Here is a 922,746-nt window from a genome sequence, read left to right on the forward strand (position 1 = left end):
AATACAACTTTGAATACAATCAGGCAAATAATACTCGCTTTTGACATCGCTGTCATAATTTTCTAGAAACGAGGAAAATCCGATCTCTAGCTGTGTTAAGAGCGTTTGTGTTATGCCCCAACACGTCATCGACGCCAGCACGGTTTGTGCTAAAGCCGCCCGCTTGCCATCCGGTGCGACCCCGGATAACACGTCATTATTTTGTTGAATATCCAGATATTCAACAACTTCAAGCAACTGGCCTTTATGAGTTTGGCATATTCCACGATTTACGCCACCTTGTTGTGATAAAGTATGCCCCAGTTGATAGCCAACAATCGCCATATCTTGATGTGTCGACGCAGCGAAATGGCCGACGAGTTGCGTATAGGCGCCAGGCCCATAATAATCATCCGCCGTGATCACAATGGCGTCTCCCGGTATCACGGGCTTAGCACATAATAATGCATGCCCCGTTCCCCACGGCTTCTCTCGTAATAACGCTTTGCTGGCAAAACGCGATGGTACATTATCGACGGCTTGCTCAACTAAGTCGACCTGCAATCCGTTAGGCAGCCGCGGCAGAATCTGTTGCTCAATCAAAGGACGAACCTGGCGGTTAATCACCAGTACAACGTGGCGCACTCCCGCAGCAAACGCATCCTGAATGCTCAACTCCATAATGGTACAGTTAAAGTCCGGCAGTATCGCTATCTGCTTATTTCCACCAAACCGAGTACCCAAGCCTGCTGCCAGGATCACCAGCGTTGGGCTTTTTCCTTGATACATAGATAATGTCCAGCCACTCAAAAATTAAACGGCTAGTGTACATAGCTTCAGCAGAAATTAAAAGCCGTTGTAAAAAGTGAGATAACAGGTACATGATAACAATGCTGATTCAAGTCAAGCGGGGTAATTATAGCTAATTGATATAATTGAATAAATTTAGTTTATTTTGCGAATAAAGCTGTAGCTCTATTCGCATCATACTCACGTCTGCGCGGTTAAAGTTCCACATAACGGAACAATTAATCCTAGAATTTCTGACACAGGTATTTGCTTTCCAGGAATTCCTGTAAGCCCTCTTTAGCCCCTTCTCTTCCCAGCCCGGATTGTTTCACGCCTCCGAATGGCGCAACCGGGTTTGAAATCGCCCCTTCGTTGACCCCTACCATGCCATATTCAAGTGCCATAGATACCCGATGGATCTGCGCTACATCCTGAGAATAGAAGTAAGCAGCCAGCCCTTCATTGACGCTGTTTGCCTGACGCACCACTGAGCGCTCATCCGAGAACGCTATGATGCTGACAACCGGTGCAAAAATTTCCTGATGGTAAATATCCATCGCTTCAGTGATCCCCAGTAGCACAGTTGGCGCCATAAAATGGCCAACACAAGGTGTCCCCCGATAGACCTGCTTAGCACCTCGAGCAAGCGCATCTTCAACCAATTGCTGTGCTTTGTCTTTGGCCTTGCGGTTGATCAACGGGCCAATATCAGTGCCCGATGCTAAACCGTCACCAACAACCAACTGAGCGACTTCATCAATCAATGCCGCTATAAACGCATCGTGGACATCACGATGGACAAACACTCGGTTGGCCGCCACGCAGGTCTGCCCGCCATTTCTGAATTTAGCCACCATCAAACCAGCCACAGCTTCTCGCACGTCGGCACTGGAAAAGACAATGAAGGGGGCATTCCCACCCAGCTCCATTGAAGTGCGCTTAACCGTATCCGCACTGAGTGCAAGAAGCTTTTTACCTACCGCAGTCGACCCTGTGAAAGTCAGTTTTCGCACCACCGGGCTTGCCAGCAAAGGGGCAACCAGCGCCTTGGCATCATCGGTCACGAGCACCTGAAACGCCGCGCTTTCAAATCCGGCCTCTAGCGCCAGTTTTGCCAGTGCAATCGCACTCAACGGAGTTTCTTCAGAAGGTTTTAGAATAAACGGACAACCCGCAGCATAAGCCGGAGCCACCTTGCGCGTGATCATGGCCAGAGGGAAGTTCCAGGGTGTGATCCCCAGTACCACACCAACTGGCTGTTTTATGGTCATGAGCTGGTGAACAGGGCTATTTGATGGGATCACTTCACCATAGGCGCGCCGAGCTTCCTCAGCAAACCACTGAACAAACCCTGCGGCATATCTGACTTCTGCGACAGCCTCTTTGAGCGGCTTGCCCTGCTCTTTGCACATCAGCTCTGCAAGCGCAGCTTCATTGCCCAGAATAAGCTGATACCAGCGTTCCAGTACCGCAGCACGCCGCTGTGACGTGCGCCGCTTGAGGATGTCAAAACAGGCCTGCGCCGCCTTCAAAGCTTGTTCGGTCGCGGTATGATCTGCCATTGAGACCGTGGCGATGGGCAACTCATTGGCAGGATTAATCACCGTTAACTGTTGCTTCGACTGCCAGGGGTTACCATTAACCCAACTATGCGCTTGTTCAGTGTGATGCGTCATACCTGCGCTCCTTACATAACTGAACAGGGCCGCATTATGCGGCCCTGTGATAACAACGATTAGTGTTCTTCGTTGACGATATTGAGGTTGTATTTGGGTATTTCCACAACCAGATCTTCGTCGGCAATCACGGCCTGACAGCCCAGTCGGGATTCCGCTTCCAGGCCCCAGGCCTTATCCAGCATGTCATCTTCCAGTTCATCGCTTTCTTCAAGCGAATCAAACCCTTCACGAATTACCACGTGGCAAGTTGTACAAGCACATGATTTTTCACAGGCATGAGGAATACTGATGCCATTTTTAAGTGCCACATCCAGTACCGTTTTGCCAGATTCAGCCTCGATGGCTGCGCCTTCCGGACAAAGTTCTTCGTGGGGTAAAAAGATAATCTGTGGCATATTACACCTCGTCTACCGACTGACCTTGCAGTGCGTGTTTAATTGATACATCCATACGGCGTGATGCAAACTCACTGCTTGCCTCATCCACCTGTTCGATTGCCGCTTTGATCGCTTGAGGATCGGTGGCAGTTAGTCGTGCGTTATCGAGCTCAGCCATCGCATCGCGTAATGCGCTCAGCTCTTGCTCATTGAGTAGGCCACTGTCGGTCGCCAGCGACGCTTCCAGGGCTTCTAGTACGCGCAATGCTTCAACCTGCTGCTCTTTAAGCATACGCGCCTGCATGTCTTCTTTGGCATTACTCATCGAGTCTTTCAGCATTTGGGCAACCTGGTCATCACTCAGGCCAAACGATGGCTTGACCTGGATCTCAGCCTGTACTTCTGTTGATTTTTCCATGGCTGAAACGCTTAGCAGGCCATCCGCATCCACTTTAAATGTGACACGAATATGAGCCGCACCCGCAGCCATAGGGGGAATACCTTTAAGGCTGAACTTAGCCAAAGAGCGACAGTCATCAACCAGCTCACGCTCACCCTGCAACACATGCAAAGACATGGCTGTCTGACCATCCTTAAATGTCGTAAACTCCTGTGCGCGAGCAACCGGGATAGTAGTATTGCGCGGAATGATCTTCTCAACCAGGCCACCCATGGTCTCAAGGCCTAATGACAATGGTAAAACGTCCAGCAATAGCATATCTGAATCAGGTTTATTCCCCACCAGAATATCCGCCTGGATTGCCGCACCTAAGGCCACCACTCGATCCGGGTCAATGGACGTCAATGGCGGCTTAGTAAAGAAGGCTTCAACGGCATCGCGGATCACCGGCATACGGGTTGAACCGCCGACCATCACCACTTCCAGTACTTCCTCTTTTTCAACGCCGGCGTCTTTCAATGCTCGACGACATGAACGCAACGTCTTCTTAACCAGAGCATCAGCCAATTCGGCAAACTGATCACGAGTAATGGTTACGGTAAATTCCTGATCACGAACAGGGAGCTTCACATTCACCGTTTCATAGCTGGTCAGTGCTTCTTTGCAGGCCTTCGCTTTGTTCATAAACAAACGCAGTTCTTTAGCAGACAGGTTTGTTAGCCCGGTTTGCTGTTGAAAAACAGTGACCAAAAGCGCATCAAAATCATCGCCGCCGAGGCTTGAATCACCGCCCGTTGCCAGCACTTCAAAGACCCCTTTGTTCAGGCGCAGAATGGAAATATCAAAGGTACCACCACCTAAATCATAAACCGCAATGATCCCTTCCTGGCCTGAGTCCAGACCATACGCCACTGCCGCAGCCGTAGGCTCATTAAGCAAACGCAGTACTTTCAGACCTGCAATTTCTGCAGCATCTTTGGTACTTTGACGCTGCGCATCATCGAAGTAGGCAGGCACAGTGATCACGGCACCCATCACATCTTCCCCAGCGAAACTCTCAACGGCGCGCTGATGAAGGGATTTTAGTATCTCGGCCGATGCCTGCACCGGACTGATTGGCCCTGCACTGGTCTGAACCGCCAGGCTGCCCTGATGCTCAACAAAGGTGTAAGGCAGCTGACCATAACTGCTGGTAATGTCTTGCACCGTTTTACCTAGAAAACGTTTCACTGAGATCAGGGTGTTTTCCGGGTCCAGAGCAGCTTCCTGCTGTGCCGTCTGGCCGACGCTGATCTGCTCACCATGGTAACGAACGACCGATGGCAACATCGCATCGCCATTGAGGTCACTAAGGGTTCTGGCCTCGCCACTTTGAACCGTAGCAACCAAAGAATTCGTGGTGCCCAGGTCGATCCCGATGGCCAATTTATGTTCATGAGGTGCCGCGCTCTGCCCCGGCTCAGCAATTTGCAATAATGCCATAATGCTCTTTCACTTTGGTGAAGCTGGTTGTCGCTGTACTACGCAGCAACAACGCATGAATCAGTCGAATAGGCTGTCTTCTATCCGAGATAGCTCGTCTTTCAACTTATAAACAAACTTGAGTTTGCGAATATGATCCGCCGCGCGCTGCAAGGCCGCTTCGTCTTGACTAACCAACAGCTCACCCAGACCAGCACTGTATTGCTGCTCCAATTGTCGGGCTTGCGCTTCAAAGGACTCGATTTCTGCTTCTGGGTCGGTACTGTGTGCAATATCTTCCAGCGCCTCGCGCAGCTCCATCTGCTGCATCAAAAACGCCGGATCTTGCAAGGTTTGTTGCTCAGCACGGATATCGACACCACGCTCGCTCAACATGTATTCAGCGCGCTTTACTGGGTGTTTCAGTACCGCCAGAGCATCATTGATCTCAGCCGTTTTTTGCACCGCCAACAGTTTTTCTCGTTCACCTTGGTGGGCAAACTTATCGGGGTGAACGGCACGTTGCAGATCTAAATAACGCTGGTTTAAAGCTGCCAGGTCAACCTGATAGCTGACCGGTAAATCGAATAAGTCAAAATATCGCATACGCATCCAATACAGCAAAGCCCTACCAAGGCAGGGCTTTAGAGTTGTTAGTCACAAAAGAGATTATACGGTGAAACTTTCGCCGCAGCCACACTCGTCCTTTTGATTCGGGTTAATGAACTTAAACCCTTCGTTCAAACCTTCTTTCGTGTAGTCCAGCTCAGTGCCGTCGATATAAACCAGACTCTTAGCATCGACGATGATTTTGACGCCCCTTTCTTCAAAAACTTCATCGCCTTCGTCCAGTTCATCCACAAACTCAAGTACATAGGCAAGACCTGAACAGCCGGTCGTTTTAATGCCTACTCTCAGCCCAATGCCTTTACCACGGTTGGCTAAAAAAGTCTGTACTCGGCCTGCTGCCGACTCTGTCAGTGTCACTGCCATAGTTATCTCTTACTTCGCCTGTTTACTCTTGTAGTCTGCAATTGCAGCCTGAATTGCGTCTTCTGCCAGAATTGAGCAGTGGATTTTCACTGGCGGTAATTCTAGTTCAGCACTGATGTCGGTGTTCTTGATTTCACCTGCTTCATCAAGTGTTTTACCTTTTACCCACTCAGTAACCAGCGACGATGATGCGATAGCACTACCACAGCCGTACGTTTTGAACTTTGCATCTTCGATGATGCCTTCACCTGATACTTTGATCTGTAGCTTCATCACGTCGCCACATGCCGGCGCGCCAACCATACCCGTTGCGACACTCGGGTCATTCTTGTCTAATGAACCAACGTTACGTGGGTTTTCCACGTGATCAATCACTTTGTTACTGTACGCCATAATTCTTTCCTCACTACCTGCCTATAGTATTAACTTGCTATACACGGATTTGCTTAATGGTGTGCCCATTCAACTGCATCTAAGTCAACGCCATCTTTGAACATTTCCCACAGCGGTGACATCTCACGCAAACGACCAATCGAGTCTTTGATGAGCTTAACGGTATAATCGATTTCTTCTTCAGTGGTAAAACGACCGATGCTGAAGCGGATTGAACTGTGTGCCAGTTCATCGTTGCGGCCCAGTGCGCGCAATACGTAAGATGGCTCCAGGCTCGCTGATGTACACGCTGAGCCCGATGACACGGCAATGTCTTTAACTGCCATCAACAGTGACTCACCTTCAACAAAGTTAAAGCTCAGGTTAACAATACCTGGCACTGACTGGTCAATGGCACCATTGAAATACACTTCTTCCATATCCATCACGCCGTCCAGCAAACGCTTACGTAACGTGCTGATGTGAGCATGATCTTTTTCGAAATCTTCTTTGGCCACACGGAATGCAGAGCCCATGCCCACGATTTGGTGGGTTGCCAGTGTACCTGAACGCATACCACGCTCATGACCACCACCGTGCATTTGCGCTTCAAGGCGTGCACGCGGCTTACGACGGACATACAGTGCGCCAATCCCTTTAGGACCATATACTTTGTGGCCAGAGAAAGACATAAAGTCGACTTTCAGCTGTTGCAGGTCGATCTTTACTTTACCGGCACTTTGCGCAGCATCAACATGGAACATAATTTTGCGCTCGCGACACATCTCACCGATGGTGGCGATATCCTGAATCACACCCAGCTCATTGTTAACGTGCATAACGCTGATCAGAATGGTGTCTTCGCGAATTGCGGCTTCCAGCTTTTTCAGATCCAGCAAACCGTTTTCTTCGACTTCCATATACGTGACTTCGAAGCCCTGACGCTCCAGTTCTCGACAGGTATCCAGCACAGCTTTGTGCTCGGTTTTCACGGTAATTACGTGCTTACCTTTCTTTTGGTAAAAATTAGCCGCACCTTTGATTGCCAGGTTGTTTGATTCGGTTGCCCCTGAAGTGAAAACAATTTCACGCGGATCAGCGTTGATCAAATCAGCGATATCATTACGCGCCTGGTCAATCAGCTCTTCTGCCTGCCACCCAAAACGGTGCGAACGTGAGGCTGGATTACCAAAATTACCATCCATAGTCAGGCACTGCATCATCTCGTCTGCAACACGCTGATCAACCGGAGTGGTCGCTGCATAATCTAAATATATCGGTAATTTCATTTCTTTCTCCGCTAGACGCCAGTTTACAGCTGGCAACTCACTTGAATATTCTCTAATTGCTTCATTGCACTGTTAACCCCATTATCCTGACGCGTTGCAACAGACTGCACGTCGGAATTAGCGACTAACTCGGCGAGGGAAATACTGTTTAAAAACTCTTCAATACGCATACTTAAGTCTGACCACAATGTATGAGTAAGACAGCGCATACCACTTTGGCAACCGCCACCTTCACCATGACATCGAGTCGCATCTACGGATTCATCGACCGCGGCGATCACATCGCCAACGGAAATAGTATGCGCGTCGCGGCCCAGCAAATAGCCGCCACCCGGTCCACGAACAGAGCTTACTAAGCCATGTTTACGCAAACGGGCAAATAATTGTTCCAGGTATGACAGAGATATTTCCTGACGTTCGGAAATATCCGCCAGAGGCACGGGCCCAATATTTGCGTGTAGTGCGACGTCCAGCATCGCTGTCACTGCATATCTGCCTTTTGAAGTCAGTTTCATGCGTGCCCCCAGAAAAGTTATCAAGGCGCAAATTGTAATTACCTGACTAAGATAGTCAAGTATTAACCAACAACCAATCGCCCTGTGCTATGCGGATAACACGTAGGTAGGTACTTACCCAGCGTGTTCAATCTGCGCTTATCAAAATACCCGACTAATTTCCTCAGGTATTAGGGACATTGTAATTACCTGAGTATTTTAGTCAAGTATTTACGCATGAGATTATTGCAGCGCTTTGGCATATCTCATGCCAAAACGCTAACCCCATCATTTTATTGATTTATTTATTGAGCTTAAAATACCGCGCAGGATATTGAGCTCCTGATCTTCCGGACGAGCACGGTTAAACAGGCGCTTTAGCTTGGTCATGACCATGCCCGGGTGCTGCTTAATGATAAAACCAGTGTCATTCAGAGTAGACTCAAGGTGCTCATAGAACAGTTCCATTTGCTGAGAAGTAGGGTACTGCACGTCGTCCAGCTCAACAGGTTGTTCCTGACGATCCAGATAAGTCATACGGGTTTCATAGGCCAGCGTTTGCACCGCCATAGCCAGGTTCAGTGAGCTGTACTCCGGGTTTGCCGGAATACACACGTGGTAATTACACAATTGCAGCTCTTCGTTGGTAAGACCGCTATTTTCACGACCAAACACCAATGCAACCGGGGTTTGCTCAGCACCATCTACCAGCTTTTGAGCACACTCACGCGGGCCAACCATAGGCCAGGATAAAGTACGAGAACGCGCACTGGTGCCTATGGTCAAGGCACAATCTGCAATGGCGTCTTCGAGTTTCTCTACCTGAACCGCATTGCCAAGCACGTCAGTTGCACCGGCCGCCAGAGCGCTGGCATGGCTGTCTACCTCACACGCTGGATCCACCAAGTAGAGTTTCGATAACCCCATGGTTTTCATTGCGCGTGCAACCGAGCCGATATTGCCTGAATGGGAGGTATTTACCAGTACAATGCGAATGTCTTCTAATGCCATGTCTTATGCCTCAGGAAAAAATAATGGCGGAGTTTAGCACAAACGCGAATTCGCCAGATAGTAAAATCCGGACCAGACGCACCTGAATAGCAAAGGGCCTTTATAAGTGTAAGCCCCACCACACTAATCGCCTCGTCTAAACTGGCTGAATTTAAATCACTTTCTCAATCTGGTTAAAAAAAGCACATTATTTTTGGCTAAGGGTTATTTACTTTGCAGCAAAAATCGCTAGAATACGCCGGCTCGAAATTTTTAGTTCTTTTACAATTCAAAGGTAATGCTATGCATCCAATGTTAAACATTGCGGTACGCGCTGCGCGTAACGCGGGTAAGGTGATTCTACGTGCTTGTGAAAACATGTCTCAGGTTGAGACTTCACAAAAAGGTTCAAACGACTTCGTGACAAACGTAGATAAAGAAGCGGAACTGGTTATCCGCGACACAATTTTAAAAGCCTACCCGGAGCATGCAATTGTCGGTGAAGAGCTTGGCCATACAGATGGCAAGCAAGCCGATTACCTTTGGGTTATTGACCCGCTTGATGGCACCACTAACTTCATCAAGGGCATTCCACACTTTGCTATTTCTATCGCGCTGAAAGTAAAAGGCCGCGTCGAACAAGCTGTTGTATACGATCCAATCCGTGATGAGCTGTTTACAGCGTCTCGCGGTCAGGGTGCACAATTGAACAGCAAACGTATTCGCGTTACTAAGAGTACTGAACTAGCAGGCTCTGTACTGGCAACAGGCTTTCCGTTCAAACAAAAGCATCACCTGGACGCTTACACTGAAACCTTTAAAGCGCTGTTTATTCAAACCACTGATATCCGTCGCGCCGGTTCTGCAGCGTTGGACATGGCTTATGTTGCAGCGGGTCGTATCGACGGTTTCTACGAGATCGGTCTTAAGCCTTGGGACACAGCAGCGGGTGAACTACTGGTTAAAGAAGCCGGTGGCATGCTGATGGACTTCGCTGGCGGTGCCAACTATAACAACAGTGGAAACATTGTATGTGGAGCCCCAAAGCTGTGCCAGGCTATTGTAAAAGAAATTCGCCCAGTACTGACTGAGTCACTACTCAAGTAAGCTGGACGCAAGAGTTATACCAATTTCACTTAATACCTGTTCAATTTGACGGAGCAAATATGACGCTAACTGTGTTAAAAATTTCTCATTTAGAGCAACTAAATAGCAAAATTTTTGCCTAGCTATCGAACATATTTTCTCGCCTCAAAATAGAACACTTAATTAAGCAAATTGGTATTAAAAAACCCAAACATGTGTTTGGGTTTTTTTATATCTGAATTCTCTGTTACTTAATTTCAACGCGGGCTGAGCGCATCACCACTTCATCATTCAGTTCAATGCCGATCCCCGGCGCTTCAGACACCTTAAACACGCCTTTTTCTGGCTGAGGATCCTGAAGACATAACTCACGGTTCCACTTTTTAATCGCATAAGTATGATGCTCATGGATCAGGAAGTTAGGAATAGCCGTTTCCAGATGCAATGAAGCAGCCGTTGCAACGGGTCCACCACAGACGTGCGCCTGAATGCGAATATCAAAAATATCGGCGTAATCACAGACCTTTTTGGTCTCGGTAAAACCACCACATAAACCAATATCCGGCTGCAATACATCAATACTCTGATCTTCAAAGTAAGGACGAACATCCCAGCGATTATACAAGCGCTCACCACCGGCAATCGGCACCGCCGTTTTGTTGGCGACTTTGGCATGCAGTGAGTGGTTCAGGTAATTGACTGGCTCTTCGTAATACATACAATCAAATTCTTCTGCAATTTCTGCAATTTGAATTGCAGACGTAGCACCTGGCAGACTGTGGCATTCGAAAATAATATCCACTTCATCGCCCACAGCCTCGCGGATCGCCTGCATACGTGCCCGATATAGCTTCATTTCGCTGCGCGAGATCAATTTAGTACGGTCGTAGTATGTATTCCCGTCTTTGTCGTACATGATGGGGTCGACTTTAACTGCATCATACCCTTCTGCCAGCGCTTTGTGTGCTGCCTCAGCATATTCGTGAGGCTGTACCAGTGCTTTAAATTCACTGTCCCAGTCAAACTGCAATTGCGACGCGTAAGTACGCAACTCATCATTCACTTTACCGCCCAGCAACTGATATACCGGCAGGTTCAATGCTTTACCTTTGATGTCCCACAAGGCTGTATCAATGGCACTCATGGCAGCATACACCACAGGTCCACCACCTAAGCCCCAGAAGCTCTCACGCAACATCCGAGCCCATAACATTTCGGTCTGGAATGGGTCATGACCAATTAAAAATGCTTCTGCCATTTCTTTGATCATGGCTGCTGCGGCACTGTGTCCTAGGTCGTAGGCCAGGCCCGCTTCACCAACACCAGAAATACCTTCATCGGTGTGGATGCGAACAAAAACCGGGGTCCAGGCAGGTCTGTCCGGACAGTGAATATCAAACACTTCGACGCGATTAACTTTCATTTTGACTCCTATTCGGCAAAGCCAGGATCCAGGCGGTATGCCTTTCTCAACATGGCAGGCCAGGCTAATTGGCCACCGGTGCTACCACTGTGCACCACTTTTGCCTGATTATAAATATTGTCCTGAATGGGCTGCGGTACTTCAATCGCCGAGCGACCTGTTGCCTGGATCGCAACCTGGATCTCACAGGCACGTTGCAGATCATAAAAACGCATGAAGGCATCGCCGACCGTTGGCCCCACCGTTAAACCGCCATGGTTAACCAAGAGCATGTGGTTTGTGGTGCCCAGATCATTCTGCAGCCGCGCTTTTTCGGCCTCATTCACGGCCAACCCTTCATATTTGTGATAAGACAAAGAAGGCAGCGAGAACATACTGTGCTGACTGAGCGGCAACAGGCCCCCTTCCAGACTTGCAACGGCAATGGTTTCTTTGGTATGCAGATGGATCACACAATGGGCATCTTCTCGTACTTCATGAATAGCACTGTGAATAGTAAAGCCGGCCGGGTTTATTTCAAAAGGCGTGTCGTCCAGAATGGTGCCTTGCAGGTCCACTTTCACCAGATTAGAAGCGGTAACCTCATCAAAACTCAGCCCAAATGCATTCACCAGATAATGATCTGTGCCAGGTAAACGGGCTGACATGTGTGTGTAGATCAAGTCGCCCCAGCGAAAATGCTCAACAAGACGATAGCACGCTGCCAGATCAACACGCAGTCGCCACTCTTGCTCACTGACTTTGTCTTTAAGATTGAGTTTCGGCAATTCAAACATGGCTGTTCCTTTTGTTATAAAGCCCAATATAATTTGGATGTATAGAAGTCTAAAACACTCATCTCCGGGATGCAATGATTCAATCCGGGAGAAAGCATAATCGTCGACGTGGATCAAAAAACCACCGGCAAGCGGTGGTTTTTTTTAATGTTGCCAGCCTACTATAGTTTAGACAGGTAATCGGCAATGGCTTCCAGCTCTGCGTCAGACACATTCGCAGTCATGGCTTTCATGGCTGCTGACATGCCATTGCTACGCGCGCCAGATTTGATGTCTTTCATCTGAGCCAGCAAATATTCTTTATTCTGACCGGCCAGTTTAGGATATAAAGGCATAATAGGTGCTTTACCTTCTGCGCCATGACACGTCTGACACATCTTCGCCGTGTACAAAGCCTTACCATCGGCAGCACTGGCTGTACCGGCAGAAAGGGCAGCAACGGCCAGGCCACTGGCTAACATTAATTGTTTCATCTTGCTCATATCTTTTCTCTTCTAATATAACGGATCAATTCAAGTGTAGTCTATGCCGCACTGTTATCCATACGCCAATGACGGTGAGCATATGGGTGCAGCCAGGGTACCTACCAAATCAGATCATCAGGCACTTCGAAGTCTGCATAAGGATCGTCTTCGTCCTTATCACTTTGGCCATCTTCCACATGGAAGACGATGTACTTTTCATCGACTTCGGCAATCTTACGAGCCGGTTCATCCTGTAACACGTAGAACTGGCCTTCAAGTACGCAAATCGCCAGTCGGCCTTTCGCCAAGGCTTGCTGCGTCTGGGCATTCACGTCCAACTCTTTAACTTTGCCTTCAAAGGTAAAGTTAAAGGTCACGTTGCCACGAATTTCTTCCTGATTATGGTGTTCCAGAATTTGCTTAACCCGGGCTACCTGTTCACGCTCTTTTAGCTCAGCCTGCTTAGCCTTATTCAGCTCTTCGGCTTTTTGCTGTTGTGCCTGTTTGGTTTGCTCAATGTGTTTTTGCAGATCACTGACGTCGCTGGTTGCACCTTTCTTCTTCTTTTTCTTCTGAGATTTGCGCTTTTCACTCTTCGCAATTTTCGCTTTGTGCTCGGTGGTCAGGCCCGCTTTCAAAAGTTGATCTTGTAGAGATCCCATAATGCCACTCCATAAATCTAGACTGACGCTATTTTAACGCAGTAGACGAATTTGACCACTGCTGCTGGCCGATACGGAAGAAAAATTTTATTAGCCAAAAATCTAACAGAGTCTGAACTAAAAAATATGATTTACCGCAAGTTTTCTCTAATTGGCTTCGCAATTCCGTTATCTGACAGGCATAATTTGAGCGCTATTTGGTCATTGTGGATGCGTTATGTCTCTGCCGCACTTGTTGTTGTGCTCCGTCGCCATTTTTTGCGTTTTGTACGCACCCCAGCCGTTATTGTCGGTGTTTGCACACCAGTATCAGATAACACCAGCAAAATCTGGCATGCTTATGTCAGTGACTATGCTGCCGCTGGCGATTGCCCCCATTTGCTACGGGTTATTATTTACGAAACGTAATCCACTGAAGATCATCAAAGTCGTGATGTTGCTGCTGGCACTGTGTTGCGTTGGGTTTGCGCTAAACGGACACTTTCAGTGGATGCTTGCAATACGCTTTGCTGAAGGGTTGCTACTCCCGGCTGCGCTGACCGCCATGACGGGATACCTGGGACGCACCTATCAACACAGCCAGCTCAAACGTACGATGAGCTGGTACATTGGTAGCACCATAGTTGGTGGCTATCTGGGTCGTACACTGGCTGCCAACTTTGCCGTGTGGTTCAACTGGCAAAGTTTTTATCTGCTCAATGCTGTGATGCTTATTTTGCTGGCATGGTGGATCAAGCCAGCGCGTGCTCAGGCGGTGAGTAGTCAGGCGAATCATCCATTGGCTTATCTCAAGCCCTTGAAGCAGGTAAACCTGTTGAGCCTCTATGGCGCGGTATTTTGCATGTTTTTTTGCTTTGCGGCGCTGCTTAACTACCTGCCTTTCATTCTCAGCAATGACTATCAGGTAAGCGACCCTAGCCTGATTGGGTGGGTTTATACCGGGTATCTGATCGGCGCGTGTTTGTCTTTGTCGACCCCACTGCTTAGTAAGTTATCGACCTGTATGTGGCAAATCCTCAGTGGCCTGTTTGCTTTGTACTGCCTGGCCATTTTGGGCATGCTGTGGCATCACTTTTGGCTGTTTCTAGTGCTGTTTACTGTGTTTTGCGCCTGCATGTTTATGATCCATGCCAGTGCAGCCCCCCTGGCCAATCAACTCAGTAAAGCCGAAGCCACAGTAACCAATGGCGCCTACGTGTCTTTTTACTATTGTGGCGGCGCGCTGGGCTCTTATCTGCCAGGCATCATTTACCAGCGCTGGGGATTGGTTTATTTTCTGCTTACGTTGCTGTTTGTGTGTAGCGGCGGTTTACTGCTGGTGTGGCGAAATTACTGCCAAACAGAGCCAGATAAAGCGAGCCTGACACACAAATCGACGTAGCCAGAGTCATACTGTCATAACCCGCTCTGGCACAGTCAGCCACACAGGTTGATGACCAGTATGCTGCCAGAAACGCGTTAAATCAGCTAAAGACAGCACCCAGGTCTTGTCATTTTCGAAAGGATGACATTGCCACAGCACTGCATCACTCAGCGCCTCATCCAACCATAACTGGACGTGCTGCTCTGGGTCATTGGCAACCGCCAGCGCAGAAACGCAGCCTGGTTTTATCCCTAAATACTGCTGCAGCCGACTATCAGAAGCAAACCCGAGCCGGGACAAACCTTGTTGTTTGGACAATGCTTTGAGGTCAATTTGTTTATTTGCAATGGTGACCAACAAAATATGTTGTCGGCCATAATTGTCGCGTAAAAATAGGTTTTTCAGTCGTGTGCCGGTGCGTTCAAGTGTCAACTTGTCAGCATCCTGACAGGTTGCCAGAGGGGGGTGCTGATAAGCCTGGTAAATGATGTCCAGCTTATTAAGCAACGCCGCCAATTGCGAGACTGTCAGCGTACTCATTGACAAATACCACGTAACTGCACACTGCGGTCGCGCCAAAACACCTGCTCTATCTTGTAGCCGGACTCACAGTAACGGGCATCACTGAGTGCTTTTTTAAGCCTGACAACCGCTTCGTCTTCCAGTTTGAGTTTCATCTCAGACGAGTCCTCGACTCTTTGCTGATCCGCGAAGCGCTTTAAATCACGTCGGGATACCGGCTTACTGGTATCCAAATTCATTTGCGGGGTGGCTTTAACAGTGACGACAAACGCAAACTCGTCCTGACCTTTCGCATTAACGCGTTGATGTAGTTGTTGACTTTCGACTTCCAGAAGTGGCCCCTCTGGTTTACTGCTACAAGCACTGAGCAGCAGTACGGTGCCAAGCAGTAGACTCGCACGTATCATAAATTTCTCTGTATTTTTTGCCCAGTGTATCAAAGCAACGCGGTTATTTGGCAAGTTTTTTATGACCAAGACTTGACGCTGAGTAGCGAAATGTTTTAAATTCTCACCGTCAAATCGACACCGGAAGTGGGGCTATAGCTCAGCTGGGAGAGCGCCTGCCTTGCACGCAGGAGGTCAGCAGTTCGATCCTGCTTAGCTCCACCACTTTCCGCCTTTCTTTTATGTCTTTCTTTATCTTTAATCTGTTTGTTATCAGCGCATTAAACTATGTACTGGGTCATCCTTGTACCCATAGAAATCAACTTCTGATCTGGCCGTCACCATTCACCAGGTATTTTTCAGTCGTCAGCGATTCCAGCCCCATCGGACCGTAAGCATGCAATTTGGTTGTTGCGATACCAATTTCTGCGCCCAGTCCAAGCTGACCACCATCACTGAACCGTGATGAAGCATTCACCATGACCACCGAAGCATCAACGCTGCGCTGAAACAAGTCCGCAGTTTGCATATCCTGCGTACAGATCACTTCGGTGTGATGACTACCAAAGCGATCAATGTGTGACACAGCCGCCCTGAAATCAGCCACTTGCTTAATGGCAATCTCCAGGCTCAGATACTCTTCACCAAACTCATCATCCGCTAGCACTGTGGCATTGTCGAAGTAGCCGGCACTCGCCTGATCGGCATTGATCTTAACACCGCGCTGCTGCAAAGCCTCTGCGGCTTGTGGTAAAAACTGCTCAGCAATGTCCTGATGAACAATCAGCCCTTCAAGTGCGTTACACACGCCTGTGCGCTGGGTTTTACCATTTAGTAGCAACTGTAGTGCCTTATCAAGATCTGCATCCTTATCAACATACAGGTGGCATACCCCTTTAAAGTGCTGGATCACCGGCACGGTACTGTTTTGGGTCACAAACTGGATCAGACCTTCACCACCGCGTGGGATTATCAGGTCAATATAGTCCTTTTGCTGCATCAGCTCCATCATCAGGCTGCGGTCCGGATCAGGTATCACGCTAATCAACGCCTTAGGCAGATCATGGGCTTCCAGTACTGTATGTAGTACAGAAGCAATGGCAAGCGAGCTTTGCAGTGCCTCTTTGCCGCCGCGCAGGATCACCCCATTGCCCGATTTAAAGCACAAAGCGCCGGCATCTGCTGTCACATTTGGGCGAGCTTCATAAATCATACAGACGACACCCAAAGGCACCCGCATTTTCCGGATCTCAATGCCATTGGGTCGTGAGCCTAAATCACGCACTGTACCAACCGGATCAGGTAACTCAATAATGGTTTCAATTCCCTGTGCCATATCTTCAATGCGCTCTGGCGTGAGTGTCAGGCGATCAACCATGGCAGCTGGCAACTGATTATCACGTGCCGCCGCCAGATCCTGTTGGTTAGCATCAATGATTGCATCCATATTGGCTCTGAGCGCGCCCGCCATACCATGCAATACCGAGTCTTTTTGGGTGCTGGATAATAGCGCCAGAGTTTTCGCTGCCTGTGCGGCATTATGTGCAATGTCTGTAATTAAGCTCATGAATTTCTTTCCTCAAATACGGCAATATCATTTTGTGAGATAACAGGTCCGATACTATTCTGAACCTGTTCGGTCACTATGTCTTTATCCTGCTGGGCAATAAAATTAAGCAAACAACTGCTGTAATTACAGTTTGCTTTTGCCAGCTTCTGACCATCTTCGCTCCTGACCAGTACGGTCTCGCCCGCTGAAAAGTCACCATTGACGGCAACGATGTCATCACAGCTCAGTGCATCAAACTGGCCAGCTTCAACAATCAACTCTGACGCGGTGTGTGTCATCCAGTGCAGCGCTTCATGCATGGGTGTGTCATAAGGCAGAGAACGCGTTCCCGGGTTAGCACCGTTAAGCAATTCGGTAAAGGTATCTTCGTTAAACCCGTTTACGATATAAGTCACAATACCATGAGAGGTGGCTTTTTCCGCCGCCTGTAACTTAGTTTTCATGCCTCCGGTGCCAACACTGCTGGTCGGGCCGCCCGACATTGCATAGATCTCCGGGGTGAGTTCACCCACCGTATCTAACAACCTGGCATCCGCGTTTTTATTCGGATCTTTGTCATACAAGCCATTCACATCTGAACAAATGATCAGGCAATCTGCATCTGCTGCCGCTGCAACCATGGCTGACAAATTGTCGTTATCACCAACCTTTAAATCATCCGTTGTCACCGCATCATTCTCGTTCATAATAGGCAGGATCCCTTGCTCCAGTAAAGTGAACAATGTTTCACGAATACTGTTATATCGGTCACGGTCTCGTAAATCCCCATGGGTTAGCAATAACTGGGCTGAAGGAAAGTCAAAAAAACGCTCCCAGGTCGAGAGCATTTCGGTCTGCCCCGCCGCTGCCATGACCTTTTTTACCGCCACCGACCTTTTATCTTTGTTCTTAAACAAATGCGATCCTGCGGCCACTGCGCCGGATGACACCAGCAGCACTTCTTTGCCTTTGGCACGGCACTGAACGATGAACTAAGCAATGTTCAGCAGGTAACGAGAGCGACAGCCATCCTGCTCTGGCGCAATTAACGCACTGCCGATTTTTATCACGATGCGTTGAGATGTTTCGATTGACATGTTTTTTCCGTTTTACCTTATATCCTCATGCACGCAGCACCTTGGTTGATGCTACAACACCTCTTCGTCAGCTTACGCGACCACAAAAGATAAGATAACAACGGCTTCGAAATACCCGCTCACACGAATACAGCACGCATTTCGAAACGACATACAAACAGACCCCTGACAAGCATGCACTGACTAATTCAGTACGGGCAAGCACCTGTGGCTGCGAAAACAAAGAAAGATTGATTGTGACCAAAGAGCCTTGCTCTGCTGGTCGAGCCGTTTTTTGCAGGCTCACCATGGTTTGGCGTGGCAAAAAAGGCCTGATCGCAATGAATAATTGCGCACATGAGTAGATTGATGATGGGCGCATAGCCCGCTCGAATAAACGCTTATTACCTTAACGCAGATGACTGAGGCATTGCAACCCTTGCAGATATAGGTGCTTTATGGTCGCCATAAGTGTAATTGATAGTCTATAGATATCACCATATTATGACCAAAAATCAGCGTCGTTTACTGGACGGAGACACTGTAAAAAAAGTCATGTTTGTTGCTATTTCGTGCAGAACTAACACTTTATTTGTTGTTTGACTGTGCTATAACCAAGCAAACACTATAATTACATTACCCCAACTTGTGGGAGCAGCTATGTCAGCTATTTATATTGCCGGGATTGCATTATTTTCTGTTTTAGCCCAATGGCTTGCCTGGGTTTGCCGGGTACCGGCTATTTTGTTTTTACTGCTTACGGGTCTGTTGCTTGGCCCTATATCTGGTCAGCTTCAACCGGATCAACTGTTGGGCGATTTGCTATTTCCTGTCGTCTCCCTGTCTGTTGCCATTATCTTATTTGAGGGGGCATTGACGTTACACTTTCACGAGCTCAAAGGAATAGGCAAAGTCGTCAGAAATTTATGCTCCATAGGTATGCTCACCACGTTTACCATTCTCACCGCCAGCGCTATCTGGCTGTTAGAATTGGACTGGCGAGTGGCAGCAGTACTAGGCGCTGTATTGGTCGTTACAGGCCCCACAGTGATAGCCCCCATGCTCAATGCCATGCGGCCACAAAAAAACATTGATCGGATCCTACGCTGGGAAGGGATTGTCATTGACCCCATAGGTGCACTCTTTGCTGTCTTAGTGTTTGAAGCCGTCAATCAGGTCGGTGAGGCCGCCGTATTCAGTCATACCATGTTGGCCTTATTTTCAACGCTGGGCGTAGGCACTTCTGTGGGCATTGTTGCAGGCTGGCTCACCACGACTATTATTCGTCGCGAATGGCTCCCCTATGAGCTCCATAAGTTTGGTATTCTGGCATTGGTGCTATTCAGCTTTACCCTCGCGAACCACCTGAGCCACGAATCCGGCCTACTGGCCGTGACCATTTTTGGCATCTGGCTTGCCAATCAGGACGATCTAGAAATCGATTCGGTGCTTGAGTTCAAAGAAGATTTATCCATGATCCTGATCTCCAGTCTGTTTATTCTGCTCGCTGCACGGCTGCAACTGGAAGATCTCATGCTGCTTGATAGCGACGTGTTCATCTTTCTAGCCATTGTGCTGTTTGTTGCCCGCCCCCTGAGCATCGCAGTATCCACTTTTGGTAGTGATCTGCCACTACGTTCCCGGCTGATACTTGCCTGGATCGCGCCACGCGGCATTGTTGCTGCGGCGGTCGGCTCCGTATTCGCATTGAGTATGATGCAATCAGGTTATCCCGACGCCAACAAAATGGTACCGCTGATCTTTATGGTGATCATCGTCACAGTCATCTTACAAAGCCTGACAGCGACCCCCCTGGCACGCCTGCTCAAAGTTCGACAGCCTGCGCCCAATACCTTATTACTCATAGGTGCGAATCACGTATCACGCGCCATCGCCAAAGGACTCACAGAGCAAAATGTCGATGTTTACCTGTCAGATCCTGCGTGGGAAAACTGTAAAATGGCGCGGATGGACGGACTGCCCTGTTACTATGGTAACCCGCAATCCGAGCATGCGGAGCGTTACCTGCCCCTGACCAGCCTGAAATCAGTCATGGCGCTGTCTCCCAACCGCCATCATAATGCGCTTGGTGTGCAATATTTTTCGCACCTGCTGGGCGAACAGAATGTATTTTCTCTCAAGTCCTCAACCAACCATGCTAAAGCAAACAAAGACAGTGCCACTTTCTTATCTCGTCAGTTGTTGTTCGGCGATGAAGGTAACTACGCCAAGTTAAGCAGCATGATGGCCAAGGGTGGCAAAGTCAGCGCAACCAGATTGTCAGAAGAGTTCACCTGGTCGCAATATCAGGAAGTCAACAAAGAAGCCATTCCCCTGTTTATCATTGGAGAAGCCGGCAAAAACGATGATGGTTTGCCCGTGCGCCCATTTACACCGGATATGAAAAATGCGCCAGGCAGCGGGGAGCGCGTACTGGCACTGCAACCGCCTAAGCTGTCGGTACTCAAAGATCCGGCGCAAAAAGAAGCGCCTATTGGGGAAAAACTCGGCGACTAACCCAGTTTACATAGGTAGCCGGGCACGCTTTACGACACTGTCCGGCATTTTCTGCGCCAGCAATGCCAGGGCGGTTTCGATGCGCTTGTGCAACTTTTTATCGGCAACGACCGCATGGAATAGCCAGCGATACGCATCCTCATAATCCCTTGGGCTGCCATAGCCTTTATTAAACAGATCGACCAGGCGTAACTGGGCTTTCAAATTGCCCAGCACGGAAGCCTCACGCAAATAAGTGATCGCCATACGCTTATCCATCTGCACCAGTTTACCCAGATCATAATAGCGACCAAGTTGTTCCAGCGCCGGTGCTAAACCCTGCTCAGCGGCTTTGCGCATATAATATAAGCCAAGTTCCACATTGCGCTCTACACAGACCGCGTAGGCCAGCATATCGCCATACAGAAACTGGTAAGAGGGCAGCGCCATTATTTCGGCGCGGGCTTCAATATCCTGAACCAGTTGGCATTCATCGTCTTTAACGCGCTTCAAATGCGCATTACGGCCGATCAATTCCAATAATTCAGCCTGGCTGTATAAGGGGACAGCCTCTATCTCCTCTTCACTTTGAGAGCAAGGACTAACAAGTAAGCAAGTGCTTACAATTAGCGCAGGTATCATGCTTAGATGCTTGTTCATATTCGATTCGTACCAGTGACACACTAAGATTGATTATACAATAAATGTGCCACAGCGCAGGCTTGGAAGATATGATGTGGTATTGTAGATATAAAAAAAGCTGCCGTAGCAGCTTTTTTTATTTTTAATGCTTATTCGCCGAATGGGTTGCGAACAATCATAGTTTCAACGCGGTCCGGACCGGTTGAAATGATGTCGATTGGTACACCAGTCAGTTCTTCAAGGCGCTTGATGTAGTTGACAGCGGCTTCTGGCAGCGCTTCAACCGTCGTTGCACCAAAGGTGTTTTCTGACCAGCCTGGCATCTCTTCGTAAACTGGCGTGACTTTCTCGTAGCCTTCAGCAGCCAATGGCGTCACGTTCGTAACCGTGCCATCTTCCAGCTGGTAACCAGTACAGATCTTGATAGTTTCAAGACCATCCAGTACATCCAGCTTAGTCAGACAGAAGCCTGAAATGCTGTTGATCTGGATTGCACGACGCATTGCAACGGCATCAAACCAACCAGTGCGACGCAGACGACCTGTGGTAGCACCAAACTCGTGCCCTTTCTCACCTAGGTGTTTACCAACTGGATCTTGCTTGTCCTGACCGTCATAAAGCTCTGTCGGGAACGGGCCTGAACCAACACGCGTGGTGTAGGCTTTTACGATACCCAGTACATAGTCCAGGTGTAGAGGACCAAAGCCAGCACCAGTCGCAACACCACCGGCTGTGGTATTAGACGAAGTTACATAAGGGTATGTACCATGGTCGATATCAAGCAGGGTGCCCTGAGCGCCTTCAAACAGGATGTTATCGCCCTTCAGACGCGTTTGGTCCAACAGCTCAGTTACGTCAACAACCATCGACTTCAGGATCTGAGCAATTTCCATTGCTTCATCGTAAGTCTTCTGGAAGTCAACAGGATCGACTTTGTAGTAGTTAACCAGGCTGAAGTTATGGTACTCAAGCACTTCTTTGAGCTTAGCCGCAAACTGTTCAGGGTTGAACAAATCGCCAACACGCAGGCCACGACGCGCTACTTTATCTTCATAAGCAGGGCCGATACCACGTCCAGTTGTACCGATTGCTTTGTTACCACGTGCCAATTCACGCGCCTGATCCAAAGCAACATGGTAAGGCAAGATCAACGGACAAGCTTCACTGATCAACAAGCGTTCACGAACTGGTACGCCACGCTCTTCCAGCATACGTACTTCTTTCATTAGCGCGTCTGGTGCCAATACCACACCGTTACCGATAATACATTTTACGTTATCACGCAGAATGCCAGACGGGATAAGGTGCAGAACGGTTTTTTCACCGTTGATCACCAGTGTGTGGCCTGCATTATGTCCGCCCTGATAGCGAACAACCAAAGAAGCCTTATCTGTCAGCAGGTCTACGACCTTACCTTTACCTTCGTCACCCCACTGGGTGCCCAATACAACGACGTTTTTACCCATTGCAAAATCACTTAGAAAAAATTAGGCGCAGATTTTATCAGAAAAGCCCGTTCAAAACACCCCATTACGGCTATTTTTTCCGCACTCGCCGGGATCCTGATGAATTTAGGCGGTTTTCTTTATCTTATCTGATCAAGGGGTGTCGCCAGCGACGGAAAATAGCCATCACTAAAATGTAAAAAACCCCGCTACTGCGAGGTTTTTTACACCAATTGACACCATGTTATTGATGTCAATCGAAGGTGGGGTTATTCACCTTTTTTGTTCTTCATATAATCAAAGAACTCGCTGTCTGGTGACAACACCATCACATCACCTTTGTTGGTGAAGGTGTTTTTATATGCTTCCAGTGAGCGAACAAAACCGAAGAACTCCGGATCTTTGTTGTAAGCGTTAGCATAAATTTTCGCAGCCTGCGCATCACCCTGACCACGTACGGCACGCGCATTACGTTCCGCATCTGCCAGCATAACCGTTACCCGGCGGTCGACTTCAGCACGAATAATTTCAGCCTTTTCCTGACCTTCTGAGCGGTGCTCTTTGGCCACAGCAGTACGCTCAGCACGCATCCGCTGGAAGATAGAATTACTAACTTCGTTCGGCAGGTTAATTTGCTTCACGCGCACATCCAGTACTTCAATACCCAGTTCCTGAGCACTTTCAGATGCCTGTACCAGCGCTTCTTCCATCAGCTCACTACGCTCACCCGAAACGATTTCCTTAATGGTACGTGAACCGAAGTTGGTTCTCAGACCATTGTTCACTTTCTGCTTCAACAGAGTTTCAGCGTACTGTTTATCACCTCTGGCACGCAGATAGTAAGCGGAGAAATCATTCACACGCCACTTCACGAATGAATCAACGATCAGGTCTTTTTTCTCACTAGTCACGAAACGGTCTGGCGCACCATCAAGCGTCTGAATACGTGCATCAATACGACGTACCTGACTGAAGAATGGCACCTTAAGGTGCAGACCCGGCTCATAAACCACAGCGTTGTCCTGGCTGTCTTTTTGTACTTTACTGAACAGTAAAACAATGGCGCGCTGCCCTTCTGTGACAACAAACACCGATGAGAAAGCCAAAAATGCGGCAATGATCAATCCTACGACAGTCATGTTTTTCATATCAGTTACCTCCCACCATTGTTAAAACGGTCACGTGAAAAACGATCATCACTGCTGTTAACTGTGCTGTTGCGTGACTGACCTAGTGACTGACGTAGCTGATTGATGTCATTCTGGTTCGGTAAGGTGACCTGAGAGCCTGGCTTACCTTGCTGCATAATTTTATCTAGTGGCAGATACATCATGTTGTTACCGCCTTTTACATCAACCAGTACTTTAGAGCTGTTACCCAGCACTTGTTCCATAGTTTCGATGTACAGACGCTCACGGGTAACCTGCTTGGCAGCCTGATACTCCGGCAGCAGTTTTTCAAAGCGCTCAACCTCACCCTGTGCTTCCAGTGTGATACGCTCTTTGTAACCTTCTGCCTCCTGAGTCATACGCGTTACCTGGCCACGAGCGCGTGGCTCGATTTCTCTTGCATATGCTTCTGCTTCACGAATGAAACGTTCTTCATCTTCCTGTGCCGCAATGGCGTCATCGAACGCATCTTTAACCTCAGCAGGCGGACGCGAATCTTTAAAGTTCACATCGGTGACTATGATACCCAGGTTATAAGGTTCGATGATTTTGGTCAGCTCATCCCAAGTGCGCTGACGCACTAACTCACGACCTGTGGTTAAGACCTGATCCATGCGAGAATGACCCACAACATAACGCAATGCACTATCAAGTGCTTGCTGCAAGCTGTGATCGGCATCAGTTACGCTGAAGCGATACAAAGTCGGATCAACCACTCGATACTGTACTTCAAACTCAACACTTACCACGTTTTCGTCTTCGGTCAGCATAAAGCCGGATGCCGACAGTGAGCGAACCGCTTCAATATCAATGGGGATAACACGCTCAACGAAAGTCATTTTCCAGCGCAGGCCCGGCTCGGCAATACGGTTAAATTCACCGAATTGCAGCACGATGCCACGCTCGGCTTCTTTCACTGTGTAAATACCGCTCAGTGCCCAAACAACAAACGCAATCAGCAGCACAAACACCGTACCGGCTCCGCCGATACCACCGCCTTTGCCTGGCTTACCGCCAAACATACCGCCAAACTTGTTGTTGAATTTGCGGAATACCTCGTCTAAGTCAGGTGGCCCCTGATCACGACCGCCGCGATTCTTCCACGGGTCGTTATCATTGCCATTATTACCCGGTTCGTTCCAGGCCATAGCTATACTCCATTGTTATAAAATGAATTAATCTAAATCTAACAAAAAACACAGAGATCTAATAGAGAAATGCGTGCGATATGCGGCTTTTTCAATCCCCAACCACAAATTGCTCTATTTCTTGCCCCTGCTCTTTCTTTAATCTTTCCCAGTCAGCCTGCGGCAGTCTGATATCCAATAGCCAATTTCCGGACTCATCATAAGACTCGCCATTGACCGCATTGAGGTTGAACAAAGCACCACGTAACTTGCCAAATGCCGGCGGTACAATGAGCTGATGAGCAAAAATCTTCTTCGCCAGCAGCTCTGAAATTGCCTGTTCAAGCAACTCACTGCCTTCACCAGTGTGGGCCGATAACCAAACGCGCACCGGAACGCCTTGCTCGTCTCTGTCTATTTTAGGGTTGATCTCGTCAACCAGATCAATTTTGTTGTAAACCAGTAATTGAGGGATCTCGTCTGCCTCAATTTCTTTGAGGACCGATTGTACCTCTTCTATATTCTCTTTTCTTCTCTGATCTGCCACATCCACAACATGTAGCTGCAAATCTGCTTCTCGCGTTTCTGTCAGGGTAGCTTTAAATGCCGCAACCAAATCGTGAGGCAAATGACGTATAAACCCAACGGTATCAGCAAAGATAACCGGTCCAACATCCACTATCTCCAGCTTGCGCAGGGTCGGATCCAAAGTCGCAAAAAGTTGATCTGCTGCATACACATCTGCGTGTGTCACATGGTTAAATAAGGTCGACTTTCCTGCATTGGTATAGCCAACCAGCGACACCGTCGGAATTTCATTACGACTACGGGCACGACGCCCTTGCTCGCGCACCGTAGCTACCTTTTCAAGCCTTTTACGGATACTTTTAATCCGCTCTCTGAGCAGCCGTCGGTCGGTTTCCAGCTGGGTTTCACCCGGCCCACGCAAGCCTATCCCGCCTTTTTGTCTTTCAAGGTGAGTCCAGCCGCGGATCAGGCGAGTTGAAATATGCCGTAGCTGCGCCAGTTCAACCTGCAATTTACCTTCGTGGGTACGTGCACGTTGAGCAAAAATATCTAAAATTAAGGTCGTTCTATCTAATACACGACAACGGCAGACACGCTCTAAGTTGCGCTCTTGAGAGGGACTGAGTTGATGATTAAAGATGATGACATCTGCATTGTGAGTTCTGACAATCTCAGCGATTTCTTCTGCTTTCCCCGTCCCGACAAATAATTTCGGGTGAGGCGCCTGACGGCTGCCTTGCACAACCGTCAAACAACTAACACCAGCAGAAGACACTAGCATTTCCAGCTCGCGAAGATCTTCTCGATCTCCTTCATTCGGAAACTCTATATGTACTAAGACTGCCTGTTCGCCGGCTTCATAACGGTCAAACAAGCATTACGCTCCTACTATCGACTAAAAACGATTAAAAGTTACCATCTTCGCCATGATCTGCACTGTCACTACCTTGAGTGTTCTGGAAATTTACAGCACGAGCAGGCACCACAGTGGAAATGGCATGTTTGTAAACCATTTGATTTACAGTGTTTTCAAGCAAGATGACGAACTGATCAAAGGACTGGATCTTGCCTTGTAATTTGATACCGTTAACTAAAAAGATGGAAACGGGAATGCGCTCACGACGTAAGACATTCAAAAATGGGTCTTGTAACGATTGGCCTTTTGCCATGTTCTTATCCTTCGTTCTAGGTGTTATTATGTTGAGATAGTTGAAGTAATCTGAATAAAAAGATTCCCTCAACCTCTATTAGCTTAGCGAACTTAATACACGTTGCAAGTTTTCTTGCCCGTCGGTTTCAAGCCAGGTGACATCTGGCCAACTACGTAACCAGGTTAATTGGCGCTTCGCTAACTGCCTGGTTGCAGCGATCCCTTTGAAGAGCATTTCTTCATAATCGCACTCACCAGCCAAATGCTCCCACATTTGCCGATACCCCACACAACGAATGGAAGGCAAATCTGGATGCAAATCATCTCGCTGATATAAGGCCAAAACTTCGTTTTTAAAGCCCTGATCCAGCATTATTTTAAATCTTTTTTCTATCCTTTCGTGCAGTATCTTACGATCCTTCGGGGCAATTGCAAACTGATGAAACTGATATGGCAAAGGCGCTTGTTTGGCTTTTTGCAATTCCGTCATCGTTTTGCCCGTTAGGCGATACACTTCCAGCGCTCTATTAATCCGCTGTGAATCATTTTCGCTGATTTTACTCGCCGCTTGCGGATCGATCGCTGTCAGCTGCGCATGTAAAGCGGGCCAGCCCTGTGCATTTGCTTCTTGCTCCAGTGTTTCGCGCACTTTAGGACATGCTTCCGGTAAGGGGGATAGCCCTTCAATCAACCCTTTAAAGTACATCATGGTACCGCCAGCCAACACAGGCACTTTACCTTGCTGGTGAAGACGATCGATACAGGCAATGGCATCACGTCGAAAATCCGCCACAGAATAACTCTCAGCCGGATCCAGCATATCGATCAGGTGATGCGGTGCCATTGCCTGTTCAGCAGCATCAGGCTTGGCGGTGCCTATATCCATACCTTTATAAACCAGTGCAGAGTCCACACTGATAATCTCACTGTTTAAATGCTGACAGAGCTCAATGGCCAACGCGGTTTTACCGGCGGCGGTTGGCCCCATCAAGGTAATAACGGGTTTTGCTTGCACGCTGTTTCTCTACTGCTGTTGGTGCTGCAACCAATCATGGGTTGCAGCCAGGACAAGAACTCATTGTTCTTGTTGGGACAAGCTTGATAACTTGCTTTGATCTATTGTAACCGCTTTTGCCTCAATTTGAGCACAGCTTCTGGCATTTTTTATGATTTTTTCTGCCACTGCCGCAAAGTGTTGCGAATAAAAATATCCTGCGGGGGTGGTTACTTGTAACCAGTTTAACCAGGCATTCAGCGTTTGCTCCTGCATTGCGCAAGCACTCAGCACCTGATCAAGGCATTGCGGTACGTCCAGGCTGTATAGGCTCAGCGGGAGCTTTTTAATCATCACATAACGCTCATGCGCCTGAATGGCAAACCCCAATAATGTCAGCCAGGATTCCTGCGCCATGACGCGCGCAATTTCCTCCGCACTGAGATTCACGCGCACTGGCAACAACAAGGCTTTGCCCTGCAAAGTACCATCTTGCTCAATTTGCGCTTGCCAGATCTCAACCAGACCATCTCGGCAATGCCCTAGCCGGAGCTCCCCCTCCTGGGTGAAAAGCACCGCCCCTTCAGCTAATACTAGAAAGCGGGTTACTTCCGTGCGCTGTGGTTTTATCTGCTCGTCTGTTGCCGGTGCCAGCTGCGGCATATCAGTAACCGTGGCCATCCCCTGGTAAAGCTCGTTCACATTAACTTGCCGGGACTTAGCAGCGCCTGAACTGTTGCTGCTTTTCGCACCACTTCGATAACCCAGGTTGGGCGTAAACGCAGCGGAACCAGATCCAGGAACCGAAGTCCCAGCACCGTCTTGCACCGACCCATAGTCACTCTGTAATGGTGAACGATATGCCTGGTGTTGACGCGCATCCTGTGAAGTCAACTGTTCAGATACTGGCGAGCTATGGGGTTGTTGTACATCACTCATAACGCTGCTCGCCAGCGGTGGTTCAGCCACCGGTAAAGGTAACTCCGGGGAGTCGCTGAGCACCACCTGTTTGACAGCCTGAACGATGAAGTCATGGATAAGCCGGGCCTGATGAAAGCGCACTTCGTGCTTAGCCGGATGTACATTGACATCCACCTGAGTAGGATCCAATTCAAGATAAATCACAAACCCGGGTGTATCAACGGCCCCTGCAGTCTCTTCAAACGCTTGTCGAATAGCATGTAAAATGAGCTTATCGCGCATCATGCGGCCATTCACATAGGTGTACTGAGTCTGATTGCTGCTACCCACTGGCAGTACCCAACCATACAACTTCAAACCATCATGGCCAGACTCAACAAAACTCGCTTGTTGCGCAAAGATTTTACCTGCAACCTGCGCAACGCGTTCAACGCTGTATGTATCAGGTCGGGCACGAAACTGTCTGATCACTTTCTGGTTGTGAGTGAGGGTCAGAGCCAGGTCAAAGCGACTCAGTGCAATGCGTTTGATCAGCTCGTCAATGTGACTGAATTCGGTTTTTTCCGTGCGTAAAAATTTACGTCTTGCCGGCGTATTGAAGAACAGGTCCTTCACTTCAATGGTGGTGCCATTGGGGTGGGCTGTTGGCTGGATCTGAACCGTCATGTCACGGCCCTCGGCAAATGCCTGCCAGGCCGTTTCCTGCTCTGCAGGTTTGGAGCTCAGTGTCAGCCGCGATACCGAGCTGATTGACGCCAGTGCTTCACCACGAAATCCCAGTGAAGCAATACACTCCAGATCGTCCAAGGTTTTCAGCTTACTGGTTGCATGACGGGACAATGCCAAAGTCAGTTCATCTTTGACTATCCCAGCGCCGTTGTCCCGGATCCGGATCAGTTTATGACCGCCACGCTCTATGTCGATCTGAATGCGTGTCGCACCGGCATCAATGCTGTTTTCAACCAGCTCTTTGACCACTGACGCGGGACGCTCAACCACCTCCCCCGCGGCTATCTGGTTGGCCAGCCTGGCTGGTAAAATTTCAATGCTCACGGTTTACGCCTTCGGAATGGTCAATACCTGACCAATATACAAAGTGTTCTTGGTCAAGCGATTTGCCTTTTTAAGCGCCGACACCGTTGTGCCATAACGCGCAGCCAGCACACTCAGTGATTCTCCTCGCTGCACCTTATGACGCAGTGGTTTGTTATTTTTCAGGCTCGCGAACAAGGTGTTGTCCGGCGGATTTTGCTGATAATAACGCTTAATCGATTTAAATATCGCATTTGCGAGGCGTTGCTGGTGATAGCTGGTTTTGAGCTGCTTCTCTTCCTGAGGATTAGAAATAAACCCTGTTTCGACCAAAATCGATGGTATATCTGGCGACTTCAGCACCCCAAAGTTTGCCGCCTGAGGGCGTTTTTTATGTAACTTAGTGACTTTTTTTAGCTCGCCAACGACCTCTTCAGCCACTTTAAAACCGGTTTTCATCGAGTGATCCATCGACATATCAAGCAGTGCTTTCGCCAGGTATTTTTCGTTGGCAGTGTCTTTAATCACATCTGCTGCACCGCCTAGCAACTGAGAGTGCTTTTCTTTGTCTTCCAGCCATTTACCCACTTCTGAATTGGCCCGACGTAACGACAGGATCCATACCGACGCACCTCGCGGCTCTGGACGCGAAAACGCATCTGCATGAATAGACACAAAAAAGTCAGCCTGGCGCTCTCTAGCCCGTGCAGTACGTGTGTTCAGTTTAATGTAGTAATCGCCCGTGCGGGTCAAGCGTGCTTGCATGCCCGGTTCTTTATCGATCAGGCGGGCAAGCCGTTTGGCGATTGGTAATGTGACGTTCTTTTCATAGGTGCCGGCAGGTCCAATGGAACCCGGATCTTCTCCTCCATGCCCTGCATCAATGGCTATAATGATATCTCTGTCTTTGGCCAGCTCACGCTTTTTACTTTGCGTCGATTTACTCGCGTAGAGGCTCTTTTGCTGGCCATACAGGTCCACAACCAGACGGTCTTTATATGGTCCGGTCGGCGCCAGCGCAAAAATAACGGGCTTGGCTGTGCGGCTTAACTCCATCACCACCCGGGTGCTGTTGCGGCTCTTTGCCTGACTGTAGCGAAGTTTATGTACAATTTTGTGTTCTTTAGGCAAGGTCGGTAGCTGCTTGAGTTTGCTGGTATTTTCCAGGTCGATCACCAGCCGCAGCGGGTTTTTCAGCATAAAGTAGCTGTATTCAGGCTTTTTGGACAAATCAAACACCACGCGCGTGCTTTCGGGTGAAGGCCAGACACGCACACCGTTGATTTTGTTTTTTGCCTGTGCAGCGCTGGCGAGCAATAACACGCTCAGCGCAAACAGGGTAAAGCTAATTCTTATTATCGCACTACGCATATCGACTTATAGCTTCAGTAAGCTGCTTTCCTCGTTCTGTGTGTGGCCTTATTACTGCACGGCGCCCCGCACCGTAATAGGCCAAATCAATGTCCATATCCGCCGTTGGGATCACGCCTGCACCTTTTTCTGGCCACTCGACGATGCACACAGCGTGTGGTGCAAAGTAATCCCGGATCCCCATAAACTCGAGCTCTTCAGGGTCACCCAGACGATACAAGTCAAAGTGATAGATGCTGACCTCACCCAACTCATACGGTTCAACTAAGGTATAGGTCGGGCTTTTCACATTCCCCTGATGACCCAGCCCCTGAACAATACCGCGCGTTAGCGTCGTTTTGCCGGCGCCCAAATCACCATGCAAATAGAATACCGCACCTGAGTGAATCAACTTGGCCAGCTGGCTTCCCAGGGCAATGGTTGCAGCTTCATCAGCCAGATCAATTTCTAATGTCATATCGACACTCATCCGATAATACCTCTAATATGGACAAATAAATCACTTGCCAGCAACCCATGCGCGCCGTCATGAGCCGCTTTTTCAGCCGCAAGACCATGAATATACACCGCTAACATAGCCGCATCAAATTTACTCAGGCCCTGCGCTAACAAAGCCGCAATTATACCAGATAATACATCGCCCATCCCAGCACTGGCCATGGCTGCACACCCCGAGCGATTGATATTTATCCGCTTTGCCTGCTGAACCAAAGTCCCCGGCCCTTTGAGTACCACGCAGGCCTGATAATGCTGAGCAAGCATATTGCTCATGCCGAAGCGACTTGATGTTTCAGCGTCTGCCTTAATAGCGGTGCTCAGGCGCCTCGCCTCTCCCCAATGTGGGGTCAAAACCGCATTTTGCCACTGCATTGGCTGGCTCGCCAGTAAATTCAACCCATCGGCGTCGACAACAACATGTTGCTCACTTGAGCGCACAGCGTCGAATAATGCGTGCGCCCATTCTGACTGACCTAACCCTGGGCCAATCACCAACGTATCGGCCTTGTCCAGTAAAGGCGTCAGCGCCTGGGCGTTTGCAACACCATGCACCATAAGTTCATAACGGCCTTGCAGGACCATAGCCTGATTGTCCGGGTGCGTCGCTACACTCACCAGCCCTGCCCCGGCGCGTAAACAGGCTTCCGCTGCCAAACGTATCGCACCAGCCATCCCCGGACCGCCACCAATTAACAGAACATGGCCACAGCGGTTTTTATAACTATCCATGGGCCGCACTGGGCGCTTTGCCAGTAACGCTTCTTTGCTAAAATAATGACTTGAGGGAGACACCAGCTGAGCAAATTCTTGGCCGACCCCTAACTGTGCCAGATACACGCTGCCGCTATGACCTTTGGCTGAGCCACTTAGCAACCCTTGTTTCAGCGCAATGAAGGTCATAGTGACATCCGCAACAAAGGCATCGCAAGCCACTTCGCTGCTTGAGCCATTAACACCGCTGGGTATATCAACGGCAAGCCGGTGTGCCGGGCACGATGCAAAGTGCCGAAATACCGCAGCAACGTTTTCGGGCAACTGACCACGAAAGCCACTGCCAAAGACCGCATCGACTATCAAGCCCGGCGCATTGTCTGGCTGCACACTATCCAGTACGACACCGCCACCGCTCAGGTAAGCCTGGTACGCCTCGTATGCATCACCCTGAAGTTGCTGCGGATCGAACAAGGCCAGCACGGTAACCTCCATGCCTGCCTGATGACACAAACGCGCCAGAACATAACCATCGCCCCCGTTATTGCCCTTGCCCGTGAGAATTAATATTGGACCACACGGTGCCAGGCTACTGACGTAATCAAATAAGGCAGCCCCGGCGCGCTGCATCAAGGCGCTTAAGGTGGTTCCCGCAAGACGCGCCGCTTCGGCTTCATTCGTTTGTACCGCTTGGGCCGTATAGGCAACTTGTGGTAAATTAGTCAGGTATTTTGCTTGTGATATAGACATTCCGTGACAACCACTACTCATTCTTCTGTTGATATTAACTATACTGAACTTGCGCAAAAAATTAAGCTTTGGGGCAAAGAACTTGGCTTTGCAGAAGTCGGCATTACCGACATAGACCTCAGCGAGCATGAAGCGCAGCTACAGCGTTGGCTTGATAATGGCTATCATGGCGAGATGGAATACATGGCAGCACACGGTATGAAACGTGCCCGCCCTGCTGAACTAGTGCCCGGCACACAAAGGGTGATCTCGGTAAAAATGAACTACCTGCCACCCGATGCCAGTTTCGCCCGCGCACTCAACAATAAGCAAACCGCCTATATCAGCCGTTATGCACTGGGCCGGGACTATCACAAAGTGATCCGCAACCGATTAAAGAAACTCGGCCAGCGCATTGAACAGGACGTCGGCCAGTTTGGCTTCCGTCCCTTTGTTGATTCAGCGCCGGTGCTGGAACGGCAACTGGCCGAAAAAGCCGGACTCGGTTGGCGTGGCAAAAACAGCTTATTGATCCACAAACAAGCCGGTTCGTGGTTTTTTCTCGGTGAACTGTTTGTTGACTTGCCCCTGCCGGTTGATAACAACCCTCAGGAGGAAGGCTGTGGCAAGTGCAACGCCTGCATTACACTTTGCCCGACCGGAGCCATTGTGGAACCCTATGTAGTGGATGCCCGCAAATGCATTTCTTACCTGACAATAGAGTTACAGGGTCCGATCCCTAAGCAATACCGCCCGCTGTTAGGCAACCGGGTATACGGCTGTGACGACTGTCAGCTGGTGTGTCCATGGAACCGCTACGGCCAGCTCACCGATGAGCAGGATTTCCATCCCCGTCAGCAACTCAAAGATCAGGAGCTGCTGACACTGTTCCAGTGGGACGAAGCAACCTTTCTGAAAAACACCGAAGGTAGCCCCATTCGCCGCATTGGCCATGAACGCTGGCTGCGAAACTTAGCCGTAGGATTAGGCAATGCAGAGCCTGACGGACAAATAATCCAGGTGCTTGAAGCACGCCTGGAGTCCGCCTCCCAACTGGTCAAAGAACATATTATCTGGGCCCTGGCGCAACAGCGTACCAAACACACCGAACAACAGCGCAAAAACGCCCGACTGATTAGGATCATAGAAAAAGGCCTGCCTCGGGACGCTTAACCATGTGAGCCAGCATTGGCTCACTGCTACGGTTTAGATTGCTGTAACAACACGTATTCAGCTATTCTGGGTGCTTTGCTGGAGAGCTGAGTAATGACAAATCGCTTTCAATTTCAGCAAATGCATCGCGCACCTGCATGATGGCCTCTTCCCGGGCAATTGAGCCCTGAATGGCTTCGTCGACATGCTGATAAATAAATACTTCCTGATCCTCATCCAACCCCATTGATGGGATCCGCTGCTCAAACACCTCCTGAAGGCGGCGAAAGATGGATTCATTCTGAGAGCGATTGTTGTTAAGCAGAGCCAGCAATCCGGTGAACTTACTGTGGATCATAGAAATGGCATCATTGAGCTCCGCTTGCTGAGACAGCAGCTGCTTGCGCGTCAAAATCGCCAGCAATTGCTGCTCAGTGACACTGGTGATAAAGCAAATATGATCTCTGAGCCGGCCATGTTTATCCGCATCTTCTGAGGGCATATTCAGGATCAACACACTCACCAAATTGTAGTTCACCAGGATCCGGCTGGTAAACTCATGCAAGCGGCCCTTCGAACGTAATATTTCAAACAACTCCACTACAATTGGGGAACACAATCCCGCAGTGGCAAAATGATGGCGCTGCTCATCGACCCGAAACTCAATATTGCAGCTTAATCCGAAATTGCTGAGGCACTGTATCAACGCCTTTGCTAACGCCTGAATATCATCAATGGCACCGATCTGTTCAATGTAACTGACGATAAATCCCATTTCACTGCTGGTCGCCATGGCATTGAACGCCGTAGAAGTTGCGTCTTCTACCTGCTGCTCCAGGATATCGCGTTCCAGCAACATCTGTCCTAAATTAAGCAATTTAGCTTTCAGCTCATTATGGCCAAAAGGCTTAACGATGTAATCCTCCGCGCCAACCGCGTAGCCTTCCATGCGCTCTTCAACCGATCCTCGTGCCGACACAAACATCACGATGATATTCTGCGTCTCCAGATTGGCTTTAATCTGTTTACACACTTCATATCCATTCATCTGCGGCATGCTGACATCCAGTAATACGACCTGAGGCGCAAAATCCTCAATAACATCCAGGCACTGCTGCCCGCTGGTTACAGTCAGTAATTCAAAACCGAGGTCTTCGAGTATTTCTTCAATGATTTCAAGGTTGAAAGGTTCATCATCCACCGCCAGGATTCGTTGCAATGCCATTTTTCAGTTCCTTTTCCGTTTCCAAAGCACCGTCATCTGCAAACACACCTTCAAACGTGAGAAATGCACCGACAATGACAGCTTTTATTTAGTTATAGACAGTGATCACCCAAGGCGCTAGTGCTCCACCTGAATTGGCAGCTCAATATGAATACAGGCACCCTGCTCCGGGTTATTTTCAGCGTAAATACAGCCTTTGTGCAGCAATATAAATTCTTTACAAATAGCCAACCCCAGTCCGGTTCCGCCAGCCCCACTGTTGGTTTTACTGCTTTGAGCGAACTTATCGAATATATGCTCCAATTCATCTTCTGGTATGCCAACGCCCTTGTCCCGCACCAAAACATGGACATATCCCGCTTTAAGCGTCACTATGACGCTCACTTCGCTGTGCTCGGGACTGAATTTCAGCGCATTACCAAGCAAATTTCTCATCACCTGAGTCAGCTGCTCAGCATCACAACGCAGCACAATATTGTCCTCTTGTGCTTGCAGCTCGATCTGAATATGCCGGGCCATTGCCAGACCCGATACATCTTCTTTTGCGGTGTGTATTAAAGTGAGTAAATTGTGTGATGCTGGATTAAAGGGAAAGCGGCCAGCATCCAATTTAGACAAGTCGAGCAGATTGTTAAGCAGTAGCAGCAAGCGTTCACCACTAGTCTCAATGCGTGATAAGTATTTCTCCAGTTTATTCACCGGTATCTCACCACACGCCAACTTATCAATCCCAAAGCGAGCAAAACTCAAAATGGAGTGCATGGGGGTTCTCAGTTCATGGGACATATTGGCAAGAAACTCAGATTTACTGATATTCGCGGCTTCTGCGGCCTCTTTAGCCGCCTGAAGTTGTGCCGTGCGTGCCTGTACCTCCACTTCCAGCACTTCTTTATCCTCTTCGAGTAATTGCTGTTTTCGCTTCAATTGGGCAACGTTCTTAAAAATCGCGGCCAGGGCAATTTCACCGTGATGGTCAATCTCAATAAACGTTCCCATCAATGGAATACTCGGCCCGTCTTTTTGCGGCAACACCAGCTCACAATTGAAATGCCGCAACATACTGCCATTGTTGATGGCTTCCTTTAGTGCGGTGACAGAGGCTGGTTCAAACAGGTCAAAAATAGAGTGTTGCTGTAGCTGATCTCCCGGCAGTTTTAGTAAAGAGGTACAACCATCATTGGCCTCAATCACAAAGCCATCAAGATTAAACAACATGATGGGGTCCGGAGTGTGCTTATAAATCACCCGCAGCAAGCTGTCCCGCTCAATGAGCGCGTCGACCGTATCCTGCAAACGTCCAACCAATTCTTGATTATGGCGACGCAGTAACTCGCTTTGCCATAGTTTATGCAGCGACTGCAACAACGTCCCTTCATCTACGGGCTTAGTTAATACATCTTCCACACCCTGACGAATGGCTTCCATCATATCGACCTGATTTTGCCGAGAAGTCATCAGCAGACAACGCGCATCACGGTGGACCTGTCGCAACTTCTTGAACACATCCAGGCCACTCCCCTGCGCCAAATTAAAATCACAAATCAACAGGTCAATATCATGGCTACTTGCCTGTTGCATTGCCTCAGTAATACAGTGTGCAGTCACAACCGTAAGTTGTGCGCCACGCAGGCTGGCCGTCAAACGCCTCAGACGACCTTCACGATGGTCAACCAGTAATATTTTCGGCAGCTCAAGTCGGTCATGATCACCGGTTTCAAGCACCCGTTCGAGCAGCCCCGTAATTTCTTTATTACCAAAAAAGGGGTAGATCACGATGGCATTGCACAGCATTCGATTTAAGCGGCTGAATGCATCAACGTGCTCCGAGTTTTCAGGCTTCGGAGCGAGCAAAATTAGACGGTCGTGATCTTTAAGCTCAGACAGGGCAGCAAAGGTGTGATCAGGCAACCCATGGGCGATGGCGATAACATGAAACGCAAAGAAGTCCTGAACCTTGTGCAACATCTGAAAGTGTAAATGTACCACTTCACAGCCCAATAATTCGAATAAAACCTTCAGTCTCATAGCCAGCACACTGCTGCTATCGATAATTAATACCTTGTTGTTTTCCATAACTAAACCCTGCTGTGGTAAACCAATTTACTGCGTTACTTGATGCAACCGCTAGCATTCAGTTTAGTCAAAAATCGCCAATCCGAAACACACGCTGGTTGAATCACAACGTGTAACCGTTACACTGTGAACTGACCACGTTCGTGCCACGTATACTCAGGCTATGAGTTTAAAACCGTTTCAGGGAGCCCTCTATGATCAAACCACTATTGATATCCATGGCACTACTTGCCAGCAATGCCGCGTATGCCAGCGAGACACCAGATTTCACCAAAAGTAAGGTCTGTGATGATTTTACCGGCTATGAATTCAGAAAACTCAGGTCAAAAGATACCGTCGACTTATGCGCTTTTGAGGGGAAACCATTATTGATCGTCAACACCGCCAGTAACTGTGGATTTACAGGTCAGTTCGATGGCCTGGAAAAATTACATAAAGCTTATGCCGATAAAGGCCTGGTGGTACTAGGGTTTCCGTCAGACGACTTCTTCCAGGAAGAAAACGACGAAAAAGATACGGCTGAGGTCTGCTTTATCAACTACGGTGTCACCTTTACTATGATGGCGACAGGTGCCGTGCGTGGCGACGATGCCAACCCGGTATTTCAGCACCTGGGTGAACAAAGCGGCGCGCCCATGTGGAATTTCTACAAGTATTTAATCTCGGCTGATCGCAAAACAATCCAGCAGTTCAACAGCCGCACCAAACCGATGTCGGAGCCTATGATTGCAGCCATCGAAAAAGAACTTGATCTTAAATAATGCGCTTTAAATCTAAGTATATTAGAATAATGTATGAGCAATAATTAACCCATCCATGGAGAGATAATGACACTAGCCAGCGCAAGACACATATTAGTCAATAACGAAGCCCAATGCCTTGAACTTAAGCAGCGTATTGCAGCAGGTGAAGACTTTGCCGAGATCGCAAAACAATATTCCAGTTGCCCGTCTGGTCAGGATGGGGGGGAGCTGGGTGAGTTCGGGCCCGGCATGATGGTACCTGAGTTCGACAAAGTGGTATTTTCTGCACCACTCAATGAGGTGCAAGGGCCAGTTCAGACGCAGTTTGGTTATCACCTGCTTGAAGTCACCAACCGGGTCGATTAAACCATGTTTGCTACTGGCAGTGTTTCTCTGTCAGTAGCTTTGCTTGTGACCTAACGAAACTACCCTGCCCTGTTCCTACCCGTCTATAAGTAATGCTATAGTCATTGCGCATCTAACCACAACATAAGGATTGAGTGATGATCTTATATGGCTCGGATACATCTCCGTATGTCAGGCGCATCCGCATTTATTGTCTTCGCCATGATATTACCCTGGACTATCGCAAACTGGACATCTTTAGTGAGGAAGGCAGAGCTATCCTTCACCAGCACAATCCGGCACGTAAACTGCCGTTTCTGCTTGCTGATGATCAGGCGGTCCTGGATTCCAACGTCATTGCCCGTTACCTGCAACAAAAGTTTTCTTTGCCTCACCTCAATTGGGCACAGGAAAATCTGCTCACTATCATCAATGCCTGCAACGATTCATTGGTAGAGCTACTGCTTTGCCAGCGTTCAGAATTTGATACTCAGGATGACAAGCTGTTTTTTAACCTGCAACGCGGGCGAATAGCAGAAACCTTGCGCGTACTGGATCAAAGCTGTCATGAAACGGTATTTTTAAACTGCGAGTATCTTCAGATCAGTTTATACTGCCTGCTGGATTGGATCCGCTTCAGAAACTTGTTCGACTTAACACCGTACACCGCTCTGGAGCAGTTTTATGACCAATGGCAGCCTCAAGAAGAGGCACGTCTTACAGATCCCAGAGCATAATACCAATTTGCTTAATTAAGTGTTCTATTTTGAGGCGAGAAAATAGGGTCGATAACAAGGCGAAAATTTTGCTGTTTAGTCGTTCTAAATGAGGAATTTTTTAACGCCGTTAGCGTCGTATTTGCTCTTTCAAATTAAACAGGTATTAAGTGAAATTGGTATAAGCTCGATAACTATGGAAATACACCATGAGTGACATCGAATTAGAATCGGAAGTAGTCAATTTTGTCGTGACAGCAAAAGAGCAAGAGCAAGTTTGGGCACTAGGCTCAGATGACGGCGGCCTGGTTGTGGTTGACTCAAACCAGTTTGAAGAGTCGGACGTATTGCTGCTATGGGATAATGAAGAGAGCGCTCAGGCACAGTGCCGTGACGAGTGGGCAGACTTCAAACCAATTGCCATCGCGCTGGATGAGTTGCTTGACGAATGGATTGAAGACTTACGCGACGACAACGCCCTGCTGGGCCTTAACTGGAATGATGACAACGTGTGTACAGAGATCGAGCCGGTTGGTCTGGCCCGTGCTCTGTCAGAATAAGCGCCGTTATTCCACGCTGATCAGCGCCACTAAGGTGCCTTCAATTGAGCGCACATATGCCTGTGTGTGCTCCCCCTTCAAAGTCGGCGGCGACAACGGCTCTGCGCCCGCTGCCACGGCTTTATCATAACTCTTCGCGACATTCTCACACCCCAAAGTTAACTCAAAACCCAGCGCTGGCTGCTTAGGTTGGCTACGAATGTAGCTTTGTTTAAACTGCGCCTGTGCAACCGGGTGGGTAGCAAAAGCAAGTAAAACCTGTCCGGTGTCCAGCTCTCCATAGTCTCCGTCCTCACTGAGGCCACAGGCACTGAGCCCGAAGGCCTGAAAGTAAAAGTCCAGTACCTCTTCGACACTGTCGACGTAGATCACGGTTTTCAGAAACTGCATGGCTAAATTTCAAGCTAAATAAATATAAATAAAGCATATTTTTCGTTCAGCGTAAACCGATTTAAGATCCGGACAGAGTAGAGACAGGCAATAGAAAGGGCGCCATTGGCGCCCCTTATCAAGCAATTACTGCTTATTCTTTTGTTCTTTCGTAAATGCCCTGAGTTTACGTTTCTGCGACAGGGTCATTTTGTTGGTGCGACCAGAATACGGGTTATCCCCTTCACGGAACTCAATCTTAATCGGCGTCCCCATGATATTCAGCGCCTTACGATAGTAATTCATCAGATAGCGCTTATAACTATCAGGCAAGTCATGCACCTGGTTACCATGGATCACGATACGCGGCGGGTTATAACCACCGGCATGGGCATATTTCAGCTTAACCCTGCGACCACGTACCAGAGGAGGCTGGTGATCGGCCTGGGCCATATCCATGATACGTCTCAGCATAGCTGTACTGACACGTTTAGTCGCCGACTCATACGCTTCTTCAACAGATTCAAACAAGTGGCCAACCCCGGTACCATGCAGCGCCGAAATGAAGTGCAGTCGGGCAAAATCAATAAAGCCAAGACGACGATCCAGTTCAGATTTAATACGCTCTTTCACATAGTCGTCCAGACCATCCCACTTGTTCACTGCGATCACCAAAGAACGACCCGCGTTCAGAGCAAAGCCCAGCAGACTGAGATCCTGATCTGAGATACCATCTCGTGCGTCGATCACTAACAGAATGACGTTAGCATCTTCAATGGCTTTCAGCGTTTTAATTACCGAGAACTTTTCGACCACATCACTGACTTTCTTACGCTTACGAACACCTGCGGTATCTATCAACACGTAGTCGCGTTCATTACGCGTCATCGGGATATAAATTGAGTCGCGTGTCGTGCCTGGCATATCGTACACAATTACTCGCTCTTCACCCAGGATGCGGTTAGTAAGCGTTGACTTACCTACATTAGGACGACCGATGATAGCCAGTTTAATGGGTTTGTCTTCAAAGCCAGTTTTGCCCTCTTCCGGAGCTTCTTCCCCTTCCAGGTAAAGCTCAGTCAGCAGCTCATCGTCCTGCTCAATTTCATCTTCTTCTGAGGCCAGCTCCGCAATTACCGGACCCAGAGTCGCTTCGAGTAGCTGTGTAACACCCCGACCGTGTGCAGCGGCAATGTGATACACCTCACCCAGCGCTAACTGGTAAAACTCAGCACAGTTGGAATCTGCATCGATGCCGTCTGTTTTATTGGCCACCACAAAGCTTTTCTTCTGTTGCTTACGCAAATGTTGCGCGATGGCCTGATCCGCTGCGGTCATGCCTGCACGGGCGTCGACCAGAAACAGCACCACATCGGCTTCTTCAATGGCCAGCAAAGACTGCTCTGCCATCTCCGTTTCGATGCCTTCTTCACTGCCATCAATACCGCCGGTATCGACCACGATAAACTCATAGCCATCATAATTTGCCTGGCCATATTTACGGTCACGTGTAAGGCCCGGAAAGTCCGCCACTAACGCATCACGCGTGCGGGTCAGACGGTTAAATAAAGTGGATTTCCCCACATTGGGTCGCCCGACGAGAGCGATCACAGGAAGCATAGACTACCTCTTTTAAAAACAACAAAAGGCTTCGCACCGCGAAGCCTTACTTCTATTCATTCAGCATATGGTGGTTACGGAATTTTTACCGCACTGACTTCACCATCGCGGGTGTACAAGATCAAGGTGTCATCGACCACAATAGGCTCGACAAAAAAGCCTGAGCTATCAAACTCTTCACGAGAAACCAATTGACCTGTTTGTTTATCCAGCCAATGCAGGTTACCTTCCTGATCACCCACTACCAGATAATTACCAGCCACTGCCGGCGTCGTCAGGTACCAACCACGTAACGCAGATTGGCTCCAACGCTCAATGCCCGACTCTCTATCTAGAGCATAGAGTACGCCTTCGCTATCTACCAAATAAATGGTATTCAGCTCAACACTGAGGTCACGGTAACTGCTGTACTCACGATCCCAAAGTACATTGCCGTTACGCACATCCAATGCGGCCAGTTTACCATTGTAGGCGATGGTATACACGGTACTACCAACAACCACAGGCTTAGTATCTACATCAACCAGGCGCTCAAACTCAGAAGCGCCTTTCGCCAGAGCGATGTCCGTACTCCAGGCCATGAAGCCATTCTCAGCAATCAGCACCGATAATTTACCGCTTTCTTCACCAACCAGTACGCCACCATTTGCTGACGTAGGTGAACTCAGGCCACGTAATGTCAGTGCAGGCACTTCCTGCTCAAACTGCCAGCGCTCCTCGCCGGTATCCGGGTGTAATGCCAGAAGCTTTCCTGAACCCAAGTTAACGTAGACCAAACCATCTCCAGCCGCCGGGGTCGAAAGCGCTTCTCCCGGCACCGCCTTACGCCAAACGACCTCACCGGTTTCACGGTCTAAAGCAATCACTTCGCCGTGCTCAGAGCCGATATACAACTTGCCGTAGGCCTGCAAAATACCGCCCGACAGCTTAGCCGTGTCATCGTCTTCCCATGGCCAGAAAGCCGGGGTTTCACGCGTATCAACTTCCCATAGCGTATCGCCGCTGCTGCTATCAAGTGCAGCGACCAAACCATTTCGTTCTGCTACGTAAACCGTACTTTGATAAAAGGTGGGTGTCAGACGTGAGAAGTAATGCTCAACGCCATCACCAATAGATTCCTGCCAGACAACGTCGGTTTCAAACTGGTTTACGATTTCAGGTAACACCAATTCCTCTTCATCGTCACTTGAGGAGCATCCCAGCAATGACGCCATACATAGCGCCAATGAGGCCATAGTCAACTTCTTCATGGCGACTCCTTACAGTGCTGCTGTGCTAGCCAGATCGTCCAGTTTAATTTGTAGCAGTGGGTTATTATCACTGCCACCGGCAGTCACTGCTTTTTGATACTCATCGCGCGCAGCCTCTTTCTTACCTTGCGCTAATAGTACATCGCCTTTCACCTCAGCTACCTGAGCAGCGAAGCTCTCTGGCATCGGGTTGCCCAGCGTCGCCAGTGCCGCACTATAATCTTCACGCGCAGCCTGTACACGAGCCAAACGCAGATAAGCCGTCGCTTTTAGCTCTGGTGATTTAACTGTGTTTGCAGCGAAGCTCAGCTTCTCTTGTGCAACGTCCAGTTTGCCTTGTTCAACGGCTTCTTTTGCTGCCACAAATGCAGCCAGTACCGCATAGCTCGACTCACCATTCGTTGCTAAAAAGTCATCGCTTTTGGTCAGAACGTCACCACTATCAACCAATTGGTTATAGGCTTCAGAACCTGCTTCTGCGGTGTCAATTTGATGCTGGTTATAAGCTTTCCAACCATACAGGCCACCCAGGCCCAGCACCGCGCCGATGATCAAAGATGTTCCATTTTCACGGAAAAATCGTTTTATTGCTTCGGCTTGTTGTTCTTCTGTTGAATAAATTTCCATTCTGACCTCTTTATTAATAGCGTAAAGCCAGTCCCTTTTCAGATAACTGGCCTGACTTTACTGCGCCTGGGCGCTTAATCCACTAACGCCGACAGCAGGCCTTTTGCCTCTGCCAGTGTCAGGGTAACTTGTTCTTTGTGTTCGCGGAGATACTTAACCGTCACCTTACCTTCGGCCAATTCATCTTCGCCAAAAATCAGGGCAACTTGTGCATCGCTCTTATCCGCACGTTTCAGTTGTTTTTTGAAGTTGCCGCCACCGGCATTGACCAGTACGCGCAGGCCTGGGATTTCACTGCGTAGTTGTTGCGCAATAACCGGCGCCTGAATGCCAGCCTGTTCGCCCATCGCTGCAACGAACACATCGGCATTACGGCGTACTGTGCCGATACGCTCAAGCTCTTGTAACATCAGTACAAGACGCTCCATACCCATTGCAAAACCCACAGCCGGCGTCGCTTTACCACCAACCTGCTCTACCAGGCCATCATAACGCCCACCGGCACACACAGTACCCTGAGCGCCTAAGCTATCCGTTACCCATTCGAATACGGTGCGGTTATAATAATCCAGGCCGCGTACCAGTTTTTCATTAACCTGGTATTCGACGCCAGCAGCGTCTAAACGTTCACATAAATTTGCAAAATGTTCACGCGACTCTTCATCCAGATATTCAGACAGTTTTGGTGCGTTCACCAAAATGGCCTGCACGTCGGGATTTTTGCTGTCCAGCACACGTAACGGATTGCTGTGCATGCGGCGCTTTGAATCTTCATCCAGATCCGCTTCGTGCAGTTCAAGAAACGCAATCAAGGCATCTCGATAGGTTGCGCGCGCTTCATTTGAGCCCAGAGAGTTGAGTTCAAGACGAACAAATTCGCTGATCCCAAACTGCTGCCACAGGCGCGCCGTCATCAGGATCACTTCAGCGTCCATGTCGGCACTTGCCACACCAAAGGTTTCTACCCCAAATTGATGGAACTGGCGGTAACGGCCCTTTTGCGGACGCTCGTGACGAAACATAGGTCCCATGTACCACAAACGCTGCTCCTGGTTATACAGTAAGCCATTCTGGTTACCGGCCCGCACACAAACTGCGGTGCCTTCAGGACGCAAGGTCAGGAGATCGCCATTGCGATCTTCGAAGGTATACATTTCTTTTTCAACGATGTCGGTGACTTCACCAATTGAGCGCTTGAATAACTCGGTGGATTCCACGATAGGAAAACGGATCTCCTGATATCCAAAAGATGCCACTGTGTCACGTAAGATAGATTCTACCTTCTGCCAGACTTGCGTATCACCCGGCAGACAATCGTTCATACCTCGAATTGCCTGAATTTGTTTTGCCACTGAAAATCCTAGTAATCTAATTTTTTACACGAAACGGCTGGCTAAGTCCGATGACTTAGCCAGATCTGATAAACCCGCTATTATACCCAGCTCGGCTAAAACGTAAACGCTTAGTTTGCCCGGTCTGCCGCGCTTACTCGACTATCTTGACGTCGATTTTGGGTTCATTTTGTTGTTTTTCAACATAGCTGCGTACCTGCTCTTCCAGCTGTTCAACAATGTGATCGTTGTCGATACGCAATTTTTGACGCTCACCATTGATATAGAGGCCCGAACGGCGGTTTGCCCCTGCCAGACCCAGATCGCTCACCAAAGCCTCACCCGGACCATTTACCACACAACCAATCACTGAAACCGAAATCGGGGTAGTGATGTCTTCAAGACGTTCTTCAAGTTGATTCATGGTGTTAACCACATCAAATTCCTGACGAGAGCAACTTGGGCAGGCGATAAAGTTAATTCCCCGCGAACGAATACGCAGCGACTTAAGAATATCAAAGCCTACTTTAATTTCCTGAACTGGATCGGCAGCCAGGGAAACCCGCAACGTATCACCAATGCCCTCAGCCAGCAGCATACCTAAGCCCACTGCCGACTTGACCGAGCCGGCACGCATCCCACCGGCTTCGGTGATCCCCAAATGCAGTGGTTGGTCAATTTCTTTGGCTAACAGGCGATATGCTCCAACCGCTAAGAAAACGTCCGACGCTTTAACCGAGACTTTAAATTGGTCAAAGTCGAGCCGCTGTAAGATCTCAACATGACGCATCGCTGACTCAAGCAAAGCTTCTGGCGTAGGTTCGCCATATTTTTCCTGCAGATCCCGCTCCAGCGAGCCGCCATTCACTCCGATACGGATCGGAATGTTCTTATCACGTGCAGCATCGACGACGGCACGAATACGCTCTTCATTGCCGATGTTGCCGGGGTTGATGCGCAAACAATCCACACCATATTCAGCCACTTTCAGGGCGATACGATAATCAAAGTGAATGTCGGCGACCAGCGGTATCTCGGACTGTTCTTTGATGCTCTTAAACGCTTCTGCGGCTTCCATAGTCGGAACAGAGACCCGCACAATGTCCGCGCCGGCATCGGCAATCGCCCGGATCTGAGCCACAGTGGCGTCCACGTCCAGGGTATTGGTGTTGGTCATCGACTGCACGGCGATCGGTGCTCCGTCCCCGATGGGCACATTCCCCACATTGATACGCGTGGATTTTCTACGTTTGATCGGTGATTCTGAAAACATGACGATTACTCTGCTAACGGTAAATTAAATTTGGCTAAACGATTGCGCGGCAAGCCGGAAATATCCACAGCTGCGCCATCGAGTGTGATGCTCACGGCAAGATGTTTGCCCAGTACGACGGAAAACGGGGCCTGCCCACTGACGGTCATGGTATAGCCGGCTTTCTTCACCCCAAAGGCAACGCGCTCCTGACCGGCATCAAAAATCTCTACCCAGCTGTCTTCTTTAAACACCATCACAATGGTGTTCTGATCAAGCTCTGGCTGAGGATTGCGCTCGGCCGCGGGCGCAGCTTGCACCTCTGCAACGGCATTGTTTTGTGTGATTGCGCTCGCTTCTGGCGCTGGTTGCGCAGCCTCTTCAGATGGCTCTGACGCAGGCTCTGGGGTCATATCTAAGGCCGGGTTCTCGGGCTCAATGGTACTCTCAGGCTGATACTCAGGGGTGACTGTCTCAGGCTCATCTGCGACGGCTTGCAACGTATTTTGCTCGTCATTTTGCCCATCGCCAGAAACAACATTAGCCTGAGGTATATCCCGGGCATCACCCGGAGTGATCTCGCTCTGCGAGCTGCTGTTTTGCCAAAACCAAATCGCGGAGCTGCCCACGACCAGGATCAAGACAGCATAGCTGAACCACATCAGACGATTGTCGTGCGCTTCTTTCTCGGTACGGCGTGAGAAGCTTTTCATCTTGCCTTTTTGTTCAGGCACAACGGGAGACTGATATAATTTCAGTGTTTCCTGCGCATCCAGGCCCAGTAAATGACAGTAACTTTTGATGTAGCCCCGAACAAAAGTTTCGGGACCCAGGTTCTGATAGTCGTCCTGCTCTAATTTATTGATCTGGGTTTCACTGAGCTTCAACCGTGTGGTGATCTCTTCATAGCTAACACCCCTGTCATGCCTGGCTTTAGCCAGTGTTTGTCCAAGCGACAATAAATCGCTGCTATTTTCTGTATCTAATTCTGCTTCGTTCATAAGGTATAGTTATCTGGATCCACGATTAAGAGATGTCGCCCCGGTTGTAAGGCGATATCCGGGGTCAATTTGTTCCACCGCATCAGGTCGTCAATCTGGAGATTATATTCCATTGCAATATCGAACAGCGACTGACCCTGGCCTATGGTGTGCACAATCTTAGGATTGTTCAAATACACCACCTGACCAATCGACAGCCGGTCCGACTCACGTAAATTATTCCATGCCATCAGTTTTTCTAACTTCAGGTTGTACTTCACTGAAACACTAAACAGGTTTTCCCCCAACCTGATGATATGCTGAGGAATACTAGGTAACATCAGGTCGCTATTCAGCAGGCCACCAACCGCACGACCTTGCACATTCTCTGCCGCAGGCTCTGATGGAAGTTGCGCAAGCCAGCTATTTGCAGGCTTATCGGTTATTGCGGCCGTGTCCCCGGTGCGTACAGAAGGCGCTGAAAAGGCAATATCAGCCGGATCAGGCTCATAAAATACCACCTGTCCTCTTGTATCTGATGCAACGAGTTTAACTGTGTCAGCAGCTTTATCAGGAACACTCTGAGCCGTTACTGTATCCTGCTCGGGTGAATTCTGAGTGAACTGCTGTGCACGCAACGAACGTGCTGGTGTCTGAGCCAGTTGCAGTGCTGGTTCAGATGCAACTGGCACAAGCTCAAGCTCCTGAGGCTGAGGGCTGGCCGATTCGACTTTACGACGTACCTTGATTTTGGGTTCAGCCACCAAATGCGTTGGCGACTTATGGGTGATTTTTGTCAACTGGGCCTGACGATATTGCTCTTTCAAACGTTCAAATTCACTGTCTTTCAGACGTTGCTGAAGCACCAATGCCGCCTGGGGTGACTCAGGATAGGTCTGTAGCAACAAAGTTGCTGTCTCTTCTGCTTTTTGCAAATGGCCTTTTCGCACTTCCAGTAAATGAGATAGTAATAACCCACGCGCAGAGACAAACCCACGGTCGCCATATACCTTCAGTACTTCCTCTGCGCGATGCAACTCACTTTTCGCATAGTGCAGGCCGGCCATCAGTAGCAAAGTCGACTGACGCTGCCCATTGTGTTTTTCAGCACTGCCCAGATACTCCTGTGCCAACTCGAAGTTATCCTGGCGCAATGCACACATCGCGAGGTTTTCGTAGCTTTGTGCAACACGGATATAACTCGGTATGTTAATGGCTTTAAGCAACTGTTCAGTGGCGGCGTCATATTTGCCGATACGACACAGGAAAGTGCCATAATTATTGAGCGTGTTTGGGTCTTTCGGGGCAAGTGTCAGGGCTTTTTGATAGGCCTGCTCGGCACGCGCATTCTCCCCCACTTGCTCGTAATAATAAGCCAGTGAGTAATGTGCTTCGGGCAATTTCGGAGCCAATGTCAGTGCCCGTTCGAGATTAAACTTTGCCTGGGTATTATTGCCATTCACTAGGTATTGTAGGGCCAGTGAAATACGCGTTTTAGCAGCGTCTTCGCGGCTCGCTTTACTCTGCACAACCGGCTTATCGCTGTTGGCATAACGCGTTTCGGTCACACAACCACTGAGTGTCACGCCCAATATCAACAGCAACCCGGTACGGGCAACCTGAACACGCTTTGAGACCTCAAAGGAGAAGCTTTTTACCAATGAAAACATAGCTGAACTAAACACTTTAATTAAAAGCGCGCATTGACAAGTCACAATTGGCGCAAGGCCGCAGGCATAGCTCACCAGAGCGCTGTTGATCTATGCCCATATATTACCCGAATGCGTTCGAGTTTCACCCTTTTTTTAGCCAACCTTCACGGCTATAGCGTTGTCTTCCAGCTGCTTTTTCTTCGCAAGACGTTTGGTTCTGTCGACCACATCACCAACCAGCTGACCACAAGCGGCGTCGATATCATCACCACGGGTACGGCGGACAATACAGGTTAACCCGGCTGCCTGAAGTACTTTAGAGAAACGGTCAATACGGCTGTTACTCGAACGCCCATACTCATTGCCCGGGAATGGATTGAATGGGATCAGGTTAATTTTCGACGGTGTGCCTTTTAATACCTGAACCAATTCATGCGCATGATCTGTGCTGTCGTTCACGCCCTGTAGCATGACGTATTCAATTGTGACGTCTTTATTGGCTTTCGAACCATCAATATAACGACGACAGGCCGCCAGGAACTCTTCAATTGGATACTTTTTATTGATAGGCACCAGCTCATCACGCAGCGGGTTGTTTGGCGCATGCAGAGAAATTGCCAACGCCACATCAATTTTTTCTTTCAGGATATCCAGCGCCGGTACCACACCTGAGGTACTCAGGGTCACACGACGTTTGGACAAACCAAATGCCCAGTCATCCATCATCAGTTCCATTGCTGGCACTACGTTGTTGATGTTGAGCAGCGGTTCACCCATGCCCATCATCACCACATTGGTGATCGGGCGCTTAGTGCTGTCGCCATCGTGCAAGCCGATGTCTTTGGCCACGCGCCACACCTGGCCAATGATCTCACTGACCTTCAGGTTACGGTTAAAGCCCTGTTGCGCTGTTGAGCAGAAGGTACACTCCAGCGCACAGCCGACCTGAGACGAAACACACAAAGTGGCACGATCTTTTTCCGGGATCCACACAGTTTCAACTTCCTGTCCACCATCCAGTACAAGCGCGTATTTAATGGTGCCATCGCTGGCTTGCTGGCGCACTGAGATCTCAGGTGCGCAGATCTCACACTCTGCCTGCAACTTAGCACGCAGTTTTTTGTTAATGTTGCTCATGTCATCGAAGTTATCGATGCCGAAGTGGTAAATCCATTTCATGACCTGATCGGCGCGAAACGGTTTTTCACCGTATGATGCAAACAACTCGCGCATCCCCTCGCGATTTAAATCAAGTAAGTTAATTTTTTTCTCAGTCGTAGTCATGAAACAACCCCAGATCAGATGACGGCCAGTGCAAATTTAATAAAGCGCCAAATTGTACAAAATTCAACCAACGCTTTCAAATCTGAATACTTTGCTAAACCCGCTGCATGTTGCATTCAGGCTTAGTAAAATACATCAGGGACGAAAAAAGGGCGCTAAGGCCCTTCTTTCATGTCACAGTGCTCGAATTAACGAGTACGTGCACACAGCTCTTCTTCAGTGAAGAAGTAAGCGATTTCACGTGCAGCAGACTCTGGAGCATCTGAACCGTGTACCGCATTTTCGTCGATGCTGTCAGCGAAATCAGCACGTAGCGTACCCGCTAGCGCTTCAGCTGGGTTAGTTGCACCCATGATTTCGCGGTTTTTACGGATTGCATCTTCACCTTCAAGTACCTGAACCATTACTGGACCAGATGTCATGAACTCAACCAAAGCACCAAAGAAAGGACGCTCTTTGTGCTCAGCGTAGAAACCTTCCGCTTTCTCTTGAGAAAGGTGGATCATTTTAGCTGCAACGATCTTCAGACCAGCAGACTCGAAACGGTTGTAGATTGCACCGATGTGGTTTTTAGCTACCGCATCAGGCTTAACGATTGAAAAAGTACGCTCTAAAGCCATCTTTTTTGCTCCAAAATGAAATTAATGAATTTATACGGGCGCGAATTATACGCGTTTTAGATGTAAAAACCTACTATTTCCGTCCCGCTATGATTTTGTGTGAAACGCAACCTGCCTTTGCAGCATCTGAGCCGGCTATTCCGCAGATCCGGAAAAACCTGATCCAGGTCAAATCATCCCGTTAAACCTTGCCCTATACTGCGCCGCTTTTTGATTTAACCCAATTGCCCAAGCCCTTGTACTGCTTGAAGTACGGGCCAAACTGGCGATTGATTTACCCCAACAGCTGACCCGTAATCAGTTCAATGTATGAGGTTTGAGATGTTTGTACCTGAGCTCCTTTCACCCGCAGGTAGTTTAAAGAATATGCGTTACGCTTTTGCGTATGGTGCTGATGCCGTTTATGCCGGCCAGCCACGCTACAGCCTGCGTGTGCGTAACAATGAATTCGACCTGGCCAATCTCGAAATTGGCATCAACGAAGCCCACCAGCAAAATAAAAAGCTGTATGTGGTGTCTAACATTGCCCCGCATAACGGCAAAGTGAAAACCTACCTGCGTGATATCGAGCCAGTCATTGCCATGCAACCGGATGCACTGATCATGTCAGATCCAGGCCTCATCATGCTGGTACGTGAAAAATGGCCTGACATGCCCATCCATTTGTCCGTTCAGGCCAACGCCGTCAACTATGCCGCCGTACAATTCTGGGCAAAACAAGGGATCGAACGCGTGATCCTGTCACGGGAACTGTCACTGGAGGAAATTGCCGAAATCCGCACTTTATGCCCGAATACCGAACTGGAAGTATTCGTTCATGGTGCCCTGTGTATGGCGTATTCCGGGCGCTGCCTGTTGTCAGGCTACATCAATAAACGCGACCCAAACCAGGGCACCTGTACCAATGCGTGTCGCTGGAGTTACGATGTTAAGCCAGGACAGGAAACGGCAACGGGCGATGTGGTGCACAAAATCGACCCTCAACAGGTGATCCCAACCCTGGGAGACGGACAACCAACCGATCAGGTGTTTATGCTTGAAGAACAAGGGCGTCCGGGTGAATATATGCCCGCATTTGAGGATGAGCATGGCACTTACATTATGAACTCCAAAGATCTGCGTGCCGTGCAATATGTTGACCAGCTGACCAAAATGGGTGTACACAGCCTGAAAATAGAAGGCCGTACTAAATCTTTCTACTATGTCGCCAGAACCGCACAGGTGTATCGTCGTGCCATTGACGATGCCGTCGCTGGTAAACCTTTCGATCCGTCATTGATGCGTACGCTGGAAAACCTGGCACACCGGGGTTATACCGAAGGCTTCCTGAAACGCCACGCCCACCAGGAATACCAAAACTACGACTATGGCCACTCCGTATCGGATCAACAACAGTTTGTTGGTGAGATTTTGGGCCGTCACGACAATGGCCTGGTGGAAATTGACGTCAAAAACAAGTTCTGTACCGGTCACAGCCTGGAGCTGATGACACCTCAGGGCAATATCAGCTTTACTCTGCAGCACATGGAAAACAAAAAAGGCGAGCTGATCAGCGATGCCAAGGGTTCTGGCCACATAGTTAAAATTCCGCTGCCAGAAGACATTGACCTCAATCATGCCATTTTGATGCGTAACCTGGGTGCTCAGGAAGACACCCGTAACCCGTTTAAAAAAGCCTGAACTGGTCAAACGGAGTGTGAACAATGGCGTTACTGATCAACAGTAAATGTATTAACTGCGATATGTGTGACCCGGAATGTCCTAACCAGGCCATTTATATGGGTGAAAAAATCTACCAGATAGACCCGGAAAAATGTACGGAATGTGTCGGGCACTACGACCAGCCAACCTGTGTGAGTGTCTGCCCGATAGATTGTATTAAGCCCGACCCTGCACATCGCGAAAGCCTCGACACCCTGGCCGAAAAGTACCTCAAACTGACCGGCCAGAGTTGATCCCAGAAAAGCGCCCGACGGCGCTTTTTCTTTTACCAATCCCCAGTTATTAATCGCAGATAGTAAACTCATACAGCAATGTCCACTGCACTACAGTGTGATTAATCGAGTACAGTTCGATTGCAAAACCTGAGGGCTGTGCCAGCCTTGCTTAGATATCGGACTCTTAAATAGGGAGCTTTTATGCCTGGCTGCAAAACATGACGTTGCCATACCGATTATCACATGGGCATTACCATGGCCATGCAGTCAATCGTGGGCCTGTGCAGCCGATAAGTTTATGCCTATGAAACTCTGGTCAGAGGGGCCCAGGGCCAATCAGCCGGACAGGTGATCTCCCAGGCAACAGAAGATAGCCAATATTATTTCGATCAATTGTGTCGCACAACCGCCATTGAAATAATGGCCAAACTCAGCGACACCGCGAAACTGTCTATCAACTTGTTACCCAACGCCATCTAGGCTCCCCAAACCTGCTTGCGTAAAACGCTCGAAGCCGCCGACCAATTCAATCTGGTAAAAAAGCGCATTATTTTCGAAGTCTCGGAGCAGGAGCACCTTACCGATCCTGACAAACTCATCGACATTGCCAACACCTAAAATGAAAACGGCTTTAAAGTTACGCTGGACGATTTTGGTACCGGTAAAGCAGGCCATTGTAGACAGAGTGTGCCTTAGACAGAGTGTGCCTGATAGTACGCAGGTTGAATATCGACTTAGTGGTAGAAGGCGTTGAAACCAAAGACGATTACAGGTGTCTGTGCGATTTAGGCGTTTACCTGATGCAAGGTTATTTATTTGCCAAGCCCGTGGTTGCCACTTTGCCCCAGCCGGGTTTCCTCCCTAAACATTTACTTTCCCATCATACGCTTGACCTGGAAGCTATTTGTGCTGCCTTTTCAATGTACCAGAATGTAATGAAATAAAATTGTAAACAAAAGGAAACAAAAGCGAAGTACAGAGCAAAAACTCAAATTGTACATTTATTAAACAAAAGGATATACCTGACTATGCACTCACCTTAATGAGGATACAACATGAAAACACTACAATACGCTTTACTGGCGGCCGGACTGGCACACTTATCCGTGCATGCCCAGGGTCAGCACCATGATCAAACAGCCTTTCAGATCAAAGAAGATACGCTGACAAAACACGCGCTCACGCCCCTGCTCAATATAGACACGCAGCAATTCCTGTTTAGTAATACCCTCCAGCAAACAGACTGGGAAAGCACGCTGGCAACCCTTGCGCCCCATTTGCAGGACCAACTGGAAACTCTGTTGCACTGGGCCGGTCACGCCAGCATCAACCCCAAGTTATTGCTCGCACTGATGGAACAACACAGTCAGCTGCTCTCCGCGCCGACACCAGCAGCATTTGAAAGGCCGTTTGGTCTGTTAGTGACACCATCCGGATTTTCAGCACAGCTGGAAGCACTGACCCATGCACTGTCACAGCACTTTTATGCGTATGAACAATGGCAAAGTCAGCAACGCAATCAGGTGCAGCATACAGTATCTGACCACCTCCATCATCAGGCGCTCACTGTCACGCCAGCTACCTTTGCACTAAGCGCTGTACTGGATGATGCTAGAGCCTTTGCTCAGGTGGCCGGACAATACCAGTCCTACTTTGGCGATGCATTACTCAACCCCGCTGCGCGCTCAGCAACGCCGGATGTTGAGTCTATCGCCATCAGTAATAATTTTTATCTTAATTTCCCCTGGCCATCAGGCTATGCCTGGTACAGTGGCGGCGCTCATTCCAATACCGGCTCGGGCTACCCCTACTCCTCGCTGGATTTCAACAATAACTCTGGTGGCTGGGGATCCAATACTCCCTGGGTTCAGGCAGCGCATGGTGGCACCGTGACACGTTATTCACGCTGTAACATCCGTATTACGCACCCCAGTGGCTATGCAACTCAGTATTACCACATGGATGCACTTCAGTATCAAACCGGTGACGTGATTGATGCCGGGGCCTGGCTGGGCCGATATGCCAATGACTACAATACGGCACTGTGCCAGGGCGGTCAGTCCAGCGGACCTCATTTACACTTCTCCCTGCTGTATAATGGGCGCTTTGTTTCTTTGCATAACACCTACATCAGCGGTTACCGGGTCGATGTGGGCAACTACAATTACGACGACAACTGCAACCGTTTTTACTTTGAGCGCAATGGCTACCGTACCTGTGCCTGGCGTGCGCTCTACCGATAAACCTCTGCGCCTCGAAAGGTGGTCAGGATAGTCGTCTGATCACCTATGTATCATGCCACTCTAACCATGTGAATCATCAATATTCCTTTCTTCAGGGGCAGAAAAGCGTCACTCACCCCTTGGCTACTTTGTCTATGACAAAATGGAATGTTCCAATACGACATACAGATCCGGTCAGTTCCAAAAATTGAAAATAAGTACTAAACATCTTGTAAAAAATATGTATATTTAGGTTAACGGAACAACAAAAGGACAGTCGAGATAATGATGTATTCAGACAATCAAACGCGTGGTGCTCTGTTCGTCCTGACAGACCAAAAGACCAACACGCTGAGTCAGGATTTCCTCATGTTTGTCAAAATGCTTGAGGCTTGCGGTAACAATATCAAGGTCGATACCCGCCTGCCAATCACTGAGCACAGAGCGCACTACCAGCTGTTTCTGGTCGATGTCAGCCACCGCGAATGTCGCGATTTACTCAGCGCACAACTCAGAGCGTTAGCACAACATCACAGCGTCTTACTATTTAATGCCTGCCCGGATACCCTGAACGAGCAAACTGCACTGCTTGCCAACGTCAAAGGTGTGCTCTACCAGGGCGCCTCGCCGGAAAGTCAATTCAAAGGCATTCAGCGCGTGCTGGGCGGCGAATTATGGTTTGGCAGAGGCGCTATTTCACTGGCGTTCAGCGCCCTGATGCAGCGCCTGCCACAAGCGCTGCCAGCACTGTCAGACGAACAAAGAGACATTACGCTGGCCTCACTCACTAAACGCGAAAAGTCGGTGATCAGACTGCTCGCTGATGGGGCCAAAAACGACGATATTGCCGATTCTCTGAATATCAGTAGTCATACCGTCAAAACCCATATTTACAGCGCGTTTAAAAAGACAAACTCGCGCAATCGGATTGAGCTGGCAAACTGGGCACAGCAGCACATCCCCTTCGGTGGACTGGCCAATTAACCCGCTTGCTGCTCAGGTTTAGCAGCCCATACACCTTTTTCGAGGCCCTGATGCACTAACAACGTCAGGGCTTTTTCAATCGCCTGAGTCACACAAATATGCATGGGCTCATTTTCACTGTATCCGGCTTCCGCTTCGGCCAGGCGTTTATAGCTAACGTAACGAAAAAATCCTGCACGCATTTCCTTTGACAGCACTTTTTTGCTGGTCGCAACCGACAGCAAAACCTGGCCCGTACGGACATCCACCGCGCGCAGGTAAATACTAATGGTATCTTCGCGATATAGCTCAGATGCGCCAATCCCAAAGTACTCCATCCCCATGCCGCCGGTTTTGATATTGGCATCATAACTGATGATGCCCCCCTCGAAGATCAGCTTAGCATGCGTCAATGGTGGCAGGCTGTTTGCATTTTCCTGGTCCTGCATTGCCGCCCGGGTGATCTTACGCTCGGTCAGCAGGTTTTGCAGCCCTTCACGTTCAATGGGAATGAACCAGTCCGTTTCATGCAGCGCCTGCATCAAAATTGAGTTGGCCCCCTGCGTCACTGCCGTCGAAAATGAACTGACGTTTTCCTGGGGTTTATATTGTCCGGTCTGGTCCCGAAATGAATATACAGAAACCGGGATAGGTCCGCGTGGCGTTGGCAATGCTTTTAATTCGCTGAAGACTTCAGTGGCTGCCAGCGGTTGTGCCTTCGCCATCGGCGGTGGCAAAACAGGGATGCTGCTACAGGCACTCAGCAATAACATAAAACAGGTAATACTCAGGTACTTCATTAACCAAACCTCGGCACTTCCAGTGTTGTAATATCACCCGTCAGCGTGTTGGTGATCTGCACCGTGATGGAATCCGGTGTACTGGTGATCACCTGGATTTCATAATCCCCACTCATAAACGTCGAGTCTTTATCAAAAATACTGTCTTCGACTTCATCACCAAACGCCGTGGACGTAATTTCCCTGACCATGCGATTCAGATAAGTCCGCTCCAGCGACTCCTGGAATCGGTCACCATAGGATTTTTCAATCACTGGCGCACGATGTTTATTTTGAGCCTGTGCCTTGTTTAATAACATGTTGGCATTGAGAGGGTTGCCGCCGAACGACGGATTAATGGGCTTATAAACCAATTCAGTCGCATGCAGCGACAAACTGCATAGTGCCCCCAAGCAACCTAGTATTGTTGTTTTCATTGTTACCACCCGCTTGTTGCTAAATCTGGAGAGTGTTGCTGATGCTGTGCGCTGGCCATGGCATCCATAATGGCAAATAACGCCGTCTCGACGCGCGCTTTTAACGGTCCGCCGCGACGTCCCATGGCTGTGGCATAAACCAGCTGGTTGTTCATAAATACCTGTAACCGCGTACCCGCGCGCGGCAACACGGTTTCTTTAATGGTGATATTCACACCTGCGGTGCCCGGTACATCGCGCCACAACTGCGAAAAATCAAAATAAAACTGATAGCCAAAGCGGCTGATACTCTGGTCAATAACCAGTCCTCCCAGCTCGACTTCCTCATCGGCGCCCTGACTGTGTGGTATGACGCTCAAAAGCAAAATACCGAGAATAAATAGCGTATACTTCATAACAACTACGTTGGCCACAAAACCACCCGGTTTTGTGGCCACCTGGCTTACTGCTGCGTCACAGTCGCAACGTTATAGTCACCAACCTGAGTAATATTCACAACCTGGCCATTGCCACTCACCCCACCTTCAACCAGGTTGCCAAAGCCGTCCTGATTAATCTGGATGTTGTTATCGCTACCATTGACCACAAACGCACCTGAACCAACACCGGCAACAAAGTTCGCGCCGCCCGTTTGTTCAATGGCGATGTCATTGCCACTGCCCTCAAGCATCAAATCGATGGCGTTCAGTTCACCGCTTTGTACCAAATCAAGCTGATTCAGCCCACTTTCCGCCACAGAAGCAAGTGTCACTGACACACCGTTACTGTCGCCTGTTTGCGCGACATTCAGCATGTTGTTGTTACTGCTCAGTGCGTTGTCCGGATACGATGACTGCAATACAACTTCGTTGTTATCACCATTTTGGATTACGCCGACTTCACTGCCTGTGCTGTTAAATTTCGCAATGTGCAGCTCATTATTGTCGCCCAGCTGCAAAGTGCTGTACTCATTGTCATCACCCACGGCACCAAGGTAAGCCTGGTTGTCGTTACCACGCTGCTGTGCATCGAAGTCATTGTCATTGCCCACTACATCGAACGTAGTCTGGTTGTTGTCTCCCAGCTGTGCCACAGTGACATAGTTGCTGTCACCGCTGAACATGGTAGAAGTCATGCGGTTGTCATTGCCTTCCTGTTCCAGATCGACCCGGTTGCTTTCACCCTGAAGTTCAGCCATGTCAACCCGGTTACCATTGCCTGCGCTTTGCTCAACCCGTAACTCGTTGTCGCTGCCCGTCAGCACATCAATACTGAATTTGTTGTAGTTCCCTTCCTGAGAGAGCGTCAGGTCATTATCGTTGCCCTGTAAAACAGTCAGATTCAGCTCGTTGTATACGCCATCTTGATCAACTTCAATGCTGTTCTGATCGCCCTGCACTCGGTCAATGTTCACTTCACCCCAGGAACCCAGCTGGCTGGCAACAACCTGGTTATTGTTACCTTGCATGTCAGTATTGTAGAACCAGTGGCCACCGCTGCTTTGCTCAACATGAACCTGGTTACCATCACCATTAATGGTGTTTGTCACTTCATTATTGATTCCAAGGTAAGCAACACCACGCTGGGTGATGTTTAAGTTATTGTCATTACCATTAAGCTCTGTCAGTGTGCCATTGCCCTCGCCATCCTGACTGTATTCTTGCGTATTGCCATCGCCTACGACGGTTGCTTTGGTCAAGTTGCCAATGCCAGCCTGCGCAGCTGTGGTGATATTGTTATCTCCAGCAACCGACAAGTCACTCACATTGGACTCGCCCTGTTGTGAACTAGTCAGCACATTTCCCGCGCCATTATTTGATTGCTGGGTTACCGTCAGCGTATTACCCGTGTTGTCAATTTGCATCAGCTGTGCCAACTCTGACGTTGAAGCTGCTTTTGCTTCTGCGTCAGCTGCCTGTGCCACGCTGACACCAGATAAAGCCAGTGCAATTGCACAGCAGGTCAGTGATTTTGAAAATTTCACCTGGTTCTCCTTAGAGTTATTAATCGTTTTCGCAATGATTTCCTTCAACTCGCACTGCGTGATTGTCTTTATATATTTGCGTATCGCCTTAGTGGAGGTTGCCAACTCCTGACCTATACGCCAACGCAGTACTGTGTTTCAACCGGGTTATCTTTCGCTCCCCTTGTTATAACCAAAGCCCGGTGGGCTGCTGTTATCAATCAGGGGGGCGTTCATACTCGCTTAGCCATCTAAGCCTGAGTCCGCTGCCCAGCTTGTGGCTGCGCAGTGTTTGCACGTTATTTTTTCGGACTCGTGTAGTCACTCTAGAGCGTCGCATTGGCCAGGGGAATGAGAAATAATTTTGAATCTTGTAACTTGATTAAATTCATACAGTTAAAGCCACAACCATTGAATTACCGATATTAATACCAAGTATTCTCACAAAATAGTATGAGTTACAAAATAGTTAACCAAATGATAAAAACCAGCAAAAAAGCATGAATAATGCTGAACAAAAATCATCCAAACTACAAAAAAGTTGGATTTTAACGACGTAAACTCATTTTAAAATTGCATCCCTAATTCAGGCTGTTTTAGCGTGACCTGAGTTGCCAAACCGAGTTATCAACCGCCAGCCCGAAGGCCTGGCGGATCACACATCATGCCACTTAGTCGAGCACACACCATGGCCTCATGGTCAATAACTCAACTAAATATATCTAGGACAAATGATGAAATTAAAACTTTCTGCCTTAACATTGGCATTACTGCCAGTTTTCAGTGGCGCAGCACAAGCTGCAGTACAAATCACAGCGACAGAAAAAACCAATGACAACAGCGTGATGGTGGTTTTCAAACAGGATGCGTCCAGTGCACTGAGAGCACAAGCCCGTAACCTGGTGAAAGCCCGTATCTCAGACAACAATGCCGATGAAATCGATGATCGTTACAAGCACGTTCTGGCAGGCCGCCTGGCGAACTTCAAGCTGGATGGGATCAGCAGCAAAGAAGCCATTGCTAAGCTGGCGAAGCACCCTGCGGTAGAGTACGTTGAGCCTGATTATCAAGTGAAAGCGCTGGGCATTCCGGATGATGCACGCTTCGACGAGCTTTGGGGCCTGCACAACACAGGTCAAACTGGCGGCGTAGAAGATGCCGACATCGATGCGCCTGAAGCCTGGGATATCAGCATTGGTTCACGTGACGTGATCGTTGGGGTTATCGACACAGGGGTTGACTATACGCACCCGGATTTGGCGGCGAACATGTGGCAAAACCCAGGTGAAATCCCTGGAGACGGTATTGATAACGACAACAACGGCTACATTGATGACATTTACGGTGTTAACGCCATCACAGGCTCTGGTGACCCAATGGATGATCAGGGCCATGGTACACACGTATCAGGTACCATAGGCGCAACGGGTAACGATGCCACCGGCGTCGTCGGCGTAAACCAGGAAGTCTCAATCGTCGGCTGTAAGTTCCTCAACTCTTCGGGCAGTGGGTCAACCTCAGATGCCATCGAATGTATCGATTACATGGTATCGCTGAAGCAAGCGGGCCATAACGTCCGCGTACTGAACAACAGCTGGGGGGGTGGCGGTTTCAGCCAGACACTGGCCGATGCCATTACCGCCAGTGAAAATGCGGATATCCTGTTTGTCGCGGCAGCCGGTAACGGTGCTGTTGATAATGACAGCAATCCACATTACCCATCAAGCTATGAGCATGACAGCGTTTTCTCAATTGCTTCAACCACAGACAACGACACTATGTCATCGTTCTCACAGTGGGGCCTGGCTTCTGTAGACATGGGTGCTCCTGGTAGCGCCATTCTGTCGACTGTACCGGGCGGCGGTTACAGCAGCTTCTCAGGTACCTCAATGGCGACACCCCATGTTGCTGGTGTTGCAGCATTGGTATTGTCTATTGACCCAACACTGGACGCGATTTCTCTGAAAAACCTGCTAATGCAAAGCGGTGATGCAAATGCAGCACTGGATGGCAAAACGGTCGCTGGTACACGCCTGAACGCACACCAGGCACTGATCGATGCGGATCCGGCACCAGGCTTCAGAATGGGTGTCACGCCAGGTGGCCAGGAGATCACCGCAGGTGAAACTGCCAGCTATGAATTCAGCTTCACTTCGGTAGCTGACTGGCAGGGCGACATTGCTCTAACGCTGGACAGCCCACTGCCTGGTGCCGTGTTATCACAAAGCACCGTCACTCCGGGTAACACAGTGACACTGACAGTGCCTACCACTGCAGATACTCAGTGGGGCAACTACAGCTTCACCGTTAACGCTACCTCTGGCGATTTGGCAGACAGCAAGTCCGTTAACTTATCTGTGTTACCGCAAGGTCTGAGCGATTTCAGCTATGACAATACAACTGCGGTAGACATTCCTGACAACGACGCCACAGGCATCAGTTCAGTCATCACGGTTGCTGACGACATCACCATTTTCGACAGCAACACGCTGGTGGATATCACTCACACTTATATTGGCGATCTGTTGGTAACCCTGACTTCTCCAGCAGGTACTTCAGTGACACTACACAACCGTGCAGGTGGTAGCGCCGATAACCTGGTTGAGACCTTCAATTCTGGCGCCTTCAATGGTGAAGCAGCACGCGGTGACTGGACGTTGAATGTATCGGATAACGCTGGTGTGGATACCGGTACACTGAACAGCTGGACGCTGACATTGACCGGCCTGGGTGAAGTGTCTGCACAGCCACCTGTGGCAGGTTTCAGTTTTGAGAAAAGTGGCCTGAGCGTTGCCTTTACTGACAGCAGTACCGATGCCAACAATGACATCGTCAGCTGGCAGTGGGATTTCGGTGATGGTAACAGCAGCGCTGATGCGAACCCAACTCATATCTACACTGCGTCAGGCACTTACTCTGCCACCCTCACCGTCACTGACAGTGAAGGCAACAGCAACAGCACCACACAGGAAGTCACTGTCAGCTCAGATGATATTGCGCTGGAAGTCGTGCGTACTAATAAGTCACGCCTGGGCTTCTATCGGGTATCACTCTCCTGGTCTGGCAGCAGCGCTGAGCAGGTAGATGTTTACCGCGATGGTACGCTACTACGCACAGTCAATAACTCAGGTCAGTTCCGAGATTTCGGTCGTGACCCGGCAATCAGCGGCTTCACTTACAAGATCTGTCAGTCAAGTGATATCTGCTCAAACGAAGTAAGTGTACGTTTCGAGTAACCTCGTTCGAGTAATCTTGTTTGATTAATCAAATCCAGATTTAGTAACGATCAAGGCCGCATTAAACTGCGGCCTTTTTTATGCTCATAAGATGCGCTATCAGATCCAGCAACATCAAAGCGATTAAACGTAATCAAACGAAGTAATATAAGAAAACACTAACACTGACGATATCCTCATTCGAGGGCGTTAACCTCTCCTGGCACCTCATAAAGCTCGAGCGGTAGCCCATCCGGGTCAGCAAAAAAGCAAAATCGTTTTTGAGTATATGGGTCAAGGCGAATGGGCTCACAACTCACCCCTTGCTCTACGAGTACATGGCGCGCCGCCTCAATGTCAGTGACGGACAAAGCAAGATGACGCAGCCCCAGTGCTTCAGGGTAACTCGGCCGTGCTGGAGCCGAGGCAAAGTGAAATAGTTCAATCTGGGTGCCGTCAGGCAATGACAAATCCAGTTTAAAGCTCTCACGCCCGGGTTGATAGTTCTCAGCAATGACCCGACACCCTATCACATCAGTATAAAATGCTTTTGATACGGCATAGTCTGAACAAATAATCGCAACATGGTGAACACGCTGAATGTAACTGGCAAGCATAAGTTTTTATTACGAAAAGAGTAAAACCGTACTGTGCCGTATCCAGTCAGACATGTCCACCTGCCGCGGCCCACTAACTCTGCCTGAGTGCCTCAGCGGGGGGCACCTGAAGCTGCCGGGAAACCGGCAGCAAGGTCGCCAGCAGCACCAACATCACGATAAACCCAGGTATCCCGAGCAACGCCCAGACATAGCTATTCGGGTCAATATTCATGGCCCCGGCAAGCTGCGCGCTTAGCCACAATGCCGCGCCTATTCCCAGCGTTAAGCCCACTGCCAGCTGCCACAGTGCCTGCCTGACAAACAAAAGTACGACTTGCCCTTCCGGTACGCCGAGCGCACGGCGCGTGGCAATTTCCTGGCTACGCAAAGCAATACTGTTGGCTGCCATCGCATAAATGCCACTGGCCGCTAAAAACAACGCCACCAGCCCGCCAACCAAAAATATCTGATTGAGTGATGCCATCAGCAACAGTGGCTGTTTAATAAGGCTTTGATAACTCTGAATGTCGTGTACCGTGGCATCGGCATCCAGATCAACAATGGCCTGGCGCAGTGCGGCAATGGCCTGTGATTGCTCACCACGGTAATGCATCACAAGGTTCATTCTCCAGGGCCGTAAATCCATCAGCCCATAGCCAGTATGCCGGGCACTGGTTGCATCCATTGTCGGACCATGAACACTGTCAGACACCACGCCCACAATGGTGCGCCATTCGGTATGCCAGCCTTCACCATTGAGTGTTCGCACGCGCTGACCCAGTGCATTCCCCTCAGGAAACAACTCTCGTGCCATGGCGGCGTTAATAATCACCACAGACCCCTGCTCACGCAGCTCGCGGCTATCAACAGCCAGGTCGCTCAGATTAAAATCACGACCTTCAAGCAACTGCATACCCACAGTACGCCAGGCATCCCGGCTGACCAGCTCAAAATTCCACATTGGGTTGTCACTGAATACCGCTTCCGCCCGCCCCTGAATTTCAAAGTGAGAGGTCCCGCCTCCGGTGCCCGGCAGACTGCTAAAATACGCCACACTGTTAATCTGAGGAAGTTGCTCTAACTTTGCTTTGAGTCCATAGTAAAAATCATTGCGCTTTTTTCTTGCCTCAGGTGCGCCGCCATTCCAGCGATAGCTGCCCCAGGCCAGACGTACCGATGCCGTTAAGCGATGTTCAGTTTGCACACCATAATCGGCCTGTTGCGCCGCCAGGCTGCTACCCAATAACATGGCAGCAATGGCCAACACCACACAAGATAAGGCAATCTCAGCAACTACCAGCGCCTGATTAACCCGTCCCGCTCGTTTGCTCACCGCACCGCGCGTACCATCACGCAATATGCCATTAATATCCCCCTGCAAAGCACGCCACGCAGGGATCAGCCCGGTGATCACTATCATCACCACCACAGCGAGTATCAGCATCCAGACTCCGTCCGATGAAATACTGAGGGTCCACCAGAAAGGCCGTGCGCCACTCATGGCAAAAATCTCATCAAAGGCCAGATTGGTCAGGACAATCCCCCAGTGCGCCAACCCCAATGCCAGCAGACCACCCAGGCAGCAGATCAGAGTGCTTTCCCACAACATCTGTAACACCAGGCGATGCTGTGGCACGCCAAGTGCCACCCGAATTGCCACATCCCGGATCTGTTCATTGACCCGGGCCAGCAACAGGTTGCCCACATTGATACAGGTCAGCATTAAAATCAGCACTACCACCAGGATCATCGCCACTAAAATCGTGTAATGTTGATACAATACATCAACGCTGAGCTTGAACGGGATCGCCTGGAGATATCCCCCAGCCACATCTGAACGCCAAGCAAATTCCTGCGGTAAGGCCTGAAGTTGACGCTGTAACAGCGTGGCCAATTCGTGCTGGAACTGCGCCAAAGTCACTTCGGGCTTCAGTCGGGCAATCGCCTGCAAAGCGCCCCGGTTTGATGGATTAGCCGGCTCAAGGCGAGTCTGCGTCATGATTTGCCATACCTGTGCCCGAGTTGGAAAAGCAAACCCGGGTGGCATCACACCGATCACCTGCTTGGGGATCGCTTCTACCTGGATCATCCGGCCTATGATAGTTTCATCGCCGTCAAACACCCGCTGCCAGATATCATGACTCAACACCACCACAGATTGCGCGCCATCTTGCTGATCTGACGGACTAAAGCTACGGCCGAGCAGAGGCTGCACACCGGCGACTTCAAACAGATTCCATTGCGCATAGGTGAGGTGTACTTTATGGGAGATGGCTTCGTTGCCCTGCCTGCCTACAGTGCGCACAGCCGACTCATACAGACTCATATTCTGTAATAATATGCTGTCGGCCTGGACTTGATTGAGATGATAGGGATCAACCCGCTGACGCGCCCCATGGGCGGCTTTAAACTCACCGGCAATCGCAACCAGGGGCGTATCCTGGCCTAGCGTCAGTGGCTTAAAGACCAGTTGCTGCATCAGAGTAAAGGTATATAAAGTCAGGGCCAGGCCCACGGTCACAATCGCCGTGGTGGTCAGAGTGAATAACGGCTTTTTAAGCAGCAGCCGGGCTGCATATCGAATATCTATCCAGGCAGACATAAAGCATTCCTCTCAGCAAGGGCAATTCAAACCGCAATGGCAGTACGCGCTTTGGCCGGGCTGTCAGACACGATGGCACCATCCTTCATTTCAATGATCCGCCCGGTACGCAACGCCGACGACATATCATGCGTCACCATACAAATGGTTGCGCCATTGTGATTAAGCGTGTCGAGCAGCGTCATCACGATCCGGGCATTGTTAGAGTCCAGGTTACCTGTGGGTTCATCGGCCAAAATAATGGCTGGCTGGCCTGCAATAGCACGGGCAATGGCAACACGCTGCTGTTGTCCTCCGGACAGCTGAGCTGGATAATGGCTGGCTCGATGGCTCATTTCGACCTGCTCCAGCGCCGCCGCAACCCGCTCATGCTGCTCTGCGCGACTGAGATCCGCACGATAACTCAGCGGCAGGGCAACATTGTCAGCCACACTTAACTCACTGATTAAATTGAACGCCTGAAAAATAAAGCCGATTTCCTTATTACGGATGCGGGCTCGCTCATGCTTATCGATCTGGGCGGTATTGTGTCCGGCCAGCCAGTATGTGCCATTGCTCGCTGTATCCAACAGACCCAGTTGGGCCAGCAAAGTCGATTTACCACACCCGGACGGACCGGTAATGGCTAGGTATTCGCCTTTTGAAATGGTGAGATTGATGTTGTTCAGTGCCCAGGTTTCGACATCATCACTGACAAATATCTTATTTAACTGACTTAACTCCACCAGGCGGTCGCTGCTGTGTTGTTGATGTGACATTGTGTGTACTCCGTTAAAAATGTGACTACTGCAAGGAAGAAAATGACTGCTTGAAACGTACTTCGGCATGTTGCCAGTGTGAGGTATCAGAGAGGATCACCCGCTCGCCCTCAGCGGCGCCATGCTCAATCTCAATGTACTGACTGGACATGTGGCCAAATGTCAGCGGTCGGCGAAGAGCCTGCTCTCCAGAGTTCGCCAATAAGTAGAAGCTGGCCTGACTAAAGCCACTGGCCATAACCGGCCGCTTCACAAACAGGGTGTCCTCAATCGTTGCGATTTCAATCACCCCGTCGACACTCAGTGCCGGGCGCACTTCTTTTGGCAACTCCCCGCTGAGCGACACTTCCACCAACACCGCACTGTCGCTAACCACAGGATCAATACGCTGCACCATCCCTGTGATCTGACTGGCACGGGTATCCAGAGTCACCGCCTGGCCGAGCTGCACATCCTTTATCTGGCTTTCAGGAATGCGTAACTCGGCAAAGAACTGATCATTTCTGGCCAACATCGCCAGGTTACTGCCCGCCGCGATCTGCTGTCCCGGCTCCAGCGGCATGGCCTGCACTATGCTGTCCATTGTCGCAACCACAGTCAGACCAGTGACCTGCTGCTCAATCCGCGCGACCCGTTTGCGCAGGCTGTTAAGCCTCGCATCACCGGCACGCTGTTGTGCTGCCAGATTTTCACGTCGCTTTTGCAGCCTTTGCTGTTCCAGCGCAAAACGCTGGCGGTACTGAGCAACATTGATCTTGACCTCTTCAAAATCAATCTTAGACACCGCCACTATCCCCTGCGCCAGCAGCTGCTCCTGCGCAGCCAGCGTCAGCTGAGCGCGCTCCAGACTGAGTTTTTCGTCTACGACGGCAATTTCCTGGTCCAGTACAGTCGACTCCAGCGCAACCTGTTCGGCGTGAATTTGTGCTTCTAATGCCTGTAGCTCCCACCGTGCCTGTGCCAGCGCTTCTTCCAATTCGGGATTGCTCAGTTGCAGTAATACATCGCCCTGTTTCACCTCAGCGCCGGCTTTTTTAAACACTTGTTCGACTCGACCATCGACCGGCGTTGTGATCCAACGGATCTGCGCCGGCACCAGGACGCCACTGCCACGCACCGTTACTTTTAACTCACCCCGACGCACCGTATCGATCAACAAGGGGGCTTTATCTACCAGATTGGACGCGCTAGTATGGTGGTTAAAAAACAGGGTCAGACTGCTCACAACAATCAATCCCATCACGCTCATAACTTTGGCTTTGCGACTTAATAACGGGCTTTTATTGGTTCTCACTATGTCCATGATGCTTCCTCCAGCAGGCTATGAGACCTACTTTAGAGTGCGGGAGAGGGAGCAAACAGGCTGACTATGTAAAAGAAAACAGCACAGGTTTTACAAAAGTTTACGTGCACTTTCGCGGCGGGCCCGCTAGCTTTACGCTAAACTGGCCAGCGCAAAACAGGGAAATAATAACAACATGAAACCTACCCTACTGATCGTAGAAGATGAGCCAGCCATCTTACGTGGCCTGACCGACCTGTTTGTTTTTCATGGCTATGAAGTCGACAGTGAAATGGACGGTGAGCAAGGCCTTAAGCGTGCCCAACAGGGCGATTACGCCTGCATTTTATTAGACGTCATGCTGCCATCGATGAACGGCTTTGCGGTCTGTGAAGCACTCAGACAAAGCGCACCGACTCAGCCCATTATGATGCTCACCGCCAAAAGCACCGAGCAGGACATAATCAATGGTCTGAGCCTGGGTGCCGATGATTATGTGGCCAAACCCTTTTCAACCTCGGAACTGGTATTGCGCGTCAACGCGCTGGTACGTCGCTCGGGCTGGCACCAGCATGACGAAGAGCTGATTTTGAGCCAAGACGTCTGTGTCAACCCACAAACACTGACCGGCACATCTTACCAACAGAGCGTTAAATACACGCGCCGTGAGGTCAGCTTATTGAGTTACCTGCTGCGTCAGAATAAGCCCGTCAGCCGTGATGAACTATTACACCAGGTTTGGGGCTACAAAACAGTGGGAGACATAGATACGCGTACCGTGGATATTCATATCGCCAAACTGCGAAAAAAAATAGAGCAGGACCCAAAATCTCCGCGCCACCTGGTCACCCATCGCGGTGAAGGTTATCAACTCTATACCCAGTAACGGCATCACCATGTGGTTCAAAAACAAACACCTTATGACCTATGCACAACGCAAACAGCAGCTGCGTTTGCAGGCCGGTGCCTTCTTATTATGCCTGTTAATTCCGCTTAGTATTTTGCTCTACTTTGGCTTTGCACAACTTAAAAAAAACCAGCTGAACGAGTATCAGGAGCAGGCCCGTAGCCTGATATCACAAATTGACCGCCAGATGTTTAAGCGCCGCCTGCTGTCCAGTTCACTGCCTGTCGAGGCATTTGATTATTATCAGTCTGTGTATAACCCACTCACTGAAGAAACCCTGCAGATCCCTTCTGTCTTGTCACATCTGGATCCGGCCAGGCCAACGGCCACCCGGCCAATTCAGGGACTGGTCGGTTATTTTCAGTTTGATGCGCAAGGCCGGTTCAACAGCCCCATCTGGCCAGAGCCACTGTCTGCCGAAGACCTCACGAAGCCCACATCAGAACAACAAAAAACCTCTGTCGAGCTGCAGCAACGCTACGACCGGGCGAAGTTCATTTACCAGACGCTGGCCAAATCCACCGCGCTCCAAACTAAGCTGGCGACCGGGCTGAGCAAGGAAAATGGCTTGTATCAGATCTGGTTTGATGTGCCCGGCTACTTTATCTTCTATCGACTGCCTAAAGTCGGAGCAGAACGTAAGTTACAAGGTTATCTGGTCAAGCGTGACCCCTATTTACTCAGTCTTGTTGGCGAATATCTGAGCCAAAGTCAGTTTGATACCCCGGTTTTGCTCACGCTAGATGCGGATAGATCAAACAGCTCCAACAAATTGTATAACGCAATGACCGCACAGCCAGAGCAACTGTATTTCTTACGGCCTCATGCCCAGCCAAATGTACACAGGCTGGCAGAGGCCGACATTCCCGCAGAGCTGAGAGCACAGCCCGTGTATAGCAGTGCCCTGCGCTGGCCATTTAACAATTACACACTGCACCTTACCACACATACCTTGCCCATGAGTTCGACCCTATTTTACAGCGCGCTGTTTGCCTTGTTGCTCGTTCTCACGATTTTGGGTGCCTGTTACGGATTTTACCGGCTGAGTGTCAGGCAGCTTGCGCTGGCTGAGCAAAGAATGAACTTTGTGTCTTCGGTCAGCCATGAGCTCAAAACACCACTTACCGCCATCCGCATGTATGCCGAAATGCTGCGTGCTGGTACTGTGGTTTCCGCCGATGCACAGCAGGATTATTATGGCTTTATTCACAGTGAAAGCGAGCGTCTGAGCCGCCTGATTGACAATATTCTGTTGCTGACCCGGCTGAATCAGGAAGATCACACTGGCCTGCCTCAGGTTAAACCAGACTATGCTCCAGTGGCCATGCTGGCCGATATCATTCGCTCCAAGACCTCTACCCTTCTGGAAAAACAAGACTTCCATCTGAATATGGTGATTGAAGCGCCGCTATCAGAGGAGCTTGAGGTTTTAGTGGATCAGGATGCCTTTGCCCAGGTGGTGATAAACATTGTTGAAAACACCGTCAAATTCTTTCGTGCCGAGGGCATCAGTGATCCCGCGCGCAGACAACTCGATATTACCTTTCGACGTGCAGCGCAAAGAGACGACAAACTAATCCTGGAGATCCGTGATTACGGTCCAGGCGTGTCGCAACAGCAATGCGATAAGCTATTTGAGTTGTTTTATCGCGGTGGGGATGAGCTAACCCGCACAACCCAGGGCACGGGAATAGGGTTGGCCCTGGTCGCTCAGTTGGTCAAAGCACAGCAAGGTCAGATAACGGCTCACCAGATGACGCCGGGGCTCGCTTTAAGATTGACCTTACATACCCGACATATTGACCATACGATGTCCGAGCCGGTGAACCGGAAATAAATATGCAGTGTGTATAGTGGCCCGAAATGGCGATTGGTCAGGGTGGACATATATCCCTAAATTCTATACAACCTGCGCTACACTTTGATACATTTTGGTGGTGATTGTTACGGTTTTGCCCTCCGTCACTCGTTAAACTGTTGGTACCCAATGTGGCCACAAGAATAATAACAATGAATAAGGTTATGATACGCCCCCAGGTAAGTTGCCCGCTACTTGCAAAGATGAGTCAGGCACTCATGCCTGCAAAGACCAGGCACGGACCTGCTCAGCTGTTTCCGGGATCTGCAACAAAAATAAAAACATACGCGTAGGATGGCGAATGCTCTGATGACGACTACACCGAATACACACCTGCTACTGGTTGAAGATGACCAGGAGCTGGCCCACTGGATCTGTGACTATCTGGCGGAAAAATCTTTTAAAGTCAGTTTGTGCCACCGTGGCGATGACGCCCCACAGCAGATCCTGAGCCTGAACCCGGACCTGGTGATCCTCGATGGCATGCTACCCGGTCTGGATGGGCTGGACGTCTGTAAGCAAGTCAGGCCCCTGTACCCTGGGCCTATCCTGATGCTGACGGCACGAGATGAAGATATGGACGAAGTGCTGGGACTGGAAATGGGCGCCGATGACTATCTCACCAAGCCGGTGCGAGCACGGGTATTGCTCGCGCGGATCCGTGCGCTCCTGCGCCGCCATAACCCAACCAGTGTTGAACCGGATCCCCCTGGCAATACAGAGAGTATCGAGATACAAGGCCTGTTAGTGGACAAAAGCGCCCGCACCGTGACCTTACAGGGCAGGTCCATTGACGTCTCGTCCAAAGAATTTGATTTACTCTGGCTGCTGGCAAAATCAGCCGGTGAGCTGGTTACCCGGGATTTCCTTACCCAGACTCTGCGTGGTTTTGAATACGATGGATTTGATCGCTCCATCGATCTGCGCATCTCACGGTTGCGCAAAAAACTCGGTGACAACCCGGTTGCGCCCTTTCGCATCAAAACGGTCTGGGGACAGGGCTATCAGTTGGTTCGGGAAGCCTGGTGATGCGTCATTTTGCCCTCTCACTCCTGCTGGCCATCGTGGTTATTTCCATCGCCACCAGCTGGCTGTTTGACCATCTCTATCAGACGTTCACACCTACTCAGCAGCAACACACGCCTCAGACGCAACTGGCGCAGCTGGCCCGGGACATACATGCGTTGGTTGCTGCCACAAATTCACCCCATACCTTGCTGTCAAACTGGCCTGCTCAGTCGCTCCTGCACCCTCAAATTGTCCCGGCATCAGCATTCCCGCTTCCGGCTGCGCTACAAACCAAATTACAAGCCAATGAACAGATCCAGCTGGAAACCGATCAACAAAGACTGTTTCTGCAACGTCTGCCAAACTCGACAGACTTGTTGGTCATCCGCAGCGATCAAGTCACGTCTCGCAGTGATCTGGCCTGGTGGCTGACGGGGCTGTTTTACACCGCAATGATGACGCTGATCCTGATCTGGCTGCAGCCCTTTCTACTGCGACTGCTCAAACTGCGTCGGGCAGCCCAGCATTTTGGTGAAGGCGACCTGTCACAACGCTTGCAGGTTGGATCCGTGATGTATTTGCGCGATCTGGAACGGGACTTTAACCACATGGCTGAACGCATTGAATATCTGGTGCAGGACGTCAAACTACTCAGTGGCGCCATGTCACATGAGCTGCGTACACCGCTGGCACGGATCCGCCTCGGAATGGATACCCTGGAAGAAACCACTGACCCCGACAAACGACGTCACTATGAAGCCAAGATCAACCGCGATCTGGATACCATGTCCGCGCTGATAGACCAGCTCTTAAGCTACGCAAGGATGGATCAAAGTATTGCAGAGCTGCAGCGTCGCCCGCTGGATCTTTGCCAACTGATCAAACAGGTATCAAGCACCTGGCACGACATGGATATAACGCTCAAGCTGGCTTTACCTGAACACGCCGTGCAGGTTACCGGAGATCCGTTTTACCTGACCACCTTGCTGAGTAACCTGCTGGAAAACGCCAGCAAATACGGAAACGGCCAGATTGTGGTCATGCTTAAGCACAGCCCTGGCTCCTGCACATTGGCAGTGCATGATGATGGTTCAGGCGTACCCACTACACAGCAAGCACATATTTTTAAGCCTTTTGTACGGGCGCATACAGACGACCATACGCGCCGTGGATTTGGCCTGGGCCTGGCACTTGCTCAACGGATTGCCGATTGGCATCAGGGCCAACTCGAGGTCAGTGATTCAACACGCCTGGGCGGCGCCTGTTTTACTTTGCAACTTCCGGTATAGCAACACATGCAACAACTGTCGTTCAGCGTTGCTCACGCGCCTTATATTGAGCTTCCAGTCTGAGACTTAAGGTACCTTAAGTCTCAGACTGGAAGAAGCTCAACCCAAACGCATGCACTCAATTGAAAAACAAGCCCCCACATTTATATACACTCTATTAATCATTTTTTGATACACTTCACAAATGAGTTTAATCGCTTGTTTGGGCACCACGTGCGGCATCAAAAGATCCAAATTAAAAACAAACGTCCTCATGAACAATACGCTTATACCGCTCAAACTCTCGATATGGATATATCACTAAATAGATAACTAGCATGCCCTCTACATAACTAAGGATAAAAATAAAATGACAAAAATAATCCATTTGGCACTGGGACTCATAACCCTGAGCTTTATCAACGTTGCACATGCCAAGCTCAGTGTAGGTGCAGGATACCCTTATGGTGGCTTGACTGGCATTCAGTACACCAGTGCAATCAATGACGATCATCTCGTGTCGATTTCCGCTGGCTTAATTGGCGCAGCCATGAGCTATGAGTACATCCTGGACAAGGATAATAAACATACGCTGGGCGTCATTGCCGGCAGTGAGGCTTTAACAAGTGAAAAAGGGTTTGTGGCACTTAATTACCACTACTATTCGCAAGGTGCGCTTCAGGAGGGCTGGACATTTGGAGCCAGTGTTGGGATCCGCCGCACCGATGAGCGGGAGTACCGTACGGACATACTCGATATCTTTGGCACCGAAAAAGTAGAGTCCAAAGCATTAATTGGCCTGCACTTAGGTTACCGCTTTTAATTTTTCGGACTTGTGGACCCCGGCTCCCCAGGGTTCACTCACCATTTCAACTCACTAAAAAGAACTTGTCTCTTTTTTTCAATGACTTTTTTGCATTATTTATTTTTATTTAAAATAAATAGTTACAAAAAATTAAATGAAAACATAGCTGCTTTTCGTAAACACGCCTGTCTGGCTCACCATTTTTTATTTCCCCATCACCGATTGAAGTAAAAATATTCACTAATTTATCAGTAAATAGCTGACTTTCTTCTACATAGATTGAGCAAGTGACGGCACGTTTGCACTCATCAGATGCAACCATATTTTATTTATAAAACCATGCGTACGCACAAACACATCATTTAACAAAAAGAAACAATGAAGAAACCACGAAAACCAAAGCATTGATCTTACGGTAACAAATAATTACATTACCTATTCCTAATACAGGACTATTAGAAAAAACAGGAAATACACATGAAAATAAAAACAATCACGATGGCACTCCTAGCCATCTCTGCAAGCTCTGCACTCGCTCAAAGCCAGGAAGTGGATGAATATGGTCTGACAATTGATTCATCACATACCATTTCCATGTTCAGCAAAGAAACTCAAAACGCCTCGACAGAACGTCTGACTACGCCGTTTAAATCTCTTTCTGCCCAGCGTATGTCGACTACCAGCAGCACAAACAGCACTTGGTATATCAACTCAACTGAGATGAACCGAGTTTGTGAATGGTGGGATGGAGAGCTTCCCCTTGGTATCGAACCAGAGCCCAATGAAGGTGCTTTGCTTGAGTCAGACACTCAGGAATTTGCGATTACACCACAGCGTACTTGCCGTCTTTGGACTGAATATCCAAGATACTCCTATGGCTATGCCGATGTATATATGGGTAATGACAACCGGCTCAATAAACCTGTTGTTGTTGTTCAGCCATATCACGTAGATATTTCGGGCTCTAGCTACACTAAGCAGGCTTTTTACAATGATGTAAACAGCGGTGGTCTGATGAGCAGCCTGAGAAGCGCAGGCTACGATGTCATTCTTTACCGTTACAGATATCAGGACAAAGGTATCGAATATAACGCCGATGGTGTTAAACGTTTGCTAGAAGTCATCAATAGTAAATCAGGTGTGTCTTCGACTTCTTTTGTTGGCTTGTCTATGGGCGGCGTTGTAACGCGCTTTGCATTACGTGAAATTGAAAAAACCGGTTCGCTCAATAATGTTGCGTCATTTATTTCCTTCGATGCACCACACCTGGGCGCTAACTTCCCACGCTCAATCCTGGACAATACCAATCGTCTACTTGATAAAGTCGATTCAAGTCTTTGTGGTTTAAGCGGTGACTGTCGTGAGGCACGTCGTCAGTTGGAAGCTATTACCGCTAAACTGAACACAAAAACCTTTAAAGAACTGATCATGGACACCCCTTCAGGTTCATCAGATCGCAGTGCTTTACTGTCAAAACTAGCCAGTTTAGGTCACGTACAAACAGTACCAACTCTGGCTATCACCAACGGAGCACAGAGCCGTACTCAGGGTGCACCTACTGCTATCATGACGTCACACTTTAAATTGCACCGTAAATGGTACAATGGCGGAAGCAAGTACTTTAAAGTCTACACCAAACCAAGTGTTGATAACGTTGCAGGTGGCTACGCCGACTTCTATCAGGTATTTTCTGACCTGATCGCTAACCAGTCACATCCAATCACACCTTATGTAACGATAGGCCAGAAGCATTCATTTGTATCAACTCGCTCAGCGTTGGCAGGCAGTGCAAATTACTGGGATGACGTCGCTGCTTATCCAAGTAACAACGAAGCACACATGACATTGACCTATACAAAAGCCAGAAAGATCCGTGAATGGCTAGATAGATATCAAAACTAATTAGCACTCAGTGCTAATAATAAGTTGCAAGTCAGGTATTCTGGCTTGCAACTCTTATAGTTTACCTGCAACGACTGACATTCAATATTGAACGTATCGCATATTTAACTTTGGTGTTCATTCCCAATCAAATTATCTCTTCTGCTAATGCTTCACGGGCGAGCCAGAAACGCCACCGACTTTAGCCGAGAGAGGCTTCCCCGACAAAGACAGTGTGTTGTAACTCGCGCCAATTAATTACTAAATAGCAACAGATAACAACCCACCTATTTATCGTCCACCCCGGTCGGGGAGGCGTCTACACTCCGCGCTACTGCTAAGATAACACCGTTGCTGCCGAACTAAACCAAAATCAAAATCGGCTGCGAATATTACTTAAAGAGCAATAAGCGGGAGGAATACAACATGAAATCACTCAAAGCGATCAGCATTGCACTTGCTAGTATATTGGCCTACTCAGCACCCGCCAGCGCCTACTGGACACAAATTTTGGTCTGCCCCAAAAAGAAGGTCACCGTAAACCATGTCGCCTACCACTGTACCTACAACGGCACATTGTTCAGCGCTGCTAATAATGGGGACAACACGCACGTTACCATCGGACGATACGTCTATGGCAAAAGCTGTGACGGCCAAATATTCGAGGGCAACTATTATCATAACGGGACGATATACACCGGATACTTATCGCTTGTCGGCATCACCGACGCCAGCTATACCGAAGTAAAATGGGTCGACGACCCGGCTAGCTGTTATCTCAAAGATGTCTGGGTCGATGACATGGATAAAGAGTGTATCCGCAATAACAATTGCCCGGGTGACTGATGATTGAAACGGTCAGCGTTTGCACGCATCGTCAAGCGGCATAATCCTGTGACTTTCACCCTATACGCCTACTCTGGGTGTGAATACTTGGCCTGACTTGAGCTCAGCCATCATGCTGCGACACGATGAATCAGAGGGTACTTTGCCCAGCACGGTGTCTTCTTATACCAATTTGCTTAATTAAGTGTTCTATTTTGAGGCGAGAAAAGAGGGTCGATAACAAAGCGAAAAATTTGCTATTTAGTTGCTCTAAATAGGAAATTTTTAACGCCGTTCGCGTCATATTTACTCCTTCAAATTGAACAAGTATTAAGTGAAATTGGTATTAACACCATGCAGTACCTGAGATTATGACCCCATGCCATGGTTGCCTGCCATGGCCTTCAAGCCAAAGCCAGCTGGCCTGGCTTTTTTCCTTTAGCCAAACACACAGCGAAAACAGGCCCCTTGTGGTTTTTGCAAATAGATAAGGTCGCCGCCATGACTAACCATGATCTGTCGCGACAGACTCAGGCCAATGCCCGATCCCTGCTGTTTAGTGGTGAAGAAAGGTACAAACATCATATCAACGACATGTGCTTCAACGCCCGGCCCATTATCACAGATCTCCACATACACCTGTTGTGCCTCATTTTGTGCCAGCGTCAAATGAATTACCGGATTGTCGATTTGCTGCGTGCCCTCTTGCTGCGCCTGCTCAATGGCCTGAACCGCATTGGTGAACAGGTTTATCAACACCTGTTCGATCTGTCCGGGATCCAGCATCACCAGCAGCTTGGTTGACACGCTCAGCTCACACTGTATCCCTGCCGCACTGAGCTGGTTTTTGTGTAAGGCCACTAACCGCTCCAACAAAGGCGCCAAAGAGGTGGGAGTCAGACTCGGGCGCGGCAAACTGCTGATCGTCCTGAAGCGGGCAATAAACGCCCCCAGATGCTCAGTGCGCGCAGCAAGTGTATTCAATGCCAGGATTAAATCGTCTTTATCGTCTTCATCATCAAAACACAGTGCATCGGGCAACAGCCCCCGACAAGACTGGGCGATCGACGACAAAGGTGTGATGGAGTTCGCCACTTCATGGGTCAACACCTGGGTCAGACGCTTATAGGCCTGTTGTTCTTTGCTATTCAGGGCAGTATGAATAGAGGTCAGGGTGATCACCTTGCGGATCTGGCCCTGAATTTGTGCAACGCTGACCTGAACCGACAAAGTATCCTGCTGCTCACCACGTAGCCAGGGGGCACTGGTTTTTAACTGCGTATCACAACTTTGAATTAACTCACCAATGTCAGCCAGCTCAGCCACACTGTTGACCGACCTCCCCAGCAGACGTGCCACCGCCGGATTGGACTCAATCACCTGGCCTTCGCTGTCACACACCAGCACTGCCAGCTCAATGTGCAGTAACAAAGCCTGAAAAAACTGTGCCTGTTGCTCAGCTTTGAACCGCGCAGCCTGCAAAGTATGACGGATCTCGTCATACTCGTGGTGCAGCGGATGACTGGGACTGAGTCGCAAAGAACTATCGCCATTCACCAGCGCCCGGATCACCGCCGTGCTTTGTCTTTGCTGCCGGGCAAACAAGGTGAATATCGCGCCACAGCATACGACGATAAGTAGCAAGACGAGTAACCAAGTAGCACTGAGCCCACTGTGAAGATACTGTCCGGTTGCAGCGCTGACCAGCACACACAAAAGGCCCAGTTGCAATCCAAGTAACCAGCGGGGGTGACGTTTCAGATAGGACATAGTTACTCCCTAAAGCCCATATTTTTCCAGTCGCCGGTACATGGCACCGCGCGTCAACCCCAGCGCTTTGGCAGCATGACTCACATTTCCCTGATAATGCTTAAGTGCTGCACGGATGGCCCGCTGCTCCAGTACTTCCAGATCGAACGTATCATAGCTACCACTACTGCCTTGTGTTGCCTCCACCAAGGGCGCTGTCACGCCAATCACAGACGTCACATCCAGCGTATCGCCATCCGATAAAATCACGGCCCGCTCAATCGCATGGGCCAGCTCGCGAACGTTACCGGGCCAGCCATATCCGCATAGCGAAGTCATATCTTGCTCGCTGATCTGCAATGCGCGTTTGTACCTGTGTGCAAAGTGCGCCAGATAATAATTCACCAGCAAAGGAATATCCTCGCTGCGCTCCCTCAGCGGAGGCAGACGGATTTCGACCGTATTGATACGGTACAACAGATCCTGCCTGAAGCGTCCTTCATTGACCGCTTGTTGCAGATTGTCATTAGTCGCGCAGATCAGGCGGATATCCACATCAAGCGGTTTGGTGCCCCCCACTGGGGTGATGCAACGATTCTGTAGCGCCGCCAGCAAGGTGGCCTGATGGTTTAAGGGCAAATTTCCCAGCTCATCAAGGAACAACGACCCGCCACTGGCCAGCTCAAACCGGCCTATTTTATCGGTTTTGGCATCGGTAAAAGCACCTTTTTTGTGGCCAAACAATTCGCTTTCAAACAGCCCATCAGAAATGGCGCCCATATCCAGGCTGATCATGGGTTGTGCAGCACGCAGACTGGCGCGGTGAATGGCGTGAGCGGCCAGCTCTTTGCCTGTACCGCTTTCACCGGTGATCAAAATATTGGCATCAGACTGAGCCGCTTTGTCTATGGTCGCAAACACCTGTTGCATGGCTGCACTTTGGCCCAAAAAGTCAAAGGCCGGACCCGTTGATGACTCACTGAGCGCCTGATTCAGTCCTTGTGTCTGGCGGGTCAGCTTACCCAACTGCTGCTTGTCTTTGGCGTGAGCAAACGCCGCCGCAACCGCCCCCAGTAACTGCTCGTTTTGCCAGGGCTTCGCAATAAAATCTGCCGCGCCGGCCTTGATGGCATCCACCGCCAGCTGAATGTCACCATAGGCGGTCATCAGCAATACCACGATGCTGGGGTCCTGCGTAATGATTTTCTTCAGCCAGTAAAAGCCTTCCTGACCACTGATAGCATCACGATTAAAGTTCATATCCAGCAGGATCACTTCAATGTTGTGAGCTTTAACCAGCTGTTCTATATCAAACGGATTGTCGGTGGTTTTGACCACCTGGTAGTGTTGTTTGAGCAGCAACCTCGCCGCGATCAGAATATCCGGATTATCGTCCACCACCAAAATGGCCCCGGGTTGTTTTGCGCTCACGATCTGTCCCTAATTTATTTTATTTGGCTTATTAGCTTAGCGTATTGCACGAGGATGTGTCCATTTATGGGCACTTGCGTGATGCCGACTGTTCTATTAGCGGACACCTGTGCCAGAATAACAAGCCAAATAAATTGGTAGTCCTTTGTATTTATTATACTTTCAAGGTTGGCACGCGGTTTGATTACTTTAGTTCATACACCCGAACCGCATCAGACAGCAGGAGTTGCACTATGGATAAGAAGATAGAACGCTCAGCACTTAACAAGCACCTTAAGACGGGCGTCGCGGTTAGCTTAATATTAGCAACCGCCCTTGCCTATGCCTTTACACAATCGAGCAGCACCGGACGCAGCCAAAATGTATCACTAAACAGCCTGACCATCAGTACCGTAACACAAGGCCAGTTTGTTGATGCCCTGAGTCTGCGTGGTCAGGTGGTGCCAAAAACCACCATTTACCTCGACACCGTCGCAGGCGGGCGGGTTGAAGAACGCCTGGTTGAACAAGGTGAGTATGTTGAACAAGGTCAGCCACTGGTGCGTCTGAGTAATACCAACCTGCAACTGGATGTCATGAGCCGTGAAGCGCAAGTCACCGAGCAGCTTAACTTTTTGCGTAACACCCAAATGAACATGGAAACCAGCCGCCTGAACCTGCGCCGCGATCTGCTGGAGATTGAACTGCAGATCAACCACCTGCAAAGGCGCTACACACAGTCGGCGCGACTGGCTAAAAAAGGCTTGCTGGCCCAGGACAAGCTGGATGAAATCAAAGATGATTTGGCCTACTACCAAGCCCGCAAGGAGCTGACTCTGGATCGCCAAAAACAGGAAAACACCATCCGTGAAGTCCAGGTTGCACAGCTCGAAGACAGCGCCGAGATGCTGCAAAAAAACCTGCAATTTGCCCGTCATAACCTCGATAACCTGCTGATCAAAGCACCAGTGTCTGGCTATCTGAGCGAGCTGGGCATTGAAATTGGCGAGTCCAAAGAGCGTGGCGCACGCCTGGGTCAAATAGACATACCGAATGAATACAAACTCACGGTCCGGCTGGATGAATTTTATCTGAACCAGGTGCACAGCGGCATGGCGGTACAAGTGTCACTGGGCAGCGAGCAAGTGACAGCACAGGTAAGTAAAATTGACAGCCGGGTCACCAATGCGCAATTTCAGGTAGAAGTGGCGCTGCCAGCCGGGCTGGATGGCATAAAACGCGGCCAGAACCTGGATGTGGCTCTGATGCTGGGCGACAGCAAAAATAATGCCCTGCTGGTCAAGCGAGGGGCTTTTTATACCAGCAGCGGAGGCAACTGGGTTTTCGTCGTAGCGGGCGATACCGCGATCCGTAAAAATATCGTGCTGGGCAAGAAAAATCGTGACTACTTTGAAGTAATAGACGGACTGGCACCGGGCGAACAGGTGATCACCTCCAGCTACAGCCAGTTTGATAAAGCACAGACATTGCAACTGAACTAAAACCAGAATAACAACAGCCTGAAGGAATTGAAGATGATTAAACTGACCAACCTAAGCCGGGTATTTCGTACCGAAGACGTAGAAACCATCGCGCTGAACGAGATTGACCTACAGGTTAATGAAGGCGAGTTTCTGGCCATTATGGGCCCCTCGGGCTGCGGTAAATCAACCTTGCTGTCTATTCTGGGCATGCTCGACTCGCCCACCTCAGGCGCGTTTGAATTCGCCGGGACCGACATTGCCGGATACAGTGAAAAACGCCTGGCTGAACTGCGTAAAGCGTCCATCGGTTTCGTCTTTCAGAGCTTTAACCTGATTGATGAACTAACCGTATTCGAAAACGTTGAGCTGCCACTGCAATACCAAAACATCTCCAAAGCCGAACGTAAACAGCGGGTTGAAGCCATTTTAAAACGTGTGGCCATTGACCACCGTGCCGATCACCTGCCCCAGCAATTGTCAGGTGGTCAGCAGCAACGGGTGGCCGTTGCCCGAGCGCTCGTGATCAACCCTAAGCTGATCCTGGCGGATGAGCCAACCGGTAACCTGGATTCCAGAAATGGCGAAGAAGTCATGGCTATGCTGCGCGAACTCAACCGCGAAGGTACCACAGTGATTGTGGTTACCCACTCAGAAAAAGAAGGGGCCTATGCCGATCGCCTGGTGCGGCTGCTCGACGGCCAGGTCATGCTGGACAAAGCCAACAGCGTTTGGCCAGCCGCTTAACGCACCGGAATTAAAAAGGACGTATCTGTTATGATTGTGAATTATTTTAAAACCACACTCAGGGCGATTAAAAAAGACACCCGACACTTTGCTCTTAATCTGGCCGGTTTTAGTATTGGTCTGGCGGCCGCCATTATGGTGGCGCTGTTTGCCGCCTATGAGCTGTCTTTTGACAAGCAACACCCCCATGCCGAGCGTGTTTACCGGGTGCATACCGATTACCGTGCCTGGGGTCTGCAACTGATCGCAACCTCAGACTCGCAACAGGCCCTGAATATGCGAAACCATGCGCAGGTTGAAGACATCATGATGCTGGTGTCCACCGACAACCTGGCCTACTCCGCTGACCCGATGGCGCTGGACGTCAGTGTGGCGGGTGAGCAGGTACGCCTGAGCAAGGTCTATCTGGCCTCGTCAAACTTGCCGGAGTTTATCAATATGACGGTGCTGCATGGCGACCTGAACAGTGCCCTGAGCCGCCCGGGTTTGCTGGCCATCAGCCGGGCACAAGCGCTGCGTTTGTTTGGCAGCGTGAATGCCGTGGGTAAAACCCTGTCATATACACAGGGTCAGTATGAAGTGGCCGCAGTCTTTGACGATTTGCCTGACAACACCCACTTTGTGTTCGAAACCTTAACGGCACTGCCCAAGGTCACCCAAATGCCCTTCATCGGCTATGTCTATATGCGCCTGGCTGAAGGCACAGATGCTGCGCTTATCGCCAGACAAATGACTGAGGCCATGCGCGAGCAGTCAACTGGCCGCAACAAGCTCAAAGCCATAGAATTAAGCCGCCTGTCAGAGCTGCACTTTCATAGCAGTGGCCCGTTTGAGATGAAACAAGGCGGCTCTCGTCTGGTCATGCAGGTCTGCATTGCGTTAACCGTTTTGTTGCTGGTGATTGCCAGTGTGAACTTTATCAACCTGAACATTGCCGGTGCCGCAAAACGTGCCAAAGAAGTGGGTGTGCGCAAAGCACTGGGGGCCAGCAAGCCACAACTGATCACCCAGTTTTTGACGGAATCTTTGTTTATTGTGATGGTGGCTGCGCTGGTCGCCCTGGCGTTAGTAGAAATGATGATCCCCTATGCCAATCAGTTGCTTGAACGCAGCCTGTCATTGAGCTTCTCGCCCTTATTTTTGGTCGCGGTGATGGGTGTCGTGGTGCTGATTGGGGTGATCTCTGGCCTCTATCCGGCGCTGTTTATCGCCTCATTCAGTGCCAAGCGGGTACTCAGTGGCGACCTGCAACGTGGCAAAACGGCCATCTGGGTACGCAAGCTGACCCTGGGACTGCAAGGGGCACTGTCGGTGGCGCTGATTGTTGCCGCAGCCGTGGTCTACAAACAAATGACGTTGATCAACGATCTGCCGGTTGGCTATGCGAAGCAAGATCGCCTGATCATCAAAAACCTGCCCGCAGAAGCACTGTATCAGGAAGCTGAACCTCGGGTGCTGAGAACCCTCAAAGCTCTGCAAGGTGTCGCCCAGGTCACTCAGTCGGATACCCTGCTGACCAACGATATGAGCTCAGAACTGTTTTTGGTGTTTCCAAACGGTGAGCGCCTGGAAGGTACACAGCCGAGCGTCGCCACCGGCTTCCACGCGGTTGAAACACTGGGCCTGGAGCTGGTAGCAGGTCGGGATTTCTTGCCTCAGTTTGCCAGCGACTGGATCCAAACCAGCGATGACAATATCCGATCGTTCTCTGTGCTGCTCTCACAGAGTCTGGCAAAACAAGCCGGCTACGATGACCCCAGCGTGCTGCTGGGCCTGACTCTCAGTTCACACACAGGCTCTGCGCGCGCCACCGTGGTTGGTATTATCAAAGACATTAAAATTGGCTCAGCACGTCAGCAGCAACTCCCGGTGTTACTGACTGCGGGGGACATTAACGTCGCAATTGCTACTCTGGTGCTCAAGCTACAACCAGGTGCAAACAAAGCGCACGTGATGCGCCAGGCCGAGCAGCTCATTCGCGACCAGCTGGCGATACCTGAGGTCGAGATCAGCCTGATCGAAGACGACTATCAGCGTGCCCACATCAACGAGTTCAGAATGCAGCAACTGGTGCTGCTGTTTAGTACGCTGTCGATTGTGCTGACCTGCATGGGGATTTTGGGGCTGGCGTCGTTTGCGACCATTCGCCGCCAAAAAGAAGTGGCTGTGCGCAAAGTGCTGGGGGCATCACGGCTCAGTATAGTGACCATTTTATCTAAGGAGTTCATCACCATAGTCGGCATAGGGGGGTTACTGGCCATACCGCTGAGCTACTGGGTGATGAATGCCTGGCTGAATAACTTTAACGAGCGCATTGAGCAGGCAGCCTGGGTGTATGCCGCCGCCACATTGGGTGTGTTGGCCATCACCTGGCTGACCGTCGCCTGTCTGGCCTTTAAAGCGGCTAGCACCCGTCCTTCGCTGATACTGCGTTATGAGTAACAGCCACAGTTAGCCACGACCAGGCGGCACACAGACCTACTGCTGTGTGCCGCTTTTTACTTATTTGGGGGTAAATAAGCGCTGTAACAGCAACCCACGCTCAGTGCGTGGTATCGCCATGGCCCGGTCGATATCTGCCTGAGTCAGCACCCTGCCATGATGTGAAGAGACATACTGCGAAACATCAATCCCCTGCTTGTTGAGCGTGTCCATCAGCGTATCCAATCTATAGTAAGTATCTAAGTCTGGCCAGCGAGCTGGTGAGTGCAGCGCCTGTTCGAAACTACTGCCAAACATGTCCTCTGTCAGTAAAATGTGTGAGTCAGGCAGGTATACAACCAGGTTATGTGCAGCATGGCTGTTGGGCACATCCAACAGACGGATTTTTCCAGCAGCCAGCGTGTAGGAGGCAGGGATAGGTTTGATGTTAACACGTGGGCCCAGCTCAGCCTCTACCGCCGCTTGGTCGGCTGGATGAACGAGCAAGGTGGTGTTCTCAGCCTGAGTATCTGCTAAGCCTCTCAGATGATCGGTATGATGGTGTGTCACAATGTGATACTTCACGGGCTTATTAAGTGAGGTACTGTCTCTTAATTTGCTCAGTGCTTTCGCCCATGCGCCGGCCTGCTCGTTCATCTGCCAGGTACCTGCCGAGATCAGATAATCACCAGCATCAACAAATAAAGTATAACCCCAATCCTGACCAACAAAATATACGCCTGCTGCCAGCTCACGTATTGTCAGCCCTGCAACATCAAACGGCTTTACCTTTGGCGCGCGCTGATAAGCCGCAGGAATTTGAAACACCACCTCGCCGGGCTGCCCAACGTTAAGCGTGCGCCCTCGACTGTGATAAAGCGGACCTGCTGCGGTGCTGACCAGCACGTGAGACGCCCACAGAATCCCCTGTGTTTTACGGTGCGCCATAAAGTCATAAAACCGTTTTTTACCTTGCTGCTCAGTCACCACCCGGCTCAGTGCGCCACTGTCCTGGTCCAGATAAAGTGTGTGCGTGGTCTGCGGATCATCATCCAGTGGTGCAGTCATCACATCATGGGGGATACCAGCGATATATACCTTATCCAGCCACTGACTGGTTTGTTTAAGGCTTGCCAGTTTAAGCACGATCAGGGTATCCAGCATGGCGTCAAAGCCCAGCGTAGCGTTCTCAAAGAAAATACGCTGGCTCGGCTGATACCGCTGCAAAGCATGATCAATGCTGGTGCCCTTACCCGCACTAAACAAGCGATGAGTCACTTCAGGTGTATCACTGCCATGACTGCCCACCCGGCGAGTGTTAGCCTGCTTAAACACCTTACGTTGCGCGGCAAAATCAATGTGATATTCGCTTTGCAACTCGCTCATATAAGTCACCATAGGGCTCTGCAAGGCATGGCCGCTCAGCCCCTGTGAATAATGGTAGAAGGATTCATTGACCGACAAGCCCGGCATAGTCAGTAAGTGTTCACCTCCGTAAGCTTCAACCGTGCGTTCAATGATCTGTGCCTCGCGCATTTTAGCATGAGAAAGCGGACAAACGCCCAGTGTGACCAGCGCGCAACACAACACCAACATAGATGGGCGCTTTAGTATCAGCAACATCCCGGAGATCAGAGTACTCAGCCACTGAGAGATGTGTTTAAAATCGTTTCCGGAAGAACAGATAAAGCGTTTTTTATTATCAAAATACATAGGATTAGCGCTCTTTTATTATTGTCTGAGCGCCATTGGATGCCATCGCGCAGCGCAACACCACAAAGCTACCCTAATGAAAAGCTGATGAATTGCTGAGGGATAAAAGGTGAGCGGTTCAACATGAAACAAAAAGGTGTAAAACACTGAATTAGTTAGATAAATTTTTCGTTCCACTCCTTCTCAGTCATCCAATTCCCGACACGGGAGCGACTCATTTATCTGGATACTATGCACCAAACAAGCGCACGGCAAAATCATGTCACATTTCTCAGGCCTGTTCCGTGCCCCTGCACCTCGACAGACATAACATTGCGCCGTACACTCAATGCCGGATTCAGGCAGTAGCGGATTACAATGGCACAGACAAGATTCTTTATTGACGCATATGAAATCGACCTCTCCCGCAGTGTCGTGATCTTCAATGACCAGCACACCCATGTAGAGCCAAAGGTATTACAAGTTCTGCTATTACTGGCACAACGCCAGCGCGAACACGGCGAGCAAGTTGTCACCCATCAGGAGATTATGATGCACGTCTGGCAGGGCGTTGAAGTCGTGCCCAATGCCCTGCAACGCTGCATTGCCATTTTGCGTAAAGTACTGGGAGACAATGCCAAAAACCCCACCGTTATCGCCACCCACCCAAAGATAGGGTACCGCCTGCTGGTCCCGGTACGCTGGCCAGAAGCGGAGTCAAAGCCCGCTGAAACTGAAAGCCGAAAATCTTACTTGAAGCTTGCTATAACGTTAGTAAGCACACTCTTACTGGGCACCTTGGTATACCTCAACTGGCCCACTAAGCCACTGCCCGAATACACTCGCCTCATTGGGGTGACTCACACTGATGCTCATGAATCTCATGCGCTGTTCAGCCCGGATGGCCAGTATGTGATCTTTAACCGCTATGCGGGCAGCTGTAGCAGTCATTTGTGGGCAAGACACCTCGATAGTGGCAAAGAGTTTCAGCTCAGTAACATACCCGGCCAATTTGGCGCGCCTAGTTTTACCCCGGATGGTCGGGAGCTAGTGTTTGCAGCCAAAGCCGACTGCGATCAAGACATTGTCACCGACAAAACGCACACATGTTGGGCGCTGGCCACGCTGGATTTTGCCCAGGCCATCGCGGCGCCTCAGCCCGTCGAATCACGTTATGTGTGCAGTGATGGACAATCCTATATGTTCAAAGCACTGCCCAATCATGCCTATGCTTTTTTACAGCGAACGCCTGGGCGAAACCTGCTGATGCATTACGACGATTTAAGTAAAACCGTGCGCCCCCTATATCACGCCGGGGACGAATACCTGTACCACTTCGACTATCACAGGGCCACTCAACGCTTTGCCGTGTTGAGCCAGGATAACCAGCTTAATCACTGGCTGACAATACTGAATAATGAAGCACAGCGCGTTCAGCGCACCCTGATTCCCCTGCAGCCCAACATGGATCCGAACGAGCCTTTACCTGGACGCTTTACACCCGATGGCAACGCCCTGTTGGCAGTCAGTCACGGTCAATTGTACCACCTGGATCTGAATGGCGACCTGAGCCGGGTAGCCACACCGACCAGTCACCTGATATCCGCAGATCGGCATCCAACTAGCGATACCTTGATAGCAGTGAACGGCGGTAAAGACATTGATATTGCTCGCCTGCAGCTCAGTCAAAATAGTCCGACAGCAGCAACACCAATGCCAGAACCCGATCTGAACACCCGCTCTGTGCCCTACCCTAGCTTGTCACGTACCCAGGCCCAGGAACGGCAGCCGCAGTATTCACCCGATGGTCGGCATATTGCGTTCATATCCAATCGCAACGGAGTGGATCAGCTCTGGTTGCTGCAGGGTGAGCAGACAATGGCACTCAGCGATGCAATCTCCCCCACTCCAATCCACCAGTTTGTCTGGTCAGCAGACGGCCAAGAACTACTGTGGGCGCAGGGCGGCAAACTACACATAGTGAATTTGTCAGGCCAGCAACGTATCATCGACACCAACCTGCCGGTGCATTCAGTGCTGGCCTGGGGAGATAAAGATCAGCTATTAGTCTTGCTCAACGACCCCGTGCCGGGTGGGCTATATCACTACAACTTAGCAACGGGCGAGCAGACCCCACTTGGGGTTAACCAGATACATCGTGCCTGGCTGGTGAGAGACAGCATTTATTACAGTGATGAAAACGGTAAAGTCGCGTATTTTCAAGTCGACCAGAGTCCCTCACAGGCCAGAGAACTCAGCGCGCTCAACGGACATGCCATGGTGATAACAGACAATGCCATTTTCAGTGTAGATAAAACCAGCTTACAACTCAGCCAATACAGCTTAAACGGTACTTTAATTAAACCACTTGGCGCTCTCAAGCCCACCGCTTGGAAAATCAACGATGTCTACCGGGGCCAGCTGCTACTTGAGCAATTTATTGGCATTGAGCAGGAAGTGGTTTTACTGAAATAACCGATAACGGGGTCAAAAAAGCATGCCAGATGGCATGCCCTAGGGGTAATAACGCATCATGACTGCGCCAGTATGCGCAAGACCCTGCGTTCTTGGTTACTTATAAACGACGTGTGTGAACGCGCCTACCGGGGCTGAATATTGGCGACTACCCATCGGGTAATAGCACTTACCATGATCTTTCACATAGTAGCCCATGATCACTGCTGAGCCATTAAGCTTAGGTGAAATAGGAGAACATGCAGTGTGCCCAGCACTATACAGCTGGGTGCCCTTAGTGAGATCGAGCGTTCTTATGTAGTTCCTACCGTCATCAATCAACACTTGGTAATCTGGCGCGACATAACTCTTACTATGCCAGCCAACATGGCAGATTTCGGCATTGCGATAAAAGGTCCCAAACAGACCGTTCTGATCTATACATAAGCCAACTTCTGAACTCGCATATCCAAACATAACCACTTGGTTATAGTATTGATATTTATAGTAATCAGCTTTACTCACAAATCCGGCGCTTGCAGCACCGCTCACAGACAATAATACCGCAGACAGTAGAAGTGATTTCAGTTTCATGTGGTTCCCCTATTCATTATTTTGCAGTTAATAATGGCTTCAGACCGATATAAATCAGCAATCTTACCGCACCTAAAATCGGCCCGAACACCTGTGCTTAATGTAGTCATGAGCGGTCAGCAATGTTACTCCCCAAGCAGGGGAGAACGACCAGTGCACGTCAGAAGGAGGGACTCAGCCGCTATGTACGCTTGTATTTCAGCGGCTGAATAGAAGTGAAATTAATGACCAAACTTAATGCGCACACCAGCATTCACAATAAAGCCATCGTTGCGCGACCAGATATCCGTTGTCCACTGGCCACTGACCGCCTGCTGTGGTAACAACAATGGATGTTCGTCGGTTTGCTTCACATCCAGCAGGTTCTCGAAGTTGATAAACCAGCTGTAACGCCCGGTGGTGATCTCACCCATCAGGCCCAGATGCCAGTACGGATCAGACTCAGTGACAAACGGATTGGCATTCAGGCGCTGCGGCCCGGTGTAATAGGCTTCAAACCCAGCGCGGAAGTTACCGTGCTGCTCCCACATGGCGACAAATCCAGCCGAGTGTTTAGGCGTCAGGGCAATCTCTGTGCGCGTCTGGCCATCCACGCTTTGGGTTGCATCCAGATATAAATAACTGGCGGTCAGTTTTACGTCGCGCCAGTAATAACGCAGCAGCACTTCTGAGCCACGGATCTGGCTCTCGCCCAGTGCATTGGTCAGGCGTACCTGATTCGGCTGGGTGCCATCTGTTGTCGGCACGACCTCCAGCTCGGTCACGTTATCCACATTTGAGCCAAACAGGGTCAGACTGGTTTCAACCGAATCAAAGGCATAAGTAAAATCCAGTGAGGCCGTTTCGGCTTCCTCTGCCTGTAACTCACCGACGGGTGCTAAGCGCGATAAACCCGCCGCTTCGATGTCTTCCACAAACGGCGTTGGCGCAAAATAGCCCTGCGCATAGGAGCCGCGTACCGTCAGCTCACCCGGACGATACAACAAGGTCACTCGGGGGCTGAACTGAGTACCATATTCATTGTGATCATCCACCCGCGCACTCACTGAGGCGGTCAGCGTATCGCTCAGAGTGTGATCCAGCTGCGCGAACAGGCCCGGCACCTCATAGCTGTAATCAAAAGTCGGAAACGTCTCAGACTCAAACACATCCGACTGATAGGCCATGCCCAGTAGCCAGTCGGTGGTGTCGTTGTAGCCACTGACACTGGTTTCAAACAAATAACTTTCGTGCTTGTCCTCTTCCAGCACCAGACCAAAGCCGTGCTCATGGTTTTGCACCATGGCCGATGAGCGTGCATGCAGCGTGAGCGTGTCGGACATCGGCTGGCTATACACAAATCCACCGTCCAAACGTTCTGAATCCTGCGTTTGAACGTACGGATTGCCATCTGCCATGGTAAACCCAGCTTTAGTCCCCCCGTTGCGCTGCTCGGTCATGGCTCCGGCCGTGACATACAGAGTTTCGCCCTGCTCTCCTTCCCAAAACAAACGCGGCCGTGCTGTGTAGCGCTCATACCCGGCCAAATCGAACCAGCCGTCGTTGTCTATGTCTTCCGACTTTTGATGGTGTGCGCCCAGCGTCAGCGAGCCTTTCAGGTCATCGTTCAGCGGGCTTTCGATGTAAGACGTCAGATCCTGGCCATCGCGTGTAGTCAGATTCAGCAGCACCTCGCCCTTGAACTCGTCGCCTGGCTTGCGGGAGATCAGGTTGATCACCCCGCCCAGCGCCGAGCCACCATATAAGGACGACGCCGAGCCTTTGATGATCTCCACCCGGCCTAAATCCGTAGGTGGAATTTGTAACAGGCCAATCGACGCAGCCTGATTACCATACAGCGGCAGACCATCGGCCAGCAGCTGAGTGTAACGACCATACAAACCCTGCAATCGGATATTGGCACTGCCCAGCGCTGGCGACGTGGTTTGCATACGCACACCACCCGTTTCGGCCACTAGCATAGAGATGTTACCCGGGCGCATTGCCGCTTTTTCTTCGATTTCTTCGCGGTTGATCAGCTCCACCCGCACCGGCTGCTCATCGGCAATCCGGCCAGAGCGCGTCGCCTGGATAACGATTTTTTCCATCTCATGACCGTGGCCGTGCTCATCATGGTGCTCACCGTCAGCGTGCGCATCCTGGCCCCCGTCTTCATGCTTTTCTTCAGCATGGGACTCATGTTCATGATGCTCAGGCCCCGGCGCAACCAATGCAGCACTCACAGCAGTGGCCAGCGGACTCAGCGGCGCCGCCACACTCACCGACATCCCCAGTGATAAACAACTTAATGACAAAACCAAACCGGCAGAACGAAACGTATCAGACATAACTATTTACTTGACCCTCAGGACAGGAATAAATGATACTGCGGATGCTAAAGGTTACAGCAACTGGAAGGTCAATATGAAAATCAGCGAACTTGCGACGAAATCCCAGATAAATGCGAAAACCATCCGCTATTATGAACAAGTTGGTTTACTCAGCGCACCACAACGCGCCAGCAACGGCTACCGCCACTACCAACCGGGCGACGTAGACACCCTGATCTTTATCCGCCGCTGCCGCGAGCTCAACATCCCGCTGGACGACATCAAACGCCTGGTCGAAGTACAGGCCGACCCCAACGCCTCCTGCGCCGTGGTCGATAAAATCATCGCCGAGCAACTCGCCCAGGTACAACGCGCCCAGAGCGAACTCGCATTGCTGGAACAATCCCTGCAAACCCTCGCCTCATGCAGCGGTGAGCAGGTTGATCAGTGCACGATTTTGCATAAGTTGAAGGCGCCATAAGGCGCTAAAATAAAAGCACTTTCTCACTCTTTGCAGCCCTTTTATAAATATCTTCATTATTTTCAGGTCGTTAACACATAACAATGTAAAAATATTTATCAAAATGTTAACTTCACAAAATGGATGACTAATTAAACTAGCTTCTGAACAATGTGAGTTGCGAATGAATAATAACAAAAGGAAACGCAAAATAGATGATTTCAGGAAAGATGTGCAGCGCTCGATTCGTCAGTTGAGACGAGACCGGGGCTGGTCTCAGGCTGAATTAGGTAGAAGAATCGGCGTTGATCAAGCCACTATCAGCAACTGGGAAAGCGACAAGACTGATATCCCCCTAACCAAAATGTTCGAAATCGTACTGGTTGCAGGCCTGGATTGCGCAAAACAATATTTTAGCTTTATGAGTGACAATAGCGACACCCAACCTGCTGAAAAAGAACCAACAAAGAAGGACTAACGTGATGGCGTTTATTTACGACATATTCCACTATTTGCCTATTTTTATCGTGCTATTTGGCCTGTGTTATACCTGGCGCTTTGAAAATGCCCGCTGGTTTTTTATCACTCTGGGAGTCGTAGAGCTGATCGATGAACTGCTGATCCCGGTTGCATTGAACTGGGAGACTCATTACTATATTTACTGTGCGTTAATGAACTTTGCATTTTTGCTACCTATCGTCTACCGAAAACGCTTAGCGCTATGGTTATTCGAGAGAACAGACTATGAATATTTTTATAGATGCTATGCAAAGCACACTGTCTCCGCGCAAGAAATGTTGGTGATTTGTCTTGTCGGGTTGTCTTGCATCATCAATACTCTGACCTTTGTGGAAGTGCTGCTGTTTAAAAGTTTTTTGATAGATAACGCATTCATTAAATTTTATGTGCGAGATAACGCAGCAATATTTCTTCACTTCCTGATGATACTTGCGTTACTCCAATTCGCATTACGATCAGAATTTAGAGAAGGAATAACAGCTCATGATAAAAGTAATTAGCTCATCTTCACTGAAGAAAGTAGTTGGTGGTATTGGTGGTGGCACCAGCTCTCCAGGCCTTACCCGAAAACAACAACTGGAATACCCTGAACAACCTGCTAACACGCAAAAGCCATAGCAGCGGTTAGTTATGAAAGTTCTTTCTTCTAGTCAACTAAAGTACATAGTGGGCGGCATTGGTGGCGGAAACGAGTCTCCCGGCCTCACCCGCCAACCTCAGCTCGATGTAAAACCCTGAGCAACAAACCACAAAGCCCGATGAAGTCATTATTCGGGCTTAGTTATTATTGCTATCAAGTTCAATCAACCATCATCAGGGTTCGGCTCACTCATACTTTTAGTACAAACGTGGTAAACTCAGCACCACTTATTGATGTAAATTAATGCCAGAAAAAATACTTTACCCAGCTTTTCTCAATAATGTTGTCAAATAAAATCGCAATACTATTTGTAGTAACAAAATAAGTTCAATAGGCGATAATTGACAACGAACACACGAACGAAATTGCCCTCAAACATTGAAAAACTGGGGTTGGACAACAATAAAGAAAACACCGTGAATCTATTAACTTTAGTAGAAAAATCAAGCGTTCCTTGGTAACATTTATCGCAAATTTCCAACAGAAATAACTCTGTTCATATACCTGTGGATGTGCATAAGTGGCTAAGAAACCTGCATCAAATAAAAAAGAAAAATCATTTGAAGAAACACTCTGGGATGCAGCAAACAAGCTGCGAGGTAGTGTTGAATCGTCAGAATACAAACACATCGTATTGAGCCTGATTTTCCTAAAATTCATCAGTGATACATTTGAGAAGCATCGCCAAAAACTGATTGATGACGGGCATGAAGCGCGTATTGATATGGTTCCTGCGTACACCAAAGACAACGTATTTTATCTACCAGAAGAGAGCCGTTGGAGCTTTGTTCAGCAAAACGCTAAACAAGAAGATATTGCTCTAAAGATCGATACAGCTTTAAGCACCATCGAGAAAACCAACAAAGCACTGCAAGGTGCATTGCCTGATAACTATTTCTCTCGCCTTGGTTTGGACGTGAGCAAGCTATCTGCACTGATCGATGTGATTAACAACATCGACACCTTAGCCAATCCGCACGAAGATGTAGTAGGTCGAGTTTACGAATATTTCTTGTCTAAATTTGCGATTGCAGAGGGTAAGGGTAAAGGCGAGTTCTACACACCAAAGAGCATCGTTAACTTAATCGCAGAACTGATTGAGCCATACAAAGGTAAAATCTATGACCCTTGTTGTGGTTCGGGCGGTATGTTTGTTCAATCAATGAAGTTCATTGAGAACCACAAAGGCAACAAGAAAGACGTTTCTGTATATGGTCAAGAGTACACAGGCGCAACTTACAAACTAGCGAAAATGAACCTCGCTATTCGTGGTATTTCTGCCAACCTTGGCGCAGCCGCAAAAGATACCTTTGCCAATGATCAGCACGAGACTCTTAAAGCTGATTTTATTATGGCAAACCCACCATTTAACCAAAAAGACTGGCGAGCTTCCGATGAACTGGTTGATGATCATCGTTGGGACGGCTACGAAACACCACAGACAGGCAATGCCAACTATGGTTGGATTTTGCATATGGTTTCTAAGCTTTCTGAAAACGGAGTGGCTGGATTTATTCTAGCTAACGGTGCGTTATCTGGTGATGGTACAGAAAAGGCTATTCGTAAGAAACTTGTCAAAAATGGCTTAGTTGAAGCGATTATCATTCTGCCGATGAAGATGTTCTATACCACCGATATCAGTGTGACACTTTGGGTTATAAATAAGAACAAGAAAGAGCGAACTGTTCCACACGAAGATCTGACTCGTCATTACCGTAACCGTGAAGACAAAGTTCTGTTTATAGATTTACGTAAACACGGTGAACCATTCGAGAAAAAATACGTTCAATTCTCTCCAGAGAAAATCTCTGAAATTGCTGAAACGCTTCACACTTGGCAAGAAGTACGTGCCGAGACGGAATACAAAGATATTGCTGAGTATTGTTACTCTGCGACTAAAGAAGAGATCGCAGCAAAAGACTACTCATTAGTACCAAGTAAATACATTGAATTTAAGAATCACGATGAAGATGTCGATTTTGACCAGAAAATGAGTCAAATGCGAGCTGACTTTACAGCACTATTAAAGCAAGAAGAAAAGTCGAAATCGGAACTTTTATCTGTATTTGAAGAGTTGGGCTATGAGATCACACTATAAGCGTATTGGTGATTACGTCACCCAAATCAAACTAAAAAATACGGATGACTCTATCTCTTCGCTTAAAGGGATAAATATCAATAAACACTTTATGCCTTCGGTTGCAAACATCAATGGTACAGATCTAAGCAAGTACCGAGTTGTTAAGAAAAATCAATTTGCATTTAACCCAATGCACGTTGGTCGAGATGAAGTGTTACCCATTTCGATGCTTGAAGATGATGAACCAATCATTGTATCACCAGCATATGTAGTTTTTGAGGTAAAGGATGAAGAGGAGCTTTTTCCTGCATATCTGATGATGTGGTGCAGACGTTCGGAGTTCGATCGAAACGCTTGGTTTATGACTGACAATAGTGTCCGTGGCGGTTTTAGTTGGGCTGATTTTTGCGATATGGAGCTACCAGTTCCATCTATCGAAAAGCAGCGTGAGATTGTGCGTGAATACAATGTGGTGAATGATCGTATTGCACTTAACGAACAGTTAACTCAAAAACTAGAAGATACCGCTCAAGCTATTTACAAACAGTGGTTTGTTGATTTTGAGTTTCCAATATCTAAAGAATACGCAGAATCCATCGGTAAGCCTGAGCTAGAAGGGAAACCTTACAAGTCTTCTGGTGGTGAGATGGAATTTTGTGAAGAGCTTGAACAAGATATTCCTCTTAGTTGGAAGCTTGTTAGTTTTGGAGAACTGCTAAAGGAAAAAGGGTATATAAGAGGACCTTTCGGTTCCGCTCTAAAAAAAGATGATATGGTTGAAGAGGGCGTGCCTGTTTACGAACAACAACACGCTATCGGTGATCATCGTAATTTTAGATACTTTGTTTCAGATAGTAAGTTTAACTTACTTAAGCGCTTTCAAGTAAAATTGAACGATTTTGTAATTAGTTGCTCTGGAACTATTGGCTCAGTAACACTGATAAGAGACGATGATCCGTTAGGTATCATTAATCAAGCATTATTAATTTTAAGATTAGACGAGAAAAAATGTAATAAATACTTGTTTAAAGCCTTTTTAGAGTCGAAGGACGGAAAAAATAAGCTAGTCGAAAACTCTGTGGGCAGTGCTCAAGTTAATATTGCTAAAAGAGAAGTAATTCAGGCTATTGCACTGCCGCTTCCAGAAATCAATGTTCAAGATGCTTTCGCCAAATCATTCAAGGCTATAGAAAGTCATCATCGGAATTTACAAATAGAAAATGATAAGTTGTCGCTACTGGTGGCAGTTATTTTGTCTAAGATGTCAAAGGCTTAGTTGATGAAATTCACAGAAGAACGGCTAGAACAAGCCATTATTGAACTGCTAGGGAAAGAAGGCTATTCACATACTCGTGGTGAGGCGATTGAGCGAGTACCTGAAGATGTGCTGATTAAGTCCGATCTTCGTGAATTTCTAGCCAAACGTTATCAAGCGGAAGGTATTACAGCTTATGAGATAGAGCAAATTATCCATAAGCTTGAGTATCTCCCAGCTTCAGATCTTTACGATACCAATAAAGCCATAATGAAGTTTGTCTCTGATGGTTTTTTGCTCAAGCGTGAAGATGCAAGTCAGAAAGATTTATACATTCAGCTCATCGACTTTGAAAGTGCTGTTGCAGCTCTTGAATCAGAGGCTAGAGGCCAGCCAAAAGTCGCTGAAACGAGTCTGAGTTACTTGCCAAAGCAAGACGGTAATATCTACCGCATTGTTAATCAAATGGAGATACAAGGCTATGAGCTGCGTATCCCAGACGGGATTCTTTACATCAATGGCTTACCTCTTGTGGTATTTGAATTTAAGAGTGCGATTCGTGAAGAAGCGACTATCTATGATGCGTATAAGCAGCTTACCACTCGTTATGATCGAGATATCCCTGAACTATTCAAATACAACGCTCTGTGTGTGATTAGTGATGGTGTGAACAGCAAAATGGGGTCGTACTTTGCCCCATACGAGTTCTTTTACTCTTGGCGTAAAATTACGGGTGAAGAGAAGCTAGACAAAGACGGCATTGATTCACTGTTTACGATGATCAGCGGCTTGTTCAATAAGAAACGCCTTACCGATGTGATTCGTCACTTTATCTACCTACCAGATACCTCAAGCAAACAAGAGAAGATTGTTTGTCGTTATCCTCAGTATTATGCAGCAACAAAGCTTTTTGCCAATATAAAACAACATATGAAGTACTTTGATGAGTACGGAAAGTTGGTGAGTGGTGATGGTAAAGGTGGTACGTATTTTGGTGCGACTGGTTGTGGTAAGAGCTACACAATGTTGTTCCTATCTCGTCTACTGATGAAAGATGTCGAACTGGGTAGTCCCACTATCATTCTCATCACTGACCGTACTGATCTAGATGATCAGCTTTCAGGTCAATTCACTAATGCAAAAGGTTACGTGGGTGATCAAAATATCATTAGCGTAGAGAGCCGTGCTGAACTTCGAGAACACCTGAAAGGGCGTAAAAGTGGCGGTGTATTCTTAACTACCATCCATAAATTTACGGAAGAGTTGGAGCTGCTGACTGAGCGAACCAATGTCATTTGTATCTCGGATGAAGCACACCGTAGCCAAACCAATTTAGAACAGAAAATTACCGTTACTGAAGACGGCGTGAAAAAGACTTACGGCTTTGCTAAGTATCTTCACGACTCTTTACCAAACGCTACCTATGTCGGTTTTACTGGTACACCGATTGACGCAACGTTGGATGTATTTGGTGCGGTTGTCGATAGCTACACAATGACAGAATCGGTTTACGATGAAATTACTGTTCGTATTGTGTATGAAGGTCGAGCAGCAAAAGTGCTACTTGATGGTCGCCAGCTTGATGAAGTCGAAAAATACTATAAAGAGTGTGAAGACGCTGGAACAAATGAATATCAAATAGATAAAAGCAAAACGGCTATGGCAAGTATGTCTACCATACTGGGCGACCCAGATCGCATCAAAGCCATAGCGAAAGACTTTGTTGAGCATTATGAGAATCGTGTTGAAGAAGGCACGACTCAAAAAGGCAAAGCAATGTTCGTTTGTAGTAGTCGTGAAATCGCTTACCAGTTCTATAAAGAACTGCTTAAGCTTCGCCCTGAGTGGGATGAAGTAAAAGTCTGTGAAGACGGCGCAACTCTATCAGAAAGTGATAAGAAGAAAGTGAAGCCGATGGAACGAGTCAAGATGATTATGACTCGTAGCAAAGACGATGATAAAGCTCTCTGGAACAAACTCGGCAATAAAGAGTACCGTAAAGAGCTGGATCGTCAGTTTAAAAATGGTAAATCGAACTTCAAAATCGCTATTGTGGTTGATATGTGGTTAACGGGCTTTGATGTGCCGTTCCTTGATACCATCTACATTGATAAGCCTTTGCAAAAGCATAATCTTATCCAAACCATTTCGAGAGTAAACCGTAAATTTGAAGGTAAAGAGAATGGTCTGGTAGTCGATTACATCGGCATAAAAAAACAGATGAACCTTGCACTTTCCCAATACACAGCAGGGCAAGATCAGAACCTAGAAGACATTAAACAGTCGGTCATTATCGTTAAGGATCACCTGAGCCTGTTGGATGGGCTGTTCTATAAGTTCGACTCTAAGCCTTACTTCAATGGTACTCCACTAGAGCAGTTACATTGCTTAAATGCTTCGGCTGATTTTGCACTAAGAACCAAGAAGTTTGAAAAGACGTTTATGGATCTGACCAAACGTCTTAAATCAGCTTATGACATTTGTGTGGGTAGTAGTGAGCTGACCAAAGAGCATAAGGACAAGATTCACTATTATCTAGCGGTTCGAACCATCGTCTTTAAGATCACTACGGGTGGTGCGCCAGATGTTGACCAGATGAACAGCAGAGTTAGGGACTTGGTTAAAGGTGCGCTGATAAGTGATGGTGTTGAGGAGATCTTTAAACTGGGTGAGAAAGACGGCGGTGAGATTAATATTTTCGATGACGATTATCTTGCCAAATTGGAGATGGTGAAACAGCCAAACACTAAACTTCAACTTCTTCAGCAAATGCTTGCTAAAGCGATTGGCGAGTTCAAAAAGACCAATAAAGTGAAAGGTGTCGATTTCACTAAGAAAATGAATATGTTGGTTGAAAAGTACAATGAGCGTGATGAAAAGGATGTACTTCGCTCGGAAGTAATCAATGATTTTTCTGATGAAATTATCAACCTTTACAATGAACTACGGACTGAAATGGCTTCATTTGGTGAAATGGGGATAGATTTTGAAGAAAAAGCCTTTTACGACATTCTCATTTCATTGGCTCATAAGTACGACTTTACCTACCCAGAAGAGAAGCTGCTTGACCTATCTAAAGAGGTGAAGAAAGTCATTGATGATAAAGCGAAATACACCGATTGGAACAAGCGAGACGATATCAAAGCTGAATTACACTTTGATCTGATCATTTTGCTCGATGAGTGGGGTTACCCACCAATTGATCGTGATGAAGTGTATAAAGAGATTTTTGAGCAGGCTGAGAACTTTAAGCGCAATGCGGCTTAGAGAAATATAAATTGTACTAGCTCAAACTTGACCTGACAGCTTCTATTGGTAATCACACTGATTCAGCTCAAATTTTATCGATGCCCAATCTAGTTGGTTTGACTAGTCACCTGACAACCGACTCGGCCCCATTTATAGAGTTTATGTAGCAAGTGATCCTGGAAACACTCAGCACAGATGATACCCCTCATGATACCCCTCATGATACCCGGGAGATTAGCTTACAGGTAACGCCTTAGTTCAAGCGGCATTTGTTGCTGGCAAAGCGATGGTCAATACCTGACAAGCGCTTGAGCAACATGGTACTTAGTAAATTTTTCAAAGACTTACCACCCTGCTTTTGACGCTAGCTGTGTGTGCATATTGGTATCGAGTAGCAGGTCTCGTCTTCGCCTTGCGCCGAGCTGGTCGTTCAGTACACAAATTTGCATCAGCTTAAGGCGCGGGAAGAAACTAAAGCGAGGAAGCCTTCCAGCACCAAGACAGCGGCTTCCAATTTGAATTACAGTATAAAAGTACGACGTTTTCTGGTCTCAGACACCTCTTTTCGAGTGGAAGTAATACCACCTAAACCAGTGTCCGGTTTTATTGAATTACAATAAAATCAGCCTTTTGAGCAATTTAAACGGCATACCGTTTTGCCCTCATATGGGCTTAAAGCAGCGTTTTCACTGGCCAAGTTTCCACAACCCCGTCATTTGTTTCACTGATGACCACTTGCCTGGACTCATCCATCGCGATGCTTAATACTGACGCTCGATCCCGGCCATCGACTTTATTCGCCATAAACTTAGCAATTAAATCTCCATCTGCAACGCGCCAGATCTGCACTTTTTGATTTGGCGAGGCAGTGAGTAACCACTGATCATTGTTAATAAATGCCGACTGATTAAACTCTATGAAGTTGCTATATGTAGACAAGGACGCGCTTAACGCTTGTGCTTTTAAATCTATAAATTGACGAGAATTCACAGAGTCCAGTACGAACGCCATGGTCGCATCTTCGTTAAGAGAAACATGATTGATTCTGGTTGAAAATTTATAAGATTGTAATTCTTTGCCTGTTTGTACATCCCACAACTTAACGAATTTGTCGCTGGAACCTGTCATTGCAGTGCGCCCGTCAGCAGACAGCGCCACGGTGTTTACATCTAACTCGTGTAATGTGTGCTGTGCTCTACGATTGCTTCTGACATTTATCACTTCCGTTATGCCGCTTCTGTAGCCTAACAGTAGCGTTTGACCGTCGCGGGATATCGCTATATCTCTAATAATATTTTCACCGCTGGTCCACGCGCCTAACAGCTTGCCCGACTTCGCAGAAAACAGGCTAACAGACAGCCTGTTGGATGTATAAAATACACTGGCGTTGTCAGCGATACCTGTCAGCTCAATATTTCCCTCCGCGATACAGGGGAATACTTTTTTATCTGAGATGTTACTCCACAGGCACACTTCATCTTGCCTTGCAATAACAGACAAAGCACCGTCATGAGATAGGTCTGACGATTGTACTAACCCTGAGCCATGTTTCTTTTGAGCACTTGCGGGTGATTCAAAATGAGAGTCAAACAAGCAGCCCGTCAATAGTAATGACAAGGCCGTTGCGGATATTTTTTTCATCTTAATAATCCTTTCAGTATTAGGCACTAAGGCTAATCATCTTTGTCCGTAAAAACGTTCACAGCGAAAGCTCTTACCCTCAGCATATTCCAACAACTTACCTGATTGTAGTGGCATAGTAAAATTGGTCATCTAATAAGAAGGTTAGATGACCTACCCTTAGCAATGTAGAACTTTATTACTACATCCCACCTAACACGCCTGTCCGCATGCCCATCCGCAACTCCAGGCATACTGGAAATTGTAACCGCCGAGCCAGCCGGTGACGTCGGTGACTTCGCCGATAAAGTACAGGCCTGGGGCTTTTTTGGCTTCAAAAGTTTTGGAGCTAAGTTCGTCGGTGTCGACGCCGCCTAAGGTGACTTCGGCGGTGCGGTAGCCCTCTGTACCATTGGGTTTGATGTGCCAGTGGTGCAGTGCATAGGCCAGGGTGTCGATTTCACTGTGGCTGAGCTGGTTGGCATTTTTGTCCGGGACAGTTTGTTCGCTGATCAAGACCTCGACAAAACGCTTTGGCAGTACAGTACTCAGTAAGTTTTTCAGAGACTTACTACCCTGTTCCTGACGCCAGTCGTGCAATTGTGCCTGCATATCCGCCTCTGGCAGCAGGTTCACAATCACGCCCTGTCCGGCACGCCAGAACGAGGAGATCTGCAAAATCGCAGGGCCCGACAGGCCTCGATGGGTAAACAGCAGGTTTTCTTTGAAACTGGTGCCATCTTCACTTTGCGCAGTGCAAGGGAGGCTAACGCCTGCCAGCCCGTCAAAACGGGCTTTGTCATGGTCATGCAGAGTAAACGGCACCAGTGCCGCCATGGTCGGCAGAACCTTAAGGCCAAACTGCTCAGCAATTTTGTAACCAATCGGCGTGGCACCCAGTTTAGGCATGGTCAGACCGCCAGCAGCGACTACCAGAGACTGACAGCTAAATACCTGCTCAGAGGTCGTTACAATATAGCCACCCGTGTCAGTGCGTTCGACCTTAATCACCTCATTGCGCAGGAATACTTCAACCCCAGCCCAGTCGCACTCTGTTAACAAAATATCGACTATGTCCTGAGCACTGTTATCACAAAACAGCTGGCCGAGCGTTTTATGGTGGTAGGCCAGGCCGTGTCTGTCCACCAGCTCGATGAAATCATGCTGGGTGTAGCGGCTCAGGCAGGATTTCACAAAATGCGGATTGGCGCATAAATAGTTCTGTGGTGTGGCACCCTCATTGGTAAAATTGCAACGACCACCGCCGCTAATGAGTATTTTTCGACCGGCTTTTTTGCCCATATCAACCACCGCCACACTGCGGCCCCGATACCCTGCTTGTGCCGCGCACATCAGGCCAGCCGCGCCCGCGCCGATGATCACCACATCAAAATTCAACATTGTATATTGTGTCCTGAAAAAGTTATGCAGGTATTGTATCAACTTATACCCAAGAGGTGGAGCAATGCGGTTATTTAGCAAACAAAGGCACATAATTTTATCACAACTAGTAATAAAATATTAACCATTTACAATCATTTACAATACTAACTAAATCATACCTCATCCTGTAACAAAGAATAATTATGCAATAAAAACAATGGACTATTGCAATAAACGAACTATCTAGCCATCCACTTATAACAAAAACAAAAGTGTAAATAACAAAACAGCACTTTAAATACTTTAACCACTTCTTTACCTTCGATAACCATCTGCTTGCACACGCAAACAGAACAACAACAACAAGTAAGAAACTAGGGAATTCTAAGAATGACAACACGTAACCTAAAAATCGGCGCAGTTGCGCTGGCAATGACAGGCATGTTTGCCGCGACTAATGCAATGGCAAACAACTTTGAAGCACTCAACAACAGCGTTAGCATGGCGCAGTTGAGCCAGAAGATGGAAAGCCAGAACACAGCCGGTACTCAGTTCATCATCAAATATAAAGATAACAGCAGCCAGCTTATGTCTGTTGCCGGTGCAGACATGTCACCAGCAATGATGAACTCGCGTGCTCAAAGTTTCGTGAAGAACTTCAAAAGTAAGAAAAAATCTTCACTACAAACCAAGTACGTTCGTAAAATGGCATTGAGCAACCACCACGTAATGCGTGTTGACAAGAAACTAAGCGCTGCTGAAGCACAAAGCCTGATGCAGGAAATGGCAGCAACTGGCAACATCGAATACATCGAAATCGATCAGATGCTACAGCCTTTCGCAACACCTAACGACCCACGTTACTCTGATCAGTGGCACTACTTTGAAGCAAACGGTGGTATCAACGCACCAGCGGCGTGGGACAAAGCAACCGGTAGCGGCGTAGTTGTTGCTGTACTGGATACTGGTTACCGTCCGCACGCGGATCTGAGCGCTAACCTGCTACAAGGTTATGACATGATCTCAGATGTGTCTGTTGCTAACGATGGTGGCGGTCGTGATAGCGATGCACGTGACCCGGGTGACGCGGTTACACGTAACGAATGTGGTTATACGCACAGTGCACGTGATTCAAGCTGGCACGGTACACACGTAGCAGGTACTGTGGCTGCGGTATCTAACAATGGTGAAGGTATTGCCGGTGTTGCTTACGACGCGAAAGTCGTACCAGTTCGTGTACTTGGTAAATGTGGTGGTCTGACTTCAGATATCGCTGACGCTATCATCTGGGCATCAGGTGGTTCAGTTTCTGGCGTACCTGCAAACGCTAACCCAGCTGACGTAATTAACATGAGTTTAGGTGGCAGTGGTTCATGTAGCTCTACCACTCAAAATGCAATCAACACAGCGCGCGCAAACGGCACCACAATTGTTATTGCAGCAGGTAACGACAACGACAACTCTGCAAACTACAACCCAGGTAACTGTTCTGGTGTTATCAATGTTGCGTCTGTAGGTCGTAACGGTGGTCGCGCTTACTACTCAAACTACGGTTCAAACATTGATGTTGCAGCACCAGGTGGCGCACAAAGCTTTGCTAATGATCCAGAAGGTGTTCTGTCTACCTACAACTCAGGCAGCAACACGCCTTCAAGCGACAGCTATGCGTATTCACAAGGTACATCAATGGCGGCACCTCACGTAGCGGGTGTAGCGGCGCTTATCAAGCAAGCTAAACCATCTGCAACGCCGGATGAAGTAGAAAGCATCCTGAAAAGCACAACTCGCAGCTTCCCTGCAACCTGTACTAGCTGTGGTACTGGTATCATCGATGCGTCAGCGGCGGTAGATGCAGCACTTGGCAACGACAATGGTACTGGTGGCAACGAGTTGGAAGACGGCGTAGCGAAAACAGGCCTGTCTGGCGGCGCAAGCAGCGAAACATTCTACACTTTTGACGTCACCAGTGGTGTAAGCAAAGTTACCTTCACTATGAGTGGCGGTACCGGTGATGCTGACTTGTACGTACGTGCAAACGCTAAGCCGACTCAAACAACTTACGACTGTCGTCCATACGAAGGTGGTAACAACGAAGTATGTACAATTGATAACCCATCGACTGGTACTTACCACGTAATGATGCGCGGTTACTCTGCATACAGCGGTGTTAGCCTGAAAGCTGAAACAGCCGGTGGTTCAACGGGTCCTGTTGAATTAAACGAGTCTAACCTGTCTGCAAGCACAGGCGGCTGGGTTCAGAAGTCTCTAGAAGTACCTGCGGGTATGAGCAATCTGACTGTTACCATCTCTGGTGGTACTGGTGATGCTGACCTGTTTGTGAAGCAAGGCAGTGTGCCTAGCAGCTCAAATTGGGACTGTCGTCCTTATAAAGGCGGTAACTCTGAAACCTGTACTTTCACTAACCCGCAAGCGGGTACCTGGTACTTCGGTCTTAACGCTTATCGCTCGTTCTCAGGCGTAACGTTGAACGCTAAAGCTCAATAAGCACTTTCCCCAGGCTTTTAAAAAAGGGCTAAACCTTAGGGTTTGGCCCTTTTTTATGCCTTGTGGTTGGAAGTATTGAGCTGTTTACTCTGGTATGTTGATGATTGCCCTACCGGATGACGGGTGACAGTGTGATATGTCAGATTGATGAACAAGATAAACAACAGTGTTGGCTGTTGGTGGGTCCTGTATCAAGTACGGGATGACGTTCGTATCAAGGACGGAGTTATGTTCGTATCAATTACGCGGTGGCGTTCCTATCAAGTACGGGGTGATGTTCGTATTTAGTAAGGGATGACGTTCATATCAAGTATGGGATGATGTTTGTACCGAGTACGGGATGAAGATCCTATCTAGTAAGGGGTGACCGTCCAGGTCATGAAGTCGATGTTCAGACAGGCTTGTCGTGTTACCGGTTCATAAGCCCTGTAGCGATCGGCTGGGAGGTGTATTCAGCGCGAATTAGGGAAGCCAGTTGAAACTTGTGAGTATGGACTGGACGCTTAGACAGCAGATACCAAGAATCATTAATACCAGGCTCTGTTTAAGCATGGTAATCATTGGGTTATTAAAATAAAAGTAGAAAAAAGCAAAGGCATTTGGAGATGCGTGAGTCATTCGAACAACAGAATGACTCTACGATGTGTGCTCAGCAGCGCCACAGGAATAAGGCAATAAAAAAATGCGCTGCGAGTGTACTTACATTTGTTCAAACAAGCTGTCGGTGCTTAGCCCCTCGTGTTGTAAAATGTCTTTTAAGCGACGCAGTGCTTCTACCTGAATTTGACGTACACGCTCACGTGTTAAACCAATCTCACGCCCTACATCTTCCAGTGTCGATGGCTCGTAACCCAGTAACCCAAAGCGACGTGCTAACACTTCTCTTTGTTTCGGATTCAATTCACCTAACCAGTCGACAATATGGCGGTTGATGTCTTTGTTCTGCACTTCGCTTTCAGGCTCGTAACCACGCTCATCTGCAATAATATCCAGCAATGCCTTATCATTATCACCACCAATGGGTGTATCCACAGAAGTGATTTTCTCGTTCAGACGTAACATCTTACTGACATCTTCAACCGGTCTGTCGAGTGACTCTGCGATTTCCTCAGCGGTCGGCTCGTGATCCAGTTTTTGCGTCAGCTCACGTGCAGTACGAAGATACACATTGAGCTCTTTGACTACGTGGATAGGTAAACGTATGGTACGAGTCTGGTTCATAATGGCCCGTTCAATGGTCTGACGGATCCACCAGGTCGCGTAGGTAGAAAAGCGGAAACCACGCTCCGGATCGAACTTCTCAACAGCCCGGATAAGGCCTAAGTTTCCTTCTTCAATCAGGTCAAGCAGTGCCAGGCCCCGATTGTTGTAACGGCGCGCAATTTTAACCACCAGGCGCAGGTTACTTTCGATCATGCGTTTGCGCGACGCCTCGCAGCCTTTCAAGGCCTTACGTGCGAAGTAAACTTCCTCTTCTGCACTGAGCAGTGGCGAAAAGCCAATCTCTCCCAGATACAACTGAGTTGCATCTAAATTCTTAACGCTGTCGTCCTTGGCGAAAAGGTCTTCATCATTCTCAATATCTTCCAGCAGCTCCGATTTGGGCTCCTCTACTGAGACATCTTCAAACTTCTCGTCCAACTCTGGATTTACTTTACTATTCAATTTTGCTGTTTGAGCCATAAGCATCCCCCCAAGCGAATAAGTGACAGTCTTCCATCATTACGTCGATAGGCTATTATTTAGGCAAGTACCTACTAGGATTTACGGCTTGTCCCCGGTAACGGATCTCAAACCGCAACGCAACAGATGATGCGTCTGTATCTCCCATTTCGGCAATTTTTTGCCCGGCTTTAACTTGCTGCTGCTCTCTTACTAGCAATTTGGAATTGTGGGCGTACGCGCTAAGGTAATCATCTGTGTGTTTCAGAATGATCAGATTGCCGTATCCCCGTAATGCACTCCCTGCGTATACAACAACGCCATTTGCCGCAGCCTTAACAGATGTTCCCTTTTTATTTGTAATCTGAATTCCCTTATAGCCGTTTTCTTTGACAGAAAAACGTCGGGTCACCTTACCAACTGCGGGCCAGCGCCATCGTACCTTATTATTTGACAACTGCTTGGTATGACTGGATTTTTCGCTGGCTTGCTTTTGAACATACTCTCGTTGCTTAGGTCGATCAAGCTCTTTTTTCGGTGAAATGTTATTTTTTTGTTTTTTATCGGTTAACTTTACGGTTTTTACTGGCTGCTTTTTAGGCGTTTTATGCTTCTTTTTCGGATATTCTAATAAGATGAGTTGACCGGGGAAAATGGTGTAAGGAGGCTTAATTTTATTGATTTTGGCAACAGTTCTAACATCCTTATTTGCACTAAAAGCAATAGCAAATAAGGTATCACCTTTTTTAACCTTATATTGATTATTTTTTATTTGAATTTTTTGTTTATAACTGGTCTTACCTTTAGAGAGGTTCACAACCGGAGCGGGAGAATGTGGCGTCGTACATGCGGCCAGAAAATAGCACAATAGCAATAAAATATTGATGCGCGCCCGATTCATGCCTTGATTACTTTCCGCTTGTTAATTCGACCATCCACTTTAGCATACTCGTATGGATTTTCTCGCCTTTTTTGTAACTTCTAGCTCAGTGCACCTGGGATCAGTGGCACAAAACGCACCTCGGCCAGTTTGTTTTCGATAAACTGCTGACCTTTTCTTTGGTACACAGTGAGCACCTGATATTGCTCCCCCACGGGAATAACCATCACACCGCCTTCCGAAAGCTGTTCTAACAACGCCTGCGGAACTTGGGCTGCCGCTGCGGTGACGATGATACCATCATAGGGGCCTTTCGACGCCCAGCCCTGCCAGCCATCCCCATGCTTCATGGCGACATTGTATAAATCCAGCATATGCAAGCGACGTTTTGCCTGCCATTGCAGTGCCTTGATCCGCTCTATGCTGTACACCTCATCGAACAGCTGGGCCAGCACCGCGGTTTGATAGCCGGATCCTGTGCCAACCTCTAGTACTTTTTTGCGTACCCCAGCCTGGCGTAGCAACTCCGTCATTCTGGCAACCACCAGCGGCTGAGAAATAGTCTGGCCCTGACCGATAGGCAACGCCGTATTTTCATAGGATTTATGCTGCAATACGTCATCGACAAACAAGTGGCGAGGCGTGATCTCCAGACAATTCAAGACCTCTGGGTCACAGATCCCATTACGACTCAGAGTAGCAACCAGCGCTTCGGCACTGCGTTTGTAGTTTTTGAGCAATGTGCTTACTCCTGCTCAGCGATCCAGCTTGATAAAGGATCCAGACTCTCATGCGCTGTCATGTCTACTTTCAGAGGGGTAATGGCGGCATACCCCTGCTTAACCGCATAAAAATCGGTGCCTTCGCCCGCATCCAGTTCCTCGCCCAGTGAGCCATACCAGTACACGTCACGGTTCCAGGGGTCCAACTGCCGGGTCATGGTTTCGGCTTTGTGTCGTGCGCCCAGGCGAGTCACTTGCATGCCTTTGAGCTCAGATAGGGGAATATCCGGCACATTGATATTGATGATCTGATCTTTCGGTAGCGGATGACTTTTTAACGCCTTAATGAGTTTAACCGTGACAGCCGCAGCGGTTTCATAATGTGCTTCACGTTTTGAACACAAAGACACCGCAATGGCAGGTAAACCCAGATGGCGACCTTCTGTCGCGGCAGCAACCGTACCTGAGTAAAGCGTATCGTCGCCCAAATTCGCCCCATTGTTGATACCGGCCACCACCAGATCGGGGGCTTCGTCAAGCAACTGATTAACCCCAAGGTGAACACAGTCTGTGGGTGTTCCATTGACACTCACAAAGCCATTTTCAAGCGTGGTTGCCCGCAGTGGATTAATCAGTGTTAACGAGTTACTCGCACCGCTGCAATTGCGATCTGGCGCAATGACCACCACCTCGGCAATTTCGCATAGCGCTTTGTACAGTACTTCTATTCCTTTAGCATGTACTCCATCATCATTACTGAGCAGGATCTTCATCTTGGTTGCTTCCTTTTTTATCATAATTGCGATGACTGACATCCTCATGATGCACCAGCTCTCGCAGTATCGCGGTGGCATAACACCCTTTCGGTAAATCAAAACTAAGCTGAATGGTCGTCGCGTCGAGTGTTTTCACCACGAGGTTTTCGGGGATCACCCTTAGGGCACGGCGCTCATTTTTAAGCCCCAAAGCGCCCAGCCCCTGCCACCAGTCGGCAAAGGGTTTAAGCCATTCTATTTCAAGTGCAGTCAGGCCTTTTTCGCCTTTACCCAGCAAAGGAGCTGACAACACAATATCGGCTTCAAGTAGCCGGACAATCAGCGCATCACTGATGTCTTCTTCAAAAAATGCATTACTGCCACTGAGCATGAAAACTTCACGGTGCCAGGTTTTTGCCAGGCCATGCTCAGCAACCCTCCTTGAAACCAGCTGATTAAAAATGTGTGAGCGCGCCGCAGAGATCACCAAACCGCGTAATTTTTTATCACGGATCCGCTCTCCTTCAAACAACCTTTGTGCCATTTCCAGGTTGTAACCATCATGGCCAAAACGCTGCTCACCAAAATAGTTCGGCACCCCTTGGCGTACGGCGTTTATCCGCGACAACAAATCTAACGGCTCACTGACATTACGTAATGTGATGGTAAAACGATTACCCTTGTGACACCCGGTGCGCAATTTTCGATTGTGGCGCACTTGTTTCACCACAAACAGGCTGTCGCTGTTCAGCTCACTGAAATCCAAAGAGTGTTTTATTGGCACCGGGACACTGAACCACTGAGTACATACACCGTGACGGTCTTTGAGTCCGCCATAGCTAACATCTCTTGGCGCAACGCCTGCAAATTCGGCCAGCTTGCGGGCAATAAAGGCTGTGTTCTCGCCTTTTTTTACCACCTGCAGACAGACATGCTCCCCTTCCCCGGTAAATTCAATATCGAGGATTTCATCCACCATAAAGTCTTCAGGCTGAGACTTAAATTCAGCACGCGCTAACGGCTCACCGTACAAATAGTTAAGCGCAGATACACAGGTTTTCACGCTAAGCCACCTTAGTCAGTAATACCACGGCATGGCTGGAGATCCCTTCTTTACGCCCTTCAAAGCCCAGTTTTTCCGTGGTGGTCGCTTTCACATTGATCTGGCCAATATCGGCCAGGCAATCTGCCGCCAGATTAGCGCGCATCGCATCAATGTGCGGGCGCATTTTTGGTGCCTGTGCAACAATAGTGACATCCAGATTACCAAGCTGATAGCCCAGTTCGCTGACCTGTTCCATCACTCTGCGCAGCAAAATACGGCTGTCGATGTTTTCAAACTCAGCAGCCGTATCGGGAAAGTGTTTACCAATGTCGCCCAGCGCCAGCGCGCCAAGTAAAGCATCACACACAGCATGAATGGCCACATCACCGTCGGAGTGTGCGATAAACCCTTGCGTGTAGGGGATCTTCTCACCACAAATGGTTAGCGGGCCTTCACCACCGAACTTATGAACATCAAACCCGTGACCTATGCGTATCATAATGACCTCGCTTTGCTTTGTTGTGACATCAGAAAACTGGCCAATGCATAGTCTTCTGGTGTGGTAATTTTAATGTTATCTGAGCGACCACTGACTAACCGAACAGGTTGCCCGGTCAGCTCAACGGCTGAGGCCTCATCGGTGATCTGCGCATTATTTTGCTGTGCCTGTTGCAACGCATTGAGCAATTGATGATAAGGGAAAAACTGCGGTGTCAGCGCCTGCCATAATGTTGCTCGTGGCACAGTCTCTTCACTGTGGCTGGTGCCACGTTTAATGGTGTCTTTGACTTTACTCGCCAAAATGCCACCTTCCTGATTTTTCAGGCACTGCTCAATCAAGTTGATAATGTCACTGATTTCCACCAGTGGTCGAGCTGCATCATGCACCAGTACCCAGTCTGGCGGGGTACTTTGCATCGCCAGCAAGGCATTGAGCACAGAGTCAGATCGCTCCTGCCCACCAGTTACCCGGCTGACTGCAAGACCACTCAAGTCCAATTCATCAAAGTAGCCATCCGTTTCACTCACGGCCACATACAGTTTATTCAGCTGTGGTATTTGAGCCAATTTACCAAGAGTGTGCTCAAGCACCGTTTTGTCGCCAATTTTCAGATATTGTTTGGGGTGATTCAGTCCCATTCTGGCACCCACGCCAGCAGCAGGAACAACCGCTGAAATTGTAGTTGGTTTATTCATCGTGCTTCTTTGACAGTACGCGGATAAAGGTTTCGTTAGGTTTGATCATGCCCAGCTCATGGCGTGCCCGCTCTTCAACCCCTTCGAGTCCAAGTTTAAGATCTTCGATATCCGCTCTGAGTAATTTATTACGTTTGGCCAGATCGGCATTGGCAGCCTGATGTTTGTCTACCGCCGTTTTGATACGCCTGAAGTCTTCAAGACCATTGTGTCCAAACCACAAGTTATATTGGGTATAGGCACACAGGCATAGCAATGCAAGTTGGAAATATCGCATTCGGGCTACCTTAATTGCTTTACAGGATCATGCATTGCACCTGGCAATGTGCACTACTTGCGTTGTTGTTTTTTTCTCACGTTTGCCCAGTTTACACTGCTGGCCAGTAACATTTCGCGTAAGCCCAGCGTTCTGGGTGGCAGTATTTTATGATATTGCCAGCGGTGACCACAACAGGCGGCGGTCATTAACGCTTTATTGGGTTTGAGTAAATAACGGGTTGTTGGCAAATCGGCTTGCTCATTGTTGCTGAGTGCTTTGCCCGCACAGTCAAACCAGCCAAGCTGGTTACAATGCCATCGTCCGTCGCGCCTCTGATCCAGCGTATCTAAATACAAACAGCTTATGCCAAGGTCCACAACCAGCACCGGCACAACCAGCCCCACGGCAGCCTGAGCAGTGAAAAAAGCCTGCGCTTCTTCTGCTTGCCACTCGGGGCATTTGCGTTGTTTAGCCAACCAGCAGCCATTGTGACTATCAAGCTCCAGAGGCACCTCTCCGAGCACAATGTGCGTCGCTGCGCGCTCTACGTAGTAAGGCAGGCTGTTTAAACGCCTTTGCAGCCGGTCAATGTCAGGCTCTGCCGACAAGCTGGGGATTTCACGCGCATAAAAGACGTTAGCCAGCTCAGCATACGCCAACCGGGTTGCCTCATCCTGCCATATCGTGCTTTGCTGCTTGGTGTGATCTTGACTGTTCAAAATGCCTCCTTTACACAGAGGTTATATCACGACCACACGGTTAAATATAGCGCACTCGCATGAAAGCAACCGACAACAGGCAACTCTGCGCGATTAGGGGTTTTTAGGACGCTTACCGAGCCTGGCTTCCCCTGATTCACTGAACATCACCGCGGTATCACGTTTTTTGCCTAGCAACAGGCTGCCATCAGCCAAAAACATAAAGTTCTGCCAGGTGCGCTTAAACACATCAAACTGGGTTTCAATGATCAGTTCCCGTGACATACAAAAATACACTGTGGTGTTATCTTCCCAGTTGAGAAAATCACAAATGGTGTCGGGCAAAGTGGTTTCACCGGCTTCCCAGGGGCCTTCCCAGTCCAGGCTTTCGTGCCAATTTTCTTCTTTGCCGGGCCAGTCATGAGGCGTAAAGAAGTCAGGGTGATCCTGCTCTCGACTCACCATAGTGGTCCATAGCACCGCCGCGCGTTGCTCAGTCATCGGCTTGATCCGTGCCAGATCGGCCTCATCAATGGGCAAGTCCTGATGACGGAACACCCAGGCTTTCTTGAACGCATCGAGCGCAATATAATTCATGTCTGATACCTATTTATTAAAACCTAAGCATTATACCTAATTGGAGCAACAACCGTGAACAAAGAACTCAAACCCGGCATTTACCAGCATTACAAAGGCCCAAAATATCAGGTGCTATTTGTTGCCACACATAGCGAAACTGAAGAGGCTATGGTGGTCTACCAGACACTGTACGGCAACTATGATCATTGGGTGCGGCCACTCAGCATGTTCTGTGAGACCGTCGAGATCGACGGTAAGCAAGTGCCACGTTTTAATTACCTGGGGCCGGCACAGTGAGGTGTATTTGCGCTGCCCGTCTTCGCTGTGGCACACTGAGCTTCTATTACTCATCAGACCAGAGTTAACACGTTTATGTTTAAAGGTACCGAATCTTATATTGCCAGCACGGCGCTACAACAAGCGGTAAACGCGGCAGTGATCCTGGAAAAGCCATTGCTGATCAAAGGGGAACCGGGCACAGGGAAAACCTTGCTGGCAGAGGAGCTGGCCAAAAGTCTGGATACAGAGCTCATTCAGTGGCACATCAAGTCGACGACTAAGGCACAACAAGGCCTGTATGAATACGATGCGGTATCGCGTCTGCGTGACAGTCAGCTGGGCGACGCACGCGTACATGACATTGGTAATTACATCATTCAGGGTAAGCTATGGCAGGCATTTACTCAGGCTAAACGTCCGGTGCTTCTGATCGATGAGATCGATAAAGCAGACATTGAGTTCCCAAATGATCTGCTGCTTGAACTGGATCGCATGGAGTTTCACGTGTATGAAACCGGTGAGCAGGTTAAGGCACAGATACGCCCTATTGTGATCATCACATCCAACAACGAAAAAGAACTACCCGATGCGTTTTTACGTCGTTGTTTCTTCCACTATATCGATTTTCCCGATAAAGACGAGATGCTAGCTATCATTGATGTCCACTTCCCGGCGATTAAGCCCCGCTTGGTAAAGCATGCACTGGAAGTGTTTTTTGAATTACGCAGTGTCGCAGGATTGAAAAAGAAGCCCAGTACCAGTGAACTGCTCGACTGGCTCAAGCTGCTATTAGCAGAAGATATAGACCCCCAGACACTTCAGGATCACAGCCATAAAGGCGGATTGATGCCCATGTTCGGCGCGCTGCTAAAGAATGAGCAGGACGTCACATTGCTTGAGAAGCTGGCTTTTTTAGGTAAGCGCTGATCATGTTGATCGACTTCTTATTCACGCTCAGGCGCTATGGCGTGAAAGCCAGCCTTCGCGAGCTACTGGACTGTATCAATGCGCTGGATAAAGGTGTGTGCTTCGCCGATATCGACGGTTTTTATCATCTGGCCAAAACCATATTTGTAAAAGATGAGACCCAGTTCGATAAGTTTGATCGCGCCTTTGCCGATTATTTTGAGGGTGTCGACTCCCTGGATCTGTTCAGCCAGTTGCAGCAAAGCGCCCTGCCACAAGACTGGCTGCGCAAAGAGTTTGAAAAGCACCTGAGTGAAGAAGAGAAAGCCAAGCTTAAAGCGCTCGGAGGACTCGACAAGCTGCTGGATACCCTGAAGCAACGGCTCGCCGAGCAGCAAAAGCGTCACGCCGGTGGCAACAAATGGGTAGGTACTGGCGGCACTTCTCCTTTTGGGGCATACGGTTATAACCCGGAGGGTGTCCGAATTGGTCAGGATGGCAGCCGTCACCGCCGTGCCGTCAAGGTGTGGGATAAACGTCAATATCGCAACCTGGATGCCGACAGCGACATCAGTAACCGCACTATCAAGCTGGCACTCAAACAATTGCGCAAATTTGCCCGCAGTGGCGCCAGCGATCAACTCGATCTGAATGAAACCATCCGCGCTACGGCTAAGCAAGGTGGTATGCTGGATGTGAAGATGGCACCTGAACGACACAACGCCGTCAATGTCATCATGTTGTTCGATATCGGTGGATCCATGGATGATCATATTCAGATCTGTGAGCAGCTGTTCAGCGCCGCGCACAGCGAGTTTAAACACCTTGAGTTTTTCTACTTCCATAACTGTGTATACGAACATGTCTGGCAGGACAATGACAGGCTGGATAATACCTTGCTCGATACCCATCAGCTGATCAACCGCTTTGGCCGGGATTATCGGCTGATCTTCGTCGGGGATGCCACTATGGGCCCCTATGAGATCACCTACCCCGGCGGCAGTGTCGAGCACTGGAATCAGGAAGCCGGTTCGGTGTGGCTGCAAAGGCTCACTCAGCATTTTGATAAAGTCGCCTGGCTCAATCCTCAACCAAAAGCACACTGGCCCTACTACCACTCAATTGGCCTTATCGATGAGCTGATGGCTGGCCGCATGTTTCCATTGACCTTAGATGGACTTAGTGAAGCAATCAAAGAGTTGAGCTAATGACAGAGTATAGCCGTGCTTAGTGCGGCCTTAAGCAAGATGAAACACGCAGCTTTTTTAGTGGATGCTGACCAATTCACCATCCTGCCCAGCTTCACGGGCGAATAGACAGGGCTGCTCTTTACAGCTTTTTTAATTTACACATAGCAAAAAACCCGCTGCATTTCTGCAACGGGTTTGACGTACATGGAAGTACGAATGTCGATGAAATTCATGGGTGAATTGCGACCGAAGCACCGCTTCGCAGCGCAATGAACGCGAGGTATGGACGCCGATAACACGCGTTACGCGCCGGGAGCCCTCCACAAGGAAGTGTGTCCAAAGGTTGCTAGATACCCACTTTCATGGATGAATAGACAACGCTATTCTATCTACAGCTTCATCGACGCTTTTTAAAATTTCATACGTAAAAAAGCCCGACTCTTTCGAATCGGGCTTTCTTTTATTAGGAGCTTGGCAATGTCCTACTTTCACATGGGAAACCCCACACTATCATCGGCGCTATTTCGTTTCACTACTGAGTTCGGCATGGGGTCAGGTGGTTCCAAAATGCTATGGTTACCAAGCAAATTCTGTAAAATCTGGAAAAGCGTATTAAATTCTTATCGTCTACTTTAATTCTTAACTTCTAACAAACAAACCACTTTGGCGTTGTATGGTTAAGCCTCACGGGTAATTAGTACGAGTTAGCTCAATGGCTCACACCACTTCCACATCTCGCCTATCAACGTTGTAGTCTTCAACGGCCCTTCAGTTAACTTATAGTTAAAGTGAGAACTCATCTCGAGGCTCGCTTCCCGCTTAGATGCTTTCAGCGGTTATCGATTCCGAACGTAGCTACCGGGCAATGCCATTGGCATGACAACCCGAACACCAGCGGTTCGTCCACTCCGGTCCTCTCGTACTAGGAGCAGCCCCTCTCAATTCTCAAACGCCCACGGCAGATAGGGACCGAACTGTCTCACGACGTTCTAAACCCAGCTCGCGTACCACTTTAAATGGCGAACAGCCATACCCTTGGGACCGACTTCAGCCCCAGGATGTGATGAGCCGACATCGAGGTGCCAAACACCGCCGTCGATATGAACTCTTGGGCGGTATCAGCCTGTTATCCCCGGAGTACCTTTTATCCGTTGAGCGATGGCCCTTCCATTCAGAACCACCGGATCACTATGACCTACTTTCGTACCTGCTCGACGTGTCTGTCTCGCAGTTAAGCTGGCTTCTACCATTACACTAACCGTACGATGTCCGACCGTACTTAGCCAACCTTCGTGCTCCTCCGTTACTCTTTGGGAGGAGACCGCCCCAGTCAAACTACCCACCAGGCACTGTCCTCAATCCCGATTAGGGACCTAAGTTAGAACATCAACACTACAAGGGTGGTATTTCAAGGACGGCTCCACGCAATCTAGCGACTGCGCTTCAAAGCCTCCCACCTATCCTACACATGTAGGGTCAATGTTCAGTGCCAAGCTGTAGTAAAGGTTCACGGGGTCTTTCCGTCTAGCCGCGGGTACACAGCATCTTCACTGCGATTTCAATTTCACTGAGTCTCGGGTGGAGACAGCGTGGCCATGGTTACACCATTCGTGCAGGTCGGAACTTACCCGACAAGGAATTTCGCTACCTTAGGACCGTTATAGTTACGGCCGCCGTTTACCGGGGCTTCGATCAAGAGCTTCGCCTAAGCTAACCCCATCAATTAACCTTCCGGCACCGGGCAGGTGTCACACCGTATACGTCATCTTACGATTTTGCACAGTGCTGTGTTTTTAATAAACAGTCCCAGCCACCTGGTCACTGCGGCTCTCGCCTGCTTACGACGCGAAGTCTTCACAAGTAAGAGCGTACCTTCTCCCGAAGTTACGGTACAATTTTGCCTAGTTCCTTCACCCGAGTTCTCTCAAGCGCCTTAGTATTCTCTACCTGACCACCTGTGTCGGTTTAGGGTACGATTCGATATAAACTGAAGCTTAGAGGCTTTTCCTGGAAGTAGGGCATCAACAACTTCACCACCGTAGTGGCTCGTCTCGACTCTCAGCCTTAGCGACCCGGATTTTCCTAAGTCACCAGCCTACAGCCTTTCACATGGACAACCAACGCCATGCTTGCCTAGCCTGCTCCGTCCCCCCATCGCATTTATACCAAGTACGGGAATATTAACCCGTTTCCCATCGACTACGCTCTTCAGCCTCGCCTTAGGGGTCGACTCACCCTACCCTGATTAACATGGGATAGGAACCCTTGGTCTTCCGGCGTGCGGGTTTTTCACCCGCATTATCGTTACTCATGTCAGCATTCGCACTTCTGATACGTCCAGCAAACCTTACAGTTCACCTTCAGCCGCTTACAGAACGCTCCCCTACCCCGCATACTAAGTATGCAGCCGTAGCTTCGGTGGTATGTTTAGCCCCGTTACATCTTCCGCGCAGGCCGACTCGACTAGTGAGCTATTACGCTTTCTTTAAAGGATGGCTGCTTCTAAGCCAACCTCCTAGCTGTTTTAGCCTTCCCACATCGTTTCCCACTTAACATACACTTTGGGACCTTAGCTGACGGTCTGGGTTGTTTCCCTCTCCACGATGGACGTTAGCACCCACCGTGTGTCTCCCGGATAGTACTTTACGGTATTCGGAGTTTGCAAAGGGTTGGTAAGTCGGGATGACCCCCTAGCCTTAACAGTGCTCTACCCCCGTAAGTATTCGTCCGAGGCTCTACCTAAATAGATTTCGGGGAGAACCAGCTATCTCCCGGTTTGATTAGCCTTTCACTCCTAGCCACAGGTCATCCCCTAACTTTTCAACGTTAGTGGGTTCGGTCCTCCAGTCAGTGTTACCTGACCTTCAACCTGCCCATGGCTAGATCACCGGGTTTCGGGTCTATACCCTGCAACTTAAGCGCCCAGTTAAGACTCGCTTTCGCTACGGCTCCCCTAAATGGTTAACCTTGCTACAGAATATAAGTCGCTGACCCATTATACAAAAGGTACGCAGTCACCCTCGAGGGGCTCCTACTGCTTGTACGTACACGGTTTCAGGTTCTATTTCACTCCCCTCACAGGGGTTCTTTTCGCCTTTCCCTCACGGTACTGGTTCACTATCGGTCAGTTGGGAGTATTTAGCCTTGGAGGATGGTCCCCCCATATTCAGTCAAAGTTTCACGTGCTCCGACCTACTCGATTTCACTTTAAATAAGTTGTCGTGTACGGGACTGTCACCCTGTATCGTCATACTTTCCAGAATGTTCCACTAACTACATTAAAGCTTAAGGGCTAATCCGATTTCGCTCGCCGCTACTTTCGGAATCTCGGTTGATTTCTTTTCCTACGGGTACTTAGATGTTTCAGTTCTCCGCGTTCGCTTCATACAGCTATGTATTCACTGCATGATGACCCAAAGGGCCGGGTTTCCCCATTCGGAAATCCTAGTCTCAAGCGCCTCTTACTGGCTCAACTAGGCTTATCGCAAGTTAGTACGTCCTTCATCGCCTCCAACTGCCAAGGCATCCACCGTGTACGCTTAGTCACTTAACCATACAACCCAAAATAGTTTTGAATTGTAGTGTCAAAGACAGTTTTAACTTCGCCAGAAGTTAAGTAATACTAAAGTAGACGCTAATAAATTCTTTCGAATTTATCGGCATTTTTCTTTCGAAAACTCTATAGAACAACAATTTTCATTGTCATTCCGAGAATTTAATATCAGCTTTCCAAATTTTTAAAGAGCAATATCACTCAGTAAGTTATCTTACTAAGTAACAATCATCTGTGTGGACACTTCGAACAAATCAGTTCTAAGTCGATAAGGAGGTGATCCAGCCCCAGGTTCCCCTAGGGCTACCTTGTTACGACTTCACCCCAGTCATGAATCACTCCGTGGTGAACGCCCTCCCGAAGGTTAAGCTATCCACTTCTGGAGCAACCCACTCCCATGGTGTGACGGGCGGTGTGTACAAGGCCCGGGAACGTATTCACCGCGGCATTCTGATCCGCGATTACTAGCGATTCCGACTTCATGGAGTCGAGTTTCAGACTCCAATCCGGACTACGACATACTTTAAGTGATTCGCTTACTATCGCTAGTTCGCAGCACTCTGTATATGCCATTGTAGCACGTGTGTAGCCCTACACGTAAGGGCCATGATGACTTGACGTCGTCCCCACCTTCCTCCGGTTTATCACCGGCAGTCTCCTTAGAGTTCCCGACCGAATCGCTGGCAACTAAGGATAAGGGTTGCGCTCGTTGCGGGACTTAACCCAACATCTCACAACACGAGCTGACGACAGCCATGCAGCACCTGTATCAGAGTTCCCGAAGGCACCAAACCATCTCTGGTAAGTTCTCTGTATGTCAAGTGTAGGTAAGGTTCTTCGCGTTGCATCGAATTAAACCACATGCTCCACCGCTTGTGCGGGCCCCCGTCAATTCATTTGAGTTTTAACCTTGCGGCCGTACTCCCCAGGCGGTCTACTTAATGCGTTAGCTTTGGAAAAGTTGTCCGAAGACCCCAGCTCCTAGTAGACATCGTTTACGGCGTGGACTACCAGGGTATCTAATCCTGTTTGCTCCCCACGCTTTCGTACATGAGCGTCAGTGTTGACCCAGGTGGCTGCCTTCGCCATCGGTATTCCTTCAGATCTCTACGCATTTCACCGCTACACCTGAAATTCTACCACCCTCTATCACACTCTAGTTTGCCAGTTCGAAATGCAGTTCCCAGGTTAAGCCCGGGGCTTTCACATCTCGCTTAACAAACCGCCTGCGTACGCTTTACGCCCAGTAATTCCGATTAACGCTCGCACCCTCCGTATTACCGCGGCTGCTGGCACGGAGTTAGCCGGTGCTTCTTCTGTCAGTAACGTCACAGCTAGCAGGTATTAACTACTAACCTTTCCTCCTGACTGAAAGTGCTTTACAACCCGAAGGCCTTCTTCACACACGCGGCATGGCTGCATCAGGCTTGCGCCCATTGTGCAATATTCCCCACTGCTGCCTCCCGTAGGAGTCTGGACCGTGTCTCAGTTCCAGTGTGGCTGATCATCCTCTCAAACCAGCTAGGGATCGTCGCCTTGGTAAGCCGTTACCTTACCAACTAGCTAATCCCACTTGGGCCAATCTAAAGGCGAGAGCCGAAGCCCCCTTTGGTCCGTAGACATTATGCGGTATTAGCCATCGTTTCCAATGGTTGTCCCCCACCTAAAGGCATGTTCCCAAGCATTACTCACCCGTCCGCCGCTCGTCATCTTCTAGCAAGCTAGAAATGTTACCGCTCGACTTGCATGTGTTAGGCCTGCCGCCAGCGTTCAATCTGAGCCATGATCAAACTCTTCAATTAAAAGTTTTTTGAATCCGAAGATTCGTGCTCAATGAATTCTGATTTTGTCTGTTTCTACTTTTAAAAAAGTAAAATCAAAACGAATTGACTATGTTAGTCACTCAGTTCAGTTGAGACTCTAAATTTTTGTGCGTCATTCAGTAAACTGAAATTCGCTGTTAGAACTCAATCTGCACGAGTGCCCACACAGATGATTGCTTCATATTTTTAAAGAACAGTGCGATAACTTGTTATCGCTGCGCCGTTAGCGCTGAGGGTTGTGCATTCTAATCACTTCCCATTTTATGTCAACACTTAATTTTGAAAATTTTCAGAATCAAGTTTTATTTGACTCCCAACTCGCTGGCTCGTTGCTTTTCAGCGTTGTGCCCCGTGTCGGTGGATGCGCATTATAGGGAAATCGAAACCCAGCGCAACCCCTTTTTTGAAGAAAAGTGAGAAAAACAGCGTGTTCGAACAAAAATAAGGCAAAGCGCTCATTTTTTGACGTTAAACACCTCAAACTGAATAACTTTTAGGTACATATTACGCAAAAAGGCCAGTCAGAGTGTTCTGACTGGCCTTTTTAATCTGTTCTATTAAATTGCGATATGCTTAGAACTTATATTCGATACCGGCACCCAGGTAATCTTCTTCTACACCATTGTCTTCATCAACACTTGAGTAGAATGCGTAAAGCTTTGCCGCTTTGCTCAGCTTGTGATCGATACCAACAGAGATACCATCTACTTTATCGCCTTTATCAAAGTCGATAACCTGATACTGTAGTTTCAGGGTATTCGCGCCGAAACCGTAGGCCGCGTTTAACATGTAACCGTCAGCTTCATCAGACCCATCTACTTTCTCTTGCATCTGGTACATTGCACCCAGTTTGAAATCTGCTACTTTACCTTGTACTGAAAAACGTACTGCATCGTAGCCTTTTACTTCACTGTCTGTTGCAACTGCTGCGTAGAAGTTAGTGTTCTTCAGTTTAGCATCACCATAAGTCAGGGCTGCCGAGAAACCGTTTTCACCCTCTGTGCTGTCTTCTGCGATAAAAGTACCGAGTACTTTGAAGCCATTGAAGCTGGCTGACTTATAAGAAATTGAGTCGCCCAAGCGGTTTTCAGCTTTAAACAGATTCTTAATATCCGCTTCAAGGTCATTGAACAGATCCAGTTTGCCTTGCGACTGTTTGAATGCCGTGTCATTGCGACCAATCACAACTTCACCGAAACCGCCTTTCAGACCCACATATTGGTTACGCGCTGTGATGTTGTCATCATCGTCTTTAGAGTCTGCATCAGATACGTCAACCTGAAACTCCAATTTGTAGATAACTTCCAGACCAGAGTCTAGCTTTTCCGACCCCTTGAAACCAAAGCGTGATGCATTGCTCTTCACTTCTGTGAATGAACCTTCACCTTCATCTGAACTTTGTACAGACAAATTCGCTTTACCATATACATCAACATCAGCGTAAGCGCTCGCAGACAAAGCACCGAAAATAGAAACAAACAATGCTGATTTGGATAATTTCATGTGTATTTCCTCAAGTATCGCAACACGTAATTTTTTAGACAGGCGCAGTCTGCCAGCGATACGTGACAAAAATATTACACTCAAAATAAAACTGACATTTAAATGTCAGCCAACCATCATAAATAATTCAATAATCTGTAACCTAATCAGGTAAAGACGCCAAAAGACTGGCAATTGTCTCAATTTGTTCTATCTGTTCATTACCCTTGTGATAAGCAACATAGATCTCTCGCGCATTTTGCTTCACTGATTCAATATGAAATAGCTGCTTCTTCTCAATCGGTTCAACGGCCAGTGCACGAGGTATAAATGCTGAGCCGCCACATTGCATGATCAAATCCAGTGCGATACGACCCGTACTGGTTCTGAAATAAGGCGGTGTGCTGCCGTTAAACTGTTTCGCATGCCACAATGAAAATGCCGTTCCCCAGTCTACGTAAACATATTGCTTATCGAAAAAGTCTTCACAGGTGGTTTGCGCCATTGTACTGACCGGGATGATAGCCAGATGCTTAATTTGCTTAACGACCAGTTCATCCACTTTAGGTGGGTCAAATAGCACCGCAATATCGAGCGTGCGCTCCAATAACAAGCGGGTACTCTCCTGTTGCGCTTTGACCTCAGCCACCAGCGATACTCCAGGCATAGCCGCCACAATGTGGTTGATCCCAAATTGTAAAAAAGCGTCCCAAATATTCGGCGTGCCAGCCAGTGACACTTGCTTATGCATATTATTGGCAAGTGCGACGTCAACCTTGGCACGCTGCATCCCGGTGAGGATCATATTGGCATGGGGTAACAAACGTTCGCCCGGTGCAGTCAGTTGAATATTATTACGCTGGCGTATGAACAAATTAACGCCAAGGCTTTGTTCTAACTGGCGGATCCGAAAGCTGACAGCAGATTGAGTTATATATAAATTTTCCGCAGCACGACCAAAATGTCGCGTCTTAACAACTTCGACAAATGTTTTTAATAGATCTAGGTCCACATACCCCCCTTAGATAAAAAAAACTCGTTTAATTATTTGTTCTCTATGGTCCATACTCCTGCCAAACAATGCTGAGGATTTCACCATGAATCAAAATTTAGCGACCTTGAAAGAAGCTTTTGTTACATCTAAACATTTCTATGATGATCTTAACTTTCCTCGAGGGTTTTCTCGCAGCGGACACTTCACTTTGCAGGAGTCTGATGTACTGGAAAACCATGGTGCACTACTAAAGAGCTTATACACCAAAGCTAGCCAGCCACAAAATGAATTTCAACGACAATTTGTCGACGTCATGGAGGGACGACAAACACCAGGTAATGTGATGGAAAAAACCTGGACTAAGTACCTTAAACTCACGACCTGCAAAACCAAGTTCCATACTTTGTTTGGCCGCTCTAAGGTAGAGACAAATAAAGAAGAAGTCGAAGCCGTTGCCGTGGAGGCAGACGACGAAATGTAATGTATTAAAGGGGGCCTGACAGGTTCAGTGCCCCCAACATAATTACGCAGCCGCGAGACGGCGCTGCGCTTTACCCGAACGGTAGGAATCAAAACTAAACAATGCCAGGGCTGACCAGATAAAGGCGAACGTTAACACCCGCTCAGCACTAAATACCTCACCATAGAACACCACAGCCAGAATAAACATCAAACTTGGTCCAATATATTGAAAGAAACCCAAAGTCGAATAGGGAATACGTTTTGCGGCAGCGGTGAAACACAATAAAGGTAAGGTCGTTACAACCCCTGCGCTAATCAATAACACATTAGTGACCCAGTCATTCACCATCATATTGCTGGTTTCACTGGGTGTTAACCACCACCAGTAAGCCAGCGCGATGGGCAGCAGAATAACGGCTTCAATCAACAAGCCAGGCAAAGACTCTACCGCCATGGTCTTACGCAATAACCCATAAATCGCAAATGAACCGGCTAAAGAAAAGGCGATCACCGGAAACGAGCCAAAGCTAACCAATTGCAGCACCACCCCAACAACAGCCAGCGCAACCGCAAACTGCTGACGAGGCCGCAGACGTTCTTGCAAAAACAGCATACCCAACAACACATTGAGCAAAGGGTTAATATAGTAGCCCAAACTTGCATCCAGCATATGGCCATTATTCACCGACCAGATGAACAGGCCCCAATTAAACCCCAGCAATAAGGCCGTAACCGTCAGCATCAGCATGAGTTTTGGCTGACGCAGCACGGCAACCACTTTGTCCCAGTTGAGTTTTACGGCGATGATCAAGGCAATAAAGAGTACCGACCAGACCACTCGATGGATAAGAATTTCAAGTGCGTCCACTTGATCCAGCGATTTAAAATAGATGGGTGCTAATCCCCACATTAAAAATGCTAAAACGGCAAAGGTATACCCCTGCTTCGTTTCATTACTCGTTCCCATTCATTTCTCCCAAGCACAACATAATTGGTATTCTGATTGTTCCCACAGATGCCAAGCGCGCAGTATACCGCAATCTGTACCTGGCCGTATGATTTTCCTGTGATCAAAAACAAAAGACTTCTGCTACAAAACCCACTAAAATGCGCTCGATGGAAAATCTTGCAACTCACTCAATCGACACACCGCACGGCGTACTAAAAGAAGTCTTTGGCTACAGTGACTTTCGTGACGGGCAACTCGACGTCATTCAGGCCTGCCTGGACGGGCGCGACAGCTTGGTACTGCTACCAACCGGCGGCGGCAAATCTTTATGCTATCAGGTACCCGCGTTACTTTTGCAAGGCACCTGCGTGGTGGTCTCACCCCTTATTTCTTTGATGCAAGATCAGGTTGCACAGCTACAAGCTCTGGGTATCTCGGCTGAATTTATCAATAACAGCCTCGACCGGGCTCAGCAACAAGCCATCTACCAGCGCCTGCACCAGGGTGAAATCAAACTCCTGTATGTGGCGCCGGAAAAAGTACTGCAAAACGAATTTATTGAGCGCCTGAGTCACCTCCAACTGGGGCTGTTCGCCATCGATGAAGCCCACTGCGTATCGCATTGGGGGCATGATTTCAGACCGCATTACTGTCGTCTGCATGAATTAAAGCATCGCTTTGCCTCAGTCCCTATGATGGCGCTGACCGCCACAGCCGATCTGGCCACCCGCAGTGACATTGTCACTCAGCTCGGTTTGCAGACGCCTTTTATTCATACGGGCAGCTTCGACAGGCCGAATATTCGTTACACCATCGAAGAAAAGTTCAAACCATTATCTCAGCTGATGCGTTATCTGCGCACGCAAAAAGGGCAAAGCGGCATTGTTTACTGCTCCAGCCGTAAACGTGTTGATGACATCGCCGAAAAACTAGTTGAAGCCGGATTTAATGCTGCTGCTTACCATGCAGGGATGAGCAATGAGCAACGCCAGTTCGTACAAAATGCCTTTGCGCGTGATGACATTCAAATTGTGGTTGCAACGGTGGCTTTCGGCATGGGGATCAATAAATCGAATGTGCGCTATGTACTGCACTATGACATTCCCAAGAGTATCGAAGCGTATTACCAAGAAACAGGCCGTGCTGGCCGTGATGGACTGGCAGCTGAAGCCATCATGTACTTTGACCCCGCAGACATTGGCCGGGTAAAACGGTTTTTTGAAGACATTGAAGATGAGCACAGGCGCAGAGTCGAAGAGCAACGTTTTAGCTCAATGGCCAGCTTTGCCTCAGCACAAACCTGCCGACGCCAGATCCTGCTCAACTATTTCAGCGAATATCAACGCGAACCGTGCGGCAACTGCGATATCTGCCTGAACCCACCAAAACGATTTGACGGCACTTTGGTTGCTCAGCAAGCCTTATCCTGTATTTACCGGGCAGAGCAGCGCTTTGGACTCGGCTATATTGTGGACGTGTTACGCGGCGCAAATACTGCACGGATCCGGGACAACCAACACCACACCCTGAGCACCTATGGGATTGGCAAAGAGCACAGCAACGAGTACTGGCTGAGTATTCTACGACAGCTCATACACCATGGCCTGGTTGCACAAGACATAACTCAGGGCGCCGCACTGCGCCTGACCGAAGGTGCCCGCTCAGTATTACGAGGGGAATATGCCCTGCAACTGGCGCAACCACGACTTGAAGCTAAGCACGTTTATCAGGATAAACTGGCGCAGTTCAATTATGATAAAAAGCTGTTTGCTAAATTACGCAGCCTGCGTAAGGAGCTGGCCGATCAGGATGACGTACCACCTTATGTGGTATTCAGTGATAAAACCCTGGCGGAAATGGCACAACTGACACCGACCAATGATAGCGAATTTTTGAAAGTGTCGGGGGTTGGCTTTACCAAACTCAGCAAATACGGCGCACCTTTTATGCAGCTGATCCGTAATTACCTGGACACAGATTAACCCAACTGTTTAAGTGGAGTCACCGTGACAACGTACATCGATCATTTAACAGATCAGAACCACATTCTTGTAACTCCTTGCTCGCTCCCTGAGGCAGATGAGTTTGAGCTCTGGGGGCAAATTTTCTTGCACCTCGAAGGCCTTACCTTACTGGAATTTCATCAGGGTGCTGACCGCCATCAATGGCGTTTCAATTATGCCGGACATCCCTACAATCTCAACTTTGAGCACTATAGTGAGAGTATCTGGATCGCGCCGGAAGGCCTTGGTGCCACTGAACATTTGCCGAACCTGGTAACATTATTACGGTTAAATTTACAACAATAATATAGACTTAGTTGAGCAGCTATGGCTAACATAGGCCATAATTAAAAGCACGTTAATTAACGACAGGCTGTTCTATGGGTTGGATTGTTCGCACTTCAATACTCGCAGTACTCACATCGATGGTAACCACGTCAGCGCAAGTTGCTGCCAGTACGCCATCAAGCGTTTCCGAACATTGCAGTAACAACCGTCCCACTGTGCCTGAGGACGATAACCTCCACCGCCAGTTAGATAGCACCGACACCTTACCCGATTTGCTCAATGCCTCTGTGGTCAGCATTGAGCTCAGGCAACTGAATGTCTTTGATACCTCTTTGCCGGAGGAAGACAACGCCGTATTTCGCTTTGCAAATCGGGCGCACATCAAAACGAAACCTGAGGTGATCCGCAATTTATTACTATTTACCCAAGGAGGCGAATATGACCCCAAATTGCTGCGAGAGTCAGAGCGACTATTGCGTCAACAGCCCTATATCTATGATGCCAGGATCTTTGCCGAACAAACCTGTGACGGAGAAGTAGCAGTCACCGTCATTACGCGCGACCTCTGGACCTTGCTACCCGATATCAGTTTCAGCCGCAGCGGCGGCGATAATTCAACTCGTCTTGGCTTTCGTGAGTCGAACTTGCTGGGCTATGGTAAACGCCTGTCACTGACGCATATTTCCGACCCGGATCGCAGTGGCTATTTATTTGTTTATGATGACCCCCAAATCCTTTCGAGCCGTTACCGGGGGCGCCTTGAGTACGCGGACAACGATGATGGAAAAGTGCATTACGTTGGCGTTGAATACCCGTTTTTTTCAATCTCCACGCCTTATAGTTACGGTATCAGTAACTTAAGTAACCGTCGGGTTGAGTCACTGTACAATTTGGGTGAAGAGATCTCGGAGTATCAGCAGCTCAGCGAAATATCCAACCTCTACATTGGCCGCTCCTTTGCACTCGACAATGACTGGACACGTCGACTCTTACTCGGATATCAGGATGAAAAGCAAGAATTTACCCGCCTTCGCGGTACCACTTTACCCATTGCTGAAAACCGGACGCTACGCTACCCCTATATTCAGGCACAGTGGTTTGAAGATGCCTATATTAAGGTCCGCAATTTTGATTCCATCTATCGCACAGAAGATTTAAATTTAGGCTGGAATATCAATGCCCAGCTTGGCTATTCAGACAGTGAGCTCAGTGATGATGACAGCCGCTGGGTGCTGGCATTCAATGCCAACAAAGCCCACTTCACCTCTGCAGACAGTTTGCTCCGCTTTGCCTTCAACTTACATGGTTACTGGAACAAACGTCAGGATCAGGCTGAAAATCTGCTATTCAGTTCACGACTGCAATATTATCTCAATACCAGCCTACACCAATCCTGGTATGCCCAGCTTGAAATTCAATATGGTAAACACCTCAGTGCCGATAAACAGATCACCCTGGGCGGAGAAACCGGTTTACGGGGCTATCCCAGCAATTACCTGCAAGGCAATCGTCGGATCCTGCTGAACCTTGAGAAGCGCTATTACTGGGAATATGATTTACTACACCTGTTTAAAGTGGGTGGTGCCGCCTACTTTGATATTGGCCGGGTTGATGGCCGCCCCATACCGCCACCATTGCCAGACAGTCTCGACGAGCCACACACTTTAACGGATCTACAGCAACATGCGTTAACACATCAAATTCAGGGTCAGTTTCTTAAAAACATCGGTATCGGACTGCGGCTTGCTCCCAGTCGGGCTAACTCAGGACTGGTGCTGCATCTGGACGTCGCTGCGCCCCTTGATGGCCCGGACAACATTGACTCAGTACAGTGGTTATTTACCGTTAAAAACCGCTTTTAAACGGCTGAAATTCCCTGATATCATCGCGTTTTATTGACATATAAATAGGTCTGCCACGTACCTGAAGCAATTACGACTTTCCTGCTCACTGAGTACAACCTGTTCGTCACACGTCCGGTCTGGGTGTTAACCGAAGCGCCGGCCAAACCGAAAAACATCACTGAGCGACGGGTGCCAGTTCCTAAAAAACATCCAAGACTATCGATTGTCACACAATAGTGACATAACGCATGATATACGAAGATATCTCAATATGAACAAGGAAAGGACAATGAAGACAACCAAGCTGTGTGCCATTATGATTGCGGGCGTGCTGTTATTGTCAGGCTGTAAAAGCCTGGTTGAAAAAGGAGACAAGTTGTATGAGGCCGGCATGTATGATCAGTCCGCCGAGTTCTACGAACAAGCCCTCGCCGAAGACCCTCAGGATGTAGAAGCACGTCAGCGGCTCACCCTGGCGCGCAATAAAATCATCGACCGTGGACTCATTGACGTGCGCATGTTGCGCCTGTCTGGCAACCATACCGGCGCGGCACTCAAACTAGAGGCCTTATTGCGTAATCAGGTGAACTGGCACATAGAGCCCGTCGGGCCCATGGCAGAAACCCAAAATGAAGAGCTGCGATATGCAACCATCTGGCTCAGACAAGAAGCTTTGTCACTGTCGCGCTCAGCCTTTCCGGATCCGTTTCGATACTTCGAATTGCGTTATGCATTTTTAATTGCCAATGCCAGACTGGGTAACACTTTTGCTCAGTATCAGGCGCAGTTGCAAGTCAATGCCGAACGACAGTGTGAAAAACTCAGTACATCGCAGAGCAAAGATCGCCTGTTCCTACAGCGCTTTTATCGCAAATATTGTCAAGCCTGGAACATTGCCAGCCAACCCGCACAACAAGTGACTGCCCAGGCCTTGTATTCCGAGATCCGCATAGCACCAAAGCTCACCGTGCAACTGCACGACACAAGCACACAAAAACAACGCCTTCAGACTGTCTTATCTCAGCTAAATGACGCTTTTCGGGACAGCTTATGGTATCACCCTCAAGGTGAGGGGACCTTCACGCTCAACGTCCATGCCACTTTCAAACACAGCCGCAATACTAAACTGGTGAACAGGCAAAAGCACTACACGCTGGAACAACCGCAGCCTGATCCGAGCGAGCCGGGCTCTTTTATAGACGTTGAGGTAGCGCAAACCTATCAGTATCCGGTAACTGAATTCACGGAACATTACAGTCTGGATATGATGTATCTGGGGCGCCTGGGTGGGCAACGGATAGAGCATAAAGTGGACGATAGTCAGGTGCATCACACGCAAAGCCATTATGCAGACTTCCCCGATTTAGATCTGGAACCACAACAAGCCCAATTTCTGGATGTCAGCACGCATTTAAACAAACAGCTCACAGAGTTACATACTCAGTTTGTCGCAGATCTGGATCGCGTGTGGCTGCAAACCTACTGCGAAGATCAACTCGGTGCAGCCGATGGCGAATATGTACTGCGCTGCGCCAAGCTTGCACCGCAACATGATTACGTCAATAACTGGTTTAATCAGCACTTTGGATTAAGTTACCAGGCGATGTCGAGTCTCTACTCGCTTTAGCCTTTATCTGCAGGACATGAATAAAGCTGCTGTGGCGCTGCCAGCGGTTCGCCGTTTACAAAAAATACCGAGGGTGAGTTTTTGCCACACAGCTTCCAGGCCAGCAACTTAGTGATCAACCGCAGCACCATCACCTTTTGTGAGCGTGTGCCTTTGAGTTCATCTGGCAATCGACCCAGCGCGCCGCGGCAATAGACACTCCCCGAAGTGGGGCCCACCAAAGTATCGAGCGGTTCGCGCACAAAGCTATGTATGATCCCCACCATGGGCCAGAAAGGGCTAAAACAATTACCAACCGGGGTATGACAACATTTAGTGTACCAGCGGTAAACGCCTCCCTTGGTCAGCTGCAAGCAGGCTAGCTGATCATGTCCCGTTAAGATACTGACGTGCGCCGGTGGCACCTGATAAATATCCGTTCCGCCAAAGTCGTTGAGGGAGTCCGCCTGCTCCAGGTGATGCAGATACGCACGACAATCCTGACAATAGCAGGTCAGACGATTCCCTTGCCAGTGCGGGTGCGCAGCAATGCGCCCGGTAACCTGACCACACTGGCAACCCAGTTTAACCCCTTCAATCATCATGCCTGATCTCACCTTTCTCTCCTCACCTGATTTCCCTGTTCAAGACAGCTTCACTTACCGGGCCTATATTGTAGAACAAACCGATTGGGAACACAGTACTTGGCGAGATACCGACTTCATGCTAACTTCTCGCTCAGTTTAGACTAACAGGAAGCCTTTTATGCCTAAAGCCAGTGAAATAAAAAAACACGCCGCGATTGATTATAATGGTCGCGTGATGATCGTCCGAGATATTGAGCGCTCTGTACCGCAAGGTCGTGCTGGCGGCAGTTTATACCGTATGCGTATGTACGATGTCGTCAATGGCGGTAAAGTCGATGAAACCTTTAAAGCCGAAGAAATGCTGCAACTGGCCGATTTAACACGTCGCCCGGCAATGCTTTCTTACATTGATGGTGACGAATATGTGTTCATGGATGAAGAGGACTATACTCCTTATCACATCCATAAAGACTCGATTGCTGAACAGGTGCTATTCATCAATGAAGAAACCAAAGGCCTGCTGATCGTCGTTGTAGAAGGCACACCAGTATCATTAGATTTGCCTTCAAGCGTTGAGCTGGTAATCGAAGAAACTGCGCCCTCTATCAAAGGTGCATCGGCCAGCGCCCGTACTAAGCCTGCCACGTTGACAACGGGCCTAGTCGTACAGGTACCTGAGCACATTTCCAGCGGTGATAAAATTAAAATCAACACTGCGGAATCTAAGTTCATGAGCCGCGCAGACAGTTAGGTCTGTGGTGCTCGCGGGACACACGCGGGCACCCTATTAATGCGTTTAAAGTTCAACCAATTTATGAGATACCATAGCCGTTTTGTGCAAAAATCGGTAACATAACCCACAATAACACACTAATCGGACACGTTTGTGGTCATACTGAAGTGCTTCAGCACCAAGTTGATAGATGGAATTAATCACGGATGAAGACAAGTAAGCTGAGTATCAGGCTATTATGGTATATCACCCCTTTGGTGATATTGCCGCTGTTACTGCTCGGCGGCTTTACGCTGACCAATGTCACCAGCTCTACCCAAAAGCAGGCAAAGCTCATTGTCAGTCGATTCGTTGAACAACAGCAGCAAAAAATGTTCAACTATATGGAAATCTATCAATCCACGACCAAATTGTTGTCAACCTCTCCGGTACTCAGTGATTTTTTAAGCCTGCCAGAAAACGAAGTTCAGGAAAAAACACAACGTCTGGGTGCGCTCATGGATGTGTTCGCCAGTTACAGTGAGGCCTATCCGGATATCATTAGCATCAACCTGGTTAATGAACATGGCCAGAGTCATGCCTTTTATGCCAGTAATCTTAACCGGGCGCCTCAATCCTATCCCTTTTTTGTCCAGGTCCGACAAAGTAACTTACGTCAGCAGCAGTTTATGCAAGCGTCGCATAATGGCGGCACACAGCTGTATTTTGTGCAGCAGATTTATGGGGTGGATTTCAACCTAAACCGGCCTCAGCGTGAGGGCTACATTATTGTTCAGGTCGCCCCGTCAATCATCAGTAGTAGTATTCTGGAAGCCCCCTATGACAACACGCTGAACCTGCTGGTATCAGCGTCGGGCGAAGTCTTATTCAGCTCCGACAGTCATTTTAATCAGAGCTTTTTGAGCGCTGAGGAAATGGCACAGATCAATGGCCTGGCAGATAAAGGAAAACTGGACTCTCTGGTGTTACCGTCCATTGATAACCTGCGGCGCATGACCTACAGCGCACAGCTCAGTGGCGGTTATTATTATATCTCAACCATACCTAAAACAATTTTATATCAGTCAGGTAAAGCGATCAGCCTGACCACCGCCCTGATTGTTATCCTGTCCGTCATTACACTTCCCATTCTGATCTTCATTGTGGTGAGAAACTTACTGCTGACTCCCATAGAACTACTCGGGGAAGCCAGCCACCGTGTCGGGGATGGCGACTTATCGGTCGCACTGCCCGCCCATGACGATGACGAAGTTGGCATTTTGTTTGATGACTTTAACCATATGATCAAACAGATCCGGGATTTCCAGGGGGAGCTGGAAGACTACAAACTGCATCTGGAAGAAAAAGTCGAAAACCGTACCCGGGCGCTGGAAGAAATGAATAGACAGCTAGAGGTGGCGATTGCCGAAGCCGAACAAGCCAGCCAACTGAAAAGCCGTTTCCTGGCCAATATGAGCCACGAGATCCGCACACCGCTGACTGCCATTATGGGCTTTACCGAGCAGATACTTCATTACCCTAATGCCACTAACTCAGCCCTGCACCTGGATACCATTTTGCGCAATTCCAGACACTTACTGGAATTAATCAATAACATTCTGGACTTGTCCAAGATTGAGGCCGAGAAACTGGCTGTTGAACAAGACCCCATAGAATTGCTTCATTTACTGAAGGATGTGGAGTCAATTATTGCTCCCATGGCAGAGCAAAAGCAGCTGGATTTCACCGTACACTATGCCTTGCCGTTGCCTCAGCAACTCTTCAGTGATGAAACCCGCCTCAAACAGATCCTGCTTAACATCGCGACGAATGCAGTTAAGTTTACTGAGACAGGCAGTATTCAGATCAATGCCCGGTACCGCTCAGACACAGCCCGATTTGAATTTGAAATCAAAGACAGTGGCATTGGTATGTCGCAAGGCGAGATGTCTCGTGTATTTAAGCCCTTTGAGCAGGCTGATTCCACCACCACCAGACGGTTCGGTGGTACTGGCCTGGGACTATGTATCTCGAAAAATCTGGCTCAGCTATTAGGTGGAGACGTCAGCGTAGAAAGTGCTCAAGGGGTCGGCAGTTGCTTTATCATTAGCGTTGCAGCCAATCATCCGACGCAAGATTTTGCCTGGATTGACGATGAAGGCCAGCTGTCACACGATCACGTAATATCTGCCCAGCAACTGGAGCAAACCCAGCTGGAGGCAGAAATTCTGCTCGCCGAGGATAACCCGGATAACCAGGAGCTGCTGACCTTACTTCTCGGAGCTTGGGGACTCAAACCAGATATTGCCAGCAATGGCGCACAAGCCGTGGAGATGGCACTGGTCAACGATTACGATTTGATCCTAATGGACATGCAAATGCCGGTCATGGGTGGCCTTGAAGCCACTGAAATGCTGCGTCATGCCGCTTATGATGGCCCTATCATTGCGCTGACAGCCAATGTTATGAAACATGACATTGATACCTACCTGGCAGCCGGGTGTGATGCTACACTCGCCAAACCCATTGACCGTGAAAAGCTCGGCGCAGTCCTGCTTAATTACTTACAACTGGAAGACGACAAAAACTCTCAGTGGAACTCACTTTTACAAAGCGAAAAGTACTTACAAATCAGTCGCAACTACGTCGAAAAATTGCCCGATCAACTCATTCAGCTGGAACAGCTGTTTGGGGATCAGGAATGGGAATCACTCAGGGCGTTGGCGCACAGTCTCAAAGGCAGCGCCGGGTGCTTTGGCTTTAGCAACATCCACAGTGCCGCCGGCGATTTGGAAACCTGCTTGCGCGAAGACAATCCAACAAAGTGGGAATATGCCATGCTGACGCTCACACAGGCTATCAGATATACGCTAGAGCAGGAACACGCCTAATTCTGACGAGCCCGTTTCGCAAGCATAGGTAGAGTTAATATGCTCAGTGATCCATGAGTTCAGGGTTAAACAGCACTTTCCCCATCAGCAACGCATCTTCTTTACCATCCGTGCTAGGATAGTAGTTTTTACGCACACCCATCTCCGTAAATCCAGCCTTGTGATATAAACCAATGGCTGCTTCATTACCGACTCGCACTTCCAAAAAGATATTTTCGGCGCGGTCTTGCTCACAACGTGCCACGAAGTGCGCCAACAACTGACTGGCCAGGCCCTGCCCCTGACAAGTAGGCGTGATACAGATGTCCATCAGCGTAAAGTCCGGGCCAGCCCGCTCACCTACATAAAAGCCAACCAGTTGCTCATCCAAATACAAAGCAGCATTGAAATAACGGCCACTCAGACACGACTGCATGGTCTTGCTGGTCCAGGGGTGTGTATGGCAGGCCTGTTCAATATCCATGACCTGTTGCAATGGCAAGGCAGCAAGGTGATCAGGCCTGATAGAAATGGTCATGATTGCTCACTCCAGATCTGCTGCCACAATGCCCGCTTTTGCTCTGCACTCAGCTGCGTATCCGGTATAACCAAGTGAGCCTGCTGTGCGTGACACGTCCAGCTGATGGTATCGCCTGCAAAGACAGTGAGTTCGCTGGTATTGGCTGCTGTACAGATATCCTGTTGTAGCCGCGCGCTTAGCGTCAGGGCAACATCAGCTTGCTCCACTTGCTGAGACACAAGCGCACTAGGCTGAGGGTTGGGATCAAAAGCAGATTTGAGTTTAAGTGGCATTACACCAAGTAACTGAGCCTGAGTTGCATGCATGTAAAAACACCGGAAAAATTAAATGCTGAGGATTCTAGAATATGCGTGTAACGACTGCAATCTGAATTGTGTTAAATAAGGGAATTACTAAGAGATAAAGAAGGAAGTGGCAGGGGCGGCAGGACTCGAACCCGCAACCATCGGTTTTGGAGACCGCTGTTCTACCAATTGGAACTACGCCCCTGCAATGTCGACGCATTATAATGAGCTAATTGAAAAGGTAAAGAAAAAAAAGCAACTTTCTGATTGTTTGCTGCTTTTATCAGCAAAAATGGCGAGTAGTGACCCTATTCACCCAGTTTTAGCTTAAAAACGACACACTTAGTGTGGCACCCAGCTTACATGCCGCGACCATCATAGAGAATGGCATCAGAGAAAACCCCATCTGAATGTCGTCTTTCCTCGTAATCTCGCAAGAGATCGCAATAGGTATCATCCAGGTTGCAGTTTGCTCTTAAAAGTCTCAGCTCTAAATTCGGATGCGTATCTCCCATGTCATGAAAGGCACAAGGGGCGTTCAATGCACTGCATGCAAAATTATCAACGATCCGTTTGCCCTGCAAATCAAACGAGAGAAATCCCAATGCTAACTGGATATCCATAGCGATCTGCCTGCGCTGCCAACTGCTTGCTTCACCCAAATGCAATTTGAGTAACTCTGAAGCAAAATTATCTGCATCTTGCTCTCGATGTTTCTGCACATTCTCGTCACAATTATAATAGTCAGTGTCAACAGACGCTGCGCGACCAGCATGCCCCCGGTCAATATGGCCAAGTTCATGCAGGATAAAATAGCTCAATATTTCGCTACCTCTTCTTTGTGCTGTGCCAGCTGCCTGAGTATTCAGCCATTGCAAAAAAACCTGTGGCTGGATTACAACACAGGCACACCCACTCAGAACAAACATCATATCAGTAGGGCTATGAGCCAAGTTAGTATCATTAACCCAGAGTATCGCAACACCATCCGCTTGCAACTGCGCGTCAAACAGATACAAATTAAGCTGCTTTTCCGGGGGAATTAGCTGATTCAATTTATCAATAGACAGCTCGATCAGGCTTCTTTCTTCCTGGGTTAACTCAAGTCCATAATACTCAACAGGATCAAACGGCTTAGAGCAAGCAAACGCCAACATCATAGCTAAACACAGTACAATCGTTTTCCCCATCACCGCTGCGCCTCAAGACGAAGTTTATCCAATAAGTTACTCTGCTCAATGGGATCATTCGATTCCAATATTGCTTTACGTGTGGATATTAAGAGCGTTAAAAGCCTGTCCGCCTTTTGATATGAAGCGGTTTTTTGTTCCTGTATAGGACTATTAAGTACGACACAGACCGCATTGATTGCCGCGACCCAGCCTATCAGTTTAACGTACCGTTGAGGTCTGTTACCGGTTCCTACACCCAACGGAGCATCTGATACATGAGGACTTTGATCATCCGACACATTAAGCGCCTGACTGTCTGATGCATTGGGATTCTGATTGTCCGATAAACTCTGAGCCTGACCCGAAAGACCTGCCAGAAAAGCGATAATAGCCGAACATAAGATAGTAACCCAGGCCAGCAATTTGTCTGCTGTACTATAGCGATTCCCCCAGGCGTTGCTTTGCAGCATATGCTCACGGATCTGGTCAAACACCTGATCCAACTCCGCTTTTGACACAGCAACCGTACTCATAGCAGCTGAATCTATACCCAGCACACCTGGCATACTGCGCACCAGTTCACCATAGTAGAGAGTTAAAGCGATTGATATCACCAACCAGACACCTAATAGTCCGGCTACTACTTTTAGATACTGCATTTCATAGACCTCCCAGTACATTGAACAATCAGCTCACTCTGTATCTTTGCACATATTAGAGCACAACAACGTCTTACCAGTTTCGTTGTTCCGACGTTAGCCTGTCAGGTTAGTGAATCATTCACGTCATCTAGATGGGTAACAACACATTCATCGACCTGGCTGATTGCTATAGGGAGGTTTTTAGATGTAAAAAAACCCACTTTTTACAGTGGGTTCTTTTTATTCATAAATGATATGTCTACCGATCTGGCGGGAATTATTCCCACTCAATCGTCGCAGGTGGTTTACCTGAGATGTCATATACTACGCGAGAAATGCCGTCGATTTCGTTGATGATACGGTTTGACACCTGACCCAGGAACTCATATGGCAGGTGTGACCAACGCGCCGTCATAAAGTCGATGGTTTCTACACAACGCAGTGAGACAACCCAGTCGTACTTACGCGCATCACCCATAACGCCCACTGAACGCACCGGCAGGAACACAGTGAAAGCCTGAGACACTTTGTGATACAGGTCAGCTTTATGCAGCTCTTCGATGAAGATAGCATCGGCACGACGTAGCAGATCGCAGTATTCTTTCTTGATCTCGCCCAGTACACGAACGCCCAGACCAGGACCCGGGAACGGGTGGCGGTATAGCATATCGTACGGCAAGCCCAGCTCCAGGCCAATCTTACGTACTTCGTCTTTGAACAGCTCACGCAGCGGCTCCACCAGACCCAGCTCCATGTCTTCCGGAAGACCACCCACATTGTGGTGTGACTTAATCACATGTGCTTTACCCGTGGCTGATGCCGCAGATTCGATCACGTCCGGGTAGATGGTGCCCTGTGCCAGCCATTTTGCGTTAACACGCTTGCCGGCTTCTTCGTCGAATACTTCAATGAAAGTATGGCCAATCGCCTTACGCTTGTCTTCCGGGTCATCAATGCCTTTCAGTGCATTCAGGAAGCGATCTTCAGCATCCACCTTAACGATGTTTAGGCCAAATTTATCACCGAACATGTCCATTACCTGCTGGCCTTCATTCAAACGAAGCAGACCATTGTCAACGAATACACACGTCAGCTTATCGCCAATCGCGCGGTTGATCAGCATCGCCACCACAGATGAATCAACACCACCTGACAGACCCAGGATCACTTCATCGTCACCCACTTGCTCTTTAATACGGGCAACCGCATCTTCAATAATCTGGCTCGGCGTCCAAAGCTTTTCACAGCCACAGATATCTGTCGCAAAACGCTCAAGCAGGCGCAGGCCTTGTTGTGTGTGTGTCACTTCCGGGTGGAACTGCACACCGTAGAAACGCTTTTCTTCCCAAGACATAGCAGCATGCGGGCAGGTGTCTGTTTTTGCAGACGTGATAAATTGTTCAGGGATCTCGATGACTTTGTCACCATGGCTCATCCATACATCCAATTTGCCAATACCGTCTTCAATGTGATCTTCAATCGCTTCGAACAAGGCACAGTTACCGACTTTTTCAACTTTCGCGTAACCAAACTCTTTCTTATCTGAGCTGTGTACCTTACCACCCAGCTGTGACGCCATGGTTTGCATGCCGTAACAGATCCCAAGCACAGGCACACCTGCGTTGAACACATATTCTGGAGCGCGGGGGCTGCCTTCTAAAGTCGTTGACTCAGGACCACCTGACAGAATGATACCCTGCGGATTAAATTCGCGGATCTGCTCCTCGGTTACATCCCAGGCCCATAGCTCACAGTAAACGCCGATCTCACGGATGCGGCGGGCGATCAATTGAGTGTATTGAGAACCAAAATCTAAGATCAAAATACGGGAATCATGGATGTCTTTGCTCATTGATAATCTCGTTTGTTAGGAAGCGATAAAACTAGTAAAGCATAAGAAAAATACTTTACCTAAATGGCCGGGCAAGTTTGCCTGCCCAACGCATTGTATTTGATTATTTGTATCCGCCAGATAAAGGCAGACACTAAAATTAAGAAGGGCCGGCAACCGCCAGCCCACTTTTAATCCGCCGGGGTTAGCCCATGCGGTAGTTTGGAGCCTCTTTGGTGATCTGCACGTCGTGGACATGCGATTCACCCATACCCGCCGAAGTCACGCGGACAAACTGCGGCTTAGTGTTCAGTTCCAAAATAGTGGCACACCCAGTCAGGCCCATGGCACTGCGGATCCCGCCCACTTGCTGATGAATAATGGTGGCGATTGGGCCTTTATAAGCCACACGGCCTTCAATACCCTCTGGTACCAGTTTTTCAGCTGAGTTGCTCTTCTGGAAGTAACGGTCTGATGAACCTTCTTTTTGGTTCATCGCGCCCAATGACCCCATACCACGGTATGACTTGTAGTAACGGCCCTGATACAGTTCAACTTCACCCGGTGCTTCTTCAGTACCGGCCAGCATTGACCCCACCATGACACACGATGCGCCAGCAACCAGAGCTTTAACAATGTCACCTGAGAAGCGAATACCACCGTCAGCGATAACCGGAATGTCACGCCCTTTCAGACCATCAACGGCATCTGAAATTGCTGTAATTTGAGGAACACCACATCCAGTTACAATACGTGTAGTACAGATTGAACCTGGGCCAATGCCCACTTTAACTGCATCTACACCGGCGTCAGCCAGTGCAATTGCACCGTCTGCTGTTGCCACGTTACCCGCCACGATTTGCAGATCCGGATACGCTTCACGGGTTGCCTTAACACGATCGATAACGCCCTGAGAATGGCCATGTGAAGTATCGATAAGCAGTACATCTACACCCGCAGCAACCAAAGCTTCGATGCGCTCATCAGTACCTGCGCCTACGCCCACAGCAGCACCAACACGAAGGCGACCTTGCTCGTCTTTACAGGCATTTGGCTTTTCTTGCGCTTTTTGGTAATCCTTAACCGTGATCATACCTTTCAGTTTAAAAGCATCATCAACGACTAAGATTTTTTCGATGCGGTGCTCGTGCATCAGTCCCAGGATTTCCTCACGTGAGGCGCCTTCTTTTACCGTAACCAGATCGGCTTTTTGCGTCATCACAGATGAAACAGGCTGGTCTAGTTTGGTCTCAAAACGCATGTCACGGCTGGTGATAATGCCTTCCAGCAGGTTGTTTTCACCCACAACAGGGAAACCTGAAAAACCGTTCTCTTCGGCCAGTGCCAGTGTATCGGCAATGGTTTTATCCGCGGTCACAGTCACAGGGAAAGACACAATCCCCGCTTCATACGCTTTTACTTTGCGTACATTGCGCGCTTGTTCTTCAATGGTCATGTTCTTATGGATGAATCCGATGCCACCTTCCTGTGCAAGAGCAATTGCAAGGCGTGCTTCAGTTACTGTGTCCATAGAGGCAGAAACTAATGGCAAATTAAGTTCAATACCACGAGTCAGGCGTGTTTTTAAGTTCGCAGTGTGTGGTAGAACAGTCGAATGAGCAGGTACTAAAAGTACGTCGTCAAAGGTAAGGGCTTCTTTTGCAATTCTTAGCATGTGTGCGGCATCTCTCAAGTGAAACTGAGTATAAGGAATTGCGTGCGCATTTTATCAGCGTTCCTTATGCGAGTAAATAAAATTTAGCAAAAATATGTTAGAGTGTTCGTGAATTTTTTATGGAGCTGAGTATGTCGTTGCCACAACAAGAAAAAGTTTATTCGGTCTCACGTCTGAATCGTGAGATCCGCAGTTTGCTGGAACAGGGGTTCGCTTCTTTACAGCTGACCGGCGAGATCTCTAACTTTGTTGCTCCGGCATCCGGGCACTGGTATTTCTCTCTCAAAGATGACAAAGCACAAGTAAAAGCCGCCATGTGGCGCGGTAATAATCGCTATTGCCGCTACCGACCACAAAACGGTGAGCAGGTATTAGTCCAAGCTCGCGTATCCGTGTATGAACCCCGCGGTGACTACCAGATCATCGTTGAACACATGGCACCGGCAGGCGAAGGCTTATTAAAGCAACAGTTCGATGCCCTCAAACTACGCCTGGCGGGTGAAGGCTTATTCAGCAGCCAGCATAAGCAACCATTGCCTGCACGCATAAACCGGGTGGGTGTCGTGACCTCTCCGACCGGGGCCGCAGTCAGAGACATTTTGTCGGTTCTGAAACGTCGTGCACCTCAGCTGGAAGTGGTGATCTATCCGACTCAAGTGCAAGGTCAGGAAGCCCACCTGCAAATTGCCGCGCAAATCGCCCTCGCCAATCGCCGTAATGAAGTGGATGTGTTGATCGTCGGCCGTGGTGGTGGATCGCTCGAAGATCTCTGGTGCTTTAATGAAGAAACGGTGGCCAGAGCAGTGTTTATAAGCGAGCTGCCTGTGATCAGTGCCGTCGGTCATGAAATCGACACCACCATCAGTGATTATGTGGCCGATCTGCGTGCCCCCACCCCTTCCGCTGCCGCAGAACTCGTCAGCCCTGATGGGGCAGAAATTCTGGCTCAAGTCCGTCAACAAAAACAGCGACTAGAAGGTGCCATGCAGCGTTATCTGGCTCAGCAAGCGCAGCAGTTACACAATACCCATCAACGCCTGCTGCTACAACACCCGCAAACTCAGCTGATGCAACAGGCACAAAAAGTAGATGAATTGAGTGGCCGGCTGCACCGGGCGATCAGCCACCAGCAACACCGGGCACAAAGCCGGGTTTCACTGGCACAACACCGCTTACAACAATTTCACCCTCAGCAGAAGCTACGTTATGCCAGCCAACACCTTGATGGACTGAAAGACAAGCTCACGCGTGCGATGCAAACATCGCAACAGCAACACCAGCAGCAACTTGCTTTGCTGGCAGCCAGGCTAGATAGCGTTAGCCCATTGGCGGTATTGTCACGTGGCTACAGCATTACCAAGTCAGGTGAGCAAGTTGTCAAGTCAATCCAGGATGTGGCTGTTGGTGACTTACTGATGACAGAATTGCATGATGGTCGCGTGCAGACACAAGTGCTGGAACTGCACCCCCACACTGACAACAAAGAAAATGGTTAATATTCTGTGCTCAATTGACGGATGCTTTTGGTGCTCAGGTGCACTTGCATCCCTTGCGCCGTTTGCTGAGCCGAACTGACCTTAAAGTGTGTTATCCAGGGGCTGTTAAAGAGGCTATCATTGAGGCGCTGCCATTGCATGGCATCTACGCCCTGGCTGCGTGGTACAAAACTTAACTGACACACATGGCGTTTACAGCCATAGCTGGCGTATGCAAAGTAAGTGCTTAAGTCACTGGTATAAAGAAAATCACCGAGCTGTAACTCGAGTTCATCGGCCCACACCGGGTCACGCTCTTCCGTACGAAAAATATCTGCCAGCTGACGATGAATGTTGCCAGATGAAGTCACTTGCTGATGCTGTGCCGATGACTCAGACGCCGAGTCGGCCTGTGCCTCCAGCTGAGCTAGTTCCCCCTGTAACTGTTGAACCTGTTGCTGCAATGCGGTGAGTTCTGACCTGTCTTGTGAATTGTCGGAGATTTCTCCATCAGAGAGCGTATTTGACAATGAGACAGTTGGCTGTTGAGCCCGAGGTGAAACGAGCTCCGCGTATTCTAACAGTGGAGTAGATGTAGGGGTTACAGCCCACCAGGTCAATGGTGCTGAAATCGCCGCTCCCAGTAGCATCCAGCATATTTTTTGGCCCAGGTTATCCATCAGCCCGCCTTGAGGTCAATTAAATGCTAGAGCATCGCGCTGGTGTGAGATTCGTTACGGGCAATCAAATCTTCCTCAAGAAAGTTCTGATCCATAGATTCGGCCGGACACGCACAAGGAGGATTACCAACAACTTTCGCAGGCACCCCCACCACAGTTGTATGTGGAGCGACTGCTTTAAGGACCACTGAGCCTGCACCTATGCGTGCACCTTCGCCCACTTCAATGTTACCCAATACTTTTGCCCCTGCGCCAATCAATACACCTGCGCGTATTTTGGGATGACGGTCGCCTTGCTCATTACCGGTTCCCCCTAAGGTTACCGACTGCAAGATTGAGACATTGTTTTCTATTACGGCTGTTTCACCAATGACTATACCAGTCGCATGGTCAAACATAATGCCATGGCCGACTTTACAAGCAGGATGGATATCAACACCAAATACTTCGGATGAGCGACTTTGGACAAAACGAGCAAGCTCTTTTCTGTCTTGTCGCCATAGGCAATGTGCGAGTCGGTGTGCTTGTATTGCATGGAAGCCCTTAAGGTTTGAAATAACGTTAAGATAACTATCGGCCGCCGGGTCACGATCTTTAACTGCTTTTATGTCATGCGCTACATGAGTCAGCATACGGTCACAATCCACAAAGGCCTGATCAAACAATTCACGAATAGTAAATGCCGATACCACGGCGTCTGCCAGCTTGTTGGCAACAATAAAGCTCAATGCTGCGCCCAGACAATCATGATTTAAAATACTTGAGTAAACATGGCTGGCGAGCAGCGGCTCGCGGTCTACTAATTCGGTAGCTTCCTGACGAAGCTTTTGCCAGATCTCGTGTCTCATAAACTGCACTATTTCAATTATTCCAAGGCCTTGTTCTATCTTACCCTGCAAATGCGTAAATTAGCAGTGATAGTCAAATGCTTCTTGCATCAATTTGTTATTAATTATAACCCGAAACAACGGATTGGGGATGGATGAAAAGCAGGCGGATTGCAGATCCGCCTGAACAAGCAAGGAGTCCGCGATGGGACTCCTGCCTGAGGTTACTTAAATACCGCTTCTGCGTTCATCACGTCGATGTTCGCAGCTGGGATAGCGAGCTTGTAATTGGCGATGTGCTTATCTTCATCGATAAGTGCTTGTGGTTTCTCAGCATTATAGTGCATTGGCGATTCTGTCTGATTAGCCAAACGCGCTTTCATATCAGCCGCATCGCCCGTAACAAACACGTAGTGAATATTGTCACTTTGCAGGTTTTCACGGATCACCCGATTCACATCTTCGACTGTCAAAGATGCCAGCTGGTCGCGAACATAACTAACAAACTCATCGGTATTATAGAACTGGCTATCCAGTGCATAACCCAGCTGACGGTCCTGGCTGGCAACCATCTGAGGCACAAAGTTGCTCAGGAAGTTACGCGTTGCCTGGAAGTCACCCTCAGTCATACCGTCATTAATCAGTTTATCCAGCTCATATTGCGCAACGCGCGTGGCGAAGTGTGCATCGTTATTCGAACGCAACGGACGCAGCCACACCTGGAAAATCTGCTCAGAGCGACCCAGGTTTGCATCCGGCTTAGTCTGGAACATGCCACGCGGGAAATACTCAATGTAAGCATAATCGCCATAGTTCATGCCGCGTACCTGACGAATACGCTGGAACAGATAGGCATTCGAGTTACGGTGCTCACCAAAGTAAGAGCGTACTAACCACAGTGCAGTCCAGTCTTTGCTGCTGCGGATGGTATCAATGGGGAAGCCAAAGGAGACCGCTGTTGATTTAGCACTCTTTTCTATGATGGTCGCATAACGGCCTGTCAGTGCCGGTGCATCCGGGATAGTCAGACGAGATGCCTCACCTTTAGGCAGTTGCGCCAGGTCACTCAGCATACGCGCTTTAAGCTTGCCATCGAGTGCACCTGTGATGCCGACATTCAGTTTGGCCTGTGTAAACTCACTGCGATAGAAAGCTTTTACATCATCCAGTGTCAGTGCTTCCAGATCCGATAAATCGCCCAGATTGTAGCTCTCATAGGGGTGACCCTGATATAGCTTGTGGTAAAGCACTTCTTTACCCAGTTCTTCATCGTTAGATGCCTTAAGGCCCGCCTTGATATTGTCAATCATCTCTTTTTTCAGACGTTTAAAATCATCTTCACGGAAACCCGGGTTGAGTAACTGCTCACTGACTAACGCATACCACTGTGACGCATTGTCTTTGTGCACCCGACCACGTAACGACAGCATTTCTTTATCGATCTGGTAATCGAAGCTTCCCGCAATCGGATAAAGTGCCTTTTGGATTTCTTTATACGACTTGCTCTGTGAGCCGCCATTAGCAATCATGGCTGCGGTCAATGCTGCGACACCTTTTTTCCCTTTCGGATCGGCCGCCGCACCGGTATAGAACAACAAGTTTACATCCACCAGAGGTGAAGCATTGGTGTTATCCAGTACAGAGAAATACTGCTGTTTTGGCTGGCTAAGTTGTGCAACCAAGTTATCCAGTTCAACTTCTTTATCAAACCCCGCCACTTCCGTCAGATCAGACATAGTCACTATGGTACGACCGCTGTCAACAAAATAGCGGTTGGCTACATCGCGAATATCTTCGGCGCTCACTGAATCACTGGTCGCATACAACGTGTTGATCACTTCCGGATCGCGCTCAAAATGCATGTACTCCGCCAGCATGCTGGCAATCGCCTGCGATGAGTCCAGCCCGTTCGCAAAGTTGTATTTAAGGTTAGATTTAAGTGCTGCCAGTTTGTCGCTGTCGACCAGCTCAGTGCGCGCAGTCGCATAAGTGCGGTTGATGGCATCACGCACTACGGCCAGGTCACTTTCTTCATTTACCTTCACAAAAACATGCAGCAGGCCCGGATCTTTGGTCTCAGCATTGTAGGTAAACATCTGACTGGCAATTTGCTTATCGACTACCAGCTCTTGATACAGCTCTGAGTTTTCAGAGAAATACAGTTGTGAGATCAGATCCAGTGCCGCACGATCTTTTTTCTGTGGCTCCCACGCTGTGCCTTTATAAGAAACCAATAGCCAATGACCAGGCAGGCCGTCATAATGCTCATGCACGTATCTGGCTTGCTGCTGCTTTGGCTCAACCGGAATCTCAGCAATGTAATTACCGCGCTGCCAGCCACCCCAGTGTTTTTTAACCATCTTCATAGTTTCCTGCGGATCCACGTCGCCGACAATCACAATCGAGACATATTCCGGCTTATAAAAGCGCTCAAAGAAAACCTGGCCATACGCCATCTGATCTGGCATGGCTTCGATATCTTCGAAGAAGCCCATCGTGGTGTGCTTATAGGTATGTTTATCAAAGGCTTCTTTACGCACAGCACTTAACAGCTTACGAATAGGACTGGCGTTGTTCTTCAGGTATTCACCCTTTACCGTTAAGGCTTCTGTGCGGAACTGAGACTCGCTGTAGCTCAGGTTCTGAAAGATATCCGCTTTGATCTCTAAGACCTTATCCAGGTGCTCTTTAGAGAAGTTCAGATGGTAGTTAGTATAATCATTGGTGGTATAAGCGCGGTTATCAACTCCTGAGTTTTTCAGGATATCGGCATACACATCTTGGGGGAATCTCTCTGAGCCCTTAAACATCATGTGCTCAAAAAAGTGCGCAAATCCGGTGCGACCCGGTTCAACTTCATTACGCGAACCAACAGACACGGGGATCTGTAACGAGACAACATCGGGATAATCGGTTTTCACCACCATGACGCGCAGGCCATTATCTAACTCTTCCAGGACATAGTCCTGCGCAAACACCTTTTTACTTGCCTGGGCCTGAACTTGGCCTGGCGTCTGCTCAGTCGATTGCTGAGAGGTTACGCACCCAGTCAGTGCCAGTGACACCGCCAGGCTGGTCGCCAGTAGTTTAAATTTCATATGCTTCCCTTAAATCTGTAGTGATTATTATTTTTGGCCTCGCGCAAGTGAGGCACATCGTTCCCAATTATGCCGCAATCCCGTTTGAATTCATCTTTACGCGCTCATTTTATGTAAAAAAATATGAACTGCATTGGCCCGAACAAAGCTACCGGCAAAACAACGGCTTGCTCCAAAGCCGCAAAATCATATGAAAGAATTTCATGGGTATTGAATTTGTTTCAAGAAAAAAATCTATCTAGACGTCTAAATGGCTGCTATATTAGATCCCAGAAACTGAATTTTTGCCGGAGCCAAGATCATGGCGTTATCACTACAAGAGAAAATCTTAGACCCGAACCAAGGGGTATATTTGATTGGTACGACTCCGCCCAAATCCGGTACGGAGCGAGACAAAGTTGAGCGTATTGCCACTAAGCTGCTCGACCGTCTGCACGAAATTGAATACGACGGCGTTATCGTTTACGACATTCAGGACGAAAGTAGTCGCACCAATGTGCCCCGCCCTTTTCCGTTTAAAGAAACGGTTGATCCCTGTGAGTACAGCCGCCTGGTCAAGTCTTTGTCTAAGCTGGACGTGATCACCTATAAAAGTGTAGCTCAACGCAACAGCGCTGAATTTAAGCAGTGGCTCAGCACCACCAAACAAGAGTTTGGTCTGAATAATTTAGTGCTGGTTGGCTCGCCGTCTTCGCAAGGTAAAATCAATTTACCACTGCCAGAGGCGTATCAGGCGCTGGCCCAGCACGAAGAAAACTTTTTCCTCGGTGGCGTAACTATTGCTGAACGTCATGCATCCAAACGTAATGAACACGAGCGACTGATTGAAAAAACCACCCAGGGCTGCGAGTTCTTTATTTCTCAGGCCGTCTATGATGCACAAGCCACCATAGACTTGATCACCAGCTATGCGCGCACCTGCAAACAACAAGGCATTGCACCTAAGCGGCTGATCCTGACTTTCACCCCGTGCGGCGGTGAGAAAACCTTGCAATTTATGGAATGGCTGGGCATTTCTGTGCCTGAAGCAACCAAATGGCGCATGCTGGATGCAGACAACACCCTGAGTGAATCGATCCGCATTTGTCGTGAGAATTTGGATTCAATTCTGCGTAGTTGTGCTCATCTGGATGTTCCGCTGGGACTGAATATAGAAAGCCTGACTAACCGCAAAGAAGAGATCGATGCGTCTATCAACCTCTATCGCCTGCTCAAAGCGACCATGGAGTTGACGCTGGCGGAAAAGCAGATCGCTTAGTAATTCGGAACCAATAAAAAACCGAGCACACTGGCTCGGTTTTTTATTTTCAGACATCAGGTTATTCGGACTTTTGCTCTCTGCCAAGCAGTGCCATAGCCGCTTCTTTGACGTCTTTTTGTTGATACAGCACCTGATAGATCTGCTCCGTGATAGGCATTTCAATGCCAGTACGTTTTGCCAGCAAGTACACTTCTTTGGTGTTGCGATATCCTTCAACCACCTGGCCAATGCTCTGCATGGCCTCTTCAACGTTTTTACCCTGACCCAGAGCCAGACCAAAACGTCGGTTACGAGATTGGTTGTCAGTACAAGTCAGGATCAGATCGCCCAGTCCCGCCATCCCCATAAAGGTTTCAGAGCGAGCACCCAGCGAGAGCCCCAACCGGCAAAGTTCTGCCAGACCACGGGTGATAAAGGCTGTTCTGGCATTGGCACCAAAGCCAAAACCATCTGACATACCCGCACCAATGGCGATGACGTTTTTCACTGCGCCGCCTAACTGGATACCGATAAAGTCGTCATTGCTATACACCCGGAACGAGCGACCACAATGCAGCAACTTAGCCAGCTCACCTCTGAATGCTTCGCAACGAGATGACACTGAAATCGCGGTAGGTAACCCGGCGGCCATTTCTTTTGCAAAGGTCGGCCCGGACAAAACTGCCAATGGAACCTGCTCACCGAGTACGTCCAGCGCCACATCCTGCAGCAACCGACCAGTATCTGGCTCTAGCCCTTTTGTTGCCCAGGCAACCTTAGTACCAGGTAACAAGTGTGGCTTGATTGCCTCCAGAGTTTGCGCGAACGCATGACTAGGCACCACCACCAGGACCAACTGACTGGCCTGGACAGCCTTAGTCAGTGAAGCTTCCAGCTGCAATGAGGCAGGGAAATCAATGTCTGGCAGATAACGGGCATTCTGACGCGAACTGGCTAACTGCGCGATGGCAGTGCTGTCACGTCCCCAAAGAGTAACCTGGTGACCGTTGCGGGCAAAACAAATAGCAAGGGCGGTGCCATACGACCCCGCCCCTAATACGGTCACAGCTGAATGTGCTGTATTCATCACTTATGCGTCAGCAGCTTGCTCTTGCGCTGCACGTTGCTGCATGTACTGAGCAAATAGCGCGTCAAAGTTAACTGGTGCCAGGTTCAATTGTGGGAAAGTACCACGGTTAACCAGGCCAGATACCGCTTCACGTGCATACGGGAACAGGATGTTCGGGCAGAATGCGCCAAGCATGTGTGCCATTTGTAGCTCTTCCAGTTCACCGATAGAGAAGATACCTGCTTGCTGGATTTCACATAGGAATGCGGTTTCTTCGCCCAATGATGCAGTCACAGTCAGTGCCAGAACAACTTCATATACACCTTCGTCCAGCTTGGCAGAACGCGTGTCCATGTCCAGTTTTACCTCAGGTGTCCACTCTTTCTGGAAAATAGCCGGAGAGTTAGGCGTTTCGAAAGACACGTCTTTGGTATAAATGCGCTGAATGTTAAATTGTGGACCTTGTTGTTCTTCTGCAGCAGCTGCGTTGTTTTGCTCTGTCATTGTTCTTCCTAATTATTCGTCTTTATTTAATGTGGGGCAGCACCACGAGTCGTACCCGGGATGCCAAAAATTATTTCAGTAATGCGTCCAGCTTACCTTGTGCTTCGAGTGCCATCATGTCGTCACAACCACCAATGTGCTGCTCTTTGATGAAAATCTGTGGCACAGTATGACCGCCATTTGCTTTACTGATCATCTCTTCACGCAGCTCGGGTTGCGCGCCGATATCATACTCGGTATATGTGACACCTTTACTATCCAGCAACGCCTTTGCACGATGACAGTAAGGACAGTAATCCTTTGTATAAATAACAACTTGGCTCATATTTACTCCTATTTACCCGAGGCGGTTGGCAGGCCGGCTGTTTGCCAGGCACCAAAACCACCCGACAAAACGTATACTTGCTCAAAGCCCGCTTTGTACATATTGCTGGCAATGCCAGAGGCGGTCATGCCGGTGTTACACACCAGTATAATGGGCTTAGTTTTAAACTTTTCAAGTCCTGCGAAATCATTTTGTTTGGCTTTTTCCACATTCATGTGTTCGCTGCCTGCGATGCGCGAACCGTTAAATTCCTTCACTGCACGCATGTCAAACACCTGACCTTCCTGACGGTTCACCAGGATAGTGAGCTGCTGCGGATTGATCTGACGGATTTTAGAAAACATGCCTTTCAACCAGCTAGAGACCAACATAGCTGCTAAAACCAGCCAGATGATGCTGAGAATGGGGTTTCTGCCTAAAAACTCGATGTATTGTTCCATATTGTTCTTACCAACCGGGAAATGAAATTGCTCGCGAGTATACTTTCTTACGGGCGTTGGTACAAACATCTGTGACGTAATCGCTCAGTCCACTGACACAACCCAACCCCCTGCACAGCACTCGGTAAAGCTAAGTGCCCTCATAGTTAATGGCTAATGTGAATTTTAAAGTGGTTGAGGATAAATCACGCTTAGAGGGCTGAATAATCATATAAAACAGGGTATCCTATGGCCAGATTTCGTGCACGTTTCAGGAGCCCAAATGACTGTGAAGAAAAAACCTCTGGTATTAATGATCCTAGATGGCTGGGGATACCGCGAAGATGCTGAGAGCAATGCTATTTTAGCAGCCAACACGCCGGTATTGGATGAACTATGGCAAACACGTCCGCGTACGCTGATCTCTGGTTCAGGCCTGGATGTGGGATTACCAGACGGTCAGATGGGTAACTCAGAAGTCGGCCACGTCAACCTCGGTGCCGGCCGTATCGTCTATCAGGACTTTACCCGCATTACTAAAGCCATTAACGATGGTGAGTTTGAGCATAACCCCGCACTGGTCGACAACATCGACAAGGCCGTTGCAGCCGGTAAAGCAGTTCACCTGATGGGACTACTGAGCCCGGGCGGCGTACACAGTCACGAAGATCACATTGTTGCCGCCATCGAGCTGGCAGCCAAGCGCGGTGCCAAAGCGGTTTACTTTCACGCCTTTTTGGACGGTCGTGATACCCCTCCTCGCAGTGCACAGGCTTCGATTGAACGTATTGAAGCACTCTTCACCAAGCTGGGCTGTGGTCGTCTGGCCTCAATTGTAGGTCGTTACTATGCCATGGACCGCGATAACCGCTGGGAGCGTGTTGAAGCTGCTTATAACCTGATGGTCTGTGGCCAGGCCGAGCACCGTTTTGCCGATGGCGTCAGTGCCCTGAACGCCGCCTATGACCGCGATGAAAACGACGAATTTGTTAACGCCACGGTGATTGCCGCAGAAGACCAGGAAGCGGCGACCATCAACGATGGCGATACGCTGATCTTCCTCAACTTCCGGGCTGACCGCGCCCGTCAAATGAGCCGTGCGTTTGTGGATACCGACTTTGATGGCTTCAACAAACAAAAAGCGCCGGTGCTGAGTGGTTTTGTGATGATGACAGAGTATGCTGCCGACATTCATGCCCCGATCGCCTTTGCACCGGAGAAGCTCACCAATGTATTGGGCGAATGGTTAGCCAAACACAATAAAACGCAGCTACGCATTTCTGAAACAGAAAAATATGCCCACGTGACTTTCTTCTTCAGTGGTGGTCGTGAAGACCTCTTTGAAGGCGAAAAGCGCGAGCTGATCCCATCACCGCAAGTTGCTACTTATGATTTGCAGCCTGAGATGAACTCAGCCTTGCTGACCGACACACTCATTGACGCCATTCACAGTGGCGAACACGACGTCATCATCTGTAACTACCCGAATGGCGACATGGTCGGTCACTCCGGCGTATTTGATGCGGCTGTAAAAGCCTGTGAAGCCGTCGATGCCTGTATTGGCCGCGTTATTGCTGCATTGGAAGAAGCCGGCGGTGAAGCACTGATCACAGCCGATCACGGTAATGCCGAGCAAATGGTGAACAGCAAAACGGGCCAAGCCCACACGGCACACACCAGCGAGCCTGTACCTTTCATTTATATCGGCCGCGATGCACAACCACAAACCGGTAAAACCCTCAGCGATGTCGCACCGACTATGTTGCACCTGCTGGGTATGGCACAACCTGAGGAAATGACTGGTTCTCCCGTCATGCTGCTGAAGTAATTTATGCGCCATACGCTTGCTGTACTCTCGGTCTGTTTGCTGCCTTTACTGGGACAGGCAAATGAAACCCGCACCAAAGCCGATCTGGCTGCGGTGCAGGCTGAGCTCAAAAAGAGTCAGGCCGCCTATCAACAGCAACAAGCCAGCTTTAGTGCACTCAAAAGCACCCTGCAATCTTTTGAGCTGGAGATCGCAAAAAGTGCCAAGGCACTGGCATTCACCGAGCAAGGGATCAGCGAAAACAAACAACAGCAATATACACTGCAACGCGAAGCCGAGCAGCTTGAACTGCAAAAAAAGCGCTTACAGCGGCTGTTGGCAGCACAGCTCAAAAGTGCCTATGTCACAGGCAGCCACGATTACTCAAAAATGCTGTTGAACCAGCAACATGCCGCGGCGTTAGAGCGCACCATCAGTTACTACGATTACTTTAACCAGGCACGTATCGCGCAGCTCGAAGCCCTCAAATCAGTATTTGCCAAATTGGCTGAAAACCGTACCCAGTTAGAGCGTAAAAAGAAACAGCTGCTTGCGTTGCAAGCGCAGCAGACCGTCCGTCGGGACGAATTAATGCTGGCGCAAAACGCCCGCAAAACCCATCTGGCCAAACTCAACGATAAGCTCAGTCAGGCAAAAGCGGCTATCGCCTACCTCGAAGAAAACGAGCAAACCTTAATTTCCACCCTCGAAACCTTAGCCTCAGAGCAGGCCAGCAGCCCCGAACAATATGTGGCGCAACTGCAAGGGTTACAAAGGTTAAAGGGCAAGCTTGCCTGGCCTCTCGATGGCCGTCTGAAACACAGGTTTGGTCAGCGAAAACATGTTGGCATGAACTGGAAAGGCGTCGTGATCCGAGGCAGCAATGGCACACCGGTTAATAGTGTCGCACCGGGTCAGGTGGTCTATGCCGATTGGTTGAACGGTTTTGGCTGGGTCATCGTATTAGATCATGGGGAAGGCTTTATGAGCCTGTACGGTCACGCCCAGACCCTGCTTAAGGACGTTGGCGATCAGGTTATGCCAGGCGAGTCCATCGCCCTGGTTGGGCAAAGCGGCGGACAAACCGATCCTGGTCTATACTTCGAAATACGGCATAAGGGAAGCGCTGTTGATCCAGTAAAATGGTGCAGATCCAGTTAACTGACTAACCGATGCTGCCCCCCAGTGAGGAGCAGCATATGATGACTCCATGTGTTCAACCTGATAAAAACCACCTCTGGCATTGGCTGTTTGTACTCGGCCTGATGCTCAGTTTGCTGTGTTTACCGCTTAGTGCCAAACAGCTATCCGGCGAGCAAATCGACGAAATTCTCTATCATATACACACCTATTATGTGGAAGATCTGCCGCTTAGCCATGTAAAAAAAGACAACTTTAGTGAATTACTTACCCAGCTTGATGACTATTCTAAGTTCCTTGACGAGCACGAACTCGAAGCCTTATTCAGCGCAGCCAACGGCCGCTACACCGGACTGGGTATTGAGGTAGAAGAAGTCGAGGATGGCGTAGTTATTGTCGGTACGCTGCCAGGCTCTCCGGCAGAAGCCGCGGGCATTGAGGGCGGTGACATGTTGTTGGCCATCAACACCCATGATGTGAAACGCAAATCTATTGCTGAAGTCTCTAAGCTACTGCGAGAAGCCCAATTTTCAACCATACAACTCACCGTGGAGCGCGCCAATACTGAAGTCACATTGGCACTCAGACGTCAGGAGATCACTCTGCGTAGTGTCTCCAGCCAGCTGTTACCCGGCGGCATTGGTTATGTGCTACTAAGCAGTTTTAATAATCACAGTTACCACGACATTGCCCGTCATATCAGCATGCTCAATAGCCATTTGGGGGAACCACTCAAGGGCCTGATCATCGACTTGAGAGACAATCCCGGCGGCACACTCAACAGTGCTGTGGCCATCTCAGATTTGTTTTTACAAAGCGGCACCATCGTCAGTACCCGGGGACGCTTTTATGATGCCAATCAACGCTTTTTTGCAGCCCAAGGCGATATACTCAATGGTGCCCCAATGTTAGTGCTGATCAATGAGCAGTCCGCTTCAGCAGCCGAAATACTGGCCGGCGCACTGCAAGACAATAGCCGGGCATTGATCCTGGGTAATCGCTCTTATGGCAAAGGGTCAGTTCAGTCTTTGATCCCCATAGGCAATGGTACCACCGCACTTAAGCTGACCACGGCCCGCTATTTCACTCCCTCAGGCCAGTCCATAGAAGGAACCGGGATCCAGCCTGATGTGATTTTTAGTAAACAAGTACTTTTAGAACTGGACAAAGACGCTATAATGGCTGGTGAAAAAAAGGTCAGACTGACCTTTGTTGCCAACCTAGATAAACATTGGCGAGAAGCGGAACAGCTATTACAAAACCATAATTTACAACAATAATTCAGGATAGTGCGCTTACTTATAACAAGCTTTTTGGTGCTTTTTCTCTGCGCGGCACCAAGCTATGGCAACCAGGTTGCCATCGTCATCGACGACATTGGATATCACGAACGTGACTTAGAACTGCTGGATCTGCCCGGCCATTTGAGTTACGCCATTTTACCACACACCCCGTTTTCACAGCGCTTTGCTTACCAGGCCAGTCACAAGCGCCGCGAATTGCTGTTGCACATACCGATGCAGGCGCTTGAAGACAAAGCGCTGGGACCCGGTGGCCTGACACTGGACATGCGCAAATGGCAGCTGCAAACCACGCTGGGCCATGCGCTGGCAACCTTGCCCCAGGTCAAAGGCGTCAATAATCACATGGGCTCAGCACTGACCCAGTCTGTCGAGCCAATGAAGTGGACCATGGAACTCCTCAAAAAGCGCGGGCTGTACTTTCTTGACAGCCGCACCACAGAACTCAGTCAGGCCCAGAATGTGGCCAATTTGTATGGTGTCGCCAATGTCGCCCGCCATGTCTTTTTAGATAACCAGACACAGTCCGATGCGCTGCGTCGCCAGTTTGAAGAACTAAAATCACTTGCCCGTCAGCAAGGCTACGCCATCGGGATTGCGCACCCCTATCCGCAAACCCGGCTTTTTCTTGCCGAGGCACTGGGCGAATTGGCAAACGAGGGCATCGAGCTGGTTCCTTTGTCACACCTGGTTGAACAAAAGTACATCCAGCTGGCTGAGATAAAACGTAGCCCGCTCACCTCAGAATAAGGTCAATCGACATAAACTCGTCACCAAATTTGGTGATTAAACTGTCCATTCACCGCGCTCCAAACGCCCTATTTTGGAAGTCGGCCAGAAGACAAACTGGCAAACTCTTGTCACGTCTTTACAAAGGTAAGCGCCTCAACAATAACCGGACACGGGCTTCCCTCAGCTTGATAGATACGCCTTAATTAAGCGCATTGGCAGAAAAATTTGATCTGGGACCATTCACTGATACCCAGTGTCGGCTAGACTTAACTCAGACAGCATGCTCGCTTAAGGAAGTACTATGTTAACCACAGTTGCCGATTTAATGACGCCAGACCCACTGGCGGTTAGTGAAACCAATACCCTCAACGATGCCCATAACCTGATGCGTGAAAAGAACATTCGTCATATCCCGGTCATAGACGACAATGGCATGCTGGTTGGTATGCTGACACAAAAGATCATGATTGCCAAAGTGATGAGGATCATTGCCACCTACGGCACCAATGCACTGGAGCGTAAAGAAAAACAACAGCAAGTTGCTGAATTGATGGCCACCGACTTCGCCAGTATTCAGCCACAGCAAAGCTTACAGGAAGTGGTGCGGTTTTTTGTTGATAACCGTCATGGCTGCATGCCGGTCACAGATGACAAGGGCAAATTGTTAGGTATTTTGACTTCATCGGACTTTGTCCGTCTGGCCGCTGCCTTACTGTCATAAAAAAAGCCCCGATTGGGGCTTTTTCTTTGCATTTCAGACCTATCAGGCTTTAGCTTGCAGGGTGCGTGCTACCGTGCGCATGCCTAACGTTGTTGCACCCGATGCCCATTGCGAGCCAGCTGTGTTCTGGAACGATGCCGCCAGGTCGATATGCACCCAGCCCAGGCCTTCATTGGGCACAAAGCGAGACAAGAAGCCCGCTGCATTAGATGCACCACCGAAGCCACCGCCTTTTTGTGCACGGCTGTTCGCTGTGTCAGCGTACGCAGACGGACAGTTGTTCTGGTGCCATTTTTCCAGTGGCAACGGCCAGGCCGCCTCAAACTCTTCATGAGCAAACTGTTGTACTTCGTTCACTAATTCTTTGTCCAGGCCAAACAGAGCATTGTATTCCTGACCAACCGCAACCAGAGCTGCGCCCGTCAGGGTCGCTGCGTCAATAATCAATGGCGCACCTGTTTCACCAGCAGCCATCAGACCATCAGCCAGTACCAGACGACCTTCCGCATCCGTGTTCACAATTTCAACTGTGGTACCATTTTTATAAGTCAGGATATCTCCTAGCTTATAAGCATGACCTGAAATTAAGTTTTCCGCACAGCATAAGAACAGCTTGATGCGTTTGTCTATGCCACGCTGGATAGCAAGGGCCAGACCCGCTGTCACCGTCGCTGCGCCGCCCATGTCACATTTCATGGTGAGCATGCCTTCGCTTGGCTTAATTGAATAACCGCCTGAATCAAAGGTGATACCTTTACCCACCAATGCTGCCGCAACCGGAGCATCTTCATCGCCTGTTGGGTTAAAGTCCAGCTCCAGTAATACCGGTGGACGCTCACTGCCCCGGCCCACTTCATGGATCCCGATCCATTGATGTTCAAGCAGAGCGTTCCCTTTAATGATTTGGTAGCTGACATGCTCGGGGGCCAGTGACTGAATAAACTCAGCCGCTTTACCTGCCAGGCTTTCCGGATAGATGTCTTCAGCCGTGCCATTGATCATCTGACGGGTCCAGGTTGCAGCCGTTTTCAGTGCCTGTAGTTCACTGAGGTCAGACTGTGCGTTATCACAGAAGGTAACACCATCCAGTTGCTTCGGGCTTACGAACCCTTGATAAAATGCCCACTGAGATTCAGTGCACCAGGCGTCACCCTGTAACTCAACTGCAAGGATCCCTTGCTGTGCCACGCTGCGGCCCGCTTTTTGAATGGTCTTCAGTGTCTCGTGTTCGCTCAGGTGCACCAGCGCACCTTCCTGATCGTACGATAAAGTCGCATTGCCACCCCAATGTGCAGCCGGGGCCTGATCCGTCAGTCGAACAATAAATTTGTCAGCCATATATGATTTCACTCTTGCGCTTATTAGTTAATTGCAGTGTACACTAGCGGGCAAAATGCCCCAAATGAATGCGATTAATCTATGAAGTTTCACGCCCCACTGGCAAAAGCCACCTTGCTAAAACGCTATAAACGCTTTTTGGTTGACTTGCGCAGCGATACACAACAAGAATTCACCGTCCATTGCGCCAACACCGGCAAAATGACGGGGTGTGCAGACCCTGGCTTTGGTGCCTACTACTCAACCAGTGGCAATCCAAAACGCAAATATCCACACTCGCTGGAACTGACAGAAAATCAAGATGGCGACCTGATCTGCGTGAATACCGTGGTGGCCAATAAGGTTGCCATAGAAGCGCTTGAACAGGACCGCATTCCCGAGCTGAGTGGCTACCAGACACAGCGCAGTGAAGTGAAATACGGCACAGAGAATAGCCGCATCGACATCTTACTTCAGGACCAGGACAAACCAGACTGCTACATAGAAGTGAAATCTGTGACCCTGCTCGAACAGGGACAAGGCTACTTTCCGGATGCCCAGACCACTCGAGGTCAAAAGCATCTGCGCGAACTGATCCAGACTCGCCAACAAGGGATGCGCGCTGTGTTGCTGTTTGTCGTCATGCACAACGGTATCGCGCAGGTTAAACCAGCCGCTCATATCGACAGCAAGTACGCCGCACTGATTGAGGAAGCGCTGGCACACGGGGTCGAGATCTATGCCTACCGGGCCAAAGTATCAACCCAGGAAATCATACTCACCGAAGCACTTCCCTTTGCTGAGCACTAAACTAGCGTGTTATACAACAGTGATCTTACGGCATTAAAAGTGCTGTATAATGAGTATTAAGCTTGAAAGTAGAAAATTTGCCTCCATATAGCTGCAAATGTCAGTGTGACCCCCGTTCGTCGCGACTTTGTGATTCCGATCATACCTTCAAACCGGGAGTGGTCTAACAAGCAAAAAGTGTTTGCCAAGGGGTAAAGATTTTGCTATCTATAGCCGCCGGCGTTAGCTGGGGTTGTTTATTAAGGATTTAGGAGAATGCTATGCCAGACCAGAAAAAACTAGGGTTGTTGGCTCAAGCCGGTTTAGAACCTTATCAGGAAAAACCGGGTGAAGAATATATGAATGACGCACAACGTGCGCATTTCAAAAAATTACTGGAAGCGTGGCGTAGCGATCTTCGTAACGAAGTTGACCGCACTAAGAGCCACATGCAAGATGAAGCGGCAAATTTCCCGGATCCAGTCGATCGTGCAGCACAGGAAGAAGAGTTTTCTTTAGAACTGCGTACCCGCGACCGTGAGCGTAAGCTGATCAAGAAAATTGAAAAAACACTACAACTGATCGAAGACGACGATTTCGGTTATTGTGACTCATGTGGCATTGAAATTGGTATTCGCCGCCTTGAGGCCCGCCCAACAGCGGACCTATGTGTAGACTGTAAATCAATCGCTGAAATAAAAGAAAAACAACAAGGCCGGGGCTAACACACGTTCGTCTCAGCTATGCTACCCCAGTTTAATAGCGATTATCTATCCGGGAGCTATCGAGGTCGATTTGCTCCCTCTCCCTCCGGTGCGCTCCATTTCGGTTCATTGATCGCCGCACTCGCCAGTTATCTCGATGCCAAAATCAATCAAGGTCAGTGGCTGATTCGCATGGAAGACATAGACACACCCAGAGTGGTTGCTGGTGCCGCCGATGACATCCTCAGAACTTTGGACGCCTATGGTCTGCATTGGGATGGTGAAGTGGTTTATCAAAGCCAGCGTCACGACTTATATCAGGATGTACTTGCGCAGCTAGATGCCGCAAATCTGATCTACCCTTGCAGCTGTACCCGTAAAGCACTCAAGCAACGCGGTGGCATTTATGATAACCATTGTCGGGAGCGACAGCTCACACCCGAAGGCAATGCACTGAGACTTACTCAAACCCAACCCGTTTATTCATTCACCGATCTGCTTCAGGGTGAGGTTCTATTGAGCAACGCTTTAGCTGAAGAAGACTATATCGTAAAGCGCCGTGACGATCTGTTTGCTTACCAGTTAGTTGTGGTCGTCGATGACATTGACCAGCAAATTACTCGCATTGTGCGCGGTGCAGACCTGTTAGAGCCCACCGCACGCCAGATCAGCTTGTTCAGACAACTTATTGGCGACGCGCCAGACTATGCCCATGTCTCGCTCGCAGTGGCACAGCCCGGCTTTAAACTATCCAAGCAAAACCATGCCCCCGCGATCGACAATACCAGGCCACAGCCTGCGTTGTGTGCCGCGTTACGCTTTCTGGGTTTGCCTGTTCCGGACGAATTACAAAACTACCCCGTACCCACCATTCTGCGCTGGGCAGAACAGCAATTTACTTTACAAGCTTTACCGCGTCATCGCGAGATCCAGGTTTCCCTGTTGAGCGACGGACACTATGATTTTACCCGGTTAACCGCCTGAGGCCACAGCCATCTTTTCCCCAGGTCCTGGTACTCAATCTCATGTTGGATTTTTAATCATGAATCCACGCCCGCTCCTTCAATTTGACCCCATTTGAGTATATGATAGCGGGCCTCGTTAATTCGCCTACACTATACAAACTAAAACAGGTTCTATGGCCGTATGGCGAGTGTGTATGCATTATTGCACGCAATATTGATTGTTCAGGGTCGTTAGGAGAGTCGTTATTATTTCCAAAATTATTAAGCTTTGCCGCCAGATAGTTAAAGGCAAAGATCCGCTAGGAACCGTGACATGCAGCGCTACACCTGTGTTGATACCACGCAGTGAGCATGCAATCTCGCGCAAACAATTTAGCCCCAATGCAATCAAAGTACTATACCGACTTAAAGATGGAGGCTATGACGCCTACCTAGTTGGTGGTTGTATTCGTGATATTTTGTTAGGGATTGAACCGAAAGATTTTGACGTGGTGACCAACGCCACACCTGAACAAGTCAAAAAGCTATTTCGTAACTGTCGTTTAATTGGCCGCCGTTTTCGCCTTGCGCACATCGTTTTCGGCCGGGAAATCATCGAAGTGGCCACCATGCGCGGACACCATCAGGCACAGGACAATCCGGATCCGACCAGTCAGTCAAGCGACCAGGGCCAGCTGCTGCGCGATAATGTGTATGGCACCATTGAAGAGGATGCGCAGCGCCGCGACTTCTCAATTAATGCACTTTATTATTCGATTAACGACTTCAGCATCCGAGACTTTGCCGGCGGTATTGCGGCCATTGAGCACCGTAAAATAGAACTCATCGGCGACCCTGAAACCCGTTACCGCGAAGATCCGGTTCGTATGCTTCGCGCGGTACGTTTCGCCACTAAGCTGGATATGACCATTGCCGGCCCAACTGAAGCGCCGATTGCTGAACTGGCCCCGTTGCTTGGTAACATTCCACCAGCACGCTTGTTTGAAGAAACCCTGAAACTCTTTTTGGGTGGCAAGGCCGAAGCTAATTTCCTGATGCTCAGAAAATATGGCCTGTTTAAACAGCTATTTCCGGCCGTAGATGCCATTTTAGATAGCGCTGACAGTGAGTTTGAAATTACCTTTATCCAAAAAATGTTTGCCAATACGGACGATCGCATCAACGCAGATAAAAAGGTCACTCCGGCCTTTATTTATGCAGCCCTGTTGTGGTTCCCACTGCGCGATCGTTGTAACACGCTGATAGCGGAAGGTATGAACGAGTATGATGCCTTTATGCAGGCAATCAGTCAGGTTCTGGCCGAGAACGCGCGTCATATTGCCGTGCCCAAGCGCTTTACGCTGGGTGCACGAGATATCTGGCACATCCAACAGCGCCTGGATAAACGCGGTGGTCAACGCGCCTATCGTCTCAGCCTGCAACCCAGATTCAAAGCCGGATATGATTTCCTGCTGTTACGGGTTGAAAGTGGCGAAACTGAGCAACAAGAGTTGGCAAACTGGTGGACCGATTATTTACAACAGGACGTGTCCGGACAAAAAGAGATGGTGAAAGCACTGGGTCAACGCTCAGGAGGCTCAGAAAGGCGCAGACGCCGTCCCAGAAACAAACCACGTAGAAAACCTAATCCCGAATCATGAACACCGTTTATATTGGACTGGGGGCGAATCTTAACGCCCCTGAGGCACAGCTACGTAATGCGCTGGATGCACTGAATACATCAACTGTACTTACGCTCGCGCAGGTCTCCAGCTTTTATGCCTCAAAACCTATGGGTCCGCAGGACCAACCCGACTATGTGAACGCCGTTGCCAAACTTATCACGGATCTACCCGCCATTGAGGTACTTGATTTGCTCCAGCAAATTGAACTGCAACATGGCCGGGTACGCAAAGCCGAACGTTGGGGTCCACGTACCTTAGACTTAGATATTCTGTTATACAACGATGCGCAGATAGCAACGCAACGACTGATCGTGCCGCATTATGGCTTATGTGAACGTGAATTTGTGGTCTTTCCATTACTGGAGATTGCACCTGGACTCACTTTACCCACAGGCCAGGCACTGGCGGACATCGCCACGACATTACCACGTAACGGGCTGACTGCCATTAGTCAGTATCCTGTTGCAGCGTCGCTTGCATAGCATGACCTGAGCACCGCAGTGCGCTCAGCATCGAATTGAACACAAAGGGGGAAATATGGCTAAAGTAACCGTTTCAACATTGGCCAAGAAAAAGCGTGAAGGAACAAAAATCACGGCACTAACCGCATACGATGCCAGCTTTGCCAAGCTGTTCTATGACAATGGCGTTGACATTATCCTGGTCGGAGATTCATTAGGTATGGTACTGCAAGGCGGCGAAGATACACTGGCTGTCACTACCACTGATATCGCCTACCATACTCGCTGTGTTCGCGCTGGCAGCAAAGAGCTATTTGTGATCGCAGATATGCCCTTCATGAGCTACGCTAACCCGGCACAAGCATGCGAAAACGCGGCGACGTTAATGCGTTCAGGCGCAAATATGGTCAAACTGGAAGGCGGTGAGTGGCTGCTTGATTCTATTCGTTTGCTCACTCAACAAGGCATCCCAGTGTGTGGTCATTTAGGCCTGACACCACAGTCCGTGAATGTCTTTGGTGGCTTTAAAATTCAGGGCCGCGAAGACGCACAGGCGGAGAAAATGGTTGCCGATGCGATTGCCTTGGAACAGGCTGGTGCACAGCTGCTGGTTGTGGAGTGTATTCCTTCTGCACTGGCAAAACGTATCAGTGAAGCGCTGAGCATTCCGGTCATTGGTATTGGAGCGGGTAAAGACACCGATGGCCAGATCCTGGTTATGCACGACCTGGTCGGTATCTCTGCAGGCTATATTCCTAAGTTTTCGAAAAACTTCCTCGCCGAGACGGGCAACATGCCTGAAGCGGTCGAAAAGTTTTGCGCCGATGTGAAAAGTGGAGCATTCCCCTCTCAAGAACACGAGTTTAACTAATGCAATCAATTACAGAAATCAAATCTCTGCGTAGCCAAATCAAGGCCTGGCGACAACAAGGGCAAAGCATCGCCTTTGTTCCCACTATGGGAAATTTGCATCAGGGGCATTTTTCTCTGGTTGAAAAGGCCAAAACTCTGGCGGACAAAGTGGTGGTCAGTATTTTTGTCAATCCAATGCAATTTGGTGCCAACGAAGACCTGGACAAGTACCCACGGACACTGACCCAGGATAAACAAGGCTTAGCCGAACTGGACACAGACATTGTCTTCACGCCCAGTGTTGATGCTATCTATCCAAACGGGCTCGACACACAAAGTTATGTCGATGTCCCTGGTGTATCCGAAGGCTATTGCGGTGGCAGCCGCAGCGGTCACTTCAGAGGCGTTGCTACGGTCGTCACTAAGTTATTCAACCTAGTACAACCTGACTTTGCCTGCTTTGGGGAAAAAGATTATCAGCAACTTCAGGTTATCAAAACCATGGTCCGCGACTTATCGATGCCTATCGAAATTATTGGCGTACCGACTCAGCGGGAAATTTCCGGGCTGGCAATGAGTTCACGCAATGGCTATTTATCTGAACAAGAAAAAGAAACCGCTAAAGTGCTATATCAGGTATTAAATGATACCGCACAGCAACTGCAAGACGGCGTACGCGATTATGCAACGCTGCAGCAGGCAGCCAAATCTGTACTTGAAGATGCGGGACTTCAACCTGATTACTTCTCTATCGCACAAAGACAGAGCCTAAAACCTGCTACACTGGAAGACGGTGAGTTTGTCATTTTGGCTGCTGCTTACCTCGGCCAAGTGAGACTAATCGATAATATCCAGGTCCTCACCGACGCATAACAATGTATAGGATCCCTGAGTTCTCGGCGCACAGCGCTGTGGGATCCTAATTTCAATTACTCTCTTGCAGGACTGTCTCATGAAACCACAGATATCGATTATCGCCTTGCTACTGGCAGGCTGTAGTAATACCAATTCCCCTGAACTGAACCAGTGCGCACAACAAAACTATCAATGCGAACAAAGTTGCGAGCAACGTGCGAACCCTCAGTCAATGGCCATGCAGGTGTGTAGCAATGGGTGTATTGAGTCGTTTAACCAATGCAAGGCGCAGGCTGAGCAGCTCACTCAGCAGCAGCGTAATAACACCTTGTATTAAAAACTATTGCTGGCAAAAATTGGACATAAAAAAACCGCTCCAGGAGCGGTTTTTTCTTTCTGTGCAATGCTTATAGCAGGCCTAGCTTCTTAAGCTCTTTGCTTGCAAGCTGGCTTGAAAGTGGTACATAGCCATCTTTCTCTACGATCTTCTGACCTTCTTTTGACAGCACCATCTTCAGGAACTCAGCTTCAATTGGAGAAAGCGGCTTGTTCGGGTGCTTATTCACGTAAAGGTATAGGAAACGAGACAGTGGGTACTTACCCTTTGCAACATTGTCCAGTGTGGCATCAACAAAGTTGTCGCCTTTTTTCGACAGCGGTACTGTGCGCACACCTGATGTCTTATAACCAATGCCTGAGTAGCCAATTGCATTCACTGATGAAGAGATTGACTGAACCACTGAAGCTGAACCTGGCTGTTCGTTTACGTTGTTACGGAAGTCACCTTTACACAGGGCTTTTTTCTTAAAGTAACCATAAGTACCTGATACTGAGTTTCGACCATACAACTGAATGTCTTTGCTACCCCAGTCGCCAGACAGACCTAAGTCGCTCCAGCGCTCAACTTGCTCAGAAGCACCACATTTACGCGTTGATGAGAAAATAGCATCAACCTGGTCGATACGCAGACCCTGAATTGGGTTATCTTTGTGTACAAATACTGCCAATGCATCGATAGCAACACGTACTTCAGTCGGCTTATAACCATAACGCTTTTCAAACGCTTCGATTTCTTTCGACTTCATCTTACGGCTCATTGGGCCAAAGTTGGCTGTCGCTTCAGTCAAAGCCGGTGGTGCAGTAGAAGAACCCGCAGCCTGAATTTGAATGTTCACGTTAGGGTAAATACGTTTGTACTCTTCCGCCCAGAACGTCATCATGTTAGCCAGTGTGTCAGAACCCACAGATGAAAAGTTACCTGAGATACCGCTGGTTTTGTTGTACTCAGGTAGATTCTTATCAAGTGCAGAGGCTTGAGCAGATACCAGTGTTGTTACAGCCACACCCATTGCGGCAACTAAGCTTTTAAATTTCATTGGGGTCACTCCAAATGTTCTTCCCATTTAATTTCTGAGCACATTGTGCAGAAAACAAATGACAATAAAATTACTCTCAAATGACACTTTTATGACTTTCATTACTTGTCATAAAAATGCGTTTTTCTTTTTCGAAGGCAAATGAGAAACACGATCCTTTGCCCAGTGTACTGTCAATTTCCAAATGTGAGTCATGACGTGACAAGACATGTTTGGTGATGGCCAAACCCAGCCCGGAGCCACCGGTTTTGCGGCTACGTGCCTTATCTACACGATAGAAACGCTCTGTGAGCCGGTTTATGTGCTCAGGCGCAATCCCATCACCATTATCAATAACAGAAAAGCGGGCACGCTCTGATTCCAGTAACCAGTTCACGGTGATTTTGCCACCAGGCTTAGTGTAATGAATGGCATTGAACACCAGATTGGAAAAGGCGCTACGTAGCTCATCAACACACCCTTTAATATCCAGTGCCTGATCAACGTTAAACTCAATCTCATGATGTTTATCCTGATTCAGTGAATTGGCTTCAGTCTGGATCAGAGTCAGCATGGCTGGCACGTTCACCGCTTTGTCATTGTCTTGGTTACGTTGCCCTTCAATGCGAGATAAGGAGAGCAACTGATTGACCAAGCTATCCATCCGTTTGCACTGCTCTATCATGGTATGATGCGCTTTGTTCCACATTGCCGGCGATGGCATATTATCGCCTTCCATCATCTCCAGATAGCCCGTCACCACTGTCAGTGGTGTACGCAGTTCGTGAGATACATTGGCAACAAAGTCTTTGCGCATCTGCTCGAGCTGTTTCAGTCTGGAGATATCACGCACCACCATCATTAACTGCTCTGCGTAGGGCATAACCCGAAACTCTAATACACGCTCTCCGCCATGCCCAGACTCCATCTCCAGAGGATCATCAAAATCATGAGCCTGCATATATTTGACGAACTTAGGATCGCGGATCAGGTTATCCAGGCGTTGCCCATGATCTGTCGGCCATTGCAGACCCAGCACCTTGAGGGCAAGTTGGTTACACCAGACAATACTGAGATCCTGTTGCATCACAATCACAGCATCCGGTACCGCCTCGGCACCTTCGCGAAAACGTCGGATCAATTCAGCCAGCTCATTACGCTTTTTACGGTTGCGATGTTGTAGCTGGTAGATCCCTTCAAAGATCTGCTCCCAGGCTCCTGAGCCTTCAGGTGGGTTAAAACTGCGCTGGTTGATTAACCAGTCACTCAGTCGATACAGTTGTTGATAATGCCAGATCAATAGCACCATGGCACCGATAAAGAGTAATACAAACGGTGCGCCTAATAAGATCCCAATCAGGGTTAATGGCAGGAAATACAAAAACAGGCGTTTCAATAACGCCTGTTTATCAATCACCCTATACATACAAAATGATCCTAAAGAAAATGCGCCACGGTTAGCCTACCATAGCGCCAGGTGCTTTACAGCTTACTCGAGAAGCGATAACCAGCACCGCGTACGGTTTGTACTAGGCGATCATGGCCCAAAGGTGCAATCGCTTTGCGTAAGCGACGGATATGAACATCCACTGTACGATCTTCAACATACACATTAGTGCCCCAAACGTGATCCAACAACTGCTCTCGGCTATAAACACGCTCCGGGTGTGTCATAAAGAAATGCAGCAATCTGAATTCAGTAGGCCCCATTTCCAGCTCATTGCCAGCAGAGGTTACGCGGTGTGAGATCGGATCAAGACGTAACCCGTGCACTTCAATAGCCTCTTCCAGTGACGTTGGAGAAACCCTTCGCATCACTGCCTTGATACGTGCCATTAATTCTTTTGGAGAGAAAGGTTTAGTAACGTAGTCGTCTGCACCCACTTCCAATCCTTTGACCTTATCTTCTTCTTCCCCACGTGCTGTCAGCATGATAATCGGGATTTGTCTGGTGTATTCGCTTTGTTTAAACTTTTTGGCAATCTGAATACCGCTGCCACCTGGCAACATCCAGTCCAATAACACCATATCAGGATAAGGCTCAACCATAGCTGCAATTGCAGAATCATAGTCTTCAGCTTCAATGGCTTGAAAACCATTTTGTTCCAACACAAACACCAACATTTCTCTGATCGGTGCTTCGTCATCAACTACCAGTACTTTACGTGACATTCCCATTTATCTCTTACGTTACCGAAGTGGGTTTCATTATTATGACTAAGTATGACAGTTTTATGAAATACCAAGTGATAAAAGATGACAATTGGGAAAAAAATAGGGCCAAACAAATACAAAGCTATAATACTGAAAAAACGTAAGTTTCATTAAAATGCTGGCTTACCTTGACCAGAAAATGGGTTAAATCCTTGTTTAGTCAAGTTTGTTTTGTCGGTTTGTGTACACAAGTCACAAAACCTACGCTGTAAAAGCCACGTAACGCCAGACATACGGGCCATTCAAGTTCATTTATAAACCAGAGCAATATGACTCAGCAACAGAGCACTCAGACCGAGTTATGACGATAAACTTGATCCCAGCGATATGGGGGTTACTAAGTCCAATTAATCCAGTGGGATTCTTTCATGTTGCACAGCCCCTACAGCATAACGCTATTAAATGCATGCTTGATCAAGCGGCCCTATTGAGTATGAGCTCACCCTGTACGCTAAAAGTCATACCTTAATGTCAGTGCCATATGATCCTGATCCGCTTCGTTATCGAGATCGATTTTCGTGTACCATAAGTACATTCTCGTTTGCTTTGATAGGCTTTTCTCAACCCCGATGGAAGTTGCATCACCAGAGTCCTTCAGCTTGCCGGAGGCACCATCGGAGTTTTGATATTGCGCCAGCAACTTGTAACCATTGTCCAACTTCAATGATGCGCTGGCCATGTAACTGTCTACCGTGTCATTACTGTCAATGGCTTCACTTTGCTGATAACTGGCACCTAAGGTCACTTTAGCCACTTTGCCTTGTACAGTAATACGAGTAATGTCCTGGCCTGCGACTTCTTCATCGCGTGCCACACTGGCATAAATCGCGGTTTTTTTCAGTTTACTGTCACCATAAGAGGCAGCCATCGACAACCCGCTCTCGCCATTTTGCTTGCTGTTGTCTTCGCTGATATAACTGACTGTAAATTTAAGATGATTCAATGAAGGGGTTGTATATTGTAACGTGTCGCCAAGGCGGTTTTCACCAACAAAAAAGCTCTTGATGTCGGCATTGAAGTCGTTCATGAGATCCACTTTCCCCTGAGACTTCTTCATAGGCGTGTCAGCCCGACCCACTAAAACCTGACCAAACCGACCTTTGACACCCACATACTGTGAGCGGGCGGTAATGTTCTCTTCAGACTTACCGTCGTTGTCGTTTTCTGACATTTCAACCTGAAATTCCAACTTATAAAACGCAGAGATCCCGGTGTCTATGTCTGCTCCGCCTTTGATCCCCATCCTGGAAGCATAGCTCTCAACAGATGTGTCTGAGCCACTTCCCGTATCACTGTTTGCCACACCCAAATGGGCGCGACCGTAAACCTTGAGCTCTTCAGCTTTTACTTCCATGCAAGCCAGCGCAGAACACCCTATAAGGGCAGCCATAAAGCATTTTTTCATACTTTGACCCCAATAAAAATCAATGTGAGCAGAATAGAGTATTATTTAAAGCTAGACGCTCTGTATCAGAGATCAAGTGATGTACCGCTGGATCAAAGTTTTTCTAAGTCAAAATGTCAGAGATCACATTTATACCAACAAGATCCGATCGGGATCATGTTTTTACTAAGAAAAATGATCAGTTCTGGCACACTCAACACAACCAACGGGCTAACTTATTGATTTTAGATCGGTTCCAAGGGGGTAATGCACTCAGATCCTCCCCTGACTTAGTAAGATCACGATCCAGAAACCTCTTCACTCTTGTCACTTAGTCAAGATCTGATCCCAGATTACATAGGTAGGTAAAACTCTGATCCCAACAGGATCAACGTATGTGCCAGAAGCAATCAACACAAACAAAAATGCCGCAGTGCACACACTGCGGCATTTAACACTAACCCAATTGTGTCGTGTTAGTATTTATTTGATCTGAGGATCCAGCTCGCCAGACAGATATTTCAGGTGCATATCGTCCAACGAGATTGGCTTAATGCGGCTTGCATGACCCGCAGTACCAAACGCTTCGTAACGCGCAACACAGATCTCTGTCATCGCTTTCGTTGCTTCAGCAAGGTACTTACGAGGGTCAAAGTTAGCCGGGTTATGTGCCAGGTGACGACGGATAGCACCTGTTGCAGCCAAACGTAAATCAGTGTCAATGTTCACCTTACGCACACCATGCTTGATGCCTTCAACGATCTGCTCAACGGGTACACCATACGTCTCTGGGATCTCTCCACCAAATTCATTGATCACGGCCAACCACTCCTGAGGCACCGATGAAGAACCGTGCATGACCAAATGGGTATTCGGGATACGTGCATGGATCTCTTTGATACGGTTGATTGCCAGAATGTCACCCGTTGGTGGACGCGTAAACTTGTATGCACCATGAGAAGTACCACAAGCAATGGCCAGTGCATCAACCCCTGTTTTCTTAACGAAGTCAGCCGCTTCTTCAGGATCGGTCAGCAGTTGATCATGAGAGAGTTTACCTACCGCACCAATGCCATCTTCTTCACCCGCTTCACCCGTTTCTAGTGAACCCAGTACTCCCAGTTCACCCTCAACCGAAACACCACCAGCGTGTGCCATTTCTACAGTACGTCGTGTTACATCGACATTGTACTCATAGCTAGACGGGGTTTTGCCATCTTCCATCAAAGAACCATCCATCATAACTGATGAAAATCCGAGCTGAATTGAACGCTGACAGACGCCCGGAGATGTACCGTGATCCTGGTGCATAACAACCGGAATATGTGGCCATTCTTCCACTGCGGCCAAAATCATATGGCGAATAAACGGTGCCCCTGCGTACTTACGTGCGCCTGCCGAGCCCTGAACAATCACCGGACTGTTGGTTTTGTCTGCCGCTTCCATAATAGCGCGCATTTGCTCTTGATTATTTACATTAAAGGCAGGAACGCCGTAACCATGCTCTGCGGCATGATCCAGCAATTGACGCATACTGATTAAAGCCATTGTGCTTTCTCCAATTGTTGATGAGTGAAGCTGATATTTCCAGATCAGCACTCGTGCTCATCGATTTGAACGGGATAAAATTTTAAGTGCTACACACTCAATTTGTTTTGAGAATAAATGTGAGAGAGTCTCAAAACCGGACCAAACTATCGGCCCAAAAATGTGATGCTGCGACGTATTGCGCAGCATCGTGCTTGAATTACGCTTTCGCTCTTTGTTCAAGCATAGCGACTGCTGGCAGTTTTTTCCCCTCAAGGAACTCTAAAAACGCACCACCGCCAGTCGAGATGTATGAGATTTCATCTGCTACGCCGTATTTATCAATCGCAGCAAGGGTATCACCACCACCAGCAATTGAGAAAGCGCTGGACTTAGCAATCGCATTAGCAATCGCTTCAGTACCATTACCGAATTGATCGAATTCGAATACGCCCACCGGACCATTCCAAACCACTGTACCTGCGTTGGCAATAATCTTAGCCAGCGTATTAGCAGTTTCAGGACCAATATCGAAGATCATGTCAGTGTCACGGACTTCCGCTACATCTTTGATCTCTGCAACCGCAGACTCTGAGAACTCGTCACCAACTACCACGTCTGTAGGCACAGGAATATCTCCGTCATTAGCCAGCGCAGCAGCACTCAGTTTGTTCGCTTCATCAATCAGGTCTGCTTCATATAGTGACTTACCTACCGGATTACCTGCTGCAGCGATAAAGGTATTCGCAATCCCGCCACCAGTAACCAACTGATCAACCACTTTAGATAGTGAGTCAAGTACTGTCAGTTTAGTAGACACTTTAGAGCCACCCACGATAGCAACCAGAGGGCGTGCCGGGTTATCTAGCGCTTTACCTAATGCATCCAACTCTGCCGCCAGTAACGGACCTGCACAGGCAACGTCAGCAAACAAACCAACGCCATGCGTTGATGCCTGAGCACGGTGCGCTGTACCAAATGCATCCATTACATACACGTCACAGAGTGCTGCCAGCTGCTTCGACAGGGCTTCATCGTTCTTCTTTTCACCAACATTGAAGCGGACGTTTTCGAATACCACAACTTCATTATCTGCGATATCAACGCCATCCAGATAGTTGTCAACGAGACGCACATTTTGATCTAGCGCGTCGTTAAGATAATCAACAACTGGTTGTAGTGAATACTGCGCATCGTATTCCCCTTCCGTTGGGCGACCCAGGTGAGACATCACCATAACCTTGGCACCTTTTTCCAGGGCAAGCTTAATGGTAGGTAAAGAGGCTCTGATACGGGCATCTGATGTAACCTTACCTTCTTTCACCGGTACGTTAAGATCTTCACGGATCAGAACGCGTTTGCCGTTTAAATCTAAATCCGCCATCTTAATGACTGACATTGACATCTCCTTCAAGAACGATACTGAGTTTTTAATTAACTTGTGTCATTGCTGTGGCTGTATCGAGCATGCGATTTGCAAATCCCCACTCGTTGTCGCACCACACCAGCAACTTCGCCAACCGTTTCTGGCTGACACGTGTTTGGGTACCATCTATGATACTGGAATGTGGATCATGATTAAAATCCACCGAGACCAAAGGCTCTTCAGTGTAGTCCAGTATCCCTTGCAACGGACCACCAGCGGCCTGTTGTAATGCATTATTCACTTGTTCAAGCGTCACATCACTGTTCAGGGTCACGCTCAGATCCATTGCCGTCACATTAATGGTGGGTACCCGCACTGCAATGGCTTCAAAACAGCCATGAAATTTAGGCAAGATCCGCTCGATCCCGCGGGCCAGCTTAGTATCCACCGGGATAATTGACTGACTTGCTGCGCGGGTGCGCCGCAGATCAGGATGATAAGCATCAATCACCTGTTGATCATGCATAGACGCATGGATCGTTGTGATGGTGCCCGAGCCAATCCCAAAAGCATCATCCAATACATTTATGACAGGGACAATACAGTTAGTGGTACATGACCCATTTGATACGATGGTATGCTCAGGACGCAGTTCTTTGTCATTGATACCATACACTATGGTGGCATCGACGTCCGCGTCAGCCGGGTGAGAGAACAACACTTTCTTGGCACCCGCGCGCAAATGTGCCTGAGCATGAAAACGGGAATGAAATACACCTGTACACTCTAAAACAACATCAACATCGAGGGCATGCCAGGGTAAATGGCTGGGATCGGCTTCGCTAAACAGTTGGATTTTATCGTCTCCAACCGTCAGATAAGGCGCATCAAGGTGAACAGGAAAAGCAAAACGCCCATGTGAGGTATCGTATTTCAGCAGATGTGCAATGCCCTGCGGATCGGCAAGTTCATTTATGGCGACGATTTGAATGTCATGCTGGCGACCAGATTCATACAAAGCTCGCACTATATTGCGACCAATACGACCAAAACCATTTATAGCCAGTTTGATAGTCATTAAATTGAAGATCCACCACGTTGTGAAAAATTGGGCTCAATCCTGCTGCATATGCGGTGTATAGACCGCACGCGAATAAATTTCCCAAGCTTTCCGTATTAAGATGGCGCTATTGTAATCGACCAGGCACAAATGTGTAAGAGATATGCAAAAATAATTATGTCAGTTGCCTGAGTAACGCCCCATGTGCCCCACCAAACTGGCTGTTTTGTGCAAGTAAAAGCTCCGCGGTACTCAGCGCATCACTCAGTGCATGATGCTCACAAGCTGATGGTAACCCATAGCGCTGACGACAAGCAGACAATGTCAGGCAATCTGACGCAAGCGTTTTCCCCTGTCTGAGCAAACGATTTCTCTCAATCTGCATGGTATCCAGGATCAACTCAGGACGCGCAGAAATATCATGAGACACGAACGCCCGCTTGAGAAAACCCCAGTCTAGTATGGCGTTGTGGCATACCAATACACCCTGTTCGAACAACTCAGCCAGTTGTTGTAGCAATGCACGCAAACTGCTTCCCTGTGCCAATGCCCGCTCATCCACGCCATGGATCACCGGACTTTGCCCCAGCTGGCGTACTTCCTTATTCAGCATGTGTCGGGCTGTGCTAAGCGTGATACGGCCCTGTCGGATCTCAACCCAGGCGGCGGAGACAATTTCGTCTCGTTTCGGGTCTAATCCAGTCAACTCCAGATCCAAGACGATCAGGTTGGCATCTTCCAGTCTAAGATGACGGTAAGCATGCCAATTACGTAGTCGGGTTAACCAGCTCACAGGCTACCTCTGGCAAATTTGAAGGCACATGCTTGCTGTGCTTGCTTGATCAAATGAAAGGCTTCTTTGAGCTGATGACGCTCCAGTGAGCTTAAATGCTCCGGATTGATGCAATTTTCTGGCAAGCCTTCTTTGTCAATCTGTGTACGCAAACGCAACTGAGTTAAATAGCGCCAGCAATCTTGCAAGTTAGCAATGTCTTCAGCACTGAGCACTTTATGTTCTTTCAGCGCGTGTAAACGTTGCTGTGTATTGGCTTTACGGATCCCAGCTTGCAGCGCGTAAAGACGAACTACATCGTTGATGATCACCACACCGCGCTTTTTTAGGTCCAGATATTTGTGCTTGTGCTTATCCTGCTGAAGCTTAAATTGCTGAAACAATCCAATCGGCACCGTATTGGTATTAATATCGGCCGCCATCGCAGCGTAAAACAACGCATTTTTCGGGATCTCATTTAAATGATGCAGAAATTGGCCGAACAAGACATCCGATCCCGTAATAAAGCGCAGATCAAAATAGATCTTACAGTTCAGCATTGCATGGGGTGTTGGTGTATGGATCCAACTCGTAAATCTGTCGCACCACTCACTGAGTGTGCCCCGACATTGCGGGTTGCTTGCCATAATATTGCCCGGGCAAGTGCGGATCCCGCATTCATCCAGTTGCTGGCAGACAAATGCGCCAAACTGAGCAAAATACTGTCTTTGTTCATCTGTGACACCTTCGGGCAACAACAGACCATTGTCCTGATCGGAATGCAGGGTTTGCTCTTCACGCGCCTGGGAACCAAAACAGATCCAGGCAAACGGGGTGGGTGCGTTACCATGCTGCTGCTGATAAAGGTCTATCAAGCGTCCTGTCAGTGCATCACTAAGGCCACTGAGCAACTGACCGATCAGTGAAATATCCTCGATCTTATTGGCAAAATCACTCAACAGATCCGGGATCTCTTTCGCCAACTGCCTCACCTGAGCATAACTACATGCTTTATAGATCCGGCCGATCAACTGCACCGGATCGCTTTTTTGCTGACGTAAAAGATCTGTGCTGGTGATCATGCCTATCGGCGTGCGATCTTCACTGAGCACAGGTAGATGATGAATATTGTGCTTAAGCATCAAATGCAATGCCGAAAAGATCCGGTTGTTTTCGAAAATGTGTTTCGGTTTGGCTGTCATGATCTCACCAATAGCCCGGGCAGGATCAAGACCTTCTGCCAGCACCCGGTTGCGCAAATCGCGATCCGTCACAACACCTGATAATTGGTCGTGCTCAGTCACCATGATCGAAGAAACCCGATGCTTCTTCATAACTTTGGCCGCTTCCTGAATACTGGCATCGGGTGCCAGGGTCACTGCTGCCCGACTCATTAACTCACTGACCGGACGTTCAGACCAGCTGTTTCCCGATTCTTTATAGTGACTGTATAGCAAACGTTTGGCATGGGCACGCACAAAATACTGCTCAAAAGGTTTGTATTCACGACGAAGAAAGTCAAATGCCGATTGTGGCAATACATAGACCAACCCTGGCTGCACCACTTCCAGCTGATTACTGATTGGCTCACCCGTTAGCAACGAGGGGTAACCAAAGTAATCCCCTTCAGCGAGCCGGGTAACCAACTCTCCCCGCTCCGACCGCAAATCAAAGTGACCAGAACGGACCAGATAAAGCTGGGGCTGATCGCTTCTGAACCACTGGGCCTGATTCTGTGCACTGACATAAATGATATCCAGGTGTTCAACAAAGTAATCTGCCGCGCTGTCGGCCAACTGACCAAATGGCGCCTGTTGCTGCACAAAGGTCAGCACATCCTGTACGTGAGCCGTCATAATCCCTCCCAAAAAATGACAACTACTCCACAGCTTTCGCCATGAAGTAGTTGGTTTCTTTGCTATCAGAAAGTACCCCTACCTGATAGGCTGCGCTTTAATGCGCATGTGCAGCAGATGAGCCTTTCGGGTTACGGATCCCATCTACCATTTGCTTCACTTCAATTGGCGTCTCAGCCGTCAGCTTCATCACAATAGCAGCAATACCAAAGTTCACTAACATGCCAATAATGCCAATTCCCTCAGGTGAAATACCAAATAACCAATTCGCTGGCGTATTCAGTTCCGGGCTGACAAACTTAAAGTAGATGATGTAAGCGGCGGTAAAACCAATACCAAACACCATACCGCTGATGGCACCTTCTTTGTTCATGCGTTTAGAGAAGATCCCCATAATGATCGCCGGGAAGAAGCTTGCTGCCGCCAGGCCAAAGGCAAAGGCCACCACCGACGCCACGAATCCGGGCGGATTAATGCCAAAGTAAGCAGAGATTGCAATGGCCACCATTGCCGACAAACGTGCGGCCAGGAGCTCTTGTTTATCACTGATATCCGGCTTAAGTGTGCGTTTGAGAAGATCATGGGAGACCGAGGTGGAGATCACCAGTAACAGGCCTGCTGTTGTCGACAGTGCTGCGGCTATGCCACCAGCGGCGACCAGCGCAATCACCCAGGCTGGTAAATCTGCAATTTCCGGATTCGCCAGTACCATGATGTCTCGGTCGATTTTCACTTCATTGCGGCTCGCCGGGTCGTCAATCTTACCAGCAGAATAGAACATCTTGCCGTCGCCATTTTTGTCATTGAACGTGATAAGGCCCGTTCTTTCCCAGTTTTTCACCCACTCAGGTGCCTCGGCATACGCCGTACCACTGCCATCTTTACCGTTAATCGTGTCAATCATATTCACTCGGGCAAATGATGCAACCGCGGGTGCTGTGGTGTAAACAATGGCGATGAACACTAAGGTCCAGGCCGCTGAGATACGAGTATCTTTTACTTTTGGTACAGTAAAGAAACGCACAATAACGTGTGGCAGACCAGCCGTACCGACCATCAGGGCAGCCGTAATGGCAAAGACGTCAATCATGCTCTTGGACCCTTCTGTATATTGCGCAAAGCCGAGTTCGGTACTGAGCCCGTCGAGTTTATCCAGCAAATAGGTCCCAGAGCCATCCGCCAACGTACCGCCGAAGCCGGTTTGCGGTAGTAAGTGGCCAGTCATCATCAAAGAGATAAAGATAGCGGGTACCAAATAAGCAAACACCAGTACGCAGTATTGCGCAACCTGAGTATAAGTAATGCCTTTCATGCCACCCAGTACGGCATAGAAGAATACGATCACCATCCCGATATACACACCGGTTTCGATGTCAACTTCTAGAAAGCGAGAGAACACTACGCCTACACCACGCATTTGCCCTGCGATGTAGGTAAAACAAATAAAGATTGCACACAAAATAGCGACAACGCGAGCTACCTGAGAGTAATAACGGTCGCCGATAAAGTCCGGCACGGTGAATTTACCAAATTTACGCAGGTAAGGTGCCAGGCACAGTGCCAGCAGTACATAACCACCGGTCCAGCCCATCAGATACACACCCCCGTCGTAACCGGCAAATGAAATAATCCCCGCCATAGAAATAAACGACGCTGCGCTCATCCAGTCGGCGGCCGTTGCCATGCCGTTTGCCAGCGGCGGCACGCCGCCACCAGCAACATAGAATTCATTGGTTGAACCGGCACGCGCCCAGATTGCAATGCCGATATACAGGGCAAAGCTGAGCCCAACAATTAAAAAGGTGAGAGTTTGAACATCCATCATAGCGCTCCTTATTCATCCACGCCGTATTTTTTGTCCAGCGCATCCATTTTGAATACATAGACAAAAATCAAAGCAACGAAGGTATAAATTGCGCCCTGCTGCGAAAACCAAAAACCCAATTTAAATCCGAAGAAGCGGACCTCATTGAGTACATCAACCAGCAGAATGCCGCATCCAAAAGACACCACAAACCACACTACTAATAGCTTAAACATTAAGGCTAGATTCTCTGACCAATATGCTTTTGCTTGTTCTTCACTTTTAAAAGCCATGATAAGTCCCCTTTCACACACCTGTTGCCGATGTGCTGGTGTTAATGACCTTTTGACTGTAGCAATGGGTCGTCAAGAAGAAATTGAGACCTTAGTCGTAACAACAAGGTTACGTTTACGTAAACTGCAAAGCAAACACACATCAATGGCTATTAAATAATATAAAATCAATCACTTAATTTATTCATCGATGATATGGAACGATTAACGGAACGTATATCTCAGGGATAAGACATTAGTCTAATTAATTCAATAAAAATCGAATAATTTTGTAAAATCAGGTGATTATCTCACTTTGGATTATTTGCAAGTGATGCTACTTTAAAGGCACAGAGACAATAACAAGAATTAACACAAGGGCTCATCATGACGGCTGCACTGATCCTCGTTGCCATCGCCTATATCGGCTTACTCTTCTGGCTCGCCAACTGGGGGGACAAAACAACGCCGGCTGCAACCCGGATCAGCCATCACCCTTTTGTTTATGCCCTCGCACTGGGCATTTATTGTACTTCATGGACCTATTACGGATCAGTAGGCACCGCAGCAACCAGTAGCTGGCACTATTTGCCCATTTTACTGGGCCCAGCCTTGCTGTTTATGTTTGGTCAGGGCTTTTTGCGCAAACTGATCCTGGTCAGTAAAAAACAAAACATCACCACCATCGCCGACTTTATTTCAGCACGTTATGGTAAGCGCCAAACCACCGCGGTGATGGTCACTATGATAGCCTTGTTGGCCACCATTCCCTATATTGCATTGCAGCTCAAGGCACTGAGCAGCAGCTTTTTGCTGTTACAACAGGGCACCCCAATTTCCGGGGGCATGCTGGCCATGACCGGCACTTTATTAATGGCCCTGTTTGCTATCTTTTTTGGTACCCGCAAAGTTGATGTCACCGAATATCGCTCCGGACTGATGCTGGCTGTCGCATTTGAGTCGCTCATCAAGTTACTGGCACTGGTCGCAGTGGCTGTTATCGCCATAAAAGCGCTGCTAACTCAGAGTGACTCAACCACCTTATTACTTGTCCACTGGCAAGGATTTGATTTTACCAATTTCAACTTTGTCGGCCAGACACTGATGGCCGCAGCAGCCATCATTTGTTTACCTCGTCAGTTTCATGTCACAGTGGTCGACAACCAGGATAGCCGCCACCTTCGCACTGCCCGCTGGGCATTTCCGTTATACCTTATCCTGATCGCTGCAATGATCTTGCCGATTGCCACGGCAGCCATTCATCCCAGTATCGGCCAAACCGTCGCTGCAGACAGCTTTGTACTGGCTCTGCCTATGATGCAGGGTCACCCGTTGATCACCACCTTTGTATTCATCGGCGGGTTGTCGGCAGCCACCGCCATGATAGTGGTCGCCACACTGACGCTCAGTACCATGCTTTCCAATGATGTGGTGCTCCCTTTGCTGATAAAGCGCAAGTTTAAGAAAAATCGCCTCACCAGCAATTATAAAACCCGAATTTTACTTATCCGCCGCTTTATCATTGCGGCTATCCTAGTGCTGGCTTTTCTTTATCAGCAATGGTTTGGCCATGGCGAAGCGCTCGCCAACATGGGCCTGGTTGCGTTTTCTTTGGTCACTCAGTTATTGCCAGCCATTGTCGGTGGACTGTACTGGCGAAAAGGCCATGCTTACGGAGTCTATGCCGGGTTACTGGCTGGCTTTCTGTGCTGGATGTTATTTCTGATGTTTCCCGTCATTGAAGCCGGTAGTGCATTGGATTTTGAAACCCGTCAGACCATCATCACCCGAGGCACCCTACTGGCGCTACTGGCTAATATCAGTTGTTATATCAGCTTTTCACTGGGTGCATATGAGCGCCTCATTGATAAGATCCAGGCAGCCGCCTTTGTTAGCCCATGGGAGCAAGCCAGTGCAGCTAAACGGCTTAACAAAGACGTTAAAGCCACTGTGTACGACTTTACGGTGTTACTACAGACCTTTTTGGGGATCCAGCGGAGCCAGCAGTTACTCAGCCATTACGCGATTAATCATGATATTGAAGACAGTAACGCCTATCCGAGTGCTGATTTTATTGCCTTTTGTGAGCGGGCTCTGACCGGTGTACTGGGCGCCTCATCGGCCCGTGCCCTGATCCATGCCGTCTCATCAGGTAAGCAGCTTGCCTTTGAGGAAGTGGTTAACTTTTTTGATGAAACCACGCAGGCATTACAGTTCAACCAAAATCTGTTGTTTACATCTTTGGAAAACCTCAGTCATGGCATCTCTGTCGTCGACAAAGATCTCAATCTGGTTGCCTGGAACCGCCGTTATCATGAAATGTTCGAATACCCGGATGGTTTTTTACAAGTAGGTCAGAACATTGAGGAAGTGATCCGCTTCAACGCCGAACGCGGTGAATGTGGCCCCGGAGAGTTAGAAAAACTAGTCGAAAAACGTGTACAGCACTTGAAAAATGGCACGCCCCACCATTTTATTCGTCATCGCAGTAATGGCCAAGTGTTCGAGATGACAGGTAACCCGCTACCAGAAGGCGGCTTTGTTACCAGCTTCTCTGACATCACCAGCCATATCGACACCCAAAACGCGCTTGAAGAGGTCAACATGGATCTGGAAAATCGCATTGAAGCGCGTACCCAGGAGATCCGTCTGATCAACCAGGATCTGAAGGCTCAGATAGCCAGCCGGGAAGAAACCGAACAGGCACTGGTCGGCGCTAAAAAGGAAGCAGAACGCGCCAATGACAGTAAAACCCGCTTTCTGGCTCTGGCCAGCCATGATATTTTGCAGCCCCTCAATGCTGCCCGCCTCTACCTGGCGGCCATTGATGAAGATAAGCTGCAAGGCAATGATCGCAGCAATCTGGAAAAGCTGGGGGCCAGCCTGGATTCAACGGTTCACCTGATGTCGGCATTGCTGGATATTGCCAAACTGGAACAAGGCGCTATGAAGCCAACCCCCCGCCATTTTGATATCAACGACATTATGTCGCCACTGGCCAATGAATACGCCATTTTGTGTCAGGAAAAAGGCTTATCATTGCAAGTGCGCACCAGTCACCAAATCATTCACAGCGACATTACCTATCTGCGTCGTATCATACAGAACCTGGTCTCCAATGCAGTCAAATACACGGAGCAAGGCCGGGTTTTACTGGCCTGTCGTCGTCGCAGCCACAGTGTCCGCATTGAAGTGTGGGACACAGGCCCGGGTATCTCGGAGCATGAACAGCAGAAAATATTTAACGACTTTTACCGCGTTCAAAGTGGCGACAACAAAGGGGTCGGACTGGGCCTGGGCGTTGTAAAACGACTTTGTGAGTTGCTGAGTATGCCACTGGAAATGCAGTCGATCCCCGGTAAGGGTAGCCGTTTTTGTGTCGAAGTGCCTCTGGGCGATCAGCAACAGGTACAGCAAAAAAACACACAGTCAGAGCAAAAACTAAGCGCAAAAACCCGCCTAAATCTGGTGGTGGTTGACGACGATCCGAAGAATCTGGCTGCGATGGCAAGCCTGCTCGATAAATGGCAGTTTAGTTATCAGATGTTTGAAAGGGCAGACAAAGCCAGGCAGCATGCCGCCCAAAACCAGGCACCAGATTTTATCCTGATGGATTATCAGCTCGATAACAATGAAGACGGGATTAATTTGATCACGGAATTAAGACAATGCTGGAACGCCCAGATCCCGGCGGTATTAATCACGGCAGTACGTGACGAACCTTTAAAGCTACAGGCTAAACAGGCCGAGATCCACTATCTGAGCAAACCTCTTAAACCGGCTAAGCTTAAAGCACTGCTCAACCACAGTGCCTGAGACGCACACCTCAGAGCAGGTGAAGAGTCACTAATAGGCAAGCTGGATCTGGTCACGACCATTGGCCTTGGCGCGGTAAACAGCCTGATCGGCCATTTTCAGGGCATGACCGAATGGCATACTGGGATTGACTTCGGCCACCCCAAAACTGGCCGTGACATGGATAAGCGTGTTCTCCTGACGCACTTCCATCTCACGGATCGCAATGCATAACCGGTTTGCTACCATATGTGCATCACTGACCGAGGTTTCTGGCAGTAACACCACAAACTCCTCACCGCCCAGACGACAAAAACAATCTTCAATGCGCACTACGTCCAGACAACACTGCGCAAACTTTTGCAGCACTTTATCGCCGGCATCATGACCAAAATCGTCATTTATCCGTTTAAACCTGTCCAGGTCCATCATGATCAGACTCATAGGATGCTCTGTGCGCTGATGACGGCTCATTTCACGCTTGGCATGTTCCATTAAAAAGCGGCGATTGTTGAGGCCCGTAAGCATGTCCTGAAAGGCCATTTTGGTAAGCTTTTCATGCATTTGATACAACTCGTGTACCAACAAACGCCGACTGCAGCAATCTGCAACCATTTCAGTGATTGTTACTTCCCACTCCTGCCATTGGCGCACATTAACCAGCCCCTCACAACACACCACACCCAATGCAATGCCATTTTTAAAGATGGCAGTATCCAGCATCGTGGCAATGTTATTAGGCTTGAGATAGATATCGGTGAATTCGCAGGTGCGAGGATCTGTACAGGCATTGTCTGCTGCAATCGACTGACCGCTAATAATGGTGGCAAAGTAAACGGGGAAATCATCAATACTCAGCACCGGCAGCTGGCTGGGCACGGTTTGCCAGTCTGTATTGGCGTAATTGAGCAGCTTGCCTGGCTTGTGCATGTCGTCAAACAGCCACACCGACACACGATCGACCTGAAGCAAAGATTTTGCCTCAAAAATAATATCATGCAGAAAGCGCTGATGTTCACCTGAAACATCGACTTCTTGCGAGCTGATCCGCCGCAATTTTTGCGTGCTCTGGGTTAATCGATTCAAAGGTACTACCAAGTCGCAAAGCTGTTGAGATCAGGCATCATCTCAATGTGATGCCATGCCGTTGTCATACTCTAATAGTATAGCGCCTGTTACAAAATGTACTGTTTTCTTTAATCCGGGCACGCCCAACGCCGAAAACCGATACACTAAGCCATGTATTTTGCCAGGTACTTTTTAAAGACCGGATCGCTCTGCGCCAGCCCTTTTTGTTCTGCCAGAATCTCTTTTAGCATCTGCTTTGAGGTCAGAGGATTGGCTAACACCACTCTGAATACCACGGTAGGCTGATACTGATATTGCGAAGGGGTTAAGCGCGTCCGTGATACAAAAGAGCGGCCTGATTCACGCTGGCGTTTCTGCATACTGGCAGTAAATCGGTTCAGCGCCGCATAGATATCAATGCGTTCCTGCTCATCGGCTTGTTCAATCGCCTGGCGGATCTGTTTTGGCACATAGCGATAGGTCAGCAGGCATAGCTCCGGTTCAGAGACCAACTCAAAGTCGTCTTCCTCGCGGATCAGCTCTGCAAAATAGTGGGCTTTTTCAATGCCTTTGTCGATCAGCATTTCATACCCTTTACGCCCTATCACCCGTAAACATGCATGAACCAGCATGGCCATACCAGGGCGGCTGCCCTCAAGTGTATGACTACCCAGGTCTTTTGACCCTTTACGCAGAATGTACTCCGCGTGGTGTTCTATCGCATCTGTTGCGGTGGGATCTTTAAACAATACAATACCTGCGCCCATTGGCACATACATTTGCTTGTGCGCATCAATGGTGATTGAATCAGCCAACTCAATGCCCTTAAGTAAATGCCGGTAATTCGCTGACAACAAAGTTGCACCGCCCCAGGCTGCATCAACGTGAAAATGACATCCCAGGTCCTGAGCCAGCGCCGCCATTTCGGGTAAGGGATCTATGTTGCCCGTTTCAGTAGTACCGGCCACGCCAACAATCGCCATGACCTTAATGCCCTGCTCACGCAGCGTCTGTGCCTTAGCGCGCATTGCCTCAACGTCAACCTTATTGTTCTCATCAGTTTTAACGGCAATAAAGTTACTGCGCCCAATGCCCAATACATCGGCCGCTTTACCCAATGAATAGTGACCACGCTCAGACACCAACACGGCCAGGCCTTTGTATCCATAATGCAGCATGGCAGCCATGATCCCTTCACTGGCAAGCCCTTTGAAGTCACCATCCGGACCAAGCAATCGGTTGCGGGCAATCCACAACGCCGAAATATTGGCAATGGTACCCCCAGAGCAAAATGCGCCGAGTGCGGTTTTGGCACTGTGCATCCATTTTTCATAGAAGGCGTCATCTTCACCATAAGCAAGGTGATGCATCATGCCCAGCACCTGTCTCTCCAATGGCGTAAAGGCCTTTGAAGTTTCTATTTTTACCAGGTTCTGATTCAAACCGACCATCAGCTTTGACAACGGCAGAACAAAATGCGGCAGCGCTGAGGTCATATGCCCGATAAAGCTTGGCGACGCGGTATGCACGGAATGTGCAACCAACTGCTCCATAATATCCTGGGCATAGTCAGAGACAAACATCGGTTCTTCCGGGATCATTGCCGACTGAAAGTCTTTTTCTATCTCATGCAATGGTTTTTCAATTGCTGCGATATTTTCATTCAGAAAGCCCGCCAGATTACTGGAAATTTCCTGCTCTATTACACTTAACGTGGAGCTGGGTGCTTCTGGAACGGTAAAGATACGCATTAAGCTTTCTTCAGAAGCGACTGCACAACGCTTTGGACCCATTTTAATACCTAATCATGCGTGGGTAACTGATGTGGGGAGTTACCTTGCCAAGTTGATACGAAATGACTAACTTTACTGTAAAGAGATGGGAAAGTCTGCAATGCAGTCAAAAAAAATGAACTCTGCTTGATAATTTGATGAACCTCTGATGACACAGCATCACAAAGTAATCCCTGTATTTATTACGGTGCATGTAAGGAGTAGGGTTCAAAAATAAGGCGGATTAGTTAAATATTTTGTCAGCGTTGTCAGAAATGGATAGTATTAGGAACAATTCACCCCATCAGACTTGCAGACTCAAACGGAAACTGACAATGAATAAACGGAATTTTGCGCTTAGGGCCTTATCTCTGACCTGGATAGTCATCGGCTTTGTAGTTTTTGTTGCCTCTTTGTCGGCCTATGTACTTTACACTTATCATCAGACCCGTACCACCATAGTACAAGGTATAGATCAAAAGCTCCTTATGGCTGCCCGAAGTACCCAACTCATATTGGGAGAAGGCTATCATGACAGACTCAACGAAATTAGCAGCGATGAATATCGCCACAAGAGTATGCTATTATCTCAACTGGCACAGCACCTGGGTGTCGAGTATGTGTATGCCATGGTCTATGATGCGCCCTATGTCCGTTTCAGTGCCTCTAGCTACACCCAAACTGACGTATTACAGGACAAAGTCACCCGCATGCTCGACCTCTACTCTGAGGCAACCTCGGTTAACAAAAGCGCATTTCGCTCAACACAGCCGTTATACGAAGTGTCCGAAGACAAATGGGGCCATTTTAAAACCATTTTTATTCCCCACGTAACACGTGACGGCAAGGTCTTCCTGACTGGAGCCGATATTAAAACATCACACATCCAAACCGAATTGGCAAAAAGCGTTAAAGAGGCCCTGTTCACCGCGTGCTTCTTCTTTGCCATTGCTTTACTGGTGGCAGGGATGTATTTACTGATACTGAGAAAAACCCTGACAACCGATCCGCGTACCGGGTTTCCCAATCGTCTGGCATTAGAACAGGATCTGGCCAAAAACCCCACTCAGCACCTTAGCCTGGCAATTATCGCAATCAACGAGCTGGAAGAGATAGTGAGCTTTTATGGCACCGATGTCGGTGATGAGATCATACGCAGAGTGATGAGCCATTTCGGTGAATTTACCGCCCCATTTAAAGTGTACCGTCTTGCCACTGCCAAGCTGGTGCTATTGAGCGATGCCAACAAAGGGGAGCATTATCTGAGTAGCCTGATCAATGAATTTCCTGCCACGACGCCGATTTTACAGGACCCACATTTATACATTCAGGTAACCGCCGGCATAGCCAGTGGCAATAAACGCCTGTTACTGGAGAATGCGTTTATTGCATGTCGTCAGGCACAACAAAAACAGCAACGAGTGTGCATCTATGGACAGGATCCAACGCAGATCAAGACCATTCAGGAATCCCATATTGCCATTGCAAAAACAGTTCAAAGTGCGTTTGAACAACATCGTATTCTGCCCTACTTTACACCACGTATGGGCACTGAGAGCAAAGCCGTTGAACAATATCATTGCACCCCGAGAGTACTCACTGAGCAGGGCCTGATCTTACGTCCTGAATCTTTCTCAGAGGTGATCCGCCACTCCAGGCTGAGCTCTCAACTGACCAAAGTCATGCTTGAGCTGTGCACCGCACATTTTCGAAAATCACATCATGCCTGGAGCATGCAACTGAGCTGGCAGGATCTGGCCGACCCGCAAATCATGGAATTTATTTTTGCGCAGATCAGGCGCTACCCGCAGCCTGCCAAAATTACCTTTGAGCTGGAAGAGCAAGAAGTGATTGAGCATTTTGCCGATATGCGGGTTTATATCAATGTGCTAAAAAGCAAAGGGGTGAATATCATGGTGGCGTCAAGCAACAGTGGTTTGCTGACCATCAGCAGGGTACTAAAACTCACTATAGACAGCGTTAAGCTGACCTCCAGCGTCATTGAGCAACTAAGTGAAGAGACTGAATTGCATGAGTACATTGAACACATTGCCAGACTCTGCCATGAGCGCCAAATCACCTTGTTGGTTGACGGTGTACAAAGTAAATATCAGCTGGATCAATTGCTAAGCTGCAACGTTAAGTTGGTTGAAGGAAGCCTGATTGGCGCTCCTGGCCCACACATCAATGTCAGCCAGAGCAATATGGGCAAGGATTTTCAGGCCAGTGCCTGACCAGCACAGGTGACCTGGAACTCTTATAACTGAGCAATCAGGCGAGTACTTGATTGCCCGCTGGCCCAGTACTTGCGTTCAAACGGTGTCATAGCGGTATCACTTTCATAATCACTTACCGTTGCTTGAGCTCCTGCAAGCGCCAGGCTGCGGGCAAACTCCTCAACATAAATAGACCAATTGCTGCGCAGTTCAAGCCGCCCCCCAGCTTTACGATATAAGGGAACACTGCCGCACCATGCCAGCGCCTTTGCAGGTGTTTCGCTTTAGGCCAGGGATTGGGGTAAAGCAAATAATGGTGACTTGGCTGCCAATTGGCTTCGCAGGCTAGACGCCAGAAATCATTCAGATCTGCCTGAACCAGAATGTATTGACCAGACTCTGTTTGCTTATATTCAATGTCATGCTTTTCAAGACGATGCTCTGACTTATCAATACCGATGACTAACGCATCCGGGTGTAGTTTGGCTAAATTCGCCGTGCTTTCTCCCACCCCGCAGCAAGAATCCAGAATGATCGGACCATCGAATGCCTGTACTTTCTCATTCACCTGTTCGAAGGCTTGTTGTGTATGGGCAGCAATGGGTTTTTTGAATGGCGTATTGAGGTGCTTTTGTACTACCTCGTCTAACTTTTCATGCAGTCCGGTCTGATTACTGGTGATGCTTCTGGAATTGGCGTCTGACATAACAGCGTGTTGTGGCTCGTAGTGTGAACAATAATGCGGGTATTTTATCTCAGTCTGAGAGATTAAGTAAGCGGTTGTGTGGCAGAGTCACCCCCTGCCACCTCGATAGCCTAATGATCAGTGACGCAAGCCGACGCCGCGCTTGATCAGGTTCAGTGCAACCGCAAATAACACGGTGATGAAGCCCAGCAATACCCCAAACGCCAGGGTAATATTGACATCAGACACCCCCAAGAAGCCATAACGGAACGCATTCACCATATAGATGATGGGGTTAATCTGAGACACCCCCTGCCAGAACTCCGGCAACAAGGTGATGGAGTAAAACACCCCGCCCAGATACGTCAGTGGTGTCAGCACAAAGGTTGGAATGATACTGATGTCATCAAAGCTATTGGCAAAAACGGCATTGATCAGACCACCCAACGCAAAGACTGCCGAAGTCAGTAATACCGTCAATACAATCACTGCCAGATTGTGAATTTGTATATCCACAAACAGCAGACTGACCAGAGTCACTATCAGACCCACCAGCATACCCCGCGCCATACCGCCGCCCATATAACCCAGTACTATGATGTAGTTGGGCACCGGTGCCACGAGCAACTCTTCAATGCTTTTCTGGAACTTAGTCGAATAGAAGCTGGATGCCACGTTTGAGTAGGAGTTGGTGATCACCGACATCATGATAAGACCCGGCACAATGAACTCCATGTAGCTAAACCCCCCCATTTCACCAATGCGTGAGCCGATCAGAGAGCCAAAAATCACAAAATACAAGGTCATGGTAATGGCCGGTGGCACCAGGGTTTGTATCCAAATTCGCAGGAAGCGAATACATTCTTTGATCCAGATACTTTTCAGTGCCACGCCGTAGTTTAAGATTTTCATTCGCTGCGCCCCTGTTCCAACAACCCGACAAACAACTCTTCCAGGCGGTTTGCCTTATTTCGCATACTCAGAACGGTATTACCCTGTTCATTCAGCTGGGTGAATACCCCATTGAGCCCCTGAGATTTTGCGACTTCAACTTCCAGCGTATGATCGTCTGTCAGAACAAACTCATAGCCTTCCAGGTTAACCGGATTTATGGGCGCCTTAAGGTCCAGTACAAAGGTTTCTTTGTCCAGCTTAGCCAACAACGCCTTTATGGTCGTGTGTTCGACAATCTTGCCCTGATCGATAATCGCAATGTTGCGACACAGCAACTCGGCTTCTTCCAGATAATGGGTGGTCAGGATAATGGTGATACCCTGAGCATTGATTTCACGTAAGAAATCCCACATGGAACGACGCAGTTCAATATCAACCCCAGCCGTTGGTTCGTCCAGGATCAACAGCTTAGGCTCATGCATCAATGCCCGGGCAATCATCAAACGGCGTTTCATACCGCCTGATAAAGTCCGTGCCTGTTTGTCTTTTTTATCCAGTAACCCCAACTGCTTTAAGTATTTTTCGGCGCGCTCATGGGCCTGAGCACGCGGCACACCATAATAGCCCGCCTGATTGACCAAAATTTGATTGAGGGTTTCAAACTGATTAAAATTAAATTCCTGTGGCACCAGGCCCAGATGAGATTTGGCCGCTTCCAAATCGGTGTCTATGCTCTGACCAAATACTTCCACCTGACCCGCCGTTTTGTTCACCAAAGATGAAATCACACCTATGGTGGTCGACTTACCGGCACCATTTGGGCCCAGCAGCGCAAAGAAGTCGCCCTGCTCAACCTGTAAATCAATCCCTTTGACGGCCTCAACGCCGTTACTGTAGACCTTACGCAGGCCTGATATATTTAATGCCTTTGTCATCTTATTGTTTTTCCTCACATCCCCATGTTGTTGTTTTCACTTGTTTGTATCAATACGCTTTGTTATCAGCCTGGTAAAAAACGCAACACCTCAGCGCCAGAGAAGTCTCGATCTGATTATTCAGTGGTTCTGAATACGCCATTTTCAACCCAGATCATGATAAGTTTTAATCCCTCTGCGCCTATGATGTATTAACGCTGCAGAGGTTTAGTCGCCGTAGCCCCAGCGCTTTGCTAACCGGTGCTCTATACCCAGGTGATCTAAAATGCGCGCCACCATGAAATCGACTAAGTCCTCAATGCTTTGTGGCTGGTGATAAAAACCAGGAGCCGCAGGCATAATAGTGACACCCAACCGGCTCAGCTTGAGCATATTTTCCAGGTGAATGGCACTGAACGGGGTTTCTCTGGGCACCAGGATTAGCTCACCACGTTCCTTGATCACCACATCGGCCGCACGCTCCAGCAAGTTGTCTGACGCCCCCATGGCAATGGCGGAGACGCTTCCCGCGCTACACGGACACACCACCATTTTCTTAGGGGCCGCAGAGCCCGATGCCACCGGGCTGAACCAGTTGTCTTTACCAAACACCTGGATCTGTCCGGCTTTGGCCTGATAGAGCTCGCTGAGTTGCGCCGTGGCCTTGTCTTCATTGCCAGACAGTTTGATATTCGATTCAGTGTCCAGCACCACACGGGCAGCACTGGAGATCAACACATAAACCTGATAATCCAGCGCCACCAGTACTTCGAGTAAACGCAACCCGTAGGGCGCACCCGACGCCCCGCTGAACGCCAGTGTGATAGCTGGCTTAAATTGTGACATAACTTTATGACCTCTTTTCGCGCAGTGCACTTAACACTGCCTCATGGATCCCATTAAACCCGCCGTTGCTCATGATCAAGACATGCTCGCCCGGCTTTGCCTGAGCCGCTACCGCCGCCACAATGTCATCGGTGTTGTGGTAACACCCATATCCAGCTTGTTGAGCTGCTTCTTGTAATGACCAGCTCAGCTTAGGCGGCTCAAACAACAACACCTCATCGGCTGCCGCCAGCGAGTCCATCAACGTTTGCTGGTGAACACCCATTTTCATGGTGTTAGAACGCGGCTCCAGAATCGCTGTAATACGGGCATCACCCACCTTGGCACGCAATCCGGCCAAAGTGGTTTCAATTGCTGTGGGGTGATGAGCAAAGTCGTCATACACACAGACTCCATTAACCTCGCCCAGCAATTCCATCCGCCGCTTAGGTGATTTAAATTCACCGAGCGCCTCTATGCTGACTGACACAGGAATACCCACATGACGCGCAGCGGCGATCGCCATCAGCGCATTTTTAACATTGTGCTCGCCAATGGCCTGCCAATTCACCATGCCCTGACTTTCGTTGTTCAGTAGCACCTCAAACTGGCTGCCATCCGCTTTACACAGGCGATAATCCCAGTCACCACCGAGCGTTTCTTGCTGGCTCCAGAAGCCTTTATCTATCACTTCGCATAGGGGTTTATCCGCTGCCGGGTAAATTGCTTTACCCTGCGCAGGTAAAGTACGAAGCAAATGGTGAAACTGGGTCTGAATTGCAGCCAAATCGGCAAAAATATCGGCGTGATCAAATTCAAGGTTATTCATGATCAAGGTCCGCGGCAGGTAATGGACAAACTTGCTGCGCTTATCAAAGAACGCCGTGTCATATTCATCGGCTTCAATGACAAAAAACGGGGTATCACTGGTACGCGCCGATACACCAAAGTTCTGTACTATGCCCCCGATCAGAAAACCGGGACGCAATCCTGCGTATTCCAGCAACCAGGCCAGCATACTGGCAGTCGTCGTTTTACCGTGAGTACCGGCCACTGCCAGTACCCAACTGTTTTGCAAGACGTGATGTTTTAACCATTCGGGACCTGAGGTGTAAGGTAAGCCGCGTTCCAACACATATTCCACACAGGCGTTACCGCGGCTCATGGCATTGCCAATCACCACCATATCGGGTGCCGGATCCAGCTGAGCCGGATCGTAGCCCTGAGTTAATTCAATACCAAGCGACTCCAGCTGAGTGCTCATAGGGGGATAAACGTTTTGATCGGATCCCGTCACCTTATGGCCCAGCGATTTTGCAATGGCCGCAATGCCACCCATAAAGGTGCCGCAGATCCCAAGAATGTGAATATGCATGATTTTATTTATTAATTAGCTGACTAACCCGCTTAGGTTAACATACTCGCCTGAACCTTGGCTGGTTTTGTGAGCAGAACCACACAAAACACTTTTGCAGCTGGTGCAAAGTCACGGCAACAGGCATGAAAAAACCGGCTTAAGTGCATCACCTAAGCCGGTTTTTAAATACGATTTTAACGGGTTACTTAATTAAGCAACACCGTACTGGTCACGATATGCTTTAACCGCTTCCAGGTGCTCGGCCATATCACCTTGTTGCTCAAGGTAAGTAATAAGATCAGCCAGCTTCACGATAGACACAACTTCGGTGTTAAAGTCGCGCTCAACTTCCTGAATAGCAGACAGCTCACCTTTGCCTTTTTCCTGACGATCAAGAGCAATCAACACACCCGCCAGATCTGCGCCATTGGCAGCGATGATTTCCATCGATTCACGAATAGCCGTGCCCGCCGTGATCACATCATCCACCAGCATGATACGACCAGCCAGCTCAGAGCCTACCAGGTTGCCACCTTCACCGTGCTGCTTTTTCTCTTTACGGTTAAAGCAGTAAGGGACGTCTTTATCATAATGATCTGCCAGTGCAACAGCCGTGGTCGTCGCAATTGGGATACCTTTATACGCAGGGCCGAACAGAACATCGTACGCAATGCCAGCATCTTCCAATGCGGCTGCGTAAAAACGACCTAAGCGCGCCAAATCACGGCCAGTGTTGAACAAACCTGCATTAAAGAAATAAGGGCTGGTACGGCCAGATTTAAGCGTAAATTCACCAAACTTCAGCACCTGCTTTTGTAGGGCAAATTCAATAAAGTCTTTTTGATACTGTTTCATGCGATACCTTCTTATTTACTTATGCTTATGCCAGAGCCTGTTTTTGCAGGTCAATGATCTCACGGATTGAATGCTTAGCCAGTGCCAGCAGCTCATCCAGTTCTTCGAATGAGAAAGGTTCGCCCTCGGCCGTGCCTTGCACTTCAATCAGTTTGCCGGTTTCCGTCATGATCACGTTCATGTCGGTCTCAGCTTCTGAATCTTCCAGATATTCCAGATCGGTAATGGCTTCGCCGTTGTAAACACCCACAGAGATAGCTGCGATCATAAACTTCAGCGGGTTAGCATTGATCATGCCCTTGGCACGCATGTGTGTCAGTGCGTCAACCAGTGCCACACAAGCACCGCTGATCGATGCGGTACGTGTACCCCCGTCTGCCTGTAACACATCACAATCGATGGTAATGGTGTTTTCACCCAATGCGCTCAGGTCAACCGCAGCACGCAATGCACGGGCGATCAGACGTTGGATCTCCATGGTACGTCCGCCCTGCTTACCTTTTGCCGCTTCACGGCCATTACGCGTGTGAGTAGAACGCGGAAGCATCCCGTATTCTGCAGTGATCCAGCCTTTGCCCTGGCCTTTCATAAAACGCGGTACACCCGCTTCTACCGTGGCAGTACACAACACCTTAGTGTTGCCGAACTCTACCAGCACCGAGCCCTCGGCATGCATAGTATAGTTACGTGTAAAAGTTACCGGTCTGATTTGATTTGCAGTTCTTTCGCTTGGACGCATCCACCTTCCCCTATCATCAAAGTTTCGCGATATTATAAAGGGTTCCCAGGCGCTATGCCATGCGGATCGCGAATAATTCACATCCAGCCACTAGAGCTGGGCGATGTTTCAGCTATAATGGCGATGTTTCGTTCATGGCGATGTGTGTGTTCACCAACGACAGCGCTGTACCTTAGGTAGCCACATGCAGACACGCCGCAACCTTAGATTAAATTAGGAACTTATATGATCCATAGTATGACCGCTTATGCCCGTAAAGAGATCAAGGGCGACTGGGGCACCGGTGTGTGGGAGATCCGCTCCGTCAACCAACGCTATCTTGAAACCTTTATCCGCGCACCGGAACAGTTCCGCGGCCTGGAACCGGTCATTCGCGAGCGCCTGCGCAAACACTTACAGCGCGGTAAAGTGGAAGTATTTTTGAAGTTCACCGCCAACCCGGCGCACGTAGGTCAGCTGTCGATCAACGAAACCCTGAGTAAGCAGCTGATCGAAAATGCCAAGTGGGTGCAGTCGCACAGCGGTGGCGAGATAAACCCAACAGACATCCTGCGCTGGCCAGGCGTCATGGAAGCCGAAGAAGTGGATCTGGACACAGTGAACAGCGAGCTGTTAAAAGGCTTTGATGCCCTGGTTGAAGAATTTAAAGCAGCGCGCGCAAGCGAAGGTAACAACCTGGAAACCATGATCACCACCCGCCTGGATAGTATTCTGGAGCAGGTTGCCGTTGTTGAAGGCCATATGCCAGAAGTGGCTAAATGGCAGCGTGAAAAACTCACCGCTAAGCTGGAAGACCTGAAAGCCGAAATCGACGAGAACCGCCTGGAGCAGGAGCTAATTTACCTGGCGCAAAAACAGGACGTGGCAGAAGAACTCGACCGCCTCAAGTCACACGTTAAAGAAACCCATAAGATCCTGAAAAAAGGCGGCGCCTGTGGCCGACGTCTGGACTTTATGATGCAAGAGTTCAACCGCGAGTCCAACACCCTGGCGTCTAAATCAATCAATACCGAGATCACCAACGCCGCCGTTGAACTCAAGGTACTGATTGAGCAAATGCGCGAACAGATCCAGAATATTGAGTGATTTAAACTAAACTCGTTGAAAAGCCCCAGCTGTTGGGGCTTTTTTGTTCAACACTCCCGCGCTTAATTTCCACTGCCGCCCTTCGTGGAGATATAACATAATGATTCTTAACTCTTTAATGAATGCCCAATGTTTTAAGGGCGTGTGCAAAGCTGCTGAAACGTTCACTAAACCTGGTTGCGGGTACTCCCGCCATCAATACCCTGATCTCATCGATTTGCGCTTGCGTAGGCTGGCTAAATGAACGGTTATAGTCATCCCCCCAATTCGCCAGCTCTGATTTAATCTGACCTTCATCAAACATAGAAACGACCTGTTCGTTTGACATTAGCATCAGTAAAAATACCACTCTTTCCCACTTATTGATTTGATGAGACAGCGCGACACATGCTCGTGCGGTATGCGGATGTTCTGAGCCACAAATGATATCCATCAACGCTTTCGCATTCAGGTAGACCCGTGTTTTTACCATCAGCCTTGCCGACTCCTTACATACTGAAGGAGAGGGATCTCTTAGCCCGTTCAACAGATATACCAAACGATTATGAGAGTCTAACTTCAACAGACTGTTTAGCGCCTGTTTTCTGAGAGAGGGTGTACCATGCTGATGAAAGTATTTTATTTTATCCAAATCACCAACACACTTAAGATAGCCAAGCCCCCAGATAGCCGCCTTAGTACTTATGTCTTTAGTAAGATGCTCCCTGTAAAATGCCACAACATCATTACCATTTGCCTGACAGTGCTTTACAGCCAGCTCACGTACCGAGGAATGGCGATCAACTAACCCTTTTTCAGCCACCTGAGCATTGTTGGTGTCCATTAATAGGTGCTTTAATACGGCTTTTCGGATTGGCATAAACTTATCATTTAATAAGCTTAGGTAGTGCTTCTCCAGCACTTGTGGATAGTGAATACCAGACCAGCGAAAAGCATGGGCTCTGACTAAAACATCTTTACTCGAAAAAGCCATAGGCAACAATGTTTGGGCATCAACAACCTGATGTTCAATGACTAAATTCAAGCAGAGCCTGGCCACATAACTGTTTGCGCTTTGCACAGCTGCCAACAAATGGCCTCGGTTTGTTTCTGTTAACAGCAAAGCCTCCACTTGCCGAATAACATCTTGATGATTGGCTCTGTGGCAATCCTGTAGATGATATACTTGAGGAAGACACTGAATAATGGCCTCAACATTTTCATCTACCATCAAGTAGCTCAACGCTTTTACTGCCGCATATCGAACTTGAGGCACCCAATCATTCACGCGAATAATTAGACAGGGAAAAGCCACCGGGTCGCCCATCATACCTAACCTTAAAACGGCATTTTCTCGTTTGTGACCGTCATGATCCTGACTCAACTTAATAAGCTCTTCAATAGTCGCTACCTGTTCAGGCTGAGTATTTCTATTTAAGGTTATTTTTTTCAACTGACTGAATAATTGCTGCAAGTCATACACAATAGTGCCTTTTTAAATATGCCCGGTTAATCTGTCGGCTAGCCTAACGCAACAAGGCATAACAATAAACTCCGCTAAGTCTACTGTGGTTTTCCTCTGGATTTTTAGCTGACACCCACTGGTAAATTCACAGACCAATTGTGAGCAGTTTCAAAGTCGAACGTGCCTCAAAGCTTTTACGCTAGTTTGGGGGGCTGTCCATGTTACTCATGTTGCTCTTCACGGCTTTACAGAAAAAGAAACCAGCCTGAGCGCGCAATGGCTGCCGAAATGTTTAATTAGGTTGGTTATAGTTAGCATATTTCATGCGTCCCAGCTGGTTGCTTCAAAACCAGCCTAACCAGTCTTGATAACTCGCAGCAACAATTCCATGTGTAAAGCATAAAAACTGCTAGCACAGGTTATTAGCTGATTGTCCAGCGCTATTCACGGACTAAAGCAAGATTATGTATATCTTCATAAAAAAAGCGCTGAACGCGCTTTTTGTTTTAGCAATTAAGCTGGCTTTAGCCGCCACTGTTTTTTGGCGGAACAGGATGCACAGCCTGGGCACGATCAGGGACATCAGGGCTACTAATACCACCTCCTCCAACCGTTTTTCTTAAGTCATCTTTCGACAATCGTTTCATGGTTTAAAACCCTCCTTAATTGATTCAAAAAGTTAACTAAGCTGACTTCTTGACACCTAAAAATTTACTCCTTACAAAAAACACGACTCAAAAAAGCATGCTTGACCTCAATCTTCATGTTGCTCACATAAGAGCATTAGCAGCTTAATGTCTCAGTACTGACTGTGTATAAAATGAAAACTCAGCTAGCGCCTTCATGATTAAACTCGCTATCCCTTACCGGCGCATTAATAGCAAATACCAGCAAAGCAAGGCTCAAAATCACATGGATTGCTAACATAATATTGTCTCGTAGATAGAGTTTGAACGGTACAGAGTCAATCAGATAACTCTTGTAAGCCAGTATTTCTATCCATGTAATAAAATTAACTACACACATCAAAGCGAGTAATAGAAGTATACAGCACTCTTGTATGGATAAAGTTTGGCGTTTGTAGACAGTAAGAAAGTACTCAGAGCCCAACCATGTATACAGTTTATATGCAAAACTTCTTCTGTAGACTACGGGGATAAGAAACATCAAACTCACGAAGATATCCGCAATATAATAGTGTGTAGTCCATTGCAACGTAATTGGTAAAGTCGCCAATTCAAACGTTTCAAAAAGGCCATAAGTCAATAGAAACCATCTCGCTGTGGCAATGTTCCAACAAAGAATCAAACCCAACAAAATCATTGCAATAGGGGCATATTCCATAACCGCATATATTTCATTCATGGATCACTCCTTTTCTGGCTTTTCATCGGGTGAAGGACTTTGCTCTTCAAGATCGGTGAGTTTAAGTACACCAGTTAAATCTTTACCAAAAACCAGAAACAGCTCGAACATCTGGGCGTAACTCATATCGGTTTTGCCGGATTCATAGTTACTGATGGTGGCCTGGTCAACACCAAGCCGCCTGGCCAGCTCTTGCTGGGACCAGCCTCTGTGATGTCTCAACTGGCGGATTGAGCGCTGCACATAGCGCCTGAAGTTCTCCACTTTGTGATTGCGCTTATCAGGACTGTTCTTCACGCGCATGCATCTCCCTATTTATTCTTGAGGCTAACCTAGCAAGCCACACTACAAAATAAAACATTTTAGAAACAAAATTAACACACCCAACTACCTTTTATGAATACTTTTATAACCTGTTCCACTTTGCATCCGTGTTTATCTTCACCCCGGTAACAACACCCAAACCTGAACCCTGAGCGGCAAACCTTACCTTTATTTGCCCTCACTCATTGACCTGTCTATAACTTCATAGTTTATCGTTTCGTTTGTTACCGCCTGACCGCGCTTATTGTTGGCCAGTCTGGCATATGTAAAAGAGGAGCCGGGTTTGGTGTATCGGATTTCTGAATTGGCGGCACAGCTGGGTTTGTCGCGCTCTACTTTGTTGTATTACGAAAAGCGGGGGCTGATCTGTGGCAACCGGGCCAACAATGGTTATCGGGTTTATGGCGAGCGAGACTTACAAAAGCTCAGACTGCTGCAACAGCTACAGGCTGGCGGACTAACGCTGAGTGAATGCAAACAGGCGCTGGAGGCCAAGCTAGATCGCACCGTGCTCAGCAACAGGCTCGCTGAGCTGGAAAGCGAAATTGCACATAAGCAGCAGGCGCATACTTTGCTGTCTGCCCTGCTTGGGCGCGGTTCACTGCGCGACTGGCATGCACAGGCCAATAAACTGGCACCCGATGCACACAGAAACTGGCTTGAACAACAAGGGTTTGATGAACAACAAACCCTGTATTTAAAATGGTTATCAAAAGACATGAACGAACACGACACTTATATGGCCGACTTTATGGCGGTCTTTCATCAGTTAGAACGCTGGGGGCCCGGCAGTAATACCGATACACGTAAGGCGTTAACGCACATTCCTTTTACACCGCACACCGTGCTGGACATCGGCTGTGGTAAGGGCTTTGCTACTGAGTTACTCGCACAGGAGACACAAGCGCAGATCACGGCGGTGGATAATGAAGCGCAGGCAATCGATAGCCTGGCGGCGCGACTAAAACACGCGGAACTGGACGAACGTGTCACCCCTCTGTGTGCCAGTATGACTGCTTTGCCCTTTCAGAGCGGCAGCTTTGATCTGCTCTGGGCCGAAAGCTCCGCTTACATAATGGGCTTTGAAGCGGCACTAAATGCCTGGCGTCCCTTACTGCGCTCAGCAGGCTGCCTGATGGTCAGCGATTTGGTGTGGTTAAACGAGACGCCCTCTCAGGAGGCAATCACCTTCTGGCAACAGGAATACCCGGATATGCAAACAGTTGCTGTACGACTGGCACAGATTGAGCAGGCCGGTTTTCGGGTCTTAAGCCACTTTACGCTGAGTGAGCAGGCCTGGGCAGACTATTATGTGCCGCTCAAAGCTGAGGTTACACAACGACTGAGCCACCAGCCAGATTCCGCTGCGCTTCAGGACATGGCCCGGGAAATTGCCATCTACGAGCGTTATCTGGGCGAGTTTGGCTACCAGGTGTTTGTGCTGCAACGCAGCGATTGAACATGATGAGGCTGGTAAGTTAGGTGATATGGCTTTAAAATAACTCTTTTGGACAACCAGCGGTGTTGCAACGTTCACATCGCTGTACTGCAACCCTATAGGTCTGACGTATGCCACATCAAAATCGCGGTAATTTGTTTATTCTTTCAGCGCCCTCTGGTGCCGGAAAGTCAAGTTTGATTAAAGCCCTGCTGGAAAGACAAGATAAAGTCAGGGTCTCGGTGTCACATACAACTCGCGCGCCTCGCCCGGGAGAGCATAATGGCGAGCACTACCATTTTGTCTCGGTGGATGAGTTTAAAGCGCTTATCAACCAGAATGACTTTTTCGAATGGGCGCAGGTTTTTGATAACTACTACGGCACCTCTAAACAGGCCATCGAAAACCAGCTTGCACAGGGTATTGACGTGTTCCTGGACATTGACTGGCAAGGTGCCCGTCAGGTTCGCGAGCTGCTGCCTGAAGTAAAAACCATCTTCATTCTGCCGCCGTCAAAGCAGGCACTGGAAGAGCGTTTGAATAACCGAGGGCAGGACTCTCAGGAAATCATTGCCTCGCGTATGGAGCAAGCCAAATCTGAATGCTCTCACTACAATGAATTCGACTATCTACTGGTCAATGATGACTTTGAGACTGCGCTGAATGAACTGGAGCACATCGTCGTGGCTGCGCGTCTGGAGCTGAAAAAGCAACAGTTGAGCCAGCAGGCATTGATAGCCGAACTGCTAAAGTAAGTCACATCGGCGGCCGACTGTTCGGGGTTTCGCACTGGCAGCAAAGATTGCTGCCATATAAAGCCATAACGACCCGATATTTTTTAACCATATACTTGGCGAATCCGGCGCTTTTTAGTAGACTAGCCCTTTGCTAAATGTATTGAATTTTTTGGAGTGCTTCGATGGCTCGCGTAACAGTAGAAGACGCAGTAGATAAAATTGGTAACCGTTTCGACCTAATTCTTGTTGCAGCGCGTCGCGCTCGTCAGATTGCAGTCGGTGGTAAAGACCCTCTGGTTGAAGCTGAAAATGACAAGCCAACCGTAATCGCATTACGCGAAATCGAAAAAGGCATGGTCACCAGCGATTCACTGGACATGATCGATCGCGAAGAGCAACAAACTCAGGAAGCTGCAGAGCTTGCTGCTGTTGCTGCAATTGTGGGTGGCAATCGCTAATCCACTGCGACCAGTACGACAATAACGCCAGCTTTTTAGCTGGCGTTATTGTTTCTACAGTACAGGTCACTGAACACCTCTATCTAGACTAATAAATGTGTTAGTCGATTGGCTTCGACGTCAATTCATCGTATATTCAGTACTTAACTTATTATTAATACCAATCAAATGTCATACCGACCAGGGTAAAGGTGTTATAGCCTGACTGCAGGTAGGTTAATACGCGTTTGATATAACTTCGCTGGAACATTGGAGTGTGAATGTATCTGTTTGAAGGCTTAAAGAAAAAAATATCAGAGTATCTGTCACCCGAAGATGTGGAACTGGTGCAAAAAGCCTACGTGGTTGCCCGCGAAGCGCATGAAGGGCAAACCCGCTCCAGCGGCGAGCCTTATATTACTCACCCTGTTGAAGTCACCCAGATCCTGGCCAGTATGAAGCTGGACCACGAAACACTGATGGCAGCATTGATGCATGATGTGATCGAAGACACCGACTTCAGCCAGACCGATCTCGCCGAAATCTTCGGTGATACAGTTGCCGAACTGGTGGCGGGTGTTAGTAAGCTGGACAAACTCGACTTTAAAGATAAAAAAGAGTTTCAGGCCGAAAACTACCGTAAAATGATCATGGCCATGACCCAGGATATCCGGGTGATCCTCATCAAACTGGCTGACCGCACCCACAACATGCGCACGCTAGGCTTTTTACGTCCGGAAAAACGCCGCCGGATAGCCCGTGAAACCCTGGAAATCTTTGCCCCTATCGCCAATCGTCTTGGTATCCATGACATTAAGAACGAACTTGAAGACCTGGGCTTTTCGGCCTTATACCCCATGCGTCACAGAGCACTCAAATCAGAAGTGGCCAAAGCGCGGGGTAACCGTAAAGAAGTGATTAGCAATATCCAGTCAGAGATAGAGTCTCGCCTGGAAGAAGCAGGCATTGATGCGTCGGTCAGTGGCCGTGAAAAGCACCTGTACAGCATTTATAAAAAGATGCTCAACAAAGAGCTGCTGTTCAACGAAGTGATGGACATTTACGCTTTTCGCATCAACGTCAACAGCATAGATACCTGCTACCGGGTGCTGGGTGTGGCACACAACCTTTACAAGCCCATAGAAACCCGTTTTAAAGACTACATTGCTGTACCTAAGACCAATGGCTATCAGTCACTGCATACCTCTTTGGTCGGGCCGCATGGTATTCCGGTAGAGATCCAAATTCGCACCCATGATATGGATCATATGGCTGATAAAGGGGTTGCAGCGCACTGGATGTATAAAAAGTCCGGCGACACGGCGGGCCATACCGCACAGCAACGCGCCAGACAATGGATGCAAAGCCTGCTTGAGTTACAACAAAGTGCTGGCTCATCGTTTGAGTTTGTCGAAAACGTGAAGACCGAGCTGTTCCCGGAAGAAATTTATGTCTTTACGCCGGATGGGCGCATCATTGAATTACCTATGGGCGCAACAGCCGTCGACTTTGCCTATGCCGTTCATACCGACGTCGGTAACACCTGTGTTGGCGCGCGCGTTAACCGTAAGCCTTATCCACTCAGCAAAGCGCTGGACACCGGGCAAACTGTTGAGGTGATCACCAGTTCTGGTGCACACCCCAATGCCACCTGGTTAAACTTTATTGTCACAGGTAAAGCGCGCTTGGGAGTACGTAACTACCTTAAGAGCCAGCACCAGGAAGAGTCTATCCTGCTGGGTCGACGCTTACTTGACTCCGCACTGGGTGAACATAAGCTGGACGATATTCCAACCGAGCAAATAGACCGAGTACTGGAAGAGAATGACCTGAACACCGTGCTTGAGCTGCTAGTGGAAATTGGCAACGGCAACATCATGAGTATGCTAGTTGCAAAGCGCCTGCTACAAGCCGATGATGAAATCGAGAGCCTGGCACAAAAAGCCAAAGCGCCGATCATTGGTACAGAAGGTATGCTGGTCACTTATGCCAAGTGTTGCCGACCTGTCCCGGGTGATGACATTACCGCCTATGTTAGCCAGGGCAAGGGCTTAATGGTCCACCGCCAGGAATGTAAAAACATTAAAGGCTGGCAAAATGAACGTGCCAAGTACTTTGTGGTAAAGTGGGAAGATAACCCCGAAAAAGAATACATCGCAGCACTGCGGGTTGAGATCATCAACCACCAGGGTGCGTTGGCCAAATTAACCAATGTGGTTGCAAGTACACAAGCCAATATTGTGGAGATTGCAACCGAAGAAAAAGAGAGCAACCTGTACGTGATTGACCTGGGTGTTACCGTCAAAGACAGGATCCACGTTGCAAATATTATGCGCCGGATCCGGGTAATGCCAGATGTACAACGTGTAACCAGGAAGCGATAAAGGAAAGACAATGAATAAAGCCATTATTTCAACCGATCAGGCGCCGGCAGCAATCGGCACCTACAGTCAGGCAGTTAAAGTCGGTACGGCGGTTTACCTTTCGGGGCAGATCCCTTTGGTGCCTGGAACAATGGAAGTGATCTCAGAAGATTTTGCAGAGCAAACACAACAGGTTTTTAAAAACCTGACTGCCGTGTGTGAAGAAGCGGGCGGCCAGTTGCAAGACATGGTCAAGGTTAACATCTTCCTGACTGACTTGAGCAACTTTGCTACCGTCAATGAGATCATGAGTCAGCACTTTAAAACGCCCTACCCGGCACGGGCTGCTATCGGCGTAAAAGAGCTGCCTAAGGGCGTACAAATTGAGATTGATGGCATCATGGAGCTGCCTTCAACCAACTAAGGCGCCGTGTCTATTAGTTATATAACTCAAGCCCGCTTAATGCGGGCTTTTACTTATCTGTACAATGATTTTTCATGCTCTTAACTTTGATCTTAAACACTTGACCGCATACTATTAATTTAGCAATCTGGTGTTATACGAAGCACTTTGTGCAACTTTGGTAACGCCGCATTTTTAGGCAATTTGAGGTATTCATTATCGTAGTTGGTTTAAAGCAATAAGGATAAGCCTGTGTTTAAACTCGCAAAAAATGGCAATATATTGATGGACGTCGCTGCTGCGTCGCCCCCCAGTGCAGCGTTTGTGGTTGAAGCACTCGAGCGCACTCCCTATGCTGACTGTGCAATAGATCATGAATCTATTGCCGCTTACTTCAAACAAGATACGCCTGTCACTCAGCTGATTGTGGCGCAACAAAAAGATGCCCATATCGAAGTCGCACTGATCAACGACAAAATGCAGGCCATCGCCAAACTCACTACCGCACAGGGTGGTAAAATGATCAGCCTGGAAGATGCCAAGCGCGCCATAGTCAAAGTCGGTGTCACCCGGGGCTACAAACAGGTTTATCTCGAGAATTTACTCAAGCAACAGCTTGAGTCCATACCAGGTACTGAGGTAACCGGTGTAATCGCACAAGGGCGGCCACCTGAAAATGGCCTGCCTGCAAAGTTAATTCCCCATGTTCAAACATTGAAAGAGCGCCTGAACCAACCCAAGTTACGTGAAGACGGCACCGTCGATATGCGCGACTTTGGCGCATTGGCCAGTGTTGCCCCCGGTACTTTACTGGTCACGCAAAGACCGGCAACCCCTGGGAAAGAAGGTTTTACGGTTACCGGAGACAGCATTACACCTAAGCCTGGAGATAGCTTTCAGCTGGTGGCCGGTGAAGGCACCAAGATTTCCCCAACTAACCCATTACAACTGATCTCAACTATTGCCGGTTGTCCGTCGGATATTCAGAATGGTATGCGGGTAGACGATATCTATACCATCAGTGACGTCAATGTGCGAAGCGGCCATATTGAATTTAGCGGCAGTGTGCTGGTTACCCATAATGTCGACCCAGGCATGAAGATCAAAGCGCACGGTGATATCACGGTCATGGGGACCGTAGAGTCGGGGGAATTGACTTCCGATGGTAACATCGAAGTACGTGGTGGTGTTATTGGTCACCTGGATCATCGCAATGACGATCAAGGGCTCACCTGCCGTTTGATAGCCAAAGGCGACGTCCAGATCAGCCACGGTCAGTACACCTACCTGGAAGGCAACAATGTCTTTATCCAGAAACAAAGTAATCACTGTGATATCAAAGCTGCAAACCTGCTACAGGTTGGCCTGGATGAGTCGCCCAAGGGCAAGCTGATCGGCGGCACCATATTTGATGCAAAAATGCTGGTTGCTGGCGAAATCGGCAGCAGCTCAGGGGCAACCATGGCAATCTATCTGGCACGCAGTGGTATAGAAATCACTGAACGAACTGATCTGTGCCTGAAGGAACTAAGCCTAACCGATGAACAGATCGACAATTTGCAAAAAGCCGTCGAAAAAGCCGAACACGTGAAAGACGCCGATAAGAAAAAAGCCTTGCTGGCCAAGATAGGTGCCACACAGAAGCACTATTGTAAGCAGGCCGAGGCGCTGGAGCATCAGCTGTCAGAGTTAGACCATACTTTGCATGACTTACTCGATAACACTCAGCTAGTGGTCAATACCTCGCTGCACTCAGGCGTCGAGATACATATTTTCGACAAGGTCTATAAAACCAATCGCAGCTATCCGCCATGCAGCGCCAGATTACTTGAAGGCAAAATAGAAATTGAATTTAAGATGTGAGGGAGCCCAACCGGGCTCCCTCATTGAGTGTCGCCATCGCCTCTAAAGTAACCCAGAAACTTCAGTTTTAATATGCTCAGGCCACACACCAACCTGGACCTGACCGATATGTTGCTTTTGTAATAACAACATCACCAAACGAGACTGGCCAATACCACCACCTATGGTTTGTGGTAATGCCCCCGCCAGCAAACTCTGGTGCCAGTCCTGCTCTAACCTTTGCTCATCCTGCGTCAGACTCAATTGGCGTTGCAAGCTGTCCGGACATACCCGGATCCCCATAGAGGAAATTTCAAAGGCATCTTCGAGCACGGGGTTCCAGACCAGAATATCACCGTTCAACCCTTGATACTGCTCACACGTTGGCGTTGACCAGTCGTCGTAATCCGGTGCTCTGACATCATGGATTTTGCCATCTCCCAGTTCACCGCCGATACCAATCAGAAACACAGCACCGTACTCCTGAGCAATCGCTTTTTCTCTTTGCTTAGCACTAAAGTCAGGATACATAAGGCGCAGCGCCTCACTGTGTACAAACGTGATTTGCTCCGGTAAAAACGGCGTCAGCCCATATTCAGAAGCCAGTTGCTGTTCAGTTTCACGGATCGCGCCATATAATGTACGAACTGTGTCTTTGAGCTTATCTAAAGAGCGTTCAGACTGTGCACAGATCACCTGCTCCCAATCCCACTGATCAACATACACAGAGTGTATTGGGGATAGTTTGTCTTCATCCGGGCGCAACGCCTTCATATGTGTATACAACCCCTGCCCTGCTCCAAAGCCATAGTCACCAAGCGTTTTACGCTTCCACTTCGCCAGTGAATGAACCACTTCATAGTCGCTGTCGCTGAGCGTTTTAACTTTAACCTTCACCGCTTTTTCGGTGCCACTGAGGTTGTCCTGAATACCATCTCCTACCTTTGCCAGGATAGGTGCCTGTACTTCGATCAGGCCTAACTTATCAGTCAGTTGTTGTGAAAAAAGTGCTTTCGCACGGGCTATTTGTTGTTGTGTTTGCAGATACTGTTGCAACATATCGGTTTCCTCATTCCCAATGGTGTTGAATAACGATGCAGGCTTGCTGCGTTAAACCTATCCTCAACAAAAACGCACAAAGATTCAATAGTCCACAACAAAAACACCTTTACACTATTTTTTTCATCAAAAATTAGCTTTAATAATTATTGAATCAATAATTAGCGTGCGAAATACCCATGGAAAGTTATCAAATCGATAATCTCGACCGTTCTATCCTTCATGCCTTAATGGACAACGCCAGAACCCCCTACGCCGAATTAGCCAAGCGCTTTACCGTCAGTGCGGGGACCATTCATGTACGGGTCGAGAAAATGAAACAGGCCGGTATTATAGTCGGCACGCGGGTCAGTATAGATGCCAAACAGCTGGGTTATGATGTCTGTTGTTTTATCGGCGTAAACCTCAAGCATGCACGGGATTATCCGGCAACCATTGAGCAGCTGGAAGGCTTTGAAGAAGTTGTTGAAGCCTATTACACCACAGGCAACTACAGCATTTTTATCAAAGTCATGGCACGTTCTATTGACCATCTGCAGGACGTGCTGATCAATAAGATCCAGACAATCGAGGCCATTCAGTCAACCGAGACCCTGATCTCCCTGCAGGCACCAATAATGCGCGAAGTAATGCCTTAGCGGGGTGCTTTTTGTTATAATCGCGGCAATTTTGTAGTTAAGAGCTGTAATGATGGAAGAAAACCGTTTTCAGCGCGTGAAGCGCATTTTGGATCAACGCCAGACTGATTTAACTGTGTGCCTAGATGAAGTACACAAGCACCACAATCTGTCGGCCATAGTGCGTACAGCCGATGCGGTCGGCTGCCATCATGTTCATGCGGTATGGCCGCAAGAGCAAAGACGCCTGACCAATAACACCTCAGGTGGCAGTAAAAACTGGGTAGAAACCCATATGCACGATGACATCGATCAGGCCGTTGCCACTATCCGTGCACAAAATCCTGGGATCCAGCTGCTGGCCACCAATCTGAGTGATACAGCCGTGGATTTTCGTGAGATTGATTATACTAAGCCAACGGCCGTTATTGTGGGACAGGAGCGTCTTGGGATCTCAGACAGAGCGCTCGAACACGCCGATCAGCATATCGTGATCCCAATGGCTGGTATGGTACAGTCATTAAATGTCTCGGTGGCCGCCGCATTGATCTTATACGAAGCACAGCGTCAACGCGAAGCAGCAGGGCTATATCAGCGTAACGATATGCTCGATCCGGCGATTAAACACAAACTCTTGTTCGAAGGCTGTCACCCTATCATTGCTAATCGCTGTGTAGAAAAAGGCCTGCCCTACCCGGCTCTGGATGAGCTGGGTGAAATCGTGGCCGACGATGCTTTCTGGAACACACTGAAATTCAGTCAAAAAGGATAATTATGTCTCTTCCCAATTTAGCCCAGTACGCCATGACCGATCTTAAGGGAGTCGGCCCGAAGGCCGCAGAGCGGCTGGCCAAATTGGGGATCCGCAGTGTTCAGGATATGCTCTTTCATCTGCCACTGCGTTATGAAGACAGAGCCAGAACCTACCGCATCGCCGAATTGATGCCACATACCCATGTCAGTGTTGAAGGCGAAATCGAGCAAGCCAACATCACCTTCGGTAAACGCCGTATGCTGGTGTGCCAGATCAACGATGGGACGGGCCGCATTACCCTGCGCTTTTTCAACTTCAGCGCAGCGCAAAAAAACGCCATGCAAAGCGGCAAAATCATGCGCTGCTTTGGCGAAGTGCGCCGTGGCCGGGTCGGTCTGGAAATGGCTCACCCCGAATACGGTATTCGCGACGAGCTCAGTGAAACACCGCAAGGCGCGGATACACTCACGCCGGTCTATCCAACCACTGAAGGGCTGAAGCAACTAAGCATTCGTGCCATTGCCGAGCAAGCTATCGCTTTGCTGCAAAAGTACGACATTGAAGATCACCTCCCCGCTCAGTTCAGGCCTAACCAGCTGAGCTTAAAAGAAGCCTTACTCACACTCCATCAGCCGCCTCAGGATGTGGCACTGGATCAACTGGAATTGGGTCAGCACCCGGCGCAACAGCGGCTGGCGTTTGAAGAATTGCTGGCGCAAAACCTTAGCCTGCTGCAACTCAGACAGCAAGGTCAGGCCGTTAAGGCGGTATCGCTACCGCCGAATAATATGCTAGAGACGGAGTTTCTGGCCCAGCTGCCTTTTAAACCTACGTCAGCACAAAGCCGGGTCGTAGCCGAAATTAAAGGGGATCTGCAACACCCTTTTCCGATGATGCGACTGGTGCAGGGTGACGTAGGCTCAGGTAAAACCCTGGTTGCAGCACTGAGCGCACTCACGGCCATTGCCAAAGGCTATCAGGTCGCTCTGATGGCCCCCACCGAGATTTTATCAGAGCAGCATAATATCAACTTTCAGAACTGGTTTGCCGCATTGGGCATAGAAGTGGTGTGGCTGGCAGGTAAGACCAAAGGCAAAGAGCGCGAGCGCGTGCTGGAACGCATCAGCTCAGGGCAGGCACAAATGGTCGTTGGCACGCATGCACTGTTTCAGGAGCAAGTGCAGTTTAGTAATCTGGCCCTAATCATCATTGATGAACAACACCGTTTTGGTGTTCACCAGCGCCTGTCGTTACGCGAAAAGGGCAAGTTTAACGACTGCTACCCGCACCAGCTGGTCATGACGGCAACACCCATCCCACGCACGCTGGCAATGACCGCCTATGCCGATCTGGAAACCTCAGTGATTGATGAGCTACCACCCGGGCGCACACCAATCACAACCGTCGCCGTCCCGGATACTCGCCGCGATGAGGTGATTGAGCGTGTTCGGCGTGCCTGTATCGAACAGCAGCGCCAGGTCTACTGGGTGTGTACTTTGATTGATGAATCCGAAGCCTTGCAATGCCAGGCGGCTGAAGACACAGCAGAACAACTCACTAAAGCGCTGCCAGAGCTGAATATTGCGCTGGTTCATGGCCGTATGAAGGCACAAGAAAAACAGCAGATCATGCAAGACTTTAAGCAGGCAAAAAGCCATGTGCTGGTTGCAACCACTGTGATAGAAGTCGGAGTAGATGTCCCCAATGCAAGCCTGATCATTATAGAAAACCCAGAACGTCTGGGTTTGGCGCAGCTGCATCAGTTACGAGGCCGGGTTGGCCGGGGAGACATCGCTTCGCATTGTTTGTTACTTTATCATGCACCTTTGTCAGCAACAGCGCAAAAGCGACTGGGCGTGCTGCGTGACAGTAATGATGGCTTTGTGATTGCCGAGCGAGATTTAGAGATCCGCGGGCCCGGAGAGGTTCTTGGCACTCGCCAAACGGGGCTAGCTGAGCTGAAAATTGCCGACTTAAGCCGGGACAAAGTGTTGCTACCACAAGTTCGCAGTCTGGCCTTTACTTTACTCCAACAGCACTCACAGGCCGTTGAACCGCTAGTTCAGCGCTGGTTGCCCAACCGCAGTGAATTTGCCATGGCTTAGTCAGAGCTAAGCCAGGTTTATTTAAACATCTCAGAACGCTCGATCACTTCAACCTGATAGCCATCAGGGTCAGCAACAAAGAAAAAACGTGCTACCAGAGTATCGCCATTATAAAACGACTTCATCTCCTTAGGCTGGTAACCGAGTGCCTCTGCCTTTGCATGCACAGGTGATAAGTCATCCACGACAACGGCAATATGACCATAGCCATTACCCAACTCATATGGCTGCTGCGTATCATGATTCCAGGTCAACTCAAGTTCAAACTCAGCCTCTTCATTGCCCAGATAAATCAGACTAAAGTGCTCAAACTCAATGCGCCTGCGCTCGCCGAGTGCCAGTACATCATGATAAAATGCCAAAGATTTTTGCAGATCCATTACCCGAACCATGCTGTGAATGAGTTTTGCCATCAAGGAGTCCTCTATGTGTGAATTGTATGCCGCGGCCGATCCCGCCAGCTATGAAGTAATCCGCCGCTCACTGCGGATTCAGGGGGCCGTAACCAGCCTGGCACTAGAGCGTCAGATCTGGGATCTGTTACAGGAGATAGCCACCAAAGAGCAACTCAGTGTGGCTGAATTCGTTTCCACCCTCTATCAGGAAGTACTGGCGCGTCAGGGGGAAGTCAAAAACCTTGCCTCTCTGTTGCGTATCACCTGTTTGACCTATTTATCCGATCTTACGTCTGATCGCCGTTAAAGGGGTAGTATCTGGTTACTACATTAACATTAGACTTTTGCTTATTAGCAAAAGCCGATACACTGATCTCGATTCATTCTTAGTAATCCTTTGAATTGTGTGAACTATTTAGGCACAAGGTATAGCGCAATCATATGAAATCTCATTTAGGCCGACGCGCATTTTCCAACATGGAGCTGTATACCCTGTTTAACGGCTACATTTATGGTGACGAAAAACAAAAGCGTGAGCAGCCAAAGCATTGGCACTTCTGGTTACCTGTGCTGGCATATTATACCGGGGCCTACAGTGACGAAATTGGCAACCTGACGCTCTCTGATATCACTAAACAAGAGCAGGTTCGTGGCTTTACATTTCATACGCACGGTAAATTGCAGGCCCGGTTCGTGCCGATCCACCCAGCCCTGTGGCATGCCGGATTACAAGATTACCTGCACTTTGTAGAGCAACAAGGCCAGACCCGGCTGATGTTTGATTTGCCAGCCAAGTCGGGGCGCTTCAGTGAGAAAGTCAGGATCTGGTTTTCCGGAGAGGGCGAGCGTCTTGGCTATTTGCAAAAGTGCGGATTACCTAATGTGGATCAGCAAGGCATGAAAACCGCCATCAGCAGCCTGAGACTGAACTTTGAGCAGCAGATACACATTTCCGCCATTCAGCAGGGCAACAAAGCCGCTATGCTCTATCTGCTGGGACTGAAACAGGATGGTCAGATCCTCACCCAGCCCAAAGCACATCAGCTCAAACAAGTGCTAACACAAGTTAGGGTCATAAACCCCAACATTCACTGGCAACGCTTTACAGAGCGTCATGGGCATTAATTTGACAAGCGCTGTGCGCTAAACCTATACGAGGTGCCAAACGAACACAAAAAACCCGACATTGAGTCGGGTTTTCGTATCATGGCGGATAAGGTTACAGTGCTTTTACGAACTCACTGAAGTCTTCGCCCAGTTTTTCATCACGCATTGCGTACTGAACGATAGCTTTCAGATAACCCAACTTATCGCCGCAGTCATGAGCCCGGCCACTCATGTGGAATGCTTCAACGGTTTCACTTTCCATCAGCATATCAATTGCATCCGTTAGCTGGATCTCGCCTCCGGCTCCCAATGGCGTACGCTCAAGCAAAGGCCAGATATTCCGTGATAATACATAGCGACCCACAACGGCAAGATTAGAAGGTGCTTTATCAACAGGCGGCTTCTCGACCATATGACTGATTGGTGCACTTTCGCCTGGCTTAAGCTCAACGCCCTGGATGTCTGCAATACCATACTTATTGACGTCTTGCTGAGGAACCGGCTCAAGCATAATCTGACTTAGCTTAGTGTCTAAGAAACGCTTGACCATAGCCGCCAGATTCTCATTGCTTTGATCTGCCGTATACTCATCCAGGATCACATCAGGCAAGACAACCACGAAATCGTCATCACCAACAATAGGCTTTGCACACAGGACCGCATGACCAAGCCCTTTTGCTTCGCCTTGCCTAACATGCATGATAGTAACGCCTTCAGGGCAAATTGAACGAACCTCTTCCAGCAGGGTACGCTTAACCCGCATTTCCAGTGTTGCTTCCAGTTCAAAACTGGTATCAAAGTGGTTCTCAATCGCATTCTTTGACGAATGGGTCACCAAGACAATTTCGGAAATGCCCGCAGCTGCGCACTCTTTCACTATATATTGAATAAGAGGTTTATCGACTAAAGGCAACATTTCCTTGGGGATAGCCTTCGTCATAGGTAACATCCGCGTACCAAGTCCAGCTACAGGAATTACAGCTTTCATAGTTCATCCATTATTACATAAAATGGCGGAAGAATTTCTCACCATAAGAATAGTTGTGTGACAGAGTATTCTAATCGAATCCGCTGGCAGTGCAAGTTTAATAATATCCCTTTTACTGCTGTGAGAATAAAAAATGCCCGCTCACTAAAAGTGAGCGGGCATTTCCAAATACTTCAAGATAATCAGACGCTAAGTCCGATAGAATTCTTACAGACCAGCACGCTTTTTAATGGCTGCGATCAAAGCTGAGCCACCATGGCCGTTGCTCTCAGCCCAAGCGATGTCAGCGCCATCAGATAATGCACTTTTAGGTAAGCTCTTAACGATAAACTCGCCTGCATCTACCGCGTTGTTAGCGATTGCATGGCGTAGCATGTTGTTACCATTACACTGAACTGAATCATATACGTTACGGATTTTAACCCGTGAGCTCTTTAGCGTACTGCGGATACGTCTTTTGTCGTCAGCCGCAATATATTCACACAAAGACACTGCCAACTGATCGTTTGCTTTGCTCGCAAAACTTACGGTTAATGCCGAAACGCCAAGACTCACACCAATAACTAAAGGAATTACTTTCATCACCAATCACCTAGTACTTTTTTCGTAAGAACAAACGCTCAATATTGTATCAACCAATACAATTGTTAGCAACAAAGTTATATTCCTTTATTTAGAGTTACGAACTTATAACTATACAAATTTTTCTCATCTGCTTCATATGCTTCGCTTGCAACTTCTTCCCACTCACCGGCCTGAGTGTGGTCAGGAAAGCGCGTGTCGCCAGAAACATCTAAGTCAATGTATGTTAAATAAAGCCGATTACTTAAGGGTAGAAACTGTTCATAAATATTTCCACCTCCAATGATCATAACTTCTTCACATCCGTCAACTAAGGCCAAAGCGTCTTGTGGTGATGAAACCACCTCAATTCCCTCAGCGTTATAATTTGAATTTCGGCTGATCACAATATTTCGCCTGCCAGGAAGAGGGCGACCAATAGACTCGAATGTTTTGCGTCCCATAACTACAGGTTTATTCAAGGTGACGGCTTTAAAATGCTTCAAGTCAGCCGGTAAATGCCAGGGCATGGCGTTATCATCGCCAATGATACGTCCGTTTGCCATCGCTGCAATCATTGATATTATCACAATGCACTCCACTCATACTTTTATACTAAAAAAGGGCCAGAGGCCCTTTTTTTACCAACCCGTTTAGTAAGACGCTAATACGGGTTGCGCTTATCTTTCGTAGACGACTTCTACGTCGTAGTCATCTTCGTCCCAGTCATCCCAGTCATCATCGTTATCCTGAGTTGCCTGGCGGTGGTAAGTATCCCACTTGAACTCGACTTCTTCCTGCTCCTGCTCTTCGAACTTATCACGTGGCATGCTATCCAGCAGACCCTGAATGTCGTAGCACAACTGCTGTGTATTAAACTTATTGGCAGCAGAGATACGGTACACCTGTTCAGCATCCAGCTCTTCGGCAATACGCTGACAAACCTCTTCTAACTCATCCTCTGCAAGCAGATCGATTTTATTCAGCACCAACCAACGCGGCTTGTTAGCCAGTTTTGGGCTGTACTGATGCAGCTCATTGATGATTGCAAACGCATTATCAACTGGGTCTGTACCATCGACGGGCATGACATCGACAACGTGCAGTAACACACGACAACGCTCCAGATGCTTCAGGAAGCGGATCCCCAAACCGGCACCATCTGATGCACCTTCAATCAAACCCGGAATGTCGGCGATCACAAACGATTTGTTTGCTTCAGGACGTACTACACCCAGGTTAGGCACTAAAGTCGTGAATGGGTAATCTGCCACTTTAGGCTTTGCCGCCGACACACTGCGAATAAAGGTTGATTTACCTGCATTCGGCAAACCCAGCAACCCGACATCAGCCAGCAACATCAGCTCCAGCTTCAGGTTGCGTACTTCGCCAGGCGTTCCCAGTGTTTTCTGTCTTGGCGCACGGTTTGTGCTCGATTTAAAGCGTGTATTACCTAAACCATGATAACCGCCTTTGGCGACCAGTAGTTTTTGTCCATGTTTAGTCAAGTCACCCAGGCACTCCTGCGTATCAACATCAGTTACACGCGTCCCTTCTGGCACTTTCAGAATTAAGTCGGTGCCCTTTTTACCCGTCATATTACGGCCATGACCATTGGTGCCACGCTCGGCACGATGGAAACGCTCAAACTGATAATCAATCAGGGTATTGAGGTTTTCGTCTGCTTCAAGATAAACGCTACCTCCGTCTCCGCCATCGCCCCCATCAGGGCCACCGTCGGGTACAAATTTTTCGCGGCGAAATGAAACGACACCGCTTCCACCGTCTCCGGCTTCCGCGCGGATCTCTACTTCATCGACAAACTTCATGGTTACTCTCTTACTGGTTGTTCAGCACCTGCTATTATAGCAAGTTCATAGCGGCTTGATCAGCATGGGCAAATGCCTAACTACCGGTCTGTGGCGCGTATTTGACAGGAATAAGGTTAAAGCAAAATTCAGGCTCTGCTCTATAAAAACAAAAAACCCCGCCTAAGCGGGGTTTTTCAGTATTCTTTTTACCGATTACTCAGCAATGATGCTAACGTATTTACGGTTTAAAGGACCTTTCTGCTCAAAAACAACTTTACCGTCTGCTTTTGCGAAGATTGTGTGGTCTTTACCGATACCTGCGTTAGTACCAGCGTGGAACTTAGTACCACGTTGACGAACAATGATGTTACCCGCTAGTACAGATTCACCACCGAAACGCTTAACACCTAAGCGTTTACTTTCTGAATCGCGACCGTTACGAGTACTACCAGCTGCCTTCTTATGTGCCATCTTTCTGTACCTCTAAATTAAGCGCTAATGCCAGTGATTTTAACTTCAGTGAACCACTGACGGTGGCCCATCTGCTTACGAGAATGCTTACGACGTCTAAATTTAACGATCTTAATTTTCTCGCCACGACCGTGAGATACAACTTCAGCTGTAATCTTACCACCGTTTACGAACGGCGCACCGATCTCGATTTTTTCACCATCAGCTACAAGAAGTACTGAATCAAATTCAATTGATGCACCAGTCTCAACGTCTAGTTTCTCTAGACGAATTGTTTGACCTTCAGTCACACGGTGCTGTTTACCACCACTTTGGAAAACCGCGTACATAATTAACTCCGTCTGTGCGCCCTCAAATCGACGCAACTTAATATTCTTCAATAGGGCGCGAAGTTTACGCTAATGTGCCACTTCACGCAAGCCCTAGATCGCAAATAAATGAATAAAAAATAGCTAACTTGAGGGCGTAATAATATTTTCATTTATTCTAACGAATAGGTGTGATAAGCCAAGCTCTTTTTTTGCTTTTCAACACTAGAATTCTGATCAGAAACAGCCTTCAAGCGCAAAAAACATACAAAAGCACTGATTTTTTAACCTCTATTACGGCAAGTTATCGAGTCACGGTGAATTTTAATGTACACTTGCGGCTCGAACATCCCTGAATGAGGCTTTAGCTCGGAGCGTTATGGATATCAAAGCGATCCAGAGATTGATTGAGCAAGACATGCTTGCCGTTAATCGACTTATCAGCGACCAAATGCAATCTGACGTCGCACTGGTTAATCAACTTGGCTTATATATAGTCAATAGTGGCGGCAAACGTATCCGCCCCATGCTGGCACTTTTAGTAGCTAAAGCATTAGGGTATCAGGGCGACAAGCACATTACACTGGCGACCATCATTGAATTTATCCACACTGCAACCTTGTTGCATGATGATGTGGTTGACGAGTCAGCTCTTCGCCGTGGTGAACCAACTGCCAATGCTGAATTTGGCAATGCTGCAAGCGTGCTGGTTGGTGACTTTATATACACCCGCTCTTTCCAGTTGATGGTCGGACTGGAAAATATGGAAGTGATGCAGATCCTCGCTGATGCAACCAATGTGATTGCTGAAGGTGAAGTGTTGCAGCTGATGAACTGTAATGATCCGGATACAACTGAACAAAGTTACATGCAGGTGATTTACAGTAAAACAGCCAAATTATTCGAAGCGGCAACTATGCTACCAGCTGTTGTATTGGATCAATCTGCAGCCACCAAAGAAGCTCTTAAACTGTATGGTATGCATTTAGGCACTGCTTTTCAGCTCGTAGACGATGTCCTCGACTACAGCGCCAATGCTGAGCAGCTTGGCAAAAATATCGGTGATGACTTAGCCGAAGGTAAGCCAACTCTGCCGTTAATTTATGCAATGCGCCACGGCAGTGAAGCACAAGTTGCACAGATCCGTGACGCCATTGCCAATGGCAATGGGCTAGATAACCTCACTGAAATTCTGGCCACACTAGAGCAGACAGAAGCGCTGGAGCATACCATGGAACGTGCACGAAAAGAGTCGCAAAAGGCCATTGAACAGCTCAATGTACTGGCGGAGTCAGAGCATAAAACGGCTCTGATTTCATTGGCAAAGCTAGCTGTTGAGCGCAGTTACTAAGAAAACAAAAAGACATTAAAAAGGCTGCCTGGGCAGCCTTTTTTAATCAAGTAGATTACGCGTCTTTTGGACGGTAACCTTCGATTTCAACATCTTTACCTTCAAACAAAAAACCGACCATTTGCTCTTCCAGTTGTTGACGATGTTCAGGATCCATCATATTCAAGTGCTTTTCGTTGATCAGCATAGTCTGTTTATGCTGCCACTGCTGCCACGCTTCTTTACTGATGTTGTTAAAGATGCGTTCGCCAACTTCTCCCGGATAAAGTTGAAAATCTAACCCTGGAGCTTCTTTTTGTAACTTTTGACAAAATACGGTACGTGCCATCTCTTTACCCTTTATACATTTGTTGTCGCTAAGTTTACCCCATTGCCTTTAAGACTTTAACCAACTTTTTAGTCGGTGCTGCTAAACCCACTTCAGCAGGCTGTGCCAGCTCGTACCACAAGAGTGGATTATCGTGAACACAATCAGGCGTCGCATCTAATTTGACAACCACAGGCGTAATAGTCAGTTCAAAATGCGTAAATATATGCACGAACGGCGACAACGTTTGCTGGCTACCCGATAGCCCTTGTTGCGCCAAAAAAGTATCCAGCTCTGTCAATTCACTGAACTCAAAAAAACCGAACAAGCCACCCCAAATACCGCTACTTGGACGCTTTTCCATGAGTACTTTGTCATCAGCTCGCACTATCAGGTGATAAGCCGCTTTCTTCGGCTTAGCTTTTTTCGGCTTTGAATTAGGAAACTCTTTCACTCTGCCCTGTTGATGCGCCTGACAACGACTGACTAAAGGACAAGCCTCACAGTCAAAGTTACTACGACTACACAGACTTGCCCCTAAATCCATCATCGCCTGATTGTATTCTGAAACACGATCTTTTGGTGTCAGCGCATCGGTCAGCGCCCATAAATGGTTTTCGACCTTTTTGACGCCATACCAACCTTCCACCATAAAAAAACGTGCCAGTACACGTTTCACGTTACCATCCAGAATCGGGTGTGCCTGACCCAAAGACAAAGAGAGTACAGCCCCGGCCGTTGAACGGCCAATTCCCGGTAAGGCCATTACGGCTTCTAATGTTTGCGGAAATTTGCCCTGATATTCATCACGAACTATTTTGGCCGTTTTATGTAAGTTGCGCGCTCGTGCGTAATACCCAAGTCCCGTCCAGTGATGTAGCACCTCATCTTCCGGCGCATCGGCCAGATCTATAATGGTTGGGAAACGCGCCATAAAACGCTCGAAATATGGGATCACGGTAACCACCTGAGTTTGCTGTAACATCACCTCAGATACCCAGACCTTATACGGGGACTTCTCAAGCTGCCAGGGCAAGGTTTTACGCCCATATAACTGGTACCAATCGACAACCTGTTTGGCAAACCATTGGGCCTGCTCATTATTTACTGTCATTGCTAGACTCTGCTTTTACTTGCTAATACACGCGCCAGTGTATGAAGCTTTTTTCAAAGGTCAAGCTCTTGTACTTGGCGCTGTGAATAGCGATAATGTGCGCCCATTTTTTACACCGAAGATGAAGACCATGAACGAATCGAGTAAAACCGCTCTGGAACAAGCCGAACAGGAAGGCAAATACATTCGCAAAGTACGCAGCTTTGTAAAACGCGAAGGCCGCCTGACCAAAGGGCAAGCTGCCGCCATTGAAAAATGTTGGGCAACGATGGGCCTGGAGCACGCTCAGGGTCGCCTGGACTTTACCGAGGTGTTTGGTAACGACAATGATGTCGTCGTTGAGATTGGCTTTGGTATGGGTAAATCGCTGGTCGAAATGGCTAAAAATGCGCCTGAACAAAACTTTATTGGTATTGAAGTACATCGCCCGGGTGTTGGTGCCTGCCTAATGGAAGCAGATGAACAAGGTGTCACTAACTTGCGCGTATTCGAGCACGATGCCGTTGAAGTACTGGCAGATTGCATCCCGGACGCCAGCCTGGCCAAGCTGCAACTATTCTTCCCGGACCCATGGCATAAAAAGCGTCACCATAAACGTCGCATCGTGCAGGCCGAGTTTGTCGAGAAGTTGCGCACTAAACTACGTATTGGTGGTGTATTCCACATGGCAACCGACTGGGAAAACTATGCAGAGCACATGCTCGAAGTCATGCAGGCCGCACCTGGATTTGCAAACCAGTCTGACAACAATGATTATGTACCACGTCCAGACTTCCGCCCACTGACTAAGTTTGAACAGCGCGGTCACCGCCTCGGTCATGGCGTTTGGGATCTGATGTTCGAACGTACAGCCTGATCTGTCACTGCTTTTCGGGGCAACCAGCCCCGCCTTTTCTGGATCTCAGATGCAAAAATTAACCAACCCCAGTTTATTACTGCTGCGCAATGAAGAAGAACTGACAGGCCAGCAAATTTTGGTCATCAATCACCAACGTGATGGCTTTTTGTCAGAACTAAAGCAATTGAATCCGCAGGCAAGTATTAGCGCATTCAGTTATGACTTTGCCGCTCATCAGGTTGCCGAAAAGGTAACTAATATCACCAGTTATGTGTCACATAGCCTGCCCGCACTCGACAATATTGACCTGGTCATTTATTACTATCCGAAATCTAAACCAGAAGCACAGATGATGTTCGACAATATTCGTGCATTGTGCTCTGAGCAAACTCGCTTACTGGTAGTTGGAGAAAACAAAGGCGGCGTTAAATCTGCAGAAAAACAACTGCAAGATAACTGTGAGGCGCATTACAAACTGGACAGCGCTAAACATTGTATTTTATATGAGTTTGCCCAACTGCAGCCTTTGGCACACTTTGACATTGCCAGCTATCAGCAAACATTTAGCATTAACGTCGCCGGGCAGCAGTTTGATGCTGTCAGTGTTCCTGGCGTGTTCAATCATGGCAAGCTGGATGTCGGTACTAAGTTACTGCTGGAGCATCTTGAGCTACCCGCCAAGGGATGCATGCTCGACTTTGGATGTGGTGCCGGGGTCATCGCGACGTTTGTGCTTAACCAGTCACCCAAAGTGCGCTTCAGCTGCCTGGATGTAAATGCGCTCGCCTTGTATGCCTGTGAACAAACCTTACATTTAAATGGTCATAAAGCTGAACTGGTGCTCAGCGATGGCCTAAGGCAATTGAAAGGTCGTTTTGATGCCATTATCAGTAACCCCCCTTTTCATACTGGTCTTAAAACTGACTATGACATTGCCGAAGCGTTTATCAAAGGTGTGGCCGAACACATGGGTAAAGGGTCACAACTACACATTGTTGCAAATAGCTTTCTAAAGTACCCCCCACTCATTGAAGCACGCTTTGGACAATGCGATACACTGGCCAAAAATACCAAATTTGCCGTCTATCGGGCCTGTAAAAATTGAGTGTCAGCCAGTCCAACATTCCGTTGAACTGGCTATATTTACATTGTTGCACCAGCCTGCATCGACTGTTAAATCTTTGCCAGCCAGCAAAGTGCTGAATCGTTTCGTAAAATGTGAGCTTTTTTGTGTTCTATACTGCTAAACTAAAGTGAGTGAATAGCTGGCAAGCGGGATTTGTGGTCTCCCAATGGGTAAATACGCAACCAAAACAAGTATAAGAAAAGTGCTGATCAGTGCCGTCATGCTAGTAACGGCGCTGTCTTTGTCCCTGTCTATCTCAATTTCAACCTATCTCGACGTTAAAAAGCAAAAGCAGTTGATCATTAATAAGTTGGAAATGATAGCCGAGATCATTGCATTTAACGCTCAGGTAACGCTGATTTTTGACGACAGAAAAACGGAAGAAAAGCGACTCAAATCATTTGATAAAGTCGACCTGGTGAAAAACATTCACATCTATGCCATTGATGATGTCACTAATCGGCCCGTCTTTTTCACCAGCTACAATGCCAGTAAAACACCGCCCGTGCCGCTCAAGGTCAATCAGATCGAGGAACTCCGAACACCAAAAATTTCCGAAGACTATATCGAGCTGATCTTGCCTGTTGAGTATGAAGGTAACATAGAAGGATACGTATACCTGCGTGGCGGGCTTGAACATCTGGCCGAATATATCAACCGCAAAATACTGGTAGATATCGCTCTGACCCTGTTTGTACTAGTGCTGGTGATGTTTGTCGCCCGCGGGATCCAAAAACGAATAGCCAGCCCAATAGAGTCGCTGTCAGTGCTACTACAGGATGTTTCGAAGAATCACAACTATGCCACCCGGGCGGAAAAAAGCGACATAGAAGAAATTAATATCCTCGCTAACAACCTCAATATCATGCTGACCCGGACGCAAAATCAACTTGAGCGCCATCAGGCAGATAAGCTAGAAATAAAACAGCTCAACCAGAGCCTGGAAGAAAAAGTCAATCAGCGTACCATCGCACTCAGAGAAGCGAATCAGGAACTACTCAATACGCTCGAACGTATGCATCAGTATCAGAACCAGATAGTTGAAAATGAAAAGATGGCATCACTGGGTCAAATGGTTGCAGGCGTAGCGCACGAAGTTAATACGCCTATTGGCCTAGGTGTCACCGGATCGACATTATTACGCGATAAACTCAGCGATATTGAAGTCGCATTCCAGCAAAAAACGCTCACTTCAAAGCAACTGGAACGATTTATCAAAGAAGGGATTGAAAATCTGGATCTCATTTATCGTAACCTCAATCGGGCTGCAGATTTGATCTCCAGTTTTAAGAAGGTCGCCGTCAGTCAGGACATAGAGATAAATTCAGACGTCAATATTACTAAACTACTCAATGCTGTAATGGGCGCAATGCGCACCGAATTGGAGATCAAAGCGCCTCAAATTCATCTGGACTGTCCTGAAGAACTCACCATCAGAAGTAAGTCAGGCTTGCTGCAACAAGTGTTTGAGCAATTGTTCTCAAACTCCCTGTTGCACGGATTTACAAGCGATGAAAATAACGAAATTGCTATAAAAGTGAACAGAGAAGACCAGCAATTAACGATTGTATACAGTGACAATGGTATCGGCGTGCCAAATGCCATCAAAAAGCGCATATTTGATCCATTTGTTACCACTCGCCGCGGAGAAGGTGGAAGTGGCCTGGGTATGCATTTGGTGTATAACCTGGTCACTCAGGCGCTGGGTGGGAGCATCACACTACAAGAAGACTATAAATCAGGTACTCAATTTGTGATCAGCTTGCCTCTGAAAGGAGGTACACAGTGAGATTTATGTACCTATTTATTTTTTGTTGTTTTTCTCTTTTTTCTACGTTTAGTTATGCGAAATCGCCAGAAGAAATCCGTTCAGCCTTTTTGTACCAAATGGCAAAGTTCATTGATTTTCCAGAGCAAAAGAATAAGAAAATTACTCGATTTTGTTTTTATGACATAAAAAATGGACCAGGAGCTGTTTTATATAGTAATCGTACCTTAAAAATACGTACAAAGCCGATTGAAATAATAGAAGTAAAAAAGTCTGACTCTCTGCGGGAACTTTCCCAAAGATGTGATATCACATACATTGATGAAACATTGGAAGATGATATACTCTCCGCTTGGACCGATACAATGGCCCTAAGTATGGTAACTGTGGGCGAAAGTATCGAATTTTTGGAAGGGGGTGGGATTGCTTCCTTGGTCCAGGAAGGGAGTAAGATAAGGTTGTATATAAACAAGCAAGAAGTCACTCAGCACAACTTTAAGGTGCTTTCCCGGTTGCTTGCCGTCTCCAAGTTTTATCCTAACTGATTTTACTTGTTAACAATTGAATATACTCCTATAATCGTTAACATTCGGTTTTATTATATAACGCCGATGATTTTGTAAATACAATATTCCGAAAAGGTTAATTAATAATGCAAACGCCAGTCATTCTAATTGTTGAGGATGAAGACGTAACTCGACTGAACCTCGTTAGTTTATTTGAAGCCGAAGGTTATAAGGTAATTGAAGCCATTGATGGCGATGATATGCATGAAAAATTGACGTCAAACGACGATGTCAACTGTGTGATCATGGATATTAACCTGCCTGGTAAAAATGGCCTTATCCTGGCTCGTGAGTTACGCCAGAAGAAAAACATCGGTCTTATTTTCTTGACCGGTCGTGACAACGATGTCGACCGTATTCTTGGTCTGGAGATCGGAGCCGACGACTATGTCACTAAGCCTTTCAACCCACGTGAGCTTACAATCCGCGTGCGCAACCTGATCACTCGTACTGGTTCAAGCCCGGAAGAGTCTAGTATTGACAGCAATGGCGTCATTACATTTAACGGTTGGGAATTGGATGAGAATAGTCGCTGCCTGACTTCACCAGCAGGTGAAGCAAAACGTTTGCCGAAGGGCGAATATCGTGCGCTGCGTCTTATGTTGGACTCACCGGGTCGCATCTTCAGTCGTGAGCAGCTGATCAAGCACATGACAGGCCGTGAGCTACGCGCCAACGACAGAACGGTAGACGTTACTATCCGTCGCATCCGTAAGCACTTTGAAACCGACAACAACACGCCTGAACTGATCAGCACCATTCATGGTGAAGGCTACCGCTTCATCGGTAAGATCGATAGCCAATAAGTTTGCGTTACGAGTTTTCAGCGAGCTTTGCAATTAATGAGTGAAGGGCAGATTGCCCTTCTCTTATTTTCACTTCCAGATCATCCAACCAATCTGCACGCTGCACTGTGTCTACCTGAGCACCTTCCAGTTCCATCGTTTTAGCATGTAATTGCACATTCTGCAGACCAACAGAGCCTGCGGCGCCCTTTAGCTTGTGTGCCACAGACACATAAGTCTCAGTATCCTCATTCTGATTAGCCTCATCCAGCTCTTTGTAGTAAGTCGGATTAAGGCGAGTAAATAAGTCACAGCTGCGCTTAAAGGGCTCTATACCCATAGATGATACAAAATCAGTGATTGTTTCCACATCCAGTAAAGCTTTCTCTTGCTCGCTCAATTGTAACGGCTCGGACTGAGGCGAAGCTTGTTTATCTTTACTTGCTTCTATCCCAAACAGCTCCGCAAGCATCTTGTCCAGCTTTGTGGTGTTGATCGGTTTCGCCAATGCGCCCTGAATATCAATTCCCTGCAGCTCTTGCTCTGCGCTACGCACATTGGCCGTCAGCGCCACAATAGGTAGCTCGTCAAAGTGACTATCGGCACGGATCTGCCGCGCAATTTCATCACCATTAATATCTGGCAGTTGCATATCAAGCAGGATCAGATCCAACTCATCCTCAGTTTCAACCATTGATAAGGCATCTTCCCCGGTTTCTGCCCAGACTACTTCGTGTCCACGCTGCTCCAGCAAATTGGTGGCAATTTCAGCATTCAATGGTACATCTTCTACCAATAAAATGTAGAGGCTACGACCCGCATAGCTTTGCTCGTTAGGCGCTGAGCAGAGCTCCAAAGGTAGCTCCACATCAAAGCGACTGCCCTCTCCCTGCATGCTGCTGACGTGGATCGTGCCTTTCATAGCATGTACCAGCGCTTTTGTCACAGCCAGGCCAATCCCCGAACCAATGGCATTATTACCACTGGCATCGGGCGCTTTGTAATACATGTCAAAAATACGGTCTTGTTGATCAGAAGGGATCCCCACGCCAGTGTCGATCACACTGATAGACAACCAGGGGCCATCTGCACGGTTTTCGCGACGACACTCAAGGGTAACGCCACCTCGGTGGGTAAATTTCACGGCATTGTTGATCAGGTTCCACAACACTTGGCGCAAACGAGTTGGATCTAATAAGGCATAGATGTCCAGCATACCCGAGCGCTTGATGTTGAACTCAAGCGCTTTCTGTTCCGCTATCAGGCCTGCAAAGTTGACAACATCATTGATAAAATCCGACACATTGATGCTGTCTGTAGCAATATCCAGCTGTTCTCTGTCTATCTTGTCCAGATCGATAATGTCATTAAAGATATTACCTAGGGTTTCGGCACTGGAGAAAACCGTGTTACACCAGCTTTTTTGTTGCTTTGTCAGTTCAGTGTCCAGCAACATACGTGTCAGACCAACAATACCATTGAGCGGCGTGCGCAGTTCGTGACTCAAAGTGGCAATAAATTTCCCTTTATCTTTGTAAGCCGTTTCCAGTGCCTGCTCCGCTTCTTTCCGGCTGGTAATATCACGACCGAACGCCAGCAACCCGATATATTCCCCATCATCATTGATAAAGGGCAGTTTACGCATCTCAAACCAGCAGTTCTCGTTGGCAACCGGGTATTCTACGTCAACATTGATCGATTGCTGGGTTTCAATCACTTGTTCATCGGTTTGCAGTACCCTTGGAATATCCTGCTCACCAAAGACTTCCTGGACCGTATGGCCAATCAGTTGTTCACTGGTTTTGCCAATGACTTGCTCAAACTTCTTGTTGCAACCCGCAAATACGCCCCGTTCATCACGGTAATAGAATAAGTCAGGGGATGAATCTACGATACTACGCAGTAACATACTCTGTTGTGCCAGCTCTTGTTCAGCTTTACGCCGCTCTGAGATCTCTTTACGCAACTCTGCTATTGCCCGGTGCTTTGCATGCAGCGCCATTTTCCGCTCGTCAATTTCGTTATTGAGCCGGTTAATGTTGTCTTTGAGTGTCTGATTGAGCAGTTTTTCTTGTTGTGTCGCAGATTCAAGATACTCTTTCGACGCATCGAGCTGACGCATTGCATAGATAGCAACAGAAAGCAGCAATGGGGAGGTTAATGCCGCAAATAACACCACAGACAGCACATTGACCAGTGTGACTTCACCGAGCGCCACGTAGTAAAACATACACGCCAAAACCAGAGACACGATAAGCACAAAAGCGTAGGCCACAACCCCCGCCCAGCGGTCTCCGTAGTTTTTAATCAAATTCGATAAAATTCGGGCCCAAGTCCCAAATGAAGAGTCAAGCATAATAAAATCACCTAGTTAACCCCTACATTATACCTGACCAAAACACAGAAGCGAGTGACCAAAGGTCGCAGGCGACATTGCACAAACTAAAATAACCTCTGTAGCGCCCGTATTCCCTGTCTTTTGTTGATGTTTAGAAAGTCGACATCAGCGTATGAATTTTTGCACACTTGGGCGATTTTTTTACCAGAAATTTTCCAGCGGGCTCGGCAAGTTGTGACATTTTGGTGTAACATGCCCAGCCCTGATAGTCGTGATTAAGAGAGTTCAAATGCCAACTTCAATGCCTGACATTGCACATTCTGCGGACGCCTTACAAGAAGGTAAGCTGGACTGGGTCGGAATGGGAAATATCGAGCTACCTTTACTGTTATCCAGCAAAGGCTTAAATGATACGCCCGTAACAACCAAAGCGGATGCGTTTGTCAGCCTGGATCAGGTTGATGCGAAAGGTATCCATATGTCACGACTATTTTTGGCACTCGACTCGCTGTCCTGTGAGCAGACGCTAACACCCGCGACAATTCGCTCAGTTCTGGATAGCTTTATCACCAGCCATGAAGGACTAAGCCACAGCGCTAAAGTGACATTTCATTTCGAATTACCACTGCGCCGTGCCTCATTATTAAGTGGCAAGCAAGGCTGGAAAAACTACCCGGTTATGATCACAGCTAATCTGGCAAATGGCCGGTTTAATCTGGAACTAGCCGTTGATGTCACTTACTCATCAACCTGCCCTTGTTCTGCCGCACTTGCCCGTCAGCTGATCCAAAATGCCTTTGAAGAAAAGTTTGCCGATCAATCACTCGATCATGCCAGTGTTCACGCCTGGTTAGGCACCACTGAAGGCATCCTGGCAACACCACACTCACAGCGTTCAGTGACGAATATCAAAGTCAAACTAGATGAGCACTGTCAGGAGTTTGACATCCTGGGCCTGGTCAACATGGTAGAAGATGAACTGAAAACGCCTGTACAGGCTGCGGTTAAACGTGAAGATGAGCAAGAGTTTGCCCGCCTTAACGGTCAAAACCTGATGTTCTGTGAAGATGCCGCCAGAAAGCTCAAAGCCTTATTTGAAGCAGAAAATTATCCAGACTACTATATAAAGATAAACCACTACGAATCTTTGCATGCACACGATGCCGTTGCGTATGCTGTAAAAGGCCTGAAAGACGGCTACCGCGTCTGATCCAGTCAAGCAATTTGCTTTTCTTAAACGCTCGGCCGTCCCAAAGCGCCGAGCGTATTTAATCTTTATCCCTCCTTAAAAGTCACTTTAGGCACGCTCTTTGCTTAATAATCTCCAAGTCAAATTGTTGTCGTGGAGTGATTTATGGAACTAACATTATTATCTATTCTGGCGCTGGTCGTTATTGCTTCCATTGTTATTTCAAAATATACGGATAACGGCGGGAACCCCTACCCGTTTAACCGAAAAGAGTCTGTATTCACAACTGTCGAAGCCTCCTTCTTACAACTGCTAGAGCGCTCAGTCGGTGACAAGTTCAAGGTTGTTAGTCGGGTTAAGCTGATTGAAATCATCGAGTGTAAACCAGGCCTCTCTAAAAAGGCACGCCGGGCTGCCATCACCAAAGCACAAAATAAGCAGCTCGATTATGTACTGGTTGACAAAGAAACGCTCAATATTGTCGCTGCCGTTGACCTGGTTAACAACGCCAATAAAAACGGCCACAAAGCGCAAAAAGACTGGTTCGTCAGTGGTGCGCTGGAATCAGCCGGGATCCCACATATTCGAATGAAGGTAAAAAGTGGTTATAAAAGCGCTGAAGTGCGGGCTGCCATTCTGTTTAAACTAGGCAAGAAGCCAGAGCCACAGGGCAAGCCACGCAATCGCAATTACAAACCTGCGGTACTTTCGCCGTCTCAGGCCAAGGCCGCGGCAACCCAACTGGCAGAAATTTAGCCCCTCCAGCTCACTGTCGGCCCGCCTCAGGGCTGACAGCAAAACCTCTTAACCTGCCTAACACCATATTTTCTAACGCCAGTTTTGATATATAATGAGCAACACGGTTAAAAAATAAGAGAAGATTATGAAAGTAGGTATTATTGGCGCGATGGAACAGGAAGTCACGATCCTGCGTGACGCAATGAACAATACACAAACCGCAACCAAAGGCGGTTTCACCTTTTATCATGGTGAACTGGGTGGTCACGAAGTCACTCTGGTTCAGTCTGGTATTGGCAAAGTGGCTGCAACAGTGGCAACAACGCTGCTTATCGACAACTACAGCCCTGACTGTGTTATAAATACCGGTTCAGCAGGCGGCTTTGATCCTGAATTGAACGTCGGCGACGTCGTGATCTCGTCTGAAGTAAGACATCATGATGTTGACGTCACTGCATTCGGCTATGAACTGGGTCAGGTACCGCAAATGCCAGCTGGATTTAGCGCGCACTCTGCGCTGGTTGAAGCCGCTCAGCAAAGTGTCGGTGAACTGACTGACATTCAGACAAAAGTGGGTCAGATCTGTACCGGTGATTCATTCATGTGCGATCCAGTGCGCATCGACAAGACGCGTCAGGACTTCCCACACATGCTGGCGGTTGAAATGGAAGGTGCCGCGATTGCTCAGGCCTGTCATGTTTTACACACTCCATTCGTTGTGATCCGCTCACTGTCGGACATCGCCGGCAAAGAATCGCCGCAATCATTCGACGCCTACCTGGAAGTTGCCTCAGTAAACTCTTCTAAGCTGGTTACTGCCCTGTTGGCAAAGCTGGATCAGGTTTCGCTGTAAGGTGTTAACTGAACATTTGCAAGCCCACATGGGCTTGCTGATTTTTCTGCTGGCAACACTCAGCGCGATAGGATTCAGAACCTCCAGCCTGTATCACCCCAATGTCGTCATGACGCTGTTGTTTACTAACCTGGCCCAAAAAGTTTATCGCCCTAAGGCGCCCAATCGCTATCAATGGCTATCCGGTAGCCTGGCATTTATCCTGCCAATGCTGACTATCCTGCTTATTCTGGCCGCTCTGGGCTATTTGTCTTTCTATCCCCAGTGGCTGGGTGGCCTGGTGTTATTTTTCTGTCTCGATATTCAACATGAACGGCGTGCCAAACGGATTGCGATTCTGCTTAAACAACAACAAAAAGCAGCCGCACGCCAGTTACTTGGCGCTATGGTAAACCGGGATGTCGAAAAACTGTCATTGATGGGCATCTGTAAGGCATGCCTGGACAGCCTGGCATTACGGGGCATGCGGCATTTCTATCTGGTGATGGTGTTCTATCTGATCGGCGGCCCTCTGCTGGCATTGAGCTATAAATTGATGTTGCTCTGCGATCACGCCTGGCGCAGTAAAATGCGACCAGACACAGCGTTTATTAAACCGCTACAACTGAGCCTGGCAATTTTAGAATGGTTACCCGTCAGGCTGTTCGTTTTAATGATGGCGCTGACACAAAACCTCGGGAAAACACTCCACTACCTAAAACACTATGGCCAATTCTACCGTCCAGCCAGCTCAGGTTGGATCCTGGCCTTGTTCGCAGCCAGTCTCAATACCCAGCTAGCCGGGCCACGTTTTTATCAGCAGCAGCGATTTGACAATATGCGCATTGGCAGCGACAGACCACCCGAACCGGAAAGCATAAGCCTGATGCTCAAGTTATTGGCAACCATGCGCTGGTTCTTCCTCTGTGCACTGTGTCTGTGCTGGCTAACTATCAATATTCTCACGCATTAAAAAGGGCAGCCAAATAGCCGCCCTTTTTCTTTATACTTGCTGATCAAGTCGTCGATTATTCAACAGTGATTTTGGCGAACTTGCGTTTACCTACCTGGTAAATCGCTGTAGAGCCTTTTTCAACGCTCAGCTTAGAGTCGGTGACTTTCTCTTCACCATTGAGCTTAACCGCGCCTTGCTTAATCATACGCATCGCTTCTGAAGTGCTGGCAACCAAGCCCGCTTCTTTTAGTACATTAGTAATGAAAGTCGCAGGCTCAGCAATGGTGATGGTTACCTCTGGAATATCATCAGGCAGGGCATTTTTCTGGAAACGCTTAATGAAATCCTGATGCGCTGCTTCGGCATCCGCTTCGCTGTGGAAACGTGCGATCATTTCTTTTGCAAACTCAATTTTAATGTCTCGTGGATTACGGCCACCAGCCACTTCTTCTTTAAGGCCTGCAATCTCTGCCAGTGACTTAGCGCTCAGCAATTCGTAGTAACGCCACATCAATTCGTCAGAAATCGACATCACTTTACCAAACATGTCATTTGGCGCATCTGTGATACCAATATAGTTACCCAGTGACTTAGACATCTTCTGCACGCCATCGGTGCCTTCCAGCAACGGCATCATCAGCACGGTTTGCGGCTTCTGACCTTCTTCTTTTTGTAATTCCCTGCCCATTAACAGGTTAAAGCGCTGATCGGTACCACCGAGTTCGACATCCGCTTCCAGTGCCACAGAATCCCAGCCCTGTACCAACGGGTAGAGGAATTCATGAATAGCAATTGACTGACCACCCGCATAACGTTTTTTGAAATCATCACGTTCAAGCATACGCGCAACCGTTTGACGCGCTGCAAGCTTAATCATGCCCGCACTGCCTAATTTTTCCATCCATTCAGAATTGAACGCCACAGTGGTTTTTGCCGGATCCAGGATTTTAAACACTTGCTCTTTATAGGTTTCAGCATTAGCCAGTACATCTTCACGAGTCAGCGGTTTACGAGTGACATTTTTACCCGTAGGGTCACCAATCATGCCGGTGAAATCACCGATCAGGAAAATAACCTCATGTCCTAAGTCTTGGAAAGTTTTTAGCTTGTTGATAAGGACCGTATGGCCCAAGTGCAAATCCGGGGCTGTTGGATCGAAACCCGCTTTGATCCGCAATTTTTTACCAGACTTCAGCCTTTCTTTTAAATCTTCTTCAATCAGAATTTCTTCAGCACCGCGCTTAATCTCTGCCAATGCCGTATCTATGTCCACAGTTGTCACGCCAACCTCACTCCAACAATATAATCAGTTAATCGCTCGATTTTAGCGTATATTTGGGGTAGTTTAAATGTATAAAAGACTGGTATTTGCGCATTATTACGTATATGCTGCACTATTATTTGCAATAATTCTTGACAGCGGAAAAGGCACGTTATGGTACATGCAGTGCACAAACTCCCAAAAAAACACAAGTTGCTGATCCTGGGCTTGCTGTCAGCAATGGTCGCTATTGCACTCATTCCGTCTGAGAAGGCAACAGCCTCCCGAGATCACGACAAAGACGCGCTCGAAGTCGGCAAGCGCTATGAGCTTCCATTGAATGTTGATGAGCAACAACCTCAACTGACAGAGCTCAGTGAAGCGCCCGAAATCATTGAACAGCCGCAGGCTCTTGACGCCCCCCAGTATGACTTCGTCGATCACCAAGTTCGCAATGGTGACAGCCTGGCGGTGATATTTAAACGCGCCGGCTTTTCAGCACAAACGCTGCATAAACTCGTCAATACCAACGCTGAAACACGTAAACTCACTAAGATCCATCCAGGTGAAGTGCTGAGCTTTGCCAGTAATGAACAGGGTGAACTGTTGCAGCTAAAATATGTACTTTCGAAAACAGATACGTTACTTGTCAGCCGCAATGAGGAAGGCAACTACGCCACGCGGATTGAAAGTAAAGAAATAGAAACAGTCGAAAAGTCAGCCGGCGGCGAGATCAAGTCCAGCTTTTGGACAGCAGGTATTACCGCAGGCTTGTCTGAGCGTCAGATCATGAACTTTGCCCACATCTTTGGCTGGGATGTCGACTTTGCCAACGATATTCGCAAAGGCGATCAGTTCTCTTTGATCTATGAATCACATTTTGTAGACGGTGAAGAAATAGGTACTGGCAAAATCATCGCTGCTGAGTTTATCAATCAGGGAGAACGTTATACTGCGGTACGTCACTCCGATGGTGACTTCTACACCCCTGAAGGCCGCAGCATGAAAAAGGCCTTCCTGCGTGCACCGGTTGATTTCAAGTATATTAGCTCCAACTTTAATCCACGCCGTCTGCACCCTGTCACGGGCCGTGTGTCGGCACACCGCGGCATAGATTACGCGGCCAGAGTCGGCACCCCTGTGGTATCCGCCGGTAATGGTAAAGTCATTAAATCGGGCTTTAACCGCCTTAATGGTAATTATGTATTTATACAGCACGGCAGTCAGTATGTGACTAAGTACCTGCATCTGCATAAGCGCCATGTCAAAAAAGGTCAGAAGGTCAAACAGGGCCAGAAAATTGGTACAGTTGGTGCAACGGGCCGCGTAACCGGTGCTCATCTGCATTATGAGTTTCTGGTAGATGGTGTGCACCGTAACCCGCGTACGGTCAAGCTGCCTAAGTCACAACCATTACCAGCAGCTGAACTCGCCACCTTTAAACCGCTTGCACAGCAAATGCTCGCCAAGCTGGAACGTAATCGCGAGCTGATGCTGGCATTGAATAATTAATCAAACGCCTTCATACGAAAAAAGCCACCGATAGGTGGCTTTTTGCTGTTTAACAACCTGGCTTAAGAGCCCGTTATTTTCAGGTTTAAGAACTTTTCAAGTGCCTCAGGATCAGCAGCCAAAGACTGAACTTGCTGAGAAAATGCGTTGAAGTCCATCGCCTCATCTACTGACACATTGACCTCCAGCGCATTAAGACCAGCCGCAAAACCACTAAGCCCCTGCTTGGCTTCTTCAGAAACCGGTACCTGCGCCAGTTGCATGGCCAGCATCTGTTGGAATTGCTCTTTACTCAGTCCCTGGTTGGTCAGTAACTCTGTCACCAAAGCGTCTAACTTCGGCTGTCCGGCAATAGCAAATGTCAGGGTCTGTGGCTGCAATGACTGTACCGCTGAGATCAACTTGCTCTGCATTTGCAGTTCCTGCTCCAGCGTCATCTCTGTGCTCTGTTGCATCTCCAGAGAGGTAGCCATCAGCTCAGCACTGTTGCCCAGATCGAAGTTGAACTCAACACCCACTACCCCATCCGCCTCAACGGAAGATTTGAACTGGCTGTTGCCGTTGTCCGGGTTATAACGTAAAGAGGACGTAAGCGCATAACTGGTACCTACCAGCGTGGCAGCTTGCGGTTCCAGTTCTGCTGCCAGCACGGGGCTCAGTGTCACATTGGCCAGCTTAACTTCAGTAAACTCACTGATCTTATCAGCTTCATAGCCCTGTAAGCTGAATTCACCAATGTTCAGCAAAACCTGTTGCTCCGCGGCGTCTTTGATCTCTAAAGACTGTACTTTTATCGTGTTGGTGAACAAGTTATAGGACGACCCCTGATGCTCAATAAGCAGCTCAGATTGTTCAGCAAATTGCGTAATTTGCTCCTGTACCACCAACTCTGCCTGTTGATTAGCATAAAAGTGTGCGCCAACAACAGCAGCTGACAGCACACCCGCCATCGCCAACATAATCGTAGATTTTTTCATTTTTGTGGATTCCCTTAAAACAAGGCTTCGAGCGCATCACTGAGGCTGGCAACGGCAACCACTTCCATTCCCTCAATGGCGTCCTTCGGTTTATTCGCGATAGGTACAATAGCACGTTTGAAGCCATGTTTCGCCGCTTCGCGCAGTCTTTCCTGGCCGCTGGGTACCGGACGGATCTCTCCTCCCAACCCGACTTCTCCAAACACCACCATCTGGCGTTCCAAAGCATGATTTTTGAAACTAGAGACCAAAGCAGCAATTAACGCTAAATCGGCGCTGGTTTCGGATACCTTGACGCCGCCGACAACATTAACAAAAACATCCTGATCGGCTACCTGCAATCCACCATGACGGTGTAACACCGCAAGCAGCATGGCCAGACGATTTTGCTCCAGACCGACAGTGACACGACGTGGGTTGGCCAGTTGAGAGTAGTCCACCAGCGCCTGAACCTCGACCAGCAGCGGCCGGGTGCCTTCCCAGATGACCATCACCAAAGAGCCGGGCGTTTGCTCCTCACCACGATTGAGGAAAATAGCAGATGGGTTACTCACCTCTTTCAGGCCCTGGCCTGTCATAGCGAATACACCAAGCTCGTTGACTGCACCAAAGCGGTTTTTGTTGCCACGCAGCGTTCTGAAACGGCTGTCACTGCTGCCTTCCAGTAGAATAGAACAATCAATACAATGTTCCAGTACCTTAGGACCCGCCAGGGAACCATCTTTAGTCACGTGGCCTACCATAATAATGGCAACCTGATTTTGCTTAGCGAATCGGGTCAGGTAAGCGGCGCTCTCACGCACCTGAGACACACTCCCGGGCGCCGACTGAACATCACTCATGTGCATCACCTGTATCGAGTCGATGACCATAATGGCGGGCTTTTCACGTAAGGCCAGCTGGCAGATGCTTTCCACATTCGTTTCGGCCAATGTACGCAATTTGTTAGTCGGCAGACCCAGTCGTTTTGCACGCATCGCCACTTGCTGCAAAGATTCCTCACCCGTTACATATAAAGTCGGCATGGACTCGGCCAGCAAACACATGGTCTGCAACAGCAAAGTACTCTTACCAGCCCCCGGTTCACCACCTATCAAGATGGCACTGCCCGGCACGACACCACCACCTAAAACGCGGTCGAACTCTTTGAATCCAGTAGAAAATCTTGGCAAAGACTCGAGGTTAACTTCATCCAATGTCTGGACCTTAGCTTCGACAACACCGGCGTATCCAGCCATCGTTCCAGCACGTGGTGCCGCTTTGACAGATGGCACCCTGAACTCAGTAATTGTATTCCAGGCTTTACATTCAGAACATTGCCCTTGCCATCGAGCAAATTCCGCTCCACAATCACTACAGACAAATGCGGTTTTCTTTTTTCCCATAAAAATCAAGGCATAGTTATTGCTTAAATTAAAACTCAATTAAGCTTAGTTCAACAGTAAGCGTTAATACTGACATAAATTTGGCAAAGGCTGAAACAATAACCGGGTAAGATCTGCTGATTTAAAATGTGTACCTATGGCTGAAGATAAATTACAACAATACCAAGACTTAATAGATGAATTAAAGATTGATCTCGGCGATCCAAATTTTGACTTTATCTTCAAGCAAAAAACGGCGCAACTCAGTAAGCCTGACCAGTTCCTGCTGAAGATGGAAATGACCCGGCTATCTCAGCCCGTAGCACGCTTTATCGACCTGCGTGGCCAGGTGTCCGGGCAGGTAAAACCCTATGAGCATGACGGGAAGCAGCATTTTATGGACGATGTTGCAATCCGGGTATTTGAGCAAGAAGTCGCACGTTATGGCGGGTATACCTTAGCCGTTTACGAAGCGGTTATGAACACCGACAATAACTTTAAGGTCATGCAAAAGCAGGCGGCCCAGCAGCAAGAAGAAGATACGCCCGGGCTGGACCTCTCTCAGTTAACTCAGTACATCCGCTTTGCTTCATACGAGAGTCGTATAGAAGAGCGGATGAATTACTCAATCAAGATCACGGTAGAATTTGGCAATCAGCGCATCGCCAATGCCAGTACGTCAGATATATCCCTCAGTGGCGCGAAAATAAAGCTGGCCCCAAACTACCACTTACACAAAGGTGATTTAGTTTCGCTGCGGCTGGTCGGTCTTGAGCAGGATTTTGAACTGGGCCTGAAAAGTGGGATCCAGTATGAAGTGGTCGCCGTTGATCCAGTCTCCAGTGAGTATAACCACGTTCGCCTCAAGCGTACTTTTGTAGAAAACAACAGTGGGTTTGATGACTTTTTACAGAGTTTTATCCATGGTAATAAACGTCGCTACAAGATCAACCTGGATAACACCATGGATGCCGTCGTGTGTAAGGGATATGAGCAATATTACCTGCCCCGTGTTAATTCACTGTTCGTGTTTTTTAGCCAGGCTAAAACTATGCTCTACCCGAGCCTGGTACTCACGAATGAAAACAACGCACACATTAACTATTACTTTGAAGATGAGAGAAAAACTTCTTCGCTCTACAGTGTGTTCAATCAGCAACGCCTTGATATGTTATTGCTTCGCCCAGAGCCGGTGAAAGAAGCCTACTGTTACACATTCACCCATGGCAAGAATGGCAAAATTTATTTTTATTCAGCATTCGACTGGGAACTTAAAAAGTCCGCCGAATTACGTGATCTTTTTATGGGCTTTGGCAGTCAAAAAGACAGCTGGCGGATCTTTAAAGTTCAGCTGATGCCCAGCCACCATGAAGACGCCTTTATACCGCTTTCTTTGCCCTCCAGCGCTGGCAAGAATGTTGAGAAGCTCAACAAACGCCCAACCCCACGGGTGCAGGGACTGATTGAAAACGTGAAATATCTGATGACGCTCAGCGATATTACCACCGAGCAGCAAACAGCATATTATCAGGCGCTGAACTATCCAAAAGAGCAAGTTAATCTCATCAAGCAATTCGGTCATGGCAAAGCCAAAGTACCTCCCCCACTAGAAGTCGTCGCACTTGAGTATATCAACCTGCGCTCACACAAACGCTATCTGTATAAGACCGCAGCGACGGTCAACCAAGAGGATGGCCTGGCGCTGCATGGTCATACCCGGGATTTCTCAGTCATGGGCCTGCAAGTCGCACTTGAAGAACCAGCGACACTGCAAAAAGGTGATATTGTGCATCTCGACCTGCCCGAGCTGCAAAAAATCACCAAGCAACACAATCTGACCAAGCTCAGGTATGAGGTCATGGCTGTCAACAAAGCAAAAACCGTCATTAATCTGAAGGTCAATATTCTCAGCAACGTGCAGCATACTGCCATCACTTTTTTTAAGGTCCTGATCGAGAGCAATAAAAACAAGCTTCAGCCATGTGAAGAAGCCCCGAGGATCCCCGGTTTATCGCACGCACTGCGCAACATGGTCACTAAGAGCATTTGTCAGTTTCCTTTATATCTGCACAAATCTTCGGCCCATTTTAAAATTGGCGCTGTTGCTCAGGGGCTCTACCCGACAGCGCTACACAAAGTGTTACTCAGTCAGGTATATCACCATAATCATCAGGAGTATGTCCAGAGCGAAGGGTTACTGCCGGGCGAGTTTATTGGTGACTATCTGGGTGAGCGTTTACGCAAGCAATCACGTCAGGATAAACCCCTACAATATACGGTGTTCCTGCGTTTTGATCCTCAGGCTACGGAACTAAAAGAAGCACTGAAAAGCCAATGTGTCGCGGCTGGTGAGTCTCTGGATCCGCTGTTTTTATTCATCAAACGGGCGCTTAAAAAAGAGTTACTGTTTGTATTTCATCTGTATATCTCCAAAACAGGCCGCCCTGATATGGATTACCTGGCCAACGAGCTGAGATATGTCAGCCACTATGCCATTCACAAAGCCAAAGGCCTGGAAGAAGCACTGTGGAATGTGGCTGGGGTATGCGATCTGATAGATGTGACAGAACAGCTCCTGTCCACACTGGATGTTCAGCCAAATCAGCTGGCGGCAATGACTGAGCGTAAACTCACCTGGTTAGCTGCTCAGCCCGGCTAAGCGTGTCCCCGACAGCGTTAACTGTCGGGTCGATTCGCTGTTAGCTCAGACCACCAAACAAAGTCAGTAGTGCTGTCAGGACCAAAAAGAATAAGATATTACGTTTAACCAAGCGCATCATGCAGGTTGCTTCATAAGTACAACCAAAAAATTGCTGCTCTATTTGCTCAGCAGCCAGTGCAATATCACTCACCACACGCCTGTTGGGGGTGTCAAAGTCCAGTAAGTATTTGAGCCAACAGCCAGTGCCTTTGGTGAAATTACCGATGATCAAATAACCAAAGCTGGCAACTCTGGCCGGCAACCAATCTATCCAGAACAGTAGCCTGGAAAACCGCTGTGTTTGCTCTCCCAATGTTCCGCGCAACAACGCAACCTGCTCAGGCAAGTCGTCTTCCTGACGTTCTGTGAGCGTTATAACCAGATATCTCACCGTTGCATACAGCACCGCACCCGGTGCGCCCAGTACGACAAACCAGAACATCACCGCACAATAGTGCTGAAAATTAATCCATACCAGCGTCTGCCCGAAAGTTTCACCATTTCGCTCTGATTCAGTCCGCTCCTGTCCCATTTGCAGCGCATACAGTGTCACCGCTTCGGAATCCCCCCGCGTCAATGCGTTAAGGTAGCCTTTATATAAGCGACGGTAACGCCCACAGCCAAAACACACCAGTAAGATCAGCACATTGAGTACCAACTGAAAGATAATAAAGTCAGAAAGGTGGTACACCATGGCAACCAGCACAGTGGGCAGTATCAGCCAAATCATCACGCCAGGATCAGAACCGAAACCCCCCTTGTTACGAAGCTGATGTTTGCTCCATGTCAGATACTTGCCCATATAGAAGTCAATCTGCCAATGTTCTGAGCGGGCACCAAGGCGCTCAATAACTAAAGCAATTATGATAGAAATTAACATCATGTTCGTTACTCTTATCTTAACAATGCGAAATACTTGTCCCAGTCGAACGCTACGCCTGGATCGTGTTTACGACCAGGTGCAATATCACTGTGTCCGACAATGCGTTCCCCGGTCAGCTGAGGGAATTGTTGCTGTAACCATAGCGTGAGCTCAGCCAAGGCCTGATATTGTGCTTCAGTGTACGACGTCGTATCAGTCCCTTCCAGCTCCACTCCGATACTGAAGTCATTGCAGTTGTCGCGTCCTGCGAACTCAGATACACCGGCATGCCAGGCACGTTTATCAAATGGCACATATTGAATGACCACTCCGTCCCGACGGATCAGGCAATGGGCCGATACCCGCACCCCTTGCAGGGAGTCAAAACTGGGATGAGCCTGACAATCCAGCGAGCCCATAAACAGATCATCTATATAGGTGCCACCGTATTGCCCCGCTGGCAAGGATATACAATGCACCACCAGTAGTGAGGGAACACACCCTATCGGGCGTTCGTTATAATGGGGCGAGTGCCGTTGATGTGCACCGGGTAGCCAATTTACCTTCATAAATAGAATCACTTAGCCACTTTGTCATGTTATTACCTTAGCAAGTTTGCCATACTTTCACTATGTTATTTTGACACCGGGGACAGACCATCGCAAAGTATGCCCTTGAGACCAACTATAAACGACATTGTCATTAACTGGCTTAACGCAGTAGAATTAGGTTATTGAATAGCAAAGCCAAGATAGTCCATGTTAAACGAACAGATCCCCCAGCTGGTTAAGCTGGCTCTTGATGAAGACTTGAATAACCAAAACGCCGCAGATGGTGATATTACCGCAGCCCTGATCCCCGCCTCTCAACAAGCTAAAGCCTATGTCATCACACGCGAAGCATGCGTGTTTTGCGGCAAAGACTTGATCCTTGAGGTATTCAGACAAGTGGACCCTACTGTTAAGGTCAATGTGCTGGTCAATGATGGCGAGACCTTGCAGCCAAATCAGCGCATTTTTGAAGCAACAGGCAGTGCACGTGCGATCCTCACCGCTGAGCGCACCGCACTCAACTTCGTACAAACCTTGTCGGGGACGGCCACAGCCACATCACATTCTGTTGCGGCACTCGCAGATACCAACACACAATTGCTGGATACACGAAAAACCATCCCGGGTCTGCGCGCATTGCAAAAATATGCTGTGACTTGTGGTGGGGGCAAAAACCACCGCATCGGCTTGTTTGATGCTTTCCTGATCAAAGAGAATCATATTGCCGCCTGTGGTGGGATTGCCAAAGCGGTTGCACAGGCCAGACAAAACCACTCGGATAAGCCCGTTGAGGTTGAGGTAGAAAGCTTAGATGAGCTGCAACAGGCACTCGATGCAGGCGCTGATATCATTATGCTCGACAACTTTACCGTTGAGGACATTCAAATTGCCGTTAAACAAACTGCCGGTAGAGCTAAGCTGGAGGTCTCGGGTAATATGACCTTAGATAAACTGGCGACGTATGCGCAGGCTGGTGTGGATTACATTTCAAGTGGTGCATTGACGAAACACCTGCAGAGTATAGACTTATCTATGCGTTTCGAGTAACAGGTGTAACGGCTTTGTAATAAAATGCAAAACCCGTTCGTTGACAAGAATGAGAAAACTCTTTTTAATACGAACAAAGAATTAGCAACTCAATACTTCTTGTGCGTTATCCCAGCCCGGCTGTGTGTGTTAACAGAGTGAGTAAGATATATGGCAACAGTGCTCGACAGTTGCCAGACAGTTGTAAATCAAAACTGTCATAGTAATGTTGTATACTGATGAGTGATTCTAGTCATGATGACTTAGGATAAAACTACGAACATCAGCTTTGATTTACAACAAACTTATTATAGGAATAAAGACCTATACTTGGTCCGATTCTGAGAGCAAAAATTTAATAAACCCCTGGTGTGAGTGGTTGCTGGCATCGGGTCTAATATCCTTTAGGAGACACATCATGACGCAAAGACAACAGGGTGGTTTTACCCTTATTGAATTAATGATTGTAATTGCAATCATTGGTATTCTTGCTGCCGTTGCCCTGCCGGCGTACCAAGACTATATTAACCGTGCCAAAGCTTCTGAGCTGATGGCTGCTTCAACCATGCCAAAAGCGTGTGTGACAGAAATTTCACAGGTTGGTGGCGCACCAGCAAATTGTGCTTCTGCCACCACTGGCGAGCAAACTGAAATGGTTGCCTCAGTTGTAGTGGGTGCTGCGGGTACCATCACCATCACAGGTCAATCAGACATGGCGGGCGTTACCGTTGTTGTAACTCCGTACAATGGCGACACTGCAGCGACTGCGGCAAATTTCACAGCTGGCTTCACTATCGCAGAGTGGAGATGTACAGCAACGGTAGACGAAGCGACTAAGACAGCCTGGTTGCCAGCAACCTGCACAGTTACTACTACAACTTAATTTAATAACAATGAATAAGAGGGAGCTCAGCTCCCTCTTTGCTTTTGGACTCTATGAACCAACCCGACAAAAACTCCGCCAAAGTCGATACCTTTATCTGGGTCGGCGTCAGCGCTCGTGGTAAACGTTTGCAAGGCGAACTCACTGGCACCAGTGTGGCCCTGGTGAAAGCGCAACTGCGCAAGCAGGGGATCACGCCATCCAAAGTTAAGCGTAAACCTAAACCTTTGTTCGGGTTCAGTAGCACACAAACAATCACCCCCAAAGACATTGCCGTTGTGACCCGGCAAATAGCCACTATGCTGACCGCTGGTGTGGCCTTGGTGCAGGCATTGGACATGATTGCTTCAGGTGCCAAAAACAAAAGTGTCAGCAAACTCATCACCCACATTGCCGATGAAGTAAAAGCAGGCCAGCCGCTGGCCAAATCCCTGCGTAGTCATCCCAGATATTTTGATGAATTATATTGCGACTTAGTTGAATCCGGTGAGCAATCGGGTGCACTAGACCGTATCTTTGACCGGGTAGCCTTGTATAAAGAAAAAGCAGAGGCACTGAAGTCGAAAATCAAGAAGGCGATGTTTTACCCGATAGCCGTACTGTCGGTTGCTCTAATCGTGACCTCCATCTTATTGATTTTTGTGGTCCCACAATTTGAAGAGATTTTCACCGGATTTGGCGCTGAATTACCGGGTTTTACACTGATGGTGCTGGGTATTTCTGAGTTTATGCAGGAGTACTGGTGGCTATTCCTTATTGGCCTGGGCGGTGCGGGCTATGCCTACAAAGAGGCCCTGCAACGCAGCCCCGCTGTTCGCCATTTTAACGACCGTATGGTACTGCGGATCCCGGCAATTGGCGAAATCCTGAAAAAGGCAGCCGTTGCCCGTTATGCCAGAACCCTGTCCACCACCTTTGCAGCAGGCGTACCTTTAGTCAATGCGCTAGATTCCGCCGCTGGCGCTTCCGGCAATATCATCTACAAAAATGCGATTTTGGATATTAAGGGCGAGGTCAGTTCAGGTAACCAAATGAACTGGGCGATGCGCAATGCCAGGATTTTTCCCGACATGGTAGTGCAAATGGTCTCCATTGGTGAAGAATCCGGAGCACTAGACAGTATGCTGGCCAAGGTTGCCAGTATTTATGAGCAGGAAGTGGATGATGCAGTCGATGGACTGTCCTCATTACTTGAACCTATGATCATGGTGATCCTGGGCGTGCTGGTTGGCGGCTTGATTATCGCCATGTATTTACCTATATTCCAGCTCGGCACCGTCATTTAACACAATAACAAAGACATTATTTATGCAAGAAGTTTGGCACCTTATGGAGCAGCAAACCTGGTTTTGGTTGCTGACAGTCGCACTGACCAGTTTGTGTATCGGCAGCTTTTTAAACGTTGTCATTTATCGCTTACCCGTTATGATGCAGCGCAACTGGCAGGCCGAATGCCGGATCATTCTGGAGCAGGCACCACAGCAAGCAGAACCTGCCACTTTTAATCTGATGACTCCCGGCTCTACCTGCCCTAAATGTAATACTAAGATTAAACTCCATCACAATATTCCCGTGCTCAGCTGGTTATTACTCGGTGGCAAATGCGCATACTGTGATGCACCAATTCCCAAACGTTACCCGTTGGTTGAGCTACTCACTGGGGCGGCATCGCTCTGGCTGGCCTGGCATTTCTCAGCCACGCCTCAGGCACTGGTGTACATTCTGGTCACCTGGGTATTAATCGCCCTGATCTTCATTGATATCGATCATATGCTGCTCCCCGATCAGCTAACCCTCCCCTTACTCTGGTTTGCCCTGTTGGCGGCCGTGGCAGGCTTAACCATTCCTCCATCCGCAGCCATCATAGGTGCGGCCGTTGGTTATCTCAGTCTGTGGAGCATTTACTGGGTATTCAAGCTACTGACCGGCAAAGAAGGCATGGGGTTTGGTGATTTTAAGCTCTTAGCCGTATTTGGTGCTCTGATGGGCTGGCAGTCACTGTTGCTCATTGTGTTGCTATCAAGTGTTGTTGGCGCGGTGATCGGCGCAACACAGCTCGCTGTGCAAGGTAAAGATAAGGCCAGCCCTATCCCCTTTGGCCCTTACCTCGCGATTGCCGGCTGGCTAACGCTATTATATGGCGAGCAACTCAGCCGCTGGTATCTGTCGTTATTAGGAGTATAAGTTATGGCCAACTGGATCTTAGGCTTAACTGGCGGTATCGGGGCGGGCAAAACAACGGTATCCAACTACCTGAACAAGTCAGGGATATGTGTTGTGGATGCCGATGTTGTGGCACGAGAGGTCGTAGAGCCCGGCAGTGAGGGATTAAATGCCATTGTCGCCCATTTTGGAGCGCAGATACTGACAAACGAGGGCACTTTGGACCGCACTATGCTGCGCGGTATCATTTTCTCAGATGAAAACGCAAAAATCTGGCTGAACGCCTTACTGCACCCGCTGATCCGTGCTCAACTGCTCGCCCAGTTAGCCCAAGCTGACAGCGATTATGTGATTCTGTCCGCCCCTTTGCTGTTTGAAAATGAGCTGGAGCAATACTGTGATAAAACCCTACTTGTTGATGTGCCTGTTGAAGTGCAACTTACACGAACCTGCGTACGAGACAACGCCCACCAGCAGCAGGTTGAACGCATTATAGAAGCACAAATGAGCAGAGCCGATAAACGCGCAAAAGCCGACTTTATTCTCAATAATAATCAGCCCCTTGAAGCGATGCAAACTGAACTTGCCGCCTTACATCAAGCGTTTTTGCAGCTGGCAGAAAAAAACCGTGCCTGATCTGTACGATGCAGGCCCACACAAAGCTGGGTTTGCGATCAATTCGCTACCCGTATCCAAGTATTTTTTGCTACATTTAGTGTAACTCGTTGAAGTCTTAAGAGCATTATGGAACATCACTCGCCGTTACTGAGAAAGTTTATTACCCTTGGCAAACTGACTGCCGAACAGGTTAAATCCAAACAAGCCGATGCACAGTCAACCGCTGAGCTCATTTGCCTATGTAGTGGTATGAGCAGCCAGGAGATGGCCGAGCAATGCCTTGACTTGTTCAGGGTACCCTATTTTGATCTGAGCGGCTTTGACATTAATCAGGTCCCTAAGGAACTGGTCAAAGAAAAGCTCATTCGCCAGCACCATTTGCTGCCGCTGGTGAAAAAGGATCGCAAACTCTTTATTGCGACCTCAGATCCTACCGATTACGGGGCTTTCGAGAATTTTGAATTCAGTACCGGTTTGCAATGTGAAGTCGTCGTTGTTGACTATAAACTGCTCGACCAGAAAATTGACCAACTGTTTGACGATAACAGCAGCCTAACCCTGAGTGAGGATGAATTTAAAGAGTTCGCCAGCATGGATGTTGAGGACGAACCCAAAGCACAAAACAACGATGAAGAAAAAGACGATGCCCCTATCATCGTTTATATCAATAAGATCCTCATGGATGCGATCAAAAAAGGCGCTTCGGATCTGCACTTTGAGCCCTATGAAAAGAAATACCGGGTGCGCTTTCGTATCGACGGTTTGCTGCATGAAATGGCCAGTCCGCCTCACGCCCTCTCGAGCCGCTTGTCGGCCCGTATCAAGGTGATGTCTCACCTTGATATAGCGGAAAAGCGAAAGCCACAGGATGGCCGCATTAAGCTGAAAATATCCGAACGCAAGAGCATAGACTTTCGTGTCAGTACCCTGCCTACCATGTGGGGTGAGAAAATCGTGATGCGTATCCTCGATTCATCCGCCGCCAAACTGGGCATTGAGGCTCTGGGCTATGAAGCAGATCAAAAGAGCATGTATCTAAATGCACTCGATCAGCCGCAGGGGATGATCCTGGTCACCGGACCGACAGGTTCAGGTAAAACAGTCTCGCTTTACACCGGCCTGAATATACTCAATAAACCAGAACGCAACATCAGTACCGCCGAAGATCCGGTCGAAATTAACCTGGAAGGCATCAACCAGGTTCAAATCAATACGAAAGCGGACATGACCTTTGCCAACGCGCTGCGGGCATTCCTGCGCCAGGATCCCGATGTGGTCATGGTCGGTGAGATCCGTGATCTGGAAACTGCGGAAATCGCCATCAAGGCTGCACAAACTGGTCACCTTGTGATGAGCACACTGCATACCAATTCAGCTGCAGAGACCTTAACTCGCTTACTCAATATGGGCGTGCCGGCCTATAATGTGGCCAGCTCTGTCAGCCTGATCATTGCCCAGCGTCTTGCGCGTCGACTGTGTCCCAAATGCAAAGAGCCTGAACAATTGCCTGAAGAGGAATTGCAGCGTCAGGGTTTTAGCGCAGAACAAATTGCAAATATGACACTCTATGCGCCCAAAGGGTGCGATCACTGCACCGATGGCTATAAAGGCCGGGTAGGTATTTATGAAGTGATGAAGATCACACCCGAGATCTCGCATGCAATCATGGAAGGTGGTAACTCACTGGAGATTGCTGAACTTGCCGCGAGCAAGGGCTTTGCAAACCTGCGCCAATCCGGGTTAAAAAAAGCTGCAGATGGGATCACCTCACTGGCTGAAGTCAACCGGGTCACGAACTATTAATTCTCCTGGTGCCAGTGACTGGCAGCACGCAGCACAGTACAATAGAGAAAATTAGTAATGCAGAGGTATGTATGTCTGTATCTGTAAAATGCCCTACCTGTCAGGCTGCGGTGGTCTGGTCAGCGCAAAGCCCGCATCGTCCATTTTGCTCAAAGCGCTGTCAGCTGATTGATTTAGGTGAGTGGTCTGAAGAGAATAACAAAATCTCGACCCCACTTAACAGTGCAGATCTGTCACCTGAAGCGGCCCGGGATATGGTGGAAGATTTAGAAGCCATGCTGGCCAAGAACGACGACAGTTTCTTTAAAGAATAAGCAACGAGCTCAGCCCGGCAATTATCCGGGCTATATACTACCAATTTCACTTAATACCTGGTCTATTTGAAGGAGCAAATAGGACGCTAACAGCGTTAAAAATTTCTCATTTAGAGCAACTAAATAGCAAAATTTTTGCCTCGCCTACATGGATGTAGGTGCCTCAGCGATAGCAGGACGCGAGAGCGGTGTTATCGACCCTATTTTCTCGCCTCAAAATAGCCCACTTAATTAAGCAAATTGGTATAACCTGGCCATAGTCGTTAAGAAGACTGATGTTGGTGGTGCTTTTTAGCCTTTCGCTTATGACGCAGCTGCTTAAGTTTGGCGCGCTGCTCTTCGGTCAGAATATGATACACCTTGTGTTGTGTTTCTAACCTTATCAACATCATGTCACGCTTTTGAGGTTGAAATTGCTCCAGTAGTACTTCCGCCTGTGCTTTATCAAACTGCTCCGCCTCTATCAGAGATTTAAATGCGTCACGATGTTCACCTTTGACTTTATCACCGCGAAGGGTCTTAACCTGCTCCTGCTGCGCGTCAAACAGGCTTTTCAATTCATCTTGCTGACTTTGAGTCAGCGCCAGATGCTTCACAGCGCGCTTTGAGAGCAACATATGACCCATGCTGTTCATCGGTTTCATACTTGTAACCCGGGGCTGTGTCTCATTCGAATCAGTATCGGCGAATGCAGCACTGCTGCCAGCCATTACAGAGGCCAGTAACACGGCTTTCAATGTGTGGCGAACTTTACTCATAGTGTGTGTCTTCATAATAGCGTCTCCTGTTAAGCTGAGTTCAACTTTAGCAACGCCAGAGCAAAGCAACGTCAAGGCTGTGTAAAGTTTTGTCAAGAGCTGTTTCAGCACCACACACTCACCGTTTTTAGCTGACTTTCTGAGCGTAAAGAAGTGTAAAGTCAGCCTCCTTACTTCTATAGTAAGGTAAGATAAACACAGGAACAGTAAAAGAGTAACAGTATGAGTGCTAATGTACTGATAATCGACGACGATCGAGGCCTGTGTGAGCTTCTTGAAGACTATCTGCACAGTGAAGGGTGTGATGTTATTACCGCCCATACAGGGCCAGGTGGGCTGGACATGGCCTTAACCAGAGAGTTTGATGTCATCCTGCTCGATGTGATGTTACCCGAACTCGACGGCTTTGAAGTGCTCAAAGCACTGCGTGCCAAGAAAATGACCCCAGTGATCATGCTAACGGCCAAAGGCGATGATTTCGACCGAATTTTTGGGCTTGAACTGGGTGCCGACGATTATATCCCTAAGCCCTTTAATCACAGGGAGTTACTGGCACGCATCAAAGCCATTACCCGTCGTGTCGCTCACCTGCTTCACAATGCAACTGAGCCCTGTTTCGAATACCATGACCTGACGCTGGATCTGTCTTCGCGTACCGCCAGTATCAAAGGCACGCAACTTCCCCTGACGGGCACGGAATACGAAATGCTGCACCAGTTGGTCAAATCGGCAGGCCACACGGTCACCAAGCAAACACTGTCACAAACGGTGCTTGGACGTCCTTTGGCCCCCTATGACAGATCGGTAGATATGCATGTCAGCAATGTCAGAAAGAAAATCGCATTATACAGCTCGCATACTTATATCAAAACATTACGTGGCTCTGGCTATATATTCCTTAAGGCATAAGATGAGGAAGTACTTACTAATACAAGTTTTCCTGTGGTTTTGGGGCACAATTGCCGCCACTTTATTACTACTGATGAGTGTCAGCCTGTTACAACCTGACATCCTGGAAACACGCCAAATCAGCCCCGCAATGTTGAAAAACCTGCAGCACCTGCAGCGTAATATTGAGCGTCGTGCCGAAAGCCGCCCAGGGCAACCCTTGTACACCCTATTACCCACTCGGCACCGCAGCCACCGACCAAAAATCTACCTACGCCACAACGACGAACAACGCAGCGTTCTGAGCCACTCAGAGCTCAAGGAGTGGGATTTGACACTACTGAACTTTACTGCCAGTGCACCAGCGCAAATTGTCGACACCGAACAGTACCGTGCTTTTGGCCCCATAGATATTGAGCTACAAGGCGAAAAGTATCAGCTTTTTCAATTGATGGACCACCGTAACCCACGTATTCTGACAAAAATCCGCTTAATGCCGACCTGGGCAAAACTACTGACTCTGATCCTGGCCAGCTTTGGCTTTAGCCTGTGGTTTACACGCGGTCTGCTAAAGCCTATACGACAACTCCAACAGGCCGCAGCGGCACTGGCACAAGGCAAGCTGGATACACGGGCCAACATCAATGCATCACGCCAGGACGAACTGGGGCAGCTGGGTAAAGATTTTGACCTCATGGCCAGTCGTCTGGAAGCGCATGTCACGCAACAAAAGCGTCTGCTGGCCGATATCTCACATGAATTAAGATCGCCCTTAACCCGTCTGCAAATGGCAAACGGCATTGCCAGTGACAAAGCGCCTGAGGCTCTGTCGCCCTACCTGCAAAGGGTCGAAAAAGAAGCCCATCTACTTGAGCAGATGCTGAGTGATATTCTGCAGCTATCCCGGCTGGAATCTCAGCAGCTAACACTGACCCCATGCCCCATTGCACTCATTGAGTTACTCACCCCTATTCTTGACGATGGTCAATTTGAAAGCCAGCAACTTGGTAAACAGCTCAACTGGAAACCCTTGCCTGAACTGACCTTAACTGTCGACGCTATGCTGCTTGGCCGCGCGTTTGAGAACATACTGCGCAATGCTATTAAATACGCGAACAAGCAGGTTAGCCTGACTGCACAGTGCCAGGACGACACCTTGATCGTCACCATCTGTGATGATGGCCCCGGTGTAAGTGAGGCGATGTTAGAGAAACTCTGCATTCCCTTTTTCAGAGCTTCACAAGCCAGGACACCACAAGGCACGACAGAGCCCGGCGGGTTTGGACTGGGGCTGGCAATTGCGCAACATGCCATAAAAGTGCATCATGGCCGTATTCAGTTTAGCAATCACAATGGCCTGCGTGTCACCGTAGGGTTACCAATAGACCAGCATGTTTTATAGCAATAGTAATCACTTACTTGATAATCTGCCTTATATAGAGGCACACTGGAAACGCTGCGACCAGGGCACTTTTGAGAGCCCGCTCGGACCACTCTTTTATGCCTGTCATATACCCGAGCAAGCACAGTTTGCGGTCATACTGGTCAACGGCCGGATTGAATCAGCGCACAAATATCAGGAGTTGTTGTGGGAGCTTGCCAATAACCAGATTGCCGTGTTTACCTTTGACCACCCGGGACAGGGTCTGTCGGGGCGGTTTCTGGACAATGAGCACATTGGCTATATACCGCGGTTTACCCAATATGGCGATTGTCTGGATGCGTTTTTCACCCAGATAGTCTTACCTAAGTGGCAGGGAAAGAGCGTCATCCTGGCCCACTCTATGGGTGGAGCTATTGCATGTGATTACTTGTCCCGGTTTAGCAGTCCGGTTGCGGGCGCATTTCTCAGCGCTCCTATGTTTGCAATCAACACGGCACCTTACCCTGACTGGCTTGCCCGTGGGATTGCTTCACTGGCTTGCAACCTGGGGCTCGGTAAACACTATGCCATTGGCCAGACAGATTACCAGCCAAAAGCCTTTACTGACAACGAACTCACACAATGCGAACAACGCTACACCTTGTTCAGACAGCTATATCAAGCGCACTCAGCATTACAGTTGGGGGGGGTCAGCTTTCGCTGGTTGCAACAGGCGCTGACATTTACCACAGACCTCACCAAGCTGCGCATTGATCTGCCATTGAGCATTGCCAGCGCACGACAAGATAGTATTGTTTGCCCTGCTGCACACACCATGTTTGCCGCTAATAATGATGCATGCCAGCTGTCTCATTACCCCGGCAAGCATGAGCTACTTTGCGAAGTCGACACCATAAGGCGAGCTGTACTAGAGCAATTCTATACCTTTGCCGCTCAGCTCGTTGCGTGTGATAAGCCTAAAGCGCGGTCACTCAGTGCAACTAATTAGTTGGTGATACCGCTAAGGACACAGGATCCTGATGGATCAGTATATCCATTTCGGCCTCAAAAGCGGCTTTAATATGTGCCACCACTTCATCACTGATCTGATGCGCCCGCGCCAATGGAATATGATCGTCCAGCTCCAGGTGCAACTGTACAAATTTCACTTTACCACTTTGGCGAGTCCTTAGATCATGAACGCCATAAACGTCTTCATGACTGGAAGCCAACAAAATAATCTCGGTTTTCTCTTCATCGGGGAGTTCTTTGTCCATCAGATGGTCCGCGCTCTCCCGGGCTATTTCCCAGCAGTTGTAAAGCAGATAAGCCGCCACCCCTATCGCAAACAATGCATCGGCATGTTGGACCTGCCAATGGCTCAGTAACAATGCAGTCAGCACGGCGAGATTGAGTAAAATATCACCTTTATAGTGCAAAGAATCAGCTTTGATAGCGATGGACTGAGTGCGCTTAACCACCTGATGCTGCACGACAACCACAGCGAATGTGCAGGCGACAGCAAACAGACTTACCCAGACGCCCAGCAGACTATGCTGAATGGTTACCGGGTTAAACAAGCGCTCAATACCATGAAACGTCAATAAGCAGGCAGAACCCGCAATAAATGCAGACTGACCAAGACCCGCCAGCGCTTCAGCTTTACCATGACCAAAGCGATGATCATCATCAGCAGGGCGCAATGCATAGCTCAGCACCAAAAAACTCATCATAGATGCACTAACATCCAGTAATGAGTCCGTCAGCGACCCCAGCATAGCTGCACTACCTGATGCCAACCAGGCCCAGGTCTTGGCCGCAATCATCAGCGCGGCCATCAACAGCGTGAAGATACTGGAAAATCGGACTAAAAAGTTATAATTATGGGCCACCTATTACCTCTACAACCTGATTAAACTTCCGAGTTAGGCTTATCTTATAGTGTAAGTCATGAAAATGAAAAATTAGTGACGCTGGCATAATAATATGAACGCACTGCCCGCCTCCTTGCAGTTCAGAAGAGCTCAACCACCACTTTTAGCCTTTATGCTGGATGCGCTATACTGCAAGCAATATTATTCTGAGGTTATCCATGTTAGACATCGTATTGTATCAGCCTGAAATTCCCCCCAATACAGGTAACATCATTCGCCTGTGTGCAAACACCGGATTTTCTTTGCATTTGATTGAGCCTCTGGGCTTCGACTGGGACGACAAACGCGTCAGGCGCGCCGGCCTGGATTATCACGAATTCAGTGAAGTGAAACGCTACCCATCACTGGAGGCCTATCTGGAGGCACGCAAACCAAATCGCGTGTTTGCCTGCACAACTAAGGGCACACGTTATCACCATGAGCCAGACTACCAGAGCGGCGATTGTCTGCTGTTTGGTCCGGAAACAAGAGGCTTACCGGAAGACCTTATCTTCTCTTTACCACCAGAGCAACGCCTGCGGATCCCGATGCGACCAGACAGCAGAAGCATGAATTTGTCCAATGCGGTTTCTGTGTTTGTGTATGAATCGTGGCGTCAGATGGGCTTTGACGGGGCTGTTTGAGCACCATTACGAATGAAGCCACTCTTAAGTGGCTTCTTTTTTATCTCTAATTCAGGTTCATTTCCTGAATAATTTCATGTGCGATTGGCGGGGTCGTACTCACAGGTTTTTCATGTTTGTTGGCCTTGAGCTGACCTTTTCTGTGTTTTAGTGCAGCATCCAGCTTTTTGGCTGCCTGTGCGATAGCCGGATACATGACGTCATCCTCTCCTTTTACGGATATCCTGGCTCCTGAATAATTGGTGTTGATCTCAGTGTAAAATTTCTTGTGTTCCTTACTGACTATGACGTCTATCGACAACAGCGACGGGAAGTGATTAGCTACTTTGGCAAACTTTTCATCAACGTGTTGCTTAACGGCTTCTGTCATATCTACATGGTGGCCTGAAAGATTAATTTTCATAAGCGCTCCCTTTTGTTGTTTACCTATATCTAAGTATTGGAGCGAAAGACACAATTCTCAAGCAGAAATTTAAGATTTTTGTCATCAAACTGAATTTATTTGTGATAGATCACGGTTAGTGGTGTGGTGACGGAAAAGTACGCAAAGAGGCTCGCTTGCTTGATACTCGATCAGGCTGTCATTAGACAGCCTGACTCCATTTGGGCTGGTTTATTTATAAGTAAGGTATGCCTCACGCAATCTGCCAAGATTTGCGTACACATAACTACCAGACAAGCGTCCCTGGTTAAAGTAGGTACGGTCCAGCGTGATAGACGTTTCTGGGACATATCCCTTTTTGTACACCAGCGCATTGGTATCCTCACCAATACGTGTACCGACACTATGACGCCATGCCTGATTACCTTTGATCTGACCGTATTCCGACACTGCCATGTCTTTTCTCGGTGTCAGTGGAATACTGAAAGAGATACCCGCTACTTGAACATCTGTATCATAGGCAAAAATTGACACATAGCTGTCACCAAACCAGAACTTAGTCTCTGCCTTGAACCCTTTGTCCTCTTGCCAGAACTCTCCTCCAGACAAGTGGAAGGTCATATCCTGCTCTACCCAGTGATATTGATAGCCCATAACATGATAATCACGATCGCCATCAAAATCCTCATAATCAAAGAAGCCGTAATTATTGTAAAGCTTATGGCGTCCAGACGGGCTTACCCAAGCTGTTTCGTTAATAATCCCCGTGTAATCATAGTATTCACGGAAAAAGCCAACCTGGGTTTGATTGTAAAAACCGAAGGGTAAGTCAAATGTTTGATAGAAAACAGCACGCTCTAAACCGTTTTGCTCACGACGAGATTCAAACGTATCGCCTGGTTCAAAGTCTTCAGTATCGGCAACCACCGTTTGTGCTGTTATATTGATGCCTGCACCACGCCACACAGGTATCTCAAGATCGGCTCTAAGTGCCAGAGAAAAATCATACACACCCAGCTCTGTAGCATACGTTGAACTCAGGGCTGGACTTAAAGTCAGGCGTGGCTTGAAATATGGGCTATTCGCAGCACCGTCGCCAATCCATGCAACACCACCAGGTACATCCATCATCCCCTGACGAATAACCAGCCCTGGTGCAGTTCCATTTGTTATAAACTGACGGTAATTGCTCACTCGTCCAGATAGCGTCAACAAAGGAATATCATGTTTGCCAAGCTGAACTGTAAACTTTGCATTGTCATCACTGATGTATTGTGCAACTCGGCCTAGTACAACGCCAATTGCATCGATGTCATTACGATTAAATACCGGATTCTCAAACTTCACGACAATAACAGGTTCACGATTGGTACCCACTTGTACATTTTCGAACCCATCCGCCACAAGCGCTTGCTTGAGTGCACGGATCTGCGTGTTCAATTCGCCAATATTCACATTTGGTGTGGCACCCTGCTCACGACTTTGGACTTGAGTATCGAGATCAGCAGCCTCAACAACCATTGGTTTGCCTGCACCAGTTGATTGCGCACCTTGTTCAGATAAGTGCGCAATCGCAGTAGCATTGTCGGGTGCTGGTTGAATTTCCTGATAATTCTGACGTGACTGTTCGGATAGAGGCATCGAAAAGTTGACACCATAATAGGTATCTTTTTCACTGTGTTCCGTATTGCTATAGAAGCCGCTGGTTAGCGTCAATGTGCCCAAATCAAATAACCAGGCACGGGGGACGGTCAAACGCGCCGCCGCGTTTACTGCTTCCGCATCATGCTCAACTTGCAACGCAAACCATTCCAAAGGTTGCCATTCAACACCTGCAAACACGCCATCCATCATACCGATGCCGCTTTTACTGGTGCTTACACCGGTAGAAAAACGAAAGTCTAACCAGTCCTTTGAGGCGACTACAAAATAGGACTCATACTTATTGGCAGCCCCACCTATGTCTTTCCCGCCAATAGCTAAGTCAAACCAGTCTTCAGGCACAAAAGGGATTTGATACTTCGCGTTGAAGGATAAATCGCGGAGCTGGTCCTCACCCAGAGCTTTGGTTTTAAACATATTATCATGCATGGTACTACTAGCAATCTGACCACTGACCTCTAGCCCAGACCAAATTCCAGCCGAGAATATATAGTTGTAACCATCTAAATATTCTGCACCTCTTAAGTTGAGTTGGTTGTTATATCCAATATCAATGACACCCGGCGCCAATACTTTTGCAGAGGGGGTATTAACTATACCTGTAGAGCCAGTAAAGTTTTGGTGATTTTTTAATATTTCACCTGCACCACTAGGAAGTGATAGAGATAACAGGCTGCTTGCAAGAATAGGGGTTAGTTTAGACATAGTCCTCTGTCCGGTTAAGATATTCAGTCTTAGAGAAAATTTAGCATTACTATAACACTAAGAGCTTTATAATTGGGAGACAAAAAGAAATAGTTAACAGGCACCTTAAAAATAAAAACGAGGTAGTGTTCAAAATTCTGTGTCATTTCACTATTAGGATTAAAACAGGAGTGACACATGACTCAAAACTTCGATATCGACAAAGCCGTTAAGGCACTACAGGCTGGCCAGGATTTGACTGGCAAAGATGGCATTTTAACGCCATTGATTAAGCAGTTCACAGAAGCGGCTTTAAACGCTGAACTCGAGCAGCACCTCGCTGAAACTGAACAGCCCAATCGTAAAAATGGCACTACCAGCAAGCGTATCAAATCCTCCTCAGGCAGTTTTGAGCTGGACACTCCGCGCGACAGAGCTAGCACGTTTGAGCCTCAAATTGTTAAGAAAAATCAGACCAAATTAACTGATGAGATAGACCGAAAAGTTTTATCTGAATTAGTTCCGACCAGACCTGACATTTCGATTTGAAAAATTGAGAGTTACCCGTTTTGATAAAGGTGTCGAATCTTTGTTCAAAACAACTAAGGAGTAACTCTCATGTTACATACTAACAATCCAATCATTAAACACAAAGCTGGTTTGCTCAATCTGGCTGAAGAGCTTGGAAACGTATCTAAAGCCTGCAAAATGATGGGGGTTTCGCGAGATACGTTTTATCGCTATCAAGAGCTCGTTGATGAAGGCGGTATTGATGCACTCATCGATAAATCGCGCAGAAAACCAAACCTGAAGAACCGTTTAGATGAAGAGACTGAAAAAGCAGTTTGCACCTATGCGCTTGAATTTCCGGCTCACGGGCAAGTCAGAGCCAGCAATGAGTTAAGAAAACAAGGCGTTTTTGTTTCTGCCAGTGGCGTGCGGTCAGTTTGGTTGCGCCATGACTTGGAAAACTTTAAAAAGCGTTTGAAAGCGCTAGAAGCTAAGGTCGCGCAAGAAGGTATTATTCTCTCGGAGTCCCAAGTGACAGCTCTTGAGAGGAAAAAGCAGGATGATGAAGCCTGTGGAGAAATTGAAACGGAGCACCACGGATACCTTGGGTCACAGGATACTTTTTATGTCGGAAACCTAAAGGAGGTTGGCCGTATTTATCAACAAACTTTTGTTGATACATACTGTAAAGTCGCGTTTGCAAAGCTCTACACCACTAAAACGCCGATTACAGCAGCGGATCTATTGAACGACAGAGTTCTGCCTTACTTCGAGCAACATGAGCTGCCTTTGCTAAGGATCCTCACTGACCGCGGAACTGAGTACTGTGGCAAGGTCGAGCACCATGACTATCAGCTTTATCTGGCTATCAACGGCATAGATCATACCAAAACTAAGGCGATGTCACCGCAGACTAATGGTATCTGCGAACGCTTCCACAAAACGATACTACAAGAGTTCTATCAGGTGACATTTCGCAAAAAATTATATAGCTCTCTGGAAGAGCTTCAAAAGGACCTAGACGAGTGGATAAATTACTACAATAATGACCGAACTCATCAAGGAAAAAAATGCTGTGGCAGAACGCCACTTGAAACATTATTAGATGGGAAATCGCTCTGGGCTGAAAAGAATTTAGCCCAAATCTAGACTGACAATCACCGATTGAAAAACGGGTAACTGTCAGGTCAAGTCTGAGCTAGTACACTATAGTTTAAGGTTAACCACCTTGCTTTCACACAGAAGTTCGGCATCCTGTCTCGCATTCCAAACTAGATCACAAATCCCATCTGTCGGGTTGAACCCAGTTGGAGCTTCCAGAAGAAGATGTCTTATCTTCTCATGATCAAAGTCATGGCAAGCTTTATCTAATGGCTCCAAGATGTTCTCTAATTCTTTTAAAGGTAACATCACTTCGTTCGCAGTCATAATCCGCTCATGAGAAGTCTGCTTAACATTTTCACCAATCAAAAGCTCTTCGTACAATTTCTCCCCAGGTCTTAAGCCAGTGCATTTAATTTCAATATCACCATGCGGATTAGACTCACTCTTCACCTCAAGACCCGACAAATGAACCATTTTTATGGCCAAATCTTTAATTTTAACTGATTCACCCATGTCTAAAACGAAAACGTCACCACCCTTACCCATAGCGCCTGCTTGAATAACCAACTGGGCCGCCTCAGGAATAGTCATAAAGAAGCGTGTAATGTCAGGGTGAGTAAGCGTAATTGGTCCACCTTCTTTAATTTGCCTACGGAATAAGGGCACTACCGAGCCAGATGACCCGAGCACATTACCAAAACGCACCATACAGAAGCGGGTTTTATGCATGCATTTTTCTTTATTTTGTGCCAAACCTTGTAAACAAAGTTCTGCCATGCGCTTAGTTGTACCCATTACATTAGTTGGCCGAACCGCTTTGTCAGTGCTGACCAATACAAATGTTTCCACCTTTGCGTTTATTGCAGCTATAGCTGCATAGTAAGTACCAAACACATTGTTACGCACACCTTCAACCACATTGTGCTCAACTAGTGGCACATGCTTGTAAGCAGCAGCGTGATAAACCGTTTGCACCCCAAAGGCAATCATACACGTTTCTAAGCGGTTGATATGCTGAACCGAGCCCATTATGGGTATGAGCTCAATATCTAACCCTCTAGATTTAATAAATTCATTAAGCTCTTTTTCAATGGAATAAAGCGCAAACTCTGTTAGCTCAAATAACACAAGCTTGGCAGGTGACTGCTTTACAATCTGGCGGCAAAGCTCCGAGCCAATCGAACCACCAGCACCAGTTACCATTACCGCTTTACCTCTAATATTGGCATCTAGTAAATCTTGCTTAGGTGTTACAGGGTCACGACCTAATAAATCTTCTATTTCTACATCTTTAATTTCATCAAGAGTCGCGCGGCCTTCTAGTACATCGGCCATTCCAGGTATTGTCATTACCTCTAGTGGTAAGTTTTCAAGCTGAGCAAGGATCTCTTTACGACGTGCTCGACTTTCGCTTGGCATAGCCAGTAATATTTTTTTTACTCTCTTGCGCTCGATTAAACTAAAAATACCATCAAACGTAATGACCGGAATACCTTGCAGTATCGCACCTTGTTTAGACTTATCATCGTCTATAAATGCACTGACATAGTATTCATCACCCGCACCAATCGCAGGCGCGAGTTGCCGACCTGCAGACCCAGCACCATAAATAACGACTGGCGTTTTATTAATAGTAGCTATACGACCTAACATAGCTCTTACGAAAATGCGCGAACCACCAACTGACAAAATAAGTAACCACGAATAAATAACTGGCATAGTTCTGGGTATTGACACGTGAGCAAAAAATGAACTAAGTACAAGTATGACTGCACTAACAATAGCACCTAGGACAATTGCGCCAATGACTTGCATACCTACGTAACGAAGAACAGCTCGATATAAACCTAAATTAACAAAGGTAAATAAGCTAATTGGCAAGATAAGAGATAAAAGTAGCCAGTTTTTAACCTCAAAGAATGGTGTTAAGCTATCTAGTAGTACAATAAGAGCTAACCAAAATGCGCTAAAGATAAAGATAGAATCTATAAGAAGCGTATAAAGGCGCTTTTTAGAGCGAGAAGCATTACATAAAGTTCGGAACCAACTATCCACTGTATACCCTTGATCAACAATACTTTGTCTTATGAACCAGTCTTAACTAGCAAACATACGCAAAAACTCAACATCAGTCACGTAAGAAGAAGATATTTTGCTAGAGAAAGGCAAAAATAAAAGAATAAAGCTACTATCAATGTTTTTCAAGTTAGTTGCTATAATTTAGGCAGAAATGGCCCCAAAATTTAGCACTCGCACTTAGATCAACAGTTGAAAAGAATTTAGCCCAAATCTAGTCTGACAGTCACCGATTGAAAAACGGGTAACTGTCAGGTCAAGCCTGGGCTAGTACAGGTTAACCTTGTAGTTTAACTTGGCCAGTTCGTCGACAATCCGTCGGCTACCCATAAATGGATACATCAGGTGCATTGCGAGATATAGTCATTTCTGGTGTATGAGAAGACATTGCGATGTACTCTGTTAATTGATCTTGGCGGATCAACAACTAACAGAGGAAGCATCGCAATGAACAAAGATAATAACGTAGTTCCACTCACCGCACCAGAGAACCCGCTAGAGCAAGTATTGAAGCAAGGTGCCCAACAGTTACTTGCTTCAGCCATTGAGGCTGAGCTAGCCGAACTTCTAGAGCAATTCTCCCATGAGCGCCTTGATGATGGCCGATTAAGAGTTGTGCGTAACGGCTTCCAGCCTGAGAGGATGATCCAAACTGGTCTTGGTGATATCCCAGTCAGAGTGCCAAAAGTGAGGGATAGAAAAGATAAAGAAGTTAAGTTTAACAGTAAGTTAGTCCCGCCTTACCTGAAGCGGACTAAAAATATCGAAGAATTGGTACCCTGGCTCTATCTACGTGGGATCTCCACGGGAGAGATGCAGCCTGCTCTTGCATCACTGCTTGGCGAGAATGCTAAAGGGCTGTCGGCAAACACAGTCTCACGACTAAAAGCGAGCTGGGAGCAAGAATACCTGGCTTGGGCTCGGCGAGACTTGAGCCGCCGCCGTTTCGTTTATGTCTGGGCTGATGGGATCTACAGCAAAGTCAGAATGGACGACAAGCTATGCTTACTTGTTGTAATAGGCGTTGATGAAACGGGCCGAAAGGAGTTGCTTGCAATATCTGACGGCGTTAGAGAATCAGAGCAAAGTTGGACAGAGGTATTGAACCAACTCAATGCTCAAGGGTTAGCAGCTGCGCCGAAGCTGGCGATTGGTGACGGCGCGTTAGGGTTTTGGAATGCCGTGACTAAGGTATGGCCAACGACTCGGCACCAACGATGCTGGGTCCATAAGACGGCAAACATTTTAAATAAAGTGCCAAAATCCATGCAGCCAAAAATCAAGTCTGGCTTGCAAGATATCTGGATGGCAGAAAGCAAGGAGTCCGCGCTCAAAGCTTATGATTTATTTGATAAAAACTATGGGGTCAAGTATCCGAAAGCAACTGATTGTTTGCGTAAGGATAAAGAAGAAATGCTGGCGTTCTATGATTTTCCAGCGGAGCACTGGCTCTCGATTAGAACAACGAATCCAATAGAGTCGACTTTCGCAACAATTAGGCTGAGAACTAACAAAACCAAGAGTTGCGGTAGCAGAAACACCACGCTGAGCATGGCATTCAAACTTGCTCAGCTAGCAGAAAAGAAATGGTACCGGTTACGTGGCTTTAAGCTGCTGGCCGATGTCATTGAAGGCATTACCTTCAAAAACGGTGAACGAATAGAACAAGATCAGACAGAGCATCAAGCGGCTTTCATACACCAGATTTGACAATAGCTCGTGCATTGCATCTATCGCCTTCATAATGTCGAGCGTTTCCTGCGATTCACCTGTAACTCCACCCAACCTAGTACAGCTCATTAGTAGAATTATGCAGCCTCAAGGTAGCCAACTGGAGTCATGTCTTCCAGCGCATCGTGAGGCCTTTCATAATTGTAAATTTCTAACCATTCATCTGTGATTTCGCGTACTTGTTGTAGTGAATCGAACAGGTATAAATCTAATACTTCTTCTCGATAACTGCGATTAAAACGCTCCACAAATCCATTCTGATAAGGACTACCTGGCTGATTAAACTCAAGCTTTATATTTTTGTTCTGAGCCCAACTTTCCAACAAGCTGGATGTAAATTCAGGTCCATTATCAACCCTTATTTGCGACGGCTTTCCTCGCCAGGCAATCACTCGTTCAAGCGTTCTGATAACCCGCTCTGTGGTCAAACTGGTATCTACTTCGATGGCCAGTGCTTGCCGATTGTAATCATCAATAATATTTAATGTTCTGAAGCGATGTCCAAAGCTTAAAGCATCGCTCATGAAATCCATAGACCAAGAATCATTGTGCTTTTCCGGCGTACTCAATGGCTCTGGGCTGCGTGTCGGAACACGGCGCTTTCCTTTTCGCCTCAAGTTGAGCTTTAGCATATTGTAAACTCGTTCAACACGCTTCTTGTTCCATGTTTTGCCCTGATGCCGCAGCCGTTTAAACAACTTAGGCAAACCCCAGCGAGGGTGACGCTCTACAAGCAATAGCAACGCATCGATTACCTCATCATCTGGTGGCCGCTTGTGCGTGTAGTAATAGACACTTCGATTTAGTCCTGCAACCTCACAAGCAAGTGCCACACTTACCCCAAACTGCTTAAGGAAATGCTCAACCCACGCTCTGCGCCTGCTTGTGCTCACAGCTTTTTTGCAACGATTTCCTCAAGCATAGTGTGTTTCAGACTCAGTGTTGCAAACATGTCCTTGAGCTTGCGATTCTCTTCTTCAAGTTCTTTCAGTCGCTTTACATCCGACGCTTCCATGCCGCCATATTTGGAGCGCCATTTATAAAATGTGCTCTGTCCTATTCCATGTTTTCGGCAAAGATCTGGAACCGATACACCCGATTCAGCTTCTTTGATCATGGCAACAATTTGTGACTCGGTGAACTTGCTTTTTCTCATCGTAAAACTTCCTTCTTTTGTTAATGGAAATTCTACTCAAGAACTGTTGCAGTTTATGGGGGAGTTACACACCCTTGGCTTGTAATAGGCAGAAACACAAGCTAATTACAAGCAAGTCACACCGGCCTTTCAACACTAGTGAATGTGCTTTGTCTAGTTTATTTTTCTTATGTGCTCTTGCTAACGAACGAGCACTTTCACCAAAAAATCACTCTCCATTGTCAGCTGGCCGATTTTGGCGTGTAACTCACCCTGGAGGGAAAATTCATATCCAAGAAAAAACCGCCTCCTATTAAACGTGAGGTGTTTTAACTTTGATTCACCAATGTAAAAGCTCTATTCATTAAGCATAGGGCTTCTTGCTCCGAATTTGACTCAGCGTAACACCTCAGCTCCGGCGCGTTGCCAGATGGCCTTAAATGAACCACATCACCATTTTCCGCAGTAATCCTTAAACCGTCTCTTTTACAAACGACCTTCGCTTCTCCTAAGCCCAAGCTATTGAGAAATTCATTAGGATTTTCACTTAGCTCCGCTATGAGCGCTTTACTTTTCTCTGTAGCAAAGTCTTTAAGCCTATCACTTACAGTAAAACGTTGTGGCAATGTCTTGTGCAAGCTTGCTATGCTATTACCCATTGTTATTACAACAAGCGCAGGTAACACAGCATCTCTTGTTGGTAGTGCCTTAAGTGCTTTACCGTTAAACTCGAGGTCACTCGCTAATAAGTAACCACCATTTGCTTCAAAACCCGCTACTCGCCTGTAAGTTTTGTTTAAGTCTGAAAAGGCTTCTATTACATAAGGCGAGCCAATTTTTGTTCTGGTCACTGTTTTAAAGCTACCTGATAACTCTATTGCTGTACTACAGCTAACCGGTGTTGCAAGCGCTTCTATTGATAGTGCTTGGCTACAAAGCAGACCTAAAATATCACCTCTCAACCACTCGCCATCTTCACCTGCAACTAGTGGTCTATCACCGTCGCCATCCGTTGAAAACAACATGTCTAAGTGATAATCACTTACCCACACTTTTGACCTGTGTTTATCTTCATCAGACACAGCCTCGGTATCTATTGGGATGAACTCATCACTACGGCCTAAGCAAATAACTTCTGCACCCAATTGTTCAAATAATGATTTATAGATATCCCTACCTGCACTGGAGTGCTCGTATATACCTACTCTTTTACCTGCTAGCGTCTCACCATTAAACAGATTTGTATACCTAGCAATATAAGCATTTTTTGCTTTGTCACTTATTGGTAAATCGATACCAGATAGGTCTAACTCAGAAAAAACAAAATCAGCAGCTAAAATAGCTAATTCATCTTGCTTAGTGATTTCACCATCAGGACGATAAAACTTTAAACCATTTCTATCAAATGGAATATGACTGCCTGTAACCATAATACAAGGCATGTTATCTTGTATCGATGTATAAGCAAGTGCAGGTGTTGGCACTACACCATAATAAACAACCTCTATATTAAATTGCTTTAGACCTGCTGCGCAGGCTTTGGCGATATCCAAGCTGCTTGGGCGATTATCAATCGCAATGGCGATTGTATTAAAAGCGAACTCGCCTGTAATACTCTGAGCGAACGCAATTGAAAATGCTGCGCACACTTCAGGTGTAAAGTCAGCTACAAGACCTCTAGCACCACTAGTACCGAATGCAATACCACTTGATTGAATCACTGATTTTGTATTCATGACTTAGCCTTTTACTCTGCCGTAACGGTCTTCAAAACGCACAATATCATCTTCACCTAAGTATGAACCTGATTGAACTTCAATAAGTTCTAAATCGACTTTACCTGGGTTTTCTAATGCATGAACAGCTGTAATTGGAATGTATACTGACTCATTCTCGGTAACAAACTGCTCTGTATTATCGATTTGCACTTTTGCAGTACCTGATACCACAATCCAATGCTCAGCTCTGTGATGGTGCATTTGCACTGATAATTTGGCACCCGGTTTTACCGTAATACGCTTAACCTGAAAACGTTCACCATTGTCTACTGAATCGTATTTACCCCAAGGACGATATACTTCGCGGTGGAATGTGACTTCTGAACGCTCATCTGCTTTTAGTTGACTAACAATTTGCTTTACTTTTTGAGACTCGTCTTTGTGTGCAACAAGCACGGCATCTTTTGTATTGACGATCACCAAGTCTTCAACACCAACGGTTGTAACTAACTTATCTTCACCGAACACAAGCGTGTTTTTTGTATCAACTGATTTAACATCACCTATGAAGGCATTGCCGTCTTCATCTTGTTCAGACACTTGCCATAATGCAGCAAACCCCCCTACATCATTCCAACTTGCATCCATTGGTACCACAACTGCATCCTTGGTGTGCTCCATGACAGCATAATCTATTGACTCTTCTGGACATGCTTCAAATGCGCCTTTGTCTACACGCACAAAGTCCATGTCACTATTTTGTACTTTAACGGCTTTTTCACACGCTTCATAAATATCTGGGCGAAATATTTTTAGCTCTTCAAGATAACGACTTGCTTTAAATAAGAACATACCGCTATTCCAGTAGTAATCACCACTTGCAATATATTCTTGTGCCGTTTTTAAGCTTGGCTTTTCAACAAAACTATCAACGACAAAACCGTGCTCAACTTCTATTCCGCGTTTAATATAGCCATAACCTGTTTCAGGCGTGTTACCAACAATACCAAAAGTCACTAGCTTACCTCGCTCTGCTAACGACTTTGCTTTGTTCACGCTTTCTTGGAATGCAGCTTGGTTTTCAATAACGTGATCTGCAGCCAAAATAAGAAGTAATGCATCTTGATTGCTTTCAACTGATTTAAAGGCTGCTAATGCAATAGCTGGCGCGGTGTTACGACCTACTGGCTCTAAAAAGATACCGCTGTGTGCAGCACCAATTTGACGAACTTGCTCAGCAGCAATAAAGCGATGTTCTTCATTGCAAATTAACATAGCTGGTGCGTGTTCAAGCCCGTTTAGTCTTAGAATAGTCTCTTGTAGCATGGTGTTCTCACCATGCAATTTTAAAAATTGCTTTGGGTAGTTGCCGCGTGACAATGGCCACAATCGAGTACCTGAGCCGCCCGCCAAAATAATTGGTGAAATCATAATCAAACCTAAAAATTAATTTTTATATATAAAAACGCTGATTTTTAATCGTCAAAACAGGAAACGAGAAAAACTACCGGGCCACTTCCCAAATAGTTTTAATAATTATTTTAACATCACCCAAAAGTGATCTATCTCTCACATAATCCAAATAATATCTCTGTTTGACAGGCAAGATATCTTCTATGTAAGTTTTTCTCGGGTCAGGAGAGCGAGACAGAATATTACTCTCTTCTCTAAACTCAATCGAAGCATTATCGGTTATACCGGGTTTAACAGATAAAACTTCCTTTCTCACAGCTTCAGGGTACTCATCTATATACTCTTTTACTTCTGGCCTTGGACCAACGAAGCTCATGCTTCCGAAAAGAACATTGAAGATTTGCGGCAGTTCATCAAGCTTATATTTCCTTAAGAAGTGCCCTAAATTAGTAATTCTTGGATCACGCCCTACTGTAATCTTCATTCCCTTACTTTCAGCATCTACAACCATAGTTCTGAATTTGTAAACGTGAAACTCGTGCCCATTTTTACCAACTCTCTTTTGCTTAAAGATTACATTGCCAGGAGAGTCTCTCTTTATCAAAATGGCGATAATCAAGTAAAAAGGTAATAGAATCAAAATCCCTAATAATGAAAAAAATATATCAAAAAGACGCTTAGCCACCTTTCATATTCTCCACCAAAATTGACCTAACTGTTTTAATTACTCTTTCAACCTGCTCATCACTCATTTTAGGGTAGTTCGGTAAGCTCACTATACGATTATAAGCATATTCTGATTTGGGAAAACACCTAGCGTCCAGTTTATAATTTTCTTTCCAATACGGATGTCTATGTAATGGTATATAGTGAACTGAAGTACCAATACCCGATTCTGCCATTAGCTCAATAAAGCGATCTCTAGAAATCGTCAGGGAATCCAAATCCAATTGCACAACATATAAGTGCCAGGAATGTACGTCCTCAGGGTTGACTAAATATGGAGTTTTTAGTGGAAGGCCTGCAAAACCTTCATTATATGCTTGCGCGATAGCTTCCCTTCGATCTTTTAATATATCTGCTTTTTTAAGCTGGTGCATCCCTATAGAAGAAGCAATATCCGTCAAATTATATTTATAACCAGGAGCAACTACATTGTAATGCCATGAAGGTTTTTTCGATGTAAAGCGATCAAAAACATCACGACTAATACCGTGCAAGCGCATACAAGACATCCTATCTCTATATTCAGCGTTATTGGTCACTATCATACCGCCTTCACCAGTCGTAATTGTTTTATTTGCATAAAAACTAAAAACGGTAATGTCCCCCATAGTACCAACCTTCTTACTATTATGCGTCGCTGGTAAAGCATGGGCAGCATCTTCAAGTATCTTAATACCATGTTTTTTAGCTATGAGCATAAGTCTATCAATATTGGCAGCTTGCCCTGCATAGTGAACTGGTATTATAACTTTTACATTCTCATGCGCTTCTATTGCGCTTTCCACCTCATCTACATCAATATTAAAGCTATCCCCTTCGATATCAACGAATATAGGATCTGCACCCAAATATCTAATAACTTCAGCAGTTGCAGTAAAAGTGTGAACGGTTGTAATTACCTTGTCACCAGGGCCGACACCGAGCGCTTCCAACGCTAAATGTAATCCTGCCGTTGCAGAGTTAACTGCAAGAGCAAATTCAGCTCCAATATAATCTGCGAATTGTGTTTCAAAATCTTTTGTTTTTTTCCCAGTCGTTAACCAACCCGACTCTAAAGTATCTACCACTTCTGCAATCTCTTCCTTTCCTATCATTGGAAGAGCATAAGGAATGAATTCCATAATATAACCTCTTACTTACTTGCCCTTTTCTTTACACTATTGAAAGAGTAAAACATAAAATTATATAACCTAAGAAGTGGGTTAAGCGTCTTTACAGACCAAAAAACTTTTAAAGTCCTAAAAGCAATAACTATTTTATTCCCACTTATTTGCCCCTTTCTAATTCGGTATTTTACGAGGGGTATATCTAACCCATGAGCTGTAAATCCGCGACTTAACAGAGTTAGCCAAAGTTTAGTATCCTGTCTAGTTCGAATATTTTCTAAACGAAAATCTCCAACAACCGCTTTATCAACAATCGCTGTAGACATTCCAATTTCCGTATTCCTCATATAGCTAATAAGATCTACTGTATTACTGACATTGACTTTACCGCTAATAACATGGTCATTCTCATCAATAAAAGTATAGCTTGCATGTACTATCGGAAACCCCCCTTCTCTCATGAACTTGACTTGTCTTTCGAGTTTTTCAGGTTCCCATAAGTCATCCGCATCAAGGAAGGCAATAATTTGACCTTGTGATTCTGCCAGGCCAGCGTTTCTAGCTACGCCAGCTCCAGCATTTTTCTCAAGCTGTATTACCCTTATCCGTTTATCATCTTTATATTGCTCTTTGATGAACTCATAGCTTCTATCAGTTGAGCAATCATCAACTAATACATACTCCCAGTCGGTGAATGTCTGATTGATAACAGTATCAATTGTTTTTGCTATAAAGCTTTCAGCGTTATAGACCGGAGTAATAATGGATACTAAAGGCATATAACCTCCTGTTAGTTATTCTCTTTTCCCTTGCTAAGCGATTCATGGAAAACATATGTAAAGTAAATTAGTGTTAATTGGACGAATGGTGTTTCACCTCGGAAGTAAATCATGGAAATAACTGCAAGATAAAATGCGATAAACGCCCCTACTCCATCTCGACTAGATAAGAAAGAATAATACAACTTTGTAAAGATGAATAAATATAAAAAAACCTCAATAACCACTCCGAAATAGTGCAATTGACTATACCCTGTGCCTATTATCGTGTATGTTCTCACAGGGTTCCTTAATGAGATATCACTCTGTGTAATCGCAACTGTTAATCTGTTGGAGAAAGAGGTAACAGGCTTATCTGCCCAAACAAACCGCGGTATGAAATTTCCAAATGAAGCCCAAAACCAACCAGTACCATATTCTAAGCTATCTACTTCTCTCGACATATAAGCATCAAGTTCATTAACATACTTATTGTAGTTGAGTTGATCTTTAACTATCTTCTCATAACTCTTTGACCCCGAACTAATGCCTGCCGTATCGATCCCATGTCGCAGGTTGTTTGCGATAACCAAATAAGCTGGAAGTATTATGGCTAATGTCATTACAAATAATGTAATGCTCTTCACACCTTTCCTATTCTTATAAAAGTAGTAAGCCGCAAAAGCTATAACAGGAATAACCAGAGATAACCGAGTATTCGCATATATTGCGATCATAAATATATAGGTAAGAAAAATTACAAAGGCTATCTTTCTTGTTCTAACATTATCAAATAAGCAACCTAGAACATAATAAAAAACAAACTGAGTTAATAGACTTATAGTCGATAGACCTCCGCCAGATAAAGTGTTACCAACCAAATAATCATCTAACCTGTTCCTAAAGAATGCTCCCACAACACCAAATTCAATTAAAATACTAACCCCTGAACTAAGAGCAATTATAAAGTGCGTAAAAAACATTAAAAAGAAGAAGTATTTAACAAACCTATTATTACTATTTTTGACTACTCTAAATGGTTTTTTAAACGAGTCAGGTACGTAAATACAGACAAACATGATTACGGATAAGCCAATATATACCTGGTTAGATACATAAATCTGAGGATCCAACAATGGAGGTAACAACAGAATCAAAAAAGCTACAAAAGCGGTAGCTGAAACTGGTGATATAAGGACAGAGTTCCCCCAATCGAGCCGTACTCTCAGGAGCAATACCGTGAAGAATATAGCCGCAAAAAATTCATGCATTGGTCTTTACCATGAATAGCTTACCTTTACTATAGCCTTCCACAATATATCCATTCTTGATGTAAAAATTGACAGCTTTAAAGTTTGAAGCTTTTACGGATAAGCCTATATTAAGTTGATACTCAGACTGAAGATCCGCTAATTTATTTACTATTGAAGTACCAATCCGCAGCTTGCTAAACTCTTTATCTGTTGTGATTGATATAAGGCGAATATTAGAATCAGAATCTAGATTATAAGTTTTTGAAAAAACCTTACTAAAAATAAAACCTGATGTTAACAAAGGCTTTTGCAAGAAAAAGCTTAGCGACATATACTTATTATTTAATATCAAACGTGATAAAACACTAGCAAAAGAGCGACCGAGAAAAGCAAATCCGACAATCTTATTTTCAAAATAGGCAACTACAATATAGTCACTTAACTCTGCAATATTCCGGTAATACTCAGCTAATAGAGGTAATGTAAAATTACTAGTTAGATGGTCATGTGGATAATTTAGCTTATGTATCTCAGCTACTCTCCATAGCGACTCTTCATCCAGCTGCTGAACCAATTTAATTTCCATAAATAACTCCCTCAAGCTGATTAGATATTTCCTCAGCTTCATATTGATTCCCAAATGAAGAAGGTTCAAGCATTGTGCTTTCAGATTTTAGTATAGTTTCGATAGTTTCTTTGATGCTGCATTTGTTGTTCTTCGCAATAAATAACGAAGGGTAGCCATTCAAGATATTCAATGCCTCATCATACTCTTTATCACATTGAGAAATATACAAAATTGGTTTTCTACAGCCTATTGCGATAAATACCTTTCCTGGAACTTGACGCCCATCTTTATTCCCGACAATAACATTAATATCACTTTCACATTGTAAATATAAAGAAGAGCTATAGTCAACTTTATCAAGATCAATAAAGTTCTTCATCTTAATACTCTGAGCATGACTAGAAAAAGCTCTAGAACGTCTGCCAGCAAGGATCAGCCCTACCTCACTACCAATACTATTTACTGCGTCTATTAGTGGTAGCAGGTTTCTATCATTAACAAAAGCAGTGCCAATGTGGGCTATATATTTTACCTTTTTTTCTTGTGGAAATTTAGAAGCGATTGTCTTGTCACTTGATGCTACCTTAATTTCCTTAGCGTTGAAACCATAACGTATCACATAACTTTTTGACTCTATTCCAAATAGCTTAGCATATTGAGACGCAGTGGAGTCTGTTGTAAATAATATAGAAGATGCACTTTCTAAAATTTTTCTTTCTATTTTTTCAAACGATTTCCGCTTTTTTGAATTGAAAATCAAAGGTGTAATGGGGTCACCATAATCACAAATCAAAGGAACGTTATGTTTTTCTGACAAAAGGTAGCCTGCTTTATGCGACTCAATACTGCCTGATGCAGATAGAATGACATCAAAATCAAAAGATGTACTACCTGAAAATCTTTTCTCCACTAATTTGTCGAACCCTTTATACATATCAAGTTTAGAAAAGCGCTTCAAAGCATTCAAATAAACAAGATATAAGTTCTGACTAATCTCTCGAAAAGATTCCAGTAGCTTCAACCTAAAGGTTAAACCGACAGGTACAGGCTTTAATCCCGGTATTGTTGAAGATAAATCATTACCTGGATAGAAAATTGAAATATCATGTGTATTACCAAGTTTCGCCAGCATATTAGATAACCTGATTGTATGAGAATCAGAATAGGCACCATAAGAAGTAGTTATTATAAGTATCTTCATTTTATCTGGTTACTCCTCTAAATAAATCATCTTCAGTTTTAAATTCAATTAGATAGTCTGAGTATTTTGTAGAAAAAAACTTAAAACCAACATTATTGTTAGTAATAACCTGCAGTCCACTCTCTAAACATGGGTAACACAGCCCGCTTTGAATCCCTTTATAAAAAGATTCGTCATAATATCCCCAAATCACATCACATTCTGTTAGATCAGAGTCAAAAGGGACCACACGAACTCCATCTATATTTAAATCGTCATCACTATAAACAACAATTTCAATATTTTTTATGTCTGCAATTTTCTTGAGCAAACTAAAGTTCTTACCAGCAACAGGTTTACCAATAAATGCAACTTTTGAAACTGTCGAAACCTTTTTGACGTTTGCTACATTTACATTCTTCCACATGTCAATGGAAATAACTTCATTATTTCTGAAAAAATGATAAGGTTCTTCTAGTGTGACTGACTTCACACCCAAAAAGCCTAGGAGATGGTATAAAAGGTTTACAACGCCTCTTTTTTTTCTAGTCGATAGATTATATTTATGCACAACATAAGAAACTCTTTTTCCCATTAATCTAGATAATAAAACAAGAGGAATATATTTATTGAGCATTACTAAGAAGACAACCTCTTTTGCAGAAAGTATCTTCATGAACAATTGAATATAATGCTTGCTACTTTCAAACTCGAACACATTTCTAGATGAAGCAATCTCTTGAATGTGATCACTTCCTTTAAGGCCAACAATCAAATCTGAACTAGAGCTTTGATTCAAGATGTACTCAATATTAAAATCTTTATGAACCCAACCTTTTGAGAATAAATCAATGACCAATTTCATTTTTTAACCTGCAAATTAAATAACCACCCAAAATAAAATGCAAAAAATAACATAAAGTTAGACCTAGCATTAAAAATTCAACATGTAGCCCTAGAACCATTATAAAATAAGATATAATTATATAATTAACACACCAAATAAGGTTATATTTAAATGTCAAAGCATACTTGTTAAAGGATGTCATGAACTGGCCTAAAGGGGAACTCATAGCCGCCAGCAACCCCGCCAATGCAGTATAAATAAATAGATTTCCTACTTCATCCAAAGTAAAAGAATAGGCTTGAGCAATTAAATCAGTGAAGAACAGTGTTAAAAATACTAAGGGAATACAAATAGCGCCATTTATAAAAATGCACCTTTTCATTAAAGATTCGCGATCATTTAATTTTTTCTCACCTAAATAAGGTAAAAGAATACGTTGGATTGCAGACGGAACAAATAACGCCCCCTAAAAATATACATTCCAATTAGATAGATAGCGACTACTTGACCACCGTAATAAACCAAAAGTGCGGAGCTAATGAGAATTTGTGGTAATGAACCAAGTACTTGAGATGCCAAGCTTAAACCAACTTTTTGCTTTAATAATGTCCAAAAAAAATGAAAATTAAAGATAAATTTAAGCTTAATATTAAGACTAACCAGATAAAGCGAAAATAAAAAGTTTGCCACAGCTGAAAAGAGCATACCAATCAAGAAACCACTTGGCACATTCAAATATGAACAAATAAAGCTAACAGACCACCCTAGGATTGATGAGATTATAAGGAATATACTTACTGGGACAATGATTTTATTGCCAATTAAGAAGCTTCTATTTATGTTATCAAAGCAATAAAAAAAAACAATTAACAAACCATAAAATACACTTATAAAGTTCAACCCGCCGAGCGGGAAATCTAGGACTAAAAACCACACCAAGAACAAGGTTAGCAATATTAAAAATAGCAACCCAAGATAAGAGTTCAAACAATTAAAAACATAGTTTCTGTTTTTTTCTTTTATCGACTGAGATTGATTTATCACAGTCCCAACCCCAATTCCAAAAACAGAACCAATTAATATTGCGTTTGAATAAATATATAAATTTTCACCAAAGATATCGGATACGAAAAAATCACTCAAAAATTTCAAGAAAATAATATTGCTTAAGCTGAGCCAAACATTAGATGCTAAAGTCCAACTGGTACTTTTAAGAATTCCAGACATATTAAATGCAGCTTCTTCAACTCAAGATTTATTAACCAGCCAGTTTAAAAAATAACTTTCTTGGCATATTATTTGATTTTTCAGCTTGTCGTAGTTAAATTGGTACTGCCTTTCAATACCGTCAAGCATATCCTTTTCGAATTGCTCATAAGAATGTGAATCCACACCAAACCCATTAGCCTCTTCCAACACCCTTTCATGTAAAAAAGTATCAGTAGAAACAATCAATGGGACCTTATAAATTATTGATTCATATAACTTATTAGGCAATGCCAATTTCACATTCTCTTGTTTAGAATCATATACTGAGTAGACGAAGTCAGTTTCACTATATATTCTTGGTAATGTACTTGTGTCAAACTTACCAAAGAACTCAACATCACCTTTTGAACAATACTTCTCATGAAGCGCTTTGAGCTTATTCACATTTTCGTCTGGCCCACCATGAAATTCAACTCTTACATGCCTATGTAAACTAGCGAACTTAATTAGCAACTCCATTTGAGATAAATAACGAATAACTCCAACAAAAGATATAGTTAATTTTTCTTTCTTTTCCAAATTTACCGGTGAAGCTGTTCCTAGTAACTTTGGTGAAGGTAAATTTTCACATTCGAAGTAATCTAATTTTTTCGGTAACTTACGCAAAAAAGCTCTTGATGTTATAACAACTCTTTTAAAGAGTATCTTCACAAAAAGATAAAATAGAACTGAATTAATTCTGTTCTTGAGCTTAGAATGAGATCTTAGAGGTAAATCTGGTATTTCATATACTAATTCTACTTTATAAAAATACCTTAATAACAGAAACTTAAAAAAGAAGCTAAGAATAATCTTAGCGCCACTAATATAAATCATTTCATACTGTTTAAGTTGGCTTAGTCGAGCTTGAGACAACGTTAAATGTTCAGTTTCTTCATTATCAGCCTGAAAATGTTGCCCCCGACAAGGATCTACATACACATCACATATGCCAAAAGCATTTTTGAGCCATGAAGCCCTTTTCCTTAACCTAGGATCCAAGTGATGGTCACAGATTAATGCTGATGCACCTGAACGAGCCATATTAGCTATTACTCTCAATTAAGAAATCACATATACGTTTACAAGCTTTACCGTCGCCATAAGGGTTATGAGCTATACTCATACTTCTATAACTTGCTTCGTCTGTCAGTAATTCATCTAGCGCATTACAAATAACTTTAACATCTGTCCCCACCAGCTTAACAGTACCCGCGCTAACCGCTTCTGGACGCTCTGTTGTATCTCGCATTACTAATACCGGCTTACCCAGACTAGGTGCTTCTTCTTGAATGCCTCCTGAGTCAGTTAAGATAATATGCGCACGGTTCATTAAGTAGACAAATGGTAAATATTGCTGAGGTTCTATTAAATAGACGTTGTTTACATCTTTTAAGATGCGATTAACTGGCTCTTGCACATTCGGGTTTAAATGTACTGGATATAATATTTGCGTTTCAGGGTGTTTTTTAGCTGTTTGCGCTAATGCTTCACAAATACGCTCAAAACCACCTCCAAAGCTTTCACGTCGATGCCCTGTAACTAGAATCAGTTTTTTTGACCCGTCTAAAAATGGAAATTGCGCAGCAAGCGTTGAAGACAAGTCTGTGTCTTGCTCTATTTGCGATTTAACCATTAGTAACGCATCAATCACTGTATTGCCTGTTACATAGACATTTTCTTCACTGTAGTTTTCAGACAATAGATTTTGTTTAGATGTTTCAGTAGGTGCAAAATGATATTTAGTTAATGCCCCTGTTAGCTTCCTGTTTGCTTCTTCAGGCCAAGGAGAGTAGATATTACCTGTACGCAAACCGGCTTCAACATGCCCTACTGCAATTTGTTCATAATACGCAGCAAGACTTGCAGCGAAAGTAGTGGCGGTGTCGCCGTGGACTAAAACCACATCCGGCTTAAACTCTTTTAAGACAGGTGTTAACTCTAACAAAATTCGACTAGTTACTTCAGGTAAAGTTTGACCTGCTTTCATTAAGTTTAGATCGTAATCAGGCTTAATTTTAAAAAGCTCTAATACTTGATCAAGCATTTCTCTATGTTGAGCAGTTACGCAAACTTTGGCGTCAAAGCGCTCATCATTAGTAAGGGCATGAACTAGTGGAGCCATTTTTATCGCTTCTGGCCTTGTGCCGAATACTGTAAGAACTTTCACAGGTGTTCCTTTATTTGTTGGATATGTTAATTTCCCTTGAAACTAGTCAAGGAAGCAATTAGTTTTTACTTTCGCGACATAAAGTCACTACTACATTTTAAAAGTAGGTTTAGTCTAAATTAATGAAGTGACTATTTAATCCTGAATCAAAGTCAGGGTCACTATTATTTATCAGATTTATATTCGTAATTGTAATAGCCATAATAGCCATAAGCGTTACTTGCCTTTTTGACTACGCCGTTAAACACGACACCTTTTACGTCTATGCCATTTTGCTCAAAGCGATTCCGAGTAACTTCCAGTTCTTTTACATGATTTTGGCCAAAACGTGTTACCAATAAGGTACTACCAGCATGTGCACTAACAATTGCAGGATCAGTTACGGCCAAAATTGGTGGCGTATCTATAACTACTAAATCATACTTAGCACTTACTTCTGCGACTAACTTTGAGAAGTTTTCATGCATTAATAGCTCTGACGGGTTAGGTGGTATTTGACCACGAGTCATGACATCTAGCCCTTCAACTTGGCTATGCTTAACAGCTTGTTCTAAATTAATTCGACCAGAAAGGTAATCACTTAAGCCATCGTCCCACTGCATACCAAATTGCGTTTGTAGGTAGCCCTTACGCATATCTGCATCAATGATGAGCACTTTTTTGTCACTTTGAGCAAGAACCGTAGCCAAGTTAACAGAGATAAACGATTTACCTACACCTGGACTCGGGCCTGAGATTGCAATTACATTATTTTTAGCTTCCATCATAGCAAAATGCAGGCTGGTGCGTAGACTTCTTAGCGCTTCAATTGAAAGATCTGCCGGATTATCTACCGCCAATATAGATTTTGCTTTTGCGGTTTTACCTTTACGAGCTTTAGCAAAGCCAGTTAACTTAACCTGGTATTCAGAATAGGGGACACTCGCATACACAGGTAGCCCAAGTGCTTCTATCTCACTAGGATCTTCGATTCCCTTGTGGATGGCTTTTTGAATTAATACAATCGCGATAGCTAGCATTCCACCAAACATAGTTGCCATAATTGCTATCAGAGCTTTTTTAGGTTTGACCGGCTTTGATCTATTTACTTCAGCAACATCAATGACTCGAACGTTACCTACTGTACCTGCACGCACGATATCTAGCTCTTGGGTTTTAGCCAGCAAAAGTGTGTAGATTTCGTTGTTTACTTCCACGTCTCTCGTTAAGCGTAATAACTCTTGTTGCGTTTCTGGTAGCACTTGAACTTCTGCCGCTAAACGTCGTTTTTGACTTTCTACAGCTTCTATTTGTTCCAGTGCAGCTTGATAGCTTGGGTGACTTTGCTTGAATTTACGCCCTAGCTCTAGCTTTTTTAGTTCAAGTTCTTGCAATTGAGTTTCTAGCTTAACTAATTGCTTTAACACCCCTTCGGTTTCCAACGTGATATCCACCGATTGCTGTTTTACTTGGTAGTCATTAAAACGCTGTTCAGCCTCCTCTAATTGTTTCTTAACTTGCGGTAACTGATACTCTAAAAAGTCTAAAGACTTTTGAGCTTCCGCACTGCTGCGCTCGACATTTCTGCGCACATAAATATTAGCCACTGTGTTAAGCACTGATTCAGCGTAATTCGGGCTTGCGTCTTGTAATGTTAAATTGATTATACCTGAGTCTTTACCTTTTTCACTTGCACCGATAGCTGCTTGCAAGTCCAGTATAGTGTTTAATCGGTCACGTTTTATCAAAATAAACTCAGTACCAGGTCGAGCAGTTAAGGTTTTAAGAGTCAAGCTGAACGTACCGTTTGATACCTCTTCTCCGACCTTACCTTGCAAGATACGCTCACCGCCATTGTGCAACAATTCAAATTTGTTGTTTGCGAGCTTTACCAGAGTAAACTCTTGACCTATTGCACTATCCGGAACCTCAAACTTAAATACATCAACTGCCTCTCCCCCCCAAGCATAGCTAGAAGCAGCGAAACTTGGCTCTGCCAAATCACCCGCTTGCATAGGTGTAAAATTACGAAACGCACGACCACCTATAATTGGATATAACTTTGGCTTGGCTACAATGTCCAATTTAAGGCTATCCACAGCCTCACCAATAATGCTGCGTGATTTAAGTAACTCAATTTCCGTGACTGCGGCAGAAGTACTTTCAAACATCCCCCCTAGCTCATCAAAACCTGGAACTGAGCCGCCTTTTTCCTCAACTTGGATCATCGCAGTCGCTTGGTAAACAGGTGTGCTAAAAATCGCAACAGCTACACCTATTATCATGAACAATGCGGTTACACCAATGATGAATAATTTACGGTCTAGTAGAGCACCTAATAGCGCCATTAGGTCGATTTCTTGCGCTTGCTGCGTGGCTTGCTTTGATTGCACCCCACTCAATAGGTTTGATTGAGCGTTCATTGACTCTTTCATCCTTATAAATACTTCTGCCAAGCGCCACACGCGCTATCGATTAAATCGTATACATGTTCGAAAGCTTCTCGGCTTTGACGGTATGGATCAGGTATCTCTCTATCTCCTAACCACTTTCCTAGTAAGAATGTTTTACCTCTCGCTTGAGGATAACGGGAACAGAGGTCTTCAAGATGACGTTGCTCCATCACTAATATGACACTATTCTGAGTGACTAGCGATGTGCTAACTTGCTGCCCTTTGTGCGCAGACATATCTATACCATTTTTCGAAGCAAGCTCTTGAGCCATAGAATCTGCCTGTTTATCAACCAAAGCGGTTAGGCCCGCGGAAGTAACTCTTATATCACGCCCTTCAAGCTTACTTCGCAGCACATATTCCGCTGTGGGGCTGCGGCAAATATTTCCCGCACATACCATTAAAACACTGTCAAACATGAATTTTCACACTATTGATTGTCGATATCTTGCAGCGCATCCACTGTGGCAAGTGAAGGCAACAAAAGGCTGATAACTTTGTTCCATCTAGCGAGAGGAGCGCTAGTAACATATACAATGTCTTGTGGCTCCAATTCAAATTGCTCCGCCAGAACCAAGGACGCTATATTTCGAGCGTGCAATTGATATACATCGGCAACAACGCCATCGTTTTCCAAATCGCGTTTACGTAAAACAAAGACACCGTTAGCATCAGCAGTCCGCTCGTTAATACCACCAACTTCACTTAGTGCCTCAGCAAGGCTAAGCCCATAACGATTAATGCTAACCTTACCTGCTTTAGTTACATCTCCAAGCACATAAACATTGCGCTTGTCATTTCGGGTAACATGGATTAGGTCGCCATGCTTTAGCAAACGATTCTGAGAAATATCCCCGTTAGCATAAAACTCGTTCAGCCTAATTTGCTCCGTTTTATCACCCCTAGTAAAATTCACTACTTGCCAGTCTGCATTCTCAGTCAAGCCACCGGCTTGATTTACAGCGTCAATCAAAGTGAGTGGAGTTTCAGTAATAGGCAAAACCTTGGGGCTGGTTACTTCCCCAGTGACATAAACTTTCTGACTTTTAAAGCCCACAACTTTTACATCAATTTGCGGATCTTCTATCACGCGACTTAGTCGCTTGACCAGGTCTTCACGTACTTCAGTCACAGTTCTACCTGCTGCAGGAACTTTTGGAGCATAGGCAAATGTAATCGAGCCATCTGACTGTACACGAAACCCATCAAATTCAGCAGTTCTTTGTACCGCAGCAGGTATAGTCAACTCAGGATGATCCCACACACCAATTGTGAGCACGTCACCGATGCCAAGTCGATATTCAAAATCAGATATATCAACCCCCTGCGAGCTCTGCATGGAGCCTGACATGGGGTTGGACGAAGTCATCTTAGATTCTTTTATGAGTTGAGCATCGATTAGATGAATATTGATATTCTCAAGGTCTTTCTGCAAGCTCGCAGCTTGTTCACTTGAACTTATTCCTTCAAAATGGCCGCCGGGAATAATCGAACAGCCAGTCATTGCAAGAAATAGAGAAGAAGCAATGATAGTTTTACAGCTAAGCGCCATTATTTTTTCCCAAAAATAGATAATTGTTTCTTTCAATTCTTATGGTGTGATATTTCGCAGCCCCAATTAAAGCATGCGTCATTGTTAATCGCAAGTGACAAATCTTCCAATGCCCACACGGCTTAACCTCCGTGCTTTTCAGTACTCACTTTTGATTCAGCCGAACTCACAATTGAGGACCTACTCACTTAGGTAGTGGCTCACTAATTTTGTATGGAAAAGGCGCTCTTTCATACTATAAGACCCCAAATATTAACACATAGAGACTATTCGAGTTGCTCCGACCTAGCTAAGCTTTTTGCTTCTATATTTAAAAAAAAGGACCTTAACCACGCACTCGTCGGAGTAATGCCACAACACACAGGCTCGAATCAATTCTGAAACCATCGATACCTATTCAACTAATCCTAAAGGACTAACATCTATACAAACATAACGTCTTATTAATTTATAAAGCGCAATAAAACATACATATTTGCCCTAATAGCAGTTATGAAAGCAACCACCTCAGACAGTACACTTTAATTGCATCTTTAGAAAGCCACTAGCTGAGTGCCTACAACTTACAAGTTGAATAGCATGTAAGCCATATAAAGCTTTATAAAATGCAACCGAGGGCAAAAGTCCTTGAGCTTGCACTATACGTAATGGATACTGTCTTTAACAGTACAGGGAATTAGATAGGATAACGAAATTTCGTACCCTTGGTTTCTGCAGAAGTCTAATCAGACTTGATACCGAATGACTATTTGCGTTCCATGCACTGATTTTCAAATTGATAACCTAACAATAATACGCCGTATTATACTAACTTTATTTTCTGAGTCTAGCTCTCAGAGTATCAAGTTTGCCCATTTGCCAAGCGACAACTGACTTTGGGAGATGGGGGTTTCCATAGTCTCTTGATACTCTCATCATCAAATTTCACACAAGCCCTACCTGAACATGCAATATAAGCTAGCACCTCGTTCGTAACTAGCTTACCTCCTACAGCAAGCTAGCGATAAACGTCTCGATACCACTCTACAACTTTTCACTTTCCCTGATTTCAGATAATAAGTGCGACATTCATGGGAACGCGTAGAAGAGGAAGCCAACTACTGAAAGTGGTACGCTCTTCTCGCCAAAGAAACAAGCAGTACCACCATGAAATATCAGCAGTTGACCGAGGGCAGAAGATACCAGATTTCCACGTTATTGGAAGTGGGTTGTTCTGCCTCTGAAATCTCCAAAAAAGTAAAATGTCATCGCTCCACCGTTTATCAGCAGTATTAACGAGCGTCAAACAGCCTGTCAGTCACGAGTGGATCTATCGCTATGTTGCTGTTGATAAACGCAATGGTGGAAAACTCTATCGTCACCTACGTCAAGGGCATAAGCGATATAGACGAGGTAGAAATGACAAAGGCCCTACGATTTTAAATGCTATGTCAATTGATGAACGACCCGAAGTCGTGAAAGAGCGAACACGGCTCGGGGATTGGGAGATTGACACCGTACTAGGGAGCAAGGAACTGATGCTCTGGTCACTGTTTTGGAGCGAAAAACACGCTTCTATCTTGTCAAAAAAGCCGCATCAAAATCAGCGGAAGATGTTGCACAGGCAACGATAGAACTGCTTTCGCCTTATAAAAAGTACGTGCACACAATCACGGCAGGCAATGGTGGTGAATTTGCCGCTCATGAACTCATTTCGACCTCTTTAGAGGCGGATTTCTACTTCGCGCATCCTTGCTCTTCCTGGGAGCGTGGGGCAAACGAAAATGCGAATGGCTTGCTGCGTCAATATATAAAGAAAGGCACTGATTTGAGAGAAGTAAGTGATGTAGACGTCGAGTTCGCGATGTCGCGGATAAATTATCGACCGAAAAAGTGTTTGGGTTTTAAGCAGCCAGCTGTAGTATTCAAAGAAATGATGCAGGCCGCTTAATTTAGGTAAGAGTGTCGCACTTCAGAGTTGAGTTCGGGCCCTCTCTCACACCAGCCTGCGATACACAATCAATTGCTCGAACAAATCATTTTTATCAGATAAGGTTTTATAAGCCCACCGGGTTACATATCCTGAGATTTTTCTTTTTAGTAATATCCAGTTCACTTGCAATCGCGTCGATGAAAACCATCAGATTGATTGGACCACCGTGTCCAATGTTACAAACACGATATGGTGCAGAGTTGCTTACCAGGGCCCTGGTTTCGATTTACCACTCTGAACGTTTGCCAGGAATTATATCAGCGATCCGAACAACTCCTTCAACAATACCGTCTGCATAAGTGGAATCTCGCCACATATCAGCGTTATTGTTGGCATTAATAGGCACCCCTTTAAATTGTCTTATTTGTAAATTTAAACTGGGCCAGGCCTGGTCTTAGCCAAGAGCACTAGACTGTGAAAAAAGCGCGACCCAGTCGTCGGTATGTCATAGAGGTGCGAATAGCTATGCGACATTAATTCATTAGATTGTTGTCGCGGCATACAAAGAAATGGAATGCTCCAAAGGTTCAGCTTTACCAAATGATATTTTGCGTTTAGCCCATATAGGGCGCCCTAAGGAGATATAGTCATTTCTGGTGTATGAGAAGACATTGCGATGTACTCTGTTAATTGATCTTGGCGGATCAACAACTAACAGAGGAAGCATCGCAATGAACGAAGATAATAACGTAGTTCCACTCATCGCACCAGAGAACCCGCTAGAGCAAGTATTGAAGCAAGGTGAGAGCTGGACCCCGTTGGTTAGACACATTCAGCCATTTTTTAGATGAACAACCTTACTTTATGCTGCGAACTTCTGCGTTGCATGGTATACCTCATCAGGCGTTTGCTTTTCCAAACTCTGATGTATTCGTTCCTCATTATAAAACACGAAGTAGTTGCCTATCTCTCGCTCCGCTTCCCTGATTGAGTCGTATGCTTTCAGGTATACTTCTTCATATTTCAGGCTTCGCCACAGTCGCTCTATCATGACGTTATCGACCCAGCGACCCTTGCCATCCATGCTTATCTTGATGTCGTTCTCTTTCAGTTTGCCCGTAAATACATCGCTAGTAAACTGGCACCCCTGATCTGAGTTAAATATCTGGGGCTTACCGTAACGTTGCAGCGCTTCGTCCAATGCTTCTAGGCAAAAATGCGTATCAAGCGTGTTCGATAGTTTCCACGACAATACCTTACGACTAAACCAGTCTATGATCGCAACAACATACACAAACCCTTTGGCCATCGGGATATAGCTGATGTCTGTTGCCCACACCTGGTTTGCATACGTTACCTCTGTATCTCTGAGCAGGTAAGGATAAATGCGATGTGCTTTGTCAGGCACAGTGGTTTTCGGTTTTGGATACAAAACCAAGATCCCCATTAAACGCATCAGTCTCGTCACCTTCTTGCGGTTGACCTGGTAGTTTAACTTGGCCAATTCGTCGACGATCCGCCGGCTACCCATGAATGGATAATTTAGGTTTATTTCATCTATCGCCTTCATAATGTCGAGCGTTTCCTGCGATTCACCTTTGGGCTTGTAATAGGCAGAAGCACGGCTAATTTCCAGCAATTCACACTGGCGTTTTAATGCCAGCGAATGTGTTTTGTCGAGTTTATTTTTCTTATGTGCTCTTGCTAACGACCGAGCACTTTCGCCAAAAAATCATTCTCCATTGTCAGCTGGCCGATTTTGGCGTGTAACTTCTCGACATCCTCATCTGATTGCTGACCAGAGTTAGATTTTCCGGTAAATAAGCTAGCGGCATTTTGTATCAGCTCGTTTTTCCAGGTAGTGATCTGGGTCTGATGAATATTGTAGTGGGCTGCCAATTCAGCGGTTGTTTTATCGCCTCTGGCAGCTGCAAGGGCTACTTTTGCTTTGAATTCTGGTGAGTGGTTTCTGCGTTTCTTGCTCATAATCTGCTCCAATTTGTATTGGTCTATTAATAACAGATTATTCATCTAAGTGCGTGTGCTAAATTTTGGGACCATTTCTTATCATCAGATATCGACTTCAACCTTGCATGGTTAAGCTCATCACTGGCGCCATTATTGATATTATCAATGCCAACAACATCAAGCTTTAACGCGAGTAATTTCTTGCTGACTGCCGCGTTTACAAACCCAGCAGCTATTACCAAATATTTGACATTACGCCGTCTTACTAATCGATTCCGAACAGGTCTCTGGTGTACACTTTATCAGCAACATCAATTAGTTCATCAGACAGTCGATTCGAAATAATGACATCTGAAACAGACTTTAGCTCTTCCACTGTTTTAACCACTTTAGAGTGGAAAAACTCACTCTTAGTGTAGGTTGGTTCATAAATAACTACCTCAATGCCCTTTGCTTTAATTCTCTTAATTACACCCTGAATAGCAGAAGCTCGGAAATTATCCGACTCGCTTTTCATTACCAGTCTGTATACACCTACAACCTTAGGGTCTTTCTTGATAATCGAATCTGCAATGAAGTCCTTTCTGGTTGTATTAGCATCTACGATGGCCTGAATTATGTTATTCGGTACGTCCTTATAATTCGCTAACAGTTGCTTAGTATCTTTCGGTAAACAATAGCCACCATAGCCAAAGGATGGATTGTTATAATGGTTGCCGATACGAGGGTCCAACCCAACACCTTCAATGATCTGCTTTGAGTTCAGGCCATGAGATTCTGCGTAGCTATCGAGCTCATTAAAGTAAGCAACGCGCATAGCTAAATACGTATTTGAAAACAGCTTAATGGCTTCTGCTTCACTCGGATCAGTGAACAAAATGTCAATATTTTCTTTTTCCGCGCCATCAGCGAGCAGCCTGGCGAATGTTTCTGCTCTTTCTGAGCGCTCACCCACAATAATTCTCGAAGGATAAAGATTATCATATAGCGCTTTACCTTCTCTCAAGAATTCAGGCGAAAAAAGAATCTGGTCACAATTAAACTTCTCTTTAATTGACTCTGTATAACCCACTGGAACGGTTGACTTGATTACCATTACGGCTTTAGGGTTAAGCTCAAGTACATCCTTGATTACACTCTCAACTGAAGCAGTATTGAAGTAATTAGTTTCTGGGTCGTAGTCTGTAGGTGTTGCGATGATTACAAACTCTGCATCTTTCAGTGCTGAGTACTTATCTGTTGTCGCAACAAAATTTAGAGGCTTATTTTTTAAATACTCAGCTATGTGCGTGTCTTTAATCGGAGACAACCGGTCCGACAACAGGTTTACCTTTTCGACATCTATATCAAGAGCTGTTACTGAATTATTTTGAGCTAATAAAAGCGCATTAGACAACCCAACATATCCAGTACCCACTACAGTAATTTTCATTCTTAAAAACCTACTTTACAGTTAAATCAATCAATTCTATTACCGGTTTCAAAATCTCATTGTAACAAACAAAGTTAAGACTGTAATCTTCTACTTCAGCTAACCCATAACGAGATTTCAGTAGTCGCTATTGAATACTCAGTCCTCGAATGATGAGCTGCAACCAAAGTTACTATCGCCCTAGACTAGTTGCCCACATTCAAAATGGCATTGAGTGTGAATCTTCCAAAATCAACTTGACTCCGTGTTTACGTATTATAGTTATAACACAGAAGAACGACACAAAGAGTGAACAAAACTTGAAATATTTGAGCCGTCGACAAGAGTGACGATGTTGGTTAACCTGTTCCTTGTACTATACATGGACGCTTCACAAGACTCACACAAATGCTAACAGACTGAGAAAAGCATGGCCCCATTGATTAAACACATTCAGCCATTTTTTAGGTGAACAACCTCCCTAGTAGTTGTTTATCTCTCGCTCCGCTTCCCTGATATGAGTCGTATGCTTTCAGTTACACTTCTTCAGGCTTCGCCACAGTCGTTTTATCATGACGTTATCGATCCTGCGACCCTTGCCATTCATGCTTATCTTGATACCGCTCTCTTTCAGTCTGCCTGTAAATACATCGCTAGTAAACTGTCATTCCAGATCTGAGTTAAATATCTGTGGTTTAAAGTAAAGTTACAGCGCTTCATGCAATGCTTCGAGGCAAAAATGCGTATCAAACGTGTTCGATAGCTTCCACGAAACCTGTCTATGACAGTAACAACATACACGACCCTTTTTACCATCGGGATATAGCTAATGTCTGGTGTCCACATCTGGTTTGCATACGTTACCTCTGCTTCTCTGAGCAGGTAAGGAGAAACACGGTGTGCTTTGTCAGGCACCTTGGTTTTCGGTTTTGGATACAAAATCAAGATCGCCAATAAACGCATCCGTCTCATCACGTTCTTACGGCTGAGCTGGTAGTGTAACTTGGTAAGCTCGTCGACGATTCGCGAATACCCATGAGTGGATACTTCAGGTTTATTTCATTTATCGCCTTCATAATGCCGAGCGTTTCCTGCAATTCCCCTGGCCTTGTGATAGGCAGAAACGAGATATAGTCATTTCTGGTGTATGAGAAGACATTGCGATGTACTCTGTTAATTGATCTTGGCGGATCAACAACTAACAGAGGAAGCATCGCAATGAACAAAGATAATAACGTAGTTCCACTCACCGCACCAGAGAACCCGCTAGAGCAAGTATTGAAGCAAGGTGCCCAACAGTTACTTGCTTCAGCCATTGAGGCTGAGCTAGCCGAACTTCTAGAGCAATTCTCCCATGAGCGCCTTGATGATGGCCGATTAAGAGTTGTGCGTAACGGCTTCCAGCCTGAGAGGATGATCCAAACTGGTCTTGGTGATATCCCAGTCAGAGTGCCAAAAGTGAGGGATAGAAAAGATAAAGAAGTTAAGTTTAACAGTAAGTTAGTCCCGCCTTACCTGAAGCGGACTAAAAATATCGAAGAATTGGTACCCTGGCTCTATCTACGTGGGATCTCCACGGGAGAGATGCAGCCTGCTCTTGCATCACTGCTTGGCGAGAATGCTAAAGGGCTGTCGGCAAACACAGTCTCACGACTAAAAGCGAGCTGGGAGCAAGAATACCTGGCTTGGGCTCGGCGAGACTTGAGCCGCCGCCGTTTCGTTTATGTCTGGGCTGATGGGATCTACAGCAAAGTCAGAATGGACGACAAGCTATGCTTACTTGTTGTAATAGGCGTTGATGAAACGGGCCGAAAGGAGTTGCTTGCAATATCTGACGGCGTTAGAGAATCAGAGCAAAGTTGGACAGAGGTATTGAACCAACTCAATGCTCAAGGGTTAGCAGCTGCGCCGAAGCTGGCGATTGGTGACGGCGCGTTAGGGTTTTGGAATGCCGTGACTAAGGTATGGCCAACGACTCGGCACCAACGATGCTGGGTCCATAAGACGGCAAACATTTTAAATAAAGTGCCAAAATCCATGCAGCCAAAAATCAAGTCTGGCTTGCAAGATATCTGGATGGCAGAAAGCAAGGAGTCCGCGCTCAAAGCTTATGATTTATTTGATAAAAACTATGGGGTCAAGTATCCGAAAGCAACTGATTGTTTGCGTAAGGATAAAGAAGAAATGCTGGCGTTCTATGATTTTCCAGCGGAGCACTGGCTCTCGATTAGAACAACGAATCCAATAGAGTCGACTTTCGCAACAATTAGGCTGAGAACTAACAAAACCAAGAGTTGCGGTAGCAGAAACACCACGCTGAGCATGGCATTCAAACTTGCTCAGCTAGCAGAAAAGAAATGGTACCGGTTACGTGGCTTTAAGCTGCTGGCCGATGTCATTGAAGGCATTACCTTCAAAAACGGTGAACGAATAGAACAAGATCAGACAGAGCATCAAGCGGCTTTCATACACCAGATTTGACAATAGCTCGGCAGAAACACGACTGATTTCCAGTACGTTTTAACGTCAGCGAATGTGTTTTGTCGAGTTTATTTTTCTTATGTGCCCTTGCTAACGACCGAGCACTTTCGCCAAAAAATCATTCTCCATTGTCAACTGACCGATTTTAGCGTGCAATTTCTCGACATCTTCATCTGATTGCTGACCAGAGTTAGATTTTCCGGTAAACAAGCTAGCGGCATTTTGTATCAGCTCGTTTTTCCAGGTAATGATCTGGGTCTGATGAATATTGTTGTGAGCTGCCGAGTCAGCTATTGTATTATCACCTCTGGCAGCTGCAAGGGCCACTTTTGCTTCAAATTCTGGCGAGTCGCTTATGTGCTCCCTGCTCATAATCTACTGAGTTTGTATTTGAATCAATAACAGATTATGTATCTAAATGCGTGTGCTAAATTTTGGGACCATTTCTACATAAGTTATCAAACAGAACCTTTACCAACTAAGATGACATTTTGGATCAGGTCAGCGAAGCATGGAATGCGTTTATCTCATGTGCTCACAGGGTGAAATCATTATGCTTTCGGGACTGGATAAATCTGACCAGTTAATTATTCAAAATGGTATAACTCTCAATTTTTCGAATCAAAATATCTGGGCTGGTCGAAACTAATTCAAATTATGGGCGGATCTCCGGGCGCCACCGGTTAGTTTCTTAGGTGTATTTTAACACATCTATTGCGGCGGCACATGTACTGTGCCACAACAGTTATTCAAAGGCTGCGACAAAGAAGATTGCGCTGACTCAGGAGGTTTTGGTCCTATGCTGAAGCACAGCCGCTGCAATTAGGAAATCAACCTCTGTGTCAATGTCAATCGAGTTTTCGTTAGACATGATATAAGGGTAATAATCTTGCTCTAAGAAGAGCTTCCCTGACTTTTTGAATTCAGCCTTATCTACCAAGTATATGGCACCATTCAATTGATAGTATGGGTCCAAATCCTGAGATCTGGTGTTAGTCAGACCTGAGATAAATTGCTTAAAATCATGCTCCTCTTTCAGGCGCGTGCTCCACAATGGAGAATGTGCGCATTCCGTCATAGAGACGATCCCTTTTGCGTTTTTCTCGACATATAGCTCGATCGCTGCATCAATATCCTTTGATGTCCGCAGCGGCGTTGTTGGCTGGAGCAAACAGATTACGTCAAACGCTATCCCGCTGTTATTAGCATACTCGACTGCATGATGAACGACATCCAATGAAGAGGCTGTATCACTCGCTAACTCCGCAGGTCTCAATACCGCAGTAGTGCGCTCATAGGTAGCAGCGATCTCCAGTACTGTTGGGCAATCTGAAGTCGCCAATGTATGGGTAATATACTGAGAGCCCTTAATCGCTTCAAATGTATGTGCGACAAGAGGCAGCTCACCGAGGACTTTGATATTCTTCTGAGGTAATCTTTTACTGCCAGCTCTAGCAGGAACAATCGCCAGTACTTTTATCATAATCAAAACAACCCTAGATCATGAATATCATTTTGTGCTCGTTTAAAATCGTCATGTCTACCTATATCTAACCAGTATTCATGGATTGGAAACTTCAGCACTCGATAACTGTCTTCTGTTTTTTTCTGAAACAAAGACGGCATGTCTAGATACTGATTTTTGGGTACAGAGCGAACGATATCAGGTGATATAACATAGATACCTGCATTAACAAAGTACCTATAAGTAGGCTTTTCAACGATATCAGTAATGACATGCCCGTCACCTTCAATTACTCCAAAAGGCACTTTAATTTCATAATCTCTGACGCACATTGTCGCATCAGATTTTTGCGATTCATGAAAGTCCAATACTTTTGTGAAATTCATGTTTGTCAGAATATCGCCATTAATCATTATTAACGGCTTATTCGGCAAATTATCTGGTAACAAAGATAGTGCTCCGGCCGTTCCAAGTGGCTCCTCTTCATTTACGTAAGTAATGTTGACGCCAAACTCTTCACCACTTTTAAAGTACTCTGTAATTACTTCTGGTAGATAATGGGTAGAAATATAAAAGTTATAAAAACCGAAAGACTTAAAATGTCGGATCAAGGTTTCCAGCATCGGCTTATCACCAACTTTAAGCATTGGCTTAGGGCAGTTATCAGTTAAAGGCCTTAGTCTTGTTCCAAAGCCGCCGGCCATAATAAAGATCGGATTGTCTTTTTTCTCAACTTCTAGCGCTTCATGCAAGGTTTTCAACCCAACAAGACTACCTCTTTCATCTACAATAGGCAGAGATAAGCTACTACTGTTGCGCATGATCTCTTTTAACTCTGAAGATGTATTGTGCTCGGAAGCCACTATCGGTGATGAATTCATCACTTTCTCGACTTGGTCCGCTAAGTCAACTCCAGACAATAACCCTCTGCGGATATCGCCATCCGTCACTATGCCTGCAAGTTTATCCCCATCAGCAATAACTAACGCGACCCGAAGCGCTTCCCGGTCAATAACTTCCATAGCATCTCTAATGCTGGTTTGTGGCGAGATTATTAAGTTTTTCCACTTGCTCGTCATTTGGCACCCTGTACTTTAACTGTTGTCTTTGGTCCGTAAGCAATACAATTTTTAGCTAGGCTTTTTGTCAACGATGCTCCAACACCAACAATAGCGTTCTCACCAATTGTAATGTTATTGATTATACTTGCTCCGGTAGCCACGTGCACACCGTCTTCAATTCGAACCTGTCCACTCATTGTAACACCTGGCGCTATATGGCAGTGCATACCAATTGAGCAGTCGTGATCAATTGTAGAGGATGTGTTTACGATTGAGTTTTCTCCAACCGAACTGCCAATACAAACCACAGCATTTTGCATGATCTGCACGCCCTCTGCTAATCGAACATTAGCAGAGATATTGGCACTGTTTGCAATCACTTGTGCAAATTTATAACCATCCTTTTTAAAACGCTTATATATTTTTTGCCTCAATGATTTATATGGCATCGCACCAATCCCATTGACTAGCTCTACCTGGTGCTTGTCGTAATTCAGAACATCCTCATCATTTGAGTGGTGCGTGAACTCTGCTAACTGTCTCAAGCTTGGGGAAAGTTCGGGTGCTACTACAGCCAAAATCTGTCGGTTTTGTTGGGTTAAGATCTCAGCTAAACCGGCAGCATGTCCTCCGCCACCGATCAATACCACTGGCACTTTATTCATCTAGCAATTGACCAACTTGATAATCTTGAGAAGCCTTGGTATTGAGCACTTTCCAGTATAATGAAGGCGGCATACCATCACCCGGACGCTTAACAGTAATGTGCTCTTGAGTGATCACTTCTCCAGCTTTTAGTGGTTGCACTACAACCAAGCTTTTTCTAGCTACTTCTTTATTCTTAATTTCCAGAGGACGAGGTCCCTTAATACCATCACCCAGCACTCTTTGCGCGATGCGGATCCCATCAACCATAGCCTTCAGCTCAACAGGATCCAGCGACGCTTTATGATCGGGTCCTGGCAAAGACTTATCTGTCGTAAAGTGCTTTTCAATCAAAACAGCGCCTTTAGCTACAGCGGAAATTGGCACAACAATTCCTTCACTGTGATCTGAGTAGCCAACGGATAGTTTAAACGCGTCTTTCATCGTATCCATAGCGTTCAGATTGATGTCATCATATGGTGCTGGGTATTCCGTGGTGCAATGCAATAGGGTCACTTTCTCTTTCAGTAGTGCTTTGCCTTGCTCTGAAAAATACGCTTCTATTAACAGCTCATCCGTTGGGTCACCATTAGGATGTAGATATCCATACGCAATTACAGATAACACATATTCTATGTCACTCAGTGTTGCCATACCTGTTGAGACAATTAGATCACACCCTGTTCTGGCATGCTCTAAAACAAGCGGTGCGTTTGTTATCTCTCCTGAAGGTAACTTGAGCCTAGTAATACCCAAATCGTTAACTAAAAAGTCAAGGCTTTCAGAGTCGAACGCTGTCGATAAAAATTCAATGCCCAGCTCCTGACAATATTTTACTAGCTTATGATGTGTTTCATAGCTCAACTCTAAACGTTTGAGCATACTAAACTGGGACTCTTGCTTTCCTGTATTGGCAACCTGGTAATCAGCTTGCTTAGCCGATTCCGTTACCAGGTTTTTAGCTTTAAAGGTTTGAAATTTTACAATATCCGCACCGGCTTCGTGTGCAGCATCGACCAGTTTAAAAGCCAATTCATCGCTACCGTTGTGGTTAACGCCGGCTTCTGCAATTATTAATGTCATAATACTCTCATTTTAAATCGTAAAACGGCTTACTTGGTTGAAAGTCAAGCTCTTTTAGCATTTTAATTGCTTGCTTGCTTGCATTGCCTGCACCATATGGGTTTGAAATTATCTCGTCTTCAGTTTGATACTCACGAGATAGTGCCGCTTTTATCGCTCGTTCAATACTCGGGGCTTGCGCACTACAATGCAGTACACTTTTCGCAGCTAAACGTCCCTTCTGCCGCACACCAATATTTATGGTTGGGACATCAAAAGAGGGCACTTCAATAATACCACTCGAAGAATTACCAATCACCGCCGAAGCGTGCTTAACCGTACTCAAATAGCGCTGTTGCCCTAAAGAGGGTATAGCAAAAACCCTCTCACTGTTCGCCTGTGCGTATTGCTCGAGAATAGGGATTATCTTTCTCCCACCATCATCAGCATTAGGATAGGTTAGAATTACCTGGTGGTCAGGATAAGCATCTAGTGCTGCTAAAATCGCATTGAAACTCTCTTCAGGAGGTTCTTCTCCCAGTGTCACAGGGTGGTAAGTTACTAAAAAATAGGGCGACTTTAAGTCAAACTGCAGAGACTCAGCAATCTCATCCACTTTCATAAAATCACTTCTTTTTAAGTGATCTAAGCCAATCGCACCAATGTTCTTAACCCGACTTGGCGACTCTCCAAGTTGAATTACACGCTGCCTATATTCTTCTGTCGAAGTACCGTGAAGATAGCTGAGTTTACTAATTGCATGCCTGATTGCATCATCGTAAGCCCCCTCTGTGATCTCACCACCATGAAGGTGCAAGATAGGAATTCTCAGAATCATGGCTGTCTGAGCAGCAGCCAATGCCTCAAATCTATCTCCTAAAATCACTAAGGCATCTGGCTTCAGTCGACTCAGTGCGTCTGTAAACCCTAAAACACCGAGCCCCATACTCTTAGCGGTACCGACCGCCGTGTCAGAAGAGAGTAAGATTTCAATTTTTTCATCAATATTAAAACCATCATCTTCTATCTGCTTGTATGTATTACCAAACTCAGGAGACAAGTGCATACCAGAGACGAGCAGCTGTAATGTCAATTCAGGATCATCATGTATGTCTTTAATCAACCAGTAAAGCAACCCGTATTCGGCACGCGTTCCTGTAAAAACAGCTATTTTTTTACTCATAATCAGACACCTAATTTAGTCGTTGGTGTACTCGGTAAGTTTACAAGACGCTCTTCAACATATTCAGAATATGTCAGATCTCCTCTCAGTGCGTTGCTGAACATGGGCAAACGGTGCATCAATTGCCAAATCGGCCTGGTCATAACCCCTTGATTATTAGTTTCCTTTAATAACTGCTCTCGCGCTGCTTTATCTTCACAAATCACCGCATTGAGCCAATAATTTGATTGCGCGTAAGCAGGTTCAGCTACAAATTTAAATTCACTGCCAACGAAAAAGTCTTGATATTGCTGTGCTAACGCCCTTTTTTGCTTAATAAAAGTAGGTAGCATCTCAAGCTGTGCACACCCTAACGCTGCATTCAGATTTGGCATACGATAGTTAAACCCAGCCTCATCGTGAAAAAATTCATATGGATGAGGAACCTTCGCAGTCGTGGTGACATGCTTAGTACGAGCGCCAGAGTCAACCGTTTGACATAAGACAACGCCTCCGCCACCAGTAGTCATAATTTTATTACCGTTAAAGCTTACGGCGCCATACTCTCCAAATGTCCCGGTATGCTTACCTTTGTAATATGAACCAAGGCTTTCCGCTGCATCTTCGACTAAATTAATCTGCCACTTTTTACACAATGCAACGAGCTCGTCCAATTCAACAGGGTGCCCAAATGTATGCATTGGCACTACAGCCTGAATACGCTGCTTAGTGCCGCGATGAATAGTGCCTTGCTCTGTCAATATTGCATTGTCTTCTAAATAGGTTTCCAACGCTTTAGGACACAGGCCGAGGCTCACTTGTGACACATCTACAAATACAGGCTCTGCACCCATGTGATGAAGGGCGTTGCAAGTCGCGACAAACGTCAGAGCTTGGGTTATAACAAGATCACCAGCTCTCACTCCCGCCATATAAAGCGCGGCATGTAAAGCGGCAGTACCATTCACCGTTGCAACAGCTTTAGCCGTACCCGTCAAGCTTTCTATTTTTTGCTCAAATTCGTCGACGAACTTACCAACACTTGATACAAAGGTGCTGTCAATAGTCTGTAAAACATAATCTTTTTCATTTCCGCTAAATGTCGGAGCATGAAGCGGTATGAAGTCATCAGTCTGATATAGAGCTCTGACAAACTCATTAATTTTTTGTGGTGTCATTACAGCCTCAAATCACATCTTGCTGTCTAGGTATTTGCCAGTTTCTTTATGACCAAAATCAGGGATCATAGTGAAAAATAGCTCAACAATCTCTTCTTTTGTCCAAGACTTCTGCTCTTTCAGTTGGCTAATTGTATTCTCAAACAATGCGATTTTTTCCGCGTCATACTGCAACTCGTTCTTTATGATCCCCAGGTTGTTAAACCTCTCCATATCCAGGGTTTCTTTATCCGTGAAGAACTCCTCAAAGTCTTTTTCACCGGTTGTATCACTCTTAGTGAACAAGCAAGGCCATTTCCCTTTAGCGGGTAGCGTCTTAACCAACTCACGCGCTTCTTCTTCGGTGCTACACAGATGCGGCTCATAACCTTTGTCGGCAAGGTATTTTACTGCGATATCAGCAAAGGTTATCAGATGTAATGACTCGCTCAACTTCGGGAAGAAAATATCTCTATTATCACCAAAAATACAAGACATTAGGCAAAGCTCGCCTGATTCCTGTGGAATTACAAAGTAACGTTTAATGTCACTTGGAGCAACTATCGGCTGCTGCTTTTCTATACGCTGGTTAAACCCGTGCAGCAGGGAACCGTCGGAGAAGGCAACGTTCGCAAATCGAGCCGTTGATATTGCTATCTCTTCACTGCGACGCATCAAAAACATTTCCATAATACGCTTCGAAGCGCCCATCATATTAACTGGGTTTGCTGCTTTGTCTGTTGAAACACAGAAGTACTTTTTAACACCTGCATCGATAGACTGCTGAATCGTTTTGTCCGTGTTAAATACATTGACATCAATCATACGCATCAAAGTATAGGGGTCTTTCTCACTGCGGACATGCTTAAGCGCAGATAAATTAAGTACATAGTCATATTGGCCATCAGCCTTGATAAAGGCATCATATTCAATTGAACCTATGTCCAGAGCAAAGGTTTGGAAATCTCCATCGATATAACCGTAGGAGCTGCGAATATCTCTAACCAGCTCCACCATATTGTTTTCACTAATATCCACAACGTGAAGTTTTTTTGGGTTGCGCTTAAAAATCTCTTTAGTCACTGCTTGACCAATCGAGCCTGCGCCACCCAGGATCAGAAATCGAGAGTTAGACACTTCTTTCTTCAGCGCCTGTTCAGCAGACTCAATATCTTGCAAAAAAAGCTGCTTTTGTCTACCTATTAAATTTAGTATTTTGCTCATTTATAATCTCGAACTTTTAATAAAACAGTAATTATCTGATATATATCACACTGTGATATTGCTCATAACAACGATATGCGTTTCAGGGGTTTTGACAGTAAGCCTTAGACATCTTTGTCTAAAAAATACTTACACCTTTATAAGGAGTAACCTCATGAAAAACCACTTTGTTTAGCCTATTGAACAAAAACGTAGTAGTCCATGTACTATTCAATTATGCAAGTTGTTTTGACAAAGGCTTGATGATGTAGCTATACGTACTACTTGTATTGTGCACTTATCTTAAAGATAAGAGTTTATGTACTAAGCGCTATGAAGGATTTTGTAGCCAAAGCCCCGAATCGTCGCATATTAGTCAACCATATGGCCCTCTTCTATTGCCTCATCAAGGCGCTTCTGCTCGTCGGATAATTGCTCACACCATTACCCTATTGCATTTAGCTTATGTATGCAGGTATCTCGAACACCATTATACTATTTTTGATAAGTGAGTCTAGCTCTCTCATCTACTGGTCACCGCCCAGTTACTGAGCAAAAATAGGCGCTATGGTGAGGTTTTTTACTGAACAAGCCTCGCCAAAATCTTCGTAGCAAACAGATAGAAAAGTAAGCTAATAATTCTTACATTTTCTGGGCTGATACTTTGGGCCACACGCTGTCCACTACGAGTATTTATATGGCACAAAAGTGCCGGAATGTCAGCATCACAGTACAAATAAACTTAGTCATCTTGTCGCAGCGTCAGATAATCAAAAATATCAACTATATAACAGTCAGGCAGGCGAGGTTGTAAACTTCTGGATAGGCGCTCAGCACAGAACATCATTAACACAATTTAAACTTCAAGAATAAACCCAAATTAGATACGCATAGCCAGAGATTGAACGCACAGCTTAGCGGCTGCGATATGTTGGGTTTATATACGGACCTTCACTGCGCTGACGAAGTAGCAGATAAAAAGATATAAAGATCTGAAAAATCCTACCTGGGGTTGGCTTCTCAGTATTTTGTAATGCCAGAGCGCGGCTTGCATTTTATTTGCAGAAAGCCCCCCCGCATGCACACGATAGCGAGCCATTGGCTCTAATATACCTACAGAGTCTGTTTTCATTAATATCTTCAGCCACATATCATAGTCTTCATGACCTATAGCTTGCTGAAATACAATATCAACCTGATCTACATCGTAAATCCCCGTTAAATTCCCAATGTGATTCTTTCTCAGCATATCCTGATAGCTAACAGTTCTAGCTACACTTTTTAGACCAAGCTCTCTATTTTGGCTATCGACTCTAAAATACGCAGTGTGGGAAGCAGCCTTACCACTTTCCTTCATCGCGGCAATTTGCATTTCCAGCTTTTTCGGTAACCATAGGTCATCACTGTCGAGAAAAGCGACATACTTACCCGTCACTTTTCTCAAGCTGTTGTTTCTTGCAGACCAGGCACCCGACGGATTTGAATTATAAAAATACTTAATTCGGTTATCAGAACTCATAAAGTGCTGAATAATTTCTTTAGTCTTGTCCTGGGATTTATCATCAGATATCAACAACTCCCAGTTTTCATAAGTTTGTGCCTGGATTGATTCAATACTCTGCGCAATTGTCTTCTCTGCATTGTATGCAGGCATAATAATAGAAACTTTAGCCATAACTTATCTGCTTAGTAAATTTAACCACTTTTCAAATACAACATCTTTCGAGTAGTTTTGTGAGTCTGACAAGGCCGCCAATTGCATGGTTTCGCGCTGCTCATCGTTATTGATAAGACATAGTAGTCGGGCCTTAAACGTCTCGTAGTCATCCTCATCGACAACATAGCCATCTACATTGTTACGTATGAGCTCTCTCGGGCCGGTCTTACAATCAAAAGAGATAGCAGCGAGCCCAAAGGACTTAGATTCAATCAGCACTAAAGGCAGACCTTCATAACGAGATGTCATAGCAAAAAGGCTAGCATTTCTGTATTCCGAAGCAATGTCTTTTGACGCTGGTTTCAACTCAATAGTGTCCTCTGCCCCTTTGTGTCTGATCAGTTGCTGCAGCGTATCTCTGTCCTCACCATCACCTACAATTCTTAATTTCCATCCGTGATGATTGGGTAATTCAGCCCAGATATCTACTAACTTTTCAAACGCTTTTTGATAAGTAAGCCTTCCAACGGCAAGAACCACTTTTTCTTTGTCTTTAAGTTCAGTCGGGCATATCGACTCAAAACTGGTCGCATTGCGAATGACAGATACTTTTGCTGATGTCTTGGAATGTAACAAGGCATAGTCATGATCAGTCAGAAGTACCAGATCGCTTGCAAGGTTATAGCTTAGTAACTTCAGCTTTCGTACCATTGATGAAGACGTTTCAAAACCCACATGCTCACTCAAGATTAACTGAGATTTTAGTCTTAACGCACGATGCACAATTGCGACTTTAAATGACAGCCGCCCCATAGAAACGGGAATAATTGCATCATATCTATTGGAGTAAAGATAAGACGCAATTTTAATCGTGTTACCACTATCAAGAACTTCTAAATTAACATCTTTATTTAAGCTGTAATACGGAGAACTCCCGCTATACAGCAGTGTCAATAATGTTACCTTATAACCAGAACTTGCAAAATTATTAGCTAAAAAAGCAGCAACTCGTTCAGTGCCACCAGAAGATGTAATATCATTAATAACAATCAGAATTGACTTTTTAAACATTTTTCATCAGGCTCAATGGTTTGGAGTAAAACTCAAGTAAATAGGGAGCTTGCATTTGCAATGTAATCACAGATTGCAATGCAATATAAGCCGGCAATATAAATAATTTAGCAACTGCGCCAATTCTATCCCTGAATACAAGTGGCAAAATAAAAACTTCAGCATGTGAGAATACAGTAGACAGCCTTCCACTCATTATCGCGAAATCAGAAAAGCCGATCCGAATGGCCAATGATAAAAATTCTAAATAAAGGAAGTACCTATATGCTTTCTTTCTACGCAATGCAGGTCCAGCACAAAGACCCACAAAGAAGATAATGAGTATCGTTTTTATTACCTGAGGATTTATAACACTCACAGAGCTGGAAAAGTTATCGCTAGAAGCATAAGCCTGCAAGCGAGGGGATAAACCAATTAAGAAATCCAATAGGAAAAACTTAAAAAAGATAATAAAAACTACTAGAAAGAAAAAGTTTAAAAGAAAAAAGTCAATCCTAGACCGCTTTGAAAAACTATCAGCAAAGTAAAAGAACACAGAGAAGACAAGCAGAAACAATGCGGTCTGATGGAATAAAAAACCAACGACAAATAGCAGAAATGAAACCAGCAGCTCTCTTTTATAAATAAAACGAACGATAGCATATAAGGTAATAGCAATAGCTAATCCCTGCCTCATCTGCATAAGCTGCTGTAAGAAGAAATACGCAGAGGGAAGATAAAAAACCAAAACAAACAAGTAGTTTACTTTTAACAATCTAGAGCTTTTATATAAAAAGTAAAAGTTCAGAATAGAGAAAATGGAAAAAAGTAAGACATTCGAGCTTGTAAACAAACTAATAGCCCAGGCATACCAACCAAAGCCAATTTCCATTCCGGTTTGTTGATAAAACACAAAAGGATTAAGCAAATCAAGCTTATCTATGTTCGCCAACACATTATAGTATATTTGAGTGTCAGGCGTGCCTCCCCTAAACCCAACGAATAAGACAAAGGGTAAAGAAAGCACTAAAAAAATCAAATTACCAAGTTTAAAACTCGTCTTCGACAAAAGAAAAACCATCTTAGTCCAGCTCTAACGTCGTGAAAAAGCCTTCATCAGAAAACTCTTTAATGCAAGACTTAAAAGTTGACGTCATTTTCTCGCTATAAATGACAAAGTTATTTACCCTAGGTATAGAGCTCAAATTTAGCTGACACGTGCTTAAAAAGCTATATATGTTAACCGTCTCGTACTCATCTAAAAGATTAGAAATATGAACCTCTGCAACCTGGCGAGAGTCCAGCATTTTAAACTTGTTTGCTACCTTAGAAGAGAACTCTCTTGGGTGCTTTACATATACAGTTTCTAAACCTGTATCATCTAGAAAAGCACATACGTTATCGATTAGAGTAGAACAATCTTCAACAAAGATCTCATTATAACAAGCACCAACTAGTACATTAATAGACTTACCATTCTTCATCCCCTCACTCTTGTAATCAAAAAGAGTAACCGGAACTGTTTTTTCTATAATATTAGAACGATTTGGGTAAATTGTGTAATGAGCTTTACTTAGTCTCTTGACCTTGCTCGCATCAAAATTTATAAAGAAAAGAAAGTAAAACAATTTAAATTTATAACTTCTTTTCTCTAAATTATAGTACACACTGCTTTTAATGACATTTGCACTCCCGTCGTCAAATGTATATAGCGAATCATAAGACGCCTTTGACAATATTAAGTGCATAAAAACGTTATCTATTGATGCAATATAAATTGAATCGGCTCTGACTTTTGAAAAGACTCTAACTAACTCGAATACTGTTTCAAGCACTTTTCCATCATAGTAATACTCATTGACAGAATAACCTCTATCCCTAAGTGTACCAATAAAGTTAGTAGAGCTGTCATAAGGTTTTTTGGTGACAAATGAAAAGACCACATCAGAAAGCCCAAGCTTCGCAACGACTCTTTCAGCAATCATCAATTGCAACGTTGTATAACAAACAAGTTGATTTTTCATAACACCCTCGATTTCACAAAGTATAGCCAAGGCATTTCAACCTTTTTTGCAGCAAGGTACCAGGTGAATAAAAACCTGAAAAACATTGAAATACTGAATGCATAGGCTGCACCTAACAATCCATACTTAGGTATAAGCATGAATAGCAATAGTAAATTACCTGCACCTACACAAATTGTCACTACAGACAGAGCTGCGGTTTGCTTAGAGAAGAATATATAGTTAGTTACAAACAGATACATACCGCTAAAAATCTGGCCTAGTACAAGCCAACTAATAATCTTACTTGCTTCTGCATACTCATCTCCTGCAACAAATAACAGTACGATAGGTGAAATTACAAAATTGAGTAATGCAAGAAAGATTAAAGATATAAAAATAAGGTAGGTTCTCCTAACAATTTTCTCTCGAATAATTGTACAACCACTAGATAGAGAGCGGTATAGCCAAGGTAGTAATGCTTTATTCAGAGAGTCAAAAACAATTGATATAGCAGAACTGAGTTGATATGCAAGTAAGTATATTCCAACATGAGCAAGCCCTAGTTCTGTATTGATAACAAAGCGGTCAATTGAAGTCAGAAGAAATATCCCAAAGATATGTGGGATCAAAGGGACACCAAAGTTCAAAGCATCTTTCAAATAAGCTTTGTTTAAAAATGAAAAACCAAGTAAATCTTCTTTGTATAGCAAGAAAGTTGCAACAAGCCCACATACCAAAAATGAAAATGCAATTCCTGCTATACGGCCCTCACTACCATTATCAGCGTATAAAACCAGGTATAGAGATGCACCTACGTTTAACACGCTACACAAGACCTGAAGCACTCCATAACTCACTGGGTTCTCTCTTACCTGCCACTGACTCAATCTAAACTGGAGCAGGAAAGAGAAAAAAGAAGACATAAGAGCAATATATAACCAACTCACCGGTAAAGATAGAAAGTCAGACAAAACCCCACTGAAAATATAAGTGATAATAAAGATCAAGAAGGTTGAGAAAAGCAGTACCCATAAACAAGCTGAATTATATTGTCTGACTGATGCATGAGAGCTATCATCATTATAGAAATGACGCGCAGCAGCGCCTACAACATTTAAACCTACAAAAGCAGATAACCCTGTAATAAACAGGGAGAACATTGCAACTTGACCATACTCTTCAGGGGTCAGAACCCTAGTTAATATTGGTAATAATAAAAAAGGGATCAGGGCATTTATCATATTTGCGATAAAATACACCAAAGAACCTTTTATAAGAGACTTTTTCATCATTCCCTTATTAGCTAGTTGATTTTTAAATGCGAATAAGTCTGCTCAGCAAAGGCTAAACAAACTCATAAATTACATAAGGCACTTGCCATATAAAGTGGTGAGTGCCTTAGTAACATGTCATATGTAGTAACAGCGAAAACACTAAAGCTCGGCTAGCGCCCCATGCCAAACAATACCGTTTTAACAGTTCTGAATAGAATGCTAATATCCAGTAGTGAAGAATGGTGTTTTATATAATGAATATCATACTTGTGCTTCCAAACCGCATCTTCAATAGAAGCGCCATATGGATAGCTAACTTGAGCTAACCCAGTAACACCAGGCTTCACTGCATGTCTGAACCTGTAATAAGGGATCTCTTCTTCCAATACTTTTATAAATATCTCTCGCTCTGGACGAGGTCCTACCAGCGACATTTCACCCCTTAGTACATTAATTAACTGAGGGATTTCATCAATTCTGGTTTTTCGAATGAATTTACCCACTCTGGTAACCCTAGAATCGTGTGCAGAGGCCCATTTTGCACCATGTTTTTCAGCATCTTGTGCCATTGAGCGAAACTTAATAATCTCGAACTCTTCATTGTACTGTCCAGTCCGCCTTTGCTTGTAAAAAATAGGCCCTTTGCTTTCCAGCTTTATTAGCACAGCAAACAATATTGAGATTGGCAGTGTCATTAACAAAATCACTAAGGAGCCGAGCACGTCTGCAACTCGCTTCATAATCTGAGTGCGCTTGTTCGAAAGAATAGTAAAGGCCTTCTGATGTAAAAAGTAACTGCTATGCAGAAGCCTGATATCTGTATAGTTGTGCCTTTCATCTAAATAACTAACTAAAGGCTCAACCCATGCTCCACGCTCCGTCGCTTTAACGAGGTAGTCTCGCTGCTCCTCTGTCAGGGCTGCACTTTTATAGTGACAGAATACCTTCTTAGATAGGTCTCTAATACTGTAGTCATTTAAGACTATTTCAAAGTTATAATCACTTAATATCGTAGCTAGCTCATCTTGAAAGTCTGATGGACAATAAACATAAATAACCTTTTGACTCATTACTTCTTTTTTAGATTTGAAGCGTTTATTAAGTACAAAAGTAGAGATATCAAGAGTGTCTTTTTCAAGACCTTCCGTTGCGTTGTTCATTTCACACATAAACCTTACTAATTATCAAACTCTTTCTGATTAAAAGCCATCACAAAGGTTATAGATACCCCAATAAATAAGCCTATCAAAAATCCAACTACACATATAACCGCTCTTTTCGGAGCGACTTTCGACTCAGGTACCAATGCTGGGTCAATTACTTTAAAAACATATTCATTTCTAACACTGGCAAACATGACCGTTTTTGCTTGCTCTTCTAGTAAGTTATTCAGAATAACTTGCATTTCAGCCACTTTAGTTACTTCAAGCTCTTTGGCAAGATATTCGCTATACTCATGACTATCTTTGATGTCCCTTTCTTTTATTTCTTTGTTAATTTCCTCTATCAATAAAGAAACCCAACGTTCCGCAACTAAGGGAGATACATGCTCGATTGAAAGAACGATCATGCCGTTATCAGGCAAGACGTTTACCCGCAACATATCACTAAACGACTCATAAGCTTCCTGATCAGAGGGTATCACTGTACGTGGGAAACTAACCTCCCTGATCCATTCTTTACTTTGTTCGTCATATAGCTCAGGGTCATATTGTACTTTGCCCGTTGACGCATCCCATGACTCAGCCGCGATTAGGTCTGGCAACAATGAGTACTTATCTACAAACTTTTTGACAAACGCTCTAGACTGAAGTGTTGCTATAGCTAACTGTACCTTAGATATCTGGTTACTTCCCAGATTAACCCCTGCAAGCGAAGCAAGCCCCCCCAATTGACCACCAAGTGATGAACCAACACCAGATTGGGCATGCTCAGCCGGTGCCAGTAGTGCCTCTGAGCGATATATATTGGGCAAGCTCAATGCATAAACCACTGCTAAGAGAGAAAAGGCAATTGTGCTCAGAAGTATTATTAATTTTCCTTGCCAAATAACTTTAAACAACTGGAGGAAATTAATTTCCTTATCATATATATCGTCATCTGAACAAACTAGGTGTCTATTATTCATCTCTATAGCTTTATGTTAATTTACTTTATTTAACTTAACAGATCTCAATTCAAACTTTCCGTTACGAATTACTGCACGCTTGGTGGTTTAACTTAAAGTGCTGCGATAGCGGCTATACCTACCCCTAACTGATAAAAGATCTGTGTTGCAGTACTCCATAAGGTCAAATTATCCATATGAGAAGAGTCCATAGGCACCACAATGGTATCACCCGCTCCTAATTCAACCCTGTTATTTACGGCAAACCAAGAGCCTCGGTTCGGTATCTGTACTTCTCCATTCGCTTTGATCACATAGACTTTATCTTCATCAGCCCGATCTCGTATTCCGCCACTCAGGCTAATATACTCATCGATTGTTCTTCCGGCTTTGAAAAGATGAGAGGAGCTATAATTAACCTCACCAATAATTGAAATTGAATCCTGCTTACCAGGTAAGTACAGCTTGTCACCTTTTTGCAGTGTTAAAGAGTCTGAACGAGACAAGATAGAAGGCAAATCAATTACTAGCCTTCCTACCGCCTCAGCTTTTGCGAGATCTCTAAGCAATTTATCCGTCTCATTATAGCTAAGTGAATTATTGACCCCTATTGACTTTTGAAAACTCCTAGCAGCTATGTCTTTTCTGAGTTCATCAGACAATCTAGATAATTGCGCACGCTCTTGCTCTCTGATCGATTCACGAGTAAATATTGCTGCATTTTCATCAGCATACTTTGTAATGCCACCGGCTCGGTTAAGTACATCTATTAGCGTATCACCGCGCTTGACCACATACTCCCCAGGAAAACGCACCTCTCCAATTAGAGAAACTTTGAAGCTATCTTGCCAGTTTGGTTGCATCAAGATATTCAGCGTATCGCGCCCTATCAGCTTAATGTTGTATTGGTCAGCCCCTTTGATCAGTGATGATTTAGCGTGGAGCACCTCGCCTTTGTCATTAATTCTTGTCACTTCTGCGAACTCAGTATAGGCAGATTCCAATAAACCGCCAGCAGCTCGAATAGCATCAATCGTACTCATATCTCGTGACACAGGGTACTGCCCCGGAAAACGTACCTGGCCGGTTACGTTGATTGTTAAATTATCTTTTACGGTAGAGGCTTGATAATCAAGTTTCGATAATACAGGAGCAAGTAAATTTTCACGTGAAAATACAGCTGGCGTATAGTCTGCGAGCTCTTCTTCCTGTTCAGTTGCAGCTGGCGGGTTCTTTGCTTTACTGATGGCCTCATCGAACGTGACTTTCTTATCAAACTGGCGACGTTCGTACAAATGCCATAGCTTCACTTTCTCCTGAAGCTCACGTTCTTCAGCAGTAATCGCTAAATTTTCTAGGGCTTTTTCTTCTTCAAGTAGAGAATTAAAACGGCTGAAAATGTAAACTTCATCGTTTCTTTCCAAAGGTACAGGCACACCAGACAGAGCTTCGCTTAGTACAAACTGCAATACTTCGATCTGCCCAGGCAGCTCTTTTTCTCGAACCACGATGGCGTAGGACAAATCGGCTTGAGGCAGAAGGTCTGTTTTCAAACTAGAAATGTAAGAGTCTAAAGTGGCTCCCTCATACCATTCATAGTATCCTGGCCTAGCTACAGCACCAATGAGCGTAACAGAGTTTACGATCTCATCATTTATAGCTTGGACATTAATTTCATCACCGCCTCTGGGTGTATAGTCGGCACTGTTATCGCTAAAGTTGATGGATGTTACCGACTTCGCCTTATTATTGAAGATCCTATTGACCTGGACATTCTCAATAAACGCATCCTCTGCAAATCCACCAAACATGTGGATCAGCTCTTTAGCAGTATCGCCTTGTTTCATTTCGAAGATACCCGGCCGTTTCACCTGGCCGGTTACTGTAACCTGAGGCCCTACGGATGGTAAAAAGACGACATCTCCAGACTGTAGGGTAACGTCATTACTGCTATCACCTCTCAGTAGTAGGTCATATAAGTCCAACACAGAAACCGTTTGCCCTTGTCGCTTGACTTCAATATTACGCAGTGAAGCAATCTGCGTTGGCCCACCGCTGGCAAAAAGCGCATGAGTAACATTCGACAAAGGTGAAAGTGTGTAACTTCCTGGGCGATAAGCCTCTCCCACAACCAACACTTGAATACTTCTCAATTCAGCAATTGATACAAATGCATTTAAACCAATCGCTTCGCTCTTAATTTTGTTTTCAATCAGATGCTTGAGTTCTGAATAGGTCAGGCCAACAACATTAATTGGTGCGAAGTCTGGAATGCTCAAACGCCCTTCTCTATCAACAGTGACGGTGTGTGTAGCTGTTTCCTTACCGTAAAAACTAATCGTGATAGCATCACCGCTAGATATAATGTAATCACTAGGCACTGAGCGCATTTCATTTGGTGCGAAGCTGGTTGGCTCGCCCGCAAATAACTCATACCCAAATGGCTTAAGTTTGGGCTTTTTCGGTGCCATAGGATCAACTTCCGCCTCATTGCTATGTTCGCTTTGGCGCGGATATACGCTAGGCGTATTAGAATTCATATCAATCGAGTTTGAAAAACTGGATTTTGACAACCCTGACAAATCAAAGCCATATTGCTTTGCCAGCGCTTGCTGCTGACTTTTTGGCAATTTTTTAAACTGTTCTATTTGTTGCGTGGTCGGTGTAAAAGCAATTGAAACCGCACTAAACACCAGCATGGTTGCTGCAAAAATACGTTTAAACGACATCCGGTTTTGATTCCTGTTTTACGATAAGCCAAAAAGATTTTGTATTTTACATAAAAATGACGCCATAAAAAAAGGGCTTATCGCCCTTTTTTTGATATATCTTTAGTTAATTATGTTAAAAGCTGTAAACTAGCGTAAGGGATGTTTCCGTATCAGTATTTTCTTTGCCTTCGTCCACTGTTGAGGTGTGGGTAATATTGTATGCCACCTTCATTTGCAAAGAACCATTGATTTTCGTCATCAATGCTGACTCAGACGTAGTTTTGGTGTTGGTATCACCGTACTCTATCCCAACCACTTGTGTGAAACGGGCGTTATCCGATACTTGCCACTCAAAATCAACCTTAGCAACACCAATCACTTCGTTATCCGTTGTGCCAGCAAGCGGGTTGCCATTTTCATCAACCTCTGCACTATCATCTTGATATTCGAAGCGTTTCATACCAGGACCAATTTCAGCATCCAGATACATTGTATCTAGATTTAACAAACGTAAGCCGTAACCCACTGACGCAACAGTTTCACTTCGATAAGCACCAAAGTAATCGGAGTCGTATGAGCCATAGATAAACAGGTGACTGTGGTCTTCGGTCAGCTTGTAGTTACCCTGCATCGACACTGAGTACTTTTCATTGGTCCGTTCGCTGATGCGCTCACCATCATCATTTTCGATTTCATCTTCCTTATAGATCCCATCCAGCTTGTACTCATTACGCCAGTTATCAAGGTTATGCTTGGCCTTAAGTGCCCCCTTGAGTGTTGTGGTCTCGGTGTTACCACTGGTAACTATGGCGCCCACCTCACTGGTGATATCCCAGGCTTTTTCCTGTTTTGGCTTCGTCGCAGGAGCTTCTTCTGCAGCAACATTCGTGCTAACCGCTGCCAATACGCACAGAGATAAAAATTTTAATTTCATTGCCTATAAACCTGTCATTAATTAGTCTTTGTGAAGATGAATATCCATTTGTGGGAATGGAATTTCGATATTAGCATCATCTAATGCTAATTTTATATTCTCTACAAGGTCAAAGTAAGTGGGCCAATAGTCAGAAGTCGCCACCCAAGGACGCACAACAAAATTGACACTAGAATCCGCCATTTCCAATACAGCGACCGTATACGCTGGCTCTTTCAGGATCCGCTGATCTTTGTCCAGCACGGATTTTAACACATTTTTTGCTTCTCTGAGATCAGCCTCATAACTTACACCGATTACTAAATCGATACGCCGTGTTTTCTCTCGAGAATAATTAACGATTGCGCCCGACATAATCGCTGAGTTTGGCATAATGATAACCTTGTTATCCGGTGTTCTGAGTTCGGTCGAGAAAATTTCAATGCGCTGTACACTGCCTCCTTTTCCGCCTGCTTCAATATAATCCCCTGACTTAAATGGCCTGAGAATAATGATCAAAACACCTGAAGCGAAATTCGACAACGAGCCTTGCAGCGCTAAGCCAATTGCCAAACCAGCTGCACCGAGAATAGCCACAAAAGAAGTCGTCTCTATGCCTACCTGCGAGAGCGCCATAAGTAAGGTCGCAGCAAAAACTATGCTGTATGCAATATTGCCAACAAACGCCCCAACAGCTTTGTCTACCTTACGCTTGTTAAACGCCTTTTCTGTGAGGTTTGCAGCAAGCTTCGCCAGCTTCATACCTATAAAGAAGATGACAAGCGCCAATAGCCCTTGCAAAAGATAGTGAATGATAAGAGAAGAGTTATCATCGACCCAATGAACGATTGATTCCATAGTGACTCCTGTGTGCACTTGAGTGAGATAGCGGGGTGAGTGTACTCCGCCAGTATGAATATTCGCTTTACAGGTTAGGCTCCTCGACAGACTTCTTTGAGATTTTTTTCAATTTAACCCTTTGCAAAGCCCGTGTTTTTATGTATTATGCGCGCCACACCAACAAAGGTGTTATCCATTTTGTGGCGGCTGTAGCTCAGTTGGTAGAGCCCCGGATTGTGATTCCGGTTGTCGCGAGTTCAAGCCTCGTCAGTCGCCCCACTTCCTTCTTTCCTTATATCCCTCACAAACGCCGTATACGCATTCATTTTTCGCTCCCAAAATCCAAGCGTCCACTTTTATCAGATTCACATAACTATTTCCTTTATGCTAGATATAGACACACTTTCGTTACATATCAATGATTATGTCGAATTTCAGGCATAAAAAATGCCACCTTACGGTGGCATTACACACGGGATTATTTCTACTTTACAGATAGAAATTCTTTTTGCTATTTCCAGCTTCTCATCTTATGACCTTTCAGGGCATAGAATAGAATAAACAGATAGCTGGGTAGCATTAAACTGTACGCACCTTGAGCACCAAGGCCAGCAACATTACCGACGCCAATCAACAGTGGTCCTAACGCGCCCCCTGCAATACCCATAATTAACAGGCCTGATGCTGTTCCGGTCAAGCGTCCTAAGCCATCAAGCGCCAAAGGCCAGATAGCAGGCCACACCATCGCATTTGCAAAGCCTAACAGAGCAATACACAAAAGCGGATCCGGTAGCTGAGGGCCACCAAATGGAACGAGCAATAAATTTGCTAGCGCAGTCGATTCATTGTCCCCTAAAACTACAGCAAAAACGGTAACAATACCAGCGATTGCAGACATGACCAGTGCATTTTGTTGTGACATAAAGCGCGGGATCAGCGCGATACCTATCGCATAACCAATCAACATACAGCCCATAGTATAAGAAGTCATTACAGAGTAATCAGCAATCCCTAACTGCAAAGCATAGGAGCCAATGGTATCTGCTGCGATCACTTCTACCGCAACATACAATGCAATACCGATCACACCTAAAGCGAGATGAGGGTGACTCAGGGCTTCTTTCACTTCCCCTTTACTAGTTTGGCCTTCCTCTTCAAATACTAAGTCTGGTAGAGGCGAAAATTTAGCAAATGCAGCAAATAGGAAAATCAACCCTGCAATCCCCAGGTAAGGTGCGATCAGGCTATTTGCCATCAAATCTTTCTGAGCCTGACTCAGTGATTCACCCTCGTTTACAACACCGCTTACAACCACAGCAGCGAATACGATCGGAACAATTACACCCGCCGATTTGTTCAACAAGCCCATGATACATACGCGCACAGCAGCGGAACGTTCTGAGCCCATTTTTACTACATATGGATTTACCGCGGTCTGCAGCACCGTCTGGCCAACGCCAATCATAAGCTGTGCGAACAAGAAGATCTCAATCATTTGCATCTTCGCTGCCGGAATATACATCAGCGCGGACAACGCCATGATTGCACAACCAATCGCCATGCCGTTTTTATACCCAACTCGTTTTATCAGCATCGCTGAGGGGATCCCCGCAACGGTTACGGCAATATAAAATGAGGAAATAATGAAAGAGGCCTGTAGCGGACTCAGTTCCAGCATTTGCTGAAGGAATGGTGTGATAGCACCATTTAACCAGGTGATACAGCCCAATATAAAAAACATTGAGCCAGCAAGTGTCATAGGTAACCAGACACTTTGCTTTTCGAGGTCATCTTTTTCCACTGTCGCTTCCATAAAACTCTTCTTGTTGCTAATTAAGATTAATACAGGTCGGATTAAAACGAATTAAAAGTAATCCGGATTATTATTTTCTGTGCTATCGGCCCAGGCAGTCGCATCATGATGACGGCTTTTAACAACTCAAAACCAAAATGACAGCGCTGACATTTAACTTTACGTTAAAATTTGACCTTTTTCTAGTTAGTTTTGTAATCAACTGTTCTCATTATGGGGAGGCAATAACACCTTCCCCACAACAAAGTAACCAGGCGATTAATCTAACTGGGTGGTACGACTGAACTTTTTATCGCCTAAACGGGTACGTAATAATACGCCATCAGCGCTGCTTACACTCATCGGAGCTGTGTAGGTTTGCCAACTCTCCCCCTTATCAAGGCTGACCTCAATCGTTAGGTACTCAAATGCACTGTTGGCATGCAGCTGACCATCTATCACTTTTGCCCCAGGCACAGGTAAATTCACATTAACACCGGCTTTATCTAACTTAGTCAGTTCTTTTAACGCCAGTGCAGCTGAAAATCCGCGCCAATCCTGAGCAAAGCGTTTCTTATCGATACGCTTTCCTTCCCAATCCGCTTTGTGCCATGCTCGCTCTGCCATCGCCAGTAATCGCGGGAACACCATTGCCTGTACCTGCGCTTCAGTACGGATAGTTTCACTCCAGACCTGACCCTGAATACCGAGGATGTTTTCTGGCTTTTCTAGCGCAGGCATCGCGCGACCGACCAGCGCCTCTAAGTTTTCAATCGGTGCACCACTGCGCGTAAAGTCGGCATTGACATAAACATCATCCGGCATGTAACTGAACGTTTTCTTGCTGTCAGTATAGCGCGCGGCCCAATAATATCCGCGTTCAGCCGGGTGCGGCTCATACGGGTGATCAAAGTACAAGTGCGTGCCATGAGATAACACCACCTGGTAGCCATCATTTGCCAGACGATGCGCCCTGTCAGCAACCCCCCATTCCCAGATATTGTCCCAAACATTTGCAGTGAAGACTTCATTTGGAAATGCATCTCGGTTAAATGGGTTAACCCTGTCATACATCAGACCGTCTTCCCATGCGCCCGGAGCAACCCCGCGCTTTGCCAACAAAGTTGCAACGCGCTGAGTAAAATAAGGTTTCAGATCGGCAGGGCCTGCAACCCCATTATTAGGATCAGCAAACATGGCCTGACAGACAGGAGAGTCCACCCAAGAGCCAGCCCCAACTTCGTCTCCGCCAAAATGCAGATTCGTCAGACGCGTACCAGCTTCACGATACATGCCTTGCAATTCATAGGTGACTTTTTCAATGAACGCATAAGTCGAGTCCTGACACACGTTCATAGAGTTATCAGTATAATTCTGTACTGTGATGTACTTTGAGGTATCCTGAGGGTCGCTCAGTAAATAGGCACGGGCCTGCTCAGGTTTACCTGCTTCCATGAGCGTATGATAACGTGCTTCCATTGCCTTGATCGATGCTCTCGCATGGCCTGGGCCTTCAATCTCAGGGATGATCTGTACGTGACGCGCTTTGGCAAATTTAAGTAATTCTACAAACTCGTCTCGGGTCAGATACCCGTTACCCGAACCTGACTTGTGAGGGCCTGTCCCAAGCTGAGTAAGTAAACACTTGCGTTCATTCAGGTCAAAGCAGCGATAAGCGCCAATGTCGGTCAGCTCAGGTAAACCTGGGATCTCCAACCGCCACCCTTCATCTTCAGAAAAGTGCCAGTGGAACTTGTTCAGTTTGTAACGTCCCATTTGTTCAACCAGCTTGAACAGCGCCTCCTTACCATGGTAGTTACGGCCGTTATCATAGTGCATGCCACGCCAGCCAAAGCGCGGAGCGTCCTTAATGTCAACGTTAGGGACGCTGACCTGGCCTTGTTGCTCAGCCGGGAATAAAGCAAGTAAACTCTGAATACCATAAAACACACCGGCATTGTCATGGCCTGTGATCACGATTTTGTCGTCGTCTATTTCCAGCTGATAGCCTTCACTGCCTAGCTCGGCTAACTCTGCTACACGCAAATAAATGGTCTTGGTCTTGCCAGCACTGATGTGATCTGGCTGAGCATCCAGCTTCAGCCCATAACCGGCTAAATCTTCTTGGAATACTGTAACTTCGCTCTGTAATCTGCCCGCATAGCGGATCTGCCATTGATCGCTGAGCTCAGCATAACCACGGTTAAAATCAACATCCATGGGTTTGGGAATAATGCGTTTCAGGGCATCTTCGCGTGAAAGTTTACCAGCCTGTTGATTTTGCTCATAACGCCATGACGCGGTTGCGCGCGGAGATAAATCCTCTGGTTCGGCATGACGATCCAACTGGTTATCACGCTCAATTGGGGCAACAAAATCCAGCATATTCTCACTGTCTGTGTTAGCGAATACAGCCGGCTTTGCGTCACCGCTAACCATAAATGCCCGGGGCATAAAGTCGGTATACGCTGCTATCCAGGCAGCCGCTTCATACGGGATTTCCAATGTTTCACCCGGCTTTAACCCGGCAAATGCTTTGGTCGGTACCAAGCGATGTAAATCACCATTCACATGTTCGAATTTCAGACCTGCGGCCTGCTGTGTGGCAACTTTTCTGATTGAGTGGAAATAGATCTGCCAGTCACTTTCACCGACCGGTAAGGCAATTTTGGAGTTGTTTTGTAAGGTAATAGAAGCCAGAAAACTACTGCTGCCATTATGGTGATTATTTTCTACCGCAAACATAAAGGTGGTGTTATCAGTAAAGGCTTGCAGTTGCGAGCTATCCCAGGCGGCTTTGGCCATCATCGGGACTAAAAGCGTGGCCGCGATGGCCCGGGTGAGCAGTTTTTTCTGTATTTTCATTCCGGCTCCTTAACCTGCGCTGAGCGCAAACTTCAAATTGTTGTAAATACCATCATATAGAAGAAAAAATGACAGCGCTATCAATTTTTCCTTACAAGATCTCTATATTCAACCTTATCAGATGGTTAATACAAAAAAGCCGCCATTGTCTGGCGGCTAAAATAGCAGTAAACACTTACCAGATTTTGACCCGCTCTTGCGGTTTAAGATACATTTTATCGCCTTCTTTGACATCAAACGCATCATAAAACGCAGGCATATTTGGTAACACCCCAATGACACGGTAGTGACTGGGTGAATGCGAATCGGTCATCAGGCGATTGCGTAGCTCTTCATCACGATATTGTCGACGCCAGATCTGTGCCCAACCCATAAAGAAGCGCTGATCACCAGTATAACCATCAATCACCGGTGCAGGTTTGCCCTCAAGGGACAATTGGTAAGCTTTTAACGCCACACTCAGGCCGCCCAAATCACCAATGTTTTCGCCCAGCGTCAGTTCGCCGTTCACATTTGCGTCTTCAAAGGGCTGATACTGATTATATTGCTCAACCAGCTTCTGACTGCGCGCCTGGAATTGCGCTAGGTCTTGCTCACTCCACCAGTTGCGCAAGTTGCCATCACCATCATATTTGGCCCCCTGGTCGTCAAATCCATGACCGAGCTCATGGCCAATAACTGCGCCAATCGCGCCATAGTTAATGGCATCGTCCGCATCCAGGTTAAAAAATGGGGGTTGCAATATGGCCGCAGGGAAGACGATTTCGTTATTCACCGGATTATAGTAGGCATTCACCGTTTGCGGCGTCATAAACCACTCACTACGATCAACGGGTTTGTCGACCTTGCCCACCATGTCCTGATAGGCCCATTCATTATATCGAACATAGTTACCCACCAGATCGTCGGCGTTGATCTCCAGCCCGGAGTAGTCACGCCATTTGTCCGGGTAGCCAATTTTAGGTGTAAACTTGCTTAACTTGACCTTCGCAGCCTGCTTTGTTTGAGCACTCATCCACTCCAGCTCATCAATTGACTGGTCAAATCCCTTAATCAAATTGTCGACCAGCTCTCCCATGCGGGCTTTGGCTTCTGGCGGAAAGTACTCTTTGACATAAGTTTTACCCAGCAGCTCGCCCAATACATCATTACTGGCATTCACCGCTTTCTTCCATACAGGGGCCTGCTCTTCCAGCCCGCGCAGCGTCTTACCATAGAAGTTAAACTTCAGGTCAACCGCTGCTTTATGTAGCAGCTGCGCATAATCGCTGGCAAAGTGGAAGGTCAGATAATCACGCCAGGCAGCGACTTCAGTAGTGCCAATCAAAGCAGATAGGCCCTCCAGATAACTGGGCTGAGTCACAACCAGCTCTTTGGTATCCAAACCAAACCCTGTCAGGTAGGCTGAAAGGTCAAAATGTGGCAGTTGTGCATTCAGCGCATCAACCTGAAACTTGTTGTAAGTTTTATCCGCATCCCGACTTTCAACCCGTGACCACTGAATTTCAGCTAACGCGGTTTCAAGTGCCATGATGTGCTTAGCCGCCTGTTCCGCACGAGGCTGATCATAGCCCATGACTTGTAACAAGCGCTCAATATACTGGCTATATTCGGCACGAATGCGTGTGAACTTTTCCGTATCCTGAAGATAAAAATCACGGTCTGGTAAACCCAAACCCGATTGCCACAGATAAAGTGTATTCACGGTCGAGTTTTTGGCATCGTTATTGGCATACCAACTAAGTGGTGTGGTGCCACCCTGAGATAAAGCGCGGGCAAATAAGGCCGGCAACTCAGATTTATTTTGTAATGCCTGAAATGGTGCCAGGTAAGACTGCAGTGGTGTTGTTCCCAACTCTTCCCGAGCCAGCTCATCCGTATAGCTGCGATAGAAGTCACCCAGTTTAGCTTCGTCCGAGCCAGGCTTGGCCTGAGCGTTGCTCGCAGCCTGTTCCAGTGTTTTGCGCAGTGCTTTTTGCGATGCATCATACAGTTCGGTGAATGAACCATAGTTCGACTTGTCTGCCGGTATCTCTGTGCGCGCTAACCACTTGCCATTAACGTGATAGTAAAAATCATCCTGTGCACGAACGGCACTATCAATATTGTTCAGCGCGATCCCTGAGTTTAGCTGACTCTCAGCTTGCGTTGCTTCTGATTGTGATTTGGTTTTCACAGGCTCGCTACAAGCTGTCAGACCTAATGCAAGTGCTACCGCGGCGGCAGTAACTGCTATATTTTTCATTTTTATATCCTTCACATCAAATTTGCTCAACGGCCGTTGTTACTGATCCGCGCCATACTGTTGCGCCAACGCTTCAAGGATAGCCACATTGGCTGCCGGGAAAGTCAATTGATTTAGTTCATTCCAGTTTGCCCACTGGCTGGCTTGCCCTTCCAGGCCCTCTGCGTGTCCTGAAAAATCTTCGACCTTATGCACTTCCAGTTTAACCTGTTTATCGCCATAGTCATGTTCAATCGTCAGTAAATGTTCAGAACTATGCACATCAATGCCGATTTCTTCTTTTAACTCTCTGGCTAAGGCCTCAGTCACCGTCTCCTGCGCTTCAATTTTTCCACCCGGGAACTCCCATAGTCCCCCCTGATGTTGCTCTTTTGCGCGTTTACATACAAAAAACTGTGCATCCCGAATGATGACACCGACCGCTACATTCACAATTTTCTTTGTCATATCTAACTCAAATATTCTGTTTTTCTGAGATAAAAAAAGCGACTCTAGGTCGCTTTTTCATAGGGTTACCGCAAGCTTATTTCAGCTTACCGCAACACTGCTTGTACTTTTTACCTGATTTACACGGGCACGGTTCGTTACGTCCAACTTTAGGCTCAGTGCGTGCAGCGACGGCAGCACCCTGTGGTGCTTCACCGCCGACAGGCTCAGACTCTTCATGCTGATACTGACGTGGAGCCTGCTCGCTACGGCGATGCTGCTCTTCAACTTTCTCAACATCTTCTTCAGCACGCACCTGTACTTTGCTTAACACCCCAACTACGTCAACCTTAAGGTTTTCGAGCATTTCAGAGAACAATTCAAACGACTCACGCTTGTATTCCTGTTTCGGGTTTTTCTGTGCGTAACCGCGTAAATGGATGCCCTGACGTAAGTGGTCCATTGCTGCAAGATGGTCTTTCCAGTGTTGATCCAGGCTTTGTAGCATCACAGCCTTTTCGAACTGACGCAGTACCTGTTCACCCACCATCTCTTCTTTTTGCTTATAAGCAGCATCAATTTCTTCACCGATACGCTCGCGTAAACGCTCTTCGTACAGCTTGTTGTCTTCCTCTAGCCATTGCGCAATCGGTAGATCAACCATAAAGTCATTCTTCAGGCGTTCTTCAAGACCTGGAATATCCCACATTTCAGCCAGGCTCTGCGGCGGAATATACTGATCAATCGCACTATTGATGACATCACCACGGATAGCTGAAATTGTTTCTGAGATATCCCCTTCTTCCAGCAGCTCATTGCGTTGCTCATACACCACTCGACGCTGGTCATTGGCAACATCATCGTACTCAAGCAGCTGTTTACGAATATCAAAGTTACGAGCTTCAACTTTGCGCTGCGCATTTTCAATCGCACGGTTAACCCATGGATGCTCAATCGCTTCGCCACGTTGCATGCCCAATTTGCGCATCATGTTAGTCATACGCTCACCGGCAAAGATACGCATCAATGCATCGTCCATTGACAGGTAGAAACGGCTTGAACCCGCATCACCCTGACGACCAGAACGACCACGCAGCTGGTTATCAATACGGCGAGATTCATGACGTTCGGTACCGATAATATGCAGGCCACCCGCTTCTAAAACAGCGTCATGTCGTTTCTGCCACTGTGCCTTGATGTCATCAATCTGCGCATCGCTTGGGTTATCCAACTTGGACACATCATTCTGCCAGTTACCACCCAGCATGATGTCTGTACCACGACCCGCCATGTTGGTTGCAATTGTCACGGTACCCGGCAAACCAGCATCTGCGATAATATCCGCTTCCTGTGCGTGGAATTTCGCATTCAGGACATTGTGTTCAATTTTTTCCTTACGCAGGAAGTGCGATAGGTATTCAGAGCTTTCGATGGAAATGGTACCAACCAATACAGGTTGACCACGCTTCTGACAATCACGGATATCAGTCAGGATCGCTTCAAACTTTTCATCCTGAGTCAGATAAACCAGATCGGCACGGTCATCACGGATCATTGGCTTGTTGGTTGGGATAACCACTGTATCCAATCCGTAGATCGACTGGAATTCAAATGCTTCTGTATCGGCTGTACCTGTCATCCCGGCCAGTTTGTCATATAAACGGAAGTAATTCTGGAAGGTAATAGACGCCAGTGTTTGGTTTTCATTCTGAATACGCACATTCTCTTTTGCTTCCACTGCCTGGTGTAAGCCTTCTGACCAACGACGACCTTCCATCGTACGACCTGTATGTTCATCAACAATAATGACTTCATTGTCTTTCACTACATAGTCAACGTCTTTCTGATACAGTTTGTGTGCACGCAGCGCCGCATAAACATGGCTAAGCAAAGTAATGTTACCTGCTGAATACAACGAGTCACCTTCTTCAATCAAGTCATTCTTGACCAGTAACTCTTCAACTTTTACCTGACCACGTTCAGTTAAATGAACCTGCTTACTCTTTTCATCTAGTGTGAAGTCACCATCACCTTCGATCCCTTCCTCGTCCTCTTTTTCCTGTAAGGTCAGTTCAGGCACGATAGTGTTGATCTTGGTGTACAGCTCAGAGCTGTCCTCAGCCGGACCTGAGATGATCAGCGGTGTACGCGCTTCATCGATCAGGATGGAGTCAACTTCATCCACAACGGCATAGTGCAATGGACGCTGAACACGCTCTTCAATGCTAAATGCCATGTTGTCGCGCAGATAGTCGAAGCCAAATTCGTTATTGGTACCATAAGTGATATCGGCCGCATACGCTTCTTTTTTCTGAGCAGGCATCATACCCGGGACGTTACAGCCTACTGTCAGACCCAGGAACTCAAATAGTGGACGGTTGTTCTCAGCATCACGTTTGGCAAGATAGTCGTTAACAGTAATGACGTGTACGCCTTTACCCGTCAGACCATTTAAATAAGCAGGCAGTGTCGCGGTGAGTGTTTTACCTTCACCTGTGCGCATTTCAGAAATTCGGCCCTGATGCAGCACAATACCACCTATCATTTGCACATCAAAATGACGCATGCCAAATACCCGTTTAGAGGCTTCTCGCACCGTTGCGAAGGCCTCAGGAAGCATATCGTCCAGGCTAGCGCCTTGCTCAAATCTTTGTCTGAATTCCGCGGTTTTAGCTTGCAGTTGTTCGTCTGACAGCGCCTTGTATTGTTCTTCTAGGGCGTTGATCAGGGCGACCGTTTTTTTCAGATTTTTAATCATTCGGTCGTTGCGGCTACCAAAAATCTTGGTAAAAATTTTCGTTATCATGTTTAAACCATTTCACTCATCTATTTGCGAGCACCTACTTGGGTAACGCGGTTATCACGCTCGCTCGTCCTGTTGGCGACAAAGTCGGACCTTGCTGTGTGCCGAGTTAAATTTGTGCCCTATCATACCAGACTATGCGCGTCTGCAAACCATCAAAAAGTAATCTGTTCCTATTTAACCATACAAGTCTGGGGAAACACACCCAAACCATCTAATGACACACCGGCAACGCCGCATTCTCGGCTTCCAGAAAAAAAAGAGACACAGTTTTCGAGGTAGTAACCCTATCTATGTGGGCTATGTCTGCGTATTTCAACCATCACCTCAGGCGCATTATGCTATCTGTAATGGCGTGCACGCGTTATACTTAAAGGGAAGTGGCCGATTGCCTGTAAGGTACACGCTAGTGAGTTGTTACTATGAGTAAAAACCGATTTGATCCTAAACCCCTGGACGAGTTAGCCGGCAGCTGGTCGGATAAACTGCATGGTTATATGCAAAAGGCACAAGGTATCGCTGAATTACAACAGCCTCTGCACAATGCGTTAGGCCCTGTGCTCAGTAAAAAATGCCGTGTTGCGAACTATCAAGACGGAACCCTGTACGTTGAAGCCGCATCAGCGACCTTGGCAACCCGGTTAAATTATCTGAAGATGGAGATCCTGAGCAATTTTCGCGCCGCAGGTTTGCACGATTGTTGCCAAGTGAAAATAGGCACAAACCCAGAGGCACAACAGCGCCTGACTCAGCCTGTGAATCAGGTAAAGACGCCACAGGCAACGTATACTGGTACTGGACGCCACATGAGTACCCAAACGGCAGACGATTTAATGGCGCTTGCTGAGCTTGCTCCGGCCGGATTAAAAGAAAAATTACTGCGTCTTGCTAAACATGGCGGACAAAAAAAATGACGCTAAAAAGCGTCATTTTTTAACTTAATTTGCGATTCAGGCTGTGACCAGAGTCGAATCCACTTCCATGCCTGGTGCTGGCATAGTTACTGGCTCGTCGAATGTTGCCCATTCCCAAGCTGATTCTGTCGCCATTACCTGGCGCAGTAACTTGTTGTTCAGACCATGTCCTGATTTAAAACACGTGATCTTACCTAAGATATTGTGCCCAGCCATAAACATATCACCAACACAGTCAAGGATCTTATGCTTCACAAACTCATCTTTATAACGTAACCCATTCGGGTTCAGCACCTTGAATTCATCCAGAACTACCGCATTGTCCATGCTGCCACCTAACGCTAGGTTGTTGGCGTGCATGTACTCGATGTCTTTCATAAAACCAAAGGTGCGTGCTCGGCTGATTTCTTCAGTAAAGCTTTGCGCTGTGATATCCAGACCAATGCGTTGACGACTGGCATTAATAGCCGGGTGGTTAAACGCAATTTCAAAATCAATATGGAAACCGTCATAAGGCTCAATTTCTGCCCACTTATCACCGTCTTCCACGCGCACTTTTTCTTTAATACGAATAAAGCGCTTCGCCTGATTCTGCTCTGCGATCCCACCTTTTTGCAGCAAGTAAATGAAAGGCAATGCACTACCGTCCATAATTGGTACTTCTGCACTATCCAGCTCAACGATCAGGTTATCAATCCCCAGTGCAGCAACGGCAGCAATGAGATGCTCCGTTGTTGACAGACGAACACCGTCTTTGTTGGTCAAACAAGTACACAATTGCGTGTCGCCCACAGCTTCAGGGGTTGTTTCAAAATCGACAACCGGGTCGAGATCCACGCGACGAAATACGATCCCCGTATTTACGCTCGCAGGTCGGAGAGTGATCGTGACCTTTTCACCTTTGTGTAATCCTACACCTGTGGCTTTAACGACTTCAGCAATCGTTCGTTGTTTTATCATAGGTTCGTCCGCTTCTGACTGGTTAATGAATAAATAGACCGCAAATTCTATCACAGATAGAAGTAGCTGCCAATCGTTTGTTTTTTAACCTGACGTTAATCAGATTGTTTGCGTAAAAACGCAGGGATATCAAAGTAATCCCCTTTTTCCTTGCCACCAGCGCTATTGGAAGACGCAGGTGTACTTGGCGATTTAGGCTCAGATGGTGCGACGCTACCTTGCTCAGGTTCATTACCTTCACTGGCTGTTTGCGTAAAGCTTGGTACAAACATATTCTGCCCTTTGCCACCTTCGCTGTCAGAGCCTACCGCCTTTTTCAGGCCATTATCAACAATGCCAAATTGCGGTTTGCGCTCACCACCGAGTCCAGTTGCAACAACGGTCACTCGCAGCTCTTCACTCATTTCAGGGTCGATAACCGCACCAACAACCACAGTTGCATTTTCAGACGCCAATGCTTTCACATGGTTCCCCACAATCTCAAATTCTTCGATTGTGATGTCCATACCAGCGGTGATGTTAACCAAGATACCTTTAGCACCCGTTAAATCAACATCCTCAAGCAGTGGGCTAGAAATCGCCGCTTCTGCCGCTTCCTGCGCCCGATCTGGACCACTGGCCGCCGCGGTACCCATCATTGCGGTCCCCATCGCCGACATAACCGTACGTACATCCGCGAAGTCCACATTGATCAAACCTGAACGGGTGATTAGCTCAGCAATGCCCTGAACCGCGCCATACAATACGTCGTTTGCTTTAGCGAAGGCATCTAATAATGTAGTGCCTTTACCCAAAACTTTAAGTAACTTGTTGTTAGGAATTGTGATAAGTGAATCTACAATTTCTGACAACTCACCGATCCCCTGATCGGCAGCTGCCATACGCTTTTTGCCTTCCAGGTCGAAAGGACGCGTTACAACAGCAACGGTCAGAATGCCAAGCTCTTTGGCAACGCGTGCTACAACGGGTGCTGCACCTGTGCCTGTTCCACCACCCATACCGGCAGCGATGAACACCATATCAGCCCCTTCTAGGCTGGCTTTGATAGCATCAACATCTTCTTCTGCTGCGCTGCGACCCACTTCAGGGTTTGCGCCTGCACCCAGACCTTGTGTTATCTGAGTACCCAGCTGCACAGTCACATCGGCTGAGGATTTGCGCAGTGCCTGCGCATCAGTGTTCGCCACAATGAAGCGAACGCCTTCAATTTCCTGCTTTACCATGTGTTCTACGGCATTACCGCCGCCGCCACCGACGCCGATGACTTTAATAACGGCTTCTTCGCCGTGTTGTTCCATAATATCAAACATCTTCACTCTCCGACTTGAGCTTAAAACTCACCTTGGAACCACTTCGTGATCCGGTTCCACCAACCATCTTCGGCATCCGCTTTTGTCCTGTGTGCATTCTTGACTTGCAGCGTTCGGCCATATTGTAACAAACCTACCGCTGTTGCGTATGCCGGATCATCAACATAATCGGTTAACCCTGTTATCCCTACAGGCTTACCAACACGAACGGGCATCTGGAAAATGTCTTCTGCCACTTCCAAAGCACCTTTCATTTTTGCACTGCCGCCGGTCAGTACAATCCCTGCGGCAATCTGATCTTCAAATCCAGAACGTCGGATCTCTTCAAGCACCAGCTCAAACAGCTCTCGAAATCTGGGCTCGACCACCTCAGATAAGGTATGTCGAGACATAATTCGCGCAGGTCGTCCCCCTACGCTGGGTACTTCAATCGTCTCTTCATTGCTGGCCATCTGGCTGCTGGCATAGGCATATTGTACCTTCAGCGATTCTGCGTGAGAAATAGGGGTACGGAAAATTTTTGCAATGTCCCCTGTCACCTGATTGCCAGCAACCGGGATCACGGCGGTATGCCGTAACGCGCCATTGACATAGATTGCAATGTCCATGGTACCGCCACCGATATCCACCACTGCCACACCCAGTTCTTTTTCGTCTTCAGTGAGCACAGAGTAACAGGATGCCAGCGCTGTAAAGGTCAGCTGATCAACCTGCAAACCACAACGCTCAACGCATTTCTCAATGTTTTTTGCCATGTCATTTGAGCAGGTAATAATGTGCGCCTTCGCTTCCATTCTCACACCGCTCATACCCAACGGGTTTTTAATGCCTTCTTGCATGTCCACACTGTATTCTTGGGGCAGTGAGTGCAACATCTTGCGTTCGGCGGACATAGGCACTGAGCGAGCAATATGGATCACATTAGCAATGTCGTCATCGGTGATTTCAGCATTGTTATTAATGGCGACTACGCCACTTTCGTTCTGGCACTGAATGTGTTTACCCGAAATCCCCAAATAGACGGAACTAATCCGACAATCAGCCATCAACTCGGCCTCATCAACTGCCCGTTTGATGGAGTCAGATACTAGGTTCAGGTCGTTCACGCCGCCCTTGTCCATGCCATGGGCAACCTGATTCCCGACACCCACAATACTCAACTGGTTGTCTGCGGTGATCTCCCCAACCGTTGCGACCACTTTGGAAGTGCCCACATCCAGTCCAATCACTAAGTTTCTCTCTGCCGACTTGGTCATGCTTTACTCTTATCTTTATTGTCTTCGTTCTGGCTGAACTTCCAGCTAACCGCCAGTCCCGTATCATATCTCAGGTCAATCACATCGACCTGAGCTCCCTCTGGCTTTTCCAACCTCGGATAAACATCTATAAATCTTTGCACACGCTGTGCTTTGTCTTCCCGACCGAGGTTAAGCCGTATACCATTATCCAACCACAGCTGCCAGGCAAAGCGCTCAGAAAGTGCCAGGCTGACCAAATTAAACTGATTTACAGCCAGCATTTCTTTTAATTGTAAAAACGTCTGCCAGGCTTCCACTTCACTGCCTTCCGGACCATAGAGCTCCGGTAAAGTTTCTGGCAGTCGCGTGCTGTTGGCCTGAAATACGCCACCAGCATGATTTAACAACAGGTCACTATTCCAGTATGCGACCGGTTGATGCTCTACCACATACACCTGTAAGGCATCAGGCCACTGCTTCCTGACTGAAACGGTAGCTACCCAAGGCAGCGCCTGCACCGCATCGTGAACCGCCTTGACATCCAGTTCAAAAAAGCTCGACAGATCCGTTTTACGGATCGCCATGACGATGTCATTTTCGGCCGTGTAATAGGGCTGACCAAGCACCGTCAATGTCTTAATTTGGGTATCTCTGTGCTGGGTTAACCAGTCTCGGATCCATAACCCTGTTTGCATCAGACCAATAAGCACAATCAGGAAAAAACCGACCCCAAACAGCAAAGACCAGTTGACACTTTGCCTTATTGCGACGATTTTTCCCAAAAGAGCACGCATATTAAAGGGTTTGCTCCAAAATGCGAATAACTAATTGCTTAAATGACAACCCGTTTTGCTTCGCGGCCATCGGCACCAGTGATTTTTCTGTCATGCCGGGGACTGTATTCACTTCCAACAAATAAAATTGGCCATTGCCATCTTGCATCGCATCCACTCGTCCCCAGCCAGTTGCGCCTACCAGCTCGAAAGCATGTTTGGCCATCACCTGTAACTGCTCAGTGTACGCCGTATTGATGTCTGCCGGGCAATAGTACTCCGTACTGTTGACCTGATACTTAGCCTGATAGTCATAGAACCCTCGAGGTGTGCGCATTTCTATCACAGGTAATGCCTCTTCCCCTAGCATGGCAACGGTAAACTCGCGGCCGTCAATCCATTGTTCAATCAGAATTTCATCATCGTACTTAAATGCTTCAGTAAGCGCGGCTTGCAGCTCCTGCGCCGACGTCGCCTGAGTCATACCTATGCTTGACCCTTCATGGCTGGGCTTAACCATGACCTTTCCGAACTTAGCCATCAGTGCCGTGGTATCGATTTCTTGTGCCGCCGTGACCACACAATAACGAGCCGTACTCAACTTGGCAGACTCAAACAATTGTTTGCAGCGGATCTTGTCCATCGCCAGTGCACTGCCCAACACGCCACTGCCGGTATAGGGCAAGCCCATAAATTCCAGCGCCCCCTGTACAGTGCCATCTTCACCACCACGGCCATGCAAAGCAATAAATACCCGGTCCACTTGCAGGCTTTTTAGCTCCCACAAATTACGCTCAGCCGGATCAAATGGCACCACGTCAACACCCGTTTCTTCCAGTGCATTGATAATTGCCTGACCTGACTTTAACGACACTTCTCGCTCAGCAGACAAGCCACCCAGCAACACCGCGACTTTGCCAAACTTATTCATAATGCACCTTGCTTCAGCTTTTCGACCGACAACTCTGTTGCAGCCAGTTGTTTTACAATTTGCCCAATATTTCCAGCACCCTGAGTGATCACCAGATCGTTGTCGCGCAGTACATCTGCCAGAACCGCTTTTAAATCCTGGCTATCCATAACATGGATTGGTTCAACACCCCGCTGCCTCAGGCTGCGACATAAACTCTTACTGTCAGCCCCTACAATGGGACTTTCTCCCGCACTATACACATCTAACAGCAACAATTGATCGACTTCACTGAGCACTTTCACAAAGTCTTCATAGAGGTCGCGGGTACGGGTATAACGATGCGGTTGATACAACATAACTAAGCGTTTATCCGGCCAACCTGCACGTGCCGCACGGATCGTCACAGCGACTTCTGACGGGTGATGGCCATAATCATCCACCAGCATCACTTCACCACGTTCGTTTTGGAATGAGCCATAGTGTTGGAAACGGCGTCCAATCCCGGCAAATTTCTCCAGGGCCGCTAAAATAGCTTCATTTCCTATATCATGATCTTTTGCCACCGCAATGGCCGCAGTGGCATTCAAAGCATTGTGCTTACCTGGCATGCTCAGCGCCACCTCGAGCTGCTCACCGGATTTATGCACCACTTTAAAGCGACTATGATTCTGCGTTTGTTCAAAGTCCACCATCCGGTAATCCGCCTCGGGGTTTTCCCCGTAGGTAATTGCAGGTCTGGCGAAACGAGGCAGTAGCTCCTTGGCTACCTCCGAGTCTGTACACACCACTACCAGACCGTAGAATGGCAAGTTATGTACAAATTCGACATAGGTGTCTTTCATCTTTTCGAAATCACCATCGTACGTATCCATATGATCCGCTTCGATGTTTGTGATCACCGAGACCATAGGCTGCAAATGCAAAAATGACGCGTCACTTTCGTCCGCCTCTGCGATCAGGTAGTCGCTGCTGCCAACCTTCGCATTGCTTCCTGCACTGTTAAGCAAGCCGCCAATAATAAAAGTAGGGTCTAACCTGGCTTCAGCAAAAATACTGGCAATTAAACTGGTCGTTGTGGTTTTACCGTGTGTGCCCGCCACCGCAATACCATGGCGAAAACGCATCAACTCAGCCAACATTTCGGCACGTCGTACGACTGGCACCCGGGCACGCTTGGCCGCCTGGATCTCAGGGTTGCTGGTGTCGATGGCACTAGAGACCACTACGACATCAGCATCCTTAATATTATTCTCATCATGGCCAATGAAGACTTCTGCCCCGGCACGAATAAGACGCTCCGTCATCGCATTCTGAGCAATGTCAGAGCCCGTAATTCGGTACCCTTCAAAGGCCAGCACCTCAGCAATACCACCCATACCTGCCCCACCTATTCCGATGAAGTGGATGGTATTGATGCGCCTCATGGCTCTGCGTCTACTAATTTCTTTCACTGTTATCTCTTTTAATTCGTTACTTCTTCGCAAATGGCTGCGACTGACTGAGTTGCAGACAGCTGAGCGCAGGCTTTTGCTTTGTTCGCTTTTTCCCATATCAGGGCATGATCACGACAATAAGGTACCAAAGTGTCACATAAATGCTGCGCAGATAAGTCAGACTGCGGGATCAACAAGGCCGCCGACTCATCCACTAAGAAACGCGCATTGGCCGTCTGATGGTCATCCACGGCATGAGGCAAAGGCACAAACACCGCCATTTTGCCTGCGGCCGCAATCTCACTGACCGTCAAAGCACCTGCGCGACACACAACCACATCGGCCCAGTCATAGGCCTTGTCCATGTCATCAATAAACTCAGCCACTTTGGCCTGCAGGCCACAGCGCTGATAATCAGTCTTAAGGCCAGTATCGTTCCCCCTGCCGCTTTGATGCCAGACTTGTAAATCACACGATGTCGCCTCAATAAGCAGTGCCATTGCTTCAGGCACGGTGTCATTCAGCACTTTGGCCCCCAAAGAGCCACCCACCACTAACACGTTAACAGCCTGACTTGGCCGCTTTGGGCTGATCTGTGCCACACTTGAGCGTACAGGATTACCGACAACCTCATGGCTGCGCTCGGCAAAAGCGTGGGGAAATGCAGCCAATACTCTGCTTGCAATACGCGCCAGCAATTTGTTGCTCAATCCGGCCACTGCATTTTGCTCATGGATCACCAAAGGGACTCCGGCTAACTTGGCGGCAAGGCCAACAGGTCCGGTTACGTAGCCCCCCATTGCCAGAATCACATCCGGGCGACGGCTGCGAATAATCGCCTTAGCCGCAAAAACGGCCCTGAGCACCATCAAAGGGGCTGTGAGCACACGCTTAATGCCATTACCACGTACACCTTTGACATCAACAAAATCGATTTCAATCCCGTGCGCAGGCACCACTTGCGCCTCCATCCGATCTGCGGTGCCGATCCAGGATATCTGCCAGCCTTGAGCTTCAAGTGCTTTGGCTACCGCTATTCCCGGGAAAATATGTCCGCCAGTTCCGCCGGCGACCACCAACAAGCGTTTGGTCATTTTTTACCTCCACGCGAGGTTGCCTGACGCGTCGACAGCTTAGTTTCAAAGTCAATGCGCTGTAATAAACCAGCAGCAATGGTCATGATCAATAAGCTCGAGCCTCCATAGGAGATGAAGGGCAAAGTCAGCCCTTTGGTTGGTAACATACCCGCACTGGCACCGACATTAACCACGGTTTGGAACGCAAACCAGATCCCGATACCCAACGCCAGATAGCCTTCGTATTCTTTACCCGCTTTGAGTGCTTTTTGCCCGATGAGTAAAGCTCTAAAGACCAGTGTCGCCAGTGTCATCAGGACACAGAAAACACCGATAAAACCGAGTTCTTCAGCGACCACGGCAAAAATAAAGTCGTTATGTGCTTCCGGTAAATACTGTAACTTCTGAACGCTGTTACCCAACCCCTGACCAAACCAGCCCCCCTGACCATAAGCCATCAGAGATTGCACTAACTGATAGCCTTTACCAAAGGGGTCTTCCCAGGGTTCCAGGAAACCCACCACACGCGCCATACGATAAGGCTCAAAAATGATCAACATCACCACCAGTAACACACCGGTCAGCATCAAAGCAAAAAACTGCCAAAGTTTTGCACCGGCCAAAAACAACAGTCCGACGGTGGTGACAAACATCACCACGACAGTCCCCAGGTCGGGTTGCATCAGGATTAAAAATGCATACACAGCAAACACAATAATGGGTTTTGCAAACCCTTTGAGGTTTTCCTGTACTTCATCCCGTTTACGAACCAGGTAGCCGGCAATATAACTGAAGAAAAACAGTTTTGCGGCTTCAGCGACTTGAAAACCAATTGGGCCAACAGGCAACCAGCGCTTTGAACCATTCACTTCGCGCCCAACAACCAGTACAACGGCCAACAGCACCAAGCCCAACAAGAGTAAATATGGATTAAACCGCTTCCACCAGGTCATGGGCACTGTGGTGCTTAGCCAGAACAACACCATTGCCATTACCAGGAACATACTGTGACGCGTCACGATATGATACGGGTTATCATACAAGCGTTCAGCCACTGGCATAGAAGCACTGGTCACCATCACAAACCCAATCCCAACCAGGCATAACATAGCGTACAGTAACGGAACATCGAACAATGAATCCGAAGGGCTTGAGGTGAAGTTGTGTCGCAGTGCGGTCATACTCAGCATGTCTGCCCCTCAACTAATCGACAGAACTCCTCGCCACGGGCCATATAGTTGGCATACATATCAATGCTGGCACAAGCTGGTGCCAACAGTACCAGATCGCCCGCTGTTGCCTGCTGAGCTGCCAGCGCTACGGCTTCACTCAGATTACCGACCTTCTGGCTTCGGGGGTGTAATGGCATAAAGTCAGCGCCATCCTTACCAAAGCAAAAAATGGTTTTGCAGTATTGCTGTAAGGGGGTCTTGAGTGGAGACAGGTCAGCCCCTTTGGCGTCGCCCCCCACGATCAACAGGATCTGGCCTTGTGATCCCGCCAGGCTTTCCAACGCCGCGACTGTCGCGCCTACATTGGTTGCTTTAGAGTCATTGAAATAGCGTACGCCCTTAACATCGGCAACCAACTGGCAGCGATGTGGTAACCCTTTAAAAGTACCAAAGGCCGCAATGAAAGCGCTATCTGGTAGTCCCAGCGGAGACAAAAGTGCGATCACTGCTAATGCATTAAACTGGTTGTGTTTGCCTGGTATTGCCAGCACCTCTACCGGACATAGCTTGTTGCCATGTAATGCAAAGTAACTCTGCTCACCTTCTTTGACTAAACAACAATCAGCCTTATCAAGTGCCACGCTCAATGCGTTGTCATGGGGTACAAAGGTGCGCGGGTCTTCAGCGTTATAGACCAGACAATCGACCTGCTGATAAATACGTAGTTTTGCTTCACAATACGCGGCAAAGTCCGGGTATCTGTCCATGTGATCTTCGGTGATATTGAGGATCATCGCACTCAGGCAGTGCAAACTGTCCGTCGTTTCTAGTTGAAAGCTCGACAGCTCCAGTACAAACACATCAAAATCCTGCTCCAGCAGATCAAGCACGGATGTACCAATGTTGCCACCCAACCCGACCTTCAGGCCTGCTTGCTGACACACTTCAGCAGCCAGACTCACAACGGTAGATTTACCATTTGAGCCTGTCACGGCAATCACAGGCTTTTCGTTCAGGCGTGCAAATAGCTCCACGTCGCCGATCACTTCGACGCCAGCGGCGATAGCCTGAGCAACGCAGGTCTCGTATAACGGCACACCAGGACTGATCACAACCAGATCGGTGGCACTCAGTGCAGCCTCAGCAAGCGGGCCAAATACCGCTTCACACTCAGGCAGATTATGGTTCATCCAGTCTGCCCCTGGCGGCACAGGTCGAGAGTCCACAACCTTAGGTGTAATCCCATGTCGCACCAAAAAGCGCACAATGCCCAGACCGGTTACACCCAGTCCGAGCACGGTAATGTGTTTGTTTTTTAAGGTTTCTAAATAACCCATATCAACACCTTAGTGTACTGCTTTAGCGGATCTTTAAGGTTGCCAGTCCCGCCAGCACTAATATGATTGAAATAATCCAGAATCGTACAATCACCCTAGGCTCCGGCCACCCTTTTAATTCATAATGATGGTGGATCGGGGCCATTCGGAAAATTCGCTGTCCCCGCAGCTTATAAGAACCCACTTGTAAAATCACCGACAAGGCTTCCATTACAAATACGCCACCCATAATGACCAGCACTAACTCCTGACGCACCAAAATAGCGATGATACCCAGTGCGCCACCTAACGCCAGTGAGCCGACATCGCCCATAAACACTTGTGCCGGGTAGGTGTTGAACCATAAAAATCCCAGCCCTGCGCCAACAATCGCGGTACAGACCACCACCAGTTCGCTGGCAGAGGCTATATGAGGAATGTGGAGATAATTTGCAAACACGGCATTACCGGTTACATAGGCGATAATGGCGAGTGCGGATGCCACTAAAATAGTGGGCACAATGGCCAGACCATCGAGTCCATCGGTCAAATTCACCGCGTTTGACGTGCCCACCAGCACAAAATAGCTCATCACCAGATAAAACAGCCCAAGCTGAGGGAGTACATCTTTGAAAAAGGGCACCACCAGCACAGTTTCAGACGGGTCCGTAGAAGTGAAATAGATAAACGCTGCCACAGAAATAGCTATCACTGACTGCCAGAAATACTTCCATCTGGCTATCAGGCCCTTGCTGTCTTTACGGATCACTTTGCGATAATCGTCAACAAACCCGACGACACCCAATGAACCAATCACAAACAAGGTGACCCAGACGTATTTGTTGCCCAAGTCGCCCCACAATAGTGTACTGGCAAAAATAGCCCCTAAAATTAATAACCCACCCATAGTAGGTGTGCCTGATTTAGATAAATGTGATTCCGGACCGTCGTCTCTGACAGTCTGACCAATTTGCATTCTCTGTAAGCTCCGGATCAATTTAGGCCCGAAATACAAAGAGATCATTAACGCAGTCAGGATCCCCAGGATCGCGCGCAACGTCAGGTAGGAGAAAACGTTAAAGCCGCTGTAGTACTGCGTAAGATATTCTGCTAACCAGGCTAACATGGTTTTTCCTCTTCACTATCAGCGTCGATGTTGTTCAATTTAGAAGTCTCGACCAGATCGGCGACCAGCAGCTCCATCCGCGCACTGCGCGACCCCTTCACCACCACAGTGCAGATGTCATCGCGCTGCGCCAGTAATTGCTGAATTGCCAGTAACATATGTTCTCGCTGAGAAAAGTGACGATTTGCAGTTTCAAACACATCGCTGGCATAGCGGCTCAGCACTCCCAGAGAAAACAGCGCGTCAATGCCTTTTTCTTTGGCATATTCACCTACTTCCTCATGATATTGCCGTGCCTCTTCACCCAGCTCGCTCATATCCCCCAACGCAAACACCCGGTAGCCCGGCATGCTGGCCAGTAAGTCTATAGCTGCTTTAACGGAGCGCACATTGGCGTTATAGCTGTCATCTATTACCCGCAACGTCTCTGACACTTCAATCAGGTTAACGCGCCCTTTCACCTCAGCCATGCTTTCTAACGCACCTTTGACATCTTCCAGCGTCGCACCTAACTGCACGGTGCAGGATGCCGCAATCAAGGCATTCATAACATTGTGCTCACCAGGCAATGGGAGTGTGATGGTGACGCGTTGCGTCCCCTGACACAGAGCAAAGGTCGCGCGGCCCAGTGTGTCCAGGCTGATTTCCTCTACCCACAGATCAAGCTGTTGTGCCATTGAAAAGCGACTGATACGCTGGGTGGTCAGCGTGTGTTCCCACATTGGCGCAAAGCGACAATCACAGTTCAACACAGCGACGCCGTTGTCTTTGAGTCCGGAGAAGATTTCTCCTTTAGCCTGACCAACGCCTTCTATCGAGCCGAAACCTTCGATATGTGCCGGTGCGACATTGCATACCACTGCCACATCAGGATTGACCAGATCGCTGGTATACGCTATTTCACCGATGTGGTTTGCACCCAGTTCAATGACCGCAAACTCATCGTCCTCACTGAGTCGTAATAAAGTCAGTGGTACACCAATGTCATTGTTGAAATTTCCGGCTGTGGCCAGCACTTTGCCCAAACGGGAAAGAATCGCCGCCGACATTTCTTTCACCGTGGTCTTGCCCACACTACCTGTAATCGCCAGAGTTTTTGGCGACACCTGACGTATGACAGCCTGACCAAGTTGTCCCAGCGCAAGCCTGGTGTCTTTTACAACCAGCTGAGGAATATCAACGTCGACTGGATGGTCCACAATAGCGGCAATTGCGCCTTTTTGTTGTGCCTGGGCAACAAACTTATGGCCATCAAAATTTGGCCCTTTTAGTGCCAGAAACACTTCGTTTTCGCTAATTATACGTGTATCTGTATTTACATTGGAAACACTGCGGTTTTGCCCGTCAAAAGGGGCCTTCAGTACATCCGCAAGCCAAGAGAGATCCATCTTGATCATGCACTTTCCCCTGATAATATTGTCTGAGCCCAGCTAATATCACTAAAAGCCAGGCGTTGGTTACCTATGATCTGATAGTCTTCATGCCCTTTACCGGCGATCAGGATCACGCTATGTTGATCAGCACCCTGAATTGCTTCGCGTATGGCAGTTGCTCTATCAGGCTGACAAAGAGCATACTCGGGCTTACTGAGCCCAGCCTTAATGTCGTTAATAATGGCGAGTGGATCTTCCCCTCGCGGATTGTCACTGGTGATCACTACAGTATCGGCATAGCGCTCAGCCGCCTGCGCCATTAACGCACGCTTACCTTTGTCACGCTCGCCGCCGCAGCCAAACACACAGGTCACTTTACCTGGTACATGCTGTTGCAGTGCCTGAAGCGCCAGTGCCAGTGCATCTGGCGTATGAGCGTAATCCACCACGCAAGTTGGTTGCCCTGCCACGTCAATGGCTTGCATGCGACCGGTTACGGGCTGTAATTGTGCTGCCCCCTCAACCAACTGCGTTAAGGGGATACCCTGAGTCAGTAACACTGCAAATGCCGCACTCAGGTTATACAAGTTAAATTCACCAAATAAGGGGGTACTGATCTCAGCGTCACCCCAGCTGGTATGCAACCTGCAGTGTATCCCCTGACTGTTAAATTGCGCCTCACTAAAGTACACAAAATGGTGTAGTGTTTCTTGTAAGCGGTCATCAGCCGGCTTGCGACCAAAGCCTACCGGATGAACGATTTTACCCGCTTGCAACCAGCGCTGTGCCCAGGAGTCATCAATATTAACCACCCCATAGTTTGGCTGGCATTCGCTAAATAGCTGCAGCTTCGCCTCGGCATAATTTTCCATTGTACCGTGATAATCCAAATGGTCGCGACTGAGATTGGTAAACACGGCTACATCAAACTGACACTGAGCCACCCGCCCCTGCACGAGCCCATGGGACGATACCTCCATGGCCGCCAGCTGATAACTGTGACGCAACTCATTTAAAATACGTTGTAAATCCACGTGAGACGGCGTGGTGTTATTCAGTGGAGTAAGCGAATCAGGCGCTCCATATCCCAAGGTGCCAATCACAGCCCCTGGTAAACCACATGCACTGGCCAGATGCGCTATCATCGCAGTTGTGGTGGACTTACCATTAGTCCCCGTCACCCCCACCAAAGTCATAGCATGGCTGGGATCGCCATAAAATAGTGCTGCCAGCTTAGCCACTTTGTCTGCCAGACCGGTGATCTGCAATACGCGCGCATCTGCCACATCAACAACACAGTTTGCATCCGCCAGCACCAGTGCAGCGCCGCGACTCAGCGCCGCAGCAACATAGTGACCACCATCTTGCTGATGACCGCGAAGTGCAATAAAGCAATCGCCCGGACCCACTTCTCGGCTGTCCAGGCGCAATTCATTAATCTCTGTCGTTGGGTATGAAACCCCGATGTTAGCCAGTGACTGGCTCAGGTCACGTGTCATTATCAGGCCTCGATAAATAAGCAACGCGCTCTTTGTCCGGCGCCACATTTAAAATCCTCAGTGCGTTAGAGACTATCTCAGCAAACACAGGCCCAGCCGTATGACCCCCGTAATACACATCACCGCCAGGTTCATTGATCATAACCACCACTGCAAGGCGAGGATCACTGACCGGCGCAACACCGGCAAAATAACCCACATACTCGTCACCATACCCGCCTGCAATGGCTTTTTCCGACGTACCAGTTTTAGCAGCAGCCCGATAACCATCAACAATCACATTGGATGCGGTGCCCCCTTTTTCAAAGACCGACTCCATCATCTCAACGACGGCCAGTGCGTCTTCTTCACGGAACAGCCGCTCGCCTGGTACTGGTTCGTCCTGCTTCATAATGGTTAGCGGCCGGGAGATCCCCCCAGCGCCAAACGTCGCATAGAGCCTGGCCACTTGTGCCGTACTGACGGACACTGCGTAGCCATAAGATAAAGTTGCAATCTCAAAGTCTGACCAACGGCGATTAGGATAGAACAAGCCTGAGCTTTCGCCAATCATCATGGTGCCGGTGTCTTCGCCAAAGCCAACCTGTTGATACAGGCCAACAAAATATTCTTTGGGCAGCATCTGGCTGATTTTAGCCACACCCATATTACTGGAAATCTTAAGAATTTCGCGCAGTGTCATTTCGCCGTGATTGCGCTCGTCCTTGACCAGTCCGCCATTGAGGCGCATCCAACCTGGGTACGTATCTATGGTGTCGTCTGCCTGGATAACCCCATGGTCCAGACCCGCTAAAACAGCCAGAGGCTTAAGTGTTGAGCCTGGCTCAAACAAGTCCGTAATGGCCCGGTTGCGACGTTTATACGGCGCAGCATCGCTCATATCATTGGGGTTAAAACTCGGACTGTTGACCATTGCCAGGATCTCGCCGCTATGCACATCGACCACCATAGCCGAGCCCGATGTAGCCTGATAGGTCAGTACCGCCGATTTCAGCGCCTGATAGGCGATAGCCTGGATCCGCAGATCGATACTCAGGTGAACATCTTCTGGCTCTACCCGTTCTTCTTCGGCCAGTACCTGAACCTCACGGCCCTGCGCATCTTTACGAATAGTGCGGCGCCCTTCGGTACCCGTCATTGCTTTATCATAGAGCTTTTCAATACCTTCGATGCCAATGCCATCGATGTTGGTTACACCCAGCACATGCGCAGTCACTTCACCATTAGGATAATAACGCTTAGATTCATCGAGCAAATGGATCCCCGGCAGGCGCATCTGACGAATGTAGTTGGCGACCGCAGGTGTAACCTGGCGCTTTAAATAGACAAAACGACGCTTGGGATTATCGCGCAGGCGCTCGTCTATCTTTTTTTGTTTGATTTGCAGGACATCTGCCAGCTCACGCCAGCGTACTTCGTCCTGATAAAATGCCTGTTTACGGGCACTCAGTTCGGCCACGTTATCGGCCAAAGCCTGAGTGTCTTCACCGTTGCGCCGGGCTTTTCTCAGCACTTTTTTGGACAACGCTTTGTCCAGCGCTTTGGGATCGGCATAGACGCTGACCACAGGCACACTGACAGCCAGTTCCTTGCCGTTACGGTCAAAGATCATACCGCGCTGCACCCGTACGGTTTCAACCCGAACCGTCCGTTTAGCATTTTCCGAGCGGGCTTTATCGGGCTCAATGACCTGTAAATAGGCAGCACGGGCGATCAGCGCGGCAAACACCAACACCAGCATCACGCTGACCAGCGCAAAACGCCAGCTGATTAAATTGACTGAGGTCTTTTTCGCCGGACTCATGGTAGTACGATCACCTGCTCTTCTTTACTGGTTGGCCGCTTCATCTGTAACTGGGTTCTGGCCACTTCTTCAATGCGTGCGTGCTGTGAGTAAAACTCTTCCTCAACCACCAAATAGCGCCACTCCAGGTCCAGCTCGTCGCGTTTTTGTAATAGCCTGTCCTGCTCTATCAGTTGTTGGCGAGTCAGGTGAGTTACCTGCACCACCGCAAGTGCCGACCCTAAGGTCACAGCCAGCAGGAAAAACGTCAGCTTGTTGGCCAGTAACAACTGGCACATCTCTATGAACAACTTCGGCTGACGCTGATGTGTTTTCATTACAGTTTCTCGGCTATTCTCAGTACCGAGCTCCGTGCTCGCGGGTTGGCATCAATTTCAGCCTGACTGGGCTTAATGGCTTTACCCACCGCCTTTAAGGTCAGGTTTTGTTTTAACTGCGCGTCTGTCAGTGGCAAACCTCGCGGTACAGCCTCCCCTTTACTTTGTTTCTTGATAAACTGCTTAACAATGCGATCTTCCAGAGAGTGGAACGAGATCACAACCAGGCGACCACCTGGTTTCAGTACTGCCAGTGCGGCTTGCAGTGCGGTCTGGATTTCTTCCAACTCACTGTTGATGTAAATGCGGATGGCCTGAAAGGTACGTGTTGCAGGGTGCTTGTGTTTGTCTTTCACCGGCACCGCTTCATCGATTAACTCTGCCAGCTGTTTGGTGGAAGTGATCTCAGTATGCGCTCGGGTTTCAATGATCTTGGTCGCAATCCGGCGGGCAAATTTTTCTTCACCATATTTTTTGATCACAAACACCATATCTTCCAGCTCGGCTTCCGCCAGCCATTGCGCAGCGCTACGACCGGCAGTCGGATTCATCCGCATGTCCAGCGGACCATCCTTCATAAAGCTAAAACCACGTTCAGCGTCATCCAGCTGAGGTGACGACACACCAATATCCAGCAAAATACCATCGACCTGGCCCAACAGGCCGGCATCACGGGCAACACTCTCAATGTGCGAGAAGCGATTGTGGGCGATACTAAAACGCGGATCGTCGGCAAATTTCTGAGCGGCCGCAATCGCTTGCGGGTCCTGATCGATGGCCTGTAATTTGCCCTGCTCGTTCAGCCGCTTCAGTATTTCACCCGAGTGGCCTCCGCGGCCAAATGTGCCGTCGATATAGGTGCCATCGGGTTGGATATTCAATGCATCCAGCGTTTCAGCCATCAGCACTGAAATATGTTGCCATTCTGTCGCCATAAAGTTTGGTTTTCACCCCAGTTATAAAGAAAAGTCGTCCAGCTCAGGGCACGCTTCCACGTCACCACTGCGCTCTATCTCGGTATCGGCCTGCATTTGCTCATACCAGCGTGCTTCATCCCAAATCTCAAATTTGTTGAGCAATCCCACCAGCATCAGCTTTTTGCCAAGACCAGCATGGGCACGCAACGTGGGCGCCAGTAAAATACGGCCATTTTTGTCCAGCTGATATTCTTCTGCATGTCCTAACAACATGCGCTGCCAGCGTCGGACTCTGGGGTTAGTGTTGGATAGCCGCTGTAATCGGGATTCTATTTCGCGCCATTCAGACAGCGGATAGAGCCACAGGCATGGTTCGTTGATCGCAATAGTACAGATCACGGCGCCCTGTTCTTCAGACAACAGCGGCTGGCGATACCGGGTAGGTATCGAAAAGCGCCCTTTGTCATCGAGACTCAGAGAGTTTGCGCCGCGGAACATAACTACCCGCTTGGCCTGTTGCGATAAGCTAATCTTTGATCCAATTTGATCCACTCTAACCCACATTTTCCCACAGGATGACAGTCTAGGGCTTGACAAGCCTTTTTGTCAAGTTGGATCACATTGCTTAACTCGCCTACAGGCCAGAAAAATCGCGGGTTTTGCGGAACTCCATGAAATCGGTGGGAAAATGTGGGCAGACAAATAATCTGGGATCTTTGCACACAAAATCGTCCCTTTTTTGATTACTAGAGAATATTTCATTCATGAAGTTTTTAGGTACTGTGGTGTTACCAAAAGGCCGAAAAATTAATAACTCTGGACTAGTATTTAGCTTAAACGGGTTGGTTAAAGCGCGCTGCGCTTGTATCATGCCGCCACCTCAAACCTAGGCGAGCTTTTATTATTAAAGAAATATCAATAAAACAGCGATTTTACCGATTGATGCTAGTACTCAGTTTGCCTGGTCTTTTGCTGATCCTGGCGTTGCTGTTCGCACAACGCAGCAATATGCTGCAACTACAAGAGCAGCAAGCCCTGATGTATGCCAATCAGGTTGCCACCTTGCAACATGCCGAAATCGCCGCGACACGTCGACTGCTGCAACAGCTGGCCTACCAGCCCAAAAATCTGCAACACCAACGCGGCCTTTGTCCACAGTTGCTGTCGAGTGCTCAGCACCTGTCGCCCAGCTTTGCTAACTTTGGCCTGGCAACACCCGATGGCACCGTCACCTGTTCTTTGTCAAAAATATCGGGTCCCATTTCGATCGCTGATCGCCCCTATTTTCAGCAGGCGATCGATGAAGGAACCTTTAGCATTGGTGAGTATCAGCATGACAGAAGTATCAACACTGCCACACTGAACTTTGCTCACCCGGTTTATCAGGATGGTCAGCTCGCGATGGTGATCATTGCAGTAAAGCGTCTATCGCACTGGAGCCGATCGCTGTCCAGGTTGACACTGCCCCAGGGCACCCGCGTGATGGTTGCCGACCACACCCGCGCCATTGTCGCCGAATATCCTTACAGCAATGAACCGCTGGGCAGAGCCGTTGCCGAAGACTGGCCTGATGGCCTGAATGAACAGGCGGCGCTGCTGAGTGATGCCAATGGTCACCACCATGTCTATATTCGCCTGCCTTTACTCGCCGCGCGCGGCGAACTGACCATCTATTTTGCATTTCCGTTTGAAGCAGCATGGCAACAAACACAACGCCACTTTGCGCTGGTCCTGAGCAGCTTTTTTGTGTTGTTATGCCTGCTTATCTGGCTGGCTCGTCATCGCCTGCACAAAACCCTGTTACAACCGTTGACCCAGTTCAGACAGGCCATAGCAGCACTAGCACAAGGACGCTCAGTCGACCTCACCAGCCATACTATGCCGCAGGAACTGGCAAAGCTGGGTGAACATTTTGAAAGCATGGCCAAGGTACGCCTGCACACCGAGCAACAGTTAAGCCATAAACACAGCGAACTGCAAACGCTGCTCTCGGCACTGCCCGACAGTTACTTACGGGTTGATGCAAAGGGCCAGGTACTCGCAAAACATGGCTCCCTGGTACAACAGGGTAATACACTGAGCGAGCTATTTCCGAACCATATCAATAAGCGGATCCGAGTTGCGCTGACACTCCTCAAAGATCAACCGCATCTGTTGCTGGAATACACTCAGGGTGACAAGCAGCAAGGGTATGAAGTACGCGTTCAGGGTATGAACCATGCTGAAGAGGCCGTTATCGTGATCCGCGATATCAGCCACCGTAAACGTCAGGAAGAAGCGCTCAATCTGGCAGCGCTGGTGTATAACAACTCCAGTGAAGGCATGGTCATCACCGATGCCCATGGCTACATCCTGGATGTGAATCTGGCATTTGAGAGCGTGACCGGATTCTCTGCGCAGGAAGCGATTGGAAAAACCACCGCGATCCTTAACTCAGGCAAGCATGATCGCGCTTTTTATCGCCAGATGTGGCATGGCCTCAACGAAACAGGTCGCTGGCAGGGTGAGATAGTTAACCAACGCAAAAATGGCGAACTGTATACTGAATGGCTCACCATAGATACGGTTTATGATGAACAAGACTCGCCCTATCGCAGAGTAGCTATTTTTACGGATATTACCGACAACAAACTGAAAGATGAGCAACTTTGGCGACAAAGTCACTATGATTCACTGACCGAGCTACCCAATCGGAATAGCCTGAAAAAACACCTTAATACTTTGTTTGCAACACCCGATACATCGCTGGCCATCCTGCTGCTGGATCTCGATCATTTTAAGGATATCAACGACACTTTGGGGCACTATTATGGTGATCAGTTACTTGCCCAGGTTGCCAAAGTATTACAATCACTGGAGCAACCCGGCGTGACCTTGTCACGGATCGGTGGCGATGAATTTGTCATTATCTGTGAACACTGCCGTACTGAAAGCGATGCCATCGCGCTGGCAGAGCGCGTGCTCAACTTGTTTAAGCAAGACTTTACCCTAGACGGTGAGCACTGTCACATAGGTGCCAGTATAGGTATTGCGCTCAGCCCCAGAGACGGCGATAGCAGTGAGCTGCTGCTGAAGGCCGCAGATCAGGCCATGTATCGGGCAAAAGCTCTGGGCCGTAATGGTTATGCCTGTTTCGACTCCGCCTTACGCCAGCAAAGTGAACAACGCTTACTGATGCTCAGAGACATGCGCCAGGCCTTATCCGACGCACAATTTGTGATGTACTATCAGCCAATTGTGACCATGCACAATCAGCAGATCCACAAAGCCGAAGCATTGATCCGCTGGCAACATCCCGACAAAGGCATGATCAGCCCGGCGCACTTTATTCCGCTGGCGGAAGAAACCCAGCTGATCCATCAACTCGGCGAGTTTGCCTTCCAGCAAACTCTGCAAACACTCAGCCACTTGCAGCAGCAACACGGTGCCTTTCAGATCAGCCTGAACGTATCACCGGTGCAATTCAACGCTAAGCATACCAGCTTACTGAAATGGCAGGATCAGCTTAACGACGCTGATTTGCAGCCCGAAGATGTGGTTATTGAGATCACAGAGGGCCTGATGATGCAGGGAGAAGGCCGCAGTCAGGCTCGGCTTGGCCAGTTGATCCAGCAAGGCTTTTCAATTGCGCTGGACGACTTTGGTACCGGATATTCTTCCCTTGCTTATCTTAAGCAGATGGACACCGACTTTATCAAGATAGACAAACGCTTTGTTGACGGCATAGAACACAACGAAGACGATCTGGTGCTGTGTGAAACCATGATCATGATGGCACACCAGCTGGGGCTCAAAGTGATTGCTGAAGGAATAGAAACCGCCACGCAACATGAACTGCTCAAACAGGCAGGCTGTGACTTTGGCCAGGGGTATTTTTATGCCAAACCTATGAGTCAGGCGGATTTAGAGGCGTTACTGTTAGACAAATCACAGCAACGATAAAGAGGCACGACTGTGACCCTCTTTAAAGCGTATCCGTGAGAACAAATGGGGAAGGGATATGAGTATGCCGCATGGCGTAACACAGCCTAAAATATGGAGCCTATGTTCTAAATTGAACTATTGAAGGGTGCGCTTCCTATAAGCCTCGAATAGCGAAAATCGTAAGTTTCATCACAAAACCCTGAAGAATAGTCAAATCCGGGTAATACGAAAGCGCATCCAAGCCTGAACTTAGATAAATCGGAACAACACTGAAGGAGAAGTGTTAACCCAGTAACCGCTCGCACTGAGTCAAATTAGCTCGTCGCCTTTTGTGAAGATGCTCACAGTAATCTGTCATCGCTTGCTTTCGCCCCACTGCACCATGAAAGACCTTTGTAAACTGCGTAGTCAGTTTGAGCCAGTTGTCTGGCTCTATTTGCAATCGTGTCAGCAATGGTTGGCTATCGCTGATGTAACCTCGCTTATCTGCACGCATGCATCGGCCTGTTAACTCAACCAGTTGAATATAATAAGTTAGCTCAAACGGTATTCCTTTGGGCCTGTGCTTTCTTGGGTTACCCGCAAAACGCAGTAAGCTTTTGGGTTGCTTACCTTGCTGTGCATGCTCAATACGCTTTTTAATGCTGGTGTAGTCTGACGTTTCCGGAGTCTCTGCCATTTTGGCTCTGACGGGGTTCAGGTCAACATAAGCCAGGCATGCTGCCAGTGCCGCTTCATCCAGTAAAGCCTGTGACTTAAATCGCCCTTCCCAAAATCGACCTGTACAACCATCTTCTTTATTCGCCTTGCGAGCAATGTCTTCATTAAGCACCCGCATAAACCAGCTGATGCTCGCAAGCCGTAGTCTGAATTCAGCTATACCAGCTGCCAGCATACTATACTCGGATGCGCTCAGCTCATCACCACGAATGAACTTGTGCGTCAGCCAGTTACCTTTAAACAGTTTATGCCAGCGAAGTACGATTGCTCTGTCTGATATCCTTTGTGCTTTTATATCATATACATACAACACAATATGTGTATGATTGCTCATAACCGCGTAGCCACACACATTAATGCAAAACACCTTAGCAAGGGTCAGCAATTTTTCCTCAACCCAGTCTCGCCGATGCTCATAAGACTTGCCCGTTACGCGGTCTTCGCCGCACAGAAATGCCCGGCGAACACACCGAGATATGCAGTGGTAATATTTAGTGTCTGATAAGCTGACCTGTCTCTTCCTTGCCATTGGCATAATTTTTCACCCTCAATCCATTGAGTATTACCTAAAGGTAGACGGCGTACAGTCGCACGCCAATTTTAGGTGGCTGTCCGTATAGCTTCGCCGCTATCTTGGAGAGTTGGACTATTGGTCTCGAGCTGAGTCTAGTAGACCTGATGGTACATGGGGGCCAAAAGGTAAGCCATACTTGGCTTTTGAACTAAAGACGGGTAAAACAGCGATCACCCCTACTCAATCAAAAAAATATGGTCGGAACTTGCCTGGTAGGACAGAGTTAGTTCATTTACTTGAAATAAACAATTAGTGGAGTTTTTAATGAAGGTTAGTCTTATCAATAGCCTGCTGAAGAGCCATGAAGGTTTAAAGGTACTATGTTCCAAGAGAGGGGTTATCTTAATAGGAAGAGATAATGCTGAACTAATCTCAAATGGTGGCTTCGTTCTTAAAAAATGGAAAAATACCTTAGATATCTCTCTTTGGATCTCTCCCGGCTTATATTTTCCTTGTATAAATGGCTATCCGTTTTCCTCTCATTATCTTAAAAATGAACAGGGTAAATTTGAGGAAGTACAGATAAACTTGGAAGAACTTAGTGAAAACGATGTCTTGCTGAAGCTTGATATGTTCATTAGGAATAATTCAGAACACCTTTATATTGGTGAAGATGTCAATGAATTATTAGGCTGGTTAGAGTTGGGGAAAGAACGTTGGCTAGATACTGAGTTTAGTATTGTACAATATGCATTGCAGATGTACTTAAGTGGTAAATCGCAAGAAGCCTTAGATATTATCTCAAGGAGCATTGGCGATATGAATGAGTTTAATCCTACAACGATCGAGAGTAAGAAATTTTTAAGTTTAATAAAAAACAGTGATAGCGAGAAAGAGGTCAATAAGTTTTTAGAATGCTATGTAGAAAAAAATAGAGAGTTCTGGCAACAATTAACATGCTAGGGCCTTAAAAGCTTAAAATAAAATCATTCCAAACTGGCGCTCAGTGAGCGCCTTTTTCTATGTAATCATGGAGGATGTTCATAATTCTGTGTCAGCCTACTGAGCTCAAAGCTAAAAAGTTATAAGGACATATATGGACGCTCCAGCGATGTCAAGCCGAGTAGGCCTGCGAGATAGCGAATTATCGTTATCTCGTTCGTTATGTTACCCGTGTTGCCATGCCTGATGTTTGGTCCAGTCCGCAGTAAATTTGTTGCTCTGACATATATCCGGGCTTAACTGACTATCCAGCGCCCCTAATGAGTTCCGAGCCTGCACACCCTAAAATTAATATACCCACTCGGTCTGTAACGACCGTGCCTTCGTCGGGTTTTGCGCAGGCAGGGTTGGACCCTTTTTTCATCGTACTTTGGCAAACAGATAAGCGGTTGTCAGTGGCTCACTACACCCACACGGGTTCAGTGACCCTTGTCCGTGCCGAGCTCACCTGACAACCTAACCCTTGATGCATTGTGTCGCCCCCGATTGTGTATATTGCGGCTGATATGGTTCATTTCTCTGTAGTAATATCCACATCAATCTGGCCAGCCGGTGGGCAGTGGCCACAATGGTTTTATTTATACCAATTCGCTCTTTCAATGTGCTGACCCAGCGATTTAAATCGTCGTCTTTTTTATGTGCGTGTGTGACCACAGTACGAGCACCGTGGATTAATTGCTTGCACAGATACCTATCTCCGCGCTTGGTGATATGGCTCAGAACGCTCTTATCGGCGGAAGCATATTGTCTGGGTGTTATAGTTTTTAAGTGACACCCACTCCAATATATGCAGGACATAGCATTACAGTCCACACGCCAATTTTAGGTGGCTGTCCATGTAACTATATTTCATAACCGCGTAGCCACACACATTAATGCAAAACACCTTAGCAAGGGTCAGCAATTTTTCCTCAACCCAGTCTCGCCGATGCTCATAAGACTTGCCCGTTACGCGGTCTTCGCCGCACAGAAATGCCCGGCGAACACACCGGGATATGCAGTGGTAGTATTTAGTGTCTGACAGGCTGACCTGTCTCTTCCTTGCTGATGGCATAATCTAGCATCCTCAATCCATTGAGTATCACCTAAAGGTAGACGGCGTACATTCCGTACGCCAATTTTAGGTGGCTGTCCATGTTACTCTGTACTGTACCATCTTTAATAACCCCCTAGGAATTCTTGGTTTAATTTCAATATAGTTTTTTAAGTGACATATATGGAGACTCATTTGATGTCCATTAAACTGCTTCTAGGGGATTAAACGTACTGTAACGACCTATCTGAGCCAGATGTTGAAAGCAAGCTGGTTTGAGAACCAAAAATTAACAGGCACTTTTCGATCATCATAGTATGAAACATCGACTGGAAGGCCCGCTACCTTAGCAGTTAACAAAGTAGAATACTTTTCTTTTCCGCCTGGTTGCTCTAAATCAAAGCAGAGTGAGGGGGCGTTTGCCTCTACGGTGAAGCAAGCGTACTGGGAAAACCCGCCACCATAGGTTCTTAGCGCTTTGACTTTGGTATTCCAGCGCCATACTTCACCGGCACTAACACTGAAAGCAGACAATGCTGTTAGCAGTAACAATATTTTTTTCATATTTGATCCAATCCTAGAAGTTACGAAATAATCTCAATGAATATTGTACCTGATATCAATAAAATAGAGTATTGCAGGAAAAATTAAAACTTTATTGCTGACTTAAAGCAGCTCATGACATCCACAAACTGGACGAACAAAAAAGGCCACAGCAATGCTGTGGCCCAATAAGATCTAGCGATCTTTTATGTTTGTTATTATGGATTATCCCTAAAAAAACCGGTGCTTACTCAGCGTCAGCCAGACCCAGCGCTTTAATCATCTTAGTGCCGATGTCAACATGGTGCTGTAACGTTGAGAACTGTGCCGTCACGCCTTCTGGACCGAAAGAATATACAGGTACTGGCGCAGCCGTGTGGGTGCCCGTACCCCATACAACGTTTTGCTGTTTCGCCACGATGCGGCCAACTTTAGCAGTGTAGTCTTCAGTGCCATAGACATAGAAGTCAGAGAAATCGTCAAACTTAGGCAGCGGTACGTTATCACTGTTATAACTGCTAAACTCGTTCATGCGAGCCGCTTCATCAAGAGTGACTTCATACGGTGTAAACTCTTTGATGGCGTCTTGCCACTCTTTATCCGTTGAGTTACTAAAGTCATAGTCACCATTTACGTGACCAATCACATCATAGAAAGTCCCTTTTTGCCCATATAGGGTATCCAGTAACTCGAGGCCGCCAAAGTTGAACTTCGGCTTGTACTGTTTGCCCTGCATACCATCACCCGGCAGGTCAACTGCTTCTGGTTTATTGTGGCTTGAGTAACTGAAACCAAAACTACCCGTTTCGTGGTCAGCCGTTACAACAACCAGTGTATCCGTGCGCTCTTTTGCCCACTCATGAACCGCTTCTACGGCTTCGTCAAACTTCAGTAGCTCATTCAGCATCCAGCCAGCGTCATTAGCGTGACCAGCCCAGTCAATCTGGCCGCCTTCAATCATCAGGAAGAAGCCGTCTTCATCTTTAGACAGAATGTCCAGGGCTTTTACTGTCATCTCTTTCAAAGAAGGCTGAGTACAGCTGTTGTCCGCTTTACAATCTCTGTATGCAATGCCATCCGCCATGCCCGAGTTTGCAAACAAACCAAGTAATTTATTGGTGTCAGCATCAGCTAGCTGCGCTTTGTCGAATGCAAGTTCGTAGCCGTGCTGCTCTTTAGCCTCAACAACCACATTGCGGTCGTCGCTACGCTTCGATTTTTTATAAACACTGGCTGGCATACCCAGGTTAGCAAGTACTTCTTGATCAGCCGCATCTTCTTTAATATCCGATGGAATAAACACACGCGCACCACCTGATAGCATGACATCCACCATGCCGCTTTCTACCATCTCTACGGCAATTTCAGGCTCGTAAGAGCGGTGTGGCTGGTGTGCAGCAAATGCAGCCGGCGTAGCATGAGTCAAACGCGTATCTGAAACCAGACCGGTCGCCTTGCCCGCTTTTTTCGCTTTTTCAAGGATAGTTTCAATCACATAACCCTTGTCGTCCAGGCCAATCATCTCAGAACCAGCCGCTTTACCGGTTGCCAGTTGAGTTGCAGAACATGCTGAATCGACAACCAGACTACCGTTTTCGCCATGTGGAGCATTTAGAGATAAACCCAGATGGCCGCCATTAGCAAGCTTAGACAGTGCAGTTTGATTGTCTTTGCTGTTGTAAGTAGAGTTTGGTGCGCGGCGTGCATACTCTTCAAGTAAACCAACCTGCTGGGCACCCATACCATCGCCGATCATCAGGATAACATTCTTCACCTGAGTAACAGGCTTAGGTGCAACTTCAACCTCTTTAACAACCTCAACTTCTTTGATCACTTCAACCGTTTTGGTGTCGTCATCGTTACATGCGGTCAATAAGACGGCAGAGACCGCCACTGCTAATAGCTTTTTTTTCATTGTAGTGTTCCTAAAACGTAATCATCTGAGCCGGGGCACAGTCTAGGGACACTTGATGACTTTTTTATTTCACCTGAGTGACACTTTTTGTTCGGACACTATTGTTTTTTCATCAAAAAAGCACCCGCAAGGTGGCCGCTCACACCGAAAATAAAGATACTCAGTAGCACAGTGGCCGTCGTGATCTTCGTAATAAAAAGACTGTGAGGGAGGTTCGAACCCAGTAGCATCAGACTAAACACAACAGAGGCCAGTCCTTTCGGTCCGAACCAGGCTAGTACCACGCGTTCACGCCAGCTCAGCCTGCAAGCCAGTAACAACAAAAGCACGGGAAAGAACCGAAATACAGCCACAGCCACAGCCACAGCCACAGCCAGTAAAGCATATGCCCATATCCGCCAGTCAAACGCAGTAAACAACAAAATACTGGCACTGATCCCAAAAATAACCCACAGGATATATGCTGCCAGCTCAGCTATCTGCTCACTTTCTTCTATCAGTTTGTCTTTAAGCGCATCTCGAAAGCCATAGTCAAACAACAAACCACTGATAAACACCGCGATAAACCCACTCCCACCGAGTAATTGCGTGACAGAAAATACCGCAATGGCAATGCCGATAAATAAAAACGGGCTGCTTTTAGCAGCAAAGAAGTGATGACGATAAGTCAATTTAATCAGGTAAACAGACACAATAGTTAACACTAATGCAACAACCAGGGCAAGGCCGACCTCGTGCAAAAATAACGCCCCCAGTGAGTGTTCAGCGGGTTGCTGGGTATACAGGCTACTGCCAAGTAAAAACAGAAAAACCGGTACACACAGGCCATCATTCAGGCCACTTTCAACATTAATCGCTTCACGAAGTTGAGCCGGCACCTGCTTTTCCTGAATAAAGCTCTGGCACAAAGCCGCATCAGTGGGTGTCAGCATAATGGCCAGAATAAAACAGCTTAGCCAAGGCAGAGACAATAACGCATGTGCGCCGAGCGCCGCAAACCCCAGAGTCAAAGGCAGTGCAAGCAGCAGTAACAGTGGCAGTTGATAGGAATGTAATAAAACCCTGAGCCGGGTTTTTGCTGCATCAGAAAACAGAAAAATAGCCAGGATCAATTCAACCAGAGGCAGAAACTCACGCAGTGTGTCCTGCTTCAGCGCCAGTGAGTCCTGAAAATACCAGCCCAGAGCACAACCAAACAACACAAACCACATCGGCCCGGTAAATTCAGCCCGTTGCAACTGACGAATGATAATGGAGTACATAAAAATGGCCAGCCCCAGCCAGGCCAGCACCAGATAGGTTGTTTCCACTCACGCCTCCTTGGCTGTGCAAAATTCTACGCCTTCATACTACGCTCGCAACTTTGATCGCGCAAAGACAATCCCCTGATTTCTGATCACCCCATCAGCCAGGATGAACAGACTACTCAGCAGATAGCATGCGGTAGATGAAAAAGCTGCGATTAGCCCAGCTTATACTGTTACCTTGTGGTTAATTTTTGCTAGAATGGCGACAAATTTTTTTGGAGAACCGTCAATGGCAATGTTTGTAGTGGGACACAAGATCCCTGACTCAGATTCAATTTGTGGTGCAATTGCACTGGCTTACCTGAAGAACCAGATCGGTGAAGAAGCGATCCCAACACGTTTGGGTGATGTCTCTCCTGAGACGCAATTTATTCTTGACCGCTTTGGCTTTGAAGCCCCTGAATTAAAGCTTAGCTATGCTGGCGAAGAAGTATATATCGTTGACCATACAGAGAAGACACAAGCACCAGACGACATCGATGAAGCCACAGTTGTGGGTGTAGTGGATCACCATAAACTGGGTGACCTGACTACCTCAACGCCGCTTGAGTGCTGGATCCGTCCGGTTGGTTGTAGTAATACCATCATTAAAATGATGTATGACTTCTATGGTGTTGAAATCCCACAAGGGATCGCGGGCCTGATGATGTGTGCGATCCTAAGCGATACCGTGATCTTCAAATCACCAACCTGCACCACCGCAGACATTAAATGCGTAGAAGCACTCGCTGAAATCGCGGGCATCGAAGATTTTAAAGCACTGGGCATGGACATGTTCAAAGTAAAATCAGCAGTGGAAGGCACGCCAGCACGCGATTTGGTTATGCGTGACTTTAAAGACTTCAACATGAATGGCAACCTGGTTGGTATTGGCCAGCTGGAAGTCATTGATCTATCAGTATTCGATGACATCAAGGCCGATCTGGAAGCCGATATTGCTAAGCTGAAAGAAGAAGGTGGTCGTCACTCAGTATTACTGCTGTTAACCGACATTATGAAAGAAGGCTCACAAATGCTAATCGCCTCTGACGACGAAAGCATTGTGGCAAACGCCTATCAGGTCACACCTGAAAATAGCCGAGTATGGCTGGATGGCGTGCTGAGCCGTAAAAAGCAGGTTGTTCCACCACTGCAAGATGCATTCGCATAAACCTTGCTGAACAACTCCTAAAAAAGCCCTGATCCAATCAGGGCTTTTTTATCGCCTAGTTGCTCGCGCAGCAGGCGATGTATGCCTTTTTGTATTACCAAACTGACACCGATAGACAAAAATCGCGCACATGATGGCAACCAGATTTATCTGAACTCGCGAGTCAAAGACTGTCGTTGCACAGTCGAAATAGCAGTCACGTCACGGGCCCTAACCACAGAATGCAAATACGCGAGTTTCTTGACCAGAATTAAGATCAGAGCAGCAATTAATACCAATTTGCTTAATTAAGAGATCTATTTTGAGACGAGAAAATAGGGTCGATAACAAGGCAGGGGTAAAACACAGGCAATAAAAAACCCAGCATGAGCTGGGTTTTTCAAATCTGAAAGCGAATTACTTGATTTTCGCTTCTTTGAAGATCACGTGCTTACGTACTTTAGGATCGTACTTTTTGATCTCCATTTTTTCAGGCATGTTACGCTTGTTCTTGTCGGTAGTGTAGAAATAACCAGTACCAGCAGTAGAAACTAGACGGATCTTATCACGCATGATTTAAGCTCCTTATACTTTTTCGCCGCGAGCACGGATATCAGTCAATACCGCGTCGATGCCTTTTTTATCGATGATACGCATACCTTTAGTAGTAGTGCGTAGAGTAACAAAGCGCTTTTCGCTTTCAACCCAGAAACGGTGTGTTTGCAGGTTAGGTAGGAAACGACGCTTAGTTGCGTTGCGCGCGTGTGAACGGTTGTTACCAACAACCGGGCGCTTACCTGTAACTTGACAGACTTTAGACATGTCTATATATCTCCAATAACTTCGCTCGAGCTTAATTTCCCCTTAGGCCTTCAAACTGTGTGCCCTGGGTAAAATCAAAGGGCGCTCTTTATACAGTATTTACAGGCAGAGTTCAAGGATCTGATGATATCCTAATCAGCTCATTGGTAAATTTGATAGCGGCCAATTATAATGATCCATGGCCGCTTAGGAAAGTAAAAACTGCATTTAAATTAAACTATTTTTAATTTATGCTGGGAAAGCGTACTGAAACACGCCAAATACGGCTCCTCTCCTACTACAACAGCCCTCTTTGCGCAAATGAAAGGCAACAGCTGCCCGCCACAATTAAGTGATCATGTACCTGAATATCTACCAGCGCCAGCGCTCGCTGCAGTTTATTGGTGATAAGCCTGTCGGCTTCACTGGGTTCGGCGACCCCGGAGGGATGGTTGTGAGCAAAAATCAAAGCAGCGGCATTGTACTTCAGCGCCGCCTTCACGACTTCTCTCGGATAGACACTGGCGGCATTAATGGTGCCGGAAAACAACACTTCATCGCGGATCAGACGATTCTGGTTATCTAAAAACAGTGCCATGAAAACCTCATGATGCAGCCCTTTAAGCTGTATTTTAAGATAATCACTGACTGCCTGAGGTGAACCAAACTGAGCATCGCGCACCACGTCTTCCAACAAATAACGCCGGCTGAGCTCCATTACCGCCTGCAACTGCACATATTTGGCTTCGCCAACACCTTTGTATTGACAAAATTCGCTACACGGTACATTCATTAACTCCTGCAAAGAACCGCTTTGATCAATCAGCGACTGAGCCAGCTCAATTGCATTCATACCCGCAATCCCGGTGCGTAAAAAAATGGCCAGTAGTTCAGCGTCGCTGAGTGCACTGGCACCATTGCTTAACAGACGCTCTCTGGGCCGTTGCATTTTAGGCATTGCCATCAATTGCATGTTTCCTCCTTGTTGGTATCCGTCACGTCACTGTGACTCTCTGAGTGTAGACAGCTGGCAGAATAATTCAAAACCCGGGGTGGGCTATGTTATCTTAGCGCTAGTTTTAATTTGCAGGGGCCGAGCATGAGCCAAACACACAAGCGTATTCTTCTTGGGATCAGCGGTGGGATCGCCGCCTATAAATGTGCCGAACTGGTGCGACGATTAAAAGACCATCACTGTGACGTCAAAGTCGTCATGACGGAGTCTGCAAAACAGTTCATTACCCCCCTGACCATGCAGGCAGTCTCGGGCGAACCCGTCGCAGATTCTCTGCTTGATCCGGCAGCCGAAGCCGCCATGGGCCATATCGAATTGGCAAAATGGGCCGATCTGATCATAGTCGCACCGGCCAGTAGCAATATCATCGCCAAAATGGCCGCAGGCATTGCCGATGATCTGCTCACAACCTTGTTGCTGGCAACCCCCGCACCGGTTGCCATTGCCCCGGCCATGAATCAGCAAATGTATGCTCACCTGGCAACACAGGCAAACCTCTCCACACTGTCAGGTAGAGGCGTTACTGTCTGGGGTCCCGGTCAGGGCGAGCAAGCCTGTGGGGATGTCGGCAAAGGCCGGATGCTGGAGCCTTATGAACTGGTGTCACTGGCGTTAGGTGCACTCACCCCTGAAGCCCCTATACTGGCCGGCAAAACGGTGACCATTACAGCAGGCCCAACCCGTGAAGCGCTCGACCCGGTGCGTTACATCAGTAACCACAGCTCTGGCAAAATGGGCTATGCACTGGCTGAAGCCGCACTGGCGCTGGGCGCTGATGTACAGCTTATCTCAGGCCCGGTCACACTCACTCCGCCACATGGCTGTACAGTGCACGCTGTAAACAGTGCACAGGATATGCATCAGGCCGCTATGTCACTGGCGCCCGGTTCAGATGTCTTCATTGGGTGTGCAGCCGTTGCTGATTATCGTGCCGCAGATATCGCCGAGCAAAAAATTAAAAAGCAGGGCGATGAAATGACCCTGACACTGGTGAAAAATCCGGACATCATTGCTGACGTTGCTGCACTAAAAGCACACCGGCCCTATACCGTCGGCTTTGCCGCAGAAACGCAAGATGTCGCGCAGTACGCGCAAGGCAAACTGAAAAACAAAGGGTTAGATATGATCTGTGCCAATGATGTCAGCCAGGAAGGGATTGGCTTTAATGCCAATAACAATGCGCTGACCCTGTTTTGGGATAATGCACAACAATCTTTACCACTGGCAAGCAAGTCAGAGTTAGCGCTTACTGTCGTTAAAGCAATTGCCGGTAAACTTAATTAAGTTCATGTTAAAAGACTGGAAAGAAGCTGAATAAAGCATTAACATGGCCAGATAATTGAGTTTAGGGCTCTGCTGTTAATTGCTCAGGCGAGCACAGTGACAGGCCACCATTGAGCCCGCTCCTACTAAAATAACGATAATGATAAAGGAAACCTCATGCCAGCGACTAAACGCAGTAATCGCAAAGAGCAAATACTTCAATCCCTTGCGCAAATGCTTGAAACCAGTCCAGGGCAGCGTATTACCACCGCCAAACTGGCGACAGAAGTCGGCGTGTCTGAAGCCGCATTGTATCGTCACTTTCCCAGTAAAGCCCGTATGTTTGAAGGACTGATTGAATTTATTGAAGACACTTTGCTGTCGCGGATCAATTTAATTCTGGAAAACGAAAAAGAAACGCAAAGTCGTATCTACAATATCCTGATGTTATTACTCACTTTCTCAGAAAAAAACCCGGGGATCACCCGTATTCTGACCGGAGATGCGCTTCAGGGTGAGCAGGAAAGATTGCGCGAGCGTGTTCAGGGATTATTCGAAAAACTCGAAACCCAATTCAAACAAGTACTCCGTGAGCGCAAGTTGCGCGAAGGCAAAACCTTTGCCAGTGATGAAGCCGCTTTGGCAAACTTTTTCTTAGCCTATGTTGAGGGTAAAATGAATCAGTTTGTACGCAGCGACTTTAAAGCCAAGCCGGCAGCCAACTTTGCCAGCCACTGGCAAGAATTACAGCGTATCTGGCTGGCGTAGCCCGCTGGTTGCAGATTATCGCGCACTTTATCAGGTGGGTACAGCCCGCCTGACTTTATCCAGTTTTTTCTCACACCCAACGCAGCACAGTTTAGTCTCTCAGATAAAAGTGTTACAAAGTTACAATCCCTACCGAACAAGAATCATATTATGACGTTTGCCAAATCTTTACTCATGGCCGCACTGTTTTCAGCAACCAGCCTCGCAGCCAAGCCCAGCCTGGAATTCAATGATGTCTTTGACTTTAAATACGCCCAAGGTCGGGTCTTGTCAGAAGACGGACGATTTGTCGCCCTCAGCGCGCAACCCTACCGGGGAGACAGCACAGGCCAGCTGTATGACCTCAGCACCAAGAAACTAATTGCCAGTGTAGAGCGCGGCACCAAAGCCCAGCTCAACCGCGCGGGAAACTGGGCTGCTTTCACTCAGGTCCCGAGCCTGCTGACATCAGAAACCACAGACAAAAAAGCGCGTAAAAAACTCAAGCGCGCACTGGTGCTGGTCAATACTCACAGTGGTGAACAACGCATCTTTGACGCTGTTAAAGACTATCAGCTGAGCGACGATGGCCGCTGGCTGGCCTATCGACAGGATGTGGAAGCCGATAAATCAGATAAAGCAGAGAAAAACACCGACAGTGCGATCCCGGCAGACAAGAAAGACAAAACCTATCCTCTGGTGATTGTGGATTTAACCTCACAGCAGCAGTATCAGTTTGAGCAGGTTGGCCGCTATGCATTGAGCCCCGCAGAATATGGCGTACTCATGAGCCAGCATAGTGAAGACGGTGCTGATAACAAAATTCAGTATTTTGATCTCAGCCGGGCACAGGCCAGTGTATTAATTGAAGAGCCGGGTGTGACTTTGTCCGCAATAACCTGGCATCCCTACTCGTCACTGGTGGCCTTTACCGAGGGCAATTATGTCAACGATGATACACGCCGCCGTGCTTATCAGGTGCGACTATGGGATGCCAAAATAGACCGTTTCACACAAGTGCCTCAGCCGCAGGGCTGGTATAGCGCAAAATCAGCCGCACTAAGCTGGTCAGAACAAGGAGAACGACTCTATTTTGAAAACCGCCCGTTACTTTCCCCAAAGCCTGCCGAGAAAAAATATCAGGATCAGGCATCACTGAGCGACCTTGACACTATCATGGCTCAGTCAGGTCTGAAGGTCTGGCATAATAAAGATGCTCAAATCAAACCCCGTGAGATTAAAACCTGGGAAAAGACCAACCGGGAACGTAACTATCAGGCTGTTTACCACCTAGAAAATCAACGTGTTGCCCAGCTAAGCGATGAGACAGCACGCGACGTTACGGTGAATCGCGAAGCCGAATTCCTGCTAGCCAGCAACGATCAGCCCTACCTGAAACAGATCATGTACAAAGGCTTCTATGCAGATTACTACGCCGTGCAGGTTGCTACTGGCGCACGCAGCTTTATCGTCAAAGAAGCACCCAATCGCCCGACGCTATCACCAACTGGTCAGCACGCAGCCTACTTCCTCAATGATCAGCTGTGGCTGAAAGATCTGCATGCGCAAAAAGAAACGGCCATCAGCAAGGCCGTCCGCGATGCGTTATTTGCAGATGACCGCCACGACTATCCAGAGCCCAATCCCGGTTACGGATTTGCAGGCTGGCAACGAGATGGCAGCACACTGTATGCCTACAGTAAGTTCGATATCTGGGCATTTGATAGTAAAACGGCTCAGGCGAAACGCCTGACACGCGGTAAAGAAACCCAGACACAATATCGAGTGATCAAACTGGATAAAGACTTTGTCGGCTTCGCGACTGATGAACACGTTTACCTGTCGGCACATAACCTCGCCAATAAGCAAACACACATTGCCAGACTCAACCTGGCCACGGGTAAACTGACCACCCTGACCTCAGGTGAAGCGAAATACAGCTTGCTCGAAAAAGCCAAACAGGCAGATACGCTGCTATTTACCCGGCAAAGTTACCATGAGTTTCCGGATCTGTGGCAAACCAACGGTACTTTTAGCCAACGTCATCAAATCACCAATCTGAACCCTCAGCTCAGCACCTTTGCCTGGGGGCAAAAACCGGAGCTGGTACAGTATCAGGGTTACAATGGCGAACCCTTGCAAGGGGTACTGATCAAACCTGCTAACTATCAACCGGGTAAAAAAGTACCTGTGGTCTTCTACTTCTACCGCTATATGAGTCAGCGCATGTATGACTTTCCACATATGGTGCTGAACCACAGGCCTAATTTACCGATGTTTACTTCCAACGGTTATGCCATTTTCCTGCCTGACATTCGCTTCGAAATTGGTTATCCAGGCCGCTCATCTACCCAAACCTTAGTGAATGCGGCGCAAAAGCTCATTGACTTAGGGATTGCCGATCCAGATAAGATCGGTCTTCAGGGACACTCCTGGGCAGGCTACCAAAGCGCCTTTGCTGTCACCCAAACGGATATGTTTAAAGCTGTGGTGTCCGGTGCACCAGTATCAAATATGACTTCGGCCTACAGTGGCATTCGCCTGAAATCCGGTCTGGCACGTCAGTTCCAGTATGAAACCGGACAAAGCCGTATCGGCAAGACACTGACCGAGGCGCCTGAGCTGTATATTGAAAACTCGCCGGTGTTCTATGCCGACAGGGTTAACACGCCAATCCTGCTGATGTTTGGTGACAAAGATGGCGCGGTACCATGGCAAGAGGGGATCCAGTACTATCTTGCACTGCGTCGTCACAACAAAGATGCCATCTTCTTACAGTATGAAGGCGAACCGCACCACCTGAAACAATTCCCGAATCAGGTGGACTTCTCGATTCGCATGAAAGACTACTTTGATCACTATCTGATGGGGAAACCTGCTGCCGACTGGATCAAGTCCGGGATCCCTTATCGCAAAGAGATGAGCAAATAAATTAAAAAAGCCGCTGTGTAGCGGCTTTTTTTCCTTTAATTTCTAGCGTTTTGCAGCGCGCCCAGAGGGCTTATTCTTGCCCACTCTGGGCTTGGTATTGGCCTGATTAAACTGACCAAAGCCGCTGTGACGTGTCAGCGCTTTCGTGCCTGGTTTTCGTCGGGTATTACCCTTACCTTCGTTACGCCCAGCCTCAGGTACCAAACACTGTGGCCCGCGACCTATCAGGTTCGCCTTGCCCATTTTCTTCAGTGCTTCGCGGATCATCGGCCAGCCAGCCGGATCGTGGTAACGCAGAATGGCTTTGTGCAGACGACGTTGCTTTGCCCCTTTAGGCACCGCCACCACTTCTTTGTTATTTTTGATGTTACGCAACGAGTTCATCTCGGTGTGATAGATGGTGGTTGCGTTTGCCATCGGTGACGGGTAGAAGTTTTGCACCTGATCCAGTTTAAAGTCATGGGCTTTTAACCACAGTGCCATGTTGACCATGTCTTCATCCGTGGTGCCTGGGTGTGCAGAGATAAAATAAGGGATCAGATACTGCTTTTTACCCGCTTCTTTGGAGTATTTATCAAAGAGCTCTTTAAACTTGTCGTAGGTGCCCATGCCAGGTTTCATCATCTTAGACAAAGGCCCCTGCTCAGTATGCTCAGGTGCAATTTTTAAATAGCCGCCAACATGGTGGGTCACCAGCTCTTTGACATAACGCGGATCTTCAATGGCCAGATCGTAACGCACACCCGAGGCAATGAGGATCTTTTTCACCCCTTCAACATCGCGTGCCTTGCGATATAGTTCTATGGTCGGGGTATGATCTGTATCCATATGCTTGCAGATATCCGGATATACACACGACAGCCGACGGCAGGTACTTTCGGCCTTTTTACTCTTACAGCGCAACTTATACATGTTGGCCGTCGGACCTCCCAAATCTGAAATCACGCCGGTAAACCCAGGAACTTTATCGCGGATCTGCTCAATCTCATCAATGATCGACTGCTCAGAGCGGCTCTGAATAATGCGCCCTTCATGCTCAGTAATAGAGCAGAAACTACACCCACCAAAACATCCGCGCATGATGTTTACCGATGTTTTGATCATGTCATAAGCTGGGATCTTTTCTTCCCCGTAGCTTGGGTGAGGGATGCGCTGGTAAGGCAAGCCAAAAACCTCATCCATCTCGTCGGTTTCGAGCGGATAAGCTGGTGGATTGACCCACACACTGCGATCGCCATGACGCTGAAACAAAGCCCGGGCACAACCGGGGTTGGTTTCCTGATGCAAAATCCTGGACGCATGTGCATATAGCGGTTTATTGACACTCACCTGCTCGTAAGCAGGCAGCTTAACATAGACTTTTTCCCAGGGTTTCAGGCGAGGAGGTTGCACCATAATGGGTTGAGCCTGGGTGGCATCCTGCGCTTTTTCAGCCTGCACAAATTCCGACTTGCTACAGCCAACATCATCAGCCCCATAGGGATTTGGAATAGGATCAATTTTGCCTATTTTATCAATAGCAGTGGAATCACTGCCACGCCATTCGGGCAACGGCTCTTTACGGATCACCGCAGTACCACGCACATCTTGTATGGTGTCAATCGATTCGCCATTAGCGATACGATGCGCCACTTCAACCAGCGGACGCTCGGCATTACCATAGATCAGCAAGTCCGCTTTGGCATCGAAGATGATGCTGCGGCGTACTTTTTCCTGCCAGTAGTCATAGTGTGCAATCCGACGCAAACTGGCTTCAATCCCCCCAATCACCAGTGGTACCTCTTTGTAAGCCTCACGACACCGTTGACTGTACACCACAACAGCACGATCAGGGCGTTTACCACCGACATTGCCCGGTGTATAAGCATCATCGTGACGAATGCGCTTTTCCGCTGTGTAGCGGTTGATCATGGAATCCATGTTGCCTGCCGTGACACCGAAAAACAGGTTCGGTTTGCCCAGACTCATAAAGGCGTCTTTGCTGGACCAGTCCGGTTGCGCGATGATACCCACACGAAAGCCTTGCGCTTCTAACACCCGACCTATCACAGCCATACCAAAGCTGGGGTGATCCACATAGGCGTCACCCGTCACTATGATGATATCGCAACTATCCCAGCCCAGCGCATCCATCTCGGCTCGGCTGGTAGGAAGAAACGGGGCTGGACCATAACATTCGGCCCAGTACTTAGGGTAAGAAAAAAGCGGGCGCTCGGCCTGTAACGCATTCATGATGACGGCTCAATGCTGAAAAAAGAAGCGGATTATACTAAAAAGCGCCATAGCTTCCCAGTACTAGCTTTTCAAATACGCCAGTAAGTCGGCTTCAGCCATGGGTCTGGCAAAGAAAAACCCTTGTACTTCATCGCACCCCAGAGCACGCAAAATATCAGCTTGCTCTTGCGTTTCAACGCCCTCTGCAATGGTTTTAAGGCCCAAATGACGACCTAAAGAAATCACCAGCTCGGCAATAGCGCCAGAGTCTTCATGCGGGATCCCTTTCACAAAGGCCCGGTCAATTTTAAGCCTAGCGAGCGGCAGCTTTTGTAAATAACTCAACGAAGAGAAGCCAGTACCAAAATCATCAATGGCGACTTCCACCCCAAAAGACTTCAACTCGCTCAGCGTATGTACCACAGTATTGATTTCATCCATCACTACACTCTCTGTGACTTCGAGCTCAATTTTTTGTGGCTCAACATCATGATCCAGAATGGTTTGTTTAACCTGCTGCGCATAGTTGGAGACCTTAAACTGTGGCACAGAGACATTGACGGCCACACTGATATCATGTCCCAGTGAACTCAGCTGCTTCTGCATCATGCATGCCTGCTCCAGTACCCACTGACCAATCTCGACAATCAGCCCGGCATCTTCGGCCAAGGGCACAAACACCGCAGGCGAAATGTAATCCCCCTTCCCGGTGGGCCATCTCAATAAGGCCTCACACCCAATCACCGTCATGGTTTGTAAACACAACTGAGGTTGATACCAGACTTCCAGTTTACGTTGTTCAAAATCTTGCCGCAGCTGGCGGATCAGGCCCAATCGCCAGGCCATTTTTTCTTCCAGATCAGAGCTATACCAGTTGAGCGTTCGACGCGCCTGTTTCGCCTGGTTCAGGGCGATATAGGCCAGCTTCAGGGTTTCAAGGCCTTGTGATGAAAAGTCGACTTGGCAACACACGCCAATATGAAAATGCATAGTCAATACGTGCTCACCAACCTGATAGGGGACAGTGAGCGCATCTAAAAACAGGGTTTCGTCAAAACTTTGCTTGGGTAGCAGCACCCCAAATACATCAGCACCAATTCGTGACAATAACTCGCCCTGCGGACACTCCTGTTGCAAGCGCTCTTTAACAGCCAACAGCAGCAAATTCCCCACTTCCTGGCCTAAGCCATTGTTGATATCCGAAAACTGCGCAATATCAATCAACACGAATAACAGCTGCTCTTGCTCTGGCTTATAATACTGGGCTATCTGATCGACAAAGTTTGCCCGGTTTGGCAAACGAGTTAGCGCATCTTTATAAGCAACGTCGCGCAGTTCATTGATCAGTTTGATATTATCGAGACCCACACTGACATTGGTTAAAAAGATTTCAGCAAACTGCATTTGCGCCGCATTGGGCGGCTCTGCCAGTTCAAGATAAATAGCGGCACGGCGATTTTTACCTTGCAGTAAAAAGGTCACATCGTGATCGGTTTGCTGATGAGCATCCATATCAAAGCAGTTTTGCACCTGCATGATCACCCGGCCATTATCCACCTGCTCCAGCCCCTGGCCAATGTGTGCAAGATAAGGCTGTGTGCCGCCGAAGACCAGCACCTTGGCGTCTTTCTCTATCGCGCCGGCCACCAGGCCATGTGGTTCTGAACCCAAGATTTTAGCCAGCTGGTTGACCACCGACAGACCAAAAGAGGGCATATCCGTGTGGCCAAGGATCGCATGAGATGCCTCCAGAATATTGGTCAGTGCCACACTTTGTTGTTCGAGCTCGCAGATTTGTTGATATGACCGAATGGCCGTCAATAAAGAGGTAACCAGTTTCCCACGGGTCAGCTCGGTTTTCATTTTATAGTCATTGATGTCGTATTCGCGAATGACTTTTTCTTCCGGTGCATAACCCGGTTGCCCTGTACGCAAAATAATTCGCACGGCGTAGTTACCAAACTCATCACGTACTTTTTTTACAACAGACAGACCCGCATCATCGCTTTCCATCACGACATCGAGCAATAAGATGCAAATTTCTGGATGTTGTGACAACACGTCGAGTGCTTCTTTGCCCGAATATGCATGATGAAACTTGAGCGCGCGCCCCCAGAACTCTACGCCGGATAAGGCCAGTTTTGTGACCGAATGGATCTCCGGATCGTCATCCACAACCAGTACATCCCAATACGCGCTGACCGTTTCTTGTGAGTCATGCGTTGAGTCTTGATCCGCAAACAAAAACTCTTCTTGTTCTGACGCCATCATCAACCTTATGTTCAACTACTTTAGTTTCTGCGCACATAGCATATTTGCCTATGTGTTATCTTTTAAATTATGATAGGTTTTTACTATCAAGATCCATACCCGTTAACACTCAAGTAATATTATAGTCGATGTTCAACAACTTGTGCTCGTTAACTAAATAATATAGCGGCTCTATGCAGGTTATGACAGCAACAATTTTTCGGACATTCACGTTCAGCATTGTTTTGATATTCGGCCTGGTTGTGGTCACCGCTTTACTTCCGTCTGACTATCGGGCTCAGACAACGCAACGGATCACCACCGATGACCTGCAAACGGTAAAAACCTATTTAAACGCCAGGCATTGGCAAGGATTATTGGCACCGCAAGCCGATTTGCAACTGACCTTTCTGACTAACGCCAGCCAGGTCGGCGGGTATGGTGAATTGCAACACCCCTGGGGGCTGGCAGAAGTCACGGTGCTAAGCCTGAGCCAACAGCACGTAACGATACAGCTCAGATTCAATGCTGAGCATGTCGCACATATCGAGCTCTTGCTCAAGTCACAAGCTGATGTATTGGCGCTACAGCTCAGCGCCAGAGGTGAAAATCACACACCGTTAGTTGGAGGGCTTTATGCGCGTTTTGCAGCCTATTATACGGAACAACAACTCAAATTAATGATGAATCAGCTGATCAGCCAGTTAAAACTGCACACACAAGGAGCGGTATGACAATAAAAAATGCCCAGGCCCGTTCCAGTTTAGCCCTTCTTATTGAAGAGAAACTGGGATATGCCATGATCAAACAGCCTAAAGCTGCGATTCAATCTGAAGACCGACGCTTTACGCAAACACCTAACCCCAATCAAAACCAATTTATTGTCCGCAGTGAACATGGCGTGCTCAAACGCGCACTGAAACGCAATCAATTGCAGCGTATTGCACAACAACGCAATATCGAGTCCATTATGGGGATGTCACTGACCTTGTGCCCGGATGTTACCAGTCGGGGGCGTCCGGACCCTGACTGGCTGGAGCATTTTATTGCCCTCGCAGAAGATATTGCCAACAGTGCCATGCAGAAACTCTGGGCGAAAATTCTAGTTGGCGAGTCAATCGCGCCGGGCACTTTTTCAATCAAAAGCCTGCAAACACTGAAACAAATGACGCAAAAAGAGGCGGATGCCCTACAGCGGTGCGCTTCCTTATGTGGCTACCTTGAAAAAGAAGACAGTTATTTAATTTTACTGGGCTTTTATAAAAAACCTTCGTTGTTTGATTTACTTCGAAAGGGTACGAAAGAATCACTTAATCTGGCTCAGGCAGGGTTGAGCTTTCCTCATATTCTGACGTTAATGGACATTAACCTCATTTATCGGCAAGAAATTGAATCTGCCAACTTGCAAAAAGGCCAATCTCTGACACTCGCCTATCAGGGAAAACACCTCGCTATCGAAGCCAACAGCAACGATCTGGTGCTGAGTTATTACAAACTAACTCAAACTGGCGATGAACTGAAAAAGCTGATTAATACACCGGTCAATAAGACCTACAGGCAATTGCTCTCAAAAGCATTGGAAGAGGAGTTTACCCTGACCTGGGGCGCCTGATGAGTGAGGAATGTATCAAAGCAATAAACAGGCCCTTGATACATTCCTGATAGACGGCGTATTTAGAAATGAACCTGCAAGCCGGCAAATGGGCCTGATGCATCGATATCTGTGGTGATATCATCAACGTCATCTAGTTCGACAACCATAGAGCGATAACCCGCACGAACTGCTACATCGACAGCCATATTATCGATAAACTCCCAGGCTACCCCAATCTGGAAGTCCTGGATCTTACTGTCATCAATTGCCAGCACGCTGCCTTCAGCAAACACACTCAACCCGGTCAGTGGCAAACCCACTTCCCCTCTAAGATAACCCAGTGGGATAAAACCTGAAAAGTCGACGGTCTCTGTGGTGGTTTCGCCATTGGCAAAACCCGTAACGCTGATCTCGCCATCAAAATGCTTAGCATTTAAACCAAAATCGAAAGAAATCAAATCGTTGTCAAACAGCTCATAATACAAGATGTAATCCATGTGGTCTAAATCACCCACGGTATTGACCGTACCGCCTACGGTGAAGCTTTTATCACCGAAGTCGAAGGTTTCATTCAGTACCGCAGAACCATCTAGTTGTAACTCGGTATATTTGAGCTTAACGTTCGGGACCAGTGGCACCGGGTGTTCAAGCGCGGCGTAGAAGCTTGAGAAGTTTTTATCAGAAAAGTTAAAGTCTTGCTGATTACCCTTGTTTGCAAAGCTACCTTCAGGCTCTGCGCCCCATGCTTCACCACCCAGGTATAAACCCAACAGAGTGTCTGCTTGTGCCGCAGGTGCGAGGCAAGCCAGAGATAAGGCTGCCGCTAAACAGTACTTTTTCATTTATTTATCCTTGCGCTAAAAGTTCACTGAGTTCAATAAGAGCCGCATTGGCTCGGGAAATATAGTTCGCCATCACCAGTGAGTGATTGGCTACCAATCCAAAACCACTACCATTTAAAATCACCGGGCTCCACACCGTTTCCTGTGTGGCTTCAAGTTCCCGAATAATCTGTTGCAGGCTCACTTTTGCATTTTTCTTCTCGAGCACATCCGCAAAGTCGTATTCTACCGCTCTTAAAAAGTGTAACAGGGCCCAGGTAGCACCGCGGGATTCATAAAATACATCATCAATCTTCCACCATGATGTTTTCACTTCATGATGATTCGCCGCATAAGTTGCCTGATTGGCTGCACTGTCACCTGCCAGGTCAGTGTTCAGCCTGTCCTGACCGACACTGGCGCTCAATCTCTGACTTAAACTCCCCATCCGCTTTTCAGCTTCTTTTAGCCAGCCTCTTAGATTATCCGCACGGGCATAAAACTGACTACTTTGATCGGTCGGGTTGGAAATTTGCAGCAGGTAATCATTTAGGTGAGCAATACCAGTGCGATACTCCCCTTCTGCACTGGGCCATAACCACGCTGTTGAACTAATATTAAATTGCGGCTGGGCTTTTTTTAGGCTGGGGTGCTCCGTCGATTGCGATTGAGAGCGACTAAAGTCTTTACGCATAGACAGGGCCATGTCGCGCACCATTTCAAGCGCACCATATTCCCATGCAGGCATATTATCCATCATCACACTCGGTGGTAATACGTCATTAGACAAATAACCACCGGGTTTATCGAGTAAAGTTTGCGAGACTGTGATTAAGGTATGTGTCGTCACATATCCTGTCACCAATTCGGTGTTCGATTGCTCTGCATGACGTTTAGCACTGCCGACCACATCGAACTGTTCGGGCTCAACACTCCAGTAAACTGCGAGACCATACCCCAATAGCAATACTGCGATCAGGCCAGCCCAAATCTTACCCATGTGATTGTGTGTGTTGTGATCCATCAATACTCCTAGTGATGCTGATGTCCATTTTTCGCGTTATGCATCTGCGCTTTAAGCGACACCACTTCAATCAAGCCATAGACGCGATTGCCATCAGCAAAATATAGTGTAAGTTTACGATTTTCGCCTACTTTTAATGGTTTTGTCGGCTCAAAGGCCATCAGATGATAGCCACCGGGCTTAAACTCAACTTGACTGTTGGGCGCAATCTCCAGTTTTTCTATCTTTTGCATGCGCATCATGCCATTAACATGTGCATGTTCGTGAACCTCCACTCGCCCAAGCCCTTCAATTTCAGCTTTGAGAAGCGTCACCGCTTGTTGGCTGTTATTGGCAAGTGTGAAATAGCCGGCAGTGGAGCTGGCCATGGGCAAAAAGTCACGCAGCGTAGCGTGTGTCAGTTGCACTACGCCCTGCTCGGCGTGCGCATGGTGATGAGATTCGCCATGCGTGTGGTCCGGATGTGCCTGTGACATCCAAGGCAATGAACACAGCATAAAAAAGGCTAAATTTTTGATCATAAGCGCTTTCCTTGTTGAGTATAGTCCGTTTACTATACCACATTGCCCTTAGTTTAACGCGCTTTCATCACCATTTCTTTACAGCCGTACAGTGTTCGTAAAGGGGCTGCTCCCTAATGCAGCCCCTCCGGCCAGACGCCTTAACACAGCGCCTGCTTATCGCTCACCAACCAGCCGATTGCAACCAGGAACAATAACGGAATGGCAATGAGAACAGAGTTAAATAGTAATGCTAACACTAGCCCAATGAGCACAACTAATATCACGCCAAGCAACCCTATACTCAGCAATGCCAGTAAGGCAAAAACGGCGATCATCGCGACAAACAGGCTAAGCATTTCAATCCCGACCCAACTTACATCCAAAACCATCTCTGGCACACTGAACCAGGCCAATGGAGAGGACACCCAGGAAAAAGCCGATAACACAACCAAGCCAATCAGTAAGATCAATGCCGCTTTCATAATGCCTCCTAAGTACGCTCCGACAGCACTACCCAGGCGATAAAATACGCCATCACAACTAACACAGGTGCTTTCAGTGCTAATAACACCGTGATTAGGCGAACCAGCCAGGTTGGCATATCCAGTCTGTTTGCCAGCTTGCTACATACCCCACCGAGCTTTTTACGAGGCGGTTGTGAGCGTGTCGTATGGTAATAAGTGTCATGTTCTGTCATCAGAGTTCTCCTCATTGCTGCTACACCGGGTGCCCTTCGGCGACCGATAGTGCCAATACCTAAGCCGGTTGATTTCTTTGTTTCAATTCAGCCAACGCCTTGTCGACCTGCTCTTCCCGAGCCAGGCTTTCCAATGCCTGCCATTGTGCTTGCTCCTTACTTACCAAGTCATAGCTGTCCACTTCAGCTTCTACTCGCTCAACTTTGCGCTCCAGATGCTCAAAGCGAGTTAACGCTGCTGCTATCGACTGCTGACTGGCCACGCTGCGCGCTTTCAGCTGCGTGGTGGCAGTGTGCTCTCGCCGAGCCAGCTGCGCCTCTTTTTGTCGCAATTGATGTATTTTTTCGCTCAGCGAGCGTGCATCCTGCGCCAACTTGTCGTGGATCTGTTGCAGCTGTGTTGCTTCTTCTTCAATGTGTTGCAGCGTCTGCTGGCATGCCTGCTTTTCCATCAGTGCTGCCCGGGCCAAATCTTCGCGGTCTTTTTGCAAAGCATACTCAGCCTGCTGCTGCCACTGCTCAACTTTTTTATTCACCACTTGCTCACGGCGTACCAGCGCTTTTTGTTCACAGATCACCTGTACCACAGTGCTGCGGCACTCAGTCAGTGCCACTTCTAGCTGAGTCAGTATCTGACGCTGGTTCTTTTCAGGATCATCCGCTTTGTCGAGCAACGCATTGAACTCGGCTTTGATTAAATCTTCAATTCGATCGATTAAGGCCATGACAGGCTCCTTGAGTAAGCTAATGTTGATTAACTTATTCCAAGGTTTATGCCAAAAACAAACAATAATTTAAAATCAATGACTTAAGGTTTTAATTTGAGAAAAGAAGAAAAAAGAAAGGAAGGGTATTTGGTCAAAAAAGCATATAATTAGCTTTTTTGACCAAAATAAGAACTATAGTTCAGGAACAAAGGTCAGCGCCTTTTCCATGACACTGATATCGGCGCTTTTACCGTGACCATTTTCCGACAAATGACGACGGAAGCCACGTGCACCGGGCTGATTTTGGAAAATCCCCAGCATATGGCGCGCAATGTGCCAAAAGTTAGCCCCCTTTGACATCTCTGCTTCAATATAGTCGTACATACTACGAACTACCTGATGACGAGTCTGGGTAAACGCAGGTGCACCATACAGAGCACTGTCAACCTCAGCGAGCATAAAGGGGTTGCTATAGGCTTCTCGGCCTATCATCACGCCATCCAGGTGTGCCAAGTGGTGCTGACACTCTTCAATGGTTTTAACGCCACCATTGATGCTGATGTGCAGATCCGAATAATCCTGCTTCAATTTGTACACGCGCGGGTAATCCAGCGGCGGAATTTCCCGGTTTTCCTTGGGACTCAGACCCTGCAGCCAGGCTTTACGGGCATGGATAATAAAATCATCACAGCCGGCTCTCTTTGAGGCCTCAATCAGGCGGGTCAAAAATTCATAGGAATCCTGCTCATCAATACCAATCCGAGTTTTTACCGTTACCGGGATAGAGACTTCGCTTTTCATCGCCGCAACACACTCAGCGACCAGCTCAGGCTCTGCCATCAAACAAGCACCAAAGCGACCATTTTGTACTCTGTCTGATGGACAGCCCACGTTGAGGTTTACTTCGTTGTAGCCGTATTGTTCGGCGCGTTTAGCACATTCAGCCAGCGCTTTGGGATCGGAGCCACCGAGCTGCAGTGCCACTGGCATTTCATGCTCACCAAAGTGCAAATAATCGCCTTTGCCAAAGATGATAGCACCGGTGGTGATCATTTCGGTATACAGTACCGCATGCTTAGTCAGTTTACGGTGAAAGGTCCGGCAATGACGGTCCGTCCAATCCAACATCGGTGCAACGGAGAAGCGGCGAAACGCTGAATCAACTGTCTTTACTGGGCTGGCGCCTGTTTTATCTGTGTTTGTCATACTACCTCTGAAACGCCCAATTACACGGCTCCAAACCGCTACCTGCGTCAATAACCTAACCACATCCCAGCCCATGCTCTGCAAATAAGGCGTCGCTTGTGGTTATCAAAATAGATAAGGAGCGAATTATACACGCTGTTGCGGGGAGTTTCATCCAGCGATAATGCAGTGAAAGGAGAGAGCGGCCAAAACAGGCCGCTTACTGAGGCTTACCCTTCATATCCGTTCGGGTTTTGGCTTTGCCAGCGCCAGGTGTCCTGCATCATTTCATCGATGCCGCGCTCTGCTCGCCAACCCAGCTCATTGAATGCTTTTTCGGGTGCCGCATAGCAGGCCGCGATGTCACCATCACGACGCGGTTTGATTTCATAGTTCACCGGCTTACCCGCCGCTTTTTCAAACGCTTTAACCATGTCGAGCACAGAGTAACCATTACCTGTACCCAGGTTAAAAATATGCGCCCCAGCCTGAGCTGCAATCTTGTCCAGCGCTTTGAGGTGACCAATAGCGAGGTCTACAACGTGAATGTAATCACGTACACCTGTGCCATCGTGCGTATCATAGTCATTACCAAAAACACCCAGCGTGTCTAGCTTGCCCACCGCAACCTGCGCAATATAAGGCAGCAAGTTGTTTGGGATGCCATTGGGATCTTCCCCTATCTTGCCAGATATGTGCGCCCCTACCGGATTGAAATAGCGCAAAATCGCAAACGACCAGCGCGGATCTGACTTAGCTAAGTCCTGCAGGATCATCTCCACCATCAGCTTAGAGGTACCGTATGGGTTAGTTGTCCCGCCTACCGGGAAGTCTTCACGAATAGGTAAGTTGGCCGGATCGCCATACACTGTCGCAGAAGAACTGAATACCAGCTGGAATACGTCAGCATCACGCATCGCATCCAGCAAAGTTAACGTTCCCTGGACATTATTTTGGTAATATTCAACCGGTTTCTGCACCGACTCTCCCACAGCTTTTAATCCCGCAAAGTGGATCACCTGGGTTACCCGGTGTTGCGCAAAAACGCGGTCGAGAAATGCTTTATCACAAATATCGCCCTGGTAAAACGTCGCGGTGCGCCCTGTTAATGCCTCTACACGCTGCAAAGACTGCTGAGAGGAATTACTTAAGTTATCGACAACAATCACATCCTTGCCTTCACTAAGCAACTCCAGCACAGTATGCGAACCAATATACCCGGCACCACCGGTAACTAAGACGGTCATAGTCATTTTCCTAAAAATATATCTGTGTCCATTGTAATTGATCCCAACCAGTGTGTCAGTGTTTTACACTCAATGGCGACCTCAGTTATGCCTGGTTACACACAAATACCAGTCGCGGTCCTTGCTTACTCAAGCGTGAAATCGTCCCTGGGCAATACGCAGACAAATTTCGCCAAAGCAAGACCTTATCAGGGTTATCCAAATGTCGGGTATAAATACGGCCGGCAATGGCATAGGCGATCGTATTGTCATCAAACCAGGTGTAATAATGTACGCTGCCTGGTAACGCAAAATGCGGCGTCACCACCTGAGTTTGTGCATCGAAGCTGGCAAACCATTGCTGACCTTGTGAGGTATATGTAAAGCTATACAGGTTCCGCGCGGCATTGTAGGCCAAGGTGCGACCGATATCACTGGCAACTAACTTAGGCAAATGTCCTTTTAAATCGGTAAATTGTAAAGTGTGGGGCTCGCCAAGAATAAACATCACCAGTTGCTCGTCCTTACCCCAGGCGTGATATCCCACCGGTGCAATATGATCAAACACGCGCCGTGGTGACTGTGTCTCTGCAAATGGATAAAACCATAGCTTTTGCGAACCATCCGCTTCGACGACCACAGCTGAAAGACCGTCATCATAAGGGTATACCGTCGGTGAGTATTCAGACACTGGCGTGTTGGTCAGATTACGGGCCTCATGGGTGGCAAAATCGTAAAAAAACAGGTCAGTCTGGCCACCCTCAGGGTTCGGTACCTGCTGGGTAAAATATACACCATTGTCGACAACCAAAGGTTGATTGTGATAACCATCAGCTGCACTGATCGGCTTCACCGACAGTGAGCCAGATTGCTCTTCGGCCAACCAAAGCTGCGAGGCAGGCATTGCATTAAGTGTTCCTATAACGCCCCATAGTAATCCAGTGACGATGATCTTTTGTAGCAGAGTCATTGTGTTATATTCCTTGTTTTTTTCGCTATCATACCGAGCGACAGCAGGAACTCAATCACCACAAAACAACTCTCCGCGAAATGCCTTGCGAATTTTCCCTTATCGAGTAACATCGAAAGGTGTTAATCGGAAGTTACGCTCAGTCCAACTGAGCCAGGTAAGGGGACAAAATGTCTGCAAAGCATCCAATCATTGCAATCACGGGAAGTTCGGGGGCCGGTACCACGACCACCACGGCCGCGATTAAGCACATTTTTCGCAGCCTGGACGCCAAAGCTGAGATTGTCGAAGGTGATAGCTTCCACCGTTATACTCGCCCGGAAATGGACAAGCTCAAACGCGAAGCTCTGCAAGAAGGTAAGCACTTGAGCTACTTTGGTCAGGAGGCTAATGACTTTGCCGCACTGGAAGCGTTATTTGCCACTTATGGTCAGACCGGAACTGGCCAGGTCCGGCGTTATTTGCATACCTTTGATGATGCCGTACCGTATAACCAGTTACCCGGCACCTTCACACCTTACCAAGAGCTGGATAGCAACAGTGATATGCTGTTTTATGAAGGTCTGCATGGCGGCATAGTGACCGAAGAGCATGATGTCGCACATCATGTCGACCTGCTGATTGGCATGGTGCCGATTATTAACCTGGAGTGGATCCAAAAACTGATCCGCGATACGCATGAGAGAGGTCATTCTCGTGAAGCCGTTATGACCTCAATCGTGCGCAGTATGGATGATTACATTAACCATATTACCCCCCAGTTCTCACGTACCCATATTAATTTTCAACGCGTTCCCACCGTTGATACTTCTAACCCCTTTAGTGCCAAAGATATCCCCTCGCTGGACGAGAGTTTTGTGGTGATCCGTTTCAGGGATATAAAAGATGTTGATTTCCCCTATTATTTGCAGATGATCCAGGGCAGCTTTATGTCGCGCGTTAACACCCTGGTCGTGCCCGGCGGCAAAATGGGCCTCGCCATGGAACTGGTATTAACCCCCCTGATCAAAGACTTACTTACAAAGAAACGGGCGTTGGAACAAATTGTCCCGCTGGACTTACCCGTTTAACGACTGCTTACACTTCACCGCTTGCGGGCTGTCCGGGGGGTCGTTACACTAGCGATTTTTCAGGGCATCGCAAATGGCAGTTATTAAGATACTTGTCGGGTCCAAAAACCCGGTTAAAATCAATGCCGCAAGGCAGATATTCACGCAGTATTTTCCACAGCACGATATTCAGTGTGAGGGGTTATCTGCGCCAAGCGGGGTTGCTGATCAACCTCTGGGTGAAGCCGATACACTGCTGGGAGCCCAAAATCGTGTACAATACCTGATTGACCAGCACGCTGCCGACTACTACTGTGCAATGGAAGGCGGTGCCCATCAATTTTCCTACGGCCCTGCCACGTTTGCCTTTGTCGTCATATCCAATGGCCAAACTGAGAGTATTGGCCGCAGTGCCAACCTGCCACTCCCACAACGTATTTATGATGCGCTGCTGGCAGGTGAAGAATTAGGTCATGTCATGGATCGTATGTTCGATACCAACAACATTAAACAAAAAGGGGGGGCGATTGGGTTGCTGACCAATCATCTGGCAACCCGGGAAAGTGCCTACACCCAGGCTCTGTTGCTGGCGATGGCCCCCTTTAACCATGTAGAGCTATACTCATGAAATACACCCATATTCTTTTTGATGCCGATGAAACCCTGTTCAGTTTCAACGCCTTTTTAGGCCTGAAGGCGCTCTTCGCGCGTTATGATGTCACGTTTAGCGAAGCCGATAACGCCGAATACCAACGCATCAACAAGCCTTTGTGGGTGCAGTATCAGAACGGCGAAATTGATGCAAAAACCCTGCAGGTGACCCGTTTTCAGTTCTGGGCTGAGCGTTTGAATGTATCCGCTGAAACCCTCAACCTGGGGTTTCTCGATGCGATGGCAGAATTGTGTAATCCGCTGCCCGGTGCCGCCGATCTGCTACATGCCCTGCAAGGCAAAGCCACGCTGGCCATCATCACCAACGGCTTTACTGCCTTACAGGAAAAGCGTCTTGCCCATACCGGGTTTAAAGACTACTTTCACAGCATTGTGATTTCTGAGCAGGTGGGGGTGGCCAAACCCGATCCAAGCGTATTCGAGCATGCTTTATCATTGCTGGGGACACCTGATAAGTCTCAGGTGCTGATGGTCGGAGACACCCCTGCCAGTGATATACTGGGCGCCAATCGCTATGGCATCGACAGTTGCTGGTTACGTCACCCGGGCGCTGAGTGCCCGCCAGAGATCACACCTACTTACGTCGTTGATAACCTGGCGCAGCTACAGGCGCTATTGCTGGACCCAGAAACACAAAAGGCAAGCTAAGCTTGCCTTTTCCACCCAATGTGTAGCCAGAAGGTTACTGTGCATTGCGCTGACGCAACACCTCAAACAAACAGATCCCGGTGGCCACAGACACGTTGAGACTGGATACAGTACCAACCATCGGAATTTTTACCAACACATCACAGTGCTCGCGAGTCAGACGGCGCATACCATCGCCTTCAGCACCCATCACCACTGCGATGGGGCCTGTAAGGCTGGCGTCAAACAGTTCAGTGTCTGTCTCACCTGCGGTCCCAACTACCCAGACACCCGCTTCTTTGATGTCCCTGAGTGTACGGGCCAAATTCGTCACCTGGATCAGCGGGACGGTTTCCGCTGCGCCACACGCCACTTTGCGGGCCGTGCCATTTAACTTGGCAGATTTATCTTTGGGCACAATCAATGCGTGCGCACCAGCGGCATCAGCACTGCGCAAACAGGCGCCGAGATTATGTGGATCCGTCACACCATCGAGGACTAAAAAGAACGGCGTCGATTCTCTGGTTAAAATCTCATCCAGGTCGCGCTCATTGAGTACACGGGCGGCTTTTACATTGGCAATGATCCCCTGATGCTGCTCACCATTGGCTTTATTATCCAACGCTTTACGCTGCATAAACTGCACGGAAATACCAAACTTACGTGCTTCATTGACGACCGCATTAAGTCGTTTGTCATCCCGCCCCTTGAGGGCATAGATCTCTAAAAAGCGCTCAGGGGTGGTGGATAGAATGGCCTCAATAGAATGGAAACCAAAAATTAATTCGTTACTCAAAGTTATGCTCCCGCACTCGATTTGTTTCTTTTACGCGCGTTTTTACCAGGACGCTTTGCCTTGGTTTTGCTGGCACTTTTCTTGGTTTTCTTTTTACCGGTCAAAGTGGCTGCTTGTTTGGCTTTTTTAGCCTTGCCTTTAGGCGTGGTCTTCTTACCCTTTTTCGGTTTTTTACCGTCGCTTTTTACAGCTGTCGCGTCTTTGCCAGCTTTGCTATCTTTTTTGTCTTTGCCCGGGATCTTGCCGTCTTTCAACTGCGCACGTACACTTTTGCCAGCGCTTTCTGTCGTCGCTTTACGACGCCGTCTGGCATACCGATCTGGTACCGCCTCTTCGGCCAGTGTCAGGTTAATGCGTCGCTCGTCCAGGCTCACGGAGTTCACGACCACACTCAGCTTATCACCGAGTCTAAAGACACTGCGGCTGTGCTCCCCGATCAGGCAATGCTTCGCGCCATCAAAATGGAAATATTCATGGCCCAGGTTACTGACATGGATCATGCCATCGATTTGTAACTCATCAAGCCTGACAAACAAACCAAAATTGGTGACGGATGAAATCACACCCGTAAATTCATCGCCCACGTGATCTTGCATAAATTCACACTTGAGCCAGTCCGCTACCTCGCGAGTCGCATCGTCGGCGCGACGTTCTGTCATTGAACATTGCTCACCGAGCTTGTCAGCCTCATCGCTTTCATACACATAAGCACCAGACACTTGCTGTCCCTGCTCCGCCAGGATCCCTTTAATCGCACGGTGCACCACCAGATCCGGATAACGCCGGATGGGCGAGGTAAAGTGTGCATACGCCTTCAACGCAAGACCATAGTGACCAATGTTATCCGGTTGATAAACAGCCTGTTTCATCGAGCGTAATAGCATGGTCTGGATCAGTTCCAGCTCCGGACGCTCACCCAGGCCAGCCAGGGCTTCAGTGATCTCCAAAGGCGTTGGCTCATGACCCAGGGTACTTTCGATCCCTAAGTCTTGCAGGAATAGCCTGAACTGGCTGAGTTTTTCCGGATCGGGCTGGTCATGCACCCGAAACAGCGCACTGGCTTCGTGTTTTTCCAGCAACCGCGCTGCCGACACATTGGCCAGGATCATACATTCTTCAATCAGTTTGTGGGCGTCATTACGTACCACAGGTACGATGGACTCAATTTTGCGGTGTGCGTTGAAGACAAAACGCGTCTCCAGGGTTTCGAATTCAATGGCACCCCGGGCCTGACGCTCAGACTTCAGTGCCATGTACATCTGATGTAACTCACTGATGTGTGGGTACAGTGCGCTATATTGTTCACGCAAGGCTTCATCGCCCTGTAACATCGCATGCACCTTAGTATAGGTCAGACGCGCATGAGAATTCATCACTGCTTCGTAAAAGCGATACCCTGACAAACGACCCGCTTCGGACACTGTCATCTCGGCCACCATACAGAGACGGTCTACTTGCGGGTTCAAAGAACATAAGCCGTTAGACAGGACTTTGGGCAGCATAGGCACCACTTGCTCTGGGAAGTACACTGAATTCCCCCGAGAGATGGCTTCTTTATCGAGCGCACTGCCTTTAGGCACGTAGTGCGACACATCGGCAATGGCGACCCATAAACGCCAGCCGCCGGACTTTTTGCGCTCACAGTAAACCGCATCATCGAAATCTCGGGCATCTTCTCCATCGATGGTGAGCAGTGGTAGATCACGTAAATCGACTCGACCGAGTTTATCCGGCTCGGCGACAAACTCACCATGCTCTGCAACCTGATCAAGCACAGCTTGTGGCCACTCATAGGGGATTTCGTGGTTTCGTAACGCGACCTCAATCTCCATCCCTGGCGCCATATGGTCGCCCAGTACTTCGGTCACCTTACCCACTGCATTCATTTGCTTGCTGGGACTTTGGGTGATCTGAACCTGAACCATCTGGTTGTGACGGGCACCATTTTCGCTGCCCGGCAGCACAATGATGTCCTGCGTCAGACGCGGATCTTCCGGTACTACGACTGCCATCCCATGCTCAACAAAGAAGCGCCCGACTATCGGTGCGCGCTCTTTTTCGAGTACCCGCACAATGCGTGCATCCACTTTACCACCGGAGCCTCTGGAGCCTGCTTTCGCCAGCACCCAATCTCCGTGCAATACTCTGTCCATCTGATACTTAGTGATAAACCAATCTTTGGCTTCGCCTTCCACCTCCAAAAAGCCAAAGCCATCACGGTGGCCAATCACCCGACCTTTGACCAGACCATCATCCGTTGGGATCACGTAACATTTGAACTTGTTGAAAAACAGCTGGCCATCACGCTCCATGGCTCTGAGGCGCCGCTTAAAGGCAATCTGTCGTTCATCTTCGAAGACTTTGAGGTCCTGACAAAGCTGATTGAAATTAGTCTTGTTATTGCTTTTTTGAATATGGTCAAGAATGAACTCACGGCTGGGCACCGGGTTGTCGTATTTTTCTTGTTCTCGGCTGAGATAAGGATCCTGTTTAGACATTCACTGAGTATGTAGAGAAGTTATACCTGTATTCTAACGCAAATCCTGCCAATGGCCCACCTAACCTTGCGCTTTTTCAAGTACTCTGGCGGTGATACGCTGATGACAAGATTGCAGTGCCGAAGCGCTTTGCTTGGCAAATTGATGTAACGCAGGCCAGTCGATATCCCGCTCCTGCGCTGTACGGCGGCGAGTATGATGCAACGCCTGACGCAATGCATATAGCCCCAGTTGCTCCACTTCATGTTCCAGCTGCAACAGCTTTTCTCGCAATGAATCATCAGACTGAATATCTGCCAAGCCACGCAACTGAGCAAATTCATAATCCAGTCGATCACTCAAATACACGAGCCGTGAGGCAAATTCAGACCGCACAGAGGACTCACTCAGCTGACGCTCGACAAAGGCCAGATCCACATAAGCCGCCTCTGTTGCTGCCAGGCCGCTGCTATTCTGTTTTACGATACGCTCCAATGCCTGTCTTAATGCTGTGACGCGTAACGGCTTTTCCAGGCAGTCGAAAATCCCGGCTTGCTGATAAGCTTGCCGAGCTTGCTGATCTACGTCACCCGTCAACGCCATCACAACAGGCGGGTGCGTTAGTCCAAGCTTCGTAAAACGTGTTTGATACCACTCTAAGCCATGACCATCCGACAAATGCATATCTAACAGCACCACATCGAACTGGCCTTGCAACAACCATTGCTCCGCATCCGCCAGGGTTTCCGCCAGCTGATAATCCAGTCCTAAATTGTCGAGATAACCACGCACAACTTCACGGTTCAGAAGATTATCCTCCACGACGAGTACAGACATATCACCTAATGTCGTTGGCTTGCTATCGAAGGTGTCAAGCTGCTCACCCAATTGCGAGTTAACCTGTATTTCAAAAAAGAATTCACTCCCCTCTCCAGGCTCACTGTGGACTTCCAGATCGACCCCCATATTTTCCAGTAGCTGCTTACACAGGGCCAGACCAACCCCGGCGCTATCAGCAATCGCGCGTGGCGATCCAAACGTGACAAAAGGCTCAAAGACCTGTTGTTGCTGAGCTTGACTCAGTCCAATACCTGTATCTTTGACAGCAACACGCAGTTGATGACGATTGGCACTCAGGGCGTAACCAAAAACAATCAGCTCAACCGTGCCGTGTTCCGTATACTTGATGGCATTAGAAAGTAGGTTCTTAATCACCAAAGTGAAGGGGTCTTTGTCTATCATGACCTGCAGGTTGGTATCAACGCCTTGTATTGTCAGGGACAATTTCAGGTGCTTTTTCTCCGCCAGAGGCTTAAAAAAGCGAATTTGTTCCTTCAGGTGTGTCGCGAGGTTGACTGGCTCCACTATGGTATTGGGCACAGCCCCCCGTGCCTGCAACAAAATCTGATTCGCCAGATCCGACATCGACATGGCGGTGGCAATAATCACATCACAAAAGTGCCCATGCTGCTGCGGCTCTCTGGGTGCCCGTTTAAGTAACTCCGCATGACCAACGATAGCATTTAAGGGGGTTCTGAGTTCGTGGCTGAGCAAAGTGAGCGAGCGCTCTTTATGCTGCGCAGCAAGTTCCGCGCGATGGCGTAATTCGTGTAATTCCTGTTCACGTCGTCCGCTGCACAGTAAACACAAGGAGAAACATAAGATCAGGGGCATAACGATAACGGACACGGAGAAAAACTGATTCACCCAGTTATTGGTGGTCAGGCTGTCATGCTGTGTGTAGTGATGGAGCATCAATAAACGCACCGTAAACACAATAAACAGGCAAACACAGGCCAGTGCAAATGCCCAATGTGCTGGCGAAAAACTTTGCCATTGGCGTCTTTGACCCAGCCACAAAGCGCGCAGGCACAGGATCATGCTCAGCGCCCAACCCATGTAGTTTAAAATCACTCTGGCAATAAAGTTGGCATCAATATACGTGTAGTACACATAGCCCGGGAAAAAGATCCCAGCCAACAGCCACCAGGGCCAACTTAAACGGGGGACTGAAAAAAACTGTTCACTGCCGCGGCTCAAACAATATAAACCAATAAAAATCAGACAATTTGAGACAAAAATGGTCCAGGTCACGGACAAAGAAAATGAGGCGATGAAGATACAACCGAATGCGGTACAAATTGAAAAGCTGGCCCACAAACGGGTTCCCAGCAAACGGCGATGGATAAACCAGTTAACCAGCATAAACAGCGCACACACGCATGACGTCAAAGCCAGGATCTGTAAAAGTTGTTTCGGGTCGCCCATACTGCATCAAACATCGTCGTTAAGAACTACTATTATAGTATTAATTTTATGCTAACCGGAAGCAAAATCTAATCCATCTGACATTACACGAGATTACACCTCATCCTTTACGCTTAAAAAATCACTGTAAGGCAAGCCGATCCAATGTACCGGGTCACCTTTTGCGACTGTCACAAAGCTTTAGCGACAACCACCTAACATGATAAGCTAATGAAAAACATGTCGAGTTCGCTATGCGTCCCGAACAATCCTCCCTCATTAATTTGCATCTGGCAGTGCTACTATTTGGTGGTACCGCGTTATTCTCCAAGTTAATTCCTCTCTCTGCACTGGACATCACTGTGTATCGCACTGCTATCGCCTTTATCACTCTGGCATGCATTCTCAAATTTAAAGGCAGTGTATTCAGACTCAGAGCAAGCAAAGACTACGCCATTGTCATACTGTTAGGTGTCTGTGTCGGACTGCATTGGGTGACTTACTTTGCCGCGATGCAAATGGCTGGGATAGCTGTCGGGGTCATTGCCTTTTTTACTTATCCGGTGATCACTGTGCTGCTTGAGCCGCTCTTTTTCAAAGGCAACATTAAGCGCAAAGATATCTTTACGGCGGCCGTGGTGATGGGTGGTATTTATTTACTGGTGCCGGACAGCGATCCGGGTAATCAAATCACTTTGGGCATCATAACGGGGGTGTTCTCCGGGGCACTCTTTGCACTTAGAAATTTACTCCAGAAGAAGCTTTTTTCCAGCTATGGTGGGCCACATACCATGTTTTATCAAACCCTGGTTGCCAGCCTCATGCTATGTGCCTTTGTTGAAGTGCCCCCTTCAGATTTAAGTACTGAAAACCTGTTCCTGATTGTCCTGGCTGGGTGTGTTTTTACTGCCATTCCCCATGCGTTATTTGCGTCCTGTTTGCGTTACTTATCAGCCACTACCGCGGGACTGATTTCTTGCTTACAGCCCTTGTATGCGACCGTGTTGGCTTATATGCTGTTGGCAGAAACCATAACACTCACCACGCTGGCAGGAGGCATACTGGTTGTCAGTGCAGCCTGCTATGAGACGTGGTCGATCACAAGGAATAAGCTATGATCCAGGTTTTTGCACACCGAGGTGCCAGTGGAAATTACCCCGAAAACTCGCTCAGCGCCATTCAGGCAGCACTGGAAGTGGGCGTCGACGGCATTGAACTCGATGTGCAAAGTTGTCTGGATGATTACGCCATTATTCATGATACCTGGCTGGATCGCACCACCAACGGCCGGGGCAAGGTTAACGAAACCAGCCGTGCACAGCTATCTCAGTTGAGACTCAGTAATAACGAGTCCGTACCGACACTGCAACAAGTGTTGAATACCATCGGCCAACAAGCCACCATTAACCTGGAGCTCAAACATACCTTCAGCCTGGATAAGTTTGTTGCCACCATAGAAGACAATGTACAACGTGGTGTAATAGCTCGTCATCAGCTGCTCTTGTCCTCCTTTGATCATCATCAGTTATTATGGCTCAAACAAAAGCTCCCCTGGGTCAGGATCGGGGCGCTGACCGCCTCCATTCCACTTACATTTGCCCAGTTTGCCCAGCAACTTCATGCCGAAAGCATCCATATGGACAAAAACTTCATTAACCATGAATTTGTTCAGGATGCCAAACAACGCGGCCTTAAAGTCCTGGCTTACACAGTCGATAAAGCAAAAGACATTGAATTAATGTTAGATTATGGCGTTGATGGCATATTCAGCAACTACCCCTGTTACGCAAAAATGGTCGTGCAGCAACAACTCAACCAGGTACCAGAGGTCGATTGACAGGGCTGACCATATGCTGGATTATGCCGCTTGCTAAAATAAATTGCTTAACCTGTAAACAGTTGCACCTGCCAGGTTTACTCTATACTGTATGCTAAACGGCACAGTGAAGAGCCTAATATGAGTTTGTACATGCGCATCTATAATTTGATCGAAGAATCTTTGTTCTTCACCCTGACCCGCAAGATTTTTGGCAATCTGGGGTTTTTGTTAGTTTTTCAAATCATCACGTTAGTGTGGCTCCACAGTGAACTGGCTGAGCACAGCGGCTCTACCGGGGTTTTCTGGTTACTGGCTTTGATATCGGTAGGCGCCTTTATCTTCACCTTTTTCTACATGCGCTACCTGATTGTTCGCCCTGTACAGGCTATGCGCGACACACTAGAACAGATCAACCGTCAGGACGGCGATCTTACTGCCAAATTGCCGCAGTTCACGTATGACGAATTCCGTGACCTCAGTGAGCAATACAACACCTTTACTCAGCATCTGAGTGAATTACTGGCTGCCACCTATCAAAGTGCCGAAGCGGCAAACCGCAGTAATCAGCAGGTCACCGACTCCATGAAGCAAACCGCTTTGCTGGGTAGTCAGCAAATAGATCAGGGCGACACCATTATCGCAGCCAGCGATCAGGTTACGCATAGCCTGCAAAGCATAGTGCACAACACCGATCAGGTGTATCAGGCCAATACGGAAAGTTTGCATTTTGTTCGAGGCTCTTCACAATCATTGAGCACGCTGGTTAAAGAGGTTCAGCAAATTACCCACTTGTTGGGCAGCTTTTCCTCCACTGTCGCCGGATTAAAAGAAAACAGCGAGAACATCCGTAGTATTTTGAAAATGGTCGAGGAGTTCTCCGATCAGACCAACTTGTTAGCACTCAATGCCGCCATCGAAGCAGCGCGGGCTGGAGAAGCGGGTCGCGGTTTTGCTGTGGTGGCCGATGAAGTGCGTAATCTGTCGGTTAAAGTCAACGATGCCACCCGTCAGATCAGTGACTTTATAAACCAAATGGATGTGTTAGTGGGCGAAACCCACCAAGAGTCGGAGCAGTTGATAGATCATTCCAGCTCTGCCGAGCAGGCCATTCGCACCACCTCTCAGGGGTTTGCCGATATGTCTGAGGACTTTGAGCGCAACCAGTCACAGTTGGAAGAAATTGTCAGTGCTGTTCATCAGCTTGAGTCGACTCAGCAGCACACCCACGAGTCAGTACACCGCATTGTCGAGCTCGGCCAATCTGCCAAATCACAGATTGATGCAGCACTACACGATTGTCAGGATGCACAGCAGCGCTCCACTCAAACCCAACAGGAACTCAAACGCTTCGTCTGAGGACCTGTTTGGGCCCCGACTTACGCCCTGTCGACGTCAAATGCTATCACTTCTTTAAGCTGTTTCTTTCCGGTCGCCAGCATCACCAGGCGATCGACCCCTAACGCAACGCCGGCACAAGCCGGTAACCCCTGTGCCAGCGCAGCCAAAAAGCGCGGATCTTTGGCCACAGGGGCCAACCCCATCGCTATGCGCTGCGCATTGTCCTCATCAAAACGTGCACTTTGTTCAACGTCGTCGGTTAGTTCGTTAAAACCATTGGCCAACTCCATACCACGATAATAGAGTTCAAACCGCCCGGCGACTCTGGGATCTTTATCGTTGAGTTGCGCCAGCGCAGCCTGAGAAGCAGGAAAATGATAGACAAAACAGGGCGCCTGCTGGCCAATCAAAGGTTCAATCTCCATACAAAACAGCAATTGCAGCAGCGTATCACGATGTTGCTCTTGCTCAGCAACGTGCGCATGGCCACGCTGGCTGGCCAATTGCCTCAATTCCTCCATCGAGGCACTCAGCGGGTCCAGACCCAGATGGGTAATAAAGGCCTGCTGATAGCTCAATGACTCGGCTTCAGGGCAATCCAGGATAGCCTGCATCAAGTCATTGACTTCCGCCATGAGTGCAAACTCATCGAACCCGGGTCGATACCATTCCAGCATCGTAAACTCAGGGTTGTGATGTCGGCCTGATTCTTCATTACGAAAGGCTTTACCAATCTGGTAAATTGCGCCACTGCCCGCCGCTAACAAACGCTTCATAGCAAACTCAGGTGAGGTTTGCAGATATAAAGGGGTGCCAGTGGCGTGACCCGGGCCAACAAAGGTGGTTGCGAACGACGCAAGGTGTACATCCGTCACCGAGGCTTGTGACAGACTGGGGGTTTCGACTTCTAATACCTCACGCTCAGCAAAGAAAGTGCGAATTTTAGCGAGGATCCCGGCACGCTGACGCAAAGTATCAATACTGGCACTGGGTGCCCAAACGATATCAGAGGCCGGATCGGGCGCTGAATGACTCATAATAACTCCAGACAAAAAATCCCGGCAAAGGCCGGGATCTGTAGGTGACTTGTCAGTCCCAGCCCGCTTAATTTAAACGCGGCCAGGCCATAAAGTATATTCGCTTACTTTACACGACTCACGTATTCACCGCTGCGCGTATCTACTTTAATCACTTCACCAATTTGTACGAACAGAGGTACACGTACCACAGCGCCTGTGCTCAGTGTCGCTGGTTTACCACCGGTACCCGCAGTGTCGCCTTTCAGGCCAGGATCTGTTTCTGTGATTTCCAGTTCTACGAAATTAGGTGGTGTGACGGCAATTGGGTTACCGTTCCACAGTGTGATAGTACATACATCATTTTCAACCAACCATTTTACCGCTTCGCCCAGTGCTTTTTCATCTGCCGCGATCTGCTCAAAGGTTTCGTTGTTCATAAAGTGCCAGAACTCACCATCTGTATACAGATAAGCCAGATCTGTGTCCATGACGTCCGCACCTTCAACCGATTCACCAGACTTAAAAGTTTTCTCTAAAACTTTACCTGAGATCAGCTTACGGATCTTAACACGGTTAAACGCCTGGCCCTTACCGGGCTTGACCACTTCATTTTCCAGGATGGAGCAAGGCTCTCCATCGATCATAATTTTTAGGCCGCCCTTGAATTCGTTGGTGCTATAATTCGCCATCGTATCCTCTAATCTTTGTATTTCGAGTAATAAACCCGCTAATGATACAAATAAATGAAGTAAATTTGCAGACTAACTGGCAAAAAGAATTGGCGAATGTCGTCACCAGTGCGGATGAGTTGCTCAGGCTGGTTGGCCTGGAGAACCATTTTGGTGAACAGGACTTAGCCGCTAAACGCTTGTTTCCACTAAGAGTTCCACGCCCCTTCATCGCTAAAATGCGTTATGGAGATGCACAGGATCCCTTGCTGCTGCAAGTGCTCCCTCAGCATCAGGAATTCCTCGCCAAAGCCGGTTTTAACAAAGATCCGCTCGACGAACAGCAGGCAGCGCTGCCCGGGCTACTACATAAATACCGCTCCAGAGTGCTGTTAATGCTGAAAACCGGCTGTGCAGTTAACTGCCGTTACTGCTTTCGTCGTCATTTTCCGTATCAGGATAATCAGCTCAACAAACGCTCTTTGCAGGCTGTTTTCGATTATCTGAATGCACACCCTGAGATCAATGAGGTCATTTTAAGTGGTGGAGATCCACTGATGGCCAAAGATAACATGCTTGCCTGGCTGCTTGAGCAACTCAGTGATATTCCCCATCTGACACGCCTAAGAATACACACCAGATTGCCAGTGGTGATCCCGGCCAGAGTGACAGATACACTGTGCGAAATCCTGAGTCATAGTCGCCTGAAACCCGTGCTGGTCAACCACATTAATCATGCCAATGAAATAGATATGCACTTTTCAGCGGCTATGAAAAAGCTGCGACGCGCCGGGGTGATGTTGTTAAACCAGGCAGTCTTATTGAAAGAGATTAACGACACTCTGGATGCACAACAAGCACTGAGTGAGGCGCTATTTAGCGCGGATGTATTACCTTACTACCTGCATGTACTGGATAAAGTGGAAGGTGCGAGTCACTTTGATGTGACGGAGCAAACCGCTATTGCGCTAATGCATGACTTGCTCGAAACGCTCCCCGGGTTTTTGGTACCCAAATTGGTAAGAGAAATCGGCGGCGAACCAAGTAAGACGCCGATTGATTTAGGACTGAGCCCAGCCTGATACTGCACATAAGCAAACTGCTTACATATTCAAGTAGGGCGCAATCTATCAGCGCCTACACGTAGACGTTGATATTGTTGCCCATAGTGGCCGTGGTTGATTTTGCTGGTGCTGAATTACCAGCAGACTCAATTAAGGCCAGGGCGGCTTGTCCATCTGCTTTTTGCTGCTTTTTGGCTAGCTGCGCGCTCATTACTTCGCCGCTTTGCCCCGTCCCAGACATAGCAGGTAGGTTACTTCCGGATATATTCATAAGCTTATACCTGACAAGATTGATGGATCCAAGTACAATATCGGCCAATTCCCGTAAGTCTTTAGGAAAAATATGCAAGCCGTTATCGAAAAGCTGAATGAAAATCTAAAACTCGTTTACCGTCAAGCACTTGATGCCGATAAAAAATTAGACGAACTACAGCAGCAAGGTCACGGAAAATTCCAGGCGCTATTTCCTGAAGACGCCGGTTTTGATTTTGCCGCCAAACGATTCAAGCCTTACGTGCTTGATGTTGCAGCGGACGTCGAAGCATTGGGTCAGGCGCAGCAGCTAGACGAGGCGCAACTGAAAAAGGCAGTCTTCAAGCTGCAACAGCTGATCCAGTTACTTGCGTCTTTCAAGTAATACCAATTTGCTTAATTAAGTGTGCTACTTTGAGGCGAGAAAATAGGGTCGATAACACCGCTCTCGCGTCCTGCTATCGCTGAGGCACCTACATCCATAGAGACGAGGCAGAAATTTGCGAACTTATACCTTAGGTAAAAGTTCTAAATGAGAAATTATTAACGCCGTTAGCGTCATACTTTCTCCTTCAAAAAGCACAAGGTATTAAGTGAAATTGGTATAATTACCACCAGCCGGGCATTTAAGCCCGGCAATGGCAGCATCACCCTTGCTCTTTTGCGGCAATTTCATTTTTGTACCACGCACTTAACAGCCGTTTATCATAATAAAACTCGCTGTCTCGTCCCGTTCGCACCCGATCCATAAACGACAAGTCTTTGAGCACCTTCTCCTGCGCCTGTGCCACAATTGCGCCGTTATTATCGGTTAGCGTATAGCTTATCTTAAGGCGTGGGAAGAAAATGGGCTTCACAATACGAATATCATGCATGCTAAAGCGCACATCTCCCGCCAGATCTATATCATCAAAGGTGATATTTAGCTGATATCCATCGGGTGCCTTGGCCATCAATTTACTCAGATGCTTTTCAAACTGTGAGGCAATCCGTTTGTGATAGCCCGCTTTGCTTTCATTGGCCGGAACCACATCACGATAATCATTAAAGTCTCGCCACGTAACATTCGCTTCTCCTGCCAGCGCTGCCAAAGGACTCAAGCAAACTAACGTAATTACATGTAAACATTTCATGGTCTTCTCCTCACGATTGCCAACCCATCTGCGGTCGCATTGATACATTCAACCTCTAAATAATCTGCATTTTTTGCTGAACGCGCAATGAAAGGTAACAATTGACGACAAATTGATACCAGTCCACTGACTTTAGCGGACTGGTATCTATCTCGTGCGTTACGACTTCACCGAAATTCGATACAACAGCGCATATAACACGGGCACAACGCCTAATGTCAGTATAGTTGAAAACAACAAACCACCCATAATGGCCAGTGCCATGGGCTCCCACATTTCTCCTCCACCCAGGTAAAGAGGTACCAAACCCAGCACAGTCGTGGCTGTGGTGAGCAGAATGGGGCGCATACGCTGTTGCGCGGCCTGAATAATAGCCAGAACCGGGTCGTCTCCCTGATCTAACTCGTACTTAATCCGCTCCAGTAATACAATGGCGTTGTTAATCACGATGCCAGCCAGTGAGATGATCCCCAGTAAGGTCATAAAGCCAAAGAAGGACTGCCCAATCAACAACCCGGCAACCACCCCAATAAAGCCCAGAGGGACAGTTGTCAGTACAATGGCCGACTTGCGCAGTGAATTGAACTGACCCATCAACAAAATCACGATAATGAAGACCGCAATGGGCATTTTCTCAGCAATAGACTGATTTGCTTTACCAGAAGATTCAGCTTCACCACCCAGCTCATAGCTGTAACCAAACGGCCATGACTTTTGTTGCTCCTCCAGCCAGGGTTTAAGTTTAGAAAAGCCTTCGTCAGCGGTGATACCGTCCAGCTGGGCGCCCACCGTGACCGACTTCAGGCGGTCGCGCCGCAAAATCTGGGCGTTTTCCCACACCACTTCGATATCTGCTACCTGCTTCAGCGGCACCGATTTACCTGAAGCCTGTGAATACACCACCATGGCTTCCAGCTTACCGATATCCTGTCTATCAGCTGCCACCGAGCGTAGAGTGACCGGAATAAGCTCATCCCCTTCCCGAAAGCGGGTGAGCTCGAGGCCACTGAGCCCAGTTTGTAGTGAACTTGCAATGTCTTTGCTGGAAACACCCGCACGTCGCGCGCGAGTCTGATTAATTTTGATCTGTAGTTTCTTGATGGGTAAACCCCAATCATCGCTCACTGCTTTCAATCCTGGCGTGTCACGCATTTGTGCTTTAAGTTGATTGACCAGTCCCGTCAGCACGTCGATATCACTGCCAGATAAGCGTACTTCAACCGGGTTATCGATGGGTGAGCCGTTTTCTATCTTACGCTGCTTGATAAGCAAATCGGGGTGACGCTGCAACGCATATGTCTCGATTTTCGCCATCAGCTCATCTATATGTCGGTATGAGGTGGTCGAGACTATCATCAAGGCATAGTTTGAGCTTGCCGGTTCTGGCGTATGCGTCAGCAGGAACCTGGGACCACCATTACCCACATACGACACCCAGTCGGTGACCCCTTGCTCACGTGTTTCGTTGACTTTAAGGTCGCGGAGCAAAAAGGCTTCCATGTCTTTAACCATAGCTTCAGTCGCACTCAAGCGCGTGCCAATAGGTAACTCCAGCTCGACTTTAAAGTAGTCTCGATCAGAAGGCGGGAAAAACAACTTCGGCACCAACTGCAACCCCTGCAATGCCAGGAAAAACATCAATACACACCCGGCAAGTGTTATCCAGCGGTGCTTAATCAGCCCCATCAGGATCTGTTTATAAGTTAAATAGATACCTGCATCATAATTGGCAGCCTGGGATTTCACCCGGGTAAACAGCACACACAGCATGGGGATCATGGTCATAGCCAGTAACCAGGAACACAGTAAGGTAATGGTCACCACTTTGAACAGGGATGCGGTGTATTCTCCCGTGGCGGATTCCGCCAGAAAAATCGGTAAAAACGCGGCACCTGTGGTCAGCGAAGACACCAGCAATGGCACTTTTAGCTCCTCTGCGGAGTCAACCGCTGCCTCTACCGCCGATTTGCCTCGCTCCATCTGCACCATAATGCTTTCTGACATCACAATCCCGTTATCAACCAGCATGCCCAGTGCAATGATCAGAGCGGCCAGCGAGATCTGATCAATGCTGATGTCAAAAAAGGACATCGCCAGTATACCGAACACCATGCTCATCGGGATCAGGCTGGCGACTATCAACCCAGTCCGTAAGCCCAAGCTAAACAGCATCACCACGGTCACCACCAGTACCGCCTGGATCAGGTTTGACACAAAATCATCAACCTTTTGCTCAACCTCTCGCGGTAGAAATGACAGGAGCTTAAAGTCCACCCCTATCGGGTAAACAGACTCAAGATAATGGATCGCATCGAGCACCTGCTCACCCAACAGTAAATTATTACCGCCGTGACGCATAGAAATGGCTATTGTCATCCCTTCTTCATCTGCCACTCGCACCTTGACCTTAGCCGGGTCGACATAATCACGGTACACCCGGGCGATATCGCTGAGCAGGATCACCTGCTCTGATCCTGTAATATTAATGATGGTACCCGCGATGTCTTCCACCGATTCAAAATTACCACTGGGCTCAAGCGCCAGCGTTTCATCATCAATAAAAATGGAGCCGCCCGGATTAACGATATTGCGGGCTGCCAACTGATCTTTCAGTTGCCCAGGCGAAATTCCAAGCGATGCCAGTTTGGCGTTTTCAAATTCAATGAAGACACGCTGCTCCTGAGCACCGAAAATATCGACCTTTGCGGCTTCCGGCAACCTCAGCAGCTCATCTCTGACCTGCTCGGCCACTTCTTCCATCTCACGATAAGAGTAACCTTCCGCAGTCAACCCGATAACAACACCAAACACATCACCAAATTCATCGTTCACTATGGGTTTTTGCGCATCACTGGGGAGGTCGTTTTCGACGGTTTCAATCTTACGGCGCAAGTTATCCCAGATAGGGCGCATTTCCTTATAGCTTTCTTTGATATTAACACTGACGATCGAGACACCGGTTTTAGAGGTACTTTTAACAAAGTCCAGCTCCGGAATTTGCTGCACCACCTTTTCAATTTTGTCGGTAACCAGTTCTTCAACCCGCTGTGGGCTTGCACCGGGAAAGTAAGTAACAACCTGTGCAGTTCTGATAATAAAGCCAGGATCATAGTCTTTAGGCATCTTATTGAACGCCACGATGCCGAAAAACACCAAGGCAAAAATCAAAACCCAGGTTGTGCGATTATTCTCTAATGCTAATCGGGTGATGTTCACTCACGACCTCCCTGAAATTTCACAACCTGCTGATCGGTCACTTTACTCATACCTGCGGTGACCACGTGTGCGCCTGCTGTCACCCCAGAGATCACAGGAAAGCCCAGCGAAGAAACCTCTCCAATCTGCACGGGCGTTTTGGTCACTTTACCTTTGTCGTCACCAAGCGAGGTAACCGTCCACACATAGTGGCCGTTTTCATCTTTAAGCACCGTAGATAAGGGCAGATACAGGCGGGATAATGCTTCACTGGGTGCACTGGCCATAACTTTGGCTGTCATACCCGGCAAAATGTTATATCCGGGAGGAGGCAGCATGCCAAGCGTGACCTCATAGGTTTTTGTCACCTCATCAGCCTGGGTACTGACCTCTACAAATGTCAGTTCAAAGCGTTTACCCTCAATCGCCGCAAATTCAGCAAATACCTGCTTCGGTGTTTCTTTGCTGACGTGGATCATAATACTTTCCGGTACATTTACCTTGAGATTAATATGCTCGATGTCCTGTAAAGTCGCCACGACTTGCTTGGCCTGTACTTCTTCGAATTGTTCAACATGTGTGCGTGCAACAATCCCCGAGAAAGACGCCCTGAGCTGGGTATAGTTCAGGTTGTTTCTGGCATTGGCCAGCTTAGTTTTGGCACTGGCAAATTGAGATTTAAGAAGATCATAATCTGACTGACTGATGGTCCCGGTCACAATCAGTTGCTCACCCCGCTTAAAATCTGCTTCTGCTTTTTCAAAAGCCGCTTGCGCTTCCTCCACCGCCAGTTTGTAGTCAGTGTCATCTACCTTTGCTATCACGTCTCCTTGCGTCACTTCCTGACCTTGTTTCACACTCAAGTGCGTCAGTTCTCCAGACACTTTGAACGACAGATCAGCGGTGCTGGCTGCATCTACCACAGCCGGAAACTCCTGGAGCGGCCCAAAATTATTAACACTGAGCTCAATTGTTCTCACTGGCCGCAGATGTGGCGCTTTCTCAACCATGGTTTGTGGCTCAGAGCACGCGGACAGGACAGTCGCCATAACAACGGCTAAAAGGAAGGTGTGCTTTCTTATCATAGGTGATCACCACTATATCGTTTTTGATTTACTGATTGCTGTAACAAAGTTGTCTATCCAGATGTCGAGTACGGCTTTAACAGCCTGGGCATTTTCATCGCCGCTTTGCTTTACGACTGACTCCACCTCTTTGTGGGCAGACATCATTAAAACAGGCTCCTGACTTTCCCCCAGATAAAACATGCTCTCCAGTGAAACTGACGTCACAACCTCCGATTGCTCGGTTGCCATCAGATAAGCACTTTTGCCGGCACTATACACCAGACGAACAGGAATAAAGTCGCGTATTTCCATTTCAGTCGGTGCAAACTCAATTTGCGTAAACGCACCGCGGATCGTCAATACATCCGGGCCAAGCTCCTTTGGTTTCGCAAGCAAAACCTGATAGTGCACAGAAAGCTTTTGTTGGAGCTGAGCCTGCATATAGATACTTAACTTGGCCAAATCTGCCGGGCTAAGCGATACTTTGGCTTCGTCATTGAGTTGTAGCCACACTTCAAAATGTGGCAGATAAATGGTGCGCACCTGTTTCAGGCCACCATTTTTAAGTTGTTCCGATACGTACAACGCGGTATCGGGATACGTGTCAGAGGGCTTTAAACGCTGATAATCGGGTAAAAACCCGGAGCGTGTTGTCTGTTGGGTGCTGGCGCAACCGGTAATGAACAGGGCCAGGATAGCCCAGATCGCAATGTGACGCATCGCCAAGTCTCCATTTGATATTCAGTCTATATTTAATACATCAGTCCCGCGCAACAGTCTGATCTAAGGTGTTAAATGATGTTTTCACAGCTGGGTCATAACCCTCTTTTAAAAATAGCAGCCTTTTGCCTGTGTGTGGCAACAATTACCAATAATGGTTCAAATTATCGCACCACTATTCCTTATCCGGGGACAAGAGATGTGGCACAGCCTTTAGCCACTTCTGTAGTCCTCACAATACGCAAAGCGCGAACCCGAAGTCCGGGACCCTATGCCTCATCCATCTGGGTTCGCGCAGCCATATTACGATTTGGATTGCCAGTTAAACGCCTTCAACGATCAAACGCGTATCTGGTAAACATGCCAGATGCGGGATCGCCAAATCCGGACGCTCCATACGATTCAGTGCATTTAGCGCCGCGGCAATGGCTCCCTCCTGCCAACCAGGTAAAGACGAAAGCTGATCACCAACGATGAAGAAATTGGGTTGTGTTTCACTGCCGTCTGCCGTTTTCACCGCACTGCCCTGCGCCAATACATTGAAATGGTGCACAGCCTGATCGCCGACCACATGCCACTGTGCCCAGCCGCCTTTGATATATGGCATATTTTGCCAGGCAATCGCCAGACCATGTTCCAGACCATCCCCAAATGCCTGGCCGAACAATTTCGCGCCTTCACGCGCTTTGTCCAGTCGCGCCTGAACCGGTAATTTACCCCACTCATAGGCAATTTCAGAGAAGTTATAAGCGCCGGTGAGTACGCCTTTTTCGTCATGGTAGGCTGTGGAGGGGTACCAGATCTGTGTAATATCGTTGTCCGTCCAGGAGATCCCACCAAAAATAGGCACTACACCAATTTCAGAATCCGGCACACTCAACACATCGACGTTAGCACAATCATCATGCACTTCTTTAACCTGACTACCCTGCCATAAATAACGATCGGCCTGCCAACCCACTTTGGTCGTACATGCCAGGAACTTAGCCTCGTAGCCGCCATGATCATCGACAAACTGAGACTGATACACAGCCTGTAATGCCGATTTAAATTCACTGTTGAGGCCCACCTGACTGTTTGGATCCTGAAGCGTTTCTGACAAGATCTCTTTTAAGAAAGGCATGGCCATGTTACTGAAGCAGTAATCCGCATATACAACGTCAAGATCGTCAGTGCCTACTTTCGCGATAGAAATCGCAAACTGCTGACGCGATGCATCCCAGTCAATCTGTTTTACCGGACTGTTCAACAAGATGGTGCCACCCAGAGCAGCTACTTGCTGAGCAAAAGCATGCTGTACCTGATCCATCCCGCCGACTGGCTGAAACAGCGTCGACTGCCAGAGGAAATCAACGGGCTGATAAAAACGTGTTTTGTCCCAAAACTCAGAGCCAAGTAAGCTGTCGAAACTCAAAGGCTCCGCAATTGTTCCGGCATCCACGCCTGGCAATTCTGTGTAACCCGCGCGAGAACGACCATTTTCCATGCCATCTTCACCCGCTGTCACGACGTATTTTCCCTCATTGGGACCGCTGGGTACCAGCTCCCCAAAACTGATCATTAACTCTCTCAGTTGTTGGGCACGGCGCTCAATATCCTGTGCGCCCACACCACATTCAGTGGTTTTGATCAGCTGCTCAGCATTTTCAAACACCATCTGAGCCAACCACCCCCGGGTATTGTGATCAAGACGGCGATACACCAGCGGCAAACCCGCAAAGCTATCTGACATCTGCACTAAATTCGACTCGCTGTTCATGACATAGACTTCCACATCCACACTGAATTGCTTCAGATAAGACAGCAGGCGTTTGTGGCTGGAGGGAATGCGACCAGGACCCGCATTGAGGTAAGGTTCTGCATCGCCTTGTGGTCTGTCAAAGCGTACCACCTGCGGCTGTCCTGGTTTGGAATGAAACAGCTGACTGTCGACATCCTCAATTAAGGTATCCCCGGTGCGCAGGCTCAAACAACGCCCCCGGTGCGGTTTTGTGCTTCCAATACCGTTACTTCCATACCCGACTGTTGCGCTAACAATTCATAAGCCGTCGTCAGGCCGGATACACCAGCGCCAATGATCACCGCTTTCTTGCCCTGATATTTGTGTTTGGTCAGGGTCACCGGACCCGGTGTGACTTTAAGCTGCTGATTAGTCGCGTCATCGAGCGCAGCATGGGCTCTGGCTTTGGGGTGCTGTTGAAAAAAACGTGCGCGTGATTGGTGTTCTGCCATGAGTTGCTCCTTAATAAACACCTGCTCCAGGCCAACTCGATACATACAACGGCAAGGTTACACTGTCGCTCCGCTGAGAGACGGCCTGGAGGTCTGGAAAAATAATTTATCCCTACTACCCACAGACTCCAGTAAGGGTGACTAGCTGTATCGCCCAGGCTAATATATTGCTGAAGGCCTGGTAGCGATCACAGCTTAGTAACTCTAGTCCAGTCCGCTCAGTTATGCTTACTCAACAGGAGAATAACTTGCCACCAGCGGCTACCAACAATATGAAGGATGCTACTTAAAATTGGCCATTTGTCGCTACAGCCCTCCCAATATGGCCATATCTATATCAGCCAAACTTGAAAGACCTATCAAATTAGCCGGTTAAAAATGGAATATGCGTTGCGCATTATTGTCCGGGCCCATCAGGCAAGGATATTGAGCTTTGGCTAGTACGCTTTGGTGATTGTGATTTTGTTGGGTCTATTGGTAAGTGTACTGTGTGTCACGGTATAGAATGGAATTTATCCCGGCCTATGTGCACGATTCCTGCCTGCTATCAGAGCCTGCCATGCCTTTTTCGGTGTCCTGCTGTTTGTGGCCGTGTTTGTTGTTACTCACTGCGTCATCAAAGTACAGCAGGTAAACCTGTGGCGCATCAAACATAGCAGCATAACAAACCAGCCCAGACGCGCTTAGGCTAAGTGCCCTGCGCGTCTGTATAGCGATTGATCAGTAGACTGGCAACCTGTTGCTTAACCGCACGCTTATCGTCCGGGTCAACGCCAAAGCGCTGAGCCAATAAAGCAATTTCTTCATCGGTGAGATTAAACGACAGGCGTTGCCTAGTTTTTTTCGATTTAACTTCTAAATCCAAAATCTTGCGGATCATATCCGACGGCGTTAGCTCTTCATCTATTGCCTGCTTTTTCAAGCTTTTCTGAACTTCTGTCGTTAAGTCAAAGGCCATTTGGGTGGCCCGCAACGCCCGTTCCTGACGTTGCCATTTGGCTTGTTTATCCGTCACGAACCTGCCCCGGGAAATAACTCCACAATATCACTGAGCGGTCGGGTAAGCGTCAGGGAAACTTCTGTCTCACCTCCGTCCCAGACTTCAATATTGATACTGTGTTTCTCATCAGGCGATATCAGCGCTATCACCTCACAGACAGCGCCACTTTCGTCCTGATAACGTGGCAATGTACGTCCGCGGTAGTCCTGTTCATAATAATAAGCCACATAAGGGGCTTCACTTTGCTGATAACTCTGTCCCAGGAAGCGCTCAAAAGCCGCCGGCTTTGAGTGTGTTTCGAGCTGCGTCAGAGATTCTTCATCGAAGATACGAGCAAACTCATCGAGGGTAAATATCGCATCCACATCATCGCGCTGGATCTTCACCGAAAAGTTAGCAAACTCTTCACCATCATCCTGCTCAATCTGCAAAAAAACCGCTTTACCAGACTCTGACTCCAGCACAAACTCATAGTCTGCACTGTGCTGGTATTGATATGTCTGCACTGCGGTGACCTTGAGTGTCTGGCCTTTTAGCCAGTCAGGATAAGCAAATGAATCAATCACCGTCAGCATATCGCCGACACGCAGATCGCGGGCATGGTCAAGCTGGCGCTCAGGGACCTTCTTAGATTTAAAAAAACCAAACATAACTCACCTTTTAGAAATTAGAGCAAGCAAAAAAGGAGGCCAAGCCTCCTTTTTTCACTCCGGCCGCATTACTTTGCTTGTTTAGCCTTAATGCGGTCCAGAATATCATTGCTCTTTTGGGTTGTACCTATGCCCGCTTCTGCCATCTTGGCTTTCAGATCGGCACCTGTTTCAGCGGCTTCCAGCTCTTTGGCAGCGGCCAGCTGGTCTTGTCTGTCCAGCTGACGCTGCTTAATACGCTCCAGAGACTGACGTGCATTGACCATAGATGACTCATTGGTGTTGAGTGTACTGTTTACCGCCATCGTGGCTTTTTGCACGCTTTCTGTGGTTTTCACCATAGTCAGTTGGCGTTGATTTTCTTTGATCGACTTTTCTGCATCCTTCACCTGCTGCTTAAGCAGAATTACATGTTTAGTAAAGCCATCCAGCACTTGCTGATGCTCTTCTTTCTCTGTTTCAAATTCACCAATTTTCTCGGCAATTTCTACCGCCAGTGCCTCATTCCCCTGTTGCAATGCCTGACCTGCATAGTCTTCATGCTCGGCAATGCTCTCGTCCAGTGCTGCCAACTTACGTTTGGTTTGCATTTCTTTCGCCATCACTTCAGTCAGGCTTTTCTTGGCTTTCGCCAGTGCGTTTTTCGCATCAGCAATTTCTTGCTCAAAAATACGGATGCCGTTGGCATCGACAATCGACTCACCCACTTCACGGGCACCGCCACGCACTGCGGTAAATAATTTCTTTAAGATACTCATCTCACTTCTCCACTATTAATCTTTTAAATACACAGTCACAGCATCCAGGGCTTCGATGGCATTGTCTGCCAACGTGACCAGTTCGTGCGTTATCTCATCGATGGAGGAGGAAACAGCCAGTGCACCAAAGATAGCGTACTGTTCATCAATTTTAGCAAACGCACTCAAAGGGATCGGCACATTGAGTTTTAACAATGCTTCATTTAACTCGTTCAATAACTCAGGCTTCACTTCATTTTCATTAAACAGGTAGCTGATACACACCAACTGCTCTTCGGTCTGAGTGACAAAGATCGGTAATTCGTCATTTCCCTCAACAATCACTTGTAATACATCCTGCTCACCTTCATTTGCGATCAGGAAGGATTCGAAGTTAGCACCTTCAGTTTCAAATGATGCCAATTTGATTGATAACTCGTTTAATTCCATCTTTCTTTACCTTTTCGTTTTGACATATTATGTCTGAGTTAAGATTTGCATGTGCGACATAATATGTCAACACTGTTGCGTTAATTTTTATACAACTCATCTTCCGTTTGCCATGCCTGACGATAATAATCGTACAGTACGCCAGTTCCTAAGCGATTGACCTCAATCTCTTTATTCCTGTCAAAAAAGTGATTTGGAAAGACAAAAGAGGACAGTAAATATTTTTTGCTGACCCAGTTGCTGGCAACCGGCAATGCTTCAACTGCTGCAATTCTTGCACTGGCTGGCTGACCGGTGGGAGTTGCAATGGTCCATCCCCACTGTCCAAATGAAGGAATATTCTGCTGATATTGTTCAACATGGCTAAATCCAGCCTGTTTCACCGTTTTTGCAATACTGATGAAGGCGTTTTTAGCGTGATAGGGAGAGGTAGACTGGATAGCCAGCGCGCCATCCGGTGCGAGCAATTGCCTGACATGGTTATAAAAGTAATCGCTATACAGTTTGTTCAAATCCGGATGATTGGGGTCCGGTAGATCAATGATGATGGTATCAAACTGCAGACCCCGATCCAGCATGCTTTCAATTTCTAAAAAAGCATCTGCCACAATGACTTCTGCTCTGGGGTCATTCAGTGCATTCTCGTTCAGCTGAACAAGCTTGGCCGTGATCTCTGGGCGAGATTCAAATTCCTGCCCCTGCAGCCCAAATAGCGACAGTAACTGACCATCCAGATCGATCAGGGTGGCACTGTGCACTGGCCACTTAAGTACATCACGCAACGCCAAGCCGTCCCCTCCACCAATGATCAACACCTTGTCGTGCCGGTTTGATGCCAGCATGGCCGGATAGACCAACATAGTATGATAGATTTGCTCGTCTATTGATGAGAACTGTAAGCGGCCATTTAAAAATAAATCATTGATGGGCGCAGACTGTGTCCGGCTGAGGCGCTCTGTGATCACCACATGCTGATACTTAGTTGACTCTGAATAAATCACTTTGTCTTTGTATAACACATTACTGAGATCTTTCATCCATCCGCTACCTTGGTGCAAGATGACCGCGAAGATGGCCAACAATAAGAGATGACAGATCAGTAATAATTTGGCAAAGCGTACAAACGCAAAGTAACGCCATAAAAAAATCAGTCCGGCCACGATATTGAATAATGCCGTCCAGGCAGCAGCTTGCATAATCGGTAAGGCCAGCATGATCGTCACCCAGATAGCTGCCCCTACTCCTGCCCCGATATAGTCAGCGCCATAAATGGTGCCCGCATTATTTTCTAGAAATCGACCGTATACCTGCTGACGGATACGCGCAATTAGTGGAATTTCCATACCGATCAAAATACCGAGAATAAGCCCAAATATATAAGGTAAAAAGCGGGCAAAATCCTGTAGTAACTGGAGAGGCCTGCCATCGAGTATGCTGTCAGGCGGCAGGTTATAAAGCGTAGAGAGCGTATGTGGTAAGGTGTAGGTCAGTGCAATAATACTGGCAATGATTAAAATACTGCTCATGCCTAATAACGCAATCACACTCTCCAGCCAGGCAAAGGCAGTGAAAGGGTCTTTAAACCAGCGTGCTAAAAATGCCCCTATCCCCATGGCCACTATCATAGTGCCAATCATGGCATAAATGGCGCTTTCCACCGAACCAAGCACCCGGCCTGCGTAATGTGAAAGCAGGTATTCATAGATCAGACCACAGCCGGCCAGAATGGCCATAACACCGATCAGTAACACATCGTGACCAAACAGCGACATGCTGCCGGTCACTTTAGATTGAGTTGGCGGTACCGATACGCTCAAGAATTACGCGCCTAACAAGGTGGCCATGGTTACACCCACAGCAAAAGAGACAGCGGCCGAGATGGTTGCCACACCAATGTTCTTTTGACGATTAACTTCATCAGAGATATCAGTGCCCGCCAGGATCACCTTGATCATCACCAGGTGCAACAAAGCAAACAACACTATGCTGCCCAGTGCAGCAATACTCCAGTAAATCAGGCTACTTGCCATATTGTCGGCAACATAGGGTGCCAGGCCAGACGCCGCAGTGAGCGCTAATGCTGCACCAATAAGAAATCCGGCATAACGGATCCCGACCGCGACATTGTTATCCAGGATAGCTTGCTGCAAACAGTCGCCGTTACGATTGGTACGCTTAAAAAGCTGCACACGATATTGGCTCACCAGCAACATACATACATTGCCAATGACAAAGGCCACAACCACGATTGGCAAGCCGTACCAGCCTTCAGTCAGCACCCAGAGTAACGCTGAGCGGATCACGATGGCGACACTGACCACATGACCAAAATCAATCAAGGCAGAGGTGATATTGCCTTTAATGATCTCGCTGTGTAGATCGACTTTACGCAGCGCCACTTTGTCCTGAAAAAAGTGGCCCAGCTTGATCAGCACAATACCAACCAGGCCATAGCCCGCCATTTGCATCGCCTCCTGGGTCAGTGTACTGGCAAAGGCGCCACTGGTGATCCCCGTCAATACAATGGCCAGTCCGGTTAGGCCACCGGCAAAGCTCAGACCAAAGGCAAAATTGTCTCGCTCGGTAATTTCATCATTGGCATGCAGGTTGGACACCCACCCTTTGATATATTTTAAACTCACGAACAGGGCAATGATCACCGCCATATCGATGAGAAGTGCCTGTAATGTCCAGGCTGTTAATCCGTTAAATTGATACATGTGTTAACTCCGCTATCTGATGCGCTACTTGCCCCGGCTCACGCCGCGAGAGGTCCGGTTTGAACTATTGCGAATTGAGCCCGAGCCCGAGCCCGACTTGGCTCTCGAGTAGCTGCTTCGCGATACTGCTGATGGGGTATGACTGGCACGGCTAAGGCCCGAAGCGCCTGCCTTTCTTTTCGCATAAGGACTGGTAAATTGTCGCCCCTGCCGCTGGTATGATTGCCGTGTACGCTGCTCTATTGCGCTTTGACGTTTATAGCCCTGATAACTGGTGTAGCGTTTACGGCCATAGTCGCTGTAATAGCTGTATTTACGACGTTTGCTCCAGCTATCATATTCAACATCTCCCACCAAATCACCAAGCATCCGGTACATGCCATACCACATCCAGAAACTGGTGCCGTTAGAGTTGGTTTGCCATTCGCCGTAGTTGGCATTACCAACCAGTTGGTTCCCTACAGCAGGTTGACCATTACTGGCAGCCTGCTCTGCAGACTGGCTAATGGCACCAACCCGAGCCAACGTCCCATTGGACATATCGGCAAGTACGTTAATTGGATCGGTCAAAGCATCATTAAACAGGCTCAAAGAAGCGGCTTCTTTGAGTAAAACAGCCTGTTCGATGATGTCATCACTGCTCATGCCCGGTTGGGGAGATTTCAGCGCCTGATAGCGAGAAAGTAAGCTCTGATACAAAGGACCACCGCTGGTTGCATCCTGTGCAACCAGCTGAGCAATATTGTTCAGTTGCGGATTTTGCTGGCCCAGCACATTGCCATACTCAACCAGGAGATTAGCATTGCGCACTTGGTTTTTATCCAGCGCATCACCTAAGGTGTTAATCGCACGGGACGCGTCCTGAAGTGAGTGGGTAATTGTCTGCTGGATGCGTTCCTCTTTCGACTCACACCCGACCATTAAAAACATGATACAGAGCAGACTTATCAGTTTCCAAACTTTAAAATCGGACATTCATTGTCACCTAATCTACCTTGATACGAATTCAGGTTTTCTATTCTACATAATTGCGATGGATAACCAAGCGACAAAATTAGTTCAGGCAATAAACAACATATCCCGGTTGCCGATAAAACCTATTTTAGTGGGCCATACCCTTGATTGGTCATATTAAAATGGTGGAAAAATGCGACAGACGAAAATGTAATATATTGGTGATAAAACACTCCGCTCGTCTTATATAGTGCGAAGCGAGCCTGGCAAACATAGTATGTGGGCACCATAATGTTGCCCACAGCTAAGGTATGTATAACATACTAGAAAGTGACCAACACCTCTACATCATCGCCTGAATACAATGCGGTATAATTGATGATTGCAGGCTTTTCACCGCCCGGACTCATCATATTGGCACTACACCAAACTTTTTGTAATGCAGTGTCCTCGGAAGACTGAGCAATCTCAGAATATTGCAAATCTTGTTGCTCAACAGCCTCATCGACAGCATCCAGCACCGTTGCCAACTCGGTTGAACGGCCTTTCACTTCAACCGCACGCTCGTATGTGATTTCGCCAGATTTACCGGCTTGTGCCAGCATCACCTCAAACAACTGTGATTTAACTTCATCTTTGACGATATCATGAACCAGTTCCATCACATCTTCATCGTCACATTGGGGTAATTCTGTCTGTTGTGAGTCGCTGCCACATGCAGCAAGTAGTAATAACGTCGGGATAGTTAGCAAAGAAGTGAGTGCTTTCATTATAGTCCTTATAATTATCTATAAAATAGTTAAATGCCTGCGGCATAACTGCCGTGTTGTATGCCGCGGGCCTGGCAATAAAACCTGTCCGTTAACAGTTATCCTCGAGCAGGTCATAAATCAGATCTTCCAGGTCCTCCAGACTATCTTCGTCGATAACCAGGCGAGCTTTAGATTCATCTAAATCGAGTGCTTCGGCAAAAAAGCCTTTGAAGCCCCGAGCTTTGCGATCAATTTCAAAAATGACTTCCAACTGACTGCCACGATTGAAAAAGACAATCTCTACTTCATCGAAACGGCCATGGAATTCGCCGGCAAAGGTTTTAAACTCCAGCTCCTGTACGAATGGCAGACGAGAGAAGGAAGCCTCTTCAATACCTTCACAGTCCGATTCATACAATTTGAAACCCAGTTCTTCCATGCTATCGATAACGGCTTGTTGCAGGGCGGTTGGAACAACGCGGATATAATCTCGGTCGGACTTATCCAGCGCCATGTCGATGTCCAGATTGGTGGCAATCCAGGTTTGAGACTCACCGACTGTGATAGGCGTTTCCAGGTCTAACTCAAATGCAAAAGGAATATGCTTTTCATCATCTGGCTCAATGGTAAAACGCTCATTAATGCGAAACTTGGCTAAGGTGTGTTGCTTAGTCACCGTTTCCGACTCACCTTCATTGTTTTCTCTTTCAATGGTGTAAGTACACATCACTTTGAGATCGATTTTGTTGATCTCCTGAGCGACTTTACCTCCATTAATTTTAACGGTGCCGGAAATTTCCTCGCCAGGTGCAACCTGATGGTGATCTAACAATGTGTCGACTTTTGCCGCGCCAATACCCACAGCGCCAAGTGCTTTTTTGAAAAAAGACATATTCATCCTTATTGATCTTATTTCCCCTCTGTCAGTGAGGGTTTTCAGCATCGATTATAGAAACGAATATAAAATCGTCAACCTCAGTTTTATTTCAAAAATTTGACCACAAAAAAACCAAAACCAATAAATACTTAATAAACAGTGACCTTCTATCTTATATTCACATAGTAGCAGTACAAACAGAGAGATATATACAACATTAAGGTGAGAAATAAACAACCCAATTTTACGCCCTCTATTTAGCTATTAATTTATTTATATTCATTTCATTTCGCATGAATCCATTTATACCTATCTATTCAGAGATATCGCACATTTAAGATCAACATTTTCTTCATGCACTTCGTCAATACAGGTGTCACTCCCCCATTACTGCACCAGCTCTTGAATAGAACTTCGATTAACATAAGAAGGAAGTTTTACGATGAGGCAAAGCAAGCTCATCGAGTCACACATTGTTGCCATGACCAAAGTAGCTGAAGCTGGTGTTTCGGTGCCTGAGAGTGCGCTTGCCTCTTTGGAACATAATCAAGAACACTGAAATACACCATTCACAGTCACAATCAGCACGACTTGAACCTAAGTGGTTGATATTTTTATACCTTACAAACAAGTCTAGTTAACTTTGCAATAAAAAATGAACTGAAAACCTTTACATAGTATGTTTTTTGATCAGCACTGTATATTTTATACCATTGACAGCGATGTCAAAAACAAACAATTTCGATACAACATGAGAGACTAACATATGCAAAAAATACATCTTCACTCTATTTATAGTGCGCTGTTGCTCAGCATAAGCACTCAAGTATCAGCAATAAAAACTATTGACTTGGCTCAATATCGCCAACTATTGCCAACTCACAATGGCAATGTGGATTACCGTATTTTGCTCGCCGACAGAATAACTGTGAATTACCATTGTGAGATCATAGAAACTCCTGACGGAGGGTATGATATTGATAGAAAAGGTTGTAATAAACCTGGTCAGTTTTACCACATTGATTGGTATGCTGAGTTTCCACACGAGATAAACCTAAGCGTACGAGGTATTCCATCCTCGAATACGATCACCGAACACAAGCTGTGGGCATTAGCCTTTGCCCATGCCAGTGCGTCGAGCCGTGTACAAATGCAATACGGCTTAAAAAAGGGCCCAAATGGTACTTTTGATTTATCCCGACCATTCGCGACAAGTGAACTATTCGGTGACTATTTTGAACGACAAATGAATCCAAACTACTTTGTATCAAAAGGCCTACAAGAGAGCTCCCTTGGTAAGGATCTGCCTGGTGGTGTTGAAGAAGATGATGGCGTGCTACAAATCGAATACCCTGGCAGCGCTTGGTCAGAATTGCAGGGCGTTGTTGGAGGAGGGTTCCCTATTCCGTTTAAAAACCTTGATCCAAAAACAGTATTAAGCTCACATGCGGGACCGGCTCGCAATATACTCGGCTCATCTTTGAGCAGTGGTTTTTATAACGGCTCTGCACTAGCAATAGTAAGTGGTTCTTTACCTTGGAACCAAGGTTCTGACTCCTCTCAAGATTCAATGCATCTCTTTTTACAACAATCTAAAGATCCTGACGCACTGTCTATGCTTATGTCTTTTATGTACAACCGAGGGCCTTATGCTGCAAAAGATCAAGTACTACGCTCACAGGACGTTTTTGATCACTGTGTGGAAATTGAACAAGACTTAGAAGACGATTGGACTTGTTTTCACAAACAAAATGACTTCGGCGCCCGCTATATTAGACAGATCCCTGATGTAACTAACACGCTTTCTCAAGCCGCGCGCCAGGGAAGCAGCTATGACACACAACTAAGTTGGATTGATATAAATAACTATCTAGAGCTATTGCAAAATTATGGCTTTTACTCGCAAAAGAACATAGATAAAGCTAAATCTGCTGCTAAGGCCATTTTTGATAACATTAGTACGGATAGCTTAATCTCATATCAAAGCCAATTCGGTAAAATCCTAGAACATATTATTACTAGCCTCCCAATTTACGAATTAGGCGAAGGCGGCCCGTACGATCAACAGGGTAAAAAACAGTTCTACCTTTACAATGAGACACAAAAAACGGTACTTGTTGTCGCCAACAATGAAGCTGGCCAATGCGATGTGAATGAATTTGTCTTGTCAAAAAATAAAATTGCTGTTGATATCAAAGGCCAATTCACGCAATTTAATGTCAGTGATGGAGCATTAAATTGTATAAATGAAGCGAATGATGCGCTTGCAAAACTCAAAGCGAGTACTGATGAAAGCTATATATCATTAAGTGCTCAACTCAAGTTTAGTATGACTGGCGGTCAGCAGTGTCAATTTGAGCAAGGACCACATACACCTCCTCCTCCTGTAAAAGATGGCTATTGGGATCCTAGCCAACTATATGACCAACCCGGTAACACCGTTATAGACGCACTCGACTGCCATGAATATAGCAATGAGTGGTACGTTGTTGGGGGACCTGCACCGAGTAGAGCTTTCGCCGAGGATCTGTGGGGAGCATGGAGGCGAATCTCACAACGCCCGAACGCAACCTGTTTGAGCGATAAATCTTAATTCAGGAACTTTTGATATTATTGTAAGTGCTTAGCACTCATCATTGAGGGGATTGTTGCATAAAACAATTAGATTGGGCCGGATTTAATGTCGTTCATATCCAAGATACGACCAAATGCTTCTTCGTGAGAGTGTCGGCTTCCTGGCACTAGGCACTAGAAGCAATACAGGGAACTTATTCGACACCCCATTTTATCCCCCTAAAATGATGAAGCTTTAGTACATTTCAGATATAAAAAAACCCTAACATCAATGTGTTAGGGTTTTTCTAAAGCGTGTAGTGCTTAGGAGATGATGTTTATCACATCATGCCGCCCATGCCACCCATTCCGCCCATGCCGCCCATGTCTGGTGCAGCTGCTGCTTCTTCCTTCGGGATCTCAGCAACCATGGCTTCTGTGGTGATCATCAAACCAGCTACAGACGCTGCGAACTGCAGTGCAGAGCGCGTTACTTTAGTTGGGTCAAGAATACCCATTTCGATCATGTCGTCGTATTGACCGTTAGCTGCGTTGTAACCATAGTTACCTTCGCCGCCTTTCACAGCGTTAACAACCACAGAGGCTTCATCACCTGCATTTGATACGATTTGACGAAGTGGTGCTTCCATCGCGCGTAGCGCAACTTTGATACCGTGGTTCTGATCTTCGTTGTCGCCAGTCAGAGATTCGATCTTGCTCGCAACGCGAACCAGTGCAACACCACCACCTGGTACCACACCTTCTTCAACCGCTGCGCGAGTTGCATGTAATGCATCTTCAACGCGGTCTTTCTTCTCTTTCATTTCAACTTCAGTTGCTGCACCGACTTTGATCACTGCAACACCGCCGGCCAGTTTAGCCATGCGCTCTTGTAGTTTCTCTTTGTCGTAATCTGAAGTGGCTTCTTCGATTTGTGCTTTGATTTGTGCAACACGGCCGTCAATGCCTTCCTGCTCGCCCGCACCATCAATGATAGTCGTGTCATCTTTAGTGATAACAACGCGCTTTGCAGTACCCAGGTCTTCAACTGTTGCTTTCTCAAGCTCCAGGCCAATCTCTTCAGAAATAACCGTACCACCAGTCAGGATAGCGATGTCCTGAAGCATTGCTTTACGACGGTCGCCAAAACCTGGCGCCTTAACTGCTGCAACTTTTACGATGCCGCGCATGTTGTTCACAACCAGAGTTGCCAGCGCTTCACCTTCCAGGTCTTCTGCGATGATAAGCAGAGGCTTGCTGGTTTTTGCAACCGCTTCCAGCGTTGGTAACAGTTCACGGATGTTAGATACTTTTTTGTCAACCAACAGGATGTGTGGGTTGTCCAGTTCAACCTGGCCTTTTTCAGCATTGTTGATGAAGTAAGGAGACAGGTAACCGCGGTCAAACTGCATACCTTCAACAACGTCTAATTCGTTTTGTAGTGACTGGCCTTCTTCTACAGTGATAACACCAGATTCGCGGCCTACTTTTTCCATTGCTTCTGCAATGATGTCACCGATTTCTTTGTCAGAGTTTGCAGAGATAGTACCTACCTGAGCAATCGCTTTAGCATCTGAACAAGGAACAGATAGCGCTTTAAGCTCTTCAACCGCAGCAATCACTGCTTTGTCGATACCACGCTTCAGGTCCATCGGGTTCATGCCCGCAGCCACTGATTTAAGGCCTTCGTTCACGATAGCTTGTGCCAGTACCGTTGCAGTCGTAGTACCATCACCCGCCGCATCGTTTGCTTTAGACGCCACTTCTTTCACCATTTGTGCGCCCATGTTCTCGAACTTGTCTTCCAGTTCGATCTCTTTTGCAACAGATACACCATCTTTAGTAATGGTAGGCGCACCGAATGACTTATCCAGTACCACGTTACGGCCTTTTGGACCCAAAGTTACTTTTACTGCGTCTGCCAGTACGTTTACGCCTTTAAGCATTTTAGTGCGGGCATCGCCTGCAAAACGAACTTCTTTAGCTGCCATGATATTTATTCCTCTAAATTCTTTCGATTAACCGTTAAATGTTGAGTGCGACGACCGGGCTTATTCTACGATGCCCAGAATGTTATCTTCGCGCATGATCAGATATTCCTGACCTTCGATTTTTTCTGTTTTCTCAACGTACGAGCCAAACAATACTGTGTCGCCCGCTTTAACTTGTAATGCTCTCACTTCACCATTGTCCAACACGCGGCCGTTGCCCACAGCAACCACTTCACCACGGGTTGATTTTTCAGCGGCAGAACCAGTTAAAACGATACCGCCAGCAGACTTAGTTTCTTCTTCAAGACGCTTAACAATAACGCGATCATGTAAAGGACGAATGTTCATGTGTTTAGTTCTCCTAACAGTTTCTGAACAATGACAGAATACATAGTGTAGATGTTTGCCCGCTCAACCTTATCCGTTGATAAGGGGCTAACTAATTAATACTTAAGTTGCTTCACTTTATGGGGATGGGCAAAACAAAACCCAAGCATTTTTTTCAATTTTTTTAGTCCTTGCGCTTAAACTCACCTTCTAATGTGGTATTCCCTTCACCACGTTCCGGCTGCACATGCGCAGACGTACGACCGGCAAACGGATCGAACTGCTGTTCCTGCTGTGCCGAGTGCTGGCTGAACATGCTTCCACTTTGCACCTGTACCGTAGCACGCTGCAACAGGGCTTTTGCCAGCTTCTGACGAATGGCAGGTGTAAGCAACATAAAGCCCAGTACATCCGTCATAATACCCGGTGTCATTAGCAATACACCGGCAATGATCACACAGATCCCGGCAAACAGATCACTGGCAGGCAGCTGACCTTGTGCCATTTGTTGCTGCACATTTGCGTAAGCACCCAGGCCTTGTTGTTTTACCAAACGTGCGCCCAATACCGCCGTCAGGATCACCAGCGCCAGTGTGGCAAATCCGCCAATGATGTCACTGACTTGCAATAACAGGGCTATTTCAGCGATGGGAATAACAATAAAGAGTAGAAAAAGGACTTTAAACATAAGATCTCCAAAATAACTGAAATAGATGTATGGGTCCTCGGGTCTTATTTCAAGCCCGTGCATCTGGCACTGTAAAGTACGCGACCAATGCGATGAAAGAGCAGGTGAAGCGCTTGGGATACCCAGCATGTTTAGTTACACTAGAGCAAATTTAGCTCAAGTGAAAGGATAACCATGGCGACGCCTTACCGATTGGTCATGACGACCTGTGGCACACAAACGCAGGCGCGTGATATTGCCCGGCAGTTGGTGACAAATAAACAAGCAGCCTGTGTGAACATTTTGCCAAGCGTTGAGTCCATTTATATGTGGCAGGGCGAGGTCACTCAGGACAGCGAGTACAAGTTGATGATAAAAACCCATGTCGACTTTGTCACTGCTGTTATGGAGACCATTCACCGCCTGCATGCCTATGATGTGCCTGAAATACAGGTCATCGAAGTTGGTGCAGGATCACGGGACTATTTTAACTGGATTGATGAGGTACTGAATTAATGCGAATGCTGACGCACGTTTTACCCAGCGGCATACTGGCCGTTTTTATCAGCCTATTTATGCTGATGAGCCCTGCCATTCAGGCGGCTGGCAATGCCACTGTGCTGGATAGCTTACTGGCGCCCAAACAGCAAACGTTTTTACCGGTCGATGAGGCATTTAAATTTGACTTCGATCAGCAGGGCAAAGTGCTCTTTACCGGCTGGGATATAGCCCCCGGCTACTACTTATATAAGAAGAAACTGGAGATCATTGCCAAAGGCGCTGACATCATTGTACCCGAATACAACCAGGGTGAAATGATAGAAGATGAGTTTTTTGGTAAAACCGAAGTGTACTTTGACCAGTTTGCGGTGATCTCCCGACTCAGTAATATCACCGACGGTGCGGTGGTCAAAATACGCTATCAAGGCTGTGCCGAAGCGGGGCTATGCTACCCGCCAGAAGTGATCACTGTTCCTTTAACTGCTTTAGTCAGTGCCGATGATGATGCAACCCCACCCGCCACCAAAGCAACCAGCCAGCCGGATGTCTCCTCTGGTAATGACGACGACCTGAGCTTCACTGAACGTCTTGCGCAGCAATCACTACTCACCAACCTGGCGGTCTTTTTTGCGGTTGGCGTGGGTCTGGCCTTCACCCCTTGTGTCTTCCCGATGTTTCCTATCCTGTCTAGCCTGATCGCCGGACAACAACATCTGTCGACCAAAAAAGCCTTTAGCCTGTCTTTTGTTTATGTTCAGGGCATGGCGGTAACTTATGCAGCGCTGGGTCTGGTCGTAGCCTATTTTGGTGGCCAGGTGCAGGGCTATCTGCAACATCCCGCGGTGTTGATAAGCTTTAGTTTACTGTTTGTGTTACTCGCCTTTGCGATGTTCGGCTGGTACGAAATCAAACTACCCAGCTCCATGATGAGCAAGCTGACTGAGATCAGTAATCAGCAAAGTGGCGGCAACTATGTCGGCGTGTTCTCCATGGGTGTGTTGTCAGGCCTGATTGCCTCACCATGTACTACGGCCCCTTTGTCTGCAGCCCTGCTTTATGTTGCTCAAAGTGGCGACTTTATGGTGGGCGGCCTGACACTGTACGCGCTAAGTCTGGGTATGGGTCTGCCACTACTGTTGCTTGGTACCTCAGGTGGTAAGCTACTGCCTAAAGCCGGGGGCTGGATGGATCAGGTTAAAACCCTGTTCGGTTTTGTCATGCTGTTTGTGCCTTTGATCCTGCTTGAGCGGATCCTCAACTTTAACATTATTCTGGGCATGGCATCGGTGCTGGCAGTGGCAACCGCTTTGTATTTGCATCACTGGCAAAGTGGACAGGCACAAGGTAAAGGTAAAACTGTACTTTGGGCAATGGCAACCAGCTTGTTTGTCGTCGGCTTGCTCACCGCAAGAAGCGTGGTTTTTCCGGATACTAACACTGCCCCGGTGAGCATTGCGCAGAATGAAGACAAGCAAGATTTCCGACTGCTGGACGACCTGGCTGCACTGAACGTTGCAATCGAGCAAGCCAACAGCAAAGGCAAAATTGCCATGGTGGACCTATATGCAGAATGGTGTGTGGCCTGTAAAGAGTTTGAGAAATACACTTTCCCAACTGAGCAGGTGCAGACCCAGTTTGCCTACTTCGATACCTTAAAACTCGACCTGACAGAAAGTAACGACACCACCATAGAGATCATGGAAGCGTTTACTGTGTTCGGTCTGCCCAGTATTTTGTTCTTTGATGCGCAGGGCAATGAGATCCCCGAACTGCGTGTTACCGGGTTCCAGGACGCTGACGAATTCGCCGCGCACCTGGAAAAAGTACGTCAATACGTCCTGTAACCTGCCTTTTTAGCGAGTGTTCCGCTACCCAGACACAGAGGCCTGAAGATTTGCCTCTGTGTCTCGTCTCTTCTTATGCTGATTAGACCAGTATTTTGCTGCTATTTACCTTGAACTCTCTATAATAGTTCGCGAACGTGAGAAATATTTGCTATTTACTGTGCATACGCTTAAGTTAACAAGGTCTTTGCTAATAAAAGTCGCTTTGTTTTCTAAATAAAGGAATTTCACGCATTATGTCTACAAATTTAAAGATTTTAGTCCTGAATGGCCCAAACCTGAATATGCTGGGCCGACGTGAGCCAGATAAGTACGGCACCCGGACCTTAAAAGACATCATGCAGGACCTCACGCAGAGCGCGGTAAATTACGATGTTGAGCTGAGTCACTTTCAAAGCAATAGCGAAGCCGAGCTGATCGATCATATTCACGCACAATATGATCGTGTTGATTGCATCATTTTCAATCCGGCGGCATTTACGCACACCAGTATTGCGCTGAGAGATGCCTTATTGAGCGTCAGCATCCCGTTTTATGAAGTGCATTTATCAAATGTCTATGCACGCGAGCCCTTTCGTCACAAGTCCTACTTTTCGGATGTGGCGCAAGGGGTAATATGTGGATTAGGTGCGCTGGGCTACGAAGCGGCATTAATGGCCGCCGTAGCCAAGCTGCGCAAACAAGATAACTCAAATTAACTAACAGGCGGGTCAAGTTATGGATATTCGCAAGATCAAGAAACTTATCGAATTAGTAGAAGAATCAGGCATTGCAGAGCTGGAAATCACCGAAGGTGAAGAGTCTGTACGTATCAATCGTCACAGCAGCGCTCCGGTTATTGCTCAGCCACAGCAGTACTCAGTACCAACCGCAGCGGCTCCAGCACCAGTAGCAGCACCAGCTGCGCCAGCCGCTGAAGCACCGGCAGCAGCAAATAACACGCCAGCTGGCCATCAGGTGAAGTCACCTATGGTTGGTACTTTCTACTCAGCTTCTTCACCAACGGCTGCTCCGTACGTAGAAGTAGGCTCAAAAGTCAACGTAGGTGACACACTGTGTATCGTTGAAGCGATGAAGATGATGAACCAAATTGAAGCTGACAAAGCCGGTGTTGTGAAGGCGATCCTGCTTGAGAATGGCGACGCGGTTGAGTTCGATCAACCTCTGTTCATCATCGAATAATGCCCCTGGAAGGTTAACACTATGCTAGATAAAGTAGTCATTGCAAACCGAGGCGAAATTGCGCTTCGCGTATTGCGTGCCTGCAAGGAGCTGGGGATTAAAACAGTTGCGGTCCATTCGACTGCCGACCGTGACCTCAAACACGTGCTACTTGCAGACGAAACCATTTGTATTGGTAAACCCGCCGCCAGTGAAAGTTACCTGGATATTCCACGCATCATTGCTGCAGCTGAAGTTACTGATGCCGTTGCCATTCACCCAGGCTACGGTTTCCTGTCTGAGAATGCAGATTTTGCCGATCAGGTTGAACAGAGCGGCTTTATCTTTATCGGTCCAAAGGGCGATACCATTCGTCTGATGGGTGATAAAGTGTCAGCGATTGAAGCAATGCGCAAAGCAGGCGTCCCTTGTGTACCAGGTTCAGATGGTCCGCTAACGGATGACAATGAGCGCAACGTACAGATCGCGAAGCGTATCGGTTACCCGGTGATCATCAAAGCTGCCGGTGGCGGTGGTGGTCGCGGTATGCGTGTTGTACGTTCTGAAGAAGAGCTACTTGACTCAATCGCACTGACGCAAACTGAAGCCCAACAGTTCTTTGGTAATGGCATGGTATACATGGAGAAATTCCTTGAAAACCCACGCCATATCGAAGTACAGGTACTGGCTGACGGACAAGGCAATGCTATTCACCTGGGTGAGCGTGACTGTTCAATGCAACGTCGTCACCAGAAGGTTGTGGAAGAAGCACCTGCACCTGGTATTACTGCAGAAATGCGTAAGTTCATTGGTGACCGTTGTACGCGTGCATGTATTGAGATCGGCTATCGCGGTGCAGGTACGTTCGAATTCTTGTATGAAAATGGTGAATTCTACTTCATCGAGATGAACACGCGTATCCAGGTAGAGCACCCGGTGACTGAAATGGTAACTGGCGTTGACCTAATCAAAGAGCAGCTGAAAATTGCTGCAGGTCAACCCTTGTCTATCACTCAGGATGATGTTGTGATCCGTGGCCATGCGATTGAGTGTCGTATCAATGCTGAAGATCCGGAAAGTTTCATTCCGTCTCCAGGCAAGATCACACGTTTCCACCCAGCCGGTGGATTGGGCATTCGCTGGGACAGCCATATTTATGCTGATTACACAGTGCCGCCGCATTACGACTCAATGATCGGTAAACTGATCACTTACGGTGAAAACCGTGACGTGGCCATTGCCCGAGCGCGTAACGCTTTGAATGAACTTGTGATTGACGGTATTAAAACTAATACCCCGCTACATAAGAAAATTCTGGCGGACGAAAACTTCCAAAACGGTGGCACAAACATCCACTATCTGGAAAAGAAACTGGGCCTGTAAGCCCGTTTACGCAGGGGCCAACGTGCTCCTGCGTGTCTCCCCCCTCTGCCCCTCACCTGGCCACTTTCAGAACCCACACTCTATTTCTCATTGCATCAGGGCGTCTGTTCAGCCACTTTAAGACTATCATTTCTTTCACCCGCAGACTGGAAGAGAACTTTATGCAATAACCAGCTTTATCCGTTTGATCTGTCTGGCAGCAATATGGGGCGGTTCATTTTTGTTTATGCGCATTGCTGCGCCGACCTTTGGCCCTGCTTATTTGATTGAATTCAGAGTGAGCTTTGCCGCACTGGCGTTGCTCGTGATAGCCTTGTATCTGAAGCAATATCTGCATTTTCGCGCCCATGCCCGTCACTATTTTATTTTGGGTTTGCTCAATACTGCGCTGCCTTTCGTGCTCTTTGTCTATGCTGCACAAACCCTGACGGTTTCGATGTTGGCAATTTTAAACGCCACGGCGGCCATCTGGGGCGCCTTAATCGCTTTTTTCTGGCATAGAACACCCCTTAGTGCCAAATCCCTGATCGGCATGGTGTTGGGAGTATGCGGTGTTGTCATCTTAGTTGGCTGGGACCAGACACTGATCTCAGAGAAGCTGATTTGGTCGGTCCTCGCAGGTGTACTTGCTGCGGTCAGTTACGAGATTGCGAGTAACTATGCTAAAAATGCGCCCCAGATCCCCGCATTTGATAATGCCCATGGCAGCATGTGGGCGGCCGTCGTCTGGCTACTGCCACTGCTTCCTTTCGTACCCATGCGGGCGGTACCAGATAGTACCGAGATCTCTGCCGTGATCGCCTTAGGTGTGATCTGTACCGGCATTGCTTACTTATTATATTTTCGATTAATTTCAGAGGTAGGCGCGGCTTCTGCGCTATCGGTTACTTTCTTAATCCCCTTGTTTGGGATTATCTGGGGCTATTTGATATTAGACGAGCAGGTTGGGCTCAATACATTAGGCGGGATGGTGCTGGTATTAACAGGCACTATGCTGGTGACGGGTTTTTCACCCGCCACCTTGCAAGCAGAGCGGACTACGCGCTCTCAGTAGAGCATACATGGCTACTGAAAGACCACGTTTTCACTGCCCGGTAAGGGCTTAAAACGACTCAGTAGCTTTTCACAGTCTTCCAGGATCTGTACTTCAAGACGCTCTTCAGCACGCCAGCGCTGAGCATCCATTTTGTAGATCTCTTTCTTACTGTACTTTTTACGCGCTTCATGGGTTGGCATTTCTTTGACTTCTTCGTACATCTCATGCACACCCGGATAACTCTGACTCAGCTCAATTTCTTCATCGAAGCTGTACTGAGACATCAGTACCCACACGCGTAAACAGCCCTCAGAGTACTCACACTGTTTCTGCTGCATCGCTTTGGCGATAAGGTTGATACTATCGGATAGCTTAGCATTTCGTTCCTGACGAGAGCGCGCCAGCTTCTCTTTTTGCTCCTGCTGCAATTTTGCTATCGTGTCTTTCTGAACTTTCAGCTGCCACAGCAGCTTGCCGGCATAAAAGGCCAAACCGGCAATGATCAACGCGCCTACCACAATCGCGGCTATCCACATAGTTTAACGCTCCTCGTCTTCGTCTGTTAACCATTCATCAGCCAGATCATTACTCATCCACTGATCCAGCTCATCTTCCTGAGCCATATCGGCTTCTTCAAACTCATCATCAATGCCCAGTAACTCGCATAACGCCTGGTGACGAGCCACCGACTTATTGAAGTACTTGGCATCTTTGCCTGTCAGTAGCTCACCACGCTCATGACGCTCTAGCAGCGCCATCAGACGCTCATCATTTTCCAGCTGCCGCAGCTCTTCTTCCGGTGTTAATGTCACCTGCGTCACTTTCTTCAGCTCCACCTGAGGCTTCAGATCACGATTTAACTTCGGCTGACTTGGTTGCTGTGACTGAGGGACCAGAGCAACAGGCTTTTTACTGCCCGCACGCGGATCCTTTTTACTGCCCGTGGTTTGATTCTCCTCCACTTTGGCTTCCTGTGCATTACGCGAGCCAGGCTTTTTACCCTTCTGCTTTTTAGAACGCTGATCTTTCAGTGCTCTGAGCTCCTGCAGCTTTTCTTTGCTGAGCCTGGGAGTACCTATATTACCCACTTTACGGGATTTTTTCTTTCTCGTCATACTAGTCTTTACTCATTCTTCGCTATCGCTTAGTCAAAATGATGACATCATTGCCGATCACTTCAACCTGGGTATTAAATTGCTCTGCAATATAGGCAAACGTCTCCCGACTAAAAAACGCAATATGGGTTTGATCGTTTTTGTAGTGCCAGGTTGCAAAGCGTGCCTGATCTATCACCAGTTTCGTCATCAATGCTAAAGGTGCACCAGGTTTCAACATGGTTAACAGCCTACGCAGCACAGTGCCTGGCTGAGCCAGATGCTCGATCACTTCACTACACGTGATAAAGTCATACTGGTGGTCCAGCACTTTGGGATCATCGGCATAGTATAAATCATAGACGGCCATCCGATGTCCTGCCTCAGTCAGCATTTTTGCCAGTAAAGGGCCAGGACCACAGCCGAAGTCCAACCCGGATTGCGCAGCTGGCAAGCGGGCACACAACGGCTCAGCCAATCGGGATAAAAACCGTCTGTAGCCAGGATCCGTCAGGCTATTTTCATGGCTGTCGTAAATGGCTTTTTCCTGCTCAGCGCTCAATCGCTGTTCGGGGGAGACAGATACCAGCTTGCAACGCTGACACTGCCAGTAGTCTCTGAATTTGTCCTGATGGTAATGCGTCAGTGAGTCGCCTTCACAAAGGCCGCAACGCCATGACTGAGGATTTTGCAACTGAGATAAACCGAAATGCCTTAAAAGCCGTATTGTAACAGCAATCAATTAGTGAACAAATATGCACGAAAAAATAAAAAAGCGGCAGAGATTGCTCTCTACCGCTTACTAATCTGAGCGTCACAAACTGGACACTTCTCCCTTCGACTTTTAAGTCATTGTTATTTTTATTGTGGTATCTTCCGTTTTGTTTTTGTTGTCACTTCCGTGAACACTTTCCATATTGTTATTGTTATCAAACTTCCAATGCATTTTTTATTGTCGGTCTTCCTGACACTTTCTTAATCATCCTGTGTATTCACAACTGAATACTTAACTCTGCCACCGACGCTTCCGATACGAATTGTCCCTGTTTTTGTATTATCTGGCGACAACGAATAATCTACGCCGATCTGAAACAGTTACAACTAAACAATAACAAAATTATTACCTGAATATTTTGAAACAACATCAAATCAATTTTATTACAATAGGTTACAACTGAACACAAAATGAAATTAAGTCAAGTCGTACAGATCATATAGGTATATATCCTACACCGTCATTGAGATATATCTCACAATCCGAGATCAAAAAAAGGCAGCTCAGTTGCTGCCTTTTTTACAATACCCAACGTTTACACTGGGTTAGTTTTTCGTCTATAAGACTTTAGTGCAGGCCACCCAAGTACTTAGATAAAACTTCGATGTCTTTGTCAGTCAGTTTCTTTGCGATATCGCTCATCATTCCGTTTGGATCGTTGTTACGATCGCCGCTGCGGAACTTTTCAAGCTGTGCCTTGATGTACTCAGGGTGCTGGAATGAGATTTTCGGGAACTTAGACAGTGACGTGCCATTACCACGTGGACCGTGACACGCAGCACAAGACGGAATACCGCGCTCTGCATCACCGGCAGTGTAAAGCTTTTTGCCAACTTCAACTACATCCTCTGGTGTAGTGCCTGAAGACATTGGCAGAGACGCAAAATATGCAGACAGGTCTTTCATGTCCTGATCAGACAATGGCATTGCCATACCGCTCATCACAGGATCCATACGCCCTTCTTTACCACCAGACGTCATACCTAGCTTGAACTCTTTCAGTTGCTTATAAAGGTAGTCGGCGTGTTGGCCGGCGATTTTCGGATACATAGTAACAGGAGCATTGCCATCCGGACCGTGACACGCCGCACAGGTTGCAGCTTTTGCTTTACCGGCTTGCGCATCGCCATCAAATGCCGCGACGTTGCTGGCTGACAAGGACCCTAGCAACATAGTTAAAGTTAATGCTATTTTTTTCATGGTAAATTCTCTGTTTCCGACCCTGTAATTTTGACCCCAGCCGAAAAAGCCTCGTTTCTTTTACTGCGTGGGCAAATCTTATTTGAGACCGACTGACCAAGCTTGCTAAATGTGCACTAATTGGCACAGCCAAAGTCAACGGACTCGAGTTTTACGTTGCAATTGCTACATTCTACACGATATTAATTTCTCTGGCACGTTTTCTGCTCACATTAAGCCCATAAATTATAGGGATTTGACCTGGATTAAGTTTCCCATCCAGGGCATAGCGTAAAAACTCACCTAGGGTGAAGATTTTATCGGCTTTTGCTTTAGCAACCAAGTATAATAAAATAGACAATAATGAGATCAATCCCCTTGAGGAGTCGAAGTGCTAAAATCCCGCATGCCGTATAACCGTGCTCAGTTTGTAACGAGTGCCCCAGATATTTCCCGATTACCCGCCGATACCGGTATTGAAGTAGCGTTTGCTGGACGCTCCAATGCGGGAAAATCCAGTGCACTGAATGCTCTGACTGATCAGAAACTGGCACGGACCAGTAAAACGCCGGGCCGTACTCAGCTCATTAATACTTTCTCGCTCGACGAAGACAAACGCCTGATTGACCTGCCCGGTTACGGCTTTGCAAAAGTACCGCTTGAAATGAAGAAGAAATGGCAAAAATCACTGGGCGAATACCTGCAAAAACGACAGAGTTTGAAAGGTATCGTGGTATTGATGGATATCCGTCACCCACTGAAAGACCTGGATATGGACTTAATCAACTGGGCCGCTGGTAGCGATATTCCGGTGCTGGCACTATTAACTAAGGCCGATAAGCTCAAGCAAGGTAAGCGTAAAGCAGAGGTGCTGCAGGTGCGCAAAGCACTGGCTGAGCTCAATGCAGATATCACCGTTCATGCGTTTTCGTCGCTCAAAGGCCTCGGGCTCAAAGAACTAGCCTGGCAGTTGGACGACTGGTTCCTGGGGCCATACGTCAAAGAAGAGGCAGAGCAGGATACCCCTTCGGCATAGTCATAAGACTCACAGGCTACGTCTCTGACGTAGCCTAGCCAATCACAAATGACGTATTTGCCGACGTCAACACAAACTCATCACCCCGAGACTGAGCCAACTCAGCCCACTGATAATAGACAGAACGACTAATGCGTGCAGACAAACCATAATTGAGCATCAAATACGGAACTGGCTGACCCTGATAGGGTTTGAGCATCAAGGGAAACTGACTGCAAACAGGCCATAACCGGCCCAGGTTATCCTGTGCAATTAAAGTCGTCGACAAGCCCAAGGTTGGGGCCAGGTTACAATACTGCCAGCTCACAATCACAAAGGGGCTATCAGCGACTTTTACCGGGCACGTCTCAGCGGGTGATTTGAGCAGGTACTGACCCTGCTCATAACACAACACACTGGCGAACAGCCTGACCAGCCCAGCTCGGCTGATCGGTGCGCCGTCGTGAAACCAGCGACCTTGTGTATCAATTTCAAACGCGCCGACGCCACATTCATCCGCATGCCAGCACCCGGTAGGGGCATGCTGCGTAACATAATGCTCGATCAGCGCCTCAGTCTTACTCACTGAACACCAGATTAAACGTGACAGGTACCGCAGTGGCAATGGTATTCAGACCGGCAACCTTGCGTAGCGCTTCAATACCCGCATCCAGACCAAAATCGCGGCTGTTGATCAGTACGGCACGCAATGGGGTCACCTGAAGTTGCTGAGCGCCTTTGTTGACCACCAAATCAACGTTCAGTATGGCAACCTGGCCATGCAAAGCGAGCGTGACGGGCACTTTGCGAAGGATCTGTGCTCCCGGCTTTAACGCTTTTAAGTACTGACTGACATTCGCCGTGATCTTGGCTTCAGGAAACTTAGCCACGTTAAACAACATTTTTTGCATGCGCTCATTGCGAATAGGGATAAGGCTTTCAATGCTGCTCAGATCTAATCGCAAATCCAGTTTGCCGGCTTTATCAATAGAGCCTGTCAGTAGTTTAAAGTGGTGGTTTTCGGCAACACTGCCCGCCTTAATTGAAGTAAAGCTCACATCGCTGTGTGTTGCATCCAGTTGCCATGCCTGGGCAAACTGAGCGGACAAGCCAAGAACAGAGAAAAGAAAAGGTTTAAGCATGACGTATTCCTTGAGAATGAAAACGCTCATATTAACTGTATATCTTGAGAAGATGCAATGGCGGTGTCCCTAACAATGGCCTGGCTTCTGGCGGGCTTATTTGCAGATTTCGGGATGAAATAAGAAAAGAAAAATCGGCTCGCACCATTCACATTGCGAGCCGTTATAGCAATCTGGGGAGAAGCTATCAATACACTGTATCTTCACTAGGAGAGATACATCATCAACAGGATGTCCTACAGGAAGAGGACGCGCGCACTGTAGCAAATCACTTGGGGGAAATAAACCATCAAAAGCAAGTTATGCGCCAATTTGATATTTTTTAAACATCAGGCTGCGCATTTTTACCTCTGAGTTACACCAGATACATTTGCAAGGCCCGCCATTACTGGGATCTTAGCAATAAAAAACACGGCCGGGGCCGTGTTTTTTTACCAAAGTTCAAGGTTAGTGGGCTTGTTCCCAGTTTTCGCCATGGTCGGCTTCTACCAATAACGGAACATCCAGCTCAGCAGCTTCACTCATCAGCTGACACACATGTTCGCTAAACTGCGCCACTTTGTCGGCTTTAACTTCAAAAACCAATTCATCGTGCACCTGCATCAGCAGTTTAATGTCACTGTCCTGCTGTGTTGCCAACCACTGAGCCACTTTGATCATGGCCTTTTTAATGATGTCTGCGGCAGTACCCTGCATCGGGGCATTAATTGCAGCGCGTTCAGCCGCTTTACGACGTGCACCATTACGGGCTTTAATATCAGGCAGATACAAGCGTCGGCCAAAGAGGGTTTCGACATAGCCCTGATCAGCAGCCTTTTCGCGTGTTGATTCCATGTACTCTAATACACCCGGGAAGCGCTCAAAGTACTTATCCATATAATGCTGTGCTTCGTGACGCGGAATATCCAGCTGTCTGGCCAGGCCAAATGCACTCATGCCATAGATCAGTCCGAAGTTCACCGCCTTGGCTTTACGACGCATGTCTGACGTCACGTCTTCGAGCGGCACAGAGAAAACCTCTGAAGCTGTTGCACTGTGAACATCTTTGCCCTCAGCAAACGCTTTCAGTAGGCCTGCATCCTGAGACAGATGTGCCATGATCCGCAGTTCGATCTGACTGTAGTCCGCCGCCATGATCACATGGTCCTGATCTGCCACAAAGGCCTGACGAATGCGGCGTCCGGCTTCGTTGCGAATTGGAATGTTCTGCAAATTTGGATCTGTCGAGCTGAGTCGGCCTGTTGCCGTCACGGCCTGGTGATACGAAGTATGCACACGTTGTGTCTGTACATTGACCATCTTAGGTAGCTTGTCGGTATAGGTCGATTTCAGTTTGGCCAGACCACGGTGCTCGATGATCAGTTTCGGCAATGGGTAATCATGGGCCAGCTCCTGCAAGACTTCTTCCGCAGTAGAAGGGGCACCTTTGGGTGTTTTCTTCAATACGGGCAGTTCAAGTTTATCGAACAAAATTGCCTGTAACTGCTTGGTAGAGCTAAGGTTAAACTCTTCTCCGGCCAGCTCGAAAGCTTCCTGTTCCAGCTCTTTTAATCGCGTTTCAATGGTGTGGCTTTGCTGCGCCAGCATATTGCTGTCGATTTTAACACCGGTGCGTTCAATCTCAGACAACACACTGACCAAAGGCAACTCGATCTCTTCAAAGACGCTAACCAGTGTCGGATGTTGCTCTAATTGCGGCCATAAGTGCTGGTGCAGTCGCAAGGTAATGTCGGCATCTTCAGCGGCATAAGGTGCCGCTTTATCAAGCTCAATCTGGTTAAAGGTCAGCTGGTTTTTCCCTTTGCCGGCAATCTCTTCAAAACTAATATTTTTATGACCTAAGTATTTAAGTGCCAGCGAGTCCATATCATGGCGTGTGCCCACACTGTTAAATACATAGGATTCCAGCATAGTATCAAAGGCAATCCCGTTAAGCTCCAAACCGGCACGTGCCAGCACACTCTTATCATATTTGAGGTTTTGTCCGACCTTTTTATGTTTGGGATCCGCCAGGATCGGACCAATCAGCTCAAACACCAGCGCCTTATCCAGCTGCTCAGGTGCGCCCATATAGTCATGACCCAGTGGCAGATACGCAGCTTCACCTGCGGCAACCGCAAAGCTCATACCAACCAGTTCAGCCTCCATATAATCCAGACTGGTGGTTTCCGTATCAAAGGCAAACAGCTCAGCGTCACGCAACTTGTCCAGCCAGCGATCCAGTTGGGCTCGCTCCAGAATAGTCTCATACTCAACTTCGATCGGTGACATCACCGATGACGCTTGCTCTGTATCAGCGGCCGTTTCTGGTGCACTTTGACCATCCAGCAACTCAGCAAGCCAGCGTTTGAACTCACACTGTCCATACAGCGTAATTAGCTGATCTTTATCCATCTCTTGGATCTTGAACTGTTCCAGGTCCTGCTCAACTTCACAGTCCAGCTTGATGGTCGCCAATTCATAGGACAATTTAAGCTGAGCTTCATTTTCGGTCAGCTTTTTCGACATGGTCTTAGAGCCACGGAAACCCAGATCCGCGATTTTATCTAGGTTAGCGTAAAGCTCGTCAATCGACCCCAGCCCCTGAAGCATCGCCAGCGCTGTTTTTTCACCCACGCCAGGCACGCCCGGGATGTTATCCACCTTATCCCCCATCAGCGCCAGATAGTCGATGATCAATTCAGGTCCGATGCCAAATTTATCCACCACCCCTTGTGGGTCCAAAATGGTGTTAGTCATGGTATTGATCAAAGTCACATGCTCATTGACCAGTTGAGCCATGTCTTTATCACCGGTGCTGATCAATACATGTCTTTGTTGCTCAGACGCCAGACGGGAAAAGGTACCAATAACATCATCTGCTTCTACCCCTTCAATACTGACCAGAGGCAGGCCCATTGCACGAATAATATCGTGGATCGGCGCGATCTGGGTGCGCAGATCATCCGGCATGGGTGGACGATGGGCCTTATACTCACTGTACATCTCATTTCTGAAAGTTGGCCCTTTGGCATCAAACACCACAACCATATGGCTTGGCTGATATTGCTTGAGCAAGCTTTTCAGCATGTTGATGACACCATAGATGGCACCTGTGGCTTCTCCTTTTGAGTTGGTCAGGTGCGGTGGCGCATGATAAGCGCGAAATAAGTACGACGAACCATCGACCAGGATCAGCGGGTTTTCAGGGATCTGAGACATAGTTATTGGGATCCTAAAATTGGAAGTTTTAAATCTGAGTTAGCATGCCATAAGGGCGAGCATAAAACGAGTCTGATACAATCCAAAACGACTCATGAAAAATGGGGATGGCCTGTGGATAACTTTGTAGATAAACAGGGGCTATCGGCCCAAATCTCAAATAAGGATCTAGGATTGAACTGTAAAACAATGAATATAAAAGGAAATTTCTTTTTACTCTTTTATATGCTTTAAGCTAAGATTGTGGACAGTGACTTTGGAGTCAGTTTACAGCCAGTGACTGAGTGGCTATAAATTCACCGCTTTTCCTCAGGCGGAGGCGTATACTAACACAAACGATCAAAGATCAAAGCAGATCCTTTATATTTTTTCTTACAAGCCAAATGACAAAATTGCATATATTGAAATTTAAAGACCTTAAAAGGAGATCCCGATGAAACAAGTAGCGATCATTTTAAGCGGTTGTGGCGTCTTTGACGGTGCTGAGATCCATGAATCCGTGCTCACTATGCTACACCTTGAGCGCCAGGGCGCCCGTTATCAGTGCTTTGCACCAGACATTGAGCAGCACCATGTGATCAACCACCTCACTGGAGAAGAGCAGGATGAGCAACGCAATGTTCGAGTAGAAGCAGCACGTATTGCCCGTGGCGATGTGGCGTCACTGGACACACTCGATGCCAGTGCCTTTGACGCACTGATCTTACCCGGCGGTTTTGGTGTAGCCAAAAACCTCTCTGATTTTGCTTTCAAGGGTGCGCAATCCAGCGTTCTGGCAGAGGTTAAAGAAAGCTGTCAGGCTTTTAATCAGCTCGGAAAACCAATTGCTTATTTATGTATTGCACCCGCACTGATTGGTCATATTCATCCCGCAGGCACGCAGGCTACCATTGGCAATGATGAGGCTACCGCTCAGGCAGTTGAAGCCTTGGGTGCCAGCCACGTGAATTGTGGTGTCGCAGATATCGTAGTCGATGATACGCACAAAGTGATCAGTACACCGGCCTACATGCTGGCAGGCTCTATCAGTGAAGCATCCACTGGCATTGAAAAGGCCGTGCAAAAGCTACTTGAGTTCGCGTAAGCCGAAGTTAGGCGGTGGCATGCCGCCTACTCTGCGCTTTATGCTTAAAAAAACAGCAAAACAGCTAAACTCTTCCTCACTTAACCCAGCGATTTTTTGCCCTAACGCAATAAATTTTATTTTTTAGTCGCTTATAATCAAGTTTACGTTTTATAAATTAGTTGGTGGCGTTATAATCGGCTTAATTCCGTCATCCATCGTGATAGATCACGTTCAATTTGAAGTGAGCAAGGTAAATGAAGAAACTTTCAGCAGCACTGTTATTGCTATCTACTGCGGCAATCGCACAGCCATTCGACAATTCTTTAACTGAAGAAGCGATTAAGAAGCGTCTTGAGCCTGTCGGCTCGGTCTACCTGGCGGGTGCCGAAGATACTGCTGCCGCGGCCCCGACTGGCCCTCGTACAGGCGAGCAAGTGTATCAGGCTTCCTGTTTTGCTTGTCATGGCACAGGCGCACTGGGTGCACCAAAAACCGCTGATGACTGGGCACCACGTCTTGCTAAAGGCAACGACGTACTGCTAGACCACGCAATTAATGGTTTCAATGCCATGCCTCCTCGTGGTACTTGTATGGACTGTAGCGATGACGAAATTGCAGCAGCCATTGATTTTATGATTAAGTAAATAATCATTCGTTGGGGGTGAGCAATACACCCCCTTCAATAAGCGTCTCTTGTCGCAAAGTTCACGACAAATATCACCATATTGCTATTAAAATTTTGCACTTGACCCCTCATTGTAAAAATGAAAATATAAGAACAATAAATAGACAATAACAACTCTTGGTTTCATCATTGGAAGATCCCAGCGTCTTAGTTCGCAAACTGACTCGGAAAAACCACCGTTTAGAGTCCTTGCTGAAAAAGTACAAACAACACTCTCACTTGCAACATGCCCTGATCCAGTTATCCGAGCAGGCCAGCACAGTTGCGGAGTTGACGCTGCTATATCCCGCTATTCATAGCATTTTAGAGCAATACTTACCGAGCAAAAGCTTTTATGTTGTGCTGCAAAACCAGTTCACTCAGGGGCTGGAACTGTCTTATTTTGTCGATGAGAAAGACGGCATCTCAGTGCCACTGCACGAAGCAAACCACTTCAGCCAGGGCATAACAGGCTACGTTTTTAAAAACCGACAAACTTTGTACCTCAAGCGTCAGCAGATGGAGCAAATGAGTGCACAAGGCCTGTTTAAAGCGCTGGGCACTCAGGCTGAGCACTGGGTCGGTGTGCCTATTTTCCGCGAAAAAACCATTATCGGCGTCATGGTGTCACAAAACTATGCGCCGGATCAGCATTACAGCGAGCAGCAGGTAGAACTGCTCGAAGTCATGTCCCTGTACCTGGCAACCGCCATTGAACGGGTAAAAAAGCGTGAGTTGTTAGAATCAGAAGTTAAAATTCGTACCCGTGCTCTAATGCAGAGTAACGAGGCACTCAATACTGAAATAGAGCAACGTAAACGGGCACTGGAGCGCCAGCAGATCCTCTTTAAGATCGCGGAATTGGCGACTCAGTTCAGTGATATCGACGATGTATATCAGCAAGTTCACCAAATCATGCGGTCCATTACCTTTGCTGATAACCTGTTTATCGCATTACATGACAAGGCCTCAGACTGGCTCAGCTTCCCGTACAGCGTGGATGAGATGACTCAGTACAAACCGCGTCCATTTGCCAATGGCTACAGCGAGTTAGTGATCACCACTGAACGCAGTCAACTGATAGACACAAAGCGTGCACAAGTATTGATCGACAATGAAATCGTCAAACGTCCGGACAATTATCAGCTACAAAACGCGGCAACCAGCTGGCTGGGCGCCCCGCTGAAAACCGCCAAAGGGGTCATCGGCCTCATTGCCTGCCAGGCATATAACCATGAGTACGAATATAATCACGAGGATGTTGAATTAATTTCATTTGTCTCGAATCAAATCGCCTCGGTGTTACAAACACACCTTGCCAACCAGGCACTCAAGGCCAGTAACCTGGAACTAGAGCATCGGGTCGCAGAAAAAACCAAAGAATTACGCCAGACCAATTTACATTTGCAAATGCAAATCGAGGAAAGAAAAAAGATTGAGCAGCAACTCTATCATGATGCCCACCATGACCCGCTTACGACGCTGCCCAACCGCTTGTTATTTTTGACCCAGCTGGAAAAAACCTTACAAAAGTACCAACGTTATCCGGACAATAATTTTGCTGTGTTGTTTATCGACCTGGATAAATTCAAGGACATCAACGATGAGCTCGGGCATCAGGCGGGTGATCAGTTTTTAATCTGGGTCAGTAAAGCATTTTCAGAATGCATTCGTGAGCACGACTTATTAGCCCGTCTGGCGGGAGATGAGTTTGTGATCCTGCTGGATCATCTGAGCGATCGCCAGCAAGCAGAAGACGTTGCAAAGCGCCTGATCAGAGTCATGCAGCAACCGTTCTGTATGAAAGGCCTGTGCATGCAAAGTGGTGCCAGTATTGGTATTACTTATAGCAACAAAGACTACAAAGATACCGATGAGATTATCCGCGATGCCGACGCCGCCATGTACTACGCTAAGAATGCCGGTCGCGGTCGTTATGAGTTTTATCACCCGCTGCTCAGCGCTGCCAGCACACAAAGCAAACAAACGGAATATCATCACCTGAGTGCCCTGCCGATCCATTTTCGCAGCACAGAAATTGTGAATATGGCCAATCATGGTCAGCATATTGTGATGCTCGAAGCCTTTGGTGAACACCCTGTTTTGGGCAGCACCAGTTTTGATATCCTCAAGAAATTTGCCGCGGCAAAAGATGAGCAGCTAAAAATAGAAATGCAGTTGCTCAGTCAGGCACTCGAACAGACCGAGCGCATAGCTAAAGCGCAAACTGCGGATGTGCTGTTTGCCTGCTCCTGTGCGATCCTGGAAAGCACCACCTTTACAGAGCTGAAACAATTATTGAGTCAACGCACCAGCCACCTGTGCCTGTTGTTTGATGAAAGCGAAATCCGCTACGCGTCCAGCATGCAGCTCGAAAACCTCAAAGAGCTATGTAGCCTAGGCATCGCCGTGGGTCTCAATGATTTTGCCAAAGACCGCTGTGATCTAGCGCTGCTCAGCCAAATTGATTTTAAATATCTGCTGCTCAGTTCTACATTCAGCAAACGGGTGCTGCAACAAAACAGCTATGATGTGCAATTGCAGGGGATCCTTGCGGTCACAGCCCTCAAAGCCATTCAGGTCATCGCCAAAGGTCCTGCGATACTGAACTTCAGAAGTTTACTGGAACGTCACGGGCTGAGTTTATTTTTTGGTAAACAGCAGAGCTTATCGGGCACTAAGCCAAGCGAAGTGCCCTCTTCACACGAATCTCTGCCGCTTTAACGTTTCAGCATCGCACGCAGGTTCGCAACTCTGGCCTGACCTTTCTCCATACGTTCAGACTGCGACTGTACGGGTTTTTTGCCCTCACTTTGAATGTCATCTTGCGGCATCTCCTGAACAAATCGGCTGAGCTCTGGTGTGATCTGCTCACCAAACTGACGACGGCTTTTGGCATAGGTCATGGTCAACGTCTGCTGTGCACGCGTTACGCCTACATAAGCCAGACGCCGCTCTTCTTCAACATTGTCTTCATCAATGCTGGTCTGATGCGGTAGTAACCCCTCTTCCATTCCGACCATAAAGACATGGGGATATTCCAGGCCTTTCGAGGCATGCAGCGTCAACAGTTGCACCGCATCGCTGTCGTCTTCTTCTTCGTTGCGCTCCAGCATGTCTCGCAGTGTTAGTTTGCTAACCACCTCAGGCAAAGTCATAGGTGGATTATCCGCATCGCCGGTCAGCATATCGCTGATCCAGCGATACAGTTCCGAGACGTTCTTCATGCGCATCTCGGCGGCTTTCGCGCTGGGCGATGACTCATACAAATAGGCTTCGTAATTGATCTCTCGCACCATATCTTTAACCGCTTCGAGTGTGTCTCCCCTGGTTGCTCGGTCACTCAATTCAACCACCCAACGGGCAAATCCCATCAGCGCATTCAGACCGCGACCACTGAGACGTTGCGGCAACTCAGGCTCAAAACACGCGGCAAATAAGCTAATGTGTTTATCGTTGGCCAGACTGCCGAGTTTCTCGAGGGTGACGGGTCCTATCTCACGTCGTGGCGTGTTGACGATCCGCAAAAAAGCATTGTCATCATCCTGATTTACCAGTAGCCGCAAATACGCCATGATGTCTTTGATCTCACTGCGAGCAAAAAACGACATGCCACCGCTGATTTTATACGGAATGCGGTTCGCCATCAGGGCTTTTTCGAACACCCGCGCCTGATGGTTACCCCGATACAGTATGGCGTAATCACGATAGCTGGTCCGCTTCATAAACTTATGAGAAATGATCTCAGCGACGACCCGCTCGGATTCATGTTCTTCATCTCGGGTTGCAATCAAGCGCAGCGGATCCCCATAACCCAGTTCACTGAAAAGTTTTTTGTCGAATTCATGAGGGTTATTGGCGATCAGAATATTTGCCGCTTTCAGGATCCGCCCGGCACTACGATAGTTTTGTTCCAGCTTAATGAGGCGTAATCCCGGAAAATCTTTGCTCAGCAGCACCAGATTTTGTGGCTTGGCACCACGCCATGAATAAATGGACTGGTCGTCATCCCCTACCACAGTAAAGCGGGCGCGCTCGCCCACCAACAATTTTACCAGCTGATACTGGCTGGTATTGGTATCCTGATACTCATCCACCAGCATATAACGAAAACGGGCCTGCCAGCGTTCGCGTACTTCGACGGAACTGTTTAGCAATAAGGTGGGGATCATGATCAGATCGTCAAAATCTAACGCGTTATACGCTCTAAGCTGGGTCTGATAGCGGGCATAAAGCTGCGCAAACAACGCCTTTTGTGCCTCTTTGGCCTCTCGGATCGCCCGCTCTGGCTGGATCAGTTCATTTTTCCAGTTGCCGATCTGCATTTTTAGCTGGTTGAGCAGATCTTTGTCACGATCCAGCTCTTTTTCTGTCAATTCGGCCAGTAACTGATTCGTATCCTGATCGTCAAACAAGGAAAAGCCAGGTTTGTAACCCAGCGTTTTCACTTCTTTTTTTATGATCTCCAGCCCCAGCGTATGGAAGGTCGATACCCATAAACCTTTGGCTTCTTGTTTACCCAGCGTCTGTGACACTCGCTCACGCATCTCTTTAGCAGCTTTATTGGTAAAGGTCACCGCCGCAATGTTACGTGCCTTGTATTCACATTTTTGTACCAGATAAGCAATTTTATTGGTGATCACCCGGGTTTTTCCAGAGCCAGCACCGGCCAGTACCAGACAGGGTCCGCTGATATACTTAACAGCTTCGTCTTGTTTCGGGTTCAGTTTCATATTCTGTGATCACCTTTAGTCAATAAGCTGCTAAGTTTACCGTAATGCTCAAGTGGATCCCAAGCGCTTTTAACCGGTGACCGCTTTAGGTAAGATAGAGACAATAATCAAGCTTAGAGGCCAGCCCATGATCAACCCAGCAAAAATCGAAGAAATCGCCAAGCAGATCTCCAGTAACATGCCACAAGGTGTGAAAAACCTTGCAGACACTTTTGAAAGCAAAACCAAACAGGCTATTCAGAATAAACTGGCAGAAATGGATTTTGTCAGTCGTGAAGAGTTTGATATTCAGAGCAAAGTACTGATCAAAACCCGTGAAAAACTCACCGAACTCGAAACCAAAGTGGCCGAACTAGAGGCTAAGCTGGCAGCACAAGACAGCGACCAGCCAGAACAGTAATACCTACAACTGGTATCGCCTGGCCAGATCGACCAGGGCCCGTTCATAGTGCGCTACCAGTTGCTCTTCCTGTTCAATCTGTGTATTGAGTTCCTTCAGCAAGCCATCCGCCAGACCATATACCCAGCCATGAATGGTCAACTTTTGCCCCCGCGACCAGGCATCCTGCACCACATTGGTTCGACAGACGTTTCTGACCTGCTCTATCACATTCAGCTCACATAACGCATCGCAACGTTGATCAGGCTGTATTTCATTGAGCATCGCCTGGTGCATCTCTTTGACATCGCCGACATGGCGTAACCAGTTATCGATCAGGCCCAGACGGGCATCTTCCAGCGCAGCACGCACCCCACCACAGCCGTAGTGACCCACGACCAACACATGTTCGACTTTCAGCACCTCAATGGCGTACTGCATCACAGACAAACAGTTATGATCGGTATGCACCACCACGTTGGCCACATTGCGGTGGACAAACAAGTCTCCCGGCATCAAATCAACAATCTGGTTGGCTGGCACCCGGGAGTCCGAGCAGCCAATCCACAGATAATTGGGATTCTGCTGCATGGATAATTTGGCAAAAAACTCCGGGTTATTGGTCTGGGTCTGTTTCGCCCACTGGCGATTATTATTGAGCAGATGTTGCAGCTGACTGTCAGACTGGCACATAGTTGTTCCTTATTTTGCTGATTGACACCGCGTAGCCTGGATCAAAATATTTCTTGGCGTCAGTGATTTATGACAAAACTCCGAGAGGCTGACATCATACCCGGCCTGTTCAAGATATAACACCCTGTCGAGCACCAGCCACACTTCTATGGCGCGACGAAACGCATGGCGCACCAGCTCTATGCGCTCAGTGATACGCTGACGTGCACGCCCTTGTACCAGGTAATAGTCAGCATCAAAGTGTGCCGGTAAGTCTAACTGCTTTTGTTCAGCTGCCCAGTGACAGAAATCAACGAACGGCCCGGAAAAAATCGCTTTATTCACAGAGGGCACACTGAGGTACTGAGTATCGCCAGTCACATCACGACGCAGCGCATCAAAAGCCAGTCGCCACTGGACCTCTCGTTTACGTACTTTCGCAACTCTCCCTGGTGCAGTAACCGTCTCCTGCAACGCCAGCTTCATGTCACTGTGTGACAATTCCAAAGTACTGTGCGCTGCAACGCCACTCATCGGCTGGTAGGTGGGCTCAGTAAACAGATGATAACAGCAAGGTGACAGGCTGATCTGCTCGCACTGTGCGGCGCTCGCCTGTTCCATAAAGGTCTGATGTAACCGACCGCAGGCATGCAATGCAACAGCCTGCTGACGTGGTCGAAAATACTGTGTGATCGGATCATTAAGTACATCGGCGCAATGAAAGGTCATGGCCAACTTTTGTTGCTCGGCACTGTGCTGCCCTTGCTGGCACAAAGCCGCCTGCAACTCAACACTGTCGACATGTTCCGCGCCCAAATAAGCCAGCAAGCGACCCAGGTGGCCTTTACCCGCGCACCACTCCAGTACCGGCAGCTTTGGCTGATATACCTGAGCAACAAAGTCCTGTAACTGAGTCAACTTGCGGCCCTTGATGCCATTACTGAGCCAAAACGGAAAGTCCGGCCGGCTCGCAACGTCCAGTGTCAGCGCCGTCAAAGTCGGGAGCGTTTGCAATGCCGGAATATAAGGTGTAAGAAATGCTATCAGTGACTCTGGGTCCCGATCCAGAGCCGTCACGTCCTCATCACTCAGCGATAACAACGCCTCTTCCAGATCTGGCCAGGGGATGTCGATATGATCGAATGCCAGTAATTGCCAGTAACGACGTGTGTCTGTGAGCAATGCATCCAGGGCTAAAAACTGAGAAGAAAAGGAACTGTGCATGCTGGCCACCAATACCGAACTAACTAAAGGGCGCTCATTGTATGCGCTTGCGCCCATCTCGCAAAGCACTGCCAGTCATTTTAAGGTAAAACGCCGGTGACGGAAGAAAATCAAATGTATGTACATGAGCACACAGATCACACCCACTATCGCCGCCAGGGTCAACATCCACGACCAGCTATCCTCTTCTTGATCCGGCTCGGCATAAATAAACTTATGTTTTTGTTCATGAAAATCAGCAAGGTCGAGCCGATAAAGCTGAGCAATCCACAACCAGCGAGCCTGAGACATAGCACCCAGTGCAATGCCTGGCGCTTTGATAAAGGGCATCAGTTTATCAGCCTCGTTTGCCAGCGCAGAAATGCTCTTCGTGGTTGCATACTCAGCTTTAGTGACCGCCAGCGCTTCATCGGGGTTGCTCATGGCATAGCGCCAGCCCTGTAAGGAAGCGCGACGAAATCGGGCGACGGTTTGCGGGCGATAATTCAGGACATCTTCCGAGGTAAATAAAATGTCCGCATAGACATTCAGACCAAAGTGCTTGGGGCAGATCTGCCGGGTCGCAATGCCCTGCTGTGCCAGCTTAAAAGGTTCGTTTGAAATATAGACCTGCAATGCATCAAAGCGCCCGGCAAAAAAATCCTTGATGGGTTCCAGCCCGGCATACAGGGGTAAGTGTGGGACATCTATCCCCGCCCGCTCCAGCATCACCACGAGTTCAGCCCCCTCGATTCGACCAAGGTGGCTGATTTTTTTCCCCACGAAATCTTTCGGGACATAGATATCACTGTCGGCACGCACCATCCAGCAGTAAGGAGAAGACTGGAAAATCGCGGCCAGGGCCACCAATGGCTTACCCTGCAAGCGCTGTTGTAAAATACCTGAGTGGGTCACGCCAAATTGCGCCTGACCTGACAACACTTTAAATTGCTCATCCGGGTTATCCGGATCGGCAGGCACGATTTTCACGTTTAATCCCTGCTGGCGATAAAAACCTTTATTGAGGGCCATGTAATAACCGGCAAATTGAAACTGATGGGTCCATTTGAGTTGTAGTGTCACTTCTTCCAATGCGCTAAGCGCACTGCTCCACCACAGCGCAATGGCCAATACAAAGTGATGATAACTCATTGTGATACGCGCCCGGAGCCTGCCCTGTTACAACTATAGAAGGCGCCGGACGGAATGCAAAACTAGCTGACGCGGCGATCCGCCTGCATCATGTCATGCTGAAGGTACTGCCTGAAACACGGATTATCGGTCTCTTCCTGATACTGATAACCCAGACGCTGCAAATGCTCATCAAACCGGGCACTGTCTTGTGAGCCCAGCTCAAACGCCGCCAGCACATTCCCCTGCGCGGCACCATGATTACGATAGTGAAACAAGGTAATGTTCCAGTTACTCCCTAAGGTCTCTAAAAAGCGCGCTAAAGCGCCAGGATATTCTGGAAACTCGAAGCGAAATAACCGCTCACTCAGTGCAACGGGCGGCTTGCCACCAACCATATAGCGGATATGTAACTTGGCCAGTTCGTTGTCGGACAAGTCAGTAAATTGGTAATTCGCTTCACTCAGGCTGGTTTTAAGCTCCTGCAACTCTTGCTCACCACCTCGTAAACCGACCCCCGCAAAGATCTGTGCGGTATCGCCACCGGCGTAACGATAGTTAAACTCCGTGATTGCCCTGCCAGACAAAGTGTGACAAAAGCGTTTAAAGCTGCCTTTGGATTCCTCTATGGTCACACCCAACAATGCTTCGCTGCGAGCACCCAGTGCCGTGCGTTCAGCAATATACCGTAAGCGATCAAAATTCAGGTTCGCGCCGGATAGCACAGCAGCCAGTGTTAAGCCCCGCTCGTCGCGCTCCTGACACCACTTTTTAAGCCCGGCCGTGGCCAGTGCCCCGGAAGGCTCTGCGATGGCGCGGGTTTCAACGAAAATATCCTGTACCGCCGCACAAATTTCGTCTGCACTGACCGTGACCACATCATCACAGAACTGCTCAGCAAGACGAAAAGTCTCACTGCCGATGCGTTTCACCGCCACACCATCAGCAAAACTGCCGACCCGCTCCAGTTCCACCGGCCGCCCGGCTTCCATCGCAGCTTTCAGGCAAGCGCTTTCTTGCGCTTCCACACCAATCACCCGGATTTCCGGACGCAAAGACTTAATATAAACCGCCATCCCTGCCAGCAAACCGCCGCCGCCCACGGGAATAAAGACCACATCCAAATGATGAAGTTGCTGCATCAATTCTCGTGCGACGGTGCCCTGACCAATGATCACCTCTTTATCATCGAACGGTGGCACAAACACGCCCCCTTGTGACTGACACAAGGACTGCGCATACTCCTGAGCAGCATCAAAGTGATGACCATGCAGCACCACTTCGCCTCCCTGATTACGCACTGCATTAACTTTGATCTCGGGTGTCGTGACTGGCATCACAATGATGGCACGATGGCCCAGGTGTGCAGCGCTTAATGCTACCCCCTGCGCATGATTACCAGCGGATGCTGTAACGACAAGACTGCCAGTAGGGAGTTTGCTCAGCTTGTTGTATGCCCCACGCAGCTTGAATGAATAAACGGGTTGTTGGTCTTCGCGCTTAAGCCAGATCTGATGTCCGAGCCGGGCCGAAAGCCCGCTCAGCTCGCTGACCTCGGTTTCCCGGACCAGCGGCGAGACATTGGCCTGCACAACAGCACGAAAATAATCGAGCTCTTTTGCCACCATAGTTAACTCAATGCCTCCAACTTTTCAAAATCGCGTACTGCACCTTTGTCAGCACTGGTTGCCAATAAGGCGTAAGCTTTCAAAGCCGGGCTGACATAGCGCTGACGGTCCAATGGCTTATAAGCCATTTTACCACGTGCTGCCTGCTGTGCTTTGCGTGCCTCAAGTTGCTGTACATCCAATAAGACGTCGATGCTGCGTGCTGGAATATCAATGCGGATGATATCGCCATTTTCGACCAGTGCCAGCGCTCCCCCACTGGCCGCTTCAGGAGAGGCATGGCCTATCGACAAACCAGACGTCCCGCCAGAGAAGCGACCATCCGTCAACAAGGCACAGTCTTTATCCAGCCCCATGGATTTGAGGTAGCTGGTCGGATACAACATTTCCTGCATCCCAGGTCCACCTTTCGGGCCTTCGTAGCGGATCACCACGACATCGCCCTTTTTCACCTTGCCACCCAGGATCCCTTCAACCGCATCGTCCTGAGATTCAAACACCACAGCCGTGCCCTCAAAGCACAGCATGTCGTCTTCTACCCCCGCACTTTTCACAATACACCCGTCCAATGCCAGGTTGCCGGTCAACACAGCTAGTCCGCCATCCTGACGAAATGCATGTTCAACACTGCGAATACAGCCGCCCTCGCGGTCCAGATCCAGCTCGTCCCAGCGACATTCCTGACTCATTGCTTGGGTGGTACGTACGCCTGCGGGACCAGCACGATAGAAAGTTTGCGCCCGCTCATTGGCCGGATCGGTCGCATCCCAACGCTTAATGACCTCACCCAGCGTGCCACCTGCAACATGTCCCACCGCCAGATCGAGTTTGTCAGCTTTAGCCAATTCATTGAGGATAGCCATAATGCCACCGGCCCGGTGAACATCTTCGATATGGTACTGCTGGGTTGCCGGCGCCACTTTACATAGGAAAGGAGTTGTGCGAGATAAGCGGTCAATGTCAGCCATATCGAACTCAACTCCCCCTTCTATTGCAGCAGCGAGCAGGTGCAATACCGTATTAGATGAACCACCCATTGCAATATCTAAGGTCATCGCATTGGTAAACGCGGCCTGATTAGCAATGTTACGCGGCAGTGCTGCCTCATTGTCTTTGCCATAATACTCATCACACAATGCCAGGATACGCTTTGCTGCGCCTTCATATAAAAAACGGCGATCGGCATGCGTGGCCAGTGTGGTGCCATTGCCCGGCAATGCCAGTCCCAGCGCTTCCAATAAACAATTCATTGAGTTAGCCGTAAACATCCCGGAGCAAGACCCACAAGTTGGACAGGCTGAACGCTCCACTTTATCTGAGTCTTCATCACTGACGCTGGGATCGGCCCCTTTGACCATGGCATCTACCAGGTCCAGTTTAATGTCGATATCAGCCAGACGCGTTTTGCCCGCTTCCATTGGTCCGCCTGAGACAAAGATCACCGGGATATTCAACCGCAGTGCCGCCAGCAGCATCCCCGGGGTGATCTTATCGCAGTTTGAAATACACACCATGGCATCTGCACAGTGCGCATTGACCATATATTCTACAGAATCAGCAATGAGATCTCGCGACGGCAAGGAATACAACATGCCGCCATGGCCCATCGCAATGCCATCATCAATGGCAATGGTATTAAATTCGCGCGGCACGCCGCCGGCTTCCCGGATAGCGTCCGCCATCAATTCGCTGAGTTGGTTGAGGTGCACATGCCCGGGCACAAACTGGGTATACGAGTTCACCACCGCCACAATGGGCTTATGAAAATCACTGTCGGTCATACCGGTGGCGCGCCATAGTGCACGGGCGCCTGCTTGTTGTCTGCCTTCAGTGGTTGTTTTGCTGCGTAACTTTGCCATGTTGACCCCTTTTCCAGTTTGCGTTGCCCCATCTGGCAACGGCTTTCCTCATTCCAAAATATGTATGCCGGACCCAGTCAGTCCGGCGTGTAAGCGTTAATGTGCCGGTTTTATTCGTTTACGTAATCCAGCCAGCCTTGCGGATCCTCACTTTGTCCTTTAACCAAATCAAAGTAAGCCTGCTGCAATTCTGCGGTGATAGGTCCGCGCTGACCATCACCCACCTGGATCTGATCAACACTGCGCACCGGTACCACTTCAGCCGCAGTGCCCACCATAAAGAACTCGTCTGCCAGATACAGACCCTCACGAGCGATTGGCTCTTCTCTGACTTCATAGCCTCGCGCTTTGGCCAGATGCATGATGGTGTCACGAGTCAGGCCCGGCAAGATACTCGCCGTGGTTGGCGGGGTATAGATGATGCCCTTACGGATCACAAACAGGTTCTCGCCAGCACCCTCACTGAGATAGCCGTTTACGTCCAGTGCGATACCTTCAACATAACCGTGACGCTTGGCTTCTGCGGTGATCAACTGAGATGACAAATAGTTACCACCTGCTTTTGCGGCAGTTGGCATCGTATTCGGTGCCAGGCGCTGCCACGAGGAAACACAGGCATCAACCCCATTTTCCAGGCTGCCTTCACCCAGATATGCGCCCCACTCCATCGCCGCGACAGTGACCTCGGCCCGGTGTGATTTTGGATGCACCCCCAAACCAACGTGACCTAAAAAGGCAAATGGACGCAGATAGGCATTGGTGAAGCCATTTTTAGCCACCGCGGCTTTACACGCCTGCATAATCTCTTCCTGCGTGTAAGGGATCTCGATGCGATAGATTTTGGCCGAGTCAAATAAGCGCTGAATGTGATCCTTCAGACGGAAAATAGCCGGACCCTTTGGCGTATCGTACGCTCGGATCCCTTCAAATACGGAGCTACCATAATGAATGGCGTGACTGAGCACATGTGTGGTTGCTTGCTCATATGGGATCAATTCGCCGTTGTGCCAAATGTATTGTGAAGTTTGTGTCATTATTTAAAACCTTATTTATTATATTGCCTGCTGTAGTGTGTGCAGATCGACTGATTGCACTTCAACAAGCTTATTTAATTGTGACGTCAATAGATAGATAGGTTTGTCACTATCTACTGTCATTTTGACGTGAAATAACTCTTCGTGGCCCTGGAGCTCCAGTTGCGTCAGGCGAAACCCGCGATGACGGGCGACGCGTAAAAAACGCTCGACTGCGATGGCTTGATTGTTTACCGCTACGGTGAGTTGATGTTTCATGGTATTCGCTCCGTCAAAGGAAATAAGTTTAGTTTTGCTGCTGCGATTGCGTCATCATTTCATGATTAGCCGCGCCTGGCGGTACCAATGGCCAGACGTTTTCTTTGTCGTCGATGCAAGCGTGCAATATATAAGGTCCCGTGGAAGCCAATAGTGCATCAACTGCACCATCGACCTCATCGGCACGGGTGATGGTCTGCCCCGGGATCCCAAACACTGCCGCCAGTTGTACAAAATCCGGATTGTCTGACAAATTGGTCTCACTATAGCGGCCATCAAAAAAGAGCTGCTGCCACTGGCGTACCATACCCAGACGTTGGTTATCGAGAATGACAATTTTGACCGGTAAGTTATTGCGCCGTATCGTTGCCAGCTCCTGAATATTCATCATGATGGAGCCATCACCAGAGACCGTGATCACCATATCATCAGGCCGGGCAACCTGAGCACCGATGGCAGCCGGTAAACCGAACCCCATAGTCCCAGCTCCCCCACTGCTCAGGTGATTACTTGGGTGACTAAAGCGCATATGTTGTGCCACCCACATCTGGTGCTGACCCACATCGCAACACACCACCCCAGTATCCGGCATCAAACGGCTCAGGCGATTAAGCAAATAAGGTGCAAACACTTTGTCGCCGGGGTAGTCGTAGCGCCAGGCGTGCTGCTCAGCCAGTGCGCTGATATGAGCACGCCACGGCGCCGGAGCCAGTTCGCCCTGTAATAAAGGCAGCGACACTTTCAAATCGGCGATCAGTGAAGCCGCAGCGGGTTTACGCTTACCAACTTCGGCCGGGTCAATATCCAGGTGGATCACTTTGGCCGCAGCGGCAAACTTGGCCAGGTTGCCGGTTACCCGGTCGTCAAAGCGCGCACCGATACAAACCAGCAAATCACATTCTTGCACTGCCAGATTGGCTGCCTGACCACCGTGCATTCCCAACATACCCAGGTCGTAGGCATAATCAGGTTTTACACTGCCAAGTGCTTTCAAGGTCGACACGGCTGGCATCTGTGTACGCTGCAAAAAAGCCATCAACTCAGCTTGTGCATCTGCACTGTGAACACCGCCCCCCACATAAGCAACCGGCTTTTTCGCCTGAGCTAACAACTCGTTGGCTTTGTCCAACTCAAAGCTCGACAGCGGAGCTGGCTGGTGCGCTTCGGCCTGCCAACCATGAACAGGGACCTGTGCCTGTTGAATGTCTTTAGGGATATCAACCAATACCGGGCCGGGGCGGCCCGATTGCGCAATGTGCATGGCCTCCTGCAACACCTCAGCCAGGTCTTCACCACGCTCGACCATAAAGCTGTGCTTGGTACAAGACAACGACATACCCAAGACATCGACTTCCTGAAAAGCATCTGAGCCAATCGCTGCGGTAGGAACTTGTCCGGTGATCGCAAGCAAGGGCACTGAGTCCATCATGGCATCAGCCAGCGCCGTCACCAGATTGGTTGCGCCCGGACCTGAAGTAGCAAAACATACACCCAGCTTACCTGTGCTTCTGGCATAGCCAACCGCAGCAAACCCTGCGCCTTGCTCGTGACGCGTCAGGTAATGCTTTAGTGGCGCACCGTATAACGCATCGTAAATCGGCATGATGGCACCACCCGGATACCCGAATACTGAACTCACCCCTTGTTTTACTAACATGTCTATTACCAATTGTGCGCCTGTCATTGTTTTGCCCATTGCCCTTTGTCTTTGAATTTGAATTTGAATTTGGCCCTAAAACGAAAAAGCCCCCCGAACTTTTCAGTGCGGGGGGCTTTTTGCTAATACTTTTCGAACAGCACTAACCAGCCCCCGCGGTAATAATAATCACCACGTTGATAATCACGACTAGTAGAGAAACTGTTTTTAACATGTCACTGCTCTTCTGAAAAAACGAATACCTTGCACGTGCGCTAAGCGCTCTGTTGTGCTCTTTTTCTATTATTAACCCGTAGCCACCCAACAAGTCAACCCTAAAAATTATGCTCATTTCCTTACTTGAATTGCACAAAAACAAAACAAAATTCAAAATAACATCAAAATAAGGATAAAAAATACCAAATATAAACACACCACCTGGAATAAACTAAAGTGAGTGTTTTTTCCCACACGATTCATTCTTGCTCATCACAACATTAAATTTTTATGATTTACTCCGGGAATTGATTATGATGTGCCCAGTTTTGAACATTTGGAGGGAACCATGCCTCACTTTATTCGCCTGACACAGTTTATCTTTACACTCTTTTTGTTACTCCTCAGCCAGATTGCTATCGCACAACCTGCACTATGGAGCGTAGAAAAAAACGGCATCACGTCTTACCTGTTTGGTACTGTACACGTTGGAGATAGCACAATGCACGGCCTGGATCCGCGTATAAAAGCCGCTATAAAAAGCAGTCAAACAGTGGTCGTCGAGCTCAATACCGAAGCCATTAGCCCCCTGGAGCTACAACGCAAAACCTTACCTTTTATGCTGCAAAAACCAGGGAATACACTTCAAACCAGCCTGTCTACGGTGACTTATAAACAAGTAAAAGATTATCTCTCTAAGCGCAAAATCGATATCGCGCTGTTTGAAAGCTATCAGCCCTGGTCTGTTATGCTCACCATTCTGCGACTCGAGTATCAACAAGCGGGATTCAGTGAAGACTATGGCATTGATAAGCAAATAATCGAGTATGCCACCCGCATCAAAAAGCCCATCATGGAATTGGAAAGTCTGGAACAACAGCTGACCTTGTTCAGTACTTTGGGCGATCAAAACGATGCCATGATTGCCGACACACTGAAGCAGGTTGAGGACTTTGAGCGATACTTCACCCAAATGATAACAGCCTGGAAACAAGGCAATTATCAGAAACTAAATACCTTTTATAAACTGAGTTTTGATGACTCCGAGTATGGCCAGCACGCCGAGCAAGTCATGCTCATTCAACGTAATAACAACTGGGTAGCGACATTGACACCCAGACTGGCCAAATCAGCGCATTTTATCGCCGTGGGTGCGCTACATTTACCACAGCAGCATGGACTGCTTACTCAGCTGACAGCACGAGGGTTCACCGTTCAACGGGTCAAGTAATGCACTTAAAAGCGACTTTATTTACATTGCTTTTAAACCTTTGTGTTTTAACCCGCGTCATACAGATATCAAAACGACAGAATGGAAGAACAACAGGATGAGAAAAAATCTGATAACTGCGGCACTGTTGGTGCTAAGTGCCACCACTCAGGCTAAAGAGACACGCACACTAACACAGACCTTTGAACTGGCCGACAGCACAGAGCTCGAGATCCAGTTTCCTATTGGTAAATTAAAAACACAAACGCATTCAGGCAAAACCATCGAGGTCACCATTGAACTCGAACCCGTCGAGCATGACATAGATAAAGTGACGGATGCACTGGAAGACGTGCAACTGGCAAGCCGCCGGGCAGGCAACGAGCTTAGCCTGAGCCTCAACAGTAAGTATGTAAAACAGGACTGGACAGTGAAAGTCCCTGAGTCAATGGAGCTAGATGTCGAGGTAGATGTTGGCAATGTTAAATTGCTCGGATTAAATAATGACGCCGATGTCGAAGTGGGAGTCGGCAATGTCACGATAGAAGCAGACGCCAAAGACTTCCGACGTGTACGATTCGATTCTGGTGTCGGTAAAACCAAGCTCTCTGACTTGCCGGGTAACGCTGAAACGGAACGCAATATGGTCGGTGAAACTTTACGCTATCATGGCCAGGGGGAGCATAGCCTGGATATCGAAGTCGGTGTTGGCAACATTAAGTTGCGTCGCTGAGGGTGAGCACTTTGTGCAGGGCGCGCTCCAATGCTCCCTTTTCAACAGGCTTAAACAAATAATCGGTCGCGCCAAGCTGCACGGCCGATTTAATTGCCTGCTCTGAGGTATTCGCAGTCAACACCAAAATTGGCGTCGACAACATCAGCGTCTGACGGATCTCTTTAATGGCTTTAAAACCATCCATAATCGGCATATTCAAGTCCATCAGGATCACATCAAAAGACTGGTGCGCCAATACCTCAATGGCCTGTCCCCCATGACTCACATGAATACTGGTTAGCTCCATGTTATCCAACATTTTTTCAATAATTTTGGCATTCAATTGATTGTCTTCCACCAGCAGCACTTTATGGTGGGTCAGTCCACTTACCGGCTCCGGCTCCGGGAGTCGCTTCAGCGGCAAACTCAAAGATGCTTTTGTACCATGCGGTTCACAGGGTAAAAAAGTCAACTCACCAGACATAATCGCCAGCAACAAGTTGCAACGGGCTAGCCCCAGTTGCAGCCCCTGATAATGGTGGCCATCCGGGCTGATGCCCGACGCAGATGCTTTGATCTGCACCACATTAAATCCGGGCCCGCTGTCTTCTACTTCACAGAAAAAACGCCAGTTGAACTCATCCTCTTCCGGATTGACAGGCTCCACGCGGGCGGACAATCTCACCGTGCCTTGCTCGGTGAATTTAACGGCATTGTCGAGTAGCTGACCAATAACCCAGCTCAGGCGTTCATGATCACAGGCAAATATTTTTTCCGTGTGGCTGCTAAAGTGATAGCTAAAATCCAGGCCTTTCTCTCTGGCCAGCAGACGATAAGTGGCCACAGGCTGACCCAGAGTATCGGTCAGCCTGGCCGGGTGACAATTTAACTCTGGTTGCTGTTCGTCAGACAAGCGGTTGTAGTCCTCCACAGACGCGATCAAGGCCTTCAATTGCTGGGCTGCTTTATTCGCTTGTGCAAGGTAGCTGTCACGCTGTGATTCCTGATACAAGTGCAGATACCCCAGCACAGCCTGCAAGGGCGTCCGCAATTCGTGACTGGCGCGAGCCAGAAACATGGCGCGACTTTGGTTGGCATGCTCAGCTTTCAGGCGTGTTTGCTGCAAGCGGTCTATCGCGCTGGCGATGCTGCGTTCCATAGGGAAAAATATCCACTTAATCTCAGCGAGCAGCAAAGCCAACCCCAGTAACCACATCAGCAGTTGCAGGTTCCTCAGTTTCTCAAGTTTTTCATTGGTAAACTGCTCAAACAACAACACCGCATGATCTAAGCCCTGCAACAACAGTTGAGAGCGGATATGGATCTCCTGGCTCTGATCTAAATCAGGCTGACTGGCAACGCCGGACAACAGCGCCAAATATTGTTTTAATTGCCTGTCCAAATCACCCGGCTGCGCGAAATACCATTGATAAAGCTCGGCATTGAGGTGCTTGTATTGCTCGCCATCGCGCATGAGCAAAAAATCATGGTTGGCTTGCATAAGCTGCAGCGCATTGTTCAGTGCCTGACGATCTGCCGTCACGTTGTGTTCGCGCATGATGATGACATACTCCAGGTGCAATGCGGCTTTTTGCGACAGCATGCGCTGCATACCTGCAACATTGATCACTCTGGCAACCTGTTTTTGCTGATCCAGCAGATACAAAGTCAGGCCAGTCGTCATCGTCAACACCAGCAACATGATCACCAGTGCGACCAGGTATTTCAGGCGATAGCGTGTAACCAGATTGTCCAAATTATCCCTCCCAAAACCAGCCGGATCATCCAAGCGCCAGACTCTTTCCCAGTTTAGATTAAATTTCAAACTTTTGCTGAGAGTGACTTGACACCCAGACGGCCAAAATGTTTCAATGCGCCCGTACCCTATTTTATCCAGACGGCCATGCATCTAAAAAGTGTGGACGTCTTAGGGCTGGAAGAGGTGCGTTATTCAGGTATTTGAATGGAGGAGAGCAAACTCCTGTGAAATTCAAAGAGGGGAATTAACGCCGAGAAGCACTGCGCTTTGCTTGCGTACTGCTTCGGGCGACTGGGTTGAATCCCAGCGACTGTCACCAACACATTTGGTGGAGAGCTTCTGGTCTTAGAAACAATATGGCCAGCAGCCTATTCTTTTTAAGTCCATTGCTCTTCGAATTTTAAACGGTTCGGAGTAGGACGCTTTCCTGACTACCGGACCAGCAAGAAGTTCGGTAGAGATGAAATCACACATTCAGTTATCTGATCAGTTATCTGACTACCCGTTATGGACGGCCCTTGTCACACCTTTTGACGCGTGCGATCAGGTCGATTATCACAGTTTACAGCAACTCGTTGCTCAGCAAGTTGAAGCCAACAATGGCATCTTGCTGCTTGGCAGTACCGGTGAAGGCCTTGCCCTGACTCTGTCCGAGCAGAAAAAAATCGTTGAGTTTGTCTGTTCGCTTGCACCTCAGGTCCCCATTATGGTTGCCGTCGGCGGCATCAATCTGGCGGCCCAGCTGGAGTGGGTCGAGTTTTGTAATACGCAACCCATCGATGCGCTGTTGCTTGGCTCTCCATTGTACGCCAAACCCGGTGTCGTTGGTCAGACCCATTGGTTTGATGCCCTGCTCAGCGCAGCAAACGTCCCCTGCATGATATACAACGTGCCAGGGCGCAGTGCCGTTGCCATAGCACCTGAAGTGCTAACGAACCTGGCACATCATGACAACCTGTGGGCGCTCAAAGAAGCCAGCGGCGATATTGCCACGTTTGAAGCATTTCGTCGTGCCTTACCCAGCCTGGCGATATACAGCGGTGATGATGCATTGCTGCCTTACTTTGCACAGGCAGGCGCGGCCGGATTGGTGTCAGTGGCATCGAATGCCTGGCCTGGCCAAACTGCCGAATTTGTCCGCCGTGCGTTAAGCGGCACCAGTCCTAACCTGTTCACTACCTGGGCCGATGCCATCAGCAGCTTGTTTGCCGTTGCCAACCCTATCCCGGTAAAGACACTGATGCATTTGCAGGGCACGCTCACGACGCCCCATCTGAGGCCACCGCTCACGCACCTGGAATTAACCAATCATGCGGCACTGAATGCTGCGAACGAACAGATTTTATCCTGGAATTAAGAGGCTCCCTATGACCTGGTCAACACTATTAGATAATTTAGAAAATGGTTCACAACGTGCTGCGAACCAAGATGAACACGGCAATTGGCACGCTAATGTCGAAGTCAAAGAAGGTATTCTGGCAGCCTTCCGTGCGGGTCAAAATACCGAATACCCGGGCGGTTTTGTAGACAAAGACAATCTTGCCCCACGTGGTTTTGCCGCCGAAGATGCGGTCCGTATGGTCCCCGGAGGCAGCAGCGTGCGTCGTGGCGCTTATGTTGCTTCTGGCACCATCATCATGCCGCCAGCCTATGTCAACATTGGCGCATATATCGACACCGGCACTATGGTCGACAGCCATGCACTGGTTGGTTCTTGCGCCCAGATTGGTAAAAATGTGCATTTAAGCGCTGCTGTTCAGATTGGCGGCGTATTAGAGCCAGTCGGTGCCAGCCCGGTAGTAGTTGAAGATGATGCGTTCATTGGTGCGGGCTGTGTGCTAGTTGAAGGTGTAGTCGTAAAACGCGGTGCGGTGCTGGCACCGGGTGTTCGCCTGTCTGCCAGCATTCCAGTGTATGACTGCGTGAATGAGCGTACCCTGGAAAAAGGGGAAGCCATTCCGCCTTTTGCCATTGTGATCCCGGGGTCGCGTCCAGCCTCCAGTGACTGGGCCAAAGCACAGGGATTGAGCATGTCCTGTGCACTGATTGTAAAATACCGTGACGAACAAAGTGATGCGTCGTTAGAACTCGAAGAGGTACTACGCTAATGACCACACTGAGTACGCCACTGCGTGAGCAACTGACTGCACTGTGCCCTGACCTGGACATCCCATTCTTCGTCTACGACCTGGATGCACTGAGCGCACATGTTAATCACCTGACCACCCAAAATGTGGTCAAGCTGTGGTATGCCGTTAAAGCCAACCCGTTATCCAGTGTCCTCAAAACACTGGACACCGCGGGCTTCAACTTTGATGTTGCCAGCCGGGGAGAGCTCACACAGGTATTGGCCCAGGACATTGCGGCCGAACGCGTACTCAACACTGGGCCGGCTAAATCCCCGGCCCAGATCCGCCATTTCCTCGATGCTGGCGTCACCACCTTCGTTGCTGAAAGCCTGAATCAAGTGCGCTGGCTGAACGACGCGGCACAACAGCGTCAACAGACGTTAACTGTGCTGCTTCGCGTTCAATTACGCTGGCCGGCAGGAGACAAAAATCCACTAGGCGGCGACAGCCTGACCCCATTTGGGCTCGGCTGTGAGCAGTGGCAACAACTGACTTTACGCGACTATCCTGCGCTGGATTTTGCAGGCCTGCATATTTTTCAATGGGGCAACATGCTCGACGCCTCCAAACTGGCCAGCCTGTGGCAACAGATGGTCCCCCCACTGACTAAGCTGAGCCAACAGCTGGGTATGCGCCTGAGGATCTTAGATCTGGGCGGGGGATTAGGGGTGCCTTACGAGTCAGGCCAGCAGGCACTCGACTGGGATCAGGTCATCGCTAGCCTGGCCAAAATTAAAGCCGAAGCGGGGGTGCAAGAATTATGGATGGAGCTGGGTCGCTTTGCCGTGGCGCAGTGTGGCTACTACCTTAACCCGGTGGTGGAACAAAAATGCAATTATGGTGAACATCAGCTCATCCTTGCAGGTGGCATCAACCACTTGTTGCGACCGGCCGTGACCAGTCAGGCTTTTCCGGTGCAGGCACTGCGTGCATCTGATACTGCTCAGCGCCAATATCATTTACATGGCCCACTATGTACAGCCCTGGATCACCTTGGTTCGCATAATTTGCCTGATGATCTCGACTATGGCGACTGGCTGGTGTTTGACCAGTGTGGAGCCTATGGCTTCACAGAAAGTATGCCGTACTTTCTGTGTCATGAGCTACCCGCAGAGTATGTTTTCACTCAGGGTCAATTGTACTGTATTCGTCACAGCGAAACCGCCGACTATTATCTGAGGTAACCATGAACACTATCACACAGCAACATATTCAGGTTGGGGAAATCGCCAATGGCCTGCCTTTGACCATCCCGGTCTATCGTTTGCAAGGTAATGACACAGGCCCGAGCGTGTACATTCAGGCCAATATGCACGGCGCGGAAGTACAGGGTAATGCGGTGATCTATGCACTGCTTGAACAATTAAAACACCTTACACTGGCTGGTGACATTACCCTGGTGCCCTATGCCAACCCGATCGGCTGTAATCAAAAATCGGGGGAGTTTACGCTCGGAAGATTTGACCCTATTACCGGCATGAACTGGAATCGCATGTATCATGATCACAGTGATCAGGTACAGCGCTGCCTTGCTGAGCACGGTGAAGCTTCAGATGCGGTACTTATCGCCGCCTTCCGTGAACAGCTGGGTCAGGCAACCGATGCGTTACTCGACGCGCCGGCACATACACTGACGACTGGCAAGCGCATTGCACTCACACTACAAAAACTGGCGCATCAGGCTGATATCGTACTGGACCTGCATACCGGCCCTATCTCAGCAAAACACTTATATTGCCCGGAATACGCCACAGACAGCGCGCGCTACTTTGACATTCCCCATGTGCTGCTGATCCCCAATGAATTTGACGGTGCAATGGATGAAGCCAGCTTCTGTCCCTGGTGGCAACTCAGCACTGCCTTAAAAGTACAAGGCCGCGACTTGGCCGTGCCCGTTGAAGCCTTTACTGTTGAACTGGGTTCACAGGAAAAAATTGATCTGGATGAAGCCGTGCATGATGCCAACAGCATTCTCAGCTACCTGACTCATAAAGAAGTGGTAGCAGATGGCAATCATCAGCCAAAGAACATCAAACGCTACGCCTGCGCACTGAAAGATTACCTGACTTTCTATGCGCCTATGGGTGGCATGGTGGAATATAAAGCGCAGCTCGGTGAACACATTAAAGCAGGGGAGTGTATTGCGCGCATTTTGCGCATGGAACAGTATTTATCCGAGACGCCTCTGCACAGCCTCACATTGGCACAAGATGCCATTGCGATACTGCATTTTGCCTCAGCCAGTGTCAACCAGGGCACTGAATTATATAAATTTTTCACCAACTACTATGAACTGTAGTGGAGCCACCTGTATTGGCCAATACTCCGGCTCGATGACATACAGAGCGAAGCAACGATTGCGTGAGAGTAGGTGAGCAAACCCTCACTTGCTAAGGTGGGGCGGCAACCTAAGTTGCCGCCGGCCTTTTTATACCAATTTGTTTAATTAACTGTGCCACTTTGAGGCGAGAAAATAAAGTCGATAACACCGCGCCCTGCTATCGCTGAGGCAACTAGGTCCATAGAGGCGAGGCAAAAATTTGCGAACTTATACCTTAAGTTAATATTCTAAATAAGAAATTTTTAACGTAGATAGCGTCATATTTGCTCCGTCAAAATGAGCACATATTAAGTGAAATTGGGATTAATCTGGCATGCAGATCTCAAAGCGGCCAGAATAACAATCTCGACCAGTCGGACATCCAAGGAACACCGCAGTATCACAACCCAGTGATTCACAAGCCGGGTGGCCCGATGCACCACCAGCTACGTTCGGTGTCTGAGCCAGGTCCAGCTGTTGGTTATTGCTCAGTTGCTTAATACTTTTTTTGTTCAGTGATATTTTCATTTCAATCTCCTTTTATGCAGTGTGCTTAATTAACCTAGCGCCAAGATGAACAAAAATCAACCAAGTACCGCTTGACCAAATATATTGCTGACAATTTTGCCCTTCTTAGTTTTTTCTTTGCCATGATACTATGGTGATAATTTGCTTTTGACTAAGGACTTCACTGCCTATGAAACTCAGGCTACTCGCTTTTTTATCTTTACTGGCCCCTTCTACCCTGCTCGCCAATGAACAAAACGCGAAGGACGATCTGGAGTTGATAAAGCAATGTGTACTGAATGAGATCATTGCGGGTGATCAACAACAAACGATTGAGCAGCTCAAACTCTACTGTCAGAAGCTGCAAGAGACCCACCTCAGCAAACTGGATCGCCGCATGGCGCGGGAAATGGTCACAGAAAACAACCGCAATGTGCTGACACCGCACAATCGCAACTATATTCTGCCAGTGACCTATGTCAAAAACCCTAACTCTCGCCCCTTTGATGGCTTAAAGGCCATTCAGGAAGAAGAAGGGGAGCCACTCGACCACATGGAAGTCAAATACCAAATATCGATGAAAGTGCCCCTTTATCGCCATTTTAAAGACAAAGATCAGGCGGTGTATGTTGGGGTCACATTGCAATCTTACTGGCAGCTATACAACAAAGATATCTCCTCCCCGTTCCGTGAAACCAATTACGAGCCGGAGATCTTCTGGGTCAACTTCCTCAATGATGACAATGTGCTGTGGGGCGATGAGATGGCCATCATTTTAGGCGCATCACACCAGTCAAATGGCCGCAGCCAGCCAAACTCTCGGTCCTGGAACCGCCTCTATGCAAACTTTATCTGGGAATATGAAAGCTTCGTGTTTAGTTTCAAACCCTGGTATCGCCTGCCAGAAGACGACAAGCCGGAGCCATTGGCGGCAAAAGGGGATGATAACCCGGATATTCACAAGTACATGGGCTATTTTGAGCTCAGCGGTGCTTATCGTCACGGCGACCATGAGTTTGGTTTTATGACCCGTAACAACTTCAACAGTGACAACCATGGTGCGGTACAGCTCGACTGGTCGTTTCCTTTGCTTGGCTCCTCACGGGTGCGAGGCTATGTTCAATATTTTAATGGCTATGGCGAGAGCTTGATTGACTACAACGCACACATTCAGCGCCTGGGCTTGGGTATTGCGGTAACCGATCTGCTTTAAGTACAGCAATGATGGCCTGCATAGGCAGGCCATCATTGCATTATTTGATCACCACAAACAACCCTTCAAACTTCGCAACCAACACATCACCGTCGTAAACGTTCACCGGCACACGATACTTAGCTTTACCCTCTTCATTAAGCGCGCTCAACTCACCACTGCAATCGACCAATGTGACCGTGGCACTGGGAGCTGTGGTTAAGGGTTTCAGATATTGAATATTAGCATCTGCCAGCACAATATTGCCTTCCAGAGCCAATTCTTTCAGCGCCAGATACGTCGCCCCCCACCCAGTTAAGGTGGCCATGCTGTAAACCGATCCCGCAAACATCGAATTATGTAGATTCAGATTCGCTTTCAGATCTGCGCGAGTTGAGAATTGCCAGTCAGTGTAACTTTCAACCTTAATCCCCATCGCATCACTAATAGGGATCGACTCTCTCCAGGTATTCTGTAACACTTGGGTCCACTGTGGATGGCGGAACCAGCCAGGCTCTGAGGGCCGCTGTTTCACCATTTTCCAGTGTTGTACATCACCATAAGAAAGATGGGCTTTTTCGACCATCTGATAACCGTGGCGCTCATAAAAAGCCAACGCACGTTCACGGGCAAACAACACCAACTCTTCGGCCTTCTGCGTCCAGGCAATTTTCTCCAGCTCGTGCAGTAATCGACTGCCAAGATGATGGCCTCGATGCGCTTCGTCAACGGCCATATAACGAACCTGCGCTTGCTGCTGATTATTAAAATGCAGGCGTGCCACACCCAGCACCTGACCTTCGTTGTTTTTGATATAACGATGCTCTGCTTCCTGCTCCAGATCATCCTGTTCGCTACCTCTGGGTTGATCCCAGGGTGCCCGCAAAACCTGCCATCGTAGTTGATAATACGCTTGCCAATCTTCACTGCTCTGTGGCGCTGTTATTTGAAACATGGTGACTCCTGTACTTTTCCTGTCGCTGCGGGGTGATGTGCCCGGCTCATGCAAACTGGTCCCCCATTTTTGCGGGGAACTTTTGTCTAATTTATGGACCTTACCTTACAAGAAAAGTGTGCAACAGGGAATGATCGGCCAGATTTGGTCAATTTGTCATGTAAATTCAACGAAACGCGGTGGCAGAACTGTGAAGCCAAGCTATGCTGATGTAACTATGCAAGATTTTATTACTGAACCCGGTACCATCAGTAACGAGTTTGTGCACCAGAGTCATCAACTCGGGCACCTGCTGTATTGGCATAAGCATGGCAAGATCAGCATACAGGTACGCCAGGAAAAAACCTTACGCTGGTTACTGATAAACGACACACTGCAATCCGTGATTGAGCTCAATCATCCGGAGAGGCTGCTTTTTCCGCATTTACAGATATTAGCAGCGCTGTGGCAAAAATGTCCTGCCCCAGGCAAAGTGCTGGAATTGGGGCTGGGTGCGGGTGCTATCCGGGATTATCTGCACATCAGCTACCCGGATTGTCAGATTACCTCTATCGATAATAACCCTGACATTATTCATTGTTATAAGCGCTATTTTGGAGGTGATCCTATCTCCAATGTCAGTTGTAGCGATGCCTATCAGGCACTGGAGAACAATGGCCGTTATGACTGGATCATCCTGGATTTATTCAGTCAGCTTGATGCCCCCCGATTTTTGTACGAACACAAGTTTTACACACAAATTCGTGCCACCCTCAGCGAGGGTGGCAGGTTGTATATCAATTTTCTTGCCGAGCACGATTCGCAGCTAAAACAGCTCGAGCACCTGCTTATTACTAACTTTGGTAAAAAACCTTTTGTACACAAAGTGCCCGACTACGCCAATCACATTATTTCTTTGACGCGCTGAGCACGGCCTGCTTATACCAATTTCACTTAATACCTGGCCTATTTGAAGGAGCAAATAGGACGCTAACAGCGTTAAAAATTTCTCATTTAGAACCTTATACCTTAGACATAGGTTCACAAATTTTTGCCTCGCCTATAGGGATGTAGGTGCCTCAGCGGTAGCAGGACGCGGGAGCGGTGTTATCGACACTATTTTATCGCCTCAAAATAGCTCACTTAATTAAGCAAATTGGTATTAAACCGATAAATTAAAGGTCACAGGACCATCATTACACAGGCTGACCTGCATATCTGCGGCAAAGCGGCCAGTCGCGACCCGCAACCCAGACGCCTTTGCCTGAGCCACGAAATACTCGTAAAGCGCCTCAGCCTGGGCTGGCGTGGCAGCAGAAGAAAAACTCGGTCGCATGCCTTTTTTGGTATCCGCAGCCAGCGTAAACTGAGACACCACCAGCAACTCTCCTTCTATGTCTCTCAGACTCAGATTCATTTTGCCCTGTGCATCTGTAAAAATACGATAGTTACTGATTTTATGTAGCAAGCTGTCAGCACTTTTTTGCTCATCGGCCTTTTCCACGCCGAGTAATACCAGGATCCCCTGACCAATTTGACCAACACACTCACCTTCGACCACCACACTGGCCTGACTGACTCTTTGAATTAATCCCTGCACTGTTACCTCAATGGTTTGCGGATATGATTGATAATGCGCCTAATGTGCCAGCTTACACAGCAGCAGATCAGCCGCGCGACGTATGGCTTCGGAATATACTGCATTTGTGGCGCAGTGCCCAACTTCTTCAAGGATCAATAACCGTGCATTCAGTTGCTCAGCGAGTGCCTGCGCCATCGCAAAACGACAGACGTAATCGTGACGGCTATGGATCATCCAGACTGGCAGACGCTTGAGTTTGTCAGCATACGCAAAGATCTGCTGCTCCTCGATAAAACAACGTGAGTGGAAATAATGCACCATGATCCGGGCCTGCTGAACAACCGCCTGTTCATGGTCCAGCTGATAACGCAATGCCTGGCTGCCAATGCTCAACTGACGATCCCAATCATGCCATTGCTGGGCAGCCCGTCGCACGGCCACTTCATCTTGGCAATGCAGCAACCGGGCATAATGCGCCAACACCGCCTTATAATCTCCTTCCCCCTGGCTAAAAATTTGATAACGCTCCGGATAAAATTGCGCCCCCACACCGCTCACACCATAGAGCCACTGTAAATCGCTCTGGCACCCCAGAAAGGTTGCCCAGAGAACCAAACCCTGCACGCGCTCCGGGAAGCGCTGTGCGAACAACAGCGCTAATGTGGCACCCCAGGAGCCACCCGCCAGCACACACTGCCTGATCCCTAAATAAGTCAGCAGACAATCTATGTCCTGCAGTAAGTGCTCTGTAGTGTTGTGGGTAAGTTGCTGAGGCGAAGACTGACCGCATCCGCGCTGGCTAAATAAGATGATCCGATAGCGTTGCGGGTTAAAATAACTGGCCGAGCTACGGCACAATCCGCTACCCGGGCCACCATGGCAGATCACCACAGGCAACCCGCTCTCCAACCCAAACTCTTCAATATGTAGCTGGTGCCCATCGGACACCGCCAGGTGAAAACTACGTCGCGGAGACTCCAGCCGATATAATTGAGTCATTGCACACCTCTTTATTCTGGTGTGTCTTGTTCCTCACATTCCTTTTCGGACAAACAGGCAGTAAATTCAGCACCTAACAGCACCACCATCCAGGACAAGTAAACCCACACAAACAAAATAGGCACTGTCGCCAAGGCACCGTAGATCACCTCATACGAGGGGAAATGGCTGATATACAGGGCAAAGCCTTTTTTAGTCAGCTCAAACAATAAAGCCGCAAAAAATGCCCCGGGTATCGCTGCCTGATAAGACACGCGTGTATTTGGTACTAAAGTATAGAGCATAAAAAAGCCTGCCATGGAAATAACATAGGGCAAAAGCTTCAATAAAAAGCCACTAAAGCCCGGGATCCCCTGATCGGCAAACGATACCAAAGACACAATATAAGAGGTCACCCCAATACTGGCTCCCAACAATACCGGCCCCAGTGTCAGTACCATCCAGTATATCGCGAAGGAAATCATCATCGGCCGGGACTTTTCCACTCGCCAGATACGATTGAGGGCAGCGTCCACATTGCGGATCAACAACAGGGCAACGGCTGTCAAAAAGCCAATCCCCACCGCAGTCATCTGATTGGCATTGCCGGTAAAAGCACTGATATGGGCTTTAATGGTGTCAGTCGAAGTCGGCACAAAATTCGTAAAGATGAAATGTTCTATGGCGTCTCGTGTATCCTGAAAGCCCGGGAACGCCGTAAATATCGCCACCCCAACCGCCACCAGCGGGATCAAAGACAGCAAGGTGACGTAGGCCAGATAACCGGCATTGATCATGAGCTGATCTTGCTGGCAGCGCTGGTAAAAACGCAGCCACCAGAGCGGCTGAGCGCTTAAAAATAGCTTGCCCTGCTGCCTCAGATGCAACAGGCGCTGTAACCACAATTCATTCATCATTACACAGGTTTACAGAGTGAGTTTTGCACATCTTACCAATCCCAGTCATAATTCATAGAGTCTCAATTAAGTATAAGCCGTTCTGTTTCAACCGCATTAGGAAAGCCGATGAACAATTCTGTGATAAAAAAGAGCCTCGTCATCTTCACCCTGTGTTTGCTCAGTGCCTGTCAAAGTGCCTACTATGCCGCCTGGGAAAAAGTGGGTGTGCACAAGCGTGAAATCTTAGTCGATCGGGTGGAAAATACCAAAGCAGCACAGCAAGCCACACAGCAGGAATTCCAGTCTGCACTGGAGCGCCTGACGGCCCTTATCAACTTTAACGGTGGTGAGTTGCAAAGTGTCTATGAACAACTCAATGATGACTATCTCGCCAGTGAAGCCGCCGCGCAGGATGTCCGTACCAACATAGACAAGGTCGAGGATGTTGCAGAAGCCTTGTTTGCTGAATGGCAGGACGAGCTGACGCAGTATTCAAGCGCCAAACTGAAACGTCAGAGTGAACAAAAGCTCCGTCAGACCCAACGTCAATTTGATAAGCTACTGCGTTCAATGCGTGCCAGTGAAGCAAAAATGCAGCCCGTACTGGATTCTCTAAAAGACAACGTGCTGTACTTAAAACACAATCTCAATGCGCAAGCGATTGCTGCCATCAAGGGCGAGTTTAGTGGATTAAAACGCGATATTCAGTCGCTGATCACCGATATGAATCGCTCTATTGAGGATTCAAATGCCTTCATTGCCAGTATGAATAATGCCAACCAGCCATAAACGAGACGCCATGTTCAGCAACGGTTAGCGCTGTCTGTTCGCCGTTGCTGCTGGTTATTCAGCATAGATCACCTGCAAATCACAGTTAAAAATGGGAATGGCTGCATAACTGCGATGGCCCATTACCTGGTATGTGACCGCAGGTTTCTCACCAAACCTGGTTTTCACAGTATGCGAAGTCATCTGATAGGCTTGTTGCATCGCGCCACGACCATCATTCCAGATCAGCGTTAAATAGGGGGCATTGTATTGCCACTGCCCTTGCGTCGCAGTCCCGGAGAGAACCCAGTCTCCGCTCGTCTTCAGCTCAATCTGAAAAGCGTCCATCGCGCAGTCGTGGGAATGGAGCACTTCTGGCAAGCTCACCGACGTCTTATTACCCGGAAAGTACAAACCGTAGTTGCCCTCGCTGAAACGATGAAATTCGCCGTTAAAATCCTGCACATCGAGCCCAGCGTATCCTAACGCATGGACCATCTCAGACAATTGTGAGATCAGAACCACATTTTGGTCTGCGGGAAAACGATTCAGGCGGACAGTATCACCATCACTGTTGTATTCTGGGGGCACCGGCAGGTCATTCAAGACATAGTGTATATTGGCCTGCTCTAACTGGCTGACCAATCTTTGCTGTTGTGTGTCGTCCAAAGATGTGTGGAATACGTGTACCACAGGGTGTGTACTGCAGGCGCTCAATAACACACATCCAGCCACTGACCATACTTTCATGAAAGATCCCTGTTCTTGTTATTATGGTCTGAGTAAACCACAGCAGCCTGACACCGGTCCATTGGGTCATCGCCACTCCCGGCATCAGTGGCTGCGCGTCAGCCAATTTTGTACCGCCGATTTGGGATAGACAATTTCTTTAAACAGACGGTGGCGCTCAAACGTCAGGTCACTTTCCTGGCTGGGTAAGCCGGCTTGTACCTGGCTATGATGTTCATTGAATCGTGAGATCAGTGTCAATTTGTCCAGGCCCTGATTGAGCTGAGTATTGAGATAGCCACGCACATCATCTGCTGTCATTAATCCGGATGCCTCTAAGTTCATCAGATCTTTTTTTAATACAGAACGGATCCCCATGGTGTGTCTCCTGTTGTCATAATTTACAAAAGCCGCAGCGACTGACTGCTAAAAGCGACGGCTCAAAACCGCCCGACTCCGATCGGCGTGCAAGATACACACCAAATGCTGCAATTACATTAAAGACACTGTGATCAGCGAAAAAGTTTCGTGGTTCACCGCAGCGTCGCGCTATACTGTCGCAAAACATCCAGTGAGGTTGTGATATGAATCAAGAATATATCGAAATAGAGCTTGAAGAAGAGCCAATTGAACTTTGTAACCTGTTAAAAGTATTAGACTTTGCAGAGAGTGGCGGACAAGCTAAGCAGCTGATTGCGGCTGGATTTGTGGGTGTCAACGGCGAGCTTTGTACGGTTAAACGCAAGAAGCTATACGCCGGAGACACCCTCTATTTTAACGAAGAAACCTTTATGCTGACCCTGGCAGAGGGCGCCGTGCCCGCCGAGCGCAGCCAGCCTAATCCACCCGCGGCGCACCAAAACAGTGCACCTCAAGCCTCTGACAAAGGCAAAAAGCCAAGCCAGTCTGGCAAAAAGAAACGCAATAAGCGAAAAAACAACGTCGACAGCGTGACGGGTCGAAAGCCCATTTCGTTCGGATAACCGGGAGCACACGGAGTGAGTATCTGGTACCGCCCAATTACGTTAGCACAATGTCAAACGCTGGATGAAGGACTTCATCAAAAAGGCACGCTCATGCAAACGCTCGGGATCGCCATCAGTGAAATTGGCGATGATTATTTGGTTGCCACCATGCCGGCAACCCCTGCACATCATAACCCGCTGGGCATGGTACACGGTGGCGCCAACGTCGCACTGGCCGAGACCGTTGCTAGTTATGCGGCCAACTTTGTAGTCGACTTTGAGCGCTTTTACTGTGTCGGGCAGGAGATCAACGCGAATCACCTGAAAGCATCACGCAATGGCATCCTCACCGCAACGGCACGGCCTTTACATTTGGGCCGCCGTACCTCCGTCTGGGAAGTGAAAATCGTTAATGCCCGTGGCGAGCTCTGCTGTGTCGCCCGTATGACTGCTGCAGTCGTTGAACGTCGATAACAATAACGTCTGTTTGATGTAGCGCAACGCTTTTTATTGTTTAAAACCGCACAATGAACTTAGCCCAAACCCGGAGGCTAAGATCGTGAGCACACAAAAACGTCTGATTGTTATTCTTCACTGTGTCATTGTGTGTGGACTGTTGCTCATTTTTACAGGCCACACGCTGCTAAGTGCACAGTGGCTGACTGAGCTGGGGCCCACAGGTTACGTATTGGGCGCAGCCTGTATTGCCGTTGGCCTGATCTGTTCATTACCAACCAAGATTTACCTGACAATTTTGCTGATGCGCAGAGAAAAGCCAGACTGATTCGGGTTACAGGATATCTCCCATCCAGCCAGTTTTTGCCTAAGCGCAGGCATTTCGTTACACTTTTGCCTTTCAGCCGCTCACTCACACAGTATCATGGACCATGTAGAAACAGTCATCATTGGCGCAGGCGTTATTGGCCTAGCCATTGCTGCACGCCTCAGTCAGACCCGCTCCGTCCTGGTCATCGACCAGATGGGGCAATTTGGCGAACACACCAGTAGCCGTAACAGCGAAGTGATCCACGCCGGGCTCTATTACGACGAACACAGCCTCAAAGCACACTTGTGTGTCCGCGGTAAGGCCTTATTATACGCCCATTGCGCGCGTTTCCATGTACCTGTAAAGCAACTAGGTAAAATCCTGTTTGCCCGCACAGCGGCAGAATACGATAAACTGGCTGCCATCGAAGCGCAGGCAAAACGCAATGGGGTTGACGATCTGACGCCGCTCAGTCAGACCCAGGTTGGGGATATGGCACCAGGATTATCTGCCAGCGCTGCGCTGTTTTCTCCATCCACAGGCATTATCGACAGTCATCAGTTTATGCTGTCACTGGTTCATCAATTAGAGCAAGCTGGTGGCAATCTGGTCTGTCACACGCGTTTTGATTCTGCTGAACACACAACCAGTGGGTTTCACATTACGCTGGATTGTGACGGAGAAGCCTTTGCGCTTAGCTGCGATACGCTGATCAATGCTGGAGGTCTGTTTGCACAGGATAATGCTAAACGCATCAATGGGCTGAGAGAACGCCACATTCCACAAAGCCACCTGTGTCGCGGTCAGTATTTCTCTTATCAGGGCCATCACCCATTCAGTAATCTCATTTATCCGATGCCTGAACAACATGGTTTAGGGATCCACGCAACGTTAGACATGGCCGGCCAGCTGAGATTTGGCCCTGACACACACTTTATTGATCACCTCGATTACCAACTTGACCCCGATGCCAAGGCCCGCTTTGTTGAGGCCATACAAAGCTACTGGCCCGCGCTGGACCCTGAGCGGCTAAAGCCGGACTATGCCGGGATCAGGCCTAAGCTGTCTCGGGACAAAGGACAGGATTTTGTAATTGAGGGACATCAGCACCATCAGATCAATGGACTCATCAACCTGTTTGGTATCGAATCACCCGGACTCACCGCCAGCCTGGCGATCGCCGAGTATGTCGAAGCGCAGCTCTGAGGCTATAGTTCCTCCAGCTTTTTACTGCGTTCCTGCATCAGTTTTTCGATGTTCTGCGCGTCCTGCACCAACTTTTTGATGTCGGCCGGGCTCATGTTCGCCGGCAGATCTTTGGGAATGCGGCCGGCATCCTGCTGCACTTTAAGCTGTTTAAGAATGTCGGTATTTTCGGCTGCCATAATGGTTATTTTGCTGGGGTCTAAAGTCATTTCTTCACTTTGCCCACGGGCATTCGGTCGATCTGAATAGTGCCAGTTGCCCTGTGCATCTTGCCATTTGTAGATTTTACCAGGCTGCTTCTGTGCTGCCTGCGCATCGGAACTACTCACCATATCCACGGCTTTGTCCAGCTGCTGCTTTGACTCATCGAGCATGTGCTGAGCCTGAGTTTGCGCTTTACCCAGAATATCATCCAGGCTCAACCAGGTACGCCCGTCTGGGCGCTTGAGAACGAACAGCGACGCCACGCCGACCAGCATCACCATAATTAACAGATAACTTGCGTACTTCATTGCGGCACTCCTTTTATATCGAGGCCATACTTTAACAGTATAGAGTGATATTCGGTAGAGTGACGAAAGCGCACAAAGAAATCACGAAATTGCGCACAGCCACGTAACCCCAGTTTGGAATGATTAAATTGTAATTGCAAAGGCGCGGTATCCACCACGTTATGTACCTTGAGCGCACTGACAAACTTAGGGTTACTCAATTGCAGCCAGCGAATTGCAGGCAAACTCATCACAGCAAAGCGCCGATCCTCTTTTACCGGCGAAGCCAGCGCAGCCAGCATCTCTCGCTCTGAATAAAACAGTTTCTGTTGCAACTCCCCCCGTGTCAGTGCCTGCTCAACGGTCGGGTAGGTATAACCAAACCGGCCAAGCATAATAAACCCCAGATAGTCCTGTTCGGGCGCTCTTGCCCCCTGATGTGTAACCAACACATCCTCTACCCAATATAATCCCGGGCTCCAGCACATGGGCTTATTCCCGCGATACCAGGATTCAGACTCCATTCGTACATGTATCTGCTCCTGGCTGATCAGCTTTTTCGACCGCTCTTCCGGGATATACGCTATCTGAACCGGCTGACCATCCAGAGTAAAATTGGCCAACAGCTCGGGTAACACGCCAGGCCGGGCTGGGTCACCGGTGACAAACGGTGGAAACGCGTTATACGGTAAAGCGACACGCAAGACCGGCGGGTCAGCCCCACTCAATGACTGAGCACTGAGGCTTCCCGATACCAACCACCACAACAAACCAACCAGACAGTAAATTGGGCGCATCTCATTTACCTGCTCATTTCCTTCATGAGTCACAGTGTAGCTTTTGTGACTCAATAGTGACAAAAAAGCGGACTGAGCTAAGTTGCAAAGTCCGCTGTTTATATGCTTTCAGACAATACGATTGCTATATACCGTCGCCATCAATGTGCAAGCCACACTCCCGGTTCAAGCCAAAGAAACGTGTATCTTCCTCGCTCATGCCCGGCTCAAGTTTACGGGTGGTATGAACATCGCCCATAGATACATAGCCTTCATCCCATAGCGGATGGTAAGACAAACCATGTTTAGTCAGATACTGATACACATCGCGGTTGTGCCAGTCGATGATAGGGTACACTTTCACCGTGCCACGGCTGATCTCTAAGATCTGCTTGTCCGCGCGGGTCGAAGATTGCTGTCGACGTAAGCCACTAAACCAGGTCCCGGCCTGTAGTTCGTTCAGTGCACGAGTCATCGGCTCAACCTTATTCAAGGTGTTATAGCGCTTGATGCCCTCTTCACCCTGCTCCCACAGCTTGCCATATTTGGCTTCCTGCCACGCCGGCCCCTGTGCAGCGCGATACACTTTCAGATTCAGCTGCAGCTGTTCCGTCAGTTCATCAATAAAGCGATACGTTTCCGGGAACAAATAGCCGGTATCTGTCAGAACCACCGGGATATCCGGACGCTGACGGGTTACTAAGTGCAGCATCACCGCTGCCTGGATCCCAAAACTGGATGATAAAATGGGGTTATCTGGCAAATTTTCCAGTGCCCAGATAACGCGATCTTCGACACTTTTTTGCGCCAGCATGCCATTGGCATCATTCAATAAAGCCTGTTGTGAGGCCTTATCCAACGTCAGGATTTGTTTAAAGTCACTCATTACTCATTCCCAGTATTCCACCACCGCTAAAAGCCGTGGTCAGGGGCGCTGAGCGCCCACTTCATTATGCATGGAAGTCGGTTTTAGACACCTTCACTTCCGCCACAATTTCCTTACGGATCACAAAGTCACCAAAACACTCTTCCGGCTGACGCTCTTTGGCCCACTGACCAATCAACTCGTCCAGCGCTGGCAGGTATACGTCTTCACCCACGTTTTCTAAATACAGTTTCGGGATCCGCGTACCTGCACGATTACCACCCAGATAAACGTTATACTTTCCAGGTCCTTTACCGACAAAGCCAATTTCTGCCAGCATGGCGCGGCCACAGCCGTTCGGACAACCGACAACACGTAAAATGATGTCATCATCAGCAATCTCATGCTTCGCCAGGATCGCTTCGGTTTTTTCAATCAGGTCAGGCAGGTAACGCTCTGCTTCCGCCATCGCCAACGGACAAGTCGGCAATGAGACACAGGCCATTGAGTTCTTGCGCTGCTCTGTATGCCCCTCATCAATCAGACCGTGTTCGCGTGCCAGCTGTTCAATTTCTGCTTTTTGCTCTGCCGGCACACCCGCGATGATCAGGTTTTGGTTTGCTGTCATGCGGAAATCCCCCTGGTGGATCTCGGCGATCTTGCGACACCCTGTCTTCAGTGGTTTATCTGGATAATCCAGGATCCGGCCGCTTTGAATAAAGACCGTCAGGTGGTGCTTACCATCTATCCCTTCTACCCAGCCAATGCGGTCACCACGGTGGGTGAACTCATACGGACGGCTTGGACCAAATGTCACACCCGCGCGCTTTTCAACCTCCGCTTTGAACGTATCCGTACCAAAGGTATCCAGCGTATATTTGGTTTTTGCATTCTTACGGTTAGCGCGGTTACCCCAGTCACGCTGAACACCAACTACATGCTCAGCCACAGCTAAGGTGTCATCCAGGCTGATAAAGCCAAAGTCATCGGCCTTACGTGGATAGGTATTTACGTCCCCATGGGTCATGGCCAGACCACCGCCCACCAGGACGTTAAAGCCCACCAGCTTGCCATCTTCGGCAATGGCCACAAAGTTCAGGTCATTGGCATGCACATCCACTTCGTTATTCGGCGGAATAGTCACTGTGGTTTTGAACTTACGCGGCAGGTAAGTGCTACCTAACACAGGCTCTTCTTCAGTGGTTTCCTGCTTTTCGCCATTGAGCCAGATCTCGGCATAAGCACGGGTTTTTGGCAGCAAGTGCTCTGAGATGCGTGCCGCCCACTCATAAGCTTCCTGATGCAGTTCAGACTCAACCGGGTTGGTGGTACACAGGACGTTACGGTTTACGTCACCTGCGGTGGCGATGGAGTCAATGCCCACATCGTTCAGAGTCAGGTGCATCTCTTTAATATGTGGCTTCAACACACCGTGGAACTGGAAAGTCTGACGCGTGGTCAGACGAATGCTGCCATACTCAGTTTTTTCTTCCGCAAATTTGTCGATCGCCAGCCACTGATGTGGCTTGATGATCCCGCCCGGCATCCGCGCACGCAGCATCACGTTGTGCATCGGCTCAAGCTTCTGCTTGATACGTTCAGCACGGATATCACGGTCATCCTGCTGATACATGCCGTGGAAACGGATCAACTGGAAATTGTCGGCAGTGAATCCACCGGTCAGCTGATCGCCCAGGTCGGTTTTAATGGTGCCACGCAGCAGGTTGCTCTGAGTTTTCAAACGCTCGTTATCAGACAGTTTGGCGTTTGGGTCGAGCTTACTGTTGGGTTTGTAATCGCTATTGCTCATCTTTATTCCTAAATTCTTACACTGTGACGGTGTGTACAGACTAATCCCGCAGGATTAGTACACGTCTTTTTGATAGCGACCCGCGCTGCGTAGCTCTTTGAGATACTCTTCAGCTTCCTCGTCGCTCTTACCTGCATACTGCTTAACGATGTCCACTAATGCCTGATGAACGTCCTTGGCCATACGGCTGGCGTCTCCACATACATAAAAATGCGCACCATTTTGCAACCATGTGTATACGTCCTGACCCTTCTCACGTAAACGGTCCTGAACGTAGATTTTGTCCGCCTGATCACGGCTAAAGGCCAGATCAATGCGATTCAGTACGCCCGATTTCACGTACTTTTGTAATTCAACCTGATACAGGAAGTCCTGAGTAAAGTGTGGGTTACCGAAGAACAACCAGTTGTCGCCCTCAGCATCACGCGCTTCACGTTCTTGCAGGAACGCACGGAATGGTGCGATACCGGTACCCGGGCCTACCATGATCACCGGTGTATTGTCGTCTGCTGGCAAACGGAAATTGTCGTTATGCTCGCTGAACACTTTAATTTGCGTGCCTTCCTCAACGCGATGCGCCAGGTAGCCAGAGCAACCGCCCTGATGGGTTTCACCAAAGGCGTCAAATTCCACCAACCCTACGGTCAGGTGCACTTCTTCCTCAACCTCAGCCTGGCTCGATGCAATAGAGTACAAGCGTGGCTGGATCTTACGACAGCTGTCCACCAGTGCCTGTGCACTCAGCGTGCCTGCCTGTTGTTTGATGATATCGAAAATCTGGCGCGCTTCGATGTACTCGCGCAGCGCCGCTTTGTCGCTCACCAATGCACTCAATTCTTCATTACTTGTTGCTGCCGCATATTTTTCGACAAAACCAGGGTAAGACTGCGTGAGTTCCAGTTTTTCAATCAGCGCAGTGCGCAGTGTTAGCGTCTCAGTGCCCAGTGTGACTTCGCTATCCCCTTCCAGCGCAAGCAAGGCGATAACTTCGTCGACACGCTGCTCATCGTTAAGGAAGAAAACGCCCAGTGAATCACCTGGCTGATACGCAATGTCAGACCCTTCCAGTGAAATCTCTACATGGCGTACATCTTTGGTCGAGTCACGACCGGTGATCTTCTGTACCACCGAGATTTCTGCGCTGAACGGATTCTGCTTAGTGTATTGACTGGCATGGGCACCGGCCGTTGCCAGTGGCATAGCGACCACATTAGCACCGGCATCCGCCTGTTGTGCTTTCAGCGCAGGCTCAAACGCGTCCAGGGCACTGTCAATCCAGGCTGTTGCCTGATCTTCGTAATCGACATCTAAATCAGCACGTGCAACGACAGACTCAGCACCCAGTTTTTGCAGGCGCTCTTCAAAATCAATGGCAGTCTGACAGAAGAACTCATAGCTTGAATCACCCAGGCCCAGTACAGCCACTTGAACACCATCCAGTTTCGGGGCTTTTTTACCGGCCAAAAAGGCATGCAATGTCTCAGCATCTTCAGGTGGTTCACCCTCACCGTAGGTGGATACCGCAACGGCAATAAACTGTTCTTTCTTCAAGGCTGAAGGCTTGTAATCAGCCATATTAACCAGCTTGGTTTGCAGGCCACGTGCCTTTGCCGCACTCTCTAACTGAGCCGCAACGCCTTTGGCATTACCCGTCTGCGAGCCATATAAAATGGTCAAAGGCGCCGCTTCAGAAACCGCCGCTGGCGTCTGTCCTAAACTCCCCGCAAGCGCGGCGGTGTTTGCATTGGCAGCCAGGTAACCACTGACCCAAGCTTGCTGGATCGGATTAAGCTCCGCCACTAACCCCTGTAATTTTTGCAGTTGTTCTTGTGTCAGCGGACTGGCCGCGGCACTGAGTTGACTTAACAACATGATGATTGTTTCCCCATAACCCTTATATAGCTTGCCCCGCCGAATTGCCCCGGCGGTTCCACCCGCGCACATAGATGCAATTCGGTCATTTTCTTAGCATGCAGGATACGCAACTCACCGCGCGACAAAAAGAACAGTATCTGCTTTGTTATTCCATTTGGTTATGGATATTCAAAAACTCCAAATAAAACAGATTAAAAATCATTGTACCGATTTGCACAATACAAAAGTTAACGACAATGTAACAAAAACCCTTTAAACTTCCACTCGGTTTTTTACAACCAAACAACAATGATAAGTACAAAATAGAACACGGGAATAATAAAATGATTACAAAAAAACAGGCTTCGTGCCTGACAAAGAGTCTGGCTGGCAGCGCCTTAAGCTTGCTCAGCACCATGACATGGGGACAGGTAAACAACGGAGATTTCGAACAATGGCAGCTGGGCAAGCCCAGTAACTGGACCACCATTGACTCGGGTATCTCTTTGACTACCGAACAAAATCGCGTTCAAAGCGGACTGACAGCGGCGGCCGTCAGTGTGCTGACCACAACGCAGGGAAATACGGATCTGACACAATCTGTATCCGTAGAGGCCGGTAAGACATACACCTTCAGTACCTGGGTGTATCATACGGAAGGCGGCGTCAGAGCTCGCCTGGTAGCCGACGGTTATCACAATTATTCAGACCCACAGCAATTAAACCAATGGCAACAACTACGCCACGATTATACGGCCACCAGCAATGGTCAAATCACCGTGGGCCTGCGTTTTTACGATGTCAGCGGGTTTGACGGCAACGAAATTGTCTATGTCGATAACTTTCAGCCCAGCGGCGCGTCAACCACCCCGCCGCCAGATGGTGGAAGCTGCCAGGATCACGCGCTCACCTTCAGTCTGACCACAGACAGGTATGGCGAAGAAACCAGCTGGGTTATTAAGAACGCGTCGAACGCGACTGTGGCCAGTGGTCAAAATTACGGGGCCAGCCAGAACTACAGTGAAGCGGTATGTTTAACAGCTGGTTCATACACTTTTACGATATCTGACAGCTATGGTGACGGTATTTGTTGCAGTTATGGAAACGGCTCATATCGCCTGACAGGACCATCCGGAACGCTGGCGTCGGGTAGTCAGTTCACTTCATCAGCTTCGCATAGCTTCACGCTGGGCACGGACAATGGGGGTGGCGACGGCGGTGGTGATACCCCCACCGGTTACTACAGTGCAGCAGCAGGTTTAAGCGGTTATGCACTTAAAACTGCACTTCACAACATCATTGCCAGCCATAACAATCAGGGCTATAGCGCTATCTGGTCGTTCATCGATCAATACGAGCGTGACCGCTACTTCGAGAACAATGGCACTGTACTGGACCGTTACTCAGAAAAACCAACCGGCACTGACAGCCACGAGTTTACGGCGGTGAGCGACCAGTGTGGTACCGCCCGTACGGAAGGCGACTGCTACAACCGCGAACATTCGTTCCCGAAAAGCTGGTTTGGCGGCAAGATTGAACCAATGAACTCGGACATACATCATATCTTTGCGTCCGATGGCTATGTGAATAATCGTCGCAGCAGTTTCCCGTTTGGCGAGGTTGGCAGCAGTACGTATGTCTCCAGTAATGGCAGCAAAGTCGGGAATGGTTCTGGCATCGGATACAGTGGCACTGTATTTGAACCTATCGACGCGTTCAAGGGAGATTTTGCCCGCGCCTACTTCTATATGGCAACCCGTTACCAGGACCGTATTGCCAGCTGGCAAAGCTACTCCACGAATGGAGATGCCGTGCTCAATGGCAGCAGTGATCAGGTCTTTGAAAGCTGGGTTATCACTATGCTCAAACGCTGGCACCAGGCAGATCCGGTTGATGCACTGGAACGTGCCCGCAATGACGGCGCATATCAGTTCCAGGGCAACCGTAACCCATTTGTTGACCACCCTGAATTTGTAGAGCAGATCTGGTAACGCTGAACACTGTATCAAGAGCAATGGGGTTCAGCGCATCAGGCGATGGCTGACCCCAGTCAACAAAGGCAGACACCTGTCTGCCTTTAATCCACTTTCAGTCCACCGCCACGTAAAATCAGTCGGACTGTCTGCGTCACGGTCTGAGACAGTATCCCCTGACGGGTTGTCAGCCAATGGAGCAGCGCCCCCACTAAAGCATTGAGCAATGCCTGACTCACCACTTCTATGTGCTGAGCGTCGCCTCGCGGGCCCGACCAGTGTGCCTCATCCATATCACCCATGAAGGCCGCGAACGTATCCCGCGCTTTCTCCAGATCATCTTTGTCCCGTTTAAGCAATGCACTGAACTCATCAGTATATTCACACTTAAACAAGATCACTTCCTGAAAGGCAATCAGCGCCTCTGACTGCTCCAGCGTTTCAAAATAAAAGGCGATTGCATCAATCAGATTTGCCGGGCTGGGGGTCAGGGTTTCCAGCTTTTGCTGCGCGGCCTCATCCAGCGGCAAGGCGTATTCCTGAGTGATGGCCTCCAGCACTTCCAGCTTATTTTTGAAATGCCAGTAAAACGCCCCTTTGGTGACGCCAGCAGCCTTGGAAATATCCATCAGGGTGGTGTGCGCGACCCCTTTTTCACTGAATAATTGCAGCGCCGATTTGATCAGCGCCAGTCGTGTCTGTTCGGCTTCTTCTTTGGTTCTTCTGGGCATTAGTTTGTTCCAACACACTGTTAAGCAGGCTTTTCGGTTACTGGTCGCGAGACTAGCATGTACATTGCCGGTATGACAATCATGGCTACCAGTGTCGATGCCAGTAAGCCAAAGATAATCGCAAAACACAGCGGGAACCAGGTTGGGTCGCTTAATCCCAGCGGCACTAATCCGACGATGGTGGTGATGCTGGTGCCGATGATAGGCCTCAGGCGATCTGCTGCACCACGCGCGCAGGCTTCGCGTAATACCACACCCGCTTTGATATGGCCGTTAATGGTGTCAAGCATCACTATCGCGTTGTTGACCACTATCCCCACCAAGGCTATCAACCCTATCATGGCCGGGAAAGAAAACGGAATTTGAAACATCCAGAATCCGGTGAAGGTGCCTATCAAAGCCAATGGGATCGTAAACAGGACCACCAGAGGTTGTTTAAAGGATCCCAGCGCCAGGGTCAGGACTGCAAACACCATCATGATCGCCAGTACAAACACCATCCCGGCAGAGCCATAGGTTTCCTCCGCATTTTCAGCTTCCCCTGCGTAACTATAGTAATACCCTTGTGGCCAGTTTTGTTCCCAGGTATGCAGCTGCGGTTCAAGCTGCGAGATCACTTCCCCAACCGTGATGCCGTCCACTTTGGCTTTGATGGTGATGGCACGCTGAGTCTGCGCGTGGGTGTAAAGTGGCGGCACCGCATCAATCTCATACTCAACCAGGTTGCCGCCCGGTACCAGCTCACCGCTGGGTGTGAACAGGCTGATCAGGTTGATCTCAGCATGAGATTTTGGTCCGCCAATGTCCTCATCGCGACTTTCCCAGTACGTACTGAGCCTGATTTTCAGGTCATCTTCGGTCCCTGTCAGTTTAAATTTCCCGAACTCATCGGCTTCCGTTGCCAGGCGCAGTTGACTGGCAAAGTCTTGCTCTGTAATACCATGAAAATTGAGTGCTTCCCTGTCAGCTGTCAGCCTGACCTGACTTTGCCAGGCGCCGAGGTTGTTACGCACGTCAGTAACACCATCAATGGTTGCCAGCAGCTGCTGAACCTCGCTGGCATACGCCGACAATTGCGCCATATCCGGACCACTGAGTACAATTTGCACCGGATCATCATTACTCGACCCCCCTACCTCCGGTGTAAACAGCACCGTGACACCCGCCACACCTGCCAGCGCTTCGTTGAGGCCCGCTCTGAGCTCAGGCACATATTCATAGGCTAACTGCTCCCGTGCATGCTTTGGCACAAATAAGGCCGAAAAGCCGACCAAATTCGGGTTTTCATTGAGTAATAGTTGTTCACTAATAGAACTGATTGCCCGGGGACTCTTTTTACCCACGTACATGGTCACGTTTTCAAAGTATGGTTTGGTGGCCAGGTAATCCCCGGCACGTTCAGCCACCAGACGACTTTGGGCAAGCGTTGCATTAGGCCCCAGCTCAATCGTAATCGCCAAATTGCGGCCATCCCCTTTTGGATAAAGCAGTGAAGGCAACGTGCTCATCAGCCCAATTGATATCACCCATACCAGTACGCTGCCAGCCACCCAGGCACCGGCCTGACGGCGGCTACCCAGCGCAAACCGACCGAGCCAGCGCTGTAACGCCTGTCCAGCTGTCTGAGTCAATGTGTCAACCTGACTCATCTGTGTCTGTTTGGCATCACGCAACAGATACTGCGACAAAGGAATGCAGATTAAAAAGGCTATCAGGTAACTCAGCACCAGACACAATACAGCGGTAATGGGAATAAGACGGATGAATTTTCCATCCACGCCGCCAATTGCCATCATCGGCGCCATTGCCAAAATGGTAGTCAGCTGGCCAGAAAATGCTGGCATGGCATAGGTTTTAACGGTTGCCAGCGCCGCGTCCTGAAAACGCAGCCGTTTGCGATGCAGGTTGTCGTGCATGCCTTCCATCACCAGAATGAACACATCAACCAGCATGCCCAGAGCCAGTACCATACCGATGATCATCATTGTATTCAGGGTATAACCGAATAGACCCAGGATCATAAGCGCGCCGAGAAACGTCAGTGGAATGGCTGCCCCCGCGATCAGTGCCTCCCGCCAGGTGAGTAACACCATCAGAATAATGAACACGGCCAGCATAGCCTGCCAGATATTGCCAAACACATTGGCAAACGACTCATCAATCAGAGCACTCTCATCACTGATGATCTGCACCTTCAAACCCTCCGGCCAGTACCCCTGCGTCTGATAGTCCGCCATGGCGGTTTTCACTTCATTGATCAAGGTAATGGTGTCAACGCCCGGGCGCTTTTTCACACCCAGTGACACCCCCTGTGTAAACGCCTCCCCCTGTTCGGAAAAGTAGGTTTCACTTTTCACTTTATCCAGCCCTTTATAAACCAGCGCCACTTCTTCCAGGCGCACTAAGCGGTTATCGCTAAGCCTGGCTACCGGCAATTGCTGCAACGTTTTGATATCATCAAAACGACCCGCAAGATAAAGACGGTGAATACGATTCCCATTGTCATACTCACCCCAGCTGGTATCCAGGTTGGCCTCTTCGATGCGCTGACGAACCAGACTCGGCGATATTTTCAGCGATCTTAACCTGTCCGGTAACATCCGCACATGCACCACGGTTTCGCGATATCCGCCCTTATCAACCTTTTTCACCCCAGGCTTGGCCTCAAGGCGCTTTTCAATGGTTTTAACCACCCGACTGAAGCCAGTATCGTCCAGCGAGCCATACAACATAAATTCAATGACAGGCGTATCATTGACCGACACTTGTTCGATCAGTGGCGTTTTCACTGCACTGGGGAACTCCGCCTTCCCCTCGTCTACCTTGGCCCTGAGGCGCTGCATTGCCTCGCTCATCGGTTCGTCAGACTTAAACTCCACCGCGATCACAGCGTAAGAAAATTGCGAGCCACTTTGCAGCTTTTTCAGCCCTTGTAAGCCATTAAGCGCATCTTCCAGCGGTTTAGTCACTTCCTTCTCAACCTGCTCGGCGGCGGCACCTGGCCATTCCACCGTGATAATAGCTTGAGGGATTTCCAGGTCTGGGTAATTTTCTTTCAGCATACCGGAGTAAGCCAGAACGCCACCCACCAGTAAAATCGCCAACAACAGCGTCGAGATGACTTTGTCGACAAACAGCTTATACGCCAATCCCTCCTTATTCATGGGCAGCTCCGACAATGCGTATCTGGCTGCCGTGCACTAACAAGTGCTCACCATTCACCACCACACGCTGGCCCGCTTTTAGGCCAGCCACAACCTCAACCCGATAGAGGTCTTCAATGCCCGTTGCAATTGCTGTCAAATGCGCTTTGTTGTCTTGATTAACCACGTACACAAAAGGTTGATTATTGCGCATCATCACTGCCTGATGGGGCACACTCAGGGCCTGTGGTTTCTCTGCAACGTTTATCCAGGCGCTCACGTGCATACCATCCTTAAGGGTATCGGCACCCTGAAACGTATGTACTTTGACCTCAATGGCACGCTTGTTCAGGCTAATACTCGGGCTGACCGAAAAAATTTTGCCAAGACTGATATCCTGTGTGGTAAATCCACTACGTGCGGCATTCAGCAGCTTCTCATTGCTCCAGCTCAGGTACACAGTTTGACCCTCAGCCAGCTTATCCGCTGCATAGTAGGGAACGTTGAGCGTGACTTCATACTGACTGGTATCGATCACCACCATAGCCGCATGCATTTCTCGTTCTTTATCTGACATAGCTGCCGCCGGACCTGCCCAATAATCCCCCTGACGAATGTTGACGGCTCTGAGCTGGCCATCAAACGGTGCGAAAATACCGGTTTTCTCCAGGTTGACCTTGCCCTGATTCAGCTGGGCCTGTGCAGCCAATTTCTGACTTCGGGCAGCAGCCAGTGCCGCTGATGCATTATTCATCGATTGCTGGGTGTTAAGCAGGTCGGTTTTTGCTGCCTCATAGCGCTCTTTGGAAATGAGCTCACGCGCCCACATAGATTCAGCACGCTGAAAGTTAGTTTGTGCAAGGTGATGATTATTTTGTGCCTGATGCAACTGTGCCTGAGCCTGTTCAATACCTAATATGGCACTACGCAAAGACGCCTCATACCCTTTTACGGCTTCCGCGCCAGTACGCTCATCAATCCGCGCAAGCAACTGGCCAAAGCCCTCACCTGATTTAGGACCGCTGACAAAGCTGCCAGGGCGTAAACGATTGCCACTGTGATCATCCGCCAGAAACACCACTTTACCGCCACTTTCAAAGTTCAGGTATTCACGGCGGATCCCCTGCGCAATCCCCTCGGCAAATGCCCAGTCTCTTACCGCTTGATTGCTCACCGGGCTGACTTCAACGGCATAAACATCCGGCGTGCTCTGCGCATAAACAGGCTGAACGAACCACAAACTCATCATCATGGTTGCAATAACTGGATACGATTTCACATTCACTCTCACTTACATACCAACTGGAATGCTTGAATTATATACATACCGGAACGTATGTAAAATGATTTTGTGTGTTATGTACGCGCCTCACACGGATAAACGCGCTCCACATTGAAATGTAAACAGGCAGCATTAGAGTGAAGACTCTATCAATAACGAGATAAGGCACTGATATTAATAAACAAAAAAACAACTCCGGACATTTAAATCCACACTCTCTCCATAATTATATGGGTATAATAAAGCCCCCTTCTTTATACGAATAAATTATGCGCAAGATACTCTTAAGCCTGAGCATATTGGGTGCTCTTACTGCCTGTGGCGATCAGGAATCACACAGCATTGTTCAACCCACATCGAATGATGAGGCCACGCAACCCGTTGCCAACGTGCGTTTGGACAGTCTTAGCAACCCGCAGCAAACAGTTTTGCAGCCCGGACAGCCACTGCAACTGGATTACACTATCCACAGTACCTTATTGGAAACACAACACGTGGGTGTCACCTTTATGGCCATTGCTCAGGACAAAGTGGCGCAACTGGACAGTGAGGTAGAACCACAAGGCTATGACCTAGGTACCCATTATGTTCCTCAACTATCCGACGGTGAGCACACCTTTACAGCCGAGCTGATGCTGCCCAATGAAGACATGCCAAGCGGGGACTATCTGATCGCCGCCTACGTTGACAGCGCCCAGAGTATCGAAAATGAAGCCGACCTCAGCGATAACCGCTCTCGCAATGTTGACCAGGGAGATCTGACCACCTATGCTCAGATCAGCATAGACAGCACCTATTATCATGACTTTGTCATGGACACCCTTGTGGTCGGTGACGGTTTTGCCATGTTCCCGGATAAAGGCAAACGTGAGATCACCTCTCAGGGTGCGCCCGAGCACAAACGTTCTGACATCATCGGCCATTTTGATGCCAGTAAATTTGGTCACCTGGTCAGCGATGCCAGAGTCACCGCCACACTGAACGTTGCCGGGACCGACTTTGATGCACATTTTTGGCAAGAAGGGCAGGACAAATATGCTGACAGTATGCTGATCAAGTTTGCCGACCATACGCAAAGTCATTATTTCCCTTACGATATCGCTATCAATGGTGTACTCCTGGATAAACTGCAGCAAAGTTATGACAGCAATGCAGAAGAGAACACCTTTGAGCTGACGCTCACGTTGCACGATCTGTCGACGCATTCTGAAGCAAATAGTGAGAACAACAGTCTCACCATCACAGTGCCCTACTCCCTGTACGATCAACAGCAGCCCGATCAGAGCTGGCTGGACGATCATGATCTCACGGCCCCGGCAACGGTGAGTACACCAGCAGTCAGCCAAAAGGCCGCTAATTACGCGCTAAACACAGACTCGCAGGGGATCTCCGGGCTGCTGAGTAACAGTGACACGCTCTGGGCATTTGAAATTTTTAGTAATACGTATGGTGATAAGTCTAAAGTTGCGATCGTGCCCTCCTTCTTGTCCTGGGTGTTACTCCAGTCCTCCAATGGTGGCCTGGCATGGACCGTCGCCTCTGGTGGTTTTGACTTGTATATGTTCGATAAAAGCACCGATCTGTTTTCCGCCGGTGCGTCAGGCATCGCCTCCGGTGCAGACGGCACTGTGACCTATTCAATGGGGGTGTCTCTGCTGGGCAACAGCCTGATCAAAGAGGGCGATACCGTCTCTGCCCTGGATGAATCCTATGGTTATGATTGGGAAGAAGAACAGAAGCTGTTCTCGACCACCTTTACGATTGTGATTGTCCCGGTCTCTGTATCTGCCGGCGTAAAAGGTTCTGTCGGTGTAAATACCGACCTCAAATACGAAGATCAAAAGTTCAGCATTGGGGGTGACGTACTCACGGCGAGCCTGGACGCCTACGCCACTGCGGGGATCGATCTGCTGGTTGCGAGCGGCGGGATTGGTGTAGACTTCCTGATCATCTCAGACACTTTATCAGCCGAAGCCTATGTCGATATCAGCAAAGCAATTTCTGACTCTGAAATTGGTTACGGCATTGATGTCAGCAACCACATGAAAGCGATTGAAGGTGAGTTCTACCTGTGGGTGAAATACCCGGGATATGAGTTCTGCTGCTCATTCCCAACTAAAACGGCCACCAAAACTTTGTATAATACTGGCGCCTTGTATAATAAAACCTGGCAAATGCTGGATTATAGCGACAGCTTTAAGTTTTGATGATGACAACCATGACGATTGCACGTTTTCTTCTCGCCTGTGCGCTGCCTCTGGGCAGCCTGCAGGCGCAGACGCAATGCACCTTCTGGGGCGACTTTAAGACCGTCGCCGAAACCAATATGCTGACGCTCAATCAGCCAAGCAGTAATCATCTCACGCTGGACGGCCAACTGGTGTATCGCCCTCTGATGCGCACTGAAAAGTACTATTGGCTGGGCCTGCAACTGGTGAAACCTACACTGCGGCTTGACCAGCAAGCGGTTGAAGCCACCCTGTATAGCGTACCCTTTGCGGTGAAAATACATGCCCAGACCAAGCAACTGATGGCACATCACTTTGCCGGTAAGCTCAAAAGTGCAGATCAGCAAAAGCTACTGGCGATTTATCAAAGCCTGCACAGCGAACACCTGCAATCGCTGGACTTGTCCGTGCCCAGCACACAGCAAGAACAAGACAATTTGGGACAATATCAGGTGGTCTACAGCCGCAACGCAGATCACTCCATCCGTCGCGCCAAACTGGCCTATCTAAGCACCAAGGCCAGTGCAAACTTGCTCGAATTCAGACTCCCGCAAGTCCGGGCAGATCAGTTTACACTCACATTAGACAAGTGTGGCTTAACCCGGCTCAGCGGACAAAATCATACCCAGGTTGAAAGCAAGCAAGGCGACATCCGAATTGACGTAAAGCAACAGATCCAGTTCCGTTATAACCCAACCCCCATCCCGGCCACTACTTTGCTATTAACACTGGGCGATGACCCGACCCTGTGGCCGCAGCTCAGCGAAGCACAACTCTATCCCAGGCCACCCGCACAACCGTTAAAAGATGCCCAGCAGTTCGTTACCTTGTTGCAATCTCAAGATATCAGCACATTGAGCTCAGATGCACTGGCTCAACTACTGTATGACAACCAAATTTACCTCGGGGCGCTGAAAGCACTGATCAAATCACAGAGCCTGTCTGATCAGGCATTGAAGCGTTTGTTTATGATGGTTGGCAAAAACGATTCAATCTACGCACATCAGTTACTGGTGGATGTGTATTTAGACCCGGAAATACAAGGTAAGCAACGCTTCAGAAGCCTGATGGGTCTGAAATATGCGCAGCAACCACTCAACCCTGAATTAGTCGAGCTGGTCATGGAATCCGCTCGCCAAACGGGCAACGGGGAACAACGCCGTCTGAGTAACAGCGCCATGATGGTACTGGGTGTTATTGCGCACAATCAGCAAGGCAGTGAATTCGCCAGCGATGTTGCGCAGCGCCTGACGCAACAGCTAAGACAGACCTCACACAGCCACCGTCAGGTCAGCCTGCTGGCTGCGCTCGGCAACAGCGGTGATGCAAGCCAGCAACAGTATATTGCCCCCTTTTTGCAAGCCAGTGAACCCAGACTGAGACAACAAGCCGCCGAGTCTTTGGGTAAAATGCCTAACCCACAGAGTCTCGATTACCTGACGACTCAACTCTCTCAGGAGCAAGATCAAGAGACTCAGGCAGCGCTACTCAAAGCCATTGGCAACAACGAGCTCACCAGTAAGCAGGTCGATGGTCTATTCAGCTATAGTCAATCTCAGCCTCAGACAGTGCGACTGGCTGCGGTCGCGGCGTTGGCACAACAAACCAAAGCCAACCCGGCGCTCAAGCCACGCCTCAAAGCGCTGGTGAAAAAAGAAAAAGATCAGCAAGTCCTGCGCGCGCTGATGCAAGCCATCTACTCACACTAATACCAATTTGCTTAATTAAGTGTTCTATTTGACATTGGTATAATTACTCAGCGACGGAAACAAGCGAGCCTGCACTATGGCAGGCTCGCGGGAGAATAAAAAAACCGGTCTAGTCCATTAGACCGTAACCTACTCAACGGGTTGTGAGCTTAAGAAGTGAGGCAATAGACACGCTACTGACGCTTATCTTGGCTCGATAGTTAAGGGAGATAAGGTGATTTTTGCGTTGTTGCTGGCACCCATATAACCGCTGTAATTCTGACCTTCAAATAAGGTATAGAACACATCGACGTAGTCATCGTCATTGCTGAACCAATGATCTGGCATGGCTTTAATCAACTGATTGGTCAGCTGTGGGATGATCGCATAACCCTGTACATTCGGATCCGGTATAGTGCGCATCACCTGCGTCACAATATCTAAAAAGGTCGTCGCTAAATCTTTGTAATTGGTGTTGTCATCCTGCTCCATCAGCAGCACGTCAGCAGCCTGCCAGCGATAACGCTCCCAGTGGATAAGGATTTGGTTAGGAGTGTAGTCTGTACCATCATGGTCCAGGTAGGGCATATCAACGATATCCAGTACGGGTTCGTCACGTGATGGGCTCACCCCGGTGACAATCCCATACACTTCTGCTTTACCCAGCACCCAGGGTTCCTGATCATTATTAAGGCGAATACGCTTTAAAACACTGGTCGAGATCGCGTCAGACTGAATACGCACCTCATTGGTTTGCAACATGTCCTGTGCAAAACGCTCAACGGTCTGGGTCTGTCTGGCACGGCTGAAAATGTCCTGCATCACCGCTAATCCTTCGCGTCGCACCTGCTGTTGATCCAACTCCAGGACCAGCACCGGACGCTGTGGCATTTGCTGCGCATCCAGCAAGTGTAGCTGGCCTTCGCTGTCATAAGCTTCAACATGGATCCAGGTTTTATCATCGCCTTTAGGAGCAAAGGCGATCAGAGGCGTTTCACCTTCCTGCCATTGGTTCAGCATAGTGTCAGATGCCAGACGCAATTGATATAAATTGCTGTCGCTTTGTGGCAACCCTTTTAATACCCGTGTCTGTGTACTTGCCTGACCAATCAGTGACTGTGCCTGAGCAGATACGCCCATTTCCTGCACAGTGAGGCGAGACTGGCTCGCCAGGGTTGACTGCCAGCTCGGACCTTGCTGTGCCAGTTCCTGAGCCAGTGATTTCGCCATCACTTTTTTGATGTCACTGACCTGAAAAGCCTGCGGGTTAAAACGGTCAATCTGCGTCAGTGGTGCTGCCAGATTATTCACAGCGTCAATCGGGGCTGCGGTTGCATTTGCCGCTGCACTCAGGCTCAAAGCCAGTGCAGATAAGGTCATCTGAGATATGCGTTTCATTGTTATAATTCTCCAGAAATAATCCTGTTCTGGCCTCACCTGAACCACGGGAAGCCACCTCTCGTGTGCCAAGTCAAGATAAAACACGAAAATCAAATTATCAACACATTAATATAAATTTTACACGTAAAAATTAACATAAATAGAGTAAATCCATGTTTTTAAAAGGATTTAAATGTTAAAATTAAAATAAGTTTTAGATCTGGATTTAAACAAGAGTGAAGACTCTATTTTGTTTGATTCATTATTTTTGGTTGGGAAACAGTGACAGGCAAACGATACAATGGCAACCAAGACCTGTGCAACTGAACAGGCCCGGCTCTCTAAACGAGTGAATGTAATTGATAGGCGTTGTTATTTTTCAACAGGGTAAAGCGTAATTTCCATACCCGCACCGATCGCGGAGATACGTAACAAGGTGTCTGCGTGCAGCGCCTGAGAATAGCACTTAGGCTGCTCGCCACTGCTAAAGCCGATATCAAAGGTGCGTTTAGAACACCCCAGCCACTGCTTGAGCGCAGCTTTAGAGCATGATTCGATCAATTCACACAAGTGATTGATGGCTTTATCCGGACTCGTCACTTCGGCACTGGCCTCAATTCTGGCCAACTGGCGATACTCATCCTTATCGTAATGCAGTATCACTGCGTTCTTTTTAAGATCCGCAACCAGGGCAGAAATATCCTGCTTGGATTCTAACTCTAAATCGACATTTAAAAACTGGATTTCTGACATGACGGGACATTTACCTTGTTTCTTTATGAGTGGTTCGCTGCCATACCTGCGTCATGTTCAAGCGCCAGAACACATTCGATTGGCAGGTGCGACAATATGTCACTATTGATTTTACGCGAATTCTCATAAGCTATCAGCAATTTTGACGAAAAAACAGCACTATGAATAAATCCCGCTTCAAACCCATCCGAAAATTCCATAAGATGACAGGCTACCTACTGGCATTACAGATCTTCGCCTGGCTGCTCGGTGGTCTGGTCATGAGTGCCATACCACTGGACATGGTGCATGGTAAGCACCTGGCCAAGCGTGCGCTGGACAACCCGTTTAGTCAGACTGATTATCGCGCCGACCTTAATCACCTGGCACACTCTGTTAATGGGTTTAACACACTAACATTTAGTCACTTTCTGGATCAGCCAATGATCATTACCAATGGCGAAGAACGTGCCTATTTCACTGCCACAGGGGCACCGTTTCCTGCTCCTACCGAAGCGCAGATCCGTGCCAATGCACAAGCCCACTTTCTCGGTGATAGCCCCGTCGACTCCGCACTTCTGCTCTCTACAGGCCCCCGGGAAGTGCAATATCGCCCTCACATATGGCAGGTCACCTTTGCCGACACACTCAGCACGACTCTGTACCTGGATGCTCGTAGCGGTCAGGTGATCACGGTCAGAAGCACGTTGTGGCGCATTTTCGACTTTTTTTGGATGTTACACATCATGGATTATGACGAGCGTGATGATTTCAACAACCCCCTACTGATCACATTTGCTGCCAGCAGTGTCGCGTTTTGCCTCAGTGGTATGTTGCTGTTGTTACAATCGCCCCCCTGGCGCAGGCGCCGCCAACACGCCCGTTAAGCGCCCTGTATAACATCTGACCCACACCGGACAAAGAGTGTGCGAAAGCACGCTCGCCTCAGGTTCCTGCCTATTGGTCGTGTCATGCTGTCGCTTTGTTCTTGCCTTAGCTGGCTATGTTAAGTTTTAATGACAACTTACAGTAAACGCACTATTTTTTTAGGTTTCATTTTGGCCCGATTGCATGGATACACGCCAATTGATGCCTGCGCTTACTTTAACTTGCACCTTTGTTATAAAGGAAATAACACCCAGAGGTGATGTAGCTATTTTATAAAAGTAAAACGGAATTCGAAGATGTGTCGTTATGTATCGGATAACCAAGCAAAGCTCAGTATCTGGCTCCAGTCTTTTTATCATATTGCGCTCAGTGGTAGCTTTTCCAAGGCTGCAAAAAAGTTAGGCCAATCGCGCAGTACCCTCACAAATCATGTATTTGAACTTGAGTCCTTGTATTCCGTGCGGCTAATCAACAGAACCACAAGAAGCTTTTCCCTGAGCCGTGAAGGCGATGCCCTATTTGAGCAATGCAAACGGCTCAATATGGCCATTTCAGAGAGTCACGAAATGCTCCGTGATTTCTCACAAAACAGCGAAGGGCTACTCAGGGTTAAAATCCCCAGCGTCCTCGATAACAAAGTCTTTCATGCCCTCCTCAGTCAATATAAAAAAAGCCACCCCAACGTCATTTTAGATATTATGGTCGACAACAACCTGGGAGACCTGGTCGCAGAAAAAGTGGATGTTGCTTTACACCTGGGGGAGTTACCCGACAGCAACTATATTTGCAAACGCCTTACGACATTTAATACTTATGTTGTTGCCAGTAAAGAGTACTGGCGCACCCACCCAAAACCCAGCCACCCAAGTGAGTTAATTAATCATCCGTGTATTCGCTATCGCCACTGTAAAACCGGTAATAAGTGGAGTTTCAGTGATATTGGAAAGCAGTTTTTAGTTGATATAGGGACGTCCCACATCTGTGACAGTGATGAAATGCTCATCTCTTTCGCACTAGACGGCTCAGGTATTGCCACCGCGTTAGACTTTACATCGAAGCAATACATTGAAGATGGGACGTTAGAGACATGTCTTGAGGAGTGGACGCACGAAGTGCAACTCAATGCCTTGTTGCAGCACAGAGACAATATGTCGAGCCGCGTAAGAAACTTCATCGATGCACTTATCACACTGATACCGAGTCTAAATACCTAACCGGGCAGGAGTGATAATTATATCACTCCGCAACATGATTATTTTTTTCTCTTTATAACACAAAAATTTAACACAGGCTGATATACTATATCAGCCGAATAGCATGCCTCCTCCCCTTTTTTTGTCTGTACATATATTCCACTGATTGTTCCACTTAGTAACATCTGATGTATGAGATTCTGAACATTACTTCAAGTACCCTTAACCTCAACATACAAGCTCATAATTGAGAATTAACATCATTGGAGGTTAAGGCAATGAGTATCAGCGCAGTTCCAAAAGGACGAGGATTGGAACTTAACTTCAGCAAAGGGCTGACCAGTTCAAATGCCGTGCACAGTTATTTGCAAAGCAACTTGAGCAATTATGATCAGGAAATAGAGCCTTACGTTATTAGTGAAATTGCAAAGCACGTAATACGGCAAAAACTATTTGAAAATCAATCTATCTTACAAAAAGTAGAAAACTTTGCTGAAGACAATGAATATGACTGGATAATCTTTAACAACTGTTTTGATACATCAGGTATTCCATCGACGCCTTGCAATGATAATCCACCTGAACATAAAACATGGAAAATGCCAGCGGCAACATTAATGGGATTGATTTCTCTAACTGGACACAAAGTTGCCAGTTATAAAGGTGAAATGAATGGGCGTTTAGCCCACATGGTGATGCCAGCAAAAAATAACCCGTTATATCAAAGCCGCTCAACAAAACAGCTCAAACCTCACACCGAAGTGGTGAATGGACTTTGGCCTGAAGAAATAAAAGCCAATACAGACAAACACTGTATTGCACCCGACATATTTGGCCTGGCCAGCATCAGAAACCCAACCAATTGCGCTACACGGGTTTGGTATTTGCAAGATCTGCTGGATAGCCTGCCCTACTCAACCATTCGCAATTTAATGCGACCTGAGTTTAGAACCACCAGCCAGTCTAGCTTCGACATTAACTACGTCAACGAAGGGGTGAGCGTCATCAAAGAAATCAATGGCAAGCTCAACATTCGCTTTAGCTATAGCAAGCTAGAAGGGCTAACGCCACGTGCCAAATCCGCACTGACGGAACTCAAGGCATACCTTGATGATGAGCGTACCGTCACACGTCTCGTGCTCAAACCCGGACAAGTACTGATCCTGAATAACAGAACACTCCTGCATGGCAGAGACAACCTCACCAATCACGCCCTATACGATGGCAATGACAGGTGGTTAATCCGGATGTATGGGTTTAGTTATGATGGCTGGAGAAAACTGCCGAAAAATGAACGCCTTCAACATGTAGCAACCGTATAAAAGAGAAGAAAAGGGAAAAAAATGATTTCACCGTTAGTAGGAAGTGATAGGTACTTTGCCAAGAATGATGCACCTATTTTATTTAAAAAGGCAAAGAACTACACAGTGACAGACCAAAATGGCAACCAGTATATCGACTTCATTCTGGGCCTGGGACCTGTCATATTAGGCCACTCTGATGAAGAATTTGTCCGCAGAATATCAGAACAACTAAGCAATGGCCTGTCATTTCCTGGTTTTGCCGATGTGCATACCGAGCTTGCTAAAGTGTATGAAGCCCAGTATCAGGATATGCGTGTCGTCACCCTATTCAAAACCAGTTCAGAAGCCGTAACCGCAGCAATGCGCTGTGCCATGCTGGAAACAGGTCGCAGTAAATTCATTCGCTGTGGCTTCTTAGGATGGCACGACAGCCAGATTGCCAACACACCAAGCTGGCACGAGTGGCCAGGCAGTGAAAAACGTGAAGCACTGAGATTCTCACAAGGTATGCGCGGGATTGATGGTGAGCAGGGCGTATTTAACTGGACAGATGGCGATATCAAGAGTCTGGAAGCACTTCTGAGCGAACATGGAGACACCACAGCCGCCTTTGCCATTGATGTCTATCAGCTGGCATTCATGACCACGGAAACGTTGCAGCAGGCAACCGCACTGTGTCGTCAATATGGCGTAAAAATCATCATCGACGAAACAAAAACAGCCGGCAGAACAAATCCGGCAGGCATGCTTGATACACAAGCAATTCCGGCAGATTACATCATCCTTGGCAAAGCCGTGGGCAATGGGTTACCACTGGCAGTGCTACTTGGCAAACCAGAGCACATCAAAATTTATCAAAGCGCGAGGATTGGCGGTACCCACACCAAAGAAGTCCTGTCAGCACACGCCGGGATCATAGTCGCCGACATAATGCAGCAACGAGAAGGCTATGCGCGCCTGCCACTCATCTGCCAAAAGATTGTTTCAACCATCAATGCCGCCATCACGCATTCGGCCACAACAGAGTTACTCAGCGCAACCAGCTTATTAAACGACACCCTGTTTGATCTGCGCTTTTCAGACCATATTCTGAACAACTTTGCGGCCAGAGAGCAGCTGAAACAGACCATGATTGCTGAGGGTATTTTCATGTTGCAGGGGCACAACTCATTCGTGTGTTTAGCCCATGAGCAAATCGATTTTAGCCAACTGGAAGACACGTTAACCACAGCGCTGCGCAACTGGTCAACACAACTGTAAGCTTACCAAGGAAGATTCATGAACAAAGAAAATACAATCAATGAATTACAGGGTTTGTTGGAAAACTACGCGACTACATACGAGATAGAGGCGCAGTATCGGGAGCACATGTTGTCATTCCTGAAAAGCAGTGACGACCCCATTTATAGTAGCAATCAGGCAGGACATTTTACCGCTTCTGCCTGGGTCTTGTCGCATGACCGCCAACACGTGTTGCTCACTCAGCATGCCAAAATTGGCAAGTGGTTTCAGCTTGGTGGACACATTGAGCCAGAGGACTGCTCTTTTATTGATGCCTGCTTACGAGAAGCAACCGAAGAAAGCGGCATCACCTCACTGTCATCAGCAAACACCTTTGTGCTCGACATCGATATTCACGATATCCCGGAATACAAAGGAATACCGCAGCATCCGCACTATGATGTGACCTGCTACTTTGTTGCCCCGGCGCAGGCAAAAGCAATTAAAAATGCAGAATCGACACAGTTGCAATGGATACCACTCGATCAGGTGAAAACACTCACCGACGATCCGGCGATCCACAGAATGGTCGAGAAAACACTCGAACTAGAGACCTATAAAGACCATGCTTAAATACCATTTACAAGGTATATCCGCAAACATCATTTGGGGTTCTCTGCCTTTATATTTTTATTTCTCTGGCGAGTACCCCCCGCTTTTCTTCTTGCTGGCACAAATTATCAGCACCTTTATATTGCTGGGTTTGTATCTAAAAGTGATGAGAGCAGAGGAAACGCAGCGCTTTAGCTTAAAGCTAAACCTGCTCCCCGCATTATTATTAATGCTGAATTGGGGTGGATATGCCGTAGCAATAAAGTCGGGTTATGTAATAGAGGCAAGCTATGCCTATCTTTTACTCCCTATTTTATTGCTGTCAGTGAGTATTTTTAACGGCGAAAGTAATCAGAAAAAGGATTGGTTCTTTTTCTCACTCTCCCTCTTTATCGTTTTTCTTGAGTTCTATATTAGCGGCAATTTTCCATTTATAGGCCTGCTGATCTCAATACCATTTGTGCTGTATTTACTGTGGCATAAAAAGCATAACATCGATCCGTTAACAGGGTTATTTAATGAAACTAAAGCGATGCTGCCCCTGTGTTGTTTATTGTGGTTCTTCATTGATTTTGGCTTTTTAGAAAGTGTGAAATTAAATGACTGGGCAATGCTATTAATGCTGGGCCTTATTACCCTTTTACCGCTCACTTTATTTGTGAGTGCAAGTAAAAAGGTGAGCTTCAACGTGTTGTCTTTGTATCAGATTATGTCCCCTATTTTAGGCATGATCATCGGGTTTCATTTATACCATCAGGACTTAAGCACTTATAAATTTATCCTGTACTCATCACTGGCTTTGACCTTGATTGTGTACAACATGACAAATCAAATTGGGACAAAAAATGAATCTTACTGATTTACTTGATGAAGTAGTGAAAATTGCAAAGGAAGCTGCACAAATAATAGAGAAATCTAAGCTCAATGCTGAGTTCTCTATGAAAAGTGATAACACGTTTGTCAGTAAAGTGGATATTAATGTTGAGGAGTTCATTAGCCTGGCGCTTAAATCCCTTGATTACAATATACCGGTGTTTGGTGAAGAGCTGGGTGTATCAGGGATGGAGACACACGACACTTATTGGCTCATCGATCCCATTGATGGCACTGCCTGGTACCGGTTGGGTGTGCCAATTTATGGCTCACTGATCAGCCTGATTGATAAGGGCGAACCCGTATTAGGGTGTGTGGCGTTACCTGGGATCAATGAGGTGTGCTACGCCGCTAAGGGGCATGGCTGTTTTATTGAAACACCTTATCAAGCCGCCACCAGAGTCTCAATTGAGGATCCGGTCACCTCAGTCAAAGAGGCGGTGATCACCGCATCGGGTATTCATGGCACCAGCCTGTGGCTTGAAAATGGCAAGTATCCGTGGCGGATCGATAACGTATTTCAGGAAGCACGACTATTTAAACTGTCAGGTGATTGCATTCAACATGTTCAGGTCGCCTGCGGCCGAGTCGATGCCGCCATCGACACCATCATGAAGCCCTGGGACAGCGCCGCGCTGATTATCTGTTTGCGAGAAGCCGGTGCTGTGGTCATGGACTTACATGGCAACCAGGATCGGTTATTACAACGCGACTCCCTGTTGTCAGCGGCTTCTCTGCCACTGGCACAAGAACTGTTAGAAAAACTTTCATATCAATAAGCAAAAAGCGGCGCGGATAACTAGTCCCGCGCCGTCACCCCAGATCATAAAACATAACGATAAAACTCTTAGAGACGAGGTTGGAATGAACAAGGAAATTTTAGAACTAGCACAACAGCAACAATGGACTCAGCTAACCACACTTTTGCAGGCAGACAGCACAGTAGTCAATGTGCAAGACGAAAAAGGGTACTCCCCCTTACATTATGCAGCGATTCAGGGGCAGTGTGCGGTCATCGACGCTCTGGTCGCCAAAGGCAGCGCACTTGAGGCTGCGACTGGCAACGGCAGTACCGCGCTACATAAAGCAGCCACCTTTGGACAGCTTGATGCTATCCATACTTTACTCTCGCTGGGCGCCGATTTAGAAGCCAGAACCAACAACCCGGATGTGCCTTCATTTAGTGCACGTACCCCTTTGCATGAAGCCGCAGTGGAAGGCCATGCCGACGCAGTCACGCTGTTACTTTCACTTGGCGCTGATCAAAACGCGCTGACAGACGCACAGGAAACCGCGCTTGATCTAGCCGTATATTATAAACATACCGACGCCGCAGCGGCCTTGTCGCGTTCTTAACCTTAAGAGAACGCATTATGTTTAGTGAAATAAAAGCCAAACATTGGCTGTTTGACATTGACGGTACAATCGCCTTTAACAACCAACCCGTCAGTACGGCGTTGACCGATGCGCTGCTCGAATTGAGCGACGACAGCGACGTGATCTTTGCCACTGCCAGGCCGTTTCGAGATGTATTACAGGTACTGCCAACTGAGCTACGCAACAATACTATCTCTTGTACCAACGGGGCTTTACTGTTTAAGCAACACAAAGTTTATGCTAAACAACACCTCGGTAAGAACACCTGCATCCGCTTGATACATTTACTCGAGGATCTGGATGCGCCTTATATTCTGGATTGTGCGCAGGGATTTTATCTGAGTCGCACCAGCCACCCCTTTTTTGAGTACACTCAGGGGAGTTACAAAGCACCCAAAATCTCCCAGCAAGCGGCACTGGCCCAGGGTATCAATAAAATTCAGGTGTTTGATACGCAGCTCATTGAACTGCTGAATAGAGATGCTGAGCGACTTGGGATCACGGTCTACCCTTATGCTGGCGTCGACTTTTTTGATATCTCTCCAACCGGATGTTGCAAATCCAACCTGTTTCAGCAGCTCAATATCGACCCGCTCAATAGCATCGCCTTTGGTAATGATTCAAACGACCTGCACCTGATCAAGCAAGCACAAGTGGGCGTCTGTATAGGGTCGCACCCGCAACTCAATCAGGCTGCCGATCTGACGCTTAACCTGGCCTGCCCGGAGCAAGCATTAATTAACATCATCAGGGAGAGAGCTTTTGAAAACCTATAAGCTAGTCACGTTCGACTTTGATGGTACCTTATGTGACACCGCACCTGCCATTATCAGCACACTTCAGCAACTATTTCCCGGTACTGAACAGGCACACATAGACGCGCAGTTATCCGTGGGTACCCCGCTTAAATCGGTGATTGCCCGGTTACATCAACACCCTCTGTCTGCCGCTGAGCTGGATGCACTGTGCCGTCAATATCGGGCGCTGTACAATCAGGAACCCCATCAGTTACAAGTACCATTTCCTCATGCCAGAGACACCATCACGGCATTCAGACAAGCCGGTGCACAGTGCCTGATCGTCAGCAATAAGGGCGAAGCCGCACTGAATGCCTTCGTACAGCAGTATGCATTCACGTCGCTCTTTGACGATGTGATAGGAGAACGCGTCGGCATAGCAGGCAAGCCGCAACCGGATGTCTATGAGCAAGTGATTCGCCCGGCTTACCCAGGCATTAAACCCGAGCACATATTGCATATTGGCGACACCACAGCAGATCTGGCATTTGCTCATGCTATCGGTGCCGACAGCGCCTATCTGACCCATGGCTTTGGCGATGATGAAGCAGCCCTGGCGATGCAGCCGACCTGGTATTGCACTCACTTTGAGGAACTCACCCAACAGTTGGAATTAGGGGGACAGCATGTTTGATTATAGCCCCGCTAAGCTGCCGTTTGTAAATCAAGCTGACAGAGTGCTGAAGCATAACCATTTCGTCAAATCGCTATTCTGGCAAAGCTGGCATGACTGCTTTGAACAGCATGCACTGCCCAAGCTACCTGAGCCAATTGCAAAGTTATGGAGACACTCCCGGGAAATATTTCAGCTTGCCTTTATCGCCCACCGTTATGGCATGATCTTTTTTGCTTCGCGACGTGAAGTCTCCGCACGGTTGGCGACAATCACAACAAAGAGCCAGCAGATCGATGAGGTTTACCAGGTTTTGTCACAGCGACAACTACTCAATACCATTTACAACCTGACCATCAATCACTTTGTCTTTAGCTGGCCTAGTAAAGCCGCGTGTGCGCAGATGATTGCACCAAACCAGTTTCAGCTCAGCAAAGAACAGGTGCTGTACTATCGCGATGACGCATTTTACAGACACAGCGAGCAGGTAAAGCGGCTGGGTGATGAGGTGGTGTATGATCTGCATGATTTTGCACACCTGGTCAGCACCCTGTGTAAGCCCACCTTATACGGTTGCTATTATCATGACTTGAGTGCCAAGATCACCAACAAGCAGTTTCGCAATATGATTTCTCTGCCGGGAAAACGTGACCTGGACAGTCAAATTGTCGCCGACGGGTTTGTCTACACCTGCCTGACCAGGCATCTCTACGACACCCTGGTAACTGAGCCATTTACAACCCCGGATGATCTGGTCGAAGCCATCGCAGAACAACTCAGCCACTACTATCTGGCAGAGCAAACCCTCACCAGCGCGCAAGATGGCAAAACCTACCGGTTAAATGCCCCCATTGAAACCGGTCAGCTTGTGATATTGGCCCTGAATAAGCTCTATGAACACTCGGCATCAGAAGTCGAGCACTCCGTATTTATCCGCGCAGAGCAAGACAGTGGGGTACTTGAGCTCTCCCCCTCAAACCGCTTGCAAGCACTGGCCGCACCGCTAAAGTGGCTGTATCCCGAGGCGCGCAATACCATTCGTCATCGTGCCCATGCACTGTCTTACATTAAAACGGCCAAAGCGCTGATCCCCATGCGCCCGGCGGAAGCCTCAATTTTAGACCAGGTTGTGCAGTTGCTCGGTGCTGACCCCGCGGCACTGCGTACAATTTTAGAGCTGCTATCACTTAACTCCACGCTTAATAAGGAAGAATTACTATGATCTCACAACACATTGCCATCGTGCAGGACCACCCAAAACCAGGCATTAAATTTCATGATATTACGTCGTTGTTGAGTAACGCCAATGAAAGAGACCGCGCCATCACACAGCTCACCGAACACTTCCGGGGCAAAGTAAACTGTGTAGCAGCCATTGACGCACTGGGTTTTATCATTGGCGCGATGGTGGCCGACCGATTGAATTTAAAATTTGTGCCGATCCGAAAGCCCGGCAAACTACCGCGTGAAACCATCAGCACCGATTACAGCAGTGAATATGCACACAACAGTCTGCACATTCACAAAGACGACATTGACCAGAATGACCATATTCTGCTGATTGATGATGTGTTGGGTACGGGCGGGACGTGTCTGGCTGCCATCAAGCTGTGTGAACAACTGGGTGCACGTGTCGTGGGTGCCGGCTTTTTGCTTGAACTGCCCAGCCTTGGCGGACGCCACACCCTGGAAGGCTATCACCCTGTTTGCTGTGCCCAGCTGTAACCCAGTGACGCTATGACTATGTATGATCACTACACCCTGCCAGAGCAGCACCAGCATTTGATCCGCACTGCAATGACACAGCGCATCGACCAGGCAAGTCCGGCTACGATTGGCGAGATCATCGCACACATGCAATCACTGAACTGGTCGGTGTTTATCTCAGGCGGTGCACCCAGAGACTGGGTTGAAGGCCAGCAAGCACAAGACATTGATCTGTCTGTAAACACCAGCTTTGCCGACCTGTATGCGTTTTGCCTTGGTATATTTCAGCCCCATCAACTGCTCACTGACCCAGATTTTGGGTTAGTGACTGTGCTCGGCTCAGAGTACAAATTAGACATTAATATACTACGCGAAGCCGCCTTCACCATGCCCGTACCGCCCAAAGTCGGTCTATCTCAGTCACACCAGCATGACGTGAGCCAGTCAGCAACCACCGCTATCACACGCCTGCAAGCTGATGTCCTGTCACGGGACTTCGCCGTCAATGCGCTCTACTATTGCTGTGACAGCGGGCACATTCTCGACCCTTCAAAGCAGGGCTTGTCTGATCTCAAACATCGTCGCTTATCTTTTGTCATGTCTGCACAGCGGCTGGCCCACGACAATGTGGTCTGTATCAGGATTTTACAGTTCATCGCACGCGGCTTTGAACCCAATGAGGAAGTAAAAACCCTGCTTTGTGCGCGGCTGGAAACCGCCGTCATGCAACAGCAAGAGTTTCAGGCATGGCTGGCAGTCTATATCGGGACGCATAAAGCATACTACCCACAGTTTAAGGCCTGTGCCTATCACTATGCTGCCAGTCAAACCGTCAAAAACCGACTTCAACACTATTTTAGCAATATGGAATCCGAGTCGTGAGTAGTCTCTCCAAACGCAATAAAGCCATTGCGATGTTTATTTTTATCCTGATCACCACAACCACAGTCTGGGCCGTTGCATACAGCCGACTCTACCTGACTATAGACAATGCCCGGGTCAGTGCGGATCTGATCACCATCCGCAGTGAAAGTGATGGTCGCATCGTGATGGCAGATGCGGCACTGCGCTCAGAGCGGGTGCCCAAAGGCCAGCAGATCATCGCTCTGGACGCGCGGGAAATCCGCTTGCAGTTACAGGTTGCTGACGCTGAAATCGCTCAGATTGAAGCCGAAAAACAACTCAACCAGCAACGCTATGAGGTCGCCATTGCCAACAACAAAGAGCAAGCAACGCAGTTTATCTGGCAACAGGAACTGCTCAACCGGGAACTGGCACTCAAACAAGAAAGCACCCGCTTACAAATGGAGAAAACCGACAATATTCAGGATCTGGCAACCACAGCGGCTGTCTCCAGACAGGATAAAATCACCGCCCAGTCAGCACTTCAGCAGGCGTTATTAGACATAGATATTCATCAAGCGAGAATTGCAGAACACGCCGTCAATCAGGCCTTACTCAGCAATGAGAAGCGCCAGGCCGACTTAATCTTGCATGAGATTTCCCGGTTAGAGAATCAAAAGCAAGCCGCCCAGGCACAACGCGCACTGCTTGAATATCAATTGGAAAAATTAACCTCTTCGGCACCATTTGATGGCGTGATTGATGAAGTCTTTGTCCGTCATGGTGAATATGTCGAAGAAGGCCAGCGTCTGTACATGATGCATGATCTCAACAGCCTGAAAGTCGAGGCCAACATTCTGGAAAGTGACCTTGGCAAAGTGCATCTGGGGCAACAAGTCGAAGTCCAGTTAAGCTATCAACCCGGGCAGACGATTTCGGGGGTGATCACCCGGATTGCATCAGTCAGCAATGACAAACTCGCGCTGATCCCCACCAGTCAAATGAGCAGCGATTTTGTCAGAGTAAAACAAAGGTTCACGCTGGATATCAAATTAGATAACACCACCTCAGCCATGGTCGCACCGGGCATGATGAGTACCGTGATAATTCCACTGTAAAGGACCCTTATGTTTAACAGGCAAACCGTTGCATGTATTTTTACGGTTGGACTCGGCAGCTTTTCAACCTTACTCAGCAGCACCACCATCGAGGTCGCATTTGTGCAGGTGATGGGGGAGCTGGCCATGGACCTGAGTGAAGCGCACTGGACCGTATCGTTGTACATGGTGGTGATGACAATTGCGATGCTATTAACCGCGGACTTGGTGAATCGCATTGGTTGCAGATACACGTATATCGTCAGTTTCATCATCATGATCTCAGGCTCACTGATCGGGGCTTTAGCAGATGGCCTGTTCAGCTTGTTGTGCGGCCGTGCCTTGCAGGGGTTTGCGGCCGGATTGCAGGCCCCACTGGCTACTATCATATTGGGGCGCATTTTTGCCAGAGAAAAAATGGGCATTGCGATGGGCTTTTTTGGCGCGATTATGCTGTTAGCCCCTGCGCTTGGTCCGGTTATCGGCGGTTATTTAATCGATTTCATGTCGTGGCGTGGCCTGTTTGCGTTTCAAATTCCGATGGCAGCCCTGTCCCTACTATGTGCACTGATCTTTTTAAATCCCGATAAACCACTGCAGGCAGCTTACGGTTACGACTGGGCGGGTTTGTGTATTCTGACTGGCGTACTGTCTGGCTTTTTCATCAGTTTACAACTGGTTGAAGAGGTCGGTGTGTATGCCACTGAGTTTGCATTAAGCTGCGGCGTCAGTGCTCTGCTGGCGCTCATGTTCTATTTTTATGAAAAAAAGACCGCTCAGCCACTGGTCAATTTCGCACTGTTTAGGGACACCGTGTTTAGCGTCAACATTGTGGTGATCTGCGTGCTGGGTATTTTTCTCTTTAGTTCCATCTTAATAGTACCTCTTTACTTGCTTGAGATCAGAGGACTCAGTGCCCGTCAGGCTGGCGAAGCCCTGCTCATTCCGGGTCTTATCATGGCCTTTATGGCGCCTTTTTCAGGCTGGTTATCCGATCGCTTCCCACCCAGAGAAATTATTTTGTGTGGTCTGCTGATCAATGCATACGCCATCTGGCTCACCGCAAAACAAGATGTTTCAAGTGCGATTATTGCCATTGTGGTGGCCACATCCCTGTCACGCATTGGTATGTCAGTGATGCTTCCCAGCTTATATGTGAGTTCGCTCAGGCACCTTGAAGGACCTATGCTGGCTTATGGTTCAAGCATGATCAACTTTGCCCGACAAATAGGGGGGGCGCTGGGTGTAATGCTATTTAGCTTGTTATATGAACGTGGCAAGCACATTGCTTCAGACCAGCTGTGGCAATCCGCTGGCAATGCAATGGCGTCAACAGGCTACTTGAACCTAGATGCCACGAGCAGAGAATACAGCAGGATAGAACAAGGGATCCAGGCGCTGTCGGGGACTGCCGCATTTCAATCCGTTTTCTATCTGAACCTGCTAATGAATATTATCTGCCTGGGGCTGCTTCTGTTAACTTACTTACCCGCCTGGCGGGCGACTTTGCGCAAGTCTCAGAACTCTGACAGCCCCTCTTCGCCCTAGCAGACATGAGCAACAAATTGCGCAACCAGGTACCTACTCTATACTCAAAAATGGGTTAAATTGATTGTTTTTTCTGCTGTTGACATTAATTAACAGTCAAACCGGTCTATCTATTGTATTGTAGAAACAGTGTTGATAGTTTTTAGCGCAATGAATATATAGGACAAAACCATGATGCAATTCAGCAACTTATACCTTGCCATCGGATTGGCTTTAACCCTCACTGCGCTCTCAGGATGCGGTGGTGGCGGTACAGAGAGCGGCAATGGCGGTGATTCAGGTACTGTGACAACGCCAGATAACAATAATAACGGCTCAGACTCAGGTGGCAGCAGCACAGAACCCAACTGGCAGGCTGGTGTGTTTCCACCTGCCACCAACTTCATCAACTACTGCGCCAACCCACGCACCGGTCAGGATGAACTTAACAATAACCAGCCTTTTCCGGACAGAGCCGGGACGGTTATGCATGAAAAAATGTGGCTCCGCTCATTCAGCCATGAAACCTACTTATGGTACGACGAGCTTGCTGACAACAATCCGCAGGACTTCAGCACAGTGGCTGATTATTTTGACCAGCTAAAGACCACCCAACGCAATCCGGATGGGTCGCTGAAAGATCGGTTTCATTTTTCTAATACCTACGAAGAATATCAAAAAGAGCAACAGTCCGGTGTAACCACCAGCTATGGTATTCACTGGTCTGCTAGTAAAACGTCCTCACCGAACCGTAACTTTACCATTGCTTATATCGAGCCAAACTCGCCAGCTGCGGCCACTGGGCTGAGCAGAGGCGATCGTCTGATCAACATCGACGGCGAGGATTTTGTGGACGGCGATAACGTCACATTATTCAATGAAGCGCTATTCCCCAGTGATCCAAAAGCCTACACCTTTACTTTTCGTTCTGTCGAGGGCGAAGAAAAATCGGCCTCTATGACCGCCGCCGACTTTGAACAAACACCGGTGCAACATACAAAAATCATATCACACGGAAACAAAACCGTAGGGTATGTGCAGTTTAACCAGTTTATTCCAACGGCACAGGAGCCCCTGATCGCTGCGTTTGATACCTTTATTAACAGAGGTGTCAATGAGCTGGTGCTGGATATGCGCTATAACGGTGGTGGACTTATCCACAGTGCAGCACAGCTTGGTTATATGATCGCCGGTGATAGTTCACTCAGCCGCAATTTCGGCGTCACAACCTACAATGATAAGCGCCAGAGTGAAAACCGGATATATACTTTCGAGCCTCGCCGGATAGACTGGACCCGGGATGTATTTCTTAACGACACCACGCTGCCCAGCCTGAGTCTTTCTAAAGTATACATACTGACCACCGACGACACCGCCTCTGCCAGTGAAATGGTGATCAATGGCTTGCGCGGTATTGATATTGAGGTGATCCAGATAGGCACCACTACACGCGGTAAACCCTACGGTTTCTTACCAGCCCCTAACTGCGGCATGGTGTATTACACCATTCAGTCAAAATCAGCCAATGAAAAAGGCTTTGGTGACTATGCCAATGGCTTTACGCCAACACCAGCCAGCCAGATAAACGGCGAAACCGGATTAGATGGAAGAGTACCAGGCTGTCAGGTGAGTGATGATTTGAGCCGTGCTTTAGGTGACGAAGACGAGCAGCTACTGGCCACCGCACTGCATCATAGCGCAACCGGCACCTGCCTGGTCAATGAAGCGACGGGCGTCTCCGCCAAACCAGATGATAATGAGCTGGCGGGTGAGCATAACACTGTGACGCTGCCGTTCAGACCACTGCGTGATGGCGCGATCCACTCTACATTGAAAGGACAGTAATGATGAAATGTTCGGGATGGTTTGCCACGTTACTGACCCTGTTGCTCAGCGGCTGCCAATACAGCAAAGCAGCGCCTGTGTATGCAGCTTTAATTGAGCAAACCACACCGGACATGATCCGTGAAATACAACACGCCATCGTCGCCCTTAAGGGCGGCAAGGCACCTAAGCTGGCCAATAATGTGTTTATGCAGCGCTCCACCTTGTTCCTCGAAAAAGGCAATATACGCGATGCCTATGGGCAACCCATCCTGGGCAGCAGAGAAGGCGGCGTGACGGGCTTCGAACTGCAAATACGTGGCGAGCAATGCGTCTTGTTTTATCCTAAAACTGGCGAATATCGGGTATTGCCTGGCATACCTTGTGTGCCCAACCCAAAATAACCGTAGCGTGCTTAATTTTATTCCCGGCTTTTGCCCCTGAGTGTGCTTGCAACCTTTCTCTATATCGGTAAACTGGCTGGCACTAATTGAGGGAGTCGTATGTCGTTAACACCAGTCGAACTATTTACACCCCAGCTGCCATTCGTCAGTCACAGCAGTGCTTTTCGCATTGCCGCGTATCAGGACAGCGATTTTGCCCGTTATACGCAACCATTACCGGATAAACTCAGCCGAGCTGTCGCCAAACGTAAAGCGGAATATCTCGCTGGGCGTCACTGTGCCAGTCAGGCACTCAAAACGCTGGGACTACCGCATACCATAGTCGCCAGTGCAGACAGTCGTGCCCCTGTATGGCCAGATGGCATTCAGGGCACCATTACCCATACTCAGGAGCTGGCCATGGCCATGGTCAGTGATGATCCTTCAGTACTGGGATTAGGCATCGATCTGGAAAGAAAAATGACAGATAAGCAAGAACAGGAGTTACAAAAGCAGATCCTGGCAAAGGAAGAACAGGCTGCATTTGAGCAACTGAGCCAGGAACAGACTTCCCCGCTCACCCTGATCTTCTCCGCTAAGGAGAGTATTTTTAAAGCGCTGTATCCGGTTGTACAACGCTTTTTTGGCTTTGAAGCCGCCTGCTTAAACGACTTCAGTCACAACCAATTGCATTTTACGCTCACAGAGACACTCCATGAAACTCTGCCACAGGGCACCCAAATCAGTGTGTATTATCAACTCAACGATGAGTTGGTCCTGACCGAGTGCTGCCTGCGCGCTGGCCGTTAAGCCAGCGCCGTTTGCTGTTTTGACACGCCAGGAGGAGATACTCTGGCCGGTTCGCTGAGACACCCGTTGTCCATTTTCAGTAGTCTGTCGGCCAGGTCAAAATACTTGTCATCATGGGTGATCACCAGCACGGTTTTACCTTGAGCGCTAAGCTCTGGCAGCAGCTCGCGATAAAAGACGTCTTTAAAGACCGGATCCTGATCTGCCGCCCATTCATCAAAGATATAAAACGGTCTGTCTTCCATGTAAGCCACCACCAACGCCAGTCGTTTGCGCTGTCCTTGTGACAGCTTCTGCGTGGTAAACGCGCCGTCTTTAATGGCCACTTTATGATGCAGGTTGAGCTTGCGGATCAAGGCATTGCCTTTGTCTTCCAACGCTTGCCCCTCACAACCTAAAACTCGATCAAAGAGGTAAAAATCACTGAAAACCGTACTAAATAACTGACGATAGTCATCAAACTGCTGACTCTCAAGGGTCTTACCATCAACCTGAATTTGACCTTCCTGTGCTTCATATAAACCGCATAGCAGCTTCGCAAAAGTCGTCTTACCGCTGCCGTTTCCACCAACTAAATACACCAGCTCACCTTTGCCCAAAGTGAGATTAATAGGTGTCAGCGCAAATACTTCATCGCTCTGTTCATGATAGTAACCATGACTGATGTCTTTTAGCGTCAGCTGATCAAAGGCTGTCATTGCCTCGTCGCTATGCGGCATTAATGCCATTTCTTCCGTCAGCGTGGCAATCGTATTGGCAGATGCCTTTGCGGCCGCAGCTTTAGGTATAGCACCTAACATCACTTCCAATGGTGTCAACATGTATAAGAAAAGAAGCGCAAAACCAGACATCACCTTGCCGGTATCTTCAGCCTGCCCGGACAAATAAAAAAGTGCACCACCAATAAAAGCAAAGACACTGAATCCACCCCAAGATGCAGCATAATGATAGATGCTTGCCCCTTGTACACGACGCTTCTGTAGCAGAGTGATGGTATCCCCAATCACTTGATTTAAAAAAGCCGAGCGCTTTTCACGGTGTAATTTGAGTTCTTTTGCACCTGCATAAATTGCGTCAAACTGCTCATAGAGCGCATCCTGAATACTGGCAGCTTCAGAAACTTTTCTAAATGCGGTGGCATTAGCCAAACTATATCCTACAGAACCTAATATCAAAGTTAGCATTGCAAACACAAAAACCTGCCAGTCCAGCCAGGCCATATAAACAAAACTCCCCAGCACTATCATGCCATTACTCAAAATATTGGGCAGTCCCTGAAAAAACTCGGCAACGCGGAGGCTATGCTCGGTCAGGCATGACTTGATCTTACCGGCCCCCTGTGCTTCGACATGGCTAAAACGGGCACCTATAACATGCTCGGCCACTTGCTGGCGCACCGTTGCTTGACTCAGTTCACTCAACTGCTCTGCAAGTATGCGTGACACCAGCTGCAATACAACCCCCAGACAAGCCAGGATCGCAAACAGTGTGAACTGTTCAACCCGGGATTCCTGTGTGCCATTAATTATCTCGTTGATCAGCGCGACCAAAGACACGCTTATTACACCAAACAGAATGCTACTGAAGGCGGTCGCGATAAATCGCCACCAGGTATTTTGGATCAATTTTGCAAGCACTGTGATTCTCTCATTTGCTAACGCGAATTTACTTATATGGCTTGACGATCTAAAAGTAAAAAAATTCACCCCTCAAACGTCTAAATTATGTCTATTAAACAGCAAGTAAAAACGAGGTTCTTTTGCTACCGACACTGCAGCCATTTTTTCAGGGGCCCTTTAGCGAATATGGCGCTGCGATGACATTGTCTCAGTCTCAGACAGAACCGACACTGACGCAGTGTTTAGGTGAGAGCGGGCTACTCGCCCAATCGGTCACAGCCTGGGCAAGTTCACAAGGGATATCAAACGGCCGGGCACAAGCATCTATCTGGCATATGTTTTATACGATAAGGATCATGCCATCTGTACTGTTGAGCCATAGCTTGTTATTTCGGCCTCTACCTCTTAGTACCGGTTCGGTCAGACTGTGCCTAACAAGCCAGCGACTCATGCTGGCACACTGTGGAGAAGTTAACACGCCCCCCGGCAACACCGACGACAGATATCATGACGTGATATTCGAACATTTTGCCCCTTTACACCAATATCTGAGCGCACAGTTTGGTATTCCGGAACGTGTATTGTGGAGTAGCCTCGTATACCGCCTAAATCACCTTAGCAAAACAATTGCTGAACATTTACCTAACCCGGCTCAGTTAAACCAGGATGTGCATTGGCTATTGCACACCAAACAATGGCGTTCAAAGCAAAACCCATTATTTAAAGCACACCAGAAAAGCTTTGACGTTGGTGCAATACGTGTAAGGGGAGATTGCTGTCTGATGCACGAACACCCGGTCAAAGGCTACTGCGATGATTGCCCAAAACTGCCTCAGCATATGATCAAGCGTACATCAGTTGCTAAATCTTTATCGCAATAATACGTCTTGAACACATTCAATCAGTGGCAAGTTGCTTCTCACTGACAGGATTTGATGAATACGAGGAATAAATCGCATGCATGCTGGTCAACTATCCGATGTCCCACAAGCTCTGGAGCTGGGGGAATTCCGGCCTGAGCAAGACTGTTTGTTTGTTTCCGGGCAAAACTGCCTGGTTAGTCGCGGAGTAACCCGACGTTTTACACTCCCTATTAGCGAGACTGATAGCCTGGCAAGCCACTTGCAGCAAGTGTTAGACGACGAAGCCGAGGAAAATGATGGTCACGCCATCGCCTTCGGAGTGGTACCGTTTTGTAAGCAACAGCAGGCTCAGTTTATCATCCCGGAGCAGGTCAGCACGCTGGATAAACAACTCTTCGCACAGTGTCTGAGTGCACAGCATACGAGTGCTCAGAAACCCAATCGGTTACAGTCAGTACACTACAAACAAGACCGAACACACTTTGAGCAAACCGTACGCGATGCCAAAGCATTATTTGCCGACGGTGAACTGGATAAAATCGTACTCAGTAAGCAAGTTGACTTACAGTTTGAGCAGCCACTGGATCAGGTTGGTGTACTCGCTCAATTACTGGCACAAAGCCCTAGTGGTTACCACTTTTCGATCCCCAGCCAGTTGCATGATGCAGATACCGAGCAAGAAGCTGGGGTATTAATGGGCGTAAGCCCTGAGCTGTTATTACGCAAGTCTGAAGGACAAATTTTTAGTAACCCGCTGGCAGGTTCAATCCCCCGGGACCCTTGCCCCAGCGTCGAAGCACAGCGCCGCTCAACCTTGTTCACATCGAAAAAAGACCGCTACGAACATGCTGTTGTATTGCAGGATATGGCACAGGTCCTTGGCCCGCTGTGCTCCGAATTACACATACCGGAGCAACCAGATCTACTTAGCACTGCCACCATGTGGCATCTTTCAACAGTTATAGAAGGCACACTCACAACACCACAACAGCCCGCAATCGCGCTGGCAAACCGCCTCCATCCCACGCCGGCGCTGTGTGGTAAACCCACAGCATTGGCGTATCAGCACATCGACACGCTGGAAGGTCACGGCCGTGGCTTATTCTCAGGGATCGTTGGCTGGTGTGACAACCAGGGCAATGGCGAATGGGTGGTGGTGATCCGCTGTGGTTACTTGCAAGCCAATCTGGCGACCTTGTTTGCCGGTGCCGGTATTGTGGCTGCCTCAGACCCCAGTTCAGAGTGGCTGGAAACCGAGGCCAAATTAAACACTATGCTGAATGCGCTAGACGTACAGCATGCCTATCACTTAGCAACGAAACACACACTATGAGTATTGAATATACCCCGTGGCCTGAAGAGCTGGCCGCCCACTATCGCGCCCAGGGCTACTGGCAGGATAAACCGCTTACCAGTATTCTAGACGACCAACTGGTGCACAATGGACAAGGCATTGCTGTGGCGGATGCCAACCGGCAACTGAGCTATCAGCAGCTCGATGACTATAGCACCAACCTCGCAGCCCACCTGGCCAGTCAGGGGTTACAGCAAGGCGATACCGCGCTGGTTCAACTGCCCAACTGTGTGGAGTTTTATATCAGTTACTTTGCACTGCTTAAACTTGGCGTGGCCCCGGTTTGTGCGCTGTTTAACCACCAGCGCACGGAGTTACAAAGTTATTGTGAGATCCTGCAGCCTAAGCTGCTGCTGGTTTCGTCTGCTCAGTCTTTGTTTGCTGACGAATCCTTCTCTCAGGAGCTATACAATCGCTTTGCCTGTATCAACCACATCATGGTTGACCACAGCAAGGGCAACAGCGAGCTGAAGCAAGCGTATTTGCAACCACGCGGCTTCCGAGCACCTGATCTCAATCCAGAAGATGTGGCCTTTTTCCAGCTCTCTGGCGGCAGCACCGGCACCCCGAAACTGATCCCGCGCACCCACAACGATTACCTGTATTCTGTTGTTGCCAGCCGGGATATTTGTCAGCTGCATGGCGATACCCGTTATTTGTGTGCCCTGCCAGCCCCCCATAACTTCCCACTCAGCTCACCCGGCGCACTGGGCGTATTTGCAGCCGGCGGCTCAGTGATCCTGGCTTCAGACCCCAGTCCAAGTAACTGCTTTGCCTTGATTGAACGCTTTGCCATAACCCACACCGCGCTGGTACCACCTGCACTCCAGCTGTGGTTGCAACATGCACCACACAGCGACCATGACCTGAGCAGTTTGACACTGATCCAGGTTGGTGGTGCTAAGCTCAGCCGCACCGTGGCCGAGCAGGTCAGGCCGGTGCTGGGTGCCCAACTACAGCAAGTGTTTGGCATGGCAGAAGGTCTGGTGAACTACACCCGTCATGACGATGATGACGAGCTGGTGCTGACGACCCAGGGACGTCCCATCAGCCCGGACGATGAGGTCAAAGTCGTTGATGAACACGGCCAGCCAGTCGCCCAAGGTGAAGCCGGCAGACTCATGACCCGCGGCCCGTATACCTTCCGGGGCTACTACAAGTCACCTCAGCATAACGCCAGTGCATTTGATGCAGAGGGGTTTTATGCCTCCGGCGATTTGGTCAGGCAACTGCCTTCTGGCCACCTGATTGTAGTCGGACGAGATAAAGATCAGATCAACCGTGGCGGTGAGAAGATTGCGGCTGAAGAAGTAGAAAACCATTTGTTGGGCCATCAGCACATCGAGCAAGTTGCCATTGTCTCAATGCCCGATGCCACGCTGGGCGAGAAAAGTTGTGCCTTTGTGGTGGCCACTGAAAAGCTCACCCCATTGCAACTGCGCAAATACCTGCGTCAGCTGGGGATCGCCGATTTCAAAGTTCCCGATAAGTTCCAGTTTGTAACCGACCTGCCCCTGACTGCGGTAGGTAAAGTCGATAAAAAAGCCCTGCGTGCCACGTTCGACGGCCAGGCCTGATTAATAAAAGAAGCAAAAACACGATGAGTATTCCCAAGCTATCCCATTATCCGTTACCCCGCGCCGCGGAGTTACCTGAAAACCGCGTTGACTGGCAGCTCGATGCAAACCGTGCCGCTCTGCTGATCCACGATGTTCAGCACTATTTTGTCGGTTACTACGGTGATAATAACCCGCTGATTGAAACCATGATAAACCACATTCAGCGCCTCAAGCAGTTCTGTTACGACCAGGGCATTCCGGTCTATTACACCGCTCAGCCAATCAAGCAGGGCCAGCATGAACGCGGACTATTGAGCGATATGTGGGGCCCGGGCCTGCAAGATCCGGCGCAACAGCCGATTGTCGATGCGCTGGCACCAGGCGAGCAGGACATCGTTCTGACTAAATGGCGTTACAGTGCCTTTCAGAAATGCGACTTTGAAGAACAACTACGTGCAAGTAGCCGTGACCAGCTGATGATAGTCGGTATCTATGGCCATATCGGGGTGATGACCACCGCCGTGGATGCCTTCATGCGTGACATTCAGCCATTTGTAATTGCCGATGCGATTGCCGATTTCAGCCGTGATGAGCACATGATGGCACTGAACTTTGTGGCTGGACGCTGCGGTAAAGTGGCTACTGTCGCAGAGATCCTGGGAGAAGAAACTCAGGACATCACCACATTGGAAGGCCTCAAAGCACATATTCTGCCGCTGATTGACTGTGAGGAGGATGAATTTGATGAACATGAAAGCCTCATCGACTACGGCCTGGATTCCGTACAGGTGATGAATCTCATCGCCCTGTGGCAGCAACAAGGTATCGAGACCAACTTTATTGAATTGGCTCAGATCCCAACATTGGCCGCCTGGGTTGAATTGCTTGAAGAGCGTAAGGAAGACTGATGTCACAGGCATTGCCGTTAACTGACTCCCAGCAAGCGATGTGGCTGCTGCACACCATCAGCGGACGTGGAGCACTGTTTAATGTGGCCGAGTGTATTGAGTTTAAAGGTAAGATTTCAGCAGCTATGCTGCAACAGGCATTTTCCCATGTGTGGCAAAGTAGTAATTGTCTGAGTTGTCGCTTTGTGCATGACAACGCCTTTACACCTCAGCTGAAACCAAACGCCGACGTGCCAACCATAGAGGTCATGCAGCTTGACAGCCAGCCTGAGGATATTCCTGTATATGCAGAGCAATTTGTGACACCAGCAATGGCAAGATCATTTGTGTTGGATCAGGAAGCGCTTTTAAAGCTCATGTTAGTACGTACACCCGAACAGGATTTATTATTTCTGGTTGGTCACCACTTGTTATTAGATGGCTACGGGTTTGGTTTATTCACGCAGGCACTTAACCGCAGTTACAATGCACTACAAAAAGGTAAGTCGCTACCCAAACTGCCATTTGGCCAGCAACAAGACCTGCTAGCCTTGCATAACAGCGAAGCCTATCTGGCGAGGCAGCAAGTCGCCAGAGCGACACTCAATGATTGGTTAGACGGCGTGCCCACTCCGCTCAGTTTTAGTAATAGCAAAGACGACGTCACGGCACCGAACAGACGTATGAGCCAGGCGTTTACCCATACAGATTGGCACACTGTAATGTCTGCGGCCTCTTTGTGTCAGGCAGGCCATGCTGAAATCCTGCTCGCTGCCGTCAGTGCAGCACTGGTGGCTAAAACATCGCAATACCACATTACTCTGGGCCTTATTATGATGAATCGTCAGCATCAACACGAGCTGAGCACGCCCTGTGTACAGAGTAATGTCATGCCATTGCCATTGGAGCTGGCAACAGACATGACACTCAGCCAGTGTTGCCGGGTCATCAACCAGGGCATCAAAGCACTGAAAGCACTGCAAACATATCGAGTTGAAGAACTCAAACGAGCTCGTCAGCAGCAAGGTAAAGGTACAGCGATATTCGGTCCTACCGTTAATTTGTTACCCTTCACCAGCAGTCCAAAATATGGAGGGGTTGTTAGCCATTCTCACATTCTCAGTGCAGGCACGACCGATGATATTATGTTGCAATGGCACCTGTTACAGGATCAACCAGCTAAACTGGATGTTGATGCCAATGTGGCTCGATACTCAAACCCACAACAACAACAGATACAGGCGGCAATTTTCAAAGCCGCACACTACTGGTCACAGCATCCAAAGCAAACACTAGACAGTGTCGTTTCTGCCATATCGGGAGCGTTTGACAATGTCTTATGATGCCAGGTTGAATCAAGAGTATCAGGATAAAGTTGTCTGGATAAGCGGAGTAGGCCAGGGTATCGGCCTCGCTACTGCCCAGCGTTTTGCTGCACTGGGCGCTAAGGTTATCGGCTTTGACCGACAGTTTAGTGATACCGAGGCATTATACAAGGCTGTGCATTGCGACTTGGCAGATTTGGCACAACTCGACACCATCTTAAGTGAACTTCTGTCTCAGGGGCTTGCGCCATATAACCTTATCAATGTGGCTGGCGTTTTAGAGTTGGGCAATGTAGAGCAACTGTCTCTGACACAATGGCAACACTGTCAAAATGTGAATGCAGGTGCTGTATTCACATTCATTCGCGCCTGTACACCGCACCTTAAAGCACTTAAACGAGGTGCAATTGTCACGGTTGGCTCGAATGCAGCGCATACACCGCGCCAGCAAATGGCAGCCTATTGTGCTTCAAAAGCCGCTGTGACTCAGCTGACCCTGAGTGCAGGATTAGAGCTTGCGAACTTTGGCGTTCGCTGCAACGTGATCGCGCCTGGTTCAACGCTGACTCCAATGCAAACTGGCATGTGGCAGGATGAGCAAGGCGCACAACGTGTTATAGAGGGCTTCGCACCGCAATATAAGCTTGGTATACCACTTAAGAAACTGGCCACTGCTGAAGAAATTGCAGATAGCGTAGTATTTTTGGCATCAAAGCTGTCTTCTCACACGACCATGCAGATCATCACTATTGATGGTGGTGCAACTTTCTGAGCTTGCTCGACGAGCTTATCACTCCTTGAGAGAGCCCAAGCATGGGCTCTCTGCAAACTCTGTACTATGTTAATGCTGCCAATTGCTGTGCCTGACGCTGTCCTATCTGTGCGGCATCAAGACAAAAAGCCTGTATCGCTAACTGATAAATATGTGCCAGATCGGCAATATCCTGTACATCCGCAGACTCATTAATCTGATGTATGTTGTCGTTTTTCAGCCCAAATTCAATCACCTGTGTATGATTGGAGGCAATAAATCGGCCATCAGAGGTACCGCCATCAGTGGTCAACATCGGTACCTGACCTACCACTGTATCAATCGCACCGCAGATCAACGCAACAAACTCATCCGCCTGATTAAAATAAGGCGCGCACGGACGCTGCCAGTCAATATCATAATTAAGATCCAGATCCAGCAAGATGTCATCAATCAATCGCTTGAGCTCCGCTTCATTAAAACGGCTGCTATAACGAATATTGAAACACACATCACAAGCGCCGGGAACGACATTGTCCACAAATTCGCCACTATTAAGTTGAGTTACCTGAAATGTCGTGCCCGGCATTTGCGCTGTTCCTTCATCCCATTTTAGGGCTAATAAGCGCTGCAACAAACGCGATGTATGATGAGTGGCATTGTCACAGTTATGCGGGTAAGCGACGTGGCCCTGACGTCCATAAACTCGAATGTGAGCTGACAGAGAACCACGCCGACCAATTTTTAGTACATCACCCAGCGTCTTGCGGCTCGAAGGCTCTCCAACCAGGCAGTAGTTTGGAAGGTGATCAACCCCTTGCTGTTTCAGGTGACTCATAAGAACTGCCGTACCGTGTTCAGCTTCACCTTCTTCATCACAGGTAATAAGGAACATAAGACTACCCCGGTTGCATTGTTCGATCAGGGATTCAACGGCCGCAATAAAACAAGCTATCGCGCCTTTCATGTCGGCAACCCCGCGCCCATACAGACGACCATCCTGAATTTCAGCAGCAAATGGTGGACATTGCCAGAGTTCAACAGGCCCTGTCGGTACGACATCCAAATGACCTGCAAATGCCAATGTTTCACCGGGCCCAAACACTCTTTTCGCAACCAAGTTCCGAACTCCCTGACGGGTCACTTCATGGCAGTCAAACCCGAGCGACTGAAGCTTACGGATCAAGAAACACATACTGCCAGCATCGTCAGGGGTAATCGATTTATAACGCACCAGCTTTTGCGTCAATGCAATGGCATTTTCACTTAATGACTGACACTTCTCCAAGGCAAAGTCGGCAACTAACATATTGGTTTCACTCACTCATTTCGGCTCAACGAACATACAGGTCTACGGCATTAATAAACGTGACCGCTTTGAACTAGCTAGACGAGATATTTGGAAAAAAATTCACACTTTATAAGAATTTATTGCGCTCGCTCATGGTAATTCTTTTTCCCTTACTTTTTGCATTAATTGCACGCGCCGCAACCTAAAGAAACCAGCATACCTATCGTCTTTATGACAATCAATATTATTTCACGCCCCCGTGCGTGCGATTTAAGGTAATCAAAGGCAAAAAAATGAAACTATATGACGTGATTGGGATCGGGTTTGGCCCGGCCAACCTGGCACTGGCCATCGCCCTGAAAGAGCAAAACAAACTGAGTGATCGAGTATGCTTCATTGAAAAGCAACCCGACTTTTTGTGGCATGGCGGAATGTTATTGGACAATACCGATATGCAGATCTCGTTTCTGAAAGATCTGGTTTCCTTGCGCAACCCGACCAGTCACTTTAGCTTCATTAATTACTTACATAATCAAAAACGCCTTGACAGTTTCATTAACTTAAAGACTTTCTACCCTTCTCGTCATGAATTCAATGACTACCTACGCTGGTCTGCCAGTCATTTCCGTGACCACTGTCACTTTGGTGAGCAAGTGAATGACGTAGAACCAATTATTGTTGAAGGTAAAGTTGATCACCTCAAGGTCACCAGTCGAGATGCAGAAGGTAATCAAAGTGTTCGCCTGACCAAAAACTTGGTAGTAAGTGTCGGTGGCTCGGCAAAAGTACCCGCTCCATTTGACGTACTAACAGACAGTGACAATGTATGGCACTCATCACAATATTTACACAACAAGCATAAAGTTAAAGCCGGCGATCGAGTTGCGGTTATTGGCGCAGGACAAAGTGGCGCTGAGATTTTTGCCGATCTTGACAACATGACAGAACAACCACAAGTTGACCTGATCATGCGTTCAGGTGCAATGAAGCCAGCTGATTCTAGTCCATTTGTTAATGAGATCTTTGATCCTGCTTTCACCGATATCGTATTCGACAAATCACCGGAACAAAAAGATCGCTACTTTAATGAATTCAGAAGCACCAACTATTCAGTAGTCGATGAGCCATTAATCGACAGTATTTACGCCAGTCTTTACGACCAGAAGCTAAAAGGTGGAGATCGCCTGGCTATTCGTCATCGCACCTCCGTGAATAGTGCGACGCTTGATAGTGAAGGTAAAATCAACCTTGAGCTGGAAGATGTGCAAAACCGCGGTGTGCAAAAGTACGACCACCTAATTCTGGCTACGGGTTACCAATACCCAAGCCGCTCGCCGCTCCTGGAGCAATTGGCGGAATGGTTAAAACCACAAATTAGTCGTTACTATCAGATTGAGACAACTGATAACTTCATGCCTAAAGTATTTACCCAAGGGGTCAACGAACAAACCCATGGTATCAGTGACTCTCTGCTGTCTATACTGGCTGTTCGCTCCGCTGAAATTGTCGACGCACTCGACCTGTAATCTGTATAAGGTGGGTTTAGCCGGCGCTCACTATCGGCTAAACCCACACGATCCACCTGACGCTATGTACTTTCGTTAATCCCGGTCCAAACCTGATGACGTTCGCAGCTAGTCCTGCTGCCTGAGATTCAAATAGGTTGATGTAAATCCAAATTACGGGATGCACTACCAGATGTTCACCTATTAGCGCGTTCACATCGTTCGACTCTATTCAGCAAGCCAAGCTTACGGTCTGTGTAAGCAGTATACATGGCCTGTTTCTGCCCCTCTCTTCTGATATGTCCGTATTTCGGAACGTCAGACTTTCTATGTCAACGCTTGAACGACGGTTGTTTTTAACACCTGCTCAGCGAACTGCGGGCAATTACGGAATATAAGACATAAAAAAAGCTGCGCACAGGCGCAGCTTTTCGGTTCTCCTAAGTGAGATTGTTAGTCAGCACTCAATAGACTCTCATAGACAGATGCAAGTACTTCCTCTGCGGCTATGATTTGACGATGGTCATAATCCAGATGCGTAACGGCAAACTCTGCATCCAGCTCACAGAGATAAGCCTCCATTGCTTCTAAGTCTGCCTGATTTGACCACCAGGCATGTGCCACACTCGACGCTTCCTGCGTATACTGCTGAGGCGTTCTGGCCAAACGCTGTAATTCATAACCCGCAGCCAGTAGCGCTGCAAGTTCAGCCTCAGGAAGCTGATTTAACGTTTGCTCAAAGAGCGCGCCAAATGTGTGCTGATGAGCAATCAACCACTGTGCCAGCGTAGCCGGGTCCAGAACTGTTTCATCCAACCCCTGCTCCAGCTCTGAAACCATACGATGATGCAGCTCACTCTGTTGATCCAGGCTATAACCCCCAATCCAAGACAATACCCAGGCGCGCCAATCTAATCGGGTTTGAGCTGTTTCAGCATGCGGGTTCCAACTGTCCACCAGATACAAGTGGCTCACTGTTCTACCAATTGCTGCTAGTGCATTCGCAACCAATGCTGCCAATGCGCCACCAAGCGACCAACCCAGCAGTTTAATGGTGCCCTCGGGCTGAGCCTCATCCAGTGTCTTAGCGTAATGCTGAGCCAAATCAGTCAAAGCACTGAACTGCGCAAGCTGTCTGGCTGCCGCAACACCAATACAATTAACTTTACCCGCCAACTTTTCAGCCAGAGGGCGGTAGGCTACGGTCAAACCACTGCCTTCGTGCAGACAGAACAGGTTATCCGCACCGGGAACGACATCATTCAGCGGGTGCAGGATCAACTCTGCCTGCTGGGTCATTTCAGCGACTAAACTTGCCAGATCAGGCGCTTGCCATAACTGCCTTACAGCCAGTGGCAATACATTGCTTTGCTGCCACATGCTGATCACTTTCAAGCCGTTGATCGAATCGCCTCCCAGTGCAAAGAAGTTATCCAGACGACCAACCTGCTCAACACCCAGCACCTCCTGCCAGATTGCAGCCATCGCCTGCTCAACTTCACCTTCCGGGGCCACAAAGCTTGCATCACTTTGTAACTCCGCTTTTGGCAGAGCTTTGCGATCAATCTTACCATTGCTGTTAACGGGCAGGTCTGTTAAAGCCATAATCACCGCAGGTACCATATAATCAGGCAGGTTAGCAGCTAAGGTGGTTTTGAGATCAGCCTCGTTCGGCAATGTATCATTGTGACCACTTACATAAGCCACCAGACGCTTACCAGCAGGCGTATCATCAGCAACCACGACAGCCTGACGCACAGCATTTTGTTTACGCAACAAAGTTTCGATTTCCCCTAACTCGATTCGGAAACCACGAATTTTCACCTGGTGGTCAGTACGACCCAGATATTCCATCAGCCCCAGGTCGTTCCAGCGCACCAAATCACCGGTGCGATAGAGGCGGCTGCCGTCATCGGCAAACGGATTGGCCACAAAACGCTCTGCAGTCAGATCGGGTCGATTCAGATAGCCACGTGCCAGGCCAATTTCCTCAGCCATGTACAGCTCACCAATCTGTCCCGGTAACACCCTATTCAGCTGATTATCCAATACCCAGGCCTGACGTTGTCCCAGCACTTCACCAATGGGAGCATACACCGCATCAAAGGAGCTGCCCGGCATTGCTTTCCAGGTCAAGGGGGTAACAACCGTTTCGGTCGGGCCATATCCATTGATGAAGAAATCCGGCTTCAGCACGCGCTGTGCTAACTCGAACGAAGCCTGTGGCATCGCATCTCCACCAAAACAGTAAACCCTGACCGGTGGCGGGTTACCCACCTGTTCAACATAGGCTGATAGCTCACGCAGGAACACCGGTGGGAATACCACAGTCGTCACACGCTGCTGATGCAGATTCCGATAGGTTTCCTGCAAATCCCATTGGTGCTCCGGGCGGATCACGACAGTACCACCGTGTGTCACCGCCGACAGCCAGCGTTCATGCGCACCGTCGAAACAGAAAGACATAAAGATCAATTCACGATCTGCAGCGGTCAATTCGTAGCGTCGTCCAATGCCACGACAATGTGCCGCGATAGAGCCTCGGCTAACCAACACCCCTTTCGGGTTACCCGTTGAACCGGAAGTATAAATCACATACGCGCCCTGAGCCGGGTACACTTGCGGTTGCTGCCATTGCTGTGTCAATGGAATAGCGGCCATGTGATGCAAAGCGGCATCCCCGGCAATCTCATTCAAGCTATTATCGCTAACCAATATGTGCTGCATCTGGCTGTCTTTAATCATGTAAGCCAAACGTTCTTCAGGGTAACTCAGATCCATCGGCACATAGACCGCGCCTGCTTTCAGGACCGCAAGGAAGGCCAGTGGTAAGTCAATACCACGATTAAGCGCCACACCCACCCTCTGCTCAGGTTCAACACCCTGTTCCCGCAGGTAATAAGCAAGCTGATTGGACTTTTCAAACAGTTCTTTATACGTATAGCTGTTACCTTCACAGGTCAATACTTCTGCATTAGGTGTCTGCTCAGCCAATTGATTTAGCGTAGAGACCACATCCTGATATTGCGTCGCACCTAACACCGGCGGCTGACCGTTTGGTAAATAAATCGGTTCAACAACGCCACGATGCAGCGGCGTAATTGTTTCCCCAAAACCTTGTTTTTGCAGTGCTTGTTGAATATCCTGTGGCATTATATCCAGGTCTGACAGGCTCAATGCAGGCTGCGCAACAAAGGCGTTCAAAATTTGCTGCAATCCTGCCATCAAAGTGGCTATCCGCTGCTCACTAAACAACTCCCTTGCGTAGTCCAGCCTCAATGTTAACTCACCTGTATAGTTTTCACTGGTGTTGAGTACAAGATCGAACTGCGCCTTGGTATTAGGTAGTTCACTGGGTGCAATTGTCAGCTCAGGTAATTTCACTAGCTCGTTGTCATCCTGGCGCTGATGGCTCATCACTACCTGGAACAACGGTTGCTGCCCGACAGTGCGCTCCAACGACAAGCTATCTACAAGCTTTTCAAACGGCAAGTCCTGGTTGGCCTGTGCCTCCTGCAAACGGGTTGCAACTTGTGCTACAACCTGTTGTAAGGTCAGCTCACCACTCAGTTTCGACTGCAACACCTGTGTATTGGCAAAGAAGCCCACAATATCCTGACTATGACTGTGTTGACGATTAGATATAGGCATACCAACCCGGATCAGGGATTGTCCGCTATAATGGTGCAACAGTACGTGCCATGCCGCCATTAAAACGCCGAATAAGGTGCTGTTTTGGTCTTGCGCAAACTGTTCCAATGCCTGCTTCAAAGTATCCTCAACCACCACCTGCTGTGCCGCACCATTATTTTCGTACAAATCACTGGTGCGATCTGTTGGCAGACTCAAGTGTGGGTGTTCATCTCCTAACAGCGTTTGCCAGTAAGCAAGCTGCCGTTGCTCTTCACCACCAGCCAGCCAGTCGCGCTGCCACAAAGCATAATCACGGTACTCTGGCTGAGTATCATCGATATGCAAAATATCACCCGTTAATGCCCCCTGGTAGGCTGCAACAAAATCGCGCACAATCAGCTTCATTGACCAACCATCCGAGACGATATGATGCATGACCACAACCAGCTCATGCTGGGACTCATGATGTGCAATCACACCGACTCTTAGCAACGGCTCGCAAGTCAGGTCAAACGGTGTATTCACCAGTTGCGCTTTAAATGCCAGCTGCTCTTGTGCATTGTTAGCAGTGCTGTGAACAATCTCACATTCACAGCGGTCATCCACATACTGACTGACCTTACCATCGGCATGCTCTACAAATCGGGTTCGCAACACGCTGTGCTTGCGCAATACAAAATCAAAGGCCTGTTGCAGCGCCTCCCAATTCAAAACACCATTGAGGTTCAGACCACCCGCAATGTGATAAGCATCGCTCTGTGGCGCCAGTTTCCACAAAAACCATTGACGAGCCTGAGCATAGGACAAACCTTGATAAGCGTGCTCAGGTGCACTGCGAACAAGTTCAGGTATTCTGCTCTGCATTGACCCTATGCGCTGTGCCAAATTATGTAACTCGGGTGCAGCAAAAATATCTGCCAGAGACAATGCCATACCTCGCGACTGAGTCTGAGAGATCAGCTTCATACTACTGATAGAGTCACCACCCAGTACGAAGAAGTTATCCAGTCGACCAACCCGCTCAACACCCAATAGCGCTTGCCAGATTGCCGCCATGGTTTGCTCAACCTCGCCTTGCGGTGCTTCATAGCTGACCAGGCTTTGCTGCGCTACCTTGGGCAGGGCTTTGCGATCAATCTTACCATTACTGTTCACCGGTAGTTCTGCCAGCACTATGATCACCGCCGGCACCATATAGTCCGGTAAAGCAGCCGCTAGCTCAGCCTGCAGGTTAGCACTTTCCAGTGTCTCACCATCATGACCACTGACATAGGCAACTAAGCGTTTACCCGCCTGACCATCGTCGGCCACCACAACCGCTTCACGTACCCCTTCAATGGCATATAAAGCGGCTTCGATCTCCCCAAGTTCAATGCGGAAACCACGGATCTTCACCTGATGATCAGTTCGACCCAGATACTCCAGTTGGCCTTCACTATTCCAGCACACCAAGTCACCACTACGATACATGCGGCTGCCATCCGACATGAAGGGGTCCGCAACAAAACGCTCAGCGCTCAGATCCGCGCGATTTACATAGCCACGCGCTAATCCAACACCCGCAATATACAATTCACCGGCCACCCCTGGTGGGCATAAGTTCAATGCTCTATCGAGCACGTAAAGCCGGATCCCCGCAATAGGCGCTCCAATTGGTATTGATAACGTGGGGTCACCATGACAGGTAAAGTGACTGACATCTACAGCCGCTTCAGTCGGGCCATAGAGGTTGTACAATTTAACCTGTGGTAGTTTACTCAATGCCTGCGCCTGCACTTCACTCGGCAGCGCTTCACCACTACATAGAATGCGACGAATACTGGTCGCCGTGTGCACCATGTCATGACTGATAAAGGCTTGTAACATAGACGGCACAAAGTGCAGTGTGGTCACGCCAAAGCTGTTAATGGTCTCCAGCAGCTGAGAGCTGTCTTTATGTGAACCAGGTTGCGCTATGACTAACTCAGCACCATACATCAGTGGCCAGAAGAACTCCCATACTGACACATCAAAGCCAAATGGCGTTTTTTGTAGTACTTTATCATCACAACCTATTGGATAAGCTGATTGCTGCCAGGCAATACGGTTGTAGATGGCGCGGTGCTGGTTACCAACCCCTTTCGGTTTACCTGTTGAACCAGAGGTGTAAATCACATAAGCCAGCTGAGTTGGCGCAATTTCGTGCTGCGGCAGATGCTGCGGATAGTCATCCAACGGCACACTGCTATAAAGCACACGCTCTGCCAGCTGTGCGAGGTTTTCAAGTCGATTGAGCGAATCATCACCGATAAACAAAGATAAGCCGCTAGTCTCAGCGATATATGCAATACGATCTAGCGGTAATGATGGCTCAAGCGGCACATATGCAGCGCCCGCTTTGACTACAGCCAGAATACTGATCACCATTTCCAGACTACGTTCAAAGACCAGCGCCACTTTGTCTTCTGCACCGATACCCCGAGCATTTAAGTAGTGTGCCAACTGGTTGGAGGCGCTCTCGAGCTCACCATACGTCATGCTCTGCTGGCCGAATCGCAGTGCCACGGCATCACTTGTACGCGCGCTTTGCTCGCTGATCAGGGTCGTGATCGGACATTGATACTCATGGGCAGCTTCTCCAGTCCCCATCTCTATCAAGTTGCTAAGCTGTTGCTCATCCTGCAATGGCAGCAAGGACGCGAGCAGAACTTGGTTATTGTCCGTCATTGCCATTATCAGCTCTTTAAACTGAGTTGCTAACGCGCGAACATCTGCTTCAGCCAAAACACTGCCCTGATAATTAAAGCGCAGGCGCAGCGTCTCTTCCTGAATAAATAACACAGTCAGAGGGAAATTTGTTTCATCACGATCTTCTAGGATCTCGAAGTGCGTCTGACGCTCCTCTTCCTGCATCAGTGCCTGATCGATAGGATAGTTTTCAAAGACCAGCAAGGTGTCAAACAAACCATCTCGACTGAGTTCAAGCGATTGCGCTGCTATTTTTTGGATTTCATACAGAGGCGTAAACTCATGCTCGCGTACCGCCAAAGCTGCACTTTGTTGTGCTTGCAACCACTCTGTCAGAGTTTGCGCCGGATCAACACTCGCCACCATAGGAACCGTATTGATAAACATCCCCTGAATGGCCTCATGACCAGGCAAATCATTAGGACGACCAGCTGTCGTCGCACCAAAGCACACGGTGTCTCTGTCGAGGTAACGACTTAACAGGAGTGCCCATGCGCCTTGCACCAGTGTATTTTGGGTGATCCTGTGCTGCTGACAAAAAGCCGTCAACTGCGCATAGTCATGTTCACTCAACAGTACATCGAGACCACCGAATTGTCCTTCCTGTGGTTGCGTGAAGGCACCGCTCAAGTAGCTTGGCTCCTCAAGATCAGTCAGTTGCTGCTGCCAGAATGCCAGGTTCTGCGCTTCATCCTGCTCAGCCAGGTAAGCGATGTAATCACCGTACTGACCGCGAACCGGCGCCAGTGGCTGTCCTTCGTATGCCGTGAGCACTTCACCCATCATCGCCGAGCGACTCCAGCCATCGGTCAGAATATGGTGCATGGTCCAAATCAATACATGTTGTTGTTCGGCTAACGTGATCAGAATAACACGGTTTAATCCTGGCTCTGTTGTCAGGTCAAAACCACGGCGGGACTCGCTTTGCGCCAGCTCTCGCAAGTGCGTTTGCTGTTCATCTGCTGTCAGTGATTGCCAGTCGAGCTCTTGCCAGTCCAGCACAGCATCGCGATTGACGTATTGCAGTGACAGACCATCTTGAGTGATGAACCCGGTACGAAGCGCATCATGACGCTGAACAACCTGCATCCAGGCGTCTTTAAATCGTGCGCTGTCCAGACGGGTAATCATAAAGCAGCTTTGGCTGATATACGCTTCACTTTGCTCAAACAAGCTGTGGAATAACATGCCTTCTTGCATTGGTGATAACGGATAAATCGTGCTGACCTGTTCAAGCGGCAGCGACAAAGCATCAATTTGTGTCTGAGACAACCCGGTTAATGGCAAGTCTGAAGGCGTAAAGCCAGGCTGAGCGTGCTCACAGTGCACAATTAATTCACTTAATGCCTGCTCCAGATGCCCAGTCAGTGTCGCCACATTCTCTGATGTCAGCCTTTCTTTGCCATAACGGATACTCAATTGTAGCTGGCCCGCAATAACCTGACCTGTAATGGTCAACTCACTGTCCATGGCGAACTGCGGATCCAATGCACTGCCAGTGCTTTCATTTGCCGGGCGCCAGTTTGATGTATCCTGAGTACTGTTATCCAGCTGACCCAAGTAATTAAATTCAATAGCCGCTACGTCCTGTTCAGACAATGCAGCGCGTTGTATATCGTTGCCATAATAACGAAACGCACCGTAGCCAATACCTTTATTAGGAATATCGCGCAGTTGCTCTTTATTGAACTTGATAGTCTGCTCAAGCTGTTCGTGACGCGTTAGTACTACAGGGAAGAGACTGGTGAACCACCCAACAGTGCGACTCAGGTCAACGGTATCCGTCCACGCCTCCCGGCCGTGGCCTTCGAGATTAATCTTATGACTCGCCTGTCCGGTCCAACGGTATAATGCATCACTCAGTGCACTGAGCAATAAATCATTAACCTGAGTGCGGTAAGCCCGGCCTGCACGTGTCAGCAGCGACTCGGTTTGGGCAGCGCTCAGGGTAACCTGAGCAACCTCTGAGTCACTGTAGTAGCGACTGCCAGTATCATTCAGCCCAGGTAGAGTACTATTTACCTCAGCGGTACTCTGCCAATAGTCATATTCACTTTCATGCTGCGAAGGATACTGTTGGATCTGTTGTGCCCAGAACTGATAGCTGTGGCTCTTGATCCCCAGTTCAGCATCAGGCTGTTGCCACAGGCGAGTCAGATCTTCCAGTAAAATACGCCATGACACACCGTCTACCGCCAGATGATGCACAACCAATAGCAAACGGGCACTGCCATCTTCCACCGTCATGTGTACAGCACGTAACAGTGGACCGTTCGTCAGATCCAGGCTTTGCTGCGCTTCTTCCGCCAACGCCGTAATCTGAGTTGAACACGTATTTCGGTACCAGATACTTTGCGCGACCATATTGCTGTCAAATGTCGCATACGCTTGCTGCCAGTTTCCCTTCTCATCCTGATGATAGCGTAATCTCAGTGCATCGTGACGCGCCAGCAGAGCAGAGATAAGCTGAGTCAGAGACTCACTCGCCAGAGGCTCAACCATATGCAACATCACAGCCTGGTTCCAGTGCATGCGATTAGCCATATCACGCTCAAAGAACGCTTGTTGAATTGGCAGCAAGCTGACTGTACCCGAAACGTCTTGTTGTGGTATCGCATCCTCGCTCAACGGAGCCATCAACAGCGCCAAATTAGCAACCGTTTGTTGTTCAAAAATCTGCTTGGCACTTAGGACATAGCCCGCTTGGCGCAATTTTGCGATGATCTGCAGACTCAGAATCGAGTCACCACCGAGTGCAAAGAAGTTGTCCTCCCGACCCACTTGATCCAATCTCAGTAACTGCTGCCAAATGCTCGCCAGCAGTATTTCCTGTGTCCCTTGCGGGGCCTGGTAGACTTTTTCAGCCTCTGCTTCTGGTGCAGGAAGTGCTTTTCGGTCTACTTTGCCATTGTGTGTCAATGGCATTTCACTGAGTATGATGATCAAGCTGGGGACCATATAGTCAGGCAGTTGTGCTGCCAATGAGTCCCTCAATTGCTGGCTGTCCAGCTCTGTTTGCACGGCCCCACTCGCGTAGGCGACAAGGCGCGTGCTGCCAGTGCTCTGATCTGCCACCACAACCGCATGCTCGACCCCTGGTAAGGCGTGCAATTTAGCTTCAATTTCGCCGGCTTCTACCCGATAACCTCGGATCTTAAGCTGATGGTCGCAGCGACCTACGTATTCTAACTGACCGTGCTGATCCCAACGCACCAGATCACCGGTGCGATACAGGCGACTGCCATCATTGGCAAATGGGTTTGCCACAAAACGTTCTGCCGTCAACCCAGATTGAGCAAGGTAGCCTCGCGCCATAGCCGAGCCACTGATGTACAACTCACCTGTTATACCATACGGCAGTTGCTGAAGACTCTCATCCAGAATGTAAATAGCTCGTTTGCCAATAGGCTCACCAATAGGGACGTAGCTTGAGCTCAGTGTAGCGCCTTGCTGTTGAGTCCATGCCAGTGGCGTGATCACTGTTTCAGATGGACCATAAGCATTAATAAAGCGCGTTTGTGGCGACATTGCCAGCAAGCTGGCACAGTGCTGTGCTGACCATGCCTCACCGCCGACGATACATAAACGCAGCGCGGCTGGCAGGGTATCAAACTGTTGCAAATAAGCAGGTGTAAAGCCCATCACAGAGAGTTGCTGCTCACTCGCAAACTGTTCTAGTTCATGCTGAGAGAGTAATTTATATTCATCAAGTACTACGCAAGCGCCTACCAGCAACGGACCCCATAGCTGTTCAATCGATGCATCGAAGCCAAAGGACACGGATATCGCACAGCGATCTTGCGCCTGATACTGATACAGTGATTGCACCGCGTTGCAGTGTGCTTGCAGTGCCTGGTGACTGACTGCTACCCCTTTAGGCGTGCCGGTTGAGCCAGATGTATAAATCACATAGGCTAACTGTTGTGGGTGGATAGTGTGTGTGCACACATCCGCACTGTAATTCGCACACAGCTCTTGGCTATAGCTGATCTGCGTACTTGCCTCACCCTTATAATCACTCTGTACGGTGACAACCCACTGACACTGTGCAGTAATGGTCGTAACACGTGCCGCCGGTAGTGCAGTATCCACCGGCACATAACAGGCACCGCTTTTTAAAATACCTAAAAAGCTAACTACTGTATCAAGCGCACGACTAAACACCACTGCCACTTTATCTTCGCGACGGACACCCTGTTCGAGCAGGTAGTTGGCAAACTGTTGTGAACGAGCCTCCAATTCGGCATAGCTCAGGGTCTGTCCAGCCAGGCTAATTGCCACGGCATCTGGCGTTCGTGTCGCCTGAAGACTCAATTGCGCGACAATATCGACAGATTGTTCTGCCTTAGCCAGATACGGTGTATGCTGATGTATTAATCTTTGCTGTTCGGATTCCGACAGCACATTGAGGTTACCTACGGACTGAGTCAGATCCCCCTGCATCGCAGAGAGAACCGCTGTCAGACCAGAAAGTAACGCCTCAATACGCTGGGCACTGAATTTATCACTAACATAATCCAGTGATAAGGTCAGAGAACCATCTTCGCGCTCCAGAGAATTCAATACCAGGTCAAACTGCGCAACCTGAGTGTCAGCCAGACCTTCACGTGCCCGCAGACCACCAAATTCGCTCAATGCATTTTCTTCCACTCGCTGGTGGTTATACAACACCTGAAACAGCGGAGATTCAGCCAGGTTACGTTCCAGATCAAGGGCATCCAGTAATTTCTCAAAGGGCAGATCCTGATTGGCCTGTGCACCACGCAACGTCTGCATAATGCCGTGCAATACCGTTGCGAGTGAATCACTTCCCTGGATATGGCTGTTGATCACCTGAGTATTGACGAAGAAACCGACCATATCCTGGGTGCCACTGTGATGACGGTTAGCCACTGGCATACCGACCCGGATCTCGCGCTGGCCGCTATATTTGTGTAATAAAATTTGCCATGCACTCATAAGCAGGCAAAATAACGTCACCCCTTGTGCCGATGCAAAAGCTTGCATTGCGCTCGTTTGTTCTTTGCTTAGCTCAAGGTTGAGGGTTGCGCTTTGCAAGCTGTTTTGACCACCATCCAGATCAGCAGGCAAGGCCAGTGTCGGGTGTTCGTCACCTAATTGCGCCTGCCAGTATGCCAACTGCTGCTGCTCGGCACCGCCAGCCAGTAAATCGCGCTGCCATTGAGCAAAATCGCTGTAACGCAGCGAATCTGCTTCAACATGCAATACTTCACTGCTCAATGCAGCCTCATAACCACGTACAAAATCAGCAACAATGAGCTTTAATGACCAACCATCCGACACGATGTGATGCATCACTACCACCAGCTCATGCTGTTCCGGTGCATCACAGATCACGCCAACCCGGACCAGCGGCCCCTGAGTTAAATCAAATGGCGTAGTGATCAACCCTTGCTTAAACGCATCACGCTGTGCTTGCGTCGCACCCAGCTCCAGGTAATTAATCGGACAAGCACTTGTGTCACGCGTCTCGGTCGATACTGTACCTTGTTGATCTTCAACAAAGACTGTACGTAACGCGGCATGCTTATCTACTAAATAGTCAAAAGCCGATTGCAATGCACTGCGATCCAGCTTGCCACTGAGATGCAGAGAACTGGGTAAATGATAAGCGATACTTTGCGGATCCAACTTCCACAAGAACCACTGTCGCTCCTGTGCATATGACAAGCCCCGATATTCATGCACCTGACGCTGGATCTCAATAGTCTCAGACGCGCCCTTAAGGTTGGCGACAAGTACCTGAAGTGTCTCAGCACCAAATAGCGTCTGAATGTCTAACGCAATCTCTTTGTGCTTGGCTTGTGCAATCACACGCAAGCTACTAATAGAGTCACCGCCCAGCGCAAAGAAATTATCAAGACGTCCAACTTGCTCTACACCCAGGACTTCTTGCCAGATAGCGGCTATCGTCTGCTCAACTTCGCCTTCAGGTGCGACATAGTTCACTTCACTTTGCAACTCAGCTTTAGGTAAGGCTTTACGGTCAATTTTACCATTGCTGTTCACTGGTAAATCTGGCAATGACATGATCACCGCTGGCACCATATAATCCGGCAGATTCGCCGCTAATGTTGCCTTCAACATCACTTCATCCGGTAATGCGCCATCGTGGCCGCTGACATACGCAACCAAACGCTTTCCTGCTGGCGTATCATCGGCGACGACAACTGCTTGACGGACTTCGGCTTGCTTGCGCAATAGCGTTTCAATTTCACCCAGTTCGATACGGAAACCTCGGATCTTAACTTGGTGGTCAGTCCGGCCCAGATAGTCCATCAGACCCTGGTCGTTCCAGCGGACTAAGTCACCAGTACGATAAAGTCGGCTACCATCGTTGGCAAATGGGTTCGCGACAAACCGCTCCGCGGTCAGATCAGGACGATTCAGGTACCCCCGGGCAAGACCAATTTCCTCGGCCATGTATAGTTCACCAATCTGGCCTGGCAGGACCAGGTTTAACTGGCCATCCAGTATCCAGGCCTGACGTTGCCCAAGCACTTCACCGATTGGTGCGTAAACGGCATTAAATGAGCTACCCGGCATGGCTTTCCAGGTTAGTGGCGTGACGACAGTCTCAGTCGGGCCGTAGCCATTGATAAAGAAGCTCGGTTTCAGTACGCGCTGTGCCAGTTCAAATGATGCTTGTGGCATCGCATCGCCACCAAAACAGTAAACCCGTACAGGAGGCGGGTTGCCGACCTGCTCCACATATGCCGACAACTCACGCAAAAATACCGGCGGGAAAACCACGGTGGTTACGCGTTGCTGATGCAGATTCTGATAAGTTTCCTGCAAGTCCCATTGACGCTCTGGACGGATCACGACAGTGCCGCCATGCGTCACGGCTGACAACCAGCGTTCATGCGCACCATCAAAACAGAAAGACATAAAAATCATTTCACGATCGGCAGTTGTCAGCTCATATCGACGGCCGATACCGCGACAATGGGCTGCAATTGAGCCTCGACTGACCAACACGCCTTTCGGGTTACCCGTAGACCCCGATGTATAAATGACATAAGCCCCCTGCGCCGGATACACCTGTGGCTGCTGCCACTGCTGAGCCAGATCAATATCGGCCATGCAATGTAAAGCGGCCTCACCGGCAATGTCATCCAGGCTGTCGTCACTCACCAAAATATGTGCCATCTGGCTATCATTAATCATGTACGCCAGACGTTCTTGCGGATAACTCAGATCCATTGGCACATACACAGCACCAGCCTTGAGTACCGCCAAAAACGCAAGTGGTAAATCAATACCGCGCTGTAATGCGACGCCTACACGCTGCTCTGGCCCTACGCCTTGCTCACGCAGATAAAAGGCCAATTGATTCGACTTTTCGTACAGTTCTTTGAATGTATAGCTGTGGCCATCACAAGTCAGAACCTCGGCATCCGGTGTTAGTTCGGCGAACTGGTTCAATGTAGAAACCACATCATGATACTGAGTCGCAGCCAACTGCGGCGGCTTCCCATTTGGTATATAAATCGGCTCGATGGTACCAGTGTGCAACGGTGTAATTGATTCACCAAAACCTAGCTTTTGCAGTGCCCGTTGTTGTGACTCACTCACCAATGTCAGTTCTGACAAGCGATTTTCAGGTGCATCGATAATGTTCTGCAGTAAATGTCGGAATTGTTCAGCCAACGCTTGTACATCCGCCCCGGCCAGCTCACTTCCCTGATAACTGAAATGCAAACGTAACGTTTCTTCCTGAATGAAGCTCACAGTCAGCGGGAAGTTTGTTTCTTCCCTCGCCTCGCCGACCTTAAATTCAGTCTGCTGATCTGAGCGAGCTTCAAGCGCATCGGCAAGCGGATAGTTTTCAAAGACCAGTAAAGTATCAAACAAGCCATGCTTGTCCATCGCTAAGTGCGCGGCTTGTTTTTGAATATCATAAAGAGGCGTAAATTCGTGTTCCCGGCCAGCCAGGTTGGCCGATTGCAGTGACTGTAACCAATCACTCAGAGAAGCCTCCGGACGCACTTCAACCATCACTGGCATGGTATTGATGAACATGCCCTGGATACGCTCAGCACCTGCCAGATCGCTCGGACGCCCAGAAGTAGTCGCGCCAAAACACACAGCTTCACGGCCAAGGTGACGGCTAAGCAATAATGCCCACCCCCCCTGCATCAGTGTATTCGGTGTAAGGTGCTGTGATTTAACAAATTTGTTTAAAGCAGTATCTTCTTGCTCGGTGAGTAGTAAATCAAAGGCACTATAACTCCCCTCCTGAGGAGTTGTAAATGCTGAGCTCAGGTAGCACGGCTCCAATAGCAGGTCAGTTTGCGCCTGCCAGTAGGCCAGATTAGCAGCCTGATCTTGCTGTGCTAGATATCCTATGTAATCCCCATATTGCGCATCTACTGGAGGTAAGGTGTGCCCCTCATACAAGCGTAAAACCTCTCCCATTAGGGCCGAGCAGCTCCAACCATCAGTCAGAATATGATGTATAGTCCAGATAAAGGCATGGCGTTTGGGCGCCAATTGTATCAGCACAAAACGCTGAAGCCCCGGCTGTCCATCCAGCTCAAAGCCCTCGCTACGCTGCTGCTGGGCCAGTTCCAGTAATTTCAGCTGCTGCTCGTCTGCGCTCAGGTGTTGCCAGTCTAGTGCTTGCCATTGTGGTGTCAGTGTCTTTACAACAAATTGAAGCGGTTGCGGATCTAAGCTCAAAAAGCCACTGCGCAGCACATCGTGGCGGTCTATCACGGTTTGCCATGCAGCCTCAAAACGTTCAGTATCCAGGCCATGAATATCCAGGCTCGTCTGGTTAACATAAGCCTCGCCCTGCTCATACAAACTGTGGAACAGCATACCCTGTTGCATTGGTGATAATGGATAGATGTCTTGTAGGTGTGCACTATTAACTGATAACGTATCGAGCTGATGCTGACTCAACTTAGCCAGTGGTACATCACTAGGGGTCAGGCAGCCAACACTGTCTGTACAATGCGTTATCACTGCAACTAAAGCAGCTTCCAGGTGCTGTGCAAAAGCCCCCATTACCGTTTCATTCAGTCGTTGTGCACCATAACTGATCACCAGTTGCAGGCTTCCCTCACTCACCTGACCATTAATGCTTATCTCACTATGAGGTTCATAGTCAGGACTGAACGCCGCTCCGCTGTCCTCGCTGGCCAGGCGCCAGGGTGCATCTGAATGTGCTAACGCATTATCCAGTTGACCAAGATAGTTAAACTCAATCTGCCCAACAGGCTGGTTAGCTAAGCTAGCCTGAGTTTGTGCATCACCATAGTATTTAAGTGCCCCATAGCCGATGCCTTTGTTTGGCACAGTTCTGAGCTGTTCTTTATTGTATTTTAACGTCTCGCTCAGCGTATCCTTGCGGGTCAGTTGTACCGGATACAAACTCGTGAACCAGCCCACAGTGCGACTCAGGTCAGTGCGTAAGTCCCAAGGTTCACGACCATGCCCTTCCAGGTTAATCAAACACTCTGCTTGTCCGCTCCATTGATACAGGGCCTCGCTCAGTGCACTCAGTAATAACTCATTGACCTGAGTACGGTAACTTTTTCCTGCTTCGTGCAGCAAGGCCTGAGTTTGTTGCGTATCCAGTGTGACCTTTACGCTGGCACTGTGCACAAGTTTACGGCTGCCCTCGTGATTCAGTTCAGGCAGAGCCAATTGCGGTGCCTGCTGTTGTTGCCAGTAATGCAATTCATCAGAGTGAGCTTGGGCATAACCACTGAGCTGCTGCGCCCAATATTGATAACTGTGGCTCTTGCTGGCAAGGGAAGGCTCCACCTGCTGTTGTAACTGGCCGTAAGTACGGGCCAAATCGTCCAACAAAATGCGCCAAGACACCCCGTCAACTGCCAGGTGGTGGATCACCAACAACACACGAGCACTACCATCTTCCAGCGTCATATGTACCATGCGAGCCACCTCAGCCTCAGCGATATTCAAGCTACGCTGTGCTTCTTCGGCCAGTGCTGTTATTTGATTGCCATCAATGTGGCGCGACCAATAGCTGTCCGCTGCACGCTCAGCATCAAATGGTACATATTGCTGCTGCCATTGCTGCGACGCTCTCTTTACAAAGCACAAACGTAGTGCGTCGTGATGTTCGATCAATTTAGACCAGGCTCGCTGTAAGAGCGTCTCGTCAAGCGGCGTATCCAGTGCCAACAATAGCGCCTGGTTGTAATGATCCTTGTTCTCCAGTTTAGTCGCCAAAAACTGCTGTTGGATCGGTAACAATGTAACGTCACCCTCCACATGCTGGGCAATGGCTTCAGCCTGTTCAAGCTCGCTCAATTGTGGTGCTAAGCGGGCAATACTGTGCAGTTCAAATATTTGTTTTGGGGTTACCACATAACCGTGTTCACGCAACCCGGTGACAATTTGTAAACTGAGAATGGAGTCGCCACCGAGCTCGAAGAAATTATCCAGCCGACCTACTTGCTGCTTGCCTAGTACCTGTTGCCAGACACTGGCAAGCGCTTCTTCGCGTTCACCCTGGGGTGCCTCAAAAGGTACGGATGGCGTGCTGGTGACTTTAGGCAACGCTTTGCGGTCAATCTTACCATTGCTGTTTAACGGCAATGTATCTAACACCATGATGACAGCAGGTATCATGTACTCTGGCAGGGCCTCTGCGAGTAATGATTTCAGTTGCTCTCCTTCTAATGTTTGCTCCGCAGCAGCAGAAACATACGCAACCAGACGTGTGGCCGCTCCACTGTCATCCGCCACAACAACCGCTTCTCGGACACCAGATGATGCATATAGCGCAGCTTCAATTTCACCCAGTTCAATTCTGAATCCGCGAATTTTGACCTGATGGTCAATACGACCAAGATAGTCAAGCTGGCCCTGTGCATTCCAGCTCACCAAGTCACCACTGCGGTACATGCGACTGCCATCCGCAGCAATTGGGTCAGCGACAAAACGCTCCGCACTCAGGTCCGGACGACTAACGTAACCGCGTGCCAGTCCAGCTCCTGCAATATATAGCTCGCCGGCAATACCTTGCGGACATAAATTTAAGGCACGATCCAATACATACAAGCGGATCCCCGCAATGGGCGCACCAATAGGGACTGGCAAATTTGCATTGCCATGGCAGGTAAAGTGGCTGACATCTACTGCCGCTTCGGTTGGACCGTAGAGGTTATATACCTTGATACCCGGCAATTTACTGATAGCCTGTGCCTGTACTTCACTAGGCAACGCTTCTCCACTGCACAATATCTGTCGAATACTGGTCGCTGTACTTACCGCTTCATGACCTAAAAATGCCTGTAGCATTGAAGGTACAAAGTGTAATGTCGTCACGCCAAAATGATTAATAGTGTCAATCAGTTGCGTGCTGTCTTTGTGTGCACCTGGTTGTGCCACAATCAGCTCGGCACCATACATTAGCGGCCAGAAGAATTCCCAGACTGATACATCAAAACCAAACGGTGTTTTTTGCAGGACTTTATCATCCACTCCAATGGGATAAGCCGACTGTTGCCAGGCAATACGGTTGTATATGGCGCTATGCTGGTTCCCCACTCCTTTCGGTTTACCCGTTGAACCTGAGGTATAAATCACATAGGCCAGTTGTGTACCGGGAATGTCATGCGTCGGCAAGTTAAGCGGATATTGTTCAAGTGCCAGTGCAGATAATTCAACACGAGGAGCTAAGTCAGCTAAGCTGTCTAGTCGTGCCAATGAATGATCACCTAAAAACAGGCTCAGGCCACTGCTACTGGCAATATAGGCAATTCGATCTGCCGGTAAAGAAGGTTCCAGAGGCACATACGCAGCCCCGGCTTTAACCACACCCAGAATACTGACAACCATCTCGATACTGCGCTCGAACACCAACGCGACCTTGTCTTCTGCACCAATGCCCTGCGCATTAAGATAATGAGCCAGTTGATTTGTGCGTTGCTCCAGTTCCAGATAACTGAGGCTATGGGTAGCAAAACGAATTGCTATTGCATCGGGTGTTTTGGCACTTTGCTGACTGATTAGTGTTGTTATGGGTTGTGAGTAGTCAAAAACAGCATCACCAGTACCAATCGTTATCAGATCTGATACCTGTGAAGCACCCAATAAAGGTAGATTGCTCACTTCAACGCTTGGATCGCTCAGACAAGCATCAAGCATCAATTGTAATTGTGCCAGACATGCCTGAGCAAATTCCGCATCATACAGTTCATTGGCATAGATCAGATTCAGGCTCGTCCCTTCACTGAGATCTTCAATTACGTCCAGTTGTAAATCAAAAGGCATGCCAAAACGGTACATTTCTGTATCCAGCAAGGAAACGCTTTCCAGTTGACTTAAATTACGCTTGTCGCGACGCAGGTAGTTAAACATAACCTGAAAGATTGGATGGACACCACTTTGACGAGCAGGTTTCAACACATTAACCAGCTGCTCAAATGGCAGATCCTGGTTATTTTGTGCCAGTCGACTCGTTGCGGTATTTTTTTCTAACAACTGCGCGAAACTATCCGTGTCCTCAAGCTGCAATGGCATAACCTGAGTATTAACGAAAAAGCCGACAATATTCTGTGTTTCACTGCGATGACGATTAGCAATCGGCACACCAACACGAATGTTCTGGCTGTCGCTGAGACGTGCCAGTAAAGCTTGCCAGGCTGTTAACAAAACTAAATAGGGGGTGATTTGGTACTCGGTTGCAAGTGCGCCTATACGCTGCCACAAGGCGGCTGGCAATTGTTGTGTTTCAGTGGCAACCTGATAGTTAAGATCATGCCTGTGTTGATTCTGTGCTGGTAAACGCAACGTCTCCTCATATTCTGACAGCTGCTGTTGCCATACCGCCAGCTGCGTGTCATAAAGAGGTTGATGATCCTGCTCATTATCCCACTTAGCGAATTCCAAATAGCCAGCTTGCGCCGGTAATGCATCTTTTCCAGCGTAGAGTGTAATAAACTCATCCAGTAGCTGCTGCATTGAGGTGCCGTCAGCAATAATGTGATGCAAAGTCACAATTAGGCTGGTTCGTGCCTCACACCGAGCAATGGCGATACGCAGCAATGGCTCATTACACAGCGCAAATGGCTGTTCAACAAACGTACGAATTCTTGCTTTATCGGTATAATGGTCAAGTTCAATCTCATGAACATCCAGGGACTGATACCCACCATCGCGTTGCCATACCTGATCTTGCTCCTCAACGAACTGGATCCGCAAACCAGAGTGTTTTGACAACAATGTTTCAAACGCTTGCTTAACCTGCTCTGTTTGCAGCTCACCCTTAAAATGCAATGCGCCAGCAAGGTTATAAGAAACATCCTGAGGATCCAACTTCCAGGCATACCAAAGGATTTTCTGTGCAGGTGTCAGCGAAACCTGCTCCCCAGCTGCCAACTCAACCTGGAGCTGACCGGCGTCACTTTGCGCCTGGTTAATACGTGCTTTTAATCGTTGTTGATCTTCGGTTGAAAGGGAGGAGATAGCGCGATTTCTTCTGGTACGTCTTTGCTGTGACATTCTGGCTCCACTGCAGTCAGTTTAATTCTGATTTCAAAATATGACTGCTAGACGAATGAAAATGGCAAAAATCCACCTCCCTCGGATAAAAATTGTGACTTTAGCAATGTACAGAAATAGGCGATATGCGAAGGGAAAAATGCCCGCTTGCGCGGGCATGGAGTGTAAACTAATTAAAAGGTGTAGCTGAACGAGATGCCGACATTTCTTGGATCAGTATAGTCACCATAGATAAATACTTCAGAACCCGTTACGCGGCCGGCGCTGATCAAACTGTCATGATCGAATGCATTGTTCACATAGGCATCAACACGCCAGTTTTCCTCAACATAGGCTGCTGAGAAATGGAACTCAGTGTAATCACCCGCCAGATTCTCCGCTTTTTCTCCCAGCTTGCTGTAATACTCACCGACATAGTTACTGCGCGCTGTTAGTTGAATTTTGTCTGTCGCCCAGAACTCTAACCCCAGACCGGCAGTGATATCTGCTGCCATTGGCAGGTCTTTGTCTAGTACAGTTGGGTTTTCAGCATTCGCTTCATCAACCGTGCTGTCTACCCAGCCAAAACTTGCCGACAGAGTGAGATCTGGATTAATGGCGTATCGTGCTTCAGTTTCAAAACCGACACTCTTCACTTTAGCCAGGTTAATGATACTAAAATCATTTGGGTTACCTGTTGGTCCAGTACCATAATACTGGTAATCTTCGAAATCGTTATAGAAGACGTTTGCTGCGAAATTTAAGTCGCCATCCATCAACGTAGAGCGCAAGCCAATCTCGAAAGTATCTACATACTCAGGCTTAAACGTGTAATTGCTCATGCTAAACCAATGGAAGTCACCACCACCTGAGCTATACCCTTTTCGGAAGCTGGCATTTAGTGTGATATGCTCATTTAAGTCATGTAGGTATGCCAGTTTCGGCAGATAAATGCGATTATCAACATCGGTGACAAACTCAATGTTTGGCATCCCAAATCGTTTCGCCATTTCAGCACCATCGAAGAATCGATATTGCTCTTCATCCTCGATCCGACCACCAACGACAACACGGCCTTGCTCAGTGACCTTAATTGTCGCCTCACCGTAGATCGCCTGGTTTTCACTGTCATCGGTCCCTTTATAGAAACCTTCACGGTAGAAAGTCTGGTCGCGATCATTCATGTACAGACCGAGGTAACCACTGAATGACTCATTGCCAGCAAAGCTCAACTTCACATCATAAGTGGTGCCACTATCATTCATAATAACGTACCAAGGCTCCGGGTACTGTCTGAATTCATAGCGGTAGTCAGTATCTGACAACATAATCTCAAGATTAATCGCATCATTCACTTCATAGCGAGTGCGTAACGACCAACGATCATATTCGGTATCTTTGTCACGCGCGTACGAGCCAGCGACAGGGCCTGCAGGTGTTGGTACCACCTGGTATGAAACAACACGGTCTGATAACTCAGGGCCTATTTTTGTATTCTCTGGATCATTGCCGTTCAATACTGGCCCCTGGAAGCCCCAGTGGCGCTCACCAGTTTCTTCACTGCGCGAGTAATGCAGCAGCATATCCAAACCACTGATTGCAGCAGGCTGCCACTTTAGCTTAATGTCCAGACGGGTATCTTCAAGCTCTTTTGGATTAAATGGATACACAATCAAAGGAGATGTGCCTTTATAATCCATATAAGATTCACCTTCGTTCCGCTGTACTGTAGCACGAAGTGCAAGTTGATCTTCCAGAAGTGGCACAGATACCATGCCAGACAACTCGGTATTTTCGTTCAGATCAGAGTAACCAATGCGCGTGGCCGCCTCAAAATCAGTCAGTGAAGGCTCTTTCGTTTTAATGTAAACAATACCACCAATACTGTTGCGACCACTGTTCGACGATTGCGGGCCGCGCAGCACTTCGATTTGCTCAACATCCCATAAGCCAAAGTCACCACTTAACTTGGCCACAAACGGATCTGATACGCCATCACGCATTACGGACACACGCGGTTTGGCGCCCGATGAAAATGAACTAAATCCCTCAGAGACACCCTCTCCTTGCAACCCTCGGATAGTTGGCAAGCTATCAGTAAAGACCACATTTGCAATACCTGATAACGCATCGAGCAAGGAGTTAACCTGACCGCTTTTCAGCTGTTCTTCATCAATGACTGCAATAGACGAAGTCGTGTCTTTTAACGAACGTTGCGTATTTTCACCATACACAACAATCTGCTCCATTGATTTCAATTCTTCTTTGCTATCATCTGCCATGACAGCATTGGAGACGGCAAGCGCGAGCGGCAGTAGGCTGTATTTGAGTTGGTTCATTATTTCATCCTAGTAGTAATTATGACACCCAGACGAACCAACATCGCGCAAATTTAGTACGAATTATAATAATTATCAAAAAGATAACTTCAGCTAGTTTTTTGGTAATTTACTTACTCAAATATTTACTTTTTTACTTATTTTGATGCAACTTCATTTCCAGCAAACAAGGAGTAAATCCCGCTTTTTCATACGCACGGATCGCCGCTGCATTGTCTCTGTATACGTCTAAATAAAAATCATACACAGACCGTTTATTACACCAGGCGAGCAGTTCGGTCATAATTTGTTGGTTGAACCCTTTACCACGATGCATAGGATGTACATACATAAACCCCAGGTATCCATGGTTATCATGATCGAGTTGTGCTTTGGACTGACGGATCTGCGCATAGCCCGTCGCTATAACATTGCCCTCGACCATACCAACGATAAGGTAACTGCTCTCATCATTCAGTAAAGCGGGTAGATCATAGTAACGTGCATTTTTGGCTTTAATGGCACGATTGAACGGGCGTTCAGCCTCAATGACAGCTTGTTCAAGCTGTTCCAGGCAAGGAATATCTTCTGTGACGGCAGGTCTTATTTGCAGCATAACGACTAGTGATTCTGACTGTGGTGGACTCACTGTCTCACATTAAGGTACCCAAACGCAAAATAGTTCCAGCCTTTATGAATGGTACTTGAAAAGAAAAAAGCCACCTGGTTTTACCCGAGATGGCTTACTAACACTACAAAAATGGTAAAATTCGATCTGTGCTTTAGCTAGTGGTCGTGGTCATGCGCTTCTTCACTGCTGGCGATGCCAAGCCACACAAGCCTATCGGGCACCACATCAAGCTCAATGGTTTGAACCAGTTCACCTGACTCCAGATCGTACTTTTTAATTTGTTTCTCTATTGGGTCACCCACAAATACCGCATCTTCCGAATGAGAAACCGCCAAAGAAAAGCTATGACCTTCAGGCATTGTTGTTTCCGCATCTTTGATGGCTATCTCGTGCGTCACTTCCCAGTGAACTTCATGCTCGTGTTCACCTTCGTTTTCATTGGCCTGCTCACTCTCATGATCGTCTTCATGTGTGTGTCCGGCAAAAATGCTCAGCTTACCCGCACTATCCAGGGCAATGATATGTTCACCATCATGGCTAAAACCATAATAACTCAGACTCAAACCATTAGTGCTCTGCCATTCCAGCGCCTCTAGCTCCCCTTCTTCAGGATGCAAGATAAACAGCTGATTTCTGGTACTGGCAATAAACTGCTCACTATGATGATGGCCTTTTAATGAACCAATACGCATGCCTTCGGTAAAGCTCTCTGGGTTCGCAACTTTTGTCGCACTGAAAGAGCCCCCCTGCTGTGTAATCACAGCGACACCATCATCACAACCAAACACAATGGTATGTTCGTTTTGTGCACTTCCATGCAGCACCGGACAGGTCACATCAAATACCTGCTCCTGATCGAAATGGTCATCATGAGCATGATACAAAGCAATTTGCGAAGGCATATTAGAAGCGCCATCGCTGTCGCGCAGTGAACTCACCAAGTATTCACCTCTGGCCTGTGCAGCGCCATGCATATGAGTATTGTATTCAAGCTCAACAACACCATCACTCAGCCCGCCGATCTGCGCTTCACCAAACACCGCGACTGAAGCATTTTGCTGAGTATCTTCATCACCATCAGAAAATACCGCAATGCCACCTTCATTCACTGTCACATGAGTTGGCTTAGTCGATGTCAGCTGAAATGACACACTGCTAGGTGCATCTTCATGGTTATGATAGTGGTCACCATGGGCTTCTCTGTAAAGACCACCATCGACAAACTCAACCATGCCATCATTACGCTGGACCAAAATTGCATAACGATGATTTTCAGAGCCATACGCATATTGTGGTTTAGATGTAAGGCCGACTGATTCAATTAAGCTCTGGTCTGCAGTTGAGTAAATATTGACAACATTATTGTCGCTACTGGTAACTAGCAAACGACCGGCGACGTCTTTGACTGCTTCGTCATGATCGTGTGTATCTTCACTGGCTTCTTCTTTCGTCTCTGTTGCCGACGCATCAGAAGAGACAGCCTGTTCAGTTTTAGTTACCTGATGATCCATACCACCACACGCAGATAAAAGAATTGCAGACACTGCTGCAGCAAGTACTTTTGCTCTGAAAATCATCAACACCACTCTATAATTTATACGTTATACTGTAACACAAGAGATATGTTATATTATAACATAAATAGAGGCAAGTAAGAATCTTATAAAAGTTGCTTTTTCGAACAGAATTCATATGGAAGGTGGCAACAGGTACTAGCCTGTTACCAGATAGCTATCATGTCAGCAGAGGTTTAGGTAGTCGCTGCTCAGCAAGTATTTTTAAGCCGTTAATCATTGCAGGAAAAAGGCTTTGTTGGAAGTTATTCCAGCGCATCTCGATAATGGTGTCATCTGGGTTAATATGGGTATCCATCACATCCGTGATCACCGGACCTGAATCAATCCCCTGATCGATGTAATGAAAAGATGCACCTGTTTTATCAATTACAGGGGCGCGCTCCGTCTCTCTCGTTGTCCAGTTAATCACTTTCTGGCCTCGCGCACCATATAGCGCATCCAGAGTAGCCGTAGCACCACGGCGCTGATAAGGCGAATCAGGGCGAGTAATGCCGGGGTGAATGTTAACAATTTTTTTGTGGTACTTACTGTCCACACTGGCTAAGTCATCCAGGATCAGTATCAAGCCATCCAGCAAAATAACATCGGCCTGCAATGTATCCAGCTGTGCTTCAAGTCGCGCCTCAAAGTCGCTTTTACCCGATATCCGCTGCGGCGACTTCATGGGTGTTTTGCGATACTCAGACGGAATATTTATCAATAATTCATCGACTAGCTGACCTTTTACTTCAAGTGACTGCGGATAAATCCAGGGCCCACTGGCATCACTGCGATTCAAGCCATAGCCCTCAAGCTTGCGATGATCGGGCGCATGACTCAGATCATCATCAAAAATAACAGCTTTCAGAGCATATTGTTGACCCAATGAAGTCGTGTTTAGCTCATTTACCAGATGTTCAAGTGGAGACATCATGTAGCGCTGTTCACCTTTATACTCGACCATGCGCCCAGCCTGATCGGCCGCGGCATTGCGCAGGGAGCAAATATATACCAAATTTAGTGTTTTCATCATTTATCCTGATTATTATTCATCATTACACTGCACATCCTGTATACAGTGCACCTGTAAGACGCTCATTACAGTGTTTTTTTTAACGCAAAAAAAAGCGGCCTCACAAAGAGACCGTCATTTAAAAACGCCTGAAACTAAGCTACTGCTGCAATTGTGCTACCAGTTGCTCTTCAATCATAAATGCTAAATTATCTATAGTTGGGTCTTCAAAAAATGCTGCTGGCTCCAGCTCAACACTGAACATTTGTTTCGCTTTTGCTAACATCTGAATGGCTACCAGGGAATCTCCCCCTAACTCCAGTAAGCTGTCAAAAATACCAATTTCACTGAAGCCAAGATATTCTGCCCACAATGTCGCGAGTTTTTGCTCAAGCTCGCTTTCTGGCGCCTCAAACTCAACATCTAATTCCGGACGCGCATGCCCTTTTGGTTTTTGTAACCTTGCCAAAATAGCCTGCTCTGTTGCTCGTGTCGCAGCGGTGAGTTGTGCCCAGTCAGTGCTGGCACAGTATAACTGAGGGTGAGCAGTGCTAACGGCGCTGTCGAATAGCTGACATGCTGCATTTTTATCCAGGCCCAGGCCATCAGCAAGCTCAACATTGGCGGCCATCCCGGTACTTTGCCATGCATCCCAGTTCAACACCTGAACAACAAAAGGATGCGTCTGCTGTGCAATGGCATCCAGGTAGCTGTTTGCCGCACAATAGTCACTCTGTGCCATTGCACCCAGCACAGAAGCCAAAGAAGAACACAGTATCATTCTCTCAAGATTGCTTTGAGCAAATAATGACAGTAAATTCTGTGTCCCTTGCACCTTAGCAGCAGCACTTTGCACAACTTGTTCTGCGCTTAACTGCGTCATCAGTCCCCCGCCAGGCAAGCCCGCAGCATGAATCACCTGGGATACTGACGACACTGGAACATGCGCAGCATCGAATGCCGCAGTCGTAGCTGCCAAGTCAGTAATGTCTGCGCTAAGTATCACTAACTTAGGACACAGCTTATGTATTTCCAGCAGTTGTTGATAACGCGCTCGCTGTTGCGGAGTTTGCTCGCTGTCTTCCGCCAGCATTGACCATTGGGAACTTTCAGGCAGAGACTGACGTGTCTGTAAAATCAAACCATGACCTTGCTGTGCCAGGTGCTTTGCCAATACCAATCCCACACCTCCCAATCCACCGGTGATCAGCGTGTTTTGTGGCTGTGATGCGCACTCCTGAGCACGAGTATGGGTAAGTAAGGACTGTTGTGTTTGAGCAAATCGGTGTGTACCACGATACGCAATTTCACCACTGGGGTGCGCCAAATCAGCTTGCAGTGCAGCTATCACAGCCGGTGCAGGCCGCATCACCGCCGTCTCAGTGAGTGCCAGTACCTGACAGCTCTGCTGCCCAACTTCAAGCGATGCAACACGTGTCAGCCCTAATATCGATGCTTTGCTTGGGTCGACTATGTCATCGCCTAATACGTTAAAAAGATCACTTGCCAACACACTAACCGGACGTCCACCCAAAGATAGTAGCCACTGCATCACAGGCAATATAAAGCTGTATCCTAATGTGCCTGGGGGCAATGTTGTGGTTAAGCGTGTATCAATTACCTGATCAAACGAACCGATCTCATCACTGAGCTGAGTCAGCTGCTCTGCTGAGTGCAGATCAAGTCGGTAGCCCTGTTCGTTGATTGCACTAAATGTCTCACCCTGCCAAACCTGTGTCACCTTTACACCAGTAAGCGCCAATGCCTCACTAAGCTGACTGACGACAGGCGTATCGCAGGCGAGCAACACAATGTGTTTGTCATTTAGAGTACGATTACCAGGCGGTAACTCAACCATTTGTTGCCACTGTGGCACATACAACTGAGGTTCTGTGTTAATCACTTTACCCGCCGATATTGCAGCTGAATCGGATGAGGGGGGCGTTACCCAGAATTCGCTCTCTGCAAAGACATACTCCGGCAACACACTCGCCTGGCCATGCGGTTGCTCTGTTAATTGTGACCAAGCAATGTCACAGCCTAATTGCCACAATTTACCAAGCGCTTTTGCAAATGGAGGCAACGGCGCTTTGAGATCCCGAGCATGAGACACAGAGTGCAACGCCACAGTACTGCCACCCAAAGTTTGCTTTGCGAGCTTTTGCAACGTATCGCCGGGTCCCGCTTCAATCAGAACATCACATTGCTCAGCTAATGTTGTAACACCTTCAACAAAATTCACAGGCTGACGGATATGATCCAACCAATATTGCACTGAACAGGCTTGTTCTGCCGTGATCCAAGTACCACTGACATTAGAAACAAATGGCACCTGTGGCGCTTGCAGTGGTGATGCACTGGTTACCTTTTCAAAGGTGCGAGAAAACTCAGGCAACACAGCTTCAGTCAGGTGGCTGTGGAAAGCATGAGATACATGCAGTCTTGTAGCAGCAATATCAGCGGCTTTCAGCTCTGCCTGCAAGGACTTTATGGCCTCTCTGGTACCCGCTATTACTGTATTCGTTGGGCTGTTCAGCGCGGCGATATCCAACTCATCATTAAGATAAGGCGCAAGTGTTTTCCCATCAGCCATCACCGACAACATAGTGCCTGGCGCCATTTTCTGCAATGCCTCTCCACGAGCAACGACCAGACCTGTGGCGACCTCTAATGTCATCACGCCCGCCAGGCAAGCTGCCGCATATTCCCCGATACTATGTCCCAGCATTGCAGCGATGGTTACACCATGTGCTTGATAAGACTTTGCCGTTGCGTAAGCCACCACAAATAGTGCAGGTTGCGTAATACGAGTCTGATTGAGCAATTGATTTGCTGTCAGGATCTCATCGTCAGCTGGACTAAATACACTATTTAGTTCCTGTCTCAAGGCGTCAGGGAAATGCCCCATAACGTCATCAAATGCAGTTTTAAAGGCTGGCACATCGCGCAGTAAAGGCTGTGCCATAGTGACATACTGTGAGCCCTGGCCTGAGAACATTAATGCGACTTTAGGTCCGGCCGCTTTATTTCCCTGAGGTTCACGTAATAACTGAGTGATCGCCTGCTCTGGTGTCTCTGCCACACAAGCGTATCGCACTGCAAGTGCGCTGCGCTTGTGTTGTAATTGTGCCGCAAGCTGAGCAAATTGCTCTGGTGATCGTTGTAAGGTATCAGCCAGGGCTTCAGTCTGACGTATAAGAGCCGTTTGACTGCTGGCACTGACAGGCAGCACCTGCCATGTTGCAGATGTGTTTGTTTCAGCCTCTGGATGCTTATACTCTTCCAAAATCACATGAGCATTGGTGCCACCCATCCCCAAAGAGCTAACCGCTGCGCGTCTTGGTCCACTGCTTTGCCAGGTCTTGAGAGTGTCGTTGACATAAAAAGGACTGTTAACAAAGTCTATTTTGCTGTTCAGCGGCTGACAGTGCAAACTCGGTGGTAACTCCTGATGGCGTAAGGCCTGAACAGCTTTAATAAGCCCGGTAACACCTGCTGCAGCATCAAGGTGACCCAGATTCGTTTTAACAGAGCCGATTGCACAATATTGTTGAGTGTCGCTAGCGTATGCCTGGCTCAACGCTGCGATTTCAATTGGATCACCCAGTTCAGTTCCTGTGCCATGTGCCTCAATATAGCCAACGCTTTGCGGGTCGATATCTGCAAACTCCAATGCCGCCGAGATTGCGTTGGCCTGCCCCGTGACACTTGGGGCTGTGTAACCAACCTTATCACGACCATCGTTGTTGATAGCTGAGCCCTTAATTACAGCCAAGATATGGTCACCGTCTTCCTGTGCTTCTGCCAGGCGCTTCAGCACCACAGCAGCACTGCCGCTACCAATCAAAATACCATCGGCCTGCTCACCAAACGCACTCAATTGTCCTGATGGAGATAAACTGCCCCCTGCCGGGGCATGATATCCCTGATCCTGGGCTAAATTAAGCCAGACGCCACCAGCCAAAGCAGAATCACACTCAAAATTCTGCAATGCGCGGCAAGCCATATGTACTGCCACCAAAGAGGTAGAGCAGGCTGTCTGGACTGTGACAGCAGGCCCTTTAAGATCTAACTCATAACTGATCCGAGTAGCCAGAGAATCTTTATCATTACCATTGGTTAGTGCCAACAAACTGGTGATATCGCTGGGTTGACCATGCAACAAATTTTGCATCAGATAGGCTGGTACACCACACCCGGCGTATACACCTGTTTGCTCGCCCAAGGCAAGTCCCGCATGCGCCATAGCGTGCCAGCAAGTTTGTAAAAAGTGACGTTGTTGTGGGTCCAACTGCTCAGCTTCTTTCGGTGTATAACCAAAGAATTCAGCATCAAACTGCGCGAGCCGTTCAAATGGCACACCACGCTTAACATAATCCGGGTCGTTTATGTCTGATTCACTCACCCCGGCACTACGCAGTGCCTCATCATCATAGCTTTTAACTGCGCATTGCCCGGCGCGGATGTTTTGCCACAAAGCGTCGACATTATCCGCATCAGGAAAACGCCCAGCCATCCCTACGATGGCGATATCCAGTTCACTATACTCATGTTCTGACATGTTTAAGATTCTCTTGCTTTTCGTTTGCGTGCGGCGACGGCACCCATGCCGCGACGCTGTTTGGCACCACTTTGAGTGCCGGTTGTTTGTGTAACAACCGTGTTAGACTGTTCCAGATAAGCAGCTAGGCTGGCAATGCTGGGATACGTGAATAAATCGGTCAACTGTAGCTGACTAAATTGGGGTTTTAAGTCATCGTACACTGCCATCAGCAATAACGAGTGACCACCTAAGTCAAAGAAGTTCGCATTGGAGTCAACCTGCTCAGTTGCCAGATGCTTGCACCAGACAGTTTCCAGCATTTGCTCAGTCTGGCTACTTGCTGCGCTTATTATCTTACTCTGTACCGGTTTAATCCTTGGTAACTGCTGTCGCTCCAGCTTACCACTGGCATTTATGGGAAGCTGCGCCAATGCTACAATATGTGACGGCACCATATAATCTGGCAGCTGCTCAGCCAAAGCACGCTTGAGCTTAGTCGCATACTCAGCGTCACTATGACGCTCACTCTGCACATAGGCTATGAGATTCAGAGACTGCGCTTGCTGCTCCGTGATAACAACCGCTGCGGTTACACCTGGTAACTGCGTAAGGCGCGTTTCAATCTCACCTAACTCAACTCGGAAACCTCGCACCTTAACTTGATGGTCACTACGTCCATGATAGTGCAGTGCGCCATCTTGCCAGCTGACTAAATCACCACTTGAATACATGCGGCCACCGTCGTTCGTAAACGGATCGGCAATAAAGCGAGTTGCTGTTTGAGCTGCGCGCTGCCAGTAACCACGTGCCAGCATCGCACCACCAATGTAAAGTTCACCCACCTGTCCATTTACTACAGGTTGTAAGTTATTATCCAGTACATACAAACGTCGCCCGCTCAAAGCATGTCCCAAAGGAACAGATTCACCAGGATTCAATACGCGGCAGTCATGAATAGCCGCCTCAACGACAATCTCAGTTGGCCCGTAAGTATTCAGCAAGCGTACCTCACCTAGCCCGGCTTTTCGCCAGTCTTGGATCCCCTGCTCTGACATTGCCTCTCCCCCTGAATGCACCTGTCTCAAATGTGGCAGGGACAAGGGAGTTGTCGCAGAAATACGAGCCCAACTGGCTGCAATACTCCGCCAATAGGCAGCACTCAGGTCCATGACCGTAATACTATGACGCTGAGCTTGTTGATATAAAGTCTCAGCATCCCACAAGACATCACCCCGAAGTACGACAGCAGCACCTATAGCCCAACTCGGGAACACTTGCTCAACAAAAGCGTCGAAATTGATGGTGGCAAACTGCAACACAACGTCGTCACGGCGTAAGTTAATAAAATCAATCGCTGAATCAATGTAACTGGCCAATGCTTGGTGCTCAATAGCGACCCCTTTGGCCTGACCGGTCGAGCCTGACGTGTAATTTAAGTAGGCCAACGCAAAAGCGTGATGAGTGACTTCAGGTGGCTGATTGTGCTCGTGATATGCACTCAACAGTGCCACCGGTGAAATCATGGATACAGACAGTTCACCGAGTGTACCGTCACCGAGCACTGCGGCACAGCCACTATCACTAATCATGTGCGTTAATTTGGCTTGTGGGAAATTTGGATCCAATGGCAAATAAGCCGCGTTGGCTTTCAAGCAAGCCAGCACTGACGCCAGCATTAAAGGCTTACGCGGCTGCATGATACCCACAACTTCACCAGCAAGACCTTTGCCAATCAAGCCATTGGCTAATCGATTTGCTGTCTGTTCCAGCCAGGTATAGCTATAATGCTGATCTTCAAAGATCACAGCCGTATCGTCAGGATTTTGCTTTGCATGGTTGCTAATTACATTCAGCCACTCACCCGCTTTAGCACTCACCTTTGACCCCACCGCTGCATCCGGAATAGTCACCGAATCAGCTTGCAATACTAAATTGCCAATGGCCAGCTCGGCTTGCTGCGGCAACTGGTTAAGCAATTGCTGATACGCGTCCGTAAGTCGGGCTATTGTGGACTCCTGGTACAACGCCTGGTTGTACTGTAGTTCAATTGTCAGTTGCCCCTGGGTGTCGAGCCGTGAATCAAAGCTCAGATCAAACTGTGCCTGTTGCTGCAATGCCTGCGCACCGACCGTTGCGCTGCCCGCTAGTGTCAAAGCATCGGTTACATCCTGCTCCAAATGGTTAAACATCACCTGAAATAGCGGCGTCTGCCCCAATGTTCTTTGAGGGTTGAGTACTTCCACAAGCTTTTCAAACGGGTAGTCCTGATGACGCTGTGCTTCAAGTGCCGCAGCCTTGCACTCACTGAGCAGCTGGACAAAACTTTGCTCTGGTGAAACCGCACCACGGATCACTTGGGTATTTATAAAAAAGCCGACAAGATTATGCAGTTGCGCCAGACTTCGGTTTGCGACTGCAATGCCTATCTGCGGCTGGCGTTTTCCGCTGACACGATAAAATAGTACCTGCAAGCTACTCAGCAACAACATAAATAGACTGGCATTTTGGCCATGTGCCAATTGCTGTAGCTTCTCAGTATGCTTATGGTCAAATGTAAATTGCTTTACGCCAAGTGGCGCGGACATATCGGTGCGTCGTGCCTGCTCAGGTGCCAGTAACTCTTCATCCCCCTGACCATCCAGACGTTGCTGCCAATACGCAAGCTGAGTAGACGCTTGTTCAGATGCCAGCCACTCTCCCTGCCACTGAGCAAAATCGCCATAGTGGATACCGCCATCCGCCGTTGGTGCACTTTGTTTCGTGTCACACAATACGTTGTACTGACGTGTTATCTCAGCCAGTATCAAGTCAAAACTCCAGGCATCACTGGCTATATGGTGCATAACCAATACAAGTTTGTGGTGTTGTAAGGACTCGGAAATTAAAGCTGCGCGGAAGTTATCCCCTCGCTCTAACGCAAAGGGCTGCTGAAAAATTTGCTGCTGAACCACCAGAGCCTGCGCGCGTGGATCAGCTGCACCACGGACATCATGTACTTGCCATTGTAAAGGCTGCGAAGTGGTACGCTGACGCCATTGCCCTGCTGCGTTTTTGAAATATGCCTGACGCAAGGCATCTTGCGCTTCAAGCACTTTAGCACAGGCCTGTTGCAACAAGTCCGAGTTAATGTCCCCCTGCAACTCTAATGCCGCGCCAATATGATAGGCACTGCTTTGTGGTTCTAACTGCCACAAGAACAACTGCCTTTGCTGTTGAGTGCTGAGGGGATAATCCTCCCGCTCTAAAGCGGGTATTTGTACACCTGGTGTCGCTTTTGCTTCTCTGACCCGCTGACAAAAATCGGCAAAACGGTGCGCAGCGAAAAGGCTACTCGGTTCGAGCTGACAGTCTAAATCACTCTGAATTAACGCCATTAACTGTGCGGCCTTAATTGAGCTACCTCCGAGCGCGAAGAAATCGGCATCATCGCTATTAACAGGGTAACGCAAGACACTTTGCCAATGCTGAGCTAATTGGTGCGTGAACGCATCCCAATGCGTATTATTTGACTCTGACGTAGTGGTAGTTAGCTTTTGTAACTGACTCAAGTCAAAGTCACCGTAGCTGGCCAATTCACCGCTATTGCGCAATTTCAAACAGGCACTGCGCTGTAGTTTGCCACTGGAGGTCTTAGGTAATCCACCTTGATCTAATAATAAGACAAGTTCAGGACAGACTGCGAATTGTTCAGTTATAAAATCCCGAACAATCAACGCTGTCTGCTCAGCGGGAATTTCATTGCGATAACTATTGCTGGTTTCAATCGCCAGACCTATTCCTTCACCACTTTCTTCACTGGGAACAGGAAAAGCAGAAACCCGGCCTTTACGTACAAAGCTCAGCTCAGCATCAATCGCCCGCTCTATATCCTGTGGGTAGACGTTATGGCCATTCATAATAATCAGGTCTTTTTGTCGGCCAGAAATATAAAGTTGGCCGTCAAAAACATAACCCACATCGCCAGTTCTCAACCAGCGCCGACCTTCCAGCTCAACAAACGTTTCTTGCGTTGCTTGCTCATTTTGCCAGTAACCCAAGGCGATGCTCGGCCCCGCAGCCCAAATTTCACCAATTTCTCCATCAGCCAACGCGCACTGCGATTGCGGGCAAGTAATTCTTAGTGTGTGTTCACTGGCTGGCCTGCCACAGCCAACCTGATGACTATATGCTTCAGTATCACGGATATCGCGGGCTTCAACTATTTCAGCTTGTCCCTCGGCTAAGCCTTGATTGTCGAAGGCACGAATGACCGCACCACCACCTGCATATGTACCGGCTACCATCAGTGTGCCCTCAGCCAAGCCATAACACGGGAACATAGCCGACTTTTTCAGGCCCAGAGGAGCAAAGCGCTCCGCAAAATCCAATAAGGTGTCATGGCGTATAGGCTCAGCACCAGAAAAAGCGAGTCGCCAACTACTTAAATCGAGACCTTCCAATTGTTTTTCGCGCACACGCTCAAGACAAAGGCGATAAGAGAAATCAGGGCCACCTGAGATGGTGCCACGGTATTGGCTGATCAGTTGCAACCACCGGGACGGGCGCTCCATAAAATAGCGCGGCGAACATAAAACCAGTAGGTGACCTTTATAAATAGGTTGCAGCAGCCCACCTATTAGTCCCATGTCATGGAATAACGGCAACCAGCTCACCGTGACATCTTCTTCGCTGGTCTCCATTATTTCGGCTATCGCGGCCTCATTGGCCAACAAATTGCCATGACTAACCATCACGCCTTTGGGCTTGGCTGTAGACCCTGAGGTGTATTGCAAAAAGGCAATTTCATCACTGTGCGCCGGATGACGCGGAGCAGCTGGGGTATCACCCGAGAGGTCATCAACAACTTGCATAATGACTTCGTTAAGAGACTCACACATGGCCGCCACAGTCTCTGCAAAGCGAGCAGTCGTCAGCACCAGTTTTGCGCTGGAATCTTCAGTAATACCAACGGTACGGGCAATATGCTGTGCTTTAGTCGACTCGGGAGGAAAACTTGGAATGGCGGTCACACCTAAATGCTGACAGGCGAGAAAGCTGGTGACATATTCGATTCCAGTATCCATTAGGATCAGCGCTCGATCACCCGCACTAACATGTGCCTGAAGGTGACCTGCGAGTAACAAACTTTGCTCATAAAGAGCTTGATAGCTCCAGTGGGTATGGTTTTTCTTATCCACACAAACTAATGCCGTTTGCTGAGGTTTTTGCTCAGCATGACGGGCAAGCTGATCCATTATCGTCGTGGCGGTCATGGGGTACTCCGTGATAAATACAGACAGAGAGGCAGGAACATCGCTTGTCCCTGTATTAGCCAAGTACGCATTGTAATTAGCACTTCAATACCAATTACAATGCGCAAAGAAAAAGTTACTGCTCCATTGCCTGGCGCAAACTTAATGGACGCATATCCGTCCAGTGTTCATTGATGTAGGCCAGACAGGTCTCTTTATCACCTTCAACACCTACGTCTTTCCAGCCACCCGGAACGCTTTTGTAGCTGGGCCAGAGTGAATATTGCTCCTCGTGGTTTACCAATACCTTGAAGGTGCCATTCTCGTTGTCAAAGCTCATCATATTCTCCAAAAATCAGACTGTCGGCATAGTGACGCGCGACAGCCTGTATTTTTTAGTCTTTTTTCACAATCAGTTTGGTACTACTGATGGCACTGAAAGCAATTTGCCAGGGGTAGAATGGCAGTGTGATCAGGCCTCCTTGTTGAGCATAGCGTCGGCTACTATCACTAAAGTGCACTGAGTCTCTATTAGCACTTTGAGAATGTAGTAGTAACCCTTTGGCAACAGGGCCCCAATAATCAAAGCCCACAACCATCATCCAGCTAGAACCATAGTTAACTTCATAACCTTCACGTGTGAGTTCGGACCACAATGGTTTTCCATCAACGATACTTGTCAGAGGCGCGGATGCCGGCTTCGCAAAACTGGTCAGGTCCATACCATTAGCCGGTGCAAACATATTAAACCCACCACTGCTGTGGTCTGGACCAGGCCATGCAATACGTTCATTTCCTTTGCTCAGGTACTGAATCTCGGCGTAAGGCGCATCCAGTGCGAATCCATAATGTTGTAGGTTTACGCCAGCACGCAGGAGCTTTTCAAGAATAAGCCGCTCACTTTTCAGGGTGTGTGGGGTCGTTGTTGGTTGAGTTGCGTCAAACGCTACTACAAAGTCCTGAGTCGTATCTAGCTCTCTAAAAAACTCTCGGGCAAGATGAGCTGCTTTGGAATCCAAGTTGAAATGCCCATCCCATTTTGCAAATGCAGTGCAAATTGGATCAACCTGAGCACTAACCCGTTCACTTAGTGCTATAGTCTGTCCGGCATATTGTTGACAAAGGCCTGCTACGACTTCTCGTTGATTGGTATAATAACTGCCATTGCCAAGTATGATTTCTTCCAGTTCAGACAAATCAAACCGACCATCCTGACCTCGTTGTGATGTCAGCAACTCATACGCATAACGGCTGCGCTCTGACTGCTTAGCATCCACTTTACCAAATAAAGGAGACACATCCCGAATAGGGTGTTCTGCATTGGTTAGCCAAAATGAATCATTAGAGTTTTGCACGTAATCACGGCGTCTAAGGGAAGGAGACTTATCCAGATCAATTGCGCCATTGAATATCATTTCACTGCGATCGCCGGGCAATACCACCTGGCCTGTCGACGCAAACACTGCCGCTGTATAAGGGTCAGTTCGCAGCCATTCTAATGCGGTAGGCGACAGGTTGGGCACATTAGAGTCATCGGTGTAAAATACCTCTCCTTGCCTGTCAGCCGCAAGGGTATTATTAAAAGACAAGCCGTTATAACGCGCTGAAGCAGTTACTAGCTCATCAATTGAAGAGGCTTTGTTATAAGCCAGCCAATGATCAATTGCCTCAAAGTTTTCCAGGTTGACATCACGCACCGCAAAGGCAACGCCTCCCTGCCATGGAAAATTCTGCGCGTCTTTTAATAAAAACCCAAAATGAGTTGCATAAGCCGTGTGCTCATGGATGTATGTTCCACCATCTGTTTTGACGGGAATTTGAAGCTGGCGGGTTTGTAGATCATGCCACTGACCTTCGTATTGGTAACGAAGTGGGTTCGTAGGGTCTATTGTCAGACGATAAAATACATGGTGCAACGCACTAGAGAACGTATGTGTCCAGGCTAAATTACGGTTAAAGCCAATATTCACGACGCCCGGAACACCGACGACGGATGCGCCCATAACGTCCAGCTGCCCGGGGATCGTCGCGTGGTGTGTCCAAAAACGAGAATTTCCATGAAACGGGAAATGAGGATTGGCAAGTATCATACCACGCCCATTCGAACTGAGAGATTGACCTAACGCCCAGCCATTGGAGCCCAGTGTAGTATCATCAGCAAAATCCAATACCACAGCTGTACCATTAAGACTTACTGACTGAGGCGGAGCTGCCTGTATCAACATAGGCAACATACGGCCCAAGCTACCTTGCACGCTCATAAGTAACAAATTAGCTACGACATCATGCGCGGTGATGGGCTTAACCCAGGGTTGATCACGACAATCCTGATCCAGAGTTTCATGGCCCGCAGTTACTTCGCTAAGAAAATGGTTATAGCCAGCCGCAAAACCTTCTGCCAAAGCTTTACTATCGTCCGACATCTGAGCATAGTGCTGAGCAACACGTCCGGGTAAATCCAGGATCCGATATCCAATATCTGAATATAGATAATAATTATCCTGGCCTGAGCGGTGAGCGCCCAGATACTGGGCACGCTCCCCCCGCTGACGCAGGTAGCCATCGGCGAGAATACACGCGTGATCTTGTGCCTGTGCATAGGCATTGCCATATCCCAGTCCATATAGAGTATCAGCTTTCACATGTGCTATGCCCAGGTGCGTGCGAGTGACTCTAACGGATTCCTCAGAGTTAAAATGTGACAGTGTAGATACCGTCTGCTGAGCGGCAACTGCGCTCCCCATGCAAATTGATAAACCTGCCACGCCTAACTTAATAAAATTCATATTAGTCCTTTCAGTTACTTATTACACATCAACGCATGGCTCATTCTTGCCACACGAATTCCTTGTAGACGTCACATAACATTAAAAAAACAGTCATCTGACCGTGAAAAAAACCATAAAAAAACACTACAAATACCATATTTAACAACCTTTAATACCTAGATATTTCTCAATATTTGATGGCTACTCACACCAGTACAAGTTTGACCAAAAAACCAACAAACTTACGACTAGGAAACACGCGTTGTATTTTTTATAACAAACAGAAATCTCTCTTGACTTGTGAATACAAAATATAAATAATGCGCAACTGATAACTATTATCATTCGCCATAACGGATCTAAATCAAATACATCGGGAGAGTTCACCGTGCCGCAGTCGCAAGAAAAGTGGTCAAATGTCATTGCAGAAAACGAAGCCAAGCTACTTGCTTATTTGAATAATATTCTGCGTTGCCCCTATCTCGCTGAGGATGCGTTACAAGATACCTTTATTCGTTTGTCTGGTATGTCAGCCTGTCAGAACTGCCAGGTTAAAAATTCGAAGAGTTTTTGCTATCAGGTTGCCCGCAATATTGCCATCGACATGTTGCGCAAACAAAGTCGGGAAAGCCTGGTCGATATGGAATCTGTGCACGGTGAGCACTTTGATGACGAAGAATCTAATATTGAAACCCGCTTCATTGACGCACAGCTCTCAGAAAAAGTGAATCACACTATCGCTAAGCTGTCCAAGCGCCATCAGAACGTCGTAAGTTTTTATCGTGACGGGCGATTAAAGCAAAAAGAAATTGCGCAGATGTACAGTATCTCACCTACGCTGGTCAACTTCCTGATCAAAGAAGCCATTCAGTCCTGCAAGACCGAGTTAGGCACTGCACAGCTCACTCACTGATCGGTGAGCCCGAGCTGCTCACGGGCGGTGAGTTTGGCTGAGATAAAGTCGGCATGCGCCACGTACAGCAAGCCCGCGATTTTTCTGACCATATGTTCTTCGTGAGGATCTAAACTACCGTCGGCATAGGCTACTAACCACAGTAATTCAATCACTTCTATGCGCTCAAGCTCCCCGGTATGTGCGTTCACAACTCGCATAAACCGGTGTAAATCAATCGCTTCATCTACCATAGAGATGGCTTGATCGCGAATGAGCTCGCTGGCCTGTGTTGAAATGCCACTGTGCTGGGTCAGCAACCGGGCAATCATATGGCATTCATCCGCGTGGGTTTCACCATCGGCGCGCATAATCTCCACCATCAGTGCAGCCAGTGCTGTTGTGAAGTCAGGTGCCTGTTCAGATTCAGGCTGTTGAGCCAGGTTATTTATGAACTTTCTCAGTTGTGCAAACAAGCGCACCTCCCAAATATGTTACACTTCAGCAAGACGAGAATGGATTATCAGGTTTTATATGCCACAATCAGGCTTTATGACAACACAGGTTATAAAACAAGTGCGATGCACGCTGTCAGTGGTTGCACTGACGTTACTTGCCAGTGCCTGTAGCAGCTATACGCCGCCACCTAATGGCGTCGTCGAAAAGTTGTATGACTTTGATCACAAAGTGCACTATGACCAAATTAAGTATAATGACGATCACTACTATTTACAGATAAAATCGGATAGTTATCAACACTTTTTGAAACAAAGTGTGTTTTTGCTCAGACACAGTCAACGTTTATGTCAGGGCCGTTTGCCTCAGCTGGTGGTGATCGCGGGCGTGCAGGGCTTTGACCGTTTACCGACTTACCCAAGGCCCTATGAACCCGACCTGCAAGTAGAAGTGCGTTGTGTGAAAAAGCCGTAATAATCGCACAGCTCAATATTTACGCTGAGCTGTGCAACCCTATCAGTCCTGATAACCCCAGGGCGCTTTAGGTGCCTGAACCGGCTTAGTCAAATCAAAGTCAACTCTGAACTCACGTCCCTCTCTGACCAGGCGATAGGTAAAACGCTCATCGTAAATATACATCTGCCAGGTGTTGCCCACAGATTGTGGAATACCACGCTTCACAAACAACTCTTTTGAGTACTGATCAGCAGGAAAAGATTGCACGTTGTCGTAACCTGCATCGACAGTATGGCCACCATACATAGTCGATTCATCGTCACTACCATCTTTATGGCGGTGGTCATGCTTCAGGCTCAACCCACTACCAGTCTTGGTAATGATCCAGGTGCGCGAGGCATTTTTTCCCACATGAAACGGAATTTGCAGCTCTTGGTCGTTACAACGACGCACATGCATGATCAGGCGTGCATCACTGAACGCACTGGGCCCCTGATTATCGACCGTCACTTTGCCCTCATATGCTTTGCCACAATGCTGTTTAAGTTGGTCAAAAAACGCATCATGAGTGGGAATAGAGACTAAAGGAGCCGGACGCGCCATCACAGTGCCACTAACAAGTAAAGCGGCTGCATAAACGAGTTTCATATCAATGTTCCTAAAAATAATAAAGGCCGCAGCGTAATCCACTTAGCGGCCTTTGCCAATTAAATGCGGTGATCAAACAGCTACTGCCAGGGACGCGCCGCCTGAAGTTGCTGTTCAAACTTATCTATCTGAGCATTTAATTGCTCGGTTTCACCGATAAAGTCCAGTCCACTAAGCAGTCGCGCTTTGATATCCGGGCGCACATCAAACGCAATCGGTGCAAAATGCTCACTACGCAACTGCTGCGCTGCCAGGTCCACTTCAATCTGAATATCGGCCTGACGTTCACACAAACCAAACAGACTATCCAGAGTACTCGCGGGCAGACTAATACACAGCATCTGATTATTGCCGCAGTTGTTGAAAAAGATATCGGCGAAGCTCTGTGCCAGGATCACCGTAAACCCGTATTGCTTTAGTGCCCAGGGCGCATGCTCACGCGATGACCCACAGCCAAAGTTATCCCGAGTCAGCAGCACACTGGCCCCCTGATATTGGGGGGCGTTAAGGATAAACTCCGGGTCCGGATCCCCTTGATCTGTGTAGCGCCAATCATAAAAAAGCGCCTTGTCAAAGCCGTCCCGACTCGTGGATGTTAAGAATTGCTTAGGAATGATTTGATCGGTATCGACATTATTTTTATCCAGTGGTGCTAACAAACCACAGTGAAAGACGCTCATGCCTGCTCTCCTTGAATATCAGTAAAGTGACCCGCAATCGCAGCAGCCGCTGCCATCGCAGGGCTCACTAAATGGGTTCTGCCACCGCGACCCTGACGCCCTTCAAAATTGCGATTGGACGTTGACGCGCAGCGTTTACCCATTCCGAGCCGATCATCATTCATCGCCAGGCACATGGAGCAACCCGGTTCACGCCATTCAAATCCGGCTGCTGTAAAAATGTCCGCCAGCCCCTCGCGCTCAGCCTGCTGTTTGACTAAGCCAGAGCCCGGAACAATCAAGGCTTCGACACCACTGGCAACCTGTTTGCCTGCCACAACCTGAGCCGCGGCACGTAAATCTTCAATACGGCTGTTAGTACAAGAGCCGATAAATACTGTATCCACTTTGGCATCGGTCAGTTTTTGGCCTGCACGAAGTCCCATGTAACGCAGTGCACTGCGCATGGCTTCTGCTTTGATCAGATCCGGTTCAATTTCCGGATCTGGAATGGCCTCATCGATCCCGATCACTTGCTCAGGGCTGGTGCCCCAGGTGACCTGAGGTTGGATCTCATCAGCACTGATGATCACTTCGCTATCGAACACAGCATCAGGGTCGGTGTGCAGAGTTTGCCAGTAGGTGATGGCCTGCTCAAAGTCTTTGCCCTGCGGTGCGAATGGGCGGCCTTTAAGATAATCATAGGTCGTCTGATCCGGTGCGATCAACCCAGCCTTCGCGCCCATTTCAATGCTCATATTGCATAGTGTCATACGCGCTTCCATCGACAAAGCCTCAATAGCCGTGCCGCAAAACTCTGCCACGAAACCCGTGCCCCCGGCCGTGCCTAGTTTGCCGATCACCGCCATGATCAGATCCTTGGCCGTGACAGTGGGTCGCAATGTCCCGGTGATCTCTATTTTCAGTGATTTTGCTTTCTTCTGCTGCAGGGTCTGAGTCGCCAACACGTGCTCCACCTCAGAGGTGCCGATCCCATGGGCCAATGCACCAAATGCACCATGCGTTGAGGTATGACTGTCACCGCAGACGATCGTTGTGCCAGGCAGGGTGATCCCCTGTTCAGGACCCATCACATGCACAATGCCCTGATTCACTGAGCTCAGATCATAAAGCTCAATCCCGAACTCCTGACAGTTCTGTGCCAATGCCTGAAGCTGGTTTTTACTGACTTCACTGGCCGCATCAATAGAGCGACTTTTGGTCGACACATTGTGATCCATGGTCGCAAAGGTTTTGTGCGGGCAACGTACCGCGCGATTTTTTTCACGTAAGCCCGCAAAGGCCTGTGGCGAGGTCACTTCATGTACCAGATGCCTGTCGATATAGAGTAAATCGGTTTGTTCGTTAATACTGGTGACCACATGGGCCTGCCAGATTTTGTCGTATAATGTCTGTGCCACTTGCTACATCCTGTTGTTAATATGAAATCCGCTTAGATCCGCTCGACAATTGCATGAGCCACATCCAACGTCGTGTAGCCCCCTTGTGGATAGATATCCGGAGTCCCCACGCCAGCTGCAACGGCTTCGGCGACGGCCTTTTCTATGCGCCTTGCCGCTTCATCCTGTGCCAGCGAGTAACGCAACATCAGGGCTGCACTGAGGATCTGCGCTATGGGGTTAGCAATGCCTTTTCCGGCAATATCTGGCGCCGATCCGCCCGCAGGTTCATACAAACCAAACCCGGATTGATTCAGGCTAGCTGACGGTAGCAAGCCCATGGAACCCGTGATCATGGCACATTCATCGGACAGAATATCGCCAAATAAGTTGTCACATAAAAGCACATCGAACTGGCCGGGTTGCTTCACCAGTTGCATTGCCGCGTTATCAATATATATATGTTCCAGCTCAACATCCGGATAGTCTTTGCTGACGTCGCACACCACTTCACGCCATAAAACACTCGACGCTAATACATTGGCTTTATCCACCGATGTGACACGATTGCTTCTCAGCCGGGCTGCTTCGAAGGCAAAACGAGCAATGCGTTCGATTTCCTGACGACTGTAACGTTGGGTATCAAACGCCGCTTCCTCTGCGCCACTGCCTTCGCGGCCTTTATCGCCAAAATAAATGCCACCAGTTAATTCACGCACACACAGAATATCAAAGCCCTGCTGACTGATATCAGCCCGTAACGGAGAGGCAGCGCTCAGCGCCGGCAATAATTGCGCCGGGCGCAGATTACAAAACAGCCCGAAGTGCTTTCTCAGCGGCAGCAAAGAAGCCCGCTCCGGCTGCTCCTGTGGTGGTAAATGTTCCCACTTTGGCCCGCCAACTGAACCAAACAAAATCGCATCTGATGCTTCGCAGGCTGCCAAAGTTGTATCCGGCAACGCAACGCCGTATTCATCAATCGCTGCTCCACCAATCGCATGATGTTGGCGCTGTAAGCCAATACCGAATACTTCACTGACTTTATCGAGCACCAGCTCAGCGGCAGCCATCACCTCAGGTCCAATGCCATCACCGGCTAATACTGCTATCTGATAATTTGATTGACTCATCCTGCTTTCCTTTGTTGTTTCAAACTCGAGACCTTGGCGGCTCGGTGAATTAAGTTATAAACGTGGATCATGGCGTGCACAGAGGCTTCCACCACATCGGCAGCCAGCCCGGTACCGTGGTACTGGCGACCATCATATTTGGCTATCATATCGACCTGCCCCAGTGAGCTTGCCCCCTGACCGGTTGCATCCAGGTTGTACTCAACAATATCAATTGCCTTTCCGGTAATACGCTCAAGAGCCAGAAATGCCGCTTCCACCGGACCGTTACCCGTGGCAGCTTCCTGTTTGAGCTGTTCACCCATCGCAATCCCTACGGTTGCGCTGGCGATCGATTGAGAGTTCGATGACGCATTGACAAATTGCAACTGGTAAAAGTCGTCTTTATCAGTGATCTGATTGAAGTGGATCATAGCTTCCAGGTCATAGTCATATACTGTGCCCTTTTGATCTGCCAAAGCCAGAAAGCTGTCGTAGAGAGAGTCCATGTCGTAGTCAGATTGCTGATAACCCAATTCGCTCAATCGATGTTCAATCACATGACGGCCAGAGCGTGACGTCATATTTAGCTGATTATTCGGGACGCCGACAGTTTCAGGTGACATAATTTCGTAGGTATTTTGTGCCTTTAGTACCCCATCCTGGTGGATCCCGGAGCTGTGCGCAAAGGCGTTTTCGCCAACAATGGCTTTGTTCGGCTGTACCGGCATATTACAAATTTTGGCAACCTGGCGTGATGCGCGATAAATTTCTTCGCTTCGAACGTCACAACTCACTTGCAAGTGGTCTTCGCGCATTTTTAAGATCATGGCCGCTTCTTCTAATGAGCAGTTACCCGCACGCTCACCAATGCCATTAATGGTACATTCGATTTGTCTCGCACCAGCCTGAACCGCTGCGATAGAGTTTGCGACGGCCAGGCCGAGATCGTTGTGACAATGCACGCTCAGACGCGCTTTATCGATATTCGGGACGTTGTGTCGAATATGATGGATCATTGCCGCATACTCATCAGGCGTCACATAGCCCACTGTATCGGGCAAGTTAATGGTGCTGGCACCGGCATCAATTGCTCGCTCTACAATGCGACATAAATCGTCATAAGGGGTGCGACTGGCATCTTCACACGAAAACTCAACATCATCGGTGTAATTACGTGCCAGCTTAATTGATTTCACCGCCATCTCGGTCGCATCATCCAGCGACATTCTGAGCTTATGTTCCAGGTGTAGCGGACTGGTCGCAATAAATGTATGGATACGGCTCTTCTGTGCCGGCCTCAGTGCCTCACCACAGGCTTCAATGTCTTTACTAACTGCACGTGCCAAACCGCAAATGCTTGGCCCACTAATTTCTCTTGCGATCCGTTGTACAGCACGAAAGTCAGCCGGGCTTGAGACCGGGAACCCAACTTCCATCACATCTACATTTAAACGACTAATGGTATGCGCGAGCAGAATTTTATCTTCTTCCGTCAGACTGGCTTTAAGCGCCTGCTCTCCATCTCTTAATGTCGTGTCGAATATCCAAACCTTATCTTGCATACCTGATGTCCTCGTTTAAGCATAAAAAAACCCCGCACAGTGTGCGGGGTTTATCGTGTTGCTGCCCTTACGCGCAACTACGCCCCGCTCTTACAGCTAAGCAGTAAGAGGTTAAGCGATAGTGACAACGTAATAATTTGCATGTGGGCATTGGTCCTGTTGATGAATTGCCTATGTTTTAACATGGTCGAAAAGCACAGATCAAGCATATTTATTCCCAAAACCCCAGTAAAGCAGGAGCCAACTTGAAATTTTAATTTAAGGATTAAATAAAAATAAGGAGTTTAATACCCTCATTCTTTAGTCATTAGAAGGTGAAGGCCTGAGAGATAAAAACAGAGGTGATTTAAATTTATTTAAAATCGGGGCAATTATTTTAGCCAATCACGAGAGTAAGAGAAGTAATCACGTGCCGACTGACGAGAATGATCGCCAACGCGACATGTCATTCATATTCACCATGTGGCCCGTGAGTAGCTCCCACATCAAGTGCGGGATGACGGTGGTGTGGGTTATGTCGCCGTGCCATTCTTACTCACCACGTGGCCTGTGAGTAATTCCCGCATCAAGTGCGGGATGACGATGGTGTAGATTATGTTGACGTGCCACTCACACTCATCGTGTGGCCTGTGCATAGCTCCCGCATCAAGTGCGGAATGATGATTGTGTAGGTTATGTCGACGTGCCACTCATACTCATCGTGTGGCCTGTGCATAGCTCCCGCATCAAGTGCGGGATGACAATGATGTGGGTTATTTCGACGTGTCATTCATACTCGCCGTATAGCCTGTTAGTAGTTCCCACATCAAGTGCGGGATGACGATTGTGTGGGTTATGTGGACGCATCATTCATATTTACCATGTGACCTGTGAGTAACTCCTACATCAAGCGCGGGATGACGATGGTGTGGCTTTGTGATCGGAAAGTTATACAACTTTTTTAAATCGCACATAGCAAAAAACCCGCTGTATCTCTGCAACGGGTTTGACCTACATGGAAGTACGAATGTCGTTGAGATTCATGGGTGAATTGCAACCGAAGCACCGCTTCGCAGCTATCGTGCAAAGTCGTGCTTTAGCGCGGCCTTTGCGCAAGGTGAAATGAGCAATTGTAGAGAACGCAGACCTATTCACAGCACAAAAAGAAGCCCTCCACAGGGAAGTGTCCCCAAAGACTGCTAGTACCAGCTTCATGGATGAATAGGCGACAACGCCATTCTATCTACAGCTTCTTTAAATTACTCCAAACGCAAAAAAGCCCGACTCTTTCGAATCGGGCTTTCTTTTATTAGGCCCTGGCGATGTCCTACTTTCACATGGGAAACCCCACACTATCATCGGCGCTATTTCGTTTCACTACTGAGTTCGGCATGGGGTCAGGTGGTTCCAAAATGCTATGTTCACCAGGAAATTCTGTGTGCAAGATGTTTATCAACATCTCACTAAAATCTGGAAAAGCGTATTAAATTCTTATCGTCTACTTTATTTCTTAACTTCTAACAAACAAAACCACTTTGGCGTTGTATGGTTAAGCCTCACGGGTAATTAGTACGAGTTAGCTCAATGGCTCACACCACTTCCACATCTCGCCTATCAACGTTGTAGTCTTCAACGGCCCTTCAGTTAACTTATAGTTAAAGTGAGAACTCATCTCGAGGCTCGCTTCCCGCTTAGATGCTTTCAGCGGTTATCGATTCCGAACGTAGCTACCGGGCAATGCCATTGGCATGACAACCCGAACACCAGCGGTTCGTCCACTCCGGTCCTCTCGTACTAGGAGCAGCCCCTCTCAATTCTCAAACGCCCACGGCAGATAGGGACCGAACTGTCTCACGACGTTCTAAACCCAGCTCGCGTACCACTTTAAATGGCGAACAGCCATACCCTTGGGACCGACTTCAGCCCCAGGATGTGATGAGCCGACATCGAGGTGCCAAACACCGCCGTCGATATGAACTCTTGGGCGGTATCAGCCTGTTATCCCCGGAGTACCTTTTATCCGTTGAGCGATGGCCCTTCCATTCAGAACCACCGGATCACTATGACCTACTTTCGTACCTGCTCGACGTGTCTGTCTCGCAGTTAAGCTGGCTTCTACCATTACACTAACCGTACGATGTCCGACCGTACTTAGCCAACCTTCGTGCTCCTCCGTTACTCTTTGGGAGGAGACCGCCCCAGTCAAACTACCCACCAGGCACTGTCCTCAATCCCGATCAGGGACCTAAGTTAGAACATCAACACTACAAGGGTGGTATTTCAAGGACGGCTCCACGCAATCTAGCGACTGCGCTTCAAAGCCTCCCACCTATCCTACACATGTAGGGTCAATGTTCAGTGCCAAGCTGTAGTAAAGGTTCACGGGGTCTTTCCGTCTAGCCGCGGGTACACAGCATCTTCACTGCGATTTCAATTTCACTGAGTCTCGGGTGGAGACAGCGTGGCCATGGTTACACCATTCGTGCAGGTCGGAACTTACCCGACAAGGAATTTCGCTACCTTAGGACCGTTATAGTTACGGCCGCCGTTTACCGGGGCTTCGATCAAGAGCTTCGCCTAAGCTAACCCCATCAATTAACCTTCCGGCACCGGGCAGGTGTCACACCGTATACGTCATCTTACGATTTTGCACAGTGCTGTGTTTTTAATAAACAGTCCCAGCCACCTGGTCACTGCGGCTCTCGCCTGCTTACGACGCGAAGTCTTCACAAGTAAGAGCGTACCTTCTCCCGAAGTTACGGTACAATTTTGCCTAGTTCCTTCACCCGAGTTCTCTCAAGCGCCTTAGTATTCTCTACCTGACCACCTGTGTCGGTTTAGGGTACGATTCGATATAAACTGAAGCTTAGAGGCTTTTCCTGGAAGTAGGGCATCAACAACTTCACCACCGTAGTGGCTCGTCTCGACTCTCAGCCTTAGCGACCCGGATTTTCCTAAGTCACCAGCCTACAGCCTTTCACATGGACAACCAACGCCATGCTTGCCTAGCCTGCTCCGTCCCCCCATCGCATTTATACCAAGTACGGGAATATTAACCCGTTTCCCATCGACTACGCTCTTCAGCCTCGCCTTAGGGGTCGACTCACCCTACCCTGATTAACATGGGATAGGAACCCTTGGTCTTCCGGCGTGCGGGTTTTTCACCCGCATTATCGTTACTCATGTCAGCATTCGCACTTCTGATATGTCCAGCATGCCTCCCGGCACACCTTCAGCCACTTACAGAACGCTCCCCTACCCCGCGAACTAAGTTCGCAGCCGTAGCTTCGGTGGTATGTTTAGCCCCGTTACATCTTCCGCGCAGGCCGACTCGACTAGTGAGCTATTACGCTTTCTTTAAAGGATGGCTGCTTCTAAGCCAACCTCCTAGCTGTTTTAGCCTTCCCACATCGTTTCCCACTTAACATACACTTTGGGACCTTAGCTGACGGTCTGGGTTGTTTCCCTCTCCACGATGGACGTTAGCACCCACCGTGTGTCTCCCGGATAGTACTTTACGGTATTCGGAGTTTGCAAAGGGTTGGTAAGTCGGGATGACCCCCTAGCCTTAACAGTGCTCTACCCCCGTAAGTATTCGTCCGAGGCTCTACCTAAATAGATTTCGGGGAGAACCAGCTATCTCCCGGTTTGATTAGCCTTTCACTCCTAGCCACAGGTCATCCCCTAACTTTTCAACGTTAGTGGGTTCGGTCCTCCAGTCAGTGTTACCTGACCTTCAACCTGCCCATGGCTAGATCACCGGGTTTCGGGTCTATACCCTGCAACTTAAGCGCCCAGTTAAGACTCGCTTTCGCTACGGCTCCCCTAAATGGTTAACCTTGCTACAGAATATAAGTCGCTGACCCATTATACAAAAGGTACGCAGTCACCCTCGAGGGGCTCCTACTGCTTGTACGTACACGGTTTCAGGTTCTATTTCACTCCCCTCACAGGGGTTCTTTTCGCCTTTCCCTCACGGTACTGGTTCACTATCGGTCAGTTGGGAGTATTTAGCCTTGGAGGATGGTCCCCCCATATTCAGTCAAAGTTTCACGTGCTCCGACCTACTCGATTTCACTTTAAATAAGTTGTCGTGTACGGGACTGTCACCCTGTATCGTCATACTTTCCAGAATGTTCCACTAACTACATTAAAGCTTAAGGGCTAATCCGATTTCGCTCGCCGCTACTTTCGGAATCTCGGTTGATTTCTTTTCCTACGGGTACTTAGATGTTTCAGTTCTCCGCGTTCGCTTCATACAGCTATGTATTCACTGCATGATGACCCAAAGGGCCGGGTTTCCCCATTCGGAAATCCTAGTCTCAAGCGCCTCTTACTGGCTCAACTAGGCTTATCGCAAGTTAGTACGTCCTTCATCGCCTCCAACTGCCAAGGCATCCACCGTGTACGCTTAGTCACTTAACCATACAACCCAAAATAGTTTTGAATTGTAGTGTCAAAGACAGTTTTAACTTCGCCAGAAGTTAAGTAATACTAAAGTAGACGCTAATAAATTCTTTCGAATTTATCGGCATTTTTCTTTCGAAAACTCTATAGAACAACAACTTTCATTGTCATTCCGAGAATTTAATATCAGCTTTCCAAATTTTTAAAGAGCAATATCACTCAGTAAGTTACCTTACTAAGCAACAATCATCTGTGTGGACACTTCGAACAAATTAGTTCTAAGTCGATAAGGAGGTGATCCAGCCCCAGGTTCCCCTAGGGCTACCTTGTTACGACTTCACCCCAGTCATGAATCACTCCGTGGTGAACGCCCTCCCGAAGGTTAAGCTATCCACTTCTGGAGCAACCCACTCCCATGGTGTGACGGGCGGTGTGTACAAGGCCCGGGAACGTATTCACCGCGGCATTCTGATCCGCGATTACTAGCGATTCCGACTTCATGGAGTCGAGTTGCAGACTCCAATCCGGACTACGACATACTTTAAGTGATTCGCTTACTATCGCTAGTTCGCAGCACTCTGTATATGCCATTGTAGCACGTGTGTAGCCCTACACGTAAGGGCCATGATGACTTGACGTCGTCCCCACCTTCCTCCGGTTTATCACCGGCAGTCTCCTTAGAGTTCCCGACCGAATCGCTGGCAACTAAGGATAAGGGTTGCGCTCGTTGCGGGACTTAACCCAACATCTCACAACACGAGCTGACGACAGCCATGCAGCACCTGTATCAGAGTTCCCGAAGGCACCAAACCATCTCTGGTAAGTTCTCTGTATGTCAAGTGTAGGTAAGGTTCTTCGCGTTGCATCGAATTAAACCACATGCTCCACCGCTTGTGCGGGCCCCCGTCAATTCATTTGAGTTTTAACCTTGCGGCCGTACTCCCCAGGCGGTCTACTTAATGCGTTAGCTTTGGAAAAGTTGTCCGAAGACCCCAGCTCCTAGTAGACATCGTTTACGGCGTGGACTACCAGGGTATCTAATCCTGTTTGCTCCCCACGCTTTCGTACATGAGCGTCAGTGTTGACCCAGGTGGCTGCCTTCGCCATCGGTATTCCTTCAGATCTCTACGCATTTCACCGCTACACCTGAAATTCTACCACCCTCTATCACACTCTAGTTTGCCAGTTCGAAATGCAGTTCCCAGGTTAAGCCCGGGGCTTTCACATCTCGCTTAACAAACCGCCTGCGTACGCTTTACGCCCAGTAATTCCGATTAACGCTCGCACCCTCCGTATTACCGCGGCTGCTGGCACGGAGTTAGCCGGTGCTTCTTCTGTCAGTAACGTCACAGCTAGCAGGTATTAACTACTAACCTTTCCTCCTGACTGAAAGTGCTTTACAACCCGAAGGCCTTCTTCACACACGCGGCATGGCTGCATCAGGCTTGCGCCCATTGTGCAATATTCCCCACTGCTGCCTCCCGTAGGAGTCTGGACCGTGTCTCAGTTCCAGTGTGGCTGATCATCCTCTCAAACCAGCTAGGGATCGTCGCCTTGGTGAGCCGTTACCTCACCAACTAGCTAATCCCACTTGGGCCAATCTAAAGGCGAGAGCCGAAGCCCCCTTTGGTCCGTAGACATTATGCGGTATTAGCCATCGTTTCCAATGGTTGTCCCCCACCTCAAGGCATGTTCCCAAGCATTACTCACCCGTCCGCCGCTCGTCATCTTCTAGCAAGCTAGAAATGTTACCGCTCGACTTGCATGTGTTAGGCCTGCCGCCAGCGTTCAATCTGAGCCATGATCAAACTCTTCAATTAAAAGTTTTTTGTTTGGAGTAAACTTCAAACCATGCTCAATGAATTCTGATTTTGTCTGTTTCTACTTTTAAAAAAGTAAAATCAAAACGAATTGACTATGTTAGTCACTCAGTTCAGTTGAGACTCTAAATTTTTGTGCGTCATTCAGTAAACTGAAATCCGCTGTTAGAACTCAATCTGTACGAGTGCCCACACAGATGATTGCTTCATATTTTTAAAGAACAGTGCGACTTAATGTCGCTGCGCTGTTAGCGCTGAGGGTTGTGCATTCTAATCACTTCCCATTCTATGTCAACACTTAATTTTGAAAAATTTCAGAACCAAGTTTTATTTGACTCCCAACTCGCTGGCCCGTTGCTTTTCAGCGTTGTGCTCCGTGTCGGTGGATGCGCATTATAGGGAAATCGAAACCCAGCGCAACCCCTTTTTTGAAGAAAAGTGAGAAAAACAGCGCGTTCGGACAAAAATAAGGCAAGATGCTCATTTATACACCTTTACTTATGTGTATTTCCTCAATTTCTGTACAAACTCTCTCTTTTTATAAAGAATTCCCGCCGAATTATTTGATTAAAATAGGAAGATCATGAAAAAGTTCAGTTTGGCTGTATTAGCTGCACTCTCTACAACCGCGTATGCATCAGAAGACATCACAAACCCACTATCCTTCTCAGCAACCGCTGGTTATACCTTCGGTGGTGACACACTAGGGACATTGGTGTACGAAGATGATAGTGACAACAGCGTAAAAGCAGGATCTGGATTAATTCTTGGTGGCGGATTCAACTATGCACTCAGCCAGACGTTCGATATTCGTCTGAATGCATCTATTCATCTTGATTCTGCAGACGCAGAAAATGGCGATCTCACATTTAGTCGTTTTGCATGGGAAGCTATCCCTTACTATTAAGCAAATGAACAAATCAAACTGGGGCTCGGTGTAGGCATAGATTCATCGGTTGAGCTAGAAAATGACTTCGGCAATGATATTGAATTTGACAATGCAGGTAAGTTCATCGTGTCAGGTATGTACACATTCGAAAACTGGAGTGCCAGCCTTGAATTAAGATACAGCGTAGTCGATTATGAAGTCTCAAAGATCGGCCGCTATTCTGTTGCAAACGAACTTGCACGTGCCAACAAGATTGATGCGAATCACGTTGGTATTTTACTTCACTGGAACTTCTAAGTCAGTGGATAAGGTCAGTGGATAAGTCTGGTGAAATACTTTTCACCAGACGTAGAAAAGCCGGGCATTGCCCGGCTTTTCTGTGTCTTAACTAGTAAGACTTACTCTGCAGACTGCGCGTCTTCTTGAACTTCTTCAGTCGCAACTGGGCGATCTAGTAGTTCAATGTAAGCCATTGGCGCGTTGTCACCTGCACGGAAGCCACACTTCAGAATACGAGTGTAACCACCTGGACGATCCGCGAAACGAGGACCGATCTCAGAGAACAATTTACCAACTACTTCTTTATCACGCGTGCGAGCAAACGCTAAACGACGGTTTGCTACGCTGTCAGTCTTAGCCAGTGTGATTAAAGGCTCAATTACACGGCGCAACTCTTTCGCTTTAGGCAAAGTAGTTTTGATGATTTCGTGCTTCACCAAAGAACCAGCCATGTTGCTGAACATCGCTTTGCGATGGCTGCTGTTACGGTTTAATTGACGACCACTCTTACGATGGCGCATGACCCTATCCTTCTAACTAAACTAATATAGTAACTTAGATTACTCAGCCAGACTTGCAGGTGGCCAGTTTTCCAGGCGCATGCCCAGAGAAAGACCACGTGAAGCTAGCACGTCTTTAATTTCAGTCAGAGACTTCTTACCAAGGTTTGGTGTTTTCAGAAGCTCTACTTCAGTACGCTGTACTAAGTCACCGATATATTGAATTTGCTCGGCTTTCAGACAGTTCGCAGAACGTACAGTTAGCTCTAAGTCATCGACTGGACGAAGCAGAATAGGATCGAACTCTGGCTTCTCTTCTTTTTCTTCCGGCTCAGAAACATCACGTAGATCTACGAATGCTTCCAGCTGCTCAGCAAGAATAGTAGACGCACGACGGATCGCTTCTTCAGGATCCAAAGTGCCGTTCGTTTCCATATCGATGATTAGTTTGTCTAAGTCTGTGCGTTGCTCAACACGAGCTGACTCAACCGAGTACGCAATACGCTCAACCGGACTGAATGATGCATCAAGCAGCAAACGGCCGATTGGGCGCTCATCGTCATCAGAGGATAAACGACTAGACGCCGGTACATAACCGCGACCACGCTCAACGCGAATGCGCATGCTGATCTCACTATTGTCAGCCGTAAGGTGACAGATCACATGCTCAGGGTTGGCAATAGTCACGTCTCCGTCGTGCTGGATATCAGCCGCAGTCACAGGGCCTACACCAGACTTAGTCAGGGTAAGGAAAACTTCATCTTTACCTTCTAGAGATACTGCCAGACCTTTCAGGTTCAACAGAATTTCAATGATGTCTTCTTGTACGCCTTCTTTCGCGCTGTACTCGTGCAATACACCGTCAATTTCAACTTCTGTCACAGCACAACCAGGCATAGATGAAAGAAGTATACGACGTAGAGCATTGCCTAGTGTGTGGCCGAAACCACGCTCTAGAGGCTCTAAAACTACTTTAGAACGCGTTGAGCTTACAGCGTCGATATCGACTAATCTTGGTTTTAGGAATTCGGTTACAGAACCCTGCATTTTATCCTCTCTTAACTCTTAACTTTACTTCGAGTAAAGTTCGACGATTAGTTGTTCGTTAATGTCCGCAGACAGATCAGAACGCTCTGGTAGGCGCTTGAAAGTACCTTCCATTTTTGAACCGTCAACTTCAACCCAAGTTGGCTTTTCGCGTTGCTCAGCCAACTCTAGAGCAGCGATGATACGCGCTTGCTTTTTAGACTTCTCGCGAATTACTACCACATCTTCTGGAGTAACTACGAAAGAAGGAATATTAACAACACGACCATTAACCATAATCGCTTTGTGGCTTACTAGCTGACGTGCTTCAGCACGTGTGCTTGCAAAACCCATGCGATATACAACATTGTCTAGACGTTGCTCTAGAAGCTGAAGCAGGTTTTCACCTGTGTTGCCTTTAAGGCGAGCAGCTTCTTTGTAGTAGTTACGGAATTGCTTTTCAAGTACACCGTAGATACGACGAACTTTTTGCTTTTCACGTAGCTGTAGACCGTAGTCAGATAGACGACCTTTACGTGCGCCATGCTGACCAGGTGCTGTTTCTAGTTTACACTTAGAGTCAATTGCTCTTACGCCGCTTTTAAGGAACAGGTCAGTACCTTCACGACGACTCAGCTTGAGCTTAGGGCCCAAATATCTTGCCATGTTCTTTCTCCTAACCTATTAATTATACGCGACGTTTCTTCGGTGGACGACAACCATTATGTGGGATTGGCGTCACGTCAGTGATGTTTGTGATACGGAAACCAGCAGCATTCAATGCACGAACAGCAGACTCACGGCCTGGACCTGGACCTTTGATGAATACTTCTAGGTTCTTAAGACCGTACTCTTGAGCAGCAGTACCTGCACGCTCTGCAGCAACCTGTGCAGCGAAAGGAGTAGACTTACGAGAACCACGGAAACCTGAACCACCTGCAGTCGCCCAAGAAAGAGCATTGCCTTGACGGTCAGTGATGGTCACAATAGTGTTGTTGAAAGATGCATGAACGTGAGCCATGCCGTCAACAACCTGCTTTTTGACCTTTTTACGACGAATTGGTGCTTTTGCCATAACTTACCCCACCTTATTTCTTGATAGGCTTGCGAGGACCCTTACGAGTACGCGCGTTAGTCTTAGTACGCTGACCACGTAGTGGAAGCGAACGACGGTGACGTAAGCCACGGAAACAACCAAGGTCCATAAGACGCTTGATGTTTAGTGTAACTTCACGACGAAGATCACCTTCAACAGTGTACTTGCCAACTTCTTCACGAAGGATGTCAAGAGTTTCGTCGTTTAAATCGCCGATTTTAGTAGTTTCAGCGATACCAGTCGCAGCTAAGATAGCCTTAGCGCGAGTTTTACCTACACCATAGATGCTTGTTAAACCGATAACAGCATGCTTATGATCAGGAACGTTAATGCCTGCGATACGGGCCACTAACATATCTCCTATAAATAAACCTGATTATCATCTTGCTGGAAAGCCCGTATAGGATACCCAACCGACATTCAGGTTTTACCAATGAAACAGGCTAAGTAAACTACTTAGCCTGCACGACTAGATTTCTTAGCCTTGCCTTTGCTTGTGCTTAGGCTCACTGCAGATCACGCGTACCACACCGGCACGTTTGATAACTTTACAGTTACGGCAGATTTTCTTAACGGAAGCACGTACTTTCATTACTCAACTCCGTAAACAGACCTTAGCGGCCGTAGCCTTTAAGGTTCGCTTTTTTCAGCACAGAATCATACTGATGAGACATCAGATGGGTCTGTACTTGTGCCATAAAGTCCATGATAACCACAACGATAATCAAAATTGATGTACCGCCGAAGTAGAACGGCGTTTGCCACGCCATGGTCATAAACTCGGGCACCAGACAGATAAAGGTAATATACAACGCACCGGCCAAAGTCAGGCGTGTCATTACTTTATCAATGTATTTAGATGTCTGCTCACCTGGGCGAATGCCTGGAATAAATGCGCCAGATTTCTTCAGGTTGTCTGCTGTCTCACGCGGGTTAAATACCAACGCAGTGTAGAAGAAGCAGAAGAAGATAATCGCTGCTGCAAGTACCATCGCATACAGAGGTTGACCAGGAGTCAACACTGCAGAGACAGCCTGTAAGAAGTCAGCAACTGGACCTTCACCTTGACCGAACCAGCTTGCAATTCTACCAGGGAACAAAATGATGCTGCTAGCAAAGATTGGTGGAATAACACCCGCCATGTTAACTTTCAATGGTAAATGCGTGCTCTGCGCTGCAAAGACCTGACGACCTTGCTGACGTTTTGCGTAGTTAACAACGATACGACGTTGACCACGCTCAAAGAACACTACCAAGTAAGTAACGGCGAATACGATTACCGAAATTACAACCAAAGCTAATACGTTCAGATCACCTTGACGCGCCATTTCTGCTGTCGAACCGATTGCAGACGGCAGGTTAGCTACAATACCAACAAAAATCAGAACAGAGATACCGTTACCAATACCACGCTCTGTAATTTGTTCGCCCAGCCACATCAGGAACATAGTACCGGTTACTAAACTCACCACAGCGGTGAAATAGAAACCGAAACCAGGATTTACGACCAACCCATCCATCATATTAGGAAGGTTAGTAGCAATACCGATAGACTGGAATGTAGCAAGCACAAGCGTACCATAACGCGTGTACTGACTGATCTTCTTACGACCTTGCTCACCTTCTTTCTTAAGTTCTATCATCGCAGGATGTATGTGCGTTAATAGCTGCATAATAATTGAAGCTGAGATATAGGGCATAATACCCAGCGCGAGTACCGAGGCACGCTCAAGCGCACCACCGCTGAACATGTTGAACATTTCAACAATGGTGCCCTTTTGTTGCTCGAAGAATTCGGCAAGTACGGCGGCATCAATCCCAGGGATCGGCACGAACGAACCTAAACGGTAAATAATGATAGCACCCAATACAAACAGTAGTCGGCGCTTCAGTTCCGCTAGCCCACTCTGTGCGCTTTGCATATCTTGACCTGGTTTAGCCATAGTGTACTTCCTTAGTCTTCTACCTTGCCTCCGGCAGCTTCGATAGCTTCGCGAGCACCTTTAGACACTTTAATGCCTTTAACGGTAACTGCGCGTGAAACTTCGCCAGATTTAACAACTTTTACGAACTGGATGTTCTTTTTAACAATACCAGCTGCTTGTAACGCGCTTACGTCTACCGTATCGCCTTCAACTTTAGCGATTTCGTATAGGTTTACTTCAGCAGATACTAGAGATTTGCGAGAAGTGAAACCGAACTTAGGCAGACGACGTTGCATAGGCATTTGACCGCCTTCGAAACCAACGCGTACTTTACCGCCTGAGCGTGATTTTTGACCTTTGTGACCACGACCACCAGTCTTACCAAGACCAGAACCGATACCACGGCCAACACGCTTACCAGCTGTCTTTGCACCAGCAGCAGGTGAAAGTGTATTCAAATGCATCGAATTAACCCTCTACCTTAACCATGTAAGAAACTTGGTTGATCATACCGCGAACTGCTGGCGTATCTTCTAGCTCAACAGTGTGGTTGATACGACGTAAACCAAGGCCACGTAATGTAGCTTTATGCTTCGGTAAACGACCGATTGAGCTACGTACTTGAGTTACTTTTACTGTGTTTGCCATGGTGTCTTACCCCAAAATTTCGTCAACGCTAAGACCACGTTTAGCAGCAATACCCTCTGGAGAATTCATGTTCTCTAGAGCTGAAACTGTTGCACGAACGATGTTGATCGGGTTAGTAGAACCGTATGCTTTTGAAAGTACGTTCTGTACACCAGCAACTTCTAGTACTGCACGCATCGCACCACCGGCGATGATACCTGTACCTTCTGATGCGGGCTGCATGTATACTTTAGAACCAGCATGGCGACCCTTGATAGGGTGCTGCAAAGTATGACCGTTAAGGTCTACTGAGATCATGTTACGACGTGCTTTTTCCATTGCTTTTTGAATAGCAGCTGGAACTTCACGTGCTTTACCGTAACCGAAACCTACTTTACCTGCGCCGTCACCAACTACAGTCAGTGCTGTGAAGCTAAAGATACGACCACCTTTAACTACTTTAGACACACGGTTTACCGCGATTAGCTTTTCAGCCAATTCAGGCTGTTGTGCTTTTGCTTCTACGTTAGCCATTGTCTACTCCTAGAATTGCAGACCGGCTTCACGCGCTGCATCAGCAAGCGCCTTCACACGGCCGTGATATTTAAAGCCACTGCGATCAAAAGCGATTTTTTCAACGCCTTTGTCAGCTACGCGCTCAGCGATTGCTTTACCAACTGCTTGAGCCGCTTCGATGTTGCCTGTGCCTTTAACTGTTTCAGCAATTGCTTTTTCAACAGTAGAAGCAGCAGCCAGTACACTACCCTCAGCGTTGATCACTTGAGCGTAAATGTGACGTGGCGTGCGGTGGATAACAAGGCGAGTTGTGCCCTGTTCGATAATATTTCTACGAGTGCGCTTAGCACGACGTAGACGAGCTGTTTTCTTATCCATCGTCTTACCTTACTTCTTCTTAGCCTCTTTACGACGCACGTATTCGTCAGCATAACGTACACCTTTACCTTTATAAGGCTCTGGCTCACGGTATGAACGAATGTTCGCAGCAGTTTGACCAACAAGCTGCTTGTCTGCGCCCTTAACAACAATTTCAGTTTGGCTTGGAGCTTCGATAGTGATACCCGCTGGGATCTCGAAGTTCACTGGGTGAGAGAAGCCAAGAGTCAAGTCTAATACTTTACCCTTAACTGCTGCACGGTAACCAACACCTACAAGTTGTAGTTTCTTCTCAAAACCTTCGTTAGCACCAATGATCATGTTATTGATCAACGCACGTGCAGTACCCGCTTGAGCCCAAGCGTTAGCAACTTCACGTGGAGTTGTAGTGATAACGTTGTCGTTAAGTGAAACTTCAACCGCAGCATTGATAGTGCGCGTTAATTCACCGTTTTTGCCTTTAACTTTGATGTCCTGGCCGTTAACTGTAACTTCAACACCGGCAGGAACAGTAATAGGAGCCTTCGCTATACGAGACATAGTTCCCCTCCGATTAAGCTACAAAGCCAATGATTTCACCACCAACACCAGCGTTACGCGCAGCGCGGTCTGTCATCAGGCCTTTAGAAGTTGATACGATAGCGATACCTAGACCACCCATTACCTTTGGTAATTCGTCACGTCTCTTATAGATACGTAGACCAGGGCGGCTAACACGCTGGATGTTTTCGATAACAGCTTTGCCTTCGAAGTACTTAAGTTCGATAGTCAATTCTGCTTTAACGTCACCAGATACTGCGAAGTCACCGATGTAACCTTCGTCTTTTAGTACCTTAGCAATAGCTACTTTCAGCTTTGAAGTTGGCATAGTTACAGATACCTTCTTCGCAGTCTGACCGTTACGGATGCGTGTAAACAAATCCGCAATTGGATCTTGCAAGCTCATGTCTTACTCCCGTGATTCTATTACCAACTAGCCTTTTTAAGGCCAGGAATTTCACCGCGCATAGCAGCTTCGCGAACTTTGATACGGCTCATGCCGAACTTGCGAAGGTAACCATGTGGGCGGCCCGTGATGTTACAACGATTACGTTGACGTGAAGGGCTAGAATCGCGTGGTAAAGACTGTAGCTTTAACACTGCATCCCAACGCTCATCATCAGATGCGTTAACATCGCTGATGATAGCTTTTAACGCAGCACGCTTTTCAGCATACTGAGCAACTAATTTAGCACGTTTTACGTCACGTGCTTTCATTGAATTCTTTGCCATAACCCTACCCTTACTTTTTGAATGGGAAGTTGAACGCTTCTAACAACGCACGGCCTTCGTCATCTGTTTTCGCAGAAGTAGTGATTGTGATGTCCATACCGCGAACACGGTCGACTTTATCATAATCGATTTCTGGGAAGATGATTTGCTCACGTACGCCCATAGAATAGTTACCGCGACCGTCGAAAGACTTTGCGCTAACACCGCGGAAGTCACGAATACGTGGCATCGCGATAGAGACTAGACGCTCTAGGAAATCCCACATACGCTCGCCGCGTAGGGTTACTTTACAGCCAATTGGGTAACCTTCACGGATCTTAAAGCCAGCAACAGATTTGCGTGCTTTAGTTACCAGAGGCTTCTGACCAGAGATAGCTTCTAGGTCTGCTACTGCATTCTCTAGAATTTTCTTGTCAGCTAGGGCTTCGCCCACACCCATGTTTAGTGTGATCTTTTCGATCTGAGGGACTTGCATGACAGAGCTGTAACCGAACTTTTCGAAAAGTTCTTTTACTACTTTGTCTTTGTACACTTCATGCAGTTTCGCCATCGTCTACTCCAACTATTAGATAGTTTTACCAGTAGACTTGAAGAAACGGACTTTTTTACCGTCTTCAAATCTAAAACCTACACGATCTGCTTTGCCAGTTTCGGCATTAAAGATCGCGACATTAGATACGTCGATAGACGCTTCTTTCTCAACAATGCCGCCAGCTTGCTGTAGTTGTGGTACAGGCTTCTGGTGCTTTTTGATGATATTGATGCCTTCGACAAATACTCGACCAGTTTCAGTTACAAGTGAAAGCACTTTACCGCGCTTACCTTTGTCTTTACCGGCTAGTACGATTACTTCGTCATCACGACGGATTTTTGCTGCCATGATCGACTCCTTATAGTACTTCTGGTGCTAGTGAAACGATCTTCATGAACTTTTCGTTACGTAGTTCACGAGTCACAGGGCCGAAGATACGAGTTCCGATCGGCTGTAGGCTATCGTTAAGGATAACAGCAGCATTACTGTCGAAACGGATCAAAGAACCGTCTGGACGACGAACGCCTTTTTTGGTGCGCACAACTACTGCGTTTTTAACATCACCTTTCTTCACTTTACCGCGAGGAATCGCTTCTTTAACAGAAACTTTAATGATGTCGCCAACCGCTGCGTAGCGACGGTGCGAACCACCTAAGACTTTAATACACTGCACTTTGCGAGCGCCGCTGTTATCAGCAACGTCCAGCTGAGTTTGCATTTGGATCATCTTGATGAGCTCCGGTGTAATTACAACACGCCTAGATTTTGTTTAAAACCCAAGCATTTAGATTAATTTCCACTCAAATTACGAACGTGTCGTGCTTCAAGGGCGGGCAATTGTAACAGCAAAGCAGCGCTAAAGATAGTTCAATTTTTAATTAATTTGAGTGCGCTACTGTGCCGAACTTGCTGTAAAACAGGGATATGGGGACAAACCAAATCTTCACAAGTCACACTACCAAACTAATTATGCAAAACGATTACAAACGCAATCGACATAACCTCTTATCTGTGAACAAAAAACAGACTATTCAGGTTCTTTGCGGTGCATTTTTATGTAACTGGCGACCTTTTCGACAGTGTCCACCCAGTAACCGCTTTGCGGCGCATTTAAATATTGAATTAATTGTGACAGCACCCTTGCATCGACACTGTAACGGCCGTTTTCGCCCACCTCGTGTCCAGCCAGGATAATCCATTTGTTGTTTTCCCGCAGCGCTTCGATGGTTGCTTTTAGCTCCTCAAAGGTCAAGCCATCCATTTTTATCCCGGTGAGCTGAGCGAAATCGGTATAAACCGGATTGTTTGCGGTTTCATCCAGCCAGGTACGGCCAGTCTCAAAATGTCGGGCAATTAGCGGAACGTAGCTTTTTACCTGTGCACCACGGCCAACAAAGGTATTGCCACACGGATAGGCAAAGCTCTTAGGCTCAACACCCAGCTGGGTTTTCATATCCTGTTCCAGCCAGGCAAGATTAACCTGTTCTAACCCCTTATTCCGCGCTCTCAGCCAGTCGAAGTTACCGGTGCACAAATGAGACAACGTGTGATTGCCCAGCTCATGACCCATTTTTACCACCTTGCGCCAGTCCTTAAGGCGTGCCCCCACCGGTTCTGGCATAACGTAGAAAGTCGCTTTGATCCCGTGTTGTTCGAGAATAGGGATGCCCACGTCAAGTTGACTCTCTCTGGCATCATCAAAAGTCAGACTAACCGCATTGCGTGCGCCCTGCGGGTATTGGAAAGTCGTCATATGCGATTGTTCAGTCGCACTGTGTGTGTCTGCCAGGACGCACGCATGGCTCAGCATACCGCATAGTAGGATAAGAAGTTGTCGTTTATTTATCATATGTCACTCCGGGTAAATGGTTCAGGGTCTTGGCGAGGAGGATATGAGTGTGACAAAGCCACGTATACTTCGGGACTTAAGGTTTTCTGAAGGATGCTTATGAAAGTGTTAAGGTTATGAATTACGGGCATAATACACCGGGCAGCAAGGCCCGATGTATTACCTGATTGACCGAGACTATCCGCCAAAAAAGCCCTTTAACTTATCTTTGAGCTTCTCTTTAACCGCGTCTTTGGCTTTGTCTTTGGCCGCGCCACTTAAATCCAACTTAGTCTCCACTTGATGGAATGGCCCCTTAATTCTGACCGGGATTTTAAAGCCAGTGCTGTCATCCTGGCTCTGCTGGCCTTCAATGGTATCTACAATGCCGGTCACGACCCGATAGTTGACGTACGTTTTGGGCAGATCGACTTCCCCTTCTCCGGTGATGCGAATTAATGGACTTGCCAGATTCAGATCGCGGTTACGACCAACCCCGTTAAGGAACTGGAAGCTTCCGGTCAGCGCAGAGAAATCTGTTTTCTGATCCGGGTCAAAATCGGCGTTCACCCCCTCAGAAACCGAAGAGAAATTCCCTTTGAGCATTTCTTTTCCTTTGCGCACCATCTCCGCCAGGTTTGCTCCTTTGACACCCCCATCTTTAAACTCAAACGCCAGTTCGCCAGCCAGTGCCGAAACAAATTGCTTCTGACTGACACCTCGGGTCTCGAGGTCCCAGTTCAGGCTTCCCTTACCCAATACCTTGTCAAACCCTATTGCATCGGTCAAAAGCGGCTCGGCATTAATACCATTCAGGGCAAAATTGGTGGTCACCTGATAAGGCTTAGACGCGGCATTAACATGCACAACCCCTTTGCCCTGTCCTTCATAGGCAGCAAACTTATCCATCGACAATTTTGCTTTGCCTTTGTTGAGCGCGACTGAGAACTGATTAGCACCCAGTTTAATTTCTCTGGCACGTAAACCACTGGAGCGGATCACGACATTGGCATCCAGCATATTCAACGCCGACAGATCAATTTCACTGTCATCCCAGACAATCGGCTGTGGTTCACCCGGTGCGCTTTTGGGCTGCTCAGGTGCCTCAACCGGCTCTGGTAAATACGGGTTGAGGTCCAGCATCCCTAAATCCACATCCGCATTCACACTCAGGCGTTCGCCTAATGTGATCTCACTGCGTCCCTGAATGCCCAGCTTGTCCAGTTTGGCTTTTAAAGACTGCAGTGCAAATACGTTACTGGCAAAACGCATTTCTCCGGCTACTTCAAACTGATTAAACGCTTGAGGCTTCGCTTTCAGGTCAACCTTTTGCCACTGGGCAATGTCTTTCACTGAATCGCCAGATAATGTCAGTGCCCCGCCGAACACTTTGCCCTGCTCAGTGATCTGGCCATCAAAGGTCAGATTCACCAGACGCGACTCCAATGCTTGAGAAAAGCTAAAGTCTTTACTTTCTATGGCTTTTGCGGGCGTATCAACCGTCATATTGAGCGCAAACGTTTCACCCTGAAAAGCCACCTTGCCATTTAACTCCAGCGCCTTATACAACGAGGGGAGTGTAATCGTCAGTGCCAGGTCTGAAATCGCGTGCCGCGCACCTGATGTGGCATCAGCGTATATCAGCTCTCCCCCATAAATAGCAACCTCACCCAGCGCAATATCGAATCCTTTTGGCAGTACCACAGGACCCGACGCGCTCGGAGCCTGCTCTGCTGGCGTATCTGATGCGGTTCCCTTGCCTAACGCCAGTACCCAGTTGGCCTGACCCGCAGCGTTCTTTTCAAGCAAAATTTTCGGGTTGCGGATCACAAACTGTTCTAACTGAAACTCCCCCGAAAACAGAGAAACCCAGGGGATATGCACAGCCAGCTGGTCCATCGTCAGCATGTGTGGCTGACTGCCTCCTGGCATGTTCTCAAAACGAACATCGTTGAGGGTAATATTCAGGCGCGGCAGAATACTGAGCTCACTGTCGCCTGCAATGTCGAGCTTACGCCCGGTATTTGCTTCAACCTGTTGCTCCAGCTGCGCAATGATGGTCGAGGTCGGGATCAGCATAGGGGCGACCACAACAGCAATCACCAACACAAGTATCAGTGCGCCGACCAATTTGAGCACGCGTTTCATATCTCTTCCTTTATAAATCATCTATGACTCATTCTATGATAGCGATTTGGTTGATAAATTCACCTTCACCCCGGAAGATTTTTCAATCCGCCATATCTCGCATTGCACTTGTTGGAGATCCCGGTATGATCCACGCCCTTGTCAGTTTTACCGACCTTTCGCTAAACTGAATAGTCTGAATTAACCCTCTAGTTGGAGAACCGCTGCGACATGAAGAAGCTGCTCATTTCACCGTCGAACATGGCTTTGGGCGAACAAGAAAGTCAGATTTACCAGAACATCCTGAAACAGGCGACCGAGGTCAGTCTCAATCTGATGGCCGTTAAGGTTGAAAATCATCCAGAAGACTTTCTGGGATGGTGCTATGAGCTATTGGATGTAGCTAAGAACCGCATTAATTTTGAGCTGCTGGACGATCATCAGTTGCCTATCGTGAAAAAGCTTCAGGACATGCTGATCAGCGCCATCAGTTTTTTGCAGCTGAAAACACTGCGTATTGCGCCCTGGCCGATGATCTGCGAATTCATTCGTCAACGTGAATCAGAGCTGGCACTGGAAGAACAGCTCAAGCTCATTGAGTACCTGGCTCCATTACGTGCTACGCCGTTACAGGATATGATCAACGAAGACCGTCTGGCATTCAGTGGTAAACATGCTGCCAGCCTGGATACCAGTGTGTACCAATTCGATGTTGAGTGGTTTGCCTCAACCAAAAGTGCCAAGGGATTCCATCAGTTACTCGCCGACTTACCCGGTGAGTTCGATACGGCACTGGCCCATATTCCGCTCGAAGGCGAAATCACACAGCAGCACTATCAGGAGTTTGTACTGGCGTACCTGATGGCATTCAGTCACAGTGATGAAAAACCCACTCTGGCGCCTGCCACTCGTCTGCTTGCAATGCGTCGCCCGGATGTGTTCACCCCGCTGGTTAACAGTAAACTGGACGCCCTGTGTCAGGCACTCGGCATTGCCAAACTGACCAACCGAGATTTCGAGCGTTACTGGCAAGACGTTGTCGTGGCCATCAATAAGATGCCCTGGTTTGCAACAGGCAATGCAGCAGACGAATCTGAAGCCAGACTGCTCGCCATTAAGGCCTTATTGCCATGCTTCTTTTTCTATGCAGACAAAGACACGCCACAAAGCTCTAACTACTACAAGCTATTAAATAAGCCAAAACGAACAAGTTCTGGCAGCACCGCCAGAACCACCCGCCGCAGCAAAGAGTCAGCAGAGACCTTGGTCGATCGGGCACTGAGTGACGACAGCATTCCGGAACACATTCGTGCCAAGCGCGACTCTATCATCGCTGAAGTAGAAAAAGGCCGTAGCGTCGACGAAACCATTTCACTGATGCGCGCAATTTTCGGGTAACCACTCGGCTAACCGAGCAATTTGTCCCTATGATCAGGTAGTTATAATCTGCCTGATCATTGTGCAACAGCGAACAAAAATGCACCAACTGCGTGCATCTGACTTTCTTTACCTCATATAGTTACACTGCCTGATTGAAAATATATTCATTAAAATCAAGATAGTAAAATTGAACTTCGTCTTTTCCTCAAGGCTGGCTTAGCCATTGCAACCTCCTGGGCGACAACCACTTTGTGCTCCAGAGGACTCTACATGAACAATAAACACTCATTAATCTGTGCAATCTCACTGCTACTCGCTCACCCACTGGCGTTGGCCGATACATCAGCTTCCGTTAGCACCAATGTGGCCGCCAGCTCCAATTACTTCTGGCGTGGGATCACCCAATCGGATGATGGCGCCGCCGTCTCTGGCGGGCTGGACTATGACAGCGGGAAAGGATTTTATCTTGGAGCCTGGGCATCCAACGTAGATTTTGGGGACACAGCAAGTACCAGTTATGAACTGGATCTCTACGCGGGGTTCAGTGGCGAATTCAAGCAGCTCAGTTATGACCTGGGCTACATTCATTATGCCTATCCAGATGCCGCTGGCGATATCGACTTTGGCGAACTCTATGCGTCGGTTGGCTGGCAGTATTTCTCCCTCAAACTCAGCCACCTGACCACAGCACAGAGCGATTCAAGCACGGAAGAAGATATGCTGTACCTAGAACTCAACGCCGCGTTCCCGGTGTTTTCTGAATCTGAATTGAGTCTGCACCTCGGTCGCTCCAGCGGCGATACCGTCATGGAATGGACGGGTGAAGATGACAGCTACATGGATTATGGCGTCAGCCTGAGCACAGGCGGGCTCACTCTGGGACTGGTCAAGACAGACCTTGATGCCGATGATGACATCAAGGCTTATGTGAGTTACGCGCTGGACTTTACACTCTAAACCCGGCGACCCGACTTATTAAGGCACACTATGGCCGGTCGATGCCTGCCAGATGCGATACCATTGCTCACGGGATAACGTCAGCGCACGTGCCGCCACGGCGGTATGCACCCGTTCGATGTTACCGGTCCCCAGCACCACGGATGGTTTACTTGGGTGCATCAGCAACCAGGCATAGATCACCGCATCAATGCCACTGGCACCCACTTCCTCAGCCACTGCATTCAGACAGTCACGCAACCGCAGCGCTTTGGCTTCTGTCTCGGCAAAGATACGCCCACCTGCCAATGGTGACCACAGCATAGGATGCATACGCAACTGTTGACACTGATCTAAAGTGCCATCATCCAGTGCTTTCATCTCATAAGGTGAAAACTCGATCTGATTGGTCACAAGCTCAAAATCGAGGCGAGACTGCAACAGACTCAGCTGGGAAGGTGTAAAATTCGACACCCCAAAATGCAATACATCACCATTTTGCTTAAGCCGGGTAAACGCCTCTGCCACTTCATCGGCGTCCATCAGATAATCCGGGCGGTGGATCAACAAAGTATCAATGCGATCGGTACCAAAGTGCTGCAATGACTGCTGCACTGAGGCAATAATGTGGGCCTGACTTGAATCATAGTGATTGGCTTTACCCGCTAGCCCTTTGCTGGCCAGCGCGGGGCGAATGCCACATTTGGTGATGATGCTGATCTGTTCCCGAACCGACGGTTGCAACGCCAGTGCACGACCAAAAGCCGCTTCACACTCGTACTGGCCATAAATGTCAGCATGATCGGTGTCTCGTATACCCAACTCTGTCAGTTGCTTTACAAAATCCAGAGTCTGAGCCGGGCTTTGCTGCCAGTCCAGTAAGCGCCAGAACCCGGCGACCAGATCGCCCATTACCTTGTTTGTCATAAAATCGTGCCTATGGTTGAACTTACTCGTTTTGCTTTGTCTATGGCCAGCTCACAACTTGCATCACGCGCCAGTGCCACACCCATCCGGCGTTGACCCACCACCTCAGGTTTGCCAAATAAACGCAGGTCGGTATTTGTTTCACTCAATGCTTCAGCAACCTGAGTGAAGCTAAGCTGCTGTGACGTGCCGTTGACCAGTATAACACTGGAAGCAGACGGGCCGTGACAATGAATGTTGGGAATTGGCAACCCCAGGATCGCCCGCACATGCAAGGCAAATTCACTGAGGTCCTGAGAGATCAGGGTCACCATGCCGGTATCATGAGGCCGTGGTGAGACTTCGCTAAAATACACATCATCGTTTTTAATAAACAGTTCGACCCCAAACAACCCGCGTCCGCCCAGTGCTTCTGTGACCTGCTCTGCCATCGCTTTGGCTCGCGACAATGCCACCTCAGACATCGCCTGGGGTTGCCAGCTTTGCTGATAATCGCCCCCCTCCTGCACATGACCAATCGGCTCACAGAAACTGGTGCCATCAATATGGCGAATTGTCAGCAGGGTAATTTCATAGTCAAAATCAACAAAGCCCTCCACAATTACTCTGCCCTGACCTGCGCGTCCGCCTTGCTGTGCATAAGCCCAGGCGGCTTCCAGATCAGCCTCACTGCGCACCACGCTTTGTCCTTTGCCTGAAGAGCTCATGATAGGTTTAATCACACAAGGCATGCCAATCTCCGCAACGGCACGGATAAACTCCTGCTGTGTGTCGACAAAGCGGTAAGGTGAAGTGGCCAGGCCCAACTCTTCGGCTGCCAGACGACGGATCCCTTCGCGGTTCATGGTGAGCTGTGTGGCTTTTGCAGAAGGCACCACAGTAAACCCCTGTTGTTCAAGCGCCACTAATGTATCGGTCGCAATTGCTTCGATCTCTGGCACAATATAGTCTGGTTGTTCCTGCTCAATAATTGCAGCCAGTTGATTACCGTCCAGCATAGACAAGGTATAACTGCGATCGGCAACTTGCATAGCAGGCGCGTTATCATACCTATCCAACACCACCACTTCTGCGCCCAGACGTTTGAACTCGATCACCACCTCTTTGCCCAGCTCCCCGCCGCCACATAACAGCACCTTACACGCGGTCGCACTAAATGGCGTGCCCAATTGCTTAATTTTCATGATTTATTCCTTAGTAACGATGATTCTCAAAAGTGACCGACAAAATAACATAAAGTGCAATATCGCCAGCAGACAAAAAACAATAGAAACACGATTTGAACACGGTAGAAGTGCATAATTCACACACCACCGAGTTGCACATTATAGATACGCTCTACATGCTACGGTATCAGCGAGAAGGAGCGTAAAGATGCGCTTGCCCTGAGTGGGACACTTACGCAAGGTTTGCGGAGCGCTTTCATGAGGCAGAAAGAGAACAAACCCTGTTCAGGGGTTCGCTGCGACCTATAACCTGGCGTACGGATTGGCGCCTTGTCGGTGTTGGACATCGTGTTGCTGTTCAGTCCGTCACTCAATCAGTAAGATCCGCCTGTGGTTAAAGAGCCAAAGGCTGAACCCGCTTCTGCGCACCTTAACGCCTGACGGTCACCACCGCGCTATACTGAGGGGCATCCTGGAGCTGCAACACCAGAGTGTCGCCTTCTTTTAATGCACCAACCCCTTGAGGGGTGCCCGTCATAACGATATCACCCGGGTTCAGGGTAAAATATCGGCTGATCTCAGTCAGCAAGCTCGTCAGTGAAAAAATCATCAGACTGCTGTCTCCGTGCTGCTTAAGCGCGTCATTTTGCCAAAATCGATAGTGCAGCACATTGTTTTCATCCAGGCCATTCACGGCTCTGAATGGGGTCAGACTGCAACTGTTATCAAACGCCTTGGCACACTCCCATGGGTGCCCCTGTTGTTTTAATTTGCTCTGTAACTCCCTGAGTGTCAGGTCCAGTCCAGTCGCAATTCCACAGATGTGTTGCAACGGTTCACGGGTGTGATTATCTATGGTCTCCCCTACCAGCAGTACGAGTTCAGCTTCATAGTGGTGCTCACCCAGCGTGGTATTGAGTACCAATGGCGACTGAAAATGGCAAAATGCCGAAGCTGGTTTGATAAATAGCAGGGGGCTATCGGGTATTGGGTTGTTTAGCTCTTTGGCATGTGCCACGTAATTGCGACCCACACATACCGCTTTACCCACCTCCAGGGCGACTGCGTCACCTGATTCCCATAAATGCTGATACATAATGACCTCCGTTCAGAAATGGGTCACTATTATAACGGATCCAGACACAGCGACAGAGTCCTTACGATTGATGTTCAATATAACCAATAAGAATAACAGTCACCTTTTTACTCTAGCCATTAAAGGTAAAGTAAAATTGCCGTCGGCTCACAGTTAGCTTTACATAGCTCAGCCCCCTGAATTGCCTGCAGGTTGCAAGGGATAGACAGTCAGGATATAACAAAATATAAACAAAAAAGACAAAGGTAAATCATGAAACAACATGCGAACGTGCCTCTCAACGATTTTATTGAGTATCCACAGGAAGAAATGCTCAGCCGCGCCACTGCATTTCTGGATGAAGCAAAGCGCCGCCATACCATCCGCAGCTTTAGCGACCGTCCGGTGCCCAAAGAGATCATCGAAGCCTGTATCAAAACGGCTGGCTCAGCGCCCAGTGGCGCTAACCATCAGCCCTGGCATTTTGTGGCCATCCACAGTCAGGACGTTAAGCAACAGATCCGTGCAGCGGCCGAGCAGCAAGAGCAAGCATTCTATGAAGGTCGTGCTGGCGAAGAATGGCTTGATGCCTTAAAACCATTAGGCACCGATGCGGATAAGCCTTATCTGGAGCATGCTCCCTGGTTAATCGCTATTTTTAGCCAGAAAAAAGGCGGCATCCACACCGAAGATAAAAATACCAACTACTATGTCCATGAATCCGTTGGCATTGCGACTGGCTTTTTGATCCAGGCGCTACACCATGCCGGACTGGCGACCCTGACCCATACGCCGAAACCTATGAGCTTCCTGACCGAGATCTGCCAGCGAGATAAAGAAAACGAGCGACCTTATATGTTGCTGATCGCCGGTTATCCAGCAGAAGACGCAACCGTTCCGGAGCACGCCCTGGTTAAAAAGCCGCTTGAGGAGATTGCGACTTTTCTGTAGTCGTTGTTAACGCTGTCGGTGATCCTGCTACCAGGCGCTCACCGGCACGCAAGCCACTGATAACCTCGACTTGCTCACCATACTCCCTACCGAGACGAATAAAGCGACTCTGTACCTGCCCGTCATGTAGCACTGCGACTTTGCTGAGCTGACCGAAATGTTGTACCAATGATGTTGGGATCAATATCGCCTGACGTCCGTTACCAGGCAGTTTCAATACCGCATACATGCCCGGTATCACCCCTTGCATCCACTGCATATCCAGCTTTACGGTGAAACTGCGCGCATCGCGATCTGCGACTGGCACCAGCTCACTGATGGTGGCATATTGCGTGGCTTCTGCGGCCGGGATACTGATCTGATGACGCTCGCCCACCGCCAACTCCGGCAACAAATGCTCTCGTACAGAGACCTCAACCTGCAACTGTGCCGGGTTATATATAGAGACCAGCGGCGTGCCTGGGTTGAGCATGGCACCGGGCTCTTGCAAGCGTGCAACCAAAGTCCCTGAGATAGGTGCCCTGACCTGGGTGTAGCCTAAGGCCACCTCTGCCCCGGCCTGCTGTTGTACCAGCGCCGCTTCTCTGGCCGAAAGCTCATTCACCTGAGTCTGCCATTCGTCGACCTGGTTATGCGCAACCAGGCCTTTTTGCTGCAAAGTCTGGGCACGCTCAAGTTGTTTTTTCGCCTGGCTTAGCTGTGCCAGATTGGCCTGCTGCTCGGCTTTCACAGCCCGTAATTGCGCCCGTAAATCGGCATCATCCAGTGTGGCAATCAACTGACCAGCCTGGATCGTATCACCAGAGCGTACCGTCAGACTTTTGAGCTGTGCCAGCACGCGGCTGGCTACAACCGTGTTGTGCTTGGCAATCACACTCCCGGGGATCTGCTCTACGTCATAAACCAGTTGCTGTGCTACCTCATGTAGCTGGGGTTGTGGCCAGCTAACCAGGGGCTTATCACCAGGTGTCACAGTGTCATTAAATAATCCAGCCATCCAGGCAATGGTCAACAGCAATAACGCGATCGCCAGCAGCGGACGTACCCATCGAATATCAGACATGCGTAGTCTCCAAATCATCAGAAATCGGGGCTGATGTATTGTCATTGTCGGGCGTTTTGAACACCAGATAATAGACAACCGGCACAACCAGTAAAGAAAACAGGGTTGAGGCAACAATGCCAAACATGATGGCCAGCGCCAGGCCACTGAATACGGGGTCCAGAATGATCACCAGATTGCCCAGCAAAGTGGTTCCCGCGGTCAGTAATACGGGCCGCATACGCACACTACCGGCACGGATCAAGGCCGCCTCCAGTGGCATACCGGCCTGTCGCGCCTGGGTAATAAACTCTACCAGGATCAGAGAGTTTCTCACCACGATACCGGCCAGTGCAAGCATGCCAATCATCGCTGTGGCGGTAAACAATACAGGGTCGGGTGCCCCAGCGATGGTGCGTTCACCCAACTGATTAAGCACCCAAAAGCCTGGCATAATCCCTATCATGGTCAAAGGAATGGCAGACATGATGATCAGTGCCACCGCACTGGATGCCGTCTGCCAGCGTAAAATCAGGAATATAGCCGCCAGTGCAAAAGCAAAGGCAATGCCCATATCCCGAAATACCCTGATGGTGATACGCCACTCTCCTTCACCGCTGAAGCGATATTGTGTGCCTTCCGGCAGCTGCCACGATAACCCGCTACCACTGCTGAGAAAAGTGCGTTGCTGCCAGGGCGTTGCCTGTGCTTTATGCTGCACAGGAACACCCGCTTGTTGCTCATCGGCCACCACATCAGCTATTACCTCAGCCGGGGTGCGGCCATTTAATTCCGCAAACACATAAATGACCGGGGCTAAATCTTTACGGTAAATTGCAGGCTCAGCCATCAAAGTGTGCATATCCCCGACTTCAGACAAGGCCACCATAGGCCGGGCTGCCCGGCTCAGACCAAAATTATCTTGTGCCTGCGTCACGTCGCTGCTGCCACGGATCTGGGTTGCGAGTAAGTCCGACCAATGCTGACGGTCCGCATAAGCCAGCTGTAAGGTGATCGGCACCGGCTCAGCCTCACGAGGTTGATACAAGAGTCCGGCCTGCATGCCGCCACTGGCCAGCGCCAGAGTGTGGTTTATTTCTATGCTGCTCACTCCGGAGAGCGCCGCTTTTTGTTTATCAGTCACAAACCGCTGCAATGTAACCGGGGCAGACAAAGAGGTATCCACTTCCACCACATGGGGCTCCTGACGCAAGCGTGCCGCCAGACTCAGTGCTGCATCACGATGTGTATCCGTGGCAGTAAAGGGCTCAGCATAAACCTCGGCGGTCAGCGTGCTCATAACGGGTGGACCCGGCGGCACTTCCACCACTTTGATCACCGTGCCATCACGATTAAACTCTGCCAGCGCTTTGCGCAGCCGTAGCACCACAGCATGAGACTGGTGTGCGCGCTCACGCTTGTCTAGTAAAATCACCCTTAGCTCGGCCAGATTGTCACTGTGACGACGATAATATCCCCGTACCATACCGTTGAAATCCATACTTGAGGGCTGGCCCACATAGGCGGCAATCGCACTCACCTCATTCATTTGCCAAACGCGTTGCTGCACTGCGCGCGTAGTACTCGCGGTGGCTTCCAATGTGCTGCCTTCTGGTAAATCAATCAGCACCTGGACTTCATTTTTATTGTCATAAGGTAATAGCTTGAGTGGAACGGCCCGAAACACAGGTAAGCTGGCACTCAGCACAAATAGCACTAACATCAACCACAACACCCCTTTGGCCCTGCGTGGCGAGCGCAGCAAAGGCGTGAGTAATGCCGCATACCAGCCATTTTCCACTCTGACTATTGATGATGGATTGGCGCTTAGTAAGCGACTCGCCAGCCAGGGCGTAATGAGCAAAGCCACTCCGGTTGACACCATCACACTCACGGGCACATTAAAGGCCATAGGGGCCATATAAGGACCCATCATCCCGGTGATGTAAGCGAGTGGTAGAAACGCCATCATGATGGTCAATGTCGACATCAATAATGCGGTGCGGATCTCCATCATGGCGCTCACAATCTGCTGCTGACGCGGTTTACCGGGCACCAGCATTCGGCTGATGTTATCAATGCCCGTGATGGGATCGTCCACCAGCAGACCCAGCGAGAGGATCAGGGCAAATAACGTCACCCGGTTGATGGTGTAACCAAACGCCCAGTCCAGCGCCAGTGTCACCCCGTAACACACCGGGATCGCCAGCCCGACCACAATCGCCGGTCGCCAGCCAAGAAAAACACCGACAAAGATCACTACGGTCAGCACCGCAAAGAGCAAGCTGGCCATCAAATCATTGACCTTTTCATCGGCTGTCTGGCCGTAGTCGCGCAATACTCTGACCTCGACCTCCGGTGGCAATAGCTGAGTTTGCAGCTGGTCCATCAGCGTGTGAACCTGCTCAGCAACGGACACCGCATTGCTGCCTTTTTGCTTAGCCACACTGAGGGTCACCAACGGCAGATCCTGGCTGCCATCACTGATCGCCAGCCACTGATACTGCTCGGGCTCACCCGGCCCATCTTCAATGCGCGCGACATCTTTGAGTTTTACGGCGCGTCCGTTGACCACAGTGATCACTAACGCGCGTAACGCCGCGGCAGTGCGCAACACGTCCCCAGACTCCAGTACAATCTGTTTGCTGCCCGCGATACGCTTGCCAACCTGTTGCAACTGATTGCTGTTTTGAATCGCGGTTAACACGTCCAGTGGCGTGCTCTGGTGTGCCGCTAATGCCGTCGCATCCAACCAGACATTCAGCTGGCGCTGTCGTCCTGCCACCACCTTGACCTCGCTGGTGTCGGGTAACCGCTGCAGCTGCGTTGAGATCTCCTGAGCAAATCGGGTTAAGTCATAATCGTTGTATTGTTGAGGTGCAGTACTATACAAGCCCAGCATAACAATCGGCACATCGTCGACTTCGATCGGCCGGATCTGCCAGTCACTGACCACAGCGGCCATCTGGTGCTCATTGGCATACAGTTTCGTGTAGGTATTCAGGATGGCCTGCTCACGACTCTCTCCAACATGAAATCGCAGCGTGACCACGGCGGAGCCACTGTTGGTGATCGAGTAAACATGCTCTACACCGGGAATTTGCAGCAGCAGCTTCTCTAAAGGCGTGGTAACAAGACGCACCACTTCGGGTGCGGCGGTGTTGGGCACCGTGACATGAATATCTAACATTGGCACCACTATCTGAGGCTCTTCTTCCCGTGGCATGAACTGTAAAGCCAATACACCCAGCACCATAGCAAAGAAGAAAAACAGCGCAGGCAAGCGCCCAGTCAGACTCTGGCTTATCGCTCGCTCAGTAAAACCCACTGTGCCACTCATGGTGTATCCTTGTCGGCACAAAAAAGCTGATAAAGCTGCTGCAGGATCACCAGCACCTTGTCATCCGCAATGCGGTAATACACAGTGGCACCAGCGCGTCGTGAAGCAACGATCCCGGTTTTTCGCATGGCAGCCAGGTGCTGAGACAGTGCAGACTGAGCCAGTGGAACCCGCTCATTCAACTCACCAACACTGAGCTCCGTACTTTGCAAACTGCACAAGATCATTAACCGATTCCGATTCGCCAGCATCTTAAGTAATGCTTCAGCCTGTGCGGCGCTATCGGCCATTGCGTGTAAATCCATACTTTTCCCCACTTCAATGATGTGGCGAGTATAGAACATAATATTAGAAATTACTAATATTAGATCTTGCTAATATTAAATCTTGCCATATACTTGAGTTCAGGAGGTACACTTATGAGACTGGAAGCCGCTATCAGATTGATCGCCGGCAGTATGCTGATACTGTCATTGTTACTGACCTGGTTTATGGATCCACGCTGGGTGTGGTTGAGTGTGTTTATCGCATTGAACCTGATCCAATCCGCCTTTACCGGCTGGCGCCCGATGATGACCTTGCTCAAAAAACTTGGAATGGAGAATTAAGCGATGCTGACATCCCCACAGGACATTTTAAAAACCGTCAGGCCTAATCAACGTTGTATCAGCGCGCAGCAGGCCAAAGCAGAAATAGCCACCAATCAGGGCTTATTAATTGACGTGCGCGAGCCTCAGGAACATCAGGAAAAAGCTGCCCCGGGGGCACTGAATATTCCCCGTGGCGTGCTGGAGTTTCAGTTACCCTCTGTGGAAAAAGACCCAAGCAGACCTTTGTACTTGCACTGTGCCGTGGGCGGCCGGGCGGTATTTGCCGCAGAGCAACTCACCCGCATTGGCTACCAGAATGTCAGCGTGATCACCTGTAAAGTCGATGAGGTGTGTCAGGTCTTTGCCTGACGTGCCGCCAGCTCGGCATCTGAGCGGGCAACACTCTGATACAGCCAGACCATACGGTCAAGAAACCAGGTTTTGCTCAGGATCACGCCCAATGCGCCGACGCTGGTGCTGATGGCTTCCTGAAACCACAGGCCAACACCACATACCAGGGTACTCAGCGTTAGCAGTGCCATGATGATTTTAATCACCTGATAATGCACCAGTGGCACCCGCTCCAGCTGATAGATTAAGATCTGCTCACCCAATACGGCTTGTGATGCCCAATTATGGGTATCTCTGGGTTTGCTGAAACACCTGGGATTCAGCCACACCCAAAGTAACAACACCACCAACAGCGGCCAAAAAGCCACCCCCAGCCAGTCACGCCACCACAGGCACGCAATCAACAAAGGCAAACAAGAATAACGACTCCAGACACTCCAGGGGTTGGCATGGCGCGCCCAGACTTCTTCTCTCATAGCGAAATACTTCGCAACAGTTCGTTGCATCACTTCACCTCATACGCTCAGTTTAGTTCTCCACCAGTGTAGCCAGAGTCGGCGTTACCCTCTGTTTAAAAATGTCAATGACCGGGTACATTTTCTGACCCTTTGGCGCAACTCGCTTACAGCGCCAAGACACCTCAGCCCCTACACTGGCAACACAACAACACCGTATTTGGGTTATTCAGTTAAGGACACAATCATGTTCAAAGGCTTTTCTCTGCTCACCTCAGGATTGATTATCAGCGCTGTGCTCAGTGGCTGCGGCGATAGCAAGGATCATCGCGGGGCATTACAAAAGCACCTAGGGGTCTGGCAGAAAACCGCCTATGGTGAAGTACTCGATATCAGCGCAGATCGCATGCAACGTTATGAATTTAATACTCATGCTTGTATCAAAGTGGCACAGCGTGCCCTGCCACTGAGCTCAGATAGTGAGATAACCCAGGCTCAGCTCAGGAACACAGAGCAGCTGCAACTCACTTATGCGGGCGAAGTCTATCCGCATATCTATGACCCGCAGACGTCACTCCCCGGTGTCTGTCAGTCGCCCTTATCCGTTGATACACAAGCCAACCCTACAGAAGTGTTTGAATACTTCTGGCACGCATTTAACGATTATTACGCCTTTTTTGCCTTGCGCGATATGGACTGGCAAACACAGTACAACCTCTATCGTCCACAGATCCATGATGCGATGTCTGACGATGCTTTGTTTGAGACGTTAACAGAAATGATTGCCCCCCTTGCCGATGGTCATGTGTCGGTTGCCAGCACACCTGGCCACCCCTATTTTGCGATGAAAGATGCGCCTATTTTGCGTGCAGCGCGAGGCACAGCCAGCTACTACCTACGCTATAACATGCAATTGACCGATGAACAGGTCTTTTCAGAGCTGGTTCTGGACTCACTGCAAGTCACTCAGCGATACCTGGTACCTGGCAGTATGGGCAGCTTTCCGGCTGAGCAAGAAGAAAAAACCTTGCTATGGGGTAAGACCAAAGACAACATCGGAGTACTGGTGATCAATAACCTCGCGCGCTTCAGCAGCGACGCAAAGGCTAGTGAAACTGAGCATCTCGACGCAGCCAATGTGCTGATTGATGGCATTATGGCAGCGCTGGCCGACACCGAGGGACTGATCCTGGACATTCGCAACAACACTGGCGGCGACGATGCCATTGCTCTGGCGATTGCCTCCCGCTTCAATACCAGTAAACGCCTGGCATTTAATAAACAGGCTCTGAACCAGGCGGGCCAGGGGGTGTTACTCAGCCAGTCTTTGCAAACTCACCCCAATGCGTATACCAAACCCATTTATTTACTCACCAGCCAGCTGACCATCAGCGCTGGCGAAATTCTGGCTATGGCCATGATGCATCTGCCACACGTGACCTTACTCGGAGAAGCAACATCTGGCGTCTTGTCGGATAAGCGCTTTTTCACCTTGCCCAATGGCTGGCAGATATCCCTCTCGAATGAAGTCTACCGGGATGCACAGGGCACTTTGTATGAGCAACGTGGGATCCAGCCTGATATCACAGTACCTGCATTTTCCATGCATGCACTCGAAAGTGGCCGGTTTGAAAGCTATGATCACGCATTGACTTTACTGGGTAAAGACCCCAATCCTCAACTAACCATTGGAGAATTTGAACGCCAGCTCAGAGCGCTTCAGCAACAGGGTAATATTCCCGCCGTGGCCGTTAATATTATTCACGACGGCCAGTCGGTCTATCAACAGGGGTTTGGCCATGCGGATGAGCAAGGCACGGCGGTTAACGCACATAGCCGCTTCTATCTGGGTTCGGTGAGTAAAACACTGCTGGGGGCGACTCTGGCCCAGGCCGTTGAGCGACAACAGGTTGATCTCGATGCGCCTGTGGAGCGTTACCTGAATTTCTCTATCGATTTTGGCGTACCGTTGGCTCAGCCCATTACGTTACGGCAGCTGATCACCCACACCAGCGGCATCATGGACCGCGATGCCATCTATCGCTGTAATTACTTTGTACATACCGATGGCAGCAGTTTATACAACCGCTTCAGCCAGGAGAGCGCATGTGAGGAACCAGCAGACACCAACCTCGACCGTTTCTTCACCGCTTACCTGACACAACCCGGCAGCCACTATCACACTGACAATTTTATTAGCCGCTTTGCTCTGCGCAATAATGAGGCCGCCGTATACACCAATATCGGTGCCGCACTGGCAGCCTATGTCACTGAGCAGGCAAGCGGACAAACCCTACCTGAGTTAACCCAGGACTATGTCTTCACCCCACTGGCGATGCAGCGCAGTGAATGGGGCATTGCCCAGCCAACCAAACCTGTGGTGCCACGTTACATTCATCACCCGGACACACAGCAGCTGATGCCTTTACCTGATTATGGCAACATCACCTACAGTGAAGGCGGTGCCATTTCTACCGCACACGATCTGGGCAATTTTCTGATTGCCTCCATGCAACAGGGCAAACTCAATGGAGAACAGCGTATCCCGGCACGTGCCGTAGCGGCCATGCTGGCGCCACAAACCGATGTCCCAAGCATCTCGGTAGAGCGAGGTTTCTTCTGGGGGCTGGATGGTGACAAAATCTACCACAGCGGGGAGGATCCGGGCGTGCTTACCCAGGTATATGGAGATATGCGCCATCAACGTGGCTTTGTGCTGCTGACCAATGCGGATTCAGGAAATGATACCAGTGCCCAGGCCTATGACGACATAGCACAGCTGGTACTGGCATTCAGTTACGGCATCATGAAGGAGCCGCATACCGCGCCTTAAAAGGTATTTTTTGGTGTACTCCCCGTCTCTTCTGATAACAGCTGAGGCGGGATAGCTGGTAATTGATAAGGCGCTACCAGCTTGTCCAGGACTTTGTTTTTTGCCATCCGCTGCATATGTTCAGTGAACTCACGCCCCACATGGCTTTGTGCAAATGCACGACTCATCGCCATGTGCCCATAGATCACCTGAGTATGGCGATAGTCCATTTTTCTCAGCTGATGCGCGGGCTGAGCAAGCACATTCATGGCCAGATCGGCCGTATCCTCGACGGCAATCACGAGATCGACCCGCCCTTTTAGCACCAGATCTACAGCAATACGTTCCGAAGGCACTTCAACCTTGTCGAGCCGACTGTCCTGATCAAAACGAGGGAAAAATGCAGCACCGCGCATCACCGCGATCCGCTTACCGATGAGATCTTCATAGCGACGTACTTCAATCTGACTATGCTGATGGCCGTAAAAAACAAAGGAAGAAGACAAAGCCATATAGGGGGGAGTCACAAATGCCATTTGACGCTCACGGTCAGGCGTTCTGATCAGCCCGCCCATCACGTCGACTTCCCCCTGTGCCAGCATACGAATACACCGAGAAAAAGGACAAGGCACGGCTTTGACAGCGATGTCTTCATCACTGTGGTGTTTAATGTAATTAAGAATATCGAGAATTAACCCACGTGCGTTCCCCTTGTCATCGAGGGCACTGTAAGGGGGAGCGTGGTCGATCGCTACCAGAATTTGTTCATGGTCTGCCAAGGCCTGTTTGATTGAACACAAGCTCATCACCAGCATGATTGCTACAAAATACTTCATTGCACTACCTACCTCTTGGGCAACTCAGCAACCTAACTCGTCTCCATGTCACAAATATGTCATAAAAAGATAAAGTCTGAATCGTTAAGATAACACAAGGATTTGCAGCTTACTCTGGTTTTTTGTGATTTATTTCGTTTTGATGACTTGAAATAACCTGGTAGGGTCGCAGCCCAAAATATGGCATCACCGTCAAGACGTGGTCCAGTACATCAGCCTGTAAATGTTCATACTGCACCCAACGTTTATCCCGGCTGAAACAATACAACTCTACCGGCAAACCATACTGTGTCGGTGCCAGCTCTCGTACCATACAAAGACAATCCGAATTTACCTGGGGATGTGCTTTGAGGTAGGTTTCGGCATAACGGCGAAACACAGAGACATTGCTCCAACGCTGCACAGTGGAGTCTTGTAAAAGCGCAGCCACATCCGGTAACGCCTGACTGAGCGCGGTCACTTCATCCTGGCTCAGTAAGCGAATAGAATCAAAATCAAGGTATATTGCCCGCTTGATCCGCCGCCCATTGGACTCTTGCATGGCGCGCCAGTTTTTAAACGAATCCGAGATAATTTTATAGGTTGGAATTGTTGTGACCGTGTTATCCCAGTTGCGCACGCGCACTGTGTTCAGGCCAACTTCAATGACCTCACCGTCTGCACCAAATGCATCCACCTGGATCCAGTCACCCGTCGCCAGCAAGCGGTTGGCTGCAATTTGAATACTGGCCACCAGCCCCAGAATGGTGTCCTTAAACACCAACAGCGTGACCGCCGCGATGGCACCAAACCCGGACAGAATATACGTGGGCGATTTATCTATCGCCAGGCTGATCACCAAAATGGCACAAACAATAAAAATCAGTAACTTGCTTACCTGCACTAAGCTCTGAATCGGCACACTTTTGGCAAATGGTTGCTGGTCATAAATCGCGTTCGCAATGTTGACCAGGCTACTTAGCAAAAAGCCAATACTGATGATCAGAAGCCCCTGAGAAACCACACTCATTGCATTGAATAGGCCTTGTGGTGCTAGAAACAAGGCTTCTTTAAAGGCGATAAACAACAGCGTACACACCACCATCGAAAAGCGACCGCTGAATTTGCTCAGCTGGGGTGCCAAAAAACCGATTTTAGAATTGGAGTAGGCGCTCAGAAACTGCTGAACCCGAGGCAGGAGCCATTGACGGATCAACCAAAACACCAGCAGCAATATCACCAGAGCCAGTATGTTGGTACTCCATATCAGCAATCCACTGTGTGACGATGCGCCAAGCCAGGGCGTGAGTGCTTCACTGAGGTGTGTCACTTTCATAGCTGTTTTACCTCTTCGCCACACACAGCTCCCCGAGCTTGCTGCTGTTCCCAGTAAGCTATCAGCTGTGCGTCTTTGTCCAGCCACAGCTGATTAAGGTAAGCCTGAAAAGCAATCCGGTATTGTTTGTCCGTCTGATAGTTACCCTGAGGGACGGATCCCAGAGACAACAGCTGGATCCGCACGTCAATGCGTTGCAACTTACCACACATAAAGCTCCGGCAAATGTGCTGATCCGGACTTTGATAAATGACGGTGGTATCAAGCAGGCCATCCAGCTGCTGTGCCAACACCTCTAAGGCAAACGCAACGCCGCCAGCCTTGGGCTTAAGCAAGTAGTGAAAAGCCCCACCCTGACGTTGATGTTTCTGCGCGGTAAAGCGCGTGCCTTCCACGAAGTTGATCACGGTTGTAGGGTGCTGTCTAAAGTGACGACAACTGTGCTGGGTTCGCTCAACATCCATGCCTTTGAGCTTGGGATTTTTGGCAATTTTCGCCTTGCTTGCTCGTTTCATAAAAGGCATACCCAGTGCCCAGGCACCGGTGCCGATCAGAGGCACGTATTTGAGTTCATCTTTAAGAAAAAACTTCGGAGCAGGCAGTCTGTCGAGCGCACTCAGCACCACGATATCTAACCAGCTGATATGGTTGGCAACCAGTAAATACCAGGCCTGATTACTCATGTGCTCAGGTAAACTGAGTGTGATGTCAGGACAGCCCAACTGGAGCCCGACACGATTGCCCCGGCACCAGCCTCTATAGGCCCAGTGTAAGAGGTCTGATACACCTCGTAGTGGCAACACGCATTTCACCAGCCCCAGCGCAAACACGACAATCCCCCAAAAGAGCGTATTCGCCAGTAGTATCGCCGTCGCGGTTGCCCCCGCTAGCCAGGCTGGTAAAAACTTTCTCAACATGCCACCTCCTTAACCAACTGCTCTATCAGGACTGTTGCGACTTTTCATGATGTTCGGCAGCTACCTCGGCACTGCCATGGCGCGCAACGAAATCGACCAACTGTTGGTCTTTTTGTCCCCATAACCGATTCAGCTCGCTTTGGAAGCGCACTCTGAACTCATTGTCATTGCTGTAATCGCCAATCAGGTCTGCACTCACCGGCATCAGTTCAACCTGTACATTGACCTCGCCTACACGACCCGCAACAAAGTCCATAAAACTGGGGACTCCCTGCGGATAATGAAGGGTGACATTCACTACCTGGTTGATCTGCTCTCCCATTGCCTGCATCACAAACGCGATCCCCCCGGCTTTGGGTTTTAGCAAATGTTGAAACGGACTGCGCTGCTGTGCGTGTTTTTGTTCGGTAAAACGCGTCCCTTCCACAAAATTCACAATACTGACAGGCATGGTTTTAAATTTCTCACACGCCTTGCGGGTCGTTTCCACGTCTTTACCGCGCAGCTTAGGGTTTTTCTTCAACTGACTTTTACTGGTGCGCTTCATAAACGGGAAATCCAGCGCCCACCAGGCCAACCCAAGCACAGGTACGTAGAGTAATTCTTTTTTCAGAAAAAAGTTCAGAAAGGGAATTTTACGATGTAATACCCGTTGCAAGATCAAAATATCGACCCAGCTTTGGTGATTGGCGATCACCAGATACCAATCTTTGGCTTTCATCGTCTCTGGCATTGACACATTGAGACGAAACGGTGAAATAACAGACTGGTTAAGATTGTTACCGGCAACCCATAAACTGGCGCACCCTTTGGCGATACGACTGGCCACTTTTTGCAGTGGTGCAATAGGCAATAGTTTGATCACACCCATCAGAAAAATGGGGATAAACCAGACCAGTGTATTAATAACGTATAACAATAAGCCCAGCACCTGGCGGATTAGCGACATGCAATGTTCCTTTACTACGACTGAAGATGATCTGTATGCCAGTGCACTCAGACCATATGATTAGAATAACGAACTAGCCCTATTACATCATACCGGGGCCTTGGCTGCCAAGCATCGTTAGACAGCCCGTGGTGACTTAAAGATCGCGTAACGCTTAGTCTTCGAAATAGGTATAACCGCTGAGTCCGGCGTGTAACTGCGCCAGATAATCGGCTTTCGTTGCTTCATCAACCTGAAGGGCGGAGATTTGCGTGGTAAAGTTTTCCGCCAGCGCCGCTTTGTCATAATGGACAAACCTCAGCACGTCCTCAACACTGTCACCTTTAATGGCATTACTCAGCTCGTACCCTGTCTGGGTGAGTTCAACGTGAACTGAATCCGTATCGCCGAACAGGTTATGTAAATCGCCCAGAATCTCCTGATAAGCGCCTACCATAAACATCGCAATATGGTACTGCTCACCCGGCTGATAGGGCGGAATAGGCAAGCTGGACTCAATCCCAACACCTTCCACATATTCGCGGATCTGGCCATCTGAATCACAGGTGATATCCTGGATCACTGCACGCTGAGTGAGCGGCTGATCCAGTGCCGCAATGGGCATCACCGGAAACAGTTGCTGGATCCCCCAGACATCCGGCAGAGACTGAAATAGCGAGAAATTGACAAACAATTTATCAGCCAGCTTTTCATTGAGTTCATCCAGCACCTCACGGTGCGAACGCGAATGCACATTCAGACACTCTCGCACTCGTTGCAGGGTGGTAAAATAAAGTTGCTCAATTTGCGCCCACTGCTGCATATCTATCAGGCCATGGACATATTGATCATGACCATCACCAAACAGATGCATTGCATCATGGTATGTTTCTATTGCGAGTCTGGGCGTCAGTCGTTGCAGTGACAACCATAACTCCTGCTGGATATGATGTGCAGAAGGCATTGGGGCGCTCGGCGAGGTCTGAAAAGGCGCTTGCTCTACATCAATCACGTCGGTGATCAGTACAGCATGGTGTGCCGTCAGTGCCCGGCCAGATTCGGTAATAATATCAGGATGACGCAGCTCATGCTGCTCAGCCACTTCGGCAAAAGCCCCTACCACATTACGGGCATATTCAGCGACAGTGTAGTTCATTGAGCACGCACTGCGAGAGCCCGACCCTTCGTAATCCACCCCCAGGCCACCACCCACATCAACCGTTTTTAGTGGTACACCCAGCTGTGACAGCTCTGCATAATGACGGGCACATTCACGCAGTGCACGCTGAATATCACGGATGTTGGCGATCTGCGAGCCAATATGGAAATGCACCAGCTGCATCAGATGCAGTTTACCCTGAGCGGTGAGCTTGTCTACCACGCTCAGTACCTGACTGGCTGTCAGACCAAACTTGCCTTTTTCACCACCAGTATTTTGCCACTTCCCTTTGCCAATGGAGTTCAGACGGATACGAATACCTATGGTGGGCTCAATGCCCAACACCGCGATCTCCTTCAGCAAAGTATCCAGCTCAGACAGCTTCTCAATGACGATGTGCACTTTATGCCCCATGGCCTGGCCTATCATCGCCAGACGCAGAAACTCGCTGTCTTTATAGCCATTACATACTATAGTGATGGGGTCTTTGGCAACCCCTAAAATAGCCATAAGCTCAGGTTTAGAGCCCGCTTCCAGGCCAACCAGGCCACTCGGGTGTGCCAGTAATTTACTCACCACGGAGCGCTGCTGATTCACTTTGATGGGGTAAACACAGGTATACTTCCCTTGATAGGATTTTGCTGCTGTCGCGTGTGAAAAAGCCTGTGTCATGGTTTCAACGCGACTATTCAAAATATCGGTAAACCGCACCAGCACCGGCAAGGTCAGGCCTTGCTCTTTAAAACGCTCGGTTAATTCAACCAGAGAAATGGCCGGTTTTGCCCGATCGCCATCGGGATAGGCGACCAGCTCACCCTGATCATTAATGTCAAAATACCCTTCACTCCAGTGAGTAACGTTATAAGTGGCTCGTGCGGTTTGCAAACCCCAGGTCATGGCAATCTCAATTAACTAGCTTTACAGATCGCATATTTTAATACTTAAGGCCAAGATGTGACAATCTTTTGCCACCCGATGTGTAAAAGGCAGGCATGATTTATCTGTTATGCCGGTAGCCTGAGCCGACCTGCGGTATTTTGTCCCTAACCGAGTCGGTGTTTATACGCTAAAATAGATTGAGCTGGGGCGAAAGCGCTGGCAAAATCTCTGAAAATTACATCTGCATGAAGGCAACAATGTCAAATTTAGAAGCAAACCGCTGGTTTACTGAGATCAGCGACCGTGATGGTAGCGCGTTCTCATTACGCGTCACTCGTAAACTAGACGAGATCCAGTCACCATTTCAGAATGTTGAAATGTATGAGACCACAGATTTTGGCAATCTGATGATCATTGACGGCTGTACTATGGTCAGCACCCGGGAGAACTTTTTCTATCATGAAATGATGAGCCACCCGGCTTTGTTTTCTCACCCGGCCCCTAAAAATGTCGTGATCATCGGTGGTGGTGATTGTGGCACACTGCGCGAAGTGCTTAAGCATCCGGATGTAGAAACCGTGACCCAAATCGACATTGACGAAGTCGTTACGCAAATGTCGCTAAAATATTTTCCAGAGCTCTGTGCCTCGAATGACGACCCGCGTGCAACCGTCATGTTTGACGATGGCATCAAGTATATGCACGACGCTGCACCTGAGTCAGTCGATGTGGTTATTGTAGATGGCACCGATCCGGTGGGACCAGGCGAAGGTCTGTTCAATCATGCATTTTATACCAGCTGCCTCAAAGCACTGCGCCCAGGCGGTATTTTAGTGCAGCAAAGTGAGTCTCCTCTGATGCACATGAACCTGCTCAAAGCCATGCGTCAGGCAATGCTGGACGTGGGGTTTGTGGACCTGCAAACGCTGCCTTTCCCACAGCCTATCTACCCGAGCGGCTTGTGGTCGGCGACACTGGCACGTAAAGGGGAATCGTTTAACGGCTTCCGTGAGCAAGATGCCGAGCAGGCCAGCTTTGAAACTGAGTATTACAACACCGGCGTACACAAAGGAGCACTGGCAACCCCTGGTTTTATGCGTCGCGCTTTTGAAAGTCAGGACTAATACCCGGTCATCACGGAATCCTTTTCATAAAAAAACCCGGCAACAGCCGGGTTTTTTATTAATTACATCAAGCTATCAGTTAATCCTGATGGTACTGACGGCTAAACTCATGCACTGCATTGATAAACACGCCGGCATTTTCCGGATCCACATCTGGGGTAATACCATGCCCCAGGTTGAACACATGCCCCGACCCCTGACCATAGCCAGACAGAATGTGCTGTACTTCTTCGCGAATACGCTCTGGCGTACCATGCAACATAGACGGATCCATATTGCCCTGCAAAGCGACTTTATCACCAACACGGCGTCTGGCATCTGCAATATCAATTGTCCAGTCAAGGCCAACCGCATCACAACCCGTTGCCGCGATGGCTTCAATCCACTGACCACCATTTTTGGTAAAGAGTGTGACCGGCACTTTGCGACCATCATTTTCACGGATCAGACCGTCAACGATCTTGTGCATATATTGCAACGAAAATTCTTTGTAATCACGCGGGCTCAGTACGCCACCCCATGAGTCAAAAATCATCAGCGACTGAGCACCCGCTTTAACCTGAGCGTTCAGATAATCAATAACCGAGTCTGCAACTTTGTCCAGTAACAAGTGCAACATCTTAGGCTCAGCAAAGGCCATCTTCTTGATCTTACCGAAGGTCTTGCTGCTGCCGCCTTCAATCATGTAAGTCGCCAGTGTCCAGGGTGAACCCGAGAATCCGATCAGTGGCACTTCACCTTTTAATTCACGGCGAATGGTGCTCACAGCATTCATCACATAACCCAGCTCATCGGTTGGGTCCAGCTTAGTCAGTTTTTGTACATCGCTTAGCGAGCTGATTGGACGCTCAAACTTAGGCCCTTCACCGGTTTCAAAATACAAGCCCAGACCCATCGCATCAGGGATTGTCAGGATATCGCTGAATAAGATCGCCGCATCAAGCGGGTAACGACGCAACGGCTGAAGCGTAACTTCACATGCCAACTCTGCGTTCTTACACAGGCTCATAAAGTCTCCGGCCTGCGCTCGGGTCGCTCGGTATTCAGGAAGATAGCGACCTGCCTGACGCATCATCCAAACGGGCGTAACATCTACGGGTTGTTTCATCAACGCGCGCAGGTAACGATCATTTTTCAACTCGCTCATAGCGTAATTTCATTCCAATACTGTAAAAATTGCTCAGATTGTATCATTAACTTCAATACGCCACTATTGAAACAGCACGCAAATTCCCACCAGCATGATCTGGATTAATCCTCCCACCCTCAACTGGTCATTTTTCATTCGAAAAGCACAAAGTTAAAACCCTTTTACTTCAACGCATTACAAACCAGATTAAAAACACACGATTAAACTGTTTGCAACAAGGGTAAAAGCTTGCTATAAATTTGCTGCGCTAAGAAGAATAAAAACACCTTTAAAACCAATAAAAATAAAGCTCTATTGCTAAACTGCATTGATAGCCGCTCAGGAATACCCCCTGAAGCGGCTTTTTTGTTTAACTAATTTTCAACATTTCAAGCAAGCCCCCCTGCTGTTTATGCAATCTGCTCGTAAACAAGAGTTATTCCCGCACCTACATCAGAAACACACCCTATTATTTACTCACTTGACTAAAAAAGAGGTTGACCTTTTCATCAGATTTCCTTTTTATAGGAGACAGATAAACATAATCGGCATCACCGCTTTTTGGTGGTCACTATCGAAGTTTTGACCCCGTTTTGGGTCACACTGTGCCGATGTTTTTGGCAAGCCACGGGCAGATGATGACCCGCTAAGGAGATAACTATGCTGTCACGCTTAGAACAAGCCCAACAAAGGTGGGGAGGTAGCCATAGCGTTATCGACAACTGGTTAGCTGAACGACAGGAACTTTTGCTGCTGTATTGTAAGGTCGCAGGCCTGTCTCCGTTTGAGCAGGATGACCAGGCACTGCCTGATCAGTTACAAATTCAGACTTTTTGTCAAATCCTGATGGATTACCTGTCCGCCGGGCACTTTGAGATTTACGACAATCTGGTCGCAGCGTGTAAAGAGAAGGGCCCACAAAGCCTGAAACTGGCGCAGTCATTGTACCCTCGGATCACTGACACGACCGATCTAGCACTGGACTTTAACGACAAATACGCAGAAATGCAGTCGGAAACACTGATGACAGACTTTGACAAAGATCTGTCGGAGCTCGGTGAAGCTCTTGAATTACGCTTCGCACTCGAAGATGAGCTCATCGATAACCTCTATGCCAACCACAGCGAAGATTAATATCAGCTGTGTTTGACCTCGAAGATTGATATAAAAAAAGGACCTTACGGTCCTTTTTTATATCTGCTTTCAGTTGCCTCACCTTTAGATGAGGCATCAGCAGGCATTACTCTGAGTCGTGCGCGTGGTCGTGGCCGTGCTCTTTCTCTTCCTGGATTTCCAGCAGCTCTACTTCGAAAACCAAGGTAGAGTTAGCAGGGATTTTACCCAGGTTACGCTCTCCGTAGCCCAGTTCTGAAGGAATCGTGAACTTGTACTTAGAGCCAACCGCCATCAGCTGCAGCCCTTCAGTCCAACCCGCAATAACCTGGTTCAGTGGGAAAGTCGCAGGCTGGTTACGTGCATATGAGCTGTCGAACTCAGAACCGTCAAGCAAAGTGCCTTTGTAGTGTACTTTCACGATGTCAGTTGCAACTGGCTTTTTACCTTCACCTTCGCTCAGTACTTCATACTGCAGACCCGAGTCAGTGACGTTTACGCCATCTTTCTTCGCGTTTTCAGCCAGGTACTCAGCACCTTCAACTTTGTTCTTCTCAGCATCAGCTTGTGCTTTCGCCGTTTGCTTTTCACGTACAGAAGAATCTAATGCAGTCAGTACTTCACGAATTTTCGCTTCGTCCAGTTTTGCATTACCATCTAGTGCGTCTTTAAAACCGCGCATGATCAGTGCCTGATCCAGTTCAATACCCAGTTCTTTTTTATCTGCCATATCTTTTTGCAAGAAGTTACCAACGGAAGCACCGATACCATAAGCTTGCTGTTGAACTTCAGTCTCCAACTTTACTTCTGCAACTTGCGCTGTTTTTTCTTCTGCTTTTTGGTTACAAGCGGTCAGTGCCAGAACCGAGGCAGCCACTAAAGATAACTTAATTGTGTGTTTCATGTTTTCTCTCCGACAAACCCAGGCTCAGAGTCAAATATCACTATCCTGGTTGGGTGTCTTTGTTAAAATTATATTAATCTTAAAAAAGGGTGGATGTCACATTACCATCCGTAGCGCATAAAGCCAAATTTCTCTTTTTGACGCAAAATTCATTTCGAGATCGGCGACATTGATGTACCGATAGGCTAATATCAGTTTTGTGGCCTCTACAAATTACCCATTAGTCTACTCGGTGCAAATCATGGAGTTAAGAGGAAATACCGATTTTATGCCCAAATTTTTACGGCACAACGCTCAAACTGCTTTAATTATCATCGCATCCCTGTTATCTGGTTGTTCAACAGACAGCTCAGATGCCCTGCTGACCGTTGAACATGCCGCGCGTGGTGCATTTGCCGCGGCTATTTCACACGACGGGCGTTACAGTTTAGTGTCATCCATCGAACACGGTGTGGTTTTATGGGATAACACCACCCATGGTTTAAAATATCAATGGTCCCAGTCCCAACAAGCGAATGAACTGGTGCACTCTCTGGCCATTGCCCATGATAACTCCAGCGCCGTCACCGCAGCCAACGATCGCTTTGCAATCTGGCGCTTGTCCGATGGACAAAATATTGGCTATTACCAGATTGAACAAGGCACCATTCGCGACATCGCAATCAGCAACGCAGGCCGCTATGTCTTATATGGACGCAGCGACAATGTGGTTGTGCATCTCGACTTAGAAAGCGGCAGGCGCATAGAGTTCCTTGGCCACCAAGAAAAAATTAACAGTATTGCGCTATCACCCAATGGCCACTTTGCATTAACCGGCGCAAATGATTACAGCGCCTACTTTTGGGATACCCGAACCGGCCAGGTTATCCATAGATTCAATCATCCCAGCCGGGTTACCAAAGTCGCCCTGGATCCCCAGGGACGCTACGCGTTCACGGCAGACAGTATGAAAAAGGCCAGCATCTGGCAACTCACATCAGGTGAAATCAAAGCGCAATTACAGTATATTGCGCGGCAGAAAATATTCAGTGCCGTACGCTTTAATCAGGATGGACAGTTCATTGCAACTGGCTCGCCAAACAGACAACTGACCCTGTGGCAGGTTGAAAGTGGTGAAAAACTAGCGACCTGGCGCGTCAAGCCACGCGAGGGAAGCCGACCTAAGTCTGCTGTTGTTTTTGACGTAGCGTTTACCGGAGATGATGAAACCCTGCTGACAGAGAGCTCCAGCGGCCTGTTAGAACAATTTGCAAGAGAGTAACCATGACAGACCTCGAAGATCGCATTAACGAACTGGAAGCCAAGGTGGCGTTTCAGGACGAAACCATAGAGATTTTAAACAACGAACTGAGTGCGCATCAGGCACGTCTGGCAATAATGCAGCGGCAAATTGAGTTACTGGCAGAAAAAATCAAAGAAGGCAAAGATCCGGGCATGATGCCCCAGCATCAGGAGCCGCCTCCACCACATTATTGACCCGACTACGGAGCCGAACCATTTGGGCTCCGATTATTCTGGCCTGAATACCCCAATAACCTGCTCAAACTGGCGTGTTGAGGCCTGAACAGCTTCTTTCGGCTGTGTCATGATGTGACCACACTTCACACATTCCACCTTTTCCACGTCATGCTCTTTGTACAACATCATGACATCAGCTTCGTGACACTCAGGACAAGATGCCCCTGCAATAAAGCGCTTTTTCTTTCTCACCTTTAGTTACCTCAGGTTAGCTGATCCGTAAACGGTTCAGTTGACGATTCATATCACGGGCTGCACGCCCAGGCCGACTATTTTATCCTATATTCTGCGCTGTTGATACGCTTGGAGTGTCCGTGGGGATCCGTGTTATGATGGGCGCATTAGTAAACAGTGATGTAACGGTATGATCCAGCTTTCGAATATTGAACTTATGCGCGGTGGTAAAACGCTGCTTAAAAATGCCAGCGCCACCTTATTTCCACAGCACAAAGTGGGCCTAGTCGGCGCCAATGGGTGTGGCAAATCCTCCTTGTTTGCGTTGCTCAAATCAGAATTACATCTAGATGCGGGCGAACTACAAATCCCGAAAGACTGGTCCATTGCATCCGTAAAGCAGGAAACGCCCGCACTGGCTGTCAGTGCGCTGGAATACGTGCTACAGGGTCACCCTGAATATTATGCACTGCGCAGTGCACTGCACAGAGCCGAGGCATCGGGCGACGGTGCCGAGCAGGCTCGCCTGCATCAGCAGATAGAAGTGGTTGGTGGCTACTCAATAGAAGCCAAAGCAGGTGAGTTATTACATGGTCTGGGTTTTAGTAATGCACAGCTTAGCGATGCGGTCAGTGCCTTTTCTGGTGGCTGGCGAATGCGTCTGAACCTCGCCCAGGCATTGATCCGTGATGCCGACCTGTTACTGCTGGATGAGCCGACCAACCACCTTGACCTCGATGCGGTCTACTGGCTCGAACGTTTCTTAAAAGCCTATCAGGGCACTCTGGTCCTGATCTCACACGATCGGGAGTTTCTCGATGCGGTGGTCGATCAAATCTGGCACGTGGACCAACAACAGCTCAACATTTATAAAGGCCACTACTCCCAGTTTGAACGCCAAAAGGCCGAGCGCATGGCGCAGCAACAGGCCTTATACGAAAAACAACAAGCCACCATTGCCCACCTGGAGCAATTTATCACCCGGTTTAAAGCCAAAGCGAGTAAAGCCAAACAAGCTCAAAGCCGGGTTAAGGCCCTGGAGCGCATGGAAAAGCTGGCGCCCGCCCATGCTGATTCACCGTTTAGCTTTGAGTTTAGCAACCCCGATAGCATGCCTAACCCGCTGATGACACTAGATCAGGCCCAGGCCGGATATGGTGATGTGACTATCTTACACAAGATCAAACTCAATCTGGTGCCGGGTAGTCGTATTGCCCTGCTGGGCCGCAATGGTGCGGGTAAGTCTACGCTAATTAAACTGCTTGCCGGAGAACTGTCACCGCAAGCGGGCGAGGTATTTCAGCATCAGGGGCTAAAGATTGGCTATTTCGCCCAACATCAATTGGAATCGCTCGACCTGTCTGCCAGCGCGGTTACCCACATACAGCGTCTCGACCCACAAGCCAGTGAGCAGTCACTACGCGATTTTCTGGGTGGCTTCGCCTTTAACGGCGACAAAGCCCTGGAGCCGGTCAAGCCTTTCTCTGGGGGCGAAAAAGCACGTCTGGTGCTCGCCATGCTGGTATATCAAAAACCGAACCTGTTACTGCTGGATGAGCCAACGAACCACCTGGATCTCGAAATGCGTCATGCGCTGGTGATGGCATTGCAAGGTTTTGAAGGGGCTATGGTCACCGTATCGCACGATCGCCATATGCTTAAACATACGGCAGATGAGTATTACCTGGTCGATCAAGGTGAAGTGAGTGCCTTTGGTTATGACTTAGATGCCTACTACCAGTGGCTACTTAACGCCAATAAAGAAACCGCGCGCAAAGACAGCAACGAAGACAAGGCCCACTCAAGTGTTAATCGAAAAGAACAGAAGCGTCTGGAGGCGGAGTTCCGCAAGGCCGTACAACCTCTGAAAAAATCGATCGACAAACTGGAGAAAGAGCTCGATAAACTCAGCGCTGCACTTGGAGAAGTTGAAACGGCATTGTCTGATAACGATCTGTACTCTGAGCAAAATAAAGGGAAACTTAGTGAGTTGCTGGCCCAACAAGCCAAACTCACACCGCAGTTAAACGATACCGAAGAGGCGCTGCTTATGGCTCTCGAAGAGCTCGAAGAAAAACAGACCCATTTCGAGCAAAGTGGCGAGATATGCTAGACGCTGCAGATTTCTGGACTTATGCCTGCACGCAATATGCGCGTGCAGGCATGCAGGATGCCCTGCTCACACTGCAAGATACTGAACACAAAAACGTAAACCTGATTTTACTGTTGATGTACCTGGACGCACATGATCTGTCACTTAATGTAGCGCAGGTTCAGGCATTACAAGCGCTGTGTGATGCATTTGACCGCACCGTTTTGCATCCCCAGCGTCAAATACGCCGCATCTTGAAGCAGCAACATCAGCACTATAAGGCGTATGCTGAGCTGCGCCAGCACATGCTCAATGCTGAACTGGCCCAGGAAAAGTACCAGCAAGCGATGCTTATTGACTACCTCAATCAACAAACACCACAGCAAAACCCGCACCCAAATAACCTGACACACTACCTGAGTCCCACCCAAAGGCTCACTATCCCCGCAAAAACATGATCGGGATCAAGCAATTTACCGAGTCCTGTATAGGGCTCCCGGAAACTTGATCTTGATCATATCTGCGCTGTACATGCTCGACTAAGATTACTCCATCGACAAATCAGGAGGCACAGACATGAACGTATTCTTCAGAGACTTTTTTACTGACCCAGTGTTATTTCTCTCTTTCGGCATCTTGGGCGTGGTAATCGTACTGTGTTGTTTCTACGTCTACTACTTCATCAAGAAAGTGCAAGAAGCAGAAGTACCTGAGTAAATCGTCGACACTCTTTTATGTTATTCGAAACATGTTGTTGAAACGTTAAGCAATTAGTTCCCGTTCTAGAATTAAGCACGACGCACAAAGCACCTTATCAGCCCAGCTGATCGGGTGCTTTTTATCTTTCGAACATTCTTTTGGTTATTTCCCGCAGTTTGATACACTGATGGCATTTTCAGGCTCATCATCCCCCGCTTTTTGATTGGCGTCACACGATGCGATTTTCCATTTGGGTGCATACATGAGCCTCACCGTCGCAGAGGCATTTACAGGAAATACAAACCACATGTTAAAGCCGTCAGAGTTAACCTTTCAACCCGCCTGGTGGATGCGTAACCGTCACCTGCAAACCATTTTGCCCCGTCTGTTCAGGCCAACCCTGAAAGCCGATGTGCGCTACGAGCATCTCGAGACACCCGACAATGACTTTTTAGAGCTGGCCTGGGCGAATAAGGGGAATCAACAAGCCCCACTGGTTGTCGTGCTGCACGGACTTGAAGGTAACATCAATAGTTTTTATGCCAAAGGGCTGCTACGGGCACTCACCACAGCCGGATTGGACGCCGTACTGATGCACTTTCGCAACTGCTCACGCCAGGTGAACCGTCAGCCCCGGGCCTACCACAGCGGCGAAACCGGTGATCTGGCATTTTTACTGCAAACCCTCAAGCAACGCTTTGTTGATCGTCCCTTGTACGCAGTGGGATTCTCACTGGGCGGCAATGTACTGGCCAAATATCTTGGAGAACAAGGTCATGACAGCCAGCTGGATGGGGCCGCGGTGATCTCTGCACCCTACCACTTGTCTTCTTCCTGCCAGGTGATCCGCAAGAGCTGTTTTAAACTGTATCAAAAATACCTGCTTGATCGCATGAAGCGCTCCTTCTCACGTAAGTTTGATCAAATAGAAGGGGCACTCCAGATCGGCCGAGATGAGATTCAGCAGATCCGTGATCTGTGGCAATTTGATGAGCGGATCACCGCGCCATTACATGGTTTTAAGGGCGCAGAAGATTACTACGCCAAAGCCAGTGCGCAACCCTATCTGAAGCAGATCACCACCCCAACCCTGCTGATCCATGCCGCCGATGATCCCATGCTGTCGACCCGCGCGATCCCAACTCAGACTCAGATCAGCGATCAGATTACGCTGGCAGTGTCGCCACAAGGGGGCCATGTCGGCTTTATTGCCGGACGCAATCCTTTCAAGCCCGTTTTCTGGCTTGAACAAATTGTCCCTGCTTATTTGCATTCACTACTAAATCATCGAGTTTAAATAAATTATGATCATTCCATATCAGCAACTGGATCCCGCCACGCTAAGCAACCTGATTGAGCATTATGTGCTGCGTGAAGGCACCGACTATGGTGACAGTGAAATCAGTACAGAGCGTAAAGTCGAGCAGGTTCACGCTCAGCTTAAGTCAGGAGAAGCCTTGTTGGTTTATTCCGAATTGCATGAATCCGTCAACATTGTCTCAAAAGTCCAATTTCAGGCGATGCAGACCGAGGAATACAACTACGACTAATTTCGGTCAGTCCCACGGGCTAACCGACAGAATGGATTGTAGATAAACGCCAACTTGCTACAATCGACACACACTACAAAGAATAATAAGGTCAATCCATGAAGTTACCCGCTACACTCTGCGCCCTGGCTTTAAGCCTGTCGAATGCCTACGCCAGTGATATTAAGGTATCTGAGCGCGCCCACCGGATCGCTCAGCAGAACCTGCTGATAGACACACACATCGACGTCCCTTATCGTCTCAAGGAGCACTGGGAAGATGTCACTAAGGCCACGAAAAGCGGCGACTTTGATTACCCCCGTGCCGTGCAGGGTGGCCTGAACGCCCCCTTTATGTCGATATATATTCCTGCAAACCTGGAGTTTGAAGGCAAAGGTAAAAGCTACCAACTGGCGAACCAGCTAATAGATGGCATGGAAGCGCTAGCGCAGCGCGCACCAGATAAATTTGCCATGGCCTACAATACCAAAGATATCCTTCGTCAATTTCGAGAAAAGAAAATCTCGGTTGCAATGGGCATGGAGAACGGCTCCCCCATTGAAGGTGATATAAATAACCTGAAGCACTTCTTTGACAGAGGTGTACGATATATCACTCTGGCTCACTCACAAAGCAACCACATTTCTGACTCGTCATACGACATTCGCCGTAAATGGAAGGGCCTGAGCCCATTTGGTAAAAAGCTTGTCGTGGAAATGAATAAGATTGGCATGCTGATTGATGTCTCACATATTTCTGATGCAGCCTTCTATCAAGTGATGGAGTTGTCTAAAGTCCCAGTGATTGCATCACATTCCTCATTGCGTAAATACACCCCAGGATTTGAGCGCAATATGGATGACGATATGCTCAAAGCCCTGAAAAAGAATGGCGGCGTCATTCAAATTAACTTTGGTTCAAGCTTTGTCACAGCCAGCTCGCGCAGTTGGTACGACCAACGTAATGAAGCGGAAGCGCAAGCAACCAGCCAGGGTAAAAGTAAAACCGATTTCAGAGCGGCATATCGTGCGAAAAATCCGTTCCCATACGCCACTTTGGAGCAAGTCCTCGATCACATTGATCATGTCGTAGAACTCATTGGTATCGACCATGTGGGAATTGGCTCCGATTATGATGGTGTGGGTGATTCATTGCCTATCGGATTAAAAGACGTCTCTACTTATCCTAACCTGGTACAGGGTCTGTTGGATCGCAACTACACCGAAGGACAGATCAAGAAAATATTGGGTGGCAATACCCTACGCGTATGGCGCCATGCAGAAGAATACGCAAAACAGTTTTAACCTGCAGTGAGAAGTGACTATGCCACTTCTCCTTCTTCTTGCCAAGTTCGTTCTATCCCTCTATCTCAACAGCCTTTTTGAACTGCCCCAACTCAGCTCAGCTCAGCGCTATCCTAATTGACGAACAAACAGCCTGAGGGAGCCAGACAGAGAAACATTGACATGACAGTAATATAACTGAGCAAGCGCATTGATAGTCAGAGTAATGAGATAAAAAGTAAGAGAATAAGATTAAATTGAATATTAAATGGGTAGTAACGAGAGGGATTAGATATAAAGTTACAGAAAAATAAGAAGAGCGAACAGATGACTTCCGGTGTTGCCACTTAAAAATACTTACGGGAGATCTTGGAATTATGGAAAGTGAACCGATGACCTTCGGCGTTACCACTTAGAAAGTGGTTGAGGAGCCCTTGAATTATGAAGAGCGAACCGACGACCTTCGTCGTTACCACTCAGAAAGTGGTTGAGGAGCCCTTGAATTATGAAGAGCGAACCGACGACCTTCGTCGTTACCACTCAGAAAGTGGTTGAGGAGCCCTTGAATTATGAAGAGCGAACCGACGACCTTCGTCGTTACCACTCAGAAAGTGGTTGCGGGAGCCGGATTTGAACCGACGACCTTCGGGTTATGAGCCCGACGAGCTACCAGGCTGCTCCATCCCGCGCCTGTATGTTCAACGTTTTACTTCTGTTGAAAGAAGTAGTAACCACTTCAGAAAGTAGTTTCGGGAGCCCTTGATTTATGAAGAGCGAACCGACGACCTTCGGTCGTTACCACTTAGGAAGTGGTTGCGGGAGCCGGATTTGAACCGACGACCTTCGGGTTATGAGCCCGACGAGCTACCAGGCTGCTCCATCCCGCGCCTGTATGTTCAACGTTTTACTTCTGTTGAGAGAAGTAGTAACCACTTAGAAAGTGGTTGCGGGAGCCCTTGATTTATGAAGAGCGAACCGACGACCTTCGGTCGTTACCACTTAAAAAGTTGGTTGCGGGAGCCGGATTTGAACCGACGACCTTCGGGTTATGAGCCCGACGAGCTACCAGGCTGCTCCATCCCGCGCCTGTATTTTCAACGTTTTACTTCTGTTGAGAGAAGCACTTAAATAGTACTTTACGAGGCTTAATTTGCCCTAACTCTTTAAGAGGTCGCTATAATATAGAATTGATTTAATATTGCAAGGTCTTAATCAAGAAAAGGGTGCCAACCGCTCAAAAAGCAGTCAAACCACCCTATTTTAACGCCCGTATATGACATTTATTGTCTTAGCGGCCAAAACGACCGCAGACTACTGCTCTCTCTGATGCGGATTAATCAGCTTCTGAAACTGCCAGTCGGGGTGACCCATCACAATGAAATCTGGGTTTTCTGTACTTTCTCTTTGGTTGTATGTCAGCGGGTTAAATTCAGCATCGGTGATACAACCTCCAGCTTCTTCAACAATCACCTGTGATGCCCCCGTGTCCCATTCACCGGTCGGTCCAACCCGTAAAAAACAGTCGGCTTTGCCTTCAGCCACGATACACGCCTTAAGCGAACAAGACCCCAGTGCCACCGTATCAAACTGACTATTTAAATACTGACTTACTGCCTCAATTTTTTGTCTGCGGCTCACAGCCAGAGTCAGGGTACTTTTTGGGGCAACAGAAATCGGCTCATCGCGTCCTGCAATACGCTTAAACGCACCACCCTGATGAGTAGCAAAATAGGTCACGTCTTTTGCCGGCCAATGGATCACACCAAGTACAGGCTGATTATTCTCAATCAGCGCGATGTTGACAGCAAAATCGCCACTTTCAAGAATGAATTCACCGGTACCGTCCATAGGATCCAGCAGCCAGTAACGTTGCCAGTGTTGTCGATTTTCCAGCGGGGGGATCGGGGTCTCTTCAGACATGATTGGTACATCCGGGGCCAGGGCTTGCAACCCCGCAGTCAATACTTCATTCGAAGCCAGATCGGCCGCCGTTACCGGTGTATGGTCCGACTTTTCCCGCGCACCTATGTCGTCTTGCTGATAGATGGCCATGATCGCTTGCCCTGCCTGTTCGGCAAGGGTAATACAGGGCTCTAAAAATGACTGCATTAAGCCTCCGTTGTCAGGTACTGTTGTAGCAACAACAACGCGGCGACACTGCGGGCTTCAGTAAAGTCAGGTTGGCTCAGTAACCCTTGCCATTGCGCCATGGGCCACTTTACCACCACCAGCGGTTCTGGTTCATCACCGGCCAATTGCTCCGGATATAAATCCTGGGCCACTAAAATATGCATTCTGGCGTTAAAGTAGCTGGGTGCCAATGATAAAGTTTTCAAATCACAAAATTGATGAGCGCCAAAGCCAACTTCTTCTTTTAACTCACGGTTTCCTGCCTCAATGGGGGTTTCCCCCGGATCAATCAGCCCTTTTGGAAAGCCGAGCTGATAATCATGTGTCCCCGCGCAATATTCTCTCACTAATAGTAGCTCATTTTCAGCTGATATGGGCACTATCATTACAGCCCCCCTTCCACCGCCACGAACACGTTCATACTCGCGGTGCTCACCATTAGAAAATGACAGCGACAATGATTCAACGGTAAAGAGCTTACTTTTTGCGACAACCTCAGAGGCTAGTATCTCAGGGGGAATTGGGTGCTTTTTCTGTGACATAGAGATTATTTTGCTATCATGGCGATTAACCTCATCATAAAGCCTTTACAGGTAAATGCCTATGTTAAATTGGTCAAAGATCGATACTGTGTTACTGGATATGGACGGCACATTACTCGACCTGCATTTTGATAATCACTTTTGGCTGGACGTGATCCCAAAAGCCCATGCCGTTAAGCAAGGCCTGACACTGGAGCAAGCCCGGGCTGATATCCTCGCGCGCTACGAAGCCGTCATGGGACAAATTGAATGGTATTGCCTCGATTACTGGCAACAGCAACTCCAATTACCCATTATGGAACTCAAGCGCGAAATCCAGCATCTGATTTCTGTTCGCGAAGATGTGCCGGCATTTTTACAAGCACTAAAAGCAGCCGGAAAAGAGCTGATTTTACTCACCAATGCACACCCGGATAGCTTAAGCCTTAAAGTAGAAAGAACGCAGTTTGACCAGTATCTGGACAAATTAATCTCAACGCACAGCTATGGGGTGAGTAAGGAAAGCCAACAGTTATGGCAGCAGGTTCAGGCTGATCTGGGGTTTGATAAAAACCGCACCTTATTTGTCGATGACAGTCTGACGGTGTTGGCCGCCGCTAGAGAATATGGCATCGGGCATTTACTGGCCATTGCGAATCCGGATAGCCAGCAACCTCATAACGACATCACTGATTACCCGGCCATTTGCGACTACCGCACGTTACTACCGATCAGCTGATCAGCCTGGGTAGCGTGCTTGCAAGCCCTGATATACCTGCTTAGCAAAGTCTGGATGTTCTGTATCCAGGCTTTTCACAACTTCAACCAGGTGCTCATTATCTTCTTTGCCATGCCACTCTTTGATGTAGCTACCATCTTTGTATCCGTGATCCTGGCGGAAGAAGTTCAGGGTGTTTTTACCCACATACCCCCGATATAGATCGTCGATGCTCATACCAATCTGCTGCATACACCCAGCAAAAGCGGCGGCATTAAAGGTTTTATCGGCCACAGCCGATGCAGCAAGCACTTCCAGCGTTGCCTTAAAATCTTCGGCATACAAAGGCTGAGACAACTCACTATCCAACTGTGCTGCCAGTGCCTCATAAGTCGTTTCACCGTCAATGCGCAGTGAAAGGCCAAAGTGGAAAATGTCGACCAACTCCAGGATCACTTGCTCAGTATCCGGGGTTTGTTTTTTCCACCATTTCCAGCCGTAGTGGTCCAACATTTCTGCACACTCAACCCAGATGGCTCGGTACCATTCAAACCCCTGGCTGAACCATTGCTCATGCACTTTGGTATTCATGGCATTTTGCATCTCTAGCATCACAACCAGCTTTGCACTATTTGCAGACATATTTGGCTCTCACTCTCACAATTCAGTCAAAGCGCTATGATACCCACACAGTGGTGCAAATGCCACGACGAAAGCTTTTTTGCTCTGCCCCGTTCTATTAGGAGTCATAAATACATTTTTGAGGTTTTACATGCGATCCATACTTCTTGCGATAATACTCTCAGTCTCGCAATTACTGTCTTTTTCTCTGTCAGCTGCACAAGCCACTAACATCAGTGATCACCCGGAGAAAGTCTCACCGTTACTCCCTGGCCTCACAGCCCCAGCTTTAATGTTGCAGGATAACAACGGCAAAGCCATCGATCTGAGTAAGTTATATCAGGACAAAACTACCGTTTTAGTGGTGTATCGTGGTGGCTGGTGCCCATATTGCTCTCGCCAGTTGGCTGGGCTACAAAAAATTGAAAAGGAGATTGTTGAGCTGGATGCACAGGTAGTTGCGGTTTCACCCGACAGGCCACAAGCAATGAGTAAAAGTAACATCAGTTCACCCAATTACCGGCTACTCTCGGATAACCAGCTTGCTCTAACTCAGGCACTGGGACTAGCATATTACCTCGATGACAAAACGGCTAAAGCCTATCGCGACCGCATGGGGGTGCAGTTTGTCGACCTGGATGGTAAAAGCCGAGTGGCGTTGCCGGTGCCTGCTGTCTTTGTCATTGATAAAGCAGGCCTGATACAGTTTCAGTATGCCAACCCTAATTACAAAGTGCGTCTGGAAGAAAGTGTGCTGCTGGCAGCAGTCCGTGCCGCCAGTAATCTGAAATAACCATAAGCAGGCCCGAGCCGGGCCCGCCATTGGTTACCTGTTTTCCAGTCGGTTATAGTCAAACAGACCATACTCCACACCCCGAGTTTCACGGGCAATACGGTGCAATAAATCACTGTATTGCCAGAACTGCGGGTGTGTTCTGCGGATCCCAAACGTAGCTTTTAGCATCCGGTAACCCGACTCGGTACGTACCTCAGCCAGCTGTTGCACAAAAGCGTCTATATGCGCCTGATTCGGCAGGTGCCAGATTGCTTCCGGGTAGTCTCCGATAAACCCAGGTACCACAGTCGCGGTATCTTCCTCATACGCTCGCTGGCCTTCTTCGTTTAGCAGGCTCGAAATATTAAAGTGTGCATTATGGTGGATCAGGGTATAAGGCTGATGCTCGCCTTTACTATCGACAGCCAAAATAAACGACACCTGAGGCAGCTGATTAATCGCGCGTACGGGCAGTGTATTGAGTGGTTGCAGTGCTGGCGGAACAGCGGTGTAATCATAGGCCTCATTCAGTACAGGCTTCAGATGCGCTTTTAACATGTCATACAGCTCTGCCTGTGGGTCGTTGCTGTGATAGTGGATCCCAGATGGTGCACCCAGTAATGACTTGCGATTAATAAACTCACTGAGGCTCAGATGAGATTTGCGATACCAATGTTGTTTAATTGCCTGACGATGACTCAGCGGCAGCAAATTCAGAAAGTTCTGCTCGCCTTCGAGACGCAGAAAATCCATATATAAGCGGGTCACCAGCTGATGGCCAATATTCCCATACACATCAAAGCCCGCGACCAGTAAATAATGGATCCGCTCAAACAACGCATAATCCAGCACCCAGGTGGTTTTGGGGGCTTGCCCAATAAACCCTTTCACCACAGTGGCGCTGTCAAAGTGGCGGAAAATGGTCAATGCCGCATTCTGATTATGCCCCTCCCCTTGCCAGATCAGGTCAAGGTTGAGTTGCTTGCCATCGGCAAATACCTGATTAGACAGAGCCGTTTTCGCTTCCAGGTAATCATGCTGGCGCTTAGCATATTTCGCCCAGCTGGATAATGGCAAAACATTGCTCTGCTCTGCTGCCGGTAAGATCAGATCATCATCATGACGAGTCAGCAGCTGTGCCACAGCCGGCGAGGCATTTTTGTCAGGGTCCACAAAAGCCACCCAAAAGTGGTCGTTGATCACGTTCAGGGCAATCTGACCCCGACACACCGGGCCTTTAATAAAGCCTTTGACGATCAATTCCGCTTCATCGAGCATAAACTGATAACGTGACTTCACAGGGATCGCCGCAAACACTTTAAAAGGGTTCGCTGCCAGTTTAGGCGAGTAGCCCGGTAACTGCGACACCTGATAGTCACTGTGAATAAACTGCGTCTGCAGGCGCGCCAGTTTGTCGTCATTCAATGCCAGCGGCATATGCGTTTTAGACAAGATAGTGCTGCGCACCTGCATCAAGCGGTAGTAAACCCGTGCGACTTTGGGATCATCAAATGGCCTGACCGTCGCAATCAGTTCAATGGGTTCACCCGGCGGCGTCTTAGAACGCACAAGCTTAAAAAAGGCGTCGCCATCCAGGCGGTCAAAATAAGCATTCGCCAGATACCAGTGCTCATAAATATATCGGGCGGCAAGGCGAGACTTATTGTCGTCCTGGTTTAAGAAACTTTCCCACTTTGCAACGGCCAGTTGCTCATCCGCATTGGGTGGGGCAATCTGACTCATTGGTGAGCCTTGCTTAATCCACTGCGTGAGTTGCGCGAATTCACTGTTTGTCAGTGCGGGTAACCCATAAGGCATGCCTGCATGCGGCTGCTCTTTGGCATAGTCTGGGTATTCATCCATTGTCGGACAGGTCTGCGCTCTGTCTAATGAAAAGTCATAGTGCTGAGGCAACAGCCCTTGCTGAGCAAACGGCTGAGTATGTTTGAGTAGCAAGCTATTATACAGCACACTCGCATTGAGGTTAGCATACTCGGTTTGCACGCGCTCGTTGAGAATCGGGGTAAACCCCTTATCGCGCCATTGTGATGTAGACTGCGCATCGAACAGTAAACGGGTTGGAGACTCGGCCAGTAAGCGGGTGCCATCATAAACCCGGGTTTTACTTACCCCCCGATCTATGCCTTCTGGAGAGCTCAGTTTAAGCTGACAAGGCGCATCATAACAGCCATGGCACACCACACACCGGGTGTCCAGGATCGGTTTGATATCGCGCAAATATGCCGCACCATGCGGTTCTGATTGTGGTTGGATGCGCTGCTGTACCTGCTGTGGCCCAAACAAATCATCGTAATGATTCATACCCAATGCCACACACCCACTTAAGAAAGTAACTAAGCCAGTCAGTATCCAGCCCGATCTGCGCATTACTCGTCCTCTTCGTCATCAAGCCCTAAATCGAATGTCGGCATCATTTCCATTGGTGGAGAAACAAACATGACCTGGCTTTCACAGCTTAAAACAGCACTCAATACCGGACCGTGATTAAGCAACAACTGCGCCTGGTGGCCATGGCTCAAAACCTCTGCCACCTGGTGTTCGATATTACTGATCTGATAACCCTCAAGCGGAATGCTCACACTTTGCTCGGGAGCAGGGTTCTGACAAAGATTGGCCAATAGATTGGCATCCAGAATAACTTCCAATGTCAGGTCGGGCTGCGCAATGTCGCGCTCCGCCAGGTTATCATCCAGTTTAAACAGAGGCAGGTTTAGCGGGGTGTTTTCTTGAAGTTCCATGAAAATTAGCTCATTTATGCAAATACCTGCCCGAAGTTTAGCACAACTTTGTCCCTTTCCAGTGCACTATCCTGCCCTTACCAGGGCAAGCGATCGCCATTGGCGTGCCAGAATCCCCCACTGGTTTCCAACGTTAACTCAGCGATACGCTGGATTAGATGCTGTGCGGCGTCTGTCGCAGAAATATCCCCGGCAAAATTGACCATCTGCGTTTGTACAAACCCCGGGTGAAGTAGAGCCACGGCAACCCCCTGCGGCTTCAGCTCATGTGCCAGACTCACCCCTGCCGCGTTCAGAGCCGCTTTGGACATACGATAGCCAATATAAGCCCCCGATCCGTTATCCTCGATGGAGCCCATACGGCTGGTGATCATCGCCACCTTGCTCCCCGCAACCAAATTACGCTGCAACGCATGTGTAACGCGCACAGGAGCAACGGCATTGACCATCAGCTGCTGTTCCAATGTTGTAAAATCCATCTGTTGCAGAGTTTCATTGTGAAAAATGCCAGCATTATTAATCAGTATATCAATAACCTGGTCTCCCAGCGCTGAAGACAAGGTGTGAACATCTTCAGTGATGCTGACATCAATGCCATCAAGGATAGTGACACCCAGGGACTGCAGTTCATCTGACGTTCGACGTACAACCGCCGTTACCCGATCACCCGCTGCTACATAATGTCGGCATAACTCCAGACCAATACCACGGCTGGCTCCGGTGATCACCACATGTTTTGACATATCTTTCTCCCATTTATTTGTCTGCACTCACATTAGCATATCTGCCATTCTATAGATTGCAGTGATTACTTTCAGCCTCAGCAGGTTCTGCTACCTTTAAAGAACGCCAGTTAAGGGAGTACACTCTTGCCACGCTATTTCATCCTGCTCGCCCTGTTATGGCTGCCAGCTGCGTTTGCGAACACTTACCTTGTCAACATCAGCGAAGCTTTGTCATATACACTGGGGCAGCAGCAAATCACAGCGATGTTCAACCCCATTTATGCGCCATTGGGGATCCAACCAGAGTTTGAATTTTTACCCAGTGAACGTGGCCTGCAGTTAGTGAATGAGGCGGAGCTAGATGCGGAAGCCGGACGCGTTGACTTAATCGGTGCACGCTATGCCAATTTAATTGCTGTACCTGCGCCACTCGGTCAGCTGAAGTTGACACTGCTATGCACCGACCCAAAGTACTGCGATCTGTCTTATGAAACAGACTTGGCCATCATTGCCGGTAACCTGGTCACAGTTTGGTTTTGTCAGCAGCACCAGCTCAATTGCAGCCAGGTACAGAATGACATATCAGCCTATCAGGCACTGAGTCGTGGTCGCGTCAATCGTATATTAGCTACCAATAAATACGCCTTAGGCTCCTTGTGTGAGTCCGGACTCACTATGCTGTACAGTAAAACAGCCTCAGAGCGTACTTTTACCATCTACCATTATGTCCATAAAAAGCACCAGGCTCTGGTGCCAAAGCTCAGTGTCCACATAAAAACAATAAGAAAAAGCGGGCAACTCAGGCAATATGCAGAGCGGCTGGAAAACGCCTTTTCTCAATGTAAGGGACAGCTGATCTCACTGGACTAAAGAACAGTAGGTGGGTTAAGGTTCAATGTCATGCATTTGAGATTGAATAATTGAAAAAACAGCCCCCTGGGGATCTGTGATCACGGCAAAACGACCAACCTGAGGGATATCCGTCGGCGGGACACACACTTGCCCTCCCAGTGTTCGGGCTTTATCGGCCATGGCATCGCAATCCATCACCGCAAAGTAGGTCATCCAATGTGCAGGGATATCATCTCCCCACTCTTCGCTCATCTGTAACATGCCCGCCACAACCGTGTCGCGTGCGCTGAACAACACATAATCCATACCTTCCATCGGCTTATCTTGCGCCTGCCAGCCCAGCAAAGCACTGTAAAATGCCCTGCTTTTTTGGCTACTCCGTGTCGCCAGTTCAAACCAGTAAGGCACATTTGCTTCCAGCTCACGGCGACACCCCGGGTGCTCTTTTGCCTGCCATAGCGCAAAATGGGCCCCATCTGCGGGCTCCTGCAACATCACCATTCTGCCCGCTTCAGGCACATCATGGGGGCCGGCAATGATTTCAGCGCCCAGTGCCTGCGCTCTGTCTGCCATCTCATCCACATTCTCAACCGCGATATAGCTCAGCCACTGACTCTGCGCACCCGCTTCTTTCTGTTGCGGCATCATCTGGTACATAGCTGCAACATCATCCCCCTGCTTTTGCAGCATAGTATAATAAGCGCCCTCTCCAATCGGTTGGTCATCAAACCCCCAATCAAAAAGTTGCATGTAAAAGGCTTTCGCCTCCTGCCAATTGCTGGTGCACAGCTCTGCCCAACAAAACGCCCCCACCCGGTTATAAGAAACTAATGCCATATTGCACCCACTGATAAAATGTCATTCACCGATTAAGTGAAGCACTGGATGCACAATAGAGCAATAATTAAGTCACCATGCGCCTAATAATGCTGGACAAATTGCACACCCAACTCATGGTTTTCATAATCACGATTACGCTCTAGTTTAAAAGACAAGTTAAACATACTGTCCTGAGTCATAAACCAGCTCAGGGAGGTATTTAAGTAATGACTGCGGCTTGACTCGGCGACCGCACCACTTGTCGACCCCAACTCTAGCGTAAATTTACTGTCTACCAGTATATCCGCCGATAAGCCTGCTATGGCTTTGATATAACCACGGGTATGACGTACATCCGATGTCAACCCACCACCCAGTAACCAATATCCCAATATATCTCTGTGTAACTGATATGATTTGCCAGCAAGACCAGAGAGCTCCAGTAGCGACTTTTCATCGAGCTGTTGCGTTTTTTGTGGCCGGTATCCAAAGTACACTTGTGAAGACAATTGCCCAAATGCCGGCAAAGAGGCTGCTAACGATCGTGCTTTATAGAGCGTCAGCTCATCCAGACTCAAACTTTGCGCATCAAAATCATAAGCCAAGACGGTATAGCCCATTTGCAATTCTGATTCCGACAAGTACTGGCGGTTATCACTTTGCAAAAAATGCCCAGCAGGTAACCAGCCTAGTTTGATAACATCATGACCGTTTCTTTGCCTTGCAAATCGCAGATCAATAGAAGAATCTTGGGGGGCCTTAGTCGGCATTTTATGATGCATCAGATTAAGCTGATGCTGATCGACTTCAGCCTGAAGGTACGTAACATGCGTCTGTGCACGCTCGGAAACAGGCAAGTATTTCAGCGATCTCGCCAGATACTCTTTCTCAAGCGGCGTTAATGACACCTTTTCTATGGCAGACAAATCACTGGTAAGCAACTGTTCCATTTTGGTCAGACTCGAGGCAGTTAGTTCATCGGACATGGCATGTACGAGCCATAAATCCGATGCATCGACATGAATTGTGTCTATTTGCTGATGTGTTTTAGCTGCCTTAACGACATCCAAAGGTGACACAATGCTGCCTTTTTCATCAAGAATATCAATATTGAGCAGAGCCAATAGTTCCAGAGTCATCGTAGCGCAATTATACGATTGAAAATAATATACTAACTCTTTGCCTTTAAGCTCCCATAAGTGTAACTGCAATAACGATAGCTTTTCAGGATCTGCCTTTAATTTATATTGCCACAAGCTACGTTGTTCAATATCACGATACTTCACCAAATCTTTGGCAAATGGCCGCACAGAGAAAAACCCTGGCATTCCCGTATAGGTACTCTCAACCAGTAGTTTAAGTGGGTTGAATGTAGTGATTTCCGTGAAATAAGCCAAAGAGTGGGCCACGTCCGTCCCTTTGTGATTTTTGCCTTCGGTCTTAAAAAAGATATGCCCCATCATACTGGATGCAGACGTCACCACTTCTGATGCAAAAACCAGGGTCAGTGAATCAAAGGGAACATAATCAAGAAACTTTTGTAATTCAGGGCATTGTTGTGCCATATCGGAAGAGAGTGTCCGCCTGGTGGCTTGCGATATCAGCGTCACTCGTGCAGGAAACTGGCAATAAGCAAGACGGAGATCTTCATTCATTAACGCTAGTGTTTTATCCAGCTCAGCCTTTGCCGAGAAACGGCCAGACTCAGCAGAAAGTAAAAACTGTGGGTCCTCGATCTGAGGCATACCCTTGTCATCTAGATGAAGTAACAGATGCCACTGTTTTGAATCAGCGAGACGCTCCAATGGCGCTGTGATAAGGGCAACAGCCTGACTAGTAAATAAAAAAAAAGCTGTTATAAAACAGCTTAATATTTGTTTCATACTTGAGCTACAGCTTAGTTATCACACTGAATTTCTACGTTTTCTTCATAGTCCCACATTTTACCTGTTGAGGAATCTGTGGTTGAACCTAGCAAGCCACCGATAACGATATTACCGAAAAATGCAGGCGTGACAGATTTCTTAACTGGTGTTTCAGAAGCACAGCCCGCAGCAGTGGTTCTGATCACTTTATCCTGACCGTCTCTCAGTACCTGAACGGCACCAGGAGTGCTTGATTGATTACCATCAGCAGTCACTTCAACAACTTTACCTGTGTTTGTTGTTACTTGAATAGTTTGCATATCAGAAGTCATAACGCTTGCGCAGCCAGACAACATTACTAATGCAGCAGCAGGGATAATTGAGTATTTCATTTCCATTTATCTTTATATTAAAAAAGTTACCCAAATTCTACACATAGCCAGAAACCTGTCAATAAAAATGTTCATTATACATTCAGGCAACATGAATAATCGAACAAACATCAACCACCTCTTTGTTAATATTGAACTTTTAATATTAATGAAATAAACAACCTATTCGTCAAATGCGAGAATAAAACTACTCATAGCCAGGCTGACACAGCGTATTGAGTGATTATAAAACCCTATAATAGCCTTTAATTAATCAGGTTTTTTCTCTCTTTTCCGATTTAAATTCATGCCTAATTATATTCATTCTACACTGTATAAATCGCAACAATGGTCACTTTGTGTTACGCGATAACCCATCATCTACCGTCTAACCTGATGCTTTTTTCGCTGCTCTTTTTGCAACGGCAACGAGTGAACGACCAAAATATCTGGAATATTTTTGCACAGCTATGCTGGCTCGAAGAGCGTAAGGCAGGAAGCCTGGAGTCACCATCGCTTCGCAGCGATCGTGCAAAGTGCTAATGACGCAGTGCTTGCACTGGCATTTCCTTTGCGCAAGGGCGACGAGTAAACGAAGCACCGCTTCGCAGCAAGAGGAGGTGAGCGCAAGGATGCGCGATGGGCGTCGCTACAAGGATGTACTTCCACACCGCATTTTCCATCGCTATATTTCAGGCATTAAAAAAGGCCACCGAAGTGACTTTTTTTACAATGCTTATTGCATCACTACTGTTGATTACTCAACGATAGTTGCAACTGGCACCTACATTACCCTGTGGAAGGCGCCACCTATCGTGCAAAGGGCTAATGACGCAGTGCTTGCACTGGCATTTCCTTTGCGCAAGGGCGACGAGTGAACGACAAAAATATCTGGAATATTTTTGAACAGCTATGCTGTCTCGAAGAGCGTAAGGCAGGAAGCCTGGAGTCACCGCCGCTTCGCAGCAAAAGGAGGTGAGCGCAAGGATGCGCGATGGGCGTCGCTACAAGGATGCACTTCCACACCGCATTTTCCATCGCTATATTTCAGGCATTAAAAAAGGCCGCCTAAGCGACCTTTTTCACAGTGTTACTGCAATCTGTAGATTATTCTACGATTGTAGCTACAAGCACCTACATTACCCTGTGGAAGGCGCCACCTATCGTGCAAAGGGCTAATGACGCAGTGCTTGCACTGGCATTTCCTTTGCGCAAGGGCGACGAGTGAACGACAAAAATATCTGGAATATTTTTGAACAGCTATGCTGGCTCGAAGAGCGTAAGGCAGGAAGCCTGGAGTCACCGCCGCTTCGCAGCAAGAGGAGGTGAGCGCAAGGATGCGCGATGGGCGTCGCTACAAGGATGTACTTCCACACCGCATTTTCCATCGCTATATTTCAGGCATTAAAAAAGGCCACCGAAGTGACCTTTTTTACAATGCTTATTGCATTAACTAAAGTCGATATTACTCAACGATAGTTGCAACTAGCACCTACACTACCCTGTAGAAGGCGCCACCTTCACATGATGACTTTCACTCAGGCATTAAAAAAGGCCGCCTAAGCGACCTTTTTCACAGTGTTACTGCAATCTGTAGATTATTCTACGATTGTAGCTACAACACCAGCACCAACTGTACGGCCACCTTCACGGATCGCGAAACGTAGACCTTCGTCCATCGCGATTGGAACGATTAGCTCAACAGTCATCTTGATGTTGTCACCAGGCATTACCATTTCTACGCCTTCTGGAAGCTCAACGTTACCAGTTACGTCAGTTGTACGGAAGTAGAACTGTGGACGGTAGCCTTTGAAGAATGGAGTATGACGGCCACCTTCATCTTTAGACAGTACGTATACTTCTGAAGTGAACTTAGTGTGTGGGTTGATTGAACCAGGCTTACAAAGAACCTGACCACGCTCAACTTCATCACGCTTAGTACCACGTAGAAGTGCACCGATGTTCTCACCTGCACGACCTTCGTCAAGCAGCTTACGGAACATTTCAACACCAGTACAAGTTGTCTTCGTAGTTTCTTTGATACCTACGATTTCAACTTCGTCGTTCACGTTGATGATACCAGCTTCAACACGGCCAGTTACAACAGTACCACGACCCTGGATTGAGAATACGTCTTCGATAGGCATGATGAACGGCTTATCGATGTCACGCTCTGGCTCTGGGATGTAAGAATCTAGTGCTTCTGCAAGCTCAACGATCTTGTCTTCCCACTCTTTCTCGCCTTCTAGCGCTTTAAGAGCTGAACCCTGGATTAGAGGCAGGTCATCACCTGGGAAGTCGTACTCAGAAAGAAGTTCACGAACTTCCATCTCTACTAGCTCTAGTAGCTCTTCGTCGTCAACCATGTCACATTTGTTCATGAATACGATGATGTAAGGTACACCAACCTGACGAGAAAGTAGGATGTGCTCACGTGTTTGAGGCATAGGACCGTCAGTTGCAGCAACTACCAGGATCGCGCCGTCCATCTGAGCAGCACCAGTGATCATGTTTTTAACGTAGTCAGCGTGTCCAGGACAGTCAACGTGCGCGTAGTGGCGAGTTGGAGTGTCATACTCAACGTGTGAAGTTGAGATTGTGATACCACGCTCACGCTCTTCTGGAGCGTTATCGATTGATGCGAAGTCTTTCGCTTCACCACCGTATACTTTTGCAAGTACGTTAGTGATTGCTGCAGTTAGGGTAGTTTTACCGTGGTCAACGTGGCCGATAGTACCAACGTTAACGTGCGGTTTCGAACGTTCAAACTTTTCTTTTGCCATGACGGAACCTATAAGTTTTGTGTATCTAGATTACATATAAAAATAATCCACACGCCACAGCGGCGGCAGATTAGAATTATTCAGTACAATTATAAATGTTTTTATGACAAATCAAAGGAAGTATTTAGGAAGATCCGAAGACTGGTGCTGATAGGCAGATTTGAACTGCCGACCTCACCCTTACCAAGGGTGCGCTCTACCAACTGAGCTATATCAGCACACCAGAAAACTGGAGCGGGCAGCGGGAATCGAACCCGCATCATCAGCTTGGAAGGCTGAGGTAATAGCCATTATACGATGCCCGCTTTAGGAACCTGTTCTTAACTACCTCTAACCGTCAAGAATAAAGTGGTGGAGGGGGCTGGATTCGAACCAGCGAAGGCAGTGCCGTCAGATTTACAGTCTGATCCCTTTGGCCGCTCGGGAACCCCTCCACGTCAAAAAATTCTTGTCTAAAGCGTTGCTATTTAAAAACTGGTGCCGACTATCCGAGTCGAACGGATGACCTACTGATTACAAGTCAGTTGCTCTACCAACTGAGCTAAGTCGGCACTGCTTTAGTACGGGGCGAGATATTAGAGGAATGGCCGGGACTATGCAACACCCAAATCAAAAAAAATCACAGATAATTGTTTAAATGGTCACATTTACAGCAAAAACCTGTATTGCAGGCAAATTATTATGCAAACTGCTGATATTTACGCCAGTACATCAAGCCTTGCAGGACCAAAATATCGTTATATGTACTGGGGCGGGCCAAATGTTGTTGCATTAATTCGCCGTATCCACCGGCGCATACAATCACAAAATCCTCATTCGACTTGCTCAGGTAAAACTCCAAAGCGCCAAGCGTCGCAACCAAGGCCCCATTTTTTACCGCATTCGGTGTGTTCGTGCCGAGCTCAGGCAAAAATAAGCTGGTATCGTCACTGAATACTTTCTGAGTGTTTGCAACCAAACTACTAAGCATCATATCCAGGCCCGGTAAAATCCAGCCGCCGAGATGTTGCCCTTCACTATTTAGCACATCAATTTTACTGGCGGTTCCACAATCCAATATCACGCAGCTTTGTTGTGGATAAAGGTGGTAGCAAGCTACCACGGTCAGCCACCTATCTATACCCAGATTTTCAAATTGCGGATAAGCACACCGCAGTTTACCCAATGTCGCGCTCACCGCGGCATGGTAATGGGGGATTGCCCGTTGCTGCGCACGTGCAATCAATGGCGCCACCAGCTCGCCTTTGCCAACCTGAGCGATCAGCACTTCGTCTATTTCTGACCAGGGAATATCCGCCTCATTAACCAAGGCGATCGTCTCTCCTGTCAGGGTCGCAGTTTTCAGTGCCGTGTTGCCCACATCAATTAACAGCTTCATGACAACTCCTTACGCACAGAAATTTCTCCCCCGTAGTAGGTCTTCAGCTCGCCATCCTGACGCAACACCAGCCCACCTTGCTGATCGATGCCCTCACAAATACCCCGCCATTGTTTCTGTCCGGTGGTCAACGTCACAGCCTGCTGGCGATATACGTTCAATCCATTCCACTGCTCGCTCATCACACTTAGCCCATGACGCTGATAAATCTCCAGGCGCTTTTGCAAACACAACGTCAACACAGCCACCAGCTGGTTCTTATTCACCGAACTGACATGCTGACTCAGATCGGTCCAGGCCTGATCTATCGCCCCGGCAGCACTCTCTGGCATCGCCACATTGAGACCAATACCAATCACCAGATGACAGGGGCCTTCAACCTGACCGTCCAGCTCGACCAAAATGCCCGCCAATTTCTGTTCATTCAGATAGACATCATTCGGCCACTTCAATTGTACATCCAGATCGAATAACGCTTTGAGCGCATCATGTACCGCCAGCCCGACGGCTATCGACAACCCCATAGCGGCCTGCATGCCCTCTTCCAGTTGCCAATAGCAACTATAATAGAGGTTCGCACCAAATGGAGACTGCCACTGACGCCCTCGTCTGCCACGCCCTGCCTGCTGCATTTCCGCAACCAGCACTTGGCCACGTGGAATTGGCTGATTGGCCTGAATACGGCGCATCAGCTCGCTATTGGTTGAGTCAATAATTGAATGCACTTCTATCTGGCATGGGGTGTCGCTGAGCTGTCCCCAACTCTGACGGATCTCGGCTTCCTCTAATAAAGGCAGGCTGTTATTGAGCCGATAGCCTTTACCCGTCACCTTGAAGATATCAATGCCCATTTGCTGCAGAGACTTAATATGCTTAGACACCGCCGCGCGGCTGATCCCCAGCTGCTCACCCAGTGCCTGCCCGGAGACAAACTCACCGCACTTCAGGGCATGTAAAATGGCCAGTTTGTTGCCATCTGGTGCTTTAACCATAGTGCGCTTCCTGTATTGTAATTTCACCCTGCGGGCCTATCAGCCTGACTTCATGCTCCAGCACAATGCCAAACTTGTTGAATATCGTCTGTTGAATATGGCCGATCACCGCTCTGAGATCCTCACCTTCACTATGCCCATCATTAACCAGTACCAATGCCTGGCGGTCGTAGACCCGAACACCGCCCTGTTGATAACCTTTTAACCCGGCGTATTCAATCAACCAGCCAGCGGCCAGTTTGCATCGCTTTGCGTCTACCGGATAAAGTGGTAAGTCAGGGTAGCTCTGCGCCAGGGTCTGAGCTTGCGTTTTGTCGACCACCGGGTTTTTAAAAAAGCTCCCGGCGTTTGCCAGCGTCTGCGGGTCGGGCAATTTACTGCGCCGAATTGCCATCACTTGCTTTGCCACTATCTCAGGCGTCACCGTCTCATTGCGTAATGCTTGTAACGGCCCATAGTGCAACACAGGTTGCCATGGCTTGGGTAAATGCAACGTCACTTCGGTGATTATAAAACGATCTTTCAGGGCGTGTTTAAAGACAGAGTCGCGGTAGCCAAGCTGACATGCCGCTTTATCCAGTGTTTTCAGAGTCCGACTGGCAATATCAAATCCGCGTACCTGATATAATAGATCTGCCAGTTCCACCCCATAAGCGCCAATATTCTGGATCGGTGCTGCTCCCACGGTGCCCGGGATCAGCGCTAAGTTCTCCAGCCCACCAATATTGCGTGCCAGTAAATGCATCACCAGTGCGTGCCAGGATTCGCCAGCAGCAGCACGCACAACATAGTGTTCAGCCTGCTCGACAACCTTCACTCCCAAGTTTGCCATCTGGATCACGGTGCCTTCATAATCAGCAAGAAACACGCTGTTGCTACCCTCACCCAAAATATAAAACGGTGCACTAAAATCATGGTCGTAAAGCTGCGCCGGATCGGTGATACGCAGCAATGTGCGGCAAGATGCCGGTAATGAAAATGTGTGTAATGACTGCAAAGACGGCACGCCCGACCTCAGTAACAAATGCAAAATTGCCGCTAGTGTAGCCTATCCGAAGCTCCGACGCATCAAGGTGTCATTTTGGCACTTAAGTGGTATAACAACGGCTCTACTCACATCATGAGCAAGGATAATAATGAAACTTTCTGCCCTAACCTTTGGCCTTGCCTTAGCAGGCCTGTCACATACAGCACTGAGCGCTCAGACGGTTGATCAGCATACTTATGCCAACCTCAACGACGTAGTCAGTACACACCTTCACCTCGATCTGGATGTCGATTTTACTGACAAACACCTGGAAGGTTTTGTTGAACACACACTGGCATGGCAAAACAAGCAAGCCAGAACCCTGGTGCTGGACACGCGTGACCTTGAAATTGATAAAGTAATGTATCAGGGCAGCAACGGCAAATGGTACCCAGCCTCTTTCACGCTTGCGAAACGCGATGATGTGAAAGGTTCTAAGCTGACCATTCGCTTCAAACAGCAAGCAAAAAAAGCCCGCATTTACTATAACAGCTTACCGCAGGCATCCGGTTTACAATGGCTGACACCAGAGCAAACCGCCAGCAAGTCCCATCCTTTTATGTACAGCCAGTCTCAGGCTATTCATGCACGCAGCTGGATCCCCGTCCAGGATACGCCGGCGATGCGCGTTACCTATTCTGCCCGTGTTAACACCCCAGAAGACGTTCGTGCGGTTATGAGTGCCGACAACAGCGGTGCGTTAATCAAAGACGGAGACTATTGGTTTGATATGCCACAAGCCATTCCGCCTTATCTGATAGCGATTGGCGCAGGTAACCTTGAATACAAAGAGATGTCGCACCAAACCGCTATCTTCGCCGAGCCGCAGATCCTCGATGCATCCGTCGCTGAATTTAATGATACCCAGGCCATGATCGACAAAACCAACGTCATGTATGGGGAGTATGCCTGGGGTCGCTATGACTTATTGATGCTTCCACCCAGCTTTCCGTTTGGTGGCATGGAAAACCCACGTTTATCCTTTATTACCCCGACCGTCGTCGCTGGCGATAAAAGCCTGGTTAATCTCATCGCCCATGAATTGGCGCACTCCTGGTCAGGCAACCTGGTTACTAACGCCACCTGGGAAGATTTATGGCTGAATGAGGGTTTTACCTCCTATGTAGAAAACCGCATTATGGAAGAAGTCTTTGGTCGCGAGCGTGCCGTCATGGAGCAGGCATTAGATTCCGCCCGGCTGCGCGCTGTCGTCAAAGAATTACCGGCACCTGACACCCGCCTGAATCTGCGCCTCAATGGTCGCGATCCGGACGACGCATTTAGCTCTATACCATACACCAAAGGGCAGCTCTTCCTTATCTATCTAGAAGAAAAATTTGGCCGTAAAGTGTTCGATGCCTTTGTGAAAGGGTATTTTAATGCGTATGCGTTCAAATCGCTGACCACAGCCGAGTTTGTTCAATATATAGAAAAACACCTCATCAACAAACACCCTGGCATTGTCAGCATGGATAAGGTCAATGAGTGGATCCACGCGCCAGGCCTACCCGCAGATGCACCTAACCCTACTTCTGATGCGTTTGACAAAGTCGATGCTGCTACTGCAGCCTGGTTAGCGGGCAACCGTACGTTAGACAGCATACCCACCGCCAGCTGGACAGTGCACGAGTGGCTGCACTTTATCAATAATCTGCCACGCGATCTGGCCGAGGATAAAATGGTCACGCTGGACCAGGCGTTTGGGTTAACTGACTCAACCAACGCAGAATTGGCGTTTGCCTGGTTCATGCTGGCTGTTGGCAACGGCTATGAGGCTATCTACCCGGCGCTCGACAAGCACCTCAGCGGTATTGGCCGTCGCAAACTGATTGTTCGCCTGTACAAATCACTCGTTGCCAATGGTAAGCGTGACTGGGCCTATCAGGTGTATCAGAAAGCCCGCCCGGGTTACCACCCATTAGCCCAGGGCACCATTGATGCTATCTTTGCGAACTAATTCATACCAAGATTGGTATCGCAACCAGTAAAAGTGCAGCCTCATCGGGGCTGTACTTTTTCTAAAAACGCCGCACGCTGCGCCGGGCTGGCTTGTTGCCACCAAAAGTCCAGCATTGCTGCGGCATCAGGCTTTCCAGCCTGAGGTGCCACGGGAGGCTCTACCGGCAAAGAGTCTGAAAATTGCGGTTTCACTGGTGCCGCCTCTGGCATAAGTTCAGTGGGTGGTACGGCCCGCACCCGCAGTTGATGTGCAAGCGCTTTTATCGGTGTACGGGTGCCATCTGGGGCCTTCAGCCAGAGTCTGGGCTGCTTTGCAAACTGCTTAGCTGCTTTTAGTGTGTCGGCCCGATCAAACCCAACCTGATAGCCGCCCTGAGCCGCGACCTCAACACTTACCCAAAATGGCTTTGATTCGATCACTTCATGATCGTCATACCCAATCTCGTATAAGTCCGTATACTTGACCTTCACCTGATGCGTGCCCGCGGCGAGCGTCAGATCCCGCACTTTATTAAAGAAGGAATGCTCTATTTCCTGTTGTCCCACCTGTAGCGGAAGCAACTCTTCCGGAAAAGATAATTGCGCTGCCACTGCTCGACCACTCAGCAGGCTGAGTAGCAGAAAGTAAAAAATGCGTTTTTTCTTCATAATTCCTCTTTATTTTGTTGTTAATGTGGCTGACACTTAGCTTTGAACCCAAAATAGCCACAAAGAATTCAAGCGCTCAGTTGAGGCCAACATACCCGTTCCACTGGTATGGGTATTCGGTTTTCAGGTGACCAAACTCTGAACAACATTTTTCGCTTGTATCTTACTCTTTGCACGCTATGCTGATCAGCTAAACTATCGTCTACAAGGAAAAATAATGAGCCAAGAAACAATTTTTACCAAGATAATTAATCGGGAAATTCCCGCAGATATCCTGTTTGAAGATGATCTGGCCCTGGCATTTAAGGACATTAACCCACAAGCGCCCTTTCATGTACTGGTGATCCCAAAAACCCCCATCGCCACCATGAATGATATTAATGAAGAAAATGCACACCTGGTTGGGCACTTATATCTGGTAGCAGCTAAACTTGCTAAAGAGCATGGTTTTGCAGAAAACGGATATCGCGCAGTCATGAATTGCAACAACGATGGCGGTCAGACCGTTTACCACATTCATTTACACGTGCTTGCCGGGAAAGAAATGGGCTGGCCCCCATACCAGGATAAGAAAAAAGTACTAGGCTAAATTATTCTTTGTTAATGAATGTAACTTACTAACATATTAGCAATTAAAAAAATAAAATTATAAATTTCATAGCCTTAGTTATTTCACTAAGGCTTTAATTCAACAACAAGATCAGAAATGCCACAATATATAGCAGAACAATCTATTTATTGATGATATTTCTAATACAAAAGGCCTGAATCACGTGATAGCATTGCGTAATCAGACAGAATGAGAGTGTTTTCCACATGAGCAGTACTGCATTTTTATTGCTAGACAAAGAGCCTATTAACACCATAGGCGTCAATGTATTACAACCATTGCTGAAAACTCAGGGGTTGGACGTAATCACTGGGACCGATATTTCAGATGTACCAGAGAACACTCGTTTGCTCTTCATCGAAACAGCCGTCAACGACGCCTGGGGTCAGCTGAAAGAACAGCTGGTCAACCTGAAAGTCAGTTGTGACATTGTCCTGTTTAACCTGGATGAAAACCCTGAGCTAGCCAATCGCGCATTGCTCAGCGGTATCCGCGGTGTCTTCTACACCACAGATAATGCGGATGTCCTGATGAAAGGTATTCGCCTGCTGATGGAAGATCAGCTCTGGTATCGTCGCGAAATTATGTGTAATGCATTAAACCGTATGTTGCAGTTTAATAAAGATGCGCTACACAAATTGACTGAAGGGGATATTGAGCCGGTTAAACTCACAAAACGTGAAAAAGCCATTATTACCCTAATGAGTAAAGGGTCAAAGAACAAAGAGATTGCAGAAGATCTGAACATCAGCCCACATACAGTGAAGACGCACTTGTATAGTGCATTCAGAAAAACGAAATGCCGGAATCGAATTGAATTATTGTCCTGGGCACAACAAAATATCCCGGACGAGATCCGCTAACCGCCTTCTCTACTGTAACAGTGTCGGGTTAACCCCGGCACTGTCTACCGCTTTACTGACATCACACTTCCTTTTATGCTAGCAAAGTCGATTGATTGCTAGGGCACACCATGCTGGATCCCAAAACTCTGTATGTCACCAGCGTCGTCATGACGGCGATGATGACCCTTCTAAATTATCTAACATGGCGGGCCAATAAAGATACTCCCGGCACTGTGTTATACATTTTTTACCCTATGGTGTTGTTTGCCGGCATTATCGGCTTTGCGCTGCACAGCCACTTCCAGCAGTGGCAGACCATAGGCATTGCAAACGGCCTGTTATTTGCGGCATCCGTGCTGCATTGCTGGGCGATCAGCCAATTTCTCGGGGTCCGCGACAAAGCCTTTCAGTTTTATCTGATAGTCACAGGGGTGCTATTTTGTGCCCTGGTCTATTTCAGTGCTGTAGCGCCGGGCCTCAGACAACGTATTCTTATCTCCGATCTTCAGCATATCGCCGAAGCCCTGCTGTTGCTGTACTATTTTATCCGCCATGCCCATCCTCTGTACCCGAACGGCAGTATTGTCTATCTCATCGTGCTGAGCTTTATTTTATGTGTGTTTACCGGGCGCACCTTACTTATGGGAGAGATCCACCATGGCAACCTGCTAGACAGTCCCTGGTTCACCATTACACTCTTTTTCAACGGCGTATTGGCACCCATTTTCTATGCTACAGGCATGGCCATTTTATGTAATGAGCGACGTGAACATAACCTCAACCGGTTGACCGAAAAAGCACAGCAGGACCTTGAGATCCGCGGCCTGTTTTTGTCCACCGTCAGCCATGAGATCCGTACCCCACTCAACGGCATACTGGGCAGTGCGCAACTGGTACTGAACCGCATTGGGGATCAGGCCAGCAAAGCCTATTGCGAAGCCATTATTAACTCCGCTGAATCACTCAACCTGCTGATCGATAAAGTGCTCGACTATGCCAGTCTGGAGCAAAGTGACGAAGTGCTGGCCGCCGAGGACATTGAATTCAAGAGCTGGCTGAACAACCTGTGCCTGCTGATGACACCCATGGCTGAGCAACGCGGGCTGACCTTTACCCTGGTGTACGACATGCCAGAGCAGGTTTGCTACTACTGCGACCAGCAAAAGCTGCGTCAGATCCTGCTGAACCTGGTTGGCAACGCCATTAAATTTACCGATCAAGGCGAAGTAAAAGTCTGTGTCGAACTAATCAAAGAAGGCAATATGGAACACCGGGTACGTTTCAGCGTGATAGACACCGGCCCAGGCATTGAAGAAGAGGACATCGAAAAACTGACCGAACCCTATGTCCAGAGCAGCGCCGGTAAAACCAAAGGCGGCACCGGGCTCGGATTAGCGATCACAGCACGCCTGCTGGATAAAATGGGCAGTCAGCTCGAGATCATCAGTGAACTGGATAAGGGCAGTTCTTTCAGCTTTGATCTCACCTTAACGGTCGGCGAACTCAGTCTGGTCGAAAAGCGCCATCACAATGTCGACTACGCGACCGGGCTGGATATTCTCTTGGTGGAAGATCTCGACCTGAACCGCAAAATAGCCATCGAATTTATGGCCATTGATGAGCACCGAATTAAACTGGCCAACGACGGTCAAAGTGCCATAGAACAACTTACTGAGCATGCCTTTGATGTTGTTCTGCTGGATATGAACTTGCCAGACTTAACGGGTCAGGAGGTGCTCAAACGACTGAAGAACATTGAGCATAAAAATCGCCGCACCCCATTTTTAGCCTTTACCGCCAGCCTGAGCCCCGAGGAGGTTAAAGAGTACCTGGCACTGGGGATCCGTGACGTTGTGGGCAAGCCGATTAAACAAGATAAACTACGTCAGGCCATTAGCAACTCACAAAAGGCGCAAACCCCTGACATCAGCGTCGAACTCAGCGACACCCTGTACGACGAGAGTGCAGTGGGCTCCCTGAGCGGCTTCAGCGAAGACGAAGTATCATCCATTTACAATGAATTTGTTTTGTCCGCCCGTACGAAACTGCGTCACATTCAGCAGTTACTGGATGAGGACGATCAACAGTGCATCAAACTCCTGCACCGTCAGGCCAGCACAGCGCTGCAACTGGGTTTTAATCGCTATGGCCTGACACTCAAGAAAATTGAACGCAGGCTGCTGGATAAAAAGCGCTGTGACGAGGAGCTGGCCGATGCCATGGTCTTATGGCAACAGAGCCTGGAAGCCTATTTACAATACGTTCGACATCAAACACTCAGCTAAGGTGAAGCACCGAAAGTCAAACGCACAAAGCGGTACTTTTATCGCCGCAATGTCGACTTTATTGGAAAATTTAGTCATCCTAACTGACACAGGGCAGCTAACAGCCCAGATAACAAGAAATCTGAAGGAAATTTTTAAATGACACTACATAAATCATCGCTGGCCATTGCCATCGGTGCGGCCATGATTGGCCTTAGTACGCCGAGCGTGGCGGCCACCACAGATCAAGCACAAGAGGCGAGCAGCAAAGAGTGGAATGTTCTTAATCCACCGGGTGACAAGCAAACCATTACCATAGACACCAATGAAACCACCTGGAGTAACCTGGACGTCAGCCCCGATGGCAAATCCATTATCTTTGATATGCTGGGTGACATTTATGTCATGCCTATTAATGGCGGTAAAGCAACGGCCATAACCAGCGACAGAGCCTGGAACTTCCAGCCTAAGTTCTCTCCGGATGGCAGTAAAATCGCCTTTATTTCAGACCGAGAAGGCGCTGAAAACCTGTGGGTAATGGACGTCAACGGCGACAACATGCGTAAAGTCTCTGATGAGTCTCACAATTTGCTGCATAACCCAGCCTGGTCGCCTGATGGTCAGTATATCGCAGTCAAACAAGGCCAGGTGACCGGTCGTACGATCCCGGGTGGTTCAATCCGCATGTACCACATTTCAGGCGGTAAAGGCGTGGTCGTGCGAGACCGTTTGCACGGTGCAAAATCACAGAAGAATATCGCCGAGCCCGCTTTCTCAACCGATGGTAAAAAGCTGTATTACTCCGTCGATGCCACTGCGGGTGTACGCTGGGAGTACAACAAAAATGCACTCGGTTCCGTGTTTGAGATCCGCTCCTGGGATCTAGCCACCGGTGAAGAAGAAACCGTGATCCGAGGCTCTGGCGGCGCTATCCGCCCGACACCAAGCCCGGATGGTAAATCTCTGGCGTTCGTAAAACGTATTGAGAATGGCGAGGTGATGCAAAGCGCCTTGTATATCAAAGATCTGAAATCAGGTATCGAAACAGAGATCTTCTCAGGACTAGACCGTGACCTGCAAGAAGCCAATGGCGCTCAGGGTAATACGCCGGCATTTGCTTACACACCAGACGGCAAAGCACTGGTTTTCTGGGCCGCTGGCGTCTTCCATAAAGTGGATATTGCAAGCAAACAAGCCAATGTAATCCCGACCCGAGTGGTTGCTGAAAAAGAGATTACCCCGGCATTGAAATTTGCCGTTGATGTCGCACCGGATGCATTCAAGGTCAAGCTGGCACGTTGGTCACAAATTTCACCAGACGGTAAAACCGCGCTGTTCCAGGCGCTGGGCCACCTGTACACCAAAGACATTGCTTCAGGTAAGGTACGTCGCGTTACCAAACAGAACGATCATTTTGAATTCTACCCAAGTTTCTCACGCGATGGTAAGTACATCGTATATACCAGCTGGGACGATCAAGATTTAGGCGCCGTGCGCATTGTCTCAGCCAGTGGGGGTAAAGGCCGGGTGATCACTCAGGATCCAGGTCACTACATCAACCCAAGTTTCTCGCCAGATGGTAAACACGTACTGTATCGCAAAGTGACCGGGGGCTACCTGCTCAGCGGTGATTGGTCGATGGAACCAGGTATCTACCTGACCAGCACCAAAGGTGGCGACGCCAAACGCATCATTAAACGTGGTGATAACCCACACTTCGGTGCGGAAAAAGACCGCATCTACTTCAGCGTGATGAGCGATGAAACCCATCGCGAACTGAAATCAGTCGACCTTAGTGGTGAAAAAGAACGTTCACACTTCAAAGGTGGCTACATTTTTGATTATCGTGTCTCTCCAGATGGCAACTATGTTGCTTTCATCGAGAACTTCAACACCTTCGTTGCACCTTTCACTAGCACAGGTAAAACCCTGTCTATCAACAAGGGCACCAAATCATTCCCGGTACAACAGGTCTCTAAATACTCTGGCGACTTCCTGAACTGGAAGGCGGACAGCAGCGCACTGACCTGGGCCTTTGGTCCGACTTTATATCAGCGTAAGCTGACCGACACCTTTGCGTTTTTGAAAGGGGCCGTAGCCGAGGCTGCACCTTTAACTGCCGAAGGCATCGACCTGAGCTTTGAGAAAAAGGCCGACAAGCCTGAAGGCATCCTGGCCCTGGTTGGCGGCAAAGTCGTCACGATGCGCAACGCGGATGAACAACAAGAGATCATCGAAGATGGGGTGGTGCTGATTGAAGAAAATCGTATTATCGCAGTGGGTACCCGCAGTGAAATCGAGATCCCAAGCAAGGCCAAAGTGATGGACATCACGGGCAAAACGGTGATCCCAGGTCTGGTCGATGCGCACGCTCATGGCAGCTATGGCAGCTACAATCTGCAACCTGAGCAAAACTGGAACCAGCTGTCGAATGTCAGCTTTGGTGTAACGACCATTCACGATCCATCGAATGACTCTAACGAAGTCTTCTCCATGGCTGAATTACAACGTGCCGGCCTGACCGTGGCACCGCGTATTTACTCGGTCGGCCGGATCCTCTATGCCGGTAATGCGCCGGGCTATAAAACCCCTATCAGCAATCTCGAAGACGCTCAGTTCCACGTTAAGCGTCTCAAAGATGCCGGTGCGATCACGGTCAAGAGCTACAACCACCCTCGTCGTGATACCCGCCAGCAAGTCCTGGAAGCTGCAAAGCAAATGGAAATCATGGTGGTGCCAGAAGGCGGCTCTAAATTCCAGCAGAACATGAATATGATCATTGATGGACACACTGGCCTGGAACACGCCCTGCCAATCCCGAACATTTATTCAGACGTCACTCAAATGTGGAGTCAGACTGAAGCGGGCTTTACACCCACCTTTAACGTCGCCTACGGCGGTATCAAAGGGGAAGACTATTTCTATGACACCACAGATGTGTGGAAGAATGAACGTTTGGCAAGCTTTGTTCCGGACTACATCCTGAATCCACGCTCTGTACGTCGTGAAAAAGCACCTGAGCACCATTACAACCACATCAATGCCGCGAAATCTGCCAAACAGTTGCGCGACAAAGGCGTAACCGTACACATTGGCGCACATGGCCAGCGTGAAGGTCTGGGTGCGCACTGGGAGCTGTGGTCAATGGCACAAGGTGGCTTTACACCTTGGGAAGCGCTACGCAGTGGTACCATCGACGGTGCGAAATATCTGGCAATGGACCATGATATCGGCACCATTGAAAAAGGTAAGCTTGCCGACTTAGTGATCATCGACGGTGACGTTCTGAATGACATTCGTGAATCAGAAAAAGTTGCCTATACAGTACTGAATGGTCGTATTTATGATGCCGCGACCATGAATGAAACCGGCAACTATAATGTGCAGCGCCAGCCGCTGTTCTTCGAAAATGGCACCAAGACGCCAATGCATCCGGCGACGGAAGCCTATATGGAAGAGAAAGCACATAAATATCACTGGAAACACTAATATCTGGTCATTTCATTCATAAAGCAGCCGAAAGGCTGCTTTTTTTTCACTAAATGCCTAATTTGAGCATTTATCTTCTGGCAACAAGCCCTTACATACACCCACTTGTCCCGACCCGCTTGCTGGATATTGTCGAGAACTGTTCTAAACTGTGTCACTGAATAGGATACTCTGTCGTCAGGCGCATGCTATGATGACTGCTTAACGAGGCCGTCACCCTAAGTTTTTTCGACCTGCCTCACGGGTATATCAGCGAATACAAGGAGCAGGGAGCATGTCTGATCTCAGCCACTTTTTTAAGTCACTTAACCTGACGCAAAAATTGATCTCGGCCTTTCTACTGGTCGCCCTGATCCCTACCGCCATCATTATCGCCATGGCGCTGATACAATCATCCGATGCAATGAGCCGGCAAGTCTATGCCCAGCTGGGCGCGGTAGGCGAAATTAAAGAAAGCGCCATTGAGCGCCATTTCAATGGCGTCCAGGACAAACTGGTATCGCTGGCTGTCAATCCCTATGTCCAACAGGCGGCTACAGATTTTATGCGCGCCTATGGCGAAGTTGAGGATGCGGTTGCCACCCCCATCAGCCTGACACGCTTCTACCGTGAGCAGTTTGCGCCCCAATTTAAATCACTCAATGAGCAGGCTGTCCCCCCCGCAATATTGCTCTCGGAATTATCTCCTCAGGGGATCACTTTACAGACTCGCTACCTGGCCGAGAACCCTCACCCTCTGGGCGAAAAAGTGAACCTGACCAGCAGCGGTGTTGATGATGCGTATGATGAAATACATAGCCAATACCACGCATTTTTCACAAAAATTGCCAATGTTTACGAGTTCTACGATATTTTTATCGTCGATAACCTGAATGGCAATGTGATCTATTCGGTTTACAAAGAGAGCGATTTTGCCACTTCGTTACTGTACGGCCCCTATGCACAAAGTAACCTTGCCAAGGCATTTCTGGCAGCCCGCGAGCTAACCAAAGAAGGAGAAATGGCCTTTGTTGATTACGAGCAATACCTGCCTTCTTACAATGCCCCGGCCAGTTTTGTTGCCGCGCCTTTGGTCATCGATGGTCAGGTATCAGCCACACTGATCTTTCAACTCTCCATTGACGCCTTAAATACCATCATGACTGAACGTCAGGGATTGGGTGAGAGCGGCGAAACCTACCTGGTTGGCCCGGAAGGCCTGATGCGCTCAGATTCTTATCTAGACCCGGTTCATCATTCTGTAACTGCCTCATTTCGCCATCCTGAAAAAGGCACAGTGAATACCGAAGCATTTAGGCTGGCCATGCAGGGGCAACAAGGGCAAAAAGTGGTGCTGGACTACAATGGCAATCCTGTGTTGTCAGCATACACATCTGTAGACGTATTTAATTTACGTTGGGCCTTGCTGGCTGAAATTGATGAGGCCGAGGCCTTCGCCCCCATTAATACTTTGCGTACTCAGCTGCTTATCGTGCTGGCGGCCTGTGTGCTGATGATCATTCTGGCCGCATTCTGGTTTGCCCGAACCCTGACCCGCCCGGTTCATGCGCTGGTCAATACCATGCGTCAGGTAGAACAGGAAGGCGACTTTGCTCTTCGTACCAAAATTGATACCAATGATGAAATTGGCCGCTGCGGACAAGCGTTCAACTCACTGCTGGACGCACTGCAATTGTCTATTTCGGAAACGAACCGAGTCATGGACCGTATGGCCGCCGGTCGCTTTGATGACCGGATCAGTGCCCCCTGTAAAGGTGAGCTGGATACCCTTAAACGTGCCACCAATGATTGTGCTCAGAGCCTGCAAAGTGCGCTCAGCGACATCGGTCAGGTGATCCACGCCATGTCGGAAGGTCAATTTGATAAACAGTTGCAGTCAGACATGTCTGGTGACCTGGCAACCCTGAAACAGCACATCAACAGCTCAATGCATTCAATCAACACCACTATGACGGAAATTGTCACCGTGATGTCGGACATGGAGCAGGGCCACTTTAGGGGACAAGTACAGGTAGAAGCACAAGGTAGCCTGCTGCAGCTCAAAGTAAGCGTCAACAATTCCGTGAGCAGTGTCGCCAGCGCCATAGATGGATTGGCAGCGATGATGAGTGCATTGCGCCAGGGCGACTTTAGTAAGCGTCTCGAATTGCCGTTGCGTGGTCAACTGGAAGAGCTTAAAGAAGACACGAATTCCAGTGTAGAGAACCTTGCCGCCATTATCGAAGACATTGGCCATACCATGGCTGCGGTCAGCGAAGGAGACTTTAAACAGGAAGTATCAACACCTGCTCAGGGGCAGCTTGGTGAGTTGAAAGAGCACATAAATGTGTCGGTCAGCAGTGTTGATGAAGCCATCAGTGAGATTTCATCTGTGATGATGGCTATCAGCCGTGGCCGCTTTGATCGCACAATCAACTCTCCCTTACGGGGCCAGCTGGACACCCTCAAAGGCGATATCAATCACTCAGTCAATAACCTCAGTCGTGTCATTGAAGAGCTGGCCAGCGTGATGTCAGCCATGAGCCAGGGTGATTTTACCATCCAGATAGAATCCGACCTGCAGGGTCAGTTACTGCAACTTAAAGAGGACGTGAATACCTCAACAACCACAGTGTCCGATGCCATCAATGAAGTCACCCGGGTACTCGGGGCACTGGCTAAAGGGCAGTTAAATGAGCAGATCAACGGTCACTATGAAGGCGTATTTGAGACTCTACAGCGTGACGTGAATGCCACCATTGCCAAGTTGACTGAAGTAATTGAAGGGATCCAGTATGCGGCCGGCCAGGTTACACAGAGTGCCGGCGAGATTGCCGCCAGTAATACCGAGATCAGCCAGCGCACCGAAGAGCAAGCTTCCAACCTGGAAGAGGCCAGCGCAAGCACGGGCCATATGCTGGAAGAACTGACTCAGGTTGCACAACAATCCGGTACTGCTGTGGAATTGGCCAGCAATGCAGAGACCATCGCCAAAGAAGGGGGCTCTTTATCGCAGGACACAGTTGATGCCATAGGAGAAGTGAATCGGGCCAGCAAAGACATCAATGAAATCGTATCGGTGATCGACGCGCTGGCATTCCAGACCAACTTGCTGGCCCTTAATGCTGCGGTGGAGGCAGCCCGCGCCGGCGAAAATGGCCGGGGTTTTGCTGTGGTTGCCAATGAAGTGCGTGAATTGGCGGGCCGCAGTGCCGCCTCTGCAAAGCAAATTAAAGAGATCATTGCTAACAGCAACGAAAAAGTGGAACAAGGCACTCAACTGGCGAATAACTCAGGCGATAAGCTGCACCAGATAGTGCAGGCTGTTGCCGATGTCAGTCAAAATATAGTGAAAATCAATCAGTCGACGACTACGCAACAACAGTCCATCAAAGAGGTGGACATTGTGGTGCAGCGCCTGACCGATTTAATTCAGGAAAACTCAGCCATTACGGAAGAAACCATGGCTGCGGCCAGACAAATGGCGGAGCAGGCGAATGCAATGCGTGAGTTGCTTGGCTATTTTTCGATTGCCTCGCAACAGCAAGCAACATTGGCTCCCCCTGAGCAGGAGCTGCTCATCCACAGCTACAACGCATCTTAGGTCGTATCGGCAGGTATGCCAGCTTTAACTTAGCGCGACGAACTCATTCGTCGCGCGGTCCTTTTTCCAATACGGGTAGCACGAAGGCATCGGCATCAAGGTGGGCAGGAAACCCCTGTTTAAAGGTATCCAGTGGCGCCTTTTCCAGACTAACTATGAGTACATCGGCAGCGTCATCCGGGGCATCAGCCAATAATGCACCCGTGAAATCATAAGCAGCGGTACCGCCGTTGTGCGCCGTTCCATAGCCATCGTCACCAATACGATTGCAACCCAACACATAACACTGATTTTCAATTGCTCTGGCTTGCAATAATGTATCCCAGATCCGACGTCGTGCAGCAGGCCAGTTAGCCACATTGATCATCACATCATAATCATTGCGGTTACGCTGGAACACCGGAAAACGCAGGTCATAGCATACCTGAGGTAAGATCCGAAATCCCTTTACCTCAACAACGACTCGCTCTTGTCCCGCATGCACATAATCCCCTTCTTTACCCAGACAGAATAAATGGCGTTTGTCATAATAGCGCACGGTGCCATCCGGCCAGCACCAGTAAAAACGATTGGCTTTCTTTTCGCCCAGATCCACCAACACACTGCCCGCCACGACGGCCTGCCAGCGCTGTGTCAGCTGGTGCAAAAAAGCCAGCGCTTCTCCCTGTTCAGGCGGCTCTGCACACGCTTCAGCCAATGCAAAACCGGTTGCAAAGGTTTCCGGCAAAATGATCAGATCGCAATCACTGAGTTGCGCCTGCTGTGTCCCCAACTGCCTTTCCAGCTGAGCAAAATTGTTCTGCGGTGCCAGCCACTCAATGGCCTGCTGAACCAGAGCTACTGTTAAAGCTGACATAAACGCTTCGCGGCCTCCACTAAGGTGTTGTCTTCTTTGGCAAAACACAGGCGGATCACTTTATCTGTACTGCCATCGGCATAAAATACGCTAAGCGGAATTGCGGCCACCCCGACTTCTTCCACCAGATAATCACAAAAGCGTACATCATCCAGAGACGAGATAGCACTGTAATCCAGCAGCAAGAAGTAGCTCCCCTCACTGGGCAAAATAGTAAATCGTCCGGGTTTAAGTGCCTCAATGAGCAGATCACGTTTGTGCTGATAAAAATCGGCCAACGCATCCACATGTTCCGGCTCTTCGTTAAGCATGTCTGCCAGTGCCAGCTGCGCTGGCGTAAAACAGGAGAAGGTCACATACTGATGTATCTTACGAAACTCCTTGCTCAGCGCCTCTGGAGCGATGCAATACCCCAGCTTCCAGCCAGTACAATGGAAGGTTTTGCCAAAGCTGGCCACCACCATAGCACGCGCTGCCAGCGCCGGGTCGCGCAACGCACTCAAATGTGGCTGCGCATCAAAGGTAATGTGCTCGTAAACTTCGTCGCTGATCACATATAGGTCATGTTCAATCACCAGAGCCTTAAGCGCTGCCATATCTGCTGCTTTGAGTGTTTTCGCACTCGGATTATGTGGCGTATTAACAATAATAGCGCGAGTTTGAGGTGTGATTGCTGCCGCAACCTGCTGCCAGTCAACCTGGTAATCAGGCGCCTGCAAGGCAATGTGCACGCTGGTACCACCTGCCAGCTCTATCGCCGGGTGGTAAGAGTCATAAGCCGGGTCAAACACGATCACTTCATCACCCGGGCGTACCAGGGTCTGAATGGCAACAAACAAGGCTTCTGTGGCGCCGGCAGTGACTGTGACCTGAGCCTCGGCATGGATCTGCGCACCATATTTGCGCTCTGCCAAAGCCGCTATCTGCTGCTGTAGCGCCGGCACCCCGGGTGATGGCGCGTACTGGTTCATCCCCGCTTGTACATGCTGAGTCAACCGCAGTTTAAGGCGCTCTGGCGCATCAAATTCAGGAAAACCCTGAGACAAGTTCAGTGCACCGTGCTGGTTGGCCAGCGCGGTCATCTTTGAAAAAATACTAGTGCCTACATGAGGTAATTTACTTTCCACTGCCAAGTCCTCGTTTGTGTGTGGTGTAACGGCCCGAGCGATGCTATCATTGCTGCAAATAGAAGTATAGCCGTCTAAAATTATCCACGATGTTATTCGTGAGAGGTGAGCGTATGCAATCAGCACAAGCAAAACATGCCCTGATAGACGCCGGACGTTGGCTCAGTGAGCAAGGCTGGGTACCGGCAACCGGGGGCAACTTTTCCATTAGAACAGAGCAAGGCTTTGTTGTCACGGCCAGTGGTCATGACAAAGGGGCGTTGCAACCCGAGCATTTTCTTGAGTTCGATATCGAAGGCACACATACCGGCGGAACCGGTAAACCTTCAGCCGAAACCGAGCTGCACCTTGCCCTGTATGCACTCAGCGCGCGCGCACACTGCATCTTGCACACGCACTCCGTTGCGGCAACGGTGCTGTCTCGGCTAACAGCAGAGCACAGCCTGAACATTCAGGGGTACGAAATGCAAAAAGCCCTGCATGGTTTCACCAGTCACCTGGAAACCCTGGCCATTCCAGTCTTCGACAACGATCAGGATATTCCAGCCCTGGCACATCGGGTGGCTGAATACCATGCCCATACGCCTGTTCGGCACGGGGTGCTGATCCGCGGCCATGGGCTTTACGCAATGGGGGCAGACATCAGTGAAACGCGTCGTCATATCGAGGCGCTGGAGTTTTTGTTTAACTGCGAATTGACGCGCCGACAACTGGAAAAAAACACATGATCAAAGCAATTCTGACCGACATCGAAGGCACCATTACCCGTATTTCGTTCGTCAAAGAGATCCTGTTCCCCTATGCCGCAGACAAGCTACCCGATTTCGTGCGTCAACATGCACACACCCCGGAAGTGGCTGCACAGCTGGATGCAGTGCGTACCGAACTGAACGCACCACAAGCCTCACAGGAACAGGTTATCCAGGCATTACTCAGCTGGATCGCTGAAGATAAAAAAATCACGCCTCTGAAACAGTTACAGGGCATGATCTGGCAACACGGCTATCAAAATGGCGATTTTACCGGCCATATTTACCCAGATGCGCACCAGTTTTTGTCTGCCGAACATGCTGCGGGCACCGCACTCTACGTCTATTCGTCTGGTTCAGTACAAGCCCAGCAACTGCTGTTTGCGCATTCGGACTATGGTGATATGCGCCCCCTGTTCAGTGGTTATTTTGATACCCAGGTGGGTGCCAAACAGCAGCCCGAAGCCTATCAGGCCATCGCCAGTCAGTTATCCTTTGCAGCGCATGAGGTGCTCTTTCTGAGCGATGTGGTGGCCGAACTGGATGCAGCAAAAACAGCGGGCATGCAGACCCTGCAATTGTGGCGTGACGGACAGCCTCGGACGCAGGCACATCCCTTTATTGAAGATTTCAGCCAATATGATGCACAGGAGTCACGATGAGCCAATTGACCATATACCATGATCAGCACCCGGATACCATTGAATTCCATAGTGAAACACACGACCAGATAGCCGCTCAGCTTGCTCAGGTAGGTGTCCGCTTCGAGCAATGGCAGGCTGCATATGAGATTAACCAGACGACATCACACGATGATATTCTTGATGCATATGAGCAGGACATTGCTCGCCTGAAAGCACAGGATGGCTATCAAACCGTGGACGTGATCTCTTTGCCAAAAGGTCATCCCGACGCGCCCGTTATGCGTCAGAAGTTTTTGTTTGAGCACACCCATAGTGAAGATGAAGTGCGCTTTTTTGTTCAGGGTCAGGGGCTATTTTGCCTGCATATCGGCGAACGGGTTTATCAGGTTTTGTGCCAGCAGGGCGATTTGATCTCAGTACCCGCGATGACACCTCACTGGTTTGATATGGGCAGCGATCCCCAGTTTACCGCAATCCGGCTGTTCAACAATGAGCAGGGCTGGGTGGCACAAAGTACTGACAGCCCCATCGCCGGACGCTTTCCGTTACTGGATTAAAGCGCTCGCCCGGCACGGTGTCGTCATACCGTGCCTAAAACGCCCGCTGCCACGTCCTGCTGATAATACACGCCCGTATCCAGTACCCAGGCCGTGATCAGCTCAGCCGGTGTGACATCAAAAGCCGGGTTATAGACTTGTGCCTGTGCGGGTGCCCACTGACAGTGACCAAAGCTGCCACTCACCCCGGTCACCTCGCTTTCAGCACGCTGCTCAATCGGAATGTCTGCGCCCGAAGCACAGCCAATGTCCAGGGTTGTAACCGGTGCAACCACATAGAAAGGGATCTGATGATAGTGGGCTAGCACGGCCAGATTGTAGGTGCCCACTTTATTCGCAAAATCGCCGTTCGCAGCAATGCGATCAGCGCCGACAAAAATCTTATCAACCTTGCCTGCCGCCATCAGGCTGGCCGCCATATTATCGCAAATCAAAGTGTAAGGGATCTGCCACTGTGCCAGCTCATACGCAGTCAGCCTACCCCCCTGCAATAGTGGCCGGGTCTCATCAACCCAGATATGGATGTCCGCATGCTGCCGGGCTGCATGGTGGATCACGCCCAATGCAGTGCCCACTCCGGCAGTAGCCAGCGCGCCGGTATTACAATGTGTCAGAATGTTATCTGAGGGTTCAACCAGCTGTGCCCCCAATGTCGCCATTCTGTCGCACAGTGCGCAGTCTTCTTCAAACAGGCGCTCTGCTTCTGCCACCACAGCCTGCGCGTAATCTTGCTGCTGCAAGGCTGTACGCAGCCTCGCCATACAGTGCATCAGATTCACCGCCGTCGGACGGGTGGCTTCCAGCTCGTCAATTGCCGCATTCAGCTGAGCTTTACTGTGGCCTTGCTCTGCCAGATAAGCGACCAGCAAGCTTGCTGCTAAGCCAATCAAAGGGGCACCACGTACTTTCAGCGTCAGGATCAGCGACGTCATTTGCGCCACACTGGTGCAATGGTGCCATGTTTCCTCATGTGGCAGTAAATACTGATCCAGCACCTGAACCGTCCCGGCCTGATACTTCAAACTCCGCGCAACTAACTCTTTCACTGTTGTTTACTCCGATTTGCTCCTGGCGAATACCCATTCACAGCAATGAATAGGCAGCGTGAAATCTGGCACCGACCATACCGATATGACCCCTTGGTGTCATCTGGGCAGTGTCCGATTGAAAAAACAGACTGTTCTATTCTACATCAAGATCTAAAGATGTATAGACTTCTAAACGTTTGCAGGTATAGAATGCTGATCTAATTTTATGCTATCTGGATGATCCGAATGAGTGCTTATCAGGCGTTTGACAATGACAAGGCCATTGAATACATCAATAACCTGGGGGGAATGTTCCCACCAGACGCACAGCTGAACTGCTATGAGTTTGGCGATGGCAACCTGAACCTGGTTTTTCGGGTCACAGATCAACACAACCACAGCGTGATCCTTAAGCAGGCGTTACCCTACGCGCGCTGTGTAGGAGAAAGCTGGCCATTGACACTTGATCGGGCCCGCATCGAAGCCAGCGCCTTACGTCGCCATGGCGAGGTTTGTCCGACTCATACCGTGAGGGTACTGCATCACAACAGTGAGCAGGCAGTGACGATACTCGAAGACCTGGGCCATCTGAATATCTTACGCAGTGAACTCAGCGCCGGGCGTACTTTTGCTAACCTGGGTCGGGATGTGGCTCACTACCTGGCCACAACCAGCTTTTATCACAGCGATTTCTATCTCACGCCTGCAAACAAAAAAGCCCTGATCCAGTCTTTTACCAACCCGGAACTGTGTGCCATCACTGAAGAGTTGTTCTTTGACGACCCCTATCAGGATACCGAGCGTAACCACTATCCGGATGCGCTGCGCAAAGAGGTCGATAAGCTGCGCCATAATACAGGGTTAAAACTGGCCATTGCCCAGCTCAAGCAGCGCTTTTTGTCTTCACCACAAGCGTTACTGCATGGTGATGCACACAGTGGTAGCCTGTTTGTCGATGACACAACCACCAAATTTATCGATCCGGAATTCGCCTTTTTTGGTCCCATTGGTTTCGATCTGGGCTCTTTTATTGGCAATTTGCTACTCAACTTCTGTGCTCAGCATGGCCGTATTAGTGAAGCATCAAAACGTCGTGATATGCATACCTACTTACTGCGCACCATAGATATCTGCCTGAGTGAATTTGACTATCAATGGCAAACGCTGTGCGAACAACATGGCACAGACAGCACGTTGCAGGCACCAGGCTACGTCGCATTGTTTTTGCGTGACGTATTACAAGACGCCATTGGGTATTGTGGCAGTGAGATGATCCGCCGCACCATCGGGCTTGCCCATGTCAGCGATTTGGATGAGATTGAAGATGAACAGGCACGCCTACGTGCGCAGCGCCTGGCACTGGAGGTCGGTGAACAACTGATCTTGAACGCCCGCAGCTGTCACAACAAAGACGCTTGCTATCAGTTGATCATCAGCGTCTTACAGTAAAACCTTCGAACGAGGATCAACTCAGGCCAAGCGCAGAGTTGATCCATTCGTTTGTTACAGTGCCTGGCTGGTGTTTTGCACAGACGCAATATAGTTGTCGATCTGTGTTTCCAGAACATTTAACGGTACAGAACCATGACGCAGGATCTGATGGTGGAATTCACGAATATCAAAAGCATCCCCTAACGCCGCCTCGGTTTTCGCACGCAAACGTTTAATGGTCAGCTCACCCACCTTGTATGACAGTGCCTGACCTGGCCAGGATATGTAGCGGTCCGTTTCTGTCTTCACATTGTGCAGCGATAAAGCCGTATTATCACGCATAAAGTGCATCGCACGCTCCCGGCTCCAGCCAAACATATGCATTCCGGTATCCACAACCAGTCGGGCTGCCCGCCACATTTCGTAGGTCAGGCGACCAAAATTACTGTACGGATCCTGATAAAAGCCAGCTTCCAGACCCAGATATTCAGCATACAAACCCCAGCCCTCACCAAACGCAGAAATATAAGAATCGCGACGATAATCAGGTAAGTAATCCAATTCCCGGTTCAACGAGATTTGCAGATGGTGTCCCGGCACGGCTTCGTGCAGGGTCAGGGCCTCAAGCACATATAAAGGGCGCTTGTCTAAGGCATAGGTATTGACCCAGTAGTAACCCGCTTCTGTGTCCTTGTTTGCGCCCGCATACCGCCCAGTGGTGTATTTAGGAGCAATGGCATCCGGTACCGGCGCAACCCCATAAGGGCGGCGCGGCAGTGTATGGAACAGCTTAGGCAGCTGTGCGTCCATTTTTTTCGCAATATAAGCGGCTTCTTTCAATAACTCTTCTGCACTACTGGCATAAAATTGCGGATCAGTTCTCAAAAATTGTACAAACTCAGCAAAGCTACCTTCAAATTCAGTTTGCTTAATGACCTCCATCATCTCGCTCTTGATCCTGGCAACCTCTTTCAGGCCCAGCTCATGGATCTCTTTCGGAGTCATTTCGGTGGTGGTGAAGTGCGCCGTACGGTTGCGGTAAAATTCAACTCCATTCGGGGTGCTGGAAATACCAATGTCATTACGGGCACCGGGGCGATACTGCTCGACGAAAAACGTCAGATAGTCACGATACGCCGGGATCACCTGCTCTGCCAGTACCGCTTTTGCTCGTGTCTGGATAGCTGCAAACTCAGACGCAGGCAAATTATGCTGATTCTTTGCAAAAGGCTTGAAAAACTGCGACTGCGTCACATCATCGACAATAAATGCCGTGATAGACTCTTCATAGCCTGCCAGCACTGCCTTTGGCTGGGTTAGCCCAATGGCCAAGCCTTCACGCATCCAGGCCATATTTTGCGCAAAATAACGCGGTACCTGAGCGAGTTTTTGCAGATACAGGTCATAACCCGCAGGCGTGCTCAGGTCCACACCACTGAATAGCCAGGGAAGACTGCTATGAAAACCGCTTTCCGACTTAAGCGGCATATAATGGGCTTTGAAGCGGTAGCGGTCGACCTGATCCTGGATCTGGGCACGCAAAATAGTCAAGTTAATACGATTCTCTTCACTCAATTTTGCTTTATCCAGCGCGTCTAAACGTTGTAAGAACGCTACGCGCTCTGCATTTTTCGCGGCCAGATTTTCTGCACTTAGGTCCGGTAAATGGGCTTGCATGCGCGTCTCATTGTCGCCGCGAAAGGTCATCACCTGCTGTACCACAGTGGTGAATTGCTGATCAGCACTGACTTGAGTCAGTTCGCATCCTGCCAGACCCAGGGCCAGCGTCACTGCGCACAAAGAGCGGGATAAAGTCGTTTTAAGTGAAGTGCTCACGAGGGAGTTCCTTTAACAATATTGTGAAATTTGCGCAACACATAAACACGCTCGAGATGGGCTTGCAACTTAAAACGACCAGTGGCTGCTCTGAGCCATCAACGTCTCTGCAAAGCCCCTTCAAGAAGGCACGGAAAAAGTGATTACTAATTCAACAACCCCCATAAAAAGCAATAAATTTTTCTCATTCCGCGGATTTTTGCTTTTCAAAACTCAACTGAGCGATTAATGTAGCCGCAGCGAAGCTAGGTATCTCATAGGGACCGTTTCGAGTATTTCTGCCAGGTATTTAACAGCAACTGATTATTGTGGTAAGTAAAATGATGTTCCATGATCCCATGGCAATAGCACAAGAAAAAATGACCAAAGTTTGTCAGTTTCTGGAGCAGAATCAGCTACCGCCTACGCCCTTAAATTATCACATTGGCTATGTCTATATCAGCCAGACCCATCGCGAGCTCAATGAGCAGCTGGATCGTGATATCCGAAACCGCACCAACATCGACAGTATTTACATTGAGCAGCTCTACTACGAGCATCTGCAAAAAGAGCATCAGACCGAAGCAACGCTCATCCAGCAAGTTGGCGGCATGATCGATCACCTCAGTGACTCAGCGCAGCAATCTCAGCAAAGCCTGATTGGTTTTGCCAAACAGATCAGCCACTGTATCCACAACCTTGATGAACATAATGTCGTCAAAACGCGGGCAGCATTAGATGACTTTAGTGCCCACACAGAGCAACTGCTCAAACAGCATCAGCAGTTTAAAAACGCCCTGCGTAAAGCCCGAGAGCTACACGAAAAACAGCAACAACAACTACTTACACTGCGCAAACAGCGCATTTTAGACCCTCAAACGGGCTTGTATAAACGCCACTACTTGGGCCATAAAACCCAGCTATGGCTGACCCAGGATAAGTCCGTGTTTGCCATTTCTGTGTTAATCGAAAATCTCGATGATTTCAGCCAGGGGTTTGGCGAGCTGATCGGCGAAACCGTATTACAGCGGGTCGCCAAAAGGATCAAAAAATACGTGCTTCACAGCGGCCTGCCAGGACGCACAGGCAGACAAGAGTTTACCATTGTGCTGGCAGACTGCGACGCCGATACGGCCCAGGTTATCGCGCAAAAAATTCGTCGTGGCGTGAGTCGCCTGAAATTTGTCAGTGCCAAAGGCGACGTCTCGTTTCCCGATATTGATTTGGCCATTGGCATTGCACAGCATCAACCTGAGCACGATTTCAACACCCTCGCCCAGCGTGCCGCCTATGCTGCCAAAAAAGCTCAGTCGCTCGGCCAGCACTACTATGTGTCTGCCGCCACTTAACCTTCCCTCAACTCAGCCGACATACCGCATCAGTGCTGCGGCCTGTTGATTAATCTGCTTAAATTGCTGACACCGATTGCGCTCACTGAGTGCTATCAAGTACACTATTGACACCCAGATCCGGCACAAATAACACACATGAAAGAAGCAAACCGCGACACCACACACTTTGGCTATCAAACAGTAGCAACACAGGAAAAGGCCTCTATGGTGGCCGACGTTTTCCACTCCGTGGCTGCAAAATATGATGTGATGAATGACCTGATGTCATTCGGGATCCATCGCCTATGGAAACGGCAGACTATTGCGTGCTCTGGTGTCCGACAAGGCCACAAAGTTCTGGATCTGGCCGGGGGTACCGGTGATCTGACTGCCAAATTCAGTGAATTGGTCGGTGAAACAGGTCAGGTGATCCTGGGCGACATCAACGACTCAATGCTACGCGTTGGTCGCGATAAACTGCGCGACTTGGGCCGGGTCGGGAATATCGAATATGTGCAAATGAATGCCGAAGCACTGCCCTTCCCGGACAATAGCCTGGATGTGATCACCATCGCTTTCGGACTGCGCAACGTCACGGACAAAGACAAGGCACTGCGTTCCATGTACCGAGTGTTGAAGCCGGGCGGCCGTCTGTTGGTGCTGGAGTTCTCAAAAACAGACAACGAAGCATTGTCGAAGCTATACGATTTCTACTCATTCAATATTCTGCCAACTATGGGGAAATTGGTTGCCAATGACAGCGAATCCTATCGCTACCTGGCAGAGTCTATCCGTATGCACCCGGACCAGGAAACACTGAAGACAATGATGGAAGAAGCAGGCTTTGAACAAGCGAGCTACCAGAACCTGACGGGCGGTATTGTGGCGCTTCATCGAGGCTTTAAATTTTAATTTCGAAGAAGCAAGGAACCTGTATGTGGATCACGCTGCTCACCGCAGTTGCCGAAAGCGCATTGGATCAGCTGCTGGATAAAGAACCTGCTGTGGCAATACGGCTGGCCCCCACACAGCACAAAACGCTGGCGATCACCTTAACGGATCTCGGCCTGTGCTGTGCCCTGCACTATGTGGGTGAACAGCAAGGTAAACCGCACTGTTTTGTCTATGGTCACTACCAGGACAAGGCCGACTGCCACATTACAACCACCTTATCGACTTTGGGTGAAATTTCGGACCCCAGCCAGCTGACGCGCCTCATCCGTGAGGAAAAGCTGGATCTCGAAGGCGACTTACAATTGGCACAAAGTTACAGTAAAGCGTTTTCCGGCCTCAGGATCGACTGGGCAGAGCACCTTTCGCGTCACCTTGGCGATGCCCCGGCGCAACTGTTGGTCCAACGCTGCAAGACAGCCACACAACGCGGCGGTAGTCACCTCAAAACCCTACAACGGACCTTTACACAGTTGTGTCAGGACGAACTGAAAGTCGCCGTTCACCCACTGGAAGTCCGCCAATTTAAATCCCATACGCGACAGCTAGCTCAACACCTGGCGGCACTGGAACAACGTATCAACGCGTTAAGCGAATTATAAGGAGCTGGGTTTGTCCATCGCTCGTCTGTATCAAATCGGTAAAACTTTTCTTAATTATGGCCTGGACGACCTGCTTCCGAGGCACAAGCAACCCTGGTATGCCCGGGCGATTAGACGTAGTTTATTCTGGCTACCCAATCGACACAGCGACAAACCCGTCGGTGCGCGTCTCAGGCTGGCACTACAAACTTTGGGGCCGGTATGGGTTAAGTTTGGCCAGATGCTGTCCACACGCCGTGACTTGCTGCCACCGGACATTGCTGAAGAACTCGCCCTGCTGCAGGACAAAGTTGCCCCCTTTCCTGGCGATCAGGCACAGGCACTGATCGAAAGTGCCCTGGGCCTCGACAGTATCCACGATGGTTTTGTCGAATTTGAACAAACCCCACTGGCCTCGGCTTCCATCGCGCAGGTGCATTGCGCCAAACTGGTGATTGAGGAAGAGTTAAGAGAAGTGGTGGTCAAAGTGATCCGCCCGAATATTGAAAAACAAATCCTCGCAGACCTGTCTTTGATGGAGCGTTTTGCTCACCTGCTGGCCAGCCTTATCAGTGCCGGTCGCCGTCTGCGTCCGGTCGAAGTAGTCAGGGAATACCGCAAAACTCTGCTCGATGAGCTCGACCTGATGCGTGAAGCCGCCAATGCCATTCAGCTCAGACGTAACTTTGAAGGCTCGGCTTCGCTTTACATTCCAGAAGTGTACAGCGATTATTCAAGACGCAATGTACTGGTGATGGAACGCATTTACGGTATCCCCGTATCGGATACCGAAGCACTGCTGGCCCAGGGCACCAATATGAAGGTGCTGGCTGAGCGCGGTGTCGAAGTGTTTTTTACCCAGGTTTTCCGTGACAGCTTTTTCCATGCCGACATGCACCCGGGTAACATCTTTGTGTCACGCGAAGATCCGCATAACCCGAAATATATCGGCATTGATTGCGGCATTGTGGGCACCTTAAATCGTGAAGATAAACGCTATCTGGCCGAGAACTTCATTGCCTTCTTCAACCGCGATTATCGTCAGGTTGCACAGTTGCACGTCGACTCAGGATGGGTACCGCCCGACACCTGTGTGGAAGAATTCGAGTTTGCCATTCGCACGGTGTGCGAGCCGATCTTTAACAAGCCTCTGGCCGAAATTTCGTTCGGACATGTACTGGTTAATTTGTTCAACACCGCTCGGCGCTTTAATATGGAAGTGCAGCCCCAACTCGTACTGCTGCAGAAAACCCTCTTGTACGTTGAGGGTCTGGGCCGCCAGCTCTATCCACAACTGGATTTATGGAAAACAGCTAAACCCTTTTTAGAAAAGTGGGTGCAGGATCAGGTGGGCCCGCTGGCAGTGGCCAAAAAGCTCTACACCAATTTGCCTTTTTGGGCTGAAAAAATGCCTGAGTTGCCCGATCTTATCTATCAGAACCTAAAGCGTAGCCAGCGCCAAAGTGCACCCATTGTGCAACAAAGACACACAGACACCCGTGCATTGTTACTCGGCATTGCCGCGGCAGCGCTCACCATTGTGGCTGGTTTGTGCTTTATTGACGAGCGTCAGCTCGCAAGTGGTCTCTGTGCCACACTGGCAATTGCAATATTTATTAAAGCATGGCGTAAAACAGGGTGATATTTTACACACTCGGCGTATAATCTTTCTTAATTCAATAACACATTAAATGGAGTAGACATGGGTTTTGGTGGTATCAGTATTTGGCAGTTGCTTATCATTCTGGCCATTATCGTGCTTTTATTTGGGACGAAAAAACTACGTGGCATTGGTAGTGACTTAGGCAATGCGGTAAAAGGCTTTAAAAATGCAGTGTCTGAAGACGAAGAAGAAAAAAAGTCCGAAAAAGCGGATAGCAAAGAACAGCTGACCGATCAGGCTGCACAGGCTAAAACGACCAGCGAAAAAGAAAAAGAAAAAGACAAGGTGTGATCTGACATGGGGATGTGGGAACTCGTCGTGGTGCTGATTGTTGGCCTGGTTGTACTCGGGCCAGAACGCCTGCCTGTTGCGATCAGAACGGTCAGCCGCTGGATCAACACGGTCAAATCTGTTGCCAATTCCGTCAAGGCGGAAGTAAGCGAAGAGCTGAGAGTACACGAGTTGCATAGCAACCTGAAAAAAGCCGAAGAGCAGGGCCTGGACAATATTTCCCCAGGCCTCAAACAATCGGTTGAGGAGTTGCAGCGAGCGGCAGAATCAGTGCGCCACAGCTACAGCAAGTCTCCAGATCCGTCGAAAAACGACAAAGATCCGTCCTCTCAAAACTAACCGTTTACGAGTTTTTGCATGTCAGATATGACAAACAGTGGCTTTATTGGCCACCTTATTGAGCTTAGAAACCGTCTAATTAAGGCTTTACTGAGCATCCTGATCATCTTTATTTCTTTGGTTTATTTTGCCAACGATATATATGCGTTTGTGGCAGCCCCACTGGTTGAGAGCCTACCCGCAAACAGCACTATGATAGCCACAGATGTCACGGCCCCTTTCTTTGCGCCCTTTAAACTAACCCTGTTTGTGTCGCTGTTTTTGGCAGTACCTATGATACTGCATCAAATCTGGGGGTTTCTGGCACCAGGCCTGTACCAGCATGAAAAACGTATGCTGATGCCCATTCTGCTGTCCAGTATCCTGCTGTTTTACGCCGGTATTGCATTTTGTTATTTTGTCGTGATGCCCATTATTCTCGGCTTCTTTACCGCCGTGGGTCCCGACATGATGACACTCTCTCCGGATATCAGCAGCTATCTTGGCTTCATTTTAAAGCTGTTCTTTGCGTTCGGCGTCGCATTTGAAATACCCGTGGCCATTATGCTGTTGTGCTGGAGTGGCGTCACAACCACGCAAAGCCTGGCACAAAAACGACCCTATATCATAGTCGGTGTATTTGTCGTCGCAATGTTTTTAACGCCTCCAGATGTGTTATCGCAAACGCTACTCGCCGTACCTATGGCGCTCCTGTTTGAATTAGGATTGCTGTTAGCCAGACTGTACAGCAAGAAGCCCATCGCTGAGGAAGAAAGCCATGAATAACATCACCTTGTTGCTGAGTGGTGCAGTGGTATTTACCAGTGTACTTGGCATACAGCCAGCTCAGGCTAAAGGCAAACTGCCGCATAAATTACAAAAGTGTAGCCAGCTGCAATCCGACGACAAGCGCTTAGCTTGTTACGATCGACTGGCCGCAGACTTTGCCAGTAAGTCACATCCGGTTCGTTCTCAGCCACCCGCAGCGGATACCAAGTCGTTTGGCCTGGAACACAAACAGGACAGCGAGCAGGTCATCAGCGCAACCGTATTAGAACTGAGCAAATCCGCCAATGGATTACGCCGGTTTACGCTCGATAACCAGCAACGCTGGCAACAGATTGGCACACAAGCCTTCTTCGCGAAAGAAGGGGACACAGTGACCATTCGTCGTGGCTCTTTCAATTCTTTCATCATGCAAAAAGAAGGCTCTAACCGCTCGGTAAAAGTGAGAAGGGTAAATTAAATGGCGACCTTTATTGACGCTGGCGTCAACCTGACCAGTACGCAATTTGATACCGATCGCGCAGCCATCCTGACCCGTGCGGCCGACCAGGGCGTGGCATCTATGTTGTTGATTGGATGTGACCTACTCACCAGTGAACAAAGTCTCGCGCTGGCACAAGAATACAATCTGTATGCAACTGCTGGTGTGCACCCTCATGACGCCAAAGATGTGCCGGACGATTTCATCGCCCAATTGCGCCACCTGGCTGCACAAGATCACGTGGTTGCGATTGGCGAGTGCGGACTCGACTTCAATCGTGACTACTCACCGCGCCCGGTGCAGCAGCTGATCTGCGGTGTGCAACTAGAGCTGGCTCAGACACTCGACATCCCGGTGTATCTGCATGAACGCGAGGCATTTGATACGCTCAGTGGCATGCTGGACGAATTTTCCCTGCGCGGTGTACTACATTGCTTTACTGGTGATAAGCACGCTTTACGCCATTACCTGGATTATGGCCTGATGATAGGCCTGACTGGCTGGCTGTGCGATGAGCGCCGGGGTGAAACCTTACGGGAGCTAGTGCGTTATATTCCGGATGATCGGATCCTGCTGGAAACAGATGCGCCCTTCTTACTTCCCAGAACACTCAAACCAAAACCTAAATCCCGTCGTAATGAGCCGGCTTACCTGCCAGAGATTGCACATCATGTAGCTACGCTCAAAGACATCCCCCTGGCACAACTGGCCCGGCAAACCACGGAAAATTTCAACACCTTGTTCCAGATATCAGGGAACAATGCGTGATGTTGTGGCGCTGGCTGCTCCTTCTGCTGTGGTTATCCGGTGCTGTTCAGGCACTAGAAGTGTCTGCTGAATTTAAGCAACACCAGGCACTGCCCTATCAGTATACTTTCAGCCAGGCCGACACCATTCAGACATTACTGGCCAGTGATCCACACTGGCAATCAGGCCAGCGCCAGCCGCTAAAGCCGCCCGCAAATACCCAAGCCTGGATCCGCGTGTCTTTACACAACCCGGGACCCATTGAGGTGCCGCTACTTTTGAGCATAGATAACAACTTACTGGATAAAATCACCGCCTACATCCGCCACGACGATGCCTCTTTTCTGACTCTGGCATTGGGTGACGCGCTGCCACTGATGCAGCGCCCCATTAAGCATGAAGCTCAGCTCATTCCACTCGAACTGTCGGCACAGAGCCACAATCAGGTCTATTTACAACTGAGCCATCATGGTACGCTGAATATCCCACTGAGCCTCTGGCATCCGATAGAATACCTCAAGTACAAGAGCAAGTTTAATCTGGTCTATGGGATTCTGGCCGGGTTTATACTGGCCATGATCGCGATTAACTTTACCCTGTATAGTTTTACTCGTCGGCGTTATTTTTTACATGGCACACTTATTATCGGCCTCTTCTGGTTACTCATAGTGCACTTATACGGGTTTGGTTACCGTTACCTGTATGGTTCAAGTGTTTGGTTGCAGCAATATGGCCAAAGCCTGCTGGTAATGTTCTCCACTCTGGCCCTGATCCCCATTCAGCGCAGCAAAGCCCTGCCTAACCTGCTGCCAATAAAACATGACCGCAAGCTCACACATCTGCTGGTACTGGGCCTGATCTTAACCTTACTGAGCCAGCTCCTGCCACTGACACAAGCTACCTTTGCAGCCTATGGCATGGCACTCACCCTGGTTTTAGGGTACATCGTCTGCACCCTGCGCAGCCGTTATCGGCGCACGACCAAAATCACCGCCCTACTGCTCTACCTCATTTTGTTGATCACCCTAAGCTACCAGTTTGGCTTTGAGTTGGGCCTATTTGGTGGCGCTCAGCTCGACCGCCCGGTGACTTATATCTGCTACTTGATCCTGAGCCTCTATATTAGCTTTGTACTGACCAGACAGTTCATACTTGAACGGGAAAAACACATCAAAACACAGCAGCACAAGCTTGCTCGTACTCAGGCGGAAGACGCTTTGCTCAAAGAAAAACTCAAGCTGCAGGAACAGGCACAAGAAGAGCTGGAAAACAGCATTGATGAACGCACCTTTGAACTTCAGGTGACGCTCAGGGAGCTGGAAGAGAAAAACTATGAGCTGGAAAAGCTCAACATGGAAGACCCCATGACCAAAGTGAAGAACCGTCGTTACTTTGATAAGCGTCTGATGATGGAAGTTCGCCGCTCACGCCGGGAACAAACGACACTGAGTCTGGTCATTTTGGATATTGATTTCTTCAAAAAAGTAAATGATAACTACGGTCATCTCGCCGGAGATCACACCATTTGTGCCTTCGCACGGCTGATAGAGAAACACCTGAAACGACCCCATGATGAAGTATTTCGCTATGGCGGCGAAGAATTTGTGATCCTGCTGCCTAACACCTCGCAGGAGGGCGCGCTGGAGCTGGCCGAGCAGATCCGCCTGGCGACTGAAGCCAATGAGCTGAAAGTTGCCGGTCACCATATTAAATTTACCACCAGTGCAGGGGTTTACAGTGCCATCGCACAGAACACCAACAACCCCACACTATTTACCGATTTGGCTGATAAAGGCCTGTACATGGCCAAACAACAAGGCCGCAATCGGATCTGTATTTACCAACCTAAGCAGGAGACTTAACGTGGCTCAATCAGGACTGGATCTTTTTCCCTATACGCGTATGCGCCGTATGCGCAAAGACGACTTTTCCCGCCGTATGATGTGTGAGAACACGCTCACGGTAAACGATCTGATCTATCCGGTGTTTGTTCTGGAAGGCAAAAACCGCAAAGAAGCAATCCCTTCTATGCCCGGTATTGAACGCCTGTCAATCGACCTTCTAGTAGAAGAAGCCAAAGAACTGGTGGCACTGGGTGTACCTGCTATTGCCATTTTTCCGGTTACCCCAGGAGACAAAAAATCCTTACATGCGCAAGAAGCTTACAACCCGGAAGGGCTGGCACAACGTACTGTACGCGCGCTTAAGAGCGAGTGTCCGGAGCTGGGTGTGATCACCGATGTGGCATTGGACCCATTCACTACACATGGTCAGGACGGCATCATAGACGAAGCAGGTTACGTGATAAACGATATCACCACTGAGGTACTGGTCAAACAGGCGCTGTCTCATGCTGAAGCTGGCGCTGATATTGTCGCCCCCTCAGATATGATGGATGGCCGTATTGGTGCTATTCGTGATGCCCTTGAGGAAGCCGGGCACATTCATACCCGCATCATGGCCTATTCTGCCAAGTATGCATCCAGCTATTACGGACCATTCCGTGACGCAGTCGGCTCAGCAGGCAACCTTAAAGGGGCTGATAAGAAGACCTATCAGATGGATCCGGCTAACTCAGATGAAGCGTTACGTGAAGTCGCATTAGACCTTCAGGAAGGCGCGGATATGGTGATGGTTAAACCAGGTATGCCATACCTCGATGTGGTACGCAGAGTGAAAGACGAATTCGGTGTGCCCACCTTTGCCTATCAGGTGAGTGGCGAATATGCCATGCACAAAGCAGCGATAGACAACGGCTGGCTGGCAGAAAAACCCACCATTATGGAGTCATTACTCGCTTTTAAACGTGCCGGCGCCGATGGCATTTTGACCTACTTTGCAAAGCAAGCCGCTATCTGGTTGAATGATAAATAAATAATAGGTAATTATTAAAAAAGGAGCAATAAATTGCTCCTTTTTTGCATTTTTACGATTAACATTGTGTCATTTTTGTGTAACATACCCCCCGTAAGCTTATGTACCCATTTGGGTTTAAACTACACACGGGAAAAACCATGATAAAAACAAAATTCACTCCACTGGCACTCCTTGTGGCCGCAGCAACTGCCCCTGTGCAGGCTCAGGTCATCATGTCAGAGTACATTGAAGGTAGCTCGAACAATAAAGCAGTAGAGCTTTTCAATACTTCAGAAAACGCAATATCACTGGATGGATATACGCTCAGCTATTATTCAAATGGCAACACAGATCCATCAAATACCATTGAGCTCAGCGGTGAAATCGCTGCAGGTGGTACTTATGTCATTGCAAACAGTAGCGCCGTTGATGCAGTACTAAGTGCTGCACAGCTAACAACAGGTGGCAGCTGGTACAATGGCGACGACGCTATTGTATTACGTAACGGTGATACAGTGTTGGACAGCTTTGGCCAGGTCGGTGTTGATCCAGGCAGCAACTGGGAAGGCAATGGAGTTGTCACTAAAGACAAAACACTGCGCCGCAACATCGACATTACAACCGGTCGTACAACATTTGACGCGACCTTTGATCCGAGCGCTGAATGGACCCAATTCGATAAAGATGATTTTTCAGGCCTGGGAAGTCACGGCACTGACACAGGCGGTGGCGATGACGGCGGTGATGGCGATGACGGTGGTGATGACACACCAGCACCATTAGTGTGTGGAGATGCCGCCACCGCGATTAATGCTATTCAGGGTAATGCAGACGAAAGCCCGCTAAAAGATCAGGTTGTGACCATTGAAGCCGTTGTAACTGCTGACCTTCAGGAAGACAACCAACTTAAAGGTTTCTTTGTTCAGTCACTGGCCAATGACATGGACGACGACAGCATGACCTCAGAAGGTCTGTTTGTATACTACAAAGACGTCGACGTTAACGTTGGTGATCAGGTACGTATTCAGGGCACCGTTCAAGAATTTTACAATGCCACTCAGCTGGGTAATGTCACTCAACTGGCAATCTGTGGCAGCGCAGAAGTTCAGGCGCAGATGCTGACACTACCTGTCTCTGAAGTCAGCGACCTGGAAGCCGTAGAGGGCATGCTCGTTCGCCTGTCTAACAACATGGTCGTCACTGACACATATAACTTAGGCCGTTACGGCGAAGTCGGCCTAGCAACTGAGCGCCTGTATCAAGGCACACAGGTCGCGCTACCCGGTGAAGCTGCTAATACATACGAAGCAGAGAACGCGAAAAAATACCTGCAAATGGATGATGGTTCAACCGTCCAATACCCGGCAACAGTGCCATACCCAAGTACGACACTTGATGCCTACAATACCGTTCGGTTAGGTGACACGGTAAGCAACCTGGAAGGTGTGATTACCTATAGCTTTAGTAAGTATCGACTGCACCCAACTCAGGCCCCGGCATTCATCAACAGTAATGAACGTACAGAACAGCCTGAGTTAAAAGGCGAAGGTGACCTGCGTATTGCCAGCTTTAACGTACTGAACTACTTCAATGGTGATGGTCAGGGTGCAGGTTTCCCAACAGAGCGCGGCGCAAAAACAGCTGAAGAGTTCGCGCGCCAGGAAGACAAACTGGTATCTGCAATTACAGCTCTGGATGCAGACGTAATCGGCCTGATGGAAATTGAGAATGACGGCTATGGTGAGCACAGTGCTATTGCATCACTCGTCGCAGCTGTAAACGCCGAGTCGGCTAATACCTATGCATACGTGGACTTCAAAGCACCAAAAGTGGGTGGCGATGTTATCGTAACAGGTATCATGTATCGCACTGATACAGTTGAAGAAGCGGGTGAGGCAGCCTTTACTACTGAAGCGCCATTTGATTACTATAACCGCCCTCCAATTGCGCAAAGCTTCCGCAAGCTAGACAATCACGAAGAGTTCACTGTTGCCGTCACTCACCTTAAATCAAAAGGCTGCCGCAGCTCTAAAGACGACAATGCAGATCTGGGCGATGGCCAAGCCTGTTGGAATGCCGTTCGTACTCAAGGTGCCAATGCGTTCGCCGACTGGCTAGCAACCAACCCAACCGGTAACGACGATGCAGACGTTATTCTGGTCGGTGATATGAATGCCTATGCAATGGAAGATCCAATGCGCGCGCTTGAAGCCAAAGGCCTGAGCAATGTTATGACGCACCTGGATGGCAATACAGTTAGCTACTCTTATAACTTCTCAGGTCGTATGGGTAGCCTGGATCACGCAGTGGCTTCTGCGTCACTGTTGGCTAAAGTCACCGATGCCACAGACTGGCACATCAACGCCGATGAACCACGATTACTGGACTACAATCTCTATCAGGATTACGACAGGAAGTACGCCAAACCAGAAGGACTGTATGCCGACCACGCCTACCGTGCCTCTGACCACGATCCTGTGATTGTGGAGATTAAAACAGAAGCGGCGGAGCCGCCAGTTGATCCACGTCCTGTGATTGAAGCAGGTCAAAGCTTTGATGTCGCAGAAAACACCCCGATCAACACTGCGATTGGCATGCTTAAATTCTCCGATGCCGATGCAGACGAGACGCCGGTTGAACGTTTTATTGTGACTGGTACAAGCGCCATTTCAGTCAATGAGGTTGGCCAAATTGTGGTTGCCGGCGAGCTGGATTATGAATTCGATAACCGCATCGAGTTCATGGTACAGGCACAAGACAGTGCAGGTAACCTGTCAGAGCAAGTACAGGTTGTCGTTAACGTTATCGATGTCAAACAAGGTGATGACAATGACGATGATGATGACTCAGGCAGCCTGGGCTGGCTAGCCCTGTTTGCTGCACCAATGGCCTTGCTACGTCGCCGTACCAAGTAAGGTGCTGAGGTGATGGCCTGAGCATGCAACCTTGCTTAGGCCACACAGGCTAAAAAGAAGATAAAAAAATGCGCCTTACGGCGCATTTTTGTTTGCTCTCAGTTTTTAATCAATTCACTTGGTGAATCAATAGGCAATCAAGTGCTTACTTGATTGCCTTTACCCACTATGGGCACAGACAATACCTGAGCTGCTTTTTGCAATTCTGCATCATCTATGAACCAATAAGGAAAAGATACTCTTCGGTTGTTATGAAGGACAACCTTTAAGCATTGCAATGGACCCAGCTTTTGTAGCTCCAGTGACGCTATTTCGTCTGCGTGCACATATCGTGTTTTCACCCATGTGCGATAACAAATTCCTGCTTTGTCGATATGTACAAAGCGCTTGTCGGTCAGTGTCATCAGCACAATTAAAGCGACACCCGACAATGATACAACCACCAGTGACGATGCTACGCCGTGAAGCGCCACCCAATTCATCATCACATAGCACAGCGAAATACCACACACTGTGGCTAAAATGGCAAACCAGCTGATATCCAAATCTATAGTTCTCATGAGTACCTCCCCACTTTACTCAATCACAAACAGAATCGACTGACTCTGGACCCTAATGATAAAGTTGCAAAGTCCCTAAATCAAGTCCGTTTATATGATTTTTAGCAATAGTTAAGAACACTAACTGGAGAGAAATGCTGGCATGAATTAATTTATACCCCCTCCTCCGGAAAAGAGCTTGCTTATTTTTAAGAGGTAAAACATAACTGAAATAACAAGGGCATTAAAAAAGGCCGCGAATGCGGCCTTTTTCAGAAATCAGTCAACTAATTACTTAGCTGCTTTTTTCTCTTTCTCAGCTGCGATTACTGCGTCAGCAACGTTTGCCGGGCAAGGTGCATAGTGAGAGAATTCCATTGAGAACTGACCACGACCAGACGTGATAGTACGCAGGTGACCGATGTATCCGAACATTTCAGATAGCGGTACTTCACCCTTGATACGTACGCCAGTTGCGCCAGCTTCTTGGTCTTTGATCATACCACGACGACGGTTAAGGTCACCGATTACGTCACCTACGTTGTCTTCTGGTGTGAACACGTCAACCTTCATCACAGGCTCAAGAAGTTGAGGACCCGCTTTAGGGATTGACTGACGGAATGCGCCTTTAGCTGCGATTTCGAAAGCGATAGCTGATGAGTCAACTGCGTGGAAACCACCGTCGAACAGCTCAACTTCAACGTCTAGTACTGGGAAGCCAGCTAGAACACCTTCGTCCATCATCATCTTGAAGCCTTTCTCAACTGCTGGCCAGAATTCCTTAGGAACGTTACCACCAACAACTGAAGATGAGAAAGTGTAGCCAGAGTTAGGCTCACCAGGCTTGATGCGGTAGTCGATCTTACCGAACTGACCAGAACCACCAGACTGTTTCTTGTGCGTGTAGCTATCTTCAACTTCTTGCGTGATAGTTTCACGGTAAGCAACCTGAGGCTGACCAACAACAAGTTCAACACCGTAAGTACGCTTAAGGATGTCAACTTTGATGTCAAGGTGAAGTTCACCCATACCTTTAAGGATGGTTTCGCCTGAATCTTCGTCAGTTTCAACCTGGAATGAAGGATCTTCTGCAACCATCTTACCGATCGCGATACCCATCTTCTCGTTACCACCTTTATCTTTAGGTGCTACCGCGATAGAGATTACCGGCTCAGGGAAGATCATCGCTTCAAGAGTACATTCGTGCTTAGGATCACATAGAGTGTGACCAGTCTGAACGTTCTTCATACCAACAACCGCGATGATGTCACCCGCTTGTGCTTCAGTCAGTTCGTTACGCTCGTCTGCTTGCATCTCAACCATACGGCCGATACGCTCTGTTTTACCAGTTGCAGAGTTAAGTACTGTGTCACCTTTTTTCATGCGACCAGAGTAGATACGGATAAAGGTCAGGGCACCGAAGCGGTCATCCATGATCTTAAACGCAAGCGCTTTAAGCGGCTGCTCAGCATCAACAGTTGCAACTTCACCAGTAGGCTCACCAGTGTCTTTGTCTGTAAGCGGCTGAGGATCAACTTCTGTTGGTGCTGGTAGGTAATCTACAACAGCATCTAGTACTAGTTGCATACCTTTGTTTTTGAATGCAGAACCACAGTAAGTTGGGAAGAACGCAAGATCACGTGTACCTTTACGGATACATGCTTTGATCTGTTCAAGAGAAGGCATTTCACCTTCCATGTACGCTTCCATCAGGTCGTCGTCTTGCTCAACCGCAGTTTCGATCAGCATTTCATGGTATTCTTCAACTTTGTCAACCATGTCTGCTGGTACGTCTTGGATCTCGTAGTTTTCAGGAAGACCAGTCTCATCCCAAACGTACGCTTTCTTCTCAAGTACGTCTACAACACCACAGAACTCGTCTTCGATACCGATAGGCAGCGTCATAACAAGTGGGTTAGCAGCAAGTACGTTCTGAACCTGATCTACTACGCGGTAGAAATCAGCACCCATACGGTCAAGCTTGTTTACGAAGATACAACGTGCAACTTCTGATTCGTTCGCGTAACGCCAGTTAGTTTCTGACTGAGGCTCAACACCGCCAGATCCACAGAATACACCGATACCACCGTCAAGTACTTTCAGTGAACGATATACTTCAACTGTGAAGTCAACGTGTCCAGGAGTGTCGATAACGTTTAAGCGGTGGCCTTTCCACTCACAAGTTACCGCAGCTGACTGGATTGTAATACCACGCTCAGCTTCCTGCTCCATGAAGTCAGTTGTAGACTCACCGTCGTGTACTTCACCGGTTTTATGAATTTTACCAGTAAGCTTTAGTATACGCTCAGTGGTGGTAGTTTTACCCGCATCAACGTGCGCGAAAATACCAATGTTTCTGTACTTTGATAAATCTGCCATTGTTTTGCTCTATTTAAAGTAGAAAAATTATTCGGCCGGAGTATATCACCTCTTTAGGCGAACATCATCCTTCAAGTCGTCTAAAATGCAATCAATTTGAGAAAAAAGTGGTTTCTACTGGAATGTATTTTGCTTATATGGCTTTTATGCGTTCGAAAACGCCGTCAGATAAAGGCTGTCCCCATTTTGTCTAATAACCAAAGTGTGATGAACGAGCCTAATCAGCGGCCATTTTAATCGCCTAAATAACCGCTGATTGCTGCCCGGGCTTACCTAAAACAGGGGCTTTGGCGATGATCTTGCTCCTGAGCATAATGCCTGCTTTGAGCGCGCTAAAACCAGATAAACAAGCCCAGGATCAGCCCAACCCCCAGTAAAGGCACTAAGACAGTCAACACCGCCAATGGCCAGTATGCATCCTGATGTTTTTCACCACAGATCGCCCGCACTGTGGTCACGACATAGCCATTGTGCGGCAAAGTGTCGAGTGCGCCTGAGCTGATCGCCACCACCCGGTGAAGCTGACTGGCATCCACGCCTAAGTCGAGATAATGTGGCGCAACCAAGGGTAGGGCAATGGCCTGTCCACCCGATGCCGACCCTGTCAGTGCGGCGATCACGCTGACCGCAATCGCGGCACCGAGCAGTTCGTTGCCGGGAATACTGGTCATCAGGGCAACGGCCTCATTAAAGGCCGGCGTGCCCTTGGCCACCGCACCAAACCCGACCACCGCAGCCGTGTTGCCGATCGCTACCAAAGCCCCTGTGGTACCTAAGTTCACCGCCTGAGATAAATTATGAAAATGCCTGAAGTTAATCGCTAATATCGTCAGCACTCCCCCCAGTAATGCGACGATCAGCGCGTTTTGCTGGAGTGTGCTATGCAGAGTAAACGACAAAATCAGCACAACCAGCAAGGGCAATAAACCCGTGATCGGGTGCGGTAAATTGCGCTGGATCTGCTCCGGGTCATTGTCCCTGGCCACAAAACATTCGCCATTGGCCACCGCCCGGCGGATCATCCAGCTTAAGAGTACATAACCTAATCCCGCCATGAAAATGGCCACCACCAGGCTTTCCTGCCAGGCAGCATAGGGCGAAGTCCCCAGGTATTTGATTGGGATCCAGTTCTGAATTTCGGGCGACCCCGCTGAGGTCATGGTAAAGGTCACGGAACCAAATGCCAGCACCGCGGGAATAAAGCGCCGGGGTAAATTAGCATCTTTAAACAGACTGAGCGCCATGGGGTATACAGAAAAGGCAACAATGAACACGCTAACGCCGCCATAGGTCAGCAAAGCACAAGCCAATACCACAGCTAACACCGCGTATTTCATGCCGATTTTGCCAATCACATAATGGGCAATGGCATCCGCAGCCCCGCTGTCCTCCATAAACTTGCCAAACAAAGAGCCCAGCAGGAACATTAAAAACCAGGCTTGCAAAAATCCGGCAAATCCGGCCATATAGAGAGACACAAAGGGTTGACCTGCGGTGGCATTAAAAATAGCAATGTCACTGGTCAGCGCCACGATTAATGCGCACAGAGGCGCAGCGATAAACAAGTTGACCCCTCGCAGGGTCAGGCCAATCAGTAACGCCAATGCACCGATTAAGCCAAGTAAACTCAGCATACATGTCCTGTTGATTTTTTGTTATTTAAGGTTAGTTATACGGCAATTTGGCACCGGGATCGAGCACCCTGAGCAGATCCTTACTGAGGGGCGTTACCGACTATCGAACAACTACAAAGGGAACAAAGCATGGCTATAAGCAACACTTCTCTGGGAACACTCTTTGCGCTGGCGCTGACCACCAATGCCTGTGCAGAAGCGACGGAACGCGCAACCTGGCTGTGGAAAAAAGGCGCAGATCCGCTGGGGGCATCCGCCATGATCACCAGCCAGTCGACGCAGCATACGCTGATCGATTTGCTGCAACAGCAACATATCACGGCCGTCTATGGCTCCTACGGACAATATACACAAACGCAGTCACAGGCCGTCGCACAGTGGAATCAGACACTGGCTGCGCATGGTATTCAGTCACACTACCTGATGGCGCAAAATACCTGGGTTTTCGCGCAAAACCACAGCAAAATGCTCAACAAATTACAAACCCGCCTGATCGATTATCAGCGCAATGCTACGCCTGATGCTGGATTTACAGCACTGCATCTGGATATTGAGCCTCATGCACTGGCTGAATGGAAGCAAGGCACGCCCCAGTCTCGTCAGGCGTTGCTGTGGCAGCTCATAGATACATTCAAAGCCATCAGAGCTTTGCTAGATGATCAGGGTATGACGCAGTTAAAGCTGTACGCCGATATTCCCACCTGGTATGACAGCTCAGCTAAAATAGGCTGGGTCGACCAAGGGGCGGCCTTTTTTGCCGCACTGGAGGAGGTACTGGATGGGATTTCAATTATGGCTTACGAGCGGGATAACAGCGCCTCCATTTTGAATGCCACTACTGATGAACGGGCACTCGCCTCCCCCACATTTTCGGTGAGACTGGGCGTAGATGTCAGCAATACCTGGCAGAGTCCTGCCCATTTATACCAGGTCATTGGTGAGCTGGAAGCCGCGCAACAGCGCGTCGATATTCACGATGCAACCGACTACTATTACTGGCTGCAAGCACACTAAGCCCACGCCTTTACTCACCCTGATGCTCGCATGTCAGTGTTACCTGCACGTGCGACGTCATAGTGTGTGCCTGCTCTTTGCAATGATAACCATACCTTTGAGTAAACCGGTGTAGCTCCTGCTCATCATCGCGCTGATCCGCATCATTCCAGTTCGCCTCATAGGTTACCGTATAAATACATCCCATACATAGATCCATAAAGCAGCCACAAATATAAATGAGAATTATTTTCAAAAGGCAATTGACAGGCACCAAGATCTAATTGATAATCAATCTCAACAAAGTGACGTGACGGTTCATTTTGTTACTCTAATTGTTTCTCGACCCTGAAACGCGTGTCGCGCACGATAACAGCACTGGTTGTTAATGAGTTACATTGACGCCCCTTGGTGTAACTCAACAACCGCCTTATATTTTACTTGCTACATTGCTCATATCGGTGACGGTAGATATGATCCCAAAAAGCCCTCCTCAGGGCTTTTTTCATTTCTGAACGAAGACAGACTCCCTTTTGTATTCTCCCTGACAACTAAGCTCCAGCTACATCATCAAAAACGCCAATGTAATGCCCTGCACAACATCAACGGATACAACTGCAAGCAGTAAAGAGATAAACTAAATGAGAATTATTTTCAAAAATTGTTTGACAGGCATAAAGATCTAATTGATAATCACTCTCAACAAAGCGAGATTGACGGCTCACTTTGTCGAAGTACGTAATTTGTTTCTCGACCCTGAAACACGTGATGCGCACGTAAACAGCGCAGGTTGCAGGTGTTAAGTATTAACGCCCCTTAATGCAGGATGCTTGCAACCAACTTACTATTTTACTTGCTACATTGCTCATATCGGTGACGGTAGATATGAACATAAAAAGCCCTGCTCAGGGCTTTTTTTATGCCTGAAATTTACTGCCTGATGATCCAATTACAAAAACGCAAATGAGAATTAATTTCAAATAGATGTTGACACTCACAAAGATCTAACTGATAATCATTATCAACAAAGCGAGGTTGACGGCTCAATTTGTTGATGTTTTAACTTGTTTTCGACCCAGAATAAGTACGTGTTGCTCACGCAAAAAAGCTTAGGTTGCAGGTGTAAAGCACTGACGCCCCTCGGTGCAGCTCACAGGCAACCCACTATATTACTTGCTACATTGCTCATATCGGTGACGGTAGATATGAAATCGAAAAGCCCTGCTCAGGGCTTTTTTTATGCCTGAAATTTACGACCTGATGATCCAACCATAAAACGCAAATGAGAATTAATTTTAAATAGGTATTGACACCCGAACAAATCTAATTGATAATCATTATCAACAAAGCGAGATTGACGGCTCACTTTGTTGTAGTACTCAGTTTGTTTCTCGACTCAGAAATACGTGTTGCTTACGCAAAAAGCTCTGGTTGCAGGTGAAAAACATTAACGCCCCTTGATGTGGCTCACAGGCAACCAACTCACATTTTACTTGCTACATTGCTCATATCGGTGACGGTAGATATGAAATCAAAAAGCCCTGCCCCGGGCTTTTTTTATGCCTGATTTTTACTCCAACCCCACAGACTAACGGCGGTTTTTACGGGCACGCGCGCGGCGCTGGCGCTTTTCTTCTTCTTTGGCTGCTTTCTTGGCCTCCGCCGCCAGACGCAACTGAGCCACCATCTCTTCTTCCTCATCCCGCATTTGTGGTGTTTCCATGGTGATACGGCCAATGACGGCATCGCGCAGTTCGTTGATCAGGATCTCCGACATTTTGTGCGTATCGACCTGATTACCACCGCGAATACAGCCGCGCTTACGTCCGGCCATTTCGATAAAGGTCCAGTCGCACTCAGGCAATTCATCAATTTTATAGCGCGCCTGTAACAGCTGAGGATAAGCCTGTAACAGATACTCTGCGGTATAACTGGCCACTTCCTCATAATTGATTGCAGTATCACGAATGGCACCGGTGGCAGCCAGACGATATCCCGAGTTTTCGTTTTCTACTTTTGGCCATAACATGCCCGGCGTGTCATACAGCATAATGCCGTCTTCCAGCTTGATACGCTGTTGAGCCTTAGTGACCGCTGGCTCGTTGCCCGTTTTAGCAACTATTCGCCCGGCCAAAATGTTGATCAAGGTAGACTTGCCGACATTGGGGATCCCCATAATCATGGCCTTTAGCTGCTTATCCTGGCCCACTTTTTGCGGTGCCAGCTTCTTACACAGCGCATTGATCCGCTGTACCTCGTTGCCCTTGTCATGGCCAAATGCGAGAGTTTTGACGCCATCTTCGCGCTCAAAGTAGTCCATCCAGGCCTGGGTCTGCTCAGGGTCGGCCAGGTCAGCCTTGTTCAGAATTTTGATGACCGGTTTGTCGCCGCGCAACTGCGCTACCATGGGGTTTTCGCTGCTGTAGGGTATACGGGCATCCAGCACTTCAATAATCACATCCATCTGCGGCATGATCTCTTTGATCTCATTGCGCGCCTTGTTCATATGTCCCGGAAACCACTGGATACCTGTTCTGCTCATCGTTTTCTACCTTATTAAATCTGGCTGTGTCAGACTGTAGACGCACAGAAAACATACTTTCTGCAACCCGACCACACGACACATGAATAACGCATAGTGTACTATAAACGTAGATATTGGGGGATCAAAGATGCAGCAACAGGTTACGCAGAACAGGGAGCATGTGTTTTGAAAGGAAACTGGGACAGTGCCGCAGTAAAAAGTGTCTTTTACACCGGCCTGCTGCTATTGCTGGGTATTACGGCCTTGATGTTTGATGACTTCCCCGGTCCAATGGAAACGGTGCGCCTGTTTACCACCATCGCGCTCCTCTCAGCATTTTACCTCGCTTTCTCTGTGATAGGCTGGCTCGCCATTGGGTTGCCGGTTCACTGGCTGTGCGGTCGCTATACCAATGGCCATCTTGTTTTCTACGCAACCCTGCCCGCCATACTGCTGATACTCACACTGACTTTTAACGGGCTCTGGTTACTGCCTGGCTGCGCACTTTTGCAGGCGTGTCTGTTCCGCTACTACCTGCATTTTGACTAACGTAGATCAGCCTGATTTTCCCCGCACAAAATGTGTATTTACCGATATAATGGCGTTTTTGCTAAATTGGACAGCCAATGGCACTCAAATCAACTATTTTAAAGGCCAACCTCTCGCTCAGCGATATGGACCGTCATGTGTACCAGGACATCAGTGTCACGCTGGCACAACATCCATCAGAAAACGCCCAACGCGTGATGGTCAGGCTACTGGCATTTGCACTGGAATATCAGGATGGACTCAGTTTCAGTAAAGGCTTATGTGTCGAAGATGAGCCGGATATCTGGTTAAAAAACTACAGTGACGAAATCGAGCTGTGGCTCAGTGTTGGCTTACCGGAAGAAAAATGGCTGAAAAAAGCCAGCAATCGAGCCAAACAAGTGGTACTTTATACGTATGGTGAGAACAACCAAGGCCCATGGTGGCAAAAGAACCAAAACACCCTGCGCCAGTATAGCAACCTAAAAATCATCAGCCTGCCTTATAGCGCCACCAGCGTGATGGCTGAAATGCTAACGCGTACAATGGCGTTAACCGTCACAGTGCAGGATGGCGAGATTTGGTTCAGTGATGAGCAACACAGCGTGCACCTGATCCCCGAAACACTACAAGGATAAGCTCACCCGGATGCAAAAGAGGTAAAAACAATGGCAGTAACCAAAGTGGTCGTCTTACATGGATTGTATATGTCTGGATTTGTCATGCGCCCGCTGTGCGAGCGCCTGGAAAAACTTGGCTTTGACATCCTCAATCTCAGCTACAACACGCTGACACCCGACAGACACGCTATCTTTGAACAAATCGATGCCTTTGTTGCGGGCCATGATGCCGCGTTGGTCTGCCACTCCATGGGTGGCCTGGTGGCCCGGGATTACCTCACTGACAATTCAGCCGCCAGTGCAGCCATCAGCAAAGTGATCACCCTGGGAACACCACACAAAGGCAGCTATATCGCCAAACACATGCATGATCATGGCTTCGATATGCTGCTCAAAAACAGTGTCGAATACCTGCTCAGCCAACAGCAAAACTGGCCGTTTAAAGCCAAGCTCTATAGTATCGCCGGAGACTTGCCAATTGGTCTGATGCCGCTGCTGAAAAAAGGCAGCCGTTCCGATGGCACCGTGCTGCTGGACGAAACCAAATTGCAGGGTATGGCCGAGCATAAAGTATTTCGTCTCAGCCATACCACCTTAATTTATTCCCGGACGGTGCTCGATTACATCGTCGACATACTCGAACGTAATCAATGATCGCCGTTGGCTGCAATTTTGTACGCCACCAATGCGATGATCCCCACAATCAGTGGAATGGGCGCGGCGATATAGCCGAACGCATCTGAATTTGCATAGCTGGCACCTGCCAGGTGACCAACCAGGCCCACGACAAAGGTCAACAGTGCTATCACCACGACAGCGATTTCGGATTTATGTTGAGAAGGGGTTTTACCTTGCATGATATGCTCCTTGGGTGCTGCACAGTATTTGTGCTCTGGCACACCGAAATAACAACCTAATGGGATGGCTCAGATGCGCACTTACACTACCCTGAAAAAGTTCACGCTCTGTGCCTGTTAAGTTCATTATGCGCCCCTGAATCGTGGGAATTTTGACCTGAATCAAAGCGCTGCTGTGGCGAAAAGACAACCCATTTTACGTTTGAGATAGATCAAATTAACAGTCGTTGTTGGGGCACGGCGTCGCAAACTGGCAAACTTTAAGCATTCTTAACATCCGTGCTAAGTTGCTGCTATAGCTTATTTTTCCCAACCATGAGACGCCTGCATGGCGGCACTGTCTTCAAAAATCTCGATACCGGCAATCGACTTTTCCCATTTGGCATCTGCCGCCTTTTTAGTCACACTAAGTATCAATCAGACGCACCATGTCGCGTCCTCTTTTTTAACCACAGTACAGGAGTAAACAATGAGCAACAGCATTGGATTAGACAGTCAGAAAAGTCAGGCATTAGTAGGCAACCTCAATACCCTGTTAAGTAGTTACCAGATCCAATATATGAATGCCCGCAGCGTTCACTGGAACATCAAAGGCCGTAACTTCTTCGAGTTACACGTTAAGTTTGAAGAAATTTATAACCAGTTACTGCTTCAGGTCGATGAAATCGCAGAACGTATCCTGACCATTGAAGGCACCCCTTTGCACGCCTTCAGCGATTACCTGGAGCACAGTCAAATCAGTGAAGTGAAAGGGATCAGTGATGGTCAGGAAGCGGTAAAACGCTTGCTGGATGGCTTTACCACCTTGATTAAAATGCAGCGCGATATTCTGGAGCAGGCAGGTGATGCCAGCGATGAAGGCACCGCAGCAATGATGAGTGATTACATCAAAGAGCAGGAAAAGCTGGTGTGGATGCTTAAAGCGTATCTTGCCTAACAGCCAATGATGAGTGGAGGGTGCGCCCTCCACCTCAAACAAGACGGCTCAGCCAGGACGTCGCATCACGATAATGCGGGTGTTGGACCAGGTAAGCATCCGCATCCAGGTAAAATAACACTTTCACCGGGTGTGTCTGCCACAGTTGTGTCAGCAACTGACGCGACAACGCGTTCACTCCGATAAAATCAATTTCCTGATAACCACGCTGGGCCACATCTGCAAAATACACCTGTAATGCAGCCAGACTGTCTGCGGTTGCCAGTTCACACTGGGTCAGATTAATCACCACACGCTGAAGCGCACCTGCTGTATAAGGCGCGATCTCAGTCAGCGCTTGCTGCTCAAATGCCCGCACTCCTTCACGATTAAATGCGCCAATCAGATTTACAAATATCACTGGCGGCACAATGTCGATTTGCCATTTTCCATGTGTTGCAAACATACCTTGCTCTCCAAACGTTTTTTGTGTCACGTTTTCTGGCAAACCGGCTGACAGATACCAACCGGCGGTTGCACCTGTTAGTGTTCTAACAAGCCAATAAAGAAGGCCATTTCCAGGGCTTTTTCATGCAGGCTCTTAAAGCGACCTGAAGCGCCTCCGTGTCCGGCATCCATATCGGTTTTAAACAACAGTTGATTGTTATCGGTTTTTAACTCTCGCAGCTTCGCCACCCACTTCATCGGCTCCCAATACTGCACCTGAGAATCATGCAGGCCAGTTGTTACCAGAATATTAGGATAGTCCCCTGCGTGCAGGTTGTCATAGGGTGAGTAGGCCAAAATGGTGCGGTAATCCGCCTCATCATTAGGGTTCCCCCACTCGTCATATTCATTGGTGGTCAGCGGGATACTTTCGTCCAGCATAGTTGTGAGCACATCTAAAAACGGCACATGACAACCGATACCACGATATAGCGCAGGCGCCTGATTCACCACAGCCCCCATCAGCAGACCACCGGCACTGCCGCCAGAAGCAAATACTTTGTCCGCAGCGCCGTACCCTTGTTCAACCAAAGCCCGGGTTACATCTTCAAAATCGTTAAAGCTATTTTGCTTATGCGCTTTTTTACCTTGCTCATACCAGTGACGACCCAGCATTTCTGAACCACGAATATGCGCAATGGCATACACAAAGCCACGGTCCAGCAGGCTCAGCGTGTTACTGGAGAAGTTCGGATCTATGGTGATCCCATAGGCACCATAGCCATATTGCAGCAAGGGGTTGGTGCCATCTTTATTGAACTTATCTTTACGATAAACCAGTGACACCGGCACTTCGACACCGTCACGCACAGGGATATGTAATCGCTCAGACGCATAGTGCTCCGGATTAAACTCACCCAGGACTTTCTGTTGCTTCTTCAGGGTCTTTTTGCCCCCGTCCAGTGCAAAATCATAAATACTGCTTGGGGTAGTCAGGCTTGAATAATAGATCCGAACCACCTGAGCGTCGGGTTCAGGGTTATAGCCCAGGCCTGCGTAGAAGCAGGCATCATCAAATTTCAGCTGATAACTGTGCCCGGCATAGTCGTGCACCACAAAGCGGATCTGGCCGCGCTCACGCTCTGTCACAACATAGTGGCTATGGAACAATTCCATGCCTTCAAGCAGCACGTGTTCACGGTGTGCAATGAGCTCTTCCCACTGTTCAGGCTCTGCCAGCGTATCTTTGGTGGCACGCAACAGGCGGAAGTTTTTCGCTGCCCGGTTCGACACCAGATAGTAATACTCGCCCAGCTTGTCCAGCCCATATTCATGACCCGGCGTGCGTGCCAGCAAAGGCTCAAACTTACCCAGAGGCTCATCAGCCGACAACGCCAGGATATCTGTGGTTTCTGTCGCCGCCAGATGAATGTAAATTTCGCTTTCATCTCGGCTCTTGCCCAGGCCCATATAGAACTGACGATCCTGCTCTTCATAAACCAGCTGGTCGTCACTTTGCGGCGTCCCCAAAACGTGGCGATAGACCTGATACCCCAGCAGGGTTTGCAAGTCTTTACGAACATAAAACACAGTTTTGCTGTCGTTGGCCCAGACCACTTCCCCTTCGGTTTCGGTCAGTACGTCACTCAGCATCTCGCCGCTTTGTAAGTCTTTAAAGCGCACAGTATAAATGCGCCTTCCGTCCGTATCTTCACTGTAGGCCAGCAAATTGTCATTGGGGCTGACGGCAATGTCACCCAGTTCAAAAAACTCGTAAGCCTGCGCCAGCTGATTGACATCCAGCAGTAATTGCTTGTCCGTCATGGCTTCATCGCCGCCACGGTAGTGACGAGAATATTCATCGTCGCCGCTGACTTCGCTCATATACCAAAAACGCCCGTCCTTAACCGGCACCGTGCTGTCATCTTTGACAATGCGACCTTTCATTTCTTCAAATAACTGGTCCTGTAGCCCTTTATGCGCTGCCATCATCGCCTCACAATAGGCGTTCTCAGCACGCAAATGGTCTAGTATCTCAGCGTCCTGACGTTTATCGTCACGCATCCAGTAGTAGTTGTCTGTCCTTTGATGTTGGTGATGTGTCATGGTGTGTGGCACTTTTTTAGCCACTGGCGGGGTCAGGGTTTTGGTCACTCACTTGTTCCTAATTTGTTAAAAATCATTGTGATCCTAACATAGCAAATAAACGCCTGAGATGTCATTTAATTCACTGTGAGCCGCAGGGATTCTATCTGCAAAAGAAAAAGGCCAGCGAATGCTGGCCTCTAAAGGTTGTAACTTTGGCAGATAGTTAGCTTTGTGGCTGACTTGCCCTGCGATTCATAACATGACGTGCGGCTTTACCAAACACACCGAATACCGCGCCAAATACCTTGCTGATATCAATTAGAATGATATACAGGCACGGTACCAGCACCAGGGTGATCAAGGTCGCAAACAGCACCGCAAAGCCCAGTGATACCGCCATGGGGATCACAAACTTAGCCTGTAAGCTGGTCTCAAAGATGATGGGCATAACACCGGCAAAGGTGGTGATAGACGTCAGGGTAATTGCCCTGAAACGCGCACACCCGGCTTCAACCACGGCATCTTTCAGCTTCACGCCTTCTTTTCTGACCTGGTTCACATAATCGGTCATGACCAGCGAGTCATTGATCACAACCCCCGCCGCCGCAATCAGACCATAAGTCGACATCATGCTCATATCCAGACCAAAGAACCAATGGCCCCAGATGGCACCGACCAGGCTGAACGGGATCACCGACATAATGATTAACGGCTGACCATAACTCTTCAGCGGCACCGCCAGTAAGATATAGACAATGAACATACCGGCAATGAAGAACATCATTTGCTCGTTGGCCTGCGCCTGATCTTCTTCGATATCACCGCCCAGTTCGGTCTTCACCTCAGGGAACTGTTCAAACAGCTTAGGCAACAGGTTATTTTTGATATTCTCAACCACCTGATTAGGTTCAATCACCTGCTCATCAATGTTGCCGTAGATATACACAGTGCGGTAGCCATTTTCACGACGAATATAGCTCACACCCGGGCGCTCCACGAACTCAACCACATCGCCCAGCATCACATCTTTGCCCTCAGGCGTTGTGATGACCGTATGCTTCAGTGATGAGAAGGCTTCCCTGTCCAGGCGCGGATAACGCACCATCACTTTGATTTCTTCACCATCGCGGATCACGCGCTGCGCTTCCCCACCATAGAAACTCATGCCGACCTGGTTAGCAATGTCTGACAGGCTCAGGTTCAAATCGTACGCCACCTGCTTGAGCACCAGCTGCACTTCTTTGCTTTCCGGGTCAATGCTTGAACTCACATCAAACAGACCCTTTTCCTGTTGCAGCATAGAAATAAACTGGCGACCCGCAGCATTGAGCATATCGATGTCCGGACCATACAGCAGATAGCCAAACTCGCCCTGCCCCTGGCCTTCATCGTTAACGTCATCAATCACCAGCAAAGACTTCACACCGGCAATGTCCGGCATGTTTTCACGCCAGCGACGCGACAGCTCAAAGGCATCAAACGGACGGTCGTCTTCTTCTACCAATACTGCCAGCACGTTGCCTTCTGTACGGCCCTCATTCCAGACCATGATGTCTTTGATCATGCCCTGTCCATACTCCTGCTCTATCTCGTCTTCCACCTTCAACATCATGTTTTCGATGGTGGTCAGCGCTTCCAGCGTTTGCGAGTCGGAGGCATTGTCGTTCAGAGTCAGTTTCACCATAGGATAATCGTGCGGCACTTTAGGCATCGCCACAAACCTGACCTGATTCGAGGTGATCAGTGATACGCTCAGTATGAGCATACCAACAAAGCCACACAGCACCGTCCAGCGCCACTGTACACAGGTTTCAATGAGGTTGCGGTAAGGCCCATTCACAAAGGCAAAGAAACGCTTATTGAACTTGGCGCGCCAGCTGCCCTCACGCATTGGTGAAAACTTGGTATGGCCAATGTGTGCTGGCAGGATCCACTTAGACTCAATCAGACTGAAGGCCAGACACAGCATCACCACAACCGCTATCGATTTGAAGAACGCAGCTTCCGGGCCACTCGACAACACCATAGGGGCAAACACCGCCATGGTCGTCAATACCCCGAATGTGGCCGGTGTGGCGACCCGTTTCGCGCCAACCACCACGTTATTCACGCCAGGTCCTTTACGCTCAATTTCGGTATAGGCGGCTTCGCCTATGACAATGGCGTCATCCACCACGATCCCCAGCACCATGATAAAGGCAAACAGAGACACAATGTTCATACTGATGCCAAATACCGGCATCATCATAATGGCGCCCAGGAAACACACAGGCAGGCCCACCATGACCCAGAACGCGAGCTTAAAGCGTAAGAAAATGCTCAGCATAATGGCGACCAAAATCGCCCCCTGGAACATGTTCTTTTTCATCATAGCCAGACGCGCTTCAAGGTAATACGTCATGTCCACAAAGGCCGTTAACTCAACCCCTTCCGGTAGCGTTTTATTCTTCGCTTCAATATAAGAGTGGATCGTATTGGCGATGGGCACCATGTTTTGATCATTGGTCGCTTTCACCGACAGGTAAGCCGCATTCACGCCGTTAAGTTGAAAGTAGAATTCACCTTCAATGAAAGCGTCTTTGATTTCTGCAATATCCTGCAGCAGCACTTTAGCGCCGTTTTCGCCCACTTTGACCGGGATACGGCGGAACTCGTTACCACGATATTTCTGATTTTCGACCCGTACTGAGATCAGGCCCGAATTGGTGCGGATCTGACCGGCTGAGACATTGGTCGAGTAGCGGCTAATCGCCATGGACACTTCTTCCATCGACATGTTGTAACGGCGCAGCGCATCCGGGTCAACTTCAATGGCAATTTCATATTCCGGCATATTACGATCGACCAAAGAAATATTAGACAGCTGCAACAACTCGTCTTCGACTTCTTTCGCCAAAGGCTTCAATTGTGTCAAAGGCAGATCAGCCACCAGGGCCATCTGTACAACATCTTGAGTAAACTCTATTTGTTGCACACGGATCGGCTCCATTGAGGCCGGGAAGGTTGCGATACCATCGACCCGGGAGCGTACTTTGTCAGCGACATCGGCCAGCTCTGCACTGGTGTCAATCTCCAACTGCACGCTACCGCCGTTACGATAGGCACGATAAACCGCCTTGTCTATTTCCGTCACATCCTTCAGTGCTTCTTCTACCTTTATCAGGATACTTTCTTCAATTTCCTGTGGCGAAGCGCCCGGATAGGTCGCATTAACCGAGATGAGATTGAGCTCAATACTCGGAAACATCTGGCGCTGGATCGTAAAGTAACTGATGATCCCCATGATCAGGATAAAGAACATCATTAGATTCGCAGCGACCGAGTTATGCGCAAAGTAGGCTATCAGCCCCGTTTGCTTTGGTGTTGGTTGTTCACTCATTATCCGTCCCTGCCGTTATAGCTTTTCCAGGCCAGAGCCCTGCGCATTGGTCTCATCTGCATCCGCAACTTTCACCGCCATACCACGCTGTGGGTATTCCGGCAAGGTGACAACCACCTTGTCACTGTTGTTCAGTCCGGCACCCACCAGGAAGTATTCCCCTTCCTCACGGACCACCTGTACCTCACGAGGCTCAAGCTCAGCATTGTCATTGATCAACCAGACCGTCTGGTTATTGACCAGCTCTTGTGGCAAACGATAGATTTGTTTAAGCGTTTTACCTAAAAAGCTCACCTGTACATAAGTACCAAACTTCACTTTAGGCTTGTCACTGTTCAGACCGTATGGATCTTCAATACGTACGACCAGGTTGCTCATACGTGTTTGGGTATCAACGGTGCCCAGGTCGCGATGGATCTGTGCTTCGCGGGTAAAGCTATTCACGCCTTTGTTAAATACAGTCGCTTTGGTACCACCCACGGTTTCAGGTAAAAACACCGAATCGAAACCCGCAATGGGGATCACCACTTCGGCCTGCTCAATGTTATTAAGCTGGGCAACCACACTGCCCGTTGACACAAACTGACCCAGACCCACGTCACGAGACACAATCAAACCATTGAAAGGCGCAACCACATCACAATTGTCCAGATCACGCTGAGCGCGCATTAATGCGGCCTTCGCAGATTTAACCGCCGCTTTGGCACTCATCACCTGAGGTTTACGCAAAAACAGATCGGTGTGTTTTTTGTTAGGGAAACGTTTGGCTTCATCTGCTGCCACGTCTGCCTGTGCCTGCTCTTCAATCAATGCCGCTTCAGCACTGGCCAGCTGAGCTTCGGCCTGTAATACCGCCGCTTCGTAGTTGTCTTTTTCAATGCTGAGCAGAATATCACCCTTCGCAACCACGCCGCCGGCCAAAAAGCTGGGATGCCAGTAAACGACTTCGCCGGCTACCTGAACAGACAGCTGGGTTGTTTCAAGTGGTGTGACTTCACCATAGCTTTGAATAAGAACCTGATGATCCTGTGCCTGAACGGATTCGACCTGTACTACAGGGCGTGTATCTACAACCTGTTTATCTTCCTCACCCTTTGCGACCGCGTTGATGGCTGAAAAGCCTGCCACCCCAAGGCCCAACGCCACAACGGGAAAGATCCATTTTAGTGCTTGTGCTTTCATGACTTTACCTATTGATATTTTCCTACCGACTATCTTACCAATATAGAGACGTTCAATAACGTGACATTTGTAAGAATCTGTTACTGATTTAGCAAAAATCTCTCAGTTGGCTTTTAGTATGGTAATAGTCCAGCAATAAAACCATTAAAAACATGAAAGTAACAGCCATCAAAAAGCTGGTTATCAGACCCATCAACGCCGCTTTAAACACCCAGCACAGCAGAGTAAGTAACAACAATGCCACAAAAGAAACTGGTAAGACCTGACAAAGCCGCCCGATCAATTGCTCTTTTAGCAACGTGCCCGCCTTGGCACCCACCTGCCACTTGATGTGCCACACAGGTGCAGATAACAGCGCCAGGTAGCCCAACACCCCATATAAGCCCACACCGACCAGCAGCAGCATCAACAAACTCAGGGCGATCCCCGTATAGGCACTGAGCCGGGCCGATTTACTCAGTGCAGCGGCACGCGCCGTCATATTGGTTAACTGAAATACACTTTGCGTAGGATCTTGTACGCGCAGCAGGGCATTCAGATCAGATTTTGCGAGCGACTGCCCTGGCTTCAGCCGGATAATCAGATTACTGACAAAAAAGTTATGTGGCAGATACACTATGTCCGGCGTCCCCAGAGTCGGCGAATAAATATCTTCTACAATGGCTTGTAATCTGACCGGGCGCTGATCGCGAGAATACAAAGTGGTGCCGACATCTTGCAGCGTCAGGCCTAACTTACCAGCCAGGCTTTGGTTAATGATCACCACCTCTGCCGGGGCATCCAGCGTCAGTTGCTCCGCACTGAACGCCTGACCTGCCAGCACGCGTTGGCCAACGGTTTCAAAGTAGCCCACGCCACTCCATTGCCCAAAAGCGGTCAGCTGCCGGGCACTGTCTGGCACCGTACTGATGGGTTCGACCCACGACATTTCCAGTGGATCATTGGCAGCCATGCTGGCCGCGGCTATCTGGGGCTGAGCCAGCAAGGTTGCAATATTGGCTTCACTGAGCTGACGTCGTGCCCGGGCTTTTTGTTCGCCGCGCTCAAAGTCCAGCTGCTGCATCTGCACCTGGATTAAGCCCGTGTCATCAAACCCCTGCGCTTTGCCAATCTGCGCACCGTAATGGCTTAACAGCCAGATGCTAAAACACAACACCACCATGCCTGTCGTCAACTGTGTATTGATCAGCAATCGACTGAGCCAGCCTGGTAATTGCTTTACCTGACCTTTACCAGAGCCACTGAGTTGCTGCCTGAGCCCACGTAAGTCCACAAAGGTAAAGACACTGCGAGCAAACCCCCAGGCCAACCATAACGCCACACACCACATCCCCAGATAAGCAGGCCAGGACAACTGCAACCAGGTGATGCTGCCCAGAATATCCTCTCCCCAATATTGCATCAGTGCCATTAAGCCCGGTGCCAGCGCCGTTGCCACCAGGGCCGCCAGTGCAAACAGTGCAACCGCATGGCACAACACCTGACGGAACAACCTGGACTGACGCGCCCCCAGTGCCAGATGCAATGCCAACTGCGACTGGCGACTTTTAAAATCCAATAAATAAAGCGCAAACAAATTACACAGGGTCACCACTACCACGCCCAGAGCTGCGCCAACCAGCCACTGTCCCATATCCTGTAGCGCCCCTTTGAGTTTGGTATCGAGCGGGCGCAGCGTCAGATGGAGGGTTGTTTCACCAAACCCATACTGCTGTGTCAGCGCATTGATGCGGGCACTCAGCTGCATGGCTTCTGAATGTAGTACCTTACTGGCCTGAGGTAAGGTCCTGCCGACCAGCAACACATTATTACGGATCGCTATATCGGCAAACGGGGTCATGTCGGTCGCGGTATGACTAAAAAAAGGTAAAAAGACATCACTATATTGTGCAGCCCGCAACAGCTCCGGCTCCCGGCTGTCCTCGGCGAGAATGCCCACCACCTGAAAACGCCGGTCATCGAGCTGGATCACCTGCCCGGTCGCCTCCTGGCCCGACAAATAACGGCGGGCAAAACGCGCACTGACAACCGCCTGCGCAGCACTTTGCGCTTGCTGCCCCTGTAAAGACGACGCAGCAAAATAGTCGCCACTTTGCAGTGACAGATTAAACAAGGAAAAATAACCCGGCTCGACCAGTGCCGCCGCAATTTTTGGCTGCTCAGGATGATCCACATACAGCATATCTGTATAGTAAAGTGGCGTGGCCAGCTCGAATAACCCGGGCGTCTGATGCAACTGCCAGGCAGCAGGTACAGACAACGATTCGCTGAGCGTCACTTCGCCTTGTTCATTGCGCAACTCACCATCCACCCAGGCAAGCCGCTCTGGTGCGTCATAAGGCAATGGACCATGTGCCTGCCAGGCAATCACGCCGGCGACCAGCAAGGCCGCCATTGCACTGGACAACAACACAACAAAAAACACCGTCATACGCCAACGGGTATGCAACGCCTTCAGCGCGTCCTGAATATCTAGCCCCATGTCACAGCATTCCTTCAGACAATCGCACTGCGTGCAGTGCGATGAGTGTGACTGCCACCGACGATTTCACCATCGAGAAGACGGATCTGCCTCGGTGCCATATCAGCATACCTGGGATCATGCGTCACCATACAAATGGTCGTCCCTTGCTGATGTAGCTGCGCGATCAGTTGCATCACCGCGTCACCACTTTTGGAGTCAAGGTTACCTGTGGGTTCATCCACCAGTAAAATGCTAGGGTGCGCAACCAGTGCCCGGGCAATGGCAACCCGCTGCTGCTGTCCACCAGAGAGCTGATCTGGCTTATGCCCGGCACGATGCGATAACCCCACCTTGTCGAGACAGCTTTGTACGCGATTGTGCACCTCCTCACGCGACAGTCGAGTCTGGCTATAACGCAGCGGCAATGCCACATTATTAAACACCGACAACTCATCGATCAGATTAAAAGACTGGAAAATAAACCCGATGTGGCGGTTTCTTAATTCTGCTCGCTGATCGGCGGTCAAGGTGCCAACCTCAACCCCCTGAATAAAGTATTGCCCACTGCTGGCTTCATCCAGCAAGCCCATAATAGACAGCAAAGTGGATTTACCACACCCGGACGGGCCGGAGATGGAAACAAACTCGCCTTGCTCTATGGTCAAGCTCACCTGACGCAAAGCATGTGTTTGCAGTGCTTCGGTTTCGAACACTTTGCTGATGTGCTGCATTGCTATTATCTGTGTCATACTATCCCCGCTGACAAACCGACACCCCATTGTGCCATAGTTGTCCTTTAAACCTTTAATTCAGTGCAACCTGCACGCCCTGTTGTGCCAGGTTACTCAAATCAGAAATAATCCAGCGCTGGTTTTGTTCGGCGCCCTGCTCTATCACCACATAACGACCCGCCAGCGCGCCAAATTGCACCGTTTTCAGCTCAGTGTTGCCGTCTTCATGCACACGATATAACTGCGCGGTCTGTTGCTCACGTACATTGGCCGGACGACGAATATATAAAGCCTGATCCAGCTCAGCCACAGTGATGCTGGCATCAATACTGAGCATAGGTCGGGCCGCTTTAGGGAGCGTCTGAGGGAGCGCGACTTCCACTTTCACGCTGTTTTCTGCCACCACAGGATCAATCCGTCCCACGGTGCCTGTTACCTGCTGATCACGGATCCTTACGATCACCGCCTGCCCCGGCAGCACTTTTTGCACCTGCGACTGTGGCACGCGCAGCTCAGCCAGCAGCTGCGTCTGACTGCCAATCAATGCCGTTTCGTCGCCCACTGTCAGGCGCTGACCCACCGCCAGGGGCATACGCTCCAAAATACCCGCAACGGGTGCCGTGATAGTCAATGCAGCTAACCTAGCACGGCTGCGCGCCAGCTCCTGGCGCCGGATAACAATGCGCTGTGCTGCCAGCTGCTGCGCACTGGCATGAAGCTTTTTTAGCTGGTCCAGACGCTGTTGTGCGCTCTGCATTTGACGGGCCAGGTTGGCGACACGGGACTGAGTCTGCGCAAATGCCAGGTGCGAAATGATCCCTTTCTCAGCGAGCCCCTGCTCGGCCCGCAGCCGTAACCGGGCAGTTGCCAGATCGCCGGTTAATTTATCCAGTGCCGTTTGCTCACTGAGAAACTCTCGCTGCTGATTCAGTGTAAGCTGTTGCAATGCCATATCACTGCTCTGCAAAGCCTGTTGTGCCTGCGCAACCGCCAGTGACAGATCCGGATTATCGAGCGTCGCAATCACCTCCCCCACAGCAACGGGTGCCCCCGCTTTGAGGTGGATCTGTTTCACTACCGCATCACTGTCGGCAGTGATTAAATGCTGCTCCGCACTGCGCAGCACGCCAAAACTGTCCACACCAATCGACAGTGGCCCATATTCCACCGTGGCAATCAGGACTTCATGCCGCCCCAGCCGGGTGATCTGCTCGCTGGGACCTATCAGCCAGACACTCCCCCCAAAAACTAAAGCGACCAGCCCCCACATCCAGCGACGCCAGCGCTTGGTGGGTTCAGGCGGTTTAATTACATCCATTTTCAGCTCCGTAAAGATTGTCTCTGTCACGCTAGGAGCCAGTTTCGTGCCAAACTTTTATAGCTTTAAAATCATGACGTTAAATAAATCACATCCCGAATTTCGGCGAAAGCGGACGCGTTGTCCGGAATTGGAACGGGGGCAAAGAGGGCCATGACAGACAGTAAAATCGGTTGTTTATTTTCGCAGTCACAGTCGGACAAGAAAGAAAAAGGGGGAAGTCACAGACTTCCCCCTTACTCGGGACGGATCCTATTACGGACCTCAAGTAATTCATATGTGCTTTGTGCAAGCACAGTCAGTATTATTGCAAATCGTACACGCTCTTACTGCGGTTGTTCAGCCAGGCTTCATAGGTGTTTCATCAACCAGATCCGCAATACGACCTTTAAACTCACTGTAGCCTTTCTCTTTGTAGAATTGCTTCAGTCTCAGTACTTCTTCGTGACGTGATGACAGACCACTACTCGCTTTACGGACTGCGCGGTCAAAGTAGCCCGATCTATGCCTCGCGCTGCTTATGTAGCTACTCATATTGCTGTCACTCCACTCGTTATAGATAAAGTCGTTACCACTGCCACCCCAGGATTTAGCACGGTTGCCCCACGAGCCACCACCGGAATCAACAAGGATGTCGGCACCTGAGCTTCCGGACAAACGGTCTTTATTCCCGTCGTTACCAAAGATGATGTCTTCCCGACACGGTCAACGCGGTGTCCGCCAGTTAGGGGCTCAGTGCCAGATAAACCATATATTGATTTTCAACATGCTCATCGATGTCTATCTGGGTCCGATCCAGGCCATTACAGTAAGTGCCTGGTGCAGCCAGCCGCGTGGCAAGCGCGTTGTTGGGCAGCAAGGTCAGCGAAAGCGCCGCTGCCAGGAGTGCCTTTTGATAAACCACCATGTTAGTCTCCATGAGTTAAGTAAAGATTTGCGCAAAGAAATCTTGGTCGTGGAATTTATAAACCACAATTGTGCAATCACTATGGGCTCAGACTGGGTAAAAAGGATGAGTTTCTCGAACCGTAAAACTAGTCAGAGCACGGAAACACCTGGCTTTTTTATCTCAACAAGGCTGCGCTGCTCTCCTCCGGGGTGAATATAGCGCTGGCCGGCCTGCAAAAAAATGCGTCATTTACTACCCATTTGGTCTGCAAAATGCGCTGTTGAAAAAACGTCATAAAAAAAATCATAACGCCTTGGGTAACACTTGTTTACATATTCACGGTTACTGGTTATGAATCCATTCATAAAGTGCATCAGACAAGGCGCGTGCCCTCCTCAATTAGAAACCCCTTACAACTCATGATTTTTACCTAAATCAATGTAAGTAAAACAAACTTTTAGAGCGTAACTTAATCAGTATTCGGGTACAAAATAACAGATTGATACTTTACATTTTTTAAACAGCTGTTAAATTACCCCGTATAATAATAAGAAACAAAATGTAACTTCACTGTTTTAATATTCATATACGGATGTACAATGAATTCACGTCAACGATTGAACTGGCTAAACAGCGCCCGAAGGGACATTCAGGCGTCACTGCGCAGTTTGCGAATACAACAAAAAATGTCGCAAGCCGAGCTGGCCAAGAAAATGTCCGTCCCGGTAGATCAGTCCACCATTTCCAATTGGGAAAGTGGTAAGACCATTATGGATCTGGAGCAATTGCTTGATATCCTGATGATCTTTGGTAAAGACTGGAAAAGCTTTTTTGGCTTTTTGGCCGATAACGCAGAAAAAAGAACAATTAAAAAGCCCCAACAGAAAGAACCACCTATGGAACCAGAGACAGAAGACAAGGGAGAAGACTGATGCATATTGTTGAGGTATTGATCTCTTCCGTAACACTGATTGGACTAGTCATGACATGGCAGCACTATAACGCCAGGTGGCTATTTTTTATTCTTATTTTAGTACAGTCAATTGAAGCCACAGTAAAGCCAATTGCCATTCAATGGACCCAGCATTATTACTTATGGCTGTTATTCGCCAACATTTTATACTTGTTGCTTCTTTTGACTCGCAGCGTACTTGCTCGCAGACTGTACAAAGCTTCTGGCTTGAATTTCTTCAAACTTGCAGGCGACAACTATTCATTGACTGTACCTGAGTGCGCATATTATGTTTTAGCTCTTGTAGCTATGATACTTTGCGGTGCTCAGTGGATTGAAATTCAACTCTATTATTATAAAATTCTTGATTATCCATTCATTTATCACCATGTTTGGGTGCCCGTTATGTATGCACTTCATGTATTGCAATCTCTATCACTCATTACATACATTTTTGTGACTAAAAGAACGCAAGGAACTTTACAATATGAAAATAATTAAACGTGTTTTACTGACTCAGGTTGCAGGTGGAGTCAGTGGAGACCCTGATAGATCAACATTACCTAGAATGGCGCCGATCGACCCCCCTTTTGAGAAAAAGAAAAAAGCGCCTTATACAGGTTAAATTTATTAATCTATTCATAAATTGAAAGTTTATTAATCTAACTAAACCTCAACTCATACGTGACCTAATAACTCAGGAAAGAGAGTTTTTAAGTTGCTCAAAATTATGAATAGATTAATGACCAGCAACATATAAATGGAAGCCTTAACGCCCTCGTTGTACATATCCCGTATTAAATACGGGATAAATGCCTGACACAGTCAAAATATCTCACTCAAAGCACATAAGTCATACTGACCGCTTACGATTCCTCCCAACCCAGATAAACAGAGCAAGGTTAAAGGGGCCTAAATATCCCTACCAAAACTGATTTCCCCGTACATCCACAGTAACCACCAAACCACAAACCCATTGGCAGATCATTAGGATAGGTGTAGAGTCAAAGCGCAATAATTACAAAAACCGCGACCAAGCGGATACGCACAATGCGTGTCTTAAGGAGTATGACTATGCCTGCTCGCCTCTGGCTAGTGAGCCTGTTCACTGTGCTGCTGAGCGCCTGTGCCAGCCCACAAAAACACCCTACAACACCGCCACCACGACCGGACATGCCATTTAACCATGCCCTGTTTAACCCGGTTGCGGTACTCGATGAGCAGTCCATTTTTACCCTGCCGGAACAAGAGCAACAAGCCTTTCTGCGCTACTATCAAAAACATATTTTAGCGGGCATGCGCGGCGACCGGATCATTTTTGAATACCTGCACGATCAGCTGAACGAGTTCCACTATCGGGGCGAAACTTACAGCGCCACCGAATCGTTACAATACGGTGGTGGCAACTGTATTTCACTCGCTGTACTGACTCAGGCCTACGCCTTTGTGGCAGGTATAGACACCCGATATCACAAAGTGGCTTCGGCCCCCGTGTATCAGCAAGTCGCCGATACCATACTGATCTCGTCACACTTTAAAACTAAGCTGCTGGCACCTGAGGAGCAGGAAGAGGAAGACTGGATCACACTGGTCCGCCCGGGCACCATCATCGACTACTTCCCGGCGCAGGATGCCATATTTGTCGCGTCAGCCCGGTACAAAGATCTGGTCGCCAAGTTTTACGCTAACCTGGCCGTAAAAGCCATGCTGGCTGATGAGTTTGACCTCAGTGCCGCCAGAATTCTGCGCGCCCGCAGCTATGCCCCAGACGACCCGGAGCTGATCAATATCGCTGCCGTATTGCACCGTCGGGCCGGCGATCTGAAAGGCGCTGAAACCATTTATCAGTATGCCGACCAGCATCGTCTGACCAGTCATAACCTGCTGTCAAATTACCTGGTCTTAGCGAAAGCGCAGCAGGCAACGGCGCTGGCTGCACGCCTTGAGCAACAGCTCGAAGAGGATGCCAAAACCCCGTTCGACTTTCTGATGAATGCGCGCAGTGCCATTGCCAAAGGCCAGCTGAAAAAAGCCTCCCGCATGCTGGTTAACGTGCTAAAAGAAACCCCTTACCTGCCTGAGCCGTATTTTGAGCTGGCCAAGATCAGTTACCTGCAGGGCGACCATGATACAGCCCGTCAGCAGCTTGAGCTGGCAATTGAGAAAACCTCCGATCCGGAAAAAAGCCGGGTGTTCACCGCTAAACACAGCATGTTGCAGTCACTCACCGAGCAGTAACAACAGCTGCGAGCTGGCTGCCTAGTTACGTACGCAGCCACTCAGTGTCTTAGCCCGCTACGTGATGCCCAACCCTGAATGATGGCTCTGCCCGCGCTCAATTATTACCCCGTCATTACAGCCGCTTGGCCATGCAACAATGAACATGTAAAGCCCCCGTTAACAAAAATATCAAGCATGCTAAACCCAAGCCGGTGACACGTAATCGCTTCTAAAATAAAGGAAGATCCTGGATATTTGCTGATTTTCTCTGAAAATCACACCTTTAGTCCACAAAACAGGAATAAATTACAGAGCGCAAACGGTAAAAATAAAAATTTTTTACCCAAAACACGCATAAATACAGCACTTAAATGAGGAGTGATGATTTACTTTATTAATTTTTTGTTATCACTTTCTTTACAAAAACTGATTTTGTGATTACCTTTGTACCTGTGCGAAATTTATTCAATAACTTTTTAATCTAAAAAATCATTCAACAACAAGTGAAAAGGAACAGCAATGAAACTAACCTATCTTGTCTCTGCGCTCGGCTTACTCTCAACCGCAGCACTGGCTCAAAACACTGCGCCACTGACAGAAGCACAAATGATGCAATACACCAGTAAGGCCAGCAAAGCCATCATTGGTGCCCGTGCCGATGCCAACATTTCGCTCGGTCAGGAGTTTGCGACACTCAGCAGCACAGGCAGCACAGTGATCACACGCACCATCACCCACCCTGATGCCAGCTACATCAAACTACACTTTAAAAATGTGAACCTGGCCAATGGCGGCAAGCTGGTTGTACGCTCAGCAGATGGCAGCGAACGCTACGAGTACACTGAAGCGAATATGCATGCAGCAACTGTTAACAGCAAACTGGGAGACGACGGCGTAACGAGCTTCTCAGCCATGTCTATCTCTGCTGAAACGGCAATCGTTGAATATACACCGGGTAGCGCGTCTGACTCAGGCCAAATTTCAACTCAGGCAATCACACCAGCAGTGATTGATTTCTACGACCACGGCACAGAAAACACGCCGATGATGGAAGCCATGAACGCATCAACCGACGTGGGTATTGAGTCAACGTGTGGCGTTAATGAGCGTCGTGACGTACAGTGCTGGGCAAATTCAAACTCCACTGAATTTGAGCGTTCACGCCCGGTTGCTCGCCTGCTGATGAACGGTAGCGGCCTGTGTACTGGTTGGCGTGTTGGCCCGGACAACCGTATGTTCACCAACGAGCACTGTGTGGGTTCTGCGTCTGAGTTGGCCAACACAGAAGTATGGTTCAACTACCAGCACACCAGCTGTAATGGCTCAAACCTTGAAACTGTGGTGAAAGTCACAGGTAAAGACTTCCTGTCTTCTGACTACACACTGGACTACACCCTGTTCACCATCAACGAGTTCAACAAAGCGGCGCCATTTGGCTACTTTGGTCTGGATGTTCGCGATGCGACACAAGGCGAGCGCATCTATATTCCACAGCACGGTTCAGGTAACCCGAAAGAGCTGGCCATTGAGTCAGATCAGAACAGCAGCGGCAACTGTGAAGCTGACGTCGTAACAGCCAATGGCCGTGGAACTGGCACAGACATGGGCTACTACTGTGACACCATTGGCGGTTCTTCTGGCTCACCGGTTCTGGCGGCATCAAGCAACAAGGTTATTGCACTGCACCACTTTGGTGGCTGTACCAACCAGGGTGTGAAGATCAGCAAGATCTGGCCTGAAGTATCGAGCCACTTCAATGGTATTCCGGATGGCGACAACAACAGCGATCCAATGCCAACAGCCGACTTTACTGCCAACTGTACAGAACTGGCATGTAGCTTTGACGGCAGCGCGTCTAGCTCACCGAATGGCGCTATCTCTCAGTACGAGTGGAACTATGGTGACAACGCAACAGGCTTTGGTGCATCTGTAAGCCACACTTATGCCGCTGGCGGTAACTACACAGTGTCACTGACTGTGACAGACAGCACAGGTGCAACTGCGACAACTTCGAAGCAAGTGCCTGTTTATGGCCCAGGTGGTGAAGATCAGCTGCAAAAAGGCGTAGCAAGAACTGGCCTGTCAGCTGCACGTGGCGAGATGACTTACTTCTACTTTGATGTGCCAGCGGGCGCGACCAACATCACCTTTGATATCTCAGGTGGCAGCGGTGATGCTGACTTGTACGTACGTAAAGATGCACAACCCACTACCAGCATTTATGATTGTCGTCCGTACCGTTGGGGTAACACCGAAAACTGTACACGCAACGATGGTGCCGGTCGTTACTGGGTCGGTATTCGTGCCTACAACGCATACTCAGGTCTGAGCCTGGTTGCGGATTACCAGTAATACTGAATTAAATTTTTCTCCCTAAAAAGGCAGCACTCGCTGCCTTTTTATTTATCTGCCCCTTACAGCGCATACCACAGCCCCAGCCAGGCCCGCAGTGAATCCTCCGCCAGATCACTTTCCACCCGGGCAACACCCAGATCAAAATGCAGATCAGTCATCCCGGCAGGCGCAAACCAGTTTGCCCATCCAAGCACTTGCTGGCTCAGGTCAACTTGCCACTTCACCCCATAGCTTTTCGCGATCCGCAGGCCATCAAGGTGGTGATGTTTAATAAAGAGTCTGGGCTGGCCCAGTGACCAGCTGGATGCCAGTTCATAGCCGTAATAATGCCGGCCGGTAGCAAACTGAAAAGGCAGCTCGGGGCTGAGCACCAGATCGCTGCGGGTGCGGCCACTGAGGATATTGTTATCAAACCCGCCCAGACGCAGCAATTGAGCGTCGCGATACTGAGACTGCACACCCGCAAACCAGGGCCAGTCCCACACCTTGCCATATCCCTGCCAGTCATAACCGTGTCCCTGGCTGTCACCTCTCAATATGGCTGCTTTAAGACGATAGCCCAGGGCAGAATCCTGTTGGTAGTATTGCCAGCCATGCTCCAGCCCGGTCCACTGCGTGGTCATGGCCTCATCGCCTTCATCATCATAGTGGGTAACCGCAGCAAAAGGCGCAACAGACAAAGTATCAAAACGCCACTCATAACTCACACTGGTGCTCAGTCCTGTACCATGCAACCTGACCGGCTGTGCCTCAGCATGCTGGTGACGGCTGTCTAAGCGGTAGTTGCTCAGGTGGGCATCAAAACGCCAGTCTCCCCAGCGGTAGCGCAGCGCGGCAAAACTGCCATCCAGTACATTGTCGCTGCTCTGTGTCAGTCCCAGTTGCCAAGATAATTGCTGCAGCAGATCACTGCCTTTGACGCCCACGCTCAGCAATTCGCTGGCAGCAGTGCTGGCCTGCGCCGATAATGCCACGGACGCATTTTGCTTCAGCCACTGGTAATCACTGTGGGTAATAGTCTGCTCCTCAGCGTCATAAATCTGAGCTTCAGGCAATACTACGGTATCGGTTTTACCCAGTGGTACCGCGAAATCCTCACTGAGGGCCGTGACGGGTTGTTCCGCGATCTGGCTATCCAGCGCATGCAATCGCGTGCCCTGTGGCGTGGTTTGAGCATATAACAGCGGCTGATCCGCCCGAGGCACCAGTTGTTCAAAAACCGCTTGTCCGGTGGTGATCAGATACAGGCTGTTTTGCTTGATATCGTAACGATACACACCCAGCTGGCCATTCAGACCCGCAATAAAATAAAGCCCTTGCCCGTCTGCTTGCCAGCTGGGTGCTGTCAGGTATTGATATCCCTGCGGCATAGGGACACCGCGCACTGTGCCGGATTGCAAGTCTTGTATATACAATTTCCAGTTGCCGTTCAGCGCGGTTTTCAGGTAGGCCAGCTGACGTTTATCAGAGGCAAGCTGCGGGTAATCGTATACCGTGCCGAGGTTGCGCGCCGACAGTGGCGTGACCGTGTTGCTGCTGATCTCGACCCGCACCAATTCTGAAAATCCACTACGTACCTGCTCTGCAAATAGCGTATCTGCGTCCAGCAAGGTGAAACGGCGGATCCCCAGCGACTGAGTTAATCGTGTCACCTCACCGCTGGGAATATGCCAGCGATACAGATCGTTGACCCGGTTGCCCCGCGTCTCATCAACGCGCGCGCGGGCAACAAAATACAGCGTTTCCTGATCCAGCCACTGCGGATATTGTATGCCTGCAAAATCACTCGCTGCCAGCTCAGCCACCTGCTCACGCTTAAACACGGCCGGGGACTTATCTGCAATGTCTGTGGGGTCCGCAGCCAGAATAGCCTGCTGTGCTTTGTCGAAGGCTTGTTTGGCCTCAATATTGTCTTCGGTTTTATACACTCTAAGCCAGCGCTCTCCGTCACGGCTGCGCTCAGTCAGCGCAATTTGCAAGCCATCCGGGGACAACACAGGATCGCTCGCCGCATAGTCAAACTCCTGCCATAATGGGCTGTTCAGCGTATCCAGGTCACGCTCTTGAGTCATCGCAAAGTAGGTGTATTCCGCGATAAAGCGACGATACAGCTGTGGCGCGCTCTGTCCGAATGCCCCTTCAAAGGCGCTGGCAAAGCTGCGTTTGTGTACGCCATGAACGCGCGTCCAGACAGCATCCAGCGTCTCTTTCCCATGCTTGTCCTCGAGCCAGGCCAAAAATCTCACCCCCAGCAAATACGCCATCGCACTGGAGCGGTAACTGCCATCGCCATTGCTCAACGCCCCGTAAGACAATAAAGCCCCCTGGCGGGCAAACGCACGTAGCAAGGCTTCGCTGTAATTATCGTAAAGGCGGCCACGGCCCGTCATCCGTGACTCCAGCAAGGTGGCATACCCTTCTGAAACCCAGCGGGGTAATACCGCACTGGAAAGATCATAAATATCAAACCAATCACGCAGATGCTGACGCCACACACTGCGGCTGGGTTGAGATAAATGGACCAGGTGAATGTATTCATGCAGGATCAATAATTGCTGCCAGCCCGGGCTATTGGCAATCACAGAGTCTGACTGTGGCGGCGTGGTAAACAGCGCCATCAGCGGGGTGCCGGTGCTGGGTAATGCAAAGCCATTTGCGCCATTGATGGGATCAAACACCACCACATCGGCAATGCTATCCAGAGCCCGACCCTGTTGCTGTAACACCAGATCCCTGACCAGCTCCAGCTCAACGGCTGCGGATCGCGCCCAGGCCTGCTGGGTCGGTGTGTAGTGTACTCTGAAGTGCTCGGTATGAAGGGTCTGCCAGTCATTGGCGCGAGCCTGAGTGCTCACAATAAATAGCAGGCATGCAGCGCACACCGCTGCAAAAGAAGTTCTCATCAATTGCACAACCATGCTCATCCTCGATGATGTGATCCAAAGTTGCGCTTAGTATGGCAAAAAATGTGCTTAAGAATCAGTAGGTATTTATCTTTTGAAACACTTTAACCCAGCGCAGCTCAGGCATCGCTGTGCTGATCAAGTGAACTGACCATATGCAAAATGCCACCGGCGACGATAAACACCGCAAAGGCTGCGGCAAAACTCAGCCCGGCGTACACTTTTGCCAGTGCCAGAATGCCTGCACTACTCCAGGCAAGCAATCCTCTGAGTCTGGCCGTCATTAAACGCGCTAACCTGAGTTGGCTGACGCACGCAGCCGCGACAATAAATACGATTAAAGGGGTTAAAACCAACATAGACCACTCCCGGATCAGGGTTTGCTGGCATGATAATACGACGGCAGCATAGGTTAAGATCAGTATGAGGGTCATTATACGCAAATGATAATTATTATCAACTGGGGAGTGTTATCTTAATGACCGCACCTACTCGCTCACCTCGCTGCTCGTTGTTAACCTCAAACTGGCCCTCATGACATTCAATCACGTGCTGACTGAAGGTCAGCCCAATGCCCTGCCCCTCGGTCTTGGTGGAATAAAACGGCGTCAGGACATTGTCGAGATTGGCAAATCCGCCCCCTTCATCTGCCACCTCTATCACCACGGCTGGGCTGAGGTAATAGCTACGTATCAGCACCTGGTGGCCAGCTGGTGTGGCAGTTTGATTGGCTTCGATGGCATTTTTAACCAGGTTGATCAGGACCTGCTCAAGTAACTGCGGATCGCAATGACACTGATGCGCCTGGCAATCCAGTGCTATACGCTGTGTCGGGTGCTGTGATGCAAATAAGTCCTGTACTGACGCAAACAACGGGTGGAGCTGTACCTGCTGAAGCTGGGGCTCAATGACTTTACTGATCTCACCATAACGGGCCACAAAGTGCTGCAAATGCTGACAACGCTGCTCAATGACCGACAGTGCCTGCTGCTCTCTGGCTGAGGTTGCACGCTCCGCAAGGCTTTGCGCCAATGAACTCACCGGGGTCAGCGAGTTACGTATTTCATGACTGATCACCCGGATCAATTGCTGCCAGGCAGCCAGCTCTTTTTGCCTCAGCGCTTTGGTAATATCCAGCGCGACCAGTAAACTGTGGCGCTTGCCTTGCTCATAGAAATAGCTGCTGTGCAGCTGCCAGCGAGCCCCCTGGGTGTGACTGACAAATTGCCAGCCCTGCTGCGCCTCTTCCAGCCCCAGAGACAAGGCCGTTGCCCCTTTATAATGCTGCCAGGGTTGTCTATACAAGGATTCAAAAGCTTGATTTGCATAGCTTAATCGTGATTCTTCGGTAAAAACCAAGATCGGGGCATTGAGCTTGTCAATCAGCTGATAAATAACAAAGATCTGTGAGTTATAACGCGATTTTTGATGATGTAACTGCTCGCCCAGCGCTATCAACTGCTGTTCAAATGCCGCCACGTGGCCAGAGCGAAAATGGGGCCGGATCTGTTGACTGAAGTCCGCCTGTTGCATGGCCTCAAGCTGCCAGTGTGCACGTGAAAAAATACCCTCCAGCTGTGCCAGACGATGCGTGTGCAGACGCCACAACCCTCCGCTGACGCCACCCGCTATGAGCACAACCTGCCACCATGGCAACGCCTGCTGCCATAATAAGTATGACAACAGAGCCACCACGACGAGTCCCAGTAAAGCCAGATGCGCATGCAGAGCGCGCTCGAAGTTAGCTTTCACTGCGCAACCCGTATTTATCCAGTCGGCGATATAAAGAGGACTTTGTCAGCCCAAGCGCCTGGGCTGCTTTACTGACCTGCCCCTGATGCAGTGCCAGGGTCTGTTCTATCAGGGTTTTCTCGACCTCCGCCAACGTCCTGCCCGACGATTGTGCCACATCAGTATGCAGCGGCTCTGGTTCAGGACTGGACAAGCGCAGCTGACAGTCCACAGCACCGATCTGCGCCCCTTCACTAAGTAGTAAGGCCCGCTCCATCACATGGCTGAGCTCACGAATATTACCGGGCCAGCGGTAGGCCAGTAATGCAGCCTGTGCCTCGCTATCCAGTGCTTTAGTGTCGAGGTTGTAACGTGCCGCATGGCGCGCAAGTAGGTAATTGGCCAGTGGCACTATGTCATCCAGCCGTGCACGCAGCGGCGGAAGCTCAAAGGTAAAGGTATTGATGCGATACAACAGATCGCTGCGAAAATGCCCGGCTACCACGTCTTTTTCCAGATCACTATTGGTGGCGCAGATCAGACGAATGTCAGCACGCTCTGTGCGACTGCTACCGACCCGCTCATATTCTCCACTTTCCAGCACCCGAAGTAACTTGGCTTGTTGAGTCAGCGGAATAGTCGCAACCTCATCAAGGAACAGGGTCCCGCCATCAGCCAGTTCAAAACGCCCGCTACGCTGTGATTTAGCATCAGTGAATGCCCCTTTGGTGTGCCCGAACATTTCACTTTCAAACAGACTCTCGGGAATGGCGCCCATATTCACACTGATCAAAGGGCCACCACGGCGTGCCGACTGACTGTGCAGCGCGTCAACCAGGTAACTTTTGCCACACCCACTTTCTCCACACAGCAATACACTGGCATCAGTGGCTGCGATCCGCGCCAATTTCCTGAACAAGGTTTTCATGGCCTCTGAGCGCCACGTATAAGCGGGTAATGTCACCTCAGTATCTGCCGTCACACTTTGCTGTGTTTGTAGCGCGCTGAGCTTACTTTGCTTACGGATGGCATCCAGCAATTGCAGGTTTTGCCAGGGCTTTTCGATAAAGTCTGCGGCGCCCAGGCGCATCGCCTCCACGGCCAGTGCCACACTGCCCCAGCCGGTCAAACAGATCACCGCAGGTGCACCATCCAACGACTTTAACCACCTCAAAAATGCCAGTCCTTCCTGTCCGGATGTGGTATCGCGGGTAAAATTCATATCGAGCAGGATCAGCTCTATCTGCTTACAACTCAAAAACTGCTTGGCCACTTCCGGATGTTCTGCTTCAAACACCTCAAAACCATGATCTTCAAGCAAAAATGCCGCGCTTAAGCGCACCTCCGGATTATCATCCACAATGAGTACTGCCATTGTATTCCCTGTCCGATTATAATTGCGTTCAGAATACGGGAAATTGACTGAGACGAAAAGCGTCCGACAGGCGGTTGTGTCCATGCCGCAGGCACAGCATTATGAGAAGTGACCTGCTCACAGGCTAAGTAGCCTAGTAGTTCCCGTGTCGAGCACGGGATGACGGGGTGTAAAACAGTGAACAGTGCAGCGCGCTAAAGTGGTACCCAAGCAAACATGGCTTGGTGTACAGCTACAAGTGGGCACACTTCCATATGGAAGGCACCCAGTTACTAAAGTGAATAGTGCCTGGATCTTTAAAACGGCTCATTTCACCTTGCGCAAAGGCCGCGCTAAAGCACGACTATGCACGATAGCTGCGAAGCGTTGCTTCGGTCTTACTAAATCCAACTGATTTTGGTGGTGAGGGTGTGGGATTCGCCCGGAGCCAGTGTCACTGCGTCGTCCATTACGTTAGCTGCTTCCAGACACAGCATAGTGTGGTATTCATCGTCGCGGAAGTTGCTCAGACGTTTGGATTTTTCTATCCAGGGATTCCATAACACACAAGAGCTTGAGTGTTCGCGGCCAACTGCAATTTTACCCTCTGGCGTTTCAATGATTTGTACTTCAGGTGCTTGGGTGTAAACCATGTCAGTTTCGCGGGCAAACGTGACCACTTCGTTCTGAACAAATGGCCCCTCACCAAACTCAATAAAGTTTGCCCCTTGTAGCCCATCCACGCGGGTTTGTGCTATTGCAGGCGTTGGGAAATAGGTATGCAGCGCCTGAGTCAGGGTAAACGTTTCACTGCCGGTATTGGTGTTGCAGAGTCTGACTTCAAGTTGCTCACTGAGTATAAACTCAACGGTCAAACTGGACTCATAAGACCAGAAAGTACGATCAACAGAAGCCATTGGCAAAGACAACACAATACGAATTGCAGTATCGTCTTCTTCTACGCGCTCTGCACGCCAGACCTGCTTACGCGCAAACCCATGTGCCGGCCAGTCTGGTTCGGCATGTACACCAAACCAAGGCCAGCAAATAGGAATACCACCACGGATAGACTGGCCTTCCAGGTAAGTTTCATCCTGGGATACCCACAACAGGTTTTTCTGACCTGTTGGAATGAACTCGGTGATCTGTGCACCTTGAAGATAAATTTTAGCCTGACAATGTGGTCCATTAACGTCAAAATACTCCAGGCCGGACTCGGTACGTGCCAATTTTACTGAGTCAGAAAGTTCCATATAACACCTATTTTTAAACTAAACTGGCACTACCTTACCTAAAATGCCCGAGCGGTGTAAGAGGTACCTATCGAATATGAGTGATCTTCATCACATCCCATGTTCATTACACCTTAAACTGGCCAACCAGCCGGGTCAGCTGTTCAGATAATCGCTGCATTTTATCGCCATTTTCGCTGGTGTTATTGGCTACATCGCTGACACTATCCGCCGCATTTTTTATTTCAATCACATTACGGTTAATGTCTTCTGCAACGTGCTGCTGCTCCTCAGCTGCGGTGGCAATTTGCGTATTCAGGTCACTGATAGTTTGAATAGACTGAGTGATTTCGCTGAACTGGCTTTGCGCAGAGTCGGTCAGCTCCACCGTTTTATCTGTGCGGGTCAAACTGCTGCGCATATCCAGCGATACCCCTTCTGTCATTTTTCTCAACTTGTCGAGCTGTGAGGCTATTTCTTCGGTTGACTCTGAAGTACGCTGAGACAAGGCCCGGACTTCGTCGGCAACCACTGCAAACCCCCGCCCATGCTCCCCAGCCCGGGCAGCTTCAATGGCAGCATTCAGTGCCAGCAAATTCGTTTGCTCAGCAATACCACGGATCACACTGAGAATGGACATGATATTTTCACTCTCACTGTCCAGCTGATTGATGTCTGACGTTGCCCGCTTGATCACGTCTGACAAGGCGACCACACTGTCTACCGCTTCTGACATCACCGACTGACCCAGCTCTGAGGCCTGCTGAGTTTGGGTGGCCAGCTCTGCGGCATTTGCACAGCTGGATGCCACCTCGTTGGCCGTTGCCGCCATCTGATTAATGGCCGTTGCCGCCATTTCCAGGGCTTGCTGTTGCTGCGCAGTTGAACTGGTTAATTCCTCCGACTCCGTGGCCGTAGCGCCGGCCGTTTGATTGAGCTGCTGAGCGCACGTATTTATGTCTGTTACCAGCTGCGCGATCAGATTAAGAAAGCTGTTGAAGCTATCCGCCAATTTGCCCGTTTCATCTTTGCTATCGACCTCTAAACGCTGAGTCAGATCGCCACCTCCCTGGGAGATGATAGTCAGACCATCACTGACCTCCACAATCGGGCCAGACAACACATTTGCGATATAGTTAGCCAGTACCACAAACAAAGCCACCAGCACCACACTTAGGATCACCAGTGTCCAGGTCATGGCATTGGCCGCCGCCATCACTTCACTTTGTTCCACAAAGGCAATGAACTTCCAGCCCAGCTTCTTCGACGTGTAGATACTGGCGAAGTAGTCAGCCCCATCAATCTGAATTTCATACAGCCCGGACTGATTACTGGCCAGGGTTTGATACAGACCGTTTTCGACCTGTTTAACATCTTTAAACCGATAATCGCTGTGTTTGGCATCGACCAGAATTTTATCCGTGTCTTCCACCAGCATCAGATAGCCCGTTTCACCCAGTTTGACTTCCCGAATGATCTTAGTCAGGCCCTGTAACGAGACATCCATGCCCGTGACACCAATTTCTCGACCATTGGATCTGACAGAACGCACAGTTGAAACAATCGCCATGTCATCCGGTGCCCAATAGTAGGCATCGGTCATTGCGGTTTGGCCATTGGCCGCTTGTCCGCTGCGATACCAGGGCCTGGGGCGAGGGTCATAGTTTGCACTCACTTCACCCTGAGGCCATTGAATATAACCACCTTCAGTATTACCGAAGTAAATGTAGGCAATCCCCGGGTGGGTATCTCCAAAGCGTTCAAACAGATCATAGACGGCTTGCTCTGTCTCGCTGCCAGCACGCGAGTTAAGCGCTGTCGCGGTACTATTACCGGTATAAACCTGCACGTTGCTTTGTGCCCGGGTGAGCTTAGGGTTGGTCGCCAGGAACTCAACATTCTTCGCAATTTCATCGAAGAACATACCTATTCCATTATCGACCTGAAGGGCTTCCCGACCACTCATCTCCACAAATTTATCGAGCGCAAATTGCCGTGTCTGGGACACAATCAGCACAGCGATAATTAAAATAGGCGAGACGATGGCAACGATAAAAGCCAGTCTGAGCTTTTGTGAAATAGTCATAGAGTGGATTCCTCACGGGATGGGCTGGCAGTACCAACACACTAAAACGCATATACCTAGCGTTGCTGATCACATTCACGTTATTACTCAAAAATATAGTTTATAGTTACGCAACTATCCAAAGGATCAGGGAAAATTCCTGGTGTTCATAGCGGGTTTCTTGGAACATAAGAGTGAATGGTCTAGGCTATTGAGAGATAATTTATTCTCACTAACTCAACCATACGGGTATTCTCCCATGCTAAAACGCTCTCGACTCATGACGGCTCTTTGCGGCGCTATGATGTTGTCTTCTGGTCCCACCATTGCCAGCGAAGATGAACTGGCACAGTTAAAGAAGCAACTTGAACTGCTTCAGCAAAAAGTGCATAAAATGGAACGCGAACAGGCTCGCGAAAAAGCTCAGGCCAAAGCCGATAAAAAAGCGCGCCAGGCCGACCCCGCCAAGCCCAGTATCAAAGTGGGCGGTGCTGTACGGACTAACCTCAGCCACACGTCGTATGATGACGACAACAAAAATCGCGGCGGCGATTTTGACTTCGATATTTTTCGGCTTAACTTTTCCGGCAATGTGGGCGGTTTCGGGCTCAATGCCGAGATCCGCTTTTTCGACTACATGACCGCCGTTAAGTATGCCTATTTACATTATGACTTTGCCAAAGACTGGCAGGCACAGCTGGGCATGACCAAAGTGCCCTTTGGTAACTGGCCTTATAATTCTCACAATTACTTTTTTAACACCACTTATTATATTGGGTTGGAAGACGACCACGATATGGGTGTGTTGTTTAAACGCAAAATTGCCGACAACTGGCAGCTGGATCTGGGCTTTTTCAAAAATGATGAACTAGGCGGTGTCGATGGTTATGTAGAAGACCGCAGCGATCGCTACTCATACGACATAGTTGGCTTTCGCAAAACCGGCGATGGCATCTATGATGACCCAACCCAGCCGCTGGGCGAATACAACACCTTTGCCGGCCGCTATGCCTATCACTTCAAGCATAAAGGCGGTACCACCGAGCTGGGCGTATCTGGTTTGAGTGGTGGCCTGCACGACGGAACCGAAAGCGCCGGTGACTACATGGCCTGGGCAATCCACTTCAACGGCAACTATGGCCCCTGGAACCTGCAATTACAGCACGGTGAATACGAATACGATGTCGATACACCTGCCACACGTATGGCCGTCGGCGCCTATGCATTTTTTGATTCCATTGCTGCCAAGGCGACGATGAGCAATGCCAATATCGCATACAGCTTACCGGTACAATTTGGCCCAATCACAGGCCTGCAATTCTACAATGACTACGGCATTATCTACGATAAATCGGACGACAGCGAAGACACCTGGATGAACGTCACCGGTGTTTCTCTCTCTGCGGGTGCGTTCTTTAGCTACATAGATTATGTGCTCGCCAAAAACCAGCCGTTCGTGGGCGGATCCGTTGCGGGTAATAGCGACGAGACTGAGCGCCGCTTTAATATTAACATTGGCTACTACTTCTAAGCGCCACCAGCAGCGGCGTTTCGGCCGCTGCTTAACGCTTCATAGTGCTAGATATCACACACCATCACATCTCCAATTTGGGCAAATATTACACACAGCGCGAAAATATTACAGCGACTATTCGTCTGTTTGTTTTTAGCTATAATGAACAGAGTAAGTCACACCGATGATCAACACACGGGATAATACCGGGAAGGACTGCGATGAAAAAACACGCACAAAAACTATTTAACCGTTGCTTCTGGTTACACCTTGCCGGGATCTTATGTGTGGCACTGGGTTTTATTGGCATGGCGCTGCCCGTGATGCCAACCACCATTTTTTTTATTTTGGCACTGGCTTGCTTTACCCGCTCTAACCCCAAATTAGCCAACTGGCTGCTGGCTCATCCCAAATTTGGTCCCACGCTGGCTGCCTGGCAATCCCATCAAGTTGTGCCAGTCAAAGGCAAATGGGGCGCGGGTTTAGGGATGCTATTTGGCTTTGTGATCTTGTGTATGACCACCGCGCCCTGGTTTGTACTGGTCGGCGTCGCGTTAACCGAGCTGATGGTCATGGCCTATTTACTCAGCAAACCCTCCGAGCTGCCTGCCAGCTAAATTAAACGGCTCCTGGCAGCGTAACTTTTACTCAGTTTTTTTGCACAGCAACGTTTTGATTGTGTGTCGTACAGAGTATCAACATCACCGCACCGCACATAATCGCCACGTCAGCAATATTAAACACCCCCGTTCGCAGCTCACCAATACCCAAATTGAGAAAATCGATTACGGCACCATTGTTCAGCACCCGATCAATCAGGTTACTCACACCACCAGACAACACCAAAGACAAGCCAATGATCTGGTTGCGATTTAAGTCCTCACTTTTCAATGTATATAGCAATATCGCCACCAACAGCAGTCCAACCACCCCAATAAACAACACACTGCGCAGTGGCGCTGGTAATTCGCTGCCTAAACTCAAAAACACACCGCTGTTTTCCCGGTAACCAAGGCGCACCAGGTCATGCCAATAGCTGGCCATCTGCCAGCCATTTAAGTAGTAACTTGCAAACCACTTACTGAGCTGATCCAGACACAAACCTGCACCCGCTATTACAGATATCCAGTATACACGTTGTTTAGTTGTCATACGTTGTTGTCTTTATTTGTTGGCAGTAAGCCACTATAAAACGCGCATTGTGACACCGGCATGACAGGTTGGATGAAATATACATTGTTTAGCACATACCAAACAGAAGATTACAATTACTCCACAGCATTCGCTCCATACTGCCAATTGAGGCGATTTAAACTACACTCAAAACAGTGAGAAAATAAGGGGGCTGGTGTGCGCAATTTCGTGCTAATGGCGTTTGTCTGGTGCCTGATATGTGCTTTTCCTTTGCTCGCGAAGCCCATTCTGCTAGGCAGTCATAGCGTGTGGCCACCTTACGTACAGGACGATGACCGCGGCCTCAGCTATGATATTGTTGCCGCAGCCTTTGCCCGCAGAGGCGAAACCTTTGCGCTTGAAGTCGCGCCATTTAGTCGGGCAATGCGCCTGGCACAAAACGGAGAAGTTGATGTGATCCCGGCACTGTGGCATACGCAGGCACGTGCACAGCAGTTCTTCTTTAGCACCGCCTATTTGCACAATGAGCTCATTTTTATTTCCCTCTCTGCAAACGCCTTGTCTTTTTCTGGATTAAGCTCTCTGAACGGTAAACGCGTATGCATGATCCGGGGCTTTGCTTATCAAAACCTGGTAAGCGGATATCCCAATATCAGCGTCATCAGCCAGTTACATTTGAGCGAATGCCTGCGACAGCTGGCACGGGGTCGGGTCGACGGCGTAGTGGCAGATCGGTTTGCCGCAGCCTATGCAATCACCCATCATTTTCAGCGTGACATATTCACCTTACACGCTCAGGTCATCGCATCATGGCCACTCCATATTGGAATCAGCAAAACACACCCCAGGTCCCGCAAGCTTATCGACCTGTTCAATCAGGGCCTCAGCGACATCATCCAGGATGGCACCTATCAGCATTTACTTTCACAATACCCTCAGATCGAGCAGGACCAAGGCATCAATCCCATCCCCTAATAACCCGCTTCATGAATCAAACATACCTTGTACCCGTAACTCAGAGTGAATTATTGAAAGCACTGTCTATAATTTAATCACACTCTCTTGGTCCGTTGACTTAAAACTGATAGAGATTAACCTGTTAGGTCGTTATCAGTGACACCCTGGCGTGTTGGCGGTGTATGCATCAGTTCGCCGTTTAATACGCACCGGCACACCATGCCTGGGTATGAAATAATGCTTACAAACAAAGTTGACTGGCAGTACCAGAGAATAATCGAACCTTGGGTGATCTGTTATGCAGCTATTACTTCATCGCGCGTTTATTCCGGTCGTTTTGCTGGTTGGACTGCACACGAGTGCAGCGCTGGCCGCAACCACACCGCTCAAAAAACTCCAATCAACACTCGAGCAGGGACAATATGAACAGGCTTATGCATTAGCGCAAGCACAGTTCGACACTGCCGCAGGCGAGCCCGCCTTTGATTTTCTCTACGCCAGGGCCGCACTCGAAACAGGCCATTACAACGAGGCTGTGTTTGCCCTTGAGCGTGTGCTTGCAGCCAAACCCAACCACCAGCCCAGCCTGTACCTGCTTGGCCTGACTTACAACAAGCAAAAGAACTACTCGCAAGCCGCCACGACACTCAATTCGCTCCTGAACACGCCCCTCAGTGATGAATTCAGACAACGGGTAACGCGCGCGCTGGCGGCCATTGAAGGCAATCTCGCCAGCCTGATACAGGAGCTGAAACACCGGGTTTCATTGGCGCTGGGCCACGACAGCAACGTGAACAGTGGCACCACAGATGACCGCATAGTAATTGGTGGCCTGCCCATTTTGCTCGATGAAACTAGCCGCGAAGCGTCGGATTCCTTCGCCCGCGCCAGTTATCGCTTTGATGGCCGCTGGCAACAAACCCAGCACCAGACATGGCGAGCCAATCTACAGATATCAGATCAACGCCATCAGGACAGTGATGAATTTGACCGAACTCAGCTCAGCGCGAACCTCAGCTACATTCAGGACATTGCGGCCTTTCAGCTTCACATGGGCACCCAGCTGGGCGTAATGTCACTGGACTCTGCAACCTATCAGCAAGATGCTGGCGTCTTTAGTGCACTGAGATATGCCATCAATGAACACTGGGCAGCGACCATCAACATGAGCGCGTTTAATCTGAATAATGTCCGGGACAGCGCACTCGACAGTCGCTTGTATACCTCAGGGCTGGCCCTCAGCCGGGCAGCCCGCAACTGGCTGTTGCGCCTGAGCGCCGGTTACACCTGGCAACCGGCAAGAACCCCTGAAGGTGAGCATTTTGCACGCGACTACAGCCATTTTAGCGCCTCTTTGGTGTATCGACTCAACGATGCCCACCGCCTTAATGCCAAAGTGCAATACCGGGATATTGAACACCGTGCCGCGCACCCTTTCTTTTTACAAGTACGGGACGAAACACTCCACATCGCACATCTGGGCTGGCACTACCAGATAACCCCGGCCTGGAGTCTGGAAACCAAGCTGGCTTACTACGACAAAGACAGCTCACTGCAACTGTACAGTTATGATCGTACTGAATGGTCCTTAGGAGTACATTATGATTTCTAATTCTCGCATCCGCTGGCAGCCACTCAGACACAGCACTCATCTGACCCTCTTATTATCCGGGTTGCTCTTTGTTCCCATTAGCCAGGCTGCGCCGGCAGGCAAAACACTGATGTCTCGCGGTCAGGTCGTGGCGACAGCCAGTGACAGCGCCGAGCAACGCGCACTGAAACGTCGCAGTCCGGTCTTTGATGTAGACGTGGTGAATACCGGACAGCAAAGCAATGCTCAGCTGCGTATGCAGGATGGGGCTTTAATCGCCTTAAAAGAAAACACCCAACTGATCATCAATGAATATAGCGGGTCTTCGGAAGAAGATGGCTCCGTTGTGATGGAATTAGTAACTGGCGGGCTGCGCACCATTACGGGCAAAATCAAAGGCAACAAAGACAATTATCAGCTCCGCACCCCGGTAGGCAGTATCGGGATCCGGGGTACGCACTACGAAGTTGAATGGCAAGGAGATACACTGCTGCTGGCCGTGTGGGACGGCACCATTGAGGTCAGTGTCAACGAGGAGCCGCTGCTGCTTGGGCAGGAAGGTAACTTTTCCTTTGCCAGTGTCAGCCAAAGTGGTGAAGTAACGCCCTTACTCGCCCCACCGCAACAACTTACCCGGCTCACACCAACCAGCCAGGACGCTGCCAGCGGTACCAACTCAGATGAGCAAAGCGACGACGGCAACACTGAGAATACCAATGCGGAACTAGATGACGCTCCAGCTGAGGCGACAACACTGACCATAGCGCAAGCCCCGGTCGCCACCCCGCCTGCGGCTCAGGAAGCTTTTGAAGCCGCCTTGCCAGATGTTGGTCGGGACATCTCAGAAAACAGCTTTATTACCGAAGAGAACCTCGACACAGTGGGGATCGATCCCCTTGAAGATTTACTTGCTGAGCGTACAGGAACAGCGCTTTACACTGCGCTAGAGCGCGCCGAGTTTAGCTCGACTGGCGGCGCAATCAGCAACATCCAAATGCAGATCAGCGTCGATTTCGACAGCGGCACAGTGCCACAAGGCGTCTTGTCGTTTAACGATCAGCAGGGTGAATGGTTTGCCGCCTTTAACGGCCTGATCGACGCCAGTGGCATGACGCTGGGTGTCAATTTCGCCTCGCACGGGCAAAACCTGGCTGAAGGCACTATCGAGACCCAATTCAGCGATGAGCTGAACAAGCTACGTGGCAATTTTAATTTGAACGAAATTGATGAGCCGAGTGTCACCGCTTCTGGCTTGTTTATTTTGAGTCAACCTTAAGGGGGATGGGGGATGAAGCGCTCGCAATTACACCAAATGGGCATTCTGACACTGTTTTGTACCGGGCTTTTAACGGGTTGCTCAGGCGATGGTGACGACACCACAAGCACAACACCTAAGCAAAATACGACCACTGAACCACCAGCCCAGGATAACAGCGCCGATCAGCCAGATGCACCATCAGGCCAGGCCAGTTTGATCCCTTTTGACTATCAGCCCAGATTCGCGAACCGTAACCTCGCAGCGCGTCAGGTGGTCAATACACAATTCGTAAACGGAACGGGTAACGTCCTGTTCCCCGTTACACAACGTACCTACCGGGGTAATCTTACCGTTTCTCTGGATGCCATCACCGATCCGGAAGGCGTCAGCCGTGTGCTGCTGGGCTTTGACAATGCAGAGCAAGCACAGGTTTTATGCGATGGTAATTGCAGCGACCCATTCGCGTTTACCGAAACAGGCATTAACCCGGCTAATTTTGCGCAGCAGCCCGGCAGCCTGCAATTACAAGTCTGGGTAGAAGACAATGGTGGCAACCTGACCACAGTAGCCACCCAACAAATTAGCTGGTTGCCACGCAGTATCGCGTTTAACAGCACGCCACGCAGTGAAGGAAGCGCGGCACTGGATTGGCAACCGCTGCCCAGTTTCTTGCGTTATAACGCGTATCTGGCCGAATCACCCATTGATGATGTGCGCAACATTACCACCTTACCAGGTGGCCAGCGGGTCATTGCCTTAACTGACTCAACACACACCTTCAGCGGCTTAGATCCACAAAAACACTATTACACCCGTATCACCGGCATTGATGGCAGTGGAGAAAGTGCCTTCAGCGAATCGCGTATGCTGGCGGCCTCCAACCTGATCACACCCGTCGCCGTTGCAGACAGCTTTAGTGGCGTTCAGTTTGAATCACTCTCGGGCAACCTGCTGAACAACGACAATGCCAATGGCCTGGAACCACTGACCTTAGTCACCACAGCAGTACGCGATCCACAAAACGGTACACTGACTCTATTTGCCGATGGGCGTTTTACTTATAACCCCCGGGAGAGCTTTTTTGGCACCGATGGTTTCCGCTATCGTATCGTAAATAGCCAGGGCGTCACCGCCGAGGCCGAAGTCACTTTAGTCATTGAGCGTGTTAATCAGGACCCGATCGCCTTTGACAATCACTATGCGCTGGAACAAAACAGCGAACTCACCGTCAGTGGCGCCGGGCTGCTCGTAAATGACATAGACTTCGATGGCGATGCACTCACGGTGAACACCACGCCTGTCACCGATGTACAAAATGGTACCCTGACACTCAATGCCGATGGGAGTTTTAACTACCAACCCAACTCTGACTTTATCGGCACAGACAGCTTTGAATATCGGGTAGAAGATGGCAATGGGGGCTCAAACACGGCCACTATCACACTGCTTATAGAAACCGAAGTCAGCAATTTTCCGCCTGTCGCAGTCAATGACAGTTATCAGACAAATGAGGATGAACAGCTGTTTGTCGACCTCCCTGGAGTACTGGAAAATGACAGTGATGCAGATGAAGATACACTGACATTATCGATCATTGAGCAACCTCTGATGGGCACACTGGAGCTCAGTGACACAGGGAGTTTCCGCTATACCCCGCAACAAAACAGTTATGGGCAAGACTATTTCGTCTATCAGATTGATGATGGTGCAGCCAATGTGCAGGCTTTTGTGCTGATTGAGGTCAGCGAAGTCAATGACGCGCCTTTGGCTAACGACGACAGCGTTGAAGTCGCACAAGGGCAACCCATCAGTATTTTAGTGGCAGCCAATGACCAGGATATTGATGGCAGTCTGAACCCAACCAGCCTGACGCTGCTCGAAGGGCCCAGTCATGGCGACGTGAGCCTGAGTAATGACCGCACCCATTTCGTTTATCAGAGCGAACCGGACTACCGGGGTAGCGACAGTTTTACCTACCAAATTCAAGACGACAGGGGGGCAGCGTCCAATGTAGCCAGTGTCTTTATTGAGGTCACAGGAGACAACCAGCTACCGGTTGCAGTGAATGACAGCGCCACAACGACTCAGGAGGTAGCGGTTGCCATAGACGTACTGGCTAATGACAGCGACAGTGACGGCAGCCTGAACTACAACAGCCTCACTGTGGTCACCGCCCCGACCAACGGCAGCGTGACACTGGATACCGTAGAGCTGAGTGGCTTTATCTATACGCCGCAAAGCGGCTTCTCAGGCAGTGACTCTTTTACTTATCAGGTACAAGACAATGAAAGCGGCCTTTCTAACACCGCGACGGTCACCATTACGGTTGAACCACTTAATCAGCCACCGGTTGCCGTGAGTGACAGCGCCACAACGACTCAGGAGGTAGCGGTTGCCATAGACGTATTGGCCAATGACAGCGACAATGATGGCAGTCTGAACTACAACAGCCTCACTGTGGTCACCGCACCCACTAACGGCAGCGTGACGTTGGATACCGTGGAACTAAGCGGCTTTATCTATACGCCGCAAAGCGGCTTCTCAGGCAGTGATTCATTTACGTATCAAGTGCAAGACAATGAAGGCAGTCTTTCCAATACTGCAACCGTCACCATTACGGTTGAACCACTGAATCAGCCACCAGTTGCGGTGAATGACAGCGCCTCTGTCGAAGTCGCCCAGTCTGTCACTATCACAGTGTTGGACAATGACAGTGATGCCGATGGCACACTGCAAGCCGGCACCGTCGAGATAGTACAAAGTGCGCAAATGGGCACCACACAAGTCAGCAGCAGCGGGGAGATCATCTATTTTCATACCGGCACCTCAGAGGGAGAAGACAGCTTCACCTATCGAGTGCAAGACAACCAGGGAGCAGCCTCCAACACTGCCACCGTGACCGTTACTATCACAGCGCCGGATACCACCCCGGTGGCCGTCAATGACAGTGCACAAACCGATAAAAATGAGAGTGTGGGCATCGCCATCCTGAACAATGATCAGGCCAAAGGACGCGATCTGCTGATCAATAGCATTATGGTTGTTACTGAACCGTCCCATGGCAGTGTCTCAATAGATTCAGCCAATGGCACAGCCCTGTACGTCCCCCAGTTTAACTTCGTCGGCAGTGATAGTTTTGGTTACGTGGTGAGCAACGACCTGGCCGAAACTTCCAACGTTGCGACGGTCACCATCACCGTAAACGACAAAAACTACGCCCCCACTGTAGAGCCCGGTTCAACAGAAATCGAGACGGATATCAGCAGTGGAACGCTTGTGTTGCAGATCAGCGCCTCTGATCCAGATGGCGACTCCCTCACTTATCAGCTGTCGGGTAACAATGCGACAATTTTCTCGGTCGATACAGATGGTAAAGTCACTGTTGCCGATGCCGAGCTGCTGGCCAGCAATGGAGAGCAAACCTATACCCTGACCGTGACAGTCTGTGACTCTGGTACACCTCAGCTTTGTGCACAAAGCGAGATCACTATATCCGTCACACAAGCTGCGCCGAGCTATATTGCCTCCAAGCGCAGCGAGTTTGGTGATGATGGTAGCCTGATGGTCGTGCTTAATGCCAGCCAGGAATTTCATACACCCGGACAAACTCTGCTGCAGGCCGACGGCAAAATCATTAGTGTCGGATCGGTGGGTCATCTCAATGACCTTGCCGGGCGCAATATTCACCGTGCTTATGTCAGCAGACAGCTCAGCGACGGTCGCCCGGATCGTACTTTTGCGGCTTATGGCAACTTCCAGAGTAATTTTAATATCGAAGTCGAGTCTGTCCCACAGGATGTCTGGGCAAAAATAGCAGCAGTTGATGAACAGGGACGTATTTATGTGGCAGGTTACGTCAATTTCTTAAGCTCACAGCAATTACTCGTATTCCGTTTGCTCGGCGATGGGTCACTGGATACCAGCTATGCCAATGGCAATGGGTATATGACCTTACCTTTGGGCAGCAATGTTTTTGTTACCCCCGTTGCCATTGCGCTGGAAGACAATGAAACCCTCACTGTCTTGAGTAATATCAGAGCCACCAGCACCGCCACAACAGGCACAGTGACACTATCTAGGATCACAGCTCAGGGCGAGGTCACCACCACCCAAACGCTGGCTGAAACGCCCACCAAGAATGCACGGGGCATGGTCACTTTGCCTTCTGGAGACTATCTGGTGTACGGCGAGATCACTTCGACCGAAACGGGTGAGGATGTAATGTTAATGCGCCTCACACAAAGCACGCTGGCTCCGGATAGCAGCTTTCAGAACAATGGGCTGCTACAGCTCAACATCACCCCTGTTGATGGTGAGCTACCGGGCACGTTATACAATGATACGGCCCGACAGGTGATTCTGAAAGACAGTAACACGTTACTGGTGACCGGTCTGACTACGTACGACCCATTCGAGGATCTGCGATCTGTTTATCTATTACAATTAACAACAGACGGCGTGCTCGACACAGCCTTTGCAGGCAGTGGTTTGCGCACCTACCCGGTTAACGAGCTACCATCAGACTCGTCTTTGGATCTGACTTTCCATAGCGCTTCTGGTTTATCTCTGCTCACCGAAGGCGATAACTATTATATCGCGCTGAACCGGACTGATGGACCGGACGAACAAGTGGTGCAAATCATCAAAGTAGGTCTGAGCGGCGCGGTTGACACCAGCTGGTTGCCAGGCAGTAATGGATTTAGTATCTACCATGCTAACGGGCTAAAACTTTCGAATATGCTACAGACTCAAAGCGGGTTATTACTTAGCGGACAAAAGAGCACTCAATTGAATGCTGACACTGTAGCCCACCAATGGCTTGCTGAAGTCACAACAAGCGCCGAGTTTAACCAAAGCTTTGCATCATTTGGGCAAGGCTTGGTTAATGTTGGTCGTCGAGACGAAACCTTTGCCGTCGGGCAAATATCCACCTTTAGTGCGTCACTGGGGCACCTACTGCTTGGGGGCCAGGCAGCAACCTGGCAAAGTACACCACAAGCCGTGCCCTACGTACTCAAACTGGATGCCTCAGGCCAGCGAACCAACACATTTGGTAATTTGGGTCTGACATCCACACTGCCCTCAACCAGTATGGGGGCCATGTCCAGTGCCACAGTTGGCGCGATTAATGAAGACAGTACAGGTGCTGTCATGCTGAGTGCATCCGGCAATGTGTCTGTTTCTATCGGCGACGAACAAGCTATTGCGACGGTAAACAAGTTCAGTAACCTGGGCGCATTGGATAGTAGTTTTGCCAATAATGGTGTGCTGAGCCTGATTGCCAGCGAGTATCAAGCAGAGTCTACTGCACTAGAGCTAACTCAGCTAACAACGCTGCCGAGTGGGAATATTCTGGCCCTTGGCCAGGCAACCACCAGTTGTTATGTGCACAGTATGGCCTTTGTCATCCCCAGCTCTGGAAGCTTGCCTGATCACTTTAATTACCCCATTCCTAGTGGTTACAGTTGCAGCCCCAATGCACATAAAGTGTCTATGATCCATACTGTAGGAAGTAGCCTGGTCGGCGTTGGCCAAAGTCAACCGGGGCCGACGGCACCTCAACTGCTACTCGCCAAAGCCAATGAAGCAGGCGTCCCAGATACCAGCTTCGGCACAGACGGCCTGGCGTTACTCGATATCGGTCTGAGTGTGGGTGACGACATCACCATGAGGGGCTCAGTGGTGGATGCCAGCCAGGGCTTTATTGTCTTTGGCCATGCAGGCACAAAGAACTTTATCGTTCGGGTGACTAGTGCAGGCGCACTGGATACCAGCTTTGCGGATGGTGGTGTACTGATGTTTGAACAAATATCCGGTGAAGCTGTGCTGATCAACCAGGCCTGGATCGAAAGCAACGGTAAATTATTGTTGTTCGCCCAGGCAAGCAGCTCTAAATCCCTGTATGTCGGTCAGCTATTACTGAGTGAATCACCGGGAAGCTGGGATACCAGTTTCGATGAAGATGGCACACAGCTATTCAATAGCGCAGTCAGCGGTGAGCTGAAAACCGTCATACAGCACAACAGCAGTACAGAGTTTACCTTTGTGTTGCAACAGTCCTCGCCCGCCAGGGTGAGTTTACAAGCCGGCCAGGTCGTTCAACAGTGACGAAGTAAGTTAGCAGTCACCAAAGGGTTAGGTATGAAAATAAAGTTTTATGGTGTGCGGGGGTCCACCCCCACACCGGGGCCAACAACCGTCCATTATGGCGGTAACACTGTGTGTGTAACCCTTGAAAGCGATGCTGGTAAACGTATGATCCTGGATGCGGGGACCGGGCTCAGAATACTGGGCCAGGAGTTGATGCATACCCGTCAGCCTTTTTACATCTTACTAAGCCACAACCATTGGGATCATATTCAGGGCTTTCCGTTTTTCATTCCCGCCTACATTACCAAACGCCAGATCACCATTGTACCTGGTGTCACAGAAGAGCATGCCCCTGATGCCATTTTAAAGCAAATGCAGGGGAGTTATTTTCCTGTACCACACAACACCTTAGCGGCTGATATTCAGATAACCCCACAAGTACAGGACCAGTGGCAATATGAGGACTTCAACATTCGCCGCTGCGCGATGAACCATCCAGGTGGTGGCAGTGCTTACCGCATTGCGGCTGACGGTATCGACGTGGTATACGCCACGGACAATGAGCTGAACCCGCCTGGCCTGCCCGTTACGTCATTTCAGCAGTGGGTTGATTTTGTTAAAGACGCAGACTATTTGATCCACGATGGCCAGTTTGTACCGGATGATTACCCGCTCAAACACGGCTGGGGACATTCACTGATCAAAGATGCGCTGCTTCTTGCCGAACAAGGGGCCGTAAAGCATCTTGTGCTGATCAGCCATGATCCGGACCGCAGCGATGCAGCACTGGATCAGATAGCCGCTGACATTCAGCGCCAGAACCGGCCTTTCAAAACCATTCTGGCTCGCGAGGGATTAACACTGCCATGAGCCTTCCGCGATTATGGCGTAAATATTATCAGCAATGGCTATGCGGCCTCTTTCTTATCGCTCTGTTTATCGCCTTGCAATTGCTCACATTATCCCCGGCCTCGCCCTATGGCGACGCTTTAAAACGCCTGGAAGGCCTGGGCTACGACTTGCGTTTGAAGTCGACTCTGTCTCTGCAATCGCGCTCTTTTTTACCCATTGTGATTGTCGATATCGATGAACCCAGTCTCAAACAAGTCGGCCGCTTCCCCTGGAGCCGCCATGTGATGGCACGTTTACAATCTCAGCTGGCAGATGCGGGCGTAGCCGTCATTGCCTACGACATCTTATTTTCAGAACCGGAACTGAACCCGGCCCGGCAAGTGCTCAGCCATCTTGATACGCAAACCTCAGCCAATGTCTCCCACACGTTACACGCTCTGGCCCCAACCATAGATGCCGACAAAGCATTTGCCAGCCGCTTACAGGAAACCGACACTGTACTTGGCCTGCTGTTCGAACATCAGCCTGATATTCTCGTCGGCACGTTACCAGAGACCATTTTTTTCAGTGCCATTCCTGCTACCGTGTTGCCCGTCCCGGCCTTTGCCGGACATGTTGCCAATGTCTCAGCATTACAACAAAACAGCCCGGGCAGTGGCTTTATAAACAGCGCCCCGGATAGCGATGGTTTCATTCGTAACTCGATGCTATTGGCCAAGCACCAGGGACAGCTTTATCCTGCATTGGCGCTGGAAGCAGCGCGACTCTATACCATGGCTGAACAAGTCGAGGTGGTCACTAAACCCTTTGGCACCGGGCACAGCGTTGAGGGAATACGCCTGGGTACAGCGCTTATTCCAACAGATGACTACGGCCGCGTCAACGTCCCTTATCGGGGCCCAGCCTTCAGCTTTCCATATGTCTCTGCAGCTGACGTTCTGAACGGCCAGATAGACCCGGAGCTGTTTGATCAGGCCATTATCTTTGTCGGTACGTCCGCGGTTGGTCATGCCGATCTACGAACGACGCCTGTGGGTGTCCAATATCCCGGTGTTGAGGTGCACGCTAACGTGCTAGAGGGCCTGGTTTTTCCAGAGTTGTTACCGAGCAGACCCAACTGGATGGATGGGGCTGTGATTATGCTATTGCTGTTACTGGGCCTCCTGTGCGTATTTATTTTGCCGCGCCTCGAAGTATTAGGTATTGCAGTCTTTACCCTCTGTGTGAGCGGGTTGTTTATCGCACTGAGTGCGTATTTATGGGTCAAACTCAGGCTGGATTTACCTCAAGTTGCGGTACTGACCATGTTGATTAGCCAAGCCATGATCCTGGGCAGCCTGGGGTTTGTCAGGGAGCACAAAGAGCGACTCCAGATAAAATCGATTTTCGATCAATATGTCCCGCCTGCCCATATTCAGGCGATGTTAGACAACCCGGACAGTGTGTCTATGGAAGGGGAAAAACGTGATATCACCGTGCTGTTTGCTGATATTCGCTCCTTTACCACTATCTCTGAATCCCTGGATGCAGGTCGGCTCAAGTCTTATCTCAATCAGTATTTCTCGCCCATAACACGGATCATCTTCGAGCATCAGGGCACCATAGACAAATATGTGGGCGACATGGTGATGGCATTTTGGAATGCCCCCCTGCCAGTTCAGAAGCACCCCGAACTGGCGGTACGCTGTGCCATGGCGATGCAAGAGCAGGTAGATGCTCTGCAAGAACCCATGCGTCAGCAATCATTGCCTCCGTTTAAAATTGGGATTGGGCTCAATACCGGTGATATGAATGTGGGAGACATGGGTTCTGAATATCGTCGCGCCTATACCGTACTCGGCGACGCCGTGAATTTGGGCTCCCGGCTTGAAGGTCTGACTAAATACTATGGGGTGGGCATTCTCATCAATGAAACGACGCATGCGCAATGCCCAGACCTGGTATGTCGCCCCATTGACAAGGTCAAGGTCAAAGGCAAAAACCAGGCCGTCACGGTATATGAACCGATTTGCAGTCACGAGGCATTAACCCCAGATATACGTGAAGAACTGGACGCCCATGAACAAGCCTGGTCACTTTATTTATCACAACAATGGCAGCAGGCTCAGGCAGCTTTTACTAAACTTAAAGAACGCTCACCAGAGCGAAAAATCTATACGCTACTTAGTGAGCGGATCTTGGTCTTACAGGCTAACCCGCCCGGTGAGCAGTGGGATGGCAGCTACACCCATACATCGAAATAGCAGGTGAGTTATGGAACAGCATATTCGAAACATCGCAAATAAGTTTGAGCAGGCAGGCTCACAGGTCGCGCTGCAACACCTGCTCAAATTGGCCATTGAGCTGGCATCAGAGCACGATACAAGTCGACTTCTGGAGAACATCCTGCTTTCGGCTATGGAGCTTAGCGCAACCGACGGGGGGACCATCTATTCCGTCACTGAGGACATGCAGCTGCAGTTTGCCACACTGATAAATGGGCCATTGGACCTGCACATGGGCGGCACCTCCAATCAACCAATTCCTTTTCCTCCGATCCCTATCTACTTGGACAATGGACAATGCAACGAAAGCGCTTTAGTCGCACTGGCTGCGGCAAAGCGGGAAATGATCAAGATAGACGACGTATACGAATGTGAAGAATACGACCTGTCTGCAGCACGAGCGATGGATGCTAAAACGGGTTATCACACGCAGTCTGTGCTTACCATTCCTTTGCTCAATCATGAACAAGAACTCAATGGGGTGCTACAACTGATCAACCCACACAGTAAGGGCGAAATAGTCCCTTTTTCCAGACAGCAAACCGATATGATTTGCTCCATTGGCGCCCTGGCCGCTGTGGCACTGACAAACCGGCAGCTTATCGATAGTATGGAGACCCTCTTTCAAGCCTTTACCCGTCTGATTGCAAAGGCCATTGACGAAAAATCGCCTTATACCGGTGGTCACTGTAGACGCGTGCCTGAACTCACTATGATGATTGCGGAAGCGGTGCATGACGCCACGTCAGGCCCTATGGCTGACTTCTCCATGACGCAAGCCGATCGGGCCGAGCTGTCATTAGCGGGCTGGCTGCATGATTGCGGAAAAATCGCCATTCCTGAATATGTCATGGATAAGGCCACCAAACTTGAATCGGTAAACGACAGAATCGCGTTAGTCGATGCCAAAATTGAGCTGGCAAAACGTGACCTTGAACTCGACTATACGAAACGTATTTTTCGTTTTGAACGGGATGATGACCAAGCCCAGGTCAATCATCTTAGAGTTGAATTGGAGGAAAAACTCACTCAACTAGAGCAAGATCGCCAATTTTTACGACATGCTAATATCGGCGGCGAATTCATGCGCGACGAAGACCAGCAACGCGTTAAACACATCGCCGAACAAACATCCGTGCGGATCGGCACTGAGATACAACCCTTATTAACTGAAAACGAAGTCTATAATCTGAATATTGCGCGCGGCACGTTAACTGCAGAGGAGCGCAGGATCATCAATCGCCATATGGATATCACACTGGAAATGCTCGAAGCACTGCCCTTCCCCAAACATTTGCGTCGCGTACCCGAATTTGCAGGCGGTCATCATGAAAAGATGGACGGCACGGGATACCCAAGAGGGTTAACACGCGAGCAAATGTCGATCCCCGCCAGGATTATGGCCATTGCCGATATTTTTGAAGCGCTCACAGCAGCAGATCGTCCCTATAAAGATGCGAAAAAGCTGAGCGAATGCTTGTTCATTATGGGGAAAATGAAACTAGGCGACCACATTGACCCAGACTTGTTTGACGTCTTTGTCGATTCGAAAGTGTATTTGAAATATGCACACCAGTTCCTCAAGCCTGAACAAATTGATGAAGTGGCGCACGAGCAGATCCCGGGCTATGTAAAAAAACAGGGCTGAAAAACAAAGGCCAATATTGGTGGGTATTGACCGCTAGCTGTGACGACTTGTTGTTTAACAGCCCCATATTTAATGGTGACATTATTATTGTTGTTATTTTTTAATTTGGAATACGATCTTCCTTTTACAGCAAGCAACACCTGTTAATGCTATTGATGAATCTAACCAGCGATACAGCGGCAGTAGGTCCGCTGCATCGCCGGCAATCACTCCTTGATTCTCATCGACCTATCCTTGTAACAATCCAGAACACTGACAATACGAGTGGCAGGCAGTCACTCTGTGCTTCCAACACTATTCCTGTTGCTCTCCCTGTGTTGGCCCGGATCTCTATTATTATTATTATTTCACCTGCTTGTTGCATAAGGTGCAACATATACACTCAGAAAGACTACATAACAATCTGAGGTACATCCTGAGCTAACACCAAACTCTTTACTTTCATTCCTTCAGAGCCCGGCACTGACTTATTCCTTTCCTTGCAAGAAGTGCGTTGTCTGCATGTCACTTGCCTTCCTTGATAGTGCTGGCAAACCACACCAGGTTGCAGACTAAGTTACAACTTTTCATCAGTCCCTGTCCGGTTGTTGCTAACTCGGATCAAACTATAGAAATTTATCTCAATTTTCTAAACAACTGTTACATCTCTTTTTTATAACCAAAAAAAAATAAGCCATTATATCAATGGCTTATTTTAAATTTATTGCTGAATTAATTGAATTTTGAGTTAACGCAAAATTTTGTCATGCGGTTTTTCGCAGTCTAAAATTCCACAAACCCAGATAGGGTTTCGTGGGCCTGTTTCGTCTGCGTACGTAGAAAATGACCCAGCAACAGAGAAAAGAGAGATAATGGTGATACTGATTATTTTTTTCACACTAATGATCCTTTTGTTTTTTGTTAAGTAGAGCGAGCAAGGAGAATAGAGCTAGGGTGGGCGACCCAAACACTCGGCCCCCTTTCAGGTATAATCTTAGTGATCTATTTTAATTGTTGCAATAGAGGTGTCATTTAATTGCACCGACAGTGAAAGGACTTTATCTCCACCTATATTTGTCGCTATGGTAGGGTAAAGAGCAAAAAAGCGCTCTTCATAAACGAGATGCAAGTCCGTCTGCCAGTTTAGTTTGTGCAGATAAGTGTTACGTTCATCAAACGCCGTCCAGATAATATGCTCACCCCGGACGTACCAACGGCTAATATATCTAAAGTCAATTGGATGATTCAATGCTCTTGCCGGGCCGGTAAGAGTAGGTAGATAGAAAAGCTGTGCATCAATTGGCTCAGCGGCGATAAAACCAGTGCCTGCCGGGCGGATAGAGCGATACCCGGATAACAGCAGACTACTGATTTTAGAAGCTATATTATAGCTTTGTATTTCCCACTCACCCGCAACATTTACCCCGTAGTAGATAGCGCTGCCGTCTGTACTAAACGCAGCATCGCTGCTGGTCTCCATAGATGAGGTAATATAACTAACCTGACTGTGTTCAAACGAGTAAAATGCCAGCTTGGGACCTTCCTTAAACAAAATCCCACCGGCCTGATACGATACATCCAGTAATTCGACATTCTCATCAGAGCTGTAATAAGAGTCAATCTCTCTGTTGCTCATCGCCATCCTGCCAATGGTTGTGATCCCATTTCTTAAGTGCATCACCCATCGATGCTCAGCTGACCGTTCGTCATATAGCATAGCGACAACCTGAGGCGCGGTATTGATAATCTGCTGAACTTCTAATTGCGGGACGAGTTGATGTTCTATATACAAACGCTTCGCCCGGCTGAACTCTTTTTGCAGCAACACAATATCTGCGCCATCATGGGTATCAAAGCTGCGCAGCAACATATCGCCATCTTCGATCAATCTGATTTGCTCCCCTGTCAGACTGTCAACCTGGAAAAGCGCGCCTGTGGCCATAACCAGCAAAGACGTATTGTTTTTCCATTCAACGCCGTACAACTTGTGTTTAGTGCTGTGAATCAAGGTTTCTTCTTTTGTTTTTAAATCAAACAACAAGATGTGGAACTGACCTTTGATCTTTTTTATCAATGCCAGTTTCTGTTTATCCGGTGACAAGCTAACATCAAACAATATTTCACTTGCATCACTTGGGGCCAGCATGCGCAAGTATTCTCGTGTATGCAGATCAAGCGCGTACAGTGTCATTTCACTTTCCAGATCCACTAACATAGGTAATAGCAGCTCTGATGCATGGCGACCACGGGAAGGATCCCCTACCGCAACCACACCTTCTATCAGGGTAATCCTCCCTGACTCAGGTTCAGACAAGGTCAATGGCAACAACTGAACAGACGTTTTTCCACCACTTAAATCGCTGTATATTATAACTTTATCATTCTGGGCAAACTGCACAAGCGCAGCATTATTAGCATGATAGGTAAGTTGTCTGATCTTGTTATTTTGCCTGTCAAGCAAATATACCTGTCGGTCTTCCTCAATAGACGTACGGCCAGAAAAGGCGATATATCGACCATCCAATGACACCGATAAGTCATATTTTTCGCCATTAAACTCCGTCAGTTGGTCAAGATCGCTAACATTAGCCAACTGACTATCTAAAACATACTTCACAATGGTGTCATACTTAGTCCAACCAATCGTCGCAGAAAGAAATATAACCATTACTATCAGAAGTTTATAAGTGAAGCTCGATGATTTATCTGGGGTAGAGGGCTGGCCTTCAGCAGGGTTTACAGGCGCTTCAGATACACTGTTTGATGCCTCCACAGGCCCACAGTCAACCTCCTCAGCAGGCGATTTAGCAACCTTCATTTCTTTTACAGGAATGGCCGGGGTCTCTAACGCGTCAACAGGTTCAATATCGCAAACTAACTTGTAACCGCGCTTTGATACTGATTTCACATAACGCGCATTCGCAATATCAGTGTCATCAAGGATCAATCTGAGCTTTTTAACGGCGCTGCGTACCGCCGTATCCGATACCACGCGATCTGACCATACTTGCTGGTGCAATTCTTCTATGCTCACATATCTGTCTTTGTTTTCATACAGATATAGCAACAACGCCATTACCTTAGGTTCAATAGCAACCTCGTTGGCATCGCGATATAAAACCTGATCGCTCAGATCCAGAACAAACGCTCCGAGTTTTGTCAGTTTAATATCCAGTATCGAAGACATGGCATCCAATCAAAGTGGTCAAAATTTCCAGTTCTTGATGGACGATTAGACAGCCGAGTCCGGCGCACAAGTACTACGCTTCAGGCCCTCTCGGATACCTCAGGCAAGGCATTATCCCAATAAATGAGAGTATTCTAAATTTTCAAATCGTCACAACGCATTAGACTAACAGGGAAAAGAAATGAAGTTCAACTAAAACCTGACAAACACATAGCAACTCAGGTTAAAACTTATTACAAATATGACTAATCATTTCCATTTTCGCAATTCAATGCACTAAAGGTCACTTGTTCGCATAAATGATTCACACTTGCACTTATTCCACAAGCTGACCACTTTGCTTTCAAGAGACCTTTTATCACTGACTTAAATGCGTCTGCGGACACGGTTCATCGACTCACTGGCCACATACATTCGCATAGATATAGATTGCGTCGCTCCTGGCAAAACTGATTGCTACCTTGTCCTGAGAGATAAACGCCGCAGAGGTCGGTGCCTGGGCGCCACCTACATCAAGTTGTGACAAATACTGCCAATGGGTACCACTTTTACGTTTAAAAATATAAACCTGATCCGCAGACTCAGATAACGCCAACATGCAATGTCCTGCAGGGCCAAATGCCAAACGTGACACAGCAGTCAGCTTTTGGTTATCTGACACCTTCAGCTCTGTAGAGGGTATATAATGACCCTGTGGATCAGGAGAATAGATAAATACACTGCGCTTATCCGCCACGAACAAGCGCTCAGTTCCTGGCGAAAAAGTCACAAATACAGGCTCAATCAACGCTTTTGGGTACCCAACAGGCAAGGTTTGTTGCAACTTAAGCGGCTGTGTATCTGAGACCTCAAACAGCGCAATTTGATTTGCCTGCATGCCCGCCACGGCGACTTTCAGGCCGTTATCAGATTGCGCGACCGACACAGCGCCACCCAGCGCATTGACCTGCTCAACCCGAATTGTCTGACGTGTGCTCAGCTGCCCCTGTGAAGACGTCAATTGCACCAACGCCTGCGACACATTTGCCGCCACATAACTGATACCAGCGGCATCACCAACAATAGCATATGGCCCTAACAGAGCCAGCTTATCCTCTTGTGTTGAAATGGGCTTACCTTGTTTGAACACGCGCTGGATATCAATTTGGTCAGATAAATCAGACTGCAAAATCAATTTATCACTACGATCCAACCGAAACTGAGCAACCGCACCACTGTAAAAGCTAACAACCTGAATATCCCTGTCAGCCCCCGAAAACGTCATATCCGATGCACCTATAAGCGTACCGCGAGCGCGCTCACCTGATATCATATCCAGCATAGTCAAAGCGTTATCATCGGCAACACGATATGCAGTCAATGCATCATCATCCGCACTGACCGCATACAGTATCCTGTCTGTGTCATCAAATAACAGTCGCCGAACATTATCCAGCCCATCGATGCCATTTTGGTTATCTACATAACGATGCAGCAAAGCAGTGTCTTCAACTGGCTCATCAGACGTTGCGCATCCAGCTATCAAGCTGCTCATACCAAATGCGACAAAAAGCCCCACCAGACAGGGCTTTCGTTTTCTATTTGCCAATAACATAGTACTCCTTTGGGATAGGTATTTAAGTGGCTGTATTAAATTAAAAAACGTCAGGCTATGCGCTAGGCATGGCCTGACGCACGTACTAAGACGCTTTAAATCGCTCCCTGTCTTTCACTATCTGCTTAACCAGTTTGCCAAACGATTTTTCTTTGGCACGCCTTTGCGCCATGGTGGAAGTATTAAAGGCATTTTCTCGGTTCAACTTAAGGTAGTTATTCAACCGCCTTTGACTCAGCTCGCCGGATTCAATCGCGCGATGTACTGCACATCCGGGCTCCTGATCGTGCTGACAATCGTTAAACCGGCATAGCTCACTAAGCAGTTCTATATCAGCAAATGCCGAGCTGATCCCCGTATCGCAACCACCCAGTTGCAACTCCCGCATCCCCGGCGTATCGAGCAACAAAGCACCTGATGGCAAGGTAACCAACTCCCGGTGCGTGGTTGTGTGTCGTCCTTTACCATCGTCCTCACGGATCCTGCCAGTTTGCTGATGGTGTGCCTTCATCAACGTATTTGTCAACGTTGACTTACCGACGCCCGATGACCCCAGCAATACGACTGTCTGGCCTTTGGTGAGCCAGGGAGACAAACGTTCAGCACAGTCGGACGCTTGCGTGTTTAGTGCCAGCACATCCAGGCTGGGGTCAAGCTCGCGCACCATAGTGAGTGCCTGATCCGTATGGTCAACCTGATCGGCCTTAGTCAGCAGAATGACGGCTTGTACGTCCGAACTGTGCACCAGTGCCAGGTAGCGTTCCAGTCGGTTCAGATTAAAACCTTCATTTAGTGAACACAAAATAAAGGCAGTATCGACATTTGCCGAGATTAACTGCCACTCCCGCTGTGTCCCTGGCGCCTTACGTTTGAAACAACTTTGCCGCTCCAGCAAGCGGATATATCGTTGCTGATTGTCCAGCAGTATCCAGTCGCCAGCGGCGAGTGTATCCATGGCAGGTGTTACTGGCAGAGAAAAGCTCCCTGTGTCGCTTTGCACTGAAATACAGCTTCGATGTACCGAGGCTACACGCACAGGACAGACATTACTCCACTCTTCAAGTGAAAGCTGTTGTTGAAAAAAGGGTGTCCAGCCTAAGCTGGAGAGTAACTGAAAGTTGGTCATGACGACCCCTTAACAATGATGTTAATACTTGAGAAAGGGGCTGAGTGCCCCGGTAGATACCGGGCGAAAAGAAGTGCTGGCTAGACTAAATTTAGTTAGTTGAGGTCAGTCTGCCCGGTCGGTTTGGTTACTATCATCATTGTCCTCCTGGGTGTTTTTCCGTCAATTCCGACTTCATCATATCGGATCGACACACAGAGTCAATGTCTCCCTGAGGGGCGTTGAAAGGGTATCATACCCCAACAATCAATATCTTACCTTGCGCCATCCCCTCTCGCTCACAGCTTAAATCAATTCGACTATCGAGTGGATACTGGTATAAGCGCTCCAGTTTGGGGTGGGTTTTAGTGAGGAAAGAGCAGCTTCTGACAAACAAACTCATTTTGCTTTGTTTATCGACGAATGCATACGCCGTTTTGGCCAACGCCTCTTTGCACGCCGCCATAATTTGGGGATTCACTTGATTTAAATGAATGGCTTTGTGTGCCTCTTCTTGTGGGATCACTTGCAGGCTGCTGGCCAACACACACGCCGCATAGATATCTAACACCCCAATCACCCGAGGTTTCTGACTGCCCCGCTCAGCATAGACCACCATCATACACGGCACTTTGCTTTCATCCAGTTGCTGCGCTTTGATGGGTTTTAACACAAGTGAGTTACTGATGTTTTTTTGCATCAACCGCTCAAGTAAATCGGTTTTCGGCAAAGCCAGCTCCTCTCTGAGGGGAACAGCTTCATCCTCCACAATCACTTCATTGGCTTCCTGCTCCAGCACCAGAGGCATAATGGCGCTACGCAGGGCATCATCACTGAAAGGTTTAGACAGGAAAAAAGCACAACCCAACGAGGTCGCATAATCAATCTGCGCCGTATCATCGACAGTGGAGATCATCGCCACGGGGAGCTCAGGGTGGCTGACACGCACTAGCTCAAGCAACTCAATACCGGTTTTATCCGGCATGTGCCAGTCGGTCAATATAATTTGGGGCTGCCAGCTGGTGATCTGTGCCAACGCATCATCGACACGGCTGGCACACTTCAAAAACAGCTTGCGATACTCAAACTGTTGCAAGGCCCGCCGGATGATCTCACAGGTCGCATGGCTGTCGTCAACGATCAGAATTTTCACTCTTTAGCCTAACGCAATTATTCTTCTTCAGTATAGGCAGAATTTTGAACGAAAACTAAACTTATCTTATTGATAAACAAAAGCGGCGTATCTCAGCTTATGGTTCCTCTCGAAGTTTACCAATACGTAGCACTGAATGTAGGGCTTTTGATCCTGGCGGCCTGGTTCTATATTTTGTTGTTGATTTTAAGAGAGTTTCGTCATTTTGCCGGGGCTTTTTTGAACCACAAACAAGGGGCACCAGCCAATGATGAACTACTTGCACAGTGCCGTGAAGCCGTGGCTCGTGCGAGTCAGTTTTCTCAGCAACATAACCAGACCATCTCTGAGCTTTTGCAGGTGCAAATGACGCTGGAAAATCAGTTGTCGCAGATCCGCGCATCCACCGCGGATCACATCACCAAAGAAGAGCAAGGCTCCATCAATGAGTTAAATAAAAAGCTGATCCGCTCTCATAAGCTTATTAAACGCCTCAAAGGCGAGCTCGACAACAGTGACAAAAAACTCCAGCACGTCAGCTCCAAACTGGAACATCAATTCCAGTCTACCGATACCTTGCGCCAGGCGAACACGCAATTACAAGAGGAGCTGGAACAACTGAAGCAAAACAAAACCAGTACCTCCGCCAATACCATGAGCGATCAGCAAACTCAAACATTGCTCAACCAGTACAAACGTCAGATAGAGGAGCAGAATCAGTTGATAGATCAACTCTCCGTAGACCATGAAGGAGATGACAGCAGTGCAGAGGTGACTGCCCTGAAAACGGAGCTTGAACAAACCCGGCAAAAACTGAAGCACCTGAGTAAAGAGAAAAATTTTGTGGAAAGTCGTTACCTTGAAGCCATTAAGCAGACTAAACCTGAATAACGACTCTCCAGTCATGGCAGGTCATCTATACTGGTTATGGATGTATTGGTATCACCTCAACGCACTGATACCGGAGGGTTGACAGTGACTACATTAAGGCGTGTATGGCCTGCAATTCTGATTACTTTATTGTTATATACTGACCTGATTGCCAGTCAGAGTTGGGCCGCTGCTCCAATTTCTCAGGGAAATATAGAGCAAACACAAACAACTAGGGTAAACACACCGTTTTTCGACACCGGTGAACTGATTTTTCAGACCATAGGTGACAATGAGCAAATCCCCAAAGGGGTGGTCACCGCGCTGGCTCAGGACCGGGATGGATTTATCTGGATCGGTACCCAGTTTGGCCTTATCCGTCACGATGGCTACCGGTTTGTGCCTTTTCAACATGACCCGCGAGACCAGACGAGTCTGTCTGGCAATTTTGTACGTACGTTATGGACCGCTCAGGACGGACGGATCTGGGTCGGCACCTTCTCTGATGGCGTGTCTGTTTATGATCCCAAAAGTGGCCAATTCAGTCGCTTTGCACATCACCGCTGGGCAACAAATAGCCTGCCTCACAGCACAGTGCGTTCACTGACAGGCGATAATCAGGGTAATGTGTATGTTGCCACAGACAACGGGCTGGCGCATATCCAGACACAAACAGGCCAGGTAACGCGGCTGCGTGTTGAGGGCTGTGATATACCACTGCAACAACCCAGGCTCCGCTCAATCTTACTGACAGACACAAATACCATGTGGCTGGGCAGCAAAAGTGGTTTGTGCCACATCACCTTACCTGCTTTACGGGCAACTCAGAATGTCGACTGGCAGCAACCACTGGCTGGTAAAACGCTGCCAGCCTTTAATCGTCAGAACGTATTTCGACTGTTCCAGGCGACGGATCGATCCATCTGGATTGGCACCACAGATCATGGCGCGGCCTTTTTCATACCCGGCTCTGATCAGGTCGGGCGGATCACGCATCGCCCGGATGATCCCTCCAGCCTCAGTTATCACTGGGTCAACGGCATTGCACAACCCAATGACCAGGAGATCTGGCTGAGCACGTCCGGCGGCGGCATCACCGTGGTGGATGCCACAACCGGCGCGGTAAAGCGCCATATTCGTCATGATCCCCTGAACCCCCACAGCATTAACCTTGATTCTATGGGTGCCCTGCTCGTTGACGCGTCCGGACTTATCTGGGCAGGCACTTGGGGCAACGGACTCAATCGCCACAATCCCCACAATGGCGCGTTCAGAACCTTTGTCCGACGACTCACCTACCCACATTCGCTAAGCCATGTCGATGTCCGCAGTTTTGCCGAGCTCAGTAATGGCATGATATGGGTTGGCAATGCGCAAACGGGGATCGACATCATAGATCCGCAGATCGGCATGGTGGCCGGCCACCGCCCCGATCCATCGGATCCAACCAAACTCGCCGATGGCTATGTCCGGACGATCCGCCAAACCTTTGATGGCAATATCTGGGTCGGATCGGCAAACACCGGGTTATACCATTTTGATCCTGATACCCAGCATTTCACGCGCTTCAGCAAAGCAGATGGCCTGCCCGGCGATCAGGTTTTCACCTTGCAAGAAACACCTGGCGGCCAATTGTGGGTTGGCACTGACGAGGGGCTGGCCCTCATGAACATTAATACACACCAGATCCAGACCTTAAATCACTTCACTGATCACACCATTTTGCCGGGAAAATCTGTGCTGAGTATGACCTATGCGGCCCCCAATTACCTGTGGGTAGGAACCCGCAATGGCCTGTTTGTGCTCGACTTAGACGCGCACAGTGTCACCGAGATCAGTGCCCAGGCCGGTACCACTGAGACCTTGTCAGACAATTATATCAATAGCCTGCTGATTGATAGTAAGGGACACCTACTGGTCGCCACGCCCCACGGCCTTTATAAGCTGGTTCACTTTGACGGCCACCACGCCCAGTTCGAATCGCTGGATCAATTAGTGGGCAGACCAACCGGCACCGCGGGTAACCTGCTGGAAGATGATCAGGGACGTCTCTGGAACGGCTATGGCTGGATAGACCCCGTGCATCGCCGCTTTGCAGACTTAAGCGTCGCCGATGACTGGGATACCGGAACCATATGGACTGGCTCCTACATTAAGCTGCGTAATGGCACTTTACTGTTCGGCGGTACGAAAGGGATCCTCTTGTTACGTCCTGAACTTTGGGCCTCCTGGGACTATCACCCTCCCCTGGTGATCAGTGAACTGGCGATCAATAATTACCCCGTAACCAACACAAACCAGCTGACCCTGCAACCTAATACCCACAGCTTTTCCGTCGAGTTTGCAGCACTGGACTATACGGCACCACACAGCAATCGCTATGCCTATCAGCTCATAGGTTATGACGACGACTGGATCCAGGTGGATGCCAGCAAGCGCCATATCACCTATTCACAATTACCACCTGGCGACTACCAGCTCAGGATTAAAGGGAGCAACCGCAAAGGTCAATGGAGCCAGCATCAGCTCACTCTGGCGATTACTCAGTTACCAGCCTGGTATGAGACCTGGTGGTTTCGCCTGGGGCTACTGTTGCTGATCACCATTTTGTTATACCGGGCGTATCTATGGCGGATAAGAGAGCTTAAGCAGCAACAAGTTGTGCTGGATAACCTGGTTCAGTCCCGCACTGAAAATATCACCATGCTGGGCACCATAGGCAAAGACATCACCTCCACTTTAGATCTCTCGTCGGTGCTGGAACGTGTCTATAAACATGTCAACGAGTTGATGGGCGCAGACGTTTTTGTAGTCGGCATCCTGGACACCGAAAATCAGCGCATATCCTGTCGACTGGCGATTGAAAAAGGCCAAAAGCTACCCGAATTTGAATATACTTTGTCCGACACTCAGCGCCCCGCTGTCTGGTGCGTCACCCATCAAAAAGAGCTCAGGGTCAATCAGATCAGCGAACTGACGCAGTTTGTTAACCACATTGCAGCGCCGGTCAGCGGCGCAGAGAGTCAGTCGCTGGTTTACCTGCCACTGATTATTGATACCCGGATCATTGGCTGCCTGACCGTGCAGAGCTTTCAGCCACATGCTTTCAGCGACAACGATGTGCAAATGTTGCGCACAATAGCTAACTACACCGCCATTGCCCTAGCAAACGCCGACGCTGTAGCCCAGCTTGAGAGTACCTTTAACCAATTACAAACAGCCCACGAAGACCTCAAAGTTACTCAGCAACAACTGGTACAACAGGAAAAAATGGCGGGACTGGGCCGCCTGGTCTCCGGTGTTGCCCATGAAATTAATACGCCGCTTGGGATTGGCATTACGGCTGGTTCTTATGCGAGTAAAGCACTGGCAGAATGCGAGCAAAAACTGGCTGACGCACGACTTAGCAAGGACAATCTGGAGCAATTTTTTGCCACACTAAAAGAAAGCCTGCAATTGCTGGAATCGAACCTAAATCGAGCAGCACAGCTGGTGAAAAACTTTAAGCAAGTGGCTGTGGACCAGTCCATAGAAGAGCTCAGTACCATAAACCTGCCGGATTATCTCAGCGATGTGCTGACCAGTTTGCACCCCAAATGGAAGCACTCTCAGGTCACGGTAAAAACCGATTTTCCGGCAGAGGCCCGCTTGTCCACATACCCGGGGGCCATTGCCCAGATCCTCACAAACCTGGTCGACAACGCCATTAAACATGGATTCGATGATGGAAAACAGCCCGGTACTCTCTGCATTACGGTTAACAGCCAATCGCAGCAGCTCACCTGGACGGTATCTGATGATGGCACCGGCATGAGCGAAGAAACGCGGGATAAAGTCTTTGAGCCATTTTACACCACCCGACGCAGCAGCGGCGGGACCGGGCTGGGGATGCACATTGTCTTTAATATCGTGACTCAAAAGCTCAAAGGCACCATAGAATGCCAAAGCGAAGTCGGACAGGGGTGTCGTTACACCATAGTGCTCCCAATTCAGTCGGCCGACACCAATGCAGACTAACATCAGGTAGTAACTCGCATTTTCTGAGAGCACGCTGTTAGCATTGTCAGTGCATCCGCACATGTGCTCAAGCCATGCCGTCAAGTGCCGTTCGGCACCTGATTAAAGATTGACTTTTGATTATTGCCCGAAGGTTCTGTTCAAGGTACATTCGTACGCTAAAAGAACAAAAATCATCAACCTTCGCAAGTTGCCATACTACTCACAGGCTAGGTAAATATTATGAGTTCGGAGCAAACACAGCCAGTCAGATCTATCAAACTGGCCGCATTTTTTGACATTCTTCCCCTGTCCATTGCCGTGATCCCCTGGGGGATTTTGTGTGGTTCGTTGGCCATTCAGATTGGCCTCAGTCCGTTGCAATCGCAATTAATGTCGCTGCTGGTCTTTGCCGGCGCAGCACAACTGTCTGCGTTGACGCTGACAGGTGCCAGTGGGGGTATCGCGACCATTTTGGGCAGCACTGCTGTGATCAGCTCACGCCACTTGCTCTACTCTGCAACTTTTCGCAGTCATGCAATGGGCTTACCCTTACATCACAAAATGCTGATGGCCTTTTTGCTCACCGATGAAATGTTTGCTGTGACCGAGAATAAACGTAAAGAGCTGGGCTACTTTCCACTCGACTATGCCTTGATCTCTGGTGCCACTTTCTATGTTATCTGGAACCTGTCCACACTGGCTGGCATTGTGGCCGGCACCAGTATTCCGGATCTCGACAGCCTCGGACTTGAATTTGCCATTGCTGCCACCTTTATTGCCATGGTGGTGCCCAATATAAAATCATCCCCAGTGCTCGTGGCGGTGCTGGTATCCGCCGGTTGTGCCGTGCTGTTTCACAAGTTCGAGGTGCCAAACGGCCTGTTGTTGTCTGCGCTGATCGGCATGGTGGTGGGCTATCGCTTAGACAAAGAAACCAACTAGGAGGCAAACCATGAGTTACGATCTGATTTTATTAATGGCGCTGATCACTTTCTTTATGCGCTACGCCTTTTTTATGGAAAAGCTGCCCGTCAAACTCGACCTGAGGGTGCAACGGTTTTTAAGTTACACCGCGCCCTGTATTTTGACCGCGATGGCGGCACCAATAGTATTTGGCGAAGTGACATTCAATACGCATGATCTTGCCAACCCCTTTTTGCTGGGGGGAATACTGACCATCATATTAAGCCTGCTGGTGAAAAACACCCTGTTCGTTGTATTGGCGAGTATGGGCATCTTCTTCGCACTAAAAGCCCTGTTATGAATACATATAATGACTGACCTAACTATAGTGAATAGCGAATTTGGCGGTTAATGCAAGCTTCGATAGAACATCACCCAAAAACAAAGTAGCAACATATTTGCATCAAGTGTTGAATTTAATAAATGCATACCGAATAATATTGTTTTTATAAAAGGACCAAACAAATCATGAAGCTCATTTCCATTCTCACATTATCTTTATTGCTACCGCTCGCACCAGCAGCTTTCGCAGCAAAAGGCGTCGGTCAAGTTGAACGTATCTATCCAAGTGGCGGTAAAGTATTCTTCCGTCTCAAAGGCGATGAGTGTAAGCAAAGTGCCAATGCCGGCAATACCTACTGGTATTTTGAACTCGCAGACGCCACTGCGGGGGTGAACGTATCTATGTTACTGGCTGCCGCAAACACATCTAAAACGATAAAGATCGGCTACCCTTCCTGTGACCCAACAAAAAACCAAAAGATAAACTACCTCTATCAAGACTTTTAATTCACCAAGGCATAGCACCATCTAAAAAATGAAAAACAGATGGTTTATCCCATTGCATTTTTATTGTGCTATGCCTTGTATGCCAATTGGCCCCCATAAAGAGCTTTGTTACAAGTAATTGGCTCATCTCGATCGAACTATAAAAATAAAACACGTATATGAAAGTTATAATACACTTACTCTTGTGGCTTACACTCGCTACCAGTTTTCAATCGCTTGCTATCAGCAGCCCAAGCTTTAGCCTCAGTACATATAGTATGTACCGGGGAAACACAGTAACGCTGTCCTGGAGTCGTCCCAGCGGCACACAGTATTTCAATCTATGGGTACTCAAGCCTGGCGATACCTGGCTGAAATTCAGAGGGGGTTACACCAGCACCTCCTTTAACCGTTATATCAATAAAAACGGCACCCATACTTTTTACGTCGAGGCATGTGATGCCAGCGGATGCAGCGCATCAGGATCGGCATCCGTCTCTGTCAGTGAACCTCCTCCTCCTGGGCCGAGTGCTGTGCGGGGGTTCTCTTTATCCACCTCACAAATATACACTGGCGGCAGCGTGATGCTGCAGTGGCAACCGCCGAGCAGCTATTCAGGTTCACTTTATTATCGCTTACGCACTAAAAAGCCAGGCGGAAACTGGTTTGTATTTCGAGATGTTTCGTCCCCAAATTTCCTCCGCTCAGGGATCAATCTGGCAGGTACTCATTATTTCCAGGTCCAAGCCTGTGATTCATGGAACCAGTGCAGCTACTCCTCCGTACATAGCCTCTCGGTGCTATCACCGCCCCCGGTACCAGATGCGGTTGCCGGACTGTCTGTCAGCAAGACGCAACTAAATTATGGCGACTCCGTTAAGATCAGTTGGCGTAAACCCGGCAACATCAGTGATACGACTTACTACGATGTCTATATCACTAAGCCAGGCGCACAACCCGGGCTGCCAGATGAGCATTTCCTATGGCATGATAATTTCAGAGCAACTGAACTGACACGTAATGAGATATACCGTCGAGGTGCAACCAAAGTGGGTATTGTGCCGTGCAACGTGCTCAATCAATGTGGTCCATTACGTGAAGTCAGTTTTACAGTAGGTGGCACGCTACCACAACCCACATTTACCCGAAATAAGTCTGTCATTCGTCAGGGAGAACAAGTCACTTTCAACTGGTCGCTCCACCCCTATTACAAAGACACGGTCGGTTATACGCTCTACCAGCATTCGCAAGGAACGACGCGTAAAATAGCAGGCCCACTGGCGGCTACCGTACAAAGCTTGACTCATACACTCAATGAAGTAGGCAGCAGTACTTTTTACCTTGAAATGTGCAACACCTATGGTGAATGTAACAATAAATCACTCACTGCGTTGACTGTGCGGGCGACGCCTGTGATCACCCATGCCGCGGTAGCGCAGTTGGCCGTCAATAAATCTGATATCACTTACGGTGAGCATGTCGCACTATCGTGGCAACGCCCGGCAGGCTACGATGAAAACAGTGGGCTGGTATTTGATGTCTATGTGACTAAGCCCAGTCCGAACCCAGGTGAAGCAGATATCCGCTTCCTGTGGCGTGATAACCACCCGTCTCTTACATTGACACGGGGCCCCAATTATCGTCGCGGCACTATTAAAGTAGAAGTCGTGCCATGCCTGGCAGAACAATGCGGTTTGAGCCGTTCCGTGTCTTATACCCTCAGCGGTAACACGCTGCCTGCAGCGACACAGTTTACCGTTAAACAAAATACCGTGTTTGCCGGAAATGGGTTTGACTTTAACTGGCAGTTCCCTGAGTTTTTTCAAGAAGCCGTGACCACTCAATTATGGGTCAAAGCACCAGAACAAACTGCGCTGCAAAAATACCAAGTCAACGCGCCTTTGCATGCCCCGGGTCAGTATACTTTTTATCTTCAGTACTGTGATCAGAAGGCACCCACAATATGTAATGACTATCTCAGTCACCCTGTTACAGCAACGGTCAAACCGATCAAAGTTACGAACCTGAGGGTTGATAAAACCAACATCAATTACGGTGATTCTGTCACTATCTCCTGGGACAAGCCCAATGGCTATACAGGAGCCCTTACCTATGATGTATATATTACCAAGCCCAGCTCGGAGCCTGGCCAACCAGATCAGCGTTTTTTGTGGCAGCGTGCCCTCACTGATACTCAGGTAGTACGAGGTCCGAATTACCGCCGTGGTCAGATTGGTGTGGAAGTACATCCTTGCCTGCCAGATGGCAGCTGTGGTGAAGTCACGACAACACAGTACACACTTAATGGAACCACTTTGCCTGACGCAATACAATTTACCAGTGAAAAGCCCGAGTATTATCTGAACGAATCGGTGTCTTTCAACTGGCAAATGCCAGAGTTTTTTAAAGAGCCCATCACTGCCAAACTGTGGATGACTTCTCCCGGCAGCCAAACCATCAGCCTGTACACCCCGGGCACCGGTCTGACGCAAAAAGGCACCTATACCTTTTATCTGCAAACCTGCCTGACCAACTACAGCACCGTGTGCAGTAAACAGCGCAGCACTGCCACCTCTGTCGTGGTCAGTGACAATGCCACCTTGCTCAAAGTAGAGGATCTAACGGTGTCCGCCAGCGACATCGTTTATGGAGAATCTGTCACCCTATCGTGGAAAAAGCCATCCGTTTATCAGCAAGATATGGTCTATGATGTTTACATCACCAAACCCAGTCAGTATGCCGGGGAGCCCGAACAGCGTTTCCTGTGGCAGGACAATTATACCGGCACGTCACTTGAACGGGGACCTAACTTTCGACGCGGTACCATCAAAGTCGAAGTGCAGCCTTGTACCTTGTCAGGGCAATGTGGCCAATTGACTGAAGTCGCTTTTCAGCTCACAGATAGCCACCTGCCCACAGTCACCTTTGAACCACTGCCGGAACGCGTCTTTACGCACCAAACGGTCACACTGCAATGGCAGATCCATGAGTTTTTCCAGGAACACGTCAGTTACACGCTGTATGTCAAACTGCCAGGTCAGCAACAGCTAACCATGTTAGGGGAATTCGACTCACGCACCGAAAAATCGCGTTTCCAGTATCAGTTCACCGACGCTGGCGAGTACATTTTCTCTGTTCAGGCCTGCGATAAAAAAACCAATGGGGCTATCTGTAGCATACTTGAAAGTTCAGAACTGGTGGCAAACGCAGAGCCTCTGAGGCTCACATTGAGTGTGGAAAATGGCAATCTGCAATGGACAGATGTTGCACAGATCAGCCACTACTTGCTGGAAGTCGCTGACTGCACGCAAGGCTGCACCAATGGCAAAGTACTGAACTGGCAAAACATCCCACTGTCAGGAGCACAGACTCACTATGACGCAAGCAAGGTGACCGGGCTGAGCGCATACAGGGTTAAAGCATGTTTTAGCGATACCATTTGTAGTGGCTGGAGCAATCAAGTACTGCACGACCCGAATGCAAGACTCCTGACGGGCAAAATCGCAGAGTTCAATACCATCTCTTCTCTGGTTCGGATACGCATTAAAGGCGATACCTGTAAACGCACAGAAAACGGGCGGTTCTGGACACTGGACCTCCTGACACCGGCGGGGAGCGTTACGTACAACCTACTCAAAACTGCCCATACCCAAGACCGCGCTTTGGTTTTCTCTCTGCCAACCTGCCAGACAGATAAAGATCAGCCAATTATCGAGCTATATCAGGATTACTGATAGACCGATGCAAAACGACCCATAGTCAAAAAACGGGCCCATCAAAAGGGCCCGTTTTTTTCAAGGCTAACCAGCCCTATCTACACCGCCAACCAAACCGGAGAATCGAATCGTCAGCTCTGCGTTGCTTTCAAGCTTAAAAAGCAATGTATGACGTACGATATCACAGCGATCCGGTGCCACCACAGGTAACGCAGCTCAATCTGACTCAGTGTCAAGCCAATAGAATGATAAGCAATATAATCAATAGCTTGAGATAAGTTATAAGCAAGTGTGGTTTCACCGCTATAGGTGCGTTCACCCGGCGATATCATCAGCTTGATGTGCTGCTGCCCAACCGATATCCCTTTTGCAATTCGGTAATCCGTTGCCAGTACGGGCTGTGAAAAAAGGTCATTAGGAATAAAAGAGCGACCGCGCTTAATCTATAAGCCATTGTTATTATTACTTCCTGTAGATCCGTTCCCTTCATACTACGCAAAACCAAATGCTCAGAAAATCACCACAGCATGAGCAAATTTTCGAATTGTTCATCATTTTTACTTATTTGTGTAACTTGCATTAACAATGGGTTGCAAATTAAAACTTCAAGGGGTAGTTTGATCCTCAATGAGGTACAAAATAGACAATAAACCAGACCTCATTGCATTGGATGCAGCAAACATAATAAATAGCAACAACAAGAATCAGTAGGAAGCAACATGAACAAGACATTTAGACTTACCTCGTTAGCCATTGCCTTATCCGCACTGTCATCAACCGCCGTCAACGCACAGGAAACCAAACAGTACATTCTTAAGCAAAGTGATTTAGCCATTTTTGCGCCGCAAACCACTCGCTTTGCCCGCGCCGCCATTGCCCAGGATTTCGCTGCTGAACCAGCCGCAGAAGTACTATCAGATGATGAGCAAGGCACTGTCGTCACCATGGAGCTGACTGCTGAGCAGGTCGCACAACTTAAAGCGTCTGGCCAGTACGCCTATATCGAAGAAGATTATGAATATGTGCCTTTCTCATCGACCACCAGCGCGGAAGTCTCACCGTATGGCCTGGCCGAAGTACAGGCACCTTTGCTACAAGACACCAACGCCGACTTATTTAAAGTCTGTGTGATTGACTCTGGTTACGATCTGGGCCACCCGGATCTGCCACAAAATGCCACTGGTTTTACCGACTTGCCTGGCGGCCTGACTTGGGATCAGGATGGCTCAGGTCATGGTACACACGTTGCCGGTACCATAGTCGCGCTGAAAAATGGCCAGGGCGTCATCGGTGTGTTGCCGAATGATAAAATTGGCGTGCACAACGTGCGTGTTTTCGATAACGATGGTAAGCAAGGTTTAACCTCTCGGATTGCCCGAGCAGTTGATAACTGTGTCGAAAATGGCGCTAAAGTCATCAATATGAGTTTAGGTGGTGGCAGCCCCAGTCAGTACTTCCAGGATCGTTTACAAGCCGCGTATGACAAAGGCGTGCTTATCATTGCCGCAGCAGGGAACAGCGGGGATAGCACAGTCAGTTACCCTGCCAGTTATGAAACCGTGATGTCAGTGGCGAATATTGACGAAAACCGCGTGAAAAGCGCCACGTCACAGTACAACGCTTATGTAGAAATTGCAGCACCAGGTACTAACATCCTGTCTACCGTGCCACGTGGCACCGGTGTTGCCGCAGGCGTGACAGCCAACGGAGTATTTGTTAAAGCCAGCGGCATGACCAACTCGGCAGAAGGTAACGTCAGTGCCGAACTCGTCGACTGTGGCCAGGGCCTGAGTGCCTGTGCAGCGACACGCAGTGTCTGTTTAATTGAGCGTGGTGGCGCTTCATTCAAAGACAAAGCAGCCAACTGTGAAGCCGGCGGCGGTGTAGCAGCTATCATCTACAACAATGCTGCGGGTTCATTCAGCGGGACGCTGGGAGACGGCGCACATGGCGTGACCATTCCGGTCATTGCCTTGTCTCAAGAAGACGGCACGGCACTGAAATCCTCTGTGGGTGCCACAGTACAAGTTCAGCTCGAAGCCATTCTGGATTACGATGAAAAATCAGGTACCTCCATGGCGAGCCCGCACGTGGCTGGTGTTGCAGCCCTGGTCTGGAGCCAACATCCAAGCTGTACTAACGTAGATATCCGTAATGCACTAAATGCCACGGCAATCGATTTAGGCTCGGCGGGTCGCGACAACGAATACGGTCACGGTTTAGTACAAGCCAAAGCCGCGTCTGACTATATTGCTGCCAACGGGTGTAGCGGCACACTAGAAAACCAACTGCCAGTTGCCAGCTTCACAGCAAGCTGTACCGACCTGGGTTGTAGCTTTGATGCCAGTGCCAGCCGCGACCCGGATGGTCAAGTCATGGCTTATGACTGGAATATCAACGGATTTGCCACCACCGGTGTCACTGTCACACACGCATTTGCCAATGCCGGCAGCTATCAGGTATCACTGACAGTAACGGATGATGCAGGTGCGACGCACACTGTCACTCAGTCAGTCTCTGTCACAGATGGCAACAACAATACCGGCTGTACTGGCCTGGAAACCTGGTCTGCCAGCAAAATTTACCGTTCAGGTAATGAAGTAGCCTACAATGGTCGCAAATACCACAGCAACTGGTGGCACCGTGGCAAAAACCCGGCGCAAAACTCCAACGTGGGTAATGCCTGGAAAGTCTGGACTGATTTAGGCGTCTGTAACTAAGCGCCCACGATTTACAATTGAGAGCTAGCAGTCAGGCGACACTTAGGTGTCGCCTTTTTTATCGGCCACATGCTGTTGTCGCTGCCCCCATTCACACAGCATATCCAGAATTGGGCTGAGCTCATCCGACAATCCAGTACTGGTGTATTCCACTCTGGGTGGCACTTCGGCATACACCTTGCGAGAGACCAGCCCGTCGGCTTCAAGCTCTCTTAACTGTTGAGTCAGCATCTTTTGCGTGATCTTTGGAATGCGCTTTTTCAGCGCCCCAAACCGCTGCATGGCATCGTCTATTCTCATGCCCATGCTGATCACGTGGGCGACTCAAGGCTGATCCAAAAAGCACTGCCGGATACGCCCATTGAAATTTATGCCACCGCAGAGGTGCGCGATGCACTGCACTCGCACAAAGTCACGGCGCCCGCGCCGATCACTCAGGTCATTGGTGATACATTTAACTTTGAAGGCCACACATTTAGCAACTTTAATGGCCACACTCAGGACAATACGGCATTGCTTATCACAGATCAGGGACGTACCATCATTCATGCCATCGATCTGGTTCACCCGGATTAACTGGAGTTTCGCAGTTTCTCAAACGTTGAAGACTCCATCGCCTACAAAAACGACATAGAGACACTGATGGCGCTGGACTGGGACGTGATGGTCACCGGCCACAGTAACCTGGGCTATAAAGCCGATGTCCAGTTTGTTCAGGACTATATCCGCGATGTACAAACTTTTATCCATGCCGGGCTGGCCAAAGCCCAGTTTGCCGAGCACTTTAAAGGCGAATCGCCATTCAGCTGGTACGCGGGCTACACCAATGACATCATCGACTTTGCTCACGCCAAAATGGCAGAAAAATACCGCAAAGGCAGAGAGGAAAAGTTTGATATTGTGGCCAAATCGCACGTCCGGGTGATGTTCTGGGCGATGTTTGCCCGGGCGCTATAATACCGCCAATGTGTTGGGGGCCAGTGTCCCCGCAGACCCTACAATAGTAGGTAGGCACTCTCCCTGCCAGCTCCAACGTTTGCTAGTCAAAGCACTCGGGCTACGCCCGTTAAAAGACACATCATGACATGAGGCCCGGTTACCGAGCCTCATGTCATGATGTACGATGGCTGATGGCTGCCCTTAGTCTAGATTTAAAAAAGGTCTGGGTTGCCAGCCCAACTCCCTAATGGCCTTATCACTTGAGAACACCTGTTGCAGTGCATAGCCTCCTGTCCAGCTGCCATATTGCTCTGCCCACAGCGCCGCTTGCCCACATTCTATTGGCTGCTCAGACAGCTGCTGTAATAAGCTTGCCAGCGGAGCACGATGCTCCGCAGAGCCAATGTATTCTTCTCCCGACCTACCTCGTTCGAGTACCAGCCGGTATAACTCTGCCAGATTCTGACGCTCAACCAGCGACCAGGTTTGCGCTTCGCCCTGAGGTAGCACAGGATGGCCACAGCGTTGTAATTCCCAACTTAGGATCGGCGGTAAATAGTGCTCTTCCTCACGTACCACATTGGCAGGGCTGACAACGCGTAAGTCGATGTTTTCTTTGTCCCGCAACCAAACCTGGTTATCCAGCATCCACTGAAAATCAGCCACTGAGTGCTTTGGCGTAGTTTCGGTGATCACCGCATCATGACTGCCATAGGTCCAGCACCCTGCGGTATAGATCACAATCAACGGGGTGTTGCGTGTTGTCGCTTGGTCTGCAATCGCCCGCATAAGTGCCGCATCGGTTTCGCCCATTTGAGCATCAAAGGTACACGCGGTATGAATAATGGCCCGACAATCTGCCAGTGTACTGAGCCAGGACTGCGGTTCGCACAGTGAGCCCATCACAACGGTTGCCCCCAGTTGCGTGGCTTTGTGGGCACTTTGCGCCGTTTTGCATAACACCTTTACCTGATAGCTGTGCGCTATCAACTCCTGCACTATCGCACTGCCGATATTACCCGTGCCGCCCGTCACAAATACGGAATTACTGATACTCATGATTTACTCCATCAAGGTTGAAAAGCGTGTCAACAGCCTACCCTGATTGATATCCGACTCGCTACCGCGTGGCGCGGGTGAGGGATTTTATGTCGATAAAGCGCCATTTTTTGTCGATTTTCGACGTCAATTTGATTGGCTGATCTGATGGGTTTTGCGAAATTGCAGTGGCGTCATATGATGAAACTGGCGGAAATTGCGGATCAACACGTCTGCCGACTGAAATCCCACTGCGGCAGCAATGGATTTTAGGGGCTGGTTGCCCGAGACCAGCAAAGTGGCCGCCACCTGACAGCGCCACTGGCGCACAAAACTAAGCGGAGACAGTCCGGTCACTTGTTTAAAGCGTGCAGAAAAAGCAGATTTAGACATCGCGGCAAGCCGGGCCAGCTCATCAATACACCAGTCTTTGTTGGCCTGTGCCTGAATGGCCAGTATCACCGGAGCCAGTGCCCGATCGTGCAGCGCCTGTAACCAGCCCGGAAAAATCTCTGCGCTATCTAAACGCCTCAGCACTTCCAGCAGCAGTAACTCCAGCAACCCTTTTTGCGCCAGGTACTGCCCCGCCGCAGGCGTGGCGTTTTCCTCATAAATCCAGCTTAACAGGGTGGCCAGTTTGCTCTGTTCGGGGGCCTCCAGCACAATCAGCTCGGGCAGTGCATTACTCAGCCCGTCGCCGCCCCAGTACTGAATGGGCGCAAACACAAAACAACCACACATCATCTCACAGGACGCTCCCGCACCGCCCAACACCCGGTTGTGCGCCGTCTCTGATGAGTGCGGTTTAAACAACACCTGACTACTGACACAGTGCGCACCGGAGGCGCTCATGAGCTTATGCGCAGTGCCATAGGGCAGGAGCAACAGCTGCCCGGCGCGCAGCGACACCGATTGACCAGAGTCCAGTTCCACCACACACTCCCCGGCTTTGACATAACTGAAGCAACACACATCCTGCTTTTGCTCTGCAATGCCCCATGGCGCCCTGAGTTGAATATGGGAAAACACCTCACACCGGGGGCTCAGGTGTGAAATAAACAGACTGAGCGGATCTATGCTGTGCATCAGGGAATTTTCCTTGCTTGCCGACACAGTGTCTTGGCACGATAAAAGATAACTATTTCTTTATGTACAAACAGTTATATCAAAGCAGGTATAAGGAATAAACCGCACAAGCCATAATCAACTTACATCACTGCTCCTGTCCCGCTCAACCAGGGGCAGCCCATACTCGCCAATTGTCTATGCTCTGTTGTTAATCGGCAAGTTGTTCTGAAGCACGCTCTCGGTTTTCAAGCCGTTGTATTTTCAGCTGCTGAAGCACCATAAACCCCACGCCGGTTGCGATCAATACCGCACTTGGCAAAATAGCCGGTACCAGCCGCTCATTGAGCAGTACAACCGCTACCGGGATCCCAAGCAATGCCGCAACAGGGCCCGTGAGGCTCAAAAATACAGGGCCACCTGCTTTTTGTAACACGAATAACAATACGAATTGCCCTGAGAACACTAAGGATTGCACAGCAAGTAAAGCCAAAGTGGACCCGGAGATGGGGAGCGACACCTGTAAACTCGGTACCAGCCCCCCGACTGCCGCTAAAATCAGTGTTGCCGCAACCAACATACTTGGCACTAAACTTTCGGGACTTATACCTTTGGGCCAGTATGCGGTACGATATATATTGCCAGCAGCCAGCAGCACGGGCCCAAGTAACGTAAGCAATAACCAGGTATGGCTCGCTTGTGGCGCCTGCCATTTCGCCGCAACCAGCACCATGGTGCCCGCAAGGGAGAGTATTACACCGACTGAACGTAGCAGACACGCTTTTTCCATACCAAGAAATAACGCAAAAACATAAGTAAGGAGCGGCGGTAATGAGATGGCTAGCGCGACAAAACTGACGCCAACATGGGCGATAGCACTAAAGAGGATCAGGTTCGATCCGGCAACCGTCAAAAGGGAAGAAAAAACACTGTACTTTATAACCTCCCGGTTGACGGGTATGCTCTGCCCTTTAAAAAGCTGCAGACTCAAAAGAAAAATAGCCGCCCCCATTAATGACCACATTAAAAAAGGCAATGCTGCAATGTTCATAGATGCAGCCACTTTTGCCAGATTTGTGGTTGTGCCTAACAATGCCCCCGTGCCCAACAGCGCATAGAAGGCCGTTGATAACCCCGTATGTTTCATACTTACCTTACCCTGTAAACTTTGATGCGCGACCTGCGCTGTGTTTGCCTACTACCTGCTCAGCTGCACAATAATGCGCAAACCCTTAAGGTCCGTCGCTGAAATTGACAACAGCAAAGCCCCGTGGCGGGGCTTTGCTAATAGTATATGCGAGTTGTTTAGAAAAGATGTTTGTTAAGTGCCGTACCAGCCTGGTCCAGTGAATCCTGTACCGCCTGCACATTACTGAGCGCATTCAGCAAGCCAAAGTCATGGATCATACCGTTATAACGCGTAATCGTTACCGGCACACCTGCTTTATTAAGCTTACGTGCATAGGCTTCAGCTTCATCACGCAGAATGTCTTTTTCTGCAACCTGGATAAGCGCTGGCGGCAAGCCTTTAAGCTGCTCAACCGATGCTCTTAGAGGTGCAGCATAAATTTCATTGCGTTGCTCTGGCTTTTCAAGATAGTGATCCCACATCCATGCCATTAAATCACGGCTCAGAAAATGCCCTTGCGCATACTCATTGTATGACGGGTAATGTGGGTTGGAATCCGTTACCGGCCATAGTAGTAACTGGAACTGAATGTTTGGCGTGCCCGCTTCTTTTGCTTTCATGCTGACAACTGTCGCCATGTTGCCACCGGCACTGTTACCGGCCACGGCCAGCTTACTGCCATCAACACCTATCTTGTGACCATTCTCAGCCACCCACTTAGTCGCGGCATAGCCCTGATTTATTGCGGTAGGGTATTTCACTTCCGGAGAGAGGTCATAGTCCACATAGATAGCGGCAGCGCCCGAACGAACCACCAGATCCCGGATCAGACGCTCATGGGTCGGATAGTCACCAATCACCCAGCCGCCACCATGAAAATACATAAATGCTGGAATGTCCCCTTTACTATTCACGGGTTTCACAATGGTCAGCTCAAGAGTGTCGCCATTCACCCGTATGGTTTTCTTACTCACGTCTGCCGGTGCCAGCTGCGCCCCTTTCTGACCGTCACTCAGGATTTTCCTGACCGCTTGCGGCGAGCGTAAATGCAATGGTGTACCTTTATCCTGCGCAAGCACTTCCAGGAATTGCTGAGTCTGAAATTCCGTGCCCGGTGAACCTGCCGGATTTGCAAATAATGAAGGACTAGCCAGTACCGACAGGGCAATTGCTAAGGTGAGCTTTTTCATTGTGCTACTCCAAATTCAGTGGTGACATCCACATTGCCCCGGATCGCATTGGAATAAGGACAGACCCGATGCGCTTTTTCAATCAGTGATGCTGCATCCTCATGACTGAATCCAGGGATGTTCACTTGTAGATCGGCACTAATGGCAAAACCAATCCCTGATGGATGGTGGCCAATCCCCACGAGCGCTGTCACAGACAAACTCTCGGGCAGTTTTACTTTTTGCTGCATCGCAACAAATTTAAGTGCACCAATAAAACACGCAGAGTAACCGGCCGCAAAAAGCTGCTCAGGGTTCGTGCCCTCGCCGCCTAAGCCACCCAACTCTTTAGGTGTACTTAATGCAACATTTAACTTTTCATCGCTGGAAACAGAACGTCCATCCCGACCACCGGTGGACGATACCTTTGCTTTATAAATTACATCCATTACCTTTACCTTTCTATGACTTGCATCAGGCATAACTATTCAGCTTTCCTAATGTTTTAGTTTAATCAGTGAGCCCTGTCGTCATGTTCGTACTGACTTTCTGAGGCCATAGACACCATAAAGACATCGCTGCCATTTTTCTCTTATCAATTTCTTGTGCAGAAAAACAAAATAAATTGTGAAAAAATAATAATAAATATCATTTAGTTATAAGGGTAGGTTCCATTTCAGAATAATTCTGAGCGATTTCTACATAGTGGGAACACTACTTAATAACGAATAAATGGGGTAGAATCAGGCTTAATAATGCATAAATATGCCAGCTAGTATGCCATCGCAAAGGAATTAACAATGCTCAAGTTCGGTCCCTGGGTACTGTCTCCACACCAGTATTTGCTATCATCGGGAAAAATAGAACGAGAACTCGATCCACTTACTTGCAAATTACTGCATTATTTCCTGACCCATGGCAAGACCCTCATATCCCGAGAAGATTTGGCAAAACATGTATGGGAAACCCCGTATGTTGATGACAACGCCATTTACCGCGCTATTTCAGACTTAAGAAAGCAGCTTACTCACCCCGATTTCAGTCATAAGTTCATCAAAACACACCATAAGAAAGGCTATAGCTTTCCTATTGAAGTCATCAAGCTGCCTGAAAAAAGTGTACATGAGGCCCCACCCTCAACCCCTACAACGACGCCAGAAGCGCAAAAGATCTTACCAAGTGTGGCAAAGCGTACTCGCACTGTGCCCGTATTCCTGAGCGCCCTTTTACTGCTGTTAGTAAGTATCTTATGGCTGCTCATCAGCCACGGAGAAACAGGACCCTCACAACCGCCAGAACCTGCGCCTAACAGCATGACACACGCCCCCTCAATTACCTGGGAACCGGGCGCCGAGTACAACCCACTGCTCTCGTCTGACAATCGCTATCTGGCTTATCGCAATCATCTCAATGGCACAGACACCAGTTTTATCGTGCGCCAGTCAGATAAAATGAAGGTCCCACTCTTTTATCAGGACAAGCACATTGACGTTTTATCCTGGCAAGCAGACAGCGATACTCTGTTAACAGCCATCAGTGACGACGAACATTGCCAGATCGCGACGTTTGATATCAGCCAGTTTCCGCACATTCTTGCCCCAACGATGCTACTGCCGTGTGGCAGGCCGCTGAACAATGCCGCTTACCTTAGTCAGGACGGCAAAGACCTGTACTATGTTAAGGCCATCCGGGGTCTGCAAAAAAACACCATTTACCGCTATTCACTGGAAACAGGGCAGGAACAAGAACTGCTGGCGAAGCACGAGGTCAATGGCGGCGTACTACATTTTGAAATGTCACCAGATGAGACACATCTGGCCTACCTGCTGGTCGATTTTAAGGGCCCCATGCGGGCCGGCTTGCTTACCCTAACAACGGGGAAAAACCAGCTCATCGCCCAGTTAAAGCATGCCCCCTACGGGTTTGCTATCGACTGGCTGCATGATAGCTCTGCGGTGCTGATTGCCGATAAAAACCGTATCAGCACCATAGATATCGCCACCCAGGCAACCACAACTGCCAGATTGCCCGATAATTTTTATGCTTACTACCTGGAGTTAGCTGAAAACAACCACATCCTCTACACACCCTATGTGGTGCGTCATGCCAGCCTGATCAAAGCAACGAATATATTCAGTGCTTACGACACAGTGCATACCCCTATTTATCAGTCAGATATGCACAACTACAATGTGGGCTCGGCACACTCAGGCGCGGTGTATTTTGCCTCGACCCGTACCGGCACCCATGAAGTCTGGCGCGCACAAGACAATGAGCTGACACAACTCTCTGACCTGAAAGACATAGATCAGTACATCGGGCCAATCCGGGAATCCTATGATGGCAAATACATACTGTTTAAGCAGTCTGAAAAGCTTAAGTTTATTCGGCTGTCGGACAACCAGCTGTTTACCATTCCTGAGCTTCCTGAAAAGATCTGTCGCTACTACTGGACGCCAACCGGAAACCACATTATCTACTCCACAGAAGACACTGAACACTCAAAAATCTGGCAGTTTGATTTGATCACCAGGAGCATACATTTGCTGTCGGAAGTTGGGGGCAGAAGCTTGCTGGTCAATGAGCTGGGTGCTGCATACTACCTTGATGAGAACAACTTAGTCAGTGTTGCAACTGGCGACGCTCAGGCTTTGAATTTACCGTCCTATAATCATAACTTCAGCGTGCTGACCAGTCAGTACCTGTATTTTCATGATGCGATTAAAAGTCTCTACCGCTTAGATTTAAAGACCAACGAACTATTGAAAGAAACACTGCTTTTCGCCCCCGGAGAAATGGCCACAATGAGCATCAACAATGGCCTGATCTACACTCGCTATCAGCTTTCGGACACCTCAATAAAATACTCCTCACATCCCTTCACTTTGCATGCTGACGCGCTGTAGCGCCTCAATATGCAATACCGTCAATCATCTACAGCGGCCTGTGTGCAGGCTTCGCCTCCAATTACGGTCGTTAGTCCTTTCGTATGACCCAGTATTGATTCACACGCTAGCTCAGCAGGTGGCCAACATAACCAATACAACGACACGCCACCCGGTTCACTGCCGCCACTGGACAGACAATACCGACAATCCATGCCGTTAAGGTGAGAAGTCAAATGGCATTAAAGGGGTCAAACTGGCGCCCAGCTGCCGTGATCTCGCAGAAAAGCGCATTAAATTACACCCGGCAGCATGCAAGGCCATGGCGCCGTTTTTTGGTTGCTCAACACTGTGCCCGGCTTTAGCCGGACTGAAATGACCCACATTGTGTACCTCTTCACCCTAGATGGTGGTGATATCGCCCCAACAAAACCACAGCAAAACTCTGTTTTATATGGCTATTAAATCCAGAAAAGACAAAATTGTAACCAGTAAGTCGTTTTTCAGTCCCGCTTAGCGACCCACTTAGATCATCAAGCTCAGGCCTCGGCATTGTGCATATCTGAACACGTTTCACCAGTACGCTTTTTGAGCGCCACACTGGCCGTTAAAAATGCTGTGCCAAGTAGCCCATTGGTATAAAAGTCCAGCGATAACCCCACTTCAGGCCCGGATATCACACCAACCAATATCATCACCCCCCAGCAAGCCACCGGGACCGACAACGCCATACCCAGCGTGCGCGATGCAGAGTCCCGCAGGCAGACAAGCGCATTACAAATAAAGGCGCCCACCATCGCGACCATAAACACGCCTATCAGCGCCTGCATGCCAACACCTCTGGTGGCATCGCCCAACACTGCGCTGGCAATGACCCAGCAGGCCCCAATACTCAGAGCCAGCAAAGCCGCAAGTGCAAACCCCGCGCCCCACTTTGCCAGTGTCGGTGCTCGCGACGCAATTCGAGGGTGCAGTTTATACAACCCCAGAACACTGGATGCGAGTCCGATAATCGCCGGGATCGCGGGCCACAAAATGGACAGCTGATATCCGGAAAAATGACGCGCCCATAAACACAGGGTGTTGATTAACATAAAACCACCGGCAATCAGAAAAAACCGGGCATCCCAGGATGTAGGTGTGTACTGAACGTTTTGCATTGTCTTCCTCACATTGAATGTTGTTAACCGTGAACAGGTGAGGTCATACAATGCAAAGAAACGCTCCGTAAGTCGTTTGAATGGGCCCGTTCGAACTTTTTCTTTCAAATAATTTCAGCAAGTTAGGAAGCTGCCTTGGCGACATAAGCGCTTAAAGACAGGATACCCAAGCTACTTTTTCAGCTTTTCGAGGGACAGTCTCCCCCAGATAATTAACGCGCAATCCGAACAAACACACACAAAACATCAATAACGAGACTCTCTGCTGCTATGCCTGTGAAGGTGCCTGCACCTAAATTGTGAGGGGTACAGTGTCTAAACATACACTCTGGATCCGCCAAATCTGATACCCGGAACAAGCAAAGCTTTACCAGAAAAGAGCGAATATCATTGGCGTACACTGTAAGCAAAACCGCAAAACACTCATATACAGCCAGACTGTAACACCCCGAATGACTGTCCTAACGAATGAGCGCTCTGTGCACCAGCTCAAAGCCACTCCCCCAGCAAAGTTTCAGGGCACAGGCTATCAAAAAGTGCTCAGGTAAGTAATTTATGCCTTCTTGCAAGGTGGTAACCATTAATTACCATGGTTACCAGATGAGACTTAACACTGAATTACAACTGAGGCATGAACATCATCGACACCTGGCGCACCGAAGACGGCCACATTGTAGAACACTGGGATTCAATCCGGGCGCAGGATCAGTCGATGCGCATTTACTCCCTGTTTGGGCCAAAAGGGCGCGAACTCAACAAGGATGTGCCTGAGCTATTTATGTTTGGTGGAGAGACCCCCATGTACTTTACAACCAGCGGCTCGGGTAAGGGCTTTTGCCTTGAAAATATGAAGAATAACTTTAAGGTGTTCCCCATTCCGTTTTCGGCAGCAAAAGGGACTGGCGTGGACTGGAAAGACATGTCAGTCAGCACCAATTTATCTGCCAACATGGGGTTAAAAAACCAGCTTGAGTCGGTTCAGGCGCAGCTATCGGTGTTAAGCGCCTGGAGCCTTAGTAGTGACACCTGGCAAAGTGACAGGTCAGGCAGCGATGTTTACCACCAACGGGACATACCCACACAATACATCGGGCTGATAGCAGAACAGGGGAATATTTTTTCTAAGTAGTAAGTACTTCACCCTCTGATTTTATGACATATAAATAAACGCCAACCACAAAAAAATCGCGCACAACGGCTTTGTTAGCCTGAGCGGTTTTTTACGCTCAAAAGCCTCTGCCCGTGCGATTTCATACTTACATTCCGTTCTTCGTACACTTTCTGCGGCTACTTTTTTAGATCTATTGGATGCCTCTAAAAAAATCCTGTTACCTGCATGAATTATTTTTACAGATATAACAAAATCGACAACCCGACACAGAAGCTCACAGTCCTACTGTAATTGCCCGTAATAGCAAATTTGCCAAGCCCTCATTAAGCTAAAGCAACCCATATAGGTTACTTTATGCCTCATGATTGCACATAACATTCCAAGCTGAAAAATCGGTAAACATATATTTTAAAACAATATAACCCCATATTTCACAGTGCAAACATTGAGTGTCATTTCATTTTTTAGCGAGGCAAGATAATGGATAATAACCCCCTCAGCGGTATCAAAATTGGATCGACTGTAAGTGCGCTTGATGGCAGTTTTAGTGCGCCGGTAATCAACGGAAATATCAGCAAGATCAACTCGATTGGCTACTCCGAAAAATCTATGACCGGCCACAGTAGTTATGTTTACACCGACTCAATGAATCAGGGTTCTTTGGGTGTATCTGGCTCTTATGGTGTGTCGGGTATCAGTAAAGTGTCTGCCTCCGTGACCGGCTATGTTGGCAATTCAAAGGCTAGCAGCGACAAAACAATCAGTGTTGATTACAACATTAAAGCAACGGCAGGGATTGAATACATTTTCTTTGATAACCTGTCTGCCGAAGATTTGATCAACGCCCTGGCTCGTGGTCCAAAACAAGATTTAATCGCCGCGATGGAATTATATACTAAGCTAGATCAGGAGCTTAAAGCATCTAACCTCACAGCACTGAACGTGCTTCAGGACACCACAAAGTACTCAGAACTAAACACACAACTCCAAAACTGGATAACATCAACACAACGCTTTTTTAAGAACTACGGAGACGGTGTTGTAGTCGGTGTTTTATGGGGTGGTTACGGCGCAGTTTCCATGAATATGACCAGTAAAAGTGATCAGAGCATCTGGAAATATGGCGGTTCTGCCAGTTTTTCCTATTCAGGCATTGGTGCCTCCGTGTCTGTTAAAGCCACCTATGATGGCGCCAACTCCAGCAGCACAGCAGATGTCGATGTCGCTTGCAAAAGCTTCCACAGTGGCAATTTTATAAAAGATCAGGTGGACAGCTGGTTCAACCAAGTCAGTGGTCAATCCTTCGAAGCGCTAGCCAACGTCAGTGTGCTCGACAAAGCACCGGATCTCTCAAATGGTCAGCCAGCTCCAGAAATTCCCGCCTTTGTGACGCCCAAATCAGAGCCTTCCGTTGCCGATAAAATAGGAAAAATCAAAAATCTGGATGGCTTAAAAGCATTCGCTCAGGCATCTGCATTTGATAAGGCAAAGAAAACCAATCCAAAGCTAACACTGGATGAATTTTTAACCCAGTCAGAGCAAAAGTCCGATGTGAAAATACTCGAAAAAACCCGCTCCGACGTCGCTGAAAACAATATCAGTGTCAAAGACGCGATAACGCAAACAGAGCAACCACAAGACGTGAAAGCAGCATTGGCAAACCTGAGCACCAACCTGACTGAAAGCCTCATTGCCGTGCCGGGCGCACAACCAACCCCACCCCAAGCTACAACGCCAACGACTCAGGGCAGTAACCCGGTAGATTTGCCACGCATCACCAAAGATCCCACTGATGATTATGCCCCATTAGGTGTGTGGGTAGCTAAGTGGACAGATTTATTCCCATGGCTAGCTACGGGCTTCTTAAATAGCGTAGAAAGCGATGGCACAGTGTCTGATAAGCTGAGATACCAAACCATGCTGCAAGATCTGAGTACCTTGTCATCTATTTACTTTATCGCCGACGCATCCGGTGTGAAGCCTGTCGGCTTTGAAGCCGTCGAAATGGCGCGCGAATTTAGCAATGCGCAGGCAACATTATTAACCCTGAACGGCAAACCCGATGCTATCGGACAGGTCTATCATAATCACCTGTCAGAAGATTCCCGGAAAATCTACGACCTGTGGGATAACATCAAGTACTTGCGCGGTGCAGAACTGGGCCTTGGACTATTAACCAACGATAACAAAACCCTGGGAGATCCCACTGCGGATAATAGCAGCTCGTTTACCAAATCTGATTGTGCTTTTAACGCACAGGACAAAAACTATGTCGCGTTCAGTCAAGTTAAAAAGCTGCTCCCCTGTCTGTACCCCGACGGACGTATTTCCCTGTTTGGCCCACACGGTGGAGAGCTAAATAAAACCACTTCTGAAAACTTGACCTTTGGTGGAGAAGAGCCCAAATTTTTTAGTGCGAAAAACACCGGACGTGACTTCTGTCTTGAATGCGATGACAGCACAATTAAGGTTTACCCAATCCCGTTTTCAGCAGCACAAGGAGCTGGTGTAGACTGGAAAGGCATGTCAGTCAGCACCAATTTATCTGCCAACATGGGTTTAAAAAACCAGCTTGAGTTGGTTCAGGCGCAACTGTCCGGACTGAAAGCCTGGAGTCTTAGCAGTGACACCTGGCAAAGTGACTGGTCAGGCAGCGATGTTTACCACCAACGGGAAATACCCACACAATACATCGGGCTGATAGCAGAGCAGGGGAACATTTTTTCTAAGCAGTAAGCACACCCTGATTCTATGGCATAAAAATAAACGCCAACCACTAAAAAACCGCTCACAACGGCCTTGTCAGCCTGAGCGGTTTTTTGCATTCTTATCAGCATTTAAGTTTTAACAAACTCTATATTCAATACATTATGCACCCCTGTGAACAAACTCACAGTGCCCTGGCATTGTTGAATTCTCAACCTGGTTATATCTTCATGACTGGTCTTTAGCAAATCTGGCTCGCAATATTCCAGCTGATACGCTTCGTCATCGCTGATCATTACTAAGGCTCGCCTGTTATGATTGATCTCAAGTTTAGTGTCCAACTCTTCACTAAAGTAAAGACCAACCAGACTATTAAAATCTTCTATAGACGCCTGAAATAATTTGATTTTCCTAACCTTAAAGGCTTTGCCGGTGCGTGCGCCTAACCAGGACACAACCTGGTTTTGCTGTATATCAAATATCACCGTTAACTGGCCAGCTTCGTTAACTAGATGGCCGTCACCCGCATGATATAAAACCTGCTCACCACCAAACAGCAAAGTAATTTGCTCGCCACTGCGCACAATTTCAAAGCCGTCTTCTGGTTCATGCAAAAATTCATAGCTGCCAGGCAGGGCTTGTAACATAGACTCGCTAAACGCTTCTCTTTGCTCAAACTCGGGCAGCACCTGCTCATCGATCAGGACATTAGCAAGCACAATATCGGCGATACTTTCAGCCAGCCCAATAGGGTCGCCGTCTGCGTCATTGCTCATCACAACCACGGACAGCTGTTGCTCGGGAAAGCGCAGATACTGTGATAAGTAACCACCCCAGCAACCGTCGTGAAACACGATAGGCTGGCCCCGATAGCGGCCAAACTCGAGCCCGAGTCCGTACTCTGTCGGCGCTCCATTGTTGAGCACACCCGGTCGCTGCAATCGCGCAGCGACATCCCGCCAATATGGATCTTGCGTGTAAAAGATGTTGTCCCACTTGAGCAAATCTGGCGTATTTGTACAAAGCGCGCCGTCTCCCAGCGTCTGCCAGTTGGCCATCTGTGGCTCATAGCCGTCGTTACCATTGTCGCAATAGGCCTTTGCAACCGGAGGCTGATCCTGGCCCGCTCTTCCCCAGAAATAGCTATTGGTCATCTCCAGAGGCGTCAAGATCGCTTGCTGGCTGAACTGGCTGAGCGTTTTGCCAGTCACGGCCTGAACCACCAGAGCGAGTAAAAAATACCCTGTGTTTGAGTATTCGAATTGTTCACCCGGCGCAAATTCCAGCGCATACTGACGCTTGATCATGGCCAGGGCCTGGCTGTCGCTCACGTCCTGATCGAGCTGAACACCCGCCTGAAACAGCAACTCGTTGTAATCACGCAAACCACTGGTATGGTTCAGCAAGTGTCTGAGGTTAATGCTGTTGCAGTATTCGGGCAAACCATCGATATAATCAACCAGCCTGTCGTCCAAACTGAGTAAACCTTGTTTCTCCAGTATCAACACTGCCGCGGCGGTAAGCTGCTTAGAGACCGAGGCAACATCAAATACCGACGCCGCAGTCAGACTCACGCTTCGCTCTATATCAGCCAGACCTGTCGCACCGCTGTAAATCACTTTACCGCTTTGATAGACGGCGACGGAATAGCCCGGCCCCTTTGACGTCTGGTATTGCTGGAGCAAGATATCAATTTCTTTCATAGTGCTCTCTTATGATCATCCTAGCTTGCCAGCAAACTGCTTGCAGCTGGACACATTGCATTCCTTTAACGGCAAGATGCCGCATTGTGCTGTTGCTGTTGTAAGTCAACACGCTAGTACCTAGAATGATACTTTAATACTGAGCCACTAAAAAAGGCGCTTTCGCGCCTTTTTTAGTGTGGGCTAGCAATAAAGTCTCATACTAAGTGAGGCTGTATCAATTGTTTTTTTGTTTCTAAATTTGAAACTGAGAAATAAAGTTTCATACAGGCCTAGTGAGTGCAAAAAGAATTGCTGAAATACTCAACAATAAAGTTTCATACCATCATTACTACATAGGACTAGATCTCGATCCCATCACAAAAATATCTATGACAAAGAAGTCACTCTAAAATTCAAAAAAGCACTACTTTAGGTACAAATTTAAACAGACAAATATCAATGTTTAGAACAGGTGTGAGTAGTATCTGGTTATATGCTCCCGACTAATTCCTGTCATTTTGGCTACCGCAACTTTTGTTACCCGCTTGTCCATTCTTCTCAGGCTATTTATGGCTCCTTTAATTGCTCTTGTGCTATCGGTGCGCCTTGATAGATGAACACGGAAAGCAGCTTTTTGACGATTTGTTAGGCTTACGTCCTTATCAATTTCAGGTGATGTAATTACGGTTCGCCGACTTAATTCACAACTTGGTGAAACCCATAAACATTCTGTTCGGTTACTTCTGTTCTTGCTACTATTCGCCACAACATTTATTTCATGCCGCCGCCACCCTGCATGCTCTAGAGGGTAATAAACTTCAGTCTTATAACCTGATAGAACAAACATACCTTTAGCTGAAAGCAAAAGTTCAACCATGTGCTCATGATCTTCCTGAGACATTTCAATCTCATAACGACCATTGACACGAGTTTCAGGAACATAAGGAGGATCAAGGTAAAACAAAGTTTTTTCTCTGTCATAGCGAGGAATTAGGTCACTAAAACATAGGTTTTCTACTTGGACTTTTCGCATGCGACTATGTATATCTGCTAAGCGCTCAATTCCCGCATGAAATCTTCTTACGCTTGCAGAATACCCAGCTGCTGGAGCATCAATGCAATACGACCATTGTCTAGCTAATCCCCCATGTGACTGCCTTTGAACAACTATCATTAATCTAGCCAATTCAATCTCATCTAACTCACTCTCGACAGCCTCGACAGCCTCGACAGCCTCGACAGCCTCGACAGCCTCTCTAAAACAACCCCTCGAATATGGTGTCAATTCCAACCGCCTTACCAGCTCTTTGGTTTTTTCCTTATCTGATAAAACAGAAAACAAACTAGACATTTTAGCATTAAGGTCATTGTAAACTTCAACTTTTGAAGGACGCTTTCCTAGTAATACGGCACCTGAGCCACCAAAAACATCTACGTAAGTTCTATGCGGTGGAAAATACTTAACTATGTTTTTCACATATCTAGATTTGCCACCAAACCAAGTTACTGGTGGTGGTATGACTTGGTACTTTTTCATTAAAACCAACCATATATCACATTTTTCCTCATTATGTGATATATGGTTAACTTTTCAACTGTATGTTCAATTGCTTACTTATGGCGCTGTATTGATAGATTGAAGATCGATTAATGAAGAGCTTTTCTTGTAGGGAGAAATTCATCGGTGGTAATGGCAAGCCACCATCCGGTTAATCAATATATATGTATCTAGAAACGAACCAGTTGCAACTTTCATCGCTACATATATCTTTAAAGTCATCTTTTTCATAATCCGATGGATCAAGCTCGGTGCTAAACACAACATAATAAAGTGTTTTTGGCTTCACCGTTGCAAAGTAACTCAGTGTTTTCTTGGATGATTTCAGTGAAACTACTCTTTTCATATATGTTGACTGTGTCTTTTCATCTGAAGAGATCTCATCGTAGACATTGGGGTACCTAGCATCAATTCTTTTCAAAAAGCGACCTGCAGCCTCAACCTCATAAACAACCATTGGCTTCCTATCTAAGTTGTAAACCAGCTTTGACTTTCCTTTGTTTTCTATGTTGATTTCAATAATCAACCCTTTTGTTTCATCCATATAGTCTTTATGTGGCGAAGCATAATTTACAACCTTAAAATCCATGGAAATTGTTGAAGCTTCAGTATTTTCGATGTCTTTTTTCAGCTCTTGTAACTTTGCTTGTTCAGATAACAAGGCTGTATTTGCTCTTTCCGCTTGCTCTTGAATATCAAAACTGTAGTATGCCCAGATCCCACCAAAAGCTATTGCTATTGTTGTCGCCAAATTCTGAATCGTCTCTGAAGCACTTTGGGTTTCACCTAAGCGACTAGTTTTCCAAAGAGATAAAAAGCCAAATCCTAGTAATATACTAAAAAAAACTATTGAAAGTGTCAGAGGTAAGTTAATTACAGGCTCGATTGATTTAGTTGTCATATCCCTGTCTCATCATTAGGCCTTGCGTCTGGGAACCCTTCTGGCACTTCTTCATCTTGTTCCGGAGGAAAAGTTGCAAAGCTCATATCTTCCTTAACTTCTATGATTTCTTTATATGAAGTTTTGTTGGGTTTTGCCAACTGTATCTCTAGTTTACTCTTATGCAATTCAAAAGGTGTACGCTTGACTACTCCATCATACACCTTCTCTAGGTGCTCACCGTGGGCTAATACTGCTCTCTCATCACTTTCATTCTGAAACGAACTACTTTCACCCATACACCCTGTTAAACTAACAATAAAAAGCAACATTGAAACACGCTGTTCAAAATAAACGCTGCCCCATATGGTCCCTGGAGAAGTAAAAATACTCTTATTCGATAGAGTGTACCCACCATCCTCTCCAAAGCTGGTATAAACATCTAGGAACTGATTTCTATCGTCCAAAAACCAATCTACACTATCTTGATTTTTTGCAAATAACTCAAGTTGCTGTATCAGCCTTTGGAACTCACTCAGATGAAACTGAGATATTTCACCTTCATGGCATATTTGATTCGTGAAATGAAATTTGTTCCCTTGAATATAGCAGCTATACAACCAATGAGTTAAAAGCTCTGAATGAGCTTGCAATGAGAAGACGCTTCTTTGAGAGTTCATCGAAGCTTGAACTGGAGGTGGTAAGGTTGACCTTAAACGCTGCTCTTCCCACTTGACGTCACGCCGCAACACATTTTTCAACTCTCGAGTAACAAATCCATTCTCTTTTGGAACCTGAACAGGGAGAGGGTTTGGCTCCATATATGCTTGAGAAATCACTGTCCCAACTAAAATATGCGAACTAGTCAGTGTAAAAACCGTGTCACCAACCTTAATGTCCTCAATAAGCATCCTTATTTGATTGTAGTTGGCAGTCATTTGAGCCGCAACAAGCCTTTCCTCAACGGGCAAAGATTGGTTGATTTTGTTGAGCTCTTTTTGTATCCGAGGAAGGTGTTCTGCAACGAGACGCCCGCCGGAGCCTAGTTTGACATCATCCATATGTCCTAATGCAACCACACCAGAGTGTGCAAAGAGATTAAAATTAACCCCACCGCTCCCAGCCCTAACAACCCAATACTGAGAGTTCTCCGATATTTCGGGTATATTCATTTTCTGTCCTTATTAAATCTTTTCAATACACACTACATAATTCTGTCTTTTTCATCTTTGATTGTACACCCCCTTTCAAGCTATTTAGATCCCTACCGCTCTTATTAGCCTGCCAATTAACGTCTACATTTCGGTGGATGACCACCGCACGATAAATGATGTACAATGAGTCAGTGTCAATGGAGAATTATTTTTAGAATGCCAGTTACCCCATCCCCACTCAGATACCCCGGAGGTAAAACAGCCATAACACCAATGGTTTCTGAGTTGATAAATGCAAATAATCTGCGCAGTGCTCACTATGTTGAGCCCTATGCTGGAGGCGCTGGCCTGGCCCTGTCATTGCTTTTTAACGGCTATGTACCAAAAATACACTTAAATGATATCGATGTTTCTATCTGGTCTTTTTGGCATTCAATACTTTATCGAACAGACGAGTTTATAGAGCTTATTGAAAAAACTAACATCACATTGCAAGAATGGCATCAACAAAAAGAAATTCAAGATTCTAAAGCTTCTGTAGATAGTCTCACTCTTGGCTTCTCAAGCTTTTTCCTAAATAGGACAAATAGATCCGGAATAATTCAAAAAGCGGGTGTTATAGGAGGATTGGAACAAAAGGGCGACTATAAGCTTGATTGTCGCTTCAACAAGCCTGACCTTATTTTGAAAATTAGAAGGATTGCTAACCACGCTAATCAGATAAATATTTACAACATGGATGCTGTCAAATTCATTAAATATATAGAATCAAGTGTAGAGCGCAGCTTTTATTGTATTGACCCACCTTACTTTGTAAAAGGACAAAGCTTATATACCAATTTCTACGAGCCTAGAGATCACCAAGAGCTGGCATCTGCAATAAATAATATTAAAGGAAAGTGGATGATGACATATGACTATGCGTCAGAAATAAAAAGACTATATTCTGACTATAGACTTTTTACCTTTTCGTTGAACTATAGTGCAGCAGATAAAAAGAAAGGCACTGAACTGCTCATCGCAAGCCCATCACTTAGGGTCCCCCTCAAACTAAATTTGAAAAGAGTCCCCAAAAAAGAGATCGGTATTTTTTAATATTATAAGTTCATTCCTTTTTTTGACAAGATATCCAAAACTTTGCCGCCAGGTACCAAACTAATTGATGCATGTCTGTGGGCTAAAGCTATCGGAACAATTGCATTTTCATATAGTTCAAGCTCAAAGTGCGTAATTAAATTCATTGCCTGTGTAAGTTGGGGTCTATAAAGGTCGATTTCAACTTTTTCTCTAGAGAACCTGACTTTAGAGTTGCTAAGGGCTTCTTCATCTTCAGCAATCGAAGGCATTTTTTTCGAAAATGGGTAGACTAGCCCAAAAACAAACACCTTTCCATTTCTAGTTTTAAATATAAAATCCTGCCCGTAATAAGTTTCATGTCCGAAGTTTGTTGATGCCTCTGAACGAGCTGCAATATATTTGTGTCGATACTCATCATCAATTACTTTGAATGCTCCTATAGGAATGTAAGGAGATAACGCCTTGGCATGTTCAACGGCCGGACCTGTTTTTTGTATGCCAATAATTAAAGGAGGCTGATAGCCTTTTTCAACCAGATGCTTTCTGACTTTCGCATACAGCCTTAGCAATCTCGTGTGAACTTTTGCTGGCTGTCCAAAAATGGCCAAAGGCCCATCAATAATAAATGCCATTCTACTTAATAATGATGGATCTCGATAACCAACCATACGAATAAAAGATGCGATAATAAGATGTTCAACAACATTCATAAACCGCGTAATCGCTGAACCATTATCACCAAGGTCTGATATTTGCTCATGAATCCGCATAACATCTGTAATGTACGCATCCTTTTCACATACCGCACAACGTTGTACTTCTTCATTTTTTTTGAACTTAAACTCTTCTTGACTACCACATGCAGGACATCGCTCTAGTTCAACCTCCCCATTATCTATCGCTAGTAATGTCCCCACAACATTGAAGTTTTTGTCATTAGTAAAGCTAGTGCGCATATCTGAAAGTTGCTCATAAACTGCCATCCTAAAGCCATCTTTAACAGTTTCAGCTCCCTTATATCTGACATTACATCCAGGTAAAGTAAATGAAATTGGGTCTCCACTTCGATGAAGCTCTGCAACTTTGAAGGGATCCACAAAGTTTGAATTAATAGGTTTAAGATTGTCGAACTCAGATACCTCTATAATAATCATGCTATTCTTTACATAGCCTATTTGTGTACTCGGAAATAAACCCGAGATAGCCTCTTTGTGAGGGCTTGCATCAGAAGCAACAACATAATCTGGCAACTTGCCACCTTCCCCCTCCCAGAGAACATAGTCTTCTGTAATTTTTTTCGCTTCTTCAGCTGATGGTTGTGTTAAACATTCACATTCATTAAGAAAATTTTGTACGTCAGGGTTTTTCACTAAGTCAATATGCCCACCCTTTCCTGCAAACTCTTTGCTATATGGCATCAAACACCTCCACGCTGTTTTATCGTCTTATATTCCTGCTCGAGCTCAAGCGGTGTAAATCGATTGATTTGCGTTGGTACAACGAATGGAGAGGAAAGTGTTTTTATTCGCGCAAAGCCTACATCTTGAGCTGTCTTGAGAGATTCATGAAAGTCTGAAAAGTCGTAAAACTTTCCTAGGGCTCGGAGTTCATCCTCATTGTTTAGATGCGTTACAAACCAGTTTTCAGTGTTTGCAAGAATATTTGGATGTATCGAAGATGGTTCTTGAGTTGCATAAACAAACGCAATTTTTGCTTTGGCTCCTTCTTTTGCAATTCGTGGCCACACTCCCGTTAGATCATCTTTCTTACCTATAAGGTTATGAGCTTCTTCGACATAAATTACAATATTAGAAAGAGGTTCATTCTTATGAAAGCGAGCCATTGAACTCGTAAGAATATGACGTGCAATACGCAAAGCCATTGCTTTCCGGACCATTTCAGACCCTACAGACAAGTCCAATATGACAATTTTACCTGACACCAAATACTCATATATTTCAGCTTCAACTTCAGTACTGCGACTTACACTATGGTAATCTGCTATTGGACCTAAATAACTTTTTACTCGTATTGGCATGTCTGTCTCATTCTTGCCAACAATTAAATTGCATAGAGCTTTTAAATTATCGTCAAGCCAATCATCACCTGCTTTTTTGCTCCTTAGCGAAGGCCAAACCCCATTGGGAATTTTTGTTCCTTTTGTTTTGAACTCCCTTTCCGCAACTTCGTATTCCTTCCTAATTTTTTTATCTGCGCTTCTTGCGTCAGTGAAAAACTTCACAAACTCATTTAGAGATACTCCATTTTTATAGTCAGGGAAAAACCTCTCAGCTTCTTCATTAAGCTCAGATTGCGATGGCTTCTTACCTAACCGTTCTTCCAGTTCAATAACAACTTCCGAATAGTTTTGTTCAAGTATTTGCCTTCTAACCTCTTTCGATACAGTTAAGAAAACTTTGTAGCCCTTTGGAGCCTGAAACCCCTTTGAAAACATCAACGCTTTAAACGCGACCATAAGCCTATTGAAACGAGATTTTTCACTTTCTGAAGCATCATCAGGAAGTTGGTCCAGGGAAATGGAAGAAACTAAAATTCTCATATCACCAGCTGTAATGTTTTCATCTCTCAAAATATCCTGGATTATATTCAAGCCAATATCAGGCTGCTCGTAAAAATTATTCCTTAAATCTCGTACGCTTGAGTCAGAACTATGCATACCTCGATATCGAATAACATCTTCGTGAAATACATCAGCTATCGAGCTTCCATCATCTTGTTGATTCACATTGGCATATTCGCCATTTATATCAAATATGATTTGACCAACGGCGGTACTATCTTTTGCTGCAGACATTGCAACTGAAGAAACGGTAGTTTTTAATGTGTTCGACTTCCCTGTTCTCGTCATACCCAATATGGCAGTCCTTCGAGCCAGAAAATCTGTCGGCTGTATGTTTACAGGTACAAGATTCTCAGTTTTGGCTCGGTGTAATCTCGAAGTTGAAGTGTATCTAACAGTTCCAATTTCTATTGCTGTAGGCAATGCGCCAAAACCAGACTTCCTAGCTTCCTCTAACGCTTTCTTCTTCACTTCTTCATTTACATGATTCACAATAGTACTTAGAGCTTCATCTCTCGGTTTGAATACTCTCATTCTGCTAGTTGACATGTAATTCTCAATGTCACTACCAAGACGTAACTCACCATTATCGATATAAAAAGTACCTAAGATCCGACACCTCAACCCACCTGCTTGAAGTTCAGAGTGAGTCAACACATCTAGACCATCAAGCCTGTCGTTTGCAAATACCTCATCAGATGTTCGCCTTTGGTTATGCTCAATTCTCGTTCGAATAAAATCTTCATCTGTAGGTAATTTTGAAGGCCCTAGGACCCTTAAAAGAATTACTTCTCTATCCAGTTCAGTTGCAACAGAGATATTACTTGGGTTCAAAGACGTCGCGACAAGAAAGCTATTGTGTGGAACCCCGGCTACAGTTTCCTTAAATGAGTCATTTGTTAGAACTAATGCCTCACTAAAATCCATAGAGTATACGTATCCAACCAAATTCCCCCTGGGAGGAAGGCCTAGCAGTTTCAACAACTTATCTTCAGAACCTAATAAGTTAGTAATGTGTTTATTCATAGAGATGTACTTCCTTCATCCGCGTCTCATTCTATGGACCGTTTAATCAACTTTTAGTGAAACAAATCCAACAAGAGCTTTCAAAATAAAAAATAATTAAGCTCTATATTAGTTATAGTTAGCTTGTCCGAGCAAAATGTTTAATGAATCTATCAGCCCAATTTTCAATTTGCACCTCACTCAATCCACCTTCATCTTTAGATTTTTGATGTGACACACTTGTGTGATTAGCTTCACCAACCAGTTCATCAAAGTACTTATTTGGCCAACAGAACTGTTTGCTGAGCAACCCTCTTTCTATCTCGGCTATAAAGTCTCCTAACTGGCCTTTTAGCGCCAATGCTTGAGCTGAAATGACTTTGGTGGCAATTGATGCTCTGTGATCTGAGGTATCGACCTCTAGTAAGAAATAACCTTCGTTTAGATGTTCAATCTGCACAATAGCCATGCACCTAGGCGTCCCATCATCCTTAAGATGACTTTTACTTCGACCAACAGCCGGGAGCTTTCGAGATACTGACTTGCTTTGCTTAACACCATGTTCTTTTTCTAATATCTCCAGCATTTTGAAGAAGCCATCGAATTTATTGTGGCTCAAAGCGTCATCATCAGTTTGGTCATCTAATCCATCAATGGCAGCTCGAGGCTTATTACCTCGTGAGCCTGGGTCATCGGTGCTTACTTCGGGTGGTAAGGTGCTGGGCTTTTCCTCGTCTTCCTTACCACCTGAGCCATTACGGGCTTTTGTATAGACTTTACGAGTGCGTGGTACTCTGTTGTATGTGCGCTGCGTTGCATCACAAAATATCAACGCTGACTCGTTATCTTCGCTACCGTCACTGTCTTCATCTATTTCTCTCTGTGTCGGTAACTGCGGATAGGTGCCACCTTTCCCTTTACCAGAACCTCTCTTGTTCTCAATAAAGTTTGGATGTGAAAAGCCAATGTCGGTAATATCTGGAAAGTACAAACCGTCGATGGCTTCTACACGGTTAATAAACCAGGTTTTTCCATCTGGCGACTGCCAACCTCTGGCCGCAATGCTTACCCCTTCAAGTTGAGGCGGATCAAACCGGAATTTCCACTGTTGATACTTTTCTGTTATTACACTCTCATCTAGGAGATATGCATAGATGCTCTGAAAAGAATGCTTTACATCGTCGTCGAGCAGTATCCAGGCTATCTGATGCCTGAACCCATCATTGTCGAACAAGATTTTCGGGCACAGTGATGTTGGTAAGGCATTGATCATCACATCAGGCTGAAAGTCACCTTCGAGCTCAGGGTCGAAGTCAACGTCAAATTCAAAGTCGAGTGCGTTATGGCTCAGAGCCGCATTTGCCAAATAGTTATTGGTAAAGAACAGTGCTCTGGCCAGTTCAAGCTGAGGAAGGTAAATTGTTTTACCTTCGGACCTAAACACAAAGCAATTTTGAGATTGTTCATTGCTATGCCTGAACTTAACTAAACCACACTCTTCAACTGTTCCCACCTTCCAAAGACCACGTTCGGGAAATGTAATTTCGACTGAAAAGCCAGGTGGTGTTGCCGTGGAAGTTTGGTTGAGTACAACCTGGCGGCTTAAATATGGTAGCTGGCTAAACTTAAGGGATTTGCGATGGGAGTTATTAAACTGAACTCCAATGCTCCATGTCTTACGATCGTGGTACTTGAAAACGTTGCCGATCCCCTGGATCCTGGCGTTATCTGGTAGATTTTTGAATCTGCTCGTTTGCTTCATTCGTTACAACACTTCCCAATAACTCCGCCGTGATGGGGCGGATCCTATCCTTACTGAGCCGTGCTAAACGCTGAATGCGCCAACTTCTATAGTCATGGTGATGTCGAACACAATTAATACATGCCACAGCGATACGACGGCATTGGTACTCCTCTATAGTTTCACAGTATTTATTAAAAAACAATTTACACAAAGGCAACTTTTCTAATTGTTTGATCTGGGACAATGGAATATTTACATGCAAAAAGTACCAGTTTTTTGTCAACCTTGGGACTTCCAGACTAAGCTCCAGCGTATTTCGAAGTCTGATAAGTCGCTTTACGTATGCCAGATCACGCTCGCACCAATCTACTTTCGGCTTACGCCTAATGCCTTGTTTCGTGTGCGCTTGATTAAACGCCATAAGCCAGGATTTATCATGTCGATACAACCATATATACAGATCTGCAAAACCACTTTGTCTGGCTCCCTTAACACCGAATCTGGCTACTGCATGCTGCCAATTTTGCCGTTTGGCAAGCTCAACGGTGTGAGGTGGTGCCGCAGGTTGGTTGCCTGGTTCCTGGCTATAATCCATTTTTGAAACATCTGTCAGTAAACCAGCAATGTCCAGGTGCTCATCAAAAAATGCCTGCAAAACCAGCAAGTGCTGCAAGTAACTAAATGCTTTTCTGTGCTTTCTAAATAATGTCTTGAGCCAGTTTGAATCAACACCATCATCAATGCTTAGCCCGAGCCAGCTCAAGCCGAGAGCACCCCAGTATTTATGCACGATATGACTGACCCCTGTATGGTCAATATGTTTACCATGATTTAAACCAAGACGCGTCGCCAGAGCTCGATAGAATGCACTCCACTGCTCTGGATAAATATCAACCTCAGGCGCATCTAACAGAACCTGTGTGTTTCCCGCCAGTCTTTGAAATTTATCAGGCAACTGCTCAGCCACAGCAGCAGGGAGCACACTCGGATTGAGAGCAGAAAACACATGCTTATGAAGAGAGTGAACATGTACGGCACTCTGCATTAAGCTTCCGTGTACTGGACAACTCACAACCCCGGGAGCCTGCCAGAGACGATGCCAGTACCACTCTTTATATTTATCGAGCTGCATTGCCAGGCAACGCGGACAGTACTTTAAATACACAGGGCTTTTTACAACCGAGGCGGCTTTCCCAAGCTGCAACTCTGCAGAGCAACCGTTACCAGAGAGCAAGTCACTTTTCACTCGCTGAGCGATTACTGGATGAACAAAGGGGGCATACAGCGGGTATAGCGTGTATTGCTTCAACAGCTTTTCGGCCGTTAGTTTTGCATTTCCCTGGTAGTGGGAAGCAAGCAATTGCAAATGGCCCTGCAATGCCACAGCAGCAACAAACGTCTTGCTGCCAAGCAGATTGTAGAGCAGTTGTTTAGGTGAAAGCTCTAAGCTATATACACCATACCGAGCGATAACACTGTAAATCAGCTCATCGCGATACGGGATGGGTAAATCAAACACCTTACACGCTCTGTTTAAGCCACGATTCTATATCGAATATCTTTCCCTGCTGTTTGTAATACTGATAAAGTTCGCCGGATTGCTTTTTGTGTTGAGAATAACCAAACCGTAAGTCGTCACCAGGCAATGTATGCCAGTCCTTGAGCTTGATGAGTGCTGGCTTCTCTTTGGGTTCTTCCACTTCGATTGGCGTTTGCTCATACCATTCTAGAACGAGTGGAATAAGCCCTCTTACCTGAAGATTTGGATGATCTTTAATAGCTCTTTGCACTAACGGGATCAATAACTCAGATTCACATCCCATGCCTAGCAAAAGGTTATAAAGCCGCATGGCCTCTGAGTCGCTGGCAAAAGGTAATGTGTCTGACTTAGTAGCGGCAACTTCAGAGATCTGTTTGCTCAATTCTAGCAATCGCTTATCAATCTCTTTGTATTTCAAATCTGAATATTTGGCGATACTCCTGACTTTTCCCGATTTAAGTGCTTCAATCATCGGATGAATAGGCTGTAGTTCAGACTCGTACACCTTCATAAGTAACTTTGAAGATAACCGTTCAACTCCAGTGATAATGGCACGAAGCTGCGCAAGTACAAATAACTTAACCACGATATCCAGCACACCTTGAGACAGCTCAAACCAGGTGTTGCGGATCTCTTCTGTGAGCGGCTCATCACGATGGATCAGCCACTGATACTGCCAGAGCTTATCGGTCAACAATCGCCACTCGGTGGGCTTTGGCTTACCCGTTGTTTTATCGATTCTATTTTTATGCTGTGGCAGGGGTTCCCACACCATAGAGCCAATCCCAGTACTACGCCTTGCAGATTGCAACTCAAGTTCAAATATGGGCCTTGCTTTGGGGGTACCAACTAAAATCACCGGCACACCAATAATATTCACCAAGGCCACAAAGAACTCGAGCATTCGTTCTTGCCCTTCTTTTTGCTTACGGCCTAAACGCTGAATTTCATCAATCACTAACACGCCAATAGCATATTGATTCGCGACTTGCCCCATAAATGACAACAGCACCTCAGTACTATGGCGTTTGTAACCGTATCTCTCAGTGAGATCAGTATTGAGATGTTTATCTACCTCTTTAAAGAAGTTTAAGCAGAGACTTTTTAATGACCCATCCACAGGGCATTCAATACGCAAATAGGTGAGTTGGTAAGTGTTATATTGTTCGTGATAGATCGCTTGCGGGTAGGTGGCCAGTATTCGTAGCACACTGGAGCTTTTACCACATCCAGAGCAACCAATAAGTGATAAACAACGTGCCGTTGAGGGCGCTTCGGCAAAACGAAAGCTACTAATATCTCCCGTCATCAGCCGCTCGTAGCCATTTTGCAAGTGTTGTTGTAACTGGCCAGTAGCGATGTTTCTGGCAACATAGCCACCGCGGATCATCAACGCTATTTTTTCTTCTAACGCCACATGCATCGAAAGCGGCTGAAAGAAGTCATCAAGCAAGCCACATAATTCATGAGCACGCTGTCTTGCATCTAAATAACCGGCTGCGGGATTGTATTTTACCTTACCCTCCAGTTTAGTTTTTAGCTCTTCTATTTTGCTCACTCTTGGCAACGCTTCGATAAACGGATTGCCTTTGTAGCGCTCAATCTCAGACTCCTGATACATCGCGCGGAAGATGTTGGGTGGTAAAGTCATACGTCGTCATCCTCCCCAAACAGTTGATCTGAAAAGTCAGGAAAGTCCAAATCATCATCCGGTTCAGAGAGATAATGCACTTGAGCCGATTTGCTGGTATCAATTTCTACTGGCTTATGGGCACGTGCTTTACGTTCTTTGGCTTTTTCTTCAGCTCGATTATCACGAATATTGCGAATACGCTCAGCACCCGACAAACCAATATGTTTTGGTGCGGCCTTTTCAGCCTGCTTAACCACATCGATCACTTGACGTTCCAGAGCACGCTTTTGCTGGTCAGCTATCAGTTTTGCATCAGCATGAGTGTGTTTTAACTCATCACTTTGCTGCCATACATCCCAGAAGCTCGCTCCGGAAAACTGCCTTGAACGTGTGGCTAACTGGCACACAAAGTAATCGCTGCTGTTAGGACCGCAGTAAATATAGATATGATCTGCTATCGCCAGATCATATGCCACTTCCACACTCTTGGGCCGTTTAACGTCTTTCCCCCGATGCATCCAGCCCAACTTCAAAAGCTCCGCGCTGGTGTAATACAAACCAAATATACAAGCACCCGACTCGGATATGGTTGCGCGAGCTCTCGGCATCAGTGCTACACGGAGATGCTCTGCCTCAGGCTTTCTCAAACGGCCAGTACGATGTTGCAGGCCCCAATTCCAGATGGCCAACGGGTTATTTTGCAAGTCCGTTGGCATATCTGCGGCTTTATCATAGCTTTCAATTACGTGATATTGGTTGTGATAAAGTACTGACGCTAAAATAATTCTGGTGAACTCTTGAATCGTAAGCTTGGCATCCAAGCGATAATCCCGGTCTCCATGCTTTTTGGTCTTGGTGCCTGTGACCACACCTGGTGCGAACGGCTTGAATGCTTGCTGAAAAGTATTGAATGCTCTTTCGACGATGCCTTTTGCCTCGCTTCTAAAAGGGGGTGTATTTTCAAGACGAACGCCAAAACCCTTTTCTAGGCATTCAATTTGATGCCCCATTAGCTCGCCTCTGTCAGCCAGCAATGCGGTAGGTAGGCCTATACAAGGCCATTGCTCTGGTGATACATCAAAGCCAAACTCGCGGCAATAATCTGTTTTATCAGTCGCAGCCATATGAAGTGCTTGAATGGCGGCTGCATACGAAGGATTTTCAAAGCCGACATAAAACCCCGCCACCATGCGACTGAATACATCGATTACCATGTAAATTACTGGGCGACCAACGATATTGCTTCGTTGGGAGTCAGACACAAGGTAAATATCTGCAATTGTTGCGTCAATCTCGTAGCGCATTCCCGGGCCTAAAACATCTGCAACGGCGGTACCTGTTAAAGGCCGTATGTCTTTTTGTAGTTTGATCTTTCCGGCCTGAGCCTCAATTTTTTCTACCTGGCGATATTCGCGTTTGTAAAAATGTTCCATTTGCCTGAGTGTTGGCAGCTCCTCTTCCGGAAGAGCTGGGAAATACTGCGCATATATATCTTTAAGTCTGTTGTGTGCATATCTAAACGATTTGCCCTTGTCGGTCAGTACATGGCGCTCAATAGCAATACGAAACAGTTTTTCAGTAAAGTCATCAATCAGGGCACCGGTACCTTTCATATACTTACGAGGCCTGCCTAACTTTGTTGTTGTGGCCCGGCGCTTTTTGCCCTTTGCCCCTGAATTTTTATAATCCGGTAGCAGTGCATTGGGGATCTGGCCTCGCTGCCAGTAGCGACGTGCAAAACGATAAATTGTCTGCTTAGTCTTGCCCGTATCGACCATTACCTGATGAACCACTTTGCCACGCGCTTTAGGCTCGTAGAAGTCTTCAAGCTCTACCAAGGGCTTAATTGCCGCATAGTTCTCATCGCGTTTTACCTGTGCTGTAGAACCGGATTCTGGTATGACAGCAATGATGTCACTATATGGGTCCGCCGCACGTTTTAATACTTCATTCTGAAAGCCTTGCTCCAATTCAGCCAATTCAACGAACTCAGGGAAGGCCTTATCATCATGGACTTTGATCCAAATAGCGTAGTACTCAAACACCACTAGTATGCGATACAAGGTCTGTTCGTATTGCAACACTTCATTGATTTGAAACACGAAACACCTCCTGAATTTGCTCAACATTACCTAATCGGAGTTGACCCACCTGAAGCTTTTGTACTGGCGTAAAAATGTCGAAGGTAAAGTAACGATCAGCCAGCAAAGCTCTTATTTCAAACAACGATTCCCCTAAGTCTAGTCCATAAGCGGTATCAATCTCTTTGCAGGCATTTATAAGCGTTTTAGCTGGATGTTTTGCAAAGTAATCGGCATAGAATCTGGCTTGCTCAATGGCTGAGTCTTCAGCTTCTTCATGCTCGCCTTGCAATGGATAAATCCACTCAACATTCGCCTTAACCACTTTGGGGATCTCTTGCTCAGTGACTATTTGCCAGGGGATTTGCTTTTCAAGCCAAAAGCGCTTTTCGAGCTCGAGTATTTCTATTTTTCGCTGATCTTCAAATGAGTTGACATATTTGGCCTGTAGCGCAAAGTAGGGAAGATCTCTTGAGGTTGTTTCAACAAAGAAGTCACTTGAAAGGTATTGATCAACGCCACGAACATTTGGGTGCTTGATACCCGCAGATTCCGCTAACTCAAGCGTTATCTCGCGTTCTAGAGGGAACTGCTCTTTGACTTGCAGCACATCCTCCCGCCACTCGAGCAAGTAAAACATGGACAGTTCAAGATCGGATAATAAATGATGGGTGCGTTTTGATTTATAACCAAAAACCCGATGTACACGACCGTCTGAAGGTGCATCGTAAACAGTCAACCAAGGCTTATAATCTTGATTGTCACCTGCACCGCGTCCTTCTTTGATCCACTTACGATACTGAGCCTCAGTATGACCAATCTTCCTAGACATAATATACCGCTATAACTGATTGAAATTTCAGCATAGCTAGAGTGAAAGTGTGATGCAAATTTATTAATCGCAAGCATTAAATATGATGAATGTACTCGACATCAGAAATATCATAACGATTCAAAGTAATTAATTTCTTTTAAATCAATATTGTAGTAATTTTAAGTTCATGTACTTTATATTTGAGCTTAACCAGCAAGGTACACACGGCAGTAATCCAACAAGGAGGAGATAAACAACCAACTTACTGAAATTCACTCTCTGGTGAATGTGTTGGCAACTCGCCATACAAACATCAGGAAACCTTATGATAGAAATCTATTTGGTGCTTCAACTGGCAGTTACTATTGAGCCAGCTCTGTCACTAGAAGTCCTAACTGCATTGGTTGGGCTAATAGGCAAGGGTGCTTTCGCCTATTACTGGATTAATCGTATTATCAAAGAAGATTAATACTTAATCAAAGAGGCTACGGACCTCTATAAAAAGTCCGCGAAGCGGAGCCTAACCGTATAAACAGGCATAAAAAAATAAAATTAAAATGTAGAAGCGTCTTTATCCTCAAGATGAGTTTTGGCGCTCAAAAACGCCTAATTTAACTGTATGAAACTTTATTGTTCGGGATGATACTTTATTGTATGGGGTGAAACTTTATTGTTCACCCACATTTAGTTCAATCAATCTAACCCAACTTACTCTACCGTAACTGACTTAGCCAGGTTACGTGGCTGGTCGACGTCGGTGCCTTTGATCACGGCAACGTAGTACGACAGTAGCTGTAGCGGGATTGTATAGACAACTGGTGCGATGATGTCTTCTACGTGGTTCACGTTCATTACACGCATAGTGTCGTCTGATGCGAAGTTGGAGTCTTTGTCTGCGAAGACGTAGATGATGCCACCGCGGGCGCGAACTTCTTCGACGTTTGACTTCAGCTTTTCAAGCAGCTCGTTGTTTGGCGCGACGACGATGATTGGCATGTCGGCGTCGATCAGGGCCAGTGGGCCGTGCTTTAGCTCGCCTGCGGCGTAAGCTTCGGCGTGAATGTACGAGATTTCTTTGAGCTTAAGTGCGCCTTCCATTGCGATTGGGTACTGTGAACCACGACCCAGGAACAATGAATGGTGCTTGTCGGCGAATTCTTCTGCCAGCGCTTCGATGCCTTCGGCCATGTTCAGTGACTCTTCCAGCTTGTTTGGCAGCGTCTTGATGGCGTTCACGATCACGCTCTGGTCACGGCCTTTTTCCTGTGCGATTGACGCAGTTAGCATCAATAAGCCCACTAATTGCGTTGTGAATGCTTTCGTTGACGCAACACCAATCTCGGCACCGGCTTTGGTCATAAAGGCCAGATCGGATTCGCGTACCAGTGACGAGCCAGGCACGTTACAAATGGTCATTGAGGCCATGTAGCCCTGCTCTTTCGCCAGGCGCAGTGCCGCCAATGTATCAGCAGTTTCACCAGACTGAGAAATGGTCACAAGTAGGCTGTTTTCGTGTACGAACGACTCACGATAGCGGAATTCAGAGGCAATCTCGACATTACAGCTTACGCCTGCGTATTGCTCAAGCCAGTAACGCGCCACCATGCCTGAGTGGTAAGAGGTACCACAGGCAATGATCTGAACGTGCTTAACGTCTTTGAAGATCTGGTTTGCCTGGTCGCCAAACGCATCTACTGAGACTTTGTCGCCGTCTAAACGACCTTCCAGCGTGTTACGCACGGCCATTGGCTGCTCGTAGATTTCTTTGAGCATGTAGTGGCGGTATTCGCCTTTGCCCGACACGTCCTGAGAAATGTTGGATTCAACCACTTCGCGCTCAACCGGTTCGCCGTTGATGTCGTAAATTTCCACTGTTTCGCGGGTGATGCGCGCCACATCGCCTTCTTCTAAGAAGATAAAGTTGCGTGTTACCGCAAGCAGGGCCAGCTGATCAGAAGCGATGAAATTTTCACCCAGACCCAGGCCGATCACCAGCGGGCTGCCTGAACGGGCAACGATGATTTCGTTATCATTGGCTTTGTCGAATACCACTGTACCATAGGCACCTTCCAGCTGCTTCACTGCCGCTTTTACAGAGTCCAGCAGCGAGTCATGTTGCTGACGCAGTTGGTGGATCAGGTGGACCATAACTTCGGTATCTGTGTCAGACACAAACGTATAGCCGTCGTCTTTTAATACTGTACGTAGCGACTCGTGATTTTCGATGATGCCGTTGTGTACCAGTGCGATCTCTTCACTTGAGATGTGTGGGTGAGCATTTACTTCGGTTACACCACCATGTGTTGCCCAACGTGTGTGCGCAATACCTGTATGACCGCTAACGCCAGCTTCGGCTAAAGCCGCTTCCAGGTTTGCCACTTTACCCACTGCCTTGACCGTATTCAGGCTGCCTGCATTGCTTAATGCTACACCCGCTGAATCGTATCCACGGTATTCAAGGCGCTTTAGACCTTCGATCAAAATACGGTTAACAGGACGTTCTGCTACCGCACCAACTATTCCACACATAAATTCTCCATTATTTGCACTTTGTGTGTTGTCACTCTACCTCTGCACAGATCAACTGCACGCCACGGGCCTCGATCGCCTGGCGCAAGTCGGCGGCCAGGTTGTTGTCGGTGATCAAGGTCGTGACCTGATCCCAGGGCAATTCTAAATTCGGTATTCTACGGCCGATCTTTTCAGATTCGACCAGCACAACCACGTCACGGGCCGCTTCGGCCATGACCTGGCTGAGTCCCACCAGCTCGTTGAACGTGGTGGTCCCCCTTGCCACATCAATGCCGTCGGCACCGATGAACAGGGTATCAAAATCGTAAGAGCGCAAAACCTGCTCGGCAACCTGCCCCTGAAAAGACTCCGAATGCGGGTCCCAGGTGCCACCGGTCATCAATAAGGTTGGCTCGTTTTCCAGTGCCAACAAGCGGTTAGCAATATTAATGGCATTGGTCATCACCACCAGCCCGCGCTTTTGCGCCAGCTCCGGGATCATCGCCGCCGTTGTGCGGCCACTGTCGATGATGATGCGGTGATGATCTTTAATCAATGTAGCTGCCGCTCTGGCAATTGCCACTTTACGTAGCGTATCGCGCTCATCATCGCCTTTGGCGACTATCTCTTGTGGCAGCGCCACCGCACCACCGTAGCGACGCAGTAACAGGCCGCTTTTTTCCAAAGCGGTTAAGTCCTTTCGAATCGTAACTTCTGATGTGGCAAATTCACTGGCTAACGCCTCTACGCTGACTTCGCCCTGAGAATTCACCATGGCAAGGATTGTATGTCTACGTTGTTGTGTATTGCGTTTGGTCATCGTGGTTTTTTATTAAGTTATAAGTTTCGTTTCGAATGTTGTGAGATTATAGTCGAAACTTACGAATCGAAACAAGTTAAATTTTAATCATGGTTTTAAAGTATGGGATTGAGTATGCATTGGGCATAACGAAACCTATCTACTGCGCAGGCTGTGAGTGGTTACCGGCTCTTTGGCCGGGATGATGTTAGAGGCTCGCTGGCCGGGATAACAGCTGTTGTGGTCAATAAAGCGAGCCGTGACTTTATTAAGCTTGAATGATAGCCGGTTTGTTTGACTTCACATCCGTTAGCAGGATGCTAAAATACGCGGGTGTATCAAATATGGGGAAAATGTGGTGTCGGCTCGGATCAGACAAGAATGGCTACTTTCGCTGTGCGGCTGGACGCTGGTGATTGGCTTTCTGACCTTTATAGACTTGCTGCACGACTGGTCGGTCCCAGAAGACGAACGCCTCAATAACCCGCTGTGGTGGGCAGTGCAGGAATGGGGGCTTTGGTACCTGTTGTCTCCGCTGGTTTTTCGCGCGCTGGCGCAGCTTGAGCCCGCTCCCCGGGTAAACACCCGGCTATTTTTAAAAATCATGGCGGGCGCCTACTTCATGGCCATGCTGTTACAGGCCCTGTTTGATTTGGTGGCACTGGACGACCCCATCGCCTATACCCTCTATTACTTTGCGCCGGCGCATCTGCTGGTCCTGTTTGTCCTCACCATTTTGTGGCACACCCAATTTCGCACCATTGCAGAGCAAAACCAGGCACATCCTGTGCTGTGGGCAGATCAGGGCAAAGACAAAGCGCCGGTCGCGTTTAATGACATTACCCATGTCACGGCGGCCAGTAACTATATGGAGATCCACACGCGCACACAGCAATACCTAAAACGTGGCACACTCAAAGAGCTGATGGCGCAGCTGCCGCCTCAGTTTATTCGCACCCACCGCTCTCATGTGGTCAACCTGTACGCCATAGACAGGATCCAGAACAAGCCTTCTGGTAGTGCCATTATTCAGCTCAGCAGTGGCGCTCAGGTTGCGCTAAGCAAAGGCTATAAGCAGGATGTAAAAGCACGGTTTGCACAAAAAGCCGGCGTTGTTTCCTAAATCATTGAACTAATTTAGCCTTATGTGATCAGATCTCGAAAGCAAACACAGAGGCTGAACTTTGAAAGAAAAGCGTATCACCAACTGGCGCGAATACAACAAAGCCCTTATCGCCAGAGGCAACATCCAACTTTGGTTTTCCGAGGATGCGATTGAACAGTGGAACAACACGCAACATCACGGCGGTAAAGGCCGGGCTAATCATTTCTCAGAGCTGGCGATTGAGACCTGCCTGACTTTACGGGCTGTATTTCGCTTGTCTCTTCGAGCTGCACAGGGTTTTGTTTCCTCATTAATATCAATGATGAAGCTTGATTTGGATACGCCAACTTATAGCTGTTTGTGCAAGCGTAGTGCAGAGCTGGCAGTTCGCTATAGGCCACACTCCAGTGCATCCGGAGGCATTGATATTGTGGTTGATAGCACTGGTTTGAAGGTGTACGGAAATGGTGAGTGGCACGCAAGAAAACATGGTGCAAACAAGCGCCGAACATGGCGAAAGCTACACCTGGCAGTTGATCCAGATACACACCAAATCGTAGGCGCTGAGTTGTCCACAGTGTCTGTAGCTGATTCAGAAGTTTTGGGTGACCTACTCAGACCATTGCGCAGGAAGATCAGCTCAGTTAAAGCAGATGGTGCTTATGATACCAGAGGCTGTTATGCCGAAGTAGCAGCTAAAAAGGCCGAAGCAGTGATCCCACCAAGGAGTAACGCACAGTTGTGGGAGGATGGACATGCTCGCAACAGCGCGGTCATTTTAACAAAGCATATAGGCAGCAGTGAGTGGAAAAAATGTGTGAACTACCATCAACGTTCACTGGCGGAAACGGCAATGTACCGATACAAACAGCTAATGGGTGACAAGCTGGTCAGTCGTGGATTCAATCAGCAACACACTGAAGCGATGATCAAAGTGAAAGTACTCAATAGAATGACTAGGCTAGGTATGCCTGAATATCAGGGAAGCAGTTGAAATCTCGGTGTTACCTAAGTTATCTGGATTTGATCAACAAGGCCCAAAAAGCCTGAAATGCCCCCTGTCCATTCGTCCCACATCCGCCGGGATTAGCAAACGTCTCACATCCATTCATCCCTGCCAGCCACAACTGGCCCCTAAGCTTTTGTTTCTCTTGGTTTGAATCCCTTAAAATAGGTCAAACTTTCAAGGAGCGTTATATGAATCCAATAAAATCAGCTCTGCTGCCCTCGCTGCTGGTGTGCACCCTGTTCACACCGGTTTATGCTCAGCAGCAGGCCGACAAAGTGTTTGATCAGGCTGCGCTGGCCCAGTTTAATGCCCAGCATGCTCTGGATCTGCTCAACCAGCTGCCCACTTTCGTGCTGAGCGAAGGCAACAACGAGCGGGGCCTCAGCGGCGCCAGCAGCAATGTGTTGATCGACGGCACCGTGCCCTTGTCCAAATCCGATTCCATTGAAACCCTGCTGCGCCAGCTGCCAATCAGTCAGATAGCCAGCCTGGCACTCTATACCGGCCAACATCCGTTCAGCCAGCTCAGTGAATACACTCAGGTGGTGAACATTACGACCCAAGATCAGGGGGCCACCCTTGACTGGCGCGCCAAGTTGCAGTCGCAGCACAGCTACCATGAGCTGAGCGAAGCCATGCTGAGTATGCAAACCCGCCTTGCTCAGTGGCAGCACACGGTGAGTGTGAAATGGGTGAATAACCATGCCTATTCGTCTGGTGAACTGGCGCTGTTTTCCGATCCACGACAACAGCAGGCCTCTGAGGTGCAACAAGAGCACTTTGCTGAGCGGCAACAGGGGGCTCAGTTTGCTCTGATCAGTCGCAAACAGCTCGAAAACGGTACCTTGCAACTGAATGCCTCGGCACAACACACCGACTGGCTGACCCGCTATCGCTGGACACCGGCAGTGCCTGAGCCCATGAATGGCACGACCGACGACGAAACTGAGAAAGAATACGAGCTGGGTTTTGACTGGCTGAGAGAGACTGCCTCAGAGTGGCAGCTTCAGCTCACAGGCCTTGCCAGGCGTGAGCAATCGGACTTGTCTATACAAGAATGGCAGCATCAGGAGGCGGCATTAACTACCTTTGAGCAGCGTGAGCATGCGCGCGAGCAGGTACTCAGGCTGGCTTATGGCAATCCGACACATGCGCTGCAGCCCAGTATCGGTATCGAAGGCAGCTACAACTCGGTCACCGCCGACACTCAGGACGGTGGCGACCCGCTCAGCAGCAAGGTTACCGAAACACGGTTTGAGCCTTTTCTGGCCGCCAGCTGGCAAATTGCACCGCAATGGCAAGTGTCGGGCAAACTCGCGCTGGAACAGGCGACCCTGAAATCCGGCACTCACGCTGAGCAGACTGTGAAACATCGCCTGTTAAAGCCTCAGCTTAAACTGGGCTACGACCTCAGTGAAGCCTCACAACTGACTTTCAGCGCCCAGCACCAGGTTGAGCAGCTGGACTTCGGACTGTTCCAGACTTCCCAGAGCAGTGGCTTTGTACGTACGCAAAATGGCAGCAAGCAGCTCAAACCCATGCAGTACACCGAGCTGATGCTCACCTGGCAATATGCCCTGGCCGATCTGTTTGAGTTTACGCTCAGCCCGCTTTATCAGTGGCAACAGGATATCCACGAATATCAGCTGCAAGCCAATGGCAATGGTGCCATCACCAACGCTGGGCGCGCCCGCTACTTTGGCCTGGACAGCGAGTGGAGCTTTAATACCAGCCGTCTGCTCAGTGCCAGCCGCATTGAACTGAGCTACACCTGGCGCGATGCGCGTTATAAAGACCCATTGAGTGGCACGCGACCCATTACAGATCTGACCCCGCACGAGTTAATCATCGGATTCCGTCGCGATCAAACCCGCTTATCCTGGGGCGTTGAGGCGTTTTTGCCTACCCGTTTGCAAGAATACTTCCATGATGAAGTCTTTACAGAGCGCGCCAGTACTGAGCTCAGTGCATTTGTACAGACCCAGGTTGGACAGGGATTGTCACTCAGGGCCGAGATGAACACGCTGAATAAGGCCAAATATCAATATGTCAGAGCACTTTACGCGCCCGACCGTAGCCAGCCACTGGCAAGTAAAGAAGTGCTGGATGAAACTATCCAGCCGCAATTCAGCCTGACACTCAGTGGCCGCCTCTAGCCGGGGTCGGCCACTGGCTGTTGCAGAAAAATTCAGCCATAATGAGCTTGATAAATATAGTTAAATACAAGGAAGAACACCTATATGACAAGACTCATCGGTTTTTTGTTCATTATTTTGGTATCGGCATGCACGCAGGCCAGCATCACCCCCTGGATCTCATTTGAGCTGGACAATGGCCACATTAAAGTCCCGGTGACGGTGGCTGGTAAACAAAGCATGGCTATCCTGGACACCGGTGCCCAGGGCAACGCCATCAATCAGAATTTTATCGACTTCCACCAACTGAACCTGGCGCATCATGGCCATGTCCAGGTCCAGGTCCAGGGAGTGCATAATACTGAACGCAGAAAGCAATATGGCAATGCCGACGTGGAGATATTTGGGATCAAAACCAAACTGAACCAGCTGGCAGCAGTAAACATGGGCAATCCGCAGAACAGCCTGCTGATTGGCGCGGGGTTTTTCAGCCAGTTTGTGGTTCAGATTGACTATCCCAACAGCCGCATACGTATGGTGACCCGAGATGTGATAAACGTGGCAGAGCACGAAAACATCAAGACCCAGCCGCACAAAGGTTCTGGCCTGCCGATTGTCCAGGTTGAGATGGCTGGCAAAAAAGTCTGGCTATTACTCGATACTGGCAGCAACAGCGGCGTGTTGATTAGTCGCCGCCTTGCCGAAGGGCTAGACTTGATCGGGCCGGAAGACCACCAAATGGTGTCGCAGGGTGTCAACGCGCAAAGTGCGCTGCGAACCACCCAACTGGAAGAGCTCACATTCGGTCCCTTTGTATTGTCAAACGTGCAACTTGCTTACCCGGAAAAAGGCCATAAGCTCTCTCCCCTTAAGCAATATGCACACACTTCGAGCATGATCAAAGGCAAAAGAGTCAAAGGCATACTTGGCTATGATGTACTTAAGCATTTTCTGGTTACACTGGATTATGCACGTGGCAACATGCACCTGAGCGTACCAGAAAAGCTCTGAGCGGATATTTTCTGCTTAACCGGGCCTGCTCGTCTATACTTAATGACCACAGTAAGTAAACACGAGGAGGTCCCATGACTCATCGTATCAGTGCCTACTTAGACACACACCTCATCCCTTATCGCGTCATCGAACACGTCGAAAGTCAGTCGTCATTTGCTTCGGCCTATCTCAGCCAAATCCCGTTGCCCCAACTGGCAAAAGCGGTGATGCTGGAAGACCACGAAAGCAAACGTCTGATGGCCGTGCTGCCGGCCAATTACAAAATCAGCCTGAGCAGCCTCAGTGACGCCCTGAAACGGCGCTTTCACCTGATGAAAGAACGCCAGGTATATCGGTTGTTTTCGGACTGCAGCCCGGGGGCAATTCCCCCCATTGCCGACGCCTATCACCTGGATACAGTGTACGACGATCTACTGCTGAATCAGCCCCATGTATACATAGAATCAGGCGACCATCGTCACCTGTTAAAGCTTGCGCAGGCCGATTTTCGCCAGCTGATGGAAAACGCCAAACATCTGCGTTTTAGCCACGAGACGATGCATTAACGTAAGCCTGCGCTTTGCAATGCAGGCGCGCTGCTAAAGCGTTCCTTTGTTCAAAGGCATCACAAATCGGCAATGGCCGTCGCTGACATTGCCGATCATTTCATCGTAGGCTGTTTCCATATCAAACGTTGCCTGCGTGGCACCCAATTCCGCCAGCACCAGCTCAGCTTCGCGCAGGGAATTGTAGGTCATGGTCTTGCCCTGACGATCAGTCAGTAAATGATAATTTCCCAGCGCATCCAGTCCACCGGCGAGATAATGGTTAGAGTCGGCATAGCTGAGGATCACAGCATCCATATGGTTCTGATCAAGCTCACTTTTTAGTTCGGAACGTAACATAAAGGCCCCCTGACGGTACGGAATTAAGATGCAGGGCTGAGCCCTGATCACAAAGGTAAGTTTAGCTCAATTTACGTACAGTTCAGGCAGAGCGATCAGCCTGGTCCAACAAGAGTGGCAAAAATTCCCAACTTATATACAATCAAAACAAACAATAATAACGCCGAATCGCCCATGCCAGTCAGAATTGTTCTCCTACTGTTAACCCTGAACTTACTCAGCGGTTGCCAATCTACCCGCTCAGAGCTCGCCCCGGAAGAACACCTGACTGGTCACAGCACGCCCGTCGCCCATTTTGAACCGGATCGACCTTTGCCTGCACTGCCAACGCCCCATACCAGTGATGACGTCTGGCAGCGTATTCGCATGCAACTCAGCTTTGCCAGCTCAACTCACCCCAGAGTGCTGAAGCGCGTTAACTGGTATCTGCAACACCCCAAGTATATGCATACCATCAGTGATCGCGCCCGGCCGTACTTGTATTATCTGGTGAATGAAGTTGAGCGTCGCGGCCTGCCCATTGAACTGGCCCTGATGCCACTAATAGAGAGCGACTTTAACGCCCAGGCCTACTCAGAAAAACATGCCTCCGGGCTATGGCAATTGACACCTTTGATTGCAAAACACTATGGCGTAACCATTAACCCCTGGTTTGACGGGCGACAAGATCTGCTCCAGTCGACTCAGGCGGCTCTCGATTTTCTGGTGTACCTGCACAAACGCTTTGACGGCGACTGGTATCATGCCATTGCGGCCTACAATACCGGTGAAGGACGGGTGGCCACCGCCATCGCCCGCAATCGCAAAGCAGGTAAATCCACGGACTTTTTCTCCCTGAGCCTGCCAAAGCAAACCCGACACTATGTGCCTAAACTACTGGCGGCGGCCGCCTTGCTGAAACAACAGCGCATGCACTTTCCGGCCATAGACAATCAACCCGCCTTTACCCAACTGGCTCTGGACAAAGCCGTGATCTTGCCTGACCAACATGACTGGGCAGAGTTAGAAGTTCTCAACCCCGGCTTTCGACGCTTTCCGGTGCTGCTTAACGGACCGGGGCATGTGCTGGTGCCCACGGCTCGGGCGAAAGAGTGGCAACTGGCCGCCAATGCGTTTCAGGCACTGCCAGATTCGCGCTGGCAGCAAGTAGTGGTACGCCGGGGCGACAGTCTGAGCCGGATCGCCGCGCAACATAATGTGTCTGTCAGTGAGCTGCGCCAGTTTAATCAGCTCAATAGCGATATGATCCGCATTGGTCAGACGTTACTGTTGCCATCACGCGAAGAAAAACTAGACTACGTGGTTAAGCGCGGTGACAGTTTGTGGCGCATTGCAAAGCAGTTTGGCGTAACGGTCAAGGACCTGAAGCGCTGGAACCAGCGTGACAATAACCGCCTGCAACTGGGAGAAACACTGGCCATTCACCTCTCCGCGCCCTAATTAAACTGTGAAAAGGACATGTCGCATGACACAACAGGAAACCGCATCAGCAACCCAGAATGACGACCACAACGTGACCACATTGCCAGATCCTGACCAGCAGGACGAGACGCATCACGATACACCCAAGCGATTTTTTCAGGGCAAGCAACTGCGACTGTCTCGCTCCAAAATGAATACAGTGCTGGCCTTGTGCGCCATGTTGATCTCAGCCGCCTCTTTCTATGCCACCTATATGCAAGCGAAAGCCGCACAGGAGCAGGTAGCCGCGGCAGAGCGGCAACTGGAAGCCGAAACCTGGCCCTGGCTGCAATTCAACTACAGCAACTTTGATCTTGAGTCCGAGCGACCCAGGATCACCATAGGTATCCTCAACTCAGGCACCGGCCCGGCCCTGATAAAATGGGTGCAATACCATTACCAGGGTCAGGCCTATGACTCGATCATCGCCCTGTTTGATGCCTGTTGTAATATCAGTGCGTATCGTGACGCACTCGACAGCGCGCAGCAGGACGACAGTGAAGTCAACGTACTGGCCAAATTTGGCTGGTACATTACCAGCCGAGCCGAACACTCGCTGCTTGCGGATGGTGCTTCACTGCCTTTGTTTACCATGCAAAAAAGCAACTTTAACAACCACTTATGGGATGAAATAGACGATATGTCTGAACAAGTAGAGGTCTATACCTGTTATTGCTCACTGCTGGATCAATGCTATATTTCTACTGTCAACTCACATGTATCCCCGGTTTCCGATTGCACCGCAGGCAAGCTGACACTCGCACAACGGGATAATTCATCCACAACGGAGCATTAACGGGTTTGCTAAAACGTCTTTTATCTAAACATCGCACGTCGTCACCTGCCGTAAAGCACATTTGCCACTTTGAAGGCGTGATCGACCACTTATATTTAGATACCCGGGGCAACCCCACCATAGGTGCAGGCTTTCATGTCGTCAGCCAGGATGCCTTTACCCGGCTTAGCTTACGGGACAAACGCACCAACAAGCCCGCCAGCAGGGCGCAAAAACAGCAGGAGTACGATACATTAAAGCGCCTGCCCGCCGGGAAAACAGCCCGCTGGTATGCGCAACATTGTACCTTGCACCTGCCGCACAGTGAGAGTATGCGCCTGCTTGAGCAACAGCTCAGTACTTTTGAGCAAGAACTGACACGCCTGTTCAGCCCCCAAAATGGCTATACCCGCTCCTACCAGCAACTCCCGGACAGTGTTCGGCTTGCTTTACTGGACCTGGCATATAATCTGGGCACACCCAACCTCAGCAGCCGCTGGCCCAAACTCTTAGCCACCTTGAAACAAGAAGACTGGCGACAGGCTGCGGATGAATGCGCACGTAAACACGTGAGTAAAGCGCGTAACCAGGCCACCCGGCAGTTGTTTATACAAGCTGCCAGCAACGATAACCTGATAGCCAGACTGTTCCGCCGGCTGTGGAGCAAGCTGTGCCGCTCGTGACGCTGGCCGATCTGTTTTTTCGTTTTAATGCCATCGGATTGCTACTTGCCCTGATGCTGTTTAACTGGCCCAGATTGAACCAGGCTGAGCGCTCCCTCAGCGCCGCACTGGCGCTCTGCCTGAGCCTGTTTTTGCTTCTCACTCAACCTCTGCCCGAGTGGCGGTTTAACCCACTTCGTAACCTGTTTCTCGCAGGGACCGAGCTATTGCCACTGATGCTCTGCGCATCAGCCTGGTACCTGATCAACCAACGCGTACCGAACTGGCTGAACAAACCCAGTGGGCGCTGGCTGCTTGGCGGATCCCTGCTGGCCAATAGCAGCGTCTTTCTGCTCTACGGCAGCGATACCCATTGGCACACGGTGATGCACCTGCTCAGTGCGCTGGCGATGTGTGCCACTTTGTATTACTGCCTGGCTAATTTTAATGATGATCTGGTCAATCACCGCCGTCACCTGAGGCTGATTTTAGCGACCTTTGCCCTGTTACACTGCTTGTTGCTGGTCGGCTTTGAGCTCAGCGCCAGCCTGATCCGGCGCGACCCGCTCTTCCTGCTGGCGAATGCGGTGCTGGTGTTTTGTTTATTGCTGCTGATGACCTGTTTGTCACGTGCATCACGTGTGCCTCGCCAGGAAAGCGCACAAGCTGACACCCAGCCTGTCCCGGTAAAATGGCAAAGTACCTATCAGGCGCTGAACACCTTACTTGAACAAGGCATCTATCGTGAGCCAGAGCTGACCATAGGGACGCTTGCCGAGCACCTGGCTATCCCTCCTCACCAGTTACGTGTACTGATCAATCAACAGCTTGGCTTCAATAACTTCTCACAGTTTGTTAATCAGCATCGTCTGGCGTATGCCGCAGAACAACTGAGAGATGTGGCAAAGGCTCGCACAGCCATTCTGAGTATCGCCTTTGAGGCAGGGTTTAATTCGATTGGCCCGTTTAATCGGGCCTTTAAGCAGGTTTATCAGCTCACCCCGGGGGAATACCGCAAGCAAGCCCTTAATCAGCCGCAGATAAGCGAAAAGACTCTATAGGCTGATAGATCAGCCCCTGAGTATCACAACGATACGAATGATAAAGATGAAACTGAGTGACCGACAGAGTAAACGGGGTCATTGGCGCATCTACTCTGGGCTCAGGTTTATGTCCTCGAAACAAAGTGATGTGCGGCGAGAAAGGCAAGCGATCGCAATGCAGCCCCAGCTCGGTGCCTAAAGCCCGTAACGGCTCAGCCAGCGCACGCAGCTGTGATGGCACCGACTCGGGGTGTAAATAGAAGATCCCCTTACCCGACCAATAGCCTATATGGGCAAAGGTGAGGGTAAACTCAGGGACCTGCAATTGACGGGCAAACGCCACCAACTCGGCGTCATGCTGCGTCTCAACCTGACCTAAAAAAGCCAGGGTCAGATGCCAGTTTTCCGGCTTAGTCGGGGCTTTGCTGGCACTCACCTGTGTGCGCAGCCAAGCAGCAATCTGCGCCTGACTGGGCTTATCGACTTCAATGCCAAAAAACAGGCGTTTTGTCATAGGTTACTCCCGGTTGTTAGCCTGAGTATCGTTCAAAACCGGGGTTTTCCCAACCTCATGTGTCGCTGGCCATTTACTGAGCCCGGGCATAACGGCGCTCAATAAACAAGCCAAGCAGGCCCGCGACAAACAACACCATCCCGATGAACTGCATCCAGTCATTGCCCGCACGCGGTACACTGCGTCCCTGATCTGCCTTCAGTTCAAAGTAGCGACGCCCATTGTCGAGCGGTTGCACAAAGGCACTGCCACGATACTCAAAACTGAAAAACAATTCAGGTGCACGACGTTTTTGGTACATCAGTCGTAATGCATCAAAGTCCTCCCGGCTTGCCGTTTCAGCTTCACTGACATAGCGCGACCAGCGAGTATAAAGGTCCAGCGGCTCTCCCTCACGCAATTCACCATAAGAAAAGTACTCATACTGATGCTCCGGCAGAAAAATCGTCCGATAGCCGCTGTAAAACAGCGCACAGCCCAGTGAAATACATATCAGCGCCATCATCAACCAGCTGCGTCTGCGCGCCAGCCGGTGTTTATCCAAATTCTGATACCAGGCCTCAATATCCGGGATCTGCGTGAGATGCTGCCTGTCTCCGTGCGCCATCAGCCCAGCCATAAAACTGTCCAGATCCAGTTGCAGTGCTGCCAGCAGTTTTCTGAACACGTCATTCGACGGTATAGAATGGTCGTTCTCCAGTTTCGATAAATAGCTCTGCTCTACTGTCATTTGTGTTGCCAGTTGAGGCTGACTCAATGCCTGTTGTTGTCTTAATTGTTTGATGTATTGTCCGAGTGTCATGACCAGGTCCTTATGTTGTTAGAATTGTGGCCAGTCTTGGTAAGTCATGGATTAATAACAAGATGAATATCCAAGCATACGCAGGAATACCGCACCATACCAGCCTCAGGCGACACAGCGGCCAGGGAAAATAGACGAAAACCGTCGAAAAAGTCGCCTGACATTGCACACGTTATCGCTGCATTCACCTGTCATTTTTACTTTCGGCCAGCATTTTTCATTTTAAGTAAGATTTAAAAGCATATTTATCAGATAGTTAAATGAATTTACCGCGTTAAGGAAAGAAAATGAAATCCCTCATTAGTGTGCTGATTTTAGTGATCACAACGGTCCTGCTCTATTTCGGCTGGCCCGTTTATCAGTTTTTTGCTTTTAATCTGCAAAAGGTGCCAGTGCTGGCCTCGGCCACACCACTGCCCGCTGGTCCGCTGCCCTATCAGGCAGATCATGCGCCCGGGCATGCAACATTCGCCACCAGGGCCGAAGCCATACTCAACACAGTCCGGGCAAAAAGCAATGCACCCGGGATCTCGGCAGCCGTGGCCCATCAGGGGCAAATTGTCTGGCAGGGCGCTTTGGGCTATGCCGATATTGCGACACACACGGCGCTGACGCCAGAGCATCAGTTTCGCATTGGCAGTACCTCCAAAGCGGTGACTGCCACATTGATGGCAAAACTCATGCAAACTCAGGGCTTTCAGCTGGATACTCCCCTAAGCGACAGCCTGACACCGCTGCCGAACCCGGCCTGGCGAGATATTACGGCGCGCCATCTGGCATCGCACAGTGCCGGGTTACCCCATTACAAAGGCAACGAAGACCTGCTGGGGTTTTATCATTCACTCAGCCTGAGCCAGCAATTTGACCGTGTACAGGATGCCGTGGCCTTGTTTGATGAAGGCCCGCTGCGCTCGGCGCCGGGCGACGCCTTTTATTACTCCAGTTATGGCACAGTGCTGCTGAGTGCAGTCCTGGCGCAGCATGCGCAACGCCCTTACCTGGATTTATTGCAGCACTATATATTCAAGCCGCTGGGCATGACACGCAGCGGGGCTGAGTCAGTCGCAGATAAGCTGGCCACCTTTTACTTTAACCGCCGGGGACAGGATACGCAGTATATTCCGTGGCGCGCCGTGAATCTCAGTCATCGCCTGGCTGGGGGCGGTTTGATAAGCACACCGGGCGATCTGGTACGACTGGGCAGTGGTTATCTTGACCCCAGCTATTTACACACCGACATACGTGCACAGATCTGGACGCCACAGCGCCTTAATCACGGCGAAGTGAATCCGCAAAACTATGCGCTGGGATGGCGTCGTCATGAGTACCAGCCTGACGATACCCCCTTATTTACCTACTATCACCACGGTGGTGTATCAAGGGGCTCGCAAAGTATGTTGATTGTGGTGCCTGAGCACCAGCTCAGCGTAGCGGTCAATATCAACAGTAAAACCAAGCCATTCAGGACCTTTGGTCAGGCGTCTCTGTTACTGGCGGATGCTTATGTGCAACTGACAGCGCAGGCTCAGCGTGATGTGCCCGACAACCCGCTCAGCGCCGCCTCCAGTACTGCGTCTTTACCGGCAAAGTAATCCTTGGCCGTCAAAGCAACTGGCAGGTCCGGCGCCACCCATATCCGACTGTCCTCTGCAGCACTCTGTTGATGAAACTGCGACGAGATCACACCAATTTGGCCACTGTAAGGCAAAGTAAACCAGCCTGCCTCGCCGATGGCGTTAGGCCGGGTGCCCGAAGGTTCGCCGACCACAACCGCGCTGGTCAGCTTGCTGATCCCCATTAGCAGATCATGGCCAGCCGAAAAAGTGTTACGCCCTGTCAGGATCATCAACTTGCCATTTGGTTTGAGTGCCTCAAACAGCACCGCCGTGGCGATGGTGCTGGGCAATAAAAAACCATTCCCCCCGCTGTTATCGCGCAGATCCAAAATAAAGTGCTCGGCTTGCCCGGCCAGTAAACGCTCGCGCAGCTGCTGATTAAAGGCATCCAGCGACACATCCTGGCGTTCATGCACGGCATTAAAGTTCACGTATAATGCCTTGTGATCGGACAATAATTTTGACCAGTAAGGACCTGATTGCGGGTGCTGACGCGGCAGCTCAGGAAAACCATTAAACTGCATGGTGCGTGGGGTCAGCGCCAGCTGCTGTGCTTGCTGGTCATGGCCACGGACTGTCACGGCAATTTCATTGGTGTGTTCAATGATCCCCAGCCCCTGCAATACCGGGGCAAGACTCAAATAATAAGGTCCCAGCCAGGCTTGCTGCATATTGTTGTCTCGCGGGTTGACCTCCCCCGTTTTTGCCAACGCCTGTAACGCCGGTGTGTTGCCTATGGTCAAAACCTGCATGCCGACGAGGTGCTGATAGTTTGGGTCAGCCGCCACAATAAACAACCCTTCTTCAAACAGATAGAACTGCACAGGCAGCTGCTGATAATTACCCGCCTTACCCCATGCCGGGATGATAAAGTTATGGCCATTTTCCAGCATACCGAGCAGCTGCATCAGCTCAAATACGACTTGCTGATCGCGCAAAGTGGGGATGCGTTTATCAATTTGCGCCACTTTGTGCGCAAAGGCCTGCTCACTCATGCGATGAAAGGCCGACACATGCAAACGTCGGATCTCCGCAGCCAGATAATGTAGATCATGGCGCCAGCGCGCATCTCTGTCCAATTCTGCGGCGGGCTCAGCCCCTACTAAGCGGCGATAGTCGGCGTCTTGTGCAAATGCGGCAAAATGTGGATTCGGCGTGCGGCTAAGCACACTACGACCCATCAGCGAGGGTTTATCATCCCAGCGCGCCTGGAGCGCTCGCTCCAACCACACCATGGCATTGCGCTTGTCTTTGAGCGCACCATAGAGTTCCGCCAGGGTCATCATCATATCATTGGGGTTATCATGCCATTTCGGCAAACGTTGCAGCCGCACGCCCAACTGCAATGCCCTTTTTAGTGGCGCAATGGCATCCTGCCAACGTTGTTGCTGCCGATAGCCCAGGCTCAGCAAATACCAGGTGACCCCATCGTTTTGGTAGTCTCTGGTCAGCGCGGAAGCCAGTTTAACGACCGCAGGCCAGTTTTCCTGCTCAACCAGCGTGAACAGCAGCTCTTTGTTATGGTAATAGCCAACCGGATCGCGCAACTGATTGGGCAAAACCGGGATTTGATACGCATCGTTATGATACCCGGGCGTGCCTCGCGATGGCGTTGCCTGTAACTGCTGACCACTTAAAATGATGAGTCCAAGTAGTCCAAAAATGGCTTTATACATCTGTTTCTCCTTCTAACATGAGAACCAATGTATTGAAAAAACTACTTTTATTCGTTCAGGATCCGGATTCTGTACGGTAAAAATTAAATGTCAGGTTAATCAGACCGAAGACGATGTACGACAATGCGTACGATACCGGCTGGGCGTCATCCCCGTGCGTGCTTTGAAGGCCTGATTGAAGGTCGACTTGGCATTAAACCCATTGTCCATTGCAATGCTGAGTATCGAGACCTCAGCGTACGCCGGATCGGCCAACTGTTTCTCAATCTGCTCAAGCCTTATTTCATTGATATAATTAGAAAAGTTATTGTTCGAGACCGAATTAATCGCCCACGAAACCTGCTTTACACCCAGTGACAGCTGATCCGCAATATGCTGAATACTCAGTCTTGGTTGACAAAATAATGCCTGATCTCTTATCTGTGCGTCCACCGCCTCAAATATCGACAGAGCTAACTGTTTGTCCTGATCCGCTTCTTCGGGCTGACTCAGCGCCTGATATTGTGCCAGACGATTAAAAAAGTGTGGCTGCTTTATCACCCCCACCAGCAACAAAGACAGAATGCCAAAAAAGCCGACCTCGTGAGCAAAATACCAGTAGGCTTTCCACGGCATGGGCGTTATGGGCTGAACATTCATGCGCACAAAATCTGTCAGACTCAGTACGACATAACCGCCGAGCAACCAGGTCAGCCAGTTCAGGCCCATAGTAGGCGCATCAGCATGGACCTGATACACCGTATCGCGATAATCTCGCAGCAGCTGTAAAGACGCCACCAGATAGCACAATAGCATCACACTGCCCAGCGCAATGAGCGGCTGGACATAATCGGTCAGACCCAGCGACACCAGAGGCAACAGCAAATGACGGCCAGATTTAAGGGCACCTCCTGATGCGCCTACCAGTTTGCAGACACTGAGATACCAGGCCGGACCCATGGCCACAGTAAAAGCCGGGGTAATGATGTACCCTGCCAACGCATAACCAGTGCTTTCAAGTACGTTAGCAACACAGAGTAAGGCCTGAAATACAAAAAAGAACATCAGGCACCGACTTTTCGGATTTTGCCACACGAGTATGGCGGCAAAGCACATCTGCCAGGCAAAGATCACCTGAAACAAAGTCAGCCCTGAAATACTAAGCGGGGTGAGCATGTTTAACTCTTTATTATTGTTATGATTTACTTCACAGTTATTTAAACTGCACCATCTCGTTGCTGCGCACATAGGTGCGCAGCTCTGGCTCAGTCCAGGTGCCCTGCTTAAGATACTGGGTGGATACCGTAAAGCGCCCCTCTTTAAACCGGCTGATGGATTTTACCTGGGTAATGCCGTCTTTGCTGCCGGTCACATCCTCAACGGCCGCGAACTCGTTAGAACTGAGCACCTCTATCGTCCCCTGGGTGTAGAACCCCGCAGTGGTGAAATAATAAAAAACCAGGGCGTTTTTACTCTTATCCCAGAAAATCAGAGATTCTCCGCCATACATACCCTCATTAATAGAATGCAAAGTACGCACAGCCGTGCCATTCAGCGCACGCTCCCAGCGACTGATATCGCGCATCGGCGGCTGGCCTGCAGGAACCGCGAAATCAGCCTGCCAGGTCCCAAGGTAAGGCTGAAAGACCGCCAGCTCCTGAGCGAGCGGTCTGGGGAAGTTGTCTGCTGCCAGCCCGGATAGGCTGCACACGCCCAGCGCCAGGGTGCAGATCCAGTACTTGATGATACGTATCATGAGGCCATCCTGTGTTGTGATTTTACTAAAAAGTAGCCAATGGACTCTGAAAACACAAAAAGCGCCCCTGAAGTAGCCTTCAGGGTGCGCCTTTGTCTCTTAGTTGCTTAATCGGCTTTTTTATCGGCCGAAAAATACTTGCGACGCAGCATATCGTGGATCACCAGCTCCTGCTCACGACCATAGGCCTTGAACATCCGGTTATTATGCATATGCAGCAGCGAGCCGAGTAAAGTATCTTTGCTGCAATTGAGCTTACCTTCATCGATCATACGATTAAGCACCGCCACCACCGGCTCTGCTGCCAGTGCCCATTGCGACAGGATAGCAAACAACGCCTGTTGTACTTCATCCGCTTGTGCCTGTGGTTGCTGAGTCAGTACCGAAAAATCTTTATCCAGTTGTGCTTCATAATCTCGATATCGATTCCCCAGCTGCTTACGCAGTACACTGGTTTCATTAAACTCTCTGCCAAAGCCATCGCGTAGCTGGCTGATCAGCGCAAAGCGACCCGCTTCATCATATTCAAACAAATCCAGCAGTTTATGGGTGTGTGCCAGCGCCATACGCCAGCGTACATCCTCGCCGTACTCGTCAATCAAGGCACAGGTTTTGGCGATCAGCGCACTGTCGTACATAAACAATGACTCTACCAAAGCCATAGATTCAGGCCCGCCGTAACGCTCTACTTCACGCTCGTAAGTCATGAGTTCGACTTTGTGTAGCTCGCCGCTCTCCACTTTGGGATCCAGCAGGGCATTCAGTTTAGGCAGCAACTGGCCGCATAACAGCCCGGGATCACCATGAAAACGCAAGCGCAGATGCCAGTCCGGATCGCCATAGCGGATAAAGAACCACTTATCGTACAGGTCACCACTTTGCTCTATCATGGGTAACAATTCTTCCGTCAGCAATTGTTCAACCAGTGAATTACCCGAGTATATCTTCAGGCTTAACCACTCGGATCCCGCACTAAAGCGGCGCTTCAATGGGGCAGCGGTGATGTTGCCCATTGGATCGTCACTGAAGTGGCGATGCGATGGCGCATGCTCATTAGTAAAAGGAATAATGACTTCATTACTGTAATGATTGCCTTGTGCATCGACCACTCTGGATGGAAAATGCTGGCTGATCACTTCTTTAAGTTCAACCCGACTATGGCCTTTTGTCTCGGCCAGTAAAATCGCAAACATATCCGGGTTACGTAAGTCCAGCTGTAACACATTGTCAGACATCGCAAAGCTGACCTGCGGATCGAGCTGATAGGTTGCCAGTAAAGCGTCCAGCTTAGCACGATCAAACTGACCTTTTTTGCTGATGGCTTCCAGTTCAGTTCTGTCGATCCGCCAGGTTTTTTCGCTCAGGATCAGGTTGTCCAGCATCAGACGTGGCACAAACGACGCCCGCTCCAGACTGGCTGGCAACTTAAACTGTGGCGGCCTGCCATCCTGATGTTGCAACATACACAGGAACTTGTATGCGCTCAGGCTGCGAGCTGAGTAGTTATGGGCGCTCGACAAACGCGGCACCACTTGTTTATTGAGTCGTTTACTCCAGAGCTTCACACGCTGGCCTTCGACCCAGACATACAGATCACTTAATGGGATCTGATACTCATCATCCAGGGCGCTGTCAGCCAGGAACACAATTTCATACTGGCGCAGGTGAGGACGCGCGATGACATTACCTGGGCGCCCTTCCGGCATGTGCACCACTTCGGCAAAAATCACCTCGTCACTGTGCGCCTGTTCGGCAGCCAGATGGGCCACCACATTGTCTTTAAGGCCGTCATCCAGATGACAAAAACGACCCAGCAAATTGGCCGCGGAAGGACCATAACAGCCATTAAATTTGTGAACCGGGTTACCACGCTCATCCTGATACAGGCTTACCATGATAGCGAATGAATATGGGAACTTAGTAACGGCATCTTTATTGGTGATTTTTTGCTTCAGCTCTTTGCCACGTAATACCACACAGTCTTTACCGCGATTTTGAGGCTGGCTCAGGGCATCTTCAACAATACCATCCAGCACGCTGACTTCCGGCATCGTCTGCTGAGCAGAGCCACCACGGGCCAGATTCAACCCCGCTACCAGAGGCGCCTCATAACCGGTTTCGGTGGAGATACCTATCCCGGACTCATCGTCGAGGATTTTATCTAGCGGGACAAACTGACCTTCAAAGCGGGCATTAAACTTCGTCATAAACTGACTCAGCGAGTTACCCTGCTCAGAGACACTCAAACCCGCAATCAGCTCCAGTTGTTTTTGCAGACGTAAGACGTCCTGCTCAGCTAACTGGCAGTCATTAAAATCACGATAAATATCACTCTGGAAGAGCTTATTTTCCTGCACCTTCACCGGCAGGGTTTGCAGGTGAGCCAGCAGTTGTTTATAGGGGGCAATGTCCCCGGTTTTTTGTGCATCCAGTACATCAATCTGCGCCAGTGCCGTAGCCAGCTTATCTGCCGTGTCGAGCTCTTTAATTTCGGTGATGGATTTTAATAAGGCGCGATCCGGTGATTCTCCGGTCAGCGGCAAGGGAATATCCGCCAGTAACACCCCCTCATCAATCAGGTCCTGAACGTAGGCTTCGACTTCTTCCTGGTCGGCCTCATCATACTCGGCACAAAACTGTGCCACCAGGGCATTGAAACTTTTACCATCGCGTGCAGCATCCAGCACAAAACGGAAGTACTCGTCACTTTCAACCGCGCTCAGACGATACTGCATGGTCTCTTCAGACAGGTAAGTTTCTATGTAGCGACACTGATCAGCAATAAAGTAGTGAGAAGAATTTGGCTTATACGTCAGCGTATCTGAGCGTGAGGCATGCTTGATAAAATGATCTTTCAGCGCATTGAGATAGAACATATCGAGTCGGGTTTTACGGCTATCCTGCGTTAACTCGGCAACATTCAGCGCTGTCTGTGGCGCGATGCTGCCCTGATGGATCCCGGAAAACAGACCGAATGGGGTAGGTCGGGAACACATGCGGACCATGTATTTTATCAACGCATGCGCCACCTTTTTCCCCTGCTTAGAGTCAGGTTTGGTACGCCACTGATCAATCCGCTCAAGCAAAGAGGGACTGGCCAGATAAATGGCTTCTTCGACCCCTGGCGTGGCCAACCAGGCAGCCAACAACACATTGGTGTCGGCATCGTCCTGCCCGAACTGTGCCAGTTGCTCCAGTCCCAGCCGAGGCGTACGAATTACAAAAAAATTATCATTTTTTAGTTGTTTAGACATCACTCACTCCCTATGCCATTAACAAACAATCAACCCAACCTGTGTCGTCATCAAATAAAGAGGTTAAAGCCAGGCCTATGCCGGCATACCCCATGAGAAACCCGAAATCTTCGTTGTATGCCTTATCTAAGCCGTTGTACGAGTACAGAGATTCAACACCCCGCTCGGTGTATTGCCGAAGAGAATAATCAACCCAGTATTGCATTGCCTGAACGAAGCGAGGGTGCGGCATGAGTTGATTCAGGATCTGATAAATCACCGCCATACCATAGAAACCATGACAAAGGCCGGCATCGGTAATATGGCCAGACTGCTCATCGCGCCCGGCAGCGTGCAAGCCGATTTCAAGTGCCCGCTCAACATAACTCGGACGGTCCAGCTGCTGGCCGACCCGTGCCAGAGTCATGGCAATGGTCAGATCACCATAACACCAGCCCAGGCGTGAGTGGTGCTCGCCCCCTGCGCTGGAACCAAAACACGAATGCGAAGTGCAGTCCGTACTTTGCTGCTCTAACAGCCAGTCACAGGCGCCCAGTAACAGGGTTGTCACCCGTTCTTTCAACGCCGGGATCTGCACTGCGGGTAACAACGCCGCAATGATCCCCGGCACACCGTGTGCCAGGCCGAGGTTATACTCAGGCTCAGTGGGTTCATCTTTGTTAAAGCGATAAACTGACTCTTGTGGTTGTGACCAGGTGATATGGCCATTGTCAAACCGAGTGGCGGTGCTTTCCAGGCCACTGACAATCACACCATACAGGGCCGTTTGATCAGACTGCTTAGCACGACGGGAGGCATAAGGTGCAAACCCGGACAGTCCCAGTACCATTTCGATTTCACCCTGCCACGGTTGATGGTCCAGAGACTCGCGGAATAACTCGTCGACTTCTTCCAGTAGCTCCGGGTCGTAATTTTCAGGATCGGCCTGATTAAGGTACTCCAGCAGCCAGGCTTGTCCCGCCAGACCATTACTCATCTCAAAACTCTGCTGATCCAATCCTTCCTGGAGCGCTTCCAGCTTCTCGGTAAACAGCGCTTCGTCAACCAGACTCGCATCATACTCATAAGCTTTATATAAAAACAGCAGCTGACCTGCTAACCCGCTCAGCAAGCCATGGGGTAAATCGGCGTCTCGTACGCTGGTGCTGACTTTGTCTGTAATAATTGCAAGGAGGGTATTGATGGTGTCCCGCTGCTGTGTCGACAATGAAAATTGTTCTGCCATGTTCATCCTTAATCTATTCGTCTTTCGTTATTGTTATCGTGTCGGCGCCGGTAAGCACGCACCCATAATGCGTGCTTCCCCGTTTGTACCTATGTAGCCTTGTTTGACGTTAACCTAAAATATCCGCCTGCTCAACCGTAACCACTCATAATTTTTACATATTAAAAACAATACAACGTGGCCTTATTCACAGACTGATTCTTCCTCTTGTGCATAAGGGTCCGGTATGTCTGCTTTCTTCAGTCTGACTTCCCGATCTGCGGACGCGATGGTTTCTTTACGGTGTGCAATAATCACCCGGGTAATATCCAGGCGCGACACCGCTTCATTGATGTCTGATTCCAGGTTGGTATCTAAATGACTGGTTGCTTCATCCATAAACAAAATTTTAGGCTGTTTATACAACGCACGCGCCAGAATAATACGCTGCTTCTGACCTCCAGACAGGCTCGAACCCATGTCCCCAATCAGACTGTCGTAGTTCATCGGCATCTGGCTGATATCATCATGGATCGCGGCAAGTTGGGCGCAATAAACCACCCGCTCCATATCTATCGGTGTATCAAAAAAGGCGATGTTATCCGCCACGGAGCCGGACAGGAGCTCATCGTCCTGCATCACGGCGGCAATTTGCTGACGATACTGACGTGCACCAATCTGCTCCATAGGTACGCCGTCAATCAGTATCTCACCGCTTTTTGGCAGATTCAGGCCTAACATAATTTTCAACAGGGTCGATTTACCACAACCAGAAGGGCCTGTGATCGCCACTGATTCGCCCTCTTCGATGGTCAGGTTAAGATCATTCAGTACATTCGGGGTCGCATCGGAATACGCAAAGCTGATATTACGTAACTCGATCTGACCCTTTACCTGGTGTTGTTTGACCTGATCAGGTTGAAGGATCTCCTTGTCGGTTAATGCGATATCCGCGATACGGTCAAAGTGCAGCCCGACCATTTTAAATTCAATAAGCTTCTCAATCAGGTTGGCTGTTTTATCCATAAATTGGCGCTTATACGACATAAACGCAAACAACATCCCGGTACTGAAACCACCATCCAGCACTAAGTGCGCCGCCAAATACACCACCAGGATGTTCTCAATGCCAAACAACGCCCGGTTGATGGCGTCGTAGCCAATCTGAAAGTTACCCAAGCGAATGCTTTGATTAATGGCATTGGCATAGCGGTTTTGCCACTGACCTTCGCGTTTTACTTCAGAGCCAAACAGTTTGATTGTCTGAATGCCTCGCACGGTTTCCATGAAGTTGGAGTTTTCTTCCGCGCGCGCCATAATCTCTTGCTCGCTGATATTGCGAAACGGTCGGTACATGGCAATACGCACAATGGCATAGGCTATTACTGCCGCTAAGACCACCGCTGATAAAGTGGGGCTATAAAAGAAAATCATGGCCAGTGTGATGACAGCCATCAGTCCGTCAATGATGGCCTCGATCACCCCGGTGGTGAGAATTTGCTTTACCTGCTGCAATGAACCAAAACGAGACACAACGTCACCCATATGACGTTTTTCAAAATACGAAATCGGCAGCCGCACTAGATGGTGGAAGAGGTTTGCACCGAGCTGAATATTCATCTGGTTGCCAAAGTGCAGCAAGGTAAAGCCCCGCAACGCATTGGTGGCGATTTCAAATACTAGCACCAGGAAAAAGCCGGTGGCCAGTACAGTTAACAAGTTTGTATCCCCGGTTAAAACCACATCATCGATCACCAACTGAATATAATATGGGGCTGCTAGGGTGAACACTTGCAGTAAAATAGACAATAAGAAAATCAGCGTCAGTGACCGTTTCAGGCCAGTGATACGACTCCAGAAATCCGAGAACTGTAAACTCGGTTTCTTTTCTTTCTTTTCAAAGCTCTTGGTCGGGGTCAGCTCAAGTGCCACACCGGTGAAGTGCTTGGACGCCTCCGCCATGGTATACGTTTTTTCGCCCGACGCTGGGTCATGGATCACGATGCGCTTTTCGTTGGCCTTTTTCAGCACCACAAAGTGATTCATATCCCAGTGCAGGATGCAGGGAGTTTGCAGTGCATCGAGATCTTCGAGTTCAATGCGTAAAGGCCGTGAACTCATTTCCAGCTTCTCAGCAAAATGCATAATATCCAGCAGGGTTGCCCCTTCGATGGAAATACTGAACTTTTGCCTTAGTGAGGTAAGATCGCTGTGATAGCCATGATATGCGGCCACCATGGCGAGACTGGCAAGGCCACATTCGGCGGCCTCAGATTGCAAAATGACAGGCAGTGACTTCCTTGACCAGAACTGTAACTGCTGTACCGGTGATTCGTCTTCAACGTGCATAAAAAGCCTTTTTATTCTTGTAGTTGCAGCCTACAGCTGTCCTTTAATACTAAACACGGGATCAAATAACCAACGCAATAAAGAGCGTTCTTCGACAATGATATCGGCATCGAGCATCATTCCAGCCCGCAGTGGTGTCGCCTTGCCATAAGCGGTGATCTGCTGTGCTTCCAGCGACACCACAACCCGATAAGCGGGCTGCTGTATCACACCCGGCGTGCTGGTTTCATCTGGCAGTATCACACTGTTACTGACCTGCTCAATGGTGCCGTTGTAGATACCAAACTTCTCGTATGGAAACGCGTGGTAACGCAATTTGGTTTCCTGACCGAGGTTGATAAAGCCAAATGACGACGTCGGCACATAAATGATCGCCTGCATCTGACTGCCTTGCGGCAAAATACTCAGCAGATTTTGTCCTGCATTGACACTCTTACCCACTTTACCGAGCAACCCTGTGACCACACCAGCTTTCGGTGCACGCAATTCCCCAAGGCGTTGTTGTTCAACCGATGACAACTGGATCTGTAGATCTGCCTGCTGGGATTCCAGCTGACTGAGGCGCTCATTATGCTGTAATGGCAGTTTTTCCAGGTCGGTGTCGTATTGTTGGATTTGCGATGCCAATGTCAGCCGTTCCGACTGGATGCTGGAAGCCTGCTGCTGTAACGACAGCAAAGTGTCTTTTTGTCGCTGTAACTCCAGCTCAGAAATATAACCGGTGCCTTTGAGGGTACTTATCTGACCCACCATCTGCTGATTCAACTGGAGCCGTTTTTCGAACGTACTCGCCTGACTATCCAGCTCTTTTAAACGCGCTTCTGCGGTGGCTTTTTGTTGCCTGAGCTCCGTCAGTTCAAGTACTTGTTGACGTTTTTGCTGCGTGATCTGCTGCTGCAAGTTACGCAACTGAAAATTATACTGATTGAGCAATGCCTGATTGAGCTCCAGTGACTGAGTACTGTGCTTCGCTGATGCAACCCGCAACAGGGGCTGATCCGCTTCCACATAGTCCCCTTCAGATACCAATACTTCAGCAATAATCCCGGTTTGTGGGGCAACCAGCTTGAGAATGCCGGTATTGGGCTCTATGACACCAGAGACGCGTTCTTTGCGCGCGTAACTGCCACTGGCAAGAAAAATAATGCTTATAACAACGACGATCAGGATAAGTAAAGCCAGTGTCTTGAACACGGGTGGTTGAACTAAACTTACAGCTCCTTCTAGCCGGTGTCTTTTACTCTCTAATACTTCTTTTCTAAAGAGATTTTCCATAATTAACTAACACCCGATTGTTTGAGTTTTTTATTGTTAAATTTTAATTAACTCTCCGTAATGTACCACTTTGACCTGCAGAAAGGAACTAACGATAGTGTGTCTGAAAAATACACTAACCCAGAATCAAAAACGGGAGCTTAAGCCCCCGTTTCATCAGCCTTTTTTAACCGGTCTTTGCCAGTTACCAATGTTACGCTGCTTACTTCTGGCAATCGCCAGTTCTTCATCGGCCACTTTGGTGGTGATCACAGAGCCGGCGCCAATTGTTGCTGTCTTGCCAATCTCAACGGGTGCAACAAGCGAAGAGTTTGAGCCAATAAACGCACCGTCACCAATGATGGTTTTTGATTTATTGACGCCATCATAATTACAGGTGATAGTGCCGGCACCAATGTTGACCTTTTCACCAATCTCAGCATCGCCCAGATAGGTTAAGTGGTTTGCTTTGGACCCTTTACCCAGACGCGATTTTTTCATCTCAACAAAGTTACCAACGTGCGAGTCTGTTTCCATCACGGCACCTGGGCGCAGTCGCGCAAATGGGCCTAGCGTGCACGCGTCACCTACCGTTGCATCTTCAATCAGCGTATTAGCTTTAATGACAACGCCGTTACCAATCTGACAGTTTTTCAATACACAGTTTGGCCCGATGACCACATCATCACCCAGCTCAACTTGTCCTTCGAACACCACGTTCACATCAATTTGAACGTCCTGACCAGTTTTCACCTCACCACGCACATCAATGCGGCTTGGATCCGCCAGGCTGGCACCATTTAACATCAGGGTCTCTGCTTGCCACCCCTGGTAAGCCCGTTCCAAAGCCGCAAGCTGTACACGGTTATTCGCACCTTCCACTTCCATCGCATCATCGGGTTGCGCAGAAGTAATTTCAACACCATCCTGATGGGCCATCGCCACGATGTCAGTGAGGTAATATTCGCCTTGTGCATTGTTGTTTGACAACTTACCCAGCCAGGTTTTCAGTAATCTACCATTGGCAGCCATGATACCGGTGTTGATCTCTTGAATTGCCAGTTGCTCTGGGGTGGCATCTTTTTGCTCAACAATGCCTACCAACTTGCCATTCTCACGCAACATACGGCCATAACCCATCGGGTTATCAAGGTTTACCGTTAGCACGGCCAACCCTTTTTCCGGTGTCACATCCAGCAAGCGCTGCAATGTAGACAGACGCGTTAGCGGTACGTCTCCATATAAAATCAGCACTGTGTCATCATCAGCAATATGCTCTTTGGCCACTGCAACCGCATGGCCAGTACCCAATTGTTCAGCTTGATGTACCCAGTTTACCTCATTGTGGCTCAACGCCTGTTGTAACTGCTGTGCACCATGGCCACACACCAGATTAGTCGTGCTCGCGCCCAATGAGATCGCATTATCAATTACATGCTGTACCATCGGCCGACCTGCGACAGGATGAAGTACTTTGGGTAACTTTGAACGCATGCGAGTGCCTTTGCCCGCGGCTAATATTACTGTTGTCAGTGCCATTGAACAGAATCCTTAATTATCTTTTCCACTAATCCGCCCGTGGGTACGGAGTTATGCAATCGAGACTTTCTACTGGGCGCAATTGTAACCACCTTTTTGCTGTATTATAAGAACCAAACCACAATAACTGATAAATTACGCGTGATTCACTTCTTTCCCGTTAAAACGTCACAAAGCAACCACAACCCAGGCAGAGCATGGCACAACTCTCCCAAGGTTATTCAGTGCTTTTTCACCCATTCAAAGCACCACAGTGCGTTATATATGGACTCCTGAAATCGCATTAAAAAAGCCGCACAGCAATCTCTACGGCTTGAGTCACAGCCACTGATGGCTGCTCATTTCACACAGGGCTGGGGGCTATTTCAGACCATGCGGCGGGAACAAGATGCAACCGCCTTCATCGATGCCACCAGCAACCAGTGTAAGTAATGCTTTATTTTCAATGACTTTCATTTTATTTTCCTTTTTGGTTAGTTAAAGATCACACTCAATTTTTGAAAAGTCTTTCTTTTCAGTATTGGTGCCACCCATTACATAAAGCGCTTGTTCACGCGTTAAATTCATATTTCACCTCATTTAAGTAACGGCACGCGGGCCATACAACATGGGGTTCCCACCTGCCTGCTGTGTCCGGGCTTGTCGTAACCAGCTCAGCATAGAATTTTAGTTTTGCAGATCTTGCGCGAAACTATCGTTAGACTGACAGCCACGAAATGCACTGGGCGGAAAATCATGACCACCGGCCACATTTTTAGTCAACCCGATATGACACTCCTTACCCACCAAGCTTTTCATTACTTTCTTTTTAAACTTGAGCATTGTCTGCCTCCTGTTATTGATATTTGCTTGTAAACCCCCCCCAAGCTACGTAATCACACACAGTGAGTCAAACGATTGAAAAAACAGAAATAAATAAATTTTTCAAAAACTTAAATCTACAACATAAAGCGCCATAATGTTTAAATATGGCCTTCATAAACAGCCTGATGAAGGTCTTTATCCGGCAAGAAGAATACCGCTTAAATGCGTGGTTGAATGCATAAGGCAATGACGCAAAATGCGCTGCAAGCAGGGTCATTTGCTCGATGCGTTGACGGCCAGGTTCCGGGGAAAAACAACAGCGATTTGTGCTCTTCATACGGTCGTGCATCCCGGGCGCATTGCATCAAGTCGTAATGGGATGTCATAACAACGGTCAGTTCACAACGTAAATCAAGACAGCACTTTACGTTGTTGCACGACAACTAATCGAGGGACTTCATATGCTCTGGCTTTGGCTAATTATCAGTGAGGCAGAAAGGCTGGCACGGCAAAAGATAGTGGAAACAGACCCAGCAAAGTGACGCGATGACAATCACACCAGGAAGGGCCGTCCGCCAGAGCGATCTCAGTATTGAATAGTATGGCGTGCGAATCACCTGCCGTATGGGCCGCCAGATACATCAGCGCATGATCACGATTATTTTCCAGCACCAAGGCTGACATCTCGCTGTTTGTGACACTGGGCAGGGCTGGTAAACAGCGTCGCGCTTTTCTCATTTTTGAATAGCTCACTGACCTCTATGACGTATTCATTCATATGCAGGGTAACAAACACTTTGCCACGACTTTCATAACTCACCCTCACTTCGAACCCACTACCAGCGTGACAAAACCACAGCGCTCGCGCGGTCACGGCCGCGCCATGTTCAGGCTCAAATATACCTAATAGCTTGGGTGTCAGTAACTTAGCAAGAAGCTCACCTTTGACAACCCAGGTGCTCGAATTCAGTTCCGTGACCACTCCTTGTGAGCCAGCCAGAATGAGCCTGACACCCTCCTTGGTGGATCCTACTTCCTGGTAGCGCAACAAAGGCTCACCCTTTGAGACAATCTGGTCGAGTTTAACCAGATGATCCAAAGCTTTTCCACTTGAAGTAGCAAAATGATACTGATGTCTGGGCGCGCCCACCGTCAGCTTGCCCAAAAAGCTTTGCGGCCACGCCTCAGTTGAGATAAGTACCAGCCCACCAATCATGCATACTAAGAACTTCATCCATGCCCTTTCTTATGAGTCTTGCAGTGGCAATTAATCTTGAACTGTAAAATGACTGGTATTGGTAATTGGATCGGGCGCCTTATCCTGAGCACCACCTCCAATCAGACGTGTGTGTTGAGCATTCAGTGATTTTTTTTCGTTCAGGTTTTTGAGCTCTTTTTTCTGCACTTTAAATTTCATTGTATTTTCCTCACACTTATTAAAATCAAAAATGGCGTCGTTGACTCACAACTTCTTATTTGTTTTATGCCGCCATACCTGTGCGATTAACGGCGTACTTTGCTGTGATGACAATTAAAACAGTACCCGAAGAGCTGCAATTTAAGAAGTTATCAAAGCTTATAAAGCGGTCATAATGTTCAAGCTCAAGATCATGATTTATTTGTTTTTTTTCAATTTAATATCAAACCATAATATCTGAAGCAGCTTCATTTCGCGGTGTTACCCCACAAAATTACAAGCCAGACGAGTACGAAACCGCATGCCCGACTCTTTCTTGGGTCGAACGAACCCGGCCACTTAATCCGGCAAGCACCAACATCCCCAGGGTTTTCAGGGCAAGATCTCTATCCCACATGGTGATACCTTGAGTATCGAACAGCGCAAATTTAGCACCGTGTTTTTGATACCCGAAGGGGATATCTTGGCGTGGTTTTGGCGGGTGTGCAGGTACGTGTTAGTGGGATCGGTGAAAAGCGCGTCGTTCGTTTTCGACGTGACTCGTAGCATGACCAGGTCCAGCCATGCTACAAGTTACACAATAGCATTAAATTGATGGGGGTTGCGCAGTCGCAGCTTCGAGCTTGATTAAATGATTATTCGCCCCTTCCAGCGTCGTCAGAATCAACGCATTGCGCTCCGTCGAGTAATGCATAGAAAACACCGTTTTATCCACCAGGTCAAAGAGCAACTGCCATTCTCCCTCTTTCATGTGATAGACCTGCTTGCCATTTGAATAGTAAATCTCCCCAGTGCCGTCCGTCACTAACCGGGTGTTACTGCTTTGTGGTAGGGCAATCTCATCGCTGATGAGACCCGTCGACAAATCAAAGTAATGCAATGTATTTTTCTGCGACAAATAGATCAGTTGCGTCTCATTAAGGTGGGCAAACCAGACCGCCCCTTTTATTGGCAGTCTTTTTGACACCTTGCTCTGCTGTGAATAGACATAAAATTGGTTGTTTTTCTGGTCTTCGTCAATGACGATATAACCGATATCACCACCCGGTAAAATATCCGCAGCCAGAATCGAGCGCTGTGCTTCAATTGAGAACTGTGTATCAAAGTGCTCATCAAACACCATGAGTTGCTCCCCAAAACCCAGCAGGGTTTGCCCGGAGCGGATATCAAAACTCACTAACGGAAAGCTATCCAGGGGGCTACCAATGGTGTAGACAATACTGGATAACCCCGTATCCGTACTCTTTCTCAGGAGCCATTTTTCATGTTCCAGTGCAAAGTAATGTGCCTGCTCGTCTTTCATAAACCCGGAAAACTTAACCTCATCACTCACCAGGAGCGGTGAAAGCGTCGTCGATGCCAGGTTAAGCTCATAAATATCATGCTTATACGGATACTTAACCGCAATCACTTGCTCTTTAGACAAAGGATATGCATTGGCATAGTTGCTCTCATTAGTCAGCTGAGTCTTACTTTCTAGGGCATAGGTGTCCATAGAAAACTCAAACATGCGATTTGTCGCGTTGCAAAACCACATGAGTGTATTGGCATCACTTTTATAGCTCAGCTCCCAAATCGGCGTTTTGGATTCATAGAGCTTGGTTTGTTTTCTCCCTTCCATATCTGTCATATAGAGTTCATAAGAGTCGTACTGGCGACGTGTGAAAAAGACACTGTCGAGGGAAGATTCATACAATAAAAACATATCGCCAAACGAGTTTAAGTTGGGAGAGGTGAGCTGAAACTCCTCACCGGTGGCAAAATCGTAATTCATCAGCACAGACAGTTGCTCGCGTCCACGATAGTTGGATTTGGAATAAACAAACGCATCACCGCCGACGCCTGCGCCACGCTCTATCGGCTCATCGCATTTAAACAAAAAGCGGCTATTATCCGTCAGGTTTCGCTCAGCCTGCCAAACCTCACAGTCTGCACCTTCGCCCATACGATAGAATAACTTACTCGAATCAGCAGACCAACCCAGAGGATAGAAATTGATACCCAGTTCACTGATTTTTTTCTCCAGCCCGGTTCTCAGTTCCTTAATGATCAGGCTGTGAGACTGGGTACCTTCGGGCAAAAAAGAAAACGCGACATAATCATTATTTGGCGATACTTTGGCTCGCGTATAACGACCTGGTATCCAGGACAACAGCTGCTCGGTGTACTCTGTCTCCTCAACGACAATAGCGGGGTCAGATGAGGAATACGACAACCCCAGCATGCCGCCACCCACCAGTAACACCGCCGCGGTAAAAACGGCCGCCCACTGCGAAACGCTGCTTAAGGGGGTTTTTGCTGCCGATACTGGCGCACTTACCTGACTGTCAGTCAGGTTTTTTGTAACGGGTGCGATACTCGCCTGGGGAATAATATCCTGATAGACCACTTCCGGTTCAAGGAAGAAACTATACCCTTTACGATAGTGTGTTTTTACCACCAGGCCCTTTTGTCGATCCGACTTGAGCACTTTGCGCAGCTCTGACATTGCCCGGTTAATTGCATTATTATCAACATACTTTTGACACCAGACATCATTAACCAGGTCTTCTCGGGTAATGATCTGGTCATTATTCAAAATTAAGTAGCAGAGAACTTTAAATAATAGAGGCTCGAGTTCACGGGTTACCTCGCCATCGGTGATGCTCTGTCGTTTAGGGTCCAAAGTCCAGGCACCAAACCTCACCTCTTTCACAGTCCTTGAAAAATTAGCTTCATTCATATCATAACTGCTTTTTTATCAGACCTTTATTGTATTTTTATCTTCCTATGTCGCAGCTTGAACTGAGACTGGGTAATGAGAGTATCTCAGGGTCATTCCTGCAACTTTGCGATATCAGGGCAAGCGTCTTTATTCAGGTAGCTAACTCGTGTCGTGCGCACTGCAACTCCGGGGTCTGCATAGGTTGGTTTAGCTTACCCCAGCCTAACTAAGTCACGATTTGCAATATTAAAGCAAATTTCTAACGCATTAAACACTCTGTTTCATCATAGTTAACCTGTTCTCCGCTCCTCTGAGGTAAGCGCACAATGTTCCAATCGTACAAATACCTCAAGGTGGATCATTCGATTCTAAAAATAAGGTGAAGAAAAAAAACAGAAAAGTCAAAGAGTAAAAAGTGCCAAAGGGGTGGTCAAAGCTGACTTGTCACCATTTAGTGACGTCGTACTCAAGCCACAGGGGATAAGCGCAACTGCATGAGTTAACGGTACAAAGCACCTGCCTTGTACCGTCTTACAAACTATTTGGAAGGAGGCGTTGGGGTAGCTGGCTGTGGCCCTCCGTGACCCCGAGAAACGGTTACATGCCGCTCTATTACAACCCTACCATCAACAGTGTGCTCAGTTTCATTGACAGTGATCTCACTGCCATCACTTTCAATCACAGTCACTTCTTCTTTGGGTGTTTCCGGCGTTTTACGGCCCTTTATAAAGTCAAACATACGTGCTCCTGTTATTTATGCTGCTTGCTCATGGCATTTTTTTTCTGTTAATTCTTGTGCCTGCCCCTGATCAAACTTGATATGGCGATCTGCAAGGTGGAAATACTTGTCATCATGCGTTACAGCAATAACCGTTTTGCCTTGCGACTTCAGCCAGGGTAGTAGCTCCTGATAAAATAAAGCTCTGAAATGAGGGTCCTGATCGGCTGCCCACTCATCTAAAACATAAATATCCTTATCTTCCAAAATCGACGCAATCAGAGCCAGACGCTTGCGTTGCCCCTGGGAAAACTGTGTCGCTGAAAACCCTTCTTTGTCGACGTTTAGCTTGTGATCCAGCTGGAACTGCGCCAGCAAAGTACGTGCCTTCTCTTCGTTCGCTGGCGATCCGTTTGCATCCAACAGCTCACGATACAAATAGAAATCGGGCAGAACCATGGTTATTTTTGCACGATACTCATCAAGCTGTGCCGCACTGACCGGCATATCATCGACCTGGATTGCACCTTTAGACGGCGTGTATAGTCCCAGCAACAAATGCAAGAAGGTCGACTTACCACTGCCATTTCCGCCTGTAATAAAGATGATTTCACCTCGATTGAACGTCAGGTTTAACTTTGGCAAAGAAAATGCGGTATCTTCTCCTTGAGATTCATAGGCAAAAGACACATCTTTAAACGCAATCTCATGCCAGTCTTCACTGAGTGGCTGGTGAGTTTGCTCAGCACCGTTCTCCTGCTCACTGCCTAACTGCAAAGACTCTATTTTTTGTAATGATACTCTCGCTCTGGCAATGTTTTGCCACAGATTCATCACATACCCAAACGGTGCAGAGATGTAAGTCACAATCAGGATATAGCTCATCACTAATTCAGTGCGCTGCAAATAATGGCTGACTGCCACTATGGTGCCCAAGGTAATAAAGATAACCACCTGACTAATATTGCGGTTAATATCCCAGGCAAATCCGTACTCACGCTCACTGCTGCGTAGTTCAGTCATGACCGGCTTCAGACGCTTTTCGAAAAAGTACTGACGTCTGTCCTTATTAACCGTAAGCTGTTTGGCACCATCTAATATCCCTTTGTAGCCTTCAAATACGTGGTCCTGATGTTCTCGCATTTGATTCGCTGCACGTGTGATCTTCGCCATCACGACTTTGGTAATGAGAAATGACACGAAAGCAGCCAACACCAATATGCCAAACATCACTTCAGATAACACAAACAAGTAACCAAAACAGGCCAGCAATAAAAAGCTGTTGTAAATGAACGCTGGCATTTCGGCCAAGGCCCCTGAAATGGCATTCACGTCGTTAGTCAGGACATTGTAGAGCCTGGCTCTGCCTGCTTTTTCCAGTTTGTCATAATCGGTGCCCAGGATCCGGCTGACCAGGTTCTGACGTACACTGTTGATCGTCCCCGCACTGTACTGAGACAAGAAATAGCTCGTTGTCATCGACGCCATCAGTAAAAAAGCAACTAAAACGGCAAACACCACTACTTCAAGCGGTTGAAAACCCGTCTCACCACTTTCCCCAATCATATGAAACAAAGCTATCGATGTTGCTGCTGTGAACAAGCTAGCGAGCCCCGATAAAAACATGATTTTTTTAAATTTTTTAATATAGTAAAGCAACATAATAAACCTGCTATTTTTGGGGCTCGCATGACCGAGCCTCATGACTCACTTATAGTTCCACTGGCTCACCCATTGAAACTACAACCCGACGCTCGCCTTTAAATGGATCACGACCATGCGAAACCAGCATGTTGTCCATCAGTAACACGTCACCTTTTTCCCACAGGAATGTCACTGTGGCCTTCTTATATGCTTCATTAATGTGGTCAATTACATCATCAGGAATCACTGAACCGTCGCCATACATGGTGTTGTACGTGAGTGCTTCTTCGCCAAACTGAGAAACCAGTTCTTTTCTGATCACCGGGCACAGGCTTGACGGATGCCAGAAAGCAGCGTGGTTGAACCAGACTTTCTCACCTGTATGAATGTGCTCACGGACTGCTGGACGAACCTGACGCGTACGGATCTGGTCGGCACTAATAATCTCCAGTTCAACATCCGCCTGCTGACAGTAAGCCTTTACTTCTTCTATATCATCGGTATTGAATGCTTTTTGCCAGGTTGGGCCCAGGCCATTGCCATAGTTCCGAACCAGCATCCAGCCATGCGCTTCAAACTTAGCTTTGATGTCGGCATCAATAAAATCATGCACCTTCCTGACATCAGCAATCGGTGTCGCACCGCGCTCTTCAGCTGGGATCATGCAGCTAAATGCGATTTTCATCGGCCACTGTTTGATGTACGACAGCTCATTGTGCTGCGCGATGCTTAGCTCATTCGGGAATTCAGTCGACGTATACGCCCCTTTACCCAGGTTAGTACGCGGTGTCGCCCCTTCCATATATTTTGCCAATGTTGGGATGAACTCGTTAGCGACTTCACGGAAGTCGTCTTCATTTTGTACGTTAAAACCACGCAACAAAATGGCACCATATTGCTTGAGCTGTTGATCAATTTGCGCAGCATTGTCGGCAACCCACTGCGCAGCATTATGTGCCCCAGAGGTGTCTTCAATAACCAAAGGAAAATCAGGACCTTCGGGTAAAAACCCTTCCTTCAGTGCCGATGTTGCTGTTTGACCATTGTACTGCTCGTTGAAAATAACTGTATCTTTTAACATGGTAATTTCCTTAATTATTTTTAATTTAAATACTTATTAATCAGTGTTTTAAGTTCATTTCTGCGGATAATGTCATGATGATCCGTATCCGCAATGGGGTGAAATTCGCAATGTGCCAAACGCGTTTCCCACCCCTCTGAGGCAGAGAAATCATTGGCATAAATGAGTCGTGCATGACCACCTGACGGTGTACAACTATGGGCCGCGAACAGCGCCTGGTTATGGCTCAGGATCTGCCACTGGACTTGCAGGTCCGCAAGCGAAAAGTCTTCAGACACAACCTGTTGTGCGACACATAACTGATGCAATAGTGCCAAACGTTGCTCACTGCTTAGCGGCTGGACATCAGCCATCGCAATGCCTTCCAGTGACACGCCTAATTCCGTAGCGAAAGTACCCAATCGCGCCAGCTCAGTGTGATCCAGGTTTTGTAGTTCCGGGACATAGGCATCAATCATCGTCAGGCTTAGCACCTGTTCCTCGGCTAGGCTTTGCATGGCATGTCCGATCACGCCTCCCATTGACCAGCCAACCAGGTGATAAGCTCGCTGTCCCAGGCCCTGGTGAAGCACAGACCAATAATGCGCGGCCAGTGCAACGATGGACTCACTCTGCTCAGTGATGGACTGCAAGCCGTAAATCGGAGCCTCAGTGTGCAGCTGCGCCACTAACTCGGCATAACACGTCAGCTGACCGCCCACAGGGTGAATGAAGACAATGGGAGACAACTGGCTATCACCTTCGCGCAAACACACCAGTTCCATCTTGTCACCGCACTGACCACCAGAGGCATCCACCAGGGCGGCTAATGCTGCCAGGGTTTGCTGCTGGAACACATCCAGTGCGCTGATGTGTATGCTGAAGGCCTTTTTAATTGCCCGCACCAGTGCGACCGCTTGCAAAGAGTTGCCACCCACGCTGAAAAAGCTCGAGTCTTTATAGAATGCCTTATCTTCCGGTAGTCTCAATACGGTGCGCCAGACAGATGCCAGCTTCAACTCTGTGGCCGTGTTCAGCGGCTCACCAGCACAGGATGACTCAACCTGAGGCAGTGCCTTGATATCGAGCTTGCCATTTCGCGTGACTGGCCAGTCTGAGACTGCGATCACGTGCTGTGGCACCATATAGCCAGGCAATTTAGTGCGCAGCGCCTCGCTCAATTCCGCATGCTTAAACTGCTCAGAACGGGGCTGAACATACGCCACCAACGCCGGAGTATGATTGTGTCCTGCAACAATCATCACATGTGCGCGCATCACCTCAGGGTTCGCCAGCAACTGCTGCTCGATCTCGGCCAGCTCAATACGATAGCCGTTGAGTTTCACCTGGTTGTCAGTCCGACCGAGATACTGCAACAAACCATCCGCATAGCGCACCACATCGCCGGTTTTGTATAGCTGGTGATGACCCGGCTGACCATCGCTAAACGGTGAGTCGATAAAGCACTGAGCAGTCAGTTCAGGCTTACCCAGGTAGCCCTTCGAGACCCCATCGCCACTGATATACAGCTCACCACTCATGCCCTCAGCAACGGGCCGCAAATAAGCATCCAGTACATACACCCGGTTGTAAGGCAATGGCAGCCCCAAGTGCGGGCAGGCGCCCGTGATGGGAGCAACTGTTGCATTGACTGTGCACTCAGTGGGTCCGTACACATTCAAAGCACTGCGTGCAAAATCTTGTTGCCAGACGACTAAGCGTTGCCACAAGGACTCAGAGATGGCTTCACCACCGATAATCAGATCGGGGAGCTGCGCCCCCAGACCCTCATCCAGCCACATTTCCACCAGGCTCGGTGTACAATCCAGTACCGAAACAGAGGTTGCACTGAGGTATTGAGCAAACTGCTGTGGTTGCAGCTTCAGCGCTTCTGGGATGGGCGTGAGTGTCATGCCAGCAATCAATTGCAGCAAACCCTGCAGTGAGGCATCAAACACGTAGTTTGCATTCCATCCCCAGTTCTTGTTGCCCTGACAAACGGACCATTGCTGCATCTGTGCCATCAATGCCAGCGCATTATGATGAGACACCATGACCCCTTTTGGTTGTCCGGTTGTCCCCGACGTGTAAATCACATAGGCAAGGTCTTGAGCAGATGCCTTATCCAGTGCCACATCGTGCTTAACCGTCACGTCTTGCAGCGTTTCAAGACTGATCACAGGGCAGGTCTGAGCGCTGTGCGAGGCCTGATAACCCGGCTGTGTGATCAATAAGCATGCATTTGCATCCGCCAGCACATACTCGGCACGTGATTGCGGCGCATTGGGGTCCAGCGGCAGATAAGCTGCGCCGCTCCGTAAGATGGCAAGTAACGCAACCACCATGTCATCACTTTTGTCCATTTGGACCGCAACAACCTGACCTCTGCCCACGCCATAGTGACTCACCAAAGCCTGTGCACACTGTGTCACACGCTGTGCCAGCGCATCAAAAGTCCATGTCTCGTCGTGCCAGACCAGGGCAACTTCTTTAGTACGTTGCGCTACGGTGTGTGACCAACATTCTGCCAGGCTGGCTGCATCGACTGAATACACCGGGGCCTCGGGCTGCAAACGTTCAAGCAGCGCCGCCACTTGCGTCTCACTGCATACAGTGAGCGAAGGCAAAGGCAGCGATAAGATATCTTGCTGCTCCACGCACTGTAACAATACCTGCTCAACTTGCTGCGCAACCCGCTCGATGGTATCAGCCGTGAATAAACTGGTGTCATATACCCAGTGCATCGTCAGCTGCTGTGCTGACAAGTCAAAATGAATGTCGAGATCAAACTTGGTCGTTACCGCGCTGCCAGATACTGCTTGGAATGAAACATCATTGAGCGAATCACTCGCAGACGCCTGACCCAGCCTAAAGTTCTCTTCACTGTCGGTCGTCAGCATGATCTGAAACACAGGAGAGAGTGCGGCTGAGCGCGTCACCTTGAGTGCATCCACCACGGTGTCGAATGGCACCAGATTATGTGACTGCGCAGCAACATTGATCTCTCGAATGTGCGCAAGATACTCGCCCAGCGTGGCGAAATCTGTTCGCGTGGTCAGGGCCACGGTATTGACAAATAATCCAACTAAGCTGGCCAACTGCTGATCATGCCTGCCCGCTACGGGGGTACCGATCACGCACTGGGTATCAAGACCATGCTGAGTCACCACCAGCGCCAAAGCCGCATGTGCCAGCATAAACGGCGTCAGATTATGTTCACCGATAAACTGCGTGAGCGCCTGTGCTTGTGCCTGAGGTAGCCTGCGAGTTACCACGGCACCGCACTGCTGTTTGGTCTGCGGCCGCGGGAAATCCAGAGCGATACCATGCTGTGCGGGTGCATCCTGCAGTTGCGCACACCAATAGTCTAACGAGGTCTGACAGGCAGCGCTTGAAAGATAACTCTGCTGCCAAACGGCATAATCTGTATAAGCCAGCGGATTGTCCGGTAATGCCATCGACTGATCTGCCAACTCACTCTGGTAGCAGGTGACAAACTCAGTGAAAAACACGTTCATTGACCAACCATCAGTGGCGATATGATGCAAGCTCAATAGCAGTGTGCCCGCCTCATGCTGCTCCCCTTCAATGTAGGCAGCTCGCAGCAATGGCGCTTTTTTCAGGTCAAAGGCGGCATTAATTTGCGCCACAGCCTGAGCCAGTACGTCTGTATACTGTTGTGGTGTGGGGCGATAATGCACCAGCTTAAACTCTGTAAGCGGCTGCACCACCTGTACTTCACCCGCTTCAGTTTCATGGTAAGTGGTTCTCAGTATTGCATGACGGTCTAACATCAAGAGCAGTGCCCGCTGGGCCGCTTCAACGTCAAACTCGCCCTGCACCTCAAACTGGTAAGTCAGATTGTATTGCGTGCTCGCGCCCCCAAGCTGATCAATAAACCACATTCTGCGCTGAGCCGCTGACAGGGGATAACCATGCTGCGATACAGGGGCTTTTGTCACACTCAACTCGCTGACAGTATGCTGATACTGTGCAACTAACTCAGTGAATTCAGCCAGCACAGGGGTTTCGAATAGGCACTGTACAGGCACCTCTGAGTGCAAGGTTTGGTGAATTTTGTGTATCAGGTTCATCGCCAGCAATGAATGCCCACCCAACTCGAAGAAATTGCTCTGCATCCCTACCAGTTGCGGCTCAAGTTGCAATCCAGCGGCCCAAATCTCTGCAACAGATCTGGCCAACGCCGTGGTTGGTGGGGTCAATTGCGCCGTATCTGTAGTCAGCTGACGAACCAGCCGGGCACGATCTATCTTGCCGTTGGCAGTGAATGGCATGGTGTCCAGCTGAACAATCTGCGCGGGTATCATGTGCAATGGCAGGCTTGGCTTTAAGACCTGCTTTAATGCCTCGACACTCTGCACCTGATGACAGGTCACGTAGGCTATCAGGCACTTTTGCCCACCCTCGTTTTCAACCTGAACAACCGCTTCTTTGATTTCTGACAGGCACATCAGCGCATGCTCGATTTCCCCTATCTCAATCCTGAACCCACGGATCTTGACCTGGCTATCGGCTCTGCCGACAAAACACACATTGCCATGCTCATCCCATTTAACCAGATCACCGGTGCGATAAAGCCGCTCATTGGTTATCGACTTCGCCTCGATAAACCGCTGTGCCGTCATATCTGGTTTATTTAAATAACCTCGCGCGAGCCCTGTCCCGCTCAGATACAGCTCTCCGACAACCCCGATGGCACAGCGCTTTAGCTCGGGGTCCAGAATGTAGCAGCCCGTCCCCGAAATAGCCTGACCAATTGGATAGGCACCTTCGTCGATGGCATTGATCTCGTAATACGTACTGAATGTGGTGTTTTCAGTCGGTCCATAAATATTGTACAAATGCACAGGCTTACCATGAGACAGTGCCTGATCAATACTATGCTTGTCGAGCTTATCACCGCCAACCATAAGGGTAGAGAATGAGCCGAAGGCATCAGGCCTAATGGCGACAATCTGGTTAAACAAGGCGACCGTAACAAAGGCAACGCTGATCTCCAGTCGACGTACTTCTTCGGCAAACCGATTGGCATCCAACAAGCATGCTTTGTCCAGCCCGTATAAAGTAGCCCCATTTGCCAGTGCCCCCCAAATCTCAAAGGTCGCCGCATCAAATGCCGTGTTAGAAATGAACAAGATATTGTCAGATGGACTCAGTGACACATAATTAGGTGTGATAACCAGGCGCTCGATACCCGCATGCTCAACCATCACCCCTTTTGGCTGACCTGTTGAGCCTGAGGTGTAGATGACATACGCTAGGTCCTGAGCCGTGGTATCCACATTCAGGTTACCGCGATGCTGCGCCTGGATAGCATCGGCAACATTGTCTGCATCAATGGCTATGACATCAGACACATAGGCTTCAAACAATGAAGCTAGTGCCGTGTTTGTCAAAACATGTGTAAGTCTCGTGTCCTCAACCATGTATTGCAGTCGGGCAGCCGGGTAACCCGGGTCCAACGGGACATACACCGCACCAGCCTTAACGATGGCCAGCATGGCGATCACCAGCTCAGCAGAGCGTTCGAATGCCACACCGATGTAATCCCCAGGCACGACGCCCTGTGCTTGCAAGTAAGCGGCTAACTGGTTGGCACGGGTATTCAGTTCATCATAATTGACGCTGGTGTCAGCCACACAGATCGCCTGTCTGGTTGGCGCTTCAGCAGCCCAACGCTCTACATACCTGTGTATCGGCAACTGTCGGGATGGATATTCTACCTGGTGTTCCCAGGTTTTAAGTTGAGCCACTTCCTGTTCGTCACTGAGTACCAATTCGCCTACAGGCCGATCCGGGTTATCAGCAATTTGCTGACAAATGGCCTGTAGCTGCCGAGTCATTCTCGTTATTGTTTCGGCTTTGAACAGGTTAGTGTCGAACGAAAAGCTAACTCGAATACCATCCAGGGTTTCAACCAGGTTAATTTGAATATCGTATTTTGCACTCAGTTCCGCCGCGTCAAATGATTCCAGAGACACGTCTCCGGCCATCGGTATGTCGGCTTCGTCGGTGACATCCAGGTTATTTTGAACTAACGCAATCTGAAACAGCGGATGATAACTGTTGCTACGTTCAGGTTGTAATGCTTCCACCAGGTACTCGAACGGAATGTCCTGATGTTCCAGCGCCGCTTCGTTTACCTGCTTGGCGCTGCCTAACAGCGCCGCAAATGACTGCTGAGCATCCGTGCGCAGACGCAAAACCAGGTTGTTAATAAAACAGCCAAACGTTCTTTCTAGTTCTTTTTGTTTTCGTCCTGCAACAGGTGTGCCGACGACCACGTCATCGCTGCCAGCGTAGCGGCTAAGCAGCACAGAGACCGCCGCGTGGAATAGCACAAACAAAGAGGTGTTCTGACTCATCGCCAGTGCCTTTAATTGGTCGCTCAGCGCACCTGGGAGCTGAACTGCGCAAAAGTCACTTTTCCCGCCCGTCGATGCCGGCCTGGGGAAATCCAGCCCGATATCATGAACTGTTGGTAAATCCTGCAACTGTGTCAACCAGTAGGATTTAGATGCCGCGATCTGATCACCGTTCAGAAGTTCATACTGCCAGTTTGCATAGTCTGCATACTGCACAGGTACCGCCGGCAGATCTGGCGCCTGACCGGTAAACAGCGCGTTATAAAAGTGCTTAAAGTCGTCAAGCAATAGCGCCATTGACCAGCCATCAGCAGCGATATGATGGACATTGAAAAATAGAGTGCCATGTTCAGCTGACTGCCTGATAAAGCCACCACGAAACATCAGATCTCGCTGCAGATCGAAAGGTTTCTGGGCATCTTTATGTACATATTCCAGAGCCAGTGCTTCACTTTGCTCTGCGCTCAAATGACTATAATCTTCAATGACAAAGTCGACATCACCCGCTTCACGGATGACCTGGACTAATTGCTCGCCTTCATAACGCACCACTGTGCGCAACACTTCATGACGAGCAATGATCATTTGGATAGCCTGACGAGCGAGTTGCTCGTCAAACTGTCCCTCTACACGCACGCTATTTGGCATATTGTACACAGCAGCAGAATCTGACAGCTGCTGTGATAACCAAATGCGTCGTTGTGCAGAAGAAACGGGCAGTTGCCCATTTCTATCTACTGGCGCGATATGATAACGCTGCCGTTCACTTTCTAGCGCAGCAAACTGCTGTATATGGGCAATCAGAGCCGGTTTATTCTCCTTTAGCATCGCTATGAGTTCAGGGATCAGGTTACTTTTTTCGCCAGTGATATTCAGGTTCTGGCCGTCCGTAGACAGCCCGATACCTAAAGAAGAGCACTGTTCTATGATGTGCTCTACACTCATATCACCATCCTTTCAGCGTCATCGCTCACTGCTGCACCAGACATAACCAGTTTCTGTTTCTCATACATTTCACACTGCTCTGCCAAGGCTTCAATGCTTGGATTTTCCATCAGTACCTTAAGCGGGATCTCGATGCTAAGCTGCTCCCGACAAGCACTTGCTACACGGATACCCAGCAGTGAGTGACCACCAATAGCGAAGAAGTTGTCATCCATGCTGATCTGCTCTTTACCCAGCAGCTCCTGCCAGATAACCTGCAAACGCGCTTCCATATCGGTTCTGGGGGCAATGTAATCATCTACCACTTCTTCCAGTTCAATGCTTAACAACGCCTTACGGTCTTGTTTACCATTTTTAGTCAGTGGCATTTCTTCCATTTCGATAATGACAGCCGCCACCATATAAGCAGGGAGTTTGGTTTCCATCAGCTGTGTCAGGCGGTTCTGATCCACATCCGCACCAACAACGAAGGCCACCAGCTGCTCGTCTTTCACTAGAACTGCAGCATCTGTTACGCCATCATCTTCCAGCAGCACAGATTCAATTTCGCTTAGCTCAATGCGGTAGCCACGCAGCTTGACCTGGAAATCACTACGACCAAGGTATTCGACTGTGCCATCTGCCAGCCAGCGACCCAAATCTCCGGTTTTGTAGATGCGACCAAATTCAGCCGACTCAATAAAGCGCTCTTGGGTCAGTGCGTCGTTATTGAAGTAACCACGGGCAACCCCCTCACCGCCGATGTAAATTTCACCTTTCGCGCCCGGCGCCAATGGCGTCAAGGTATCGTTAAGAATGAAGGTCTGACAGTTAGGCAATGGGTTACCAATGTTGGGCACTGAGTCTGCTTTAATGTCAGAGAAGGTCGCGTTAACAGTACATTCTGTCGGGCCATATACGTTCAGTGCAAAGCGCTGATGTGCTTCACTGTGCGCCGCCACTTTTTGCCATAACTCAGTGCTGATTGCTTCACCACCAATCAACAGATTTGGCAGCGCCAGACCTTTCTCGTCCGCTTCACGCAGCACCAGGTCTACCAGTGCTGGGGTGGTATCCAACACATCAATCTTGTTCTCGGTTAGGTAGCTCAACAACTGGCTGGGGTCTTTACGCAGCTCGTCTTTCAGCAAGTTCAGCTCCACACCGAATGCCAGCTGAGTCAGTGCCTGTACTGATGCATCAAAGATCATCGGAGCATTCCAGGCCCAGCGATACTGACCTGACACACCACGCTCAGCCAGTAGCAATTGCATGCTGTTTGCGAGGTTGACCAGATTGCCATGCTGTACCGCAACCCCTTTAGGCTTGCCTGTTGAGCCTGATGTGTAAAGGATATACGCCAGTTGCTCGGCATCGAGCTCGATGGCATCAGCGTTCACTTCCCCGTCGCCCGCTATCTGAGTGTGGTCAATCGCAACAGTCTGACAATCGATATCAGCGAACTTATCGGTGTACTGAGGCTGTGCCACAACAATGTTGAGTCCGGTATCTGCGCTAATGTACTCAATACGATCTTTTGGTGCTCCCGCATCTAACGGCACATAGGCGCCGCCTGCATGCATAATGGCCAGCTGAGCAACCAGCTGCTCAATACTACGGTCAACACAAATACCGACCGGCGATTCTTTTGCCACGCCCGCAGCCGTCAACTGCTGTGAAAACGCACTGACCTTAGCTGCCAGCTCGCCGTAGCTGATTGCGTCATCTTCAACACGCAGTGCAATCGCATTCGGGTTAGACTGGGCAAATTCAAATACTGACTTGATCAGGCTCTGAGTATTTTCAAAAGAGTGTTCGTGATTGGTCTTCCAGGGCTGTACAGCGCCTTCTTTCACACCGGAAATCTTAGAGACTTTTTCTTCGCCATGGGTAATGGCATTTTCCAGTAATGCTTCGAATGATTCAGCAAAGCTTTCAATGGTATTGGTATCAAATAAGTCTGTTTTGTACTGCCAGACAAATACCAGCTGACCTTCTTCCACCATGGCACTCAGCGAAATGTCGAAATTCACGACATCGATACCCGCTAAGATCTCTTCCGGATTAGACATCTCCAAACCTGGCAACTGGAACGTGCCGCTTTCGTGGTTTTGTAGCACAAACCACAACTGGAACATCGGCTGATGGCTGCTGCTACGCTCTGGGTTGAGATCTTCTACTAATGCGTCAAACGGCAAGTGCTGGTGCTCAAAGGCTTCAAGTAGCGTCGTTTTGTTGCTGCGGATCAGCTCGTTGAAGCTTGGGTCGCCAGATAAATCTGTACGCAGAACCAGGTTATTAAGGAAAAAGCCAATCAAAGGCTCAACGTTCTGGTGCACTCGTCCTGCAACAGGCGTTCCCATCACCACATCTTCTTCCGCACTCCACTGCCCAACTAGCAGTGCATAAATCGTCTGTAGTGCCATAAACTGGGTTACCCCTTGTTCACGGCAATAGGCATCCAGCTTATCTGTCAGCGTTTGCGTCAACTCACGACGAATAGAATTCCCCAGGAAACCCTGTTGTGCCGGACGAGCGCGGTCCAGTGGTAAACTGTGCGTGGCAGGTAAGTCCTGAAGCTGATCGCGCCAGTAACCAATTTCGCTCTCCAGCACGTCACCTTGTAACCACTCGCGCTGCCAGTGCGCATAATCTTTGTATTGTACTTCCAGCTCTGCCAGCGGGTTAGGTTTACCCTGACTGTAAGCCGTGTAAATTTCTAAGAACTCTTTAACCAGGACGCCAATGGACCAGCCATCAGAAGCGATATGATGCATATTGAACAAAACATAATGCTCTGAATCAGAGGCCTTAATTAACTGCACGCGCAGCATGGTATCGTTTTGCAGGTCGAACGGCTTAAGTGCATCCTGCTCGGCAAGGGTACGAATTTCATCATACAAATCATTACCTTGAAGGTGCGTAAAATCGATGATACTCACGGCACTGGCAACCTCTTCACGGATCACCTGCTCACATTTATCGTTGGTTTCTTTATACACGGTGCGCAGGATTTCATGACGTGCAACAACCGCATCAATGGTTGTGATGAACGCGTCCTGGTTGAGAACACCCTCCAGTTTAAATGCCGCCGACATGTTGTATTGTGCCGTACCTTGTTCAATGCGGTCGATGATCCACAAACGCTGCTGAGCAAATGACAATGGAATTGGACCATCGATCTTCGCTGGCTTAAGCTTCTGTTTTTCAACAGCTTCTTTCTGTGCAGAGAATTGATTGATGAACTCAATCAGCTGTGCTTTGTTCTCTCGCAAAATGGCAATCATTTCATTGCTCAGCCCGCCTTTGGGTGCGTCGATTTGCAAGTTGCCATTCTCAACAGAGAGGCGAACTCCTTGCTCAAGACATTGATTTATTATTGTTTGTGTGTTCATTGTTATTTCCTTAATGTTTGCGCTGAAGTAGTAGCTGTGATGGTTGTACCGGCTACACTTTGATTTATAAAAATGGTTGAAATCAGTTCTGCCAGCTGGCTGACAGAGGGACCATTAGCGAGTGCAGATACACTCAGTCCCGCTTTAAAATGTTGCTCACAAGATGAACATAAACCCTTTACCTGTAATGGATTACCCCCTAATTCATAAAAACCAGTATCAACATTGACTCGGTCTTTCTTCAGCACAGCCGCATAGATGTCGTGTAACACCTCCATAATGCGACCACGCAACTGGGCACCCCATGTTTGGGTCAGGCCCACGCTGCCGACTTGCTGTGCTTTAGCCGATGACTGGTTAAGTTTGACCAAGCGGAATTCCTCAAACAGTGTGTTTACTGCTATCACCTTTGCGTCGGATGTCGCTTGATATTGGGCTAAAATGTCAGTCAAACGCGCGTTTACCTCAGTGCCATTGATGAGGAGATCTGTCCTGTGACTAAACGTCAGTCCGGTTTGGCTGTGCATAAGATTTAAATACCCTGGCGTAAGCTCAATGAGATTGACTCGCTGCGACGTCAGGTATTCATTCAGTTGTGTAATTGAATAACGCGTTTTCGTATCGACGACGTGTAACTCGAACCCAAGGCTCATCAGACACAGGCCCATCAAAGAGCAATCAAACGATACCGACGCATTCCAGATAAATTTGTTCACCCAGCCCTGGTGTGGCCCGAGTTCGGCAGCCAGCTTGTCGGACAGCAGCAGTAAGTCCTGCTGGGTCAGAACCACTTCGTTGTCCGATGCCGGGTTCAAAATACAAACGGGTTGCGTATGTAATCGGGTTTCAGGCTCACAATCTCTTGCAGGTGCTTTGAAAGCCAAAGCCTCGCTGGTGTCTATTACTTGCACTGAGGTATCCGCCAAAAAGGAGCCCAAATGGCGTTGTGTAATCGCAAAATCGAGATTAAAGCGTGCGATCACCTCATCCGTTGTTTGCATATCGCTGTCCGGGTCCAGCCCCACAAAAGTAATCCCACTGAACAAGCAAGCCATTTGTGTGACGAGCAGTGCTAAACCGTGATCCAGACACACACCGACCGCCTGTCCGGATTTGACCCCTTGGGTATTCAGATACGCTCTCATTCGTCGGACTTTGGCGAATATCGCCTGCTGCGAGAGTACCTGCCCCTCGTCAACAACGACGGTTGCCTGTGGGAACGCGGCACCATTTGCAGCGACTCGCGCGGCAAAAACCCCCTGCTCCACAGCGGGCAGATCGATGTCTGGTTTGGCGGTACGCACCGGAGGGTGGGCCGTGTCAGATTCGTTCAGCAACCATTGTAAAATGCCTTTAAAGCGCACAGCGTACTGAGCAATCGTATCGGCCTTGAACAGCTCTGGACGATACTCCCAATCCAACGTCAGGCTGGTGTCCTGCTCATAGACCGACAAAGATAAATCAAACTTCACACTCGGACTGTGAGGCTCCACCAGGTCAACTTGCAAACTATCAAGCTTCAATGGGTTAAACTGTTGGCTGTGGTACACAAACCACAGTTGAAAGATCGGGTTGTAGCTTGAATTGCGCTCCGGATTCAGGCGCTCTACCAGCAGCTCAAATGGCACATCCTGGTTGTCAAATGCGGACATCACAGCCTGCTTGGAGTCTGTCAGCAGTGCATCCAGTGGGCGATTCAGATCAATCTGATTACGCAGTACCAGGGAGTTGGTGAAACACCCTATCAGCCCCTCAATATCGGGGTGGTTTCTGCCCGCTACGGGTGTCCCTATCAGAATGTCTGTTTCGCCGCTTTGCTCCGCAACCAACAGGGCATACACCAGTTGCAAAACCATAAAGGGCGTCATATCTTTGCGCTGACAGAACGTCTGCAATTGTGAGCGTAACTGGCTGTCAATATTCAGTTTATAGCTGCGGCCTTCAAATGAGGGCTGGACCGGGCGCGGAAAGTCCAGGGGCAAACCGTGTACCTGAGGGTGCTCCGCAAGGAATGACAACCAGTGTTCCAGCTGCCCATCCAGTGATCCATCCTGAATATTCTGGTGCTGCCAGTGCGCATAGTCCTTGTACTGAATATCCAGTGTCGGCAGCTCAGCGGCTTCGTTTCTCAACACCCCACGGTACAGGGCTTCCAGCTCTTCAGTCAGAATATTAATTGACCAGCCATCAGCCGCGATATGGTGCAATGTCAGCAGCAGAAAATGATGTTCAGGCGCAGTTTTAACGATCTTGGCACGTATTTTCAGGCCCACATCAAGCTGAAATGGCATGTTGGCTTCCGCTTCAACAAAGTGCTCAACACAGGACATGACATCTTGCTTGCCCGATACATCAATGACCGGCACATCAAAGCTGTAGTCCTCCAGCACGTACTGTTTGGCCGTCACCGCATCATCAATCAGAACCGTGCGTAAAACCTCATGGCGCTTGACCAATTGCGCTAGTGCGGTTTGTAGTGCAGAGACCTGCAAAGCACCCGTGATAGAAAACACACCAGGCATATTGTATTGCGCAGTACCGTAGCTGAGCTTATCAATCAGCCACATAGACAGCTGAGAACGCGACAGTGGATGGCCACTTTCAAGGTCCGACTTAACCAGTGGTCGTACGCGACTTTGCTGCGACTGCTCCGTACGCATCACCTCAATTTTGTCTGCCAGCTGACGAATGGTAGGCTGTTCAAAAATACTGGCCAGTGGTAAATCGACCTGCATACTTTGACGTATCTGGCCAAACATTTTCATTGCCAGCAGCGAATGGCCGCCGAGCTCAAAGAAGTTGTGGGTGACACTGAGCGCATCACGCTCAAATAACGACTGCCAGATAGTGCAAAGCTGTGCTTCAGTGTCCGTTGCCGCGGCGACAAACTCCACTTCGCGATGACTGGGCTCTGGCAATGCCTTGCGATCCACTTTACCGCTGGAGGTCAATGGAAATGCATCCATTTCCGTATAAAAGTGCGGCAACATAAAGTTCGGTAATTCTGTCACCAGCTCAGTGCGGGCAGTCTCAACGTCAAAACTGAGGCCGGGTTCCATGATGACATACGCAGCCAGCTTCACATCACTGCCTCGCTCACCTATCGTGGTCACCACAGCCAGCTTAACGCCATTCAGTTGTGCCAGTTTCTCTTCTATTTCGCCCAGTTCAATCCGATAACCGCGGATTTTGACCTGGTGATCTATACGTCCCAGGTATTCGATTTCTCCCTCACTATTAAGGGTCACCAAATCGCCCGTCCGATACAGACGTTCGCTCGCCACCGCCGGTAAGTGCACAAATTGTGCCTCAGTGACATCGGGTCTGCCGATATACTCCAGTGCCAGCCCGTCGCCTGCGATACAAAGCTCGCCACTGACGCCAACGGGGGCAAGTTGATCTCGACTATCCACGACGAAATGGCGATAGTTTGGTAGCGAGCGGGCCAGACGGCAGCTGGGTGTGCCATCCTCATCCCGACGTACTTCATCAACCAGTGAATACACGGTCGCTTCAGTCGGCCCGTAGGCATTTATGACACGCTGAGAGCGGGCCAGCATCTGATCAGCCAGCGCAGGATAGAGTGGCTCTCCGACCGTTACTAAGGTGGCGCTCTGATTGCCCTGCCAGCCCGCTTCTACCAGCGCCTGCCACATTGTCGGAGTGCACTGGAATAAGGTGTAATCACGCGCATCGGCGTATGGCGCCAGCTTCAGGGCATCTTTACCTATCTGATGGCTGACCAGAGTTATTTTGCCGCCCACAGCCAGAGGGCCATAGATTTCCAGCGTCGAAATATCAAATCCAATGGTCGTCGTGGCAAGACAGTGACAAGATGCATCCAGTCCCAGGCGTCGGGCAGTGCCACAGATCAAATTGTCCAGGCTGTGCTGTGCTATCAGAGTGCCTTTGGGACGCCCGGTCGACCCGGAGGTGTACAGAATGTAAGCTTCCAGCGTCTCACGCTCTGCCTGCACGGTCAACGCCCGCTCAGCAGGTGCGCCAGCGCCTGAAAGTAGCTTATCAATGAGCAAGGTGCGCTGTGCGCCTATTGGCACTTGCGTGGCAAGCCGGGAATCTGTCACCAGCATCACTGCCTGACTGTCCGTAAACATAAAGGTCAGACGCTCCAGCGGATAGGCCGGGTCAAGGGGAACATAGGTCACCCCCAAAGACAGGCAGGCCAGTAATGTGGCAACCATATCCTCATTACGATCCAGACATAGTCCAAGTCTATCACCACGCTTGATCCCGTGTGACTGGAATACCTCAGTAACCTGTGCAGCTCTGTTACTTAACGCTCGATAGGTCAGTGCTGACTCACCTACTTCCAGTGCGACATGGTCAGGGTGCTGTGCGACATGGTGATTGAAACGCTGCACAATACTCGTTACGTCGCTTGACTCGGTGTGGCTGTTGAGCGTTTGATATACCCGGTAATCTTGTTCATTAAAAAAGTTAAAATCGGCGATCCGCTGTTGTGGGTTATGACGCATGCCATCCATGATGGTGAACAGGCGCTCGAACAACCGGGCAACATCAGATTCATCAAAGAAAGCGCGGTTCGCCTCAACCTGTAAAATGACGTCCTGATGATCACCATACTCACACAAGTTAAACAACAGTGGCGTGGTTTCTGTTCCTGGTGGAATAAACTCAGACTCCGCATTTATGCGTCCATCCGCATACTTGTAATCCAATTTCTGATAGTTGAACTGCACATCAAACAGGCGTTCAAGATCGGGCTTCAGCTGACGCGCATGCTCAACGATCTTCCCGACCGGATATTTCTTAAACTTGGACACATCCCGCATCTGTGTACGGATCTCGGCGGCCAAATCAACCATGCTCCACTGCTGATCAATGCTAAAGCGCATTGGCAGAACAGACACAATGCCACCAATGGCTCGCGCCGTTACCTTATCGCGGTTGTGAAATGGCAACGCCAAAACTATGTCGGAGGTCTGATACTGCAGGTTCAGATAGCAGGCGATTGCAGACATAAACAGGTGGTGCACACGCACGCCCATGCTCTTTGCCAGCGCACAAAGCCCGGCATAGTCAGACTGTGCAATCGCATGCTGACTCAAAAAGCTGTCATGCTTGTTCGGGTTATTCAGCTGCTTAGGCACAAACATTCTGTCAGGAAGCTGACGACTGAACTTTTGCTGCCAGTATTGCGTGGTTTGTTCACTGGTATCGAGCTGTTCATTCATGTACTCAATAACCTGGTCATATTGGGTAAGCGGGATCGATAATGTGTCTCCATTGCCCTGCGCAATAGCGAGGTAGTACCTGAATAACGTGTCGAACCAGTTACTGTAGCCAAAGCCGTCAGTGATCAGGTGATGTGCGACTGGTACATACCAATACTCTTCATCCGCCAGCTTCAGTAAAAATGCGCGATATAAGCCGGGCTCTGATAAATCAAATGGCGTCAGCAACTGCTGATTGACAAAGTGTTTCGCCTGCTCCGACGCCTGAGTAAAGGTGCTGAAATCGAGGAATTCAAATTTACATGACGTCTCTGCACGACACTGTTTGGGCTCTCCCGCTACTTCACTGAAGTAAAGATGAAACACGTCATTCTCAGCCACCAGCTGCGCCATCGCCTGTTGGAATGACGATTCACAAATCGTCTCTGTGATTCTGATCACTCCACCGATGTTGTAGTTTGGAGAACTTGGGTAGCGCTTTTGGTCCAGATAAATATCGAGTTGTGCAGATGTCAGCATCATACCCTTATCCTCTGTGAGTTTATTATTGTTGTTCATGGCTTATTCCTTATGCTCAGCAGGGATCAGCTTGAGCGAGTACTCGGTTTCCTGTGGCAGGAATGACGAGAACACGCCCTCTTGCCAATCTTTGTGCCCAGCCAGCCAATAGGGCGACATCGGATTAGATGCCTGACCTACGGGCATGTGGAAAAATCCACTCTGCTCTTCGCCGGGTGTCACACCCATGCGCATGGATGCACCAAAGTTCTGCTCCTGTACCAGAGGCATATTGATGTCACCGTCCGCACCATATTCAGGGATATTGAAGAACTTCCCGATCAGTGGCAGTGCCCCTGCCACAGGATGAGAAATGGCCACTTTGTTGTAGTCACCCCACTTGGCATTGGCGATGGTGCCGTGGGTGTTATTAAAGTGGTTATTCAGGAACGACAACGCATCAGCATATAGCCCCTGCCAGGAGTCATAACGGGTATTCAGTAAGTGTGCTGGCTGCTCATTCACCAGCTGCCAAAGTGGACCTTCCCACTGACTGGTTAAACTGAAGTAGTCAAAGACATTAGAATCTGGGTTTCGCTCATGCACATCATTCAAAATGCCACCAAACACACGCCGGGCAACTTGCGTTCTGAATGCTCTGACCAACAAATAACCCGTTGATTCTTTGGTCGCTTTGCCATTCCAGTTATTGACAATTTCGCGGTACTCGGTCAGCTCAGGGTGCTCAGCCAGGAACTCCTCATCGAGTATAGAAAGCAGTAAGTACTGCCAGCGCTGTAGAAATATCGCGCGACTATCTAACTGAGTGCGTAGCATCTGCGCTTCACTCGGTTCATGCATGACTCTCAAACCATCGTGGATCTGATTTGCCCTGGCACCCAGTGCATAGTTCTCACGACCAATCACATCGAGTTCATCCCCGGATACAACCCTGGCATTGGCCGTAAACAAAAACCCTGATTCCGGGTTCATACGCTTAGGGTAGTGTGCTGAATCCAAAAACCCGGACCAGACGTACTTATCGTTGTCATAGGCAACCGGTGCCCACACTGAATGCGCTCGTTCAGGTAAAGCCCCTAACATGGTCCAGCCAATATTGCCCTGTTCGTCACCCACAACCACATTGAGGTGTGTCATATGTGCATCATTGAATAAAGGAAGGGAAGCATCGACACTCGTCGCCAGCTCAACATCAAAGAGCCCCAGATTGACTGCCGTCGGGGAGTGGGCGACCCAACGTAACACCAGCAAGTCACCATTTTCTTCGCGCTCAACAACCGGGCCGTATGGCGTCATATCAACGACAAATTCAATCGGTGTCGCGTCTTTTACATCAATGGTCTGCGTCACAGGCGTCACCAACGCCTCGCTCTTCTCAGCTGGGATCCGCAGTAAATCAGACCAATCTCCCATTGAGTTAGTAAAACCCCAGGCAATATGCTGGTTGCTGCCCGCTATCATGAGCGGTAAACCAGGTAAAGAAATGCCCGACAGCTGGTGTTCTTTAGCTGCCTCTTGCCAGGAGTACTCAACCCGATACCAGATGTTCGGTACCGTTAAATTCAAGTGCATATCATTGGCAACGAGGGCTTTACCGGACAGCGTATTGTCACCAGACACAGCCCAGTTATTACTACCAGCCACAGACGGTGTGTCTTTCAGTGTCAATGCATACAGTGATTGCTGATGCTCTGTCAGCGCCAGGGTGTGCTGCCCACTCTCTTCAGATTCGGCCAGAGAGTAAACATCAGCATCTGGCATCGGAGCTGTTGCTATTTGCTGTGCATCCAGTGGTTTATCCCAGCTTGTGCCTAATGGCACCAGAAAGTCGACCAGCGCCTGGGGTAGCGTTTGCTGCAATTTGTTTAGATAGAGCGCATTGTGGTAATCACGTCCCTGCATTTCCATAAACATGGCAAAGGAGACCAGGAACGAATCTTCAGGCAGCCAGGTTGCAGGCGTCGCCTTGAGCACGGCATATTCAAATGGTGCGCTCTTTAGCTTATCCAGCCCGCTATTAACCCCTTCGACATACGCGTCTAATACTGCCTTATGCTGTTTGTCGAGATTGTTGTAGGCCTGATGTGCACTGTGCTTGAACTGATGAAGCCTGGCTTCCTTATCAGCATTGATAAAAGACTCGCCAAACAGGGCGCTCAATTCACCGGCAGCTTTACGGCGCAGAAAATCCATCTGGAAGAAGCGTTCCTGAGCATGAAGAAAGCCCATGGCCCGAGCAGCATCTGTTCTTGTGTGGGCAACAATAGAAGGCAAACCATTGCGGTCTCTGTCGATCACCACTTCATGTTCAACATGAGGGATCGTCACCTCACCATTTAATAAAGGCAATGCAGAGTTTAGTCGTGCCCACAACCAATAGCTTGTGCAGCTAGCGACTACCATGGTTGATAAGCCACTAAGTAATAGTGCCTTTTTAACTTTGCTGTATTTTCTCTTTGTGCTCATCTTCAAATTCCAATTCCGGTTCCTGTTCCTTGTGCACGACACACGGTGAACAAAACTAAACTGGTGAAGATAATTGGATAATCAGCTCAGAAAGACAAAACACTTCCCATTATATTGTGTTACATTGGCTGGTAACAAAAAAACACAATAACAAAAACCCAATACGATCATGAACGGTAACAGTGTTAACAGGGAAATATGGCTCGAAGACAATCAGGTCACTGTAGGTCAATTTCAGATCGACTTTAAGAAGACCCGTCTTTACAACACGGAGATTGCTGAAGAGCAGGAAAACCATGTAATCAAGCTAGAACCTTTGACAATGGAGCTCCTGTGCTACCTGGTTAAGCGCAGGGGTGACTATGTTAGCCAAAAAGAGCTGCTGGATCATGTCTGGGACGGCCGCGTTGTGTCTGATAATGCCATCCGCAGAGTGGTTAAAAAGCTCAGGGATGCGCTCGGCGATGACGTCAAATCACCCACCTACATCAAAACGGTACCCAGTAAAGGTTACTTACTCATTGCTGAGGTCAGTATTGAAGCAGTCACACAAGGTAACGGACCTGATCACACCACTGAGCTTTCTCAGACCTCAGACTATGAATATATACATAAGAAATCAAAAACAAAAGCTAAGGCACTGTATTTTATACTTATAATTGCTTTTTCTTGTGTCGCAGGGTATGCCTATTATGCGTTGCCGAGCCAGGTGGCCGTAAAACAGGTAAAAACGGTCACCAGCATGTCCGGTGAGGAAGGATGGGCGGATTATCACAAGGAAACCGATATGGTGATCTATTCTCACCGCAAAGATGTGTCAGGTTTTTTTGGTTTATATATCAAATCGCTTTCTACCAATGTAACAAAAAGGCTCAGCGCGGGAGATGCCAACTATTATTCTGCCAAGTTCTCCAAAACGGGTAAGCAAATCGCGCTGCAGAGACAAAAAGGCAGTCAGGCCGAATTAGTCATACTGACACTCAACGACACCATGGATGTGTCTAATGAAGAGGTCATTTATCGTTATGATACTTTACAGCCCAATTTATCCTGGTCGCCAGATTACAGGGCGCTGTATTTTTCTTTGAAAAAAGAACCGGACTATCCCAACACTATTTTCAAAATTGATATCGACAGCAAGCGCTTAACTCAAGTCACTTACCCTGATTTTAACCCGCATGGCGATTATTTTTCCGCCCTGTCACCAGATGGGCTGCATCTGGGCGTGCTGAGATATTCAAACTACCAACGCACGCATTTAATTATCTTAGAGCTCGCTTCCGGAAAAGTGCAAAGCAATACTGTGTTAGATTTTATTCCACCTAACATTGTATGGGATGACGACAGCTCAGGGGTTTATCTGGCCAATAGTAATGAAATCCATTTCTTTGATACCCGAACAAATGAACTGAACGCCCATGTTCAAACCGCCTTTGGATTATCTTCAATTTACAGTACATGCGGCGACAATTGCCTGCTGGTGGGTAAAGAAGATAAGAACGTGCGGGACATTGCAGAAATCAAAAATCCATTTTTGCAGGAAAATATCTACAACCTGTTTGAGTTTTCTCTCTCTGGTAAAGAAGGTCACCCTGATTACCTGGCTGATTCTGACAAAATAATCTTTCGATATGAATTTGACAACATACCGCAGATCGTCACTTACTCGACAACGGGCGAGATGGATTTATTAACCGAATTTACAGAACATCACAGTATCAGTAATCTGGATTATCATCACGCGAGTCGTTCTGTACTGGGCATTTTGGATCACCAACTTTTTGTCCTGGATATTAATACCAAACAGATCCGCTATCTCACTACGCAACTGGAAAACATTCAAAACCCCAGTTGGAGTAATGATGGTCGTTCTATTTACTTCTCGCGAAAGGAAGGGAACCAATTCTGGCTGGTGCGCCACAATGTTGATGATGGTAAATCTGAGCAGATAGTACCTGATGTATTAAGTGCACGCGAAGGCACCAAGGGCCAATATCTATTTTACCATCAAGCTGATGGCCAGCTGCTCAAAGCCCCACTTGCCAGCCCGCAACAAGGCACCTTGATAGCCAATATCAAACCTGCCTCCAATACATCCTGGCACCTAACCGATCAATACGTCTATTACTCTGTGTCTGACGGGTATCAATTCGATCTGGTCCGTACGGATCTGAACACGGGAGAATCTGAGCGTACCTTGCTACTGAAACATGCATTCTATGCAAAATTCCAAATTCACCCAAACGAAGAGAAGCTCTTACTTCTGCAAAGGGCGGCACCGAGCTCAGATCTATATAATGTGTACTTTTAGAGGAAAAATGTCTTCAGCGTCACGGAGTCATGTTGCTGAAGACATCGCACTAGAAAAAAACAGTTGTATCGACAATCGGTATTCGCGCTCTTAGGTTACCGTACAGAGCGCTTTTAACCCACTGTGATAAAATGTTCACTTGGACTATTTCGGGTCTTTCCATGGCCAGCAGTGGGGGAAACTCTCACAGCTCGGGGTAATCAGAAATTCAATAGGTATAGCATCAGCGCTGTCTGAATTGGGGGCTTCCGAGGCCTGAGCCGGTGTCCCGGTGATAGACAAAGTGACGGTAAACAAAAGGGCTTTAATCGCTGCTAAGGTTTTTGTAGAGAACATGCTATATCCTTTGTTATTTCTGTTTATTGTTTATTATTTCTGTCTTATAAGTTGTTTTGAACTACCTAACTATCAGTCGCCACTGGTTTCTACTTCTGGCCAGCAGTGCGGAAAGCTCGCACAACCAGGGACAATAACAATATCACTGAGCTGTGAATAGACCTGACCATCGTGTGTCTCTGCTGCGTTTGCCGTATGGCTGATGGCCAATAAGGCTGCTGCAATTGTTGATGCCATTAATACCGTTGATTTAATTGTTGTTTTCATAATTAGCCCCCTGATTTACTGTGTTTTGATCTGATGCAGTGTTTTTTCTTATTGATGTTTTATTATTCACCTGTGTGCGTTGGCCAACATTGTGGAAAGCTCGCACATGTAGGGAAAACATCAACACTTTCAGAAACTGAAGTCTGCTGTGTATTGTTTGTATTTTGTTCAGCAGCGTTTACTGAAGCAGCAGTAAGGGTAAGTAGAGTAGCCAGTGTTAGTGTTTTTAAAGTAGATAGCATTTTAGAATCCTTATTATTAAATTTTTATTTTTTAAGGTGCGCTTTCGATGTGTATCGATGTGCCCCGAGTTGATGAAATCTACTTTAAGCCCAATTGTTTCATTTACCACGCCACCATTCATGACTACGCATTATTTCGCTTTGCACACTTCAGAAACAAAAAATAAAACATTATAAATCATATATATAAGCAGAAAAATTATGTCACGTCGGATGATTTTTTGAAGAGCATAGGAAGCTTTTTCTCGTTTGATACCAAATAGTCACAGGCTTTTTTTTAATCACTCCCCGGAAATTAGACTGAGGCTTTAAAAATCCCAATCTGATCACTCAGATTTTTCCACTGCTTGCTGAAATCGTTTAATAAACCAGCAACCATATCCTTACTCATTACGTCTGAGCGAGTACATCTTTCAACGGTTTTGACATACACAAAAAAGGCCACCTGGATCAGGTGGCCTTGACGGGTTCAACAACAACGTATGAAGAATTAAGTAATTTCGACAGGCTGAGTCGCCTCATACTCAGATTCGTTCCGGGTAAAAATGGGTAAGCTTAGCAAGGCAGCCATCACGGATAACGAAAACACAGCACTAAAAGTCATACCACCCACAATCACAATCGCCAGACCTCGGTAAATTTCCGACCCCACACCTGGTATCAAAGCCAATGGCAACATGCCAAAAATACTGGTCAAGGTACTCATATAAATGGGCCTTGCTCGCGACTTGATAGCTGACTGGATTTTTTCACTGACAGAAAAGCGATTGCTATCTAGTTCATTGAAATGCCCGACAAATAAAATGGCATTGTTAATCACCAGACCAATGAGAATAATGAAACCCATCATAGAGATCACATCCAGCGGTTGGTAACTCACCAGATTAACCACATTCAGTGCCAACATGCCACCAATCAGTGCGATGGGCAGTGACAACATAATCGCCAAGCCGTTTCTGAATGATTTAAACCATCCGGATACCAGCAGAAACAGTATCAGCATGGCAAAACTAAACTGTTGCAACATATCTGAAATAAGGGCATTCAGTTTACTTGCGCTGCCGCGGTATGACACTGATACGGATTCAGGCATATGCGTGTCAATAATCGGCGTCACCTGCACCTTTAAGTCCTCAATAAAGGACGACAAGGGCATACTTGGTGGCGGGGTTACATTGATAGACAACGTACGAAACCCGTTAAGCCGATACAATGAGCTAGGGCCTACATCCAGCTCATAATCAACTAAAGTACGCAGCAGAGTGACCTCATTTTCCAATGGAAAGTAAAGCGGTGTATCCATAACATGATTAATGGCCCGCCAATCTTCTCCCTTGATATAAATAGGTAAGTTCTTTGTGCCATTGGAGTATTCACCAATGTATACTCCATCAGTCAATGCCCGGAGCTTTTGCGACAGATTGTATTGAGACTCTCCAAGCTCCAGCAGCTGGTTATCTTTGGGTGTGAAGATAATCTGCGGGTCATCATTGTATAAAGGGGTATTACTCCAGGGGTTAGCATATCCCATATGGGTATTAAGATGCTCGTAAACCTCACGACCTATGATTTGCAAATCGTCCAATGAGGTCCCGGTAAAGTCGATGGTTACCCGTCGATTGGTCGACAAGCCAAACCCTAGCAACGAGTTAAAACTCGCATACACATTGGCATGTACAAATTCGCTCTGCAGCGTTTCTGTAGCCCATGTTTTCAACTCCTCAGCACGAGCAGGATCTTTAGGATAAAGTACCAGCTGAATCGATGAACTGCCTGAAACAAAAGACAGGAACTTCTCAACCTGCGGTCCGTCATTCTGCTCCTGACTCTCCTCGATTAGCCGATTAACAGGCATCAATAACTCTCGCGTCAGAGCCTCATTATTCATACTCTGATTCACACTAACAGACACGTTTACCCGTGTGCCTTCAACCTGCGGCAGAATGTTTAATTTTGGCGCCAGTAAGATCAAGCCAATCAGAGGAAGTAACACTAACACAACTAACATGACCACCCGGTTGCGTGTACTGACCACCATATTGGCCAGATAAGCTGACACACGTTCAACAAATCCACCCGTTGTATTCTGCACTTTAACGATGGGCAATAAATAGCGCAGTAACAGGGGTAATAAGAGTAGTGCGAAAAACAAAGAGGCACCCAACGCAGAAGAAATGGTGATCGCCAGATCATGGAATAATTTGCCTTCAGCACTTTGCATTAACAGGATCGGCGCAAACACGATGATACTTGATACAACAGAGTTCACCAGCGCCCCCGAGACTTCTGACATGGTTTTTCGCACCGCATCGAGTGTTTTCTCACCTTGTTCACGATACCGAACCGCCGTTTCAACCACCACAATGGCGGCATCCAGGATCATCCCGGTGGACAGCGCAATACCAGCCAGTGAAATGACATTGAATGTTCGCCCTAACATTTGCATGGCCAAAAATGTCGCCAATATCGAAATCGGCAAACTGATAAAAATCATCGCTATCACGGGCAGTTTTCGAACAAACAAGAACAGGATTAAAGTCGACAGAATCACCCCAAGGATCAGGTTATTTTGCACCATCGCCACCGCACTCTTAATAGTTTTTGAATCATCCTTGGTCAGTTCGACTTGCACACCCAACTCTGGCAATACCGTTGTATTCAATTCTGTGATCACCTGCTTCAGTTGTGCCAGTGACGCCAAGGCGTTCGAGCCATTGGCAGCGTTGACACTGACATAAAAAGCCTGCTGACGCTTCCAATATACAGGGGAAGAGTCTGTGACGAATGCGTTCTCAATGTACGCCACATCGCCAAGGGTCACGACCTTTTGTTCATTTTTGGCAATAACCAGGCCATTTAGCTCAGCAATGTCTCGTCGCCCTTCAAATCGTACCGCAAAATTGCGTGTCCCTTGCTCAACAATGCCCACACTTTGGTCCAGCGAGTTGCGCAGCAGGTTGAGCATCTGATCTATTGTTAGCGCATACTTCGCCAACTTTTCAGGATCAAAAATAATATCAATACGTTGCTCGGTTGATGCCAAAGGTGACAGGTTACTGATCCCAGGGATTGCCAGGATCCGCGGCCTGACAAACTTTTCAAATACGTCTGTGTATAAGCTTCTATCTGCTGTGACACCGGCGCCATTGGGAAACAACACCAAGCCAGCAATACTGCCTTTATTGTCTTTGGACTTGTTCTGAATAATCGGCTCAAGAGCGGTATTTGGGCGTGTATTGAATTGATTCATCTTATCGATGACTTCGATGTATGCCTCCTGCATATCCGTGCCTGGCTGGAAGGTCATATTCACCCAGGCAAAGCCTGTTCCGGTATCCGTTTCATACCGCAACACACCGGGCACCTTGCTGAGTAGCTCTTCGACAGGCTCGACAATTTGCCGCTCCATTTCCATAGGAGAGGCACCAGGCCAGAAGTTCCCCACCACTATCCGGTCCTCACCAATATCAGGAAGCAACTGAACCGGTAACTTGGGTATAGCCGTAATACCCAGAATAATAATGACGAGGAAAAAGCTCACCACATAGTGAGGGCTTTTTAATATTGCGTGATTCATAACTGAGCCACCCTTTCATCCACCTTAACAACATCCCCTGGCTTGAGACCCAACCCACCACGGGTAACCACCACTTCGCCGGGAGACAGCGCCCCGGTCACGACATAGTTGCCATTTACCCCGGCCAGCACTTTCACAGCTGCCTTTTCAACCGAGCTATCTGCCTTCAGTTTATAAACGAAACTGTCTTCGCCTCTGGGGATCAATGCATCTCCTGGGATCACCAGGCTATCTGGAATGCTAATTTTGAGTGTGATGGTCAGGTTAGAACCCAGTACTAAGTGCTTTTTCAAGGCCTGCTCTGGTTCAACGAATAAGGTCACAGCGCCTGTACCGACACTCACCTCAGGCACAACCCTGGCCAGTTTTGCAATTCCTATGCGTTTAGGTCTTTGTAGTTCGCTCTCGATGATCAGCTCAGCATGCTCATCTATATGATCCAACAACTCGATAGGCAATTGGCTGGACAGTTCAATATCATCAAAACTATTCACTCTGGCGATTGCATCACCTTGCTGAACATACTCCCCCCTACGGACAAAAGTCTCGGCGACAAACCCACTGTCCGTCGCCCGGATTGTACTCAGTGCAATATGTCGTTGGATTTCGGTTAAGCTGATTTCCAGCTCGGCTAACTTGGTTTTTGCCGTCGCCAATTCATAGGTTATTTGGTCCAGCTCAGAGCGATTGACACTTTGTGTTTGCGATAAAGTTTCCAGCCGTTTCAGTTCAACACTCAGATACCCGACCTGGACCTCTGTCTGGCGGATCTCATAGCGTTTCCTTTGCTCCGATAAGACCAGAAACTGCGTGTCCAGCTGAGCGATTGTGTCGCCCGCATTGACACGCTCACCGGCCTTTTTTATCTTCACTACATGTGCGCTGGTGTAACTTGAAAGGACTGTTGCGTCAGAGTCGACGACCTCAGCCACTAATTCACTGGTTATCCCTCGGTGATTCTCGATAACCCTGGCAGTCGTGACTATCCGCTCAGCCAGAGCATGGTGAGATGCCAGTAGCAATAAAATCAGCCCGACCCGGTGCGTTAAGTTTTTCATCATTGTTGATCCCCATAATTCGCATTTCTTCTTACGTATTTGCGTGAGTCTAGAGAACCTAGAGGAGATCTGAGAAGTGAAGTGTTGTTACCTCATGCAACGACGTGTGACCAAGCAATCATTAGCATAATAAACATAGAGTTAAAAATAACACAGTAAGGCAGTCTGTCGCTCTGACAACAACTGAACGAGTACACGAAACAGCGCATTAAGGCATTTTCTACCAATCAACTTAAGTAAACTGCAGATTATCAGCGCCCAAAAGTCAGTATTAGCATGATAAAAATACGCTGATTGATGCCATAAATAACCGTGCCAGATCAGGGCTTGGGGCACAATCTATGACAGGCCCATATACTGAAATGAAAGGTGGATACAGAGGCGGAGCGATTGAGCAGACATAAAAAAACCCACGCAATGCGTGGGTTTTTTAAACCAGATAGGTGGCTGCTTATTTGCGCAGCTGGCGTAGAAGACGTAGCTGAGCAAGAGCTTCTTCAAGCTGCATGGCAGCTTGCTGGTAATCCAGCTCGCCCGCAGTGCCTGAAGCCAATTGCGCTTCCGCTTCACGTTTAGCTTCTTCAGCAGCTTGCTCGTCAATTTCTTCCGCACGGATCGCAACGTCAGCAAGGACAGTTACGGTCTTAGGTTGAACTTCCAGCGTACCACCTGCAACATAGATAAACTCTTCAGTTTTATCTTCTGTTACTAAACGTACCATACCAGGTTTTAGGCCAGTCAGTAGTGGTGCGTGACCCGGGTGAATACCCAGCTCACCTTCACTACCTGTCACTTGGATCGCAGTCACGTCACCAGAGTACAAACTCTTTTCAGCGCTCACTACGTCAAGGCGTACTGTCATTGCCATAACAACCCCCTAATTACATGTTTTTGGCTTTTTCGATCGCTTCGTCGATTGAGCCAACCATGTAGAAAGCCTGCTCTGGCATGTCATCGTATTCACCGTTTAAGATGCCTTTGAAGCCAGAAATAGTGTCTTTCAGTGAAACGTATTTACCAGGTGCACCTGTGAATACCTCAGCAACGAAGAACGGCTGAGACAGGAAACGCTGGATTTTACGTGCACGAGATACAACTTGCTTATCTTCGTCAGATAGCTCGTCCATACCTAGGATTGCGATGATGTCTTTCAGCTCTTTATAACGCTGAAGTACAGTCTGAACGCCACGTGCAGTCTCGTAGTGCTCGTTACCGATTACTAGCGGGTCAAGCTGACGAGATGTTGAATCTAGTGGGTCTACCGCAGGGTAGATACCAAGAGACGCGATATCACGTGAAAGTACAACGGTTGCATCAAGGTGCGCGAACGTCGTTGCTGGTGACGGGTCAGTCAAGTCATCCGCAGGTACGTATACGGCCTGGATTGACGTGATTGAACCAGTCTTAGTAGACGCGATACGCTCCTGTAGTACACCCATCTCTTCTGCAAGAGTTGGCTGATAACCTACCGCTGAAGGCATACGACCTAGTAGTGCAGATACCTCAGTACCCGCCAGCGTGTAACGGTAGATGTTATCTACGAAGAACAGTACGTCACGACCTTCGTCACGGAACTTCTCTGCCATAGTCAGACCAGTCAAAGCAACACGCAGACGGTTACCCGGTGGCTCGTTCATCTGACCGTATACTAGCGATACTTTGTCTAGTACGTTTGAGTCGTTCATCTCATGGTAGAAGTCATTACCCTCACGCGTACGCTCACCAACACCGGCGAATACAGAGTAACCGCTGTGCTCGATTGCGATGTTACGGATAAGTTCCATCATGTTTACGGTTTTACCTACACCAGCACCACCGAACAGACCAACTTTACCACCCTTAGCGAACGGACATACAAGGTCGATTACCTTGATACCTGTTTCAAGTAGCTCAACTGAGCTGCTTTGCTCTTCGTATGAAGGTGCAGCGCGGTGGATTGACCAACGCTCTTCTTCACCGATTGGGCCGGCTTCATCAATTGCGTCACCCAGTACGTTCATGATACGACCAAGTGTTGCTGTACCAACTGGAACCTTGATTGGTTCAGCTGTACCTTCTACTGAAGTACCACGGCGCAGACCGTCAGTACTACCTAGTGCGATACCACGTACCACACCGCCACCTAGCTGCTGTTGCACTTCTAGTGTCAAACCAGCCAGGTCGCCTTCTGTAACTTTTAGTGCGTCATATACGGCTGGCACGTTGTCTTGTGGGAACTCGATGTCCACAACGGCGCCGATAATTTGGACGACCTTACCTAAACTCATGTCTATTCCTCTCGTTAAACTTTGCCGAAGCGTTACACGGCAGCTGAACCAGATACAATCTCACTGATCTCTTGTGTGATTGCAGCCTGACGCGCCTTGTTGTATACCAGCTGTAACTCATCAATCAGGCCACCTGCGTTATCTGTTGCGGCTTTCATCGCAACCATACGGGCAGCTTGCTCAGAGGCAGCATTCTCAACTACACCTTGGTAAACCTGAGACTCAATAAAGCGCACTAGTAGTGTCTCTAGAATCGCCTCTGGGTTTGGCTCATATAAGTAATCCCAAGCGTGAGCTGATACTTCTTCTTCAGCTTTTGGCAAAGGTAATAACTGATCGATAACAGGCTCTTGCTTCATTGTGTTCACAAAGTTGTTGTACACAACGAATAAGCGATCAATTTTGCCTTCTTCGTATGCTTTTAGCATCACTTTAACAGGACCAATTACGTCCTGAACGGAAGGCGCATCTCCTAACCCGGCTTTTTTGGCTTCTAGCTCACCGCCAAAACGTTTAAAGAAACCAGCAGCTTTGCCGCCCAGGGTGGCAAATGTTGCATCAACACCCTTTTCTTTCCACGCTTTCACGTCTTTCGCTACATACTTAAACTCGTTTGAGTTCAAGCCGCCACAAAGACCACGGTCAGTAGAGATAACGATGTAACCTACTCGCTTCACCTCACGTTCAACTAAGAACGGGTGTTGGAAGTCAAGGTTAGCCTGAGCAATACGACCGATCACTTTGCGTAAGTTTTCAGCGTATGGGCGGCTGGACGCGACGCGTTCCTGTGCCTTCTTCATTTTAGAAGCGGCAACCATCTCCATTGCGCTGGTGATCTTCTGAGTATTCTTGATACTCCCGATCTTGCTTTTTATCTCTTTTCCGCTGGCCATGACTCTTTCTCCGAATCTGGGTGAGTAGTTAACTACTCACCTTCATAACACATTACCAAGTTTGCGTAGACTTGAACTTCTCTAGAAGTTCTTTCAGCTGCGCTTCGATCTCGGCGTTGTAGTTACCAGTTTCATTGATTTGAGTCATTAGCGCTGCGAATTCGCTTTTCGCGAATGCGATTAGGCTTGCTTCAAAATCAAGTACTTTGTTGATTTCGATGTCTTGCAGGTAGCCTTTCTCAACAGCGAATAGAGACAGAGACATGTCAGCAACAGACATTGGTGCGTACTGTTTCTGCTTCATTAGCTCTGTTACGCGCTCACCGTGCTCAAGCTGGGCACGCGTTGCATCGTCAAGGTCAGAAGCGAACTGAGAGAACGCCGCTAGTTCACGGTACTGAGCTAGTGCTAGACGGATACCACCACCTAGTTTCTTAACGATTTTAGTTTGCGCTGCACCACCTACACGAGATACCGAGATACCAGCGTTAACCGCTGGACGGATACCTGCGTTGAACAAGTCAGTTTCTAAGAAGATCTGACCGTCGGTGATTGAGATAACGTTGGTAGGTACGAATGCAGAAACGTCACCACCTTGAGTTTCAATGATTGGCAATGCCGTCAATGAACCTGTTTGACCTTTCACTTCACCGTTGGTGAACTTCTCAACGTAATCAGCGTTAACACGTGATGCACGCTCTAGAAGACGTGAGTGAAGGTAGAATACGTCACCTGGGTATGCTTCACGGCCCGGTGGACGCTTAAGTAGTAGTGAGATCTGACGGTAAGCAACAGCTTGCTTAGACAGATCATCATATACGATTAGCGCGTCTTCACCACGGTCACGGAAGTATTCACCCATAGTACAACCAGAGAACGGAGCCAGGAATTGTAGTGCAGCAGACTCAGATGCTGATGCAACAACAACAATGGTGTTCTCAAGAGCGCCGTGCTCTTCTAGTTTACGTACTACGTTAGCAATGGTCGAAGCTTTCTGACCAACCGCAACGTACACACACTTAACGCCTGTGTCTTTTTGGTTGATGATAGCATCGATAGCCAGTGCTGTTTTACCAGTCTGACGGTCACCGATAACTAGCTCACGCTGACCACGACCAACTGGGATCATAGAGTCGATAGACTTATAACCAGTTTGTACTGGCTCGTCTACTGATTGACGCTCGATTACGCCCGGTGCGATTTTTTCAACTGGCTCAAAACCATCGTTGTCTACCGCGCCTTTACCGTCAATCGGCTCACCAAGTGTGTTTACAACACGACCTAGCAGACCACGGCCTACTGGTACTTCAAGGATACGACCTGTTGATTTAACTTTTACGCCTTCTTTAAGGTCTGCGTATGGACCCATTACTACCGCACCTACTGAGTCGCGCTCAAGGTTCAATGCGATAGCATAACGGTTGCCAGGAAGCTCGATCATCTCACCCTGCATACAGTCAGCAAGACCGTGGATACGGATGATACCGTCGGTAACAGATACGATAGTACCTTCGTTACGCGCTTCACTTACAACTTCAAACTGCTCAATGCGTTGCTTGATCAGTGCAGAAATTTCTGTGGAATTAAGTTGCATGCTCTTTTTCCCAATTACGATTGTAGCGTCGTCACAAGACGATCTAACTTGCCGCGAATAGAGCCGTCAATGACGGTATCGCCAGCTTTAATGACCAGACCACTTACGATGGTTTCGTCGATGCTACAATTCAGCTTAACTTTGCGTGCGAAACGTTTCTCAAGTGCCGCGACCAATTTTGCTTGCTCTTCTTCGGCAAGCGCTGCTGCTGAAACGACGTTAACGTCAATTTCTTTGTCATAGTCTGCTTTTAGTTCAGCAAACAAATCTGCAACAGCTGGAATGGCGGCTAAACGCTCATTTTCGGCCATCAGCTTGATAAGATTTTGGCCTTGTTCGTCGAGTTGCTCAGCGCATAGCTTGATGAATACATCAGACTGCTCTGCTTCGGTAGCAATGCCACCCAGTAGCAGCTGAACCTGTTCATCGCGGGCCACCTGGCCTGCGAAGAACAGCATTTCATTCCAAGCTTCAACTGTGCCTTTCTCAACGGCAAGTTCAAAAGCCGCTTTAGCGTATGGGCGAGCGATAGTAGTCAATTCAGACATGCTCATACCCTCTACTTAAAGCTCAGCGACAAGTTTTTCAACGATGTCACTGTGTGCGGCTTGATCGATTTCACGCTCTAAAATCTTCTCTGCACCAACCACAGCCAGAGTCGCTACTTGTTGACGTAGCTCTTCTTTCACGCGGTTGCGTTCAGATTCGATCTCAGAGTGTCCCTGAGCAATGATTTTCTCACGCTCTTGCTGACCACGAGTTGTCTCTTCGTCAACAATCAGCGTTGCACGCTTTTTAGCTTGTTCGATGATTTCGCTAGCTTGAGTTTTCGCTTCTTTCAGTTCTTCAGCAGCTTTTTCGCGCGCTTGCTCAAGATCTTTTTCAGCTTTGTCAGAGGCAGCTAATCCATCTTCGATTTTCTTCTGGCGAGCTTCAATCGCACCATTTAGTGGTGGCCATACGAACTTCATACAGAACCATACGAAGACCACAAATGCGATTAATTCACCTATTAGAGTGGCGTTTAAGTTCACGACCGCTCCTCCTTACTTGACAGTTGTTCGTTTCAGGTATTTTGCAATATTAAAGAGCGAACAACATGTACATAGCGATACCTACACCGATCATTGCAACGGCATCGATAAGACCAGCTAGGATGAACATTTTAACTTGTAGTTGAGGCGCAAGCTCAGGCTGACGAGCACATGCTTCTAGGAACTTACCACCCATGTTACCGAAGCCTAGTGCAGTACCGATTGCACCAAAACCGATTAGTAGAGCAACAGCGATAAGTTTAATAGCAACTGCGATTTCCATTTTTATCTCCAAAGTTTCAATAGTAAATTAAAGTTAAAGTTTAAAAAATTCTTTTATTTCAGCTGATTAGTGACTTTTTGTACTAGCCATGCTGAGGTAAACGATAGTCAGCATCATAAATACGAATGCTTGCAGTACGATTACCATGATGTGGAACACAGCCCATACAAAGTGCAGTGGAAGCTGCATCAGGCCGATTGCACCAATCAGGATGAAAATCATCTCACCCGCATACAAGTTACCGAACAAACGCAGTGCCAGCGAGAAAGGCTTAGCAACCAATGCGATTGTTTCAAGTAGCAAGTTACATGGGATAAGAATCGCCATCACTAATTTGTTCTTAGAGCTGAACGGGTGAAGCGTAAGCTCAGCAATGAAGCCGCCCAGGCCTTTGATACGAATTGAATACCCGATCATCAGAATAAATACACCCAGTGCCAGTGCAGCGGTCATATTCACATCTGTGGTCGGTACAATTTTCATGTAAACATCGTGTGAGTCCATACCAAATGCTTGTTCACCAACAAAGCCGGCGAAAGCAGGTAGGAAATCAACTGGAACCAAATCCATCAAGTTCATTAAGAACACCCAGACGAAGATAGTCAGGGCCAAAGGCGCGATCAGCTTGCTGTTGCCATGGTAAGTGTCTCGCACGTTATCACCAACGAGCTCAACAACCATTTCAATAAAGCACTGGAATTTACCAGGAACACCTGTGGTGGATTTTTTAGCGGCACTTCGGAAGATCCATAAGAATATAAGACCTAAACCGATGGACCATGCGAGGGTATCTATATGCCATGTCCAGAAACCACTGTCCGCACATGCTTTATTGAAGGCCAGACCGGCATCGGTCGAACACATCTTGGCATTGGTCAAGTGGTGCTGAATATGGCTCGATAGAGTCACTTCTTCTGCAGCCATTGTTTTATCCTAAAAGTTAATGATTAAAAAAAATCAGAACCAACCATTGTGTCAGCATCACCAGCATGTAAGTGCCGAAAAACGGCAGCATGACGACTGAAAAGTGCTTAAAAATGAGCGCAAAAAGCACAACAGTTAGCAAAAATTTTAATCCGTTTCCTCGTTTCAATGAGGAATACACTTGATTTGCCTTACTGGCACCCATAAATCGGAATGCATAAGCGGCAAATACAAAATTAGGGAGTACTAGCACCGCTCCGCCAGCCAACGCCGACAAGCCTGCTTCCACTCCCCAACCAATAAAAACTATTACTGCAGCAATGATAGCTACGAGACCCTGATATAAAACACCTTTTAATGCGGCACGCCGATATGGGCTTGCTAACGAATGAGTCACTTATAATTAACCTTAATGACGCTAAATTTTATCAGGGCTAGAAAACTGGCGAAATTATACTTATTTCTGCTCAATTTGCAACTTGACGAGACGAAATGTAACGCTTTTCGAGCGCCCATTTCGCCTTAAAAGGTAAGATTACGAGGGTTGCTGAAAATCGGGCTGAATACGCCCCAAAATTCCGTCTAATTCATCTAAATTTGCATAAGAAATCACCAGCTTACCTTTACCTTTTTGGTTATAATTTATCTCCACTTTGGCCCCCAGGTTCTCAGCCAGTTGCTGCTCAAGCAGTTTAACGTCCGGATCTTTCTCTTTTGCTGTTTTTTTCTCCACTGGCTCTAGCATAGCACGCACCAGCTTCTCGGTTTCACGAACCGTCAATCCTTTAGCGACCGCGGTTCTGGCCGCTTCCGATTGTTGCTCACCTGTCAGTGCCAGTAAACAACGGGCATGACCCATTTCAATATCACCATGTTCCAACAAAATTTTTACATCATCGTTGAGATTATTGAGACGAAGTAAATTTGTCACTGTGGTACGTGACTTGCCTACGGCGTCAGCAACTTGCTGATGGGTCAGTTCAAACTCGTTCAGTAACCTATCTAATGCTACCGCTTCTTCCATAGCGTTAAGATCTTCACGCTGAATGTTCTCAATCAGCGCAATGGCCACAGCGGCTTCATCAGCAACATCTTTGATGATACAGGGCACCACATCCAGCTCAGCAAGCTGCGCAGCGCGCCAGCGTCGTTCACCGGCAATGATTTCGAATTGGTTTTCAGCGATCGGGCGCACCACTATCGGTTGCAATACACCTTGTGCCCGGATCGAACTGGCAAGCTCTTCCAGAGCCTGCTCAGACATGTCCTTGCGCGGCTGATATTTACCACGTTGCAAATACTCGATGGGCAACCGTTGTAATTCCTGATCGGCCACCTCATGGCTTTGCGTCGTCTGCTCGGGTTCACCGGCACGCTCGGTGCCTTGGGTTTGTGCGACTTCAGGCTGAGCAGGTTGAGGCGCAGCAGGTTTTGCTGAACTCAACAAGGCATCCAGACCTCGACCCAAACCGCGTTTTTTCACCGACATTATTTTTTCTTCCTCTTAGGCAACAGCTGCTGCTTGTTTTTCCTGACGGCGGAGCATTTCTCCGGCCAATGCCAGATAGGCTTTGGCACCACTGGATGCTCTGTCATAGTACATCGCTGGCGCACCAAAACTCGGCGCTTCCGCTAGGCGCACATTGCGTGGGATCACCGTGCGGTATACTTTTTCGCCAAAATGCTGTTTCAGCTGCTCAGATACATCATTCGCCAGGCGGTTACGTGGATCGTACATAGTACGCAAGATCCCCTCGATCTGTAAATGTGGATTGACCAGCTTAGAAAGCTGCGTGATGGTATCCATCAGCGCCGTTAGTCCTTCCAGTGCATAATATTCACACTGCATAGGCACCAAAACAGAATCAGCCGCCGCCATTGCGTTGACCGTCAACATATTCAATGAAGGCGGACAATCAATAAAAATAAAATCGTACTGGTCCAGCACCGATTCCAGTGCATTACGCAAACGCACTTCACGGGCGAACAATTCCATCAACTTAACTTCTGCCGCGGTCACATCACCGTTGGCAGCAATTAAGTGGTATTCGCCGGACGTTTCTTTACTGATCACGTCCTGAATGGGGGTCTCTTCGATCAAAAGATCGTAAATGGTTGCTACTTCGCCATATTTGTCAACACCGCTGCCCATGGTTGCATTGCCTTGTGGATCCAGGTCAATTAGCAGGACCTTACGTTTGGTCGCAGCCATGGAAGCTGCCAGGTTAACTGCAGTGGTGGTTTTTCCCACACCGCCTTTTTGGTTTGCGATCGCAATGACTCTAGCCACTATGTCCTCGAATACTAGTCTTTTTTCAGAATGATTAAATGACGTTCACCATCCAGCTCGGGGACCTGTAAACTAATATCACGTTCCAGAGTCACACCAGCAGGCAGGTTATCTAGTTCCTGCTGCGGAAACTGACCTTTTAATGCCAGAAAGCGGCTTTCGTCATCGACCAGATGTCCACACCACTGAACCATGTCCTGCAAAGAGGCAAATGCACGGCTCAGTACACCGTCTAATTTAACACTTGGCTGATATTCTTCAACACGAGACTGAACAGGTGTGACGTTTTCCAGTCCAAGCGCATGTTTTACCTGGGTTAAAAAACGTACACGCTTACCTAGGCTATCGAGCAAAACAAACTGTGTATCGGGCAGGGCGATGGCCAGTACGATCCCGGGTAACCCCGGTCCGGTGCCCACGTCGATGTAATTTTTGCCGCTCAGGTGAGGCGCAACGACTAACGAGTCCATGATGTGTTTAATCATCATTTCTTGCGGATCGCGCACTGAGGTTAAGTTGTAGGCTTTGTTCCATTTATCGAGCAGCCCGACATAATCGACGAGCTGCTGCTTCTGTTGTTCAGTTAGCGTGATGTCCGTACGGGCTAACAGGGCTGTAAGTTGTTCTAATAACACAGTCTTCCGTTTGTTGTTACGCTGACTTGCGTAACAACCCTTGCTTCTTCAGATACACTAATAATAGCGAAATAGCAGCAGGGGTGATACCAGAAATACGAGACGCCTGGCCGATTGTTTGTGGTCTGGCTTCTGACAGCTTAGCCACCACCTCATTAGACAGACCGCTGACCTGAGCGTAATCGAACTCAGCCGGTAACAGCGTTTCTTCGTGACGCAATTGTTTGTTGATCTCATCCTGTTGACGCGCAATGTAACCGGCGTACTTAGTCTGGATCTCAACCTGCTCCAGCGCCTGGGTATTGTCCTGTTCGCTGGCCAACCCTTCAATCTGCATCAGTGTGTTATAACTGACTTCCGGACGACGGATCAGATCTTCTAAACTGGCTTCACGGGTCAATGGCGACTTCAGCAATTCATTCACCTGCGCCAGAGCAGGGTGATCTTTGTGGATCCAGGTATTACGCAGTCGCTGTGTTTCCAGCTCCATGACTTCCAGCTTGTTGTTGTAAGCGGCCCAGCGCTCATCATCCACCAGACCTAATTCGCGACCTTGTTCAGTCAGACGCAGATCGGCGTTGTCTTCACGCAACAGCAGACGATATTCAGCACGGCTGGTAAACATACGATACGGTTCTTTGGTGCCTAAAGTTGCCAGATCGTCGATCAAGACACCGGTATATGCCTGATCGCGACGCGGTGTCCAGGCATCCTGACCCTTAACTTGCAAGGCTGCGTTCATACCGGCGATTAAACCTTGTGCTCCGGCTTCTTCGTATCCGGTGGTGCCATTTATCTGGCCCGCAAAGAACAAACCATTAATGAATTTAGTTTCCAGAGATTGCTTCAGATCTCGGGGATCAAAGAAGTCATACTCGATGGCATAACCCGGACGACAGATGTGTGCATTTTCAAATCCCTGAATTGAACGCACGATCTCCAGCTGAATATCAAACGGCAGGCTGGTGGAGATCCCATTTGGATAGAGCTCATATGAGGTTAACCCTTCCGGTTCAACAAAGATCTGATGCTTCTCTTTATCAGCAAATCGGACAATCTTATCTTCAATAGATGGACAATAACGGGGTCCGATCCCTTCGATCACACCGGCATACATAGGTGAACGATGCAGGTTTTCACGGATCACATCATGGGTTTTCTCATTGGTATACGTGATGTAGCAAGGGATCTGTTGCGGATGATCAGTCGCTTTACCCATAAATGAGAACACGGGTGTTGGTGTATCACCAGGTTGTGCCTGGATCACAGAAAAATCAACCGTGCGTGCATCGATACGAGGTGGAGTGCCCGTTTTCAGCCGATCAACTCGGAAGGGCAGTTCACGTAAACGCTGTGCCAATGCAATTGACGGTGGATCGCCTGCACGGCCACCTTTAAAGTTTTCCAAACCAATATGGATCTGACCACCAAGGAAAGTACCGACAGTTAATACTACTGTTTCAGCACTGAAGCGCAGTCCCATTTGAGTAACAACGCCTTTCACCTGATCCTGTTCAACGATCAGATCATCACATGACTGCTGAAAGATCTTCAGATTTTCCTGATTTTGCAAGATATCCTGGATCGCCGCTTTATACAGTGCACGATCTGCCTGAGCCCGAGTTGCTCGCACAGCAGGGCCTTTAGATGAATTCAAAGTACGGAACTGGATCCCGCCTTTGTCGATCGCTTTGGCCATTGCACCACCCAAAGCATCGATCTCTTTTACCAGATGACCTTTTCCGATCCCGCCGATCGCTGGGTTACAGGACATCTGTCCCAGGGTGTCCATATTGTGTGTTAACAATAAGGTATTCATGCCCATACGTGCTGCAGCTAATGCCGCCTCAGTACCTGCATGACCACCACCAACAACGATAACGTCAAAATGTTCGTGATAAATCATTTACGGGATCCTACTTAAAAACAACCAGCAAATTTCGAAAGGGTGCGTATTCTACCCAGAAAAACGCAGAAGTGAAACGTTTAAATTTTAATCAGGGTTAAAAGGATCACTTAAATATATATAAGGATCTTTTTAAAGATCTTTATTAGATCTTACTATTAGATCAGCCCGGATCTGTGAATAACGATGTATTCCTTATTTGATCCAAAGAGTTAGTTCAGATCATATGGTGTGAATTAGATCGGATCATCACGATGAAAAGCTTTGATCAAAGTGGCTATTTATTCACAGCCCTAGATCCGATGAAAACTATCCAATGGATAAGTATGCTTAGATCCGCAGTTAGATCAAAGGTTATCCACAATGCGATCTAAGAAAGAGTCATTTTGTGAATAACTTCTGTGTAAAAGATCTCATCACTGATCCGCATATCGGATTAACACGCCTGATCCAATTGCTGTTTTAGTGCGGGCAACCAGGCGATGGCGGTATCTTCCGGCAGCGCTTCATCTTGCACATCGATCTTTAATACCGGTAATAGCTGCTGTGCGCCTTTATCTGACAGTAGCTGCGCACAGTTACTGGCGGCCAGATTAAAGGTGTCATAACTTGAGTCGCCAATACCCACTACGGCAAATTGCACATGGCTCAGATCTTCATGATCAGACAGTTGCTCTATAAAAGGCAGCAGGTTACCCGGATAGTCGCCTGCCCCATAAGTGGATGTGACCACCAGCCACAGAGAATGCTGACAGGCGCTCAAGTCCGGTTGTTCATGCAGTTGTGTGTTGAATTCACTGCCATCAAGCTGCTCGGCAAGCTGTTCTGCAACGTACTCTGCGGAGCCCATTTGGCTACCTATGATGATCTCAATATTGCGCATGAGGCGTTAGATCCTGATTACTGACTCTGAGCGTATTCGCGACATCTTAATGACCTTCACAGAGAAGTAAAGCCTTGATCTAAGTTTGGGATAAAAAAATCTAGCGCAATTAATATTCAAAACGCGCGGTATTATAATAAGTCTATATTAATCAGTGTTTTAATAAAATATTCCACATACTAACCCGGTGTGCTTGCTGTGGATAAACCGCGAATATCCTGATGCTTTTTAGGGTTATCAGGCCTTACAGAAATGGCTGTAAAGGATCATAATCAGGACGATTTCTAGCTTGTGGATAGATTCTGGTGCATAAGACGATCTGATCGCCTTTCCATGATAAGAAAGACGATCTATAAAGTTTGATCTATATAATGAAATAATCTAAAAAATGGCGATCTTTTTCACCTAGCTGACAGGATTGGGTGTTTGGCATAGCTGTTTATGTTGTATAGCCACCTTCAGATGATGGTGTGATGTGAGTAATTTTGCTCGCCAGAGCACGGATTGCCACACCAATGTTCCTTTATGAAATACATATGTTGACAGAAATGCGCGGTTTTTCATCAATTTCTCACAGTTTGTATTGTGATCTGAGCCTAACCTAGGCGCAGTTTTCAAAGGAGCAAACGGATGAAATCACTCAACTTGGGCGCTGCGCTGATCTGTATTGGTGTGCTGAGCGCATGTGTTAGCCGCAATGAACGACCGACTATTACCATTGAGCAACCTGAATTGACGGCCATTGCGATGACTCAGGTGACGCTGGCTGCCAGGGTCAAAGATAAGGACGATAACCTGAAATCAATCGCCTGGCGTCAGATCTCTGGGCCGGATGATGCCGTGCTGTATGTTTCAGGCACTCAGGCTCAAAGTATCGATGTCTATCTTCCCACAGCCGCTGGCGACTATACTTTTGAGATCACTGCCACGGATGATTTTGATGTCTCGCAGAGTAAACGTTTCACTGTGGTCGCAAAGTCGCTGCAAGAAACCGTCTTTGTGCAACTTGATGATTTGTTATTGCAGATTTACGAAGTGGATAAAGCCTTGATCCCAGGCATCCAGGCCCTGATAGATTTTAATCAGGATGGAGTAGTCTGGCGAGGCGCTGCTGGCTATCGGGATGCACAGCAGACTCAGGTATTAGAGACGGATACGCCGTTTCGCATTGCCAGTATTTCTAAGTTATTAAGCGCGGCAGTGACCTTTTCCATGATTGACGAAGGGCAATTTACGCTGGATACGCCGATCACAGCGTTGATCTCGCCAGAGGATATGCCACCCGGTTATAGCATAGCGGATTTGCATGTTGCTGAGGGCGTTAAACGCGGGGGATCACTTACGATCCGGCAACTATTAGATCAAAGTACTGGGATCCGTGATTTTATTTCCTATTTGCATGACCCGTTAGCGCCTGACACGCGCTCATTTATTGCGGCACTGCAAGGCGGTGAAGACGATATTCCGGCGCTTTGGCACTCAGATCTGCTCATTGCCGATCTGCTTGGTCGTGGATTAACACAAAACCTGGAGACTATGCCGGGAGAAAAGCACCTATATGGCAACAGTAATACCGATTTACTCGCTTGGGCACTGGAAAAACACACCAAAAAGCGCTTTGAGCAGTTGTTATATGAGCGTGTGTTGCAACCGCTTGGTATGGACAACACTTATATGGACAGGCATGAACCGATGCGTGGATCTGAGCAGATAGCGCATCACTACTTTTATATTCCAGAGCATGAGGAGATCCCCCCTGAATTGAGCGGCAATCACAATGTGGTTGCACGGCAGGTGAATACCTCTTTTGCCTGGGCTGGCGGCGGGATGGTCTCCACACTGGATGATCTTAATGTGTTCATGAGGGCTCTTCATCAGGGGCATTTGGTTGAGGATCCTCAGTTACAAATGGAAATTGCCGAGCACTGGCTGAGCGAAGTGCCTGAAGAGGGGGTTCAGGAGCATTATGGCCTGGCGCAGGAGCGGCTTGATTTTGAGGGCTATTCTACAACCGGACATTCCGGGTTCTGGGGCACTAATGCAACATTTGTTGAGCCTCTGTCGATCCGCATGGTTACAGCCAGTCATCAGGTGTCTGCGGATAGTTTTTATGAATTCGAGCAAGCTGCCATTGCGTTATTTCACGAACTGGGCTTAAAAGGGGTGGCGCCGCTCACTAAAGAGACTCAGTGACGGAAGAGTGAGACGCACCTGAGCGGTGCGTCTTAGTATTGTATTACTTGCCGATACAGAAAGAGCTGAAGATCTTACCCAGCAGGTCATCGGAGGTAAATTCACCCGTGATTTCATTCAGGTATTGTTGCGTGAGTCGCAGTTCTTCAGCTAGGATCTCGCCGGCAATGTGCATTTCCAGCTGAGTCTGGCCAATCTCAAGGTGCTCTGCGGCACGCTCCAGCGCGTCGAGGTGACGACGGCGCGCCATAAAGCCACCTTCTGTTGCGCCGGTAAAGCCGATACAGGCTTTGAGGTGTTCACGCAACAGGTCGATCCCTGTGCTGTCTTTGGCACTGAGGCGGATCAGGGCATGACCATGATCGTGACTGGTACCGGTCTGTTCACCACTGAGGTCAACTTTATTGCGGATCACTGTGATGTCCATGCCCACAGGCAGTTGCTCAATGAACTCCGGCCAGATCCGGGCTGGATCGGTTTCATTGGTTTCGGTGCCGTCAACCATAAATAGCACGTGATCGGCGGCGCGGATCTCATCCCAGGCACGCTCAATACCGATTTGTTCCACTTTATCCGGACTGTCGCGCAGTCCCGCGGTGTCAATGATGTGCAGTGGCATGCCATCAATATGGATATGTTCTCTCAGTACATCCCGTGTGGTGCCGGCGATATCGGTGACAATAGCAGCTTCACGGCCTGCCAGCGCATTGAGCAATGAGGATTTTCCTGCATTCGGGCGACCCGCGATCACCACTTTCATGCCTTCACGCATGATGCTGCCTTGTTTGGCTTGCTGACGTACCACGCCCAGCTGCTCTATGATGGCGCTCAAGTCGCCGGCCACTTTACCATCGGAAAGAAAGTCGATTTCTTCATCTGGAAAGTCGATTGCCGCCTCAACGTACATGCGCAGATGGATCACTTGTTCCACCAGCGCATTGATGTGTTTTGAAAAATCTCCTTGCAGTGAGTGCAGGGCACTTTTCGCCGCCTGTTCACTGGTTGCATTGATCAGATCGGCAATGGCTTCGGCCTGAGTCAGATCCAGCTTATCATTCATAAACGCGCGTTCAGAGAATTCACCGGGTTTGGCGAGTCGCACGCCTTCCACCTGGCTGATCTCTTTAAGCAGCATATCCAGCACCACCGGACCACCATGGCCCTGAAGCTCAAGCACATCTTCGCCGGTAAAGGAGTTCGGGCCTTTAAAGAACAGCGCAATGCCCTGATCCAGCTGCTCTCCCTGAAGCGTCTGGAATGGCAAGTATTCCGCATAGCGGGTTTTTGGGCATTTTCCGAGTATTTTGTGTGCGACCTGCTCAGCCAGAGTACCTGAAATTCGAATTATGCCGACGCCGCCCCGACCCGGTGCGGTTGCCTGTGCGGCGATGGTGTCTTGTGCGATCATTATGACCCTTGAAAGCAAACTCTAATTATCGCTAAGTGTACAGCAAACGCGCGCTGTGAGGTATAGTAGAGGTGGTTCAGATATAAGGATATCCACTGTGATTGCTTTCGCTCAGTTTCACTTTGATGCAGATAAACAGATATTAAGTCACGCGCAACAAGTTGTGCCATTACGGCCTAAAGTTGCTCAATTACTGCAGTTTCTATTGGCCCGGCCGCAACAAGTGATCGCGCGTGAAACGTTACTGGATGCTTTGTGGCAACATGGTGAGTATCGTGATGCAGCATTGACGCAAAGTATGGCTGAGCTGCGCCAGGCACTGGGCGATGACGCACAACAGCCGAGGTTTATCCGTACCGTACCGCAGCGAGGCTATCAGTGGATCTGCCCACTTACTCAAGTGAACCGTAACAAGCGCTGCATGATATGGGCGACTTTTTTGAGTATCGTGCTGTTGATTACCGGGGGGACCATTGGATATGTCAGTCAGTCAGCGCCCAAGCCTGTTGTGGTGCAGGAGGTGCGACCTGCTTTGACCATTTTGCCGCTGAACAATGATACCGAGGTGGCCGCCAATGCCTGGTGGGGGTATGCATTGCATGCAGCACTGACGGCACGTTTACAATCAGACTATCAGCTTGTCCCGCCGGCTCAGCAGACAGAGGCGAATAACAACGGACAGATAGCGCTCACCTTGTCCCGTCAGCAACAGCGCTATGTACTGACCATCCGTACCGCACGGCAACAGCATAAGATAGTGGTTGAGCAGCTGGATATGGCGTTTGACAGCGTGGCGGATCAGGTTATTGCTGCACTGAACTTATTACCTGATGGGCACACCAGCCAGACCCGTCGGAGTGAGACTGCATCTCAAGACTATTACCGTGGCTTGCAGGCCCTGGACGAGCAAGGCAGCAGACTGGCAAAGTCTTATTTTGAGGCAGCCCTGACTCAGTATCCGCAGCACCTGGCGGCGCAGCTTGAATTGGCTCGCATCACCTGGCAACAGGGAGAGCTGGCACAGGCCAGGGCAGCGTTTACCGGCATGGAGCTGAGTAAAGCGGAGCCTGCAATCAAGGTACGTTATTATCTGTATCAGGCAGAATTCAGCAAGGCACAGGGTCATTATGCTCAGGCACTGGCAGATGTGCAGCTGGGGCTGGACCTTGCACAGCGTCATCAACTGTTGGAGCAGCTGGCCATGGCGTATCAGTTACAGGCCGATCTGCTGTGGTTAGATCAACAGTGGGATGCACACAGTAAGGCGCTGAACTCGGCATATGCCCTGATTGGCAGCCGCGCACTGGCTTATCAGGATGCGCAGCGCGCATTTTACCTGGCTAACCCGCCTGTTGCCGGGCCTGAAGAAAAGCGCTTATTGGATCTTCAAAGCAGCCGACAGGTGTTACACAATACAATTACCTACTATCGCCAGTCGCCACAACGTGTGCTGCTGGCACGCGCTTTGTTTGCTTATGGCCAGAACTATTTGGTGCCAGTCGCTGAAAGTGAGCCCAGCTTATTGGAGGCGCTGGAGATTGCATCCAGCCTGGGTGAAGACTATCTAAAAAAGCAAATACTTACTTACCTTGGATTCTACTATATTCAGCTTCACCGAGGAGAAGAGGCCCTTACATATCTGGCGCAGGTTGAGTCTGAACCACAGTGGCTTCCTCAGTATGAATCACACTGGTTACTGCGTGGCATGGCCATCATGGATAGTGCGCTCACTCACAGTGACGCGCCGGGGCTGGCTAGTGCCATTGAGACATTTGAGCAACTACTGGCCTGGGATAAAGTCTCTACACTGACCGCTGCACATGCTCAGTTGATGCTGGGCTGGAGTTTGATAAGGCAAGGTGATCTGGTACAGGCTGAAGCACATGTCATGCAGGCACAGGCAGTGTATCAACGGCTGAATCTGGCAGATACGCTGAGTTATACCCGTTATACCCAGATGTATATCCGTTTATTGCGCGGTGATGCTGAGGCCGCACTGGCCGTGATAGCCGATCCGCAGAATGCCAGTCACCTGGAGCTGTTGTATGGCGCGGCGGCGGCCTGGTTCGCTCAGGACAACACCTTGTCATATCAGTTGAGCGAGTTACTTGCTGCACGTGAGCACAGCGATGCCCTGCTCGATCAACTGAGTCAGATCAGGGCTGGATCAGAGCATACTTTCCAGTTAGTCAGTACAATCCTGGATAAGCCCTATAGCGTTTATTGTCAGAGCCGTTGGGCACTATAAGGGAAAAGACGGTACCCGGTTAGCCCGGTAAATCACTTTACCTTGTTTGTTTTGCACCACCCAGTAGGGCAACTCGGTCACCGCAAAGTAGCGAAACAGCTGATTATGACTGTCGAAGAGTATTTCATGATTCACTTTGAAGCGCTGTTGGTAGGCGCTGACCTGAGCTTGATCGACATAAAATGGCTTGATCACGCTCACTACCGGGTAGTTAATCTGCTCTGACAGGTGGTTATTTTGTGCGATCCTGCGCTCACAATCCGGTATATGCTGAAATGGACACAGGCTGTCACTGAAGAATAATACCCGAAAACCAGCACCGGGCTTGGTGGGATCAAAGTGTTGACCGGATAAGGTATGGAGTGGTCCTTGCTGCGGGGATGTGTCAATGAGGGCCGTTGCTGGCAGTGTACCCAGTGCTTCCCGTTGTTGCACTTGATCCTGTTCAACCACTAGCCGATAAGGGGTCTGCCTGACGCCATAGCGGATCGCCAGTTGATTGTGGGTGTCGATTTGAAGCTTGGCATAGGTCGGAAACTGGGTGGTAAACTGCTCCACACTGGCTTGATCTATGTTGATGTCCGGGTGAATAAAGCGGCGCTCGATATCGGGCTGTTGAGGAGGTAAGGCGGTTTGCTGCACGTACTCATCCCAGATGGTAATAAAAATATATTCAATGGGTGAAGCGACTGTCCGCTGGCTGAGTATGAGCATGGCCAGGCCCAGCAATAGGGTGATCGGGTTTAGCAATTTCATGGCTGTACTCCAGAGTGTGTTGCCAGATGTTGTTTAAGTTCATCGGTCAGCAGGGCGCTGCGATAAATCACTGTGCCATTGGCATCGAGTAAAATGTGCTGAGGTGTACCTGTGACCTGATACTGACGTGTCATATCGCCAGTGGTATCAAACACCACAGGAAACGAGTAGTCATAGCGATTTATATAGGTATTGATACCCTGAATGCTCTGGTTAAAGCCCACATTCACGGCAATGACCTGATAGCGGCCCTGACTTTGTTCATAGGTTTGTTGAAGATGGGGCATTTCTTCAACGCAGTAAGCGCACCAGGTAGCCCAGAATTTCAGATAAGTCATCTTCCCTTTACTTGATATCGCCTGGCCCTGCAATGTCTCAGCCTGTAAAGGGGGATAGGATTTGGCGGTGGCCATGGTTGAGAGTGTCAGTAGCAAGATGCCTGTGAGGGTTGTCGTCATGATGGTCTCCTTGCGTTATAGCCAGCTTTTGCCAGCCTGAATAAGAAAATATTGCGCCATGAGCAATAGAAGCAGTGCGCTGGCAGTGGGGACATGCGTGAGCCAGGTACCCGCGCCGGGCAAACGAGCCAGAAACTGACTGCTCAAGCCGGCCAGCAGCAACAGGCTGCTCATGCCAAGGGCGAAACTAAATAGCAGCAGTGCGCCAAAAAACAGATGCCCGCTGGTAGCGACAAACAGCAATAAGCCCCCGAGTACCGGAGAGGTGCACGGTGCTGCGACCAGCGCACTGGTCATGCCCATCAGTAATGGGCCCTGCGTGCCTTGAAACCTTAGGCCAGGTATGTGCGGTAGAGTCAGCCACCCTTTATTCACCAGTGCCAGATAAATGAGTACATTGGCAAAGCCAACCTGTATCCAGGGGTTGGATGCAACCACACCAAACAAGCTGCCACTCCAGGCTGCGATGCCACCCAGTAGTGCATAGATTGCTGCAAAGCCGAGGCAATATTGGAGCGGTGCCAGTGTTTGGGTGCGATATCGGGTGAGGGTGGCCAGCGTAATCGGCAATAGAGGATAGACGCAGGGTGTAAAGCTGGTCAGTACGCCACTGAACAAAGCCAGAGGCAGCAGCCACCAGCTGAGGTATGCGGTGGTGAGTGCGTCTAACAGGGGGAGATCAAACATAGTGTGCTCGTTAAGTCGTAAAGTGTGCGCACAGCATGCAATGCAAGCGTCGAACTCCCTATCAAAGTGACCTAAAATCATCCTCAAATTTTATCAACTTCTTGATTCTAATGATTAAGCTGATAGCACTTGAGACTGTGAGACTGTGAGACTGTGAGACTGTGAGACTGTGAGACTGTGAGACTGTGAGACTGTGAGACTGTGAGACTGTGAGACTGTGAGACTGTGAGACTGTGAGACTGTGAGACTGTGAGACTGTGAGACTGTGAGACTGTGAGACTGTGAGACTGTGAGACTGTGAGACTGTGAGACTGTGAGACTGTGAGACTGTGAGACTGTGAGACTGTGAGACTGTGAGACTGTGAGACTGTGCACGAATTATTACAGGCATAAAAAAACGGCCCATGGTGGACCGTTTTTATCGTATGTGTATTTGGTAATTAACCGCGGACCTTCATGCCCTTTTTCTCCATGCCACGATAGATATACAGCATCTGGGCAATTGAGATCAGGTTAGAGACCAGCCAGTACAGTACCAGACCAGACGGGAACCAGATAAAGAACACTGAGAAGATAACCGGCATCCAGGTCATCATCTTCTGTTGCATCGGGTCCGTGACCGTCATAGGTTGCAGCTTCTGAGTGAGGAACATACTGGCACCAAACAGGATAGGCAGCACATAGTATGGGTCTTTTGAAGACAGGTCAGTCAGCCACAGCATAAATTCTGCATGACGCAGCTCTGTTGACTCTAGGAATACATAAAACAGCGCCAGGAAGATAGGCATTTGCAGCAACAGCGGGAAACAGCCACCCATAGGGTTTACTTTTTCCTTGCGGTACATCTCCATCATTGCCTGACCAAATTTCTGACGGTCATCGCCATAACGCTCTTTCAGTGCCTGCATTTTTGGCTGCAGCATACGCATTTTAGCCATTGAGGTATATTGCGCTTTAGTGAGCGGGTAAAGGAATGACTTAACAATAATGGTGATAGCAATGATGGCCAAACCCCAGTTACCTAATCCACCGATGTTAATATCAAACAGACCAAAGAATGACCCTTCGCCAGAATATAAGAACTTCAGTAGTTCAAGCAGAGGCTGAGAAATAAACCATAACCAACCATAGTCGACCGTCAGATCCAGATCTTTTTGTAAAGCTTCCAGCGCATCCATGTCTTTTGGACCCATGTAATAAGTCGCGGTGAGCTGCGCGGTACCATTGCCCTGAATGTTTGTCGCTTCGCCTTTCACACCTATGATGCTGTTGTTATTGCGCAACGAACTGTAAATGGTGTTATTTGTCGTCTGACCTGGTACCCAGGCACTGACAAAGTAGTGCTGGATAAAGGCGATGTAACCACCCTGGGTGTTTTTGTTCAGGTTCGCTTCGGCCATATCAGAGAACGAGTATTTCTCATAAGGCTCATCACTGGTGCCATAAGCTGCGCCTAGGTAAGTCTGGTCAACCATGCTGCCTTTTTCCTGCACTGTGCGCTTGATTTGCGTATACAGTTGCACTTGAACCGGGTCGGCAGTTGAGTTGGTCACATTGTATTCCAATGCCACATCATACTGACCTGGTTTGAAAACATAGGTCTTGTTGAACTGAACGCCTTTGCTGTCGACAAAGGTCAACGGCACACGCAGTTCATCACCGTTCAGTGTGTAGCTGGTTTGTTCACTTTGGTAGACAGGGCGACCCTGGCTTGATGCATCCGGACCATTTAGGCCGATCAAGCCGCTTTGTGCGAAGTATTCTTTACCTTCGAACTCACCTAATAGCAGGTAAGGTTGATCGCTGCCATGGGTTTCGGCGTGCTGCAGTAATTTCGCCTCGACGATGTCACCACCACGGGTGTCAATTTTTACTGCCAGTACATCGGTGGTTACCGAAATGACTGAGCGAGTAGCCACAGTGGCCTGCATTGGCACATCAGCCTGACTGGAAGCCGGTACGTCGGCCTGGTCATTGTTTGCGGGGCCGGCCACTTGTTGTGTGACGGCACTGGTATCAGCATTGGCTGCGGTTTGTTCCTTTGACCACTCAGTAAAGAGTAAAAAGGAAACCAGCAGCAAGCCGATAAATAAAAACGTGCGTTGCGATTCCATAACAGCTCTTATTTCTCGTGTTGTTTATCTTGCGTTGATTTAGCAGGCACGGGATCAGCCCCACCTGCACTTAAAGGGTGACATTTTAATATGCGTTTAAGCGCTAACCAACTCCCTTTTGCAATTCCATGTAAATTAATTGCCTGGATTGCATAATGAGAGCAGGTAGGAGTATAACGACAGTGTGGTCCCAATAGCGGACTGATAAAGCGCTGATAAAAAAGGATCACACCTAATAGCAGTGTTTTGATCAGCGTCTGGCATACTCTGAATGGCCACCGGATCCACGCTTTACATTGCTGCACGATGCGCGATGAGGCTGTGGGGGAGGTGTGATTCATGTTGATGCCGTTAGACTGATAACCAATCCCGAAAAAGCAGCAGGAAATTGGCGATTAAAAGGTGAGCTAACTTTACCTTATCAGGGTCAAAATAGCCATTGAGCCCAATGCGATTTTAGCGAATTCACAGTAAGTTGAACTCGATTAATGGTTGGTTACATTGGCTAATAATGAAAACGAATCGCTGTTATTGTGCAAATTGCGCGAACAGAGCAATCGAGTAAAAACGCAATAGACAGGTATGTGAAGACAGAATAATCCAGTCGGTGTCTATTTATCGTTCTGTTTAGAGTGTTTAGGATTGTGCTGCTTAGATGCTGGGCGCTTTTTACCTGGATGTTTACGAGGTGGCGGCTTAGGCGCACCTGGTTTACAGCGCTCATTTACTTTACGCCATAATTTTTCCAGCTGTTTGCTGAGCTCTTCATTTGACTGTTCGTCGACGCCAGTTTTTACCATCAGAACAATATCAATATTGTCCAGCTTATGGCGGTTTAAGCGAAAGCTTTCACGGGCAAGACGTTTAATACGATTGCGTTGGCAAGCTTTTTTACAGCGCTTTTTAGCCACAGTGAGTCCCAAACGTGGGTGTCCGGCATCATTGGGTTTTGCTAAGAGAGTAAAATAAGGGGTTGCTGCGCGAGCGGGGTCGTTAAATACTCGGGAGTAATGCGAGGGAGTTAACAGACGTAACTCCCTGCTGAAGCTAAAGTCTTCCACTTATATATTAAGCAGAAAGTACTTTACGGCCTCTAGCACGACGACGCGCTAGTACTTTACGGCCATTCTTCGTTGCCATACGTGCACGGAAACCGTGAGTACGCTTGCGTTTTAGAACGCTAGGTTGAAAAGTTCTTTTCATAACTAATCCATCCGATCGGTTAAAGTTTAAAACATCCTATGCAGGTCGCGATCCTGGCACAGGTGCCATTGCGAGCGCGAGATATTAATGCCGCGGCGTAGGAAAGTCAATCATAATCGCGCCATCAAGCATAGATTTTAGCCATAAATAACAAAAAACGGTCATTCTGGCGGTTATCCCCTGAGGTAAACGCAGCGTATTATACCTTTATACTATATAGAGTGGGATCAAAATCCGCAGATTTAACGATCCATTTGGTTCGTTCAGATCGGATCCGATCTGTGCATGTAGGTGTGATCAACTTAGATCGGATCAAATTGAGGTTTTCCACACAGCCTGGGTGAAAAGTGGCAACATCCTCTGGAAAACTTAAAATGATCGTGTTTTTTAGATGAGATCTTGGCGTATTTTTGCTAAGATCAGTAAACAGGGTGAAAAATAAAATACCAACAAAAACAAGTGGATGCATTTGTTTCTAGGAAAGATCCTGATTTTTAAAAAAGTCAATATTGATGTTGTGGATAAGATCCCCTCATAATACCCGGCTTCCACCTATGTATTTATGATAATAAACAAGCATTTCCGTCGATCCTTTGGATTAGCTGTGTATAACCTTGTTGGTAAATCTGGCAACATCCTTGGTTTTTATGTACGGGAATATTAACTATTCGGAGTGCGACGTGTATCTGTCGGTTTGGCAAAGTTGTTTATATGTTTTGCAGGATGAGCTGCCTTCTCAACAGTTCAATATGTGGGTGCGACCACTACAAGCAGAAAGTACCGAAGATACCTTGACCATCTATGCGCCAAATCGATTTGTTTTGGACTGGGTGAGAGAAAAGTATTTAAATCGCATCAGTGAGTTACTGACTGAGATCTGTGGCGATGAAGCGCCAGAATTGCGATTTGATGTAGGTAGTAAGCCGATTGGCGCAGTTAACAGTACACCTGCCTCTAGCGAGAGTAGCCAAAGCACGCAAACTGGCGCTGTGGCTAAACCGGCTGCCTCATCGGCGGGCACGCCCAGTTCGGCAAAAGTAGAACCGGCCCCCAAATCTGGGGTGAAGTCCAATATTAAAGAAAACTATACCTTTGATAACTTTGTTGAAGGTAAGTCAAATCAGCTCGCGAAGGCTGCTGCAACTCAGGTTGCCGATAATCCAGGTTCTGCGTTTAACCCTGTGTTTATTTATGGTGGAACAGGTTTAGGTAAAACTCACCTGTTGCATGCAGTGGGCAATGGCATTATTGATAAAAAACCAGATGCCAAGATTGTCTACATGCATTCTGAACGTTTCGTTCAGGACATGGTTAAGGCATTGCAGAACAATGCGATTGAAGAGTTTAAGCGTTATTACCGCAGTGTTGATGCGCTGATGATCGATGATATCCAGTTTTTTGCTAATAAAGAACGCTCACAGGAAGAGTTCTTTCATACCTTCAATGCATTACTGGAAGGCAATCAGCAGATTATTTTGACGTCGGACAGATACCCAAAAGAAATCGAGGGTGTTGAAGATCGTCTTAAGTCTCGATTTGGCTGGGGCCTGACGATTGCGATCGAGCCACCTGAACTGGAAACGCGGGTTGCGATCCTGATGAAGAAAGCGCAGCAGAGTAATATCAATTTGCCTCACGAAGTGGCGTTTTTTATTGCTAAGAAATTGCGTTCTAACGTCCGTGAGTTGGAAGGGGCTTTGAACCGGGTGATTGCCAATGCCAATTTCACTGGCCGGCCGATTTCCATCGAGTTTGTAAAAGAGGCACTCCGTGACCTGCTGGCATTACAAGATAAGCTGGTGACCATCGACAATATTCAGCGTACCGTTGCCGAGTATTATCGTATTCGTGTTTCAGATTTACTATCAAAACGCCGTAGCCGTTCGGTTGCTCGACCTAGACAAGTCGCTATGGCGTTGTCTAAAGAACTGACTAACCACAGTTTACCGGAGATTGGTGATGCTTTTGGCGGGCGTGATCACACCACTGTGTTGCATGCGTGTCGTAAAGTAAAAGCACTGCGTGACGAGAGTCACGAAGTAAAAGAAGATTATCAAAACCTGATCCGAACATTGTCGTCTTAAGGGCCTAGTATGCAAATTACGATTTCAAGAGAACAGTTTTTAAAACCCTTGATGCAGGTCTCGGGTGCCATTGAGCGAAAACACACACTGCCGATTTTGTCCAATGTTCTGGTCGAAGTTAAAAACGGTGTGTTATCGATGACGGGCACTGACTTAGAGATTGAGCTGGTTGCGAATGTGACACTGGAAGAGCAAGTTTCAGATGCCAGTATCACGTTGCCAGCAAAAAAGTTACTCGATATATGTAAGAGTCTCCCGGATGGATCTTTGTTGCAACTGAGTAGTCAGGAGCATCAGTTATTGTTGACCAGTGGCCAAAGTCGCTTTTCTTTGACGACCCTAGCAGCCGAAGACTTTCCAAACCTTGAACAGTGGGATGGCGAAGTTGAGTTTAAAATTACCCGTCAGGAATTGCGCCAGTTATTAGAAGCGACTCACTTTTCGATGGCCAATCAGGACGTGCGTTATTATCTCAATGGGATGTCCTTTGAGGTGGATAATAGTGAGATTAAAACGGTTGCAACCGATGGGCACAGACTTGCGATTGCTCAGCATCAGCTTGGTGCGTCATTGAATACACAACGTCAGTTGATCATTCCGCGTAAAGGTGTGCAGGAGATCATGCGTTTGTTGCCAGCAGACGATGAGCCACTAACTATTCAGTTTGGTAGTAACCATATTCGTATTTTGGATCCTGAGTTTACTTTGACGAGTAAGCTGGTGGATGGGCGCTTCCCGGATTATCGCCGAGTGTTACCACGTGGTGGTGATAAGTTGGTGAATGCTAACCGAGAGTGGTTGCGCAGTGCATTCCAGCGCGTCTCTATTCTGTCGAACGAAAAGTTCCGTGGAGTCCGTCTTAATCTGTCGAATGGCATGTTAAAGATCAGTGCGAATAACCCCGAACAGGAGCAGGCTGAGGAAACCGTTGAGGTTGAATATCAGGGCGATGACCTGGAAATTGGCTTTAACGTCTCCTACTTGTTGGATGTACTCAACACACTAAAAACAGAAGATGTGCAGTTTACATTAGCAGATACCAATAGCAGTGCCCTGATCGAAGGGGCGAGCGACGACACTGCAATGTATGTCGTTATGCCTATGCGCCTGTAGAATTGGTGTGTACTCTTAAATGAGTTTAAATCAAATTAGCCTTAATAATTTTCGCAATATTGAGGCCCTTTCTTTTTCACCAAGCGAACAAATCAATATCATTTTAGGCGAGAACGGCAGTGGAAAAACCAGTCTGCTAGAAGCCATTTACTTCCTTTCCAATGGGCGTTCATTTAGAACGAACAAGCATAAATTGATGATCCGTCATGAGCAGGATAAGTGTATTGTTCATGGTAAAAAGCAACTGCATAGTTTGTCTATCCCCATAGGTATAAGCAAAAATTTGCAGGGCGAAACACAGCTCAGGATCCAGGGGCAAGCGAGTCGGAAAATCGCTGAATTGGCGCAGATCCTGCCAACTCAGGTGATCACACCAGAGAGCTACGAGCTGTTTTTTGGGGGACCAAAAGAGCGTCGAAAATTTCTCGACTTAGGCGTGTTCCACGTGGAACATCAGTTTTATAGCGTCTGGAAAGACTTCAACAAAGTGCTTAAACAACGAAATGCTTTGCTGAAAACTAAGCCTGCTCAGTACCAGCTTCAGATACGTACTTGGGACCGAGAATTTGTTCGTTTGGCTGAGCAAATAAATATGTTCAGAAAGGCGTATATAAGTAGGTTTGAGCGCCATTTTTTTGATAAGATAGGGGTGATAAGCCCCATCTTTAAAGGCCTTGAAATGCGCTATGACGCAGGCTGGAAAGGGGAACTGGCTGAGGTGCTAAACGCCCAACTGGAGCGGGATAGCAAGCTTGGCTATACAACTAAAGGGCCACATAAAGCCGATTTTAACTTTTATGCTAATGGTCACGGCGTTGAAAATATACTGTCTCGGGGTCAGTTAAAGTTAACCCTCTATGCGCTAAAAATCGCACAGAATAACTTAATTGAGGCCGAGACCGAGAAGCAATCCATATTGCTGATCGACGATTTACCTTCGGAGTTAAGCCAGGAGACGATGCTGAGCATCGCGCATTTACTTGCAGAATGTCAGTCGCAGCTATTTATCACTGCGATAGACTCCGAAAGTATCCAGGCCATTGTGGAACCCATGAAACGAAATGTTGAGATGTTCCACGTGGAACATGGCCGCTTAATAACAAAATAATTGGAATACACCATGTCTGATAATTACGATTCATCGAGTATTAAAGTACTGAAGGGATTGGATGCAGTAAGGAAGCGTCCGGGAATGTATATCGGGGACACTGATGATGGTACTGGACTACATCACATGGTCTTCGAAGTCGTCGACAACTCTATTGATGAGGCGTTGGCGGGACACTGTGACGATATCTTCGTTACTATCCATACTGATGGCTCTGTGTCAGTTCGAGACAATGGCCGTGGTATCCCAACGGAACTGCACCCTGAAGAAGGGGTGTCAGCTGCAGAAGTCATCATGACCGTGCTACATGCTGGTGGTAAATTTGATGACAACTCTTATAAAGTATCAGGTGGCCTACACGGCGTAGGTGTTTCTGTTGTAAATGCACTTTCAGAAAAACTACAACTAACAATTCGCCGTGATGGCAAAGTGCATCAGCAGAAATACACTATGGGTGTGCCAGATGCGCCACTGGGTGTGATTGGCGAAGCTGAGAGCACAGGAACTGAGCTGAGATTTTGGCCAAGTGCGGAGACTTTCTCTGATACCAACTTCCATTATGATATTTTGGCAAAACGACTGCGCGAACTATCTTTCCTGAACTCAGGGGTCAGTATCATCCTGAGTGATGAGCGTGAAGAGAACAAGCAAGACCACTTTAAGTACGAAGGTGGTATTCAGGCATTCGTTGAATACCTGAACCGTAAAAAAACGCCTGTTCATCAAAATGTATTCAACTTCACTTCAGAACGTGAAGACGGCATTAGTGTTGAAGTATCCATGCAGTGGAATGATGGATTCCAGGAAAATATTTACTGTTTCACTAACAACATTCCTCAGCGTGATGGCGGTACACACTTAGCGGGTTTCCGTAGTGCCCTGACTCGTACGCTAAATAACTACATGGAAAAAGAAGGCTTTAACAAGAAAGCTAAAACAGCAAGCAACGCAACAGGTGATGACGCGCGTGAAGGCTTAACGGCTGTCGTGAGTGTTAAAGTACCTGATCCAAAATTTTCGTCTCAGACTAAAGACAAGCTTGTTTCAAGTGAGGTGAAGGGTGCGGTTGAACAAGCTATGGCTGAGAAGCTAACAGAGTATCTACTGGAAAACCCGGGTGATGCGAAAACGGTTGTAAGTAAAATCATTGATGCAGCACGTGCCCGTGAAGCCGCACGTAAAGCACGTGAAATGACCCGTCGTAAAGGCGCTATGGATTTAGCAGGCCTACCTGGTAAGCTTGCTGACTGTCAGGAACGTGATCCGGCAGAATCTGAACTCTACATCGTGGAGGGTGATTCAGCAGGTGGCTCGGCCAAGCAGGGCCGTAACCGTAAGAACCAGGCTATTTTGCCACTGAAAGGTAAAATCCTGAATGTTGAGAAGGCGCGTTTCGATAAGATGCTGTCTTCGCAGGAAGTTGCCACACTGATCACTGCATTGGGTTGTGGTATTGGCCGTGACGAATACGACCCGGAAAAATTGCGTTATCACCGTATTATCATCATGACCGATGCGGACGTCGACGGCTCACACATTCGTACACTGCTGTTGACCTTCTTCTATCGTCAAATGCCAGAGATCATCGAGCGTGGTTACGTTTATATTGCTCAGCCACCACTGTATAAAGTGAAAAAAGGCAAACAAGAGCGCTATATTAAAGACGACCACGGTCTGACAGATTACCTGACAACGTTAGCGTTGGATGGTGCCAGTATTTATTCAAGCGAGGGCGCAGAGGCCATTTCCGGTAATCGTCTTGAAAATATGGTTCATGATTATCAGAAAACCATTGATGTGATTGAACGTCTGACACGTAAGTACCCGCGTGCCATGATGTCTCGTTTGCTATATCAGAATGAGCTTAGTGAAGCAGACCTGAGTGATGAAGCGAAAGTTACCAGCTGGGTTCAAGCATTCGTTGCTGACCTGGACAAACATGATGAAGATGCCACTATCTACAATGCGGAAGTAAGCTATGATGACGAACGTCACATGTACTACCCGGTTGTTAATATTCGCCAGCACGGTGTTGATAAAGCTTATACGCTGAATTACGACTTCATTACCTCGAAAGACTACGTTCGCATTGTGAATACAGGTAAGTCGGTTGCACACTTGATCAGTGAAACGGGTTATGTACAGCGCGGTGAAAAAACACAGCCGGTTGATACATTTGCTGAATCACTGGATTGGCTGATCTCAGAGTCCAAGCGTGGCTTGTATACACAACGTTATAAAGGGCTGGGTGAGATGAACCCTGATCAGCTTTGGGAAACTACAATGGATCCAACAGCACGTCGCATGTTACGTGTGACTATTGAAGACGCCATTGCAGCTGACCAGTTGTTTGCAACCCTGATGGGTGATCAGGTGGAACCGCGCCGCGATTTCATCGAACAAAACGCATTACGCGTTGTGAACCTGGATGTATAAACAAGTTATTGCTTGTTGATAATCTTCCAAAAAGCCACTCCTAGCGAGTGGCTTTTTCTGTTTCATGCGCTCACTTTGACTCTTTGTTTGAAATTTAAAGCTCAAAATGCGCTGACAAACAGAGGGGGAGAAGCGCGTTTTTTACGTGCTTTTTTAGTGATAACGCTTAAAACGGCGCGACGCTCGCGGTATACTGAGCATAATTTTCAGACATTATTAGCCCAGACTGGCCACTGTTTTGACACGCCACACATGGGTTCCATGTACCATACAAAAATAAGCCAACTATGCAAAAATACGATATCAAAACCTTCCAAGGGTTGATCCTGGCTTTACAGGACTATTGGGCACAGCAAGGCTGTGTTATTGCGCAACCACTGGATATGGAAGTGGGCGCGGGCACGTTTCATCCGCTGACCTTCCTTAAGTCGATTGGCCCGGAGCCAATGTCGAGCGCGTATGTACAACCTTGTCGTCGCCCGACTGATGGTCGTTACGGTGAAAACCCAAACCGCCTGCAGCACTACTATCAATTTCAGGTGGTATTGAAGCCATCCCCTGAAAACATTCAGGAGCTATATCTGGGTTCGCTGGAAGCACTTGGTATCGATACCCTGACCCATGAAGTGCGTTTTGTAGAAGATAACTGGGAATCACCGACCCTGGGTGCCTGGGGTCTGGGTTGGGAAGTCTGGCTCAATGGTATGGAAGTGACTCAGTTCACGTACTTCCAACAGGTGGGTGGCCTTGAATGTGCGCCGGTTACTGGTGAAATCACCTACGGTTTGGAACGTCTGGCAATGTATATACAAGGTGTGGACAGCATTTATGATCTGGTCTGGACCGATGGTCCTATGGGCCGTGTGACTTATGGCGATGTGTTCCATCAGAACGAAGTTGAACAGTCGACTTACAACTTTGAGCATGCGGATGTTGACGCCTTGTTCAAGCAGTTCGATCAGTGTGAACTGGAAAGCCAGAAGCTGATCGAAGCGGGATTGCCTTTACCAGCCTATGAGCAGGTAATGAAGGCATCGCATGCATTCAACCTGTTGGATGCCCGTCATGCGATTTCTGTGACAGAGCGTCAGCGTTATATTTTACGTGTGCGTGCGCTGTCTAAGGCCTGTGCTCAGGCTTATTATGAGGCCCGTGAGGCACTCGGATTCCCGCTTTGTAAGGATTAATCATGACCACAGAAAATCTACTTGTTGAAATTGGTACTGAAGAGTTACCACCAAAAGCCTTACGCAAGCTGGCAGAATCCTTTGCTGACAATATGCAGGCTGAACTGACCGGCCTTGAGCTGGCATTTGAAGATATTAGCTGGTACGCGTCACCGCGTCGCCTGGGTTTAAAAGTAGCCAGCTTGCAAACCCAGCAACAGGACAAAGTGGTTGAGAAGCGCGGCCCGGCAACCAAAGCAGCCTTCGATGCAGACGGCAATCCGACTAAAGCAGCTATGGGTTGGGCACGTGGCTGTGGTATTGAAGTATCGGAAGCTGAAACATTGGAAACCGACAAAGGTGCTTGGTTGTTGCACCGCGCCACCGTCGCAGGCCAGCAGGCCAGTGCATTGTTATCGGATGCCATTGCCAAGTCATTGGCCAAATTGCCGATCCCAAAACCAATGCGTTGGGGTGCCAATAAGACACAGTTTATCCGTCCGGTTCATACTGTCGCAGCCTTACTGGGCGGTGAAATTGTACAGGGTGAAGTCCTGGGTAAAGCCATTTCAAATCAGCTACAGGGCCATCGTTTTCACCACCCTGAACGTGTGAGCATCAATCATGCCGATGATGCATTTGATACGCTGAAAGGGGCCTATGTCATCGCTGACTATGAAGCACGTAAAACGCTTATCCGTGAACAGATCAATGCTGAAGCGGACAAGCTGGGTGCGGTTGTTGCGATGGATGAAGCTCTGCTGGAAGAAGTGACTGCCCTGGTAGAGTGGCCGGTTACTTTGGTGGCCTCATTTGAGGAAGAGTTCCTGTCAGTCCCTGCTGAAGCGTTGATATACACCATGAAAGACGACCAGAAATACTTTCCGCTACTGGATAAGTCAGGTCAGCTTATCAACAAGTTCCTGTTTGTATCAAACATTGAAAGTAAAGATCCAAGTGTGGTCATCTCAGGTAATGAGAAAGTGGTTCGTCCTCGTCTGGCGGATGCACAGTTCTTCTTTGAAACGGATAAGAAGAAAACACTGGAAAGCCGTCTGGAATCATTAGGCACTGTGTTGTTCCAGAAACAGCTGGGCACATTGAAAGACAAGTCAGAGCGCATTGCCGCGTTGGCTGGTTTTATTGCCGAGCAATTGGGCTCAGATAAAGCGTTAGCAGAACGCGCTGGCCTGTTGAGTAAAACAGATCTGATGACTGAAATGGTCATGGAGTTCACCGATGTGCAGGGTGTAATGGGTATGCATTACGCACGTATTGACGGTGAAGCCGAAGAGGTGGCGGTGGCGCAGAATGAGCAGTATATGCCGCGCTTTGCTGGCGATGCTTTGCCTTCAAACCCGATCAGCTGCGCAGTCGCACTGGCTGATAAGTTTGATACCCTGGTGGGGATCTTTGGTATTGGTCAGACGCCAAAAGGTGACAAAGACCCGTTTGCCCTGCGTCGTGCTGCCATTGGTGCATTACGCATCATGGTTGAGAAAGAGCTGGAGCTGGACATTCATGCGCTGGTTGAAAAGTCTCGTGCTTTGTTCGGCGACAAGCTGACCAACGACAATGTTGGCGAAGAAGTCTTTGAGTTCATGCTGGGCCGCTTCCGTGCCTGGTATCAGGATGAAGGCATTGCGGTCGATGCGATCCAGGCGGTATTGGCACGTCGTCCTTCTCAGCCGGTTGACTTTGACCGTCGCGTTAAAGCAGTGAGCCACTTCAGAACACTGGAGCAGGCAGAAGCACTGGCCGCAGCCAACAAACGCGTTAACAATATTTTGGCGAAGAATAATGTCACCAGCGACGCTGAGGTGAATACTGCGTTGTTGTCTGAAGCGGCAGAGCAGCAGCTGGCCCAGGAAGTCGCTGCACTGACTGCCGAACTGGCACCGGTTTATGCGCAAGGGGATTATCAGCAAGCACTGACCCGACTGGCAAGCCTGCGCGAAGCGGTCGATAACTTCTTTGATAATGTCATGGTCATGGCTGACGACGAAGCGGTTAAGCAAAACCGTCTGGCGTTACTCAGCCAGCTTAGCCGTTTGTTCCTTAATACGGCGGACATCTCTGTCTTGCAGAACTAAGACAGACACGCTTAAAACAAGCCAGCATTCGTGCTGGCTTTTATTTTTGTGATCGGGATTAACAATGAAACAGCACATCATTGCCTTGATAATGGCATTGGGTTTGAGTGCCTGTACGACGGCACCTCATCAGTCAACGGATAGTTCAAGTGAGCAGCATGTCACAAGCAATGCGTCTCCTGCCGTGGACAGACCTATGTATCTGCGCGGTGACTTTACTTTATGGGATGCCGACGAAGTTTACCGGTTGACGCAGACCCAGACTGGGCTTTACAGCGTACGGGTTCGCTTTATGAGCCCGGGAAAAGTGTATGAATTTAAAATTGCGGATGCGAAATGGACGCCAGGTTATAACTGCGGCTTTCGCTATGATGGCAAAGTGAACCTGGGCAAACCGGTTGTTGCGGACTGTGACACTGTGTACAACTACTTTGCTTTTATGCCAGACAGAAAAGGCTGGTACCGTATTTCACTGGACTCAAGAGGCGCAGTGCCAAAAGTCATAGTCCAGCGCGATTAAGCCGGGACTGCACAAAACGAAGTGTGCAGTTTTTTCGCTTGAATATTGTACTTTCTTAATTGTTTTGATATTGTGAACTTTGAGTTAAATAAAATAAACAAGGAAAAACAATGAAAATTAAACTAAATAAAAAAGCAGTTAAAAATCTATCTGATAAGCAAGTTATTGGGCAGCAGGCGACTCCTGCTATCAATGGGGGTGGCGGTCCACAGCAAGAATTAGCGACCTGGCACCGTGGTTGGATATCTTGTATCGAATGTCCAATTCTCGTGTAGTACACGCATTGATATAGCTGGTGGGGCTCCTCACCAGCTCAAAAATCATTTCCCTTTCTTTACCAGGTAGCGGTAAGGAAGGTCATCCACTTCTTTGGCTACCAAAGTGTGATCCATAAACTCACAAAAGCTGGGAATATCCCGGGTCGTTGACGGGTCATCGGCCAGAATCAACAGGGTTTCACCGTCCTGCATTTTTCTTACTTTACCACGGATCATCATCACGGGTTCAGGACAACGCAAGCCAATCGCATCAAGAGTGTGGTCAGTGTTGTCAAAGTTCATGGCTGTGTCCCCGGTAAATAAAACGCCTATTCTAGCGCGCCTTGTATAACAAATAAATACTCGTGTGAACGGGTCGCTGTCTGGATATAAAAAAGGCAAGCTGCGGTATGCAGCTTGCCTTGGTCACCAAGTTAAAATGGTTAGGGAATCGCGTATTGGTTAGTCGTCAACGCGTTCAAACACGGTGGCGATACCCTGGCCCAGACCAATACACATGGTCGCCAGACCATATTTCGCACCTTTGTCTTCCATAATATGGATTAAGGATGTGCTGATCCGTGAGCCCGAACAGCCCAGTGGGTGGCCCAGCGCAATCGCACCGCCATTGAGGTTGACTTTCTCATCTGCAACATCCAGCAAGCCAAGGTCTTTCAGAACCGGCAATGACTGTGCAGCAAACGCTTCGTTCAGCTCTGCCACATCGATATCTTCAATGCTCAGACCTGCCTGCTTCAGCGCTTTCTGGCTGGCAGGAACCGGACCGTAACCCATGATGGATGGATCGCAGCCTGCAACCGCCATTGACTTGATGCGTGCGCGGATCGGCAGGCCCAGTTCTTTGGCTTTTGACTCACTCATAACCAGCATGGCTGAAGCACCATCAGACAGAGCAGATGACGTACCTGCTGTGACTGTACCTGAAGCCGGATTGAATACCGGACGTAACTGACTCAGGCCTTCCATGGTGGTTTCCGGGCGGATCACTTCGTCGTGTTCAACCAGCACCGGTGCACCATCGGCATCGTGACCTTCCATCGGTAAAATTTCACGAGCGAAACGGCCTTCGACTGTGGCTGCGTGAGCGCGCTGATGTGAGCGAACCGCAAAGGCATCTTGCTGCTCGCGGTTAATACCGTGCAGGGTAGCCAGGTATTCCGCAGTCAGACCCATAACGCCTGCGGCTTGTGCAACCGAAGTCGACAAACCCGGGTGGAAGTCATTACCGTGCGTCATCGGGACGTGGCCCATGTGCTCCACACCACCAATCAGGTAAGTATCGCCAGCACCAGTCATGATCGCACGTGCAGCATCATGCAATGCCTGCATGGAAGAACCACACAAGCGGTTTACCGTGACCGCAGGTACGGTATGTGGAATGCCGGCCAGCAGGGCGGCATTGCGGCCCACGTTGAAGCCTTGCTCCAGGGTTTGTTGTACACAACCCCAGTAAATGTCATCGATAGAATCCGGTGCCACAGCCGGGTTGCGATCCAGCAGCCCTTTCATCAAGTGGGCACTCAGATCTTCAGCACGTTTGTGTTTGAACACGCCAGCTTTGGAGCGGCCCATTGGCGTACGAATACAATCTACGATTACAGCCTGTTCCATGTTACTGACCCTCCACTTTGTAGAATACTTTACCGGTAGCTGCCCACTCACGGGTTTGCTCCGACACCTGATAGATTTCGCCTAAATGTGCGTACTTGTCGGCGATTTTCACGAATTCCGCCAGACCTAGCTGATCCAGATAACGGAATGCGCCACCACGGAACGGCGGGAAACCAATACCGTAGATCAGTGCCATATCGGCTTCTTGTGGTGAGGCAACGATGCCTTCTTGCAGACACAACAGGACTTCGTTGATCATCGGTACCATACAGCGCTCGATGATGGTTTGTTTGTCAAACTGTGCCGGCGCATCACAAATTTCACTCAACAGGGCAACGGCGTCGGCATCTTTGCTTTTCTTCAGGCGACCTTTGCGATCAGGTGCATACTGGTAGAAACCTTTCTGGTTTTTCTGTCCAAAGCGATTTGCGTTGGCCAGGTGGGCAACTGGATCTTTATCCTGACGTGCCATGCGGGTTGGGAAACCATCCGCCATCACGCCGGTACAGTGATTGGCTGTGTCGATCCCAACAACGTCCAGCAGGTAAGCCGGCCCCATTGGCCAACCAAAGACATTTTCCATGACTTTGTCGACTTGTGTGAAGTCAGCCCCCTCTACGACCAGCTGACTGAAGCCCGCAAAGTAAGGGAACAAGACACGGTTAACAAAGAAGCCTGGACAGTCATTCACAACGATTGGCGACTTGCCCAGTTTCAGTGCATAGTCGACAACGGCTGCAACGGTGTCATCTGAGGTTTTTGCACCGCGAATGATCTCAACCAGCGGCATTTTAGGCACCGGGTTAAAGAAGTGCATACCACAGAAGTGTTCGGGATGCGCTAGTCCTTCTGCCAGTTCATCGATGCGAATGGTTGAAGTGTTCGAGGTCAGGATCGTGCCAGCGGGTAGTTGCTGCTCAAGGCCCGCTAGTACGGTTTTCTTGATTTGTGGGTTCTCGACAACCGCTTCAACGATGATGTCACTGCCTTCCAGGTCACGGTCATTCAGCGTTGGCTTGATCTGTGCCAGTGTGCCAACCATTTTGTCCAGCTTCATGTGACCACGCTCGACTTTTTTGCCCAGCAACTTGGCCGCTTCGCCCATGCCTAAGTCCAGTGCACCCTGACTGATGTCTTTCATGACAATCGGTGTACCTTTATATGCTGACTGATAAGCGATACCGCCACCCATGATGCCAGCACCCAGAACGGCTGCTTGCTTGATGTCAGTCTGACTTTGCTTCGCCTGTTTCTTGGCAACGCCTTTGATGTACTGATCGGCCAGGAAGATCCCGGTTTGTGCCGCTGCTTCTGCGGTCTTAGCCAGTTTGGCGAAGCTTGCGTTTTCGACTGCCATCGCTTCATCGCGACCCATATTGGCTGCAGCTTTGATGGTTTTAACCGCCATAACAGGTGCCGGGTAGTGGCCTTTGGTTTTGGCCATGACCATGCCTTCGGCCATCGCAAAGCTCATGCCTTGCTCAACGCGGTTCATTTTCAGCGGGTCTAGCTTGATTTGGCGCTTAGCACGCCAGTCCAGCTTACCGGCTACGGCTTGCTCCATGGTACGCAGTGCGGCGTCCATCAGCTTATCCTGAGCGACGACGGCATCCACTGCTCCGACTTTTAGCGCGTCAGCCGCGCGGTTTTCTTTACCTGTGGTGATCCAGGTCATCGCGTTGTCCGCACCAATGAGGCGTGGCAGACGTACGGTACCACCAAAGCCTGGCATAATGCCCAGCTTCACTTCTGGCAGGCCAATTTTTGCGCTGTCAGAGGCAATACGATAATCGGTAGCAAGTACCCACTCACAACCACCGCCCAGTGCCAGACCATTGACCGCAGACAAGGTTGGGAAAGGTAAATCTTCCAGGGCATCAAATACGTCGGTGGCTGCTTTGATCCATTCAACCAGCTCGGCTTCCGGGCGGTCAAAGGTAGGCAGGAACTCGAAAATGTCGGCTCCAACAATAAAGTGGTCTTTGTCGGAGCTAAAAATCAGGCCGTCGATGTCATCACGTTGTGCCAGCTCTTTGAGCGCCGCATGACAATCTTGCAGGGTTTGCTGAGATAATTTGTTGACCGAACCTGGCAAACAAAACTTAAACTCAGCGATTTTGCCTTTGTAGAAATCCACAACAAAGGACTCGCGTTTCATTAACATACATGTTCTCCCGTGTTTTTACACTGGTACGATGAGTTGTCATTTCATTCAGTGTGGCGTCTTTAAAAGAAAATTGCAATGAAAAATTTACCGCAGGTTTACTGCAAAGGGTTAGGCACAATGCTAAGGTGGTTTGGCTGATTATTTTCCGGATGACAAGGTTTGTCCGGACGTTAAGCCTTGGGCAAGTTGCCACGCAATAGTCTGGTGTTAAACACACGACTGTTTGGGGTACACAGTGCGCCCGGGCAGGGAACTCACAGAAAGGAAGGTGTTTTGGTGTGGGCCTTATCTAGTTGCATTTTTGACACGCCAGAACATTAACTGACAATCAAGAGAATGAAAGTTAAGCACTATGAAATTATGGTTTAGTCGTTTTGCTGTCACGTGCCTTGCAGTGTGCAGTGGGGCCTGGAGCCACTTGGGACAGGCTGCGGATCCGCATAAGGCGTTTAAAGACGCAGAGCGCGTAGCGTGGAGTGGCAATTATCAGGCTTTTAAAAAGTCGCTGGCTGAGCTCGATCATCCCCTCAAGCCTTATGTTGAGGCAACCTTCTATAAACGCCATCCAAAGCTCAAATATCAGGACGAAATAGGGCGGTTTTTGTCGATTTATGATCATACGCCATTGGATTGGATGGTACGAAAGAGTTGGTTGAATTATCTCAAGCGTCGCAACAAGAAAGCCCTTTTTATAGAACATTATCAGGACACCACCAATGCGGAGCTGAAATGTACCTACTTACAGTTCCAGCTTGACCTGGGCGCGCCACAGAAAGCCATTTTGGATCAGGTAGAGCCATTGTGGGTTGTCGGTAAGTCTCAACCCAAAGCTTGCGATAAATTGTTTAGCCGCTGGCAGAAAGCCGGGTATCGGACACAAGCGCTGGTGTGGCAAAGGATCACGCACACTGCGCAGGGCGGTCAGGCATCGTTACTGAAGTATTTAAAAACCTTATTGCCCCGCAATGAAGCCTATTTGGCAGATCTGTATCTTAGCGTACGGCGCGATCCCAGCGCATCAGCTGGTCTTTACCGATATAAGCAGCGCTCTGCTAAAGAAGCGGAGATAGCCGTTTATGGTGTCCGGCGTTTGATCTGGCGTGATCCTAAACTGGCATTGCGCGCCTGGGATAAATTACAGGGCATGTTTACCTTTACTCGGGCACAACAGGACAGTGTGGCATATCGGTTTGCCCTGGCACTGGCTTCAAAAGGACATGAGCAGGCAAAGTTCTGGCTAAACAAAGTGCCCCCGGAATTACAAGATAAGAAACTGCGTCAGTGGCTGATGAGTAACATGCTTAAAGAGCAGGATTGGGAAGGGATCGCCGTGCTGTTTACGGGCATGGAAAATCTCAGTCATGGTCAGACATACTGGCTGGGCTATAGCTATGCCAAGCGTAATCAGACGGAAAAGGCGCAAGCCCTGTGGCGACAGATTGCATCGAAGCGTGATTACTATGGTTTTCTTGCTGCTGCGCGCCTGGATCTGCCAGCGCAACTCAATGCTGAGCCGCTGAATGTGCCGCCGAGCATTGTGGCCAAGGTCTCGGAAGCACCTGGCTTTAAAAGGGCAAAAGCGCTCTATGAGCTGGAGCGTTTTACCGCAGCGCGTCGTGAGTGGAATTATTTGACCAATACCTCCAGTACCGCGGAAAAACTGGCGGCGTCTTTACTGGCAGTTGAACTCGATTGGTATGACAGCACCATTTATACGCTGGCTCAGATCAAAGCCTGGAACTATGTAGACTTACGTTTTCCAATGGCATTTGACGATTTGTTTGTTCGCTACAGTGAACGCAATAAAGTTGATTTGGCGTGGAGCTTTGCGATTGCCCGCAGAGAAAGTTCATTCGCGCCCGATGCGCGCTCTCATGCAGATGCGTATGGCCTGATGCAGCTGCTGCCCAGTACCGCGAAGTATGTGGCTAAGTCACGGGTATCGACGCGCCAATTAATGAAACCAGCGACCAATATTCGCCTGGGTACCGATTATCTCGATTACCTGAAAGGGAAGAATAAAGGCAACGAGATCCTGGCTACAGCCTCTTACAATGCCGGTTTTCATCGGGTGAAGCGCTGGATCCCACAAGAGGCTATGCCTGCGGAGTTATGGATCGAATTGATCCCATACCGGGAAACCCGTGATTATGTTAAAAATGTCATGGCGTATCGGCAGGTTTATCACGCCAAGTTAGGCCGTGAGGGGAACATTCTGGCCTGCATTCTCGATATGCAAATCGGTGGTAAGTAAAGCGCGTAACCTGCTCAGTTGTCGGTTTGTCTCGCGATAGCGAGGCTGACCGCGGCCCGCTTTACTTCTTTAAACCTGTGGCGCTATGTTAGACTCAGTGACAAGCGAATTAAATAAAAATGGGTACACCAATGGAACAATTAGCAAATTTGTATGCCGAGCATATCGCAACGCTGCAACAGCGTACGAAGACCATAATTGAACGTGAGAATCTGGATGGACTCGTGATCCACTCCGGGCAGGCCAAGCGCCAGTTTCTGGATGACATGTATTATCCGTTCAAGGTGAACCCGCAATTCAAGGCGTGGTTACCGGTCATCGATAATCCGCACTGTTGGCTGGTGGTGAATGGCACTGATAAGCCTAAGTTGATTTTCTATCGTCCTGTGGATTTCTGGCACAAAGTACCGGACGAGCCGAGTGACTATTGGGCAGATTATTTTGACATTCAACTGCTGCTTCAGCCCGACCAGGTTGAACAATACTTACCGTACGACAAAGCAAACCTGGCTTATGTTGGTGAGTATCTTGAAGTGGCACAGGCACTCGGATTTACACAGGTGAATCCGGAGCCGGTGATGAACTATTTGCATTTCCACCGTGCCTACAAGACCCACTATGAACTTACCTGTTTACGCGAAGCAAATCGCCTTGCAGTGCTGGGCCACAAAGCCGCACGCGATGCTTTTTATGCCAAAGAGTCGGAGTACGGTATTCAGCAAGCTTATTTGCAAGCCACTGAGCACATGGAAAACGACACACCGTACGGCAACATCGTGGCGCTAAACGAGAATTGCGCGATCTTGCATTACACGCATTTTGAGCGTCGTGCGCCGCAGCAGCACTTATCTTTCCTGATTGATGCAGGAGCTAACTTCAATGGTTATGCATCTGACATTACGCGTACTTATGATTTTGCGCGTCAGGGAGCATTTTCTGATCTTATCCAGGTGATGAATACTCATCAGATTGAATTAGGTAAAGGATTACAACCGGGTAAGCTATATGGCGAGTTGCACCTGGACTGCCACAAGCGCATTGCTCAGGTGCTGGTGGATTTTGATCTGGTGCGTGGCCTGAGCGTTGATGGGATCCTGGAGCAGGGCATTACATCGACGTTCTTCCCGCATGGCCTGGGCCACCACCTAGGCTTGCAGGTTCATGACATGGGTGGCTTTATGGCGGATGAGCTGGGCACGCATCAGGCACCACCTGAAGGTCATCCGTTCTTACGCTGTACGCGTAAGATTGAAGCCGGTCAGGTATTTACTATTGAACCTGGTTTGTATTTTATTGATTCTCTTTTGGGTGATCTGGCGCAAACTGACAACAAACAGTACATTAACTGGGATAAAGTCGACGCGTTCAAGCCATATGGCGGGATCCGCATCGAAGATAATATCATTGTCCATGATGACCGCCTGGAGAATATGACCCGGGATCTGGCGCTGGATTAACCCAGTGTCTAAGTTAACTGTGTTAAACTGGGAGCCTTGTGCTCCCAGTGTTGTTTTGTTGAATTCCCATGTCTGAATACGCCATTCCAAGCAGTACCATTTCACATCACGAAGAAATTAAGAAAAGCACGTTTATCGTGCACATTGCCCATACGCCCACCTTAGAGGATGCCAAGGCATTTATCCGTGCTATTAACGAGCAATATCCAGATGCCCGGCATAATTGCTGGGCCCATATTGCCGGTGCGCCGGGTGGCAGCCATGTGTTGGGCTTTTCAGATGATGGGGAACCCAATGGCACGGCCGGTAAACCAATGTTAAATGTGTTGCTGGGCTCCGGACTCGGAGAGATCACAGCCGTAACCACACGTTATTTCGGGGGCATTAAGCTTGGCACGGGGGGGCTGGTGCGCGCTTATGGGGGAACGCTTAACAATGCGCTGGACACACTGCCGACTCAAATAAAGATCCCTGCCAGTATTTTAGTGGGTGAATCTGATTATGGCCTGCAGGGGAATATAGAGCAGCACCTTAATAGCCAGTACACCGTACTCAACATAGATAAGCAGTATGGAGCGTCTATCTCCTGGGAGATTGAACTGGATAGTCGTGAAGCAAAAACAGCGATTGCGTCGGTGCATGACCTGACTCATGGTGCCGTGTCACTCAGGCTCAAAGCATCCTGAGACGGGTTTCGCGGTTTACTAACTGAGTGATGTATTAGACAATCAGGTGTAATTACAATAACTCGCGAATCGCGCTATGCAATTTCGTACCATTATAAAGATACTCGGACAGCTTGTAGCGCTCTTTAGTCTGACTATGGTGCCACCGGCTCTGGTGTCTTTGATCTATAAGGACGGTGGTGGTGTGCCGTTTGTCCTGGCATTTATCTTTAGTGTGCTGATTGGCCTGATGGCCTACTACCCAAACCGCAAAGAGCAGGGCGATCTGAAAGCCAGAGAGGGCTTCCTGATCGTGGTCTTGTTCTGGCTGGTACTGGGGGCTTTTGCGGCTGTGCCGCTGATCTTCTTAAGTGAACCCAATCTGTCGTTTGCCGATGCGGTTTTTGAGGCGTTTTCTGGCCTCACGACCACGGGCGCAACGGTATTAACGGGCATTGAGTATTTACCTAAATCTGTCCTTTTTTATCGTCAGCAATTGCAATGGCTCGGTGGTATGGGGATCATTGTTTTGGCCGTTGCGGTATTGCCAATGCTAGGTGTTGGTGGCATGCAGCTATACCGGGCGGAGACACCCGGTCCGGTCAAGGACTCGAAAATGACCCCCCGGATAGCCGATACCGCCAAACATTTATGGTATATCTATGTGACACTGACACTGGCCTGCACGCTGGCTTATGCCTGGGCTGGAATGAGTTGGTTCGATGCTATCTGCCATGCGTTTGCGACGATTGCCATTGGTGGGTTCTCAACCTATGATGCCTCAATAGGCCACTTCGACAGCCCGATGATCAATGCCATTTGTGTGTTCTTCCTGCTCATTGCTGCCGCCAATTTTTCACTGCATTATGCCGCTGTGGCGGGTCGTAATATCAAAGTTTACTTCAGAGATCCTGAGCTCAAAGTCTTTTTGTTTATTCAGCTTGCGCTGGTGGTGTTATGTTTTGCGGTGCTGTCGTCTAAGCAGGTATATAGTAATGGTGACGAAACGCTGGATCATGCTTTGTTTCAGGCCGTCTCTATCAGTACCACCGCAGGTTTTGCCACCGACAGCTTTGCAGCCTGGCCTTTGTTCCTGCCCATTTTGTTGATCTTTTCCAGTTTCATTGGTGGCTGTGCCGGTTCTACGGGTGGTGGTATGAAAGTGGTGCGGGTATTCCTGCTTTACTTACAGGGGATCCGAGAGCTGAATCGTCTGGTGCACCCTCGTGCCATATATTCCATTAAGTTGGGGCGTAAGGCGCTACCCGATAAAGTGGTCGAAGCTGTATGGGGATTTTTCTCGGCCTACGCACTGGTCTTTGTGATCATCATGATTGCCTTGCTGGGTACCGGACTGGACAATATCACAGCGTTTTCAGCAACCGCGGCATGTTTAAACAACCTTGGCCCAGGTTTGGGTGATGTTGCGGCGCATTATGGGGATATTCCCGACTCTGCAAAATGGATTTTAACTTTGGCTATGGTATTCGGCCGTCTCGAAATTTTCACTCTGTTAGTGCTGTTCACCCCCACGTTCTGGCGTGGGTGAGGCACGGTCGCCGAGCTGTGGATGGTCGAGCCGGAATACACCGCCATGGATGGCTGATATTCCTGTCCTAAGCTCTGCCGATTGAATGAAGCGAGGGGTCCGAAGTATCGACGGGTTAGCTTATCTTTATTTGTTTCAGCACTCATCCAAAAGACCGGTCTGACTATTTCGTTGCTGCCACAGAGTAAGGCCAATCTGTTGTTCAGCATGCATCCTGAGCAAATCAAAATGACCTATTAAAGGTATTTTTGTAAATTTTTTAATATTTATTTTTCTGTCTTTTACATTTCAAAATAATTACAACTCTATTTAAATCATAGTGATACGTTGTTTTTTATAAAATTGCGTATTAGCCAAATTAACGCCGGTTAAAAAATATATAAAAAATCGCAAAAAATGCATTTTTTCATTAGCGGCAGTGTCATATTTGTATCGTCAGGGTTAATTCCCTACTTTTTTTAAGTTACCCACACCGGACTGTGGGTGTTGCCAGAAAACAAAACTATGAGGAATGGCCAAGATGTTTGCCATGTCACATCAAAATAAACATAAAGCAATGCAAGCAGGGATGATCAGCCGGGTAAACCTGTCTGACGGCGCCAGTGACTTAACAGAGTGTGTGGCTCAACTCAACCAGTATATGAGTGGAACCGGGTGCTTACAGTATGATAGTTGCCTGCCATCCGCGCACGGAAGTGTGCCATTACAGCGTTGCGATGGCGTAGAAGTGAGTGAGTGCGTGATAGGTATTATTTCAGAAAATGCATTGTGGCAAACCCGGACTTTGCCTCCTCTGATGCTCAAAGAGCACGCTGGTCAACTAACGAACACTGCTCATGATCACATGCTGGGTATTACCTTTATTACAAAGCGTAATGGTGAACCTATGCTGTTCTTTACCGAACATTATGAGCAACATCTGGCACTGAGCACGATTGAAGTACAAAGCCGTATGATGACGCTCAGGGATGCAGCAATTTTGCTGAAAGGATATTTACAACAAGGGTAAGTCTGTTCCTGCAATGGGTTTTTCAGCATTATAAAAAGTGTATTTTGCTGCTACACTATCAGCAGAGTAGTTAGCAGGGTTACAAGATGTTGAAGCGTAAAACGCAACGGAGCAGGAAGCACTTAACGCAGATCCCCGCAGGCAGTTTGATTGATATTGAAATCGTTATGCCAGCCAGCCGGAAACGCGTCCGTACTGAGTTTATCGGGGTGCTTGAAGATCAGTATATTATTTTAAATTATCCCAACCCTAAGCGACTCGGCGCGGCGGCTGATTATGTGAAGACAGGGACGGAGATCATTGTCCGGGCCCTGCCTGAAGATAGTAATGGGCAGATCATTGCTTTCAAAGAGACCATTAAAGCCATTAGTAATCACCCCGCGCGGCTTATTTTTCTTTACTATCCCCATGAAGTACAGACCTACCAGCTGCGCGCTCAAACCCGTGTACCAGCTTTAATCCCTGCCATTTTGCAGTTGCCCGATTACAATGAAGTGGGCGTGATCAGAGACATTTCGCTGTCGGGTATGATGTTTGATATTCAAAAAGAACACTTGCCTGACGACCTGGAATCAGAAAACTGTGAAGTTTTGATTGAAGGTAAAGACGACAATGCGTCTGCTATCAAAGGCAAAGTGTGCCGTATTATTGAAAGTGCAGAGGGTAATGTGTCGCTGGGGATCCAGGTCATGGGCCCGGATACGACGATCAAAGCGGTGTTAAAAGATTACCTGATAGATTTGTCTATTCTGTCTGGAGAAGACGAGCACTAGCTGACCAAACCGGTTGGTCAGCCAGGGTCTGAGCATTACACAAACAGTGCGCTGACCTGGAAGAGCTTTTCAACCACACCAATCTGTTTTTTGTCGATCAGGAACATGATGACATGATCTCCCGAGAGGATGATGGTGTCATCGTGGGCTATCAGTACTTCGTCGTCACGAACTATGGCGCCAATGGTGGTGCCTGCTGGCAACTTGATGTCCCGAATGGCACGGCCAACCACTTTTGAGGTGTTCTCGTCGCCGTGTGCAACAGCTTCAATGGCTTCAGCAGCGCCCTTACGAAGTGAGTAAACGTTCACTATATCACCACGTCTAACGTGGGTGAGCAAAGCTGAAATGGTCGCTTGTTGAGGTGAAATCGCAATGTCGATTTCTCCCCCCTGTACCAGGTCAACGTACGCGCCTCGCTGGATGAGCACCATGGTCTTCTGCGCACCCATGCGTTTGGCGAGCATGGCAGCCATGATGTTTGCTTCATCGTCATTGGTGACCGCAATGAACACATCAACCTGTTCAATATGTTCTTCTGATAACAGCTCCTGATCAGACGCGTCACCACAAAAGACCACGGTGTTATCGAGCATTTCTGACAAGGACGATGCCCGGTCATGATTACGTTCGATAAGCTTAACACTGTGATTTTTTTCTAATGATCTGGCCAGACCGGCACCGATATTACCGCCACCGGCAATCATAATTTTACGATAAGACCGTTCGAGCTTTTGCAGCTCGTTCATGACCGCACGGATATGTTTGGTTGCCGCGATGAAGAACACTTCGTCGTCGGCTTCTATGACAGTGGTACCCAATGGTTTAATGGCTTTACCCTGACGGTAAATGGCCGCGACTCGGGTATCTACATTGGGGATATGCTCCTTCAGAGCAGACAGCGCATAGCCAACCAGCAGACCACCATAGTAAGCTTTAACGGCCACCAGAGATAACATCCCTTCGGCAAATTGCAGTACTTGCAATGCGCCAGGGTAATCGATCAGGCGGCGAATATAACGGGTAACCAGTTGCTCCGGCGCAATATAGTGATCGACTGGCAAGTCATCGTTATGAAACAGCTTTTCCCGATACTTCAGGTATTGCTCAGAGCGGATCCGGGCGATTTTAGTGGGCGTATTAAAAATACTATATGCCACCTGACAGGCGATCATATTCACTTCATCCGAACTGGTCACCGCAATGACCATATCGGCATCTTCGGCACCGGCTTGTCTGAGCACATCCGGGTGGGCACTATGTCCAGTCACGCCTTGCAGATCATACTTGTCCTGCAATTCTCTTAATCGTTCTCCGTCAATGTCGACAACGGTAATTTCATTCTGTTCGCCGACCAGGTTTTCGGCCAGAGTACCGCCGACTTGTCCGGCACCTAAGATGATGATTTTCATAAGTTAGTTAAGCGCTATTATTGTTTTTCCAGCCGTGCGTAATAAAAGCCATCAGTATGACCTGGTAGCAGTTGCAAACCAGGTGCGTCAGGCGTGTCCCGTTCATGCAATGGCGTGAGTTGAGCATCCGCAGTGCGTGATAAAAACGCGACTACTTGCTCTGTATTTTCCTGAGGCAAAACGGAGCACGTGGCATACACTAAGGTACCGCCGGGCTTAAGTAATGGCCAGATTGCATCCAGAATACGGGCTTGTAAAGTTGCCAGCTCGTCAATGTCGGTGGCACGACGCAGCCATTTGATGTCCGGATGTCGACGGATCACGCCGGTTGCCGAACAGGGCACATCTAATAAAATACGATCGAATTGTTCACCTTGCCACCAGGTATCTGGGGTGGCCGCATTGGCTTCAAGGCACTGTGCACTGAGGTGCAGGCGCTGCAGATTCTCGTCAACGCGTTTCAGGCGCTCACCATCCGCATCCAAAGCAATCACATTGGCATCGGCTAATTCGAGAATATGACAGGTTTTGCCACCTGGTGCGGCACAAGCATCCAAAATATGCTCGCCGTCTTGTGGCGTGAGCAACCGGGCGGCCATTTGTGCTGCTGCATCTTGCACTGAGCTGGCACCCTGAGTAAACGCAGGCAATTGTTGAACATCAACCGGCTTGGTCAGCAAAATGCCATCTGCAAAGTCCGCATCTAGGGTATAGGCAATGCCTTCGGCATCAAGGCGTTCTGCATAATCTGCTGTGGTTGATTGACGCTGGTTAACGCGTAGCCACATCGGTGCTTGTTGCTGATTGGCCGTTAAAATTTCTTCCCACTGCTGTGGATAAGCGGCTTGCAACTTTTTAATGAACCAGCCTGGGTGATTGTACTTGCAGACAGGGATTGCATTGGCACTGGCTTCTAAAGTGTCCTGAGCACGCTGAAAGTTACGTAATACCGCGTTGATCAGTCCTTTCAAGCCAGGCGCTTGAAGCTTGTTAGCAGCATTGACGGTTTCTGCCACTGCAGCGTGAGCAGGCACACGCATATGTTGCAGCTGATAAATACCCACATATAACAAAAACTGAAATACCCGGTTTTTGCCTTTGAGCGGTTGCTCGAGCAATTGCTGACAATAGTGCTCCAGACTGGGTAGGTGGCGTAAAACGCCATAGCAGATCTGTTGCAACAGGGCGCGATCTTTCACTGGTAGCTGACGGCTGGCATAAGGCAGTTGGGTTGTCAGGGACTGGCCCTTATCAACGACCTGAAACAGAGTTTGCGCGGCGAGCGCGCGTACATTGGCCATCAGGCACCCACCTGGCTACCGGGGGCGACCCAGTCGCTGCGGCCATTCAGGAAGTCTTGTGCCGACATGGGTTTTTTACCTTGGGGCTGGAGTTGAGTGATGGTCAGTGCTTGCTCACCACAGGCGATAGTTATCCCGCTCTTGTCGGCGCTGAGTACTTGTCCGGGTGTGCCTTGCTGAGAGACAACCTTGGCTTGCCAAATTTTAACTGTCTGGCCCTGCATTTGGGTGTAGCATACTGGCCAGGGGTTAAAGGCGCGAATGTTACGCTCAATTTGCAGTGCGTCTAGTTGCCAGTCAATATTGGCTTCTTCTTTAGAGAGCTTTTTGGCGTAGTTGGCCTGGGCGTCATCCTGTGGCTCAGCGTTAAGCGTGCCAGCAGCCAGTTTATCCAATGTGGCAACCAGCGCGTCCGGTCCGAGTTCGGCCAGTTTGTTATACAGGCTGGCACTGGTTTCGTCTTCATCAATCGGGCAGGTAGCAATATGCAGCATGTCGCCGGTATCCAGACCTTCATCCATTTGCATAATGGTCACGCCGGTTTCTTTATCGCCTGCCCAGATAGCACGTTGGATTGGGGCTGCACCGCGCCAGCGTGGCAGAATTGATCCATGGACATTCAGACAACCCAGTCGGGGTGTGTCCAGAATGGTTTTAGGTAACAGCAGACCATACGCCACCACGACCATTACGTCGGCATTCAGTGCAGCAAGTTCAGCCTGTGCGTCATCAGATTTGAGTGAGTGGGGTTGGAAGACAGGCAGACCGTGTTCTAATGCCAGAGTTTTCACTTCGCTGGCTTTGAGTTTTTTACCGCGCCCAGCAGGGCGGTCAGGTTGGCTGTATACAGCGACAACGTCATGATGTGATGCGATCAGCGCCGCCAAATGCTTGGCAGCAAAATCCGGGGTGCCCGCAAAGACAATACGCAGAGATTTGCTCACTTGAGGTTCCAGTTAGGTAGTATATTGATAGTCGGTAACGACACGCTTACGCGCGTGCCGCTAGTTTGGCTTCTTTTTCGATTTTTTTACGGATCCGCTGACGCTTCAACGGCGACAAGTAATCGATGAACAACTTGCCCTGCAGGTGGTCTAGTTCGTGTTGCACACACACGGCCAGTAGGCCATCGGCGTCAAACTCATAGCTTTCGCCATGCTCGTTAAGTGCTTTAACCGTCACTGTTTCTGCGCGATCCACTTTGGCATAGGAGTAAGGCACTGATAAGCAGCCTTCTTCACTGATGGTTGAGCCATCTTTTGCGATGATTTCCGGGTTGATCAACACGCGCGGTTCGTCGCGTTCTTCTGAGACATCGATCACCACAATACGCTGGTGAATGTCTACCTGCGTAGCAGCAAGGCCAATGCCATTTTCTTCATACATAGTTTCCAGCATGTCTGCGACGATCTGACGGATCTCGTCATTGACTTCGGCAACCGGTTTTGCAACCGTGCGTAAACGTTCATCTGGAAAACTCAGTACTGCTAACTTAGCCATAGATACCTTTTACACTTGAATTAAATGGGGTAATGTATGCTCTTATTTTAGCCATTCACGTTCCCCTTTAACAGGTTTTGGTGGATAATATCGAAAAATAACTCAAGGAAGCCTGCATGAAATCTCATATTGCCGCCCTTTTGCTGGCAACGAGTGCTGTTTTTCCTGCCCTAGCACAAACGCTGGCGGTAAAAACCAGTGCGCCCGAGCGTTATATTGTTAAGAAAGGGGATACCCTTTGGGATATTTCTAGCCTGTATCTGAACAGTCCCTGGAAGTGGCCTGCGCTGTGGCAGTGGAATCCACAGGTCAAGAACCCGCATCTGATTTATCCGGGAGACGTGTTATCGCTACATTACGACAGCGAGGGTAACCCACGTCTGAGCCTGGCCAAAGGGGTACGTCGATTATCACCTCAAGTCCGTGTTGTGAGCGATAAAAATCAGGCTATACCAACCTTGCCATTGGCGGTAATGGAACCGTTTATGCGCTTTGAACAAGCAATGGCTGAGGGCGATTTTGCTCAATTGCCTATGGTGCTGGGCTCAAACTTTAATTATAAAATGAATATCGAGGGTCACCTTTTGTATGTAAAAGGGGATCTGCCGCGGGGGGGGAACTACGGTATTTATCGCAAAGGAGATGCTTACCGGGATCCGGATAACGGCGCGATACTAGCCTATGAATCGGTGCTGGTCGGAACGGGCCGGGTGATAAGGACTGGTAACATTGAGGCAGGTCAGCCAAGCACGGTAAAAATAGAATCAGTGCGTCGGGAAGTGAAACCCAGTGACGTGTTGATGCCGATCTCCAGCGGGCAAAGTTATTCGGCTAACTTTAAAATGACTCAGCCTGTTCAGGCCATTTCTGGCAACATCATTGCCAGCAGTAATAAACTGCGAGAGTTCAGCACCATGGCGGTGGTGGTTATCGACTTAGGTCGTAAAGATGACCTGCAAGAGGGGAATATACTTGCAATTCATCGTCAGTCTCCTACAGTGGTTGAAAGTGAAGCGGGCCCAAGCTATGTCGAGGACGCCAGCAGCCTGGATAAGGTGATCACCGAAGTCAGCGAATGGTTTGGCGAAGGGAATGACGAAGACAGCGTCGTCTGGCACATGCCAAAGGAAAAGGTGGGTGAACTGATGCTGTTTAAAGTATATGACAACATTAGTTATGCCATGGTCACTAAGACCCGACAGCCCGTTAGAGTGGGAGACTCCGTTAGCAGTCGTTAATCTCCCGCGTCTCAATAAAGCTGATTGAATTAAGCACAGTAGCTGGACAGGCTCAGGGAGGGAGCATGACAACACTGGATTTACGGCACAGTTTGGCTCTGACACTATGCCCGGGGTTGGGGAGTCGCACATTGCAGCGCGCGACCCAACACATCTCACCTGCAGAGCTCTTTACTGCCACCGCCACCACATTGCGCGAGTTTGGATTATCTCAGGATGCCATCCATTATCTGCAAGCGCCAGACTGGCATACGGTAGATACTCACATCCAACACTGTATTGCGCAGCATATTCAGCTAGTTGGTTATTTTGATACTGCGTATCCTCTGTTATTAAAACAGATCAGTAGTGCCCCTTTGATGCTATTTTGCAAAGGGCGACTGTCTTTGCTGTCTCAACCACAAATTGCCATCGTAGGCAGTCGTAACGCAACAGCCACCGGATTAGATATTGCCAGGGAGTTTGGTCGCTCGCTCAGTGATGTGGGTATGGCGGTGACCTCTGGCCTGGCAAGAGGCATAGATGGCGCGGCCCATCAAGGGGCGTTGAGCCAGGGAGGGGCGACTCTGGCTGTACTTGGCACCGGAGTCGATGTGATTTATCCGCGGCGACATCACAGCTTATATCAGCAGGTGGCTGAGCAGGGTCTGTTGATCAGCGAGTTTTTGCCTGGTAGTCAGCCCAGAGCCGAGCACTTTCCACGTCGTAATCGCATTATTTCCGGACTGTCGTTGGGGGTGCTTGTTGTTGAAGCTGAAATAAAAAGCGGCTCTTTGATCACCGCGCGCTATGCACTGGAGCAGAACAAAGAGGTGTTTGCTGTGCCCGGGTCGATCAGAAATCCCTTATCTCAGGGGTGCCATTATCTGTTGAAAGAGGGCGCAAAACTCACCGAGCGAGTCGAGGATATTCTCGAAGAGGTAAGATTTTTCTCCGAAAACGGTCTATATATAGTAGAAAGTGACAAAAAACAGGAGCACTGCCCCGTATTGCAACATCTCGGCTTTGAGGTAACCAGTGTAGATACCTTATCGCAGAGGACCCAGTGGCCAGTAGAAAGGGTGCTTGCCAGACTGCTGGACCTTGAGCTTGAAGACAAAGTAGAACGCGTACTAGACGGCTACATCAAATTAGCGAGGGGTTAATTATGTTTGATATCCTTATGTATTTATTCGAAAACTATATTCACAGCGAAGCGGATATCTTCGTCGAGCAAAACGAACTCACAGATGAACTGGTCGGGGCCGGTTTTAATCAAGACGAGATTTATAAAGCACTGGACTGGCTTGAACAACTGGCCGATTTACAACAATCTGATGAAATTCCCTATTTAAACGCCCGCCCGGATAGCGCGATCCGGATCTACACTGAGCAAGAATGTGCCATGCTGGACATCGAATGTCGGGGCTTTCTGATGTTTGTTGAGCAAATCGGGGTGATAGACAGCATCACGCGTGAAATGGTCATTGACCGTTTATGCGCTTTGGATAAGAAGGCCATCTGTCTGGACGATCTGAAGTGGGTGATCCTGATGGTACTATTTAATGTTCCCGGTAAAGAGCATGCCTATGCACAGATGGAAGATCTGATCTTTGAAGAGCCAACCGGTCCGCTGCATTAAGTCCCTCCGATTCTGTCCCGGGACGCGACTTCGTTAGGTCAGGCAGATTGCCTGACTGACCTAACTGTGTTCCTTATATCACGTTCCCTTGATACTATTATGGGTGCAAACCATAGGGGTGAAGTGGACGGGGACTTGTTATGAGTAAAATAGATCATTCATTGTTTAATGCAGACCAGCACGCCCTGGAGCGGGAATATGAAGTGTGTCCTAAATGTGGCTCCGAATTGGTGATCAAACACAGCAAGTCAGGTCCTTTTCTTGGCTGTGCCAGCTATCCCGCGTGCGACTATATTCGCGCCATCGCCCATCATGATAATCACGACATTAAGGTGCTCGAAGACAGTGCCTGTCCTTTATGTAGCGAACCCCTAGTGGTGCGCAATGGTCGTTATGGGATGTTTATTGGCTGTACCGGCTATCCTCAGTGCCATTATATTGCCCATGATGAAGAGCCGGAAGAAGCACCCGGCCCGTCTTGTCCTAAATGCCATAAAGGCACATTACACAAACGTAAGAATAAGTACGGCAAGTTTTTCTATGCCTGCGATACCTATCCACAATGCAAGTACAGCGTTAACCACCCACCAATAGCGCATGCTTGTGAGGCCTGCGGCTGGCCGGTCATGGTGCAAAAACACCGGGGTGGAAAAGCTGTGCTACAATGCCCGCAGAAAGTTTGCCAGCATACAATTGAGGAGCCTCAGTGAGCGAACAAGACACGCAACGCCAGTTACCCCAAAATGCCGTCGAAGCATTACAGCAAGGGGGGCTGATCTGTTACCCGACCGAAGCGATATTTGGCCTGGGCTGTGATCCCGATAACGAACCAGCCGTCCATGCGCTGTTGGCACTGAAAGACCGTCCGGTAAAAAAAGGGCTGATCCTGATCGCCGACAATTTTGCTCAGTGCCTGCCGTACGTTGATGACAGTAAAATTCCGCAGGATAAACGTGCAGAAATATTTTCCTCCTGGCCGGGCCCAGTGACCTGGTTGTTGCCAGTCAAGGCGACGGCACCACAGTGGGTGACCGGCGGCAACCCAAGCATTGCAATTAGAGTGACCGATCACCCTGTTGTTAAACAGTTGTGCCAGAAATTTGGTAAACCGATTGTTTCTACCAGTGCGAATTTTAGCGGCGAAGAGCCTGCCAAAACGCTGGCTGAGGCTGAGGCGGCTTTTGGTGATCGAGTGGCATTTTATCAGGCGGGCGAATTGGGTAAGCATACCAGCCCAAGTCAGATCCGTGATGCCCTGAGTGGCAAAATCATAAGGAGTTAATGACCTTGAGTCAGGTGAACTTAGAGTCCGTTAAAGCGTTCTTACTCGCTCTGCAGGATGAAATATGCCAGGGCCTGGAGCAAGCGGATGGCAGTGGCAAGTTTATAGAAGATGCGTGGCAGCGCGAAGAAGGTGGCGGTGGTCGTACTCGTGTGATGCGTGACGGTGCGGTAATCGAGCAGGGGGGAGTAAACTTCTCTCACGTTTATGGTGCGTCAATGCCTGCATCCGCAACCGCACATCGGCCTGAACTGGCGGGGCGTAGTTTCCATGCCTGTGGTGTGTCTTTGGTGATCCACCCGAAAAACCCCCACATCCCAACCAGTCACGCTAATGTGCGTTTCTTCATTGCAGAAAAAGAAGGTGAAGAGCCTATCTGGTGGTTTGGCGGTGGATTTGACTTGACGCCTTTCTATCCTGTACTGGAAGATGTGAAGCACTGGCACAGTGTGGCTAAATCGCTGTGTGAGCCGTTTGGTGAGCAGGTCTATGATGAACATAAAAAGTGGTGTGATGATTATTTCTATCTTAAACACCGCAAAGAAACCCGGGGTGTGGGTGGTTTGTTCTTTGATGACCTAAACCAGTGGGGTTTTGAAACCAGCTTTGAATATATGCAGGCGGTAGGCAAAGGCTTCCTGGCAGCGTACGTGCCAATCATGGAGAAACGCAAAACAACGCCATTCAGTGAAGCGCAACGTCAGTTCCAGTTATATCGTCGTGGCCGCTATGTGGAGTTTAACCTGGTCTGGGACCGGGGCACTTTGTTTGGTCTGCAAACGGGCGGGCGAACAGAGTCAATCCTGATGTCCATGCCACCGTTAGCACGCTGGGAATACGACTTTACGCCGGCCGATGATGCGCCAGAGGCGGTGTTGTATAAGTATTTCCTGCGTCCGCGGAACTGGCTGGCGATGACCTCGTTAGAGGACTAAGCTCAATGATTCAATAAAAAAGGCGCCGATGGCGCCTTTTTTATTTCAGGGCAGGGTTATTCAAGACGGAAGCTGCGTACTTGCTCATCCAAAGAGCGGGCCAGCTCAAGCAGGTTTTCACTGATCTGCTTGCTACCATGGGCATCAATTAAAGACTGCTCAGCATTGTCTCGGATGGCCACCACACTTTGATTAATTTCCTCTGCTGCCAGGTTCTGCTGCTCCGTCGCATCGGCAATTTGCACATTCAGTGCGTTAATCTCATGCATCTGATTAGATATATCCTTGAGTGCCTGTGCCACCTGTTTCACTTGCATGGCACGGTCATCGGCTTCCTCACAAGACGCGCTCATGGCGCTCACGGTTTGTGCCGCTTCGTTTTGCAGCTTGTCGATGGTGCGTTTGATTTCGTCCGTTGAATCATGGGTGCGGGTCGCCAGGGTACGGACTTCGTCGGCAACCACGGCAAACCCGCGGCCTGCTTCTCCGGCACGCGCTGCTTCGATTGCCGCATTCAGTGCCAGCAAGTTAGTTTGTTCGGCAATACTGCTGATCACTTCCAGAACTTTTCCCACCTCTAAGGTCTGAGTCTGAAGCTGACTGACCTGATCGGCTGCCTGGCGCACATCACGCGCCAGCTGATTGATGCTTTGCTCCGTGTGCTCTGCAACCGCCATGCTTTGCTCAGCCAGATGATTACTGCTATCGGACTTTTCAGAAGCAAAGTGGGTGGTATTCTTTACTTCGCTGGACGAGCTTTCCAGTTCATTGATAGCGGCAGCGACTGAGTCCGTGCCCTGTTTCTGTTCCTGAATAGCCTGCTCTGTGGTGTCAGCAGCGTTGTAGATTTGCTCAGCCGATTGGATCAGGACATGGGATGAAGCAGATACCTGAGCAATGTTGTCTTTAAATGAGGCCATCATCTTATTAAAGTTAATGGCCAGCCGGCCCAGTTCATCGTCTATGGTATCGTCGATACGTAATGACAAGTCCTTATTCTGGGTGGCCAGGCGCATCGTACGACCCAGCGTTTTCAGCCGGACAATAAAGAGCTTGCGGAAGATGATACCCAGAATGACAAAGGTGGTGGCAAAGATGCCGGTCAGTAAGCCTGTGCTGATCCAGGTATTATTATGTACGGTATCGTCAATGTCTTCGAGTGAGTAACTAATTCGCACCGCACCCAGTACGTCACCTTCTTGTGCCTGATGACACCCTAAGCAGTTAGTCCCTTTATAGTTTTCTCTGGCCACCATAGGCTTAAGGTAGGTCATGATACGCTTGCCATCACGCTGTTCAATGACCAGGGTTTCCTCACCTTGTAAAGCCGCCCGTTCCACGTCGCTGGTGGGCTGCTGATTGGGGTTACCCATGCCATATAGCTTGTTGATTTTATCGCCCCGAATGATATGCGCATCTTCAATATTATCGTGGTTGCGCATCTTATCGCTGAGGATCTCTCGGTTTGCCATGGTGCCCGTGAGCATCATGGTGTTGATAGAATCGAAATAATTGTCTGCCAATAAGCGAATATTGGTTTCGACGGTTTCTTCGGCCAGTTGTTTTTGTTGGCTGGAGTTACTTAATATACTGGCGATGAGCACCAGCACGCCTGTAATGGCAAGTAACGCATAAATTTTATGTTGAATGGATTTCACACGCATCGCACCTTAAAAAAGCTGAGCCGCTATTATGCGTGTTTAATAACCAGACCAGTTTGACTTAGCGCAAAAAATTATTGCGCTAATTCTATATTAAATTAATACTTTAGTCGTGATTTATCATGTGGGTGGCTAATTGAGCCAGCGATTTTCGCAACCCTTCTCGTAACAAAGGGTTGTCCACTTCCTGATCCAGGGCCTTGTCCATGCAATACATCCACTGATCGCGCAGGTCTTTATTTATCGTAAACGGCATATGGCGCATTCTAAGTCTGGGGTGGCCATATTGCTCCGCAAACAAGTCTGGGCCACCCAGCCAGCCAGATAGGAACTCAAAAAATACCTGACGGATGCGATCCAGTGGCAAAGGATGCATGTCGTATAAAGGTTTTGCGTAAGGGTCACTTTCCATAATGTCATAGAAACGGTTAGCCAGTGCTCGGGTTCCAGATTCACCACCGATGATCTCGTAAGGCGTTTTCTCGGGCGTTGGCGCCTGGTGTGTTGTCCCTGAGGATTGATTGTCACTTGCATCTTGGCTAAAGATGCGTTTAATTAACTGCTTCATATAACATCACTATATAGTTAGGCTGTTCAATGGATAAATACGCGGTTTTTGGAAACCCGATTAAGCATTCTAAATCTCCTGCCATTCATACGCAATTTGCTGGTCAGTTTAATTCAGTCATTGAGTATCGGGCTATACTGGCCGAGCTCCCTGAGTTTGAAGCGACCGTTACGACTTTTTTTGCCGAAGGTGGTTTGGGTGCTAACGTCACGCTGCCTTTTAAAGAGCGAGCATATCAATTGGCCGGACAGTTGACGGAGCGGGCTCGATTAGCGGGGGCGGTCAATACTTTGATGCCGCAACCTGATGGGTCATTACTGGGTGATAATACAGATGGTGCAGGACTCGTTGCTGACTTATTGCGCCACACAGCGTCCTTATCCGGTACAAGTATTCTGTTGATTGGTGCGGGAGGTGCTGCTCGCGGTTGTGTGTATCCGCTTTTGCAGGCCGGAGCGGCGAGAGTTGTGATTGCTAATCGCACCGCAGAAAAAGCGCAGCAACTTGCGCAGTTGTTTTCTGACTATGGCAATGTTCAGGGGGGGGCACTGAATGAGGTGCCAGTGCAGAGCTATGATCTGGTGATTAATTCGACGTCGTCGAGTGTGACAGGGCTGGTGCCTGATATCGACCCACAGCATGTGAGTACCTGTACGCTGGCATACGACATGTTCTACAGCGATCAGCAAACCGCTTTCTTAGCCTGGGTTGCTACTCATAATGCAGCAGCACGGTGTGTAGATGGTATGGGAATGCTGGTGGGACAGGCGGCCGAAGCGTTTGCCTTGTGGCGAGGGCAAACGCCAGAGGTAGCGCCTGTGCTTAATGCAATGAAAGAGGGTAGCCTGTGAATCAGCAAATCCTAATCAATGATGATATTCACTACGACGAGACGCGCCAATGTTTGATCTTTACGGCCATGGTATCAGGGATGCTGGTTTCTTGTGTGATTGCGACATCCTTAACCAAAGAACAGGCCATCACGCACTTTAAAGCACATCAGTTTGACTATGAAATGCAGGCCGAGCAGCTAATAGAAGAAGAGACTTACTCGGCACAAGGAGAAATCGAGTTAGTCCAGCTCTGAGAGGTAGTCATCCTTTAACTCGACATAGTTCTGCGCTGATGTCTTTAGAAAGGCAATCTCCTGCTCGTTGAGTGGACGAGCTTGTTTAACCGGGCTGCCTACATATAGGTAGCCCGACTCAAGACGTTTATTCGGAGGTACCAAAGCGCCGCCACCGATGATCACATCGTCCTCTACGACAACATTGTCCATGACTATTGCGCCCATACCGACCAGGATGCGATTACCCAGCTGGCAGCCATGTAACATCACCTTGTGACCAACGGTAACATCATCTCCAATGATCAAAGGATAACCATCCGGGTTTCCAGCGCTTGAGCGCGTAAGGTGCAATACACTGCCATCCTGAATATTGGTGCGTTGACCAATCCTGATATAATTGACATCGCCTCGTGCAGCGACTAAAGGCCAAATACTGCTGTGTTCACCCACTTCGATATCGCCAACCAGAACGGCGCTTTCATCCACATACACACCGGTGGCTAGTTTTGGGGTTTTGCCTTTATAATTTCTGCCTTTGTACTTGTTTGTCATTTTAGTATCCCTTTTTTACCTGCTATTACCGATAGTCTCAGTGATTAGTTCCAGTGTAGAGCTTTGCATTGTAGAACTCCAGCCTCAAAAAAGTGCAATAATGCATGTTTTACATTCACTTTTACGAGGTTTGGTGTGATTTTTGTTCGAACGCGCTGTTTTTCTCACTTTTATTAAAAAAAGGGGTTGCGCTGGGTTTCGATTTCCCTATAATGCGCATCCACCGACACGGGGCACAACGCTGAAAAGCAACGAGCCAGCGAGTTTGGAGTCAAATAAAACTTGATTCTGAAAATTTCAAAATTAAGTGTTGACATAAAATGGGAAGTGATTAGAATGCACAACCCTCAGCGCTAACAGCGCAGCGACATTAAGTCGCACCGTTCTTTAAAAATATGAAGCAATCATCTGTGTGGGCACTCGTACAGATTGAGTTCTAACAGCGGATTTCAGTTTACTGAATGACGCACAAAAATTTAGAGTCTCAATTCCTTATGAGTGACTAACATAGTCAATTTATACAGAATTCATTGAGCACGAAACTTCGGTTTCAAAAAACTTTTAATTGAAGAGTTTGATCATGGCTCAGATTGAACGCTGGCGGCAGGCCTAACACATGCAAGTCGAGCGGTAACATTTCTAGCTTGCTAGAAGATGACGAGCGGCGGACGGGTGAGTAATGCTTGGGAACATGCCTTTAGGTGGGGGACAACCATTGGAAACGATGGCTAATACCGCATAATGTCTACGGACCAAAGGGGGCTTCGGCTCTCGCCTTTAGATTGGCCCAAGTGGGATTAGCTGGTTGGTAAGGTAACGGCTTACCAAGGCGACGATCCCTAGCTGGTTTGAGAGGATGATCAGCCACACTGGAACTGAGACACGGTCCAGACTCCTACGGGAGGCAGCAGTGGGGAATATTGCACAATGGGCGCAAGCCTGATGCAGCCATGCCGCGTGTGTGAAGAAGGCCTTCGGGTTGTAAAGCACTTTCAGTCAGGAGGAAAGGTTAGTAGTTAATACCTGCTAGCTGTGACGTTACTGACAGAAGAAGCACCGGCTAACTCCGTGCCAGCAGCCGCGGTAATACGGAGGGTGCGAGCGTTAATCGGAATTACTGGGCGTAAAGCGTACGCAGGCGGTTTGTTAAGCGAGATGTGAAAGCCCCGGGCTTAACCTGGGAACTGCATTTCGAACTGGCAAACTAGAGTGTGATAGAGGGTGGTAGAATTTCAGGTGTAGCGGTGAAATGCGTAGAGATCTGAAGGAATACCGATGGCGAAGGCAGCCACCTGGGTCAACACTGACGCTCATGTACGAAAGCGTGGGGAGCAAACAGGATTAGATACCCTGGTAGTCCACGCCGTAAACGATGTCTACTAGGAGCTGGGGTCTTCGGACAACTTTTCCAAAGCTAACGCATTAAGTAGACCGCCTGGGGAGTACGGCCGCAAGGTTAAAACTCAAATGAATTGACGGGGGCCCGCACAAGCGGTGGAGCATGTGGTTTAATTCGATGCAACGCGAAGAACCTTACCTACACTTGACATACAGAGAACTTACCAGAGATGGTTTGGTGCCTTCGGGAACTCTGATACAGGTGCTGCATGGCTGTCGTCAGCTCGTGTTGTGAGATGTTGGGTTAAGTCCCGCAACGAGCGCAACCCTTATCCTTAGTTGCCAGCGATTCGGTCGGGAACTCTAAGGAGACTGCCGGTGATAAACCGGAGGAAGGTGGGGACGACGTCAAGTCATCATGGCCCTTACGTGTAGGGCTACACACGTGCTACAATGGCATATACAGAGTGCTGCGAACTAGCGATAGTAAGCGAATCACTTAAAGTATGTCGTAGTCCGGATTGGAGTCTGCAACTCGACTCCATGAAGTCGGAATCGCTAGTAATCGCGGATCAGAATGCCGCGGTGAATACGTTCCCGGGCCTTGTACACACCGCCCGTCACACCATGGGAGTGGGTTGCTCCAGAAGTGGATAGCTTAACCTTCGGGAGGGCGTTCACCACGGAGTGATTCATGACTGGGGTGAAGTCGTAACAAGGTAGCCCTAGGGGAACCTGGGGCTGGATCACCTCCTTATCGACTTAGAACTAATTTGTTCGAAGTGTCCACACAGATGATTGTTGCTTAGTAAGGTAACTTACTGAGTGATATTGCTCTTTAAAAATTTGGAAAGCTGATATTAAATTCTCGGAATGACAATGAAAATTGTTGTTCTATAGAGTTTTCGAAAGAAAAATGCCGATAAATTCGAAAGAATTTATTAGCGTCTACTTTAGTATTACTTAACTTCTGGCGAAGTTAAAACTGTCTTTGACACTACAATTCAAAACTATTTTGGGTTGTATGGTTAAGTGACTAAGCGTACACGGTGGATGCCTTGGCAGTTGGAGGCGATGAAGGACGTACTAACTTGCGATAAGCCTAGTTGAGCCAGTAAGAGGCACTTGAGACTAGGATTTCCGAATGGGGAAACCCGGCCCTTTGGGTCATCATGCAGTGAATACATAGCTGTATGAAGCGAACGCGGAGAACTGAAACATCTAAGTACCCGTAGGAAAAGAAATCAACCGAGATTCCGAAAGTAGCGGCGAGCGAAATCGGATTAGCCCTTAAGCTTTAATGTAGTTAGTGGAACATTCTGGAAAGTATGACGATACAGGGTGACAGTCCCGTACACGACAACTTATTTAAAGTGAAATCGAGTAGGTCGGAGCACGTGAAACTTTGACTGAATATGGGGGGACCATCCTCCAAGGCTAAATACTCCCAACTGACCGATAGTGAACCAGTACCGTGAGGGAAAGGCGAAAAGAACCCCTGTGAGGGGAGTGAAATAGAACCTGAAACCGTGTACGTACAAGCAGTAGGAGCCCTTCGAGGGTGACTGCGTACCTTTTGTATAATGGGTCAGCGACTTATATTCTGTAGCAAGGTTAACCATTTAGGGGAGCCGTAGCGAAAGCGAGTCTTAACTGGGCGCTTAAGTTGCAGGGTATAGACCCGAAACCCGGTGATCTAGCCATGGGCAGGTTGAAGGTCAGGTAACACTGACTGGAGGACCGAACCCACTAACGTTGAAAAGTTAGGGGATGACCTGTGGCTAGGAGTGAAAGGCTAATCAAACCGGGAGATAGCTGGTTCTCCCCGAAATCTATTTAGGTAGAGCCTCGGACGAATACTTACGGGGGTAGAGCACTGTTAAGGCTAGGGGGTCATCCCGACTTACCAACCCTTTGCAAACTCCGAATACCGTAAAGTACTATCCGGGAGACACACGGTGGGTGCTAACGTCCATCGTGGAGAGGGAAACAACCCAGACCGTCAGCTAAGGTCCCAAAGTGTATGTTAAGTGGGAAACGATGTGGGAAGGCTAAAACAGCTAGGAGGTTGGCTTAGAAGCAGCCATCCTTTAAAGAAAGCGTAATAGCTCACTAGTCGAGTCGGCCTGCGCGGAAGATGTAACGGGGCTAAACATACCACCGAAGCTACGGCTGCGAACTTAGTTCGCGGGGTAGGGGAGCGTTCTGTAAGCGGCTGAAGGTGAACTGTAAGGTTTGCTGGACGTATCAGAAGTGCGAATGCTGACATGAGTAACGATAATGCGGGTGAAAAACCCGCACGCCGGAAGACCAAGGGTTCCTATCCCATGTTAATCAGGGTAGGGTGAGTCGACCCCTAAGGCGAGGCTGAAGAGCGTAGTCGATGGGAAACGGGTTAATATTCCCGTACTTGGTATAAATGCGATGGGGGGACGGAGCAGGCTAGGCAAGCATGGCGTTGGTTGTCCATGTGAAAGGCTGTAGGCTGGTGACTTAGGAAAATCCGGGTCGCTAAGGCTGAGAGTCGAGACGAGCTACTACGGTGGTGAAGTTGTTGATGCCCTACTTCCAGGAAAAGCCTCTAAGCTTCAGTTTATATCGAATCGTACCCTAAACCGACACAGGTGGTCAGGTAGAGAATACTAAGGCGCTTGAGAGAACTCGGGTGAAGGAACTAGGCAAAATTGTACCGTAACTTCGGGAGAAGGTACGCTCTTACTTGTGAAGACTTCGCGTCGTAAGCAGGCGAGAGCCGCAGTGACCAGGTGGCTGGGACTGTTTATTAAAAACACAGCACTGTGCAAAATCGTAAGATGACGTATACGGTGTGACACCTGCCCGGTGCCGGAAGGTTAATTGATGGGGTTAGCTTAGGCGAAGCTCTTGATCGAAGCCCCGGTAAACGGCGGCCGTAACTATAACGGTCCTAAGGTAGCGAAATTCCTTGTCGGGTAAGTTCCGACCTGCACGAATGGTGTAACCATGGCCACGCTGTCTCCACCCGAGACTCAGTGAAATTGAAATCGCAGTGAAGATGCTGTGTACCCGCGGCTAGACGGAAAGACCCCGTGAACCTTTACTACAGCTTGGCACTGAACATTGACCCTACATGTGTAGGATAGGTGGGAGGCTTTGAAGCGCAGTCGCTAGATTGCGTGGAGCCGTCCTTGAAATACCACCCTTGTAGTGTTGATGTTCTAACTTAGGTCCCTGATCGGGATTGAGGACAGTGCCTGGTGGGTAGTTTGACTGGGGCGGTCTCCTCCCAAAGAGTAACGGAGGAGCACGAAGGTTGGCTAAGTACGGTCGGACATCGTACGGTTAGTGTAATGGTAGAAGCCAGCTTAACTGCGAGACAGACACGTCGAGCAGGTACGAAAGTAGGTCATAGTGATCCGGTGGTTCTGAATGGAAGGGCCATCGCTCAACGGATAAAAGGTACTCCGGGGATAACAGGCTGATACCGCCCAAGAGTTCATATCGACGGCGGTGTTTGGCACCTCGATGTCGGCTCATCACATCCTGGGGCTGAAGTCGGTCCCAAGGGTATGGCTGTTCGCCATTTAAAGTGGTACGCGAGCTGGGTTTAGAACGTCGTGAGACAGTTCGGTCCCTATCTGCCGTGGGCGTTTGAGAATTGAGAGGGGCTGCTCCTAGTACGAGAGGACCGGAGTGGACGAACCGCTGGTGTTCGGGTTGTCATGCCAATGGCATTGCCCGGTAGCTACGTTCGGAATCGATAACCGCTGAAAGCATCTAAGCGGGAAGCGAGCCTCGAGATGAGTTCTCACTTTAACTATAAGTTAACTGAAGGGCCGTTGAAGACTACAACGTTGATAGGCGAGATGTGGAAGTGGTGTGAGCCATTGAGCTAACTCGTACTAATTACCCGTGAGGCTTAACCATACAACGCCAAAGTGGTTTTGTCTGTTAGAAGTTAAGAAATAAAGTAGACGATAAGAATTTAATACGCTTTTCCAGATTTTACAGAATTTCCTGGTGAACATAGCATTTTGGAACCACCTGACCCCATGCCGAACTCAGTAGTGAAACGAAATAGCGCCGATGATAGTGTGGGGTTTCCCATGTGAAAGTAGGACATCGCCAGGGCCTAATAAAAGAAACCCGTTGCAGCAATGCAGCGGGTTTTTTGCTATGTGCGATTTAAAAAGTTGTAGAAAAAGCGGTGTTGTTTATTCATCCATGAAGTTGGTATCTAGCAACCTTTGGACACACTTCCTTGTGGAGGGCTCCCGGCGCGTAACGCGTGTTATCGGCGTCCATACCTCGCGTTCATTGCGCTGCGAAGCGGTGCTTCGGTCGCAATTCACCCATGAATCTCATCGACATTCGTACTTCCATGTACGTCAAACCCGTTGCAGCAATGCAGCGGGTTTTTTGCTATGTGCGATTTAAAAACGTGCCGAGGAAGCCGTAGATAGAATAGCATCGCCTATTCATCTATGAAGGTGGGTTGGATGTTGGAATAGGCCTGCGTTCTCTAAAAAGGCTTATTTCACCTTGCGTAAAGTAAATGTACTCGCGTTGCTCGCTGTCATTGTACTTTACACTTAATTCATCCATGAATTTCATCGACATTCGTACTTCCATGTACGTCAAACCCGTTGCAGCAATGCAGCGGTTTTTTGCTATATGCGATTTAAAAAAGTTGTATAACTTTCCGATCACAAAGCTATCCCCCGTCATCCTGCACTTGATACGGGAACTGATTACAGGCTATAACGGTGAGTATGAATGACACGTCGACCAGGCAATCACTACAAAGCACTAATTAAGCTATATTCGCCCTGTGCATCTATGTAACCACATATCCAGATATCTCTTATGACGAACAACGCTGAAGTTTTATTCTGGTTCAGGCAACACCAAGAAAATGGTTTAACAAAATCCCGCACTTGATGTGGGAACTACTAACAAGTCACATGATGAGTATTAATGACACATCGACCTGGCAATCATTACCAGACGCGTAATTAGGTTATTTTCGCCCATGTCTGTTCATGCAACCATATATCTATATATTGAGTGATGTCAGCAGCGCTGAAGTTTCCTTGGCCACCAACCGCAATGGTTAATAAAACTTATAAAATGATTCTATTAGCTCCAGCATCGAGTGCTGGATGCCGACACAGTGGCGTCAGGTGCGAAGTAGAATAGGAGATAGCTTGCATTTTATATTGTTTATTATTGGCCAATAGAGAAATGCAATGACTCGCTCGCGATTAAACTTTTCTACTTAATTTATTATATGAGTTTCTAATACTCCCGACAGAAGGTGAAATTGAAAGTTGGCTGTGAGCAATATGGCCGGTGTAATGACGTAATTATGTGATCTTATCCACAGTTGGGTGTGTATATCTTGTTTTTAATTTATGTATATTCTGAGGGTGAAAGCGGAGGGCGTTTTATTAATTAAAAAAGGGAAAAAAGGGGTTGCAATGGTTTTCGATTTCCCTATAATGCGCATCCACCGACACGGAGCACAACGCTGAAAAGCAACAAGTTAAGTGAAGGGAAAGCCAAACGGAAAGCTTAATTAAGAAAAATTAAATTTTCTAGTTGACTTTAAAAGTGAAGCGGTTAATATGGCGCTCCACTTCGCAGCGAGGCTGCGGTAACTAACGAAGTTTAGTTACATCGTTCTTTAAAAATATGAAGCAATCATCTGTGTGGGCACTCGTACAGATTGAGTTCTAACAGCGAATTTCAGTTTACTGAATGACGCACAAAAATTTAGAGTCTCAATTTCTTATGAGTGACTAACATAGTCAATTTATACAGAATTCATTGAGCACGAATCTTCGGATTCAAAAAACTTTTAATTGAAGAGTTTGATCATGGCTCAGATTGAACGCTGGCGGCAGGCCTAACACATGCAAGTCGAGCGGTAACATTTCTAGCTTGCTAGAAGATGACGAGCGGCGGACGGGTGAGTAATGCTTGGGAACATGCCTTGAGGTGGGGGACAACCATTGGAAACGATGGCTAATACCGCATAATGTCTACGGACCAAAGGGGGCTTCGGCTCTCGCCTTTAGATTGGCCCAAGTGGGATTAGCTAGTTGGTAAGGTAACGGCTTACCAAGGCGACGATCCCTAGCTGGTTTGAGAGGATGATCAGCCACACTGGAACTGAGACACGGTCCAGACTCCTACGGGAGGCAGCAGTGGGGAATATTGCACAATGGGCGCAAGCCTGATGCAGCCATGCCGCGTGTGTGAAGAAGGCCTTCGGGTTGTAAAGCACTTTCAGTCAGGAGGAAAGGTTAGTAGTTAATACCTGCTAGCTGTGACGTTACTGACAGAAGAAGCACCGGCTAACTCCGTGCCAGCAGCCGCGGTAATACGGAGGGTGCGAGCGTTAATCGGAATTACTGGGCGTAAAGCGTACGCAGGCGGTTTGTTAAGCGAGATGTGAAAGCCCCGGGCTTAACCTGGGAACTGCATTTCGAACTGGCAAACTAGAGTGTGATAGAGGGTGGTAGAATTTCAGGTGTAGCGGTGAAATGCGTAGAGATCTGAAGGAATACCGATGGCGAAGGCAGCCACCTGGGTCAACACTGACGCTCATGTACGAAAGCGTGGGGAGCAAACAGGATTAGATACCCTGGTAGTCCACGCCGTAAACGATGTCTACTAGGAGCTGGGGTCTTCGGACAACTTTTCCAAAGCTAACGCATTAAGTAGACCGCCTGGGGAGTACGGCCGCAAGGTTAAAACTCAAATGAATTGACGGGGGCCCGCACAAGCGGTGGAGCATGTGGTTTAATTCGATGCAACGCGAAGAACCTTACCTACACTTGACATACAGAGAACTTACCAGAGATGGTTTGGTGCCTTCGGGAACTCTGATACAGGTGCTGCATGGCTGTCGTCAGCTCGTGTTGTGAGATGTTGGGTTAAGTCCCGCAACGAGCGCAACCCTTATCCTTAGTTGCCAGCGATTCGGTCGGGAACTCTAAGGAGACTGCCGGTGATAAACCGGAGGAAGGTGGGGACGACGTCAAGTCATCATGGCCCTTACGTGTAGGGCTACACACGTGCTACAATGGCATATACAGAGTGCTGCGAACTAGCGATAGTAAGCGAATCACTTAAAGTATGTCGTAGTCCGGATTGGAGTCTGCAACTCGACTCCATGAAGTCGGAATCGCTAGTAATCGCGGATCAGAATGCCGCGGTGAATACGTTCCCGGGCCTTGTACACACCGCCCGTCACACCATGGGAGTGGGTTGCTCCAGAAGTGGATAGCTTAACCTTCGGGAGGGCGTTCACCACGGAGTGATTCATGACTGGGGTGAAGTCGTAACAAGGTAGCCCTAGGGGAACCTGGGGCTGGATCACCTCCTTATCGACTTAGAACTAATTTGTTCGAAGTGTCCACACAGATGATTGTTGCTTAGTAAGGTAACTTACTGAGTGATATTGCTCTTTAAAAATTTGGAAAGCTGATATTAAATTCTCGGAATGACAATGAAAATTGTTGTTCTATAGAGTTTTCGAAAGAAAAATGCCGATAAATTCGAAAGAATTTATTAGCGTCTACTTTAGTATTACTTAACTTCTGGCGAAGTTAAAACTGTCTTTAGCAGTACAATTCAAAACTATTTTGGGTTGTATGGTTAAGTGACTAAGCGTACACGGTGGATGCCTTGGCAGTTGGAGGCGATGAAGGACGTACTAACTTGCGATAAGCCTAGTTGAGCCAGTAAGAGGCACTTGAGACTAGGATTTCCGAATGGGGAAACCCGGCCCTTTGGGTCATCATGCAGTGAATACATAGCTGTATGAAGCGAACGCGGAGAACTGAAACATCTAAGTACCCGTAGGAAAAGAAATCAACCGAGATTCCGAAAGTAGCGGCGAGCGAAATCGGATTAGCCCTTAAGCTTTAATGTAGTTAGTGGAACATTCTGGAAAGTATGACGATACAGGGTGACAGTCCCGTACACGACAACTTATTTAAAGTGAAATCGAGTAGGTCGGAGCACGTGAAACTTTGACTGAATATGGGGGGACCATCCTCCAAGGCTAAATACTCCCAACTGACCGATAGTGAACCAGTACCGTGAGGGAAAGGCGAAAAGAACCCCTGTGAGGGGAGTGAAATAGAACCTGAAACCGTGTACGTACAAGCAGTAGGAGCCCTTCGAGGGTGACTGCGTACCTTTTGTATAATGGGTCAGCGACTTATATTCTGTAGCAAGGTTAACCATTTAGGGGAGCCGTAGCGAAAGCGAGTCTTAACTGGGCGCTTAAGTTGCAGGGTATAGACCCGAAACCCGGTGATCTAGCCATGGGCAGGTTGAAGGTCAGGTAACACTGACTGGAGGACCGAACCCACTAACGTTGAAAAGTTAGGGGATGACCTGTGGCTAGGAGTGAAAGGCTAATCAAACCGGGAGATAGCTGGTTCTCCCCGAAATCTATTTAGGTAGAGCCTCGGACGAATACTTACGGGGGTAGAGCACTGTTAAGGCTAGGGGGTCATCCCGACTTACCAACCCTTTGCAAACTCCGAATACCGTAAAGTACTATCCGGGAGACACACGGTGGGTGCTAACGTCCATCGTGGAGAGGGAAACAACCCAGACCGTCAGCTAAGGTCCCAAAGTGTATGTTAAGTGGGAAACGATGTGGGAAGGCTAAAACAGCTAGGAGGTTGGCTTAGAAGCAGCCATCCTTTAAAGAAAGCGTAATAGCTCACTAGTCGAGTCGGCCTGCGCGGAAGATGTAACGGGGCTAAACATACCACCGAAGCTACGGCTGCGAACTTAGTTCGCGGGGTAGGGGAGCGTTCTGTAAGCGGCTGAAGGTGAACTGTAAGGTTTGCTGGACGTATCAGAAGTGCGAATGCTGACATGAGTAACGATAATGCGGGTGAAAAACCCGCACGCCGGAAGACCAAGGGTTCCTATCCCATGTTAATCAGGGTAGGGTGAGTCGACCCCTAAGGCGAGGCTGAAGAGCGTAGTCGATGGGAAACGGGTTAATATTCCCGTACTTGGTATAAATGCGATGGGGGGACGGAGCAGGCTAGGCAAGCATGGCGTTGGTTGTCCATGTGAAAGGCTGTAGGCTGGTGACTTAGGAAAATCCGGGTCGCTAAGGCTGAGAGTCGAGACGAGCTACTACGGTAGTGAAGTTGTTGATGCCCTACTTCCAGGAAAAGCCTCTAAGCTTCAGTTTATATCGAATCGTACCCTAAACCGACACAGGTGGTCAGGTAGAGAATACTAAGGCGCTTGAGAGAACTCGGGTGAAGGAACTAGGCAAAATTGTACCGTAACTTCGGGAGAAGGTACGCTCTTACTTGTGAAGACTTCGCGTCGTAAGCAGGCGAGAGCCGCAGTGACCAGGTGGCTGGGACTGTTTATTAAAAACACAGCACTGTGCAAAATCGTAAGATGACGTATACGGTGTGACACCTGCCCGGTGCCGGAAGGTTAATTGATGGGGTTAGCTTAGGCGAAGCTCTTGATCGAAGCCCCGGTAAACGGCGGCCGTAACTATAACGGTCCTAAGGTAGCGAAATTCCTTGTCGGGTAAGTTCCGACCTGCACGAATGGTGTAACCATGGCCACGCTGTCTCCACCCGAGACTCAGTGAAATTGAAATCGCAGTGAAGATGCTGTGTACCCGCGGCTAGACGGAAAGACCCCGTGAACCTTTACTACAGCTTGGCACTGAACATTGACCCTACATGTGTAGGATAGGTGGGAGGCTTTGAAGCGCAGTCGCTAGATTGCGTGGAGCCGTCCTTGAAATACCACCCTTGTAGTGTTGATGTTCTAACTTAGGTCCCTGATCGGGATTGAGGACAGTGCCTGGTGGGTAGTTTGACTGGGGCGGTCTCCTCCCAAAGAGTAACGGAGGAGCACGAAGGTTGGCTAAGTACGGTCGGACATCGTACGGTTAGTGTAATGGTAGAAGCCAGCTTAACTGCGAGACAGACACGTCGAGCAGGTACGAAAGTAGGTCATAGTGATCCGGTGGTTCTGAATGGAAGGGCCATCGCTCAACGGATAAAAGGTACTCCGGGGATAACAGGCTGATACCGCCCAAGAGTTCATATCGACGGCGGTGTTTGGCACCTCGATGTCGGCTCATCACATCCTGGGGCTGAAGTCGGTCCCAAGGGTATGGCTGTTCGCCATTTAAAGTGGTACGCGAGCTGGGTTTAGAACGTCGTGAGACAGTTCGGTCCCTATCTGCCGTGGGCGTTTGAGAATTGAGAGGGGCTGCTCCTAGTACGAGAGGACCGGAGTGGACGAACCGCTGGTGTTCGGGTTGTCATGCCAATGGCATTGCCCGGTAGCTACGTTCGGAATCGATAACCGCTGAAAGCATCTAAGCGGGAAGCGAGCCTCGAGATGAGTTCTCACTTTAACTATAAGTTAACTGAAGGGCCGTTGAAGACTACAACGTTGATAGGCGAGATGTGGAAGTGGTGTGAGCCATTGAGCTAACTCGTACTAATTACCCGTGAGGCTTAACCATACAACGCCAAAGTGGTTTTGTTTGTTAGAAGTTAAGAAATAAAGTAGACGATAAGAATTTAATACGCTTTTCCAGATTTTACAGAATTTGCTTGGTAACCATAGCATTTTGGAACCACCTGACTCCATGCCGAACTCAGTAGTGAAACGAAATAGCGCCGATGATAGTGTGGGGTTTCCCATGTGAAAGTAGGACATTGCCAAGCTCCTAATAAAAGAAAGCCCGATTCGAAAGAGTCGGGTTTTTTTGCGTTTGAAATTTTAAAAAGTGTCGATGAAGCTGTAGATAGAATAGCGTTGTCTATTCATCCATGAAGTTGGTATCTAGCAACCTTTGGACACACTTCCTTGTGGAGGGCTCCCGGCGCGTAACGCGTGTTATCGGCGTCCATACCTCGCGTTCATTGCGCTGCGAAGCGGTGCTTCGGTCACAATTCACCCATGTGAAAGTAGGACATCGCCAGGACCTAATAAAAGGTCGATGAAAGACATTCATCCATGAATCTCATCGACATTCGTACCTCCTTGTACATCAAAGCCCGATTCGAAAGAGTCGGGCTTTTTTGCGTTTTGAATTTAAAAAAGTTGCATAACTACCCGGTCACAAAGCCCACACCTCCGTCATCCTGCACTTAATGCGGGAACTACTTACAGGTCACACGGCGAGTATAAATGGCACATCGATCTGACGGTCACTGTCAAGTGCCGAATTAAATCACCTTTGTCCATGTCCATTCATGTAACCAAATATCCAGATATCTCTTCTGGTGCACGGCATCGAAGTTTCTCAATAGTTAAGTTACACCGATATAGCGGCTCATATTGGCAGCTCGGTAGTTATTTTAGCTGGCGGATCCATGCTTTGTGTTCATTAAGGTGCTTGCATTGCTCTGTACGCAATGACCCGTTATGATGAATGCTGGTTGTTGAGTTTATGAGTTGATTGTGTCCTTATACTTACTTGTCTTGTTTGTTATTTTTGCCCTATTTGGCTGTGCTTCTACTTACCTGGTGAAGTTTATTTATTGTTATTGGGTAAAGAAGCAGATTGAGATCCGGTATGTATGGCGAGCATGCCTGTGCGCATTACTCATCATACCTATCTCTTTACTGAGTCAGTGGTTGGTATAGTTACAAAGTAAGAAAGGTTACTGCCAGACAGACGTTTAGCTCGCTGGCAGCAAAGCAGGGTTATTTCAGTGTAATGGCCTGACATTGACTGTTAATACAGAGTGCCTGAATTGGAAGTACTTGCTTACACACTTCGCTGGGTGGCGTTTGTTGGTTAATGGCGCGCTCTTTTTGGGTAATTGCAACGGCCATTTGTTCTACTTGAGATTCATCGACGTTGCGAACCGAATAGACGACGTACTGGCTTGGCCCACCGCAGGTTTGTCGCTCTCCTACTCCAATGACTTTGCACTGAAAGCTCGCATCACAGCCTTTGTCTGCAACGAATTCTGCCAGCGCAAAGTCATCACCATTGCTTGCTGACTGCGTGGTCTGTGTGGCGCTACAGCCACCGAGCAAGCCTGTCAGTAAAAACAGCGTCAAACACTGATACTTCATCGAAAATCCCTAGTAGGTTGCCTGATTTGAATGCTCGAGTTTAACACATTTATTGTTAACGCACTGAGTGGCCGGTGCACTTAGGTGCTCGCAAATACTGATCATCCGGTTTTTGGCATTGTAGGTGGCTTCGGCATGGGTCAGCTTATCCGCAAGTTCCTTCACTTTGTCGGGATCGGCTGTTTTTGTAGAAAAAATCACATAATCAGATGGGCCACCGCATGCACGGCTGCCGACAGGCAAGACTTTGCACTGAGTCGTGGTATCACATTCTTTGTCTTTGGTAATGAATTTCAAATAGGCGCGTTGATTCTTCAGGCCTGCTTCGCTGATCGCGTCTTTATCTATGTGCGCGACAGGCTCTTTATCCATGACTTTGTCTGCTGGTGAAGGTTTACTGTGTCCAACATCATGGCGTACCGCTGCTTTTTTTTGCAGCTTGGCGGGTTCAACCGCACGCTGTTCCGTAGAGCCTTGTTGCGTGGTGGCGGTTTCCTCGTTGTTTTGTGGTTCACTGTGTGAGGCGTTGCAGCCTGCAATGAATAACAAACTGCAAAGAGAGAGTTTAAACGCGTTCATATTCGATCCTGTTAATTTTTTATCCAGTGTGCCGCGCTTTTTCTTCAGATACAAGAGGTCACGCGCCAGAATAACAGGCGCGTGATTTGCTTACAGGCCGCCGAGCGTGAGTTTTTGCGGGTCTAATAATTCGCGCAGTTGGGTTTCGCTTAGGTCGGTGTGCTCTGCGGCGACTTCGATGATGGGTCGACCTTGCTGATAGGCCTGTTTGGCAATAAATGCTGCCTTCTCATACCCGATCACCGGATTCAATGCCGTGACCAGGATTGGGTTACGGGTTAGCGCCTGTTGCAGACTGGATTCGTTGACCCTGAAAGTAGCAATGGCTTTGTCTGCAAGCAAACGAGACATATTTGCCAGCAACTCGATACTTTGCAGGATGTTGTAGGCAATGACCGGCAGCATAACATTAAGTTCAAAGTTACCTGACTGACCCGCCACTGTGATCGTTGCATCATTACCAATGACCTGAGCACTGACCATCGCTGCGGCTTCCGGGATCACCGGGTTGACCTTACCTGGCATGATAGACGAACCGGGTTGCAATGCCTGTAACTCTATCTCGCTCAGTCCAGCCAGAGGGCCCGAATTCATCCAGCGCAGATCGTTTGCGATTTTCATATTCGCGACGGCCAGTGTTTTTAACTGACCCGACAACGCTACAATGGCGTCTTGCGAGCCAATGTTATAGAAGAAGTTTTTACTTGGGGTAAAGCGGATCCCAACATTACTGCTTAAATAGCTGTTAAACGTAGCTGCGAAACGCGCATCGGCGTTCACGCCAGTGCCAACTGCGGTGCCGCCCTGGCCAAGCTCATAGATCTTTTCCAGTGCCTGTACAATGCCCTCACAGGCAGAATCGATTTGATGCTGCCAGCCACTGAGTGTCTGTGCAAAGGTTACCGGCATGGCATCCATTAGATGCGTGCGGCCTGTTTTAACCAAATGACCGACTTCTTTACTTTTGCGTTCAATGGTCTGAGACAGGTGTTTAAGTGCTGGCAGTAGTTCGTATACTGCGAGTATGGCACTGCTGATATGAATCGCAGTGGGGATCACATCATTAGAGCTTTGCCCCATATTCACATGATCATTAGGATGGACCGTTTCGCCGCTTAGCTGAGTAGCCAAAGAAGCGATGACTTCATTGGCATTCATGTTGGAGCTGGTACCTGAACCGGTCTGGAATACGTCGACAGGAAACTGAGACAGGTGCTTCCCGTCAATGATCTGCTGACAAGCAGAGACGATGGCCTGAGCCTGGTGCGAAGGAAGGTGACCAAGTTCTTGGTTTGACTCTGCGGCTGCTTGTTTTATATACGCCAGGGCACGAATAAAGCTACCGGGCAGTGTCAGGCCACTGACAGGAAAATTATTGATGGCCCGCTGAGTTTGCGCCTGATAAAGCGCATCTTGTGGTACGTCTAACACGCCCATGCTATCTGAAACTTGACGAAATTCGCTCATAACAACTCCTAGCTGTACGGATTAAATTCATGGCTGATGATCCTGGCTTCCCGCTCCAGCAGATAAAACTTGTGTAATCCTCTGCGCCTGGCTTTGTAGTAGCGTTTTAAGGCGAGCAGGGGTTTATAAATTTGCTCCAGACATTGTTGTCTGATGCAGGTATGAACCAGTGGATCAGCAATGTGGTTAAGTAGTTCAAAGAATACTCGTCTGAGGTACAGCTCCTGTAACAACGCACAAGACTGTCGCTCATACCATTTTGCTAACTCGCAGCCAGTGCGTATGAACTCTGCAACTTGTTGTGGTGCATCAAGATGAGGGCGTGTGCAGTGCGCGTTGAGATGCGGCTTAAAATTAATAAGCGCAAGCGGTGTTAGCATAGTGGAATATCCTTTAGTGTAACGATAATAATTATCATTACACTAAAGAGCGAGGTAAGCAAGCCCAGATTGTTGTGAGGGCGATTAATTGCTTAGTTGTAACCAAGTAGAAATTGCTGAGAGGTCTTTTCTCGTTCTTGCTCCGGGCTGGTCAGGATGTTGGCAACTTCCTGGCAGTAGTCCTGGCTTTCCAGTAAATTGGGCTCCGCTTCCGTGTCGATCAGACCACGGCTTTGTAACGGAGTTTGAGAGAGATCTGAGGTTGTCATAATGTGCTCCAAGCGTTAAGTGGAAATTTCAGTATAGACAATGCATGCTTTATACCAAGGATAAAAGCGTATATTTTTTATATGTTTAAGGTTGTGCAATCTAAAATGACTTGCATTTTATTGGCTGGGTTGCCTCAATAGAGCGCAAATTTGGATCACAGAGGTGCAATATGGACAAACCTTTCTCACAAGCCTGCGAAAACAACAAACGACCGATACTGGAAAAAATACGACCCTACGTCACTGAGGTGGCGTCTGTGCTGGAAATAGGATCAGGTACTGGTCAGCATGCTGCTTTTTTTGCCAGGGCGCTGCCTCGTTTAGTTTGGCAGTGCAGCGATCTTGCGGTGAACCACGCCGGGATCCAAATGTGGTGTGAAGACAGTGGTGCGACGAACATGCCTGCGCCGTTGACCCTCGATTTGTCATCAACGCCCTGGCCGGTCACGCAGGTGCCTGCGATTTATACGGCGAATACCTTACATATCGTATCTGAAGCCCTAGTCGAAGCCTTCTTTGCGGGAGTTACACAACACCTGACGCCGGGTGGGTTACTGATGATATATGGACCTTTCAATTATCATGGTCAGTTTACTTCATCGAGCAATCAGGAGTTTGATGCGTTTTTACGGAGTCGTAACCCGCACAGTGGGATCCGCGATATTGAGTGGATCTGTTCGCTGGCCAGTCAAGCCAAACTGACGTTACAAGAAGACTATGCGATGCCAGCGAACAATCGTTTACTGATCTTTAAACGGCAGTAATTCTGCACACTGGCTCAGGTAATCGGCCATATGGACGCGTTCACGGGCCAGATAGTCGCCGATTGCTGAGGCAAAATCAGGATGACGAATATGATGATAAGAATAAGTGAAGACGGGCTCGAATCCGCGCGCTAGTTTATGTTCGCCTTGTGCACCTGCGTCAAAGCGAGTTAACCCGTGGCGAATGGCATACTCGATCCCTTGGTAATAGCACAACTCGAAGTGTAAATGCGCGTGGCTCTGTAAGGCGCCCCAGTATCGTCCGTACAACGTATGTTGATCATACAAATACAGGCTTGCTGCCACGATTTCTCCCTGTTGGCATGCACATACTATCGCTACCTGCTCGCTCATGGTGTCACAGATCTGCCGGAAGAACGCTTCGTTCAGATAACCCTGATGTCCAGAGCGTTTTAGATAGGTGGTGGCATAGCACAGATAGAATGCTTGTCGTATCTCATTGGTGATCTCGGCACCCTGGTACCAGCGAATGGTTAACGCCTGACTGGTGACGACTTTTCGCTCTTTTTTGATGGTTTTGCGTTTGCGAGAGGTCATGGTGTTAAGAAAGTCGTCGAAGTGCCTGTAGTCCTGGTTTTTCCAGTGAAACTGGACACCATGACGTTCCATCAACGACTGTTTTTGCCAGCCTGCCCGGTGTGCCGGAAAGTTGATATGCCACCCTGACCAGTGCTGATGTTGTGCTTCCTGGTGCAAAGCCGTTGTGACATAGTCATACAAAGCCTCAGAGAGCGGTTCACCGGACAGCATGCGACTACCCACCACAGGTGTGAAGGGAATGGCACAGATCCATTTAGGATAGTAAGCAAGCTGATGACGCTCGTATGCTTCAGCCCAGGCCCAGTCAAAAACATATTCACCATAAGAGTGGAGCTTGATATAACCAGGCAGGAGCGTCTCCAGTTTACTGTCACGGTATACCAGTAAATGGTAGGGCAGCCAGCCGGTGTCTTCGCCCACACAGCCGCTCAACTCCAGCGCTTCGAGCCACTGAACACTGCTAAATGGAGATTGGCCTGACAGTACCGCTCGTTCGGTCGTTGTGAGGGCGGACAGGCTGGTAATAAAGCGATGTTGATACATAGTTTACTGCATTGCCTTGCCTAAAAACGTGACCAGCTGAGTGGTCATAGGATCATAATCCGGATTAAAAGAGGCCCTGATCAACGGTGTGTGCGCAGCGAGGTTTGCCTGACTACGCTCCCCAAAATGCGGTGTATCTGTGGTTTTACAATGGGTAAAAACCGTGATGTCGTCCAGGTAAGCATCGCAGTTTCGAAACACACCGGCTTTACCATAGTAAGGATGGTCGGGCGGATTCAAAAAGCCAATGTGTGACATATCAATCACGCCGTTCAGTGTTGTGATTTCAGTGACATCGATAGATTCCGGTAGCGCTGTGAGCGTATCAGGTGCGTAGACTCGCAGTGCCAGCGGCGCTGTGCGTGCCTGTGCCCAGTGAGATAAGAGCTGATAAGTGACCTGACTATTAATCGTGGCATCGACATCGCTGGCAATCACCAGCGTTGGCAAGGAAGCCGGCAAACTGGCTTCGCGCATGTCCGCCATAGCTTGCTCCACCAGGGTGACCGCATGCAGTGGAAATGATTCATACTTTGCCAGGTCCAGATCGGCTGCTTTGTCCACCCAGTCAACCCAAGGGAGCCAGTCGAGCCATTTTGCCAGCCAGGCTTTCTCGCTGTGACTCTGTGTTGCGGGCGCGACCAGTATCAGGGCGGCTAAATTATCAGGCTGGCGTGCGGCAATTTCTGTGGTTGCCAGCGCGGCGCCGGTTGAATAACCCAACACAGCAAAGTCGCTGTAATCACTGGCTGTGCGCGAAATGGCGTAGCGGACATGCTGTTGCCAGTCACGATAGTCGGTTTCTTTGAGGTCGCTGGCTGCTGTACCGTGACCGGGTAAGAGCATGGTTCTTACGTCGTAACCCTGTGCATATAGATCTGCAGCCAGGCTATGAAAGGTAAAAGGCGAGTCGGTCAAGCCGTGGATCAGCAATACCGCTTTTTGGTTGTTTGGATGCGTTAACTCAAATGGGGCTACGTAATCTGCAACTTGGGTTGGCTTACTGGGTAGCAGCGCAGAGACTTTGGTCGCCAGCTCACAGGGAAGCCTTGCTTTAGGGTTACGGGCAAAAATCAACGCCTGCGTTGCGCGGATATACGCTGAGTATGACTGCGCCTCGGGAATGTCCAGGACCGCGTCACCGACGTCGTTAGCAAAGCGATAGCTGCCCTGCTGCGCATCAGACTGATAGCGAGCCAAATCGCTCACCAAACTCTGGCACGTTTGCGCCTGCACCGGCATGATCACCAGATGGTTCAGTGCGATCAGAAGAGAAACTAACAATCCTTTTTTCATCATGATTTTCGGTATTGTGTTAAGCATTGCACCAGCTTATCGCGCTCCAGCGGTTTTGCAAGGTGGCTGTTAAATCCGACTGCCAGCGCATAAGCTTTATCTTCGGGCATCACATCTGCTGTCAGAGCGATGACAGGCAGCTGCTGCTGAGTGTAGCGTTTACGCAACAGCGCGGTTGCCTGATAGCCGTCAAGAAGTGGCATCTGGCAGTCCATGAGTACCAGGTCAAAGGTTTGCTCGTGACACGCATCTACGGCTTGCTGGCCATCACTTACCAAGACAAATTCAACCTCGATCGACTGTAGCATGGCTTTGATGACAAGCTGATTAACCGGGTTATCTTCTGCCACCAGGACCTGCATGCCTTTGAGTAAGGTCGGATCAGGCGCAGTATTATGCGCCAACTGCGCATCGCCAAAGGGGCAACGCAGCGCAAAGGTAAAGGTGCTGCCTTGTCCTGGGGTGCTCTTTACCGTGAGTTGGCCAGCCATGAGTTCTACCAGCTCTTTGCTGATTGCCAGGCCCAGCCCGGTGCCGCCAAAGCGCCTTGACGTTGAGGTATCGGCCTGTGTAAAGGGGGCAAAAATAAGCTGTTGTTTGTAGTAATCAATACCAATGCCGGTATCAATGATAGAAAAAGTAAGCAGGTAATCACTATCACCATGAAGCACCTCACAGTGTAAGGTTACTTTACCATTGTCGGTGAACTTGACGGCATTACTGCACAGGTTTAAGAGGATCTGCTCCATCCGTAGTTCATCGCCTTTGAGCCAGCAGGCGCCGCTGATGTTGGTATTTAGCTGCCACTGCAACCCTTTGTCCGCAGCGCTGGTGGCAAACAGGCTATCTATGCGGCCGAGTAAATGCTGTAAGTTAAAGTCGTGTTGTTCAATGACCAGGTGGTTTGATTCGATTTTGGCAATATCAAGAATATCATTCACTAGGTTAAGCAAGGTTTTTGCTGCCATATCAATCCGGCTGGCATAAGACTGGAGCGTGTCAAAAGCGTTGGTCGTCTTCATCAAAGAGGCAAACCCCACCACGGCATTCAGTGGAGTACGCAGTTCGTGGCTCATATTCGCCAGAAAGCGGCTCTTGGCCTGGTTGGCACGCTCGGCATTGTCAACAGCCTGGCGCAGCGACTGAGTGCGTTGCTCAACCAGATGATTGAGCTCATAGTGCTGATAGTTATTGAGCAGCACGATAAAGATGATCAATGCCGTGATACTGAGCTGTAATAACAGCAGCAACACGGTTTGTCGATGGTTGAGGCTGGCAGCAAAATCAGCCCTGAGTTCAAGTTTGATCCGCCAGACTTGGCCACCGAACTGAATACGGGTTTCAAACAGGTTGTCTGTTGCCACTTCAGCGGCTGAGGTGGCATGATTGCTATAGAAAGGTTCTGCTGCATTGCCATCATACACCGCAATGTTATAGCTGCCGGCCTGTGACTGCTTCAGTGCTGAACCCAGCAGAGTATCGGTTTGCACCACCGCCGTGGCATAGCCAAGAATGTCCGCCTGAGGGTCGGTAGCGCTGCTCCGGTAAACCGGGGAGAACAACAAATAAGCCGGCACGGGCGTATTACTTTGAATTAACTCAATGATATCTGTGGCCTGTGGTTGCACTGTGATGATCGGGTTTGTCAGTGCCAGCTTACGATTTTCACGCGAATACACATTAAAGCCCAGTGCGCTGAAGTTTTCCATTTGTGGTGAAATATAGGTCACCACCACCAGAGGATCATCCGGGGCCAGGGGCAGCCCTTTGAGTTTAACCCGGCCATCGTATAGATCATCAAACTTTTCCTGAAGGACATTCCCCTGCGTTTGATCCAGCCTGACATTCCAGGAAATAGCCCGTAAAAAGGGATAGCGTACGCGTTGTTGCTCGGCGATTTGGTGAAACTCTTCGCCGTTTACCTCGCTCAGCGACTGCAGCTTAGCAGCTACGCCCTGCACGGCCAGCATGCTGAGATTGACCTGTTGTAACAGCAGGTTTTCTATCAGCCTGAGCTCTCTTTGCGCTTCTCGTTTGGCGGCCTGAATATTGCCTTGATTGTATAAGTAAGTGGTCAGCACCACAGATAAAAACAGCACAAAGCTGGTGGCAAACACATTGCGACTGCGGTGATAACTGTGTTGTTTAAACGCCCATGCATCCAGCATTAGCAGCAGTAGCGGAGTAAAAATTAGTATGCCCAGACTGTCGCCCAGCCACCAGGCCACCACGTTTTGCCAGTGGCGGTTAAACTGATACTCAGGGTTAAACAGGCTGAGTGAGAAGACGCCAATGTTGGCTGAGATCAAATTACAGAATATGCCGACCAAAAAGATGTAGTAGGCAATATGCTTGCGCGTTCGCATTCGTAGCGGATCGCCTAACCAAAGCCGCAGCATAGAGCCGCCTGCCAGCCCCTGCAGGCAGGCGCCCAGTGCAATAATTGAGACTTGCAGCTGTTGCGATAAGGTCACCTCGGAAAATACATAGCCGTGGGTTGTGGTCCAGTTAAACAGCGCCGAGGCGGCAAACAAGCCGGGTAGAAAACGCCAGCCCCAGATCTGCACTCCTACCAGCCCGATGCCGGCGGGCAGCCAGATGGGTAGCACCTGATCCTGAAACGCAAAAGCGGTGAGTATTTTTCCCAGCGCAAAGTAGCTCACGGTCATGAGCAAGTAAGCAGCCCATTGGTGGTACGCTGTGCGAAATTGGAACTGCATGTTGATCCTGTCCTTTCGTTAAACTGGCAGGGGGCGTTTGGTAAACGTTTGTTTCAATACTATGGTCGACTCAATCCCTGCAATACAGCCGATGGCGCCAAGGCGGTGTTTGACAAAGTGCTCATAGCTGGGCAAATCTTCGGCAATGATCTCGAGTAAATAATCATGTGCACCGGATACCACAGAGCAGCTGAGTACCTGCTGCAGTTGCTCCACGTCAGACTCAAACTGGGTGGCCGCTTGTGCAGAGTTCTCGCTCAGGCGAATAAAGGCATAGACCAGTACAGTATAGCCTAGTGACTGCGGTGCCAAAGTGGCGTGATAACCTAAAATAACACCATTTTGTTGTAACTTTTTGACACGTCTTAAGCAAGGGGTTTCTGATAAGCTGGCTTGTTCAGCAAGTTGTGCATTGCTGAGCCGGGCGTTGTGCTGCAATGCGCTGAGGAGGATTCGGTCTTTATTGTCAAGGTGTGCCATAGTAGTGGATTCTGCTAACTGATGATGATTTATTTATAATTATTACTAATCCAGTCTAGCGTTTACATGAATTTTAGCAAATTTTAGCGCAAGAGTTTTGATAGCCTGAGAGCTCAAAGTTAAGGAGTTCGTCATGACTACGCTGACACAGGCATTTGATCACTGGATCCGCAGTGATTTTGTTACGCTCAACGACACGCTGGAGGCTGCATACTGGCAGCAGCAGGATAAGGCGAATGTTGTGGGCGTAGAAGACCAGGTAAAACAACAACTATTAAACGAAGGTCAGAAATACATCCAGGCCTTGCTGGCAGAGGGCAATACCGATGAAGGCTTCGACAATGCGTTCGATCTGCTTGGCAATGTCGGCCTGTACATGGCGGCATGTCGTCGTCATGAATTGACCGAGCCGAGCCGGGAGCACTATTCACCACTCAAAGAAGCCTCTGCACTGGCCATGCATATTGGCGCGTCGATTGGTGTGACGCCTCGTTTTGCAACGGCACACCTGACCACACATAATCGCGCGGTTGATGGGGTATATAAACGCTTTACCAGTCATCCGGCTGAGCAGTTATTCATTGACTACAATACCCGTGCTATTTTGGCCTATAAACGTGCCGCGGAGTGTTTGTTAAAGATCCAGCCTCTGGGGATTTCGCACCCAATGACGCCGGTGCTGCTGAACCAGGTCAAAGAAGGCCTGTTAGACGTGATCCGCTCCAATCAATGTTTGTTTGACCAGCTGGATACCGATGCCTTCTTTTACGTTGTGCGACCTTATTACAAGCCTTATCGGGTGGGTAAGGAGGTATATCGGGGGGCCAATGCCGGGGACTTCGCCGGGATCAATGTGATCGATATGCTGCTGGGCTTGTGCCAGGCCAATGATGTAAATTACGCTCAGATGCTGGTGGATAAGTTCCTGTATATGATGCCCGAAGATCAGGCCACGTTGCGCGAGTGTATGCGCCTGCCTAATCTGATGGATGCATTTGTGGCAGCAGCGCCGCAGCATCATACCAGCGGCTGGTATCAGGAAGCGGTGAGTGCATTTGTACAAGTGTGTAAGCTGCATGGCGACACCGCTATTCAGCATCACAATCAACTGGTAGAAAAATACATTGCACAACCTTCAGGCGATATGAACACTCAGCACCTGGACAAAGTGACAGCCAGTGGGCCGCCTTTACCTGTGCTGCTGAACCAGCTGGCATTATTGCGAGACAAACGGGCGGCGGCAAAACGTGAAGATGTCTTTACCCGCTTTGATGATTTAAATACGCTGCGTCGCAGCATAGTAAAGGACACACAATGAAACAGGCCGATTTCTCGTTACCGCAGGGCCATTATTTACTCAGTCACTCGGTAGGCCGGCCGCTCATGACGGCCAAACTGGATTTTTTGACGCGCTATTTTGACCCTTGGGCAGGTGACAATCATGAGCCCTGGTATCAGTGGATCGACGGTATACAGCAATTTACCGCCGCCCTGGCCAGGTTGTTCAATAGCCAGGCAGAGTATTTTTGTCCGCAAAGTAACCTCTCCAGTGGCTTGACTAAATGGGTAATGAGTTTGCCGGAAACAGGCAAGCAAACCGTGCGGGTGCTGATGAGTGAAAGTGACTTTCCCAGTATGGGGTTTGTGTTGCAGCAAGCAGTGCCAGATGTCGAGATCCGCTTTATTCCTGCGGCACTGGATATGTCAGACTTAAGTGTCTGGCAGCAGCACCTGGATGACAATATCGACTGGGTATTTGTCAGTCAGGTGTACTCAAATACGGGGCAACAGGCACCGGTTGAAGCCATCACCCAGCTGGCAAAAGCACAGGGCTGTCGGGTGATCGTCGATGTGGCACAGGCGGCAGGGGTGATCCCCATCGATCTGTCAGACAGTGCTGCGGATTGTGTGCTGGGTTCCTGTGTCAAATGGCTGTGTGGCGGTCCAGGTGCCGGGTTTATCTGGGTTAATCCCGATATTATTGAGGTATGTCAGCCTAAAGATGTCGGCTGGTTCTCTCATCAAAACCCTGTGGAATTTGATATTCATCACTTTACGCCTCACCACACTGCACTGAGGTTCTGGGGAGGCACGCCGTCCGTCGCTGCTTATATTTTTGCCGCCCACAGCATCCAGTATTTTGCTGAGTTCGGTGTTGAGCAAGTGCGGGCACACAACCTCGCGCTGCTGAAGCGCTTGCAGGCCGATCTGGCACCCTGGTACATCGCCCCGACGGATGCAAAGCGCTGCTCTGGAACGGCGATCCTCAATGTGGGGGATAAGCAGGAACAGGTGCTGGCGACGTTACGGGAAGCCGGTATCGCGGTCGATGCACGTAAGCTGGGGATCCGCGTATCTCCGCATATTTATACCACTGTAGAAGACATCGACGTCTTTATCCGGGTATTCAAAAGTGCCGTATCAGGGTGAAGTGTGACTCAGCCCCAGCGCCTTTCTGGTCTTGGTTTTGACTGAGCGCCAGTGGGTCACAGGTTGTCTGGGTGCGCGCTGTAACAGCTGCTCAAAGTCTATGTCGGCAAAGGCAATTTCACTGTGGTGTGCCAGCATCACAGTGTCTGGCTCAAGCTGTTGCAGTTTCAGCAGAGTTGCGCGATACAGTCGGGGGTAAAACACCGGATAGGGGGGGATCAATTTGTCGCGCACCTGCACCATCACATCGGCAATATACACGGTACTGTGCTGCGCATGATACAGGCTGATATCCCGGTCGGTATGGCCCGGGGTATGCAGCACCTGCCAGTCGTCAAACCCGGGTAATGTGACGCCGTCGGGCAGATAGACATCAGGCTTAAGGGTGCGGGCATACCAGAGGTTTTTTCGTGCCTTGCGTTTACGTCCGGCAACCCACAGGGCCAGTGCGATGTCCGACAAATGCATCAGTACGCCATCTATCCCCTGATACCACTGACCCGGGCAATTTGCCGTGGCTATCTGCGCGCCGCTGACTTTTCTCAAGGCATGAGCCCCGCCGGCATGGTCCGGGTGCATATGCGTGACCACAATCAATTTGAGCTGATGTAAAGGGCGGTGCAATTCATCGGTAATAAACCGACAGATCAACGGCACATCTGCCCGGCTGCAGCCATCCAGCAAGAGCAGCCTGTCCGGATACTCTACCAGGTAGATATTCTGAATATAGCCTTCGAGGGTATGGATCTTCATGAGTGTATTTTATTCGCAAGACGTCATGCCATATAGGTAACACATCTGACCAGATAGGCAAGGTGAAATAGTTGTCAAAGAGAAGTAGAGTGCAGAATTTTGTGTAAAGGAGTTATCAAAATATCTAGGCTAAAATTGGCGTAAGAAAGGGTCTAATTGTGGTGCACCACTATAGTTTACATATTGAGTGAAGTTAACCATGACTAAAATGTTCGGCATAGCATTCACGATAACTTCTTTGCCAATCATGTCTTGTGAATTGGATGTCGTGAGTATTCTGAATAAGCCCGTAAGTTTGAAAATAAAAGCGTGAAAGTCCATGGTTACTATCGGCAGGGCGCTTTGTATCAAAGTATGAGCGATGCCAATAATTTTACTGCAAAATTTATAAACGTAACATTGCCAGGTGAGCCATTCTCGCAGTTTTATAAAGAGTGTGACGAGAGGGAAGCTCTCCCAAGTATCCTGATTCAATTTTTTGGAAAATCACCGGGTTTTGGTCTGAGACTGGGGCAGATTGTTTATCTTTAGTTTCAGGCAATTGATGTTTTTGGAAACGACAGCCTTTCAAAGTCGGTACTCTGTGAGGAGCGGTTCAAGCTAGTGACTAAGACTCTTATCCAAAATTGTTGCCAACCGGCTGGGATTACATCAGCATACACTTATTATGATCTGTTGGCTCGCACAATTCGGTTGAACCTGCCGACCATTGGTATGTAAATTTACAGGTGGGTATTTTTGAAAAGTGATTAGGGAAGGGTACTTGAAACTATTAATTTTATTATTGGTTTTATTACTATCTGGTTGTGGTCCAGGTTTAAAAGATGGAATGACTCACATTAAAAATGGATACTACTTCGCTTTTATGGGAGCAGATCAGAATATTATTTATTATGAAGGCAATGAAAGAGAAGAAGGTGTGATTATTGATTCCATGGTCACTCAGTTTTTGATGGTTGATGAAGTGTTGTATTTATCAAGAAGGTCGTTAATCTATGATTTTGCTAATGGTTTAAGGTCATTGAGTGGTAAAGGTAATTGTCAATATTACGCTATCGATACAGATACACACAAAATTTCCGGCCCTTTTTCTAAAGAGCAAGTTATAGAAATGAAAGACTGGTTACCTTTGATTAGAGTTGTGGCATCCGGAAATGTTATGGTGCAAAGTCGTTATTGTAAGCTCAATTTCTTAGCAAAGCCTGTTGAAGCGACACCGCACTCCAAACTCAAGGTGACACCCATTCAAAATTAGCCCTCGATGAGTACAAGAGCGCCTAAATTCTTTGGAGACTTCTTCGGGGAAGCCGTATTTTTATAGAGCTATAAGTATGTCGAATATAGTAAAAGTCATATTCTAAAACCCAAATTTATAACGGGATGATTAGGGGGGGAAATGAAAGTTTTGTTATTGTCTTTGTGGCTTTTTGTTGGGTTGTCTGCCTCTTCAAAGTCTGAAGAAGCAGAGGGAGTTGCTCATATACTGTCACTTGAATGCGCGATTGCGGTGCAGGTCGCTTTAAACGAGCTGGAAAAAATTAACTTTGAGAAGCTTACAGTACCTACGTCAAAATTATATAAAGATGTGGAATGCAAGCAAATGAGAAATGAGTACGCTATTTACCTTTCCCCCAGGGTAAAAGGCATACGTGGTGGGGGAGCTCAATTTATCGTCGATGTTAAAATGAGAAAAGTTAAAGATACGATATTTGGTAAGTAGTGATCAGGTTAGAGATGCAAAGGCCTCAACTCAAAATTAGCGCTCTGTGAGAGAGGCAGGTTCAATTGGAACCTGCCCCTTGATAGAGGGGGGTCAGACAACGCCCAGCTATTTCTAACATAACCTACCGTTTAAAAATCCCTCTCATCGGGCCTAACAGGTTATTCGGGTCGAACCAGTTTTTCAGTATTTTCAGTAAAAACCACTTTCTGTGGTAATGCTTTTTCCAGTCTCTTGAGCTCATTGGGATAGCACCCACCGGGTACTGGAAGCCGCCTAGCGCCCGTGCGCCTTCATAAATGCTTCTGTTAGCCTGGGTGAGTTGTTCAACTCGCTCGGGTGTAGGTGGGATGGCGGTGCGCATCAAGGAGAAATAAACAAACTTGTCTTCTTCAGGCACGCTGAAAAACAAGCTGCCAAACGCATTTCTTTGCTGCATCGACATCAATACCGGGCCTGCGACATCATTGGGTGGTGTATTGGCCAGGGTATCCTCGATAAATGCCTGCGCTTTTGATGCGGGTATCAGCAGCGGACACCAGGGGTGGGGCAATGTCCAAAGCCCGGCGGCTTTTAGCTGCTCCACCACAGGTGCCAGACGGTTTAGGAACGTAAAATAAGGCAGATCCTGAATGACTTCTTCTCCATACACAAAGTTCAGGCCGTCGAGTAGCTCGGCATCCACGGGAGGATTGTCCGGCTCAAAGTACTTGGCCAGCTGCATAACATAGCGCCAGCCACCGGCTGGATCGGGCTCTGCACCGCCCTGAACGCCATCAAAAATCCCTTCGTCCAGCAGGCGTTGATTGTCATTTAAGTAATGCGCTAAGTCATCATAAACCAGTTGGTAGGCTCTGACCTGGCTGGGGGCTGACTCCAGCTCAAAGCCAGCCTCTACGATAATACCGAGCTGACCCAGTCCGCCTTTCATTGAATGGAATAACATGCTGTTTTGGTATGGCGAGCAAGTGAGTAAACGCCCGTCACCGGTAATGACTTTGAGGTGGCAGATATTATCGGCCATACAGCCATGTTTGAAAGACTGCGCACCCAGGCCGCCTACTGCCAGGGTTCCGCCAACACTCAAATCAACAAAGTCCGTGACAATCGGTAACCCCAAATTGTGCGGTACGGTTTTGCTGAGTACATCAATCCAGCGTGCGCCAGCTTGAGCGGTAATTTGTTGATTGTTAACGTCGTAGACAGTAGATAATGTCACCATGTCAATGACAACACCGCCCTGGGTTTGCGTTTCCCCATTGGTAGAATAGCCTTGCCCTTTTACTGCCACTGTTAAATCGTGCTGGTTGGCAAATAGGACCATCTCGATGATGTCCTGATAGGTGGCTGGTTTTAAAATCGCGCGGGACACATAGCGATGAATGTGGCCAAAATCGTCGGCGGCTTCGCTAAGGCTGGTTTCATCTGTGATCAGTTCGCCTTCGAACACCGGAAAGTTATCGGCAAACACCTCTGATGGGAGCGTGAGTAAATCTGTTTCATTTGCCCAGCTTTGACTTTGCAAGTTAAACCCAACAACCAGGCTACCTACCCCTACTTTCTTAATAAAGTCTCTGCGAGATGACTCTTTAATCATACATTCTCCTTATCTTGCTGACGCAAAACGGTAAGCTCAAAATCCGATTTGGTACTGAGAAACTCGCGCTTAATACAGGCCCCATTCAGTGGTTGTTACCCAGGTATTCAAGTGGCAGCTGCTTATTTGTATTTACTCCTGACACAGAACCTCAGCGCTTGGTAAATATGTGTATTGGGTATGTTCAGTACCATTAATAGTCTGAATTCAGGCAAGTCCTGCATCAGCGGCACTTACCTTACAGTGTGCGACGAACAGGGTTTATTTAACGCGTTAGCCGCAATATCACTATATCAATATAAACATAAAGTTTACAAGTTTTTAACTGTAGAAGGTGAGCCAACAGATCAATGGAGGGTGGTGGCTGGAGCGCTCTGTGCCTAACGCCCCGTGCAGTGCATCAGGGCGCAAGCCATGTATAAAAGTTGTCTCAACCTTGTCAGGCTACAGGCTAAAGTACCTCTTCTGGCCTGCCATCTTGTGTGACTTTACCGTCTTTAATTTCAATAATGCGATCCATCATAGCGAGCACGTCATAAGAGTGCGCAACCGAAATCACGGTTTTGCCCTTCATCAGTGTTTTGAGAGATGCGATAAACTCAGCTTTAAGCACCGGGTCCAGGGCACTGGTTGCTTCGTCCAGTAAGAGGATTTTTTTATCTCTGAGGATCGCTCTGGCCAGTGCCAGGCGCTGTCGCTGGCCACCCGACAGTTGCCCGCCATTTTCACCAATAAAGGCGGATAAGCCTGTGCGACCCCGGGCGTCAGTGTAGTTTTCTACAAACGTCAGGGCATTGGCCTGTGCCAGGGCTTGTTTCACAGCATCCCGGCTGACGTTATTCAAACCAAACGACACATTCTCATAAATGCTTTGATTAAACAGGCCGATATCCTGGTTCAAAAAGCTAATCTCACCGCATACTTTGTCTGTTGAGTAATCTTCGATGTTCTTGCCATCAATATAAATCGCGCCTGCTTCAATTTCGTCAATGCCGGCAAGCATATTAAGCAGCGACGATTTTCCTGCACCGGAAGGGCCTATGATCCCAACTTTTTCACCAGCTTTGATTTTTAAAGACAGGTCGGTGAACAGTGGCGCTTTGTTCTCATAGCCAAATTCAACCTGTTTAAAGGTGATTTTTCCGTTCGCGACATGAAAGTTGCCCTCGTCTTCAATGGGTTCTACATCTTCCAGAAATTCGTTAACGACCTCTCTGCCCACGGTAACCTGACCCCAGGAGACAAAGAAGGCGTCAAATTCGTCCTGGCACCATTGTGACAGCGATATCACCCGGTAAACCAGCGCAAGCACCATAGAAAACTCACCAATTGAGATGCTGCCCTGCATCCACAGTTGCAAACACAATGCGCCCGTACCGACCACTAATAGACCATTGAGCAGGCCAACCACAGAGGCAAAGTTAGAGAACACGCGGAATTCCTTTGCCACGACTCTGCGGTGTCGGGTGGCCCATTTTTCGGCGAACTGTTGTTCATAGTCGGTGTTAGAGAGCATTTTAACGGTGCGGATACGCGCAAAGCGCTCGGTGAACTTCCCGGTGATCTGCGCGCAACTTTCTGCTTCGAGTCGGTTGGTGGTTTTGGCTTTGGGGATCCATTGCCCCAGCAACATCGCCAAAAACAGACCGGTCCAGATCAGGAAAGGCAGTGCCAGCCAGCTGTCAATGTTGCCCACGTAAAACAGCAATGCCCCCAGAAACGCCAGTAAAAATCCGGCAAAGCCACAAAACTGTAATACCACATCGATGATAGCCTCGGAGGTATCCACAATGACAATGGCGGTTGCGCCAGGATCATCTTCTTCGTGGTAACTGGCAGGAGAGGAAATCAGGGTGCGATACAATTTTATGATGGTGTTTTTTTGTAGGTTTGGTCCGAGCAACTGATGAAACACCAGGTTTTTAATCAGGGTGATAGTGGGGATCACCACGGCGATGGCAATAGCAACGAGGGCCAGCGTGTGGCCTTTGTCATTGAGCTGTACGTTGCTGCTTGCGCTATCCAGCCAGTCGACTAAGTCGCCTAAAAAGTCGAACGTCACAATCTGCAACAGGCCACCAAACAAAGAAATAACAAAGGCAATGGCTATCCAGCCAGAGAACTCTTTGGCGCACTGGCGAATAAACGGCAGGTTGTGCTCTGCTGGTGTTAACTGGCTGTCAGAGGTGTCTTTGTGGCCTAATTTCTCAAATAGCTTAAATAGTGATTTCATTGTGTTGTGTGGCACCTGGGTGGATCGGGCTTTGCTCTGGCTGTGTTGCCGGAACCTGGCACAAACAAGCCACTGGCACGATGACAGGGTGTCGTGACAGTGGCTCTGAGTGTGATGGTAATTTACCTTTATGTCATGCAGGAGAAAGGCTTATTCGTCATCGTCACTCTGACTGGAGGTTGCCGGGGTGTAGTCATCCCAGTCACCGGCTTCTGGCATTGATAGCTCATCCACGTTTTCACACTTCACAGCCTGATTGACGTAATTCCGCATGTCTTTTGACAGGAAGAAGGCACCAAAGTGGGCTTCAGGTGAGTAGTATTTAGTGTGAATGTCGGCATGGGTAAAGCGTGATTCCAGCTCATCAAGCGATAGCGTGTCTATGGTGCCACTGCGTGTTGCCCAGATAAACGCATGAGAGCCGCCAAAGTAGTCGTAACAGCCACCCATATAAATGCCCGCAGGATTGTTAAACGCCTGAGTCAAACGCGACACCATAGACTGCATCATGTAGGGCTCAAAGTACGGCGTGCCACCTTGTGCAACCAAAATCCCGTTTGCCTTCAGTGCGGTTAGGCAATTGCCAAAGAAAGATTGGGTAAACAGGGTTTCTGATGCGCCGCCATCCGGATCTGCTGCATCCAGGATGATGAGATCAAAGCAATCGCTGTACTGAGAGATGATTTCCGCGCCATCTCCTATGCACAATACAAACCTGGGGTCATCAAATGCGCCGTTGTTGATTTCGGGTAAAAACTCGCGGCTTAATTGAATAATTTGTTCATCAATGTCTACCATCACGACGTTTTCGACGCTCTTATGTTTTAAGACTTCACGGGCACTGCCGCCGTCTCCGCCACCCACAATCAGCACGTTTTTAATGTTGCCGTGAAACAGGATTGGGACATGCGCTATCATTTCATGATAAATGTGCTCACCCTTGGTGGTGACCTGAATGCCATCGTCTATGCGCATTACTTTACCCAGGTGACGGGTTTCGAAGATGCTGACATCCTGGAACTCGGTTTCTACGTCGACCAAATCTTTTTCTGAACGAAGTGCAATGTGAACGCCACTTGTCATTTGCTCGTAATGCCAATTAATCTTAGTCATGTGCGTGAATACTCCGTTGTTATGCGGTTTTAAGGGTTGCGTGTAACTGGTTATCTAACAGAGGCTGAAATGCTCCGGTGCGACTCACAGAGCCACCTCGGGTGAGGGTATTAATGACCATTCGGCCCGGCTGAAAACACGCCTCTATTACCGGTAGGCACAGTTCAGGCTGCGCTTCACCGCACATAAAAATGTCCATTGCAGCAAAGTTGTACTCTGGCCAGGTATGAATAGAAATATGGCTTTCGGCCAGAATGATCATCCCCGACACTCCACCGTTGGTTTCAAATGGGTGCAAATGGGTTTTCAGAATGGTGGCGTTTGCAGCGTTGGCACGCTCAATCATCATCTTTTCTATTTGCGCTTCACCTATCAGGTTAGAAGCATCAAACAGGTCGACAATAATGTGCTGGCCCAAAGGGTAAACCGACTGCGACTCTGATGAGGGGATAGTCATATGTTTCCTTAATGCTGTGTGATTGCCAGCTTGGCTGGCTAGGCGCTGTCCGGCGTGTTTAACCGGTACAGACCTATTTCCAATCTCTGGGTGTACCGTGATTGGCTGGCCAGTGAAACAAGCATGTTGTGAATGCCAGCATTCCATCATTGAAATGTGCAACGAGTGTGGAGTCAGGCATGCATGCTGAAGCAAACGGGCTAGCATGCGGAAGGTGGTGATTGCAGCTGGTATAAAAAACACAATGGGTTCAGAAAGTTGTGACTTCACTGATCAAGCTGGTTGCGCCAGGATAAGTACTGAAAAGTGATGTTGTATTTTGCCCTGCGGGCCGCACTAAAGTGCGTTCAATTGTGTTCCAGACAAAATTGTCGAACCCTGGTCGAGGGTTCTCACCCACCTTCTCATTTGTGAAGAGATAAAATTTGGGCATAAAAAAGCCACCGTATAGGAGGTTCTCTTAAAAGCAGTGGCGGAGAAGGAGGGATGACAAAATACGTCCTGTATTTTGCCCTGCGGGCCGCACTAAAGTGCGTTCAATTGTGTTCCAGACAAAATTGTCGAACCCTGGTCGAGGGTTATCACCCACCTTCTCATTTGTGGAGAGGTAAAATTTGGGCATAAAAAAACCGCCAGTTAAGGCGGTTTTTTTATTATTAATGGTGTTTGCACAAGAGTGAGGGATTCGTTTTCGGGCATAAAAAAACCGTCCACAATGGGACGGTTCTCTTAAAAGCAATGGCGGAGAAGGAGGGATTCGAACCCTCGATAGGGCTACAAACCCTATACTCCCTTAGCAGGGGAGCGCCTTCAGCCACTCGGCCACCTCTCCGGCGCAAAAACTTAAAAATGGCGGAGAGATAGGGATTTGAACCCTAGATACGCTATTAACGTATGCCGGTTTTCAAGACCGGTGCTTTCAACCACTCAGCCATCTCTCCATGGGCAAAGATAATACTTAGCGAATTTAGCGCTGTAAATAGTTTTTGAATTGTTTGCTTAAATTTTGTACGTATAAGTGCAATTTTTTACGACTTTGACCGATTTATGGCCGATCAGGTGTGTTTTATGATATTGAAATAGGGGTAATGAGGGTGGAAGAGGGCATGAACGGTTGGGGGAGAACATGCCCGAGGCAGACTTACTTATACATAACCACCTGACTTAACATCAGTTGTTTACCCATGTTATTTAACCAAGCCGTTAGTTTAAAGCGGCGTTTGATGACTGGCGCTTCGACTGTGTTTAGGGTGGTTTGCGTGTTGCTGCACGCTGCAGCTGAATTAAGCATGTCTGACTCCTCAAGATTTTGATGTAATGTTAGTCTGTATCGACATGGTTATTTTGCGTGCATTGTGGCGAAAAATAAAACGATAAAAATTACTGGTGACGGATTAAAAAAACTAATGCAAATCGTTGTTTTAATTTGTTTAACAACCTTTGGTTTGGTTTTTTATTCACTGTTGTGAATGGTGGGTATGTTATTTTTTCCTTTTTTTACAGGGCTTTGTGTTTTTGTTTTTGTTTTTGTTGAATTTGTTTTGGGTGGTTATTCAGATAAATTGATTTTGTTATTTTGGGGGTTGTTTGTTAGTTGTATATAAACCAGGAAATGGGCGAAAATTGCAACGCCATGTACGTTGGTTGCGCGCGCAGGCAAAGCAACGTCAGATCCCCCTCAGCTGGTATGAGACGAGCGGATTTTATGGCCGCGATGAGGAGGCGATCCGGTTGCTGCTCCAGACTGAGTCATCGGTGGTGGTGGTCGGGGGCGATGGGACCATCAACCTGGTTGTCAATGCGATGTGTGAATCATCGGCTTTGCTGGCATGTCTGCCTGCGGGCACGGGCAATGATTTTTGCCGTCAATTTGGTTACACCGAAAAGCAATGGCGCGCGACGATCTTTTCATCGCACAGTATCGCATTAGACCTGGGCGTAATAGGGGACCGCTATTTTGTGAATATTGCCGGAGTGGGATTTAATGCAGACGTTGTGCAAAGCCTGAGGGGACAAAAGCATGGCGGGGCACTGAGCTATGTCTGGGGCGGCCTTAAACAGCTGTTTTGTGCACCAACGATTGAGCTCAAAACGGCTCAGGGCAGGGGCTTAACACAGGGCATGATGTTACTTCTGGCCAATGGCCGCTTTTTTGCTGCCGGGCTGCAACCTGCGCCTTTAGCACAGCTGCAGGATGGTCAGCTGGAGTGTATGTGGTTTTCTGCCAAAAGCTGGTGGCAGCGGCTGATTGTGTTTGCGGCGATGCTGGTGGGATGTCATCAGCGCTTGCCCTGGGTGCACCGGGAAAAGCGCACCCAGCTGGATATTGTGACGCCAGGGCTGGCCGTGGAGGCAGACGGCGACTTGGTGGCAACAACGCCAGTGACGATCCGCAGCCTGCCAGGGGCCATACAACTCAGGAATTTGCCCGAGACGGCGTCGTCGGACTGAGCCAGGCGCGAATACGCTGGTACGGTGTGAGCACGATGGCGTTACCAATCAGCACCAAAGAGAACCCGATAAAGGTGTTGAGCTGCCAGACAAACCCTTCAAACCAGGTGCTGAGTGTCACTGCGACCAGTGGAAACAGCACAATCAGGTAGCTGGCTTTTTCCGGGCCAATGTTTTTTAGCAAATGGAAGTAACAGGCAAACGCGATCACAGTGCCAAACACCGACAGGTAAAGTAACGACCCCCAATATTGCGCATCGGCCTCAATACTAAACTGTAATGGGCTGAACGCCACATAGCCGCCTAAAAACAGTGCGCTATACAACATGCCCCAGGCATTCCCCTGCAACACCCCAATCTGGCGATTGGAATTACGGACACTGACCATGTTGCCGAGAGAGGCAACAAACATCCCTGCCAGTGCCAGCAGTAACCCGATGAAAGCGTCGCTGTTGAGATCGGCATTAATCAAGTCCTGCCAGAATAAGCTGACGATGCCACCGAGGCCCAGTGCTGCACCAAGGTAGATGCGACCGGCAATGGGTTTGGCAAAAAACAATCGGGTATTGACGATATTGGCGACCAGCAGCAGTGAAAAGGCAATGGAGGCCATCGCGGAGGTCAGGCTGCCTTGCGCCCAGTAGAGTAAGAGGTAATTTAAGCCGAAGTTACCCAGTGCCAGCAGCATAAAGAAGCCATGATCCGTGAGTGAGTATCGCATCGGCGGGCGTTTGATCAGCACATAACACCACATACAGGCGGCAGAGATTGCGAAGCGGTAAAACAAAGAGACCACTTCGTCTACCGTGCCCAGCTGGAACTCGATCGCCAGCCAGGTGGAGCCCCAGATCAGGACGGTAATCGTATACAGAAAAACGTTATTCATTCTTTTAACTCACAAGAAGGACTAGTCAGCGTGGCCAGTTTAGCGATATATTCTGTACATGCCAGATACAAAAAATGTGTTTTTACACCTATACAGATGAATCATTCAACTTTGAAGTCTGATTACCTATATCAGCAAGTGATTACCGTGATCCGTGACATGGTCGAGCAGGAGTTGCTGAACCCGGGCGATAAGTTACCGTCGTTAAGGGCTATGGCAAGCCGTTTGCGGGTCAGTATTCCCACAGTCCAACAGGCTTATCAGCACCTTGAGATGTCGGGTCAGATTGTGGCACGCGAGAAGTCGGGGTATTTTTTGCAAGACGGTCAGCAGGCGGCGACACCGCAGCGCAGCAAATTACCGGCTAAGCCTGTGATGGTAAACAAGCAGCAGTTGATTGAGCATGTGTACGAGGGGATCCATCTGTCAGATGTTGCCCCGCTGGGGCTGGCAAACCCGGTTGCAGCATCAAGCCCGCAACAGGCGCTGGCCAGAAGTATGCGCCAGGCAATGCGACAGGCTCAGGCGCGTATGCTGGACTATGGTGCCATTGATGGCCTGAAGATGCTTAAAGCACAGGTGGTGCAATATTATCTGGCACTGGGACTGACGGTGAATAGTGATGAGCTAATCATCACCAATGGTGCCCAGGAAGCGATAGCCATTGCGCTACAGTGTGTCACTCAGCCCGGAGACATAGTGGCTATTGAGTCACCTTGTTACTTTGGGATTGTTGAGCTGGTTGAAAACCTCGGTCTGAAAGCGATCGAAATTCCCGTTTGTCCGGATGATGGGATTTGGCTCGATGATCTCAGTGCCGCTCTGGCGCGGCATCCGATCAAGGCCTGTCTGTTCTCAACCAGTATCAATAATCCACTGGGCAGTCAGATGCCTGAATCTCGTATGCAGCAGTTGTTGCTGCTGCTCCGTGCGCACGATGTGGTGCTGATCGAAGATGATGTATATGGAGACCTGTATTTTGGTGAGCAAAGAGTCAGGCCAGCGCAGTGCTTTGCACAGTCGGGTGAGGTATTGACCTGCTCGTCGTTTTCCAAGACCGTGGCGCCAGGCTATCGCGTTGGCTGGATGCTGGCAGGGCCGCACAGCGCCCGGGCAAAGCGCTTTAAGCGGGCACTGAGCTGCTCTGCACCTATGATGAATCAATGGGCGCTGGCAGATTTTATGGCCAGTGGTGAGTTTCATCGGCATTTGCGACAACTTCGTAAGCGCTTGTTTGATAATAAACAAAAGATGCGCCTGGCGGTTCAGAAGTATTTTCCTGACCACGTGCGTGTCAGTGATCCCAAAGGCGGCTGTGTGTTATGGCTGGACCTGGGGGACGAATATGACGGTGGGCTGTTCTTTCAGCTGGCCCTCCAGGCGGGGATCAGTGTCGCACCCGGCGCGATATTCAGTGCCTATGAGCGGTATCGCAGTTGTGTGCGGATCAGCTATGGTCTGCCCTGGTGCGACAAGATGGAAGGCTATGTGCGCACCCTGGGCGAATTAGTGGTTCAGGCAAAAAAGCAGCCACACCTGTGATAAGCAGTGAGCTTAGACAAGTGTGGCTGACTGCACAGGGATAACCGGGCTTAGCGATAAGCGAATAATTGATACCCTTCCATCTGGGGGATCATTGCACTGAGCTGTGACTCCTGCTCTGCAATGGTTTTGAAGTTGCCACACAGCGCATCGGCCTGCTGCTCCAGCATGTCTGCCTGCTGTGCGACTTTTTGTTCAATTTCGGCGCCGAGGTTTTCCATACGTTGCTCGAATCGCGCCATATCGCCACCTGAACTGACCATTTCAGAGCCGATAGCAACCAGCAGGCTGCCTATGGACTCCATCATGGCACCTTCAATGGCTTGCTCAATTTTCTCTTCAAACTGATGCTCAAAGTGTTCACCAAAGTCATTAAAGGTTTGCTCACCCATTACAAAAGTACCTTGCTGATAAAACGCCCCTTCAATTTCGGTATGCAGCTCATCCATCAGGCCTGACAGTGACTCGAGATTGTGCAGGTTAAAGGCGCTGGCGACTTCTTCTATGGCGACGCCAGCCAGTTCCACGCCTTGTAATGCAATGCTGGCGACTTTGGGCAGCTCGCCTCGCAGCGTATCCGCATATGTTTGCATCGCCATGCGCTCATCCTGACTCAGTTGCACCGGTTGATCTGCAATATAAAGAAAGCCCTGAGCATCTATCATCAAAGGCTGACCAGAGCCGTTTTTGATGTACACCTGATCAGGCGTAATGTGCACGTCGTTTTTAAAATCTACGGCACATTCATCTGTACTGACGGAAAAGTGGCTGTCTGAATGGGCAGCGACCTGGATGGACAAAAACAGAGTTGAAGCAAGCAGCATAGTTTTCATAATGTGTTCCTTGGTGTGTTGATGACCAGTATGAAATAACAAGAACAGTGCCACTTTATTATGTTATTGAATGATATGAGATTTTGTTATTTTGGTCTCTGAGGAGCGATATCACTTTGTTAGTAATATGGCTAAAAAGTGGTGATTTTAACCAGAGTGTTTAGTTGGGGAAGTGGCAATAAAAAATTTTTATCGTATGGATAAAAAAGACTTGCTTTTCAGCGCCAGCTTTTAGCGCTAAATACTAACTTATGCAGCGTCATCATAGTGTGAACTGCGGGACTATTTAGCATAATTAAGTTTGGAGCACATCGTGGGTAAAACATTTTCCTATGATCCGTTAGATGATGATTATGAAGACGACTTTGGGTCGTTGGATAAAGAACTACAGGCACAGCAAAAGAAGCAGGTGAAACGTCGTCTGGATGATTATCTGGAGCAAAAACGCCTGAAGCGTAATCTTGGCGAGGACGATTTAGACTTTTTTGATGACTAAGTCGAAGTGGCGTGTGATTTAGAACCTGAGTGAAATTGACATGTGCGCGATGATACTCGGCCACATTATAAGGCAGCGGCGGCTGCCTTATTGCTATTTATTGCTTAGTCTTTAAATGAATTGTGGCAATCTTTACAGCCTTTTGCCCAATTCCTGAATGCTGCGCCAATGATTTTTTTGTCGCCTGACTCTGCTGCAACAGCCAGCTTTTGTGCGTAATCTGCAAAAGCTTGCGCTTTTTTATCAAAGGTTGCTCGGTCAGACCAGATTGCCGGTAATGCGTCTGTTGCCCCTTTGTCTGAACCTGCCGGGAAGGCTTCCCAAGGCATTGCTGATAAATGCGCTGCATTGTTAGCACGTTGCTTAAAACGCTCTGCATCAAACGGGACTTTGCCTTTCAGCATGTCGCCCATATCACCAATCTGATAACGGATCAGTTGAAATGCTGCTTTGCGGTATTCGATAGCGTCTTCTGGTTTTTCGAATAGTGAACTTGCCTGTACATTCAAAGACAGTCCGGTTAATAAACTTGTTAATAATAGTGTAGTTCTCATTTCGACCCCTTAATTAAAAAAACTGCCTCTTTTCTAAGTCTTTACAAAAGATATTGCAAGTCTCTTAGACGAGTTCAGAATTATGAACTACATTTGCTACTCATTTTGTGTGTATTTTGTTCGCTTTGCTTTACAACGCCCTCAATATGACAACATTATTGCGGGTCGGTTTACGTTCGTTTACAGTTTTAAAATTCTTAATAAACAGTAGGTTACAAACCTGATTGTGATTTGAATGAAAAGTTTGTAACTTCTTTGTGTGTTTAATATTGTAATTAACAGGCGAGTCACACTATATTGATGGACGAATCTACTCTCTAAAACTAAAAGAAACATCTTTTACACAACAAGTCCTAGGGGAAACTATGGCCAAGTATTCATTTAAAGCCACCGCGGTAGCATCTGCTGTCTCTGGTGCATTGATGGCAGCATCTGCAACGGCTGCAACCGCACAAGTTCAACCAAGCACATCACTCAAAGTCAGCCAGGTTGCTTTAGAGCAAGGCAACACCGCTGAAGCGCGCACTAACGCCTACCTGGTCGTTATGAAACAAAACACGGCGGTAGACCTGGTCGCAAAAGGTGTGTACAGCGAAGCGGCAGCAAAGCATACATTTGCCAGCGTACAGGCTGCTCAGTCTAACCTAAGACAGCAAATTCAACAGCTTGATTCAGGTGCTAAGGTACTTGGCTCAACAAAAGTCTTGGCTTCTACTTTGATTGTTGAAGCATCAGACAGCACACTAGACAAATTACGCAATAATGCAGCGGTTGAGCGTATTTTACCACTGAGAGATTCTCGACTGTTTGTTGAGGAAAGCTCGGGCTACATTGGTGCTGACTCAGTAAAACAAAATCTGGGCGTAACCGGTGAAGGTGTTAAAGTCGCGGTACTAGATACTGGTATCGATTACACGCACAAAGTATTCAATGAAGCGGCGGGTACTGTTGAGGCGTATGAAGCCGAAGCGGCTGATCCGACGACTGTTGCTTGGCCACAAGGTCAGGTAAAAGGCGGTTACGACTTTGTACGTAACGACGCTGACCCGATTGAAGATGATCCAAGATTCCGTTCAGACGCGGCTGAAGATGATGAGTTGACTGATCACGGTACACACGTATCACACGACGTAACGGGCATTGCTCCTGACGTTGAACTGTATGTGTATTCTGTATGTGGCGGCGGTTGTACCTGGGCTGCACAGATCAATGCCCTTGAAGCGGCAATGGATCCAAATGGCGACGGCGACATCAGTGACCGTGTTGACCTGATGAACATGTCACTGGGTGGCGAGTTCGGTAATACCTACACAGGCGATGGTACGCAATATCTGATCCAGCGCGCGGTTGATCTGGGTACTAATATGATCATCGCGGCCGGTAACGACAACGACGTACCGTTCCGTGTTGGTGGCCCAAGTACAACCCCTAACGCGCTGTCTGTGGCGTCTTTGAATCACCCAACACATAAAAGTTTGATTGGTGAAGGCACCATTGCTGGCACTGAAACGGAGATCCAGCTCGCGAGCTTTGGTCCGCAAGAAGCATTTAGCTTTACACAAGACGACGCTGAGCTGGTTTATCCGAGCGCAAACCAAAACGGCTGTACTATTCCGCCAGGAGATGATGCTGAGCCAGATGCAGAACCTACTAATCCTTTTGCTGACATGGATTTTACCGGCAAAGCCGTGCTTATTGACCGTGGTGAATGTGCTTTCACAGAAAAAGTACTCAACGCACAGGAAAGAGGTGCTGTATTTGTATTGATTGCAAACAATACCGATGACGGTACTCCTGCTCCTATGGGTGGTAGCGATGCTTCTGTGACGATCCCGTCTGTAGGTATTAACTTTGCGGCAGGTGATGCTCTGAAGAACCAACTACGTGATGGCGCGGCAAGCTATAGCGTAAGCGGTGAGCTGAAAGAAACTACAGGTGGTGTATCTGACTTCTCTTCACGTGGTCCTTCAATGGACGGTTTGTTGAAGCCTGAAATTGCGGCTCCTGGTTCGAACATTTTGGCGGCAGCGCCGTCTACCGGTGACCAGCTGCACAGAATGTCTGGTACATCCATGGCGAGCCCAATTGTAGCGGGTGCAGTAGCCCTGATGAAAGAAGGTCGTCCTGAGCTGGATGCTTTTGAAATCAAAGCTATGCTGATGAACACAGCCAACCTGGATATCCATGTTGATTCACTGAATGTTGATCCTGAGTCACCACTGGCGCCAATCAGCCGTATCGGTGCGGGTCTGATTGATGTTGAAAAAGCGATGGCATCGCCGGTTGCTGCGTGGAGCTGGATTTCTGAATATGAAACAAACCAAGGTGCATTGTCGTTTGGCTATGACCAACTTGAAGAAGAGACAACCTACACTAAGACAGTAGAGCTGAAAAACTTCTCTGATACACCTAAGACTTATAACCTGCGCATCGAAGCGCGTTATGAAAATGACGTAGATACAGACGCGCTAAGCTGGGAATATCCAGAAGAAGTCACTGTACCTGCAGGTCAGACGGTTACGTTTGACGTATCCGTGACAGTGGATCCTGCTAAGCTACCTGAGTGGGGCATGACTAACCCGCTATCAGCTAGTGAGCAAGGCCCTCGCGCTGCTGCGTTGACCTTGTCAGAAATGGACGGTGCGCTGGTATTTGACGACGTTGAAACTGAAGGTGACCACGACCTGCACATGGTTTACCACATGTTGCCTAAAGCGCATGTTGGCCTTGATCTACACCATGAAATGGTCAATGGCGAGCTGATGCTTGTTGCAATGAACAACGGTTACAGAACAGTTAACCCGCTGGCAGATCAGCTGGTTGCCGTAGGTGAAGAAGCGAGCGAAGAAGAAAAAGCCTTTAATATCCTGGGCACAACGTTCAATGTGTTTGCATCAGATGCCTGTACAGATACGGGCATGTTCTTCACTGCATCGATGAAACTACGTGATGACGTGACGCATCTGCGTCAGGCCGGTTATCACATGAATCTTGATACTAACAATGACGGCACGTTTGACTATGCACTGGCGATTTACAACGATGTAGGCCGCGCCGCTGCAGTACCTGGTCGTGGTCGTACCGTATCAGGTCCAATAGTTGATGGTGCTCCATCATGGAGACTCCTGACGCCGATGTTCCATGAGACAGGCTCAAGCACGGTAACATTCTCTGGTTGTACTAACATTATTGGTTTGACTGCCGATCAGTTAGGCAACGAAATGAGCATTGAAGCGCAGGTTGGTTGGGATAACTACCAGCTTGGCATCAGCACAGTAACTGACTCACTGACAGGTAACGCAATCTTCGGTATTTCAACTGCAACACTGGTAGATGCAGATGGCAACGCTGTGAGAGAGCTGGCGCCGGGTGAGAAAGCGTATGTGAATGCAGACGCACCATTTGCAATTGCAGATGCAAGCGGTACTGAAATTCTGGCAGCCGTAACTGAAGAAGTACTGGCTGGTCCAGCTGCTGCGACGCCGCCTGCGATTGTAAGCATGACGCATGAGACGCCTGAGCACACAGAAACAGGTACTGTGTTAGGTCAGGTAGAGCTTGTAGAGCAAGAAGGCACAGTGGATGTTTCTGAGTTCTATGTTCGCTTCCAGTCGAACGAAGGTATCACAGTAACTAAAGACGGTGATATTGTTGTAACCAACAGTGACCTGTTAGATTACGATGCTGGTGTACATCAGGTTGACCTGGTTGTTGTAGCAATTGACGTACAAGGTAACGTATCTGAGCAAGGTTACATCACAGTGATGATTACCAATGAAGCAGATACTGTTGAAGAGCAGACGCCAGTTATTGCCGCTGACCAGAGCTTTGAAGTGATGGAAAATGCTGAAGAAGGCACTGAAGTTGGCATGCTGATGGTGATGGATCAGGACGATGACCTGGTGTCTTTCAGCATTGAAGGCAGCAATTCTTTTGCAATCGATGAAGAAGGTTACATCACAGTTGTTGGTCCTATCGACTACGATGCAAGCGACATGATCACGGTTAAGGTTACTGCGCACGACGAAGCGGGTAATATGTCTGAGCCGGTAGACGTAGTGTTCCATGTACTTGAAGACGAGTATGAAGGCACGCCAGAAGTTGAAATGCACCAGCGTTTCACTGTAAACGAAAATGCGGCAATCGGTACTGAGATTGGCCGACTAGCATTCTCTGATGTTGATGGTGATGTGACTCAGTTCGTAGTGACAGGTACTAACCTGGTGTCTATTGACGAAGACGGTACCATCACTGTGGCAGGCAACATTGACTTTGAGTACGAGCGTGTAATCAAGTTCAACGTTGTAGCTGTAGATGAGATGGGCAAATCGTCTGAGCCTGTGATGGTTGAAATTCGTGTGAACGACCTGACAGGTGGTGATGACAATGATGACGACGACTCAGGTTCACTGGCTTGGTTGACGTTACTTGCAGCACCGTTTGCAGCGCTACGTCGCCGCAAGCGTAAATAAGCAGCTAATACATCATTAGTTGAAGAAACCGCCCCGGGTTACCCCGGGGCGGTTTTTTTATGGGTGTTTTATGATGCTGGGTTTATGGGGGGTGGTGGGAGTCATGCTTTGCGGCTTATGCGTTTAGCACGGGCAGAACAAAGGGTGAGGGAGTCAGGCTGCTTTAACAGCCCAACGAATAGATCTAAGGTGAATGGCTCGGATGGTTGAGGGGGATTTTTGCGTGCTATTCTCCGATATCTTTAAAGATCATACCCCGGCGCATACTCCGGGTGGCGAGAAAGACTTCAGCAAGTAAGGCTAAAAATGCGCAGATCAGTAACAGCATAGCGGCAATAAAGCAGCTCGATAGCGTGACGCCCAGCGACAAAGAATAAAGGTGGGAAATAAATAGCACCATGACGACGGCACACACCAATAACGCAGAAAGTACGCTCATGCTAAAAGCAATGTGAATGTAGCGTGAGCGTTTGAGCAATGCGCGCATTTCGCGGGTGAGGTGGTCTTTCAGTTCTTCGTCCTGGCTGTTGTTTAATTTGCGATCCAGTAACCTGGCTCTGTCAGTGATCCGTGCCAGTCGATTCGACAAGACACCCAATGTGGCAGCAATACCTGTGATGAGAAAAACAGGCGCAACTGCCGTTTGTATCACCTTAGCCATCGTCAGTATGCTTACGACATCGGTACTCATTGCCAACGCACCTGTTCAATAATACCCGCCTGTTCGCCAATCAGTGTTTTCACAACCCGATTCTGTTTATCCAGCATAATCAAACGTGGGATCCCCTTATTGGCATACTGACTATAAATGGCTCTGTCGGGGTCGGCTATCAGGTTAAAGTCGATACCAAAGGAGGTGCGGAAGGCTTTTAAGGTGTCGGCATCTTCTTCGCGGCCTATGGCGATAATTTGTAATTGCGGATCGGCCAGCAGTTGAGACGCTTTTAACTCGTTCAGCGTGCGCTGAGAGTCAGAGCACCAGCTGGCAAACAGAATGATCAGCTTGTTGCCCTTTTCCAGCTGGACCGGCTCACCATCTATGTTGATGAGCTGTGTGTGCCTGAAAGTGTCGCCGGGGTTGATATAGGTTTCATAGCCCTTTGGGTGATCTCCTGGCAGTGGAGTGGCGTTACAGGCAGTCAGTTGACTGCCCAGTGTGGTTATTAAAGCGGCGATAGCGAGACGTTTTATCATTATTATGGTCCTTGAGGTACAATACCTTCATTAATGCGTATTTTTAAGATGAGCGCAAGTTTCAGTGGTGTCTGCATCACTACGCTGAGACAGGACGCCACGGCATCCCGGCAGGCCAACTCGAGTATTATAATGTTATACCTCTCTTTGTTTTTTTCGGCCCTGATCTCCGCCACCCTGTTGCCAGCTTCTTCAGAGTTGTTGCTGTCTGGATTGGTGCTAAAGCAGCAAGGGGAGCTGTTTTTGCTATGGCTCAGCGCAACCGTCGGCAATGTGCTCGGTAGTGTGATTAATTATTACCTCGGTACCATTATCAGTCGGGTGGAAGACAAGCGCTGGTTTCCTGTTTCCAAACAGGCAATGAGCAAGGCGCAGCATCAATTCGAAAAGTATGGGGTCTACAGTCTGGTGTTTGCCTGGTTGCCCGTGGTGGGCGATCCCCTGACGCTGGTTGCAGGCGTATTTAGAACCCGGTTCAGTCTCTTTTTACTGTTGGTCGCAACAGGTAAAGGTTTGCGTTACGCGGTGGTGATAGGACTGGCAGCCGGCTTTATGTAAGTGGCTGCCAGCGTCTGGTCAAACGGGTTTACGCCATTCTAGCGTCAGTGACACGGAATCAGCAAAGCGCAGTGCATGTGGCTTATCGACCTTCACTTTCGCGTAGCTGACATCAGGGTGTTGGTGACATTCTGTCAGAATGTCTGCGACCAGTTTTTCTAACAACAAGAAGTGGCCTTCTTCAACTCTAGCGATCACCGCTTTGGTAATGGTCTTGTAGTTCAGTGCATGGCCAACTTCATCGTGAAACAAGCACTCTGCATCAGCCGGGTAGTGGATCTCGATATTGATCACAACATCTTGCTTTTTCTCTCTTTCTTCCTGGTTGAATCCGATGAAGGTACGTAACCTTAGGTTGGTAATATTGATGATCGCCGTGTGCATAAGCGGTCCTTAGCGTTTTAGTAGTTGTAAGAATTCATTACGTGTTTTGGCATCTTCACGGAAGTTACCCAGCATCACTGAGGTACGCATCTGCGAATTTTGCTTTTCAACGCCACGCATCATCATACACATGTGCTTCGCCTCAATAACCACGCCGACACCGCGGGCACCGGTCACTTCCTCTACGGCTTTGGCGATTTGATGCGTGAGCTGCTCCTGGATCTGAAAGCGACGAGCGTACATGTCCACGATGCGTGCAAACTTAGACAAGCCTAGCACCTTGCCATTCGGAATGTAAGCGATGTGCGCGCGGCCAACAAAGGGCAGTAGGTGATGTTCACACATAGAATAAAGCTCGATATCCTGGATCAGGACCATGTCATCGGCATCAGAGCTGAATA

Annotated in this window: 750 protein-coding genes, 12 tRNA genes, 12 rRNA genes, 6 pseudogenes and 1 riboswitch (2 of these 781 cut by a window edge); of the genes and pseudogenes, 303 read left to right on the forward strand and 477 right to left on the reverse strand. The window is 48.4% G+C overall.

What is annotated here, in order from left to right:
- The 10 genes from AT705_RS08640 to trmJ form a co-directional block, all read right to left on the reverse strand.
- Positions 1-768, reverse strand: the 5' portion of a protein-coding gene (locus tag AT705_RS08640; RefSeq protein ID WP_058796287.1) for an NTP transferase domain-containing protein. 117 nt of this gene lie to the left of the window's left edge; 768 of the gene's 885 nt are visible here — the first part of the coding sequence; the start codon lies at positions 766-768; its stop codon lies beyond the left edge, outside the window.
- 245 nt (positions 769-1,013) lie between these two features.
- Complete coding sequence (locus AT705_RS08645; RefSeq protein ID WP_058796288.1) at positions 1,014-2,444, reverse strand: NAD-dependent succinate-semialdehyde dehydrogenase; 1,431 nt, start codon at positions 2,442-2,444, stop codon at positions 1,014-1,016.
- A 59-nt stretch (positions 2,445-2,503) separates the two neighbouring features.
- On the reverse strand, positions 2,504-2,842 hold the full coding sequence (gene fdx / locus AT705_RS08650; RefSeq protein WP_010384025.1) for an ISC system 2Fe-2S type ferredoxin: 339 nt from the start codon (positions 2,840-2,842) through the stop codon (positions 2,504-2,506).
- 1 nt (position 2,843) lies between these two features.
- Positions 2,844-4,706 carry a Fe-S protein assembly chaperone HscA gene (gene hscA, locus AT705_RS08655; RefSeq protein WP_058796289.1) on the reverse strand — a complete coding sequence of 621 codons (1,863 nt, stop codon included), beginning with the start codon at positions 4,704-4,706 and terminating at the stop codon, positions 2,844-2,846.
- A gap of 60 nt (positions 4,707-4,766) precedes the next feature.
- The gene (gene hscB, locus AT705_RS08660) at positions 4,767-5,291 is read right to left on the reverse strand and encodes a co-chaperone HscB (RefSeq protein ID WP_058797948.1); all 525 of its coding nucleotides are present in this window, start codon (positions 5,289-5,291) and stop codon (positions 4,767-4,769) included.
- Between the two features lie 63 nt (positions 5,292-5,354).
- On the reverse strand, positions 5,355-5,678 hold the full coding sequence (gene iscA / locus AT705_RS08665) for an iron-sulfur cluster assembly protein IscA (protein ID WP_010384020.1): 324 nt from the start codon (positions 5,676-5,678) through the stop codon (positions 5,355-5,357).
- Between the two features lie 9 nt (positions 5,679-5,687).
- A complete protein-coding gene (gene iscU, locus AT705_RS08670; protein WP_010384017.1) occupies positions 5,688-6,071 on the reverse strand; it encodes a Fe-S cluster assembly scaffold IscU in 384 nt (127 codons plus the stop codon).
- 53 nt (positions 6,072-6,124) lie between these two features.
- Entirely contained in the window at positions 6,125-7,339 is a 1,215-nt protein-coding gene (locus AT705_RS08675) for an IscS subfamily cysteine desulfurase (RefSeq protein WP_049864543.1), read from the reverse strand.
- 23 nt (positions 7,340-7,362) lie between these two features.
- Positions 7,363-7,854: a Fe-S cluster assembly transcriptional regulator IscR gene (gene iscR / locus AT705_RS08680; protein WP_010384014.1), complete on the reverse strand. Its 492-nt coding sequence runs from the start codon at positions 7,852-7,854 to the stop codon at positions 7,363-7,365.
- A gap of 267 nt (positions 7,855-8,121) precedes the next feature.
- On the reverse strand, positions 8,122-8,844 hold the full coding sequence (gene trmJ / locus AT705_RS08685; protein ID WP_058796290.1) for a tRNA (cytosine(32)/uridine(32)-2'-O)-methyltransferase TrmJ: 723 nt from the start codon (positions 8,842-8,844) through the stop codon (positions 8,122-8,124).
- Between the two features lie 282 nt (positions 8,845-9,126).
- Between trmJ and suhB the strand changes: the two genes are divergently transcribed.
- Complete coding sequence (suhB, locus tag AT705_RS08690) at positions 9,127-9,930, forward strand: inositol-1-monophosphatase (RefSeq protein ID WP_010384011.1); 804 nt, start codon at positions 9,127-9,129, stop codon at positions 9,928-9,930.
- A 226-nt stretch (positions 9,931-10,156) separates the two neighbouring features.
- On the opposite strand, the gene AT705_RS08695 is transcribed toward suhB, so the two are convergent.
- From AT705_RS08695 to AT705_RS08710, 4 genes are all read right to left on the reverse strand, one after another.
- Positions 10,157-11,332 carry a mandelate racemase/muconate lactonizing enzyme family protein gene (locus AT705_RS08695; RefSeq protein ID WP_058796291.1) on the reverse strand — a complete coding sequence of 392 codons (1,176 nt, stop codon included), beginning with the start codon at positions 11,330-11,332 and terminating at the stop codon, positions 10,157-10,159.
- Positions 11,333-11,340: 8 nt separating this feature from the next.
- Complete coding sequence (locus AT705_RS08700) at positions 11,341-12,108, reverse strand: class II aldolase/adducin family protein (protein ID WP_058796292.1); 768 nt, start codon at positions 12,106-12,108, stop codon at positions 11,341-11,343.
- Between the two features lie 161 nt (positions 12,109-12,269).
- Entirely contained in the window at positions 12,270-12,590 is a 321-nt protein-coding gene (locus AT705_RS08705; RefSeq protein ID WP_010384005.1) for a c-type cytochrome, read from the reverse strand.
- Between the two features lie 101 nt (positions 12,591-12,691).
- Positions 12,692-13,234, reverse strand: coding sequence for a DUF2058 domain-containing protein (locus tag AT705_RS08710; protein ID WP_058796293.1), 543 nt, complete (start codon positions 13,232-13,234; stop codon positions 12,692-12,694).
- A gap of 217 nt (positions 13,235-13,451) precedes the next feature.
- Between AT705_RS08710 and AT705_RS08715 the strand changes: the two genes are divergently transcribed.
- Positions 13,452-14,615: an MFS transporter gene (locus AT705_RS08715; RefSeq protein WP_058796294.1), complete on the forward strand. Its 1,164-nt coding sequence runs from the start codon at positions 13,452-13,454 to the stop codon at positions 14,613-14,615.
- Positions 14,616-14,621: 6 nt separating this feature from the next.
- Here the strand turns inward: AT705_RS08715 and AT705_RS08720 are convergent, their stop codons facing one another.
- Complete coding sequence (locus AT705_RS08720) at positions 14,622-15,137, reverse strand: prolyl-tRNA synthetase associated domain-containing protein (RefSeq protein WP_058796295.1); 516 nt, start codon at positions 15,135-15,137, stop codon at positions 14,622-14,624.
- Positions 15,134-15,526: a hypothetical protein gene (locus AT705_RS08725; RefSeq protein ID WP_058797949.1), complete on the reverse strand. Its 393-nt coding sequence runs from the start codon at positions 15,524-15,526 to the stop codon at positions 15,134-15,136. Before AT705_RS08725 ends, AT705_RS08720 begins: the two co-directional genes overlap by 4 nt.
- A gap of 128 nt (positions 15,527-15,654) precedes the next feature.
- Here AT705_RS08725 and AT705_RS08730 point away from each other — a divergent pair.
- A tRNA-Ala gene (locus AT705_RS08730) sits at positions 15,655-15,730 on the forward strand.
- A 94-nt stretch (positions 15,731-15,824) separates the two neighbouring features.
- Here AT705_RS08730 and AT705_RS08735 read toward each other — a convergent pair.
- Entirely contained in the window at positions 15,825-17,072 is a 1,248-nt protein-coding gene (locus tag AT705_RS08735) for a glutamate-5-semialdehyde dehydrogenase (RefSeq protein ID WP_058796296.1), read from the reverse strand.
- Positions 17,069-18,151: pseudogene (gene proB / locus AT705_RS08740) on the reverse strand (glutamate 5-kinase). The gene AT705_RS08735 and the pseudogene proB overlap by 4 nt, the downstream one beginning before the upstream one ends.
- A gap of 639 nt (positions 18,152-18,790) precedes the next feature.
- Here proB and AT705_RS08745 point away from each other — a divergent pair.
- On the forward strand, positions 18,791-20,647 hold the full coding sequence (locus AT705_RS08745) for a cation:proton antiporter (protein WP_058796297.1): 1,857 nt from the start codon (positions 18,791-18,793) through the stop codon (positions 20,645-20,647).
- A gap of 6 nt (positions 20,648-20,653) precedes the next feature.
- On the opposite strand, the gene AT705_RS08750 is transcribed toward AT705_RS08745, so the two are convergent.
- The 11 genes from AT705_RS08750 to AT705_RS08800 form a co-directional block, all read right to left on the reverse strand.
- Complete coding sequence (locus AT705_RS08750) at positions 20,654-21,268, reverse strand: tetratricopeptide repeat protein (protein ID WP_157576899.1); 615 nt, start codon at positions 21,266-21,268, stop codon at positions 20,654-20,656.
- Between the two features lie 149 nt (positions 21,269-21,417).
- Entirely contained in the window at positions 21,418-22,734 is a 1,317-nt protein-coding gene (locus AT705_RS08755; RefSeq protein ID WP_010383986.1) for an adenylosuccinate synthase, read from the reverse strand.
- Between the two features lie 248 nt (positions 22,735-22,982).
- Positions 22,983-23,861, reverse strand: coding sequence for a protease modulator HflC (gene hflC / locus AT705_RS08760; RefSeq protein ID WP_058796299.1), 879 nt, complete (start codon positions 23,859-23,861; stop codon positions 22,983-22,985).
- A 5-nt stretch (positions 23,862-23,866) separates the two neighbouring features.
- Complete coding sequence (hflK, locus tag AT705_RS08765; RefSeq protein ID WP_058796300.1) at positions 23,867-25,030, reverse strand: FtsH protease activity modulator HflK; 1,164 nt, start codon at positions 25,028-25,030, stop codon at positions 23,867-23,869.
- Between the two features lie 91 nt (positions 25,031-25,121).
- Positions 25,122-26,411 carry a ribosome rescue GTPase HflX gene (gene hflX, locus AT705_RS08770; protein WP_058796301.1) on the reverse strand — a complete coding sequence of 430 codons (1,290 nt, stop codon included), beginning with the start codon at positions 26,409-26,411 and terminating at the stop codon, positions 25,122-25,124.
- Between the two features lie 31 nt (positions 26,412-26,442).
- The gene (gene hfq / locus AT705_RS08775) at positions 26,443-26,706 is read right to left on the reverse strand and encodes an RNA chaperone Hfq (protein WP_010383977.1); all 264 of its coding nucleotides are present in this window, start codon (positions 26,704-26,706) and stop codon (positions 26,443-26,445) included.
- Between the two features lie 78 nt (positions 26,707-26,784).
- Positions 26,785-27,702 carry a tRNA (adenosine(37)-N6)-dimethylallyltransferase MiaA gene (gene miaA, locus AT705_RS08780; protein WP_082668957.1) on the reverse strand — a complete coding sequence of 306 codons (918 nt, stop codon included), beginning with the start codon at positions 27,700-27,702 and terminating at the stop codon, positions 26,785-26,787.
- A 60-nt stretch (positions 27,703-27,762) separates the two neighbouring features.
- Positions 27,763-29,655, reverse strand: coding sequence for a DNA mismatch repair endonuclease MutL (mutL, locus tag AT705_RS08785; RefSeq protein ID WP_058796303.1), 1,893 nt, complete (start codon positions 29,653-29,655; stop codon positions 27,763-27,765).
- A gap of 3 nt (positions 29,656-29,658) precedes the next feature.
- Positions 29,659-31,005 carry an N-acetylmuramoyl-L-alanine amidase gene (locus AT705_RS08790; RefSeq protein ID WP_058796304.1) on the reverse strand — a complete coding sequence of 449 codons (1,347 nt, stop codon included), beginning with the start codon at positions 31,003-31,005 and terminating at the stop codon, positions 29,659-29,661.
- Entirely contained in the window at positions 30,998-31,462 is a 465-nt protein-coding gene (gene tsaE, locus AT705_RS08795; protein WP_058797950.1) for a tRNA (adenosine(37)-N6)-threonylcarbamoyltransferase complex ATPase subunit type 1 TsaE, read from the reverse strand. The genes AT705_RS08790 and tsaE overlap by 8 nt, the downstream gene beginning before the upstream one ends.
- 8 nt (positions 31,463-31,470) lie before the next feature.
- A complete protein-coding gene (locus AT705_RS08800; RefSeq protein ID WP_058796305.1) occupies positions 31,471-32,964 on the reverse strand; it encodes a bifunctional ADP-dependent NAD(P)H-hydrate dehydratase/NAD(P)H-hydrate epimerase in 1,494 nt (497 codons plus the stop codon).
- Positions 32,965-32,967: 3 nt separating this feature from the next.
- On the opposite strand from AT705_RS08800, the gene queG reads away from it, so the two are divergent.
- Positions 32,968-34,116, forward strand: coding sequence for a tRNA epoxyqueuosine(34) reductase QueG (gene queG, locus AT705_RS08805; protein ID WP_058796306.1), 1,149 nt, complete (start codon positions 32,968-32,970; stop codon positions 34,114-34,116).
- Between the two features lie 61 nt (positions 34,117-34,177).
- Here the strand turns inward: queG and AT705_RS08810 are convergent, their stop codons facing one another.
- On the reverse strand, positions 34,178-35,320 hold the full coding sequence (locus AT705_RS08810) for a response regulator (RefSeq protein WP_058796307.1): 1,143 nt from the start codon (positions 35,318-35,320) through the stop codon (positions 34,178-34,180).
- Between the two features lie 117 nt (positions 35,321-35,437).
- On the reverse strand, positions 35,438-37,393 hold the full coding sequence (locus tag AT705_RS08815; RefSeq protein ID WP_058796308.1) for a sensor histidine kinase: 1,956 nt from the start codon (positions 37,391-37,393) through the stop codon (positions 35,438-35,440).
- A 194-nt stretch (positions 37,394-37,587) separates the two neighbouring features.
- Here AT705_RS08815 and AT705_RS08820 point away from each other — a divergent pair, with 194 nt between their 5' ends.
- From AT705_RS08820 to AT705_RS08835, 4 genes are all read left to right on the forward strand, one after another.
- Positions 37,588-38,154, forward strand: a complete 567-nt coding sequence (locus tag AT705_RS08820; RefSeq protein ID WP_058796309.1) for a glutathione peroxidase — start codon at positions 37,588-37,590, stop codon at positions 38,152-38,154.
- Between the two features lie 66 nt (positions 38,155-38,220).
- Entirely contained in the window at positions 38,221-38,502 is a 282-nt protein-coding gene (locus tag AT705_RS08825; RefSeq protein ID WP_058796310.1) for a peptidylprolyl isomerase, read from the forward strand.
- 137 nt (positions 38,503-38,639) lie between these two features.
- The gene (locus tag AT705_RS08830; protein ID WP_058796311.1) at positions 38,640-39,218 is read left to right on the forward strand and encodes a glutathione S-transferase family protein; all 579 of its coding nucleotides are present in this window, start codon (positions 38,640-38,642) and stop codon (positions 39,216-39,218) included.
- Between the two features lie 188 nt (positions 39,219-39,406).
- Positions 39,407-39,757, forward strand: a complete 351-nt coding sequence (locus AT705_RS08835) for a DUF2750 domain-containing protein (RefSeq protein WP_049865427.1) — start codon at positions 39,407-39,409, stop codon at positions 39,755-39,757.
- A gap of 6 nt (positions 39,758-39,763) precedes the next feature.
- Here the strand turns inward: AT705_RS08835 and AT705_RS08840 are convergent, their stop codons facing one another.
- From AT705_RS08840 to ndk, 10 genes are all read right to left on the reverse strand, one after another.
- A complete protein-coding gene (locus AT705_RS08840; protein WP_058796312.1) occupies positions 39,764-40,147 on the reverse strand; it encodes a VOC family protein in 384 nt (127 codons plus the stop codon).
- A gap of 126 nt (positions 40,148-40,273) precedes the next feature.
- Positions 40,274-41,746 carry a ribosome biogenesis GTPase Der gene (der, locus tag AT705_RS08845; protein ID WP_010383954.1) on the reverse strand — a complete coding sequence of 491 codons (1,473 nt, stop codon included), beginning with the start codon at positions 41,744-41,746 and terminating at the stop codon, positions 40,274-40,276.
- A gap of 74 nt (positions 41,747-41,820) precedes the next feature.
- Complete coding sequence (gene bamB, locus AT705_RS08850) at positions 41,821-42,996, reverse strand: outer membrane protein assembly factor BamB (RefSeq protein ID WP_058796313.1); 1,176 nt, start codon at positions 42,994-42,996, stop codon at positions 41,821-41,823.
- 9 nt (positions 42,997-43,005) lie between these two features.
- Positions 43,006-43,623 carry a YfgM family protein gene (locus AT705_RS08855; RefSeq protein ID WP_058796314.1) on the reverse strand — a complete coding sequence of 206 codons (618 nt, stop codon included), beginning with the start codon at positions 43,621-43,623 and terminating at the stop codon, positions 43,006-43,008.
- 74 nt (positions 43,624-43,697) lie between these two features.
- Positions 43,698-44,975 (reverse strand): histidine--tRNA ligase, encoded by a 1,278-nt coding sequence (gene hisS, locus AT705_RS08860; RefSeq protein WP_058796315.1) that lies wholly within the window; start codon positions 44,973-44,975, stop codon positions 43,698-43,700.
- A 133-nt stretch (positions 44,976-45,108) separates the two neighbouring features.
- Positions 45,109-46,227, reverse strand: a complete 1,119-nt coding sequence (gene ispG / locus AT705_RS08865; protein WP_058796316.1) for a flavodoxin-dependent (E)-4-hydroxy-3-methylbut-2-enyl-diphosphate synthase — start codon at positions 46,225-46,227, stop codon at positions 45,109-45,111.
- A gap of 5 nt (positions 46,228-46,232) precedes the next feature.
- A complete protein-coding gene (locus AT705_RS08870) occupies positions 46,233-47,207 on the reverse strand; it encodes a RodZ domain-containing protein (RefSeq protein WP_058796317.1) in 975 nt (324 codons plus the stop codon).
- Positions 47,204-48,856, reverse strand: coding sequence for a type IV pilus biogenesis/stability protein PilW (gene pilW, locus AT705_RS08875; protein WP_058796318.1), 1,653 nt, complete (start codon positions 48,854-48,856; stop codon positions 47,204-47,206). Before pilW ends, AT705_RS08870 begins: the two co-directional genes overlap by 4 nt.
- Before the next feature lie 135 nt (positions 48,857-48,991).
- Positions 48,992-50,122 (reverse strand): bifunctional tRNA (adenosine(37)-C2)-methyltransferase TrmG/ribosomal RNA large subunit methyltransferase RlmN, encoded by a 1,131-nt coding sequence (locus tag AT705_RS08880; protein WP_058796319.1) that lies wholly within the window; start codon positions 50,120-50,122, stop codon positions 48,992-48,994.
- A gap of 188 nt (positions 50,123-50,310) precedes the next feature.
- A complete protein-coding gene (gene ndk, locus AT705_RS08885) occupies positions 50,311-50,742 on the reverse strand; it encodes a nucleoside-diphosphate kinase (protein ID WP_058796320.1) in 432 nt (143 codons plus the stop codon).
- A gap of 321 nt (positions 50,743-51,063) precedes the next feature.
- Here ndk and trhP point away from each other — a divergent pair, with 321 nt between their 5' ends.
- The 6 genes from trhP (at position 51,064) to AT705_RS08910 (ending at position 55,885) form a co-directional block, all read left to right on the forward strand.
- On the forward strand, positions 51,064-52,422 hold the full coding sequence (trhP, locus tag AT705_RS08890) for a prephenate-dependent tRNA uridine(34) hydroxylase TrhP (protein ID WP_058796321.1): 1,359 nt from the start codon (positions 51,064-51,066) through the stop codon (positions 52,420-52,422).
- A gap of 23 nt (positions 52,423-52,445) precedes the next feature.
- Positions 52,446-52,697, forward strand: a complete 252-nt coding sequence (locus AT705_RS08895; protein WP_010383933.1) for a YfhL family 4Fe-4S dicluster ferredoxin — start codon at positions 52,446-52,448, stop codon at positions 52,695-52,697.
- Positions 52,698-53,174: 477 nt separating this feature from the next.
- Positions 53,175-53,297, forward strand: a complete 123-nt coding sequence (locus AT705_RS25950) for a hypothetical protein (protein WP_257721231.1) — start codon at positions 53,175-53,177, stop codon at positions 53,295-53,297.
- A 119-nt stretch (positions 53,298-53,416) separates the two neighbouring features.
- Entirely contained in the window at positions 53,417-53,623 is a 207-nt protein-coding gene (locus tag AT705_RS26070; RefSeq protein WP_420492119.1) for a hypothetical protein, read from the forward strand.
- Between the two features lie 111 nt (positions 53,624-53,734).
- Complete coding sequence (locus tag AT705_RS08905) at positions 53,735-54,922, forward strand: M23 family metallopeptidase (protein WP_058796323.1); 1,188 nt, start codon at positions 53,735-53,737, stop codon at positions 54,920-54,922.
- 264 nt (positions 54,923-55,186) lie between these two features.
- On the forward strand, positions 55,187-55,885 hold the full coding sequence (locus AT705_RS08910; protein WP_010383928.1) for a helix-turn-helix transcriptional regulator: 699 nt from the start codon (positions 55,187-55,189) through the stop codon (positions 55,883-55,885).
- Here AT705_RS08910 and AT705_RS08915 read toward each other — a convergent pair.
- From AT705_RS08915 to AT705_RS08930, 4 genes are read right to left on the reverse strand one after another with little or no spacing between them, the layout of a single operon-like run.
- The gene (locus AT705_RS08915) at positions 55,882-56,664 is read right to left on the reverse strand and encodes a CsgG/HfaB family protein (RefSeq protein WP_010383927.1); all 783 of its coding nucleotides are present in this window, start codon (positions 56,662-56,664) and stop codon (positions 55,882-55,884) included. The two genes, AT705_RS08910 and AT705_RS08915, sit on opposite strands and share 4 nt — an antisense overlap.
- On the reverse strand, positions 56,664-57,080 hold the full coding sequence (locus AT705_RS08920; RefSeq protein WP_010383926.1) for a curli assembly protein CsgF: 417 nt from the start codon (positions 57,078-57,080) through the stop codon (positions 56,664-56,666). Before AT705_RS08920 ends, AT705_RS08915 begins: the two co-directional genes overlap by 1 nt.
- Positions 57,081-57,082: 2 nt before the next feature.
- Positions 57,083-57,475, reverse strand: a complete 393-nt coding sequence (locus AT705_RS08925) for a CsgE family curli-type amyloid fiber assembly protein (protein WP_208856766.1) — start codon at positions 57,473-57,475, stop codon at positions 57,083-57,085.
- Between the two features lie 47 nt (positions 57,476-57,522).
- Complete coding sequence (locus AT705_RS08930) at positions 57,523-59,043, reverse strand: curlin (RefSeq protein ID WP_058796324.1); 1,521 nt, start codon at positions 59,041-59,043, stop codon at positions 57,523-57,525.
- 713 nt (positions 59,044-59,756) lie between these two features.
- Between AT705_RS08930 and AT705_RS08935 the strand changes: the two genes are divergently transcribed.
- Entirely contained in the window at positions 59,757-62,258 is a 2,502-nt protein-coding gene (locus AT705_RS08935) for a S8 family serine peptidase (RefSeq protein WP_058796325.1), read from the forward strand.
- A gap of 176 nt (positions 62,259-62,434) precedes the next feature.
- Here AT705_RS08935 and gloA2 read toward each other — a convergent pair whose 3' ends face one another.
- The 4 genes from gloA2 to AT705_RS08955 all read right to left on the reverse strand — a co-directional run bounded on the left by gloA2 (position 62,435) and on the right by AT705_RS08955 (position 67,499).
- Positions 62,435-62,854 carry an SMU1112c/YaeR family gloxylase I-like metalloprotein gene (gene gloA2 / locus AT705_RS08940; protein WP_058796326.1) on the reverse strand — a complete coding sequence of 140 codons (420 nt, stop codon included), beginning with the start codon at positions 62,852-62,854 and terminating at the stop codon, positions 62,435-62,437.
- A 73-nt stretch (positions 62,855-62,927) separates the two neighbouring features.
- Positions 62,928-65,438 (reverse strand): ABC transporter permease, encoded by a 2,511-nt coding sequence (locus tag AT705_RS08945; protein ID WP_058796327.1) that lies wholly within the window; start codon positions 65,436-65,438, stop codon positions 62,928-62,930.
- 26 nt (positions 65,439-65,464) lie between these two features.
- Positions 65,465-66,196, reverse strand: a complete 732-nt coding sequence (locus tag AT705_RS08950) for an ABC transporter ATP-binding protein (protein WP_058796328.1) — start codon at positions 66,194-66,196, stop codon at positions 65,465-65,467.
- 25 nt (positions 66,197-66,221) lie between these two features.
- Entirely contained in the window at positions 66,222-67,499 is a 1,278-nt protein-coding gene (locus tag AT705_RS08955; RefSeq protein WP_058796329.1) for an HlyD family secretion protein, read from the reverse strand.
- A 175-nt stretch (positions 67,500-67,674) separates the two neighbouring features.
- Between AT705_RS08955 and AT705_RS08960 the strand changes: the two genes are divergently transcribed.
- The 7 genes from AT705_RS08960 (at position 67,675) to AT705_RS08995 (ending at position 76,051) form a co-directional block, all read left to right on the forward strand.
- Complete coding sequence (locus AT705_RS08960) at positions 67,675-68,364, forward strand: response regulator transcription factor (protein ID WP_058796330.1); 690 nt, start codon at positions 67,675-67,677, stop codon at positions 68,362-68,364.
- Between the two features lie 10 nt (positions 68,365-68,374).
- Entirely contained in the window at positions 68,375-70,222 is a 1,848-nt protein-coding gene (locus AT705_RS08965) for a sensor histidine kinase (RefSeq protein ID WP_058796331.1), read from the forward strand.
- 330 nt (positions 70,223-70,552) lie between these two features.
- The gene (locus AT705_RS08970; protein ID WP_058797952.1) at positions 70,553-71,272 is read left to right on the forward strand and encodes a winged helix-turn-helix domain-containing protein; all 720 of its coding nucleotides are present in this window, start codon (positions 70,553-70,555) and stop codon (positions 71,270-71,272) included.
- Positions 71,272-72,540 carry an ATP-binding protein gene (locus AT705_RS08975; RefSeq protein ID WP_058796332.1) on the forward strand — a complete coding sequence of 423 codons (1,269 nt, stop codon included), beginning with the start codon at positions 71,272-71,274 and terminating at the stop codon, positions 72,538-72,540. Before AT705_RS08970 ends, AT705_RS08975 begins: the two co-directional genes overlap by 1 nt.
- 349 nt (positions 72,541-72,889) lie before the next feature.
- Positions 72,890-73,342, forward strand: a complete 453-nt coding sequence (locus AT705_RS08980) for a hypothetical protein (RefSeq protein WP_058796333.1) — start codon at positions 72,890-72,892, stop codon at positions 73,340-73,342.
- Between the two features lie 459 nt (positions 73,343-73,801).
- The gene (locus AT705_RS08990) at positions 73,802-75,226 is read left to right on the forward strand and encodes an esterase/lipase family protein (protein ID WP_058796335.1); all 1,425 of its coding nucleotides are present in this window, start codon (positions 73,802-73,804) and stop codon (positions 75,224-75,226) included.
- 405 nt (positions 75,227-75,631) lie between these two features.
- Positions 75,632-76,051 (forward strand): hypothetical protein, encoded by a 420-nt coding sequence (locus tag AT705_RS08995; protein WP_058796336.1) that lies wholly within the window; start codon positions 75,632-75,634, stop codon positions 76,049-76,051.
- Between the two features lie 417 nt (positions 76,052-76,468).
- On the opposite strand, the gene AT705_RS09000 is transcribed toward AT705_RS08995, so the two are convergent.
- A complete protein-coding gene (locus AT705_RS09000; RefSeq protein ID WP_058796337.1) occupies positions 76,469-77,800 on the reverse strand; it encodes a sensor histidine kinase in 1,332 nt (443 codons plus the stop codon).
- Between the two features lie 9 nt (positions 77,801-77,809).
- On the reverse strand, positions 77,810-79,210 hold the full coding sequence (locus AT705_RS09005; RefSeq protein ID WP_058796338.1) for a sigma-54-dependent transcriptional regulator: 1,401 nt from the start codon (positions 79,208-79,210) through the stop codon (positions 77,810-77,812).
- 233 nt (positions 79,211-79,443) lie between these two features.
- On the opposite strand from AT705_RS09005, the gene AT705_RS09010 reads away from it, so the two are divergent.
- The 3 genes from AT705_RS09010 to AT705_RS09020 are packed head-to-tail and all read left to right on the forward strand — an operon-like array spanning position 79,444 to position 83,859.
- The gene (locus AT705_RS09010; RefSeq protein ID WP_058796339.1) at positions 79,444-80,691 is read left to right on the forward strand and encodes an efflux RND transporter periplasmic adaptor subunit; all 1,248 of its coding nucleotides are present in this window, start codon (positions 79,444-79,446) and stop codon (positions 80,689-80,691) included.
- A gap of 33 nt (positions 80,692-80,724) precedes the next feature.
- Positions 80,725-81,417: an ABC transporter ATP-binding protein gene (locus AT705_RS09015; RefSeq protein WP_058796340.1), complete on the forward strand. Its 693-nt coding sequence runs from the start codon at positions 80,725-80,727 to the stop codon at positions 81,415-81,417.
- 30 nt (positions 81,418-81,447) lie between these two features.
- The gene (locus tag AT705_RS09020; RefSeq protein WP_058796341.1) at positions 81,448-83,859 is read left to right on the forward strand and encodes an ABC transporter permease; all 2,412 of its coding nucleotides are present in this window, start codon (positions 81,448-81,450) and stop codon (positions 83,857-83,859) included.
- A 60-nt stretch (positions 83,860-83,919) separates the two neighbouring features.
- On the opposite strand, the gene AT705_RS09025 is transcribed toward AT705_RS09020, so the two are convergent.
- Positions 83,920-85,551, reverse strand: a complete 1,632-nt coding sequence (locus AT705_RS09025) for an MBL fold metallo-hydrolase (protein WP_058796342.1) — start codon at positions 85,549-85,551, stop codon at positions 83,920-83,922.
- A gap of 357 nt (positions 85,552-85,908) precedes the next feature.
- On the opposite strand from AT705_RS09025, the gene AT705_RS09030 reads away from it, so the two are divergent.
- On the forward strand, positions 85,909-88,005 hold the full coding sequence (locus tag AT705_RS09030) for a winged helix-turn-helix domain-containing protein (RefSeq protein WP_058796343.1): 2,097 nt from the start codon (positions 85,909-85,911) through the stop codon (positions 88,003-88,005).
- Between the two features lie 96 nt (positions 88,006-88,101).
- On the opposite strand, the gene AT705_RS09035 is transcribed toward AT705_RS09030, so the two are convergent.
- On the reverse strand, positions 88,102-88,578 hold the full coding sequence (locus AT705_RS09035) for a hypothetical protein (RefSeq protein WP_058796344.1): 477 nt from the start codon (positions 88,576-88,578) through the stop codon (positions 88,102-88,104).
- A gap of 221 nt (positions 88,579-88,799) precedes the next feature.
- Positions 88,800-90,905 carry a TonB-dependent receptor plug domain-containing protein gene (locus AT705_RS09040; protein WP_058796345.1) on the reverse strand — a complete coding sequence of 702 codons (2,106 nt, stop codon included), beginning with the start codon at positions 90,903-90,905 and terminating at the stop codon, positions 88,800-88,802.
- A 76-nt stretch (positions 90,906-90,981) separates the two neighbouring features.
- On the opposite strand from AT705_RS09040, the gene AT705_RS09045 reads away from it, so the two are divergent.
- The 7 genes from AT705_RS09045 (at position 90,982) to AT705_RS09075 (ending at position 99,108) form a co-directional block, all read left to right on the forward strand.
- Positions 90,982-91,368 carry a Cd(II)/Pb(II)-responsive transcriptional regulator gene (locus AT705_RS09045; RefSeq protein WP_058796346.1) on the forward strand — a complete coding sequence of 129 codons (387 nt, stop codon included), beginning with the start codon at positions 90,982-90,984 and terminating at the stop codon, positions 91,366-91,368.
- Positions 91,369-91,531: 163 nt separating this feature from the next.
- Entirely contained in the window at positions 91,532-91,825 is a 294-nt protein-coding gene (locus AT705_RS09050; protein ID WP_058796347.1) for a helix-turn-helix transcriptional regulator, read from the forward strand.
- Position 91,826: 1 nt separating this feature from the next.
- Complete coding sequence (locus tag AT705_RS09055; protein ID WP_157576716.1) at positions 91,827-92,366, forward strand: hypothetical protein; 540 nt, start codon at positions 91,827-91,829, stop codon at positions 92,364-92,366.
- Positions 92,350-92,484, forward strand: coding sequence for a hypothetical protein (locus tag AT705_RS25955; protein ID WP_257721232.1), 135 nt, complete (start codon positions 92,350-92,352; stop codon positions 92,482-92,484). Before AT705_RS09055 ends, AT705_RS25955 begins: the two co-directional genes overlap by 17 nt.
- A gap of 542 nt (positions 92,485-93,026) precedes the next feature.
- The gene (locus AT705_RS09060) at positions 93,027-94,604 is read left to right on the forward strand and encodes a type I restriction-modification system subunit M (RefSeq protein ID WP_058796349.1); all 1,578 of its coding nucleotides are present in this window, start codon (positions 93,027-93,029) and stop codon (positions 94,602-94,604) included.
- Positions 94,588-95,862 (forward strand): restriction endonuclease subunit S, encoded by a 1,275-nt coding sequence (locus AT705_RS24865; RefSeq protein WP_082668960.1) that lies wholly within the window; start codon positions 94,588-94,590, stop codon positions 95,860-95,862. Before AT705_RS09060 ends, AT705_RS24865 begins: the two co-directional genes overlap by 17 nt.
- 3 nt (positions 95,863-95,865) lie before the next feature.
- Positions 95,866-99,108, forward strand: coding sequence for a type I restriction endonuclease subunit R (locus tag AT705_RS09075; RefSeq protein WP_058796350.1), 3,243 nt, complete (start codon positions 95,866-95,868; stop codon positions 99,106-99,108).
- A gap of 654 nt (positions 99,109-99,762) precedes the next feature.
- Here AT705_RS09075 and AT705_RS09080 read toward each other — a convergent pair.
- Positions 99,763-100,731, reverse strand: coding sequence for a WD40 repeat domain-containing protein (locus tag AT705_RS09080; protein WP_058796351.1), 969 nt, complete (start codon positions 100,729-100,731; stop codon positions 99,763-99,765).
- 192 nt (positions 100,732-100,923) lie between these two features.
- Positions 100,924-102,111: an NAD(P)/FAD-dependent oxidoreductase gene (locus AT705_RS09085; protein WP_058796352.1), complete on the reverse strand. Its 1,188-nt coding sequence runs from the start codon at positions 102,109-102,111 to the stop codon at positions 100,924-100,926.
- A gap of 372 nt (positions 102,112-102,483) precedes the next feature.
- Here AT705_RS09085 and AT705_RS09090 point away from each other — a divergent pair, with 372 nt between their 5' ends.
- A complete protein-coding gene (locus AT705_RS09090; RefSeq protein WP_058796353.1) occupies positions 102,484-104,598 on the forward strand; it encodes a S8 family peptidase in 2,115 nt (704 codons plus the stop codon).
- Positions 104,599-105,297: 699 nt separating this feature from the next.
- On the opposite strand, the gene rpoS is transcribed toward AT705_RS09090, so the two are convergent.
- From rpoS to AT705_RS09140, 10 genes are all read right to left on the reverse strand, one after another.
- Positions 105,298-106,281: an RNA polymerase sigma factor RpoS gene (rpoS, locus tag AT705_RS09095; RefSeq protein WP_058797954.1), complete on the reverse strand. Its 984-nt coding sequence runs from the start codon at positions 106,279-106,281 to the stop codon at positions 105,298-105,300.
- A gap of 55 nt (positions 106,282-106,336) precedes the next feature.
- The gene (locus AT705_RS09100; RefSeq protein ID WP_058796354.1) at positions 106,337-107,161 is read right to left on the reverse strand and encodes a peptidoglycan DD-metalloendopeptidase family protein; all 825 of its coding nucleotides are present in this window, start codon (positions 107,159-107,161) and stop codon (positions 106,337-106,339) included.
- Positions 107,162-107,241: 80 nt separating this feature from the next.
- Entirely contained in the window at positions 107,242-107,880 is a 639-nt protein-coding gene (locus tag AT705_RS09105) for a protein-L-isoaspartate(D-aspartate) O-methyltransferase (RefSeq protein ID WP_058796355.1), read from the reverse strand.
- Positions 107,881-107,885: 5 nt separating this feature from the next.
- Positions 107,886-108,635, reverse strand: coding sequence for a 5'/3'-nucleotidase SurE (gene surE, locus AT705_RS09110; RefSeq protein ID WP_058796356.1), 750 nt, complete (start codon positions 108,633-108,635; stop codon positions 107,886-107,888).
- Entirely contained in the window at positions 108,616-109,680 is a 1,065-nt protein-coding gene (gene truD / locus AT705_RS09115; RefSeq protein ID WP_058796357.1) for a tRNA pseudouridine(13) synthase TruD, read from the reverse strand. Before truD ends, surE begins: the two co-directional genes overlap by 20 nt.
- A gap of 1 nt (position 109,681) precedes the next feature.
- Positions 109,682-110,161, reverse strand: a complete 480-nt coding sequence (gene ispF / locus AT705_RS09120) for a 2-C-methyl-D-erythritol 2,4-cyclodiphosphate synthase (RefSeq protein WP_058796358.1) — start codon at positions 110,159-110,161, stop codon at positions 109,682-109,684.
- Entirely contained in the window at positions 110,158-110,859 is a 702-nt protein-coding gene (ispD, locus tag AT705_RS09125) for a 2-C-methyl-D-erythritol 4-phosphate cytidylyltransferase (RefSeq protein WP_058796359.1), read from the reverse strand. The genes ispF and ispD overlap by 4 nt, the downstream gene beginning before the upstream one ends.
- A complete protein-coding gene (ftsB, locus tag AT705_RS09130) occupies positions 110,852-111,136 on the reverse strand; it encodes a cell division protein FtsB (protein ID WP_010383879.1) in 285 nt (94 codons plus the stop codon). Before ftsB ends, ispD begins: the two co-directional genes overlap by 8 nt.
- 53 nt (positions 111,137-111,189) lie before the next feature.
- On the reverse strand, positions 111,190-111,837 hold the full coding sequence (locus tag AT705_RS09135) for a hypothetical protein (protein WP_058796360.1): 648 nt from the start codon (positions 111,835-111,837) through the stop codon (positions 111,190-111,192).
- A 93-nt stretch (positions 111,838-111,930) separates the two neighbouring features.
- On the reverse strand, positions 111,931-112,413 hold the full coding sequence (locus AT705_RS09140) for a DUF2947 domain-containing protein (RefSeq protein WP_058796361.1): 483 nt from the start codon (positions 112,411-112,413) through the stop codon (positions 111,931-111,933).
- 54 nt (positions 112,414-112,467) lie between these two features.
- Here AT705_RS09140 and AT705_RS09145 point away from each other — a divergent pair, with 54 nt between their 5' ends.
- From AT705_RS09145 to AT705_RS09155, 3 genes are all read left to right on the forward strand, one after another.
- Positions 112,468-112,692, forward strand: a complete 225-nt coding sequence (locus AT705_RS09145) for a DUF1653 domain-containing protein (protein ID WP_058796362.1) — start codon at positions 112,468-112,470, stop codon at positions 112,690-112,692.
- A 75-nt stretch (positions 112,693-112,767) separates the two neighbouring features.
- A complete protein-coding gene (locus AT705_RS09150; protein ID WP_058796363.1) occupies positions 112,768-113,601 on the forward strand; it encodes an AAA family ATPase in 834 nt (277 codons plus the stop codon).
- A gap of 2 nt (positions 113,602-113,603) precedes the next feature.
- Positions 113,604-114,788, forward strand: a complete 1,185-nt coding sequence (locus AT705_RS09155) for a vWA domain-containing protein (protein ID WP_058796364.1) — start codon at positions 113,604-113,606, stop codon at positions 114,786-114,788.
- A 451-nt stretch (positions 114,789-115,239) separates the two neighbouring features.
- Here the strand turns inward: AT705_RS09155 and rrf (AT705_RS09160) are convergent.
- The 5 genes from rrf (AT705_RS09160) to AT705_RS09180 all read right to left on the reverse strand — a co-directional run bounded on the left by rrf (AT705_RS09160) (position 115,240) and on the right by AT705_RS09180 (position 122,640).
- Positions 115,240-115,354, reverse strand: a 5S ribosomal RNA gene (gene rrf, locus AT705_RS09160).
- Positions 115,355-115,443: 89 nt separating this feature from the next.
- A 23S ribosomal RNA gene (locus AT705_RS09165) occupies positions 115,444-118,323 on the reverse strand.
- A 269-nt stretch (positions 118,324-118,592) separates the two neighbouring features.
- A 16S ribosomal RNA gene (locus tag AT705_RS09170) occupies positions 118,593-120,125 on the reverse strand.
- A 594-nt stretch (positions 120,126-120,719) separates the two neighbouring features.
- A complete protein-coding gene (locus AT705_RS09175; RefSeq protein WP_058796365.1) occupies positions 120,720-121,649 on the reverse strand; it encodes a porin in 930 nt (309 codons plus the stop codon).
- Between the two features lie 142 nt (positions 121,650-121,791).
- Positions 121,792-122,640, reverse strand: coding sequence for a LysR family transcriptional regulator (locus tag AT705_RS09180; RefSeq protein WP_058796366.1), 849 nt, complete (start codon positions 122,638-122,640; stop codon positions 121,792-121,794).
- A gap of 85 nt (positions 122,641-122,725) precedes the next feature.
- On the opposite strand from AT705_RS09180, the gene AT705_RS09185 reads away from it, so the two are divergent.
- Complete coding sequence (locus tag AT705_RS09185) at positions 122,726-123,103, forward strand: DUF413 domain-containing protein (RefSeq protein WP_058796367.1); 378 nt, start codon at positions 122,726-122,728, stop codon at positions 123,101-123,103.
- A 42-nt stretch (positions 123,104-123,145) separates the two neighbouring features.
- Here AT705_RS09185 and rarD read toward each other — a convergent pair whose 3' ends face one another.
- Positions 123,146-124,051, reverse strand: a complete 906-nt coding sequence (rarD, locus tag AT705_RS09190) for an EamA family transporter RarD (RefSeq protein ID WP_058796368.1) — start codon at positions 124,049-124,051, stop codon at positions 123,146-123,148.
- A 149-nt stretch (positions 124,052-124,200) separates the two neighbouring features.
- Between rarD and recQ the strand changes: the two genes are divergently transcribed.
- The 4 genes from recQ (at position 124,201) to AT705_RS09210 (ending at position 129,795) form a co-directional block, all read left to right on the forward strand.
- Positions 124,201-126,015: a DNA helicase RecQ gene (recQ, locus tag AT705_RS09195; RefSeq protein WP_157576718.1), complete on the forward strand. Its 1,815-nt coding sequence runs from the start codon at positions 124,201-124,203 to the stop codon at positions 126,013-126,015.
- Positions 126,016-126,039: 24 nt separating this feature from the next.
- The gene (locus AT705_RS09200) at positions 126,040-126,342 is read left to right on the forward strand and encodes a DUF3630 family protein (protein WP_058796370.1); all 303 of its coding nucleotides are present in this window, start codon (positions 126,040-126,042) and stop codon (positions 126,340-126,342) included.
- Positions 126,343-126,416: 74 nt separating this feature from the next.
- Positions 126,417-128,186 (forward strand): ShlB/FhaC/HecB family hemolysin secretion/activation protein, encoded by a 1,770-nt coding sequence (locus AT705_RS09205; RefSeq protein ID WP_237113807.1) that lies wholly within the window; start codon positions 126,417-126,419, stop codon positions 128,184-128,186.
- A 271-nt stretch (positions 128,187-128,457) separates the two neighbouring features.
- Positions 128,458-129,795 carry a tetratricopeptide repeat protein gene (locus AT705_RS09210; protein ID WP_058796372.1) on the forward strand — a complete coding sequence of 446 codons (1,338 nt, stop codon included), beginning with the start codon at positions 128,458-128,460 and terminating at the stop codon, positions 129,793-129,795.
- On the opposite strand, the gene AT705_RS09215 is transcribed toward AT705_RS09210, so the two are convergent.
- Positions 129,792-130,391 (reverse strand): DUF6151 family protein, encoded by a 600-nt coding sequence (locus tag AT705_RS09215; RefSeq protein WP_157576720.1) that lies wholly within the window; start codon positions 130,389-130,391, stop codon positions 129,792-129,794. The genes AT705_RS09210 and AT705_RS09215 overlap by 4 nt on opposite strands.
- A gap of 148 nt (positions 130,392-130,539) precedes the next feature.
- On the opposite strand from AT705_RS09215, the gene efpL reads away from it, so the two are divergent.
- Together efpL and AT705_RS09225 are read left to right on the forward strand one after the other, a co-directional pair.
- Positions 130,540-131,112: an elongation factor P-like protein EfpL gene (gene efpL / locus AT705_RS09220; RefSeq protein WP_010383425.1), complete on the forward strand. Its 573-nt coding sequence runs from the start codon at positions 130,540-130,542 to the stop codon at positions 131,110-131,112.
- A gap of 188 nt (positions 131,113-131,300) precedes the next feature.
- Positions 131,301-133,964, forward strand: coding sequence for an ATP-binding protein (locus AT705_RS09225; protein ID WP_058796374.1), 2,664 nt, complete (start codon positions 131,301-131,303; stop codon positions 133,962-133,964).
- A 43-nt stretch (positions 133,965-134,007) separates the two neighbouring features.
- Here AT705_RS09225 and rimI read toward each other — a convergent pair whose 3' ends face one another.
- The 7 genes from rimI to guaB form a co-directional block, all read right to left on the reverse strand.
- Positions 134,008-134,481 carry a ribosomal protein S18-alanine N-acetyltransferase gene (rimI, locus tag AT705_RS09230; protein ID WP_208856767.1) on the reverse strand — a complete coding sequence of 158 codons (474 nt, stop codon included), beginning with the start codon at positions 134,479-134,481 and terminating at the stop codon, positions 134,008-134,010.
- Complete coding sequence (locus AT705_RS09235) at positions 134,478-134,789, reverse strand: hypothetical protein (RefSeq protein ID WP_058796375.1); 312 nt, start codon at positions 134,787-134,789, stop codon at positions 134,478-134,480. Before AT705_RS09235 ends, rimI begins: the two co-directional genes overlap by 4 nt.
- 107 nt (positions 134,790-134,896) lie before the next feature.
- Positions 134,897-134,973: transfer RNA gene (locus tag AT705_RS09240), tRNA-Trp, on the reverse strand.
- 154 nt (positions 134,974-135,127) lie between these two features.
- Positions 135,128-135,958 (reverse strand): hypothetical protein, encoded by an 831-nt coding sequence (locus tag AT705_RS09245; protein WP_058796376.1) that lies wholly within the window; start codon positions 135,956-135,958, stop codon positions 135,128-135,130.
- On the reverse strand, positions 135,958-136,599 hold the full coding sequence (locus tag AT705_RS09250; RefSeq protein WP_157576722.1) for a hypothetical protein: 642 nt from the start codon (positions 136,597-136,599) through the stop codon (positions 135,958-135,960). The genes AT705_RS09245 and AT705_RS09250 overlap by 1 nt, the downstream gene beginning before the upstream one ends.
- Before the next feature lie 259 nt (positions 136,600-136,858).
- Entirely contained in the window at positions 136,859-138,433 is a 1,575-nt protein-coding gene (guaA, locus tag AT705_RS09255) for a glutamine-hydrolyzing GMP synthase (RefSeq protein WP_058796378.1), read from the reverse strand.
- Between the two features lie 184 nt (positions 138,434-138,617).
- Complete coding sequence (guaB, locus tag AT705_RS09260) at positions 138,618-140,087, reverse strand: IMP dehydrogenase (RefSeq protein ID WP_010383433.1); 1,470 nt, start codon at positions 140,085-140,087, stop codon at positions 138,618-138,620.
- Between the two features lie 131 nt (positions 140,088-140,218).
- Between guaB and xseA the strand changes: the two genes are divergently transcribed.
- Positions 140,219-141,583 (forward strand): exodeoxyribonuclease VII large subunit, encoded by a 1,365-nt coding sequence (xseA, locus tag AT705_RS09265; RefSeq protein ID WP_058797956.1) that lies wholly within the window; start codon positions 140,219-140,221, stop codon positions 141,581-141,583.
- Here the strand turns inward: xseA and AT705_RS09270 are convergent.
- The 3 genes from AT705_RS09270 to AT705_RS09280 all read right to left on the reverse strand — a co-directional run bounded on the left by AT705_RS09270 (position 141,580) and on the right by AT705_RS09280 (position 146,167).
- On the reverse strand, positions 141,580-142,242 hold the full coding sequence (locus tag AT705_RS09270) for a hypothetical protein (RefSeq protein ID WP_058796379.1): 663 nt from the start codon (positions 142,240-142,242) through the stop codon (positions 141,580-141,582). The two genes, xseA and AT705_RS09270, sit on opposite strands and share 4 nt — an antisense overlap.
- A gap of 26 nt (positions 142,243-142,268) precedes the next feature.
- Complete coding sequence (gene cysE / locus AT705_RS09275; protein WP_058796380.1) at positions 142,269-143,090, reverse strand: serine O-acetyltransferase; 822 nt, start codon at positions 143,088-143,090, stop codon at positions 142,269-142,271.
- Between the two features lie 203 nt (positions 143,091-143,293).
- A complete protein-coding gene (locus AT705_RS09280; RefSeq protein WP_058796381.1) occupies positions 143,294-146,167 on the reverse strand; it encodes a M16 family metallopeptidase in 2,874 nt (957 codons plus the stop codon).
- A gap of 301 nt (positions 146,168-146,468) precedes the next feature.
- Here AT705_RS09280 and AT705_RS09285 point away from each other — a divergent pair, with 301 nt between their 5' ends.
- Positions 146,469-147,425 (forward strand): methylenetetrahydrofolate reductase, encoded by a 957-nt coding sequence (locus AT705_RS09285; RefSeq protein WP_058796382.1) that lies wholly within the window; start codon positions 146,469-146,471, stop codon positions 147,423-147,425.
- Positions 147,426-147,486: 61 nt separating this feature from the next.
- Here AT705_RS09285 and gpsA read toward each other — a convergent pair whose 3' ends face one another.
- The 4 genes from gpsA to AT705_RS09305 form a co-directional block, all read right to left on the reverse strand.
- The gene (gpsA, locus tag AT705_RS09290; RefSeq protein WP_058796383.1) at positions 147,487-148,494 is read right to left on the reverse strand and encodes an NAD(P)H-dependent glycerol-3-phosphate dehydrogenase; all 1,008 of its coding nucleotides are present in this window, start codon (positions 148,492-148,494) and stop codon (positions 147,487-147,489) included.
- Positions 148,495-148,497: 3 nt separating this feature from the next.
- A complete protein-coding gene (secB, locus tag AT705_RS09295; RefSeq protein ID WP_010383440.1) occupies positions 148,498-148,980 on the reverse strand; it encodes a protein-export chaperone SecB in 483 nt (160 codons plus the stop codon).
- Between the two features lie 70 nt (positions 148,981-149,050).
- Positions 149,051-149,305, reverse strand: a complete 255-nt coding sequence (gene grxC / locus AT705_RS09300; RefSeq protein WP_010383441.1) for a glutaredoxin 3 — start codon at positions 149,303-149,305, stop codon at positions 149,051-149,053.
- Positions 149,306-149,313: 8 nt separating this feature from the next.
- Positions 149,314-149,745, reverse strand: coding sequence for a rhodanese-like domain-containing protein (locus tag AT705_RS09305; RefSeq protein ID WP_010383442.1), 432 nt, complete (start codon positions 149,743-149,745; stop codon positions 149,314-149,316).
- Positions 149,746-150,007: 262 nt separating this feature from the next.
- Here AT705_RS09305 and gpmM point away from each other — a divergent pair, with 262 nt between their 5' ends.
- The 5 genes from gpmM (at position 150,008) to AT705_RS09330 (ending at position 155,425) form a co-directional block, all read left to right on the forward strand.
- Entirely contained in the window at positions 150,008-151,552 is a 1,545-nt protein-coding gene (gene gpmM / locus AT705_RS09310) for a 2,3-bisphosphoglycerate-independent phosphoglycerate mutase (RefSeq protein ID WP_058796384.1), read from the forward strand.
- A 3-nt stretch (positions 151,553-151,555) separates the two neighbouring features.
- A complete protein-coding gene (locus tag AT705_RS09315; protein ID WP_058796385.1) occupies positions 151,556-152,692 on the forward strand; it encodes a murein hydrolase activator EnvC family protein in 1,137 nt (378 codons plus the stop codon).
- 38 nt (positions 152,693-152,730) lie between these two features.
- Positions 152,731-153,951, forward strand: a complete 1,221-nt coding sequence (locus tag AT705_RS09320; protein WP_058796386.1) for a S41 family peptidase — start codon at positions 152,731-152,733, stop codon at positions 153,949-153,951.
- A 36-nt stretch (positions 153,952-153,987) separates the two neighbouring features.
- Positions 153,988-154,722, forward strand: coding sequence for a divergent polysaccharide deacetylase family protein (locus AT705_RS09325; RefSeq protein ID WP_335339068.1), 735 nt, complete (start codon positions 153,988-153,990; stop codon positions 154,720-154,722).
- 283 nt (positions 154,723-155,005) lie between these two features.
- On the forward strand, positions 155,006-155,425 hold the full coding sequence (locus AT705_RS09330; RefSeq protein WP_058796387.1) for a CBS domain-containing protein: 420 nt from the start codon (positions 155,006-155,008) through the stop codon (positions 155,423-155,425).
- Positions 155,426-155,467: 42 nt separating this feature from the next.
- Here AT705_RS09330 and pepB read toward each other — a convergent pair whose 3' ends face one another.
- Positions 155,468-156,763, reverse strand: a complete 1,296-nt coding sequence (gene pepB / locus AT705_RS09335; RefSeq protein ID WP_058796388.1) for an aminopeptidase PepB — start codon at positions 156,761-156,763, stop codon at positions 155,468-155,470.
- 81 nt (positions 156,764-156,844) lie between these two features.
- Here pepB and sfsA point away from each other — a divergent pair, with 81 nt between their 5' ends.
- The 8 genes from sfsA (at position 156,845) to AT705_RS09375 (ending at position 163,369) form a co-directional block, all read left to right on the forward strand.
- Positions 156,845-157,552 carry a DNA/RNA nuclease SfsA gene (sfsA, locus tag AT705_RS09340; RefSeq protein WP_058796389.1) on the forward strand — a complete coding sequence of 236 codons (708 nt, stop codon included), beginning with the start codon at positions 156,845-156,847 and terminating at the stop codon, positions 157,550-157,552.
- A gap of 260 nt (positions 157,553-157,812) precedes the next feature.
- Entirely contained in the window at positions 157,813-158,256 is a 444-nt protein-coding gene (gene dksA, locus AT705_RS09345; protein ID WP_010383453.1) for an RNA polymerase-binding protein DksA, read from the forward strand.
- A gap of 18 nt (positions 158,257-158,274) precedes the next feature.
- Positions 158,275-159,219 (forward strand): tRNA glutamyl-Q(34) synthetase GluQRS, encoded by a 945-nt coding sequence (gluQRS, locus tag AT705_RS09350; protein WP_058796390.1) that lies wholly within the window; start codon positions 158,275-158,277, stop codon positions 159,217-159,219.
- Between the two features lie 259 nt (positions 159,220-159,478).
- Positions 159,479-160,840, forward strand: a complete 1,362-nt coding sequence (gene pcnB, locus AT705_RS09355) for a polynucleotide adenylyltransferase PcnB (RefSeq protein WP_237113820.1) — start codon at positions 159,479-159,481, stop codon at positions 160,838-160,840.
- Positions 160,837-161,346, forward strand: a complete 510-nt coding sequence (gene folK / locus AT705_RS09360) for a 2-amino-4-hydroxy-6-hydroxymethyldihydropteridine diphosphokinase (RefSeq protein WP_058796392.1) — start codon at positions 160,837-160,839, stop codon at positions 161,344-161,346. Before pcnB ends, folK begins: the two co-directional genes overlap by 4 nt.
- A gap of 55 nt (positions 161,347-161,401) precedes the next feature.
- Entirely contained in the window at positions 161,402-162,196 is a 795-nt protein-coding gene (panB, locus tag AT705_RS09365; protein WP_058796393.1) for a 3-methyl-2-oxobutanoate hydroxymethyltransferase, read from the forward strand.
- Positions 162,196-163,050, forward strand: a complete 855-nt coding sequence (panC, locus tag AT705_RS09370) for a pantoate--beta-alanine ligase (RefSeq protein WP_058796394.1) — start codon at positions 162,196-162,198, stop codon at positions 163,048-163,050. The genes panB and panC overlap by 1 nt, the downstream gene beginning before the upstream one ends.
- Positions 163,051-163,129: 79 nt before the next feature.
- Positions 163,130-163,369, forward strand: a complete 240-nt coding sequence (locus AT705_RS09375) for a hypothetical protein (RefSeq protein ID WP_058796395.1) — start codon at positions 163,130-163,132, stop codon at positions 163,367-163,369.
- 70 nt (positions 163,370-163,439) lie between these two features.
- Here the strand turns inward: AT705_RS09375 and AT705_RS09380 are convergent, their stop codons facing one another.
- The 11 genes from AT705_RS09380 to AT705_RS09430 all read right to left on the reverse strand — a co-directional run bounded on the left by AT705_RS09380 (position 163,440) and on the right by AT705_RS09430 (position 176,663).
- Entirely contained in the window at positions 163,440-164,408 is a 969-nt protein-coding gene (locus AT705_RS09380; protein ID WP_010383461.1) for a PstS family phosphate ABC transporter substrate-binding protein, read from the reverse strand.
- A 76-nt stretch (positions 164,409-164,484) separates the two neighbouring features.
- Positions 164,485-165,813: a phosphate regulon sensor histidine kinase PhoR gene (gene phoR, locus AT705_RS09385; RefSeq protein ID WP_058796396.1), complete on the reverse strand. Its 1,329-nt coding sequence runs from the start codon at positions 165,811-165,813 to the stop codon at positions 164,485-164,487.
- 56 nt (positions 165,814-165,869) lie between these two features.
- Positions 165,870-166,559, reverse strand: coding sequence for a phosphate regulon transcriptional regulator PhoB (gene phoB, locus AT705_RS09390; protein WP_010383464.1), 690 nt, complete (start codon positions 166,557-166,559; stop codon positions 165,870-165,872).
- 493 nt (positions 166,560-167,052) lie between these two features.
- On the reverse strand, positions 167,053-168,006 hold the full coding sequence (locus AT705_RS09395; protein ID WP_237113808.1) for a porin: 954 nt from the start codon (positions 168,004-168,006) through the stop codon (positions 167,053-167,055).
- Positions 168,007-168,468: 462 nt separating this feature from the next.
- Positions 168,469-169,533: a class II fructose-bisphosphate aldolase gene (gene fba / locus AT705_RS09400; RefSeq protein ID WP_010383466.1), complete on the reverse strand. Its 1,065-nt coding sequence runs from the start codon at positions 169,531-169,533 to the stop codon at positions 168,469-168,471.
- 199 nt (positions 169,534-169,732) lie between these two features.
- A complete protein-coding gene (locus AT705_RS09405; RefSeq protein WP_058796397.1) occupies positions 169,733-170,911 on the reverse strand; it encodes a phosphoglycerate kinase in 1,179 nt (392 codons plus the stop codon).
- 31 nt (positions 170,912-170,942) lie between these two features.
- Positions 170,943-171,956 carry an erythrose-4-phosphate dehydrogenase gene (gene epd, locus AT705_RS09410; protein WP_058796398.1) on the reverse strand — a complete coding sequence of 338 codons (1,014 nt, stop codon included), beginning with the start codon at positions 171,954-171,956 and terminating at the stop codon, positions 170,943-170,945.
- A 157-nt stretch (positions 171,957-172,113) separates the two neighbouring features.
- A complete protein-coding gene (locus tag AT705_RS09415) occupies positions 172,114-172,731 on the reverse strand; it encodes a 3'-5' exonuclease (protein WP_058796399.1) in 618 nt (205 codons plus the stop codon).
- Entirely contained in the window at positions 172,728-174,566 is a 1,839-nt protein-coding gene (locus AT705_RS09420; protein ID WP_058796400.1) for a DUF294 nucleotidyltransferase-like domain-containing protein, read from the reverse strand. Before AT705_RS09420 ends, AT705_RS09415 begins: the two co-directional genes overlap by 4 nt.
- Positions 174,567-174,663: 97 nt before the next feature.
- A complete protein-coding gene (locus AT705_RS09425) occupies positions 174,664-176,388 on the reverse strand; it encodes a sodium:solute symporter family protein (RefSeq protein WP_058796401.1) in 1,725 nt (574 codons plus the stop codon).
- 11 nt (positions 176,389-176,399) lie between these two features.
- Positions 176,400-176,663, reverse strand: coding sequence for a DUF4212 domain-containing protein (locus AT705_RS09430; RefSeq protein WP_010383473.1), 264 nt, complete (start codon positions 176,661-176,663; stop codon positions 176,400-176,402).
- A 366-nt stretch (positions 176,664-177,029) separates the two neighbouring features.
- On the opposite strand from AT705_RS09430, the gene AT705_RS09435 reads away from it, so the two are divergent.
- Positions 177,030-180,458: a PAS domain-containing hybrid sensor histidine kinase/response regulator gene (locus AT705_RS09435; RefSeq protein WP_058796402.1), complete on the forward strand. Its 3,429-nt coding sequence runs from the start codon at positions 177,030-177,032 to the stop codon at positions 180,456-180,458.
- Between the two features lie 30 nt (positions 180,459-180,488).
- Here the strand turns inward: AT705_RS09435 and AT705_RS09440 are convergent, their stop codons facing one another.
- Entirely contained in the window at positions 180,489-181,523 is a 1,035-nt protein-coding gene (locus tag AT705_RS09440; RefSeq protein WP_058796403.1) for a sensor domain-containing diguanylate cyclase, read from the reverse strand.
- Between the two features lie 146 nt (positions 181,524-181,669).
- Complete coding sequence (gene panP / locus AT705_RS09445; RefSeq protein WP_058796404.1) at positions 181,670-183,298, reverse strand: pyridoxal-dependent aspartate 1-decarboxylase PanP; 1,629 nt, start codon at positions 183,296-183,298, stop codon at positions 181,670-181,672.
- 314 nt (positions 183,299-183,612) lie between these two features.
- Between panP and AT705_RS09450 the strand changes: the two genes are divergently transcribed.
- Positions 183,613-185,511, forward strand: coding sequence for a GGDEF domain-containing protein (locus AT705_RS09450; protein WP_058796405.1), 1,899 nt, complete (start codon positions 183,613-183,615; stop codon positions 185,509-185,511).
- A 23-nt stretch (positions 185,512-185,534) separates the two neighbouring features.
- Here AT705_RS09450 and trmB (AT705_RS09455) read toward each other — a convergent pair.
- The 7 genes and pseudogenes from trmB (AT705_RS09455) to rph all read right to left on the reverse strand — a co-directional run bounded on the left by trmB (AT705_RS09455) (position 185,535) and on the right by rph (position 191,762).
- A pseudogene (gene trmB / locus AT705_RS09455) lies at positions 185,535-186,199 on the reverse strand (tRNA (guanine(46)-N(7))-methyltransferase TrmB).
- A gap of 117 nt (positions 186,200-186,316) precedes the next feature.
- Entirely contained in the window at positions 186,317-187,084 is a 768-nt protein-coding gene (locus AT705_RS09460; protein WP_155946230.1) for an ABC transporter permease, read from the reverse strand.
- A 2-nt stretch (positions 187,085-187,086) separates the two neighbouring features.
- Positions 187,087-188,007 carry an ABC transporter ATP-binding protein gene (locus tag AT705_RS09465; protein WP_058796406.1) on the reverse strand — a complete coding sequence of 307 codons (921 nt, stop codon included), beginning with the start codon at positions 188,005-188,007 and terminating at the stop codon, positions 187,087-187,089.
- 207 nt (positions 188,008-188,214) lie between these two features.
- Entirely contained in the window at positions 188,215-188,832 is a 618-nt protein-coding gene (locus AT705_RS09470) for a flavin prenyltransferase UbiX (protein ID WP_010383483.1), read from the reverse strand.
- Between the two features lie 4 nt (positions 188,833-188,836).
- Positions 188,837-190,186: a UDP-N-acetylmuramate:L-alanyl-gamma-D-glutamyl-meso-diaminopimelate ligase gene (gene mpl, locus AT705_RS09475; protein WP_010383484.1), complete on the reverse strand. Its 1,350-nt coding sequence runs from the start codon at positions 190,184-190,186 to the stop codon at positions 188,837-188,839.
- A gap of 192 nt (positions 190,187-190,378) precedes the next feature.
- Positions 190,379-191,023, reverse strand: coding sequence for an orotate phosphoribosyltransferase (gene pyrE / locus AT705_RS09480; protein WP_058796407.1), 645 nt, complete (start codon positions 191,021-191,023; stop codon positions 190,379-190,381).
- 25 nt (positions 191,024-191,048) lie between these two features.
- Positions 191,049-191,762, reverse strand: coding sequence for a ribonuclease PH (rph, locus tag AT705_RS09485; protein ID WP_010383487.1), 714 nt, complete (start codon positions 191,760-191,762; stop codon positions 191,049-191,051).
- A gap of 225 nt (positions 191,763-191,987) precedes the next feature.
- Here rph and AT705_RS09490 point away from each other — a divergent pair, with 225 nt between their 5' ends.
- Complete coding sequence (locus AT705_RS09490) at positions 191,988-192,848, forward strand: YicC/YloC family endoribonuclease (RefSeq protein WP_049862926.1); 861 nt, start codon at positions 191,988-191,990, stop codon at positions 192,846-192,848.
- Between the two features lie 115 nt (positions 192,849-192,963).
- Here the strand turns inward: AT705_RS09490 and AT705_RS09495 are convergent, their stop codons facing one another.
- The 3 genes from AT705_RS09495 to AT705_RS09505 form a co-directional block, all read right to left on the reverse strand.
- Positions 192,964-194,310, reverse strand: a complete 1,347-nt coding sequence (locus AT705_RS09495) for a HEAT repeat domain-containing protein (RefSeq protein WP_058796408.1) — start codon at positions 194,308-194,310, stop codon at positions 192,964-192,966.
- A gap of 810 nt (positions 194,311-195,120) precedes the next feature.
- A complete protein-coding gene (locus AT705_RS09500) occupies positions 195,121-195,657 on the reverse strand; it encodes a hypothetical protein (RefSeq protein ID WP_058796409.1) in 537 nt (178 codons plus the stop codon).
- A gap of 3 nt (positions 195,658-195,660) precedes the next feature.
- Positions 195,661-195,960 carry a helix-turn-helix transcriptional regulator gene (locus AT705_RS09505; RefSeq protein WP_058796410.1) on the reverse strand — a complete coding sequence of 100 codons (300 nt, stop codon included), beginning with the start codon at positions 195,958-195,960 and terminating at the stop codon, positions 195,661-195,663.
- Between the two features lie 307 nt (positions 195,961-196,267).
- Here AT705_RS09505 and AT705_RS09510 point away from each other — a divergent pair, with 307 nt between their 5' ends.
- The 6 genes from AT705_RS09510 (at position 196,268) to AT705_RS09535 (ending at position 203,222) form a co-directional block, all read left to right on the forward strand.
- On the forward strand, positions 196,268-197,440 hold the full coding sequence (locus AT705_RS09510; protein WP_058797959.1) for a MerR family transcriptional regulator: 1,173 nt from the start codon (positions 196,268-196,270) through the stop codon (positions 197,438-197,440).
- 110 nt (positions 197,441-197,550) lie between these two features.
- Positions 197,551-198,174, forward strand: a complete 624-nt coding sequence (gene gmk, locus AT705_RS09515) for a guanylate kinase (RefSeq protein WP_058796411.1) — start codon at positions 197,551-197,553, stop codon at positions 198,172-198,174.
- A 164-nt stretch (positions 198,175-198,338) separates the two neighbouring features.
- A complete protein-coding gene (gene rpoZ, locus AT705_RS09520; RefSeq protein WP_010383499.1) occupies positions 198,339-198,614 on the forward strand; it encodes a DNA-directed RNA polymerase subunit omega in 276 nt (91 codons plus the stop codon).
- Between the two features lie 260 nt (positions 198,615-198,874).
- On the forward strand, positions 198,875-200,977 hold the full coding sequence (spoT, locus tag AT705_RS09525) for a bifunctional GTP diphosphokinase/guanosine-3',5'-bis pyrophosphate 3'-pyrophosphohydrolase (RefSeq protein ID WP_058796412.1): 2,103 nt from the start codon (positions 198,875-198,877) through the stop codon (positions 200,975-200,977).
- A 10-nt stretch (positions 200,978-200,987) separates the two neighbouring features.
- A complete protein-coding gene (locus AT705_RS09530) occupies positions 200,988-201,380 on the forward strand; it encodes a RidA family protein (RefSeq protein ID WP_058796413.1) in 393 nt (130 codons plus the stop codon).
- Positions 201,381-201,611: 231 nt separating this feature from the next.
- Positions 201,612-203,222: a DUF342 domain-containing protein gene (locus tag AT705_RS09535; protein ID WP_058796414.1), complete on the forward strand. Its 1,611-nt coding sequence runs from the start codon at positions 201,612-201,614 to the stop codon at positions 203,220-203,222.
- Between the two features lie 42 nt (positions 203,223-203,264).
- Here the strand turns inward: AT705_RS09535 and asnA are convergent, their stop codons facing one another.
- Positions 203,265-204,260: an aspartate--ammonia ligase gene (asnA, locus tag AT705_RS09540; RefSeq protein WP_058796415.1), complete on the reverse strand. Its 996-nt coding sequence runs from the start codon at positions 204,258-204,260 to the stop codon at positions 203,265-203,267.
- Positions 204,261-204,439: 179 nt separating this feature from the next.
- On the opposite strand from asnA, the gene asnC reads away from it, so the two are divergent.
- Genes asnC through recG form a run of 3 tightly spaced genes read left to right on the forward strand, consistent with a single transcriptional unit; the run spans position 204,440 to position 207,736 of the window.
- Complete coding sequence (asnC, locus tag AT705_RS09545) at positions 204,440-204,898, forward strand: transcriptional regulator AsnC (protein WP_058796416.1); 459 nt, start codon at positions 204,440-204,442, stop codon at positions 204,896-204,898.
- A gap of 52 nt (positions 204,899-204,950) precedes the next feature.
- The gene (trmH, locus tag AT705_RS09550; protein ID WP_058797960.1) at positions 204,951-205,649 is read left to right on the forward strand and encodes a tRNA (guanosine(18)-2'-O)-methyltransferase TrmH; all 699 of its coding nucleotides are present in this window, start codon (positions 204,951-204,953) and stop codon (positions 205,647-205,649) included.
- Positions 205,650-205,651: 2 nt separating this feature from the next.
- Entirely contained in the window at positions 205,652-207,736 is a 2,085-nt protein-coding gene (gene recG, locus AT705_RS09555; RefSeq protein ID WP_058796417.1) for an ATP-dependent DNA helicase RecG, read from the forward strand.
- A gap of 17 nt (positions 207,737-207,753) precedes the next feature.
- On the opposite strand, the gene AT705_RS09560 is transcribed toward recG, so the two are convergent.
- Positions 207,754-208,149, reverse strand: a complete 396-nt coding sequence (locus AT705_RS09560; RefSeq protein WP_058796418.1) for a VOC family protein — start codon at positions 208,147-208,149, stop codon at positions 207,754-207,756.
- Positions 208,150-208,162: 13 nt separating this feature from the next.
- Here AT705_RS09560 and AT705_RS09565 point away from each other — a divergent pair, with 13 nt between their 5' ends.
- A complete protein-coding gene (locus AT705_RS09565; protein WP_058796419.1) occupies positions 208,163-208,438 on the forward strand; it encodes a ribbon-helix-helix domain-containing protein in 276 nt (91 codons plus the stop codon).
- A 134-nt stretch (positions 208,439-208,572) separates the two neighbouring features.
- Positions 208,573-209,256: a hypothetical protein gene (locus AT705_RS09570; RefSeq protein ID WP_208856768.1), complete on the forward strand. Its 684-nt coding sequence runs from the start codon at positions 208,573-208,575 to the stop codon at positions 209,254-209,256.
- A 94-nt stretch (positions 209,257-209,350) separates the two neighbouring features.
- On the opposite strand, the gene galU is transcribed toward AT705_RS09570, so the two are convergent.
- From galU to rplU, 6 genes are all read right to left on the reverse strand, one after another.
- Positions 209,351-210,226, reverse strand: coding sequence for a UTP--glucose-1-phosphate uridylyltransferase GalU (galU, locus tag AT705_RS09575; RefSeq protein ID WP_058796420.1), 876 nt, complete (start codon positions 210,224-210,226; stop codon positions 209,351-209,353).
- A gap of 207 nt (positions 210,227-210,433) precedes the next feature.
- Entirely contained in the window at positions 210,434-210,808 is a 375-nt protein-coding gene (locus tag AT705_RS09580; RefSeq protein ID WP_010383515.1) for a DUF3718 domain-containing protein, read from the reverse strand.
- A 77-nt stretch (positions 210,809-210,885) separates the two neighbouring features.
- The gene (folA, locus tag AT705_RS09585; RefSeq protein WP_237113809.1) at positions 210,886-211,377 is read right to left on the reverse strand and encodes a type 3 dihydrofolate reductase; all 492 of its coding nucleotides are present in this window, start codon (positions 211,375-211,377) and stop codon (positions 210,886-210,888) included.
- Between the two features lie 90 nt (positions 211,378-211,467).
- Positions 211,468-212,616, reverse strand: coding sequence for an Obg family GTPase CgtA (gene cgtA, locus AT705_RS09590; RefSeq protein ID WP_049864637.1), 1,149 nt, complete (start codon positions 212,614-212,616; stop codon positions 211,468-211,470).
- A gap of 195 nt (positions 212,617-212,811) precedes the next feature.
- Positions 212,812-213,069, reverse strand: coding sequence for a 50S ribosomal protein L27 (gene rpmA / locus AT705_RS09595; protein ID WP_010383519.1), 258 nt, complete (start codon positions 213,067-213,069; stop codon positions 212,812-212,814).
- 17 nt (positions 213,070-213,086) lie between these two features.
- On the reverse strand, positions 213,087-213,398 hold the full coding sequence (gene rplU / locus AT705_RS09600; protein ID WP_010383520.1) for a 50S ribosomal protein L21: 312 nt from the start codon (positions 213,396-213,398) through the stop codon (positions 213,087-213,089).
- Positions 213,399-213,756: 358 nt separating this feature from the next.
- Here rplU and ispB point away from each other — a divergent pair, with 358 nt between their 5' ends.
- Complete coding sequence (gene ispB, locus AT705_RS09605; RefSeq protein ID WP_049864638.1) at positions 213,757-214,728, forward strand: octaprenyl diphosphate synthase; 972 nt, start codon at positions 213,757-213,759, stop codon at positions 214,726-214,728.
- Positions 214,729-214,783: 55 nt separating this feature from the next.
- On the opposite strand, the gene AT705_RS09610 is transcribed toward ispB, so the two are convergent.
- Together AT705_RS09610 and mutY are read right to left on the reverse strand one after the other, a co-directional pair.
- The gene (locus tag AT705_RS09610; RefSeq protein ID WP_010383523.1) at positions 214,784-215,056 is read right to left on the reverse strand and encodes an oxidative damage protection protein; all 273 of its coding nucleotides are present in this window, start codon (positions 215,054-215,056) and stop codon (positions 214,784-214,786) included.
- 34 nt (positions 215,057-215,090) lie between these two features.
- Positions 215,091-216,149, reverse strand: a complete 1,059-nt coding sequence (gene mutY / locus AT705_RS09615; protein WP_058796422.1) for an A/G-specific adenine glycosylase — start codon at positions 216,147-216,149, stop codon at positions 215,091-215,093.
- A gap of 130 nt (positions 216,150-216,279) precedes the next feature.
- Between mutY and trmB (AT705_RS09620) the strand changes: the two genes are divergently transcribed.
- The 5 genes from trmB (AT705_RS09620) (at position 216,280) to arcA (ending at position 221,253) form a co-directional block, all read left to right on the forward strand.
- Entirely contained in the window at positions 216,280-217,005 is a 726-nt protein-coding gene (gene trmB / locus AT705_RS09620; protein ID WP_058797962.1) for a tRNA (guanosine(46)-N7)-methyltransferase TrmB, read from the forward strand.
- 49 nt (positions 217,006-217,054) lie between these two features.
- Positions 217,055-218,092 carry a methyltransferase gene (locus AT705_RS09625; RefSeq protein WP_058796423.1) on the forward strand — a complete coding sequence of 346 codons (1,038 nt, stop codon included), beginning with the start codon at positions 217,055-217,057 and terminating at the stop codon, positions 218,090-218,092.
- A gap of 187 nt (positions 218,093-218,279) precedes the next feature.
- Positions 218,280-219,902, forward strand: a complete 1,623-nt coding sequence (locus tag AT705_RS09630) for an ATP-binding protein (protein WP_058796424.1) — start codon at positions 218,280-218,282, stop codon at positions 219,900-219,902.
- A gap of 5 nt (positions 219,903-219,907) precedes the next feature.
- Positions 219,908-220,426, forward strand: a complete 519-nt coding sequence (locus AT705_RS09635; RefSeq protein ID WP_157576901.1) for a YfiR family protein — start codon at positions 219,908-219,910, stop codon at positions 220,424-220,426.
- A gap of 107 nt (positions 220,427-220,533) precedes the next feature.
- Positions 220,534-221,253 carry a two-component system response regulator ArcA gene (arcA, locus tag AT705_RS09640; protein ID WP_058796426.1) on the forward strand — a complete coding sequence of 240 codons (720 nt, stop codon included), beginning with the start codon at positions 220,534-220,536 and terminating at the stop codon, positions 221,251-221,253.
- A 7-nt stretch (positions 221,254-221,260) separates the two neighbouring features.
- On the opposite strand, the gene arcB is transcribed toward arcA, so the two are convergent.
- Entirely contained in the window at positions 221,261-223,588 is a 2,328-nt protein-coding gene (arcB, locus tag AT705_RS09645) for an aerobic respiration two-component sensor histidine kinase ArcB (RefSeq protein ID WP_058796427.1), read from the reverse strand.
- Positions 223,589-223,859: 271 nt separating this feature from the next.
- On the opposite strand from arcB, the gene folE2 reads away from it, so the two are divergent.
- The 4 genes from folE2 (at position 223,860) to AT705_RS09665 (ending at position 227,302) form a co-directional block, all read left to right on the forward strand.
- On the forward strand, positions 223,860-224,780 hold the full coding sequence (gene folE2 / locus AT705_RS09650; RefSeq protein WP_058796428.1) for a GTP cyclohydrolase FolE2: 921 nt from the start codon (positions 223,860-223,862) through the stop codon (positions 224,778-224,780).
- Positions 224,781-224,924: 144 nt separating this feature from the next.
- A complete protein-coding gene (locus tag AT705_RS09655) occupies positions 224,925-225,515 on the forward strand; it encodes a DUF2726 domain-containing protein (protein WP_049864866.1) in 591 nt (196 codons plus the stop codon).
- 127 nt (positions 225,516-225,642) lie between these two features.
- Positions 225,643-226,350: a 5'-methylthioadenosine/S-adenosylhomocysteine nucleosidase gene (gene mtnN, locus AT705_RS09660; protein WP_010383539.1), complete on the forward strand. Its 708-nt coding sequence runs from the start codon at positions 225,643-225,645 to the stop codon at positions 226,348-226,350.
- Between the two features lies 1 nt (position 226,351).
- A complete protein-coding gene (locus AT705_RS09665) occupies positions 226,352-227,302 on the forward strand; it encodes a cobalamin biosynthesis protein CobD/CbiB (RefSeq protein WP_058796429.1) in 951 nt (316 codons plus the stop codon).
- 55 nt (positions 227,303-227,357) lie between these two features.
- Here the strand turns inward: AT705_RS09665 and tyrS are convergent, their stop codons facing one another.
- Positions 227,358-228,557: a tyrosine--tRNA ligase gene (tyrS, locus tag AT705_RS09670; RefSeq protein ID WP_058797963.1), complete on the reverse strand. Its 1,200-nt coding sequence runs from the start codon at positions 228,555-228,557 to the stop codon at positions 227,358-227,360.
- A gap of 162 nt (positions 228,558-228,719) precedes the next feature.
- On the opposite strand from tyrS, the gene AT705_RS09675 reads away from it, so the two are divergent.
- Entirely contained in the window at positions 228,720-230,057 is a 1,338-nt protein-coding gene (locus AT705_RS09675) for a peptidoglycan DD-metalloendopeptidase family protein (RefSeq protein ID WP_058796430.1), read from the forward strand.
- A 62-nt stretch (positions 230,058-230,119) separates the two neighbouring features.
- On the opposite strand, the gene AT705_RS09680 is transcribed toward AT705_RS09675, so the two are convergent.
- The gene (locus tag AT705_RS09680) at positions 230,120-231,034 is read right to left on the reverse strand and encodes a hypothetical protein (protein WP_058796431.1); all 915 of its coding nucleotides are present in this window, start codon (positions 231,032-231,034) and stop codon (positions 230,120-230,122) included.
- 14 nt (positions 231,035-231,048) lie between these two features.
- On the reverse strand, positions 231,049-232,419 hold the full coding sequence (gene radA / locus AT705_RS09685; RefSeq protein WP_049864869.1) for a DNA repair protein RadA: 1,371 nt from the start codon (positions 232,417-232,419) through the stop codon (positions 231,049-231,051).
- Between the two features lie 136 nt (positions 232,420-232,555).
- Here radA and AT705_RS09690 point away from each other — a divergent pair, with 136 nt between their 5' ends.
- A complete protein-coding gene (locus AT705_RS09690; protein ID WP_058796432.1) occupies positions 232,556-235,057 on the forward strand; it encodes a PilZ domain-containing protein in 2,502 nt (833 codons plus the stop codon).
- A gap of 40 nt (positions 235,058-235,097) precedes the next feature.
- On the opposite strand, the gene ampE is transcribed toward AT705_RS09690, so the two are convergent.
- Positions 235,098-235,982: a beta-lactamase regulator AmpE gene (gene ampE / locus AT705_RS09695; RefSeq protein ID WP_058796433.1), complete on the reverse strand. Its 885-nt coding sequence runs from the start codon at positions 235,980-235,982 to the stop codon at positions 235,098-235,100.
- 11 nt (positions 235,983-235,993) lie between these two features.
- Positions 235,994-236,530: a 1,6-anhydro-N-acetylmuramyl-L-alanine amidase AmpD gene (gene ampD, locus AT705_RS09700; RefSeq protein WP_058796434.1), complete on the reverse strand. Its 537-nt coding sequence runs from the start codon at positions 236,528-236,530 to the stop codon at positions 235,994-235,996.
- 189 nt (positions 236,531-236,719) lie between these two features.
- Here ampD and nadC point away from each other — a divergent pair, with 189 nt between their 5' ends.
- The 7 genes from nadC to yacG all read left to right on the forward strand — a co-directional run bounded on the left by nadC (position 236,720) and on the right by yacG (position 243,319).
- Positions 236,720-237,559 (forward strand): carboxylating nicotinate-nucleotide diphosphorylase, encoded by an 840-nt coding sequence (gene nadC / locus AT705_RS09705; RefSeq protein WP_058796435.1) that lies wholly within the window; start codon positions 236,720-236,722, stop codon positions 237,557-237,559.
- A 397-nt stretch (positions 237,560-237,956) separates the two neighbouring features.
- Entirely contained in the window at positions 237,957-238,421 is a 465-nt protein-coding gene (locus AT705_RS26010; RefSeq protein ID WP_058796436.1) for a pilin, read from the forward strand.
- A gap of 53 nt (positions 238,422-238,474) precedes the next feature.
- Positions 238,475-239,707 carry a type II secretion system F family protein gene (locus AT705_RS09715; RefSeq protein WP_058796437.1) on the forward strand — a complete coding sequence of 411 codons (1,233 nt, stop codon included), beginning with the start codon at positions 238,475-238,477 and terminating at the stop codon, positions 239,705-239,707.
- Between the two features lie 22 nt (positions 239,708-239,729).
- A complete protein-coding gene (locus AT705_RS09720; RefSeq protein WP_058796438.1) occupies positions 239,730-240,605 on the forward strand; it encodes a prepilin peptidase in 876 nt (291 codons plus the stop codon).
- Between the two features lie 3 nt (positions 240,606-240,608).
- A complete protein-coding gene (coaE, locus tag AT705_RS09725; protein WP_058796439.1) occupies positions 240,609-241,220 on the forward strand; it encodes a dephospho-CoA kinase in 612 nt (203 codons plus the stop codon).
- A gap of 108 nt (positions 241,221-241,328) precedes the next feature.
- Positions 241,329-243,005, forward strand: a complete 1,677-nt coding sequence (gene pilB, locus AT705_RS09730; protein ID WP_058796440.1) for a type IV-A pilus assembly ATPase PilB — start codon at positions 241,329-241,331, stop codon at positions 243,003-243,005.
- Positions 243,006-243,076: 71 nt separating this feature from the next.
- A complete protein-coding gene (yacG, locus tag AT705_RS09735) occupies positions 243,077-243,319 on the forward strand; it encodes a DNA gyrase inhibitor YacG (RefSeq protein ID WP_058796441.1) in 243 nt (80 codons plus the stop codon).
- A gap of 263 nt (positions 243,320-243,582) precedes the next feature.
- Here yacG and AT705_RS25485 read toward each other — a convergent pair whose 3' ends face one another.
- The gene (locus tag AT705_RS25485; RefSeq protein ID WP_058796442.1) at positions 243,583-244,092 is read right to left on the reverse strand and encodes a Spy/CpxP family protein refolding chaperone; all 510 of its coding nucleotides are present in this window, start codon (positions 244,090-244,092) and stop codon (positions 243,583-243,585) included.
- A gap of 207 nt (positions 244,093-244,299) precedes the next feature.
- Between AT705_RS25485 and AT705_RS09745 the strand changes: the two genes are divergently transcribed.
- The 3 genes from AT705_RS09745 to AT705_RS09755 are packed head-to-tail and all read left to right on the forward strand — an operon-like array spanning position 244,300 to position 247,337.
- Positions 244,300-244,986 (forward strand): response regulator transcription factor, encoded by a 687-nt coding sequence (locus tag AT705_RS09745; protein WP_058796443.1) that lies wholly within the window; start codon positions 244,300-244,302, stop codon positions 244,984-244,986.
- Between the two features lies 1 nt (position 244,987).
- Positions 244,988-246,367 (forward strand): ATP-binding protein, encoded by a 1,380-nt coding sequence (locus tag AT705_RS09750; protein WP_058796444.1) that lies wholly within the window; start codon positions 244,988-244,990, stop codon positions 246,365-246,367.
- A complete protein-coding gene (locus AT705_RS09755) occupies positions 246,357-247,337 on the forward strand; it encodes an alpha/beta fold hydrolase (RefSeq protein ID WP_058796445.1) in 981 nt (326 codons plus the stop codon). The genes AT705_RS09750 and AT705_RS09755 overlap by 11 nt, the downstream gene beginning before the upstream one ends.
- Here AT705_RS09755 and AT705_RS09760 read toward each other — a convergent pair.
- A complete protein-coding gene (locus AT705_RS09760; RefSeq protein ID WP_257721233.1) occupies positions 247,330-248,220 on the reverse strand; it encodes a cation diffusion facilitator family transporter in 891 nt (296 codons plus the stop codon). The genes AT705_RS09755 and AT705_RS09760 overlap by 8 nt on opposite strands.
- A gap of 200 nt (positions 248,221-248,420) precedes the next feature.
- Between AT705_RS09760 and trmL the strand changes: the two genes are divergently transcribed.
- Positions 248,421-248,885, forward strand: coding sequence for a tRNA (uridine(34)/cytosine(34)/5-carboxymethylaminomethyluridine(34)-2'-O)-methyltransferase TrmL (gene trmL / locus AT705_RS09765; RefSeq protein WP_049864429.1), 465 nt, complete (start codon positions 248,421-248,423; stop codon positions 248,883-248,885).
- 46 nt (positions 248,886-248,931) lie between these two features.
- Here trmL and hpf read toward each other — a convergent pair whose 3' ends face one another.
- Positions 248,932-249,288 carry a ribosome hibernation-promoting factor, HPF/YfiA family gene (hpf, locus tag AT705_RS09770; RefSeq protein WP_010383567.1) on the reverse strand — a complete coding sequence of 119 codons (357 nt, stop codon included), beginning with the start codon at positions 249,286-249,288 and terminating at the stop codon, positions 248,932-248,934.
- 210 nt (positions 249,289-249,498) lie between these two features.
- Positions 249,499-251,634 (reverse strand): YjbH domain-containing protein, encoded by a 2,136-nt coding sequence (locus AT705_RS09775; protein ID WP_058796446.1) that lies wholly within the window; start codon positions 251,632-251,634, stop codon positions 249,499-249,501.
- A 177-nt stretch (positions 251,635-251,811) separates the two neighbouring features.
- On the opposite strand from AT705_RS09775, the pseudogene AT705_RS09780 reads away from it, so the two are divergent.
- A pseudogene (locus AT705_RS09780) lies at positions 251,812-252,126 on the forward strand (transposase); the annotation flags it as partial.
- A gap of 105 nt (positions 252,127-252,231) precedes the next feature.
- Complete coding sequence (locus AT705_RS09785; protein ID WP_058796448.1) at positions 252,232-253,272, forward strand: IS481 family transposase; 1,041 nt, start codon at positions 252,232-252,234, stop codon at positions 253,270-253,272.
- 57 nt (positions 253,273-253,329) lie between these two features.
- Here AT705_RS09785 and AT705_RS09790 read toward each other — a convergent pair whose 3' ends face one another.
- Complete coding sequence (locus AT705_RS09790; protein WP_058796449.1) at positions 253,330-255,282, reverse strand: polysaccharide biosynthesis protein; 1,953 nt, start codon at positions 255,280-255,282, stop codon at positions 253,330-253,332.
- A 468-nt stretch (positions 255,283-255,750) separates the two neighbouring features.
- On the opposite strand from AT705_RS09790, the gene AT705_RS09795 reads away from it, so the two are divergent.
- Positions 255,751-257,013, forward strand: a complete 1,263-nt coding sequence (locus AT705_RS09795; RefSeq protein WP_058796450.1) for an IS256 family transposase — start codon at positions 255,751-255,753, stop codon at positions 257,011-257,013.
- Positions 257,014-257,111: 98 nt separating this feature from the next.
- On the opposite strand, the gene AT705_RS09800 is transcribed toward AT705_RS09795, so the two are convergent.
- The 16 genes from AT705_RS09800 to AT705_RS09885 all read right to left on the reverse strand — a co-directional run bounded on the left by AT705_RS09800 (position 257,112) and on the right by AT705_RS09885 (position 275,140).
- Positions 257,112-258,190 (reverse strand): IS3 family transposase gene (locus AT705_RS09800; protein WP_237113810.1). Its coding sequence is split into 2 segments (ribosomal slippage): positions 257,112-257,938 and positions 257,938-258,190, totalling 1,080 coding nucleotides; the frame shifts between segments, so codons are not numbered across the junction.
- 308 nt (positions 258,191-258,498) lie between these two features.
- Positions 258,499-259,905: a phosphomannomutase gene (locus tag AT705_RS09810; protein WP_058796452.1), complete on the reverse strand. Its 1,407-nt coding sequence runs from the start codon at positions 259,903-259,905 to the stop codon at positions 258,499-258,501.
- Positions 259,906-259,908: 3 nt separating this feature from the next.
- A complete protein-coding gene (locus AT705_RS09815; protein WP_058796453.1) occupies positions 259,909-261,318 on the reverse strand; it encodes a mannose-1-phosphate guanylyltransferase/mannose-6-phosphate isomerase in 1,410 nt (469 codons plus the stop codon).
- 73 nt (positions 261,319-261,391) lie between these two features.
- Entirely contained in the window at positions 261,392-261,985 is a 594-nt protein-coding gene (locus AT705_RS09820) for a sugar transferase (protein WP_058796454.1), read from the reverse strand.
- Positions 261,978-263,147, reverse strand: coding sequence for a DegT/DnrJ/EryC1/StrS family aminotransferase (locus AT705_RS09825; RefSeq protein WP_058796455.1), 1,170 nt, complete (start codon positions 263,145-263,147; stop codon positions 261,978-261,980). The genes AT705_RS09820 and AT705_RS09825 overlap by 8 nt, the downstream gene beginning before the upstream one ends.
- An 11-nt stretch (positions 263,148-263,158) precedes the next feature.
- Positions 263,159-263,911 (reverse strand): glycosyltransferase family 2 protein, encoded by a 753-nt coding sequence (locus AT705_RS09830; protein ID WP_058796456.1) that lies wholly within the window; start codon positions 263,909-263,911, stop codon positions 263,159-263,161.
- Positions 263,912-263,922: 11 nt separating this feature from the next.
- The gene (locus AT705_RS09835; RefSeq protein WP_058796457.1) at positions 263,923-265,161 is read right to left on the reverse strand and encodes an O-antigen polymerase; all 1,239 of its coding nucleotides are present in this window, start codon (positions 265,159-265,161) and stop codon (positions 263,923-263,925) included.
- On the reverse strand, positions 265,154-265,729 hold the full coding sequence (locus AT705_RS09840; RefSeq protein ID WP_058796458.1) for a GNAT family N-acetyltransferase: 576 nt from the start codon (positions 265,727-265,729) through the stop codon (positions 265,154-265,156). The genes AT705_RS09835 and AT705_RS09840 overlap by 8 nt, the downstream gene beginning before the upstream one ends.
- Positions 265,719-266,843, reverse strand: a complete 1,125-nt coding sequence (locus AT705_RS09845) for a hypothetical protein (RefSeq protein WP_157576728.1) — start codon at positions 266,841-266,843, stop codon at positions 265,719-265,721. The genes AT705_RS09840 and AT705_RS09845 overlap by 11 nt, the downstream gene beginning before the upstream one ends.
- Positions 266,844-266,913: 70 nt before the next feature.
- Complete coding sequence (locus AT705_RS09850) at positions 266,914-267,756, reverse strand: hypothetical protein (RefSeq protein ID WP_058796460.1); 843 nt, start codon at positions 267,754-267,756, stop codon at positions 266,914-266,916.
- A gap of 396 nt (positions 267,757-268,152) precedes the next feature.
- Complete coding sequence (locus AT705_RS09860; RefSeq protein ID WP_058796462.1) at positions 268,153-268,965, reverse strand: hypothetical protein; 813 nt, start codon at positions 268,963-268,965, stop codon at positions 268,153-268,155.
- Between the two features lie 21 nt (positions 268,966-268,986).
- Positions 268,987-270,030 (reverse strand): glycosyltransferase, encoded by a 1,044-nt coding sequence (locus AT705_RS09865; RefSeq protein WP_058796463.1) that lies wholly within the window; start codon positions 270,028-270,030, stop codon positions 268,987-268,989.
- Between the two features lies 1 nt (position 270,031).
- Positions 270,032-271,156: a non-hydrolyzing UDP-N-acetylglucosamine 2-epimerase gene (gene wecB, locus AT705_RS09870; RefSeq protein ID WP_058796464.1), complete on the reverse strand. Its 1,125-nt coding sequence runs from the start codon at positions 271,154-271,156 to the stop codon at positions 270,032-270,034.
- Positions 271,157-271,320: 164 nt separating this feature from the next.
- Positions 271,321-273,558 (reverse strand): polysaccharide biosynthesis tyrosine autokinase, encoded by a 2,238-nt coding sequence (locus AT705_RS09875; RefSeq protein ID WP_058797965.1) that lies wholly within the window; start codon positions 273,556-273,558, stop codon positions 271,321-271,323.
- A gap of 14 nt (positions 273,559-273,572) precedes the next feature.
- On the reverse strand, positions 273,573-274,007 hold the full coding sequence (locus tag AT705_RS09880) for a low molecular weight protein-tyrosine-phosphatase (protein WP_058796465.1): 435 nt from the start codon (positions 274,005-274,007) through the stop codon (positions 273,573-273,575).
- A gap of 11 nt (positions 274,008-274,018) precedes the next feature.
- Positions 274,019-275,140: a polysaccharide export protein gene (locus AT705_RS09885; protein ID WP_058796466.1), complete on the reverse strand. Its 1,122-nt coding sequence runs from the start codon at positions 275,138-275,140 to the stop codon at positions 274,019-274,021.
- A 1,146-nt stretch (positions 275,141-276,286) separates the two neighbouring features.
- On the opposite strand from AT705_RS09885, the pseudogene AT705_RS09890 reads away from it, so the two are divergent.
- Positions 276,287-277,070: pseudogene (locus tag AT705_RS09890) on the forward strand (IS30 family transposase).
- An 844-nt stretch (positions 277,071-277,914) separates the two neighbouring features.
- Here AT705_RS09890 and AT705_RS09895 read toward each other — a convergent pair.
- A protein-coding gene (locus AT705_RS09895; protein WP_157576730.1) for an IS3 family transposase occupies positions 277,915-279,038 on the reverse strand; the annotation gives its coding sequence in 2 pieces (ribosomal slippage) (positions 277,915-278,786 and positions 278,786-279,038; 1,125 coding nt in all).
- 247 nt (positions 279,039-279,285) lie between these two features.
- Positions 279,286-280,452 (reverse strand): nucleotide sugar dehydrogenase, encoded by a 1,167-nt coding sequence (locus AT705_RS09910; RefSeq protein ID WP_058796469.1) that lies wholly within the window; start codon positions 280,450-280,452, stop codon positions 279,286-279,288.
- 1,197 nt (positions 280,453-281,649) lie between these two features.
- Between AT705_RS09910 and AT705_RS09920 the strand changes: the two genes are divergently transcribed.
- Complete coding sequence (locus AT705_RS09920; RefSeq protein ID WP_058796450.1) at positions 281,650-282,912, forward strand: IS256 family transposase; 1,263 nt, start codon at positions 281,650-281,652, stop codon at positions 282,910-282,912.
- Positions 282,913-283,002: 90 nt separating this feature from the next.
- Here the strand turns inward: AT705_RS09920 and AT705_RS09925 are convergent, their stop codons facing one another.
- From AT705_RS09925 to AT705_RS10010, 18 genes are all read right to left on the reverse strand, one after another.
- On the reverse strand, positions 283,003-283,284 hold the full coding sequence (locus tag AT705_RS09925) for an IS3 family transposase (RefSeq protein WP_058796471.1): 282 nt from the start codon (positions 283,282-283,284) through the stop codon (positions 283,003-283,005).
- A gap of 409 nt (positions 283,285-283,693) precedes the next feature.
- Positions 283,694-284,395: an acylneuraminate cytidylyltransferase family protein gene (locus AT705_RS09930; protein WP_058796472.1), complete on the reverse strand. Its 702-nt coding sequence runs from the start codon at positions 284,393-284,395 to the stop codon at positions 283,694-283,696.
- Between the two features lie 2 nt (positions 284,396-284,397).
- Positions 284,398-285,456: a nucleotidyltransferase family protein gene (locus AT705_RS09935; RefSeq protein ID WP_058796473.1), complete on the reverse strand. Its 1,059-nt coding sequence runs from the start codon at positions 285,454-285,456 to the stop codon at positions 284,398-284,400.
- Complete coding sequence (locus tag AT705_RS09940) at positions 285,453-286,103, reverse strand: NeuD/PglB/VioB family sugar acetyltransferase (RefSeq protein ID WP_058796474.1); 651 nt, start codon at positions 286,101-286,103, stop codon at positions 285,453-285,455. Before AT705_RS09940 ends, AT705_RS09935 begins: the two co-directional genes overlap by 4 nt.
- On the reverse strand, positions 286,096-287,166 hold the full coding sequence (gene neuB, locus AT705_RS09945; RefSeq protein ID WP_058796475.1) for an N-acetylneuraminate synthase: 1,071 nt from the start codon (positions 287,164-287,166) through the stop codon (positions 286,096-286,098). Before neuB ends, AT705_RS09940 begins: the two co-directional genes overlap by 8 nt.
- Before the next feature lie 7 nt (positions 287,167-287,173).
- Positions 287,174-288,328, reverse strand: coding sequence for a UDP-N-acetylglucosamine 2-epimerase (gene neuC, locus AT705_RS09950; RefSeq protein ID WP_058796476.1), 1,155 nt, complete (start codon positions 288,326-288,328; stop codon positions 287,174-287,176).
- A 2-nt stretch (positions 288,329-288,330) separates the two neighbouring features.
- Entirely contained in the window at positions 288,331-289,485 is a 1,155-nt protein-coding gene (locus AT705_RS09955; RefSeq protein WP_058796477.1) for a LegC family aminotransferase, read from the reverse strand.
- Between the two features lie 12 nt (positions 289,486-289,497).
- On the reverse strand, positions 289,498-290,688 hold the full coding sequence (locus AT705_RS09960; RefSeq protein ID WP_046004784.1) for a UDP-N-acetylglucosamine 4,6-dehydratase: 1,191 nt from the start codon (positions 290,686-290,688) through the stop codon (positions 289,498-289,500).
- Between the two features lie 916 nt (positions 290,689-291,604).
- Positions 291,605-292,342 (reverse strand): glycosyltransferase family 2 protein, encoded by a 738-nt coding sequence (locus AT705_RS09965; RefSeq protein ID WP_058796478.1) that lies wholly within the window; start codon positions 292,340-292,342, stop codon positions 291,605-291,607.
- A 3-nt stretch (positions 292,343-292,345) separates the two neighbouring features.
- Positions 292,346-293,395 carry a glycosyltransferase family 4 protein gene (locus AT705_RS09970; RefSeq protein ID WP_058796479.1) on the reverse strand — a complete coding sequence of 350 codons (1,050 nt, stop codon included), beginning with the start codon at positions 293,393-293,395 and terminating at the stop codon, positions 292,346-292,348.
- Complete coding sequence (locus AT705_RS09975; protein WP_208856769.1) at positions 293,388-294,443, reverse strand: EpsG family protein; 1,056 nt, start codon at positions 294,441-294,443, stop codon at positions 293,388-293,390. The genes AT705_RS09970 and AT705_RS09975 overlap by 8 nt, the downstream gene beginning before the upstream one ends.
- Before the next feature lie 13 nt (positions 294,444-294,456).
- A complete protein-coding gene (locus AT705_RS09980; RefSeq protein ID WP_058796481.1) occupies positions 294,457-295,398 on the reverse strand; it encodes a glycosyltransferase family 52 in 942 nt (313 codons plus the stop codon).
- Positions 295,395-296,672 carry an oligosaccharide flippase family protein gene (locus tag AT705_RS09985; protein WP_208856770.1) on the reverse strand — a complete coding sequence of 426 codons (1,278 nt, stop codon included), beginning with the start codon at positions 296,670-296,672 and terminating at the stop codon, positions 295,395-295,397. Before AT705_RS09985 ends, AT705_RS09980 begins: the two co-directional genes overlap by 4 nt.
- 152 nt (positions 296,673-296,824) lie before the next feature.
- Positions 296,825-297,814, reverse strand: a complete 990-nt coding sequence (locus AT705_RS09990; RefSeq protein ID WP_046004790.1) for an exopolysaccharide biosynthesis polyprenyl glycosylphosphotransferase — start codon at positions 297,812-297,814, stop codon at positions 296,825-296,827.
- A gap of 17 nt (positions 297,815-297,831) precedes the next feature.
- Positions 297,832-298,782 carry a Wzz/FepE/Etk N-terminal domain-containing protein gene (locus AT705_RS09995; RefSeq protein ID WP_058796482.1) on the reverse strand — a complete coding sequence of 317 codons (951 nt, stop codon included), beginning with the start codon at positions 298,780-298,782 and terminating at the stop codon, positions 297,832-297,834.
- A gap of 92 nt (positions 298,783-298,874) precedes the next feature.
- Positions 298,875-301,490 (reverse strand): SLBB domain-containing protein, encoded by a 2,616-nt coding sequence (locus AT705_RS10000; RefSeq protein WP_058796483.1) that lies wholly within the window; start codon positions 301,488-301,490, stop codon positions 298,875-298,877.
- A gap of 115 nt (positions 301,491-301,605) precedes the next feature.
- A complete protein-coding gene (locus AT705_RS10005) occupies positions 301,606-302,406 on the reverse strand; it encodes a DUF481 domain-containing protein (RefSeq protein ID WP_058796484.1) in 801 nt (266 codons plus the stop codon).
- A gap of 21 nt (positions 302,407-302,427) precedes the next feature.
- Positions 302,428-303,243, reverse strand: a complete 816-nt coding sequence (locus tag AT705_RS10010) for a mechanosensitive ion channel family protein (RefSeq protein ID WP_049863432.1) — start codon at positions 303,241-303,243, stop codon at positions 302,428-302,430.
- Between the two features lie 185 nt (positions 303,244-303,428).
- On the opposite strand from AT705_RS10010, the gene AT705_RS10015 reads away from it, so the two are divergent.
- Positions 303,429-303,504, forward strand: a tRNA-His gene (locus AT705_RS10015).
- Between the two features lie 232 nt (positions 303,505-303,736).
- Here AT705_RS10015 and nagP read toward each other — a convergent pair.
- The 5 genes from nagP to secA form a co-directional block, all read right to left on the reverse strand.
- Positions 303,737-305,038 (reverse strand): N-acetylglucosamine MFS transporter NagP, encoded by a 1,302-nt coding sequence (gene nagP / locus AT705_RS10020; RefSeq protein ID WP_058796485.1) that lies wholly within the window; start codon positions 305,036-305,038, stop codon positions 303,737-303,739.
- Between the two features lie 258 nt (positions 305,039-305,296).
- Positions 305,297-307,882: a family 20 glycosylhydrolase gene (locus tag AT705_RS10025; protein WP_058796486.1), complete on the reverse strand. Its 2,586-nt coding sequence runs from the start codon at positions 307,880-307,882 to the stop codon at positions 305,297-305,299.
- Between the two features lie 175 nt (positions 307,883-308,057).
- Positions 308,058-310,127, reverse strand: a complete 2,070-nt coding sequence (locus tag AT705_RS10030) for a M13 family metallopeptidase (protein WP_058796487.1) — start codon at positions 310,125-310,127, stop codon at positions 308,058-308,060.
- Between the two features lie 39 nt (positions 310,128-310,166).
- The gene (gene mutT, locus AT705_RS10035; protein ID WP_058796488.1) at positions 310,167-310,574 is read right to left on the reverse strand and encodes an 8-oxo-dGTP diphosphatase MutT; all 408 of its coding nucleotides are present in this window, start codon (positions 310,572-310,574) and stop codon (positions 310,167-310,169) included.
- A 76-nt stretch (positions 310,575-310,650) separates the two neighbouring features.
- Complete coding sequence (gene secA, locus AT705_RS10040) at positions 310,651-313,359, reverse strand: preprotein translocase subunit SecA (RefSeq protein ID WP_058796489.1); 2,709 nt, start codon at positions 313,357-313,359, stop codon at positions 310,651-310,653.
- 419 nt (positions 313,360-313,778) lie between these two features.
- Between secA and AT705_RS10045 the strand changes: the two genes are divergently transcribed.
- Positions 313,779-314,270 (forward strand): DUF721 domain-containing protein, encoded by a 492-nt coding sequence (locus AT705_RS10045; protein ID WP_058796490.1) that lies wholly within the window; start codon positions 313,779-313,781, stop codon positions 314,268-314,270.
- A gap of 36 nt (positions 314,271-314,306) precedes the next feature.
- Here the strand turns inward: AT705_RS10045 and lpxC are convergent, their stop codons facing one another.
- From lpxC to mraZ, 16 genes are all read right to left on the reverse strand, one after another.
- Complete coding sequence (lpxC, locus tag AT705_RS10050; protein WP_058797968.1) at positions 314,307-315,230, reverse strand: UDP-3-O-acyl-N-acetylglucosamine deacetylase; 924 nt, start codon at positions 315,228-315,230, stop codon at positions 314,307-314,309.
- Between the two features lie 95 nt (positions 315,231-315,325).
- Positions 315,326-316,540 carry a cell division protein FtsZ gene (gene ftsZ / locus AT705_RS10055; RefSeq protein ID WP_058796491.1) on the reverse strand — a complete coding sequence of 405 codons (1,215 nt, stop codon included), beginning with the start codon at positions 316,538-316,540 and terminating at the stop codon, positions 315,326-315,328.
- Between the two features lie 20 nt (positions 316,541-316,560).
- Positions 316,561-317,796, reverse strand: a complete 1,236-nt coding sequence (gene ftsA, locus AT705_RS10060) for a cell division protein FtsA (protein WP_049863436.1) — start codon at positions 317,794-317,796, stop codon at positions 316,561-316,563.
- Positions 317,793-318,572 carry a cell division protein FtsQ/DivIB gene (locus AT705_RS10065; RefSeq protein WP_058796492.1) on the reverse strand — a complete coding sequence of 260 codons (780 nt, stop codon included), beginning with the start codon at positions 318,570-318,572 and terminating at the stop codon, positions 317,793-317,795. The genes ftsA and AT705_RS10065 overlap by 4 nt, the downstream gene beginning before the upstream one ends.
- A 1-nt stretch (position 318,573) precedes the next feature.
- The gene (locus AT705_RS10070; protein WP_058796493.1) at positions 318,574-319,482 is read right to left on the reverse strand and encodes a D-alanine--D-alanine ligase; all 909 of its coding nucleotides are present in this window, start codon (positions 319,480-319,482) and stop codon (positions 318,574-318,576) included.
- Entirely contained in the window at positions 319,479-320,888 is a 1,410-nt protein-coding gene (gene murC, locus AT705_RS10075; protein WP_058796494.1) for a UDP-N-acetylmuramate--L-alanine ligase, read from the reverse strand. Before murC ends, AT705_RS10070 begins: the two co-directional genes overlap by 4 nt.
- 38 nt (positions 320,889-320,926) lie before the next feature.
- Positions 320,927-321,991, reverse strand: a complete 1,065-nt coding sequence (murG, locus tag AT705_RS10080; RefSeq protein ID WP_058796495.1) for an undecaprenyldiphospho-muramoylpentapeptide beta-N-acetylglucosaminyltransferase — start codon at positions 321,989-321,991, stop codon at positions 320,927-320,929.
- Positions 321,988-323,163, reverse strand: coding sequence for a cell division protein FtsW (gene ftsW, locus AT705_RS10085; protein ID WP_058796496.1), 1,176 nt, complete (start codon positions 323,161-323,163; stop codon positions 321,988-321,990). Before ftsW ends, murG begins: the two co-directional genes overlap by 4 nt.
- Entirely contained in the window at positions 323,157-324,482 is a 1,326-nt protein-coding gene (murD, locus tag AT705_RS10090) for a UDP-N-acetylmuramoyl-L-alanine--D-glutamate ligase (RefSeq protein WP_058796497.1), read from the reverse strand. The genes ftsW and murD overlap by 7 nt, the downstream gene beginning before the upstream one ends.
- Before the next feature lie 22 nt (positions 324,483-324,504).
- On the reverse strand, positions 324,505-325,587 hold the full coding sequence (gene mraY, locus AT705_RS10095) for a phospho-N-acetylmuramoyl-pentapeptide-transferase (protein ID WP_058796498.1): 1,083 nt from the start codon (positions 325,585-325,587) through the stop codon (positions 324,505-324,507).
- Positions 325,581-326,984, reverse strand: coding sequence for a UDP-N-acetylmuramoyl-tripeptide--D-alanyl-D-alanine ligase (locus tag AT705_RS10100; RefSeq protein ID WP_058796499.1), 1,404 nt, complete (start codon positions 326,982-326,984; stop codon positions 325,581-325,583). The genes mraY and AT705_RS10100 overlap by 7 nt, the downstream gene beginning before the upstream one ends.
- Positions 326,981-328,459 (reverse strand): UDP-N-acetylmuramoyl-L-alanyl-D-glutamate--2,6-diaminopimelate ligase, encoded by a 1,479-nt coding sequence (locus AT705_RS10105; RefSeq protein ID WP_058796500.1) that lies wholly within the window; start codon positions 328,457-328,459, stop codon positions 326,981-326,983. The genes AT705_RS10100 and AT705_RS10105 overlap by 4 nt, the downstream gene beginning before the upstream one ends.
- On the reverse strand, positions 328,449-330,263 hold the full coding sequence (locus AT705_RS10110; protein ID WP_058796501.1) for a penicillin-binding transpeptidase domain-containing protein: 1,815 nt from the start codon (positions 330,261-330,263) through the stop codon (positions 328,449-328,451). Before AT705_RS10110 ends, AT705_RS10105 begins: the two co-directional genes overlap by 11 nt.
- A complete protein-coding gene (gene ftsL / locus AT705_RS10115) occupies positions 330,260-330,580 on the reverse strand; it encodes a cell division protein FtsL (protein WP_049863442.1) in 321 nt (106 codons plus the stop codon). Before ftsL ends, AT705_RS10110 begins: the two co-directional genes overlap by 4 nt.
- Entirely contained in the window at positions 330,580-331,515 is a 936-nt protein-coding gene (gene rsmH, locus AT705_RS10120; protein WP_058796502.1) for a 16S rRNA (cytosine(1402)-N(4))-methyltransferase RsmH, read from the reverse strand. The genes ftsL and rsmH overlap by 1 nt, the downstream gene beginning before the upstream one ends.
- Positions 331,516-331,536: 21 nt before the next feature.
- On the reverse strand, positions 331,537-331,995 hold the full coding sequence (gene mraZ / locus AT705_RS10125; RefSeq protein ID WP_040644569.1) for a division/cell wall cluster transcriptional repressor MraZ: 459 nt from the start codon (positions 331,993-331,995) through the stop codon (positions 331,537-331,539).
- 444 nt (positions 331,996-332,439) lie between these two features.
- Here mraZ and AT705_RS10135 point away from each other — a divergent pair, with 444 nt between their 5' ends.
- The gene (locus AT705_RS10135) at positions 332,440-335,439 is read left to right on the forward strand and encodes a bifunctional diguanylate cyclase/phosphodiesterase (RefSeq protein ID WP_082668965.1); all 3,000 of its coding nucleotides are present in this window, start codon (positions 332,440-332,442) and stop codon (positions 335,437-335,439) included.
- 265 nt (positions 335,440-335,704) lie between these two features.
- Here the strand turns inward: AT705_RS10135 and AT705_RS10140 are convergent, their stop codons facing one another.
- On the reverse strand, positions 335,705-336,676 hold the full coding sequence (locus AT705_RS10140; RefSeq protein ID WP_058796504.1) for a hypothetical protein: 972 nt from the start codon (positions 336,674-336,676) through the stop codon (positions 335,705-335,707).
- A gap of 303 nt (positions 336,677-336,979) precedes the next feature.
- Between AT705_RS10140 and AT705_RS10145 the strand changes: the two genes are divergently transcribed.
- The gene (locus AT705_RS10145) at positions 336,980-337,618 is read left to right on the forward strand and encodes a hypothetical protein (protein WP_058796505.1); all 639 of its coding nucleotides are present in this window, start codon (positions 336,980-336,982) and stop codon (positions 337,616-337,618) included.
- A gap of 495 nt (positions 337,619-338,113) precedes the next feature.
- On the opposite strand, the pseudogene AT705_RS24885 reads toward AT705_RS10145, so the two are convergent.
- The 5 genes and pseudogenes from AT705_RS24885 to AT705_RS10165 all read right to left on the reverse strand — a co-directional run.
- Positions 338,114-338,416, reverse strand: a pseudogene (locus tag AT705_RS24885) (transposase); the annotation flags it as partial.
- Between the two features lie 91 nt (positions 338,417-338,507).
- Positions 338,508-338,711 (reverse strand): annotated as a pseudogene (locus tag AT705_RS24890) (transposase); the annotation flags it as partial.
- Between the two features lie 222 nt (positions 338,712-338,933).
- Positions 338,934-339,254 (reverse strand): hypothetical protein, encoded by a 321-nt coding sequence (locus AT705_RS10155; RefSeq protein WP_058796507.1) that lies wholly within the window; start codon positions 339,252-339,254, stop codon positions 338,934-338,936.
- Between the two features lie 226 nt (positions 339,255-339,480).
- A complete protein-coding gene (locus tag AT705_RS10160) occupies positions 339,481-341,148 on the reverse strand; it encodes an alkaline phosphatase (RefSeq protein WP_058796508.1) in 1,668 nt (555 codons plus the stop codon).
- A 98-nt stretch (positions 341,149-341,246) separates the two neighbouring features.
- Positions 341,247-342,458 carry a cation:proton antiporter domain-containing protein gene (locus tag AT705_RS10165; protein ID WP_082668968.1) on the reverse strand — a complete coding sequence of 404 codons (1,212 nt, stop codon included), beginning with the start codon at positions 342,456-342,458 and terminating at the stop codon, positions 341,247-341,249.
- Between the two features lie 226 nt (positions 342,459-342,684).
- Here AT705_RS10165 and AT705_RS10170 point away from each other — a divergent pair, with 226 nt between their 5' ends.
- Positions 342,685-343,605 carry a manganese-dependent inorganic pyrophosphatase gene (locus AT705_RS10170; RefSeq protein ID WP_049864299.1) on the forward strand — a complete coding sequence of 307 codons (921 nt, stop codon included), beginning with the start codon at positions 342,685-342,687 and terminating at the stop codon, positions 343,603-343,605.
- Positions 343,606-344,001: 396 nt separating this feature from the next.
- Here the strand turns inward: AT705_RS10170 and rpmG are convergent, their stop codons facing one another.
- From rpmG to radC, 3 genes are all read right to left on the reverse strand, one after another.
- A complete protein-coding gene (gene rpmG / locus AT705_RS10175) occupies positions 344,002-344,157 on the reverse strand; it encodes a 50S ribosomal protein L33 (protein ID WP_005493124.1) in 156 nt (51 codons plus the stop codon).
- A gap of 12 nt (positions 344,158-344,169) precedes the next feature.
- On the reverse strand, positions 344,170-344,406 hold the full coding sequence (rpmB, locus tag AT705_RS10180) for a 50S ribosomal protein L28 (RefSeq protein WP_010383680.1): 237 nt from the start codon (positions 344,404-344,406) through the stop codon (positions 344,170-344,172).
- Between the two features lie 277 nt (positions 344,407-344,683).
- Complete coding sequence (gene radC, locus AT705_RS10185; protein WP_058796509.1) at positions 344,684-345,358, reverse strand: RadC family protein; 675 nt, start codon at positions 345,356-345,358, stop codon at positions 344,684-344,686.
- 126 nt (positions 345,359-345,484) lie between these two features.
- Between radC and coaBC the strand changes: the two genes are divergently transcribed.
- From coaBC to AT705_RS10200, 3 genes are all read left to right on the forward strand, one after another.
- Positions 345,485-346,684, forward strand: a complete 1,200-nt coding sequence (gene coaBC, locus AT705_RS10190) for a bifunctional phosphopantothenoylcysteine decarboxylase/phosphopantothenate--cysteine ligase CoaBC (protein WP_058796510.1) — start codon at positions 345,485-345,487, stop codon at positions 346,682-346,684.
- Positions 346,685-346,840: 156 nt separating this feature from the next.
- On the forward strand, positions 346,841-347,431 hold the full coding sequence (slmA, locus tag AT705_RS10195) for a nucleoid occlusion factor SlmA (protein WP_010383685.1): 591 nt from the start codon (positions 346,841-346,843) through the stop codon (positions 347,429-347,431).
- 150 nt (positions 347,432-347,581) lie between these two features.
- Positions 347,582-350,341: an alpha/beta hydrolase family protein gene (locus tag AT705_RS10200; protein ID WP_058796511.1), complete on the forward strand. Its 2,760-nt coding sequence runs from the start codon at positions 347,582-347,584 to the stop codon at positions 350,339-350,341.
- 42 nt (positions 350,342-350,383) lie between these two features.
- Here AT705_RS10200 and AT705_RS10205 read toward each other — a convergent pair whose 3' ends face one another.
- The gene (locus tag AT705_RS10205; protein WP_058796512.1) at positions 350,384-352,573 is read right to left on the reverse strand and encodes a YgiQ family radical SAM protein; all 2,190 of its coding nucleotides are present in this window, start codon (positions 352,571-352,573) and stop codon (positions 350,384-350,386) included.
- 63 nt (positions 352,574-352,636) lie between these two features.
- Positions 352,637-354,823 carry a bifunctional diguanylate cyclase/phosphodiesterase gene (locus AT705_RS10210; protein WP_058796513.1) on the reverse strand — a complete coding sequence of 729 codons (2,187 nt, stop codon included), beginning with the start codon at positions 354,821-354,823 and terminating at the stop codon, positions 352,637-352,639.
- Positions 354,824-355,008: 185 nt separating this feature from the next.
- On the opposite strand from AT705_RS10210, the gene AT705_RS10215 reads away from it, so the two are divergent.
- Both AT705_RS10215 and AT705_RS10220 read left to right on the forward strand, forming a co-directional pair.
- A complete protein-coding gene (locus AT705_RS10215) occupies positions 355,009-355,539 on the forward strand; it encodes a hypothetical protein (RefSeq protein ID WP_157576732.1) in 531 nt (176 codons plus the stop codon).
- Complete coding sequence (locus AT705_RS10220) at positions 355,536-356,417, forward strand: TIGR03899 family protein (RefSeq protein ID WP_049866081.1); 882 nt, start codon at positions 355,536-355,538, stop codon at positions 356,415-356,417. Before AT705_RS10215 ends, AT705_RS10220 begins: the two co-directional genes overlap by 4 nt.
- A gap of 62 nt (positions 356,418-356,479) precedes the next feature.
- On the opposite strand, the gene AT705_RS10225 is transcribed toward AT705_RS10220, so the two are convergent.
- The 9 genes from AT705_RS10225 to AT705_RS10265 all read right to left on the reverse strand — a co-directional run bounded on the left by AT705_RS10225 (position 356,480) and on the right by AT705_RS10265 (position 363,532).
- Positions 356,480-357,241 carry a TIGR04219 family outer membrane beta-barrel protein gene (locus tag AT705_RS10225; protein WP_058796515.1) on the reverse strand — a complete coding sequence of 254 codons (762 nt, stop codon included), beginning with the start codon at positions 357,239-357,241 and terminating at the stop codon, positions 356,480-356,482.
- A gap of 4 nt (positions 357,242-357,245) precedes the next feature.
- Positions 357,246-358,244 (reverse strand): DUF2333 family protein, encoded by a 999-nt coding sequence (locus AT705_RS10230; protein WP_058796516.1) that lies wholly within the window; start codon positions 358,242-358,244, stop codon positions 357,246-357,248.
- Positions 358,245-358,252: 8 nt separating this feature from the next.
- Positions 358,253-358,765: a copper chaperone PCu(A)C gene (locus AT705_RS10235; protein WP_058796517.1), complete on the reverse strand. Its 513-nt coding sequence runs from the start codon at positions 358,763-358,765 to the stop codon at positions 358,253-358,255.
- A 140-nt stretch (positions 358,766-358,905) separates the two neighbouring features.
- The gene (locus tag AT705_RS10240) at positions 358,906-359,229 is read right to left on the reverse strand and encodes a hypothetical protein (protein ID WP_058796518.1); all 324 of its coding nucleotides are present in this window, start codon (positions 359,227-359,229) and stop codon (positions 358,906-358,908) included.
- A gap of 8 nt (positions 359,230-359,237) precedes the next feature.
- Positions 359,238-359,444, reverse strand: a complete 207-nt coding sequence (locus AT705_RS10245; RefSeq protein ID WP_049866077.1) for a PspC domain-containing protein — start codon at positions 359,442-359,444, stop codon at positions 359,238-359,240.
- A gap of 59 nt (positions 359,445-359,503) precedes the next feature.
- The gene (locus AT705_RS10250; protein ID WP_058796519.1) at positions 359,504-360,169 is read right to left on the reverse strand and encodes a PspA/IM30 family protein; all 666 of its coding nucleotides are present in this window, start codon (positions 360,167-360,169) and stop codon (positions 359,504-359,506) included.
- 174 nt (positions 360,170-360,343) lie between these two features.
- Entirely contained in the window at positions 360,344-361,357 is a 1,014-nt protein-coding gene (gene dusA, locus AT705_RS10255) for a tRNA dihydrouridine(20/20a) synthase DusA (RefSeq protein WP_058797971.1), read from the reverse strand.
- Positions 361,358-361,566: 209 nt separating this feature from the next.
- On the reverse strand, positions 361,567-362,583 hold the full coding sequence (galE, locus tag AT705_RS10260; RefSeq protein WP_058796520.1) for a UDP-glucose 4-epimerase GalE: 1,017 nt from the start codon (positions 362,581-362,583) through the stop codon (positions 361,567-361,569).
- Positions 362,584-362,668: 85 nt separating this feature from the next.
- Positions 362,669-363,532 carry a hypothetical protein gene (locus AT705_RS10265; protein WP_058796521.1) on the reverse strand — a complete coding sequence of 288 codons (864 nt, stop codon included), beginning with the start codon at positions 363,530-363,532 and terminating at the stop codon, positions 362,669-362,671.
- Positions 363,533-363,702: 170 nt separating this feature from the next.
- On the opposite strand from AT705_RS10265, the gene AT705_RS10270 reads away from it, so the two are divergent.
- From AT705_RS10270 to yjjG, 3 genes are all read left to right on the forward strand, one after another.
- Entirely contained in the window at positions 363,703-364,602 is a 900-nt protein-coding gene (locus AT705_RS10270) for a phosphoribulokinase (protein WP_010383702.1), read from the forward strand.
- Between the two features lie 73 nt (positions 364,603-364,675).
- On the forward strand, positions 364,676-365,209 hold the full coding sequence (yjjX, locus tag AT705_RS10275; RefSeq protein ID WP_010383704.1) for an inosine/xanthosine triphosphatase: 534 nt from the start codon (positions 364,676-364,678) through the stop codon (positions 365,207-365,209).
- Positions 365,206-365,901, forward strand: coding sequence for a pyrimidine 5'-nucleotidase (gene yjjG / locus AT705_RS10280; RefSeq protein ID WP_058796522.1), 696 nt, complete (start codon positions 365,206-365,208; stop codon positions 365,899-365,901). The genes yjjX and yjjG overlap by 4 nt, the downstream gene beginning before the upstream one ends.
- A gap of 34 nt (positions 365,902-365,935) precedes the next feature.
- On the opposite strand, the gene rlmB is transcribed toward yjjG, so the two are convergent.
- From rlmB to AT705_RS10295, 3 genes are read right to left on the reverse strand one after another with little or no spacing between them, the layout of a single operon-like run.
- Positions 365,936-366,676, reverse strand: a complete 741-nt coding sequence (gene rlmB / locus AT705_RS10285) for a 23S rRNA (guanosine(2251)-2'-O)-methyltransferase RlmB (RefSeq protein ID WP_058796523.1) — start codon at positions 366,674-366,676, stop codon at positions 365,936-365,938.
- 2 nt (positions 366,677-366,678) lie between these two features.
- Positions 366,679-369,174: a ribonuclease R gene (gene rnr, locus AT705_RS10290; RefSeq protein WP_058796524.1), complete on the reverse strand. Its 2,496-nt coding sequence runs from the start codon at positions 369,172-369,174 to the stop codon at positions 366,679-366,681.
- Between the two features lie 60 nt (positions 369,175-369,234).
- Positions 369,235-371,421 carry a hybrid sensor histidine kinase/response regulator gene (locus AT705_RS10295; protein WP_058796525.1) on the reverse strand — a complete coding sequence of 729 codons (2,187 nt, stop codon included), beginning with the start codon at positions 371,419-371,421 and terminating at the stop codon, positions 369,235-369,237.
- 233 nt (positions 371,422-371,654) lie between these two features.
- Between AT705_RS10295 and AT705_RS10300 the strand changes: the two genes are divergently transcribed.
- The 3 genes from AT705_RS10300 to AT705_RS10310 all read left to right on the forward strand — a co-directional run bounded on the left by AT705_RS10300 (position 371,655) and on the right by AT705_RS10310 (position 374,575).
- Complete coding sequence (locus AT705_RS10300; RefSeq protein WP_058796526.1) at positions 371,655-372,518, forward strand: DMT family transporter; 864 nt, start codon at positions 371,655-371,657, stop codon at positions 372,516-372,518.
- Entirely contained in the window at positions 372,515-373,237 is a 723-nt protein-coding gene (locus tag AT705_RS10305) for a glycerophosphodiester phosphodiesterase (RefSeq protein ID WP_058796527.1), read from the forward strand. The genes AT705_RS10300 and AT705_RS10305 overlap by 4 nt, the downstream gene beginning before the upstream one ends.
- Before the next feature lie 132 nt (positions 373,238-373,369).
- Positions 373,370-374,575, forward strand: coding sequence for a methyl-accepting chemotaxis protein (locus tag AT705_RS10310; protein ID WP_058797972.1), 1,206 nt, complete (start codon positions 373,370-373,372; stop codon positions 374,573-374,575).
- Positions 374,576-374,595: 20 nt separating this feature from the next.
- Here AT705_RS10310 and epmA read toward each other — a convergent pair whose 3' ends face one another.
- On the reverse strand, positions 374,596-375,594 hold the full coding sequence (epmA, locus tag AT705_RS10315) for an elongation factor P--(R)-beta-lysine ligase (RefSeq protein WP_049864990.1): 999 nt from the start codon (positions 375,592-375,594) through the stop codon (positions 374,596-374,598).
- 104 nt (positions 375,595-375,698) lie between these two features.
- Entirely contained in the window at positions 375,699-376,265 is a 567-nt protein-coding gene (gene efp, locus AT705_RS10320; RefSeq protein ID WP_010383714.1) for an elongation factor P, read from the reverse strand.
- Positions 376,266-376,306: 41 nt separating this feature from the next.
- Here efp and epmB point away from each other — a divergent pair, with 41 nt between their 5' ends.
- Positions 376,307-377,326 carry an EF-P beta-lysylation protein EpmB gene (gene epmB / locus AT705_RS10325; protein ID WP_058796528.1) on the forward strand — a complete coding sequence of 340 codons (1,020 nt, stop codon included), beginning with the start codon at positions 376,307-376,309 and terminating at the stop codon, positions 377,324-377,326.
- Positions 377,327-377,381: 55 nt separating this feature from the next.
- Here the strand turns inward: epmB and AT705_RS10330 are convergent, their stop codons facing one another.
- Entirely contained in the window at positions 377,382-377,579 is a 198-nt protein-coding gene (locus AT705_RS10330) for a hypothetical protein (RefSeq protein ID WP_040644570.1), read from the reverse strand.
- 72 nt (positions 377,580-377,651) lie between these two features.
- Here AT705_RS10330 and AT705_RS10335 point away from each other — a divergent pair, with 72 nt between their 5' ends.
- Positions 377,652-377,945, forward strand: a complete 294-nt coding sequence (locus tag AT705_RS10335; RefSeq protein ID WP_058796529.1) for a hypothetical protein — start codon at positions 377,652-377,654, stop codon at positions 377,943-377,945.
- A 262-nt stretch (positions 377,946-378,207) separates the two neighbouring features.
- Here the strand turns inward: AT705_RS10335 and AT705_RS10340 are convergent, their stop codons facing one another.
- The 15 genes from AT705_RS10340 to AT705_RS10405 form a co-directional block, all read right to left on the reverse strand.
- The gene (locus AT705_RS10340; protein ID WP_058796530.1) at positions 378,208-378,693 is read right to left on the reverse strand and encodes a DUF3016 domain-containing protein; all 486 of its coding nucleotides are present in this window, start codon (positions 378,691-378,693) and stop codon (positions 378,208-378,210) included.
- A 159-nt stretch (positions 378,694-378,852) separates the two neighbouring features.
- Positions 378,853-381,909, reverse strand: a complete 3,057-nt coding sequence (locus AT705_RS10345; protein WP_058796531.1) for an efflux RND transporter permease subunit — start codon at positions 381,907-381,909, stop codon at positions 378,853-378,855.
- Complete coding sequence (locus AT705_RS10350) at positions 381,906-382,973, reverse strand: efflux RND transporter periplasmic adaptor subunit (protein WP_058796532.1); 1,068 nt, start codon at positions 382,971-382,973, stop codon at positions 381,906-381,908. The genes AT705_RS10345 and AT705_RS10350 overlap by 4 nt, the downstream gene beginning before the upstream one ends.
- A gap of 12 nt (positions 382,974-382,985) precedes the next feature.
- Entirely contained in the window at positions 382,986-383,675 is a 690-nt protein-coding gene (locus AT705_RS10355) for a DUF3313 family protein (RefSeq protein ID WP_058796533.1), read from the reverse strand.
- 322 nt (positions 383,676-383,997) lie between these two features.
- Positions 383,998-385,644, reverse strand: a complete 1,647-nt coding sequence (locus AT705_RS10360) for a flavin monoamine oxidase family protein (protein ID WP_250636844.1) — start codon at positions 385,642-385,644, stop codon at positions 383,998-384,000.
- Positions 385,641-385,907, reverse strand: a complete 267-nt coding sequence (locus AT705_RS25905; protein ID WP_250636845.1) for an FAD-dependent oxidoreductase — start codon at positions 385,905-385,907, stop codon at positions 385,641-385,643. The genes AT705_RS10360 and AT705_RS25905 overlap by 4 nt, the downstream gene beginning before the upstream one ends.
- A gap of 688 nt (positions 385,908-386,595) precedes the next feature.
- Positions 386,596-386,865: a hypothetical protein gene (locus AT705_RS10365; RefSeq protein WP_228553276.1), complete on the reverse strand. Its 270-nt coding sequence runs from the start codon at positions 386,863-386,865 to the stop codon at positions 386,596-386,598.
- A gap of 53 nt (positions 386,866-386,918) precedes the next feature.
- Positions 386,919-387,557, reverse strand: a complete 639-nt coding sequence (locus AT705_RS10370; RefSeq protein WP_058796534.1) for a DUF4178 domain-containing protein — start codon at positions 387,555-387,557, stop codon at positions 386,919-386,921.
- A gap of 68 nt (positions 387,558-387,625) precedes the next feature.
- Positions 387,626-388,315 carry a PspA/IM30 family protein gene (locus AT705_RS10375; RefSeq protein ID WP_010383728.1) on the reverse strand — a complete coding sequence of 230 codons (690 nt, stop codon included), beginning with the start codon at positions 388,313-388,315 and terminating at the stop codon, positions 387,626-387,628.
- A 15-nt stretch (positions 388,316-388,330) separates the two neighbouring features.
- A complete protein-coding gene (locus AT705_RS10380; protein WP_010383729.1) occupies positions 388,331-388,744 on the reverse strand; it encodes a DUF2170 family protein in 414 nt (137 codons plus the stop codon).
- An 80-nt stretch (positions 388,745-388,824) separates the two neighbouring features.
- Positions 388,825-390,561 (reverse strand): polyamine aminopropyltransferase, encoded by a 1,737-nt coding sequence (locus tag AT705_RS10385; protein WP_257721223.1) that lies wholly within the window; start codon positions 390,559-390,561, stop codon positions 388,825-388,827.
- A 3-nt stretch (positions 390,562-390,564) separates the two neighbouring features.
- Complete coding sequence (locus tag AT705_RS10390; protein ID WP_010383731.1) at positions 390,565-391,464, reverse strand: DUF350 domain-containing protein; 900 nt, start codon at positions 391,462-391,464, stop codon at positions 390,565-390,567.
- Between the two features lie 24 nt (positions 391,465-391,488).
- A complete protein-coding gene (locus AT705_RS10395; RefSeq protein WP_058796536.1) occupies positions 391,489-392,439 on the reverse strand; it encodes a hypothetical protein in 951 nt (316 codons plus the stop codon).
- Between the two features lie 302 nt (positions 392,440-392,741).
- The gene (locus tag AT705_RS10400) at positions 392,742-393,188 is read right to left on the reverse strand and encodes a hypothetical protein (RefSeq protein ID WP_058796537.1); all 447 of its coding nucleotides are present in this window, start codon (positions 393,186-393,188) and stop codon (positions 392,742-392,744) included.
- A 91-nt stretch (positions 393,189-393,279) separates the two neighbouring features.
- Positions 393,280-394,062 (reverse strand): sporulation protein, encoded by a 783-nt coding sequence (locus AT705_RS10405; RefSeq protein WP_058797973.1) that lies wholly within the window; start codon positions 394,060-394,062, stop codon positions 393,280-393,282.
- Positions 394,063-394,813: 751 nt separating this feature from the next.
- Between AT705_RS10405 and AT705_RS10410 the strand changes: the two genes are divergently transcribed.
- Complete coding sequence (locus AT705_RS10410; protein ID WP_058796538.1) at positions 394,814-396,640, forward strand: hypothetical protein; 1,827 nt, start codon at positions 394,814-394,816, stop codon at positions 396,638-396,640.
- A gap of 301 nt (positions 396,641-396,941) precedes the next feature.
- Here the strand turns inward: AT705_RS10410 and groL are convergent, their stop codons facing one another.
- The 3 genes from groL to AT705_RS10425 form a co-directional block, all read right to left on the reverse strand.
- Positions 396,942-398,591, reverse strand: coding sequence for a chaperonin GroEL (groL, locus tag AT705_RS10415; protein ID WP_010383738.1), 1,650 nt, complete (start codon positions 398,589-398,591; stop codon positions 396,942-396,944).
- Positions 398,592-398,651: 60 nt separating this feature from the next.
- Positions 398,652-398,939 (reverse strand): co-chaperone GroES, encoded by a 288-nt coding sequence (locus tag AT705_RS10420; protein WP_010383739.1) that lies wholly within the window; start codon positions 398,937-398,939, stop codon positions 398,652-398,654.
- A gap of 163 nt (positions 398,940-399,102) precedes the next feature.
- Complete coding sequence (locus AT705_RS10425; protein ID WP_058796539.1) at positions 399,103-399,606, reverse strand: FxsA family protein; 504 nt, start codon at positions 399,604-399,606, stop codon at positions 399,103-399,105.
- Positions 399,607-399,780: 174 nt separating this feature from the next.
- On the opposite strand from AT705_RS10425, the gene cutA reads away from it, so the two are divergent.
- From cutA to AT705_RS10455, 6 genes are all read left to right on the forward strand, one after another.
- Complete coding sequence (gene cutA / locus AT705_RS10430; RefSeq protein WP_010383742.1) at positions 399,781-400,101, forward strand: divalent-cation tolerance protein CutA; 321 nt, start codon at positions 399,781-399,783, stop codon at positions 400,099-400,101.
- Complete coding sequence (locus tag AT705_RS10435) at positions 400,101-401,930, forward strand: protein-disulfide reductase DsbD (RefSeq protein WP_157576734.1); 1,830 nt, start codon at positions 400,101-400,103, stop codon at positions 401,928-401,930. The genes cutA and AT705_RS10435 overlap by 1 nt, the downstream gene beginning before the upstream one ends.
- Positions 401,931-402,166: 236 nt before the next feature.
- The gene (gene aroQ / locus AT705_RS10440) at positions 402,167-402,628 is read left to right on the forward strand and encodes a type II 3-dehydroquinate dehydratase (protein ID WP_010383744.1); all 462 of its coding nucleotides are present in this window, start codon (positions 402,167-402,169) and stop codon (positions 402,626-402,628) included.
- A 19-nt stretch (positions 402,629-402,647) separates the two neighbouring features.
- Positions 402,648-403,112 carry an acetyl-CoA carboxylase biotin carboxyl carrier protein gene (accB, locus tag AT705_RS10445; RefSeq protein WP_058796540.1) on the forward strand — a complete coding sequence of 155 codons (465 nt, stop codon included), beginning with the start codon at positions 402,648-402,650 and terminating at the stop codon, positions 403,110-403,112.
- Positions 403,113-403,133: 21 nt separating this feature from the next.
- A complete protein-coding gene (accC, locus tag AT705_RS10450; RefSeq protein WP_058796541.1) occupies positions 403,134-404,474 on the forward strand; it encodes an acetyl-CoA carboxylase biotin carboxylase subunit in 1,341 nt (446 codons plus the stop codon).
- A 226-nt stretch (positions 404,475-404,700) separates the two neighbouring features.
- Positions 404,701-405,528, forward strand: coding sequence for a DMT family transporter (locus tag AT705_RS10455; RefSeq protein WP_237113822.1), 828 nt, complete (start codon positions 404,701-404,703; stop codon positions 405,526-405,528).
- Between the two features lie 11 nt (positions 405,529-405,539).
- On the opposite strand, the gene AT705_RS10460 is transcribed toward AT705_RS10455, so the two are convergent.
- The 4 genes from AT705_RS10460 to AT705_RS10475 all read right to left on the reverse strand — a co-directional run bounded on the left by AT705_RS10460 (position 405,540) and on the right by AT705_RS10475 (position 408,579).
- Positions 405,540-406,046, reverse strand: coding sequence for a DUF2489 domain-containing protein (locus AT705_RS10460; protein WP_058796543.1), 507 nt, complete (start codon positions 406,044-406,046; stop codon positions 405,540-405,542).
- A 3-nt stretch (positions 406,047-406,049) separates the two neighbouring features.
- On the reverse strand, positions 406,050-406,625 hold the full coding sequence (yihI, locus tag AT705_RS10465; protein WP_049866239.1) for a Der GTPase-activating protein YihI: 576 nt from the start codon (positions 406,623-406,625) through the stop codon (positions 406,050-406,052).
- Between the two features lie 22 nt (positions 406,626-406,647).
- The gene (locus tag AT705_RS10470; protein WP_058796544.1) at positions 406,648-407,298 is read right to left on the reverse strand and encodes a class I SAM-dependent methyltransferase; all 651 of its coding nucleotides are present in this window, start codon (positions 407,296-407,298) and stop codon (positions 406,648-406,650) included.
- Between the two features lie 648 nt (positions 407,299-407,946).
- Positions 407,947-408,579, reverse strand: a complete 633-nt coding sequence (locus AT705_RS10475; protein ID WP_058796545.1) for a c-type cytochrome — start codon at positions 408,577-408,579, stop codon at positions 407,947-407,949.
- A 370-nt stretch (positions 408,580-408,949) separates the two neighbouring features.
- Here AT705_RS10475 and yihA point away from each other — a divergent pair, with 370 nt between their 5' ends.
- Complete coding sequence (gene yihA, locus AT705_RS10485; protein WP_040644572.1) at positions 408,950-409,594, forward strand: ribosome biogenesis GTP-binding protein YihA/YsxC; 645 nt, start codon at positions 408,950-408,952, stop codon at positions 409,592-409,594.
- A gap of 34 nt (positions 409,595-409,628) precedes the next feature.
- Here the strand turns inward: yihA and AT705_RS10490 are convergent, their stop codons facing one another.
- The 3 genes from AT705_RS10490 to polA all read right to left on the reverse strand — a co-directional run bounded on the left by AT705_RS10490 (position 409,629) and on the right by polA (position 413,916).
- On the reverse strand, positions 409,629-410,159 hold the full coding sequence (locus tag AT705_RS10490) for a DUF1285 domain-containing protein (RefSeq protein WP_058796546.1): 531 nt from the start codon (positions 410,157-410,159) through the stop codon (positions 409,629-409,631).
- Positions 410,152-410,715 (reverse strand): YceI family protein, encoded by a 564-nt coding sequence (locus AT705_RS10495; RefSeq protein ID WP_058796547.1) that lies wholly within the window; start codon positions 410,713-410,715, stop codon positions 410,152-410,154. Before AT705_RS10495 ends, AT705_RS10490 begins: the two co-directional genes overlap by 8 nt.
- 447 nt (positions 410,716-411,162) lie before the next feature.
- Entirely contained in the window at positions 411,163-413,916 is a 2,754-nt protein-coding gene (gene polA / locus AT705_RS10500) for a DNA polymerase I (RefSeq protein WP_058796548.1), read from the reverse strand.
- A gap of 433 nt (positions 413,917-414,349) precedes the next feature.
- On the opposite strand from polA, the gene elbB reads away from it, so the two are divergent.
- The 3 genes from elbB to AT705_RS10515 all read left to right on the forward strand — a co-directional run bounded on the left by elbB (position 414,350) and on the right by AT705_RS10515 (position 418,370).
- Positions 414,350-415,000, forward strand: a complete 651-nt coding sequence (gene elbB / locus AT705_RS10505; RefSeq protein WP_058796549.1) for an isoprenoid biosynthesis glyoxalase ElbB — start codon at positions 414,350-414,352, stop codon at positions 414,998-415,000.
- A gap of 236 nt (positions 415,001-415,236) precedes the next feature.
- On the forward strand, positions 415,237-415,626 hold the full coding sequence (locus AT705_RS10510) for a c-type cytochrome (protein WP_010383759.1): 390 nt from the start codon (positions 415,237-415,239) through the stop codon (positions 415,624-415,626).
- 170 nt (positions 415,627-415,796) lie between these two features.
- Positions 415,797-418,370 carry a diguanylate cyclase domain-containing protein gene (locus AT705_RS10515; RefSeq protein ID WP_058796550.1) on the forward strand — a complete coding sequence of 858 codons (2,574 nt, stop codon included), beginning with the start codon at positions 415,797-415,799 and terminating at the stop codon, positions 418,368-418,370.
- On the opposite strand, the gene rep is transcribed toward AT705_RS10515, so the two are convergent.
- Positions 418,367-420,379 (reverse strand): DNA helicase Rep, encoded by a 2,013-nt coding sequence (rep, locus tag AT705_RS10520; protein WP_058796551.1) that lies wholly within the window; start codon positions 420,377-420,379, stop codon positions 418,367-418,369. The two genes, AT705_RS10515 and rep, sit on opposite strands and share 4 nt — an antisense overlap.
- A 127-nt stretch (positions 420,380-420,506) precedes the next feature.
- Between rep and ubiK the strand changes: the two genes are divergently transcribed.
- The gene (gene ubiK, locus AT705_RS10525) at positions 420,507-420,779 is read left to right on the forward strand and encodes a ubiquinone biosynthesis accessory factor UbiK (protein WP_049866620.1); all 273 of its coding nucleotides are present in this window, start codon (positions 420,507-420,509) and stop codon (positions 420,777-420,779) included.
- Between the two features lie 3 nt (positions 420,780-420,782).
- Here the strand turns inward: ubiK and can are convergent, their stop codons facing one another.
- The 8 genes from can to ilvG all read right to left on the reverse strand — a co-directional run bounded on the left by can (position 420,783) and on the right by ilvG (position 430,227).
- Positions 420,783-421,451, reverse strand: coding sequence for a carbonate dehydratase (can, locus tag AT705_RS10530; RefSeq protein WP_058796552.1), 669 nt, complete (start codon positions 421,449-421,451; stop codon positions 420,783-420,785).
- A gap of 9 nt (positions 421,452-421,460) precedes the next feature.
- A complete protein-coding gene (locus AT705_RS10535) occupies positions 421,461-422,654 on the reverse strand; it encodes a methyltransferase (protein ID WP_058797975.1) in 1,194 nt (397 codons plus the stop codon).
- 75 nt (positions 422,655-422,729) lie between these two features.
- Positions 422,730-423,785, reverse strand: a complete 1,056-nt coding sequence (locus tag AT705_RS10540) for an ABC transporter substrate-binding protein (RefSeq protein ID WP_058796553.1) — start codon at positions 423,783-423,785, stop codon at positions 422,730-422,732.
- A 62-nt stretch (positions 423,786-423,847) separates the two neighbouring features.
- Entirely contained in the window at positions 423,848-425,392 is a 1,545-nt protein-coding gene (ilvA, locus tag AT705_RS10545) for a threonine ammonia-lyase, biosynthetic (RefSeq protein WP_058796554.1), read from the reverse strand.
- Positions 425,393-425,394: 2 nt separating this feature from the next.
- On the reverse strand, positions 425,395-427,251 hold the full coding sequence (gene ilvD, locus AT705_RS10550) for a dihydroxy-acid dehydratase (RefSeq protein WP_058797976.1): 1,857 nt from the start codon (positions 427,249-427,251) through the stop codon (positions 425,395-425,397).
- 110 nt (positions 427,252-427,361) lie between these two features.
- Entirely contained in the window at positions 427,362-428,285 is a 924-nt protein-coding gene (locus tag AT705_RS10555) for a branched-chain amino acid transaminase (RefSeq protein WP_058796555.1), read from the reverse strand.
- An 18-nt stretch (positions 428,286-428,303) separates the two neighbouring features.
- Positions 428,304-428,543, reverse strand: a complete 240-nt coding sequence (gene ilvM, locus AT705_RS10560) for an acetolactate synthase 2 small subunit (protein ID WP_010383772.1) — start codon at positions 428,541-428,543, stop codon at positions 428,304-428,306.
- A gap of 28 nt (positions 428,544-428,571) precedes the next feature.
- Entirely contained in the window at positions 428,572-430,227 is a 1,656-nt protein-coding gene (gene ilvG / locus AT705_RS10565) for an acetolactate synthase 2 catalytic subunit (RefSeq protein WP_058797977.1), read from the reverse strand.
- A gap of 517 nt (positions 430,228-430,744) precedes the next feature.
- Between ilvG and AT705_RS10575 the strand changes: the two genes are divergently transcribed.
- Both AT705_RS10575 and AT705_RS10580 read left to right on the forward strand, forming a co-directional pair.
- Positions 430,745-431,626: a TraB/GumN family protein gene (locus tag AT705_RS10575; RefSeq protein WP_058796557.1), complete on the forward strand. Its 882-nt coding sequence runs from the start codon at positions 430,745-430,747 to the stop codon at positions 431,624-431,626.
- A gap of 97 nt (positions 431,627-431,723) precedes the next feature.
- On the forward strand, positions 431,724-432,338 hold the full coding sequence (locus AT705_RS10580) for a hypothetical protein (protein ID WP_058796558.1): 615 nt from the start codon (positions 431,724-431,726) through the stop codon (positions 432,336-432,338).
- Here AT705_RS10580 and AT705_RS10585 read toward each other — a convergent pair.
- Positions 432,322-434,145, reverse strand: a complete 1,824-nt coding sequence (locus AT705_RS10585) for a response regulator (protein ID WP_167551983.1) — start codon at positions 434,143-434,145, stop codon at positions 432,322-432,324. The genes AT705_RS10580 and AT705_RS10585 overlap by 17 nt on opposite strands.
- Before the next feature lie 104 nt (positions 434,146-434,249).
- Positions 434,250-434,426, forward strand: a riboswitch (Lysine riboswitch).
- Between the two features lie 113 nt (positions 434,427-434,539).
- On the opposite strand from AT705_RS10585, the gene dapA reads away from it, so the two are divergent.
- From dapA to AT705_RS10605, 4 genes are read left to right on the forward strand one after another with little or no spacing between them, the layout of a single operon-like run.
- Positions 434,540-435,436, forward strand: coding sequence for a 4-hydroxy-tetrahydrodipicolinate synthase (dapA, locus tag AT705_RS10590; RefSeq protein WP_058796560.1), 897 nt, complete (start codon positions 434,540-434,542; stop codon positions 435,434-435,436).
- Positions 435,437-435,446: 10 nt separating this feature from the next.
- The gene (locus AT705_RS10595) at positions 435,447-436,187 is read left to right on the forward strand and encodes a 2,3,4,5-tetrahydropyridine-2,6-dicarboxylate N-succinyltransferase (RefSeq protein WP_010383780.1); all 741 of its coding nucleotides are present in this window, start codon (positions 435,447-435,449) and stop codon (positions 436,185-436,187) included.
- Positions 436,187-437,392, forward strand: coding sequence for a PLP-dependent decarboxylase (locus AT705_RS10600; RefSeq protein WP_058796561.1), 1,206 nt, complete (start codon positions 436,187-436,189; stop codon positions 437,390-437,392). The genes AT705_RS10595 and AT705_RS10600 overlap by 1 nt, the downstream gene beginning before the upstream one ends.
- 2 nt (positions 437,393-437,394) lie before the next feature.
- Positions 437,395-438,507, forward strand: a complete 1,113-nt coding sequence (locus AT705_RS10605) for a succinylglutamate desuccinylase/aspartoacylase family protein (RefSeq protein ID WP_058796562.1) — start codon at positions 437,395-437,397, stop codon at positions 438,505-438,507.
- Between the two features lie 345 nt (positions 438,508-438,852).
- Here AT705_RS10605 and AT705_RS10610 read toward each other — a convergent pair whose 3' ends face one another.
- A complete protein-coding gene (locus tag AT705_RS10610) occupies positions 438,853-439,056 on the reverse strand; it encodes a hypothetical protein (RefSeq protein WP_058796563.1) in 204 nt (67 codons plus the stop codon).
- 169 nt (positions 439,057-439,225) lie between these two features.
- On the opposite strand from AT705_RS10610, the gene AT705_RS10615 reads away from it, so the two are divergent.
- Positions 439,226-440,248 (forward strand): phospholipase A, encoded by a 1,023-nt coding sequence (locus AT705_RS10615; protein ID WP_058796564.1) that lies wholly within the window; start codon positions 439,226-439,228, stop codon positions 440,246-440,248.
- Between the two features lie 40 nt (positions 440,249-440,288).
- On the opposite strand, the gene AT705_RS10620 is transcribed toward AT705_RS10615, so the two are convergent.
- Entirely contained in the window at positions 440,289-441,182 is an 894-nt protein-coding gene (locus AT705_RS10620; RefSeq protein ID WP_058796565.1) for a bifunctional GNAT family N-acetyltransferase/hotdog fold thioesterase, read from the reverse strand.
- A gap of 217 nt (positions 441,183-441,399) precedes the next feature.
- On the opposite strand from AT705_RS10620, the gene AT705_RS10625 reads away from it, so the two are divergent.
- Positions 441,400-442,089, forward strand: a complete 690-nt coding sequence (locus AT705_RS10625; protein WP_058797978.1) for a spermidine synthase — start codon at positions 441,400-441,402, stop codon at positions 442,087-442,089.
- Between the two features lie 234 nt (positions 442,090-442,323).
- Here the strand turns inward: AT705_RS10625 and dtd are convergent, their stop codons facing one another.
- From dtd to AT705_RS10640, 3 genes are read right to left on the reverse strand one after another with little or no spacing between them, the layout of a single operon-like run.
- A complete protein-coding gene (gene dtd, locus AT705_RS10630) occupies positions 442,324-442,761 on the reverse strand; it encodes a D-aminoacyl-tRNA deacylase (protein WP_049864107.1) in 438 nt (145 codons plus the stop codon).
- 39 nt (positions 442,762-442,800) lie between these two features.
- Positions 442,801-443,742 (reverse strand): alpha/beta fold hydrolase, encoded by a 942-nt coding sequence (locus AT705_RS10635; RefSeq protein WP_058796566.1) that lies wholly within the window; start codon positions 443,740-443,742, stop codon positions 442,801-442,803.
- An 11-nt stretch (positions 443,743-443,753) separates the two neighbouring features.
- The gene (locus AT705_RS10640) at positions 443,754-444,638 is read right to left on the reverse strand and encodes a virulence factor BrkB family protein (RefSeq protein WP_417712391.1); all 885 of its coding nucleotides are present in this window, start codon (positions 444,636-444,638) and stop codon (positions 443,754-443,756) included.
- A gap of 108 nt (positions 444,639-444,746) precedes the next feature.
- Here AT705_RS10640 and AT705_RS10645 point away from each other — a divergent pair, with 108 nt between their 5' ends.
- The gene (locus AT705_RS10645) at positions 444,747-445,409 is read left to right on the forward strand and encodes a DUF2959 domain-containing protein (RefSeq protein ID WP_058796567.1); all 663 of its coding nucleotides are present in this window, start codon (positions 444,747-444,749) and stop codon (positions 445,407-445,409) included.
- Between the two features lie 54 nt (positions 445,410-445,463).
- Here AT705_RS10645 and AT705_RS10650 read toward each other — a convergent pair whose 3' ends face one another.
- Both AT705_RS10650 and AT705_RS10655 read right to left on the reverse strand, forming a co-directional pair.
- Positions 445,464-446,138, reverse strand: coding sequence for a hypothetical protein (locus AT705_RS10650; protein WP_058796568.1), 675 nt, complete (start codon positions 446,136-446,138; stop codon positions 445,464-445,466).
- 84 nt (positions 446,139-446,222) lie between these two features.
- Complete coding sequence (locus AT705_RS10655; protein WP_058796569.1) at positions 446,223-446,495, reverse strand: hypothetical protein; 273 nt, start codon at positions 446,493-446,495, stop codon at positions 446,223-446,225.
- Between the two features lie 206 nt (positions 446,496-446,701).
- Here AT705_RS10655 and AT705_RS10660 point away from each other — a divergent pair, with 206 nt between their 5' ends.
- The 4 genes from AT705_RS10660 (at position 446,702) to AT705_RS10675 (ending at position 449,054) form a co-directional block, all read left to right on the forward strand.
- Positions 446,702-447,100: an RNA-binding S4 domain-containing protein gene (locus tag AT705_RS10660; protein WP_058796570.1), complete on the forward strand. Its 399-nt coding sequence runs from the start codon at positions 446,702-446,704 to the stop codon at positions 447,098-447,100.
- Positions 447,101-447,115: 15 nt separating this feature from the next.
- Positions 447,116-447,556: a PaaI family thioesterase gene (locus AT705_RS10665; protein WP_058796571.1), complete on the forward strand. Its 441-nt coding sequence runs from the start codon at positions 447,116-447,118 to the stop codon at positions 447,554-447,556.
- A gap of 85 nt (positions 447,557-447,641) precedes the next feature.
- The gene (locus AT705_RS10670; RefSeq protein ID WP_049864113.1) at positions 447,642-447,866 is read left to right on the forward strand and encodes a hypothetical protein; all 225 of its coding nucleotides are present in this window, start codon (positions 447,642-447,644) and stop codon (positions 447,864-447,866) included.
- Between the two features lie 96 nt (positions 447,867-447,962).
- Positions 447,963-449,054: an NAD(P)/FAD-dependent oxidoreductase gene (locus AT705_RS10675; protein ID WP_058796572.1), complete on the forward strand. Its 1,092-nt coding sequence runs from the start codon at positions 447,963-447,965 to the stop codon at positions 449,052-449,054.
- A 2-nt stretch (positions 449,055-449,056) separates the two neighbouring features.
- On the opposite strand, the gene AT705_RS10680 is transcribed toward AT705_RS10675, so the two are convergent.
- The 5 genes from AT705_RS10680 to AT705_RS10700 form a co-directional block, all read right to left on the reverse strand.
- The gene (locus tag AT705_RS10680) at positions 449,057-449,566 is read right to left on the reverse strand and encodes a DUF4124 domain-containing protein (RefSeq protein WP_058796573.1); all 510 of its coding nucleotides are present in this window, start codon (positions 449,564-449,566) and stop codon (positions 449,057-449,059) included.
- The gene (locus AT705_RS10685; protein WP_058796574.1) at positions 449,563-450,342 is read right to left on the reverse strand and encodes a hypothetical protein; all 780 of its coding nucleotides are present in this window, start codon (positions 450,340-450,342) and stop codon (positions 449,563-449,565) included. The genes AT705_RS10680 and AT705_RS10685 overlap by 4 nt, the downstream gene beginning before the upstream one ends.
- 124 nt (positions 450,343-450,466) lie before the next feature.
- Positions 450,467-451,207 (reverse strand): phosphoadenylyl-sulfate reductase, encoded by a 741-nt coding sequence (locus tag AT705_RS10690; RefSeq protein ID WP_049864117.1) that lies wholly within the window; start codon positions 451,205-451,207, stop codon positions 450,467-450,469.
- 64 nt (positions 451,208-451,271) lie between these two features.
- Entirely contained in the window at positions 451,272-452,996 is a 1,725-nt protein-coding gene (cysI, locus tag AT705_RS10695) for an assimilatory sulfite reductase (NADPH) hemoprotein subunit (protein ID WP_058796575.1), read from the reverse strand.
- A 54-nt stretch (positions 452,997-453,050) separates the two neighbouring features.
- The gene (locus AT705_RS10700) at positions 453,051-454,868 is read right to left on the reverse strand and encodes an assimilatory sulfite reductase (NADPH) flavoprotein subunit (RefSeq protein ID WP_058797979.1); all 1,818 of its coding nucleotides are present in this window, start codon (positions 454,866-454,868) and stop codon (positions 453,051-453,053) included.
- 326 nt (positions 454,869-455,194) lie between these two features.
- On the opposite strand from AT705_RS10700, the gene AT705_RS10705 reads away from it, so the two are divergent.
- On the forward strand, positions 455,195-456,841 hold the full coding sequence (locus AT705_RS10705) for an endonuclease (RefSeq protein ID WP_058796576.1): 1,647 nt from the start codon (positions 455,195-455,197) through the stop codon (positions 456,839-456,841).
- Positions 456,842-456,927: 86 nt separating this feature from the next.
- On the opposite strand, the gene AT705_RS25960 is transcribed toward AT705_RS10705, so the two are convergent.
- From AT705_RS25960 to AT705_RS10720, 3 genes are read right to left on the reverse strand one after another with little or no spacing between them, the layout of a single operon-like run.
- On the reverse strand, positions 456,928-457,554 hold the full coding sequence (locus AT705_RS25960) for a TetR family transcriptional regulator (RefSeq protein WP_058796577.1): 627 nt from the start codon (positions 457,552-457,554) through the stop codon (positions 456,928-456,930).
- Between the two features lie 20 nt (positions 457,555-457,574).
- A complete protein-coding gene (locus tag AT705_RS10715; RefSeq protein WP_058796578.1) occupies positions 457,575-460,718 on the reverse strand; it encodes an efflux RND transporter permease subunit in 3,144 nt (1,047 codons plus the stop codon).
- Positions 460,711-461,976: an efflux RND transporter periplasmic adaptor subunit gene (locus AT705_RS10720; protein ID WP_082668970.1), complete on the reverse strand. Its 1,266-nt coding sequence runs from the start codon at positions 461,974-461,976 to the stop codon at positions 460,711-460,713. The genes AT705_RS10715 and AT705_RS10720 overlap by 8 nt, the downstream gene beginning before the upstream one ends.
- Positions 461,977-462,248: 272 nt before the next feature.
- On the opposite strand from AT705_RS10720, the gene AT705_RS10725 reads away from it, so the two are divergent.
- Together AT705_RS10725 and AT705_RS10730 are read left to right on the forward strand one after the other, a co-directional pair.
- The gene (locus tag AT705_RS10725) at positions 462,249-464,186 is read left to right on the forward strand and encodes a hypothetical protein (protein WP_058796580.1); all 1,938 of its coding nucleotides are present in this window, start codon (positions 462,249-462,251) and stop codon (positions 464,184-464,186) included.
- Positions 464,187-464,197: 11 nt separating this feature from the next.
- The gene (locus AT705_RS10730) at positions 464,198-465,916 is read left to right on the forward strand and encodes a HEAT repeat domain-containing protein (protein WP_167551984.1); all 1,719 of its coding nucleotides are present in this window, start codon (positions 464,198-464,200) and stop codon (positions 465,914-465,916) included.
- 183 nt (positions 465,917-466,099) lie between these two features.
- Here AT705_RS10730 and AT705_RS10735 read toward each other — a convergent pair whose 3' ends face one another.
- Together AT705_RS10735 and AT705_RS10740 are read right to left on the reverse strand one after the other, a co-directional pair.
- Positions 466,100-467,293 carry a DUF3103 family protein gene (locus AT705_RS10735; RefSeq protein WP_058796582.1) on the reverse strand — a complete coding sequence of 398 codons (1,194 nt, stop codon included), beginning with the start codon at positions 467,291-467,293 and terminating at the stop codon, positions 466,100-466,102.
- A gap of 354 nt (positions 467,294-467,647) precedes the next feature.
- The gene (locus AT705_RS10740) at positions 467,648-468,028 is read right to left on the reverse strand and encodes a hypothetical protein (protein WP_010383815.1); all 381 of its coding nucleotides are present in this window, start codon (positions 468,026-468,028) and stop codon (positions 467,648-467,650) included.
- A gap of 161 nt (positions 468,029-468,189) precedes the next feature.
- Between AT705_RS10740 and AT705_RS10745 the strand changes: the two genes are divergently transcribed.
- The 18 genes from AT705_RS10745 (at position 468,190) to AT705_RS10830 (ending at position 485,076) form a co-directional block, all read left to right on the forward strand.
- On the forward strand, positions 468,190-468,894 hold the full coding sequence (locus AT705_RS10745; protein ID WP_058796583.1) for a hypothetical protein: 705 nt from the start codon (positions 468,190-468,192) through the stop codon (positions 468,892-468,894).
- Positions 468,895-469,191: 297 nt separating this feature from the next.
- Positions 469,192-470,109 (forward strand): LysR family transcriptional regulator, encoded by a 918-nt coding sequence (locus AT705_RS10750; RefSeq protein ID WP_049865495.1) that lies wholly within the window; start codon positions 469,192-469,194, stop codon positions 470,107-470,109.
- Positions 470,110-470,366: 257 nt separating this feature from the next.
- Entirely contained in the window at positions 470,367-471,410 is a 1,044-nt protein-coding gene (locus AT705_RS10755) for a TauD/TfdA family dioxygenase (RefSeq protein WP_058796584.1), read from the forward strand.
- Between the two features lie 21 nt (positions 471,411-471,431).
- Positions 471,432-472,652 (forward strand): aminotransferase class III-fold pyridoxal phosphate-dependent enzyme, encoded by a 1,221-nt coding sequence (locus tag AT705_RS10760; protein WP_058796585.1) that lies wholly within the window; start codon positions 471,432-471,434, stop codon positions 472,650-472,652.
- A gap of 18 nt (positions 472,653-472,670) precedes the next feature.
- Positions 472,671-473,246, forward strand: coding sequence for an NUDIX hydrolase (locus AT705_RS10765; protein ID WP_058796586.1), 576 nt, complete (start codon positions 472,671-472,673; stop codon positions 473,244-473,246).
- On the forward strand, positions 473,239-474,084 hold the full coding sequence (locus AT705_RS10770; protein ID WP_058796587.1) for a hypothetical protein: 846 nt from the start codon (positions 473,239-473,241) through the stop codon (positions 474,082-474,084). Before AT705_RS10765 ends, AT705_RS10770 begins: the two co-directional genes overlap by 8 nt.
- The gene (locus AT705_RS10775) at positions 474,071-474,877 is read left to right on the forward strand and encodes an inositol monophosphatase family protein (RefSeq protein WP_058796588.1); all 807 of its coding nucleotides are present in this window, start codon (positions 474,071-474,073) and stop codon (positions 474,875-474,877) included. The genes AT705_RS10770 and AT705_RS10775 overlap by 14 nt, the downstream gene beginning before the upstream one ends.
- 85 nt (positions 474,878-474,962) lie before the next feature.
- Positions 474,963-475,454, forward strand: coding sequence for an ankyrin repeat domain-containing protein (locus tag AT705_RS10780; protein WP_058796589.1), 492 nt, complete (start codon positions 474,963-474,965; stop codon positions 475,452-475,454).
- 17 nt (positions 475,455-475,471) lie between these two features.
- A complete protein-coding gene (locus AT705_RS10785) occupies positions 475,472-476,251 on the forward strand; it encodes an HAD hydrolase family protein (RefSeq protein ID WP_058796590.1) in 780 nt (259 codons plus the stop codon).
- A complete protein-coding gene (locus AT705_RS10790) occupies positions 476,238-476,906 on the forward strand; it encodes an HAD family hydrolase (RefSeq protein WP_058796591.1) in 669 nt (222 codons plus the stop codon). Before AT705_RS10785 ends, AT705_RS10790 begins: the two co-directional genes overlap by 14 nt.
- Complete coding sequence (locus tag AT705_RS10795; RefSeq protein ID WP_058796592.1) at positions 476,899-478,107, forward strand: hypothetical protein; 1,209 nt, start codon at positions 476,899-476,901, stop codon at positions 478,105-478,107. Before AT705_RS10790 ends, AT705_RS10795 begins: the two co-directional genes overlap by 8 nt.
- Complete coding sequence (locus tag AT705_RS10800) at positions 478,104-478,610, forward strand: adenine phosphoribosyltransferase (protein WP_058796593.1); 507 nt, start codon at positions 478,104-478,106, stop codon at positions 478,608-478,610. Before AT705_RS10795 ends, AT705_RS10800 begins: the two co-directional genes overlap by 4 nt.
- Before the next feature lie 12 nt (positions 478,611-478,622).
- Positions 478,623-479,474, forward strand: a complete 852-nt coding sequence (locus AT705_RS10805) for a hypothetical protein (protein ID WP_082668971.1) — start codon at positions 478,623-478,625, stop codon at positions 479,472-479,474.
- Positions 479,471-480,553 carry an HlyD family secretion protein gene (locus AT705_RS10810; protein WP_058796595.1) on the forward strand — a complete coding sequence of 361 codons (1,083 nt, stop codon included), beginning with the start codon at positions 479,471-479,473 and terminating at the stop codon, positions 480,551-480,553. Before AT705_RS10805 ends, AT705_RS10810 begins: the two co-directional genes overlap by 4 nt.
- Positions 480,554-480,562: 9 nt before the next feature.
- Entirely contained in the window at positions 480,563-482,080 is a 1,518-nt protein-coding gene (locus AT705_RS10815; RefSeq protein ID WP_058796596.1) for a DHA2 family efflux MFS transporter permease subunit, read from the forward strand.
- A 171-nt stretch (positions 482,081-482,251) separates the two neighbouring features.
- Positions 482,252-483,904 carry a S41 family peptidase gene (locus AT705_RS10820; RefSeq protein ID WP_058796597.1) on the forward strand — a complete coding sequence of 551 codons (1,653 nt, stop codon included), beginning with the start codon at positions 482,252-482,254 and terminating at the stop codon, positions 483,902-483,904.
- Positions 483,904-484,287, forward strand: coding sequence for a hypothetical protein (locus tag AT705_RS10825; protein WP_157576738.1), 384 nt, complete (start codon positions 483,904-483,906; stop codon positions 484,285-484,287). Before AT705_RS10820 ends, AT705_RS10825 begins: the two co-directional genes overlap by 1 nt.
- A 99-nt stretch (positions 484,288-484,386) precedes the next feature.
- Entirely contained in the window at positions 484,387-485,076 is a 690-nt protein-coding gene (locus AT705_RS10830; RefSeq protein ID WP_058796599.1) for a 4'-phosphopantetheinyl transferase family protein, read from the forward strand.
- Here the strand turns inward: AT705_RS10830 and AT705_RS10835 are convergent.
- A complete protein-coding gene (locus AT705_RS10835) occupies positions 485,073-486,713 on the reverse strand; it encodes a cyclic peptide export ABC transporter (protein ID WP_058796600.1) in 1,641 nt (546 codons plus the stop codon). The genes AT705_RS10830 and AT705_RS10835 overlap by 4 nt on opposite strands.
- A 122-nt stretch (positions 486,714-486,835) precedes the next feature.
- Here AT705_RS10835 and fhuF point away from each other — a divergent pair, with 122 nt between their 5' ends.
- The 6 genes from fhuF (at position 486,836) to dhbA (ending at position 493,455) form a co-directional block, all read left to right on the forward strand.
- A complete protein-coding gene (gene fhuF / locus AT705_RS24895) occupies positions 486,836-487,576 on the forward strand; it encodes a siderophore-iron reductase FhuF (protein ID WP_157576740.1) in 741 nt (246 codons plus the stop codon).
- 76 nt (positions 487,577-487,652) lie between these two features.
- Positions 487,653-488,891: an isochorismate synthase gene (locus AT705_RS10845; RefSeq protein WP_058796602.1), complete on the forward strand. Its 1,239-nt coding sequence runs from the start codon at positions 487,653-487,655 to the stop codon at positions 488,889-488,891.
- Entirely contained in the window at positions 488,888-490,489 is a 1,602-nt protein-coding gene (locus AT705_RS10850; RefSeq protein ID WP_058796603.1) for a (2,3-dihydroxybenzoyl)adenylate synthase, read from the forward strand. Before AT705_RS10845 ends, AT705_RS10850 begins: the two co-directional genes overlap by 4 nt.
- A 23-nt stretch (positions 490,490-490,512) precedes the next feature.
- Positions 490,513-491,379: an isochorismatase family protein gene (locus AT705_RS10855; protein WP_058796604.1), complete on the forward strand. Its 867-nt coding sequence runs from the start codon at positions 490,513-490,515 to the stop codon at positions 491,377-491,379.
- Positions 491,379-492,701, forward strand: a complete 1,323-nt coding sequence (locus AT705_RS10860) for a condensation domain-containing protein (protein WP_058796605.1) — start codon at positions 491,379-491,381, stop codon at positions 492,699-492,701. Before AT705_RS10855 ends, AT705_RS10860 begins: the two co-directional genes overlap by 1 nt.
- Positions 492,691-493,455, forward strand: coding sequence for a 2,3-dihydro-2,3-dihydroxybenzoate dehydrogenase (gene dhbA, locus AT705_RS10865; RefSeq protein WP_058796606.1), 765 nt, complete (start codon positions 492,691-492,693; stop codon positions 493,453-493,455). Before AT705_RS10860 ends, dhbA begins: the two co-directional genes overlap by 11 nt.
- Positions 493,456-493,519: 64 nt before the next feature.
- On the opposite strand, the gene dapE is transcribed toward dhbA, so the two are convergent.
- Positions 493,520-494,743: a succinyl-diaminopimelate desuccinylase gene (dapE, locus tag AT705_RS10870; protein WP_157576742.1), complete on the reverse strand. Its 1,224-nt coding sequence runs from the start codon at positions 494,741-494,743 to the stop codon at positions 493,520-493,522.
- 275 nt (positions 494,744-495,018) lie between these two features.
- Between dapE and AT705_RS10875 the strand changes: the two genes are divergently transcribed.
- Entirely contained in the window at positions 495,019-496,251 is a 1,233-nt protein-coding gene (locus AT705_RS10875; protein WP_058796608.1) for a lysine N(6)-hydroxylase/L-ornithine N(5)-oxygenase family protein, read from the forward strand.
- 432 nt (positions 496,252-496,683) lie between these two features.
- On the opposite strand, the gene AT705_RS10880 is transcribed toward AT705_RS10875, so the two are convergent.
- The 9 genes from AT705_RS10880 to AT705_RS10920 all read right to left on the reverse strand — a co-directional run bounded on the left by AT705_RS10880 (position 496,684) and on the right by AT705_RS10920 (position 534,155).
- Positions 496,684-516,099, reverse strand: coding sequence for a non-ribosomal peptide synthetase (locus AT705_RS10880; protein WP_058796609.1), 19,416 nt, complete (start codon positions 516,097-516,099; stop codon positions 496,684-496,686).
- 173 nt (positions 516,100-516,272) lie between these two features.
- Positions 516,273-518,417, reverse strand: a complete 2,145-nt coding sequence (locus AT705_RS10885) for a TonB-dependent receptor (RefSeq protein WP_058796610.1) — start codon at positions 518,415-518,417, stop codon at positions 516,273-516,275.
- 133 nt (positions 518,418-518,550) lie between these two features.
- Positions 518,551-519,012, reverse strand: a complete 462-nt coding sequence (locus AT705_RS10890; RefSeq protein ID WP_335339060.1) for a GNAT family N-acetyltransferase — start codon at positions 519,010-519,012, stop codon at positions 518,551-518,553.
- A 170-nt stretch (positions 519,013-519,182) separates the two neighbouring features.
- The gene (locus AT705_RS10895) at positions 519,183-520,604 is read right to left on the reverse strand and encodes a hypothetical protein (protein ID WP_058796611.1); all 1,422 of its coding nucleotides are present in this window, start codon (positions 520,602-520,604) and stop codon (positions 519,183-519,185) included.
- A gap of 157 nt (positions 520,605-520,761) precedes the next feature.
- Positions 520,762-521,613 carry a formyltransferase family protein gene (locus tag AT705_RS10900; RefSeq protein ID WP_058796612.1) on the reverse strand — a complete coding sequence of 284 codons (852 nt, stop codon included), beginning with the start codon at positions 521,611-521,613 and terminating at the stop codon, positions 520,762-520,764.
- Between the two features lie 142 nt (positions 521,614-521,755).
- Positions 521,756-526,156, reverse strand: a complete 4,401-nt coding sequence (locus AT705_RS10905) for a type I polyketide synthase (protein ID WP_058796613.1) — start codon at positions 526,154-526,156, stop codon at positions 521,756-521,758.
- 2 nt (positions 526,157-526,158) lie between these two features.
- Positions 526,159-531,390 carry a non-ribosomal peptide synthetase gene (locus tag AT705_RS10910; protein ID WP_058796614.1) on the reverse strand — a complete coding sequence of 1,744 codons (5,232 nt, stop codon included), beginning with the start codon at positions 531,388-531,390 and terminating at the stop codon, positions 526,159-526,161.
- Positions 531,391-531,505: 115 nt separating this feature from the next.
- The gene (locus tag AT705_RS10915; protein ID WP_054014962.1) at positions 531,506-531,709 is read right to left on the reverse strand and encodes an MbtH family protein; all 204 of its coding nucleotides are present in this window, start codon (positions 531,707-531,709) and stop codon (positions 531,506-531,508) included.
- 55 nt (positions 531,710-531,764) lie between these two features.
- The gene (locus tag AT705_RS10920; protein WP_058796615.1) at positions 531,765-534,155 is read right to left on the reverse strand and encodes a penicillin acylase family protein; all 2,391 of its coding nucleotides are present in this window, start codon (positions 534,153-534,155) and stop codon (positions 531,765-531,767) included.
- Positions 534,156-534,525: 370 nt separating this feature from the next.
- Here AT705_RS10920 and AT705_RS10925 point away from each other — a divergent pair, with 370 nt between their 5' ends.
- Complete coding sequence (locus AT705_RS10925; RefSeq protein ID WP_058796616.1) at positions 534,526-535,050, forward strand: RNA polymerase sigma factor; 525 nt, start codon at positions 534,526-534,528, stop codon at positions 535,048-535,050.
- On the opposite strand, the gene AT705_RS10930 is transcribed toward AT705_RS10925, so the two are convergent.
- Positions 535,044-535,505, reverse strand: coding sequence for a tellurite resistance TerB family protein (locus tag AT705_RS10930; protein ID WP_058796617.1), 462 nt, complete (start codon positions 535,503-535,505; stop codon positions 535,044-535,046). The two genes, AT705_RS10925 and AT705_RS10930, sit on opposite strands and share 7 nt — an antisense overlap.
- Before the next feature lie 76 nt (positions 535,506-535,581).
- Here AT705_RS10930 and AT705_RS10935 point away from each other — a divergent pair, with 76 nt between their 5' ends.
- Positions 535,582-535,959 (forward strand): hypothetical protein, encoded by a 378-nt coding sequence (locus AT705_RS10935; protein ID WP_049865221.1) that lies wholly within the window; start codon positions 535,582-535,584, stop codon positions 535,957-535,959.
- Between the two features lie 42 nt (positions 535,960-536,001).
- Here AT705_RS10935 and AT705_RS10940 read toward each other — a convergent pair whose 3' ends face one another.
- From AT705_RS10940 to AT705_RS10975, 8 genes are all read right to left on the reverse strand, one after another.
- Complete coding sequence (locus tag AT705_RS10940; RefSeq protein ID WP_010383865.1) at positions 536,002-536,589, reverse strand: hypothetical protein; 588 nt, start codon at positions 536,587-536,589, stop codon at positions 536,002-536,004.
- Positions 536,590-536,669: 80 nt separating this feature from the next.
- A complete protein-coding gene (leuD, locus tag AT705_RS10945; protein ID WP_010383866.1) occupies positions 536,670-537,269 on the reverse strand; it encodes a 3-isopropylmalate dehydratase small subunit in 600 nt (199 codons plus the stop codon).
- A complete protein-coding gene (leuC, locus tag AT705_RS10950; protein WP_058796618.1) occupies positions 537,266-538,669 on the reverse strand; it encodes a 3-isopropylmalate dehydratase large subunit in 1,404 nt (467 codons plus the stop codon). Before leuC ends, leuD begins: the two co-directional genes overlap by 4 nt.
- 32 nt (positions 538,670-538,701) lie before the next feature.
- A complete protein-coding gene (gene leuB, locus AT705_RS10955) occupies positions 538,702-539,778 on the reverse strand; it encodes a 3-isopropylmalate dehydrogenase (protein ID WP_049865219.1) in 1,077 nt (358 codons plus the stop codon).
- A complete protein-coding gene (gene leuA, locus AT705_RS10960; protein WP_049865220.1) occupies positions 539,775-541,322 on the reverse strand; it encodes a 2-isopropylmalate synthase in 1,548 nt (515 codons plus the stop codon). Before leuA ends, leuB begins: the two co-directional genes overlap by 4 nt.
- A gap of 1,293 nt (positions 541,323-542,615) precedes the next feature.
- Positions 542,616-542,730: ribosomal RNA gene (gene rrf / locus AT705_RS10965) — 5S ribosomal RNA — on the reverse strand.
- Between the two features lie 116 nt (positions 542,731-542,846).
- Positions 542,847-545,726 (reverse strand): 23S ribosomal RNA (locus AT705_RS10970).
- 269 nt (positions 545,727-545,995) lie between these two features.
- Positions 545,996-547,528 (reverse strand): 16S ribosomal RNA (locus AT705_RS10975).
- Positions 547,529-548,111: 583 nt separating this feature from the next.
- Between AT705_RS10975 and AT705_RS10980 the strand changes: the two genes are divergently transcribed.
- On the forward strand, positions 548,112-548,435 hold the full coding sequence (locus tag AT705_RS10980) for a hypothetical protein (RefSeq protein WP_058796619.1): 324 nt from the start codon (positions 548,112-548,114) through the stop codon (positions 548,433-548,435).
- 117 nt (positions 548,436-548,552) lie between these two features.
- Entirely contained in the window at positions 548,553-548,714 is a 162-nt protein-coding gene (locus AT705_RS25235) for a hypothetical protein (RefSeq protein WP_157576746.1), read from the forward strand.
- Between the two features lie 101 nt (positions 548,715-548,815).
- Here AT705_RS25235 and rplQ read toward each other — a convergent pair whose 3' ends face one another.
- From rplQ to AT705_RS11070, 19 genes are all read right to left on the reverse strand, one after another.
- On the reverse strand, positions 548,816-549,217 hold the full coding sequence (rplQ, locus tag AT705_RS10985; RefSeq protein ID WP_010386932.1) for a 50S ribosomal protein L17: 402 nt from the start codon (positions 549,215-549,217) through the stop codon (positions 548,816-548,818).
- A 39-nt stretch (positions 549,218-549,256) separates the two neighbouring features.
- Positions 549,257-550,243, reverse strand: a complete 987-nt coding sequence (locus AT705_RS10990; RefSeq protein WP_010386933.1) for a DNA-directed RNA polymerase subunit alpha — start codon at positions 550,241-550,243, stop codon at positions 549,257-549,259.
- Positions 550,244-550,267: 24 nt separating this feature from the next.
- Complete coding sequence (gene rpsD, locus AT705_RS10995) at positions 550,268-550,888, reverse strand: 30S ribosomal protein S4 (RefSeq protein WP_010386934.1); 621 nt, start codon at positions 550,886-550,888, stop codon at positions 550,268-550,270.
- Positions 550,889-550,910: 22 nt separating this feature from the next.
- The gene (gene rpsK, locus AT705_RS11000) at positions 550,911-551,297 is read right to left on the reverse strand and encodes a 30S ribosomal protein S11 (RefSeq protein ID WP_010386935.1); all 387 of its coding nucleotides are present in this window, start codon (positions 551,295-551,297) and stop codon (positions 550,911-550,913) included.
- A gap of 13 nt (positions 551,298-551,310) precedes the next feature.
- Positions 551,311-551,667 (reverse strand): 30S ribosomal protein S13, encoded by a 357-nt coding sequence (rpsM, locus tag AT705_RS11005; RefSeq protein WP_010386936.1) that lies wholly within the window; start codon positions 551,665-551,667, stop codon positions 551,311-551,313.
- A gap of 129 nt (positions 551,668-551,796) precedes the next feature.
- Positions 551,797-551,910 (reverse strand): 50S ribosomal protein L36, encoded by a 114-nt coding sequence (gene rpmJ / locus AT705_RS24900; protein ID WP_002959476.1) that lies wholly within the window; start codon positions 551,908-551,910, stop codon positions 551,797-551,799.
- A gap of 22 nt (positions 551,911-551,932) precedes the next feature.
- Positions 551,933-553,261, reverse strand: coding sequence for a preprotein translocase subunit SecY (gene secY / locus AT705_RS11010; protein WP_058796620.1), 1,329 nt, complete (start codon positions 553,259-553,261; stop codon positions 551,933-551,935).
- A gap of 11 nt (positions 553,262-553,272) precedes the next feature.
- Positions 553,273-553,707, reverse strand: coding sequence for a 50S ribosomal protein L15 (gene rplO / locus AT705_RS11015; protein ID WP_010386938.1), 435 nt, complete (start codon positions 553,705-553,707; stop codon positions 553,273-553,275).
- A gap of 4 nt (positions 553,708-553,711) precedes the next feature.
- Positions 553,712-553,891 (reverse strand): 50S ribosomal protein L30, encoded by a 180-nt coding sequence (gene rpmD, locus AT705_RS11020; protein WP_010378276.1) that lies wholly within the window; start codon positions 553,889-553,891, stop codon positions 553,712-553,714.
- Positions 553,892-553,897: 6 nt separating this feature from the next.
- Positions 553,898-554,404, reverse strand: a complete 507-nt coding sequence (rpsE, locus tag AT705_RS11025; RefSeq protein ID WP_010386940.1) for a 30S ribosomal protein S5 — start codon at positions 554,402-554,404, stop codon at positions 553,898-553,900.
- A 9-nt stretch (positions 554,405-554,413) separates the two neighbouring features.
- Positions 554,414-554,764 carry a 50S ribosomal protein L18 gene (rplR, locus tag AT705_RS11030; RefSeq protein ID WP_049865984.1) on the reverse strand — a complete coding sequence of 117 codons (351 nt, stop codon included), beginning with the start codon at positions 554,762-554,764 and terminating at the stop codon, positions 554,414-554,416.
- 9 nt (positions 554,765-554,773) lie between these two features.
- Complete coding sequence (gene rplF, locus AT705_RS11035; protein WP_010386942.1) at positions 554,774-555,304, reverse strand: 50S ribosomal protein L6; 531 nt, start codon at positions 555,302-555,304, stop codon at positions 554,774-554,776.
- Positions 555,305-555,317: 13 nt separating this feature from the next.
- Positions 555,318-555,710 carry a 30S ribosomal protein S8 gene (gene rpsH, locus AT705_RS11040; RefSeq protein ID WP_010386943.1) on the reverse strand — a complete coding sequence of 131 codons (393 nt, stop codon included), beginning with the start codon at positions 555,708-555,710 and terminating at the stop codon, positions 555,318-555,320.
- A gap of 20 nt (positions 555,711-555,730) precedes the next feature.
- Positions 555,731-556,036 (reverse strand): 30S ribosomal protein S14, encoded by a 306-nt coding sequence (gene rpsN / locus AT705_RS11045; RefSeq protein ID WP_010386944.1) that lies wholly within the window; start codon positions 556,034-556,036, stop codon positions 555,731-555,733.
- Positions 556,037-556,046: 10 nt separating this feature from the next.
- Positions 556,047-556,586: a 50S ribosomal protein L5 gene (gene rplE, locus AT705_RS11050; RefSeq protein WP_010386945.1), complete on the reverse strand. Its 540-nt coding sequence runs from the start codon at positions 556,584-556,586 to the stop codon at positions 556,047-556,049.
- 15 nt (positions 556,587-556,601) lie between these two features.
- Positions 556,602-556,916, reverse strand: coding sequence for a 50S ribosomal protein L24 (gene rplX / locus AT705_RS11055; RefSeq protein WP_010386946.1), 315 nt, complete (start codon positions 556,914-556,916; stop codon positions 556,602-556,604).
- Between the two features lie 10 nt (positions 556,917-556,926).
- A complete protein-coding gene (gene rplN, locus AT705_RS11060; protein WP_010386947.1) occupies positions 556,927-557,295 on the reverse strand; it encodes a 50S ribosomal protein L14 in 369 nt (122 codons plus the stop codon).
- Between the two features lie 300 nt (positions 557,296-557,595).
- Positions 557,596-558,417: a polysaccharide deacetylase family protein gene (locus AT705_RS11065; RefSeq protein WP_058796621.1), complete on the reverse strand. Its 822-nt coding sequence runs from the start codon at positions 558,415-558,417 to the stop codon at positions 557,596-557,598.
- A 177-nt stretch (positions 558,418-558,594) separates the two neighbouring features.
- The gene (locus tag AT705_RS11070; RefSeq protein ID WP_058796622.1) at positions 558,595-560,544 is read right to left on the reverse strand and encodes an AsmA family protein; all 1,950 of its coding nucleotides are present in this window, start codon (positions 560,542-560,544) and stop codon (positions 558,595-558,597) included.
- A gap of 210 nt (positions 560,545-560,754) precedes the next feature.
- Between AT705_RS11070 and AT705_RS11075 the strand changes: the two genes are divergently transcribed.
- The gene (locus AT705_RS11075) at positions 560,755-561,921 is read left to right on the forward strand and encodes a hypothetical protein (protein ID WP_058796623.1); all 1,167 of its coding nucleotides are present in this window, start codon (positions 560,755-560,757) and stop codon (positions 561,919-561,921) included.
- Positions 561,922-562,173: 252 nt separating this feature from the next.
- Entirely contained in the window at positions 562,174-562,860 is a 687-nt protein-coding gene (locus AT705_RS11080; protein ID WP_082668973.1) for a TorF family putative porin, read from the forward strand.
- Between the two features lie 18 nt (positions 562,861-562,878).
- Here AT705_RS11080 and AT705_RS11085 read toward each other — a convergent pair whose 3' ends face one another.
- The 3 genes from AT705_RS11085 to AT705_RS11095 form a co-directional block, all read right to left on the reverse strand.
- Entirely contained in the window at positions 562,879-563,766 is an 888-nt protein-coding gene (locus AT705_RS11085; RefSeq protein ID WP_058796624.1) for an aldo/keto reductase, read from the reverse strand.
- Positions 563,763-564,950: a formate-dependent phosphoribosylglycinamide formyltransferase gene (purT, locus tag AT705_RS11090; protein WP_058796625.1), complete on the reverse strand. Its 1,188-nt coding sequence runs from the start codon at positions 564,948-564,950 to the stop codon at positions 563,763-563,765. Before purT ends, AT705_RS11085 begins: the two co-directional genes overlap by 4 nt.
- 412 nt (positions 564,951-565,362) lie before the next feature.
- The gene (locus AT705_RS11095) at positions 565,363-566,028 is read right to left on the reverse strand and encodes a fumarylacetoacetate hydrolase family protein (protein WP_058796626.1); all 666 of its coding nucleotides are present in this window, start codon (positions 566,026-566,028) and stop codon (positions 565,363-565,365) included.
- Positions 566,029-566,280: 252 nt separating this feature from the next.
- Between AT705_RS11095 and AT705_RS11100 the strand changes: the two genes are divergently transcribed.
- Positions 566,281-566,958, forward strand: a complete 678-nt coding sequence (locus AT705_RS11100; RefSeq protein ID WP_010386962.1) for a nitroreductase family protein — start codon at positions 566,281-566,283, stop codon at positions 566,956-566,958.
- Here AT705_RS11100 and AT705_RS11105 read toward each other — a convergent pair.
- The 3 genes from AT705_RS11105 to AT705_RS11115 are packed head-to-tail and all read right to left on the reverse strand — an operon-like array spanning position 566,921 to position 571,645.
- Positions 566,921-568,021, reverse strand: a complete 1,101-nt coding sequence (locus AT705_RS11105) for an efflux RND transporter periplasmic adaptor subunit (RefSeq protein WP_058796627.1) — start codon at positions 568,019-568,021, stop codon at positions 566,921-566,923. The genes AT705_RS11100 and AT705_RS11105 overlap by 38 nt on opposite strands.
- Complete coding sequence (locus AT705_RS11110) at positions 568,014-571,340, reverse strand: efflux RND transporter permease subunit (RefSeq protein WP_058796628.1); 3,327 nt, start codon at positions 571,338-571,340, stop codon at positions 568,014-568,016. The genes AT705_RS11105 and AT705_RS11110 overlap by 8 nt, the downstream gene beginning before the upstream one ends.
- Entirely contained in the window at positions 571,337-571,645 is a 309-nt protein-coding gene (locus tag AT705_RS11115) for an ArsR/SmtB family transcription factor (RefSeq protein ID WP_058796629.1), read from the reverse strand. The genes AT705_RS11110 and AT705_RS11115 overlap by 4 nt, the downstream gene beginning before the upstream one ends.
- A gap of 114 nt (positions 571,646-571,759) precedes the next feature.
- Here AT705_RS11115 and AT705_RS11120 point away from each other — a divergent pair, with 114 nt between their 5' ends.
- On the forward strand, positions 571,760-571,948 hold the full coding sequence (locus AT705_RS11120) for a YgaP family membrane protein (protein WP_058796630.1): 189 nt from the start codon (positions 571,760-571,762) through the stop codon (positions 571,946-571,948).
- Positions 571,949-571,951: 3 nt separating this feature from the next.
- Positions 571,952-572,299, forward strand: coding sequence for a rhodanese-like domain-containing protein (locus tag AT705_RS11125; protein ID WP_058796631.1), 348 nt, complete (start codon positions 571,952-571,954; stop codon positions 572,297-572,299).
- On the opposite strand, the gene AT705_RS11130 is transcribed toward AT705_RS11125, so the two are convergent.
- Positions 572,284-572,787 (reverse strand): DUF6653 family protein, encoded by a 504-nt coding sequence (locus AT705_RS11130; RefSeq protein WP_058796632.1) that lies wholly within the window; start codon positions 572,785-572,787, stop codon positions 572,284-572,286. The two genes, AT705_RS11125 and AT705_RS11130, sit on opposite strands and share 16 nt — an antisense overlap.
- 196 nt (positions 572,788-572,983) lie before the next feature.
- Between AT705_RS11130 and AT705_RS11135 the strand changes: the two genes are divergently transcribed.
- Positions 572,984-575,569, forward strand: coding sequence for a serine hydrolase (locus AT705_RS11135; protein ID WP_058796633.1), 2,586 nt, complete (start codon positions 572,984-572,986; stop codon positions 575,567-575,569).
- Here the strand turns inward: AT705_RS11135 and AT705_RS11140 are convergent.
- The 5 genes from AT705_RS11140 to speA form a co-directional block, all read right to left on the reverse strand.
- Positions 575,566-576,384 (reverse strand): substrate-binding periplasmic protein, encoded by an 819-nt coding sequence (locus AT705_RS11140; RefSeq protein WP_082668974.1) that lies wholly within the window; start codon positions 576,382-576,384, stop codon positions 575,566-575,568. The genes AT705_RS11135 and AT705_RS11140 overlap by 4 nt on opposite strands.
- 109 nt (positions 576,385-576,493) lie before the next feature.
- Positions 576,494-577,699 carry a mechanosensitive ion channel family protein gene (locus tag AT705_RS11145; protein WP_058796634.1) on the reverse strand — a complete coding sequence of 402 codons (1,206 nt, stop codon included), beginning with the start codon at positions 577,697-577,699 and terminating at the stop codon, positions 576,494-576,496.
- Positions 577,696-578,616 carry an acetyltransferase gene (locus AT705_RS11150; RefSeq protein WP_058796635.1) on the reverse strand — a complete coding sequence of 307 codons (921 nt, stop codon included), beginning with the start codon at positions 578,614-578,616 and terminating at the stop codon, positions 577,696-577,698. Before AT705_RS11150 ends, AT705_RS11145 begins: the two co-directional genes overlap by 4 nt.
- Positions 578,617-578,641: 25 nt before the next feature.
- Positions 578,642-579,565 carry an acyltransferase gene (locus AT705_RS11155; protein WP_049863515.1) on the reverse strand — a complete coding sequence of 308 codons (924 nt, stop codon included), beginning with the start codon at positions 579,563-579,565 and terminating at the stop codon, positions 578,642-578,644.
- A gap of 154 nt (positions 579,566-579,719) precedes the next feature.
- Entirely contained in the window at positions 579,720-581,600 is a 1,881-nt protein-coding gene (gene speA, locus AT705_RS11160) for a biosynthetic arginine decarboxylase (protein ID WP_058796636.1), read from the reverse strand.
- A gap of 239 nt (positions 581,601-581,839) precedes the next feature.
- Between speA and speE (AT705_RS11165) the strand changes: the two genes are divergently transcribed.
- Positions 581,840-582,706 carry a polyamine aminopropyltransferase gene (gene speE, locus AT705_RS11165; RefSeq protein WP_010386985.1) on the forward strand — a complete coding sequence of 289 codons (867 nt, stop codon included), beginning with the start codon at positions 581,840-581,842 and terminating at the stop codon, positions 582,704-582,706.
- Between the two features lie 79 nt (positions 582,707-582,785).
- Here speE (AT705_RS11165) and hemE read toward each other — a convergent pair whose 3' ends face one another.
- Positions 582,786-583,853 carry a uroporphyrinogen decarboxylase gene (hemE, locus tag AT705_RS11170; RefSeq protein ID WP_058796637.1) on the reverse strand — a complete coding sequence of 356 codons (1,068 nt, stop codon included), beginning with the start codon at positions 583,851-583,853 and terminating at the stop codon, positions 582,786-582,788.
- 642 nt (positions 583,854-584,495) lie between these two features.
- Between hemE and AT705_RS11175 the strand changes: the two genes are divergently transcribed.
- Entirely contained in the window at positions 584,496-584,969 is a 474-nt protein-coding gene (locus tag AT705_RS11175; RefSeq protein ID WP_058796638.1) for an Rsd/AlgQ family anti-sigma factor, read from the forward strand.
- A 106-nt stretch (positions 584,970-585,075) separates the two neighbouring features.
- Here the strand turns inward: AT705_RS11175 and fkpA are convergent, their stop codons facing one another.
- Positions 585,076-585,852 carry an FKBP-type peptidyl-prolyl cis-trans isomerase gene (gene fkpA, locus AT705_RS11180; protein WP_058796639.1) on the reverse strand — a complete coding sequence of 259 codons (777 nt, stop codon included), beginning with the start codon at positions 585,850-585,852 and terminating at the stop codon, positions 585,076-585,078.
- Between the two features lie 268 nt (positions 585,853-586,120).
- On the opposite strand from fkpA, the gene AT705_RS11185 reads away from it, so the two are divergent.
- Complete coding sequence (locus AT705_RS11185) at positions 586,121-587,113, forward strand: WD40 repeat domain-containing protein (protein WP_058796640.1); 993 nt, start codon at positions 586,121-586,123, stop codon at positions 587,111-587,113.
- A 2-nt stretch (positions 587,114-587,115) separates the two neighbouring features.
- Positions 587,116-587,328: a SlyX family protein gene (locus AT705_RS11190; RefSeq protein WP_010386991.1), complete on the forward strand. Its 213-nt coding sequence runs from the start codon at positions 587,116-587,118 to the stop codon at positions 587,326-587,328.
- 33 nt (positions 587,329-587,361) lie between these two features.
- On the opposite strand, the gene AT705_RS11195 is transcribed toward AT705_RS11190, so the two are convergent.
- Positions 587,362-587,562 (reverse strand): YheV family putative zinc ribbon protein, encoded by a 201-nt coding sequence (locus AT705_RS11195; protein WP_010386993.1) that lies wholly within the window; start codon positions 587,560-587,562, stop codon positions 587,362-587,364.
- Positions 587,563-587,734: 172 nt separating this feature from the next.
- Between AT705_RS11195 and AT705_RS11200 the strand changes: the two genes are divergently transcribed.
- The 6 genes from AT705_RS11200 to AT705_RS11220 all read left to right on the forward strand — a co-directional run bounded on the left by AT705_RS11200 (position 587,735) and on the right by AT705_RS11220 (position 593,168).
- Positions 587,735-589,657: an ATP-binding cassette domain-containing protein gene (locus AT705_RS11200; protein WP_058796641.1), complete on the forward strand. Its 1,923-nt coding sequence runs from the start codon at positions 587,735-587,737 to the stop codon at positions 589,655-589,657.
- On the forward strand, positions 589,651-590,094 hold the full coding sequence (locus AT705_RS11205; RefSeq protein ID WP_058796642.1) for a TIGR02444 family protein: 444 nt from the start codon (positions 589,651-589,653) through the stop codon (positions 590,092-590,094). Before AT705_RS11200 ends, AT705_RS11205 begins: the two co-directional genes overlap by 7 nt.
- 118 nt (positions 590,095-590,212) lie before the next feature.
- Positions 590,213-590,353 carry a DUF3149 domain-containing protein gene (locus AT705_RS25690; protein ID WP_010386996.1) on the forward strand — a complete coding sequence of 47 codons (141 nt, stop codon included), beginning with the start codon at positions 590,213-590,215 and terminating at the stop codon, positions 590,351-590,353.
- A gap of 289 nt (positions 590,354-590,642) precedes the next feature.
- Complete coding sequence (locus AT705_RS11210; protein WP_058796643.1) at positions 590,643-591,632, forward strand: hydrolase; 990 nt, start codon at positions 590,643-590,645, stop codon at positions 591,630-591,632.
- Between the two features lie 7 nt (positions 591,633-591,639).
- The gene (locus AT705_RS11215; RefSeq protein WP_058796644.1) at positions 591,640-591,885 is read left to right on the forward strand and encodes a YheU family protein; all 246 of its coding nucleotides are present in this window, start codon (positions 591,640-591,642) and stop codon (positions 591,883-591,885) included.
- 98 nt (positions 591,886-591,983) lie between these two features.
- Positions 591,984-593,168 (forward strand): dipeptidase, encoded by a 1,185-nt coding sequence (locus AT705_RS11220; protein WP_058796645.1) that lies wholly within the window; start codon positions 591,984-591,986, stop codon positions 593,166-593,168.
- A gap of 591 nt (positions 593,169-593,759) precedes the next feature.
- Here AT705_RS11220 and AT705_RS11225 read toward each other — a convergent pair.
- From AT705_RS11225 to nudE, 5 genes are all read right to left on the reverse strand, one after another.
- Positions 593,760-593,836 (reverse strand) — tRNA-Met (locus tag AT705_RS11225).
- A 121-nt stretch (positions 593,837-593,957) separates the two neighbouring features.
- Positions 593,958-594,034 (reverse strand) — tRNA-Met (locus AT705_RS11230).
- A gap of 121 nt (positions 594,035-594,155) precedes the next feature.
- Positions 594,156-594,232, reverse strand: a tRNA-Met gene (locus AT705_RS11235).
- A gap of 226 nt (positions 594,233-594,458) precedes the next feature.
- Positions 594,459-595,256, reverse strand: a complete 798-nt coding sequence (cysQ, locus tag AT705_RS11240) for a 3'(2'),5'-bisphosphate nucleotidase CysQ (protein WP_010387000.1) — start codon at positions 595,254-595,256, stop codon at positions 594,459-594,461.
- Positions 595,256-595,819, reverse strand: coding sequence for an ADP compounds hydrolase NudE (gene nudE / locus AT705_RS11245; protein ID WP_058796646.1), 564 nt, complete (start codon positions 595,817-595,819; stop codon positions 595,256-595,258). The genes cysQ and nudE overlap by 1 nt, the downstream gene beginning before the upstream one ends.
- A gap of 61 nt (positions 595,820-595,880) precedes the next feature.
- On the opposite strand from nudE, the gene yrfG reads away from it, so the two are divergent.
- On the forward strand, positions 595,881-596,537 hold the full coding sequence (gene yrfG, locus AT705_RS11250) for a GMP/IMP nucleotidase (RefSeq protein ID WP_058796647.1): 657 nt from the start codon (positions 595,881-595,883) through the stop codon (positions 596,535-596,537).
- Here yrfG and AT705_RS11255 read toward each other — a convergent pair whose 3' ends face one another.
- The gene (locus tag AT705_RS11255; protein ID WP_010387004.1) at positions 596,538-597,158 is read right to left on the reverse strand and encodes a dUTP diphosphatase; all 621 of its coding nucleotides are present in this window, start codon (positions 597,156-597,158) and stop codon (positions 596,538-596,540) included.
- Between the two features lie 130 nt (positions 597,159-597,288).
- Here AT705_RS11255 and AT705_RS11260 point away from each other — a divergent pair, with 130 nt between their 5' ends.
- Complete coding sequence (locus tag AT705_RS11260; RefSeq protein WP_058796648.1) at positions 597,289-597,930, forward strand: peroxiredoxin-like family protein; 642 nt, start codon at positions 597,289-597,291, stop codon at positions 597,928-597,930.
- Positions 597,931-597,963: 33 nt separating this feature from the next.
- On the opposite strand, the gene AT705_RS11265 is transcribed toward AT705_RS11260, so the two are convergent.
- From AT705_RS11265 to AT705_RS11275, 3 genes are all read right to left on the reverse strand, one after another.
- Positions 597,964-600,300 (reverse strand): fatty acid cis/trans isomerase, encoded by a 2,337-nt coding sequence (locus AT705_RS11265; RefSeq protein WP_058796649.1) that lies wholly within the window; start codon positions 600,298-600,300, stop codon positions 597,964-597,966.
- Positions 600,300-600,671 (reverse strand): hypothetical protein, encoded by a 372-nt coding sequence (locus AT705_RS11270; protein ID WP_049866329.1) that lies wholly within the window; start codon positions 600,669-600,671, stop codon positions 600,300-600,302. The genes AT705_RS11265 and AT705_RS11270 overlap by 1 nt, the downstream gene beginning before the upstream one ends.
- Positions 600,672-600,748: 77 nt before the next feature.
- Positions 600,749-601,414 (reverse strand): SDR family oxidoreductase, encoded by a 666-nt coding sequence (locus AT705_RS11275; RefSeq protein WP_058796650.1) that lies wholly within the window; start codon positions 601,412-601,414, stop codon positions 600,749-600,751.
- A gap of 126 nt (positions 601,415-601,540) precedes the next feature.
- On the opposite strand from AT705_RS11275, the gene AT705_RS11280 reads away from it, so the two are divergent.
- On the forward strand, positions 601,541-602,266 hold the full coding sequence (locus AT705_RS11280; RefSeq protein ID WP_058796651.1) for a hypothetical protein: 726 nt from the start codon (positions 601,541-601,543) through the stop codon (positions 602,264-602,266).
- 15 nt (positions 602,267-602,281) lie between these two features.
- On the opposite strand, the gene AT705_RS11285 is transcribed toward AT705_RS11280, so the two are convergent.
- From AT705_RS11285 to murB, 11 genes are all read right to left on the reverse strand, one after another.
- Positions 602,282-603,085, reverse strand: a complete 804-nt coding sequence (locus AT705_RS11285) for a VOC family protein (RefSeq protein ID WP_058796652.1) — start codon at positions 603,083-603,085, stop codon at positions 602,282-602,284.
- An 83-nt stretch (positions 603,086-603,168) separates the two neighbouring features.
- Complete coding sequence (locus AT705_RS11290) at positions 603,169-604,950, reverse strand: lipoprotein N-acyltransferase Lnb domain-containing protein (RefSeq protein ID WP_058796653.1); 1,782 nt, start codon at positions 604,948-604,950, stop codon at positions 603,169-603,171.
- Between the two features lie 14 nt (positions 604,951-604,964).
- Entirely contained in the window at positions 604,965-605,324 is a 360-nt protein-coding gene (locus AT705_RS11295) for a hypothetical protein (RefSeq protein WP_058796654.1), read from the reverse strand.
- A 1,577-nt stretch (positions 605,325-606,901) separates the two neighbouring features.
- On the reverse strand, positions 606,902-608,086 hold the full coding sequence (tuf, locus tag AT705_RS11310; RefSeq protein WP_010387468.1) for an elongation factor Tu: 1,185 nt from the start codon (positions 608,084-608,086) through the stop codon (positions 606,902-606,904).
- 142 nt (positions 608,087-608,228) lie between these two features.
- Positions 608,229-608,304, reverse strand: a tRNA-Thr gene (locus tag AT705_RS11315).
- A gap of 12 nt (positions 608,305-608,316) precedes the next feature.
- Positions 608,317-608,391: transfer RNA gene (locus AT705_RS11320), tRNA-Gly, on the reverse strand.
- Positions 608,392-608,435: 44 nt separating this feature from the next.
- Positions 608,436-608,520: transfer RNA gene (locus tag AT705_RS11325), tRNA-Tyr, on the reverse strand.
- Positions 608,521-608,561: 41 nt separating this feature from the next.
- A tRNA-Thr gene (locus AT705_RS11330) sits at positions 608,562-608,637 on the reverse strand.
- 128 nt (positions 608,638-608,765) lie between these two features.
- Positions 608,766-609,464 (reverse strand): type III pantothenate kinase, encoded by a 699-nt coding sequence (locus AT705_RS11335; protein ID WP_058796657.1) that lies wholly within the window; start codon positions 609,462-609,464, stop codon positions 608,766-608,768.
- On the reverse strand, positions 609,461-610,456 hold the full coding sequence (gene birA / locus AT705_RS11340; protein ID WP_058796658.1) for a bifunctional biotin--[acetyl-CoA-carboxylase] ligase/biotin operon repressor BirA: 996 nt from the start codon (positions 610,454-610,456) through the stop codon (positions 609,461-609,463). The genes AT705_RS11335 and birA overlap by 4 nt, the downstream gene beginning before the upstream one ends.
- Entirely contained in the window at positions 610,449-611,462 is a 1,014-nt protein-coding gene (gene murB, locus AT705_RS11345; RefSeq protein ID WP_058796659.1) for a UDP-N-acetylmuramate dehydrogenase, read from the reverse strand. The genes birA and murB overlap by 8 nt, the downstream gene beginning before the upstream one ends.
- Positions 611,463-611,592: 130 nt before the next feature.
- Between murB and AT705_RS11350 the strand changes: the two genes are divergently transcribed.
- Positions 611,593-613,440: a M1 family metallopeptidase gene (locus AT705_RS11350; RefSeq protein WP_058796660.1), complete on the forward strand. Its 1,848-nt coding sequence runs from the start codon at positions 611,593-611,595 to the stop codon at positions 613,438-613,440.
- 41 nt (positions 613,441-613,481) lie between these two features.
- Here AT705_RS11350 and AT705_RS11355 read toward each other — a convergent pair whose 3' ends face one another.
- Entirely contained in the window at positions 613,482-614,090 is a 609-nt protein-coding gene (locus tag AT705_RS11355; RefSeq protein WP_058796661.1) for a DUF2057 domain-containing protein, read from the reverse strand.
- A gap of 217 nt (positions 614,091-614,307) precedes the next feature.
- Here AT705_RS11355 and AT705_RS11360 point away from each other — a divergent pair, with 217 nt between their 5' ends.
- From AT705_RS11360 to AT705_RS11380, 5 genes are all read left to right on the forward strand, one after another.
- Positions 614,308-614,679, forward strand: a complete 372-nt coding sequence (locus AT705_RS11360) for a histidine triad nucleotide-binding protein (RefSeq protein WP_010385032.1) — start codon at positions 614,308-614,310, stop codon at positions 614,677-614,679.
- 227 nt (positions 614,680-614,906) lie between these two features.
- Positions 614,907-615,563, forward strand: coding sequence for a helix-turn-helix transcriptional regulator (locus tag AT705_RS11365; protein WP_010385031.1), 657 nt, complete (start codon positions 614,907-614,909; stop codon positions 615,561-615,563).
- Between the two features lie 110 nt (positions 615,564-615,673).
- The gene (locus AT705_RS11370; RefSeq protein ID WP_058796662.1) at positions 615,674-617,830 is read left to right on the forward strand and encodes an ATP-binding protein; all 2,157 of its coding nucleotides are present in this window, start codon (positions 615,674-615,676) and stop codon (positions 617,828-617,830) included.
- A 138-nt stretch (positions 617,831-617,968) separates the two neighbouring features.
- Complete coding sequence (locus AT705_RS11375; protein ID WP_058796663.1) at positions 617,969-621,298, forward strand: amidohydrolase family protein; 3,330 nt, start codon at positions 617,969-617,971, stop codon at positions 621,296-621,298.
- 274 nt (positions 621,299-621,572) lie between these two features.
- Positions 621,573-624,881: a methyl-accepting chemotaxis protein gene (locus AT705_RS11380; RefSeq protein ID WP_058796664.1), complete on the forward strand. Its 3,309-nt coding sequence runs from the start codon at positions 621,573-621,575 to the stop codon at positions 624,879-624,881.
- 43 nt (positions 624,882-624,924) lie between these two features.
- Here AT705_RS11380 and AT705_RS11385 read toward each other — a convergent pair whose 3' ends face one another.
- Together AT705_RS11385 and AT705_RS11390 are read right to left on the reverse strand one after the other, a co-directional pair.
- Positions 624,925-625,737 (reverse strand): amidohydrolase, encoded by an 813-nt coding sequence (locus tag AT705_RS11385; protein ID WP_058796665.1) that lies wholly within the window; start codon positions 625,735-625,737, stop codon positions 624,925-624,927.
- Positions 625,725-626,819 carry a methionine aminotransferase gene (locus tag AT705_RS11390; RefSeq protein ID WP_058796666.1) on the reverse strand — a complete coding sequence of 365 codons (1,095 nt, stop codon included), beginning with the start codon at positions 626,817-626,819 and terminating at the stop codon, positions 625,725-625,727. The genes AT705_RS11385 and AT705_RS11390 overlap by 13 nt, the downstream gene beginning before the upstream one ends.
- Positions 626,820-626,977: 158 nt before the next feature.
- On the opposite strand from AT705_RS11390, the gene AT705_RS11395 reads away from it, so the two are divergent.
- From AT705_RS11395 to AT705_RS11405, 3 genes are read left to right on the forward strand one after another with little or no spacing between them, the layout of a single operon-like run.
- On the forward strand, positions 626,978-627,592 hold the full coding sequence (locus AT705_RS11395; protein ID WP_058796667.1) for a methylthioribulose 1-phosphate dehydratase: 615 nt from the start codon (positions 626,978-626,980) through the stop codon (positions 627,590-627,592).
- On the forward strand, positions 627,589-628,275 hold the full coding sequence (gene mtnC / locus AT705_RS11400; protein ID WP_058796668.1) for an acireductone synthase: 687 nt from the start codon (positions 627,589-627,591) through the stop codon (positions 628,273-628,275). The genes AT705_RS11395 and mtnC overlap by 4 nt, the downstream gene beginning before the upstream one ends.
- Complete coding sequence (locus AT705_RS11405; RefSeq protein WP_058796669.1) at positions 628,272-628,814, forward strand: 1,2-dihydroxy-3-keto-5-methylthiopentene dioxygenase; 543 nt, start codon at positions 628,272-628,274, stop codon at positions 628,812-628,814. The genes mtnC and AT705_RS11405 overlap by 4 nt, the downstream gene beginning before the upstream one ends.
- Positions 628,815-628,837: 23 nt before the next feature.
- Here the strand turns inward: AT705_RS11405 and mtnA are convergent, their stop codons facing one another.
- The gene (mtnA, locus tag AT705_RS11410; protein WP_058796670.1) at positions 628,838-629,860 is read right to left on the reverse strand and encodes an S-methyl-5-thioribose-1-phosphate isomerase; all 1,023 of its coding nucleotides are present in this window, start codon (positions 629,858-629,860) and stop codon (positions 628,838-628,840) included.
- Between the two features lie 228 nt (positions 629,861-630,088).
- On the opposite strand from mtnA, the gene mtnK reads away from it, so the two are divergent.
- Entirely contained in the window at positions 630,089-631,291 is a 1,203-nt protein-coding gene (gene mtnK / locus AT705_RS11415; protein ID WP_058796671.1) for an S-methyl-5-thioribose kinase, read from the forward strand.
- A gap of 54 nt (positions 631,292-631,345) precedes the next feature.
- Here mtnK and AT705_RS11420 read toward each other — a convergent pair whose 3' ends face one another.
- A complete protein-coding gene (locus AT705_RS11420; protein WP_058796672.1) occupies positions 631,346-633,109 on the reverse strand; it encodes a DUF885 domain-containing protein in 1,764 nt (587 codons plus the stop codon).
- A 320-nt stretch (positions 633,110-633,429) separates the two neighbouring features.
- Here AT705_RS11420 and AT705_RS11425 point away from each other — a divergent pair, with 320 nt between their 5' ends.
- The 12 genes from AT705_RS11425 to AT705_RS11480 all read left to right on the forward strand — a co-directional run bounded on the left by AT705_RS11425 (position 633,430) and on the right by AT705_RS11480 (position 646,008).
- Positions 633,430-634,437 carry a GGDEF domain-containing protein gene (locus AT705_RS11425; RefSeq protein ID WP_058796673.1) on the forward strand — a complete coding sequence of 336 codons (1,008 nt, stop codon included), beginning with the start codon at positions 633,430-633,432 and terminating at the stop codon, positions 634,435-634,437.
- A 138-nt stretch (positions 634,438-634,575) separates the two neighbouring features.
- A complete protein-coding gene (gene ubiE / locus AT705_RS11430; RefSeq protein WP_049865660.1) occupies positions 634,576-635,331 on the forward strand; it encodes a bifunctional demethylmenaquinone methyltransferase/2-methoxy-6-polyprenyl-1,4-benzoquinol methylase UbiE in 756 nt (251 codons plus the stop codon).
- A 23-nt stretch (positions 635,332-635,354) separates the two neighbouring features.
- Positions 635,355-635,972 carry a ubiquinone biosynthesis accessory factor UbiJ gene (locus tag AT705_RS11435; protein WP_058796674.1) on the forward strand — a complete coding sequence of 206 codons (618 nt, stop codon included), beginning with the start codon at positions 635,355-635,357 and terminating at the stop codon, positions 635,970-635,972.
- Between the two features lie 10 nt (positions 635,973-635,982).
- Entirely contained in the window at positions 635,983-637,593 is a 1,611-nt protein-coding gene (ubiB, locus tag AT705_RS11440) for a ubiquinone biosynthesis regulatory protein kinase UbiB (protein WP_058796675.1), read from the forward strand.
- 60 nt (positions 637,594-637,653) lie between these two features.
- Entirely contained in the window at positions 637,654-637,905 is a 252-nt protein-coding gene (gene tatA, locus AT705_RS11445; protein WP_058796676.1) for a Sec-independent protein translocase subunit TatA, read from the forward strand.
- Positions 637,906-637,911: 6 nt separating this feature from the next.
- Positions 637,912-638,244, forward strand: a complete 333-nt coding sequence (gene tatB, locus AT705_RS11450) for a Sec-independent protein translocase protein TatB (RefSeq protein ID WP_049865663.1) — start codon at positions 637,912-637,914, stop codon at positions 638,242-638,244.
- A gap of 18 nt (positions 638,245-638,262) precedes the next feature.
- A complete protein-coding gene (tatC, locus tag AT705_RS11455) occupies positions 638,263-639,009 on the forward strand; it encodes a twin-arginine translocase subunit TatC (RefSeq protein ID WP_058796677.1) in 747 nt (248 codons plus the stop codon).
- The gene (locus AT705_RS11460) at positions 639,002-639,469 is read left to right on the forward strand and encodes a hypothetical protein (RefSeq protein WP_058796678.1); all 468 of its coding nucleotides are present in this window, start codon (positions 639,002-639,004) and stop codon (positions 639,467-639,469) included. Before tatC ends, AT705_RS11460 begins: the two co-directional genes overlap by 8 nt.
- Positions 639,470-640,258 (forward strand): TatD family hydrolase, encoded by a 789-nt coding sequence (locus tag AT705_RS11465; RefSeq protein ID WP_058796679.1) that lies wholly within the window; start codon positions 639,470-639,472, stop codon positions 640,256-640,258. It abuts the gene before it with no gap.
- On the forward strand, positions 640,258-642,099 hold the full coding sequence (locus AT705_RS11470) for a sensor domain-containing diguanylate cyclase (protein ID WP_058796680.1): 1,842 nt from the start codon (positions 640,258-640,260) through the stop codon (positions 642,097-642,099). The genes AT705_RS11465 and AT705_RS11470 overlap by 1 nt, the downstream gene beginning before the upstream one ends.
- 1 nt (position 642,100) lies before the next feature.
- Positions 642,101-643,111: a porphobilinogen synthase gene (gene hemB, locus AT705_RS11475; RefSeq protein ID WP_058796681.1), complete on the forward strand. Its 1,011-nt coding sequence runs from the start codon at positions 642,101-642,103 to the stop codon at positions 643,109-643,111.
- 140 nt (positions 643,112-643,251) lie between these two features.
- Positions 643,252-646,008: an ExeM/NucH family extracellular endonuclease gene (locus tag AT705_RS11480; RefSeq protein ID WP_058796682.1), complete on the forward strand. Its 2,757-nt coding sequence runs from the start codon at positions 643,252-643,254 to the stop codon at positions 646,006-646,008.
- 137 nt (positions 646,009-646,145) lie between these two features.
- Here AT705_RS11480 and AT705_RS11485 read toward each other — a convergent pair whose 3' ends face one another.
- The 3 genes from AT705_RS11485 to AT705_RS11495 all read right to left on the reverse strand — a co-directional run bounded on the left by AT705_RS11485 (position 646,146) and on the right by AT705_RS11495 (position 650,560).
- The gene (locus AT705_RS11485; protein WP_058796683.1) at positions 646,146-646,568 is read right to left on the reverse strand and encodes a hypothetical protein; all 423 of its coding nucleotides are present in this window, start codon (positions 646,566-646,568) and stop codon (positions 646,146-646,148) included.
- Between the two features lie 270 nt (positions 646,569-646,838).
- Positions 646,839-648,926 carry an elongation factor G gene (gene fusA / locus AT705_RS11490; RefSeq protein WP_049863889.1) on the reverse strand — a complete coding sequence of 696 codons (2,088 nt, stop codon included), beginning with the start codon at positions 648,924-648,926 and terminating at the stop codon, positions 646,839-646,841.
- Between the two features lie 332 nt (positions 648,927-649,258).
- On the reverse strand, positions 649,259-650,560 hold the full coding sequence (locus AT705_RS11495; RefSeq protein WP_010385000.1) for a GntP family permease: 1,302 nt from the start codon (positions 650,558-650,560) through the stop codon (positions 649,259-649,261).
- A gap of 129 nt (positions 650,561-650,689) precedes the next feature.
- Between AT705_RS11495 and AT705_RS11500 the strand changes: the two genes are divergently transcribed.
- Positions 650,690-651,574 carry a hypothetical protein gene (locus AT705_RS11500; RefSeq protein ID WP_058796684.1) on the forward strand — a complete coding sequence of 295 codons (885 nt, stop codon included), beginning with the start codon at positions 650,690-650,692 and terminating at the stop codon, positions 651,572-651,574.
- A gap of 10 nt (positions 651,575-651,584) precedes the next feature.
- On the opposite strand, the gene AT705_RS25240 is transcribed toward AT705_RS11500, so the two are convergent.
- Entirely contained in the window at positions 651,585-651,761 is a 177-nt protein-coding gene (locus AT705_RS25240) for a hypothetical protein (RefSeq protein ID WP_157576748.1), read from the reverse strand.
- Between the two features lie 1,380 nt (positions 651,762-653,141).
- Positions 653,142-654,095, reverse strand: coding sequence for a ribosome biogenesis GTPase YlqF (gene ylqF, locus AT705_RS11505; RefSeq protein ID WP_058796685.1), 954 nt, complete (start codon positions 654,093-654,095; stop codon positions 653,142-653,144).
- A 168-nt stretch (positions 654,096-654,263) separates the two neighbouring features.
- On the opposite strand from ylqF, the gene AT705_RS11510 reads away from it, so the two are divergent.
- The 3 genes from AT705_RS11510 to AT705_RS11520 all read left to right on the forward strand — a co-directional run bounded on the left by AT705_RS11510 (position 654,264) and on the right by AT705_RS11520 (position 655,879).
- Positions 654,264-654,626, forward strand: coding sequence for a hypothetical protein (locus tag AT705_RS11510; protein ID WP_157576750.1), 363 nt, complete (start codon positions 654,264-654,266; stop codon positions 654,624-654,626).
- Positions 654,627-654,703: 77 nt separating this feature from the next.
- Positions 654,704-655,243: a YaeQ family protein gene (locus AT705_RS11515; protein WP_010384996.1), complete on the forward strand. Its 540-nt coding sequence runs from the start codon at positions 654,704-654,706 to the stop codon at positions 655,241-655,243.
- Between the two features lie 30 nt (positions 655,244-655,273).
- The gene (locus AT705_RS11520) at positions 655,274-655,879 is read left to right on the forward strand and encodes a PGAP1-like alpha/beta domain-containing protein (protein WP_058796687.1); all 606 of its coding nucleotides are present in this window, start codon (positions 655,274-655,276) and stop codon (positions 655,877-655,879) included.
- On the opposite strand, the gene AT705_RS11525 is transcribed toward AT705_RS11520, so the two are convergent.
- Positions 655,873-656,082, reverse strand: a complete 210-nt coding sequence (locus AT705_RS11525; RefSeq protein ID WP_010384994.1) for a hypothetical protein — start codon at positions 656,080-656,082, stop codon at positions 655,873-655,875. The genes AT705_RS11520 and AT705_RS11525 overlap by 7 nt on opposite strands.
- Positions 656,083-656,551: 469 nt before the next feature.
- On the opposite strand from AT705_RS11525, the gene AT705_RS11530 reads away from it, so the two are divergent.
- Complete coding sequence (locus AT705_RS11530; protein WP_058796688.1) at positions 656,552-657,019, forward strand: Dps family protein; 468 nt, start codon at positions 656,552-656,554, stop codon at positions 657,017-657,019.
- A gap of 34 nt (positions 657,020-657,053) precedes the next feature.
- Here AT705_RS11530 and AT705_RS11535 read toward each other — a convergent pair whose 3' ends face one another.
- From AT705_RS11535 to AT705_RS11575, 9 genes are all read right to left on the reverse strand, one after another.
- The gene (locus AT705_RS11535) at positions 657,054-657,464 is read right to left on the reverse strand and encodes a hypothetical protein (protein WP_058796689.1); all 411 of its coding nucleotides are present in this window, start codon (positions 657,462-657,464) and stop codon (positions 657,054-657,056) included.
- A 77-nt stretch (positions 657,465-657,541) separates the two neighbouring features.
- Complete coding sequence (locus AT705_RS11540; protein WP_237113824.1) at positions 657,542-659,551, reverse strand: S9 family peptidase; 2,010 nt, start codon at positions 659,549-659,551, stop codon at positions 657,542-657,544.
- Between the two features lie 205 nt (positions 659,552-659,756).
- The gene (locus tag AT705_RS11545) at positions 659,757-662,912 is read right to left on the reverse strand and encodes an efflux RND transporter permease subunit (protein WP_058796691.1); all 3,156 of its coding nucleotides are present in this window, start codon (positions 662,910-662,912) and stop codon (positions 659,757-659,759) included.
- Positions 662,913-662,927: 15 nt separating this feature from the next.
- A complete protein-coding gene (locus tag AT705_RS11550) occupies positions 662,928-664,094 on the reverse strand; it encodes an efflux RND transporter periplasmic adaptor subunit (protein WP_058796692.1) in 1,167 nt (388 codons plus the stop codon).
- Positions 664,095-664,182: 88 nt separating this feature from the next.
- Complete coding sequence (locus tag AT705_RS11555) at positions 664,183-666,576, reverse strand: ABC transporter permease (protein WP_058796693.1); 2,394 nt, start codon at positions 666,574-666,576, stop codon at positions 664,183-664,185.
- A 14-nt stretch (positions 666,577-666,590) separates the two neighbouring features.
- Positions 666,591-667,307 carry an ABC transporter ATP-binding protein gene (locus AT705_RS11560; RefSeq protein WP_208856735.1) on the reverse strand — a complete coding sequence of 239 codons (717 nt, stop codon included), beginning with the start codon at positions 667,305-667,307 and terminating at the stop codon, positions 666,591-666,593.
- A 55-nt stretch (positions 667,308-667,362) separates the two neighbouring features.
- On the reverse strand, positions 667,363-668,607 hold the full coding sequence (locus tag AT705_RS11565; protein WP_058796694.1) for an efflux RND transporter periplasmic adaptor subunit: 1,245 nt from the start codon (positions 668,605-668,607) through the stop codon (positions 667,363-667,365).
- A gap of 339 nt (positions 668,608-668,946) precedes the next feature.
- On the reverse strand, positions 668,947-669,264 hold the full coding sequence (locus tag AT705_RS11570) for a hypothetical protein (protein WP_058796695.1): 318 nt from the start codon (positions 669,262-669,264) through the stop codon (positions 668,947-668,949).
- Between the two features lie 67 nt (positions 669,265-669,331).
- Positions 669,332-669,514, reverse strand: coding sequence for a hypothetical protein (locus AT705_RS11575; RefSeq protein WP_058796696.1), 183 nt, complete (start codon positions 669,512-669,514; stop codon positions 669,332-669,334).
- Positions 669,515-670,095: 581 nt separating this feature from the next.
- Between AT705_RS11575 and AT705_RS11580 the strand changes: the two genes are divergently transcribed.
- The 5 genes from AT705_RS11580 to AT705_RS11595 all read left to right on the forward strand — a co-directional run bounded on the left by AT705_RS11580 (position 670,096) and on the right by AT705_RS11595 (position 675,020).
- Complete coding sequence (locus tag AT705_RS11580) at positions 670,096-670,428, forward strand: helix-turn-helix transcriptional regulator (RefSeq protein ID WP_082668976.1); 333 nt, start codon at positions 670,096-670,098, stop codon at positions 670,426-670,428.
- A complete protein-coding gene (locus AT705_RS11585) occupies positions 670,428-670,949 on the forward strand; it encodes a hypothetical protein (protein ID WP_058796698.1) in 522 nt (173 codons plus the stop codon). The genes AT705_RS11580 and AT705_RS11585 overlap by 1 nt, the downstream gene beginning before the upstream one ends.
- The gene (locus AT705_RS25245) at positions 670,936-671,073 is read left to right on the forward strand and encodes a hypothetical protein (RefSeq protein WP_157576752.1); all 138 of its coding nucleotides are present in this window, start codon (positions 670,936-670,938) and stop codon (positions 671,071-671,073) included. The genes AT705_RS11585 and AT705_RS25245 overlap by 14 nt, the downstream gene beginning before the upstream one ends.
- Before the next feature lie 449 nt (positions 671,074-671,522).
- The gene (locus AT705_RS11590) at positions 671,523-672,686 is read left to right on the forward strand and encodes a tetratricopeptide repeat protein (protein WP_058796699.1); all 1,164 of its coding nucleotides are present in this window, start codon (positions 671,523-671,525) and stop codon (positions 672,684-672,686) included.
- A 501-nt stretch (positions 672,687-673,187) separates the two neighbouring features.
- A complete protein-coding gene (locus tag AT705_RS11595; protein WP_058796700.1) occupies positions 673,188-675,020 on the forward strand; it encodes a PKD domain-containing protein in 1,833 nt (610 codons plus the stop codon).
- Between the two features lie 62 nt (positions 675,021-675,082).
- On the opposite strand, the gene AT705_RS11600 is transcribed toward AT705_RS11595, so the two are convergent.
- The 6 genes from AT705_RS11600 to AT705_RS11625 all read right to left on the reverse strand — a co-directional run bounded on the left by AT705_RS11600 (position 675,083) and on the right by AT705_RS11625 (position 684,329).
- Entirely contained in the window at positions 675,083-677,935 is a 2,853-nt protein-coding gene (locus AT705_RS11600; RefSeq protein WP_157576754.1) for a TolB family protein, read from the reverse strand.
- A gap of 110 nt (positions 677,936-678,045) precedes the next feature.
- The gene (locus AT705_RS11605) at positions 678,046-678,285 is read right to left on the reverse strand and encodes a hypothetical protein (RefSeq protein WP_058796702.1); all 240 of its coding nucleotides are present in this window, start codon (positions 678,283-678,285) and stop codon (positions 678,046-678,048) included.
- 97 nt (positions 678,286-678,382) lie between these two features.
- On the reverse strand, positions 678,383-679,678 hold the full coding sequence (locus AT705_RS11610; protein WP_058796703.1) for a sensor histidine kinase: 1,296 nt from the start codon (positions 679,676-679,678) through the stop codon (positions 678,383-678,385).
- Complete coding sequence (locus AT705_RS11615) at positions 679,668-681,032, reverse strand: sigma-54-dependent transcriptional regulator (protein WP_058796704.1); 1,365 nt, start codon at positions 681,030-681,032, stop codon at positions 679,668-679,670. Before AT705_RS11615 ends, AT705_RS11610 begins: the two co-directional genes overlap by 11 nt.
- A gap of 380 nt (positions 681,033-681,412) precedes the next feature.
- Complete coding sequence (locus AT705_RS11620) at positions 681,413-682,264, reverse strand: D-hexose-6-phosphate mutarotase (RefSeq protein WP_058796705.1); 852 nt, start codon at positions 682,262-682,264, stop codon at positions 681,413-681,415.
- Between the two features lie 106 nt (positions 682,265-682,370).
- Positions 682,371-684,329 (reverse strand): methyl-accepting chemotaxis protein, encoded by a 1,959-nt coding sequence (locus tag AT705_RS11625; RefSeq protein WP_058796706.1) that lies wholly within the window; start codon positions 684,327-684,329, stop codon positions 682,371-682,373.
- 238 nt (positions 684,330-684,567) lie between these two features.
- Here AT705_RS11625 and AT705_RS11630 point away from each other — a divergent pair, with 238 nt between their 5' ends.
- Both AT705_RS11630 and AT705_RS11635 read left to right on the forward strand, forming a co-directional pair.
- Positions 684,568-685,839, forward strand: a complete 1,272-nt coding sequence (locus tag AT705_RS11630; protein ID WP_058796707.1) for a hypothetical protein — start codon at positions 684,568-684,570, stop codon at positions 685,837-685,839.
- 203 nt (positions 685,840-686,042) lie between these two features.
- The gene (locus tag AT705_RS11635; RefSeq protein ID WP_010384960.1) at positions 686,043-686,438 is read left to right on the forward strand and encodes a YbaN family protein; all 396 of its coding nucleotides are present in this window, start codon (positions 686,043-686,045) and stop codon (positions 686,436-686,438) included.
- Between the two features lie 31 nt (positions 686,439-686,469).
- Here AT705_RS11635 and lspA read toward each other — a convergent pair whose 3' ends face one another.
- Complete coding sequence (lspA, locus tag AT705_RS11640) at positions 686,470-686,973, reverse strand: signal peptidase II (RefSeq protein WP_058796708.1); 504 nt, start codon at positions 686,971-686,973, stop codon at positions 686,470-686,472.
- 198 nt (positions 686,974-687,171) lie between these two features.
- Between lspA and AT705_RS11645 the strand changes: the two genes are divergently transcribed.
- From AT705_RS11645 to AT705_RS11675, 7 genes are all read left to right on the forward strand, one after another.
- Positions 687,172-687,930, forward strand: a complete 759-nt coding sequence (locus AT705_RS11645) for a substrate-binding periplasmic protein (RefSeq protein WP_157576758.1) — start codon at positions 687,172-687,174, stop codon at positions 687,928-687,930.
- Positions 687,931-688,210: 280 nt separating this feature from the next.
- Positions 688,211-689,524, forward strand: a complete 1,314-nt coding sequence (locus AT705_RS11650) for a tetratricopeptide repeat protein (protein WP_058796710.1) — start codon at positions 688,211-688,213, stop codon at positions 689,522-689,524.
- Entirely contained in the window at positions 689,514-690,779 is a 1,266-nt protein-coding gene (locus AT705_RS11655) for a FecR family protein (RefSeq protein WP_058796711.1), read from the forward strand. Before AT705_RS11650 ends, AT705_RS11655 begins: the two co-directional genes overlap by 11 nt.
- Positions 690,780-690,791: 12 nt before the next feature.
- Positions 690,792-696,869 (forward strand): Ig-like domain-containing protein, encoded by a 6,078-nt coding sequence (locus AT705_RS11660; protein WP_058796712.1) that lies wholly within the window; start codon positions 690,792-690,794, stop codon positions 696,867-696,869.
- Between the two features lie 33 nt (positions 696,870-696,902).
- Positions 696,903-697,721 carry an MBL fold metallo-hydrolase gene (locus AT705_RS11665; RefSeq protein WP_058796713.1) on the forward strand — a complete coding sequence of 273 codons (819 nt, stop codon included), beginning with the start codon at positions 696,903-696,905 and terminating at the stop codon, positions 697,719-697,721.
- A complete protein-coding gene (locus AT705_RS11670) occupies positions 697,718-699,946 on the forward strand; it encodes a CHASE2 domain-containing protein (RefSeq protein WP_058796714.1) in 2,229 nt (742 codons plus the stop codon). Before AT705_RS11665 ends, AT705_RS11670 begins: the two co-directional genes overlap by 4 nt.
- 10 nt (positions 699,947-699,956) lie before the next feature.
- Positions 699,957-701,615 carry an HD domain-containing phosphohydrolase gene (locus tag AT705_RS11675; RefSeq protein ID WP_058796715.1) on the forward strand — a complete coding sequence of 553 codons (1,659 nt, stop codon included), beginning with the start codon at positions 699,957-699,959 and terminating at the stop codon, positions 701,613-701,615.
- 973 nt (positions 701,616-702,588) lie between these two features.
- Here AT705_RS11675 and AT705_RS11680 read toward each other — a convergent pair.
- The 4 genes from AT705_RS11680 to AT705_RS11695 form a co-directional block, all read right to left on the reverse strand.
- Positions 702,589-704,781: a winged helix-turn-helix domain-containing protein gene (locus AT705_RS11680; RefSeq protein ID WP_058796716.1), complete on the reverse strand. Its 2,193-nt coding sequence runs from the start codon at positions 704,779-704,781 to the stop codon at positions 702,589-702,591.
- A 397-nt stretch (positions 704,782-705,178) separates the two neighbouring features.
- Complete coding sequence (locus AT705_RS11685) at positions 705,179-706,375, reverse strand: YncE family protein (RefSeq protein ID WP_058796717.1); 1,197 nt, start codon at positions 706,373-706,375, stop codon at positions 705,179-705,181.
- A gap of 85 nt (positions 706,376-706,460) precedes the next feature.
- The gene (gene rsgA / locus AT705_RS11690; RefSeq protein ID WP_058796718.1) at positions 706,461-707,501 is read right to left on the reverse strand and encodes a ribosome small subunit-dependent GTPase A; all 1,041 of its coding nucleotides are present in this window, start codon (positions 707,499-707,501) and stop codon (positions 706,461-706,463) included.
- Between the two features lie 232 nt (positions 707,502-707,733).
- Positions 707,734-708,633 (reverse strand): response regulator, encoded by a 900-nt coding sequence (locus AT705_RS11695; protein ID WP_058796719.1) that lies wholly within the window; start codon positions 708,631-708,633, stop codon positions 707,734-707,736.
- Between the two features lie 99 nt (positions 708,634-708,732).
- On the opposite strand from AT705_RS11695, the gene AT705_RS11700 reads away from it, so the two are divergent.
- The 7 genes from AT705_RS11700 to AT705_RS26015 all read left to right on the forward strand — a co-directional run bounded on the left by AT705_RS11700 (position 708,733) and on the right by AT705_RS26015 (position 721,648).
- Positions 708,733-709,503: a hypothetical protein gene (locus AT705_RS11700; RefSeq protein ID WP_082669070.1), complete on the forward strand. Its 771-nt coding sequence runs from the start codon at positions 708,733-708,735 to the stop codon at positions 709,501-709,503.
- 84 nt (positions 709,504-709,587) lie between these two features.
- Positions 709,588-713,499, forward strand: a complete 3,912-nt coding sequence (locus tag AT705_RS11705) for a two-component regulator propeller domain-containing protein (protein WP_167551986.1) — start codon at positions 709,588-709,590, stop codon at positions 713,497-713,499.
- 222 nt (positions 713,500-713,721) lie between these two features.
- Positions 713,722-714,423 carry an AzlC family ABC transporter permease gene (locus tag AT705_RS11710; protein WP_058796722.1) on the forward strand — a complete coding sequence of 234 codons (702 nt, stop codon included), beginning with the start codon at positions 713,722-713,724 and terminating at the stop codon, positions 714,421-714,423.
- Positions 714,424-714,433: 10 nt separating this feature from the next.
- Positions 714,434-714,745: an AzlD domain-containing protein gene (locus AT705_RS11715; protein WP_058796723.1), complete on the forward strand. Its 312-nt coding sequence runs from the start codon at positions 714,434-714,436 to the stop codon at positions 714,743-714,745.
- A gap of 167 nt (positions 714,746-714,912) precedes the next feature.
- Entirely contained in the window at positions 714,913-715,233 is a 321-nt protein-coding gene (locus AT705_RS11720) for a hypothetical protein (RefSeq protein ID WP_049863877.1), read from the forward strand.
- Positions 715,234-715,391: 158 nt separating this feature from the next.
- On the forward strand, positions 715,392-718,946 hold the full coding sequence (locus AT705_RS11725) for a hypothetical protein (RefSeq protein ID WP_157576760.1): 3,555 nt from the start codon (positions 715,392-715,394) through the stop codon (positions 718,944-718,946).
- A 701-nt stretch (positions 718,947-719,647) separates the two neighbouring features.
- On the forward strand, positions 719,648-721,648 hold the full coding sequence (locus tag AT705_RS26015; protein ID WP_058796726.1) for a S8 family serine peptidase: 2,001 nt from the start codon (positions 719,648-719,650) through the stop codon (positions 721,646-721,648).
- 42 nt (positions 721,649-721,690) lie between these two features.
- On the opposite strand, the gene AT705_RS11740 is transcribed toward AT705_RS26015, so the two are convergent.
- A complete protein-coding gene (locus AT705_RS11740) occupies positions 721,691-721,954 on the reverse strand; it encodes a winged helix-turn-helix transcriptional regulator (RefSeq protein ID WP_442960129.1) in 264 nt (87 codons plus the stop codon).
- 9 nt (positions 721,955-721,963) lie between these two features.
- Between AT705_RS11740 and AT705_RS11745 the strand changes: the two genes are divergently transcribed.
- Complete coding sequence (locus tag AT705_RS11745) at positions 721,964-722,224, forward strand: hypothetical protein (protein WP_058796727.1); 261 nt, start codon at positions 721,964-721,966, stop codon at positions 722,222-722,224.
- A 66-nt stretch (positions 722,225-722,290) separates the two neighbouring features.
- Positions 722,291-722,605, forward strand: coding sequence for a hypothetical protein (locus AT705_RS11750; protein ID WP_058796728.1), 315 nt, complete (start codon positions 722,291-722,293; stop codon positions 722,603-722,605).
- 183 nt (positions 722,606-722,788) lie between these two features.
- Here AT705_RS11750 and AT705_RS11755 read toward each other — a convergent pair whose 3' ends face one another.
- From AT705_RS11755 to AT705_RS11775, 5 genes are all read right to left on the reverse strand, one after another.
- Positions 722,789-723,646 carry an NAD(P)H-binding protein gene (locus tag AT705_RS11755; RefSeq protein WP_058796729.1) on the reverse strand — a complete coding sequence of 286 codons (858 nt, stop codon included), beginning with the start codon at positions 723,644-723,646 and terminating at the stop codon, positions 722,789-722,791.
- Between the two features lie 126 nt (positions 723,647-723,772).
- The gene (locus AT705_RS11760; RefSeq protein WP_058796730.1) at positions 723,773-724,711 is read right to left on the reverse strand and encodes an AraC family transcriptional regulator; all 939 of its coding nucleotides are present in this window, start codon (positions 724,709-724,711) and stop codon (positions 723,773-723,775) included.
- Positions 724,712-724,901: 190 nt separating this feature from the next.
- On the reverse strand, positions 724,902-725,837 hold the full coding sequence (locus tag AT705_RS11765) for a DMT family transporter (protein WP_058796731.1): 936 nt from the start codon (positions 725,835-725,837) through the stop codon (positions 724,902-724,904).
- Between the two features lie 158 nt (positions 725,838-725,995).
- Positions 725,996-727,009, reverse strand: coding sequence for an alpha/beta hydrolase (locus AT705_RS11770; RefSeq protein WP_058796732.1), 1,014 nt, complete (start codon positions 727,007-727,009; stop codon positions 725,996-725,998).
- Entirely contained in the window at positions 727,006-727,437 is a 432-nt protein-coding gene (locus tag AT705_RS11775; RefSeq protein WP_082668978.1) for an organic hydroperoxide resistance protein, read from the reverse strand. Before AT705_RS11775 ends, AT705_RS11770 begins: the two co-directional genes overlap by 4 nt.
- A gap of 351 nt (positions 727,438-727,788) precedes the next feature.
- Here AT705_RS11775 and AT705_RS11780 point away from each other — a divergent pair, with 351 nt between their 5' ends.
- On the forward strand, positions 727,789-729,894 hold the full coding sequence (locus AT705_RS11780) for a winged helix-turn-helix domain-containing protein (RefSeq protein WP_058796734.1): 2,106 nt from the start codon (positions 727,789-727,791) through the stop codon (positions 729,892-729,894).
- Positions 729,895-730,092: 198 nt separating this feature from the next.
- Here the strand turns inward: AT705_RS11780 and AT705_RS25250 are convergent, their stop codons facing one another.
- Together AT705_RS25250 and AT705_RS11785 are read right to left on the reverse strand one after the other, a co-directional pair.
- A complete protein-coding gene (locus AT705_RS25250; RefSeq protein ID WP_157576762.1) occupies positions 730,093-730,257 on the reverse strand; it encodes a hypothetical protein in 165 nt (54 codons plus the stop codon).
- Positions 730,258-730,412: 155 nt separating this feature from the next.
- Positions 730,413-731,033: a hypothetical protein gene (locus AT705_RS11785; RefSeq protein ID WP_058796735.1), complete on the reverse strand. Its 621-nt coding sequence runs from the start codon at positions 731,031-731,033 to the stop codon at positions 730,413-730,415.
- A gap of 631 nt (positions 731,034-731,664) precedes the next feature.
- Between AT705_RS11785 and AT705_RS25710 the strand changes: the two genes are divergently transcribed.
- The gene (locus AT705_RS25710; protein WP_058796736.1) at positions 731,665-732,162 is read left to right on the forward strand and encodes a hypothetical protein; all 498 of its coding nucleotides are present in this window, start codon (positions 731,665-731,667) and stop codon (positions 732,160-732,162) included.
- A 462-nt stretch (positions 732,163-732,624) separates the two neighbouring features.
- Positions 732,625-734,880 carry a hypothetical protein gene (locus AT705_RS11795; protein WP_058796737.1) on the forward strand — a complete coding sequence of 752 codons (2,256 nt, stop codon included), beginning with the start codon at positions 732,625-732,627 and terminating at the stop codon, positions 734,878-734,880.
- Between the two features lie 101 nt (positions 734,881-734,981).
- Here the strand turns inward: AT705_RS11795 and AT705_RS11800 are convergent, their stop codons facing one another.
- The 4 genes from AT705_RS11800 to AT705_RS11815 all read right to left on the reverse strand — a co-directional run bounded on the left by AT705_RS11800 (position 734,982) and on the right by AT705_RS11815 (position 740,145).
- Entirely contained in the window at positions 734,982-736,553 is a 1,572-nt protein-coding gene (locus tag AT705_RS11800) for a serine hydrolase domain-containing protein (RefSeq protein ID WP_058796738.1), read from the reverse strand.
- A gap of 445 nt (positions 736,554-736,998) precedes the next feature.
- Positions 736,999-738,072: a DNA adenine methylase gene (locus tag AT705_RS11805; RefSeq protein WP_058796739.1), complete on the reverse strand. Its 1,074-nt coding sequence runs from the start codon at positions 738,070-738,072 to the stop codon at positions 736,999-737,001.
- Positions 738,073-738,244: 172 nt separating this feature from the next.
- Positions 738,245-738,994: a hypothetical protein gene (locus tag AT705_RS11810; protein WP_058796740.1), complete on the reverse strand. Its 750-nt coding sequence runs from the start codon at positions 738,992-738,994 to the stop codon at positions 738,245-738,247.
- Positions 738,991-740,145 carry a hypothetical protein gene (locus AT705_RS11815; RefSeq protein ID WP_058796741.1) on the reverse strand — a complete coding sequence of 385 codons (1,155 nt, stop codon included), beginning with the start codon at positions 740,143-740,145 and terminating at the stop codon, positions 738,991-738,993. The genes AT705_RS11810 and AT705_RS11815 overlap by 4 nt, the downstream gene beginning before the upstream one ends.
- A 165-nt stretch (positions 740,146-740,310) precedes the next feature.
- Between AT705_RS11815 and AT705_RS11820 the strand changes: the two genes are divergently transcribed.
- Positions 740,311-741,222, forward strand: a complete 912-nt coding sequence (locus tag AT705_RS11820; protein ID WP_237113722.1) for a DNA adenine methylase — start codon at positions 740,311-740,313, stop codon at positions 741,220-741,222.
- A gap of 2 nt (positions 741,223-741,224) precedes the next feature.
- On the opposite strand, the gene AT705_RS11825 is transcribed toward AT705_RS11820, so the two are convergent.
- The 7 genes from AT705_RS11825 to AT705_RS11855 all read right to left on the reverse strand — a co-directional run bounded on the left by AT705_RS11825 (position 741,225) and on the right by AT705_RS11855 (position 752,620).
- Positions 741,225-742,622, reverse strand: coding sequence for a hypothetical protein (locus AT705_RS11825; protein WP_058796743.1), 1,398 nt, complete (start codon positions 742,620-742,622; stop codon positions 741,225-741,227).
- Positions 742,622-744,811, reverse strand: coding sequence for a helicase HerA domain-containing protein (locus AT705_RS11830; protein WP_058796744.1), 2,190 nt, complete (start codon positions 744,809-744,811; stop codon positions 742,622-742,624). Before AT705_RS11830 ends, AT705_RS11825 begins: the two co-directional genes overlap by 1 nt.
- A gap of 118 nt (positions 744,812-744,929) precedes the next feature.
- Positions 744,930-746,552: a Tn7-like element transposition protein TnsE gene (locus tag AT705_RS11835; protein WP_058796745.1), complete on the reverse strand. Its 1,623-nt coding sequence runs from the start codon at positions 746,550-746,552 to the stop codon at positions 744,930-744,932.
- Entirely contained in the window at positions 746,515-748,053 is a 1,539-nt protein-coding gene (locus tag AT705_RS11840) for a TnsD family Tn7-like transposition protein (protein ID WP_058796746.1), read from the reverse strand. Before AT705_RS11840 ends, AT705_RS11835 begins: the two co-directional genes overlap by 38 nt.
- A 1-nt stretch (position 748,054) precedes the next feature.
- Complete coding sequence (locus AT705_RS11845; protein ID WP_058796747.1) at positions 748,055-749,725, reverse strand: AAA family ATPase; 1,671 nt, start codon at positions 749,723-749,725, stop codon at positions 748,055-748,057.
- Positions 749,722-751,809, reverse strand: a complete 2,088-nt coding sequence (locus AT705_RS11850) for a Mu transposase C-terminal domain-containing protein (protein ID WP_058796748.1) — start codon at positions 751,807-751,809, stop codon at positions 749,722-749,724. Before AT705_RS11850 ends, AT705_RS11845 begins: the two co-directional genes overlap by 4 nt.
- The gene (locus AT705_RS11855) at positions 751,793-752,620 is read right to left on the reverse strand and encodes a heteromeric transposase endonuclease subunit TnsA (protein WP_058796749.1); all 828 of its coding nucleotides are present in this window, start codon (positions 752,618-752,620) and stop codon (positions 751,793-751,795) included. Before AT705_RS11855 ends, AT705_RS11850 begins: the two co-directional genes overlap by 17 nt.
- A gap of 307 nt (positions 752,621-752,927) precedes the next feature.
- On the opposite strand from AT705_RS11855, the gene AT705_RS25255 reads away from it, so the two are divergent.
- Positions 752,928-753,071, forward strand: a complete 144-nt coding sequence (locus AT705_RS25255) for a hypothetical protein (RefSeq protein ID WP_157576764.1) — start codon at positions 752,928-752,930, stop codon at positions 753,069-753,071.
- 239 nt (positions 753,072-753,310) lie between these two features.
- On the opposite strand, the gene glmS is transcribed toward AT705_RS25255, so the two are convergent.
- Together glmS and AT705_RS11865 are read right to left on the reverse strand one after the other, a co-directional pair.
- Entirely contained in the window at positions 753,311-755,131 is a 1,821-nt protein-coding gene (glmS, locus tag AT705_RS11860) for a glutamine--fructose-6-phosphate transaminase (isomerizing) (protein WP_058796750.1), read from the reverse strand.
- A 31-nt stretch (positions 755,132-755,162) separates the two neighbouring features.
- Positions 755,163-755,933 (reverse strand): DeoR/GlpR family DNA-binding transcription regulator, encoded by a 771-nt coding sequence (locus AT705_RS11865; protein WP_010384921.1) that lies wholly within the window; start codon positions 755,931-755,933, stop codon positions 755,163-755,165.
- 337 nt (positions 755,934-756,270) lie between these two features.
- Between AT705_RS11865 and AT705_RS11870 the strand changes: the two genes are divergently transcribed.
- From AT705_RS11870 to AT705_RS11890, 5 genes are all read left to right on the forward strand, one after another.
- Entirely contained in the window at positions 756,271-757,035 is a 765-nt protein-coding gene (locus AT705_RS11870; RefSeq protein ID WP_058796751.1) for a LytTR family DNA-binding domain-containing protein, read from the forward strand.
- A gap of 61 nt (positions 757,036-757,096) precedes the next feature.
- Positions 757,097-758,011 carry an IS5 family transposase gene (locus tag AT705_RS11875; protein WP_058795072.1) on the forward strand — a complete coding sequence of 305 codons (915 nt, stop codon included), beginning with the start codon at positions 757,097-757,099 and terminating at the stop codon, positions 758,009-758,011.
- A 203-nt stretch (positions 758,012-758,214) separates the two neighbouring features.
- A complete protein-coding gene (locus AT705_RS11880) occupies positions 758,215-760,182 on the forward strand; it encodes a TonB-dependent receptor (RefSeq protein WP_058796752.1) in 1,968 nt (655 codons plus the stop codon).
- Between the two features lie 84 nt (positions 760,183-760,266).
- A complete protein-coding gene (locus AT705_RS11885; protein WP_058796753.1) occupies positions 760,267-761,172 on the forward strand; it encodes a pepsin/retropepsin-like aspartic protease family protein in 906 nt (301 codons plus the stop codon).
- Between the two features lie 74 nt (positions 761,173-761,246).
- On the forward strand, positions 761,247-761,720 hold the full coding sequence (locus tag AT705_RS11890; RefSeq protein WP_058796754.1) for an aminoacyl-tRNA deacylase: 474 nt from the start codon (positions 761,247-761,249) through the stop codon (positions 761,718-761,720).
- Between the two features lie 33 nt (positions 761,721-761,753).
- Here the strand turns inward: AT705_RS11890 and AT705_RS11895 are convergent, their stop codons facing one another.
- Positions 761,754-762,059 (reverse strand): DUF6482 family protein, encoded by a 306-nt coding sequence (locus tag AT705_RS11895; protein ID WP_058796755.1) that lies wholly within the window; start codon positions 762,057-762,059, stop codon positions 761,754-761,756.
- 174 nt (positions 762,060-762,233) lie between these two features.
- Here AT705_RS11895 and AT705_RS11900 point away from each other — a divergent pair, with 174 nt between their 5' ends.
- The 4 genes from AT705_RS11900 to AT705_RS11915 are packed head-to-tail and all read left to right on the forward strand — an operon-like array spanning position 762,234 to position 766,018.
- Positions 762,234-763,499, forward strand: a complete 1,266-nt coding sequence (locus tag AT705_RS11900) for a LysM peptidoglycan-binding domain-containing protein (RefSeq protein ID WP_058797984.1) — start codon at positions 762,234-762,236, stop codon at positions 763,497-763,499.
- A gap of 25 nt (positions 763,500-763,524) precedes the next feature.
- Entirely contained in the window at positions 763,525-764,316 is a 792-nt protein-coding gene (locus AT705_RS11905) for a hypothetical protein (RefSeq protein WP_058796756.1), read from the forward strand.
- Between the two features lie 5 nt (positions 764,317-764,321).
- Positions 764,322-764,978, forward strand: coding sequence for a glycoside hydrolase family protein (locus AT705_RS11910; RefSeq protein ID WP_157576766.1), 657 nt, complete (start codon positions 764,322-764,324; stop codon positions 764,976-764,978).
- Complete coding sequence (locus AT705_RS11915; protein ID WP_058796758.1) at positions 764,966-766,018, forward strand: AraC family transcriptional regulator; 1,053 nt, start codon at positions 764,966-764,968, stop codon at positions 766,016-766,018. The genes AT705_RS11910 and AT705_RS11915 overlap by 13 nt, the downstream gene beginning before the upstream one ends.
- Here AT705_RS11915 and thpR read toward each other — a convergent pair.
- Positions 765,984-766,514, reverse strand: a complete 531-nt coding sequence (thpR, locus tag AT705_RS11920; RefSeq protein ID WP_058796759.1) for an RNA 2',3'-cyclic phosphodiesterase — start codon at positions 766,512-766,514, stop codon at positions 765,984-765,986. The genes AT705_RS11915 and thpR overlap by 35 nt on opposite strands.
- Positions 766,515-766,587: 73 nt before the next feature.
- Entirely contained in the window at positions 766,588-767,316 is a 729-nt protein-coding gene (locus tag AT705_RS11925; RefSeq protein ID WP_058796760.1) for a helix-turn-helix domain-containing protein, read from the reverse strand.
- Positions 767,317-767,603: 287 nt separating this feature from the next.
- On the opposite strand from AT705_RS11925, the gene AT705_RS11930 reads away from it, so the two are divergent.
- Positions 767,604-768,908: a serine hydrolase domain-containing protein gene (locus AT705_RS11930; RefSeq protein WP_058796761.1), complete on the forward strand. Its 1,305-nt coding sequence runs from the start codon at positions 767,604-767,606 to the stop codon at positions 768,906-768,908.
- On the opposite strand, the gene AT705_RS11935 is transcribed toward AT705_RS11930, so the two are convergent.
- From AT705_RS11935 to AT705_RS25260, 9 genes are all read right to left on the reverse strand, one after another.
- Positions 768,842-770,608 (reverse strand): hypothetical protein, encoded by a 1,767-nt coding sequence (locus tag AT705_RS11935; RefSeq protein WP_058796762.1) that lies wholly within the window; start codon positions 770,606-770,608, stop codon positions 768,842-768,844. The genes AT705_RS11930 and AT705_RS11935 overlap by 67 nt on opposite strands.
- 99 nt (positions 770,609-770,707) lie before the next feature.
- Positions 770,708-771,763: a helix-turn-helix domain-containing protein gene (locus tag AT705_RS11940; protein ID WP_058796763.1), complete on the reverse strand. Its 1,056-nt coding sequence runs from the start codon at positions 771,761-771,763 to the stop codon at positions 770,708-770,710.
- A gap of 37 nt (positions 771,764-771,800) precedes the next feature.
- Entirely contained in the window at positions 771,801-772,343 is a 543-nt protein-coding gene (locus AT705_RS11945) for a hypothetical protein (RefSeq protein WP_157576768.1), read from the reverse strand.
- 107 nt (positions 772,344-772,450) lie between these two features.
- Positions 772,451-775,597, reverse strand: coding sequence for a lantibiotic dehydratase (locus AT705_RS11950; RefSeq protein ID WP_058796764.1), 3,147 nt, complete (start codon positions 775,595-775,597; stop codon positions 772,451-772,453).
- 10 nt (positions 775,598-775,607) lie between these two features.
- Entirely contained in the window at positions 775,608-776,822 is a 1,215-nt protein-coding gene (locus AT705_RS11955) for a lanthionine synthetase C family protein (RefSeq protein ID WP_058796765.1), read from the reverse strand.
- 183 nt (positions 776,823-777,005) lie between these two features.
- Positions 777,006-779,150 (reverse strand): peptidase domain-containing ABC transporter, encoded by a 2,145-nt coding sequence (locus tag AT705_RS11960; protein ID WP_058796766.1) that lies wholly within the window; start codon positions 779,148-779,150, stop codon positions 777,006-777,008.
- Positions 779,151-779,180: 30 nt separating this feature from the next.
- Positions 779,181-780,425 carry an HlyD family secretion protein gene (locus tag AT705_RS11965; protein WP_058796767.1) on the reverse strand — a complete coding sequence of 415 codons (1,245 nt, stop codon included), beginning with the start codon at positions 780,423-780,425 and terminating at the stop codon, positions 779,181-779,183.
- Between the two features lie 156 nt (positions 780,426-780,581).
- Positions 780,582-781,943: a bifunctional UDP-N-acetylglucosamine diphosphorylase/glucosamine-1-phosphate N-acetyltransferase GlmU gene (gene glmU / locus AT705_RS11970; protein WP_058796768.1), complete on the reverse strand. Its 1,362-nt coding sequence runs from the start codon at positions 781,941-781,943 to the stop codon at positions 780,582-780,584.
- Positions 781,944-782,609: 666 nt separating this feature from the next.
- Positions 782,610-782,765: a hypothetical protein gene (locus AT705_RS25260; protein ID WP_157576770.1), complete on the reverse strand. Its 156-nt coding sequence runs from the start codon at positions 782,763-782,765 to the stop codon at positions 782,610-782,612.
- A 216-nt stretch (positions 782,766-782,981) separates the two neighbouring features.
- Here AT705_RS25260 and AT705_RS25265 point away from each other — a divergent pair, with 216 nt between their 5' ends.
- The gene (locus AT705_RS25265; protein ID WP_157576772.1) at positions 782,982-783,122 is read left to right on the forward strand and encodes a hypothetical protein; all 141 of its coding nucleotides are present in this window, start codon (positions 782,982-782,984) and stop codon (positions 783,120-783,122) included.
- Between the two features lie 283 nt (positions 783,123-783,405).
- On the opposite strand, the gene AT705_RS11980 is transcribed toward AT705_RS25265, so the two are convergent.
- The 11 genes from AT705_RS11980 to AT705_RS12020 all read right to left on the reverse strand — a co-directional run bounded on the left by AT705_RS11980 (position 783,406) and on the right by AT705_RS12020 (position 809,196).
- On the reverse strand, positions 783,406-783,981 hold the full coding sequence (locus tag AT705_RS11980; protein WP_157576774.1) for a hypothetical protein: 576 nt from the start codon (positions 783,979-783,981) through the stop codon (positions 783,406-783,408).
- Positions 783,982-784,014: 33 nt separating this feature from the next.
- On the reverse strand, positions 784,015-784,164 hold the full coding sequence (locus tag AT705_RS25270) for a hypothetical protein (RefSeq protein ID WP_157576776.1): 150 nt from the start codon (positions 784,162-784,164) through the stop codon (positions 784,015-784,017).
- A gap of 274 nt (positions 784,165-784,438) precedes the next feature.
- Positions 784,439-784,561 carry a hypothetical protein gene (locus AT705_RS25965; RefSeq protein ID WP_257721224.1) on the reverse strand — a complete coding sequence of 41 codons (123 nt, stop codon included), beginning with the start codon at positions 784,559-784,561 and terminating at the stop codon, positions 784,439-784,441.
- Between the two features lie 189 nt (positions 784,562-784,750).
- Complete coding sequence (locus AT705_RS11985) at positions 784,751-786,886, reverse strand: winged helix-turn-helix domain-containing protein (protein ID WP_058796771.1); 2,136 nt, start codon at positions 786,884-786,886, stop codon at positions 784,751-784,753.
- Between the two features lie 520 nt (positions 786,887-787,406).
- Positions 787,407-787,607, reverse strand: coding sequence for a hypothetical protein (locus AT705_RS11990; protein ID WP_058796772.1), 201 nt, complete (start codon positions 787,605-787,607; stop codon positions 787,407-787,409).
- Positions 787,608-787,622: 15 nt separating this feature from the next.
- Entirely contained in the window at positions 787,623-789,248 is a 1,626-nt protein-coding gene (locus AT705_RS11995; protein ID WP_058796773.1) for a cyclic peptide export ABC transporter, read from the reverse strand.
- A gap of 49 nt (positions 789,249-789,297) precedes the next feature.
- Positions 789,298-790,311, reverse strand: a complete 1,014-nt coding sequence (locus AT705_RS12000; protein WP_082668980.1) for a TauD/TfdA family dioxygenase — start codon at positions 790,309-790,311, stop codon at positions 789,298-789,300.
- 20 nt (positions 790,312-790,331) lie between these two features.
- Entirely contained in the window at positions 790,332-797,621 is a 7,290-nt protein-coding gene (locus tag AT705_RS12005) for a non-ribosomal peptide synthetase (protein ID WP_058796774.1), read from the reverse strand.
- Positions 797,618-800,995, reverse strand: a complete 3,378-nt coding sequence (locus tag AT705_RS12010) for a non-ribosomal peptide synthetase (RefSeq protein ID WP_058796775.1) — start codon at positions 800,993-800,995, stop codon at positions 797,618-797,620. The genes AT705_RS12005 and AT705_RS12010 overlap by 4 nt, the downstream gene beginning before the upstream one ends.
- Positions 800,996-800,997: 2 nt before the next feature.
- Positions 800,998-806,769, reverse strand: a complete 5,772-nt coding sequence (locus tag AT705_RS12015; RefSeq protein ID WP_058796776.1) for a non-ribosomal peptide synthetase — start codon at positions 806,767-806,769, stop codon at positions 800,998-801,000.
- A 3-nt stretch (positions 806,770-806,772) separates the two neighbouring features.
- Positions 806,773-809,196, reverse strand: coding sequence for a penicillin acylase family protein (locus AT705_RS12020; RefSeq protein WP_058796777.1), 2,424 nt, complete (start codon positions 809,194-809,196; stop codon positions 806,773-806,775).
- 169 nt (positions 809,197-809,365) lie between these two features.
- Here AT705_RS12020 and AT705_RS12025 point away from each other — a divergent pair, with 169 nt between their 5' ends.
- Positions 809,366-811,507, forward strand: a complete 2,142-nt coding sequence (locus AT705_RS12025) for a winged helix-turn-helix domain-containing protein (RefSeq protein WP_058796778.1) — start codon at positions 809,366-809,368, stop codon at positions 811,505-811,507.
- A gap of 144 nt (positions 811,508-811,651) precedes the next feature.
- On the opposite strand, the gene AT705_RS12030 is transcribed toward AT705_RS12025, so the two are convergent.
- The 18 genes from AT705_RS12030 to mioC form a co-directional block, all read right to left on the reverse strand.
- Positions 811,652-811,843: a hypothetical protein gene (locus AT705_RS12030; RefSeq protein WP_058796779.1), complete on the reverse strand. Its 192-nt coding sequence runs from the start codon at positions 811,841-811,843 to the stop codon at positions 811,652-811,654.
- A 72-nt stretch (positions 811,844-811,915) separates the two neighbouring features.
- The gene (locus AT705_RS12035) at positions 811,916-812,110 is read right to left on the reverse strand and encodes a hypothetical protein (RefSeq protein ID WP_058796780.1); all 195 of its coding nucleotides are present in this window, start codon (positions 812,108-812,110) and stop codon (positions 811,916-811,918) included.
- Positions 812,111-812,842: 732 nt separating this feature from the next.
- Complete coding sequence (locus AT705_RS12040) at positions 812,843-815,929, reverse strand: efflux RND transporter permease subunit (protein WP_058796781.1); 3,087 nt, start codon at positions 815,927-815,929, stop codon at positions 812,843-812,845.
- On the reverse strand, positions 815,926-816,990 hold the full coding sequence (locus tag AT705_RS12045; RefSeq protein WP_237113723.1) for an efflux RND transporter periplasmic adaptor subunit: 1,065 nt from the start codon (positions 816,988-816,990) through the stop codon (positions 815,926-815,928). Before AT705_RS12045 ends, AT705_RS12040 begins: the two co-directional genes overlap by 4 nt.
- Before the next feature lie 448 nt (positions 816,991-817,438).
- A complete protein-coding gene (locus tag AT705_RS12050; RefSeq protein WP_010384877.1) occupies positions 817,439-817,855 on the reverse strand; it encodes a F0F1 ATP synthase subunit epsilon in 417 nt (138 codons plus the stop codon).
- Between the two features lie 13 nt (positions 817,856-817,868).
- A complete protein-coding gene (atpD, locus tag AT705_RS12055; RefSeq protein WP_010384876.1) occupies positions 817,869-819,254 on the reverse strand; it encodes a F0F1 ATP synthase subunit beta in 1,386 nt (461 codons plus the stop codon).
- A 32-nt stretch (positions 819,255-819,286) separates the two neighbouring features.
- Positions 819,287-820,147, reverse strand: coding sequence for a F0F1 ATP synthase subunit gamma (atpG, locus tag AT705_RS12060; protein ID WP_049863034.1), 861 nt, complete (start codon positions 820,145-820,147; stop codon positions 819,287-819,289).
- Between the two features lie 52 nt (positions 820,148-820,199).
- Positions 820,200-821,741 (reverse strand): F0F1 ATP synthase subunit alpha, encoded by a 1,542-nt coding sequence (gene atpA / locus AT705_RS12065; protein WP_058796782.1) that lies wholly within the window; start codon positions 821,739-821,741, stop codon positions 820,200-820,202.
- A 14-nt stretch (positions 821,742-821,755) separates the two neighbouring features.
- The gene (atpH, locus tag AT705_RS12070) at positions 821,756-822,289 is read right to left on the reverse strand and encodes a F0F1 ATP synthase subunit delta (protein ID WP_010384873.1); all 534 of its coding nucleotides are present in this window, start codon (positions 822,287-822,289) and stop codon (positions 821,756-821,758) included.
- 15 nt (positions 822,290-822,304) lie between these two features.
- Positions 822,305-822,775, reverse strand: coding sequence for a F0F1 ATP synthase subunit B (atpF, locus tag AT705_RS12075; RefSeq protein ID WP_010384872.1), 471 nt, complete (start codon positions 822,773-822,775; stop codon positions 822,305-822,307).
- Between the two features lie 49 nt (positions 822,776-822,824).
- Positions 822,825-823,058: a F0F1 ATP synthase subunit C gene (atpE, locus tag AT705_RS12080; protein ID WP_008222392.1), complete on the reverse strand. Its 234-nt coding sequence runs from the start codon at positions 823,056-823,058 to the stop codon at positions 822,825-822,827.
- 66 nt (positions 823,059-823,124) lie between these two features.
- Complete coding sequence (gene atpB, locus AT705_RS12085) at positions 823,125-823,982, reverse strand: F0F1 ATP synthase subunit A (protein WP_049863033.1); 858 nt, start codon at positions 823,980-823,982, stop codon at positions 823,125-823,127.
- Positions 823,983-823,998: 16 nt separating this feature from the next.
- On the reverse strand, positions 823,999-824,379 hold the full coding sequence (locus AT705_RS12090) for an ATP synthase subunit I (RefSeq protein ID WP_010384869.1): 381 nt from the start codon (positions 824,377-824,379) through the stop codon (positions 823,999-824,001).
- A 138-nt stretch (positions 824,380-824,517) separates the two neighbouring features.
- Positions 824,518-825,471: a ParB/RepB/Spo0J family partition protein gene (locus AT705_RS12095; protein ID WP_058796783.1), complete on the reverse strand. Its 954-nt coding sequence runs from the start codon at positions 825,469-825,471 to the stop codon at positions 824,518-824,520.
- Positions 825,472-825,486: 15 nt separating this feature from the next.
- Positions 825,487-826,272, reverse strand: a complete 786-nt coding sequence (locus AT705_RS12100; RefSeq protein ID WP_049863031.1) for a ParA family protein — start codon at positions 826,270-826,272, stop codon at positions 825,487-825,489.
- A 14-nt stretch (positions 826,273-826,286) separates the two neighbouring features.
- Positions 826,287-826,907 (reverse strand): 16S rRNA (guanine(527)-N(7))-methyltransferase RsmG, encoded by a 621-nt coding sequence (gene rsmG / locus AT705_RS12105; protein WP_058796784.1) that lies wholly within the window; start codon positions 826,905-826,907, stop codon positions 826,287-826,289.
- Between the two features lie 16 nt (positions 826,908-826,923).
- Entirely contained in the window at positions 826,924-828,813 is a 1,890-nt protein-coding gene (mnmG, locus tag AT705_RS12110; protein ID WP_058796785.1) for a tRNA uridine-5-carboxymethylaminomethyl(34) synthesis enzyme MnmG, read from the reverse strand.
- 436 nt (positions 828,814-829,249) lie between these two features.
- Positions 829,250-829,696 (reverse strand): FMN-binding protein MioC, encoded by a 447-nt coding sequence (gene mioC / locus AT705_RS12115; protein WP_058796786.1) that lies wholly within the window; start codon positions 829,694-829,696, stop codon positions 829,250-829,252.
- A gap of 630 nt (positions 829,697-830,326) precedes the next feature.
- Here mioC and AT705_RS12120 point away from each other — a divergent pair.
- Entirely contained in the window at positions 830,327-831,889 is a 1,563-nt protein-coding gene (locus tag AT705_RS12120) for a serine hydrolase domain-containing protein (protein WP_058796787.1), read from the forward strand.
- A 43-nt stretch (positions 831,890-831,932) separates the two neighbouring features.
- Here AT705_RS12120 and mnmE read toward each other — a convergent pair whose 3' ends face one another.
- Positions 831,933-833,297: a tRNA uridine-5-carboxymethylaminomethyl(34) synthesis GTPase MnmE gene (gene mnmE, locus AT705_RS12125; RefSeq protein WP_058796788.1), complete on the reverse strand. Its 1,365-nt coding sequence runs from the start codon at positions 833,295-833,297 to the stop codon at positions 831,933-831,935.
- A gap of 97 nt (positions 833,298-833,394) precedes the next feature.
- Between mnmE and AT705_RS12130 the strand changes: the two genes are divergently transcribed.
- Positions 833,395-835,545, forward strand: coding sequence for a winged helix-turn-helix domain-containing protein (locus AT705_RS12130; protein ID WP_058796789.1), 2,151 nt, complete (start codon positions 833,395-833,397; stop codon positions 835,543-835,545).
- On the opposite strand, the gene AT705_RS12135 is transcribed toward AT705_RS12130, so the two are convergent.
- The 8 genes from AT705_RS12135 to rpmH form a co-directional block, all read right to left on the reverse strand.
- A complete protein-coding gene (locus AT705_RS12135) occupies positions 835,540-836,301 on the reverse strand; it encodes a TlpA family protein disulfide reductase (RefSeq protein ID WP_058796790.1) in 762 nt (253 codons plus the stop codon). The two genes, AT705_RS12130 and AT705_RS12135, sit on opposite strands and share 6 nt — an antisense overlap.
- On the reverse strand, positions 836,298-836,759 hold the full coding sequence (locus AT705_RS12140; protein WP_058796791.1) for a TlpA family protein disulfide reductase: 462 nt from the start codon (positions 836,757-836,759) through the stop codon (positions 836,298-836,300). Before AT705_RS12140 ends, AT705_RS12135 begins: the two co-directional genes overlap by 4 nt.
- A gap of 15 nt (positions 836,760-836,774) precedes the next feature.
- Positions 836,775-837,446 carry a cytochrome c biogenesis protein CcdA gene (locus tag AT705_RS12145; RefSeq protein WP_058796792.1) on the reverse strand — a complete coding sequence of 224 codons (672 nt, stop codon included), beginning with the start codon at positions 837,444-837,446 and terminating at the stop codon, positions 836,775-836,777.
- Positions 837,447-837,507: 61 nt separating this feature from the next.
- On the reverse strand, positions 837,508-837,852 hold the full coding sequence (locus AT705_RS26075) for a bacteriophage T4 gp5 trimerisation domain-containing protein (protein WP_442960132.1): 345 nt from the start codon (positions 837,850-837,852) through the stop codon (positions 837,508-837,510).
- A gap of 34 nt (positions 837,853-837,886) precedes the next feature.
- Positions 837,887-839,560, reverse strand: coding sequence for a membrane protein insertase YidC (yidC, locus tag AT705_RS12150; RefSeq protein ID WP_058796793.1), 1,674 nt, complete (start codon positions 839,558-839,560; stop codon positions 837,887-837,889).
- Between the two features lie 8 nt (positions 839,561-839,568).
- Positions 839,569-839,901, reverse strand: coding sequence for a membrane protein insertion efficiency factor YidD (gene yidD, locus AT705_RS12155; protein WP_237113724.1), 333 nt, complete (start codon positions 839,899-839,901; stop codon positions 839,569-839,571).
- Between the two features lie 270 nt (positions 839,902-840,171).
- Positions 840,172-840,621 carry a ribonuclease P protein component gene (gene rnpA, locus AT705_RS12160; protein WP_058796794.1) on the reverse strand — a complete coding sequence of 150 codons (450 nt, stop codon included), beginning with the start codon at positions 840,619-840,621 and terminating at the stop codon, positions 840,172-840,174.
- Between the two features lie 7 nt (positions 840,622-840,628).
- Positions 840,629-840,763 (reverse strand): 50S ribosomal protein L34, encoded by a 135-nt coding sequence (gene rpmH, locus AT705_RS24915; protein ID WP_010384852.1) that lies wholly within the window; start codon positions 840,761-840,763, stop codon positions 840,629-840,631.
- Positions 840,764-841,443: 680 nt separating this feature from the next.
- Between rpmH and dnaA the strand changes: the two genes are divergently transcribed.
- The 8 genes from dnaA (at position 841,444) to AT705_RS25275 (ending at position 851,558) form a co-directional block, all read left to right on the forward strand.
- Positions 841,444-842,847 carry a chromosomal replication initiator protein DnaA gene (gene dnaA, locus AT705_RS12165; RefSeq protein ID WP_058796795.1) on the forward strand — a complete coding sequence of 468 codons (1,404 nt, stop codon included), beginning with the start codon at positions 841,444-841,446 and terminating at the stop codon, positions 842,845-842,847.
- 9 nt (positions 842,848-842,856) lie between these two features.
- A complete protein-coding gene (dnaN, locus tag AT705_RS12170; protein WP_058796796.1) occupies positions 842,857-843,960 on the forward strand; it encodes a DNA polymerase III subunit beta in 1,104 nt (367 codons plus the stop codon).
- A 19-nt stretch (positions 843,961-843,979) separates the two neighbouring features.
- Positions 843,980-845,068 (forward strand): DNA replication/repair protein RecF, encoded by a 1,089-nt coding sequence (recF, locus tag AT705_RS12175; protein WP_058796797.1) that lies wholly within the window; start codon positions 843,980-843,982, stop codon positions 845,066-845,068.
- 12 nt (positions 845,069-845,080) lie between these two features.
- Positions 845,081-847,504, forward strand: a complete 2,424-nt coding sequence (gene gyrB / locus AT705_RS12180) for a DNA topoisomerase (ATP-hydrolyzing) subunit B (protein WP_058796798.1) — start codon at positions 845,081-845,083, stop codon at positions 847,502-847,504.
- 287 nt (positions 847,505-847,791) lie between these two features.
- Complete coding sequence (gene glyQ / locus AT705_RS12185) at positions 847,792-848,691, forward strand: glycine--tRNA ligase subunit alpha (protein ID WP_010384845.1); 900 nt, start codon at positions 847,792-847,794, stop codon at positions 848,689-848,691.
- Between the two features lie 2 nt (positions 848,692-848,693).
- A complete protein-coding gene (glyS, locus tag AT705_RS12190; RefSeq protein WP_058796799.1) occupies positions 848,694-850,763 on the forward strand; it encodes a glycine--tRNA ligase subunit beta in 2,070 nt (689 codons plus the stop codon).
- 64 nt (positions 850,764-850,827) lie between these two features.
- On the forward strand, positions 850,828-851,283 hold the full coding sequence (locus AT705_RS12195; RefSeq protein ID WP_058796800.1) for a hypothetical protein: 456 nt from the start codon (positions 850,828-850,830) through the stop codon (positions 851,281-851,283).
- 110 nt (positions 851,284-851,393) lie between these two features.
- On the forward strand, positions 851,394-851,558 hold the full coding sequence (locus tag AT705_RS25275) for a hypothetical protein (RefSeq protein ID WP_155946288.1): 165 nt from the start codon (positions 851,394-851,396) through the stop codon (positions 851,556-851,558).
- 45 nt (positions 851,559-851,603) lie between these two features.
- Here the strand turns inward: AT705_RS25275 and tusA are convergent, their stop codons facing one another.
- From tusA to fadB, 3 genes are all read right to left on the reverse strand, one after another.
- The gene (gene tusA / locus AT705_RS12200; RefSeq protein WP_058796801.1) at positions 851,604-851,843 is read right to left on the reverse strand and encodes a sulfurtransferase TusA; all 240 of its coding nucleotides are present in this window, start codon (positions 851,841-851,843) and stop codon (positions 851,604-851,606) included.
- A gap of 159 nt (positions 851,844-852,002) precedes the next feature.
- Positions 852,003-853,172: an acetyl-CoA C-acyltransferase FadA gene (fadA, locus tag AT705_RS12205; RefSeq protein ID WP_010384841.1), complete on the reverse strand. Its 1,170-nt coding sequence runs from the start codon at positions 853,170-853,172 to the stop codon at positions 852,003-852,005.
- 1 nt (position 853,173) lies between these two features.
- Positions 853,174-855,336 carry a fatty acid oxidation complex subunit alpha FadB gene (gene fadB / locus AT705_RS12210; protein WP_058796802.1) on the reverse strand — a complete coding sequence of 721 codons (2,163 nt, stop codon included), beginning with the start codon at positions 855,334-855,336 and terminating at the stop codon, positions 853,174-853,176.
- A 355-nt stretch (positions 855,337-855,691) separates the two neighbouring features.
- On the opposite strand from fadB, the gene AT705_RS12215 reads away from it, so the two are divergent.
- The 6 genes from AT705_RS12215 to AT705_RS12240 all read left to right on the forward strand — a co-directional run bounded on the left by AT705_RS12215 (position 855,692) and on the right by AT705_RS12240 (position 863,046).
- Positions 855,692-857,593 carry a lytic transglycosylase domain-containing protein gene (locus AT705_RS12215; protein WP_237113725.1) on the forward strand — a complete coding sequence of 634 codons (1,902 nt, stop codon included), beginning with the start codon at positions 855,692-855,694 and terminating at the stop codon, positions 857,591-857,593.
- A 131-nt stretch (positions 857,594-857,724) separates the two neighbouring features.
- The gene (pepQ, locus tag AT705_RS12220) at positions 857,725-859,050 is read left to right on the forward strand and encodes a Xaa-Pro dipeptidase (RefSeq protein ID WP_058796803.1); all 1,326 of its coding nucleotides are present in this window, start codon (positions 857,725-857,727) and stop codon (positions 859,048-859,050) included.
- Positions 859,051-859,118: 68 nt separating this feature from the next.
- Positions 859,119-859,736, forward strand: a complete 618-nt coding sequence (locus tag AT705_RS12225) for a YigZ family protein (protein ID WP_058796804.1) — start codon at positions 859,119-859,121, stop codon at positions 859,734-859,736.
- A gap of 76 nt (positions 859,737-859,812) precedes the next feature.
- On the forward strand, positions 859,813-861,264 hold the full coding sequence (locus tag AT705_RS12230) for a TrkH family potassium uptake protein (RefSeq protein WP_010384834.1): 1,452 nt from the start codon (positions 859,813-859,815) through the stop codon (positions 861,262-861,264).
- A gap of 520 nt (positions 861,265-861,784) precedes the next feature.
- Positions 861,785-862,273: a hypothetical protein gene (locus tag AT705_RS12235; protein WP_058796805.1), complete on the forward strand. Its 489-nt coding sequence runs from the start codon at positions 861,785-861,787 to the stop codon at positions 862,271-862,273.
- Between the two features lie 86 nt (positions 862,274-862,359).
- The gene (locus tag AT705_RS12240; protein WP_058796806.1) at positions 862,360-863,046 is read left to right on the forward strand and encodes a flagellar brake domain-containing protein; all 687 of its coding nucleotides are present in this window, start codon (positions 862,360-862,362) and stop codon (positions 863,044-863,046) included.
- Between the two features lie 35 nt (positions 863,047-863,081).
- Here AT705_RS12240 and trkA read toward each other — a convergent pair whose 3' ends face one another.
- The 4 genes from trkA to def are packed head-to-tail and all read right to left on the reverse strand — an operon-like array spanning position 863,082 to position 867,259.
- Positions 863,082-864,458: a Trk system potassium transporter TrkA gene (gene trkA, locus AT705_RS12245; RefSeq protein WP_010384830.1), complete on the reverse strand. Its 1,377-nt coding sequence runs from the start codon at positions 864,456-864,458 to the stop codon at positions 863,082-863,084.
- Positions 864,459-864,475: 17 nt separating this feature from the next.
- Positions 864,476-865,759 (reverse strand): 16S rRNA (cytosine(967)-C(5))-methyltransferase RsmB, encoded by a 1,284-nt coding sequence (gene rsmB, locus AT705_RS12250; protein ID WP_058796807.1) that lies wholly within the window; start codon positions 865,757-865,759, stop codon positions 864,476-864,478.
- Positions 865,759-866,703, reverse strand: coding sequence for a methionyl-tRNA formyltransferase (gene fmt / locus AT705_RS12255; protein WP_058796808.1), 945 nt, complete (start codon positions 866,701-866,703; stop codon positions 865,759-865,761). Before fmt ends, rsmB begins: the two co-directional genes overlap by 1 nt.
- A 46-nt stretch (positions 866,704-866,749) precedes the next feature.
- Entirely contained in the window at positions 866,750-867,259 is a 510-nt protein-coding gene (gene def / locus AT705_RS12260; protein WP_010384826.1) for a peptide deformylase, read from the reverse strand.
- A 116-nt stretch (positions 867,260-867,375) separates the two neighbouring features.
- Here def and AT705_RS12265 point away from each other — a divergent pair, with 116 nt between their 5' ends.
- The 6 genes from AT705_RS12265 to hemF all read left to right on the forward strand — a co-directional run bounded on the left by AT705_RS12265 (position 867,376) and on the right by hemF (position 872,335).
- The gene (locus AT705_RS12265; RefSeq protein ID WP_058796809.1) at positions 867,376-868,497 is read left to right on the forward strand and encodes a LysM peptidoglycan-binding domain-containing protein; all 1,122 of its coding nucleotides are present in this window, start codon (positions 867,376-867,378) and stop codon (positions 868,495-868,497) included.
- A gap of 65 nt (positions 868,498-868,562) precedes the next feature.
- Positions 868,563-869,642: a DNA-processing protein DprA gene (gene dprA / locus AT705_RS12270; protein WP_058796810.1), complete on the forward strand. Its 1,080-nt coding sequence runs from the start codon at positions 868,563-868,565 to the stop codon at positions 869,640-869,642.
- Between the two features lie 2 nt (positions 869,643-869,644).
- Positions 869,645-870,118 carry a DUF494 family protein gene (locus tag AT705_RS12275; protein ID WP_058796811.1) on the forward strand — a complete coding sequence of 158 codons (474 nt, stop codon included), beginning with the start codon at positions 869,645-869,647 and terminating at the stop codon, positions 870,116-870,118.
- 140 nt (positions 870,119-870,258) lie between these two features.
- Entirely contained in the window at positions 870,259-870,828 is a 570-nt protein-coding gene (locus AT705_RS12280; protein ID WP_058796812.1) for a DNA topoisomerase family protein, read from the forward strand.
- Positions 870,825-871,400: a Sua5/YciO/YrdC/YwlC family protein gene (locus tag AT705_RS12285; RefSeq protein WP_058796813.1), complete on the forward strand. Its 576-nt coding sequence runs from the start codon at positions 870,825-870,827 to the stop codon at positions 871,398-871,400. The genes AT705_RS12280 and AT705_RS12285 overlap by 4 nt, the downstream gene beginning before the upstream one ends.
- Positions 871,400-872,335 (forward strand): oxygen-dependent coproporphyrinogen oxidase, encoded by a 936-nt coding sequence (hemF, locus tag AT705_RS12290; protein ID WP_058796814.1) that lies wholly within the window; start codon positions 871,400-871,402, stop codon positions 872,333-872,335. Before AT705_RS12285 ends, hemF begins: the two co-directional genes overlap by 1 nt.
- 56 nt (positions 872,336-872,391) lie before the next feature.
- Here the strand turns inward: hemF and AT705_RS12295 are convergent, their stop codons facing one another.
- Both AT705_RS12295 and AT705_RS12300 read right to left on the reverse strand, forming a co-directional pair.
- Positions 872,392-873,999 carry a methyl-accepting chemotaxis protein gene (locus AT705_RS12295; RefSeq protein WP_010384819.1) on the reverse strand — a complete coding sequence of 536 codons (1,608 nt, stop codon included), beginning with the start codon at positions 873,997-873,999 and terminating at the stop codon, positions 872,392-872,394.
- 103 nt (positions 874,000-874,102) lie between these two features.
- Positions 874,103-874,564: a group II truncated hemoglobin gene (locus AT705_RS12300; RefSeq protein WP_058796815.1), complete on the reverse strand. Its 462-nt coding sequence runs from the start codon at positions 874,562-874,564 to the stop codon at positions 874,103-874,105.
- A 29-nt stretch (positions 874,565-874,593) separates the two neighbouring features.
- On the opposite strand from AT705_RS12300, the gene aroE reads away from it, so the two are divergent.
- Positions 874,594-875,415 carry a shikimate dehydrogenase gene (gene aroE, locus AT705_RS12305; protein WP_058796816.1) on the forward strand — a complete coding sequence of 274 codons (822 nt, stop codon included), beginning with the start codon at positions 874,594-874,596 and terminating at the stop codon, positions 875,413-875,415.
- Positions 875,412-875,651 (forward strand): DUF1488 domain-containing protein, encoded by a 240-nt coding sequence (locus tag AT705_RS12310; RefSeq protein WP_049866163.1) that lies wholly within the window; start codon positions 875,412-875,414, stop codon positions 875,649-875,651. The genes aroE and AT705_RS12310 overlap by 4 nt, the downstream gene beginning before the upstream one ends.
- Here the strand turns inward: AT705_RS12310 and AT705_RS12315 are convergent.
- Positions 875,637-876,185 carry a gamma carbonic anhydrase family protein gene (locus AT705_RS12315; protein ID WP_058796817.1) on the reverse strand — a complete coding sequence of 183 codons (549 nt, stop codon included), beginning with the start codon at positions 876,183-876,185 and terminating at the stop codon, positions 875,637-875,639. The two genes, AT705_RS12310 and AT705_RS12315, sit on opposite strands and share 15 nt — an antisense overlap.
- A 562-nt stretch (positions 876,186-876,747) precedes the next feature.
- On the opposite strand from AT705_RS12315, the gene AT705_RS12320 reads away from it, so the two are divergent.
- The 6 genes from AT705_RS12320 to rrf (AT705_RS12345) all read left to right on the forward strand — a co-directional run bounded on the left by AT705_RS12320 (position 876,748) and on the right by rrf (AT705_RS12345) (position 888,250).
- A 16S ribosomal RNA gene (locus AT705_RS12320) occupies positions 876,748-878,280 on the forward strand.
- 269 nt (positions 878,281-878,549) lie between these two features.
- Positions 878,550-881,429 (forward strand): 23S ribosomal RNA (locus AT705_RS12325).
- Between the two features lie 89 nt (positions 881,430-881,518).
- A 5S ribosomal RNA gene (rrf, locus tag AT705_RS12330) occupies positions 881,519-881,633 on the forward strand.
- Between the two features lie 1,730 nt (positions 881,634-883,363).
- Positions 883,364-884,896: ribosomal RNA gene (locus tag AT705_RS12335) — 16S ribosomal RNA — on the forward strand.
- A gap of 269 nt (positions 884,897-885,165) precedes the next feature.
- Positions 885,166-888,045, forward strand: a 23S ribosomal RNA gene (locus AT705_RS12340).
- 90 nt (positions 888,046-888,135) lie between these two features.
- Positions 888,136-888,250, forward strand: a 5S ribosomal RNA gene (gene rrf, locus AT705_RS12345).
- A 985-nt stretch (positions 888,251-889,235) separates the two neighbouring features.
- Here the strand turns inward: rrf (AT705_RS12345) and AT705_RS12350 are convergent.
- The 5 genes from AT705_RS12350 to AT705_RS25280 form a co-directional block, all read right to left on the reverse strand.
- On the reverse strand, positions 889,236-889,613 hold the full coding sequence (locus AT705_RS12350) for a hypothetical protein (protein WP_058796818.1): 378 nt from the start codon (positions 889,611-889,613) through the stop codon (positions 889,236-889,238).
- Between the two features lie 9 nt (positions 889,614-889,622).
- Positions 889,623-890,192 carry a hypothetical protein gene (locus AT705_RS12355; protein WP_058796819.1) on the reverse strand — a complete coding sequence of 190 codons (570 nt, stop codon included), beginning with the start codon at positions 890,190-890,192 and terminating at the stop codon, positions 889,623-889,625.
- A 90-nt stretch (positions 890,193-890,282) separates the two neighbouring features.
- The gene (locus AT705_RS12360) at positions 890,283-891,659 is read right to left on the reverse strand and encodes a class II fumarate hydratase (RefSeq protein WP_058796820.1); all 1,377 of its coding nucleotides are present in this window, start codon (positions 891,657-891,659) and stop codon (positions 890,283-890,285) included.
- A gap of 8 nt (positions 891,660-891,667) precedes the next feature.
- Entirely contained in the window at positions 891,668-892,039 is a 372-nt protein-coding gene (locus AT705_RS12365; protein WP_082225454.1) for a hypothetical protein, read from the reverse strand.
- A gap of 92 nt (positions 892,040-892,131) precedes the next feature.
- Entirely contained in the window at positions 892,132-892,308 is a 177-nt protein-coding gene (locus AT705_RS25280; RefSeq protein ID WP_155946278.1) for a hypothetical protein, read from the reverse strand.
- Positions 892,309-892,478: 170 nt separating this feature from the next.
- Between AT705_RS25280 and AT705_RS12370 the strand changes: the two genes are divergently transcribed.
- Positions 892,479-893,072, forward strand: coding sequence for a DUF938 domain-containing protein (locus tag AT705_RS12370; protein ID WP_058796821.1), 594 nt, complete (start codon positions 892,479-892,481; stop codon positions 893,070-893,072).
- Here the strand turns inward: AT705_RS12370 and AT705_RS12375 are convergent.
- Genes AT705_RS12375 through AT705_RS12390 form a run of 4 tightly spaced genes read right to left on the reverse strand, consistent with a single transcriptional unit; the run spans position 893,049 to position 898,672 of the window.
- On the reverse strand, positions 893,049-894,176 hold the full coding sequence (locus AT705_RS12375) for a GNAT family N-acetyltransferase (protein ID WP_058796822.1): 1,128 nt from the start codon (positions 894,174-894,176) through the stop codon (positions 893,049-893,051). The genes AT705_RS12370 and AT705_RS12375 overlap by 24 nt on opposite strands.
- Positions 894,177-894,179: 3 nt before the next feature.
- The gene (locus tag AT705_RS12380; protein WP_167551988.1) at positions 894,180-895,475 is read right to left on the reverse strand and encodes an alpha/beta hydrolase; all 1,296 of its coding nucleotides are present in this window, start codon (positions 895,473-895,475) and stop codon (positions 894,180-894,182) included.
- Complete coding sequence (locus AT705_RS12385) at positions 895,472-898,192, reverse strand: ATP-binding protein (RefSeq protein ID WP_058796824.1); 2,721 nt, start codon at positions 898,190-898,192, stop codon at positions 895,472-895,474. Before AT705_RS12385 ends, AT705_RS12380 begins: the two co-directional genes overlap by 4 nt.
- An 18-nt stretch (positions 898,193-898,210) precedes the next feature.
- Positions 898,211-898,672, reverse strand: coding sequence for an Lrp/AsnC family transcriptional regulator (locus AT705_RS12390; RefSeq protein ID WP_058796825.1), 462 nt, complete (start codon positions 898,670-898,672; stop codon positions 898,211-898,213).
- Positions 898,673-898,805: 133 nt separating this feature from the next.
- Here AT705_RS12390 and AT705_RS12395 point away from each other — a divergent pair, with 133 nt between their 5' ends.
- Positions 898,806-899,990 carry a PrnB family protein gene (locus AT705_RS12395; RefSeq protein ID WP_058796826.1) on the forward strand — a complete coding sequence of 395 codons (1,185 nt, stop codon included), beginning with the start codon at positions 898,806-898,808 and terminating at the stop codon, positions 899,988-899,990.
- Entirely contained in the window at positions 899,987-901,102 is a 1,116-nt protein-coding gene (locus tag AT705_RS12400) for an aminotransferase class V-fold PLP-dependent enzyme (RefSeq protein ID WP_058796827.1), read from the forward strand. Before AT705_RS12395 ends, AT705_RS12400 begins: the two co-directional genes overlap by 4 nt.
- Here the strand turns inward: AT705_RS12400 and AT705_RS12405 are convergent.
- Positions 901,094-901,855, reverse strand: coding sequence for an MBL fold metallo-hydrolase (locus AT705_RS12405; RefSeq protein ID WP_058796828.1), 762 nt, complete (start codon positions 901,853-901,855; stop codon positions 901,094-901,096). The two genes, AT705_RS12400 and AT705_RS12405, sit on opposite strands and share 9 nt — an antisense overlap.
- A 763-nt stretch (positions 901,856-902,618) precedes the next feature.
- On the opposite strand from AT705_RS12405, the gene AT705_RS12415 reads away from it, so the two are divergent.
- Together AT705_RS12415 and AT705_RS12420 are read left to right on the forward strand one after the other, a co-directional pair.
- Positions 902,619-903,110, forward strand: a complete 492-nt coding sequence (locus tag AT705_RS12415; protein WP_058796830.1) for a hypothetical protein — start codon at positions 902,619-902,621, stop codon at positions 903,108-903,110.
- 141 nt (positions 903,111-903,251) lie between these two features.
- On the forward strand, positions 903,252-903,575 hold the full coding sequence (locus tag AT705_RS12420) for a hypothetical protein (RefSeq protein ID WP_058796831.1): 324 nt from the start codon (positions 903,252-903,254) through the stop codon (positions 903,573-903,575).
- Between the two features lie 124 nt (positions 903,576-903,699).
- Here the strand turns inward: AT705_RS12420 and AT705_RS12425 are convergent, their stop codons facing one another.
- From AT705_RS12425 to AT705_RS25285, 7 genes are all read right to left on the reverse strand, one after another.
- Complete coding sequence (locus AT705_RS12425) at positions 903,700-905,172, reverse strand: FAD-binding protein (RefSeq protein ID WP_058796832.1); 1,473 nt, start codon at positions 905,170-905,172, stop codon at positions 903,700-903,702.
- Between the two features lie 451 nt (positions 905,173-905,623).
- Positions 905,624-907,405, reverse strand: coding sequence for an ABC transporter ATP-binding protein (locus tag AT705_RS12430; RefSeq protein ID WP_058796833.1), 1,782 nt, complete (start codon positions 907,403-907,405; stop codon positions 905,624-905,626).
- Between the two features lie 150 nt (positions 907,406-907,555).
- A complete protein-coding gene (gene speE, locus AT705_RS12435; protein WP_058796834.1) occupies positions 907,556-908,518 on the reverse strand; it encodes a polyamine aminopropyltransferase in 963 nt (320 codons plus the stop codon).
- A gap of 19 nt (positions 908,519-908,537) precedes the next feature.
- Positions 908,538-908,975, reverse strand: a complete 438-nt coding sequence (speD, locus tag AT705_RS12440) for an adenosylmethionine decarboxylase (RefSeq protein WP_058796835.1) — start codon at positions 908,973-908,975, stop codon at positions 908,538-908,540.
- Between the two features lie 739 nt (positions 908,976-909,714).
- Positions 909,715-909,807: transfer RNA gene (locus AT705_RS12445), tRNA-Ser, on the reverse strand.
- An 18-nt stretch (positions 909,808-909,825) separates the two neighbouring features.
- Positions 909,826-909,916 (reverse strand) — tRNA-Ser (locus AT705_RS12450).
- Positions 909,917-910,116: 200 nt separating this feature from the next.
- Complete coding sequence (locus AT705_RS25285; RefSeq protein ID WP_155946211.1) at positions 910,117-910,266, reverse strand: hypothetical protein; 150 nt, start codon at positions 910,264-910,266, stop codon at positions 910,117-910,119.
- A 296-nt stretch (positions 910,267-910,562) separates the two neighbouring features.
- Between AT705_RS25285 and AT705_RS12455 the strand changes: the two genes are divergently transcribed.
- On the forward strand, positions 910,563-911,426 hold the full coding sequence (locus AT705_RS12455) for a diacylglycerol/lipid kinase family protein (protein WP_082668983.1): 864 nt from the start codon (positions 910,563-910,565) through the stop codon (positions 911,424-911,426).
- Here AT705_RS12455 and AT705_RS12460 read toward each other — a convergent pair.
- Positions 911,392-912,312 carry a DMT family transporter gene (locus AT705_RS12460; RefSeq protein ID WP_058796837.1) on the reverse strand — a complete coding sequence of 307 codons (921 nt, stop codon included), beginning with the start codon at positions 912,310-912,312 and terminating at the stop codon, positions 911,392-911,394. The two genes, AT705_RS12455 and AT705_RS12460, sit on opposite strands and share 35 nt — an antisense overlap.
- Before the next feature lie 96 nt (positions 912,313-912,408).
- Here AT705_RS12460 and AT705_RS12465 point away from each other — a divergent pair, with 96 nt between their 5' ends.
- Entirely contained in the window at positions 912,409-913,854 is a 1,446-nt protein-coding gene (locus tag AT705_RS12465; RefSeq protein WP_058797989.1) for an aminotransferase-like domain-containing protein, read from the forward strand.
- 50 nt (positions 913,855-913,904) lie between these two features.
- Here AT705_RS12465 and AT705_RS12470 read toward each other — a convergent pair whose 3' ends face one another.
- On the reverse strand, positions 913,905-914,687 hold the full coding sequence (locus AT705_RS12470) for a DUF2884 family protein (RefSeq protein ID WP_058796838.1): 783 nt from the start codon (positions 914,685-914,687) through the stop codon (positions 913,905-913,907).
- A gap of 313 nt (positions 914,688-915,000) precedes the next feature.
- Here AT705_RS12470 and AT705_RS12475 point away from each other — a divergent pair, with 313 nt between their 5' ends.
- Entirely contained in the window at positions 915,001-915,183 is a 183-nt protein-coding gene (locus AT705_RS12475; RefSeq protein WP_010387042.1) for a PA3496 family putative envelope integrity protein, read from the forward strand.
- Between the two features lie 104 nt (positions 915,184-915,287).
- Here the strand turns inward: AT705_RS12475 and AT705_RS12480 are convergent, their stop codons facing one another.
- Positions 915,288-915,737, reverse strand: a complete 450-nt coding sequence (locus tag AT705_RS12480) for a c-type cytochrome (protein ID WP_058796839.1) — start codon at positions 915,735-915,737, stop codon at positions 915,288-915,290.
- Between the two features lie 365 nt (positions 915,738-916,102).
- On the opposite strand from AT705_RS12480, the gene AT705_RS12485 reads away from it, so the two are divergent.
- Positions 916,103-920,209 (forward strand): S8 family serine peptidase, encoded by a 4,107-nt coding sequence (locus tag AT705_RS12485; RefSeq protein ID WP_058796840.1) that lies wholly within the window; start codon positions 916,103-916,105, stop codon positions 920,207-920,209.
- Positions 920,210-920,435: 226 nt separating this feature from the next.
- Here the strand turns inward: AT705_RS12485 and AT705_RS12490 are convergent, their stop codons facing one another.
- Together AT705_RS12490 and AT705_RS12495 are read right to left on the reverse strand one after the other, a co-directional pair.
- Positions 920,436-920,900: a DUF2721 domain-containing protein gene (locus tag AT705_RS12490; RefSeq protein ID WP_058796841.1), complete on the reverse strand. Its 465-nt coding sequence runs from the start codon at positions 920,898-920,900 to the stop codon at positions 920,436-920,438.
- Positions 920,897-921,403 (reverse strand): TlpA family protein disulfide reductase, encoded by a 507-nt coding sequence (locus AT705_RS12495; protein ID WP_058796842.1) that lies wholly within the window; start codon positions 921,401-921,403, stop codon positions 920,897-920,899. The genes AT705_RS12490 and AT705_RS12495 overlap by 4 nt, the downstream gene beginning before the upstream one ends.
- Positions 921,404-921,535: 132 nt before the next feature.
- On the opposite strand from AT705_RS12495, the gene AT705_RS12500 reads away from it, so the two are divergent.
- On the forward strand, positions 921,536-921,961 hold the full coding sequence (locus tag AT705_RS12500; protein WP_058797990.1) for a YqaA family protein: 426 nt from the start codon (positions 921,536-921,538) through the stop codon (positions 921,959-921,961).
- Positions 921,962-921,979: 18 nt separating this feature from the next.
- Here the strand turns inward: AT705_RS12500 and folX are convergent, their stop codons facing one another.
- The gene (folX, locus tag AT705_RS12505) at positions 921,980-922,345 is read right to left on the reverse strand and encodes a dihydroneopterin triphosphate 2'-epimerase (RefSeq protein ID WP_058796843.1); all 366 of its coding nucleotides are present in this window, start codon (positions 922,343-922,345) and stop codon (positions 921,980-921,982) included.
- A 9-nt stretch (positions 922,346-922,354) separates the two neighbouring features.
- Positions 922,355-922,746, reverse strand: the 3' portion of a protein-coding gene (gene folE / locus AT705_RS12510) for a GTP cyclohydrolase I FolE (RefSeq protein ID WP_058796844.1). The gene runs 163 nt beyond the window's last position; only the last 392 of its 555 coding nucleotides appear in the window; its start codon lies beyond the right edge, outside the window — the gene reads right to left on this strand; the stop codon is at positions 922,355-922,357.

This window comes from Pseudoalteromonas rubra (assembly GCF_001482385.1).
Taxonomy (GTDB): domain Bacteria; phylum Pseudomonadota; class Gammaproteobacteria; order Enterobacterales; family Alteromonadaceae; genus Pseudoalteromonas; species Pseudoalteromonas ardens.

Bases quoted from the DNA above. Each gene is read 5' to 3' on its own strand.
- AT705_RS09210 (WP_058796372.1), top strand. From the start codon at position 128,458: ATGAAGACAACCAAGCTGTGTGCCATTATGATTGCGGGCGTGCTGTTA.
- der (WP_010383954.1), bottom strand. From the start codon at position 41,746: ATGCTTCCTGTGATCGCTCTCGTCGGGCGACCCAATGTGGGGAAATCC.
- AT705_RS09635 (WP_157576901.1), top strand. From the start codon at position 219,908: ATGTACCTATTTATTTTTTGTTGTTTTTCTCTTTTTTCTACGTTTAGT.
- asnA (WP_058796415.1), bottom strand. From the start codon at position 204,260: ATGTTGCAACAGTATCTGCAAACACAACAACAAATAGCCCGTGCGAAA.
- AT705_RS10510 (WP_010383759.1), top strand. From the start codon at position 415,237: ATGAAGAAACTTTCAGCAGCACTGTTATTGCTATCTACTGCGGCAATC.
- glyS (WP_058796799.1), top strand. From the start codon at position 848,694: ATGACCACAGAAAATCTACTTGTTGAAATTGGTACTGAAGAGTTACCA.
- AT705_RS12385 (WP_058796824.1), bottom strand. From the start codon at position 898,192: ATGCAGTTCCAATTTCGCACAGCGTACCACCAATGGGCTGCTTACTTG.
- AT705_RS11290 (WP_058796653.1), bottom strand. From the start codon at position 604,950: ATGAAACAAATATTAAGCTGTTTTATAACAGCTTTTTTTTTATTTACT.
- AT705_RS09470 (WP_010383483.1), bottom strand. From the start codon at position 188,832: ATGTCACAATTTAAGCCAGCTATCACACTGGCGTTCAGCGGGGCGTCG.
- leuD (WP_010383866.1), bottom strand. From the start codon at position 537,269: ATGAGCGTCTTTCACTGTGGTTTGTTAGCACCACTGGATAAAAATAAT.
- AT705_RS11765 (WP_058796731.1), bottom strand. From the start codon at position 725,837: ATGAAACATACGGGGTTATCAACGGCCTTCTATGCGCTGTTGGGCACG.
- AT705_RS09755 (WP_058796445.1), top strand. From the start codon at position 246,357: ATGTTTTATAGCAATAGTAATCACTTACTTGATAATCTGCCTTATATA.
- AT705_RS12395 (WP_058796826.1), top strand. From the start codon at position 898,806: ATGACTACGCTGACACAGGCATTTGATCACTGGATCCGCAGTGATTTT.
- AT705_RS09150 (WP_058796363.1), top strand. From the start codon at position 112,768: ATGTTTAAAGGTACCGAATCTTATATTGCCAGCACGGCGCTACAACAA.
- AT705_RS11960 (WP_058796766.1), bottom strand. From the start codon at position 779,150: ATGCACGTTGAAGACGAATCACCGGTACAGCAGTTACAGTTCTGGTCA.
- AT705_RS10070 (WP_058796493.1), bottom strand. From the start codon at position 319,482: ATGAATAAGTTTGGCAAAGTCGCGGTGTTGCTGGGTGGCTTGTCTGCT.
- AT705_RS10300 (WP_058796526.1), top strand. From the start codon at position 371,655: ATGCGTCCCGAACAATCCTCCCTCATTAATTTGCATCTGGCAGTGCTA.
- AT705_RS09850 (WP_058796460.1), bottom strand. From the start codon at position 267,756: ATGAAATTGGTCATTGATTTATTCTCAAAAGGTTGGGTTCATAAAGAT.
- AT705_RS10775 (WP_058796588.1), top strand. From the start codon at position 474,071: ATGAATCTTACTGATTTACTTGATGAAGTAGTGAAAATTGCAAAGGAA.
- nadC (WP_058796435.1), top strand. From the start codon at position 236,720: ATGTTAAACGAACAGATCCCCCAGCTGGTTAAGCTGGCTCTTGATGAA.
- surE (WP_058796356.1), bottom strand. From the start codon at position 108,635: ATGAAGATCCTGCTCAGTAATGATGATGGAGTACATGCTAAAGGAATA.
- AT705_RS25235 (WP_157576746.1), top strand. From the start codon at position 548,553: ATGTACACATTCGAAAACTGGAGTGCCAGCCTTGAATTAAGATACAGC.
- AT705_RS25275 (WP_155946288.1), top strand. From the start codon at position 851,394: ATGAAAATTAAACTAAATAAAAAAGCAGTTAAAAATCTATCTGATAAG.
- AT705_RS10400 (WP_058796537.1), bottom strand. From the start codon at position 393,188: ATGAAAGCACTCACTTCTTTGCTAACTATCCCGACGTTATTACTACTT.
- AT705_RS10755 (WP_058796584.1), top strand. From the start codon at position 470,367: ATGAGTATCAGCGCAGTTCCAAAAGGACGAGGATTGGAACTTAACTTC.
- AT705_RS09505 (WP_058796410.1), bottom strand. From the start codon at position 195,960: ATGCGCGTGAAGAACAGTCCTGATAAGCGCAATCACAAAGTGGAGAAC.
- AT705_RS25265 (WP_157576772.1), top strand. From the start codon at position 782,982: ATGCATAAGGCAATGACGCAAAATGCGCTGCAAGCAGGGTCATTTGCT.
- AT705_RS08840 (WP_058796312.1), bottom strand. From the start codon at position 40,147: ATGCAGTTTCTGAAAACCGTGATCTACGTCGACAGTGTCGAAGAGGTA.
- trmB (WP_058797962.1), top strand. From the start codon at position 216,280: ATGAACGAATCGAGTAAAACCGCTCTGGAACAAGCCGAACAGGAAGGC.
- AT705_RS12485 (WP_058796840.1), top strand. From the start codon at position 916,103: ATGGCCAAGTATTCATTTAAAGCCACCGCGGTAGCATCTGCTGTCTCT.
- AT705_RS11480 (WP_058796682.1), top strand. From the start codon at position 643,252: ATGATAAAAACAAAATTCACTCCACTGGCACTCCTTGTGGCCGCAGCA.
- guaB (WP_010383433.1), bottom strand. From the start codon at position 140,087: ATGCTAAGAATTGCAAAAGAAGCCCTTACCTTTGACGACGTACTTTTA.
- slmA (WP_010383685.1), top strand. From the start codon at position 346,841: ATGCCAGCGACTAAACGCAGTAATCGCAAAGAGCAAATACTTCAATCC.
- AT705_RS09270 (WP_058796379.1), bottom strand. From the start codon at position 142,242: ATGGATAACCTGGGCCAAAAAATATGCTGGATGCTACTGGGAGCGGCG.
- AT705_RS10705 (WP_058796576.1), top strand. From the start codon at position 455,195: ATGATTACAAAAAAACAGGCTTCGTGCCTGACAAAGAGTCTGGCTGGC.
- murC (WP_058796494.1), bottom strand. From the start codon at position 320,888: ATGAGGCGCATCAATACCATCCACTTCATCGGAATAGGTGGGGCAGGT.
- rpsD (WP_010386934.1), bottom strand. From the start codon at position 550,888: ATGGCAAGATATTTGGGCCCTAAGCTCAAGCTGAGTCGTCGTGAAGGT.
- AT705_RS10855 (WP_058796604.1), top strand. From the start codon at position 490,513: ATGAGTATTCCCAAGCTATCCCATTATCCGTTACCCCGCGCCGCGGAG.
- rpsE (WP_010386940.1), bottom strand. From the start codon at position 554,404: ATGGCTAACGTAGAAGCAAAAGCACAACAGCCTGAATTGGCTGAAAAG.
- speE (WP_010386985.1), top strand. From the start codon at position 581,840: ATGTCAAATTTAGAAGCAAACCGCTGGTTTACTGAGATCAGCGACCGT.
- yjjX (WP_010383704.1), top strand. From the start codon at position 364,676: ATGGCAGTTATTAAGATACTTGTCGGGTCCAAAAACCCGGTTAAAATC.
- AT705_RS11350 (WP_058796660.1), top strand. From the start codon at position 611,593: ATGAAACTTTCTGCCCTAACCTTTGGCCTTGCCTTAGCAGGCCTGTCA.
- AT705_RS12490 (WP_058796841.1), bottom strand. From the start codon at position 920,900: ATGAGTACCGATGTCGTAAGCATACTGACGATGGCTAAGGTGATACAA.
- AT705_RS11760 (WP_058796730.1), bottom strand. From the start codon at position 724,711: ATGCACAGCATAGATCCGCTCAGTCTGTTTATTTCACACCTGAGCCCC.
- AT705_RS08945 (WP_058796327.1), bottom strand. From the start codon at position 65,438: ATGTCTGCCTGGATAGATATTCGATATGCAGCCCGGCTGCTGCTTAAA.
- AT705_RS10135 (WP_082668965.1), top strand. From the start codon at position 332,440: ATGCTAGTACTCAGTTTGCCTGGTCTTTTGCTGATCCTGGCGTTGCTG.
- AT705_RS11535 (WP_058796689.1), bottom strand. From the start codon at position 657,464: ATGTTTGCAACACATGGAAAATGGCAAATCGACATTGTGCCGCCAGTG.
- AT705_RS09680 (WP_058796431.1), bottom strand. From the start codon at position 231,034: ATGAAAAAATCTACGATTATGTTGGCGATGGCGGGTGTGCTGTCAGCT.
- AT705_RS11220 (WP_058796645.1), top strand. From the start codon at position 591,984: ATGAAGTTACCCGCTACACTCTGCGCCCTGGCTTTAAGCCTGTCGAAT.
- asnC (WP_058796416.1), top strand. From the start codon at position 204,440: ATGGAAAGTTATCAAATCGATAATCTCGACCGTTCTATCCTTCATGCC.
- pilW (WP_058796318.1), bottom strand. From the start codon at position 48,856: ATGTTTTCATTGGTAAAAAGCTTCTCCTTTGAGGTCTCAAAGCGTGTT.
- AT705_RS10770 (WP_058796587.1), top strand. From the start codon at position 473,239: ATGCTTAAATACCATTTACAAGGTATATCCGCAAACATCATTTGGGGT.
- AT705_RS12215 (WP_237113725.1), top strand. From the start codon at position 855,692: ATGAAATTATGGTTTAGTCGTTTTGCTGTCACGTGCCTTGCAGTGTGC.
- AT705_RS08725 (WP_058797949.1), bottom strand. From the start codon at position 15,526: ATGATACGTGCGAGTCTACTGCTTGGCACCGTACTGCTGCTCAGTGCT.
- secB (WP_010383440.1), bottom strand. From the start codon at position 148,980: ATGACAGAGCAAAACAACGCAGCTGCTGCAGAAGAACAACAAGGTCCA.
- AT705_RS11080 (WP_082668973.1), top strand. From the start codon at position 562,174: ATGAACAATAAACACTCATTAATCTGTGCAATCTCACTGCTACTCGCT.
- AT705_RS08855 (WP_058796314.1), bottom strand. From the start codon at position 43,623: ATGGAAATTTATTCAACAGAAGAACAACAAGCCGAAGCAATAAAACGA.
- AT705_RS10915 (WP_054014962.1), bottom strand. From the start codon at position 531,709: ATGAGCTTTGACAACGAGAATGGCACCTTCAAGGTATTGGTAAACCAC.
- AT705_RS26075 (WP_442960132.1), bottom strand. From the start codon at position 837,852: ATGGGCCGTTTTTTTATGCCTGTAATAATTCGTGCACAGTCTCACAGT.
- AT705_RS11465 (WP_058796679.1), top strand. From the start codon at position 639,470: ATGGCGACCTTTATTGACGCTGGCGTCAACCTGACCAGTACGCAATTT.
- AT705_RS09825 (WP_058796455.1), bottom strand. From the start codon at position 263,147: ATGGAATTCATTCCTTATGCTCTTCCAATGATAGGAAAGGAAGAGATT.
- ndk (WP_058796320.1), bottom strand. From the start codon at position 50,742: ATGGCTTTAGAGCGTACTTTTTCAATCGTTAAGCCTGATGCGGTAGCT.
- dprA (WP_058796810.1), top strand. From the start codon at position 868,563: ATGACAACACTGGATTTACGGCACAGTTTGGCTCTGACACTATGCCCG.
- AT705_RS12405 (WP_058796828.1), bottom strand. From the start codon at position 901,855: ATGAAGATCCATACCCTCGAAGGCTATATTCAGAATATCTACCTGGTA.
- AT705_RS10350 (WP_058796532.1), bottom strand. From the start codon at position 382,973: ATGATAAGAAAGCACACCTTCCTTTTAGCCGTTGTTATGGCGACTGTC.
- AT705_RS12295 (WP_010384819.1), bottom strand. From the start codon at position 873,999: ATGCGTGTGAAATCCATTCAACATAAAATTTATGCGTTACTTGCCATT.
- fkpA (WP_058796639.1), bottom strand. From the start codon at position 585,852: ATGAAACACACAATTAAGTTATCTTTAGTGGCTGCCTCGGTTCTGGCA.
- AT705_RS11620 (WP_058796705.1), bottom strand. From the start codon at position 682,264: ATGGAACTTTCTGACTCAGTAAAATTGGCACGTACCGAGTCCGGCCTG.
- AT705_RS09205 (WP_237113807.1), top strand. From the start codon at position 126,417: ATGGGTTGGATTGTTCGCACTTCAATACTCGCAGTACTCACATCGATG.
- AT705_RS12430 (WP_058796833.1), bottom strand. From the start codon at position 907,405: ATGAAATCACTATTTAAGCTATTTGAGAAATTAGGCCACAAAGACACC.
- AT705_RS08710 (WP_058796293.1), bottom strand. From the start codon at position 13,234: ATGGGATCTCTACAAGATCAACTTTTGAAAGCGGGCCTGACCACCGAG.
- AT705_RS25285 (WP_155946211.1), bottom strand. From the start codon at position 910,266: ATGCTTAATTCAGCTGCAGCGTGCAGCAACACGCAAACCACCCTAAAC.
- ampD (WP_058796434.1), bottom strand. From the start codon at position 236,530: ATGAAGGTAAATTGGCTACCCGGTGCACATCAACGGCACTCGCCCCAT.
- epmB (WP_058796528.1), top strand. From the start codon at position 376,307: ATGATACAAATAAATGAAGTAAATTTGCAGACTAACTGGCAAAAAGAA.
- AT705_RS25240 (WP_157576748.1), bottom strand. From the start codon at position 651,761: ATGGGATGTATTTATACGGTAACCTATGAGGCGAACTGGAATGATGCG.
- hemF (WP_058796814.1), top strand. From the start codon at position 871,400: ATGACCTTGAGTCAGGTGAACTTAGAGTCCGTTAAAGCGTTCTTACTC.
- AT705_RS12145 (WP_058796792.1), bottom strand. From the start codon at position 837,446: ATGTTTGATCTCCCCCTGTTAGACGCACTCACCACCGCATACCTCAGC.
- recG (WP_058796417.1), top strand. From the start codon at position 205,652: ATGTCTCTTCCCAATTTAGCCCAGTACGCCATGACCGATCTTAAGGGA.
- AT705_RS12350 (WP_058796818.1), bottom strand. From the start codon at position 889,613: ATGAAGTATCAGTGTTTGACGCTGTTTTTACTGACAGGCTTGCTCGGT.
- AT705_RS11425 (WP_058796673.1), top strand. From the start codon at position 633,430: ATGATGTTCCATGATCCCATGGCAATAGCACAAGAAAAAATGACCAAA.
- AT705_RS10065 (WP_058796492.1), bottom strand. From the start codon at position 318,572: ATGCGTGCTCTTTTGGGAAAAATCGTCGCAATAAGGCAAAGTGTCAAC.
- cysE (WP_058796380.1), bottom strand. From the start codon at position 143,090: ATGAGACACGAGATCTGGCAAAAGCTTCGTCAGGAAGCTACCGAATTA.
- hflC (WP_058796299.1), bottom strand. From the start codon at position 23,861: ATGAAAAACATGACTGTCGTAGGATTGATCATTGCCGCATTTTTGGCT.
- AT705_RS10605 (WP_058796562.1), top strand. From the start codon at position 437,395: ATGAACACTATCACACAGCAACATATTCAGGTTGGGGAAATCGCCAAT.
- AT705_RS08820 (WP_058796309.1), top strand. From the start codon at position 37,588: ATGATCAAACCACTATTGATATCCATGGCACTACTTGCCAGCAATGCC.
- AT705_RS09745 (WP_058796443.1), top strand. From the start codon at position 244,300: ATGAGTGCTAATGTACTGATAATCGACGACGATCGAGGCCTGTGTGAG.
- AT705_RS08750 (WP_157576899.1), bottom strand. From the start codon at position 21,268: ATGATACCTGCGCTAATTGTAAGCACTTGCTTACTTGTTAGTCCTTGC.
- AT705_RS10365 (WP_228553276.1), bottom strand. From the start codon at position 386,865: ATGGCCTTTGACTTAACGACAGAAGTTCAGAAAAGCTTGAAAAAGCAG.
- AT705_RS11755 (WP_058796729.1), bottom strand. From the start codon at position 723,646: ATGAGTATCAGTAATTCCGTATTTGTGACGGGCGGCACGGGTAATATC.
- AT705_RS11855 (WP_058796749.1), bottom strand. From the start codon at position 752,620: ATGTCTAGGAAGATTGGTCATACTGAGGCTCAGTATCGTAAGTGGATC.
- AT705_RS12480 (WP_058796839.1), bottom strand. From the start codon at position 915,737: ATGAGAACTACACTATTATTAACAAGTTTATTAACCGGACTGTCTTTG.
- AT705_RS09775 (WP_058796446.1), bottom strand. From the start codon at position 251,634: ATGTCTAAACTAACCCCTATTCTTGCAAGCAGCCTGTTATCTCTATCA.
- AT705_RS12370 (WP_058796821.1), top strand. From the start codon at position 892,479: ATGGACAAACCTTTCTCACAAGCCTGCGAAAACAACAAACGACCGATA.
- AT705_RS09625 (WP_058796423.1), top strand. From the start codon at position 217,055: ATGCAAAAATTAACCAACCCCAGTTTATTACTGCTGCGCAATGAAGAA.
- AT705_RS11460 (WP_058796678.1), top strand. From the start codon at position 639,002: ATGAATAACATCACCTTGTTGCTGAGTGGTGCAGTGGTATTTACCAGT.
- AT705_RS09395 (WP_237113808.1), bottom strand. From the start codon at position 168,006: ATGAAAAAATGCTTTATGGCTGCCCTTATAGGGTGTTCTGCGCTGGCT.
- AT705_RS11935 (WP_058796762.1), bottom strand. From the start codon at position 770,608: ATGTATAAAGCCATTTTTGGACTACTTGGACTCATCATTTTAAGTGGT.
- AT705_RS11585 (WP_058796698.1), top strand. From the start codon at position 670,428: ATGCATATTGTTGAGGTATTGATCTCTTCCGTAACACTGATTGGACTA.
- AT705_RS11900 (WP_058797984.1), top strand. From the start codon at position 762,234: ATGCCAGTCAGAATTGTTCTCCTACTGTTAACCCTGAACTTACTCAGC.
- dnaN (WP_058796796.1), top strand. From the start codon at position 842,857: ATGCAAATTACGATTTCAAGAGAACAGTTTTTAAAACCCTTGATGCAG.
- AT705_RS09845 (WP_157576728.1), bottom strand. From the start codon at position 266,843: ATGCTGGCGAAACTTGGTAATACACATGATATTTCAATTTTCTATCCA.
- gpmM (WP_058796384.1), top strand. From the start codon at position 150,008: ATGACTGTGAAGAAAAAACCTCTGGTATTAATGATCCTAGATGGCTGG.
- AT705_RS10645 (WP_058796567.1), top strand. From the start codon at position 444,747: ATGAACAATTCTGTGATAAAAAAGAGCCTCGTCATCTTCACCCTGTGT.
- AT705_RS10555 (WP_058796555.1), bottom strand. From the start codon at position 428,285: ATGACACAAACTTCACAATACATTTGGCACAACGGCGAATTGATCCCA.
- AT705_RS10885 (WP_058796610.1), bottom strand. From the start codon at position 518,417: ATGAACCAACTCAAATACAGCCTACTGCCGCTCGCGCTTGCCGTCTCC.
- AT705_RS11190 (WP_010386991.1), top strand. From the start codon at position 587,116: ATGACAGACCTCGAAGATCGCATTAACGAACTGGAAGCCAAGGTGGCG.
- AT705_RS11380 (WP_058796664.1), top strand. From the start codon at position 621,573: ATGTCTGATCTCAGCCACTTTTTTAAGTCACTTAACCTGACGCAAAAA.
- atpH (WP_010384873.1), bottom strand. From the start codon at position 822,289: ATGTCTGAATTGACTACTATCGCTCGCCCATACGCTAAAGCGGCTTTT.
- fusA (WP_049863889.1), bottom strand. From the start codon at position 648,926: ATGGCAGATTTATCAAAGTACAGAAACATTGGTATTTTCGCGCACGTT.
- ftsW (WP_058796496.1), bottom strand. From the start codon at position 323,163: ATGCTGAGTATGACCGCACTGCGACACAACTTCACCTCAAGCCCTTCG.
- panB (WP_058796393.1), top strand. From the start codon at position 161,402: ATGGCTAAAGTAACCGTTTCAACATTGGCCAAGAAAAAGCGTGAAGGA.
- dapA (WP_058796560.1), top strand. From the start codon at position 434,540: ATGAAATCACACATTCAGTTATCTGATCAGTTATCTGACTACCCGTTA.
- arcB (WP_058796427.1), bottom strand. From the start codon at position 223,588: ATGCTTGACTCTTCATTTGGGACTTGGGCCCGAATTTTATCGAATTTG.
- AT705_RS09560 (WP_058796418.1), bottom strand. From the start codon at position 208,149: ATGGCAAAACTCATTCACAGCATGGTTCGGGTAATGGATCTGCAAAAA.
- AT705_RS11150 (WP_058796635.1), bottom strand. From the start codon at position 578,616: ATGTTGAGAAAGTTTTTACCAGCCTGGCTAGCGGGGGCAACCGCGACG.
- AT705_RS11980 (WP_157576774.1), bottom strand. From the start codon at position 783,981: ATGAAGTTCTTAGTATGCATGATTGGTGGGCTGGTACTTATCTCAACT.
- rnr (WP_058796524.1), bottom strand. From the start codon at position 369,174: ATGTCTAAACAGGATCCTTATCTCAGCCGAGAACAAGAAAAATACGAC.
- AT705_RS10000 (WP_058796483.1), bottom strand. From the start codon at position 301,490: ATGTCGTTTAAACGTATTTTTGCAGCAACCATGCTGGTGTTTAGTGCG.
- AT705_RS09610 (WP_010383523.1), bottom strand. From the start codon at position 215,056: ATGGCACGTACCGTATTTTGTCAAAAGTTACAAAAAGAAGCTCCAGGG.
- AT705_RS11075 (WP_058796623.1), top strand. From the start codon at position 560,755: ATGAAGAAGCTGCTCATTTCACCGTCGAACATGGCTTTGGGCGAACAA.
- purT (WP_058796625.1), bottom strand. From the start codon at position 564,950: ATGAAAATTAAGCAATTGGGCACGCCATTTAGTGCGACCGCGTGTAAG.
- radA (WP_049864869.1), bottom strand. From the start codon at position 232,419: ATGGGAAAAAAGAAAACCGCATTTGTCTGTAGTGATTGTGGAGCGGAA.
- AT705_RS11945 (WP_157576768.1), bottom strand. From the start codon at position 772,343: ATGATACGTATCATCAAGTACTGGATCTGCACCCTGGCGCTGGGCGTG.
- AT705_RS11530 (WP_058796688.1), top strand. From the start codon at position 656,552: ATGAGCAACAGCATTGGATTAGACAGTCAGAAAAGTCAGGCATTAGTA.
- AT705_RS09035 (WP_058796344.1), bottom strand. From the start codon at position 88,578: ATGAAACTGAAATCACTTCTACTGTCTGCGGTATTATTGTCTGTGAGC.
- AT705_RS11470 (WP_058796680.1), top strand. From the start codon at position 640,258: ATGTTGTGGCGCTGGCTGCTCCTTCTGCTGTGGTTATCCGGTGCTGTT.
- recQ (WP_157576718.1), top strand. From the start codon at position 124,201: ATGGAAAATCTTGCAACTCACTCAATCGACACACCGCACGGCGTACTA.
- AT705_RS08735 (WP_058796296.1), bottom strand. From the start codon at position 17,072: ATGAGCTTAATTACAGACATTGCACATAATGCCGCACAGGCAGCGAAA.
- tatA (WP_058796676.1), top strand. From the start codon at position 637,654: ATGGGTTTTGGTGGTATCAGTATTTGGCAGTTGCTTATCATTCTGGCC.
- AT705_RS10745 (WP_058796583.1), top strand. From the start codon at position 468,190: ATGAATAAATCCCGCTTCAAACCCATCCGAAAATTCCATAAGATGACA.
- AT705_RS11825 (WP_058796743.1), bottom strand. From the start codon at position 742,622: ATGCCATATAGCAAAGAGTTTGCAGGAAAGGGTGGGCATATTGACTTA.
- accC (WP_058796541.1), top strand. From the start codon at position 403,134: ATGCTAGATAAAGTAGTCATTGCAAACCGAGGCGAAATTGCGCTTCGC.
- atpD (WP_010384876.1), bottom strand. From the start codon at position 819,254: ATGAGTTTAGGTAAGGTCGTCCAAATTATCGGCGCCGTTGTGGACATC.
- groL (WP_010383738.1), bottom strand. From the start codon at position 398,591: ATGGCAGCTAAAGAAGTTCGTTTTGCAGGCGATGCCCGCACTAAAATG.
- AT705_RS08715 (WP_058796294.1), top strand. From the start codon at position 13,452: ATGTCTCTGCCGCACTTGTTGTTGTGCTCCGTCGCCATTTTTTGCGTT.
- folE2 (WP_058796428.1), top strand. From the start codon at position 223,860: ATGCCAACTTCAATGCCTGACATTGCACATTCTGCGGACGCCTTACAA.
- AT705_RS11940 (WP_058796763.1), bottom strand. From the start codon at position 771,763: ATGCTCACCCCGCTTAGTATTTCAGGGCTGACTTTGTTTCAGGTGATC.
- AT705_RS09785 (WP_058796448.1), top strand. From the start codon at position 252,232: ATGTTACATACTAACAATCCAATCATTAAACACAAAGCTGGTTTGCTC.
- nudE (WP_058796646.1), bottom strand. From the start codon at position 595,819: ATGTCACAGAAAAAGCACCCAATTCCCCCTGAGATACTAGCCTCTGAG.
- AT705_RS11580 (WP_082668976.1), top strand. From the start codon at position 670,096: ATGAATTCACGTCAACGATTGAACTGGCTAAACAGCGCCCGAAGGGAC.
- AT705_RS10455 (WP_237113822.1), top strand. From the start codon at position 404,701: ATGCGCATTGCTGCGCCGACCTTTGGCCCTGCTTATTTGATTGAATTC.
- AT705_RS09830 (WP_058796456.1), bottom strand. From the start codon at position 263,911: ATGCCTTTAGTATCCATTATTACTCCGGTCTATAACGCTGAAAGCTTT.
- rep (WP_058796551.1), bottom strand. From the start codon at position 420,379: ATGAAACTGAACCCGAAACAAGACGAAGCTGTTAAGTATATCAGCGGA.
- rplN (WP_010386947.1), bottom strand. From the start codon at position 557,295: ATGATCCAAATGCAAACTCAGCTGGACGTTGCTGATAACAGCGGCGCT.
- AT705_RS12400 (WP_058796827.1), top strand. From the start codon at position 899,987: ATGAAACAGGCCGATTTCTCGTTACCGCAGGGCCATTATTTACTCAGT.
- AT705_RS11265 (WP_058796649.1), bottom strand. From the start codon at position 600,300: ATGCGCAGATCGGGCTGGATACTGACTGGCTTAGTTACTTTCTTAAGT.
- AT705_RS11185 (WP_058796640.1), top strand. From the start codon at position 586,121: ATGCCCAAATTTTTACGGCACAACGCTCAAACTGCTTTAATTATCATC.
- AT705_RS09980 (WP_058796481.1), bottom strand. From the start codon at position 295,398: ATGAAAAATCAACTTGTTTGTTATACAACGTTGCAATTGATGATTGCT.
- AT705_RS09985 (WP_208856770.1), bottom strand. From the start codon at position 296,672: ATGATGAAAAAGTCTCTTATAAAAGGTTCTTTGGTGTATTTTATCGCA.
- accB (WP_058796540.1), top strand. From the start codon at position 402,648: ATGGATATTCGCAAGATCAAGAAACTTATCGAATTAGTAGAAGAATCA.
- rimI (WP_208856767.1), bottom strand. From the start codon at position 134,481: ATGACCATTTCTATCAGGCCTGATCACCTTGCTGCCTTGCCATTGCAA.
- AT705_RS11670 (WP_058796714.1), top strand. From the start codon at position 697,718: ATGAGCCTTCCGCGATTATGGCGTAAATATTATCAGCAATGGCTATGC.
- birA (WP_058796658.1), bottom strand. From the start codon at position 610,456: ATGGTTAAAGCACCAGATGGCAACAAACTGGCCATTTTACATGCCCTG.
- secA (WP_058796489.1), bottom strand. From the start codon at position 313,359: ATGATAACGAAAATTTTTACCAAGATTTTTGGTAGCCGCAACGACCGA.
- AT705_RS10675 (WP_058796572.1), top strand. From the start codon at position 447,963: ATGGACCATGTAGAAACAGTCATCATTGGCGCAGGCGTTATTGGCCTA.
- AT705_RS11795 (WP_058796737.1), top strand. From the start codon at position 732,625: ATGGATAATAACCCCCTCAGCGGTATCAAAATTGGATCGACTGTAAGT.
- AT705_RS11605 (WP_058796702.1), bottom strand. From the start codon at position 678,285: ATGTTGGTTTTAACCCCTTTAATCGTATTTATTGTCGCGGCTGCGTGC.
- rplO (WP_010386938.1), bottom strand. From the start codon at position 553,707: ATGCATTTGAATACACTTTCACCTGCTGCTGGTGCAAAGACAGCTGGT.
- mutY (WP_058796422.1), bottom strand. From the start codon at position 216,149: ATGACAGTAAATAATGAGCAGGCCCAATGGTTTGCCAAACAGGTTGTC.
- AT705_RS09020 (WP_058796341.1), top strand. From the start codon at position 81,448: ATGATTGTGAATTATTTTAAAACCACACTCAGGGCGATTAAAAAAGAC.
- AT705_RS09835 (WP_058796457.1), bottom strand. From the start codon at position 265,161: ATGCATGAATTTTTTGCGGCTATATTCTTCACGGTATTGCTCCTGAGA.
- AT705_RS08925 (WP_208856766.1), bottom strand. From the start codon at position 57,475: ATGAAGTATACGCTATTTATTCTCGGTATTTTGCTTTTGAGCGTCATA.
- AT705_RS08910 (WP_010383928.1), top strand. From the start codon at position 55,187: ATGATGTATTCAGACAATCAAACGCGTGGTGCTCTGTTCGTCCTGACA.
- ilvA (WP_058796554.1), bottom strand. From the start codon at position 425,392: ATGGTGGCAAAAGAGCTCGATTATTTTCGTGCTGTTGTGCAGGCCAAT.
- AT705_RS10980 (WP_058796619.1), top strand. From the start codon at position 548,112: ATGAAAAAGTTCAGTTTGGCTGTATTAGCTGCACTCTCTACAACCGCG.
- AT705_RS08830 (WP_058796311.1), top strand. From the start codon at position 38,640: ATGATCTTATATGGCTCGGATACATCTCCGTATGTCAGGCGCATCCGC.
- gmk (WP_058796411.1), top strand. From the start codon at position 197,551: ATGCCACATCAAAATCGCGGTAATTTGTTTATTCTTTCAGCGCCCTCT.
- AT705_RS11360 (WP_010385032.1), top strand. From the start codon at position 614,308: ATGAGCCAAGAAACAATTTTTACCAAGATAATTAATCGGGAAATTCCC.
- AT705_RS09010 (WP_058796339.1), top strand. From the start codon at position 79,444: ATGGATAAGAAGATAGAACGCTCAGCACTTAACAAGCACCTTAAGACG.
- AT705_RS08950 (WP_058796328.1), bottom strand. From the start codon at position 66,196: ATGTCACATCAACAACACAGCAGCGACCGCCTGGTGGAGTTAAGTCAG.
- AT705_RS10820 (WP_058796597.1), top strand. From the start codon at position 482,252: ATGATGCAATTCAGCAACTTATACCTTGCCATCGGATTGGCTTTAACC.
- AT705_RS09490 (WP_049862926.1), top strand. From the start codon at position 191,988: ATGATCCATAGTATGACCGCTTATGCCCGTAAAGAGATCAAGGGCGAC.
- AT705_RS25955 (WP_257721232.1), top strand. From the start codon at position 92,350: ATGATAAAAGTAATTAGCTCATCTTCACTGAAGAAAGTAGTTGGTGGT.
- elbB (WP_058796549.1), top strand. From the start codon at position 414,350: ATGAAACAAGTAGCGATCATTTTAAGCGGTTGTGGCGTCTTTGACGGT.
- AT705_RS12360 (WP_058796820.1), bottom strand. From the start codon at position 891,659: ATGAGCGAATTTCGTCAAGTTTCAGATAGCATGGGCGTGTTAGACGTA.
- AT705_RS11095 (WP_058796626.1), bottom strand. From the start codon at position 566,028: ATGTATCAGCATTTATGGGAATCAGGTGACGCAGTCGCCCTGGAGGTG.
- hscA (WP_058796289.1), bottom strand. From the start codon at position 4,706: ATGGCATTATTGCAAATTGCTGAGCCGGGGCAGAGCGCGGCACCTCAT.
- mtnN (WP_010383539.1), top strand. From the start codon at position 225,643: ATGAAAGTAGGTATTATTGGCGCGATGGAACAGGAAGTCACGATCCTG.
- aroQ (WP_010383744.1), top strand. From the start codon at position 402,167: ATGTCTACAAATTTAAAGATTTTAGTCCTGAATGGCCCAAACCTGAAT.
- AT705_RS09865 (WP_058796463.1), bottom strand. From the start codon at position 270,030: ATGGCTCGTTCAGGTGCATCAGCATTAATCTGTGACCATCACTTGGAT.
- AT705_RS10235 (WP_058796517.1), bottom strand. From the start codon at position 358,765: ATGATCAAAAATTTAGCCTTTTTTATGCTGTGTTCATTGCCTTGGATG.
- AT705_RS25710 (WP_058796736.1), top strand. From the start codon at position 731,665: ATGAACATCATCGACACCTGGCGCACCGAAGACGGCCACATTGTAGAA.
- AT705_RS12035 (WP_058796780.1), bottom strand. From the start codon at position 812,110: ATGAAAACAACAATTAAATCAACGGTATTAATGGCATCAACAATTGCA.
- AT705_RS11715 (WP_058796723.1), top strand. From the start codon at position 714,434: ATGAGTTACGATCTGATTTTATTAATGGCGCTGATCACTTTCTTTATG.
- AT705_RS12140 (WP_058796791.1), bottom strand. From the start codon at position 836,759: ATGACGACAACCCTCACAGGCATCTTGCTACTGACACTCTCAACCATG.
- AT705_RS09080 (WP_058796351.1), bottom strand. From the start codon at position 100,731: ATGAAAAAAATATCCGCAACGGCCTTGTCATTACTATTGACGGGCTGC.
- AT705_RS09305 (WP_010383442.1), bottom strand. From the start codon at position 149,745: ATGGAACAATACATCGAGTTTTTAGGCAGAAACCCCATTCTCAGCATC.
- AT705_RS10405 (WP_058797973.1), bottom strand. From the start codon at position 394,062: ATGTCTTTTTTCAAAAAAGCACTTGGCGCTGTGGGTATTGGCGCGGCA.
- AT705_RS12000 (WP_082668980.1), bottom strand. From the start codon at position 790,311: ATGTTAAAAGATACAGTTATTTTCAACGAGCAGTACAATGGTCAAACA.
- AT705_RS11725 (WP_157576760.1), top strand. From the start codon at position 715,392: ATGAAAGTTATAATACACTTACTCTTGTGGCTTACACTCGCTACCAGT.
- speE (WP_058796834.1), bottom strand. From the start codon at position 908,518: ATGACTAAGATTAATTGGCATTACGAGCAAATGACAAGTGGCGTTCAC.
- trkA (WP_010384830.1), bottom strand. From the start codon at position 864,458: ATGAAAATCATCATCTTAGGTGCCGGACAAGTCGGCGGTACTCTGGCC.
- AT705_RS11500 (WP_058796684.1), top strand. From the start codon at position 650,690: ATGGCTATAAGCAACACTTCTCTGGGAACACTCTTTGCGCTGGCGCTG.
- AT705_RS12355 (WP_058796819.1), bottom strand. From the start codon at position 890,192: ATGAACGCGTTTAAACTCTCTCTTTGCAGTTTGTTATTCATTGCAGGC.
- AT705_RS10460 (WP_058796543.1), bottom strand. From the start codon at position 406,046: ATGTGGATAGCCGCGATTGTGGTAGGCGCGTTGATCATTGCCGGTTTG.
- dusA (WP_058797971.1), bottom strand. From the start codon at position 361,357: ATGACAAACACAGATAAAACAGGCGCCAGCCCAGTAAAGACAGTTGAT.
- AT705_RS09530 (WP_058796413.1), top strand. From the start codon at position 200,988: ATGAATAAAGCCATTATTTCAACCGATCAGGCGCCGGCAGCAATCGGC.
- AT705_RS10830 (WP_058796599.1), top strand. From the start codon at position 484,387: ATGTCGTTAACACCAGTCGAACTATTTACACCCCAGCTGCCATTCGTC.
- AT705_RS12095 (WP_058796783.1), bottom strand. From the start codon at position 825,471: ATGTCGGTGAAAAAACGCGGTTTGGGTCGAGGTCTGGATGCCTTGTTG.
- AT705_RS11520 (WP_058796687.1), top strand. From the start codon at position 655,274: ATGGCAGTAACCAAAGTGGTCGTCTTACATGGATTGTATATGTCTGGA.
- AT705_RS11625 (WP_058796706.1), bottom strand. From the start codon at position 684,329: ATGACTATTTCACAAAAGCTCAGACTGGCTTTTATCGTTGCCATCGTC.
- AT705_RS10795 (WP_058796592.1), top strand. From the start codon at position 476,899: ATGTTTGATTATAGCCCCGCTAAGCTGCCGTTTGTAAATCAAGCTGAC.
- AT705_RS11820 (WP_237113722.1), top strand. From the start codon at position 740,311: ATGAGTCAGTGTCAATGGAGAATTATTTTTAGAATGCCAGTTACCCCA.
- AT705_RS11390 (WP_058796666.1), bottom strand. From the start codon at position 626,819: ATGACCGCGCTGGCCAACCAGCACGGTGCACTGAACTTGTCTCAGGGT.
- AT705_RS11155 (WP_049863515.1), bottom strand. From the start codon at position 579,565: ATGTCGCTAATCCGCCAGGTGCTGGGCTTATTGTTATACGTTATTAAT.
- AT705_RS09955 (WP_058796477.1), bottom strand. From the start codon at position 289,485: ATGACACCACAAAAAATTAATGAGTTTGTCAGAGCTCTATATCAGACT.
- cysI (WP_058796575.1), bottom strand. From the start codon at position 452,996: ATGAGCAATAGCGATTACAAACCCAACAGTAAGCTCGACCCAAACGCC.
- AT705_RS10110 (WP_058796501.1), bottom strand. From the start codon at position 330,263: ATGAGTCCGGCGAAAAAGACCTCAGTCAATTTAATCAGCTGGCGTTTT.
- AT705_RS09030 (WP_058796343.1), top strand. From the start codon at position 85,909: ATGGCACAGACAAGATTCTTTATTGACGCATATGAAATCGACCTCTCC.
- rplF (WP_010386942.1), bottom strand. From the start codon at position 555,304: ATGTCTCGTATAGCGAAGGCTCCTATTACTGTTCCTGCCGGTGTTGAA.
- mnmG (WP_058796785.1), bottom strand. From the start codon at position 828,813: ATGATTTATCACGAACATTTTGACGTTATCGTTGTTGGTGGTGGTCAT.
- AT705_RS11370 (WP_058796662.1), top strand. From the start codon at position 615,674: ATGCTGGATCCCAAAACTCTGTATGTCACCAGCGTCGTCATGACGGCG.
- AT705_RS11215 (WP_058796644.1), top strand. From the start codon at position 591,640: ATGATCATTCCATATCAGCAACTGGATCCCGCCACGCTAAGCAACCTG.
- AT705_RS09090 (WP_058796353.1), top strand. From the start codon at position 102,484: ATGACAACACGTAACCTAAAAATCGGCGCAGTTGCGCTGGCAATGACA.
- gloA2 (WP_058796326.1), bottom strand. From the start codon at position 62,854: ATGCTTGCCAGTTACATTCAGCGTGTTCACCATGTTGCGATTATTTGT.
- AT705_RS11070 (WP_058796622.1), bottom strand. From the start codon at position 560,544: ATGAAACGCGTGCTCAAATTGGTCGGCGCACTGATACTTGTGTTGGTG.
- AT705_RS10355 (WP_058796533.1), bottom strand. From the start codon at position 383,675: ATGCGTCACATTGCGATCTGGGCTATCCTGGCCCTGTTCATTACCGGT.
- AT705_RS12390 (WP_058796825.1), bottom strand. From the start codon at position 898,672: ATGGCACACCTTGACAATAAAGACCGAATCCTCCTCAGCGCATTGCAG.
- AT705_RS10690 (WP_049864117.1), bottom strand. From the start codon at position 451,207: ATGAGTGACTTTAAACAAATCCTGACGTTGGATAAGGCCTCACAACAG.
- AT705_RS09965 (WP_058796478.1), bottom strand. From the start codon at position 292,342: ATGGCTAAAGTTTCTATTATTATGCCTGCATACAATGCAGAGAAGACA.
- rpoZ (WP_010383499.1), top strand. From the start codon at position 198,339: ATGGCTCGCGTAACAGTAGAAGACGCAGTAGATAAAATTGGTAACCGT.
- AT705_RS08645 (WP_058796288.1), bottom strand. From the start codon at position 2,444: ATGACGCATCACACTGAACAAGCGCATAGTTGGGTTAATGGTAACCCC.
- AT705_RS09815 (WP_058796453.1), bottom strand. From the start codon at position 261,318: ATGATTTCACCAATTATTTTGGCGGGCGGCTCAGGTACTCGATTGTGG.
- lspA (WP_058796708.1), bottom strand. From the start codon at position 686,973: ATGACAACTAAACAACGTGTATACTGGATATCTGTAATAGCGGGTGCA.
- fdx (WP_010384025.1), bottom strand. From the start codon at position 2,842: ATGCCACAGATTATCTTTTTACCCCACGAAGAACTTTGTCCGGAAGGC.
- AT705_RS10395 (WP_058796536.1), bottom strand. From the start codon at position 392,439: ATGTCCGATTTTAAAGTTTGGAAACTGATAAGTCTGCTCTGTATCATG.
- AT705_RS10650 (WP_058796568.1), bottom strand. From the start codon at position 446,138: ATGAAAGTATGGTCAGTGGCTGGATGTGTGTTATTGAGCGCCTGCAGT.
- AT705_RS12025 (WP_058796778.1), top strand. From the start codon at position 809,366: ATGAACGGTAACAGTGTTAACAGGGAAATATGGCTCGAAGACAATCAG.
- AT705_RS08935 (WP_058796325.1), top strand. From the start codon at position 59,757: ATGAAATTAAAACTTTCTGCCTTAACATTGGCATTACTGCCAGTTTTC.
- ispF (WP_058796358.1), bottom strand. From the start codon at position 110,161: ATGATACGCATAGGTCACGGGTTTGATGTTCATAAGTTCGGTGGTGAA.
- lpxC (WP_058797968.1), bottom strand. From the start codon at position 315,230: ATGATAAAACAACGAACGATTGCTGAAGTCGTTAAAGCCACAGGTGTA.
- AT705_RS11700 (WP_082669070.1), top strand. From the start codon at position 708,733: ATGGTTCCTCTCGAAGTTTACCAATACGTAGCACTGAATGTAGGGCTT.
- AT705_RS10575 (WP_058796557.1), top strand. From the start codon at position 430,745: ATGCCTCACTTTATTCGCCTGACACAGTTTATCTTTACACTCTTTTTG.
- fba (WP_010383466.1), bottom strand. From the start codon at position 169,533: ATGGCTTTAATCAGTATGCGTCAATTGCTGGATCATGCCGCAGAGCAT.
- AT705_RS10330 (WP_040644570.1), bottom strand. From the start codon at position 377,579: ATGAATATATCCGGAAGTAACCTACCTGCTATGTCTGGGACGGGGCAA.
- AT705_RS10375 (WP_010383728.1), bottom strand. From the start codon at position 388,315: ATGAGTATCTTAAAGAAATTATTTACCGCAGTGCGTGGCGGTGCCCGT.
- AT705_RS11210 (WP_058796643.1), top strand. From the start codon at position 590,643: ATGTTAAAGCCGTCAGAGTTAACCTTTCAACCCGCCTGGTGGATGCGT.
- AT705_RS08705 (WP_010384005.1), bottom strand. From the start codon at position 12,590: ATGAGCAAGATGAAACAATTAATGTTAGCCAGTGGCCTGGCCGTTGCT.
- AT705_RS11740 (WP_442960129.1), bottom strand. From the start codon at position 721,954: ATGGGCATGAGAATAGACGATGCCATGCAGCGGTTTGGGGCGCTGAAA.
- ubiE (WP_049865660.1), top strand. From the start codon at position 634,576: ATGAAAGAAGCAAACCGCGACACCACACACTTTGGCTATCAAACAGTA.
- AT705_RS11885 (WP_058796753.1), top strand. From the start codon at position 760,267: ATGACAAGACTCATCGGTTTTTTGTTCATTATTTTGGTATCGGCATGC.
- AT705_RS09465 (WP_058796406.1), bottom strand. From the start codon at position 188,007: ATGACAAAGGCATTAAATATATCAGGCCTGCGTAAGGTCTACAGTAAC.
- sfsA (WP_058796389.1), top strand. From the start codon at position 156,845: ATGAAGTTTCACGCCCCACTGGCAAAAGCCACCTTGCTAAAACGCTAT.
- AT705_RS09025 (WP_058796342.1), bottom strand. From the start codon at position 85,551: ATGTATTTTGATAATAAAAAACGCTTTATCTGTTCTTCCGGAAACGAT.
- AT705_RS11865 (WP_010384921.1), bottom strand. From the start codon at position 755,933: ATGACCAAACGCAATACACAACAACGTAGACATACAATCCTTGCCATG.
- pepQ (WP_058796803.1), top strand. From the start codon at position 857,725: ATGGAACAATTAGCAAATTTGTATGCCGAGCATATCGCAACGCTGCAA.
- suhB (WP_010384011.1), top strand. From the start codon at position 9,127: ATGCATCCAATGTTAAACATTGCGGTACGCGCTGCGCGTAACGCGGGT.
- AT705_RS11950 (WP_058796764.1), bottom strand. From the start codon at position 775,597: ATGTCTAAACAACTAAAAAATGATAATTTTTTTGTAATTCGTACGCCT.
- AT705_RS11375 (WP_058796663.1), top strand. From the start codon at position 617,969: ATGACACTACATAAATCATCGCTGGCCATTGCCATCGGTGCGGCCATG.
- AT705_RS10880 (WP_058796609.1), bottom strand. From the start codon at position 516,099: ATGTCACAGCAAAGACGTACCAGAAGAAATCGCGCTATCTCCTCCCTT.
- AT705_RS10540 (WP_058796553.1), bottom strand. From the start codon at position 423,785: ATGAGTTATCATCACTTTGTATTGGCCATTGCGCTGTGGTGGAGCAGT.
- panP (WP_058796404.1), bottom strand. From the start codon at position 183,298: ATGGGTCCAAAGCGTTGTGCAGTCGCTTCTGAAGAAAGCTTAATGCGT.
- AT705_RS08835 (WP_049865427.1), top strand. From the start codon at position 39,407: ATGAGTGACATCGAATTAGAATCGGAAGTAGTCAATTTTGTCGTGACA.
- trmL (WP_049864429.1), top strand. From the start codon at position 248,421: ATGTTAGACATCGTATTGTATCAGCCTGAAATTCCCCCCAATACAGGT.
- AT705_RS12470 (WP_058796838.1), bottom strand. From the start codon at position 914,687: ATGAAAACTATGCTGCTTGCTTCAACTCTGTTTTTGTCCATCCAGGTC.
- AT705_RS10730 (WP_167551984.1), top strand. From the start codon at position 464,198: ATGACGATTGCACGTTTTCTTCTCGCCTGTGCGCTGCCTCTGGGCAGC.
- AT705_RS10380 (WP_010383729.1), bottom strand. From the start codon at position 388,744: ATGGAATTAAACGAGTTATCAATCAAATTGGCATCATTTGAAACTGAA.
- AT705_RS09045 (WP_058796346.1), top strand. From the start codon at position 90,982: ATGAAAATCAGCGAACTTGCGACGAAATCCCAGATAAATGCGAAAACC.
- AT705_RS11800 (WP_058796738.1), bottom strand. From the start codon at position 736,553: ATGAAAGAAATTGATATCTTGCTCCAGCAATACCAGACGTCAAAGGGG.
- AT705_RS25260 (WP_157576770.1), bottom strand. From the start codon at position 782,765: ATGCTCAAGTTTAAAAAGAAAGTAATGAAAAGCTTGGTGGGTAAGGAG.
- AT705_RS11125 (WP_058796631.1), top strand. From the start codon at position 571,952: ATGCTGACATCCCCACAGGACATTTTAAAAACCGTCAGGCCTAATCAA.
- AT705_RS10390 (WP_010383731.1), bottom strand. From the start codon at position 391,464: ATGTATCAATTTAACGGATTAACAGCCTGGACATTACAGGCACTTCTC.
- ispB (WP_049864638.1), top strand. From the start codon at position 213,757: ATGGATATCAAAGCGATCCAGAGATTGATTGAGCAAGACATGCTTGCC.
- def (WP_010384826.1), bottom strand. From the start codon at position 867,259: ATGGCTAAGTTAGCAGTACTGAGTTTTCCAGATGAACGTTTACGCACG.
- AT705_RS09420 (WP_058796400.1), bottom strand. From the start codon at position 174,566: ATGACGGCTCACGTACAGGATGTGCTGACCTTTGTGCAGCAACAGGCG.
- AT705_RS10140 (WP_058796504.1), bottom strand. From the start codon at position 336,676: ATGCCAATGGCAAGGAAGAGACAGGTCAGCTTATCAGACACTAAATAT.
- AT705_RS10410 (WP_058796538.1), top strand. From the start codon at position 394,814: ATGCAAAAAATACATCTTCACTCTATTTATAGTGCGCTGTTGCTCAGC.
- thpR (WP_058796759.1), bottom strand. From the start codon at position 766,514: ATGACAAAACGCCTGTTTTTTGGCATTGAAGTCGATAAGCCCAGTCAG.
- AT705_RS11405 (WP_058796669.1), top strand. From the start codon at position 628,272: ATGAGCCAATTGACCATATACCATGATCAGCACCCGGATACCATTGAA.
- iscA (WP_010384020.1), bottom strand. From the start codon at position 5,678: ATGGCAGTGACACTGACAGAGTCGGCAGCAGGCCGAGTACAGACTTTT.
- mpl (WP_010383484.1), bottom strand. From the start codon at position 190,186: ATGCATATTCACATTCTTGGGATCTGCGGCACCTTTATGGGTGGCATT.
- AT705_RS11905 (WP_058796756.1), top strand. From the start codon at position 763,525: ATGACACAACAGGAAACCGCATCAGCAACCCAGAATGACGACCACAAC.
- hscB (WP_058797948.1), bottom strand. From the start codon at position 5,291: ATGCGATATTTTGACTTATTCGATTTACCGGTCAGCTATCAGGTTGAC.
- AT705_RS11130 (WP_058796632.1), bottom strand. From the start codon at position 572,787: ATGCAACGAACTGTTGCGAAGTATTTCGCTATGAGAGAAGAAGTCTGG.
- AT705_RS10890 (WP_335339060.1), bottom strand. From the start codon at position 519,012: ATGCTGCAAATAAGACCTGCCGTCACAGAAGATATTCCTTGCCTGGAA.
- AT705_RS09885 (WP_058796466.1), bottom strand. From the start codon at position 275,140: ATGGCGCTTAGCTGTAAAACTATCATTGCTTCTTCTCTATTTCTTGCA.
- ispD (WP_058796359.1), bottom strand. From the start codon at position 110,859: ATGAATAAACCAACTACAATTTCAGCGGTTGTTCCTGCTGCTGGCGTG.
- AT705_RS09960 (WP_046004784.1), bottom strand. From the start codon at position 290,688: ATGAGCAAAATACTAAATTTAATAGGTAGACAAAAGCAGCTTTTTTTG.
- tuf (WP_010387468.1), bottom strand. From the start codon at position 608,086: ATGGCAAAAGAAAAGTTTGAACGTTCGAAACCGCACGTTAACGTTGGT.
- ftsB (WP_010383879.1), bottom strand. From the start codon at position 111,136: ATGCGATATTTCCAACTTGCATTGCTATGCCTGTGTGCCTATACCCAA.
- AT705_RS11810 (WP_058796740.1), bottom strand. From the start codon at position 738,994: ATGACAACTAAATCAATCGAGCCTGTAATTAACTTACCTCTGACACTT.
- AT705_RS11560 (WP_208856735.1), bottom strand. From the start codon at position 667,307: ATGACACAGATAATAGCAATGCAGCACATCAGCAAAGTGTTCGAAACC.
- AT705_RS11655 (WP_058796711.1), top strand. From the start codon at position 689,514: ATGATTTCTAATTCTCGCATCCGCTGGCAGCCACTCAGACACAGCACT.
- AT705_RS11120 (WP_058796630.1), top strand. From the start codon at position 571,760: ATGAGACTGGAAGCCGCTATCAGATTGATCGCCGGCAGTATGCTGATA.
- AT705_RS10655 (WP_058796569.1), bottom strand. From the start codon at position 446,495: ATGGGGATCCGTTCTGTATTAAAAAAAGATCTGATGAACTTAGAGGCA.
- AT705_RS11650 (WP_058796710.1), top strand. From the start codon at position 688,211: ATGCAGCTATTACTTCATCGCGCGTTTATTCCGGTCGTTTTGCTGGTT.
- AT705_RS10805 (WP_082668971.1), top strand. From the start codon at position 478,623: ATGACTATGTATGATCACTACACCCTGCCAGAGCAGCACCAGCATTTG.
- AT705_RS09245 (WP_058796376.1), bottom strand. From the start codon at position 135,958: ATGGGGAAAACGATTGTACTGTGTTTAGCTATGATGTTGGCGTTTGCT.
- AT705_RS10245 (WP_049866077.1), bottom strand. From the start codon at position 359,444: ATGACAGAACATGACACTTATTACCATACGACACGCTCACAACCGCCT.
- yjjG (WP_058796522.1), top strand. From the start codon at position 365,206: ATGAAATACACCCATATTCTTTTTGATGCCGATGAAACCCTGTTCAGT.
- AT705_RS11720 (WP_049863877.1), top strand. From the start codon at position 714,913: ATGAAGCTCATTTCCATTCTCACATTATCTTTATTGCTACCGCTCGCA.
- yrfG (WP_058796647.1), top strand. From the start codon at position 595,881: ATGTTAAATTGGTCAAAGATCGATACTGTGTTACTGGATATGGACGGC.
- yidC (WP_058796793.1), bottom strand. From the start codon at position 839,560: ATGGAATCGCAACGCACGTTTTTATTTATCGGCTTGCTGCTGGTTTCC.
- AT705_RS10660 (WP_058796570.1), top strand. From the start codon at position 446,702: ATGAATCAAGAATATATCGAAATAGAGCTTGAAGAAGAGCCAATTGAA.
- AT705_RS12020 (WP_058796777.1), bottom strand. From the start codon at position 809,196: ATGAGCACAAAGAGAAAATACAGCAAAGTTAAAAAGGCACTATTACTT.
- rpmJ (WP_002959476.1), bottom strand. From the start codon at position 551,910: ATGAAAGTACGTGCTTCCGTTAAGAAAATCTGCCGTAACTGTAAAGTT.
- cutA (WP_010383742.1), top strand. From the start codon at position 399,781: ATGGCGACGCCTTACCGATTGGTCATGACGACCTGTGGCACACAAACG.
- AT705_RS11435 (WP_058796674.1), top strand. From the start codon at position 635,355: ATGTGGATCACGCTGCTCACCGCAGTTGCCGAAAGCGCATTGGATCAG.
- spoT (WP_058796412.1), top strand. From the start codon at position 198,875: ATGTATCTGTTTGAAGGCTTAAAGAAAAAAATATCAGAGTATCTGTCA.
- leuA (WP_049865220.1), bottom strand. From the start codon at position 541,322: ATGCAAGATAAGGTTTGGATATTCGACACGACATTAAGAGATGGAGAG.
- AT705_RS09935 (WP_058796473.1), bottom strand. From the start codon at position 285,456: ATGACGAGCAAGTGGAAAAACTTAATAATCTCGCCACAAACCAGCATT.
- AT705_RS11665 (WP_058796713.1), top strand. From the start codon at position 696,903: ATGAAAATAAAGTTTTATGGTGTGCGGGGGTCCACCCCCACACCGGGG.
- AT705_RS12195 (WP_058796800.1), top strand. From the start codon at position 850,828: ATGAAACAGCACATCATTGCCTTGATAATGGCATTGGGTTTGAGTGCC.
- AT705_RS09675 (WP_058796430.1), top strand. From the start codon at position 228,720: ATGGTACATGCAGTGCACAAACTCCCAAAAAAACACAAGTTGCTGATC.
- AT705_RS10895 (WP_058796611.1), bottom strand. From the start codon at position 520,604: ATGATTTTCAGAGCAAAAGTACTTGCTGCAGCAGTGTCTGCAATTCTT.
- AT705_RS08975 (WP_058796332.1), top strand. From the start codon at position 71,272: ATGCGTCATTTTGCCCTCTCACTCCTGCTGGCCATCGTGGTTATTTCC.
- AT705_RS12120 (WP_058796787.1), top strand. From the start codon at position 830,327: ATGAAATCACTCAACTTGGGCGCTGCGCTGATCTGTATTGGTGTGCTG.
- rpmG (WP_005493124.1), bottom strand. From the start codon at position 344,157: ATGCGTGATAAGATCCGTCTAGTTTCTACTGCTGGTACTGGTTATTTC.
- rpsH (WP_010386943.1), bottom strand. From the start codon at position 555,710: ATGAGCTTGCAAGATCCAATTGCGGATTTGTTTACACGCATCCGTAAC.
- AT705_RS09085 (WP_058796352.1), bottom strand. From the start codon at position 102,111: ATGTTGAATTTTGATGTGGTGATCATCGGCGCGGGCGCGGCTGGCCTG.
- AT705_RS10310 (WP_058797972.1), top strand. From the start codon at position 373,370: ATGCGCATCTATAATTTGATCGAAGAATCTTTGTTCTTCACCCTGACC.
- AT705_RS08995 (WP_058796336.1), top strand. From the start codon at position 75,632: ATGAAATCACTCAAAGCGATCAGCATTGCACTTGCTAGTATATTGGCC.
- AT705_RS10005 (WP_058796484.1), bottom strand. From the start codon at position 302,406: ATGAAATTAAAATTTTTATCTCTGTGCGTATTGGCAGCGGTTAGCACG.
- polA (WP_058796548.1), bottom strand. From the start codon at position 413,916: ATGTCTCAGATCCCTGAAAACCCGCTGATCCTGGTCGATGGTTCGTCG.
- AT705_RS10270 (WP_010383702.1), top strand. From the start codon at position 363,703: ATGTCTGCAAAGCATCCAATCATTGCAATCACGGGAAGTTCGGGGGCC.
- AT705_RS10535 (WP_058797975.1), bottom strand. From the start codon at position 422,654: ATGCACAGTTCCTTTTCTTCTCAGTTTTTAGCCCTGGATGCATTGCTC.
- AT705_RS11635 (WP_010384960.1), top strand. From the start codon at position 686,043: ATGAAAAAACACGCACAAAAACTATTTAACCGTTGCTTCTGGTTACAC.
- AT705_RS11355 (WP_058796661.1), bottom strand. From the start codon at position 614,090: ATGAAGAAAAAACGCATTTTTTACTTTCTGCTACTCAGCCTGCTGAGT.
- AT705_RS10760 (WP_058796585.1), top strand. From the start codon at position 471,432: ATGATTTCACCGTTAGTAGGAAGTGATAGGTACTTTGCCAAGAATGAT.
- AT705_RS11595 (WP_058796700.1), top strand. From the start codon at position 673,188: ATGAAACTAACCTATCTTGTCTCTGCGCTCGGCTTACTCTCAACCGCA.
- AT705_RS12040 (WP_058796781.1), bottom strand. From the start codon at position 815,929: ATGAATCACGCAATATTAAAAAGCCCTCACTATGTGGTGAGCTTTTTC.
- AT705_RS08790 (WP_058796304.1), bottom strand. From the start codon at position 31,005: ATGCGTAGTGCGATAATAAGAATTAGCTTTACCCTGTTTGCGCTGAGC.
- guaA (WP_058796378.1), bottom strand. From the start codon at position 138,433: ATGAGCAAAGACATCCATGATTCCCGTATTTTGATCTTAGATTTTGGT.
- mtnC (WP_058796668.1), top strand. From the start codon at position 627,589: ATGATCAAAGCAATTCTGACCGACATCGAAGGCACCATTACCCGTATT.
- AT705_RS10750 (WP_049865495.1), top strand. From the start codon at position 469,192: ATGTGTCGTTATGTATCGGATAACCAAGCAAAGCTCAGTATCTGGCTC.
- AT705_RS25270 (WP_157576776.1), bottom strand. From the start codon at position 784,164: ATGAAATTTAAAGTGCAGAAAAAAGAGCTCAAAAACCTGAACGAAAAA.
- AT705_RS11205 (WP_058796642.1), top strand. From the start codon at position 589,651: ATGCTAGACGCTGCAGATTTCTGGACTTATGCCTGCACGCAATATGCG.
- AT705_RS10715 (WP_058796578.1), bottom strand. From the start codon at position 460,718: ATGAATAAGGAGGGATTGGCGTATAAGCTGTTTGTCGACAAAGTCATC.
- dhbA (WP_058796606.1), top strand. From the start codon at position 492,691: ATGTCTTATGATGCCAGGTTGAATCAAGAGTATCAGGATAAAGTTGTC.
- AT705_RS12300 (WP_058796815.1), bottom strand. From the start codon at position 874,564: ATGAAGCAGTTAATTAAACGCATCTTTAGCCAAGATGCAAGTGACAAT.
- AT705_RS11685 (WP_058796717.1), bottom strand. From the start codon at position 706,375: ATGTTATTGGCAAATAGAAAACGAAAGCCCTGTCTGGTGGGGCTTTTT.
- AT705_RS12495 (WP_058796842.1), bottom strand. From the start codon at position 921,403: ATGATAAAACGTCTCGCTATCGCCGCTTTAATAACCACACTGGGCAGT.
- AT705_RS09580 (WP_010383515.1), bottom strand. From the start codon at position 210,808: ATGAAAGTAATTCCTTTAGTTATTGGTGTGAGTCTTGGCGTTTCGGCA.
- AT705_RS10815 (WP_058796596.1), top strand. From the start codon at position 480,563: ATGTTTAACAGGCAAACCGTTGCATGTATTTTTACGGTTGGACTCGGC.
- AT705_RS11555 (WP_058796693.1), bottom strand. From the start codon at position 666,576: ATGGGGCTAGATATTCAGGACGCGCTGAAGGCGTTGCATACCCGTTGG.
- yacG (WP_058796441.1), top strand. From the start codon at position 243,077: ATGTCTGTATCTGTAAAATGCCCTACCTGTCAGGCTGCGGTGGTCTGG.
- AT705_RS10295 (WP_058796525.1), bottom strand. From the start codon at position 371,421: ATGGGCGACCCGAAACAACTTTTACAGATCCTGGCTTTGACGTCATGC.
- ampE (WP_058796433.1), bottom strand. From the start codon at position 235,982: ATGATGTTAATTTCTATCATAATTGCTTTAGTTATTGAGCGCCTTGGT.
- AT705_RS09250 (WP_157576722.1), bottom strand. From the start codon at position 136,599: ATGCAGTATCTAAAAGTAGTAGCCGGACTATTAGGTGTCTGGTTGGTG.
- rpsN (WP_010386944.1), bottom strand. From the start codon at position 556,036: ATGGCAAAGAATTCAATGAAAGCACGTGACGTAAAACGTGCTAAATTA.
- AT705_RS10210 (WP_058796513.1), bottom strand. From the start codon at position 354,823: ATGGCGTCAGAACAAGAAGAGTTTTTGTTTGCGGATCAAGACTCAACG.
- AT705_RS11140 (WP_082668974.1), bottom strand. From the start codon at position 576,384: ATGAAGTATTTTGTAGCAATCATGCTGGTGATGAGCTTGTGTTCAATC.
- AT705_RS08990 (WP_058796335.1), top strand. From the start codon at position 73,802: ATGAAAATAAAAACAATCACGATGGCACTCCTAGCCATCTCTGCAAGC.
- AT705_RS12375 (WP_058796822.1), bottom strand. From the start codon at position 894,176: ATGTATCAACATCGCTTTATTACCAGCCTGTCCGCCCTCACAACGACC.
- AT705_RS09380 (WP_010383461.1), bottom strand. From the start codon at position 164,408: ATGAAATTTAAAAGCTTAGTTGCCGCAATGGGTGTGGCTGTAACAACA.
- AT705_RS08960 (WP_058796330.1), top strand. From the start codon at position 67,675: ATGAAACCTACCCTACTGATCGTAGAAGATGAGCCAGCCATCTTACGT.
- AT705_RS25255 (WP_157576764.1), top strand. From the start codon at position 752,928: ATGATAGAAATCTATTTGGTGCTTCAACTGGCAGTTACTATTGAGCCA.
- mraZ (WP_040644569.1), bottom strand. From the start codon at position 331,995: ATGTTCCGCGGCGCAAACTCTCTGAGTCTCGATGACAAAGGGCGCTTT.
- cgtA (WP_049864637.1), bottom strand. From the start codon at position 212,616: ATGAAGTTTGTCGATGAAGTAGAGATCCGCGCGGAAGCCGGAGACGGT.
- AT705_RS12015 (WP_058796776.1), bottom strand. From the start codon at position 806,769: ATGAACAACAATAATAAACTCACAGAGGATAAGGGTATGATGCTGACA.
- AT705_RS11295 (WP_058796654.1), bottom strand. From the start codon at position 605,324: ATGAAATACTCAATTATCCCTGCTGCTGCATTAGTAATGTTGTCTGGC.
- AT705_RS11515 (WP_010384996.1), top strand. From the start codon at position 654,704: ATGGCACTCAAATCAACTATTTTAAAGGCCAACCTCTCGCTCAGCGAT.
- AT705_RS25280 (WP_155946278.1), bottom strand. From the start codon at position 892,308: ATGACAACCTCAGATCTCTCTCAAACTCCGTTACAAAGCCGTGGTCTG.
- murD (WP_058796497.1), bottom strand. From the start codon at position 324,482: ATGGGTTATTTAGAAACCTTAAAAAACAAACACATTACCGTGCTCGGA.
- AT705_RS12030 (WP_058796779.1), bottom strand. From the start codon at position 811,843: ATGTTCTCTACAAAAACCTTAGCAGCGATTAAAGCCCTTTTGTTTACC.
- AT705_RS10025 (WP_058796486.1), bottom strand. From the start codon at position 307,882: ATGAAAATACAGAAAAAACTGCTCACCCGGGCCATCGCGGCCACGCTT.
- rplU (WP_010383520.1), bottom strand. From the start codon at position 213,398: ATGTACGCGGTTTTCCAAAGTGGTGGTAAACAGCACCGTGTGACTGAA.
- AT705_RS09430 (WP_010383473.1), bottom strand. From the start codon at position 176,663: ATGGCTTTTAAAAGTGAAGAACAAGCAAAAGCATATTGGTCAGAGAAT.
- AT705_RS08695 (WP_058796291.1), bottom strand. From the start codon at position 11,332: ATGAAAGTTAATCGCGTCGAAGTGTTTGATATTCACTGTCCGGACAGA.
- AT705_RS10990 (WP_010386933.1), bottom strand. From the start codon at position 550,243: ATGCAGGGTTCTGTAACCGAATTCCTAAAACCAAGATTAGTCGATATC.
- AT705_RS10425 (WP_058796539.1), bottom strand. From the start codon at position 399,606: ATGTTTAAAGTCCTTTTTCTACTCTTTATTGTTATTCCCATCGCTGAA.
- tsaE (WP_058797950.1), bottom strand. From the start codon at position 31,462: ATGACATTAGAAATTGATCTGGCTGATGAAGCTGCAACCATTGCCCTG.
- AT705_RS11085 (WP_058796624.1), bottom strand. From the start codon at position 563,766: ATGACAAACAAGGTAATGGGCGATCTGGTCGCCGGGTTCTGGCGCTTA.
- speD (WP_058796835.1), bottom strand. From the start codon at position 908,975: ATGACTATCCCCTCATCAGAGTCGCAGTCGGTTTACCCTTTGGGCCAG.
- AT705_RS09435 (WP_058796402.1), top strand. From the start codon at position 177,030: ATGACGGCTGCACTGATCCTCGTTGCCATCGCCTATATCGGCTTACTC.
- AT705_RS09925 (WP_058796471.1), bottom strand. From the start codon at position 283,284: ATGAGCAGGGAGCACATAAGCGACTCGCCAGAATTTGAAGCAAAAGTG.
- AT705_RS12045 (WP_237113723.1), bottom strand. From the start codon at position 816,990: ATGATGAAAAACTTAACGCACCGGGTCGGGCTGATTTTATTGCTACTG.
- AT705_RS09050 (WP_058796347.1), top strand. From the start codon at position 91,532: ATGAATAATAACAAAAGGAAACGCAAAATAGATGATTTCAGGAAAGAT.
- AT705_RS11270 (WP_049866329.1), bottom strand. From the start codon at position 600,671: ATGGAACTTCAAGAAAACACCCCGCTAAACCTGCCTCTGTTTAAACTG.
- AT705_RS10335 (WP_058796529.1), top strand. From the start codon at position 377,652: ATGCAAGCCGTTATCGAAAAGCTGAATGAAAATCTAAAACTCGTTTAC.
- efpL (WP_010383425.1), top strand. From the start codon at position 130,540: ATGCCTAAAGCCAGTGAAATAAAAAAACACGCCGCGATTGATTATAAT.
- AT705_RS10045 (WP_058796490.1), top strand. From the start codon at position 313,779: ATGAGTAAAAACCGATTTGATCCTAAACCCCTGGACGAGTTAGCCGGC.
- iscU (WP_010384017.1), bottom strand. From the start codon at position 6,071: ATGGCGTACAGTAACAAAGTGATTGATCACGTGGAAAACCCACGTAAC.
- fadB (WP_058796802.1), bottom strand. From the start codon at position 855,336: ATGTTAATGAAACGCGAGTCCTTTGTTGTGGATTTCTACAAAGGCAAA.
- AT705_RS11680 (WP_058796716.1), bottom strand. From the start codon at position 704,781: ATGTCTTCGATACTGGATATTAAACTGACAAAACTCGGAGCGTTTGTT.
- AT705_RS10700 (WP_058797979.1), bottom strand. From the start codon at position 454,868: ATGTTGTTAAGTCAACTCAGTGCCGCGGCCAGTCCGCTGACACAAGAA.
- hpf (WP_010383567.1), bottom strand. From the start codon at position 249,288: ATGAAAATTAATCTTTCAGGCCACCATGTAGATATGACAGAAGCCGTT.
- tusA (WP_058796801.1), bottom strand. From the start codon at position 851,843: ATGAACTTTGACAACACTGACCACACTCTTGATGCGATTGGCTTGCGT.
- AT705_RS10780 (WP_058796589.1), top strand. From the start codon at position 474,963: ATGAACAAGGAAATTTTAGAACTAGCACAACAGCAACAATGGACTCAG.
- AT705_RS11495 (WP_010385000.1), bottom strand. From the start codon at position 650,560: ATGCTGAGTTTACTTGGCTTAATCGGTGCATTGGCGTTACTGATTGGC.
- AT705_RS11615 (WP_058796704.1), bottom strand. From the start codon at position 681,032: ATGGCAGTACTCATTGTGGATGATAATCCGGAGGTGCGCTTAAGCGCG.
- AT705_RS10435 (WP_157576734.1), top strand. From the start codon at position 400,101: ATGCGAATGCTGACGCACGTTTTACCCAGCGGCATACTGGCCGTTTTT.
- leuB (WP_049865219.1), bottom strand. From the start codon at position 539,778: ATGAGTCAATCAAATTATCAGATAGCAGTATTAGCCGGTGATGGCATT.
- AT705_RS12225 (WP_058796804.1), top strand. From the start codon at position 859,119: ATGTCTGAATACGCCATTCCAAGCAGTACCATTTCACATCACGAAGAA.
- ubiK (WP_049866620.1), top strand. From the start codon at position 420,507: ATGATCAACCCAGCAAAAATCGAAGAAATCGCCAAGCAGATCTCCAGT.
- AT705_RS11545 (WP_058796691.1), bottom strand. From the start codon at position 662,912: ATGAGTGAACAACCAACACCAAAGCAAACGGGGCTGATAGCCTACTTT.
- AT705_RS10615 (WP_058796564.1), top strand. From the start codon at position 439,226: ATGAAACTCAGGCTACTCGCTTTTTTATCTTTACTGGCCCCTTCTACC.
- AT705_RS11275 (WP_058796650.1), bottom strand. From the start codon at position 601,414: ATGTCAAAACATGTGGTGATCACCGGAGCCAGCCGTGGTATTGGTCTG.
- mutT (WP_058796488.1), bottom strand. From the start codon at position 310,574: ATGACAAAGAAAATTGTGAATGTAGCGGTCGGTGTCATCATTCGGGAT.
- AT705_RS11925 (WP_058796760.1), bottom strand. From the start codon at position 767,316: ATGACACTCGGACAATACATCAAACAATTAAGACAACAACAGGCATTG.
- hfq (WP_010383977.1), bottom strand. From the start codon at position 26,706: ATGGCAAAAGGCCAATCGTTACAAGACCCATTTTTGAATGTCTTACGT.
- gluQRS (WP_058796390.1), top strand. From the start codon at position 158,275: ATGCTACCCCAGTTTAATAGCGATTATCTATCCGGGAGCTATCGAGGT.
- AT705_RS12380 (WP_167551988.1), bottom strand. From the start codon at position 895,475: ATGATGAAAAAAGGATTGTTAGTTTCTCTTCTGATCGCACTGAACCAT.
- tatC (WP_058796677.1), top strand. From the start codon at position 638,263: ATGTCAGATATGACAAACAGTGGCTTTATTGGCCACCTTATTGAGCTT.
- AT705_RS10030 (WP_058796487.1), bottom strand. From the start codon at position 310,127: ATGAAAAATATAGCAGTTACTGCCGCCGCGGTAGCACTTGCATTAGGT.
- AT705_RS10305 (WP_058796527.1), top strand. From the start codon at position 372,515: ATGATCCAGGTTTTTGCACACCGAGGTGCCAGTGGAAATTACCCCGAA.
- gyrB (WP_058796798.1), top strand. From the start codon at position 845,081: ATGTCTGATAATTACGATTCATCGAGTATTAAAGTACTGAAGGGATTG.
- AT705_RS11630 (WP_058796707.1), top strand. From the start codon at position 684,568: ATGCTAAAACGCTCTCGACTCATGACGGCTCTTTGCGGCGCTATGATG.
- AT705_RS11065 (WP_058796621.1), bottom strand. From the start codon at position 558,417: ATGATAAATAAACGACAACTTCTTATCCTACTATGCGGTATGCTGAGC.
- AT705_RS09225 (WP_058796374.1), top strand. From the start codon at position 131,301: ATGAAGACAAGTAAGCTGAGTATCAGGCTATTATGGTATATCACCCCT.
- AT705_RS10215 (WP_157576732.1), top strand. From the start codon at position 355,009: ATGACAGCAACAATTTTTCGGACATTCACGTTCAGCATTGTTTTGATA.
- AT705_RS11835 (WP_058796745.1), bottom strand. From the start codon at position 746,552: ATGAAGCAAACGAGCAGATTCAAAAATCTACCAGATAACGCCAGGATC.
- AT705_RS09720 (WP_058796438.1), top strand. From the start codon at position 239,730: ATGCAAGAAGTTTGGCACCTTATGGAGCAGCAAACCTGGTTTTGGTTG.
- AT705_RS09795 (WP_058796450.1), top strand. From the start codon at position 255,751: ATGAACAAAGATAATAACGTAGTTCCACTCACCGCACCAGAGAACCCG.
- AT705_RS11830 (WP_058796744.1), bottom strand. From the start codon at position 744,811: ATGAATAAACACATTACTAACTTATTAGGTTCTGAAGATAAGTTGTTG.
- rpmB (WP_010383680.1), bottom strand. From the start codon at position 344,406: ATGTCTAAAGTCTGTCAAGTTACAGGTAAGCGCCCGGTTGTTGGTAAC.
- AT705_RS11575 (WP_058796696.1), bottom strand. From the start codon at position 669,514: ATGGTGGTTTATCAAAAGGCACTCCTGGCAGCGGCGCTTTCGCTGACC.
- iscR (WP_010384014.1), bottom strand. From the start codon at position 7,854: ATGAAACTGACTTCAAAAGGCAGATATGCAGTGACAGCGATGCTGGAC.
- AT705_RS11785 (WP_058796735.1), bottom strand. From the start codon at position 731,033: ATGCAAAACGTTCAGTACACACCTACATCCTGGGATGCCCGGTTTTTT.
- AT705_RS10940 (WP_010383865.1), bottom strand. From the start codon at position 536,589: ATGAAACTCGTTTATGCAGCCGCTTTACTTGTTAGTGGCACTGTGATG.
- AT705_RS08675 (WP_049864543.1), bottom strand. From the start codon at position 7,339: ATGAAATTACCGATATATTTAGATTATGCAGCGACCACTCCGGTTGAT.
- rplQ (WP_010386932.1), bottom strand. From the start codon at position 549,217: ATGCGCCATCGTAAGAGTGGTCGTCAATTAAACCGTAACAGCAGCCAT.
- AT705_RS09330 (WP_058796387.1), top strand. From the start codon at position 155,006: ATGTTAACCACAGTTGCCGATTTAATGACGCCAGACCCACTGGCGGTT.
- AT705_RS11990 (WP_058796772.1), bottom strand. From the start codon at position 787,607: ATGTTTGACTTTATAAAGGGCCGTAAAACGCCGGAAACACCCAAAGAA.
- AT705_RS09930 (WP_058796472.1), bottom strand. From the start codon at position 284,395: ATGATAAAAGTACTGGCGATTGTTCCTGCTAGAGCTGGCAGTAAAAGA.
- AT705_RS11110 (WP_058796628.1), bottom strand. From the start codon at position 571,340: ATGAGTGGCACAGTGGGTTTTACTGAGCGAGCGATAAGCCAGAGTCTG.
- AT705_RS10900 (WP_058796612.1), bottom strand. From the start codon at position 521,613: ATGAAAACACTAAATTTGGTATATATTTGCTCCCTGCGCAATGCCGCG.
- ispG (WP_058796316.1), bottom strand. From the start codon at position 46,227: ATGTTTTCAGAATCACCGATCAAACGTAGAAAATCCACGCGTATCAAT.
- AT705_RS08755 (WP_010383986.1), bottom strand. From the start codon at position 22,734: ATGGGTAAAAACGTCGTTGTATTGGGCACCCAGTGGGGTGACGAAGGT.
- AT705_RS11750 (WP_058796728.1), top strand. From the start codon at position 722,291: ATGGCGCTGGACTGGGACGTGATGGTCACCGGCCACAGTAACCTGGGC.
- efp (WP_010383714.1), bottom strand. From the start codon at position 376,265: ATGGCGAATTATAGCACCAACGAATTCAAGGGCGGCCTAAAAATTATG.
- AT705_RS08720 (WP_058796295.1), bottom strand. From the start codon at position 15,137: ATGAGTACGCTGACAGTCTCGCAATTGGCGGCGTTGCTTAATAAGCTG.
- AT705_RS09320 (WP_058796386.1), top strand. From the start codon at position 152,731: ATGATGACTCCATGTGTTCAACCTGATAAAAACCACCTCTGGCATTGG.
- rpoS (WP_058797954.1), bottom strand. From the start codon at position 106,281: ATGGCTCAAACAGCAAAATTGAATAGTAAAGTAAATCCAGAGTTGGAC.
- galE (WP_058796520.1), bottom strand. From the start codon at position 362,583: ATGACCGTCTTAGTTACCGGTGGTGCCGGGTATATTGGTTCGCATACT.
- AT705_RS09655 (WP_049864866.1), top strand. From the start codon at position 224,925: ATGGAACTAACATTATTATCTATTCTGGCGCTGGTCGTTATTGCTTCC.
- AT705_RS10155 (WP_058796507.1), bottom strand. From the start codon at position 339,254: ATGAAAAAAATATTGTTACTGCTAACAGCATTGTCTGCTTTCAGTGTT.
- AT705_RS08745 (WP_058796297.1), top strand. From the start codon at position 18,791: ATGTCAGCTATTTATATTGCCGGGATTGCATTATTTTCTGTTTTAGCC.
- AT705_RS10240 (WP_058796518.1), bottom strand. From the start codon at position 359,229: ATGAAAGCGGCATTGATCTTACTGATTGGCTTGGTTGTGTTATCGGCT.
- rplX (WP_010386946.1), bottom strand. From the start codon at position 556,916: ATGGCAGCAAAAATCCGTCGTGATGACGAAGTAATCGTACTAGCCGGT.
- AT705_RS11285 (WP_058796652.1), bottom strand. From the start codon at position 603,085: ATGGCATTAGTTTCTTATAACCGGGTGGGGGCGTTTTGTTGGGCAGAG.
- grxC (WP_010383441.1), bottom strand. From the start codon at position 149,305: ATGAGCCAAGTTGTTATTTATACAAAGGATTACTGTCCTTACTGTCAT.
- AT705_RS08970 (WP_058797952.1), top strand. From the start codon at position 70,553: ATGACGACTACACCGAATACACACCTGCTACTGGTTGAAGATGACCAG.
- AT705_RS10920 (WP_058796615.1), bottom strand. From the start codon at position 534,155: ATGAATTTTATTAAGTTAGGCGTGGCAGGTTTATCAATTTGCATGGGG.
- AT705_RS11485 (WP_058796683.1), bottom strand. From the start codon at position 646,568: ATGAGAACTATAGATTTGGATATCAGCTGGTTTGCCATTTTAGCCACA.
- aroE (WP_058796816.1), top strand. From the start codon at position 874,594: ATGGATAAATACGCGGTTTTTGGAAACCCGATTAAGCATTCTAAATCT.
- AT705_RS09570 (WP_208856768.1), top strand. From the start codon at position 208,573: ATGAAATCTCATTTAGGCCGACGCGCATTTTCCAACATGGAGCTGTAT.
- AT705_RS09000 (WP_058796337.1), bottom strand. From the start codon at position 77,800: ATGTCCTATCTGAAACGTCACCCCCGCTGGTTACTTGGATTGCAACTG.
- AT705_RS09015 (WP_058796340.1), top strand. From the start codon at position 80,725: ATGATTAAACTGACCAACCTAAGCCGGGTATTTCGTACCGAAGACGTA.
- bamB (WP_058796313.1), bottom strand. From the start codon at position 42,996: ATGAAGAAGTTGACTATGGCCTCATTGGCGCTATGTATGGCGTCATTG.
- AT705_RS11115 (WP_058796629.1), bottom strand. From the start codon at position 571,645: ATGGATTTACACGCAATGGCCGATAGCGCCGCACAGGCTGAAGCATTA.
- AT705_RS11565 (WP_058796694.1), bottom strand. From the start codon at position 668,607: ATGGATGTAATTAAACCGCCTGAACCCACCAAGCGCTGGCGTCGCTGG.
- AT705_RS10620 (WP_058796565.1), bottom strand. From the start codon at position 441,182: ATGTTTCAAATAACAGCGCCACAGAGCAGTGAAGATTGGCAAGCGTAT.
- AT705_RS11135 (WP_058796633.1), top strand. From the start codon at position 572,984: ATGTTCAAAGGCTTTTCTCTGCTCACCTCAGGATTGATTATCAGCGCT.
- AT705_RS10250 (WP_058796519.1), bottom strand. From the start codon at position 360,169: ATGGCCTTAATCGATCGAATTGAAGATTTAATCAAAGCCGAGTTCAAT.
- AT705_RS11590 (WP_058796699.1), top strand. From the start codon at position 671,523: ATGCCTGCTCGCCTCTGGCTAGTGAGCCTGTTCACTGTGCTGCTGAGC.
- AT705_RS09715 (WP_058796437.1), top strand. From the start codon at position 238,475: ATGAACCAACCCGACAAAAACTCCGCCAAAGTCGATACCTTTATCTGG.
- AT705_RS10845 (WP_058796602.1), top strand. From the start codon at position 487,653: ATGCATGCTGGTCAACTATCCGATGTCCCACAAGCTCTGGAGCTGGGG.
- AT705_RS25690 (WP_010386996.1), top strand. From the start codon at position 590,213: ATGAACGTATTCTTCAGAGACTTTTTTACTGACCCAGTGTTATTTCTC.
- folK (WP_058796392.1), top strand. From the start codon at position 160,837: ATGAACACCGTTTATATTGGACTGGGGGCGAATCTTAACGCCCCTGAG.
- AT705_RS10875 (WP_058796608.1), top strand. From the start codon at position 495,019: ATGAAACTATATGACGTGATTGGGATCGGGTTTGGCCCGGCCAACCTG.
- AT705_RS11805 (WP_058796739.1), bottom strand. From the start codon at position 738,072: ATGAAAAAGTACCAAGTCATACCACCACCAGTAACTTGGTTTGGTGGC.
- dksA (WP_010383453.1), top strand. From the start codon at position 157,813: ATGCCAGACCAGAAAAAACTAGGGTTGTTGGCTCAAGCCGGTTTAGAA.
- ilvM (WP_010383772.1), bottom strand. From the start codon at position 428,543: ATGAAACATCAACTCACCGTAGCGGTAAACAATCAAGCCATCGCAGTC.
- AT705_RS09185 (WP_058796367.1), top strand. From the start codon at position 122,726: ATGAATCAAAATTTAGCGACCTTGAAAGAAGCTTTTGTTACATCTAAA.
- AT705_RS09810 (WP_058796452.1), bottom strand. From the start codon at position 259,905: ATGAATACAAAATCAGTGATTCAATCAAGTGGTATTGCATTCGGTACT.
- AT705_RS09750 (WP_058796444.1), top strand. From the start codon at position 244,988: ATGAGGAAGTACTTACTAATACAAGTTTTCCTGTGGTTTTGGGGCACA.
- ftsA (WP_049863436.1), bottom strand. From the start codon at position 317,796: ATGACCAAGTCGGCAGAGAGAAACTTAGTGATTGGACTGGATGTGGGC.
- AT705_RS11890 (WP_058796754.1), top strand. From the start codon at position 761,247: ATGACTCATCGTATCAGTGCCTACTTAGACACACACCTCATCCCTTAT.
- cysQ (WP_010387000.1), bottom strand. From the start codon at position 595,256: ATGCAGTCATTTTTAGAGCCCTGTATTACCCTTGCCGAACAGGCAGGG.
- AT705_RS09565 (WP_058796419.1), top strand. From the start codon at position 208,163: ATGTGTGAATTGTATGCCGCGGCCGATCCCGCCAGCTATGAAGTAATC.
- coaBC (WP_058796510.1), top strand. From the start codon at position 345,485: ATGAGCCAAACACACAAGCGTATTCTTCTTGGGATCAGCGGTGGGATC.
- AT705_RS08920 (WP_010383926.1), bottom strand. From the start codon at position 57,080: ATGAAAACAACAATACTAGGTTGCTTGGGGGCACTATGCAGTTTGTCG.
- AT705_RS10225 (WP_058796515.1), bottom strand. From the start codon at position 357,241: ATGAAAAAGTACTGTTTAGCGGCAGCCTTATCTCTGGCTTGCCTCGCA.
- AT705_RS11770 (WP_058796732.1), bottom strand. From the start codon at position 727,009: ATGAAAAAGCTCACCTTAGCAATTGCCCTGTCGGTACTGGCTAGTCCT.
- ylqF (WP_058796685.1), bottom strand. From the start codon at position 654,095: ATGAGCAGAACAGGTATCCAGTGGTTTCCGGGACATATGAACAAGGCG.
- rsmH (WP_058796502.1), bottom strand. From the start codon at position 331,515: ATGGCGACAGAATGGCAACATATTTCAGTGCTGATGGCTGAAACGCTG.
- atpG (WP_049863034.1), bottom strand. From the start codon at position 820,147: ATGGCCAGCGGAAAAGAGATAAAAAGCAAGATCGGGAGTATCAAGAAT.
- AT705_RS09100 (WP_058796354.1), bottom strand. From the start codon at position 107,161: ATGAATCGGGCGCGCATCAATATTTTATTGCTATTGTGCTATTTTCTG.
- AT705_RS11365 (WP_010385031.1), top strand. From the start codon at position 614,907: ATGAGCAGTACTGCATTTTTATTGCTAGACAAAGAGCCTATTAACACC.
- AT705_RS09175 (WP_058796365.1), bottom strand. From the start codon at position 121,649: ATGAAATTATCCAAATCAGCATTGTTTGTTTCTATTTTCGGTGCTTTG.
- epd (WP_058796398.1), bottom strand. From the start codon at position 171,956: ATGACTATCAAACTGGCTATAAATGGTTTTGGTCGTATTGGTCGCAAT.
- glmS (WP_058796750.1), bottom strand. From the start codon at position 755,131: ATGTGTGGAATAGTTGGTGCGGTAGCAGAACGTCCTGTTAACCGTATT.
- xseA (WP_058797956.1), top strand. From the start codon at position 140,219: ATGTCGTTGCCACAACAAGAAAAAGTTTATTCGGTCTCACGTCTGAAT.
- AT705_RS12240 (WP_058796806.1), top strand. From the start codon at position 862,360: ATGTTGAAGCGTAAAACGCAACGGAGCAGGAAGCACTTAACGCAGATC.
- AT705_RS10340 (WP_058796530.1), bottom strand. From the start codon at position 378,693: ATGAAATGTTTACATGTAATTACGTTAGTTTGCTTGAGTCCTTTGGCA.
- AT705_RS08700 (WP_058796292.1), bottom strand. From the start codon at position 12,108: ATGTTTGAATTGCCGAAACTCAATCTTAAAGACAAAGTCAGTGAGCAA.
- AT705_RS09285 (WP_058796382.1), top strand. From the start codon at position 146,469: ATGGCGTTATCACTACAAGAGAAAATCTTAGACCCGAACCAAGGGGTA.
- AT705_RS10200 (WP_058796511.1), top strand. From the start codon at position 347,582: ATGACGTTTGCCAAATCTTTACTCATGGCCGCACTGTTTTCAGCAACC.
- AT705_RS10905 (WP_058796613.1), bottom strand. From the start codon at position 526,156: ATGTCAGAACATGAGTATAGTGAACTGGATATCGCCATCGTAGGGATG.
- AT705_RS09875 (WP_058797965.1), bottom strand. From the start codon at position 273,558: ATGAACGCTCAATCAAACCTATTGAGTGGGGTGCAATCAAAGCAAGCC.
- AT705_RS10740 (WP_010383815.1), bottom strand. From the start codon at position 468,028: ATGTCAGAAATCCAGTTTTTAAATGTCGATTTAGAGTTAGAATCCAAG.
- AT705_RS10265 (WP_058796521.1), bottom strand. From the start codon at position 363,532: ATGACTCTGCTACAAAAGATCATCGTCACTGGATTACTATGGGGCGTT.
- can (WP_058796552.1), bottom strand. From the start codon at position 421,451: ATGTGCCAGTCTGACAGTCAGCTGCAACATCTGCTCAATAATAATCGC.
- AT705_RS10105 (WP_058796500.1), bottom strand. From the start codon at position 328,459: ATGACACGTGACCTGAGCCAGTCACTGGCTAACATCGGGGTTTCATAC.
- AT705_RS09040 (WP_058796345.1), bottom strand. From the start codon at position 90,905: ATGTCTGATACGTTTCGTTCTGCCGGTTTGGTTTTGTCATTAAGTTGT.
- AT705_RS08800 (WP_058796305.1), bottom strand. From the start codon at position 32,964: ATGTCTATATCACAAGCAAAATACCTGACTAATTTACCACAAGTTGCC.
- neuB (WP_058796475.1), bottom strand. From the start codon at position 287,166: ATGACATTAATAATTGCAGAAGCCGGCGTTAACCACAACGGTAGCGAT.
- AT705_RS10640 (WP_417712391.1), bottom strand. From the start codon at position 444,638: ATGATGAATGAATTGTGGTTACAGCGCCTGTTGCATCTGAGGCAGCAG.
- AT705_RS26015 (WP_058796726.1), top strand. From the start codon at position 719,648: ATGAACAAGACATTTAGACTTACCTCGTTAGCCATTGCCTTATCCGCA.
- AT705_RS12460 (WP_058796837.1), bottom strand. From the start codon at position 912,312: ATGAATAACGTTTTTCTGTATACGATTACCGTCCTGATCTGGGGCTCC.
- AT705_RS10580 (WP_058796558.1), top strand. From the start codon at position 431,724: ATGAGAAAAAATCTGATAACTGCGGCACTGTTGGTGCTAAGTGCCACC.
- AT705_RS12235 (WP_058796805.1), top strand. From the start codon at position 861,785: ATGTTTGCCATGTCACATCAAAATAAACATAAAGCAATGCAAGCAGGG.
- AT705_RS12275 (WP_058796811.1), top strand. From the start codon at position 869,645: ATGTTTGATATCCTTATGTATTTATTCGAAAACTATATTCACAGCGAA.
- AT705_RS11525 (WP_010384994.1), bottom strand. From the start codon at position 656,082: ATGCAAGGTAAAACCCCTTCTCAACATAAATCCGAAATCGCTGTCGTG.
- AT705_RS11395 (WP_058796667.1), top strand. From the start codon at position 626,978: ATGCAATCAGCACAAGCAAAACATGCCCTGATAGACGCCGGACGTTGG.
- AT705_RS11995 (WP_058796773.1), bottom strand. From the start codon at position 789,248: ATGTTGCTTTACTATATTAAAAAATTTAAAAAAATCATGTTTTTATCG.
- AT705_RS09970 (WP_058796479.1), bottom strand. From the start codon at position 293,395: ATGTTTAAAAAGTCAATTCTGATTGTTATTAATGATATTACATCTTCT.
- AT705_RS12365 (WP_082225454.1), bottom strand. From the start codon at position 892,039: ATGCTAACACCGCTTGCGCTTATTAATTTTAAGCCGCATCTCAACGCG.
- mioC (WP_058796786.1), bottom strand. From the start codon at position 829,696: ATGCGCAATATTGAGATCATCATAGGTAGCCAAATGGGCTCCGCAGAG.
- mtnK (WP_058796671.1), top strand. From the start codon at position 630,089: ATGAGTGCTTATCAGGCGTTTGACAATGACAAGGCCATTGAATACATC.
- AT705_RS11255 (WP_010387004.1), bottom strand. From the start codon at position 597,158: ATGTCTGCAAATAGTGCAAAGCTGGTTGTGATGCTAGAGATGCAAAAT.
- AT705_RS09910 (WP_058796469.1), bottom strand. From the start codon at position 280,452: ATGAAAATTACTGTAGTGGGTACTGGATATGTTGGGTTGTCTAATGCG.
- ftsL (WP_049863442.1), bottom strand. From the start codon at position 330,580: ATGAAAACACATCAGCGTCAGCCGAAGTTGTTCATAGAGATGTGCCAG.
- AT705_RS25485 (WP_058796442.1), bottom strand. From the start codon at position 244,092: ATGAAGACACACACTATGAGTAAAGTTCGCCACACATTGAAAGCCGTG.
- AT705_RS11815 (WP_058796741.1), bottom strand. From the start codon at position 740,145: ATGAATATACCCGAAATATCGGAGAACTCTCAGTATTGGGTTGTTAGG.
- rarD (WP_058796368.1), bottom strand. From the start codon at position 124,051: ATGGGAACGAGTAATGAAACGAAGCAGGGGTATACCTTTGCCGTTTTA.
- AT705_RS09500 (WP_058796409.1), bottom strand. From the start codon at position 195,657: ATGAATGAAATATATGCGGTTATGGAATATGCCCCTATTGCAATGATT.
- yidD (WP_237113724.1), bottom strand. From the start codon at position 839,901: ATGAATCACACCTCCCCCACAGCCTCATCGCGCATCGTGCAGCAATGT.
- AT705_RS11845 (WP_058796747.1), bottom strand. From the start codon at position 749,725: ATGACTTTACCACCCAACATCTTCCGCGCGATGTATCAGGAGTCTGAG.
- AT705_RS11175 (WP_058796638.1), top strand. From the start codon at position 584,496: ATGCTGTCACGCTTAGAACAAGCCCAACAAAGGTGGGGAGGTAGCCAT.
- pepB (WP_058796388.1), bottom strand. From the start codon at position 156,763: ATGGCTGACAAATTTATTGTTCGACTGACGGATCAGGCCCCGGCTGCA.
- AT705_RS11540 (WP_237113824.1), bottom strand. From the start codon at position 659,551: ATGACACATCACCAACATCAAAGGACAGACAACTACTACTGGATGCGT.
- rplR (WP_049865984.1), bottom strand. From the start codon at position 554,764: ATGGATAAGAAAACAGCTCGTCTACGTCGTGCTAAGCGCACTCGTAGA.
- AT705_RS10825 (WP_157576738.1), top strand. From the start codon at position 483,904: ATGATGAAATGTTCGGGATGGTTTGCCACGTTACTGACCCTGTTGCTC.
- AT705_RS10420 (WP_010383739.1), bottom strand. From the start codon at position 398,939: ATGAACATTCGTCCTTTACATGATCGCGTTATTGTTAAGCGTCTTGAA.
- AT705_RS11985 (WP_058796771.1), bottom strand. From the start codon at position 786,886: ATGAATGAAGCTAATTTTTCAAGGACTGTGAAAGAGGTGAGGTTTGGT.
- AT705_RS25965 (WP_257721224.1), bottom strand. From the start codon at position 784,561: ATGTGGGATAGAGATCTTGCCCTGAAAACCCTGGGGATGTTGGTGCTT.
- AT705_RS12230 (WP_010384834.1), top strand. From the start codon at position 859,813: ATGCAATTTCGTACCATTATAAAGATACTCGGACAGCTTGTAGCGCTC.
- yihI (WP_049866239.1), bottom strand. From the start codon at position 406,625: ATGACGAGAAAGAAAAAATCCCGTAAAGTGGGTAATATAGGTACTCCC.
- secY (WP_058796620.1), bottom strand. From the start codon at position 553,261: ATGGCTAAACCAGGTCAAGATATGCAAAGCGCACAGAGTGGGCTAGCG.
- AT705_RS09940 (WP_058796474.1), bottom strand. From the start codon at position 286,103: ATGAATAAAGTGCCAGTGGTATTGATCGGTGGCGGAGGACATGCTGCC.
- AT705_RS08815 (WP_058796308.1), bottom strand. From the start codon at position 37,393: ATGGAAAACAACAAGGTATTAATTATCGATAGCAGCAGTGTGCTGGCT.
- AT705_RS08955 (WP_058796329.1), bottom strand. From the start codon at position 67,499: ATGGACATAGTGAGAACCAATAAAAGCCCGTTATTAAGTCGCAAAGCC.
- AT705_RS11145 (WP_058796634.1), bottom strand. From the start codon at position 577,699: ATGAAAGTGACACACCTCAGTGAAGCACTCACGCCCTGGCTTGGCGCA.
- AT705_RS09630 (WP_058796424.1), top strand. From the start codon at position 218,280: ATGGGTAAATACGCAACCAAAACAAGTATAAGAAAAGTGCTGATCAGT.
- AT705_RS09995 (WP_058796482.1), bottom strand. From the start codon at position 298,782: ATGAATAATAGACACCTAGTTTGTTCAGATGACGATATATATGATAAG.
- folX (WP_058796843.1), bottom strand. From the start codon at position 922,345: ATGCACACGGCGATCATCAATATTACCAACCTAAGGTTACGTACCTTC.
- hemE (WP_058796637.1), bottom strand. From the start codon at position 583,853: ATGAGCGAGTTGAAAAATGATCGTTACCTGCGCGCGTTGATGAAACAA.
- AT705_RS09860 (WP_058796462.1), bottom strand. From the start codon at position 268,965: ATGTCTGGAATTCTTAAAAGTACCAGTTGGACTTTAGCATCTAATGTT.
- AT705_RS11200 (WP_058796641.1), top strand. From the start codon at position 587,735: ATGATCCAGCTTTCGAATATTGAACTTATGCGCGGTGGTAAAACGCTG.
- AT705_RS11955 (WP_058796765.1), bottom strand. From the start codon at position 776,822: ATGGCAGAACAATTTTCATTGTCGACACAGCAGCGGGACACCATCAAT.
- AT705_RS11660 (WP_058796712.1), top strand. From the start codon at position 690,792: ATGAAGCGCTCGCAATTACACCAAATGGGCATTCTGACACTGTTTTGT.
- coaE (WP_058796439.1), top strand. From the start codon at position 240,609: ATGGCCAACTGGATCTTAGGCTTAACTGGCGGTATCGGGGCGGGCAAA.
- rpmH (WP_010384852.1), bottom strand. From the start codon at position 840,763: ATGAAAAGAACTTTTCAACCTAGCGTTCTAAAACGCAAGCGTACTCAC.
- AT705_RS11780 (WP_058796734.1), top strand. From the start codon at position 727,789: ATGCTCAAGTTCGGTCCCTGGGTACTGTCTCCACACCAGTATTTGCTA.
- AT705_RS08980 (WP_058796333.1), top strand. From the start codon at position 72,890: ATGACAAAAATAATCCATTTGGCACTGGGACTCATAACCCTGAGCTTT.
- AT705_RS08965 (WP_058796331.1), top strand. From the start codon at position 68,375: ATGTGGTTCAAAAACAAACACCTTATGACCTATGCACAACGCAAACAG.
- mnmE (WP_058796788.1), bottom strand. From the start codon at position 833,297: ATGATCGCACAAGACACCATCGCCGCACAGGCAACCGCACCGGGTCGG.
- AT705_RS08810 (WP_058796307.1), bottom strand. From the start codon at position 35,320: ATGGCATTGCAACGAATCCTGGCGGTGGATGATGAACCTTTCAACCTT.
- phoB (WP_010383464.1), bottom strand. From the start codon at position 166,559: ATGTCACGTAAAGTACTGGTAGTTGATGACGAAGCACCGATCAGAGAA.
- AT705_RS09840 (WP_058796458.1), bottom strand. From the start codon at position 265,729: ATGGAAATTAAATTGGTTCAGCAGCTGGATGAAGAGTCGCTATGGAGA.
- AT705_RS10785 (WP_058796590.1), top strand. From the start codon at position 475,472: ATGTTTAGTGAAATAAAAGCCAAACATTGGCTGTTTGACATTGACGGT.
- AT705_RS09920 (WP_058796450.1), top strand. From the start codon at position 281,650: ATGAACAAAGATAATAACGTAGTTCCACTCACCGCACCAGAGAACCCG.
- rsgA (WP_058796718.1), bottom strand. From the start codon at position 707,501: ATGACCAACTTTCAGTTACTCTCCAGCTTAGGCTGGACACCCTTTTTT.
- pyrE (WP_058796407.1), bottom strand. From the start codon at position 191,023: ATGAAACAGTATCAAAAAGACTTTATTGAATTTGCCCTACAAAAGCAG.
- AT705_RS10220 (WP_049866081.1), top strand. From the start codon at position 355,536: ATGACAATAAAAAATGCCCAGGCCCGTTCCAGTTTAGCCCTTCTTATT.
- AT705_RS09075 (WP_058796350.1), top strand. From the start codon at position 95,866: ATGAAATTCACAGAAGAACGGCTAGAACAAGCCATTATTGAACTGCTA.
- AT705_RS10685 (WP_058796574.1), bottom strand. From the start codon at position 450,342: ATGCGCCCAATTTACTGTCTGGTTGGTTTGTTGTGGTGGTTGGTATCG.
- AT705_RS12010 (WP_058796775.1), bottom strand. From the start codon at position 800,995: ATGAACACACAAACAATAATAAATCAATGTCTTGAGCAAGGAGTTCGC.
- AT705_RS11965 (WP_058796767.1), bottom strand. From the start codon at position 780,425: ATGGAAAATCTCTTTAGAAAAGAAGTATTAGAGAGTAAAAGACACCGG.
- AT705_RS10160 (WP_058796508.1), bottom strand. From the start codon at position 341,148: ATGAAAAAAAAGCTATTAGCAGTGGCGGTCTCTGCCGTCTTATTGACC.
- AT705_RS09375 (WP_058796395.1), top strand. From the start codon at position 163,130: ATGAAACCACAGATATCGATTATCGCCTTGCTACTGGCAGGCTGTAGT.
- radC (WP_058796509.1), bottom strand. From the start codon at position 345,358: ATGCAATTGATGGCAATGCCTAAAATGCAACGGCCCAGAGAGCGTCTG.
- AT705_RS10170 (WP_049864299.1), top strand. From the start codon at position 342,685: ATGGCAATGTTTGTAGTGGGACACAAGATCCCTGACTCAGATTCAATT.
- AT705_RS09315 (WP_058796385.1), top strand. From the start codon at position 151,556: ATGCGCCATACGCTTGCTGTACTCTCGGTCTGTTTGCTGCCTTTACTG.
- rpmA (WP_010383519.1), bottom strand. From the start codon at position 213,069: ATGGCACATAAGAAGGCAGCTGGTAGTACTCGTAACGGTCGCGATTCA.
- AT705_RS11260 (WP_058796648.1), top strand. From the start codon at position 597,289: ATGCGATCCATACTTCTTGCGATAATACTCTCAGTCTCGCAATTACTG.
- rpmD (WP_010378276.1), bottom strand. From the start codon at position 553,891: ATGGCAAACACAGTAAAAGTAACTCAAGTACGTAGCTCAATCGGTCGT.
- ilvD (WP_058797976.1), bottom strand. From the start codon at position 427,251: ATGGCAAAGTTACGCAGCAAAACAACCACTGAAGGCAGACAACAAGCA.
- atpA (WP_058796782.1), bottom strand. From the start codon at position 821,741: ATGCAACTTAATTCCACAGAAATTTCTGCACTGATCAAGCAACGCATT.
- recF (WP_058796797.1), top strand. From the start codon at position 843,980: ATGAGTTTAAATCAAATTAGCCTTAATAATTTTCGCAATATTGAGGCC.
- AT705_RS11880 (WP_058796752.1), top strand. From the start codon at position 758,215: ATGAATCCAATAAAATCAGCTCTGCTGCCCTCGCTGCTGGTGTGCACC.
- arcA (WP_058796426.1), top strand. From the start codon at position 220,534: ATGCAAACGCCAGTCATTCTAATTGTTGAGGATGAAGACGTAACTCGA.
- AT705_RS08905 (WP_058796323.1), top strand. From the start codon at position 53,735: ATGAAAACACTACAATACGCTTTACTGGCGGCCGGACTGGCACACTTA.
- rph (WP_010383487.1), bottom strand. From the start codon at position 191,762: ATGCGTCCAAGCGAAAGAACTGCAAATCAAATCAGACCGGTAACTTTT.
- AT705_RS10725 (WP_058796580.1), top strand. From the start codon at position 462,249: ATGCGCAAGATACTCTTAAGCCTGAGCATATTGGGTGCTCTTACTGCC.
- AT705_RS08825 (WP_058796310.1), top strand. From the start codon at position 38,221: ATGACACTAGCCAGCGCAAGACACATATTAGTCAATAACGAAGCCCAA.
- AT705_RS12135 (WP_058796790.1), bottom strand. From the start codon at position 836,301: ATGAAATTGCTAAACCCGATCACCCTATTGCTGGGCCTGGCCATGCTC.
- AT705_RS10860 (WP_058796605.1), top strand. From the start codon at position 491,379: ATGTCACAGGCATTGCCGTTAACTGACTCCCAGCAAGCGATGTGGCTG.
- trhP (WP_058796321.1), top strand. From the start codon at position 51,064: ATGTTTGTACCTGAGCTCCTTTCACCCGCAGGTAGTTTAAAGAATATG.
- gpsA (WP_058796383.1), bottom strand. From the start codon at position 148,494: ATGAATACAGCACATTCAGCTGTGACCGTATTAGGGGCGGGGTCGTAT.
- neuC (WP_058796476.1), bottom strand. From the start codon at position 288,328: ATGAGTAAAAAAATAGCTGTTTTTACAGGAACGCGTGCCGAATACGGG.
- rpsK (WP_010386935.1), bottom strand. From the start codon at position 551,297: ATGGCAAAAGCACCAATTCGTCGTAAAAAGGTCAAAAAGCAGGTTGTT.
- pilB (WP_058796440.1), top strand. From the start codon at position 241,329: ATGGAACATCACTCGCCGTTACTGAGAAAGTTTATTACCCTTGGCAAA.
- atpB (WP_049863033.1), bottom strand. From the start codon at position 823,982: ATGGCTGCAGAAGAAGTGACTCTATCGAGCCATATTCAGCACCACTTG.
- epmA (WP_049864990.1), bottom strand. From the start codon at position 375,594: ATGAGTCATTCAGCGCCCGATCCGGCCTCTGATATCGTTTGGGCACCC.
- dapE (WP_157576742.1), bottom strand. From the start codon at position 494,743: ATGTTAGTTGCCGACTTTGCCTTGGAGAAGTGTCAGTCATTAAGTGAA.
- AT705_RS10145 (WP_058796505.1), top strand. From the start codon at position 336,980: ATGAAGGTTAGTCTTATCAATAGCCTGCTGAAGAGCCATGAAGGTTTA.
- AT705_RS08895 (WP_010383933.1), top strand. From the start codon at position 52,446: ATGGCGTTACTGATCAACAGTAAATGTATTAACTGCGATATGTGTGAC.
- AT705_RS25960 (WP_058796577.1), bottom strand. From the start codon at position 457,554: ATGCCCAGAAGAACCAAAGAAGAAGCCGAACAGACACGACTGGCGCTG.
- phoR (WP_058796396.1), bottom strand. From the start codon at position 165,813: ATGTATAGGGTGATTGATAAACAGGCGTTATTGAAACGCCTGTTTTTG.
- AT705_RS10475 (WP_058796545.1), bottom strand. From the start codon at position 408,579: ATGAAAAAAATAGCATTAACTTTAACTATGTTGCTAGGGTCCTTGTCA.
- AT705_RS12315 (WP_058796817.1), bottom strand. From the start codon at position 876,185: ATGACAAACAAGTACAAAGGCAGAAATTATAAAGGCAAAACCCCAAAA.
- AT705_RS11100 (WP_010386962.1), top strand. From the start codon at position 566,281: ATGAAACAACATGCGAACGTGCCTCTCAACGATTTTATTGAGTATCCA.
- AT705_RS10205 (WP_058796512.1), bottom strand. From the start codon at position 352,573: ATGAATGCGTTACAGGCCGAGCGCCCGCTTTTTTCTTACCCTAAGTAC.
- AT705_RS26010 (WP_058796436.1), top strand. From the start codon at position 237,957: ATGACGCAAAGACAACAGGGTGGTTTTACCCTTATTGAATTAATGATT.
- AT705_RS11385 (WP_058796665.1), bottom strand. From the start codon at position 625,737: ATGTCAGCTTTAACAGTAGCTCTGGTTCAGCAGGCCATTGAGTGGCTG.
- AT705_RS10635 (WP_058796566.1), bottom strand. From the start codon at position 443,742: ATGACTCAATTATATCGGCTGGAGTCTCCGCGACGTAGTTTTCACCTG.
- AT705_RS10600 (WP_058796561.1), top strand. From the start codon at position 436,187: ATGACCACACTGAGTACGCCACTGCGTGAGCAACTGACTGCACTGTGC.
- nagP (WP_058796485.1), bottom strand. From the start codon at position 305,038: ATGGAAGCGACAGTGGAAAAAGATGACCTCGAAAAGCAAAGTGTCTGG.
- AT705_RS12050 (WP_010384877.1), bottom strand. From the start codon at position 817,855: ATGGCAATGACAGTACGCCTTGACGTAGTGAGCGCTGAAAAGAGTTTG.
- murG (WP_058796495.1), bottom strand. From the start codon at position 321,991: ATGACCAAACGCTTGTTGGTGGTCGCCGGCGGAACTGGCGGACATATT.
- ilvG (WP_058797977.1), bottom strand. From the start codon at position 430,227: ATGACAGGCGCACAATTGGTAATAGACATGTTAGTAAAACAAGGGGTG.
- AT705_RS08880 (WP_058796319.1), bottom strand. From the start codon at position 50,122: ATGACTACGACTGAGAAAAAAATTAACTTACTTGATTTAAATCGCGAG.
- AT705_RS10680 (WP_058796573.1), bottom strand. From the start codon at position 449,566: ATGAAGTACGCAAGTTATCTGTTAATTATGGTGATGCTGGTCGGCGTG.
- glyQ (WP_010384845.1), top strand. From the start codon at position 847,792: ATGCAAAAATACGATATCAAAACCTTCCAAGGGTTGATCCTGGCTTTA.
- trmJ (WP_058796290.1), bottom strand. From the start codon at position 8,844: ATGGCATTAGAAGACATTCGCATTGTACTGGTAAATACCTCCCATTCA.
- AT705_RS12420 (WP_058796831.1), top strand. From the start codon at position 903,252: ATGAAAGTTTTGTTATTGTCTTTGTGGCTTTTTGTTGGGTTGTCTGCC.
- rplE (WP_010386945.1), bottom strand. From the start codon at position 556,586: ATGGCGAAACTGCATGAAGTGTACAAAGACAAAGTAGTAAAAGAACTT.
- AT705_RS09690 (WP_058796432.1), top strand. From the start codon at position 232,556: ATGGCTGAAGATAAATTACAACAATACCAAGACTTAATAGATGAATTA.
- AT705_RS12465 (WP_058797989.1), top strand. From the start codon at position 912,409: ATGAATCATTCAACTTTGAAGTCTGATTACCTATATCAGCAAGTGATT.
- rsmB (WP_058796807.1), bottom strand. From the start codon at position 865,759: ATGGCCAATGTACGCGCGCTCGCCGCGCAAACTCTGTTTCAGGTCGTT.
- AT705_RS09990 (WP_046004790.1), bottom strand. From the start codon at position 297,814: ATGAACAACGCAACGGAAGGTCTTGAAAAAGACACTCTTGATATCTCT.
- AT705_RS09155 (WP_058796364.1), top strand. From the start codon at position 113,604: ATGTTGATCGACTTCTTATTCACGCTCAGGCGCTATGGCGTGAAAGCC.
- AT705_RS08870 (WP_058796317.1), bottom strand. From the start codon at position 47,207: ATGAACGAAGCAGAATTAGATACAGAAAATAGCAGCGATTTATTGTCG.
- AT705_RS11335 (WP_058796657.1), bottom strand. From the start codon at position 609,464: ATGAAGCTGTTAATTGATGTGGGCAACACGGCACTGAAAACTGCGACC.
- AT705_RS10100 (WP_058796499.1), bottom strand. From the start codon at position 326,984: ATGATCAAGATGGATCTCTCTTGGCTTGCGGATGTACTGAAGGCCCCT.
- AT705_RS11675 (WP_058796715.1), top strand. From the start codon at position 699,957: ATGGAACAGCATATTCGAAACATCGCAAATAAGTTTGAGCAGGCAGGC.
- AT705_RS25245 (WP_157576752.1), top strand. From the start codon at position 670,936: ATGAAAATAATTAAACGTGTTTTACTGACTCAGGTTGCAGGTGGAGTC.
- AT705_RS24865 (WP_082668960.1), top strand. From the start codon at position 94,588: ATGAGATCACACTATAAGCGTATTGGTGATTACGTCACCCAAATCAAA.
- AT705_RS11930 (WP_058796761.1), top strand. From the start codon at position 767,604: ATGAAATCCCTCATTAGTGTGCTGATTTTAGTGATCACAACGGTCCTG.
- AT705_RS09405 (WP_058796397.1), bottom strand. From the start codon at position 170,911: ATGTCAGTCATTAAGATGGCGGATTTAGATTTAAACGGCAAACGCGTT.
- AT705_RS09235 (WP_058796375.1), bottom strand. From the start codon at position 134,789: ATGCATGCAACTCAGGCTCAGTTACTTGGTGTAATGCCACTTAAACTC.
- AT705_RS10910 (WP_058796614.1), bottom strand. From the start codon at position 531,390: ATGACCGCCACGACGATAATGGATCAGCTTGCCCGTCATGCTGAGCAA.
- AT705_RS10800 (WP_058796593.1), top strand. From the start codon at position 478,104: ATGATCTCACAACACATTGCCATCGTGCAGGACCACCCAAAACCAGGC.
- fadA (WP_010384841.1), bottom strand. From the start codon at position 853,172: ATGGAACAGGCTGTAATCGTAGATTGTATTCGTACGCCAATGGGCCGC.
- AT705_RS11895 (WP_058796755.1), bottom strand. From the start codon at position 762,059: ATGTTACGTTCCGAACTAAAAAGTGAGCTTGATCAGAACCATATGGAT.
- AT705_RS12425 (WP_058796832.1), bottom strand. From the start codon at position 905,172: ATGATTAAAGAGTCATCTCGCAGAGACTTTATTAAGAAAGTAGGGGTA.
- AT705_RS25905 (WP_250636845.1), bottom strand. From the start codon at position 385,907: ATGGCAGAACACCAATCACGCGCACGTTTTTTTCAACAGCACCCCAAA.
- AT705_RS10850 (WP_058796603.1), top strand. From the start codon at position 488,888: ATGAGTATTGAATATACCCCGTGGCCTGAAGAGCTGGCCGCCCACTAT.
- AT705_RS12500 (WP_058797990.1), top strand. From the start codon at position 921,536: ATGTTATACCTCTCTTTGTTTTTTTCGGCCCTGATCTCCGCCACCCTG.
- AT705_RS09140 (WP_058796361.1), bottom strand. From the start codon at position 112,413: ATGAATTATATTGCGCTCGATGCGTTCAAGAAAGCCTGGGTGTTCCGT.
- atpE (WP_008222392.1), bottom strand. From the start codon at position 823,058: ATGGAAATCGCAGTTGCTATTAAACTTATCGCTGTTGCTCTACTAATC.
- glmU (WP_058796768.1), bottom strand. From the start codon at position 781,943: ATGGCACTGACAACAGTAATATTAGCCGCGGGCAAAGGCACTCGCATG.
- galU (WP_058796420.1), bottom strand. From the start codon at position 210,226: ATGAAAGCTGTAATTCCTGTAGCTGGACTTGGTACGCGGATGTTACCT.
- AT705_RS10370 (WP_058796534.1), bottom strand. From the start codon at position 387,557: ATGTTTGGTTTTTTTAAATCTAAGAAGGTCCCTGAGCGCCAGCTTGAC.
- AT705_RS11105 (WP_058796627.1), bottom strand. From the start codon at position 568,021: ATGTCTGATATTCGATGGGTACGTCCGCTGCTGGCGATCGCGTTATTG.
- hflK (WP_058796300.1), bottom strand. From the start codon at position 25,030: ATGGCCTGGAACGAACCGGGTAATAATGGCAATGATAACGACCCGTGG.
- AT705_RS09450 (WP_058796405.1), top strand. From the start codon at position 183,613: ATGAATAAACGGAATTTTGCGCTTAGGGCCTTATCTCTGACCTGGATA.
- AT705_RS10765 (WP_058796586.1), top strand. From the start codon at position 472,671: ATGAACAAAGAAAATACAATCAATGAATTACAGGGTTTGTTGGAAAAC.
- AT705_RS10625 (WP_058797978.1), top strand. From the start codon at position 441,400: ATGCAAGATTTTATTACTGAACCCGGTACCATCAGTAACGAGTTTGTG.
- AT705_RS11710 (WP_058796722.1), top strand. From the start codon at position 713,722: ATGAGTTCGGAGCAAACACAGCCAGTCAGATCTATCAAACTGGCCGCA.
- AT705_RS09425 (WP_058796401.1), bottom strand. From the start codon at position 176,388: ATGGATGTTCAAACTCTCACCTTTTTAATTGTTGGGCTCAGCTTTGCC.
- AT705_RS10610 (WP_058796563.1), bottom strand. From the start codon at position 439,056: ATGAAAATATCACTGAACAAAAAAAGTATTAAGCAACTGAGCAATAAC.
- AT705_RS08915 (WP_010383927.1), bottom strand. From the start codon at position 56,664: ATGAAGTACCTGAGTATTACCTGTTTTATGTTATTGCTGAGTGCCTGT.
- ftsZ (WP_058796491.1), bottom strand. From the start codon at position 316,540: ATGTTTGATATTATGGAACAACACGGCGAAGAAGCCGTTATTAAAGTC.
- AT705_RS12280 (WP_058796812.1), top strand. From the start codon at position 870,259: ATGAGTAAAATAGATCATTCATTGTTTAATGCAGACCAGCACGCCCTG.
- AT705_RS10495 (WP_058796547.1), bottom strand. From the start codon at position 410,715: ATGCTTAAACCTTTTCTTTTCTCTGTTCTTGGCTTGTCCGCTCAGTTT.
- tatB (WP_049865663.1), top strand. From the start codon at position 637,912: ATGGGGATGTGGGAACTCGTCGTGGTGCTGATTGTTGGCCTGGTTGTA.
- panC (WP_058796394.1), top strand. From the start codon at position 162,196: ATGCAATCAATTACAGAAATCAAATCTCTGCGTAGCCAAATCAAGGCC.
- AT705_RS10735 (WP_058796582.1), bottom strand. From the start codon at position 467,293: ATGAAACGCATATCTCAGATGACCTTATCTGCACTGGCTTTGAGCCTG.
- AT705_RS12265 (WP_058796809.1), top strand. From the start codon at position 867,376: ATGAAATCTCATATTGCCGCCCTTTTGCTGGCAACGAGTGCTGTTTTT.
- AT705_RS11550 (WP_058796692.1), bottom strand. From the start codon at position 664,094: ATGAAAGCACAAGCACTAAAATGGATCTTTCCCGTTGTGGCGTTGGGC.
- mraY (WP_058796498.1), bottom strand. From the start codon at position 325,587: ATGTTAGCCTGGTTAGCAGAATATCTTACGCAGTACTACAGCGGCTTT.
- AT705_RS11775 (WP_082668978.1), bottom strand. From the start codon at position 727,437: ATGGATGTAATTTATAAAGCAAAGGTATCGTCCACCGGTGGTCGGGAT.
- AT705_RS09880 (WP_058796465.1), bottom strand. From the start codon at position 274,007: ATGTTTGACAGTGTTTTAATGGTATGTGCGGGAAATATTTGCCGCAGC.
- AT705_RS10010 (WP_049863432.1), bottom strand. From the start codon at position 303,243: ATGGAATCAATCGTTCATTGGGTCGATGATAACTCTTCTCTTATCATT.
- AT705_RS10935 (WP_049865221.1), top strand. From the start codon at position 535,582: ATGACAACACAGGTTATAAAACAAGTGCGATGCACGCTGTCAGTGGTT.
- speA (WP_058796636.1), bottom strand. From the start codon at position 581,600: ATGACCTGGGGTTTGCAAACCGCACGAGCCACTTATAACGTTACTCAC.
- AT705_RS12005 (WP_058796774.1), bottom strand. From the start codon at position 797,621: ATGAGTGTAGAGCACATCATAGAACAGTGCTCTTCTTTAGGTATCGGG.
- AT705_RS09280 (WP_058796381.1), bottom strand. From the start codon at position 146,167: ATGAAATTTAAACTACTGGCGACCAGCCTGGCGGTGTCACTGGCACTG.
- AT705_RS10230 (WP_058796516.1), bottom strand. From the start codon at position 358,244: ATGGATCACAACACACACAATCACATGGGTAAGATTTGGGCTGGCCTG.
- AT705_RS10595 (WP_010383780.1), top strand. From the start codon at position 435,447: ATGACCTGGTCAACACTATTAGATAATTTAGAAAATGGTTCACAACGT.
- trmH (WP_058797960.1), top strand. From the start codon at position 204,951: ATGGAAGAAAACCGTTTTCAGCGCGTGAAGCGCATTTTGGATCAACGC.